The sequence below is a fragment of the Marinobacter sp. es.042 genome (genome assembly GCF_900188315.1).
In the GTDB taxonomy this organism is placed as follows: Bacteria; Pseudomonadota; Gammaproteobacteria; order Pseudomonadales; family Oleiphilaceae; genus Marinobacter.
Genome location: NZ_LT897781.1, coordinates 1,601,099 through 2,523,844, shown reverse-complemented (window position 1 = coordinate 2,523,844; position 922,746 = coordinate 1,601,099). Strand labels below are relative to the sequence as shown.

816 protein-coding genes, 14 tRNA genes, 6 rRNA genes, 2 other RNA genes, 4 pseudogenes and 1 riboswitch (1 of these 843 running past the window's edge) are annotated in these 922,746 nt (G+C 57.3%); of the genes and pseudogenes, 555 read left to right on the top strand and 287 right to left on the bottom strand.

Annotation, left to right across the window (positions count from 1 at the left end):
• Positions 1–59: 59 nt before the first annotated feature.
• Complete coding sequence (gene uvrA / locus CFB02_RS11795; protein WP_088558158.1) at positions 60–2,900, bottom strand: excinuclease ABC subunit UvrA; 2,841 nt, start codon at positions 2,898–2,900, stop codon at positions 60–62.
• Between the two features lie 185 nt (positions 2,901–3,085).
• Here uvrA and CFB02_RS11790 point away from each other — a divergent pair, with 185 nt between their 5' ends.
• The 19 genes from CFB02_RS11790 (at position 3,086) to CFB02_RS11700 (ending at position 22,915) form a co-directional block, all read left to right on the top strand.
• Positions 3,086–4,456 carry an MFS transporter gene (locus CFB02_RS11790; protein ID WP_088558157.1) on the top strand — a complete coding sequence of 457 codons (1,371 nt, stop codon included), beginning with the start codon at positions 3,086–3,088 and terminating at the stop codon, positions 4,454–4,456.
• 57 nt (positions 4,457–4,513) lie between these two features.
• Positions 4,514–5,038 carry a single-stranded DNA-binding protein gene (gene ssb, locus CFB02_RS11785; protein ID WP_008174919.1) on the top strand — a complete coding sequence of 175 codons (525 nt, stop codon included), beginning with the start codon at positions 4,514–4,516 and terminating at the stop codon, positions 5,036–5,038.
• A 236-nt stretch (positions 5,039–5,274) separates the two neighbouring features.
• Positions 5,275–6,207 carry a hypothetical protein gene (locus tag CFB02_RS11780; protein WP_227519198.1) on the top strand — a complete coding sequence of 311 codons (933 nt, stop codon included), beginning with the start codon at positions 5,275–5,277 and terminating at the stop codon, positions 6,205–6,207.
• Entirely contained in the window at positions 6,204–6,809 is a 606-nt protein-coding gene (locus tag CFB02_RS11775) for a PilN domain-containing protein (protein ID WP_227519197.1), read from the top strand. Before CFB02_RS11780 ends, CFB02_RS11775 begins: the two co-directional genes overlap by 4 nt.
• The gene (gspM, locus tag CFB02_RS11770) at positions 6,809–7,498 is read left to right on the top strand and encodes a type II secretion system protein GspM (RefSeq protein ID WP_088558156.1); all 690 of its coding nucleotides are present in this window, start codon (positions 6,809–6,811) and stop codon (positions 7,496–7,498) included. The genes CFB02_RS11775 and gspM overlap by 1 nt, the downstream gene beginning before the upstream one ends.
• A gap of 1 nt (position 7,499) precedes the next feature.
• On the top strand, positions 7,500–7,847 hold the full coding sequence (locus tag CFB02_RS11765) for a hypothetical protein (protein ID WP_088558155.1): 348 nt from the start codon (positions 7,500–7,502) through the stop codon (positions 7,845–7,847).
• A gap of 17 nt (positions 7,848–7,864) precedes the next feature.
• Positions 7,865–9,577 carry a pilus (MSHA type) biogenesis protein MshL gene (gene mshL / locus CFB02_RS11760; RefSeq protein ID WP_088559232.1) on the top strand — a complete coding sequence of 571 codons (1,713 nt, stop codon included), beginning with the start codon at positions 7,865–7,867 and terminating at the stop codon, positions 9,575–9,577.
• A 1-nt stretch (position 9,578) separates the two neighbouring features.
• Entirely contained in the window at positions 9,579–10,418 is an 840-nt protein-coding gene (locus CFB02_RS11755) for an ExeA family protein (RefSeq protein ID WP_088558154.1), read from the top strand.
• On the top strand, positions 10,415–11,557 hold the full coding sequence (locus CFB02_RS11750) for an MSHA biogenesis protein MshN (RefSeq protein WP_088558153.1): 1,143 nt from the start codon (positions 10,415–10,417) through the stop codon (positions 11,555–11,557). Before CFB02_RS11755 ends, CFB02_RS11750 begins: the two co-directional genes overlap by 4 nt.
• Positions 11,557–13,326 carry a GspE/PulE family protein gene (locus tag CFB02_RS11745; protein WP_088558152.1) on the top strand — a complete coding sequence of 590 codons (1,770 nt, stop codon included), beginning with the start codon at positions 11,557–11,559 and terminating at the stop codon, positions 13,324–13,326. The genes CFB02_RS11750 and CFB02_RS11745 overlap by 1 nt, the downstream gene beginning before the upstream one ends.
• On the top strand, positions 13,326–14,555 hold the full coding sequence (locus tag CFB02_RS11740; protein WP_088558151.1) for a type II secretion system F family protein: 1,230 nt from the start codon (positions 13,326–13,328) through the stop codon (positions 14,553–14,555). The genes CFB02_RS11745 and CFB02_RS11740 overlap by 1 nt, the downstream gene beginning before the upstream one ends.
• Positions 14,556–15,137, top strand: coding sequence for a hypothetical protein (locus CFB02_RS11735; RefSeq protein ID WP_088558150.1), 582 nt, complete (start codon positions 14,556–14,558; stop codon positions 15,135–15,137).
• A gap of 37 nt (positions 15,138–15,174) precedes the next feature.
• Positions 15,175–15,702, top strand: a complete 528-nt coding sequence (locus tag CFB02_RS18460; protein WP_088558149.1) for a prepilin-type N-terminal cleavage/methylation domain-containing protein — start codon at positions 15,175–15,177, stop codon at positions 15,700–15,702.
• Between the two features lie 41 nt (positions 15,703–15,743).
• Entirely contained in the window at positions 15,744–16,238 is a 495-nt protein-coding gene (locus tag CFB02_RS18455) for a type II secretion system protein (RefSeq protein WP_088558148.1), read from the top strand.
• A 121-nt stretch (positions 16,239–16,359) separates the two neighbouring features.
• Positions 16,360–16,821, top strand: a complete 462-nt coding sequence (locus CFB02_RS11720) for a type II secretion system protein (RefSeq protein ID WP_088558147.1) — start codon at positions 16,360–16,362, stop codon at positions 16,819–16,821.
• Positions 16,818–17,306, top strand: a complete 489-nt coding sequence (locus tag CFB02_RS11715; protein ID WP_157677812.1) for a prepilin-type N-terminal cleavage/methylation domain-containing protein — start codon at positions 16,818–16,820, stop codon at positions 17,304–17,306. The genes CFB02_RS11720 and CFB02_RS11715 overlap by 4 nt, the downstream gene beginning before the upstream one ends.
• Positions 17,306–18,091, top strand: coding sequence for a type II secretion system protein J (locus CFB02_RS11710; protein ID WP_088558146.1), 786 nt, complete (start codon positions 17,306–17,308; stop codon positions 18,089–18,091). Before CFB02_RS11715 ends, CFB02_RS11710 begins: the two co-directional genes overlap by 1 nt.
• The gene (locus CFB02_RS11705; RefSeq protein WP_088558145.1) at positions 18,081–18,494 is read left to right on the top strand and encodes a hypothetical protein; all 414 of its coding nucleotides are present in this window, start codon (positions 18,081–18,083) and stop codon (positions 18,492–18,494) included. The genes CFB02_RS11710 and CFB02_RS11705 overlap by 11 nt, the downstream gene beginning before the upstream one ends.
• Positions 18,491–22,915, top strand: a complete 4,425-nt coding sequence (locus CFB02_RS11700) for a DUF2341 domain-containing protein (RefSeq protein WP_088558144.1) — start codon at positions 18,491–18,493, stop codon at positions 22,913–22,915. The genes CFB02_RS11705 and CFB02_RS11700 overlap by 4 nt, the downstream gene beginning before the upstream one ends.
• 61 nt (positions 22,916–22,976) lie before the next feature.
• On the opposite strand, the gene ntrC is transcribed toward CFB02_RS11700, so the two are convergent.
• The 4 genes from ntrC to glnA all read right to left on the bottom strand — a co-directional run bounded on the left by ntrC (position 22,977) and on the right by glnA (position 27,851).
• Positions 22,977–24,404 carry a nitrogen regulation protein NR(I) gene (gene ntrC / locus CFB02_RS11695; protein ID WP_014575986.1) on the bottom strand — a complete coding sequence of 476 codons (1,428 nt, stop codon included), beginning with the start codon at positions 24,402–24,404 and terminating at the stop codon, positions 22,977–22,979.
• Complete coding sequence (glnL, locus tag CFB02_RS11690) at positions 24,401–25,495, bottom strand: nitrogen regulation protein NR(II) (RefSeq protein WP_014575987.1); 1,095 nt, start codon at positions 25,493–25,495, stop codon at positions 24,401–24,403. Before glnL ends, ntrC begins: the two co-directional genes overlap by 4 nt.
• A 254-nt stretch (positions 25,496–25,749) precedes the next feature.
• Positions 25,750–26,274, bottom strand: a complete 525-nt coding sequence (locus tag CFB02_RS11685) for a DUF4124 domain-containing protein (RefSeq protein ID WP_088558143.1) — start codon at positions 26,272–26,274, stop codon at positions 25,750–25,752.
• A 173-nt stretch (positions 26,275–26,447) separates the two neighbouring features.
• Positions 26,448–27,851 (bottom strand): glutamate--ammonia ligase, encoded by a 1,404-nt coding sequence (glnA, locus tag CFB02_RS11680; RefSeq protein WP_014575989.1) that lies wholly within the window; start codon positions 27,849–27,851, stop codon positions 26,448–26,450.
• A 560-nt stretch (positions 27,852–28,411) separates the two neighbouring features.
• Between glnA and typA the strand changes: the two genes are divergently transcribed.
• The 5 genes from typA to CFB02_RS11655 all read left to right on the top strand — a co-directional run bounded on the left by typA (position 28,412) and on the right by CFB02_RS11655 (position 34,320).
• A complete protein-coding gene (gene typA / locus CFB02_RS11675; protein WP_088558142.1) occupies positions 28,412–30,223 on the top strand; it encodes a translational GTPase TypA in 1,812 nt (603 codons plus the stop codon).
• A gap of 119 nt (positions 30,224–30,342) precedes the next feature.
• A complete protein-coding gene (pip, locus tag CFB02_RS11670; RefSeq protein WP_088558141.1) occupies positions 30,343–31,305 on the top strand; it encodes a prolyl aminopeptidase in 963 nt (320 codons plus the stop codon).
• A 92-nt stretch (positions 31,306–31,397) separates the two neighbouring features.
• Positions 31,398–31,856: a D-aminoacyl-tRNA deacylase gene (dtd, locus tag CFB02_RS11665; RefSeq protein WP_088558140.1), complete on the top strand. Its 459-nt coding sequence runs from the start codon at positions 31,398–31,400 to the stop codon at positions 31,854–31,856.
• A gap of 488 nt (positions 31,857–32,344) precedes the next feature.
• Positions 32,345–33,364, top strand: coding sequence for a porin (locus CFB02_RS11660; RefSeq protein WP_088558139.1), 1,020 nt, complete (start codon positions 32,345–32,347; stop codon positions 33,362–33,364).
• A gap of 92 nt (positions 33,365–33,456) precedes the next feature.
• Positions 33,457–34,320, top strand: coding sequence for a CYTH domain-containing protein (locus CFB02_RS11655; RefSeq protein WP_088558138.1), 864 nt, complete (start codon positions 33,457–33,459; stop codon positions 34,318–34,320).
• A 27-nt stretch (positions 34,321–34,347) separates the two neighbouring features.
• Here CFB02_RS11655 and CFB02_RS11650 read toward each other — a convergent pair whose 3' ends face one another.
• Positions 34,348–35,529 (bottom strand): potassium channel family protein, encoded by a 1,182-nt coding sequence (locus CFB02_RS11650; protein ID WP_088558137.1) that lies wholly within the window; start codon positions 35,527–35,529, stop codon positions 34,348–34,350.
• A gap of 80 nt (positions 35,530–35,609) precedes the next feature.
• Between CFB02_RS11650 and glnE the strand changes: the two genes are divergently transcribed.
• The 3 genes from glnE to CFB02_RS11635 all read left to right on the top strand — a co-directional run bounded on the left by glnE (position 35,610) and on the right by CFB02_RS11635 (position 40,015).
• Positions 35,610–38,516, top strand: coding sequence for a bifunctional [glutamate--ammonia ligase]-adenylyl-L-tyrosine phosphorylase/[glutamate--ammonia-ligase] adenylyltransferase (glnE, locus tag CFB02_RS11645; RefSeq protein WP_088558136.1), 2,907 nt, complete (start codon positions 35,610–35,612; stop codon positions 38,514–38,516).
• A 77-nt stretch (positions 38,517–38,593) separates the two neighbouring features.
• Positions 38,594–39,520 (top strand): branched-chain amino acid transaminase, encoded by a 927-nt coding sequence (locus tag CFB02_RS11640; protein ID WP_008170880.1) that lies wholly within the window; start codon positions 38,594–38,596, stop codon positions 39,518–39,520.
• Between the two features lie 87 nt (positions 39,521–39,607).
• Positions 39,608–40,015 (top strand): DUF6165 family protein, encoded by a 408-nt coding sequence (locus tag CFB02_RS11635; RefSeq protein WP_088558135.1) that lies wholly within the window; start codon positions 39,608–39,610, stop codon positions 40,013–40,015.
• Between the two features lie 23 nt (positions 40,016–40,038).
• Here the strand turns inward: CFB02_RS11635 and CFB02_RS11630 are convergent, their stop codons facing one another.
• The gene (locus tag CFB02_RS11630) at positions 40,039–41,097 is read right to left on the bottom strand and encodes a glycosyltransferase family 9 protein (RefSeq protein WP_088558134.1); all 1,059 of its coding nucleotides are present in this window, start codon (positions 41,095–41,097) and stop codon (positions 40,039–40,041) included.
• A gap of 157 nt (positions 41,098–41,254) precedes the next feature.
• On the opposite strand from CFB02_RS11630, the gene CFB02_RS11625 reads away from it, so the two are divergent.
• From CFB02_RS11625 to CFB02_RS11610, 4 genes are all read left to right on the top strand, one after another.
• Complete coding sequence (locus CFB02_RS11625) at positions 41,255–41,971, top strand: 3-deoxy-D-manno-octulosonic acid kinase (protein ID WP_088558133.1); 717 nt, start codon at positions 41,255–41,257, stop codon at positions 41,969–41,971.
• The gene (locus tag CFB02_RS11620) at positions 41,968–43,086 is read left to right on the top strand and encodes a glycosyltransferase family 4 protein (RefSeq protein WP_088558132.1); all 1,119 of its coding nucleotides are present in this window, start codon (positions 41,968–41,970) and stop codon (positions 43,084–43,086) included. Before CFB02_RS11625 ends, CFB02_RS11620 begins: the two co-directional genes overlap by 4 nt.
• Before the next feature lie 168 nt (positions 43,087–43,254).
• A complete protein-coding gene (locus CFB02_RS11615) occupies positions 43,255–44,166 on the top strand; it encodes a CDP-glycerol glycerophosphotransferase family protein (protein WP_227519196.1) in 912 nt (303 codons plus the stop codon).
• A 34-nt stretch (positions 44,167–44,200) separates the two neighbouring features.
• Positions 44,201–45,247, top strand: coding sequence for a polysialyltransferase family glycosyltransferase (locus CFB02_RS11610; RefSeq protein WP_088558130.1), 1,047 nt, complete (start codon positions 44,201–44,203; stop codon positions 45,245–45,247).
• Here CFB02_RS11610 and CFB02_RS11605 read toward each other — a convergent pair.
• Genes CFB02_RS11605 through CFB02_RS11595 form a run of 3 tightly spaced genes read right to left on the bottom strand, consistent with a single transcriptional unit; the run spans position 45,206 to position 49,532 of the window.
• Positions 45,206–47,215 carry a glycosyltransferase gene (locus tag CFB02_RS11605; protein WP_088558129.1) on the bottom strand — a complete coding sequence of 670 codons (2,010 nt, stop codon included), beginning with the start codon at positions 47,213–47,215 and terminating at the stop codon, positions 45,206–45,208. The genes CFB02_RS11610 and CFB02_RS11605 overlap by 42 nt on opposite strands.
• Positions 47,209–48,114, bottom strand: coding sequence for a lysophospholipid acyltransferase family protein (locus tag CFB02_RS11600; RefSeq protein WP_088558128.1), 906 nt, complete (start codon positions 48,112–48,114; stop codon positions 47,209–47,211). The genes CFB02_RS11605 and CFB02_RS11600 overlap by 7 nt, the downstream gene beginning before the upstream one ends.
• A complete protein-coding gene (locus CFB02_RS11595; protein WP_088558127.1) occupies positions 48,111–49,532 on the bottom strand; it encodes a mannose-1-phosphate guanylyltransferase/mannose-6-phosphate isomerase in 1,422 nt (473 codons plus the stop codon). Before CFB02_RS11595 ends, CFB02_RS11600 begins: the two co-directional genes overlap by 4 nt.
• A 131-nt stretch (positions 49,533–49,663) precedes the next feature.
• Between CFB02_RS11595 and CFB02_RS11590 the strand changes: the two genes are divergently transcribed.
• Positions 49,664–50,458, top strand: a complete 795-nt coding sequence (locus tag CFB02_RS11590; protein WP_088558126.1) for a glycosyltransferase family 2 protein — start codon at positions 49,664–49,666, stop codon at positions 50,456–50,458.
• 23 nt (positions 50,459–50,481) lie between these two features.
• Here the strand turns inward: CFB02_RS11590 and CFB02_RS11585 are convergent, their stop codons facing one another.
• The 4 genes from CFB02_RS11585 to lpxL are packed head-to-tail and all read right to left on the bottom strand — an operon-like array spanning position 50,482 to position 54,636.
• Complete coding sequence (locus CFB02_RS11585) at positions 50,482–51,537, bottom strand: glycosyltransferase (RefSeq protein ID WP_088558125.1); 1,056 nt, start codon at positions 51,535–51,537, stop codon at positions 50,482–50,484.
• Positions 51,534–52,649 (bottom strand): glycosyltransferase family 4 protein, encoded by a 1,116-nt coding sequence (locus CFB02_RS11580; RefSeq protein WP_088558124.1) that lies wholly within the window; start codon positions 52,647–52,649, stop codon positions 51,534–51,536. Before CFB02_RS11580 ends, CFB02_RS11585 begins: the two co-directional genes overlap by 4 nt.
• Positions 52,646–53,641: a mitochondrial fission ELM1 family protein gene (locus CFB02_RS11575; RefSeq protein WP_088558123.1), complete on the bottom strand. Its 996-nt coding sequence runs from the start codon at positions 53,639–53,641 to the stop codon at positions 52,646–52,648. Before CFB02_RS11575 ends, CFB02_RS11580 begins: the two co-directional genes overlap by 4 nt.
• Positions 53,642–53,688: 47 nt before the next feature.
• A complete protein-coding gene (gene lpxL, locus CFB02_RS11570) occupies positions 53,689–54,636 on the bottom strand; it encodes an LpxL/LpxP family Kdo(2)-lipid IV(A) lauroyl/palmitoleoyl acyltransferase (protein WP_088558122.1) in 948 nt (315 codons plus the stop codon).
• 121 nt (positions 54,637–54,757) lie between these two features.
• Between lpxL and waaA the strand changes: the two genes are divergently transcribed.
• The gene (gene waaA / locus CFB02_RS11565) at positions 54,758–56,011 is read left to right on the top strand and encodes a lipid IV(A) 3-deoxy-D-manno-octulosonic acid transferase (protein WP_088558121.1); all 1,254 of its coding nucleotides are present in this window, start codon (positions 54,758–54,760) and stop codon (positions 56,009–56,011) included.
• A gap of 48 nt (positions 56,012–56,059) precedes the next feature.
• Here waaA and CFB02_RS11560 read toward each other — a convergent pair whose 3' ends face one another.
• Positions 56,060–57,442, bottom strand: a complete 1,383-nt coding sequence (locus CFB02_RS11560; protein ID WP_088558120.1) for a TolC family outer membrane protein — start codon at positions 57,440–57,442, stop codon at positions 56,060–56,062.
• Between the two features lie 181 nt (positions 57,443–57,623).
• A riboswitch (TPP riboswitch) is annotated at positions 57,624–57,746 on the top strand.
• Between the two features lie 88 nt (positions 57,747–57,834).
• Here CFB02_RS11560 and thiC point away from each other — a divergent pair.
• From thiC to CFB02_RS11530, 6 genes are all read left to right on the top strand, one after another.
• Positions 57,835–59,712, top strand: coding sequence for a phosphomethylpyrimidine synthase ThiC (gene thiC / locus CFB02_RS11555; protein ID WP_088558119.1), 1,878 nt, complete (start codon positions 57,835–57,837; stop codon positions 59,710–59,712).
• Between the two features lie 61 nt (positions 59,713–59,773).
• Positions 59,774–60,391, top strand: coding sequence for an NUDIX domain-containing protein (locus CFB02_RS11550; RefSeq protein WP_088558118.1), 618 nt, complete (start codon positions 59,774–59,776; stop codon positions 60,389–60,391).
• A complete protein-coding gene (locus CFB02_RS11545; RefSeq protein ID WP_008170830.1) occupies positions 60,391–60,876 on the top strand; it encodes a DUF1249 domain-containing protein in 486 nt (161 codons plus the stop codon). The genes CFB02_RS11550 and CFB02_RS11545 overlap by 1 nt, the downstream gene beginning before the upstream one ends.
• 202 nt (positions 60,877–61,078) lie before the next feature.
• The gene (gene cpdA, locus CFB02_RS11540; RefSeq protein WP_088558117.1) at positions 61,079–61,885 is read left to right on the top strand and encodes a 3',5'-cyclic-AMP phosphodiesterase; all 807 of its coding nucleotides are present in this window, start codon (positions 61,079–61,081) and stop codon (positions 61,883–61,885) included.
• A 180-nt stretch (positions 61,886–62,065) separates the two neighbouring features.
• Complete coding sequence (gene gcvH / locus CFB02_RS11535; protein WP_088558116.1) at positions 62,066–62,458, top strand: glycine cleavage system protein GcvH; 393 nt, start codon at positions 62,066–62,068, stop codon at positions 62,456–62,458.
• 193 nt (positions 62,459–62,651) lie between these two features.
• A complete protein-coding gene (locus tag CFB02_RS11530) occupies positions 62,652–63,848 on the top strand; it encodes a class I SAM-dependent rRNA methyltransferase (protein ID WP_088558115.1) in 1,197 nt (398 codons plus the stop codon).
• Positions 63,849–63,901: 53 nt separating this feature from the next.
• Here the strand turns inward: CFB02_RS11530 and CFB02_RS11525 are convergent, their stop codons facing one another.
• The gene (locus tag CFB02_RS11525; protein WP_088558114.1) at positions 63,902–64,558 is read right to left on the bottom strand and encodes an HAD family hydrolase; all 657 of its coding nucleotides are present in this window, start codon (positions 64,556–64,558) and stop codon (positions 63,902–63,904) included.
• Positions 64,559–64,731: 173 nt separating this feature from the next.
• Between CFB02_RS11525 and CFB02_RS11520 the strand changes: the two genes are divergently transcribed.
• The 3 genes from CFB02_RS11520 (at position 64,732) to CFB02_RS11510 (ending at position 68,948) form a co-directional block, all read left to right on the top strand.
• Positions 64,732–65,262 carry an RNA pyrophosphohydrolase gene (locus CFB02_RS11520; protein ID WP_088558113.1) on the top strand — a complete coding sequence of 177 codons (531 nt, stop codon included), beginning with the start codon at positions 64,732–64,734 and terminating at the stop codon, positions 65,260–65,262.
• 15 nt (positions 65,263–65,277) lie between these two features.
• Positions 65,278–67,584 carry a phosphoenolpyruvate--protein phosphotransferase gene (gene ptsP / locus CFB02_RS11515; RefSeq protein WP_088558112.1) on the top strand — a complete coding sequence of 769 codons (2,307 nt, stop codon included), beginning with the start codon at positions 65,278–65,280 and terminating at the stop codon, positions 67,582–67,584.
• A 122-nt stretch (positions 67,585–67,706) separates the two neighbouring features.
• A complete protein-coding gene (locus CFB02_RS11510) occupies positions 67,707–68,948 on the top strand; it encodes a patatin-like phospholipase family protein (RefSeq protein WP_008170814.1) in 1,242 nt (413 codons plus the stop codon).
• Between the two features lie 56 nt (positions 68,949–69,004).
• Here the strand turns inward: CFB02_RS11510 and hslU are convergent, their stop codons facing one another.
• The 5 genes from hslU to CFB02_RS11485 all read right to left on the bottom strand — a co-directional run bounded on the left by hslU (position 69,005) and on the right by CFB02_RS11485 (position 75,602).
• Entirely contained in the window at positions 69,005–70,333 is a 1,329-nt protein-coding gene (hslU, locus tag CFB02_RS11505; protein WP_008170812.1) for an HslU--HslV peptidase ATPase subunit, read from the bottom strand.
• A gap of 12 nt (positions 70,334–70,345) precedes the next feature.
• A complete protein-coding gene (gene hslV, locus CFB02_RS11500; protein ID WP_088558111.1) occupies positions 70,346–70,876 on the bottom strand; it encodes an ATP-dependent protease subunit HslV in 531 nt (176 codons plus the stop codon).
• Positions 70,877–70,966: 90 nt separating this feature from the next.
• The gene (locus CFB02_RS11495) at positions 70,967–71,605 is read right to left on the bottom strand and encodes an SPOR domain-containing protein (protein WP_088558110.1); all 639 of its coding nucleotides are present in this window, start codon (positions 71,603–71,605) and stop codon (positions 70,967–70,969) included.
• 5 nt (positions 71,606–71,610) lie between these two features.
• Entirely contained in the window at positions 71,611–73,296 is a 1,686-nt protein-coding gene (gene argS, locus CFB02_RS11490; RefSeq protein ID WP_088558109.1) for an arginine--tRNA ligase, read from the bottom strand.
• A gap of 131 nt (positions 73,297–73,427) precedes the next feature.
• The gene (locus tag CFB02_RS11485) at positions 73,428–75,602 is read right to left on the bottom strand and encodes a primosomal protein N' (protein WP_088559230.1); all 2,175 of its coding nucleotides are present in this window, start codon (positions 75,600–75,602) and stop codon (positions 73,428–73,430) included.
• A gap of 264 nt (positions 75,603–75,866) precedes the next feature.
• Here CFB02_RS11485 and rpmE point away from each other — a divergent pair, with 264 nt between their 5' ends.
• A complete protein-coding gene (gene rpmE, locus CFB02_RS11480; RefSeq protein ID WP_088558108.1) occupies positions 75,867–76,088 on the top strand; it encodes a 50S ribosomal protein L31 in 222 nt (73 codons plus the stop codon).
• Positions 76,089–76,339: 251 nt separating this feature from the next.
• Positions 76,340–77,605 carry a malic enzyme-like NAD(P)-binding protein gene (locus CFB02_RS11475; RefSeq protein ID WP_088558107.1) on the top strand — a complete coding sequence of 422 codons (1,266 nt, stop codon included), beginning with the start codon at positions 76,340–76,342 and terminating at the stop codon, positions 77,603–77,605.
• Between the two features lie 65 nt (positions 77,606–77,670).
• On the opposite strand, the gene CFB02_RS11470 is transcribed toward CFB02_RS11475, so the two are convergent.
• A complete protein-coding gene (locus CFB02_RS11470) occupies positions 77,671–80,199 on the bottom strand; it encodes a penicillin-binding protein 1A (RefSeq protein ID WP_088558106.1) in 2,529 nt (842 codons plus the stop codon).
• A 195-nt stretch (positions 80,200–80,394) separates the two neighbouring features.
• On the opposite strand from CFB02_RS11470, the gene CFB02_RS11465 reads away from it, so the two are divergent.
• From CFB02_RS11465 to CFB02_RS11410, 12 genes are all read left to right on the top strand, one after another.
• On the top strand, positions 80,395–81,456 hold the full coding sequence (locus tag CFB02_RS11465) for a pilus assembly protein PilM (RefSeq protein ID WP_088558105.1): 1,062 nt from the start codon (positions 80,395–80,397) through the stop codon (positions 81,454–81,456).
• A complete protein-coding gene (locus CFB02_RS11460; RefSeq protein ID WP_088558104.1) occupies positions 81,456–82,019 on the top strand; it encodes a PilN domain-containing protein in 564 nt (187 codons plus the stop codon). Before CFB02_RS11465 ends, CFB02_RS11460 begins: the two co-directional genes overlap by 1 nt.
• Positions 82,019–82,630 (top strand): type 4a pilus biogenesis protein PilO, encoded by a 612-nt coding sequence (locus CFB02_RS11455; protein ID WP_088558103.1) that lies wholly within the window; start codon positions 82,019–82,021, stop codon positions 82,628–82,630. Before CFB02_RS11460 ends, CFB02_RS11455 begins: the two co-directional genes overlap by 1 nt.
• Before the next feature lie 2 nt (positions 82,631–82,632).
• The gene (locus CFB02_RS11450) at positions 82,633–83,181 is read left to right on the top strand and encodes a pilus assembly protein PilP (RefSeq protein WP_088558102.1); all 549 of its coding nucleotides are present in this window, start codon (positions 82,633–82,635) and stop codon (positions 83,179–83,181) included.
• 65 nt (positions 83,182–83,246) lie between these two features.
• A complete protein-coding gene (pilQ, locus tag CFB02_RS11445) occupies positions 83,247–85,313 on the top strand; it encodes a type IV pilus secretin PilQ (RefSeq protein ID WP_172835864.1) in 2,067 nt (688 codons plus the stop codon).
• Between the two features lie 136 nt (positions 85,314–85,449).
• Positions 85,450–86,016: a shikimate kinase AroK gene (aroK, locus tag CFB02_RS11440; RefSeq protein ID WP_008170790.1), complete on the top strand. Its 567-nt coding sequence runs from the start codon at positions 85,450–85,452 to the stop codon at positions 86,014–86,016.
• Entirely contained in the window at positions 86,009–87,103 is a 1,095-nt protein-coding gene (gene aroB, locus CFB02_RS11435) for a 3-dehydroquinate synthase (protein ID WP_088558100.1), read from the top strand. The genes aroK and aroB overlap by 8 nt, the downstream gene beginning before the upstream one ends.
• A gap of 55 nt (positions 87,104–87,158) precedes the next feature.
• Complete coding sequence (locus tag CFB02_RS11430; protein ID WP_088558099.1) at positions 87,159–88,676, top strand: SPOR domain-containing protein; 1,518 nt, start codon at positions 87,159–87,161, stop codon at positions 88,674–88,676.
• Between the two features lie 211 nt (positions 88,677–88,887).
• Positions 88,888–93,336, top strand: a complete 4,449-nt coding sequence (gene gltB, locus CFB02_RS11425) for a glutamate synthase large subunit (RefSeq protein WP_088558098.1) — start codon at positions 88,888–88,890, stop codon at positions 93,334–93,336.
• Between the two features lie 72 nt (positions 93,337–93,408).
• A complete protein-coding gene (locus CFB02_RS11420) occupies positions 93,409–94,827 on the top strand; it encodes an FAD-dependent oxidoreductase (protein ID WP_008170781.1) in 1,419 nt (472 codons plus the stop codon).
• Positions 94,828–94,953: 126 nt separating this feature from the next.
• The gene (gene hemE, locus CFB02_RS11415; protein ID WP_088558097.1) at positions 94,954–96,018 is read left to right on the top strand and encodes a uroporphyrinogen decarboxylase; all 1,065 of its coding nucleotides are present in this window, start codon (positions 94,954–94,956) and stop codon (positions 96,016–96,018) included.
• 316 nt (positions 96,019–96,334) lie between these two features.
• A complete protein-coding gene (locus CFB02_RS11410; RefSeq protein ID WP_008170777.1) occupies positions 96,335–96,703 on the top strand; it encodes a PilZ domain-containing protein in 369 nt (122 codons plus the stop codon).
• Positions 96,704–96,767: 64 nt separating this feature from the next.
• Here CFB02_RS11410 and radA read toward each other — a convergent pair whose 3' ends face one another.
• Together radA and ettA are read right to left on the bottom strand one after the other, a co-directional pair.
• Positions 96,768–98,144, bottom strand: a complete 1,377-nt coding sequence (gene radA, locus CFB02_RS11405) for a DNA repair protein RadA (protein WP_088558096.1) — start codon at positions 98,142–98,144, stop codon at positions 96,768–96,770.
• Entirely contained in the window at positions 98,144–99,805 is a 1,662-nt protein-coding gene (ettA, locus tag CFB02_RS11400; RefSeq protein WP_088558095.1) for an energy-dependent translational throttle protein EttA, read from the bottom strand. The genes radA and ettA overlap by 1 nt, the downstream gene beginning before the upstream one ends.
• A 398-nt stretch (positions 99,806–100,203) precedes the next feature.
• Between ettA and glyA the strand changes: the two genes are divergently transcribed.
• The 8 genes from glyA to CFB02_RS11360 all read left to right on the top strand — a co-directional run bounded on the left by glyA (position 100,204) and on the right by CFB02_RS11360 (position 106,829).
• Positions 100,204–101,457 carry a serine hydroxymethyltransferase gene (gene glyA / locus CFB02_RS11395; RefSeq protein WP_088558094.1) on the top strand — a complete coding sequence of 418 codons (1,254 nt, stop codon included), beginning with the start codon at positions 100,204–100,206 and terminating at the stop codon, positions 101,455–101,457.
• Between the two features lie 77 nt (positions 101,458–101,534).
• The gene (gene nrdR / locus CFB02_RS11390) at positions 101,535–102,053 is read left to right on the top strand and encodes a transcriptional regulator NrdR (RefSeq protein ID WP_008170769.1); all 519 of its coding nucleotides are present in this window, start codon (positions 101,535–101,537) and stop codon (positions 102,051–102,053) included.
• Positions 102,050–103,165: a bifunctional diaminohydroxyphosphoribosylaminopyrimidine deaminase/5-amino-6-(5-phosphoribosylamino)uracil reductase RibD gene (gene ribD, locus CFB02_RS11385; RefSeq protein ID WP_088558093.1), complete on the top strand. Its 1,116-nt coding sequence runs from the start codon at positions 102,050–102,052 to the stop codon at positions 103,163–103,165. Before nrdR ends, ribD begins: the two co-directional genes overlap by 4 nt.
• Positions 103,166–103,229: 64 nt before the next feature.
• Positions 103,230–104,345 (top strand): bifunctional 3,4-dihydroxy-2-butanone-4-phosphate synthase/GTP cyclohydrolase II, encoded by a 1,116-nt coding sequence (ribBA, locus tag CFB02_RS11380; protein ID WP_088558092.1) that lies wholly within the window; start codon positions 103,230–103,232, stop codon positions 104,343–104,345.
• Positions 104,346–104,392: 47 nt separating this feature from the next.
• Positions 104,393–104,869 carry a 6,7-dimethyl-8-ribityllumazine synthase gene (gene ribE / locus CFB02_RS11375; RefSeq protein ID WP_088558091.1) on the top strand — a complete coding sequence of 159 codons (477 nt, stop codon included), beginning with the start codon at positions 104,393–104,395 and terminating at the stop codon, positions 104,867–104,869.
• A complete protein-coding gene (nusB, locus tag CFB02_RS11370) occupies positions 104,869–105,345 on the top strand; it encodes a transcription antitermination factor NusB (protein WP_008170760.1) in 477 nt (158 codons plus the stop codon). Before ribE ends, nusB begins: the two co-directional genes overlap by 1 nt.
• Positions 105,346–105,348: 3 nt before the next feature.
• On the top strand, positions 105,349–106,305 hold the full coding sequence (gene thiL, locus CFB02_RS11365) for a thiamine-phosphate kinase (protein ID WP_088558090.1): 957 nt from the start codon (positions 105,349–105,351) through the stop codon (positions 106,303–106,305).
• Positions 106,302–106,829 carry a phosphatidylglycerophosphatase A gene (locus CFB02_RS11360; RefSeq protein ID WP_088558089.1) on the top strand — a complete coding sequence of 176 codons (528 nt, stop codon included), beginning with the start codon at positions 106,302–106,304 and terminating at the stop codon, positions 106,827–106,829. Before thiL ends, CFB02_RS11360 begins: the two co-directional genes overlap by 4 nt.
• A gap of 17 nt (positions 106,830–106,846) precedes the next feature.
• Here CFB02_RS11360 and CFB02_RS11355 read toward each other — a convergent pair whose 3' ends face one another.
• Positions 106,847–107,050: a DUF6316 family protein gene (locus CFB02_RS11355; protein ID WP_008170755.1), complete on the bottom strand. Its 204-nt coding sequence runs from the start codon at positions 107,048–107,050 to the stop codon at positions 106,847–106,849.
• A gap of 269 nt (positions 107,051–107,319) precedes the next feature.
• Between CFB02_RS11355 and CFB02_RS11350 the strand changes: the two genes are divergently transcribed.
• Positions 107,320–108,015: a DUF2057 family protein gene (locus CFB02_RS11350; RefSeq protein WP_227519194.1), complete on the top strand. Its 696-nt coding sequence runs from the start codon at positions 107,320–107,322 to the stop codon at positions 108,013–108,015.
• Between the two features lie 33 nt (positions 108,016–108,048).
• Here the strand turns inward: CFB02_RS11350 and CFB02_RS11345 are convergent, their stop codons facing one another.
• Both CFB02_RS11345 and CFB02_RS11340 read right to left on the bottom strand, forming a co-directional pair.
• Entirely contained in the window at positions 108,049–109,578 is a 1,530-nt protein-coding gene (locus CFB02_RS11345) for a WS/DGAT/MGAT family O-acyltransferase (RefSeq protein ID WP_088558088.1), read from the bottom strand.
• A gap of 116 nt (positions 109,579–109,694) precedes the next feature.
• Positions 109,695–110,606, bottom strand: a complete 912-nt coding sequence (locus tag CFB02_RS11340) for a LysR substrate-binding domain-containing protein (RefSeq protein WP_088558087.1) — start codon at positions 110,604–110,606, stop codon at positions 109,695–109,697.
• A 115-nt stretch (positions 110,607–110,721) separates the two neighbouring features.
• Between CFB02_RS11340 and CFB02_RS11335 the strand changes: the two genes are divergently transcribed.
• On the top strand, positions 110,722–111,708 hold the full coding sequence (locus CFB02_RS11335; RefSeq protein ID WP_088558086.1) for a glutathione S-transferase family protein: 987 nt from the start codon (positions 110,722–110,724) through the stop codon (positions 111,706–111,708).
• On the opposite strand, the gene ispB is transcribed toward CFB02_RS11335, so the two are convergent.
• A complete protein-coding gene (ispB, locus tag CFB02_RS11330; RefSeq protein WP_088558085.1) occupies positions 111,701–112,669 on the bottom strand; it encodes an octaprenyl diphosphate synthase in 969 nt (322 codons plus the stop codon). The two genes, CFB02_RS11335 and ispB, sit on opposite strands and share 8 nt — an antisense overlap.
• A gap of 273 nt (positions 112,670–112,942) precedes the next feature.
• Between ispB and rplU the strand changes: the two genes are divergently transcribed.
• The 4 genes from rplU (at position 112,943) to proB (ending at position 116,050) form a co-directional block, all read left to right on the top strand.
• Positions 112,943–113,254, top strand: a complete 312-nt coding sequence (rplU, locus tag CFB02_RS11325) for a 50S ribosomal protein L21 (RefSeq protein WP_088558084.1) — start codon at positions 112,943–112,945, stop codon at positions 113,252–113,254.
• A gap of 36 nt (positions 113,255–113,290) precedes the next feature.
• Positions 113,291–113,551: a 50S ribosomal protein L27 gene (gene rpmA / locus CFB02_RS11320; protein WP_008170742.1), complete on the top strand. Its 261-nt coding sequence runs from the start codon at positions 113,291–113,293 to the stop codon at positions 113,549–113,551.
• 144 nt (positions 113,552–113,695) lie between these two features.
• Positions 113,696–114,889 carry an Obg family GTPase CgtA gene (gene cgtA / locus CFB02_RS11315; RefSeq protein WP_088558083.1) on the top strand — a complete coding sequence of 398 codons (1,194 nt, stop codon included), beginning with the start codon at positions 113,696–113,698 and terminating at the stop codon, positions 114,887–114,889.
• Positions 114,890–114,925: 36 nt separating this feature from the next.
• Positions 114,926–116,050: a glutamate 5-kinase gene (proB, locus tag CFB02_RS11310; protein ID WP_088558082.1), complete on the top strand. Its 1,125-nt coding sequence runs from the start codon at positions 114,926–114,928 to the stop codon at positions 116,048–116,050.
• 62 nt (positions 116,051–116,112) lie between these two features.
• Here the strand turns inward: proB and rpsT are convergent, their stop codons facing one another.
• Positions 116,113–116,382 (bottom strand): 30S ribosomal protein S20, encoded by a 270-nt coding sequence (rpsT, locus tag CFB02_RS11305; protein WP_088558081.1) that lies wholly within the window; start codon positions 116,380–116,382, stop codon positions 116,113–116,115.
• A gap of 261 nt (positions 116,383–116,643) precedes the next feature.
• Here rpsT and murJ point away from each other — a divergent pair, with 261 nt between their 5' ends.
• From murJ to ispH, 6 genes are all read left to right on the top strand, one after another.
• Positions 116,644–118,224, top strand: coding sequence for a murein biosynthesis integral membrane protein MurJ (gene murJ, locus CFB02_RS11300; protein WP_088558080.1), 1,581 nt, complete (start codon positions 116,644–116,646; stop codon positions 118,222–118,224).
• Between the two features lie 82 nt (positions 118,225–118,306).
• Complete coding sequence (gene ribF, locus CFB02_RS11295; protein ID WP_088558079.1) at positions 118,307–119,278, top strand: bifunctional riboflavin kinase/FAD synthetase; 972 nt, start codon at positions 118,307–118,309, stop codon at positions 119,276–119,278.
• Between the two features lie 74 nt (positions 119,279–119,352).
• On the top strand, positions 119,353–122,172 hold the full coding sequence (gene ileS, locus CFB02_RS11290; protein WP_088558078.1) for an isoleucine--tRNA ligase: 2,820 nt from the start codon (positions 119,353–119,355) through the stop codon (positions 122,170–122,172).
• Positions 122,172–122,696, top strand: a complete 525-nt coding sequence (lspA, locus tag CFB02_RS11285; RefSeq protein ID WP_088558077.1) for a signal peptidase II — start codon at positions 122,172–122,174, stop codon at positions 122,694–122,696. Before ileS ends, lspA begins: the two co-directional genes overlap by 1 nt.
• A 5-nt stretch (positions 122,697–122,701) precedes the next feature.
• The gene (gene fkpB / locus CFB02_RS11280; protein WP_088558076.1) at positions 122,702–123,154 is read left to right on the top strand and encodes an FKBP-type peptidyl-prolyl cis-trans isomerase; all 453 of its coding nucleotides are present in this window, start codon (positions 122,702–122,704) and stop codon (positions 123,152–123,154) included.
• An 18-nt stretch (positions 123,155–123,172) separates the two neighbouring features.
• Positions 123,173–124,126, top strand: a complete 954-nt coding sequence (gene ispH / locus CFB02_RS11275; RefSeq protein WP_088558075.1) for a 4-hydroxy-3-methylbut-2-enyl diphosphate reductase — start codon at positions 123,173–123,175, stop codon at positions 124,124–124,126.
• Positions 124,127–124,147: 21 nt separating this feature from the next.
• On the opposite strand, the gene CFB02_RS11270 is transcribed toward ispH, so the two are convergent.
• From CFB02_RS11270 to CFB02_RS11225, 10 genes are all read right to left on the bottom strand, one after another.
• The gene (locus CFB02_RS11270) at positions 124,148–124,579 is read right to left on the bottom strand and encodes a type IV pilin protein (protein ID WP_227519192.1); all 432 of its coding nucleotides are present in this window, start codon (positions 124,577–124,579) and stop codon (positions 124,148–124,150) included.
• A gap of 43 nt (positions 124,580–124,622) precedes the next feature.
• Positions 124,623–124,988: a hypothetical protein gene (locus tag CFB02_RS11265; RefSeq protein ID WP_088558073.1), complete on the bottom strand. Its 366-nt coding sequence runs from the start codon at positions 124,986–124,988 to the stop codon at positions 124,623–124,625.
• Between the two features lie 73 nt (positions 124,989–125,061).
• Positions 125,062–128,466: a pilus assembly protein gene (locus CFB02_RS11260; RefSeq protein WP_088558072.1), complete on the bottom strand. Its 3,405-nt coding sequence runs from the start codon at positions 128,464–128,466 to the stop codon at positions 125,062–125,064.
• A 64-nt stretch (positions 128,467–128,530) separates the two neighbouring features.
• Complete coding sequence (locus CFB02_RS11255; RefSeq protein ID WP_088558071.1) at positions 128,531–129,037, bottom strand: PilX N-terminal domain-containing pilus assembly protein; 507 nt, start codon at positions 129,035–129,037, stop codon at positions 128,531–128,533.
• Complete coding sequence (locus CFB02_RS11250) at positions 129,034–130,170, bottom strand: PilW family protein (protein ID WP_088558070.1); 1,137 nt, start codon at positions 130,168–130,170, stop codon at positions 129,034–129,036. The genes CFB02_RS11255 and CFB02_RS11250 overlap by 4 nt, the downstream gene beginning before the upstream one ends.
• A complete protein-coding gene (pilV, locus tag CFB02_RS11245; RefSeq protein WP_157677811.1) occupies positions 130,170–130,658 on the bottom strand; it encodes a type IV pilus modification protein PilV in 489 nt (162 codons plus the stop codon). The genes CFB02_RS11250 and pilV overlap by 1 nt, the downstream gene beginning before the upstream one ends.
• The gene (locus CFB02_RS11240) at positions 130,655–131,137 is read right to left on the bottom strand and encodes a GspH/FimT family pseudopilin (protein ID WP_088559228.1); all 483 of its coding nucleotides are present in this window, start codon (positions 131,135–131,137) and stop codon (positions 130,655–130,657) included. Before CFB02_RS11240 ends, pilV begins: the two co-directional genes overlap by 4 nt.
• A 116-nt stretch (positions 131,138–131,253) precedes the next feature.
• Positions 131,254–131,823, bottom strand: coding sequence for a GspH/FimT family pseudopilin (locus tag CFB02_RS11235; RefSeq protein WP_088559227.1), 570 nt, complete (start codon positions 131,821–131,823; stop codon positions 131,254–131,256).
• Between the two features lie 122 nt (positions 131,824–131,945).
• Positions 131,946–133,334, bottom strand: a complete 1,389-nt coding sequence (locus CFB02_RS11230) for a sigma-54-dependent transcriptional regulator (RefSeq protein ID WP_088558068.1) — start codon at positions 133,332–133,334, stop codon at positions 131,946–131,948.
• Positions 133,335–133,391: 57 nt separating this feature from the next.
• Entirely contained in the window at positions 133,392–135,047 is a 1,656-nt protein-coding gene (locus tag CFB02_RS11225) for a sensor histidine kinase (protein WP_088558067.1), read from the bottom strand.
• Positions 135,048–135,140: 93 nt separating this feature from the next.
• On the opposite strand from CFB02_RS11225, the gene CFB02_RS11220 reads away from it, so the two are divergent.
• On the top strand, positions 135,141–136,811 hold the full coding sequence (locus tag CFB02_RS11220) for an NAD+ synthase (protein ID WP_088558066.1): 1,671 nt from the start codon (positions 135,141–135,143) through the stop codon (positions 136,809–136,811).
• Positions 136,812–136,903: 92 nt separating this feature from the next.
• Here the strand turns inward: CFB02_RS11220 and CFB02_RS11215 are convergent, their stop codons facing one another.
• A complete protein-coding gene (locus CFB02_RS11215; protein WP_088558065.1) occupies positions 136,904–137,737 on the bottom strand; it encodes an outer membrane protein assembly factor BamD in 834 nt (277 codons plus the stop codon).
• 134 nt (positions 137,738–137,871) lie between these two features.
• Between CFB02_RS11215 and rluD the strand changes: the two genes are divergently transcribed.
• The 3 genes from rluD to clpB all read left to right on the top strand — a co-directional run bounded on the left by rluD (position 137,872) and on the right by clpB (position 142,494).
• Positions 137,872–138,849, top strand: a complete 978-nt coding sequence (gene rluD / locus CFB02_RS11210) for a 23S rRNA pseudouridine(1911/1915/1917) synthase RluD (RefSeq protein ID WP_088558064.1) — start codon at positions 137,872–137,874, stop codon at positions 138,847–138,849.
• Positions 138,839–139,597 (top strand): peptidoglycan editing factor PgeF, encoded by a 759-nt coding sequence (pgeF, locus tag CFB02_RS11205; RefSeq protein ID WP_088558063.1) that lies wholly within the window; start codon positions 138,839–138,841, stop codon positions 139,595–139,597. Before rluD ends, pgeF begins: the two co-directional genes overlap by 11 nt.
• Before the next feature lie 320 nt (positions 139,598–139,917).
• On the top strand, positions 139,918–142,494 hold the full coding sequence (clpB, locus tag CFB02_RS11200) for an ATP-dependent chaperone ClpB (RefSeq protein WP_088558062.1): 2,577 nt from the start codon (positions 139,918–139,920) through the stop codon (positions 142,492–142,494).
• Between the two features lie 51 nt (positions 142,495–142,545).
• Here clpB and CFB02_RS11195 read toward each other — a convergent pair whose 3' ends face one another.
• Complete coding sequence (locus CFB02_RS11195; RefSeq protein ID WP_088558061.1) at positions 142,546–143,007, bottom strand: DUF4124 domain-containing protein; 462 nt, start codon at positions 143,005–143,007, stop codon at positions 142,546–142,548.
• Positions 143,008–143,528: 521 nt separating this feature from the next.
• Here CFB02_RS11195 and CFB02_RS11185 point away from each other — a divergent pair.
• The 23 genes from CFB02_RS11185 (at position 143,529) to CFB02_RS11075 (ending at position 165,729) form a co-directional block, all read left to right on the top strand.
• Positions 143,529–145,247: an acetolactate synthase 3 large subunit gene (locus CFB02_RS11185; RefSeq protein WP_008170695.1), complete on the top strand. Its 1,719-nt coding sequence runs from the start codon at positions 143,529–143,531 to the stop codon at positions 145,245–145,247.
• A gap of 2 nt (positions 145,248–145,249) precedes the next feature.
• Positions 145,250–145,741: an acetolactate synthase small subunit gene (gene ilvN / locus CFB02_RS11180; protein WP_008170692.1), complete on the top strand. Its 492-nt coding sequence runs from the start codon at positions 145,250–145,252 to the stop codon at positions 145,739–145,741.
• Between the two features lie 64 nt (positions 145,742–145,805).
• Positions 145,806–146,822 carry a ketol-acid reductoisomerase gene (gene ilvC, locus CFB02_RS11175; protein ID WP_088558059.1) on the top strand — a complete coding sequence of 339 codons (1,017 nt, stop codon included), beginning with the start codon at positions 145,806–145,808 and terminating at the stop codon, positions 146,820–146,822.
• Between the two features lie 89 nt (positions 146,823–146,911).
• The gene (pssA, locus tag CFB02_RS11170; protein WP_088558058.1) at positions 146,912–147,730 is read left to right on the top strand and encodes a CDP-diacylglycerol--serine O-phosphatidyltransferase; all 819 of its coding nucleotides are present in this window, start codon (positions 146,912–146,914) and stop codon (positions 147,728–147,730) included.
• Positions 147,731–147,825: 95 nt separating this feature from the next.
• A complete protein-coding gene (gene msrP / locus CFB02_RS11165) occupies positions 147,826–148,800 on the top strand; it encodes a protein-methionine-sulfoxide reductase catalytic subunit MsrP (RefSeq protein ID WP_088558057.1) in 975 nt (324 codons plus the stop codon).
• On the top strand, positions 148,800–149,423 hold the full coding sequence (locus CFB02_RS11160) for a sulfite oxidase heme-binding subunit YedZ (RefSeq protein ID WP_088558056.1): 624 nt from the start codon (positions 148,800–148,802) through the stop codon (positions 149,421–149,423). Before msrP ends, CFB02_RS11160 begins: the two co-directional genes overlap by 1 nt.
• A gap of 419 nt (positions 149,424–149,842) precedes the next feature.
• A 16S ribosomal RNA gene (locus CFB02_RS11155) occupies positions 149,843–151,382 on the top strand.
• Between the two features lie 91 nt (positions 151,383–151,473).
• A tRNA-Ile gene (locus CFB02_RS11150) sits at positions 151,474–151,550 on the top strand.
• Between the two features lie 94 nt (positions 151,551–151,644).
• Positions 151,645–151,720 (top strand) — tRNA-Ala (locus CFB02_RS11145).
• 347 nt (positions 151,721–152,067) lie between these two features.
• A 23S ribosomal RNA gene (locus CFB02_RS11140) occupies positions 152,068–154,959 on the top strand.
• A 99-nt stretch (positions 154,960–155,058) separates the two neighbouring features.
• Positions 155,059–155,173, top strand: a 5S ribosomal RNA gene (gene rrf, locus CFB02_RS11135).
• Together the 16S, 23S and 5S rRNA genes with 2 tRNA genes alongside form the textbook arrangement of a ribosomal RNA operon.
• 130 nt (positions 155,174–155,303) lie before the next feature.
• The gene (locus CFB02_RS11130; protein ID WP_088558055.1) at positions 155,304–156,854 is read left to right on the top strand and encodes a 2-isopropylmalate synthase; all 1,551 of its coding nucleotides are present in this window, start codon (positions 155,304–155,306) and stop codon (positions 156,852–156,854) included.
• 36 nt (positions 156,855–156,890) lie between these two features.
• The gene (locus CFB02_RS11125) at positions 156,891–157,703 is read left to right on the top strand and encodes a 2-isopropylmalate synthase (protein ID WP_088558054.1); all 813 of its coding nucleotides are present in this window, start codon (positions 156,891–156,893) and stop codon (positions 157,701–157,703) included.
• Positions 157,703–158,188, top strand: coding sequence for a ribosomal protein S18-alanine N-acetyltransferase (gene rimI / locus CFB02_RS11120; RefSeq protein ID WP_088558053.1), 486 nt, complete (start codon positions 157,703–157,705; stop codon positions 158,186–158,188). Before CFB02_RS11125 ends, rimI begins: the two co-directional genes overlap by 1 nt.
• An 88-nt stretch (positions 158,189–158,276) precedes the next feature.
• Positions 158,277–159,857: a peptide chain release factor 3 gene (gene prfC, locus CFB02_RS11115; RefSeq protein WP_008176562.1), complete on the top strand. Its 1,581-nt coding sequence runs from the start codon at positions 158,277–158,279 to the stop codon at positions 159,855–159,857.
• 21 nt (positions 159,858–159,878) lie between these two features.
• Positions 159,879–160,664 (top strand): TatD family hydrolase, encoded by a 786-nt coding sequence (locus tag CFB02_RS11110; RefSeq protein ID WP_088558052.1) that lies wholly within the window; start codon positions 159,879–159,881, stop codon positions 160,662–160,664.
• Between the two features lie 193 nt (positions 160,665–160,857).
• Positions 160,858–161,286: a 50S ribosomal protein L13 gene (gene rplM / locus CFB02_RS11105; protein WP_008176556.1), complete on the top strand. Its 429-nt coding sequence runs from the start codon at positions 160,858–160,860 to the stop codon at positions 161,284–161,286.
• Positions 161,287–161,298: 12 nt separating this feature from the next.
• Complete coding sequence (rpsI, locus tag CFB02_RS11100) at positions 161,299–161,691, top strand: 30S ribosomal protein S9 (RefSeq protein ID WP_008176554.1); 393 nt, start codon at positions 161,299–161,301, stop codon at positions 161,689–161,691.
• A 243-nt stretch (positions 161,692–161,934) separates the two neighbouring features.
• Complete coding sequence (gene petA / locus CFB02_RS11095; protein ID WP_088558051.1) at positions 161,935–162,528, top strand: ubiquinol-cytochrome c reductase iron-sulfur subunit; 594 nt, start codon at positions 161,935–161,937, stop codon at positions 162,526–162,528.
• On the top strand, positions 162,528–163,760 hold the full coding sequence (locus tag CFB02_RS11090; protein ID WP_088558050.1) for a cytochrome b: 1,233 nt from the start codon (positions 162,528–162,530) through the stop codon (positions 163,758–163,760). The genes petA and CFB02_RS11090 overlap by 1 nt, the downstream gene beginning before the upstream one ends.
• Positions 163,760–164,515 carry a cytochrome c1 gene (locus tag CFB02_RS11085; protein ID WP_088558049.1) on the top strand — a complete coding sequence of 252 codons (756 nt, stop codon included), beginning with the start codon at positions 163,760–163,762 and terminating at the stop codon, positions 164,513–164,515. Before CFB02_RS11090 ends, CFB02_RS11085 begins: the two co-directional genes overlap by 1 nt.
• 108 nt (positions 164,516–164,623) lie before the next feature.
• Positions 164,624–165,253 (top strand): glutathione S-transferase N-terminal domain-containing protein, encoded by a 630-nt coding sequence (locus CFB02_RS11080; RefSeq protein WP_014576091.1) that lies wholly within the window; start codon positions 164,624–164,626, stop codon positions 165,251–165,253.
• 59 nt (positions 165,254–165,312) lie between these two features.
• Positions 165,313–165,729: a ClpXP protease specificity-enhancing factor gene (locus CFB02_RS11075; protein ID WP_172835863.1), complete on the top strand. Its 417-nt coding sequence runs from the start codon at positions 165,313–165,315 to the stop codon at positions 165,727–165,729.
• Between the two features lie 45 nt (positions 165,730–165,774).
• Here CFB02_RS11075 and CFB02_RS11070 read toward each other — a convergent pair whose 3' ends face one another.
• Genes CFB02_RS11070 through CFB02_RS11060 form a run of 3 tightly spaced genes read right to left on the bottom strand, consistent with a single transcriptional unit; the run spans position 165,775 to position 168,695 of the window.
• The gene (locus tag CFB02_RS11070) at positions 165,775–166,365 is read right to left on the bottom strand and encodes an SIS domain-containing protein (protein WP_008176542.1); all 591 of its coding nucleotides are present in this window, start codon (positions 166,363–166,365) and stop codon (positions 165,775–165,777) included.
• Between the two features lie 11 nt (positions 166,366–166,376).
• Positions 166,377–166,742, bottom strand: coding sequence for a YraN family protein (locus tag CFB02_RS11065; protein WP_088558047.1), 366 nt, complete (start codon positions 166,740–166,742; stop codon positions 166,377–166,379).
• A gap of 24 nt (positions 166,743–166,766) precedes the next feature.
• On the bottom strand, positions 166,767–168,695 hold the full coding sequence (locus tag CFB02_RS11060) for a penicillin-binding protein activator (RefSeq protein ID WP_227519190.1): 1,929 nt from the start codon (positions 168,693–168,695) through the stop codon (positions 166,767–166,769).
• Positions 168,696–168,770: 75 nt separating this feature from the next.
• Between CFB02_RS11060 and rsmI the strand changes: the two genes are divergently transcribed.
• From rsmI to lpxC, 18 genes are all read left to right on the top strand, one after another.
• Complete coding sequence (gene rsmI, locus CFB02_RS11055; protein ID WP_088558045.1) at positions 168,771–169,667, top strand: 16S rRNA (cytidine(1402)-2'-O)-methyltransferase; 897 nt, start codon at positions 168,771–168,773, stop codon at positions 169,665–169,667.
• A gap of 53 nt (positions 169,668–169,720) precedes the next feature.
• Positions 169,721–170,070, top strand: an RNA gene (rnpB, locus tag CFB02_RS11050) — RNase P RNA component class A.
• Positions 170,071–170,372: 302 nt separating this feature from the next.
• Positions 170,373–170,825, top strand: coding sequence for a division/cell wall cluster transcriptional repressor MraZ (mraZ, locus tag CFB02_RS11045; protein ID WP_008176533.1), 453 nt, complete (start codon positions 170,373–170,375; stop codon positions 170,823–170,825).
• A complete protein-coding gene (gene rsmH, locus CFB02_RS11040; RefSeq protein WP_088558044.1) occupies positions 170,822–171,805 on the top strand; it encodes a 16S rRNA (cytosine(1402)-N(4))-methyltransferase RsmH in 984 nt (327 codons plus the stop codon). The genes mraZ and rsmH overlap by 4 nt, the downstream gene beginning before the upstream one ends.
• 2 nt (positions 171,806–171,807) lie before the next feature.
• On the top strand, positions 171,808–172,212 hold the full coding sequence (gene ftsL / locus CFB02_RS11035) for a cell division protein FtsL (RefSeq protein ID WP_088558043.1): 405 nt from the start codon (positions 171,808–171,810) through the stop codon (positions 172,210–172,212).
• Positions 172,213–172,246: 34 nt separating this feature from the next.
• The gene (locus CFB02_RS11030) at positions 172,247–173,986 is read left to right on the top strand and encodes a peptidoglycan D,D-transpeptidase FtsI family protein (RefSeq protein WP_088559226.1); all 1,740 of its coding nucleotides are present in this window, start codon (positions 172,247–172,249) and stop codon (positions 173,984–173,986) included.
• 4 nt (positions 173,987–173,990) lie between these two features.
• Positions 173,991–175,475, top strand: coding sequence for a UDP-N-acetylmuramoyl-L-alanyl-D-glutamate--2,6-diaminopimelate ligase (locus tag CFB02_RS11025; protein WP_088558042.1), 1,485 nt, complete (start codon positions 173,991–173,993; stop codon positions 175,473–175,475).
• Positions 175,472–176,860: a UDP-N-acetylmuramoyl-tripeptide--D-alanyl-D-alanine ligase gene (locus CFB02_RS11020; protein ID WP_088558041.1), complete on the top strand. Its 1,389-nt coding sequence runs from the start codon at positions 175,472–175,474 to the stop codon at positions 176,858–176,860. The genes CFB02_RS11025 and CFB02_RS11020 overlap by 4 nt, the downstream gene beginning before the upstream one ends.
• Positions 176,845–177,930, top strand: a complete 1,086-nt coding sequence (mraY, locus tag CFB02_RS11015) for a phospho-N-acetylmuramoyl-pentapeptide-transferase (protein ID WP_008176520.1) — start codon at positions 176,845–176,847, stop codon at positions 177,928–177,930. The genes CFB02_RS11020 and mraY overlap by 16 nt, the downstream gene beginning before the upstream one ends.
• A 15-nt stretch (positions 177,931–177,945) precedes the next feature.
• The gene (gene murD, locus CFB02_RS11010) at positions 177,946–179,286 is read left to right on the top strand and encodes a UDP-N-acetylmuramoyl-L-alanine--D-glutamate ligase (protein WP_088558040.1); all 1,341 of its coding nucleotides are present in this window, start codon (positions 177,946–177,948) and stop codon (positions 179,284–179,286) included.
• The gene (gene ftsW, locus CFB02_RS11005; RefSeq protein WP_088558039.1) at positions 179,286–180,485 is read left to right on the top strand and encodes a putative lipid II flippase FtsW; all 1,200 of its coding nucleotides are present in this window, start codon (positions 179,286–179,288) and stop codon (positions 180,483–180,485) included. The genes murD and ftsW overlap by 1 nt, the downstream gene beginning before the upstream one ends.
• Complete coding sequence (gene murG, locus CFB02_RS11000) at positions 180,478–181,563, top strand: undecaprenyldiphospho-muramoylpentapeptide beta-N-acetylglucosaminyltransferase (protein ID WP_088558038.1); 1,086 nt, start codon at positions 180,478–180,480, stop codon at positions 181,561–181,563. Before ftsW ends, murG begins: the two co-directional genes overlap by 8 nt.
• Positions 181,556–183,001, top strand: coding sequence for a UDP-N-acetylmuramate--L-alanine ligase (gene murC / locus CFB02_RS10995; RefSeq protein ID WP_088558037.1), 1,446 nt, complete (start codon positions 181,556–181,558; stop codon positions 182,999–183,001). Before murG ends, murC begins: the two co-directional genes overlap by 8 nt.
• Position 183,002: 1 nt before the next feature.
• Positions 183,003–183,974 carry a D-alanine--D-alanine ligase gene (locus tag CFB02_RS10990; protein ID WP_172835862.1) on the top strand — a complete coding sequence of 324 codons (972 nt, stop codon included), beginning with the start codon at positions 183,003–183,005 and terminating at the stop codon, positions 183,972–183,974.
• A complete protein-coding gene (locus CFB02_RS10985) occupies positions 183,967–184,806 on the top strand; it encodes a cell division protein FtsQ/DivIB (protein WP_088558035.1) in 840 nt (279 codons plus the stop codon). The genes CFB02_RS10990 and CFB02_RS10985 overlap by 8 nt, the downstream gene beginning before the upstream one ends.
• 36 nt (positions 184,807–184,842) lie before the next feature.
• Positions 184,843–186,078 (top strand): cell division protein FtsA, encoded by a 1,236-nt coding sequence (gene ftsA, locus CFB02_RS10980; protein WP_008176504.1) that lies wholly within the window; start codon positions 184,843–184,845, stop codon positions 186,076–186,078.
• A 98-nt stretch (positions 186,079–186,176) separates the two neighbouring features.
• Positions 186,177–187,334, top strand: coding sequence for a cell division protein FtsZ (gene ftsZ / locus CFB02_RS10970; protein ID WP_088558034.1), 1,158 nt, complete (start codon positions 186,177–186,179; stop codon positions 187,332–187,334).
• Between the two features lie 212 nt (positions 187,335–187,546).
• Entirely contained in the window at positions 187,547–188,461 is a 915-nt protein-coding gene (gene lpxC / locus CFB02_RS10965) for a UDP-3-O-acyl-N-acetylglucosamine deacetylase (RefSeq protein WP_008176497.1), read from the top strand.
• Between the two features lie 11 nt (positions 188,462–188,472).
• Here the strand turns inward: lpxC and CFB02_RS10960 are convergent, their stop codons facing one another.
• On the bottom strand, positions 188,473–188,919 hold the full coding sequence (locus tag CFB02_RS10960) for a DciA family protein (protein ID WP_088558033.1): 447 nt from the start codon (positions 188,917–188,919) through the stop codon (positions 188,473–188,475).
• A 215-nt stretch (positions 188,920–189,134) separates the two neighbouring features.
• Here CFB02_RS10960 and CFB02_RS10955 point away from each other — a divergent pair, with 215 nt between their 5' ends.
• From CFB02_RS10955 to ribA, 6 genes are all read left to right on the top strand, one after another.
• Positions 189,135–190,088 (top strand): M23 family metallopeptidase, encoded by a 954-nt coding sequence (locus CFB02_RS10955; protein ID WP_088558032.1) that lies wholly within the window; start codon positions 189,135–189,137, stop codon positions 190,086–190,088.
• 187 nt (positions 190,089–190,275) lie between these two features.
• The gene (secA, locus tag CFB02_RS10950; RefSeq protein ID WP_088558031.1) at positions 190,276–193,014 is read left to right on the top strand and encodes a preprotein translocase subunit SecA; all 2,739 of its coding nucleotides are present in this window, start codon (positions 190,276–190,278) and stop codon (positions 193,012–193,014) included.
• 127 nt (positions 193,015–193,141) lie between these two features.
• The gene (gene argJ / locus CFB02_RS10945) at positions 193,142–194,359 is read left to right on the top strand and encodes a bifunctional glutamate N-acetyltransferase/amino-acid acetyltransferase ArgJ (RefSeq protein ID WP_088558030.1); all 1,218 of its coding nucleotides are present in this window, start codon (positions 193,142–193,144) and stop codon (positions 194,357–194,359) included.
• A gap of 2 nt (positions 194,360–194,361) precedes the next feature.
• On the top strand, positions 194,362–195,333 hold the full coding sequence (locus tag CFB02_RS10940) for a Nudix family hydrolase (protein ID WP_088558029.1): 972 nt from the start codon (positions 194,362–194,364) through the stop codon (positions 195,331–195,333).
• Between the two features lie 87 nt (positions 195,334–195,420).
• Positions 195,421–195,903 (top strand): cyclic pyranopterin monophosphate synthase MoaC, encoded by a 483-nt coding sequence (gene moaC / locus CFB02_RS10935; RefSeq protein WP_088558028.1) that lies wholly within the window; start codon positions 195,421–195,423, stop codon positions 195,901–195,903.
• A gap of 134 nt (positions 195,904–196,037) precedes the next feature.
• Positions 196,038–196,652, top strand: coding sequence for a GTP cyclohydrolase II (gene ribA / locus CFB02_RS10930; RefSeq protein ID WP_088558027.1), 615 nt, complete (start codon positions 196,038–196,040; stop codon positions 196,650–196,652).
• 75 nt (positions 196,653–196,727) lie between these two features.
• On the opposite strand, the gene dxs is transcribed toward ribA, so the two are convergent.
• From dxs to CFB02_RS10910, 4 genes are all read right to left on the bottom strand, one after another.
• On the bottom strand, positions 196,728–198,659 hold the full coding sequence (dxs, locus tag CFB02_RS10925) for a 1-deoxy-D-xylulose-5-phosphate synthase (protein WP_014576114.1): 1,932 nt from the start codon (positions 198,657–198,659) through the stop codon (positions 196,728–196,730).
• 133 nt (positions 198,660–198,792) lie between these two features.
• A complete protein-coding gene (ispA, locus tag CFB02_RS10920; protein ID WP_088558026.1) occupies positions 198,793–199,689 on the bottom strand; it encodes a (2E,6E)-farnesyl diphosphate synthase in 897 nt (298 codons plus the stop codon).
• Positions 199,689–199,943 (bottom strand): exodeoxyribonuclease VII small subunit, encoded by a 255-nt coding sequence (locus CFB02_RS10915; RefSeq protein WP_008176478.1) that lies wholly within the window; start codon positions 199,941–199,943, stop codon positions 199,689–199,691. The genes ispA and CFB02_RS10915 overlap by 1 nt, the downstream gene beginning before the upstream one ends.
• A 55-nt stretch (positions 199,944–199,998) precedes the next feature.
• Positions 199,999–200,772 (bottom strand): NRDE family protein, encoded by a 774-nt coding sequence (locus CFB02_RS10910; RefSeq protein WP_088558025.1) that lies wholly within the window; start codon positions 200,770–200,772, stop codon positions 199,999–200,001.
• Between the two features lie 88 nt (positions 200,773–200,860).
• Here CFB02_RS10910 and CFB02_RS10905 point away from each other — a divergent pair, with 88 nt between their 5' ends.
• Genes CFB02_RS10905 through CFB02_RS10890 form a run of 4 tightly spaced genes read left to right on the top strand, consistent with a single transcriptional unit; the run spans position 200,861 to position 203,826 of the window.
• Complete coding sequence (locus tag CFB02_RS10905; RefSeq protein WP_088558024.1) at positions 200,861–201,658, top strand: sulfite exporter TauE/SafE family protein; 798 nt, start codon at positions 200,861–200,863, stop codon at positions 201,656–201,658.
• Between the two features lie 10 nt (positions 201,659–201,668).
• Complete coding sequence (lgt, locus tag CFB02_RS10900; protein ID WP_008176473.1) at positions 201,669–202,457, top strand: prolipoprotein diacylglyceryl transferase; 789 nt, start codon at positions 201,669–201,671, stop codon at positions 202,455–202,457.
• Positions 202,454–203,293 (top strand): thymidylate synthase, encoded by an 840-nt coding sequence (locus tag CFB02_RS10895; protein WP_088558023.1) that lies wholly within the window; start codon positions 202,454–202,456, stop codon positions 203,291–203,293. Before lgt ends, CFB02_RS10895 begins: the two co-directional genes overlap by 4 nt.
• Before the next feature lie 23 nt (positions 203,294–203,316).
• The gene (locus CFB02_RS10890) at positions 203,317–203,826 is read left to right on the top strand and encodes a dihydrofolate reductase (protein ID WP_088558022.1); all 510 of its coding nucleotides are present in this window, start codon (positions 203,317–203,319) and stop codon (positions 203,824–203,826) included.
• Here the strand turns inward: CFB02_RS10890 and CFB02_RS10885 are convergent.
• Complete coding sequence (locus CFB02_RS10885; RefSeq protein ID WP_088558021.1) at positions 203,823–205,352, bottom strand: DEAD/DEAH box helicase; 1,530 nt, start codon at positions 205,350–205,352, stop codon at positions 203,823–203,825. The genes CFB02_RS10890 and CFB02_RS10885 overlap by 4 nt on opposite strands.
• Before the next feature lie 198 nt (positions 205,353–205,550).
• Here CFB02_RS10885 and CFB02_RS10880 point away from each other — a divergent pair, with 198 nt between their 5' ends.
• Positions 205,551–206,339, top strand: coding sequence for an acyl-CoA thioesterase (locus CFB02_RS10880; RefSeq protein WP_088558020.1), 789 nt, complete (start codon positions 205,551–205,553; stop codon positions 206,337–206,339).
• 13 nt (positions 206,340–206,352) lie between these two features.
• Here the strand turns inward: CFB02_RS10880 and CFB02_RS10875 are convergent, their stop codons facing one another.
• From CFB02_RS10875 to CFB02_RS10865, 3 genes are all read right to left on the bottom strand, one after another.
• On the bottom strand, positions 206,353–207,252 hold the full coding sequence (locus CFB02_RS10875) for a haloalkane dehalogenase (protein WP_088558019.1): 900 nt from the start codon (positions 207,250–207,252) through the stop codon (positions 206,353–206,355).
• A gap of 147 nt (positions 207,253–207,399) precedes the next feature.
• Positions 207,400–207,648 carry a hypothetical protein gene (locus tag CFB02_RS10870; RefSeq protein ID WP_088558018.1) on the bottom strand — a complete coding sequence of 83 codons (249 nt, stop codon included), beginning with the start codon at positions 207,646–207,648 and terminating at the stop codon, positions 207,400–207,402.
• Positions 207,649–207,723: 75 nt separating this feature from the next.
• A complete protein-coding gene (locus tag CFB02_RS10865) occupies positions 207,724–208,074 on the bottom strand; it encodes a hypothetical protein (RefSeq protein WP_088558017.1) in 351 nt (116 codons plus the stop codon).
• A 127-nt stretch (positions 208,075–208,201) separates the two neighbouring features.
• On the opposite strand from CFB02_RS10865, the gene CFB02_RS10860 reads away from it, so the two are divergent.
• Positions 208,202–209,317: an AI-2E family transporter gene (locus tag CFB02_RS10860; protein ID WP_088558016.1), complete on the top strand. Its 1,116-nt coding sequence runs from the start codon at positions 208,202–208,204 to the stop codon at positions 209,315–209,317.
• A 122-nt stretch (positions 209,318–209,439) separates the two neighbouring features.
• On the top strand, positions 209,440–209,859 hold the full coding sequence (locus tag CFB02_RS10855) for a peptidoglycan-binding domain-containing protein (protein ID WP_008176454.1): 420 nt from the start codon (positions 209,440–209,442) through the stop codon (positions 209,857–209,859).
• A gap of 72 nt (positions 209,860–209,931) precedes the next feature.
• Here the strand turns inward: CFB02_RS10855 and ilvD are convergent, their stop codons facing one another.
• A complete protein-coding gene (gene ilvD / locus CFB02_RS10850; protein ID WP_088558015.1) occupies positions 209,932–211,767 on the bottom strand; it encodes a dihydroxy-acid dehydratase in 1,836 nt (611 codons plus the stop codon).
• Between the two features lie 160 nt (positions 211,768–211,927).
• Between ilvD and CFB02_RS10845 the strand changes: the two genes are divergently transcribed.
• On the top strand, positions 211,928–213,184 hold the full coding sequence (locus CFB02_RS10845; RefSeq protein ID WP_088558014.1) for an HDOD domain-containing protein: 1,257 nt from the start codon (positions 211,928–211,930) through the stop codon (positions 213,182–213,184).
• Positions 213,185–213,236: 52 nt separating this feature from the next.
• Positions 213,237–213,815, top strand: a complete 579-nt coding sequence (locus CFB02_RS10840) for an LON peptidase substrate-binding domain-containing protein (protein WP_039882136.1) — start codon at positions 213,237–213,239, stop codon at positions 213,813–213,815.
• Here the strand turns inward: CFB02_RS10840 and CFB02_RS10835 are convergent.
• From CFB02_RS10835 to CFB02_RS10825, 3 genes are read right to left on the bottom strand one after another with little or no spacing between them, the layout of a single operon-like run.
• Entirely contained in the window at positions 213,812–215,269 is a 1,458-nt protein-coding gene (locus CFB02_RS10835) for a bifunctional DedA family/phosphatase PAP2 family protein (protein ID WP_088558013.1), read from the bottom strand. The two genes, CFB02_RS10840 and CFB02_RS10835, sit on opposite strands and share 4 nt — an antisense overlap.
• Positions 215,266–216,264, bottom strand: a complete 999-nt coding sequence (locus tag CFB02_RS10830; protein WP_088558012.1) for a GGDEF domain-containing protein — start codon at positions 216,262–216,264, stop codon at positions 215,266–215,268. The genes CFB02_RS10835 and CFB02_RS10830 overlap by 4 nt, the downstream gene beginning before the upstream one ends.
• The gene (locus tag CFB02_RS10825) at positions 216,261–217,277 is read right to left on the bottom strand and encodes a GGDEF domain-containing protein (protein WP_088558011.1); all 1,017 of its coding nucleotides are present in this window, start codon (positions 217,275–217,277) and stop codon (positions 216,261–216,263) included. The genes CFB02_RS10830 and CFB02_RS10825 overlap by 4 nt, the downstream gene beginning before the upstream one ends.
• Positions 217,278–217,450: 173 nt before the next feature.
• On the opposite strand from CFB02_RS10825, the gene CFB02_RS10820 reads away from it, so the two are divergent.
• The 10 genes from CFB02_RS10820 (at position 217,451) to lipB (ending at position 226,481) form a co-directional block, all read left to right on the top strand.
• A complete protein-coding gene (locus CFB02_RS10820) occupies positions 217,451–218,707 on the top strand; it encodes a glutamate-5-semialdehyde dehydrogenase (protein WP_088558010.1) in 1,257 nt (418 codons plus the stop codon).
• A gap of 5 nt (positions 218,708–218,712) precedes the next feature.
• Entirely contained in the window at positions 218,713–219,363 is a 651-nt protein-coding gene (gene nadD / locus CFB02_RS10815; protein WP_088558009.1) for a nicotinate-nucleotide adenylyltransferase, read from the top strand.
• 70 nt (positions 219,364–219,433) lie between these two features.
• Positions 219,434–219,784, top strand: a complete 351-nt coding sequence (rsfS, locus tag CFB02_RS10810) for a ribosome silencing factor (RefSeq protein WP_088559224.1) — start codon at positions 219,434–219,436, stop codon at positions 219,782–219,784.
• Positions 219,785–219,786: 2 nt separating this feature from the next.
• Positions 219,787–220,257 (top strand): 23S rRNA (pseudouridine(1915)-N(3))-methyltransferase RlmH, encoded by a 471-nt coding sequence (rlmH, locus tag CFB02_RS10805; RefSeq protein WP_008176432.1) that lies wholly within the window; start codon positions 219,787–219,789, stop codon positions 220,255–220,257.
• Positions 220,258–220,266: 9 nt separating this feature from the next.
• Complete coding sequence (gene mrdA, locus CFB02_RS10800; RefSeq protein WP_088558008.1) at positions 220,267–222,156, top strand: penicillin-binding protein 2; 1,890 nt, start codon at positions 220,267–220,269, stop codon at positions 222,154–222,156.
• A complete protein-coding gene (gene rodA, locus CFB02_RS10795) occupies positions 222,156–223,298 on the top strand; it encodes a rod shape-determining protein RodA (protein WP_088558007.1) in 1,143 nt (380 codons plus the stop codon). Before mrdA ends, rodA begins: the two co-directional genes overlap by 1 nt.
• A gap of 123 nt (positions 223,299–223,421) precedes the next feature.
• Positions 223,422–224,315: a septal ring lytic transglycosylase RlpA family protein gene (locus tag CFB02_RS10790; protein WP_088558006.1), complete on the top strand. Its 894-nt coding sequence runs from the start codon at positions 223,422–223,424 to the stop codon at positions 224,313–224,315.
• A gap of 55 nt (positions 224,316–224,370) precedes the next feature.
• Positions 224,371–225,537 (top strand): D-alanyl-D-alanine carboxypeptidase family protein, encoded by a 1,167-nt coding sequence (locus CFB02_RS10785; protein WP_088558005.1) that lies wholly within the window; start codon positions 224,371–224,373, stop codon positions 225,535–225,537.
• 30 nt (positions 225,538–225,567) lie between these two features.
• The gene (locus CFB02_RS10780; protein ID WP_008176421.1) at positions 225,568–225,837 is read left to right on the top strand and encodes a YbeD family protein; all 270 of its coding nucleotides are present in this window, start codon (positions 225,568–225,570) and stop codon (positions 225,835–225,837) included.
• A 5-nt stretch (positions 225,838–225,842) separates the two neighbouring features.
• A complete protein-coding gene (gene lipB, locus CFB02_RS10775) occupies positions 225,843–226,481 on the top strand; it encodes a lipoyl(octanoyl) transferase LipB (RefSeq protein ID WP_088558004.1) in 639 nt (212 codons plus the stop codon).
• 1 nt (position 226,482) lies between these two features.
• Here lipB and CFB02_RS10770 read toward each other — a convergent pair whose 3' ends face one another.
• Positions 226,483–227,574 carry a GGDEF domain-containing protein gene (locus CFB02_RS10770; protein WP_088558003.1) on the bottom strand — a complete coding sequence of 364 codons (1,092 nt, stop codon included), beginning with the start codon at positions 227,572–227,574 and terminating at the stop codon, positions 226,483–226,485.
• A 252-nt stretch (positions 227,575–227,826) separates the two neighbouring features.
• Here CFB02_RS10770 and CFB02_RS10765 point away from each other — a divergent pair, with 252 nt between their 5' ends.
• Complete coding sequence (locus tag CFB02_RS10765; protein ID WP_088558002.1) at positions 227,827–229,272, top strand: ABC1 kinase family protein; 1,446 nt, start codon at positions 227,827–227,829, stop codon at positions 229,270–229,272.
• Here CFB02_RS10765 and CFB02_RS10760 read toward each other — a convergent pair.
• Entirely contained in the window at positions 229,212–229,655 is a 444-nt protein-coding gene (locus CFB02_RS10760) for a YqaA family protein (RefSeq protein ID WP_041644973.1), read from the bottom strand. The genes CFB02_RS10765 and CFB02_RS10760 overlap by 61 nt on opposite strands.
• Positions 229,656–229,715: 60 nt before the next feature.
• Here CFB02_RS10760 and CFB02_RS10755 point away from each other — a divergent pair, with 60 nt between their 5' ends.
• The gene (locus CFB02_RS10755) at positions 229,716–231,842 is read left to right on the top strand and encodes a methyl-accepting chemotaxis protein (protein WP_088558001.1); all 2,127 of its coding nucleotides are present in this window, start codon (positions 229,716–229,718) and stop codon (positions 231,840–231,842) included.
• A gap of 120 nt (positions 231,843–231,962) precedes the next feature.
• Positions 231,963–232,217, top strand: a complete 255-nt coding sequence (locus CFB02_RS10750; RefSeq protein ID WP_088558000.1) for a GrxA family glutaredoxin — start codon at positions 231,963–231,965, stop codon at positions 232,215–232,217.
• Between the two features lie 89 nt (positions 232,218–232,306).
• Here the strand turns inward: CFB02_RS10750 and CFB02_RS10745 are convergent, their stop codons facing one another.
• Positions 232,307–233,569 carry a 6-phosphofructokinase gene (locus CFB02_RS10745; protein WP_088557999.1) on the bottom strand — a complete coding sequence of 421 codons (1,263 nt, stop codon included), beginning with the start codon at positions 233,567–233,569 and terminating at the stop codon, positions 232,307–232,309.
• A 155-nt stretch (positions 233,570–233,724) separates the two neighbouring features.
• Here CFB02_RS10745 and mpl point away from each other — a divergent pair, with 155 nt between their 5' ends.
• From mpl to CFB02_RS10720, 5 genes are all read left to right on the top strand, one after another.
• Positions 233,725–235,119 carry a UDP-N-acetylmuramate:L-alanyl-gamma-D-glutamyl-meso-diaminopimelate ligase gene (gene mpl / locus CFB02_RS10740; RefSeq protein ID WP_088557998.1) on the top strand — a complete coding sequence of 465 codons (1,395 nt, stop codon included), beginning with the start codon at positions 233,725–233,727 and terminating at the stop codon, positions 235,117–235,119.
• Between the two features lie 46 nt (positions 235,120–235,165).
• Positions 235,166–235,813 (top strand): flavin prenyltransferase UbiX, encoded by a 648-nt coding sequence (locus CFB02_RS10735; RefSeq protein ID WP_088557997.1) that lies wholly within the window; start codon positions 235,166–235,168, stop codon positions 235,811–235,813.
• Positions 235,814–235,935: 122 nt separating this feature from the next.
• Positions 235,936–237,075: an acyl-CoA dehydrogenase family protein gene (locus tag CFB02_RS10730; protein ID WP_008176400.1), complete on the top strand. Its 1,140-nt coding sequence runs from the start codon at positions 235,936–235,938 to the stop codon at positions 237,073–237,075.
• A gap of 82 nt (positions 237,076–237,157) precedes the next feature.
• Positions 237,158–238,900 (top strand): protein adenylyltransferase SelO, encoded by a 1,743-nt coding sequence (locus CFB02_RS10725; RefSeq protein WP_088557996.1) that lies wholly within the window; start codon positions 237,158–237,160, stop codon positions 238,898–238,900.
• 116 nt (positions 238,901–239,016) lie between these two features.
• Positions 239,017–240,900, top strand: a complete 1,884-nt coding sequence (locus CFB02_RS10720; RefSeq protein WP_088557995.1) for a hypothetical protein — start codon at positions 239,017–239,019, stop codon at positions 240,898–240,900.
• Positions 240,901–241,028: 128 nt separating this feature from the next.
• Here CFB02_RS10720 and CFB02_RS10715 read toward each other — a convergent pair.
• Positions 241,029–241,115, bottom strand: a tRNA-Leu gene (locus CFB02_RS10715).
• A 254-nt stretch (positions 241,116–241,369) separates the two neighbouring features.
• Between CFB02_RS10715 and rnr the strand changes: the two genes are divergently transcribed.
• The 8 genes from rnr (at position 241,370) to alr (ending at position 249,691) form a co-directional block, all read left to right on the top strand.
• Positions 241,370–243,946 carry a ribonuclease R gene (gene rnr, locus CFB02_RS10710; RefSeq protein ID WP_088557994.1) on the top strand — a complete coding sequence of 859 codons (2,577 nt, stop codon included), beginning with the start codon at positions 241,370–241,372 and terminating at the stop codon, positions 243,944–243,946.
• 15 nt (positions 243,947–243,961) lie between these two features.
• Positions 243,962–244,699: a 23S rRNA (guanosine(2251)-2'-O)-methyltransferase RlmB gene (rlmB, locus tag CFB02_RS10705; protein WP_053114591.1), complete on the top strand. Its 738-nt coding sequence runs from the start codon at positions 243,962–243,964 to the stop codon at positions 244,697–244,699.
• A 245-nt stretch (positions 244,700–244,944) separates the two neighbouring features.
• On the top strand, positions 244,945–245,361 hold the full coding sequence (gene rpsF, locus CFB02_RS10700) for a 30S ribosomal protein S6 (protein WP_008176389.1): 417 nt from the start codon (positions 244,945–244,947) through the stop codon (positions 245,359–245,361).
• A gap of 25 nt (positions 245,362–245,386) precedes the next feature.
• On the top strand, positions 245,387–245,617 hold the full coding sequence (rpsR, locus tag CFB02_RS10695) for a 30S ribosomal protein S18 (RefSeq protein ID WP_007154918.1): 231 nt from the start codon (positions 245,387–245,389) through the stop codon (positions 245,615–245,617).
• 26 nt (positions 245,618–245,643) lie between these two features.
• Positions 245,644–246,510 carry a hypothetical protein gene (locus CFB02_RS10690; protein ID WP_088557993.1) on the top strand — a complete coding sequence of 289 codons (867 nt, stop codon included), beginning with the start codon at positions 245,644–245,646 and terminating at the stop codon, positions 246,508–246,510.
• Positions 246,511–246,530: 20 nt separating this feature from the next.
• A complete protein-coding gene (rplI, locus tag CFB02_RS10685) occupies positions 246,531–246,977 on the top strand; it encodes a 50S ribosomal protein L9 (protein WP_008176379.1) in 447 nt (148 codons plus the stop codon).
• Between the two features lie 231 nt (positions 246,978–247,208).
• Complete coding sequence (gene dnaB / locus CFB02_RS10680; protein WP_041644976.1) at positions 247,209–248,615, top strand: replicative DNA helicase; 1,407 nt, start codon at positions 247,209–247,211, stop codon at positions 248,613–248,615.
• Positions 248,615–249,691 (top strand): alanine racemase, encoded by a 1,077-nt coding sequence (gene alr, locus CFB02_RS10675; RefSeq protein WP_088557992.1) that lies wholly within the window; start codon positions 248,615–248,617, stop codon positions 249,689–249,691. Before dnaB ends, alr begins: the two co-directional genes overlap by 1 nt.
• Positions 249,692–249,708: 17 nt before the next feature.
• Here alr and CFB02_RS10670 read toward each other — a convergent pair whose 3' ends face one another.
• The gene (locus CFB02_RS10670; RefSeq protein WP_088557991.1) at positions 249,709–250,065 is read right to left on the bottom strand and encodes a hypothetical protein; all 357 of its coding nucleotides are present in this window, start codon (positions 250,063–250,065) and stop codon (positions 249,709–249,711) included.
• Between the two features lie 149 nt (positions 250,066–250,214).
• Between CFB02_RS10670 and CFB02_RS10665 the strand changes: the two genes are divergently transcribed.
• Positions 250,215–251,093 (top strand): SDR family oxidoreductase, encoded by an 879-nt coding sequence (locus tag CFB02_RS10665; RefSeq protein ID WP_088557990.1) that lies wholly within the window; start codon positions 250,215–250,217, stop codon positions 251,091–251,093.
• A gap of 27 nt (positions 251,094–251,120) precedes the next feature.
• Here CFB02_RS10665 and fnr read toward each other — a convergent pair whose 3' ends face one another.
• The 3 genes from fnr to ylqF all read right to left on the bottom strand — a co-directional run bounded on the left by fnr (position 251,121) and on the right by ylqF (position 254,209).
• Complete coding sequence (fnr, locus tag CFB02_RS10660) at positions 251,121–251,870, bottom strand: fumarate/nitrate reduction transcriptional regulator Fnr (protein WP_088557989.1); 750 nt, start codon at positions 251,868–251,870, stop codon at positions 251,121–251,123.
• Between the two features lie 139 nt (positions 251,871–252,009).
• Entirely contained in the window at positions 252,010–253,218 is a 1,209-nt protein-coding gene (fabB, locus tag CFB02_RS10655; RefSeq protein WP_088557988.1) for a beta-ketoacyl-ACP synthase I, read from the bottom strand.
• 121 nt (positions 253,219–253,339) lie between these two features.
• A complete protein-coding gene (ylqF, locus tag CFB02_RS10650; protein ID WP_088557987.1) occupies positions 253,340–254,209 on the bottom strand; it encodes a ribosome biogenesis GTPase YlqF in 870 nt (289 codons plus the stop codon).
• A gap of 242 nt (positions 254,210–254,451) precedes the next feature.
• On the opposite strand from ylqF, the gene CFB02_RS10645 reads away from it, so the two are divergent.
• A complete protein-coding gene (locus CFB02_RS10645) occupies positions 254,452–254,916 on the top strand; it encodes a Spy/CpxP family protein refolding chaperone (RefSeq protein ID WP_227519188.1) in 465 nt (154 codons plus the stop codon).
• Positions 254,917–255,130: 214 nt separating this feature from the next.
• Here CFB02_RS10645 and CFB02_RS10640 read toward each other — a convergent pair whose 3' ends face one another.
• The 6 genes from CFB02_RS10640 to CFB02_RS10615 all read right to left on the bottom strand — a co-directional run bounded on the left by CFB02_RS10640 (position 255,131) and on the right by CFB02_RS10615 (position 262,146).
• Complete coding sequence (locus CFB02_RS10640) at positions 255,131–257,632, bottom strand: efflux RND transporter permease subunit (protein ID WP_088557985.1); 2,502 nt, start codon at positions 257,630–257,632, stop codon at positions 255,131–255,133.
• A 48-nt stretch (positions 257,633–257,680) separates the two neighbouring features.
• Positions 257,681–258,901, bottom strand: coding sequence for a methyl-accepting chemotaxis protein (locus tag CFB02_RS18500; RefSeq protein WP_088557984.1), 1,221 nt, complete (start codon positions 258,899–258,901; stop codon positions 257,681–257,683).
• 8 nt (positions 258,902–258,909) lie between these two features.
• Positions 258,910–259,962, bottom strand: a complete 1,053-nt coding sequence (gene lipA / locus CFB02_RS10630; RefSeq protein ID WP_088557983.1) for a lipoyl synthase — start codon at positions 259,960–259,962, stop codon at positions 258,910–258,912.
• 129 nt (positions 259,963–260,091) lie between these two features.
• Complete coding sequence (locus tag CFB02_RS10625) at positions 260,092–261,369, bottom strand: O-acetylhomoserine aminocarboxypropyltransferase/cysteine synthase family protein (RefSeq protein WP_088557982.1); 1,278 nt, start codon at positions 261,367–261,369, stop codon at positions 260,092–260,094.
• 1 nt (position 261,370) lies between these two features.
• Positions 261,371–261,631, bottom strand: a complete 261-nt coding sequence (locus tag CFB02_RS10620; protein WP_088557981.1) for a hypothetical protein — start codon at positions 261,629–261,631, stop codon at positions 261,371–261,373.
• Positions 261,632–261,711: 80 nt separating this feature from the next.
• The gene (locus CFB02_RS10615; RefSeq protein WP_088557980.1) at positions 261,712–262,146 is read right to left on the bottom strand and encodes a PACE efflux transporter; all 435 of its coding nucleotides are present in this window, start codon (positions 262,144–262,146) and stop codon (positions 261,712–261,714) included.
• A 304-nt stretch (positions 262,147–262,450) separates the two neighbouring features.
• Between CFB02_RS10615 and CFB02_RS10610 the strand changes: the two genes are divergently transcribed.
• Complete coding sequence (locus tag CFB02_RS10610) at positions 262,451–263,194, top strand: substrate-binding periplasmic protein (RefSeq protein ID WP_088559223.1); 744 nt, start codon at positions 262,451–262,453, stop codon at positions 263,192–263,194.
• Between the two features lie 78 nt (positions 263,195–263,272).
• On the opposite strand, the gene CFB02_RS10605 is transcribed toward CFB02_RS10610, so the two are convergent.
• The 9 genes from CFB02_RS10605 to CFB02_RS10565 all read right to left on the bottom strand — a co-directional run bounded on the left by CFB02_RS10605 (position 263,273) and on the right by CFB02_RS10565 (position 270,340).
• Positions 263,273–263,349: transfer RNA gene (locus CFB02_RS10605), tRNA-Met, on the bottom strand.
• A 92-nt stretch (positions 263,350–263,441) separates the two neighbouring features.
• Positions 263,442–264,533: a redox-regulated ATPase YchF gene (gene ychF, locus CFB02_RS10600; protein WP_014576221.1), complete on the bottom strand. Its 1,092-nt coding sequence runs from the start codon at positions 264,531–264,533 to the stop codon at positions 263,442–263,444.
• Positions 264,534–264,570: 37 nt separating this feature from the next.
• Positions 264,571–265,158: an aminoacyl-tRNA hydrolase gene (pth, locus tag CFB02_RS10595; RefSeq protein ID WP_088557979.1), complete on the bottom strand. Its 588-nt coding sequence runs from the start codon at positions 265,156–265,158 to the stop codon at positions 264,571–264,573.
• 30 nt (positions 265,159–265,188) lie between these two features.
• Entirely contained in the window at positions 265,189–265,839 is a 651-nt protein-coding gene (locus CFB02_RS10590) for a 50S ribosomal protein L25/general stress protein Ctc (RefSeq protein WP_088559222.1), read from the bottom strand.
• Positions 265,840–266,005: 166 nt separating this feature from the next.
• A complete protein-coding gene (locus CFB02_RS10585) occupies positions 266,006–266,956 on the bottom strand; it encodes a ribose-phosphate diphosphokinase (protein WP_008176348.1) in 951 nt (316 codons plus the stop codon).
• A gap of 52 nt (positions 266,957–267,008) precedes the next feature.
• Positions 267,009–267,083: transfer RNA gene (locus CFB02_RS10580), tRNA-Gln, on the bottom strand.
• Between the two features lie 19 nt (positions 267,084–267,102).
• On the bottom strand, positions 267,103–267,966 hold the full coding sequence (gene ispE / locus CFB02_RS10575) for a 4-(cytidine 5'-diphospho)-2-C-methyl-D-erythritol kinase (protein ID WP_088557978.1): 864 nt from the start codon (positions 267,964–267,966) through the stop codon (positions 267,103–267,105).
• Positions 267,963–268,595 carry a lipoprotein insertase outer membrane protein LolB gene (gene lolB / locus CFB02_RS10570; protein ID WP_088557977.1) on the bottom strand — a complete coding sequence of 211 codons (633 nt, stop codon included), beginning with the start codon at positions 268,593–268,595 and terminating at the stop codon, positions 267,963–267,965. Before lolB ends, ispE begins: the two co-directional genes overlap by 4 nt.
• Positions 268,592–270,340 carry a tetratricopeptide repeat protein gene (locus tag CFB02_RS10565; RefSeq protein ID WP_088559221.1) on the bottom strand — a complete coding sequence of 583 codons (1,749 nt, stop codon included), beginning with the start codon at positions 270,338–270,340 and terminating at the stop codon, positions 268,592–268,594. The genes lolB and CFB02_RS10565 overlap by 4 nt, the downstream gene beginning before the upstream one ends.
• Positions 270,341–270,587: 247 nt before the next feature.
• On the opposite strand from CFB02_RS10565, the gene hemA reads away from it, so the two are divergent.
• The 4 genes from hemA to CFB02_RS10545 are packed head-to-tail and all read left to right on the top strand — an operon-like array spanning position 270,588 to position 274,564.
• Positions 270,588–271,877 (top strand): glutamyl-tRNA reductase, encoded by a 1,290-nt coding sequence (gene hemA / locus CFB02_RS10560; RefSeq protein WP_088557976.1) that lies wholly within the window; start codon positions 270,588–270,590, stop codon positions 271,875–271,877.
• Entirely contained in the window at positions 271,874–272,962 is a 1,089-nt protein-coding gene (gene prfA / locus CFB02_RS10555; protein WP_008176342.1) for a peptide chain release factor 1, read from the top strand. The genes hemA and prfA overlap by 4 nt, the downstream gene beginning before the upstream one ends.
• Positions 272,952–273,803 (top strand): peptide chain release factor N(5)-glutamine methyltransferase, encoded by an 852-nt coding sequence (gene prmC / locus CFB02_RS10550; protein ID WP_088557975.1) that lies wholly within the window; start codon positions 272,952–272,954, stop codon positions 273,801–273,803. The genes prfA and prmC overlap by 11 nt, the downstream gene beginning before the upstream one ends.
• Positions 273,804–273,817: 14 nt before the next feature.
• The gene (locus CFB02_RS10545) at positions 273,818–274,564 is read left to right on the top strand and encodes a HesA/MoeB/ThiF family protein (protein WP_088559220.1); all 747 of its coding nucleotides are present in this window, start codon (positions 273,818–273,820) and stop codon (positions 274,562–274,564) included.
• A 184-nt stretch (positions 274,565–274,748) separates the two neighbouring features.
• On the opposite strand, the gene phrB is transcribed toward CFB02_RS10545, so the two are convergent.
• The gene (gene phrB, locus CFB02_RS10540; RefSeq protein WP_088557974.1) at positions 274,749–276,152 is read right to left on the bottom strand and encodes a deoxyribodipyrimidine photo-lyase; all 1,404 of its coding nucleotides are present in this window, start codon (positions 276,150–276,152) and stop codon (positions 274,749–274,751) included.
• A gap of 165 nt (positions 276,153–276,317) precedes the next feature.
• Here phrB and CFB02_RS10535 point away from each other — a divergent pair, with 165 nt between their 5' ends.
• From CFB02_RS10535 to CFB02_RS10485, 11 genes are all read left to right on the top strand, one after another.
• Complete coding sequence (locus tag CFB02_RS10535) at positions 276,318–277,127, top strand: hypothetical protein (RefSeq protein WP_088557973.1); 810 nt, start codon at positions 276,318–276,320, stop codon at positions 277,125–277,127.
• A gap of 51 nt (positions 277,128–277,178) precedes the next feature.
• Complete coding sequence (locus CFB02_RS10530; RefSeq protein WP_088559219.1) at positions 277,179–278,039, top strand: mechanosensitive ion channel family protein; 861 nt, start codon at positions 277,179–277,181, stop codon at positions 278,037–278,039.
• Positions 278,020–278,517: an ATP-dependent zinc protease gene (locus CFB02_RS10525; protein ID WP_088557972.1), complete on the top strand. Its 498-nt coding sequence runs from the start codon at positions 278,020–278,022 to the stop codon at positions 278,515–278,517. Before CFB02_RS10530 ends, CFB02_RS10525 begins: the two co-directional genes overlap by 20 nt.
• Entirely contained in the window at positions 278,514–279,419 is a 906-nt protein-coding gene (gene rimK, locus CFB02_RS10520; protein WP_088557971.1) for a 30S ribosomal protein S6--L-glutamate ligase, read from the top strand. The genes CFB02_RS10525 and rimK overlap by 4 nt, the downstream gene beginning before the upstream one ends.
• Positions 279,420–279,422: 3 nt before the next feature.
• A complete protein-coding gene (locus CFB02_RS10515; RefSeq protein ID WP_088557970.1) occupies positions 279,423–280,487 on the top strand; it encodes a succinylglutamate desuccinylase/aspartoacylase family protein in 1,065 nt (354 codons plus the stop codon).
• A 14-nt stretch (positions 280,488–280,501) separates the two neighbouring features.
• On the top strand, positions 280,502–280,927 hold the full coding sequence (locus CFB02_RS10510; protein ID WP_088557969.1) for a secondary thiamine-phosphate synthase enzyme YjbQ: 426 nt from the start codon (positions 280,502–280,504) through the stop codon (positions 280,925–280,927).
• A 224-nt stretch (positions 280,928–281,151) separates the two neighbouring features.
• The gene (locus CFB02_RS10505; RefSeq protein WP_088557968.1) at positions 281,152–282,129 is read left to right on the top strand and encodes a TAXI family TRAP transporter solute-binding subunit; all 978 of its coding nucleotides are present in this window, start codon (positions 281,152–281,154) and stop codon (positions 282,127–282,129) included.
• Between the two features lie 90 nt (positions 282,130–282,219).
• On the top strand, positions 282,220–284,409 hold the full coding sequence (locus tag CFB02_RS10500; protein WP_088557967.1) for a TRAP transporter permease: 2,190 nt from the start codon (positions 282,220–282,222) through the stop codon (positions 284,407–284,409).
• A 116-nt stretch (positions 284,410–284,525) separates the two neighbouring features.
• A complete protein-coding gene (locus tag CFB02_RS10495) occupies positions 284,526–286,340 on the top strand; it encodes a sensor histidine kinase (protein WP_088557966.1) in 1,815 nt (604 codons plus the stop codon).
• The gene (locus CFB02_RS10490; RefSeq protein ID WP_088557965.1) at positions 286,337–287,689 is read left to right on the top strand and encodes a sigma-54-dependent transcriptional regulator; all 1,353 of its coding nucleotides are present in this window, start codon (positions 286,337–286,339) and stop codon (positions 287,687–287,689) included. Before CFB02_RS10495 ends, CFB02_RS10490 begins: the two co-directional genes overlap by 4 nt.
• A 154-nt stretch (positions 287,690–287,843) precedes the next feature.
• Positions 287,844–289,538, top strand: coding sequence for a methyl-accepting chemotaxis protein (locus CFB02_RS10485; RefSeq protein ID WP_088557964.1), 1,695 nt, complete (start codon positions 287,844–287,846; stop codon positions 289,536–289,538).
• A 75-nt stretch (positions 289,539–289,613) separates the two neighbouring features.
• Here the strand turns inward: CFB02_RS10485 and CFB02_RS10480 are convergent, their stop codons facing one another.
• The 3 genes from CFB02_RS10480 to CFB02_RS10470 form a co-directional block, all read right to left on the bottom strand.
• Positions 289,614–290,999, bottom strand: a complete 1,386-nt coding sequence (locus CFB02_RS10480) for a PhoH family protein (RefSeq protein WP_227519186.1) — start codon at positions 290,997–290,999, stop codon at positions 289,614–289,616.
• Between the two features lie 24 nt (positions 291,000–291,023).
• Entirely contained in the window at positions 291,024–291,515 is a 492-nt protein-coding gene (locus CFB02_RS10475) for an HPP family protein (protein ID WP_088557962.1), read from the bottom strand.
• A gap of 82 nt (positions 291,516–291,597) precedes the next feature.
• The gene (locus tag CFB02_RS10470; protein WP_088557961.1) at positions 291,598–292,332 is read right to left on the bottom strand and encodes an START domain-containing protein; all 735 of its coding nucleotides are present in this window, start codon (positions 292,330–292,332) and stop codon (positions 291,598–291,600) included.
• 137 nt (positions 292,333–292,469) lie between these two features.
• Between CFB02_RS10470 and CFB02_RS10465 the strand changes: the two genes are divergently transcribed.
• Positions 292,470–293,477 (top strand): DUF2804 domain-containing protein, encoded by a 1,008-nt coding sequence (locus tag CFB02_RS10465; protein WP_088557960.1) that lies wholly within the window; start codon positions 292,470–292,472, stop codon positions 293,475–293,477.
• Between the two features lie 41 nt (positions 293,478–293,518).
• Here the strand turns inward: CFB02_RS10465 and minE are convergent, their stop codons facing one another.
• From minE to CFB02_RS10440, 5 genes are all read right to left on the bottom strand, one after another.
• Positions 293,519–293,770 (bottom strand): cell division topological specificity factor MinE, encoded by a 252-nt coding sequence (minE, locus tag CFB02_RS10460; RefSeq protein WP_088557959.1) that lies wholly within the window; start codon positions 293,768–293,770, stop codon positions 293,519–293,521.
• Between the two features lie 3 nt (positions 293,771–293,773).
• A complete protein-coding gene (gene minD, locus CFB02_RS10455; protein WP_088557958.1) occupies positions 293,774–294,586 on the bottom strand; it encodes a septum site-determining protein MinD in 813 nt (270 codons plus the stop codon).
• Between the two features lie 77 nt (positions 294,587–294,663).
• Entirely contained in the window at positions 294,664–295,425 is a 762-nt protein-coding gene (gene minC / locus CFB02_RS10450; RefSeq protein ID WP_088557957.1) for a septum site-determining protein MinC, read from the bottom strand.
• Positions 295,422–295,811 carry a HopJ type III effector protein gene (locus tag CFB02_RS10445; protein ID WP_088557956.1) on the bottom strand — a complete coding sequence of 130 codons (390 nt, stop codon included), beginning with the start codon at positions 295,809–295,811 and terminating at the stop codon, positions 295,422–295,424. Before CFB02_RS10445 ends, minC begins: the two co-directional genes overlap by 4 nt.
• On the bottom strand, positions 295,811–296,089 hold the full coding sequence (locus CFB02_RS10440) for a DUF1244 domain-containing protein (protein ID WP_088557955.1): 279 nt from the start codon (positions 296,087–296,089) through the stop codon (positions 295,811–295,813). Before CFB02_RS10440 ends, CFB02_RS10445 begins: the two co-directional genes overlap by 1 nt.
• Before the next feature lie 115 nt (positions 296,090–296,204).
• Between CFB02_RS10440 and dinB the strand changes: the two genes are divergently transcribed.
• Entirely contained in the window at positions 296,205–297,269 is a 1,065-nt protein-coding gene (gene dinB, locus CFB02_RS10435; RefSeq protein ID WP_088557954.1) for a DNA polymerase IV, read from the top strand.
• On the opposite strand, the gene CFB02_RS10430 is transcribed toward dinB, so the two are convergent.
• Together CFB02_RS10430 and CFB02_RS10425 are read right to left on the bottom strand one after the other, a co-directional pair.
• Complete coding sequence (locus CFB02_RS10430; RefSeq protein WP_088557953.1) at positions 297,266–297,814, bottom strand: phosphatase PAP2 family protein; 549 nt, start codon at positions 297,812–297,814, stop codon at positions 297,266–297,268. The two genes, dinB and CFB02_RS10430, sit on opposite strands and share 4 nt — an antisense overlap.
• Positions 297,780–298,988: a glycosyltransferase family 4 protein gene (locus tag CFB02_RS10425; RefSeq protein ID WP_088559218.1), complete on the bottom strand. Its 1,209-nt coding sequence runs from the start codon at positions 298,986–298,988 to the stop codon at positions 297,780–297,782. Before CFB02_RS10425 ends, CFB02_RS10430 begins: the two co-directional genes overlap by 35 nt.
• Positions 298,989–299,114: 126 nt before the next feature.
• On the opposite strand from CFB02_RS10425, the gene CFB02_RS10420 reads away from it, so the two are divergent.
• From CFB02_RS10420 to CFB02_RS10405, 4 genes are all read left to right on the top strand, one after another.
• The gene (locus CFB02_RS10420; protein WP_088557952.1) at positions 299,115–300,152 is read left to right on the top strand and encodes an NADP(H)-dependent aldo-keto reductase; all 1,038 of its coding nucleotides are present in this window, start codon (positions 299,115–299,117) and stop codon (positions 300,150–300,152) included.
• A gap of 226 nt (positions 300,153–300,378) precedes the next feature.
• The gene (locus tag CFB02_RS10415) at positions 300,379–300,702 is read left to right on the top strand and encodes a hypothetical protein (RefSeq protein ID WP_088557951.1); all 324 of its coding nucleotides are present in this window, start codon (positions 300,379–300,381) and stop codon (positions 300,700–300,702) included.
• Between the two features lie 120 nt (positions 300,703–300,822).
• Positions 300,823–303,033, top strand: a complete 2,211-nt coding sequence (locus CFB02_RS10410) for an acetyl-CoA hydrolase/transferase C-terminal domain-containing protein (protein WP_088557950.1) — start codon at positions 300,823–300,825, stop codon at positions 303,031–303,033.
• A complete protein-coding gene (locus CFB02_RS10405; RefSeq protein ID WP_008176279.1) occupies positions 303,033–303,503 on the top strand; it encodes an FKBP-type peptidyl-prolyl cis-trans isomerase in 471 nt (156 codons plus the stop codon). The genes CFB02_RS10410 and CFB02_RS10405 overlap by 1 nt, the downstream gene beginning before the upstream one ends.
• Here CFB02_RS10405 and CFB02_RS10400 read toward each other — a convergent pair.
• A complete protein-coding gene (locus CFB02_RS10400) occupies positions 303,421–304,281 on the bottom strand; it encodes a lysophospholipid acyltransferase family protein (protein ID WP_088557949.1) in 861 nt (286 codons plus the stop codon). The genes CFB02_RS10405 and CFB02_RS10400 overlap by 83 nt on opposite strands.
• Positions 304,282–304,298: 17 nt before the next feature.
• Positions 304,299–305,060 carry a GNAT family N-acetyltransferase gene (locus CFB02_RS10395; RefSeq protein WP_088557948.1) on the bottom strand — a complete coding sequence of 254 codons (762 nt, stop codon included), beginning with the start codon at positions 305,058–305,060 and terminating at the stop codon, positions 304,299–304,301.
• Positions 305,061–305,306: 246 nt separating this feature from the next.
• On the opposite strand from CFB02_RS10395, the gene CFB02_RS10390 reads away from it, so the two are divergent.
• The 3 genes from CFB02_RS10390 (at position 305,307) to glpK (ending at position 309,425) form a co-directional block, all read left to right on the top strand.
• Positions 305,307–306,044 carry a response regulator gene (locus CFB02_RS10390; RefSeq protein ID WP_088557947.1) on the top strand — a complete coding sequence of 246 codons (738 nt, stop codon included), beginning with the start codon at positions 305,307–305,309 and terminating at the stop codon, positions 306,042–306,044.
• Positions 306,045–306,066: 22 nt separating this feature from the next.
• A complete protein-coding gene (locus CFB02_RS10385) occupies positions 306,067–307,686 on the top strand; it encodes an ATP-binding protein (RefSeq protein WP_227519184.1) in 1,620 nt (539 codons plus the stop codon).
• A gap of 257 nt (positions 307,687–307,943) precedes the next feature.
• Positions 307,944–309,425 carry a glycerol kinase GlpK gene (gene glpK / locus CFB02_RS10380; protein WP_088557946.1) on the top strand — a complete coding sequence of 494 codons (1,482 nt, stop codon included), beginning with the start codon at positions 307,944–307,946 and terminating at the stop codon, positions 309,423–309,425.
• A gap of 9 nt (positions 309,426–309,434) precedes the next feature.
• Here the strand turns inward: glpK and CFB02_RS10375 are convergent, their stop codons facing one another.
• Both CFB02_RS10375 and argF read right to left on the bottom strand, forming a co-directional pair.
• Positions 309,435–310,508 carry an ABC transporter ATP-binding protein gene (locus tag CFB02_RS10375; protein WP_014576257.1) on the bottom strand — a complete coding sequence of 358 codons (1,074 nt, stop codon included), beginning with the start codon at positions 310,506–310,508 and terminating at the stop codon, positions 309,435–309,437.
• A 4-nt stretch (positions 310,509–310,512) separates the two neighbouring features.
• Positions 310,513–311,427: an ornithine carbamoyltransferase gene (gene argF / locus CFB02_RS10370; RefSeq protein ID WP_088557945.1), complete on the bottom strand. Its 915-nt coding sequence runs from the start codon at positions 311,425–311,427 to the stop codon at positions 310,513–310,515.
• A gap of 238 nt (positions 311,428–311,665) precedes the next feature.
• On the opposite strand from argF, the gene grxD reads away from it, so the two are divergent.
• On the top strand, positions 311,666–311,992 hold the full coding sequence (gene grxD / locus CFB02_RS10365; RefSeq protein WP_008176261.1) for a Grx4 family monothiol glutaredoxin: 327 nt from the start codon (positions 311,666–311,668) through the stop codon (positions 311,990–311,992).
• Positions 311,993–312,002: 10 nt separating this feature from the next.
• Here grxD and CFB02_RS10360 read toward each other — a convergent pair whose 3' ends face one another.
• From CFB02_RS10360 to CFB02_RS10340, 5 genes are all read right to left on the bottom strand, one after another.
• Positions 312,003–312,755 (bottom strand): energy transducer TonB, encoded by a 753-nt coding sequence (locus tag CFB02_RS10360; protein WP_088557944.1) that lies wholly within the window; start codon positions 312,753–312,755, stop codon positions 312,003–312,005.
• A gap of 5 nt (positions 312,756–312,760) precedes the next feature.
• Positions 312,761–314,986 (bottom strand): DUF1631 domain-containing protein, encoded by a 2,226-nt coding sequence (locus tag CFB02_RS10355; protein ID WP_088557943.1) that lies wholly within the window; start codon positions 314,984–314,986, stop codon positions 312,761–312,763.
• A gap of 195 nt (positions 314,987–315,181) precedes the next feature.
• Positions 315,182–315,784 (bottom strand): Yip1 family protein, encoded by a 603-nt coding sequence (locus tag CFB02_RS10350; protein ID WP_088557942.1) that lies wholly within the window; start codon positions 315,782–315,784, stop codon positions 315,182–315,184.
• A gap of 157 nt (positions 315,785–315,941) precedes the next feature.
• Entirely contained in the window at positions 315,942–317,228 is a 1,287-nt protein-coding gene (locus CFB02_RS10345; protein WP_088557941.1) for an HlyC/CorC family transporter, read from the bottom strand.
• 85 nt (positions 317,229–317,313) lie between these two features.
• Complete coding sequence (locus CFB02_RS10340; protein ID WP_008176250.1) at positions 317,314–318,120, bottom strand: inner membrane protein YpjD; 807 nt, start codon at positions 318,118–318,120, stop codon at positions 317,314–317,316.
• 182 nt (positions 318,121–318,302) lie between these two features.
• Here CFB02_RS10340 and ffh point away from each other — a divergent pair, with 182 nt between their 5' ends.
• The 13 genes from ffh to ung all read left to right on the top strand — a co-directional run bounded on the left by ffh (position 318,303) and on the right by ung (position 331,790).
• Positions 318,303–319,694 (top strand): signal recognition particle protein, encoded by a 1,392-nt coding sequence (ffh, locus tag CFB02_RS10335; RefSeq protein ID WP_008176248.1) that lies wholly within the window; start codon positions 318,303–318,305, stop codon positions 319,692–319,694.
• 163 nt (positions 319,695–319,857) lie between these two features.
• Positions 319,858–320,097 (top strand): 30S ribosomal protein S16, encoded by a 240-nt coding sequence (gene rpsP / locus CFB02_RS10330; RefSeq protein ID WP_008176245.1) that lies wholly within the window; start codon positions 319,858–319,860, stop codon positions 320,095–320,097.
• Positions 320,098–320,124: 27 nt separating this feature from the next.
• Positions 320,125–320,652 carry a ribosome maturation factor RimM gene (gene rimM / locus CFB02_RS10325; protein ID WP_008176242.1) on the top strand — a complete coding sequence of 176 codons (528 nt, stop codon included), beginning with the start codon at positions 320,125–320,127 and terminating at the stop codon, positions 320,650–320,652.
• A 3-nt stretch (positions 320,653–320,655) separates the two neighbouring features.
• A complete protein-coding gene (gene trmD / locus CFB02_RS10320; RefSeq protein WP_008176240.1) occupies positions 320,656–321,402 on the top strand; it encodes a tRNA (guanosine(37)-N1)-methyltransferase TrmD in 747 nt (248 codons plus the stop codon).
• A 37-nt stretch (positions 321,403–321,439) separates the two neighbouring features.
• The gene (rplS, locus tag CFB02_RS10315; protein WP_008176237.1) at positions 321,440–321,796 is read left to right on the top strand and encodes a 50S ribosomal protein L19; all 357 of its coding nucleotides are present in this window, start codon (positions 321,440–321,442) and stop codon (positions 321,794–321,796) included.
• Positions 321,797–321,910: 114 nt separating this feature from the next.
• On the top strand, positions 321,911–322,813 hold the full coding sequence (gene xerD / locus CFB02_RS10310; protein ID WP_088557940.1) for a site-specific tyrosine recombinase XerD: 903 nt from the start codon (positions 321,911–321,913) through the stop codon (positions 322,811–322,813).
• 131 nt (positions 322,814–322,944) lie between these two features.
• The gene (locus CFB02_RS10305; protein ID WP_088557939.1) at positions 322,945–323,676 is read left to right on the top strand and encodes a DsbC family protein; all 732 of its coding nucleotides are present in this window, start codon (positions 322,945–322,947) and stop codon (positions 323,674–323,676) included.
• Between the two features lie 145 nt (positions 323,677–323,821).
• The gene (locus tag CFB02_RS10300; RefSeq protein ID WP_088557938.1) at positions 323,822–325,123 is read left to right on the top strand and encodes a homoserine dehydrogenase; all 1,302 of its coding nucleotides are present in this window, start codon (positions 323,822–323,824) and stop codon (positions 325,121–325,123) included.
• A gap of 11 nt (positions 325,124–325,134) precedes the next feature.
• Entirely contained in the window at positions 325,135–326,535 is a 1,401-nt protein-coding gene (thrC, locus tag CFB02_RS10295) for a threonine synthase (protein WP_088557937.1), read from the top strand.
• Between the two features lie 6 nt (positions 326,536–326,541).
• A complete protein-coding gene (gene recJ / locus CFB02_RS10290; protein ID WP_088557936.1) occupies positions 326,542–328,275 on the top strand; it encodes a single-stranded-DNA-specific exonuclease RecJ in 1,734 nt (577 codons plus the stop codon).
• Between the two features lie 94 nt (positions 328,276–328,369).
• A protein-coding gene (gene prfB, locus CFB02_RS10285) for a peptide chain release factor 2 (protein WP_099045589.1) occupies positions 328,370–329,465 on the top strand; the annotation gives its coding sequence in 2 pieces (ribosomal slippage) (positions 328,370–328,441 and positions 328,443–329,465; 1,095 coding nt in all).
• A 51-nt stretch (positions 329,466–329,516) separates the two neighbouring features.
• The gene (gene lysS / locus CFB02_RS10280) at positions 329,517–331,052 is read left to right on the top strand and encodes a lysine--tRNA ligase (RefSeq protein WP_014576273.1); all 1,536 of its coding nucleotides are present in this window, start codon (positions 329,517–329,519) and stop codon (positions 331,050–331,052) included.
• Between the two features lie 3 nt (positions 331,053–331,055).
• Positions 331,056–331,790 carry a uracil-DNA glycosylase gene (gene ung, locus CFB02_RS10275; RefSeq protein ID WP_088557935.1) on the top strand — a complete coding sequence of 245 codons (735 nt, stop codon included), beginning with the start codon at positions 331,056–331,058 and terminating at the stop codon, positions 331,788–331,790.
• A gap of 158 nt (positions 331,791–331,948) precedes the next feature.
• Here the strand turns inward: ung and CFB02_RS10270 are convergent, their stop codons facing one another.
• From CFB02_RS10270 to nadB, 5 genes are all read right to left on the bottom strand, one after another.
• Positions 331,949–332,782 (bottom strand): HDOD domain-containing protein, encoded by an 834-nt coding sequence (locus CFB02_RS10270; RefSeq protein ID WP_014576275.1) that lies wholly within the window; start codon positions 332,780–332,782, stop codon positions 331,949–331,951.
• Between the two features lie 110 nt (positions 332,783–332,892).
• Positions 332,893–333,888, bottom strand: a complete 996-nt coding sequence (locus tag CFB02_RS10265; protein ID WP_088557934.1) for a YgfZ/GcvT domain-containing protein — start codon at positions 333,886–333,888, stop codon at positions 332,893–332,895.
• Positions 333,889–333,909: 21 nt separating this feature from the next.
• On the bottom strand, positions 333,910–334,374 hold the full coding sequence (locus CFB02_RS10260; protein ID WP_088557933.1) for a hypothetical protein: 465 nt from the start codon (positions 334,372–334,374) through the stop codon (positions 333,910–333,912).
• The gene (locus CFB02_RS10255; protein ID WP_014576278.1) at positions 334,358–334,630 is read right to left on the bottom strand and encodes a succinate dehydrogenase assembly factor 2; all 273 of its coding nucleotides are present in this window, start codon (positions 334,628–334,630) and stop codon (positions 334,358–334,360) included. Before CFB02_RS10255 ends, CFB02_RS10260 begins: the two co-directional genes overlap by 17 nt.
• A 39-nt stretch (positions 334,631–334,669) precedes the next feature.
• Entirely contained in the window at positions 334,670–336,274 is a 1,605-nt protein-coding gene (nadB, locus tag CFB02_RS10250) for an L-aspartate oxidase (RefSeq protein ID WP_197694025.1), read from the bottom strand.
• 134 nt (positions 336,275–336,408) lie between these two features.
• On the opposite strand from nadB, the gene rpoE reads away from it, so the two are divergent.
• The 13 genes from rpoE to pdxJ all read left to right on the top strand — a co-directional run bounded on the left by rpoE (position 336,409) and on the right by pdxJ (position 349,782).
• The gene (gene rpoE, locus CFB02_RS10245; protein ID WP_088557931.1) at positions 336,409–337,095 is read left to right on the top strand and encodes an RNA polymerase sigma factor RpoE; all 687 of its coding nucleotides are present in this window, start codon (positions 336,409–336,411) and stop codon (positions 337,093–337,095) included.
• A 15-nt stretch (positions 337,096–337,110) separates the two neighbouring features.
• The gene (locus CFB02_RS10240; RefSeq protein WP_088557930.1) at positions 337,111–337,671 is read left to right on the top strand and encodes a sigma-E factor negative regulatory protein; all 561 of its coding nucleotides are present in this window, start codon (positions 337,111–337,113) and stop codon (positions 337,669–337,671) included.
• Positions 337,672–337,738: 67 nt separating this feature from the next.
• The gene (locus CFB02_RS10235) at positions 337,739–338,713 is read left to right on the top strand and encodes a MucB/RseB C-terminal domain-containing protein (protein ID WP_088559216.1); all 975 of its coding nucleotides are present in this window, start codon (positions 337,739–337,741) and stop codon (positions 338,711–338,713) included.
• Positions 338,710–339,159 carry a SoxR reducing system RseC family protein gene (locus CFB02_RS10230; protein WP_088557929.1) on the top strand — a complete coding sequence of 150 codons (450 nt, stop codon included), beginning with the start codon at positions 338,710–338,712 and terminating at the stop codon, positions 339,157–339,159. Before CFB02_RS10235 ends, CFB02_RS10230 begins: the two co-directional genes overlap by 4 nt.
• Before the next feature lie 134 nt (positions 339,160–339,293).
• Positions 339,294–340,718 carry a DegQ family serine endoprotease gene (locus CFB02_RS10225; RefSeq protein ID WP_088557928.1) on the top strand — a complete coding sequence of 475 codons (1,425 nt, stop codon included), beginning with the start codon at positions 339,294–339,296 and terminating at the stop codon, positions 340,716–340,718.
• Between the two features lie 126 nt (positions 340,719–340,844).
• On the top strand, positions 340,845–343,571 hold the full coding sequence (locus tag CFB02_RS10220) for an EAL domain-containing protein (protein WP_088559215.1): 2,727 nt from the start codon (positions 340,845–340,847) through the stop codon (positions 343,569–343,571).
• A gap of 104 nt (positions 343,572–343,675) precedes the next feature.
• On the top strand, positions 343,676–345,478 hold the full coding sequence (gene lepA / locus CFB02_RS10215) for a translation elongation factor 4 (RefSeq protein ID WP_088557927.1): 1,803 nt from the start codon (positions 343,676–343,678) through the stop codon (positions 345,476–345,478).
• 12 nt (positions 345,479–345,490) lie between these two features.
• Positions 345,491–346,297 carry a signal peptidase I gene (lepB, locus tag CFB02_RS10210; RefSeq protein ID WP_088557926.1) on the top strand — a complete coding sequence of 269 codons (807 nt, stop codon included), beginning with the start codon at positions 345,491–345,493 and terminating at the stop codon, positions 346,295–346,297.
• Positions 346,298–346,323: 26 nt separating this feature from the next.
• Positions 346,324–346,713 carry a DUF4845 domain-containing protein gene (locus CFB02_RS10205; RefSeq protein ID WP_008176189.1) on the top strand — a complete coding sequence of 130 codons (390 nt, stop codon included), beginning with the start codon at positions 346,324–346,326 and terminating at the stop codon, positions 346,711–346,713.
• Positions 346,710–347,399: a ribonuclease III gene (gene rnc / locus CFB02_RS10200; RefSeq protein ID WP_088557925.1), complete on the top strand. Its 690-nt coding sequence runs from the start codon at positions 346,710–346,712 to the stop codon at positions 347,397–347,399. The genes CFB02_RS10205 and rnc overlap by 4 nt, the downstream gene beginning before the upstream one ends.
• Positions 347,399–348,316: a GTPase Era gene (gene era, locus CFB02_RS10195; protein WP_088557924.1), complete on the top strand. Its 918-nt coding sequence runs from the start codon at positions 347,399–347,401 to the stop codon at positions 348,314–348,316. Before rnc ends, era begins: the two co-directional genes overlap by 1 nt.
• A 7-nt stretch (positions 348,317–348,323) precedes the next feature.
• Complete coding sequence (gene recO / locus CFB02_RS10190; RefSeq protein WP_088557923.1) at positions 348,324–349,052, top strand: DNA repair protein RecO; 729 nt, start codon at positions 348,324–348,326, stop codon at positions 349,050–349,052.
• A complete protein-coding gene (gene pdxJ / locus CFB02_RS10185) occupies positions 349,042–349,782 on the top strand; it encodes a pyridoxine 5'-phosphate synthase (protein WP_088557922.1) in 741 nt (246 codons plus the stop codon). The genes recO and pdxJ overlap by 11 nt, the downstream gene beginning before the upstream one ends.
• Positions 349,783–349,794: 12 nt before the next feature.
• Here pdxJ and CFB02_RS10180 read toward each other — a convergent pair whose 3' ends face one another.
• Positions 349,795–352,668, bottom strand: coding sequence for an ATP-binding protein (locus CFB02_RS10180; RefSeq protein WP_088557921.1), 2,874 nt, complete (start codon positions 352,666–352,668; stop codon positions 349,795–349,797).
• Between the two features lie 225 nt (positions 352,669–352,893).
• Here CFB02_RS10180 and cysM point away from each other — a divergent pair, with 225 nt between their 5' ends.
• The 5 genes from cysM (at position 352,894) to CFB02_RS10155 (ending at position 358,793) form a co-directional block, all read left to right on the top strand.
• Complete coding sequence (cysM, locus tag CFB02_RS10175; protein ID WP_062785533.1) at positions 352,894–353,787, top strand: cysteine synthase CysM; 894 nt, start codon at positions 352,894–352,896, stop codon at positions 353,785–353,787.
• A gap of 26 nt (positions 353,788–353,813) precedes the next feature.
• Entirely contained in the window at positions 353,814–355,163 is a 1,350-nt protein-coding gene (gene rlmD / locus CFB02_RS10170) for a 23S rRNA (uracil(1939)-C(5))-methyltransferase RlmD (protein ID WP_088557920.1), read from the top strand.
• A gap of 57 nt (positions 355,164–355,220) precedes the next feature.
• Positions 355,221–357,458, top strand: a complete 2,238-nt coding sequence (gene relA / locus CFB02_RS10165) for a GTP diphosphokinase (RefSeq protein ID WP_088559214.1) — start codon at positions 355,221–355,223, stop codon at positions 357,456–357,458.
• Entirely contained in the window at positions 357,455–358,312 is an 858-nt protein-coding gene (mazG, locus tag CFB02_RS10160; RefSeq protein WP_088557919.1) for a nucleoside triphosphate pyrophosphohydrolase, read from the top strand. Before relA ends, mazG begins: the two co-directional genes overlap by 4 nt.
• Before the next feature lie 136 nt (positions 358,313–358,448).
• Complete coding sequence (locus tag CFB02_RS10155) at positions 358,449–358,793, top strand: hypothetical protein (RefSeq protein WP_008176163.1); 345 nt, start codon at positions 358,449–358,451, stop codon at positions 358,791–358,793.
• A 32-nt stretch (positions 358,794–358,825) separates the two neighbouring features.
• Here the strand turns inward: CFB02_RS10155 and CFB02_RS10150 are convergent, their stop codons facing one another.
• Entirely contained in the window at positions 358,826–359,059 is a 234-nt protein-coding gene (locus tag CFB02_RS10150; RefSeq protein ID WP_008176161.1) for a hypothetical protein, read from the bottom strand.
• Between the two features lie 104 nt (positions 359,060–359,163).
• Here CFB02_RS10150 and ppc point away from each other — a divergent pair, with 104 nt between their 5' ends.
• From ppc to CFB02_RS10120, 6 genes are all read left to right on the top strand, one after another.
• Entirely contained in the window at positions 359,164–361,809 is a 2,646-nt protein-coding gene (gene ppc / locus CFB02_RS10145) for a phosphoenolpyruvate carboxylase (RefSeq protein ID WP_088557918.1), read from the top strand.
• A gap of 78 nt (positions 361,810–361,887) precedes the next feature.
• Positions 361,888–363,258 carry an HDOD domain-containing protein gene (locus CFB02_RS10140; RefSeq protein ID WP_088557917.1) on the top strand — a complete coding sequence of 457 codons (1,371 nt, stop codon included), beginning with the start codon at positions 361,888–361,890 and terminating at the stop codon, positions 363,256–363,258.
• A 201-nt stretch (positions 363,259–363,459) separates the two neighbouring features.
• Positions 363,460–364,113 (top strand): adenylate kinase, encoded by a 654-nt coding sequence (adk, locus tag CFB02_RS10135; protein WP_088557916.1) that lies wholly within the window; start codon positions 363,460–363,462, stop codon positions 364,111–364,113.
• A gap of 31 nt (positions 364,114–364,144) precedes the next feature.
• The gene (gene tsaB / locus CFB02_RS10130) at positions 364,145–364,840 is read left to right on the top strand and encodes a tRNA (adenosine(37)-N6)-threonylcarbamoyltransferase complex dimerization subunit type 1 TsaB (protein ID WP_088557915.1); all 696 of its coding nucleotides are present in this window, start codon (positions 364,145–364,147) and stop codon (positions 364,838–364,840) included.
• A 133-nt stretch (positions 364,841–364,973) separates the two neighbouring features.
• The gene (locus CFB02_RS10125) at positions 364,974–365,336 is read left to right on the top strand and encodes a UDP pyrophosphate phosphatase (RefSeq protein WP_088557914.1); all 363 of its coding nucleotides are present in this window, start codon (positions 364,974–364,976) and stop codon (positions 365,334–365,336) included.
• The gene (locus CFB02_RS10120) at positions 365,336–366,175 is read left to right on the top strand and encodes a class I SAM-dependent methyltransferase (RefSeq protein ID WP_088557913.1); all 840 of its coding nucleotides are present in this window, start codon (positions 365,336–365,338) and stop codon (positions 366,173–366,175) included. Before CFB02_RS10125 ends, CFB02_RS10120 begins: the two co-directional genes overlap by 1 nt.
• Before the next feature lie 6 nt (positions 366,176–366,181).
• Here CFB02_RS10120 and plsB read toward each other — a convergent pair whose 3' ends face one another.
• Positions 366,182–368,650, bottom strand: a complete 2,469-nt coding sequence (plsB, locus tag CFB02_RS10115; RefSeq protein WP_088557912.1) for a glycerol-3-phosphate 1-O-acyltransferase PlsB — start codon at positions 368,648–368,650, stop codon at positions 366,182–366,184.
• Between the two features lie 153 nt (positions 368,651–368,803).
• On the opposite strand from plsB, the gene nudC reads away from it, so the two are divergent.
• Both nudC and murI read left to right on the top strand, forming a co-directional pair.
• Positions 368,804–369,619 carry an NAD(+) diphosphatase gene (gene nudC, locus CFB02_RS10110; RefSeq protein ID WP_172835821.1) on the top strand — a complete coding sequence of 272 codons (816 nt, stop codon included), beginning with the start codon at positions 368,804–368,806 and terminating at the stop codon, positions 369,617–369,619.
• Positions 369,616–370,479 carry a glutamate racemase gene (gene murI, locus CFB02_RS10105; RefSeq protein WP_088557910.1) on the top strand — a complete coding sequence of 288 codons (864 nt, stop codon included), beginning with the start codon at positions 369,616–369,618 and terminating at the stop codon, positions 370,477–370,479. Before nudC ends, murI begins: the two co-directional genes overlap by 4 nt.
• Here the strand turns inward: murI and CFB02_RS10100 are convergent.
• The 4 genes from CFB02_RS10100 to CFB02_RS10085 all read right to left on the bottom strand — a co-directional run bounded on the left by CFB02_RS10100 (position 370,457) and on the right by CFB02_RS10085 (position 376,584).
• Complete coding sequence (locus CFB02_RS10100; protein ID WP_088557909.1) at positions 370,457–371,464, bottom strand: DUF2156 domain-containing protein; 1,008 nt, start codon at positions 371,462–371,464, stop codon at positions 370,457–370,459. The genes murI and CFB02_RS10100 overlap by 23 nt on opposite strands.
• A 48-nt stretch (positions 371,465–371,512) precedes the next feature.
• Positions 371,513–372,166 carry a class I SAM-dependent methyltransferase gene (locus tag CFB02_RS10095; protein WP_088557908.1) on the bottom strand — a complete coding sequence of 218 codons (654 nt, stop codon included), beginning with the start codon at positions 372,164–372,166 and terminating at the stop codon, positions 371,513–371,515.
• 233 nt (positions 372,167–372,399) lie between these two features.
• Positions 372,400–374,574, bottom strand: coding sequence for a putative bifunctional diguanylate cyclase/phosphodiesterase (locus CFB02_RS10090; RefSeq protein ID WP_088557907.1), 2,175 nt, complete (start codon positions 374,572–374,574; stop codon positions 372,400–372,402).
• Positions 374,575–374,598: 24 nt separating this feature from the next.
• Positions 374,599–376,584 (bottom strand): HDOD domain-containing protein, encoded by a 1,986-nt coding sequence (locus CFB02_RS10085; protein WP_088557906.1) that lies wholly within the window; start codon positions 376,582–376,584, stop codon positions 374,599–374,601.
• Between the two features lie 207 nt (positions 376,585–376,791).
• Here CFB02_RS10085 and CFB02_RS10080 point away from each other — a divergent pair, with 207 nt between their 5' ends.
• The 4 genes from CFB02_RS10080 (at position 376,792) to CFB02_RS10065 (ending at position 382,841) form a co-directional block, all read left to right on the top strand.
• The gene (locus tag CFB02_RS10080; RefSeq protein WP_088559213.1) at positions 376,792–378,120 is read left to right on the top strand and encodes a MinD/ParA family protein; all 1,329 of its coding nucleotides are present in this window, start codon (positions 376,792–376,794) and stop codon (positions 378,118–378,120) included.
• Positions 378,121–378,339: 219 nt separating this feature from the next.
• On the top strand, positions 378,340–379,875 hold the full coding sequence (locus CFB02_RS10075) for a fatty acyl-CoA reductase (protein WP_088557905.1): 1,536 nt from the start codon (positions 378,340–378,342) through the stop codon (positions 379,873–379,875).
• A gap of 306 nt (positions 379,876–380,181) precedes the next feature.
• A complete protein-coding gene (gene acs / locus CFB02_RS10070) occupies positions 380,182–382,131 on the top strand; it encodes an acetate--CoA ligase (RefSeq protein WP_088557904.1) in 1,950 nt (649 codons plus the stop codon).
• Between the two features lie 44 nt (positions 382,132–382,175).
• On the top strand, positions 382,176–382,841 hold the full coding sequence (locus CFB02_RS10065) for a response regulator transcription factor (protein ID WP_088557903.1): 666 nt from the start codon (positions 382,176–382,178) through the stop codon (positions 382,839–382,841).
• A 75-nt stretch (positions 382,842–382,916) separates the two neighbouring features.
• Here CFB02_RS10065 and CFB02_RS10060 read toward each other — a convergent pair whose 3' ends face one another.
• Positions 382,917–383,900: a D-2-hydroxyacid dehydrogenase gene (locus tag CFB02_RS10060; RefSeq protein WP_172835820.1), complete on the bottom strand. Its 984-nt coding sequence runs from the start codon at positions 383,898–383,900 to the stop codon at positions 382,917–382,919.
• A 239-nt stretch (positions 383,901–384,139) separates the two neighbouring features.
• Here CFB02_RS10060 and CFB02_RS10055 point away from each other — a divergent pair, with 239 nt between their 5' ends.
• From CFB02_RS10055 to CFB02_RS10045, 3 genes are read left to right on the top strand one after another with little or no spacing between them, the layout of a single operon-like run.
• Positions 384,140–385,366, top strand: coding sequence for a pyridoxal phosphate-dependent aminotransferase (locus tag CFB02_RS10055; RefSeq protein WP_088557901.1), 1,227 nt, complete (start codon positions 384,140–384,142; stop codon positions 385,364–385,366).
• Positions 385,367–385,375: 9 nt separating this feature from the next.
• Entirely contained in the window at positions 385,376–385,567 is a 192-nt protein-coding gene (locus CFB02_RS10050) for a CPXCG motif-containing cysteine-rich protein (protein WP_008176119.1), read from the top strand.
• Positions 385,560–386,132, top strand: a complete 573-nt coding sequence (locus tag CFB02_RS10045) for a DUF1439 domain-containing protein (protein WP_088557900.1) — start codon at positions 385,560–385,562, stop codon at positions 386,130–386,132. Before CFB02_RS10050 ends, CFB02_RS10045 begins: the two co-directional genes overlap by 8 nt.
• Positions 386,133–386,139: 7 nt before the next feature.
• On the opposite strand, the gene CFB02_RS10040 is transcribed toward CFB02_RS10045, so the two are convergent.
• Positions 386,140–387,294, bottom strand: coding sequence for an isocitrate/isopropylmalate dehydrogenase family protein (locus tag CFB02_RS10040; protein ID WP_088557899.1), 1,155 nt, complete (start codon positions 387,292–387,294; stop codon positions 386,140–386,142).
• Between the two features lie 192 nt (positions 387,295–387,486).
• Between CFB02_RS10040 and CFB02_RS10035 the strand changes: the two genes are divergently transcribed.
• Both CFB02_RS10035 and CFB02_RS10030 read left to right on the top strand, forming a co-directional pair.
• Positions 387,487–388,257 carry an EAL domain-containing protein gene (locus CFB02_RS10035; protein ID WP_172835861.1) on the top strand — a complete coding sequence of 257 codons (771 nt, stop codon included), beginning with the start codon at positions 387,487–387,489 and terminating at the stop codon, positions 388,255–388,257.
• A 29-nt stretch (positions 388,258–388,286) separates the two neighbouring features.
• Positions 388,287–388,643, top strand: coding sequence for a hypothetical protein (locus CFB02_RS10030; RefSeq protein WP_227519179.1), 357 nt, complete (start codon positions 388,287–388,289; stop codon positions 388,641–388,643).
• Between the two features lie 3 nt (positions 388,644–388,646).
• Here the strand turns inward: CFB02_RS10030 and CFB02_RS10025 are convergent, their stop codons facing one another.
• On the bottom strand, positions 388,647–389,540 hold the full coding sequence (locus CFB02_RS10025) for a LysR family transcriptional regulator (RefSeq protein WP_008176107.1): 894 nt from the start codon (positions 389,538–389,540) through the stop codon (positions 388,647–388,649).
• Positions 389,541–389,693: 153 nt separating this feature from the next.
• Here CFB02_RS10025 and CFB02_RS10020 point away from each other — a divergent pair, with 153 nt between their 5' ends.
• The 5 genes from CFB02_RS10020 (at position 389,694) to CFB02_RS10000 (ending at position 394,489) form a co-directional block, all read left to right on the top strand.
• Positions 389,694–390,905, top strand: coding sequence for an acyl-CoA dehydrogenase family protein (locus CFB02_RS10020; RefSeq protein ID WP_088557896.1), 1,212 nt, complete (start codon positions 389,694–389,696; stop codon positions 390,903–390,905).
• 172 nt (positions 390,906–391,077) lie between these two features.
• Positions 391,078–391,896 (top strand): SDR family oxidoreductase, encoded by an 819-nt coding sequence (locus CFB02_RS10015; RefSeq protein ID WP_014576311.1) that lies wholly within the window; start codon positions 391,078–391,080, stop codon positions 391,894–391,896.
• A 51-nt stretch (positions 391,897–391,947) separates the two neighbouring features.
• Positions 391,948–393,012: a phosphotransferase family protein gene (locus CFB02_RS10010; RefSeq protein ID WP_088557895.1), complete on the top strand. Its 1,065-nt coding sequence runs from the start codon at positions 391,948–391,950 to the stop codon at positions 393,010–393,012.
• Positions 393,012–393,701, top strand: a complete 690-nt coding sequence (locus CFB02_RS10005) for a histidine phosphatase family protein (protein WP_088557894.1) — start codon at positions 393,012–393,014, stop codon at positions 393,699–393,701. The genes CFB02_RS10010 and CFB02_RS10005 overlap by 1 nt, the downstream gene beginning before the upstream one ends.
• A gap of 17 nt (positions 393,702–393,718) precedes the next feature.
• A complete protein-coding gene (locus CFB02_RS10000; RefSeq protein WP_088557893.1) occupies positions 393,719–394,489 on the top strand; it encodes an SDR family oxidoreductase in 771 nt (256 codons plus the stop codon).
• A 60-nt stretch (positions 394,490–394,549) separates the two neighbouring features.
• On the opposite strand, the gene CFB02_RS09995 is transcribed toward CFB02_RS10000, so the two are convergent.
• Positions 394,550–395,428, bottom strand: coding sequence for a DUF6279 family lipoprotein (locus CFB02_RS09995; RefSeq protein WP_088557892.1), 879 nt, complete (start codon positions 395,426–395,428; stop codon positions 394,550–394,552).
• Between the two features lie 144 nt (positions 395,429–395,572).
• On the opposite strand from CFB02_RS09995, the gene CFB02_RS09990 reads away from it, so the two are divergent.
• Positions 395,573–395,812 (top strand): DUF2798 domain-containing protein, encoded by a 240-nt coding sequence (locus CFB02_RS09990; protein WP_041645013.1) that lies wholly within the window; start codon positions 395,573–395,575, stop codon positions 395,810–395,812.
• Positions 395,813–395,907: 95 nt separating this feature from the next.
• Positions 395,908–397,383, top strand: a complete 1,476-nt coding sequence (locus tag CFB02_RS09985; protein WP_088557891.1) for a DUF4397 domain-containing protein — start codon at positions 395,908–395,910, stop codon at positions 397,381–397,383.
• Positions 397,384–397,432: 49 nt separating this feature from the next.
• Here CFB02_RS09985 and CFB02_RS09980 read toward each other — a convergent pair.
• Together CFB02_RS09980 and dacB are read right to left on the bottom strand one after the other, a co-directional pair.
• Positions 397,433–398,158: pseudogene (locus CFB02_RS09980) on the bottom strand (D-alanyl-D-alanine carboxypeptidase/D-alanyl-D-alanine-endopeptidase); the annotation flags it as partial.
• Between the two features lie 79 nt (positions 398,159–398,237).
• The gene (gene dacB, locus CFB02_RS09975; RefSeq protein WP_088557890.1) at positions 398,238–399,740 is read right to left on the bottom strand and encodes a D-alanyl-D-alanine carboxypeptidase/D-alanyl-D-alanine-endopeptidase; all 1,503 of its coding nucleotides are present in this window, start codon (positions 399,738–399,740) and stop codon (positions 398,238–398,240) included.
• A 335-nt stretch (positions 399,741–400,075) separates the two neighbouring features.
• Here dacB and CFB02_RS09970 point away from each other — a divergent pair, with 335 nt between their 5' ends.
• From CFB02_RS09970 to CFB02_RS09960, 3 genes are all read left to right on the top strand, one after another.
• Positions 400,076–400,846: a glutathione S-transferase N-terminal domain-containing protein gene (locus tag CFB02_RS09970; RefSeq protein ID WP_088557889.1), complete on the top strand. Its 771-nt coding sequence runs from the start codon at positions 400,076–400,078 to the stop codon at positions 400,844–400,846.
• 194 nt (positions 400,847–401,040) lie between these two features.
• Positions 401,041–401,976, top strand: coding sequence for an aldo/keto reductase (locus tag CFB02_RS09965; protein ID WP_227519177.1), 936 nt, complete (start codon positions 401,041–401,043; stop codon positions 401,974–401,976).
• Positions 401,973–402,650 (top strand): DUF6064 family protein, encoded by a 678-nt coding sequence (locus CFB02_RS09960; protein ID WP_157677810.1) that lies wholly within the window; start codon positions 401,973–401,975, stop codon positions 402,648–402,650. The genes CFB02_RS09965 and CFB02_RS09960 overlap by 4 nt, the downstream gene beginning before the upstream one ends.
• Here the strand turns inward: CFB02_RS09960 and dkgB are convergent.
• Positions 402,619–403,428, bottom strand: a complete 810-nt coding sequence (gene dkgB / locus CFB02_RS09955) for a 2,5-didehydrogluconate reductase DkgB (protein WP_088557886.1) — start codon at positions 403,426–403,428, stop codon at positions 402,619–402,621. The genes CFB02_RS09960 and dkgB overlap by 32 nt on opposite strands.
• Before the next feature lie 121 nt (positions 403,429–403,549).
• Here dkgB and CFB02_RS09950 point away from each other — a divergent pair, with 121 nt between their 5' ends.
• Positions 403,550–403,963, top strand: coding sequence for a GFA family protein (locus CFB02_RS09950; RefSeq protein ID WP_088559212.1), 414 nt, complete (start codon positions 403,550–403,552; stop codon positions 403,961–403,963).
• On the opposite strand, the gene CFB02_RS09945 is transcribed toward CFB02_RS09950, so the two are convergent.
• The 7 genes from CFB02_RS09945 to CFB02_RS09915 form a co-directional block, all read right to left on the bottom strand.
• The gene (locus CFB02_RS09945) at positions 403,957–405,078 is read right to left on the bottom strand and encodes a PQQ-dependent sugar dehydrogenase (protein WP_088557885.1); all 1,122 of its coding nucleotides are present in this window, start codon (positions 405,076–405,078) and stop codon (positions 403,957–403,959) included. The two genes, CFB02_RS09950 and CFB02_RS09945, sit on opposite strands and share 7 nt — an antisense overlap.
• Before the next feature lie 251 nt (positions 405,079–405,329).
• Positions 405,330–406,151, bottom strand: a complete 822-nt coding sequence (locus CFB02_RS09940) for a (2Fe-2S)-binding protein (RefSeq protein ID WP_088557884.1) — start codon at positions 406,149–406,151, stop codon at positions 405,330–405,332.
• A complete protein-coding gene (fhuB, locus tag CFB02_RS09935; RefSeq protein ID WP_088557883.1) occupies positions 406,138–408,168 on the bottom strand; it encodes a Fe(3+)-hydroxamate ABC transporter permease FhuB in 2,031 nt (676 codons plus the stop codon). Before fhuB ends, CFB02_RS09940 begins: the two co-directional genes overlap by 14 nt.
• Positions 408,158–409,093, bottom strand: a complete 936-nt coding sequence (locus tag CFB02_RS09930) for an ABC transporter substrate-binding protein (protein ID WP_088557882.1) — start codon at positions 409,091–409,093, stop codon at positions 408,158–408,160. Before CFB02_RS09930 ends, fhuB begins: the two co-directional genes overlap by 11 nt.
• Positions 409,083–409,856, bottom strand: coding sequence for an ABC transporter ATP-binding protein (locus CFB02_RS09925; protein WP_088557881.1), 774 nt, complete (start codon positions 409,854–409,856; stop codon positions 409,083–409,085). Before CFB02_RS09925 ends, CFB02_RS09930 begins: the two co-directional genes overlap by 11 nt.
• Positions 409,857–409,924: 68 nt before the next feature.
• Positions 409,925–411,727, bottom strand: coding sequence for an ABC transporter ATP-binding protein (locus CFB02_RS09920; protein ID WP_088557880.1), 1,803 nt, complete (start codon positions 411,725–411,727; stop codon positions 409,925–409,927).
• Positions 411,728–411,829: 102 nt separating this feature from the next.
• Positions 411,830–412,282, bottom strand: coding sequence for a YaiI/YqxD family protein (locus tag CFB02_RS09915; protein WP_062785464.1), 453 nt, complete (start codon positions 412,280–412,282; stop codon positions 411,830–411,832).
• 272 nt (positions 412,283–412,554) lie between these two features.
• Here CFB02_RS09915 and CFB02_RS09910 point away from each other — a divergent pair, with 272 nt between their 5' ends.
• Positions 412,555–413,127: a histidine phosphatase family protein gene (locus tag CFB02_RS09910; protein WP_088557879.1), complete on the top strand. Its 573-nt coding sequence runs from the start codon at positions 412,555–412,557 to the stop codon at positions 413,125–413,127.
• 40 nt (positions 413,128–413,167) lie between these two features.
• Positions 413,168–413,506, top strand: coding sequence for a zinc ribbon domain-containing protein YjdM (locus CFB02_RS09905; protein ID WP_008176055.1), 339 nt, complete (start codon positions 413,168–413,170; stop codon positions 413,504–413,506).
• A gap of 3 nt (positions 413,507–413,509) precedes the next feature.
• Here the strand turns inward: CFB02_RS09905 and CFB02_RS09900 are convergent, their stop codons facing one another.
• Complete coding sequence (locus CFB02_RS09900) at positions 413,510–414,229, bottom strand: tellurite resistance TerB family protein (RefSeq protein WP_088557878.1); 720 nt, start codon at positions 414,227–414,229, stop codon at positions 413,510–413,512.
• A gap of 226 nt (positions 414,230–414,455) precedes the next feature.
• Here CFB02_RS09900 and CFB02_RS09895 point away from each other — a divergent pair, with 226 nt between their 5' ends.
• Together CFB02_RS09895 and CFB02_RS09890 are read left to right on the top strand one after the other, a co-directional pair.
• Positions 414,456–416,732 carry a putative bifunctional diguanylate cyclase/phosphodiesterase gene (locus CFB02_RS09895; RefSeq protein WP_088557877.1) on the top strand — a complete coding sequence of 759 codons (2,277 nt, stop codon included), beginning with the start codon at positions 414,456–414,458 and terminating at the stop codon, positions 416,730–416,732.
• Between the two features lie 95 nt (positions 416,733–416,827).
• Positions 416,828–417,340 carry a copper chaperone PCu(A)C gene (locus tag CFB02_RS09890; protein WP_088557876.1) on the top strand — a complete coding sequence of 171 codons (513 nt, stop codon included), beginning with the start codon at positions 416,828–416,830 and terminating at the stop codon, positions 417,338–417,340.
• Positions 417,341–417,348: 8 nt separating this feature from the next.
• Here CFB02_RS09890 and CFB02_RS09885 read toward each other — a convergent pair whose 3' ends face one another.
• The 3 genes from CFB02_RS09885 to CFB02_RS09875 all read right to left on the bottom strand — a co-directional run bounded on the left by CFB02_RS09885 (position 417,349) and on the right by CFB02_RS09875 (position 420,559).
• Positions 417,349–419,367, bottom strand: coding sequence for an oleate hydratase (locus CFB02_RS09885; RefSeq protein WP_088557875.1), 2,019 nt, complete (start codon positions 419,365–419,367; stop codon positions 417,349–417,351).
• 128 nt (positions 419,368–419,495) lie between these two features.
• Positions 419,496–419,672, bottom strand: coding sequence for a DUF2897 family protein (locus CFB02_RS09880; RefSeq protein ID WP_088557874.1), 177 nt, complete (start codon positions 419,670–419,672; stop codon positions 419,496–419,498).
• Positions 419,673–419,740: 68 nt separating this feature from the next.
• Positions 419,741–420,559: a zinc-dependent peptidase gene (locus CFB02_RS09875; RefSeq protein WP_088557873.1), complete on the bottom strand. Its 819-nt coding sequence runs from the start codon at positions 420,557–420,559 to the stop codon at positions 419,741–419,743.
• 146 nt (positions 420,560–420,705) lie between these two features.
• On the opposite strand from CFB02_RS09875, the gene CFB02_RS09870 reads away from it, so the two are divergent.
• From CFB02_RS09870 to CFB02_RS09855, 4 genes are all read left to right on the top strand, one after another.
• Entirely contained in the window at positions 420,706–421,377 is a 672-nt protein-coding gene (locus CFB02_RS09870) for an SDR family oxidoreductase (protein ID WP_088557872.1), read from the top strand.
• 113 nt (positions 421,378–421,490) lie between these two features.
• Entirely contained in the window at positions 421,491–422,531 is a 1,041-nt protein-coding gene (locus CFB02_RS09865; RefSeq protein WP_088557871.1) for a GGDEF domain-containing protein, read from the top strand.
• A gap of 23 nt (positions 422,532–422,554) precedes the next feature.
• Positions 422,555–423,010: a CopD family protein gene (locus tag CFB02_RS09860; RefSeq protein ID WP_088557870.1), complete on the top strand. Its 456-nt coding sequence runs from the start codon at positions 422,555–422,557 to the stop codon at positions 423,008–423,010.
• Between the two features lie 27 nt (positions 423,011–423,037).
• Entirely contained in the window at positions 423,038–423,508 is a 471-nt protein-coding gene (locus tag CFB02_RS09855; protein ID WP_088557869.1) for a MaoC family dehydratase, read from the top strand.
• An 18-nt stretch (positions 423,509–423,526) separates the two neighbouring features.
• Here CFB02_RS09855 and CFB02_RS09850 read toward each other — a convergent pair whose 3' ends face one another.
• Positions 423,527–424,381 (bottom strand): PA4780 family RIO1-like protein kinase, encoded by an 855-nt coding sequence (locus CFB02_RS09850; RefSeq protein ID WP_088559211.1) that lies wholly within the window; start codon positions 424,379–424,381, stop codon positions 423,527–423,529.
• Positions 424,382–424,487: 106 nt separating this feature from the next.
• On the opposite strand from CFB02_RS09850, the gene CFB02_RS09845 reads away from it, so the two are divergent.
• Both CFB02_RS09845 and CFB02_RS09840 read left to right on the top strand, forming a co-directional pair.
• Positions 424,488–425,348, top strand: coding sequence for a DUF6544 family protein (locus tag CFB02_RS09845; protein WP_088557868.1), 861 nt, complete (start codon positions 424,488–424,490; stop codon positions 425,346–425,348).
• On the top strand, positions 425,348–426,316 hold the full coding sequence (locus CFB02_RS09840; RefSeq protein WP_088557867.1) for a M23 family metallopeptidase: 969 nt from the start codon (positions 425,348–425,350) through the stop codon (positions 426,314–426,316). Before CFB02_RS09845 ends, CFB02_RS09840 begins: the two co-directional genes overlap by 1 nt.
• A gap of 6 nt (positions 426,317–426,322) precedes the next feature.
• Here CFB02_RS09840 and CFB02_RS09835 read toward each other — a convergent pair whose 3' ends face one another.
• The 4 genes from CFB02_RS09835 to CFB02_RS09820 all read right to left on the bottom strand — a co-directional run bounded on the left by CFB02_RS09835 (position 426,323) and on the right by CFB02_RS09820 (position 433,019).
• Positions 426,323–426,742 carry a universal stress protein gene (locus CFB02_RS09835; protein ID WP_088557866.1) on the bottom strand — a complete coding sequence of 140 codons (420 nt, stop codon included), beginning with the start codon at positions 426,740–426,742 and terminating at the stop codon, positions 426,323–426,325.
• 138 nt (positions 426,743–426,880) lie between these two features.
• A complete protein-coding gene (locus tag CFB02_RS09830) occupies positions 426,881–428,263 on the bottom strand; it encodes a sodium-dependent transporter (protein ID WP_088557865.1) in 1,383 nt (460 codons plus the stop codon).
• A gap of 57 nt (positions 428,264–428,320) precedes the next feature.
• A complete protein-coding gene (locus CFB02_RS09825) occupies positions 428,321–429,508 on the bottom strand; it encodes an aromatic amino acid transaminase (RefSeq protein ID WP_088557864.1) in 1,188 nt (395 codons plus the stop codon).
• Entirely contained in the window at positions 429,501–433,019 is a 3,519-nt protein-coding gene (locus tag CFB02_RS09820) for an indolepyruvate ferredoxin oxidoreductase family protein (protein ID WP_088557863.1), read from the bottom strand. The genes CFB02_RS09825 and CFB02_RS09820 overlap by 8 nt, the downstream gene beginning before the upstream one ends.
• A 157-nt stretch (positions 433,020–433,176) precedes the next feature.
• Between CFB02_RS09820 and CFB02_RS09815 the strand changes: the two genes are divergently transcribed.
• Complete coding sequence (locus CFB02_RS09815) at positions 433,177–433,656, top strand: Lrp/AsnC family transcriptional regulator (protein WP_088557862.1); 480 nt, start codon at positions 433,177–433,179, stop codon at positions 433,654–433,656.
• Between the two features lie 68 nt (positions 433,657–433,724).
• On the opposite strand, the gene CFB02_RS09810 is transcribed toward CFB02_RS09815, so the two are convergent.
• The 3 genes from CFB02_RS09810 to CFB02_RS09800 form a co-directional block, all read right to left on the bottom strand.
• Positions 433,725–433,931, bottom strand: coding sequence for a cold-shock protein (locus CFB02_RS09810; protein ID WP_008176018.1), 207 nt, complete (start codon positions 433,929–433,931; stop codon positions 433,725–433,727).
• A 202-nt stretch (positions 433,932–434,133) separates the two neighbouring features.
• Positions 434,134–437,895, bottom strand: a complete 3,762-nt coding sequence (locus tag CFB02_RS09805) for a DUF1631 family protein (RefSeq protein ID WP_088557861.1) — start codon at positions 437,893–437,895, stop codon at positions 434,134–434,136.
• Positions 437,896–438,037: 142 nt separating this feature from the next.
• Positions 438,038–439,009 carry a ribonuclease Z gene (locus tag CFB02_RS09800; RefSeq protein WP_088557860.1) on the bottom strand — a complete coding sequence of 324 codons (972 nt, stop codon included), beginning with the start codon at positions 439,007–439,009 and terminating at the stop codon, positions 438,038–438,040.
• A gap of 138 nt (positions 439,010–439,147) precedes the next feature.
• On the opposite strand from CFB02_RS09800, the gene CFB02_RS09795 reads away from it, so the two are divergent.
• Entirely contained in the window at positions 439,148–439,993 is an 846-nt protein-coding gene (locus CFB02_RS09795) for a crotonase/enoyl-CoA hydratase family protein (RefSeq protein WP_227519386.1), read from the top strand.
• Positions 439,994–440,023: 30 nt separating this feature from the next.
• Entirely contained in the window at positions 440,024–440,614 is a 591-nt protein-coding gene (locus CFB02_RS09790) for a CPBP family intramembrane glutamic endopeptidase (RefSeq protein WP_088557858.1), read from the top strand.
• Here CFB02_RS09790 and CFB02_RS09785 read toward each other — a convergent pair.
• From CFB02_RS09785 to CFB02_RS09775, 3 genes are read right to left on the bottom strand one after another with little or no spacing between them, the layout of a single operon-like run.
• The gene (locus tag CFB02_RS09785) at positions 440,605–441,024 is read right to left on the bottom strand and encodes a DUF2721 domain-containing protein (protein ID WP_088557857.1); all 420 of its coding nucleotides are present in this window, start codon (positions 441,022–441,024) and stop codon (positions 440,605–440,607) included. The genes CFB02_RS09790 and CFB02_RS09785 overlap by 10 nt on opposite strands.
• A 37-nt stretch (positions 441,025–441,061) precedes the next feature.
• Positions 441,062–441,415, bottom strand: a complete 354-nt coding sequence (locus CFB02_RS09780; protein ID WP_008176007.1) for a gamma-glutamylcyclotransferase — start codon at positions 441,413–441,415, stop codon at positions 441,062–441,064.
• 21 nt (positions 441,416–441,436) lie between these two features.
• Positions 441,437–442,318 carry a LysR family transcriptional regulator ArgP gene (locus CFB02_RS09775; protein ID WP_088557856.1) on the bottom strand — a complete coding sequence of 294 codons (882 nt, stop codon included), beginning with the start codon at positions 442,316–442,318 and terminating at the stop codon, positions 441,437–441,439.
• Positions 442,319–442,406: 88 nt separating this feature from the next.
• Here CFB02_RS09775 and CFB02_RS09770 point away from each other — a divergent pair, with 88 nt between their 5' ends.
• Together CFB02_RS09770 and CFB02_RS09765 are read left to right on the top strand one after the other, a co-directional pair.
• A complete protein-coding gene (locus CFB02_RS09770) occupies positions 442,407–443,012 on the top strand; it encodes a LysE/ArgO family amino acid transporter (protein WP_088557855.1) in 606 nt (201 codons plus the stop codon).
• Between the two features lie 99 nt (positions 443,013–443,111).
• Positions 443,112–443,585: a DUF4442 domain-containing protein gene (locus tag CFB02_RS09765; RefSeq protein WP_088557854.1), complete on the top strand. Its 474-nt coding sequence runs from the start codon at positions 443,112–443,114 to the stop codon at positions 443,583–443,585.
• 20 nt (positions 443,586–443,605) lie between these two features.
• Here the strand turns inward: CFB02_RS09765 and CFB02_RS09760 are convergent, their stop codons facing one another.
• The gene (locus CFB02_RS09760) at positions 443,606–444,106 is read right to left on the bottom strand and encodes a C40 family peptidase (protein ID WP_088559210.1); all 501 of its coding nucleotides are present in this window, start codon (positions 444,104–444,106) and stop codon (positions 443,606–443,608) included.
• A 174-nt stretch (positions 444,107–444,280) separates the two neighbouring features.
• On the opposite strand from CFB02_RS09760, the gene CFB02_RS09755 reads away from it, so the two are divergent.
• Positions 444,281–445,315 (top strand): Acg family FMN-binding oxidoreductase, encoded by a 1,035-nt coding sequence (locus tag CFB02_RS09755; protein ID WP_088557853.1) that lies wholly within the window; start codon positions 444,281–444,283, stop codon positions 445,313–445,315.
• Positions 445,316–445,342: 27 nt separating this feature from the next.
• Here the strand turns inward: CFB02_RS09755 and CFB02_RS09750 are convergent, their stop codons facing one another.
• The gene (locus tag CFB02_RS09750; protein WP_088557852.1) at positions 445,343–446,011 is read right to left on the bottom strand and encodes an SOS response-associated peptidase; all 669 of its coding nucleotides are present in this window, start codon (positions 446,009–446,011) and stop codon (positions 445,343–445,345) included.
• Positions 446,012–446,083: 72 nt separating this feature from the next.
• Here CFB02_RS09750 and arfB point away from each other — a divergent pair, with 72 nt between their 5' ends.
• A complete protein-coding gene (gene arfB, locus CFB02_RS09745) occupies positions 446,084–446,497 on the top strand; it encodes an alternative ribosome rescue aminoacyl-tRNA hydrolase ArfB (RefSeq protein WP_008175998.1) in 414 nt (137 codons plus the stop codon).
• Here the strand turns inward: arfB and CFB02_RS09740 are convergent.
• Positions 446,494–447,564: an alpha/beta hydrolase gene (locus CFB02_RS09740; RefSeq protein ID WP_088557851.1), complete on the bottom strand. Its 1,071-nt coding sequence runs from the start codon at positions 447,562–447,564 to the stop codon at positions 446,494–446,496. The genes arfB and CFB02_RS09740 overlap by 4 nt on opposite strands.
• 106 nt (positions 447,565–447,670) lie before the next feature.
• On the opposite strand from CFB02_RS09740, the gene CFB02_RS09735 reads away from it, so the two are divergent.
• The 7 genes from CFB02_RS09735 to CFB02_RS09705 all read left to right on the top strand — a co-directional run bounded on the left by CFB02_RS09735 (position 447,671) and on the right by CFB02_RS09705 (position 452,263).
• Entirely contained in the window at positions 447,671–447,997 is a 327-nt protein-coding gene (locus CFB02_RS09735) for a DUF2007 domain-containing protein (protein WP_264753933.1), read from the top strand.
• A gap of 66 nt (positions 447,998–448,063) precedes the next feature.
• Entirely contained in the window at positions 448,064–448,756 is a 693-nt protein-coding gene (locus CFB02_RS09730) for an SDR family oxidoreductase (protein WP_088557849.1), read from the top strand.
• Positions 448,757–448,786: 30 nt separating this feature from the next.
• Positions 448,787–449,545, top strand: a complete 759-nt coding sequence (locus CFB02_RS09725; RefSeq protein WP_088557848.1) for an SDR family oxidoreductase — start codon at positions 448,787–448,789, stop codon at positions 449,543–449,545.
• Positions 449,546–449,549: 4 nt separating this feature from the next.
• Positions 449,550–450,107 (top strand): RNA 2',3'-cyclic phosphodiesterase, encoded by a 558-nt coding sequence (gene thpR / locus CFB02_RS09720; protein ID WP_088557847.1) that lies wholly within the window; start codon positions 449,550–449,552, stop codon positions 450,105–450,107.
• Between the two features lie 40 nt (positions 450,108–450,147).
• Complete coding sequence (locus CFB02_RS09715; RefSeq protein WP_227519175.1) at positions 450,148–451,668, top strand: YdbH domain-containing protein; 1,521 nt, start codon at positions 450,148–450,150, stop codon at positions 451,666–451,668.
• Between the two features lie 38 nt (positions 451,669–451,706).
• The gene (locus CFB02_RS09710) at positions 451,707–451,889 is read left to right on the top strand and encodes a YnbE family lipoprotein (RefSeq protein WP_014576371.1); all 183 of its coding nucleotides are present in this window, start codon (positions 451,707–451,709) and stop codon (positions 451,887–451,889) included.
• 29 nt (positions 451,890–451,918) lie between these two features.
• A complete protein-coding gene (locus CFB02_RS09705; RefSeq protein ID WP_008175984.1) occupies positions 451,919–452,263 on the top strand; it encodes a YdbL family protein in 345 nt (114 codons plus the stop codon).
• Positions 452,264–452,290: 27 nt separating this feature from the next.
• On the opposite strand, the gene rluF is transcribed toward CFB02_RS09705, so the two are convergent.
• Positions 452,291–453,229, bottom strand: coding sequence for a 23S rRNA pseudouridine(2604) synthase RluF (gene rluF / locus CFB02_RS09700; RefSeq protein ID WP_088557845.1), 939 nt, complete (start codon positions 453,227–453,229; stop codon positions 452,291–452,293).
• A 134-nt stretch (positions 453,230–453,363) separates the two neighbouring features.
• Between rluF and CFB02_RS09695 the strand changes: the two genes are divergently transcribed.
• The 3 genes from CFB02_RS09695 to CFB02_RS09685 all read left to right on the top strand — a co-directional run bounded on the left by CFB02_RS09695 (position 453,364) and on the right by CFB02_RS09685 (position 455,437).
• Positions 453,364–453,759 carry a hypothetical protein gene (locus CFB02_RS09695; protein WP_088557844.1) on the top strand — a complete coding sequence of 132 codons (396 nt, stop codon included), beginning with the start codon at positions 453,364–453,366 and terminating at the stop codon, positions 453,757–453,759.
• Between the two features lie 48 nt (positions 453,760–453,807).
• Positions 453,808–454,794, top strand: a complete 987-nt coding sequence (locus CFB02_RS09690) for a CobW family GTP-binding protein (protein ID WP_088557843.1) — start codon at positions 453,808–453,810, stop codon at positions 454,792–454,794.
• Between the two features lie 103 nt (positions 454,795–454,897).
• Entirely contained in the window at positions 454,898–455,437 is a 540-nt protein-coding gene (locus CFB02_RS09685) for a class I SAM-dependent methyltransferase (RefSeq protein ID WP_264753963.1), read from the top strand.
• On the opposite strand, the gene CFB02_RS09680 is transcribed toward CFB02_RS09685, so the two are convergent.
• The 4 genes from CFB02_RS09680 to CFB02_RS09665 form a co-directional block, all read right to left on the bottom strand.
• Positions 455,434–456,384, bottom strand: a complete 951-nt coding sequence (locus CFB02_RS09680) for a PA2778 family cysteine peptidase (protein ID WP_088557841.1) — start codon at positions 456,382–456,384, stop codon at positions 455,434–455,436. The genes CFB02_RS09685 and CFB02_RS09680 overlap by 4 nt on opposite strands.
• Before the next feature lie 59 nt (positions 456,385–456,443).
• Positions 456,444–456,845 (bottom strand): PA2779 family protein, encoded by a 402-nt coding sequence (locus tag CFB02_RS09675; protein WP_088557840.1) that lies wholly within the window; start codon positions 456,843–456,845, stop codon positions 456,444–456,446.
• 106 nt (positions 456,846–456,951) lie between these two features.
• A complete protein-coding gene (locus tag CFB02_RS09670) occupies positions 456,952–458,016 on the bottom strand; it encodes a carboxysome shell carbonic anhydrase domain-containg protein (RefSeq protein WP_088557839.1) in 1,065 nt (354 codons plus the stop codon).
• Positions 458,017–458,035: 19 nt separating this feature from the next.
• Entirely contained in the window at positions 458,036–459,484 is a 1,449-nt protein-coding gene (locus CFB02_RS09665) for a phospholipase D family protein (protein ID WP_088557838.1), read from the bottom strand.
• Positions 459,485–459,643: 159 nt separating this feature from the next.
• Here CFB02_RS09665 and CFB02_RS09660 point away from each other — a divergent pair, with 159 nt between their 5' ends.
• From CFB02_RS09660 to CFB02_RS09650, 3 genes are read left to right on the top strand one after another with little or no spacing between them, the layout of a single operon-like run.
• The gene (locus CFB02_RS09660) at positions 459,644–461,296 is read left to right on the top strand and encodes a serine/threonine-protein kinase (RefSeq protein WP_014576382.1); all 1,653 of its coding nucleotides are present in this window, start codon (positions 459,644–459,646) and stop codon (positions 461,294–461,296) included.
• Entirely contained in the window at positions 461,296–462,051 is a 756-nt protein-coding gene (locus CFB02_RS09655) for a protein phosphatase 2C domain-containing protein (protein ID WP_088557837.1), read from the top strand. Before CFB02_RS09660 ends, CFB02_RS09655 begins: the two co-directional genes overlap by 1 nt.
• Before the next feature lie 10 nt (positions 462,052–462,061).
• Positions 462,062–462,412, top strand: coding sequence for an FHA domain-containing protein (locus tag CFB02_RS09650; RefSeq protein WP_008175962.1), 351 nt, complete (start codon positions 462,062–462,064; stop codon positions 462,410–462,412).
• 21 nt (positions 462,413–462,433) lie between these two features.
• Here CFB02_RS09650 and CFB02_RS09645 read toward each other — a convergent pair whose 3' ends face one another.
• Positions 462,434–463,180, bottom strand: a complete 747-nt coding sequence (locus tag CFB02_RS09645; RefSeq protein ID WP_088557836.1) for a glutamine amidotransferase — start codon at positions 463,178–463,180, stop codon at positions 462,434–462,436.
• A 37-nt stretch (positions 463,181–463,217) separates the two neighbouring features.
• On the bottom strand, positions 463,218–463,943 hold the full coding sequence (locus CFB02_RS09640; protein ID WP_088559209.1) for a YebC/PmpR family DNA-binding transcriptional regulator: 726 nt from the start codon (positions 463,941–463,943) through the stop codon (positions 463,218–463,220).
• A gap of 204 nt (positions 463,944–464,147) precedes the next feature.
• On the opposite strand from CFB02_RS09640, the gene CFB02_RS18350 reads away from it, so the two are divergent.
• Together CFB02_RS18350 and CFB02_RS09635 are read left to right on the top strand one after the other, a co-directional pair.
• Positions 464,148–464,321 (top strand): hypothetical protein, encoded by a 174-nt coding sequence (locus CFB02_RS18350; RefSeq protein WP_227519173.1) that lies wholly within the window; start codon positions 464,148–464,150, stop codon positions 464,319–464,321.
• Complete coding sequence (locus CFB02_RS09635; protein ID WP_227519172.1) at positions 464,293–464,772, top strand: tetratricopeptide repeat protein; 480 nt, start codon at positions 464,293–464,295, stop codon at positions 464,770–464,772. The genes CFB02_RS18350 and CFB02_RS09635 overlap by 29 nt, the downstream gene beginning before the upstream one ends.
• Here the strand turns inward: CFB02_RS09635 and CFB02_RS09630 are convergent.
• From CFB02_RS09630 to CFB02_RS09620, 3 genes are all read right to left on the bottom strand, one after another.
• On the bottom strand, positions 464,769–465,569 hold the full coding sequence (locus CFB02_RS09630) for an MBL fold metallo-hydrolase (RefSeq protein ID WP_088557835.1): 801 nt from the start codon (positions 465,567–465,569) through the stop codon (positions 464,769–464,771). The genes CFB02_RS09635 and CFB02_RS09630 overlap by 4 nt on opposite strands.
• Positions 465,570–465,716: 147 nt before the next feature.
• Complete coding sequence (locus tag CFB02_RS09625) at positions 465,717–466,145, bottom strand: SRPBCC family protein (RefSeq protein ID WP_008175952.1); 429 nt, start codon at positions 466,143–466,145, stop codon at positions 465,717–465,719.
• A 103-nt stretch (positions 466,146–466,248) separates the two neighbouring features.
• Positions 466,249–467,124, bottom strand: a complete 876-nt coding sequence (locus CFB02_RS09620; protein WP_008175950.1) for an AraC family transcriptional regulator — start codon at positions 467,122–467,124, stop codon at positions 466,249–466,251.
• Between the two features lie 162 nt (positions 467,125–467,286).
• Between CFB02_RS09620 and CFB02_RS09615 the strand changes: the two genes are divergently transcribed.
• The 5 genes from CFB02_RS09615 to mmsB all read left to right on the top strand — a co-directional run bounded on the left by CFB02_RS09615 (position 467,287) and on the right by mmsB (position 472,901).
• Positions 467,287–468,780 (top strand): CoA-acylating methylmalonate-semialdehyde dehydrogenase, encoded by a 1,494-nt coding sequence (locus CFB02_RS09615; protein WP_088557834.1) that lies wholly within the window; start codon positions 467,287–467,289, stop codon positions 468,778–468,780.
• Between the two features lie 93 nt (positions 468,781–468,873).
• Positions 468,874–470,040 carry an acyl-CoA dehydrogenase family protein gene (locus CFB02_RS09610; RefSeq protein WP_088557833.1) on the top strand — a complete coding sequence of 389 codons (1,167 nt, stop codon included), beginning with the start codon at positions 468,874–468,876 and terminating at the stop codon, positions 470,038–470,040.
• 62 nt (positions 470,041–470,102) lie between these two features.
• The gene (locus CFB02_RS09605) at positions 470,103–470,882 is read left to right on the top strand and encodes an enoyl-CoA hydratase (RefSeq protein WP_008175944.1); all 780 of its coding nucleotides are present in this window, start codon (positions 470,103–470,105) and stop codon (positions 470,880–470,882) included.
• A gap of 33 nt (positions 470,883–470,915) precedes the next feature.
• The gene (locus CFB02_RS09600; protein WP_088557832.1) at positions 470,916–471,986 is read left to right on the top strand and encodes an enoyl-CoA hydratase/isomerase family protein; all 1,071 of its coding nucleotides are present in this window, start codon (positions 470,916–470,918) and stop codon (positions 471,984–471,986) included.
• Positions 471,987–472,013: 27 nt separating this feature from the next.
• Complete coding sequence (gene mmsB / locus CFB02_RS09595) at positions 472,014–472,901, top strand: 3-hydroxyisobutyrate dehydrogenase (protein WP_088557831.1); 888 nt, start codon at positions 472,014–472,016, stop codon at positions 472,899–472,901.
• Positions 472,902–472,937: 36 nt separating this feature from the next.
• Here mmsB and CFB02_RS09590 read toward each other — a convergent pair whose 3' ends face one another.
• Positions 472,938–473,381: a hypothetical protein gene (locus CFB02_RS09590; RefSeq protein ID WP_088557830.1), complete on the bottom strand. Its 444-nt coding sequence runs from the start codon at positions 473,379–473,381 to the stop codon at positions 472,938–472,940.
• A gap of 330 nt (positions 473,382–473,711) precedes the next feature.
• Here CFB02_RS09590 and CFB02_RS09585 point away from each other — a divergent pair, with 330 nt between their 5' ends.
• The 15 genes from CFB02_RS09585 to CFB02_RS09515 all read left to right on the top strand — a co-directional run bounded on the left by CFB02_RS09585 (position 473,712) and on the right by CFB02_RS09515 (position 491,230).
• A complete protein-coding gene (locus CFB02_RS09585) occupies positions 473,712–475,832 on the top strand; it encodes a type VI secretion system Vgr family protein (protein ID WP_088557829.1) in 2,121 nt (706 codons plus the stop codon).
• Positions 475,790–476,623: a DUF4123 domain-containing protein gene (locus CFB02_RS09580; RefSeq protein WP_227519171.1), complete on the top strand. Its 834-nt coding sequence runs from the start codon at positions 475,790–475,792 to the stop codon at positions 476,621–476,623. The genes CFB02_RS09585 and CFB02_RS09580 overlap by 43 nt, the downstream gene beginning before the upstream one ends.
• A complete protein-coding gene (locus tag CFB02_RS09575) occupies positions 476,623–478,740 on the top strand; it encodes a LysM peptidoglycan-binding domain-containing protein (protein ID WP_088557827.1) in 2,118 nt (705 codons plus the stop codon). The genes CFB02_RS09580 and CFB02_RS09575 overlap by 1 nt, the downstream gene beginning before the upstream one ends.
• A 12-nt stretch (positions 478,741–478,752) precedes the next feature.
• Positions 478,753–479,706, top strand: coding sequence for a formylglycine-generating enzyme family protein (locus CFB02_RS09570; protein ID WP_088557826.1), 954 nt, complete (start codon positions 478,753–478,755; stop codon positions 479,704–479,706).
• A gap of 196 nt (positions 479,707–479,902) precedes the next feature.
• The gene (locus CFB02_RS09565) at positions 479,903–481,006 is read left to right on the top strand and encodes an AI-2E family transporter (protein WP_088559208.1); all 1,104 of its coding nucleotides are present in this window, start codon (positions 479,903–479,905) and stop codon (positions 481,004–481,006) included.
• Between the two features lie 100 nt (positions 481,007–481,106).
• Entirely contained in the window at positions 481,107–482,249 is a 1,143-nt protein-coding gene (locus CFB02_RS09560) for a zinc-binding dehydrogenase (protein ID WP_088557825.1), read from the top strand.
• The gene (locus CFB02_RS09555) at positions 482,249–483,310 is read left to right on the top strand and encodes a proline racemase family protein (RefSeq protein WP_088557824.1); all 1,062 of its coding nucleotides are present in this window, start codon (positions 482,249–482,251) and stop codon (positions 483,308–483,310) included. The genes CFB02_RS09560 and CFB02_RS09555 overlap by 1 nt, the downstream gene beginning before the upstream one ends.
• Before the next feature lie 172 nt (positions 483,311–483,482).
• Complete coding sequence (locus CFB02_RS09550) at positions 483,483–485,132, top strand: AMP-binding protein (protein ID WP_088557823.1); 1,650 nt, start codon at positions 483,483–483,485, stop codon at positions 485,130–485,132.
• Entirely contained in the window at positions 485,129–485,545 is a 417-nt protein-coding gene (locus CFB02_RS09545; protein ID WP_008175922.1) for a PaaI family thioesterase, read from the top strand. The genes CFB02_RS09550 and CFB02_RS09545 overlap by 4 nt, the downstream gene beginning before the upstream one ends.
• A gap of 4 nt (positions 485,546–485,549) precedes the next feature.
• The gene (locus CFB02_RS09540; RefSeq protein ID WP_088557822.1) at positions 485,550–486,353 is read left to right on the top strand and encodes an alpha/beta fold hydrolase; all 804 of its coding nucleotides are present in this window, start codon (positions 485,550–485,552) and stop codon (positions 486,351–486,353) included.
• 78 nt (positions 486,354–486,431) lie between these two features.
• Entirely contained in the window at positions 486,432–487,235 is an 804-nt protein-coding gene (locus tag CFB02_RS09535; protein ID WP_088557821.1) for an ABC transporter ATP-binding protein, read from the top strand.
• Entirely contained in the window at positions 487,232–487,954 is a 723-nt protein-coding gene (locus tag CFB02_RS09530; RefSeq protein ID WP_088557820.1) for an ABC transporter ATP-binding protein, read from the top strand. The genes CFB02_RS09535 and CFB02_RS09530 overlap by 4 nt, the downstream gene beginning before the upstream one ends.
• A gap of 72 nt (positions 487,955–488,026) precedes the next feature.
• The gene (locus CFB02_RS09525) at positions 488,027–489,238 is read left to right on the top strand and encodes an ABC transporter substrate-binding protein (protein WP_088557819.1); all 1,212 of its coding nucleotides are present in this window, start codon (positions 488,027–488,029) and stop codon (positions 489,236–489,238) included.
• A gap of 106 nt (positions 489,239–489,344) precedes the next feature.
• Positions 489,345–490,232 carry a branched-chain amino acid ABC transporter permease gene (locus CFB02_RS09520; RefSeq protein ID WP_088557818.1) on the top strand — a complete coding sequence of 296 codons (888 nt, stop codon included), beginning with the start codon at positions 489,345–489,347 and terminating at the stop codon, positions 490,230–490,232.
• A gap of 2 nt (positions 490,233–490,234) precedes the next feature.
• Positions 490,235–491,230 (top strand): branched-chain amino acid ABC transporter permease, encoded by a 996-nt coding sequence (locus CFB02_RS09515; RefSeq protein WP_088557817.1) that lies wholly within the window; start codon positions 490,235–490,237, stop codon positions 491,228–491,230.
• Between the two features lie 81 nt (positions 491,231–491,311).
• Here CFB02_RS09515 and CFB02_RS09510 read toward each other — a convergent pair whose 3' ends face one another.
• Together CFB02_RS09510 and CFB02_RS09505 are read right to left on the bottom strand one after the other, a co-directional pair.
• A complete protein-coding gene (locus CFB02_RS09510) occupies positions 491,312–491,839 on the bottom strand; it encodes a hypothetical protein (protein ID WP_088557816.1) in 528 nt (175 codons plus the stop codon).
• 8 nt (positions 491,840–491,847) lie between these two features.
• On the bottom strand, positions 491,848–492,477 hold the full coding sequence (locus CFB02_RS09505; protein WP_157677809.1) for a hypothetical protein: 630 nt from the start codon (positions 492,475–492,477) through the stop codon (positions 491,848–491,850).
• Positions 492,478–492,753: 276 nt separating this feature from the next.
• On the opposite strand from CFB02_RS09505, the gene CFB02_RS09500 reads away from it, so the two are divergent.
• Both CFB02_RS09500 and CFB02_RS09495 read left to right on the top strand, forming a co-directional pair.
• The gene (locus CFB02_RS09500; RefSeq protein ID WP_227519170.1) at positions 492,754–493,914 is read left to right on the top strand and encodes an efflux RND transporter periplasmic adaptor subunit; all 1,161 of its coding nucleotides are present in this window, start codon (positions 492,754–492,756) and stop codon (positions 493,912–493,914) included.
• Positions 493,911–497,015, top strand: coding sequence for an efflux RND transporter permease subunit (locus CFB02_RS09495; protein WP_088557814.1), 3,105 nt, complete (start codon positions 493,911–493,913; stop codon positions 497,013–497,015). The genes CFB02_RS09500 and CFB02_RS09495 overlap by 4 nt, the downstream gene beginning before the upstream one ends.
• Positions 497,016–497,027: 12 nt before the next feature.
• On the opposite strand, the pseudogene CFB02_RS09490 reads toward CFB02_RS09495, so the two are convergent.
• Together CFB02_RS09490 and CFB02_RS09485 are read right to left on the bottom strand one after the other, a co-directional pair.
• A pseudogene (locus tag CFB02_RS09490) lies at positions 497,028–497,641 on the bottom strand (DODA-type extradiol aromatic ring-opening family dioxygenase).
• A 155-nt stretch (positions 497,642–497,796) separates the two neighbouring features.
• A pseudogene (locus tag CFB02_RS09485) lies at positions 497,797–498,033 on the bottom strand (DoxX family protein); the annotation flags it as partial.
• A 26-nt stretch (positions 498,034–498,059) separates the two neighbouring features.
• Between CFB02_RS09485 and CFB02_RS09480 the strand changes: the two are divergent.
• Positions 498,060–498,665 carry a substrate binding domain-containing protein gene (locus tag CFB02_RS09480; protein WP_264753932.1) on the top strand — a complete coding sequence of 202 codons (606 nt, stop codon included), beginning with the start codon at positions 498,060–498,062 and terminating at the stop codon, positions 498,663–498,665.
• A 46-nt stretch (positions 498,666–498,711) separates the two neighbouring features.
• On the opposite strand, the gene CFB02_RS09475 is transcribed toward CFB02_RS09480, so the two are convergent.
• Positions 498,712–499,038: a hypothetical protein gene (locus tag CFB02_RS09475; RefSeq protein ID WP_088557813.1), complete on the bottom strand. Its 327-nt coding sequence runs from the start codon at positions 499,036–499,038 to the stop codon at positions 498,712–498,714.
• Positions 499,039–499,540: 502 nt separating this feature from the next.
• Here CFB02_RS09475 and CFB02_RS09470 point away from each other — a divergent pair.
• The 3 genes from CFB02_RS09470 to CFB02_RS09460 all read left to right on the top strand — a co-directional run bounded on the left by CFB02_RS09470 (position 499,541) and on the right by CFB02_RS09460 (position 502,577).
• Entirely contained in the window at positions 499,541–500,932 is a 1,392-nt protein-coding gene (locus CFB02_RS09470) for a fibronectin type III domain-containing protein (RefSeq protein ID WP_227519169.1), read from the top strand.
• Positions 500,933–501,021: 89 nt separating this feature from the next.
• On the top strand, positions 501,022–501,258 hold the full coding sequence (locus CFB02_RS09465; RefSeq protein ID WP_008175874.1) for a hypothetical protein: 237 nt from the start codon (positions 501,022–501,024) through the stop codon (positions 501,256–501,258).
• Positions 501,255–502,577 (top strand): bifunctional diguanylate cyclase/phosphodiesterase, encoded by a 1,323-nt coding sequence (locus CFB02_RS09460; protein ID WP_088557811.1) that lies wholly within the window; start codon positions 501,255–501,257, stop codon positions 502,575–502,577. Before CFB02_RS09465 ends, CFB02_RS09460 begins: the two co-directional genes overlap by 4 nt.
• Positions 502,578–502,712: 135 nt before the next feature.
• Here CFB02_RS09460 and CFB02_RS09455 read toward each other — a convergent pair whose 3' ends face one another.
• Positions 502,713–503,723, bottom strand: coding sequence for an AraC family transcriptional regulator (locus CFB02_RS09455; RefSeq protein ID WP_088557810.1), 1,011 nt, complete (start codon positions 503,721–503,723; stop codon positions 502,713–502,715).
• Between the two features lie 88 nt (positions 503,724–503,811).
• On the opposite strand from CFB02_RS09455, the gene CFB02_RS09450 reads away from it, so the two are divergent.
• Entirely contained in the window at positions 503,812–505,425 is a 1,614-nt protein-coding gene (locus CFB02_RS09450) for an FAD-dependent oxidoreductase (RefSeq protein ID WP_088557809.1), read from the top strand.
• 58 nt (positions 505,426–505,483) lie between these two features.
• A complete protein-coding gene (locus CFB02_RS09445) occupies positions 505,484–507,142 on the top strand; it encodes an acetolactate synthase large subunit (protein WP_088557808.1) in 1,659 nt (552 codons plus the stop codon).
• A 15-nt stretch (positions 507,143–507,157) separates the two neighbouring features.
• On the opposite strand, the gene CFB02_RS09440 is transcribed toward CFB02_RS09445, so the two are convergent.
• From CFB02_RS09440 to CFB02_RS09430, 3 genes are all read right to left on the bottom strand, one after another.
• A complete protein-coding gene (locus tag CFB02_RS09440; RefSeq protein WP_088557807.1) occupies positions 507,158–507,883 on the bottom strand; it encodes an SGNH/GDSL hydrolase family protein in 726 nt (241 codons plus the stop codon).
• Between the two features lie 24 nt (positions 507,884–507,907).
• The gene (locus CFB02_RS09435; RefSeq protein WP_088557806.1) at positions 507,908–508,240 is read right to left on the bottom strand and encodes an SMR family transporter; all 333 of its coding nucleotides are present in this window, start codon (positions 508,238–508,240) and stop codon (positions 507,908–507,910) included.
• Positions 508,241–508,337: 97 nt separating this feature from the next.
• Positions 508,338–509,363 (bottom strand): DUF2235 domain-containing protein, encoded by a 1,026-nt coding sequence (locus CFB02_RS09430; RefSeq protein WP_088557805.1) that lies wholly within the window; start codon positions 509,361–509,363, stop codon positions 508,338–508,340.
• A gap of 1,279 nt (positions 509,364–510,642) precedes the next feature.
• Between CFB02_RS09430 and CFB02_RS09420 the strand changes: the two genes are divergently transcribed.
• The 36 genes from CFB02_RS09420 (at position 510,643) to CFB02_RS09240 (ending at position 534,033) form a co-directional block, all read left to right on the top strand.
• Positions 510,643–510,984 (top strand): hypothetical protein, encoded by a 342-nt coding sequence (locus CFB02_RS09420; RefSeq protein ID WP_088557804.1) that lies wholly within the window; start codon positions 510,643–510,645, stop codon positions 510,982–510,984.
• A 951-nt stretch (positions 510,985–511,935) separates the two neighbouring features.
• Positions 511,936–512,262, top strand: a complete 327-nt coding sequence (locus CFB02_RS09415; RefSeq protein WP_088557803.1) for a hypothetical protein — start codon at positions 511,936–511,938, stop codon at positions 512,260–512,262.
• 105 nt (positions 512,263–512,367) lie between these two features.
• Positions 512,368–513,054, top strand: coding sequence for a hypothetical protein (locus CFB02_RS09410; protein WP_157677808.1), 687 nt, complete (start codon positions 512,368–512,370; stop codon positions 513,052–513,054).
• An 88-nt stretch (positions 513,055–513,142) separates the two neighbouring features.
• Positions 513,143–513,556: a hypothetical protein gene (locus tag CFB02_RS09405; RefSeq protein WP_088557801.1), complete on the top strand. Its 414-nt coding sequence runs from the start codon at positions 513,143–513,145 to the stop codon at positions 513,554–513,556.
• A 102-nt stretch (positions 513,557–513,658) separates the two neighbouring features.
• Entirely contained in the window at positions 513,659–514,051 is a 393-nt protein-coding gene (locus tag CFB02_RS09400) for a hypothetical protein (protein WP_157677807.1), read from the top strand.
• A 123-nt stretch (positions 514,052–514,174) separates the two neighbouring features.
• Entirely contained in the window at positions 514,175–514,582 is a 408-nt protein-coding gene (locus CFB02_RS09395) for a hypothetical protein (protein ID WP_088557799.1), read from the top strand.
• 451 nt (positions 514,583–515,033) lie between these two features.
• Entirely contained in the window at positions 515,034–516,209 is a 1,176-nt protein-coding gene (locus CFB02_RS18095) for a hypothetical protein (RefSeq protein WP_157677806.1), read from the top strand.
• Between the two features lie 74 nt (positions 516,210–516,283).
• Positions 516,284–516,706 carry a hypothetical protein gene (locus CFB02_RS09385; RefSeq protein WP_088557797.1) on the top strand — a complete coding sequence of 141 codons (423 nt, stop codon included), beginning with the start codon at positions 516,284–516,286 and terminating at the stop codon, positions 516,704–516,706.
• Positions 516,707–516,883: 177 nt separating this feature from the next.
• A complete protein-coding gene (locus CFB02_RS09380; RefSeq protein WP_172835818.1) occupies positions 516,884–517,366 on the top strand; it encodes a hypothetical protein in 483 nt (160 codons plus the stop codon).
• A 94-nt stretch (positions 517,367–517,460) separates the two neighbouring features.
• Positions 517,461–517,832: a hypothetical protein gene (locus CFB02_RS09375; protein ID WP_088557795.1), complete on the top strand. Its 372-nt coding sequence runs from the start codon at positions 517,461–517,463 to the stop codon at positions 517,830–517,832.
• Between the two features lie 472 nt (positions 517,833–518,304).
• Complete coding sequence (locus CFB02_RS09365) at positions 518,305–518,811, top strand: GNAT family N-acetyltransferase (RefSeq protein WP_088557793.1); 507 nt, start codon at positions 518,305–518,307, stop codon at positions 518,809–518,811.
• Positions 518,812–518,898: 87 nt separating this feature from the next.
• Positions 518,899–519,249 carry a hypothetical protein gene (locus tag CFB02_RS09360; RefSeq protein WP_088557792.1) on the top strand — a complete coding sequence of 117 codons (351 nt, stop codon included), beginning with the start codon at positions 518,899–518,901 and terminating at the stop codon, positions 519,247–519,249.
• 98 nt (positions 519,250–519,347) lie between these two features.
• Entirely contained in the window at positions 519,348–519,746 is a 399-nt protein-coding gene (locus CFB02_RS09355; RefSeq protein WP_088557781.1) for a GFA family protein, read from the top strand.
• An 81-nt stretch (positions 519,747–519,827) separates the two neighbouring features.
• On the top strand, positions 519,828–520,316 hold the full coding sequence (locus tag CFB02_RS09350; RefSeq protein ID WP_088557791.1) for a hypothetical protein: 489 nt from the start codon (positions 519,828–519,830) through the stop codon (positions 520,314–520,316).
• 106 nt (positions 520,317–520,422) lie between these two features.
• The gene (locus CFB02_RS09345; RefSeq protein ID WP_088557790.1) at positions 520,423–520,884 is read left to right on the top strand and encodes a hypothetical protein; all 462 of its coding nucleotides are present in this window, start codon (positions 520,423–520,425) and stop codon (positions 520,882–520,884) included.
• Between the two features lie 97 nt (positions 520,885–520,981).
• On the top strand, positions 520,982–521,389 hold the full coding sequence (locus CFB02_RS09340) for a hypothetical protein (RefSeq protein ID WP_088557789.1): 408 nt from the start codon (positions 520,982–520,984) through the stop codon (positions 521,387–521,389).
• Positions 521,390–521,423: 34 nt separating this feature from the next.
• On the top strand, positions 521,424–521,750 hold the full coding sequence (locus CFB02_RS09335; protein WP_088557788.1) for a hypothetical protein: 327 nt from the start codon (positions 521,424–521,426) through the stop codon (positions 521,748–521,750).
• A gap of 99 nt (positions 521,751–521,849) precedes the next feature.
• On the top strand, positions 521,850–522,134 hold the full coding sequence (locus tag CFB02_RS09330; RefSeq protein WP_157677804.1) for a hypothetical protein: 285 nt from the start codon (positions 521,850–521,852) through the stop codon (positions 522,132–522,134).
• 106 nt (positions 522,135–522,240) lie between these two features.
• The gene (locus tag CFB02_RS09325; protein WP_088557786.1) at positions 522,241–522,864 is read left to right on the top strand and encodes a hypothetical protein; all 624 of its coding nucleotides are present in this window, start codon (positions 522,241–522,243) and stop codon (positions 522,862–522,864) included.
• Between the two features lie 513 nt (positions 522,865–523,377).
• Positions 523,378–524,016, top strand: a complete 639-nt coding sequence (locus CFB02_RS09320; protein WP_088557785.1) for a hypothetical protein — start codon at positions 523,378–523,380, stop codon at positions 524,014–524,016.
• Between the two features lie 76 nt (positions 524,017–524,092).
• Positions 524,093–524,476, top strand: a complete 384-nt coding sequence (locus CFB02_RS09315) for a hypothetical protein (protein ID WP_088557784.1) — start codon at positions 524,093–524,095, stop codon at positions 524,474–524,476.
• Positions 524,477–524,637: 161 nt separating this feature from the next.
• Positions 524,638–525,033: a hypothetical protein gene (locus CFB02_RS09310; protein WP_172835811.1), complete on the top strand. Its 396-nt coding sequence runs from the start codon at positions 524,638–524,640 to the stop codon at positions 525,031–525,033.
• A gap of 120 nt (positions 525,034–525,153) precedes the next feature.
• Positions 525,154–525,627, top strand: a complete 474-nt coding sequence (locus CFB02_RS09305; RefSeq protein WP_088557783.1) for a hypothetical protein — start codon at positions 525,154–525,156, stop codon at positions 525,625–525,627.
• Positions 525,628–525,801: 174 nt separating this feature from the next.
• Positions 525,802–526,128: a DUF2834 domain-containing protein gene (locus CFB02_RS09300; RefSeq protein WP_088557782.1), complete on the top strand. Its 327-nt coding sequence runs from the start codon at positions 525,802–525,804 to the stop codon at positions 526,126–526,128.
• An 885-nt stretch (positions 526,129–527,013) separates the two neighbouring features.
• Positions 527,014–527,412 carry a GFA family protein gene (locus tag CFB02_RS09295; RefSeq protein ID WP_088557781.1) on the top strand — a complete coding sequence of 133 codons (399 nt, stop codon included), beginning with the start codon at positions 527,014–527,016 and terminating at the stop codon, positions 527,410–527,412.
• A gap of 69 nt (positions 527,413–527,481) precedes the next feature.
• Positions 527,482–527,823 (top strand): hypothetical protein, encoded by a 342-nt coding sequence (locus tag CFB02_RS09290; RefSeq protein WP_088557780.1) that lies wholly within the window; start codon positions 527,482–527,484, stop codon positions 527,821–527,823.
• Between the two features lie 120 nt (positions 527,824–527,943).
• Positions 527,944–528,417 (top strand): hypothetical protein, encoded by a 474-nt coding sequence (locus tag CFB02_RS09285; protein WP_088557779.1) that lies wholly within the window; start codon positions 527,944–527,946, stop codon positions 528,415–528,417.
• 170 nt (positions 528,418–528,587) lie between these two features.
• Positions 528,588–528,989, top strand: a complete 402-nt coding sequence (locus CFB02_RS09280; protein ID WP_088557778.1) for a DUF5412 family protein — start codon at positions 528,588–528,590, stop codon at positions 528,987–528,989.
• 137 nt (positions 528,990–529,126) lie between these two features.
• Complete coding sequence (locus tag CFB02_RS09275; RefSeq protein ID WP_088557777.1) at positions 529,127–529,420, top strand: putative quinol monooxygenase; 294 nt, start codon at positions 529,127–529,129, stop codon at positions 529,418–529,420.
• 105 nt (positions 529,421–529,525) lie between these two features.
• A complete protein-coding gene (locus CFB02_RS09270; RefSeq protein ID WP_088557776.1) occupies positions 529,526–529,774 on the top strand; it encodes a DUF1272 domain-containing protein in 249 nt (82 codons plus the stop codon).
• 84 nt (positions 529,775–529,858) lie between these two features.
• Positions 529,859–530,503, top strand: coding sequence for a hypothetical protein (locus CFB02_RS09265; protein WP_088557775.1), 645 nt, complete (start codon positions 529,859–529,861; stop codon positions 530,501–530,503).
• Positions 530,504–530,662: 159 nt separating this feature from the next.
• Positions 530,663–532,234, top strand: coding sequence for an IS1182 family transposase (locus CFB02_RS09260; RefSeq protein WP_088557774.1), 1,572 nt, complete (start codon positions 530,663–530,665; stop codon positions 532,232–532,234).
• A 215-nt stretch (positions 532,235–532,449) separates the two neighbouring features.
• Positions 532,450–532,755 (top strand): NIPSNAP family protein, encoded by a 306-nt coding sequence (locus CFB02_RS09255; protein ID WP_088557773.1) that lies wholly within the window; start codon positions 532,450–532,452, stop codon positions 532,753–532,755.
• A gap of 151 nt (positions 532,756–532,906) precedes the next feature.
• Positions 532,907–533,179 carry a CopG family ribbon-helix-helix protein gene (locus CFB02_RS09250; protein WP_088557772.1) on the top strand — a complete coding sequence of 91 codons (273 nt, stop codon included), beginning with the start codon at positions 532,907–532,909 and terminating at the stop codon, positions 533,177–533,179.
• Positions 533,176–533,457, top strand: coding sequence for a type II toxin-antitoxin system RelE/ParE family toxin (locus CFB02_RS09245; RefSeq protein WP_088557771.1), 282 nt, complete (start codon positions 533,176–533,178; stop codon positions 533,455–533,457). The genes CFB02_RS09250 and CFB02_RS09245 overlap by 4 nt, the downstream gene beginning before the upstream one ends.
• 99 nt (positions 533,458–533,556) lie before the next feature.
• On the top strand, positions 533,557–534,033 hold the full coding sequence (locus tag CFB02_RS09240; protein ID WP_088557770.1) for a hypothetical protein: 477 nt from the start codon (positions 533,557–533,559) through the stop codon (positions 534,031–534,033).
• A gap of 66 nt (positions 534,034–534,099) precedes the next feature.
• Here CFB02_RS09240 and CFB02_RS09235 read toward each other — a convergent pair whose 3' ends face one another.
• Both CFB02_RS09235 and CFB02_RS09230 read right to left on the bottom strand, forming a co-directional pair.
• The gene (locus tag CFB02_RS09235) at positions 534,100–534,396 is read right to left on the bottom strand and encodes a type II toxin-antitoxin system RelE/ParE family toxin (RefSeq protein WP_088557769.1); all 297 of its coding nucleotides are present in this window, start codon (positions 534,394–534,396) and stop codon (positions 534,100–534,102) included.
• Entirely contained in the window at positions 534,396–534,635 is a 240-nt protein-coding gene (locus CFB02_RS09230) for a type II toxin-antitoxin system ParD family antitoxin (RefSeq protein WP_088557768.1), read from the bottom strand. Before CFB02_RS09230 ends, CFB02_RS09235 begins: the two co-directional genes overlap by 1 nt.
• 168 nt (positions 534,636–534,803) lie before the next feature.
• Here CFB02_RS09230 and CFB02_RS09225 point away from each other — a divergent pair, with 168 nt between their 5' ends.
• The 3 genes from CFB02_RS09225 to CFB02_RS09215 are packed head-to-tail and all read left to right on the top strand — an operon-like array spanning position 534,804 to position 536,268.
• Complete coding sequence (locus CFB02_RS09225) at positions 534,804–535,046, top strand: type II toxin-antitoxin system Phd/YefM family antitoxin (protein ID WP_027831703.1); 243 nt, start codon at positions 534,804–534,806, stop codon at positions 535,044–535,046.
• On the top strand, positions 535,043–535,306 hold the full coding sequence (locus tag CFB02_RS09220; RefSeq protein ID WP_088557767.1) for a Txe/YoeB family addiction module toxin: 264 nt from the start codon (positions 535,043–535,045) through the stop codon (positions 535,304–535,306). Before CFB02_RS09225 ends, CFB02_RS09220 begins: the two co-directional genes overlap by 4 nt.
• A gap of 56 nt (positions 535,307–535,362) precedes the next feature.
• Complete coding sequence (locus tag CFB02_RS09215; protein ID WP_088557766.1) at positions 535,363–536,268, top strand: homocysteine S-methyltransferase family protein; 906 nt, start codon at positions 535,363–535,365, stop codon at positions 536,266–536,268.
• A gap of 101 nt (positions 536,269–536,369) precedes the next feature.
• On the opposite strand, the gene CFB02_RS09210 is transcribed toward CFB02_RS09215, so the two are convergent.
• Positions 536,370–537,569, bottom strand: coding sequence for an MFS transporter (locus CFB02_RS09210; RefSeq protein ID WP_088557765.1), 1,200 nt, complete (start codon positions 537,567–537,569; stop codon positions 536,370–536,372).
• A gap of 119 nt (positions 537,570–537,688) precedes the next feature.
• On the opposite strand from CFB02_RS09210, the gene CFB02_RS09205 reads away from it, so the two are divergent.
• From CFB02_RS09205 to CFB02_RS09190, 4 genes are read left to right on the top strand one after another with little or no spacing between them, the layout of a single operon-like run.
• Positions 537,689–538,147, top strand: a complete 459-nt coding sequence (locus CFB02_RS09205; protein ID WP_088559205.1) for a hypothetical protein — start codon at positions 537,689–537,691, stop codon at positions 538,145–538,147.
• A gap of 19 nt (positions 538,148–538,166) precedes the next feature.
• A complete protein-coding gene (locus tag CFB02_RS09200; RefSeq protein WP_088557764.1) occupies positions 538,167–538,553 on the top strand; it encodes a GFA family protein in 387 nt (128 codons plus the stop codon).
• Positions 538,550–539,764 (top strand): serine hydrolase domain-containing protein, encoded by a 1,215-nt coding sequence (locus CFB02_RS09195; RefSeq protein WP_088557763.1) that lies wholly within the window; start codon positions 538,550–538,552, stop codon positions 539,762–539,764. Before CFB02_RS09200 ends, CFB02_RS09195 begins: the two co-directional genes overlap by 4 nt.
• Entirely contained in the window at positions 539,761–540,687 is a 927-nt protein-coding gene (locus CFB02_RS09190) for a M14 family metallocarboxypeptidase (RefSeq protein ID WP_088557762.1), read from the top strand. The genes CFB02_RS09195 and CFB02_RS09190 overlap by 4 nt, the downstream gene beginning before the upstream one ends.
• 25 nt (positions 540,688–540,712) lie before the next feature.
• Here the strand turns inward: CFB02_RS09190 and CFB02_RS09185 are convergent, their stop codons facing one another.
• Positions 540,713–541,522 (bottom strand): substrate-binding periplasmic protein, encoded by an 810-nt coding sequence (locus CFB02_RS09185; RefSeq protein ID WP_227519168.1) that lies wholly within the window; start codon positions 541,520–541,522, stop codon positions 540,713–540,715.
• Positions 541,523–541,689: 167 nt separating this feature from the next.
• Between CFB02_RS09185 and CFB02_RS09180 the strand changes: the two genes are divergently transcribed.
• Complete coding sequence (locus CFB02_RS09180; protein ID WP_088557761.1) at positions 541,690–541,998, top strand: hypothetical protein; 309 nt, start codon at positions 541,690–541,692, stop codon at positions 541,996–541,998.
• A gap of 27 nt (positions 541,999–542,025) precedes the next feature.
• Here CFB02_RS09180 and CFB02_RS09175 read toward each other — a convergent pair whose 3' ends face one another.
• Positions 542,026–543,102: a TauD/TfdA dioxygenase family protein gene (locus CFB02_RS09175; protein WP_172835817.1), complete on the bottom strand. Its 1,077-nt coding sequence runs from the start codon at positions 543,100–543,102 to the stop codon at positions 542,026–542,028.
• Positions 543,103–543,291: 189 nt separating this feature from the next.
• Here CFB02_RS09175 and CFB02_RS09170 point away from each other — a divergent pair, with 189 nt between their 5' ends.
• From CFB02_RS09170 to CFB02_RS09150, 5 genes are all read left to right on the top strand, one after another.
• The gene (locus CFB02_RS09170; RefSeq protein WP_088557759.1) at positions 543,292–544,215 is read left to right on the top strand and encodes an ABC transporter substrate-binding protein; all 924 of its coding nucleotides are present in this window, start codon (positions 543,292–543,294) and stop codon (positions 544,213–544,215) included.
• A gap of 36 nt (positions 544,216–544,251) precedes the next feature.
• Positions 544,252–545,406, top strand: a complete 1,155-nt coding sequence (locus tag CFB02_RS09165; protein ID WP_088559203.1) for an ABC transporter permease — start codon at positions 544,252–544,254, stop codon at positions 545,404–545,406.
• A 20-nt stretch (positions 545,407–545,426) separates the two neighbouring features.
• Positions 545,427–546,374: an ABC transporter ATP-binding protein gene (locus CFB02_RS09160; protein ID WP_088557758.1), complete on the top strand. Its 948-nt coding sequence runs from the start codon at positions 545,427–545,429 to the stop codon at positions 546,372–546,374.
• On the top strand, positions 546,374–547,117 hold the full coding sequence (locus tag CFB02_RS09155) for an ABC transporter permease (RefSeq protein ID WP_088557757.1): 744 nt from the start codon (positions 546,374–546,376) through the stop codon (positions 547,115–547,117). The genes CFB02_RS09160 and CFB02_RS09155 overlap by 1 nt, the downstream gene beginning before the upstream one ends.
• Before the next feature lie 85 nt (positions 547,118–547,202).
• The gene (locus CFB02_RS09150; protein WP_088557756.1) at positions 547,203–548,474 is read left to right on the top strand and encodes a CynX/NimT family MFS transporter; all 1,272 of its coding nucleotides are present in this window, start codon (positions 547,203–547,205) and stop codon (positions 548,472–548,474) included.
• Positions 548,475–548,492: 18 nt separating this feature from the next.
• On the opposite strand, the gene CFB02_RS09145 is transcribed toward CFB02_RS09150, so the two are convergent.
• Positions 548,493–550,478: a hypothetical protein gene (locus CFB02_RS09145; protein ID WP_088557755.1), complete on the bottom strand. Its 1,986-nt coding sequence runs from the start codon at positions 550,476–550,478 to the stop codon at positions 548,493–548,495.
• A 21-nt stretch (positions 550,479–550,499) separates the two neighbouring features.
• Positions 550,500–551,186 (bottom strand): DUF2959 domain-containing protein, encoded by a 687-nt coding sequence (locus CFB02_RS09140; protein ID WP_088557754.1) that lies wholly within the window; start codon positions 551,184–551,186, stop codon positions 550,500–550,502.
• A 653-nt stretch (positions 551,187–551,839) separates the two neighbouring features.
• Between CFB02_RS09140 and CFB02_RS09135 the strand changes: the two genes are divergently transcribed.
• The 6 genes from CFB02_RS09135 (at position 551,840) to CFB02_RS09110 (ending at position 575,855) form a co-directional block, all read left to right on the top strand.
• Entirely contained in the window at positions 551,840–552,700 is an 861-nt protein-coding gene (locus CFB02_RS09135; RefSeq protein WP_088557753.1) for a rhodanese-like domain-containing protein, read from the top strand.
• 2 nt (positions 552,701–552,702) lie between these two features.
• Positions 552,703–553,641, top strand: coding sequence for a transglutaminase-like domain-containing protein (locus tag CFB02_RS09130; protein ID WP_088557752.1), 939 nt, complete (start codon positions 552,703–552,705; stop codon positions 553,639–553,641).
• An 87-nt stretch (positions 553,642–553,728) separates the two neighbouring features.
• A complete protein-coding gene (locus tag CFB02_RS09125; RefSeq protein WP_088557751.1) occupies positions 553,729–564,246 on the top strand; it encodes a fibronectin type III domain-containing protein in 10,518 nt (3,505 codons plus the stop codon).
• 44 nt (positions 564,247–564,290) lie between these two features.
• Entirely contained in the window at positions 564,291–568,283 is a 3,993-nt protein-coding gene (locus CFB02_RS09120) for an RHS repeat-associated core domain-containing protein (RefSeq protein WP_172835816.1), read from the top strand.
• 2 nt (positions 568,284–568,285) lie between these two features.
• Positions 568,286–568,855, top strand: coding sequence for a hypothetical protein (locus CFB02_RS09115; protein ID WP_157677803.1), 570 nt, complete (start codon positions 568,286–568,288; stop codon positions 568,853–568,855).
• Between the two features lie 199 nt (positions 568,856–569,054).
• Positions 569,055–575,855 carry an Ig domain-containing protein gene (locus CFB02_RS09110; RefSeq protein WP_088557748.1) on the top strand — a complete coding sequence of 2,267 codons (6,801 nt, stop codon included), beginning with the start codon at positions 569,055–569,057 and terminating at the stop codon, positions 575,853–575,855.
• A 106-nt stretch (positions 575,856–575,961) separates the two neighbouring features.
• Here the strand turns inward: CFB02_RS09110 and CFB02_RS09105 are convergent, their stop codons facing one another.
• The 8 genes from CFB02_RS09105 to CFB02_RS09070 all read right to left on the bottom strand — a co-directional run bounded on the left by CFB02_RS09105 (position 575,962) and on the right by CFB02_RS09070 (position 585,468).
• Positions 575,962–577,650, bottom strand: a complete 1,689-nt coding sequence (locus tag CFB02_RS09105; protein ID WP_088557747.1) for an AMP-binding protein — start codon at positions 577,648–577,650, stop codon at positions 575,962–575,964.
• 52 nt (positions 577,651–577,702) lie between these two features.
• Positions 577,703–578,278 carry a peroxidase-related enzyme gene (locus CFB02_RS09100; protein ID WP_069183914.1) on the bottom strand — a complete coding sequence of 192 codons (576 nt, stop codon included), beginning with the start codon at positions 578,276–578,278 and terminating at the stop codon, positions 577,703–577,705.
• A gap of 14 nt (positions 578,279–578,292) precedes the next feature.
• Positions 578,293–579,198, bottom strand: coding sequence for a hydroxymethylglutaryl-CoA lyase (locus tag CFB02_RS09095; RefSeq protein ID WP_088557746.1), 906 nt, complete (start codon positions 579,196–579,198; stop codon positions 578,293–578,295).
• Positions 579,198–581,192 carry an acetyl/propionyl/methylcrotonyl-CoA carboxylase subunit alpha gene (locus CFB02_RS09090; RefSeq protein ID WP_088557745.1) on the bottom strand — a complete coding sequence of 665 codons (1,995 nt, stop codon included), beginning with the start codon at positions 581,190–581,192 and terminating at the stop codon, positions 579,198–579,200. The genes CFB02_RS09095 and CFB02_RS09090 overlap by 1 nt, the downstream gene beginning before the upstream one ends.
• 2 nt (positions 581,193–581,194) lie before the next feature.
• Positions 581,195–582,001 (bottom strand): enoyl-CoA hydratase-related protein, encoded by an 807-nt coding sequence (locus tag CFB02_RS09085; protein WP_088557744.1) that lies wholly within the window; start codon positions 581,999–582,001, stop codon positions 581,195–581,197.
• A gap of 14 nt (positions 582,002–582,015) precedes the next feature.
• Positions 582,016–583,623, bottom strand: a complete 1,608-nt coding sequence (locus CFB02_RS09080) for a carboxyl transferase domain-containing protein (RefSeq protein WP_088557743.1) — start codon at positions 583,621–583,623, stop codon at positions 582,016–582,018.
• 206 nt (positions 583,624–583,829) lie between these two features.
• Positions 583,830–584,999 (bottom strand): isovaleryl-CoA dehydrogenase, encoded by a 1,170-nt coding sequence (locus tag CFB02_RS09075; protein WP_088557742.1) that lies wholly within the window; start codon positions 584,997–584,999, stop codon positions 583,830–583,832.
• Positions 585,000–585,024: 25 nt separating this feature from the next.
• Positions 585,025–585,468, bottom strand: a complete 444-nt coding sequence (locus CFB02_RS09070; RefSeq protein ID WP_088557741.1) for a MerR family transcriptional regulator — start codon at positions 585,466–585,468, stop codon at positions 585,025–585,027.
• 104 nt (positions 585,469–585,572) lie between these two features.
• On the opposite strand from CFB02_RS09070, the gene CFB02_RS09065 reads away from it, so the two are divergent.
• The 4 genes from CFB02_RS09065 (at position 585,573) to CFB02_RS09050 (ending at position 590,464) form a co-directional block, all read left to right on the top strand.
• Positions 585,573–586,334 (top strand): SDR family NAD(P)-dependent oxidoreductase, encoded by a 762-nt coding sequence (locus CFB02_RS09065; protein ID WP_088557740.1) that lies wholly within the window; start codon positions 585,573–585,575, stop codon positions 586,332–586,334.
• 24 nt (positions 586,335–586,358) lie between these two features.
• Positions 586,359–587,510, top strand: a complete 1,152-nt coding sequence (locus CFB02_RS09060; protein ID WP_088557739.1) for an acyl-CoA dehydrogenase family protein — start codon at positions 586,359–586,361, stop codon at positions 587,508–587,510.
• A 16-nt stretch (positions 587,511–587,526) separates the two neighbouring features.
• Entirely contained in the window at positions 587,527–588,708 is a 1,182-nt protein-coding gene (locus CFB02_RS09055) for a thiolase family protein (RefSeq protein WP_088557738.1), read from the top strand.
• A gap of 418 nt (positions 588,709–589,126) precedes the next feature.
• A complete protein-coding gene (locus CFB02_RS09050; RefSeq protein WP_088557737.1) occupies positions 589,127–590,464 on the top strand; it encodes a sodium-dependent transporter in 1,338 nt (445 codons plus the stop codon).
• Here the strand turns inward: CFB02_RS09050 and CFB02_RS09045 are convergent.
• Positions 590,451–592,367, bottom strand: a complete 1,917-nt coding sequence (locus CFB02_RS09045; protein WP_088557736.1) for a sigma 54-interacting transcriptional regulator — start codon at positions 592,365–592,367, stop codon at positions 590,451–590,453. The two genes, CFB02_RS09050 and CFB02_RS09045, sit on opposite strands and share 14 nt — an antisense overlap.
• Positions 592,368–592,680: 313 nt before the next feature.
• Between CFB02_RS09045 and CFB02_RS09040 the strand changes: the two genes are divergently transcribed.
• From CFB02_RS09040 to cynS, 4 genes are read left to right on the top strand one after another with little or no spacing between them, the layout of a single operon-like run.
• The gene (locus CFB02_RS09040) at positions 592,681–594,102 is read left to right on the top strand and encodes an ABC transporter substrate-binding protein (protein ID WP_088557735.1); all 1,422 of its coding nucleotides are present in this window, start codon (positions 592,681–592,683) and stop codon (positions 594,100–594,102) included.
• 2 nt (positions 594,103–594,104) lie between these two features.
• Positions 594,105–594,932, top strand: coding sequence for a nitrate ABC transporter permease (gene ntrB / locus CFB02_RS09035; protein WP_008170590.1), 828 nt, complete (start codon positions 594,105–594,107; stop codon positions 594,930–594,932).
• Between the two features lie 55 nt (positions 594,933–594,987).
• Positions 594,988–595,896 carry an ABC transporter ATP-binding protein gene (locus CFB02_RS09030; RefSeq protein WP_088557734.1) on the top strand — a complete coding sequence of 303 codons (909 nt, stop codon included), beginning with the start codon at positions 594,988–594,990 and terminating at the stop codon, positions 595,894–595,896.
• A gap of 27 nt (positions 595,897–595,923) precedes the next feature.
• On the top strand, positions 595,924–596,367 hold the full coding sequence (cynS, locus tag CFB02_RS09025; protein WP_012138527.1) for a cyanase: 444 nt from the start codon (positions 595,924–595,926) through the stop codon (positions 596,365–596,367).
• A gap of 367 nt (positions 596,368–596,734) precedes the next feature.
• On the opposite strand, the gene CFB02_RS09020 is transcribed toward cynS, so the two are convergent.
• Together CFB02_RS09020 and ilvG are read right to left on the bottom strand one after the other, a co-directional pair.
• On the bottom strand, positions 596,735–597,013 hold the full coding sequence (locus CFB02_RS09020; protein ID WP_088557733.1) for an ACT domain-containing protein: 279 nt from the start codon (positions 597,011–597,013) through the stop codon (positions 596,735–596,737).
• Positions 597,010–598,710, bottom strand: a complete 1,701-nt coding sequence (gene ilvG, locus CFB02_RS09015; RefSeq protein ID WP_088557732.1) for an acetolactate synthase 2 catalytic subunit — start codon at positions 598,708–598,710, stop codon at positions 597,010–597,012. Before ilvG ends, CFB02_RS09020 begins: the two co-directional genes overlap by 4 nt.
• A 311-nt stretch (positions 598,711–599,021) precedes the next feature.
• Between ilvG and CFB02_RS09010 the strand changes: the two genes are divergently transcribed.
• The 3 genes from CFB02_RS09010 to CFB02_RS09000 are packed head-to-tail and all read left to right on the top strand — an operon-like array spanning position 599,022 to position 603,942.
• Positions 599,022–600,104: an efflux RND transporter periplasmic adaptor subunit gene (locus CFB02_RS09010; protein ID WP_088557731.1), complete on the top strand. Its 1,083-nt coding sequence runs from the start codon at positions 599,022–599,024 to the stop codon at positions 600,102–600,104.
• 5 nt (positions 600,105–600,109) lie between these two features.
• Entirely contained in the window at positions 600,110–603,193 is a 3,084-nt protein-coding gene (locus CFB02_RS09005) for an efflux RND transporter permease subunit (RefSeq protein ID WP_088557730.1), read from the top strand.
• Positions 603,194–603,198: 5 nt separating this feature from the next.
• Positions 603,199–603,942: a pseudouridine synthase gene (locus CFB02_RS09000; RefSeq protein ID WP_088559202.1), complete on the top strand. Its 744-nt coding sequence runs from the start codon at positions 603,199–603,201 to the stop codon at positions 603,940–603,942.
• Here CFB02_RS09000 and CFB02_RS08995 read toward each other — a convergent pair.
• Together CFB02_RS08995 and CFB02_RS08990 are read right to left on the bottom strand one after the other, a co-directional pair.
• The gene (locus CFB02_RS08995) at positions 603,927–605,783 is read right to left on the bottom strand and encodes a putative bifunctional diguanylate cyclase/phosphodiesterase (protein WP_088557729.1); all 1,857 of its coding nucleotides are present in this window, start codon (positions 605,781–605,783) and stop codon (positions 603,927–603,929) included. The two genes, CFB02_RS09000 and CFB02_RS08995, sit on opposite strands and share 16 nt — an antisense overlap.
• A gap of 126 nt (positions 605,784–605,909) precedes the next feature.
• Positions 605,910–607,406 (bottom strand): amidase, encoded by a 1,497-nt coding sequence (locus tag CFB02_RS08990; protein WP_088557728.1) that lies wholly within the window; start codon positions 607,404–607,406, stop codon positions 605,910–605,912.
• 162 nt (positions 607,407–607,568) lie between these two features.
• Between CFB02_RS08990 and CFB02_RS08985 the strand changes: the two genes are divergently transcribed.
• A complete protein-coding gene (locus CFB02_RS08985) occupies positions 607,569–608,177 on the top strand; it encodes a methyltransferase family protein (protein ID WP_088557727.1) in 609 nt (202 codons plus the stop codon).
• A gap of 20 nt (positions 608,178–608,197) precedes the next feature.
• On the opposite strand, the gene djlA is transcribed toward CFB02_RS08985, so the two are convergent.
• A complete protein-coding gene (gene djlA / locus CFB02_RS08980; protein ID WP_088557726.1) occupies positions 608,198–608,977 on the bottom strand; it encodes a co-chaperone DjlA in 780 nt (259 codons plus the stop codon).
• Between the two features lie 138 nt (positions 608,978–609,115).
• On the opposite strand from djlA, the gene alkB reads away from it, so the two are divergent.
• The gene (gene alkB / locus CFB02_RS08975; protein WP_088557725.1) at positions 609,116–609,766 is read left to right on the top strand and encodes a DNA oxidative demethylase AlkB; all 651 of its coding nucleotides are present in this window, start codon (positions 609,116–609,118) and stop codon (positions 609,764–609,766) included.
• Positions 609,767–609,770: 4 nt separating this feature from the next.
• Here the strand turns inward: alkB and CFB02_RS08970 are convergent, their stop codons facing one another.
• Positions 609,771–611,051 carry an MgtC/SapB family protein gene (locus CFB02_RS08970; RefSeq protein WP_088557724.1) on the bottom strand — a complete coding sequence of 427 codons (1,281 nt, stop codon included), beginning with the start codon at positions 611,049–611,051 and terminating at the stop codon, positions 609,771–609,773.
• Between the two features lie 164 nt (positions 611,052–611,215).
• On the opposite strand from CFB02_RS08970, the gene CFB02_RS08965 reads away from it, so the two are divergent.
• From CFB02_RS08965 to CFB02_RS08955, 3 genes are all read left to right on the top strand, one after another.
• The gene (locus CFB02_RS08965) at positions 611,216–612,703 is read left to right on the top strand and encodes a SulP family inorganic anion transporter (RefSeq protein ID WP_088557723.1); all 1,488 of its coding nucleotides are present in this window, start codon (positions 611,216–611,218) and stop codon (positions 612,701–612,703) included.
• 1 nt (position 612,704) lies between these two features.
• On the top strand, positions 612,705–613,631 hold the full coding sequence (locus tag CFB02_RS08960; RefSeq protein WP_088557722.1) for a universal stress protein: 927 nt from the start codon (positions 612,705–612,707) through the stop codon (positions 613,629–613,631).
• A gap of 305 nt (positions 613,632–613,936) precedes the next feature.
• A complete protein-coding gene (locus tag CFB02_RS08955) occupies positions 613,937–617,239 on the top strand; it encodes an EAL domain-containing protein (RefSeq protein ID WP_088557721.1) in 3,303 nt (1,100 codons plus the stop codon).
• Positions 617,240–617,253: 14 nt separating this feature from the next.
• Here the strand turns inward: CFB02_RS08955 and CFB02_RS08950 are convergent, their stop codons facing one another.
• The 3 genes from CFB02_RS08950 to CFB02_RS08940 all read right to left on the bottom strand — a co-directional run bounded on the left by CFB02_RS08950 (position 617,254) and on the right by CFB02_RS08940 (position 620,552).
• Positions 617,254–618,435 carry an NAD(P)/FAD-dependent oxidoreductase gene (locus CFB02_RS08950; protein ID WP_088557720.1) on the bottom strand — a complete coding sequence of 394 codons (1,182 nt, stop codon included), beginning with the start codon at positions 618,433–618,435 and terminating at the stop codon, positions 617,254–617,256.
• Positions 618,436–618,587: 152 nt separating this feature from the next.
• Positions 618,588–619,643 (bottom strand): NAD(P)-dependent alcohol dehydrogenase, encoded by a 1,056-nt coding sequence (locus tag CFB02_RS08945; protein ID WP_088557719.1) that lies wholly within the window; start codon positions 619,641–619,643, stop codon positions 618,588–618,590.
• 105 nt (positions 619,644–619,748) lie between these two features.
• The gene (locus tag CFB02_RS08940; RefSeq protein WP_088557718.1) at positions 619,749–620,552 is read right to left on the bottom strand and encodes a PhzF family phenazine biosynthesis protein; all 804 of its coding nucleotides are present in this window, start codon (positions 620,550–620,552) and stop codon (positions 619,749–619,751) included.
• Positions 620,553–620,791: 239 nt separating this feature from the next.
• Here CFB02_RS08940 and CFB02_RS08935 point away from each other — a divergent pair, with 239 nt between their 5' ends.
• Positions 620,792–622,207, top strand: a complete 1,416-nt coding sequence (locus tag CFB02_RS08935; RefSeq protein WP_088557717.1) for a PLP-dependent aminotransferase family protein — start codon at positions 620,792–620,794, stop codon at positions 622,205–622,207.
• Positions 622,208–622,213: 6 nt separating this feature from the next.
• On the opposite strand, the gene CFB02_RS08930 is transcribed toward CFB02_RS08935, so the two are convergent.
• Positions 622,214–622,870 (bottom strand): response regulator transcription factor, encoded by a 657-nt coding sequence (locus CFB02_RS08930; protein ID WP_088557716.1) that lies wholly within the window; start codon positions 622,868–622,870, stop codon positions 622,214–622,216.
• Positions 622,863–624,377, bottom strand: coding sequence for a PAS domain S-box protein (locus CFB02_RS08925; protein ID WP_088557715.1), 1,515 nt, complete (start codon positions 624,375–624,377; stop codon positions 622,863–622,865). The genes CFB02_RS08930 and CFB02_RS08925 overlap by 8 nt, the downstream gene beginning before the upstream one ends.
• Positions 624,378–624,529: 152 nt before the next feature.
• Here CFB02_RS08925 and CFB02_RS08920 point away from each other — a divergent pair, with 152 nt between their 5' ends.
• The 6 genes from CFB02_RS08920 (at position 624,530) to CFB02_RS08890 (ending at position 631,649) form a co-directional block, all read left to right on the top strand.
• Positions 624,530–626,158 carry an acyl-CoA synthetase gene (locus tag CFB02_RS08920; protein ID WP_088557714.1) on the top strand — a complete coding sequence of 543 codons (1,629 nt, stop codon included), beginning with the start codon at positions 624,530–624,532 and terminating at the stop codon, positions 626,156–626,158.
• A gap of 95 nt (positions 626,159–626,253) precedes the next feature.
• Entirely contained in the window at positions 626,254–627,630 is a 1,377-nt protein-coding gene (locus CFB02_RS08915; RefSeq protein ID WP_088557713.1) for a solute carrier family 23 protein, read from the top strand.
• Between the two features lie 255 nt (positions 627,631–627,885).
• Positions 627,886–628,719: a metal-dependent hydrolase gene (locus tag CFB02_RS08905; protein WP_062785228.1), complete on the top strand. Its 834-nt coding sequence runs from the start codon at positions 627,886–627,888 to the stop codon at positions 628,717–628,719.
• A 110-nt stretch (positions 628,720–628,829) separates the two neighbouring features.
• Positions 628,830–629,780: a DegV family protein gene (locus CFB02_RS08900; protein ID WP_088557711.1), complete on the top strand. Its 951-nt coding sequence runs from the start codon at positions 628,830–628,832 to the stop codon at positions 629,778–629,780.
• A 139-nt stretch (positions 629,781–629,919) separates the two neighbouring features.
• A complete protein-coding gene (locus CFB02_RS08895) occupies positions 629,920–630,954 on the top strand; it encodes a hypothetical protein (protein ID WP_088557710.1) in 1,035 nt (344 codons plus the stop codon).
• A gap of 56 nt (positions 630,955–631,010) precedes the next feature.
• Positions 631,011–631,649, top strand: coding sequence for a LysE family translocator (locus CFB02_RS08890; RefSeq protein ID WP_014576519.1), 639 nt, complete (start codon positions 631,011–631,013; stop codon positions 631,647–631,649).
• 71 nt (positions 631,650–631,720) lie between these two features.
• Here the strand turns inward: CFB02_RS08890 and fdxA are convergent, their stop codons facing one another.
• Complete coding sequence (fdxA, locus tag CFB02_RS08885) at positions 631,721–632,044, bottom strand: ferredoxin FdxA (protein WP_008170541.1); 324 nt, start codon at positions 632,042–632,044, stop codon at positions 631,721–631,723.
• A 150-nt stretch (positions 632,045–632,194) separates the two neighbouring features.
• Entirely contained in the window at positions 632,195–634,825 is a 2,631-nt protein-coding gene (gene mutS / locus CFB02_RS08880) for a DNA mismatch repair protein MutS (RefSeq protein WP_088557709.1), read from the bottom strand.
• An 81-nt stretch (positions 634,826–634,906) separates the two neighbouring features.
• On the opposite strand from mutS, the gene pncC reads away from it, so the two are divergent.
• The 3 genes from pncC to CFB02_RS08865 all read left to right on the top strand — a co-directional run bounded on the left by pncC (position 634,907) and on the right by CFB02_RS08865 (position 637,109).
• Entirely contained in the window at positions 634,907–635,407 is a 501-nt protein-coding gene (gene pncC / locus CFB02_RS08875; protein WP_088557708.1) for a nicotinamide-nucleotide amidase, read from the top strand.
• 164 nt (positions 635,408–635,571) lie between these two features.
• Positions 635,572–636,618 carry a recombinase RecA gene (recA, locus tag CFB02_RS08870; protein ID WP_008170534.1) on the top strand — a complete coding sequence of 349 codons (1,047 nt, stop codon included), beginning with the start codon at positions 635,572–635,574 and terminating at the stop codon, positions 636,616–636,618.
• A 20-nt stretch (positions 636,619–636,638) separates the two neighbouring features.
• Positions 636,639–637,109, top strand: coding sequence for a flavodoxin family protein (locus tag CFB02_RS08865; RefSeq protein ID WP_172835815.1), 471 nt, complete (start codon positions 636,639–636,641; stop codon positions 637,107–637,109).
• A 14-nt stretch (positions 637,110–637,123) separates the two neighbouring features.
• On the opposite strand, the gene CFB02_RS08860 is transcribed toward CFB02_RS08865, so the two are convergent.
• On the bottom strand, positions 637,124–637,501 hold the full coding sequence (locus tag CFB02_RS08860; RefSeq protein WP_088557707.1) for a PilZ domain-containing protein: 378 nt from the start codon (positions 637,499–637,501) through the stop codon (positions 637,124–637,126).
• A 217-nt stretch (positions 637,502–637,718) separates the two neighbouring features.
• Here CFB02_RS08860 and CFB02_RS08855 point away from each other — a divergent pair, with 217 nt between their 5' ends.
• The 3 genes from CFB02_RS08855 to CFB02_RS08845 are packed head-to-tail and all read left to right on the top strand — an operon-like array spanning position 637,719 to position 642,416.
• Positions 637,719–640,127, top strand: coding sequence for a Lon protease family protein (locus CFB02_RS08855; protein ID WP_088557706.1), 2,409 nt, complete (start codon positions 637,719–637,721; stop codon positions 640,125–640,127).
• A 39-nt stretch (positions 640,128–640,166) separates the two neighbouring features.
• Positions 640,167–640,793 (top strand): response regulator FixJ, encoded by a 627-nt coding sequence (fixJ, locus tag CFB02_RS08850; RefSeq protein WP_088557705.1) that lies wholly within the window; start codon positions 640,167–640,169, stop codon positions 640,791–640,793.
• Between the two features lie 45 nt (positions 640,794–640,838).
• The gene (locus tag CFB02_RS08845) at positions 640,839–642,416 is read left to right on the top strand and encodes a response regulator (protein ID WP_088557704.1); all 1,578 of its coding nucleotides are present in this window, start codon (positions 640,839–640,841) and stop codon (positions 642,414–642,416) included.
• On the opposite strand, the gene CFB02_RS08840 is transcribed toward CFB02_RS08845, so the two are convergent.
• The gene (locus CFB02_RS08840) at positions 642,413–643,288 is read right to left on the bottom strand and encodes a MaoC family dehydratase (RefSeq protein WP_088557703.1); all 876 of its coding nucleotides are present in this window, start codon (positions 643,286–643,288) and stop codon (positions 642,413–642,415) included. The two genes, CFB02_RS08845 and CFB02_RS08840, sit on opposite strands and share 4 nt — an antisense overlap.
• Positions 643,289–643,573: 285 nt before the next feature.
• On the opposite strand from CFB02_RS08840, the gene CFB02_RS08835 reads away from it, so the two are divergent.
• Positions 643,574–644,605 (top strand): AraC family transcriptional regulator, encoded by a 1,032-nt coding sequence (locus CFB02_RS08835; RefSeq protein ID WP_008170520.1) that lies wholly within the window; start codon positions 643,574–643,576, stop codon positions 644,603–644,605.
• Positions 644,606–644,743: 138 nt separating this feature from the next.
• A tRNA-Asp gene (locus CFB02_RS08830) sits at positions 644,744–644,820 on the top strand.
• A 250-nt stretch (positions 644,821–645,070) separates the two neighbouring features.
• Here CFB02_RS08830 and CFB02_RS08825 read toward each other — a convergent pair.
• A complete protein-coding gene (locus CFB02_RS08825) occupies positions 645,071–646,120 on the bottom strand; it encodes an AraC family transcriptional regulator (RefSeq protein WP_088557702.1) in 1,050 nt (349 codons plus the stop codon).
• Positions 646,121–646,274: 154 nt separating this feature from the next.
• Here CFB02_RS08825 and CFB02_RS08820 point away from each other — a divergent pair, with 154 nt between their 5' ends.
• The 21 genes from CFB02_RS08820 to CFB02_RS08720 all read left to right on the top strand — a co-directional run bounded on the left by CFB02_RS08820 (position 646,275) and on the right by CFB02_RS08720 (position 673,288).
• Complete coding sequence (locus CFB02_RS08820; protein ID WP_088557701.1) at positions 646,275–648,344, top strand: NADPH-dependent 2,4-dienoyl-CoA reductase; 2,070 nt, start codon at positions 646,275–646,277, stop codon at positions 648,342–648,344.
• 109 nt (positions 648,345–648,453) lie between these two features.
• Complete coding sequence (locus CFB02_RS08815) at positions 648,454–649,701, top strand: DNA repair protein (RefSeq protein ID WP_088557700.1); 1,248 nt, start codon at positions 648,454–648,456, stop codon at positions 649,699–649,701.
• A gap of 111 nt (positions 649,702–649,812) precedes the next feature.
• Positions 649,813–650,697 carry an NAD(+) kinase gene (locus tag CFB02_RS08810; RefSeq protein WP_008170512.1) on the top strand — a complete coding sequence of 295 codons (885 nt, stop codon included), beginning with the start codon at positions 649,813–649,815 and terminating at the stop codon, positions 650,695–650,697.
• Positions 650,698–650,699: 2 nt separating this feature from the next.
• On the top strand, positions 650,700–651,713 hold the full coding sequence (locus CFB02_RS08805; protein WP_088557699.1) for a metallophosphoesterase: 1,014 nt from the start codon (positions 650,700–650,702) through the stop codon (positions 651,711–651,713).
• 43 nt (positions 651,714–651,756) lie between these two features.
• Positions 651,757–652,620: a rhomboid family intramembrane serine protease gene (locus CFB02_RS08800; protein WP_088557698.1), complete on the top strand. Its 864-nt coding sequence runs from the start codon at positions 651,757–651,759 to the stop codon at positions 652,618–652,620.
• Positions 652,621–652,785: 165 nt separating this feature from the next.
• Positions 652,786–653,076, top strand: coding sequence for a YeaC family protein (locus CFB02_RS08795; RefSeq protein ID WP_008170505.1), 291 nt, complete (start codon positions 652,786–652,788; stop codon positions 653,074–653,076).
• On the top strand, positions 653,073–653,912 hold the full coding sequence (locus CFB02_RS08790) for a DUF2797 domain-containing protein (protein WP_008170503.1): 840 nt from the start codon (positions 653,073–653,075) through the stop codon (positions 653,910–653,912). Before CFB02_RS08795 ends, CFB02_RS08790 begins: the two co-directional genes overlap by 4 nt.
• Positions 653,913–653,994: 82 nt before the next feature.
• A complete protein-coding gene (pepN, locus tag CFB02_RS08785; RefSeq protein ID WP_088557697.1) occupies positions 653,995–656,637 on the top strand; it encodes an aminopeptidase N in 2,643 nt (880 codons plus the stop codon).
• Positions 656,638–656,773: 136 nt separating this feature from the next.
• A complete protein-coding gene (locus CFB02_RS08780; RefSeq protein WP_014576536.1) occupies positions 656,774–658,162 on the top strand; it encodes a DUF1329 domain-containing protein in 1,389 nt (462 codons plus the stop codon).
• Between the two features lie 148 nt (positions 658,163–658,310).
• On the top strand, positions 658,311–659,459 hold the full coding sequence (locus tag CFB02_RS08775) for a WD40/YVTN/BNR-like repeat-containing protein (protein WP_227519369.1): 1,149 nt from the start codon (positions 658,311–658,313) through the stop codon (positions 659,457–659,459).
• 46 nt (positions 659,460–659,505) lie between these two features.
• Positions 659,506–661,890 carry an efflux RND transporter permease subunit gene (locus CFB02_RS08770; RefSeq protein WP_088557695.1) on the top strand — a complete coding sequence of 795 codons (2,385 nt, stop codon included), beginning with the start codon at positions 659,506–659,508 and terminating at the stop codon, positions 661,888–661,890.
• Between the two features lie 184 nt (positions 661,891–662,074).
• On the top strand, positions 662,075–663,058 hold the full coding sequence (locus CFB02_RS08765) for a TAXI family TRAP transporter solute-binding subunit (protein ID WP_088557694.1): 984 nt from the start codon (positions 662,075–662,077) through the stop codon (positions 663,056–663,058).
• An 81-nt stretch (positions 663,059–663,139) separates the two neighbouring features.
• Positions 663,140–665,743, top strand: coding sequence for a TRAP transporter permease (locus CFB02_RS08760; RefSeq protein WP_088557693.1), 2,604 nt, complete (start codon positions 663,140–663,142; stop codon positions 665,741–665,743).
• Positions 665,744–665,895: 152 nt separating this feature from the next.
• Positions 665,896–667,821: a threonine--tRNA ligase gene (gene thrS, locus CFB02_RS08755; RefSeq protein ID WP_088557692.1), complete on the top strand. Its 1,926-nt coding sequence runs from the start codon at positions 665,896–665,898 to the stop codon at positions 667,819–667,821.
• Positions 667,818–668,363 carry a translation initiation factor IF-3 gene (gene infC, locus CFB02_RS08750; protein WP_088557691.1) on the top strand — a complete coding sequence of 182 codons (546 nt, stop codon included), beginning with the start codon at positions 667,818–667,820 and terminating at the stop codon, positions 668,361–668,363. The genes thrS and infC overlap by 4 nt, the downstream gene beginning before the upstream one ends.
• 94 nt (positions 668,364–668,457) lie before the next feature.
• Positions 668,458–668,649 (top strand): 50S ribosomal protein L35, encoded by a 192-nt coding sequence (rpmI, locus tag CFB02_RS08745; RefSeq protein ID WP_007151842.1) that lies wholly within the window; start codon positions 668,458–668,460, stop codon positions 668,647–668,649.
• 50 nt (positions 668,650–668,699) lie between these two features.
• Entirely contained in the window at positions 668,700–669,053 is a 354-nt protein-coding gene (rplT, locus tag CFB02_RS08740) for a 50S ribosomal protein L20 (RefSeq protein WP_008170485.1), read from the top strand.
• A gap of 151 nt (positions 669,054–669,204) precedes the next feature.
• Positions 669,205–670,203, top strand: coding sequence for a phenylalanine--tRNA ligase subunit alpha (pheS, locus tag CFB02_RS08735; RefSeq protein WP_014576543.1), 999 nt, complete (start codon positions 669,205–669,207; stop codon positions 670,201–670,203).
• Between the two features lie 60 nt (positions 670,204–670,263).
• Positions 670,264–672,636: a phenylalanine--tRNA ligase subunit beta gene (pheT, locus tag CFB02_RS08730; protein ID WP_088557690.1), complete on the top strand. Its 2,373-nt coding sequence runs from the start codon at positions 670,264–670,266 to the stop codon at positions 672,634–672,636.
• 3 nt (positions 672,637–672,639) lie between these two features.
• The gene (ihfA, locus tag CFB02_RS08725) at positions 672,640–672,942 is read left to right on the top strand and encodes an integration host factor subunit alpha (RefSeq protein WP_007151838.1); all 303 of its coding nucleotides are present in this window, start codon (positions 672,640–672,642) and stop codon (positions 672,940–672,942) included.
• Positions 672,923–673,288 carry a MerR family transcriptional regulator gene (locus CFB02_RS08720; RefSeq protein WP_008170477.1) on the top strand — a complete coding sequence of 122 codons (366 nt, stop codon included), beginning with the start codon at positions 672,923–672,925 and terminating at the stop codon, positions 673,286–673,288. The genes ihfA and CFB02_RS08720 overlap by 20 nt, the downstream gene beginning before the upstream one ends.
• A gap of 66 nt (positions 673,289–673,354) precedes the next feature.
• Here CFB02_RS08720 and CFB02_RS08715 read toward each other — a convergent pair whose 3' ends face one another.
• Entirely contained in the window at positions 673,355–673,543 is a 189-nt protein-coding gene (locus CFB02_RS08715; RefSeq protein WP_053114790.1) for a DUF2892 domain-containing protein, read from the bottom strand.
• 134 nt (positions 673,544–673,677) lie between these two features.
• Between CFB02_RS08715 and CFB02_RS08710 the strand changes: the two genes are divergently transcribed.
• Positions 673,678–674,301 (top strand): Crp/Fnr family transcriptional regulator, encoded by a 624-nt coding sequence (locus tag CFB02_RS08710; protein ID WP_088557689.1) that lies wholly within the window; start codon positions 673,678–673,680, stop codon positions 674,299–674,301.
• 53 nt (positions 674,302–674,354) lie between these two features.
• Here CFB02_RS08710 and CFB02_RS08705 read toward each other — a convergent pair.
• Positions 674,355–674,431, bottom strand: a tRNA-Pro gene (locus CFB02_RS08705).
• A gap of 114 nt (positions 674,432–674,545) precedes the next feature.
• Positions 674,546–676,189, bottom strand: a complete 1,644-nt coding sequence (locus tag CFB02_RS08700) for an FMN-binding glutamate synthase family protein (RefSeq protein WP_088557688.1) — start codon at positions 676,187–676,189, stop codon at positions 674,546–674,548.
• A gap of 260 nt (positions 676,190–676,449) precedes the next feature.
• Here CFB02_RS08700 and CFB02_RS08695 point away from each other — a divergent pair, with 260 nt between their 5' ends.
• On the top strand, positions 676,450–678,042 hold the full coding sequence (locus CFB02_RS08695) for a BCCT family transporter (RefSeq protein WP_088557687.1): 1,593 nt from the start codon (positions 676,450–676,452) through the stop codon (positions 678,040–678,042).
• A 61-nt stretch (positions 678,043–678,103) separates the two neighbouring features.
• Here the strand turns inward: CFB02_RS08695 and CFB02_RS08690 are convergent, their stop codons facing one another.
• The 4 genes from CFB02_RS08690 to CFB02_RS08675 all read right to left on the bottom strand — a co-directional run bounded on the left by CFB02_RS08690 (position 678,104) and on the right by CFB02_RS08675 (position 681,900).
• Positions 678,104–679,051, bottom strand: a complete 948-nt coding sequence (locus CFB02_RS08690; protein WP_088557686.1) for an alpha-L-glutamate ligase-like protein — start codon at positions 679,049–679,051, stop codon at positions 678,104–678,106.
• 1 nt (position 679,052) lies between these two features.
• Positions 679,053–680,570, bottom strand: coding sequence for an inactive transglutaminase family protein (locus tag CFB02_RS08685; RefSeq protein WP_088557685.1), 1,518 nt, complete (start codon positions 680,568–680,570; stop codon positions 679,053–679,055).
• Positions 680,567–681,265, bottom strand: coding sequence for an ATP-dependent zinc protease (locus CFB02_RS08680; RefSeq protein WP_014576599.1), 699 nt, complete (start codon positions 681,263–681,265; stop codon positions 680,567–680,569). Before CFB02_RS08680 ends, CFB02_RS08685 begins: the two co-directional genes overlap by 4 nt.
• Positions 681,266–681,510: 245 nt before the next feature.
• Positions 681,511–681,900 (bottom strand): hypothetical protein, encoded by a 390-nt coding sequence (locus CFB02_RS08675; RefSeq protein ID WP_088557684.1) that lies wholly within the window; start codon positions 681,898–681,900, stop codon positions 681,511–681,513.
• A gap of 286 nt (positions 681,901–682,186) precedes the next feature.
• Here CFB02_RS08675 and rmuC point away from each other — a divergent pair, with 286 nt between their 5' ends.
• Together rmuC and CFB02_RS08665 are read left to right on the top strand one after the other, a co-directional pair.
• Positions 682,187–683,662, top strand: coding sequence for a DNA recombination protein RmuC (rmuC, locus tag CFB02_RS08670; protein WP_088557683.1), 1,476 nt, complete (start codon positions 682,187–682,189; stop codon positions 683,660–683,662).
• 5 nt (positions 683,663–683,667) lie between these two features.
• Positions 683,668–684,522, top strand: a complete 855-nt coding sequence (locus CFB02_RS08665) for a hypothetical protein (protein ID WP_088557682.1) — start codon at positions 683,668–683,670, stop codon at positions 684,520–684,522.
• A gap of 1 nt (position 684,523) precedes the next feature.
• Here the strand turns inward: CFB02_RS08665 and CFB02_RS08660 are convergent, their stop codons facing one another.
• Complete coding sequence (locus CFB02_RS08660; protein ID WP_088557681.1) at positions 684,524–685,543, bottom strand: AraC family transcriptional regulator; 1,020 nt, start codon at positions 685,541–685,543, stop codon at positions 684,524–684,526.
• Positions 685,544–685,738: 195 nt separating this feature from the next.
• On the opposite strand from CFB02_RS08660, the gene CFB02_RS08655 reads away from it, so the two are divergent.
• Positions 685,739–686,860 carry a CaiB/BaiF CoA transferase family protein gene (locus CFB02_RS08655; RefSeq protein ID WP_172835814.1) on the top strand — a complete coding sequence of 374 codons (1,122 nt, stop codon included), beginning with the start codon at positions 685,739–685,741 and terminating at the stop codon, positions 686,858–686,860.
• Between the two features lie 93 nt (positions 686,861–686,953).
• Entirely contained in the window at positions 686,954–689,698 is a 2,745-nt protein-coding gene (locus CFB02_RS08650) for a penicillin acylase family protein (RefSeq protein WP_227519368.1), read from the top strand.
• Between the two features lie 194 nt (positions 689,699–689,892).
• Here CFB02_RS08650 and CFB02_RS08645 read toward each other — a convergent pair.
• The 3 genes and pseudogenes from CFB02_RS08645 to CFB02_RS08635 all read right to left on the bottom strand — a co-directional run bounded on the left by CFB02_RS08645 (position 689,893) and on the right by CFB02_RS08635 (position 695,052).
• Positions 689,893–690,880, bottom strand: a pseudogene (locus CFB02_RS08645) (transposase).
• 326 nt (positions 690,881–691,206) lie between these two features.
• Complete coding sequence (locus CFB02_RS08640) at positions 691,207–693,972, bottom strand: hypothetical protein (protein ID WP_088557678.1); 2,766 nt, start codon at positions 693,970–693,972, stop codon at positions 691,207–691,209.
• Between the two features lie 306 nt (positions 693,973–694,278).
• Positions 694,279–695,052 carry an enoyl-CoA hydratase gene (locus CFB02_RS08635; RefSeq protein ID WP_088557677.1) on the bottom strand — a complete coding sequence of 258 codons (774 nt, stop codon included), beginning with the start codon at positions 695,050–695,052 and terminating at the stop codon, positions 694,279–694,281.
• 183 nt (positions 695,053–695,235) lie between these two features.
• Between CFB02_RS08635 and CFB02_RS08630 the strand changes: the two genes are divergently transcribed.
• On the top strand, positions 695,236–696,750 hold the full coding sequence (locus CFB02_RS08630; protein ID WP_088557676.1) for a fumarate hydratase: 1,515 nt from the start codon (positions 695,236–695,238) through the stop codon (positions 696,748–696,750).
• An 85-nt stretch (positions 696,751–696,835) separates the two neighbouring features.
• Here the strand turns inward: CFB02_RS08630 and CFB02_RS08625 are convergent, their stop codons facing one another.
• Positions 696,836–698,290 carry a protein adenylyltransferase SelO gene (locus tag CFB02_RS08625; protein WP_088557675.1) on the bottom strand — a complete coding sequence of 485 codons (1,455 nt, stop codon included), beginning with the start codon at positions 698,288–698,290 and terminating at the stop codon, positions 696,836–696,838.
• Positions 698,291–698,365: 75 nt separating this feature from the next.
• On the opposite strand from CFB02_RS08625, the gene CFB02_RS08620 reads away from it, so the two are divergent.
• From CFB02_RS08620 to CFB02_RS08600, 5 genes are all read left to right on the top strand, one after another.
• Positions 698,366–699,304: a hypothetical protein gene (locus tag CFB02_RS08620; RefSeq protein ID WP_227519367.1), complete on the top strand. Its 939-nt coding sequence runs from the start codon at positions 698,366–698,368 to the stop codon at positions 699,302–699,304.
• 12 nt (positions 699,305–699,316) lie between these two features.
• Positions 699,317–700,132, top strand: coding sequence for an HAD-IIB family hydrolase (locus tag CFB02_RS08615; RefSeq protein WP_088557673.1), 816 nt, complete (start codon positions 699,317–699,319; stop codon positions 700,130–700,132).
• Between the two features lie 36 nt (positions 700,133–700,168).
• Positions 700,169–701,392 (top strand): glycosyl transferase, encoded by a 1,224-nt coding sequence (locus CFB02_RS08610; protein WP_014576613.1) that lies wholly within the window; start codon positions 700,169–700,171, stop codon positions 701,390–701,392.
• Complete coding sequence (locus CFB02_RS08605) at positions 701,389–703,128, top strand: sugar phosphorylase (RefSeq protein ID WP_088557672.1); 1,740 nt, start codon at positions 701,389–701,391, stop codon at positions 703,126–703,128. The genes CFB02_RS08610 and CFB02_RS08605 overlap by 4 nt, the downstream gene beginning before the upstream one ends.
• 84 nt (positions 703,129–703,212) lie before the next feature.
• Positions 703,213–704,178 (top strand): NAD(P)H-quinone oxidoreductase, encoded by a 966-nt coding sequence (locus tag CFB02_RS08600; protein WP_413772095.1) that lies wholly within the window; start codon positions 703,213–703,215, stop codon positions 704,176–704,178.
• A gap of 34 nt (positions 704,179–704,212) precedes the next feature.
• On the opposite strand, the gene CFB02_RS08595 is transcribed toward CFB02_RS08600, so the two are convergent.
• Positions 704,213–705,238, bottom strand: coding sequence for an NADP-dependent oxidoreductase (locus tag CFB02_RS08595; RefSeq protein ID WP_088557671.1), 1,026 nt, complete (start codon positions 705,236–705,238; stop codon positions 704,213–704,215).
• Positions 705,239–705,407: 169 nt separating this feature from the next.
• Between CFB02_RS08595 and CFB02_RS08590 the strand changes: the two genes are divergently transcribed.
• Positions 705,408–705,821: a TA system antitoxin ParD family protein gene (locus CFB02_RS08590; protein WP_088557670.1), complete on the top strand. Its 414-nt coding sequence runs from the start codon at positions 705,408–705,410 to the stop codon at positions 705,819–705,821.
• The gene (locus CFB02_RS08585; RefSeq protein ID WP_227519366.1) at positions 705,805–706,383 is read left to right on the top strand and encodes an AAA family ATPase; all 579 of its coding nucleotides are present in this window, start codon (positions 705,805–705,807) and stop codon (positions 706,381–706,383) included. The genes CFB02_RS08590 and CFB02_RS08585 overlap by 17 nt, the downstream gene beginning before the upstream one ends.
• Before the next feature lie 7 nt (positions 706,384–706,390).
• Here CFB02_RS08585 and CFB02_RS08580 read toward each other — a convergent pair whose 3' ends face one another.
• On the bottom strand, positions 706,391–707,287 hold the full coding sequence (locus CFB02_RS08580) for a DUF1853 family protein (RefSeq protein WP_088557668.1): 897 nt from the start codon (positions 707,285–707,287) through the stop codon (positions 706,391–706,393).
• Positions 707,288–707,351: 64 nt separating this feature from the next.
• On the opposite strand from CFB02_RS08580, the gene CFB02_RS08575 reads away from it, so the two are divergent.
• The 3 genes from CFB02_RS08575 to CFB02_RS08565 all read left to right on the top strand — a co-directional run bounded on the left by CFB02_RS08575 (position 707,352) and on the right by CFB02_RS08565 (position 709,664).
• Positions 707,352–707,792, top strand: coding sequence for a VOC family protein (locus CFB02_RS08575; protein WP_088557667.1), 441 nt, complete (start codon positions 707,352–707,354; stop codon positions 707,790–707,792).
• A gap of 101 nt (positions 707,793–707,893) precedes the next feature.
• Positions 707,894–709,318, top strand: a complete 1,425-nt coding sequence (locus CFB02_RS08570) for a hypothetical protein (RefSeq protein WP_088557666.1) — start codon at positions 707,894–707,896, stop codon at positions 709,316–709,318.
• Complete coding sequence (locus CFB02_RS08565; RefSeq protein ID WP_014576622.1) at positions 709,290–709,664, top strand: hypothetical protein; 375 nt, start codon at positions 709,290–709,292, stop codon at positions 709,662–709,664. The genes CFB02_RS08570 and CFB02_RS08565 overlap by 29 nt, the downstream gene beginning before the upstream one ends.
• A gap of 43 nt (positions 709,665–709,707) precedes the next feature.
• Here the strand turns inward: CFB02_RS08565 and CFB02_RS18490 are convergent, their stop codons facing one another.
• Positions 709,708–710,241 carry a cold-shock protein gene (locus CFB02_RS18490; protein WP_008170398.1) on the bottom strand — a complete coding sequence of 178 codons (534 nt, stop codon included), beginning with the start codon at positions 710,239–710,241 and terminating at the stop codon, positions 709,708–709,710.
• A gap of 223 nt (positions 710,242–710,464) precedes the next feature.
• Here CFB02_RS18490 and CFB02_RS08555 point away from each other — a divergent pair, with 223 nt between their 5' ends.
• Positions 710,465–710,683 (top strand): SlyX family protein, encoded by a 219-nt coding sequence (locus CFB02_RS08555; protein WP_008170396.1) that lies wholly within the window; start codon positions 710,465–710,467, stop codon positions 710,681–710,683.
• 76 nt (positions 710,684–710,759) lie between these two features.
• Here CFB02_RS08555 and dapE read toward each other — a convergent pair whose 3' ends face one another.
• The 6 genes from dapE to map form a co-directional block, all read right to left on the bottom strand.
• A complete protein-coding gene (gene dapE / locus CFB02_RS08550; RefSeq protein ID WP_014576625.1) occupies positions 710,760–711,896 on the bottom strand; it encodes a succinyl-diaminopimelate desuccinylase in 1,137 nt (378 codons plus the stop codon).
• Entirely contained in the window at positions 711,883–712,911 is a 1,029-nt protein-coding gene (gene dapD / locus CFB02_RS08545) for a 2,3,4,5-tetrahydropyridine-2,6-dicarboxylate N-succinyltransferase (RefSeq protein ID WP_088557665.1), read from the bottom strand. The genes dapE and dapD overlap by 14 nt, the downstream gene beginning before the upstream one ends.
• 87 nt (positions 712,912–712,998) lie before the next feature.
• Positions 712,999–713,340, bottom strand: a complete 342-nt coding sequence (locus tag CFB02_RS08540) for an ArsC family reductase (RefSeq protein ID WP_088557664.1) — start codon at positions 713,338–713,340, stop codon at positions 712,999–713,001.
• Positions 713,337–714,539, bottom strand: coding sequence for a succinyldiaminopimelate transaminase (gene dapC, locus CFB02_RS08535; RefSeq protein WP_088557663.1), 1,203 nt, complete (start codon positions 714,537–714,539; stop codon positions 713,337–713,339). The genes CFB02_RS08540 and dapC overlap by 4 nt, the downstream gene beginning before the upstream one ends.
• Positions 714,536–717,181, bottom strand: coding sequence for a [protein-PII] uridylyltransferase (locus CFB02_RS08530; RefSeq protein WP_088557662.1), 2,646 nt, complete (start codon positions 717,179–717,181; stop codon positions 714,536–714,538). Before CFB02_RS08530 ends, dapC begins: the two co-directional genes overlap by 4 nt.
• Positions 717,182–717,952, bottom strand: coding sequence for a type I methionyl aminopeptidase (map, locus tag CFB02_RS08525; RefSeq protein ID WP_008170385.1), 771 nt, complete (start codon positions 717,950–717,952; stop codon positions 717,182–717,184).
• 252 nt (positions 717,953–718,204) lie between these two features.
• Between map and rpsB the strand changes: the two genes are divergently transcribed.
• The 17 genes from rpsB (at position 718,205) to CFB02_RS18340 (ending at position 733,818) form a co-directional block, all read left to right on the top strand.
• Positions 718,205–718,957, top strand: a complete 753-nt coding sequence (gene rpsB / locus CFB02_RS08520) for a 30S ribosomal protein S2 (RefSeq protein WP_008170383.1) — start codon at positions 718,205–718,207, stop codon at positions 718,955–718,957.
• A gap of 92 nt (positions 718,958–719,049) precedes the next feature.
• Complete coding sequence (gene tsf / locus CFB02_RS08515) at positions 719,050–719,919, top strand: translation elongation factor Ts (protein WP_088557661.1); 870 nt, start codon at positions 719,050–719,052, stop codon at positions 719,917–719,919.
• Between the two features lie 185 nt (positions 719,920–720,104).
• A complete protein-coding gene (gene pyrH / locus CFB02_RS08510; protein WP_008170379.1) occupies positions 720,105–720,833 on the top strand; it encodes a UMP kinase in 729 nt (242 codons plus the stop codon).
• A gap of 74 nt (positions 720,834–720,907) precedes the next feature.
• On the top strand, positions 720,908–721,465 hold the full coding sequence (gene frr / locus CFB02_RS08505) for a ribosome recycling factor (RefSeq protein ID WP_008170376.1): 558 nt from the start codon (positions 720,908–720,910) through the stop codon (positions 721,463–721,465).
• Between the two features lie 71 nt (positions 721,466–721,536).
• A complete protein-coding gene (uppS, locus tag CFB02_RS08500) occupies positions 721,537–722,307 on the top strand; it encodes a polyprenyl diphosphate synthase (protein WP_088557660.1) in 771 nt (256 codons plus the stop codon).
• Between the two features lie 21 nt (positions 722,308–722,328).
• A complete protein-coding gene (locus CFB02_RS08495) occupies positions 722,329–723,168 on the top strand; it encodes a phosphatidate cytidylyltransferase (RefSeq protein ID WP_088557659.1) in 840 nt (279 codons plus the stop codon).
• A gap of 2 nt (positions 723,169–723,170) precedes the next feature.
• Complete coding sequence (gene ispC, locus CFB02_RS08490) at positions 723,171–724,355, top strand: 1-deoxy-D-xylulose-5-phosphate reductoisomerase (protein ID WP_088557658.1); 1,185 nt, start codon at positions 723,171–723,173, stop codon at positions 724,353–724,355.
• 49 nt (positions 724,356–724,404) lie between these two features.
• The gene (gene rseP / locus CFB02_RS08485; RefSeq protein ID WP_088557657.1) at positions 724,405–725,754 is read left to right on the top strand and encodes an RIP metalloprotease RseP; all 1,350 of its coding nucleotides are present in this window, start codon (positions 724,405–724,407) and stop codon (positions 725,752–725,754) included.
• A 44-nt stretch (positions 725,755–725,798) separates the two neighbouring features.
• The gene (bamA, locus tag CFB02_RS08480) at positions 725,799–728,117 is read left to right on the top strand and encodes an outer membrane protein assembly factor BamA (RefSeq protein WP_088557656.1); all 2,319 of its coding nucleotides are present in this window, start codon (positions 725,799–725,801) and stop codon (positions 728,115–728,117) included.
• A 45-nt stretch (positions 728,118–728,162) separates the two neighbouring features.
• A complete protein-coding gene (locus CFB02_RS08475) occupies positions 728,163–728,660 on the top strand; it encodes an OmpH family outer membrane protein (protein WP_041645134.1) in 498 nt (165 codons plus the stop codon).
• A gap of 47 nt (positions 728,661–728,707) precedes the next feature.
• Complete coding sequence (lpxD, locus tag CFB02_RS08470) at positions 728,708–729,733, top strand: UDP-3-O-(3-hydroxymyristoyl)glucosamine N-acyltransferase (protein ID WP_088557655.1); 1,026 nt, start codon at positions 728,708–728,710, stop codon at positions 729,731–729,733.
• Positions 729,734–729,744: 11 nt separating this feature from the next.
• The gene (fabZ, locus tag CFB02_RS08465; protein ID WP_008170365.1) at positions 729,745–730,182 is read left to right on the top strand and encodes a 3-hydroxyacyl-ACP dehydratase FabZ; all 438 of its coding nucleotides are present in this window, start codon (positions 729,745–729,747) and stop codon (positions 730,180–730,182) included.
• Positions 730,182–730,973, top strand: a complete 792-nt coding sequence (gene lpxA, locus CFB02_RS08460; RefSeq protein WP_008170364.1) for an acyl-ACP--UDP-N-acetylglucosamine O-acyltransferase — start codon at positions 730,182–730,184, stop codon at positions 730,971–730,973. Before fabZ ends, lpxA begins: the two co-directional genes overlap by 1 nt.
• Before the next feature lie 18 nt (positions 730,974–730,991).
• Positions 730,992–732,173, top strand: coding sequence for a lipid-A-disaccharide synthase (gene lpxB, locus CFB02_RS08455; protein WP_088557654.1), 1,182 nt, complete (start codon positions 730,992–730,994; stop codon positions 732,171–732,173).
• On the top strand, positions 732,173–732,859 hold the full coding sequence (gene rnhB, locus CFB02_RS08450) for a ribonuclease HII (protein WP_088557653.1): 687 nt from the start codon (positions 732,173–732,175) through the stop codon (positions 732,857–732,859). Before lpxB ends, rnhB begins: the two co-directional genes overlap by 1 nt.
• Positions 732,860–732,928: 69 nt before the next feature.
• Positions 732,929–733,005: transfer RNA gene (locus tag CFB02_RS08445), tRNA-Met, on the top strand.
• 270 nt (positions 733,006–733,275) lie between these two features.
• Positions 733,276–733,818: a fibronectin type III domain-containing protein gene (locus tag CFB02_RS18340; protein WP_319823078.1), complete on the top strand. Its 543-nt coding sequence runs from the start codon at positions 733,276–733,278 to the stop codon at positions 733,816–733,818.
• A gap of 31 nt (positions 733,819–733,849) precedes the next feature.
• Here CFB02_RS18340 and CFB02_RS08435 read toward each other — a convergent pair whose 3' ends face one another.
• From CFB02_RS08435 to CFB02_RS08420, 4 genes are all read right to left on the bottom strand, one after another.
• A complete protein-coding gene (locus CFB02_RS08435) occupies positions 733,850–736,417 on the bottom strand; it encodes a CHASE2 domain-containing protein (protein WP_088557651.1) in 2,568 nt (855 codons plus the stop codon).
• 33 nt (positions 736,418–736,450) lie between these two features.
• Positions 736,451–738,088, bottom strand: a complete 1,638-nt coding sequence (locus tag CFB02_RS08430; protein ID WP_088557650.1) for a FecR domain-containing protein — start codon at positions 738,086–738,088, stop codon at positions 736,451–736,453.
• Positions 738,081–738,815 (bottom strand): response regulator transcription factor, encoded by a 735-nt coding sequence (locus CFB02_RS08425; RefSeq protein WP_088557649.1) that lies wholly within the window; start codon positions 738,813–738,815, stop codon positions 738,081–738,083. Before CFB02_RS08425 ends, CFB02_RS08430 begins: the two co-directional genes overlap by 8 nt.
• Before the next feature lie 111 nt (positions 738,816–738,926).
• Positions 738,927–741,110 (bottom strand): DNA topoisomerase 3, encoded by a 2,184-nt coding sequence (locus tag CFB02_RS08420; RefSeq protein ID WP_088559199.1) that lies wholly within the window; start codon positions 741,108–741,110, stop codon positions 738,927–738,929.
• Between the two features lie 277 nt (positions 741,111–741,387).
• Here CFB02_RS08420 and CFB02_RS08415 point away from each other — a divergent pair, with 277 nt between their 5' ends.
• Together CFB02_RS08415 and CFB02_RS08410 are read left to right on the top strand one after the other, a co-directional pair.
• Positions 741,388–741,744: a BolA family protein gene (locus CFB02_RS08415; protein ID WP_088557648.1), complete on the top strand. Its 357-nt coding sequence runs from the start codon at positions 741,388–741,390 to the stop codon at positions 741,742–741,744.
• Entirely contained in the window at positions 741,741–742,364 is a 624-nt protein-coding gene (locus CFB02_RS08410) for an L-threonylcarbamoyladenylate synthase (protein ID WP_088557647.1), read from the top strand. The genes CFB02_RS08415 and CFB02_RS08410 overlap by 4 nt, the downstream gene beginning before the upstream one ends.
• Before the next feature lie 21 nt (positions 742,365–742,385).
• Here CFB02_RS08410 and CFB02_RS08405 read toward each other — a convergent pair whose 3' ends face one another.
• The 5 genes from CFB02_RS08405 to CFB02_RS08385 form a co-directional block, all read right to left on the bottom strand.
• Complete coding sequence (locus CFB02_RS08405; protein ID WP_088557646.1) at positions 742,386–743,051, bottom strand: hypothetical protein; 666 nt, start codon at positions 743,049–743,051, stop codon at positions 742,386–742,388.
• Positions 743,052–743,269: 218 nt separating this feature from the next.
• Entirely contained in the window at positions 743,270–743,917 is a 648-nt protein-coding gene (locus CFB02_RS08400; protein WP_088557645.1) for an MBL fold metallo-hydrolase, read from the bottom strand.
• Between the two features lie 36 nt (positions 743,918–743,953).
• The gene (locus CFB02_RS08395; protein ID WP_014576647.1) at positions 743,954–744,532 is read right to left on the bottom strand and encodes a DUF3365 domain-containing protein; all 579 of its coding nucleotides are present in this window, start codon (positions 744,530–744,532) and stop codon (positions 743,954–743,956) included.
• 97 nt (positions 744,533–744,629) lie between these two features.
• Positions 744,630–745,304: a spermidine synthase gene (locus CFB02_RS08390; RefSeq protein WP_088557644.1), complete on the bottom strand. Its 675-nt coding sequence runs from the start codon at positions 745,302–745,304 to the stop codon at positions 744,630–744,632.
• Positions 745,305–745,394: 90 nt separating this feature from the next.
• Positions 745,395–745,471 (bottom strand) — tRNA-Arg (locus tag CFB02_RS08385).
• An 87-nt stretch (positions 745,472–745,558) separates the two neighbouring features.
• On the opposite strand from CFB02_RS08385, the gene CFB02_RS08380 reads away from it, so the two are divergent.
• On the top strand, positions 745,559–746,266 hold the full coding sequence (locus tag CFB02_RS08380) for a TIGR04283 family arsenosugar biosynthesis glycosyltransferase (protein ID WP_088557643.1): 708 nt from the start codon (positions 745,559–745,561) through the stop codon (positions 746,264–746,266).
• On the top strand, positions 746,253–746,885 hold the full coding sequence (locus tag CFB02_RS08375; RefSeq protein WP_088557642.1) for a TIGR04282 family arsenosugar biosynthesis glycosyltransferase: 633 nt from the start codon (positions 746,253–746,255) through the stop codon (positions 746,883–746,885). Before CFB02_RS08380 ends, CFB02_RS08375 begins: the two co-directional genes overlap by 14 nt.
• 5 nt (positions 746,886–746,890) lie before the next feature.
• On the opposite strand, the gene CFB02_RS08370 is transcribed toward CFB02_RS08375, so the two are convergent.
• Positions 746,891–749,713, bottom strand: coding sequence for an insulinase family protein (locus tag CFB02_RS08370; RefSeq protein WP_088557641.1), 2,823 nt, complete (start codon positions 749,711–749,713; stop codon positions 746,891–746,893).
• Between the two features lie 64 nt (positions 749,714–749,777).
• Positions 749,778–750,077: a hypothetical protein gene (locus CFB02_RS08365; protein WP_088557640.1), complete on the bottom strand. Its 300-nt coding sequence runs from the start codon at positions 750,075–750,077 to the stop codon at positions 749,778–749,780.
• A gap of 384 nt (positions 750,078–750,461) precedes the next feature.
• Here CFB02_RS08365 and CFB02_RS08360 point away from each other — a divergent pair, with 384 nt between their 5' ends.
• A complete protein-coding gene (locus tag CFB02_RS08360) occupies positions 750,462–752,447 on the top strand; it encodes an SDR family oxidoreductase (RefSeq protein WP_088557639.1) in 1,986 nt (661 codons plus the stop codon).
• A gap of 157 nt (positions 752,448–752,604) precedes the next feature.
• Positions 752,605–754,851, top strand: a complete 2,247-nt coding sequence (locus CFB02_RS08355) for a methyl-accepting chemotaxis protein (RefSeq protein WP_088557638.1) — start codon at positions 752,605–752,607, stop codon at positions 754,849–754,851.
• A 76-nt stretch (positions 754,852–754,927) separates the two neighbouring features.
• Here CFB02_RS08355 and rnt read toward each other — a convergent pair whose 3' ends face one another.
• Both rnt and pyrC read right to left on the bottom strand, forming a co-directional pair.
• The gene (gene rnt / locus CFB02_RS08350) at positions 754,928–755,584 is read right to left on the bottom strand and encodes a ribonuclease T (RefSeq protein WP_088557637.1); all 657 of its coding nucleotides are present in this window, start codon (positions 755,582–755,584) and stop codon (positions 754,928–754,930) included.
• A gap of 44 nt (positions 755,585–755,628) precedes the next feature.
• Entirely contained in the window at positions 755,629–756,660 is a 1,032-nt protein-coding gene (pyrC, locus tag CFB02_RS08345; protein ID WP_088557636.1) for a dihydroorotase, read from the bottom strand.
• Positions 756,661–756,843: 183 nt separating this feature from the next.
• Between pyrC and CFB02_RS08340 the strand changes: the two genes are divergently transcribed.
• The gene (locus CFB02_RS08340) at positions 756,844–757,761 is read left to right on the top strand and encodes a flagellar protein MotY (protein ID WP_088557635.1); all 918 of its coding nucleotides are present in this window, start codon (positions 756,844–756,846) and stop codon (positions 757,759–757,761) included.
• Between the two features lie 6 nt (positions 757,762–757,767).
• Here CFB02_RS08340 and CFB02_RS08335 read toward each other — a convergent pair whose 3' ends face one another.
• On the bottom strand, positions 757,768–758,694 hold the full coding sequence (locus tag CFB02_RS08335) for a histone deacetylase family protein (RefSeq protein WP_088557634.1): 927 nt from the start codon (positions 758,692–758,694) through the stop codon (positions 757,768–757,770).
• A 209-nt stretch (positions 758,695–758,903) separates the two neighbouring features.
• Here CFB02_RS08335 and CFB02_RS08330 point away from each other — a divergent pair, with 209 nt between their 5' ends.
• The gene (locus tag CFB02_RS08330) at positions 758,904–761,648 is read left to right on the top strand and encodes a GNAT family N-acetyltransferase (RefSeq protein WP_088557633.1); all 2,745 of its coding nucleotides are present in this window, start codon (positions 758,904–758,906) and stop codon (positions 761,646–761,648) included.
• A gap of 56 nt (positions 761,649–761,704) precedes the next feature.
• Here CFB02_RS08330 and rdgC read toward each other — a convergent pair whose 3' ends face one another.
• Genes rdgC through CFB02_RS08290 form a run of 8 tightly spaced genes read right to left on the bottom strand, consistent with a single transcriptional unit; the run spans position 761,705 to position 767,449 of the window.
• On the bottom strand, positions 761,705–762,631 hold the full coding sequence (gene rdgC / locus CFB02_RS08325; RefSeq protein ID WP_088557632.1) for a recombination-associated protein RdgC: 927 nt from the start codon (positions 762,629–762,631) through the stop codon (positions 761,705–761,707).
• Positions 762,632–762,650: 19 nt separating this feature from the next.
• Positions 762,651–762,851 (bottom strand): DUF2788 domain-containing protein, encoded by a 201-nt coding sequence (locus CFB02_RS08320; protein WP_064227465.1) that lies wholly within the window; start codon positions 762,849–762,851, stop codon positions 762,651–762,653.
• 24 nt (positions 762,852–762,875) lie between these two features.
• Positions 762,876–763,646, bottom strand: a complete 771-nt coding sequence (gene yaaA / locus CFB02_RS08315) for a peroxide stress protein YaaA (RefSeq protein WP_088557631.1) — start codon at positions 763,644–763,646, stop codon at positions 762,876–762,878.
• A 12-nt stretch (positions 763,647–763,658) separates the two neighbouring features.
• On the bottom strand, positions 763,659–763,892 hold the full coding sequence (locus CFB02_RS08310; protein ID WP_008171448.1) for a glutaredoxin family protein: 234 nt from the start codon (positions 763,890–763,892) through the stop codon (positions 763,659–763,661).
• Complete coding sequence (locus CFB02_RS08305; protein ID WP_088557630.1) at positions 763,892–764,641, bottom strand: YciK family oxidoreductase; 750 nt, start codon at positions 764,639–764,641, stop codon at positions 763,892–763,894. Before CFB02_RS08305 ends, CFB02_RS08310 begins: the two co-directional genes overlap by 1 nt.
• A 57-nt stretch (positions 764,642–764,698) precedes the next feature.
• On the bottom strand, positions 764,699–765,385 hold the full coding sequence (gene gph / locus CFB02_RS08300) for a phosphoglycolate phosphatase (protein ID WP_172835813.1): 687 nt from the start codon (positions 765,383–765,385) through the stop codon (positions 764,699–764,701).
• Complete coding sequence (gene ubiG / locus CFB02_RS08295) at positions 765,360–766,076, bottom strand: bifunctional 2-polyprenyl-6-hydroxyphenol methylase/3-demethylubiquinol 3-O-methyltransferase UbiG (RefSeq protein WP_088557628.1); 717 nt, start codon at positions 766,074–766,076, stop codon at positions 765,360–765,362. Before ubiG ends, gph begins: the two co-directional genes overlap by 26 nt.
• 35 nt (positions 766,077–766,111) lie before the next feature.
• Positions 766,112–767,449, bottom strand: a complete 1,338-nt coding sequence (locus CFB02_RS08290; protein ID WP_088557627.1) for a TRZ/ATZ family hydrolase — start codon at positions 767,447–767,449, stop codon at positions 766,112–766,114.
• A gap of 112 nt (positions 767,450–767,561) precedes the next feature.
• Between CFB02_RS08290 and mtnA the strand changes: the two genes are divergently transcribed.
• A complete protein-coding gene (gene mtnA / locus CFB02_RS08285; RefSeq protein ID WP_088557626.1) occupies positions 767,562–768,626 on the top strand; it encodes an S-methyl-5-thioribose-1-phosphate isomerase in 1,065 nt (354 codons plus the stop codon).
• On the opposite strand, the gene CFB02_RS08280 is transcribed toward mtnA, so the two are convergent.
• The 4 genes from CFB02_RS08280 to CFB02_RS08265 all read right to left on the bottom strand — a co-directional run bounded on the left by CFB02_RS08280 (position 768,615) and on the right by CFB02_RS08265 (position 775,255).
• The gene (locus tag CFB02_RS08280; protein WP_088557625.1) at positions 768,615–769,415 is read right to left on the bottom strand and encodes a helix-turn-helix domain-containing protein; all 801 of its coding nucleotides are present in this window, start codon (positions 769,413–769,415) and stop codon (positions 768,615–768,617) included. The genes mtnA and CFB02_RS08280 overlap by 12 nt on opposite strands.
• A 19-nt stretch (positions 769,416–769,434) precedes the next feature.
• The gene (locus tag CFB02_RS08275) at positions 769,435–771,618 is read right to left on the bottom strand and encodes a carboxy terminal-processing peptidase (RefSeq protein ID WP_088557624.1); all 2,184 of its coding nucleotides are present in this window, start codon (positions 771,616–771,618) and stop codon (positions 769,435–769,437) included.
• A 248-nt stretch (positions 771,619–771,866) separates the two neighbouring features.
• Complete coding sequence (locus CFB02_RS08270; protein WP_088557623.1) at positions 771,867–774,017, bottom strand: 3-hydroxyacyl-CoA dehydrogenase NAD-binding domain-containing protein; 2,151 nt, start codon at positions 774,015–774,017, stop codon at positions 771,867–771,869.
• 29 nt (positions 774,018–774,046) lie between these two features.
• On the bottom strand, positions 774,047–775,255 hold the full coding sequence (locus CFB02_RS08265; protein WP_014576681.1) for an acetyl-CoA C-acetyltransferase: 1,209 nt from the start codon (positions 775,253–775,255) through the stop codon (positions 774,047–774,049).
• A gap of 188 nt (positions 775,256–775,443) precedes the next feature.
• Between CFB02_RS08265 and CFB02_RS08260 the strand changes: the two genes are divergently transcribed.
• Positions 775,444–775,707, top strand: coding sequence for a late competence development ComFB family protein (locus CFB02_RS08260; protein WP_014576682.1), 264 nt, complete (start codon positions 775,444–775,446; stop codon positions 775,705–775,707).
• A 13-nt stretch (positions 775,708–775,720) separates the two neighbouring features.
• Here the strand turns inward: CFB02_RS08260 and CFB02_RS08255 are convergent, their stop codons facing one another.
• The gene (locus CFB02_RS08255; protein ID WP_088557622.1) at positions 775,721–778,186 is read right to left on the bottom strand and encodes a DUF349 domain-containing protein; all 2,466 of its coding nucleotides are present in this window, start codon (positions 778,184–778,186) and stop codon (positions 775,721–775,723) included.
• 178 nt (positions 778,187–778,364) lie between these two features.
• Here CFB02_RS08255 and CFB02_RS08250 point away from each other — a divergent pair, with 178 nt between their 5' ends.
• Complete coding sequence (locus tag CFB02_RS08250) at positions 778,365–778,835, top strand: regulatory protein RecX (protein ID WP_088557621.1); 471 nt, start codon at positions 778,365–778,367, stop codon at positions 778,833–778,835.
• 19 nt (positions 778,836–778,854) lie between these two features.
• Here CFB02_RS08250 and mltF read toward each other — a convergent pair whose 3' ends face one another.
• A complete protein-coding gene (gene mltF / locus CFB02_RS08245) occupies positions 778,855–780,375 on the bottom strand; it encodes a membrane-bound lytic murein transglycosylase MltF (protein ID WP_088557620.1) in 1,521 nt (506 codons plus the stop codon).
• A gap of 275 nt (positions 780,376–780,650) precedes the next feature.
• Here mltF and purL point away from each other — a divergent pair, with 275 nt between their 5' ends.
• Together purL and CFB02_RS08235 are read left to right on the top strand one after the other, a co-directional pair.
• Positions 780,651–784,556 carry a phosphoribosylformylglycinamidine synthase gene (gene purL / locus CFB02_RS08240; RefSeq protein WP_088557619.1) on the top strand — a complete coding sequence of 1,302 codons (3,906 nt, stop codon included), beginning with the start codon at positions 780,651–780,653 and terminating at the stop codon, positions 784,554–784,556.
• Positions 784,557–784,972: 416 nt separating this feature from the next.
• A complete protein-coding gene (locus tag CFB02_RS08235) occupies positions 784,973–785,284 on the top strand; it encodes a YqfO family protein (RefSeq protein ID WP_088557618.1) in 312 nt (103 codons plus the stop codon).
• A 9-nt stretch (positions 785,285–785,293) separates the two neighbouring features.
• Here the strand turns inward: CFB02_RS08235 and CFB02_RS08230 are convergent, their stop codons facing one another.
• The gene (locus tag CFB02_RS08230) at positions 785,294–785,845 is read right to left on the bottom strand and encodes an NUDIX hydrolase (RefSeq protein ID WP_088557617.1); all 552 of its coding nucleotides are present in this window, start codon (positions 785,843–785,845) and stop codon (positions 785,294–785,296) included.
• A gap of 97 nt (positions 785,846–785,942) precedes the next feature.
• On the opposite strand from CFB02_RS08230, the gene CFB02_RS08225 reads away from it, so the two are divergent.
• The 9 genes from CFB02_RS08225 (at position 785,943) to rrf (CFB02_RS08180) (ending at position 794,304) form a co-directional block, all read left to right on the top strand.
• Entirely contained in the window at positions 785,943–786,530 is a 588-nt protein-coding gene (locus tag CFB02_RS08225; RefSeq protein WP_014576689.1) for an NUDIX hydrolase, read from the top strand.
• A gap of 2 nt (positions 786,531–786,532) precedes the next feature.
• The gene (locus CFB02_RS08220; RefSeq protein WP_008171478.1) at positions 786,533–787,066 is read left to right on the top strand and encodes a gamma carbonic anhydrase family protein; all 534 of its coding nucleotides are present in this window, start codon (positions 786,533–786,535) and stop codon (positions 787,064–787,066) included.
• Complete coding sequence (locus CFB02_RS08215; protein ID WP_008171481.1) at positions 787,063–787,251, top strand: DUF1289 domain-containing protein; 189 nt, start codon at positions 787,063–787,065, stop codon at positions 787,249–787,251. The genes CFB02_RS08220 and CFB02_RS08215 overlap by 4 nt, the downstream gene beginning before the upstream one ends.
• 18 nt (positions 787,252–787,269) lie before the next feature.
• Entirely contained in the window at positions 787,270–788,460 is a 1,191-nt protein-coding gene (purT, locus tag CFB02_RS08210) for a formate-dependent phosphoribosylglycinamide formyltransferase (RefSeq protein WP_088557616.1), read from the top strand.
• A gap of 513 nt (positions 788,461–788,973) precedes the next feature.
• Positions 788,974–790,513: ribosomal RNA gene (locus CFB02_RS08200) — 16S ribosomal RNA — on the top strand.
• 91 nt (positions 790,514–790,604) lie between these two features.
• Positions 790,605–790,681 (top strand) — tRNA-Ile (locus tag CFB02_RS08195).
• Positions 790,682–790,775: 94 nt separating this feature from the next.
• Positions 790,776–790,851, top strand: a tRNA-Ala gene (locus CFB02_RS08190).
• Positions 790,852–791,198: 347 nt separating this feature from the next.
• A 23S ribosomal RNA gene (locus tag CFB02_RS08185) occupies positions 791,199–794,090 on the top strand.
• Between the two features lie 99 nt (positions 794,091–794,189).
• Positions 794,190–794,304: ribosomal RNA gene (gene rrf, locus CFB02_RS08180) — 5S ribosomal RNA — on the top strand.
• Between the two features lie 67 nt (positions 794,305–794,371).
• On the opposite strand, the gene CFB02_RS08175 is transcribed toward rrf (CFB02_RS08180), so the two are convergent.
• The 8 genes from CFB02_RS08175 to CFB02_RS08140 form a co-directional block, all read right to left on the bottom strand.
• Positions 794,372–795,052: a sensor histidine kinase gene (locus CFB02_RS08175; protein WP_088557615.1), complete on the bottom strand. Its 681-nt coding sequence runs from the start codon at positions 795,050–795,052 to the stop codon at positions 794,372–794,374.
• Positions 795,049–796,686: a tetratricopeptide repeat-containing response regulator gene (locus CFB02_RS08170; protein WP_088557614.1), complete on the bottom strand. Its 1,638-nt coding sequence runs from the start codon at positions 796,684–796,686 to the stop codon at positions 795,049–795,051. Before CFB02_RS08170 ends, CFB02_RS08175 begins: the two co-directional genes overlap by 4 nt.
• A complete protein-coding gene (locus tag CFB02_RS08165; RefSeq protein ID WP_088557613.1) occupies positions 796,683–800,201 on the bottom strand; it encodes a PAS domain-containing hybrid sensor histidine kinase/response regulator in 3,519 nt (1,172 codons plus the stop codon). Before CFB02_RS08165 ends, CFB02_RS08170 begins: the two co-directional genes overlap by 4 nt.
• A gap of 53 nt (positions 800,202–800,254) precedes the next feature.
• Positions 800,255–800,761 (bottom strand): hypothetical protein, encoded by a 507-nt coding sequence (locus CFB02_RS08160; protein ID WP_088557612.1) that lies wholly within the window; start codon positions 800,759–800,761, stop codon positions 800,255–800,257.
• 97 nt (positions 800,762–800,858) lie between these two features.
• Positions 800,859–802,625 carry a sodium:solute symporter family protein gene (locus CFB02_RS08155; protein WP_088557611.1) on the bottom strand — a complete coding sequence of 589 codons (1,767 nt, stop codon included), beginning with the start codon at positions 802,623–802,625 and terminating at the stop codon, positions 800,859–800,861.
• 6 nt (positions 802,626–802,631) lie between these two features.
• Positions 802,632–802,898 (bottom strand): DUF4212 domain-containing protein, encoded by a 267-nt coding sequence (locus CFB02_RS08150; protein ID WP_088557610.1) that lies wholly within the window; start codon positions 802,896–802,898, stop codon positions 802,632–802,634.
• Positions 802,899–803,111: 213 nt separating this feature from the next.
• Complete coding sequence (locus tag CFB02_RS08145) at positions 803,112–803,819, bottom strand: PolC-type DNA polymerase III (RefSeq protein ID WP_088557609.1); 708 nt, start codon at positions 803,817–803,819, stop codon at positions 803,112–803,114.
• Positions 803,820–803,835: 16 nt separating this feature from the next.
• Positions 803,836–805,752 carry a putative nucleotidyltransferase substrate binding domain-containing protein gene (locus CFB02_RS08140; RefSeq protein WP_088557608.1) on the bottom strand — a complete coding sequence of 639 codons (1,917 nt, stop codon included), beginning with the start codon at positions 805,750–805,752 and terminating at the stop codon, positions 803,836–803,838.
• Positions 805,753–805,922: 170 nt separating this feature from the next.
• Between CFB02_RS08140 and smrA the strand changes: the two genes are divergently transcribed.
• The 9 genes from smrA (at position 805,923) to CFB02_RS08095 (ending at position 813,533) form a co-directional block, all read left to right on the top strand.
• Positions 805,923–806,504 carry a DNA endonuclease SmrA gene (smrA, locus tag CFB02_RS08135; RefSeq protein WP_008172920.1) on the top strand — a complete coding sequence of 194 codons (582 nt, stop codon included), beginning with the start codon at positions 805,923–805,925 and terminating at the stop codon, positions 806,502–806,504.
• Between the two features lie 63 nt (positions 806,505–806,567).
• Positions 806,568–806,759 carry a membrane lipoprotein lipid attachment site-containing protein gene (locus CFB02_RS08130; protein WP_088557607.1) on the top strand — a complete coding sequence of 64 codons (192 nt, stop codon included), beginning with the start codon at positions 806,568–806,570 and terminating at the stop codon, positions 806,757–806,759.
• Between the two features lie 80 nt (positions 806,760–806,839).
• Positions 806,840–807,325 (top strand): (2Fe-2S)-binding protein, encoded by a 486-nt coding sequence (locus CFB02_RS08125; protein ID WP_088557606.1) that lies wholly within the window; start codon positions 806,840–806,842, stop codon positions 807,323–807,325.
• 1 nt (position 807,326) lies between these two features.
• The gene (locus CFB02_RS08120) at positions 807,327–809,531 is read left to right on the top strand and encodes a xanthine dehydrogenase family protein molybdopterin-binding subunit (protein WP_088557605.1); all 2,205 of its coding nucleotides are present in this window, start codon (positions 807,327–807,329) and stop codon (positions 809,529–809,531) included.
• Positions 809,524–810,519: an XdhC family protein gene (locus CFB02_RS08115; RefSeq protein WP_227519361.1), complete on the top strand. Its 996-nt coding sequence runs from the start codon at positions 809,524–809,526 to the stop codon at positions 810,517–810,519. Before CFB02_RS08120 ends, CFB02_RS08115 begins: the two co-directional genes overlap by 8 nt.
• Positions 810,520–810,568: 49 nt before the next feature.
• Positions 810,569–811,195, top strand: coding sequence for a methylthioribulose 1-phosphate dehydratase (locus CFB02_RS08110; RefSeq protein WP_053114901.1), 627 nt, complete (start codon positions 810,569–810,571; stop codon positions 811,193–811,195).
• On the top strand, positions 811,192–811,752 hold the full coding sequence (locus CFB02_RS08105) for a 1,2-dihydroxy-3-keto-5-methylthiopentene dioxygenase (protein ID WP_014576702.1): 561 nt from the start codon (positions 811,192–811,194) through the stop codon (positions 811,750–811,752). The genes CFB02_RS08110 and CFB02_RS08105 overlap by 4 nt, the downstream gene beginning before the upstream one ends.
• Positions 811,749–812,441 carry an acireductone synthase gene (mtnC, locus tag CFB02_RS08100; RefSeq protein WP_088557604.1) on the top strand — a complete coding sequence of 231 codons (693 nt, stop codon included), beginning with the start codon at positions 811,749–811,751 and terminating at the stop codon, positions 812,439–812,441. The genes CFB02_RS08105 and mtnC overlap by 4 nt, the downstream gene beginning before the upstream one ends.
• 36 nt (positions 812,442–812,477) lie before the next feature.
• The gene (locus tag CFB02_RS08095) at positions 812,478–813,533 is read left to right on the top strand and encodes a DUF3080 domain-containing protein (RefSeq protein WP_088557603.1); all 1,056 of its coding nucleotides are present in this window, start codon (positions 812,478–812,480) and stop codon (positions 813,531–813,533) included.
• A 7-nt stretch (positions 813,534–813,540) separates the two neighbouring features.
• Here the strand turns inward: CFB02_RS08095 and CFB02_RS08090 are convergent, their stop codons facing one another.
• The 4 genes from CFB02_RS08090 to arsC are packed head-to-tail and all read right to left on the bottom strand — an operon-like array spanning position 813,541 to position 816,810.
• Positions 813,541–815,358, bottom strand: coding sequence for a GspE/PulE family protein (locus CFB02_RS08090; protein WP_088557602.1), 1,818 nt, complete (start codon positions 815,356–815,358; stop codon positions 813,541–813,543).
• Positions 815,359–815,378: 20 nt separating this feature from the next.
• Positions 815,379–815,750, bottom strand: a complete 372-nt coding sequence (locus tag CFB02_RS08085; protein WP_088557601.1) for a DUF2069 domain-containing protein — start codon at positions 815,748–815,750, stop codon at positions 815,379–815,381.
• A 57-nt stretch (positions 815,751–815,807) separates the two neighbouring features.
• Positions 815,808–816,413 (bottom strand): NAD(P)H:quinone oxidoreductase, encoded by a 606-nt coding sequence (wrbA, locus tag CFB02_RS08080; RefSeq protein WP_088557600.1) that lies wholly within the window; start codon positions 816,411–816,413, stop codon positions 815,808–815,810.
• Between the two features lie 43 nt (positions 816,414–816,456).
• Entirely contained in the window at positions 816,457–816,810 is a 354-nt protein-coding gene (arsC, locus tag CFB02_RS08075) for an arsenate reductase (glutaredoxin) (RefSeq protein WP_088557599.1), read from the bottom strand.
• A gap of 68 nt (positions 816,811–816,878) precedes the next feature.
• On the opposite strand from arsC, the gene CFB02_RS08070 reads away from it, so the two are divergent.
• From CFB02_RS08070 to CFB02_RS07990, 17 genes are all read left to right on the top strand, one after another.
• On the top strand, positions 816,879–817,346 hold the full coding sequence (locus CFB02_RS08070; RefSeq protein ID WP_088557598.1) for a TlpA family protein disulfide reductase: 468 nt from the start codon (positions 816,879–816,881) through the stop codon (positions 817,344–817,346).
• Between the two features lie 45 nt (positions 817,347–817,391).
• Entirely contained in the window at positions 817,392–820,874 is a 3,483-nt protein-coding gene (gene dnaE / locus CFB02_RS08065; protein ID WP_088557597.1) for a DNA polymerase III subunit alpha, read from the top strand.
• Positions 820,875–821,013: 139 nt separating this feature from the next.
• A complete protein-coding gene (gene accA, locus CFB02_RS08060) occupies positions 821,014–821,967 on the top strand; it encodes an acetyl-CoA carboxylase carboxyl transferase subunit alpha (RefSeq protein WP_008172897.1) in 954 nt (317 codons plus the stop codon).
• Positions 821,951–823,300, top strand: a complete 1,350-nt coding sequence (gene tilS, locus CFB02_RS08055; RefSeq protein WP_088557596.1) for a tRNA lysidine(34) synthetase TilS — start codon at positions 821,951–821,953, stop codon at positions 823,298–823,300. Before accA ends, tilS begins: the two co-directional genes overlap by 17 nt.
• 87 nt (positions 823,301–823,387) lie before the next feature.
• Positions 823,388–825,016 carry a CTP synthase gene (locus CFB02_RS08050; RefSeq protein WP_008172892.1) on the top strand — a complete coding sequence of 543 codons (1,629 nt, stop codon included), beginning with the start codon at positions 823,388–823,390 and terminating at the stop codon, positions 825,014–825,016.
• 2 nt (positions 825,017–825,018) lie between these two features.
• A complete protein-coding gene (gene kdsA / locus CFB02_RS08045) occupies positions 825,019–825,864 on the top strand; it encodes a 3-deoxy-8-phosphooctulonate synthase (RefSeq protein ID WP_014576711.1) in 846 nt (281 codons plus the stop codon).
• Between the two features lie 180 nt (positions 825,865–826,044).
• Positions 826,045–827,340 carry a phosphopyruvate hydratase gene (gene eno / locus CFB02_RS08040; RefSeq protein WP_088557595.1) on the top strand — a complete coding sequence of 432 codons (1,296 nt, stop codon included), beginning with the start codon at positions 826,045–826,047 and terminating at the stop codon, positions 827,338–827,340.
• 205 nt (positions 827,341–827,545) lie between these two features.
• Positions 827,546–827,818 carry a septum formation initiator family protein gene (locus tag CFB02_RS08035; RefSeq protein WP_008172887.1) on the top strand — a complete coding sequence of 91 codons (273 nt, stop codon included), beginning with the start codon at positions 827,546–827,548 and terminating at the stop codon, positions 827,816–827,818.
• Positions 827,819–827,824: 6 nt separating this feature from the next.
• Positions 827,825–828,526, top strand: a complete 702-nt coding sequence (gene ispD / locus CFB02_RS08030; protein WP_088557594.1) for a 2-C-methyl-D-erythritol 4-phosphate cytidylyltransferase — start codon at positions 827,825–827,827, stop codon at positions 828,524–828,526.
• A gap of 26 nt (positions 828,527–828,552) precedes the next feature.
• Positions 828,553–829,032, top strand: a complete 480-nt coding sequence (gene ispF / locus CFB02_RS08025; protein ID WP_088557593.1) for a 2-C-methyl-D-erythritol 2,4-cyclodiphosphate synthase — start codon at positions 828,553–828,555, stop codon at positions 829,030–829,032.
• Positions 829,029–830,078: a tRNA pseudouridine(13) synthase TruD gene (truD, locus tag CFB02_RS08020; protein ID WP_088557592.1), complete on the top strand. Its 1,050-nt coding sequence runs from the start codon at positions 829,029–829,031 to the stop codon at positions 830,076–830,078. Before ispF ends, truD begins: the two co-directional genes overlap by 4 nt.
• Positions 830,079–830,089: 11 nt before the next feature.
• On the top strand, positions 830,090–830,860 hold the full coding sequence (surE, locus tag CFB02_RS08015) for a 5'/3'-nucleotidase SurE (RefSeq protein WP_088557591.1): 771 nt from the start codon (positions 830,090–830,092) through the stop codon (positions 830,858–830,860).
• Positions 830,857–831,513 carry a protein-L-isoaspartate(D-aspartate) O-methyltransferase gene (locus CFB02_RS08010; protein ID WP_088557590.1) on the top strand — a complete coding sequence of 219 codons (657 nt, stop codon included), beginning with the start codon at positions 830,857–830,859 and terminating at the stop codon, positions 831,511–831,513. Before surE ends, CFB02_RS08010 begins: the two co-directional genes overlap by 4 nt.
• A gap of 2 nt (positions 831,514–831,515) precedes the next feature.
• Positions 831,516–832,505: a DUF368 domain-containing protein gene (locus CFB02_RS08005; RefSeq protein ID WP_088557589.1), complete on the top strand. Its 990-nt coding sequence runs from the start codon at positions 831,516–831,518 to the stop codon at positions 832,503–832,505.
• A gap of 210 nt (positions 832,506–832,715) precedes the next feature.
• Entirely contained in the window at positions 832,716–833,606 is an 891-nt protein-coding gene (locus tag CFB02_RS08000) for a peptidoglycan DD-metalloendopeptidase family protein (RefSeq protein ID WP_008172873.1), read from the top strand.
• Positions 833,607–833,810: 204 nt separating this feature from the next.
• The gene (gene rpoS / locus CFB02_RS07995) at positions 833,811–834,806 is read left to right on the top strand and encodes an RNA polymerase sigma factor RpoS (protein ID WP_088557588.1); all 996 of its coding nucleotides are present in this window, start codon (positions 833,811–833,813) and stop codon (positions 834,804–834,806) included.
• Positions 834,807–835,010: 204 nt separating this feature from the next.
• The gene (locus CFB02_RS07990; protein ID WP_088557587.1) at positions 835,011–835,586 is read left to right on the top strand and encodes a chalcone isomerase family protein; all 576 of its coding nucleotides are present in this window, start codon (positions 835,011–835,013) and stop codon (positions 835,584–835,586) included.
• A gap of 60 nt (positions 835,587–835,646) precedes the next feature.
• Here CFB02_RS07990 and nth read toward each other — a convergent pair whose 3' ends face one another.
• The 8 genes from nth to metG are packed head-to-tail and all read right to left on the bottom strand — an operon-like array spanning position 835,647 to position 843,890.
• The gene (nth, locus tag CFB02_RS07985) at positions 835,647–836,285 is read right to left on the bottom strand and encodes an endonuclease III (protein WP_008172868.1); all 639 of its coding nucleotides are present in this window, start codon (positions 836,283–836,285) and stop codon (positions 835,647–835,649) included.
• Between the two features lie 28 nt (positions 836,286–836,313).
• The gene (locus CFB02_RS07980) at positions 836,314–837,030 is read right to left on the bottom strand and encodes an electron transport complex subunit E (RefSeq protein WP_088557586.1); all 717 of its coding nucleotides are present in this window, start codon (positions 837,028–837,030) and stop codon (positions 836,314–836,316) included.
• 2 nt (positions 837,031–837,032) lie between these two features.
• A complete protein-coding gene (rsxG, locus tag CFB02_RS07975) occupies positions 837,033–837,734 on the bottom strand; it encodes an electron transport complex subunit RsxG (RefSeq protein WP_088557585.1) in 702 nt (233 codons plus the stop codon).
• Positions 837,735–837,736: 2 nt separating this feature from the next.
• A complete protein-coding gene (gene rsxD, locus CFB02_RS07970) occupies positions 837,737–838,786 on the bottom strand; it encodes an electron transport complex subunit RsxD (RefSeq protein ID WP_088557584.1) in 1,050 nt (349 codons plus the stop codon).
• A gap of 21 nt (positions 838,787–838,807) precedes the next feature.
• Positions 838,808–840,625, bottom strand: coding sequence for an electron transport complex subunit RsxC (gene rsxC / locus CFB02_RS07965; RefSeq protein ID WP_088557583.1), 1,818 nt, complete (start codon positions 840,623–840,625; stop codon positions 838,808–838,810).
• Positions 840,625–841,203, bottom strand: a complete 579-nt coding sequence (gene rsxB / locus CFB02_RS07960; RefSeq protein ID WP_088557582.1) for an electron transport complex subunit RsxB — start codon at positions 841,201–841,203, stop codon at positions 840,625–840,627. The genes rsxC and rsxB overlap by 1 nt, the downstream gene beginning before the upstream one ends.
• Before the next feature lie 29 nt (positions 841,204–841,232).
• The gene (rsxA, locus tag CFB02_RS07955; protein WP_008172856.1) at positions 841,233–841,814 is read right to left on the bottom strand and encodes an electron transport complex subunit RsxA; all 582 of its coding nucleotides are present in this window, start codon (positions 841,812–841,814) and stop codon (positions 841,233–841,235) included.
• A 45-nt stretch (positions 841,815–841,859) separates the two neighbouring features.
• Complete coding sequence (metG, locus tag CFB02_RS07950; protein WP_088557581.1) at positions 841,860–843,890, bottom strand: methionine--tRNA ligase; 2,031 nt, start codon at positions 843,888–843,890, stop codon at positions 841,860–841,862.
• Positions 843,891–844,088: 198 nt separating this feature from the next.
• Here metG and apbC point away from each other — a divergent pair, with 198 nt between their 5' ends.
• The 4 genes from apbC (at position 844,089) to CFB02_RS07930 (ending at position 848,021) form a co-directional block, all read left to right on the top strand.
• Positions 844,089–845,189 (top strand): iron-sulfur cluster carrier protein ApbC, encoded by a 1,101-nt coding sequence (gene apbC / locus CFB02_RS07945; protein WP_088557580.1) that lies wholly within the window; start codon positions 844,089–844,091, stop codon positions 845,187–845,189.
• A gap of 317 nt (positions 845,190–845,506) precedes the next feature.
• On the top strand, positions 845,507–846,073 hold the full coding sequence (dcd, locus tag CFB02_RS07940; RefSeq protein WP_008172848.1) for a dCTP deaminase: 567 nt from the start codon (positions 845,507–845,509) through the stop codon (positions 846,071–846,073).
• Complete coding sequence (locus tag CFB02_RS07935) at positions 846,070–846,669, top strand: YjaG family protein (RefSeq protein ID WP_008172846.1); 600 nt, start codon at positions 846,070–846,072, stop codon at positions 846,667–846,669. The genes dcd and CFB02_RS07935 overlap by 4 nt, the downstream gene beginning before the upstream one ends.
• A 74-nt stretch (positions 846,670–846,743) precedes the next feature.
• A complete protein-coding gene (locus tag CFB02_RS07930; protein ID WP_088557579.1) occupies positions 846,744–848,021 on the top strand; it encodes a valine--pyruvate transaminase in 1,278 nt (425 codons plus the stop codon).
• Here CFB02_RS07930 and CFB02_RS07925 read toward each other — a convergent pair.
• From CFB02_RS07925 to purM, 3 genes are all read right to left on the bottom strand, one after another.
• Positions 848,018–848,752 carry a DUF3108 domain-containing protein gene (locus tag CFB02_RS07925; protein WP_088557578.1) on the bottom strand — a complete coding sequence of 245 codons (735 nt, stop codon included), beginning with the start codon at positions 848,750–848,752 and terminating at the stop codon, positions 848,018–848,020. The two genes, CFB02_RS07930 and CFB02_RS07925, sit on opposite strands and share 4 nt — an antisense overlap.
• Before the next feature lie 90 nt (positions 848,753–848,842).
• Complete coding sequence (gene purN / locus CFB02_RS07920; RefSeq protein WP_014576731.1) at positions 848,843–849,505, bottom strand: phosphoribosylglycinamide formyltransferase; 663 nt, start codon at positions 849,503–849,505, stop codon at positions 848,843–848,845.
• Positions 849,502–850,566, bottom strand: a complete 1,065-nt coding sequence (gene purM / locus CFB02_RS07915) for a phosphoribosylformylglycinamidine cyclo-ligase (protein WP_039881976.1) — start codon at positions 850,564–850,566, stop codon at positions 849,502–849,504. Before purM ends, purN begins: the two co-directional genes overlap by 4 nt.
• 159 nt (positions 850,567–850,725) lie before the next feature.
• On the opposite strand from purM, the gene CFB02_RS07910 reads away from it, so the two are divergent.
• The 5 genes from CFB02_RS07910 to CFB02_RS07890 are packed head-to-tail and all read left to right on the top strand — an operon-like array spanning position 850,726 to position 854,546.
• Positions 850,726–852,063: a DUF2066 domain-containing protein gene (locus CFB02_RS07910; RefSeq protein WP_227519359.1), complete on the top strand. Its 1,338-nt coding sequence runs from the start codon at positions 850,726–850,728 to the stop codon at positions 852,061–852,063.
• A 21-nt stretch (positions 852,064–852,084) separates the two neighbouring features.
• Positions 852,085–852,645 (top strand): CDP-alcohol phosphatidyltransferase family protein, encoded by a 561-nt coding sequence (locus tag CFB02_RS07905; RefSeq protein WP_169702144.1) that lies wholly within the window; start codon positions 852,085–852,087, stop codon positions 852,643–852,645.
• On the top strand, positions 852,642–853,340 hold the full coding sequence (gene hda / locus CFB02_RS07900; protein WP_014576735.1) for a DnaA regulatory inactivator Hda: 699 nt from the start codon (positions 852,642–852,644) through the stop codon (positions 853,338–853,340). The genes CFB02_RS07905 and hda overlap by 4 nt, the downstream gene beginning before the upstream one ends.
• Positions 853,341–853,400: 60 nt before the next feature.
• On the top strand, positions 853,401–854,198 hold the full coding sequence (locus CFB02_RS07895) for a ParA family protein (RefSeq protein ID WP_008172831.1): 798 nt from the start codon (positions 853,401–853,403) through the stop codon (positions 854,196–854,198).
• A gap of 12 nt (positions 854,199–854,210) precedes the next feature.
• On the top strand, positions 854,211–854,546 hold the full coding sequence (locus tag CFB02_RS07890) for a YqcC family protein (protein ID WP_014576737.1): 336 nt from the start codon (positions 854,211–854,213) through the stop codon (positions 854,544–854,546).
• On the opposite strand, the gene nadC is transcribed toward CFB02_RS07890, so the two are convergent.
• Positions 854,547–855,386 carry a carboxylating nicotinate-nucleotide diphosphorylase gene (gene nadC / locus CFB02_RS07885; RefSeq protein WP_088557576.1) on the bottom strand — a complete coding sequence of 280 codons (840 nt, stop codon included), beginning with the start codon at positions 855,384–855,386 and terminating at the stop codon, positions 854,547–854,549.
• 223 nt (positions 855,387–855,609) lie between these two features.
• On the opposite strand from nadC, the gene CFB02_RS07880 reads away from it, so the two are divergent.
• The 4 genes from CFB02_RS07880 to CFB02_RS07865 all read left to right on the top strand — a co-directional run bounded on the left by CFB02_RS07880 (position 855,610) and on the right by CFB02_RS07865 (position 861,651).
• Positions 855,610–857,916: a DUF1631 domain-containing protein gene (locus tag CFB02_RS07880; protein WP_088557575.1), complete on the top strand. Its 2,307-nt coding sequence runs from the start codon at positions 855,610–855,612 to the stop codon at positions 857,914–857,916.
• Between the two features lie 69 nt (positions 857,917–857,985).
• A complete protein-coding gene (gene ampD / locus CFB02_RS07875) occupies positions 857,986–858,612 on the top strand; it encodes a 1,6-anhydro-N-acetylmuramyl-L-alanine amidase AmpD (protein WP_088557574.1) in 627 nt (208 codons plus the stop codon).
• Positions 858,613–859,500, top strand: coding sequence for a histidine kinase (locus tag CFB02_RS07870; protein ID WP_088557573.1), 888 nt, complete (start codon positions 858,613–858,615; stop codon positions 859,498–859,500). It abuts the gene before it with no gap.
• Between the two features lie 120 nt (positions 859,501–859,620).
• Complete coding sequence (locus tag CFB02_RS07865) at positions 859,621–861,651, top strand: methyl-accepting chemotaxis protein (protein ID WP_088557572.1); 2,031 nt, start codon at positions 859,621–859,623, stop codon at positions 861,649–861,651.
• Positions 861,652–861,697: 46 nt separating this feature from the next.
• Here the strand turns inward: CFB02_RS07865 and CFB02_RS07860 are convergent, their stop codons facing one another.
• The 5 genes from CFB02_RS07860 to CFB02_RS07840 all read right to left on the bottom strand — a co-directional run bounded on the left by CFB02_RS07860 (position 861,698) and on the right by CFB02_RS07840 (position 868,096).
• On the bottom strand, positions 861,698–862,255 hold the full coding sequence (locus CFB02_RS07860; protein WP_014576743.1) for a cob(I)yrinic acid a,c-diamide adenosyltransferase: 558 nt from the start codon (positions 862,253–862,255) through the stop codon (positions 861,698–861,700).
• 13 nt (positions 862,256–862,268) lie between these two features.
• Positions 862,269–863,162 (bottom strand): ketopantoate reductase family protein, encoded by an 894-nt coding sequence (locus tag CFB02_RS07855; RefSeq protein WP_088557571.1) that lies wholly within the window; start codon positions 863,160–863,162, stop codon positions 862,269–862,271.
• Positions 863,163–863,167: 5 nt separating this feature from the next.
• Entirely contained in the window at positions 863,168–866,020 is a 2,853-nt protein-coding gene (locus CFB02_RS07850) for a valine--tRNA ligase (RefSeq protein WP_088557570.1), read from the bottom strand.
• Positions 866,021–866,103: 83 nt separating this feature from the next.
• Positions 866,104–866,616: a DNA polymerase III subunit chi gene (locus tag CFB02_RS07845; RefSeq protein WP_053114924.1), complete on the bottom strand. Its 513-nt coding sequence runs from the start codon at positions 866,614–866,616 to the stop codon at positions 866,104–866,106.
• Positions 866,603–868,096, bottom strand: a complete 1,494-nt coding sequence (locus CFB02_RS07840; RefSeq protein WP_088557569.1) for a leucyl aminopeptidase — start codon at positions 868,094–868,096, stop codon at positions 866,603–866,605. The genes CFB02_RS07845 and CFB02_RS07840 overlap by 14 nt, the downstream gene beginning before the upstream one ends.
• A 242-nt stretch (positions 868,097–868,338) precedes the next feature.
• On the opposite strand from CFB02_RS07840, the gene lptF reads away from it, so the two are divergent.
• Both lptF and lptG read left to right on the top strand, forming a co-directional pair.
• Positions 868,339–869,442 (top strand): LPS export ABC transporter permease LptF, encoded by a 1,104-nt coding sequence (gene lptF / locus CFB02_RS07835; RefSeq protein WP_088557568.1) that lies wholly within the window; start codon positions 868,339–868,341, stop codon positions 869,440–869,442.
• Entirely contained in the window at positions 869,435–870,496 is a 1,062-nt protein-coding gene (lptG, locus tag CFB02_RS07830) for an LPS export ABC transporter permease LptG (RefSeq protein ID WP_088559197.1), read from the top strand. Before lptF ends, lptG begins: the two co-directional genes overlap by 8 nt.
• Positions 870,497–870,525: 29 nt before the next feature.
• Here the strand turns inward: lptG and CFB02_RS07825 are convergent, their stop codons facing one another.
• Positions 870,526–871,065 carry an RDD family protein gene (locus tag CFB02_RS07825; RefSeq protein ID WP_088557567.1) on the bottom strand — a complete coding sequence of 180 codons (540 nt, stop codon included), beginning with the start codon at positions 871,063–871,065 and terminating at the stop codon, positions 870,526–870,528.
• Between the two features lie 141 nt (positions 871,066–871,206).
• Between CFB02_RS07825 and alaS the strand changes: the two genes are divergently transcribed.
• The 10 genes from alaS to CFB02_RS07775 all read left to right on the top strand — a co-directional run bounded on the left by alaS (position 871,207) and on the right by CFB02_RS07775 (position 879,145).
• A complete protein-coding gene (alaS, locus tag CFB02_RS07820) occupies positions 871,207–873,837 on the top strand; it encodes an alanine--tRNA ligase (protein ID WP_088557566.1) in 2,631 nt (876 codons plus the stop codon).
• A gap of 105 nt (positions 873,838–873,942) precedes the next feature.
• Entirely contained in the window at positions 873,943–875,181 is a 1,239-nt protein-coding gene (locus CFB02_RS07815; RefSeq protein ID WP_088557565.1) for an aspartate kinase, read from the top strand.
• A 189-nt stretch (positions 875,182–875,370) separates the two neighbouring features.
• Positions 875,371–875,568: a carbon storage regulator CsrA gene (csrA, locus tag CFB02_RS07810; protein WP_008172808.1), complete on the top strand. Its 198-nt coding sequence runs from the start codon at positions 875,371–875,373 to the stop codon at positions 875,566–875,568.
• Positions 875,569–875,694: 126 nt separating this feature from the next.
• Positions 875,695–875,784, top strand: a tRNA-Ser gene (locus CFB02_RS07805).
• 64 nt (positions 875,785–875,848) lie between these two features.
• Positions 875,849–875,925 (top strand) — tRNA-Arg (locus CFB02_RS07800).
• Positions 875,926–875,950: 25 nt separating this feature from the next.
• Positions 875,951–876,027: transfer RNA gene (locus CFB02_RS07795), tRNA-Arg, on the top strand.
• 49 nt (positions 876,028–876,076) lie between these two features.
• A non-coding RNA gene (locus CFB02_RS07790) (RtT sRNA) lies at positions 876,077–876,219 on the top strand.
• A gap of 193 nt (positions 876,220–876,412) precedes the next feature.
• Complete coding sequence (locus tag CFB02_RS07785; protein WP_172835812.1) at positions 876,413–877,375, top strand: TIGR00730 family Rossman fold protein; 963 nt, start codon at positions 876,413–876,415, stop codon at positions 877,373–877,375.
• A 13-nt stretch (positions 877,376–877,388) separates the two neighbouring features.
• Positions 877,389–878,783 carry an MBL fold metallo-hydrolase RNA specificity domain-containing protein gene (locus CFB02_RS07780; RefSeq protein WP_088557563.1) on the top strand — a complete coding sequence of 465 codons (1,395 nt, stop codon included), beginning with the start codon at positions 877,389–877,391 and terminating at the stop codon, positions 878,781–878,783.
• Positions 878,784–878,953: 170 nt separating this feature from the next.
• Positions 878,954–879,145, top strand: a complete 192-nt coding sequence (locus tag CFB02_RS07775; RefSeq protein WP_088557562.1) for a hypothetical protein — start codon at positions 878,954–878,956, stop codon at positions 879,143–879,145.
• Positions 879,146–879,214: 69 nt separating this feature from the next.
• On the opposite strand, the gene CFB02_RS07770 is transcribed toward CFB02_RS07775, so the two are convergent.
• Positions 879,215–881,071 carry a methyl-accepting chemotaxis protein gene (locus CFB02_RS07770; RefSeq protein WP_088557561.1) on the bottom strand — a complete coding sequence of 619 codons (1,857 nt, stop codon included), beginning with the start codon at positions 881,069–881,071 and terminating at the stop codon, positions 879,215–879,217.
• Complete coding sequence (locus tag CFB02_RS18090) at positions 881,068–881,385, bottom strand: hypothetical protein (protein WP_157677801.1); 318 nt, start codon at positions 881,383–881,385, stop codon at positions 881,068–881,070. Before CFB02_RS18090 ends, CFB02_RS07770 begins: the two co-directional genes overlap by 4 nt.
• 311 nt (positions 881,386–881,696) lie before the next feature.
• Between CFB02_RS18090 and CFB02_RS07765 the strand changes: the two genes are divergently transcribed.
• Positions 881,697–883,439, top strand: a complete 1,743-nt coding sequence (locus CFB02_RS07765) for a choice-of-anchor F family protein (protein ID WP_157677800.1) — start codon at positions 881,697–881,699, stop codon at positions 883,437–883,439.
• An 84-nt stretch (positions 883,440–883,523) separates the two neighbouring features.
• On the opposite strand, the gene CFB02_RS07760 is transcribed toward CFB02_RS07765, so the two are convergent.
• Together CFB02_RS07760 and CFB02_RS07755 are read right to left on the bottom strand one after the other, a co-directional pair.
• The gene (locus tag CFB02_RS07760; protein ID WP_088557559.1) at positions 883,524–883,952 is read right to left on the bottom strand and encodes a hypothetical protein; all 429 of its coding nucleotides are present in this window, start codon (positions 883,950–883,952) and stop codon (positions 883,524–883,526) included.
• A 136-nt stretch (positions 883,953–884,088) separates the two neighbouring features.
• Positions 884,089–884,625 carry a DUF2058 domain-containing protein gene (locus tag CFB02_RS07755; RefSeq protein WP_088557558.1) on the bottom strand — a complete coding sequence of 179 codons (537 nt, stop codon included), beginning with the start codon at positions 884,623–884,625 and terminating at the stop codon, positions 884,089–884,091.
• 106 nt (positions 884,626–884,731) lie between these two features.
• Here CFB02_RS07755 and dbpA point away from each other — a divergent pair, with 106 nt between their 5' ends.
• The 4 genes from dbpA (at position 884,732) to CFB02_RS07735 (ending at position 889,757) form a co-directional block, all read left to right on the top strand.
• Positions 884,732–886,105 carry an ATP-dependent RNA helicase DbpA gene (dbpA, locus tag CFB02_RS07750; RefSeq protein ID WP_088557557.1) on the top strand — a complete coding sequence of 458 codons (1,374 nt, stop codon included), beginning with the start codon at positions 884,732–884,734 and terminating at the stop codon, positions 886,103–886,105.
• 223 nt (positions 886,106–886,328) lie between these two features.
• Entirely contained in the window at positions 886,329–886,580 is a 252-nt protein-coding gene (locus tag CFB02_RS07745; protein WP_008172126.1) for an OadG family protein, read from the top strand.
• A 41-nt stretch (positions 886,581–886,621) separates the two neighbouring features.
• Positions 886,622–888,409, top strand: coding sequence for a sodium-extruding oxaloacetate decarboxylase subunit alpha (gene oadA, locus CFB02_RS07740; protein ID WP_088557556.1), 1,788 nt, complete (start codon positions 886,622–886,624; stop codon positions 888,407–888,409).
• Between the two features lie 13 nt (positions 888,410–888,422).
• On the top strand, positions 888,423–889,757 hold the full coding sequence (locus tag CFB02_RS07735; RefSeq protein WP_088557555.1) for a sodium ion-translocating decarboxylase subunit beta: 1,335 nt from the start codon (positions 888,423–888,425) through the stop codon (positions 889,755–889,757).
• Positions 889,758–889,808: 51 nt separating this feature from the next.
• Here the strand turns inward: CFB02_RS07735 and CFB02_RS07730 are convergent, their stop codons facing one another.
• The 3 genes from CFB02_RS07730 to imuA are packed head-to-tail and all read right to left on the bottom strand — an operon-like array spanning position 889,809 to position 895,045.
• On the bottom strand, positions 889,809–892,928 hold the full coding sequence (locus CFB02_RS07730; protein WP_088557554.1) for an error-prone DNA polymerase: 3,120 nt from the start codon (positions 892,926–892,928) through the stop codon (positions 889,809–889,811).
• Positions 892,928–894,346: a Y-family DNA polymerase gene (locus CFB02_RS07725; RefSeq protein ID WP_088557553.1), complete on the bottom strand. Its 1,419-nt coding sequence runs from the start codon at positions 894,344–894,346 to the stop codon at positions 892,928–892,930. The genes CFB02_RS07730 and CFB02_RS07725 overlap by 1 nt, the downstream gene beginning before the upstream one ends.
• A 9-nt stretch (positions 894,347–894,355) precedes the next feature.
• Entirely contained in the window at positions 894,356–895,045 is a 690-nt protein-coding gene (gene imuA, locus CFB02_RS07720) for a translesion DNA synthesis-associated protein ImuA (protein ID WP_088557552.1), read from the bottom strand.
• A 128-nt stretch (positions 895,046–895,173) separates the two neighbouring features.
• On the opposite strand from imuA, the gene CFB02_RS07715 reads away from it, so the two are divergent.
• Positions 895,174–895,521 (top strand): 4a-hydroxytetrahydrobiopterin dehydratase, encoded by a 348-nt coding sequence (locus CFB02_RS07715; RefSeq protein WP_088557551.1) that lies wholly within the window; start codon positions 895,174–895,176, stop codon positions 895,519–895,521.
• A gap of 125 nt (positions 895,522–895,646) precedes the next feature.
• On the opposite strand, the gene CFB02_RS07710 is transcribed toward CFB02_RS07715, so the two are convergent.
• Entirely contained in the window at positions 895,647–896,633 is a 987-nt protein-coding gene (locus tag CFB02_RS07710; protein ID WP_227519358.1) for an integron integrase, read from the bottom strand.
• Positions 896,634–897,030: 397 nt separating this feature from the next.
• Between CFB02_RS07710 and CFB02_RS07705 the strand changes: the two genes are divergently transcribed.
• From CFB02_RS07705 to CFB02_RS07615, 14 genes are all read left to right on the top strand, one after another.
• Positions 897,031–897,426 carry a hypothetical protein gene (locus CFB02_RS07705; RefSeq protein WP_172835811.1) on the top strand — a complete coding sequence of 132 codons (396 nt, stop codon included), beginning with the start codon at positions 897,031–897,033 and terminating at the stop codon, positions 897,424–897,426.
• A 112-nt stretch (positions 897,427–897,538) separates the two neighbouring features.
• A complete protein-coding gene (locus tag CFB02_RS07700; RefSeq protein WP_088557548.1) occupies positions 897,539–898,012 on the top strand; it encodes a hypothetical protein in 474 nt (157 codons plus the stop codon).
• 977 nt (positions 898,013–898,989) lie between these two features.
• Complete coding sequence (locus CFB02_RS07690) at positions 898,990–899,631, top strand: ankyrin repeat domain-containing protein (RefSeq protein ID WP_157677799.1); 642 nt, start codon at positions 898,990–898,992, stop codon at positions 899,629–899,631.
• Positions 899,632–899,704: 73 nt separating this feature from the next.
• Complete coding sequence (locus CFB02_RS07685) at positions 899,705–900,391, top strand: hypothetical protein (RefSeq protein ID WP_157677798.1); 687 nt, start codon at positions 899,705–899,707, stop codon at positions 900,389–900,391.
• A 474-nt stretch (positions 900,392–900,865) separates the two neighbouring features.
• Complete coding sequence (locus CFB02_RS18540; RefSeq protein WP_088557543.1) at positions 900,866–901,216, top strand: Imm8 family immunity protein; 351 nt, start codon at positions 900,866–900,868, stop codon at positions 901,214–901,216.
• 97 nt (positions 901,217–901,313) lie between these two features.
• Positions 901,314–901,943: a LysE family translocator gene (locus tag CFB02_RS07670; protein ID WP_088557542.1), complete on the top strand. Its 630-nt coding sequence runs from the start codon at positions 901,314–901,316 to the stop codon at positions 901,941–901,943.
• A gap of 1,150 nt (positions 901,944–903,093) precedes the next feature.
• A complete protein-coding gene (locus tag CFB02_RS07655) occupies positions 903,094–903,624 on the top strand; it encodes a hypothetical protein (RefSeq protein ID WP_157677797.1) in 531 nt (176 codons plus the stop codon).
• 42 nt (positions 903,625–903,666) lie between these two features.
• Positions 903,667–903,996, top strand: coding sequence for a hypothetical protein (locus CFB02_RS07650; protein ID WP_088557538.1), 330 nt, complete (start codon positions 903,667–903,669; stop codon positions 903,994–903,996).
• 125 nt (positions 903,997–904,121) lie between these two features.
• Positions 904,122–904,493 (top strand): transposase, encoded by a 372-nt coding sequence (locus tag CFB02_RS07645; protein WP_088557537.1) that lies wholly within the window; start codon positions 904,122–904,124, stop codon positions 904,491–904,493.
• Positions 904,490–905,344 carry an IS3 family transposase gene (locus CFB02_RS07640; RefSeq protein WP_157677825.1) on the top strand — a complete coding sequence of 285 codons (855 nt, stop codon included), beginning with the start codon at positions 904,490–904,492 and terminating at the stop codon, positions 905,342–905,344. The genes CFB02_RS07645 and CFB02_RS07640 overlap by 4 nt, the downstream gene beginning before the upstream one ends.
• Before the next feature lie 445 nt (positions 905,345–905,789).
• Positions 905,790–906,047 carry a type II toxin-antitoxin system Phd/YefM family antitoxin gene (locus CFB02_RS07630; RefSeq protein ID WP_022990189.1) on the top strand — a complete coding sequence of 86 codons (258 nt, stop codon included), beginning with the start codon at positions 905,790–905,792 and terminating at the stop codon, positions 906,045–906,047.
• A complete protein-coding gene (locus CFB02_RS07625) occupies positions 906,035–906,337 on the top strand; it encodes a type II toxin-antitoxin system RelE/ParE family toxin (protein ID WP_088557534.1) in 303 nt (100 codons plus the stop codon). The genes CFB02_RS07630 and CFB02_RS07625 overlap by 13 nt, the downstream gene beginning before the upstream one ends.
• A gap of 111 nt (positions 906,338–906,448) precedes the next feature.
• A complete protein-coding gene (locus tag CFB02_RS07620; protein ID WP_088557533.1) occupies positions 906,449–906,727 on the top strand; it encodes a type II toxin-antitoxin system RelE/ParE family toxin in 279 nt (92 codons plus the stop codon).
• Complete coding sequence (locus tag CFB02_RS07615; protein WP_088557532.1) at positions 906,727–907,020, top strand: HigA family addiction module antitoxin; 294 nt, start codon at positions 906,727–906,729, stop codon at positions 907,018–907,020. Before CFB02_RS07620 ends, CFB02_RS07615 begins: the two co-directional genes overlap by 1 nt.
• Before the next feature lie 59 nt (positions 907,021–907,079).
• Here CFB02_RS07615 and CFB02_RS07610 read toward each other — a convergent pair whose 3' ends face one another.
• Both CFB02_RS07610 and CFB02_RS07605 read right to left on the bottom strand, forming a co-directional pair.
• Complete coding sequence (locus tag CFB02_RS07610) at positions 907,080–908,120, bottom strand: succinylglutamate desuccinylase/aspartoacylase family protein (protein WP_227519357.1); 1,041 nt, start codon at positions 908,118–908,120, stop codon at positions 907,080–907,082.
• Positions 908,117–909,601, bottom strand: coding sequence for a hypothetical protein (locus tag CFB02_RS07605; protein WP_088557530.1), 1,485 nt, complete (start codon positions 909,599–909,601; stop codon positions 908,117–908,119). The genes CFB02_RS07610 and CFB02_RS07605 overlap by 4 nt, the downstream gene beginning before the upstream one ends.
• Before the next feature lie 254 nt (positions 909,602–909,855).
• On the opposite strand from CFB02_RS07605, the gene cysP reads away from it, so the two are divergent.
• The 11 genes from cysP (at position 909,856) to CFB02_RS07550 (ending at position 922,245) form a co-directional block, all read left to right on the top strand.
• Positions 909,856–910,890: a thiosulfate ABC transporter substrate-binding protein CysP gene (gene cysP / locus CFB02_RS07600; protein WP_088557529.1), complete on the top strand. Its 1,035-nt coding sequence runs from the start codon at positions 909,856–909,858 to the stop codon at positions 910,888–910,890.
• An 18-nt stretch (positions 910,891–910,908) separates the two neighbouring features.
• A complete protein-coding gene (cysT, locus tag CFB02_RS07595) occupies positions 910,909–911,781 on the top strand; it encodes a sulfate/thiosulfate ABC transporter permease CysT (protein WP_008172088.1) in 873 nt (290 codons plus the stop codon).
• 3 nt (positions 911,782–911,784) lie between these two features.
• Complete coding sequence (gene cysW, locus CFB02_RS07590) at positions 911,785–912,615, top strand: sulfate ABC transporter permease subunit CysW (protein WP_088557528.1); 831 nt, start codon at positions 911,785–911,787, stop codon at positions 912,613–912,615.
• Positions 912,616–912,624: 9 nt separating this feature from the next.
• Positions 912,625–913,713, top strand: coding sequence for a sulfate/molybdate ABC transporter ATP-binding protein (locus CFB02_RS07585; RefSeq protein ID WP_088557527.1), 1,089 nt, complete (start codon positions 912,625–912,627; stop codon positions 913,711–913,713).
• 148 nt (positions 913,714–913,861) lie between these two features.
• Entirely contained in the window at positions 913,862–915,157 is a 1,296-nt protein-coding gene (locus CFB02_RS07580; protein ID WP_227519356.1) for an MFS transporter, read from the top strand.
• Complete coding sequence (locus tag CFB02_RS07575) at positions 915,154–916,128, top strand: HlyD family secretion protein (RefSeq protein ID WP_172835810.1); 975 nt, start codon at positions 915,154–915,156, stop codon at positions 916,126–916,128. The genes CFB02_RS07580 and CFB02_RS07575 overlap by 4 nt, the downstream gene beginning before the upstream one ends.
• Positions 916,125–917,051, top strand: a complete 927-nt coding sequence (locus CFB02_RS07570) for an ATP-binding cassette domain-containing protein (protein ID WP_088557525.1) — start codon at positions 916,125–916,127, stop codon at positions 917,049–917,051. The genes CFB02_RS07575 and CFB02_RS07570 overlap by 4 nt, the downstream gene beginning before the upstream one ends.
• On the top strand, positions 917,048–918,193 hold the full coding sequence (locus tag CFB02_RS07565; protein ID WP_088557524.1) for an ABC transporter permease: 1,146 nt from the start codon (positions 917,048–917,050) through the stop codon (positions 918,191–918,193). The genes CFB02_RS07570 and CFB02_RS07565 overlap by 4 nt, the downstream gene beginning before the upstream one ends.
• Before the next feature lie 38 nt (positions 918,194–918,231).
• A complete protein-coding gene (locus tag CFB02_RS07560; RefSeq protein ID WP_088557523.1) occupies positions 918,232–920,631 on the top strand; it encodes a Lon protease family protein in 2,400 nt (799 codons plus the stop codon).
• Positions 920,624–921,490: a universal stress protein gene (locus CFB02_RS07555; protein ID WP_088557522.1), complete on the top strand. Its 867-nt coding sequence runs from the start codon at positions 920,624–920,626 to the stop codon at positions 921,488–921,490. Before CFB02_RS07560 ends, CFB02_RS07555 begins: the two co-directional genes overlap by 8 nt.
• A 35-nt stretch (positions 921,491–921,525) precedes the next feature.
• Complete coding sequence (locus CFB02_RS07550) at positions 921,526–922,245, top strand: ZIP family metal transporter (protein WP_062784806.1); 720 nt, start codon at positions 921,526–921,528, stop codon at positions 922,243–922,245.
• 15 nt (positions 922,246–922,260) lie between these two features.
• Here CFB02_RS07550 and ftsH read toward each other — a convergent pair whose 3' ends face one another.
• Positions 922,261–922,746, bottom strand: the final stretch of a protein-coding gene (gene ftsH, locus CFB02_RS07545) for an ATP-dependent zinc metalloprotease FtsH (protein ID WP_088557521.1). Its footprint extends 1,428 nt past the window's final position; only the last 486 of its 1,914 coding nucleotides appear in the window; its start codon lies beyond the right edge, outside the window; it ends in the stop codon at positions 922,261–922,263.

Below are 922,746 nucleotides of genomic sequence, written 5' to 3'. Positions count from 1 at the left end.
GCTGCGCTCAGACATCTTTTTCCGGCAGAAAATAAACCTCCACCCCCTCGCCGACAGAGCTATTCCTTGCCCGCCAATGACTTCGCCAACATTGGCTTCAGATAGCGGCCTGTGTGAGAAGCGGGGCTCTCGGCGACCTCCTCCGGCGTTCCCTCGGCAATGATCTGGCCGCCGCCAGAGCCGCCTTCGGGGCCCAGGTCGACAATCCAGTCGGCGGTCTTGATCACGTCCAGGTTGTGCTCGATCACCACGATGGTGTTGCCGTGGTCACGTAGGCGCTCCAGTACATTTAGCAGTTGCTGGATGTCGTAGAAGTGCAGGCCGGTTGTGGGCTCGTCTAGAATGTAGAGGGTTTTGCCGGTATCCCGTTTCGACAATTCTTTGGCGAGCTTTACCCGCTGGGCTTCGCCGCCCGAGAGTGTTACTGCGCTTTGCCCCAGACGGATATAGGAGAGGCCCACATCCATCAGGGTCTGTAGTTTGCGGGCCAGGAAAGGCACGGCATCGAAGAACTCGCGCCCTTCCTCAACGGTCATTTCCAGTACTTCGTTGATGTTCTTGCCCTTGTAGCGGACTTCCAGGGTTTCCCGGTTGTATCGCTTGCCCTTGCAGACGTCGCAGGGCACGTAGACATCCGGCAGGAAATGCATCTCTACCTTGATTACGCCGTCGCCCTGGCAGGCCTCGCATCGTCCACCTTTGACGTTGAAAGAGAATCGGCCAGGTTTGTAACCCCGGGAACGTGCCTCCTGTGTTCCGGCAAAGAGTTCACGGATTGGAGTGAACAGGCCGGTGTAGGTGGCCGGATTCGAGCGCGGGGTTCGGCCGATGGGGCTCTGGTCAATGTCGATGACCTTGTCCAGGTGGTCTAGTCCTTTGAGGGACTGGTAGGGGGCATGGTTGAGGCTGGTGGCCTTATTGAGTTTGGCGGCCGCTATCGGATAAAGGGTGCGGTTGATCAGGGTTGACTTACCGGAGCCGGACACGCCGGTGATACAAGTCATGATTCCCAGAGGGAGGTTCAAGGTTACGTCTTTCAGGTTGTTGCCAGTGGCGCCGGCCAGTGTTACCGACTTCCCGCTGCCCTTGTTGCGCTGTTGGGGTATGGCTATTTCCCGGGTGCCGTTGAGGTATTGCCCGGTAAGTGAATCGGGATTGTCGATGATCTGTTGCGGTGTGCCCTGGCCAATAATGTGGCCGCCATGGACGCCGGCGCCCGGCCCGATATCGATCACATGATCCGCGGCCCGGATAGCATCCTCGTCGTGCTCGACAACAATCACGGTGTTGCCCAGATCCCGCAGGTGGGTGAGTGTGGCCAGCAGCCGGTCGTTATCCCGCTGGTGAAGTCCGATGGAGGGCTCGTCCAGGATGTACATAACGCCCACCAGCCCGGCGCCGATCTGGCTTGCCAGGCGAATGCGCTGAGCCTCGCCGCCGGATAGGGTGTCGGCGCTGCGCTCCAGGGTGAGGTATTCAAGTCCCACGTTTACCAGGAATTGAAGCCTCTGGCGCACTTCCTTCAGGATTTTCTCGGCAATTTCGCCTTTACGACCCGGCAGAGCCAGGGTTTCGAAGTAATCATGGGCCTCGCCAACCGGCAGGTGGGTTACGTCAGAAATATTGTGTTCTTCAATAAAAACATGGCGGGCGCTACGGCGCAGTCGTGAGCCGCCGCATTCTTTGCACGGCTGGGTACTCAGATTGCGGGCGAGCTCCTCCCGCATGCTCTGTGAATCGGTCTCGCGGTAGCGCCGTTCGAGGTTCGGCAGAATGCCCTCGAATGGATGTGCCTTCTCCATGATATGGCCACGGGAATTCACATAGCGGAACGGGATATCCTCATCGCCCGAGCCGAACAGCAGCACGTTGCGAAAATCCTCGGGGAGATCCGTCCACGGCGTTTCCAGATCGATGCCGTAGTAATCTGCCACGCTGCCCAGCATCTGGAAATAATAGACGGCCCGGCGATCCCAGCCCTTGATGGCGCCGGATGCCAAAGTGGCTTCCGGGTGCTGGACAATTTTTTCGGGATCAAAGAACTGTTTAACACCCAGTCCGTCGCAGGTAGGGCAGGCACCGGCCGGGTTGTTAAAGGAAAACAGTTTCGGCTCGAGCTCGCTCAGGGCATAGCCGCACTGGGTGCAGGCATAACGGGCCGAGAAGGTCTGTTCTTCGCCTTCACCACTCATGGGCGCCACAAGGGCAATCCCGTCCGCCAGGTCCAGGGCGGTTTCGAAACTCTCGGCAAGCCGTTGCTCCAGGCCTGGCTTGACCTTGAACCGATCGACGACCACGTCAATCTGATGCTTGCGTTTCTTGTCCAGGGCCGGCACATCGTCGATGTCATAAACCGTGCCGTCCACGCGCAGGCGGATAAAGCCCTGGCTGCGCATGGTTTCGATAACCTGCAGATGTTCGCCTTTCCGATCCCGGATTACCGGTGCCAGGATCATCAGTTTGCTGTCCTCTGGCATGGCCACCACCTGGTCCACCATCTGGCTGATGGTCTGCGCTTCCAGGGGTTGGCCGTGGTCGGGGCACCGGGGCTCCCCGGCGCGGGCGAAGAGCAGGCGCAGGTAATCGTAGATTTCCGTGATGGTGCCAACGGTGGAGCGAGGGTTGTGGGAAGTGGACTTCTGCTCAATGGATATCGCTGGCGACAGCCCTTCGATATGGTCCACATCCGGCTTCTCCATCATCGAGAGAAACTGGCGGGCATAGGTAGACAGCGACTCCACATAACGTCGTTGCCCTTCAGCATAGAGCGTATCGAACGCAAGGGACGATTTACCGGAACCGGAGAGGCCGGTAATCACGATCAGTTTGTCCCTTGGCATATCCAGGTCGATGTTCTTCAGGTTGTGGGTTCGTGCCCCTTTGATCTGGATATGGTCCATAACACCTCGCTCGGATAAAAACGAAAATTATACCGCGTTGGGCCCGCTGCGGCGAAAATGATACCGGGGCCAGCATCAAGCGGGTTGTCCCCCGTCAGCGCCCCTTCTGTTACAATGCGCCGCCTGCGATGGGTATCTGCCCTCAATCTGACCGCTTTCAACCCCGGCTGAGGTACGTAATTGCCATGAATGCGCTGGAAAAACGCTCCGTATTCGCCTTGGCGTCTGTTTACGCCATGCGCATGCTCGGACTGTTCATGGTGCTGCCGGTATTCATGTTGCTGGGCGAAGATCTCAAGGATGCAACGCCCGCACTGCTGGGTTTCGCTATAGGCGCATATGGGCTCAGTCAGGCCCTGTTGCAGATTCCTTTCGGCATGCTGTCTGATCGGGTTGGCCGAAAGCGCATGATCTATATCGGGCTGGTACTTTTCGCCGCAGGCAGTTTGCTGGCCGGAGCCACGGACTCCATATACGTTGTAATTGCCGGTCGGATTCTTCAGGGCGCCGGTGCGATCGCCAGTGTGCTGATGGCGCTGCTCAGTGACCTGACTCGCGAGGAAGAGCGGACCAAGGCCATGGCAACGGTAGGGATCACCATCGGCCTGTCGTTTTCGGTATCGCTGGTTCTTGGGCCCCTTCTAGGAGCCTGGTGGGGGCTGTCCGGGATCTTCTACGCCACGGCAGCACTGGCCGTGGTGGCGCTGGTGATCGTCAACCGCGTGGTTCCGACGCCCCATCAGCACAAGACCAGCCCCGACACGCATCCTGCCCGGGAGATGCTGGGGCGCGTGCTTTCAGACGGTCGTCTTCTCCGGTTGGATTTCGGTATCTTCGCACTGCATCTGGTTCTGACCGCCTTGTTTCTGGTGTTTCCCTCCATGCTTCAGGAGCAGTTTGGCCTTGCCAGCAGTTCACACTGGTGGTTTTACCTGAGCGTGATGGTCACCTCTTTCTTCGCCATGGTCCCGTTCATCATCATTGGCGAGAAAAAACGCAGGATGAAACCGGTGCTTTGCGGGGCGATTGCCTTGCTGACATTGGCTACTGCCGGGTTTACCGGTGTTTCCAGCAGCCTTGTTGCGGCATGGGCTGTGCTGTTTTTCTTCTTCATGGCCTTCAACCTGCTTGAGGCCAGCCTGCCGTCATTGATCAGCAAGGAGGCGCCGGCTGCGAGCAAAGGCACGGCAATGGGGGTCTACTCCACCTCCCAGTTCATGGGCGCGTTTCTGGGGGGCGCATTTGGCGGCTACCTCCTGGAGGTGGCCGGGCTGCAGGGCGTGCTCTGGTTCATGGTGGTGGTGCTGGGCCTCTGGCTGATGATAGCGCTCACCATGCCCGCGCCCGGCCACACCACAAGTTTCGTGGTACAGTTGCAGCAGGTAATGAACGACCAGTACGACGACATCGATGACAATCTCCGCCGCCTTCCGGGTGTTCGGGATGTGGTGATTGTGGAAGACGCTGCCACCGCCTATCTTAAGGTGGATCGTCAGCAATTTGATGAAGCGTTACTTGCGGACTTTTCCTTTGTCCGGCAGGCTAACCATTCTTGAAATCCGGAGGCTCGCACGGAACGCGGGCGTCCCTGAAAACAGAGTCAGGAGCAGAACATGGCACGAGGCGTAAACAAGGTAATCCTAATCGGTAATCTGGGGCAGGACCCGGATACCCGCTACACCCCCAACGGTAATGCCGTAGTAAACCTGAACCTTGCAACAGACGAAAGCTACAAGGATCGTCAGACCGGTCAGCTGGTGCCAAAAACCGAATGGCACCGGGTTGTCATGTTCGGCAAGATCGCCGAAGTTGCGGGACAGTACCTGCGTAAGGGCTCGAAGGTTTATATTGAGGGTAAGCTTCAGACCCGCAAATGGCAAAACAAGGAAGGGCAGGATGTCTATACCACCGAGGTTGTGGTGGATATCAATGGCCAGATGCAGATGCTGGACAGCCGTGGCGGCGAAGGCGGAATGAGCCAGGGCGCGCCGGCAGGACGGCCTCAGCAGTCCGGCTACAACGCGCCAGCTGGACAGCAGAACAATCCGCCACCGCAATCCGGTGGCTACAGTAACCAGCCTTCGCAGGGCAGTATGCCCGAACCGGTTGACGATTTTGATGATGACATTCCGTTCTGACACTCCCATTAAGACAAACGGGATTTGAGCATTCGAACTCTTTAAAGCCTCCGCATTGCGGGGGCTTTATTGTTACTGACTTGCAAAAACGGTGTGAAATCAGCCAAAAAAACGTGGAGTTACGTTCACTTTCTCATCTATCATTTGACCCATTGTAAAATTAGCCTGTTTTTTAGGCAGCATACTAACGACTTGAGGCTGGCGAGAGGCCTTCGGGTCCTTCTACAACGGACTCCATGACAAAGACATCAATTCTTAGAAAGCTGACCGGCCTGTTCACGCACTCGGGAGCACGCCTGCGGGTATGCCTTGAGATTCGTCCTGACGGCATTGCCTGGGCAGAATCCGCCGGATCCGAAGCAGGGCGATCGGGCTTCAGCGATTGTCTGCCTGCCAAGCGTCTGGCAACCCTCGCCGCGTTGGTGGAAAGTCAGGGTTGGTCGGGCGCTGCGACGACACTTGTGCTGCCTCTGGATCAGTATCAGGTATTCCAGATGGATCGCCCGGAAGGCATCGAGGAATCGGAGCTGGGCGATGCCCTCAAGTGGAAGTTGAAGGATTTTCTGGATTTCAGTCCGTCCGAAGCCGTTTCCGATGTGTTTCCCTTTCCCCGGGACGCATCCCGTGGGCGAGGTGAGTTGGTTAACGTGGTCGCGGCAAGGAAAGTTCTGGTCTCGGAACTGATTCGGCTGGTTCAGGAGGCGGACCTGGAGCTTGAACGCATTGATATCGCCGAGCTGGCATTGCGAAACCTGGTGTGCCGACTGGATGAGAATCGACGCGGAGCAGCACTGGTGCATCTGAAAGACAATTACGGCCAGATGGTGATCTGCAGAGACAATACTCTGTATCTGTCGCGCAAACTGGATGTGACCTCCGAAGACCTGCGTGATGCGGCCCGCCAGGAATCGGCCGTTCAGTCGTTGGCTCTGGAAATGCAGCGTTCCCTCGACTACTACGAAAGCCAGCTCGGCCAGGTGCCGCCGGCGATGATCCGTCTTGTCGCCCGCGACAGCGTCCTGCCACTTGCCTCCATGCTGTCCTCCTATGTGGCCGCTGGTATCGAAACCCTCGACTGGAACGCCCTGGGCCTTCAGGCCGATCTGGACAGTCGTTGCCTGCCTGCTTGGAGCGCATGCTTGCAAATGCCGGAGGACGGGCGCCCATGATCCAGCAGGTCAATCTGTATACAGACGAGCTTCGCCCGCGTAAGGAAAGACTCCAGGCGGGGATGGCGGTTGGTGTTCTGCTAGTGGGGTTGCTGCTGGTGGTGTTCGTGGCCGGTTTCCTGACTTACGAGAACTCCGTGATGGCCAACAAGGCCTCGCGTCTGGACCAGCAGAATCAGCAGCTTGAGCAGGCCGTGGCGGAGCTTTCAGCGGCAGTTCAAGCTCGCCAGCCGGATGCGGAAGTGGAGGACGCTCTGAACCGTGTAACTCAGACCCTTGCCCGTCGCCAGCGTTTGCTGGAGCGGGTGGAGAGTCTTGTGCTTTCGGAAGGCCGCAATTTTTCGCCGCAATTGTCAGCTCTGGCCCGGCAGATCCCGAAAGACGTCTGGCTAACCGACGTTATTCTCGAGTCGGGCTCGGACAAAGTCACCATTGAGGGGCGCACCCGTGATGGCGCTCTGGTGCCCCGATACCTTGAAAATCTGGGCGACGAGGCGGCCTTTGCCGGAAAAACTTTTGGTGTGTTCCGGTTGTCACGGTCGGACGAGGGCCGCTGGATCGATTTTCATATGTCCAGTGAACGCGACGGGGAGGCCAACTGATGACGGATGCGTCCAACACCTCCCTGGCACGAGCGGCGCAGTGGTATAACCTGCGCCCGATTCGTGAGCGGGCCCTGATTCTGCTCACGGCGCTGGTGCTTGTCCTGGTTGTCGTCTGGGAGCTTGCGGTTACGCCATTGCAGCAACGGCACCAGAGCCTGGAGAATCGCCTCCAGATGCTGTCCTCCAGTCGGGATGACCTGCTGGCGCAGCAACAGACGCTTAATGCACAGCTAGCGACCGATCCCTCCCGGGAACTGCGCAATCAGCTAAACGCCCGGCAACAGAGACTGGAACGGCTCGATCAGCAGATCGCGGATACCACGGGGCAACTGATCGCGCCCACAGCGATGGTGGCACTGCTCAGGAATATTCTGGCAGCCCAGGAGTCGCTGGAGTTGCAGGCACTCGAGCTACAGACTCCAACCCCGGTTTTCGCACCGGATGCACCGGAGCAGTCGTCTCAGGAGCCGCAGTCGGCGCCTGAGCCACTGCTGTATGCCCACGATGTCGAGCTCCGGATCAAGGGGAGCTATCTCGATGTACTGAAGTACCTGCAGCGGCTGGAGGCGATGGATGAGCGCCTCGGCTGGATCAGGCTGGAATACAGCGCGGGAGACTGGCCCTCGGGTGAGGCCGTCATCAGGGTGCAAACGCTGAGCCTGGACCAGGCCTGGCTGGGGGTATGATATGAGCAGACGCCTGAATAAGACAGCAAGTCGGTGGTTTGGCATGGCGCTCGGCTCTGTGCTTTTTTGTGCGGGCCCTGCCCATGCACTGCAGGATCCGACCCGGCCGCCCGGTCCGCAGGCCGCAGTTGTCAAGCCGGCGCCAGAGCGGCCACTGGCTCTGGATTCCATTCTTTTCAGCAAGGACAGGCGTGTCGCCGTAATCGAAGGTGAGGCCCTCAGGGAAGGCCAGGGTTTTGACAACGTGCGGGTTATCCGGATCTACGCCAATCGGGTTCTGGTAACGGATAACGGCCGTGAACGGGTGTTGTACCTGGAGAGACTTCCGCAGGTTCGGGGAACTCAATGACAGACAATCGGATACTCATGACAACCATTAAAATCACAGGTGCACTGGCGTTGAGCCTGGTGTTGACGGCGTGCAGTAACAACCCATTGATGCGCTCGGCAACGGCTACCTCAACCGATGCTGCGGACGCTATTGACCAAAGTCTTGAAGAGGCCACGCAACCAGAACCGGCGGCGCCAACATCCACCGAGCCTTCAGCGAAATTACCTGCGGACGTAAGCGCAGCATTGCTGCCGCCACTGTCCGGCGGCGCGGATCTGGACGAACGTTTTGACGTCAATGCCCGGGGCGTGCCTGCCGCAAGCTTTTTCGAATCGCTGGTCGAGGGGACACGCTACAACGTGGTGGTTCATCCCGATGTCACAACCAGTGTCGATCTGCGACTCGGTGATGTCACCGTGCCGGAGGTGATGGATATTGCCGGAGACCTGTATGGTCTGGATATCCGTCGCAATGGCCGGCTGTTCCGGGTTCAGGCGGATCAGGTCCAGACGCGGATGTTCCCGATTGATTACCTGCACTTCAAACGCAAGGGCGGCTCCGAGACCCGCGTAAGTTCCGGGCAGGTGACGGGTGCGCGCAGTGGTAGTTCCGGGAGTTCTAATAGTAATGGCGACAGCACAGGTTCCGGCGACACCCGCAACCTGGTGGGAACGACCATTTCCACGGAAACGGCGTCGGATTTCTGGAAGGATATTCAAAGTGCCCTGAGCATGATTGTCGGTGGCGGTGATGGCCAACAGGTGATCGTCAATCCGGGTGCCGGTCTGGTAATGGTCCGGGCCGGTTCCGAGGATTTGCGCATGGTTGAGGAGTATCTGCGCCGCACTGAGCTGATTATGCAGCGTCAGGTGATCCTGGAAGCCAAGATTCTGGAGATCGCGCTTAACGAGGGCTACCAGCAGGGCATTAACTGGTCGGATATTCAGAGCGCGTCCAGCATTACCGCCTCGGATGGTTTACCGGAGGATTTCACCGCGCAGGCCTTGGCGGGCCAGGTCATTCAGACATCCGATATCGGGGGCCTGTTTTCTGCCAGCGTGCGCGCCGGCGATTTTACCGGCCTGATCGAGCTGCTCGGGAAGCAGGGCAATGTGCAGATTCTCTCCAGTCCCCGGATTTCAACGGTGAATAACCAGAAGGCGGTCATCAAAGTCGGTACCGACGAGTTTTTTGTCACCGATATTGATTTTGATGACAACAACTCCGCCGTTACAGCCACAGATTCAACATCAACCTCCGTGGAGTTGACCCCGTTCTTCTCGGGCATTTCGCTGGATGTCACTCCCCAGATTTCTGAAAGCGGCGTGATCACCCTGCACGTACACCCCTCCGTCAGTGAGGTGACCGATCAGGAAAAGGTGATCACCATTGGCGAGCGTGACGTCACGCTGCCCTTGGCCAGCAGCACCGTTCGTGAAACCGACAGCGTGATCCGCGCCGAGAGTGGCCAGATTGTTGTGATCGGTGGTCTGATCCAGAACTCCAGTGAGGACAACAATTCCGCGGTTCCCTTCTTCAGCGAGATCCCGCTGGTGGGCGAATTGTTCAAGCAGCGGAGATTCCAGTCGCGCAAGAGTGAGTTGGTCATTCTTCTGCGACCGGTTGTCGCCGGAACGCCGGAGATGAACGCGGACGTGTCCGCCAGCCGGGAGCGCATGAATGTGCTGCGCGAGTTGCTGCAGTCATCTGAATCCGTCACACCGGAACCGGAGAAAGCCGTTCGATAGCATGTACGAATCCCACTTCGGACTGCAGGAAGCACCGTTCGCATTGACGCCGAATACCCGCTATTTTCTGCGGGCGCCCAGCCATGGCGATGCGCTGGAACTGTTGTTGGTGGCTCTGAAAGAGCGAGAAGGCTTCATCAAGATCTCCGGAGAAGTGGGCACAGGTAAAACCCTGTTGTGCCGGCTCTTGCTCAACGAGCTCGAGCAGGTTGCGCACACCGCCTACATCCCGAACCCACAACTTACTCCGGATACCCTGTACGAAGCCGTGGCCGAGGAGTTGGGGGTGGATATGTCTGGCTGCGCCAATGCGCACCAGGTTCTCAAGGCCATCAACGAAAAGTTGATCGCTCATGCCATGGAGCAGAAGCCGGTCGTGTTGGTGATTGACGAGGCCCAGGCCATGCCGGAGGAAACCATCGAGGCGTTGCGTCTGTTAACGAACCTGGAAACCGAGAGTGTCCGGCTGCTTCAGGTGGTTCTGTTTGGCCAGCCGGAACTTGATGTACTGCTAAAAAAGCAGAGCCTGCGCCAACTGAATCAACGCATCACCTTTCACTACTGCCTGGCGCCACTGGACCGGAACTCGGTTGCCCAGTATCTGCGTCATCGCCTGGCGCAGGCCGGCTATAACGGCGCTGATCTTTTTGCGCCGGGTGCGCTTCGTCTGATTACCCGGGCTTCCGGTGGTATTCCGAGGCTGGTTAATATTCTTGCCCACAAGTCCATGTTGGCGGCCTGGGGCCGGGGCGACCGCCTCATTGAGCGGGGCCATGCCATGCAGGCCATTCGCGACACGGAAAGCGTGCGGGTGCCGGGTCTGATCGGGAGGTGGTTATGAGCCTCCTGAACGATGCCCTGCGTGCTGCAGAACAACGTCAGAACCGACCGGAGGTGGCTGCGGCCTATGCCGGGCAGTCGCAATCGCGGGGCCGCCCGCGTTCCGTATTCTGGGCGGTCATATTGCTCTTCGCCGCGGGCTTGGTTGGCGCGTCTGTCTTCTGGTTCATGACTCGGACCGGCAGTGAAGAGATGCCTGTCGAGGTGAGCGCCTCGCCAGCGCCGAAAACCATCATGGCACCGCCAATTGATAAGGATGCCGGAACCGAAAAGAGTTCAGTTGATTCTCAGTCTGTGGCTGGTGGGCCAGATACCATCGAGCCAGCTGTGTCCGGGATCGAGAATGAGCCGGTCAGCCAGCTGCCACCATCTCCTGAGCCCCCTGCCGTGGTACAGCCTGAACCCACAGCCAGGGAAGCAGCCGAGACGGTCGTGTCAGAGCCAACGCCCGAAACGGTTAGACGTCAGACTTCCGAGCCTGAAGGCGCTGTCAGTGAGCCCATGGTGGCAGAGAGCAAACCTGCCCAGGAGACAGAGGCACCAACGCCGTCGGTGAAGCAGGTCCGTGAGACGCCCGAAGCTATCGATCGCCGGGTTAGCCGCGAACTGGCGTCTTTACTCAGAAGCGGGGATACCCTGGAAGCCGAGCAAAAATTGCAGGAACTGGCCGCGACTCAGGCGGCGATTGCCAGCCGGGGAGTATTCGCGCGTCAGATGTTGGTTCAGGAAATGCCGGACAGGGCACTGGCATGGCTTCCGGAATCGGTGACGAACGGTGATGCCGGTCTGCGACTTCTCAGGGCCCGGGCGCTCCACGCCAAGGGCAAGCTGCCTGACGCAATCGCTACCCTAGAAAGCAGTGTGCCTGCTGTCCGCCAGAGCGTGGAATATCGGGTAACCCTGGCAACCTTGCTACAGCAGGCAGGCCGCAATAACGAGGCGGCCCGACACTGGTCGGCCCTGATTGCCGAGGACGACAGCCGCGCGGCCTGGTGGGTGGGCCTTGCGATTGCCCTGGAGACGGGCGGGGAGATCAATAGTGCGGTTCGGGCCTACAGCCAGGCCGCCCAGTTACCCGGGCTTTCGCCTTCCCTGGCGGATTATGTTCGTGAACGACTGAAATCTTTGCAGGCGGGATGATGACGACAGAGCCAAAAAAGAAAGTCCGGTTAGGCGACCTGCTGGTTCAGAATGACGTTATCACTGAGCAGCAGCTGATGACGGCCCTGCGCGAGCAGAAAAGCACCGGTCGCAAGCTTGGCAAGACGCTGACGGATCTTGGCTATGTGGACGAAGACAGCCTGCTCAATATCCTGTCCCGTCAGCTCGATGTACCTTTTGTTCAGCTTCGTCACTACCAGTTCAACAATGAGCTGGTAAAAAAGCTCCCGGAAGCCATGGCCCGTCGGTTCCGCAGTATCGTGCTGGCTGAGCATGGTGGCGAATTGCTCGTGGGCATGGCGGACCCTCTGGATATCTTTGCCTACGATGAGCTGGTCCGCATTCTGAAGCAGCCCATCAAACAGGCCGTGGTGCGGGAAAGCGAGCTACTAAACACCCTGGACCTGGTGTACCGGCGTACCGATGAGATTGCGTCGCTGGCGGAAGAGCTGGAAGACGAACTGGGCGACGATGCCTTCGACCTGGCGGATCTCTCCGCCGAATCCGAAAGCGCTGAAGCGCCGGTGGTCAAACTGCTGCAAACGCTGTTCGAGGATGCTGTTCAGGCGCGCAGTTCTGACATCCACATCGAGCCGGACGAGACTGTGGTCCGCATCCGGCAGCGGGTGGATGGTGTGCTGCAGGAACAGGTGATGAAGGAAAAGCGGGTTAATGCCGCCCTGGTATTGCGCCTGAAGCTGATGGCAGGCCTGAACATCTCCGAGAAGCGGATGCCCCAGGACGGGCGTTTTAACGTCCGGGTGAAGGGCCGCAGTATCGACGTGCGGGTCTCCACCATGCCCGTTCAGTACGGCGAATCTGTGGTGATGCGTTTGCTGGACCAGAGCCAGGGCATGTTGAACCTCGACGGAACGGGGATGCCAGCCCAGTTGCTGGAACGGTTCCGCCGGATGATCAAAAAACCCCACGGGATGATCCTGGTAACCGGTCCCACCGGTAGCGGTAAAACGACGACGCTCTATGGCGCTTTGACCGAGCTCAACCGCCCGGAAGTGAAAATCATCACTGCCGAGGATCCGGTGGAATACCGTCTTCCCCGGATTACCCAGGTACAGGTGAACCCGAAAATCGGCCTGGAATTCGCCAATGTTCTCCGGGCCGCCTTGCGTCAGGATCCCGACGTGATCCTGGTGGGCGAGATGCGGGATCGCGAGACCGTGGAAATCGGCCTGCGGGCAGCCATGACTGGCCATCTGGTGCTCTCCACCCTGCACACCAACGACTCCATCAGCAGCGCCATGCGGCTGATCGATATGGGCGCGGAACCCTTTCTGGTGGCCAGCTCCCTGCTTGGTGTTGTCGCCCAGCGCTTGGTGCGGCGGGTCTGTGAAAACTGTGCCGAGGCCTACAGGCCCACGGAACAGGAACTGGTCTGGCTGCGCAGCTTCGATCTGGATCCCCTGGATCTGGAGGCAGGTTTCGTTCATGGCCGTGGCTGCTACCAGTGCAGCAATACCGGCTACAAGGGCCGGGTCGGCGTTTACGAGATGCTGGAAATGAACGAGGCGATGCTGGATGCCCTTCGGCGCCAGGATGTCTCCGAATTCACCAAAGCGGCCCGCCTGAGCCCCCTGTACCGGCCGCTGGGGCAGTGCGCCATGGACTTTGCACTGCAGGGCAAGACGACACTGGAAGAGGTGGCGCGGGTGGCCGCCACATCCGAGGGCGAGTTCTCGCCTGAGGATGACATTCCCCTGCCGGATGAACCGATCGGGGGAGACGCCTGATGCAGTTCAGCTACCGGGGCAAGGATGATCGTGGCGGTGTCCAGCAGGGTTTTCTGGGCGCTCCGAATGCCGATGCCGCTGCCACCGAACTGATGCGCCGGGGTATTACTCCGCTCGCTATCCGGGAGGTGCAGGAAACGGAATCGGTCATTGATCGATTGAACAGCCTGCCGATCTTCCGGAAAAAGGTCACCCTTGATGAATTGATTGTGTTCTGCCGCCAGATGCATGCGCTGACCAAGGCTGGCATCCCCCTGATCCGAACCATGCGTGGCCTGGCAGAGACCACGCGTTCGCCGGTGTTGGCGGAAGTGCTTGAGGATGTGACCACACGTCTTGAAGGCGGCACCACAATGGCGACGGCCATGCAGGCGCATCCCAAAGTCTTCTCGGAGCTGTTCATTGCCATGATCCACGTAGGCGAGAACACCGGGATGCTGGACGACGCTTTCCGGCGCCTGTCAGAGATTCTAGAGCTGGAGCGGGATACCAAGCGGCGCCTGAAGCAGGCCATGCGTTATCCGATGTTCGTCATCATTGCGCTGTTATCGGCGCTGATGGTCGTGAACTTTCTGGTTATCCCGAAATTCGCGTCGGTGTTCAACAAGCTGGGGGCGGACTTGCCGTTCCTTACCCAGGTATTGGTTGGCACCTCCAATTTTCTCCTGGCCTACTGGTACGTGATGCTGTTTGCGGTTGCCGCTGGCGGACTGCTGCTGCGTCAGTGGAAACAAACCGAACAGGGACGGCTGACCTGGGATCGTTACAAACTCAAGCTGCCGATTATCGGACCGCTGCTGGAACTGATCACGCTCAGCCGGTTTTCGAGGAACTTTGCCACCATGCTGTCCGCGGGTATGCCCGTGACAACCGCGTTAACCGTGGTGGCAGACACAACCGATAATGCGTGGATCTCGAGCCACATCAAGGAGATGCGGGCCGGCATCGAACGAGGCGAAAGCCTGCTCCGAACCGCCCGGCACAGTGAAATGTTCACGCCGCTGATTCTTCAGATGATTGCTGTGGGTGAGGAAACCGGTTCTGTGGACGACATGCTGAACAACGTGGCGGATTTTTACGATGAGGATGTCGACTACGGCCTCAAGCGGCTGGCGGAGTCGATTGAGCCAATATTGATTGTGGCCATGGGCATTCTGGTTTTGATTCTGGCACTGGGTGTGTTTCTCCCGATCTGGGACCTGGGGGCCGCCGCCATGGGGCGGGGCTGAGTGCCAGCGGCAAAACGGGCGGAGGCCAGCGGGTACGCGCTTTCCCGCAAGTTTCGTCTGGCAGTCGTGGTCATCGTGCTGGGCGTTCTGTGGTGGTTTCTGCTCGGCGTGCTGGAACGGGAAGCACGAAACGCCGAGGAACGGGCCGCCAATATGGTGATCAGCCAGCTCAGATCGGCGCTGGTCATCAAGGGTGCAGAAGTGATGCTGAGCCGCGGTGGGCGGCTTGCGGAGCACCGGGGCATCAACCCGTTTGAGCTGGTGGAACATCAGTGGGGCAATTACAAAGGGCAGTGCCAGGCCGAACAACTGGCACCGGCCACCTGGTGCTTCCGGGCCAGAGAACAAAAAGAAACAGAAAACGGGCCCAAAGGCTGGTTAATTTATAAATCAGGGCAGCCAATAACCATAGATGGTCGGCACGCCAATGAAGAACAGCCTCTGGCCTGGGCAGTGACAACGGAGTTTGCAGACCGCAACGGGAATGGTGCGCGGGAGCAGGAAGAACGACTGACGGGGTTAAAACTGGCCCCGGTGTCGTTGACAGAAGAAGCAGCGCAAACGCAGGATGCGCAACGCTGACCAGACGGATGAATGAAACCGTAAAGAGGTCGACGCTATGAAGCGTGATTATAAAACGAACAGGCAAAAGGGCTTCACCCTGATCGAGTTGGTGGTTGTCATCGCCATCCTGGCAATTCTTGCCGCCTTCGCACTACCAAGATTTGCCCAGCTGTCCGAGCAGGCGCATCAGTCCAGTATTCGGGCGACGGCAGGGGCTCTGGCGGCGGGTGTTGCTCTGACAAAGACCCAGTGGGTGTCGAACGGCCTGACAACGGCAACCGCCAACGTCCAGGGCTTTGGGAACGACAACGTCGACGTCAGCGACGAAGGCTGGCCGACAGCAACCAATGACGTTACCAGTGCAGACATGACTGAAGCACGCTGCCAACAGGTCTGGGCTGGGGTCTTGCAGTCCAATGCACCGAGCATCGCTGGCACCGACCCGGATTACGCAGTAACGATCCAGGGCGATGCTGACGGCGATCCGGGCAGTGACTGTGTGTTTACCTACCAGTTGGACGGGCAGGGCAGCACAATTGTTTACGATGCCGACACCGGCGAAATAACCACAACCATTAATTGATAAACCTCGAAGCCAACTGGCAATAAAAACGGAGTAATACCATGAAAGCGATGACAGCCATTGCGGCAAGAAAAGAAAAAGGTTTCACCCTGATCGAACTGGTGATGGTGATTGTAATTCTGGGGATTCTGGCGGCGTTTGCTTTGCCAAGGTTTGCGGATTTGGGGGGGCAGGCAGAAACAGCTTCCATCGAGGGCGCCAGAGGGAGTGTGAAGTCGGCTCTTGGCATTGTTCGATCCACGGCCCTTGCTACTAACGCAACGGGTGCAACCGGCTCGGTATCCCTTGAGGGAGCGACGGTGGCTACGATCAACGGCTATCTTGCCGGAAGCTCGCTTGAGGATGCGGCTCAGTTGGAGGATTTTGATATCGTGGGCACTGCTTCACCTTACATCGTCACAATTGACCCTGCTGCCGCGGACCAGCCATGTTTCACATTTACTGACTCAAGTGCGGCCAATACACCGCCTGTCGTTTCGACCGTAGCTACCATGGGTGATGCGTCAACTTGCGGTGGAACTGCGGCTGGGTCCTGATACTGAACGATGAAGGTAGATCGAATCAGCGAATCGTGATCCGACAATCGCGCGCGAGCGTTGCTGAAGTTAAATGAAGCTCCGCTGACCCGATCTGCACATCGGGGACTTTGGAGGGGGTATGAGAACAAATAGCGCCCCGAGCGAATCGGGCTTCACCTTGGTTGAGCTGGTGATGGTTATCATCCTGATCGGAGTGCTCTCTGCTCTGGGCATTGACCTGTTCGCCAGCCGCTCGGCCTTCTCCCCCCTGCTGGCCACTCAGCAACTTGCCTCCGCCACGCTGCTTGCCCAACAGGCAGGGTTGGCGGGGAATCCCGCCAATACCCTGACCATCGAGCAGGGTGGGGATAGTTTCCGGTTCATTGTGGGAGCAGGTTCCGGCAATGCCCGCACTTTCGAAATAGCCCGGGAGGGCACCAGCCTGTCAGCTCCGGGTGGGTTGCCATTGACTCTGACCTTTGACAACAAAGGGGCGCCTTCAGCCGGTACCAACTTGCAATTTACCTTTTCAGGTGACAGTACCTTCCAGACCTGCCTCAGCTCTCTGGGTGCAGTATATGCCGGGAGTTGCCAGTCATGAGGTCTACCCAAACTGGCGCAACCCTGGTGGAGCTGGTGATCACGATCGTGATTATCAGTGTGGCCATTGCCGGCGTTGTCGGTGCGTTTTCGCTGATCGCAGGTCGAAGTGCGGATCCGTTGAATCAGACCCGTGCTGTAAAGCTTGCTCAGCTCTACATGGATGAGATTCTTACCCAGAAATACGATGATCAGACGCCCCAGGGCGGGTTCCCCAAGTTTTCGGGGCCCTGTTCCATTGGCCCAGACGGTGAAGGACGAACGACGTTTGACGATGTCGATGACTACGACGGTCTTAACGGGGCACCGTCGACAGCCTCCGGATCCGCGTTGACCGGCTATTCCGGTTTCGCCATTTCGATCGCTGTTACCTGCGCCGGAACGGAAGTTGGCTTGCCCGCGGAAGAAGCCAAACGGATTGATCTCGATATTACCGCCCCCGGTAACCAGACCTTTTCATTCACCGCATACCGGGCCAATTTCTGATGCATCGGTATCGCGGTTTTACCCTCGTTGAACTTGTCATTGTGATCGTCTTGCTGGCCATTGTTGCCACCATCTCGGTCCGCTTTGTCAGTCTGTCCACGCAGGGCGCACTGGATGTCAGCTCCCGGCAACAGCGTTCCCTGGCGGGGGTGGTGATCAGCGAGCAGATCAGTCGCGAGGTTCGGGAGGCACTGCCAACATCAATCAGAACCAATGCGAGTGGCAGCTGCCTTGAGTGGATGCCGATCCTGGCCGCCTCCAACTATCTCGATCTTCCCCGGGGTGCAAATCCGGATTCATTTCAGGCTGTGCCACTGCCAGGCGGCGCATCCGCCTTTGGACGAGTGGTGGTGTATGGCTATGGCTCAGACGTTTACAGCCCGGGCAGTCCCGGTCCGATCTCGCCACCGGCGACGATGCCCTCCGGTGCTTCGCCAGTGACCGTTACCTTCGATTCAGGGGCAACACACCGTTTTTCGGCGCAGTCGCCGGAGCGCCGATTTTATATTGTGGGCGAGCCGGTTTCTGTGTGTCAGGTAGGGGTGTATCTGTATCGGTACCGGAACTACGGCATCAACACCTCACCCGCATCGGGCCTGCCGTCGAGCTATCCGGATCGGGAAGTCATGGCCACGACACTGGCCAACAACTCGCTGAATTTCCAGGTAACACCGCCAAGCCTGCAGCGAGGCGCGGTGGTTTCGTTCGGCTTTGCGCTGGCGGATCCGGATTCCGGTGAGACTACCGATATCAGCCAGGAGGTTCAGATTCGCAATGTACCCTGAACCTCGTAATCTGGTTAATCAGGGCGGCGCAGGTCTGCCCGTTGCGTTATTCATTATCACCGTCCTGGCTCTCCTGGTGATTGGCATGGCTCAACTGCAGCAGGCCAGCGGTGACTCTGTCAGCCTGCAGATTCAGTCCCAGAGGGCGTTCTATGCAGCTGAGAGTGGCGCGCAGGTGGCCGTGAGGGATGTGCTTGAGGCGGGTAATTGCAGCGCTTTGACAACGCCTTTGTCCTTCTCCGCATCAGCGCTCAACGGTTGCAGCGCTGCGCTGACCTGTGAATCCGTTACAGAAAACATCAGTGGCCCCGGTGGCAACACGGTTTTTTCGATTGCCAGTACGGGGCAGTGTGGCAGCGGACCTGATCGGGCTGTCCGGAAAATTGAGGTGCGTGTCAGATGAAGTGGACCAGAACCAACCGCCCGATATCCGGTTTGCTATCTGTACTGGTTTTAATGGCCTGGGCCGGATTTTCTGAGGCCGCATGGTTTGATCCTGACTGGAATTACCGCAAGGCGATCCAGATCCAGGCCAGCCAGGTGGTGGGTGATCAGTCAGATTTCACCGTTATGTTCAGGGCAATAGACTCAGATCTGGCCAGCTCCGCACAAGCAGACGGCGATGACATTGTTTTCGCCCTTGAGGATGGAACCCAGCTTGACCATGAGCTGGAGCGCTATGATGGAAATACCGGTGAGCTGGTGGCGTGGATCCGGATTCCAACCCTGCCAGCATCCGCCAATTCCAGTCTCTACCTTTATTACGGCAATCCATCGGCTGGAAACCAGGAGAGTTCGGCTGGCACCTGGGACAACGACTTTCAGATGGTTCACCACCTGGAAGAGTCAGGTGGCCGGCAAACCACGTTAGAGGACTCGACCGCCAACCTGAATAATGGAGATCTGCTAGGGCAGGGCAACAACTACCCGACGTATCTCAACAATGGCATTGTCGCCGGTGCAAGAGCGCATCCGGGGCAGTTCGCTAACGGGCAATCTGAAGATCCGGCGGTACGATTTTTCGATTTCGGTGACCCGGGGCTGTCAACGAGCTTCACTGCCGAAGCCTGGGCAAGGGTATCCGGCAACCAGTCAGGAAGCGATCATCACCCGATTCTCTGGAAAGGCAATGTTATTGGCTGGGGCGCCAACTACTTTTTTCGAATTGCCGTCAGGCAGAACAACGGCATCACCTGGGGGGTAACCTGCGGCAACACGGAGGCATGGTTCGATGGCGGCAGTGCCAGTACCGGATGGGCCCACTACGCCATCAGTTTCGACGGCACCACTACTCGCGCTTACATTAACGGGCAACAGGTTGCATCCGATAATGACTGTGCAGGTAGAACGCTCAACATAACCTCACAGCCCTTCAGATCTGGCTATGGCATCGTGCAGGGCAATGGTGAAACCATCTTGAATGGTGACGTTGATGAAGTTCGAATCTCTTCCGGTGCCCGCTCTGGCGGCTGGCTGAGAACCCACTACAACAACCTCTCCGATCCCGGGGCCTTCTTCGTAATCGGTAATGAGGAAACCGGCGGGTTCTGCAGCACATTGACTGCCCTGTTCTGCGACGATTTCGAACGCAATTCGCTTGGGCCGGATTGGTCTGTTGTGACAGCACCTGGCGGCGATGCCGGTATCAGTTCGCAAACCAACAAGAGCCCCACGCGTTCTCTTTATACCTCAAGCGGCTTCGCCGGGGTCACACTTGCGCCTCGCGATCTTTCAGGGCTGACATCGGGCACCGTCGCCTATTGGTGGAGGCGAGGCGATGATGCGTTCAGTGAAGACCCTGATGGCGGGGAAGACCTTCGAGTCGAGTACCTTGATGATGCAGGCAACTGGGATCTGATTGATCGATACCCCGGCAACGGGACCGACGGTGAATCCGGCGACGTCGTCTTTACACTGCCGCCCGATGCATTTCACGGTGATTTCCGGATACGGTTCGTTCAGGAATCGGGCAATAGTGGCAACTTCGATTTCTGGCACATCGATGATGTTGTCATTGACGGCAACTCCTCTCCACTGACTTGCGCAGGCGACACCTTTGGTGCTGCCACCCTGTCACCCGATGACTGGATCACCAATGTTTCAAGCGGCAGCTTTACACCTGGTATTGTAAACGGCCGCCTCCGCATGACAGAGGCCTCCGGGAACCAGGCGACAGCGGCAACGTTCCAGAACCTGATTCCGGGAGCGGACAACTATGTGCGACTTGAGTTCGACTATTTTGCGTATGGCGGCAATGGTGCTGATGGCCTGACGGTTGTTCTTTCGGATGCCTCGGTTACCCCTCAGCCTGGCAGCTTCGGGGGCTCCCTTGGATACGCACAGCGCAACAACGGCGATCCCGGTTTCGCGGGCGGTTGGCTCGGGATTGGTCTGGACGAATTCGGCAACTTTTCCAGGGCTACTGAAGGGCGCGTTGGCGGTACCGGATTTGTTCGGGACGCCGTCGCCATACGTGGTGCCGCCCAGAGCAACTACCAATACCTCGGGGGGACAAGCTCACTGAACCCGGGGATCGACCAGCCTGGAAACAATCCGACGCCCCACCGCTACCGAATTATTGTGGACTCAAGAGGGGGGATCGGTCCGATTGTCTCCGTCGAAAGGGATGTTTCCGGAACAGGCAACAACTTCCAACAGCTTGTTCAACTGGACCTGAGCAGTTTTCCGAATCAACCGCCGACCCCTCAGAATTTCTATCTCTCGTTGACTGGCTCAACGGGTGGTTCGACCAACATCCATGAGCTCGACAATTTGCAGCTTTGCGCAGAAAAGCTGAATCCGGTTGGGAAGTTGGTTGATCACTTCGAGTTTGTGCATGATGGCACAGCACTGACCTGTCAGCCGGAAACAGTAACGGTCAGGGCCTGTGAAAATGCCGATTGCAGCGTGCTTTTCACGGATCAGGTGGATGTGACATTAAGCCCTTCGGGGTGGGTTGGTGGTGACAGTTTTGCATTCAGTGGCGGCCAGGCTACCCGCCAACTGCAGATCACGACGGCGGGAACGGCGAGCCTCGCCATTGCATCCTCAAATCCTTCAACGAAGGCCTTTACCCAGACGCTCTGTGATAATGGAGGCGGCAGCGTTTCCGCCGCCGCTTGCGATCTACCTTTCCTTGATGCGGGTCTGGCCTTCGATATACCAGACCTGATTTCTCACCAGCCAGCGACCTCAATCCAGATAAGCGCCGTGCGCCGGGATAACCAGACTGGCGCCTGCGTTCCGGCTTTTGAGAATGTGCAGCGGGAGGTGAATTTCTGGTCGACCTATGTTGATCCGGGACCGACCGGTCGCCCCGAGAGTCGTCCGGTGTTCGTTGACAATACGGCTGTTGGCTCCGGCCAGTCCAACGCCACGCCGATCAGCCTTCAGTTCGGTGCTGGCGGTATTGCAGAGGTGGATGTTCTCTACCCCGATGCGGGCCTGATAAATCTCGACGCCCTCTATCTCGGTTCAGCAGCAACCAACGATGACGGTTTGCAAATTCCGGGAGCAGACAGTTTTGTCAGTGTTCCAGCCGGCTTCTGCGTGACATCGGCGGGTGATTGTTCGGCCGGAGACTCGACCTGTCCTGCATTCAGGAAAGCCGGACAGTCATTTGGTCTCTCGATTACCGCTGTAGGCTGGGAGCAGAGTGGTGATGGCGACCTGTGCCAGGGTAATCCGGTCACGCCGAACTTCCGATTACTCGATATCCCGTTGTCCACTACTCTGGTTCAACCGGCTGGCGGGGCATCCGGCTCCGTTTCGCCGGTCAGCTATTCCCACACAAGGTCTTCATCGGCGGAAGAAGTTGTTGGAGCAGAGGTCTCGGAGGTCGGTGTTTTCCGTTTTGAGGCTTCTCCTGTACCAGGGAGCTATCTGGGGCGAGATGTTTCCAGTGGGAGTAGTCTGCCGATCGGACGCTTTTATCCTGATCGTTTTCAGGTATCCGTCGACCCCGGCGAGTTTGAAGCGCAGTGCTCGACAGGCTCTCCTTTTGCGTACACCGGAGAAGCCTTTGACTGGCTGGTTACGCCGTCGTTGACCATTGAGCCGCTCTCTGTGCAGGGAACTCGCACCCTGAACTACACATTCGCTGGCTTTCAGAAGCTTGTGGCATCTGATATCAACCGCTTGTATCCAAGCTCCGACACTGCAGCCGTCGACAGAGCTGGCGCTTTTATGGCGCTCTCTCCAACCGAGTTTGGCGGCAGCCTCACAGCTCCGGTGTCTTCTCTTGGCTCTGGATTGATGCGTTACGATTTCTCTCCGTCTGACAGCTTCGCGTATAACAAAACCTCCGATGCCCAGATTGCGCCATTCGTTCCCAAGCTTGAATTTTCTGTGACCAGTCTGGTTGACTCTGATGGTGTGGCGGCCGCCGCTGCTCCCTACCCATTCACACCGGCGGCCGCGTTCGATATCCGGTTTGGCCGGTTCTCTCTGGAAAATGTCTACGGTCCTGAAAACATTGGATCGCTCCCAATGCCGTTCAGACTTGAATACTGGGACGGATCCCGTTTCATGACCCACATGGATGATAGCTGCACAACCTGGAATACGGCTGATTTGACCAATTCGGCAAACCATAATTCGCCCAGTGCCGGCGCGCCTCCGAGTGACACCTTCTCAATGGGCGAGGCTCCGCCGCTGGAACTCGTGCCGAACGGAACCCGTGGAACCGATTCGTTGGTCTGGAATGTCGACGCCTGGTTGGAGTTTGATTGGAATGATGATGGCACTCTCGAAGATCCGGTTGGGCTGGCAACCTTCGGCGTCTATCGGGGCCACGACAGAGTGATCTACTGGCAGGAACGATAAAAAAGGGCAGGACCTGAGTCCTGCCCCAAAACATCAACGAACCCCGGCGGCTCGCCAATCGTCAGTCGTCTTCGTGTTCCGGATGATCCATCCCCAGTTCGTTGATCTTCCGGGTCAAAGTATTCCGTCCCCAGCCCAGCAGTATTGACGCATCACGGCGTCTGCCGCCGGTGTGCTTCAGGGCAGTCTCGATCATGATTTTCTCGAACTCGGGCACGGCCGTATCGAGAATGCCCTTCTTGCCCCGCTTGAGTTCCTGTTCGGCCCAGTTTTTAAGGCCTTCCTGCCAGGTTGTCCCGGTGGTCGGTGTTTCTGCCTGGTGCAGCAATTCCGGGGGCAGGTCATCAATGTGGATCTCGCGACCGCTGGCCATGACGGTCAGCCAGCGGCAGGTGTTCTCCAGCTGGCGGACGTTGCCCGGCCAGGGCAGGGTGGTCAGGTATTCTTCCGCTTCTTCGCGCAGGATCTTCGGCTCAACGGCCAGCTCTTTTGCGGCCCGTTTCAGGAAGTGCTGCATCAGGCGGGGGATGTCTTCCCGACGCTCGGCCAGCTTGGGCAGGTGCACGCGAATAACGTTCAGGCGGTGGAAGAGGTCTTCACGGAAGGTGCCCGCCTGGACCAGCTTTTCCAGATCCTGGTGCGTTGCCGCGATGATGCGCACATCCACCTTTATCGGGGTGGTGCCACCTACGCGGTAGAACTCGCCATCGGCCAGAACCCGCAATAGTCGGGTCTGGGTGTCCGCGGGCATGTCGCCGATTTCATCGAGGAAAAGGGTGCCGCCGTTGGCCTGTTCAAAACGACCCTGGCGGGCGGCGCCGGCACCGGTAAAGGCGCCTTTTTCGTGGCCAAACAGTTCGGATTCAATCAGATCTTTGGGGATGGCGGCCATGTTCAGGGCAATGAACGGGTGGTTGGCCCTGGGGCTGTGGTTATGCAGTGCTTGGGCCACCAGCTCCTTGCCTGTCCCGCTCTCGCCGTTGATCAGCACGGTAATATTGGAGTGGGACAGCCTGCCAATCGCGCGGAAAACTTCCTGCATGGCCGGTGCTTCACCAATAATTTCGGCGTTTCGCTGGGCCATCTCGGCCTGAGGCTCACCACTGGCCCGCTTCTCGTGGCTATGGGCCACAGCGCGTTTGACCAGCGCCACGGCGTCATCTACATCAAAGGGCTTGGGAAGGTATTCAAACGCGCCGGTCTGGTAGCTGGTCACCGCGCTCTCGAGGTCCGAGTGGGCGGTCATTATGATCACGGGCACGTCCGGGTGAACGTCCACAATCTGGGAAAGCAGGGTGATGCCGTCAACGCCGGGCATCCGGATATCGCTGACGATGGCATCCGGCTGTTCGTGCTCCAGCCGCATCATGATGCTTTCACCACTGTCAAAAACTCGGGGCTGCATACCGGCCTGGTTAAGGGCGCGCTCCAGCACCCAGCGAATACTGCGGTCGTCGTCTATGATCCAGACGTTCGCCGGTTGGCTCATGGGGTGTCCTCCAGAGGCAGGAAGATGATGAAGTCGGTTCGGCCTGGTTCGCTTTCGCATTCAACCAGTCCGCGGTGTTGACCGATGATGCTCTGGGTGATGGAAAGCCCCAGACCGGTGCCACTGGCACGGCCACTGATCATCGGATAGAAAATGTTCTGCACCAGCTCCGGCGGAATTCCGGGTCCGTTGTCGATCACGTCGACCCGACACACCAGTTTGTGGCGGCGGTTGCCAATGGTGAACTGACGCAGGGTGCGGGTGCGGAAGGTAATGGTCGGAGGCTCTTCAGAGCTGTGACCGCCCTGGTTTTCGAAAGCCGCCTCCATGGCGTTCCGGGCAATATTCAGGAACGCCTGAATGAGTTGTTCCTTGTCGCCCTTGAACTCTGGAATGCTGGGGTCGTAATCCCGTTCGAAATTCAGTCGCCCTTTGCTTTCCGCCTCGAGCAGGGTGCCCACTCTTTCCAGGATTTCATGGATGTTGGTCGGCGCCAGCTTCAGTGCCTTGTTGGGGCCCAGCATCCGGTCAACAAGGCTTCTGAGGCGGTCCGCCTCGTCAATGATGACCCGCGTGTACTCCCGCTGGTCTTCACTGCTGAGTTCCCGGTCAAGCAGCTGGGCTGCGCCCCGGATGCCACCCAGCGGATTCTTGATCTCGTGGGCCATGCCCCTCACCAGGATACGGGTGGTCTCCTGCTGGGAGATGATGTCTTCCTCACGGCTGATTCGCATCAGCCTGTCCCTGGGCTGGATTTCGATCAGCAGTTCCGTCGGCTCCAGGCTGATAGGCGTTACGGAATAATCCACCGTAAGCCGTGAACCGCTCGTGAGCAGAAACTCAGCTTCTCTGCGAGTGTAGGACTGCCCGTTCCGAACGGCGGCGAAAAGGGTTTTCAGGGCGTCTTCGGATTCGACCAGAATATCCTGGAAAGGTTGGCCCTGGCTGCGGGTCATGCTGGTTTCGAACAGGCTTTCTGCGGCCGGGTTGAGGTACTGGATAGCCAGGCTATCCTCGAGCACCAGAACAGCCGTGGTGAGGCTGTCGAGAATGCTCTTGTATCCCGTTGGATGGGCCGAGGGCAGTGCCATGCGTGAATCCCGTTGGTTCGACATAAAGTGACTTCCGGAGTTTTGCAAAAAGCGAACCACTTTGGGCCAGGTTCACAAATGAGTGGGCAAAGTGCGGGCAGAGGGGCCTATTGGCGCTGAAAAGTGCCGTAAGCTGGTGCAAATCGGGAACATGCCTCTGAACAGCCCGGAATATTCGCCCCGTTGCTGATCAGAGTATGGCTTTTTTCTGGTGCGCGCGCACCATGATAGTGCGCGCAGCCGGGGTGGCAGGGTCAGTTCAAAGCGGAAGGGCGGTGAACAGTAAATGTGATCGGAGAGCCGGTTTTCACCTGAACCCCGTTTTCATCCACGATGTGTGCGCGAGCTTCATGGGTTCCACGGAACACGTTGTTGACGGTAATCGAGCCGGAGGAGCTCTGACCGACAGGCTGGCCGTCGAGGGTCACCTCGTATTTGTGGCCTGGCTGCAGGCCAGGGGTGCTGCGAACCTCGAACTGAACATCGCCGCTGCCACTGTGGAACGCCTGGTTGTTATCCGGATAGACGAAAGAAACGCTTTCGTAGGCAGCGCCTTCCCGCTGAACTTCTTCCCGGAGTTTGTCGGTTTCCTGGACCACCTCTGGCTTGGGCAGGGTGATTGTGGTGACCGGCTTGACCTCTACCGTTTCAGAGCCTTCGCTGGGCTCGTCAGAGTAGGTCACGTTGCCGTAGGAATCGACATTGCGGTAAACCTCGGCAAAGACCGGAGTTACCAGAAAAAACAGAAGGCCGGCACACAATCCAGACTTTGGATTCATAAGCTCACCTGTTATTGGGTTTCCCCGATTATCGGCGGGGCCCGGGGCGTTTTCAACGCCTGTCGCCCGGATGTTGGTTACATATCGTTAAGGGCTGCAGGCACTGTGCTTTCGCTCACAAAAAAGCCCCGCACGGGGCGGGGCTTGTCTGCTGGACCTCTGGGAAGAGGTTATTAGCAGGAGTAGTACAGATCGAACTCGATCGGGTGGGTCGTCATGTTCAGCTTCTCGACTTCACCACGCTTCAGGCCAACGTAGCCTGCGATCATGTCTTCGGTGAATACGCCGCCGCGAGTCAGGAACTCGTGGTCTGCTTCCAGACAGTCCAGAGCTTCGGACAGAGTCTCGGCAACCGTCGGGATGCTCAGGGCCTCTTCCTTCGGCAGGTCGTACAGATCCTTGTCCATGGCGTCGCCTGGGTGGATCTTGTTCTGGATGCCGTCCAGGCCGGCCATCATCAGTGCTGCGAAGGCCAGGTACGGGTTGGCAGACGGGTCTGGGAAGCGAACTTCGATACGACGCGCCTTCGGGCTGTTCACGTACGGGATCCGGATAGACGCTGAGCGGTTACGGGCAGAGTAGGCCAGCATAACCGGCGCTTCGAAGCCCGGAACCAGACGCTTGTATGAGTTGGTGGAGCTGTTGGTGAAGGCGTTGATGGCCTTGGCGTGCTTGATAACACCACCAATGTAGTACAGAGCGGCTTCGCTCAGGCCAGCGTAGCTGTCACCGGCGAACAGGTTCTTGCCGTCTTTGCTCAGGGACATGTGAACATGCATGCCGGAACCGTTGTCACCGACAACCGGCTTGGGCATAAAGGTGGCAGTCTTGCCATAGGCATGGGCAACGTTATGCACGCAGTACTTGAGGATCTGAACTTCGTCAGCCTTCTTGGTCAGTGTGTTGGCGCCAACACCGATTTCACACTGGCCGGCGGTGCCGACTTCGTGGTGGTGTACTTCGATGTCCAGGCCCATGGATTCCATGGCTGCACACATGGCGCCACGCAGGTCGTGCAGGCTATCAACCGGGGGAACCGGGAAGTAACCGCCTTTTACGCCCGGGCGGTGACCGATGTTGTTGCGGTCGAAATCTTCGCCGGAAACCCAGGCAGCTTCTTCAGAGTGGATGTGGTACATCGCGCCCTGCATGTCTACGTTCCACTTTACGGAGTCAAACACGAAGAACTCCGGCTCCGGGCCGAACAGGGCGCCATCGGCGATGCCGGTGGACTTGAGGTACTCTTCTGCACGACGGGCAACGGAGCGCGGATCACGCTCGTAACCCTGCATGGTAGAGGGCTCTACGATGTTGCAGGTGATGTTCACGGTGGTTTCTTCGGTGAACGGATCGAGTACAGAGGTCTCGTCGTCCGGCATCAGGATCATGTCGGATTCGTTGATGCCTTTCCAGCCCGCGATGGAGGAGCCGTCAAACATTTTGCCGTCTGCGAAAAAGTCTTCATCTACTTCGGTGGCAGGCAGTGTTACGTGCTGCTCTTTACCGCGGCTGTCAGTGAAGCGCAGGTCAACCCATTTGACTTCGTGTTCTTTGATCAAATCAACTGTCTTGGACATTGTGCATGCTCCGTAAGTTATACCGCACAGGCGGCTGTATTCATGTTCGTGGTGCCGGATCGCCCGGGTTAACGGGTTCCGATCTGTTTCTCAGGTTCGGGCAGCTTAGCAAATGCCGTTGCCTCTTACCTGCAAATTTCGGCTGATTTCGATAAAGCAAGGCGCTTGCCAATTTTTAGGGCATGCTCCAGAACAGCGCAACTGCAAGGGTTTGGGGCATATTGGAAGGAAAATGCTCGCCCTGTGGCGAAAACCTGCACTTAAATGGTGCACCTTGTTGGTGCGTTTATCGGGTTTCTGCCCCGATCAGGTGCGCCCGTTCCGAATATAGAATAGGCGTTTTTCTTCATATTAACGACACCGACTTTTCGCTATACTGCGCGCCGCTTCATTTTTTACCCTGTCATTTCTTGATCATGGATCGGAAAGCACCATGCAGGGTGCCGGGCAGCCAGCTCCGGTGAATGAGTTCATTTTACGGATTTGAGACGGCATGTGCTGGGATTCTCCCTGCGATCGACCTTCTCAGGTCATTGAGTGCATGCCGCAGGAATATTTTTGTGATTGAAAAACTTCGTAATATCGCCATCATCGCCCACGTTGACCATGGTAAGACCACCCTCGTAGACCAGCTCTTGCGCCAATCCGGCACCCTGGACCGGAAGGAGCTGGATAGCGAACGGGTCATGGATTCCAACGATCAGGAAAAAGAACGGGGCATTACCATTCTGGCGAAAAACACCGCCCTGAAATGGAATGGCTACGACATTAATATTGTCGACACCCCGGGCCACGCTGATTTTGGTGGTGAGGTTGAGCGGGTCATGAGCATGGTGGACTGTGTGCTGCTGGTGGTCGACTCCATCGACGGTCCCATGCCACAGACCCGTTTCGTTACCCAGAAAGCATTTGCCGCGGGGCTTCGCCCGATTGTGGTGGTAAACAAGATTGACCGCCCGGGTGCGCGCCCTGATTGGGTGGTGGATCAGGTGTTCGACCTGTTCGATAACCTCGGTGCCACCGATGAGCAGCTGGACTTCCCGATTGTGTTTGCCAGTGCGTTGAACGGCATTGCCGGAATGGATCACGAGAATCTGGATGACAACATGGATGCCGTGTTCCAGGCGATCGTTGATCACGTACCTGCTCCGAATGTTGATCCTGACGGCCCGTTCCAGATGCAGATCTCCCAGTTGGACTACAACAGCTTTTTGGGTGTCATCGGCATTGGTCGTATCACGCGCGGCAAGGTCAAGACCAATTCGCCGGTCACCGCGATTGGCGCCAACGGTAAAAAGCGTAACGGTCGTATCCTGAAGATCATGGGGCACTCCGGTCTGCAGCGTGTTGAAGTCGACGAAGCCCAGGCTGGCGATATTGTCTGTGTCAGCGGCATGGACGAGCTGCTCATTTCCGACACGCTTTGTGATCAGGCGAACGTTGAGGCGCTGCCGGCGCTGACGGTGGATGAGCCGACTGTATCCATGACGTTCCAGGTGAACGATTCGCCGTTCGCTGGCAAGGAAGGCAAGTACGTTACCAGCCGGAACATCAAGGAGCGCCTGGAAAAGGAGCTGCTGCACAACGTTGCGTTGCGCGTTGAAGAAGGCGAGTCGGCTGACAAGTTCAAAGTGTCTGGCCGTGGCGAGTTACATCTGTCTGTACTGATTGAAAATATGCGTCGCGAGAACTTTGAGCTGGCGGTTGGCCGTCCGGAAGTTGTTATCCGCGAAGTTGACGGTGTGAAGCAGGAGCCTTACGAGAACGTCATTGTTGATATCGAGGAGCAGCATCAGGGCGCCGTCATGGAGCAAATGGGGCTGCGCAAGGGCGACCTGACCAACATGGTTCCGGATGGCAAGGGCCGGATGCGCTTGGACTATACCATTCCAGCCCGGGGCCTGATTGGTTTCCGGAATACCTTCCTGACCATGACTTCAGGCACTGGCATCCTGACTTCGACTTTCAGCCACTACGGCCCGATCAAAGTTGGCGATGTAACCAGTCGCCAGAACGGTGTCATCGTGTCCATGGCGACAGGTACCGCTTTTACCTACTCTCTGGAAACGCTGCAGAGCCGTGGCAAGCTGTTCCTGGATCCGGGGCAGGAAATCTATGAGGGGCAGTTGTGTGGTATTCACAGCCGGGACAACGACTTGGTGGTCAACCCCACCAAGGCCAAAAAGCTCGACAACATGCGCGCCTCTGGCAAGGATGAAGTCATTGGTCTCGTGCCGCCGATCAAGTTCACCCTTGAGCAGGCGCTCGAGTTTATTGATGACGACGAGCTGGTGGAGGTTACACCGAAGTCCATCAGACTGCGCAAGAAGCTTCTGACCGAAAACGAGCGCAAGCGCGCGAACAAGAAGTAATGCGAGTATGGGGTCAGATGAAAGCTTTCATCTGACCCCTTTTTAATCGCCCTCCACTTTATGCCCCTTTCCGTCTGCTTCAGCTAAACTCCGGTTACATCCTTCACGCGGAGCGTTTCATGCTCACCCTCTACCCGGAAATCAAACCCAATGCCCAGCATCGCATAGCCGTTGATCCTCCCCATGAACTCTACGTTGAGGAAAGCGGGAACCCGGACGGGATACCTGTTCTGGTGGTCCACGGCGGCCCCGGTGGCGGCTGTGAAGACTACCATCGGCGCTTTTTCGACTCCGAGAGGTTCCGGATCATTCTGATGGATCAGCGCGGCGCCGGACGGTCCAGTCCCCTGGCGGAGCTCGAAGCCAACAGCACGGACAAGCTGGTTGAAGACATGGAAGTGGTGCGTTCGTTTCTCGGTATCGACAAGTGGCTTCTGTTCGGCGGCAGTTGGGGATCGACTCTGAGTCTCGTTTACGCCCAGGCTCATCCGGAAAGGGTGTCGGGACTGGTTCTTCGTGGGATTTTTCTCTGTCGGCCGCGGGATATTCACTGGTTTTATCAGGAGGGGGCGAGCCGGGTGTTCCCGGACTACTGGTCTGACTTCGAGGCGCAGATTCCGGAAGCCGAGCGGGCTAACATGGTTTCGGCCTACTATCGCAAGCTGACCAGTTCCAACGAGCTGGAGCAGATCCAGGCGGCCAAGGCCTGGTCGGTCTGGGAGGGCAGGTGTGCGACTCTGCACCCGAACCCCAGGGTGGTTGAGCACTTTGGCCATCCCCATGTGGCCATCGCCCTGGCCCGCATTGAATGCCACTATTTCATGAATTCAGCCTTTCTCGAGCCGGACCAGATCATCCGCGATGCAGGCCGCCTGGCGGACATCCCGGGGGTTATTGTTCACGGACGGTACGATATGGTTTGCCCGTTGGATAATGCCCTGGCGCTCAGTAAAGCCTGGCCCGAGGCAGAGTTCCAGATTATTCGGGACGCGGGTCACTCCGCTTCCGAGCCCGCCATTGTCGATGCTCTGATTCGGGGTGTTGAGTCGGTTGTGGCGAAAACTGATAAAAGTGCCGGTTGAATCCCGTTTTCAGGGTTGCGGCCCGTGACCGCCATGGATACACTCTTGCTCGATCTTAATGTTTGCCTGTTCAATCGTCCCCAAGGCAGTTGATGAAAGGATTGATCCAGCGAGTGTCGCAAGCCAGTGTTGCCGTGGACGGTGAACAGATAGCCTCGATTGGCCCTGGCGTTCTGTTGTTGCTGGGCGTTGAAAAGGAAGATGGAGAGCGCGAGGCAAGGGAACTCTGCCGAAAAATCCTCACTTACCGTGTGTTTCCCGATGACGCAGGCCGGATGAATCGCAGCCTGTCGGATATCGGTGGTTCCCTCCTTGTTGTTCCACAGTTTACGTTGGCGGCAGATACGTCATCCGGGACGAGGCCGAGCTTTTCGCTTGCTGCTGAACCGGATCTTGCCATCAAGCTGTACCAATCGTTTCTGACGGGTGCGCGATCACAGTTAGGGCCGGACAAGGTGAGTGAGGGCAAGTTTGGCGCGGACATGAAGGTTGGTCTGATCAATGACGGCCCTGTCACGTTCCTGCTTGAGAGCAGGAAAAAGCGCGGGTAAGTACTTGCACTAGTATTGTGCGAAGGCGGCCATGCCGGCCTTTTGTGGTGCAGAATTAGAGTGGAAGTCTTTTGCAGGTTTGAACGCGGATATTCTAACGGTTTGTTTATAAAGCGTTAATGTGAATCTGGCCTCGGATTTGAAACGCAACTGTAACGCAGCTCATAAGTGCGAATTAGCATAAATACTTGCTTTTCTGCTGCCAAAAGAGCTAAAAATGCACCTCAGTTAATTTGCAAAATGAGAACGATTGTATTAAAATAGTTTCATCATTCAGAGCTTTAAGAAAGTTCTGTAAGTGTTTGAGCTGTATAGATCTGGAATTCTCCGGATTTATTCGAAAAAGAAGAAAAGTTACTTCTCTGTCATCAAACTGACACGGGGGTAATGCAGAATCGGCCTCATCCAGCCTGACTGGTGAAGCCTTACAAAATCGGGATAAGAACCCGTCGCTAAAACCTGAGTTAACTCAAAAAGGAAGACGCAACATGAAAAAAACGCTCCTCGCATCTGCTATCGCAGTAGCAACCTTCTCCGGCGCTGCCGCTGCTCAGACCACCATGTCTGCATCCGAGCTGGCTGCCAAGATGGATTCCATGCCGACCGTTTACGGTAACATCCAGTATGCGCTCGCCCACGACAACTTCGACGGTGGCCCTTCCACAGTTGAGCACTTCGACAACGGTTCTACTTTGGGCGTTCTTCACGACCATGAGATCGCACCGGGTGTAACGGGCTTCTTCAAGCTGGAACTGGATGGCTTTGGAGCTGACGAGAAAGATTCGGACGGCGCCAACATCGACGAAGCATACATTGGTGTGAAAGGCGACAGCTTTGGCCAGGTCTGGATCGGTTCTGACGACTCTACCTACGAGCGTGCTGTTACCGAAATTTCTGAGTACTTTGAAGTCGCTACCCTGAACCAGGGCGTGGATTATACTACCGGTGAAGGCGACCTAATTCAGTACATGTCTCCGTCTTTCGGCGGCCTGAGCGTTTGGGCTGCTGTTCAGGTTAACGGCGACGGTGAGGCTCCGGGCGCAGACAAGTCCTATCCGTATCAGCTGGCCGCTGTTTATGAAATGGATGCTCTGGAGCTTGCAGCTGCTGTAGACTCCAACGACAACGGTGATGGCAACGGCGAAAACACCTACGGTGTTCGTGCTAGCTTCAACGCCGGCGATCTGCGCGTAACTGGTGAATTCCACACCCGGAAAGATGCTTCTGACACCTTTGGTGTTATTGGCTACTACACTCTGGGTGCCAACCAGTTCGCGCTGTCCTACGAGCTGACCCAGTATGACGACAACGCGTCTTCCAACGCTGGTCTGGACTCTGACACCATCACTCTGCAGGCTCTGCACAACCTGTCTGACAACATGTACGTCTACTTCGAAGGCTACCTGGGTGGCGGTGACGAAGTTTATGAGTACACCGACGCGCTGGGCAACGCGGCGTTTACTGACGAGCGTTCCATCGCTTCCGTTGGTGCTGTTTACTACTTCTGATCAGCCAACCGGCTAATCCTGTAGTATGAAAACCGGCGACCTCAGGGTCGCCGGTTTTTGCGTTTCTGAATCCCGAAAAATAGGCTGTTGGCATGGCAATCGAACTGGAAATCAAGCTCAGCGTTTCTGAAGAGGCACAGCCGCGAGCAGTGGAATGGTTATCAGCTCGCCCTGAAGTGCAGCCCGGCAAGACCAAATCCCTGGTCAATCGCTATTTTGACACGCCCGCTGCCGATCTGAATCAGGCCAGAGCTGCCCTGAGGGTCCGCAAAGCCGGCAATGATTACATCCAGACCCTGAAAACCCGTGGCGAGTTCGTTGATGGCGCTCACCGACGTGAAGAATGGGAGTGGCCGGTTTCCGGTCCGGGGCTGGATTTGTCATTGTTGAAAGAGACTCCGCTGAAGTCCGAGCTGGACCTGAGCAGTCTTCAGGTGGCATTCGAGACCAATTTTCAGCGCCAGGAACTGTGGCTGGAAGATGGCGAGACTTTGATTGAAGTGGCCGTTGATTCCGGCACTGTTGCCGGCAATGAAGCGAGCTGGCCGCTGCACGAAGTGGAGTTTGAGTTAAAGAAAGGAGACGCCTCAAGGCTGGTGGCGTGGGCACTCGAGCTGGCCCGGGAAGTGCCGGTTTTCCTGAACCTTGTGAGCAAGGCCGAGCAGGGCTATTTTCTTGCTGGTCTTTATCGCCCTGAGTTGCCCAGTGGCAATGATCCGCTGACAGTCACAGCCTTTCTCAAGGCGTTGGGAGCCTGCTGGCTGCTGGATAGGCCGTTTCCTGTAGACGAGTATGACTTTTCGCCTGTAGCGAAAGCAGCCGGTGGCGCGGGGTGCGATGCGATCTGGGAGCATGTGATTGGACTGCTGGCAGAGGGGGGCTCTGTCCGTCAGCTCGCCGCGGGCTCGACGGAGCTCGGCGTTCTCCAATTGCGGCTGGCCACTACCGAGCACTAACGACTGGGTCGCAAAGTCCGGCGGCCTCTAGCTGGTTGAGTTGTTCTTTGCCGGCTCATCTGCTTCGCCGGTTTCCCGGGCAGCGGCATCAGCGCGCCACTGCTTCAGGAAAGCCCTGTACCGCTCCAACGCTTCCTCCACCACAGAGACCTCTGGCGTTTCGGCGGATTTGACCAGCACGATCAATCCCTTGCCTTCAATTTCCTCGTTGGTCGGCGGGTGGCAGATGACTTCATTGTCGTTGTCAATGTAGGCGAGCGCCGTCCCGATGCCATGCCTGACCAGGGCGCTCACTATGTCGGCCCAGTTGAGATCGTCCAGCATCAGGTCATAGCGATGGGGATGGTCATGTTCGTAGTTGAACAGATCTTCCAGCACTTTCTCTGAACCGGGCGCTACAACCGAGCGCACCATTATTTCGGGGTAAGTCCGGACCGGACGTATGGTCGTGCGCACGCCGAGCGCCTTGAAGCGGCCCCTGTTTTCGTCGTTGACGCACTCGACGATTGTGTGGTTTCCGAGATTCAGCTCGGTAAGCCGATGCGCAATATCGAAGGTGAGGCTGTCGGAAGAGGCATCGGCTTCATCGGCTGCAAGCACGATGATATGACGCGCACTGCCGGCGTGAACGGCTTTCAGTGCTTCCGGATCAAAGCCTGCACCGTGGTAGTGCACAACTCCGATGTCGGAAAGTTCGGTGGGCAGCCCCATCGGGAACTGGCGAGTCAGGATCATGATGGGAATGGTCTCGTAGCCTGGAATAGCGCGAATCTGGGAGGCGAACCTCATGAAGTACTGGTCGCCGCCATGTTGGGGGGTGTTAATAATGATGATGTGGTCATTCATTTTATAGGTCCACCTTCCTGACAAAATGCGTTCCCGGCGGTAGAACCGGTATTCGATATAGTCGCTGACGATCAGTGTCAGCAAGGTAATTGAAGTGATAAACATCAGCACAATGGTGCTGAAACGCCCGATCATGGTCTGGGGCGCATAATCGCCGTAACCAACGGTCACCAGCGTGGTCATAGTCAGCCAGGCGGCCTCGAATAGTTCCAGGTCCTCGACCGCCCAGATGATCAAGACCTGTACCAATAGCAGCGCGCCCAGAATCGCAAAGAGACGCTTCATCCGTCTCCGAATCATCCCGCCCATGGGCAAGTGAGTTTCCTGGTGCTCCGGATTCAGTGGGCGGCGGTTTCGTTGCATCCGTGTCTGCGGCCTGTTCAGTTGCGGGTAAGTTCGTTATACAGTACCCGAAATATAACAGAGAGACAGGGGTTTGCATTATGTCCGAGCCATGGCACAGCCTTCCGAAACCGCTGGCGGATGATGTCGCCGGGTGCTGGGAATCAGTGTTCCCGGAAGGAGTTCCGGCCTGGTTGACCTCACCGGAGGGTATGGATGACGCCGTGGTGGCTACGGCGATCTCCCGCAGTTTGTTCCTCCGTCAGACTCTGGAACGCCATGCCGGCCAGGTAGAGGCATTGATGGTTTCCCGTTCGTTGTCTGAGCCAACCACTCCGGACTACCTGGAAAGTCGTTGGCAAGAGTATCTCTCTGAAGTTGATGGTGAGCCTGGCTTGCATTCAGCCCTCAGACAATTCCGCGTGGAGACCCAGTTCCGGATTATATGGCGGGATCTGATGCGATGGGCGGACCTGGCTGAGACCATGGCGGCGACGAGTGCATTTGCCGACATCTGTATTGATGGAGCGCTCAGCTGGCTATACCGGGACGCCTGCGAGCAATACGGTAAGCCTCGAGGGGCTGACCCGGTAACCGGCCAGGAAACCGACCAGGAAATGGTGGTTCTGGGTATGGGTAAGCTGGGTGGTCGGGAGCTGAACGTCTCCTCGGACATTGATCTTATCTTTGCCTTTCCGAGCAAGGGGGAAACCGTTGGCGGGCGGCGCTCACTGGATAATCAGCAGTTCTTCGTTCGCCTGGGCCAGCGGTTGATTCAGGCTCTGGACCAGATTACGGCAGACGGTTTTGTGTTCCGGGTGGACATGCGTCTCCGGCCTTATGGCCAGAGTGGCGCGCTGGCGCTGAGTTTTGCGGCTCTGGAAACCTACTATCAGGACCAGGGGCGGGATTGGGAGCGGTACGCCATGGTCAAGGCCCGGGTGGTGGCGGGCGATCAAAGGGCGGGTCAGGTGCTCATGGAGACGCTGCGCCCCTTCGTGTACCGCAAGTACATCGATTTCAGCGCGTTCGAGTCCCTGCGCAGCATGAAGGCCATGATTGGCCGGGAGGTGCGCAGAAAGGGGCTCGAAAACAATATCAAGCTGGGTAGCGGCGGTATCCGAGAGATTGAGTTTGTGGTTCAGGCATTCCAGCTCATTCGCGGTGGCCGGGACAGGGAGCTTCAGCAGCGGGAGCTGCTGGTCATCCTGAAAGAGCTGGAAGAGCTCGAGCTGTTGCCGTCGCCGGTGGTTGGTGAGCTTCGCGACGCCTATGTGTTTCTGAGAAACCTGGAGCATGCGCTCCAGGGTATGGAAGACAAGCAAACCCAGTTGCTGCCGGAAGATGAGCTGTCCCGGGCACGGGTCGCCACAATCATGGATTTCGAGAACTGGCAGGCCTGCGAACAGTGCCTCAGAGAACACCGGGAGCGGGTCGCCACGCATTTTGCCAACATTATCACCACGGAAGATGACGAAGATGAGGGGCAGGGGGCCCTCGAAGAAGGGTGGTTCGAGCTCTGGCTTTCCGAAATGGAAGAGGCGGCCGCCGCCGACTGGCTCAAATCACGGGGCTATGAAGACCCCGGTGCTACGTTGGCGGAGCTGGCTGAACTTCGTGAAAACAGGACTGTTCAGAATCTACAGACCCAGGGGCGCCGGCGACTCAATCAGTTCATGCCCATGCTGCTTGAGGCGCTCACCCAGGTTGATAACCCGTCCGAGACCCTGTCCAGGGTGTTGCAGCTTGTGGAAGCCATACTGCGTCGCACGGCCTACATGGTGTTGCTGCTGGAAAATCCGGGCGCCTGTACCCAACTGGTGCGGCTGTGCAGTGAGAGCCCCTGGATTGCCCGGCAACTGGCGGAAACACCGCTCCTGCTGGATGAGCTGCTGAACGCCGAGAGCCTCTACAGCCCACCCGCGAAAGCAGAATTGCAGGATGATTTGCGCCAGCAGATGCTTCGGATTCCGTTTGAGGATCTGGAAGAGCAGATGGAGTCACTGCGGCATTTCAAGAAAGCCCATATCCTGCGGGTTGCGGCGTCTGAACTGAAAGGCACATTGCCGTTGATGAAGGTCAGTGACTACCTCACCTGGATCGCCGAGGTTGTTCTGGATCATGTGGTGGACGTAGCCTTCGCCAACCTGGTCAGCCGCCACGGCTATCCGCGCCGGGAAGATGGCTCCGCCTGTGAAACCGATTTTGCCATCATTGGCTATGGCAAGCTGGGCGGGATCGAACTGGGCTATACCTCCGATCTTGACCTGGTGTTTGTGCACAAAGCTGATCCTGAGCTGGCCACCGACGGTGAAAAGCCCATCGACAATGCGGTTTTTTACACACGGCTTGGCCAAAGGATCGTCCACATCCTCAACACCCAGACGCCCTCGGGGCAGCTTTACGAGGTCGATATGCGCTTGAGGCCGTCCGGTAACTCCGGGCTGCTGGTCAGTACTCTGCAGGCCTTCGAAAAATATCAGCGCGAGGACGCCTGGACCTGGGAGCATCAGGCGCTGGCTCGTGCCAGGGGCGTCGCCGGATGCACGGAGACCCTTGAAGCGTTTGAATCCATACGCAACGAGATCCTTTGTCAGCCCCGTGACCGTGAAAAACTCCGGAACGAGGTGGTCGAAATGCGGGAGAAGATGCGCGCTAGCCTGGCCACGCCGGAAAGCCGGCAGGATGAGGTGTTTCATATCAAGCACGATACCGGCGGCATCGTTGATATCGAGTTTATCGTCCAGTACCTGATGCTGGCGTGGTCCGCTGAGCACCCGGAGCTTACCCAGTGGTCCGATAACATTCGCCAGATGGAGGAGCTGGGGCGCGCCGGGGTGATGGCTGTGGAAGATGCCGAAAAACTCAGGGAAACCTTCATCGCCCTGCGTTCCACGATTCACCGGCGGGCGCTTCAGAATCTCAATAGTCAGGTTGATGGTGATGCCTTCTCACAAGAGCGTGATTACATCCGCGCTCTGTGGAAAAAAGTGATGATTGAGGCCTGAGGCAAATTCAATTCCGGCAGATTTTCCTGCTAGAATGCCGGTTCCCCCGAAAAACGCTTTTTTAGGAGCAATGAAGAATGTCGATGGCTGATCGCGATGGCGTTATCTGGATGGATGGTGAAATGGTTCCCTGGCGGGATGCCAAGACCCACGTCCTGACTCACACCCTGCATTACGGCCTGGGCTGTTTTGAAGGTGTGCGGGCCTACAACACCGCGAATGGCCCGGCCATTTTCCGCCTGAAAGAGCACACGGATCGTCTTTTCCGTTCCGCCCACATCCTGAACATGAAAATGCCGTTCAGTAAGGACGAGATCAACGAGGCCCAGCGTGCGGCGGTCCGGGAAAACAATCTTGACGAAGCCTACCTGCGCCCAATGGCGTTTCTCGGTTCCGAGGGTATGGGGCTCAGGGCTGATAACCTAAAGGTGCACGTAATGGTTGCGGCCTGGAGCTGGCCTTCCTACATGTCACCGGAAGCGAAGGAAATGGGGATCAAGGTGCGCACGTCCTCCTACACGCGCCACCACGTCAATATCACCATGTGCAAGGCCAAGGCGAACGGCAACTACATTAACTCGATGCTGGCCCTGAACGAGGCCATTTCCGGTGGTGCCGAGGAAGCCCTGCTGCTGGACAACGAAGGTTACGTTGCCGAAGGCTCCGGAGAAAACATTTTCATCATGCGCGATGGCGTGCTGCATACGCCTGAACTCACCTCCTGCCTGGAGGGTATTACCCGTGCCACGATCATGGATTTTGCGCGTGAGCTCAACATTCCGATCAAAGAGCGCCGGATTACCCGCGATGAGGTCTACATCGCCGATGAAGCCTTCTTCACAGGCACAGCGGCCGAGGTGCTGCCGATCCGCGAACTGGATGGCCGTGTGATCGGTGCCGGCAAGCGTGGCCCGGTGACCGAGAAGCTTCAGGCTATGTACTTTGATGCAGTCAAGGGCAAGCTGGCTGAGCACAGCGGTTGGCTGACTCACGTAAAAGGCTGATTCCAGAATAATCGCAGGCCGCCGTTTGCTGTTTCAGCCCGGCGGCTTTGTTGTTTAACACACCCTGTTTACTGGCGGGACGAGCAAATGGCAGACGTTATCAAGGTACCGGTTTCTTTTGGCGAGGTGCTGGACAAAATCACCATTCTCGAAATCAAGTCCGAGCGCATCAAGGATGAAACGAAGGTCAAGAATGTCCGGCTTGAGCTGGATGAGCTCAGCGCTACCTGGGACGAGGCGGTAAAGGACAAGGCCGCTGAAATGGCAGATCTCCGCAAGCAGCTGAAAGCGGTCAACGAGGAGCTTTGGGTGATTGAAGACGATATTCGGGATCAGGAAGCCGCCCAGGACTTTGGCGCGAGATTTATTGAGCTGGCACGCGCTGTATACGTTACCAATGACAAGCGCGCCGCGATCAAAAAAGAGGTCAACCTGGCCCTGGGGTCTCGTTTCGTTGAAGAGAAGTCCTACCAGGACTACACCGCACGGAAGTAAAATTTTGGGTCAGATGAACGCTTTCATCTGACCCCGCTTTCAGCTTTGGCCACCGGGTTAACTTCAACCCACCGATCCAGCATATTCGTGGCATCTGCAACCGTGATCAGCTCCATCGCCCCCTCGAACTCTGCTTTCGCCCCCCACCGGGCCTGTTCCACCGTTTTGCCGGTAAACTTCTCCAGTGCTTCAGGATACCGGTTCACACACCAGTCCAGAGAATTATAGGGCCCGGAGCGGTAGGGATTGCTTGCGGCAAACAACCCGAGGACATCGGTGCCCACCGCACTGGCGATATGAGCCGGTCCAGTATCGGGCGCTACCACGAGATCGGCATGGGTCATTAACGCTGTCAGTTGCTTCAGGGTGTCCTTGCCGCAGATGTTGTGTGCTTTTTCCTTCATTGCGGCTTCGATGGCGGCGCAATACTCGGCCTCGAACGGGGCGGGGCTGCCCACCAGAATCACCTTCATACCGTGCTTCTGAATCGCGTGATCAGCCAGCTGTGCGTAACGCTCAGCGGGCCAGTTACGCAGTGTGTGGCTGGCACACGGGCTTATAACAAGGTTCTCGCGGTCATTAGCCAGTTGCTCGCGCGCAAACTCATGGTCTGAATTGTTCAACGGAATCTGCCAGCGCGGCGGCGCGGCCTTGAGGTCCAAAGGTTCGAGGAAGCTGGCAAGGCAGTCTCGCACGTGCTGTTTCGGTGCCGGTTTGATCCGGTGGTTGATAAACAGGCTGTGAAGATCCTTGCTGCGGGCCTTGTCATAGCCAATCCTGACTCTGGCCGGAATGCAGGCAGCGGCGAGGTTGGCTCGGAAAGCCACCTGCATGTGAAGCAGCGCGTCAAACTTGCGCCCCGTCATTTGTCTGCGAAGATCTGCGTAGCCTTTGCGACCGGCCTTTTTGTCGAAAACAATGAATTCAACGCCGGGCAGGTCGCCAACCAGCTTGGCTTCGATCTTGCCGATAACCCAGGTGATCTTCACGCCGGGGAGCTGCTCCTGGAGGCTCAGCACGACAGGTATTACGTGAGTCACGTCGCCGATGGCGGACAGGCGAAGAATGCAGATGGAGTTCATCAGATATTGATCCGGTTCAGGTTGTGGCCTGGTGCTGTGGAGCTTTGTCGGCAATCATTGGTAAACTGGCCGCCATTCTAACTTACTCGCGCGTGTCCGTCCCGGCGTGAGTGGGTAGGGCGTGCCTTCTTTCAATTTCGGTGACCGGGGACCCAGCATGGTGGAGTCTGAAATCTGTATCCGGGAAAGGGCTTCGGCAATGCTGATTCACCCGGATTACGAGGGCAGGGTTACCGAGGACTGGTTCCATTCCGCCTCTTGGGGCAACCAAGCCCGCCCGGTAAGCAGCGGGGGCCGCGGCGGCGCCTGGTTTTTGCAGGCCGACGAGGACAGATTGGTGCTTCGCGAATATCGCCGGGGTGGTTTGATGGCGAAATTTGCGCGATACGCCTATGCCTTCACCGGCGAGGATCATGTGCGGTCCTTTGCAGAATTCCGGTTACTCAACAAACTGGTTAGCCAAGGGCTTCCCGTACCCTGTCCTGTTGCGGCCTGGTATCGGAAACTGTCGCCAATTCAGTATCGGGCTGCCATCATCATTGAACGGTTGGAGAACACCACGCCCCTGGCTGACCTTATCTCCGAGCTGGATAATGAGGCGTGGACGTCCATTGGAGAAACCATTCGTCGATTTCACGACGCCGGCGTCATGCATGCGGACCTGAACTGCTTCAATGTACTGGTCCGGGGCAACGAATACTTTCTGATTGATTTCGACAAGAGCAGGTTGATGACTGGTAGTGCCCCGGCGCGCTGGAAAGAGGCCAATCTTGATCGCTTCTCGCGGTCGCTGGTAAAGGTGGCCGGAGAAGACGCACGGGCAAAAGCCTGGAGTTATTTCATGAACGGATACAACAGGGGAATGGCCACTTGACCAATCCACAACAGGGCGGATCGCTTCCGTCGATACTTTGTCTTACGGATGCCTGTGATCGTCCGGAGACTGAACTCTTTATCGGACTCAGAAAGGCCGGGTTCGACGTCGACGTCATGTGTAACCCCAAGGGCCGGAACTATCAGCGTCTTGTCGACGAGGGCATGGTTGCCTGCCCCATGGCCTTGAAGAACCGTTTTGACAAAGAGGGCACCGAGTCCATCCGCCAGCAACTGGCCAAGAAAAACTACGAGGTCATTCATGCCTATAATCCCCGGGCCCTGGCCTGCGGATTACGGGCTTCCCGGGGCACGGATATCAAGATCGTCGCCTATCGTGGTGTGATCGGAAACATCAGTTTTCTCAATCCGGAATCCTGGATTACCTTCCTGCATCCTCGCGTCAGCAAGATTGTCTGTGTCGCCGATGCCATCAAGAATTACCTGGCCAGCCTCCGGTTTTTGTGGATGCACATTCCTGAACGGAAGCTTCAGAGAATCTACAAAGGGCACGACCTGGACTGGTATCAATCGCCCAAGGCCGACCTGACACAGTTTGGTGTTCCGGAAGATGCCTTCGTGGTGTGCTGCACCGGGCGAAATACCCCAAGAAAAGGCTTCGATGACCTGATTGAAGCGATCGATAAGCTGCCTGAGGATGTAGATATACATTTGCTGCTGGTGGGAGACGTCATTGATAACGAAGAGATTCAGGCGCAGGCCGCTGCCACCTCTCACCCTGAACGGATTCACTTTACGGGTTACCGCAACGATGCGCCGGCCATAGCGGCGGCCAGTGATGTCTTTGTGCTGCCCTCGAAGGAAAGGGAAGGACTGCCCCGTGCGGTTATCGAGGCGATGGTCTACGGAGTAACGCCGGTAGTGACCAGGGTTGGCGGTATGCCGGAGCTGGTGGAGGATGGCGTCAGCGGTATTGTCGTTGAACCCAAAAATGCCCCTGAGCTTTCAGCGGCCATTGAGCGCCTTTACCGCGATCGTGAACTGGCTGCCTCTCTTGGGCAGGCTTCGAGGCAAAGGATAGCCCGGCATTTTCACACCTCACAGACCGTCACTGAGACGGGTGAGCTCTACAAATCGCTGACGGGTAGGGCTTGAATGCGGCGGTACCTGTTTTTTGTAAACCAACCCTATTCCTATTCAATACTGCGACCACTGCAGGAAGAGATTCGGCGCCGGGGCGATGAGGCTGCCTGGTTCATAGCCGGGTGCTCAACGGCTCCACTTCAGCCCGATGAGCGCTGTCTAGTTTCCGTTAAAGAGGTCATGGACTACAACGCGGACGCGACCTTCGTCCCCGGTGACTGGGTGCCCTACTTTTTTCCCGGAATCAAGGTTGAAGTATTCCATGGCATGGCGCGCAACAAACGGGGTCATAGCAGCGAAGATGAAAGTGACCATTACCGAATTCGGGGATGGTTTGATCTTTACTGTACGCATGCCCTTAAAGACACGGAAAAGTTCCGTGAACTGGCCGAGCAATACCAGCATTTCGGGGTTGCTCACACAGGCTGGCCCAAGCTCGATCCATTGCTGTCGCGGAATGAAATCGGGAAGCGAAACCGCCTGGAAAATGAGTTGCCGGTTGTTTTTTACGCTTCAACGTTCAGCCGGTCCGTTACGTCAGCTCCGGATCTGGTGGAGAAGATCGGCGAGCTCTCCAGAAGTGGTCGCTGGAAGTTCATTGTAACGCTTCATCCGAAGATGGATCCGGCGGTTGTGGATCAGTATCGCAATCTGAGCGGCGAGAACCTTCGCTTTGTCGAAAGCGATGAGGATTTGTTGCCCCTGCTTCCTGAGGCGGATGTGATGCTTTGCGATACTTCGTCCATCATGTTTGAGTTCATGTTCCTGGATCGCCCGGTGGTCACGTTCAGAACCAAAATGCCTGGGCCCTATCTGATCGATGTCCAGGAAGTGGCGAGCGTTGAGAAAGCTCTGGAAGAGGCGGTGCAGTATCCCGATCCGCTGATGAAAGAAACGCGCGCTCTTTGCGACCAGTTGCACAGTTTCCGGGATGGTCGTTCCAGCAAGCGGGTTCTTGATGCGGTTGAGGATTTCCTGATCAACAAGCGTAGCCAACTCAAGCCAAAGCCGATAAACCTGTTACGCAAACTGAAAGTCCGGCGCCGGTTGCGGAAGGAACTTGCACGCATGGCACCTGAAAGCTCAGGATAGACCAAGCGAAGATCCCGACCAGGAAACGAATGATTTGATCAGCGCCGCAAGCCCAATCAATGTCTTTGTTGCGAGCACGCCCCTGCAACTGATCAGTTGCTCCGAGGCTCGTTACCACTATGGCTGCAGCTCCGAAAAAACACTGCTCATCATTGCTAGACCTGATAACCGCGAGACCGAGGGACAAATGGCTTTCCTGGCAGAGGCGTTGGGCTGGCAGGGCATCGAAACCATCTATCTTAAAAAGAGTTCCTTCTACCTTCGTCTGGGGTCAGTTGCCAGGAGTCTCTCAAAGCGAACTATTGAGAGGTTGTTTATCGGAAACAAATCCAGCTGGATTCACGAAGTGTTTTATCGGGGATTCGACTGCGAACAGCTGATTTTCGTGGATGACGGCCTGGCAACAGTAACCTATTACCATGCCATTCACGACGAGGGCATCGCCTCCCGGATTTCACCGGCCAAGAAGCGACTTTTGCGAACCATGGGGATCAGGATCCATCGTGTTGTTCCGGAGGTGATCGCATTCTTCACCTTCTTTCCGTTACCGAACTCCGAGCTTGTCCAGGTGCGTGTTCACGATTTCCCGGTGTTTCGTAAAACTTTCAAAAAAACGCCCCGTGACAATAGTCAGACGGCCATGGTCGGGTTCCTTGGCCAACCCTTTGGTGGTGAGGATCGGCTTCAGCAATTGAAACTGCAAATCCAGCACGTGGTGGAGCGTCATCCTGATAGCCGCGTGGTGTACTTTATGCACCGAAAGGAAAGCAGGGAAGAGTTGGAGGCTTTGCTGGCGGAATTTCCGCTCGAGATACGGCAGGCCGGTCGTCCGATCGAGGTCGAAGTGGCTCTGTCCGGGGAAATCTATCTCGCTTTCTACAGCTTTGCTTCAACCGCTCTGTTTACCTTGAAAAAGATATTCCCGGAAATTCAGGTGTTCCAGATCGATGATGCCGCTCTTGGCGCCCGGCTCCCTTACTATGACGAAATAAGGCGTATGTTCAGAAGCGTCGGCGTGGAAACGACGCTCCTTCGGGGGTCACGACTTTTCAAAGCGGGCCGGCCGGTCCAGAGTCCATAACCCTGCATATTTGTTGAACGTTACCTGTGCGTAAGTCACAGCGGTAAGATAGCCCACAGCACCGTCCAGAAACCCGAACCGGATAAAGTACACCTGAACGAACGTCATCAGGCCCCGCAGAGTGGGGTAGAACATGGTGCGGGTCTTTTTGCCTTTGCGATGTTTCTCCAGTGAGCCAAGCCAGGCGTACTTGGCGCTTTTTTCCAGCGAGTGGCCGAAATCCCTGTGTGTATAGTGTGTCAGGCGGCCCCTTAGGGTTTTGATCTTGCGTCCGGACGGAATCAGTATCCGCTCGTGTACGAGGGCGTCCGAAAAGCTTACTCCCTCGCGACGGAACAGCCGGAGCGGGGCTCGGCCGCTGCGCCCGAAATCCAGGCGGCTGCCGTAAATTGTTACGGCCCAGGGAAGCTTGTAGGCGTCCGCGTCGGGATCTGCCAGGTGATCGTTGATCTCCCTTGCCAGCTCCGGTGTGACACGCTCATCGGCATCCAGTGACAGCACCCACTCTCCTGTCGCTTTCTCGAGAGCTCGCTGTTTCTGGATGCCAAAGCCAGGCCAGTCTGTGACTTCGACAACATCTGCCAGCTCTCTGGCCAGTTCCACCGTTCTGTCAGTACTGCCGCTATCCAGAACGATAATTTCGTCGGCAACCAGCCTTGCGGACTTCAAGCAGTCGGTGATGTGGTCTTCTTCGTTTTTCGTGATGATAGTGGCAGACACCTTGCGGGCCCTGTTTCGAACATAGGACGCACTCAACTCTGTAAACATAACCGAGGCGATGGAGCTAACAGCCAGCAGGTAGAAGGTTAGGAACAAAGTTCGATTGAAGGTGGCTTCGGTCAGGCCAAAGAAAAAGTATCCAAGGGATACCATGCAGCCAGCCGCCGCAAGGTGCGCCGTGGCTGCGTGGCGGCTGGACAGGTTTCTGCCAAAGATGGCCAGCGGAATGAAAATAAGCAGGGCCCAGCTGAGAATGCCGGGAATACCGCTGGTTGCGGCATTGTTCAGCAGATCGTTATGCGCATGCCCCGTGCAACAGTCCAGGAAATGCCCTGGCAGATTGCCCGCGGCAACTTCCGATTCTATGCGGTGGGTGTAGCCGCCAAGGCCAGCGCCCGACCAGGGGCTTTCTCTGAGCATGTTCAGCGCCTGCCCCCAGACTTCCAGGCGGATTTCCATGCCGGAGTCCAGTTGGCCATCATGCAGCAATCCATTGAGCGAGCTGGACATGCGGTCGCTGGTGACAATCGCGCCGGCGACGAGCATTGGCACAACAATCAATCCGGCAATTCGAAGTCTTTTACCGAGTAGTGGTAGCAGCGCAACCAGAAGGAAGGGTAGAGCTACCAGATTGCTGCGGGTTTCCGATAACATGGAAATGAGAACGGCCGCCGTTCCACCGATAAAAAAGAGTACCGCTAGGCCCCCCCGCTTTTCCCGGACAAAAAACATGGCAGCGACGATCGTCAACATGCCCCCCAGCAGGGCGAGATTGCCAAAGCTGATAGGGTTGATTCCACCGCCAAAACGGGAATTCAAGACCTGACCAAGCGCGCCCTGGCGGGCAGCAATGGTCACCAGAAAAATCCCGATGACAGACACGGCCATCAGTCCGATGGCGGCGAAAGTCGTGCGGGCGCCAATCCGTGCATAGCTGATGGCAACAATCAGGGGCCAGAACAGGATGAACCGGGCGTGCGTGCCAAGGGTTTTTCCACCCTCATAATCAAACCCTTCAAGGGCCCAGGACAGAAAACTCACCAGCACGAAGAACCAGAAGGAAAAGTGAAGCAGCCTGAGCTCTTTGGGTTTGTCCCAGCCGTCTTTATACAAAGATTTGCGGGCACTGAGCACCATTCCGGCAATCGCAAGCAAGAGAGTCGCGCCGGCCAGGATGCTTGAGGACAGGAGTGCGCCGCCGAGCCCGGTGATCAGCAGTGCATGGAAGGCCAGTCTGGGGTTCAACATACTCGGTCCGGGTTATAGGGGTTGATTTCGCCGGGTGGCCGATGGCGCATGCGTTTGTACTCCCACTGATACTGCTCGGGGATCTCTCGCACGCATTGCTCAATCGCCTGATTCATGGCACTGGTCGCGGCAACAGGATCCTTGTCACCGAGGCCCGGGCCGGTCTCACGTACAACGATCCGGAACCCGGAAGCGTCGGGCAGGCGCTCGGCATAAGTAATCAGCACGTTGGCACCGGTGCGCTGAATCAGCTTGGATACGAGGGTCATGGTTTTCACTTCCATGCCGAAGAAAGGCGCAAAGGCGTTGCCCTTTCCGCGGGGCGACTGGTCCGGCAGGATTCCGGCAACCCCGCCTTCCCGAAGAATCGAGGCGAGCCTGGCCAGGCCGCGGCGGTCGCCCCGGACCAGCTCCGAGCCAAGTCGCCCGCGTACCTTGATCATGTAGTCCTCGAACTCGGGCATATTCGGCGGACTATAGAGTGCTGCCATCTTGTAGCGTGAGGAAAAGAACAACCCGGCCAGCTCCCAGTTACCGAGGTGCGGCGCCAGGAGAATCAGGCCTTTGTCGCCGGCCATGGCCTCGTCGATAAGATCCAGGCCTTCGGTTTCCCGGATCAGGCCAAGGCATTTCTCCACCGGCCACTCCCACATCAAGGGCACCTCGAGCATGGTCATGCCGGTCTGGGCCAGGGATCTCTTTGACATAGCCGCGCGTTCGGTGTCTGAAAGTTCGGGGAGGCAAATGGACAGGTTAATGTCGGTTACCTGGCGAGACTTGGTGGGCAATCGCCATACCAGATAACCGACGAAACGACCTACCCTCTGGGCACCGGCAAGGGATAGCCAGCCGGCAATCCTGAGCAGCCCGGCGATGATGAAATACTTGAGCTTGCTCATTTCCGACCGTACCGATCCTCATAACGAACAATGTCGTCTTCACCCAGGTAAGAGCCGGACTGAACTTCGATCAGTTCCAGGTCGATGACGCCCGGATTCTCCAACGAGTGCACCTGACCAACCGGAATGTAGGTGGACTGGTTCTCGGTGACCAGGTAGGTTTTCTCGCCGTTGGTGACCCGGGCCGTGCCGCTTACCACGATCCAGTGCTCGGCGCGATGATGATGCATCTGCACGGAGAGCTTGGCGCCGGGTTTCACAGTGATGCGTTTGACCTGATAGCGGGCACCGTTGTCGATGGAATCGTAGACGCCCCAGGGCCGGTAGACTTCCCGATGGTTCATGTGTTCGTGGCGGCCATCGGTTTTGATCCGTTCCACCACGGTTTTGACGTCCTGAACACTGTCTTTATGGGCGACCAGCAGGGCATCCTTGGTTTCGATAACCACCAGGTTGTCCACACCAACGGTGGCCACCAGCCGGCTATCGGCACGGATCAGCGTGTTGGCGGTGTTATGGGTAATCACGTCGCCGGTCAGGCTGTTGCCGTCCGCGTCCTTGTCACTGACTTCCCATAGCGCGGACCAGGAGCCAATATCGCTCCAGCCGGCATCCAGGGAAACCACGGCGGCCTTGTCGGTCTTCTCCATGACGGCGTAGTCCACCGAGTCTGACGGGCATTCGGCGAAGCGTTCGGCATTGATTCGCGTGAAGTGCAGGTCATCGGCGGTGTCTGCGATGGCGGCAAGGCACGCGGCCAGGATATCCGGGCGATGGGCTTCCAGCTCCTCGAGGTACTGACGGGCACCAAACAGGAACATTCCGCTGTTCCAGAGGTACTCTCCCGAATCGAGGTAACCATTGGCGGTCGCCTGGTCCGGCTTTTCGACAAACTTGTCCACCAGGTAGCTGTCAGGGCCCAGCTCGGTGCCACGATGAATGTAGCCGTAGCCAGTTTCAGGATGGTTCGGGACAATGCCGAAGGTGACCAGTTTCCCTTCCCGCGCCAGCGGAATGGCTTTCTTCACCCCTTCCTGAAAGGCGGTTACGTCCTTGATCAGGTGGTCGGCTGCCAGCACCAGCATCAGGGGATCATCGGCACCGCTTTCTGCAGCCTCTGTCAGCTGCAGCGCTGCCAAGGCAATCGCCGGCGCCGTATTCCGGCCACAGGGCTCCAGAATGATCCGCGTATCCTCGTGGCCGGATTGCCGCATCTGTTCCGCAGCCAGGAACCGGTGTTCCTCGTTGCAGATCAGAAGAGGGTTTGCTGCGTCCATGCCCTCAAGCCGCGCAACGGTGGCCTGCAACATCGACAGGGGGCCGTTGGTCAGTTTCAGGAACTGCTTCGGATTCAGCTGACGCGACATCGGCCAAAGGCGTGAGCCGGTACCGCCAGCCATAATGACGGGGTGAATCATCTGTACACTCCGGGCTTGAGTTAAAGAATGCCAAGAAAAACATCAAAATCAGGCGCGCCATCTTATCATAAGGCAACCATGATATTGTTTTGACCAGTCCGTAAACTGATTGCCCGATACCAGGAATTTTGATGAAGCTACCGTTATCCGTTTATTACATCACCCAGGATGAAGAACTGCGATTGCCGGAATCCCTCGCAAAGGTTTCCGACTGGGTTGATGAGATTATCGTAGTCGATTCCGGAAGTATTGACCGAACCCGTGACATTGTTGACGCGGCGGGTGCCCGTTTTGTTCATAACGACTGGCAGGGATTTGCCTGCCAGAAAGCCTTTGCCGCAAGCCTTTGTCGTAATGACTGGGTGCTGGACCTGGATGCGGATGAGGTGCTGTCGGACGAGCTTGTGGCCAACATCCAGGACCTGTTTTCAAAGCCGATTGACCCGGACATTGCGGGATTCCGGATGCGCTGGGTGCTGTCCCAGCCGGATCCCCGGCATCCGTTCCGCCATGATAAATCGAAGAAGATTCTCAGGCTCTACAATCGTAACAAGGCAGTGATTGAGCCCGAAAAAGACAGCAACAATGACCGGCCGCAGGTGAAGGCTGGCCGGGTCGTGGATTTAAAGGGCGATGTGTTGCACCGCACGCTGATTTCTCTGGAGCAGATGGAGCGCAAGTACTGCCAGTTGTCGACGGAGCAGGCCCGCTTTATCGCCGCAAAGGGACGGCGAATTTCCAGCCCCCGCCTGTTTGCCGAGTTTCCCCTGAAGTTCCTGAAATATTACCTGCTGCACCGCCAGATCCTGAACGGTTGGTTTGGTCTAAGCGTTGCCATTACCGCAGCCAACAGGAACTTCATGCGCTTGGCCAAGGCTCGGGAGATGCAGATGCTATCCGAATTTGAGAGGGAAAATACCCGGTAGGTCTCTGCCGAATACAGCGGACATCAGGTGCCTCGTTGCTCGCCCATTGCCCTCAGGTACAGCGCTTCCGTTTGCTCCGCCATGGCGTTGATCGTGAGAGTTTTACGGGCAAATGCCATGGCGGGCTGCTCGCTCTGTTTCAGTGTTTCCAGATCAGAGAGCGCTCGCGCTATGAGTTCGGCAAGGTCCCGATCCCGATGGCCTGCGCTGAGAGACGTTGCTGGAAGAATATCCCGCGGTCCGGACACCGGAGTGGAGACCACGGGGCAACCACTGAGAAGGGACTCCGCCAGTACATAGGGAAAGCCTTCCCGTTCCGAGCTGACCACCGTCAATTCGGCCCTGTCGTAGATGGGCGCCAGATTCTCCCGGAACCCTGCGAGGGTTACCGAGGGTTCCAGTTTCAACTGGCGAATCAAGTGCTCAAGCCGTGATCGCTGGCTGCCTTCGCCAAAAATGGTCAGATGGCAGCGATGTGCCGAATCGCCGAGCATGGCCCAGGCCCTGATCAGCGCATCAAAACCTTTGACGGATTCGAGTCGTCCGACGGCGATTACATTGGTGACTCCTGACGGTAGCTCCGGGCCGTCGTCTGTTGTTGTTCGTTCGCTCCCGGAATCCACGCCGTTGTAGATAAGGTGTTTCCGGGGGTGTCGCAGAGTAGCCAGAATCCTGGGGCTTACGGCAATAATCTCGTCGAGGCGATCAAAGGCCTTATGGCTGGACTTGGTGCCGTGCACCGTGCCGATTCGCACTCGGGCAAGGCTTCCGGTTTTAGCGGCGAGCTGCGCAGCCTTGTTGCCCTGGGCGTGCAGAATATCAGGTGCTATTTCTCGAAGTCGCCGGCGGAGGGCCAGTTGGAGCCAGAGGTTCCGTCGCCCCAGTTGAACGGGCAGCGCATGAAAGTGGATGCCGGAATGAAATCTATCCCGGTAGTCTTTGTGAGCCACTACATGGACGCAATGCCCCCGTCTGGCCAGGTTGGCTGCCAGATCGGCGGTGTGTTTTTCCATGCCGCCCCAGGTTGTGCCTGGCGTGGCAATCAGCAGGGCGATCGTTAATCGGGGCGGTGAGCTCATGATCGGCCTGCGGCATTCTGCAGCACCGTCTCGTAAACGGCCAGGCTCGCTTCGGTCTGTGCCTCCAGGCGGAACCGATAAGGGATCTCAATGGCCGGAGGCCCGGCATCCAACATCCGGGAAACGGCCTGTGCGAACTCCTCCACGTTATCCGGCGCCACCAGGCCTTCCCGGAAGCACGCCTGCAGTGTTTCCGCCGCCCCGCCACGATTATAGGCCACGACCGGTGTTCCCGAAGCCAGGGCTTCGGTCACTGTCCGGCCAAAGGGCTCGGGTTTGGTGCTCATGTGACAGACCACGTCGGAGAGCAGGTACAGGTTGGTCATGTCATTGCGCTGTCCCAGGAAGCTGACCTTTTCGGTCAGGTCCAGGCGAGACCGCTCCTTCTCCAGTTCGTCCAGAAAATGCTCCTTGCCCGGCTCCGCACCACCCACAATAATACCGTGGCAATCGGGCCGCTCCTGAACCAGTTTCGCCATCATGGCCAGGAAATCCAACTGGCCTTTCCAGCGGGAAATCCGCCCCGGCATCATGATGATTTTCTTCCCGGCAAGCTGTGGATACTGACGGAACCAACGGTCCAGCCATTGCTGTGGAAGCTCGCGCTGATGAAAGGCATCCACATCCACGCCCCGCTGGATGACGGTCAGCTTTTCTTCGGGTACGTGGTAGTTGCTTATCACGTAATCCCGCACACACTGCGACACGGCAATGATGTGATCGGCGCGAGTCATGATGGCGCTGTAGGGAGTCACGGAATACATGCCGTGGAAGGTGGACACAACCGCCGGGCGGTCCCGTTTCGGGATGCTTTTCAGAGCCAGGAAGATAATCCAGGCGGGCATGCGTGAGCGGACATGAACGATGTCCGGCTTCAGTTCAAGAAGCAGTTTTCGCATCGGCAGGATTTGCCCGAAGGACGCTGGATTCTTCCGGTGAATCGGCATGAAAATATGCGTCGAACCCTGTCCCCGCAGTTGTTCCGCCATGGGGCCGCCCTTGGAGACGACATAGGATTCGTGGCCGCGTTTAACCAGGTCCGCAGCGAATTCTACGGTCCCCCTTTCCACGCCGCCACTGTAAAGCGCCGGAAGTGCCTGAAGAATTCTCAAGGTTTGGTCCCCTTGTGCAGGCGTTGATTGGTTTTCTGGCTCTTTGGCAGGAGTCCTTGCTCCAGGACCCAGCGGGCTGCACGATTGGCCTCCCAGAGAGTCTTTTCATGGTCGGCTCTGCCAGCCATGACGCTGGCATGGTCTGTCCACTTGGCAACATAGCCGTCCCGGACCAGCCGTTCCACACCCTCCATGACCCGGCTGCCGGTTCTGGCCGGCAATTCGAACAGGCCGGTTGGCACCCCGGAGGTTGAGGCCTCACAGACCATGGACATGCTGTCCGGCGTCACCCAGACGGCTCTTGAGGCCGAGAGTTGGTGGCTGAGCCAGTCTTCGTGGGTCTGCCCGGGGTGAACGACGGTAACTCTCAGCCCGGCCATCTCCTCGAGGCGTTCCTGCAGGGGTGTCGGTGTTCGCCGGGAGGTGCTGATGGTCCAGCGCCAGTCGGGGTAATGGCCGATCAGATGCGATACCTGGCCCAGGACGACGTCGCCGTCCCAGTCGAAATGCGGTGAGGGCCCGCCGATGAGCAAGAGCGCTTCCCGTTTTTCGGTGATTCTGGCCAGGGGAGTAATGGTATTCAGAACCCCTTCCGTCAACAGGACTTTCGGGCTGGCCTGCACTCGATCGTGGGCCGGGATCAGCGCGCCGCTGACCAGAGACAGCGGGAACCCGGGCTTCATGATGACAAGTGTACGGGTTCCACGAAGCTTGCGCAGGGCAAGCAGCAGCCGGTGCGTGCCAGACCCGGCCGCAATGACCAGATCAGGGCGAGGCAGTGACGCCTCCATTTGTGGCGGTGCGCCCAGCAGTGCTCGCCACAGCGGAGTTTTCATGGCGGAGGCGTCGACCCAGTAGGTGCTTGCGCCGGTCAGGACGCGAAGGCGATTACCGAGCCCCTTCAGTTGGTTCCTGTGGCCAGGCTTGCTGTCTGTCACAAGCCACACCACCGGTGTGGATGCATCCTGCGTTCTGGGCTCTGGTTTGGCCATGGTGTTCCGGCATGCACTGCCGGCCTCCGTATTGCCAGGGTTCTGCGTTACCGGCGTTTGTAGAAGCCGGGGTCATTCTCGTCCGGGCGGGTCTTGAATCGTCGATGCATCCAGAGATACTGATCCGGCGCTCGCCGAACCTCTCGCTCGATAGTCTGGTTGATCAGTGTTGCATCCTGAAGATCATCGCCGCTGGGAAAATTCTCGAGGGCCGGGTGGAAGTAAATGTCGTAACCCGGCCCATCGTCACGCCGGAAATGGCTGAACGGAACCACCTTGCAGCCACTGCGTTCTGCAATCCGGGAGGTGGCGGTAATGGTGCCCGCCGGTATTCCGAAAAACGGAGCAAAGACAATATCCTTGCGACCGTAATCCTGGTCCGTGGCGTACCAGACTGCTCGGTTTTTCTTCAGGCTGCGGAATAGGCCTCGCAGGTCTCTGGCGCCGAGCACGGTGCCATAGCGGCGTTCCCTGGCCCTTGTCATGACTGCGTTCATCAACGGGTTGTTATGATCCCGTTGCATGACATCGGCTTCAATGAACTCGGTTACCAGGCTACCGCCCAGATCCAGGGTGCTGTAATGCCCCCCCAGCAATAAGACGCCTGTGCCACCGGCCAGGGCATCCTCAAAATGCTCAAGGCCGTGGACTCTCGTGATGCCCGTCAGTTTGGCCGGGTTACGAAACCAGGCAATACCAAGCTCCAGCAAGCCAATCCCATTGGCAATGAAGGCTTTCCGAACCAGAGCCGATTGTTGAGTACTGGTGAGCTCCGGGAAGCACAACCTGATGTTCACTTCCGCGATGTGCCGACGACTTCGGGCAAGGCGGAAGGCCAGCAGGCCTGCCAGTTTTCCCAGCCACCATTGAACGCGTATCGGCAGCCGGGACACACACCACATCAGGAAAATGCCCAGCCAGGTAGGCCACCAGCGCGGGTGGCGGTACGCCGAGTAGTCTGTGTTTCGCGGTAATTTGCGATATTTCTTTTTCACGTAATGCAGGTCCTGCGAGGTCTTGTTTGATTGATGCTGGCACTGTGGCACTGGCGATCAATCGGAAGCAAATCAATAGGTTTTGCGCTATGATAGCGCACTGTTTTGCCCGGAGTCCTGTGTGCTGCAATTTATCTATTCCCAGCTTATTAGGCTGTTCCTGCCGTTCATCCTCCTGCGTCTCTGGTGGCACGGTCGCCGAGCTCCGGAACTGAGGCGCAACTGGTACCAGCGCCTGGGCATCGTGCCGCGGGCAAGCGGTACGGTCGTCTGGGTTCATGCTGTCTCGGTAGGTGAAACCATAGCGGCTGCGCCAATGGTGCGGCGCCTGTTGGCCCGAAACCCGGGCATAACTATCCTGATGACGGCCATGACAGACACCGGCCTGTCTCAAGCGCGCAAGATGTTCGGTGATCAAGTCCAGTACGCCTACGCTCCTTACGATACGCCAGGTTCTATTCGTCGCTTCCTCGACCGCGCCAATCCCCGGATTCTGGTTATCATGGAGACCGAAATCTGGCCGAACATGATTCGCCAGTGCCGGGCCCGCCGCGTTCCCGTATTTTTGATCAATGCCCGGCTGTCTGAGCGTTCCGCTCGCGGTTACGAGCGCGTCCGCGGCCTGGCTGCGCCTATCATGCGCAGCATCAGCTGGGTGGCTGCCCAGGCCGAAAAAGACGCCGAGAGGTTTCGCCGGATCGGAGTTGCCCCGGCGAAAGTGGCCGTTACGGGAAGCGTCAAATTTGATGTGGATATTCCGGAGAATGTGAGAGCGGCGGCCGCGGCGCTTCGACAGAAGCTGGCGGGTCGGCCGGTCTGGATTGCCGGCAGCACTCATGGCAGTGAGAATGATGAGTTGCTGACCGCCCATGGCAGGGTTCTGGCAGACCACCCCAAGGCGTTGTTGATTCTGGTTCCGAGACACCCCGACCGTTTCGAGCCGGTGGCGGAAAGGGCGGTGAAGGAAGGGCTGGCTCTGGCCCGTCGGTCTCGTGGAGAAGATCCGGGCAAGGCCCAGGTATATCTGGGAGATACCATGGGTGAGCTGATGATGCTCTACGGTGCCAGCGACCTGGCATTCGTTGGCGGCTCGCTGATCGAGCGCGGTGGCCATAATCCCCTCGAGCCTGCTGGATGGGGCATCCCGGTGTTTTCAGGTCCTCACATCTTCAATTTCGAGACGATTTACCAGCGCCTTCTGGATGATCGGGGGGTAAAACTGGTTTCCGATGCGGATGAGCTGGCCGCTCATGTGTCGTCCCTCTTTAGCGATAACCGGGAACGTGAAGCGATTGGGCAGCGAGCGCTGGAGGTTGTTAACAAGAACCGGGGTGCACTCGACAAGGTGGTTGACGGCATTATCGAACGGGTCTGACCTGTCTCCCGAAAAGCCAGGGCGAGCCCGTAGGGCCCGCCCTCACAGTCATCGGGTCGGGTCGTCCAGGGTTTCTTCTTCGTTGGCCAGTGCCTCGATCCCCGGAGCAGCCGCGCTCAGCCAATTGTTCAGCTCGATCAGGTCCTGGGGGCTCAGGGTGCCGGCGGCCTGTTTAAGCTGAAGGGAGTTGATCACGTAGTCGTAGCGGGCGTTGGCGTAATCCCGCAGGGCAACGTAATAGGCTCTCTCGGCATCCAGCACTTCCACAATGTTCCGGGTTCCCACCTCATATCCTGCACGGGTCGCGTCGAGTGCGCTGCGGCGGGAGACAATGGTCTGTTCCAGCGCCGATGCGGTTTCAATGTTATTGTTGACGGTCAGAAACAGACTTCTCGTGTTTACACGAACATCCCGGCGAACGGTGTTCAACGACTGCTCAGCAACGGTTACCAGTGAGCGCTGCTGGCGGACGCCGGCTTGAGTGCCACCGCCAGAGTAGAGGGGTACATTCAGGGTAAGCCCGATGGTTCCTCGAGTCGTGGTGCCGTCTTGCTGGCTTGTGATCGGTGCGTTGGCGCCGTCAATGCCGTTCAGGTCTGTTTTGCCGTAGGACGCGTTCAGATCCAGCGTCGGATAGTGGCCGGCCTTGGCTTCACGAAGTCCGGCCTCGTTGGCGTTGAGCTCAAACAGAGCAGACTGGATTGACCAGTTCTGCTCCAGGGCGGTTGCTTCCCAGGCAGATGGATCCATCGGATCGGGGCGGCCCAGGGGGAAATTCTGGCGCAAATTGTCCAGTTCTTCGGCGTATTCGCCGGTCAGTCGCGCCAGTTGTTCACGGGCCACGTTGAGCTGGTTTTCGGCGGCAATACGCTGGCTCTTGCTGTCGTCGTAGCTGGCGCGGGCCTCATAGACCTCGGTTATGGCAATCAGGCCCACGTCAAACCGTTCCTGAGCCTGCTCATACTGGCGCTGGATAGCGGCCTCGGTTGCCCGGGCGGTGGTGACTGTGTCCCGGGCCCGCAGAACGTTGAAGTACGCGGTTGCAACATCCAGGATCAGTTGCTGCTGGGCGAGGTTGTATTCGGCCCGGGCCGATTCGGTCTGGAACTTGCTGGCGTCATAGCGAAACCAGGCGTCAGCCCGGAACAGTGGCTGTGTTAACTGGACACCGTAATTCAGTTCCTGATAGCTGTTGTCCTGGCTCGGCCCGTCTACATCAATGTAGTTGCCCTCACCAAAGGCACCAATTTGCGGCAATAATGCGCTCTGGCTGACATCGCTGGCCGCCTGTTGAGCTTCAAAACTTGCTCGCGCGGCGGCAATGCCGGAGTCGTAGGACAGTGCTTTCTCATAGGTCTCGACCAGATCCATGGAAAGGGCGGGCTGGGCCGCCATGAGGCCAATAAGTCCTGAAAGCAATCGCTTCTTCATTGTGTCTCCTGAATACGGTTACGCATCTTTGCCGGGTAAACGGGATGCGTGTCGGATTGGCGGGCACGCGTGATCCCCGTTTTCATGGGCAGACGGGTCTGGTTGGCCATTATGGACAATAATTGCCCGCAGCTCTACACTTGCAAATGGCACCCATTCTGGGTGTCACGCATTACAGAATCGCGTCTTGACGGGGTGCTGGTCTGCTTTCCGAATCATGGGAGGCAACCGGCTGAGATTGCATCGCAGAACCCGCGACCTGATCCGGATAATACCGGCGTAGGGATTTAAGACCACAGTGCTGCCTGACCAGTGTTCTCCCCAGAGGGAATCCGTGTCGAGAGCTCCGTCATACGCGACCCGAAATCCAACGATTGTTCCGGGAGCGAATGATGACCAACTTGCCTGATTACCTCAGCGATTCCGCCCAGGTGGATTCAGCCGCGATCAAACCCCTGCCAAGTTCACGTAAAATCTACGTTCAGGGTAGCCGACCCGATCTGCGCGTGCCCATGCGGGAAATCACCGTGCAGGATACGCCGACGGAGATGGGCGGTGAAAAGAATCCGCCGGTTGTGGTGTATGACACCTCCGGCCCCTACACCGATCCGGAAGCGATCATTGACCTTCGCAAAGGACTCAAACCGCTGAGGGCCCAGTGGATTGCGGAGCGTGGCGATGTGGAGCAACTTCCTGGTTACTCCTCAGAGTTCACCCGCCGTCGCATGAAAGATCCACAGCTCGACCCGCTGCGCTTTATGGACGAACGCAAACCCCTGCGCGCCAAACCTGGCCAGAACGTCTCCCAGATGCATTACGCCCGCCAGGGCATTATCACACCTGAAATGGAATACATCGCCATCCGGGAGAACATGAAACTGCAGGAAGCACGGGAACAGGGGTTGCTGAAAGAACAGCATCCCGGCCAGTCCTTCGGCGCGAATCTGCCTCCGGAAATTACGCCGGAGTTTGTCCGCGATGAGGTAGCTCGAGGACGGGCGATAATTCCGGCTAATATCAACCACCCGGAAATCGAGCCGATGATCATCGGTCGAAATTTTCTGGTAAAGATCAACGGCAATATCGGCAATTCTGCCGTCAGCTCTTCCATCGAAGAGGAAGTGGAGAAACTGACCTGGGGCATCCGCTGGGGTGCCGACACCATCATGGACCTGTCCACCGGCAAGAATATCCACGAAACTCGGGAGTGGATCATCCGCAACTCCCCGGTTCCCATCGGCACTGTGCCGATATACCAGGCACTGGAAAAAGTCGGCGGTGTGGCCGAGGATCTGACCTGGGAAATTTTCCGGGATACGCTGGTTGAGCAGGCCGAGCAGGGCGTGGATTACTTCACCATCCACGCGGGTGTTCGCCTGCATCATGTGCCCATGACTGCGAAGCGCACCACTGGCATCGTCTCCCGTGGCGGTTCCATCATGGCCAAATGGTGCCTGGCGCATCACAAGGAAAGTTTCCTGTACGAGCACTTCGAGGATATCTGCGAAATCATGAAGGCCTACGATGTGTCCTTCAGTCTTGGCGATGGCCTGCGCCCCGGCTCCATTGCCGATGCCAACGACGCAGCGCAGTTCGGCGAACTGGAAACCCTCGGTGAACTCACCAAGATTGCCTGGAAACACGATGTGCAGTGCATGATTGAAGGCCCCGGCCATGTGCCCATGCATCTGGTGAAAGAGAATATGGACAAGCAGCTCGAATGTTGCGACGAAGCGCCGTTCTACACCCTGGGCCCGCTGATTACCGATATTGCGCCGGGCTACGATCACATCACATCCGGTATTGGTGCCGCCATGATCGGCTGGTATGGCTGCGCCATGCTTTGCTACGTCACACCCAAGGAACACCTGGGGCTGCCCAACAAGGACGACGTGAAAACCGGCATCATCACTTACAAGATCGCCGCCCACGCTGCGGACCTGGCGAAGGGGCACCAGGGTGCCCAGATTCGAGATAATGCGCTCTCCAAGGCCCGTTTCGAATTCCGTTGGGAAGACCAGTTCAACCTCGGTCTGGACCCGGATACGGCTCGCGCCTACCACGATGAGACTCTGCCAAAGGAATCCGCCAAGGTGGCGCATTTCTGTTCCATGTGCGGTCCGAAGTTCTGCTCCATGCAGATTTCCCAGGAGGTTCGGGATTATGCGAAGGAGCACGGCCTGGATGAGGTATCCGCAGTGGATGCCGGCATGCAGGAGAAATCCCGCGAGTTCGTGGAGTCCGGGAGTAAGCTTTACGACAAGGTTTGAACTTGAAGTAATACCCAACTAAAGGCTATCGTTCCAAGTCGATTCAACGACCGGACAAAAAATGGCCAAACCGTTCCAGTTCAACGCCGACGACGTCAACGTTGAAAAACGTGAAACCGTCTTCCAGGGCTTCTTCCGCATGGATAAGCTCTGGTTGACCCATCCGCGTTTTGACGGCCGGGACATGCCGGTGTTTACCCGAGAACTCTTCATTCGTGGCGATGCCACCTGTGTACTTCCCTACGACCCGGAACGGGACGAGGTAGTCCTTCTTGAGCAGTTCCGTCTTGGTGCCCTGGGCCGTGATCAGTCGCCTTGGCTGCTGGAGCTGGTAGCTGGTATGAACGAAGACGGCGAGAGCCCTGAAGAAGTCGCTCAACGTGAGGGCCAGGAAGAGGCCGGACTTACCTTTGAGCCGCTGGAAAAAATCTGCGATTACCTGGTATCACCCGGCGGCAGCACGGAAATGATTCACCTTTATTGCGGGCGTGTCAGCACCGCAGATGCCGGTGGCCTGTATGGTATGGAACATGAGCATGAGGATATCCGTGCCCATGTGGTGTCATCCGACGATGCCATAGCGATGATCCACGATGGTCGCATCAACAACGCGGCCGCCATTATAGCCCTGCAGTGGCTCGAGCTGAATCGGGCCCGTTTGAGGAAAGGGTGGCAGTGATGGGCGAGTGGACCATGAAACCCAGGCGGTATGTTCCGGATCTCAGGCAGCTCGGCGCCCTGTGTGACGGAAACTATCAGCGGCTCCGTAAGCTGAGGCAGCTGGAAGTGGACGGCAAGCCCGTGTGCGAATTCGAGCTGCATCGGGAGAACCACTACCTGGGACGAGTCCGGATTCAGGTGCTCCAGACAGCAAAGTTCACCGAAACCCTGTTGCTTGAGCAGGTTCATAATTCCGGTCGTTGGTTAAACAACCCGCAAATGACCGTACGGGTCTACCACGACGCCAGCATGGCGGAAGTGATCAGCTGCTACCGTGATCGCCAGATTGCTCCCGTCAACGATTACCCCAATCGCTTCATGCACCATCCGGATGAAAAGGTCCAGGTCAACGGCTTCCTCGCCGATTGGCTGGATTACTGTTTGAGGTTTGGTCACCTGCCCATGGAACATGCAGCTTGGTCCGCCGGCGAAGGCGTCGACTGAGGCGGTCCGATACACGCTTATCCTGTACTAAAGTGGTGTGGCTATGGCGTACCGATGTGCCATAGTTGTCAAAAATTGCAATATATCGACTAAGCCTTGCCAGAATGTGACCCGGGTTCGATTCGAAAGTGATAAATCTGTGAATCGGCGTCGTACACTTGTGATCAGACCACGTATTGCCAGCGAGTAGATCCAGAACGCCATGACCACGAAGGAAAAAAACCGGCCACTGCGGGTACTGCAGCTGACTGATCCGCACCTGATGGCGCGTGCCGACGGAGATCTGTTGGGCGTTAGAACCCGGGAAAGCCTGCAGGCGGTTATTGCAGAGGTATTGAAAGTGCACGGTCAGCCGGATCTGATTCTGGCTACCGGGGATCTCGCTCAAGACGGGTCGGTGGAAGCGTACCGCGTCTTTGGTGAGAGCCTGAAGTCCTTTTCCTGTCCCTCAGTCTGGATCGCTGGTAATCACGATCATATCGATAACCTGCTCCAAGTTTCTCGCGAGTACAACGCTTCTGATCGTCACGTGATTCAGGGTGGCTGGCAATTTGTGATGCTGGATTCCTCTGTGCCCGGCAAGGTTTTCGGCGCTCTGGCTGAATCCGAACTGGCGTTCCTCTCGGAGACGCTTGAGCAGCATCCGGACATACCGGCAGTGATTGCACTCCATCATCATCCGGTGGATATCGGCTCCGACTGGATGGAGAAAATTGGTCTCACCAATCGCGATGCGTTCTGGCAGGTGCTAGATCGATTTCCTCAGGTCAGGATCGTGTTGTGGGGGCATATCCATCAGGAGCACGAGATCGAGCGCAACGGCGTGCAGCTGTTGGCCACGCCGTCCACCTGCATCCAGTTCACCTCCGGTTCCAGCAAGTTCTCGGTAGAGGATTTACCGCCCGGTTACCGCTGGTTCGAATTCCACGATTCCGGCGGCTTCGCAACGGAAGTCCGCCGGGCAGACGATTTCCAGTTCGAGCTGGATCAGAATAGTTCGGGTTACTGAGGGCGTTCCTGCAGCTACTTTGCCTCAGCCATTATGGTTTTAAACTCTGAAAAATTCTTATCTCAATGATGCGCTCACGTCGGGTAAACCCACTCCGCGGGTTAAAGTTGGCACGTGAGGTTCGCTGGAATTAACCTCTTCAGTTAAACTGCGCAAAAAATTCGTTCAGGAAACCAGACTATGAGTGAGATACCCGCAGACCTGAAATACATTGAGACCCATCAATGGGTTCGCGTGTCAGACGATGGCACGGCGACTGTCGGTATTACGGATTTTGCCCAGGAGCAACTGGGTGATGTGGTATACATCGGTGTTCCGGATGTGGGCGCGACGGTTAACGGTGGAGAGGAAGCCGGGGTCGCTGAGTCTGTGAAATCGGCTTCGGATGTGTTCAGCCCGGTGACCGGTGAGGTTATCGAGGTGAATGAGAGCCTCGAGGATGAGCCGGAGAAGGTCAACGAGGATCCTTACGGCGACGGCTGGCTCTACAAAGTTCGGCTTGAGGATGCTGGGGAGCTGGATGGCCTGATGGATTCTGCAGCTTATGCGGAGCATGTGGCTGCAGAGGGATAATCTTCCCATTTGGGAGGCTGGCCTGACGGGGCGGGCCTTCCAAAACACGCTGTGAATACGTCCCTGTACGCTTGGCTCCGCCATCCCTGGCTCCGCACAGTTTTGGAAGGCCCGCCCCGTCAGCCCGTCCCACAGCGGTGCGAGTTTCAACTCATCTTGTATAATCCCTGTCTTTCCTTTCCAGGTGGTCTCTATGAATTTTCCGGTTCTGTATCTTCGAAAAGGCGCAGAGCGCCGTCTCCGTGCCGGCCATCTTTGGGTGTACAGCAATGAGGTGGACACCCGCCGCAGTCCCCTGACGGATTTCGAGGCCGGTGTTCAGGCGGAGCTCAGGGCTTCCAACGACAAGCCTCTGGGCACGGTGTTCGTGAACCCTCATGCGTTGATTTGTGGCCGTTTGATAAGCCGGGATCCGGGCCATGGTATGACGCCCCAGCGGTTGACCCAGCGGATGGAGGCTGCGCTTGCACTTAGAGAGCGGCTTTTCGACAAGCCGTTTTACCGTTGGGTGTTTGGCGACAGTGACGGGCTTTCGGGGCTGGTGATCGACCGGTTTGATTCCACGGTGGTGGTGCAGATTTCCACGGCCGGTATGGAAGCTATGAAGGAGGCAGTTGTTCGGGCAGTCCAACGGCTGGTGCACCCTGAGGCGATCATCCTCAAGAACGATGGCAAGATGCGTAAGGTGGAGGGGCTGGATACATACGTGGAGCAGGCCCATGGTGCTGCGGTGAGTCTGCTGGAGGTGGAGGAGAACGGTGTCCGGTTCGAGGTGCCGTTGGAAGGCGGCCAGAAGACGGGCTGGTTTTACGATCATCGGATGAACCGTGCCCGTTTGCAGGCCTATGCGCCGGGCAAGCGGGTGCTGGATGTATTCAGTTATGTCGGTGGCTGGGGCATTCAGGCCGCTTGTGCCGGGGCCACCCAAGTGACTTGTGTCGACAGTTCGGCCGGTGCCATTGATTCGGTTCACCACAACGCCAGGCTCAACGGCCTCGACAATGTGGAAACCATTGAGGGTGATGCCTTCGAGGCTCTGAAGGCGCTGGCCGATGAGAAGGAGAAATTTGATGTGGTGGTGCTGGATCCGCCGGCACTGATTCCCCGGCGCAGGGACCAGAAGGCGGGCGAAGAGGCCTATGCCCGGCTGAACCAGCTCGGTCTGCGGTTGTTGGAGCGCGATGGGATACTGGTTTCCGCATCCTGTTCGATGCATCTCTCGCAGGAGAAGCTGGTGGACATCATTCGAGGCAGCGGCCGCAAGATCGACCGCTTTGTCCAGTTGCTGGAGCAGGGGCATCAGGCCCCGGATCATCCGGTGATTCCGGGTATTCCCGAGACCGATTACATCAAGTCCTGCTTTGTACGCTCCCTGACCGGATTTTTCTGAGCAGTTGAAGTCGGGGTCAGATGAACGCTTTCATCTGACCCCCTGTTAACGTCTTAACCCCGCAGAGACATCACTTTCCAGCCGTTGTCCCGGGCAAATTGCTCCAGGGTCGGGTCCGGGTCTACGGCTACCGGGTTATCCACTTTCTTCAGCAACGGCAGGTCGTTGTGGGAGTCGCTGTAGAACCAGGCCCCCTCAAGTGTCCTGTTATGGGCGCTCAGCCAGTCATCCAGTCGCGTGACCTTGCCATCCTGAAAGCTCGGAGTGCCGGCCACTTTGCCTGTATAACGGCCGTTGACAAGCTCGGGCTCGGTGGCGATCAGATGTTCGATGCCGAGAGCCTCGGCAATGGGTTCCGTCACAAAACGGTTGGTGGCGGTGATGATCATCAGGGTGTGACCCTGCTCCCGGTGGCTGTCCAGCAACGTATCTGCAGTGGCCTGCATCATGGGGCGCACTTTTTTCTCCATAAAGGCTTCCCGCCACGCCAGTAGCTCTTCCATGTTGTGACTGGCCAAAGGCTGAAGGGCAAACCCCAGGTAGTGCAGGATATCCAGCTCGCCGTTCAGGTATTCCTGATAGAAACGATCGTTGGCAAGGCGGTATTCCTCGGCATCGACAATGCCTTCCTCCACCAGAAATTCGCCCCAGGCGTGGTCGCTGTCTCCGGCTAAAAGGGTGTTGTCGAGATCAAAAATTGCGAGCGTCAAGCGGCTACCTCCGGTGATCACAGGGCTTGCAGTAAAACTCCAAGTCTATCATGACCTGTCCCCAACGGCTCCGTTTGCCGAACCCTTGGGATTCTGTAAGAATGAGAGCAACTTGGACAAATCCGACCGGTGAATTTTTGTGCCGGTCAACCGACTTTTGAGAGGACTGTGCCGTGATCGATTCAGACGGTTTCAGACCCAACGTCGGAATCATTCTGGCCAATCACAGAGGAGAAGTTCTCTGGGCAAGGCGAATAGGGCAGGACTCCTGGCAGTTTCCCCAGGGTGGCATCAAACATGATGAATCGCCCGAGGATGCACTGTTTCGGGAGCTTGGAGAGGAAATCGGCCTCTGTGCAAACGATGTGGAAATCATCAGTTGCACCCGAGGCTGGCTGAGGTATCGACTCCCGAGGAGGATGGTACGCCAAAACTCCCACCCTGTTTGTGTGGGCCAAAAACAGAAATGGTTCCTGCTGAGGATGTTATCGCCGGACGCGCAGGTTTGCGTGGATGGTACGGATTCACCGGAGTTCGACGGCTGGCAGTGGGTAAGTTACTGGTATCCGTTGGGGCAGGTGGTTTCATTCAAGCGAGAAGTGTATCGACGCGCGCTGAGAGAGCTTGCGCCGCGACTGTTCTACAACATGGAACAGTGGCACAGGGCGGAGCAGAACCGGCGTTTACAGGAACACCAGAAATGACGGACTGACACCGCCATGCTGAGCATTCTGCGAAGTCTAGTACAAGAGGTAAACAGCGCCCGCGATTTGCAGGAGGCGCTGGATATCATTGTATCTCGGGTGCAGAAAGCCATGGGAACCGAAGTCTGTTCCGTTTACCTGCTTGACCCGGCCACCAACCGCTACATTCTGATGGCCACCGAGGGCCTTTACCGTAAGGCGGTTGGCCAGGTGAGTCTGGCTTACTCCGAGGGCCTTGTTGGTCTCGTGGGTTCCCGTGAAGAACCCATCAACCTGGAAGATGCGCCTTCTCATCCGCGCTACCGGTATTTCCCGGAGACCGGGGAGGAGCGGTTCCGTTCTTTCCTGGGTGTTCCGATTATTCACCATCGCCGGGTGTTGGGAGTACTCGTTGTCCAGCAGCGGGAGAGTTCCCGCTGCTTTGACGAGGGCGAAGAAGCCTTTCTGGTCACCGTGTCCGCTCAACTGGCGGGGGTCATAGCCCACAGCGAGGCCACAGGCGCCATCAGCGGCCTGTCCCTGACCGGGGAAGAGACGCACGATGTCAGCTTCAATGGCGTGCCGGGTGCTCCGGGCGTTGCTATCGGCCGTAGCGTTGTCGTTTATCCGTCCGCTGACCTTGATGTGGTACCGGAAAAGCCCACCGACGATATCGATCAGGAACTGGCGCTGTTCGGAGCTTCGGTTAAAGCGGTGAGGGAAGATATCGAGCGGGTTGCCAAGCGGTTGGCTTCGCAGCTGCGTCCCGAAGAGCAGGCCCTGTTCGATGTCTATCTAAGAATGCTGGGAGACGACGCCATGCCCGGTGAGGTGTCGAACAAGATCAAGGAAGGGATCTGGGCCCAGGGCGCCCTCAAGCAGGTGGTTCAGCAGTATATCCGTCATTTCGAGATGATGGATGATCACTACCTGCAGGAACGCGCTGTTGATATCCGGGATCTCGGCCGCCGTCTGCTTTCCCATCTCCAGGAGGGCGAGCAGAAACACCTGAATTACCCCGAGCGCACGGTACTGGTCAGCGAGGAGCTGACGCCGGCGATGCTTGGTGAGGTTCCCAAGGGGCAGCTGGTGGGTCTGGTGTCGGTCAAAGGCTCCAGTAACTCTCATGTAGCCATCCTGGCACGTGCCATGGGCGTGCCCACGGTTATGGGACTTGTCGACATTCCGGTGAACCAGCTTGACGGTAAGGAGCTGATCGTAGACGGCTTTGAGGGCCAGATTTTTGCTTCGCCATCGGCAGACCTCCGCTCCTATTACCAGGCGATCTGCGATGAAGAAGACGAGCTGATCCGGGGCCTTGAGGTCCTAAAGGACAAGCCCTGTGAAACCACCGATCACCACCGGGTTTCGCTGCTGGTGAACACCGGTTTGATGACCGATGTAGTGCGCTCGCTCTCCCACGGTGCCGAGGGTATCGGCCTGTACCGGACCGAAGTGCCGTTCATGATCAAGGACCGGTTCCCCTCCGAGCAGGAGCAGCGTGAGTACTACCGGGAACAGCTTGAAGCCTTTGCACCCAGCCCGGTGACCATGCGTACGCTGGACATTGGCGGCGACAAGGCGCTGACCTACTTCCCGATTCAGGAGGAGAACCCGTTCCTGGGCTGGCGCGGGATTCGGGTTACCCTGGACCATCCAGAGATCTTCCTGGTGCAGGTACGGGCCATGCTCAAGGCCAGCGAGGGCCTGAACAACCTCCAGATTATGCTGCCGATGATCTCCAACATCTCGGAAGTGGAAGAGTCCCTGCATCTCATTTACCGGGTGTATCACGAGGTTCGCGAAGAGGGCTACGACATTCATATGCCCAAAGTAGGCGTGATGGTCGAAATCCCGGCTGCCGTTTACCAGATCCGGGAGCTGGCGGACCGAGTGGACTTCCTCTCAGTTGGTTCCAACGACCTGACCCAGTATCTGCTGGCGGTGGATCGTAACAACCCACGGGTAGCCCAGCTCTATCACTCCTATCACCCCGCGGTGCTTCAGGCGCTGGTCCGGATTGCCCAGGACGCGCACTCGGTAGGCAAACCGGTTGGCATCTGTGGCGAGTTGGCGGGGGATCCCGGTGGTGCGCTGCTTTTGATGGCCATGGGCTACGATTCCCTGTCCATGAACGCCGCCAGCTTGCCCAAGGTCAAATCGGTGATTCGTAGTGTCAGCCGTGAGTGGGCCATTCAGCTACTGGAGGATGTGTTGTTGCTGGACTCGCCTCACGTGATCAAGAGCTGTGTCGACCTGGCGTTGCGTAATGCCGGCTTCGGCCGTTACCTGCGCCCCGGCAAGTCAACGGCCATGGCGGTCTCAGAGGCCGCCGTTTCCTGATCGCAGGTGCGGGTTTGGGCAATATAGGGTGCGCACTCTAAATGCGGTTGTTATCTTGAGAGTGGAATTATCCGGCGGTCTGCCTGACGGACCCGCATTCTTAATCCGGAAAAGGGAAGGCTATGAGCTCGCCAATTGACCATAAACCCGCTCCCCGCATCGGGCTTGCCCTTGGTGGCGGTGGTCCTCTGGGCGGCATTTATGAAATCGGAGCGCTCCGGGCGCTGGATGAGGCGCTTGATGGTCTCGATTTCAACAACATCGATGTCTATGTTGGCGTGAATGGCGGCTCTTTTGTGGCGGCGAATCTTGCCAACCAGATGACCACGGCGCAACTCTGTCGGATCTTCGTGCGCAATGAAGCAGAAGTACATCCGTTCCATCCGGAGGTGTTCTATAGGCCGGCTTTCCGGGAGATCGGCAGTCGATTGCTGGCAATTCCGGGGCTGGTTTCCACGGCGGTAAGCCGCTTTGTCAACAACCCTTACGATCAGAGCCTGCTGGAAGCCATGACCATCCTGGCCCAGGCAGCGCCGGCCGGGCTGTTTGATAACGAAGGGCTGCATGAGTATCTCAAACGGGCCTTCACCATGCTCGGGCGCACCAATGATTTCCGTCAGCTCAAGCGCAGCCTCTACATCGTGGCTGCCGATGTTGAGAGTACCGAAGCGGTCTGTTTTGGCGCCCCCGGTTTTGACCATGTGCCCATTTCCAAGGCTATTCAGGCCAGTACTGCCTCGCCGGGGTTGTATGTGCCAGTGGAAATCGATGGGCGGTATTATGTGGACGGTACGCTGCGCAAGGGTTTGCACGCCTCCGTGGCTTTTGAAGACGGTGCCGACCTGGTTTTCGCCGTGAATCCCCAGGTGCCGATTGACGCCAGTGCAGCGGTCCGGGCCGGCTCCATGAAGCCGGGCGAGCTGACCCGCTCAGGTATGCCAAACGTTCTGTCACAGACCTTCAGGACCATGGTGTACTCAAGGATGCAGTCGGGCATTGCCCAGTATGCCCGGGATTATCCCGACAAGGATATTCTGCTGTTTGAGCCCACCCGCGACGACGCCAAGCTGTTCTTCTCCAACGTATTCAGCTTCCAGTCCCGCAGAATGGTGTGTGAGCACGCCTATCAGATGACACGGCGGGATCTTCTGAGTCGCGCAGACCAGCTGGAGCCCAAGCTGGCGAAATATGGCATCAAGCTTCGCAGGGATCGCCTTGAAGACGAGCAGCGGACGATCAGTACCAGTCTATACGGCGAAATGCTGCCACTGTATGTGGCCAAGGGCAGGAAGAAAAAAGCCGAGAAGGGCCGGTTGGCGGGTGGCTTGACTAACGTGTCGCACCTCTTTTCAAAGGCGCAGTAATGTTCAGTCGGTGAGGGGGGCAGATGACTGTGTCATCTGCCCCGTCTCGCTCACGCTTACAGGATGTACCGGCTCAGATCCTCGTCTTCGGACAACTCTCCAAGTTTTTCATCCACGTATTCGGCGGTTACCTCGAAGCCATCGGTAACCTTGTCGCCGGCATCGAAGGACAGGGTTTCAAGCAACCGCTCAAGGACGGTGTGCAGCCGACGGGCACCGATGTTTTCAGTGCTCTCGTTCACCTTCCAGGCAACCTCGGCGATACGGGCAATGGCATCCTCCCGGAACGTCAGTTTTACGCCTTCCGTCAGCATCAACGCCTCGTACTGCTGCACCAGGGAGGCATCCGGCTCGGTCAGGATGCGTTTGAAGTCCTCGGGTGTCAGTGCCTGAAGCTCAACGCGGATCGGCAAGCGGCCCTGCAGCTCCGGAATGAGATCCGAGGGCTTGGACAGATGGAACGCGCCGGAAGCGATGAACAGAATATGATCGGTGCGCACAGATCCGTATTTCGTGCTTACGGTGCTGCCCTCGATTAACGGGAGCAGATCGCGCTGGACGCCCTCGCGGGAAACATCCGACGAGGTATTCTCGGATCGCTTGGCGACCTTGTCGATCTCATCCACGAACACGATGCCATTCTGCTCGACGGCCTGAATGGCTTTCTGTTTGATCTCTTCTTCGTTGACCAGCTTCGCAGCTTCTTCTTCCTTGGCCCGCTTGAGGGCGTCTGAAACCTTCATCTTCCGTGTTTTGCGCTTGTCGGAAGACAGGTTGGAGAACATGCTCTGCAGCTGATTAGTCATCTCTTCCATGCCCGGAGGCGCCATGATTTCAACTCCGGCGCTGGAATTACGCAGGTCGATCTCGATTTCCTTGTCGTCCAGTTCGCCCTCCCGGAGTTTTTTCCGGAACAGTTGGCGAGTGGAGGAGTCGGAACTGCGTTGGCTGTCCTCACCGAAATCCCGGGGCGGCGGGATCAGTGCATCAAGGATGCGCTCTTCCGCCGCGTCCAGTGCCCGTTCTTCGTGACGCTTCATTTCTGCTTCGCGCAGCATCTTGACGGCCATATCCGCCAGATCACGAATGATGGATTCCACGTCGCGGCCGACGTAGCCGACTTCGGTGAATTTGGTGGCCTCCACTTTCAGAAACGGGGCATCGGCCAATTTTGCGAGGCGCCGGGCAATCTCGGTTTTACCCACACCCGTGGGGCCGATCATCAGGATGTTCTTGGGAGTGATCTCATCGCGCAGGCTGCTGTCCAGCTGCATCCGGCGCCAGCGATTTCTCAGGGCGATAGCCACCGCCCGCTTGGCTTCTTCCTGGCCCACGATGTGTTTGTTGAGCTCGTGGACAATCTCACGGGGAGTCATTGCAGACATGGTCGCTCCGGATCAGTCGTTTTTGGAGAGCACTTCAAGGGTGCGATTGTGGTTGGTGTAGATACAAATGTCGGCGGCGATATCCAGACCTTTCTCGACAATTTCGTGGGCAGACAGCTCGGTATTTTCCAACAGAGCGCGGGCCGAGGCCTGGGCAAAGGGGCCGCCCGATCCGATGGCAATCAGGCCCTGTTCCGGTTCAATCACATCGCCGTTGCCGGTAATGATCAGTGAGGCGGTTTTGTCCGCCACGGCCAGCAAGGCTTCGAGTCTGCGCAGGGCGCGGTCTGTGCGCCAGTCTTTCGCCAGTTCCACCGCGGCCCTGGTGAGGTTGCCCTGGTGTTTTTCAAGCTGGGCTTCGAATCGCTCGAACAGGGTGAAGGCATCGGCGGTACCGCCCGCGAAGCCGGCGATCACCTGGCCGTTGTAAAGGCGGCGAACCTTCCGGGCATTGCCTTTCATTACGGTGTTGCCCAGGGAAACCTGGCCGTCGCCACCCATGGCAACTTCGTCATCGCGCCTGACGGAAAGAATGGTAGTCATTTGGGCTCCAATTGCCTGATTGAAATTGGTATCCCGTTGTTATGGAGGCTTCTGGTGCGAATTCAAGGTGTTCGCAACGAGCCCGAAAGATCAGCCTTCCTTGGGGATCTTTCGGACCAGTGGCTGGATATTCAGAGAAACCAGTTTGTCGATCGCGGAATTCATCTGGCTGCGGGATGTGAAAGGGCCAACGTTGACGCGGTACCAGACGGAGCCGCTGTCCAGGTCAATCCTCTGGGTGCTTGCTCGCAAACCCTGGAAGGCGATCTGGGCCCGCTGTCGTTCGGCGTCTTCTTTGCTGCGGAAGGAGCCGGACTGAAGCAGATAATTGAAATCCGTTTGAGTCGGTCCGGGCGTGTATTCTTCGACTTTGGGCGGGACCACCTCCGATTCCGGCAGCATCTCGTAGAAGCGGAACCCGGGCTTATCTTCTTCCTTGGCTGTTTCCGTCGGCGTCTTCTCAGATTTCTGGGCCGGCTTCTCACTGACTGCTTGCGGCTGCGAACCCGGGTTCGCAGGCAGGGAATTCAGATAAAAGATAAACCCGATAAAGCCGCCCACGGCAGCCAGGGACAGAATCCACTTGAGTGACAAACTGCCGTGCTGGGCCCGGGCACTGGCCTTGGGTTTTGGGCGGGCCGCTTTTGGCTTTGCCAGCTTCGCCGGTTTCGTGCGCGACGTGGCCGACGCTTTGGCGGGCCTGTCCTTGCGAGCGTAATCTCGGGACATTCGTGTTACATCTCTTCCGGTGCGCTGACGCCCAACAGGTCCAGACCGTTGGCAATAACCTGCCGGATGGCAAGGTAGAGGCTGATCCTGGCATCACGAACGGCGGTATCTTCAATCAATACCTTATGGGCGTTGTAATACGTATGGAACTGGCCCGCCAGGTCCCGCAGGTAGTGCGTGAGGTGGTGCGGCTCACGTTGCGCGGCGGAATTGGCAATGAGCTCCGGATACTTGGCCAGCTGGTTGGCCAGGTCCTTTTCCTCGTCAAGCGTGAGCAGTGAGAGGTCGCCAATACATTCGTTGCGACTGCGCTCTACACCTTCCTCGGCCAGTTTTCGAAGCACGCTGCAGATGCGCGCGTGGGCATACTGAACGTAATAGACCGGGTTTTCATTGGTCTGGGAGCGAGCCAGATCGATATCGAAGGTCAATTGTGAATCGACGCGGCGCGCGGCCAGGAAGAATCGGGTGGCATCGCGGCCCACTTCATCAATCAGGTCCCGGACTGTTACATAGCTGCCTGCGCGCTTGGAGATTTTCACCTCCTGGCCGGAGCGGGTCACCATTACCATCTGGTGCAGCACGTAATCAGGCCAGCCTTGAGGAATGCCGGCATTCAGTGCCTGCAAGCCGGCGCGGACGCGGGTAACGGTTGAGTGATGGTCGGCACCCTGTTCGTTGATAACAGTGGTAAAGCCCCGCTGCCACTTGTCGAGGTGATAGGCGACATCCGGCAGGAAGTAGGTGTAACCACCATCCTTCTTGCGCATAACCCGGTCCTTGTCATCGCCGAACTCCGTGGTCTTCAGCCACATGGCGCCATCCTGCTCGTAGGTGTAGCCATTTTCTTGCAGGCGCTTGACCGTGGCTTCGACCTTGCCGTCTTCGTACAGGGAGGATTCCAGGAAATAGACATCGAACTGAACCCCGAAGGCTTTCAGGTCCAGATCCTGCTCCCGCCGCAGGTAGGCAACGGCGAACTCGCGGATGGCATCGCGGTCTTCCGGGTCCGCCTTGGCGGTCACTTCCCGATCGTCTGCGGTAACGGTGTCGCCAGCAAGGTAGGCCTTGGCAACATCAACAATGTAGTCTCCCCGGTAGCCGTCCGCCGGCCAGCTCTCGTCGTCCGGCGTCAGACCTTTCACCCGCGACTGGACTGAGAGCGCCAGGTTATCAATCTGCGCCCCGGCGTCGTTGTAGTAGAACTCCCGGGTTACATCGTAACCGTTGGCTTCCAGCAGCCGGCAAAGGCAGTCGCCGATTGCCGCGCCACGGCCGTGGCCAACGTGGAGGGGGCCCGTGGGGTTGGCCGAGACAAACTCCACCTGAACTTTTTCGCCCTGGCCCTGATTGTTGCGGCCGAAACGATCGCCTTCATCCAGTATGGCATTGACCACTTCGAAGGCACTCGCAGTGCTCATAAAGAAGTTGATAAAACCGGGCCCGGCAATCTCCACCTTCTCCACCGCACTGCTCTCGGGCAGGTTCTCGACCAGCGCCTCCGCCAGTTTGCGGGGCGCGCAGCCAGCCGCTTTCGAGGCAACCAGGGCAATGTTGCAGGCATAATCGCCGTGGGACTTGTCCTTGGTATTGCCCACCTGTGGAGTGAAGGACTGGTCCGCAGGCAGTGTGCCATCGGCTTGGAGTGCTGCCAGTGCAGACTGGAGCAGATCGGAAACGGTCTCTTTCATGCTGTCAGATGACTCGGTTTACAGGAGAATTGGATTCGGGGCAGGAGGCCCGTTGAAAACAGAAGACGGCTATTATCGCGGAAAGTTTGGCTGCAAGCAAAAGGCTCGGGATTCCGAAGTCTCTGCTCAAATTAGCCTGTTTCCTGCGGATCAACATCAATCATCCATTTGACCCCTGCGGGCAGCTTTCTCTGGTCCAGTTCCTGACAGATTCCGGTCAGCAGGCTGTTCAGTTTTTTCCGGTTGCGGGCGTTGAGGATCAGTTGCGCACGGTGCTTGTCGGCGCGCCGGGCAATCATGGCTGGCAACGGTCCCCAGGTTTCGATGCCTGTGGTATTTGCGAGGGGCTTTATTGTATCCAGCACTTGCAAGCTCTTCTCCATGGTGTCGCCTTCTGCCCTGAAGATAGCCATGGCGCGGAATGGCGGAAATTGGCCTTCTTCCCGCTCTTTCAGGAGTTGGTCGGCGATGTCGAGGTAGTGGCCTTCGCACAGCGTCTTTAACAACGGGTGGTCGCTGTGGCAGGTTTGCACTAAAACTTTGCCGGGCTTTGTGCCCCGTCCGGCGCGGCCACTGACCTGTAGAAGGGTCTGTATGAGTTGCTCGGGGGCGCGAAAGTCCACGCTGAACAGCCCCCCATCCGCGTTTACCACCACCACGAGTGTGACGTTCGGGAAGTCGTGTCCTTTCGCCAGCATCTGGGTGCCCACAAGCACGCATGGTTTGCCGGTGTTTACCTGGTTCAGGATGCCCTGGATACTGCCCTTGCGCTGCGTGCTGTCGCGATCCACACGCACCACCGGTGTATCCGGGAAAGCCGTGGCAAGAATGTCCTCGGTTCTCTCGGTGCCCTGCCCAACCGGCTTGAAGGCCTCACTCTTGCACTTTGGGCAATGCTCGGTGGCCGCCGTCTGGTAGTCGCAGTGGTGACATCTCATCGCCCGGTCCCGGCGGTGGTAGGTCAGGCGAGTGTCACAGCGCGGGCATTCAACCATGTGGCCGCAGTCAAAGCACATCATGACCGGGGCAAATCCTCGCCGATTGACGAAAACCAGCGCCTGCTCACCTTTTGCCAGAATCTGTTCGATGGCATTCAAGGCAGGGCGGGAGAGACCGCCTTCCAATGGGCGACTCCGGATATCCAGCAAGCTGATGACCGGGGGCGCGGCATTGCCGGCGCGCTCTTCAAGCTTCACCAGATGGTATTTGGCCTGCTCTGCATTATGAACGGATTCCAGCGACGGAGTGGCCGATCCCAGAATGACGGGGCACTTGTTCAGGTGCGCGCGGTAGACGGCCAGATCCCGGCCCGAGTACCGAAAACCTTCACCCTGCTTGTAAGAGCTGTCGTGCTCTTCATCGATAATGATGGTTCGCAGGTTGGTGAACGGTAGCAAAGCAGCCGATCGCGTACCTACAAGGATAACGGGCTCGCCGTTCCGCACTTTCAGCCATGTCGCCAGACGTTCACTGTCGTTAAGCGCTGAGTGCCATACGACAATCCGTGCGCCAAAATAGTGCTGGAATCGGGCGACCGTTTGGGGCGTCAGGTTGATCTCCGGAACGAGTACCAGGGCCTGATCCTGATCTCTGAGGTGTTCTTTGAGGTAATGAAGGTAGATCTCGGTTTTTCCGCTACCGGTGATGCCGTATAGGAGGAAGGCGGCGAACCCTTCGGCCGGGGAAGCCAGCTGCTCGGCAGCAGACGTCTGCGCCTCGGATAATCTGGGTCGGCGTGCCAGCAGCCGGGGGGCTTCATTGAAATCCGCCGGTCGGGCTGGCGAGACAACCTCGATCAGTTGCTTCTCCTGCAGTGCCTTGAGTTGCGCCCGGTTGAATCCCGCCCTCAGAATATCTGTTGTCGGGGCGCCGTTGGATCGCCGGTTCAGCCAATCCCAAAGGGCTTTCTGTTTATGCGCATTCGCGGGGATCGTCGAGCCGCTTTCGATTGCCCGCCACCACTGCTCCTTTTTTTCCTCTGCAATGCGCCCTCGCCTGAGTGCTGGGGGCAGGGCAGTGAACAGGCATTCGCCGAGCGGATGCTGATAATAGTCGCTTGCCCAACTGAGAAGCTTGAAGGTTTCCGCGGGCAACGCGGGCCAGTCTTCCATAGCGCCTGCCACAGCCTTGAGGGTGATGCCGGGGGGAGGCTCAACGCCCACCTCAACAACAAGGCCCGTTGCCTGCTGCCGGCCAAAGGGTATTAGAACCCTCTGACCAGGCGTCAGTTCAAGGCCTTTCGGGATAACGTAATCGAAGAGTCGACGCAGGGGACGATTCAGGGCAATGCGTGCGGTCAACGGCACTGAGTGCTCCACGGGATGACGGGTGTCACGGTTTTTCCTTATCCTGCTTCAGTCGGCGGCCAGCGGCGAAATCCGGGGTGGGCGAGTCCGGAAGTCAGGGTGGTGCTTGCCTGCAGCACTAATTGCAAGTAAGATTCGCGGTCTGTTTCCGGCAGGGCATGATTGTGCCCCGTCTTCTCAATTGATTCAAACGTGCGGTGCCTGGCGCCTGGGCAGATTCGATGCCCCGTGATCAGGTAGCGGCATGACCCAACGAGGTTCGCCATGAAAGAAGGTATCCACCCGAAGTACGAAGAGATTAATGTAACCTGCTCTTGCGGTAATACATTCAAGACTCGCTCTACCTACACCCATGATCTGCAGCTGGATGTGTGTTCCCAGTGTCACCCATTCTACACCGGCAAGCAGAAAGTTATGGATACCGGTGGTCGTATCGACCGTTTCCAGAAGCGTTTCGGTGGTCGCATCGGCGCCAAGAAAGACTGATCGAGCTGGATTCGGGAAAAGCGCCTTCGGGCGCTTTTTTTGTGCTCGGCGATCGGAGTGTATCTAAAAGATACATACGCAATTAGCCCTATTGACTGTTCACAAAATGTTCATAGGGCACTTGTCGTTTCCGGGCTGGCGGGCCATAATGGCGCGCTCCGCCGAGTAGGGGGCTTCAGTTTGGAGTTGATCCGAGGCTCTCTGGCTTCGGCGGTTCACTACCTTTAAACGTGACAAACGGAACAGTGGCAATGTCTCAAGATCTGAAAGAAGCAGCCCTTGAATATCACGCCAAGCCGCGGCCTGGTAAGCTGAGTGTCGAAATCACCAAGCCAACCAAGACCTCCCGCGACCTTTCCCTGGCGTATAGCCCCGGGGTTGCCGAACCGGTCCGCGAGATCGCAAAGGACCCGGAGAACGCGTACAAGTACACCGCCAAGGGCAACCTGGTGGCTGTCATCTCTGATGGTTCTGCGATTCTTGGTCTGGGTAACCTGGGTCCGCTGGCAAGCAAGCCGGTTATGGAAGGCAAGGGCGTACTGTTCAAGCGCTTTGCCGGAATTGATGTCTTCGATATTGAAGTCAATTCCGAGAGCCCGCAGGCGTTTATCGAAACAGTTGAGCGTATTGCAGATACCTTTGGTGGTATCAATCTGGAAGACATCAAAGCGCCCGAGTGCTTTGAAATTGAGCGCGCGCTGATCGAAAAGTGCAACGTTCCCATCTTCCACGATGACCAGCATGGCACTGCTATCGTAACTGCAGCCGGCATGATCAATGCCCTCGAGCTGCAGGGCAAAAAGATTGAAGAGGCGAGGGTGGTCTGCCTGGGTGCCGGTGCTGCCGCCATTGCCTGCATGAAGATTCTGATCAGCTGCGGTATTCGTTCTGAGAACATCTTTATGCTCGACCGCAAGGGTGTGATCCACTCTGGTCGCGATGATTTGAATCAGTACAAGGCAATGTTCGCCAACGACACTGACAAGCGCACTCTGGACGACGCGATTGATGGCGCTGACGTATTCCTGGGACTGTCCGGTCCGGATCTCCTGACTGCTGAACAGCTCAAGAAAATGGCTCCCAAGCCGATCGTTTTCGCCTGCTCCAACCCGGATCCGGAGATCAGCCCGGAAATTGCCCTGGCAACCCGCGATGATCTGATCATGGCCACCGGACGCTCTGATTATCCGAACCAGGTTAACAATGTGTTGGGTTTCCCGTTCATTTTCCGTGGAGCGTTGGACGTTCGTGCCACCGCGATCAACGAGGAAATGAAGGTGGCGGCTGTCAATGCAATCCGTGAGCTGGCCAAGGAACCTGTGCCTCAGGAAATTTGCGAGGCTTACGGCGTGGAGAATTTCGAGTTCGGGAAAGAGTACATCATTCCCAAGCCGATGGACGTGCGCTTGCTGGAAGTTGTGCCGGCCGCCGTTGCTCGTGCTGCCGTGGATTCCGGCGTTGCACGTAATCCATACCCAGCGCACTACCCGCTCAAGTCAATGGACGACATTATCTGATCTGTCGTTCAGGGTATAAAAAACCGGCGGTGATCCCGCCGGTTTTTTTGTGCCTGCTCCTGATGTCAGAAGATTCGCCTTGACAGGTCGTCTTCCTCGGAGCCTCCATTGCGGTCGTTCTCGGTTTCTGATGTCAGAGGCGGTGGCGCATCCTCTTCCCGGAAGACCTCGAAAATACCATCCTCGCCCGGCCTTGCCCGCTGTCCCGTTCCGGGGTTGATCCGGATATTGACGATGCCATTGGGTCGCGGCATGAAGGAAGAGGGTGCCCCTTCGAGCGCTACTTCCATATAGTCCAGCCAGATGGGGAGCGCGGTGCTGGCGCCAAACTCGCGTCTGCCCAAAGGCGCCGGTTGGTCGAATCCGACCCAGGTGGTTGTAGCCACTTCGTGATTGAAGCCGGCAAACCAGGTGTCTTTTTGTTCGTTGGTGGTGCCGGTTTTACCGGCGATGTCATCCCGGCCAAGGGCCAGCGCCCGTCTGCCGGTACCGCGACGAATGACGTCCTGCATCATTGAATGCAGAATAAAGACCGAGCGTTCGTCCGCCAGTCTGGGCATAACCCGAACCTCGGGCGAGTCCTCATTTGTTTCGGAGACATTGGTGACGGTGTTTGGCGAGCCTTCTTGCTCGCCCGATGGTTCCTGTCCTGTACCGTCGTCGCAGTCTTTGTCGCACAAAACGGTTTTCGGCGCCTGGTAAATGGGCTCACCGCTAAAGTCAGTGATAGTCTCGATGAGGTAGGGTTCAACGTCGTAGCCTCCGTTGGCAATCACGGCCATGCCTCGGGCAAGTTCCATGGGAGTAAGCTGCCCGCTGCCCAGGGAGAGGGATAGGTCGTCCGGCATGTTTTCTACCGGGATTTCCAGTTGTGCCAGGTAATCCAGCGTGTTCTGGATGCCCAGGTCGCGCAGCAGTCGGATTGAGACCAGGTTGCGTGAGCGATAGAGTGCTTCCCGCAGGCGAGTTGGGCCATAGAACTGTCCGGAGGAGTTCTGGGGGCGCCAGGCAGTCTCCAGTTCCGAGTCATCGAAGACAATGGGTGCATCGTTGTAGATGGTCGCCGGAGTCATACCGCTTTCCAGGGCGCTCAGGTAGAGAAAGGGCTTGAAGGTGGAGCCAGGCTGTCGTCTTGCCTGTATGGCGCGGTTATATTTGCTCTGACCAAAACTGTAGCCTCCGCTCAGTGCCTCAATGGCGCCGGTTTTGGCTTTCAGTGAAATGAGCGCGCCTTCAGCCCTCGGGATTTGAGCAAGCGCAACAGAGGCTTCGGCGAGCTGCTCCGACTGCTCATTCGGGGATTCGTTCCCATTGGCTTCGGGCTCTGGCGAGGCCGGTGCCGGGTTCTGGGCGCGCACATAGATAACGTCGCCGGGAGCCACAACATCGGAGGGCTTTTCAGGCTCAGGGCCCGTGAGATTTTCAGTTTTGTAGCGCTTCGCCCAGGTCATGGTTTCGAAAGCCATGGTGGCGGGGCCGATGCGGCGTACGTGCACCGCCACTTTGCCGGATTCGTCGTCAACCTCGGTGACGATTGCGGGAAGCAGGGACTCCACGCGAGGGTAGTTCAGGATCAGATCTGACGGTTCACTCTCGGCGAGTGTTTCCTGATCAATCTGCCCAATAGGGCCCCTGAAGCCGTGGCGCCGATCATAGGCTTCAAGGCCGTCTCTTAATGCCTCTGTGGCAACCTGCTGTTTTTTGCCGTCAACTGTCAGGGTGACGGTGTAGCCATCGGTGTAGGCGTCCTCGCCGAACCGCCGAACCATCTCGGATCTCGCCATTTCGGCAACATAGTCGGCGTCGACTTCAGTCTCCGTGCTGTTGTAGCTGGCAGTAATGGGGGCGGAAACGGCAAGTTCGTGGGCATCTGGAGTGATGTATCCCAGGTCGCGCATCCGTCCGAGAATCCAGTTACGCCGGATCATTGCACGGTCCGGATTGGCCAGGGGGTTGAACGCCGAGGGCGCTTTTGGCAAGCCGGCGAGCATAGCCATCTGGGCCAGGGAAAGTTCCGAGACTGGCTTGTTGTAATAAACCTGTGCTGCGGCGGCAATCCCGTAGGCCCGATTGCCCAGATAGATCTTGTTCAGATAGAGCTCGAGAATGCGGTTTTTATCCAGTTCACGTTCGATCTGAAGAGCCAGAAGTATCTCGTTGAACTTCCGGATAAAGGTTCTGTCCCGTGACAAAAAGTAATTTTTTGCAACCTGCATTGTGATGGTACTGCCCCCGGACTGGATCTCGCCGGTAGAGACCAGTTCGATTGCAGCCCGCGCCAGGCCTTTGATGTCGACCCCGAAGTGTTCGTAAAAACGTGAGTCTTCAGCTGCCATAAAGGCTTGTAACTGAATTGTTGGGATCTGTTCGATTGTGATGGGTGCCCTTCTCTTTTCACCGAATTCTGCTATTAATCTGTTGTCTTTGCTATAGACCCTTAATGGCGTCTGAAGCTTGATGTCCAGAAGTTGATGTACCGGCGGAAGGCCAGGGCGAAGGTAAAGATAGAAGCCTGAGGTTACGATAACGGCGACACTCAGTCCGGTAAGAAACAACCAGGCAAAAAGGCGAGATGTGCGCAACAAATGAGACATTTTTTTCTGACAACTGTTGGATATAGGTCTATCATTTGAGAAATTGCTTTAGGATGGAAGAGGTGCTTCACCGCTGCAATAGTTCTCAACTAAAGAAGAACACGCATTGTAGACGGAATGGTGAAGAAATTCTCTTAAATAAAAAACACATAAGTTACGTAACCGGGTGCATCTAACCAGGTATAGGGTGAGCGCGTGTTTGGATTAGGAAAGAAATCCAGTGCAGTGCTGGGCGTGGATATAAGCTCCAGCTCGGTCAAACTTCTGGAGCTATCGAAGCAGGGCGACCGATATAAGGTCGAAAGCTACGCGGTGGAGCCATTGCCGGCCAATGCCGTGGTGGAAAAGAATATTACGGACGTAGAAGCTGTGGGCGAGGTAATGAAGCGCGTAGCTTCCAAGTCCCGTTCTGGCGTCAAACAGGTGGCTGTTGCGGTCTCAGGATCTGCAGTTATTACCAAGCTTATCCAGATGGATGGCGGCCTGAACGAATTCGAGATGGAAGATCAGATTGCCCTTGAGGCCGATCAATATATTCCATACCCGCTGGATGAAGTGGCCATCGATTTCGAAGTTCAGGGACCTTCCGATAACAACCCCGACCAGGTGGATGTGCTTCTGGCTGCTTGCCGAAAGGAAAACGTCGACATCCGCGAGGATGCACTTGAGATTGCTTCACTGACTACCAAGGTGGTTGACGTTGAAGCCTATGCCCTTGAGCGTGCCTACGCACTGATCGAGCCTCAGCTGGACTCTCAGGGAGAAGAGCTGGTGGTAGCGATCGTGGACATTGGCGCGACGATGACCACGCTGAGTGTTCTTGCCGGTGGCAAGACCGTCTATACGCGAGAGCAGATTTTCGGTGGCAAACAGCTGACCGAGGAAATTCAGCGCCGATACGGTCTGTCGCTCGAGGAAGCCGGCCTTGCGAAAAAGCAGGGCGGACTGCCTGACGATTACGAGTCAGAAGTGCTTACGCCGTTCCGCGAGGCTGTCGTGCAGCAGGTGGCCCGAGCGCTTCAGTTCTTTTTTGGTGCCAGTCAATACAATGCCGTCGATTACGTGGTTCTGGCCGGAGGCACAGCCTCGATTCAGGGGCTCACTGAAATGGTCGAAGAAAAAACGGGAACGCCGACCATGGTCGCGAATCCTTTTGCAGATATGGCGGTAGGCTCGAAGGTGAACGCGTCGGCACTGAGTAATGATGCGCCTTCCCTGATGATTGCCTGCGGCCTGGCAATGAGGAGCTTCGACTAATGGCAAAGATTAACCTACGACCATGGCGCGAAGAGCTTCGCGCCGAGAAACAGAAACAGTTCGTGGTCATGATTCTGGGAGCTGCGATCATTGCTGGCGGCCTGGTCTTCCTCTGGAAAACCGATATGGATAGCCGGATCGCCTACCAGCAATCCCGCAACGCCTACATCGAGACCGCCACCAAAAAGCTGGATCAGCAGATCAAGGAGATCGAAAACCTCAAGCGCAAGCGGGATGAGCTCCTTGCCAGGATGCAGGTTATTCAGGATCTACAGGGCAAGCGTCCGGTAATTGTGAGGGTGTTCGATGAGTTGGTAAGGACATTACCTGACGGTCTTTTCTACACCGATCTAACTCGCAAGGATGATCTTGTCGAAATTGTTGGCATGGCCGAGTCTAACAGTCGCATTTCGACACTAATGCGCCAGTTCGAGGAGTCCGATTGGTTTACGGAGCCTAATTTATCCAACGTATCGGCCTCTGATAGTGGTAGGGCTGGGTACAGTCAGTTCAATCTCTCGGTAAAGCAAAAAACGCCCGAGCCCGAAGGGGAGGATGAGTAATGAGCCTCGCGGACTCTTTGAAGAGCCTTAGTGAATTTGATATCGACGACCTCGACGTCAGTAACGCGGGCATATGGCCAGCGCCTGTAAAGGCCATCGTAGTCCTCATCGTTTTTGGTCTCATTGCTGGGGGTGGCTACTGGTTCTTTGTCAAGGATCAATACGCGCAGCTTGAGCGTGTTGAGCAAACTGAGCAAGAGCTCCGAAAGACGTATGAGGAAAAAGCCTATCAGGTGGCAAATCTCGAAGTGTTCAAAGCCCAGATGGCTGAAATGGAAGAAACATTTGGCGCCTTGGTAAGACAGCTACCCAGTGAGACCGAAGTGCCTGGCTTGCTGGAGGACATCACCAACACGGCGCTCGGGAATGGTCTGGAACTCCAGGAAGTGAAGCTTCAGCCAGAGCGCCAGCAGGACTTCTACTCTGAGCTTCCGATTAATATTCGGGTTTCTGGTTCGTATCATGAGTTGGCATCTTTCGTCAGTAGTGTTGCGAGCCTGCCAAGAATCGTGACATTGCACGACCTTACCATAAAACCAACTGGCGGAGACGGAGAGCGGCTTGATATGCAGGTTTTAGCTCGTACTTACCGCTACCGGGCTGGAGAATAAGCATGGCGAGAAAGCATGCAGTAAAAGCCTGGCTGGGTGTTTGTCTGGTGCCTTTACTGACAGCCTGTTCCCAGGGCAGTGGATTTTCAGATCTTGATCAATTCATGGCTGAGACCCGAGCAAAACCGAGGGGGTATGTCGAACCTTTGCCGGAGTTCAAGGCTTACGAGGCCTTCAGTTACTCTGCCTCGGATCGTCGCGCGCCCTTCGAGCCACCCATTGACGTTCAATTGACCATGGTAGATGAGCAACCCATCACTGACGTTGAGCCAGATCTCGATCGTCCGAGAGAAGTTCTCGAGAATTTTGACCTGAAAACGCTTGAAATGGTTGGCACGCTTCAGGGTGCATCGGGCAATTTGTTCGCTTTGATTGAAGACGATACCGGCGGAATCCATAGAGTCCGCACGGGAAATTACATGGGGCAGAACTACGGTCGCATTGTGGGCGTTAGTGAAACCCGAATCGAGCTCATTGAAATCGTTCCCAATGGCCGGGGTGGCTGGGTCGAGCGTCCTCGCTCCCTGACCCTGGAAGAGGGCGCAGGCTAAGGAGCGGCTGGATGAAAGTTGAAAGAAACATGCACGTACAAAAAAGTTTAGGGTCGAGGCTAGCGATGTTCAGAAAACTCAATGTATACGTCAGCGTGATTGCTTTTGGGTTGTTATCCAGCCTGGCCAACGCGGTCACGCTGGAAGACGTGTCGTTTTCGTCGCTACCGGGCGAGCGGCTTGAGGTGACACTGCAATTTGATGGGGCGCCACCGGAACCCTCCGGTTACACCATTGAGCGCCCCGCTCGGATCGCGGTGGATCTTCGGGATACGACCAGTGGTCTTGATAGCCGAAGCGTGCCTCTGGGGTCGGGTAACGCCCAGAGCATGACCGTGGTGGAGACCAAGGATCGAACGCGGTTGATTTTCAACCTTGTCGAACTGGTGCCCTACGACACAGTTCGCTCGGGGAACTCTTTGATCATGACGATTGGAGGACAGTCTGAGGGCGTTGTTGCCAGCTCCTCAACCTCCGCCTCTCAGAGCAGTGGAACAACCAGCTCGGCGCCATCAAATGCTCTTGCAGGGGTCGATTTTCGTCGCGGCAAAGACGGCGAGGGCCGAGTGCTTGTGGATCTTGGCAGCTCCAGCACGCCGGTCGACCTGACAGAGCGTGCCGGCAAAATTCGTCTCACGATGAATGGTATTGCGGTGCCTGCCAATCTTCGGCGCCGGCTCGACGTGACGGATTTCGCCACGCCGGTGACTCGCATTGACACCTTTGTGGAAGATGGCAATGCCGTTGTGGAGATTACCCCAGAGGGCAACTACGACTACATCGCCTACCAGTCTGGCGGTCAGTTTACTGTCAGTGTCGAGGAGTTGAGTCAGGAAGAAGCGGAATCCCGCCGCGAAGAGAAGTTCCCGTACACCGGCGACAAGCTGTCCCTGAATTTTCAGGATATCGAAGTGCGCTCGGTGCTCCAGTTGATCGCCGACTTCACCGGACTGAATCTGGTGGCCAGTGACACTGTAGGTGGCAGCATCACTCTGCGACTTCAGAATGTACCCTGGGATCAGGCGCTTGATCTAATCCTGAAGACGAAAGGTCTTGATAAGCGTCAGATTGGTAACGTGTTGTTGGTAGCACCAGCTGATGAAATTGCGGCGAGAGAGAAGCTCGAGCTTGAAACGAATAAGCAGATCGCAGAACTTGCCCCGGTTCGACTGGATATTATTCAGGTCAACTACGCAAAAGCAGGGGACGTTGTTGCTTTGATCAAGGAAGACGAAGAGCTGATTTCTGAGCGTGGTTTCGTTTCCTCTGATGTTCGCACGAATACCATCAGCGTTCGTGAAACTGCAGAGAAGCTGGAGGAAATACGCCGCCTGGTCTCTACATGGGATGTGCCGGTACGGCAGGTATCCATCGAAGCCCGGATAGTGCGCGCCCAGACCAACGTGGCTGAGAACCTTGGCGTTCGTTGGGGCGGAGCAGCCTACGATGTAAGCGGAGATAACGTGTTTTCAGTTGGGGGGTCTCTCGGCTCCTTGCAGGAAGCTCGTGACGCGGCATCAGGTAGCAGCAATACGATTACTTTCCCTGGAGCTCTTGCGGTTGATCTCGGCGTTAGTGGTGAAGGAACCTCGTCTTTCGCTATCGGATGGGGCAGCGATGACTTCCTGGTTGATCTTGAGCTATCGGCACTAGAGAGTGATGGTCAAGCAGAAGTCGTTTCCCAGCCGCGTGTTGTTACTGCTGACCGCCAGACGGCATCAATCAAATCTGGTGAGGAAATTCCTTATCAAGAGGCGACATCCAGTGGCGCAACCAACATAGAGTTCAAAGAAGCCGTTCTCTCTCTGGAAGTGACACCTCAAATCACGCCTGATGACAAAATCATTATGGACTTGGTAGTCAATCAGGACTCAAGGGGCGAAGTCACTGCTGGTGTTCCGTCCATCAACACAAACTCTGTTACGACACAGGTCCTTGTTGGCAATGGTGAAACGGTGGTTTTAGGCGGCATCTTCCAATCAGAAGTCGCAACCCAGACCACCAAGACGCCGTTCCTTGGAGACATTCCTTATCTGGGCCGTATCTTCAAGCGCACTGAGCACCTTGACGAGCGCAGCGAGCTGTTGATTTTCATTACACCGAAGATCATCAGGAACGATCTGCTTCGTTAATTGGTGCAGGTAAAAAGCCGCCGCTTAACACCGGCGGCTTTTTTGTGCCCGAAATTGACGCGAGATGGGTCCTGAACTTATGCAATCATGGGCCCTGTGATATTCTCACCCGCCTGAACCAAACTGAGCGGAAGTTATGTCTTTGCCGAAACGCGTTGTCCTGGTTGGCCCCATGGGAGCAGGGAAAAGCACGATTGGCCGGATGCTCGCCAAAGAGCTCGGCTATCGTTTTCTTGATTCTGATCGCATCATTGAAGAGCGGTGCGGGGCCAACATTCCGTGGATTTTTGATGTTGAGGGCGAGGATGGATTCCGTTTGCGGGAAACAGCCATGCTGGACGAGTTGTCCCACGAGGACAGAACCGTGCTGGCTACTGGTGGCGGAGCTGTGATGCGCCAGGAAAACCACCCGATTCTCAAGAGAGATGCAACGGTCATCTATCTGAAAACATCCATAGAGCAGCAGGTAGAGCGAACACGCAAGGACCGCAATCGGCCTTTGCTACAGAACGACGACCCTGAGGCGGTCTTGCGGAAACTTTTCTCAATCCGCGATCCGCTGTATTCAGGTCTCGCGGACATCATCATGTTCACGGACAGAAAGAGTCCCCGGCTGGTGGTGCGTCAGCTGGTCAATCGGCTGAACCCGAAAACGCCGCGTCACAAAAGGCAGATACGTAAGGAAGGTCGCAACCATGTCTAATCGGTATCGGGAGCTCTCGGTAGAGCTCGGTGAACGCAGCTACCCCATATTTATCGGTGAGGGTCTTCTCGGCACTCAGGATCTGTCAGCTTTTGTTTCCGGGGCGCAGGTCATGATCGTTACCAATGAGACTGTGGCACCACTCTATCTTGAGCGGGCGAAAGCCTGCTTTCCGGGGAAGCGGGTTGATACCGTCGTACTTCCGGATGGCGAGAAGTTCAAGGATTGGCAGACTCTTAACAGCATCTTTGACGGTCTCCTTGAACATCGCCACACCCGAAAAACCACTCTGGTTGCCCTCGGTGGAGGTGTGGTCGGGGATATGGCTGGTTTTGCAGCAGCCTGTTATCAACGTGGTGTGCCGTTCATCCAGATTCCAACGACGCTGCTTTCCCAGGTCGACTCTTCTGTAGGTGGGAAAACCGGCATCAATCACCCGCTTGGCAAGAACATGATTGGGGCTTTCCATCAGCCGCAAGCGGTGTTGATAGACACGGCAAGTCTACAGACTTTGCCCGCCAGAGAGGTGTCAGCGGGGCTGGCGGAAGTTATCAAATATGGGCTGATCCGGGATCAGGGCTTTCTTGGCTGGCTTGAAGAGCACATGGATGCATTGGTCAGTCTTGATCCGGAGGCGCTGGCAGAAGCCATCTTCAGGTCCTGCGCTTGCAAGGCCGAAATTGTTGCACTCGACGAGCGCGAAGGTGGCCTCAGGGCGATTCTGAATCTTGGTCACACCTTCGGCCACGCGATCGAAACCTATGCCGGTTACGGCAACTGGCTGCACGGGGAAGCAGTAGGCACCGGTATGCTGATGGCCGCCGAATTATCCGCGCTTGAAGGGATGATCAGCCGTGACGATTGTGATCGTATAAACCGACTGATCCTCCGGGCCGGTTTACCGGATAAGCCCCCGGTTGCAATGACGGCCGATGACTTTATGGGTCTGATGGCTGTCGACAAGAAGAACGTGGATGGCCTTTTGAGGCTGGTCCTGCTTCGTTCGGTTGGAGACGCCGTGGTCACATCCGAAGCGAGTCCTGAAAACCTTGCTCTCACCTTTACACGTTTTTGCAGCTCGACATGATGACGGCCCGAAGGCATCAATGATTTGGTAGCGGACCAGAAGACAAGGAAGACTCGTGACTGAAGAAAGCTTGAACAGTCTTGATGGCGGAGGCCTGTTCCCCAGGTTGCAGCAGCGCTACAGCCTCCGTGCCAACCCGCTGGAAATGGAGACGCCGTTCTTTCCGGATGCCATGCGTCATCACGCTCTGGAAGCGTTGCGCCATCTATGCGGCTTCGGTGATATGGCTCTGTTATTGACCGGAGCTGCTGGCTCGGGCAAAACCCGAATACTGGCGGAGCTGGTCCGCAGCGAATCATCCAGACTCGACTTTCACCGTATACCGGCGGCAGCGCTGACCAGCGCCCAGGCCCTTGCCCGGGACCTGAAAGCGGTTTCCCGCTCAAATCTCGGCCCGGAAGACAGCCCCCGAGACCTGGTTTATGGCTTTTTCAAGTGGTCTGAATCGCGGGTCCGAAAGGGCCAGCGTATGGTCCTTTTGATTGACGATGCCGACCGGGCGCCGACGGAGTTGCTAAGGCTTATCCTGTCCGCCTATCTGGCTTCAGAGCGTGGCTCCACTGCCGTTCCGGTGTTTGCCGGAACGGATAGCCTGGTCCAGTCGATGGGCCTGGATGATGCGAGCACAAGTGTCCACCAGATACATCTGCGGCCTCTCACCAGGGATGAAATCGTTGCCTATCTGGAACCACGGGTTCACGCTGCCGGCGGCAAGGCAGGGGAACTTCTGAGTCCGGCCCGGGTCTCCAAAATTCACGCCCTGAGCCAGGGTAGCTTTGCGCGACTCAAGCGTGTGACTCCGGGCGTTTGGCTGGACATGGTGGCCTCGCCGAGTGTCGATCGCCCTAAGCACGTTCCGTGGAAGCGGTTCCTTTTGCCCGGGCTGGCCCTTGTGCTCCTTGCGGGCTCCTGGTGGTTTGTGTCGCGCCAGTATGATGAATCCGTGGCCGGCGAGACTGTAAAAGCCCCGGAGCCGGTGAGAAAGAGCATAACCATTGGGCCTGAAACAGAGAATTCAGTGCCAACCCCGGAAGAGCCGTCGCAGGACCAGCCTGCCGTGGAGCCTGAAACGGTATTGACAGAGCCGGTAACCGAGCCGGAAGCTGACCAGCCAGAGCCAGAGCCAGAGCCAGAGCCAGAGCCAGAGCCAGAGCCAGAGCCAGAGCCAGAGCCAGAGCCAGAGCCAGAGCCAGAGCCAGAGCCAGAGCCAGAGCCAGAGCCAGAGCCAGAGCCAGAGCCAGAGCCAGAGCCAGAGCCAGAGCCAGAGGCCGCGCCGAGCTTCACTCCGGCAAACCCGGCGTATTTTTCGGCGATTGATCAGGTTCGGGCGCGTGGAGGCTGGACCATTCAACTGGTGGCCGGCAATCTTGAACAGACCGCTCTGAACGTTATTTCCCGCTATTCACAGCTTGGTGATCTGGTCTACACCCGCGGGGAAAGGCAAGGCCAGCCCTGGTTTATGGTATTCTATGGGGAGTTTCCTACCCGGGAGGCGGCCAATGCCGCGGCAGCTGGTTTGCCAGAGGAGCTGGCTTCCAGGTCACCCTGGGTGCGTCCGGTCGACAATTTATAGCGCCGCTGTTTCGGCGCTAACTCGTTGTTCCATAACCTTGTCGACTGGTAATCCCGGTTTCGGCTTCCCACAATAACGTCACGCCGATTTGAGTACGTATTTCTACGTGTGTAAAATAGCCAGCCCCCATTTTCAGTGTCGAAGGGTGGTTGTTTGGCTGTGCGCCAATTAACTCTTTGATTGAAAAGCATTTCTACGCGAGAGAACGCTTATGATGACAGGTTTGTATCATCCCGATGAATTCAGGGACAACTGCGGATTCGGTCTGATTGCCCACATGAAGGGCGAGGCCAGCCACAAGTTGTTGCAAACTGCCATCGAGTCTCTGACCTGCATGACCCACCGAGGTGGTATCGCTGCAGACGGAAAGACCGGCGATGGTTGTGGCCTTCTGATCCAGAGCCCGGATGGCTTTCTGAAAAAAGCCGCCAAGGCAGCGTTTGGCAAGGAGCCGGGTGATCTTTTTGCTGTCGGCCAAGTCTTCCTGAACCCCGACGAAGCCAAGGCCTCGGCTGGTCGTGCGGCCATCGAGAAACGGTTGACCGAGCAGGGCCTGGAGATTCTCGGCTGGCGCGAAGTGCCGGTCGATGACAGCTGTCTCGGCCCCATGGCGCTTGATTGTCTGCCCCGTATCGAGCAGGTCTTCGTGGTGCCTGGTGGCAAGTCGGAGCGTGATTTTGCGATCAGTCTGTTCGTGGGCCGTCGCCACGCCGAAAGCGATATGGCCGACGATTCCGAGTTCTACATCTGCAGCCTGTCACACCGCACACTGGCCTATAAGGGCCTGATGATGCCGGCAGATCTGGCCAACTTCTACAAGGATCTGGGTGACCCCGATCTCGAGACCGCCATCTGTGTTTTCCATCAGCGGTTCTCCACCAACACCATGCCACGCTGGCCGCTGGCCCAGCCGTTCCGGTATCTGGCTCACAACGGTGAGATCAACACCATTGACGGCAACCGTAACTGGGCCATCGCCCGGGCCGCCAAGTTCAGCTCTCCGGAATTGCCGGATCTGCAGACCCTGCAGCCTCTGGTGAACCTCACCGGTTCTGACTCTTCAAGCATGGACAACATGCTGGAAGTGCTGCTTGCCGGCGGTGTTGACCTGTTCCGCGCGGTCCGCATGATGATTCCGCCAGCCTGGCAGAATGTCGATAGCATGGATTCAGAGCTGCGTGCGTTTTACGAGTACAACTCCATGCACATGGAGCCCTGGGATGGTCCTGCCGGTCTGGTCATGTCGGACGGCCGCTATGCCGTCTGTATGCTCGACAGGAATGGTCTGCGCCCGGCCCGGTGGGTCATCACCAAGGATGATTTCATCACGCTGGCCTCAGAGATCGGAACTTACGGTTATCAGCCGGACGATGTGGTAGCCAAAGGCCGTGTCGGACCGGGTCAGATGCTGGCGATCGACACAGAGTCCGGTGAAGTCCTGCACACTAAGGACATTGATCAGCGTCTCAAGACCGCTCAGCCCTACAAGCGCTGGCTGCGGGAAAACGCTCTCCGCGTCGAGACCACTCTGAATCAGGACACCCCGGATTTCAGGCTGATGGATTCCGACGAGCTTCTGGTGCACCAGAAGATGTTCATGGTCTCTTTCGAAGAGCGTGACCAGGTACTGCGTCCGCTTGCGGAGAACGGCCAGGAAGCGGTTGGATCCATGGGCGACGATACCCCGATGGCCGTGCTCTCGAGCAAGGTACGCCACGTGGCGGACTACTTCCGTCAGAAGTTCGCCCAGGTGACCAACCCGGCGATTGACCCGTTGCGTGAGTCGATTGTCATGTCCCTGGAGACCTGTCTGGGTGCCGAGCGCAACGTATTCGAGGAAACCGCCGATCACGCAGACCGCATTATTCTGACGACACCGGTTCTGTCGCCTGCCAAGTTCCTCAAGATTGCCAACAATGAGCGCCCGGGTTTCGAGGTCGCGCGTATTTCCATGAGCTACCGCCCGGAACAGGGATTGGAGCAGGCGATTCGCCAGGTTTGTGAGGAAGCGGAACAGGCCGTCCGGGATGGTAAGGTGCTGCTGATTCTCACCGACAAAGATCTGAAGGAAGGTGAACTGCCGGTCAATGCCCTGATGGCAACCGGTGCGGTCCACCACCATCTGGTCAAGAAAGGACTGCGCTGCGATTCCAACATCGTTGTTGAAACCGGTTGGGCTCGCGATCCTCATCATTTCGCCGTGCTCTTCGGTTTTGGTGCAACAGCGGTCTATCCGTACCTGGCTTACCAGGTTCTGAACGACCTGATCCGTACCGGCGAACTGCTGATGGATCCGATCGATGCCAAGAATAACTACCGGAAGGGCATCAACAAAGGGTTGCTGAAGATACTGTCGAAGATGGGGATTTCCACCATCACTTCCTATCGTGGCGCCCAGCTGTTTGAAGCAGTCGGTCTGGCCGATGATGTCGTTGACCTGTGCTTCAAGGGTGTGCCCAGCCGAATCCAGGGCGCCGGGTTCTTCGATTTCCAGCAGGATCAGGAGCAATTGGCGTCCGTGGCCTGGAAGCCGCGCAAGCCCATCATTCAGGGCGGTCTTCTGAAGTACGTCCATGGCCAGGAGTATCATGCCTTTAACCCGGATGTGGTCGGTAAGCTCCAGGAGGCGGTCACCAGCGGCGACTATGGCCACTACAAGGAATACGCGGGTCTGGTTAACGAGCGTCCGGTTGCGACGCTCCGTGACCTTCTTGTCTTCCGGAAAGACATCAAGCCGATTGATATTTCGGAAGTAGAGCCGGTTGAAAACATCTTCCCCCGCTTTGATTCGGCCGGTATGTCACTTGGTGCCCTGTCACCCGAGGCCCACGAAGCCTTGGCGGTGGCCATGAATACCCTGGGCAGCCGGTCCAATTCGGGCGAGGGCGGTGAAGATCCTGCTCGCTACGGCACTGAAAAACGCTCGAAAATCAAACAGATTGCGTCCGGTCGCTTCGGTGTTACAGCCGAATACCTGCGTAGTGCGGATGTCATGCAGATCAAGGTGGCCCAGGGTGCCAAGCCGGGCGAAGGCGGCCAGTTGCCCGGTGGCAAGGTCAACGAACTGATCGCCCGCCTGCGTTATTCGGTCCCGGGCGTAACGCTGATTTCACCGCCGCCGCATCACGATATCTATTCCATCGAGGATCTGGCCCAGCTGATTTTCGACCTCAAACAGGTCAATCCGCAGGCTCTGGTGTCTGTGAAGCTGGTCTCTGAGCCCGGCGTCGGTACGATTGCCGCAGGTGTGGCCAAGGCGTACGCCGACCTGATCACGGTGTCCGGTTACGATGGCGGTACAGCGGCGAGCCCGCTGACGTCGATCCGCTACGCCGGTTCTCCCTGGGAGCTGGGGCTGACCGAAACCCAGCAGGCGCTGCGAGCCAATGACCTGCGTGGCAAGATTCGCCTGCAGACTGATGGCGGTCTGAAAACAGGTCTGGACGTGGTAAAAGGCGCGATCCTTGGTGCTGAGAGCTTCGGTTTCGGTACCACACCGATGGTGGCGCTGGGCTGCAAATACCTGCGTATCTGTCACCTGAATAACTGCGCGACCGGTGTGGCTACCCAGAACGACCACCTCCGTGAAGAGCACTTCAAGGGCACGGTAGAAATGGCGATGAATTTCTTCCGCTTCGTGGCCGAGGAGACCCGGGAGTGGATGGCCAAACTGGGTGTGCGTACCCTGGAAGAGCTTGTGGGTCGCGTTGACCTTCTGGAGCGCCTGCCCGGTGATACCGAGCGTCAGAAGAAGCTGGATCTGAGTCGCCTGCTGTCTAACGACCATATTCCTGCGGACAAGCCGCAGACCTGTCAGGTCGAACGGAATCACCCGTTCGATGAGGGCAGGCTCGCGGAACAGATGGTTCGGGATACCGCGGCGGCGATCAAAGATAAGAGTGGAGGCGCCTGGTCCTATCGGGTCACCAACTGTGATCGCTCTATTGGCGCCCGCCTCTCTGGCGAAATCGCCCAGATCCATGGTAACCAGGGTATGGTGGATGCACCGATCACCCTGGACCTGACCGGTACCGCTGGCCAGAGTTTTGGTGTCTGGAACGTTGGTGGTCTCAACCTGATCCTTGAAGGGGATGCCAACGACTACGTCGGTAAGGGCATGACCGGTGGCAAGCTGGTTGTGAAGCCGCCCCGCGGCAGCGCGTTCAAGACCCAGGAAACCTCTATCGTCGGCAATACCTGTCTCTACGGCGCAACCGGCGGCAAACTCTTTGCTGCCGGAACCGCGGGTGAGCGATTTGCAGTTCGTAATTCCGGTGCCCATGCCGTTGTGGAAGGCGCCGGAGACCATTGCTGTGAATACATGACCGGTGGTCTGGTGACGGTGCTGGGCTCTACTGGCCACAACTTCGGTGCTGGTATGACCGGTGGCTTTGCTTACGTCATGGATATCAACAACACGTTCGTGGACAAATACAACCACGAGCTGGTGGAAATTCAGCGGATTTCCAGCGAGGACATGGAGTCCTACCGCAATCACCTGCGTGGTGTTATCCGGGAGCACATCTCGGAAACCGGCAGTGAGTGGGCAGAGCACATTCTTGAGAATTTCGACGACTACATTGGCCGCTTCTGGCTGGTGAAACCCAAGGCTGCGAATCTGCGCAGTCTGCTGGCCAGCACCCGGGCGCGTCCGGAATAAGAGGCTGAGAGGGTTTGGGGCGAGCAGCCTGGCTGCCGCCCTTGTCGAAATCGAGTTGATGAGAGCATCCAGATGAAAGAACGACTGAGTAATGACTTCCAGTTTGTCGAGGTTGGACGTGTCGACCCGAAAAAGGTCCCGGCCAAGAAGCGGAAGAAAGAGTTTGGTGAAATTTACCACCCCTTCACAGCAGATAACGCGGCGTCCCAGTCCCATCGCTGTCTTGAGTGTGGTAACCCCTATTGCGAGTGGAAGTGCCCGGTTCACAACTATATTCCGAACTGGCTCAAGCTAGTTTCCGAAGGCAATATCATGCGGGCCGTCGAGTTGTGTCACCAGACCAACTCCCTGCCTGAAGTTTGCGGCCGCGTTTGTCCGCAGGATCGCCTGTGTGAAGGTGCCTGCACCCTGAACGACGGATACGGCGCGGTTACCATCGGGTCGGTCGAGAAGTACATTACCGACACCGCCTTTGCCCTGGGCTGGAAACCGGATATGTCCGCCGTGAAGTGGACAGACAAGAAGGTTGCCGTCATCGGCGCTGGGCCTGCGGGTCTGGGCTGCGCGGACGTTCTGGTTCGCAATGGCGTCAAGCCGGTTGTATTCGATATCTATCCGGAAATCGGTGGCCTGCTGACCTTCGGCATTCCCGAGTTCAAGCTGGAAAAATCCGTTATGACCCGTCGCCGCAAGGTGTTCGAGGAGATGGGCGTGGAATTCCGCCTTTCTACCGAGGTGGGCAAGGACGTTCAGCTGCAGGAGATCATTGACGAGTACGATGCCGTTTTCATGGGCATGGGCACCTACACCTACATGAAGGGTGGTTTTCCGGGTGAGAACCTGCCGGGCGTGTACGATGCACTGCCGTTCCTCGTTTCGAACGTCAACCGTCGTCTCGGCTTCGAGAAAGACGAAGCAGACTTCATTGACATGAAAGGCAAGCGGGTTGTTGTCCTGGGTGGCGGCGATACGGCCATGGACTGTAACCGCACCTCAATCCGTCAGCAGGCCGAGAGCGTTACCTGTGCCTACCGCCGGGACGAAGCCAACATGCCGGGTTCTCGCCGGGAAGTGGCCAACGCCAAGGAAGAGGGCGTCAAGTTCCTCTTCAATCGTCAGCCCATCGCCATTATTGGTGAAGACCGGGTTGAGGGTGTGAAGGTGGTTCAGACCCGTCTGGGCGATCCCGACGAGAATGGTCGTCGCCGTCCGGAAGTGGTCCCGGGTAGCGAGGAGGTTATTCCTGCGGATGCGGTTCTGGTCGCCTTCGGTTTCCGTCCGAGCCCGGCCGACTGGTTCGATGAGCTGAAGGTGAATACCGACGATTCGGGCCGGGTAACCGCGCCGGAAGGCGCCGAGTTCATGTTCCAGACCAGCAACGAGAAGATCTTTGCGGGCGGGGACATGGTCCGTGGTTCCGATCTGGTCGTAACCGCTATCTGGGAAGGCCGTCAGGCTGCCGAAGGTATCATGGATTACCTGGATATCTGATTGCACGGTTGATCCTGATCAGAAGGGCGGTTTCCTAAGGGAAAGCCGCCCTTTTTTATTCCCGCAAACCGGGTATTATGGCCTCCACCCAATTTTCCCCTTTGTACAGAACACGCTGGATTTCCTATGACCGAGCTGAAGAATGATCGTTTCCTGCGCGCCCTGATGCGCCAGCCCGTGGACCGGACACCGGTTTGGATGATGCGACAGGCAGGGCGATACCTGCCGGAGTACCGCGCGACCAGGGCAAAAGCCGGCGACTTTCTCAGCCTGTGCAAGAACACGCCGTTGGCCTGCGAGGTAACTCTGCAGCCTCTGGAACGTTTCCCACTGGACGCGGCGATCCTGTTTTCAGACATCCTGACGATTCCGGACGCTCTGGGTCTCGGCCTGTACTTCGAGACCGGTGAAGGCCCGAAATTCCGGAATACGATCCGCTCCGAAGCCGATGTTGCGGCTCTGCCGAAGATCAACGCTGAGGTGGATCTGGACTACGTTATGAACGCGGTTTCTACCATCAGGGGTGCCCTGAACGGCAGCGTTCCCCTGATCGGTTTCTCCGGCAGCCCCTGGACGCTGGCGACTTACATGATTGAGGGTGGCTCGTCCAAGGATTTTCGGGAGGCCAAGAAGCTCATGTACGGTCAGCCGGAGGTTATGCACCGCTTGCTGGACCATCTGGCGGATGCGGTCATTGATTACCTCAACGGCCAGATCAAGGCCGGTGCCCAGGCTGTACAGATTTTCGATACCTGGGGCGGCGTTTTGAGCAGCTGGGCGTACGAAGAGTTCTCGCTCCGCTACATGAAGAAGATCGTTGACGGCCTGATTCGCGAGAGCGATGGTCGCCGGGTGCCAGTGATCCTGTTTACCAAGAATGGCGGTCAGTGGCTGGAATCCATTGCCGATTCCGGTGCGGATGCCGTTGGTCTGGACTGGACTACCGATATCGGTAATGCCCGGGCCCGCATTGGTGGTCGAGTGGCCCTTCAGGGCAACATGGATCCGGCAATGCTTTATGCGCCGCCTGAGCGGATCCGGCAGGAAGTGGCTGATATCCTCAAGCGCTTCGGTTCCGGCAATGGGCACATATTTAACCTTGGTCACGGGATTACGCCGGATGTGGATCCGGAGCATGCCAAGGCGTTCATTGAGGCTGTGGTTGAACTCAGCCCGGAGTATCACCGCTGATTTAGGAGCCATGTCTCTCCTAGCCTGCTGATCTGGCGGGCTGGGTCGTTCTGGGAGCCTTTCCAAAAACCGCTCCGAGCACGTCCATGTGGCTTGTCTCCGGCCATCCCTGGCCTCCGACATTTTTGGAAAGGCTCCCAGAACGACCCGATCAGGCGATGGAGATAAATCTTTGCAGTCCTGTAGGTCGGATTAGGCGCGCAACGCGCGCCGTAATCCGACAACCGAAGCCCCCCCCCTCAAGAATTCCTCTGGAAGCGATCTTCTGTCCGGTCTATAGTCAGGTAAACCAAGACCGGTAAACAGGAGTAACCACTTGCCCACCAAGACCCCAGAAAAACGCCGGTTCCACCGGATCGAATTCGATGCGCCGTGCGAACTCCACTGCCAGGAATCCGTCTGGACGACGGAGGTGCTGGATATTTCGCTGAAAGGTGTTCTGGTGAAGCGGCCGGAGGGTTGGCAGGTGCCGTTAAAGCAGCCCTGTGAGGTGATTATTCATCTGAATGATCATGAGGCAGGTATTGTTATGGCGGTAGAGCTTAGGCACGTGGAGCCGCACCGGCTGGGTTTCAAATGCCAGTACATAGATCTCGATAGTGCTACCCACCTAAAGCGCCTAGTGGAGCTTAACCTCGGAGATCAGGCGTTGCTCGAAAGAGAGTTTGCCCACCTCATTGATTAGAGCTTTTGCAGCCGGACCTTGGCTTGGCACCGCTGCCTGACCGTTCACTCCGAAGATGGCAGGCTTAAAGGTCTTCCAGAGCAGTAAGAGCGTCACTCAGTTTGGTCACCGGAATCACCTTCATGCCGTCGATGGTCTTGCGCGGAGCATTGGACTTCGGCACCAGTGCCCGGGTGAAGCCGTGTTTGGCGGCTTCGTAGATTCGCTCCTGGCCACTGGGCACAGGGCGGATTTCCCCGGAGAGGCCGACTTCGCCGAAGATCACCAGGTCCTGGGGCAGGGCGCGGTCGCGGAAGGACGAAACGATAGCGGCCAGAAGGGCCAGGTCGGCGCTGGTTTCGTTTACTTTTACGCCACCAACCACATTGACGAACACGTCCTGGTCGGATACGTGCATGCCGCCATGGCGGTGCAACACGGCAAGGAGCATGGCAAGCCGGTTCTGATCGAGGCCAACCGCGACCCGTCTGGGGTAGCCGCCCTGAGCCATGTCCACCAGGGCCTGGATCTCCACGAGCATCGGGCGGGTGCCTTCCCAGACCACCATCACCACGCTTCCCGGGGCTGCGTCTTCACCACGGTTCAGAAAGATCGCGCTGGGGTTCTTCACTTCCTTCAGACCCTGTTCCAGCATGGCGAACACGCCCAACTCGTTCACCGCGCCAAACCGGTTCTTGATCCCCCGAAGGGTTCGATAACGGCTGTCGCTGGAGCCTTCCAGCAGGATCGAGCAGTCAATCATGTGTTCCAGAACTTTCGGGCCGGCCAAACTGCCGTCTTTGGTGACATGGCCGACCAGGAACAGGATGGTGCCGGTCTGCTTGGCGAAACGGGTCAGGTAAGCGGCGCTTTCGCGTACCTGGGAGACACTGCCAGGGGCGGACTCGATATCCGCCATGTGCATCACCTGAATACTGTCTACCACCAGAATCCGGGGTTTTTCTGCCTCGGCCACCTGCATGACCCGTTCGACGCTGGTTTCGGACAGCATCTTCAGGTCTTTGGTCGGAAGGCCCAGCCGTTTGGCGCGCATGGCCACCTGCTGCAGGGATTCCTCACCAGTGACGTACAAAGCGGGGACGCTTGCAGCCAGATGGCAGACGGCCTGTAGCAGGAGGGTACTCTTGCCCGCGCCTGGGTGGCCGCCCATCAGAACAGCCGAGCCCTCGACGAGACCTCCGCCCAGAACCCGGTCAAACTCCTGCATGCCGGAGCTGATGCGGGGCTGCTCTGCCAGGCTGACATCATCCAGGCTCTGGACCTCGGACAGGCTGCCGGCAAAGCCCTCAAAGCGGCCACCGCGGGCGCCTTTGCTGGTGCTGCTGACGCCGCGGACTTCGCTGATGGTGTTCCAGGCCTGGCAGGCCGTGCACTGGCCCTGCCATTTGGAATAGTCTGCACCGCATTCGGTGCAGACGTAGGCGGTTCTGGTTTTCGCCATCAGGCCAGCTTCTTGTACTTCATGCGCTGCGGCTGCATCGCCGAATCACCCTTGCGCTTCTTGAAGTCCTCGTCGTACTCGGTGAAGTTGCCTTCGAAGTACACCACCTCGCCATCATCTTCGAACGCCAGGATGTGGCTGGCCACACGGTCGAGGAACCAACGGTCGTGCGAGATAACCAGGGCAGAGCCCGGGAAATTCAGCAGGGCTTCTTCCAGGGCGCGAAGGGTTTCCACGTCCAGATCGTTGGTCGGCTCATCCAGCAGCAGCACGTTGCCGCCCTGTTTCAGCAGCTTGGCGAGGTGCAAACGGTTGCGCTCACCACCGGACAGGTCGCCAACCCGCTTCTGCTGGTCGCTGCCCTTGAAATTGAAGCGGCCAACGTAGGCCCGAGAAGGGGTTTCGTAGTTGCCGACCTTGATGATGTCGTTGCCGTCGGAGAGTTCCTCCCAGACGGTTTTGCTGCCATCCAGATCGCGCATCTGGTCTACATAGGCCAGTTCCACGGTTTCCCCGACGGTGATGTCGCCAGAATCCGGCTTGTCGAAACTGGCAATCATCTTGAACAGAGTGGATTTACCGGCACCGTTACCACCGATAATGCCCACGATGGCGCCGGGCGGCACGCTGAAGGACACGTCTTCATACAGCAGGCGGTCACCGAAGGACTTGCTGATACCGTCAACCTCGATCACCTTGTTGCCCAGGCGGGGGCCGGGTGGAATGTAAAGCTCGTTGGTTTCGTTGCGCTTCTGGAATTCCTGGGAACTCATCTCCTCGAAACGGGCCAGACGGGCCTTGCTCTTCGACTGGCGGCCCTTGGCGTTGCTGCGAACCCATTCCAGTTCCTGTTTGATGGCTTTCTGGTGAGAGGCTTCCTGCTTGGATTCCATCTCCAGCCGCTTCTCCTTGTTCTCCAGCCACTGGCTGTAGTTGCCTTCAAACGGAATACCGTGGCCACGGTCCAGTTCCAGAATCCAGCCAGCGACATTGTCGAGGAAGTAGCGATCGTGGGTGATGGCCACCACGGTACCTTCGTAATCGTGCAGGAAGCGCTCGAGCCAGGCGACAGATTCGGCATCCAGATGGTTGGTGGGCTCATCGAGCAGAAGCATGTCAGGGCCGGACAGCAGCAGACGGCACAGGGCTACCCGGCGACGTTCACCACCGGAAAGTACGTTCACTTTCTGATCCCAGGGTGGAAGACGCAGTGCGTCCGCGGCAACTTCCATCTTGCGCTCGATATCGTGGCCGTCAGTGGCCTGGATGTAGGCTTCCAGCTCGCCCTGCTTCTTGGCCAGGGCATCAAAATCCGCATCCGGTTCGGCGTAGGCGGCGTACACCTGGTCCAGTTCGGCCAGGGCGTCATGGACACCGGAAACCGCTTCATCGACGATTTCCTTGACGGTTTTCTCTTCGTCCAGCTCGGGCTCCTGGGGCAGATAGCCCACGTTGATGCCGGGCTGCGGGCGGGCTTCACCGATGTAATCCTGATCCACGCCCGCCATAATGCGAAGCAGGGTGGATTTACCGGCACCGTTGAGACCCAGAACGCCGATTTTGGCGCCAGGGAAGAAGCTCAGTGAAATGTCCTTCAGAATCTCGCGCTTGGGCGGGACCACCTTGCCCACGCGGTTCATGGTGTAAACGTATTGGGCCATGTTGGCAGAATCCTTTTATCAAACAATCGCTTGAGAAATGAATACACGTCAGGTGCCTGATCAAGGCCTTCGGGGCGGGCGATCCGGGATCGTCAAAATCAGGGATGATTTTGTCGAGCGTACAGGGACGTATTCACAGCGTATCCCGGATCGCCCGCCCCGAAGGCCGACACCTCCGGTGCCGGTACCTGAGAACAGTAATCGGGTAAGGTAACGAAACGTCTCTTTGATAGCAATTGAGCAGAAACCGGAGTTGGCCGCATGCCGGTATCTGCGGACGGTATAAAGGATGATTTTTCACCCGTTTGTAAGATAGAATAGCGGCCCAATTTTTCAGGGAGCCTGCGGAGATCACCAAAGCTCTCCGGGCCAGCCAAGCACACAGGGGCAGCGCATCCATGTTTAATCGTGAAATGAAAATCGCCGGCTTTGACGACGAACTCTGGAACGCCATGCAGGCGGAAGAGAAGCGCCAGGAAGCTCACATCGAGCTGATCGCGTCCGAGAACTACACCAGCCCCCGGGTGATGGAAGCCCAGGGCAGCGTGCTGACCAACAAGTACGCGGAAGGCTATCCGGGCAAGCGCTACTATGGCGGCTGCGAGTTCGTGGATATTGCCGAAGAACTGGCGATTGAGCGTGCCAAAGAGCTGTTTGGTGCTGCCTATGCCAACGTTCAGCCGCATTCCGGCTCCCAGGCCAACTCTGCTGTCTTCATGGCCCTGCTCAAGCCCGGTGACACTGTTCTGGGCATGAGCCTCGCCCATGGTGGGCACCTGACTCACGGCGCCAGTGTCAACTTCTCGGGTAAGATCTACAGTGCCGTTCAGTACGGCATTAACACCGACACCGGCCTTCTGGATTACGATGAAATCGAGTCGCTCGCTCTTGAGCACAAGCCTAAAATGATCATTGCCGGCTTCTCCGCGTACTCCCAGGAACTGGATTTTGCCCGCTTCCGCGAGATCGCCGACAAGGTGGGTGCCTATCTGTTCGTTGATATGGCCCACGTGGCGGGTCTCGTAGCCGCCGGCGTTTACCCGGATCCGGTTCCCCACGCCCACGTGATTGCGACCACGACCCACAAGACCCTTCGCGGTCCCCGTGGTGGTCTTATCCTGGCCTGCGATGACGCTGATCTGCAGAAGAAGCTGAACTCTGCGGTATTCCCTGGCGGCCAGGGTGGCCCGCTGATGCACGTGATTGCCGCCAAGGCCGTGTGCTTCAAGGAAGCCATGAGCGACGATTTCAAGACCTACCAGCAGCAGGTTGTGAAGAACGCCTCCGCCATGGCCCAGGTGTTTGTGGATCGTGGCTATGATGTGGTTTCCGGTGGCACCAAGAACCATCTGTTCCTGGTCAGCCTCATCAAACAGGACATTACCGGAAAAGATGCGGATGCGGCGCTGGGTCGTGCCCACATCACCGTTAACAAGAACGCGGTTCCCAATGATCCGCGGTCTCCGTTTGTCACCTCCGGTCTTCGCATTGGCACCCCGGCAATCACCACCCGTGGTTTCGGCGAGTCCGAGTGTCGCGACCTCGCAGGCTGGATCTGCGATATCCTCGACAACCTGGACGACGAGGCCGTCAACAGTCGGGTTCGTGAGCAGGTAAGTGCACTCTGCGCCCGTTTCCCTGTCTACGGCTAATCGTTTTATAGCTAGACTACAGGCATGACCTGCCGGGCCGACTTTTCGGCCCGGCTCTCTCTTCGGAGCTCCTGACTATGCATTGTCCCTTCTGTGGTGAAGCAGATACCAAGGTGATTGACTCCAGGCTGGTAGCCGAGGGTGATCAGGTGCGCCGCCGCAGGGAGTGTCTGTCCTGTCGGGAGCGGTTTACCACCTTTGAATCTGCCGAGCTGGTGATGCCAAGGGTGGTCAAACAGGACGGTACCCGACAACCATTTGATGAGGAAAAACTGCGCGCCGGGCTGATGAAGGCTCTGGAAAAGCGGCCAGTGAGCATTGAACAGATTGATGCCGCTCTGAATCGGATCAAATACCGGTTGCGGGCGACCGGCGAGCGGGAAGTGAAGTCCATGCAGTTGGGTGAAGAGGTGATGACCGAATTGCGCCAGTTGGACAAGGTTGCCTATGTCCGCTTCGCGTCGGTATATCGGAGCTTTCAGGATATTAACGAATTCAAGGAAGAGATCGAGAGGTTGTCGGCCAGCAACGGTGAGGCAGCCGTGGATGTTGCCAAAGCGCTGGCGGATAACCACGCCCCGAAAGGCAAGGCATGATCGAGAACCGCGACAGGGACATGATGGCGCGGGCTGTCCAGCTTGCGTGGCGCGGTCGGTACTCTACCCACCCTAATCCACGGGTTGGGTGTGTCATTGCCCGGGGAGATCTGGTTCTTGGTGAGGGGTGGCATGAGCGTGCCGGAGAAGCCCACGCCGAGACCCGTGCCCTGAGCCAGGCCGGTCCGGATGCCCGGGGTGCGACAGCGTATGTAACACTGGAGCCGTGCAGCCATTTTGGCCGGACCCCGCCCTGCGCCAGGGCGCTGATTGATGCCGGTGTTGCCCACGTCTATGCCGCGACCAAGGACCCGAACCCCTCGGTGTCTGGCCGGGGGCTGGACATGCTCAGGGAAGCTGGAATCCGGGTTACTGAAGGCCTGCTGGCGGAAGAAGCTGCCCGCCTGAATCCTGGCTTCATGAAACGCATGAACACCGGCCGACCCTGGGTTCGGCTCAAAATGGCGGCAAGTCTTGATGGCCGTACCGCCATGGCTTCCGGCGAGAGCCAGTGGATTACCGGTCCTGAGGCACGTCGGGATGTCCAGCGTCTCAGAGCGATCAGTGATGCCATTCTGACCGGTGTAGGAACCGTGCTCGCCGACGACCCCTCATTGACGGTCCGGCGCGAGGAACTGGGGGATATTGGCGACGCGACGGAGCCGTCCAGGCAGCCGCTTCGGGTGATTGCCGACCGCGACGCGCGCACACCGTCGTCTGCGAAGATCCTTCAGGGCGGTAAGGTGCAGGTGTTCTGTGCGTCATCAACGCTGGCCACTGCGCCAGCTCAGGACCTCGCGGCCCTGGGCATTAGCCTTACCGGTGTCGCCTGGAAAGATAACGGGATCGACCTGGCCGAGCTGCTGGACTCGCTCGGCGAGCTCGGAATCAACGAGCTGCTGGTCGAGGCGGGGCCCACCCTGGCCGGCACCTTTATTAACGAAAATCTGGTCGACGAACTCTGGCTATATCAGGCGCCGGTTTTCCTCGGCAGCACGGGACGTCCGACCGCACATCTGCCGCTGGAGACCATGGCAAATAAAGTACAATGGAAGGTGCTGGACCGACGTCAGGTAGGTGAGGATCAGCGTCTGATCCTCACCCGCCGGTAATCCATAAACTCAGGTTGTTCCGGCAGCAATTATTTGCCGGAGCGCCGCAAGGGTGCAAAACCATATGGCACTGAACAGCATTGAAGACATCATTGAAGATATCCGTCAGGGCAGAATGGTCATACTGATGGATGACGAAGATCGCGAGAATGAGGGCGATCTCGTGATGGCTGCTGAGCATTGCACGGCCGAAGCCATCAATTTCATGGCTCGTTTTGGTCGTGGCCTGATCTGTATGCCGATGACCCGGGATCGCTGCGAGCAACTGGGTTTGCCGTTGATGGTCCAGCAGAACGCCTCCGGCTTCGGAACCAAGTTTACCCTCTCGATTGAGGCTGCCGTGGGTGTGACCACTGGCATCTCGGCGGCAGACCGTGCACGCACGGTGCAGGCAGCGGTAGCACGCAATGCAAAAGCCAGTGATCTGGTTCAGCCTGGCCATATTTTCCCGTTGATGTCTGATCCTGGCGGCGTTCTGAGCCGCGCGGGGCACACCGAAGCATCCTGTGACCTCGCCGCACTGGCAGGTTGCGAGCCGGCCGGCGTGATCTGCGAGATCATGAATGACGACGGCTCTATGGCCCGCCGCGAAGATCTGGAGCGATTCGCCGAAGAGCACGACCTGAAGATTGGCACCATTGCCGATCTGATCCACTACCGCACCATGAACGAGCGAACCGTTGAGTGTGTGGAAGAAAACGACCTCGACACCGAGTACGGCGTGTTCAAGCTTCGTACATACCGCGACAATATCCAGGGAGCCACCCATCTGGCGATGTTGATGGGAGACATTTCTCCCGATGAACCGGTCTATGTCCGGGTCCACATCACGGACACCCTTCGGGACCTCCTCGGTGCGCGCCGCAAGGATTCTCGCAGCTGGCCCCTGCATCACGCCCTTGAAAAGGTGGCAGAGGAAGGCCGGGGCGCGGTCGTCCTGCTGAACAGCGCCGAGGACAGCTACAACCTGGAAGACCGGATCCAGGAATTCTTTGATGAAGGTAAGGGCTCCTCCGGCAAGGGAAGCTCCGGCGTTTACTTCACGGTAGGTACCGGCTCCCAGATTCTCCGGGATATTGGTGTTGGCAAAATGCGCCTGCTGAGCCCGCCGATCAAATTTTCCGCCATTTCCGGTTTCGATCTGGAAGTGGTCGAATACGTTCCCTACACCCCCGAATGATAAACCCGGTCGTGGCTCCGATGCCGCGACACGTGAAGGAGCCATCGATGGCAGATGTCAGAGTAATTGAAGGTGATTTTACCGAGTGCAGCGGGCGCTATGCGCTGGTAGTGGGCCGTTTTAACGGCTTTGTTGTGGAAAGCCTGGTCGAGGGCGCGCTGGATACCCTGCGCCGTCACGGCATTTCCGATGACGACGTCACCATCGTTCGCGTACCGGGGGCCTATGAAATGCCCCTGGCCGTCAAGCGCGTTGCAGAAACCGGTGAATACGATGCGATTATCGCCCTGGGTGCGGTCATCCGTGGCGGCACACCCCATTTCGAGTATGTTGCCGGCGAGGCCTCCAGCGGCCTTGGCGCAGTCAGTCTTGATACCGATGTGCCGGTGACCTTTGGTGTGCTGACCGTGGATTCCATTGAACAGGCCATCGAGCGTTCCGGAACCAAGGCTGGTAACAAGGGTGCGGAAGCGGCGATAACTGCCCTTGAAATGGTCAGCCTGTTCAAGAAGCTGGGTGAGTAATGAGCGAAACTGAAGGTACATCACCGCAGCCGGCCCCGTCCGGCCAACCGAAAGCCGGTGATCGACGCCGTGCCAGGGCCCTTGCCATGCAGGGGCTCTATCAGCGCCATTTCAGCAAAACGGCGATTTCTGACATTGAAGCCGAGTTCATGGTCGACAACGACATGAGCAAGGTCGACCTGCTGTATTTCCGGGATCTGCTCCGTGGGGTACATCGCGAGCAGGGCGAACTGGACAAGCTGATCGAGCCGTTCCTGGATCGGCCTATTAAAGAGGTTGATCCCGTGGAACTCGCGATTGTCCGCCTGGGAGCCTATGAGCTTAAGCATCGGCTTGATGTGCCCTACAAGGTGGTCATTAACGAGGGCATTGAAATGGCCAAGCGCTTTGGTGGCACCGAGGGCCATAAATTTGTTAACAGTATTCTCGACAAGCTGAGCGGCCGACTCCGGCTTGCCGAGACCCGCGCTCGCTAGTCGATGGGCGAATTCGAGCTGATTCGCCGTTACTTTCTGCCGCTTGCCGGGCGGCAGGAATCCGGATCCCTGATCCTGGGCCCCGGGGACGATTGCGCGATTCAGCGTATTCCCGCAGGCCGGGACCTTGTCTTTTCCGTGGACGCCCTCGTGGAGGGTGTCCACTTTCCCAGAAACTACCGCCCCGATTATCTGGGCTGGCGAGCACTTGCCGCGGCTGCCAGCGATCTTGCTGCCATGGGTGCTGACCCGGAATGTTTCACGCTTGCACTGACTCTGCCAGCCGTGGATGAGCAGTGGCTTGAAGACTTCTCGATGGGATTGCGAAAGGCCAGCGAGGCGTTTGGTCTGGAGCTGGCCGGCGGGGATACCACCTCCGGCTCGCTCACCCTGAGCCTGCAGGTGCATGGCACTGTAGAGCAGGGAGCCGGGATTCGACGCTCCGGCGCCCGTCCCGGAGATCTGATTGCCGTGTCCGGAACCCTGGGGGATGCCGGCGCCGCTTTAGACTATCTTTCGGAACCTTCCCCTTCCGCTGACATGCTTGCCGTGCTCGAACGCTATCACCATCCCTGGCCGAGACTGGATCTGGCAGGTGCTATACGCCAATATGCCACTGCGGCGGTTGATATCTCTGATGGCTTGCTGGCAGATCTCGGGCACATTCTTTCCGCATCAGGGGTCGGTGCCCAGATCGAGAGTGCCAGTATGCCTCTTTCGCCAGCGCTTGTTCGCCTGAAGGGTGAGAAGGCCCTGGACTGCGCACTGCGCTCCGGAGACGATTACGAACTGTGCCTGTGTTTCTCGCGAGAAAACTGGGAGCGTGCCCCGGAATCACTGAAGCGCCAACTCACCGTGATCGGCTTCGTTGAAGCTGAGCCGGGCCTGTATCTCGACGGTGTCGATTGCGGTTTGGAAGCGGTGCGCGCCGGGTTTGACCATTTCAGGAGTGAATTATGAGTCAGGAAGGCGAGACCCCGGAACCGGAGGCGCCGGCAGTCATACTCCCGCCGGGATTCTTGCGTAACCCGGTGCATCTGCTCGCCTTTGGTTTTGGCAGCGGTGCAACGGCGAGAGCGCCCGGCACCTGGGGCAGCCTGGCCGCCATTCCGCTGTGGTACGTCTTCGCCTGGTTACCGCCCTTGGGCTACTGGCTGGTGGTACTGGCTGCTTTTATCGTGGGTATCTGGCTCTGCGGAAAGACCGCTGAAGACCTGAAGGTTCACGACCATGGCGGCATTGTGTGGGACGAATTCGTCGGGATGTGGATTGCCCTTGGCCTCTTCCCTGACACCATCTATGGGGTGCTGGGGGCGTTCGCTCTGTTCCGGCTTTTTGACATTGCAAAACCGTGGCCCATCAATTGGCTGGACCAGCACATGCCTGGAGGTTTGGGTATCATGGTTGACGATGTTATTGCCGGCGTCATGGCCCTGATCTGCCTGTGGGCAGTAGACGTGTGGCTGGTGCCCGTCATGGTCTAGACGGGCACGAAGGCCTGTCAGTGAAGCTGTTGTTCTTCCGGCAGCATACGGACCACGTGCAGAAAGCGCTTGAGGCCTGTTTCCGCCCGCTCCCGTGAAGCGAACGGACCACTGTCAAACCCTTCCCGGGTGGTAAAGTACCATTTGCTCCCTACGCAGAAGAACCGACTACTGCGAAAGGGAACCGGCCCTTCTTCTCCGGTCCTGCGATGGGTGTCCATGGCGTCTCCTGTACTGCCCGCTTTTCGTTCTTGCTTTTCGGGCGCCGCGTTAATAACTGCCGATCTGTTTAAAATTAACCCAATTCGGGGCGAATTCAACATTTTTTTACAATTTTACGGGTTGCGTCTCAATCGGGATCAGCGATGAAGAATCCGGAATGGGCCGCCAAAGCGCGCTGTTGTCTTGCCCTTGTCAGATGCACTCGTCAGAATGCTACGAAACTGGCGTCAGCCTGACGCCATTTCCATCCTCATGCCAAGGAGACTAAATGAACATCTCTCATGTGATCCGTGTTTTTCAATCAACAGGACAGGGTTGGCGTCGAGCTGTCGCACGCGTTCGCACTGGACTGGTTGCAGTGGTCGTAATGTCTCTGGCGGGATGTGCTTCCAGCGTCAGTGTTGTGGAAACCTGGGAAGGCAACCCGGCGGCAGCGTCCAATGCTGCCACGCTTGAGGCGCCAGGTGAAATCGGGGTGACCCGGGTAAATGGCCGCGTCATGACTAACTTCCTCATGGACGATCTGGCGCTCGACTACGCCCTGCTTCCCGGAGAGAACGAGGTTGTTTTTGTCTACAAGACCATCTGGGCGAAGAGTGGTGTGGTCAGAAACGGAGAGTCGAAAGTTCATGTGATTGAGAGCGAGCCACAGGTCGTTCGTTTCGAAGCAGAAGCCGGTGAAACCTATCGTTTCGACTTTGATCGGCCTGAGTCTCGTCAGGAAGCCGAGCAGGAAATGCCGGAGTTCTCCGCCGCTATCGTTTCATCTGCCGGAGCGGCGGTTGCAAGTTCAACGGTTTGGGATGGGGCAGAGCAAATGGCCGCTTCCCGCACGCCGATTCCGGCGTCTACCTCCGACAGCACACCGGTTAGCGGTGAAAATGCGCTTGATCAGCTCAAAACCATCTGGGAAACAGCGAGTGATGAGGAGAAGAAGGCGTTTCTTCGTTGGGCGTTCGAATAATCTGAGACGTGCTTGAGCGTTTCCGGGGTCCGTTCAGGCCCGGAAGCGCTTCAGGGCTTTCTTGAGAAGGCCCTCCATCGCGGTCATGGCATCATCTGCAAGGGTCTGTGTTGGGGAGGCTGCGATGGGTTCTTTGGTGTCCTCTGTTCCGAGCCGTTCCATGGCCGCTTCAATAGCGTTGAGGCTTTCATCCACATGAGCCTGCAATGACTCTCCGTGGGCCACCACATCGGGGCAGGTGGTGAAATTCAGTGTCAGCCTTCCCTCATAGCTTACCGCTACAATCACCAGTCCCATACTGTCGAACAGCGGCGCTGTATTGTATTGCTGAACCAGGCGCGCACCCTGCAGATACAGCGGCACCTGCGGTCCGGGAACATTGGTGATTGGCAGATTGAATACCGGCTGGTAACGCTGGGCAATTTGCAATTCCGAGTAAAGTCTTGCGGACAGCGCCAGCATGGTTGAAGGCAGCAGTTCCGTCAGCCGATCTGCAGCAATAGCCTCCCGGTAGGGCTCCGAGGCAACCGCGTTCCAGTGTATGCGCCGTATCCGCTGGGCAGGATTGGTTTCATCGGTCGCCAGATCCAGCAGCATGGCAGACATCTGGTTCCCGGTGGCTCGGCGCAGGCTGTTGGAGCGAACCGAAATCGGTGTCATTGCCACCAGGGACTTGTCGGCATTGGCACCCTCACTGATCAGATAGCGCTTCAGAGCCTCGGCACAAAGGCCTAAAACCACATCGTTCAACGTTACGTCACCGAGAAACGCCTTGATCGCCTTCAGGCGTGAAAGCTCCACGCTGGCAGCGACAATCTGCCGATTTGCCGTAATCTGTCGATTGAAAGGGCTGTGTGGGGCGGAAAACAGGGGCAGCGGGAGTGGCAGTTTGCGTAATTGCTTCTGTATCAGTCCCCGGGCAGTAGCCTCGGCGGCGTTGAATGCCAGAGACGTGAACTGCAGTGGCGTGCGAATGATGTTCGCGCCCGCCTGAAGTATGACCCGCTCTTCCGACGGTTCCGGTCTGGGCTGCCAGGGCCGCGGTGGCGCAATCGGGCTGGGCTCGGGTGTGTACTCGAGTAGCTTGCCGATGATTTCCTCTCCGCTGAAGGCGTCGATGGCAGCGTGGTGCAATTTGACGATCAGAGCGAAGCCGTCACTGCCGGCGTTCTCCTCGTCCAGCTTGAATCCGTCCACGAAGGTGATGTGCCACAGCGGTCTGTCCCTTTTAAGCGGTTCCTCCAGAATCCGCGAGGCCAGAGTCATCAGGCTTGCCTTGCGACCATGTTCGCCCAGATTAACGTAAGCGAGGTGGCGCTCGATGCTGAAATCGGGATCATCAATCCAGTAGGGTCGGCCTAGGCGCAGGGGAATTTCTTTCAGGCGTTGCCGGAAAACGGGCACAACATGCAGGCGGCTTCGAAGGTAGGCGACAAAGGTGCTGAAGGCCAGCGGTTTCTCCCGTTCGGAAGCATCGAAGAGGTAGATGCCTCCGATGTGCATCGGTGTCGTTTCCGACTCGAGATACAGGAACGAGGCATCCAGTTCCGACAGTTGCCGCATCAGAGAGCTCCCTTCGGCGTTGGTTTCAGCTCCAGTATAAACGAAGTGTCCGGGCAAACGGTTGGCTCATTTGCCTGGTATGACTCCGAGTTGGAGTCATACCATTTGCTTTATTTTCAGCCTGTTAGCCAGTCTGAAACGGCTCCCTCCGCGCTGAGTCGGTCCCAGAACCACATCAGGGCCTTGCCCTGGTCCTCGGCATGCCTGGCCAGGTGCAGTTTGATTGGTTGGCGCGATTCCTGAACTTCCTTTATGACCAGCTTGCCTTCCTTCAGTTCTGCGCTGATTCGTGCCCTTGGTAACCATCCCACGCCGAGGCCGGCTACCTGTATGGCGATCTTCTGGTCAATGTTGGCCACCGTCAGGGTTCGCTGGCGGTGGAATATGCCGGCGTGGCCCGGGGGCAAGGACCTTGATGTGTCTGCAGCGACGGCTGCCGGATAACGGGAGATATCTTCCTCGTAAAGCGGGGCTTGGGCATCGGCCAGGGGGTGATCGGCGGCAACGGCGAATACGAATGTCATGTCGCCCAGGGATTGGGTTGTGTAGTTTCCCGCAGGCTTGCTGAAATTATCGGCGCCGATGATCAGATCCACGCGGCGGCTTTGCAGGGCATCCCAGGTGCCGGCAAAGACCTCTTCCATAATTTGTACATCTACCGGTACGCCCAGCTCATAGAATTCCTCGATTGCCGGAAACAGGCATTCCGCCGGCAGCAGTGAGTTGAACCCGATCCGTAACCGCGTTTCCCAGCCCTGGGCGACCTGACGCGTAGTGTGCGCGAGGTTTTCTGCCGCCTCAAGCAGTGTGCGGCCCTCTTCCAGAAGGTAGCGGCCGGCCGGTGTCAGTCGGGCGCGGTGACCGGTTCGGTCGTAAATGGCGACATTCAGGTCTTCTTCCAGCTTCTGCACGGTGTAACTGATGGCGGAGGGAACCCGGAACAGTTCGTTGGCGGCACCGGCGAAACTGCCTTTGCGGTCAATGGCATCAAGGACTTTGAGGGCGTCAATGGTGATGGCTGTATGCATGTTCGAATTATCTGAGGTTGTTGGCCAGAAATGCCTGTTTGAGAGCGTAGCAGGGTCCCCGGTATTCTGCCTGTATTGATTTCATCATGTTCAGGAATTTTAACGGGAGGGCTTTATGGGCCTGCTGATTGATGGCAAATGGCACGACAAGTGGTATGACACCGACAAAACCGGTGGCAAATTTGAACGGGAAGCGGCGCGTTTCCGGAACTGGGTGACCGCCGATGGCTCGCCGGGGCCGGATGGCGAAGGCGGTTTCAAGGCGGAATCCGGGCGCTATCACCTGTATGTCTCAATGGCCTGCCCCTGGGCGCACCGGACGTTGATTTTCCGGAAGCTCAAAGGTCTGGAGAAGCACATTTCAGTGTCAGTGGTGCACCCTGACATGGTTGAAAACGGCTGGGAATTCCGGCCCGACAGCGAGCAGCACCGGGACCATCTCCATGGGTTCCGCTTCATGCATCAGGTCTACACCAAGGCTGCACCGGAATATTCTGGCCGGGTAACAGTGCCGACCTTGTGGGATAAAAAGAAAGAAACGATTGCGAGCAACGAGTCTGCCGAAATCATCCGGATGTTCAATTCGGCATTTGATGGCCTTGAGGGTGTTAGTGCCGATCTGGATCTCTATCCCGGGGAGCTGCAAGAAGAGCTTGATACTGTGAACGCCCGGATTTACGACACGGTTAATAATGGCGTTTACAAGGCGGGTTTTGCCACTGCGCAGGATAGGTACGAGGAAGCCTACAATGCGCTGTTTGATTCTCTCGACTGGCTTGAGGAGCGGTTGTCTTCTCAACGGTATCTGGTCGGTGGCCGGCTGACCGAGGCTGACTGGCGGTTGTTCACCACGTTGATCCGGTTTGACGCAGTGTATTACAGCCATTTCAAGTGCAACCGCCAGCGGATCAGCGATTTCCCGGCGCTTTCTGCCTACGTTCGGGACCTCTACCAGGTGCCAGGCGTGGCGGAGACCGTGGATATTGATCAGATCAAACGCCACTATTACGTGAGCCAGAGAACCATCAATCCGACTCAGATCGTACCGCTTGGTCCGGAGCTGGACTTTGGCTCACCCCACGGGCGTGAGTCGCTCAGCTAACCCTCGCGACGGCGACCTCGGTCAGCAGTTCCATGGCTTCTTTATGGCCTGAGGCTGGCAGGGGTTGAAGGCAGGTCTGGGCCAGCTCCGCCTGCTCCCGCGCTTTTGCCATGGTGTATTCGATCGCGCCTGAGCGCTCAACGATATTGAGGATGCGGGGCAGATCGTCCAGGCCGCCCTTGCGGATGGCCTGACGGATTAACTGCCGTTCTTCCCCGGTGCCATGGCTCATGGCGTGGATCAGCGGCAGGGTGGTCTTGCCCTCAGCCAGATCGTCGCCCACGTTTTTGCCCATGGCTTCGGCGTCGCCGCGGTAATCCAGGACATCGTCCACCAGCTGGAAAGCCAGGCCCAGATGCTTGCCGTAGTCTTTCAGGCCCAGCTCCTGCTCTGCATTGGCGTTGGCAAGCAGTGCGCCGGTGTGGGAGGCGGCTTCGAACAGCATGGCAGTCTTGTTGTGGATGACCTTCATGTACTGCTCTTCGGTGAGGTCCGGGTTTTTCACGTTCATCAGTTGCATAACCTCGCCCTCGGCGATTACCGCCGTGGCGTGGGACAAAACGTCCATAATCCGCAGGCTTTTCAGCTCCACCATCATCTCGAAAGCACGGGCGTAGAGGAAATCACCTACCAGAACGCTTGGCGCGTTGCCCCAGCGGGCGTTGGCGGTGCTCCGGCCCCGGCGCATGTCCGACGTGTCTACTACATCATCGTGTAGCAGGGTGGCGGTGTGAAGGAATTCGATCACAGCGGCGAGCTTGAGGTGGTCGTTTTTCTCGTAGCCGGCGGCCTGGCTGGAAAGCAGAACCAGTAGCGGTCTCAAGCGCTTGCCGCCGCTCTCAATGATGTACTGGGCGATTTTCTCCACCAGGGGAACATCTGAGGAAAGCCGCTGGATGATCAGATCATTAACGCGGCTGAAGTCGTCGGCCACGGTGTCGTAAATGCGCTGGGCTGTCATGCGGCTTGTAGATCCCTTGCTGGTGTTTCTGTTGATATTTCGGGCAGGAAGCAGCAATGCTAGGTATTGGTGGAAGGGGTGTCAATGTTAAGTCGGGGTCAGATGAAAGCCTTCATCTGACCCCAAGTTCAACTTGCTTAGCCTGACATCTTCTCGTACAATCACGCGCCCAACTCATCCCAACCTGCGCTCCCTGCTATAGGGTCGCCAGAGCGCTTCCCTTAGAACCAGGTGGATAAGAGCAGGGATGGGTCAATCGTGGAGAACGAGTGAATGTACGCAGTTATTGTTAGCGGTGGTAAGCAGCACCGTGTGAAAGAAGGCGAAACCCTGAAGCTGGAAAAGCTGGAAGTTGAAACCGGTGGCAACGTTGAGTTCGATCGCGTTCTGCTGGTCGCCGATGGCGACAAGGTTCAGGTGGGCGCGCCGGTTGTTGATGGTGCCAAAGTGACTGCAGAAGTGGTTAGCCACGGTCGTCACGACAAGGTTCAGATCATCAAGTTCCGTCGTCGTAAGCATCACATGAAGCGTCAGGGCCACCGTCAGTGGTTTACTGAAGTCAAGATCACGGGTATCAAGGGCTGAGGCTCTCGAATTACCCCTTAAATAAGGAGGCTGGTAATGGCTCATAAAAAGGCAGCAGGTAGTACCCGTAACGGTCGCGATTCCGAGTCGAAACGACTTGGTGTGAAGCGCTTTGGCGGCGAGACTGTATCTGCAGGCAGCATCATCATCCGTCAGCGTGGCACTCGTTTCCACGCTGGTAGCAATGTTGGCATTGGCAAGGACCACACCCTGTTTGCGAAAGCAGACGGCCAGGTGAAGTTCGAAACCAAAGGCCCGCAGAGCCGTAAGTTCGTGAGCATCGTTCCGGCTGCGTAAGCAGCGGCGATCCGGTTCTGTCGAACCTTGGGTGGCGCTGATATCCTGGTATTATCAGGTGCTTAGAACCATCCGGAGCCCCGCAAAGCTTCCTAGAGGCTGCGGGGCTTTTTAGTTTATGCGCATGGCGCAAAGGGTTGATTCATGAAATTCGTAGACGAAGCCACCATCATTGTGGAAGCCGGCAAGGGCGGTCACGGCTGCCTGAGCTTCCGGCGAGAAAAATACGTTCCCAAGGGTGGCCCCGATGGCGGCGATGGGGGCGATGGTGGTTCCGTATATCTGGAAGCCGAGGAGTCGCTGAACACGCTGATCGACTATCGGTTCCAGCGCAAACACAAAGCCCAGAACGGCGAGCCCGGTTCTGGTCGCAACTGTACCGGTAATAAAGGCGAAGATCTGGTTCTGCCGGTTCCGGTCGGTACTACCGTTGTTGATATGGATACCCATGAGGTCCTGGGAGATCTGACCCACGCCGGCCAGCGCCTGAAGGTGGCCCAGGCCGGGTTTCATGGTCTTGGCAACACCCGTTTCAAATCCTCGGTGAATCGCGCCCCGCGCCAGACTACCAAGGGCTCCGAGGGCGAGTTGCGTAACCTGAGGCTGGAGTTGAAGGTGCTGGCAGACGTGGGTTTGCTGGGCATGCCCAATGCCGGCAAGTCTACCTTTATCCGTTCGGTGTCGGCGGCTCGCCCGAAGGTTGCGGACTATCCGTTTACCACGCTGGTACCCAATCTTGGTGTTGTCAGTGTACAGGCGCACCAGAGTTTCGTGATCGCCGATATTCCCGGTCTGATTGAAGGTGCCGCCGAAGGTGCCGGCCTGGGTATCCGTTTCCTGAAGCATCTCGTGCGCACCCGGCTACTGCTGCACCTTGTGGATGTAGCACCGTGCGATGGCTCCTCGCCCGCCGATGCGGTCAGAGCGATCGAGCATGAGCTTGAGAAGTTCAGCAAAACTCTGGCCAACCGTCCGAGATGGCTCGTGCTGAACAAGGTCGACATGGTGGCCGAAGAAGATCGCGATGCTCATTGTCAGGCCATTGTCGATGAGCTCGGATGGGAAGGGCCGGTTTTCTGGATTTCTGCGCTGAGCGGTGAGGGCACCAAGTCCCTGGCTCAGGCGGTTATGCGCTGGATTGAAGAGCAAGCCGAAGAAGAGGCTCAGAATCCCGAATTTGCGGAGCGGGAGGCTCAGCGTCGCCGGCAGATGGACGACGAAGCTCGCGCCCGCATTGAAGCCGAGCGTCAGGCACGCCGCGCGGCCCGCGAAGAGGACGATGACGACGACTTTGACGATGATGATTACGATGTCGAAGTGGTCTACGCCCCGGAGTAAACGAAGGACTGATACCAGAGAGATCGCTCAAGCACCATGACTGAACGCCTACAGCTGCGCCAGGCCCGTCGCCTGGTTATCAAGATCGGAAGCGCTTTGCTGACCAACGACGGCCGTGGCCTGGATGTGGCGGCCCTGGGTTTGTGGGTGGATCAGATCGCCGAGCTTATTGAAGATGGCGTGGAGGTGGTTGTCGTTTCCTCTGGTTCCGTCGCCGAGGGAATGAGTCGTCTTGGCTGGACTGTCCGGCCAGAGCAGCTCCATGAGTTGCAGGCTGCTGCTGCGGTTGGTCAGATGGGGCTGGTGCAGACCTGGGAGGCCCAGTTCAAAAGGCACGATATCCACACTGCTCAGATTCTGTTGACTCATGACGACCTCTCCGATCGCAAGCGTTATCTGAACGGCCGGGGAACCCTCAGGGCCCTGCTGAACCTGGGTGTCGTGCCCATTGTGAACGAAAACGACACCGTGGTTACCGACGAGATCCGGTTTGGCGATAACGACACCCTGGGCGCTCTGGTTGCCAATCTGATTGAGGCGGACGGCCTGATTATCCTCACTGACCAGTTGGGCCTTTTTGACAAGGATCCCAGGAAGCATTCGGGTGCCCGCCTGGTCACCGAGCGCAGGGCCGGCGATCGCGAACTGGATGCCATGGCGGGTGGCGGTGCCGGTGTTCTCGGGCGCGGCGGCATGCAGACAAAGTTGCGTGCTGCGCGGCTTGCTGCACGGTCCGGGGCTTTCACCGTCATCGTTGGTGGTCGCATTGAGGGCGTGATTGGTCGCCTGCGGCAGGGTGATGTAATCGGTACTCTGTTATTGCCGGAGCAGGGCCGGATTGCTGCCCGAAAGCAATGGCTCGCCAGCCACCTGCAGACCCGTGGCAGGCTGACTCTGGATGATGGTGCGGTGAAAGTGCTGTGCCTGGGTGGCCGCAGTCTTCTTCCGGTGGGTGTTAAAGGTGTGTCGGGGCAGTTTCGCCGTGGCGAAATGGTGTCCTGCTTCGACCAAAGTGGTCGTGAAATCGCCCGGGGGCTGGTTAATTACGACGCCGATGAAGCCAGGGCTATTGCCGGCCGGTCCAGTGACCGGATTACCGAGATCCTTGGCTATATGTCAGGCGAGGAGATGATCCACCGGGACAATCTGGTGATTGTGTGATAACCGTTCGTCCATAAAAAAACCGGCCAGATGGCCGGTTTTTTGTACCTGAATCGAGCGAATTACGCGCTCTTCAGGGCCTTGATCTTGGCGCTCAGGCGGCTCTTGCTACGAGCAACCTTGTTCTTCGCGAAGATTCCTTTATTGACCATGCTGTCCAGAATCGGCTGAGCCTGCTGGAAAGCGGCCTGGGCTTCTTCGTAGTTGCCGGCTTCGATCTTGGCTTGGATCTTTTTCACATAAGTACGAGCCATGGAACGCAGGCTTGCATTGTGCTTGCGGTTCTTCTCGTTCTGACGTGCGCGCTTCTTGGCTTGCGGGGAATTTGCCACCGTAAAACTCCTGAAAATCTCAAATTCGTTGCTGAATGATTCGTTACATCGCGGGCGCGCCAAAACCAGCGCGTCGAAATAAATGACGCGGAACTATGCCGCTCAAACCTTCAAATGTCAAGGCTAAAACCCATTTCATGCCCCGACACAGAAGGCCTGTGGTAAACTCGCGGCTCACTGAACGCGGGCTTGACCGGGAAGCAGGTAATTCCCGAAATACGAGCGCCAAAAGGATATCCAGAATGCCAAGCAAGGGCCTGCATGTCGTCGGAACCTGAATCAACGCCTGAACAGAAGCAATTACCCAAGGCGCCCGGCCTGCTCAGGTCGTCGGGGCTTGTGGGTATCATGACCATGCTGTCCCGGGTGCTCGGCCTGGTTCGAGATATGGTCATCGCGCGCTATTTTGGCGCGGGCACTGCGGCGGATGCCTTTTTTGTTGCCTTCAAGATCCCGAACTTCCTGCGCCGGCTGTTTGCCGAGGGTGCCTTCTCCCAGGCCTTTGTGCCGGTATTGTCATCGTATCGGGAGAAGCAGTCGCTCTCCGAGGTTCAGCGGCTGGTGAATGCCGTGGCCGGCTCCCTCGGGCTGGTGCTGCTGGGTGTCACGTTGGTGGCCATTCTCGGAGCGCCGGTGCTGACGGCGGTTTTTGCACCGGGCTTTCTGGATGACGATGTGAAATTTGCGCTGGCCAGCGACATGCTTCGCATCACCTTCCCCTATCTGCTGCTGATCTCCCTGACTGCCTTTGCTGGAGGCATTCTCAATAGTTACGATCGCTTCGCCGTGCCGGCGTTTACCCCGGTGCTTCTGAACCTGGCGATGATTGCGGCGGCAATCTGGCTGACGCCACTGATGGATGAGCCAGTCATGGCGCTGGCCTGGGGTGTGTTCATTGCCGGTGCCCTCCAGCTGTTCTTCCAGCTGCCGTTTCTGATGCGCCTGGGGTTGTTGCCAAGGCCGCGGGTGGACTACCGCCACGAAGGTGTCAGCCGGATTCTGAAGCTCATGGCGCCCGCTCTGTTCGGGGTGTCGGTAAGCCAGATAAACCTGTTACTGGATACAGTGCTGGCCTCGTTTCTCCAGACCGGCAGCGTATCCTGGCTGTATTACTCCGACCGGCTCTCGGAACTGCCTCTCGGGGTTTTCGGCATTGCCATCGCCACGGTGATTCTGCCGAGCCTGTCCCGTAAACACGCGGCGGCGTCAGCGGACCAGTTCGCTGCAACCCTGGACTGGGCAGTCAGGGCGGTTCTGTTGATTGGTCTGCCCGCCGCGCTGGCGCTGGCGCTACTGGCCGAACCGCTGATTGCGACCCTGTTTCATTACGGCGAGGTGACCGATCGGGATGTGGCCATGTCGGCCCAGAGTCTGAGAGCCTATTCCGCCGGGTTGCTGGCGTTCATGTTGATCAAGGTTCTGGCGCCGGGGTTCTTCGCCAGAGAGGACACCAGAACCCCGGTCAAGATCGGCATCATTGCCATGGTGGCAAACATGGTGTTCAACCTGATCCTGATTTTCCCCCTGGCTCACGCCGGTCTTGCGCTCGCCACCTCGCTGTCGGCCTGGCTGAATGGCTATCTGCTGTGGCGGGGATTGCGCAAGGAAGGGGCCTGGCAGAGTCAGCCCGGCTGGTCCCGTTTTCTGTTCCAACTCCTGTTTGCCAACGGTGCCCTGGCAGCCATCATCATCTGGCTCAATGCACCGGTGTCGGTGTGGCTGGCGAACGGCGGTTACCAGCGGGCGGCAGATATGGCGCTGCTGGTGGGCGCAGGCGTCGCGGTTTACTTCGTTGCCCTGGCGCTTGCCGGGGTTCGGGTAAGACATTTCCGCCACAGGTAAGGTATAATCGCGCGTTTTCTCACCAGCGTTGCGGTAAAAAGTAAGCGCTGAAAGCTAGCTGGCAATTGAAGGTTCGCATTACATGCGTCTGATCCGGGGCCTGACCAACCTGAAAATGCTTTCCCGTCGGGAGGATTCACCGCTCGCCAACGGCTGTGTCGCCACCATTGGTAACTTTGACGGTGTGCATCTGGGGCACAAGACCATTATTGATCAGGTCAGAAGCAAGTCTGAAGCTCTGGGCGTGCCGTCTGTGGTCATGATTTTCGAGCCCCAGCCCCGGGAGTTTTTCCAGGGCAGGGAAGCGCCACCGAGGCTGATGGGGTTTCGCCAGAAATTCGAGGCCCTGCTGGCCGAGGGCATCGATATCGTGCTGTGCCTGCGCTTCAATCAGGCGTTTCGCAGTTATTCTGCCATGGGCTTCATTGAAGACGTCCTGATTCAGGGCTTGTCTGTCCGGCACCTGGTGGTGGGCGATGATTTCCGTTTTGGCTGTGATCGGGCCGGGGATTTCGCGCTCCTTGAAGAAGTCGGCAAAGACGCCGGGTTTACCGTCGAGAACACTCGGACGGTGGCGGTAGAAGACGAGCGGGTGAGCAGTACCCGGGTCCGGGATTCGCTGACGGTGAATGGCCTTGAGAAGGCTGAAGCGCTTCTCGGTCACCCCTATCGAATCCGGGGCCGGGTCGTGTATGGCCGGCAACTGGGGCGCCAGATTGGCGCGCCAACCGCGAACATTCTGTTGCACAGAACGCCGGCCCTGCGCGGTGTCTATGTGGTGGCCGCCACCCTGGACAATGGCGCCCGATTCGATGGCGTTGCCAATATTGGTGTACGTCCGACCGTTGACGGCAAGCGGCCCTCACTGGAAGTGCACCTGTTTGACTTTGCTGGCACACTTTATGGCCAGCACCTGGAGGTTGTGTTCCGGCATGGCCTGCGGGACGAGGAAAAATTCGGTTCTGTGGATGAGCTGAAAGATCAGATTGCCCGGGATTTTGACCAGGCCCGAGCGTGGATTGCCGAAAACGGCTCTGTGAAAAGCGCGGATTGAAACGCCCGGCTGCGCCCCAACGAATAAATGACTGACTCAAACTGACCAAGACCAAAAGAGTACGCACACAAACCATGAGCGACTACAAGCACACCCTGAATCTGCCGGAAACCGCCTTCCCCATGCGCGGCAACCTGGCCAAGCGCGAGCCGGAAATGCTCAAGCGCTGGCAGGATCTCGACGTCTACGGCAACCTGCGCAAGCAGCGTGAAGGGCGGGAGAAGTTCATCCTTCATGATGGCCCTCCTTACGCCAACGGCAGCATTCACATTGGTCACGCGGTCAACAAGATTCTCAAGGACATGATCGTCAAGTCCCGCAGCTTCATGGGCTACGACGCGCCTTACGTGCCGGGCTGGGACTGTCATGGTCTGCCGATCGAGCACAAGGTGGAGCAGGAGATTGGCAAAGCCGGCGTGAAGGTGGATTACAAGACCTTCCGCCAGGCCTGTCGCGACTACGCCACCAAGCAGATTGCCGGTCAGAAAACCGATTTCATCCGCCTGGGCGTCATGGGGGAGTGGGACAAGCCTTACCTGACCATGGATCCCAAGGTTGAGGCGGGTATTGTTCGGGCGCTCGGCAAGATTGTTGCCAAGGGCCACCTGGTGCGTGGCTACAAGCCGGTTTACTGGAGTGTGGTGGGTCAGTCCGCACTGGCAGAAGCCGAGGTTGAATATCAGGACAAAACCTCTACCCAGATTGATGTGCGCTTTACCGCGGTTGATCAGGCAAAAGCTCTGTCGCTGTTCGGCACCGATCACGGCAGTGGCGATGTGTCCGTTGTTATCTGGACCACCACGCCCTGGACCATTCCTGCCAACCAGGCGGTGTCCCTGAATGCGGATCTGGACTATGCGTTGGTGCAGGTCGACGTAGGGCAGGGTCCGGAGCGAATGATCCTGGCGGCCGATATGGTTGAAGGCATCATGGCCCGCTGGCAGGTGGAAGGCTACGAAGTGTTGGCCACCTGTTCCGGTGCCGCTCTGGAAAATCTGGTTCTCCATCACCCGATCTACGACAAGCAGGTGCCGGTGATCCTGGGTGATCACGTATCCACCGATGCCGGTACCGGTGCTGTTCATACCGCGCCCGATCACGGCATGGAAGACTTTGAAGTGGGCAAGGCCTACAACATCGGCACTATCAATCTGGTTCAGGCTGACGGCACCTACACCTCGGCCGCCGGTGAGCTGGCCGGCGTGCACGTTTACAAGGCGGATGAGCCGGTTTGCAGTGCGCTGGAGCGCGAGGGCAAGCTGGTCCGCTCCGAGAAGTTCCGCCACAGCTATCCCCATTGCTGGCGCACCAAGACCCCGCTGATCTACCGGGCCACACCCCAGTGGTTTATCAGCATGGATAAGGAAAACCTGCGCGCTGATGCCCTTGAAGCGATCCAGGGTGTACGTTGGGTTCCGTCCTGGGGTAAGAACCGTATCGAAGCCATGTTCAACCAGTCGCCGGACTGGTGCATCTCCCGTCAGCGGACTTGGGGCGTGCCAATCACCCTGTTTATCCACAAGGAAACCCAGGAGCTGCACCCGGACACCCAGAACCTGATTGAGCAGGTGGCCCAGCAGATCGAAGAGGGCGGTATCGATGCTTGGTACGAGCTGGACGCGTTTTCCCTGCTGGGCAGTGATGCCGAGCAATACGAGAAGGTAACGGATACCCTGGATGTCTGGTTCGATTCCGGTGTCACCCACGAGTCAGTCCTGCGGGTTCGAGAGGAACTGGGCCAGTTCCCGGCGGATATGTACCTGGAAGGCTCCGACCAGCACCGTGGCTGGTTCCAGTCGTCCCTGAAAACGTCTATCGCCATGAATGGCGTGGCGCCTTACAAGCAGGTGCTGACCCACGGCTTTACCGTCGATGGCAAGGGCCACAAGATGTCCAAATCCCTGGGCAACGTGATCGCGCCCCAGGAAGTCATGAACGAGCTGGGCGCCGACATCCTGCGCCTGTGGGTGGCCGCAACCGACTACAGCGGCGAAATGACCGTGTCCAAGGACATCCTGCGCCAGACCGCCGATGGTTACCGCCGGATCCGGAACACCTCCCGCTTCCTGCTGAGCAACCTGACCGGATTCGATCCGGAGCAGCACATGGTCGCGCCGGAAGACATGATCGCGCTGGATCGCTGGATGGTGGACCGAGCCCTGCAATTGCAGGAAGAGCTGCATGAGGACTATGGCAATTACGCCTTCCTGCGGATTTACCAGAAGGTGTACAACTTCTGTGAAGCCACCCTGGGCGGCTTCTATCTGGATATCATCAAGGATCGCCAGTACACCACCCAGGCCGACAGTCTGGCGCGGCGTTCCTGCCAGACGGCCCTGTACCATGTGGCCGAAGCGCTCGTTCGCTGGATTGCCCCGATTCTCAGCTTCACCGCTGATGAAATCTGGCAGCATCTGCCGGGTAAGCGCAGCGATACCGTGTTCTATGAAACCTGGTACGAAGGCCTCACAGCACTGCCGGAAAACGCTGAGCTTGGCCGCGATTACTGGCGCGAGATGTACAGCGTGAAAGAGGCCGTCAACAAGTGCCTGGAGGAGGCCAGGGCACGGGGTGAAATCAAAGGCTCGCTCAGTGCCGAGGTGACTCTGTTCTGCGAAGGCGACCTGGCTGCCGATCTGAAGCACCTGGGTGAAGAGCTGAGGTTTGTTCTGATTACTTCCGAGGCCAGTGTCAAACCGGTTTCAGAAGCGGGCGATGCGGAAATGACTTCCCATGAAGGTCTCCGCGTGAAGGTGACACCCGCCACTCACACCAAGTGCGAGCGCTGCTGGCACCACCGGGAAGATGTCGGCCGTAATGCCAAGTACGACGATCTCTGTGGTCGCTGTGTGACCAACGTGGAAGGGCCGGGCGAAGCCCGCGCCTACGCCTGATGGACGCGACCATGACGGAGCAGGTCACCGGAAGCAAACTGAAGTGGCTTTGGCTGGCGGTACTGGTGATCGCTCTGGATCTCGGCACCAAGGCCATTGCCACAGCCATGCTGACTTACGGCAATCCGGTTCCGGTGATTCCAATGTTCAACCTGACGCTGCTGCATAACACCGGAGCAGCGTTCAGCTTCCTGGCCGGCGCTTCTGGTTGGCAGCGCTGGTTCTTCGTAACCCTGGCGCTGGTGGTCAGTGTGGTACTGATCTACTGGCTGAAAAACCTTCATCGCCATGAAACCTGGACCGCCATTGCCATCGTACTCATACTCGGCGGCGCCCTTGGCAACGTCTACGATCGGGTGGTGCACGGCTACGTGGTCGATTTCCTGCACTTTTACTGGCAGGACTGGCACTTTCCCGCCTTTAACCTGGCCGACACCGCGATCACCATTGGTGCTGCCATGATGATACTTGATATGTTCCGCAAACCCGCCGATTCGGACGGGGACGCGCAAAGGAGTGAGTAACTCTTATGAATGAACTGCCTGTCGACAAGGGTACCCGGGTAAAGCTGCACTTTGCCCTGAAGTTCCCGGATGGCGAAGTGATTGATTCGACCTTTGAGAAAGAGCCGGCCTCCCTGGCAATCGGCGATGACAACCTGCCGGAGAATTTCGAGGCCTACCTGATGGGCATGAAAGCTGGTGATAAAGACAGCTTCCAGGTGCCGCCCGAGAAAGCCTTTGGCCAGCATAACCCGAATAACGTACAGACTTTCAAGCGCCATGAATTCAGCCCCGATATGGTGCTGGAGCCCGGCGTGATGATTTCCTTTGCCGACGCGCGCCAGAGTGAGTTGCCCGGTGTTGTCAGCCGTGTAGAAGGTGACGAAGTTGAGGTGGATTTCAATCACCCCCTGGCAGGGCGTACACTGATGTTTGAAGTAGAAATCATTGACGTGGAACCGGCAGGCCCGGCCCACTAACCAGAGCAGCAGGTTGATATGCAGATCCGACTCGCCAATCCCCGAGGTTTTTGTGCCGGAGTGGACCGCGCCATCGAAATTGTAAACCGGGCGCTGGACGTGTTCGGGGCGCCTATCTACGTAAGGCACGAGGTGGTCCACAATAAATTTGTGGTGGATAACCTGCGCAACCGTGGCGCCATTTTCGTGGACGAGCTGGACGAAGTGCCGGACGACAAGCTTGTCATCTTCAGCGCCCACGGCGTTTCCCAGGCGGTGCAAAATGAAGCCGCCCGCCGCGGCCTGAAAGTCTTCGACGCCACCTGCCCGCTGGTTACCAAGGTCCACCTCGAAGTCATGCGCTACAGCCGCGATGGCCGGGAATGCGTACTGATCGGCCACCACGGCCACCCGGAAGTAGAAGGCACCATGGGGCAGTACGACCATAGCAATGGTGGTGAAATCTACCTCGTGGAAAACGAGGAGGACGTGGCAAACCTGGAGGTTAAAGACCCCGGTAAGCTCTCCTACGTTACCCAGACCACTCTCTCCATGGACGATACAGCACGCGTCATCGACGCGCTCCGCGCAAAGTTCCCGGAGATTCAGGGCCCTCGCAAGGACGATATCTGCTACGCCACCCAGAACCGCCAGGATGCCGTGAAGCAGTTAGCGGGCGATTGTGATTTGATGCTGGTTGTGGGTTCACCGAACAGCTCCAACTCGAACCGCTTGCGTGAGCTCGCCGAGAGAATGGGTACGCCGGCGTATCTGATTGATGAGGCTTCCCAGATTGATGCTGCCTGGCTGGAGGGTAAGACTTCGATTGGGGTTACTGCGGGAGCTTCTGCCCCCGAGGTTCTGGTGAACGACGTTATTACCCGTCTGCGAGAGCTTGGTGGCAGCGTTCCGGAGGAAATTGCCGGGCGTGAGGAGAATATTGTGTTTTCTATGCCGCGGGAGTTGAGGATTGATGCCATTGAGCTCGATTGAGCTCAATGGCGCTTGAGCTTTTTACCAACAACCCGCTTGGCCTGCACCACGGTTTCCTTGTTCATCCACTGTAAGCGTTCCGCAGGGGTCGTTCGTTTGGCCCCCGGTAGGCACCGCTTGCAGTGTAAATGTGTCCCTCGTTACATTCCCCGAGAAACTGATGTTGTAGAAGACTGTGCCATTCTGCGGTGATTGTGTGAATGGCAGAACTGGATCGGCTCCTGCAACACGGTAGTCAAAACCATTGGAGTATCGTCGCTCCATCCATTGTGCTAACTCCAGAAGATCAGACTGCGCTGTTGTTCTGCGAGTACGTTCTACGTGGTTTTGGTATGTGGGCAAAGCGACTGCCGCAATGATTGCAATAATTGCGACTGCAATCATGAGTTCTATGAGTGTAAAGCCTGCATCGCCTGATTTTCTTGACGTCTTGTTTGCTTCGGTTCGTGTCACAACTAGGTCACTCACGTTCTAGGAATTTTGTGCGCCAAAAGGCTTATTTGTTTGCAACATTAAGTGATTTTATCAGCCTGGCACCCCTGCTTGGATCAACAATCTGGCCAACCTCTATTTCGACCGAATCGCCTGTCTGTAAACGCTTCAAAACCTGTTCTCTTGACCAGGTTCCGCCGTTGAACTGCACGATTCGATCTAACACAAACGACCGGTCGTCGATTACTACAATACCTTGCTCAGCGTTGACCGAGTTCACCGTTCCTGAGAACTCACCTCCGTTGCTGAGCATCTGGTATTCAGAGTCTGGCATTTCCTCGGCGGTGGAATTGCCGGTAACAAGCAATGCGACCAACGAAAACGCGAACACGATTGCCAGAGATCTGGCTTTGGGATTTTTTTCGTTCATGTGACAACCTCTAAATCAAAGCAGCTAAAGGCGCTGTAAATGTTTCAGCATTTCGGCTGAGGAGCAGCCCGTATTAACGGAGCTGCTCCCAGGTTTGCCGACCAGTATTCGAATCCAGAGATCGAGTGCACAATGCGTCTTCACAGGGCTTGTCCGGATCAAGCTGGTTCGGGTCGAGTCCGGGTATAATGACTTCTGAATCACCGTCACCGGTCGCGATCGTCCGATTTTCACCACCATAACCATATTGAATACCACTTGGTGCATAGCCGCCTGTGATATCTCCGGAATTGAAAATTCCATCGCTGTTGAGGTCGAAAACTGGATCTTCAGAGGGCTCACCGCTGGTCAGCTTGAGGTCCATGATGAAACCAGTTCTGCCACTGGAGCAGGGGTCGTCATCAGGAACGACTGTCGTAAACCGGACGCGGTCAGGATTAACCCCGAATGGGAAGGTCGCCCTACTGATCACCCGCTCTCCGGTTAGAGTGGAACCATAGCTAAGATCCATATACCAGCCATTCTCGGTAGTAAGCTGGTTTTCAGAGGTCTCTCTCACCGTAAAGGTATTGGTACCAACCCCGGACTCCTTGGTTATTGTCACTGTTTCCTGCGTGGTAATCGTCTGCTCCAGAAGATTTGAACGCGTCAGGTTAATTTGCGAAAGATCATCTTTGATGCCGTAAAGACTCTGAACGCTGAAGTTGCTTTCGTCTCCGTTCCTCAAAAAGCTGCCTGTTCCAAAAGCAATTACCAGCTCGTCAGAATCGGAGGGGTTGAGTGCGACTCGAGGCGCAACCGTAATGGGTTGAGGTGTACCGCTGCTGTCTTGGGCAGAGAATACCTTTTCTGTACTCCAGCTATTTGTGTTGCTGCCTGTAAGGTCAAAGCGCCACATGTTGCCAAGCAGGTCGCCGGCGTAGACATGGCGCGTGATAGCATCTCTTTCCGGGAAGCTTGTGATAACCGGCGCTGCCAGGCCATTAGGCGATAGGGAGCTGCCCGCTCCGGTTTCCAATTCCTTGATCAATGTGCCATTGGCAAGGTCAACCACGAACAGGCTGGATTCGTTGCTGGTGCCGTTGTAGCCGTTGCCGAAGATGGCCACCCAAGTGCCATCCTCAAGCCGTGCGATTTGAGGGTCGGTTACGCCATATCCAAGATCTGGATGCGTAAACTCCCAGAGCACATCGTCTGCAGCGGAGAAAGAACCCGGATCAGTAACGTCCAGTGCGAAAATGGTTTTACCGCCCAGCCCCATGGTTCCCAAAAGCACCGTGCGCCATTCTTCCGATCCGTTTCCGCTTTTATCGATGTATGCATCCTGAATCCGGGGAGTGCCATCCATCAAATATTTATGGGAATAGTTCGGGAGCATCAGCTCAGAAATACGAGCGTGGCTATTCGAGCCTTGAGGCAGCAGCAACTCTCCCGGAACATAGCCGAAGAGCTCTGCACCGGTTTCACTATTGAACGCATGAAGAATACCGTCATTTGCTGGTACATAGAGCGCATCAATTCGGTTTTGATAATCCGTCGTTGAACGGAAAGCTCCGTAGCTGCTTCCCTCAGTTGAAGGCAACCTGCTGAAGCCAAAATTGGATTTACCGACGAACTGCGGGTTGGCATTGATAATGTCGCCGAGCAAGCGAGTTACAGATGCGCCGGATTGGTCAATGGTATCGCGGGACCTGAAGGAGCTGTCCGCGTTCGTGTTCCCGTGCAGCCATGCCAAACGCTTGTGGCCCAAATCGTCTGTGGTGGATGCCAGGGTTGGGTCTGCATTCAACGCTTGCTGTTGGTTCGTGGATAGGTTCGATAGGGAGTTTGCGTTATTGAACGCCAACTGAACTCCAGACGTGCCATTGTGAGTGATCAACGTACGGTTGGCGGGTGTGATGTTCGCCAACACCGTCTCTGCATCCCAGATTTCGGAGCCTAGATCAAAGTTGAAGCCGGTCAATGTGCCTGACCAGTCCTCACTGCGAAATCCTGCGAAGAAACCCAGCGATTCAGTCCTGAGCACAGCAGAACTGACCGCTGCAGAGGAGGCAGAAGTCTGAGCGCGGGCTGTCAGATCACCGAGAAATTCCTGGATAGCCAGCGTGAAAGCTTCAGGATCCTGGGCGCTTGCATAACCGCCCCTGCCATTGATGGCTGCGTGTAACAAGTCATCGATATTCTCAGGGCTTCTATTGTCGGCTGGCTCTGGCCAAGTTATCTGATCTCCAGACGCAATCGCAGCGGTTGCATTTGCCTCAGAGATGTCGCCAACGACACCAAGGCCGATGGTAAACGTAACCATGTGTTGCCAGAATGCCGGATCTACAGTTCCTGTCGGGACTTTGTTCGAGAGGTCCGTTCGAAGGTCGTTTTTCCAGTACTCCATTGCCACATCGGCGAGTGTATTGGAATGGCTGTCTGCGAACGGAGAAACTGCCGTATAGGAGAAATCGTCGCCATCAGGGTCGGGGTTCGTATAAGAGGGGCCCGCAGTATTGTCGACGTTGCCAACGCTTGGACTACCACCGTTCCAGATACCATCTGTCATTAGAATGGAGAAACTCTGACGGCACTCTACCTGCGCAGTGGTGTCATTGGTGCCAGGCGTTGCGCCCCAGGGACCCTGGTTGTCGCTTCTGGAGTAATACTCACCAATATCCTTGAGGGCAGTTCTGAGTGGAGTTCCCCCGCTTACACTCTTACCATGCAACCAGGTGAGAAACTGTTGTCTTCTTGCGTTTGTATAGGGGCGTACGCCACTGACGATAGTGTCAGTATCCGCCACTCCATCAATGGTATTGTTGTTGACGTTGATGGCGCCATAGCCTACCCGAATATTTTCCGGAAGATTAAAGAAGGCCTCGGTTATACCAGACTTTGCTGCCTTGTCCCGCGTGCTGTAGTAGGAGAACCAGTTGGCATAGTTCTGTTTTATTTCGTCCGATGCGTTATTCAAAAGAACTGTGTTGTAGCAATCATTGTCTCTGGGGTCGGCAAGACATTCGGGAGTTTGAATCAGGTCCATGTAGAAACCTTGTTCAATAGATGCTATCTGGTCGAAGCGAATGTCGTCGCGTAAATCGTCCGTTCCAGAGTTCGACTCGAACCCGTTGACTGGAGCGTTCGTATAGGATGAGTTCGGATATCGGCCGCTACCGTCTGGCCTGTATGGTGGAAGATAAGTTACGTCTGGGTCGTAATAAATCTTATTAACGTCGCTCGAATAATACCAGTTTTCGTCCGCGTCTCCGCCTAGATTATCAGGCATGTAGCGCCAGCCCATTGAGCCTGAGTCATCGAAGACAAACATCAGGTTGGGGTCAACGGACTCTTTCAAGAACAGCGGCACCGAAGCCAGGTTTACTTGGGCAAAAGCCGCTTGTGTCGTAGCAAGCGAGAAAAGTAGGCTTGCTGCAAACGTTGATAGCCTGGATAGGTGGATATTTTTCCTGAGTATTCTCGTTTTCTGTTTCATGGCTTAATCTCCAGTTGGAGCAAACGGCAACGATTCGGCTGCGATGTGTGCATGGCGCTCATGATTACTCCGGGGGTAAGAGCACGGTTGACTGTACGACGCTAATAGCGTTCGGGCTGCCGCCCTGGCCGCGAGAGGTTACCTCGAAGCGCTCAAAACAGGGTTGTCCAGGCTCGATTGGACATACATCGGCTAAGCGCGCTTGATGATAAACAGGTTGAGCGCTGACACCGGCGCCAGCATTCCCGGTTCCAGCAGCCGCAGGGTTATTGCCATCCCAATTCCAGGGCGTGGTCAGCCTGTTGGTTGCGAATGCTGTTTGGCGGCTGGCGAGGCTGCCTATCAGGTCTGCTTCTCCCTGGCGAAGCCCAGCTTCAGAGGCCTGGAAGGACATAGCTCCGTCGTGTGCATTGCTGGCCATCCGCTCCTGCATGATGGAACCCTGCATGCCGCCAACCGCGAGAAGAGAGATAAGCAGAAGCATGAACAGAGCCACTACCAGGGTTGCCCCACTCTGCGTTGCAGAAAAAGGCGCCGAGTTAATGACTGGTGTGTTTGCACGCTTGATCATTCCATCCGCCCTCTCAATGATGTTGTAGTTACGGAGACGATGCGAACACGGCTGTCTCCGTTATTCGCCTGGCTCATCTCGCTGCCCAGCATGTCGAAACTGCGACCGTTTGGCTGGTCAAGCACATCGTCCTGGCTCCGAGTCAGAACCGAAAAGCGTACACTTGCGACCTCCTCCCAGTCAGTTACCTCGTCAGCGGGAACATAGTCGTCGGCAGCATTGCTTCCGCCAGTATCAACTCCATAAAGAATCTGGAGCGTTTCGACACCGGAGACAAGCTCCTGAGGCGCCTGCAGTGGCGTCATTAGACGTCTGAACAGGGCCGGTTCGCCATTGGTGCCTTGACCAATGTAATAAGCCATCGAGGTGAATTCATAGACTTTGGTTTGTGGCTCATAGGCGAGATTGAAATTGTTGCCATTATTTCCCGGGTTGACATTGCCTCCTGCCATCGTGATTGCGCTAGAATTGGCATTATTGCTCTTTTGGAACAGTTCGCCCTCTGAGCAATCTCCCAAAGTTGCAAGAACAATTCGATTAACTGGAACACCAGAATTGTCGGTCAGGTTGATACTGTTTCCATTCTGGGGATTGCCGGCATCCACCGGCACGCTCAGCGGTGTAAGGCCATTCACGATAATGACATCGGAATTGGTGACGACGGATCCGGCAAGCGACGCCGGCAGGGAGGTGCCCGCTGTGCCAGACGCCCAGTTCCCTGCGGTCGGCGTTGCCAGGGCCCCAGCCAGAGTGACGCTATCTCCGGGGCCCGTCCCGGTGTAATCCCATCCCTGAACGGGTTGACTCAGAGGGACAACCAGCCCGCCATTGAGGCGATTGTCAACAACCTGATCCAGGGGCAGCCCCATTTCGGCCAGGCAGCCAAAACTGCCCGCAGATCGCAGATCCGGGGATAAAACCGCGGAGACAAAGCGTGTGCTTTCCTGGGCGTGCGCAAGCCCCTGGGTCTGACGATAGGTGTCATTGCCGCTGAGGTAAATTTGGGTGACACCCAGGGTAATAATGAGACCAAGAGCCAGCGAAATGATCAGCTCGACCAGTGACAGGCCGGTCTGTGGGGCTAGCGGGGCAGGCCTTGGTAACCGGGCGTAAGATTTCGACTTGTGCATCATCAAATCTGTGTCCTCACTACAACAGGGTTCATGGCGGCATCATCCTGATCCCAGTCGATGGTCACCGTCACGGTATCGCCGTTTATTGCAACGGTTCTCTCGGCTGCAGGTAGTAAACAGGCAAGGTTGTTTTCCCATGCTGCGATGTCATTGGCGCTTACCGAGGCATTTCCGGGAACGAACGACGTATCGCATGCGCCATTGTTTGCCCCTTGCGCATCGCCTTGTGCGAGCGCGTAAGCCCCGGGGTTGTCGGAGTTTGCGCGGATCCTGTCGAGAAGATCCTCTGCCAACAAAACCGCCTGACTGCGATTCTGGGATTGGGTGTTCATTTGTAACGATATGATTTGGGTTGATGCTATCCCCAGGATCCCGATGCCGAGCACCAACACCGCCACCATTATTTCGATAAGGCCAACGCCCGACTGTTTGTTAACCGGAAAAGCAAAAGATCGTGCTCCGGGTTTCCGTGTTAGAGAATGTTTCATGGGCATGCTCCGCCATCAATCTCGGTTCTGCCTACCGGGCTGATACGGATAGTCCGGAAGGTATTGGCGCCCGAGGCACACCCATTGGGCGCAATGGTGAAGGACTGCGCAGTCTGCGGGATCAGGAATCCCCTTCGATCAAAAACCAGATCGCCGGCGGTCTCGGTGAATGTCAGGCTCTGAGGGGCTTCGAATGCCCTTATCTGATCATTGGCGCAGTCGCCAGTTGCGTCGCCAGTATGGACGCACCAGCCCCCGCCCAGACCTCCATCGGTACTCAGCGTGACAGCCGTGCCGCGTTTGATGGCTTCGGTTCTCGCAAGTTTGATCGATGACACCAATAGGTTGGTGCCCGATACCAGTCTGTTTCCTTCGATCGCCCGATTAAAGCCAGGGACCGCAACTGCAGCCACAATCGCTAGGAGAACGACGGTAATCATCAACTCTATAAGAGTGAAACCCGAGGTTTTTTTTATCATATCCAATCCTGTTCTTAGCTATTGTCCTATTGAAACAGAGTGTTTTTCACTCTGCATCGTTTCGGCGACGAATGGCAGGATTAAGGGGGCGAGCGGTTCATGCCTGATTTTATGCGTCAACCGGGGCACTTGATTATGGTTCCCCAGGGGAGTGTTATCTTGCCGTCGCGGTTCTTGTCCCTCAGTGATCTCAGGCGACCACCTATATTGATGGCCATATAAGTCATTTCGAATTCGGCTGTATTCAAACGTGAGCATGCGACGAGGCTTCCCATCGTGCCGTGGCTCATGCCGTCCGATGAAAACTGGAAGTAACCTCTCCCCGCTGTCCTTGAAAAGAGATGGGAGCCGGTTTTAGTGAGTTCAAGGACTTTGTGAACCTTGTTCGAATCCGGACGTTTGTCGTTGTTCATGTCCGGGAAGACTGAGACAGGTTGGTTCCAGTCGTCAACGCACTGCCGTTGCGCAGAGAGTGGGCAGACTGTGGTGAGGGTTCCCTGATGAACGGCAAAGCTGCGAGCGGTTGCGAACAGTCTATGTGTGCCATTAACCAGATCATTATGCCGACTGGCGGAAACAACGCCGCTCCACGAAATGCTGGCCACGCTTGCCGTGATGGCAATCAGTGCCACAGTGACAACTGCTTCAACCAGGGTGAAGCCTTGCTTTTTTAGCGAGAAATTCATTGTTACATCCTTGTAGGTAGATCAAGTAATTAACCTCTCACGTCCTGTGATGAGGCATTGAATTATTATATGTCTGAATGCGACCTATAGTTGAGAAAAAGGACAACCATCTGTGGAGATAGCTATTCCATGCCTAGCTTCTTTAATCGATATCGCAGTGCCCGAAAACTGATTCCCAGTCTTTTTGCAGCTGCAGTTTTGTTCCACCGAGTCGCTTCGAGCGCCTTCTCAATCGCTTGTCGCTCAATCTTCTCCAGATACCCCTCCAGATCGATTTCCCCATCGGGCACGGCGATTCCTTCTCCCTCGCCAACCTGGCCTTCAGCAATGATCTGCGAGGCAGAAGCTGCATGCTGAACACCATTCCCAAGATGCAGATCATCAGCATCGATCTGGTCAGCGTCGCACAGTGTGAAAGCCCGCTCCAAGACGTTTTCCAGTTCCCGGACATTGCCCGGAAAGTCATAGCCTTGCAGTCTGTCCACGGCCGCTGGCGTTAACGAGGCAGGGGCACACTCATACTCGTTCGCAATCCGTTCAAGAATGTGATTCGAAAGCAGAGAAATATCATCCGGCCGCTCTCTCAAGGGTGGCACTGCGAGTTCGATCACGTTAATCCGGTAGAAAAGATCTTGTCGGAAACTGCCTTCCTGGACCAGCTCCGGCAGATTCTTGTGGGTGGCGCTCAGTACCCGGATGTCAACGGGCACTTCCTTGGTATCGCCAACCGGTCGCACGGCTTTTTCCTGTATAGCGCGGAGAAGCTTCACCTGCATGGCCAGGGGCAGGTCCGCCACTTCATCAAGGAATAGGGTGCCGCCGTTGGCAGAGCGGAACAGGCCGTCTTTGTTCTCCACGGCCCCGGTAAAGCTGCCTTTCTTGTGGCCGAAGAATTCGCTCTCCATCAACTCCGAGGGAATCGCGCCGCAGTTAACGGCGATGAACGGTCCTTCGCGGCGGGGACCCTGCAGATGGATCATTCTGGCTACCAGCTCCTTGCCGCTGCCAGACTCGCCACTGATAAAGACCGGTGCCTGGCTTCTGGCCAGTTTTCGGGTCTGGTTCCTGAGTTTTCGAATCTCTGGCGATTTGCCCAGCAGCAGGCCTGGCTCGTCGGCTGCATCTTCCGCGTCTGCCTTGGGCTCAGCGAGTTTGAGGGCGCTATTGACCAGCTCCCTTAATCGGGGCAGTTCCACAGGTTTTGAGACGAAATCAAAGGCCCCGGCTTTAAGCGATTCAATCGCGGTATCCATATTGCCGTAGGCTGTGATTACGGCGACAGGCGTGGCGGGAGAATGTTTCTGAATCCACTGCACGAGTTCGATGCCATTGCCGTCTGGCAGGTTCATGTCGGTCAGGCAGAGATGGGTGATGTTCTGTTCCAACAATTTCCGGGCGCTGGTGAGGTCGGGTGCCGTAAGCGTTGTTATGCCCATCCGGGTGAGGGTGATTTCAAGTAACTCCCGGATGTCCGGTTCATCATCAACGATCAGCGCTGTGTATGTGGTCATCTTTTTATCGTCGGTTCCATGTCGTTGTTCGAGCGCCCACTATCCGCGGGCGCCGGTTCAGATCATTCGTCCCGGGTGAGCAAATGTAATGCGAAAACAGCAGCCGGGCTTGTTATCTTCTACCAGAGAAAGATGCGCCTGATTAGCCTCGCACAGTTCCCGGGCCAGATAAAGCCCGAGGCCAGTGCCCGCTTTGTCTGTGGTAAAAAATGGTTCAAAGACAGAGCGCCTGTGTTCCGGCGTGATGCCAGGCCCTTGGTCGCGCACATCGATATAGGCCCGTTCCCCGTCCTCCGTTGCCCCGGCATGGATGCCGATCTTTCGCTGCCCCGAGTGCTGTTCACTGTAGCGTAACCCGTTGTCGCAAAGGTTCACCATCACCTGTTCAATCTGGCTTTTGTCGAATCGGGCTGGCGGCAGTTGCGGATCGATTTTCAGAACGATGTTGGCTGTGGTGCAGTCATCGTCTTGCGTTTGCAGGAAGTCTTCCCGAAATTCCTGGAGCCAGGGAGCCAGTTCGATCAGATCCGCATTGGCCGCCCGGCGCCTTGAAAGATCCAGTACATTCTCGATGATGCCATTTACCCTTCGGGAATGGCGCCGGATGATCTCCAGCATCTGACGGTCGCCGGGTTCCAGATTGGGGGATTCTTCCATGAGTTGCGCCGCGTGGCTGATTGCGCCCAGCGGATTGCGGATTTCATGGGCGATGCCGGCAGTCAGACGGCCCAGTGAAGCCAGTTTCATCTGCTGGGCCTGCTGGGTGACTTTGCTCATGTCTTCGATGAACACGAGGATCTGGTCGCCCCGCTCCTGATCCAGTTGGGTAAAGTTGGCCTGCAGCAGTGGCGAGGTTGGTGAGGGCTGGAACGGCTCAATTCGCTGTGTAGGGTCCTTGAGCCATGCATCCAGACCTTGCTTCAGAGGTTTGGGTAACACGTTTGCGCGCTGGTTAATCGGTACCGAGGTTTTGGGTGCGCCGTACAAGAGTTCTTCCGCGGCCGCGTTGGCAACGCGGATCTGGCCGAAACGGTCCAGTACGAGTATGCCGGTACGCATGCGCTGGATAATCTGCTGATTGATCTGCTCCAATTCGGCAATGCTGCGCGCTCGGCTGCTGGCCAGAGCCTCGCTGCGCATCATTCGGCGCGAAATGCTTTGCAGGACGAAAGCCGCCGCAAAATAAAGGATGCCCAGTGAGCCGGCCCGCACGATATCGTCGGCGGACTCATCCAGCGCAAGCACGGCCCATCCGGATATGCCCAGGGAGCAGATCGCAGCCAGAGCCGCGTAAAAGGTTCCCATGCGACTCGGGGTCAGGATGTTGCCCGCCGCAACAGACACAATCACCAGGTTGGCCAGGCCGTTGGTAATGCCTGTGCTGGCAAGCAGCAGGCCATGCATGATGAGAATATCCAGCAGAATCGATAGCGTTATATGGCGCTGGCTGGGGTGAAATCCGGCGATCAGAAGCAACGCAATAAACGCGTTCAGGCCGAGGTAGGCGGAAACGCCGGCCTGATAATAATCCAGCAGTCGGAAACGCATATCAAAGTTGACGGGATCCACGAATAACAGCGCCACCAGCATCAGGCTTACTACCAGTCGGTAGTGGTTGTAGATCCTGAACAGCTTTGCCTGTTGCATTCCGGACGGTGTCGAAGGGGCCGGGCCGAGCGCTTCGGCCGTTCGTACTGGTGTATCTGCTGCCATGATTTACAGGAATCCGCTGTTGGTCGGAAGAAATCCACGCCTATGCGGGGTTATAATAGCCTTTTCATGGCAATGAGTTACAGGAGCCGATTTATGTCCGTGTCCGGAAACCAGGCAGCGTCCGGGGAGTCTCCCAGAAAATTGCGGGTGGTGATGGCCCAGTTGGATTTCCTGGTGGGCGATATTCCTGGCAATACCGAGCTAGTTCTGGACGCAGCCCGACGGGCATCGTCCGAGCATCAGGCGGACGTGGTGGTGTTCCCGGAGCTTTGCCTGACTGGCTATCCACCTGAAGATTTGCTCTTGCGGCCCAGCATGGAAGTTCGCGTAAATGAGGCGCTGGAAAGGCTGCAGGCGGAAAGGCTGGATTCGGTGATCGTTATCGGTGCTCCCCTTCGCCATGGCGCGCTGCTGTATAACGCGGCGGTGGTTATCGACGGCGGCGAAATTACTGGTCGGTATTTCAAGCGTTTCCCGCCCAACTATCAGGTCTTCGACGAGAAGCGTTACTTTGCCGAGGGCCAAGATGTCCTGACTCTGGATATCCGGGGCGTTCCGGTGGGAATTACTGTGTGTGAGGATCTATGGAAGGAGGGGCCGGTGGAGGACAGCGCCGCTGCAGGTGCTCGTCTCATCCTGAACCTCAATGCCTCGCCCTACGATATCGATAAACAGGCACGCAGGAAGGCGTTGCTTGAGCGGAAGTCCCGGGAGAATCTGGTCAGTATCGTTTACGTGAATCTGGTGGGCGGTCAGGACGAGCTTGTTTTTGACGGTGGCTCCATGGTGTTTGACCATTCCGGAATGCTGACTGCAGAGGCCCCGCAGTTTGGTGAGGGATTATATCCGGTCGACTTTCTGTGCGAGCACCATTGTCAGCCGGTATCCCAGGCCTTGCCGGAAGAGCCTACGCTGGAGGCCAATGTCTACAGCGCCCTGGTGACGGGTGTTCGGGATTACGTCAACAAGAACGGATTCAAATCGGTGGTTCTGGGGCTTTCAGGCGGTATCGACTCGGCAGTGACTCTGGCGGTTGCCGTCGATGCACTGGGCAAGGATCGGGTACGCGCGGTGATGATGCCGTTTCGCTACACCTCCAGCATGAGCCTTGAGGATGCCGAAGCGGAGGCCGTTGCCCTCGACGTGCAGTACGACGTGTTTTCGATTGAGCCGATGTACGACGCCTTCATGGAAACTCTGGCCGGGCCTTTCGAGGGCACCACGCCAGACACGACCGAGGAAAACCTGCAGGCACGTCTGCGCGGCGTCTTGCTAATGTCCCTATCCAACAAGTTTGGTTCGCTGGTGCTGACTACCGGGAACAAGAGCGAGATGGCAGTGGGCTACTCAACGCTTTATGGCGATATGGCGGGCGGCTTTGACGTTCTAAAGGATGTGCCTAAAACCTTGGTGTTCCGTCTGGCCCAATACCGCAACACGCTCTCGGAGGGCGAAGTCATTCCCGAGCGGGTGATTACCCGCCCGCCGTCGGCAGAGCTGGCGCCGGACCAGAAAGATGAAGACAGCCTGCCCGGTTACGATGTGCTCGACCAGATCCTGAATCTGTATGTCGAGCGGGATTTCAGTGCCGATGCGATCGTTGCGGAAGGTTTCGAACGAGTAGATGTCGAGCGGGTTATTCGCCTGGTAGATATCAACGAGTATAAACGCAGGCAGGCACCGATCGGCGTCCGCATTACGGAGCGCGGGTTTGGTAAAGACCGGCGCTATCCGATCACAAATGGCTGGAAAAGCGGGAAGTGACTAGGGGAGTTCGGGGTCAGAAGAAAAACGGGTCAGATGAACAATTCATCTGACCCGTTTTTCTTCTGACCCCATTTTCACTCTTTCAAACTTTACTCGTCGCCCATCAGGCCAAAGGTCACAACGTTCGTCAGTGACCGGTTTTCGCCCTTCAGCAGATCCACCTCAAACTCGCCGTCGGCATTGAAGGCCTCACTCTCCGGAAAGTTGGTGCGCAGCATGGCAATGGCATCCTGCGATCCTTTTCTCAGTTCGAGGAAGCGGAAGGTTTCCGCGAGGATAATCAGAGCCTCTTCGCTAACCGTCGCCGTCGGGTAATTCTCGATGATGTATCTTGCCCGGTTGTTGGCTGCGACATAGGCCTGGCGTTTCACATAGTAGCGGGCCGCGTAGAGTTCCAGTTCGGCCATGCGATTACGCACTGCGATCATCCGCTGGCGGGCATCCGCCACGTACTGGCTGTCCGGATAGCGGTTCAGCAGCTCGGAAAAGTCCCGGAAAGACTGCAACTGCTCGCCGGGATCCCGAGCCGCAACGTCAATCGGGAAGTAGCGCGCGGCAAGCCCGATGTCCAGGTTATAGGAGGCCAGGCCACGCATATAGAGCGCGTAGTCCGCGTGGTCGCTTTGCGGGTTCAGGCGCAGGAAACGGTCGGCGGCCGCACGGGAGCCTTCGAGGTCGAGGTTCTGGTAGCGGGCATAGATCAGGTCAAGCTGGGCCTGCTCTGCGTAGCGACCGAAGGGGTAATAGGTTTCCAGGGCATCCAGATTCTGCTCTGCTTCGTTGAAATTTCCAGAGGTCATGGCCTGGCGGGCATTCTCGTAATAGGTCTTCTCCGGAAGCACTTCTTCCTGCTTGTTGGAGGCGCAGGCGCTGACCAGAACAACCAGTGTGGAAAGTAGCAGCAAACGAAGACCTGATCTCATTCCGGAATCCCGTATAATGTCGATTAATTCAAGGGCAGTCATTGTAGCGGGGAAGTGGCTCCATGTGCAGAGCAATCCCCGCTGTTTCAAATAATCTGACCGAAACGTAACACACACAGGCCCTGGGGGGCTTAATGTCATCTGAAAAACGAATCCTCGCCAACTTTGTTGTGCCGCCGGAATTGAGCGACAAGCGCCTGGATCAGGCCGCAGCAGAGCTGATGCCCGAACACTCCCGTTCCCGCCTGCAATCCTGGATCAAAAGCGGCGCGCTAACAGTAAATGGCGAGGTGCGAAAGCCTCGGGACAAAGTGATGCTGGACGATCGCCTGGCGCTGGATGCCGAGCCTGAAGCTCAGGTGAGCTGGCAGGCCGAGGAAATCTCCCTTGATATCGTCTATGAGGACGAGCACTTGTTGGTCATCAACAAGCCCGCGGGCCTGGTGGTGCACCCGGCGGCCGGCCATGCCGATGGAACCCTGGTCAATGCCCTGCTGAACTACGCACCGGAGGTCGAGAACCTGCCGAGGGCGGGTATCGTACACCGCCTCGACAAAGACACCTCCGGCATTATGGTCGTGGCCCGCAGCCTGATTGCGCATACGTCCCTGGTCGATCAGTTGCAAACCCGAACCATGGGTCGCGAGTATGAGGCCGTCGTTGTTGGCACCCTCACCGGTGGTGCAACGGTTGATGCGCCCATCGGCCGGCATCCTCGGGAGCGCAAGAAAATGGCGGTCGTCGCCTCCGGCAAACCGGCGGTCACCCATTATCGCCTGGTGGAACGTTTTGCCGCCCACACTCACGTCCGCTGCAAACTGGAAAGCGGCCGAACCCATCAGATCCGGGTTCATATGGCCCATGTAAAACACCCGCTGGTCGGAGATCCGCTCTATGGAGGTCGGCTGAGACTGCCCAAGGGAACCACTGACGAGCTTAGAGAGGCCCTCTCGGCGTTCAACCGTCAGGCCCTCCACGCCCGGCAATTGACCCTGGAACACCCGGAAACCGGTGAAATCCTGACCTGGGAGGTTCCCTTGCCTGAGGATATGGTTGCGTTGATTGAAGCTCTGCGCAAACACGCCCGGGAGCTGGAAACCCGTGACTATTGAAAGTGACGCCCTGAAACCGGACTGGCCTGCGCCCGACAGAGTGCGGGCGATCAGCACAACCCGCGCCGGTGGCGTCAGCGGTCGACCCTGGAACAGTCTTAACCTCGGTGTTCACGTCGAAGACGACCCGGATCATGTGCGACAGAATCGACGAAGACTCGCCGAGTCCACAGGGCTGAAAAGCGAGCAGATCGGTTGGCTCAATCAGGTGCACGGTATCGATGTTGTCGAACTGACCCCTGATAACGTCGGACAAATCGCCAAGGCTGACGCCAGCTACACCCGTCATCCGGGCATCGCCTGCGCCATCCTTACTGCTGACTGCCTGCCCGTTATCCTTGCCGATCGCGAAGGAACAGTTGTTGGCGCCGCCCACTGTGGCTGGCGAAGCCTGTGTGGCGGTGTTATCGAGAACCTGGTGAGCAAGATGGCCGTTGCGCCCGAAGCTCTGCAAGCCTGGCTCGGCCCGGCCATCGGTCCGGACAGCTTCGAGGTCGGCCCGGAAGTGCGTGAAGCCTTCCTTGACCATGATCCCAAAGCGGTCCACGCCTTCACAGCCGAAGGTGCTCGGCCGGGTCATTTCATGGCAGATATCTATGCCCTTGCCACTTTGAGGCTAAATCATCTCGGTGTTTCCAACGTGACTGGCGGTGCCCTGTGTACCGTTCAGGATTCAGATCGGTTTTTTTCATACCGCAGGGATGGCCAAACAGGGCGGATGGCCACGCTGGTCTGGCTAACAAGCTAAGTGGCCAACTTGAAGTGGCCGTGGCAAGGCGGTTGCTGAAAAGTCCGGTGGCTGGTGCGAGGCTGCTTTCCAGAACTGTCTGCAGCATGGATGCTGCAGCCAAGCCTACACGGATGTATTCACGGCGTGTTCTGGAAAGCAGCCTCGCGCCAGCCTCGCACCCAGCACCAAACTCAAACCTGACGGCCGTCAATTTTCTGACGAATACACCGAGCCTCCGCTTGAAGTCCCTCTACTTGCCCCTACATTAACTGTCAAAGCAATCGAATATCCGCCACCCACGGCACCATGGTATTCGCAGAAATTTGGGGAAAGTACACATGAGAATCGACAAGCTGACTAGCAAGCTGCAGACCGCCCTCGCGGACGCACAGTCCATCGCGGTCGGAAAGGATCACAATTTCATTGAGCCGGTGCACCTGATGCAGGCACTGCTTGATCAGGAAGGCAGCGCCATCAAGCCTCTGCTCAAGCAGGCTGGCGCAGAGCCCGGACGCATTCGCCAGGCGATCGCCCGGGAAATCGAAAACCTGCCGGAAGTGCAGGGATCGGCCGGCGACGTCTCTATGTCCAATGACATGGGCCGCCTGTTCAACATTGCCGACAAGCTCGCCCAGAAGCGCAAAGACCAGTACATCTCCAGTGAGCTCATGTTGCTGGCCGCCCTGGAAGACCGGGGTACACTGGGCCGGGTACTCAGGGAGCAGGGTGTTGATAAAGCTGCCCTGGAAAAGGCCATTGACGACGTTCGCGGAGGTGAAGCCGTCAACGACGCCAGCGCCGAAGAAAACCGTCAGGCTCTGTCCAAATACACCATCGACCTTACCGAGCGAGCGGAGGCCGGCAAGCTGGACCCGGTGATTGGCCGCGATGATGAAATTCGCCGCACCATTCAGGTATTGCAGCGCCGCCGGAAGAACAACCCGGTCCTCATCGGTGAGCCCGGCGTTGGTAAAACCGCCATCGTCGAAGGGCTGGCCCAGCGTATCGTCAACGGCGAGGTGCCAGATGGCCTCAAGGACAAGAAAGTCCTGTCACTCGATATGGGTGCCCTTATTGCCGGCGCCAAGTTCCGGGGTGAGTTTGAAGAACGCCTGAAAGCTGTTCTGAACGAACTGTCCAAACAGGAAGGTCAGATCATCCTGTTCATAGACGAGATCCACACCATGGTTGGTGCCGGCAAGGCCGAAGGCTCCATGGATGCCGGTAATATGCTCAAGCCGGCGCTCGCTCGTGGCGAGCTGCACTGCGTGGGCGCGACCACCCTTGATGAATACCGTGAAAACATCGAAAAAGACGCCGCTCTTGAGCGTCGCTTCCAGAAAGTACTGGTGAGCGAACCCAGTGAGGAAGACACCATCGCTATCCTGCGGGGCCTGAAAGAGCGTTATGAGGTTCACCACGGGGTTGAGGTGACAGATGGCGCCATCATCGCCGCCGCCAAGCTTTCTCATCGTTATATTGCCGACCGTCAGCTGCCGGACAAGGCCATTGATCTGGTAGACGAGGCAGCTTCCCAGATTCGTATGGAAATGGATTCCAAGCCTGAACCCCTGGATCGCCTTGAGCGTCGCCTGATTCAGCTAAAAATCGAGCGCGAGGCTCTGAAGAAAGAGACTGACCCGGCCTCGAAAAAGCGCTTGTCCGAGCTGTCCGACGTGATCACCGGTGTCGAGCGTGAATACGCCGATCTGGAAGAGGTCTGGAATACCGAAAAGGCCGCTCTGCATGGTTCCCAGAAGATCAAGAGCCGTCTGGAACAGGCCCGCATCGATCTGGAGAATGCCCGTCGTGCCGGTGATCTCGGTAAGATGTCCGAGCTCCAGTACGGGCAGATTCCTGAGCTGGAGCGTCAACTGGATATGGCCAGCCAGGCAGAAATGATGGAGATGAAGCTGCTTCGCAACCGGGTAACCGACGAGGAAATCGCCGAGATTGTCTCCAAGTGGACCGGCATCCCGGTGTCCAAGATGCTCGAAGGCGAGCGCGATAAGCTGATGCGCATGGAAGAAGCGCTCCATGGTCGGGTTATCGGCCAGGATGAGGCAGTTGAAGCCGTGTCCAACGCCGTGCGCCGTTCGCGGGCGGGGCTGTCCGATCCCAATCGCCCCAACGGTTCGTTTTTGTTCCTCGGCCCGACCGGTGTGGGTAAAACCGAGCTTTGCAAGGCCCTGGCGTCCTTTCTGTTCGATACCGAGGAAGCCATGGTTCGCATCGATATGTCCGAGTTCATGGAGAAGCATTCCGTGGCCCGCCTGATCGGTGCGCCTCCGGGCTATGTCGGCTACGAGGAAGGTGGTTACCTCACTGAAGCGGTTCGTCGCAGGCCGTATTCCGTGTTGTTGCTGGATGAGGTGGAGAAAGCCCATCCGGATGTTTTCAACATTCTTTTGCAGGTACTTGAGGATGGTCGCCTGACGGACGGGCAGGGCAGGACCGTCGACTTCCGGAACACGGTCATTGTCATGACTTCAAACCTCGGCTCGGACATCATCCAGCAGAAAGCCGGCGAGGAGAACTACGAGGTCATGAAGAATGCCGTCATGGAAGTCGTCGGCACTCATTTCCGCCCCGAGTTCATCAACCGCGTGGATGAAGTGGTGGTGTTCCACCCGCTGGCGGAGAGTCAGATCCAGGGCATTGCCCGGATTCAGATCGAGTCTCTGAGCAAGCGCCTGAAAGAACAGGATATGAAGCTGGAGCTGGATGACGCTGCGATGGAGTTGCTGGCCGAAGTCGGGTACGACCCGGTATATGGCGCGCGTCCTCTGAAGCGGGCTATTCAGCGAATGATCGAGAATCCGCTGGCTCAGCGTTTGCTAAAGGGAGAGTTTGTGCCGGGGGATGTCATCAAGGGTACGGTGGAGGACCACCACCTGGCATTCGCCAAGGCTTGAGCTTGAAACCGGGGTCAGATGAAGGCTTTCATCTGACCCCTTTTTTTCTTCTTACTGTTCTTCCGGTCCGCAGTTCTCTTCCGCAATCCGCTCAAATTCTGCCCGCTTTTCGGCAATTTCCTCTGGGCTGAGGTAGCGTTGCTCGCCATTTTCTTCAATGCGGATTCGTGCGTTACGGTCAATCATGTCGAGGTTGGAGCGTGCGGTCGCGCAGTTCGCCTCCCGCTGTTTTCTGCGGGCCTCCTCAACTGCCGTTTCCTGGCGCTGTGCCGCCTGCTCAGTCTGCTGTTCCTGCATATTCTGCAGACGCTCCTGTGGGCTCTGCCGGTTGCCGGAAGCATCGGTAGAAGTGCCGGAACGCACATTGACCCGCTCGGCCTTCGAGCCAGTGGGCTGTCGGTCGCCAAAGTGGGTAACTCCGTTTTCATCGGTCCATTTATAGACAGAGGCGCTCGTGGCGACACCTGGTACAACGGCCAGCAATAAGGTCAGCGTCAGGATTTTTCTGTTCATGGCTCAACTCGCGTATGTTCACTGCTCCCGGGCAGGCAGACAACCTGGATAGACCGGGCCCGTTTTTTCTCATTTCAGTATTGCCTATCATGCCATCGCTATTGCGGATTTTCTTCTGTCTGGTTCAAATCTTTGTATCGGATTTGTTCCAAGTAAGGCAGACCTTCGGCCAGTATAGGCACAGAAACCTGCAGCGGCTATTGACAGGGAGTTTCGCGCTGTCAGAATTACCGATTGCCTGAAGACTGGGGTCAATACGGCAGGCAATCCCGAGCGAGTATCCCCCATCAATTACCACACTGAACGCGCCGCGCATCCGTCGCGGGATGGTTGTTGCTTACGTGCAACCCGTTGATTGGCCGTTCTCCGCAACCCTCAGGAGGGCGGCTGGCCAGGAGACAACCTCTTAACAAGGTGTGGAGGAGCAGCCGGTTCCGCTTTCAAAAGAAGCATGGACACCGTGAATCCAGGCAACCGGGAGCCTTCCCGGCTCATTCACTCGTAGAAGAGGGTAGAAAATCGTGGAGTTATTGTCTGGCGCCGATATGCTGATCCGGTCCCTTCAAGATGAAGGCATCGAATACATATACGGCTATCCGGGTGGTGCAGCCCTTCATATTTATGATGCGCTGTTCAGGCAGGACAAAGTCAAGCACATTCTGGTAAGGCACGAGCAGGCGGCGGTCCACATGGCCGACGGTTATGCCCGCGCGACCGGAAAACCAGGTACCGTACTGGTGACCTCGGGTCCTGGAGCCACCAACACCATCACTGGCATTGCCACCGCGTTCATGGATTCCATTCCCATGGTGGTTCTGTGCGGCCAGGTTGCGTCCACCCTCATCGGCGAGGACGCGTTCCAGGAAACCGATATGATGGGTGTCTCCCGTCCGGTGGTTAAGCACAACCTCAGTGTCCGTCATCCCGAGGAAATCCCGGAGATTATCCGCAAGGCATATTACATTGCCGCGACCGGTCGCCCCGGTCCTGTGGTCGTGGATATTCCCAAGGATATGACCACGCCGAACGAGCGTTACGAGTACGCCTATCCCAAGAAGGTCAAACTGCGCTCCTACAACCCCGCTATTCGCGGCCATGCCGGTCAGATCAAGAAAGCGGTCGACATGATGCTGGCGGCGAAGCGCCCAATTATCTACGCAGGTGGTGGGGTTGTTCTGGGCAAGGCATCGGATCAGCTGACCGAGCTGGTAAGGCTGCTGGGCTATCCGATCACCAATACCCTGATGGGCATTGGCTGTTACCCGGCCAGTGATAAGCAGCACCTCGGCTGGCTTGGCATGCACGGCACCTACGAAGCCAACATGGCTATGCACCACTCGGATCTCATTCTCTGCGTGGGAGCCCGGTTTGACGATCGGGTTACCAACGCTACCGAGAAGTTCTGTCCTGGCGCGCGCATCATCCATATCGACATCGACCCGGCCTCGATTTCCAAAACGGTGGATGCCGATGTGCCCATCGTTGGCCCGGTCGACGCCGTGCTCAAGGAAATGCTGTCGCTGGTGAAGGAAGCCAAGGAAAAGCCGGACGCGGACGCAATCGCTTCCTGGTGGAAGCAGATCGACGAGTGGCGGGCATTCCATGGCATGCGCTATGAGACCAGCCCGGATGTGATCAAGCCCCAGGAAGTCATTGAAATGCTGTGTCGCTTGACCAACGGCGAAGCTTTCGTGACTTCCGATGTTGGTCAACATCAGATGTTCGCGGCCCAGTACTACAAGTTCGATAAGCCCAACCGCTGGATCAATTCCGGTGGTCTCGGCACCATGGGCTTCGGTCTGCCGGCGGCCATGGGGGTCAAACTGACCCATCCGGACGACGAAGTGCTGTGCATTACCGGTGAGGGCAGTATCCAGATGAACATTCAGGAGCTGTCGACCTGCAAGCAGTACAATCTGCCGGTCAAGATCATCAACCTGAATAACCAGGCTCTGGGTATGGTCAAGCAATGGCAGGACATGAACTACGAGTCCCGCCATGCCGAGTCCTACATGGAATCCCTGCCCGACTTCATCAAGCTGGCGGAAGCCTACGGCCACAAGGGTGTCCGGATTGAGAAGAAGGAAGATCTGGAGACCAAACTGAAAGAAGTGCTGGCCATGAAAGACGAGCTGGTATTCGTGGATATCTACGTGGATCGCTTTGAGCACGTGTATCCGATGCAGGTTGCCCGGGGTTCCATGAAAGATATGTGGCTCAGCAAGACGGAGAGGGTCTGATCATGCGTCGAATCATTTCTGTTTTGCTTGAAAACGAACCTGGCGCCCTGTCGCGGGTGGTGGGTCTGTTTTCCCAGCGCAATTACAACATCGAAACACTCACCGTGGCGCCAACCGAGGACGAGACGTTGTCCCGTCTGACGGTGACCACCACGGGTTCTGACAAGGTGATCGAACAGATCACCAAACAACTGAACAAGCTGATTGAAGTCGTCAAGCTGGTGGATCTCACCGAAGGCGCCCATATCGAACGCGAACTGATGCTGGTCAAACTGAAAGCCACGGGTTCCCAGCGTGCCGAGATCAAGCGTACGGTGGACATTTTCCGAGGTCAGATCGTGGATGTGACCAGTTCCGTTTACACGGTTCAGTTGGCAGGTGACAGCGAAAAGCTGGACGGCTTTATTCAGGCTGTTGGCACGTCGGGCGTATTGGAAGTGGTGCGTAGCGGTGTATCCGGTATCGCCCGGGGCGAGAAGGTGCTCAGCCTTTAACGATTTCAAACAGGGTTTGAACAATATGGCTCTTCGGGGCCATCACAAATAACAGAGGTTTCTCATGCAGGTTTACTACGATAAGGATTGCGATCTTTCCATCATCCAGGGCAAGAAAGTTGCCATCATTGGTTTCGGCTCCCAGGGCCACGCTCACGCGTGCAACCTGAAAGAGTCCGGCGTTGACGTGACCGTGGGCCTGCGCCCGGGTTCTTCTTCCATCGCCAAGGCGGAAGCCTACGGTCTGAAGACCAGCGACGTGCCGTCTGCCGTTGCCGCCGCCGACGTTGTTATGGTTCTGACTCCGGACGAATACCAGGCCCAGTTGTACAAGGCGGAAATCGAGCCGAATCTGCAGCAAGGCGCCACCCTAGCGTTCGCCCACGGCTTTGCCATCCACTACAACCAGATCGTTCCGCGTAAGGATCTGGACGTCATCATGATTGCTCCGAAGGCACCGGGCCACACCGTGCGCACCGAGTTCGCCAACGGTGGTGGTATTCCTGACCTGATCGCTATCTTCCAGGATTCCTCCGGCAACGCCAAGAATCTGGCTCTGTCCTACGCCAGCGGTATCGGTGGCGGCCGTACCGGCATCATCGAGACCACGTTCAAGGATGAGACCGAAACCGATCTGTTCGGTGAGCAGGCCGTTCTCTGCGGTGGTACCGTGGAGCTGGTTAAAGCGGCGTTCGAAACGCTCGTGGACGGCGGTTATGAGCCGGAAATGGCGTACTTCGAGTGTCTGCACGAGCTGAAGCTGATCGTGGACCTCATGTACGAAGGTGGTATCGCCAACATGAACTACTCCATTTCCAACAACGCGGAGTACGGTGAGTATGTGACTGGCCCGGAAATCATCAATGAGCAGTCCCGTGAAGCGATGCGTAACGCACTGAAGCGCATCCAGAGCGGCGAGTACGCCAAGATGTTTATCTCTGAAGGCGCTCTGAACTATCCGTCCATGACGGCGCGTCGTCGCCAGAACGCTGCCCACGAAATCGAAGTGGTTGGTGAAAAACTGCGTGGCATGATGCCCTGGATCTCCGCGAACAAGATCGTGGATAAGGACAAAAACTAAGCGGAATTCCGCTTGGTTTTGAAAAACGCGGCCCGGGTGGCCGCGTTTTTCGTATATACTCCGCCCAAACGCTTTCCGGAGTAATGGGAATGACTGAAGAAAGAAAATCCGCCGACGGCAAGCAAGACCCGGACTATGAAGTCGAGGCCGGGGAAGTAGTTGAAGAAGAGCTGGTAGGAGGTGCGCCCGTGCGCCGCAAGGGCATATACCTGCTTCCCAATGCGCTCACAACCGCTTCGCTGTTCTCAGGTTTCTACGCCATTGTTTCTGCCGCCAACGGCGTCTTTGACAATGCCGCCATCGCTATTTTTGTGTCGATGATTCTGGACGGTCTCGACGGCCGTGTCGCCCGGATGACCAATACCCAGAGTAAATTCGGTGAAGAGTACGACAGTCTGGCCGACATGGTGGCCTTCGGTGTCGCCCCCGGCCTGGTAGCCTTTTTCTGGTCACTGAACGCCTTCGACAAGGTTGGTTGGGCCATCACCTTTATCTACGTGGCTGGCGCCGCCTTGCGCCTGGCACGGTTCAATACCCAGATTGGCTCGGTCGATAAGAAGTTCTTTGTCGGCTTGCCGAGTCCGGCTGCGGCTGCTTGTGTCGCGGGCCTGGTCTGGTGTTTCCATCTTTTCGAGCCGTCTACCTGGCTCACCTTGTTGACCATGTTTGTGGTCGGAGGCGCCGGTGTTTTGATGGTGAGCAATATTCTGTACCGCAGTTTCAAGGATCTGGACCTGCGTGGCCGTGTACCGTTTGCCGCCATTCTGCTCGTGGTGCTGGTTTTTGTTGTGATCGCGCTGGATCCTGCGACCGTATTGTTTACTGGATTTCTGATATACGCGTTGTCCGGCCCTGTTCGTGCGCTTTTCCGTGGCAAGCCACGGAAAGCTCCAGGCGCCGCTGACTGAGCACCCCCTCCGGGCCTCCTCAGTGAGGTCCGGGAATTTTCAACACAGTCTCCGGTCAACGCCTTTGCTGGCTGATGCCCTGACGGAGACTTTCCATGTTCATCAAGAAACGCCCTTCCTGGGCTTTGCCCCATGCTGAAGTTACGCCCGAGTCTGTTTATCTGAACCGCCGTCAATTTATGTCCGGCACCCTGGCTGTGGCGGCAGGCCTTTCAGTGCCCGGTCTGTTGTCGGCAGCGAAGCTGCCTGTCCCGGGAGAAGCGCTGGATTTTGTTCCGATGCCCGGCTTTTCCACCGACGAGGAAAAAACCCCTTTTGAGGACGTAACCCGCTACAACAACTTTTACGAGTTCGGTACTGGAAAAGGGGATCCGGCGAAGTACGCCGATGAGATGACCGTTGATCCCTGGTCCGTGGTTGTTGAAGGCGAATGTGATCGGCCCGGTAAGTATGCGTTGGAAGATCTGCTGAAACCTCACGAGTATCAGGAACGGGTGTATCGGCTTCGTTGTGTTGAGGCCTGGTCGATGGTGATTCCCTGGATCGGGATCCCCTTGGCCGATATTCTCAAGCGGCTCGAACCGACTTCCAGGGCGAAGTACGTCTATTTCGAGACCCTCTATGATCCGGAGCAGATGCGAGGTCAGCGCTCGCTGTTCAGCACCATCGACTGGCCTTATCAGGAAGGTCTTCGCATGGACGAGGCAATGAACGAGTTAAGCTTCCTGGCTGTTGGGCTCTACGGCAAGACCATGCCAAATCAGAATGGCGCGCCTATCCGGCTGGTCGTGCCTTGGAAGTACGGATTCAAGAGCATCAAGTCGATCGTCAAGATCCGCTTTCAGGAGGAGCGCCCCAAGACTACCTGGGAAATGCTTGCGCCTCAGGAGTATGGCTTCTATGCCAACGTGAACCCTGAAGTTGACCATCCGAGGTGGAGCCAGAAGCAGGAGCGCAGGCTGCCCTCTGGCTTGCTCTCTCCCAACTACATGGAAACCGTCAAGTTCAATGGCTATGGAGAACAGGTTGCCGATCTGTATAAGGGCATGGATTTGAGCAAGTTCTATTAATGAATGAGAAGCGTGTGCTGAAGCAACCGGGGTTTGTGCTGGCGTTTCGCCTGCTGGTAGCGCTGCTCGCCAGCGTTCCCCTGTTGGTGCTGATTGCCAGCATTGCCAGCCAGTCCCTGGGCCCGGATCCCGGGCAAGAAGTAACAGAGTCGCTGGGCATCGCGGCATTTCAGTTATTGATTGCTACCTTATGCATGACACCGCTCAAGCGTTGGACAGGGTGGGGAGCGTGGATTCGAGTCCGCCGGATGCTTGGCCTGTTTGCGTTCTTTTATGCGGTGTTGCATGTATTGGCGTTTCTTCAGTTCATTCTTGGCTGGAGCGATCTATGGGCCACGTTCACCAAGCGGCCATATATCCTGGCGGGGGCGGTGTCTTTCCTTATGCTTGTGCCACTGGCGTTAACCTCAACAAAGGGGATGATGAGATGGATGGGCCGGCAATGGAAAGGCTTGCATAAGCTGGTGTACCCGATTGCGATAGCGGCATGGGTTCATTTTATCTGGCAGTCCCGCAGTGACGTCGGAGAAATGGTGGTGTACGGCCTGATAATCGCTGTTCTGCTGGCGCTTCGTTGGAAATGGAGCGGGAGTCGAGCGCTGATTCCGTTTGTCAGAGGCTGATTTTGAGTAAAAAGAATACGATGTGATCACTGACTGATCAGTCGGATACGTGGAAACCGATACCGCTATAAATTAATTCAAAAACCTCGTTGACAGTTTTCCTGACGCCTGTAGAATGCGCACCACTTCTGAGGGACAAGCCGCTTACAGCGGTTTTCCAGGCAGAAGTAACCGTTTGAAAGTACTGAAGAAAATGAGTTTTAAAATTCTTCAGATTAACGGTTGACAAGGCGGCGTAACGATGTAGAATACGCGGCCTTGATTGAGCAACAGCTCAAACGCTCTTTAAAAAGTTGACCAAGTAATTCGTGTGGGCGCTGGCCGAGGTATTTCGGATACGAAATATCAGGACAGTGACTCGTCGAAATTGAGTTTTGTCTTGAGCAAGAATAGAGAATCTTCGGATTCTTGTATGATTTAAACTGAAGAGTTTGATCATGGCTCAGATTGAACGCTGGCGGCAGGCTTAACACATGCAAGTCGAGCGGTAACAGATCTAGCTTGCTAGATGCTGACGAGCGGCGGACGGGTGAGTAATGCATAGGAAACTGCCCAGTAGTGGGGGATAGCCCGGGGAAACCCGGATTAATACCGCGTACGCCCTTCGGGGGAAAGCAGGGGATCTTCGGACCTTGCGCTATTGGATGTGCCTATGTCGGATTAGCTAGTTGGTAGGGTAAAGGCCTACCAAGGCGACGATCCGTAGCTGGTCTGAGAGGATGATCAGCCACATCGGGACTGAGACACGGCCCGAACTCCTACGGGAGGCAGCAGTGGGGAATATTGGACAATGGGGGCAACCCTGATCCAGCCATGCCGCGTGTGTGAAGAAGGCTTTCGGGTTGTAAAGCACTTTCAGTGAGGAGGAAAACTCTGCGACTAATACTCGTAGGGCTTGACGTTACTCACAGAAGAAGCACCGGCTAACTCCGTGCCAGCAGCCGCGGTAATACGGAGGGTGCAAGCGTTAATCGGAATTACTGGGCGTAAAGCGCGCGTAGGTGGTTTGATAAGCGAGATGTGAAAGCCCCGGGCTTAACCTGGGAACGGCATTTCGAACTGTCAGGCTAGAGTATGGTAGAGGGTAGTGGAATTTCCTGTGTAGCGGTGAAATGCGTAGATATAGGAAGGAACACCAGTGGCGAAGGCGGCTACCTGGACCAATACTGACACTGAGGTGCGAAAGCGTGGGGAGCAAACAGGATTAGATACCCTGGTAGTCCACGCCGTAAACGATGTCTACTAGCCGTTGGGACTCTTGAAGTCTTAGTGGCGCAGCTAACGCACTAAGTAGACCGCCTGGGGAGTACGGCCGCAAGGTTAAAACTCAAATGAATTGACGGGGGCCCGCACAAGCGGTGGAGCATGTGGTTTAATTCGACGCAACGCGAAGAACCTTACCTGGCCTTGACATGCAGAGAACTTTCCAGAGATGGATTGGTGCCTTCGGGAACTCTGACACAGGTGCTGCATGGCCGTCGTCAGCTCGTGTCGTGAGATGTTGGGTTAAGTCCCGTAACGAGCGCAACCCCTATCCCTAGTTGCTAGCAGTTCGGCTGAGAACTCTAGGGAGACTGCCGGTGACAAACCGGAGGAAGGTGGGGATGACGTCAGGTCATCATGGCCCTTACGGCCAGGGCTACACACGTGCTACAATGGTGCGCACAGAGGGCTGCAAACCCGCGAGGGGGAGCCAATCTCACAAAACGCATCGTAGTCCGGATCGCAGTCTGCAACTCGACTGCGTGAAGTCGGAATCGCTAGTAATCGTGAATCAGAATGTCACGGTGAATACGTTCCCGGGCCTTGTACACACCGCCCGTCACACCATGGGAGTGGATTGCACCAGAAGTGGTTAGTCTAACCTTCGGGAGGACGATCACCACGGTGTGGTTCATGACTGGGGTGAAGTCGTAACAAGGTAGCCGTAGGGGAACCTGCGGCTGGATCACCTCCTTAAACGAAGCCGAATGCTTCGGTCAGAGTCCACACGAATTACTTGGTTAGCTGAATAAAGAGAGCAGATGGGTCGTTGCAGGCCCGTGTTTTTGGGTCTGTAGCTCAGGTGGTTAGAGCGCACCCCTGATAAGGGTGAGGTCGGTGGTTCAAGTCCACCCAGACCCACCAGAATTATCCAGCTCGTCGTTGTCGAAGCACTTGCATAGCAGGCTATGCGGCGCACTTCGACGCCTAGATCTGAATAATTCCTGGCAGCTTAATTGGGGCTGTAGCTCAGTTGGGAGAGCGCCTGCCTTGCACGCAGGAGGTCAGCGGTTCGATCCCGCTCAGCTCCACCAAAAAAGCCTGAACGATCGATGCGTTTATAACTGACTAACTTCGGTTAGCAGTGTACAGAAACAAGCTTTTCAGTTGTGTGACTCGATTAAGAGTTGTCGCTGAAGATCTTCTTTCTGATCACTGGGTCAGATTTGCTCTTTAACAAATTGGACGAGATAGAACACGATTGATGGATTCCATTATCTCCGGAATTCATTGATCAGAGTGATAACGATTTCAAGCGTTATCCGGTGTTGTCGTTGAAGTGGTTGTTCTATTACTTCAAGTGGCTGTCTCGAAGAAACCTCTGAATCAGGCTTGCCTGGTGATGGGTGTTAATTCGTGATCAGTTGTCTTGGGGTTATATAGTCAAGCAACTAAGCGCATACGGTGGATGCCTTGGCAGTCAGAGGCGATGAAAGACGTGGAAGCCTGCGATAAGGTTCGGGGAGCTGGCAAACAAGCTGTGATCCGGGCATTTCTGAATGGGGAAACCCACCGACTTTCGGGTCGGTATCTTGCACTGAATACATAGGTGTAAGAGGCGAACCGGGGGAACTGAAACATCTAAGTACCCCGAGGAAAAGAAATCAACCGAGATTCCCTAAGTAGCGGCGAGCGAACGGGGATTAGCCCTTAAGCTAGACAACTGGTAGGAGAAGGCTCTGGAAAGTGCCGCCATAGTGGGTGATAGCCCCGTATCCGAAACCTGAGTTTAGTGAAATCGAGTAGGACGGGACACGTGATATCCTGTCTGAACATGGGGGGACCATCCTCCAAGGCTAAATACTCCTGACTGACCGATAGTGAACCAGTACCGTGAGGGAAAGGCGAAAAGAACCCCTGTGAGGGGAGTGAAATAGATCCTGAAACCGTATGCGTACAAGCAGTCGGAGCGGACTTGTTCCGTGACGGCGTACCTTTTGTATAATGGGTCAGCGACTTATGTTCAGTGGCGAGGTTAACCGTTTAGGGGAGCCGTAGGGAAACCGAGTCTGAATAGGGCGATTTAGTCGCTGGGCATAGACCCGAAACCGGGCGATCTATCCATGAGCAGGTTGAAGGTTGAGTAACATCAACTGGAGGACCGAACCCACTGTCGTTGAAAAGCCAGGGGATGACTTGTGGATCGGAGTGAAAGGCTAATCAAGCCCGGAGATAGCTGGTTCTCCCCGAAAGCTATTTAGGTAGCGCCTCGGACGAATACCACAGGGGGTAGAGCACTGTTTCGGCTAGGGGGTCATCCCGACTTACCAACCCGATGCAAACTCCGAATACCTGTGAGTACTATCCGGGAGACACACGGCGGGTGCTAACGTCCGTCGTGAAGAGGGAAACAACCCAGACCGCCAGCTAAGGTCCCCAAGTACCAGTTAAGTGGGAAACGATGTGGGAAGGCTCAGACAGCTAGGAGGTTGGCTTAGAAGCAGCCATCCTTTAAAGAAAGCGTAATAGCTCACTAGTCGAGTCGGCCTGCGCGGAAGATGTAACGGGGCTCAAACTGGTCACCGAAGCTGCGGCTGCATACTTTGTATGCGGGGTAGGGGAGCGTTCTGTAAGCCTGCGAAGGTGTGTTGAGAAGCATGCTGGAGGTATCAGAAGTGCGAATGCTGACATGAGTAACGACAATGCGGGTGAAAAACCCGCACGCCGGAAGACCAAGGGTTCCTGCGCAACGCTAATCGGCGCAGGGTGAGTCGGCCCCTAAGGCGAGACCGAAAGGTGTAGTCGATGGGAAACGGGTTAATATTCCCGTACCTTGGATAGCTGCGATGGAGAGACGGAGAAGGCTAGGTGAGCCGGGCGACGGTTGTCCCGGTTTAAGCGAGTAGGGAGTGGACTTAGGCAAATCCGGGTCCACAATCTCGAGACGCGACGACGACTGCTCCTAGAGCGGGAAGTCATTGATGCCATGCTTCCAGGAAAATCTTCTAAGCTTCAGGCTATTCGAGACCGTACCCCAAACCGACACAGGTGGTCAGGTAGAGAATACCAAGGCGCTTGAGAGAACTCGGGTAAAGGAACTAGGCAAAATGGTGCCGTAACTTCGGGAGAAGGCACGCTGGTGTTAGGTGATACCCCTGCGGGTGGAGCTGAAGCCAGTCGAAGATACCAGGCCCCTGCGACTGTTTATTAAAAACACAGCACTGTGCAAACACGAAAGTGGACGTATACGGTGTGACGCCTGCCCGGTGCCGGAAGGTTAATTGATGGGGTTAGCGCTTGCGCGAAGCTCTTGATCGAAGCCCCGGTAAACGGCGGCCGTAACTATAACGGTCCTAAGGTAGCGAAATTCCTTGTCGGGTAAGTTCCGACCTGCACGAATGGCGTAACGATGGGGGCGCTGTCTCTACCCGAGACTCAGTGAAATTGAAATCGCCGTGAAGATGCGGTGTATCCGCGGCTAGACGGAAAGACCCCGTGAACCTTTACTATAGCTTCACAGTGAACTTTGAGCATGTTTGTGTAGGATAGCTGGGAGGCTTTGAAGTGGGAACGCCAGTTCTCATGGAGCCAACCTTGAAATACCAGCCTGACATGTTTGAGGTTCTAACTTGGTCCCCTTATCGGGGATGAGGACACTGTGTGGTGGGTAGTTTGACTGGGGCGGTCTCCTCCCAAAGCGTAACGGAGGAGCACAAAGGTGGGCTAAGCATGGTCGGACATCATGCGGTTAGTGTAATGGCACAAGCCCGCTTAACTGCGAGACAGACACGTCGAGCAGGTACGAAAGTAGGTCATAGTGATCCGGTGGTTCTGTATGGAAGGGCCATCGCTCAACGGATAAAAGGTACTCCGGGGATAACAGGCTGATACCGCCCAAGAGTTCACATCGACGGCGGTGTTTGGCACCTCGATGTCGGCTCATCACATCCTGGGGCTGAAGCCGGTCCCAAGGGTATGGCTGTTCGCCATTTAAAGTGGTACGCGAGCTGGGTTTAGAACGTCGTGAGACAGTTCGGTCCCTATCTGCCGTGGACGTTGGAGATTTGAGGAAAGCTGCTCCTAGTACGAGAGGACCGGAGTGGACGAACCTCTGGTGTTCGGGTTGTCACGCCAGTGGCATTGCCCGGTAGCTATGTTCGGACAGGATAACCGCTGAAAGCATCTAAGCGGGAAGCCCCTTCCAAGATGAGATCTCCCTGGACCCTTGAGGTCCCTGAAGAGCCGTTCAAGACCAGGACGTTGATAGGTCGGGTGTGTAAGCGCTGCGAGGCGTTGAGCTAACCGATACTAATTGCTCGTGCGGCTTGACTATATAACACCCAAGACAATTGCGGATAACGCAGAGCCTAACCGCTCAAACGAAATCAACATCACTCAGTTCCTTCTCGTCCCCCAGTGATCAACCGTTTTGCCTGACGACCATAGCGGTCTGGAACCACCTGATCCCATCCCGAACTCAGAAGTGAAACAGACCAGCGCCGATGGTAGTGTGGCGTTGCCCATGTGAGAGTAGGTCATCGTCAGGCTCCTAATACCGAAAACCCCAGCATCCTCGATGCTGGGGTTTTTTATTGCCTGAAATTCACGGCCTCACTCACGGCAGGCCGGTGATATACTCTCCCCATAACGAACGACATCTCAGAATGGAGCCTGCCAATGCCTGCCACTGATCACCTGGTCATCTTCGATACAACGCTCCGTGATGGCGAGCAAAGTCCCGGTGCCACCATGAACAAAGCCGAGAAGCTCCGCATTGCGAAAGCGCTGGAAAAGCTCCGGGTGGATGTTATTGAGGCAGGATTCGCGATTGCCAGCCAGGGCGATTTCGAGGCGGTGAAAGCGATCGCCGAGTCCATCAAGGACTCAACGATCTGCAGTCTAGCCCGGGCGCTCGACAAGGATATCGATCGCGCGGCAGAAGCCATCCGGCCGGCAAAGCGCGGGCGTATTCATACGTTTATAGCCACGTCGCCCATTCACATGAAGCACAAGCTGCAGATGCAGCCGGATGAAGTGATTGAGCAGGCGGTTCGCTCAGTGAAACGCGCGCGGAGTCATGTCGACGACGTCGAATTCTCCTGTGAGGACGCCGGACGTTCCGAACTGGACTTCCTCTGCCGGATCATCGAAGCCGCCATCAATGCCGGTGCCAGCACGATCAATATCCCGGATACGGTCGGTTACGCCATTCCGGAACAGTTCGGTGAAACCATCCGTCAGTTGTTGAACCGGATTCCAAACGCGGACAAGGCCATTTTTTCGGTGCATTGCCACAACGACCTGGGACTGGCTGTGTCGAACTCCCTGGCGGCGGTTTCCCAGGGGGCTCGACAGGTAGAGTGCACCATCAATGGGTTGGGTGAGAGGGCCGGTAACGCGGCGCTCGAGGAAATTGTCATGGCGGTTCGTACCCGCCAGGATCTGTTCCATATCGATACCCGCATTGATGCCCAGCACATCGTGCCCGCGTCTCGTCTCGTTTCTACAATCACCGGGTTTCCGGTACAACCCAACAAGGCTATCGTCGGCGCCAATGCCTTTGCTCATGAATCCGGGATACACCAGGATGGGGTTCTGAAGCACCGGGAGACCTATGAGATCATGCGGGCGCAGGACGTTGGTTGGCATACCAACAGCCTCGTCCTGGGCAAACACTCCGGACGGAACGCCTTCCGTACCCGTTTGCTGGAGCTCGGAATTCAGTTCGAGACCGAGACCGAGCTGAATGAGGCCTTTACACGGTTCAAGGCGCTGGCAGATCTGAAACATGAGATTTTCGATGAGGATCTTCAGGCGATCGCCAGCGATACCCGGCAGAAAGAGGAAGACGGCCGTTATGGCCTGGTCTGTATGCAGGTCTGCTCCGAGACTGGAGTCGTGCCCAAAGCCAACCTCACGCTGAGCGTAGACGGCAAAGAGCACAAGGTTGAAGCTGAGGGCAGCGGGCCGGTCGATGCCACGTTCAAAGCAATCGAATCTCTGGTGGATTCGGGCTGCAATCTCCAGCTGTATTCCGTAAACAACATTACCAGCGGCACCGATGCCCAGGGCGAGGTGACTGTACGCCTGGAGCGCGGTGGCCGCATCGTTAACGGCGTGGGTGCTGATACTGATATCATCATCGCGTCCGCCAAGGCTTACATAGAGGCCCTGAACCTGATCAGCAAGGGCGGAATTCGACAGCATCCCCAGGTCGCGGATGTGTGAGAATGGTTATTCGGTGAGTCGCGACAGGCGAAGGTAATGATTGGATCGGAAGCAGAGCGTCAGTTCTATCTGGGAGCAGCGGGGATACGCATGTGGTATGCCCGGCAACCGTTGCCCGGCGCGGCGCCAAGCCCGGATTTTGAGTTTCCCGAGGAGAGTCAGGTTCCGGAGCCAGTCCCTGGAACTTCTGAAACCATACCCAGTCCGGTAAGAGATGCCGGTCGACCTTCGCCGCGTAAACCGACGGGGCCAGATAGAACCGAAGGCGTGGCCCGAATAGCGGATCTTCAGGCCTTGATGGAAGGTGAGGCTGTCGGGCCAGGCAACGCCTCTCGACAGCCCCCCCAATCGCCTGCCGTGTCGGACGACGCTGCGAACTCTCCGGAGCCCGCAGCGCCAGAGGAGATGTCAGAGCAGCCTGCCGGGATCCCCTCTGAAAGCGTTAACGTCATGATCTGGGCGGGAGCCGGAGCAGTGCTCATTGGAGGCATGTCTACGGATGCCAGCAGTCGACTGCAGGAAACCCTCGCACTGAACATTCTCAAGAGCCTTGGTGAGGGGCAGCCTCAAGTGCTCGGACAAGTCTCCTGGCCTATCTTCAACAATCTGTTGGTGCCCGGGAACTCCGGCCATGACTTTGTTGAGGTGATGCGCAGTGTTCTGTCGGGCCTGGAACGTCAGCAGGTTGTCGTCTTGCAGGGTGGAGCGGATGCAGAAAAGAGCTGGCTGAGCGAAGCCCTTGGACACGACGCAGCGGTCCGGTTTCCGCACACCCTTGCTGAGATTGCCGGCAACCCGACATTGAAGCGCTCCCTGTGGCAACAGATACGGCCTATGGTCGCCCGTTAATGCCTTATCCGGAAACCTACCAAAAAGTTCTTGATGCCGACCTTATTGTGCGCCCCCTGGTGCCCGAGGATGTCCCGGATGTGCTCGATATAGAGCGCCAGGGTTATTCGCACCCCTGGAGCGAATCGGTGTTTCTGGATTGTTTCAAGGACAACTACCGGCTCTGGGGTGCCTGCCATGGGGGCAAACTCACGGCGTACGCTATCGTGGCCTACATGGTTGATGAAGCGCATCTGCTGAATATCTGCGTCCACCCGGGAGCCCGCGGTGAGGGTGTCGGTCGCTATCTTCTGAAGCATGCTCTGGCAACCGCAGCTCACGAAGGCATGTCCCAGCTGTTGCTCGAAGTCAGGGTCAGCAACCATGCCGCTATAGCGTTGTACCAGAATGAAGGCTTTCACGAGATCGGCCAGCGCCCCGGGTATTATCCGGCTGCCAACGGCCGGGAGGATGCCCGGGTTCTGATGCGTGATCTCGGCCATTGACCGCTTCAGTGCGAGTTAGCGTCACAGCGGCTTAGGGCCTATAATGGCCGCCTTTTCCAGAACATCAGATTCAGGTTGCTTTTCGATTATGTCTAACCTTTCCCAGGAAGTGGCCAAGCGCCGCACCTTCGCCATTATCTCGCACCCGGATGCCGGTAAGACCACGATTACCGAGAAGGTGCTTTTGTTCGGACAGGCAATCCAGAAAGCCGGTACGGTCAAGGGAAAGAAGTCTGGCCAGCATGCCAAGTCCGACTGGATGGAAATGGAGAAAGAGCGGGGTATTTCGGTAACCACCTCCGTCATGCAGTTTCCTTACGGTGGCAAGCTGGTGAACCTGCTGGATACGCCGGGCCACGAAGACTTCTCGGAAGACACCTACCGCACGCTCACGGCGGTGGACTCATGTCTGATGGTTATTGACAGCGCCAAGGGTGTCGAGGAACGGACCATCAAGCTGATGGAGGTTACCCGGCTGCGGGATACGCCGATTATCACCTTCATGAACAAGCTGGATCGGGACACCCGGGATCCGGTGGAGCTGATGGACGAGGTTGAGGAAGTTCTGAAAATTGCCTGTGCACCGATCACCTGGCCCATCGGTATGGGCAAGAGCTTCAAAGGGGTTTATCACCTGCTTCGAGACGAGGTTATTCTGTATCAGTCCGGCCAGGGCCATATGATTCAGGACAAGCGCGTTATCTCGGGGCTGGACAATCCCGAGCTTGATCAGGCGATTGGCGCTTACGCCGGCGATCTGCGTGATGAAATTGAGCTGGTCAAAGGCGCGTCCCACGAGTTTGATCAAGAAGCTTTTCTTGCCGGTGAACTGACGCCAGTCTTCTTTGGTACCGCACTGGGTAACTTCGGCGTGGACCACATGCTCGATGGTCTGGTGGAGTGGGCCCCGGCGCCGCAACCGCGGGAAACCGACCAGAGACTGGTCCAGCCGGCCGAGGACGGGTTCTCGGGCTTCGTATTCAAGATTCAGGCAAATATGGATCCACAGCATCGTGACCGTGTTGCCTTCCTCCGCATTGTCTCTGGCAGTTACAACCAGGGTATGAAGGCCCGCCATGTCCGTATTGGCAAGGAAGTCCGGTTTTCCGACGCGCTGACGTTCATGGCCGGCGACCGCGAACACGCCGAGCAGGCGTTTGCCGGCGATATTATCGGCCTGCACAACCATGGCACCATTCAGTTGGGTGATACCTTTACCGCCGGCGACGACATGAAGTTCACCGGCATCCCCAACTTTGCGCCCGAATTGTTCCGCCGGATTCGCCTGAAGGATCCTCTCAAGGCCAAGCAGCTCCAGAAAGGGCTGATACAGCTGTCCGAAGAGGGCGCCGTCCAAGTGTTCAGGCCGCTGCGGAATAACGATCTCATCGTCGGGGCGGTCGGTGTGCTGCAGTTCGATGTGGTGGTCAGTCGCCTGAAAAGCGAATACAAGGTGGAGGCCATCTACGAGCCAATTAACGTGGCTACTGCGCGATGGGTCACCTGCAGCGATGAGCGCAAGCTTGACGAGTTCCAGCGCAAGAACAACGACAACCTGGCCCTTGATGGGAGTGACAGGCTGGCCTACATTGCTCCGACCATGGTCAACCTGAACCTGGCCCAGGAGCGGTATCCGGACATCCAGTTCCACAAGACCCGCGAGCATTAACGGTTCCGGGCGGAGGTTACTGTGCAGCTGATCGACGCCCATTGCCATTTTGATTTCCCCCAGTTTGATGGCCGCCGCGATAACGAGCTTGAGCAGGGCCGATCGCGCGGACTCCGGGGGCTGGTGATACCCGGTGTCCGGCGACCGGACTGGGACCGCGTCCGCGAGACAGCGCTGGCTCATGATGGTCTGTTTTACTGTCTCGGCATTCACCCCTGGTTTGTGGAAGAGCATTCTGAAGAAGATCTGACTCGGCTTCGCCGATTGCTGGAGGGTCGTCCCGACCGCTGTGTGGCAATCGGTGAATGCGGACTCGATCGAATCCGGGGAAGTCTCGAAGCGCAGTTGCCCTGGTTTGAAGCCCAGGTGGCGCTGGCTGACGAACTGAATTTGCCGCTGGTGATCCACTCCGTCAAGACCCATGACGAAGTTCACGGTGTGCTCAATCGTCGCCAGTGGCATGGTCGAGCACTGATTCACGGATTCAGCGGAAGCTTCCAGCAGGCCGCAAAGCTGGTTGATCTTGGGTGCTTTATCGGGGTAGGGGGCGTGATCACCCATCCCAGGGCCCGAAAGACCCGCGACGCAGTCGCAAAATTGCCGCTGGAGGCGCTGGTGCTTGAGACTGACGCCCCGGACATGGCGCCGGAAGGCGTGCCACAGGGAGAGAACTCCCCGCGCTATCTGCCGGATATTCTGGACGCGCTCGCGGAGATCCGTGGCACGTCGCCGGAGCATCTGGCGCCGGCGCTTCTGGAGAACGTGTCGCAGCTTTACGGTTGGGCGGCTGCCGGTATAGGGGAATAACGAAACGAATCGACACAGGGTTGGCTTTCCTGGGTGGTTCGAGTATACTTCGCGCCCTGGCTTTTCAAGGCGATGTCATTATCTCAGCCCCGAATGATGGCAACGCAACACAGGTATGGAACCCCCTCCGGATGCCTTGCATTTACCGGCGGTGGTTTTTAACGTTTCTTATATAGCGTTCAAGGCGGAATCAATGAAGACTCTGAGTGCGAAACCAGAAACAGTAAAGCGTGACTGGTACGTTGTAGACGCAGCCGGCAAGACGCTGGGTCGTCTGTCAACCGAAATCGCCCTTCGTCTGCGGGGCAAGCATAAGCCTGAGTACACCCCCCACGTAGACACTGGCGATTACATTGTAGTGATCAACGCCAGCCAGGTGCGGGTTACCGGCAAGAAAGCATCTGACAAGATGTACTACAGTCATACCGGCTTTCCGGGTGGAATCAAATCCATCAACTTCGAGAAGCTGGTCGACAAGGCACCCGAGCAAATCATCCAGAAGTCTGTCAAAGGCATGCTTCCAAAGGGACCGCTCGGTCGCGCCATGTTCAAGAAGCTGAAAATCTATGCCGGCGCTGAGCACCCTCACGCAGCCCAGCAGCCCAAAGAACTCGACATTTAACGGAAGGCGGATATGTCTGTAGCACAAAATTACGGTACTGGTCGCCGCAAGACATCCACGGCTCGGGTTTTTATCAAGCCGGGAAGCGGTAACATCTCCATCAATGGTCGCACCATCGAAGATTTCTTTGGTCGCGAAACCCTGCGCATGATCGTTCGTCAGCCTCTGGTGGTTGCCGAGTCTACCGATCGTTTTGATATCAACATTACCGTTAAGGGTGGTGGTATCAGTGGCCAGGCCGGCGCAATTCGCCACGGTCTGACCCGCGCCCTGATGGATTACGACGAAACTCTGCGCCCGGCGCTGCGTAAAGCGGGTTATGTTACCCGTGATGCGCGTGAAGTCGAGCGTAAGAAAGTGGGTCTGCGCAAGGCGCGTAAGCGTCCTCAGTACTCCAAGCGTTAATTCCGCTGGAGCAGATCCTGGAAAACCCGGCCCTTTTCGGTCGGGTTTTTTTATGTTCCAGTGATTTGTCAGCAAATTGATCTGGAACAGGGGTGGGGCGCCAGTGGCGGCTTTCCGACTTGTAAGCCCTTGGTAATTTCATTACCATTTGGGCGCTTATATTTTTGGGTTGTGAAGTCCTTTTAGATGCACATTGCCGGCTGCGTTGCGGGCTGTGACATCGCCTGATGGGAGAAAACCATAATGAGTAATGGCGACGTGAGCCAAGGCAGGCGCCGGTTTCTGATCGGTGCTACGTCTGTGGTGGGTGGAGTCGGCGTCGTCGGTGCGGCGGTTCCGTTCCTGGGGTCATGGAATCCCAGTGCAAAAGCGGAAGCGGCCGGTGCACCGGTAACCGTCAATATCAGCAAAATTGAACCGGGTCAGCAGATTACGGTGGAATGGCGCGGGCAGCCGGTGTGGATCATTCGCCGAACAGACGAGATGCTCGACAACATCGAAAAGCTCAACGATCGGGTGAAAGACCCGAACTCCGAAGCCCCGCAACAGCCTGAGTATATCGACGGGATTCTTCGCTCGCTGAAGCCGGAGTTTGCCGTGTTGGTGGGTTTATGCACACACCTCGGCTGTGTTCCGTCCTACCGTCCGGAAGTTGCACCGGCAGACCTGGGCGATGAATGGTTGGGTGGGTTGTTCTGTCCTTGCCATGGTTCTCGCTATGACATGGCCGGAAGGGTTTATGCGGCACAGCCTGCACCTTCAAACCTATTGGTGCCGCCGTACCGTTTCGACGATGACTCGACCCTTACGGTTGGTCTTGATCCGGAGGCAGCGTAATGAGCAAATTACTTCACTGGGTAGACGAGCGGCTTCCGGTCATCGATGCCTGGAACAAACATATTGGCAAATACTACGCGCCGAAGAACTTCAACATGTGGTACTTCTTCGGCTCGTTGGCGATGCTGGTTCTTGTCAACCAGTTGGTCACCGGTATCTGGCTCACCATGAGTTATAATCCGTCGGCTGAAGGTGCATTTGCCTCTGTCGAATACATCATGCGTGATGTCGAGTGGGGCTGGCTGCTGCGGTATCTGCACTCCACAGGAGCGTCCGCATTTTTCGTCGTGGTCTATCTGCACATGTTCCGGGGGCTGATGTACGGCTCTTATCAGAAGCCGCGTGAGCTGATCTGGATTTTCGGCATGCTGATCTACCTGGTGCTGATGGCGGAAGCCTTCATGGGCTACCTGCTTCCTTGGGGTCAGATGTCCTACTGGGGCGCGCAGGTTATCGTTAACCTCTTTGGTGCGATTCCTGTAATCGGTGAAGATCTGGCACTTTGGATCCGGGGCGATTACCTGGTATCCGGTATCACGCTGAACCGCTTTTTCGCCCTGCATGTCGTGGCGCTGCCAATCGTTCTCCTTGGTCTGGTTGTACTGCATATCCTTGCGCTGCACGAGGTAGGCTCCAACAACCCCGACGGTATCGATATCAAGAAGAACAAAGACGAGAATGGTATTCCGAAAGACGGCATTCCGTTCCACCCTTACTACACGGTCCATGATCTCATGGGTGTCGGCGTTTTCTTCTTCATCTTCTTTATTGTGGTGTTCTTCTTCCCGGAAGGCGGTGGTCTGTTCATCGAGAAGCCGAACTTTGAGCCCGCTAATCCGCTGAAAACGCCCGCGCACATCGCGCCTGTCTGGTATTTCACTCCGTTCTACGCAATGCTGCGTGCGGTGACGATTGACCTGTTCGGTCTTGATGCCAAGTTCTGGGGTGTCGTGGTAATGGGTGCGGCGATCGCTATCCTGTTCGTCCTGCCCTGGCTGGATAAGAGCCCGGTGCGCTCAATGCGCTACAAAGGCTGGTTGAGCCGGACTGCTCTGGCGATTTTCGCAGTAAGCTTCGTCATCCTTGGCTACCTCGGTCTTGTGCCGGCTACTGAAGGCCGCACTATGGTCGCCCAGATTCTGACGGTACTGTACTTCCTGTACTTTATCCTCATGCCGTTCTACACGCGCATGGAGAAAACCAAGCCAGTTCCAGAGAGGGTGACAGGATAATGAGAAAGCTGATTTTTGGTCTTTTCATCGCAATCCTGCCAGCTCTTGGGCTGGCAGCCGGGCCGACCGTTCCGCTGGATAGTTTCGAGTCGGATCACGCTGACAAGGCGTCTCTGCAGCGCGGTGCAGCCCTGTTCACAAACTACTGCATGGGCTGCCATTCCATGGAATTCGCTCGCTACAAGCGAGTCGCCGATGATCTGGAGATTCCCGACGAGCTGTTCGAGGAAAACCTGATCTTCACCGGCGCGAAAATTGGCGAGCTGATGAAAAATTCTATGAATAAGGATATGGCGGCAGACTGGTTCGGTGCGCCGCCTCCCGACCTGACGCTGTCAACCCGCCTGCGTGGCGAGGCGTGGGTATACTCCTACCTGCGTGGATTCTACAAGGACGAGTCCCGGCCGCTGGGCGTGAACAACGTGGTATTCCCGGCAGTGGGTATGCCTCACGTTCTGGTTAGCATGCAGGGTCTGTGTGCGGTTGAGCCCAATATCGGTACCCCGGCCAGCGTTGAGCCTCTGAGTGGCAACATCAATAATGCGGACGTATGCCCGGATTACGCTATCGAAGGCAGCATGTCGGGAGCGGAGTTTGACCAGGCTATGTACGATCTGACCAACTTCATGTCGTACATGGGTGATCCGATCAAGCTTGAGCGTGAGCGCCTGGGGATCTTTGTTCTGATCTTCGTGGCCATCTTCTTCGTGTTCGCTTACCTGCTCAATCGTGAGTACTGGAAGGACGTACACTGAGAAATAGGGTATAATCCCGTCCCCTGAGTTCCAGCGGGCATAACCGGCCCGCTGGATTTTTGCGTTTTTTCAGGATCATTTCGGTTTGTTTACTCGTGAGGTAGTTCTATGGGCGTTGTGACCAAGCGGTCATCAATGACGTTTTTCTCGGATCCGGCCAGCCATTACAGCCACAGGGTGCGTATTGTTCTGGCAGAGAAGGGTGTTACCGTCGATATCGTTGATGTGGATCCGGATAACCCGCCGGCTGAACTGGCGGACCTGAACCCATACAACGCCCTGCCGACGCTGGTAGATCGTGATCTTGTGCTCTATGAGCCCAACATCATGATGGAATACCTCGACGAGCGTTTCCCGCATCCGCCTTTATTGCCGGTGTATCCTGTGGCGCGAGCCAACAGCCGTCTGATGATCCATCGGATCCAGAAAGACTGGTGTGGCCTGGTCGACCAGATTCTGGCTCAGCCGAACGCCAAGGCGTCCGACACAGCTCGCAAAGAGCTGAAGGAAAGTCTGTTGGCAACGGCGCCGCTGTTTGGTGAGATGCCGTTTTTCCTGTCTGAAGAGTTCACCATTGTGGACTGTTGCATTGCTCCCATCCTGTGGCGTCTTCCGTCGCTGGGTATTGAGCTGAATGAGAAGCAGGCCAAGCCGCTGCAGAAGTACATGGAGAGCATCTTCAGTCGGGATGGCTTCAAGGCAAGCCTGTCAGATCTGGAAGAAGACATTCGCAGCTGATTTGGTAACGTTCCGCTTGCCGGAGCAGGAGAGTGGCAGTGGCTGAGAGTAAAAACACCATGACGTCCAGCCGTCCGTACCTGGTACGAGCATTCAATGAGTGGATTCTGGACAATGACTGTACCCCCTACATTGTAGTGGACGCAGGCATTCAGGGTGTGCAGGTGCCAACAGAGCATGTCGCGAACGGGCAGATTGTGCTGAATATCAGCCCGGGCGCCGTGCGCGGCCTGGTCATCGGGAATGGAGCGCTGGAATTCAGTGCCCGTTTCGGTGGCGTGCCCATGCAGGTGTTTATTCCGTTGCAGGCGGTGATGGCAATCTACGCCAAGGAAAACGGCGAGGGCATGGTCTTCGGCAGTGAGCCGGGCTCTCCCGATCCTGACGGAACCTCAAGGGAGCGGGATGGTGAGCAGGCGTCACCTGGTCAGGAGGATCGACCCTCCGGCAGGCCTACCCTCAAGGTTGTGAAATAACGCCAGCGCACTCGGTCTGAAAAAGCCAGCTTATGCTGGCTTTTTTTATCCTCCGAAGATTTTTGCGTCGATCAGCCCGCAAAGGGCATTGATAATGAGCAACAGCAGGGGTGTAGCCTCCGTGGGACTGAGATCGTTCAGGGCGATTTCGTGGTCTTCCGGATGCAATAAAGAGGTTATGTCCGATTTCTCCCTGGCACTCAGAACCACAACACTCATTTCCCGATCATGGGCAACCTGGATAGCCTGTATAAGATTAGCTTTGTGGCCATCGTCGACGATCACGAACAACAGGTCCCCGGGTTTGCCAATCGCCCGCACCTGGCGGGAGAAGGTATCGTTGAAACGGTTATCCCGGCAGATGGCCGAATAGGTCGTTGCGTCGGCCCCGAGATTGATGGCGGGCAGTGCCGGCCTGTCCTGTTCGAACCGGTTCAGAAGAGCGGTACAGAAGTACTGGGCCAGAATGTTGGCATTACCGTTGGCGCAGGTAACTATTTTCCCGTCCTGGAGCAGGGTTTCCACGAAGGCATTGGCAACCTCCTCGATAGCAGGGCCGGCCGTACTCGCGGCCTGCGCGGTATGCTCCATATGGCTTGCGAACCACTGGTTGATCTGGTGTTCGGTGTCGGTCATTTTCGGTATCACTATCCTGCCAGAATTGCATTCCTGATCCATTGTACCCGGTATTTTTTGACGGTACCCGGGCTGATGGCAACCACATCTATCCGTGAGAGACTGTTCCAGAGCCCGTTCCGGTGCAGGTAAAACGAGACTGCGCGAATCAGGCGTTTCTGTTTGAGGTAATTGATGGAGCTTGCAGGATCTACAAGGCTGCCAGCGCCCCGATAGCGGACCTCGAAGAATACGAGAGTTTCACCTTCCTGTCCGACGAGATCAATCTCGCCGCCGCGATTGTAGACATTGCGCTCAATGATCCGGACGCCCCGACTGGCGAGGTAACGGGCTGCAACGCCCTCGAAGTGGTTACCCAGGGTTTTGGTGCCATCCATGGCGACTGTTTTGCTCCTTTGGTGTTATTCGCTGAGGGGTGCGGCTTCCTCTTGAGCGCCTTCCATCTCTCCCTCTTCGGTTACCGGTTCAGGGATGAACTCGGGAGCACCGTTGCGGAACTGGGCCCAGAGTTGTTCCCGATGGATGCTGCCCTCGGGCGTCATGGTCAGGACACCTGTTTGGCCTGATATCGAGGCGCTTTCGACCTGTTTCAGCAACGGCAGGCGTTTGCTAAGGTGCCACGCATCGGCGCCCATGGCGAAAAGGCGCCCGGGCTGGCCGCGGGTTCCGGGCAGATTCTCAGTGGCTCGCGTGCGCAGCTCATTGTCGTCGCCCAGTACCCAGGGAATATCAGTGAAAATAACGCCGTTCAGGTCGCGGTCCCGTGAAGGTGCCGGTGTGCCCTCATAGATAATGGAAGGCGAGTACACAGGCAGGTCTCCGCCGAAATAGAAGGCGAAAAGCGGCTTGAATTGCCGCGCAACAGTGGGTTCTGCCACCATTACGATGGCGTCGGCATCCTGCCGGCGACGCGGCTCGAATTCGACATTCATGCCAATGGTGCGTTCAACCTGGATGGCCCGGTCGCGGGAAACGGTGATGCCCAGCAGGTCAGCCGTTACCGCCCTGAGGTTGTCTTCGCGATAGAAGCGCTCGATATCCAGGGCAACGCCTTCATGGGACGCCATGCGTTTGAGCAATGCAGCCTCAACGCGATCGCCCCATTCGCCGCCGGGGATAAGCACCAGAACCTGGCGCAGCTGTTCTGCGGCAAGCCGGTCGGCAATTTGCCGGGCCTCGTCCTCTGCCGAGAGACCGAACTGGTAAAGTCCGTCAGCAGGATTGGTATCTGCAGGCAGGTAATTCAGCCCGAGAGCGGGTACGGGCAGCGTGTTCATTGAGCCCAGTCCTGCCAGTGCCTCTTTTTCCAGGGGGCCGACAATCAGGTCGATATCCTGTTCCGATAGCTGCTTGTAAAGTTCGCTGAAAGACGTGCCGGCGGTATCAAAGATCCGAATGTCGGTTTTGCCCCGGTCAGCAGTGTCATCCAGGTAGTACGCTGCCAGAAAACCATCCCGGATGGCCTTGCCCGCCGTTGCCAGCGGGCCCTGGAGAGGCAGGGCAAGGGCGATTCTTTCCGGACGGCTGTCCGCCAGTGTGGCGATAAGTTGGAGTTCCGAGGGCAGAACCTGGGCGGCGGGATGGCCGGGCCAGTTGTTTTGCCAACCCCGGATGAGTCGGCCCTGCTCGTCTATGCCGGTTTCCGCAGTGCGCACCAGGTTTGCCAGCTCCAGCCAGCCCTGGGCTTCATAGCCAATCGCTTCGGCAGAGGCCGAGCTCAGCTCGGTGCCCGGCACCTTCTCCAGCAGGGACCAGATGCGGTTATGAATCTGTTGCGCATCTGCGGTGTTATCCGTCTGGGCCAGCAGGATCAGGGTCATGGCAGCAGGCATCGGCTTGCCCGCCAGGTCATAAGTGTCTGCCTGCAGGTTGGCGGCCCGGGCCATCAGGTCGGCCGGGTAGTCGATAAAGCTCGACGGCGTGAGTGCGGCGGCAAGCGCCTCTGCCCAGGGTTCGTCCTCAAGGGCCTTGGCGCTTGCCATGGCCAGCAGGAGTTTCTGGTTGCCAAGGCCCGCAGCCGGTTGCGCCAGTTGCGAACTTTGGAGTAGCGTTCGTGCTGCCACGTGGTTGCCCTGGTCCTGGAACCTGCTGGCGATCCGGAGGAGGTAGGCCTGGGCGGTCTCGATATTATCTTCGTTGCCGGCAAGCTCGAGGGCCTGGTCGGCCGTTTGCGCGACGTGGGTTTCGAGATTCACGGTGGCGCAGCCCGCCGACAGAAGGGCGGCAGTAAATACGCTGGCCAGGGCTCGTTGATGAATGCGGATCTTTAACATGGCAGGCTCGACATACTCCGGATGATTGGGCTTGTAGCGCCAGACTAACGCTGGCAAGTTTAACAGCTCCGGGGTTAATTCACATGACGTAACTGTCACGCTCCCGGATACCCCATCACAGAGGCGCACGCTTTGAAAAACGAGGTCAGCGATTTCCCGTCGTCCGATAGCCGCAGGGATGAATTGGGCGGCACTCTTTATGTTGTTGCCACCCCGATTGGCAACCTTGATGATCTGTCGCCAAGAGCAACCCGGACCCTGGCCCACGTTGATGTGGTCGCGGCAGAGGATACGCGCCACAGTGGCCGGCTATTGAGCCATCTGGGCATTCAGAAACGAATGATCGCATTGCATGACCACAACGAAAAAGATCGCGCTGCCGGTATCCTCGCTGAGCTTAAGGCCGGGCGCGATGTGGCGCTGATCTCCGATGCCGGTACACCGCTTATCTCCGATCCAGGGTACGTGCTGGTGCGAGACGCCAGGGCTGCGGGGTATCGGGTGAGCCCGATTCCGGGTCCCTGTGCACTGGTGGTGGCTCTGAGCGCGGCCGGCCTGCCGACGGACCGCTTTCTGTATGTGGGGTTTCTGCCTGCCAAGCGCTCGGGTCGCAGGGCCAGTCTTGAACCGTTGGCCAGTGAAACGGCTACTCTGGTGTTCTATGAATCCCCTCACAGGATTCTGGAATCGGTGCGGGACATTGCCGAGGTGCTCGGCGATGATCGTGAGATGGTTCTGGGGCGGGAAATCACCAAGACCTTCGAAACCTTCTATTCCGGTTCGGTTGCGGAGGTTCTGGCAGAGTTGGAGCAGGATCCCCACGGAACCCGGGGGGAGTTCGTGGTCATGGTTCGAGGTGCGATGGCGCAACCCGGTAATAATGACGCGGCTACCATGGATGTAGATCGTGTAATTCGGGTTTTGCTGGCAGAGCTTCCGGTGAAGAAGGTCGCCAAAATGGCGTCGGAGCTGACCGGTCTGTCGAAAAATGAGCTGTACCAGCGCGCACTGGCGCTCAAAGACAGCTGAGTACAGTGGCGTTTTCCCTTGCAAGGCTCTGGGCGCAGGAGTATTGTCTCGCCCGAGCTCGCCAGACAGTCGCCGCCGGTTTTCCGGGGGAGGAAAGTCCGGGCTCCACAGGGCAAGGTGCCAGGTAACGCCTGGGCGGCGCGAGCCGACGGAAAGTGCAACAGAAAGTATACCGCCTAAGCGCCCTCGGGCGCCGGTAAGGGTGAAACGGTGCGGTAAGAGCGCACCGCGTGGCTGGCAACAGTCCACGGCGATGGTAAACCCCACCTGGAGCAAGACCAAATAGGAATCCAATGGCGTGGCCCGCGCTGGATTCGGGTAGGTTGCTTGAGGCCTGTGGTGACGCAGGCCCTAGATGAATGACTGTCCACGACAGAACCCGGCTTATCGGCGAGCTCGCTTTTTTCCCTTCCTGTGACATTCGTCATTCTCAACAGATGTCCTTTATAGCCAAAAAATCTTAAACCTCACTTGCAGTCTTCAGACTTTTTTGCAGGTATTTGATTTTACTTCTTTTCTTTTCCGTAATCTCACCATTTCATCGAATCCGCCGCTGTAACCTCTTGTCATAAAAGGAACTTTTGCAAGTGTGGCGCTGTTTGCGGCGCTTGCATTGTGTATTGCGTGTTTCTATAGTGTGCAGAAGTGGGAAAAAGTGGTTTCTAGTGGTTTTTTGTGGATATCGGGCACCCAGAGATAGCGTAAATGAGTAATTTTCTCGGCAGTCATGCCATCAATATGGATGCGAAGGGTCGCCTGGCGATCCCCTCCAAGGTGCGCGAAGAGCTCGCGCAGGCCTGTGGCGGGCGCATTGTATTGACAGCAAACGCTGACGAGGAGCGGTGCCTGCTGGTCTATCCAGAGCCCGAGTGGGAAGTTCTGCGGCCCAAGATCGAGGCGCTTCCCAACATGAATAAGGCGGCCCGGCGGCTGCAGCGTCTGATTCTGGGTAATGCTGCGCCCATGGAGCTGGATTCGGCCGGGCGCATTCTGATTCCGCCAACCCTCAGAAGCTATGCCCATCTGGAGAAAAAGCTGATGTTGATCGGGCAAGGCAAGAAGCTCGAGCTCTGGAGTGAAGAGCGCTGGTTTGCCTGGCTGGATGAATCCTCTGATGACGAAGACATGCCGCCCGAGATGGAGGCGCTTTCCCTATGACCACCGATCGCAACCAGGAGGCCGGGGCGGCGTACTCGCATCGCTCGGTGCTCCTGGATTCGGCGGTCGACTATCTGGTCAACGACCCCGACGGTTATTACGTGGATGGCACCTTTGGACGGGGTGGTCACAGCCGCCTCATTCTGGGTCGCCTCGGCCCGTCAGCGCGGTTGCTGGGTATCGACAAGGATCCCGAGGCGATACGCGCGGCAAAGGAATTGGAAGCCCTGGATAACCGGTTCCACAGTTTCCACGGTTCTTTTGCGGAGCTGGGCGCTGCGGTGGTCGGTCAGGGTTGGCAGACAGTGAATGGTGTGTTGTTGGATCTCGGCGTGTCATCGCCGCAGCTTGATGATGCCTCCCGTGGATTCAGTTTCATGCGTGATGGTCCACTGGATATGCGCATGAATACCGAACAATCGCCCAGTGCCGCCGAATGGCTTGCAACAGCGGACGAGTCGGATATCGCAAACGTGATTTTCCGTTACGGCGAGGAGAAATTCTCGCGGCGTATTGCCCGGCTACTGGTCGAGCGTCGGCAGGAAGCGCCGGTCGAAACCACTCGCCAGTTGGCAGAGTTGGTTAGCGAGGCGGTCCCGAAAAAGGAAAAGCACAAGCATCCGGCTACCCGGACCTTTCAGGCAATCCGGATTTTCATCAACCGGGAGCTGGAAGATCTGGAAGTGGGTCTTCAGTCTGCTGTTGACCACCTCGCTCCGGGAGGGCGTCTGGTGGTCATCAGTTTTCATTCGCTGGAAGACCGGTTGGTCAAGCGGTTCATGAGGGATCTGGCGCGCGGGCCACAGCTGCCCAAGGGAGTGCCTGTAACCGCGGAACAGGAAGCCTCGGACTTCCGGCTCGTTGGCAAAGCCAGCAAGGCCGGCGCCGAAGAAGTAAGTGACAACGTACGTGCCCGCAGCGCAGTCATGCGGGTGCTCGAACGCACCGATATCAGGAAAAACTCGCAGGGGAGCGCGTAACCATGGGCGCTGTTGCCATTGAAGAGCCGGTAAAAACGGCGAAGCTCAACAAGCAGAAGGTCCGGGACGGTGTTGCAACCGCGGTCCGTATCTCAAGGCAGGTTTTCGCTGCCACGAAGCAGGGCAAGGTGCTTGTCTCGCTCGGTCTGGTAGCCGTGTTGCTGGCTTCCTCTATTGGCGTGGTGGTCAGCGCCCACGAGAACCGGGAGCTTTTCAACACGCTGTCGCAACTTCAGTCCGAACGCGACCGTTATCAGAGCGAATGGAGCCAGCTTCTGCTCGAGCAGAGTGCGTTAAGCGCTCATAGCCGGGTCGAAAATCTGGCGGCTGAGCGTTTCGGCATGGTGGTGCCGGGGCGTCAGGATATTGTGCTGGTGCCACTGATGTCGCCGGTTACCAGCCGGTAATCAACGAGAACAACAACGATTCAGGGTGATCGACGTGTCCGATCAGGGAAAGAAGACAACATGGGGGCAGCGTTTGGCGTCCGGGCTGGCAGCCTGGCGTTTTGGCTCCGTCGTGGGCGTCTTTCTCCTGGTGGTGGGTGTTCTTGGCTGGCGCCTGGTCGACCTCCACGTCGTGGATAATGATTTTCTGCGCAAGCAGGGTGATGTCCGTACGATCCGGGTTGAGAGTATTGATGCTCATCGTGGTGTTGTCACCGATCGTTATGACGAGCCTCTCGCCGTCAGTACGCCAGTGCAGACCATCTGGGCGAATCCTTCTGAAGCCGATCCCTCCGAGGCGCGACTCACCAACCTTGCGCGGCTGCTCGATATCAATGAAGCCTCTCTCCGGCGGCGTCTTGAAGAATACTCCGGGCGGGAATTCATCTATCTGCGCCGCAAGGTTCAGCCGGATCTGGCCAGAAAGGTTCTCGAATTGGAGATTGACGGGATATACACCCGTCAGGAGTACCGTCGCTATTACCCCGCAGGCGAAGTGACCGCTCACGTTGTGGGCTTTACCGACATCGACGAGCGCGGGCAGGAAGGGATCGAGCTCGCCTACAACCAGTGGCTGTCCGGTGAAACCGGCCGGAAGCGGGTCCTGAAAGACAACCGTGGCCGGATTATCAAGGATCTGACCCTGATTCGCGATGCCAGTCCCGGCCAGAATCTCGCCCTCAGCATCGACCTGCGCCTCCAGTACCTGGCTTACCGGGAACTCAAGGCTGTCGTGGCGGCTCATAATGCCAGAGGGGGTACGCTGGTCATGCTCGACGTGGATAGCGGTGAGGTCCTGGCGATGGTCAACCAGGGGTCCTATAACCCCAATGACCGCAGTCAGCTCGCAGCGCAAAATCTTCGCAACAAGGCTATCACCGACCTGTTCGAGCCAGGCTCAACCATGAAGCCGATCACCATGGCGGCTGCTCTGGAATCCGGCAGCTACTCGGTTAACAGCACCATTGATACCAACCCGGGTTTTCGACGTTTCGGTCGTTTCACCATCCGGGATCATCGCAACTATGGCGTCATGGATATGACCGAGATCATCGTCAAATCCAGCAACGTTGGAATCAGCCGGATTGCTACCGACCTTGGCGGCGATGTGATTCGCGATCTCTACGCCCGTCTGGGGCTTGGCCAGCCAACGGGGATCGGTTTTCCCGGCGAAGCCGTGGGCGTATTGCCATCGCCACCCAAGTGGCGCCCCGTGGAAGAGGCGACACTGTCCTACGGATACGGTATGAGCGTGAACGCTCTTCAACTGGCCCAGGCCTATATGGTGATCGCCAATGGTGGCGTGCGCTATCCCCTGAGCCTGGTCCGGCAGGACAAGAAGCCAGAGGGGCAGCGAGTGCTTTCGGAGCAAGTCAGCCTCCAGGTTCGCAATATGCTGCGTCAGGCTGTTTCAGAGGGTACTGGAAAGCGGGCCCAGCCGGGATTCTACTCGGCCGGCGGCAAGACCGGGACCGTTCATCTTGTTGGGGCCCAGGGTTACGAGGATAGCCAGTACAAGGCGATTTTTGCCGGTATGGCGCCTATTGATAACCCCAGGCTGGTTACGGTTGTGGCCGTTGATGCGCCGCAGTCCGGAGAATACTACGGTGGTGAAGTGGCCGCGCCAGTATTCTCACGAGTAATGAGTGACGCACTGCGACTGTTGAATGTGAAGCCTGAACTGGAAGTGGGAGAGGCCGAAATGGCTGCTTCTGCATCCGGAGAGCGAGGGTAGGCCTATGAGCATCACATCTCTCAGCACGTTATTGCAGGGTATCGTAGCGGTTCCGTCGGTGTTTGACGTGACCATCCACGGACTGAAAACCGACAGTCGGGAAGTCGCCTCCGGCGATGCCTTTATCGCCCTCTCTGGCGCCCGAACGCCGGCTGACTTCTATGTCGATAAGGCCATTGCAGCGGGCGCAACGGTCATCCTCCTGGAAGCGCAGCAGGCGGGAGAGTGCACCGAACACCACGGTGCCTTGATCGTACCTGTCGCTGGCCTGCGCAGTCTGGTGGGGCGAATCGCAGACCGCTTTTTCGAGCATCCGTCGCAACGGCTTCGCCTGATTGGCGTGACCGGAACCAATGGCAAGACGTCGGTCTGCCAGTATGTCGCACAGCTGCTCAAGGAAACGGGAACGCCCTGCGGTATCCTCGGCACCCTGGGCTATGGCATGCCCGGCGCCCTGCAGCCCGCGACTCACACGACACCGGATGCGGTTCAGGTTAACCGGGTGCTGTCCCGGATCGTGAAACAGGAAGGTCGGGCCGCCGTGATGGAGGTGTCTTCCCATGCCCTTGATCAGGGCCGCGTGGATAACCTCTCGATGACCGGCGCTGTATTCACGAATCTGACCCGGGATCATCTGGATTATCACGGCTCCATGGAAGCCTATGGTGCCGCCAAGGCGCAGCTTTTCCAGCGCGAAGAGCTGCATTTTTCGGTAATCAACTTTGATGATCCATTTGGTCGACAGCTCTTCGAACAGCTGGACGGCAAATGTGATCGCGTGCGCTACAGCCTGCACGAGGCCCAGACCGAGCTCTGGTTGCGGGAATTCCGACCAACCGACGAAGGCTTTGAAGCTGAGGTCGATGGCGAATGGGGCCGGTTTGTTGTTTCGGTTCCGCTGATGGGAAGTTTCAACGCGAGCAATGTATTGGCGGCTATGGCAACGGTTCTGACGCTTGGCGTGCCGATCGAGCGCGTGCAGCAGGCTGTGGGTCGGCTCACACCGCCACCGGGCAGGCTGGAGCGGTTTGTGGGTGCTAATGGTGTCAGGGTGGTGGTTGATTACGCCCACACCCCGGATGCCCTCGCCAATGCTCTGACAGCACTGCGTCCGCATGTTACCGGTGAACTGGTGTGCGTGTTTGGTTGCGGCGGTGACCGTGATGCCGGTAAACGTCCGGAAATGGCCCGGGAAGCGGAGAGTCTTGCGGATCGGGTGGTCGTTACTGATGACAATCCCCGCAGTGAGGACCCCGAAACAATTGCACAGCACATCCTCGCCGGTTTCACGGACGCTGCCCGGGTCTCTGTCATCCATGACCGTGCCGAGGCCATTCAGTCGACGATCCGTTCGGCGACGCCAAACGACGTAGTTCTGATCGCAGGGAAAGGCCACGAGGCTTATCAGGAAATCGCCGGCCAAAAATACCCGTTCAGTGATGCGGAGCAGGTTCGCCACGTCTTGAAACTCAATGGGGGTGTGGCATGATGCGCGCCTTTTCGCTGGCGGAAGCCAAGGGTTGGCTGGGCGCCGAGTGCACTGCGGGCGACCTTGCGTCGGTGAGCTTCGCCGGGGTTTCCACTGATACCCGCACCCTTGGGCCTGGCCAGCTGTTTGTGGCCCTGCGCGGCGAAAATTTCGATGGCCACCGTTTCCTGCAACAGGCCACGGACAAAGGCGCAGTTGGCCTGGTGGTCGATACGCCTGATACCAACCTGGCTCTGCCTCAGTTGGTAGTGAATGACACGCTGGAGGCCCTTGCCCGGCTAGCAGCCGCCAACCGTGAAGAAAGCACAGCCGCCATCCTCGCGATCACTGGCAGCAGCGGCAAGACCACCGTCAAGGAGATGTGCGCCGCCATTCTCTCGCAGATGGGCAAGACGCTTTCAACAAAAGGCAACCTGAACAATCACATCGGCGTTCCGCTTACGCTGTTCGGCCTTTCTCCGGAACACCAGTACGGCGTGATTGAACTGGGTGCCAGTGGGCTGGGTGAAATTGCCCATACCGTCGCCCTGGCAAAGCCCCGCGTTGCCATTCTCACGAATGCTGGCGAGGCCCATCTGGAAGGGTTTGGCAGCTACGAGAATATTGTCCTGGCCAAGGGCGAAATCATTGACGGCGTTGCGGCAGGGGGGCTGATAGTGCTCAACGGTGACGATCCGGCCTTCGCGCAGTGGCGCACCCGTGCCGGGGCCCGCCGCGTCGCAGGTGTCAGCCGTCTCGGCGCCGAGGCGGATTATCACGCAGTCATTGAGGGCCAGGACGCCGGAACCAGAACCTTTCAGGTGAGCGGCCCGGACGGCTGGCTATGCCGGGTCACGCTGGGCCTGGAGGGCGATCACAACATCACCAACATGCTGCTTGCCATCGCGGCAACCCGTGAGTTGGGTGCCAGTGATCAGGCGATTGTTGCAGGGCTGGCCAGTGTTGCGCCGGTGAAAGGGCGGCTTCAGGTCTTGCAGTTGTCGCCGGAAATCACGCTGATTGACGACAGTTACAACGCCAACCCGTCGTCCATGAAAGCCGCGCTCGGGGTGCTGGCCGACCGTGCAGGTCAGAAGATTGCTGTACTCGGTGCCATGGCAGAGCTTGGCGCCAAGGCAAATGCGTTGCACAGGGAAGTTGGAGTGTGCGCCCGGGAGCATGGTATCGATCGACTGATTACCGTGGGGCCGGGTTGTGAAGGTTATGCCGACGGGTTTGGCGAGTCCACGGAACTCGGGCTGAGCCATGAGCAGGCCGTTGAATCGGCAATTGGGGACAAAAACACACCATTGACAGTGCTGGTCAAGGGTTCTCGCAGTTCCGCCATGGAGCGTGTGGTGGAGGGAATTAAAGAAAAGGTGAATAACTCATGCTGCTCTGGCTGACAGAGGTCCTATCACAGTATTTCTCTGCACTGACGGTGTTTCAGTACCTGACCCTGCGTGGAATTCTGGGCACACTCACCGCGCTGCTGATTTCGCTGATCATCGGCCCGGTTATGATCCGCAAGCTGAGCCAGTACCAGATTGGTCAGGCGGTGAGAGATGACGGTCCGCAAACCCATCTCAGCAAAGCTGGCACCCCGACTATGGGTGGCGCACTAATCCTGGTGGCCATTGGCATCAGTACGCTGCTTTGGGCGGATCTTGGTAACCGCTACGTCTGGGTCACCCTTCTGGTGACGCTCCTGTTCGGCGCAATCGGCTGGGTTGATGACTATCGCAAAGTGGTGGAACGTAACCCGCGGGGCCTGCCGGCCCGCTGGAAGTATTTTTGGCAGTCGGTTATCGGCGCTACGGCGGCTGTAGTGTTGTTCTTCAGTTCCGCCTTGCCCCAGGAGACGTCCCTGTATGTGCCCTTTGTAAAGCAGGTGTCCCTCACGCTTGGCCCGGTGCTGTTCATTCTGCTCACCTATTTCGTGATCGTTGGCAGCAGCAACGCCGTCAACCTGACGGACGGCCTGGACGGTCTGGCAATCATGCCGACGGTGATGGTCGCCGGAGCGCTTGGTATCTTCGCTTACCTGTCCGGGCACGCCCAGTTCGCCAATTACCTGTTGATCCCGCATCTCCCGGGCACCGGCGAGCTTATCGTTTTCTGCGGCGCGCTTGTAGGCGCCGGGCTTGGTTTCCTCTGGTTCAACACTTACCCGGCCCAGGTTTTCATGGGGGATGTGGGCGCCTTGGCCCTCGGTGCCGCCCTGGGTGTGGTTGCGGTGATTGTTCGCCAGGAAATTGTGCTGTTCATCATGGGCGGTGTGTTCGTGATGGAAACCGTGTCAGTGATCCTGCAGGTAGCGTCCTTCCGTCTGACCGGACGGCGGATCTTCCGCATGGCGCCGCTGCATCACCACTTTGAACTGAAAGGCTGGCCGGAGCCACGAGTGATTGTCCGGTTCTGGGTTATCACGGTCGTTCTGGTCCTGATTGGCATTGCCAGTCTGAAACTGAGATAGGAAAGCGCTGCAACTATGAGTGTCATTGTTTCGGATCGTCGCACACTGGTCGTAGGGCTCGGTAAAACCGGGCTTTCCTGCGTGCGCTATCTGTCCGAACAGGGGCGGGACGTTGCTGTGGCCGATAGCCGCATGGCTCCTCCGGGTCTTGATCAGCTGAAGGTCGGTTGGCCGGATATTCCGGTACACCTCGGGACCTTTGACGCAGAGCTGTTTGCCGGTTTCAACGAACTGGTGGTCAGCCCGGGAATCAGCATTGCCGAGCCAGCCATTGCAGCTGCCGCCCGCCAGGGAGCAAGAATCCGGGGTGATATTGATCTGTTCGCCGAGGCTGCCGATGCGCCGATCGTCGCGATCACTGGCTCGAATGGCAAAACCACCGTCACCACACTGGTGGGTGAGATGGCCAGAGCGGCGGGCCGGAACGTCGCCGTTGGCGGCAATATCGGTACCCCGGCCCTTGATCTTCTTGGCCAGGGCGCAGACCTGTATGTGCTCGAGCTTTCGAGTTTCCAGCTTGAGACCACGGACGAGCTGAACGCCCTTGCGGCAACGGTGCTCAACCTCAGTGACGACCACATGGACCGTTACCCCAACAAGATGGCGTATTTCCAGGCCAAGCAGCGGATATTCCGGGGTTGCAAGAACGCCATTGTTAATCTGGACGATGCCCTGAGCACACCCATGGCAAGGGACAACCTGAGGTTCCTGTGTTTCGGCTTCCATCGGGTGAATCCCGAGACGTTCAGCACCCGGGACGATGACCAGGGCACCTGGATTACCTTCGGGTTTGATAACCTCTTGCTGGCCAGCGAGTTGAAGCTGATGGGGCATCACAACCTCAGCAACGTGATGGCCGCTCTGGCACTGGGCCATGCAGCCGGGCTACCGATGGATGTGATGCTCAGGGTCGCGCGGGAATTTCCGGGACTGCCGCATCGCTGTGAATTCGTTCGCCGGCTGAACAATGTGGATTTCATCAACGATTCCAAGGGAACCAACGTTGGCGCCACGGTAGCCGCTATTGAAAGCCTCGCCCCGGACAAAGGCAAAGTGGTCCTGATTGCCGGTGGTGATGGCAAAGGGGCTGATTTTACCGCCCTGGAAGCGCCCATCGCCCTGCATTGCCGGGCCGTGCTGCTGATCGGGCGTGATGCGCCGGCCATCGCCGATGTGCTGGGCAGCGGTATTCCGGTACATCGGATGGATAGCCTTGGCGATGCGGTTTCCCGCTCTGCCGAACTGGCCATGCCCGGAGACCGGGTGTTGCTCTCGCCGGCCTGCGCCAGCTTTGACATGTTCCGCGATTATCTCGATCGCGGTGACCAGTTCCGTTCTCTGGTGGAGGCTCTTTGATGCACGCAGATCTTCCACTCCAGAACCGGAATCCGTGGCTGGGCGAGATACAGCCCCTGCCGATGTTGGTGATCAGCTCTGTTGCATTGCTGGTTATGGGTGTGGTCATGATTTCCTCGGCGTCCATGGATATGGCTGCCGAAACCATGGGTAACAGCTACCACTACGTGATCCGTCAGTTGATGTTTGCCGGTCTTGGTTGCCTGTTCGCCCTGGTAGCGGTGAACGTGCCGGTGGCCTGGTGGGAGCGCAGCGGCTGGCTGCTGCTGGGCATCGGTCTGTTGGTCCTTGTTCTGGTGTTGACGCCCCTGGGCCGTACCGTGAACGGCTCCACCCGCTGGATTCCGTTCGGCCTGTTCAACGTCCAGGTCTCGGAAGTGGCGAAACTCTGCCTGATTGCCTACCTGGCCGGCTATGTGGTCCGTCGCCGGGATGAACTGCTCAATACCTGGCCTGGTTTCCTGAAGCCGTTGGTCGTCCTCGGTTTGGCATCGGTTCTGCTGGTGATTCAGCCGGACTTCGGTGCCACCGTGGTGTTGGTGACGGCAGCGGCGGGGATGATTTTCCTGAGCGGTGTCCGGCTGAGCCGGTTCGTGCCCCTGATCGGTACGCTGGTGGTCCTGGGTGCCATTCTGATCGTTACCCAGCCTTACCGTCTGAAACGGGTTGTCAGCTATCTCGATCCCTGGAAAGACCAGTTCGACAGCGGTTACCAGTTGACCCAGTCCCTGATTGCCTTCGGTCGCGGAGACTGGGGTGGTGTCGGCCTGGGTAACTCCATCCAGAAGCTGTTCTATCTGCCGGAAGCCCACACCGACTTTATCTTCGCCATTATCGCCGAGGAATTCGGTCTCCTGGGATCCTTGCTGGTACTCAGTCTGTTCACCCTTCTGGTGGTGACCGGATTCGTCATTGCCCGCCGGGCCGAGAAGGCGGACATGCCGTTCGGAGCGTGTTTTGCCTATGGGCTGACCCTGCTGATTGGCCTGCAGGCAGGCATCAACATGGCGGTCAGCACCGGGCTTCTGCCAACCAAGGGGCTGACTCTGCCGCTGGTGAGCTACGGTGGATCCAGTCTGATGATTACCTGTATCTGCATTGGCGTTCTTGCCCGTGTGGAAATGGAGCGCCTGGATCAGGAAAAGCTGGCCCGAGAGAAAACCGGTCCGAAGACGCGGGGAGGTGCGGTGTATGACTGAACAGCGTCGCTTCCTGATGATGGCCGGCGGTACCGGCGGGCACGTGTTCCCGGCCCTGGCAACGGCTCGGGCGCTTGAGGCTCGTGGTCACCAGGTGTACTGGCTCGGAGCCAGCGGCGGAATGGAACAGAGGCTGATCGGCGAAACCGATATCCCGCTGTCGCTGATTCATATTTCCGGTTTGCGGGGCAAGGGTAAGCTCGCTCTCTTGCTGGCGCCGTTCCGGCTGATGCGGGCTCTGGGTGAAGCGTTCACCATTCTGCGCCGGATTCGCCCGGATTGCGTTGTAGGCATGGGCGGATTTGTTACCGGGCCCGGTGGTGTTGCCGCCTGGCTGAACCGTACGCCGCTGGTGATTCATGAACAGAACGCCATCGCCGGAATGACCAACCGCATCCTGGTCAGGTTTGCAGAAACCGTGCTGGAGGCGTTTCCGGGTAGCTTCGGGCCGAAAGTGGTTACCCGCTGTACCGGCAATCCGGTGCGGGAAGACCTCGCCGCCTTGCCCGTTCCGGAAAAGCGCCTGGCGGACCGTGAAGGTGCTCTCAGGTTGCTGGTGATTGGCGGCAGTCTTGGCGCGCAGGTCTTCAACGAACAGCTCCCCGAGGCGCTGGCTATGTTGCCGGAAGTTGACCGGCCAGTGGTCCGCCACCAGTGTGGTGAGCGTCATGCCGAGGCGGCGAAGCAGGCCTATAAGGAGCATGGCGTGGAGGCGGCCGTTGAGCCGTTCATCAAGGACATGGCCGAGGCCTATGAGTGGGCCGACCTGGTGCTGTGCCGGGCAGGCGCACTGACGGTTTCGGAATTGTGCGCCGCGGGTATCGGCGCGGTGCTGGTGCCTTTTCCCCACGCCGTGGATGACCACCAGACGAAAAACGGGCAACAAATGGTGTCGGCGAAGGCAGCCATTCTGATTCCACAGGCAAAAATGACCCCGGCGGTGCTTGCGGAAACCCTGGGTGATCTGGCCCGGAATCGTGACCGGGTAAACGAAATGGCGAAGGCCGCCCGAACATTGGCCCGCCCTGATGCAACGGAGAGAGTCGTGAATTACTGTCTGGAGGCCGCCAATGGCTGATGCAAATAATCCGCCCCTGGTCTATCAGGTGCCTGAAATGCGCCGGATCCGTCACATTCACTTTGTGGGGATTGGTGGTGCGGGGATGAGCGGCATCGCCGAGGTTCTCAAGAATCAGGGCTACGACGTTTCCGGATCGGATCTGAAAGAAGGGCCGGTTACCGATCGTCTCAAGGGTATGGGCGTAGAAGTGCAGATCGGTCACCGGGAAGAGAACAGCGCCAGTGCCGATGTGGTTGTGGTGTCTTCAGCGGTGTCTGCGGAAAACCCGGAAGTCGTGGCGGCCCGCAGTCGTCGGGTGCCGATTGTACCCAGGGCAGAAATGCTGGCGGAAATCATGCGCTATCGCCACGGCATCGCCGTCGCTGGAACCCATGGCAAGACCACAACCACCAGCCTGATTGCATCCATTCTGGGTGAGGCGGGCCTGGACCCGACGTTCGTGATTGGCGGCAAGCTGAACAGCGCCGGCACCAACGCTCAGTTGGGCGGTTCCCGATATCTGGTGGCGGAGGCCGACGAAAGTGATGCCTCCTTCCTGCATCTGACGCCGGTGATTTCAGTGGTAACCAACATCGAAGCGGACCATATGGATACCTATGGCGGCGATGTCGAGAAGCTGAAGCAGACCTTTGTGGACTTTCTGCACAACCTGCCGTTTTACGGTGTCGCGGTGATGTGCGTCGATGACGATTACGTTCAGGAGATCATCCCCCGGATATCCCGGGCCATCATCACCTATGGAATTGACAACCCGGAGGCAGATTACCGGGCCGAGAGCATCAATTCCGACGGTTTGCGGACCCACTTTGTGGTGAAGCGTCCGGCCGGGCGCAGCGACCTCGCGGTCGAGCTGAAAATGCCGGGCCGTCATAACGTGCTGAACGCGCTGGCGGCCATAGCCGTGGCCACAGACGAAGGCGTCGCCGATGATGCGATCTGCCGTGGGCTGGCCGGATTTGCCGGTGTCGGTCGCAGGTTCCAGGTCTACGGCGATTACCAGACCCCCAAGGGCACGGTCACCCTGGTGGACGATTACGGTCACCACCCGACGGAGGTAGAGGCGGTTATCCGGGCTGCACATGATGCCTGGCCCGACCGGCGTCTGGTCATGCTTTACCAGCCGCACCGCTTTACGCGGACCCGCGACCTTTATGAAGACTTTGTCCGGGTGCTTTCGGAAGTGGACGGCCTGCTTTTAATGGACGTGTACTCCGCCGGCGAACCGGCGATTCCGGGTGCCGATGGTCGGGCCCTGTGTCGCAGTATTCGCCAACGCGGGCAGGTGGAACCGGTGTTTGTTGAGGACAACCTGGAAATCGAGTCCCTGCTGGCCAATGTGCTGCAGGACGGCGATCTGCTGATAACCCAGGGCGCCGGCGATATTGGCGGCGTGGCAGCGCGGCTGGCAGCCGCGGGAGTGATAGCGGGTGAGTGACATGCATCATGTGGAACCACAGGCTTATCAGGCCGACCCGGAGCTCGTTCGGTCGCTCGGTCGGGTGGCCGTGTTCATGGGTGGAGATTCCGCTGAAAGGGAAGTGTCCCTGAAAAGCGGCAAGGCGGTACTGGCGGCGCTGGTGTCAGCCGGCGTGGATGCGTTTGCAGTGGACGTCCGCGGTTGCCTGCTGAGAACCGTCGACAACCCTGATTTTGACCGGGTGTTCATTGCGCTGCATGGTCGAGGAGGCGAGGACGGTACCCTGCAGGCCATCCTCTCGCAGGCCGGTATTCCCTACACCGGCAGCGATGTACTGGCCTCGGCACTGGCCATGGACAAGCTGAGAACCAAGTACGTGTTCGAAGGCTGTGGCCTGCCAACGCCGAAGTTCCGCACCATGTCCGGAGCAGATCAGGCCGAACAGATCATTGGTGAACTGCGGGCGCCCTTAAGTGTGAAACCTTCCCGGGAAGGTTCCAGCATTGGCATCCGCAAGGTACACACGGCTGCCGAACTGGCTGACGCCTACGAAGCCGCCGCCGCGCTGGACAATCTGGTGCTGGTGGAGGAGTGGATCGAAGGGCCGGAATTCACCGTCAGCCTGTTGCAGGATCGGGCGCTCCCGGCCATTGGCCTGAGCGCAAGCACCGAGCACGTTTTTTACGATTACGAGGCCAAGTACCTGGCGGACGATACCCGGTATCGCATTCCCTGTGGTCTGGCGCCTGAAGACGAAGTCCGTCTTCAGCACCTGGCACTGGAGGCCTTCCGGGTTGTTGGCTGTCGGACCTGGGGCCGGGTCGACATCATGCAGGACAGCGACGGCAAGTTCTGGCTGCTGGAGGTCAATACCGTGCCCGGTATGACGGACCACAGTCTTGTGCCCATGGCTGCGAAGGCCGCAGGCATCAGCTTCGAAGAGCTGGTGGTCCGGATACTGAAAGACAGTCTGGAGGACGCCAATGCTTGAAACACTGCTGATCCGGAGCCGGGCGACTCCGTCCGAGCCCCCGCGACGCCGGGGGGCAACGTCCCTCGGTCCCGAGCGGGACCGGTTTGGCGTGTTGAAGGGTGTGCTGGCAGCTGTACCCTGGCTCCAGGTGGGCATGGGCGCGGTGATTGTGCTGTTGGCTGCACTGGTGCCCTGGGGCACTGGCAAGGTGCTGGGCGCCATGGATCAGCAGATCCTTGCCGTCGATGTGAAAGGAGAATTTGTGGGCGATAGCCGGGTCGCCATTGAGCGCGCCGCTGGCGACTGGATCGGCAAGAGCTATTTCGCCACGGATCTTTCGGAAATCAAAGACAGCCTGGAGCGTCGGCCCTGGGTTGAGTCCGCGGCGGTGCGTCGGGTCTGGCCGGATCGCCTGGTGATCGATATCAGGGAGAAGAAACCCCTGGCCTACTGGACCGATGGACGTCTCGTAAGCCGCACCGGTGAGCTGTTCGCGCCGGCGAATCCGGAAGTTGCGGGTCGGTTGCCGCGACTTGCCGGGCCGGATGAAAGGGTGCGGGATGTGATCGATATGGCGCGGAACATGAGCGACAAGCTGGTCGCCCGGGGGCTTGGGTTTTCAGGCCTGACGCTGGAACACCGGGGTGCGTGGACCCTGCAGCTGGCCAACGGCATCGAGGTGGTGCTTGGCCGCGATCAGGTGGCGCAACGGTTTGATCGGTTTATCACGGTTTATGAAAACCGACTGGCAGCAAGGTCGGACGAAGTCAGTCGGGTAGATGCCCGCTACACCAACGGTGTGGCGGTCAAGTGGAAGGCTGTCGAGACAGCCTCCAGCCCAAAATCATAGCAACGGTTAATTCAGACCTACGGTTTGGTGGAACACATGTCATCGGTTGAAACGGAAAACATGATTGTCGGCCTCGATATCGGAACCTCGAAGGTGGTTGCGATTGTCGGCAAGCGCAAGATGGACGGCACCATCGAAGTGGTGGGCATTGGTTCCCATCCTTCCCGGGGCCTAAAGCGTGGAGTGGTGGTGAATATTGAAACCACCGTCCAGGCCATTCAGCGCGCGGTGGAAGAGGCGGAATTGATGGCCGGGTGCCGCATTCACTCGGTGTATGCGGGTATTGCCGGCAGCCACATCAAGAGCCTGAACTCCCACGGCATTGTTGCTATCCGTGACCGTGAGGTCACTCAGGCCGACATAGACCGGGTCATTGACGCCGCCCAGGCGGTTGCGATTCCTGCAGACCAGAAGATTCTCCATATTCTGCCCCAGGAATTCGTGATCGACAGCCAGGAGGGCATCAAGGAACCCATGGGAATGTCCGGTGTGCGTCTGGAAGCAAAGGTGCATCTGGTGACCTGCGCGGTCAATGCCGCCCAGAACATAGAGAAATGCGTCAAGCGCTGCGGGCTTGAGGTGGATGACATCATCCTGGAGCAGCTGGCATCCAGTCACGCCATTCTCACCGAAGACGAAAAGGAACTTGGGGTCTGCGTGGTGGATATCGGTGGCGGCACCACGGATATTGCCGTGTTTACCGGCGGCGCTATTCGCCACACGGCGGTGATTCCGATTGCCGGCGACCAGGTGACCAACGACATTGCCATGGCATTGCGCACACCGACCCAGAATGCTGAAGAAATCAAGATCAAGTATGCCTGTGCACTGACCCAGCTGGCCGGTGCGGATGAAACCATCAAGGTGCCCAGTGTTGGCGATCGCGCCCCGCGGGATCTGTCCAGGCAGGCCTTGGCCGAGGTGGTAGAACCGCGCTATGAGGAGCTGTTCACTCTGGTTCAGTCAGAGTTGCGCCGGTCCGGATTTGAAGACCTCATTCCGGCAGGCATCGTGATAACCGGCGGTTCCTCCACCATGGAAGGCGTGGTGGAGCTGGCCGAAGAGATCTTCCACATGCCGGTAAGGCTGGCCTGTCCGCAGGCGGTTTCCGGCATGACGGAGGTGGTCAACAATCCGATCTACGCCACTGGCGTTGGGTTGTTGATTCATGGTTTCCGCCAGATGGATCTGGGGCGGGCACCGGTGCTCAAGGGTGAAGATGCACCCTCGCTGTTTGAGCGCATGAAAGCCTGGTTTACCGGTCATTTCTGACGGGGCCGGGCGGGTAGTACACGAAGGTATCTCGAAAACACAATCTCGAACAAACGGCCCGGAACAAGGGCTGAAAACAGCACGAAGGAGTAGGGGAAATGTTTGAACTCGTCGATAATGTCCAGCAAAACGCTGTCATTAAAGTCGTCGGTGTAGGCGGTGGTGGCGGCAACGCCGTTCGCCATATGCTTAACAGCGACATCGAAGGTGTGGAATTCATCTGCGCCAACACGGATGCCCAGGCGCTGACCGATATGGACGCGCGTCAGATCATCCAGCTCGGTGGCAACATCACCAAGGGGCTGGGTGCCGGCGCCAATCCGGAGGTCGGTCGCCAGTCTGCCCTGGAAGACCGTGATCGTATCGCCGAAGCCATCAAGGGCGCGGATATGGTCTTCATTACCGCGGGCATGGGCGGTGGTACCGGTACCGGTGCCGCGCCGATCGTAGCGGGAGTAGCCCGCGAACTGGGCATCCTGACCGTTGCCGTGGTCACCAAGCCTTTCATGTTCGAAGGCGGCAAGCGCATGAGCGTTGCTGAATCCGGTCTGAAAGAGCTGGAAGAAAGCGTCGATTCCCTGATTACCATTCCCAATGAAAAGCTACTGGCGGTCATGGGCAAGAAAACCAGCCTGCTAGACGCATTTGCCGCAGCTAACGATGTGCTTCTGGGCGCAGTTCAGGGTATCGCCGATCTGATTACCCGCAACGGTATGATCAACGTCGACTTCGCCGACGTGAAGACGGTCATGTCCGAGATGGGTATGGCGATGATGGGCACCGCCCGTGCCACGGGTGAAAATCGTGCTCGGGAAGCCGCCGAAGCGGCTGTTCGCAGCCCGCTGCTCGAAGACATCAACCTGCAGGGTGCCAAGGGTATTCTGGTCAACATTACCGCGGGCATGGATCTCAACCTGGGCGAATTCTCCGAGGTTGGCGACATTGTGCGTGAATTTGCTTCTGACTCTGCCACCGTTGTTGTCGGCACCGTTATTGATCCGGAAATGACCGACGAACTGAAGGTGACGGTTGTTGCAACCGGCCTGGGTGGTGATCGTGAGAAGCCGACCAAGGTGGTGGACAACACACGCACCCTGGATGGAAAAACCGATTATAACCAGCTGGATCGTCCCGCTGTTCTGCGTCGTCGGGCCGTTTCCCATGGAAACGTGGCTATCGACCAGAGCAAGGATAGCGAGGAGCAGGGTGTCGACTATCTCGATATTCCCGCATTCCTCCGTCGCCAGGCTGACTGATAATCTGGTGCAGTTGTGATCCGGTTGTGGTTCTTGTGCGAAACATGGAACCCGGTATCCGGTAAATACGTGCACTGATTGCCATGGGTTGGAAGCTGGATGAACATTCAGCAACAACGGACTGGTTAAATGGTATTCAGTCTTATTTTCTGATATTCTCCTGGCAGATTTTTGCCTAGAATATCGCCTTTTTGTGACGGAATTATGTACCGATGATCAGACAACGGACACTTAAAAACACCATCCGTGCCACCGGTGTTGGCTTGCACTCAGGTGAGAAGGTCTATCTGACCCTCAAACCTGCCCCGGTGGATTCCGGTATCATCTTCCGCCGTACCGATCTTGACCCGATGGTTGAGATTCGTGCCTGCGCGGAGAATGTAGGTGAGACCATGCTGTCCACGACGCTGGTAAAAAACGGTGTCCGTGTGGCGACTGTGGAGCATTTGCTCTCGGCCATGGCTGGTCTCGGCATTGATAACTGTTTCGTCGAACTAAGTGCCGCGGAAGTGCCCATCATGGACGGCTCTGCCGGTCCTTTTGTGTTCCTTCTGCAGTCCGCCGGCATTGCCGAGCAGGATGCAGCCAAGCGTTTCATCCGCATCAAGCGTGAGGTAACGGTTGAGGAAGGCGACAAGAAGGCTACCCTGCTGCCTTTCGAAGGCTTCAAGGTGAGCTTCGGTATCGACTTTGATCACCCCGTGTTCAAGGGCCGCGCCCAGACAGCAACTGTCGATTTTTCCAGCACCTCCTTTGTTAAGGAAGTGAGTCGCGCTCGGACTTTCGGGTTCATGCGTGACATCGAAAAATTGCGTGCCATGAACCTTGCTCTCGGCGGCAGTGTGGACAACGCCATCGTTGTTGATGACTACAAGATCCTCAACGAAGACGGCCTGCGCTATGACGACGAATTTGTGAAGCACAAGCTGCTTGATGCCATCGGCGATCTCTATCAGTTGGGCAACAGCCTGATTGGTGAGTTCCGTGGGATCAAATCCGGCCACGATCTGAACAACAAGCTGTTGCGCAAGCTAAGGGCAGAAGAGGATGCCTGGGAAGTGGTTACCTTTGATGACGAGGCCACTGCCCCGATTTCCTACATGAAGCCTGTGCTGGCGGCGGGCTGAAGCAGGACGCTTTAATCCCGGACGTGGCTAGCGAGTTTTTCGAGAACCTCGCGTAATGCTTTATCCTTCGTGTGCCCGGCCTCCTCTTTGAGGAGCCGGGCATTTTCTTTGCTCAAGGGTTCTTTTTTGAACACCGGTTTTTCCCGAAATCTGGGCGGTGCAACCTTGACCTTCAGTTTCCAGACGAACCGGAACAGTTCGTTCTCTCGCAGCTTTTCCATGATCTCGTGCTGGCGGAACCGGATCTGACTGGCTTTTCCCGCGGTTTCGGCGGTCAGGACCAGCTCTCCGTCCTTGCAGCTGACAAAGCGTGTCCCGTTGACCAGCTCGCTCGGAAGGGCGGCCAGGACTTCTCCTTCCGCCTGTCGATGGAGCTCGGCCTTTGCCACGAGGTCCTTGAGTACCGGGGTTCTGCCAAGCTTGTCGAAGGTCATTTTTTGCTCGCTTTTGCGTTTCATGGCGGCGTTTTTACTCGACGGCTGCGTTTACGATTGGTTACACTTCGGCACGGTTTATGCGTAGTGCCTGTATTACACTCGTTTTACATTGTGGTAAATGAGTATGTCTACCGGGCGCTGCAATTTTTTCAGTATGTAGCTGTTGCCAAAGGATGGCAGACCCCCTTCGGATTTTTCCGGGGCGCAACACTACAGGATGCGGTTGCGGCTCAACGATGAAACCAGATGATGATATGAACATTATTCTCGTTGGCAAACGCCACGGAAAGTCCCGTGTGCTGTCGATTAACAGCACGCTTGCTGCCGGCTTGCTGTTCCTCGTGCTCTCCCTGCTGGTCGCGGCCGGCTGGGCAGGGTATCAAATGGCTGTGCAGCAGGTAGAGGCCAGAGAGCCCAGCAACTCCGAGCTGGTCGCCGAGTGGAAGCAGAAGCTGGCAGACCAGAAGGCAGAATTGGCCAGTATCGAGGAGAACGTCCAGCAACAGGTTGATGCGCTGACTCTTCGCCTCGGCGAGATCCAGGGCCGTCTCCTGCGCCTGGATGCACTGGGCCAGCGGTTTGTAGAATCCGGCCTTGTGGCCAGTGACGAATTCAACTTTGATCAGCCGGCCGCTGTCGGTGGCCCGGAAGACGCCTTGTCCGGCGACTCCTTTTCCGCGCCTGAGCTGACCCGCATGATCGAGGAAATGGAGTGGCGGATCGAGGACCGCGAGCAGCAACTGCGGTTGCTAGATCAGTTGGCATCGAGCAAGCGGCTTGAGGACGAGCTTTACCTGGAAGGCCGGCCGATAACCTGGGGCTGGCTGTCCTCCAAGTACGGTTACCGTTCTGATCCATTTACCGGCAAGCGCACCTGGCATGCCGGGGTTGATCTGGCCGGCAAGGATGGCAGCGACATTATTTCGGTCGCCGGCGGTGTCGTTACCTATGCCGGAGAGCGCTATGGCTACGGTAACCTCGTGGAAGTCGACCATGGTGATGGTCTGATAACCCGCTATGCCCACTGTAAGACGATCAAGGTGAAGGTGGGCGATGTTGTCCAGAAAGGCCAGGTAGTCGCGCTGATGGGCAGCACAGGGCGTTCCACCGGGCCTCACGTGCACTTTGAAGTTATCCGGAATGGCAAGTCTGAAAACCCGGAAACCTATATCAAGCGGGCGAGCCGCTGATCCTCCGGTTCCGGCCCGCACGCCGTTGTCAGCACTTCCCCGCCAGTCGGCCTCCGGCCAGTTTTTATCCGTGAATCCGGTGCCTCATCAGCGACTTATTGCGCCTGTGTGAGGCCTACCTTTTGTCCTGTTACAAAATAAGGTTAGAATGCCGGCTTCCTCCGTTTAATCAAAGAAGCAGTGGTCTATGTTCACAAAGCTTGCAACCAAGATGTTCGGCAGTAAAAACGCCAGAGAAATCAAGAGAATGCGCAAGACTGTCATGCGCATTAACGAGCTTGAAGAGCAATATGGCAATCTGTCCGACTCCGAGTTGCAGGGTAAGACCGCGGAGTTCCGTCGTCGGATCGACGAGGGCGAATCGCTTGACGCCCTGCTGCCCGAAGCCTTTGCCACCGTGCGTGAAGCGGGCCGCCGGGTTATGGGCATGCGTCATTACGACGTCCAGCTGATCGGTGGTATCACCCTGCACGAAGGCCGGATCGCCGAAATGAAGACAGGTGAGGGTAAGACGCTGGTTGCTACCGCTTCCGTGTACCTCAACGCATTGTCCGGCAAGGGTGTCCACGTGGTTACCGTGAACGATTACCTGGCCCGTCGTGATGCCGACTGGATGGGCAAGCTCTATCGGTTCCTGGGCATGCAGGTGGGTGTCGTGGCCTCGGGCCAGCCAGCGGAGGAAAAGCGGGCAGCCTACCAAGCCGATATTACCTACGGTACCAACAACGAATTCGGCTTCGACTACCTGCGCGACAACATGGCGTTCAGTACCGAAGACAAAGTTCAGCGCGGGCTGAACTATGCGATCGTGGACGAGGTGGACTCCATCCTGATCGACGAAGCCAGAACGCCGCTGATTATCTCCGGGGCAGCTGAGGACAGTTCAAAGCTGTACCAGGCCATCAATGAACTGATCCCCAACCTCGAAAAGGGCGAAGTGCCTGAGGAAGGAGAGCCGACCGGCGATTTCACCATCGATGAGAAATCCCGCCAGGTCGAGCTGACAGAAAGCGGTCACGAGAAGGTTGAAGAGCTGCTGCTTGAGCGTGGCCTTCTTAAGGAAGGTGAGAGCCTTTATTCCGCCGCCAACCTCAGCCTGTTGCACCATGTGCACTCAGCATTGCGGGCCCACCACCTGTTCCAGAAAGACGTGGATTATATCGTCCAGGGTGGCCAGGTGGTCATCGTCGACGAGCATACCGGTCGTACCATGCCGGGTCGTCGCTGGAGTGAAGGTCTGCACCAGGCCGTTGAGGCCAAAGAGGGCGTCAAGATTCAGGCCGAAAGCCAGACGCTGGCATCGACCACCTTCCAGAATTATTTCCGGCTGTACGACAAACTGGCCGGCATGACCGGTACGGCAGATACCGAAGCTTTCGAGTTTCGCCAGATCTACGGCCTCGATGTGGTGGTCATTCCTCCCAACAAGCCGATCCAGCGGACCGATTACAACGACCTGGTCTACCTGACCCAGGAAGAAAAATTCCACGCCATTATTGACGAGATCAAGGATGTCACTGCCGAAGGGCGTCCGATTCTCGTTGGTACCGCCTCCATCGAGGCCTCCGAACTGCTCTCCATGCTGCTCAAGAAGGCGCGGATCGAACACAAGATCCTGAACGCCAAGCAGCACGAATCCGAAGCCCATATCATTGCCCAGGCGGGTCGCCCCGGGGCGGTCACCATCGCCACCAACATGGCCGGCCGTGGTACCGATATCGTGCTGGGCGGTAACTGGGAACACGAAGTTGCCGCCATGGACAATCCCTCAGAAGAGGAGATTGCCCGGGCCAAGGCCGAGTGGACCGAGCGTCACAATCAGGTGCTTGAGGCCGGCGGTCTGCACATCATTGGTACCGAGCGTCACGAATCCCGTCGAATTGACAACCAGCTTCGCGGTCGTGCCGGGCGTCAGGGTGACCCTGGCTCCTCAAGGTTCTTCCTGTCTCTGGAAGACAACCTCATGCGCATCTTTGCCCCCGACCGGGTCAAGAGCCTGATGCAGGCCATGGGCATGAAGAAGGGGGAGGCCATCGAGCACCGGATGGTGACCAACGCGATCGAGAAATCCCAGCGCAAGGTGGAAGGTCGCAACTTCGACATGCGTAAGACCCTGCTGGAATACGATGACGTGGCCAACGACCAGCGCACGGTTATCTACGACCAGCGCAACGAAGTCATGTCTTCCGACGATATTTCTGACATGGTGACGACCATTCGGGAAGACGTTGTCGATTCGCTGATCAGTGAATACATTCCGCCCCAGAGTATGCCGGAACAATGGGACGTCGCCGGGCTGGAAGCACAGCTCCAGTCAGAAATGGCGATTGATCTGCCGGTTCAGAAGTGGCTGGAAGAAGACAACAAGCTGTACGAAGAAAACCTGCGCCAGAAGGTTCTCGACGAGATCGTGGCTGCCTACCAGGCCAAGGAAGAGATTGCCGGTTCCGAGGCTATGCGCAAATTTGAGAAGCAGGTGTTCCTGCAGGTGCTCGATACCCTCTGGAAAGAGCATCTTTCCAACATGGACCATCTGCGCCGTGGTATCCATCTGCGGGGTTATGCCCAGAAGAACCCCAAGCAGGAGTACAAGCGCGAGGCGTTCAACCTGTTTGAAACCATGCTTGATACCATGAAGCGGGATGTTACCCGGGTACTCTGCCACGTGCGTGTCCAGAGCCGTGAGGAGATGGAAGAAGTCGAGCGCCGTCGCAAACAGGAGCTGGAAGAAGAGCTTGCAAAGGCCCGTCTGCGCCACGACGAAACCAGCGCCACGGCCCAGAGCCAGGGTGAAGGTGAGGCTGACGAGGCCCGGCAGTCGACTCCGGAAACCTTCGTTCGACAGGAGCGCAAGGTGGGTCGAAACGAACCCTGTCCCTGCGGGTCCGGCAAGAAGTACAAGCAGTGTCATGGCAAGGTCAGCTGATTCAGAGCACTGACCGCACCATCGGAACCCGCACTCTGCCAGCCACAACTGGTGGGATGCGGGTTTTTTCGTTTTCAGCGGGTCGTGTGTTGCCTCGAGCGCACCCCCAGACAAGAGGAGTGGCAGAATGGCGGTAGGTCCGGGAACCTTACCTGAGTTTTATCCGGTAGCCGGAATCAAGGTCGGCATAGCCAGTGCCGGCATAAAGAAGCCGGGACGTAAGGACGTGGTTGTGTTCGAGCTGGCCCCGGAAAGTCGGGTTGCCGGTATCTTCACGAAAAACCAGTTCTGTGCAGCACCGGTTACCCTCAGCCGCCGGCATCTGGCCGAGACCTCGCCCCGGTACCTCTTGATCAACACGGGCAATGCCAACGCCGGTACTGGTGAGCAAGGTATGCGGGATGCTATGGCCTGTTGCCAGGCCCTGGCAAAGCAGGCGGGCGTCACGGAAGCCGAAATCCTGCCGTTCTCCACGGGGGTGATTGGCGAGCCGTTGCCGGTCCAGAAGATTGTTGGCGCGCTTCCGGAGGCTTTGGCGAACACTGCCGAGAATCGCTGGGCTGAAGCGGCCAGTGGCATCATGACCACGGACACCCGCCCCAAAGGCGCTTCCTGCCAGGTTGAGCTGGATGGCCACACGGTGACCATCTCGGGCATCAGCAAGGGTGCGGGCATGATTCGTCCCAACATGGCGACGATGCTTGGTTTTATTGCCACCGATGCCCGGATTGCGCCGGAACTGCTGCAGACGCTTGCCTCGGAACTGGGCGAGAAGTCCTTCAACCGTATCACCATTGATGGCGATACCTCCACCAATGACGCCTGCATGCTCATGGCCAGCGGCCATTATTCCGGCCCCGAGATTACGGCCTCCAGCGCGGTGCTGCCGAAGCTGCGGGAGGCCTTGCAGACAATCTATCTGGAACTGGCCCATGCCATTGTCCGCGACGGCGAAGGGGCAACCAAGTTTGTCACCATCGACGTCACTGGCGCGGCCAGCCAACAGGAGGCGCTCGATGTCGCCTACACCGTGGCGCATTCGCCGTTGGTCAAGACCGCGCTGTTCGCCTCGGACCCGAACTGGGGCAGGATTCTGGCGGCGGTTGGTCGCGCCGGGGTCGAAGGGCTCGACCTGAATGCCCTTGAAATCTATCTGGGCGATGTCTGCCTGGTCCGCAACGGTGGCCGGGCCGAGGATTACTCGGAAGCCCGCGGGCAGGCCGTGATGGACCGGGAAGAGATCACCATTGCCATCGACCTCAAACGGGGTGATGTTCGGGAAACCGTGTGGACCTGTGATTTCTCCCACGATTACGTGACTATCAACGCCGAGTATCGTACCTGAGCATGTCTGCCAGAGAGACGGCGGTCAAAGAGGTTCACGTTGCCGTGGCGGTCATAGTCCGTGATGGCAAGGTGCTTATCGCCCGACGGCCAGACCACGTTCACCAGGGGGGCTTACTGGAGTTTCCCGGTGGAAAGGTGGAGCCTGGCGAGACGGTTCAGGCGGCGCTTGTGCGCGAAATTGCCGAGGAAACCGGTCTTCACGTGCCGGCGGGTTCCCTGGAGCCTGTTATCGGTATTCGGCACGATTATGGCGACAAGCGGGTTTTCCTGGACGTCTGGGAAACCAGCGCTGCCGAGGGCGCGGCAAGGGGATGTGAGGGGCAGCCCGTTGAATGGCTGACCCCGGAGCAGCTTCGGGATGAGGATTTCCCCGCCGCCAACCGGCCGATCATTCGCGCTCTGCGTCTGCCCCGGCAGTTGGCAATCACCGGTTCCGAGAATGGCCTGGAGCCAGCCCTTGCGCACCTTCAGGAGGGTCTGAGCGCCGCTCGACCACCGCTGGTACTGCTCCGGGCTCCGGCGTTGAGTCCGTTGGCCTATCGGGAGTTGGCGGCGAACGCGTTGCCGGTTTGTGAAAAGGCCGGAGCTGCCCTGATTGTGCACGGTGGACCGGAGGTATTCCGCGCCATACCCGGCGCCCATGGGCTGCACCTGCCCTGGCGCGAGGCGGCCAAGCTCTCGGCCAGACCGGTTCCGGAGGATATCTGGCTGGGTGTTTCCTGCCATGACAGGCAGGAGATCGATCATGCGACGGCTATCGGAGCCGACTACGTGACCCTGGGGCCAGTCCAGCCGACCGAAAGCCATCCGGGTGCGTCGACCCTGGGATGGTCGGTCTTTGCCGACCTGGTGTCGGAAGCGGTGCTTCCGGTATTTGCCCTGGGCGGTTTGTCGCCCGGCGATCTTCGGGAGGCTCGCCAGCGGGGCGGTCAGGGCATCGCCGGTATTCGCTTCTGGTGGCCGCAACGCTGACACTTGTCAGTGACGCCGTGGCCATGTCTGTTATGCTGTCGTTCCTGCATTTTTCACCATCTTGCACAACCGATTCCGGGAGAGACCGTGAGTAAACTGACCCATCTCGACGACAAGGGCGAAGCCCGCATGGTGGACGTGACCGACAAGACGGCCACCGAACGCGAGGCCCGCGCTGAAGCTACCATTCGCATGGCGCCGGAAACCCTGAACATGATTATTGAGGGTGAGCATCCCAAAGGGGATGTCCTGGCTGTTGCCCGCATCGCCGGTATCATGGCCGCAAAGAAAACCCATGATCTGATTCCCTTGTGTCATGCGCTGAACCTGACGTCTGTGAAAGTTGAACTGACTCCGGGCGATGACGGGGCATCTGTACGTATTCTGACCCGCTGCAAACTGTCCGGCCAGACCGGTGTCGAGATGGAGGCGTTAACCGCGGCAAGCGTAGCGGCACTGACGCTGTACGATATGTGCAAGGCGGTCGATCGTGGCATGGAGATAGATTCCGTGCGTCTGCTGGAGAAGAAAGGCGGCCGTAGTGGCCACTGGGTCGCCGATAAAGCCTGATCTGGCGGCCCGCCGCGCTCGTAAGTGTTGGTTACCAAGACCACTCCGGAGGAGCGACAGTGCCGAGACTACGCCAAGCGGGCGGGCCCGTGATAGAATGCGCGGCCCGATTGACTGAACCACGAGGAAACACTGTGGCTGTTCGTTACATCCAGACCTGCCGGTTGCCGACCCCGTTCGGGGTATTTGATATGCACGGCTTTGAAGAACCGGACACCGGAAAGGAGCACGTTGCCCTGACCCTGGGCGACCTCGATAGCGACGAACCCATGCTGGCCCGCACGCATTCCGAATGTCTGACCGGCGACGCTCTCTACAGTATGCGGTGTGATTGCGGCTATCAGCTGGAAGAAGCGCTGCGCAGCATTGCCCGGGAAGGGCGGGGCATCCTCATGTATCTGCGCCAGGAGGGTCGGGGGATCGGCCTGTTGAACAAGATCCGGGCCTACCACCTGCAGGATCAGGGCGCTGACACGGTGGAGGCCAATGAGCGTCTGGGTTTTGCGGCTGATCTGCGTGACTACAGCATGTGCAAGGACATGCTGGAGCATCTCGGCATCAAGAGCCTGCGGCTGATGACCAACAACCCCCGCAAGGTGAAAGCGCTGTCCTCCTATGGCATCGAAATCACCGAAAGGGTCGCTCTGCATGTGGGCCGCAACCCCCACAACGAACACTACCTCGATACCAAGCAGAGCAAGCTGGGCCACTGGCTGGAGACACACCAGGACGATGATCCTCAGATCTGAGCTGGTTTTGTAGCCACACACAAAAAAGCCCGCGGATTCTGCGGGCTTTTTTGCATTCTCAGGCTTGTGTTCCGTCTATTTGACGGCTTTCAGATTCTGGTGGCGCAGGGTCTCGATCCGCGTGCGGATCGACGATTCAATACCTGCGGCGTCCAGACCACATTCGGCCAGCAGCTCCCCGTGCTTGCCGTGGTCCATAAAGGTATCGGGCAGGCCCAGCTGAAGTACCGGCATGGTAACCAGGCGGCTGTTCAGGAATTCGGTCACGGCGCTGCCTGCACCACCGGCAATGGCGTTTTCTTCCAGGGTCACCAGCAGTTCATGCTGCTCGGCCAGCTCCAGCACCAGTTCTTCATCCAGGGGTTTGACGAAGCGCATGTCTGCGACCGTCGCGCCGATGGCTTCTGCGGCCTCCAGAGCAGGCGCCAGCAGGGTGCCAAAGTTGAGGATGGCAACACCTTTGCCGTTGCGAATCCGGCGGCCCTTGCCAATCTCAAGCGGCGTCAGCTCCTGCTGAATTTCGGCACCGGGGCCCGTGCCACGCGGGTAGCGCACCGATGCCGGTCCTTCGTAGAGCATGCCGGTCTGGAGCATCTGGCGGGTTTCGTTTTCGTCCGACGGTGTCATCACCACCATGTTCGGCACGCAGCGCAGGTAGCTGATGTCGAAAGCGCCAGCGTGGGTCGGGCCGTCTTCACCGACCAGGCCCGCGCGATCAATCGCGAACAGCACATCCAGGTTCTGGATAGCGACATCGTGAATCAGTTGATCGTACGCCCGCTGCAGGAACGTTGAGTAGATGGCGACCACCGGCTTGGCGCCGTCACAGGCGAGCCCCGCGGCCAGCGTGACTGCATGCTGTTCGGCGATGGCGACATCGAAATAGCGTTCCGGGAAGCGCTGTGAGAATGCCAGCAGATCCGAGCCTTCACACATGGCCGGGGTGATGCCCACCACGCGCTCATCCTGTTCGGCGGAATCGCACAGCCATTGTCCGAAGACGTTGGCATATTTTGGCTTCTTCGGTTTCGGCTTGACCGGTTCGGGTTTACTGGGTGGAACCGGCTCGATCTTGTTGATGGCGTGATAGCCGATCGGATCGGCTTCGGCCGGGGCAAAACCCTTGCCTTTGGTGGTCACCACATGCAGGAACTGCGGACCTTCAAGTTCCCGGATGTTCTCCAGGGTTTCCACCAGCAGGGGCAGGTCGTGGCCATCGATCGGGCCGATGTAGTTGAACCCCAGTTCCTCGAACAGCGTGCCAGGGGCAATCATGCCCTTGAAGTGTTCCTCGGTCTTCTTGGCCAGCGCCATCAGGTGTGGCGCTCCCTGCAGAACCTTCTTGCTGCTATCGCGGACCTGATTGTAGGTGCGACTGGACAGCAGTTTGGCAAAGTAGTTGGACAGCCCGCCAACGTTCCGGGAAATCGACATGTCATTGTCGTTGAGGATTACCAGCATGTCGGCGTGCAGGTGACCGGCGTGGTTCAGTGCCTCGAACGCCATGCCGGCGGTCATGGCGCCGTCACCAATCACAGCAATGCTCTTTCGACCGGTCTGCTGCAGGCGTGCAGCGATGGCCATGCCCAGCGCTGCGCTGATGGAGGTGCTGGAATGGCCGACGCCAAAGGTGTCGTACTCGCTTTCGGCCCGTTTCGGGAAGCCGGCCAGACCGCCTTTGCGGCGGATGCTTCCCATGGACTCTTTCCGTCCGGTCAGGATCTTGTGGGGGTAGGCCTGATGGCCGACGTCCCACACCAGGCGGTCGCTCGGCGTATCAAAGACGTAGTGAAGGGCGACGGTAAGCTCAAGCACGCCCAGGCCGGCCCCGAAATGACCGCCAGTCTGGCCCACTGACCATAACAGAAAGGCCCTGAGCTCCCGGGCCAGCCGGGTCAGCTGTTCCGGGGCCAGCTCTCTGAGCTGGGCCGGTTCGTCAATCCGGTCCAGAAGCGGCGTATTGGGCCGCTGTGACGGGATTTCCTTGAAAATATAAGTGTCCTGCATCTGCTCGGGTCTTTTCCGGTACGTTCAGTAACTGACTGGCATTATAAGGGAACAGGGGAAGCTGTTTCACACAAAGCGGGCCAGTTGTTACGAAAATATTTACGGCCAGTGTGCGCCTTCGGAGCGCCGGGATTCAATGGGTTCTTGCCACCACGTAATCGGCCATTGCCCGCAGGGGGTCTGCTTCGGGACCAAACGCCTGCAAACTTTGCTTGGCCTGTCCCAGCAGATTGGCCAGGTGCTCCCTGGCGCCTTCCAGGCCAAGCAGGGCGGGGTATGTGGGTTTGGCGCGGGCGGCATCCGAGCCCTGGGGTTTGCCAATGACCGTTGTATCGCCCTCGATGTCCAGAAGGTCATCCTGAACCTGGAAGGCCAGGCCCAGGGCTTCGGCATACTGGGTCAGGGAAGCAAGGGCCTGTTCGTCGACCGACGGCGCCGTCAGGGCGCCAATTCGCACGCTGGTTTCGATAAGGGCGCCAGTCTTGTGGCGGTGCATGGTTTCAAGTTGCGCCAAGGCCAGGGTTTTGCCGACGGACTCCAGATCAATGGCCTGGCCACCAACCATTCCTCCGTGGCCACTGGCCCGGGCCAGCTCCCGGACCATGATCAGACGCACCGACTCAGACAGTCCCGGCGCTTCGGCAAGCCAGCCGAAAGCCAGTGCCTGCAGGGCATCGCCAGCAAGGATGGCAGTGGCTTCGTCGAACGCGATGTGAGTAGTAGGCCGTCCCCGGCGCAATTCGTCGTCGTCCATGGCGGGCAGGTCGTCGTGAATCAGTGAGTAGGCGTGGATCAGTTCTACCGCGCAGGCAGGAATCAGGGCATCATCACCGGTCTGGCCCAATGCCTTTGCCGCCGCAAGACACAAGGCCGGCCGGATTCGCTTGCCACCGCCCAGCACGCTGTAGCGCATGGCTTCCTGCAGCCGGCCAGAGGCGGAATCACGGGTAATGCACCGGTCCAGTTCCGCATCGACCCGGGCCCGGCAGGTTTCCAGAAATCCAGAGGCAAGCAGGTTCTTTCCGGACATCAGTCAGCATCATCCGGTGAGAACGGGCGGGTTTCCAGGGTGCCGTCGCTGTTCTGGACCAGTTGTTCGACCCGTTGCTCGGCGCTCTTCAACGCCTGTTGGCATTCCCGGGTCAGCTTTACACCCCGCTCGAACGCCGTCAGGGACTGTTCCAGGGACAGCTCGCCCTGCTCCAGATCGCGAACCAGCTTTTCCAGTTCATCAAGAGACTTCTCAAAATCGGCTATCGATGTGGCGCCTTGTTCACCGGCCATCAGGGGCCCTCCGATCGGGTGGCAGAATTTCGCGGATTATACCAGAGCCAGATCGCTATCGCCGCCAGTGGAAGTGACGTCGTTCACCGGTCCGGGCATCCGGACCCCAGTTCTGTTCCGTCACCTCGATTTCACCGCTGGCTGAAACGGTCACCACGGTGGTTGCCCGAGTGCCGTAGTCCGAACCCACGATGAATGGCGACGACAGAAAGCGCTCCGTCTCCAGGCCAACGCCTGTATCGGGCAGCATATGGTCTGGCGCGGGCGTGCTGTCCTGGAGCAGCGGAATCAGCTCGTTGTGCAGTGTTGCCGCATCCCGTCCGGCGGCGGCAATGGTGTCTCCCGCAGCCTGCCGAAGGCGCAGAAGCTTGGGCCAGGGCGTCTGCAACAGATGATTGCTCAGTCCGTAGACCCCGCGGTGGATTTGTCGGCCCGGATGGGCATCCCGATTGCTGAAATACCATCCGTCTGCTGTGGTCAGCTGCACCAGGTTGAAGCCGGAAAACTGGTCGCCGGTGTCGAGCAGATAGCGTTCAAGATGCTCCCGGGAATCAGTGAGTGCCCGCAAAGGCAGTTCACCCCGACTGATACGGCCGGTTTCAGGTGCCCCTTCACGGACGTTGGTTACGGCGCTGACCTCTCCCGCGGTATTAATCGCAAGCCAGGTGCCACCGGAGAGCAGGTCACGGCCGGCAAGCACCCGGGTGCCGGATTCGGTGGTCCACCAGTCCATGGCGGCCGTCGGGCGGCGGAAAAATTCATCCCGATTGGCGGCAACCACCAGTGGGAAATGAGGGTTCTGGCCAACGGCGAAAGCGATCAGGCACATGGTGTAGGAGTAGGCTCCCGGATTTAATGAAGTTGACTCTTGCGCTGTGTATCATACCAGCCTTGGTTTCCCCGGTGCGGCTCAAACAATGACTCTGTTCTACGTAATAGCTTCTTATCTGGCCCTCGGTGCCCTGGCAGGCACCGTGGCGGGGCTGTTCGGCATTGGTGGCGGGCTGATCATCGTGCCCGTGTTGATGTTCACCTTTGGTCTGCAGGGAGTCGATCCGGAGATTATTCCCCATCTGGCCGTAGGCACCTCGCTCGCGACCATCGTGTTCACCTCGGTCAGCTCCATTCGCTCCCATAACAAGCACGGCGCCGTGCGCTGGGATCTGTTCCGGCCCATGACGGTCGGGATTATTGGCGGCGCCCTGGTTGGCGCCTGGACGGCCTCCATGATGAGCGGGCGCGCGCTCGAACTGGTCATCGGCATTTTTGTCATTCTGGTGGGGCTCAAAATGTTTTTCCAGGTTGACCCCAAGCCGGGTCGCGACGTTCCCGGGGTGGCAGGTCTGGGCGTCGCCGGTGGCTTTATCGGTTGGGGGTCGGCGATTTTCGGAATCGGCGGCGGGACCCTTACGGTGCCTTACCTGAGCTGGTGTAACGTGCGGATGCAGCAGGCGGTCGGTACATCTGCCGCCTGTGGTCTGCCCATCGCCGTGTCCGGTGCGCTGGGTAACATCTGGACCGGGTGGCATCATCCCGCAGTGCCGGAACTGAGCGCCGGCTTCATTTACCTGCCTGCGCTCATAGGTATCATTCTCACCAGCGTTTTCTTTGCCCGGGTTGGCGCCAATCTGGCCCATCGGCTGAACCCCCGGATTCTCAAGCGTACGTTCTCCATCATGCTCCTGCTGGTGGGTCTCCGTTTTCTCCTGAGCTGAGAGGTAGTTGATGCTGCAGCATCCCCAGATTGATCCGGTGGCTATTGCCATCGGCCCCCTCAAGATCCACTGGTACGGTCTGACTTATCTGTTCGGTTTTTTAGCCGGCTGGTGGCTTGGACGCATTCGCACCCGCAAGCCCTGGTCGCCTATCAACGAAGAGCAGATGGGTGACCTTCTGTTTTACCTGGCCCTGGGGGTCATCCTGGGTGGCCGCTTCGGCTATGTCCTGTTCTACAACTTTGACGCCTTCCTGGCGGACCCGCTCTGGCTGCTGCGGGTCTGGGAAGGGGGCATGTCTTTCCACGGCGGTTTGCTGGGCGTGATGTTTGCCATGTGGTGGTATGGCCGCAAGGTGGGCAGCGGTTTCTGGCGCCTGGCTGACTTTGTAGCGCCGCTGGTGCCCCTTGGGCTCGGTGCAGGGCGGATCGGAAACTTTATTAACGGCGAGTTGTGGGGCAAGCCCACTGATGTTGCCTGGGGTATGGTGTTTCGAACCGCTCCGGATTCTCTTGCCCGTCATCCTTCCCAGCTTTACCAGTTTGCCCTGGAAGGCGTGGCCTTGTTCGTGATCCTGTGGTGGTTCTCATCCCGGCAGCGCCCGACCATGGCGGTTTCCGGTCTGTTCCTCATCTGCTACGGCGTGTTCCGCTTCCTGGTGGAGTTCGTGCGTCAGCCGGATCCGCAGCTGGGCTATCTTGCCTTTGACTGGCTTACCATGGGACAGGTACTGTCCTTCCCGATGATCGTTGCCGGCGCCGCCCTGATGTTTATTGCCTACCGGAGACAAGCCCGATGAAAGCCTATCTCGACCTTATGCAAGACGTTGTTGATAACGGATTCGACAAGGGAGACCGCACCGGTGTCGGCACCCGGTCGGTGTTTGGCCGTCAGATTCGCTTCAACCTGCAGGAGGGCTTCCCTCTGGTAACCACCAAAAAGGTCCACCTGCGCAGTATCATCTACGAATTGCTCTGGTTTCTCCGTGGCTCCACTGACAACACCTGGCTTCAGGAGCGCAAAGTCTCGATCTGGAACGAGTGGGCATTGGAAAATGGTAATCTCGGGCCTATCTATGGCAAACAATGGCGCAGCTGGCAGTGCCCCAATGGCGAGGTTGTTGACCAGATCAGTGACGTGATCGAACAGATCCGTACCAAGCCGAATTCGCGCCGTTTGATCGTGTCCGCCTGGAACCCCGCCGAACTCCCGGACGAATCCATCGGTCCCCAGGATAACGTTCGCGAGGGTCGTATGGCGCTGGCACCCTGTCACTGCCTGTTCCAGTTCTACGTGGCGGAGGGCAAGCTCTCCTGCCAGCTTTACCAGCGAAGCGCCGACCTGTTCCTGGGCGTGCCTTTTAATATTGCCTCGTACGCCTTGCTGACGCACATGATTGCCCAGCAGTGTGATCTGGATGTCGGTGAGTTTGTGCATACCTTCGGCGACTGTCACCTCTACCAGAACCATCTGACCGATGACATCGTCTTCGAACAGTTGAAGCGCGAGCCCCGCGCGTTGCCGACGTTGGTGATCAAACGCAAGCCCGCGAGTATCTTCGATTACGAACTGGAAGACTTCGACTTTGAGGGCTATGCCCCCTACCCGGGCATCAAGGCGCCGATTGCCATCTGACCGAACCCCGAAGAGGCCAGTACATGAGAAAAGCCCTGATCGTTGCCATGTCCCGTAACCGGGTCATCGGCCGCAATAACAATCTGCCCTGGTATCTGCCGGGTGACCTCCGTTATTTCAAACAGGCCACCATGGGCAAGCCCATCATCATGGGTCGGAAGACGTGGGACTCCATCGGTCGGCCGCTGCCGGGGCGGATGAACGTGGTGATCTCGCGGAATGAAGCGTGGGAAGCGCCAACCGGAACAGTGGCTGCGAAGTCTTTGCCCGAAGCGCTGGTCAAGGCCGAGGCGCAGGCAGAGCTGGAAGGTGGCGACGAAGTGATGATCATTGGTGGCGGGCAGATCTACGCCGAGGCGCTGCCAATGGTTGATCGCATGTACATCACCCAGGTGCACGCTGAGGTGGACGGGGATGCGTTTTTTCCGGAAGTAAACTGGGATGAGTGGGAAGAAATCGGACGGGAGGATTTCTCCGCGTCCGATAACAACCCTTACGACTACAGTTTCGTGGTCTATCGGCGCCAGGCTTAAGCCTGACGAGGTGGGCGCTTGCCTGCGGGCTTGCCGCCCTTGCCGGGAGGCTTGGCGCGACCACCGGGGCCACCGGGACCGCTACGTCCTTTCGGACCACCTTTCTTGAAACCGCCTTTCGGGCCCTTGCGATTCTCGCCTGGACGGCCGCCGCCACCTTTACGATCACGTCGGGGAGGTGTTGCCGACACGGTTGGCAAGGCCTCTGGTTGTTCGAGGGGCAGGGAGCCTGGCTGAGCTGCTTCCATCCAGCAGGCGAGGGCGCCGGCTACCATGGCCATGTCCATGTCATTGCGCTCGGCGATTTCGTCCAGCAGCGACATCGCCTTTGCCAACTTCTTGTCTTCCGCAAAGCCCAGCAGTTGGGACTCGAACTGCTGCTCCCTCATTTTCTTGAGCTCGACGGGAGACGGCAACTCGTAAGCTTCCATCGGCGAGTTTGTTGCGCGTTCAAGCGTTCGCAGCCAACTGCGCTCGCGCGGTGTTACCAGCAGGATCGCCTTGCCTTCGCGACCGGCACGACCAGTACGACCGACCCGATGGATGTACGCTTCAGTGTCGTAGGGAACGTCGTAGTTGATGACGTGTGTGATACGGGAAACGTCCAGACCGCGCGCTGCCACGTCTGTGGCAATGATAATGTCTTTCTTCCCGCGCTTCAGGTCTTCAACCGTTTGTTCACGCTGGCGTTGGTTCAGGTCACCGCTCAGGGGCGCGACCGCGTGGCCCCGGGCAGAAAGCTTTTCGGCCAGCATGGTGGTTTCCGCTTTGGTGCGCACAAAAATAATGGCGGCATCAATCGGCTCAACTTCCAGAATGCGGGTCAGGGCATCCAGCTTGCGCTCAGCATAGACCGGCAGAACGAACTGGGAGATGCGCTCGACCGTGCGGGTTTCGCTTTCAATGCGAACTTCTGTGGCGTTGCGCAGGTAGGTCTGGGCCACTTTCTTGATCTGCGGCGGCATGGTGGCCGAGAACAATGCCCGTTGGCAGTTCTCCGGCGTCTTCGCCAGGATCGCTTCCACGTCGTCGATAAAGCCCATGCGCAGCATTTCGTCGGCTTCATCAAGAACCAGCGCTTTCAGGCTGTCCAGCTTCAGGGTGCCCTTGCGCAGGTGGTCGAGCATCCGGCCCGGCGTGCCCACGATCACCTGGGCACCGCGACGCAGGCCCTTGATCTGGGGATAAAAGTCCTGGCCACCGTAAATGGGCAGAACGTGGAAATTCCGGAACTTGCTGGCGTAGGTGGTAAACGCTTCCGCCACCTGGATGGCAAGTTCCCGTGTTGGGGCCAGAACCAGAATCTGGGGGTCGGTAACAGAGGCGTCAATCCGGCTCAGCAGGGGCAATGCAAATGCCGCGGTCTTACCGGTTCCGGTCTGGGCAACGCCCAGCAGATGGTTACCGGCCAGCAGCGCGGGGATCGCCTGGGCCTGGATGGGTGACGGGGTTTCGTAGCCAACGGCGGACACAGCTTCAAGTACGGCTGGATCCAGCCCCAGTTCGGCAAAGGACAATTCAGACATTGATTCACTCGGAATTCGGGAGGTAGAGCATTGCCGGGCAATGCATGTTGTACGCACATTATAGCTGCTTTGTTGCTGCTTTAATACGCATAACCCCGGCGAGGCTATAGGTAGTTGCCGGGGACAGGCCATTGCGTTGCCGTCCGATCTTGGGCACTCTTCGTAGCTATCCCGATAGGTTGCTAACAGGAACTTGAAATGACCTTTGACGAATTATTGCGGGCGGCCCGTGGCAGTGAGGAGCTGATCATGCCCGAGAGCTGGTCCCAGGGCAGAGCCACCTTTGGCGGTCTCACGGCAGCGTTGATGTTTGAGCGCATGGAAAAGCTTGTCGCCGAGGGCCGTGCGATGAGGTCATTGCAAGTATCATTCGTGGGGCCGGTGGAGCCGGAGGTCCCCGCCAGTTTCGAGGCCGAGATTCTGCGAGAGGGAAAAGCGGTCAGTCAGGTGCAGGGCCGCATTGTCCAGAAGGGTGAAACCCGGCTGGTCTGCCTGGCCAGCTTTGGCGGAGACCGGGACTCGCAGGTGCAGGTGGATGCTCTGCCGGCGCCCGAGGCAAATCCGGTCAGCCAGTGCCCGGGGCTGGACTACATCGAGGGTGTGACCCCGGAATTCATTCGGCAGATCGAGATGCGCTGGGCCTTCGGTAACCTGCCATTCAGCGGCAAGGGAGGCCGGGAGCTCGGCGGCTGGATGCAGTTCCGGACATCGCCGGAAACGTTCTCTGATGCCCACATTATTGCTCTGGTGGACGCCTGGCCACCGGCGGTTCTGCCCTATGTAAAACAGCGGGTGAGGACCAGTTCCCTGAGTTGGGCGTTGGATATCGTACATCCGAGGCCGGTTATGGAGCCGGGAGACTGGCTTCTGTACAAGGTGTCCATTGATCAGGCTGGCGCCGGTTACGGCCACACCCAGGCCGGAATCTGGACCGCCAGAGGCGAGCTGGTGGCGCTGAGTCGTCAGACCGTAACGGTCTTCGGTTGACGGAAATGGCGGCTCAGGCCGCCATTTCCGATTTCAGGGCATCGATGATAATGCGGGCGAAATCTTCCGGTGAATCTTCCTGGAGAAAGTGCCCGCCTCTGAGTGTGATATGAGGCTGTCCGTGGGCACCGGGAATCCGGCGCTGCATGTGCCTGTCGCCGCCCCGGGTAATTGGATCGCCACTGCTGAAGCAGGTGATGAAAGGCTTCTTCCACTTCTCCAGGACCTGCCAGGCCGCCTTGTTGGCGTCGCTGTCCGGCGTGTGCGGTTCAGTCGGAACCAGTTTTGGAAACGCCCTGGCTCCGGCCTTGAACTCTGCCGACGGAAATGGGGCTTCGTAGGCGGCAATTTCAGCTTTGCTCAGGGTGCGGTCGGTGCCCAATTGTACGATACGACCGACCGGAAACCAGGGACTGTGGGTGGCAAATGCCTTCCACATGGAAAATACCGTTGGAACAGGCGTTTCGCCGGTCGGCAGCATACCGTTTCCGACGATGATTCGGCTGAATCGCTGACGGTGTTCCGCGGCCAGTCTCAGGCCCAGCAACGATCCCCAGTTCTGACACACAAGGGTGACATTGGTCAGGTTGAGCTGTTCAAGCCAACTGGCCAGCCACGTGAGATGGCGGCCGTAGCTGTAGTCTGCAACCGACGCCGGCTTGTCGGATTTGCCGAATCCGATCAGATCCGGGGCTAACACCCGGTGACCGGCCTCTGCCACCAGAGGGATCATATGCCGGTACAGGTAGGACCAGGATGGTTCGCCGTGGAGCATGAGAACGGGCGAGGCGTTTCTGGGGCCTTCGTCAACGTAGTGCATCCGGAGACCCGGTTCTACGTCAAGATGGTTTGGAGCAAAGGGGTAATCCGGAAGACCTGCGAAGCGGGCTTCATCGGTTCTCAGAATACGCATGCCATCGACTGTCCTGACTGATTGGTTGCGTGATTGCCGGGCGGCATCCGGTGCTCATAATGCCCTACTACAATCGTCGAAGATCAGGATAAAGCAGATGGAAACTTTGTGTGTTTGAGTTGCGTAACAGAGCGTTGTGGCTTTGAATCAGGACGCAATTCCAAACAGGCGCTCGGGGTTGTCAACGCGGGCCAGAGCGTCATCGCAACAATTGACGGCGCCGCAATCGTCGGCTGAGCAAAGGCCAATGGTCCGGCACGCCATGTTCTGGTGCTGGTCGCCCTCATTCCGGAAAATCCGGGCCCTGGAGAGAATCGAGTGGCAGTGGCCACACAGGAGTGTGGGAACCGCGCTGCCTTCAGCAAGAAGTGCTGTGTAATGATGTTGTTCAGTCATAAATATCCTCCTGATACTGCCCAACATATGGGCCAAGTATGACATTTCAAAGTCGGGATGCCGGTGTTATACGGCTTAACTGTCAGGATCGACCAGTGGCCGACGGTTGGAGCGCTTGTCATCCCAGTCAAGCTCCTTGGGGTCATACCAGCCGATTGCCCCCAGCACTCTCTCCCGAGTCTGTGGCGACAGGGTAGGCCACACTTCCTGGAAGTCCTCGAGGCCAAGCTCCCTCCGCTTCATCTGCTTGCTCTGGAGCCGGTTGATAATGCGTGGTAGTTGCAGGGCCTCGCCCAACTGACCCGGCACCATGACTTCCTGACCCATCACTTTGCGCCGGTGAGTTCTGGCGGCCAGAACCTTGCGCAACTCAGTGGCCGCATCCAGGGCTGTTTCGATGGTGAAGGTTTCCAGTTCCAACAACATGACCTGTCTGTTAGTTGATCAACAACCGTCCACTATAACCCGAAGATAGCTACAGTGGCCACGCCAGCGTGGTAGGGTAGAATGGCTCTTTAAATTGCAGAACCAACATCAGGGAACCGCATAATCTATGTACGCAAAACTTGAAACACGGACTTTTCTGGCGTTGCTGGTCGGCGTTTCCCTTGCCTTTGTATTTCTTATGAAGCCCTTTTTCGGGCCCATATTCTGGGCGGTCGCCATCGCCCTGATTTTCCACCCGGTGCAGCAACTGCTGGTACGGAAACTCGGGGACAGGCCCAATGTAAATGCGCTGATCACCCTGTGTATCTGCATGTTCATCGTGGTTATCCCGGTTCTGATACTGGTGACATCATTGATTGCTGAGGGCGTCGCGCTTTATCAGCAGATCCAGAGTGGTGAAATACGGCCCGGGGAATACATAGATCGGGTCAACCAGTCGTTCCCCGCCATCCAGGCCTTCCTGGCGCAGTTTGATATCAGCTTTGCCGAGCTGAGGGACCGGGCCGTGAGTATCTTTGTCGGAGGAAGCCAGTTCCTGGGCAGGCAGGCGCTGGGCGTGGGCCAGAATACCTTCCAGTTTTTCCTGGGCCTGGCCTTGATGGTGTATCTGGCGTTCTTTCTGCTTCGGGATGGCAGTGCGCTGGTCGAGCTGATGATTCGGGCTCTGCCGCTGGGCGATGAGCGGGAGCGGTTGCTGTTTGCCAAGTTCGCGGAGGTGACCCGCGCGACCGTCAAGGGCAACCTGCTGATTGCAATCATACAGGGGGCTCTGGGCGGGCTGATTTTCTGGATCCTGGGCATCAGTGGTGCGTTGCTCTGGGGTGTGGTTATGGCGATCGTATCGCTGTTGCCGGCTGTGGGTGCGGCGTTGGTCTGGGTGCCGGCGGCCATCTACCTGGCGGCCGTGGGCGATGTTGTCGAAGCGGTGGTGCTGACAGCCTTTGGTGTGGTGGTCATCGGGTTGGCAGACAACCTGCTGCGCCCGGTACTGGTTGGTCGTGATACCAAGCTGCCGGACTACATTGTTCTGTTGTCGACCCTTGGGGGCATTGTCATGTTCGGCATCAACGGATTCGTAATGGGACCGCTGGTAGCTGCACTGTTTATGGCGTTCTGGGGCATTTTCATCCGCGAATTCAGCGAAGAAGCCCACCGCCCAACCGCTTCTGCGCACGAAGAGACCCCTGCGCAAAGCAAGAAAACGGGACATGATGTCCCGTAAGGCGACATGCGACAAAAGTATGGTAGTCTTTTAACCGTTTGCCCCAGCCTGTGGAGATAGGCACCACACAACAAGAAAGAAACGGATATCAATGAGATATCAGGAGTTAGCAGGTGAGTACCATGAGAAACGCAACTACCCGATTGGGACGCCTGGCCGCAGCGGCCGGATTGGCGGTCACACTGGGCTTTGCCCCTGCAGCCTTCGCGGATGAGATCGTTGCACTCAAGAACGCGCTCTACGGAGCAGGATACGACATTACCAATGTCAGCCCGCAGATGGATGACTCAACCCGGTCCGCGCTTACCCGGTTCCAGCAGGATAATGGTCTTCAGGCCACGGGAAATCTGGACGATCCGACCAAGGAAGCCTTGGGTATGATATCGGTTCAGGTTGCGGCTTCGGCACCGTCACAGTCCGCCGCAGCTAGCAGCGCGCCGGCTCAGGAGTCGGCTTCTTCCGCGGCAGAAACCTCGGCCCCGGAGCCGGAACAGGATGACGCCATTGAAGAAGAGGAAGATGGCGGCTGGTCGCTCTGGTAATCGGAGTTTCCTGAACAAAAAAGCCCGGCGAGATGTCCCGCCGGGCTTTTTTTTGGTTCAGGATCTCAGTGCTCAGTCGAGTTTTTCGAGATCCCGAACGGCGCCCTTATCGGCGCTCGTGGCCAGCAGCGCATAGGCTTTCAGGGCTGCAGACACCTTGCGTTCCCGTGGCAGTTCCGGTTTCCAGCCCTTGGCGTCCCTGGCTTCCCGGCGACGATCCAGTTCGTGCTGATCCAGCTCCACATTGATGCTCCGGTTCGGAATGTCGATGCGGATTGTATCGCCATTTTCGATCAGGCCAATGGCTCCGCCGGCGGCCGCTTCCGGCGACGCGTGGCCGATGGACAGGCCGGAAGTGCCGCCAGAGAAACGTCCGTCCGTCAGTAGCGCGCAGTCTTTACCGAGTCCCTTGGATTTAAGGTAGCTGGTCGGATACAGCATTTCCTGCATGCCCGGTCCGCCACGGGGCCCTTCGTAACGGATGATGACAACCTCGCCCGGCTTGACCTCGTCGGAGAGAATTCCGGCAACGGCGGAATCCTGGCTCTCGAATACTTTTGCCTTGCCTTCGAACACGAAGATGCTCTCGTCTACGCCCGCAGTCTTGACCACGCAGCCGTCCAGGGCAATATTGCCATAGAGTACGGCCAGGCCGCCTTCGGAACTGTAGGCGTTCTCAACCGAGCGGATGCAGCCGGTTTCCCGGTCACCGTCGAGGGTTGGCCAGCGGGTGCTCTGGGAGAACGCGGTCTGCGTGGGAATGCCGGCAGGACCGGCTTTGTAGAACTCGACCACTTCGGTGGGCGGCGACCTCATGATATCCCAGGTCTCGAGCGCTTCTCGCATGGTCTTGCTGTGCACGGTGGGAAGGTCGGTGTTGATCAGGCCGCCCCGTTCCAGCTCGCCGAGAATGCCCATGATACCGCCGGCCCGGTGCACATCTTCCATGTGATATTTGGGTGAGTTCGGAGCCACTTTGCAAAGTTGCGGTACACGACGTGACAGCTGGTCGATCTCGTTCAGGGTGAACGGGACACCGCCTTCCTGGGCAGCCGCCAGCAAGTGGAGGATGGTGTTGGTTGAGCCGCCCATGGCGATGTCCATGACCATGGCGTTTTCGAAAGCCGCCATTGAAGCAATGCTCAACGGCAATACGCTGGCGTCGTCCTCCTCGTAATAGCGCCGCGCATTCTCCACAATCTGTCGACCGGCTTTGAGGAACAGCTGCTCCCGAGCGGCGTGCGTTGCCAGGAGTGAACCGTTGCCCGGCAGCGCCAGACCGATCGCTTCGGTGAGGCAGTTCATGGAGTTGGCGGTGAACATGCCGGAACAGGAGCCACAGGTCGGACAGGCGCTGCGCTCATACTCTTCCACCTGTTCGTCGGAGGCGTTGGGATCTGCAGCAATGACCATGGCGTCCACCAGGTCGAGCTTGTGCTCGGACAGTTTGGTCTTGCCTGCTTCCATGGGACCGCCGGAGACGAAGATCGTGGGGATGTTGAGGCGCATGGCAGCCATCAGCATGCCCGGGGTGATCTTGTCGCAGTTGGAAATACACACAAGCGCATCGGCACAGTGTGCATTCACCATGTACTCTACGGAGTCGGCGATGATCTCCCGGGATGGCAGGGAGTACAGCATGCCGTCATGGCCCATGGCGATGCCGTCGTCGACCGCGATGGTGTTGAATTCTTTGGCAACACCCCCCGCGGACTCGATTTCGCGGCACACCAGTTGCCCGAGGTCCTTAAGGTGCACATGGCCGGGCACGAACTGGGTGAAAGAGTTGGCAACCGCGATGATCGGTTTGCCGAAGTCGCCGTCTTTCATGCCGGTGGCGCGCCAGAGGGCACGGGCGCCGGCCATGTTGCGGCCTGCGGTGGATGTCCGCGAACGATACTGAGGCATGGGGTTCTTTTCTCTCTATTGTTACCTGATGACATTGATCAAAAAAACAGAGGATACCAGATTAGACTCCAGGCGCATGGTTGTTTTCAGAGCCTCTGTTTACAATAGTTAACACGGTTGCCAACTTATTTTCCGGTTTGATCCGACAAGGAGTATGCCTATGGCCGGCCAGGAAAGCCTGCCGCTTCGTCGCCTTAAAGAGTTTCAGCCTCTGAACCGGCTGACCGATGACCAGTTGGTTTTGCTTGCCAGCCGGGCCGAGCGTCGTACCCATGGGCCAGGGCAGAGGGTTCTGGAACGCGGTGTCCGTGACGGTCTCGATTTTTTCCTGGTGGCAGGAAAGATCGAGCTTGAGTCCGTGGATGGCCGAAAAACGATCATCGAAGCCGAAACCGAGAAAGCCCAGAACCCGATTGCCAGACTCCAGCCACGGATGTACGACGTTACAGCTGTCAAACCCTCGGAATTCCTGGTCGTCGAGCAGGACATCCTCAACCAGCTGCTGCGTTCGGCGCCTGTCGAACAGGTTGAGATGGATTCTGGTGAAGGCAATGGAGGGCTGGAGAGCGAGGAGCATCACCTGCTGATGGAGTTCCTGTCGGAGCTGAGGTCGAACCAGGTGAAGCTTCCCAGTGTGCCGGATGTGGCCTGGAAGGTCCGGCGGGCGGTAGATCGCGAGGAGTCGACGGCGGATCAGGTGGCTCTTGCCGTATCGGCCGACCCGGCGATGGCGGCCAAGCTCGTTCGCGCCTGTAACAGCCCGCTTTATCGCGGATTCAGTGATGTCCGGAATGTCCGGGAAGCAGTGGTCCGTTTGGGCATGCGCACCACCCGCCAGCTGGTGACGGTGTTTTCCATGCGTGAGGTGTTCAAGACCCGTCAGGCGTCGCTTCAGAACGAGATGGAAAAGCTTTGGCGTCACTCCCGTGAAGTGGCTGCCCTTTGCTGGGTGCTGGCGGATCACGCCACCAAACTGAATCCGGAGGAGGCGTTGCTGGCGGGGCTACTCCATGATATCGGCGTGGTACCGATCCTGGTCCAGGCGGAACATCATGTGAATCTCTTTGCCGATGAGGCCAACCTCAGCCATGCAATCCGCGAACTCAGGGCGGATGTGGGTACGGCGGTTCTGGAGAACTGGTCGTTCCCGCCGGCGTTCGTTGAGGCGGTCCGTCATGCCGAGGACTGGGGCTATGAATGCCGAGAAACATCACCCCAATTGGTGGATGTGGTTATCGTGGCGCAATTGCATTCGATGATCGGTTCCAGCCAGAATGCCGAGCTTCCCCCGTTTGACCAGGTGCCGGCGTACCGGCGTCTGGGCGAGCTTGAACTCAATGCTTCTCGCAGTTTGCAGCTTCTGACGGAGGCCAGGGCCCGGGTCGACGAAGTTCAGCAATTGCTGTCCATCCGGTGATTGTCCGGGCTGTGTAAACTGTGGAGTCTGCTTTCCGGTGACTGTTGCACTTATGAATGTACCTTTGTTCCCCCTTAATTCCATCGTCCTGCCCAGGGGGAGGATTCCCTTGCAGCTGTTCGAGCCGCGCTACATCGACATGCTGACCCGTTGTCTCAAGGAGGATCGTGGGTTCGTTGTGGTGCTGTTGCAGGAAGGCGGAGAGGCCGGGCGCACCGCCGCCTTCTACGATATCGGCACCTATGTACGTATTATTGATTTCCAGCAGCTGGAAAACGGCCTTCTGGGGATTACCGTTGAGGGCGAATCCAAGGTCTCCGTGGTCCGCAGCTGGCAGCAGGAAGACGGCCTGAATGTGGGTGACGTCGAATGCCTGATTGAAGAGGCAGAGAGTGAGGTGCCGGAGCGTTTCAGCGAGTTGCCCTCGGTTCTGAAGGCGTTGTTTCGTCATCCGGTCATCCGGGACCTGAACATGGACATTGACTATGGTGATGCCCGGGATGTTGGCTGGCGGCTCACCGAACTTCTGCCACTGGACAAGCAGGAGAAGCAGAAGCTGGTGGAATTGCAGGACCCTCTGGAGCGGCTCACCCGGCTCCAGGGACTTCTGGAGGCGCTGGAAGAAGGCTAGGTGCCAGCAACCGGCCTGAAGTTCAAGACCGCCTGATCCCAGGACAGCAGGATGTAGGCTCCCGTAAGGATTAACCACACCACCGCTGCACCAACGATGGCTATATCCGGCGCCAACGGAACCTTGTCATAGCGGCTGTAACTGGCCCGCACCGCACCGGTAACGGCCAGGGCAAGCAGCAGTCCTCCAATCACATCGGTGAACCAGTGCACCCCAAGGTAGAGCCGGCTCAAAGCCACGGGCACCAGTGGCAGCGAGAGCAGCACGTAGTATTGCCAACGTCTCCGATGCCTGCTTTCGCCGGCGACAAAACTTGCCAGTAGCGTCACCAGCAGGGTAATACCCGCCGTGTGGCCACTGGGAAAAGCGCCGGAATTCGGCGGGCCCATGACTTCATCCGGCCGGGGCACGCCCAGCAGCGCCTTCAGGCCCCAGACCAGAACCACCGTCACTGCGATAGCCGCCAGAATATGGATGGCCGCGGCGTAATAGCCCCGGAACAGCAGCGCCGCACAGGCGAGCACACCGGCGGTCACTAACACCGGGGCGTCACCCAGCAGGGTAATGACAATGAAGGGGCCGTCCAGGAGAGGTTGCCGGAGTTGCTCAAACCAGAGAAGGGCGGCTTGGTCGAACCCGTCCAGCAGGCTGGTTGCTGTAGCCAATTGACCCCAGATCAGCAATAGCGCGGAGGCACCCAGCGCGAGCATGAATGAGGCTAGCGGGAATTCGCCCTCCCGGGCCGGTCGTTGATTGGTGTACAAGCGCCAGAAGCGGTTCGTAGCCTCGTATTGCGCCATCCATTGCTTCAGCCAGCGGTAGAAACGGCTGTCTTCCCCGAGCCCCAGTTGAAACCTTAGCAGCACGAAATAGACCACCGTCAGGGCCGCCAGGCTGATGCCAATGACAGCATAAAAATGCGCCGGAGGCCTGATGTCACTGGCCAGGGCACTGCCCACCAGAAAGCCCGGGAAGATATAGACCGGCGCCCAGGCAACAGCGGAGCCGATGTTGAAGGCCAGAAAGCGTCGCCAGGACATCATCAGGGCCCCGGCCACGAGAGGGATGATCGGTCTGACCGGGCCGACGAAGCGGCCGATAATCACACTCTTGCCGCCGTGACGCTTGAAGAAGCGCTCCCCGGTACCGATGATTTTTGGATAGCGGCTCAGTGGCCAGGCGGTTGTCAGGCGCCCCTGCAGCAGTCGCCCGAGGCCAAAACTTGCCGTGTCGCCGGTGATGGCCCCAAGGCCCGCCCAAAGCAGTGCTTCCGCAAGCGGCATACCGGTCTCCCCCGCCAATACGGCGACGGCAAACAGAATGGCGACACCCGGGACAATAATGCCGGCTATTGCGAGGGATTCGATGAAGGCAGTCGTAAACAGGGCTGTTGCCAGCCAGCCGGGATGCAGGCTGAGCCATGCCGACAGGTCGTTCAGCCAGGCACTGCTCATGTTTCGATGGTTTCTCCCGGGCTGAACCAGACCGAATCCGTACCGCGTCTGCGAGCTTCTTCCATGGCCTGGTGGGCCCGGTCTCTGAGTGTATCGGTGCGGGTGTCGCCACTGCCGCGGGTGGTGCAGCCGAGGCTTACTGTGGCTTTGCCAACGACCGGCCAGTGGTGTTCGGCAATGGTCCGGCGAATCCGCTCGGCAATCACTCGCACGCCTTCTTCCGGGGTAAACGGCAGGATCAGGAAAAACTCCGAGTCTTTCAGTGTGTACAGGGTGTCGCCGGCCCGAATCACGCCGAAGAGGTGCTCGGTCATATCCCGGAACAGGCCCTGAACCTGGTCCCTGCCGTGAAGGTCGGCCACTTCGTCGGCGTAATCAATGCTCAGGTCGATGACGGACAGACAGTGCCCCGTGGCGATGGCACGGCTGATCTCTTTCTGAAGGGTTTCATCCAGAAAGCGGGCATTATGGGCGCCAGTCACCGGATCGGTAATGGCGAGGTCCTCTGCCGACTGGGCCATGTGGTCGTAGTGCCAGATGTACAGGGCTGCAACCGCCAGCAGGATGAACAGGCCCCCTGTGATGGCAATGGCGTCAGCCGGTGCCTTTTCCAGGAAAAGGATGATCGACATGGGTACCAGCAGCAGAAGCGATAGCCCGACGCCCTGACGCAGGGGCAGGATAAGCAGATTCAGCACCAGCAGGGGCATGGCCCAGTGGCTGATGCCTGGGGCATCCATTGTCAGCAGCGCTGCCAGCATGCCACTGTTCAGGCCGGAGAGGATGACTAGGTGCCCGGGGGCCGACAGCTGATGCCGGCGGCAAATGATGGTGTAAACGGCACCCGCGAGGGTCAGAACCGCCATCCCTGAGGCCAGGTAAAAGAGTTCGTAGAAGCCATAGCGGAGGTTTTGCATCGCCAGGGTGACAATGAACAGGCAGGCGATGCCGTAGCCAAACGCATGTGTCCAGGTTCTCAGTCGGGTCTCTGTCATGCCACTGGCCCCTCTGCCCGAGGCTGGCTCGGTTGTGCCGGCTGCGACCATGAACTGTAGGCCTGGCTTCGGTTGCCTCCCTGCTGCTGGGCCCGGCGCAGGGCATTCGCGGCACTCTGCTGCAGACTGTTGGCATCGTCACCGATATTCAGGCCGGCGATCCCGGTGCTGACGGTCAGGTTCATACCGTGGGATTCCAGAAGCGTTGCCAGGCCCTTGCGGATCGTCTCGGCGCGGGCGATCGCGTCGCTGGTTGAAATGCCCGGCAGGATCACCAGAAACTGCAGATCCGCTACCCGGTAGTAGGTGTCGAAATCACGGATCTGGGAGTGCAGGTAGCGACCGATGCGGGGAAGAATCGAGCGGATATCCTCATCCGGTTCGTCGTCGCTCAAATGGGTGTCCAGCCCGATCATGATAATCGACATATCGGTGCCCTCCCGCTCACTGCGCTGTATTTCCTTATGAAGATCGGCGGACAGGTATTCCCGGCTGGCCGCCTGGGTCAGCTCGTCGGTACGGCGCAACGGAGCGAGTTGACGGGCCTTGTAGTCCCGCAGGAAGACCAGCAACGCCGAAAGCAACAGGGTCAGCAGAAAGGCACTGATCATCTGGTGGCGGTCGGCCAGGCCTACCGCCCATTGTGTCGCGATCATTGCCAATACAGCGATCACCAGTGTCACCACGGCTGCGGCCGCTGGCGGGACCAGGGCGAAAGCAACCAGAGGGAGCGCGTAAAGCCAATGGCTCAGGATCCAAGGGCCGGTCCAGAAACTGGCCAGCAGTATCAGCAGAAGCATGGCAAAGAAAGCCTGCTGGACACTCGGCCAGGGCTGATGGACCCGGTTGGGATGGAACGTCTTACTGGCAATGACAATACCTGCCGCGGCGGCCGCGGCCGCGGCAACCATGGGTTCTCCCAGCACGGCGCAAAGGGTCGCAATGGCGATCAGGGCCACGAAGCCCGCTCGCGACAACTTGCTCAACAGGAATTTTTCGGCCATCTGGGCCATGGTGTCCTTCCTTTTCCCGAACTCCCTTGAAAAACCGTCCCCGAGGAACCTTTATAGGTCCGAGTATGGCATATCGCAGCGGTATAATATCTGTTTGGGATGCGTACTTGAAACGGGAAAGGTAAAGTTAGGCCCTGATTCCTGATTCCGCTTGAAAACAGAAAGGTATTTGAATGGATATTGCAGCGTACATGGCTGAGGTTGGGCAGCAGGCCCGTGCCGCGGCAACCGGAGTGGCACGTTCGACCACCGCCGTGCGCAATCAGGCGCTCCTGGCGACGGCAGAGGCCCTGGATGCAGCTCGGGAAGAGCTCGCCCTGGCCAATGGCAAGGATTTGCAGAGGGGCCGTGAAAATGGTCTGGATGCGGCGATGCTCGACCGACTGGAGCTGACGCCCCAGCGAATCGACACCATGATTGAGGGCCTGCGCCAGGTGGCGTCGCTGCCAGACCCGATCGGAGCGATCACCGACATGACCTACCGTCCTTCCGGTATCCAGGTGGGCAAGATGCGCGTTCCGCTGGGCGTCATCGGTATTATCTACGAGTCCCGCCCCAATGTGACGGTCGAGGCTGCCAGTCTTTGCCTCAAGTCGGGCAATGCGACCATTCTCCGGGGCGGCTCAGAGTCCATTCATTCCAACCAGGCCATTGCCCGCTGTCTTTCCGAAGGACTGGCGAAAGCAGGGTTGCCAGAGAATGCGGTGCAGGTGATCAAGACAACGGACCGTGCTGCGGTCGGAGAGTTGATCACCATGCCAGACTACGTTGATGTGATTGTACCCAGGGGCGGCAAGGGTCTGATCGAGCGCATCAGCCGCGATGCCCGGGTGCCTGTTATCAAACACCTTGACGGCGTTTGCCATGTCTACATCGATAGCCATGCCGATCCGGAAAAGGCGCTGAAGGTGGCGATCAACGCCAAAACCCACCGGTACGGAACCTGCAACACCATGGAAACCCTGTTGGTGGATGCAGAAATCGCCGAGGATATCCTGCCTTTGCTGGCCCAGGCTTTTGTTGAAAAAGGCGTGGAATTGCGGGGCTGCGAGCGAACACGGGCCATCGTCGAAGGCGTGGGCGAAGCTACCGAGGCAGACTGGGAAGCCGAATATCTGGCTCCGGTGCTGGCGGTGCGCGTGGTTGACGGTCTGGATGGCGCCATTGCCCATATCAACCGCTACAGCTCCCAACATACCGACAGCATCATTACCGAGAACTACACGCGCGCACGCCGCTTCATCACGGAGGTGGATTCCAGTTCGGTGATGGTGAATGCCTCCACGCGCTTTGCCGATGGATTCGAGTATGGTCTGGGGGCCGAAATCGGCATCTCCACTGACAAGATCCACGCCCGGGGTCCGGTGGGGCTGGAGGGCCTCACATCCCAGAAATACGTGGTCTTCGGTGACGGGCACATCCGGACCTGATGCCCATGCATGTCATGTATGGAGGGACCTTCGATCCGGTGCATCATGGCCATCTAAGGCTGGCGCTGGAAATCAGCGATCGTCTTGGCGTGGATTACGTCAGCCTGGTGCCCTGTCATATTCCGCCGCACCGGGGGCAAACCGGGGCGTCTTCCAGCCAGCGCCTGGAGTTGTTGAGGCTGGCAGTGGCCGGTGAGCCCCAGTTGCGGATTGACGACCGGGAGCTCTCACGAGAAGGAGCGTCCTACACCGCCGATACTCTTCGCCAACTCCGGGCCGAGCTTGGTCCGGATGAACCCCTGGTGATGGTGGTTGGCACGGACGCATTTGCTGGCTTCGATCGCTGGCGGGAATGGCAGCAGATTCCGGATCTGGCGCATGTGGTGGTGGTCCGTCGGCCGGGCCCGGCATTGGACCCATCCTCCGAACCGGCCCGATTGCTGGAAGAGCGTGGTGTGGAAAGCCCGGAGGCCCTGCATGACAGTCCCTGTGGCTGCGTTCTCGAGCTGGATCCACCCTTGTTGGATGTTTCAGCGACCGGTATTCGGGAGCGTATCGGTGACGGACGCTCGCCCCGCTATCTGGTGCCTGACTCGGTCTGGACAGAAATTCGCCGCCAGGGGCTCTATGGAGCATGCCCTGACGGGAACTTTTAGTGCTACAATCGCGTCTGAATATGACATTTCGGGCGGCCATACCGGCAAACGCCCGTCCAACAGGGTGATTATGCAGGCAGAGCAACTGAAAGATCTGGTAATTAATGCGCTTGAAGATGTGAAAGCACAGGACATCAGCGTGATCGATGTCCGTGACCGCACCAGTGTCACCGACTTCATGGTTCTGGCATCCGGAACGTCCAACCGACATGTGAAATCCCTGGCAGACTCCGTCGTGGTCGAAGCGAAGGAGAAGGGCGTACGCGCGAGCAATGTTGAAGGTGCCAGCGTCAGCGACTGGATTCTTGTGGATCTGGGCGATGTGGTTGTTCACGTTATGATGCCTGCCACAAGAGAATTTTACGATCTGGAGCGCTTCTGGCGTGATGCTCCGGATCTTGGTGTTGCGGGCAGCGAATAATCATGCGGTTACGCCTGATCTGTGTGGGGCAGAAAATGCCCGACTGGGTCAGCACCGGATTCGGAGATTACGCCCGCCGCATGCCGCCGGAGCTACCCGTGGAACTGGTTGAAATCCCCGTCGCCCACCGAGGCAAGAATCCCGATATCCCCAGGCTGATGCAGCGAGAAAGTGACGCCATCCTGGCGGCCACCGGTGCAAAAGACCGCGTTATCGCGCTGGAGGTTGGTGGGCGGCCATGGTCGACCGAAAAGCTCGCGGCGCAGCTGGAGAACTGGCAGCAGGATGGTCGGGACGTCAGCTTTCTGGTGGGCGGCCCGGATGGCCTCGCCGACGATTGCCGCAAGCGGGCCGACCAGCAATGGTCGCTGTCGCCCCTGACCCTGCCTCATCCCCTGGTGCGTATTGTTCTGGCAGAGCAGCTCTACCGGGCCTGGTCGATCACCCGCAATCACCCGTATCACCGGGCCTAGGGGGACGTTATGCCATGGGGTGAATTCAAGGATACGGCAGCGGAACGTCGGCTCTTCCAGCGGCGGAGCCTGGTCATGCTGGTGCTTGTCATGCTCGCTATCAGCGGCCTGATTGCCCGGATGTACCAGCTTCAGGTCGTGGAGCATGAGATATACACCACGCTCTCAGACAAGAATCGCGTTCAGGTCCAGTCTGTGCCTCCTCCCCGGGGGCTGGTATACGACCGCAATAACACCCTGCTGGCGGAGAACCGCCCCGTTTTCAGTGTGACGCTTGTGCCCGAGCGGGTACAGGGCATGGACGATACCCTGGCGCAGCTTGACACGATCCTGGAGATCTCCGAGGAAGACCGCGAACGGTTTCAGCGTCGGCTTCAGGAGCCCCGCCGGCCCTTCCAGGAAATCCCCCTGCGCTATGACCTGAATGAGCAGGAGATGGCGCGCCTCGCCGTGCATCGCCACGAGCTTCCGGGCGTCGAGGTCAAGGCTGAGCTGGTACGGTATTACCCCCACAGTGAGCTGACTGCCCATGCCCTGGGATTTGTCGGGCGTATCAATCGGGATGAGTTGCAGAGGATCGATCCGGTCAACTATGCGGGCACCAACTACATCGGCAAGTCGGGCATTGAGCGGTTCTACGAGGAAATCCTCCACGGCCAGGTCGGTTACCAGCATGTCGAAACCAATGCCCGTGGCCGGACTCTCAGGGTTCTGGAACGTGAGAACCCGGTTCCCGGGGAGGATCTGCAGCTGCATCTGGATCTCAGGCTGCAACAGCGTGCCCACGAGCTTCTTGATGGTCGCCGGGGCGCCATCATTGCCATAGAACCGGATACCGGCGGCATTCTTGCACTGGCCAGCGTGCCGGGGTTTGACGCCAACAAATTTGTCACCGGTATCAGCGTCAATGATTATCGGGAATTGAGCGAAAGCAAAGACAAGCCCCTGTTCAACCGTGCCTTGCGGGGCCAGTACCCTCCGGGCTCGACTGTGAAACCGATGCTCGCAGTAGCCGCCCTTGATAGCGGAGCCACCACGCGGGATTACACCATCTGGGATCCGGGGCACTTCCGATTGAAAGAGGGCGGCCGGGTCTGGCGCGACTGGAAGCGCACGGGCCATGGCTGGGTGGATTTAATGGACGCGGTTGCGGAATCCTGCGATACCTATTTTTACGAGATTGCCGTGGAAATGGGCGTGGATACGATGCACAGCTATCTGGCTCAGTTCGGGTTTGGTGAGGATGCCACCCTGGATGTTGCCGGTGCTCTGAGTGGGCTGTTGCCCTCGCGGGACTGGAAGCGGGCGGTCCGCAACGAGCCCTGGTACCCGGGCGATTCGGTCAATATGGGCATTGGCCAGGGATTCATGCTGGCTACACCGTTACAGCTGGCCACGGCGACGGCCCTGGTTGCCAATCGGGGGCGATGGGTTGAGCCCAGGCTCTTGAAAGATATCAAGGGTGACAGCCCGGTCGAGGACTTTCTGCCCGCCGAGTATCACGAACCGCTTACGCTTAAGAATCCGGACGACTGGGAGTATGCGGTCGACACGATGGTTGAAGTAATGCACGGCGAGAAAGGAACAGCGCGGGCCGTGGGTCGCGGCGCAGCTTATAAAATGGCCGGAAAGACCGGCACGGCCCAGGTGTTCAGTCTTGCGGAGGACGAAGAGTACAACGAGGACGAAATCCGTGAGCGACTGCGGGATCATGCGCTTTTTGTTGGCTTTGCGCCTGCGGACAATCCTGAGATAGCAGTTGCAGTGATTGTCGAAAACGGCGGTAGCGGCAGTGGCACGGCCGCGCCGGTTGCTCGAGCGCTGTTTGATTCCTGGCTGCTCGAATACGGGCAGGCCGATGGCGCACTGCTCAGCGGTGTTGACAAGGTGGCCGACTGATGGCTCTCAACGCATTACTGGATTCGACTCCGAGTAACCCCCTAGGCCGTCACCGTAGTATCTGGGCCGCGCTTCATCTGGATCCGATTCTTTTAGTGTTGTTGCTAATGCTGATTTCCGGGGGGCTGTTTGTACTTTACAGCGGTGCTGACCGGAACCTGGAGGTGGTCAAGGCTCAGGGTATCCGTCTGGGCGTAGCACTTGTTGTGATGCTGGTGTTTGCACAGCTGGATCCCTCGGTGTTTCGCCGCTGGGCGCCCTGGCTCTATGGCGCCGGTATTGTGGCCCTGGTCGCGGTTCTGCTGGTGGGCGTTGGTGCCAAGGGTGCGCAGCGATGGCTGGCGATTCCGGGACTCCCGCGTTTCCAGCCATCCGAATTGATGAAGCTGGTGGTTCCCATGATGGCCGCCTGGTATCTGTCCAGGCATTTCCTGCCGCCCAGGTTCCGGCACGTGACTGTCGGGCTGGCGATCGTTCTGGTACCCATGGTCATGATTATGCAGCAGCCGGATCTGGGGACCTCGCTGCTGGTCGGCATGGCCGGTATCTTCGTGGTGTTTTTTGCGGGCATCAGCTGGAAACTGATCACGGCGTTCGTGGCCATGGTGTCCGTTTCGGCCCCATTGATGTGGTTTTTCGTCATGAGGGACTACCAGAAACAGCGGGTGCTGACGCTTCTGGACCCTCAGAGTGATCCTCTTGGCGCCGGCTGGAACATCATCCAGTCCAAGACTGCCATCGGTTCCGGTGGCGTGGATGGCAAGGGCTGGCTTCAGGGAACCCAGTCGCACCTGGAGTTTCTGCCAGAGAGCCATACCGACTTTATAGTCGCAGTGCTGGCTGAAGAGTTCGGGTTCGTGGGCATGCTGATCCTGATGACGGTGTATTTCCTGATCATACTGCGGTGTCTGTATATTGCCGCGACGGCCCAGGATTCATTCAGCCGCCTTCTCGCGGGTGCGCTCACCATGACGTTCTTCATCTACATCTTCGTAAATGTCGGGATGGTAAGTGGACTTTTGCCAATCGTTGGTGTGCCATTGCCCCTGATCAGCTACGGTGGGACATCGGGGGTCACCCTGATGGCAGCCTTTGGTGTTTTGATGTCGATTCATACCCATCGGCGAATGATCGGTGCCTGATTTGGTTAATCGAACCATGGCCACAGGGTAATGGTGATTCCGTCGGAGAACCCGTTACAATGAAGGCCGGACCACCGGGAACCTGATGACGGTGGCCAGTGTAGTCAAGAGGAATTCCGGACAGTGAACTGCAAGCCCTCATTCTCCCTCCTGCTGTCGGTGGTTGTGTCGCTGATACTTGGCGGCTGCGCGTCGGCCCCGGAAACGGACCATTCGTCCCGCTATACCCTGGCAACCGACAGGGCTCCTTCGGGCAACTTCGATGTGTCCGGTCTTGACGATGCGGTACCGGTTTACGAGGCCCCCAGGAGGGCGGGCAATAAATCGCCCTACCAGGTCTGGGGCAAGCAGTACCACGTGCTCGACAGCAACGATGGCTATGTGGAACGGGGTACGGCGAGCTGGTACGGCGAGAAATTTCATGGCCACAAGACCTCCAACGGCGAAACCTTTAACATGTACACGATGTCCGCCGCGCACAAATCCCTGCGGATTCCCGGCTATGCACGTGTAACGAACCTTGATAACGGTCGCTCGGTGATTGTCCGTGTCAACGACCGCGGTCCCTTTCACAGCGACAGGATCATCGACCTGTCATACGCCGCTGCCAAGAAGCTGGGGTACCAGGCCAGGGGCACGGCCCGAGTGGAGGTGGCGGCCATCACCGTCAGGCCGGATGGCGCCATGTTCATTGCCGGAGAGCCTTATTCCTCCGGAAGTCCGGCCGGATACGCTGAAAGCCGGGTAGAGGCAAGCGGTGACATGGCGATGACCAACCGGTCATTGTTCGTGCAGCTTGGATCCTTCAGCAGCCGGGACCCGGCCGAAAAACTGCTCAGCCAGGTGAGGGCGGTCCTGGAGAACCCGATGCGCGTTCGGGCAGTGGATACCTCCGCGGGGCGCTTCCATCGGGTTCAGGTGGGTCCCTTCAATGACGAAGACAGCGCCAGGCGCACCCAAAGCCTTCTGGAAGCCCGTGGTTTCGATCAGTCCATCCTGCTGACCGACACGCACTGAATAAGCCGAACACGACATATTTAAAAAATACACTTAACGACGAATGAATGGACCCATGGCCTTAAACTCTGCTTTTCGAACTCTCTCCGTTGTCCTTGTGCTGATGCTTGCCCTGACAGGCAAGGCAATGTCCCAGTCGGTGCTGATTCCGTCGCCGCCGCAGATTGCCGGCAGCTCCTACGTGTTGATGGATCCCAAGAGCGGACGGATCATCATGGAGGAGAACAGCCACGAGCGTTTGCCTCCGGCCAGTCTGACCAAAATGATGACGGCCTATATTGTCGAGCGTGAGCTTCACGACGGCCGCATCTCCATGTCCGACATGGTTCCCATCAGTGTCAAAGCCTGGCAGACAAAGGGCTCCCGGACGTTTGTACGGGAGGGGTCGACTGTCTCGGTGGAGAACCTTTTGAAGGGCGTCATCATTCAGTCTGGTAACGACGCTTCGGTCGCCTTGGCAGAGTTCGTTGCCGGTAGTGAAGATGCGTTCGTCGATATCATGAACCAGCAGGCTCAGATTCTGGGTATGAAGAATACCAACTTCGAGAATGCGACAGGGCTGCCTTCCCCTGATCATTTCTCAACGGCCCATGATCTGGCCTTGCTTGCGGAAGCGATTATTTACGACTACCCAGAGAATTACCCTCTGTATACGGTGAAACACTTCACCTACAACAACATCCGTCAGCCAAACCGCAATACTCTCTTATGGCGGGATGACAGCGTGGACGGGTTAAAAACAGGTCATACCGAGGAGGCCGGCTTCTGTCTTGTGGCCTCCGCCAAGCGCAATGACACACGATTCATCGCTGTCGTCATGGGAACGAGCAGTGAGCAGGCCCGGGCCCAGGAAGTTCAGAAAATGCTGAACTACGGCTTCCGCTACTATGAGAGCGAACGCCTGTTCCGGTCGGGCCAGGAGCTCATCGAAGCCCGTGTCTGGGGCGGTCAGGCCGACCAGCTCTCGGTTGGGATGACGGAGGATGTCTACGTGACCATTCCGCGGGGTTCCCGAAACGATCTTGAATCGACGGTCGACCTTGATTCTGTGATCAAGGCACCCATTAAAGTCGGGGACGAGCTGGGACGGGTCAAGGTGTCCTATAACGGCGAGGTATTGGTTGATCAGCCGGTGTTGGCCCTGACCGAGGTTCCCGAAGGTGGCTTTTTCAAACGCATCTGGGACGCCATCAAGCTCTTTTTCGTTCAGTTATTTCAGTAAGGTGATGTTGATCCCGGGGAGTAAAACGGCATGAGTGAGCCGAAAGCACCAAAAATTGAGTTTCCTTGCGACTATGTGATTAAGGTGATTGGCAATGCGGCCCCGGATTTCACCGAGTTCGTGGTCGAGGTTGTGGAGCAGCATGCCCCCGGAATCAGCGAGACCGACATCACCGTTAACGATAGCAGCAAAGGCCGTTTTTCCTCGGTTCAACTGAAGATTGTGGCCACGGGTGAGGCGCAACTGAAGGCCCTGTTCGAGGATCTCAAGGCCAGTGGCCGCGTACACATGGTGCTCTGAGCCCGATGCCTGACCTGATTGTCCGATCCCTGGGTGAGCAGCCCTATCTGGAAACCTGGGAGGCCATGAAGGCCTTCACCGCCGACCGCGATGACAGTGTGGCGGATGAACTCTGGTGTTTGCAGCATCCGCGGGTTTATACCCAGGGCCAGGCGGGGAAGGCCGAACATATTCTTGCCCCGGGCGACATCCCGGTGATCCCGGTGGATCGGGGCGGGCAGGTGACCTACCACGGTCCCGGCCAGCTCGTGATTTACCTGATGATCAATCTGACCCGCAAAAAACTTGGTGTACGTTCTCTGGTGGACGAGATCGAACAGGCTATCGTCCGTACGCTCGCAGAATTGGGCGTTGAGGCCGCTCCGAGACCGGACGCCCCGGGCGTTTACGTGGGCGACGCCAAGATTGCCTCGCTCGGACTGAGGGTTCGCCGGGGTTGTTCCTTTCATGGCCTGGCGCTGAATGTGGATATGGACATGGAGCCTTTTCAGCGCATAAACCCCTGCGGCTATGCAGGAATGGCCATGTGTCAGGTTCGCGACTTTGTTCCCGGTGTGACACTGGCTGGCGTGCAGCAGCGGTTGTCGCAGCAGCTGGTCAGTGGCCTGGCCCACCACGATGTCGATTTCCGCGAGGGCTGGTAGCTCAGGCCGCGGCTTCATTCTCGTAACCGCATGCGCGGTTACGTCCCTCGGATTTCGCCCGATACAGGGCTTCGTCTGACCGCTGCAGCAGGCGATCGATGGATTCCGAGCCACGGATCGACGCCACCCCCACACTGATGGTTGCCTGAATCGGGCCCTGCTCCGTGCTCACGGACCTGGCGGCAAAAGCTTCACGGATCCGGTTTGCGGATGCCAGCGCCTCACCGGTATTGGTTTCGGGCAGCAGAACCAGGTACTCCTCACCGCCCCATCGGGCCAGCGTATCAACTTTGCGGCATTGTTCCCGAAGGGTCCTGGCCACCAGAATGATCAATTCGTCACCCACATGGTGCCCGTAGTTGTCGTTAACGCTCTTGAACAGGTCAATGTCCATCAGCAGCACCGAAAAGGGCCGGGCGTTGCGAAGATAGCGCTGATACTCGATGTCCAGTTGCTCAAGCGCTTCGCGGCGATTGGCCAGGCCGGTCAGGGCATCGTGCTTGGCGGCATACTCGAATTCCGCGGCCAGCTTCAGCAACCCCAGCTTGCTGCGTCGACGGCTCTGGTCAAGGATGTAACAGGTGACCATTTCAAAACCCAGCACCGCTATCATGGTGATTCTGAAACTGGTGCTGTGCGGCGGCTCGAACAGGAAATCCCCCAGTGGGCTGAACAGGAAGATGACGGCGGCGAACCCGCCACAGCAGGCGAGCACCCCAACCCGGGATTCGCTGATGTAGAAAATGATGGGCGGGTAGGCAAACAACCAGATAATGGCGGAACCGTCCTCTACCGCGTTGATAGCCAGGTAGGTGAACAGCACTGTAATCAGGGTTATGAAGCCGCGACGCTGCAGGGTCTTGTTACCGAAGAGCAGGTAGCTCACAGAGTTGACGGCAAGAAGAACGGCGAAGCCAACCAGCAGTGGCGGCGTGATCGGGTCGTTCTGCAGGCTGGAGCGCCAGGCAAAGAAACAGAGCAGGGGCACGGCAACAGCGGTCAGCCAGTTGATCAGGATCGGGACAGGAATCTCGCCCTTGACCCGGAACTGCGACAGCTCCGTATCCGGCGTTTTTCTTGCGGATTGCGGCATTTTCAGATCTTGTTGTTGTGATAGTCGTTGTTGGACCTTACGTATCTAGAAATACTAGACCGGTTTCCCGGCGGAAACTGTGTCGAAACGTAAATGATCCGGTTGTGCAGATGTAAACCGGTACCGGTGCCGACGCATTGGCCCCGTGGCCGTGGCAAGCCGGTCGACTCGGTTAGGTCAGCTCCGCTGACTATCCGTATAATGGTGTAAGCCGCCAAACGTGGTGAAATTCTCTGATCCGAACAGGTCACTATGTCTTCCAGACGTTCAGGAAATTCGGTTTCCCGCATCAAGACAGGCAGTTTCGAGCGCAGGTTGAGTCTGACCCGTGCCGGGTTGTTTGCTGGTACCCGTATGGCCTCACACATGGCAACCAACTGGTTCAGCAGTCGGGAAAACCGGGAAAAACGTCATCGCGCCATGCTTTCGAGCCAGGCGCGGTTCCTGGTTGATGAACTGGGCCAGTTGAAGGGCAGCGTGGTCAAGATTGGCCAGGTTATGGCTCTGTATGGTGAGCATTTTCTGCCCGAGGAAGTCACCGAAGCGCTCCACACCCTGGAAGATCAGACCACTTCTCTGGAATGGCCGGCTATCGAACGTGTGCTGAAAGACGAGCTGGGCGCGGAGCGTCTGGCGCAACTGGATGTAGAGCCCGAGCCTATTGGCGCTGCGTCGCTGGGGCAGGTCCATCGGGCCTGGCGCCGCAGTGACGGCCTGGAACTGGTGCTGAAAGTGCAATACCCCGGCGTTGCCGACGCCGTAGACAGCGACCTGAATGCGGTCGCCCAGTTGCTGCGAGTGGCCAGGCTGGTCAGTTTTGGCCCCGAGTTCAATGACTGGCTGGAGGAAGTCCGGCAGATGATGCATCGCGAGGTGGACTATCGCCTTGAGGCGAAGACCACCGAGAAATTTCGCAACATGCTGGCATCGGATCCGAGGTTCATTGTGCCCAGGGTCTTGCCGGAGTTTTCAACCGAGCACGTTATTTGTTCAACCTACGAACACGGGCATTCGGTCAGTTCCCAGTCGGTCAGGGACCTCCCGCTGGAACGTCGCAGTGCCCTTGGCAAGGCCGCCCTGGAGCTGTTTTTCCGGGAGTTGTTCATCTGGGGCGAAATACAGACCGATCCCAATTTCGGCAACTACCGCATCCGGATTGCCGGGGAGGAAGGGGATGACCCGGGGTACGACCGTATCGTCCTCCTCGATTTCGGCGCCGTGCAGTCCTACTCGGACGACTTTCTCAAACCGGTCATCCAGATGATCAAGGCATCCTACGAGAATGATCTCGATGCGGTAATCGATGGTGGCGTGAAACTGCGTTTCATGAGCACCGAATGGCCCGACGAAGTGCTGGAGAAGTTCGGCCAGGTCTGCATGTCGGTGCTTGAGCCCCTCTCCAGTGACAAGGATTCCTGGCCGGACTACGCGGTGAACAGTCATGGCCAGTATCGTTGGAAACAGAGTGAACTGCCGTCCCGGGTGGCGCGTCAGGCGGCCCGGTCGGCGATCAGTCGCTATTTCCGGGTGCCCCCGAAGGAGTTCGTGTTCCTTAACCGTAAACTGATCGGGGTCTACACTTTCGTTGCGGTTCTGAATTCCGAATTCAACGGCGAGCCGCTGCTTCGGAAATACCTCTACGGTGAAGGTGACGATGCACCGGACGCCTCCGCGACGAGCCAGAGCACAAAGGCGTAGCGGGCCCCCTTGCCGATTCCTACCAATATCACAAAATTGAGCCATGGCACGCGCATGATCCCGCCAACCAGGGTCAGCGCGTCGCCGCCCAGAGGCAGCCAGCCCATCAGCAGAGACCATTGGCCATAACGGTTAAAGCGGTTCCTCGCCTTGTGCAATTGCATCTCGCTGATCGGAAACCAGCGTTTATGCTTAAAGCGATCTACCTGCCGGCCGATAACTCCATTAACGACCGAGCCCAGCGTGTTACCCAGCGTTGCCCAGAACCACAGCCACCACCAGGAGTAACCCTGTGTTATCAGCGTGCCCAGCAGAACTTCCGAGTAAGCGGGCAGCAGTGTGGCAGCGGCGAACGCGGTCAGAAATAGCGTCAGGTAGGCCACCGACCCCTCCGTGCTCTAAAATAGAATGAACCTCCAACTCTCCGCAGGTCCGCCTTCACCATGAAACAGTTATCGCTCCGCTTCAAGCTCTACGCCCTTGTTGTGTCCCTGCTTCTGATAATGGGCATCAGTATCGTGGTGACTGCCCAGCTGTCTCTCGGAGCCATGGAGAAGCGGTTGAGTGTCGAGACCCGGGATACGGTGCAGGGCATTGTAATGGATCAGCTCAGCGCAACCGCTGGCAAGTTCGGCGAGCTGGTCAGTGGTCAGTTTGCAACTGCCTTTCGGACCCCGGAAGTCGTCCGCAATGTCATTACCCGCAATATTCAGTCCGACAGTTCCGGTCGAATCAGCAGGACGGCCCTGCAGGAAACTGTTGGCGCCGTGCTTGAGGAGCAGAAAAGTCTGAGTTCGATATACGCCCAGTTCGAGCCGGATGGCTATGACGGGCAGGATCGCTATTTCACCGGTGGTGTTGAGGAGCACAGCAGCGACGAGGGTACCCTGGAAATCTATTACTACCGGGATCCGGAGGGCAAGGTTTACTTCAGCCGCACCGAGGACCCGGCTACGAAGTATCTGGATAGTCTGAACGAATTCGGGATTCGGGAAGCCGAGTGGTATCTGTGCTCGCGGGACACCAAGGCACCCTGCATCATGGAGCCCTATGACTACGAAATCAGTGAGGGCTATTCCGAGCTGATGACCAGCCTGGTGGTTCCGATTCTGGACGACGGAGCATTCGCCGGCGTGGTGGGCGTCGATATCAATCTCTCGACACTGCAAAGAACCATTTCCGGTGTCAGCAAGGAACTGTTTGACGGCAAGTCCCGGGTCACACTGATCAGCGAGCAGGGTCTTATCGCGGCATCCAGTCATTATGAAGCACATCTTGGTCGGCCCCTTCAGGAGGCTTTGCCGGAGCATGGCGATACCTTCTCGGGATTGCATCAGGGTGAGGGGACCTTCGATGACGGCCAGACCCTGGCCGTGGCCTATCCCGTCGTAATCAGCCTGCCCGATGCCGAGTGGTCGTTGTTGATTGAACTGCCAAGAGATGCCGCGCTTGCCAGCGTTTCCGAAATCACGGGCCTGCTGTCAGAGGAAGTGGCCGCGACCGCGACCCGCCAGACCCTGGTAGGCATCGGTGTCGTGGTTCTTGCTGTTGTCGCCCTCGTTCTCCTGGTCCGCTCGGTGACCCGCCCGCTGGATGAGATCCGGGATCGCATGAAGAACCTGGCCAGTGCCGAAGGGGACCTTACCCGTGAGCTGGAAATCGACACCCACGCCGAGCTGATCGAGCTGGCTGGTGGATTCAATGCCTTCCTGGCGAGGCTGAGAGAGATGATCAACGACCTGAAGGATGTAAACGCCAAGGTCCGCGAACAGGCCAGGGATGTCGGAAGTATTGCGGTTGAGACTGATGAGCAGACCGGCAGGCAACATCAGGACATCGACAGCGTGGTGACCGCCATGAACGAAATGTCTGTCGCTGCCGGTGAGGTCGCGGGATTTGCCGGCGAGGCGGCGGACAACGCCCGGATGGCCCAGGACGGCATCCGCTTTACCCAGGATACCTTGTCGTCCGCAGTCAACGGCGTGAGCGCGGTGGCCAATGATATGGGCGAGGCCAGCACGGCGATCGGCCAGGTGGCCAATCGCAGTGAGGACATCAACCGGATTCTGGATGTCATCCGTGGCGTTGCAGAACAGACCAACCTGCTGGCGCTTAACGCCGCCATCGAGGCGGCAAGGGCCGGTGAGCAGGGGCGCGGCTTTGCCGTTGTCGCCGATGAGGTCCGAACCCTTGCCTCCCGGACGCGGGAATCCACCGATGAAATCAGCACCATGATCGACGGCCTAAAGCAGGATGTGAACGGGGCGGTTTCGGTGATCCAGAGCGGTGTTGATCGCGCCACCTCGGCGGTGGATGGCACCCAGGAGGCGGCCCATTCCCTGGCCACGGTTGTCGAGCGGATCGGAACCATTGTCGAACACGTGACCCAGGTGGCGACCGCAGCGGAAGAGCAAAGCTCGGTGAGCGAGGAAATCAATCGCAACCTCACTCATATCGGTGACGCCGCCAACGATCTCCGGGAACTTGCTGGTCGCGTCAAAGGCAGTGGTCAGGCCCTGGACAATGAAGTGCAGGTTCTGGAGCGGGAGCTCGGTCGCCTGAGGACATGATGGGCGCCTACTATGGTGGCGATTCAAAGCATCAATTTTAAATTAGCTTTTGCCGTGCCATCATTCATCCATAGGATGTCAGTCCTGAAACATACAGCCAGAGACTTGAGGGAGGTGTTTATGGAGCAGGTCACGATTTATGGCCGCTCGAGTTGTGGTTTCTGCGTTCAGGCAAAGCGCCTGTGTGAGGCCAGGAACATTCCCTACGTCTGGGTCGATATGATCGAGAAGGGCATGAGCAAGCAGGATATCGCGGACAAGATTGGCCGGCCGGTTTATACCGTGCCGCAGATTCTGGTGGGCAACCAGTACGTGGGTGGGTTTGATCAGTTCTACGCCTATATGCGCGACCAGCAATCGGAGCTGTCCCGCTAACCATCTGCGTGTAGGGTCTGAACAATGAAAAAGCCTGACAGAGCTGCTCTGTCAGGCTTTTTTTGCTTTCCGGTACGCTGTTCGTTCGGTTACAGCTGGAAGTCGGTCTTCAGCTTCTTCTCGGTCAGCGTGTTCTGGAGTTTGGCAACACGCGGCAGGCCGTTATCGAATGGCGGGAAACTCTCACCGGCAATCAGAGGTTCCAGGTAGTCCCGGCAATCCTGGGTGATACCAAAGCCATCGTCGGTGATGAAGTGGATCGGCATCTTTTTCTCCTGGTTTGCCACTTCGCTCAGCGGGGCCTCACCGATCTTCCAGACGTAAGGTTTGCCCTGTTCGCGGACGATCGTGGGCATCAGAGCCTGCTTGCCCTCAAGTGCCATTTCCACGGCAGCCTTGCCAACCGCATAGGCCTGCTCCACGTCGGTGGCGGAGGCAATGTGGCGGGCACTGCGCTGAAGGTAGTCGGCAACGGCCCAGTGGTATTTGTGGCCCAGGGCCTGCTTGACCATATTGGCCAGGGCCGGAGCAACACCTCCCAGCTGGGTGTGGCCAAACGCGTCCTTGGCTCCGGCGTCCGCCAGGAACCGACCATCTTCGTACTGGGCACCCTCGGAGGCCACGACTACACAGTAGCCATATTCCTTCACACAATGATCCACGCGCTCAAGGAAGGCGTCGCGATTAAACGGGATTTCCGGGAACAGGATAACGTGGGGCGGTTCGCCCTCGCCCTGTCCTGCCAGGCCGCCGGATGCGGCAATCCAGCCGGCGTGGCGCCCCATTACTTCCAGGATGAACACCTTGGTGGACGTTTCGCACATGGACTTGATGTCCAGGCTGGCTTCCAGGGTGGACGTGGCAATGTATTTGGCAACCGAACCGAAGCCCGGGCAGCAGTCGGTGAAGGGCAGATCGTTGTCCACGGTCTTGGGCACGCCGATGCAGGTAATGGGATAGCCCATCTTGTCGGCGATCTGTGAAACCTTGTAGGCGGTGTCCTGTGAATCCCCACCGCCGTTGTAGAAGAAGTAGCCAATGTCGTGGGCCCGGAACACCTCGATCAGGCGCTCGTACTCGCGCCGGTTCTCGGAAATGTTCTTGAGCTTGTGACGGCAGGAGCCGAAGGCGCCGCCCGGGGTGTGAATCAGTGCCTGGATGGCATCGTCGCTCTCGAGGCTGGTATCGATCAGTTCTTCCTTCAGCGCCCCGATAATGCCGTTGCGTCCGGCAAACACCTTGCCGATTTTGTCCGGATGCTTGCGGGCGGTCTGGATGACGCCACAGGCACTGGCATTGATGACGGCGGTGACACCGCCGGACTGAGCGTAGAATGCATTCTTGATGGCCATCTCGGGCTGGAGCCTCCTGCTGGTTCGACAATGGCGCAGATGATACGCCAATCGACGGCAATTTTCATGAGCAGGATTGCGGATAGCGTGGCTCTTGACGGGGTGGGGCGGATACGGGAGGCTTGTCGGGTTTCAACTCAGAGGGCAGTTGCCGAATGCACATTCATATCCTCGGAATCTGTGGCACTTTCATGGGCAGCCTGGCCGTTCTGGCCCGGGAACTCGGCCATACGGTGACAGGCTCCGATCAGGGTGTTTATCCACCCATGAGCACCCAGCTGGAGGCTCAGGGTATCAGTCTGATGGAAGGGTATAGCCCGGATCACCTGGAGCCGAAACCGGACCTGGTGCTTATCGGTAACGCCATGTCCCGCGGCAATCCGGAAGTCGAAGCGGTGCTCAACCGCAATATCGACTACATGTCCGGGCCCGAGTGGCTGAGCCGCGAGGTGCTCAGGCACCGTTGGGTCATGGCGGTAGCCGGTACCCACGGCAAGACCACAACCACGTCCATGCTGCTATGGATCCTGGATCAGGCCGGGTTTGAACCGGGATACCTGGTTGGCGGTGTCCCCCGGGACTTTCCCGTGTCGGCGCGTCTGGGCAACAGCGACTTTTTTGTGATCGAGGCGGACGAGTACGACAGCGCCTTTTTCGACAAGCGCTCCAAGTTCGTCCATTACCGCCCCCATACCCTGATCCTGAATAATCTGGAATTTGATCACGCGGATATTTTCGAAAACGTCGAGGCCATCGAGCGGCAGTTTCATCATCTGGTCCGGACCGTCCCTTCCCAGGGCCTGATTATCCGTCCCGCGGTGGATGGCCACCTGGACAATGCCCTGGCACTGGGCTGTTGGAGCCCGGTTCAGGACACCTCGATTGGCAGCGAGACCCCGCGCATGTCGGACTGGCGGGCCGAGCTGCTATCGGAGGATGGCAGCCGGTTTCTGGTGATTCACCACGAACAGCCGGTGGCAACCCTGAAGTGGGATCAGACCGGTCTTCATAATGTCCGCAATGCTCTTTCTGCCATTGCTGCCGCCCGTCACGTGGGCGTCACCCCGGACCATGCGGTGGCCGCCCTGTGCCGGTTCTCAGGCGTCAAGCGGCGGATGGAGTTGCTGGCGGACATAGACGGGGTGCGCGTATACGACGACTTTGCCCACCATCCCACGGCCATTGCCACCACACTTGAGGGCTTGCGCAACCAGGTGGGTGATGAACCTATCCTGGCATTGATTGAGCCGCGTTCGAACACCATGAAGCAGGGCGTGCACCAGCAGACACTGCTGCCCAGCGCGGAAATCGCGGACCGGGTTCTGTGGGCGAACCTGAATGACATGGAGTGGCTGCCGGAACTGATTGCCGGTTGGCAGGCGCTGAATGCCGGTTCCGATCGGCACCGGGTGGAGGCTACAGTAGAGGATTTGCTGGCGCGCACCCTGGAAGATCTTCCCAGCCCCTGCCACATTGTGATTATGAGCAACGGAGGCTTTGGTGGTATTCACGGTAAACTTATTGCCGAGCTTGAGCGTATCCGTGGCTGATCCGGCGTAACCGGCGACTCCTCCTGACTGACAAGTGGCGATATTCATGACCAACGAACCTAACCGGCCATCAACCGTTAACCTGGCCTTCACTGGCGCGTCGGGTGCCCAGTATGGCCTGCGCCTGTTGCAGTGCCTGGTCTCAGCAGGCTGCCGGGTGAATGTGATGGTCAGCCGGGCTGCGCAGGTGGTGATCGCCACGGAAACCGATCTGAAACTGCCGGGAACGCCGCCGGCGATGCAGGAAACATTGTCTGCCTATGCGGGCGCAGAACCGGGGCAGGTTCTGGTGTTTGGTCGGGAAGACTGGTTTGCACCGCCGGCTTCCGGCTCCGGGGAGAAAGCGCCACTGGTGGTCTGCCCCTGTAGTACCGGCACTCTCTCGGCCCTGGCGACCGGTGCCAGTAACAACCTGATTGAGCGGGCCGGAGATGTGGCCTTAAAGGAGCGCCGGCCGCTGATTCTTGTGCCACGGGAGGCGCCTTTCTCGGAGGTGCATCTGGAGAACATGCTGAAACTGACCCGCATGGGTGCTGTCATCATGCCGGCGAGTCCCGGCTTCTACCACAAGCCCCAGTCGCTCGAGGATCTGGTGGATTTTATTGTTGCCCGAATCCTTGATCATCTGAACCTGCCGCAGGACCTGATGCCCCGATGGGGCGAAGCCCGAGCCGAGGACAAGCGCAAGGGCTGAGGCTGCTCCAAGCGATGGTTTTGGCCAGCCCGATTGATGCTTTTCATCATTGAGCAAACCGGGCTCCGGGCAGAGACTTGGTGAACGACAATCACAAAACAGGTTATTCACCGAGGTTCACCATGATTCCACGCACTCTCTTCGACGCCGACCTTGAAGGCTTTCGCGATTCTGTCCGCAAGTTCCTGGAGCAGGAGGCAACGCCTTACCATGATCAGTGGGAGAAAGACGGCCAGGTTAGCCGCGAGCTCTGGCAGAAAGCTGGTGAGCTGGGCTTCCTTTGCCCCTGCCTGCCGGAGGAGTTTGGCGGTGTAGGCGCGGACTTCCGGTACAGCGCGGTGTTGATCGAAGAGGTGGCCAGGGCCGGCTTGACGGGCATAGGCTGGGGCCTGCACTCTGACATTGTTGCACCATACGTGCTCAACTACGGCTCCGACGAGCTGAAAAATCATTATCTGCCCAAGTTGGCGAGCGGTGAAATGATTGGCGCCATTGCCATGACGGAGCCGGGTGCCGGCTCGGACCTGCAGGGCGTGAAAACGACGGCGGTGAAAAACGGCGATCATTACGTGCTGAACGGTTCCAAGACCTTCATCACTAACGGCCAGCTTGCTGACGTGGTTATTGTTGTTGCCAAGACCGATCCCAAGGAAGGCGCCAAAGGCATCAGCCTGTTCATGGTGGAAACCGCGTGGGAAGGTTTCGAGAAAGGCCAGAACCTGAACAAGGTGGGCATGAAGGCCCAGGACACCTCAGAGCTGTTCTTCCAGGATGTTAAAGTACCTGAGAAGAATCTGATCGGTCCGGGCGAAGGCCAGGGCTTTTTCCAGCTAATGCAGGAGCTGGCAGCCGAGCGCCTTCAGGTGGCCCTGGGTGCTGTTGCCGCAGCCGAAGCCGCCTGGCAGTGGACCCTGGATTACGTCAAGGAGCGCAACGCCTTCGGCAAGCCAGTGATTGCGTTTCAGAATACCCGCTTCAAGATGGCGGAAATGAAGGCGGAAATTACCGCTGCCCGGGTGTTCACCGATCGGTGCCTGGAGCTGCATCTGGACAAGAAGCTCGACATCCCCACTGCGGCGATGCTGAAGCAGCTCACCACAGACCTGCAGTGCAAAGTGATGGATGAGTGTGTTCAACTTCACGGCGGCTACGGCTACATGTGGGAATATCCGATCGCACGGGCCTGGGCGGACTCACGGGTTCAGCGGATCTACGCCGGCACCAATGAAATCATGAAGGAAATCGTTGCCCGTTCTTTCTGAACCCCAGCCGCGTGGCCTGGTCATAAGGGCAACTGAGGGCAGTGCTGGCACTGCCCGTTTCCTTTGATCAGGAGAGGCACAAATGCAACAGCCGTTGTCGCGGGAAACCGGTTTCGAAGTGACTGACCTCGAAGATCTTGCACCAGTGGCCGACTATTCGCTGATGGATCATCTTACCCCTGATCCTGACGCTACGTCCGATGGTGTTGACCATCGACCAAGGCAGGTCTTTTCAGGGCATTATGTTCCCGTCCGGCCAACGCCCATCGAGAATCCTGACTACGTTGCCCACAGTGAGGGTTTGTTCCGCGAACTGGGCTTCGCCGACAGCCTGGCCCAGTCCGACGACTTTATCCGGATGTTCTCCGGAGACCTCTCGCTTGTACCGGAGCCGATGCGCAAAGTGGGCTGGGCCTGTGGCTACGCGCTTTCCATCTACGGCACCGAATACACTCAGCAGTGTCCTTTCCAGACCGGCAACGGCTATGGTGACGGCCGTGCCATTTCGGTTTTTGAAGCGGTTATCAACGGTCGGCGCTGGGAAATGCAGCTCAAGGGTGGCGGGCAGACTCCGTATTGTCGCGGTGGCGATGGACGCGCCGTTCTGCGCTCCAGCGTCCGTGAATTCCTGGCGCAAGAGCACATGCATGCCCTGGGTGTGCCGACCTCGCGATCACTGAGCCTTTATGTCTCGAAAACGGAGAGGGTGCGGCGCCCCTGGTACTCCGAGGGCTCCCATTCCCGGGATCCCGACCAGCTCATTTCAGAGCCGGTTGCCATTTCCACCCGCGTTGCGCCTTCCTTCATCCGGGTCGGCCAGCTCGAACTCTTTGGTCGCAGGGCCAGAAAACAGGAACACCCCCGAGCGATCGAAGAGCTCGAACAGCTGGTGCTGCACCTGATTGATCGTGAGTACAGCGGGGTCATTGACCAGACGCTCGCGACTCCCACGAAAGTCGTCATGCTTGCACGGGCGTTCCGCGGCCGCCTCGCCTCGCTGGTGGCAAACTGGATCCGAGTCGGCTATTGCCAGGGCAATTTCAACAGCGACAACTGCGCCGCTGGCGGCTTCACACTGGATTACGGGCCCTTCGGCTTCTGCGAAGTGTTTGAGCCGTTTTATCAACCGTGGACCGGTGGCGGACAACACTTTGCTTTCCTGAATCAACCGGCGGCCGCCGAGCAGAACTTCAAGAGTTTCTGCTCGGCCCTCCGTCCACTGCTCAATGGCCATGAAGACGAACTGGCTCAGCTCGACGAGATTCAGAAGGGTTTTCCGGAGGTGATGCAGGCGGAAATGGAAAGCATGTGGTCAGCGAAACTGGGGCTGAAAGATTTTGACGCCGAACTCTTCCGGGAGCTGATGATGCTGATGACCCGCACCCCGGTGGATTACACCGTTTTCTTTCGTGAGCTGTCCTCTGTACCCGACGATATTGAGCCACTAAAGCAGAGCTTTTACAGGTCACTGGATGAAGCAGGAGGAACTGACTCGGAAGGGCTGCTCAAGCGGTGGTCCGAATGGCTTGCCAATTGGAAATGCCAGATTGGAATCGACAGAGTGGGCAACGGTTCCCGGCTCCGCGAGGAGCTCTCCCGGGACATGAAACTCGTGAACCCGAAATACACCATGCGCGAGTGGTTCGTGGTTCCGGCCTATCAGCAAGCTGCTGACGGTGATTACCTGCCACTGAGAGACCTGCAAAGAGTATTGAATCGACCCTATGACGAGCAATCGGATGGGGTTGAGCATCGCTACAACCGTCTGAAGCCCCTCGAGCTGTTCGATCTCGGCGGGTTTTCCCATTACAGCTGTTCGTCGTGACGAGTGCCCTCGTCTGGTTACCAAACTTTACAAATTGCCAAACCTATCAAGGTCTCCGATCACCACATCCCCTAAAGTAGCGGCACAACCTCTAACAAGGATAAACGGTTGCCGCGATGAAACGCCTGATAGGTTTCTCTGTGTCTGTTCTCTCCCTCGCTCTGGCCGGTTGCGGCGAGGAATCCGATGAACTGCCCGTGGACGGGCGGGATTTTGATGGTGTGGAGTACAGTGAGCCGGCGCCCTATACCGGCAAGGTTATCGACGGGTACCTGAACAACGCCCGGGTCTGGCTGGATATGGATGGCGACAGTCAGTTTACGCCGGGGCCCCTGGTCATCGAACTGGATAACGGGGCAGAAGTCACTCTTGCCTCCGGTGAGCCCACGGCAATGAGCGGTACCGGTGGCCGTTTCACAATCGACATCTCGGAGTTGGTTCTACCTCCTTCCGTGGGCCCGGACCTGGATCCCAGGGACTATCCGTTACACGCAGTCGCCCTGCCGGGCAAAACCCTTGAGGAAACACGCAACGGCGAGGTGCCGGTGGCCAGCGCCTATCTGATGTCGGCGCCTCCCGGTGTCCGCAATATCACGCCACTGACAACACTGGCCCGTTACCGGGGTGTTGTAGGGCTGGGTTCGTTCCTGGAAACGCCATCTGGCGTTGCTGCCAGCCTGGCGGACCTGAATCTGGTGCGGGATTACATTCTCGCCCAGGACGACCGCTCACAAGCCTACGCCATGGCATTGGCAAGATTTATGGCCAGTCAGATCCCCGAGGCCTACAACGACCTGCTGGCAGCAGAGAACAGTGACGGCACGGAGCGATTCCTGGGCAGGGAAGCGGCGTTTCTGCTGGGCGTCTCTCTGATTCAGAATGCCGCGGACGTTATTGCGGTGGTTGATGCTGCCGCTCAGGGTGACTTTGCCAATGTCGATGTCGACGCCCTGAGCCTGCCCGAAGTGGATGTGGAATTAAGCGATCCCGTGCTGCTCACCGGCCAGAAGGTATACGCCGAGCCTTCCAACCAGGACACCCTGCCTGCCAATCGTTCAGGCCTGCAGATCTCCGCCGAGCTGACCTTCGATTACAGTGAGAGCGGGCGTCTGCTATCCGTCTCGGCGAATGGCTGTCTGTCGCCGTCCATGCCGGAGTTGGCGCGCGTGATCGGTGTAAATGGTTATATGGCGAACCTGCACACCCAGTGGCTGCCCTCTGCCGCACTATCGGAGCAGAGCCGCTTGAATTTTGATGAAGACGGAACGGATGAACGTCTGATTTTCGACTGGGACAACCGCCGTGCCTATTTCGAAACCAGTACCACCTGCCACCAGTATCGCGGGATTCCAGCAGGCTCGACTGAACTCGGCGGTAACCCCGAGGTAACCTACAGTTGGACAAAGGACAGTGGTGAGCTGGCCGAGCTGGTTGCAGAGTATGGCACCGGCAAGACCCGCACGCTGGTTCCGGACATGGCGAATTCGTCTTCTGTATTTCCGGGTTATCGGCTTTCAGAGCAGGGCAGTGAGGTGGAGGCCGTGACGTTTGCGGTCGGCATCAGTAACTGTACCCCGCAAGAGGATGCCGTGGACGCGAATCAGGTTGTCACTGGCGTTCAGTCTTACCAGTTTTCGGGCTACGACCCTCAGCCCGAGGGTTTTACCGATACCGTCCTGGAATTCGATCGCAGGGAGTTTTCCGGCCCGGAGCAACCGGATCTTCGACTGCTGCGATACGGATTCCTCGATCCCGATCGTCTTGGGCCAGACAGGGTAACTGGGGATGGCAGTTTCGAGTGGGTGATGAATTACCCGACAGCAGGCGGGCCGGGCTTCGTTGCTGAACAACCGAATCTTATTCGTGATGCTTACCTGACGCGATACAACGCGGGCGGTGACTGTGGCCGAGAGTTCGAGGGCATTCCCAGCTCCACGTATGCGCGGGTGGAGTATAGCTACCAGCGTTTGTCTGAGTATCTGGTTGAACTGCTGGAATAGGCGCTATTGAGCCGGATTCTTTTCTGGCTGCAGGCAGCTCGGACAAGGGAGCTATGGGAATTGGCTGTGATTCAAAGGGAGTTAAAATGCAGCCGGTTGGCCGGTTTGCCACTTCCTGAGGGAGGAAATGGTGCCGAGGAGAGGACTTGAACCTCCACGGGGTTGCCCCCACTAGCACCTGAAGCTAGCGTGTCTACCAATTTCACCACCTCGGCAGGTGATTTGCAGTTCTGCGTTTAGTTCGTTGAAAACCTAGCAGTTCTGCCGCAGTTGAGGTATTGCCCCTCAACCGATGGCGCGTACTTTAATAATTCCGGAAAACGGTGTCAAACGTTTTTTATCAAAAACCTTGAGCAGTATTTGTGCCTATATTCTTTGTGTGGTTAGGCACTTCCTTTATACCGGCGTTATACTCGGGATCAAATTCAATTCAGACACACCGCATTACGGTACCAGGACAAGGACACGAATGGCTTCGAGAAAAAAGACAGACAGAGATCCGCACGCAGGTCGTGAAGCAGAAAAATACGACAATCCGATCCAGAGCAGGGAGTTCATCCTCGATCACCTCAAGGAGCGTGGCGCCCCGGCGACGCACGAGACGCTTTGTGACGAGCTCGGACAGAATTCCCCGGAGGGTATCGAGGCTCTGCGTCGGCGTCTGATTGCCATGTGTCGTGACGGTCAGCTGATCTGTAACCGCCGTGGGGCCTACCTTCCGATTGAGGAGGCCGAACTGGTCGCCGGCAGGGTAGTTGGTCATAAGGATGGTTTCGGTTTCCTGATCCCTGACGACGGAGGCAGTGACCTGTTCCTCACCGCTCGGCAGATGCGTCAGGTTTTCCATGGTGATCGGGTGGCTGCGAGGGTCGATCGTGTCGATGATCGCGGCCGGCGGGAAGGTGTGATCGTTGACGTTCTGGAATACCGTACCAGTCAAACAGTGGGACGTTTCTTCCAGGAAAGCGGGATCAGCTTCGTTGTGCCGGAAAATGCGCGGATCAACCACGAAGTACTGATTCCTCAGGAGAATTGCGGCAATGCCCGCCACGGCCAGTACGTGGTGGTGGATATCGTTCGCCAGCCCACCGTGCGCACCCAGCCATTGGGTAAGGTGGTCGAGGTCCTCGGGGAGCACATGGCGCCGGGGATGGAAATCGATGTTGCCATTCGTTCCTACGACATTCCCCATAGCTGGCCGCCCGCCGTGGGTGAGCAAGCAGCAGCAATTCCGGAAGAAGTCACTGAAAAAGACAAGGTCAACCGGAAGGATATCCGCAATCTCAGGCTGGTAACGATCGACGACGAGACGGCCCGTGATTTTGATGATGCCGTGTATTGCGAGCCAAGGCCCCGTGGTGGCTATCGTCTGCTGGTGGCGATTGCCGATGTTTCCCACTACGTCCGGCCTGGTACAGCACTGGACGAAGAGGCGGTAAACCGCAGTACGTCGGTTTATTTCCCGGACCACGTTGTGCCGATGCTGCCGGAGAAGCTGTCCAACGGCCTGTGTTCGCTGAACCCGGGGGTTGACCGCCTCTGCATGGTGGCCGATATGACCATCAGCGCCGCGGGGAATATCAGCAGCTACAGTTTCTATCAAGCGGTCATGTTCAGTCATGCTCGGCTTACCTATAACAAGGTAAGCACCATGCTGGAGCACCCGGACACCGAACAGGGCTACAAGCTGTGTGAGCAATACGCCAACGTGCTCCCGCAGTTGCACAATCTTTATGGCCTCTACCAGTTGTTGCGCAAGGCCCGTACTGAGCGTGGTGCAATTGACTTCGAAACCACCGAAACCAAGATTGTGTTTGACGCCGACCGGAAGATAGAAGAGATCGTTCCGGTGCAGCGCAACGACGCCCACAAGATCATCGAGGAATGCATGCTGTGTGCGAACGTTGCCACAGCGCGATTCCTGAAAAAACACAAACTGCCGGCACTCTACCGGGTCCATGATGGCCCGTCGGAAGAGCGACTTAATGCAGTGCGGCTGTTCCTGGGTGAGCTGGGTCTGCAATTGGGTGGTGGCGATAGCCCCACGTCTGCGGACTATCAGGAGCTGTTGAACAGTATCAAGGACCGCTCGGATGCCAATGTGATCCAGACGGTTATGCTGCGTTCGCTCAGCCAGGCCGTCTACAGTCCTGAAGAGGGTGGCCATTTTGGCCTTGGCTACGCGGGTTACGCCCACTTTACGTCGCCGATCCGGCGTTATCCGGACCTCATTAATCACCGGGCCATCAAGTCGGTTATTCACGGCGGGCAGCCTTCCAAGGATGTGGTTCCGCCACCGAAGCCGGATCCCGAGCTTGCCGAATATCCTTACGATATGGCCCGGATGGAGCAGCTGGGTGAGCACACCTCGATGGCAGAGCGCCGTGCCGATGATGCCACCCGTGACGTCATGGCCTGGCTGAAGTGTGAGTACCTCAGTGATCATGTCGGTGAGGAGTACGACGGTGTCATTGCGTCCGTTGTGCCCTTCGGTTTCTTTGTGGAGCTTTCTGGCGTCTACATAGAGGGGCTGGTGCACGTGTCGACGCTCAGCGGTGACTTCTTCCATCACGATTCAGCCAAGCATCGCCTCATCGGTGAGCGCACGGCAATGAGCTTCCGGCTTGGCGATGAGGTTCGTGTGAAGGTCGTTCGGGTTGGAATGGAAGATCGCAAGATCGACCTGGAGCTGATCAGTGAGCCCGTGCATCGACAGGCAGATCGCGACGCGCTCAAGGTTCCAGATAAAGGCGAGCGAGGAAAGGGCAGGCGCGGCCCCGGCAAAGGTGGCAAGCCGCCCGGCAGAACCAAGCCTGGCCAGAAGGGCGCATCACCCGGCGAGCCTGGCCTGAAGCGCCCGAGGAAACGCCCGGCGTCGGCGTCATCGAAGAAAAAGGGGCCTGAGGCCTTCGATGATAATGAAACGCCATCTGCCAGAGATGAGCTGGTTGCAAAGGCTGCGAAACTTGCCCTGAAAAAAGGCAAGAAGGGCAGTGGCGCTGGCAAAGACGACAAGAAAGCCAAGCCGCGAAAATCAGGCAAGTAACAGGAATCAGAGCCAGTGTCCGGAGAGTTTGTGTTTGGCTGGCACGCGGTTGAGGCTGTCCTCAAGCGCGAGCCTGAGCGTCTTCAGCAGGTCTGGATCCAGACCGGCCGGCAGGATAAGCGGGTCAAGAGCATTACCGATACCCTGGACAGCCTCGGGGTGAAATGGAAGGTCGTGCACCGGAAGGAGCTTGATGAGCGGGTGTCCGGTGTCCATCAGGGTGTAGTGGCGGCCGTCAGTGAAAGCCGGGAATGGACCGAAGATGATCTGCTGGCCCAGTTGGCCGCCAGTGACAAACCGCCGTTCCTGCTGGTACTTGATGGCGTAACCGATCCTCACAATCTTGGTGCCTGTATGCGCACCGCCGATGCTGTTGGTGTTCAGGCGGTTATCGTGCCCAAGGACAAGTCTGCGTCACTGACGCCTGTTGCCCGAAAGGTCGCCTGTGGGGCTGCCGAGACGGTGCCCTTTGTGCGGGTCACCAACCTTGCCCGCTTTCTGCGCAGTTTGCAGGATCAGGGTGTCTGGCTGATTGGCACCGCCGGTGAGGCGGACGCCACCCTTTACCAGGCTGATTTCAAGGGGCCGGTGGCGCTGGTGATGGGCGCCGAGGGTAAGGGTATGCGCCGGCTCACCCGCGAGCACTGCGATCAGTTGATCAATATCCCCATGCTCGGCCACGTAGACAGCCTCAACGTCTCTGTGGCTACGGGTGTTTGCCTATACGAAGCACTGCGCCAGCGGCTTGGTTAACCCTTGCACACAGGGCCTTCCCCGCCTAGAATACGTGACCCCTTTTTTAAGGGGTGCTTTTGTATTGCCTGATTGCAGGCAATGCATGGCCAAGCTTTTGATCAAGCCTTTCTTGTAAAGCCTTATTGATAAAGCAAAAAGAAACCGGCAGCAGCAGCTGTCAACTCCTTGCTTTCATGTTTGTCGGTCGCGGGTTCAACGCCGTGCCGGTAAAAAGGAAGCTGTTTAAACCGTAGGGAGAACTCATGCGTCACTACGAAATCGTTTTTATGGTACATCCGGATCAGAGCGAGCAGGTGCCCGCGATGATCGAGCGTTATACCGGCGTCATCACTGAAGATGGCGGCAAGGTACATCGCCTGGAAGATTGGGGCCGTCGTCACCTGGCATACCCGATCAACAAGATTCACAAGGCTCACTACGTACTGATGAACGTTGAATGTTCACAGGCCGCGATGGACGAGCTGACTCACAACTTCCGTTTCAACGATGCAATCATCCGCGACATGATCCTGCGCCGTGATGGTGCGGATACAGACCTGTCCCCGATGAAAGCTTCCGAGTCCCGTGAAGACCGTCGTGGCGGCGATGATCGCCCGCGTCGTTCAGCCGAATCTGACGAGCCACGTCAGCGTGCTGAAACCCAGGACGAAGAAGAGTAATTAACCGGAGTTGAGGAGTTAAGTTATGGCTCGTTTTTTCAGACGTCGTAAGTTCTGCCGCTTCACGGCAGAGGGTGTTAAGGAGATCGATTACAAAGATCTGGACACCCTGAAAGGCTACATCACTGAAACCGGCAAAATCGTGCCCAGCCGCATCACCGGCACCAAAGCACGTTATCAGCGTCAGCTGGCTACCGCTATCAAGCGTGCCCGCTACCTGGCACTGCTGCCGTACTCGGACAGCCACGATAACTAAGTAACAGAAACACAGGACTTGGGACCATGCGTGCACTTGCACAGTATGTAATGCGCGGTCCCTTCCAGGCCGGCGGGGTAGCAGCAGTCACGACTGCAGTACCCTTGTTGTTCTGGATTGGCGCAGCCGTTGTCGGCCTGGTTATTCTCAGGCTTGGCATCAGCCAGGGGCTCAATATCGGGCTCTGGGCATTACTTCCGGCGCTTGGCTGGAGCATTTTCGGGCAGGACCCGACTGCTCTGGCTGTATTGCTCCAGGTGATGCTTATGGCGTCGCTGATCAGAACGACGCAGTCCTGGGAAAAAGCCCTGCTTGCGGGAAGTTTTCTCGCAATCGTCACAGGCCTGATGTTGCCTGTGGTCTACCCGGGCTTGCTGGATGATCTGGTCCAGGCCGGGGTGAGCTTTTACCAACAGTACAATGCCGAAATCGCGCAGAGTCTCGGCGATGACCTCGACAGGGTTATCCGCGACACGATGAACGCGAGTATGGCCGGCACCTACCTGGCAACGGGTTTGGGCATGACCATGCTGGCGCGGTCCTGGCAGGCGGGGCTTTATAACCCCGGTGGGTTCCGCAAGGAATTCCATAGCCTGCGGCTGTCGGCGCCGATTGCGGTGTTGTGTGCAGTGACCATGGTGGTTGGTCCGATCCTCGGGCTGAATTCCATGTTGCTTGCCTGGGCTGCGGGAACACCGCTGTTCCTGGCCAGCCTGGCACTGGTGCACGGCGTTGTTGGTTTGAAAAAGCTCAGTGGGAACTGGTTGGCGATGTTTTATGTAGCGCTGATCCTTTTGGGCCCAAGCCTGATGATTCTGTTAGTGGTTCTGGCTTTTGTGGATAGCTGGCTGGATATCCGGAGGCGAATAAGCCCTGCCGGGCCGGCTGAATAAAGCACGAAGAGGTTAACGAGATGGAAGTTATTCTGCTCGAGAAAGTTGCAAACCTTGGCTCCCTGGGTGACAAGGTAAAGGTTAAGGCCGGTTACGGTCGTAATTTCCTGCTTCCTTATGGCAAGGCTGTACCTGCCACTGAAGCAAACCTGAAGGCGTTCGAAGAGCGTCGTGCCGAGCTTGAGAAAGCGGCTGCTGAGAAGCTGTCTGCTGCCCAGGCCCGCGCCGAGGCCCTCGAGGGTGCCGCTTTCACCATCAGCTCCAAGGCCGGTGAAGAAGGCAAGCTGTTCGGTTCTATCGGTGTGCGCGACATCGCTGACGCGATCACTGCCGGTGGTACCGAAGTAGAGAAGAGCGAAGTTCGTCTGCCGGAAGGCCCGATCCGGGTGACTGGCGAGTACGAGATCGAGCTTCAGCTGCACTCCGACGTTGAAGTAAGCGTCAAGCTGGCGGTTGTTGCCGAGTAAGCCGTTTTCTCCGGAAACGGTGTCGGGGTTGCCCCGGCTCTGGTAATACGCTGGTGGCCCCACTGTCTCTCCGGAGGCTGGTGCCGGCCAACCTGACAGGCCCGAACCGCATCTTGCGGCTTTCGGGCCTGTTGCTTTCTGGTATGCTGTTAAGTCCCTGTAACCCCCTCCCATTGCTTCGGCAGGTCGCTTAAACTGTCGTGGTTATGATGTGCAACTGAAGATGTGTTCATGGCCAAGCCCAATCTGAAGCCCGCGAGTACCGATCTCGAAACCAGCCGGATCAAGGTTCCCCCTCATTCTGTCGAAGCAGAGCAGGCAGTCCTGGGCGGCCTGATGCTGGACAATCGCCGGTTTGACGAGATCTCCGAGGTGATTTCGGCCGCCGATTTTTACCGACAGGACCACCGGCTGATCTTTGGCGCTGTGGAGCGCCTTGCCAGTGAGAGTGAGCCGCTGGATGTGGTAACCCTCGCCGAATTCCTGGAGCGGGCCGGTGATATCGAAGATGCCGGTGGTTTGTCCTATCTGGCCGAATTGGCCGAGAAAACCCCGGGTGCCGCCAACATCCGTGCCTACGCCGATATCGTCCGCGAACGCTCCATTCTGCGCCAGCTGGTGGAGGTGTCCGGCAAGATTTCCGATTCGGCCTTTAATCCGCTCGGGCGAAACAGCAATGAGATTCTGGATGAGGCTGAGCGCAGCGTTTTCCAGATTGCCGAAGCGCGGGTCAAGGAGGGGTCCGGGCCGCAGGCCATCAACCCCATTCTGGCCAAGACCCTGAGCCGGATTGAAGAACTGTTTGAGTCGGGAGAGCAGACCACCGGCCTGACCACCGGCTTCAAGGATCTGGATGAGCAGACCTCGGGCATGCAGCCCTCGGACCTGATCATCGTGGCGGGTCGCCCCTCCATGGGTAAGACGACCTTTGCGATGAATATTGTCGAGAACGCCCTGATCAGCACCGGCACGCCGGTTCTGGTGTTCAGTATGGAGATGCCTGCGGATGCCCTTGCCATGCGTATGCTCTCGTCGCTCGGGCGCATTGACCAGACCAAGGTTCGCGGCGGCAAGCTGGAAGAAGACGATTGGCCCCGGCTGACGTCGGCGGTGAGCCTTCTGAAAGACAAGCCGCTTTATATCGACGATACGCCGGGCCTGAGCCCCACCGAGATGCGCTCCCGGGCGCGCCGTATTGCCCGGGAAAACGACGGCAAGATTGGCCTGATCATGGTCGACTACCTGCAGCTTATGCGGGTGCCCGGCAACACCGAGGGTCGGACCGCTGAGATCTCGGAAATTTCCCGGTCACTGAAGGGTATCGCCAAAGAGTTGAGTTGCCCGGTGGTGGCCCTGTCCCAGCTTAACCGGAGTCTTGAGCAGCGGCCGAACAAGCGCCCGGTGAACTCGGATTTGCGGGAATCCGGCGCCATCGAGCAGGACGCCGACGTCATCATGTTTGTGTACCGGGATGAAGTCTACAACGAGGACACTCCGGACAAGGGCATTGCCGAGATCATTATTGGTAAGCAGCGGAACGGCCCCATCGGCACTATCCGACTTGCGTTTATCGGCAAGTACACGAAATTCGAAGATCTGGCCCACGGCGATTACAGCGACTACGGCGGGGAGTATTGATGCCCCGCAGTACGATTGCCCGGATCGATCTGGACGCCTTGCGCCGGAACTTCCAGACCGCCCAGCGGCGGGCAGGCGGGGCCAGGGTGATGGCCGTGGTGAAGGCCGATGGCTATGGCCACGGCATCGGGCCGGTGGCTTCGGCGCTGGATAGCCTGGCGCCAAAATACGCAGTGGCTTGCCTGGAAGAGGCGCGGGCCATTCGGGAAACAGGTCTGATACAGCCGGTCGTCCTGCTGCAGGGTGTCCATGCTGAAGCGGATATCGATGAATGCGCCCGGAATGGCTTTGAGCCGGTTTTCCACAGTTTCCAGCAACTGGCGTGGCTGGAGCGCCTGGAGAATTGGCCCGCTTTCTGGCTAAAAGTGAATAGCGGTATGAACCGTCTCGGCTTTCATCCGGACGAGCTGGCCGGGGTGATGAGCCGGTTACAGGCCATGAGCGCTGATACAGAGCTCCTGGGGTTCGTCACGCATTTTGCGTGCGCCGACGATCCCGACAGCGCAATGACGGCGCAGCAGACTGCGGTGTTCGAAAAGGCCACGTCTTCGTTCCCGGATTTAATGAAGAGCGTTGCCAATTCGGCCGCCCATTTTCGACCGGGCCAGCCGATGTTTGACTGGAGCCGCCCCGGAATCATGTTGTATGGCGGCTCACCAATGGTGGGCACGACCGGTCCCGAGCTTGGCCTGGAGCCGGTTATGTCGCTTGAGGCGCCGTTGATCAGCACCCGGATGGTGCCGGCGGGCGAGTCCGTTGGCTATGGGGCCGGCTGGGTTGCCGATCGGGACACCCGGATGGGCATGGTCGCGATCGGTTACGGTGATGGCTACCCCCGGCATGCCGGCACTAATACGCCTGCGGCGATCAACGGCCAGCGGATCAGACTGATTGGCCGGGTATCCATGGACATGCTGGCGGTGGACCTCACCAATGCACCCGATTCTAAGGAGGGTGACAGCGTTGAACTCTGGGGTCGCACCGTGGGGGTTGATGAGGTAGCCGCCTGCGCCGGCACCATCTCCTACGAGTTGATGACCGGAATCACCGGGCGGGTACCGCGGCAATACCGGTAGCGTTGTGGAGCGCTTTTTCAGCCCGGTTCCGGTTCGTGAATGATTTCCTCGATAAAGTCGAGAATGGCAGCGAGGCTGCGGTCGTCCAGCTTTTTAAGTACCTTGTGCACGACCATCTTGCTGCCCTTGAGCATGCTGCTGATGCCCATTTTGGCCATGCCCATCATCATGTTGCTGGCATGCAGGCGGCGAAGCGGCTCCAGGAAAAAGAAGTCCAGACCTTCTTCGGTCATGTCCACAATCAGGTTGAAGAGCTTGTCGATGGCCTCCTTGTCGGCCTTGCCCCGCTCGCGCAGTTCGCCGACGGTGTAAAGGGCCCGGGTTCGCAACTCATCGGGGATCGGCGCCACAATGTGGCTCTGTTGTTTCAGCATGGCAGTTCCTGTTGTTGTATGCTCTTGAAAGAGATGGCAAAGCATTAAGTTCAGACTGCATCAGTGTAGGCGCCGGAATCCATAAGCCATTGGCCAGACCGGTTCCGAAATACCGTCACATAGGTGATACCAGGAGGCATTGAATCCTCGTGCATGTACTTGTTGTTCACGATTACGGCCCTTTGGGGAAGGTTTTGCTGGAGCGCTTGCGGGCAACGCACCTGCATGTCAGCCCGTTGCTTGTCAGCGACCCCTCCAACGCCGATCTTGATGCACTGGAAAACTGGATTCCCGAAGATACCGACCTGATCGTGAACGCACTCTGGATGGCCGATCCGGAGGTCGCCGAGAATGATCCTGAGGGCGTCCATATGGCGGCATTCTCGCTGCCGGTGGCCATGGCCGAGTTTGCACGTGATCGTGGTATGGCACTGCTCCAGCTGTCCTCCTGCTACGTGTTCGATGGCCGGAAGCAAAGCGGTTACATCACTTCCAATCCGGGGCAGCCGGTGAATGAGCTGGGTAACTGGCAATGGGAGTGCGAGCAGGCCCTGCGGACCCTGTTGCCGCGGCATATTATCCTGCGAACCGGCTGGAGCCTGGCACGGTTCATCCGGAAGGTGCAGGCCAGTACGGCTGCCGGCGAAATACTGTCACTGCCCGGACGATGCCGGGGGCAACCCGTATCGGTCCGTGATCTGGCCCGGGTAATCGAGGCTGTGGTTCTGCAACTTGATTGCGGGGCCGAGGTCTGGGGTACCTATCAGTACGCCGGTGCCGAGGAAATCAATCTGTACGAGCTGGGCCTGGCGATTGCCGGGCTGCCCGGCATTCCAGAAGGGATCCGGGTGGTGGACGAGGTGCCCGAGTGGGGCCATCTTGAGCCGGTCAATACCACGCTGATCTGCACCAAGATCCGCAATACCTTCGGCATCAAGCAGATGCCCTGGCGCTCTGGCCTGGTGGATGAGCTGACGATGCTGAAAAAGAAAAACGGCAGGGAAGTGGAGAGTGAGCCCGCCGGCTAGTGGCAACGGCGGGCAAAACGCAGTTTCTCAGTTATTGCACTGGCGGGAGAATTCCCGGCTGACCATTTGCAGGGCTTCGATATCCAGAAGTTCGACTTCCCGGCCCCGGGCCTTGATGATGCCCTGATTCTGAAAGCGCGTGAATACCCGGCTTACCGTTTCAACGGCTAGGCCCAGGAAGTTTGCGATGTCGTTCCGTGCCATGGGCAGACTGAAGTTGGTCGGCGACATACGGCGGCGCTGGAATCGGCTGGACAGTGACAAGAGCAGTGCAGCAATCCGCTCTTCAGCGGTGTTCTTGCTCAGCAGCATGGCCAGTTGATGGCTGTTCTGGATCTCCTGGCTCATCAGGTGATACATGTGGTGCTGGAGTTCTGGCAGTTTGCCGGTCAGCTCTTCCAGCTTGTCCATCGGAAATTCACACACGCTGGTCCGTTCCAGCGCCTTGGCGGTGCACGCATAATGTTCACTGCCAATGCTGTCCAGGCCCACCAGCTCCCCGGGCATGAAAAAGCCCGTCACCTGTTCCTCGCCATTTTCGGTAATGATCGACGTCTTGATGGAGCCGCTTTTCACTGCAAAGCAGGAGCGGTAGGGCGTGCTCTGGTCGAAGATGTGTTCACCACGGTTGAAGATCCGCCCCTGCTGGACAATGTCTTCCAGCCGGTCGAGGTCATTTTCTTCAATTGCCAGGGGCAGGCACAGGTTGCTCAGACTGCACTGGTGGCAGGGTGCCTTGAGGGGAGATGCCTGACGAAACGGAATTGCTTGAGCCATACGTGATAAGCCGTCCGATTTGATCCATGTCAACTATGTACCTTAATACGGATGGCCGTCTTTGCCAATAATCAAGCTGAATGATCTTAGAATATATTGTAAAAAAATAAGGGCCCGCAGGCCCTTATGCATCGCGGTTTCAGAGCTTCTCGAATACGAGGGACGCGTTGGTTCCGCCAAATCCGAAACTGTTGGACATCACGGTGTTCAGCGAGGCTTCCCGACCTTCAGGGCCTACAATAGGGATATCGCTGATTTTCTCGTCCGGATTGTTCAGGTTCTTGGTGCCGGCAATGAACCCGTTCTGCAGCATGAGCAGCGAGTAAATGGCCTCCTGAACACCCGCAGCGCCGAGCGAATGACCAGAGAGTGATTTGGTTGAGGAAATGGCCGGGATGTCGGAACCGAAGGTGGCCCGCACTGCGCCCAACTCGGCAACGTCGCCAACCGGGGTGCTGGTGCCGTGGGCATTGATGTAGTCAATCTTGCCCCGGATGGTGGCCATCGCCTGCTTCATACAGCGCTGGGCACCTTCGCCGGAAGGCGCGACCATGTCATAGCCGTCCGAGGTGGCGCCGTAGCCGGTCAGCTCGGCAATGATGTTGGCACCGCGTTTCTTCGCGTGTTCCAGTTCTTCCAGCACCATCATGCCGCCACCGCCGGCAATCACGAAACCGTCACGGCCGGCATCGAAGGGGCGGGAAGCCGTTTCAGGGGCATCGTTGTATTTGGTGGACAGCGCTCCCATGGCATCGAACATCATGGTCAGGCTCCAGTCTTCTTCCTCACCGCCGCCGGCGAACACGATGTCCTGCTTGCCAGCCTGGATCTGCTCCATGGCGTGGCCGATGCAGTGGGCGCTGGTGGCACAGGCCGAAGACATGGAGTAGTTCACGCCACGGATCTTGTAGGCGGTGGCCAGGCAGGCAGACACTGTGCTGGTCATGATGCGGGGGACCATATAGGGCCCGATGCGCTTCACGCCTTTCTCGCGCATGATGTCGGTAGCTTCTACCTGGCTTGAGCAGGAAGCGCCGCCGGAGCCGGCGATCAGGCCGGTGCGGTCGTTGGAGATCAGGTCTTCGGTCAGCCCCGCCTGGGCGATGGCCTGCTCCATGGACAGAAAACTGTACATGGCGGACGGACCCATGAACCGGCGGATTTTGCGGTCGATAACGGATGTGTCCACATCCACCGAGCCTGCAATCTGGCTCCGGAAGCCCATTTCCTTGTAGGTTTCGTTGAAGCGGATGCCTGATTTTCCATTCTTCAGGCTCTGGGTGACCTCGTCCAGTGAGTTTCCGAGGCAGGACACAATGCCCATGCCGGTGACGACGACGCGTCTCATAAGTTCCTCCTTACCGACCGGCCGAAATGGCCGATCCTGCGATCAATAACGTTATTTGACAGTCTAGGCGCTTTGGCCCGGATACGATATTTGACCTTGGTAAGGGGAGCTCAGGAGGCGCTCAGTTTGCCGCCTCCTCGGCGGCCCGGGCTTCGCGTTCGACCATGTCCGGGGTTTCCAGGGAAATGCGTCCCAGCTTGCCCGACCGGAATTCGTTGAGAAGTACCTCCGAGACCTTGTGCAGGTCCGGAACGCCGCCCCGCCCGAAAAATCGGCGTTTCGCGGCAATGCCATCCATCAGCGCCAGGGCATCTTTCGGCAGTTCCTCAAAGCCGTAGCGGGCCCGCACAAGCTCCGGGTAGGCTTCCAGCAGGTACTCGGCCTCGAACATGGCCACATCCTCAAAATCCAGCACCGCGCTTCGAATCGCTCCGGTAACCGCCAGACGGTAACCACAGGCTTCGGGCGACAGTTTCGGCCAGAGGAAGCCAGGGGTATCGTAGAGCAGAATATTGTTGGGCAACTTGATAGCCTGCTGGGCCCTGGTCACTGCCGGTTCGTTCCCGGTTTTGGCCGCAGGTCGTCCCGCCAGTGTGTTGATCAGGGTGGACTTGCCGACGTTCGGAATGCCCAGGATCATCACCCGCAATGCGCTCTTCTGGCGATCGTGACCGGGCGTCATCTCTTCCGCCAGCTTGAGGATGGACAGTGCCTCATTGCGCTGGTTGTGGGTAAGCGTGATGGCGCGAACCCCACGTTCTTTCTCGAGCCAGGCTAACCATTGCTCGGTAATTTCTGGATCCGCCAGGTCGCGCTTGTTCAATACCTTGATCAGTGGCGTATCACCACGAAGGGCCGGCACGAGCGGGTTTTCGCTACTGAAAGGAATACGCGCGTCAACCACTTCGATGATGAGATCCATCTGCGGCATGACTTTTTTGATCTCCTTGCGGGCCTTGTGCATGTGCCCTGGAAACCAGTTAATGGCCATCTTGTCTGCTCCGGATGTGGTTAAACGGCGCCATTATGAAGGGGAATGACCAAACTTTCACATTTGTTTGAATCCCCGTGTGTGGCGGCTTTTGGCCCGGGATACTGAGAAGTATGTACAAAAAGAGGGCTGATCGGGGTGAAAAACCGTATGCGTATGTTTTAGGGTGTAGTCCCTGAACGATGAAACCAATGTATGTCGGTGGCATTCAGATTGTGGCCACCCCCTTATCGGAGACATTTATGAAGCTTGTAAAACTGTTCGGTACTGCCCTGGTAGCCCTCAGCCTTTCGGTCCCGGCCATGGCCCAGCAATCCAGTGGCCAGCCGGATCAGGTGGATCAACTGGCACAGATGGTGGGGCTGACCGAAGATCAGCAAACTGAAATCCGTGCCATCATCGACGAGATGCAGGGCGAAATCGGTGAACTCCGTCAGGAAGCCCGTGCGCTGCAGCAGCAGATGCAAGGTGAGATCAAATCAGACTTTGATGAAGCCGCTATTCGCGAGCAGGCCAAAGAGCTGGGCGATGTGACCGGCGAGATCGCGGCTCTGTCCACTCTGATGCAGGCGAAGGTCGACAGCGTGTTTACCCAGGAGCAGCGCGACGAGCTGGACAAGCGTATGCAGCAGATGCAACAGCAAATGCAGCAGCGTCGTCAGATGCAACAACAGATGCAGCAGGGGCAAGGTCAGGGCATGCAGTAATCCTGACTTCCCTTTGGCTGGGTTGGAGAAGGGCCGCATCTTTTGGTGTGGCCCTTTTTTTATGTCTGTAGCCTGCGGGGTGGAGAGCAGGAACAGGGGTGTGGAACCCTCCCAAAAACCGCTACGAGCACATCCATGTGCGCTTGGCTGTGGCCATCCTTGGCCACAGACATTTTTGGGAGGGTTCCACACCCCTGTTCTTTGAACAGCACAGTTATATCGAAGGAGCTTCACCCCCAGAGCCAAAGGGTTTAACCAGGACAATAAGCCGGGGCAACAGGGTAAGTGCTCCTACCAGAGCCATGAACATGGCAAACCCCGTAAACAACCCGAAGTAGATGGTCGGGATGAAGTTGGAGAGCACCAGTATCGAGAACCCGGAGATGATGGTCAGCGAGGTGAAAAACATGGCCTGGCCGATGCTTCGGTGGCAGCGGTGCATGGTTGCGATATAGTCGCCATCTTTCGCGAACTCGGTTTTGAAGCGGTGGATGTAGTGTATGGTGTCGTCCACGGCGATGCCGACGGTAATGGCCGCCACCGTGATGGTCATCATATCCAGGGGAATGCCCAGCCAGCCCATCAGGCCGAGCACCGAGCCGGCGGCGATGAGGTTCGGGGCGATGCCGATCAGGGCCAGTTTCAGCGAGCGGAACAGGATCAGGAACATCACCATGATGGCAGCGAAAACCACGCCGATGGTCTTGATCTGGGAATCGAACAGGCTTTGCAGCATGTTGTTGTACATCACCGTCATGCCGGCAAAGAGTACCTGATCTTTCGAGTACCCCAGTTCCGTTGTCAGATGTTCATGGATGCGGTTCAAGAGCTCCTGTCGACGAAGTTCCGGCATGGTTTCCAGGATCCGGATGCTGAAGCGGGCCTGGTCATGTTCCTCGGAGATGTAAGGCGTCAGCAGGGTATCCTGCAGGTCGTCCGGAACGGCAGCGGGTACAAACGCCAGTTCCAGGGCGTCCAAAGGCTCGCCCTGGTTGATTTGGGCGAGGATATCCAGCGTGGTGTTGATCGAGAGCACCTTGCCGGTTTCCGGTAATCCGTCCAGGTAGTCGTGAACCGCTTCCAGTTGTTCCATTTTCTGGTAGGTGTACCAGGTATCGCGGTATTCCTCTCCAGCACCGCAGTCTTCCACGAACGGGTCGCAGTCACTGGTAAACGGGTCGCCGCCGCTCGCGCCTTCCGGTGGCGGATCGTCGGTGATAACCACGTCCAGGGGCGTGGTACCGCCCAGGCGGTTGTCGATGGTGATCATGCCCTGATGGATTTCGGTGGACGATTTGAAATAGTCGATAAAGCTGTTTTCCACCGTCAGCTTGTTCAGGCCGACCACGCAGAGCACCGCAATCACGCCGGAGCCGACCAACACTGTCTTGCCGAAGTGTTCCGTGAACCGCGCAAAGGCATCGGTGAAGGGCACCCTGTCAGAGGTAACCCGGCTGTCCAGTGGTGGTGGCAACAGGGTGAGCAGGGCCGGGAAAACAATAAAGGTGATGAGAAAAGCTACGGTCAGGCCGAGGGTCATCATCCAGCCGAAATCGATGACCGGGCGAATGCCGCTGAAGGTAAGGGACCCGAAGGCGACAATGGTAGTGATGGCCATGTAGAAGCAGGGCTTGATCATCGCCATTACGGTGTTGCGCAGGGTGACTCTGGCGCTTGCCTCGGGCTCGTCGTGCTGGAATTCCCGGTAGCGCACGATCAGGTGGATGGTGAGCGACAGGGTCATGATCAGCAGCAGGGAAATAAAGTTGGAGGAGATGACCGTCACCGGCCACTGGGCCCAGCCCAGAAAGCCGACCATCAGCCAGACGGTAAAGCTGCAGCACAACAGTGGCACCAGAACCCAGCGCCACTGCCGGAAAATGATGGCCAAAGTGAGCAGCAGAAACGCCAGGACGCCAAGCCCGAAGGTCGACAGGTCGTTTTCGATGAAGCGGATCATGTCCGCCACAATCATGGGCACCCCGCCCAGGTGGATGTCTGCGCCGTCGCGGTAGGTGTCGAGAATGGAGCGAACCGTGCGGATGGTGGCATCGCGCTCGACCCCGAGGGTTTCGGTAAAGTCGATGAATTCCTGTTTTACCTGTTCCAGTTCGGCCAACTCGGCCTCGGAGGCTTTGCCGGCATCGACCTTGTCTCTCAGATCGTTGCGCTTTCTCAGCAGTTCAAAATAGCGATCCGGCGTGGGCAGGTTGACCTGTATGGCAGTGGTTTGCCCGTCTTCGCTGATCAGCAGGTTGGGGTAGAGCGGGTTGTTCAGAAGCGCCTGGCGGGCTGTGTCCGGCGTTACATCGTGGTCGTCCAGGGTCTTGATCTCGCTGTCCACGGTATCCAGCGTCAGATCCGGGCTGTGGAGCAGGGGTACGTTCAGGATGCTGTTGGTGGAACCTACGGCTTCCAGGCCTTGCAGTTCGTCCCGCAGCGCGCCCAGTCTGGCCAGCCCATCTTCGGAGAACAGTTCACCTTCGGGGGTATAGGTGACGATCAGGAAATCGTCCGAGGTGGTGAAGCGGCGGTTTACCTGGCGGTATTGTTCAAGGGAACGGTCGTTTTCCAGTACCAGGGATTCGGCGGAAGCATCCAGGCGGAATTCGCCGAATTTGATGGCGGCGATGGCCAGAAGGAGGCCAAAACCCGCAAGGATAATAACGGGATGCGGAAAAATAAGCCGGTCATACAGGGCGCGAAGACGATTCATGAACAACTACTCTGCCAGTTCAAACGAGTGCAGAGTGTGCCATAAACCTCAGTGAACCGTGACCTTTGACGAGGCTTCTTCCAGGGAATCGATCAGCTTTTTCAGGCGGCGGCTCATATCCGCGCTCTCGGCAAGCTGGGTCACCATGTTCTGGGTGGTCTCGCGAATGCCCTGAACGTTAGCCAGCACATCGTCGGTGCCGGCCGTCTGGTCTGCCGAGACGTTGGCGATTTCCTGGTTGGTATGATCGATCCGGCTGACCACCTCGTTGATGGCTTCCAGGGCACGGCGGCCTTCCTCGGATTCCTCAACGCAGCGGGTGGCATCCTCGGAACTTCCGGTCATCTGATTTACGGCGGTGTTGATGGCGCTTAGAAGCCGATCGATCGTGCCCTGAATCTGATCGGTGGAGTCCTGGACCCGTTGGGCCAGTTTACGGACTTCATCAGCCACGACGGCAAACCCTCGGCCCTGTTCGCCAGCGCGGGCCGCCTCGATGGCCGCATTCAGGGCCAGCAAATTGGTCTGTTCGGCAATGCCCCGGATTTCGGTGATGGCGTGGCTGATTTCATGGCTGTTTTCGGCCAGGGCTTCGACGCTGCTGGCGGAATTGCGCACCACATCGGCAAGCTTGCGGATGCTGTCGGCGCTCTGTCCGACACGGGAGCTGCCGTCGCGAGCGGCATCGCTCGCCTCGTGGGAGAGAGTCTTGGCAATCCCGGCCTGTTCGGCAATGCCGGTGAAGCTCTGCAGCATGGTTTCGATGACTTCCGCGGACCGGTCGGCGCCCTGCTGTTGGCGACCGAGGTCATCCCGTCGGGCTTCGGCGGCCGCGGTCAGTTCCTCAACTTCCCGGTGCAGCCGTTCGATGGCTTCCTTCATGCTACGGACCACGCCCACGGTGCGGTCCTGCATGGCGTTGAAGGCGCTGGCCATCTCGCCGATTTCGTCAGTGGAATCCACCACCGCCCGCTGGCTAAGATTGCCCGAAGCCTGAACGTCGACCATGGTGTTTTTCAGGCGATTCACGTGGCGTTCGATAAACGAGATCAGCAGCTGGGAGCCGGCCATCTCGAGCACCATGAGTATTGCCACAACCAGGGCGAAGCCGGGAGCCGTATCAGCGAAGACCTCACTGAACGTCCGGCCGGTCTGCCCGGCAATCGTGTTCATGGCATAGAGAACGAGCAAGCAGAGAACTGCAAAAACGACAATGTTCAGCAACCAGAATTTGTACTTCAGCCGGGCATTTCGCAGCAGTGTCAGCATGTATGTTCTCAGTCGATGGCCTTCACCGGAATCTGCATGGCGTTGGAGGCTTGGGGAACCTCGGGCACGGCAAGACCCAGATTGTTTTTATCGAAGACTTTGTCAGCCCGGTAGCTGGAGCGGACCATGGGGCCGGATGGCACTTCCATGAAGCCCTTCTCCAGGCCGATTTCCCGGTAACGGTTGAACTCTTCGGGGGTGACGTAGCGTTCTACAGGCAGGTGATTCGGAGTAGGGCGCAGGTACTGGCCCAGAGTCAGGATATCCACACCGATGGCGCGCAGGTCGTCCATGGTTTCCAGGATTTCCTCTTTGGTTTCGCCCAGCCCCAGCATCAGGCTGGTCTTGGTAAGCACGTCCGGACGGTGCTTCTTGGCGTGCTCCAGGACCCGGAGGGTTTTTTCATACCCGGCACGCGGATCACGGACCCGACTGGTCAGCCGCTTGACGGTTTCCACGTTCTGGGCAAAGACATCCAGCCCGGAATCCACCACCTTCTCAACGTCCGCCATCACCGCATCAAAATCCGGCGTCAGCGCTTCAACAGCGACTTCCGGCGTGCGCTGTTTGATGGCAGACACACAGGCGGCATAGTGTGCAGCGCCGCCGTCGTCCAGGTCGTCACGGTCTACCGAGGTAAGCACGATATAACGAAGGCCCATCAGCTCTACGGACTTGGCCGTGTTCTCCGGCTCTTCATGATCAAGCCAGCCTTTCGGGTTGCCGGTGTCCACCGCGCAGAACTTGCAGGCCCGGGTACACACAGACCCCATCACCATGATGGTGGCCGTGCCGGCGGTCCAGCACTCACCGATATTGGGGCAATGAGATTCCTGGCAAACGGTGCTCAACCGGTGCTCACTGACGTTCTTGCGCACCGCCTCATAGCGCTCGCCCCCGGGCATGCGTGCCCGTAGCCATTTTGGCTTCGGCTCTCGCTTCTCCGCTGTTGTGGCTTCCTGCTTCGATGACCGCTTGACGCCATCCTTGATGGCCGAGAAGCCATGCTCATTGCGGAATTTTGAACCACTGGTAATGCGGGTTTTTGCGCTTTCGCTCATGGCAACCGGACTCTCGATTCGGGCGTGGGGAACACTAAAGAGTAATGGCCTGGCGGAGGAGTTACAAGACAGATAGGGGCAATCACGAGGGTGCCGGGCACGACATTGGTCGTACCCGGTTGACCGCTATCAGGCCTGGGCTTTGTCCAGGGCCTGGGTAATGTCGGCAATGATGTCGTCGACATGCTCGATACCGATGGACAGCCGCACCAAATCCTCGCTCACACCGGCGCTCTTCAGCTCTTCCGGGTTGAGCTGGCGGTGGGTGGTGGTCGCCGGGTGGCAGGCCAGGGACTTGGCGTCGCCGATGTTCACCAGACGCAGGATCAGTTCCAGGGCATCGATGAACTTTGCCCCGGCTTCCCGGCCACCCTTGATGCCGAAGCTCAGGATGCCGGACGCTTTCCCGCCGGAAATCTTCTCGCAGGTCGCCTTGTAGGGGCTGTTGGCCAGGGTCGCGTAGTTGACCCATTCAACAGACGGGTGCTCCTGCAGGAAGTTCGCGACTTTCTCTGCGTTCTCGCAATGACGTTCCATGCGCAGCGCCAGGGTTTCCAGACCCTGCATGATCAGGAACGCATTGAACGGAGCCAGGGCAGCACCGGTGTTGCGCAGCGGAACCACTCGGCAGCGGCCGATGAAGGCAGCAGCGCCCAGGGCGTCTGTGTAGACCACGCCGTGGTAGGACGGATCCGGTTCGTTCAGCATCGGGAACTTGTCAGCACTGGCTTTCCAGTCGAACTTTCCGGAATCCACGACAACGCCTGCGACGGTGGTGCCGTGGCCACCGATGTACTTGGTGAGCGAGTGAATCACGATATCGGCGCCGTGCTCGATCGGGCGGCACAGGAACGGCGTGGCAACCGTGTTGTCCACCATCAGCGGGATGCCGTGTTTGTGCGCAATTTCGGCCCAGCGCTGGATATCGACCACGTTGCCCGCCGGGTTGCCGATGGACTCGCAGAACAGGGCACGGGTGTTTTCATCAATAGCCTTTTCCACGGCATCGAAATCGTCATGGCGAACCATCTTGCACTCAATCCCCTGGTTCGGCAGCGAGTGCGCGAACAGGTTGTAGGTGCCGCCGTATAGCTGACTGGTGCTGACGATGTTGTTGCCCACCTTGCAGATGGTCTGCAGCGCATAGGTGATGGCAGCCATGCCAGAGGCCACGGCCAGGGCCCCAACACCGCCTTCCAGTTCTGCCATCCGCTCTTCGAGAACCGCGTTGGTCGGGTTCATGATACGGGTGTAGATGTTGCCCTGAACCTTCAGGTCGAACAGATCGGCACCGTGCTGGGTGTCATCGAAGGTGTAGGACGTGGTCTGGTAAATCGGGGTGGTAGCGGCCCGGGTAGTGGGATCGCTTTTGAAGCCTGCGTGCAGCGCTAGGGTTTCCGGTTTCATGTCAACGGTCCTTGCTGGTGTGTTGTTCTTTGTGGGTTTCAGCCCGTGAGTATGCCACAGAGTTTCTCTTTAGAGGATCGTCCCGCTCTCTCCTTGCGGACCTGAGATAGTCAGTGATGGATGGGTAGAAGAATATCCCCAGGCAAACCCAGAAAACACTGATCGACAGGATGGCCGCCTTCACGCTCGCGCCGGCGAACCCAAGGGCAATGGGAACCAGAATAACGGCCAGGAACACGGTGAGCGCGTGGGGGGATTTCATAATGCGATACAACCTTAAAACGCATTCGGGCGGAGCTTCTATCCTATCCGACTCTCCCTTCCGGAATTGTCAAAGTTTGTTTAGGTGGCGTTGGATTTCTTGGCGTCCGTGTCAGGAAATATTGTGTCGTAACACCAGGTGAATACGAACGCATACACCAGATAGAACACTACGAACGCCACATCTACGATCAGTGCTTGCAACAGGCCAATGCCCATCCACCAGGCAATGATCGGCAGGAAGATGAGCATCAGACCCAACTCGAAACTCACCGCATGCAGGAAACGGATCCGCAGGGATTTTTGGGTTGAGCCATTGAAGTGCTTCAGGCCGTGATCGAATCCCAGGTTGAACAAGTAGTTCCAGATGGTCGCGATGGTGGCGCCAACCACACCAAGAACTCCGGTTCTTCCCATATCGAATCCGAACGTTACGGCAGCGAGGGGAACGGAAAGCAGGAGGCCAATAACCTCAAAGGAAATCGCCTGTCGAACTCTGTCTCTGGTTGATCTCATAGAACGTTTTGTACGAAGACGGGTCGTCCCGCGTTCACTGCCCGGGAAGGGTGGGGTCGTCCCCAGAAACTCAAAAGCCCGGCGCTTTCGGGACGGGCTTGCCAGAATACTGGTAGCAAGGGGCGGAGTCTAACCGCCGCCCGATAAAGAGGACAATGCAAAGGGCTGGAAAAAATGGGCACGGTGCCGATATGACAACTACTATAAAAAAAGCGTTTCGTGTTGTGTGTGAGTCAATGTCACGTTCGTTCGCTTAAATACCTTAAAAGGTATGCACTGTATTCGCATGCTTGGGAGGTGGGACATGCCAAGGATAGTATGGCTCAGGATTTTTCATGTCTTTTTGTTCCTGTTTTTTTCTCTGTCCCTGTCCGCTGATTCGAAACGTCAGCATATTGTTGGGGTCTTTGCAGATATAGAACGCGAAATTTCTGTGGAAAATGGGAAACTCGTGGGTCGTTTTGCGCCTTATTATCGTTGTGTCTTTAGCCGCGTAGACGGCGATTTCAGGTTCGTTAACATGCCGTTGGCCCAGATACTTCGCCAACTGGAAAAAGGCGGTATTTCAATTGGGTTGCCGTTAATTCAAACGGTAGAAAGGGATCAGTATGCGGACTTTGGCGGTACGTTGTTCCAATTGGAATATGTGTATCTCATGGTTCAGGATTTGCCGCCGTTAGACAGCATGACGGGGCTCAGGTTTGGATTTGTCCGGAAGTTTGCGGGTTTAGAGCTTTTAAAAGGTGATAGCCCTCAAGTAACGCATGTCTCTGATTGGGAGCAGGCTGTCCGGATGCTCAGGCTCGGTCGTGTAGATGTTGTGGTTCTGCCTCGGATCATGATGGACCTGTATCTCGAGGACTACCAGGGGGCTTATTATGACCGGACCGCAGCCTGGATAGATTTGTCCATGTACATCTCTCACAGTGTAGAGGATAACCGTCTTAAGGAAGACTTCAGGGATGCCATAAGAACCTGCCGCTTGATTAGCGAGAAAAATTATGAGGCCTGGGATATCCCCGGGGGACAGCGAGATCCAGAAGGTTGACTTAGCGTCAGTGAGTTGTCCGCCGACCTTTCAGGCATCAAAAAAGCCCGACTCTTACGAGCCGGGCTTTATAAATACTGGTAGCAAGGGGCGGAGTCGAACCGCCGACCCCAGCATTATGAGTGCTGTGCTCTAACCAACTGAGCTACCTTGCCATTTCGCTTTGGGCATCGCCCCAAACGAGGCGCGTATTTTCAGTATTTGGGCCCATTCTGTCAAGGCTTAGGGCCCAGTTTTTCCTGAAAAATTACACGTTGAAACGGAAGTGGATAACGTCGCCGTCTTTCACGATGTATTCCTTGCCTTCCAGGCGCCATTTTCCGGCATCCTTGGCCCCGGCTTCGCCGTTGTACTGAACGAAATCGTCGTAGCTCACCACTTCTGCCCGGATGAACCCGCGCTCGAAGTCGGTGTGGATCACGCCGGCGGCCTGAGGCGCTGTGGCGCCGATTTTTACGGTCCAGGCGCGGACTTCCTTCACCCCGGCGGTAAAGTAGGTCTGCAGGCCCAGCAGGCCGTAACCGCCGCGAATGACGCGATCCAGGCCTGGCTCTTCCATGCCCATTTCTTCCAGGAACATGGATTTTTCATCGTCTTCCAGTTCGGAGATTTCGGCCTCTATCTTGTTGCAGATGGGCACAACCACGGCATTTTCCGATTCGGCGATTTTGCGCACCGTGTCCAGATGCGGGTTGTTCTCGAACCCGTCTTCACTGACGTTGGCAATGTACATGGTCGGCTTCACGGTCAGCAGGCAGAGCTCCCGGATCAGGGCCATCTGGTCTTTGTCGAGGTTCATGCTGCGCACCGGTTTGCCCTCGTTCAGCACGGGCAGCAGTTTCTCGAACATCTCCAGCTGGGCCTTGGCTTCCTTGTCACCGCTCTTGGCCACGCGCTGAACCCGCTTGATGGCCTTTTCAACGGTTTCCAGATCGGCGAGGGCCAGTTCGGTGTTGATGACTTCAATGTCGGAGGCCGGGTCTACCTTGTTGGCGACATGAATGACATTGCCGTCCTCAAAGCAGCGCACCACGTGGGCGATGGCATCGGTCTGGCGGATATTGGCCAGGAACTGGTTGCCCAGGCCCTCGCCCTTGGATGCGCCCGCCACCAGGCCGGCGATGTCGACAAATTCCATGGTGGTCGGAACGACACGTTCCGGCTTTACGATTTCCGCCAGCTTGTTGAGGCGCGGGTCCGGCATGGCGACAACACCGGCGTTGGGCTCGATGGTGCAGAACGGGAAGTTTTCCGCACCAATGCCAGACTTGGTCAATGCGTTGAACAGGGTAGATTTGCCGACGTTGGGAAGGCCGACGATGCCGCAGTTAAATCCCATGGAATGCCTCTGCTGGTACTGGAAAAATTTGAGCGGATTATACCGGTTTGAAACTGTGCAGGCGATTCATGGCGGCGGGGAGTTTGCCGCTGGCTGCATCCGGTAATACCCGCATGATTTCGTCGATCACTGCGTTCAGTTCCTCGGTTTCCTGTTTGCCCAGGCGGCCGAGGACGTACCCGGTTACCCTGCGGCTGTCGCCGGGGTGGCCGATACCGATGCGCAGTCTCTGGAAATCGTTGGTGCCCAGGTGGGCGATAGCGTCACGCAGGCCGTTGTGTCCGCCGTGGCCGCCACCTTTCTTGAGCTTTGCGGTACCCGGGGGCAGATCGAGTTCGTCGTGGGCAATCAGAATCTGTTGGGGCTGAATCTTGAAGAAGTCTGCCAGCGCCTTGATGGCCAGGCCGCTGCGATTCATGAAGGTGCTCGGATTCAGGAGGTGCAGGTCCAGGCCCTGCCATTGAATGCGGGCATAGAGCCCGTGGTACTTCTTTTCGGGGCGGAGCGTCTGGCCCGCGGTGCGAGCCAGAGCTTCCACGAAGAGGGCGCCGGCGTTGTGGCGGGTATTCTCGTAGTCAGCGCCGGGGTTCCCCAGACCAACCACCATGACAATATCCTGCGCCATTCGCCATTGCCCTCCTCAGTGCAGGAGTGATTACTCCTTGTCTTCGCCGCCTTCTTCGCTTTCTTCGCCGTCTTCGGCTTCGTCATCAGCCTTGGCGCCGCGCGGCTTGTGGATAGCCACAACCGGCAGGTCGTGATCTTCACCCTGGAGCAGGGCGGCAATCTTGACGTCTTTCGGCAGTTTCAGGTCGCTCAGGTGAACTACCTGGTCCATTTCGACAGTGGTCATGTCCACTTCGATGAACTCGGGCAGGTTCTGCGGCAGACAGATCACTTCAACTTCGTTGATCTGGTGGTTCGCTACACCGCCGTGGAGCTTGATAGCCGGTGCAGTGTCTTCGTTGATGAAGTGCAGCGGTACGTTGACGTGGATCTCGTGGTCCTTGTCAACACGCAGGAAGTCAGCGTGGGTCAGGATCGGCTTGTACGGGTGACGCTGCAGATCCTTCAGGATTACGCTTTCTTTCTTGCCGTTCAGCTCAACGGTCAGAACGTGGGAGAAGAATGCTTCGTTCTCAAGGGCTTTTTTCAGCTCGTTGTGCCAGATGGCAATCGGAGTTGCATCCTTGTTGCCACCATAGATGATGGCCGGGATTTTCCGTTCCTCACGACGCAGGCGGCGGCTCGCACCTCTCCCCTGATCGTCGCGAGGAAATGCTTCGATAACAAATTCCTGAGACATGGTAATAACCTCAATCGTCACCTGAACTGCCCGCGACCAGGCGTAGGATCAGGTGATGTTTCTGAAAAGCCGGATTTTTCCGGCTGACTAAAAGAGTCGGGAGCCTGTGTAGGCTCCCGACCCGGTAACTGCTTGTAATGCCCTGATATTACGACCGAAAGGTCACTCAGGCATTCTCGAACATGGCACTGATGGACTCTTCGTTGCTCACGCGGCGAATCGACTCCGCAAGCAGCCCGGCCATTCCGAGGACGCGGATTCTATCACAATTATGCGCTTTGTCACCCAGCGGGATGGTATCGCAGACCACAAGTTCGTCCAGCTGTGAGGCATTGATGTTATCAATGGCCGGGCCGGAGAGAACCGGGTGGGTGATGTAGGCAACCACGCGGGCCGCGCCGTGTTCTTTCAGGGCGTTGGCTGCTTTGCACAGAGTGCCGGCGGTATCAATGATGTCGTCAACCAGGATACAGGTCTTGTCTTTGACATCACCGATGATGTGCATCACCTGGGAAACGTTCGCTTTCGGGCGACGCTTGTCGATGATAGCGAGATCGGCATCGTCCAGGCGCTTGGCCACGGCGCGGGCGCGAACCACACCGCCAACGTCCGGAGATACCACGACAAAGTTCTCGAAACGCTGCTTGAAGATGTCTTCAAGCATGACCGGTGTGGCGTAGATGTTGTCCACCGGGATATCGAAGAAGCCCTGGATCTGGTCGGCGTGCAGGTCAACGGTCAGGACCCGGTCTACACCGATGCTGGAAATCATGTCTGCGACCACCTTGGCGCTGATGGCAACACGGGTAGAGCGTACCCGGCGATCCTGGCGCGCGTATCCGTAATAGGGGATAACGGCGGTGACCCGTGTAGCGGAAGCACGGCGAAGTGCGTCGGCCATCACGATCAGTTCCATCAGGTTATCGTTGGTGGGGTAGCAGGTCGGCTGGATGATGAACACATCATGGCCGCGGACATTCTCATTGATCTCGACGGTGGTTTCCCCGTCGCTGAAACGGCCTACAGTGGCCTGACCCATGGGAATGTGGAGTTTGCGGGCAATCGCTTGAGCCAGTTCAGGGTTGGCGTTGCCAGCGAAGATCATCAGTTTGGACACGACGGCATCCTTCTCAGTATCGGCGTTTGATTCAGAAGAAGCGGGAGAAAGGTGGCTGGGGTGGCAGGATTCGAACCTGCGCATGACGGGATCAAAACCCGTTGCCTTACCACTTGGCGACACCCCAGTATCGTGCTTTTTTGGCATCATTTCAGCTCTGTTAGCTTTTTGTGTAGAGGTGACTTGTTCACCCCTTTAGCTACGAACCCCGTGACGCCGGAGGGTTTGCTTTCCCAGATGATCCGGGCTGCGGATTCTGTCGGGAAACGTCCAAATATGCAAGCCCCGGTTCCGGTTAATCTTGCAGGTCCGAATTGTGAAAGCCATTCCAGGCTCTGGTTAACCTCAGGATACAGTTTTCGAACTACATCCTCACAGTCGTTTCGGTACCTCGAGGCGTCTCCCTCAAAAGCGGGCGCTATTTTGATTCTCGGGGTGTTCCTTGTCAACCCTTGCTCGGAAAAAATCTTGCCAGTGTTTATGTTGCAGCCAGGCTTGAGAACAACGAACCAGTCTTCCGGCGGATTGGCGTTGGTCAGTGTTTCACCAACTCCCTCACCAAAGGCGGCATGACCCCGGACAAACACCGGCACATCGGCGCCCAGGCCGAGGCCTATTCCGGCAAGCTCATCGGTGCTCAAGTCGAGCTGCCAGAGATGGTTCAGGCCCAGTAGAGTGGTTGCAGCATTGGAGCTGCCGCCGCCCAGGCCGCCGCCCATGGGCAGCCGTTTGGTGATGCCGACGGTGACTCCGGGCAAGTCGCCTTGAGCCCTCTCAAGGAGTGCTCTGGCCGCGCGAATGATGAGGTTGTCCTCGTCGTCGACACCGGGAACAGGCTCCGCGAGCCTCACCCCCGGCTCGCCGGGTGTCAGGGTGAAGCTCAGCTCGTCGCCGTAGTCCAGAAACTGGAACAGGGTCTGAAGCTCGTGGTAGCCATCGTCCCGGCGCCCGACAATGTGCAGGAACAGGTTCAGCTTGGCCGGTGAGGGCAGTATCAGGCCAGGTGTCACTCGGGCTGCTCCTGCCAGTCGCTGACCACCAGGCGTACCCGCTTGTCGTCCTTGAGGGCGGTAATCCGGGCGGGCAGCGCAGGGTAAGCGGAGAGGAAGGCCTGCCAGCGGTCGTAGCGGATTTCCCAGCCGTTCTGGCGGATTATGGCCAGGGTGCCCTTATTATCAAACAGCAGGCGATAGTGGCTGGCGGGGGATGGCAGGCCCCGAATCCACCAGGTCAGATTCTCCAGTGGCAGCTGCCAGCCCGTGGCCGCCTCGACCAGCGCTTCCGGTTCGCCCGAGCGGTAGGTTTCGCCGTTCGGCAGGGTCAACTCGATAAACCCGGGAACCCCTTTGAGTGTTGTGCTGCCCATACCGAGGAAGGATGAGGAGAGGGCAAGATCGTAGGCTTCGCCATCCTGGATCCAGTGGTTGATGATGGCGGTTCCGCTGTCGGATGGCTGGCGTACGGCCAGCTTCCCGGACAGCTTCCAGTGGTCGAGTTTGTCGAGACTGACTGCGCGAGTGGTCCAGTCAGCCGGAGGCTGGTCTGTCATGCCCTCCGGCAATGGATCGATCTGAATCGTGGTACAGGCGCCGAGCGTGGCAAGCATCATCAGTGCCGCCAGAATTCGCCCCAGTCTCATTCGGTGTCACCACCATTGGTCAGCCGATCGATGGTTTCTCTGAGCACTTCGTGATCGCTGTCCTGTTCGAGGCCTTCCTGCCAGATGATTCTGGCCTGTTCTTCGGCTCCGTTCATCCACAGCGCCTCACCATAGTGAGCGGCAACTTCCGGATCGGGGAAGGCGGCCCAGGCACGGGAGAGGTAATCGAGCGCCGGCTCGAGCTGGCCTTCGAGGAACAGGACCCAGCCCATGCTATCGAGGATGGCCGGATTTTCCGGGTCCAGCCGCAGTGCTTTCTCGATATAGCCGCGGGCTTCTCTCAGTCTGTCTGTCCGGATGGTCAGGATGTAGCCCAGGGCATTCAGGGCGACGGCGTTTTCCGGTTCCTGTTCGAGAATCTGCTTCAGATCGGCTTCGGCGTCGCCAGGCTGTCCGATGCCATCGTAGAGCATGGCCCGGGCGTACCGGATCTCGATATTGTCCGGATGTTCTTCCAGAGCTTCCGTGGCGGTGCTCAGGGCCTGCTGTTGCTGTTCCTGATCCAGCAGCAGGTTCACCTCCAGCAGCCAGAAATTCTCTGCCTGGCGGGGATTGGCCTCGCGCAGCCTGCGGATGCGGTCAATGGCGTCCTCAAGCTGGCCATTCTTGGCCAGCAGGGAGCTGGCGCGGGCCAGGGCCGGAAAGTAGTAGTTGCCCTGTTCAACGCTCTGGTAGTAGCCAATGGCCTGCCCGGTATTGCCCGCCTGGTCTTCAATGCGACCCAGGTAATAGTTGGCCTCGCTGGTATGATGGCCCTGTTCGGCCAGGCGTGTCAGTTCTTCCCGGGCCAGATCAGTCTGACCGTTCTCAAGAGCGACCAGTGCGTGGGATAGTCTCAGGCCTGGCGTGTCCGGGTAGCGCTTCACAAGGCGGTTGAATTCATCCTGCGCGGCCTGTAATTCCCCTTCATTTATAAGCATTCGGCCGTAGAGTGTTCCCATCTGCCGGTTGCCGGGGAAGCGTCGGGTGTTGGTCAGCAGGTAGTCGAGGGCGCTGCTTTTCTGGCCGGTCTGGTAGAGAAGGTCGCCCTTGAGAATGATGGCCGGCTGGAAATTGGCACTTTCCTCCAACAGCGGTTCAAGCCTGTCCAGGGCTTCCTGCGGCTGCCCGGTTACCTTTAAAAGCAGCGCGATGCTGTATTCGAGTTCCGGCGTGTCGGGATGGCGGTCCGACATTTGATTGTAGAGGGCCAGAAGCTCCTGTTGCTGTTCTGGTGGCAGGTTTGCAGCCATGGCGGCCAAGCTGTCGAAGTCAGCGTCGCCACCCTGGTCCATGATCTGCTCCATATGGTGGATGGCGGTCTGGAGGTCATTTCCTTTCACGGCCTGGATAGCAGAGATCCGGTGGGCCTGGAGGCTGTTCGGGTCGATCTCGAGCCAGAGCTCGGCTAGTTGCTTCTGGGCGTTATCGCCGTTCAGGGATTGGGCGATTCGCATCGCCCGCTCAATCACCACCTGGTCCCGGGACTGTTTGGCAGCCTTCAGGTAGTTAACCAGGGTAATGTCGTAGCGTCCGCGCTGGGCTGCAATTTCGGCAGACAGAAGCAAATAGAGGGTTTCGGGCTCAAAATCGGCGTATTCAACCGGCGGTTGTGGTTCTGTCTTTTCCCCGGCGGCGACGGTTTCGCTCTTGGCAGGCGCTTCCTCTGTGCCGGTGAGGCTGGCACAGCCTGCCAGCGTGAGGCCAAGCAGGCAGGTAAACAGAAACGGTACGGATTTGTGCATGCAACTTCCCATGATCTGTCGAAAACGCATCTGAAATAACCACGCTCCAGCCCCGGAATTGGGGTAGATCGGGTCGCGGCCTCAGCCGAATCCCTATAATGGCATAAGCACCTGATCTTGCCCAACCTGTCCGCACTTGCCGAAGCTGCGGTGGTTTTGGGTGGCAGCTCAGGCCGCTGGCCGTTAAAATGTCCAGTAATTGCGCGTCTCTAAACCGCTCATCGGCAAAAGGTTGTACAACCACGAAATGGCACTGGTAACGCTGGGAATCAATCATCGCACGGCCCCCGTAGAGCTACGGGAGCGAGTAGCGTTTACGCCCGAGCGTATGGCGGAGGCGTTCGCCGAGCTGCGTGCGACGTCAGGCGCCACCGAGGCTGCGATACTGTCTACCTGTAACCGGACCGAGCTGTACCTGGCTGGAGATGACGACTGCGCCCCCATGGTGCTTCGCTGGATGGCCGGCTTCCATGGAATGGACGCCGCGGAACTGGAAGAAGCGCTGTACGTGCACCGTGATGGTGATGCCGTCAGGCACATGATGCGAGTGGCCGCCGGCCTGGACTCCATGGTGCTTGGCGAGCCACAGATCCTTGGGCAATTGAAGGATGCCTATTCCCTGGCCAGGGAGCACGGCGCCAGCGGCGCGTTCTTGTCCCGATTGTTCGAGCATACCTTCTCGGTCGCCAAACGAGTGCGGACCCAGACTGCCATCGGTGAAAACCCCGTTTCTGTTGCCTACGCCGCGGTGAGCATGGCGCATCACATATTTGCCGACATGTCCCGGAACAAGGCCCTGTTGATCGGTGCCGGCAAAACCATTGAACTGGTGGCCCGGCACCTTGCGGATGCCGGCGTGAAGGACTTCCTGGTGGCCAACCGTACCCTTGAGCGGGCACAGGCACTGGCAGAATCCCGTGGTGGCAAGGGCATTGTGCTGTCCGAGATCCCGGAACATCTGGCCGATGTCGACATTATTATTTCTTCAACGGCAAGCCCATTGCCGATCCTTGGTAAAGGTGCCGTTGAGCGAGCCCTGAAGAAACGCAAACACCGCCCCTATTTCATGGTGGATATTGCCGTGCCCCGGGATATCGAGCCGGAGGTGGCCTCGCTGGATGACGTCTATCTCTACACGGTGGACGACCTGCGCCAGGTTATCGAAGAAAATATCCGCTCTCGTGAGGGTGCGGCCCGGGAGGCCGAGAATCTGGTGGCATCCGGGGTTCAGGATTTTCTGAACCAGCTAAGGGCGCTGGATGCGGTGTCCACGCTCAAGCAGTTCCGTCAGCGTGCCGAAGTGCTGCGCGATGCGGAGACCGAAAAAGCCCTGCGCGCCCTGCGCAATGGCACAGATCCTGAAACCGTGCTGCGCAGTATGGCACGCGGCCTCACCAACAAACTCCTGCACGAGCCCTCTGTGCAGGTTCGCAAGGCCACCACAGAAGGTCGCACCGAGGTGACAGAGTGGCTGCGTGAGTTGCACCAGCTGGATGCACTGGACGCGGACACGACGACAACCCCGGAAAAACTATGAAGCCATCGATCCAATCCCGCCTCGAGCAGCTTTCTGACCGCTTCGAGGAAGTCAGCGCATTGCTTAGTGATTCCTCCATTATCTCCCAGCAGGACAAGTTCCGGGACCTTTCCCGGGAGTTCGCCGAGATTGAGCCCATTGTTCATTGCTTCCAGGCCTGGCAGCACTCCCTGGATGACATCGAGGCTGCGCGCGAGCTGGCGAAAGATGGCGACGCCGATATGCGGGAAATGGCCGAGGAAGAACTGCAACTTGCCGAGCAGAAGAGCGAGGAGCTCGATGAAGAGCTCCAGCGCCTGATGCTGCCGAAAGACCCGAACGACGGCAAGAACGTCTTCCTGGAGATTCGCGCCGGCACCGGTGGTGACGAAGCTGCCATTTTTGCCGGCGACCTGTTCCGGATGTATCTGCGCTATGCCGAGCGCCGGCGCTGGCAAGTGGAGGTTCTGAGCGAGAGCGAAGGCGAGCACGGCGGCTTCAAGGAACTGATTGCGCGCGTGGCCGGTGACGGAGTGTATGGTGCCCTGAAATTCGAGTCTGGTGCCCACCGGGTGCAGCGTGTTCCGGAAACCGAATCCCAGGGCCGGATCCATACCTCCGCCTGCACCGTGGCGGTGATGCCCGAGGCCGATGAGGCCGAGGCCATCGAGCTCAACAAGGCGGATCTGCGGGTAGACACGTTTCGTGCGTCAGGTGCTGGCGGCCAGCACGTGAACAAGACCGATTCGGCGATCCGGATAACGCATTTGCCAACGGGCATCGTGGTGGAATGCCAGGAAGAGCGTTCTCAGCACAAGAACCGCGCCAAGGCGTTGAGCTTGCTGGCCTCTCGACTTCAGAATGCCGAGACCGAGCGGCAGCAAAAGTCCATGGCCGAGACTCGCAAGAGCCTGGTGGGCAGTGGCGACCGGTCCGAGCGGATCCGCACGTACAACTTTCCCCAGGGGCGGGTGACGGATCATCGGATCAATCTCACCCTTTACAAGCTCGACGAAGTCATTGCCGGCGATCTGGATGCCGTTGTCGTACCTCTGCAGCAGGAACACCAGGCCGAGCTGCTCGCCTCTCTCGCCGATGACCAGTAAACCCTTACTGACCTGCGAAGCCCTTCTGACGGAGGCATCCAGCCGAATTGAAAGTGATTCGCCGAGGCTGGATGCCGAGCTGCTGCTGAGCCACATTACGGGGCTCAGCCGGACCAGTTTTCGGGCCTGGCCGGAGCGTGAGGTGACCGACACTCACGCCGAGGCTTTCGAGAGGCTGGTGCAGGATCGGGTGGCCGGCAGGCCTGTGGCGCATTTGTTGGGGCAGCAGGAATTCTGGTCACTGCCGCTGAAAGTCAGTGCCTCCACTCTGATTCCAAGACCGGATACCGAATGCCTGGTGGAAGTTGCTCTTGCTTTGCCGCTACCACCGCAAGCCAGTGTGCTGGATCTGGGAACAGGGACGGGCGCCATTGCCCTGGCTCTCGCCAGTGAGCACGGGGGTTGGCGAATATCTGCCTGTGATGCCGTGCCCGAGGCAGTGGCGCTGGCCCGTGAAAACGCTGTTGCCCTTGGCCTGAACCTTTCCCTGGTCCAGAGCTCCTGGTTTTCGGGGCTGGACCCAGAGAGGTTTGATCTGATTGTCTCCAATCCACCCTATATCCCCACTAGCGACCGCCACCTTGAGGAAGGTGACGTTCGATTCGAACCTGCCTCGGCCCTGGTATCCGGGAGCGATGGCCTGGATGATCTGCGACTGATTATCAGACAGGCGCCGGACTGGCTGGTGGAAGGCGGCTGGCTTCTGGTTGAGCATGGTTTCGATCAGGCAGATGCCGTGGCAGGGTTGTTTCATGCTCGCGGGTTTAAAGCCGTTGAGACCCGGCAGGATTATGGCAACCGGGATCGGATGACACTCGGACAATGGTCTTCGGGTGCCTAACAGTGGAGATGCAGATGCTCAGTGACGACGAATTATTGCGCTACAGCCGGCAGATCCTGATGCCCCGGTTCGATATTGCCGGCCAGGAAAAGCTGCAGTCGGCCAGGGTTCTTGTGATCGGTGCTGGCGGCCTGGGGTGTCCTGTCGCTTTGTATCTGGGCGCCGCAGGTGTCGGGACCCTGACCCTGGTGGATGACGATAATATCGAATTGGCCAATCTCCAGCGTCAGATTGGTTTTGAAACCGCGCAGCTGGGTGAATCGAAAGCGGAAAGCCTTGCCGATCGGATTCGTCGGATCAACCCGCTGGTGTCCGTTACCGCCCTGAATCAGCGCCTCGAAGGTGAGGCTCTAACGCGGACGGTCGCGGAGGCAACCCTGGTGGTGGATTGCACGGATAACTTCAACACCCGGTTTGCGCTGAACCGTGCCTGTGTGGCGTCGAGAGTTCCGCTGGTGTCCGGTGCGGCCATTCGGGGCGAGGGGCAGGTTTCGGTTTACGACAGCCGGCGGGAGGACAGCCCCTGCTACCACTGTCTGTATCCGGAGCAGGGCAATGAGGATCTGACCTGCTCCGAGGCGGGCGTGATTGCGCCTCTGGTCGGGATGATCGGGGCGACTCAGGCCATGGAGGCCATCAAGGTGATTTCCGGGGTTGGCTCGCCTCTGGTGGGGCGCTTGCTGATTCTGGATGCCTGGGAGATGCAGTGGCGGGAGATGAAGCTGGCTCGGGACCCTGATTGCCCGGTCTGTTCTGGCTGACTTTGGTGCCGGCGGGCTTGGGAGCTTTCGGGCTGCAGTGCCGGGGATGGCCTTCCCAAAACACGCTCCTTGCGGCACATCCCTGTGGCGCTTGGGCTCCGCCATCCATGGCTCCGCACAGTTTTGGGAAGGCCATCCCCGGCACTGCGTCAGAGCCTCGGAGTAGCCTGCCTCGTTGTGTACCTCAGTTTTTCAATTCCTGAAATTTTGCGATCGCCTCTTTCCTGCTCTCTTTCAGATCAACGATCTGCCTTGGATATCCTTTCGGAATAACACCACCTTTCGCCCCCGGATCATGAATCCGTTTGCTGTCCAGTTTGGCCAGTTCAGGAATCCACTCCCGGATAAAGTCGCCTTTGGGGTCGAAACGTTCGCTCTGGGTGACCGGGTTAAAGACCCGGAAGTAGGGAGCGGCGTCGGTGCCGGTGGAGGCGCTCCATTGCCAGCCGCCGTTGTTTGAGGCCAGGAAGCCGTCGATCAGTTTTGACATGAAGTAGGCTTCGCCCAGGCGCCAGTCAATGAACAGGTTTTTGGTGAGATACATGGCGGTGATCATGCGTAGGCGGTTGTGCATCCAGCCGGTCTGGTTGAGTTGGCGCATGGCGGCGTCGACGATGGGGACGCCGGTGTTGCCGGTTTTCCAGGCTTCAAACCTGTCACCCGGGGTGTTCCATTCAAGGGCTTCGGTTTCCGGCTTGAAGGCGCGGTGCATGCTCACTCTGGGAAAGTGGTAGAGGATGTTGATGTAGAAATCCCGCCAGGCGATTTCGGTGATCCAGGTTCCCAGGCCTTCCTGGTTGCCGCCGGCGCCCTGCGCCTGTCGGCCGGCTATCAGGCATTGCCGGCCAGAGAGAACACCATTGGCGAGGTAAGGGGATATCTGGCTGGTGCCATCGATGGCGGGGAAGTCACGCTTTTCCTTGTACGCGGCGCCGCGTTTTTCGAGGAAGCGCTCGAGCTGGTCGTGGGCGGCATCTTCACCGGTTGCAACGAGGGGTTCGGGGGCGTCTCGAAAGGCTTCGGGTATGGTGTCAATCTGTTCCGGGCTTACGGCGTTGCCCCTGGCTTTGGGCGTTGAAAAAAGACCCGGATGGGTTTCTTCTATCCAGCTGCGCCAGCGTCTCGAAAACGGTGTGAACACGGAGTAGGGGTCATTCTGTTGGGTGAGGATCTCCCCTACTGGTGCAACTGTCTGGTCGCGGTATTTGCGAACGGCAATGCCGAGTTCATCAAAGCGGTGTTTCAACGTCTTGTCGCGTTTGCGCTCGTTGACGCCGTACTCCTCGTTGAAGTGCAGCGCTGTCACCCCGTGCTCTTCGCAGTGGCTCTCGAGTTTGCGAAGGCTGTCGTCGAAGCGTTTTGCGTGCATAAATGACAGCGGTATACCCAGTTTGGCGAGCTCTTCGGCCAGGGCGTTGGCGTGGGCGACTACGAATTGCACCCGGGCCGGCGACCAATCGTGTTCCTGCCATTGGTCCGGGGTGAGAATAAAACAGGCTCGCACCTCTTCGCTGCTTTCGCAGGCGGCTGTGAGGGCGGGGTTGTCGGCAACCCGGAGATCGTTTCGGAACCAGACCAGTTGTGTCATCCGTAATCCATAGTTGTCTGAGGGATTGATGTAAGTGTAATTACAGCCCGGTGTATCAATAAAATCACCAACTTGGATATTCGCCCGGGCTGGCTGATTGGATTATAGTTAGGATACTTTTACAGCAATTCAGCCGGCCCATCCTCAAGGAGTTCTGTGGCGGGAATGGAGAACAACAGCGAAGGTCGCCGTGACGGCGTTTGGGCCCAGCCTTATTCACTGGCTTCCGGCCAGACCCAGTATCATCAACTGGGTCATATTCGTTTGTGGGTGACTCTGTTGGACCAGGAATGGCAGATTCGTTCAGAAACGCTGGAACTCGATACGGATCCGGCCAGCTGGACAGAAACCATCGGCCACACTCTGCCTTCGGCTTCTGTGCCGCTGCAGCGTTTCATCCGGGAAAACCAGTCGTCGACCGTGACATTCCTGCCGGCACTCGCAAACCTGCCTACCGTGATTCGTCCTTTCCAGCCCCTGACGATTCCCGCCGGTGGCCGCTGCACAATCTACGTGGGCACGCTGGCCTGGATGAAGGTCTGTGCCGGCGACAAGCAAACCGTGTTGACGGAAATCCCCCTGGCGTCGCCTTCGATGACCTGGGTGGGCAGAAATACCATGGAGGGCGAGCTTTGTTATACCTCTCATAGTTTTGCCCGTCTGGTGCTTGAGGCGGTGCCGAAACGCCCATGGCGAGCCGTCACGCCGGTGACGCTGATCAACCGGCGGGATGAGCCCCTGCTGCTTGAGCGCTTCAGTCTGCCAACGCCGTTGCTGTCATTGCACCAGAACGATCGGGGCCAGCTCTGGACGCCGGGGGTAACCGTTGAAGTTGAGACCGACATGAATTCGGCGAGTCTGCATGTGGAACAGCCGTTGCCGGCCGCAGCGGGCACCTGCCGGCAGGTGGCGGATGCTCGTGAAAAAATGGCCCGCGGCCGGCTTGTCCGGGCGTTTGACCGGATGTTTGGCTGAAACGGATCTGATGGAGTCGACGCTTTGCTGGAAACAATGCAAACAGGCGTAATGCAGTTTTTTACCGATATTGCCTGGGGGCAGTGGATCAGTTCCGCCTTTCTTGTGGTGTTGGGGCTGTTCCTCGGGTCTCTGGCGGCCCGCAGTGTCGGCCGTTTCATGGCGCAGCGCACCTCCCGCCATCATACCGTCATGGTTCGGCGGCTGGTGTTTTACGTCATCGTGGTGCTGTTTTTTGTGGCGGCCCTGCGGGAGGCCGGGTTCTCTCTGGATGTGGTGCTCGGCGCCGCTGGTATCCTCACCGTTGCCATTGGTTTTGCCTCTCAGACCTCGGCGTCGAACATGATCAGTGGGCTGTTTCTACTGGTGGAAAAACCCTTTGAAATCGGTGACTTCATTGAGGTAGACGCGACCATCGGGGAAGTCGTCGGTATTGATATGCTGAGCGTGAAGTTACGCACGCCGGACAACCTGTACGTGCGGATTCCCAATGAAACCCTGATCAAGACAAGGGTGGTCAACCGTTCCCGGTTTCCGATACGCCGGCTCGACCTGACGGTGGGGATTGCCTACGCTGAAGATGTAGAGCGGGTGGAAAGTCTGCTTCTGAAGCTGGCAGAAAAGAATCCGGTCTGTCTCGAAGAACCCAAGCCCTTCACTTTGGTGACAGCGTTTGGCCCATCCTCGGTCGATCTGCAGTTCTCTTACTGGGTGCCGAAGGAAAAGGTGCTTGAAGGGAGAAGCGGCATGATGGTCGCGATCAAGAAAACCCTGGATCGGGAAGGCATTGAAATTCCGTTCCCCCACACCAGCGTTTATGCGGGTAGCCATTCAGAGCCGTTCCGTGTTCAGCTGTTGGGGCCGGAAAAAATCACTGAAAAGGATCTCCCGGATGTCGACAAAGACAGCTGAAGTTATCAAAACCATCCCACTGACCCCCGCCGAGAGCAAGATGAGTCTTGGCTGGCGTGAATGGGTGGCGCTGCCGGACCTGGATATTAGCCGTATCAAGGCGAAAATCGATACCGGAGCCAGAACTTCCTGTCTCCACACGTTCCGCACTGAACCCTACACGGAAAACGGTGAACGGCGCGTGCGCTTCTGGGTTCATCCGGTACAGAACGATCTTCACCAGGTGGTGGAGTGTGACGCCAGGGTGCTGGATGAGCGGAACGTGTCTGATTCCGGCGGCCACAAGGAAATGCGCCTGGTCATCGAGACCACGCTGCTGATTGGCGGCCAGAAATGGCCCATTGAAATGACATTGACCAACCGAGATTCCATGCGGTTCCGGATGTTGCTGGGCCGTACCGCTATGTCAGGGCGCTCAGTGATCTATCCCGAAGCTTCCTATCTTGCCGGCAAGCCGGCCTTAAGGACTGAAAAATGAAAATAGCGGTACTGTCACGAAACCGTCACCTCTACTCGACCCGCCGTCTGGTGGAGGAGGGCATTAATCGTGGCCACGAAGTGAAGGTGATTGACTGCCTTCACTGTTCGATGAATATTACTTCGGCGAACCCACAGATCCACTACCATGAGGAGGTCCTTGAGGATTTCGATGTGGTGATTCCGCGGATCGGTGCATCGGTGACGTTTTACGGAACGGCGGTACTGCGTCAGTTCGAGATGATGGGCGTGTTTCCGGTGAATGAATCCGTGGCCATCAGCCGGTCCCGGGATAAGCTGCGCTCGCTGCAACTGCTGGCCCGTAAGGGTGTAGGAATGCCGATTACCGGTTTCGCGAACAAGCCGGACAACGTTCCGGAGTTGCTTGAGATGGTTGGCGGGGCGCCGGTGGTGATCAAGCTGCTGCAGGGTACTCAGGGCATCGGCGTGGTGCTGGCAGAAACCCGCAAGGCCGCGGAGAGTGTGATTGAAGCCTTCATGGGCCTGAAAGCGGATATTCTCGTACAGGAATTCATCAAGGAGGCCGGCGGTGCCGATATCCGTTGCTTTGTGATTGGCGACAAGGTGATCGCGGCCATGAAGCGTCAGGGTGCCGAAGGCGAGTTCCGTTCGAACCTGCACCGGGGCGGTACTGCCTCGCTCATACGCATCACCCCCCAGGAGCGCAGCACTGCCATCAAGGCCGCCAAAGCCATGGGCCTGAACGTTGCCGGTGTTGACCTGCTCCGCTCCAGCAGGGGGCCACTGGTAATGGAGGTGAACTCGTCGCCTGGCCTTGAGGGCATCGAGAACGCCACGGGCAAGAACGTTGCCGGCATGATCATTAACTGGACCGAAAAGAATCAGAAGCCCTGGAAGACCCGGACCAAGGGGAGAGGCTAAAGCATGGCTCGTGCCCCCTATGAAATTGCCGGGACCCAGGTAAAGGCCGGAACCCGGCAAACTGTGGAAGTTCCGGTCGCCAAGCTGTACACCCATACGCCGCTGCACATTCCCGTTGAGGTTGTGCACGGCCGGCGAAGTGGCCCGGTATTGATGGTGTGTGGTGCCATTCACGGTGACGAGATCAACGGTGTTGAGATCGTTCGTCGGGTGCTCACCAATTCGGCGTTGAGGCACCTTCGGGGCACGTTGGTTGCGGTGCCTATCGTGAACATTTTCGGATTCGTGCAGCGCACCCGATACCTGCCTGACCGGCGGGATCTGAACCGCTGTTTTCCCGGCAGCGAGAGTGGTTCCCTGGGCGGGCGTATTGCCTACCTGCTGCGCACCCAGATTATGGAGCGAGTGACCCACATTATTGATTTGCACACAGGCGCAGTTCATCGATTCAACCTGCCGCAAATCCGTGCCGAGCTGAAAAACCCGGAAACCGTGCGCATGGCCGAGGCCTTTGGTGCCCCGATCATAATCAATTCGGGGCTTCGAGAGGGAAGTCTCCGGGCGTACGCCGATTCACAGGACATTCCGGTGATCACCTTCGAAGGCGGAGAAGCTCTGCGATTTGATGACGTGGTGATCGGGAGCGGTGTGAAAGGGGTTATCCGGGTGATGCGTGAACTCGAAATGATCCCGGCGAAGAAGGGGCCCAAGGCACCGAGAAAGCGGTCTGAAACCGCGGCCAATTCCCAATGGGTGCGGGCGGATATCGATGGGATCATGAGGCCTGTCGCCCGGCTGGGCCAGAAGGTTCGCAAAGGCCAGAGGCTGGCCATGGTGGCGGATCCCTTCGGCGAATCGGAAACCGCGGTGGTGTCACCCTGCTCAGGTATCGTGATCTGCGTGAATAACCTGCCACTGGTGAACGAGGGCGAGGCAATCTACCACGTCGCCCGATTTGACGAGCTCAGCGAGGCGGAAAAAGTGATGGATTATTTCCGCAGCAGCTACGAGGGCGATGTCGGCGACGATGTGGTTCCCGTGCACCCCTGGGATGACCGGCAGAAATAACCGAGAGGGCTGTCATGATCTGGGATCAGTCGTTTATCGAGTTGGCGCCGCTGCCGCGGGGTTTTCATCTGGTCACCAATGAAATCCTTGCCCAGGCGCCGGACCTGACAAACTGCGAAGTCGGCTTGCTGCACCTGTTCATCCAGCATACCTCCGCTTCTCTGGCGGTGAACGAGAACGCCGATCCGGATGTGCGGGGCGACCTGGAACGCCATTTCAACGTCATGGTGCCGGAGAATGCGCCGCACTATGAGCACGTTATGGAAGGGCCCGACGACATGCCGGCTCATATCAAAAGCATCCTGATCGGCCCCTCGCTGACCCTCCCGGTCAGCCATGGTCGCCTGGCACTTGGAACCTGGCAGGGACTTTATCTCTGTGAGCACCGGGATCGAGCCGGCAGTCGTCGTATTGTGTCGACTCTTCAGGGCCGCTGGTAGCCAGAACCCGAAACGCCCGACGTGTCGGGAATCACCCGTTCGCTCTTTCCGATGGGTGGATATCCACCCATTTTCCAGCGCCTGACCTTGCTCTGATTTTAGTAAGGCTCTGTTTTTCCGAATTAATCGAGATCTGGTCTGCTCCTTGCTGATTGGGTTACCCACCGGAGCTGTAAGAGCTTCGTTGAGCACCCAACAAACAAAATGAATCGGGAGCATTCCTTATGAAAACCCAAGCCGTAGTGGCGGTGGCCTTTGCCTCCACCTTCGCAGTCGCAACCCCCGCAACAGCCCAGGATCGTTCGGACTGGCCGAGCAACTTCACCGTTGGTACCGCCAGTCAGGGTGGAACCTATTTTGCCTACGGTTCCGGTTGGGCCAACTTTGTGGCTGAAAACCTGGGCGTTTCCGGTGGTGCCGAGATCACCGGCGGACCGGTTCAGAATATGGCGCTGGTGCACACCGGTGACCTGAAGTTCGGCCTGACCACCATGGGCCCGGCTCGGGAATCCATGGACGGTAACAGCCCGCTTGCGCCGGGCATGAAGATGGACAACGTCTGCGCCATGTTCCCGATGTACGAAACACCGTTCTCGGTGACCGCACTCTCCAGCTCGGGCATTACTTCCATCGCCGATATCCCTGATGGCGCCACGATCGGGTTTGGACCGGCGGGCTCCACCTCGGACACCTACTTTCCGCGCATGATGGAGACCCTGGGTGTGAACTTCGAACGCCGCAACGGCAGCTGGTCTGATCTGGGCGGTCAGCTTCAGGATGGACTGATTGATGTGGTTGCCTTCGCCGCCGGTATTCCCATTCCTGCGGTCAGCCAGCTGGAAGTGCAAACCGACGTGAACATCATCGGTATGAACGATGCCGAGGCCGAGACCATTATCAGCAACTTCCCGGTGTCCGAGTTCATCATTCCGGCGTCCACCTACCAGTCCCTGGATGCGCCTTCCCGCGTGGTATCCATGTGGAACTTCGCGATGGTCAACTGTGATGTATCTGAAAGCTTCGTGTATGAAATCACCAAGCTGACCATGGAGAACAACGACAAGATGGTCTCCATTCACAAGGCGGCCCGTAACTCGGTACCCGAGAACTACACAAAGAACAACGTCCTGCCCTGGCACCCGGGCGCTGCGCGTTGGTTCAACGAGAATGGTTACCCGATCGAAGACAGCCAGATCAAGTAACAGTGCTCGAGCAGGAGGCTGCCCTGCAGCCTCCTGCAATGTATGGCCAGCCGAGTTCTGGCTCCGATTTGCCTGCAAGCAGGGTGTGTCATGACTACCGAACAAGATTCCAAAGACCTTCCGGACATTGAAGTGGGCGAAGACCATGTACTCGCGCACAACGTGGACGAGGAACCGGTCGAAGCCAACCGCCGGCTTTTCGAAGGCGGCCTGCTGAAATTCGTCGCGCTGCTGGCGATAGCCTATTCAGCCTTTCACCTGTATTCCCTGAACATAGCGCCCCTGGAAACCTGGTCGTTCCGGATTGTGCACATTGCCGGTGCCCTGGTGCTGGGTTTTGTTCTGTTTGCCGGCGCCCGGTTTGTGTCATCGGAAGAGGGCGGCGCCCGCCACCGCTGGACAACCTGGATCAGTGCCGGTGCCATGCTGCCGGCTCTCTATGTGTTGTATCAGACATTTTCGTTCTGGCAGATGGTTCAGAACGGCGCCATGCGGATTCCGATCGAACTGGAGGTGTGGCACTTTGGCTGGCCGCTGCTGGCGGCGACCGGTGTTGGTATCGTCATGAGCTGGTTTCATCAGCGCGAGCGATCGGTATTCAGTGTGCCCGACCTGGTGTTGATCGTCTGCTCGCTGGCCGTGGCCGCCTATTTCCTGGTGGTTTATAACACGTCCATGCGGATGTCGACCGGCACCTCCTTTGCGCCGTTGGGTATCTCGTTTGCAGCAATTGCCGGCACGGCCCTGATCATGGAACTTACCCGGCGCGTGGCGGGGATGGCACTGGTGATCATCGGTCTGGTGTTTCTGGCCTATGTTTTCGCAGGACCCTACCTGCCAGGTTTCCTCGGTTACCCGGGGCTTTCGGTTCAGCGGTTCTTCAGTCAGGTGTATACCGATGCCGGGATCCTTGGGCCGACCACGGCGGTGTCTTCGACATACATCATCCTGTTCATCATTTTTGCCGCCTTCCTGCAGTCCTCAAAGGTGGGCGACTACTTCGTGAACTTTGCCTTTGCGGCCGCCGGCCGTTCCCGGGGTGGCCCGGCCAAGGTATCGATCTTTGCATCGGGCCTGATGGGTATGATCAACGGCACCAGTGCCGGCAACGTGGTATCCACCGGTTCGCTGACGATCCCGCTGATGAAAAAGGTGGGTTACAGCAAGCAGTCTGCGGGCGCTGTCGAGGCGGCCGCTTCCACCGGTGGTCAGATCATGCCGCCGATCATGGGCGCCGGCGCCTTTATCATGGCGGAAATTACCGGCATTCCCTACACCGAGATTGCCATCGCGGCGATCATTCCGGCGATCCTGTATTTTGCCTCGGTCTACTTCATGGTGGATTTTGAAGCCGCCAAGACCGGCATGCGCGGCATGCGTGAAGACGAGCTGCCAAAGCTCAGAACCATGATGAAGCAGTGCTATCTGTTCGTGCCGATCATTATCCTGATCGTCGCCTTGTTCATGGGCTATTCGGTGATCCGGGCCGGCACCCTGGCGACCGTTTCAGCTGCTGTGGTGAGTTGGCTGTCCCCCAACAAGATGGGTCTGCGGCATATCCTTCAGGCACTGGAAATTGCTTCCTATATGGCGATCCAGATTATCGTGGTGTGCGCAGCGGCCGGGGTAATCGTGGGCGTGATTTCGCTGACGGGAGTGGGCGCGCGCTTCTCTGTGCTGTTGCTGGACGTTGCGGCCACGAGCCAGTTGCTGGCGCTGATCTTCGCCATGTTCATTTCCATTCTACTGGGTATGGGGATGCCGACCACGGCGGCCTATGCGGTAGCTGCCTCAGTGGTCGCGCCCGGCCTTGTCCAGTTGGGTATTGAACCGCTGACGGCGCACTTCTTCGTGTTCTACTTCGCTGTAGTCTCCGCGATCACACCGCCGGTTGCGCTGGCCTCCTATGCCGCTGCAGGCATATCGGGCGCCAATGCCATGGAAACCTCCGTGGCCTCGTTCCGGATTGGCATCGCAGCGTTCATCGTGCCTTTCATGTTCTTCTACAACGGCGCGCTGTTGATGGAAGCCGGCTGGTTCGAGATCGCGAGGGCACTGGTAACCGCAACCTTTGGCGTTTACATGCTTTCTGGCGGCGTGCTCGGTTGGTTTGCGAGCATTTCCGCGTCCTGGATAACGCGACTCCTGCTGATTGCGGCCGCGTTGCTGATGATCGAGGGAGGGCTCTGGACGGATCTCACCGGTATTGCCCTGGCGGTCCTGGCGTTCGTCATCCAGAAGCAGCGTAAAACTCGCCTTGCCACAGCTGGCGCCCTGTAACGGGGGCTTGCTGGCTGCGTCAGAACAACCGTGCTATGGAAGCATCGCACGGTTGTTCTGCACCCGGCCTGGCTATACTCTAGCGGCTTTCCGCGGTTTTTCGGGAACCGGACCCTATGCCTTACCGTATTGGCGTTTTTCTCCTTTTCGTGGCGACCCTGGTGGCCGCCTGGCTGCTCGGTGGCTGGGTTGGATACCGGCAGGTGGAGCAGGAGAGCCTTGAGGAGTCCTTCCGGTATCGCCAGTTGGTGGCCAACGAACTGAACCGATATCTCCCGGTGCCCGAGCTGATGGCCGAGCATCCGTTACTGCAACGGGCGCTGGAGGCGCCTGACAATCCCTCTGCTATTCTCTCGGCCAATGAACAGATGCAGCGCATGGCCACTATCGTAGGCAGTTCGGATGTCTACCTGATGGATACTCGCGGCCTGACGATCGCAGCCAACAACTACCTGCAGCCAGACAGTTTTGTCGGGCGGAATTTCAATTTCCGGCCGTATTTCTATGAGGCGATGGAGTCGGGCGATTCGGCGATCTATTTCGCCCTCGGCCTGATGTCTGGCGTTCGGGGTCTGTATTTCTCGCATCCGGTTCGGGACGAGGGCGGCCAGATTATCGGGGTGGTCGCCGTGAAGGTTCTGGTTCACGAACTGGAATCCCAATGGGATCGCCCTGCTGGCTTGCGAGAGGCGGAGATGGTCGTGCTTGATCATAATGGCATCAGTTTTCTCGCGAGCAGGCAGGACTGGCTTTACCGCAATTTCTCGGGGATGGCCGATGCCGTGCCCGACGAGTATTCCCGCCGGCGTTATCCAGACCGTGATTTGACGCCAATGGCACTGAAAACGTTGGGAACCCCCTGGGGGCTTCTGGAGCAGTCAGCAACGGTCCGCATCCAGGACAGTGGCAAACCCCGGGAGTATCTGAGCGTACGCACGCCTCTGCCAAGGATGGACTGGACACTTCAAGTCATGGTGAGCACTCGCTCGGTCGTCTGGACCCGGCTGGGTTTTGCGGTCGGTGGCGCGGCGCTGTTCTTTGGTGGCCTGTTGACCTGGCTGTACCTGCGCGAGCGCTACCGGCGCGAGGCTGAACTGGCTCTTCGGGGCGAGCAGCTGGAGCGAAGCGTGGCCGAGCGAACCGCAGACCTGGAGAACTCCAATCGCAAACTGGTGGAGGAGATCCGGGAGCGAGAACGCACCCAAACCGAGCTGCGGGAAACACAGCAGGAGCTGATCCAGGCTGCAAAACTGGCGGTGCTGGGGCAGATGTCCGCGGGCCTCAACCATGAAATGAACCAGCCCCTGACGGCCATTCAGACCTACGCCCGAAACAGCCGCCGCTTCCTTGAGAAAGGTGCCGGGGAGATGGTGGATGCTAATCTGTCAGAAATCATCCTCCTGTGTGACAAGATGGCGGAGCTGACCCGGCAGTTCAAAGTGTTTGCGCGCAAATCCGAAGGCCCGCCAGCGGTGGTGGATCTCCGGCAACCGATTGATGCATCTCTGAAAATTATCGTTGCCCAGCAATCGAGTTCGGAAATCGATATCCAGTGGCACCGTCCGGACTCGCCGGTGATGTGCCACGGCGACCTGATACGGATAGAGCAGGTTATGGTTAACCTGATGGCGAATGCGGTTCAGGCGGTAGAGGGTGGTGCACGGCCGGAAATCCGGATCGATATAGAAGAAACCGAGCAGTGCTGGAAATGCCTGGTGCGCGATAACGGGCCGGGATTGCAGGGCGACACCGAACAGATTTTCGAGCCCTTTTTTACCACCAAATCGGTCAAGCAGGGACTGGGCCTGGGGCTTTCCATATCGCGCCAGATCGTGGATGCGCTGGGTGGCAGCCTGACCGGTCGTAACCGTCGGGATGGGCCGGGCGCAGAATTCGTCGTAACCCTCAAGAAGCGGGAGGCCATGGAATGACAGAACCCTCGGTAATCTTTGTGGACGACGATCCACACATCCGCCAGGCCATTGCCCAGACACTGACCCTGGAGGAGTTGCCGGTCAGCTGCTTCGAAGATGCGCCATCGGCGCTAGGACATATCAACGCCGATTACGACGGCGTGGTTCTCTGCGACTACAACATGCCGGAGATGAACGGCCTGGAGATGCTGGACCGGCTTCGAGCTATCGATAACACCATTCCCGTGATCATTCTGACCGGGCAGGGCGACATAAGCACGGCGGTAACAGCCATGCAGCAGGGCGCTTACGACTTTATCGAGAAGCCGTTTGATCATGATGAACTGATAGAGCTGCTCCGCCATGCCCTGGAAAAACGGCATCTCGCCCTCGAGAACCGGCGACTGAAAGCACAGCTGCGGCACCTGGCCAGACCCGGTCCACGAATGTTGGGGGATTCGCCGTTGATGCAAAAGGTCATGGCGACCATTGATCCCATCCTCGACATCTCGGCCAATATCCTCTTGCATGGCGAAACAGGGTCCGGGAAGGATGCGCTGGCCCGATATATTCATGAGAACAGTGGACGCAGCGCCTACAACTTTGTGGCAATCAACTGCGGCGCGGTGCCCGAGAACCTGATTGAAAGCGAGTTGTTTGGCCATGAGGCCGGGGCGTTCACCGGGGCTGAAAAGCGCCGTATCGGCAAGATCGAGCACGCCCACAAGGGCACCCTGTTCCTGGATGAGGTTGAAAGTATGCCCATGCCCTTGCAGGTGAAACTCCTGCGGGTGCTGGAAGAACAAAGGGTAGAACGTCTGGGCAGTAACCAGGTTCAGGAGGTGGATGTCCGGATCATTGCCGCCACCAAGGCGGATTTGAAAAAGCTCAGTGACGACGGCGAATTCCGGCCCGATCTCTATTACCGGCTGAATGTGGTCAAAGTTGACATCCCGCCGTTGAGAGAGCGGAAAGAGGACATTCCTCTGCTGTTCCATCATTTCGTGCTGATTGCCGCGGCCCGTTACGATCGGGAGAGCATACCGCTTGATGCTGGTCAGGCCGCCCGGCTGATGCAACATTCATGGCCCGGCAACGTTCGCGAACTTCGGAACCTGGCTGAACGTTATGTCCTGCTGGGGCCGGCAGCGCTGGATGAGAACGAACCTGCGGATACCGCCAATGTGGCGGGTCGACAGACGCTCGCCGAAATGATGGACGGTTTCGAGCGTTCCGCCATTATCAGCGCCCTGAATGCCAGCAATGGCAGCATCAAGGACACCATGGTCCAGCTCGGTATTGCCCGGAAAACCCTGTACGACAAGATGCGCAAGCATGGGTTGGACAAAGCCCAGTTCAAGGATTGATGAGCAACAAAAATTTACTGGCATGGTTACAGGCTGGAAACAAACTACGCAGTATCATCAATGATATTGCCCCGGGTTTTTGCGTAGTCTTTGCGACTTTTTCCATGCCGGATTGCCCGGCGAATTGATCACTAAACCAAAAAGACGACCAGTCATGAAAAACCTGACCATCCAGACACGGGTACTGTTGCTGGCCCTGGTGCCGGTGATTGTGCTCACGGCATTCCTGACCAGTTACAACCTTAACCAGGCCAGTGCTATTGGCGAAGAGGCCGTTGCCGGTTTCTCGTCCGATATGGAAGAGAGTAAACGCCAGGAACTGCAGAATTATCTGGCCGTTGCAAAGTCTTCCATCGAGCATCTCTACAATCAGCCTGGGTCCGCAGACGATCCGGAAGTGCGCGAGAAAGCGTGGGAGATCCTGCGACAGCTGCGTTTTAACGATTCGGGAAGCACCGGTTATTTTTTTGCGTACGACACCCGGGGTGTCAATGTGATGCACGGCGTCAACCAGTCTCTGGAAGGTAAAAATCTCTGGGACTTCCAGGATCCCAACGGAACCTTCCTGATTCGTGAGCTGGTAAAGGCGGCGCGCAATGGCGGCGGTTATGTGCCTTATGGTTGGAAAAACAGCGAAACCGGACAAGTAGCGCCCAAGCTGGGCTATGCGGAAATGCTGCCCAAGTGGGGTGTGATGATCGGCACCGGCTTCTGGATTGACGGCCTCGAGGCCCAGGTAGCGGCGATGGAAAACCAGGTGGGGACTTCACTCGAGGACGCCGTGATAGGCTCAGTCAGCACCTCACTTGTCGCATTGGCGCTGATCGTCCTGCTTGCCCTGATCGTGGTCCGCAGCATCATTCGGCCCCTGAAATCGGCCGTGTCGGCAATGAACGACATCGCCAGCGGTGATGGAGACCTGACCCGTCGTCTTGACGTTTCCGGCAAGGATGAACTTGGACAGTTGGCGACTGCCTTTAACAGTTTCGCCGACCAGGTGCACGGACTGGTTGAACGCGTGCTGTCGTCTACCCGCACGCTGAACGAGGCCACGGCTGACCTGAACCAGGTCATGACTGAAGCCGAGCAGGGCGTCGAGCGACAGAAATCCGAGAGTGATCAGGTGGCAACGGCGATGAACGAAATGACCGCAGCTGCCCAGGAGGTTGCGAGCAACGCGAGTGAAGCCTCCACGGCCGCCGATCATGCCAATGGACAGGTTTGCGATGCCCAGGGCCTGGTTCATCAGGCTACGGAAGTTATTGGCGGGCTCTCCGAGCAGGTGGGAGAAGGCGTTCGGGTTATCGAGCAGCTTGGCGCTGACTCTCGCCGGATCGATAGTGTCCTGGAGGTCATTCGCGAAATTGCTGATCAGACCAACCTGTTGGCCCTCAACGCTGCGATCGAAGCGGCACGGGCCGGCGAGGCTGGTCGGGGTTTTGCCGTGGTGGCTGACGAAGTTCGAACGCTGGCTCGCCGGACCCAGCAGAGCACCCAGGAAATCCAGGATATGATTGAGCGGCTTCAGTCTGGGGCAGGGAATGCGGTCAAGGTAATTGCTTCCATCAGTGAGCGCAGCGAAGCGACCGTGGAAGAAACCCGGCAGGTCAACGATGCGCTGCAGCGCATTGGTCAGGCTGTGGCAACGATCACGGACATGAATACACAGATTGCCAGTGCCGCCGAAGAGCAGACCAGCGTTTCCGAGACCATTAATCAGAACGTGCATGAGATCGTCGCGATTACCGAACAGACGGCGCAGGGAACCCGTCGGGCCGGAGACGCAACTCAACGACTGAAGAACCTGGCGTCCGAGATGTCAGAGCAGGTCAGTCGGTATCGGGTGTAGGCACTACTGACTAAATGCGAAAGGGGCAGAACTCGGATTCTGCCCCTTTTTTTGTTCTTTAAACGCTCGCCAATGTCAGAGATTGGCTTCGGCAAATTCTGCCAGTAGCGACCGGGGAACACCCTGCAGGTGGATGTGAGCGCCATGTCGAAAGCGCTTGAATCGTTCGGTCATGTAGGTGAGGCCCGAACTCAGGGCGCTCAGGTAGGGCGTATCGATCTGCGCAAGGTTGCCGAGGCAGATCACCTTTGACCCGTTGCCGGCCCGGGTAATGATGGTCTTGATCTGATGGGGCGTCAGGTTCTGTGATTCATCGATAATGATCAGGCTGTGCTGGAAGCTGCGTCCCCGAATGTAGTTCATGGATTTGAAGTGCAGGGGCACCTTGCTGAGGATGTAGTCGACGCTGGCGGTCATGTTCTCGTCGTCCTCGTGGAGCGCTTCCAGGTTGTCGACGATGGCGCCCAGCCAGGGCTCCATTTTCTCGGCTTCAGTGCCGGGCAGGAACCCGATGTCCTCGTCGAGGCCCTGGGTGGAGCGGGTGGCAATAATGCGCTTGTAGAGCTTGCTGGCCACGGTCATCTCGATACACGCAGCCAGCGCCAGGATGGTTTTGCCCGAGCCGGCGGAGCCGGTGAGGTTGACAAGGTGAATGTCCGGGTCCAGGAGCAGGTTCAGCGCCATGGCCTGATAGATGTCCCGGGGAACCAGACCCCAGACTTCCTCGTTCATCAGGTCGTGTTGGTGAAGGTCCTTGATGATCAACTGGTCGTCGGAGAGGTCCACCACCTTTCCGACGAAGCCCATTTGATCGATGACGAATTCATTGATGTTCAGCTTCGCCAGCTCGCCCTCCCGCTTGAGGATATGTTCGGTCGAACCCTCCCGCTGAACAGTCTCCACTTTCTCGATGGTGTCCCAGAAGGAGTTGGGGAATTCCCGGTAGCCCTTGGGCAGAAGGTCAATGTCATCGAGCAACTGGTCGTTGTGGTAGTCCTGAGCTTCGACGCCGAAGCCCCTTGCCTTGAGGCGCATGTTGATGTCTTTCGACACCAGAATAATGTCCCGGGACTTGTGGCGATTCTGGAGCGCGGCCAGGGTGTTGATGATCTTGTTATCGTTCAGATGCTCTGGCAGCGAATGGTTGCCACTGTCACCGGTGCTCATCAGGATCGAAAGAGTGCCCAGGGGTTCGGCCCTCTTGCCACGCACGATGGGAACACCTTTCTCGATCACCTTCGGGCTGGCATCGCCAAGCAACTTATCGATGTTGCGGATGGCCTGACGGCAGTCAGCGGCCACGGCTTGCTTGCCGGATTTGAGGCTGTCGAGTTCTTCGAGGACCGTCATCGGGATGATGACATCGTGTTCTTCAAAGTTGAGGAGGGCGTTCGGGTCGTGGATCAGGACGTTGGTGTCGAGGACGTACATCTTTCGGCGAGCTTGCGGTGCTCTGGGCATAAGTGGCGCTACCTCTCTGGTGGCTCAGTCGTTATCGGCGCAGCGTTGCGTGAGTTCCTCATCCGAGATCACTTTCAGCATATCGTAAGTCGTTATGATGCCGGTAATTTTTGAATCATTGGTGACAAAGATCCGGTGCAGGTGCTCGCGCATCATGATATTCGCAATGTCGCGCACCGGCGTCTTCTCGTCAACCGATAAAACGATGGGGGTCATGATGTCCCGGACTTCTACCGGCACCTTGCCCATTTCCTCAAAGATCACCATTCGCAGGCGTCGGGCTTCCTCCCGCTCTTCGGGAGTCAGATGCCGGCCGGCATCTGACCGCGTGGCGTTCCAACGGAATTCGGTGATGTCTTTAAGAGTGGCAATGCCGACAATTTCGCCGTCGTCATCGGTGACGGGGCTGCCGGTTATCTCGTTGTCGGTGAGGAAGCGGGCCAACCGGTCCATGGTCCAGGATTGCGGGACGGCCTTGATGCTGGGTGTCATGATCTCGTAGGCGAGAACGGTCATTGATCTGGGCTGCCTTCTAGAGTCCTTTCATAAAGCTTAGCGCGTGATACTCCGCGCGTCATCCCTTACTGTGCGCCGGGACTCAGGGTTTGTTGGTGCGAAGGCCGGTCAGTTGGCCCTGCTCGTCATAAACCAGTTGGTGCCCCTGGTACTTTTTACTGTTGGCAACGCGTTCCAGCGCTTCCATCGACCTCACGGGAATATCCACCAGCAGGGAGTTCACCAGCCAGCCGGGTAGCGCTCCGTTGGGGTCCGTGTGCTGGATCCACACCATCCGGGTGCTCTCCCCCTCTGGCGTGAACCGGTACAGGGTGTCCGAGCGATCGACTCTCACCCGGCTACTGTTTTCCGCCCGCTGATCGGGCATGGCGTTCAGATCCATGACGATCTCACCGGAGGCCTCATCACCCCGTGTGCGTATGCGCAGGACATAGTCGCGGTCAGTAACCGGCCAGGGCATGTCATTCACGGAATAGGCAAAGCGATCGTGAAACACGCCATCGCCAAACCCATAGGATTCCGTGCAGTTGTGCACCCACTCAATGCAGGAACTGGGGTTGGCCATAACAGCCATCAGGTTTTCTATAGGCGCGTCCAGGACCGCCACGGCCTTGAAGGCCTTGAAGCTGGAGCCAGGCTGCTCGATGGTATAGACCCGGATGTGATCGGCTTCCTTGCGTAGCGTCCACGCCTCGTCGCTTTCACTGGGCAGTTCAGCCCGGGCACTGGCGGCAACGGCAAACACCAGCAACGCACAGACCAGCCCACTGATCACCGAGGCCCAGCCCGAAATGCCATGGGCTATGCTCTTTCTCATAGGGTACACTTCCTTGCAGATGGTGGGCCGAGTCTAGCATGGGGCCTTTGCCGGCATGGCCACGGAAACAGTGGATTGTGAACCAGGTAGCGACCTGTTGATTTGGTAACCGAAATTGGCCCGATCTGACGACGACTATGACCATTAAGAAACTCATCAACGGCAAAGGGCAGGTGATTTCGGGACTGCTGGATGAACCGGTAGAAGAGATCAACTACCTGGACTATGACCTGCGTACGGTGATGGACCGCCCGCGTTCAAAGTTGGCAAGACGCTGGCGGTTCAACCAGTTCCAGTTTGTCAGTGCCATGGGCCCGGGTTGGGTGTTTGGTCTGGCGGTGGTGGATCTGAAACTGCTGGGCAGTGGATTCTTCTATCTCTATGACTTCGAGACTGGCCAGATGATGGAGCAGTCGTTCCTTCAGCCATTGGGCCGGCAAACCTGCATTGAGCCGCGGCCAGAGGAAGGGGTGACAAGGTTCAGCAAGGGCGAGGTAGCGGTGCGAATTGCGCCTTCCGCGGATGGCCGGACAATTACGGTCTCGGCCCCGGGAGGTATCCGTATTGAATTGACGCTTTCAGAGGATCGGGACCCGCTCCGGCTGGTATGCCCGGCCGGCTACAATGGCTGGGTATTTACCCGCAAGTCGGCAGGCTTGCCGGTGGCAGGGGAAGTGCGCTGGGATCATCGTATCTGGCGCTGCGACGAGCAGACTCGGGGATCCATCGACTGGAGCTGTGGCTTCATGCGCCGGGAAACAGCCTGGAACTGGGCCTGCCTGGCTGGCCAGTTTGCAGATGGCCGGTCCGTGGGGTTGAACCTGGCCGCAGGTGTCAATGAGACGGGAATGACGGAAAATGCGCTCTGGCTGGATGGTGTCTGCCACAAACTGGGCGCGGCAAGGTTCCGTTTTGATCGCTATCAACCAGGCGGCGACTGGCATGTGAGCACCGAGGATGGTCGGGTCGATCTGCACTTTGTCCCCGCCGGTGTGCGCAAGGAGAAACTGGACGCCTGGGTACTGGCATCCAACTTCCGGCAGTACGTAGGCTCGTTCAGTGGAACGGTGACGGATGAGGCTGGCGGAAAAATTGAGGTTAAAGGTCTGCGGGGCCTGATGGAAGACCACTTTGCGAGGTGGTAAGAAATGGCCTGTCCCACCCGGGACAGGCCAGATAAAGCGGGTTATCGCTCCGGTAGCGTGACGTTCAGCTCCAGTACCGAGCAGCTCTCGTTGCGGTCTACCTCAACCTGAACCATGTCGTCGCTGATCTGAACGTACTTGCGAATGACTTCCAGCAGCTCCTGCTGCAGCTGGGGCAGGTAATCCGGCTGATCACGCTGGCCTCGCTCGTGAGCCACGATAATCTGGAGGCGCTCTTTGGCCACGCTGGCGGTGTTCGTCTTTTTACCCTTGAAGTAATCGAGGAAACTCATCCCTTAGCCCCCCTTGAACATCCGTGAGAAGAAACCCTTCTTCTGGGCAGTCATGAAACGGTGCTCCCGTTCCTCACCCAGAAGGCGTGCAACCGCATCATCGTAGGCCTGGCCGGCATCGCTGTCCTCTTCGAGGATAACCGGCAAACCCTGGTTTGAAGCGTTCAGAACAATCTGGCTTTCCGGAATGACGCCCAGCAGAGGGATCGCGAGGATTTCCTCCACGTCCGCCACGGACAGCATCTCGCCCTTTTCGACACGGGACGGGTTGTAACGGGTCAGGAGCAGGTGTTCCTTGACCGGGTCCTGGCCCATTTCGGCTCGGCGGGATTTGCTCTGCAGAATGCCCAGAATGCGGTCGGAATCCCGCACCGAAGATACTTCGGGATTGGTAACCACAATCGCCTCATCAGCGTAATACAGCGCCATCAGGGCACCATGCTCAATGCCGGCAGGAGAGTCGCAGACGATGTAATCGAAGGTCTCGGAAAGCTCGTTGATGACTTTCTCGACGCCATCTTTGGTCAGTGCTTCCTTTTCCCGGGTCTGGGAGGCCGGAAGGATGTACAGGGTATCGACCCGCTTGTCGCGGATCAGAGCCTGGTTCAGGGAGGCTTCGCCCTGGATCACGTTTACGAAGTCGTACACCACGCGACGCTCGCAGTTCATGATCAGGTCCAGGTTGCGAAGGCCCACGTCAAAATCGATGACTACTGTCTTGTGGCCTCGCTTGGCAAGGCCGGTGCTGATCGAGGCGCTGGTGGTGGTTTTGCCAACGCCGCCCTTTCCTGAGGTAACGACAATAATTCTAGCCAAGGTTCTGTTCCTGTTTCTCGGTGGATTCGTCGTGTCTGCCGAATTATCCGGTCAAGTTATTGTATTCAGCTCCAATATCAGGCCTTGTCCAGTGGCGTTACCACCAGCAGGTCGTCCCTGAGCTGGATTTGCACAGCGCTTTTCCAGCCATTTTCCTGAAGATCCTCGGAGATTTTATAGTGTCCCGCGATGGACACAAGCTCCGCTTCCAGGGATTGACAGAAAACCCGTGCGGATTCTGCGCCATGGATGCCGGCTAGTGCCCGGCCCCGAAGCGGGCCGTAAACATGGATGTTGCCCGCTGCGAGTACTTCGGCACCGGCCTGCACCGGCGCCAGGATAACCAGGTCACCCTCCGGTGCGTGGATCTGTTGGCCGGAGCGGACCGGCTGGGAGATGATTTTGGCCGGAGGTGGGTCACCGGCAGCGCTTGTCGAGGCTGCAACAACTGCCGCTTCCGCTTCGTCCGCGGCCGCCTGTTCGGCTTCATGGGTGCGATCCCGCTGACCGTTGCCGGGCAGCAGTGCCAGAGCAGCCCCCCGGGCCAGGCGGCGCTGGTCGTCGGTGCCACCGCGAACGCCAATCACATGGATGTGGTTACGCCGGCAGGTGCCGATGATCTTGAAGAAATCCAGTTCACTGTCCAGTCCCTGGTATTTCTCAAGGCTGATGATGAGCGGAATATCCTTGAAGAACCCGGGGGCCTGGCTGATCTTGTCTCGCAGTACTTCTTCAAATTCGCTGTCGTCAAAATAATAGAGCTCCAGGGCTGTCATGGACACGCTGGCGCTTTTAAGCTGAAAACCCTGTTTTACCCCGGAGGTGGCGGTATCGCTCATGAAGGAGTCTCTTCCCTGGTCATGTTGTCGGTTGGGTTCGGGCGCTGCCGTAGTGGCACGCCTTCGAAGAGGATGCCTGACCATCCTGTACTGATAAACTGGCGGATGTTGCCATGGCTCTCGCCGGTCGGATCGTCCAGAACCTGCTGGTAGTGCTCGGCAAACAGCTTGAGCGTGTCCACTTCGCTCAGATTGCAGTACTGGCCCAGACCAAAGATCCGGCAGGAGCCGGCATTCTCGCCTTCTGCGTTTACCAGCGGGCCATTGCGGAAGCCGCAGGGCTGGTACTCGAAGTGCTGTTCAATCAGGGCCAGGGAATCTTTGAAACTGGCGTGTCCAGCGTCCAGGGATGCCAGGTGAATCCTTACGGCATCGTTGACGCTCATTATTTGTGTTCCTGCTTGGGGCCTGTCTGATAGAGCGCCTTCCATTCCTCGTACGGCATTCCGTAGATTTCTTCACGGGCCTGGGGATCTGAAATCTCGAAACCACGCTCATTCGCCTCTGCCAGGTACCACTTGGACAGGCAGTTGCGGCAGAAGCCCGCCAGGTTCATCAAGTCGATATTCTGGACGTCGGTGTTTTCGCGCAAATGCCTCACCAGTTTACGGAAGGCTGCGGCTTCAATTTCGGTGCGTTCTGTTTCAGGAATCGGGTTGCTCATGATGGCCTCGCAATGGTTGATGCGCCGGTTGTTGGGGATCCTGACATTCTCTGCATGTTAGCTTAAGATACAAGGCTGTATAAATGTACAGAAAGTCGACGCGAGCCCTCTGATTATGCCACAACGCAAGATCATCCATGTGGATTGTGACTGCTTCTACGCGGCCGTGGAGATGCGGGACGATCCCAGCCTCCGGGATGTACCGCTGGCGGTGGGTGGCGATGGCGGTCGGGGCGTGGTGACTACCTGCAATTACAAGGCCCGGGCGTACGGTGTGCGGTCGGCGATGCCCGGCAGCGAAGCGCGACGGCTGTGCCCTGGGCTGGTGACGGTGCCAACAGATATGGGCCGGTATCGGGCGGTCTCACAGCAGGTGATGGCTATCCTGCGGGAACTGACAGACCTGGTGGAACCGCTCTCTCTGGACGAGGCCTTTCTGGACGTCTCCGATGTGACCGATCACAAGGGCAGTGCCACTCTTATGGCTCGCCACCTTCGGGAGCGGGTGCGTCAGGAGGTGGGTATCACCATTTCCGCCGGTGTTGCACCGAACAAATTTCTCGCCAAAATCGCCAGCGACTGGGAAAAGCCGGATGGGCTGTTCGTGATTCGCCCCGAGGACGTTGAGGATTTCGTTCGGGGATTGCCGGTTGAGAAGCTGTTTGGAGTGGGGCAGGTGACCGCCTCGAAACTGCATGCTCTGGGGGTCAATACTTGCGGCGACATGCAGGCGCTCGGGCCCGATGTATTGATTGACCGGTTCGGCAAGCAGGGCTATCGACTCCACGAGATGGCCCACGGCCGGGATGAGCGGGCGGTGGTGGTGTCGCGGATTGCCAAGTCGGTAAGCGTGGAACGAACGTTTTCCCAGGATTTGCCCGATATGGCCGCCTGCCAGACCGTCATGGCCTCACTGGTTGCGGATCTCAACCTTCGCCTGTCGCGCAAGGCCCGTCGAAAACCGATCCACAAACTCTTCATCAAGATCCGCTACAGTGATTTTTCAACCCATACCCTTGAGCGGGTTCGTGAGCAGGTCAAAGAGCCGGCTCTGGATGATTATCTGCCACTGCTGGCTGAGCTGGTCACCAACCGGGAGCGGCCGGTGCGGCTGCTGGGTCTGGGTGTGCGTTTCCGCAATGATGATGCGCCGGTTACCCAGTTGCGTCTGTTCGATTAGAAGTGCAGCCAGCTCATAGCCGCGTAACCCATCAGGCCACCGATCAGGGCGCCGGCAGCGACATCGCTGGGGTAGTGCAGGCCGAGGACCACCCTCGATGCCGCCACACTCAACGTAAACGGAAGTACGATGAGAGCCAGCGCCGGTTCCGCCACGGTCAGCATGATCTGAAAGCAGGCAGCGTGCAGCGTGTGGCCGGACGGGAAGCTGTAGCGGTCCAGGGGCGGTGTGCCGCAGTTGATGGCGGGAAAGGATATAAATGGGCGTTCACGGATGAGCCAGCGCTTCAGTAACTTGTAGCTGAGGGTGCAGGTGAGGCCGGTTAACGCCATAAGCAGTGCCAGCCCTGGCCCGGATTCCGGGCGGAGAAAGGGGGTGAACAGAATCAGTGCGTACCAGAACCAGCCGTCGCCGAGTCGGCTGACCAGTCGGAAATACCCGAGGGCGGGCCGGAACTGAACAGCGCGGTTAATAGACTGGCAGAAAGCGACTTCCCGCTGGTCTGCCAGTTCAAAGAAGCGAGATGCTTTGCTTGTTGATGGCATGGTATCCGGCCTTTGCGGTTTGGTTGAAAACCAGTTGTTCAAATTGTTCGATCTGCGAGTTCCAGTTCTGTTCCAGGGCGTCCAGCCTTGCCTGGGCCCTGATCCGGTTCAGCAGGGTTGGTTGATCGGCCAGGCGGAGAGCGCTGTCGACGTATGCTTCATCCTCGTCCAGAGGCACCTTCATGCCGTTTTCTTCATGGCGTATGTGTTCGGCTGCGGCGGCGTCGTCAAAGCTGACGACGCCCAGTCCGCTGGCCATGGCCTCCAGCACCACGTTGCCGAAGGTGTCGGTTTTGCTCGGAAACAGGAACAGGTCGCCTGAGGCGAAATGGCGTGCCAGGTCGTCGCCCCGGCGGGTGCCGCAGAACACGTAATCGGGGTGGCGTTCAGCCAGCTGGCGCCGTAGCGGGCCGTCGCCAACCAGTATGAACCTGGCCTGGGGGTGAAGGCCGCGAATACGTTCGAAGCAGGCAACCGCCATCCGAAGGTTCTTTTCCGGTGCCAGCCGGCCGACATAGAGAATGGCGCGGTCATTGGCCTGTAAGCCCCAGGATTCCCGCAGTGCGCTGTCTCGCTTGTGGGGAGTAAAGCGATGACAGTCCACGCCCCGACTCCAGAGGCCGGTCGCCGGAATACCCATGGCGCGGGTTGTCTGCTGCATTTTTCGAGTCGGCACCAGGGTGATGGCCGTGCGGTTGTGGAACCATCGACCGTAGAGACACAGCAACCTCTCCAGCATGCCGACGCCATAATAACGGCTGTAGCTGTGAAAATTTGTGTGGAAGCCCGAGCTGACCGGAATCCCTACCTGCCTTGCGGCTGTGGTCGCCGCAACGCCCAACGGGCCCTGAGTGGCAACGTAGACGGCATCGGGCCGGTCAGTGGTCAGGAGCTTTTTCAGATGGCCGGTTCGGGCGAGGCCAAAGCGCAGGTCGGCGTACCCGGGTAGCGGCAATCCGGTCACCACATGTTCACGGGAGAAGAGTGCCTCGCCAGCACTGGCAAAGTGGCCTTTGCGCTCATGCTGCTGTCGCGGCCGTATAACCGTTACCCGGTGCCCACGTTGCATCAGCCCCTGGCAAAGCTGCCTGAGAGTGTTTGCCACGCCATTGATTTCCGGCGGAAAAGTCTCCGAAACAATGGTAATGTGTTGTGGGCGCCGGTTGGCCTGCATGGTGTCGGTCACGGTGTTTCCTGTGCTTCCTTTGACATGCCCCTACTATGAAAAGCCGGCATGACAGTTATGCGACACTCCCGTGACATTCCCTTTACCCGTTAACCGAACCGAATCGGAGACGATATGCAAACGCGAAAGCTTGGAAAGACCGATCTCGACGTTACCCTGATTTGTCTGGGCACAATGACCTGGGGGGAGCAGAACACCGAAAAGGAAGCATTTGAACAGCTGGATTACGCAATCAGCGAGGGCATTAACTTTATTGATGCCGCAGAGATGTACCCGGTGCCGCCTCGCGCCGAAACCCAGGGGCTTACCGAAACCTATCTGGGAAACTGGCTGGCCAGCAGGGGCAACCGCAACGACCTGGTAATTGCGTCGAAAGTGGCGGGGCCGGGCAACGGACTGAAGTACCTGCGCAATGGTCCGCGCCTGACCCGCGATCACATACTGGAGGCCTGCGACGCCAGCCTGAAACGCCTGCAGACCGACTACATTGATCTGTACCAGGTGCACTGGCCGGATCGCAGCACGAACTTTTTCGGCAAGCTCGGTTACGAGCACAACCCGGAAGAGGCGTTCACGCCCATCGAGGAAACACTTGAGGCGCTGGATGAACTGGTGCGGGCCGGCAAGGTCAGGCACATCGGGCTGTCCAATGAAACGCCGTGGGGCACTATGGAGTACCTTCGTCTGGCCGGAGAGAAGGGCTGGCCCAGGGTGGCCAGTATTCAGAATCCCTATAACCTCCTGAATCGTTCATTTGAGGTGGGGATGGCAGAGATAGCCCACCGGGAGCAGACCGGTTTGCTGGCCTATTCGCCGTTGGCGTTCGGCATGCTGTCTGGCAAGTATCTGGGAGGAAAGTGGCCGGAAAAAGCCAGGATGACCCTGTACGAGCGTTTCAGCCGCTACACCGGCAGTCGTGGCATGGATGCCACCCAGGCCTATGTTGAGCTGGCTCGGCAGAACGGATTGTCTCCGGTCCAGATGGCGCTGGCTTACGTGAACAGCCGCAGCTTTGTGACCAGCAATATCATCGGAGCAACATCCATGGAGCAGCTGCGGGAAAACATAGGGTCCGCAAAGGTCACCCTGAGCCCGGAGGTACTGGAAGCGATAGAGGCCATTCACCAGGAATTCACCTACCCCTGTCCCTGAGCCCGCCGGCTTTGTTGGCTTGAACCCCCGGCTGAGAGGCGCTGGCCGGGGGTGCTGTTACACTCTGAAATAATGGGGATCATAAGTTGACAAAAACATGCTGATCCCGTGACAAAAAGTCGGCGCCTTTGTGTGCAGATTCACATCTTTCCAGCCCTTAATCATTAGACTTAAGCCTAAGGTATCCGTAGACTCCCGCGTCGGAAAAAAGGTCTCAGGCAGTGTCATGATTATTCGAATCTTTGTTGCGTTACTCGCTCTCAATCTTGTTGCTTTCGTCGTTCGCGCCGAAGCATCCGAGCGCGTCTTCGACCAGGTCGAAAGCAAGACAGCGAGCGAGCAGATTTTCGAAATCCAGGAGCGGGTTTCCGGTGATTTTGACGAGGACAGCTCCGATGCGTTCGCCGAAATCGGTTCCCGCCTGCTGAGCCTTACCTTCACCCGTTCGAAGCACTCCGGCAAGCATTATGCGTCAGATCCGGCCCAGGCCGACCATGGCATTGCGCTCCTGAACGAGGGTGCCTGCCTGAACCTGAAGTGGAACTTCTGAACCCCGCAAATTCCCGCACCCGGTAGTATCATCAAACCCCAGAATCATGATCTGGCGCATTGTCTGTGCCCGATGCTCGTGTGATCATCCGCGTTAGATTAGCCAATAAGGAGCTTGGTAATGGCGGGTGATAGAGGGCAGTTATCAAATGATGTGAACGCCTGTGTTGACGAGGTGATTCGCCGGGTTGGCAAGGAGATTACTCTCGGTTTGCCGCTCGGGCTCGGAAAACCGGTTCGCTTTGTTAATGCGCTATACCAGCGGGCGAAAGACGATCCGGAGATTCGCCTGCACATTGTGACAGCACTGTCGCTTTTGGCGCCAAAGGGTGGTTCCTCACTGGAAAAGCGTTTCATGGGGCCTTTTGTTGAGCGCCTCTATGGCCGGATTCCTGAACTGGCCTATGCCAGGGATGTATCGGCAAACCGTCTTCCTGAGAATGTTCAGGTCTCGGAGTTCTTCTTCAAAGCCGGCAGTTACCTGAACAATCGTTCCCAGCAGCGGCATTACGTGTGTACCAACTATACCCATGCTGTTCGCGATTTGATGGCGGTGGGTGTCAATGTCGTCGCCCAGATGGTGTCGCCGGGCGAGGCCCATGGGCAGCCCGGCCAGGTCAGTCTGAGCTGCAACCCGGATCTGACGCTGGACCTGATTCCCCTGCTCCGAGAGCGCGAGGCGGCTGGCACGCCGGTGGCGCTGGTGGCCGAGATGAACCAGAACCTTCCCTGGTTTGGCCATCATGCGGCGATTGAAGCAGACCGGTTCGATGTCTTGCTTGATCAGCCTTCGGGAGACTATCCGCTGTTCTCAGCGCCCCAGATGTCGGTCAGCCCGGAAGACCACCTGATCGGATTCTACGCCAGTACCCTCCTGAAGGACGGCGGTACGCTCCAGGTTGGCATCGGCTCACTGGGCGCGGCTCTGGTCCACAGCGCCATTCTCAGACACAGTCACAATAAGGCCTGGCGGCAGGTGTTTGACCATCTCCAGGTTGATCAGCATTTCCCCGTCGTTCGCGAGGACGGTGGCACCGGCCCCTTCGAGGAGGGGCTTTATGGCTGTAGTGAAATGATGGTGGATGGTTTCCTGTACCTGATGCAGGAAGGCATCCTTACCCGTGAGGTATACGATCACGCCGGTCTGCAGACATTGATCAATCGCGGTGATATTCCCAGCGAGGTGTCTCTCGCCACCGTCGATGTGCTGCGCCGCGAAAAGCTGATTGATAGCCCGTTGCGGGCAAAGGATGTTCATTGGCTGGTCCAGCACGGCATCTTTAAAGAAGCTGTCGAGTTCAAGGGCGGCCGGTTGCGTATTGGTGATCAGTCGGTCGAGGGTGATCTGGACAATCCGGAGGCCCGGCAGGCCATCGAAACTCTCATCCTCGGGGAACGGCTAACTGGCGGTATCGCCATGCACGGTGGTTTTTACGTTGGTCCCGAGCAGTTTTATCAGTACCTCAGGGAAATGACCGACGAGCAGCGTGCAAAAATCTGCATGACCAGCGTGAACTTCATCAACCACCTGTATGACCACCGGTTCGGAGACCAGAAGTTGAAAGCGGCGCAGCGCGTTCATGGCCGGTTCATCAATTCGGCCATGATGTACACCCTCAACGGTGCCGGCGTATCGGATGGTCTTGAGGATGGTCGTGTGGTTAGTGGCGTCGGTGGCCAGTACAACTTCGTTGCCATGGCTCACGAGCTGCCGGGCGCACGTTCGATCCTGTCGCTGCGCAGCACCCGATCATCCCAGGGCAAGGTACTGTCCAATATCGTGTTCAATTATGGTCATTGCACCATACCCCGCCATCTGCGGGACATCGTCATTACCGAGTACGGGATTGCCGATCTGAGAGGCCAGTCCGACGAGCAGGTCTTCCTGAGGCTGATCCGCATTGCAGACTCCCGGTTCCAGCAGGAGCTTCTGAAAAAAGCCCAGAAGGCGGGCAAAGTGGATCCTGCGTTCAAGCTGCCTGCCGACTGGTGTAACAATACCCCGCAAGCCATCCGTCGTGCCGTTGCGGCAGCGGGAGATGCTGGCCTGTTCCCGCCGTTCCCGTTTGGCAGGGACTTTACCGATGAGGAGCTGACGTTGGGGAAAGCCCTTAAGGGGCTCAAGGCCGCAACGGCCACTCGCCGTGGTAAACTGTCGACTCTGTTACAGGCCCTCCGGGCCCGGGATGACGAAGGCCGTTACGGGTCCCTGCTTGAGCGCATGGGTCTGCGTAACCCTTCAGGCTTGCGGGACAAGCTGGATCAGCGACTGGTTATTCATGGCCTGCAACAGCTCGAAACACCACCGGATACAGGAAACTCGAAAACCTGATGACAGCTTCACAAGCAAGACCCGACGTTTTTACCGTTCACTATGTTTTGAAGAACAAGATCGGCGAGCTGGTTGATACTTCCGAAGGCAGTGAGCCCCTGCACTTTGTCTATGGCAGCCCCGAGATTATTGAAGGGATCCAGCAGGCGGTGAAAGACCGCAACGTGGGCGATTGCCTCGAGGTAACGGTACCGCCGGCCATGGCGTACGGTGAGCACAAGCCCGAGCTGGTGCGCAAGGTGCCACGTTCACTGTTCGAAGGTATCGAGAACCTGCAGATTGGCATGAAGTTCCAGACCAACACGGGCGATGAAGCGCAGATCGTGCAGGTTGTCGGGATTGATGGCAACCTGGTTAAGGTGGACGCCAATCACCCATTGGCGGGCTTTACCCTGTACTTTGATCTGGAGATCGTTGGCCGCCGTGAAGCGACGGAAGATGAGGTAGCCCAGGGTCGTCCCCTGTTCTGAGGCACTCGGTTGCCGGTCTGTCGTATTCACCACGGTATATTCGGGTCAGTCCTTCCAGAACGGTCTCTCTCAGGCTGGCGGCGAACTCTCCGGCCGGGATCTTTTCCGACGGGTGCACAGGTTCGTGGAAGACTACGTCGACCCGGGCAGAAGGCTTGGCTAGCATCCGCAACAAATGGTGGTGGAACTCATCATCACCAATGAAGGGAGCCAGATGGTCGGGTCGGCCTTCCCGGCGATAGGCAATGGTGATCGGCTGTACCGGCGTTCTGCTCTCTGGACCGGCCTTGAGCAACAGGCCATGGAACGGCAATACCGTCAGACCTGCGCTGGTGGTTCCTTCCGGGTATATCAGGACACTGTCCCCGGCCCGCAAATTCCCGATGACCTGGTCCCGAACCCGACGGGCCTGACCACCGCCGCGTCGAATGAAGAGCGTGCCGGCTTGTCGTGCCAGCCAGCCTATCACCGGCCACTGGCCGACCTCGGCTTTTGACAGAAACCGGATCGGTGCCAGGCTTCCCAGAATCGGAATATCTGACCAACTGATGTGGTTGCTGACGAACAGAACGGTATCGTCGGAAGGTGAGCCGTGCTGGCGTATAGTCAGTCCCAGGCACCGACAGGCCCAGCGGAAACAGAATCTGGCCCAGGGTGTCCGGTCGATAGCATTGCGGGTAACAATTTCAGTGATCCGCAAAGCGGCGGCCAACATTGTGGTGGCTGCAAGGAAGGCTATAAAGGCAGTGATCCGAACGCAGAGTCTCAGCCAGCTCATATCCCAGATCCCCGTCTTCAGGATGCCGAGCGCATGAAGTGCCGGCTGTAGCGGCCGGCCAGTTTACTGACCTCCAGCACAACCAACAGGTCGGCACAGCGAAAATCCGGATCCCAGCAGGGCTCACCGCAGACACGGGCACCAAGACGCATGTAGGCTCGGATCAGCGCGGGAACGTCCACCGGTCGATCGCTGTCCCGGGTGTGGGTCAGATGTGGCATCGCACGGAGTGGTTTTACCAGAAACGCCGGATCGGCCAGGTACTCGTTCTGGAGGTGACGGGCGATGCGCCAGGCTTTCAGGCCTCCGTCAGACATGCCGATGCTCGCGCAGCCAATCATGTAGTCAACACCGCGCTCAACCAGATATTCGGCCACTGCCGACCAGAGCAGGCTGATGGTCGCGCCATTGCGATAATCCGGGTGAACACAAGTGCGCCCCAGCTCGGCTATGGTGCCAGGGAGTCTCTCGAGGGCGCTCAGGTCGAACTCCCCGGCCGAATAAAAGCCGCCAACATCTCTGGTGTCGTTCTGGTGCAGGATGCGTGTGGTCGCTACCAGTTCGCCCGAATCGAGGTCGGTAACGATCAGGTGGTCACACACTGCATCGAACTCGTCAGCGTCGATGCCGGGCGTCTGTGCGCCCAGGTCGCTGCCGTATTCCTCCGAAAATACCCGGTAACGCAGCCGCTGGGCCGCTTCGACATGTCTGGGGCACCGGGTCATGTCGGTTTTCAGGCGACGGGCGCTGCGGCGGGCTTTCGCGGTTTGTGTGGTCATGGCGTCGTCTCTTTTGTTTCCATTTCCCGACAAGCCTATGAAGCCGGTATGACACATCGGTGACCACCAGGTGACGTGTCTGTGACATCGGGGTCCGATTGGTGTTTACGGGAGCTCTGTCACAGGGTGTAACGAAGCAGCGGTTCCATGTATATTTCTGAATAGCATGTATAATTGCTGTTACAGCAGGTTGCATGTATCGTCAGGTACACAGAATGACCTGAAACCGGAATAACAAAACCAGAGATGGATGGCGTGGAACAGACAAACGAAAGTTGGCGAATTCTGATTGTCGAGGACGACGAGCGGTTGGCGGAGTTAACCCGCGAATACCTTGAAAGCAACGGGTTGACCGTCTCCCTGGAAACTCATGGTGGTGCCGCGGTAGAGCGGATCCGTAACGAGCAGCCGGATCTGGTGGTTCTGGATCTTATGTTGCCTGGCGAGGATGGGCTCTCCATTTGCCGTCGGGTGCGCCCCTTCTTTTCCGGTCCGATCATCATGTTGACTGCCCGAACCGACGATCTGGACCAGGTCCTGGGTCTGGAAATGGGTGCCGATGACTATATTGGCAAACCGGTCAAACCCCGGGTGCTGCTGGCACGTATTCGCGCCATGCTGCGTCGGGTGACCGAAAACGGCTCGGGGTCGGCAGACGAGGCAGGGGGCGAAGAACCGGTGCGCCTCCAGTTCAATGATCTGGTTGTCGACCGCTCCATGCGGGAGGCCTGGCTGAGTGAAGAAAGCATCGATCTGACCAGCGCCGAATTTGATTTGCTCTGGTTGCTCGCCAGCAACGCGGGCCGCGTGCTTAGCCGGGAAGAAATCTTCACCGCCTTGCGTGGTATTGAATACGATGGTCAGGATCGATCCATTGATGTTCGTGTTTCTCGGATTCGACCCAAGATTGGCGACGACCCCATCCATCCGCGACGCATCAAGACCGTCCGTAGTAAAGGCTACCTGTTTGTAAAGGAAGCCTGACGATTCAGTCTCTGGAGCCGGTGTGCCATTCGCCCGCACACCGGTGTTCCATGCCAGGGTTGGTATCATGCCCCTGAAGTTCTTCCTCAAGCTTTATGCCCGCCTTGCCGGCCTGACCGCACTGGTTGTTTTTTTGTGTGTCCTGCTGTTCACCGGGATCAACTCGGTGCGCTCCCAATTCTGGCATGAACGCTTCCCCGAGCCACTGATGCGCTGGCTGGCTGCGGCCCCGGCACCATTACAGCAATACCACTGGCTGAGTTCGATGGTTGATCTTCGCATGGGAGCTGCTTCCCGTTTCAACCTGTCACCGGTGGCTCTGGAGCGACTTGGCTACGGCCAGGTGGTTGGCATCGACAGTGACGTAGGGTATCGGGTTCTGGTAACCGGACTGACCGGAGAAATCCTGCAGCTGCGTCTGAACGAGCCCTATCGGGATGTGTCAGAAACCATTGGGTTGATATTCCGGTGGCATCTTGATTCAGCCTCTGCGGATGACCGTCTCAATGTTGCCGCGCAAATGGCCCGGTCTCTCAATGTCGAAGTGCAGCCCCTGGACGACGCCGACCTGCTGCCGGACTCTGACGTTCTGGACCAGGTCGCCGAGCGGGGCCTCGCCTTCTACACCGACGAATCAGACGGTTGCGGACGGGTGATCGTTCAGCTATCCGACGGTGAGTTGTATCGGATTGACATGCCCGCCGGGTTTGATCCCTGGGCCTGGCCGGTTGTTCTGCTGCTGGTCCTGGTGCTTGGCGGGGTTTTGGCCGTTGCCGTTTTCCTCGCGCTCCGGGAAGTGGACAGTAATCTCAGAACCGTTGAGTCGGTAGCGGTTCGAATCGCACGTGGAGAAATGAGCGCCCGGGTCCAGGCGGGCGAGGGAACGCTGGTAACCCGTCTGGCCTCGTCATTCAACGGTATGGCCGAACACATACAGCGCCTGGTGCAGGTGCAGCGGGAAATGATTCACGCGGTTTCGCACGAATTGCGCACTCCCGTGGCCCGTATCCGTTTTGGCGTCCAGATGATTGAGGACTGCCAGGACGAGGCTGCCCTGCAAAGGCAACTGGACGGTATTGATGGCGATATCCAGGAACTGGACGAGCTGATTGATGAGATCCTGACCTATGCGCGGCTGGAGCAGGGCGGCCCGGTTTTCTCGCTGCAGGAAACCTCGGTAACCGACATTGTCCGCCAGGTGGTCTCTGAGCAGCAGATGGTTCGGCCCGATCTGAGTATCGAAGGCAATATTGATGAGGCCTCGGAACGTTGGGCGTTGTCGGATATTGAGCCTCGCTACCTGCATCGGGCAATTCAGAATCTGGTAGGCAACGCAGGACGCTACGCGGCTGGCAAGGTGCTGGTCTGCTGTCATTTCGATGAGGACAACTGTCGCGTTGACGTTGAAGACGATGGCCCCGGCATTCCAGAGGAAGACTGGGAGAAAGTGTTTACTGCGTTTGCCCGACTGGACGACAGCCGTACCCGAACCTCCGGCGGCTACGGCCTGGGTTTGTCTATTGTTCGCCGGATTCTCTACTGGCACGGAGGGCACGCCTTCGTCAGCAGGAGCGACACGCTTGGCGGTGCAAAATTCAGCCTGGTTTGGCCCAGAAAAAAACCGGTGGACTCCATTGTGTGAGCCAGACCCCATCGCCTCACCTGATGTAACAAAGCAGCTACACAAGCACTACTGAAGTTTTTGGCTGGCCGGTCAATACTTCGAGGCGTAAGGGATGACTTTTGAGGTTGTAGTTCTTACGAACTTTCCTTGTTTCATTCGTCATTTGAGGGCCGGTTTTCTGGCCCTTTTTTTATGCCTGCTTCCAAATTCCATATCGGTCACCCTTTCCCGTCTGCTCTGCTGTTAGAATTCCGGGAAACAAAAGGAGGCCGTTCATGACCCGTTATCTGCTTGCCATCGACCAGGGCACAACCAGTTCCCGTGCTATTGTTTTTGATCAAACGGGCAACAGCGTTGCAACCGATCAGCAGGAATTTCACCAGTATTTCCCGAAAGATGGCTGGGTGGAGCACGATGCACGGGAAATCTGGGACAGCACTCTGGGGGTGTGTCGCGGCGCGCTCGACAAAGCAGGCATTGACGCCTCGGAGCTGGCGGGTATTGGTATCACCAACCAGCGGGAAACCACGGTGATCTGGGACCGGGCAACGGGTGAGCCGATATACCACGCCATTGTCTGGCAGGACCGTCGAACCGCGTCCTGGTGTACCAAGCTGAAATCCGACGGCCATGAAGACACGGTTGTTGAACGAACCGGGCTGTTGATTGATCCCTACTTTTCGGCCACCAAGATAGCCTGGATTCTCGATAACGTGGAGGGCGCCCGCGCCCGGGCCGAATCTGGTGCGCTGGCTTTTGGAACGGTGGACAGCTGGCTGCTCTGGAACCTGACGAACGGCAAATCCCACTGCACCGATGCCACCAATGCCTCGAGAACGGCTCTTTTCAATATTCACAAGCAGGACTGGGACGACGATCTTCTGGCCCTGTTTCGCGTGCCGCGGGCCTTGCTGCCGGAAGTACTCGATAGCGCCGCAGACTATGGCACCGCCGAAGCACAGTGGTTGGGCGCGCCAGTCATGATTGCCGGCATTGCAGGGGATCAGCACGCGGCTCTCGTGGGGCAGGCCTGCTTTTACCCGGGCATGGCCAAGAGCACTTACGGCACCGGCTGTTTTCTCATGCTCAATACGGGCGATAAGGCCGTTCGGTCCGAGAACCGGTTGCTGACCACCATGGCCTATCGGCTAAACGGCAAGCCCTGTTACGCGGTAGAAGGGAGTATTTTTGTTGCCGGTGCTGCCATGCAGTGGTTGAGGGATGGGCTCAAGCTGATTGCCCACGCCAATGAATCTTCCGCCCACGCGGAGGCGGTCGGAGTCGACAATCCGGTTTACCTGGTTCCGGCGTTTACCGGCCTGGGAGCCCCGCATTGGGATCCTCATGCTCGCGGCGCCATCATGGGCCTGACGCGGGATACGGGCATTGGCGAGATCGTTACCGCCGGCCTGCAGTCGGTGTGCTATCAGACCAAGGATCTGGTGCGGGCGATACAGAACGACGGCGCCCGACTTGAATCGCTGCGAGTGGATGGCGGTATGGTGGTGAACGACTGGGTGATGCAGTTCCTGGCCGACATACTGAACGTCACCGTTGACCGGCCCCGGGTTACAGAGACAACCGCTCTCGGGGCTGCCTACCTTGCGGGACTGCAGACAGGTATTTTTGACAATCTTGAGCAGATCTCCGCGCTCTGGGAATGTGAGCGGCAGTTCCACCCGGAAATGCGCCCGGCTTTGCGAGAATCTCTCTACGCTGGCTGGCTGGATTCTGTCGAGCGCGTCTGCAACAACTGAATCTCTAAATCAGGTGGTGCGTTCGAAAGCAATCAGGTGATCCGCCTCGACACGCACCGGCACATGCTCACCCAGGTTGAAATCCAGGTGACTGCGGAACAGGGCTTCGAACTCAGTATCTTCGGAACACCGGAAACGGTAGAGCGTGGAAGTGCCGGCAAAGGTTTTCTCAACCACCTTGGGCTGCAGATCCGAGTCGGGGTCATGAACGATGTCATCGGGCCGGATCAGAACGTCTACCAGGGTGCCGGGTTCCCATTTGTAGGCCCGGTTGCCGTGGATCACGCCTAGCTCGGATTCAATAGTATCCGGCCCCAGGGCGGTGCCGGGGACGAACCCGCCCTGACCCACGAAGCTGGCAACGAAACGATTTGCCGGTTCATGGTAGAGGTTGTAGGGCACGTCCCACTGCTGGATCCTGCCGTCCCGCAACACAGCGACCTGATCGCACATGGCGAAGGCTTCCTGCTGATCGTGGGTAACCAGAATGGCGCTGATGCCCAGCGTCTTAAGGATTTCGCGAACATCCAGGCTCAGCCGACGGCGCAGATCTGCGTCCAGATTGGAAAACGGCTCATCCAGCAAAATCAGGGTGGGCTCGGGTGCCAGGGCGCGGGCCAGGGCAACCCGCTGCTGCTGGCCGCCAGACAGTTCATGGGGGTAGTTGTCGGCCAGATCCTGCAGGTGCACGACATTCAGGAGTTCCATGACCTTCTGCCGTTTCTCGGCCTTGTTCAGATTCCGCAGACCGAACCCCACGTTGTCAGCGATAGTCAGGTGCGGAAACAGGGCGTAATCCTGGAACACCATGCCAATCCGACGCTTTTCCGGGGGCAGGGTGCGTCCGGGCAGGCTGATGGCCTGGGATTGCAGCGAAATCTCGCCACCACTCAGTGGAAGAAAGCCGGCGAGGGCGCGCAGTATGGTACTTTTGCCGCAGCCGCTCGGGCCGAGCAGGCAGCCGATGTCGCCATGGCTCAGGGCAAAGCTGACATCTTTGACCACAGAATCCCCGCCGTAGCCACAGGACAGGTTATTGACCTCGAGCAGCCAGTCTGCCGGCGATTGTGCGGTTGTGCTCATGGAATCAGTCCAGCCGGTTCAGGATGAGAAATTCGAGCAGTGCCTTCTGGGCGTGCAGGCGGTTCTCTGCCTCGTCCCAGACCACGGAGGCAGGATGTTCCATCATGTCCGCCGATATTTCCTCGCCACGGTGAGCCGGGAGGCAATGCATGAAGAGCGCATCCTTATCGGCCACTGAGAGCAGCCCGGGATTGATCTGATAGCCACTGAACGCCCTTTCACGGGCCTTCTGCTCGTCTTCCTGACCCATGGAAGCCCAGACGTCGGTCACCAGAAGCTGGGCGTTTCGGGCTGCCTCGGCCGGCTCCCGGAACACCTTGACCCGGTCTTCGTGGCCCTTGAGCATTGATTCTGCCGGCTCGTAGCCCTCAGGACAGGCGATGTTCAGGTTGAAATTGAACTGGGCAGCGGCATTGATGTAGGAGTGGCACATGTTGTTGCCATCGCCGATCCAGGCAACGGTAGCGCCGCGAATACTGCCGCGGTGTTCCCGGAATGTTTGCATATCGGCCAGTAATTGGCAGGGGTGAAAGTCATCGGTCAGCGCATTGATCACCGGCACTCGTGATGCAGCCGCGAAGCGCTCCACGGTTTCATGGGCAAAGGTGCGGATCATCACCGCATCAACCATGCTGGAGATAACGATAGCGGAGTCTTCTATTGGCTCGCCGCGGCCAAGCTGGGTATCCCGTGGCGACAGGAACATTGCGGAGCCGCCGAGCTGCGTCATGCCGGCTTCAAAAGAAACCCGGGTTCGCGTTGATGATTTTTCGAAGATCATCGCAAGGACACGGTTCTTGAGGGAGTCCCGAACCTTCCCTTGCCGCCACTCGTTGCGCAATGCTGTGGCATGATCAACCAGGCTTTCCAGCTCGTTGGTTGTCATGTCATTCAATGTCAGAAAATGTCGTGCCGCCATGCAATGGCCCTTATCTCACCGAACCCCGCTGCTGGCGGGATTGCCTGAACGTTGGCTGAAAAAATGGGGCATCAAGTCTAGCCCTTCGGAGCAGGTATGACAACGCTGTGGCCGGGCTGGAACTGCCGGTGTTGCTCGAGGTCAAATCAAGGTGTTTGGTGAGGTGTTCGGCACCCGTGTACAATAGCGTCAAGAAAATTGCCGTGTGGCAAGACTGTTCCAATAGAGGTGAATGTTCATGGATATCAATGAAACCATTAAGAGCCAGCTTGAAGAGAATCCGATCATCCTGTACATGAAGGGCAGCCCACAGGCACCCCAGTGTGGCTTCTCGGCCAAAACCGTGCAGGCTGTAATGGCCTGCGGCGAACGCTTTGCCTTCGTCAATATCCTGGATAACCAGGAGCTTCGTGAAGCCCTGAAGGTTTACTCCAGCTGGCCCACGTATCCCCAGCTGTACATCAACGGCGAACTCGTTGGCGGATGTGACATTGTTCTCGAAATGTCCGAGAGCGGTGAGCTGGCAAAACTAGTCAAAGAGGCGGCGAAGCAGGCAGAAGCCTGATCACTGCCGTTCAGAGCCGTTTCGGGGTGAACAACAGTTCCACCTCGAAGCGGTTCGCGCTCCCGCCATCCTTCGGTGGCTGGGGGTAGGGACTAGCCGCCAGCGCAGCCCGATATGCAGCTTCATCTATTGGCTTGATTCCTGTTGATTTCAACACCCTTGCCCGGGTCAGGGCGCCATTTCCCAGCAACTGCAGTTCCACTTCCATAGCGACCGTGTCAGTGAGGCTCCTCATGGCCGGCACTCTCAGTTCTTCAAGTTGATGGGCCAGATGGACGGCCAGTTTGACCACATAGGGGTCGAGCTCGCCCGGTGACTCCGTAACCCTCGTAATGCTCTCCTCCGTTTTTTCTGGGAACTGTTCGGGTTCTTCTCCGGCAGCAGAGTTGACGCTTGACTGTGCGGCTGCGCTGCGGGGCGCGCTGGTATTCGTTGCCTTTGTCGGGGCGGGGGTTTGCGGCTCGCGGGACGTCACAACCTCCGGTTTGGAGAGGGGTTCCGGCTCAGGAGGATCAATCTCAAACGGCGTTACCCGTGTTGCATCGCGATGAGGACTGGAGTCAGCTGACGGATCGGCAACCGTTCTGTGAGTGCCCGGGGCTACCAGCTCGAACCGTACACTCTCTTTGTGCGTGGCCGTTGGTTCTTCCTTGGGCGAGGGGATGCCTGAAAGCAGGAGTGTGTGTAGGAGAAGCGCCAGAGACAAGGCAAGCCCAAGCCGGTAGGCAGCCGGCAGGGCATTGGGACTGCTTTTTTCAGGCATTGGCGTCAGGCGGTCTTGCTCCGGAGGGTGCCGACAACCGCATCCAGGGCCCGATCAATCAATGCGCCCTGCTCAAGCAGCGTCAGCCGGCCACGGCGCATTTCATGGGCCAGTTCAACCCGGGTTTTCTCAATCACTTTCAGCCCCATCCGGTTCACAAAGACAAAGCAATCTGCTTCGTCAATGATAGCGGACAGCTTGCAGCGGAAGTTTGCACCATTGACCAGTCGAAACTCGACCCAGTTACCAATCTCGATACCGTCAATCTGGGCAACGTATTCTGAGATTGCAGCGTCTTCCAGTTCCTGCTGGCGTTCAACGGCCGTCTGGTGAACGGTCGCGATTTCCTCTTCCGCCGGCTCTTCAGGAGAATCCTGTAGTGCTTCGATGGCCGCATTGGTGCGGAATGCCTCTGCCAGCTGATGCTTGAGCTGGCCCATCATTTCATCGAGTCTCGATGAGTTATAGGAGACCTCCTCCAGCCCTGACCGCAGTGATTTCAGCAGGCCAGGCACGACCCGCACCCACTGGTCTCTTTCGTCATCTTCCTGGTGGGGGTGAAGACACCAGATCAGATCATCGACGACCTTCACCGTGGCATTCCACCGATGCTCCACGTCATCCCTGAGATAGGCAAGAAACATCACGCGGCTCCAGCCATTCATCAGAATGTCATGGATGGACTCCGGCAGTTTGTAACGGGACACCTTCTGTTTAAGAAGATTGTCGACGGTTTGTTGAGCCGTCTGGGACTTGATCCGACCCCGCTCGGATTCACGGGTTCTCTGCTCAACCAGAGACGCCTTTCGGTTCTCCCGTTCAAGGAACTGTTCGAATTCCTGATTGAGGGTTTCAAAAAGCGAAACATCACCGTCAAATTCGTTGAGAATCCTTTGCACAATGTTGTGAATCTGTCCGTAGAGTTTGTCCTTGGTTTTCTCGTCGCTGCTACTCCAGCCGATGCCTGCTCTCGCCAGGGAGTTCAAGAGACGTCTGGCCGGGTGCGTAGCCTGGCTGAAGAAACTCTTGTCCCGAATAACCACTTTCAGGATCGGAATCTGTAGCCGGCTGATCAACACCTGAACCGGAGCTGACAGGTTGTAGTCGTCGAGAATGAATTCGAACAGCATGGAAACCAGGTTAATGAGGTCTTCATCGACCTCGTTAAGCGCCGGTTTTCGACCATCTCCGGTATCGGTCTGGGAAAGGAGCTGTTGTACCAGCTGACGGAGATCAATGCTGACAGGTTCGCCGGCGCTCAGGTTGCCCTGGTCCTGCCGGGGGGCTGAAAGCGGCAATGAATTTAGAAGGCTTGCCAGCTCGGAGTCACCCACGACCCGGACATTCGGGTCCGAGGCGCGGGGAGGCATGCCCGCATTGGCCCTTTGCAGCGCCAGCATCTGCCGGATCTGTTCGAAAACCGCGCTGCTGCTAGCGGCCTGGCCGGCCCGTTCTGCCGCGGAAGCGTCCGGCGCGCTTTCCTGTTTTGGCGCCTCTGCCGACTGCGGACTGGAGGCCTCATGCTGCTGACCGGCTTTGCCGTGATAACGGAAGTTCGGAATGATGCCGGCCTGGATCAGTATGCGGTTGGCTTCGTCCAGCAGCATGCCGAGGTTGGACACAACATAGCGGTCAAACTGCTTGAGCAGGATCAGGCGCTCACGAATCTGGATCTCAAGGGCCTGTATTGCCTCTGTGAACGCACTGCACAGGTGTTCCGGTGCCATCGGATTGACCGGTGATTCGTCGGTGGCTTCCGGGTACACCTGACTGAAACGGGTCTGGAGTTGCAGCAGTGGGCCCTGGAAGTGCGCCTTTGCCTTGGTGATCATGGCGTTGAGGGCAACCTGCTCCTCAAGGTCGTCATTGCCGACCAGAGCAAGCGTGTCGGCGCTGGCCTGCTTGCTCAGTTGTTCTTCCTGAAGCGGTCCGGTGTGAGGGGGGGTGGCAAAATATTGGGCAACGGTGTTCTGGAAATGCCGCTCGACACCCTTACGCTTGATGCGAATTTCACGCATCGCCTCGAAGTACCGGTTCTGCTCGTTGTTGCTGCGGGCATTATTGGCCAGCTCGAACAGTGAGTCGTCGACGGCGTCGAAGGCGCCCTGCAGCAAATCACCGAGCCCGGCGACAACCGTGTCCCGGATGCGGGTGACCTCCGCAGGAACCGGTCTGTTACTTCCGGCTTCCCGGTGTTCGCGGAGGTAATGTATGCCGGACTGCTTGTTCATGGCAGACTCCTGTTTACGCCTCAACCGGATACATGACCGAGCTTGAAATCCTTGGATTCTCGTTATTGGTTAAATTTACCGCATTTTGCTCAAAGTTAACATGATCAAACGCTAACGTGGGAGCAAATTCAAAAAAACACGAGGTGCCCAACAGGCACCCTCGTGCAGATGACTGACTTGCAAGAGAATTTGCGGTCAGTTGACGTAAACCGGGCCTATGCCCATGCTCCAGATGACGACACTGATGGCGAGCAGGGCAACAAACATAACCAGGCCAACCGTCAGGACTGCAGAAGCGAACATGAACCCCTTGTCCGCCGGGATTCTCATCAGGATCGGTAGCCCTTCATAAAGCAGGTAGACCGCGTAGGCAACCGCCACCAGGCCTGCCAGCATATTCACCCATATGTTCGGATAGGCGGCGATTACGCCAATCAGGAAAATCGGGGTTGCCGTGTACGCCGCCAGAGCAACGCCTCTGGGCGTCCGTTCCACCGCATCATACGTTGCGGCGAAAAAATCAATGAACTTGCCGAGTATAAAAATGCCGGCAAGCATGGCCACGTAGAAGAGTGTGGATAGCTGGAGTGCGCTCGTCACCGACAGCTTGGTGATCTGGCCATCTCCAATTTGCCAGCCTACCTGGGTTGTTCCGATGAAGCCGGCAACCGCCGGGATCAGTGCCAGCAGCAGAATGTGGCCGGCGTACAGTCGTGTGACAGTCTCGGATTCATTGCGGATCGCTTCCCACTCCCGGTCGGGATGGGCGAGCAGGCCAAACGTGTGTGTCAGACTCATGGACGTATTCCTTGTGATTGTTATTGTATCGCACGCTCCTTCAGTGTTGGTGGGGGATCACCGGGGGTCAAGCTGGCGGTTAAATTTTGATCTTTCAAGAACGGAAGGCGCTATAACCGAAGGGTCTATAGCGCCATAGGGAGGAGGTGTCCGGGTTTTACTGTTTCAGTGACAGAGAACGTTTTTTGCGTTTTTTCGGGTGCACAATGGCTGCTTTCACGACATTGTCCTTGATCTGCAGCACTTCTACCCGATGGCCGTCCACTTTCAGGCAGACGTTGGTGTCGGGGATGTTCTCCAGGGTTTCGGTAATCAGGCCGTTAAGGGTTTTGGGGCCATCGGTAGGGAGCTTCCAGCCCAGGGTCTTGTTGATGGTTCGGACGGCGGACGTGCCATCGATAATGAACGTGCCGTTGTCCTGCGGGATGATGTCCGGGCTGGTGGCGGCATAATCCGTCGTAAAGTCACCGACGATCTCTTCAAGTATGTCTTCCAGTGTCGCAAGGCCAAGAACGTCGCCGTATTCATCGACCACAACGCCGAACCGTCGACGACCTTTCTGGAAGTTGATCAGTTGGGTGTTCAGGGGCGTGCTTTCCGGGATGAAATAGGGTTCCTGGCAAAGCTGCATGATCATGGCTTTGTTGATTTCCTCTTGTTGCAGCAGTTTGGAAGCGCTGCGCAGGTGCAGGATGCCCTGAATGTTATTGATGTCGCCCTTGAAGACCGGAAGCCGGGTATGCTGGCTGCTCCGCAGTTGGCGCAGAATGGTGTCGGTGTCGTCGTCCAGGTCGATACCCACTACCTCGTTTCTCGGCACCATGATGTCATTCACGGTCACTTTTTCCAGATCCAGAATGCTGACCAGCATGTCCTTGTGCTTTGCTGGTATAAGTGCGCCGGCCTCATTGACGAGGGTCCTGAGTTCTTCCCGGCTGAGGTGGTCGTTGGCTGCGTCTGCGGCGGAAACGCCCAGCAGTTTCAGTATGCCTCCGGTGAACAGGTTTACCGCCCAGACAATCGGATACAGGATTTTCAGCAGCGGGCCGAGTATGTAACTGGCCGGGAAGGCAATTTTCTCGGGAAACAGTGCTGCAAGGGTTTTCGGAGTGACTTCTGCGAAGATCAGAATCACGATGGTCAGCAGGATGGTGGCAATCGCGATGCCGGCATCGCCCCAGACCCGAATCGCGATAACCGTGGCGATCGAAGAGGCGAAGATGTTCACGAAATTGTTGCCGATCAGGATGACGCCGATCAGCTGGTCGGTTCGTTGCAGCAAGCCCTGGGCGCGCTTGGCACCTTTATGGCCGGTTTTGGCCATATGTTTGAGACGATATCGGTTGAGCGACATCATCCCCGTCTCGGAGCTCGAGAAGAAACCGGAAAGCAGGATCAGTCCGACCAGGAGAATAAACAGCGCGGTAAGCGATGTTTCGTTCAAAAGAGGTGTCCTTATATTGCTGACAAGTAGCGAAAATAGGGTTTCGGCGAGCGTTGTGTCAAGAGAATAACCGGTGCTTCCGGTGTCAGCCGCCGCGCTGGAAGATCAGTTCCAGCACAAACTTGCTGCCGTAGAAGGCCAGCATCAGGAGTGCGCAGCCAGCGAGGGTCCAACGGCTGGCGGTGATGCCCCTCCAGCCTTTTGTGTAACGACCAATCAGGAGCGCCACGAACACAAGCAGAGACAGGATCGAGAACAGGGTCTTGTGGGCGAGGTTCTGGGCAAAGAGATCCTCTATAAAGAGGGCGCCGGTCACAATCGCCAGAATCAGCATGACGACGCCGGCCCAGACCATCTCGAACAGCAGCGACTCCATGGTTTGCAGAGGCGGCAGGTTACGAACCAGCAGGCTGTTGTAATTGTGCTTCAGTTGGCGATTCTGGAAGTAAAGTAAAACCGCCTGGATAGCCGCAAGAGTAAAGAGGCTGTAGGCTGTCACCGAAAGCGCAATATGGGAGAGCATGCCGTAGCTTTGCTCGGACACCAGTCTCGAGGGTCCATGGGTAACCAGGGCGAGAATGATGGTGAGGCCGGCCAGCGGGTAAACGCCGAGAAACAGGCTTTGCACCGGCTTTTTAAGGTTGAGTCCCAATAGAAGGAAGACGATCAGCCAGGAAATAAGCACGGAGCTTTTGAAAAAACTGAAATCGAAGCCGCCGTCGTGATGGACTGTCTGGCCAATGAGAAGTCCGTGGCTGGTCAGGGCGAGAACGCCAATCAGGGTAGTAATGGCAATGTTGCTCTGAACCCGGCCCCTGAAATGCAGGGCCTGCAGCGCGGTACCTACGCTGTAAAGAAAAAGAGAGGTGACCGCGAGAATCAGCGTTCCCATGACTTCCTTATTAACCACTGTTCTGACTGGAGATCGGCGCTGGTTTGCGCCGATTTGACCGGGCTGGTCGTTTCAGGGCGATAGTCTGGTTATAATGTCGCGATTATGCAACTGGAATCAAGGAGTCGTCGCCGGCTCTGCCGATTCACGCACTCAATTTATCCGGGGTACGGAAGAGCAACATGTTTGAGAACCTCCAAGACCGACTTTCCGGCAGTCTGCGCAAGATTTCCGGCCAGGCGCGCCTCACTGATGACAATATAAAGGACACCCTGCGGGAAGTGCGCATGGCGCTGCTGGAGGCGGATGTCGCCCTGCCGGTGGTGAAGGACTTTGTTGAGGGCGTCCGCAAGCGTGCCATTGGCCAGGAGGTGCAGCGCAGTCTGACGCCGGGCCAGGTCTTTGTGAAAGTTGTCCAGCAGGAGCTGGAACGCGTCATGGGCGAGGGTAATGAATCCCTCAATCTGAACGTCCAGCCGCCGGCCGTAGTCATGATGGCGGGTCTGCAGGGTGCAGGTAAGACGACCACGGTCGCCAAACTCTCGCGCTTCCTTAAAGAGCGGCAGAAAAAATCCGTCCTGGTGGTCAGCGCCGACGTCTACCGTCCGGCGGCGATTCGCCAGTTGGAAACCCTCGCTGGCGAAGTGGGTGTCGAGTTCTTCCCGAGCAGTGCCGATCAGGACCCGGTTGATATTGCCGAGGGTGCCATTGCCGCGGCCAGGAAGAAGCACATTGATGTGGTAATTCTTGACACCGCCGGTCGGCTGCACGTCGACGAACAGATGATGGGAGAGATTGGTCGGCTGCATAAAGCGGTCAACCCGGTTGAAACCCTGTTCGTGGTCGATGCCATGACGGGCCAGGATGCCGCCAACACCGCCAAGGCGTTCAACGATGCCCTGCCGCTGACCGGCGTGGTGCTGACCAAAACCGATGGCGATGCCCGTGGCGGTGCGGCCCTGTCTGTTCGTCACATTACCGGTAAGCCGATCAAGTTCCTGGGTGTTGGTGAAAAGTCTGATGCGCTGGAGCCGTTCTATCCGGACCGGGTTGCCTCCCGGATCCTGGGCATGGGCGATGTGCTCTCGCTGATTGAAGAGGCAGAGCGCAAGCTTGATCAGAAGAAGGCCCAGAAGCTCACCAAGAAAATCAAGAAGGGCAAAAGCTTTGATCTGGAGGATTTTCGGGATCAGCTCCAGCAGATGAAGAACATGGGTGGTATCGGTGGTCTGCTCGACAAGTTGCCCGGCATGGGGCAGATGGCCCAGGTGGCGCAGCAACAGGTCAACGACAAGTCCATGGGGCAGATGGAGGCGATTATCTGCTCCATGACGCCAAAAGAGCGGCGTTACCCGGATGTGATCAACAATTCCCGCAAACGCCGTATCGCCACGGGGTCTGGAACCCAGATCCAGGACGTCAATCGTTTGCTGAAGCAGCACAAGCAGATGCAGAAGATGATGAAAAAGTTTGGCAAGAAAGGCGGTATGGCGAATATGATGCGCGGCATGGGCGGCATGATGCCCCCTGGCGGCGGTGGGGGAGGCGGAATGCCCCCGTTTGGCCGTATGTAAAAAGCCTTACATGGAAAACGGGGAAACAACTGGTTTTGCTGTTTTCTTTGGCGCTTTTTTAGCATAGAATAGCGCCCCTTTCGAGTATGGGTCTTCGCGTCAGCTGGTGTTCAGCAGGCGTGAATCGTACAAAGTTCGTTCAACAGAACAGGATATTGGTTAAATGGTAATTATCCGTTTGGCTCGTGGCGGCTCCAAGAAGCGCCCGTTCTACCATCTGACAGTCACCGACAGCCGCAAATCCCGCGACGGTCGTTTCATTGAGCGCGTAGGTTTCTTCAACCCGGTAGCCCGTGGTCAGGAAGAGAGTCTTCGCGTTGATCGTGATCGTGTCAATTTCTGGCTCGGTCAGGGCGCGCAGACCAGCGAGCGCGTTGCACAGCTGCTGAAGGCTGCTGGGTAAGACAGTACTGACACCGGGGTTTATGGCATGACACAGAATTCGCAGGAAACTGTGATCGGCCGGATTACCTCGGTGTTTGGGGTCAAAGGATGGCTTAAAGTCTTTTCCTACACAGACCCCAAGGAAGGAATACTGAACTATCCCGATTGGACTCTTGATCTGGATGGCAAGCGTATTCCGGCCAAGCTTGAGGAAGGTCGCCGCCAAGGGCAGGGGATCGTCGTCAGGCTTAAAGGTATTAACGACCGTGATCTGGCCCGCACGTATTGTGGTGCCGAAGTCAGGGTTTCCACTGCTGAATTGCCGCCGCTTCCCGATGGGGAGTACTACTGGTTTCAGTTGGAAGGTCTTGATGTATTCACGGTGGATGATGAGTGCCTTGGTAAAGTGCACCATCTGATGGAAACCGGATCCAACGATGTTCTGGTGGTGCAGGCAACAGCAGGCTCCATTGATCAACGTGAGCGTCTGATCCCCTATCTGCCGGGCGAAGTGGTGCAGAGTGTTGATCTCGCCGCAAAGCAAATGGTGGTGGACTGGGATCCGGAGTTCTGACGGGTGTGGATTGGCGCAGTCAGTCTGTTCCCGGAGATGTTCGGTGCGGTGACGGATTACGGGATCACAGGGCGAGCGGTTCGGGATGGTCTGCTGACCTTTCGAACCTGGAATCCCCGTGAATTCACCCAGGACCGGCATCGCACGGTAGATGACCGGCCCTATGGTGGCGGCCCGGGCATGCTGATGAAAATTCAGCCCCTGAGGGACGCAATCCATGCGGCACGGGAATCGGCACCCGGAAACCCCTGTGTGGTTTACCTGTCGCCTCAGGGTGAGACGCTGAACCAGTCTGTTGTCGAGTCGCTCGCGGCAGAACAGCAACTGATTCTGGTGGCGGGCCGGTACGAGGGTGTTGATGAGCGCCTGATAGCGACGGAAGTCGATCGGGAAGTGTCACTGGGCGATTTTGTGCTGTCCGGTGGCGAACTGGCAGCGATGGCTGTTATCGATGCGGTTACACGCCTCATCCCCGGAGCGCTGGGTCATGCGCAGTCGGCAGAGCAGGATTCTTTCGCCGACGGTTTGCTGGATTGTCCGCACTACACCCGGCCCGAGGTTTACGAAGGTCAGGCGGTGCCGGATGTTTTATTGGGCGGTCACCATGATCAGATCCGGCGTTGGCGGCTCAAGCAGTCGCTGAGGCGAACCCGGGAGCGACGCCCCGACCTGCTGGAAAAGCGGGTGTTTACGGACGAAGAGCGTGAGCTGCTGGAAGAGATTTTGAACGAACCGGGTGCCTCTGAATAATCAGGGCATTAACAGATTGGGTATCAGGAGCATTACGATGAGCGGCAAGAACAACATCATCAGTCAACTTGAAGCAGAACAGATGACCAAGGAAATCCCCGCGTTTGCGCCGGGTGACACCGTGGTCGTTCAGGTTCGCGTAACCGAGGGTAACCGTGAGCGTCTTCAGGCGTTCGAAGGTGTCGTCATCGGCAAGCGTAACCGTGGCATGAACTCCTCTTTCACCGTGCGTAAGATCTCCTACGGTGTTGGTGTTGAGCGTACTTTCCAGAGCTTCTCCAAGCTGATCGAAAGCATCAGCGTGAAGCGTCGTGGCGATGTTCGCCAAGCCAAGCTTTACTACCTGCGCGACCTGTCTGGCAAGGCGGCTCGTATCAAGGAAAAGCTGGGCTGATCAGCAGTGCGCTGAACAGCAGTCAGAAAAGGGCAGCCGAGGGCTGCCTTTTTTGTGTCTGAGGTTTCGGTATTCTTGGTGTGTTGTGGGATCTGTGCAGTCTGGGAACTTGCCATGAGAGCAGAAGATGAATCGGTGATCGTCAGGTTTGTTGATGCCATCTGGCTGGAGGACGGACTGGGCGAAAAAACCCGGCAGGCTTACCGGAGCGATCTGTTGCGGTTGTCGGAATGGCTCGAAAGTCAGCCTGGCAAGCCGGTGCTCAAGGATGTTCGCAGAACCGACTTGCTGGCGTGGATGTCCAGTGGCCTCTCGCAGGGCGTCAAGAGCTCCACGGCGGCCAGGCGGTTGTCCGGGCTCCGACGGTTTTATCGGTTTCTGCTGCGAGAAGGCCTGATAACTGAAGACCCGACCCTGCGGATTGACAGTCCCAGGCTGCCTCGGCGTCTCCCCGACTCGCTGACCGAGGACGAGGTGGATGCGCTGCTTTCCGAGCCGGACCCCGGAATTGCCATTGAGCTCAGGGACAAGGCCATGCTGGAAATACTCTACGGTTGCGGTCTGCGGGTCTCGGAGCTGACCGAGTTGCGGGTTGATCAGGTAAACCTTCGCCAGGGTGTAGTTCGGATCACCGGCAAGGGTGACAAGGAGAGGTTGGTCCCCCTGGGTGAAGAGGCAGTGGAATGGTTGCTTCAGTATATGAAGGAAGGGCGGCCGGAACTCCTTAAAGGGCGATCCTGCGATGCGCTGTTCCCGGGCAATCGTGCTGCGGCGATGACTCGTCAGACTTTCTGGCATCGTATAAAGCACTACGCGGTTCGAGTGGGTATTCGCAAACACCTGTCGCCTCATACGCTCAGGCATGCCTTTGCCACGCACCTCCTTAACCATGGTGCGGACCTGCGTGTGGTGCAGATGCTGCTGGGCCACTCTGACCTGTCCACAACCCAGATATACACCCATGTGGCTCGTCAGCGATTGCACTCGCTGCACCAGGCTCACCATCCCAGGGGCTAGCAGTGGGGCTGTTCCGCGATTGGGGGGGGTGAACTTTCTTTTTGTGTATTTGTCGCATTGAATTGATTCCCGGCCTGTGCCAATACTGCCCGGGTTGTTTAACTGCTTACTGGAAAAGGTTGTTTGCCAGAATGAATATGAAACATGTGGTTGTGGCGCTTGGGGTTGTCCTGGGTGCCTTTGGCGCGGCCAGCGTCAGTGCCGGTGAAGTGGAAGACCGGATTTCCGAGCGTCTGACCCAGGCCGTTCCCGGCCTTGAGGTGGTGTCGGTAAAAGAATCTGAAGCGAAGGGCCTCTATGAGGTTCAGAGCAACAATGGCGACACTATCTACGCGACCGAGGATGGCCAGTACCTGATGACGGGAGATCTTCTCAAGATTACCGATCAGGGCATTGCCAATGTCACCGAAGCCGCCCGCACGGAGGCCCGTCGCGAAATGATGGCGGACTATGGTAACAAGGGGCTTATAAGCTTCCCGGCCAAAAACGAAAAGGCCGTGGTAAACGTGTTTACTGATATCGATTGCCCTTACTGTCGGAAGCTGCATGACGAGGTGCCGCAGTTGAATGACTATGGCATTACCGTCAATTACTACGCGTTTCCCCGGTCCGGCCCCAATACAGCGTCTTTCAAAAAGTATGAGTCGGTCTGGTGTGCTGATGATCAACAGGCGGCCATGGACGCAGCCAAGGCCGGCCGCTCAGTACCCGACGCAAGTTGCGAAAATCCGGTGGGCGAGCAGTATGAGCTTGGTGGCCGGGTAGGGGTCACAGGGACACCCGCCATTGTTCTGGAAGATGGCAACATGGTTCGTGGCTATGTCCCGGCCCAGCGTCTGGCCGAAGGCCTCGGGCTGCTCTGAAATCCTGGCGCACCTATCGTATGAGGTGCGTTACGCGGTATTTTCGAAGGATCCGATTCAGGGCTTATTCAGTGAGGCCTGAATCGGTATACTATGCCCGCCTAATATAATTCATCAGCACCCCTTCGGGATCAGAGGTGAGAGTTTGAAAGACGTCAGTGTCGGAATCTGCGGATTGGGAACCGTCGGCGGCGGTACCTTTAATGTCTTGACCCGCAACGCCAGGCTGATTGCCGGTCGGGCCGGATGCAATATCCGGATTACCCGGGTTGCCAGTCGCCGGGCTCGCGAGGATATGGACCTCGGCGATGTGCCCTTCAGCACCGACATTTACGACGTGGTGAACGATCCCGACGTGGATATCGTGGTCGAGCTCATCGGTGGTTATGATGCGGCCAAAGAGTTGGTGCTGGCGGCAATCCGCAACGGCAAGCACGTGGTTACCGCGAACAAGGCCCTGATTGCCGTCCACGGCAACGAAATCTTTGAGGCCGCCGAGAAGGCTGGTGTTGTGGTGGCTTACGAGGCGGGTGTAGCCGGCGGTATCCCGGTCATCAAGGCTGTTCGTGAAGGTATGGCGGCAAACCGAATTGACTGGATAGCCGGCATCATCAATGGCACCGGGAACTACATCCTGACCGAAATGCGTGCCGGTCGGGAATTTTCCGAGGTTCTCAAGGAAGCCCAGGATCTTGGGTATGCCGAAGCAGATCCGACCTTTGATGTGGAAGGCATTGATGCTGCCCACAAGCTGACCATACTGGCATCGGCCGGGTTTGGCGTGCCGCTTCAGTTCGAGAAAGGCTTCACCGAAGGCATTTCGAAAATTACGCCCTATGACATTGCTCACGCCGAATTGCTGGGTTATCGCATCAAGCACCTCGGCATTGCCCGTCGCCGCGATGATGGCATCGAGCTGCGTGTGCATCCGACCCTGGTACCCCAGAGTCATCTGATTGCCCAGGTTGATGGTGTTCTGAACGCGGTTCTGGTGGATGGCGATGCCGTTGGCCAGACCATGTATTACGGTCCCGGAGCGGGGGATGAGGCAACCGGGTCGGCTGTTATTGCGGATATCGTGGATGTGGCCCGTGCCGTTTCGACAGAAAGCAAACTTCGCGTGCCCTATCTCGGCTTCTCACCGGAGGCCATGGAAGACCTGGATGTATTGCCCATGGAGGACATCCAGTCTGCCTACTATCTTCGCATTACCGCTCTGGATCGTCCTGGTGTGCTCGCCAAGATTGCCTCCATCCTGAGTGAGCATGGCATCAATATCGAGTCGATCATGCAGAAGGAATCCGAGCTGAAGGACGGACGTATTCCGGTGATCATCCTGACCCACACCGTTCAGGAGCGCCAGATCAACCGTGCGATCGAAGAGTTGGAAGCTCTGTCCGACACCGATGGCCATGTTGTCCGCATCCGCGCTGAAAACTTCAACTGACAGGTACGAACGTGAGATACATCAGTACGCGGGGTGAAGCGCCCGCACTGGGCTTTGAGGATGTTTTGCTGACCGGTCTGGCGACAGACGGCGGCCTCTATGTTCCTGAATCCCTGCCACATTTTGATCTGGAAGAAATCCGGAGCTGGCGCGGGCTTTCGTACAGTGAGCTGGCGTTCAACGTCATGCACCCGTTCGTGGATGACGCTATCCCTGCGGATGATTTCCGCAAGATGCTGGACGAGACTTACTCGGTCTTCGCCCACAAGGCCGTGGCCCCATTGGTTCAACTGGATACCAACGAGTGGGTGATGGAGCTTTTCCGCGGCCCGACGCTGGCGTTCAAGGATTTCGCCCTCCAGCTGTTAGGGCGTCTCCTCGACTATGTTCTGGAAAAGCGCAAGCAGCACGTGGTTATCATGGGAGCGACCTCCGGTGACACCGGCTCGGCTGCCATCGAGGGTTGTCGCCGGTGCGAGCACGTGGATATTTTCATTCTGCACCCCTACCAGCGGGTGTCAGAGGTTCAGCGCCGTCAGATGACCACCGTCCAGGGTGAGAACATCCACAACATTGCGGTGCGTGGCAACTTCGACGACTGCCAGCGCATGGTGAAGGAGAGTTTCGGCAACCAGTCGTTCCTGGGCGGCAAAACCCAGCTGGCAGCCGTCAACTCCATCAACTGGGCCCGGATCATGGCCCAGATCGTCTACTACTTCCATGCCTCCCTGGCACTGGGCGGTCCGGATCGGAGCATGGCGTTTTCCGTGCCCACCGGGAACTTCGGCGATATCTTTGCCGGCTACCTTGCCAAGAAGATGGGGCTGCCAATCTCCCAGCTGGTCATTGCGACCAACCGTAACGATATTCTGCATCGCTTCATGAGTGGCAACAAATACGAGCAGCACCAACTGGAACACACCCTGTCTCCGAGTATGGATATCATGGTATCCAGCAATTTTGAGCGCCTGCTATTTGATCTCCATGGCCGGGACGGGCTGGCGGTGAAAACCCTGTTGGAAAATGCTGCGAAGGGGCCCGTCAGTATCGAGGCCTATCGCTGGAAGCATGCGCGCAAGCTTTTTGACAGCGATGCGGTGGACGACAAGGCCACCTGCGACACCATTCGTGAGATCTACGAGCAGAACGAGTATCTGCTGGATCCTCACACCGCCATCGGCGTCCGTGCAGCGCGCAACTGCCGCCGTGATCAGGCGGTGCCAATGATTACCCTGGGTACTGCACACCCGGCCAAGTTCCCGGATGCCGTGGCAGAATCCGGCGTCAGTGTAGAGCCGCCGCTGCCGGCGCATATGGCCGACCTGTTCGAGCGGGAAGAGCGCTATACCGTATTGGATAACAATATCGACGGTGTGCAGGCATTCATTGCCAAGCACTGGAAAAACGCCTGATCGGGTATGACACCAAAAAAGATCCTGCGTCGCCCCCAGCCCGATACCCTTTCGGACTGGGGGCAAAACCTGCCTCCCTTGCTTCGCCGCCTCTACGCTGCCCGTGGCGTTACCTCTGATGAGCAGCTGAGCTACACCCTGAAGCACCTGGCTTCACCCCTGTCTCTGAGGGGTATTGATCGGGCCGTTGAGCTTCTTGTCGAGGCTATCGATCAGCAACAGCGGGTGCTTGTGCTCGGCGATTTCGACGCCGATGGTGCTACCAGTACAGCCGTTGCCATGCTTGGACTCTCCATGCTGGGTCTGCAGAGTATCGATTTTCGCGTGCCCAGCCGATTTGCCGATGGCTACGGCCTGACGCCGGGTATTATTGAGCGCCTGCGCGACGAGGGTCAGCTCCCGGACCTGATGGTCACCGTTGATAACGGCATATCCGCGGTTGAAGGTGTTCGAGCGGCCAAGGAATTTGGCGTGAAAGTGGTGGTGACCGATCACCACCTGGCCGGCGAAGAGCTTCCGGATGCCGATGCCATCGTCAATCCAAACCAACCGGGTTGTCCTTTCCTGAGCAAGAACGCCGCCGGTGTTGGCGTCATGTTTTACGTGCTCACAGCGTTGCGTAAGCAGCTCCGGGAAACCAATCGCCTGCCTGATCCCGAGCCTAACCTGGGGTGCCTGCTGGACCTCGTGGCGCTCGGTACCGTGGCTGATGTGGTACCTCTGGACCACAACAACCGGATCTTCGTGGAGCAGGGCCTGCGCCGGATACGCCAGGGTGAGGCCCGTCCCGGTATCCTGGCGCTGCTGGAAGTCGCGGGTCGGGACCACACGGCGATCAGCTCAACCGACCTCGGATTTGTGGTTGGTCCTCGCCTGAATGCCGCGGGCCGGCTTGATGACATGAGTATCGGGATTGCCTGCCTGCTGGCAGACAGTCTGGACGAGGCTCGCCGACTGGCCCGGGAATTGGACACCTTCAATCGTGAACGCCGGACCATCGAAAAGGACATGAAAGCCCAGGCCCAGGATCTGCTGTCTTCAATGTCGCTGGATCTGGATGGACTGCCCTGGGGTCTTGCGCTTTTCGATACCGATTGGCACCAGGGCGTTATCGGAATCCTGGCTGCCCGTATCCGTGAGCAGACCCATAGGCCGACCATTGCCTTTGCGCCGGACGAAAACGGCGTAGACATCAAGGGTTCTGCTCGCTCCATTCCCGGGCTTCATATCCGGGATGTGCTTGCCGTGGTCGACTCACGTCATCCAGGGATCATGAAAAAGTTTGGCGGTCACGCGATGGCTGCGGGCATGACCCTCGCCAGGGATGATCTGGATGCCTTTTCCGAGGCCTTCGATCGCGCCGTTCGAGACACCCTCTCGGCCGAGGATCTGGAGGCGGCGATCACAACCGATGGGCCTCTGGGCGCAAATGAACTGTCGTTGGACACCGCTGCGCTGCTCAAGCGGGCCGGCCCATGGGGACAGCATTTCCCGGAGCCACTGTTCGACGGCGAGTTCCGGGTGGTCAGCCAGCGGATAGTCGGCGAAAACCATCTGAAATTGGTGTTGCAACCTATCGAAGGCGGCGGGATCATCGACGGTATTGCCTTCAATACCGGGCCGGAAGTGCCTGATTACACGCGCACCGGTGCTCGAGTGGTTTACAAGCCGGATGCCAATACCTTCCGGGGGCGCACCAATCTCCAGCTTCTGGTGGATTACCTCGAGCCTCTTGCCTGATTCACGGAAACCCGCAGGCTGATTTACAAACCGATTTCCGGTAGAATCCCGCCTCTGTTTTTACTCTCCATTTTCTAGAGCGAGTAAGGGTTTCATGGAAATCAATCCCATTGTGACGAAGATTAAAGAGCTTCGTGAGCGCACTGAAGCGCTCAGGGGGTATCTTTGACTACGATCAGCGTAGTGAACGACTGATCGAAGTTGAGCGCGAACTGGAGCAGCCAAGCGTCTGGGACGACCCGGAGCGGGCACAGGCCCTGGGCAAAGAGCGCGCGGATCTTGAGCTGATCGTCAAGACCATCGACAACCTCACCTCCGGCCTGGAAGACGCCGAGGGCCTGCTGGATATTGCTGCAGAAGAAGAGGACGAGGGCACCGTTGCCGAGATCGAGTCAGATCTTGAGGGTCTTGATAAAGAGCTCGAGAAGCTTGAATTCCGCCGCATGTTCTCCGGCGAAATGGACGCCAACAACGCCTATCTGGACATACAGGCCGGTTCCGGTGGCACCGAAGCCCAGGACTGGGCCAACATGCTTCTGCGCATGTATCTGCGCTGGGCCGAGCGCCGGGGCTTCAAGGCCGAGATAGTCGAGCTGATGGAGGGCGAAGTGGCGGGCATCAAGAGTGCCACCATTCACATCCAGGGCGATTATGCCTATGGCTGGCTGCGTACCGAAACCGGCGTTCACCGTCTGGTGCGTAAGTCACCGTTCGATTCCGGCAACCGTCGGCATACGTCTTTCTCTTCCGTGTTTGTGTCACCGGAAGTGGATGATAGCTTCGAAATTGAAATCAATCCGGCGGATCTTCGGGTGGATGTTTACCGTGCCTCCGGCGCCGGTGGTCAGCACGTTAACCGGACCGAGTCGGCGGTGCGTCTGACGCACAATCCCACCGGTATTGTCGTGGCCTGTCAGGCTGGTCGAAGCCAGCATCAGAACAAGGACCAGGCCATGAAACAGCTCAAGGCGAAGCTGTTTGAGCGTGAGATGCAGGAGCGCAACGCCGAGAAACAGAAAGCCGAGGACGCCAAGGCCGACATCGGTTGGGGCAGCCAGATCCGCTCCTACGTTCTGGACGACAGCCGTATCAAGGACCTGCGCACCAAGGTAGAAACCAGTAATACCCAGTCGGTGCTGGACGGTGACATTGACAAGTTCATCGAAGCCAGCCTGAAGATGGCGCTGTAACCAGCGCCTTTGCCACGCTAACCCGGACAACCCGATTCCTAGTGAGCCAAAATGACTGATCAAACTCAGAATGCCGCACCGCATGAGGACAACAAGCTGATTGCCGAGCGCCGCGCCAAACTGTCAGAAATGCGCGACCAGGGCAACGCCTTCCCGAACGACTTTCGTCGTGACGCCACCGCCGCCGAACTGCAGGCGAAATACGGTGAAAAAACCAAGGAAGAGCTGGAGTCCCTCGGTATCAAGGTGGCCATTGCCGGCCGCATGATGCTCGATCGCAAGGCATTCAAGGTGGTCCAGGACATGACTGGCCGGATCCAGATCTACGCGTCCAAGGATGTCCAGAAAGACACCAAGCACTGGGATCTGGGGGACATCGTGGGCGTGCGAGGCACCCTGTCCAAATCAGGTAAGGGCGATCTGTACGTGACCATGGACGAGTACGTGTTGCTCACCAAGTCCCTGCGCCCGTTGCCTGAAAAGCACAAGGGCCTGACCGATACGGAAGCCCGTTACCGCCACCGCTACGTCGATCTGATGGTCAACGAGGACAGCCGTCGGGTGTTCTATGCGCGCTCGAAGATCATCAGCGCCATGCGTCAGTATTTCACCGATCGGGACTTCATGGAAGTGGAGACGCCGATGCTGCAGGTGATTCCTGGCGGCGCCACGGCGCGGCCCTTCGTGACCCACCATAACGCGCTGGGTATCGACATGTACCTGCGTATTGCCCCGGAATTGTTCCTGAAGCGCCTCGTCGTTGGCGGCTTTGAGCGGGTGTTCGAGATCAACCGGAACTTCCGGAACGAGGGGCTTTCCACCCGTCATAATCCAGAGTTCACCATGGTGGAGTTTTATCAGGCATACGCTGACTACAACGACCTGATGGATCTCACCGAGGACATGCTGCGCACCATTACCCAGAAAGTGCTGGGCACGACCACGGTGGTAAACAGCCGAACCCTGGCAGATGGCAGCGAAGAGACCGTTGAGTACGATTTCGGCAAAACCTTCGAGCGCCTGACCGTGGTCGATGCCATCCTGCGCTACAACCCGGATATCAAGCCCGAGCAGCTGGCGGACGACGCCAGTGCCCGTCAGGTTGCCAAAGATCTGGGTATTCACCTCAAGGAAGGCTGGGGCCTGGGCAAGGTCCAGATCGAGATCTTCGAGGCGACGGCAGAGCATCGCCTGATGCAACCGACGTTTATCACCGAGTACCCGAAAGAAGTGTCGCCCCTGGCGCGCTGCAAAGACAGCAATCCGTTCGTCACCGAACGCTTCGAGTTCTTCGTGGGCGGCCGCGAAATCGCCAATGGCTTCTCGGAGCTGAACGACGCCGAGGACCAGGCCGAGCGCTTCCAGGCCCAGGTTGCCGAGAAAGACGCCGGCGATGACGAGGCCATGTTCTACGACGAAGACTACGTGATGGCCCTCGAATACGGCCTGCCGCCTACCGCTGGTGAAGGCATTGGTATCGACCGCCTGGCCATGCTGCTGACCAATTCGCCGTCAATTCGCGACGTTATCCTGTTCCCGGCCATGCGCCCGGAGCACAAGGCGGAAAGCCGGAAAGACGAGGACTGATCCATGAGCCCGGTTGAGGTACTGGCCAGCCAGCTCAGGCCCGACCGGGGCTGGAAAGATCATCTCGCGGAAGAGTTCCGCCAGCCCTACATGCAGGGCCTGGCGGAATTCCTCGCCGCCGAGGAACAGGCCGGCAAAGTCCTGTTCCCCGCGAGCCAACACTGCTTCAACGCCCTCAACAGCACGCCCCTGGATAACGTAAGGGTCGTTATTCTCGGACAAGACCCCTACCACGGCCCCGGCCAGGCCCACGGCCTGTGCTTCTCCGTACGCCCGAACGTGGCCATCCCGCCGTCTCTGGTAAACATCTTCAAAGAAATCCAGGACGACCTTGGCATCGCTCCCCCCGACCACGGCTGCCTGCAGCCCTGGGCAGAGCAGGGCGTATTGCTGCTGAACAGCGTACTCACCGTCGTACAGGGCCAGGCCGGCGCCCACCAGGGTAAAGGCTGGGAAACCTTCACCGACAAGGTCATCGAAACCATCAACCGCGAACGGGAAGGCGTGGTCTTTCTGCTCTGGGGCAGCTACGCCAAAAAGAAAGGCCAGCACATCGACCGCAACAAACATCTGGTCCTCGACGGCCCCCACCCCTCGCCACTGAGCGCTTACCGGGGTTTCTTCGGTTGCAAGCACTTCTCAAAGGCCAACGACTGGTTGCAACAGCACGGAAAGCCCACGGTAAACTGGGCGCTGCCAAGCAAAGCTGAGCTGATCGAGAGATACAAGAAGAGCTGAGGGCATGCCCGCAAGTAGTCTTCGGGATGGGGTCAGGCTCCCAAAACCGTGCGGAGCCATGGATGGCGGAGCCGAGCGTACAGGGAAGTATTCACAGCGTGTTTTGGGAGCCTGACCCCATCCTGAAGACGGGCGGCCAAACTCCCAGAGGCAAAAAATTACTGAAGCAGCGCCATAGCCGCTTCCATCTGAGCGTTCAGATCCTCTTCCTCGCTCATATCGATATTCGGATCCAACCCAAGGCGATCAAACGCCGAAATCTTCGTCCAGTCCATTTCATTCCAGGGGTGCTCTGACCCCGCAACCAGCTGCAGATTGGCCACCATCACCAGATCCGCATAGTCGGCCGTTGGAACTTCCCGGTTGAAGTTGGCGTATTCCAGGGGAACGTTCTGGAGCTCTTTCGGGAAATCCCACTTCTTGAGGATGGTCGCCCCGATCTTTGGATGCAGCTCATCGACCACATTGTCCAGCATGATACTGCTGATCTGGATATCCTGATCTTCCACATACCGCAGGATGGGTAGCACACCGATCAGATGCACCAGACCTGCAAGGGTAGCCTGGTCGGGCTTGAGTTTCGTGTAGTGTTGCGCCAGAACATGGCACACGCCGGCGACTTCGGTACTGGTCTGCCAGGTGGCGCGCATGCGCTTGTCGATCATGTCGGACGTGGCCTGGAACATCTGCTCCATGGCCAGGCCCATGGCCAGGTTGCTGGTGTAGGCCATGCCCAGTCGGCTGACCGCCATATTCAGGTTTTCGATGGCACGACTGCCGCGAAACAGCGGGCTGTTGGTTACCCGGATGATGCGTGCGGAAAGCGCCGTGTCATTGCTGATGACCTTGACCAGATCGGCGATTGAAGAATCCTCGGATTGCGCAATATCTCTTACCTGAAGGGCCACCTCCGGAAGGGTGGGCAGCACCAGCTTATCGTTTTCGATGGCAGCGTTGAGATCGGCTTTGATGGTTTCGACAATATTCGACATGGTCAGTAGAGGTCCGCGTGTAGGTTCCGGCTGATGGCCCTGCCGGAATAATCAAACATGTGAGCTATTACATAGCAAAATAGCAAATTCTGGCGCGTTTGCCTGTCAACTTATGTATCTGATTGTGCGCTTTTTTCCCTTTCGGGCACCGGGTAGGGCAGTGGCATTGGCTCCAGCGTCACCTGTGACAGGCTCTCCGGATGCAAGGCGTTTTCAGCGGCATCGTGGCGAACCACCGCAAGTAATTCAACGCTGCCGTCGCGGTATTTGATCGCGTTGACCACTTCTCCGACTGACCGCTCGCCAGCAAACAAAGCGGTTCCGGGGGTTGGCAAGTCTTCTGACTGTTCAATACGGAAGCGGAAAAGGCTCTTTTTCAATTGCCCGAGGAAGTGCATGCGGGCAATCACTTCCTGACCCGTGTAGCAGCCTTTCTTGAAATGCACGCCGCCCACATGCTGCCAGTTCAGCATCTGTGGCACGAAGGACTCTTGTGTGGCGGTGGTCAGGGAGGCGACGCCCGCTGCGATTTCGGAGGCCTGCCAGTCGGCCGCCGACATACGGGCGCTGGCGGGAAGTGCTGCTTCGCCCTCTTTAGTGTGCCAGAACTCGAAGCGGGGCGTGCCCTCGGCTGTCGATTGCGTCTTCACGAGGATGCCGTCAGGGAGTGTGCAGGCGTCCCCGGGCTCTTTCAGAGAATCCAGTGGCTTTCCGGCGAGCGTTTCTGCCATGCCGTTGCCCAGAATCCCTATAATCTTCGTCTCCTGCACCACCTCCATGGTGGTTCCACGAAACAGCATCAGATATTTGCGCAAGTGGCTGATGATGTCGTCAGCGAGTTCGGCGGGAAAGTCCATCAGGATATCATCGCCTGAACGGACCATACGTGTGAGGCAGTAGGCACGCCCCTTGGGCGTTGCTGCGGCCGCGCGCGGTGAATGCTCCGGGATTACCTCATCGAGGTTCTGGCTGAACTGGCCCTGAAGAAACTTGTCGGTGCCCGGGCCGCTGACGCATACAACCACGCGGTTGTCGAGATCCGCCCAACCGTTGTCCGGCAGGGGATACTCTGCAACGGCAGATACAGAAGCGTCTGTGTTGGTCATGGCGTACTCCAGGTCATTGAATCAGTGAGATGATCGCCGGGGGCGGCCCAGTCTGAGCCAGACCCTTAGACGACGGAAATCCTCCGCCGGAACATTGCCCGGGTTTCGGGGTACTGGTGCCAGCAGGAGTGAAGTGTATGAGCGGAATCTGGTGCCTGCAGGTCGAAGTTTCAAGAGTGCCAGGCCTGACCAGATCCGGCTGGAGGCAAGTGGAATAACCTCTACCCTCTGATTGTCTCCGATTCTGGCATACATTTTATCGTGTTCGATCAGGAGACTACGCACGGAACCACCGCCCAGAAGTAACCCGTTTGATCGATATTGCAGGGCGGCGCCCCACAGTGCAATGGGGATTGCAACGAGAAGCCAGAATTTGCCTGCCAGCAGCGCCATCAACAAGAAAGCCAGCAGTAAAACCCATGGCAGCACCGCAAGCAGGCCGACCAGCAGGGAGGGCGTGAGCGTTAGCTCAATCCGGCTGGACACGTTTCAGAATGATATCGACCATGCGTTGAAGATCGGGATCTGCCGGGCGGCTGCGTTGCATGAACCACTCAAACATGTCGTTGTCTTCGCAGGTGAGCAGTTTTTTGTAGCGGGCCTGGTCTTCAGCGTCCAGATCGCGGAAGGCCTCTTCCATGAAGGGAATCAGAAGGTTGTCCAGCTCCAGCATGCCTCTACGGCTATGCCACCAGAGGCGGTTGAATTCTGCTTTTTCAGACGATGCAGGTGTCTCTGACATAGTGTTTACCATTGAATCCTGTGTAAAAACGGTGTTCGTTCAGGGCGCGAGTGTACGGTAGGTGGTGGGAACCAGCACGGTATCACGCACCTCATTGATCAGTCCCGGATAATCGAGAGTGTAGTGCAGCCCTCGGCTTTCCCTGCGCTGCAGTGCCGAACATATGATGAGATCAGACACGGTGACCAGGTTACGAAGCTCCAGCAGGTCGTTGGTGACACGGTAGTTGCTGTAGAACTCGCCGATTTCCGCAGACAAAAGATCCACCCGGTGCTTGGCCCGCTGCAGCCGCTTGGTGGTCCGCACAATGCCGACGTAGTCCCACATGAAATGGCGAAGCTCGTCCCAGTTGTGGGAGATTACCACGTCTTCGTCAGAGTCCCGCACCTGGCTTTCATCCCAGTCTGGTGCCTCTGGCGGTGGTGGAATGTCGGCTTCCCGGCGGGCAATATCCGCCGCAGCCGCACGGCCATAAACCAGACATTCCAGCAGGGAGTTGCTGGCCATTCGGTTGGCCCCATGGAGCCCGGTGAAGGCAGCCTCGCCGACCACGTAGAGCTGGTTAACATCGGTTCGGGCACGTTCATCGCTCATGATTCCGCCACAGGTGTAGTGAGCGGCTGGAACCACGGGAATGGGCTCGCGGGTAATATCGATACCGAAGCCCAGGCACTTCTCGTAGATGGTGGGGAAGTGATGCTTTATAAAGTCGGCGGGTTTGTGGCTGATGTCCAGGTACAGATGATCAGCGCCCAGTCGTTTCATTTCGTGGTCAATGGCCCGGGCAACGATATCGCGGGGCGCCAGCTCGCCACGCTCGTCAAAGCGATCCATAAACCGGGAACCATCCGGCAGTTTCAGCAGGCCACCCTCGCCCCTCACGGCTTCCGTGATCAGGAAGGATTTGGCGTGGGGGTGATAAAGGCATGTGGGGTGGAACTGGTTGAACTCCATGTTTGCCACCCGGCAACCGGCCCGCCAGGCCATCGCAATCCCGTCTCCGGAAGCGCCGTCCGGATTGGTTGTGTACCGGTAGGCCTTGGAGGCGCCACCGGTGGCAATTACTGTGAATCGTGCCCGGAACAGCTCCACATGGTTGTCTTCAAGGTTCAGGATGTAGGCACCGACGCATCGGTTTCCCGGCAGGGACAGTTTGCGATTGGTGATCAGATCCACAGCCACCCGACCAGACATGAGTTCTATGTTTGGTCGTGCCTCTGCCTGGGAGGTGAGGGTGGTGGAGACCGCATGCCCCGTGGCATCGGCGGCATGAATGATGCGCCGATGACTGTGGCCTCCTTCACGGGTCAGGTGGTAGTGGGCGTCCTGATCCCGCGTAAAATCGACACCGGAATCGATCAGCCAGTTGATGCTTTCCCTGCCATTTTCGACCGTGAACCGCACAGCGTCCTCATGGCACAGGCCGGCGCCAGCATTGAGGGTGTCGGAGATGTGGTTTTCGGTGGAATCCTGATCATCCAGAACTGCGGCGATACCGCCTTGTGCCCAGAGCGTGGCGCCGCTGCTGATCTGGGCCTTGCTCACCACGCAGACCTTCAGGTGCTCTGGCAGATTGAGCGCGACGGTGAGGCCGGCAGCACCACTGCCGATAATGAGGACATCGTATTCAAAGGACTGTGGCATCGGGTCGTTATCGCAGGCCATAATGTGGACGTGTATTGAACTAAACTTTACGCTTGCTGTCTATTTGGCCTGACAGGGTGAGCCGCCTGACCGGTGGTCTAGCCCGTTTCATGAACGGACGCCGGATAGCATCAATGACGCAGCGAAACTTGGTACAGGCCGGACAGCTGGCCATCAAATCAGGGAACCCCGGCAACCAGTCCATGACTCCTGATACAGAGAAACAACAGGGCGATCACCCTGACAGCCAGACGGATTTGCAGCTGGTGCGCAAGGTTCGCAATGGTGATCGCGCCGCCTTCGATCTTCTGGTGGTCAAATACCAATCCAGAGTCGCATCGATTATCAGTCGGTACGTCTACGACAGTCAGGAAGTCATGGATCTGACCCAGGAGACCTTCGTAAAGGCGTTCAGGGCGATCGAACGTTTCCGGGGAGACAGTGCCTTCTATACATGGCTGTACCGGATCGCCGTGAACACCGCGAAGAACTACCTGGAGTCCCGGGGCCGTCGCCCGCAAGGCAGTGCCGACTCGGCCGAGGCGGAGAATTTTGATGATGGCTCCCGACTCCGGGATACCGCCTCGCCGGAACGACTGCTGCAACGGGAACAGCTCCAGAAAGAACTGAACAGGGCTATTGCCCAGCTTCCCGAGGAGCTGCGTTCCGCCTTTCTGCTCAGGGAGTACGATGGCCTGAGCTATGAGGATATCGCAGGCATTCTGGAGTGCCCGATCGGTACCGTCCGTTCACGAATATTCAGAGCCCGGGATGCGGTTGATAAGCATCTTGGACCTTTACTCAATCACTCCGTGACGTAATTGAGGTTGCATCCCATGGATGATCGTCTCAGAGAAACACTGTCCGCCATGATGGACGACGAAGCTGACGAACTTTCGGTACGTCGCCTGCTTTCGCACGATCGCCAGGACGAGGTTCGCGAGCAGTGGCAGCGTTGGCAGGATGTTCGCGACCTGATGCATGACGGCCACGCGCCGGCCCATGGTATGGACGTCAGCGTTGGCGTCCGTGAATTGCTTGACGGGCGAGGCTCCACCGCGGTCAGGCCTGAAGCGGCCGTGCAGGCTACCAGGTCCGGCCGCTGGCACTGGCCGGCTGCCGCCATGGTTGCCATGGCGCTCCTGGTCGGGTTCGGTGCTGGTGCCGGCTGGGATTCATCCGCGACCGGCCCGGTTCAGCCGGTGACCGCAGCCGCACCCGAAACGCCTGTGCAGGACCAGCCGGTCAGGGAAATTGCCCTGCAGGGTCTTGATGAGGAACAGTGGGAGTATATGAGTCGCTACCTGCTGGAGCACGCACAGCACAACAGCGTTGGCGCCGGGCGGGGCGCCGTTGGCTATGCCCGTCTGGTCAGTGCCAACGGTGCGGGCTACTGAACCCCGGAGTGAGAGTTTAATCATGCCTCAAGTCTTCCTTAATGTTGTCCCGAGCCGTGCGCTGTCCATGCTCGTGGGTTTTTTGCTCGCGCTTGCTGGTTCGCTGCCGGCTGACGCGGACGAGGACGAGGCATCCGCCTGGCTTGAAAGGCTGGGTCCGGCTCTGAACATGACGTCTTACCGCGGTGTGTTCGTATACGCCCGGGGCGAGAGTGTGCACTCCATGCAGATTGCCCATCGTTACAATGATGGCGTTGTTGAGGAGCGGCTGGTGCTACAGGACGGCGGCAGTGGAGAAATTGTTCGCAAGGGCATGAATGTGGTTTGCGTGCTTCCCGAGACAGGTCGCGTCACGCTTGATCAGGTGATTCCTTCAGGCCCGTTCGCCGAAGCGTTCACCAGTCAGCTGATGCCGGTCAGCCACTGGTATCGGGCGGAAATGAAAGGTGAGGACCGGGTTGCAGGGTACGACGTGGTTTCAGTGGCGCTAAGCGCCAAGGATCCCTACCGCTACAGTCATCGGCTCTGGCTGGAGAAATCCACCGGTCTTCTGGTGAAGAGTCACGTTCTTAATGCCGAGGGGGAAGTGCTCGAGCAGTTTCAGTTCACCAGCCTGCACATCGGCGAGGACATTCCCGATAGCGAATTTGAGGTCCGCACCCAGGGCCGGGAAATTTCCAGAACACTGGATGAGCCCGCTGCTCAGGCATCGGTGGTCCAGCGTATGGACGGGTGGCAGCTTGGCTGGCGTCCGGAAGGGTTTGTCCCTGCGGCGGCGCCCCGCTCCGGCAAGGGGCAGGCCGTTGCCTTCTCCGATGGCCTCGCCGCTTTCTCGGTCTTCGTTGAGCCGGCTGGCCCGGTTAACATGCCCACGGGGGCCTCCCTGATCGGCGCCACCAGCGTTTACATGCACCAGGTTACGGAAGGGGATAGCGCTTTTCTGGTTACCGTCGTGGGTGAGCTGCCCCCGCAGACTGCGCGCCAGGTTGCCGAATCGGTGCGTATTGAAGACTCGGTGGCCCTGGGTGCGGGTGAGCCGTGATCACTGAAACTGGAAAAGTGGTCGCGCTCAAGGGCGATAAGGTCTGGGTCCAGACGATTCGAACCAGCGCCTGTCAGAAGTGTGCTGCCCGCAATGGTTGTGGCCAGAAAGTCCTGGCGGCTGCCTCCGGCGGGCGCGCCAACCAGATTCTGGTGGCCAACTCGGTCAATGCCAGGGTTGGAGATGAAGTAACCATCGGAATCGATGAGCAGGCGTTGCTGGGTGCTTCTATTCTGGTCTACGCCGTCCCACTGATTCTGATGGTCGTCGCAAGTATCCTCGGGCACCAGATGTCCGGTGGTAGTGACGGCGCTGCGATGCTGGCCGCTGTCGCTGGCCTGGCTCTGGGGTTTTTCGCAGGACGCAAACTGCAAGACGCGGGCGGCAAGGAGTATGAGCCCCGCCTGGTCCGGGTAAGCCGGATAGCCTCTGAAAACTGTCTGTAATCCCTACGGTTTTGTAAGTTGAAAATCGGTGGGCCGAACCCAAAACTACGCCTAGGTGTAAGTACAACAGGGGGTACAACATGTCGAGTGCAACAGCAGTTGCCCAGTCGTCACGTAATTTTATACCCGGAAGGATGCCGGCCGCTTTGCTGATTTTGCTGTCCGCCATGGTCTTGGCAGGCTGGAGTCAGGCGAGTGCAGCCCGAAGCTTGCCTGATTTTACCGAGCTGGTTGAAGATAACGCCGGTGCGGTGGTGAACATCAGTACAACCACCGAGCCCACGCGCCGCAATTCCGGCTCTCCCGGAATGCCGTTTGATGAGCGTCAGCTCGAACAGCTTCCCGAGTTTTTCCAGGATTTCTTCCGCGGCCCCCAGTCTCCGTTTGGAGGTGGGCCTGGCAACTCCCAGCCACGCCGCTCCATGGGCTCGGGGTTCATTGTCTCCTCGGACGGTTACGTACTGACCAATAATCACGTGGTCGAGGGAGCTGATGAGATCATCGTGCGGCTGAATGACCGGCGCGAGCTGCCCGCGACCCTGGTTGGAACAGATCCTCGCTCAGACATGGCCGTGCTGAAAATTGAAAACGGCGATGATCTGCCTGTCGTTCAGGTAGGTCGGTCCCGGGATCTGAAAGTCGGTGAGTGGGTGTTTGCGATTGGCTCCCCGTTTGGATTCGATTACACGGTAACGGCCGGGATCGTCAGCGCCCTGGGTCGCTCTCTGCCATCGGAAAACTACGTGCCCTTCATTCAGACCGATGTGGCGATCAACCCGGGCAACTCCGGTGGCCCTCTGTTTAACCTGGAGGGCGAAGTGGTCGGTATCAACTCCCAGATCTACACCCGCTCTGGCGGTTTCATGGGGGTCTCCTTTGCCATTCCGATTGACGATGCGATGAACGTGTTCCGTCAGTTGCGCGACAACGGCTCTGTGTCCCGTGGCTGGCTCGGGGTGCTGATTCAGGAAGTGAACCGTGATCTGGCCGAATCCTTTGGCCTCAAGCGGCCCCGCGGCGCATTGATTGCCGAAGTGATGGCCGGTTCGCCAGCGCAGGCAGCCGGCTTGCAGGCAGGAGATATCGTCCTCAGCTATGACGGCGACGAGGTGCAGCTTTCCTCTGACTTGCCGCCCATGGTTGGCCGCACGCCGGTTGGTGAAACTGCCGAGCTGAGAGTGCTTCGCGGTGGCGAGGAAATCGAGCTTCAGGTTGAAATCGGTCGCCTTCCCGAGGAGGGAAGCCAGCAGGCTTCCGCACCGGCCAGTGGCAGTGACGGTCCCGGCTCTGCACCTCTGGGCATGATGGTCGAACCACTGCCCACGGACATGGCCGACTCCATGGGTATAGAAGGCGGTGTTGTGGTCAATAACGTCGCGCGGGGTGCGGCTTCCGATGCGGGCATCCGTGCGGGAGATGTGATCACGGAAATGAATCGCCAGAAGGTGACATCGGTGCAGGAATTCCGCGAGACTGTTCAGTCGCTGCCCGAGGGCAAGGCGGTATCGGTCCGGGTGGTGCGCCAGGGCCGGGCGCTGTATCTGGTGATGAAGCCCTGATACCCGTCTGCTGATCCGCATTATCGGGCAAAAAGCCCCCGCAGGTGTTGGAAACGACACCCGCGGGGGCTTTTGTTATACTCCGTCGGTCAATAAAAACGAGTGGCCATGGAACGGACCAGCCCCATGATGAACAGACAGGAACTCTCCCTCCGTAAGTTACTGGAATTTCGCAATGCCTGGGTCGCCTGGCTGATCTTCGCAGTGGCCGTTGCCGTCACCCTATTGCTTTGGCAGGTGTCCATCCGGCTGGTTGAAGACCGCACGGAAGCCCGTTTCCGCACCCAGTCGCTCCAGCTTAAATCCGCCATCGAAGAGCGCTTGCTGAATTACGAGCAGGTGCTTGCCGGCAGTGCCGGTCTGTTTGCGGTGGCCGGAGACGTTTCCCGTGATCAATGGCGCGAATACGTGGACAAGGTTGATATCAACCGCTACTACCCGGGCATTCAGGGTATTGGCTATGTTCGCCGTATCGGCGTACGCCAGATGGCCGATCATATTGCCTCTGTCCGAGCGGAGGGGGTGCATAATTACCTGGTGAACCCGCTGGGTAGCGGCCCCTACTACTACCCCATGGTCTACCTGGAGCCTGGCACAGAGCGTAACCGACGGGCCCTCGGCTACGATGCCTTCAGCGATCCCATTCATCGCCAGGCCATGGAGCAGGCCCGGGATGATGCTATCCCCACGGTGACTGCAAAGGTGGTGCTGGTTCAGGAAGAGCTTGGCGAAGACCAGGCCAGTTTTCTGATGTATTACCCCGTCTACCAGGGTGGAGAAGTGCCCGAGATCCGGGCCGAGCGTCGCATGATGTTGGCAGGCTATGTGTTCAGTGCCTTCCGGATGAACAATCTTATCGACGGCATCGTTGGCCTGATCTCGCCGTTTCTTGATGTCCGGATCTACGATGCAGGAGTCGTGGAACGGCAGAACCTCATGTATGGCTCCAATCTGGGGTCTCTGGACAACGAATTCAGTTTCCAGATGAGTCAGACCATCAGCCATGGTGGTCGCGACTGGCTGCTGCAGACCCGTTCCACGCCCGCCTTTGATTTCCTGGCCTCGGATCCGCGGCCTCCGATTGTCCTCGGCAGTGGCCTGGTGATCAGCGCCCTGTTGTTCCTCTTCGTGCTTGCCTTGATCCGTTCACGCCTTATGGCGCAGATCAGTGCCGGCCGCTATCGGGCGATTACCGAAGGCGCAGCCAATGTCACCCTGGTGATGGACCGTGCCGGGCAACCCCTGTACGCGAGCCCGTCCAGCCTGGATATCCTTGGCTTCGAGCCGGATCAGGTTCAGGCCCTGAACTTTGAGGGGCTCGTTCATGGTGACGACTGGCCTCAGCTGCAGAGAGGCTTTGATGATTCCGTTCAGTCGCCGGGCAAACAGATGCCGGTCATCCGGGTCCGTATCCGTGATGCCCAGGGGCAGTGGCGGGATATGGAGGGCACCTTTACGGCCATGTTGTCGGTGCCCGGCGTCAATGGCGTTGTGCTTAGCCTGCGGGATCTGACCCAGCTCAAGGCCGCCCAATCCGAGCTGCACAGGCTGGCATTCTATGATCCGCTCACCGGCCTCGCGAACCGGCAACTGTTCCGGGACCGTCTGAATCACGTGGTCAGCCGCAGTCGCCGGAGTGGTGAACCGGCTGCCCTCATGTTCCTGGACCTCGACGGTTTCAAACGTATCAATGACACCCTGGGGCACGATTCCGGCGATGAACTGCTGTGCCAGGTGGCGCAGTGGCTGGTAGGTTGTGTCCGTGAGGAGGACTCGGTTGCCAGGCTCGGCGGCGATGAGTTTGTGGTTTTGCTGTCCCGGATCAGTGACTCCGATGCTGCCGGCAAGGTCGCAGAGACCATCCTGCGCAGCCTGTGTCAGCGAATCCGGCTGAACGATCACGAAGTCGGCATCACGGTCAGTATCGGCATCACCATGATTCCCCACGACAGTGAGGACGCCGGAACCCTGATGAAGTACGCTGATCTGGCGATGTATCGTGCCAAGGAGCTGGGCAGGAATACGTTCCAGTTCTTCACCCCTGCCATGAACATCAAGGCGGCAAGGCGGCTTCTGCAGCAGGAGGAGTTGGCCACGGCGCTGGATGGCGATCGCTTCGTTCTGCACTACCAGCCGAAGATTGATCTGGCCAGTGAGCGGGTGATTGGGGTTGAGGCGTTCCTGCGCTGGCATCATCCGGAGAAAGGGCTGGTGTCGGCACAGCAGTTCATCGGTCTTGCCGAGGAAACCGGCCTGATTGTTCGCCTGGGTGAATGGGCTTTGAGACAGGCCTGTATTCAGGTCCAGGCCCTGGAACGGGCCGGCTTTGAATCCCTGAAAATGGCGGTGAATCTGTCCGTTCGACAACTGACCGATTCGGGCTTCCTGGACATGATCCGACAGGTCATCACCGAGACGGGTGTCTCGCCTGAGCGGCTGGAGCTGGAGATGCCGGCGGAGCTGCTCAATGAAGATCCGCGAATGCTCAGGGAGTTGCTGGTGTCACTTAATGATCTCGGGGTCTGCCTGATTCTTGATGATTTTGGCACCGGCTCCTGTTCACTGGTTGCTTTGCAGCAGCTGCCGCTGGATGTTATCAAGATCGACCACCGGTTCATTCGCGACATTCCCTACAATGTCAGTGCCACGGATGTGACCTCTGCAGTGATTGCCCTGGCCCGCAAGCTCCACCTCACGGTAGTCGCGGAGGGTGTGGAAACCCCACAGCAGCTGAGCTTCCTGAAAAGTCACGGCTGCGCCCAGTGTCAGGGCAACCTGTTCAGCTATCCGCTGGACGAGGATGCGCTCATTGGTTTCCTGATCCGGCAATATGAACGGCCGCTGATTTCCTGATCATGGCAATGGCAGCCGGTAACCGGTAAAATCACGCCGTTCCCGGATCCCGGTAGCGGCCCTTCCGGGCTCAATCCTTCGTCTTAACTGAGTATTCATCGTCTGTGACTGAACTGAGCCGAATCCGTAACTTTTCCATCATCGCCCACATTGACCATGGTAAATCCACGCTGGCAGACCGTTTTATCCAGGTTTGCGGCGGCCTGACCGACCGTGAAATGGCTGAGCAGGTCCTGGACTCCATGGATCTCGAGCGTGAGCGAGGGATTACCATCAAGGCCCAGAGTGTCACTCTGAATTACACCGCCCGTGACGGGCAGGAATACAAACTGAACTTTATCGATACCCCGGGCCACGTGGACTTTTCCTACGAGGTTTCGCGCTCGCTCTATGCCTGCGAGGGGGCCCTGCTAGTGGTGGACGCCGGGCAGGGTGTTGAAGCCCAGTCCGTGGCTAACTGTTACACCGCCATTGAGCAGGGTCTCGAAGTTGTGCCGGTTCTGAACAAGATGGATCTCCCGCAGGCCGAACCGGAGCGGGTGGCGGCAGAAATCGAGGACATCATTGGCATTGAAGCGGCTGATGCGGTCCGCTGTAGCGCCAAGAGTGGCCTGGGCGTTGAAGATGTTCTGGAAGATCTGATCAAGAAGATCCCGCCACCCAAGGGCGACCGAAGCGCGCCCCTGCAGGCTCTGATCATCGATTCCTGGTTCGACAATTACCTGGGTGTCGTGTCGCTCGTGAGGGTGACAGAGGGCACCCTGAAAAAGGGCGACAAGATCGTCATCAAGTCTACCGGCCGGGCCTGGAATGCCGACAAGGTCGGTATTTTCAATCCCAAACCGAAAGACACCGACATGCTGGAATCCGGCGATGTCGGCTTCGTGGTGGCCGGTATCAAGGACATTCATGGGGCTCCTGTGGGCGATACCATTGTGCACCAGAAGTTCGCCGAACAGACGCCGATGCTGCCGGGATTCAAGAAAGTGAAGCCCCAGGTCTATGCCGGTTTGTTCCCGGTAAGCGCCGACGACTACAACGATTTCCGGGATGCCCTGGAAAAACTCACCCTGAACGATGCCTCCCTGTTTTTCGAGCCAGAGAGCTCTGATGCTCTCGGCTTCGGTTTCCGCTGCGGTTTCCTTGGCATGCTGCACATGGAAATTATCCAGGAGCGGCTGGAACGTGAATACGACATCGACCTGATCACCACGGCGCCAACGGTAATCTATGAGGTGGTTACCAAACAGGGTGAGACCCTGTCGGTAGACAATCCGTCCCGGCTTCCGGATATTGGTTCCATTGAGGAAATGCGTGAGCCGATTGTTGAAGCAAATATCCTGGTGCCCCAGGAGCACATCGGTAACGTAATAGCCCTGTGCGAGGAAAAGCGCGGCGTCCAGAAGAACATGCATTTCATGACGACCCAGGTTCAGCTTACCTATGAGCTCCCGATGGCCGAGGTGGTGATGGATTTCTTTGATCGCATCAAGTCGGCGAGCCGCGGCTTCGCTTCTCTGGATTACCACTTTACCCGATTCCAGACCGCCAATCTGGTGCGGCTGGACGTGCTGATCAATGGCGAGCGCGTTGATGCCCTGGCGCTGATCGTGCACAAGGAACAGGCCAATTACAAAGGCCGACAGCTGATCGAAAAGATGAAAGAACTGATTCCGCGGCAGATGTTTGATATCGCGATTCAGGCCGCCATTGGTAATCAGGTCGTTTCGCGGGTCACCGTGAAGGCGCTACGCAAGAACGTAACCGCCAAGTGCTATGGTGGTGATGTCAGCCGGAAGAAGAAACTGCTGCAGAAGCAGAAAGAAGGTAAAAAGCGTATGAAGCAGCTGGGTAATGTCGAGGTGCCTCAGGAAGCGTTTCTTGCCGTACTGAAAGTGGATAAATAAAAGGCCTCCTGGATGGATATCGATTTTCCCCTGGTACTGGTGGTACTGACCTTCGCAACGGGTCTGATCTGGCTGGCGGACAAGCTGTTTCTTCGTGAGCGCCGTCTGGCGGCCTACCGTGCCAGCGGCACCGGCGACGCAGTGGATGAAGGCTCCACGGCGGAATCGGAGGGGCCAAAAGAGCCCTATCTGGTTGACCTCAGTCGATCGTTTTTTCCGGTGCTGGCCATTGTGCTGGTGCTTCGGTCCTTCCTGGTTGAACCGTTCCAGATTCCTTCGGGATCCATGTTGCCCACCCTGGAAGTCGGCGATTTCATTCTGGTGAACAAATATGCCTACGGGTTCAGGCTGCCGGTTGCCGGCACCAAAGTGGTTCCGGTCGGCGATCCCCAGCGTGGCGATGTGATGGTCTTCCGCTACCCGGAGGACGGCCAGACCAACTACATCAAACGGGTGATTGGTTTGCCCGGCGACCACATCCGCTACCGTGACAAGCAGCTGTTCATCAATGGTGATCGGGTGGAAACCCGGTTTATCGCGCGGCTACCGCCGATGGAGCTGCGCCGCGAGGATCTCGGTGAAGTAGAGCACGACATTTTCCTGACCATGGGTCGTTCTGGCGGCGGTGGTGAGGGCGAATGGCTGGTGCCCGAGGGTCATTATTTCGTCATGGGTGACAATCGCGACAACAGTAATGACAGCCGCTATTGGGGCACGGTCCCGGACGAGCTGGTGGTGGGCAAGGCCTTTGCTATCTGGATGCACTGGAAATCCCTTACCAGTCTGCCATCCTTTGATCGTGTAGGCGGAATCGAGTAACTCGGACTATCTGGAGCGCAGTCATAATGAAGAAAAACAATCTTTCTGGCATGGGCCGTCAGCGCGGTGCCTCGGCATTGACCATGATGGTGATGGTGCTGTTTTTTGGTGGCCTGCTGACACTGGTGATCAAGCTTGGTCCTGCCTATCTGGATGACATCACCATTCAGGAAGCGCTGGAAAGCCTTGATGGTACCGAAGGTCTCTCCCAGATGGGGCCTGCCCAGGTCCGTACGTTGATCAACAAACGGCTCAGCGTGAACAATGTCCGCGGGTTTGACGCCAAGAATATTTCGGTCGATAAGGACGGCGATCTGGTCGTTATCAATGTTGATTACGAAGTGCGCAACAACCTGTTCAGCAATGTGGATACGGTGGTTCACTTCAAACACAAATATGAGATGAAGGGCAAGTGAGTTCACAACCGGATCTGGATCAGTTACAGCGGCGCATCGGCTATCAGTTCAAATCGCCGGAGCGGCTTCTGCTGGCACTTACCCACCGGAGTTATGGAAATCAGAATAACGAGCGCCTCGAATTCCTCGGCGATTCCATTGTGAACATGGTGATTGCCGAGTATCTGTTTCTGCACTTCGAAAAAGCCCGGGAAGGCCAGTTGAGTCGCCTGCGAGCCCGGATGGTAAAAGGCGTTACACTCGCCGAAATTGGTCGGGAGTTCCAGCTCGGCACATACCTTCGGCTGGGCTCGGGAGAGCTTAAAAGCGGGGGCTTCCGCCGGGAATCCATCCTGGCCGACGCTGTGGAGTCCATCATTGGTGCGATCTACCTGGACAGTGATTTCCATACCTGCCGGGAACAGGTATTGCGCTGGTTCGAGCACCGTCTGGAAAAGCTCGACCTGCAGGATACCCAGAAAGACCCCAAGACCCGTTTGCAGGAATATCTCCAGTCGCGTCAGTTTCCGCTGCCACGCTATGACGTCATTTCCGTAGACGGTGAGGCCCATAACCAGACATTCCATGTATCCTGTGCGCTGCCTTCGCTGGATCGAAAGACCACCGGGACTGGCAGCAGCCGCCGGGTGGCCGAGCAGCAGGCAGCCCGTAACGCCCTGAAAGAATTGGGCGTGGAGACCCAGTAATGAACGATATCACCCGTCCGGAAAATCCGGACAGTCGCTGCGGTTTTGTGGCCATCGTTGGCCGTCCGAACGTGGGCAAGTCCACGCTGCTGAACCATATCCTCGGGCAGAAACTGAGTATCACTTCCCGCAAGCCGCAGACCACCCGTCATCAGGTGCTGGGCATCAAGACCGTGGGACCGGTACAGGCGATCTATGTGGACACACCGGGCATGCACGAGGAGGAGCCCCGTGCCATTAACCGCTACATGAACAAGGCGGCCACGTCGGCGCTCATCGATGTCGATGTGGTGGTGTTCGTGGTGGATCAGCTGGCCTGGACGACCGCGGATGAGATGGTGCTGGAAAAACTCAGTCGCCTGAAATGCCCTGTGATCCTGGCGGTGAACAAGGTCGACAAGATCGAAAAACGGGAAAGCCTGCTACCGCATCTGGATATGCTCTCGAAAAAGCGCGAGTTTGCCGAGATCATTCCCCTTTCAGCCCTGAAAGAGACCAATCTTGAGCCTCTGGAAGAGGCGGTGGGGCGTTACCTGCCGGAGAGTATCCACTTCTACCCGGACGATCAGATCACCGACCGCAGTGAACGTTTCCTCGCCTCGGAGATCGTGCGGGAAAAGATCACCCGCCAGTTGGGGGCTGAGCTGCCTTACTCTGTAGCAGTGGAGATCGAGGAGTTCAAGCGCGAGGGCAAGACCCTGCATATTTCCGCCCTGATCCTGGTCGAGCGCGAAGGTCAAAAAAAGATCATCATCGGCGAGAAGGGCGAGCGGATGCGCCGCATTGGTCAGGAAGCTCGTACGGATATGGAGCGTATGTTCGACAGCAAGATTATGCTGAGGCTCTGGGTAAAGGTGAAGCGTGGCTGGGCAGACAGCGACCGGGCCCTGAAGAGCCTGGGCATGAACGACCTCTGAGGCAGCTATGAAGGGGCCTGAGCTGCAGGAGCCCGCCTATGTCCTTCACCGACGTCCCTGGCGGGAAACCAGCCTCATGGTGGATCTGTTTTCCCTGAACCATGGCCGGATGACCGTCATCGCCCGGGGAGCCAACAGCGCCAAAAGTCCCCTGAAAGCCCAGCTGCAACCTTTTCAGCCCCTGATCGTGGATTGGGCTGGCCGGGGCGACCTGAAAACCCTGACCCAGGTCGATGTGCGAACCGGCCCCACAATCACCCGGACGGTGTCGCTCTACAGTGGCCTTTACCTGAATGAACTGTTGCAGCGGATTCTGCCCGCTGCAGATCCCCATCCCACGCTCTTTGCAGCCTACATCGATGCCATCGGGCAACTGTCTGACACCAGGGATGTGGAGCCGGTGCTTCGGCGTTTCGAACTCGCCTTTGCCTCCGCCCTCGGCTATGACTTTGCCTGGGATCGTGCCACCGATACCGGGCAATCCGTCGAGTCCGGCGGGGAGTATTGTTATGATCCGGAGCAGGGCATAGTGTCCGGGCTGTCGCCCGGTGTGCGCCTGCGAAAGCTTCCGGGCGATGTTTTGCTTGATCTCGCCGGGGAAGATTTGCAATCGGAGCGCTGCCGGCGACTGGCCAAACGGGTCATGCGAGTCCTGATCGATTACCTTCTCCAGGGGCGTCCCCTGAACAGTCGCAGCCTTTTCACTCACCTTCGGGGAGAATCCCATGAATCCTAGAGTACTGCTTGGCGTCAATATTGACCACGTTGCCACCCTCCGTCAGGCGAGGGGTACCCGGTACCCTGATCCGGTTCAGGCAGCGCTGATGGCCGAGGAGGCCGGCGCAGACGGTATCACGATCCATCCCAGGGAAGACCGGCGTCATATTCAGGATCGGGACGTGCTGCTGCTCAAAGAGGTGCTCCAGACCAAGATGAACCTGGAAATGGCGGTAACCGATGCGATGCTGGCGTTTGCCGAACAGGTGCGGCCGGAATGTGTTTGCCTGGTGCCAGAGAAGCGTGAGGAATTGACCACCGAGGGCGGTCTGGATGTCGAGGGTCAGGAATCCCGGGTTGCCAAGGCCTGTGAGCGCCTGGCCCGGATTGGAGCCGAGGTGTCACTGTTTATTGATCCGGATCCTGTCCAGATTGATGCCGCGGTCCGCTGCGGCGCGCCGGTCGTGGAGCTGCACACCGGAGAGTATGCCGAGGCCGAAACACCTGAAGCCGAGAACGCCGCCTTCAAAACCATTGCCGACGCCGTTGCCTACGCCCGCAAAAAGGGTTTGATTGTGAATGCGGGCCATGGCCTGCATTACCACAACACCGAGCGAGTGGCGGCAATCCATGGCATCAACGAACTGAATATCGGCCACGCCATCATAGCCCGCGCGGTCTTTACTGGTCTTAAAGAGGCGGTCCGGGATATGAAAGCCATCATCGATCAGGCCCGAAGCCGGGTCTGAGACGGGGCAGCCTCAGGTCGTTTCGGCGGCCTCATGGCGTTCCCGGAACAGCTGCTGCCAATCGGTCTGGTCGCTCCAGATCTGCAGGCGCTCCATGGCCGAGAGCAGCTGGTCTTTCTGGTGCTCCAGATCCGGAGCAGAGCATTTGATGGCCGTTTCCAGATGGTTGGCTGCGGCTCTCAGTTCCGGCACGCCGCAGTAGCGGGTAGCGCCATGGAGCTTGTGAACACATTCCAGTAGCTCATCCATGCTGTGGCTGGCCCAGAATTCCGAGATCCGCCCGCGGTCCACATGGACCTGCTCCAGCAGCATGCTGAACAGTTCTTCGGCCAGGTCCGCCTTGCCGGCGGCCAGTTGAATGCTTTCGTCCACGCTGACGCAATCCTGCTGCATTTTACGTGTTGAAGGCCGGAGGGCCCGACGGGTGTCGCGAACTTCCGGAACGGAGAGCCGGCCGTCGCTGCCGCTCGTCGGGCACACGTAGCCGGTGTACTCATGAATGATGTCGATGAGCTGGCCACTGCTGATGGGTTTGGGCATGTAACCATCGAAGCCCTGCTTTGCCAGTCGTTCCTGCTCGTCTGCCAGAGCATGGGCAGTCAACGCAATGATCGGGGTCCGGTGATTGCCGGTATCCATCTCCCTTAGCCTTGCAGTGGTTTCCACCCCGTCCATGCCGGGCATCTGAAGGTCCATGAAGACCAGGTCGAAGGGTTTCTGTCTGGCCTTGCTCAGGGCTTCAAAGCCGCTGGAAGCGCTTTCGGCATCCAGTTGGCAGTCTTCAAGCAGGGTCATCACGAGCTTGAGGTTGGCATCGTTATCGTCCACGGCCAGCACTCTCGGAACATTGGCGGTTGTTGCGCGGTTGGCCGAAATCTCGTATTCGGGGACCCGCCCGCTGGAATTGATGCCGTGCACCAGCAGCAGAAGCTCATCGTACAGGGAATCTCGGCACACCGGTTTGGTGAGGTGGCCGCTGGCAAGTCCCGATAGCGGTGTGTCGTGGGTCTCAAGGGTGGGGGTCAGTAGCAGTGTCCGGCAATCCCGTTCAACCTCCAGGGTGCGGACAAGCCCGCAGTACTGGCTGGAATTGAGGAGGTGTCGGGTGATGCCCAGAATCGCCACGGCATAGCCTGCCTGGCTTTTCTGGGCCTCTTCAATGTGTTCCTGCAGGGCACCCGGTGACGCTACCCGGTCGACCACCATGCCCCAGTCCTTTAACAGGTGTTCCACGGCCAGCCCGGTGGTTTTCTGTTGCTCCAGGTAAATGACCCTTTCCCCTCGCAGGGCATCCCTTGGTGCAATGGCTTCACCACTGGTGGCAAGCTCCGAGGTGAGGGTGAACCAGAAGGTGGACCCTTTGCCCAGCTCGCTTTCGAGCCCGATCTTGCCCCCCATTTCTTCAACCAGACGCTTCGAGATGGCCAGCCCAAGGCCGGTACCACCGTATTGTCGGGCAGTCGAAGCGTCGGCCTGGCTGAAGGCGTTGAACAGGGATTGCTGTTGGGCCCGGGACAGGCCCACGCCGGAATCGGTAATGCTCAGGCGCAGGGTAACGCGGTTGGTGTCAGCTTCTTCCTCTTCCAGGCTCGCCCGCAGGACCACCTCGCCGGTCTGGGTGAACTTGATGGCGTTGTTGACCAGGTTGGTGATCACCTGTTTGACCCGCAGGGGATCGCCCATGATGTTGTCCGGCACATCGTTATAGACCAGTGGCACCAGATCGAGATTCTTGGCGTGTGCTGCTGGCGCCAGCATGACCATGACTTCCTCAACGATATCCCGTAACTGGAACGGTACCCTGTCGAGGATCAGCTTGCCGGCTTCAATCTTCGAGAAATCGAGGATGTCGTTGATGATAGTGAGCAGGATCTCCGACGATTTCCTGATGGTGCTCAGGTGATCCCGTTGTTGGCGTGGCAGGGGACTCTTCAGGAGCAATTCGGTGAAACCTATGATGCCGTTCAGCGGTGTGCGGATTTCGTGGGACATGTTGGCCAGGAACTCGGATTTGATCCGACTGGCCTCGAGTGCTTCTTTTCGAGCGAAATCGAGCTCGATGTTCTGGATTTCGATGGTCTCCAGCGTTTCCCGAAGATCTTCGGTGGCCTGATCAATGTTCTGCTGCATTTCAGCCTGGGCCTTGCTCAGCTCCTCGGCCATGGCATTAAGGCCGGATTCCAGCTGCTCGAACTCGGGGCCTGCGCCGGTATAGACGCGGGTATCCAGCTTGCCTTCCTTGAGCCTGGCTACGGCTTCGTTGAGTTCGAACACCGGATTGGTGAACGCCCGGCTCAGCCGCAGCGCAATGGCCATGCTCAGAATCACGCCGCCGAGAACCAGCAGCAGGGAGATCAGCAGGGCTTTGTAGGTCTCTTTTTCGGTGCGGATATGTGACATTTCCACGACCACCCAGCCCAGAGGCTCCCGCAGATTCGACATCGACTGACGAGCATCCGGGTCCAGCATGCTCTCGATCATCAGATCCTGGAGAAAAACGGGGGTAATGAAGCGGGTGCTGTTTTCCCGGGATATCCGGGTTGCGTGCCCGGCAGTGAGTTCCCCGGACTGCACGGTTTCCGAGCTTCCCGGCCCCGTATGGAGGAGTCGGGAGCCGTCGCTGCCAAAGAACGTGATGGAGCGGACGTCCTGCTCTTCCAGAAGGGCATTGGAGAGGCTGCTGAGCAGGCTGCGATTGGCGGTAAACAGGCCATACTCGGAACCGGCGGCGAGCTGACGGGAGAGTGATTCGCCCCGATCCTTCAGCAGGCTTTCTATATTGTTAACCCAGCTGTAGGTGAAGAACAGCCCCAGCATCAGGGTGGTCAGCAGGGTGGGAACCAGCGTTACCACCAACACTTTCTTGCGAATGCCCCAACGTCGCATACCGTGATCCTGAATTATTGCTTTTGTCCGCGTCGCAGAGCGGAAAACGTCCGTGTTAAGAATAGCTGATCCGGAAAGGGATAACTGTGGTATCAGTCCCGACAGTACCGGAAAATCCCTTGGCGGATATAGCTGCCGGTCATGGATATAGCGAGAAGCTGTATTGGGAGACCGGGGCGATAACGCGTATCATGCGAAGCCAAAAGTGTACCACAGGGTTATCATATGCATTTTCCCACCATTGAAGATTATGTCGGGCACACCCCTCTGGTTCGCCTGCAGCGTCTCCCCGGTGAGACGAGTAACGTGATTCTGGCCAAGCTGGAGGGCAACAACCCTGCCGGCTCGGTTAAGGATCGCCCGGCCATCAGCATGATTCAGGAAGCGGAGCGCCGGGGCGACATCAAGCCAGGGGATACGCTGATTGAGGCGACCAGCGGCAATACCGGCATCGCTCTGGCCATGGCGGCGGCGATCAAGGGGTACCGCATGGTGCTCATCATGCCCGCGAACATGAGTGAGGAGCGCCGGGCATCCATGCGCGCCTATGGTGCGGAGATTGTCACGGTCACCAGGGAAGAAGGCATGGAAACGGCCCGTGACCTGGCCCTCAAGATGCAGGCGGAAGGCAAGGGTACCGTGCTGGACCAGTTCAGCAACCAGGACAACCCCCTGGCGCACTACCGTACTACCGGCCCGGAAATCTGGGAGCAGACCGGCGGGCGGGTTACCCATTTTGTCAGCTCCATGGGCACCACCGGCACCATTATGGGGGTGTCGCGCTACCTCAAGGAGCGCAACCCGGATATCCGTATCATCGGTTTGCAGCCAAAAGAGGGCGCCTCGATCCCCGGGATCCGGCGCTGGCCCGAAGCTTACCTGCCGAAAATCTACGACGCGGCCCGCGTCGACCAGGTGCTGGACGTAGGTCAGGAAGAAGCAGAGACCACGATGAGGGCCCTGGCTTCCGAAGAGGGCATTTTCTGTGGCGTATCCTCCGGCGGTTCGATTGCAGCCGCGCTCAAGCTCTCCCGGCAGGTTGAAAACGCCATCATCGTGGCCATCATCTGTGACCGCGGCGACCGCTATCTTTCCACCGGTGTGTTCCCCGGCGCCTGAATACGACTTTATCAAGAGACCCAATTATGAGCAGACGACGCAGGAAGGTTCTTCCAAAAGAGCCCGTGCGCTGTGAGATTGAAACCCTGAGCCATGATGGCCGGGGTATTGCCCGTCAGGACGGCAAAACCCAATTTGTCGATGGCGCCCTGCCGGGCGAAACCGTGATGGCGAAAGTGGTGTCCAGTCGAAGCAAGTTCGATGAATTGCGTACCGAAGAGGTTCTGGACGCTGCCCCCGGTCGCCAGGCGCCCCCCTGCGAGTTTGCCGACCTGTGTGGTGGTTGCAGCCTTCAGCACATGAGTGGCGATGCCCAGATCGAGTTCAAGGAAAACACCCTGCGGGAACATTTTGCCCATTTCGGGGGCATCGAGCCCGAAGAATGGATTGCCCCCCTGCGCTCGGAAGAGAGTCTGGGGTACCGTCGAAAGGCTCGCCTGGGTGTTCGTTACGTCAAGGCCCGGGAGTCTGTCCTGGTTGGCTTCCGGGAGAAACGTAACAGTTTCCTGACCGACATCGATCGATGCGTGGTGCTGGATCCGCGCATTGGCGAGCGGATATTGCCGCTGCGCAACATGCTTCACGATCTGGAGGCCTACAGCCGAATCCCCCAGGTGGAAATTGCCTGTGGCGACGACGTTGCCGTGATGGTGTTCCGTAACATGGATGAGCTGTCGGTTGGTGATCGGGAAAAACTCATCGCCTTTGGTCAGGCCCACGAATTGCATATTTACCTGCAGCCGAAAGGGCCCGACACCGTCCATCGGATCTGGCCCGAGTCAGCGGGCCGGGATGATGAACGGCTGAGCTACCGACTGGATGAATTCGACCTGACCATGAAATTTCATCCCATGGACTTTACCCAGGTCAATGCAGGCATCAATCGCGCAATGGTACACAGGGCCGTGGAATGGCTGGATGTCCAGCCTGGCGAGCGAGTCCTGGATCTGTTCTGTGGTCTGGGGAATTTCACTCTGCCGCTTGCCACGCGAGGCGGGCAGGTTGTTGGCGTGGAAGGCGACGAGACCATGGTCGTACGGGGCCGGGAAAACGCGGAACTAAACGGTCTCGACAATGTCGCTTTTCACGGTGCCGACTTGCACGGTGACTTCACGGCCCAGAGCTGGGCCAAAGAAGGGTTCGACAAGATTCTGATTGATCCGCCCCGTTCCGGTGCCGAGGAGATCTGCAAGTACCTCACGGCCTTCGGGGCACAAAAGATAGTCTATGTCTCCTGCAATCCGGCCACCCTGGCGCGCGATGCAGGCGTAATGGTGCGCAACGGCTATCGACTGGTGCGCGCAGGTGTGATGGACATGTTCCCCCACACCACCCATGTGGAATCCATCGCGTTGTTTGAGAGGGATTCCGGCTGACGATGTTGTGGGCAGTCAGGGATGGCTGCGGAAACCATCAGGAATAACAAGACCGATATGGTAAAAGTTCGCGAAGACTACGCAATGACTGGCGACGGCCAGGTGGATATCGAGGGCTGGGTAAACCAGATAGCCTCGCAAACGCACCTGGACGACGCTGACCAGTTCCGGTTGGCCTGCGAAAAGGCAGCGGAAATCGATCTTCAGGCTTTCCGGCAGGATCGCCAGTGGGCACCTGGTTCCAGCAGCTTCCGGATTGGCATCGAGATGGCCCAGGTTCTGGCGGAGCTGCACCTCGATCAGGCCAGCCTGGTGGCGGCGATCCTTTATCGCGCCGTGCGTGAAGAGCGCGTTCCCCTGGAGGCAATCCGCAAGGAATTTGGCGATGAGGTGGCGGGCCTGATCAACGGCGTACAGCAGATGGCGGCCATTTCGTCCATCCACCACCCGCTGAAGGGCAACGTGCTGGGCCAGAGCGAAGGCCAGCTGGACAACGTCCGCAAGATGCTCGTCACCATGATCGACGATGTCCGGGTTGCCCTGATCAAGCTGGCGGAGCGTACCTGCGCCATTCGGGCGGTAAAGGATGCTCCGGAAGAAAAGCGCATGCGCGTCGCCCGGGAAGTGTTTGATATCTACGCGCCGCTGGCCCACCGGCTTGGCATTGGTCACATCAAGTGGGAACTGGAAGATCTTTCTTTCCGGTACCTGCATGGTTCCGCCTACAAAAAGATCGCCAAACTGCTGGACGAAAAGCGCCTGGATCGCGACGGTTACATCAAGCGGGTGATTGAAACCCTGCAAACTGAACTGAAAGCCTATGGCATTGAGGGCGAGCTGTCCGGGCGTGCCAAGCACATCTACAGCATCTGGCGAAAAATGCGCCGCAAGGGCATCGACTTTTCCCAGGTTTACGATGTTCGCGCCGTACGTATCCTGGTTCCGGAAGTTCGCGACTGTTACGCCGCACTGGGTATTGTCCACACGCTGTGGCGCCACATCCCCAACGAGTTCGACGATTACATCGCCAACCCGAAGGAAAACGGTTACCAGTCCCTGCATACCGCCGTGATCGGGCCCGAGGGCAAGGTCATGGAAGTGCAGATCCGAACCCACACCATGCATGAGGAGGCGGAGCTGGGCGTTTGTGCCCACTGGTTGTACAAGGGCATGGACAAAGGTAACAAGTCGACCGGCTACGATGCCAAGATCAACTGGCTGCGCCAGGTTCTGGAGTGGCAGGAGGAGCTGGGCGACCTGTCCGGGCTGGCCGACCACCTGAAATCCGATGTCGCATCGGATCGGGTGTATGTATTCACACCCGAGGGCCACGTGGTGGACATGCCCCAGGGGGCAACGCCGGTGGATTTCGCCTACCGGGTTCACACGGAGATCGGCCACGCCTGCCGCGGTGCGCGGGTGAACAGCCGAATCGTTCCGCTGACCTATCCACTGAAAACCGGCGATCAGGTGTTTATTCTGACCTCCAACAACCCGGCCCCAAGCCGCGACTGGCTGAACCCGAGCCTTGGTTACATTCAGACTTCGAGGGCGCGCGCCAAAGTAACCCACTGGTTCAAACAGCAGGATCGTGGTCGCAATATCGTTGACGGTCGGGCCATTCTCGAGGACGAGTTCAGGCGTCTGTCGCTATACGATGTAGATCTTGGTGAGCTTGCCAGGAAGGTTAATTACCAAAGTGCGGAGGACATGTTTGCAGCCACTGGAGCCGGTGACCTTCGCCCTACGCATGTCGCCAATGTGGCCCAGCAGATGCTGGAGCCCAAGTCCGAACAACTGGATCTGAAACTCAGCGCCCAGCGCCGCAAGCCCTACGATACGGAATCGGATATCCAGATCCTGGGCGTCGGCAAGCTCAAGACCCAGGTGGCGAAATGTTGCAAACCGTTGCCCGGAGACGCGATCGGTGGCTACATCACGGTTGGCCGTGGGGTTACGGTCCATCGCCAGGACTGCCTGACGTTCCTGAATCTGCGTGAGTTCGAGCCCAACAGGATAATTGAAGTCAGCTGGGGTGGCCGGCAGGCTGCTGTCTATCCCGTCGACATTGAAATTGAAGCCTATGACCGATCGGGACTGCTCAGAGATATAACCCAGGTGTTGTCGGCCTCCAAGAGTGACGTGCTGTCGCTCAATACCCTGAGCAACAAGGACGAGAACACGGCCACCATGACCGTGACGGTGGAGATTTCCAGCCTCGAGCAGCTGGCGCGTTTGCTGGCGCAGATCCGTAACCTGCCCAATATCATTGATGTAAGGCGTAAACGCGGATGACCTATACCATCGACGATCTGAAAACCCTGATGGCCCGGCTGCGGGATCCGGAGACGGGCTGTCCATGGGATACCAGGCAATCCTACAAGACCATCGTGCCGCACACGCTGGAGGAAGCTTACGAAGTTGCCGATGCCATTGAACGTGAGGATTATCCGCATCTGAAAGACGAGCTGGGGGACCTGCTGTTCCAGGTCATCTTCTACACCCAGCTTGGCCGGGAAGATGGCCATTTCGATTTTGACGGTGTGGTCGATCATCTCGTGCGCAAACTGGTACGGCGGCATCCACACGTTTTTCCGGAAGGGACCCTGGAAAGTCGCATTGATCCGGATAACCGGCCGGATGAGGCCTGGATCAAGGAAAGCTGGGAGCGCATCAAGGCCGAGGAGCGGGCAATGAAGCCGGCACCGGAAGCCAGCGCCCCGGTCAGTCGGCTTGACGGCATTGCCCGGACCCTGCCTGCAATGGCTCGGGCCGAGAAGCTCCAGAAACGGGCAGCCCGGCACGGTTTCGACTGGCCGAATGTTGGCCCGGTTTTCGACAAACTTCACGAGGAAATCGACGAGCTCAAGGAGGCATGGGAAGCCGCACAGACGGGCGCCGGTGATCCCGATGCCGTTGAAGATGAGCTCGGCGATCTCCTGTTCGTCTGTGTAAACCTGGCACGGTTCATGAAGGTTAACCCTGAGCAGGCACTCAATCGAACCAACCATAAATTCAACGCCCGGTTCCGGGCGATTGAACGTGTGCTGGAACGGGAGGGCCGCGATATGGACGAAGAATCTCTGGAGGCGCTGGATGCCGTGTGGCAGGCGGTGAAAGGCGTGGAGCGGGGAGAGAACGAGCACTGAGAATGGCGGATCGGTAAGTACAATCCGTTACCAATTTTCTCGCCCCCGGACCGACGGCTTCGTCTACACTTCCGGAAACGGATGCACAGTTTTCGTGCGCCGTGCGCCATCAATAAGATGCAGGAGTGAAGGCACCATGAAAATCAAAGATCTGGTCAATTACTGGGACAAGCATGCACGTGGTCGGCTTACCCGAGACGCCTACTTCATGGCGTTGTCTGACCAGCATCACAAGCGTCTCGAGAAACTCGCAGCGCTCTACCCGATGAAGTCGCCTCAGGATCTGATGCGGGATCTGATTTCTGCAGCTCTGGACGAAATGGAGACCAGCTTTCCGTATGTTCAGGGCACTAAAGTGGTGGCGTACGACGAGGATGGCTTCGAGATCTACGAAGATCAGGGCCTGACTCCCAAGTTTGTCAGCCTGAGCCAGAAGCACATCCAGCGCCTCAAGGCTCGTCAACTGGAATCAGTCGCCTGACGACACGGGCAGCGAAAGCTGCCCGCAGCTATTTACTTGTCTTTCCCTTCCAGCTTGTCCTTCAGTGGGCTCTGGCGTACCAGATCGTCCAGAGCTGCACCAATCATGTCGTTCAGAATATCGCTTTCACTGCGGTCCGGGTAAAGTTCCGCCAGTGCGGCCACGCGTGCGGCATCTTCCAGCGGCAGGCGCAGATTATAATCGTGGGTGCGCTCCACGGGCTCTTTTTGCTGTTCCCAGTGTTTGGGCAAATCAGTGACCTTCATGATAACTCCTTGCAGCTACAGGCTTGAATCGCCAATAGACTTTCTCGACTGTTCCTTAGTATCGTAAGTTTACTTCGCCTCCGTCAATTCAAAAGGACGTCAATGTGACTGAGCTACATCCCGAACTCCGAGAAAACGTACGAATGCTGGGTGAACTTCTGGGCCAGAGCATACGGCGGTATCCCGGACAGGAATGCTACGAGCTGATTGAGGAAATTCGGGCGGCAGCCAAGTCCGACCGTCGCCAGGAAAGCGGGTCCGGCCAGCGACTGGTCAATCTGCTGCGCAAGTTGAGCGATGATGAGCTGCTTCCGGTGACCCGTGCTTTCAACCAGTTCCTGAACCTGGCCAACCTTGCCGAGCAGTACCATGGTATTCGTCGCAAAAGAGGGCACCAGTCTGATCTGATGGTCGAATCCCTGGGGGAGGTGTTTGAGCGGCTCAAGCAAGGTGATGTCACGCCGGAGGAACTGCATCAGAGGGTGGCGGATCTGCGAATCGAGTTTGTGCTGACGGCCCACCCCACCGAGGTGGCGCGTCGCACCCTTATTATGAAATACGACGAGATGTCGGACTGCCTGGCGCGTCTGGACCATGACGACCTCATGCCTGCTGAACGGGAGGAAATCGTCAATCGCCTGTCTCAACTGGTTACCGAAGCCTGGCACACCGACGAGATTCGTCAGGAGCGACCAACCGCAGTGGATGAGGCCAAATGGGGCTTTGCGGTTATCGAGAACAGCCTGTGGCAGGCCCTGCCACAGTTTCTGAGGAGCCTCGATACGTCGCTTGAAGACGCGACCGGAAAGGGCCTTCCCCTGCAGGCATCCCCCATCCGGATTGCCTCCTGGATGGGCGGTGATCGTGATGGCAATCCGAATGTCACCCACAAGGTGACCCGCCGGGTCTTCCTGCTTGGCCGCTGGATGGCAGCAGATCTCTATCTTCGTGATATTCAGGCGCTGCGGGCCGAACTGTCCATGTGGCAGGCCAGCGACGAGCTCAAAGCCGTTGTTGGTGACTCCCGGGAACCCTACCGCCATGTGCTCGCCGAACTCCGTGAGCGGCTGATCAGAACCCGGGACTGGGCAGAGGCGAGCGTAAACGGCGAGACCGCGGATGCCAGCGATATTCTCTTTGAAAACGAGGATTTCACCGGTCCCCTGGAGCTCTGTTACCGGTCGCTGGTTGAGTGCGGACTCGAGGACATCGCCAATGGTCCGCTGCTGGATACCATCCGTCGGGCGCATACCTTTGGCCTGCCTTTGATTCGCCTGGACATCCGCCAGGAGGCCAGCCGCCACGCGGAGGCGGTAGCCGAAATGGTCGATTATCTTGGCCTGGGGGATTATCTGTCCTGGTCAGAGCAGGAGCGCCAGGCATTCCTGGTGAAGGAACTTCAGGGCCGGCGTCCACTGGTCCCCCGAAATTGGGAGCCCTCGGAATCGGTCGGCGAGGTGCTGGCAACCTGTGAAGTGGTGGCGCAGCAAACGCCGGAAGCCCTCGGGTCCTATGTTATCTCCATGGCCAGCAAGCCCTCTGATGTACTGAGCGTGATTTTGCTACTCAGGGAATCCGGAATGAAGTTTCCGATGCGGGTTGTGCCCCTGTTTGAGACCCTGGATGACCTGCGTGGTGCGCCAGACAGCATGTCTGCGCTGTACGAGGTTGAGTGGTATCGGGAGTATTGCCAGGGCCGGCAGGAAGTGATGATCGGCTACTCGGATTCTTCCAAGGATGCCGGCCAGTTGATGGCGGCCTGGGCCCAGTACCAGGCCCAGGAGAAACTAACCCACGTTGCCCGCCAGTATGGCGTGCATCTGACCCTGTTCCACGGCCGGGGCGGTACCGTTGGCCGTGGCGGCGGACCAGCCAACCGGGCGATACTGTCCCAGCCGCCGGGCTCGGTAAACGGCAGTTTCCGGATTACCGAGCAGGGCGAAATGATCCGCTTCAAGTTCGGTTTGCCGAGGCTGGCGGTTCAGAGCCTGACGCTCTACACCACGGCGGTTATCGAAGCTACCCTGGCCCCGCCACCCCAGCCCGAGGACAGCTGGCGGGAAACCATGGACTGGCTTACCGAGCGGTCCTTGAAAGCCTACCGCGACGTGGTCCGGGAGAATCCGGATTTCGTGCCCTATTTCCGCCAGGTCACACCGGAGCAGGCCCTGGGGAAACTGGCGCTCGGAAGTCGCCCGGCCCGGAGAAAGGCCACTGGCGGCGTGGAAAGCCTTCGGGCCATTCCGTGGATCTTCGCCTGGACCCAGATGCGGCTGATGCTGCCCAGTTGGCTAGGCAGTGACGTGGCGCTTGAGGAGGCGGCCCGGGACCACCGGCTCCCGGTATTGCGAGAGATGATGCAGGGCTGGCCGTTCTTCCGCACCTATGTGGATATGCTGGAAATGGTGCTGGCCAAGGCAGACCTGCGCATCGCCAGCTATTATGAGCAGACGCTGCTGGACGATGATCGGTTGAAAGCCCTTGGGGAGAGTCTTCGCGTGCGCCTCCAGGGTTGTATCGAGAGGCTTCTGGAACTCAAGGAACAAACGGATCTGCTGGAGGGAGAGCCAGTCTTTGCGCATTCGATGAGGGTGCGTAACCCATACACGGATCCACTGCATTACCTTCAGGCCGAATTGCTACGGCGGGACCGGGAAAGTGAAGGCAAGGGCGAGGTGCCGGAACTGGTGGAAAGAGCACTTAAAGTCACCATGGCAGGTATCGCTGCGGGTATGCGAAATACTGGCTGACCTTGCAGCAGAATAGAAAAAAGTGCCGGGACAAGGCCGGGTAGTCTGGCCACCGACCAAGAACAAAGGGAGTAAGCTGTGGCTCTGGCTGCACGATTGGAACGTTTTCTCGCCCGCAAGGGCATCACTTATCGGGAGTTGCCGATAGATCAGGTCACCAGCCTGGATGCGGCAGTGATTGCCTCGGGGATGCCTCAGGACAGCTTTGTGCAGGCCACTCTGCTGATCGACATTACCGGTGTCGTGATGGCCGTGCACAAGTTCGACAGTTCCCTGGACCCGGATGCCGTTCACCAGTTGACCGGTCGCCGTCTTCAGCCGCTGACCGCACGGCAGACCATGCGCCTGTTCAGTGACTGTGATCCCGGCTTCACCCCGCCCATCGGGCAGGCTTACGAGCTGCCCGTTATCGTGGACGAGGATGTGATGCTGGCGGATAAGGTCGTGTTTTCCGGTGGCACTGATCATTCCCTGCTAGAGATGGATGGCCGATCCTTCCGTCTGGCCCTGGCCGGTGCCAGGGCGGGCCACCTGGTTATCCGGGGGCCGGGTAACGGCAACCGCGAGGCGCTGACGCTCGAGGAAGTGGCCGACAAGCTACAGAAACTTTACCGTCTGCCCCCCATGCCGGCCCTGGCGCTGCGTATTTTGCGGCTGACTGCCAACACCGATGCGACGGCTCGTGAGCTGGCAGAGCTGATTGAGTTTGATCCCAGTCTCACGGCCCAGATCATGCGTTACGCCCGTTCTGCACTGTTCAATTATCCCGGCCAGGTCAATTCGGTGCAGGAGGCGGTCACCCGTGTGCTGGGCTTCGATCGTGTGGCCCACATCGCCCTGGGCATTGCCTCCGTTCGTGCCTTTGAAGTACCCCGTCACGGCATTCTGGGCATGGACAATTTCTGGCGCCACTCCCTGTACTGCGCGTTCCTTTGCCAGATCATTGCGCCGCGATGTGGCGCCGAAAAGGGGCTGGGCTATCTCTGCGGACTGTTGCACAACTTCGGCCTGTTGCTGGTCGGGCATCTGTTCCCGGCCGAATTTGATGAGCTCAATGAGCTTCGCGAAGCGAATCCTGAGGCCAGCATGCACTCGCTTGAGCAGCAGGTGTTCGGGCAGGGCAATGGCCAGGAAATCCTGTCGGTGGGCCATGGCGCTATCGGCGGTATCCTCCACCGTTTATGGCAACTGCCTGATCCTGTGGTCAAGGCGGCCGGCGTGCATCAACAATCGGGTTATCATGGCGAGCACGAGAACTATGTTTTGATGGTACAGCTGGCCAACGCCCTGTTGAAGGACCGCGGTATTGGCGATGAATTCAATCCCGACGACGTGCCCGCTTTGCTGGAAGGCCTGGGACTGACGCCCAATGTTGTGGAAGAACTGAATGCTGAACTGGATCGTGTGGCTCCGGATCTGGACGCACTGGCCAGCTCCCTGTCATCCTGACACCCTGTCGTTATTCGCTGGGAAATACGGACTTCCGGTGCATGATACGGAGGTCGACTTTCTCTGACGTGGCTGACTTCGTATAATGCGCCTTCGCCGATTTCGGCTGACACCTGTTCCGTGCAGGAGAGGCTGTCGCAAAGGCACGGGTTTTTGCCACAGCTTTTCAAATGATAATGACTAAAACGGGAGCACAGCGTTATGCGAATCATCATGTTAGGCGCGCCGGGCGCAGGCAAGGGAACTCAGGCCCAGTTCATTACTGAACGGTTTGATATTCCCCAGATCTCCACCGGTGACATGCTGCGTGCGGCGGTGAAAGCCGAGTCCGAGCTGGGCAAGCAGGTAAAGGAAGTCATGGCAACAGGTGGCCTGGTGTCTGACGACATCATCATTGCGCTGATCGAAGAGCGTATTAAACAGCCAGATTGCAAGAACGGTTTCCTGCTCGACGGTTTCCCGCGGACCATCCCCCAGGCTGAGGCTCTGAAAGACCAGGGAATTGCCATCGACTATGTGGTCGAAATTGCCGTGGATGACGAAGAAATCGTCAGCCGTCTGTCCGGTCGCCGGGTGCATGAGGGAAGCGGTCGTATCTACCACGTGAAATACGATCCGCCCAAGGTCGAGGGCAAGGATGACCAGACCGGAGAGCCGCTGGTTCAACGTGAGGACGACAAGGAAGAGACGGTTCGCAAGCGTCTGAAAATCTACCACGACCAGACTGCACCGCTGGTTGGCTACTACCAGGACTGGGCGTCGAAAGAGCCGGCTGCGGCACCGAAATACGTCCGTGTCGAGGGCGTTGGCAGTCTGGGCAGCATTCGCGACCAGATCCTGTCTGAACTCAAATAAATTGGCATCCTGACCTGAGGTTTTCACACTGGTGAAACTGTTGGCACTGGATACGTCATCAGAGGGCTGCTCGGCAGCCCTTCTTGTTGATGGCGAAATCTCCGAACGCTTTGAGCTTGCCCCCAGAGGCCATACCCGGCTATTGATGCCGATGGTGCGGGAGCTTCTGGCGGAGAAGAATCTTGCTCCGGCAGAGCTTGATGCTCTGGCCTTTGCCTGCGGGCCGGGCTCTTTTACCGGTGTCAGGATCGCGACCGGTGTTGTTCAGGGTCTTGCCTGGGGGCTGGACATTCCGGTGGTGCCGGTGTCTTCACTGCAGGCCGTGGCGCTGGGTGCCATGGATGCTCTGGAGCCTCACGAGGAAACCGGTATTGCGGTAGCTTTTGATGCCCGCATGGGCGAGGTATATTGGGGCTGCTTCGCTGCCCGGGCAGGACTGCCTGAGGCGTTGGCTTCGGAACAGGTCTGTCCACCCGACGCAGTCACACTGCCAGCGGGCCCCGAGCGCTGGTGCGGAGCAGGGCCGGGCTGGCAATACCGCTCCGCCATGCCAGCGCAGGTGTCAGAGCGCGTTGATCCCGTCAATGAGACCCTGGTGCTGCGAGCAGCCTGGGTTGCGCGCCTGGCGGTGATCGCATTCGGGCAGGGCAAGGCGGTGCCGGCGGAGCAGGCTCAACCTGTCTACATCAGGGATGAAGTGGCCTGGAAAAAACTGCCTGGTCGATAGTGACTCCGGCCGCCTGGTTTGATCCGGGCAAACCGCTTTGGGTAAAAACTGACCAACTGTCTTTTCTTCCGTGCGATAATCTTCCATACTTCAATTTCACGATTTCCTGTCATCCGGCCAGCGGTATCTGAACATGATTGGCGGAATTAACCCGGGCAACAATTTCAATTTCCAGACCGGCAACAACAGCCCGGTCAGGGAGCGCAGCGATGTGGCGCGTGCGCCGGCATCAACGCCTGAAAAAACACCTGACGCGGCCCGTCGTGACCTTGCCGATGGCCCTCAGGGTGTTGTCAGCGACCGCAATGCGACCGAAAGCCTCGAGCGGCGTGTAGAAGCCCGTCGTGCCGCTGAAGACGCCCTTCTGGAGCGGTTCCGTGCAGACGAAGTGTCCCTGCCGGCCGCGAGGGCGCTGTCGACCTTTGCCTCTGTCGCCGCAGCCGGTCAGGAAAATGGCGGTAATGGTAGCCTGGCCGGAATCGATATTCTGGTCTGATGCCTGACTCGTCCCCGTCCGCTCCGTCCGCCTTTCCTGCCCCTTTCCAGGACATCGTCTCTGTTGCCCGCAGTGCACTGGGTGACCGATTGCAGGCCGATGCTCTTGCCGATTCGCTCGGGATCTCGAATCTTGGTGTCGTCCGCCCCAGGGACATCCGCGACTTCCCGGTTTTACTATTCCTGGATGAGCAGGGCCTTGGCCTGCAGATGACTGGCAAAGGTGCGCCGGGACCGGTGCGTGCAGAATTCGTGACCGGCAAGATGGGGTATCGGCGGGAGCACGGCGGTGGCGCGGGCCAGTTGGTGGCCAAGGCGGTCGGCTTGCAGAAAACACGGGCCGCATTGCATGTCGTTGATGCGACGGCGGGACTTGGCCAGGATGCCTTTGTGCTTGCCAGCCTTGGCTGCACGGTTACCCTGTTCGAGCGTAACCCGGTCATTCATGCGCTTTTGGCCGATGGTCTCGCACGGGCAGCCCTGAATGTGGATTGTGCCGGCATTGTCGAGCGCATGCGACTGCTGGAGGGCAGCAGTGTTGAATGGCTGTCCCGACCAGGCACCGAGGCGGCGGATGTTGTCTACCTGGACCCGATGTTTCCGCATCGGGACAAGTCGGCCCTGGTAAAAAAGGAAATGCAGGTTTTCCGCACTATCGTAGGAGACGACGAGGATTCCGCACAATTGCTCGCGGCCGCTCTGGAGCGCGCCCGTTACCGGGTGGTGGTCAAGCGACCTCGTAAGGCATCGGCCATTGAGGGAGCAGAGCCAACCACCCGCATTGAGGGCAAGAGCAGCCGCTACGATGTGTACGCCATCCGGGCGCTGCCACCGCAGTAAATGCCATCAGGCACCCAGCATGGTGACCTGCTGGATTGCCTGTCGCTTCTCGACACTCAGCACCAGGCGGGCATCGTCCGCCACCTCATCCAGCCCCTCCCCATAGCAGAGCAGGCCATTGTCATCGGTGGTGATAACGCCATTGTTCTGCATATTGGCAATGAAGTTGCGGAACAGGCTCTTGTCGAAAAACTCCGGCGCATTCAGGCCGAACAGGATCGACATCCGCTCGGCCAGCAGCGCGCTCTGTTCTTCCAGTTCGGCGGCGCTGATCTTGCCCGAGCCGTATTTGCGGAGAATGCCCAGAGCGATGTGGTAGCGCTCAACCGTCTGGATGATGAAGCGGGACAGAACCCTGAGCCTCAGCATGGCTTCGGTACCTTCCTCGGGTCGACCGATCCGGTCATCGTCCAGGGGCTTCAGCAAGTCATGTTCGATGAGAACGTCAATCCACTGATTGATAACCTTCCTGGCTTCATCGGGCTGGTATTTCAGGAACAGCTCCGATTGCAGGTAGGGGTAGGCCACGCTGGCAAGGAATACGATCTTGTCCCGGCCCAGCGAATCCTTGTTCTCGAACAGGCTGGCGATCAGTGAGGGCAGCGCAAAGAGGTGCTGGATGTTGTTCCGGTAATAGGTCATCAGGATTGCGTTGCTGCCTTCGAGGGCAATAATGTCGCCAAGCTTCTGCGGCTGGCGAGTCACCAGGCCCATGCCTTCACAGTAGGCGATCCAGTCCTTGCCGGACCCCTCGGGCAGGGTTACCGTTTCCGCATATGGGAAAGCCTTTAGCAGGGCGGCGTATTGATCCATCAAGCGGATCAACTGGCCCTCGTCCATGGCCAGTCGCTCGGTGCCAAGAAGAACCGTGGCGGCCATGCCGATCGGGTTTACGGCAACCGACGCGTTGATGTTCGACGCTACCCGGAAGGACAGCTCTGAAACCGCGCTGTTAAGCCACTTCGGACGATACTCGGCGTCGTAGGCCACGTCGCGCCAACTACCGTGAACATCGTCCAGAACCTCAGACAAATGAATGGCTTCGCCAAAGTTGACTGAAACGCGACCAAATGAGTTGCTGAGTTTGCGAACGGTCTTGGCAAGACCGAATACGCTTTCTTTTTCCTTTTTCTTGCCACGAAGTTCACCCAGATAGGAGCGGCCTTCCATCACCTTTTCATAGCCGATGTACACGGGCACGAATACGATGGGTTTGCGATGGTCCCGAAGGAAACTGCGTACGGTCATTGCCAGCATGCCGGGGCGGGGCTGCAGCATGCGGCCTGTGCGGCTTCGGCCGCCTTCGATGAAATACTCGACGGAATAGCCCCGGGAGAACATCACGTGCATGTATTCATTGAACACGGTGGCGTACAGCGGGTTGTCCTTGAAACTGCGGCGCATAAAGAACGCCCCGCCACGGCGCAGGATCGGGCCGACAATGGGCATGTTGAGGTTGATCCCTGCGGCGATGTGCGGAGGCATCAGGCCATTCTTGTAAAGCACGTAGGACAGCAGCAGGTAGTCGATGTGTGAACGGTGGCAGGGCACGTAAACCACGGCATTGTCTTGCGCCACTTCCTTCACCACCCGGATATTGTTAATGGCAATGCCGTTGTAGATCCGGTTCCAGAGCCACGACAACAGTACCTCCATGAATCGAATCGTGACAACGGACATGCTTGCTGCAATCTCATCCGCATATTTGTAGGCCTTGGCGCGGACTTTTTCAGGTGGTATGTCGTCTCTGGCAGCCGTCTCCCGGATGGCTTCCTTGACCGCTTGGGTGCGCACCAGGCCTGCCACCAGGGTGCGGCGATGGGATAGATCTGGCCCCAGTACGGCCTGGCGAACCCGGCGGAAATGGGTTCTCAGTATCCTCGCCAGCTTGCGGTTGGCCCGCTCCTCGCTGTGCCGGTATTCGTCGATCACCTGCTTCAGGGAGAGCGGCTGGTTGAACTGAACGTAGGTGTTGCGGCCATGAACCATGATGATCAGGAACTTCTGAAGCCGGCCGGCGATGGACCAGGTGTCAGACAGCAGCAGTTTTACCAGGGACTTTTCCTTGTCCGGGGAGCGGCCCCAGAACAGGGACACAGGAACAATTTGGACGTCCTGGTCCGGATGTTCGAGACCGTATCGAACCAGGGCCTGAAACTCGTTCGTGGGTGCTGGCGCCTGGCGACCCCTGAAAAAGCCACCGATGCGGCGATAGAGAAAAAAGAAGGAGTGCGAAGGGCCGTTTTTCACCGGCAGGGCTTCGGTGGCGCCCGGAAGTCCTGCCCGGATAACTTCTTGCTCAAGAACCAGACGGCTCGAGAGGGAGCTGTACTGCAGCACGTAGCAAACCGGTTTGTCGGGATCCAGGGCGAGGGCTTCAACGCTGTTGCCGCTGACATCAGTCCGGACCCAGATAAACAGTATCTTGCGGAAAAGGGTCAGGATCAGGCTGCGAATGCCCTGGTAAAGACGCATAAATTGCAACTCCGTTGACGAAACAGGTGCCAAGTTTACTTGGTTGAGTACAGGGCGGAAAGGTGGACCTTCCATTCTTGGCCGGTGCGGCAATGTGGTACATTTCCGATTGATCTTCCAATAACCCAGTTGATGCATCGAATGGTGATCGCAATGACTCAGTGGATACCGGGCTGGACGACCCGCCGGCCGGAAAACGGCGATCTGATCCTCGCGCTGTCGGGATCGGGTGTGGTCAAGCCCGATAACGGCTGGCTGCACAGTGGCGACAGCAGCCTTTTCCGGGGCGAATTGCCCGATTCCGTATCTCTGGGCAGTTACAATGGGCGCGGTGTATTCGTGACCGAACTGCCGGACACCGGCGTCGGTAATCAGGAAGTTGTACCGCTGCGGGATGCAATTTTGATGGTTGGCGATGCACCGGCGGACATGCTCAGTACCGGCTTTCAGGTCTGGCAGTGGTGGCGCGACCACCGATTCTGCGGCCGTTGCGGCGAGGAAACCGGTTTCCATCCGCGGGAGCGGGCCAAGTGGTGCGAACCCTGTGGCATTCCCTGGTATCCGAGGCTGGCGCCTTGCGTGATTGTCGTCATACGCCGGGATGATCGGCTTCTGCTCGCGAAGTCCTCTCGGGTCAAACGGCACTTCTACAGCCTCATCGCCGGGTTTGTTGAACCGGGCGAGAGTCTGGAAGGCGCTGTGCACCGTGAAGTGAAAGAGGAGACCGGGCTGGACGTCACCAACATCCGCTACCACGCCTCGCAACCCTGGCCATTCCCCCATCAGCTTATGGTCGGCTTCTTCGCCGATTACGCCGGAGGCGAGCTGGTTCTCCAGGAAGACGAGCTTGCCGATGCCGACTGGTTCCTGCCGGGCGATACGCCACCGGTACCACCGGAAACCACCATTTCTGGCCGATTGATCCGGGCCATGGAAAACGAGATTTCCCGGGGAGGCATTCCGGTTTGAGCAGGCAGTCGCCTCCAAGGGTTCTGGTGTTTGACTCCGGTGTCGGTGGTCTGAGCGTTGCGGCCTGCATTCACCGGCAACTGCCGGGCCTGGAGATCGTCTATCTGGCAGACAACGCAGGCTTTCCCTATGGCGACAAATCCGAGGCGGTTGTGATCGACCGGTGTTGCGGTCTGATCACCAGAGCGCTAGAGCTCTACCCGTCAGACGCCATCGTGGTGGCCTGCAATACCGCCAGTACAGTGGTTCTGCCGCATTTACGTGCGATGACGGCGGTGCCGGTTGTGGGGGTGGTGCCGGCCATCAAACCGGCGGCAGCAAAGTCCGTGAATCGGCGAATGGGGCTGCTGGCGACACCGGCCACGGTTCGCAGGCCTTATCTCGACAGGCTGGTCGAAGAATTCGCTGGCGATTGCAGGATTGAGCGTATTGGCCATCCGGGGCTAGTGCGCTGGGCAGAGGACCTGGTTTCCGGAATCGAGGTTCCACTTGCCGAGCTGAGCGAAGCCATGAGGCCTTTCAAAGAGGCCGGTGTGGACACCGTGGTGCTTGGTTGCACTCACTATCCACTGTTACTGGAGAGTCTGAGGGCGAGTCTGCCGACGGTTCGTTTCTGGGTGGACTCGGGTGAGGCCATTGCCCGACGGGTAGCCTGGCTGCTGGAACAGACTGGTAGGCTTGATGTTGCTCAAGGCTCAGTTGCCGGCGCAGGGAAACAACCTGTGAGCGCTGCGCTGTTTTCAGGGCCGGCACCGAAGGGCATCGCGTCCTTCATGGCGGGCCTGGGGCTGGAGGCCAAACGGGTGAGCGAACACTGGCCGGGAGAGCCCCTGGGGGCTACAGCAACCGGGTCAGCTTGAACATGGCCAGAAACTCTAGCGCCGGAATCGACCGTTTGTGACAGCAGTACGTCTTGAATTTCTCCCCCCGAAAGCGTGATTTCGTGAATTCCAGGCCTTTGAAGTTGTAAAGGAAGTTGCCTTTCTCATAGAGACCGTGCAGCAGGCCTTTCAGCAGTCGGCTCTCCTGATGCTCTGTTGCCGGATCCAGTGACAGGGGAATCAGCCCGAGATCCAGGTAGGGCACGCCTTCCGCCTTGAAAACGTCCATCGCATGGGCCATCAGGGTATAGAAAATCCCCTGGCGGAAATCGGCGTTGGCCCGGGAAATGTTGGGCACGTAGCTGATGATCTCGTTGTTGCGATAAATCGGGTCGAAATAGATAAACCCAACGGCCTTTCCGTCCTGATAGGCGTAGAAATGCCGTTCGTTTTCGCGATAGTCCATTTCCATGGGACGGATCAGAAAGCGGATTTCATTGCTTTTGCATTTGCGGGTTCGAATCCAGGCCTCGGATATTTCACGGGTGTGATCGTCACTGAAACGCTCTTTCACCGTAATCCCGTTCTTTTCTGCCTGGTTCAAAGCGGTTCGCAGGATCTGTTTTTTCTTTCCGCTGAGGGACCAGCGGCCCAGATCGATACGGGATTCGCTGCCAAACTGGGTGCCGTAGAGACCAAATCGCAGGTGCAGGAAATCGACGACGGGCTTGGAGACCTGGATGTAACTGGCGTTTGGAAAGCGCTGGTGGAAGTTCTCCAACAGGTTGCCAAAGTCTTCCGGCGCACAGACGGGATCCGAGAGCACGAAGGTGGCGCCCCATTTGCGCATGTAGGCGATATACCCCATGCCCGGTACATCAAAATATTGCATGCCCGGTTGGAGCGTTGAAAACGACTGGGAATGGGTACCGTACTTCTTCAGGAAGCCGACCCGCTCGGTAAACGTGAATGAGCCGCTCTCAAGTGTGCCAACCCTCTCCAGTGCGAGTATCTGATCCGACATGCTGCTGCTCCCTGATTATTTTTGTTGGGTGAGTCTCTAGCGAAGTCCTCAGGCCTGCTTGCGTCCGAGAATGGACCAGTAGCAGTTCATGTTCAGAAGCTTGAAGTGCTTCTTGTCCGTGACCTGAAGGCCCAGCCGCTGCATGTGCTCGGGATAGTTGTAGATTTTGTGGAAGGCATTGTTGGCGAACAGCCAGAAAATGAAGACGGCCATGTACCAGTAAAGCTTCTTGAACATTCTGGAAAGCAGGTTGCCAGTGGGGTAGGAAAAGTCACCAACAACGACCCGGGCCTCGGCTTTGCCCAGCCGTATCAGATGTTCGAGGACCCGGACCATCATGTCTTCATCGAACACGTTCAGGAAGAAATTGGCCACGACCATGTCGTACTGCTCGAACTCATCTACTTTCATGATGTCGCTATGGATGCGCCGGATCCTGAGGTGTGGCGCCTCTTTTTCCTGAGCTTCGGCAAACTTCCGCAGCATGGTTTCGGACAAATCCACCACGGTCACGTCTGCACCCAGCTCGGCCGCCCGAATGGCGTCCCGGCCATGGCCAACTCCGGCAAACAGAATCCTGTCTCCGGGCCGGACGGTTTCCACATCCAGCATGGCGGTTTTGCAGCGGTGAATGTTCTTGCCGCTATAGAGATTGCTGAGAAAATCGTAGACGGGACCGATGTATTTGTACTTGTCGCGCATGATGACTGCTGCCTGTTCTTGTTCCTTGGATGCTGTCACCGTTTTTGTCGTTATTGGTCCGAGAATGTCGGACATTCCGGTAATCAGCGCCTATGGATTCGAGCTTAGAGAACAGGGTGGGAGAAATATGTGCAGTAATGCGCATTTCAGGATACACAAAGTAACGTACTGCAATACTTTGCAAACCCTATCGCGGTTTTATATCGGAGTGTCTGACAATCGATAATCTTACGTCAGAATGAGGCAGCTTTGGCTCTGGTGGTTCCGAGAGTTCTGGAAATATCGGCGGCGGGCCTGGCAGGACCGTAGAAGAAACCCTGGACCTGGTGGCAACCCAGGCTCCGCAGATAGTCCAGTTGCTCGTCGGTTTCCACGCCCTCTGCAACGATCTCCAGCTTGAGTCCATGGGCCATGGCGACAATGGCGTTTACGATGCACGCACCGTCGTCGCCACTGCGGATGGCTTTCACGAAAGACTGGTCGACTTTGAGGGTGTGAATGGGCAGGCGATGCAGGTAATTCAGTGACGAATAGCCTGTGCCGAAATCGTCGATCGCGATCCGGACACCCAGAGCTGCCAGTTCCCGGAGCTTCTGGGAGATCTGTTCCAGATCGTTCATGATCACGTTTTCAGTGATTTCGATTTCCAGGTTGCCGGCCGGGAAGTTGTGGGCCTTTACCTGCTGCATCAGGGTTTCTACAAACCGCGGATGCTCAACCTGTATGGGGGACAGGTTGACGGCCAACCGGAGGTGGGTGTGGCCCTCCTGGATCCAGCGGCCGACATCCTGGCAGGCCTGGTCGAGAACACGCTCACTGAGCTGGCCTATCAGTTTGGTTTCCTCCGCCAGGGGCAGGAAGTCTCTCGGGTAAAGCAGTCCCCGCTCCGGGTGCTGCCATCGAACCAGGGCCTCAAGACCCACGACCCGGTTGGTTTTGGAGCACACCTGGGGCTGATAGAACACCCGCAACTCGTCCCTTTCAAGGGCCTGACGCAGATCCCGCTCGAGGTTCAGCCTGTTGGCCGTATCGATACTCATGCTGTCGGAATAGAAGCCGTAACCGTCTTTTCCCTTGCCTTTGACGTGGTACATGGCAATGTCGGCGTTCTGGATCAGCTGGTCCATGGTCTCGCCGGCCTCGGGAAAGATTGCGATGCCGATACTGACACCTACAAAGACTTCGTGATCCCCCAGTTGAAAAGGTGCCCGCAGGGCATCAATCAACTTCTTGGCGATCTGTCTGGCGTCTTCGTGATTGTGGATGGAGGGCAGGAGCAGGGTAAATTCGTCGCCACCGAACCGGGAAAGGGTGTCGCCCTTGCGCAGGCATTTCTCTAGCCGGTGGGTGACTGCCTGCAACAGCCGATCTCCCATCGCGTGTCCGAGGGTGTCGTTGATGACCTTGAAACGGTCAAGATCCAGAAACATAACCGCCAGCTTCTGGCCACCGCGGTTGGCGTGGGTAATCGCCAGCTCAAGTCGGTCCTTGAAAAGTGCGCGGTTCGGCAATCGCGTTAAAAGGTCATGGTAGGCCTGGAAATTGATGAAGGCCTCGGCTTCCTTCCTCTCGGTAACGTCACGGGCCGTCCCATAATAGGTGGCGCCGTTGCCATTGCCGCCTCCCTGCGTATTACCGGAATGCGGCCAGGTTTGCGGATCGATGGGAAAAGCGGTTATCTCGAAATGGCGGGTTGCTCGACGGCTGCCACGGGTTTTCAGGCGGACTTCCAGGGTTCGTGGGTTATCTGCGGTGATGTTTGGCCCCTTCAGGGCCAGTGTCCCGCGGGTCACGTCCCGGTCGTCAAGAATGTGGCGGAAGTGCTGCCCGCAAAGTTCCGCCGGCTGGTAGCCCAGCAGGCTCTCAACCTTGCTGTTCACAAAGCAAAAGTGGCCGTCCTGATCAAGCATGAACACGATGTCGGGAGAGCTGTTAACGATGTAACGATGCAGCGCCTCGGATTTCTCCAGCCGCATCTGGACATGTTCGTGGGCTTCGAGAAGTGACTTTTTCCCGATAACGCTCTCAACGGTGGCCAGCAATTCCTCAGGGTCGAAGGGTTTACGGATGTAGTCCAGGGCGCCCCGTCGCAGTGCGCGGCTCACTGCACTGAATGAGCTTTCTCCGCTGACCACGATCACGCCGCAATCCGGCTGTTCGTTGGCAAGATGTGCCATCACGTCAAAACCTGTGATCTCGGGCATACGGAGATCCAGTAGAGCCAGATCGAACGTTTGCTGGTCAATCAGCTCGCACGCTTTTCGACCCCCGTGAGCTTCCGCAACGACATAACCCTGGGTGCGCAGAAGCGAAGCCAGGGTATTCAGCAGGCGGGGTTCGTCATCCGCTACCAGTATCCGTGCCGCTAACCCGTGACTGAAAGGCTGATCAGTATGTTCAGGTGCCATCGGTCTGTGTCCGTTGTCTCTGCGTCAGTCGGTCTCATTCTTTTTGTGGCTGGCCGCTGGTAGCAGAATCCTGAAGGTGGTTCCTTCCTGCCCCGTGCGACAAGCAATGATGCCCTCCATGTCATCAACGAGCTGTTTCACAATGCTCAGGCCCAAACCGCTGTGGCCCTCTCCCTTTGTGGTTTTCACCGGTGAAAACAGGGCGTCTCTGACCTCACCGGGTATTCCTCTGCCTGTGTCCGAGATTTCCAACTCAACCCAGGTTCGGTGGTTCTGCCACACTGGCGAAGACGTCCGCATTTCAACCGTGCCGCCATCATCCGCCAGGCTCTCCGCCGCATTTCGAACCAGATTGATCACAATCTGGCGAATCCTTGTGGGGCCAGCTGTAACCCGCGTTGGCTCGCTGCAAAGCGATAACCGAAGGCTGCGACTATCGGAGCTGAACAAACTATCTTCAAGGATACGAGCCAGACTTTCCAGTTCGGCATTGAGCTCAACACCGTCATCGCCCTGATCCACGGTGTCAGTATGGCTCATTTGCAGTAAAAGGTTGCCGGCCCGATCCAGCTCATCCCGGATCACGTCCAGCTCCTGCTGGACACCGGCATCTTCAAGTCTGCCTCGCAGCTGGTAAATATACTGTCGGATAATGGTCAGCGGATTGCTGACTTCGTGAACCTGTTTACGCAGTCGGTCGCGGGCGATTTCCTGATCCAGTCCTTCTGTGCTGGCTTCGGCGTCGGCTCGGGCCGGCGCCCGGTCTGCCAGTACCGAAGCCAACTGAGTAGTGAAGATATCAGCCAGTTCCAGGGTTGTCGGCAGATGCTCGTTGTCTGTGCCCAGGGCGAAGACACCAGGGCAGTCCCCGCCACCGTTAACCGGTACTGCAAGTATGGATGGCGTATGGAGCAGTGACAGCAGCTGTCGGTCGAGTACTGTCGGGGATCGATCACCAAGGCTGACTGGCAGGCCGGAAATGAAGGCTTCCGTAAGGACGCTGCCGCCGGGCTTGGCGGTGACCGCAAGGTCGGGGATGTCGCCGATGGTCCCGGACAGGAGCACAAGGTTTTCGCCTGTGTGCCCGAAGCACAGAGCCGGCAGGCCCGTGATCAGCGTGAGGCTGTTGACCGTCTCGGCGAGAATGTCCTCGGTTTCTCCGGTCAGATCGGCAAGGTTGATCGCCTGGTTTGCCATGGCCTGGCGCAGAATTGTCTGTTTCAGCTGTCGCGAGGCGCTCTCGCCGCAGTAATTCTCGTCCAGCGGAATCCCTAACGATGCAGCCATCCCCGATACTTCGTGGCCGATGCGGCGATTTATCTCCCGGGTCAGTTCCTCGTTCAGCCCGAATACCGTGCCTGCCGCTGCGATGCCGGCGGCATCGGAGAGTGCCAGTCGGGTGGCCAGGCTGATCAGCTTCACCAGATGTCCGGCATCCCGTAGCTCCGAGGGCAGCGCCTGCTGGTAGCGCATGGCATCGGCGGCCATGGGTCCGAGGCCCCAGGAGGCCACGAGTTCGGCGGCGATGTCGGACTGATGATCAAGATAGTGTTGCTTCGCTTCGGTGGCTGGCGTTTTAATAGCAATCAGCTCGCCGATGTTGTGAAGCATGCCCAACATAAAGGCTTCGTCAGGCTCTGGATAACGGGTCAGCGTTGCCAGGGCTCGGGCTGTCAACGCGGTAGTCAGCGAGTGTCGCCAGAAATCTCTGAGTTGTTGCCATTCGTCGCCGCCCAGCTCAAAAAGCAGTTGGCGCAGGGCTGCGGTTAGCACCAGCGTGTGAAACCGTCGGGTGCCGAGTCTCAGGAGTGCCTGGTCGACGGAGCGGATCGGAGTAGAAGGGCCGTAAAGTGCGGAATTGGCGAGTGCAAGTATACGAGCTACCAGCGCGGTATCGGCAGAGACAATTTCGCTTATTTTTCGGTAGCTCTCGTCCTGATGACAAGCATCAAGCGCCCGCAAGGTAACTTCCGGAAGACTCGGTAGCTGTAAATCAGGCGCAATGTGCATAGGCTTACCTGCCGTGCGGCGAAACGTACCATTAATTGACTGAGCGTTCATTCTTATTTTCCGAAAAGAGCTTAGACAATAATCCGTCGTTATTAAATACTTATTGCTCTTTTTTTAAGCAATATATTATCTGATCCGTGATATGTGTAGAATTTTTACAGGTTAAAATACAGAAAACCGAAAAATCAGGGACCTAGATTGCCGGTGATGAACGCCAGAGAACCTGTCAAGCACAATCCGAACCAACCTCGCACCATCGCCATAACGGGTGGCAAGGGTGGTGTGGGCAAGACCTCGGTCGCCCTGAATCTTGCGCTGACTCTCGCAAGACAGGGCAACCGCGTTCTGTTGCTGGATGGCGACACGGATCTGGCCAACGTCAGCATCATGGTTGGTCTTTATCCGAGAAAAACCCTCGCTAATGTGATGGCCGAAGAGTGTCGTCTGGAGGACGTCATCCTTGAGACCGACTACGGCCTGCATATTGTTCCGGGGGCCTCCGGTGTCCAGGAGTGCATGGATATGGGGCCAACGGAGAGCCTTCGCATACTCCGGGCACTGTATAACCTGGAAAACCGCTACGATTACGTCATTACCGACACGGCTGCCGGGCTGCAGGCTGCCGGGCTGCATATGATTGCCGCGACAGAGCTGGCCTGCATGGTTGTGACCCCGGACCCCGCGTCCCTGACCGACGCCTTTTCCCTGATCAAGGTTCTCCGGCGCAGGGGCTATAACCGGATTCCGAGCATTCTGGTGAATATGGCCCAGGGCGCCAGTCAGGCACGGTCCGTGTTCCAGCGCCTGGACGCCGCTGCCCAGCGCCACCTGGGAATCTCGCTCCACTACATGGGTGGGATCTGGCGGGACGAGACCCTTCGGCAGTCGGTTCTCAACCAGAAGCCGGTCGCGCTTCTGCCTGTTTCAGACCCTTCCTGTCGCCAGTTTCATACCCTCGCGGATATGCTTGATGTGCGGCTGTCCCAGTTGCCTAGACGAAAGGCTGGCATTGCAGCCTATTGGCACAAGGTGTCCAAAAGAGAGTCCGCGAATTCCCCTAAAAAATTGACCAAACCGGAGCCAGAAACCGGGAATGAAGCACCGGCTCTGAAAGATCGGTGCCTGCAGGCCGTGAGTGAGATTGAGTCCATTTTCAAGGAGGGACCGGTCGATCCGATGCTGCGTTATGAGGCGTTTACCCGTCTTTTTGCACTGCTGGGGAGCACGCTGGACAGTGATGCCATCGAGATTGTGCAGACTGGTCTTGGTTCGTTCCAGTGGGAGAATCTCAGCCCCGAACGAAAGAATCATCTGGCCATTCATCTTCGCGAGCTGGCGGACCAGATTTCACCCCCCGAACGTAAAGCGGATCTCGCCGAGCCGACCCAATCGGTGCTCCGCGAGCCGTTTTACGATCGCATCAGCTTTGGTGAGCAGGATCGCCTGGTGCGCGTACTAAAGGAGCAGCCTGCAGATATCTCGCTGGATCAGCTTCTGCGATCTCTCTCGGGCAATGACCATGGCGGCTCCCGATAGGCAGAAAAACCTACCTTCTTTTCCGTCATTTTTTTTACACTTTTTGTAGCGTAAGTTTGCTGTGTGTCACCGCTCTGTCACCAAAGTTGTGCAAGGATTGAGCATAAATCTGAATCGTGGCCCGCAATATGCAGTGGATCGTTCGTACCCGATTCCCAAACTTTCCTTTTGTTGGCAGGTGTGCGCCGACAACGAATTGAAGTGAGAAGGAGTTCTCCCATGGCAACACAGCAGCTGAATCCCGAGGCGTCATCAAAAGTACTTGAGCGACTCCGGGGCAAGCACGTTCTGATTACCGGCACCACCGGCTTTCTCGGCAAGGTGGTTCTGGAAAAGCTCATTCGCGCCGTTCCGGACATAGGCGGCATTCACCTGCTGATCCGTGGAAACAAACGCCATCCCGATGCGCGAGATCGTTTTTTTGAGGAGATCGCCACGTCGTCAGTTTTCGATCGTCTGCGTCAGGACGACAACGAGGCTTTCGAAACCTTCATTGAAGAACGTGTGCATTGCGTAACCGGGGAAGTGACCGAGCCCTTGTTTGGTCTGTCCGCTGACCGTTTCCGCAAGCTGGCCGGAGGCATCGATGTGGTTGTCAACTCCGCCGCCAGTGTGAACTTCCGTGAAGAGCTCGATAAAGCACTTGCCATCAATACTCGTTGCCTCGAAAACGTCGCCGAGCTTGCCCGACAGAACAAGGCGCTGGCGGTGCTTCAGGTTTCCACCTGCTATGTAAATGGTATGAATTCGGGGCAGATCACGGAGACCGTGATCAAGCCGGCAGGTGAATCCATTCCCCGGAGCACGGAAGGCTACTATGAGATCGAGGAGCTGGTCCGGCTGCTGGAGGACAAGATAGCGGATGTGCGTTCCCGTTACTCCGGCAAGGCACTGGAGAAGAAGCTGGTGGATCTTGGCATCCGTGAAGCCAACCATTACGGTTGGAGCGATACCTACACCTTTACCAAGTGGCTGGGTGAGCAACTCCTGCTCAAGGCCCTGTCAGGGCGGGCCCTGACCATTGTGCGCCCATCCATTATTGAAAGCGCACTCGAGGAACCCGCGCCAGGCTGGATTGAAGGTGTGAAGGTGGCCGATGCCATTATCCTCGCTTATGCCCGCGAGAAGGTCACGATCTTCCCTGGCAAACGCGCTGGCGTCATTGATGTTATTCCAGTGGATCTGGTGGCCAATGCGATCATCCTGGCGGCGGCCGAAGCCGTTGCTGATTCGCCGCGTCACCGGATTTACCAGTGTTGCAGTGGCAGCTCCAACCCGGTTTCCCTTGGGCAGTTTATTGATCACCTCATGGCGGAATCCAAAGCCAACTTTGCCGAATATGATCAGTTGTTCTACCGGCAGCCGACCAAACCCTTCATTGCAGTCAACCGCCGGCTGTTCGATGCCGTTGTGGGCGGGGTGCGCATGCCACTGAGCATTACCGGGAAGGTTTTGCGCATGCTGGGCCAGAATCGCGAGCTGAAAGTGCTCCGGAATCTGGACACGACACGCTCGCTGGCGACCATTTTCGGTTTCTACACCGCGCCAGACTACATCTTCCGGAATGATGACCTGCTGGCCCTGGCATCAAGGATGGGTGAGCTGGACAAGGTGCTGTTCCCGGTGGATGCCCGCCAGATTGACTGGTCGGTCTATCTGCGCAAGATCCACCTGGCAGGCCTGAACCGATACGCCCTCAAGGAGCGCAAGGTATACAGCCTGCGCTCTGCCAAGGCCCGAAAAAAGGCAGCGTGAACCCAGGAGCCCGGTCGCAACGACCGGGCTTTTTTATGTGTAGTCGTTTCCTCCCCGGGTTTGCCATCGGCCCCAATCCAACTATCCTTTAAAAAGCTTCTCGTTCGGCGCAATTTACCGTTGTTTTCTTGCGGGTTACCGACCTTTTTGGGCTAAAAGTTCAGGCGGATTAGGACGTTAGTCTAATTCATTGTGTAGTGGCTAGCATGGTGAACTACCACTATCCGTCTAAAGGGCCGGAGAGGCCTCAACGTCTGAATTCCAAAACCGACAATGACAACAGACTCTGACTAAAGGGGGAGCACAATGACTGGTAAACAGGTATATCCGGTAAGCCCGGACGTGGCCAAACAGGCCCTTCTGAACCGGGAACAGTATGAAGAAATGTATCGTCAGTCAGTCGAAGACCCGGATACCTTCTGGGGTGAGCACGGCAAGCGCCTTGAGTGGATCAAACCCTACACCAAGGTGAAAAACACGACCTACGATTACAACAACCTGTCCATCAAATGGTTCGAAGATGGCCAGTTGAATGCCTCAGCCAACTGCCTGGACCGTCATCTGGAAAAGCGCGGCGACCAGACAGCCATCATCTTTGAAGGCGATGATCCCGCCGATTCACGCAACGTGACCTATCGCGAACTGCATGAGGAAACCAGCAAGTTCGCCAACGTCCTCAAAGGTCTGGGCGTGAAGAAGGGGGATGTTGTTACCATTTACATGCCGATGATTGTCGAGACAGCAGTCGCCATGCTGGCCTGCGCACGTATCGGCGCGATTCACTCGGTGGTGTTCGGCGGTTTTTCTCCGGAAGCGCTTGGTGCCCGGATTGTGAACGGCAAATCCCGCTTCGTAGTCACCGCTGACGAAGGCGTTCGTGGCGGCCGCAAGATTCCGCTGAAGAAGAACGTGGACGCGGCCCTGAAGAATGAAGATGCCGCCAATGTCGAGAAGGTGGTGGTTGTTACCCGGACCGGCAATTCCGAAGTGCCCTGGAATGACGCCCGCGACGAGCGTTATGAAGACCTGATGAAGTCCGCCTCTGCCGACTGCCAGCCAGAGCCGATGAACGCCGAAGATCCGCTGTTCATGCTGTATACCTCTGGCTCCACTGGTGCACCCAAGGGCGTTCTGCATACCACCGGTGGCTACATGGTCTATGCCTCCATGACCCACGAATACGTGTTCGATTATCATGAAGGCGACGTCTACTGGTGTACTGCCGATTTCGGCTGGGTCACAGGCCACAGCTATATTCTGTACGGCCCGCTGGCTAATGGTGCCATCACCGTTCTGTTCGAGGGTGTGCCCAACTATCCGGACAGCTCTCGTATGGGGCAGGTTGTCGACAAGCACAAGGTCAACATCCTGTACACCGCTCCGACCGCAATTCGCGCCCTGATGGCGGAAGGTGAGTCCTGCATGAACGGCACTACCCGTGAAAGCCTGAAACTGCTGGGCTCCGTGGGCGAGCCGATCAATCCGGAAGCCTGGGAGTGGTACCACCGGGTTATCGGTAACAGCAAGTGCCCCATCGTGGATACCTGGTGGCAGACCGAAACCGGCGGCATCCTGATTTCCCCGCTGCCGGGCGCGATTGATCTGAAACCCGGCTCAGCCACGGTACCGTTCTTCGGTGTTCAGCCGGCACTGGTGGACAATGACGGCAACATCCTTGAGGGCAAGACCGAGGGTAACCTCGTGATCCTGGACAGCTGGCCGGGCCAGATGCGGACGATCTATGGGGATCACGAGCGTTTCGCTCAGACCTATTTCAGCACTTACAAGGGCATGTACTTTACCGGTGACGGCGCCCGTCGCGATGAAGACGGCTACTACTGGATCACAGGTCGTGTCGACGATGTTCTGAACGTGTCTGGTCACCGTCTGGGTACCGCCGAAGTCGAAAGCGCCCTGGTTTCCCACGAGAAGGTCGCGGAAGCTGCCGTTGTTGGCTATCCGCATGACATCAAGGGTCAGGGCATCTATGTCTATGTAACCCTGGTACATGGACAGGAACCTTCTGACGAGCTGAAGAAAGAGCTTGTCCAGTGGGTGCGCAAGGAGATTGGCCCCATCGCCTCTCCAGATGTGATCCAATGGGCACCTGGACTGCCTAAAACGCGTTCTGGCAAGATTATGCGGCGTATTTTGCGTAAGATTGCCGCTAACGAGCACGACCAGTTGGGTGATACCTCTACGCTGGCAGATCCGGGTGTAGTCGATGACCTGATCAGCGGTCGTGCGAACCAGTAACGCCTGTGTGTTACCAGGCCATGTACCTGTAAGGAATCTGTTGAATGGCACAAACAATTATCGTCGCTGATGATCACCCGCTGTTTCGCGCAGCATTGAAGCAGGCGGTCAGTCAGGCGGTGCCCGATGCCGAGACGGTGGAAGTCGACAGCATCAAGGCACTGCAGGCGGCGGTAGAGTCGCACCCGGATGCGGATCTGGTTCTGCTGGATCTCAATATGCCGGGTGCCCACGGCTTCTCGGGGCTCGTCTTCATGCGAGGCCAGTACCCGGGGCTGCCGGTGGTGGTTGTGTCAGGATCCGAGGAATTGCAGGTAATGCGTCGCTCGATCGACTACGGCGCTTCCGGTTTCATACCGAAGTCGGCGCCGTTGCCAACCATTACCGAGGCGATTCAGGCGGTTCTGGAAGGCGACGTCTGGTTGCCGCAGGGAGTGGCCGACAAGATCGAGCGGATGCATTCAGATACCACCGACTTTTCCGAAAAGCTGGCATCGCTGACGCCTCAACAGTTCCGGGTGCTGGGTATGCTCGCCGAGGGGCTTCTGAACAAACAGATCGCCTATGATCTGGATGTATCGGAAGCCACCATCAAGGCCCATATCACGGCGGTGTTCCGGAAGCTTGGGGTGCGGAATCGCACTCAGGCGGTGATTGCGATCCAGCAGATGGAAATTGATCCATCGGATCAGTCCTTGTCTGGTAGCTGATTGGTTTTGATGGTTCGAATATAAAACGGGAGCCTTTTGGCTCCCGTTTTGTTTTTGGATGAGTACCAGGCACGGTTATTTGCTGCCAGCGTAACCCAATTCCTTGTCGACTAAATTGAACAGCTCGTCACCCTTGTGCCAGCGGTCGAAGTTCTCCAGGAACTGATCCGTCAGTGCACGCTTCCAGCCGATGAAGTCGCCGGCCATATGGGCGGTCATGGTGACATTCTCCATGTCCCAGAGCGGATGATCTTCTGCCAGAGGTTCCTCTTCGAAGACATCGAGTCCTGCGCCGGCAATTTCGCCATTTTCGAGGGCCGTGATCAGATCATCGGTTTTGACGATCGGGCCGCGGCCAATATTGATCAGGCGGGCGGATTTTTTCATGGCCTTGAAGGCTTTTTCGTCAAACAGGCCTTCGGTCTGAGGTGTTAGTGGCGCCGCAATCACTACAAAGTCCGCATGCCCGAGCTGCTCGTAAAGGTCGTCATTGCCGTGTACCGCCACAAAATCGGGGTCTTCCTTCCTGGGCTTGCGAGCGATGCCGTGTGCTTTCAAACCGGCGGCGCCGACCAGGCGGCCGATCTGCCGGCCGATCGAACCTGCGCCAACAACCAGAACCTGCTTGCCCTCTGCCCGCTCCGTATCCCGATGCTTCCACTGGTGCTTCATCTGTAGCCGGATGGAATTCGGGAAATCCTTGGCGAACATGAGGATGGTGCACAGCACGTATTCGGCAATGGTACGGTCGAAAATGCCCCGGGCGTTGGTGACGGTTACATCGCCCCTGATCAGATCCGGGAACATCAAGGCATCGACGCCGGCACTGGTGGCGTGGATCCATTGGAGCTTGTCTGCGGTGTGCCAGGCGGCCGCGAGGGCCTCTGTGCGAAAGTCCGTCACCATCATGATATCGGTGCCCGGCAGGGTGTCGCGAAGGGTTGGCTCGTCACAGGCAAAGCGCACATCAGCGCGGGCCCTCACTGCGTCCATTCCCGGCGGTTCCTGCTCTCCCGGCGCGGTGAGAACGGTAACAACAGGTTTGCTGTGCTGAGTCATTGAGCCTCCGCCTTTTCGATGAATGACTTCGTTGAACTGGTCGTTGCCCCGAGGGGTAATAACAGTCTGGTCGGCAGGCTCTGTCGGGTCAACTTGCGGGGCACCAGAATTTCCACTCAGAGCGTTGATGGCGGTACTTTCACGTACATCATCTATATGATTTTTTGTCTTGTAGAGGCCATCCATACTGACTAACCTGCAGGGGTGGATCTTATTTGCCCCGTTTGCAGGAGGTGTTTATGGCAGAAGCCGCCAACAAAGAAACCGGTCAGGACAAACCGCGTAGAGTGAAGTACCGGAAAACCAAGGCCAGTTGGAACCCTGCCATGCAGGCGGTTCCGGTTCCGGGTATCCGTCGCATGGTGAATATGGCGGCCACCATGAAGGATGTTATTCATCTTTCCATCGGTCAGCCGGACCTGCCGACGCCAAAGCACGTCATCGATGCCTACATCGATGCGCTCAACGCGGGGCAGACCGGCTATACCATGGATGCCGGCCTTCCTGAATTGCTGGTAGCCTTGCGCGACTACTACGGCAAACGCTACAACCGGAAACTGACTCGAGACAATATCCTGATTACCAGCGGCGCCACGGAGGCCATGTACCTGGCTATTTCCGCCACCTCCGCGCCCGGGCGGCAGTTTATCGTTACGGACCCTTCGTTTCTGCTGTATGCGCCGCTGATTCGCATGAACGGTGGTGAAGTAAAGTTTGTGCAGACCCGGGCAGAGAATAACCACCAGCTGGATCCGGATGAGGTCATCAAGGCCATGGGGCCCAGGACTTATGCGCTGATCCTGAACAATCCCAACAACCCGACCGGGGCGGTTTACCCGCGTAGCACCGTGGAGACCATCCTGGAGGAATGCGCCTATCGGGGAATTCAGGTGTATGCCGATGAAGTCTACGACCACCTGATCTTTGATGACGAAGACTTCGCCAGCGTGCTGAACTGCTCGATGGATCTGGACAACATCATGTGCATCAGCAGTTTTTCAAAAACCTACAGCATGGCGGGTCTGCGGGTTGGCTGGGTGATTGCCAGCCAGGCGGCCATCAAGTCTCTGCGTCGCTTCCACATGTTCACCACCTCCGTGGCTAACACGCCGTCCCAGTTTGCCGGCGTCGCAGCACTGACCGGTGACCAGCAGTGCGTTCGCGATATGGTAGATATCTACCGTGAGCGCCGGGACAAGGTGGTCGAGCTGGTCGACCAGACCCCCTACATGACCGGCTACAAGCCTGGCGGTGCCTTCTTTGCTTTCCCGGACCTTCCACCACATGTCGATGGCTCTGATCTGGCCTTGCGAATGCTGAAGGAAACCGGCGTCTGCATGGTGCCCGGTGACGCCTTTGGCGAGGGATGCACCAACGCCGTTCGGATCAGTTTCTCCACGACCTGCGAGAAGCTGGAAGAGGCGTTCGATCGCGTCATTCCCTGGATGGCCAAGCAACAGTTCTGAGGTGATGCCATGTCCGCCCTGGATTCGGTACTGATTCAGTGCCCGTACTGCTGGGAGACGCTGGATGTCAGCGTCGACCCGTCGGTACCGGAGCAGGAGTATGTCGAGGATTGCCAGGTTTGCTGCAGGCCCATCTTGATACACGTGGTTTTTGACGACACTCTTACGCCTCATGTCGAGGCTCGGGCTGAAAATGAATAGAACGCCGATTTACGCCCTTCGGGCGCTTCTGACACTGCTGCTGGTGCTCGCCAGTGGTTGTGCCAGTCTGTCGCCCTATTCCATCTCCGAAGGCGAGCTGGAACGGCACCTTCAGGATGTGGTTCGCGAGTTCGACCGCAACCAGCTGAATAGTGGTTCGCCACTGAGTCTGAGTCTCGACGACGCCGACATTACCCTTGGGCCAGATGGTCGCGATGTGGCAGTGATCGATGTTCGGGGTCAGGTAGCGCTGAATGCGCTGATGGCGAAGCTACCCGTGGATATTGCCTTGAAGGTCGAAGGGGCGCCGGTTTACGACAGCACTGAGAAAGCCATCTTCATACGGCGGTTGCAGCTCCTTGAGAGCAGTATTGACTCGCCCTTCTTCAAAGGGGATCTGAAGCCTGTAACCGATACGGTCATGCGGCTGGTTGCCCAGATGCTGGAGACCATGCCGGTGTACCGACTGGACGAAACCGATTTCGCCCAGCGTATGTTCGGTATGATGCCGGTAGATGTTCGGGTGGCGCCTGGCCGGCTCGAGTTTGTCATGGCCGACCAGTAACCCTGATCTATCGGGACAGCCGCTCGCAGATCGCAGAACCGATCTCGTGGGTGCCTCGTCGGCTTCCTGAGTTTTCGGCAAGGTCTGCAGCCACTGCATCGAACAGCTCCTTGCCAGCTGCGGCAATGGCAGGGTCCTTGCGGCCCAGCCACTCGAGCATGCGGGCGGCGGTAAATAGCATGGCGGTGGGGTCAGCCAGGCCCTGGCCGGCAATATCCGGCGCGCTGCCATGGGTGGGTTCGAACATAGACGGCATATCCGGATCCGTCGGGTTCAGGTTGCAGGAGGGTGCCACGCCCATGCCACCTGACAGCACCGCAGCGAGGTCGGTCAGAATGTCCCCCTGGAGGTTGCTCGCGACGACCACGTCAAAGGCCCAGGGGCTTTGCACGAACTTCATGCAGGCCGCGTCCACCAACTCATGATGCGTGGCCACGTCCGGGTATTCCTTGCTTATCTCGTCGAACGCTTCGGTGTACATGTCGCCCCAGTAGCGCAAGGCATTGCGCTTGGTGACCAGGCACACCTGGCTTTCACAGGTTCTGCCATCCAGGGTCCGGAATGTTCGTGTGCGGCCCTCCGAAACCCTTTCCGCGGCGCGGTTTCGGGCCTGTTCAAACCCGTAGCGGATGATCCGGTCGGTTGCCTTGCGTGTAAACACCTCCATCTGGGTGGCCACCTCATCCGGCGTGCCCTTGCGCAGACGTCCACCCTGGCTGACGTACTCACCCTCGGAGTTTTCCCGAATCACCAGCATGTCGATGTCCTTGGCGCGCTCATCGGCCAGGTACTGGCGGGCACCGGGCAGAAGCCGGGCCGGACGTTCGCAGACCCACTGGTCGAACCCTTTGCGCATGTCCAGCAGTGGCGCCAGTGAGATGCTGTCTGGAAGCAGGTATCGGTCCGGATCGTCCATGGGGCCCGGATCGCCAAGGGCGCCCAGAAGGATGGCATCGTACTTCTGTAACTGCGCCAGGGCATCCGCGGGCATGGATTCGCCATGCTCCTCGTGCCAGGCGTGGGATGGCCAGGGGAATCGAGTCCACTCAAGGTCCAGGCCGTGTTTGGCGCGCAGGGTCTCGAGGCAGCGCACAGCCTCGGCCACCACTTCAGGACCTATGCCGTCGCCCGGGGTTACAGCGATGCGGGTAGTTTGGGCCATTAGGGAAACTCCTTTTGTGGACAGACACGTATAAACGACAAACCCCAGTTTAGTCATGTAAGCAGGGGATGCCACCGTTTGACACGCTTTAACCAGAAAGTGGTTTTACCGGGGAGGGGATCAAGGCTATATTGGGTTGAATTAAGCCGTATAAACACAGCAAAACCGCCAGAAGTGGATTCAGGAGTTGAAGTGAGCCAACCCGCCGTACTGTTTGACGAGTCTCATTGCGAGCAATGTGCCTGTGGAGAGGGGTTGGATTTTTCCTTTACCTTCGCGTTCCAGCCTATTGTTGACGTTATCAACAAATCTGTTTACGCCTACGAGGCCTTGGTGAGAGGCACCGAGGGGCAGGGTGCTATGAGTATTCTTTCGCAGGTCAACGAGCGTAACCGCTATGCGTTTGATCAGGTGTGTCGGGTCAAGGCGGTTAAACTCGCCGCCAGGTTGGGCATGAAGTCGATGTTAAGCATCAACTTCATGCCCAACGCTGTCTACCGGGCCGAGTACTGTATTCGTACCACTCTTGCTGCGGCCAAGACCTACAATTTCGATACCCGCAAGATCATCTTTGAGTTGACCGAGGATGAGCAGTTGAATTCCACGTCTGTGGAGCATCTGGCTTCGATCATTGAGGCATACCAGGAAATGGGTTTTAGCACGGCTATTGATGATTTCGGGGCCGGATTTTCTCGTTTCAATATCATGATAGCCAGCCCGCCGAATCTTCTTAAACTGGATATGGCGCTCATTCGTAATATTCATAATGAACCGAACAAACAGGCTGTCGTGGCTGGCATCATCACCATGATGAAACAGCTTGGCGGAGACATCATTGCCGAAGGCGTTGAAACTAAGGAAGAGTATTTCTGGTTGCGTTCTCAGGGTATCCATTTCTACCAGGGGTATCTGTTCGCCAAACCCGGTTTCGAATGTCTTCCCGAGCCCGAGTTCCCGGCATAACCGGCCTCTAAACTGACAGGAAGGACACCTTGCTATACCGAATGATCACCATTGTCGGCGGACTGGTTTTTGTCATCATCCTGTTCGCCCTGATCTGGTTTTTCTGCAAGAAATTTCTCGATCACCACGGTGTCACCGACCAGGTCAAAGACCGCGCCATGGTTCTGGCCACCTGGACCTTTGCCGGTATCAGCGTCGGACTGGTATTCGCGGTGCTCGGTGCATTTGTCCTGGGCCCCTGGGCTTTCTACCGAACCCTGAGGGGCCATGATGTGGAGATATCCGATGGTGCCGCCGTCTGGTGGGGCCTCGGCATCGTAGTGGCGTCCCTGGGGATCACGGCTGTCGGATTCTTCGGTTTCCTGATGATAGTCGGCGCCTACTGAGGCTCAGCTGATTGCCTTCAACTGCTCCCGGAACCAGATCAGCGCCGGCTCTCGCTCGTAAGCCTTGTGCCAATACAGGTGCACGTCGATAGACGGCAGGTCCGCCGGCGGATCCATAATCCGGATGTTGGCCCGCTCGGCGATAATTCTGGCGTAGGCTTCTGGCATGGTCAGCAACAGATCGGTCTCTTCCACAACCCGGCAAGCGGCATAGTAGTGCTGACATCTCAGGCGGATACTCCGTTGTACCCCCAGTCGCGATAGTTCAAAGTCCTCGATCCCGGGTCCTTCGGTACGCGAGGATACCAGCACGTGTTTTGCGGACAGGTACCCTTCCATATCCAGTGACTCTGTTGCCAGCGGGTGCCCCTCCCGGGCCAGAACCACCAGGCGGTCGCGCCTCAGGAGTTCGTGGGACGTCTGGTTACTTACGGGCAACAGCACATCCACCGCAAAATCCAGTTTGCCGGCCGCCAGTTGCGTCTCCATGTCGCGCCTCGCGATCCTCTGGCTGACAATTTCCAGTTCCGGATAGGCGTCCAGACGCGCCATCAGGCGGGGCAGGAAGGTCGATTCCAGAATGTCACGTAGCCCGAGCGAATAGGTTTTACGCTGGGTGGCCGGATCAAAGGCATGAAACTGATTTACCGCGCCCTGGATCTGGGTGAGACCCGGCCGCATGGACTCGAGGAACCGCCGGGCCAGTGGCGTTGGAACCATCTGGTTGCCCTGACGGGTAAACAGGGGGTCATCAAAATGGTCCCTTAGCCTCGACAGTGAATGACTGACAGCCGGCTGAGTGAGATGCAGTGACCTGGCTGCACGAGTCAGGCTTCCCTCCCGGTAGATGGTGTCGAACACGTGCAACAGGTTCAGGTCCAGGCGGTTGAGGGCCATGAGCGGGATCCGTTTCTGGAGAATTTGAATAAGTTTGGTTAATAATAAACGATAAGCATAATTCAGTCGCGTAATAGTTAAGTCATCCTTAGACTGGTCTCAACGTGATGATTCCGTGCACGCCACCGTGCAACCGTTAGCGAGGAGACGGCGATGGATTTCAATATTTCCGAGAAAGGCCAGGATTACCTCAACCGCGTGAAGCAGTTCATGAAGGATGAGATTTTTCCCATTGAAGAGCAGTACCACAAGGAGCTTGCTTCACTGGATAACCGCTGGGTTGTGCTGCCAGTCATCCGGGAGCTGAAGGAAAAAGCCAAAGCCCAGGGCCTCTGGAATATGTTCTTCCCGGACGAAAAATACGGCTGTGGCCTGTTGAACTCCGACTACGCCCTGATTGCCGAGGAAACCGGCCGCAGCTTCATTGCTCCGGAGATTTTCAACTGCAACGCGCCAGACACCGGCAATATGGAAGTATTGATCCACTATGGCTCTGAAGAGCAAAAAGCCGAGTGGTTACCGCGTCTGCTGAGCGGCGAGATCCGCTCCGCCTTCTGTATGACCGAGCCGGCGGTTGCCTCTTCCGATGCCACCAATATGGAGGCGACGGCCGTTGTTGAAGGCGACGAAGTGGTTCTGAACGGTCGCAAGTGGTGGAGCACAGGTATCGGACACCCGGATTGCAAGGTTGCCATATTCATGGGACTTACCGATCCGGACGCCCATAAGCATCGCCGACATTCCATGGTGCTGGTGCCGCTGGACACGCCTGGCGTCAAGATCGAGCGTATGCTGCCGGTATTCGGTGAATATGATGAGCCCTATGGCCATGGCGAGGTGCTTTTTGACAACGTCCGGCTGCCCAAGAGCGCATTCATCGCCGGCCCGGGCCGCGGATTCGAGATTGCCCAGGGCCGTCTTGGGCCGGGCCGAGTGCACCACTGCATGCGGGCGATCGGTGCGGCAGAGCGCACGCTGGAGATTCTGATCAAGCGGGCAACGACTCGTGAGGCCTTCGGACGGCCGATCGCCAAGCTGGGCGGCAATCCGGATATCATTGCCAATGCCCGCATGGCCATTGAGCAGGCCCGTCTGCTCACGCTGAAATGCGCCTGGGCACTGGATACCAAGGGCATCATGGGGGCGCTTCAGGAGGTCTCCATGATCAAGGCGGTGATTCCATCCATGCTGCAGACCATTGTGGATCAGGCCATTCAGATTCACGGTGGTGCCGGGGTCAGCGATGACGACTTCCCGCTGACACAGCTGTTTGCCTATGCCCGTGTTTTACGCCTGGCGGATGGCCCGGATGAGGTGCATCGGGCTATGGTGGCCCGTCTTGAATTGCGAAAGTACAAGAACTGATAGCTCGGTGGCGGAGCGGGCGGGGCTGGCCTTCTGAAACACGCTGTGAATACGTCCATGTACGCTTGGCTACGCCATCCATGGCTCCGCACAGTTTCAGAAGGCCAGCCCCGCCCACTCTCGTATACCTGTGAGTTAAGCTGACTAAAAATCCGATACAACGGGAATCACCATGACACAAAGAGTATTCATCACGGGCGGCGCGAGCGGACTTGGCCGCGCCATAGCACTGCGTTATGCCAAAGAAGGCGCCAAAGTTTGCATCGGCGACATTAATCCGGAGCAAGGTGTTGGCGTCGAGAAAGAGATTAATGCGGCCGGAGGCGAAGGTTATTTCGTCGAGTGCGATGTTCGACGCCTGACCGATTTCGAAAAGGTCCGCGATGATCTCGTGAAGAAATGGGGCGGCGTCGATGTGGTGGTGAACAACGCCGGTGTTGCTTCGGCCGGTTCCATTGAAGATACCACCATGGCGGATTGGGAGTGGATTCTCGATATCAACGTGCTGGGTGTGGTTCGCGGCTGTAAGGCGTTCACGCCGCAGTTCAAGCAGCAGGGCTCCGGGGCGTTCGTGAATGTGGCTTCCATGGCCGGGCTCATGCTGGCGCCGTTGATGGATAGCTACAATGTGACCAAGGCCGGGGTGATTGCCCTGTCTGAAACCCTGAGCCAGGAGCTTCGGGATGCGGGTATTCATGTGAGCTGCGTGTGCCCGGCGTTTTTCCAGACCAATCTGACCAGCAGCATGCGTTCAGATATCCCCGGCATTCAGCAGAATGTGAACAAGCTGATGAAGCGGTCCACGGTGACCGCCGAGGATGTGGCCGAGGATATTTTCCGGTCGGTGGAAAACAAGAGCTTCTGGGTATTGCCCCATGCCAAGGAGCGCCGTATGTGGATGCTCAAGCGCCATGCGCCCAAGGCTTTCGATTGGCTGATGCATCAGGAAAGCAAGCGCTGGATGAGCAAGATGGGTGGCAGCAAGGCCTGAGGGCGCTGTTTTTAACTGTCTTTAACTGAAGATTCAAAAGGAGAGTCCTGAATGACCCAGATCGACGAGGCCGTGGACATCCGGGAAGGCGAGGAGCTGGATACTGGCGCTGTAGACCGGTTCATGAAAGAGGCGATCCCTGATCTGCAAGGCGAGCCAGAGATTCGTCAATACCCGGGCGGCGCCTCAAACCTGACCTACCAGGTGGATTACGGCGACCGGTCCTACGTCTTGCGGCGGCCGCCGTTCGGCAAGATCGCCAAGTCTGCCCACGACATGCTGCGTGAGGCGAAGGTCATGCGGGCGCTCAAACCGGTTTATCCCTACGTGCCCAACATCATTGCCATTTGCGATGATCACGATGTGCTGGGTTGCGATTTCTACGTGATGGAACGGTTGAAGGGCATCATCCTGCGCCAGGACTTTCCGAAGGATTTCGAGCTCAGTGAAGCCGATACCCGCAAGCTTTGCCTGAATGTGATCGACAAGCTGGTGGATCTGCACCGTGTGGATGCCAAGGCAGCAGGCCTGGACAAGCTGGGCAAGGGCGAGGGCTACGTTCAGCGCCAGATTGGCGGCTGGAGTGACCGTTTCCGCAAGGCACGCACCGACGATGTGGGCGACTTCGAGCAGGTGATGAGCTGGCTCAACGACAAGATGCCTGAAGACATTGCCCAGGTGGTGATCCACAACGATTTCCGCTTCGATAACGTGGTGCTGAGCCCTGACAACCCGTTTGAGGTCATCGGCGTGCTGGACTGGGAGATGGCCACCATCGGGGATCCGCTGATGGATCTGGGGAACAGCCTGGCCTACTGGATTGAGGCGGACGACGAAGGCCCGTTCCAGATGCTGCGCCGCCAGCCGACCCATCGCCCGGGCATGCTTACCCGCAAGGAAGTGGTGGCATATTACATGGAGCAGTCCGGCTTCAAGGTCGATAACTTCGACTTCTATGAGATCTACGGCCTGTTCCGGCTGGCAGTGATCATCCAGCAGATCTATTACCGGTTCTACCATGGCCAGACCAAGGACAAGCGTTTCGCCGCCTTTGGCCATGCCGCTAATTATCTCGAGAAGCGCTGCCAGCGGTTGATTGCGGAGAGCCTCCTGTAATGGCGACGATTTATCTGGTTCGTCACGGCCAGGCCAGTTTCGGGAAAGAAAACTACGATCAACTGTCTCCCACGGGCTGGGAGCAGGGCAGGGTGCTTGGCCGCTGGCTGGCGGGCAAAGTGGAACCGGCAGCGGTTTTCGGAGGCGATCTGGAACGCCACCGGGAAACCGTTGAAGCCATCGCCACCGGGTACGGAGTGAAACTGCCCGATATGCAGGTGGTTCCCGGCTTCAACGAGTTTGATCACACCACTGTGGTGGCCCGGTACCGCCCGGAGTGGAGTGACCGTGCCGTGATGGCGCGGGACCTCAAGGCGTTTCCCAAACCGGCCAAAGCGTTCCAGGAGGCCTTTGTGCACGCGGTGCATCGCTGGGCCTCTGGCGAGTTTGACCACGAGTACGAGGAAAGCTGGCCGGACTTCAAGGCCCGCGTTCTGGCGGCCTTCGAGGAGATGATTGAGTACGCCGATGGCGGCGACGTGCTGGTGGCGACCTCTGGCGGCCCGATTTCCGTAATCGCCCAGCATCTGCTTGGCCTGGATGACGCCCGGGCACTTGGCCTGAACGAGGTGATCGCCAACACCAGCGTGTCGCGGGTCCTGTATTCGGGGCCCCGGCGTAGCCTGGCCGTTTTTAATAACTACAGCCACCTGGAAGCGGATGATCCCGCCCTGGTGACATTCCGATAGTGAATTGAGGTGAACGAATGAGCAGCAAGAACCTGTTTGATCTGACTGGCAAGGTTGCCCTGATTACCGGTGCCAGCCGCGGCATCGGCGAGAGCATTGCCCGGACCCTGGCCGATTACGGCGCTCACGTCATCGTAAGCAGTCGCAAGATTGACGGTTGTGAAGCGGTTGCCAGCAGAATCCGGGATGGCGGCGGCAGCGCCGAAGCCTACGCCTGCCACATCGGAGATATGGATCAGATCGAGAGCATCTGGGGGCATATTGAACAGACCCACGGCAAGCTGGACATCCTGGTGAACAACGCCGCTGCCAACCCTTACTTCGGGCCGGTCGAGGACACAGATCTGGGTGCCTTCAACAAGACCGTGGATGTGAACATCCGTGGTTATTTCTTCATGTGCGCCCGCGGCGCCCAGATGATGAAGAAAGCCGGTGGCGGCTCCATTGTGAACGTGGCGTCCGTGAATGGCGTCAATCCGGGTCACTATCAGGGCATTTACTCGGTCACCAAGGCCGCCGTAATCTCCATGACCAAGTCCTTCGCCATGGAGCTGGGTCAGCAGAAAATCCGCGTGAACGCGTTACTGCCAGGGCTGACCGATACCAAGTTTGCCAGCGCCCTGACCACCAACGAAGCTATCAAGAAGCAGGCCATGGCCCATATCCCCATGAAGCGGGTGGCCGATCCGGGCGAGATGGCGGGTACGGTGCTCTATCTGGTTTCCGATGCTTCCAGCTACACCACGGGCGCCTGCATCAATGCCGACGGTGGTTATTTGACGGTCTGAGGCTAACCAGGGGTCAGATGAAAGCCTTCATCTGACCCCACGTTCACGCGAGCGCGATTATCAGGCCGGCGAACAGGTCAGCGTTTCAAAATCATTGTTGAGCTCCACGGCTCTGTTCTTCAGGAGGGCAAGCGTCTCTTCGCTACCGGCAAGGATCAGATCATGCGTCAGGGAGGCCATGGCAACGCGGCTCTCCGCCATCATGGCTTTGTAAGCCTCGCCCCGTACTTCCTCGGAATTCAGAATCAGGTATTCCAGCTCAGCCTCGAACGTCGGCGCGTTTCTGTTTTCCAGCAGTTCCAGCAAGGCCAATTGCCAGTTCCTTCGACCCTGCAGCCAGATTTGAGTCTGCTCGCCCCGATTGGCGGACCATTGCCGCACAATGTCGCGCTGCTCGCTGTTCAGGTCCCCGAGCCATCGCTCAACCCGCTCTGCGGTTCTCTCTGCACGTGCTTCTGCTGTCGCCTCCGGGGAATCGGCCAGGAATTCGTCCTCCATTTCCCTCTGGCTTTGCGCCATGTTGTCCGCCAACTCCTGAACCTGTTCATCGCTCAGGCTTGAGAGAAGGTTTACCGCGACAGGCGTTGCCTTTTCCAGAAGACTCGGGAAGAAACTGAAAAGCTGTTGTTGATGGTAGTCGACGGTGGCCTTGTCGGGTGGGTTGCTGGAAACATCAGATTCGAGTTCATCCAGCCAGGCCTTGTAGCGCGGCAGTTCGGCGCTGCAATGCCATTGGCGCAGTTGCTCAATATTGCTGTTGAGCTGCTGTTTCTGGTCGGCCGTCAGTGTCACGTAGTCTTCTACCCACCACACGATGCCCCAGTCCGCGTATCGATAAGCGAGCTTGGTTGAACTGCAGCCAACCAGAGCAAACGCCAGTACCAGAATGAGGACAAACGGTTTGAAAAAGCCGGGTGCCCTGTCTTTGGCAGTATCCATGGCCCACCTGTCTTGGTAAAAAGGCTTATCGAAAAAAGATTGCAAGCTCACTATCATTTCAGCTTTGAGTGATATCAATGTACGACATATCACGCCTTTCAGATGCTGCTCCGGGGAACCCTGGAGCATTCTTCAGGAGAAGTCATGAGCAAAATGAGACTTTCACGTCTACGCCAGCTGATTTTTGGCTTTTACATGTCCGGAATTATGTCGCTGCTGATGTCCGGGGTGATCACCTTCATCAACACGGGCATCGACGGCGAGTTCCACTACCGGTGGGGGCCGGCTTTTCTCGTTGCCTGGGCCGTCGCTTTTCCTCTGGTGACGTTCATCGCGCCGCTTGCCGGGAAGATGACTGAGTTCACCATGCGCAGATTTGACTGATTGCGTACAGATGTAAGCTTAAATGTTAAAAGATGCAAATCCGTTCTTTCTGACTCCCCGTAAATGCATTGACGCATAAATCATGGATTGAATTTGTGCAGGTTCGAACCATCAAAATCCTGGTAATCAACCTCGACAAGTGGGGAATAGAAACAATGAATACAAAATATGCTTTACCGATGGTTTTGGCGGGTAGCGTTATGCTATCCGGGTGTTGGCTTGATGACGATGATGATCCGGCAACCACCAGTGTTCGGGTCCTGCATGCGTCGTCTGATGCACCTGCGGTGAATGTCCGGGTGAACGGTGATGTTGTCGTTCCCGGCGCTGATTACAAGCAGGCTGCCGTCCTCACTCCGGGTGCCGGTCTTGCCGACATCGCGGTCGATGGATTGCTGCCGGGCGGTGAGACCGCGACCGTAATTTCCGCTGATGGAGTGTCGCTCCGTGCGGATACCAACTATGACGTGATCGCAGTTGGCAAAGTTGGTGACGAGACCATCGAGCCGCTGATCTTGACGGACGATGGCGCCCGTGATGATGCCAACAGCGCACGTCTGAGGGTTGCCCATCTTTCGCCCGAGGCCGAGACCGTTGCCGCTGGTCCAGTGGATGTATATGTGACTGCATTTGGGGATCCGCTCCCTGCTGAAGCTACCTTCAGCTTCTCCTTTAAAGAAAGTGTTGGCCCACTGGAGCTGCCTGCATCGGACGATTATCAGATCCGGGTTACCGCTGCAGGATCTACCGGAGTTGTATACGACAGCGGACAGATTGGGTTGCCGGCGGGTTCTGACCTTCTGGTAGGCGCTGTTGACAATACGGTCTTCGGAAGTTCACCTGTGAGTCTTTTGGTTCTGAACGGCGCTGAGGTATCCGAACTTCTCGATATTGGAACGGGAGCTGGTATCCGCGCAGTTCATAATTCATCCGCTCCCACTCCGAATGTCGACATTTATCTCAACGAAGAGCCCGATGGATCGCCTGCGGCCACTGATCTAGCATTTGGTGAGACAGTGCCTGGTGCGCCATCAACAGGCGAGTACGTTCCCCTTGATGCCGGCGACAACCGTGTTGCAGTCACAGCTACAGGAGTGACTGCTTCGACTGCTATCGATGCAACTTTGAATTTTGCGAACGGCGATTTAAACACCGTTGTTGCCGCAGGTGTACTTGCGGAGGGGCTTGATGCTTTGGTTTTTGCTGACAACAATCGTCGAATTGCCACAGAAGCAAAACTGAGGGTTATACATGGAGCGGTTGAAGCGCCCACAGTCGATGTGTTCCTTATTCCGACGGACGCTGGGGGTGCCGAGAACACGCTCATAGGTAATTCCATGCCTGCTCTGGACGACTTCAATTATGCTGAGTCATCCGGTTACCTTGGCGTTGCCGAGGGGAGCTATGTTGTCTTTATAACTTCGGCGGATGGCGCTACCGTGCTTTACAAATCCCCAAGTCTCAATCTGGAAGTTGGCGGTGTCTACACTGCCATAGCTCGGTTGAATGAAGGGCCCGAAAGCGTCGCCACGGTAACGCTCATGGACGATTTTGTTCCAGTTATAGAGTAGGCTCGGAAGCAAGATCGAGCTTAAAAGCCCCGGCTTACGCCGGGGCTTTTTATTGAATACTGGTTTCAGAAGTGCCGGAAGTCGCACGTGAAATAGCAGTCCCGGTCGGCGGCCTGAAATGCAGCGAATACAGAATCCGGTCCAGCACGGCCTGGCCGTTCCAGGCAGGATCGTTATTGACCATCCCGACCACGGCCCAGGTGGTGTTATTGGAATCGCGGGTGAATCCGGCGATCGATCTCACATTTTCCAGATAACCGGTCTTGATGCGACCCTCGCCATCCATACCGGTATTGCGCAGACGGCGTGCCATGGTCCCATCCATCGCGATAATGGGCATGGAAGCCATCAGGTCTGCCGAGTAGGCGCTGTTCCAGGCGTGTTCCAGTATTTGAGCGCCCTGGCGCGCGGTGATCCGCCCGTGTCGGGTGAGACCGGCGCCGTTGTCGATCACCATGCCCGCCGTGTTAATGCCTTTGCCTTCGAGCCAGTCGTAGAGCACCCTTATGCCGGCAACTCGGTCATCGTTCTCGTCTTCCAGGCGGTTCTCGGCGCCAATGGTGAGCAGCAGTTGGCGCGCCATCACGTTGCTGCTCCACTTGTTGATATCCCTCACCATGGTAACCAGATCCGGCGAGGTGGTTTTCATGACCAGCCGTGCGTCTTCCGGTGTAACGCCATTGAGGTCTCCGCCCGAAACCACGACGCCAAGGTCAGCCAGCAACGAACGAATCAGCGAGGCGCTGTACTGCTCATGGGGCAGCAGCGACAGGTAGCGGACGATTTTGTTCCAGTTATAGAGTAGGCTCGGAAGCAAGATCGAGCTTAAAAGCCCCGGCTTACGCCGGGGTTTTTTATTGGATGCTGGTCTCAGAAGTGCCGGAAGCTGCATGAGAAATGGCGGTCCCTGTCGGCGGCCGGAAATGCAGTGAATACAGAATCCGGTCCAGCACGGCCTGGCCGTTCCAGGCAGGATCGTTATTGACCATCCCCACCACGGCCCAGGTGGTGTTATTGGAATCGCGGGTGAATCCGGCGATCGATCTCACATTTTCCAGGTAACCGGTCTTGATGCGACCCTCGCCATCCATGCCGGTATTGCGCAGGCGGCGTGCCATGGTGCCATCCATCGCGATGATAGGCATTGAGGCCATGAGGTCTGCCGAGTAGGCGCTGTTCCAGGCGTGTTCCAGTATCTGAGCGCCCTGGCGCGCGGTGATCCGCCCGTGTCGGGTGAGACCGGCGCCGTTGTCGATCACCATGCCCGCCGTGTTAATGCCTTTGCCTTCGAGCCAGTCGTAGAGCACCCTTATGCCGGCAACTCGGTCATCGTTCTCGTCTTCCAGGCGGTTCTCGGCGCCAATGGTGAGCAGCAGTTGGCGCGCCATCACGTTGCTGCTCCACTTGTTGATATCCCTCACCATGGTAACCAGATCCGGCGAGGTGGTTTTCATGACCAGCCGTGCGTCTTCCGGTGTAACGCCATTGAGGTCTCCGCCCGAAACCACGACGCCAAGGTCAGCCAGCAACGAACGAATCAGCGAGGCGCTGTACTGCTCATGGGGCAGCAGCGACAGGTAGCTGGTGGTTCGGCAGCCCTGAGGAAGCTCACCGGTTACCCGAACGGTCACTCGGTGGTCTTCATGAACAATGGGTTCCCATTCGAAGTTTCTTCGCGACGGACAAGGGCCTTCGGCGGTTGCAACCACGCGGTTATCGATGACGACTTCGCCCAGGGAAGGCGTGCTCCAGGCCTGGGTGCCACGCTCGTCGGCGCGAACCTGGAAGTGCATCAGGTTCAGGTTGGTCAGATAGGCGGAAGGTTCTACCAGGAACGGTGCGTGGGGGTTGTCGCCGTTGTCCTCAAACGCAGGAAAACCAGCGTCCACCTGAAAGTAGGAACCATCAAGGATCAGGTCTCCCTCGATTCTGGTAATGCCCATGCTGCGCAGCTCGCCCAATGTGGTCCAGAGGCGTTCAATAGTGAGCTTGGGATCGCCCCCGAAGCGGACGTAGAGATTACCCTCAAGGGTGTCGCCGACCATGACACCATCGGTCAGGAAATCCGTATCCCAATGGTGGTTGGGGCCGAGAACCTCGAGCGCTGCAAAAGTTGTCACCAGCTTCATGATGGAACCGGGGCTCATCAGCGCATCGGCATTGATGTATTGATTAATGCCGGGCCCATTCAGCGGAATGGCGGCCATGCTCATGGCATTTTCGTTATGAAGGGACTGGAGGGCGTAATCCTTCAACTGATTGGACCAGAGGCGAGTGCCGGAAAATCCCGCGTCCTCGCCATCTGCGGCGGCAACGGATGGGCCAGCCGTGACAGACAGGGCCACAAGCGATGCCATTAACGACCGCCTGAATCGAGGATACATTTTTTCGGCTCCTATAGAGCCTGAGCGTCGCATACCCGGGATTAACATGGTCACCATCCAGTGGATTCTTATAATTCCACAATAGCCCATCCTGACCGTTTGTACTATGCAGAAAAGCTCTACATGACGTTAAAAAATGGCAGTAGTGTCGTTGTTTGTATTGAACTTTTGTGACGCCATGTAAGCGCCCTTGTGAATCATGGGGTTAGGTGGACAAAATTTAACGATTTTGGGAGCCGATCTCGGGAGCCAATGGAAAATTTTCAGATTGCGTGATAATGGCGTGGTCTCCAAAAAAAGGTTTGTTTATGTTGAATATGCTTTCTCATAACGTCCACGTGCTGGGCTCGGTCGCCACATCGTCGCTCACGGCCTGGCGCGGTTGCCTGGTGGTAAAAAATGTTCCCCAGCCGGAAAAGCCGATCGTGCTCTATGACATGGAGGGCTGTCCGTACTGCCGTCGTGTTCGTGAAGCCCTGACTGCCCTTAATCTGGATGTGGAAATCCGGCCCTGTCCGAAGGGCGGGTCGGTTTTCCGGGCCCAGGCGGAGGCGCTGGGAGGCCGGCAACAGTTCCCTTTGCTGGCGGACCAGAACACGGGCACGGTCATGTACGAATCCGAGGAGATCATCGAGTATCTGTTCCGGCAATATGCCGGCCGGTCGGTACCGTCCTACTATCGTGGTAGGGTCTGGCAGCCGGTCCTGGGCTCTGTAGCCTCGGTAACCAGCGCCATGCGGGGGCTGAGGGTCAGCCAGGGCAAGCGGCCGGAGCAGCCGTTGCATCTCTGGAGTTTCGAGGGCAGCCCGTTTTCACGGCTGGTGCGTGAGCGGCTGTGTGAGCTGGAAATTCCGTATACCTTGCACAACCTGGGCAAGGAGCACTGGACAGAGATCGGGCCAGCGAAGCAGCGCATCAAGCCGGGGCCTTATACGCCGATTCCCGGAGGCAAGCGGGATGCGTTTTTCCAGGTGCATAAGCGGGTTCAGGTGCCCTATCTTGAAGATCCCAACACCGGGGAAGGGCTGTTCGAGTCTGCCCGTATTCTGAAATATCTTGACGCTCACTACGGGAACTGACCTCCGACTAAGACTGTCAGCTCTCGAGTGGTCGCATGGGCGGGTCATCCCTTTGCCAGACACGCCGTAAATACTTCCATGTAGGCTCGGTCGGGCCATCCCTGGCCCTCCACGGTCTGGCAAAGGGATGACCCGCCCACGCTGTGGCACCTTGTGCTATTCGCACGGAAATTCGTTGCGGAGGGAATGCAGGCATGGCTGACTGGTTCAGTAGAAGACAGTTTCTAATCACTGCGGGGCTTGCCGGGCTCGCTTTGAAGTCTCCGGTTTTGTTCGCAAACACCTCGAAAACTCCATCTTCATCTCCCATCATGCGCCGGATTCCCGGCACAGACGAATCCATCCCTGCCATCGGCATGGGTACCTGGATCACCTTCAATGTTGGCGGCGATGAACAGCTGATCGCGCAACGGACTGAGGTTCTGAAAACCTTTTTCGAGCTCGGCGGCACGGTGGTCGATGGCTCGCCGATGTATGGCAGCGCTGCAGATGTCATGGGCGAGGCGCTGAACGCTCTGGACGGCCACGACCGGATTTTTGCAGCTACCAAGATCTGGACCGGCGATGAATCAGAAACCCGGGCGGAGGCGGCGCGTTCGAGCAGGCGTTGGGGTGTTGATCGGTTCGATTTGTTGCAGGTGCACAATCTGTTGGGGTGGCAGGGGCATCTTGAAACGCTCAAGCAGATGAAGGCGAACGGTGAGGTTCGGTATATCGGCATCACCACATCCCATGGTCGCCGGCATCGGGAATTCGCGCAGATCATGGAGCGGGAGCCTCTGGATTTTGTGCAGCTGACCTACAACGTTCTGGACCGGGAGGTTGAGGACCGGTTGCTGCCATTGGCCCGGGAGCGCGGAATCGGGGTGATCGTCAATCGTCCATTCCAGGGTGGTTCGCTGTTCCGTCGGTTCCAGTCGGAGCCACTGCCCGATTGGGCCGGGGAGGCCGGTGTTGGCAACTGGGCGGAGTTTTTCCTGAAATACATTATTTCCCATCCGGCGGTGACCTGTGCGATTCCGGCGACCAGTAAGGTCGAGCACATGAAGGAAAACATGGGCGCGATGTACGGTACATTGCCTGATGCCGATCAGCGCCAGCGGATGGCGGGTTACGTGAGGTCGCTGTGAATGGGGCTGACTGGCTGAGCTACTCGCTACAGGATTTTGTGATGTTCGGGCCGCAGGTGTTTCTGCGGCTGTTTGTCCGGATCAACCAGGATCTATGGCCCTGGCAGTTGCTGGCGGTGGTGATGGCCATTTTTATACCCGTGCTGATCTCCAGACAGAGCAGGGCGGCACGGCGTTTGGCCGTCGGCCTGATGTCGCTTGCCTGGATTGTCAGCGGTTACGGGTTTCTGGTGGGCTATTTCGGCCCCATTAACTGGCCGGCGGCCTGGTTTGGCTGGGCCTTCGTGGCCCAGGGCGCGTTGCTTGCGGCTGCTGTATTTTCAGGTGGCGTTCATAACAGCGGGCTTCCGGCTGGGAGATTCGCATTACTCTGGCTGATTGCAGTCTGTGGGTTGCCCTGGTTGGCAATCGTTGATTCCGGCCAGTGGGAGGCTGTCGCACTGTTTGGCATAGCGCCCGGCACGACCGCAGCGGCTGGAGCGCTGGCGCTGGCCCTCATGACCAGGACCTGGCGCTTCCTATACCTGCCGCTGCTGGTGTTGTGGAGTCTGTTCAGCGCCGCCATCCTGTGGGTGCTTCAGACCTGGTGGTTGCTGCTTACCCCGGTGGCGACTCTCACGCTGGTTGGAGCCGGATTCTGGCTCAGTCCCAGGCCGGCGCAAAGCCCGGATTAGCGATGCGTTCGTTGCGGTCCAGCTCATCAATCGCGCGGATTTCTTCCTTGCTCAACTCAATGACCAGCGCCTCCAGGTTAGCCTTCTGGTGGCCGGGCCGTGTTGAGGAGGGGATCGGCACAACGCCTCTCGATGCCACCCAGGCAATAGCCACCTGGGCCGGCGTCAGGTTTCGCTCAGCGGCAATGCGCTGCAGTGTTTCGTCCTCCATCACTTTACCGACTGCCAGCGGCATATAGCCGGTTACGGTTATGCCAAGCTTCTGCGCATGCTCCACAACCTTTCGGTTCGCCAGGAAGGGGTGCACTTCGACCTGATTGGTGAAAATGGGCGTGTCGCCCAGAATCTCTTTCGCCTCATCCATCTGAGCGCAAGTGAAGTTGGAAATGCCGATGTGCTCTGCCAGGCCCTCGCGCTGGGCATCCCTCAAGGCACCCAGATACTCCTTCATGGGCACTTCGTCATCGGGCGATGGCCAGTGGATCAGCGCCAGATCCACATGGTCGGTCTTGAGCCGTGCGAGACTGTCACGGAGGCTGTTGATCAGGTCACTGGCGTGCAGCTGGTCGTGCCAGATTTTGGTGGTCAGGAAAATTTCCCTACGCGGAATACCACTGGAGGTAATGCCATCACCAACTTCCGCTTCGTTTCCATACATCTGGGCAGTATCGATATGGCGGTAGCCCAGGGACAGGGCGCTCTTGACGGCATCACGGGCGTCGTTGCCCTTGAGCCGGAAAGTTCCCATGCCGATCTTCGGAAGTGCGCTGAATGACATAATGTCCTCCTTAGCGAATGGTGTGTTCTTAAAGTGGTGCCGGCACACTGGTTCTTCAAGTGGCCGCCCGGTATCATCGCGCCTGAATCAATCCGTGGACCGAACCAGTGAGGCCCGTCCCATGTACACCGGTCGTTGCCTGTGTGGCGATATCAGTTTTGAATACGATGGCACTCTTGGCCCGGTGGCCCTGTGCCATTGCAGCCAGTGCCGGCGTGCCCACGGCAGCGCGTTCTCGGCCAGCGCTCCGGTGCAAAAGGTGCGGTTCCGGTTCGTATCAGGCGAAGACAGGATTACCGAGTTCGAATCTCGCCCCGGCAAATACCGGGGCTTCTGCAGCCGTTGCGGCAGCCAGCTTTACAGTCGTGTTGATGCCATTCCCGGGATTCTTCGGCTGCGGGTAGGCTGGATCAACGAGCCCCTGGGGAAAGGGGCTGCCCAGCACGTTTTTGTCGGCTCAAAATCCGACTGGTTCGAGATTACCGACGAGCTGCCACAGTTCGAAAAGACTGAACGAACCAACGACCCTCACTGAAGCGGTACCATCCGATAGACCTTGCCCCTTGGTGAATCTGTCAGTAACCACAGGGCGCCGTCAGGGCCCATGCGTACGTCACGAATACGCTCGCCGAGATCGGTCAGTAGATCTTCCTCTTCCGTCACTTTCCCATCCTGAATGCGCAGGCGAACCAGCTTGCGCATTTTTAGCGCCCCCACAAACAGATCCCCCTGCCATTCCGGGAACAGGTCACCGGTATAAAACGCCATGCCAGATGGCGCAATGGACGGATCCCAGTAATGAAGTGGCTGGGCCATGCCTTCTTTTTCGGTCTCGTCAGTGATGGGCAGGCCAGAATAGTCGATGCCGAAGGTGATGGTCGGCCATCCGTAATCGGTTCCTGCCCGGATGATGTTGATTTCGTCGCCACCCCGGGGCCCATGTTCGTGGCTCCATATTTCGCCCGTTTCCGGATGGATTGTCATGCCCTGGATATTGCGGTTACCGGTTGTATAGAAGGTATCGTTAACGCCGCTGGTTTCGAGGAAAGGATTGCCGGGCGCGGGACCGCCGTCAGTCGTAATCCGGTGAACGCCACCGGCATCATCACCATTGTCCTGGGCCCGGTCCATGTCTCCACGGTCGCCGACCGCAACGTAGAGGTTGCCGTCACGATCAAATTCCATACGGCCGGCAAAGTGGCGCCCTCCGTTGGAGCGGGGGAGTGCTTCAAAGATTACTTCCACGTTCGAGAGGCTGTCTTCGTTCAACCGAGCGCGAGCCACCCGGGTAGTCGTACCGTCGCGATTTCGGTGGGCGTAACTCAGGAACAGAATCTGATTCTGTTTAAAATCCGGGTGCAGAATCACGTCCAGCAGCCCGCCCTGGCCGAAGACAACGAGCTCTGGTAGCCCGCTGATAGAGGTACTCAACAGCGCGCCGTTACGGATGATTCGCAGCCGCCCTTCCCGCTCCGTCACCAGCATGGAGCCATCCGGCAGGAACGCCAGACTCCAGGGATGCTCGAGACCTTGTGCAATGGTCTCGAGCCGGAAATCGGTTTTGTCGGAGGAAAAGGTCGGGTTTGCCATGCTCGTAACGGCAACCAGCATTAAAGTGCCTGTCAGTACAAGATGTTTGAGTATACCCATTGGAGCCTCCGTTCCTACCGGTGCCGTGTGAACATTCAGAGTAGCAGCTAAAGCGGGCTTCGCCGAAGCGTGTCCCACTACCGGGAGTATAGGGCTTCCTTTGGATTACAGATCAGTGGCCTCATGTTGCAAATAATAATGATTCGCAATAAAGTAAAGGCCACTGGGTTCACCTCAAACGGGAGAAAAGGGAATGGCACCCGAACAGGAAATGATCGAAGGGTTGAAACTGGCAGCAGGGGCCGGTGCGCTTATTGGCCTGGCTGCCATTGGCCTGGTGTTGTCGTCCGCTCTTGGGGCATGAGAGCGGCGAATCGTTCCTTGCGATGTATGCCACAGGTACCGCAGTAACCGCTCTCCGGCAGCAGGTATTTCAGGCAACACCCCTTTCGCTGGGGGATTGCCGTGGCCTGCTCACCGAACACCGCAGGAATCCAGTCTATAAACTGGTTTGCATCGTTTTGAAATTGCTCCAGCCAGCCTTGCGCCAATTGGCAAAGCGCTTGCGGTTCGACCCGGTTCCACAAGGCTGAGAACGGCGCCCCCAATCCAAGACCTATACTGCTCCAGTAGGCGCCAGGGCTGACTCCCAGCTGTCGCCGGAAGACAGGGTACCACTCAGCGGTCACAACTCCTGCCGACCTGACAAACGTTTCTTCATCAACATCCTCGCCGCCCGGCAGCTGAAACCAACGGGATACGGTTTGTTTCGGGTGGTCCGCCGGAGCCAGGAATATTCGTTTGGCATCCGGTAAAGACGCGTGGCCGTCGCGGAACAGCCTCAGGGTCAGCGGCGCAATCACGCTGAGCGCCAGATCCTGCTGCAGCACAGAAATATACGCGCGCAGGGTCCGGGGTCCGGCGTTGTCAGGGTATTCGATGCCAGCCTGGCGGAGCAGTAGCGACGGTTGCTCCAGGCACTGGGCCAGCGAGAAGAGACCGCTTCGCGAACCTGCCGTCGTTTGGAGAGCCTCATTAAGAACTGATTCACCATCCAGCCCTGACTGACCCAACAGACGTTGGTATTCCCGTCCCTGGGGACCGACCCCCGGGTTACGCTCAGGCTCTGCCATGACGACTCAGCCCCCAGAGGAAATACAGGCCACCGACCAGAGCTGCCAAAAGCCCCGCCGGAAGCTGGTTGGGATAAACAACTATTCTGGACAGGTAGTCGGCAACGCCCAGCAACAGGCCCCCGGCAAGGGCAGCAACAATAAGCTGCCGGCCAACGGTCTGCTGACCCAGAACTCTTGCCAGGTGGGGTGCAATAAGACCCACAAAGCTCAGTGGGCCGATCACGACCGTGGCCGCAGCGGTCAGAAGCGCCGCCAACAGAAGCAACATCAGACGGACTTTCGTCACCGGCAAGCCCAGTGAGCTGGCCGATGTGTCTCCCAGAGGAAGAATGCTCAGGGGCCGGATAATCACCAGGAGGCCGGCCGAAATCAGCACAATGAGTGCCAGAAGCCCCAGGGCCTCGACTTCTGAAACCAGCCAGGTGGAACCGTACATCCAGTTGAGAAGCTGAGAGGCGACCGTGCCACCGGAAGCCATGACCAGGCGAAGGCCCGCGTCCATGAACACGTATAGGGCGAGCCCGCCAAGCAGAAGTTGGTTGCCGGCAAACCGGTGCTTGCGGGCAAGCATGATCAGCAACCCCAGCGCAGCTGCCGCACCTAGGGTGGCCGCGCCTAGCTGTCCAGCGCGCCCAATATCGGCACCAAACAGTACGATCAGAACCATGACCACCGCCGCGCCGCCGCTGATGCCGAGCATTTCCGGGCTGGCCATGGGGTTGCCTGTCATACGCTGGATCAGTGTGCCGGCAAGGCCCAGGGCCATACCGGCAAGAATGGCTGCCAGCAATCTCGGGCCGCGCCATACCCACGCCTCGTGCCACTGGGCGATAGGAGTCCAGCTCCATTTTTCCAGCCCGGGAGACCAACCCATGGAGATTACGATAGTGGCCAGCAGAAGGGCCGCTATGAACCCACCAGTCAGGAAAATAGAGCGCCTCTTTGGCAGGAAACCGGCGGGGCTGTCATCCTGCCCTGGCATATGATGGGTGTTCTTCAAACCCTGCAGGGCGAGCAGGATAATCGGCCCGCCGATCAGAGCGGTGGTCGTGCCGGTTGGCACCAGTGATCCGTCGCCCCGGGTGGATGCCCAATGGGCGAGGGTATCTGCCAGCAACAGCAGACCCGCGCCCAGAAGACTGCTCCAGATCAGGCGCTCAGAGAGGGTGCGAGCGCCCAGCAGCCTTGCCAGCACCGGTGCCGCAAGACCGATAAAGGCCACGACACCGACCCGGCTGACCACGGTGGCACTCATCAAAACCACCAGAAACAGCGCCAGCACGCGAATTAGTCCTACCTTGGCGCCGAGGGAGCGGGCGGAGGTCTGCCCCAGTTGCATGACCTGCAGCGGGCGCATCAGCAGGACCATGAATACGCCCAACACCAATACTCGGGGCCACAGCTCCATAAACGGTTGCCAGTTATTCTGGACCAGCGAACCCGCGCCCCAGATAAACAGGTTCCCCAGCCATTCGCCTTTGAGTAACAGGAACGCCATGTTTACGGCGCCCAGGAAAAAGGTGACAACAAGCCCGGCCAGTATCACGGTGACCGGTGAAAAGCCCAGGCGCCAGGTGAGCGCGATGACCAGTCCGATGGCCAGAAGCCCGCCGGAAACCGCCACCAGGTCTGGGCTGAAGGCGAGCAGGCCGGGAAAGAACATGGTCGCCACCGTTATTCCGAACTGGCCGCCTGCCTCCACGCCCAGGGTTGTGGGGGAGGCGAGAGGGTTACCAAGGATCTGTTGGGTAACCGCGCCGGCGAGACCAAGTCCAAAGCCGATGAGGACGGCAACGGCGACCCGGGGGGCCCAGCTGTAATGGGCCAGTACCGAAGCGTAATCGCTGCCTTCAAACGTCCAGAAGGCGGCGATGAGAGCGCCCGGGTTGAGCTGACCAAGCCAGGGTGCCGCGCTCGCGAGAAATGCGCCCCACCAGATCAGTGCTGCCGCCACTGGGAGTCTTGATGGCAGGGAAGGTTTTGCGACCGGGGTGTTGGCGGTTTCAGCGTACATTGTCTGATCCTCCTGCCAGCAGGCCTTCGGCGAGTAGTGTCGCCAGTCGCTTGACCGGGAATACCCCGCCAAAGGGCCAGACCGGATCAATCTGGTACACCTGATTGCGTTGAACCGGAGGCAGATAAGTCCAGAAAGGGCTGTCGGCCAGGGTGTCAGACAACCCGGGCAGGGTCGGAGAAATCACCACAATCCGGCTGTCCTGGTAGGGCGCAATTGCCTCAAGCCCGACGACCGAGAATCCCCAGTAATTCCCGGAGTGTGGCCAGGCGTTCTCAAGGCCAAGGGCGTCCAGGGCGCTCTGGAAAAGGCCGTTGGGTGCGTATACGCGAACGTGGCGGTCGTCCAGAAAGTTCACCAGCGCCACCGGTCGGTCCGTGAGGCCGGCATTCTCCAGACGACGGCGCTGAGCCTGCAGGGTCTGGTCAATGTCGTTAAGAACTGCCTTTGCGCGTTCCTCCCGGTTCAGCATCTCACCAAGAGTTGTAAGCATGCTGCTGGCCTTTTCGAACGGTCGGGAGCCCTGCTTGTAAACGCTGACAACATAGGTGGGCGCAATGCGCTCTAATAGGTTGGCCGCGGGCGCCATCTCGGAGCTGGTAACGATCAGATCCGGCTTGAGCTCGGCAATGGCTTCCAGACTTGGCGCCACGCGGGTGCCGATGTTGGCGACTCCCTCTGGAAGTTCCGGTTCCCTGACCCAGACGTTATAGCCATCCCGATCGGCAACGCCGATGGGCGTGACACCGAGTAACAAGAGCGCCTCGGTGGCGGCCCAGTTGAGAGCGATCACGCGTTCCGGAGTCTTGTCCAGAGTCAGGGTGCCCTGTTCGTGCTGCCAGCTTGCAGCGCCGGCAAAGACCGGCAGCAGACTTAACAGCAGCGCCGCGCCGTATCGCCAGCAGCGTTCAGACCTAGTGGACATAGGACACCCACTGTCCGGGCGCGCGCTCCATCACGCCCATGGGCACGCCATATATGGATTCCAGGATGCCGGAATCCATGATTACCCGGGGGCTGCCATCGGCAACCAGTTGCCCGGATTTCAGGGCGACCAGACGGTCGCAGAACCGGGCCGCAAGATCCACATCGTGCAGCACCACGACAACAGTTAGATCCCGCTGTTCGGCGAGACGATGGACCAGGCGCAGGGTTTCCACCTGATGTTTCACATCCAGGGCGGATATGGGCTCATCCAGCAGCAGGCATCGTGTTTGCTGGGCCAGCAGCATGGCAATCCACGCGCGCTGGCGTTCACCACCGGAGAGCGTATCGACAGAGCGATGCTGGAACTGGCCGAGTCCGGTGTCCTCAATGGCCCGGGTGATCAGCCGGTGGTCTTCCTCGTTATAGCGTCCCAGCGGTCCGCGCCAGGGGTAGCGCCCCAGGGCAACCAGCTCGCGAACCGTCAAACCGTCGGTTCCCGGCGTATGCTGGGGCAGATAACCCACATTGCGGGCAAATTCCCGTGCACCCGTGCTCCGGAATGATTTGCCCAGAAGCCGGACATTACCGGTTGAGGGGGCAAGCTGGCGGGCAAGCACCTTGAGCAGGGTGGATTTGCCGGAGCCGTTATGCCCGAGCAGGGCTGTTACCTCACCCTCAACGAAAGCGAGGTTCACGTTCTGAAGTATGGTGGTGTCGCCAATGCGGACATCAAGATTGGAAACGTCGAAGAAAACAGGCATGCAGGCTCCCGGAATGCTGAGGGCCTGCAGAATAATTTAAATGCGAATCATTATCAATATATATTGCGTTAAATGGCTGCCTGTATTTGCCCGGTCTGCACCCGCCACTGGTTGGCGTAGGCGCCGTCCTGGTCGAGCAGCTCCCTGTGAGTTCCCTGTTCCAGCACTTTGCCGCCCTCGATGACCGCGATGGTGTCGGCATCAACGATGGTGGAGAGCCGATGGGCAATCATGATCACGGTCCGATTATGGCCGATACGTTTCAGTGACCGCTGGATGGCAGCTTCTGTTTCGTTGTCCACGGCGCTGGTGGCTTCATCAAGCACCAGTATCGGCGGGTCTTTCAGCAGTGCACGGGCGAGGGACAGTCGCTGGCGTTGTCCCCCGGACAGTCTAACGCCCCGTTCACCCACCGGTGTGTTCAGGCCCTCGGGCAGCGCTTCAATAAAAGACCAGGCTTCCGCGGTTTTCGCTGCATCAATGATCTCGACATCGGAGGCATCCGGATTTCCATAGGCAAGGTTTTCCCGAATGGTGCCCTCGAACAGATAAACATCCTGGCTCACCAGCCCAATGGCGCCGCGCAGGGATTGCAAGCTGAGATCCCGAATGGGTTGTCCATCGATTCGGATTTGGCCGTTGCTCGGATCGTAGAACCGCAGCAACAACTTGATCAGAGTGGATTTGCCGGAACCGGTTGCGCCGACCAGCGCAAGGGTATTGCCAGCTGGCACGGTCAGGCTGATATCCCGGATTCCTGCGCCGCTAGAGCGATAGTGAAAGCTTACTTTTTCCAACTCAACATCGCCTTTCACCGGCTCTGCCAGTGCCTTGCCACCCTCGTCACGCACGTGTACGGGCTCGGCCAGAAGGTCCAGAATCCGACGGGTGCTGGCCATGGCCCGTTCGAACAGGTCAATCACCTCGGCAAGGCCGGTCAGGGGCCACAGCAAGCGCTGTGTAAGAAAGACCAGAACGCCATAGGCACCCACGTTCAGGTTGCCCTCAAGGGCCATCATGCCCCCCACCGTAAAGGTGGCCAGGAAGCCGGCCAGAATGGCCATCCGGATCACCGGAATAAATGCAGAGCTGATGCGGATCGCCCGACGGTTGGCCTCCACGTAGGCTTCGCTACTCTCTTTAAGACGCTTTGCCTCCCGCTGTTCAGCGGTAAAGCTCTTGATGGTGGCGATGCCGCCCAGATTGTTGGCCAGCCGGCTGGACAGGTCGCCCACTTTTTCACGAACGTCGGCGTAGAGCGGCCCCGCTTTGCGCTGGAAGTAGAAGGCGCCCCAGATAATCAGGGGGATGGGGGTGAATGCCAGCAGGGCAATGAGCGGCGAGAGCACGAAGAATACGGCGCCGACGGCAACCACGGTCACCACTACCTGAATCATGGCGTTGGCGCCGCCGTCGAGGAAGCGTTCGAGCTGGTTAACGTCGTCGTTCATGGTGGCCACCAGCTGGCCGGAGCTGCGGGCCTCGAAGAAGCTCATGTCCAGGCGCTGGGCATGTTCGTAGGCATCCTGCCGGAGGTCCGATTGCAAACGCTGGGCGAGGTTGCGCCACAAGATCTGGAACAGGTATTCGAACAGGGATTCGCCGGCCCAGATGAAAAAGGTGAGTACGGCCAGAATGGTGATTTGCTCCTGGGCCGTTTCGAAGCCGAGGCCAGCCACAAAGCTCTCTTCCTGGTTGACGACCACATCAATGGCAACACCGATCAGGATTTCCGGGGCGATATCAAAGAGTTTGTTGATGATTGAGCAGGTGGTGGCGGCGATGATCTGTCGGCGATATCCCCGGGCGTATCTCAGCAGGCGGGCCAGGGCAGCAAAGCTGCTGGTGGCTTGGTGGCTGTGTGAGGACATACTCCGCTTCTCTCCCTTGAATCAGGCAGGCCCGCGTTGAGCCTGCAAACAATAAGGCGGGAAGGGTAGCGGATCTGTCCAGCTTTTAAAATAGAATCATTATCAACTGCGTTTGTTTCTTTGCAGCCAGCGGTCAAGCTTGTCGGCGAATTCCTTGCGGTCGGTCTGGCTGAAAGGGGCGGGGCCTCCGGTGACCTGGCCGGCATTGCGCATTTCTTCCATAAAGTTGCGCATTGCCAGGCGCTGGCGAATATTCTCTTTGGTGAAGGCCTGGCCGCGGGGATTGAAGACGTCGGCGCCTTTTTCTATGGCTTCGGCGGCCAGGGGGATGTCCTGGGTGATCACGAGATCGCCTTCGTGCATCTGGTCCATAATTTCGTTGTCGGCCACATCAAAGCCCTGGGGGACCTGTCGGCGCTTGATGTAAGGGCTCGGTGGCAGGGTGATGGCGTGGTTGGCGATGAAGGTGGTGTCGATTTGCCAGCGGGTGGCGGCGCGGCAGAGGATTTCCCGGATTGGAACGGGGCAGGCGTCGGCGTCGACCCAGATTGGCATGGTGTTTCCTTCTGTTTGCGTGGTTCTGTGCAGAGTTTACCTTTTGTTGATATGAGCCTGATAGTTGGTATCCGCGTATTGAGGAGTGTGGTTCGACTTCAGTGGTTGAGGCATTGAGGCCGTCGTTCCAAAAACCGCTACGAGCACATCCATGTGCGCTTGTTTCGGGCCATCCCTGGCCCTCTACATTTTTGGAACGACGGCCCCAATGCCTCTCTCAGACATCCGTGGTTTATCCGCGGTCGCAGCAACCTTTAAGAGAGGTGTTGGAGATGATTTGCCGAATTCTGTTTTCAGGCCTGTTAGCCCTTCTGGTTTCGTTACCGGCCGTTGCTGCCGATAACAACGAAGAAGCCTGGAATGCCCTGCGAGAGGGAGGGGCGGTTTTGATGCTGCGTCACGCATTGGCGCCTGGAACCGGTGATCCGGGCAACTTTGATATCAACGATTGCAGCACCCAGCGGAATTTGAACGACGTCGGTCGTGAGCAGGCTCGGGCGTGGAAGCCGTTTCTGGCGGACCATGGTATTCCGGAGGCGCGGGTGTTCAGCAGTCAGTGGTGCCGTTGCATGGATACCGCAACCGGGATGGACATGGGGAAGGTAACGGAGTGGCCGTCGCTGAATTCTTTCTTTCGCAATCGTGGCGATGGTCCGGCGCAGACGCGGCAGACGATTGCTTTGGTGAATGAGTTGGAGGACGGGGCACCGGTGATCATGGTGTCGCATCAGGTGAACATTACGGGCCTGACCGGGATTTTCCCATCGTCGAACGAGGGCGCGATTATCGCCCTGCCTCTGTCGGAAGATCCGACGGTGCTGGCGAGGGTCTCGCCCGGGCGTTGATGGTATAATCCTGCGCCCATTCAATTAACAGGAAATGATAATGTCGCAGCTTCCGCCATGCCCGCAGTGCAGTTCCGAGTACACCTATGAGGACGGCGTTCAACTGGTTTGTCCCGAGTGCGGGCATGAGTGGTCTGAGGCGGAAGCTGCCGCGGCTGACGCCGCGAAGGTGGTTCGCGACGCCAACGGCAATGAACTTCAGGATGGCGATTCGGTGACTGTTATCAAGGATCTGAAGGTCAAGGGCTCCAGTTCCGTGGTTAAAGTTGGCACCAAGGTAAAGAGTATCCGTCTGGTGGAAGGCGACCACGATATCGACTGCAAGATCGACGGTATTGGTGCCATGAAACTGAAATCCGAGTTCGTCAAGAAAGCCTGACGACTACCCCGCTGTTGCACTCTGGATCTGGTGTTCCAGTTCCCTGGCAAGACCCGGGTCGAGCTGGAGGGCGCTGGCGAGTTGATCCAGCCAAGCCCGCTCCATGGGGTTCTGTTCGTCGATCATTACCGCGCTGACGATGTAGATTTCCCGGCTGGCCTGGGGCGAGTCGGCATTGCGTGCCAGGGCCGTGGCGTCCAGCGGGGCGTCGAACTGCTGTTGAATCCAGGCGTGAAGTTCGTCATCTGGCCCCAGTTTTTCAATCTCCTGGGTAAGCAGCGCGCGCTCGTTGGCGTCGATGTGGCCGTCAGCGCGGGCTGCCATGATCATGGCCTGGAGTATTTCCAGTCCCCGTTGTTCCTGCGCCTGGCCCTGCAGTTGCTCCAGTGGCTGGCCCTGCTGTGCCAATGCCGGTTGCGCCGGGCTCTGACTGTTGGTCTGATAGTTCTGATAGGCTTTCCAGGCCAGGACACCCACGCCCGCAAGGGCACCGTATTTGAGGGCTTTGCCGCCCATCTTTCGGCCGCGCTTGGAACCCAGCATCATGCCGAGTGCACCGCCGCCGAGCAGGCTCTTTACGTCGATGCCTGAACCGGGTCCCTGGCTGCCCTTCAGTTGACTGCCAAGGCTGTTCATCATTTTGTTGACGTCCATGCCACTACCCTGGGACTGGCCACCCTGGGCCTGCTTCATTACCTGGTTCAGTACAGACATCACGTTCATAAACACACTCCTGTAAGATCGACTGCGGTTCAGCTTTTCAGAATAGTACACCCGATACCCTGATCGCTGATGGACGCGGAATTACTTTGTTGTCACGAATCGACGCATTTAGTTCCATGGGAATTAACAACCTACAAATGAACGGTAAATAGTAATGCGCTTTTCAGGCTCTCCCGTATACTGACGTAAAGCCGTTGTTCAACCTCCTGAATTTCTGGAACTGCTTTTGGCGATTCTCAAACGTAATCTTTGGACACTCTTCGCTCTTATCCTCCTCGGTGGCGTGTTGCTCCTCAGTACCGTTCTGTTCTTTCGTTGGCAGGGCCTTATTTCAGACGAGAAGCTTTACCATACCGCCCGTGTCGAGTTGGTTGCTCAGTCAGTCGACAGCATCCTGCGAACCCAGGAGCTGGTTCTCGATGTAATTGGCCGAGAGTTGCTCCGTCAGGACAATCTCCTGTCAGGCAGTCGGCAGATCCCCTTGCTCGACAGCATCCTCGCCGCCAACCCCATGCTTGTGGGCTTCGGGTTGGCCAGGCCGGACGGTACGCTGGTTCGTGTCAGCACCAACCTCGATCTGTCGAGTCTGCCAAATCTGAGAACCGATCCCGAGACCCGTGACAGTTTTCTGGGAGCACTGTCTTCCGATGCAATGGTCGTTGGCCGGACCTATTTCGTAGACGCCCTGGGCGCGTGGGTTATACCGATCCGGAAAGCGATACGGTCCCCGACTGGGGAAGTCGTTGCCGTCATGACAGCCGGCATGCGGCTTGATGGCCGTGGTTCGGTTTTTGGCAAGACCCTGCATGACGACGACTCTGACACCGTAATGCTGTTCCGGGAAACCGATGGCTATGTTCAGTTCATGTCGGCTGACGGCGTTGGCCCGCAACAGTATTCGCAAATCCGGATACCGATGGATCAGAGGGAGACGAATCGGGCAGCGTTCGAAAAGGCGCTCGGTCTGAGCGTAGAGGCGGTCATGCAGGGCAGTGAATCGGTGGTTATCCGAACCCGACGCCAGGGTGAGGATTATCTGACGGCTGCTGTCTTCAACGCCCGTTACCAGTTGTGGTCCATCTCGGAAACCCGGTTCGCTCCGCTTTACCGGGAGTTTCTCCAATCCCTGTTGCAGTATCTGCTAGTGTTCCTGGTTGTCGGAATCGTTTTCTACAAAGGGTTCCGGATTATCGACAACGCTGAGAAGAAGCGGCGTCTGGAGCTTTCCTACCTGTCACGGCACGATGATCTGACCGGGCTGTTGAATCGCAATGGGCTGCTGGACCGCCTCGACAACCTGGTTCCGGATAGAAAACCGTTCTGCCTCATTGTGATCAACATTGATAACTTTAAAGGCATCAATGACCATTTTGGGCTGGAGACCGGCGATGAAACCCTTCTGGAGTTCGGTCGTCGGCTCGCCGAACTGGTTGAAAGCCGGGACGATCTTGCCCGGCTCGGTGGCGACGAGTACGCCATTTTGACCCCGAACACCAATCTCGACGATGTTGAAAAAGCCTGTGTGTCGCTGGCCGGCAACCTGTCCCGCACCTTCGAGGTGGGCCGACTGAGGTTGCAGGTGACGGCGAGTATTGGTGTGGCCTGCTTTCCGAATGACGGAGATTCCCTCAGCAAGCTGATTCGAAGTGCCCATCTTGCGCTGTACGAGGCCAAACAGAGCCGGAACGACGTCTGCATTTACCGCAGCGAGATGGAAATGGCCTATCTTCGCAGGCTGTCGGTCGAGCAGCGTCTCAGGTATGGCCTAGCATCGGGTACACTGTATATGGTCTACCAGCCTCAGGTAGATGAGACCGGAAGAGCGGTCGGGCTGGAAGCACTTGTTCGCTGGCAGGATGAGGAACTCGGCTTTGTTTCGCCCGCGGAATTTGTCGAGGTCGCTGAGAAAAGCGGGCTGATGGTTGCTCTCGGCCGCTTTGTGCTTGAAACCAGTATCCGGGAATACAGCCTGTTTCGTAACGAGGTCGGTGGTTCCGTGGACCTGTCTGTCAACATCTCTGTTATCCAGTTTCGCCAGCCAGACTTTGTTGAAACAGTGCTTGAGGTTCTGGCAATGCATCGTGTGTCGCCTGGAGAGCTGGTTTTTGAGATCACCGAGAGCCTTTTCATGAGTGACTTTGAGAAAGTGCTGAAAACGATCGAACGATTGCGCGAAAAAGGGATAAGGATCTCGATGGACGATTTCGGTACGGGTTACTCCTCGCTCAGTCTTCTGCGAAAGCTGCCGCTTGACGAGTTGAAAATCGACAAGAGCTTTGTTGACACCATTCTGGAAGACGAAAAAGCCGCGAACATGATCCGGAGTATTATTGCCATTGCCCGGAGCCATAACATGGAGCTGGTTGCCGAGGGTGTTGAAGAGGAGGCCCAGGCCAGCGCCTTGGTAGCGATGGGCTGTCGACGTTTTCAGGGTTATTACTTCAGTCGTCCGGAGACCCTGGACAGACTGAAAGCGAACCCGGCTCTCGCCATCGGGCACTGAGCCGGTCTGCGACCATTCGTCGCACTGAAAAGCTTGGATCTGGGGCCTACCCTTTCTATCCTTTGGCTTTGAACCATCGACAAGGAACACTGGACATGAAGTATTGCCTGAGCGTGTTTGTGCTGGCCCTGGCCCTGGTTGCCCCGACAGCATTTGCCAATGAGTACAGCCATGGCCCGGTCAAGGTCGAGCATCCCTGGAGCCGGCCTACACCGCCCGGCACACCCATGGGAGTGGGCTACATGAGCATCTCGAACAGTGGTGGCAGTGATATCACCCTGGTTGGGGCTGCAACCCCGAGGGCGGGTAACGTTTCGATCCATGAGACCAGCATGCACGATGGTGTGATGCGGATGGCGCCGGTCAAAGGCGGGCTCCCCATACCGGCGGGTACCACCGTGGAGTTGAAGCCCCACAGTTTTCACCTGATGCTGGAAAAACTGAAAAGCCCGTTGCGCGAGGGTGAGAGCATTCCGCTGACCCTGAGCTTTGATGGCGCGGAAGATATGCAAGTTGAACTGAATGTTGCGCCGCTGGACGGGCAAACCATGATGAACGACCAGAAGATGAATCATTCCGGTCATGACATGGATCACAGCGGCGACTGACCGCTGTCTCAGCCTCGCCCGCGAAGTTTGTCCAGAATGCCCTGAACCCACCCTTTGGCATCGTCGAGGGTGTGGTTTTCTTCCACCAGTTGGCGGATAGCCTGTAACTGGTTTTCGAACAGACCGGCTTTGTGCAAATCGGCCGGGTCTTCACCAGGACCAAGTGGCAGAATACTTTCAAAGTAAGTGCCGCCCAACAGGCGGCGCAGAATACCCTCACCCAGAAACGCCTCGTTGCTGTTAAGGGTTCTGGTTGCCCTAAGCAAACGCCGTATATCGTATTGTCCCGGATAAATATCAGGAACCTGTTTTTTTATGCCCAGAAGGCTGTAAGCCCCAATGCGGGCGGTTCGCACCGAGCTTTCCAGTGTGAACACAACGTCGTTATGAGTCTCCACGAACTGCCCGATGCAGGCGAGATTGGTGCAGCCTGAAGGGACGACTTGAGGACGGTCGCCTTTGGCCCTTGGCATGAACTGAGACGTGATGTAGGGCATCAGCGCAATGCGGGTTTTTGTGGCAGCCAGTATTTCTTCTATGTGGTCCTTCAGGCCCAGGTGGTAGCACAACTCAATCAACACCTCTTTGCCGGTACACTCGGGCATCGTCTTGTTGACGTAGTCGCCGGGTTTATCCATCAACAAAGCATAGGTCCACAACACAATCACGTCGTCAGGCTGGTCGGGGAAGTGTGGCTGGCGGTTGCAGGTGAAGCTCATCAGCCAGGCGGAATCTGTAAAGGTGACAATTCCGCCAGTAGCCGTGAACCCGGAATAAGGGTCATTAACCGACAGCTCTTTGAGCTTTTCCATCAGAGGAGAGGGTTTGCAGGTAAGCGTCACTGATTCCCAGGTTGAGCGGGGTATGTCTCCGCAGAATTTGTCTGGCCGGCCGAAGACGTCGGATTTCTCGGCCAGATTCCTCCAGAGTTGCCAGCCGGATCCTTGGCCTGCCTTGTCACTATCTTTCAACCTCGGAGCGTTATCGTCATCGCCGTAGGCGGTATCCTCGGTCATTGAGCCGGTTGTAACGAACACCAGATCACGTGCGCCGACATTGAAGGTCTTGTCCCCTTCTGCGCAGCGGCATTGGATGGTCTTGACGGTTCTGGTGCCATCCCCGCTCTTCATATCCAGGTCCGTGACGGTCATGTTGTACTGGGTACTAACACCCTGGTCTTTGAGCCATTTCATGAGAGGCCTGACGAAGCTGTCGTACTGGTTATATTTCGGGAAAACCAGAGACGTCATGTCGTTCAGTCCGTCCATCAAATGCAGGAAACGATGCATGTAGAGCTTCATTTCAAGCACCGAGTGCCAGTTCTGAAACGCAAACATGGTGCGCCAGAAAGTGTAGAAATTGGTGCTCAGAAAACCCTCGCTGAACCATTGCTCAACCGTGATGTCGTCCAGGTCCTCTTTCCGGGCCAATAGCAGCCGGATGATCTCAAGTTGCTGGCGCCTGGTAAGATCCATGGTGGAGAAGTCTTTGATCTGTCCCTGGTTTTCCAGGAGCCGGGCTTTCGACCAGTTCTTGTCGGCATCGTTCACGGTGCGGTACTCATCCAGCACCGTGAATGGGGCAGGCAGTTCGAGCGCAGGTATTTCCGAGAAAACATCCCAGAAGTTCTGGTAGGTCATCTCCATTTCACGACCTCCCCGGACGATATATCCGTCCTCGGCATTACCGGCGCCATCCAGCGAACCACCTTCTACGTCCTGTTCCTCGAGAAAGGTGATGTTGCCCGCGGGCATATGTCCGTCGCGAATGAGAAAAAAGGCCGCAGACAGGCCCGCAATGCCGCCACCGATAATCCACGCCCGGCGCTCCGCAACACCCTCTGTGGGAAGCGGCCGGTTGTTGGTATAGCTGCCGTGCAGGTCTGCCGGTGGCAGGGGAGTGTCTATTCCGTTGTGAAGGTGCCTCGAGGAGGCGTCGGGTGTCACATCGACGTTCTGCTTTCCCAGGGCTTCAATATGGGGCGTGAGCTTCGAGCCGAGCTTTCGGGTGTGGTTGGATCTGGCCATTCAGGGATCTCCTTTCCTGAGGGGTAACTATCCTTACAGTATGCGGGGCGGGCAGGAATTCAGAGTGACATACGTCAACAGGATTTGAATCGTCACCAAAGATTCATGGGGCGGGTAAGTGCAGGTCGTTACGACTCTCTGTCTTCAGCGCTCTCTTCCGCCTCAACTTCGGCTTTCCGCGCCTGGATCTTCCGCATTTTCTCGTCGGAGATTGGAAATTTGTTCGCACTATCTCGCAGCATCAGGAGGCTGCCGACGACCAGCGCCATAGCGAGTAAAAGGAATACCCAACCAATGACTGGCATAAACCTGTCTCCCTGGACTTTGGCTTTCTTTCATAGTGAACCAGAGAATCGAGGACCACAACCGCTACTTACAGATTCGTCGGATCCAGTCTGTAGTAATTCTGCAGGGCCTTATAAACCTCGGGTTGCTCGTGCTTGAGATGGCCCGGCTGCTGGAAAAACGCTTCGGTCAGGACCGCGAAAAATTCCGCCGGTTCGGTTGCGCCGTAGGGATCAAGCCACGGTTTATGGTGGTACTGAAGAGAATGCCTCAGATCTTCATAGGCCCTGGTCATCGAACTTTGCCAGTGCCTGGCCTGTTCTCCGCCCAGGGGCGGCGCACCGTCCGCGGTGCCGTCCAGATAATCCAGCTGGTGGGCAAACTCATGGAGTATCACGTTGTGACTGCTGTGCGGATTTTCGGCGGCCTCCTCACATTCCTTCCAGGCCAGCACCACCTGGCCGCGGCTTGAGGCTTCTCCGGCCCGGATTTCATTACTCTCGCTGACAACCAGTCCGTCGCTTTCGATGTCTCTGACATGGTAGGCGTCGGGATAGACCAGAATGCTGCTTACCTCATCAAAATCCGAGTATGGGCGGGCAAGAATGAGTAAGCAGGCATGGCCGGCAATGGTGACCCTGACATTGTCATCCACTTCGAAGCCGTCACAGCCGTAAAATTCCTTCTCAGAGAGGAAAAGTTGAATCCTTTGCTCTAACGCGCGCTTCAATGTGGCAGGAAGTCTTCGGTAAAGCGGAACGCTGGTTTCGAGTTGTCGCCGCCAGGGGGCTGGGAAGGGGCCTTTCAGGGTCCGTTCTCGCCGCCAGGAGCGGTAGAAGAAAAGGTAGAAAACGGATCCTGCGATTAGTGTCACTGCAAAGACTGCGAAAACAAGTGCTGCTGACATGCTGCTCCCAGCGACCATTGATTGAATTACCCCGTATCTTACAGAAAAATTGGATCTGCACGCAGGCAGGTCCCGTATTGCTGGTTGTTCTCGATTGCAGGGGATGTGAAGCTGCATGAACCGCATTGATCGTTTAGGAGGCTGATATGTCCGAGAATTCCATTATTCTGATTACCGGTGCAAACCGGGGTATTGGTCTGGAGCTTGCGCGGCTGTATGCGCGCCGCGGTTGTTCAGTCATCGGTGTGTGTCGGCAATCCTCGCCGGAGCTGGACGAGGTTGCCGAGCGGGTCATCGACGGCGTTGACGTGACCACCGATGCTGGCGTTGAAAGGCTTTTGGCCGGTCTTGAGGGCCAACCTATCGATCTGCTGATCAATAATGCGGGGCTGCTGCAGGACGAGAAGCTGGGCAGTATCGATTTCGATTCGATCCGCACGCAGATGGAGATCAACGCCTATGCGCCCCTGAGGTTGGCTGAAGCTTTGTTCGAAAAAATCCCCTCTGGAGGCAAAATCGCGAACATTACCAGCCGCATGGGCTCTATCGCCGACAACGACTCAGGCGGCCGCTACGGTTACCGTGCTTCAAAGGCAGCGTTGAATGCCTTCGGCAAGTCCCTCGCGATGGATCTGAAACCGCGGGGTATCGCCGTGGCCCAGCTGCACCCAGGTTATGTTCAGACCCGGATGGTGAATTTTGGTGGGTTGATTACTCCGGAAGAATCGGCAAAAGGCCTGGCAGAGCGGATTGATGGCCTGACCCTGGAGAATACCGGATCGTTCTGGCACAGCAACGGCGACGAGCTGCCGTGGTGATCCTGAAAACATTTTCATTTGTTTGCAACGGAGTAAGGCAGGATTCTGTTTTAACGAGTACTCTTGTTACCTAAAAAGGAATTCTGCTGTCGATGAAAAGTGCGAGTGCTCCAATGAATTATGAGCCTGAGCGGGAGCGCAGGCCCCAGTTCTGGCGTTTGGCCATGCGATGTGCCCAGATCGCCGGAACTGTGGATGTCATCTTTTTCTTTCTTTTTCATGCACTGGGTTCGCCGATTCTGGCATGGATAAACGTGGTAAGCGTGGCCATGTATGCCGGTGCCTACTACGCACTCAAATATCAAAAAAACAGGATTGCGATCGTACTCATCTGGGCGGAAGTGCTCGGACATGCCGGCCTGGGTATCGTTCTGATTGGCTGGGAGAGCGGTTTCCACTATTACCTTCTGATGTTCATACCAGCGATCTGCGTTTCCGCGTCCCGCAGGTGGGCGGTCTATGCGCTGCTTGCTCTCTGGGGTTACTACGTCGCGCTTGATGCGTTGATGTGGTACGTCGAACCTTTGCAGCCGATTCCTCAGGCGGCCCTGAACATAGTCCATCTGTTCAATCTGAGCGTGGTGTTTGCAATGTTCAGTTACCTGGCTTCCTATTACCTCAGAATGGTTGTTTCCGCCCAGCGCAAGCTTCGCGAAATGGCAACAACGGATTCATTGACCGGGCTTTTCAATCGCCGTCATATGACCTACCTGGCTGAAAAAGAAGTCTCGCGGTTCCAGCGCAGCGGGCACCCGGTAGGTTTCCTCCTGCTGGATGTCGATCATTTCAAGTCGATTAATGACGCCTGCGGTCATGAGACCGGCGACAGGGTACTAGGCTGCGTTGCCGATGTGATTCGAGAAGAATTAAGGGCTCAGGATCTGATCGGTCGATGGGGCGGTGAGGAGTTTCTGGTCATTCTTCCTGATACGGACGCCTTTAAAGCGCAAGCAAGCGCTGAGCGGATAAGAAAGGCGTTTTTGGCCAGGGATTGGCGTGCAATTAGCGGCGGTGATATTGACGTTACGATCAGCATTGGCGTAAGTGAACTTCGAACTGGTGAGGACCTGAGTGCGGCGGTCAGCAGAGCTGATGAAGCTCTTTACCGTGGTAAAACCGGAGGCCGAAACCGGGTAGAACTGGAAACCATCTGAAGGCCAAATCAAGGGGTAGTTTTATGAGTCTGGCAATTGCACTGCACGTGTTGTCCGCGGTTATCTGGGTTGGTGGTATGTTCTTCGCTTATATGGCGATGCGTCCGGCCGTGGTTGAGGTGGTGGAGGCTTCCCAGCGTGGCCTTCTGTGGTCGAAGACGCTCGACCGGTTCTTCCGCTGGGTTTGGCTCTCTGTTGTGTTGCTCCTGGTGACCGGCTACTGGATGATTTTCAGTGTGTTTGGCGGTATGGCGGGCGCTGGCTGGCATATTCATGCCATGCAGACGCTCGGGCTGGTGATGATGCTGCTCTACTTCCACGTGTATTTTGCGCCTTTCCGACGGCTCAAGCAGGCGGTTGCAGCCAAGGATCCGCAGGCTGGTGGTGTTCAGGTGGGAAAGATTCGCCGCCTGGTCGGTATCAATCTGATTCTCGGCCTGATTGTGGTCGCCATAGGGTCTGGCGGTCGGTACCTGTAACCGGCTGAGCGATCGGGGACCGATACCATGTCTGATATTCGAAACAGAGCCATTGCCGGCCTGAAAGCCGGCGACTCGTTTACCCTGGTACGAACGTTCACCGAGGATGAGACCCTTTCCTTTGGCGAAATCAGCCGCGATCAGAATCCGGTTCACTACAGCGATGAGTTTGCCCAGGCCAAGAACCTGCAGGGCAAGATCTGCCATGGCTTGCTGGTTGGCGGGATGATCACGGAAGTGGGTGGGCAGATTGGCTGGCTGGCGTCAGGGATGAATTTTCGTTTCCGTCGGCCAGTGTATTTCGGCGATACCATCACCTGTGTCTTCACCATCACCGAAGTGGATGCAAGGAATCGGGCCCGGGCCGAAGCGGTGCTATCGAATCAGCATGGTGAGCCGGTTATCGAAGCCACATTAACGGGCGTTCTACCCGGGCCGAAAGAACAGCAGTTGATGTCAGCAATGATCAGCGAAGAGAAAACCACGTCTGCCGGCTGACCAGCACCGGCTAAGGCGTCAGTCCTCCTCGGCGTCCTTCATCCGTTCCTGTCGCTCCCACTCTTCCTCTTTTGCCGCATCGATGATTTCCATCAGTTCGTCGACGTTGGCAGCGGTATCATCGTGCTGGAAGCAGCCTGTGAGCTTGCTGTCCGGGTGCAGGTCGCCGGACTCGTAGAGCGCCCAGATCTCCTTGCCATAATCGGTGTTCAGCAGTTCCGGCGCGAAGCGACCGAAATAGCGGCGCATATTGTCGACGTCGCGCTCCAGCATGCGTTCCGCGTTGTTATTCCCGGAGGCATTGACGGCCTGGGGAAGATCAATAATGACAGGTCCGCTGGCATCGACCAGAACATTGAATTCCGACAGATCCCCATGGATCAGACCGGCACTCAACATACGGACAACCTCTCGGATGACCTGATCGTGGAAGTCGCGGGCCTGTTCCGGGGACAGGATGACATCATCCAGCCTGGGTGCAGCCTTGCCATCTTCGTCCGCCACCAGTTCCATCAACAGCACACCGTCCACGAAGCCCAGAGGCTCGGGAACCCGGACACCGGCGGCGGCAAGCCGGTACAGGGCATCCACCTCGGCGTTGAGCCAGGCATCTTCCTGTTCCTTCTGGCCGTATTTGGTTTTTTTGCTCATGGCCCGGGCGCGCCGGCTGTTCCGTACCTTGCGGCCTTCCTGGTATTCCACCGCCTGCTTGAAGCTTCGCTTGGAGGCTTCCTTGAAGACTTTGGCGCATCGTGTCTGATCGCCACAACGCACCACATAAACCTGTGCTTCCTTGCCGCTCATGAGCTGGTAGAGCACTTCGTCCACCATGCCGTCATCGACAAGTGGTTGTAATCTCTTCGGTACTTTCATAAAACCTTTCAGACGGACAGTGAGTCGGCCAGCCACGTTCATTGATCTGGAACAAGACTGGATGCGGACAGGGCAGGGACAATGACTGCTACGGAGCATAGCTTACATGAAAATCTTTTTCCTGATCCTGTTGATTCTGGTGGTTGCGGTCACTTTAGCTCTGTGGTTCTGGCGACAGGCCGACCACAATGCGGACCAAGCCGCCATGGTGAAGTTGGCGGCTCTGCAGCCAGCTTCACCGGAACGGTTCGATCTTTCTCTCCTTGAGGGACTGCCGGAGCCCGCCCGGCGGTATTTCCGATACACCATTCAGCCCGGTACACCGCTTTATACTGTCGCCCGGATATTAATGACCGGAAAATTCGGCATGGGCAATCGGGAATCGCCCCACTACATGGACATGCAGGCCACACAGATGCTGACCGTGCCCGAAGGCTTTATCTGGAAGATGAGTGCCAGCCGTGGCGCCCTTCGGGTTTCCGGCTCCGATACGGACCATTGGACGAGGTTCTGGCTGATGGGCTTGTTGCCGGTTGCCCGGATGGGCGGCGACCCGGATCACACACGTTCGGCATTCGGCCGTTATGTGGCAGAGGCGGTTTTCTGGACGCCAGCCGCCCTGCTGCCAGGCTCGGGGGTCGCGTGGCAGCTTGTGGATGTAAATACGGCCAGGGTGATTGTCCGCCACGAGGGTATGGAGCAGGCAGTGGATGTTGTCGTTGCCGACGACGGCCGGCCGCTCCAGGTGAGTTTTGACCGGTGGACTAATGCGAATGCGGAAAAAGTCCATCGCTTGCAGCCGTTCGGTGGATACCTGTCAGAGTTTCGGGAGTTCGAGGGCTTTATCTTGCCGACCCGCGTGGAAGCAGGGAATTTCTTTGCCACGGACGATTATTTTCCGTTTTTCATCGGCGAGATCAGCAACATAGAGTTTCCTCGAGCCAGTGTCACCGGGAGTAGCGACTGATGTCCCTTATGGTCATGCTCACCCAAATCGCCCTGCCAGTTCTCCTGTTGGTATGGTTAGCACGGTTCCCTGCCAGGGGATTGCTTGCACTCGGCGTTCAGGCACTGTCGGTTGCAGCAGTGCTCATTGGTCTCGGTCTGGCCGCCCTCTGGACCATGCCCCCGTACTGGGTGCCGTATATCTATTACGGGGTTTTCGCACTCATTGTGGTGTTACATCTCTGGCAGGGGCGGTTCAAAGGTAACGGCTTCTGGCGAGTCTCAGCCGGGCAGACCTTACTTGTCCTCCTCGGGTTCGGGCTTGGCTGTCTAGGTGGGTACATCGCGTATATGGCCTATCAGGGGGAGACTTTGCCGGCGGTTGAGACTGTCGACATTGCACCGCCGTTCGGGCCTGGCACTTATCTGGTGGCCCATGGCGGGTCAAACGCCATGGTGAATGTGCACCTGAAAACACTGGATACAGCGGTTGAGCGTTTCAGACCCTGGCAGGGGCAAAGCCGGGCGATGGATATTTTCCGCATTTCTCCTCTGGGTATTCACAAGAGTGGCTGGCTCCCCGCCGATCCGGCTCGTTTTACAACGTTCGGCACCCCGGTGCTGGCGCCCTGCGATGGGGAGATCGCGAAGGTTGTCGATGGCCTGGAGGATATGCCGGTTCCAGTGATGGATCGGGAACACATGGCGGGAAATTATGTGGCGATCAATTGTGGCCAGTTCTTCGTGATTTTAGCCCATCTTAGGAAAGGTAGCGTCTCGGTCTCTGCTGGCGATCGGGTGGATGTCGGTGGTTTTCTGGGAGAAATGGGTAACTCCGGCAACAGTTCAGAGCCCCACCTGCACGTTCACGCCCAGCGAGGGCTGCCGGAGCAGGCGGCATTCGGAGGTGAGCCTCTGGCGCTAACTATCGATGATGCTTTTCCGGTGAGGAACGACAGGATACGGGTTGCAGTGCCTGTCGACCGATAGCTTTCTTTACCGCACAACGAATACCGAAATATCACTGTGTCTGACGATATTGGCGCCGTTGGAGTGGAGAATGTGGAGCCTGTCGCCGATTCCCGGCGGATGAGAAGCCATCACCACCAGGTCTGCACCTGTGGTTTTAATAGCTTCAAGCAACTTGTCTTCAAGTTCCACTGCCGTATCGGCGGTCTCCATGACGATGCTGTCCGTACTGATGCCGTGGGATTTCCCCTGCTCCTCCGCGAAGACGGCGAGTTTCTCCCTGAGCTCTTTAGGATTGTGGGCGGCCGCTCCCGGTGTGCTGTTGGTGACACTGACGTAGCAGAGGGTAGCCTTGTAATGCTTGGCAATATCTATGGAGGTATTAAGCGCCTTCACCATTTTATCGGTATGGGCGAGGTCGACCGGAACGAGGATCTTGCTGTACATAAGAGTTCTCCTTTTCCGCATGCGATACAGACATGGGTCTGTTGTCCAGAATCCAGATTGGCAGTGCCCTGTTGGGTATGTCAAAAAAAGCCCGGTGAAGTTCAACGGGCTTTTGCGGTTGGAGAGGCCGGATTCGTCTTACAACAGATTGTAAAGGAAAACCACGGCGATACCGGCAGGCGTCAGATACCGGAGTACGAACATAAACGCCTTATAGCTGCTTCCTTGCAGACCAATATCGGCCGGCAGACTCTCACGTTTCATCGCCCATCCGGCAAACAGCGCAATGGCGAGTCCGCCGAGAGGCATCATCAGGTTGGAGACGAGGAAGTCGAGCAGGTCGAAGACCGTCTTGCCCTCGAAGAACGGAATAAAGCCAAGCGGGTGCACACTTTCCCAGACGTTGAAGGACAACACGGTACCGATACCGATAAACCAGATGGCGAGCCCGCCACCAATGGCGCTTTTCGCTCGACTAACGCCTTTGTGTTCTTCCAGCCATTCGACCACCGGTTCCAGCATGGAAATGGCCGAGGTGATGGCTGCTACCAGTAGCAGGGCGAAGAAAATGGTGCCGAACAATGCACCACCACTCATCTGGCCAAAGGCCAGTGGCAGGGTGACGAAGATCAGGCCGGGGCCTGCCCCTGGCTCAAGACCATTGGCAAATACCAGCGGAAAGATGGCCAGCCCCGCGAGAAGGGCAACACTGGTGTCCACGACGGCAATGGTCATGGCGGTCCGCGCAATGTTTACGGTTTTTGGCAGGTAGGAGCCATAGGCCATCAGAACGCCAATACCGATGCTCAGGGTAAAGGCGGCGTGTCCCAGGGCGGTCAGAACCCCGGACGTTGTCAGTTTGCTGAAGTCCGGCGAGAACATGAAACTCACGGCCCGGCCAAAGCTGCCGCTGTTCATGGCATAGATCACCATGGCAACCAACAGCACGAACAACAGTGGCATCAGCATATTCACAGCTTTCTCAAGCCCCGAGCGAATGCCCCTGCCAACGATGAACACCACGATCACCATGAACACCGAGTGCCACATTAGCAGTTCCCAGGGGTTGGCAAGGAGCCCGCCGAACTGGACGCCGATGGCTTCGGCATCTGCTCCGGTAAACAGCCCGGTTGCGGCCTTGCCGATATAGACCAGGGCCCAGCCGCCAATCACGGCGTAAAAAGAAAGCACGAGGAAGGATGCAATTACCCCGTTCCAGCCGATGGCTCTCCAGCCCCTGGCGGTGCCTTCGGTTTTTGTCAGGGTACGCATGGTGGCGATCGGACTCTGCCCGCCGCGCCGACCAATCATGGTCTCGGCAATCAGTACCGGCACGCCGATCAGGAAGATACAGGCCAGGTAGATCAGAACGAAGGCGCCGCCGCCGTTCTCGCCGGTAATGTATGGAAACTTCCAGATGTTCCCGAGGCCAACGGCTGAACCAGCCGCAGCCAGGATAAAGGCCATCCGTGAGGACCAGAGGTTATTGGCCTGCTGGTGTGGTTGGGTACTCTCACTCATTTTTCTCTCCGGCTAATTGTTTTTGTCGGATTGATTGGTTGTTGTCGAAAAAAGTATTTATTTGCCGAGCACCTCGCGCAGTGCGGAAGCGACTTGTGGCAGGACGCGGTCGTTCAAACCGGCAACGTTTACGCGGCTGCTTTCCAGCATGTAGATGCCGTGTTCCTTCCGTAACCGGCCCACCTGCTCCGGACTGATTCCGAGGAACGAGAACATGCCTCGCTGACGGGCGATGAAGCCGAAGTCGCCCACCGGTGAAAGCGCGCCGGCAAAAGCGTGACGCAGATGCAGGATGCGCTCACACATACCGTTTAACTCCTGTTGCCACTGGGCTCGCAGGTCGTCATCGCCAAGGACGGTCTCCACGATTGAAGCACCATGGGCCGGAGGCATCGAATAGTGTGACCGGATAACGCTCAACAGCTGGCTGGTGGCGGCGGCATTCACGGACGCCGTTCCTGAAATCAGGGCGAGGGCGCCCGTGCGCTCTCTATAAAGCCCAAAGTTCTTGGAGCACGAGGCTGCGATCAGCATTTCAGGTACCGCACTGGCCAGGTGCCTCAGGCCAGCTGCATCCGCGTCCAGGCCTTCGCCAAGGCCCTGATAGGCCATGTCCACGAAGGGCAGCAGGCCTTTGCGCTGGATCAGGCTGGTTACTTCCTGCCACTGGGCCAGGCTCAGGTCTGCGCCCGATGGGTTGTGGCAGCATCCGTGCAGCAACACCACATCGCCCGCATCCGCCTGTTCCAGGGTCTCCAGCATGGCGCCGAAGTCTACCTGCAGGGTCTCTGGATTGAGGTAGGGATATTCGCGAATAGTCAGGCCCGCGCCACCGAGCAACGGCAAGTGGTTGGCCCAGGTGGGCGTGCTGACCCAGACTTTTGTATCGGCCTTGCACAGACGCAGAAACTCGGCCGCCATACGCAGGGCGCCGCAGCCGCCCGGTGTCTGGATGACCGATACTCGACCGTCGCGGACCAGTGGGCTGTTGCTGCCCAGGATTAGCTCCGCCATTGCGCTGTTGAAGCCGGCGGAACCGGCAGGGCCCACGTAACTCTTGGTGGTTTCGCCCTCAAGAAGGCGACGCTCGGCTTTGTGCACGGCGGCCATGATAGGCGTATTGCCGGCGTCATCCTTATAGACACCGATGCCCAGATCCACCTTGTCCGGTCGATCGTCTTCACGGAAGGTCTGCATCAACTGCAGGATCGGATCCTGGGGCAGGGGCTGGAGTGCTTCAAACATGATTGGCCTCCTCGTTAGCCTGTTGGGTGCGAATCAACGTCGGGCGATCGGTATCCAGCGCCTTGATCAGCTGAGTCTGCTTTTCACGAATGCTTTCTGCCGCTTGCTCCCGCACAGGGCCGTACCCGCGGACATCGGCAGGCAGCTCGGCAAGCTGCAGGAAGGTTTCGTAGTTGCTGGCGTTGAGCTCACGACCGATCCGGTCTACCAGGCTCTGATAGTCCTGCAGCATGGCCCGATCCAGCTTGCGGTCGGCAGAATAGCGGAACGGATCGATGGCGGTTCCGCGCAGGCCGCGAAGTTTCGCCAGCAGCCGGAAGGCCCGGAACATCCAGGGGCCGAACCGGCGTTTTTTCGGGCGACCCTGGGCATCGGTCTCGCCGCTAAGCAGGGGCGGGGCCAGATGGAAGTGGACTTTGAAGTCACCCTCGAAGGTTTCATTCACCTCTTTCATGAAGTCGGTTTCGGCAAACAGTCGCGCGACTTCGTATTCGTCCTTGTAGGCCATGAACCGGTACAGCTGCTGGGCCACTGCACGAGTCAGCAGCAGGTTGGTTTCACCGAGGGACTCCTCAGCCTTCCGGACCCCTGCGACTGCGTCCCGGTATTGGTCGGCCCAACGCTGGTTCTGGTAGTTGACCAGGTGCTTATGCCGGGTGTTGATGAGCTCGTCGAGGGTTGGTTCGGGTTTGACCTCAACAACCTGAGCATTACTGTCATCCAGCAGATCCGTGACTGCGGTCGGATCCACGGCCGACAGCCGTCCCCAGCCGAAGGCTTCCTTGTTCCTGTCGATGGCGACGCCGTTCAGCTCAATCGCCTTCATCAAAGCCGCTTCGGACAGGGGCAGCAGGCCTTTCTGCCAGGCAAAACCGAGCATCATCACGTTGGAGAACACGGTATCGCCCATCAGCTTTTCGGCGATGCCATTGGCGTCCAGCTGATCAAAATGATCCTCTCCCACGGCGTTCTTCAGTAGCCCAAGGCGCTTGTCGGCCTTCATATCGGCGTCGCGGAAGAGCACGTAGTCGGCAGTAGGCAGTTCCGCTTCGTTGGCAACGATCCGGGTGTGGTTTGGCCGGAGAACGCTCAGGGCCTTCTGGGAGGACGCTACGACCAGATCGCAGGCGATGACCGCATCGGCCTGACCATTGCTGATCCTTACCTGATGGAGCTTGTTCGGAGACGGTGCCATACGAACGTAGCTCAGCACCGTGCCGCCTTTCTGGGCGAAACCCATGAAATCCAGTACCGAGGCACCGCGCGACTCCAGGTGGGCCGCCATGGTGATCAGCTGGCCGACCGTCACCACGCCCGTTCCGCCAACGCCGCCCACCAGCAGATCATAGGAGCCGGTCAGTTCAGGCAATTTGGGAGCTGGAATATCAGCCAGCTTGCGGGTGAGAACGGAGCCGGTGTCAACGCCGCGGGATTTGCGCAGCTGGCCGCCTTCGATGGTCACGAAGCTTGGGCAGAAACCGTTAACGCAGGAAAAGTCCTTGTTGCAGGATGACTGGTCGATCTTCCGCTTGCGTCCCAGCTCCGTCTTGCGGGGAACCACCGAGAGGCAGTTGGACTGCACCGAGCAGTCGCCACAGCCTTCACACACGTGATGGTTGATAAAGGCCCGCTTGGCCGGATCCGGGAACTGCTTGCGCTTGCGACGGCGGCGTTTCTCGGCGGCACAGGTCTGGTCGTAGATCAGTACGGTACAGCCGGGGATTTCACGCAATTCCCGCTGCACCTGGTCGAGCTCGGACCGATCGTGGAAGGTGACGTCCTTGGGAAACAGGTCATGATGGCCATCGTATTTCTCGGGCTCGTCGCTGAGAACAACAACCCGATTGACCCCTTCTGCGGCCATTTGCTGGGCAATCCTGTCGACGGTGATCTGCCCGTCGACGGGCTGACCGCCGGTCATGGCGACGGCGTCGTTGAAAAGGATCTTGTAGGTAATGTTGATGCCGGCAGCTACCGCCTGACGGATAGCCATGGAACCGGAGTGGAAATAGGTGCCTTCACCCAGGTTCTGGAATACGTGGGGGTTGCCGGTGTATCGGCTCTTGCCGATCCAGTTGACGCCTTCGCCACCCATCTGGATGAGGGATTCGGTATTCCGGCCCATCCAGGACGCCATGAAGTGACAGCCAATGCCGGCCAGGGCCTTGCTCCCCTCCGGGACCTTGGTGGAGGTGTTGTGTGGGCAGCCCGAGCAGAAATAGGGCATACGCTTGACGCCGCCCGGATCCTGGGCAGTGGTCATGGCACTGATTTCAGCCATGCGCTCGCTGAAGTCCACCTCGAAGAAGCGACCCAGACGGGCTGCCAGGAAGCCGGCAACCAGTTTCGGGCTCAGTTCGCCAACGTACGGGATCAGCGGGCGGCCCAGCTCATCCTGTTTGCCGGTAATCAGAACCTCGCCAGGACGGTCCGGCTCGGACATGTACTCCTTGATCTGACTCTCGATAATGCCGCGCTTTTCCTCGATCACCAGGACTTCTTCCTTGCCGTGCACGAAGTCCAGGATGCCGCGGCGTTCCAGGGGCCAGACCATGCCCACCTTGTAGATATCCAGACCCATGTCCCGGGCCTTGTCTTCGTCAATGCCCAGCAGGTCAAGGGCTTCAAGCAAGTCCAGATGGCTCTTGCCGGTGGTGACAATACCGAAGCGGGCTTCCTTGTTCTCGTGTAGGCAGCGGTCGATGCGGTTGGCCCGGGCAAAGGCCTGAACGGCCGCGAGCTTGTGTTCGATGCGGGTTTCCAGTTGGGGGCCGGGCAGATCCGGCCAGCGGTAATGGAGGCCGCTTTCCGGCGCGGTGAAATCGTCCGGAGTGACAAAATCGGGTGCTGGCGGAATTTCCACAGAGGCCGCGCTTTCCACGGTTTCCGAGATGGCCTTGAAGCCGACCCAGCAGCCACTGTAGCGGGACAGGGCATAACCCCAGAGACCGAATTCCAGGTATTCCGCGATGTTGGCCGGGTTGATGGTGGGCATGAAGAAGCTCATGAACGCCACATCGGACTGGTGGGGCATGGACGATGACACGCAGCCATGGTCGTCGCCCGCTACCACCAGCACACCGCCATGGGGGGAGGATCCGTAAGTGGTGCCATGTTTCAGGGCGTCGCCGGCTCGGTCAACGCCCGGGCCCTTGCCATACCAGAGGCCGAATACGCCCTCTACCTGACGGTCTTCATCGGTTTCTACCTGCTGGGTACCCAGCATGATCGTCGCGGCAAGATCCTCGTTGATGGCGGGAACAAAATCGATTCGGTTCTCGTCCAGCAGGTCTTTCGCCTGCCAGAGTGCCTGGTCGACTGCACCGAGGGGGGAACCCCGGTAGCCACTGACCAGGCCGGCGGTATTCAGGCCTTGCTTGCGATCCAGGGCAGCCTGCATCAACGGAATTCGGACCAGGGCCTGTGTGCCGGTCAGGAACACCCGACCGGATTCTCGCAGGTAGCGGTCTTCGAGTTTGTAATCGTCGAGTTGTGGGGTATCGGCGGACATGGCGCCCTCCTTTTTGTCGATTTTATGATCAAAATTCTAGAGGGAAGTCCGCAAAAGGTGCTTGCTTATTGGAGGGAGGTTTTCACGGTTTGCGAAAGAATGTTTGATAAAAGACAATAAAGAGAAAGAACCTTTGATAAAAATCAGGTGTTACCAAATGAAACAGGTGGAGCTGGACAAGCTGGATCGGAAAATCCTATCGGTGCTGCAGCAGGATGGGCGCATCAGTAACCAGTTACTGGCCGAACAGGTGGGTTTGTCACCGGCTGCTTGCTGGCGCCGGGTGCGCACACTTGAGGAAAGCGGTGTGATTCAGGGATACAGCGCAAGAGTGGATCCGGAACGCATTGGTCAGGGGCTGTGCGTGCTCGTCAATCTGTCACTGCTGCGGCACAACATCGACAGCACGGCGGAGATTGAGCAGCAGGTGAGCAGTTATCCGGAGGTGCTTCAGTGCTTTGCGGTGACCGGTAATGCTGATTTCGTGCTCAGGGTAATCGTGCCGGATATGGCCAGTTACGACAGGTTCCTGAACGAAAAAATCTTTACCCTGCAGGGCATTGCCCAGGTGAATTCGAACTTTGCGTTGCGGGAGATAAAAAATACCGAGACGATCCCGGTGGAAGGTATTCTGTAGTTTCGACAGGCAGCAACAACGAAAAAAGGCAGCCGAAGCTGCCTTTTTCTGAACGTGTCGTCTGTTATTTACAGAGCGACAACGTTTTCCGCCTGAGGACCTTTCTGGCCCTGGGTAACGGTGAACTCGACCTGCTGGCCTTCAGCCAGAGTCTTGAAACCGCCGCCCTGAATAGCGCTGTAGTGAACAAAAACGTCCGGGCCGCTTTCGCGAGTGATAAAGCCAAAACCTTTTGCTTCGTTGAAAAACTTAACGTTGCCGGTAACTGTAGACATAGTATTCTTCCTGATTTCAATCATTTAATGTGCCGTCACGTCATCTTCTTGATGGCTGATCGGCGGTATGCGGAAACAAAAAACTGGCGTGATCAAAAACAGGACGTGCTACTTATTACAGCTGAGCGGTCTTATTGATGAAATGCTTTGCTAAATCTTTCCAACGAGGCCCACTGTACTCCTGCCACGGGGAAAAGCAAAGCTATTTCTTGTAGGCATAAACCGGGGGAGTGGAATTCACGGTTCCAAGGCTGTCCAGCCTGCGCGGCTTGGCAATGGCGAAGCCCTGGGCGTAGTCCACCTGGATCTCTTTCAGAGTGTCCATGATTTCCATGTCTTCCACGTATTCGGCGATGGTCTGAAGATCCAGAAAATGACAGAGCTCGTTGATCGACCTCACCATGGCGTAGTTCGTGAGGTTGGTTGCCATGTCCTTTACAAATATGCCGTCAATTTTCACGAAGTCCACTGGCAGTTTCTGGAGGTACGCATAGGAAGACAGGCCGGTGCCGAAATCATCCAGTGCGAACCGGCAGTTCAGCCGCTTCATCTCGCGCATGAAATCCGAGGCGAAATGGAGGTTGGCGACGGCAGAGGTCTCGGTTACTTCAAAGCAGAGCTTGTGGGCCAGCTTCGGATTCGCCCTGAGATTGGATTCCAGGCCGAGCATGAAGCTGTCATCGCTCAACGACGAGCCTGACAGGTTAACGTTCAGAGTGGCAATCCTGGCGAGCGCCTCGGGATTATCACGCATCCACGCCAGCACTTCGGAAATGACCCACAAATCAACCCGCGTGCTGCGTTTGAACTGTTCGGCTGCCTCGATATAGCCCTGGGGCGAGATCTCCTTGCCAGAACTGTCTTTCAGGCCGAGCAAGAGTTCATACATCGTGCCTTCGCCGTCCTCCGGTTCAAGGGCAACGATGGGCTGGGCCCGAAGGTAGAGGCTGCCATCACGGATGGTCCGGTCTATTTCGGTGACCCATTGGGGGGTGCCGATCCGGGATTGGTCCCGGTTTTCCCTGGCCAGTTCAATCCGGTTCCCGCCCAGCTTCTTGGCCGCTTTAAGCGAGAGGCTCGCAAGATTGAGAAGGTCGCCAGGTGACTGTCCCGCCCCGGTTACCGGCCGGATACTGATGCTGACGGTTGCCCGATATTCCGCCTGCCCGTGCCGGAACACGTGTTGCTCGAAGTTGCGCCGCAGGGACTCTGCAAAATCCAGGCAGTCTTCTGTACTGATGTTATTGATGAGCACCGCAAACTCATTGCCGCTGATCCGGCCAACGTGGGACTCCGCGAATCGGGATTCGCTCTGGTTACGGAGTGTGTCGGCGACATGCCTCAACAGGGCGTCGCCGGCTTCCGCGCCATAGGAGGCGTTGATGACGCTGAACTCGTCTACATCGAGAACCATCAGGGCGGCGGCATGGTCTTCAGCAGATGGCGGCAGGATGCTGATCAGCTGAGAAACCTGTTTCTCGAAGTCATGGCGGTGCATACACCCCGTCAGGGCATCGTGGGTTGCTTGAAAATTGAGCTTCCGGTAAACATCTTCAACGATGCTGAACAGGCTTTGGTCGAGGAATGGGATGTCTCCGCTCTCAACCAGCCAGGCTTCGCCTTCAGAGAGTTTCTGCACAAACTCTGGAAACCCGTAACTGACTTCGCTCATGCCTTTGGGCGAAAGAAAAACAAACCGGAGTGAATCTTCGCTGCCCCACACCAGCCTCAATCGGCGGGTGTCGCCGGTATCCAGACGAACCTCAACCCAGTCGCCTACGGAAATCTCCTTTGCCCTTGAGGCCCAACGACTGTCTTCAAGCTCCGGTGGCAGCGGGGCCGGCGCGTCATCGGCGTCGCCGTACTCATCAACCCATGTGGTTTCTGCTACCACGTTGCCCTCGAGAATTCCGGATAACTCGTCAATAACCTGCCTTACGCGCGAGACTTCCCCGGCGGTTTTCAGCTCCCGTTCGATGAACTGCAGCATGACGCTGCTCTCCAGCTCCCGCTCAAATGCCAGCTCCTCGGAGGTGTCGGCAGGCGAAAGCCAGGCCTGGAGCTGTGCAACCACATCAAGCAGTTCCTCACAATGCCGGCTTTCCGGACCTTCTCTCAGCATGGTCAGGACGATCAACTGCTCCCAGCCCGCCTGAAGAATGCGGATCAGAATGTTCGGAACCTGCCTGTTGCTCAAGAGCGAGTTCAGCCTCTGCCTTGCCTCTTTGCGGGTAAGGCGCAGGCGCTCTTTGCCCTCCAGGGTTTTTGCCAGCCGTTCCGAGTTGCGGAGAAACGATTGATCCTGACGCTCGACAAGCTGTTTCAGGCGTTCGCCCAGGCTTCCCATCAGGTCCGGATCCGATACCTCGATCTCTGTCAGCTCCTCGACGATATCGGCAACCGTTGCTTCCAGCTTCTTGCTTGAGGCTCTCTCGGCAAGACAGATGTGCATCAGGTTATTGATGATATCCCTGGCCGGGTGGTCGCCGGCATTCAGAAAATCCGGTGTTTCAACCAGCGTTTCGAATACGGGTAGTCGAAGCTTTTGCAGTTGATGGCGAAGCGAGCCCGAGAGTTCATCGTGGGTTTTCAAAGGCTCGAAAAGTCGGTCCACCAGATTGGCCTTCTCAACGGCCGTGTGATCCAGTGAGCTGGCAAGGTCGGAGTCCGAGTTGGCCAGTTCCCGAAGCAGTCCCGCCATATCGGGCTCGTCGCCGTGCAACCGGTCCAGCAGCTCCCGGCGCCGGGAGCGAAGGTTTTCCGAAAGTCTTGGATTGGGCTCCTCCCAGTCTGAAGCTTCAGACGAGGGGTTTGATTCCAGTGCCATCAATTGAAACAGGGAGCGACCGACCGAAGGCGACCCGGACGCCTCGTGCCTGGCGTGATTGGTTTCCGTAGTTTCTTCGGATGAGTCTTCTTTGGCTGCCGTTGCTGAACCCGAGTCGTCCGTTGCGTGCTCACGGTCGCGGAGTGACCAGTTTGCGGGCAGCTCGGTGATATCTATGGCCTCAAGGCCAGCTCGTCGGCAGTCATTGATCAGGGACCGGATGGCCGCGGGCCAGACCCGGACCAGAGCATTTTCCCAGGCGCGGTAGATGGTCAGGCGATGCTCCCGCGCAATGCCCAGATGATCGACCATATACTGCAGGCAGACGCACAGGGCCCGGGGCGTCAGAGGATTGTTGTCATCGTTGACGTCCTGCCAGAAAATCTGGTTGAGAAACTGGTTGAGCAGGAAGTTGGCGCCGGTATTTGCTTTGCTCACGCGGGTGGCGATGGCCTGCAGGTCCAGCCAGTCCTCGAACTCGTGCTGTTGCAGCAGGTGCAACTCCTTGTTGCCGGCCCGGGACTGGGCGGCGGGCTCAAGGGTTGCCTGATTGGCCTGGAACTGCGCCTGGAAATCCTGGAGCATTCGTTGCTGGCGACTCTGGAAAATGAAGCGAATGTCCTTGAGCCGGGTAATTTCACGCAGCTCTGCAGCCTCTTCCAGGTCGGCTTCAATGCCCTCGAAGGTGCCTTCCACAAATTCCGGAAGTAACTGTTCCAGAAGCCGACGGCAATGCTGGTGGTAGAGCTGTTTCAGTGAAGGATCCGGAGTCGCGGCTTCAGGCCGATTCGTTCCAGTGTGCTGTAACAAACACTCAATGTCGTTGCTGAGCTCCTCGGTGTTCCCCGCTATGTCCAGCGAAATGCCGCTAGTGCGGCCAACCTGAACCGTGCCTCTATAATGCAGGTGCTGTTTCTCACGGTCGTTATCGAGGAAAACATGAAGATCGGTCTGTGCAGCGGCAGACGATGACAGCTGGTCGAGTACCGCGGGCGACGAAAAGTGCTTCAGGGTGAGGCGCAGCCCGTTTTTACCCAGAACCACACTGTCTATGACGCAGCCACAGGGAATGAGGCCGGGCGCGACCACAACCGCATCCTTGCTGAGTCTGGAGTGTTTTGCGTTAAGCCGGGTCATTGACCGCCTTCCTGAGCAGTGGAAAGTGAATCGTTGTTCAATTTATCCTGAGTGCAGTTTAATTCGAACGTCACCAAACGCAAAGTGAATCTATAAAAGCGACACATATAAGCCCGGGCGGCGCGTTTAATCCACGCCTGTATTATAGACGCTCGATGGGTTTCAGCATCAGATCCCTGTTGAGCTCATAACAGGCAAAATCCTTTGCCAGATAGAGGTTTCCCCGATAGAGGCCTTTGGCTTCGGATTCGATCTCACCAATGTGCGGATGAGCATCCGGATTGAACTGGTAACGGGAACTGAAGTGGGTAAGCACGAGAGTAGGAACGCCTGCGGCCTCGGCGAAGCGGGCTACCTGGGCAGCGGAGCTGTGTTGCGGCCAGGGTCCGACCCGGTCAGAGACTTCCTGGGTGTAGGTCGCTTCGTGGATGACCACCTGAACACCCGTGCACGCTGCCAAAAGCAGGTCGGGCTGGTCGTTGTCGCCGGCGACGATAACCTTGCGAGGTTTTCTGGCAATTCGGGTGTAATCATCGCAACGGGCGAGTCGTCCATCTTCCAATACCACGTCGTCGCCCTGTTGCAGGCGACCCCAGGCGGGACCGGCCTCAATACCATCCGCTTCGAGCCTTTCCCGGACCAGCTGGCGTTCCAGATTCTTTTCGGTGAACACAAAGGCCCGGCAGGAGACGCGATGGGACAGGGGGACTGCAGTTACCGACAGGGAGTCGTCTTCCCAATGGAAGTTCTCTGCTTCGGAATCGACAAATCTCAATTCAAAACTGAGGCTGGAGTCACTATTACCGATGGCGGCCTCTATGAAGGTTTTTACCGGTCTTGGTGCAACCAGATACAAAGGAGCGGTGCGGCCGAGCATGGAGGCGCTGGTCAGCAGTCCAGGCAGCCCGAACGTATGGTCTCCATGGATGTGGGTGATAAATATCGCCTGCAACTGCAGCACGGAATGATGGGTTCTCAGCAACTGGTGCTGGGTGCCTTCACCGCAGTCGATCAGGTACCAGTGTTTTGGTCCGCCGTGGCTCAGCGCCAGACCGGTTACGTTGCGCGATTTTGTCGGCGTTCCGGCTGACGTGCCGAGGAAGGTGAATTCCATACCAGGCCTTTTCGGGTTAACGTGTCGTCTCTCTGTCCGCCATAATACGAAGGTAGCAGAATTGACGATACATTAGCCGGGGCGACCGCTAATGAGCCGGTTAGCGACATTTATATAAGGAGTGCTGTCTTGTCCGAGTTGTCCAGTTACGAGAGTTTTTCGATTGAGGTTAAAGACCACATCGCCCACGTTCAGTTCAGTCGCCCGGAGGCCCTGAACACCATGAACAAGGCGTTCTGGCTCGAGTTGCCCCGGTGCATGCAGGAGATTGAGGCCAACACCGATGCCCGCGTGATCGTCATTTCCTCCACCGGCAAACACTTCTCTGCAGGCATGGATCTGGGTGTATTCAGCGATCCCAAAGCCGTGCCCATGAACGGTGACCCCGGGCGCATGGCGGAAAACCTTCGCAGGGTTGTGCTGCAGTTGCAGGATACTCTGACCTCTCTGGAAAAAATCCGGCTTCCCGTGCTGGCAGCCATCCACGGTGGCTGTATCGGTGGCGCTCTGGATCTGGTGTGTGCCGCCGATAGCCGTTATTGCACGGAGGATGCCTACTTCACCATCAAGGAAACCGAGCTGGGCATGACCGCCGACGTCGGCACGCTCCAGCGCCTGCCCAAACTGATGCCCGAGGGCGTGGTTCGTGAATTGGCCTACACCGGCCGAAAATTCTCCGCCACTGAAGCGCAGAATCTGGGCTTCGTGAACGCCGTTTACGCCGACCAGGAATCCATGCTGGCAGACGTTATGGCCATTGCCGGCCAGATAGCGGCGAACTCTCCTCTGGCCGTCACTGGCTGCAAGGAAATGCTCAATTACAGTCGCGACCACAGCGTGGAAGACAGCCTCAAGTATATGGCCACCTGGCAGGCCGGCATGTTCCGCCCGACGGACATGATGAAATCGTTCCAGGCCAAAGCCCAGAAGCAGGCGCCGAAATACGATGCGCTGTTTCCGGTGAAGCCCTTGTTCGACCAGTAAATGGCGTTGGGTAAACGACGACAATCCGGTATGTCCTCCAATGCCGCTCTGTTATTCCAGGGCGCCATTGGCGTTATCGGATTAGTGGCGATACTGCTATTCGGAATTCCGGTGCTGCATGTTGGGCCAGGCCTGTGGCCCAGCATCTTCCTGGGGACGGTTGGAGCCGCTCTTACCTACGCTGTTTTGCTGTTGCTTACTCGGGTGCCCGGCCTGTTCCCGGAGAAACTCGAGCGGCAGATGCAGGGTTTGTATGACTTTGCCTCCAGCTACTCCCCGGCTGTACTCATTCTGCTATCCCTCCTGGCCGGAGTCGGTGAGGAACTGTTGTTCCGGGGCGCAATCCAGGGCTGGCTGATGACAAAGACGGACCCTGTAACGGCCGTGCTTGCGGCATCGGTGTTATTCGGGCTGGTGCACTACGTTTCATTTACCTATTTTCTGGTGGCTACCGGCCTTGGCATGGTCCTGGGAGCGGCCTACCTGTTATCCGAAAGCCTTGCTCTGGTCATGGTCTGGCACGCCCTTTACGACATGATTGCCCTGTTCTGTCTGCTCCGGTTTCCGCGCTGGTTTGGTGTCCGGGTCGTGAATTCCGGCGCAAACAGGCCTCACGAATAGTCGACATCTTCCCGGCAGGCACTCTTGCGGGCCTCAAAGCTGGCCAGCTCCACATTGATGGCGTTGGTTGAGATCTGGATTTCGTACAGCGAGTACAGCAGCGAGAAAGACAGCAGTACCAGGCTGGCGCCAAACGCGATCACCCCCGGCAGGTCGGCACCCAGGAAAAGCAGGAACATGGAAACCGTACACAGGAAGAAACTGAGTACGCCGAAGGCCTGCATGCGTTTGGTCAGCACAATCCGTTTGCGCAGCATGCCGATCTGTCGGGCAATCAGGGCGTGGTCTTCCTCGGTGTCCATCTGCTTGAGTTGGCGGATCAGCTGCGCCAACACCAGAAACCGGTTGGTGTAGGCCAGCAACAGCAGCGAAATCGCCGGGAAGAGCAGGGCAGGCGTTGTCAGGTCCAATCTGGTGTCCTTATGGTGAAGGTGTGTGGGCTATGGGCTACCAGCTCCCGGAGCGCAGCCGCTGGATCGTTTTAACCGGCCGATTGTAAATGTACACCCAGGCAGAGCCGTGGCGAGTGTCCATGGTCTGGCGGATATACAAGCTGCTTTGCGGGCGTTCAGGAAAGAAGTCTTCCAGTTCGTCCAGTGTCTTCAGCATCGTATCGGTAACCGCATAGACTTCCACGCGGACGCCCGGGGAAGGTTCCTCTATGGCACCCGGGTAGGGGCCCAGGTGATACAGGCTCAGTTCGGGCATCCAGTCTGTCCCGACAAAACGGGCGCCTCGTAGAATATGGCTGTTGTTCCGGCCACGTTTCAACGTGCCGTAAACCGCCACAAGGTGCTTCATTCTGATCGTTGCTCCCCCTGTTTACACGTTTGAATTTAACGTGGCCGCAGATCGCAGGGCGTTGGTCAGACGGTCCATCACGCCGCCGCCATGGCGCCAGAAGTGCCAGTATAGCTGCACTTCCAGGGTTTGTTCAGGCGCGATGCTCACCAGGCGCCCGGCAGATATTTCCGGGCGGGCCTGCATTTCCGGAATCATGCCATACCCCATGCCGGCCAGCGCCAGTTTCACAAAACCTTCCGAGGAAGGGCAAAGGTGGTGGGGGAAGGTGCCGTGATAGCCGCACTGGGCCAGGAACCGATGTTGCAGCTGGTCATTCGGCCCGAAAACAATGGCCGGGGCATTCTTCAGGCTGGTTTCGCTCAGGCCCTTCCCGAAGTATCGGTGCACATAGTCCGGAGTTGCCAGTGGCATGTAGGTCATGGTGCCAATGGGCACGCAGCGGGCACCGGCAACAGGCTGGGGGCTACTGCACAGGCAGGCAGCCACATCCCCTTCGCGCATCCTGCGGAGGCCAATGTCCTGGTCCTCGACCACAAGATCCAGAAGCAGGGCCTCCTCCGCACAGAAGTTGCCGACAGCGGCCGACCACCAGGTGGCCAGGCTGTCGGCATTCAGTGCGATGCGCAGTCTCGCTGTGGGTTCCGAGAGTGCCGGGATGGACTTGGTCAGGTCGCGCTCCAGCAATTGCACCTGCTGAACGTGGTTGAGCAGACGCTGTCCGGCCGGTGTGGCCTTGAGTGCCGGGCTTCGCACCAGAACCGGTTGTCCGAGCCGGATTTCAAGGGTGCGAATTCGCTGGGAAATGGCCGACTGGCTCAGCCCGAGCGCCAGGCCGGCACGTTCGAATCCTCCGCACTCAATGACCGTCGCCAGGGCTTCCAGCAATTTGTAGTCAATCATAAGTAAAACTGATGCAGTATTATGAGTATGAATTTCAAGTATAGCTGGGAAGCGATAACCTTGCGCCATTCATCAAGGAGAGATTCACGTGCTTGAGAGTTACCTGACCGGTCTGATTGTGTGTGGCGGCATTATCGTGGCGATCGGTGCGCAGAACGCCTACCTGCTGAGCCAGGCAATACGCCAGGAACATCATTGGTGGTCAGCCGGGCTGTGCATAGTGGCCGATATCACCCTGTTTACCCTGGGCATGTTCGGCATCAGTGCTGCCCTGATGGCCATGCCTGAGGCCCTGGAGATTCTCCGGTGGCTGGGTGTGGCCTTTCTTGGCTGGCTTGCGATTCAGTCCTTCGTTCGCGCCAGCCGCGGCAGAGCGGCTCTTGAAGCGGGTGAGGTAACCAAACGAAGCCTTAAAGCCGTGGTGTTCACGACCCTGGCAGTCACTCTGCTCAACCCTCAGGTTTATCTGGATACGCTGCTGTTGATTCCTGCCATCGGAGCCCAGCAAGAGGACGCGACCACCTTTGTGGCCGGTGCGAGCAGTGCCTCGATTCTCTGGTTCGGCCTGCTTGCCTGGGGCGGCTCGGCGCTGGCGCCCATTCTCTCCCGGCCGCTGGCCTGGCGGATTATCGATGGTGTTATTGGAATCATGATGTCCGCAATCGCCCTGCATCTCACGTTCAGTGGTCTTTAATATTCAAACGATCGTATGAATTTCTTGCATCGGCGCGCGTCGGGTTGGAAGATAGCGTGCTACTGAATTTGCAGTCATTTATACCATCGAGGATGTTTGATGAACGCCACTCTACGCCGCTGGCTTGCCAGTGCCGGGGCCATGCGCCGTGTTCTTTCCACGTTTGCTCCCTACATCGGTGCTGGAATCCGGGTGACCCACATTGCTGAGGATTTCAGCTCGGCCCGGGTGGAGATGGGCCAGCACTGGTACAACACCAATTACGTGGGCACTCACTTTGGCGGCTCGCTCTACAGCATGGTTGATCCCATATACATGCTGCTGCTGATGCGACGGCTGGGCAATGACTACATCGTGTGGGATAAATCGGCGAGTATTGATTTTATCCGTCCCGGCAAGGGCAAGGTGATGGCACGCTTTGAATTGACCGATGAGCGTGTTGAAGAGATCCGCGCCGCAACGGCAAACGGAGACAAAATGCTGCCAGAGTGGGACGTGCATATCGTTGATGAATCCGGTGAGCTCGTCGCGCGCGTCCACAAAGTACTCTATGTGCGCCGGAAAAAGCGTTGAAGCGGGCTATTCAGCTTGTCTCAGTCAAAGCGTCTCGCTTCGGTCAGCCGGCCTTTCCAGTAATAGCCGCTGATCGAGGACTGGATAACGCCGGCCGATGTTGATGCGTGGATAAAGCGGTCCCCGCCCATGTAGATACCGGCGTGCTGTTCCTTTCCGCCAATTCGGAAGAACACCACATCGCCCGGTCGAATCTCGCCGGGATGAACCACGTCACCACTGGCAAGCATTTGAGTCGTTGTCCTGGGCAATTGTTTGCCCAGGCCTTCCTGGTAGGCGGTAAGAATGAATCCTGAGCAATCGAAGCCATTGCCGGAGGTGCCACCGTATTCATAGGGGGTGCCTCGGTAACGCTCGAACACCTGCCAGAGTTTTTGGGCCTTTTCCGAACTGGATGCGTCGACAGGAATGGTCTGTAGTGCAGGCGTAGAACCCGACTGCAGCTTTCCGCTACTGGCGCAACCGCCGAGCGCAAGCGCCACGAATGCCAGAAATAAGACGTTTCTGAAGGAATAACGCATCTCAGACCCTGTGCAAGTTTTCACTGTCTTCACTTTAATTGCCGCGCCCGCGAATGTCAGGTTACGGAGCGTGAGATTTTGCTGATGCGGCTCAATGAAGTCGCCGGGCATCACCGGCTATCTTTTCCTTTCACGCAGGAATAGTCTGTCACGAGACCATTCGGGAGAGCTGCAATGAGCGAAGGAACACGCAACACCCCCATACCGCGAGACACCCTGGCGGCCATCCTCGAGAGCGCAACATTGGCGCCATCAAGCCACAACACCCAGCCCTGGCGATTTGAACTGGGCCAAACCGGGATTTCCCTGTTTGCAGACCGTTTACGGGCATTGCCGGTCAACGACCCCGACGACCGGGAACTGACCATTAGCTGCGGGTGTGCCCTGTTTAATCTTCGGATTGCCGCCGCTCATGCAGGATTCAATACCGAATGCCAGCTTTTGCCGGACCCGGGCGACGAGGACCTGCTGGCGACCGTCTCGTTTACACCGGTATCCGGGGAGGAGGGCCGGCAAACGGAACTGTTCCGGGCGATTGCCAGGCGACGCACCTATCGCAAGCGGTTTGAGCCAAAGCAGGTGCCTTCCGAGGTGCTGGGCATCCTTGAGGAGTCGGCGGAGACCGAAGGAGCATGGTTCCAGGTTCTGGAATCGGAGCATGCGCGTCATCAGGTGGCTGAGCTGGTGGCGGAGGGCGACGCTGCCCAGTGGTCCAACCCGAGCTGGCGACGGGAGCTGGCTGCCTGGATGCATCCCCGCCGCAAGGGAGACGGTTTGACGGTTCCCGGCATGGTTGCGCCCGTGGCCCAATTGGTGGTGCGCACATTTGATATGGGCAACGGCGTTGGCGCCAAGGACCGTCAACTGGCGGATGAATCACCTGTGATTGCTGCGTTGGGAACGGCCGGGGATGGCGTAGAAGACTGGCTGAAGGCCGGGCAGGCGCTGGAGCGGGTTTTGCTCCGGTCCCTGGGGCAGGGGCTGCAGGCTTCCTATCTGAACCAGCCAATTCAGGTCGCCGTGCTTCGCCCGAAACTCCAGCACCTCCTTGGGCGTTCGGGTTTCCCGCAGATTCTGCTCAGGTTGGGTTACCCGGCGACAGATTTGCCGGCGGCTCCGAGGCGGAATCTTCAGGAGGTTGTGGAACCAGCGGACTCGAACGATACCCGTATGAGGAAGTCTTCCGGGCGGTCGTTGAGCCACCGATGAGTCGGCAAGCAAAGGACCGGATACGCCTCAGGCTTCCCGGATCAGGTCCGGCGAGTTATGCCTCGGATTATTCACCTCCGGCGAAACGGGAATGGCTTTCAGCTGTTCAGGATCCAGGCGATGGGTCACTGTCCGCAACTGTGTCCGGTCGGTGATTTCCGGATTCAGCCAGTCCCTCAGGCAGGCCGGATCAAGCACCACGGGCTGACGTTCATGGATATGCTTCAGGTGTTCGCTGGCCGGTTCGGTGATGATGGCGCAGGCGGTGGTCTCGTCGCCTTCTCTCGGGGTCCAGAGGCCGGCGAAGAAAATCGCCGGATACTTCCCGGAATTCGCTGGAGTTATGTATTGAGGTTCTTTGCCATGTTCTGTTTGTTGCCATTCGTACCAGCCATTGGCCGGTATCAGGCAACGGTGATGGGCAAAGGCGTCCCGGAAGTATTTTGATGTGGCTGCTGTTTCTGCACGGGCATTGATCGGAGCCGGCGCTTTCTGATCCGCCCAGGCCGGCCGGAAGCCCCAGTGGGAGTGAGCCATGATCAGGCTGCCGTTCATGCTCATCCGGATCATGGGAATACCTGTGCCGGGAGGGATGTTGTAGCCGGGGTCAAAATGCCCGTCCACCTCCATGCCCTCGGGAAAAAACTCGAGGATCAGGGTGTCCGGTGGGGTATAGAAGGTGAATCGTCCGCACATGATAACTGGTTGTTCCTCACACAAATCCCGGTGCTGAAAGCCCACGGTTCTGGATTCTGTTAACCTTAGCAGATGCTGAAACTATCCAACGCTGTTGAACTTGCTGACTGGGAAATCGAAATCACCCAGATCCGGGCCCAGGGTGCCGGTGGCCAGAACGTGAATAAAGTCGCCTCCGCGGTGCACCTGCGCTTCGATATTCCTCACTCCTCTCTGCCACCCTTCTACAAGGAGCGACTGATGTCGCTCAATGATCAGCGAATCAGCAAAGAAGGTGTGCTGATCATCAAGGCGCAATCTTTCCGAACCCTGGAGTTGAACAAGGAGGATGCGCTGGAGCGGCTGAAAGAGCTGATCCAGGAGGCCGTCAAACCCCGCAAGGCCCGACGTCCCACCAAACCGACCCGGTCCTCACAGCGCAAGCGTGTGGACAAGAAGACAAAAAAAGGTAAAACCAAGGCCCTGCGGGGCAAGGTCCAGGTTTAGGCCGAAGCCTGTGCGCTACCCCGGGACTCCAGCTGCTCCAGGAAAGCCCTGATGTCATCGAAGGCCTCCTCCGCTTCCGGAAGTAAGGGCACAAAGATCTGCCATACGTGCACCATTCCCGGCCAGGTGTGAAGGGTAACCGGAGAACCTGCTGCTTCTGCCCGAGCGGCGTAACGCCGGGCGTTGTCCAGCAGCATCTCGGTGTCGCTGGCCTGTATCAGCGTTGGGGGCAGGTCCTTCAGATTCCCGCGTAATGGTGAGGCAACAGGGCTGGTTGGGGAGACCCGGAATGCCGCCAGTGTGGCCCACCAGATAACCGGCAGTGGGATTTTCGACAGGCCACCAAACACAGGCCCGAGCAGTGGATCGGTACCGATGTTGTTGCGGTTGCTCGGCGCGGTCAGGGTCAGATCGGTGGATGGTGAGAAGGCAATCGCCGCATCCGCCTGACGCAGACCGCTATCCCGAATCCAGGCAATCAATCCCAGGGTGTGACTGCCGCCGGCAGAATCTCCGGCGACCACCATGAAATCAGCCGGTTCGGCGCCATCAGGGCCGTGTTTCAGGAGCCATGTATAGGCTTCGCGGCAATCCCTTACCCCGTCCATAAACCGGTTCTCCGGCATTAAACGGTAGTCCAGTGCGAACACTGCGGCTCTGGTTATCTGCGATAAACGGTCGGTAATGGCCCGATGGCTTCTGGGGCTGCCAGCAGCCCAGGCGCCGCCATGAATGTACAGGATGCGGCGGCGGGTATCGCAGCCTGGGGCGAGAACCCATTCGCCGCGGGGTGACTCGCAATGGCGCAGCTCCGAGGCCAGTTCAATGCCTTCACTCAGCCCGTCCATGTGTTTTCGGAGCGCCATCAGGCGCGCTTTGCCGCGCAGGCCTTTTGAGGATTGCCCCAGCTCGCGGATGCGTCCCAGCACTTCCCGGTTGGCTTCGCTTGGTGTTGCGTCTTTGATCGGGTAATCATCCCGGTCCAGATGAGACAGATCCTCAAGCCGGAACAGAAGCAGGGTTGCGGCAACGATGAACACGATGATGGCGAGAATAATCCAGAGCATGGTCGATCCGTATGTTATTGGCCCCACCGGGCAGGTCGAACTATCCTTCCAATGATACTCGCAGATTTGTCCCGGTTCTGCCCGGAACGGTCACAGAAGGAGTCGCGTGTTGCAAATAGCCTATCGGGCCAGAGACATAACCGAAGCCCACATTGTGGCTGGTCTGTTGGAAGCCAACGGTATTGAGGCCCATGTCGGAGGCCATTACCTTCAGGGGGCCATGGGTGATATTGGTGCCGCGGGCTTCAGCAACGTGCATGTCGATGATGAGGATCTCTACCGGGCGCGGCAACTGGTGTCCGAGTATGAGCAGACGTCAGGCAGCAGTCTCAGCAGGGCTGCCAGCGACCACGAGGACCGCCCCGACCACTACGCCCGCTGGTTTCTGTTGGCCCTGGCCATCGTCGCTCTCATCCTGCTGCAGATTTACTGACTGATCGGTCTGGGGTCACCGGGCGTAGCCCTACCCACATTTCCCAAGCAACAGGAGAAAACGCTTATGGCAGATCAACCTGTAATGCTGATTACCGGCGCGTCGTCAGGCATCGGCGCGGAAACGGCGCGAGCGGCTGCGAAACAGGGTTACCGGCTGGTTCTGGCCGCGCGCTCTGAAGACAAACTGAAAGGCCTGCAGCAGGAGCTGGGTGGCGAGGAAAAGGTGTTGACGGTCCAATGCGACGTCCAGAGCGGTGATGACCAGAAAAACATGGTCGACCAGGCCCTGAAAACCTTTGGCCGCATTGATGCGGTGTTTGCCAACGCCGGTCGCGGCGGTGAGCCGGGCGGATTCAGCGGCGCTGACCCGGACGTCTGGAAGGATATGATCCTCACCAATATCTACGGTGTGGGCCTTACCCTCCAGCATTGCATGCCGGCGCTCAAAGATAGCAAGGGCCACTTGCTGTTAACCGGCTCTGCGGCAGGCCGTGCCACCATTCCCGGTTCCATGTACAGTGCGACCAAGTGGGCGGTAACCGCCATTGGCTATGGTGTTCGTGAGGAGCTCCGTGGCTCTGGTATCCGGGTTACCCTGATCGAACCTGGCATGGTGGACACGCCCTTCTTTGATGAACGTCCTGGTCATGCATTGAAGCCGGAGGACATTGCCAATGCGGTCATGTATGCCGTGGCTCAGCCGGCACATGTCGATGTAAATGAAATTCTTGTCCGGCCCACACCCAAGGTTGAGTAACCCGAATCGTCGGTTGCAACGGAGGTTATTTTGAGTCAAACCGATCGCGTCGCATTGGTGACCGGCGGCGCTAAAGGCATCGGCCGGGGCCTTGTGCTTCATCTGGCCGACGCTGGCTGGAGGGTGGCGTTCTGTGACACCGACAGTGCTGTCGGTGAGCGGTTGGCCGCCAGTGCTGATCATGAACTGCACTTTCTGCACGGCGATGTGGCCTCGGAAACCGATGTGGAGCGCATTGTTGCCGAAGCCCTTCGCTGGGGCGGCCGACTGGACGCCGTTATCAATAATGCCGGAATCGCCAACCCCGAGACGGGGCCGATTGAGGAACTGAGCCTGGATCAGTGGCAGCGCCGGCTGGACGTGAACCTGACCGGGCCGTTCCTGGTCACCAAGCATGCGGTGCCGCACCTTCGAAAAACGAAAGGCGCTATCGTTAACATGGCCTCTACAAGGGCGCTTCAGTCCGAGCCGGACACCGAGGCGTACGCCGCTACCAAAGGCGGTATTGTGGCACTGACCCACGCACTGGCGGTGAGCCTGGGGCCGCATATCCGTGTGAACTGCATCAGTCCCGGCTGGATCGATACCCGGGCCTGGCAGGGCGGCGCAGAACCGGTTGAACCGCTTTCCGAAAACGACCACCTCCAGCACCCGGCGGGCAGGGTAGGGCAACCTGAGGATATTGCCTCCTTGGCGGCCTACCTCATTTCGCCCGAGGCCTCGTTTATCACTGGCCAGAATTTTGTGGCCGATGGCGGCATGGTACGCAAGATGATCTACGAGGAATAGAGCGTTGCCACGGCTTTTTTTCGGGCTGGAGCTTCCGGCAGAAATCAAGGCCCGGTTGCTGAAGGTCAGATCACCGGTGACGGGCGCCAGATGGCAGAATGCTGAGCAATTGCACATCACCCTCCTGTTTCTGGGGAAGGTGAGCGGGGAAGGTCTCGAAGCCGTAGCCAGTTCAGCCCGTGAGATAGATTCGGAATCCTTCCCGCTTGAGGTTGCCGGCGTTGGTCGTTTCGGCCAGCCCGAAAGGCCGAAGAATCTATGGGCCGGTGTTCAGGCGGCGGCGCCGTTGGCTGTGCTGCACCAGACTCTCGGGCGGCGACTGGAGAGTCTGGGCTTTATGGCTGAACGTCGGGTATTTCGCCCGCACATTACGCTGGCCCGTTTCAAACGCCAGCCGGGTTCTGTTGAGCCGTTAATGGCTGAGAATGCTGACTTTGTGTTCGGCCATTTCCAGGTGACCGAATTTGTTCTGTTCGACAGTACACTTGGTCCGAATGGTTCCGTCTATTCCGTCGTCGAGCGCTTCCCCTTGCGAAACGCCGGCATGATCTGTACTGATTGACCCGGCGTGGTGAGTAAACCGAGCCGACAGGAGCGTCGTTTTGCCCAGTAGAGGGTCTGTAAAGCCTGAACGCATCGGCCGCGGGCTTCTTTGGGCCGGTGGTATGGCTCTGGTGGCCTGGCCCCTGGCGGTTGCAGGCTGGTCCTTTGCCATTGAACAGAGCTCGGTGGGTATGGCATTGCCGGATATACGGTCCGGCGGATGGGAAGTAACGGGCAGCCGTGCAGAGGTCCGGCCTTCTGTGACCGCCAATGGTGATGTCGCAACCATCGATTTTGCCCCTTCGTCTCTTGTTCTGACGGATCATCTCACGTTTGTCGGTGCAGACCAGCCGCTGACGCTCAACAACCTGCGCACGGATCTCAGCAATACAACGGTTACCCTGAACTATGGTGCAAATGGCCCCTGGGCGCAGCGCATTTCCATTGATGGCGACATCAGGGTCGATGCCGCGCGCGTCGAGCATCCGCAACTACTGCCGCAAACGTGGAACTTCCAGGGAAGGGCAAAGGGCCGCCTGGCAGATCTCAGGGTGCAGGGCACCTTGGCTTCCGAGTCCGGCTTTACGGCTGATCTCGATATCCAGCTCAATCCCGAAGGCGGCGTATCCGTCGCCATCGACTCTGTTATCGACGGAAAACAGGGTGTTCGGGCCCTGGCAGAAACCCTGATCGGATGGCCGGATCTGCTGACAGTGGATTCTGGCAATGCCCGGTTGTCGATGGAAGTTTCGACCGGTCAGGGTGGTGAAGTTGCCGCCAGTGGCAGTGCCGAGCTGCAGGGTGTTGGCGGGGTATTCAACCGGACCGCGGTATCAGGGCTCACCGGCCAGGTGCGGGGATCGCTGGAAAATTCCCGGATTACGACCCGTTTCAGGGACATGACCGTTGGCGAGATCAATGCCGGCATTCCCGTCACCTCGGTTCTTTTTTCCGGGAGTTACAGCGCGCCGGTCACGGAGCTGCTGGCCGGCACTCTGGAGGTTCAGCAGGCCAGGGCCCGGTTCCTCGAAGGTACCCTCAGAGTGCCTCCTGCCAGGTACGATTTGGGCGGTGGGTCTGGCCGCATCCCTGTGGAGATTGAGGACGTCTCCCTCAGCCGTCTGATGGCCGTGTATCCAGCCGAAGGACTTTCTGGAAGCGGGTTGCTTCGTGGGCGAGTTCCTCTGGGCATCAGTGGCGATGGGGTGCAGGTGAGTGCAGGCAGTATTTCCGCAATAGATCCTGGCGGCCGTTTGCAGTTGCCGGCGGACAAGCTCCAGGCGATGCTCGGTGGCAACCAGGCCATGGACATCGTGGTCCAGGCGTTGCAAAACTTTCACTATTCAGTCCTCAACAGCACGATAGACTACGATGAACAGGGTAAGTTGAGCCTTGGCCTTCGCCTCGAAGGTAAGAATCCGGACCTGAGGGGTGGGCAGCCGGTGGTACTCAATGTCAATCTTGAGGAAGACATTCCCGCGCTGCTCACCAGCCTGCAGTTGAGTGGCAGGGTCAATGAAGCTGTTACCAGGCGCGTCCGGAAATTGCTGCAGGAATCCGGTGAGGAGAAAGCACCATGATAAAACCCGTGCGGCCCTGGTGGCCTGAAAGGTCGCCCATGGCAAGAACACTGATGATACTGATGCTTCCTCTGGCGATGGCTGCCTGCACGCCGACAGTGCAGATGGCGGCGCCAAAGGAGCCGATTACGGTCAACCTGAACGTGAAAATCCAGCACGAAATCTACGTGAAAGTGGATAAGGAAGTGGATGACCTGTTCAGCGAACAGGGCTTGTTCTGACTGTGTCCGGAAAGTTTGAGGGGTTGAAGATGAAACGATTGATACAGATGTTTGCGCTGGTTTTGGCGTTCGGTATCAGCGCCTCCGTGCTTGCCATGGGGCTGGATGAAGCCAAACAGAAACTGGACTCGGTCAAGCAGCAGGGGCTGGTTGGAGAAACACCGACGGGTTATCTGGAAGTGGTGCGCGCCGAAGGGCAGGCGAAGGAAGTGGTGGAAGCCATTAACAGCGCCCGTCGGGATGAGTACAAGCGCATTGCCGAAAAACACAACATTCCGGTAACCCAGGTGGAGACGGTTGCAGGCAAGAAGGCGATTGAGAAGACTCCGTCCGGCCAGTATGTGCAAATGGGCGGTAAGTGGGTGAAAAAGTAGCCCGGCGCGGCCAGGTGCAAGCCCCGCTTACCGTTTAACGCTCTTTTGCCTTGGCTTGCCGCCTTTTGGCCGTTTGCCCGATGCCGGCTTTTTGCCAGGCGCGGGCTTGCCTTTCGGGCCGGGGCGCCTGGCGCCACCGGGCTTACCTGGTGCGGATGCAGAGCCAGGCTTGCGATCAGGCTTTGGTTTGGCCTTCGTTCCGGGCTTCTTTTTTGCTGGCTTGCCAGCGCCGGGCGGGGCTTCGGAAGACGAATCCCGGATGGCATCGAACAGCCCGGCCAGCTCTTTCTCGCTCAGGTCCCGCCACTGGCCCACCGCAAGCCCTTTCAGGCTCACGTTCATGATCCGGATCCGTTCCAGTTTGGTAACCTCGTAGCCAAAATACTCGCACATCCGACGGATCTGGCGATTGAGGCCCTGAACCAGGGTGATCCGGAAGACAAAGCGTGACTCCCGCGACACCTTGCACTTTTTTGTCATGGTTCCGAGGATCGGCACACCATTGGCCATACCCTCCACGAATTCCCGAGTGACCGGCTTGTCGACGGTAACCAGGTATTCCTTTTCGTGGTTGTTGCCCGCCCGCAGTATTTTGTTGACCAGGTCGCCGTTGCTGGTCATAAAGATGAGGCCCTGGGAGTCCTTGTCCAGACGTCCGATCGGGAAGATGCGTTCGCTGTGACCCACAAAGCGCTGGATATTGTGTTTCTCCGCGCTGTCCGTGGTGCTGACAATCCCTACCGGCTTGTTCAGTGCAATGAACACGAGATCTTCTTCAGCCCGTGGCTCGATCACCTGGCCGTTCACCTTGACCGTGTCACCCGGAAGCACCTGGTCGCCCACGGTTGCTCGTTTGCCGTTGATGTAGACGTTGCCTTGCTCGATATAGCGATCGGCCTCCCGGCGGGAGCACATGCCGCTTTCGCTGATGTATTTGTTGAGCCGGGTGGAATTGCCAGTGGTCATCGGGTGTCCGGTTGCCAGTGAGAATGACGGGCATCATATCAGTCTGGAACCCCGGTCGCAGCAGGGGTGGTTCTTTCCGGGCGTCTCTGCCATTCTTTGCGCCTATCCTTAAAACCAACAAACCCTGAGCCGCCATGGAAAAGACACGCATCACCATTGTTGCCGTTACGTGCATTGCCCTGTTCTTCCTGACCAACTACCTGTTCCGGTATCTGATCGGATTTACCGGGTTGCTGGCCTCATTGGTCATTGCGGCCCTGATTGCCGTCTACATGAGCTTCTCAATCGCACGGACCCTTGAGCGTTTGCCGATGCAGGAGGAGCGCTCACGGGCGCTGTGGATCTATGGCGGTTTTCTGGGCGCCCTGTTCGTGGCTTTCGGGGCCTGGATGTTCCTGGATTCCGGCATGGATGCAGTCACCCTCGCCACCCTGTTTGTTCACTATTTGCCCTATCCGGCACTTGCTCATGCCCTGCTATCAGACAAGGCCGTCGGACTGTTCCTGAAACAGGGTCGTTCTGGCGGATAAATTGTTATAATATAACATTTTGATTCCTAGAGGAGTGCCTCCGGCGCCATGGCTCAACCTATTCCTACCAGCCTGATACTTGGTTTTCTGGGTGTCGGTAAAACCACCGCCATTCTGGATCTTCTGAAAAGCAAACCGGAAAACGAGGTCTGGGCGGTTCTGGTCAACGAGTTCGGCGAGGTGGGCATCGATGGCGCCATGCTGAAGACCGAAGGCGCCTTCATCAAGGAAATCCCCGGCGGCTGCATGTGCTGCGTTGCCGGCCTGCCGATGCAGATAGGGCTAAACCAGCTGATTCACAAGGCAAAGCCGGACCGTCTTTTGATTGAACCGACCGGGCTCGGTCACCCCTCTCAGATTCTGGACACCCTGACCAGCGAGCACTACCAGGATGTGCTCTCCATGGGCCCTGTGATCTGCCTGGTGGACCCCCGCAGGCTCGAAGAGCCGAAGGTGCTCGGCAATGTGCAGTTCCGGGATCAGGTGGCTGCGGCGGATATTCTCGTTGCCAACAAGACTGATCTTTGCACGCCGGAGCAACTGACTCATTTTGATGAGTGGGCCGCACAACTGGAACCCGCCAAGCGGGCGATTCACCACACACGGTTCGGGCATCTGGCACCGGGCTGGCTGGACGGCCAATCGGATGCCCTGCCGGTGACCGATCGGGAAGCTCACCATCACCACCATCACAAAACTGCATCGCCGGCCCCCGCCATTGATGACGAACCCTGGCAACAGATTACCAATCAGGGACAGGGGCATTTCAGTGTTGGCTGGCGCATACATCCGGAATTGATACTTGATGAGAACGCATTGCTGGTGATGGCCATGGACGCAGCCTTTGTGCGCTTCAAGGCTGTCGTTCAGACCGTGGCCGGCTGGCGGGCGATCAATGTGGTTGATGGAGCCCTGACCGTTATTCAGGGTGAACCGCAAGCCTACAGCCGGGCAGAGATCATAGCGTCCGATCAGATTGACGCCCGGGAACTCGATGCCCGCATGAGGGCGGCCGCGGGACTTGATCCGAGGTGAGGGCGTGAGTCATTGTCCGGTGTGCGAGCAGGGCAGTCTCTCGGATTTCCGTGTAGTGAAGGCCCAGCGTTACCTTCGATGTGATGTCTGCGAGGCGACGGTGATGGATGCGTCCTGCCGGTTATCGCCTGAGCAGGAGCGGGAAATTTACCAACTGCATGATAATGACCCGTCTCATCCGGGGTACCGGACATTTCTCTCGAAACTGACAGAACCTCTGCTTGAGCGCCTGCCATCGGGCGCCAGCGGCCTGGATTTCGGCTGCGGCCCCGGCCCTGTACTAGCGCAGATGCTTGAGGCGGAAGGCATGGCAGTCAGTCTCCACGATCCCTATTTTTATCCCTCGGCAGTGGCTCTCGATCAGACCTACGATTTCATAACCTGTACCGAAGTGGTAGAGCATCTTTACGCCCCCGCTGGCGTTTTCAGGGAACTCGACCGGATGCTGAAGCCCGGTGGTTGGCTGGGTGTGATGACCTGCTTCCAGACCGACGATGACCGGTTCGACAACTGGCATTATCGCCGGGACCCGACCCATGTGGTCTTCTACCGGGAATTCACCTTCAAGCTGCTCGCCAACCGGTTTGGCTGGCACCTGGAAATACCGAGAAAGGATGTGGCTCTGTTCCGGAAGCCAGCCTAGGGGGCTTCCCCTGGGCACTCGGGCAGTGCAGGACACTGTTCCGCGGATGTGGTGCCTTCTTGTTTGAGCAATTCTGATTCACCGAAGCGGTCCGGTGTCAGTGCGGCGGCGCATCTCGCCGCCTGGGTCGCAACGTTTGTGCAGCCGCTCGCCTGCAGCGCGAAAGCGAGGTTGTTCCAGCCTTCGGCGAATTTCGGAAAACGTTTCACCGCGCGCAAGAAATGCTCCTGTGCTTCGCCTCGGTGGCCCAACTGCCAGGCAAGGTTGCCTCTGGCCATAGTGGCCGTCGGTTGGTCCGGCCAGGTCGTCTCGGCTGTCTTATAGGCAATGCCAGCGGCTGTCGTTCGTCCGGTTGTTTCGAGGTCATGGGCGGATTGCAGAAAACGAAGCGGTGCTGCGGTAGCTGGAACCCGATCCGGCGGCAGAATAGTGACGGCCCAGTTGTCGGCCCGCCCCCAGGTATTTGTGAAAACCTCCAGATCGATCGCTTCACGCTTGCGGGTATCGGTGTGGAGTATCAGGTCTCGCTCGCCGGCGTCATAGCCGATCACAACCGCAAAGTGCCATTGGGGCCACCAGCCAAACCTCAGATTTTGCATCACCAGGACTGGATTGCCTGCTGCGATCTCGGTCAGAACACTTTCTAATCTACCGTCCAGCGGGTAAACCAACATGCCATGGGCGCGTGCGCCGGCGATCATTTCGACCTGAAGGGAGCCTTCCCGGCCCGGAATATAAACCAGCTCCTTGAGAATATCGGGATTGGATGAAAGGCCCTGGCTGTTCAGCATCATGGCCAGCGACGCAGGCCCGCACTGATACCTTTCCTGGGGGTAGAAAGGCACGTCGTCCAGCACAACCTTGTCGGGCAGCATGGCCTGGTGAGTGTCGGGCGCTGGCCATTTGGGAGCGCTGGCGCATCCGGCCAGCAGGCTGACCAGTAACACCAGGATCAGCCTGCTGGATGTCGCTTCTAGAGTGGGAAAAATGACGGCTACTGCCCCCGCTATCTAATGCAGTTCACGAACGGGAAGACGTTAGTAGCACAGAGCATATCGGTGATAATGAATACCAGCAGGAACAACACAATGATGCCGACAACATCCTGCCCTGCAGGTGCCTCGGCAAGCTGACGTTCAAAGTCCGCCAGTTCCGCGGGCGTGAGGTTCTGGATGCGTTCCTTGACCTGGTCCTGGCTGACCCCAAGGTCTGCCAACTTGGCCTGCACATCCTGTCTGTCGAGCATGCTGATCAGTTCCTGCCGGTCCAGCTGAACCTGTTGTTGCCCGATCATTTCGCCGGTTCCAACTATGCCGGCGGTAGCGGTGGCCGACCAGACGGAACCAAGGGCCATCATCATGGCCATAAAAAAGGAAACGTACCTCAAGTGCTTGCGAATGCCTGACATGGGTCACTCCTGTTCGTTGGCTACTTCCGGTGTAGCGGTTTGTTAGTCATCTTGCACTAACCGGACGATAAAACAGTTGGTTGCGTTCCCTCAACATACGAATCGTTCAGGATTCACAAACCTGCAGCTTTCGCTCCGGCCAATGGAGTATAGCCGAGCGTGCGACCATTCGGCTGGCGAGGTCTGGGTACGCCTGGCGGATAACGTTGGCACCGAACTCTGCCAGGAACGCCGATTTCAGTTCTGCCCGGGCCTTCTGGGTGCCCGGTTCCTGGTAGGGCGCGGAGCAGAGCAGCAGGAAACCATCATCCGGAACACGGCCATTATCCATGTTGCTCTTTATGATCCCGGCGGCCTGGCGGATGGGATGGGACAGATCCGGGCTGTAGGGGCCGATGATCAGGGCTACGTTGGGTGCGTGCAGGAAATCGAACCCCCTGCCAAGGCAGATGACCCACTCCCGGTGCTCTATGTTCAGTTCCCGGTCAAAACGCCGAATCTCGTTCACGTGCCGGATATTGCCCTCAACCAGGGGCAGCAGATCACGCTGAACCGGTTCCGGCATATCCGGACAAAGGGAGGCGATTTCGGAGGCCATATCGGCAAGTCGCGTTACAGGAATGGTAGACAGATCCAGCGTTCGCTCCTGGCTACCATGCATAACCAGTGCATCCTCGTCGCTCTCGAAACCACATACCAGGGGATAGACCGTTCGGTGGCCGTTTCCGAACAGCTTTTCCACCTGGCTTCGGATCTGGAACGCATGGCGCATGGCGGCCTCACGGTCGCAGTCAAAGCCGGCGCAACCGCGCTCCCGGGAGCCTTTTGAGTAGTGGTAGGTAATGATGATCAGCACCCGTCGTCCCTGGGTTACGGCTTGCTGGACCGTGTCCGCCAGCATGTCGCCAAGGTAGGGCCAGCCCAGCTCAAAGATCCCGCCAAGGTTCCGGAACGGGTGAATGACACCAAGAGGCGTCTGGGTCACGTAGGGCAGGTGGATGCGGCCATCCATGCACTTCATGGCAATGATCTGGGTATTGTGCTCTGCCAGGTAGCGCTGCCTGGCCAGATGGTTTTCCGGGCTACAGAAGCTGGCCGAATGGGCCCGGCTGAGCTCCATCAGCCAGTCGATACGCTCTGCGATAGGGCGCGCATGCACGGGTGTTGTCATGGCTTTTGTCCTGTTCTGTTCAGAAGGTCGACAGGCCGGTCGCCTCCATAATCCGGTAGCGCCAATAGCGAAGTCTGGATTCGTCGGCCCAACGCTCGTAGGGCAGGCTCATCACCGGATCGTCGCCAGGGCCTTTTTGCCATTGCTCGTCAAAGAATCGCCGGGCTCCGCTCGCAACCTGTGACTGCTCCAGCACCGATACCCAGACATCGGTCTCGAGATTCAGATCGTCGAGATTGCGCCGGGTAAAATTGGCCGAACCCAGGAGCAGTTCTGTTGCGCCGTTTTCTCTGGCCAACATCAACAGTTTAGTGTGGCATTGCTCACCCAGGGTATTACACCAACGTACCGGAACGCCCGCGCGAACCAGTTCCATGGCGACCTGCCTGTTGGGAATGCCACTCTTCTGGTGGCCGAAGGCCTCGTTGTTGGCATCAAGCAGAACTCGCAGTGCAACGCCCCGTCTGGCGGCGTCGACCAGGGCTGTGACAATATCGCGATGTGAGAGATAAAACATGGCCATGTCCAGCTGATCACCGGCCGAGGCCTCTTGAATCATGGACAGAGCCTGATCCCGGATTTCCGATTCGGTCAGCACTGCCACCAGGGGGATTTCGGATTTCTGCGGTTCTCCAGTGACTTCGGGAGCCATGCTGATTCGCTCATCAATGGGCGTGGTGTCCGCTCCCGACATGGCGAGAACCGCCCGCTCGCTTTTCAGCAGATCAAAGACCGCCGGCCCCGCGAAGCTAAGCCCCAGGTTGCTGTGCCGGCTGCTGCCGTCGTGGGGGTTGGCCGAGGTAACGATGGCCCTCAGGGAACCCGCCTCATCCGCGACCATAAGCTTCCGGTGATTGGCCTTGAAGTTCGGTAGTGCGAGATAGCTACGAAGGGTAACAGGCTTTGTGCCCAGGGCGTTTTCCAGCCAGCCTCCGTCGGGGTTGTTGCCGAACCACTGACAACACAGCCGCCAGATTGAAGACCAGGTGGGATTGCTGTCCCGTAAGGGCCGGAGTGCCGTCTCCACAACCGGAATGCCACCATCGCGCAGGGCTTGAAACCAGGGTGAGGTTGTACCTCCATACATGGTGTTCAGGGGGTCGGAGATAACCGTAATGGATAGCTCCGGTTTCTCCGCTTTTCTCGCCAGCAGGGCTTCTGTGAGCTGTTGAGCCAGAGGCCGGTGGGCTACATCCGCCGGCTTGGTGCTGTTGAATAGAAACATGTCGATGAGAATGAACTCGTTGGCCTGTCCCACAAGCCGGAACACCTCGTCGAAGATTTCATGGTCTCGCTCCTCCCGGCCGTCCTGATAGTGACGGGTGACGTCTGTCAGCAGGACGGGTTCCTCCAATGGCACCGCGGTGCCACGATAGCTGATGCCTGGCGGCAGTGGCTTTTGGGTGTGGTAAAGGCCGATGCCGGCCAGGGTGAGCAGCAGCAGGAGAATCAGTAACTTCAGTGTCATGTGTGTATTTCCATCATCCCTGAGGTAAACGACGGCATAACTATACGTGACCTCTCTCTCAGGTAAACAAACACTTACAAAAAACACCCCGGTCGTTGTATCGAAGTTCCGCCACGCTTTCTAAACTAGTCAGATCAGCCATTTATAACAAAGTTGCCTGTGAACGCCATACTCTCTTTCATACCGCGCCTGTTCAGTCTGCGGGCCGTTATTCTCGTTCTGGCTGTTGTGTTTGCCCTCATGGGGGACCAGCTTGCCCTCGTTGGCTGGGCTGACCGTGCGCTATTCAGCATTCTCGGCGTGCCAGAGGGCGCGACCCCGGCCACGATTCTCCCGCAGGAGGCATTCGGGCCGGCTATGGCTGATCGGGGGCTTTCGGAACCACTCTGGTCCGACATGGCGGTGACCGCCGGGCTGGCAATTGCGGCACTGTATCTGGTGCTTGCAATTCCGGCGATGGGCGCGGCCGTTTCCCTGCCGGTCACTCTTTTGCTTGGTGGCTCGCTCGTGGTGATCCAGGCGGCTTTGATGTTCTACCGCAACGCCTGGGTGCCGTTTGGCGTGGTGCTCACGTTGCTGGTGGTCGGTTACGTGGTGATGCTGTTCTGGCTGCAGCCACGCAAACACATCCGTGCACTGACAGATAATGTGCGGGATGCGCGGCTGAAGCTGGCCAAGGTATTTCTGCAACAAGGTCATACAGACGAGGCCCTCGAAGCGCTGGATCGCTGCCCCGACTGTGAAAGCGAGATCGAGCTGCGCTACGACGTCGCCATCCAGCAGGAGCGCAAGCGCCAGTACGACAAGGCGGTCAGCACCTACCGCAGTATTCAGGAGCGAAAGAAAGGTTTTCGGGATACCGCCGCGAGGCTGTCGGCATTGGAAAAGCTCGCGCCGGATAACTCGTTGATGCAGGGAGGGAGTTTCGACAATACCCGCACCCTGTTGATGCCCGAGCCCGCCGTTAGTCGCCCGACCCTCGGAAGGTACGAAATCGAGCGGGAGATTGGCCGAGGGGCCATGGGTGTGGTTTATCTGGGCAAGGATCCGAAGATTGCCCGTACCGTTGCCATCAAGACTCTCAGCTACCAGGCGTTTGATGATGGACAGCTTCAGGATCTCAAGGAGCGATTCTTCCGGGAGGCAGAAGCCGCTGGCCGCCTGAGCCACCCGGCTATCGTCACCGTGTATGACGTTGGCGAGGAGGCAGACCTCGCCTATATCGCCATGGACTATGCGAAAGGACGTCCGCTCAGTGAATTCGGCAGAACCGGACGGTTACTGCCCCTGCCCAGGGTTCTGGATATCGTTGCCCGCGTGGCGGACGCTCTGGCCTACGCTCACAGCCAGAAAATCGTCCACCGCGACATCAAGCCCGGGAATATCATTTTCAATCCCGACAATGGCGATATAAAGATCACCGATTTCGGCATTGCCAAGATCTCCGATGACTCGCGAACCCGCACCGGCGCGGTAATGGGCAGCCCATTGTATATGTCGCCGGAGCAGTTGAAGGGTCAGAAAGTAACCGGTGCCTCCGATATCTACAGCCTGGGCGTAACGCTTTATAAGCTGGTGAGCGGCGAAACGCCCTATCAGGGCGATACCCTGGCCAACCTGACCTACCAGATTCTTAACAAGCGCCCACGCAGCGTCCGCGAGTTCAACGCGGATCTGCCAAACGGGGTGGTCCGTCTGATCAACAAGGCTATCCAGCGCGAGCCGGACAAGCGCTTTGCCAGTGCCGCCACCATGGCCGAGGCCGTGCGTCGTCTGGCCGTTCGTGAGGCTGGCCAGGAGGTGTCGTCCTGATGCGATATCACGTTGCCGGCCAGAGTCATCGCGGGGCCGTCCGGGAATCAAACCAGGATGTGGTGGACTGGCGGATCAATGATGCGGGTGACCAGGCGTTGTTGGTGGTTGCTGACGGTATGGGCGGTCACCAGGGAGGCGAGGTTGCCAGTCGCCTTGCGGTTGATGCCATCATCGAATCCCTTGAGCCTGAAATCGCCGATGCCTCGAGCGGCACCACGGATGCGGATATCCGGGGAAAACTGGATCGGGCCTTCAGGTTGGCCAATGAGCGCATAGTGAGCCGCCGTTCCGGGGATCCAAGACTTGAAAAAATGGGCACGACACTGGTGGTGGCCTGGTTGAGTGGCAATCAGGCGCATATTGCTCACATTGGCGATTCCCGTTGCTACAGCCTGCGTGGCAGCCAGGCGCTGTGTCTCACGCGGGACGATACCGTGGTCCAGAACATGCTGGAAGACGGCAGCATTACCAGGGCCGACGTGCCCAATGTGCCGTTCCGGAATGTCCTGACCAGGGCCGTGGGAACGGTGGAGCCGGCGGCCCCCAGTTATCGGCGTGAAACGCTTGATGAAGGAGATGTGCTGCTGCTGTGTTCCGATGGGTTAACTGATTCGGTTCCGGAATACCGGTGGCTTGAAATCCATAAGGAAAGTGACGGCATGGAGCGCACGGTTCAGGCACTGATTGATGCCGGCCTGGCAAACGAGGCGGGTGACAATGTGTCTGTGGTATTACTGACGTTGGAGTATTGAGGAAACTGACATGGCTTCGCTTTCGCAACTGGTGGATAACGTTGTTGTTAACACCTTTGAACTCGGGCAACCGGAAACGCGCATCGGTCGGCGCCCGGACAACGATATCCAGATTGATGAAATTTCTGTGAGCGGCCAGCACGCCCTCATAGAAGCGGTGCCCAATGCCTATCTGGAAGGTACGGTGGATTACTACATTACCGACAGCAACAGCACCAATGGCACTTTTGTGAACGAATTGCGGGTTGCTGACCGCCAGCGTCTCAACAGCAACGACATGGTGCGCATTGGCTGGAATGAGTTCCGTTTCATCGATGAAGAAGAGCAGGCAATGGAAAAAACCGCCTATATCCTCGACTGACCCTAACGGTTGGCCCGCGAATTACCGGATCCGATCCTGAACAAATCTGCTGAAACGGGAAAGCAGCGAGGACGCATCCGGCGCTGGCTTTACGCCGGCGATCAGGGCCTCCGCATCAAGCCCCTCCCGTGTCAGGTCGGGCGCCTGGACCTTCAGGTAGGCGCTCATAATGGCGTCCGTGAACTCCGGATGGAACTGCACGCCCCAGGCGCAGGGGCCAATTCTGAAAGCCTGATGAGGCTCGAACTGGTTGCGTCCCAGCAACACCGCTCCTTCAGGCAGGCGCAGCACGGACTGCCGGTGTGTCAGCTGGGCCGGAAATTTTTCCGGTAGCTCCCGGAACAGGATATCGGAAGCTGCCTCGGGAAGGAGTTCAACCTCGTGGGTGCCGGTTTCCCGGCCATTCGGATGGTAACCAGCTTCCCCGCCCAGGGCGTGGGCCAGTAACTGGTGGCCATAGCAGACACCAAGCACCGGCACTTCGCTTCTGACGGCTTTTACCAGCCAACGCCCCGCGTTCTCGCTCCACTCGGCCCGGTCGCTCACCATGGCAGGGGAGCCCGTCACCACGATGCCGTCCCAGTCTTCCGGATTCCCCGGCAGTTCACCGGCCTCGGCATTGGCAACGGTGATATCCAGCTCGTCTGACAACCCGCGCAGGAACCACTCGTCAAAATCGCCAAACCTTGCCCGAATGTCCGGGTAGGTGGTGCCTGTTTTCAGGACTACCACGCGCGCCTTGCGGTTTGTGGGAGCGTTCTGTTGCATGGTGCTATCTTCCTGCGAGGCCAGCGGGCCGGGTTGTTTACTGCTCTGGCAGTTCGGCGTTGTGGAACACGTTCTGTACGTCGTCCAGTTCGTTCAGCATGTCGAGGAATTTCTCGAACATGGGGATGTCGTCTCCTTCCACCATTGTGGTGGTTTTGGGCAGGAACTGGATTTCATCCACGTCAAAATCGATGTCTTCGATTGCGTCCACGAGTGCCTGGCGAGCCTTGGCGTATTCGGTGTTCGGTGTGAACACGGTAATCAGGCCATCTTCGTTTTCGATGTCGGTTACATCGACATCCGCTTCCATCAGCGCCTCGAGTACGGCCTCTTCATCCTCGCCCTTGAACGCAAAAATAGCGCTGTGGTCGAACATGTGAGACACGGCTCCGGGCGTGCCGATCTTGCACTTGGTCTTGGTGAAGGCCAGGCGCACGTCGCCAAAGGTGCGGTTCGGGTTATCGGTCAGGCAGTCCACGATCACCATGCAGTTGCCCGGTCCGTAGCCTTCGTAGCGAGCTGCAGCATAGTCTTCACCGGCGCCACCCTTGGCTTTATCGATGGCTTTTTCGATGACGTGCGAGGGCACCTGGTCTTTCTTGGCCCGCTCGATCAGTCCGCGCAGGGACAGGTTGGCCTGGGGATCGGGGCCTCCGGACTTGGCGCTCATGTAAATCTCGCGGCCGTACTTGCTGTAGACCTTGGTTTTTGCCGCAGCCGTCTTGGCCATGGATTCTTTGCGGTTCTGGTAGGCTCTGCCCATCTGCGCTGCCTCTTGGTTCTCTGGAAAAGGCCGGATTTTACTCAACATTGCCGGTTTGGGACAGGCTTATTTGGCCCCTGTTCCGGGATGGTTTTCACGATCCGCCAATACCAAGGTGCCAGCAGGACAGCACTTTTGATGCACAGACCTATCGGCAAGCCACTGCTAGCGTGAGAGGACAACTGGCAGGCGTCGGGGAACAGAATGCAAAGACAAAGCGCAACGCAGACAATGGTTCGGATGCTGGTTCTGTGCCTGGTCTTTTCATGCTCGTTGGCGAGTGCCGGGGGTAACGAGAACGGCGATCAGGACCAGGTGGCACGGGACATGATCCGGGTTCTCAATGCCTATGTCGTCTACAAGGATGGGGCAGTATGACTCCGCGTTTGAGCAGTATCTTGAGCTGGCAGAGGAAGGCAGTCGCCAGGGCATGCTGAACGTGGCCAACATGTATGCTCAGGGGCAGGGCGTGGAACAAAGCCAGGAGAAAGCCTTCCAGTGGTATGTTCGGGCGGCCGAGAGCGGTGATTCCATCAGCATGGTCGAAGTGGCCATGGCCTATGAAGAAGGCCGGGGGACCTTACTGGATACAAGCAAGGCTATGACCTGGTATCGACGCGCTTCAGAAGCGGGTAACAGTGACGCTAGCTGGCGGCTGGGCAAGAGACTCTATGACGAGGGCAACAGGGATGAGGGCCTGTGCCTCATCCGGGTAGCAGCGGTGGACGATGGTCAGCCGTCGGCGCAGCAGTTTCTGTCAGCTCTGGAGCGGGGCGCCGGGCAGGAAATGGCGTCCAGCCGGCCGCGGTGCCCCTCTTCGGGCGATTAAACGTAATCAACCGGGCGGCGATAGTTGTCCTGAGTCATCAGGTCGATGCCGCACTCCATATCGCTGACCCAGTTCAGAAAGCGATCAACCATCACCGGTCCTTCGAAGCGTTTGCCGTGCTGGGGCACAATCATCGAAACATCCATGTCGCGGACCATGTTCGCCCAGAGTTGGCAGACCTTCCGGGAGGCAATGTAGCGCCGATGGAAGCCGATCATGCTCGGTATGTGCTTGTCGAAGTCCTTCACAGGCAGGTGATCGTCTTCGCCTCCCATGGAGGCACCCAGGTCGCCCGAGAACAGAATCTTCGAGACCGGATCGTAGAACTGCAGGTTGCCGACCGAATGCATGAAGTGGGCTGGCAGACATTGCAGATAGGATTCCCCGAACTTCACATTGGCGCCGGCATCCGGAACGCTAACGATGCGGTCGTACACGCTGCCGCTGAGCTGGTTGGTCACGTAGCTGGAAACCAGGTGCGGGAGAAACCGGGCCCAGAGTTTCGAAGTTACGATCTTCGCGCGGGTATGAACGATCCAGCGGTCGATGGCACCGATGATGTCCGGGTCCTGGTGAGAGGCGAACACGTAATCCATGTCGCGGATGTTCATGTAGCGTGATGCCGCCACCGACAGCGGGGTGTAGGTGAGGTCACCACCCGGGTCGATCAGTGCTTCATGTTTACCGTCGACAATCAGGAACTGGTTGGACTGGACGCCCTCTCCGGTTACCAGGGAATCGAACATCAGGCATTTGTGGTGTCCGTTATCGAACAGGACAATGGGCTCGGCTGCCATTTCGGTCTCCCGCAAAATACAGTTTGATCCGGCCGGAATGGCCGGATATTGCAAGCTGCGCGGAGATTACAAAATTGACAAAAGCCAACTCTTGCCTCAGGTCAATTCTCTGATATTCCTCAAGTAACGATTTGTTGTTGCCGGCTCTCAGGCCAGCTGTGGTACCCGTTTGATCCCGCGGCGAATGCCCTGTTCAAGAGCGCTGCTGACGACCTTCCCGGTGAACGGTACGATGTCTTCGAAGGTGATGGTGTAGTTCACCCGGGTGTGGCCTTCCGGTGTGTCCTCAAAACGGATTCTTCCCAGATGGTTGCGGATCGGGCTCATGCTGGTGATGGTGTATTCGATCAATGAATCCGGCTCGAAGCTGGTCACCGTTTCTTCCAGGCCGACCGGCCCGATGCCGATCTTGCGAACGGAGCCGATGCCGTTGGGATCAGCCTGATCGCTGTCCTTGATTCGTTTGACCGGCGCTCCCAGCAGTTTTCCGAAACGGTAGTGGTCGGCGAACAGGGCGAAAACCCGTCGTCGGGGTACGTCAAAGGTTTCATCAATTTCAATGGTGTACATGGCCATGGGCTCACTCTTTTTGTCATTCGATGCCCCCAGCCTAACCCCTTGGCTCCTGCAACAAAAGTCGTAGAAGGCGGCAGGTTTCAATCTGGCCCGGGTTGACCGTTCAGTGTCGTGCGGTATGCCGGTAGTCCCGGGGTGACTGGCCCATTACCTTTTTGAAAAGCCGCGAAAAATAGTAAGCATCGTCATAGCCCAGGCGTCGGCTTATGTCTGCAAAGCTCAGGCTGCTGGTGTCCAGCATTTGGCAGGCGCGTTCCACCTTCAGGTGCAGGAAGTGCTGGATCGGGGAGGTGCCGGTCTGTTCCCGATAGCGGGTGGCAAAATGAGCCGGTGAGAGGCCAGCGAGATCGGCCAGTTGCTCCAGGCTGATACGCTCATCCAGATGCTCTCGCATATAGTTGTGAATGGTTTCCAGTTCGGCCTGCCGCTCGTGCCCGGTTTCGTCGGCGTTGATCGGAACCGCAGCCAACAGTTGCCGAAGCCGGTTGGCCGCGTGGATCAGGCCGCGGGCCCGGAAACCGGTCTGTCGCACCGATAGCAGGCCATTGAAGTCAACCAGAAGCCGGGGTTGCCGGCCCAAATGACGAATCCGGGTCGGGCCGTCGAACCCCATGTAGTGTTGAAAATCCGCTGCCAGTGGTCCGGTGTAGTGCACCCAGTGAATGGTCCAGGGATTGTCCGGATCGGCGGTATACCGATGGTTGGCGCCGGCCGGCAGAAGCAGCAGATCGCCAGCCTCCACCGTGTAGGGCTCTCCGCCTACGTTCAGGAACGCACGCCCTTCCGTGCAGTAGATCAAAAGATTGTCGTGATGGTGCTCCCGATGCATGTGATGGCCGACGGCGCGCCGGTAATGGCCGAACGCCAGTGGATAGAGGTCCCGGGTAAGTGGATGGCTCGCGAGCAGTCGAATGATCGGCTCAGGCACCACGTAGCGAATGCTGTCTTTGGGCACCGGCCACTGTGAGGTTTGGGTCATTTCTGGTCTTGTTTGTTTGAGCTTTATCGAAAGATAGTCCATTACGGGCGAAATTTAGTCAATCACCCATTGGTCAATACCGTGCTAGCCTTTGGGTAAACGTGGCCAGGAACCCTCGGGTTCCGGCCGGCTTCCCGCACAACAACAAACAGGGACATCAACATGAAAAATGTACCGCTGTATATTGCAGGTGAATTCATCCAGAGCCAGACCAAGGACTGGATTGAAGTTACCAACCCCGCCACCAACGAAGTGATCGCCAAGGCTCCGAACACGACTCATGCGGAAATGGAGCAGGCCATCAAGTATGCCGGTGAAGTATTCAAGACCTGGAAGGAAGTGCCGGTTTCCGAGCGCGCCCGGGTTATGCTCCGCTATCAGGCACTTCTGAAAAAACATCATGACGAGATTGCCGAAATCCTTTCGCAGGAAACCGGCAAAACGTTTGAAGACGCCAAAGGGGATGTCTGGCGCGGTATTGAAGTAGTTGAGCACGCTGGAAACGTCGCTTCTCTGATGATGGGCGAGACGGTTGAGAACGTTGCCCGTGAAGTGGATACCCATTCCTGGATCCAGCCGCTGGGTGTGTGCGCCGGTATCACGCCCTTCAACTTCCCGGCCATGATCCCGCTGTGGATGTTCCCAATGGCGATTGCCTGCGGTAACACCTTTATCCTCAAGCCTTCCGAGCAGGATCCGTTGACCCCCATGCGCCTTGCCGAGCTGTTTGAAGAAGCCGGTGCGCCCAAGGGCGTTCTGCAGGTGGTTCACGGTGGCAAGGAGCAGGTTGACGTACTGCTGACTGATCCCGCCATCAAGGCCGTTTCTTTCGTGGGTTCTGTGCCTGTTGGCCGTTACATCTACGAGACCGGCACCCGCAACATGAAACGTGTCCAGAGTTTCGCCGGTGCCAAGAACCACATGGTGATCCTGCCGGACGCTGACAAACAGCAAGTGATCAATGCCCTGGTTGGTGCCTCGGTTGGTGCTGCCGGCCAGCGCTGCATGGCAATTTCGGTCGCGGTCTTTGTGGGCGAAGCCCAGCAGTGGATTCCGGAACTGAAAGAAGCCATGGCAAAAGTTCGTCCAGGCGCGTGGAACGATTCCGGTGCCAGCTATGGCCCGATCATCTCTTCCAAGGCGAAAGACCGTATCGAGTCCCTGATCGCGACCGGCGAAGCGCAGGGCGCTAACCTTCTGCTGGATGGTCGCGGCTGCACTGTAGACGGACTGCCTGATGGCAACTGGGTTGGCCCGACTCTGTTCTCCGGTGTTACCACCGAGATGGATATCTACAACGAGGAAATCTTCGGTCCCGTGCTCTCCTGCATGGAAACCGACACCCTTGGTGATGCCATCGAGCTGGTGAATAACAGCCCGTACGGCAACGGCGTCTCCATCTTTACCAGTTCCGGTGGTGCCGCGCGTCGCTTCCAGCATGAGATCGACGTAGGCCAGGTGGGCGTGAACATCCCCATTCCTGTGCCCCTGCCGTTCTTCTCGTTCACTGGCTGGAAGGGTTCTTTCTACGGTGACCAGCATGCCTACGGCAAGCAGGCGGTACGCTTCTACACCGAAACCAAAACGGTTACCTCCCGCTGGTTCTCCAGTGAAGCGACCAGCTCGGAAGCCAACTTCTCTATCCAGTTGCGTTAATTGCGTTGAAGGTGGGGTATTTGGGCCGGAACCTGTTTCCGGCCCCTTGTTTTCCCCGCTCAATGCCAAGCCCTCTCTATCTGGAGCGTAACGATGGACTTTAACCTCACCGAAGATCAGCTGGCGTTTCGCGAGGCCGCGCGAGCGTTCGCGGAAAAATCCATGGCGCCCCACGCTGCGAAGTGGGACAGCGAGCATATTTTCCCGGTCGATGTGATGAAGGAAGCCGGCGAAATGGGCTTCATGGGTATGTACACGCCCGAAGAGCTTGGCGGTATGGGGCTGTCCCGGCTGGACACCTCGGTTATCGTGGAAGAGCTCGCTGCTGCGTGCCCTTCAACCGCCGCGTTTATCACCATCCACAACATGGCTACCTGGATGGTCGCCAGCTTTGCGTCGGATGATCTCAAGCAGGAAATCGTGCCTAAACTCGCCAGCGGCGAATGGCTCGCCTCCTACTGCCTGACCGAGCCGGGTGCCGGCTCAGACGCGGCCAGTCTTCGCACCAAGGCCGTGCGCGATGGCGACAGCTACGTAATCAACGGCAGTAAAGTATTCATTTCCGGCGCCGGGGCCACCGATATTCTGGTCTTGATGGCCCGAACCGGAGCGCCGGATTCCGGCTATAAAGGTATTTCCACCTTCGTGATTCCCGCAGATGCCGACGGCATTTCCTACGGCAAGAACGAAGAGAAAATGGGCTGGCACAGTCAGCCTACCCGGATGATCAGCCTGGAGAATGTCCGCATTCCGGCCAGCAACCGAGTTGGTGACGAGGGCGACGGGTTTGCCATCGCCATGAAGGGGCTCGATGGCGGGCGTCTGAATATCGCCACCTGTTCCCTTGGTGGTGCCCAGGCGGCTCTTCTCCGTGCCCGTAACTACATGCACGAGCGGGAACAGTTCGGTAAGCCGCTGGCGGCTTTCCAGGCTCTGCAGTTCAAGCTGGCCGACATGGCCACCAATCTGGTTGCCGCGAGGCAGATGGTTCGTCTGGGCGCGTTCAAGCTTGATAACGCCGATCCGGAAGCGACACTGCATTGTGCCATGGCCAAACGGTTCGCCACCGATGCCTGTTTCGAAGTGGTCAACGAGGCCCTGCAGCTTCACGGCGGTTATGGCTACATTCGTGAATACCCGCTTGAGCGCTATCTGCGTGACCTGCGTGTGCACCAGATCCTGGAAGGCACCAACGAAATCATGCGTCTGATTGTTGCCCGTCGCCTGCTCGATGACGGTGTCGCTGAAGCTATCCAGTGAGCGTAAATCCGGGGTCAGAAGAAAGCATTCTTCTGACCCCATGTTCATTAGAGGACAATTTTATGAGTGACCTGATTCAGCTCGAAAAACGCGGACATATCGCGGTACTGACCATCAACAATCCACCGGCCAACACCTGGACAAAGGATTCCCTCATTGCCCTGACGAACATCGTCAAGGAACTGAACGAAGATCGGGATATCTTTGCCCTGGTAATGACCGGGCAGGGCGAGAAGTTCTATTCCGCCGGCGCCGATCTGAAAACCTTCGCCGATGGCGACAAGGCCCGGGCGAACGAGATGGGCCAGCTTTTTGGCGAGGCCTTCTCCACGCTGCAGCGGTTCCGCGGTGTTTCTATCGCGGCGGTGAACGGCTACGCCATGGGTGGCGGCCTGGAGTGCGCCATGGCCTGTGACATCCGCATTGCCGAAGAGCATGCCCAAATGGCACTGCCCGAAGCAGGCGTTGGCCTTTTGCCCTGTGCCGGCGGCACCCAGAACCTGCCCTGGCTGGTGGGTGAGGGCTGGGCCAAGCGGATGATTCTGTGCGGTGAGCGGGTAAAGGCCGATACGGCACTGCGAATCGGCCTGGTTGAGGAAGTGGTGCCGAGCGGACAGAGCCTTGATAAGGCGCTGGAGCTGGCGGAAATGGCGTGCCAGCAGAGCCCGTCGTCAACGGCTCGTTGCAAGACCCTGGTGATGAGCGCCCGCGATGGCCGCAGCCACGACGACGGCTGGCGCATGGAGCGGGAACTGTTTGTTGAGCTGTTCTCTACCGAAGACCAGAAAGAAGGCGTAAACGCGTTTCTCGAAAAGCGCAAGCCGGAATGGAAAAACCGCTGAAGCCGGCTTTGAAGGCTGGCTCAAGGACCTGTTATGAGTGATCAACCCATTATCTTCGAAGAATGGAAGACGGGCGATGGCGCGCTGATCGCCGTGGCCCGGCTGAATACGCCCAAAGCGCTGAACTCGCTGTCTCTGGAAATGATCCGGTTACTGACTCCGCAACTGAAGCGTTGGGCGGAGGACCCCGTAATCCAGGCCGTCTGGCTGGAATCCGAGGGCGACAAGGCGTTCTGTGCCGGTGGCGACATCGTTGCCCTGTATCGCAGCATGACCGAGCCACAGGGTGCCAGTGAGGGTGAGGCATTCTTCACCGAGGAATATGAGCTGGATTACCTGATCCATACCTTCCCGAAACCGCTCGTTTGCTGGGGACACGGCATCGTAATGGGTGGCGGTATGGGCATTATGGAGGGCGCGTCTCACCGGGTGGTCACGGAAGGATCGAAGCTTGCCATGCCCGAGATCACCATCGGCCTCTACCCCGATGTTGCTGCGGGCTGGTTCCTGAACCGCACCCCCGGGCGCACCGGCTTGTTCCTGGGTCTGACCGGTGCTCGCCTGAACGGCGCTGATGCAATCTTCACTGGCCTTGCCGACCGCTTCGTCCGGCATGATCTGAAGGCCGATGTTGTTGCCGAGCTGTGCAAGCGTAACTGGCAGGGCGAAGATCCTCATGCAGTGGTCGGTAGTGTGTTGCGTCAATACGAGCGTGAGAGCGCCGACGCCATGCCGGAGTCACCGGTTCGCACTCATTTCGATGAGATCAATCGGGTTACCGATGCTGACTCCCTGGAAACGACCGTTAACCAATTGAAAGAACTGTCTGGTGGCGACGGCTGGGTGGCGAAAGCGACCCGCTCCCTGGCTGGTGCGTCACCCACATCCCTGGCTTTGGTCTGGCGGCACCTGCACGGCTGCAAACACGACAGCCTGAAAGAGGTGCTCGACAAGGAACTGGTGCTTTCCACCAAGTGCCTGACCAAGGGCGAGTTTGCCGAAGGCATCCGCGCGCTTCTGATCGACAAGGACCAGCAGCCCCGCTGGCGCTATGCTTCCCTTGCCGAAATGGACAGCGCCTGGATCGACGATTTTTTTAGCTGATCTATTACAAGAACAAGGAGAAAAGACATGGCAAAGATTACCTTTATCGGTCTCGGTAACATGGGCGGCCCAATGGCCGGAAACCTGGTAAAAGCCGGCCACGAGGTCACCGTATTCGACCTGTCCAAAGACGCTGTTGCCGCCCTGGTGTCCGAAGGCGCGAAAACGGCAGACACCGCCCACGAAGCAGCCAGTGGCGCTGAGTGTGTCATCACCATGCTGCCTGCGGGCCAGCATGTGGAAGCGGTATACCTGGGAGACGATGGTCTGCTGGCAAAACTGCCGGCCGGCACCCTGGTGATTGATTCTTCCACCATCGCACCGGAAACAGCCCGGGGCGTTGCCGAAGTTGCACGAGCCAAGGATATCCCGTTCCTCGATGCGCCCGTCTCCGGCGGTGTTGGCGGTGCCAAGGCCGGCACCTTGACCTTCATTTGCGGCGGCTCGGAAGAGGCCTTCAACAAGGCCAAGCCGATTCTTGACGCCATGGGCAAGAACATCTTTCATGCCGGTGATCATGGGTCCGGCCAGGTGGCCAAGATTTGCAACAACATGCTGCTGGCCATCCTGATGTCCGGCACCAGCGAAGCACTTGCGCTCGGCGTGAAGAACGGTCTGGATCCGGCGGTGCTCTCGGAAATCATGAAGCAGAGCTCTGGTGGCAACTGGGCGTTGAACGTCTACAACCCCTGGCCAGGTGTGATGGAAGGCGTACCCGCATCCCGTAACTACGAGGGCGGCTTTCTGGTCAATCTGATGACCAAGGATCTGGGGCTGGCGTTCGACAACGCCGTCAAGAACCAGGCTTCCATTCCCATGGGCTCTCTGGCCCGCAACCTGTTCCAGCTCCATGCTGGGCAGGGCAATGGCAGCCTGGATTTCTCCAGCATCCAACGGCTGTATAAGCCCGAGTAGGTCGAAGCGGGCGCGGTTCTTCGCCGCGCCCGTCTCTCAAAGCTCGCTTACATGTTCCCCGAAATACCAGACCTTTCTGAATGGTCCCTTGTTCTTGTCTGATATGGCTCGGATATTGTCGATCAACACATCATCTGAAAGAAGCGTTCGGCCGACGTTGTAGATGAGGAGTTCGATTGGTTCGCTCACAGCGTACCGCTTGGCTATCTTCTTTTTGTAAGTTTCGGAGGTGTAGTCAATAGCGCGAGCCAATCCCGGGTCGTTCATACTGCGGGGATTCGCGATTGCCTTGGCGACGTCTTCTGAACAAGCTTCCGTCAATTCGAAAAAGATGACTTCACCATCGATCAGGCATTTAAGATCGGGTTTTCCATCCTCGGGCGATTGCTTTTCGACATATTCACAATTTAAACCCGCTGCGGCTGCAAACCGCTTGAATATGCTGATCTCAACTTTCCCTTTTTCTTCTTCTGACGCCATAGTTTCGCGGGATCGCCCTTGTGTTCAGAAGCCCTGTGGATTGGAGTGCTGCAGTGGTTATTTTCCGATAGATTATCGCACGTTACCCTCTCTCATCCTGAAGAGTAAACCGGAAGCTCACAGTTGTCAGTACTCTACGGCACACTGATGTCTGATGGTCATTGGATCGGGTGGTACAGTTTACGGTCGGGGACACAGTTCATTGATTCTCCTGTAGACTACTGGTAACTTTCCCAACTGATTTTGCAGGCGACGTGACCAAGGATCTGGTTGCAGTACAGATCCCTGCAATAAACGATGATAGAAACCATACCTTCAAGGATTGAAGATATGCCCCAGGCAAGCGGATTGCAGTTCACCGCCCGTGTTGGCGGACTCCCCTCCGATTTATTTTCCGTGGTTGGCTTCGCACTGACCGAGCGCCTCTCCGAGGTATTTCAGGGTCGTCTTGAGCTGGCCAGTATCGACTCATCGATTCAGGCAGCGGAGATCCTGGAGCAACCGGTGGATCTCGTTATCTGGCAGGACAGCGTGCCGCTAAGGCGTTTCACTGGTGTGGTTAACGAATTTGTTCGGGGCGATGCCGGTCACCGGCGAACCCGCTATGAACTGAATATTCAGTCGCCGCTCTGGCGTCTGGGGCTGATGCACAACAGCCGGATTTTCCAGACCCAAAGCAGCGATACCGTCGCGCGAACCTTGCTGGAAGAGCGCGGCATTATCGACTCGGTTTTCGATCTGAAACGCACTCCGGAGCGGCGGGAGTATTGTGTTCAGCATCGAGAAAGCGACCTGGCCTTCCTCGAACGTCTCGCGGCTGAAGAGGGCTGGCATTACAGGTATGAACACGGGAGCGTGGACGCAGACACACAGCCGGCGCTTGTAATCGCCGACCATCATGGCGATGCGCCGAAGCTGGAGCCGGCAGAATATAACGCCAAAGCCGGCGGCAGCAGCAGGCGCCCGGTCGTGTTCCGGTTTCGCTATGAAGAGCGGGTGCGGGTCGCTTCCGTGGCCATGAAGGATTACACCTTCCGGAATCCTGCCTATGCCCTGATGCATGAGCAATCCACCGGCCACCTGAAGCACCGAGAAGATTACCAGCACTACGATTACCCCGGCCGCTTCAAGGCCGATGCCAGTGGCCAGCCGTTTACCGAAGCCAGACTGCAATCCCTCCGCAATGATGCCAGTACCGCATCCGGTGAGAGCAATCGCCCGGACTTCAGCGCCGGCGCCAAGGTTGAACTGAAGGAGCACGACAGCGATGCCCTGAATCGGGAATGGCTGCTGACCGCAGTCACCCACACCGGTGCCCAGCCCCAGGCCCTGGAAGAGGAGGGCGGCAGCGAATCCACCACCTATCACAACCGGTTCAATGCCATACCTGCAGACCTGACCTGGCGTCCCCCAGCGCCCCATGGTCCTCTGATGGACGGCCCGCAAATTGCGATTGTCACCGGCCCGGAAGGCGAGGAGATCCACTGCGACGAATATGGTCGGGTGAAAGTGCGGTTTCCTTGGGATCGATACAGCAGGAACGACGAACACAGCAGCGCCTGGCTCCGAGTCAGTCAGGGCTGGGCCGGCGGCCAGTATGGCTTCATGGCCTTGCCACGAATCGGCCACGAAGTAATTGTCTCCTTCCTGGATGGCGACCCGGACCAGCCCATCATCACCGGGCGAACCCATCACATCACCAACACGCCACCCTATGGGCTGCCGGAGCACAAAACCCGCACCACCCTGAAAACCAAAACCCACAAAGGCGAGGGCAGCAACGAACTGCGGTTTGAGGATGAGGCGGACCAGGAACAGATCTACGTCCACGCCCAGAAAGACCTGGACCTGCTCATCGAGAACAACCGCACGGAGGTGATTCGGAACGACAGTCACCGCACGGTCGAAAACAACGATTTCAGTCACGTCAAAGGCAATGAGCACCGCACTGTCGATGGCGAACAGCGTGAGTCGGTCGGAAGTGATTACAGCCTCTCCATCGGTGGCAGTCTTCACAGCAAACAGGGCAAAAACCAGCTCGTTGAGGCTGGCACCGAGATCCACCACAAAGCGGGTATGAAAGTCGTAATCGAGGCGGGCGCCGAACTCACTCTCAAGGCGGGCGGCAGCTTTCTGAAGCTGGATCCCAGTGGCGTTACGGTCTCTGGGCCTTCGGTGCGCATGAACTCTGGCGGTGGGCCTGGGAGTGGGAGTGGAGTCTCCAGCAATGGGCCTGTACTGCCACGAAGCCTGAGTGAAGTTTCCGATACGAATGAACCGGCACAGCTTGCTGAAACCGACACCCGGACTGTAGCAGGCCCTACACCAAGTTCGGCGCAGGCCCTGAAAACGGCGGCCAGGAACGATGTTGCACTGGTCAAGCAGTGCGGGCGCAAGCCGGATGGCACATGCGCCCTCTCATCCTGTTCATGCGAGGGTGTGACTGCATGATAGGGCTGGATGAAACAACCAGTGCGAAGGCCTACATTCTTTTCGACGGTGCATTGTTTGATGCACCGCGCTTCACCTACGAGCATGATGATCAGCCCCAACTGGAATATCTGTTCTTGGGCACACCACATGAAGCGGCTATGGAAGTGACCCCTTGCCTGGTCAAACCCTCCGAGGGTACACGGCTTTGGCGTGCCCAGTCGGAGTGGCAGGATAAAGCCATTATCCTTCTATCGGATCAAAGCCTCCCCGTTGTGGCGGGTCATTTGCGCAGTTTGCTCAGTGTGCAGATGCCGAATGGGGGGTTCTCATACCTGCGCTATTACGCACCCAAGCAGCTCACATGGCTGATGTCTGCACTGAATGAGCAGGAACGCGCTCGCTTTAGCGGGCCAGTCAAAGAGTGGCTGGCCTTCCAGCCGAACGGAGAGCTATCCCGGTTCGATTCAGATGGCTCGCAACACTTCAGGAAAGCGGTTGAGGAAGGCTGGTTTCTCCTCACTGAAAATCATGTGGCAGTGCTGTCACAGAGCGCCAGGCATGAATTCGTCGAGAAGTTGGGCAGTTTTCTCGACATCACGGATCGAGCACGGTTGGAGCAACTCATCAATGAGGCAACCGCGCTGGGTTTTCGAACCGAAAAGGAGGTTAGCCGTTACGCCGAGCTGGCCGTGGTTCACGGGGAGCAGATCAAGCTTGCCGAAATCCGCACCATTCTGTCTGACTCTGAGCTCTCGGCTGGCTCACGTCTGAAAGCAGTGGATAACCATTTGGCATACGGAGTTGCCTGATGATTTCTGAATACACCGTTCGCTCCGGCGACACCCTCAGTGCGATTGCACAACGGCATCAAACCACCCTGAGCAGTCTGATGCGGCTGAATCCTGAAATTGAGAACCCGGATCGAATCTTTCCGGGACAACCGCTCAAGCTTCCGGCGGCTAACGAGGAGCTATTCTCGAGCTGTGAAGTGGGTTCTGTTGCCCAGGAGCCCTCCTGTTCCGAAGAAATCGTGGAAGTTGTTCATGTAACCGGGTCTGACGAACTGATTCTTCTGACCGAGGCAGAACTGGCGGAGTGGGTCGAAGAAGAGGAATTCGTTTGTGGTCCCATCACTGAATTCTACGGGAAGCTTGACGGGCTTGATGATGGCGAGATCGATTCAGAACTGGGCGCGACTGAAGGCGAAGGGCAATTGTTGTCGGAAGTGCATGAGGAAAAAGAGCGGCTGATAAGCGAGCTCGAGGCGCGCTCAGTACTGACCACCGATATGCAATCCATCCCACCGATTACTGAGATAAAGCGGTTGGCGGGAAATAAGCACGTCACATTTGTGCGCTCTGACAAGATCGCGAACCACCCTCGCCGGTATTCGATGGCATCGCGAGACAGGGAGCGTAGCAAGGGCTGGCTGACCGAGAACGGCGTTGATCCGGCGAAGCTGAGAGATGCTATCCGGAGCGAACTCAACGTCAAGTTCAACGCAACCCTCTGGGAGCCGGATAAGAATGGCGCGCTTATGACGACGTTGAACAAGTTCTACGACGAGGCATCCTGGTCCATCTGGGGCGACGCGGAAGCCAGGCGGGAAGCGGTCGATGAGACCGGGTTTGATGCCTCCGCAGAAGCACAGTTCATGCGCTTTGCTGCCGGCGCGGCAGCTTCGGGTGAATTTGATCCGCGCAAGGGGAAAGTGCATTTCCAGGCGAAAGCGGAAGCGCAGTATGCGCTGGCGCAGGGCAAGGTTGGTGTTGAGCAGGCGTTTCCGGTGAATAACCGGTCCGAAATCCGGATTCCTTATCGGGTTGGAGGCTGGGATGGCGAGCGCAAGATCGCGTCGCTCGGCCATTTCCAGGCAGCGATCAACGCCTCGCTGACCGCGTTTGCCGGCGCCTCGGCTCTTATTGCTGGAAATGTTCACGTGTCCACCAAGGACGGCCTCCCCACTCTGAAGGGCATTGCTTCGAGGAATAACGGGCAGAAGGCGGGGGCTGAGGCTGGGGTATTCGCAGGCATTCGTGGCGGATGTGAGGTGGCAGGTGAGCTGCGTTGGAAAGACGTACTGACCGAGAAGCGAGAGTGGGAAAGGCTTTGTAGGGTAGGTAAGAAGGTCGAGGCAGCGTTGGGGGCTGGGGCAGAGGCCGAACTCAGGCTGTTATTCAGCCCGGAGACTGGCAAATTTTATTTAAACGCACACGCTGGGCTTGTGCTAGGCGTGGGGCCATCCGGAAGCTTTCTCTTGGAGATCGAGACTCAGAAAGTCATTCGGATGCTCCATTTCGTCTACAACGCACTAATGGACGTGGACTTCAGATATTTAGAGCTCTTTGATTCGAATAGCTCCGCCTTTAAGTGGTACCAGCGAATTAGTCTGTATGCCCTTGGTAGGGGACTGTCTGCCGCTGGGGCAGCGGAAGAATTTGCCAACTCCATGGCGACTGAGATCGTTCGATTTGTCGAGTCGTTTTTCGTAAACCGTGCTCGTGAGGAGCGTGGCCATGAATTGGCTTACAACGTGGTCGTCGATTTAGCGTTGGCCGAGGACTCTGTGTTCAGGCATTCCCCTCCTGAAGTAAAAGGGGCTGTATTGGACAATATTCTTTATGACTGGTGGGTGACCCCTAATTTGTGGGGTGCAGATGACATCAAAATTACGGCTGTTAAGCAGATAATGGAAACCTTTCAGGGTTGGCGCGATTTCGAGGAAACCGTTATGCGAATGAACCCTGAAGGTTTTGCGAGGCATAAGGAGTTTGAGTCGAATGTTGATCGACTTTTTGCATTCATTGGAAAAAACAAAGCGGATCAGCGCATGTTCATACTTGGGCTTCAAGGCCAGAGGGCAATTGCGGGAAGGCCCGTGAAAATGGATCCTTTCGACGTCTGCCGTATTTGTAGGATTGGCTAGGGAAAACCGCATATGGTTCTGAATAAAGGTTTGCAGCTGGGGTTGGTGGTGCTTGCAACCTCATTAACTGCTTGTGAGAGGTTTGGTAATGGCTCGGCCGATGCGGTTTCACGAGTCAAGCAAAAAGCGATTGAAAATCTGGTCTTTGTTGAGGGAGGTACTTTTAAGTTGGGTGATGTAGGACACCCGAATGGTTCGCCTTATGTAGTTTTAACGGATCACGCTCAGCCTGCTGTCGAGGTCAGCGTCGACAGCTACTCCATATCCAAGTACGAGACAACTTGGGGAGAAATGCGCGTCTATTATGAGAAAGTTGGACACATTTCCTTGTATAAGGGGTCTGGGTATGACGAGAAATTTATCGCCCCACCAAGTGAAGATCCCTTGTCTCCTTATTTTCATCTTAAACCTGCCAGAACACCAAATTACTATGAGGCAGAAGGGTACTGCGCCTGGTTAAGCGATCAAACCGGTTTACCCTTTGCTTTGCCAACGGAAGCTCAATGGGAATACGCTGCCCGAAGCCGTGGCAAGGAAGTGCCTTATGCAACTGATACTGGGGAAGCGAATCCTGATAAGTACTTGCAGAGACCCGTGCAATACATTGATCCGAGCATACCTCCATCTGGAAACATGGTCAGCCACGATTTTAATGTGATGGAGCGTCGTCCCGTAGGCTCCTATCCGCCGAATTCAATTGGTATTCATGATATGACTGGCAACGTCGCTGAATGGACTCAGGATTGGTTTAAACCGGATTTTTATACGGAGGCCAGCTTTGATAACCCAAGAGGGCCAAAGAACCCTCTCGACCCAGCAAAACCTAAGAAGACTGTTCGAGACTGGGCTGGAATGGGGGGGAGTTTTGGCGGGGGCGATACTGTTTTTGCGAGAAGCGGAGGATCTGTTGACTCGGGGAGTATAGGCTTCCGATGCGTCGTCAATCATCCTGAGCCGATAAACTAGGGAATGACAGGAATCCGTCAAAAAAATCGAAGTGCCGAGCTTACATTTCGTTTTCGAAACTTCGGTTTTTGCTTCAAGTGAACCCCGCGTAACCCTCTCCCGGGTGCGCTCGCGCCATGGTGAAGGTAGACTGACCGTTTTTAACACTGGCCTGGAATTACCGGGCCAGCTTTTTTCACGGTATACAGGCTTCATCATGGAAGACCAATCCACAAATAAGGAACCGGCGGGTGAGAACAAGCGCCTGCTGATTTCATCGGACCTTGCCACGCCGATATACGGCTTGTTCGGCCTGGGAATCCTGTACACCCTTTACGTGGCTCATCAGATTGTCCTGCCCATTATTCTTGCGGTAATGACGAGCCTGCTGCTCTCGCCACTGGTCAAGAAGGCATACGTCAAGTGGCGGGTTCCCCGGATGATCAGCTCCCTGGTGTTTGTGCTCCTGGTGCTCGCCGGCATCGTCGGCATTACATTGGCCGTCGCGACGCCCGCCCTCAAGTGGGTTGAGGAAGTGCCCCAGGGGATATCGAGGCTGCTGGTGGGCGAGAGCGAAATCAGTCGCCAGATCGCCAGGGTTACAGAGTCTGCGGAACAGGTTGAAAAGTCCGTTGAGGAGCTTTCGGAGTCAGAACGGCAACAGCCAACGGCGGTTGTTCTGCAGACGGACTCCTGGCGCAATCAATTGATGACCAAAGCCCGGAACGGCATCGCTGGCTTGGCGCTGGCACTGGCATTGACCTATTTCCTGTTGGTGAGCGGCGATCGCCTGATCAAGAATTTCGTGCGTCAGCTCCCCATTGACCAACGAAAAACAGTGTTGCGGATAACCCATGATTCCCAGCACCAGATCGCCCAGTATCTTGGTGTTCTCGGGCTGAGTAATCTCGCCGTCGGTACCGCTACGGGATTGATATGCTGGGGTGTCGGGTTGCCTGATCCAGCGGTCTGGGGACTGGTGGCAGGTCTTGCCCGCTTTATTCCCTACCTCGGCAATATTCTCTCGATATCCTTGCTCACCATAGTGTCGGCAGTCAGTCTGGACGAACTCTGGATGATGGCTATTGCCCCTCTGGGATTTCTCGGTTTGACGACGCTCGTGGGGTTGTTCATTGAACCCTGGATTCACGGCTTTCGGATGGCGATCAATCCGGTGATCATCTTCGTCTCGATCTTCTTCTGGGGCTGGCTCTGGGGGCCGGTGGGCGTGCTCCTGGCGGTGCCTCTGATGACGGTCATCCAGGTGGTACTCAAGCAGATTCCCAAGCTGCGTCCTGTCTACAAAGTGATTGCCCGGTAGTCTGATAATGGATACCCGCAACACGCACTGACACGCCCGGTAAACTCACCTATCCTCTTTGAATACCCGAAATTCAGCAAACAGGGAGGATCGTCAGCCCATGATCCCGAACACCATGAAAGCCATGGTTCTTACCGGTCACGGTGATGTCGATAAACTGGAGTACCAGGACGTGCCTGTTCCTGCGCCCGGAGCCGGCCAGGTGCTTGTTCAGGTTACGGCAACGGCGAAGAACAACACCGACCGCAAGGCACGGGAAGGGCTGTATCCCACCAAAAAAGGCGAAATGACATCCTTCCAGATGGGCGGCAAGCCCACGCTGGTTTTTCCGCGGATTCAGGGGGCAGACATCGCCGGGCGTGTCGTGGCTGTTGGTGACGGTGTGGATGAGTCCCGCATTGGAGAGCGGGGCCTTCTGGATTTCAACATCTACGCCAATGACCGTCGAGATATCAATCTCACGCCCGATTACTTCGGCCACGGTGCCGACGGCGGTTACGCGGAATACGTAGCGCTGCCGGCTGACCAGTTCCATCACATACCCAATGCCGAACTGGCGGATGCCGAAGTAGCGTCCATGGGTATGTGTTCCTATCAGACCGCCATGCACATGCTTACCTCGGCCAACATCAAGGCCGGAGAGCGGGTCCTGGTGACCGGCGCCAGCGGGGGCGTTGGCACGGCCCTGATCCAGCTTTGCCGAATTATGGGGGCTATTCCCTATGCTCTCAGTAAACAGGACAAAGCGGCAGCACTGTTGGAACTGGGCGCCGAGGCGGTGCTGGATCGCTCCGATATGGACAGCTTTGTAGATCGGGTGAAAGCGGAAACCGGAGGCAAGCCCATGGATGCGGTGATGGACTTGGTGGGCGGAGAGATGACCGATGTGTTCATCGACACCATGATCTTCGATATGAACGCCCGCAGCACCTACCCGCGCCTGAGTATTGCAGGGGCCAGTGGCGGCAACATCAGTGAAATCCTGTGGACCCGGATCTACCTCTATCAGGTACAGATTTTCGGGGTATCTCATGGCACCCGCGAAGAGGCAGAACAACTGATGGCCTGGATCCGGGGAGGGCAACTGAAACCGGTTCTGCACGGTGCTTTTCGGCTCTCTGACCTGCACCGGGCAGAAGAATATTTTGTGAACCGGGGTAGTAATTATCTCGGCAAGATCGTGATCGTTCCCGACTCACAATGGGAAGAACACGGCCAACCCTGGTCACTGGAGAGCGCTTGATGAAACCGGAACTGACCATTCAGTTGATGGATACCCATGCCGGCGGTGATGTCAGCCGGATCGTGACCGGTGGCATTGATCTGTTGCCCGGCGATACCGTGCGAGCGCAGATGGAGTACCTGCGGGATGACGCCGACGGTCTACGCCGGCTTTTGCTGGAAGAGCCCTACGGGATACCGGAGATGTCTGTGGATCTGTTGGTGCCGCCCACGGATCCGCGAGCTGCCGCCGGTTACATCATCATGGAAGTCATGGGCTACCCTATCTACTCGGGCTCCAACACCATCTGTACGGCTACTGCGGTGCTGGAAGCGGGCATTGTGCCAAAACAGGAGGGCCAGCAGAGTTTTATACTGGAGTCGCCCGCCGGACTGGTTCAGATTGAAGCGACGGTGCACGACGGAGTGGTAGAAGCCATCACCTGTGAAGGTCTGCCCAGCTATATCCACACCTACAAGGCCACCATCGACGTGCCTTCGCTGGGCGAGATCACCTACAGCGTTGCATACAGCGGCGGCTTTTATGCCCTGGTTGATGCAGCCAGCATGGGCTTTGATCTGACCCTGGACGAAGAACGCAAACTCGCTGAAACCGCCCACGCCATTGTCGAGGCGATTCAGGCAGAGCGGGGCTTTTCCCATTATACGCTTGGCGACGTAGGGCCACTGCCGTTCCTGCACTTCATGGGCCCCGTGGAACATGTGGCAGAGGGCTATTACCGGTCCCGCTCGGCAACCTATGTGCATCCCGGGGTGATCTGTCGGAGCACAACGGGCACTGGCACGTCCGCCCGTCTGGCGTTGATGAACTACGAAGGCAGCATCAAACCGGGCGACAAGCTGGAAACCGTTTCCCTCAGAGAGACGGGCTTTATCGGTGAATTCACTTCCGTTGAGGTAGAGGGTGAGTACCAGGTGATCAAAAACAGCATCACCGGCAAGGGCTATGTCATTGCCCGCTCCGACATCGTGGTCAATTGCGATGATCCTATGGTGGAGTGCGGCTCCCTGCACCACATACTTTCAAGCCGCCATCCCGGGAAGATCACACCGAAATCCTGATTTTTGTGTTTGATCCCCCCAAGGGTGCGGCAGGCCTGTCGCACCCGCTTTTCCTGCTCATAAAGCCCCGCAGATTTCTTCCTTTTTGGTCTAAAGTTTACCTTTACGTAAAGTGAAGCCTGTGCTAAACCTTGACCCGTGCTTTCAATGATAAAAACAACAGGAGTTGAGAATGAGCCTTCCGGAATATACCGACGTTTACAACAACTTCGATCCTGCTGCTCTGGAAGCGGACATCCTGGATGGACGTCTGGATAGCGGGCTCAATGTATGCCACGAGATCTGCGACAAGTGGGCAGATGACCCGAGTCGGGTTGCGCTTTATTACGAAACCGAAGATGGCGGTGACGGCACTCTGACTTTCGCCGAGCTGAAAGAAGCCTCTGCGCGTTTTGCCAATTATCTGAAATCCCAGGGCATCGGAAAGGGCGATCGGGTTGCTGCACTCCTGCCGCGCACTCCGGAGCTGCTGATCGTTATCGCCGGAACCTTGCGTGCTGGTGCCGTGTATCAGCCGCTGTTCACGGCGTTTGGTTCCGGGGCCATCGAGTACCGGTTTGAGCGAGCCAGCACCAAGCTGGTGGTAACTAACCCGGAGAACTATCCCAAGCTGAACGATGTTAAGGTTTGCCCGCCGGTTGTGGGTGTAAACGCCAGTGAGATTGGCGCGGACATCCCTGACTTCGAAGAGACCCTGGCGGCCCAGCCGAGCGATTTTGAGCCTGTCATGATCAAGGGCGACGATCCGTTCCTGCAGATGTTCACTTCCGGCACCGTGGGCAAGTCCAAGGGTGTTGCGGTACCGGCCAAAGCGCTGCTGGCGTTCTATGTTTACATGAAATACGCCATTGATCTTCAGGATGGCGACAGGTTCTGGAACGTGGCCGATCCCGGTTGGGCCTACGGTCTTTACTATGCCGTAGTTGGGCCACTGCTAATGGGCCACGCCACGCATTTCAACCCGGGTGGTTTTACCCCGGAATCCACCTACGACATGATCCGCAAGTACAAGATCACCAACCTGGCTGCGGCACCTACGGCTTACCGTTTGCTCAAGGCGAACGATCACGTACTGCCGGAAGGCGAGAACCTGGGCCTTCGGGTTGCCAGCAGCGCCGGCGAGCCTTTGAACCCGGAAGTAGTGAACTGGATTCGCAACCGTCACTACTGCCCGGTTAAAGATCATTACGGCCAGACCGAGACTGGCATGACCTGCTGCAATTTCCATGGTCTTGCACATCCGGTTCGTGAAGGCTCCATGGGCTATGCCTCTCCTGGCCACAAGGTGGTCGCGCTGAACGAGAAAAATGAGGTAGTAGGCGAGGGTGAAGTTGGTCAGCTGGCGGTTGACGTAAAAGCGTCCCCGCTTTTCCACTTCGACGGTTACACCTGGGGTGAAAAGGACCCGTTCGTTAACGGCTACTACCTCACCGGTGACATGGTCATCAACCACGGCAATGGCAACTTCTCCTTCAGTGGCAGGGATGATGACATCATCACCACGGCGGGTTACCGGGTGGGCCCGGCAGACGTGGAGAGCACACTGCTCGAGCACGCCGCTGTGGCGGAATCAGGTGTTGTTGGCAAGCCGGATGAAAAGCGCGGTTCCATCATCAAGGCTTACGTGGTGATCAAGGGGGATTATGCCCTCGGAGACGAGCAGGCCCTGAAAGACGAACTTCAGGAACTGGTGCGTCGCCGGCTGTCTACCCACGCCTTCCCGCGGGAGATCGAGTTCGTTGACGAGCTGCCCAAGACCCCCAGTGGCAAGATCCAGCGTTTTGTCCTGCGTAATCAGGCCAAGGAAGAAATCGGCGCATGATCATTACGTTCGAAGAGCTGCAGGCCTTCCTTGACGAGCAGTTTCCGCAGGGGGAGGCCTACGGCACCCTGCAGAAGCTCGGGGATGGCTGGGCAGAGATGAAACTGGAAGTGGATGAGGCGCATCTCAGGCCCGGGGGCACCGTCTCCGGGCCGGCCATGATGGGGCTGGCGGATGTCACCCTTTATGCGGCGCTGTTGAGCAAGATTGGCCTGGTTCCCCTGGCGGTGACCACCAATCTGAACATTAATTTTCTGCGCAAGCCGGTGGCGCATCAGCCTATCTGGGCCCGTGCCACCATGCTGAAAGTCGGACGCACCATGGGCGTGGGCGAAGTGTTCGTATATTCCGAAGGTGCCGAAGAGCCCGTGGCTCACTCCACCATGACCTACTCCATCCCCCCGAATCGGTAACGACATGCAGATTCGAGACATGATGGTGCCGCTGGGTGAGGGTGTCGAGCTGGAAGTCAGGCGGATACAGCAGAAGGAACCAATAGGTCCGGTTCTGGTCTTTTTACATGAGTCCCTTGGCAGTATTGCGCTGTGGCGGAAATTTCCGGAAAAACTGGCGAAAGCCACCGGCTGCGATGCACTGATCTACAATCGCCAGGGCTACGGTCATTCTTCTGACGAAGAGCTACCGCGCCCTTACGATTACCTTGAAGTTGCCGGTCACCAGTGGTTGCCCCGGTTGCTGGACAAGCTCGAGATCAGTGAGGTTGTGCTGATAGGGCACAGCGACGGCGGTTCCATCGCCCTCGTGGCGGCAGGTGCCATGGGTGATCGTGTGAAGGCGCTGATGACCATGGCAGCGCACATTTATGCCGATCACCTCACTCTTGCCGGTATAGAGGAAATGGCCGTTCGCTATCGGGAGACGGATATCCGGGATCGCCTGGCACGGTATCACGGCAACCGGACCGACGATATTTTCAACGCCTGGCAGACAGTCTGGCGCGATGAGGCGTTTCAGGCAGCGATGGATTTCAGTCGCTGGCTGGCGGCAATCGAATGTCCGACTATGATCATTCAGGGGGAGAACGATGAGTACGGGGTGCCAGAGCAGGTCACAGACATAGTTGCTGGCATCGGGTCAAACGCCCAGGGCCTCCTTCTTGAGGATGCCGGGCATTCGCCCCACCTGGAAAAGCAGGACCAGCTAGTAGACCTTCTATACGACTTTTTGCGTAGCGAGAGTTTACCTAAAAACTGCAATTAAGTGTTGACGTTTACGTATACGTCAATCTAATCTGGTGATTAGATAAAACGCACAAAAATAACAAAGGTAGATTGGCTCATGAGTGAACAGTTTGTTCTGGAGACCCGTAACCTTGTCAAAGAATTCAAGGGCTTTGTTGCGGTCGACGACGTGAACCTTAAGGTCCAGAAAGGCCACATTCACGCCCTGATCGGTCCCAACGGTGCCGGCAAGACCACGGTCTTCAATCTGCTCACCAAATTCCTGATCCCGACTCGCGGCCAGATCCTGTTCAAGGATCAGGACATCACCACTATGAAGTCTGCCGCCATTGCCCGCCAAGGCATTGTTCGCTCGTTTCAGATCTCAGCCGTATTCCCACACATGACCGCGCTGGAGAACATCCGGGTTGCCTTGCAGACGTTTGAGGGCACCTCCTTCAGTTTCTGGAAATCGGGAAACTCCCTGCACAAACTCAACGAGCGCTGCATGGAACTTCTGGATGCAGTTGGGCTGGCCGAGTTCGCCAACACCACCACGGTTGAGTTGGCTTACGGGCGTAAACGGGCGCTGGAACTGGCCACCACGCTTGCCATGGAGCCCCAACTTTTGTTGCTGGACGAGCCAACCCAGGGCATGGGTTCGGAAGACGTTGATCGCGTTGTGGAACTGGTACGCAAGGCTGCCGAGGGACGAACTGTCCTGATGGTTGAGCACAACCTCAGCGTAGTCAGCAAACTTTGTGATCGCATCACCGTGCTGGCTCAGGGCGCTGTTCTGACCGAAGGCGATTACGCGACGGTTTCCGGCGATCCACGGGTTCGCGAGGTCTATATGGGGAGTGATGGCAGCGGAGAGCGCGGCCCCATCGCCAAAAACGATCAGGCGGAGGCAGCGCAATGAGCAAGAATACAGAGCGTGAGTACGAACAGCTTCGTCTCTCCGGATTGCACGCCTTCTATGGCGAATCGCACATCCTCCACGGCATCGACATGGTGGTTAACCGCGGAGAGCTGGTGACTTTGTTGGGCCGCAATGGCGCAGGCCGCAGCACAACGCTCAAAGCCATTATGAACATGGTTGGCCGGCGAACGGGCTCCATCATGATTAACGGTGAGGAAACCATGTCCTGTGCGCCTCATCATATTGCCAGGTTGGGTGTCGGGTATTGCCCCGAACATCGGGGCATTTTTTCCTCACTGAGTGTCCAGGAGAACCTGACACTACCGCCGATCGTGCGTAGCGGCGGCATGAGTCTGGAAGAAATCTACAACATGTTCCCCAACCTCTATGAACGCCGTTTCAGCCAGGGCAGCAAGCTGTCCGGTGGCGAGCAGCAGATGTTGGCCATGGCGCGTATTCTGCGCACCGGCGCCAATATGCTGTTGCTGGACGAGATCACCGAGGGCCTGGCACCGGTTATTGTAGAAAAGCTGGGGGAGGTCCTGATCGCCCTGAAAAACAAGGGCCTGACCATTGTCCTGGTTGAACAGAATTTCCACTTCGCAGCACCGTTAGCCGACCGTCATTACGTTGTTGAGCACGGTCAGATTGTGGAAGAAGTCAGCGCCAACGAACTGAGTGCAAAACAGTCGGTGCTGGATGGCTATTTGGGGGTCTGATCCCGGATAGGACGAGAGCAAGAAAAGTAACAACAACCCGAACCAACGCAAGACAGTAGCGGAGATACAACAATGACAATGATGAAAAAGCTTCTGACATCAGCCGTTGCATCAGCCATGATGGCAGGCGGAGCCCAGGCGGCCATTTCGAACGATACCGTCAAGATCGGTTATCTGGCGGACATGTCCGGCACCTACCGTGACCTGGCAGGACCAAACGGGCTGAAAGCCTTGGAAATGGCGATTGCCGATTTCGGCGGCCAGGTAAACGGCGCCAAGATTGAAGTGGTCAGTGCCGATGACCGTAACAGCCCCGATACCTCTTCCAGCACCGTCCGTCGCTGGGTGGAAAACGAGGACGTTGACATGGTGGCCGGTATGGTTGCCTCCTCTGTTTCCATCGCCGTGAGCAAGATTCTGGAAGAGAACGATCGCCTCGGTATCATCTCCGGTTCAGCGGCTTCCAGCATCACCAACGAACACTGCACCGCTAACCATATCCACTATGTTTACGATACCTATCCGCTGGCCAACGGTACTGCCAGTGCGGTAGTCCAAGAAGGCGGCAAGACCTGGTACATGCTGACTGCGGACTACGCGTTTGGTCATGCACTGGAAGGCGATGTGACTCGCGTTGTCGAAGCTAACGGCGGTGAAATTGTTGGTACGGTACGGCACCCGTTCCCGACCCAGGACTTCTCATCCTTCATTCTTCAGGCCCAGGCATCCGGTGCTGACGTGATCGGTCTGGCAAACGCCGGCGCTGACACAACCAACGCCATCACCACTGCCAGTGAGTTCGGTGTAACCCAGTCTGGCCAGACTCTGGCGGCACTCCTGCTGTTCCTGACCGACGTTCATGCGCTCGGTGCCCAAACTGCCCAGGGTATTCAGCTGACTACCGGTTGGTACTGGGATATGAACGACGAGACCCGTGAGTGGTCTGATCGCTTCATGGAAGAAACCGGCGTTCGTCCGACTATGGTACACGCCGGTATCTACTCCAGCGCCATGCAGTACCTGAAAGCCATCGAAGCAACCGGTTCTGACGATGCCCAGACCGTGCGCAAGCAGATGATGGACACCCCCATCAACGACATGTTCGCCAAGAACGGCAGGATCCGCGTTGACGGCCGCATGGTGCACGATATGTACCTGGCGGAAGTGAAGACCCCGGCCGAGTCCAAGAACGAGTGGGATTTGTACAAGATTCTGCGGACCATCCCGGCCGAAGAGTCCTACCGTCCGCTCTCCGAGAGCAAGTGCAAGCTGGTCAATAACTAAAAGCGACCGTTATGGGTTCGTCCTGCAACAGGGCAGGGCGAACCCATGAAAACGGAAAAGAATAAAGCCAAAAAACAATCCCTGTGCTGCTTCTGGAGTTAGCCCAATGTCCATGATTTTCGGCGTCCCTTTAGCTGTGCTCTCCGGCCAGCTCCTGATCGGAATAATCAACGGCGCCTTCTACGCCCTTTTGAGCCTTGGGCTCGCGGTCATCTTCGGTTTGCTGAAGATCATCAACTTCGCCCATGGCGCCATGTATATGCTTGGCGCCATGACCACCGTCCTGATGTTCGACTATCTGGGCGTGAATTACTGGGTCGCCTTATTGCTGGCGCCACTTCTGGTTGGTGCTTTCGGTGTCGCCATCGAATATTTCCTGCTGCGCCGTATTGCCGGGCAGGATCACATCTACAGCCTGCTTCTGACCTTTGGTGTTGCTCTTATCATCTCAGGTGTTTTGGTGAACTGGTTCGGGGTTTCCGGACTTCGTTACACCATGCCCGAGATGTTCAGAGGCGGCGTCAACCTCGGTTTCATGTTCATGCCGTACTATCGGGCCTGGGTCATCGTAGCGGCACTGGTCGTCTGCTTTGCAACCTGGTTCGTGATCGAGAAAACCAAGCTGGGCGCTTACCTGCGGGCCGGCACCGAGGATTCACAGCTGATGCAGGGCTTTGGTATTAACGTCCCTCTGCTAATCAGCCTGACTTATGGATTTGGTGTGGCACTGGCGGCGTTCGCCGGTGTACTGGCCGCTCCGATCTACTCGGTGACGCCGGTCATGGGTTCGGCAACCCTGATTACGGTGTTTGCAGTTGTGGTTATCGGCGGTATGGGCTCCATCGGCGGAGCGATTATCACAGGTATCCTCATGGGCGTCATTGAAGGGCTCACCAAAACTTTCTACCCGCCGGCGTCTTCGGCGGTCATTTTCCTGGTCATGGTTCTGGTACTGATGTTCCGGCCCAGTGGCTTGTTCGGTAAGGAGGCGTAAACATGAATAAGCCAGTCAATTCTGCCGACATTCACAAAGCTATTGTTCAGGAACAAGCTGCGCAGGACCGCAAGAAACTGATTCTGAACGGCGTGCTTTTGCTCATTCTACTGGCCGCACCCTTTGTGATTTACCCGGTCTTCCTGATGAAGATCCTGTGCTTCGCGCTATTCGCGGTGGCCTTCAACCTGCTGTTCGGGTTTACCGGCCTGCTGTCATTCGGGCACGCGGCGTTTCTCGCAACAGGCGGCTATACCACCGGTTATCTGCTCAGTAATTACAGCGGGCTCAGCACGGAGATGGGCATCATCGCCGGCACGCTGGCGGCCACAGTGCTTGGTACTGGCTTTGCGTTGCTGTCGATTCGTCGCCAGGGTATCTATTTCGCGATGGTCACCCTTGCGCTTGCCCAGCTTGTGTATTTCTTCTTCGTCCAGTCTGAGTTCACCGGCGGCGAGGATGGGATGCACGGCATCCCCCGCGGTGAGCTCTTGGGTTTTATCGACCTGGCGAATAACTTCAACATGTATTATTTCGTTCTGGTGGTGTTCATTGCCTGCTATCTCCTGGTCCAACGGATCGTTAATAGTCCATTTGGACAGGTATTGAAGGCGATCAAGCAGAATGAGCCGCGGGCGGTCTCCCTTGGCTACAACGTGGATCGCTACAAGGTACTGGCCTTCGTGATTTCAGCGGCGCTGGCGGGGCTTGCCGGTTCCATGAAGTCCGTAGTCTTCCAGTTGGCCTCCCTTTACGATGCCCACTGGCACATGTCGGGCGAGGTGATACTGATGACCCTGGTTGGCGGCATGGGAACACTGCTGGGCCCGGTGGTTGGCGCCACCTTCGTTGTCAATATCGAGTACCAGCTGTCTCAAGGTGCACTTCGTGACTGGGTAGACCCGATTCTAGGCGTGATCTTCGTGATTACGGTTTTGGCTTTCCGCAGCGGAATCGTGGGTGAGATCCAGAAGTTTGTGAAAAAGAACCTGGGTTGAAGCCTGCTTTAGCCCGGAAAACAAAAAGGGCCACCTCTCAGTGTGGCCCTTTTTGTTGTTCAACTGGCAGGGTTTCTCTGGTTAAAACTCCGCCAAACGACTGGGTGTACCCACATACACATAAACCGCTGAATCGCCGCGGAAGGCCACCTTGTGAACCGATACATTCGGTTTCCCAGCCTCAGCCAAGCTAAACCGGGTCACCATCCCAGCATTCATCCCATCCCTCGTTCTTTCCCCTTCCGTGCTTGACCAGCTATCACCCAGGCACTGTCCCATCCAGTTTACGGCCGTGTTGTATCTGGTGGTCGCCACCTCATCGTTGGGAGTATTGCCGGAGCAGACGTAGGCGCTGTCGTTATTGGCCCAGCTCCAGACTTCGCAGTGTCCGCGGATTATCTGTTCTTTGGCATTGTAGACAGTCACGGATCTGAAACCGTTTGAGCTGCCACGGTATTGCTCGAATCCGGAAGGATAGTCGGCAACGATTCCTTTCAGCGAGACGCAGGGATCATCAACGCCCAGCGACAGCGTGTTCTGGAAAGAACACCCAGTCAGGGACAATCCCAACATTACGGCAGTAAAATTCACGGTCTTGCAGATTGTCATGTGTTGGCTCATTCAGTGAAAGATTTTTGAAGCTCTCGCACAGCTACGCGGGCAAATTCCCGGGTCGCCTGTTCGAGTGATTTGGGATCAACGGTGCTGGAAAACATTTGCCAGATCGCCTTGCCAGAGTCCGTATCGAACAGTGTTGTTCTCAGGATGTATTCCGTCAATTCCTCGTAACGGTCCGGAATTGTCATGGTTTCCATATAGGTCACCGAAGCAAGAGCGCCGATATTTGTTGTTACCGGATTAAAGACAACCTGATTGGGCACATATTCAATCTGGCGGTTTTTCCTGACAAGAGAGACAGTTAAAACACCATCGGCAGTTTGTGTCTGCAGGCGCTCTTTTACTCTCTCCCTCAGGGCGTCTGAATCTTCCCAGGGCAAGGAGGGCGCCGGGCCGTATGGTTCAGCCTGGAATCCCTCGTTGCGCAGCCGGGAAACAAGTGCGGATTCCATCTGCGTCCTGTTGTTTTCCTTCGCACTGATTGCCAGCACCAGAAGATTTCTGGGTGCATCCGAAACATCCGGAGCCTTGCTGATACTTTTTACCTCCGGCCCTGAGGCGCAACCGGCAAGAAACAGAGCAGCAAAGAGAGTCGTCAGTAAGGCGCGGAGGTAAATCGGCAGTGTCATCGGCGGGTCCATTGATAGGGCATCCATAAATGGAACGGTTTTACCCTGTTCCAGCGTTATCTAGACCAAATATAGCAAAGTTTTGAGGTCGTCTCGTGTTCGACGGAAAGGGGATAAGATAACACCTGTTTTTATCCGTTTTGAGAAAAACAGAGCCTTCTGTGGCCTGCCTGAGAAGCTTTGTCTAATCTTATTGCGGGCGTTTGCTATTCCAACCAGAGAGTATCCATTCAAGGAGATGAAATAATGCCGTTTTGTGCAATATGGACAGCAGGATTGAAAAAAGACGCAGCTCTCCTGCTGATGGTATGGGGCGCAATCATCCTGGCAGGCTGTTCTGAGCCTCAGGAGCCAAAGCAAACCAATCCCGTCGCCGTTTCCGTGGTGGTACTTGAGGCCAGTGAAATCCGGCCTTCCAGGGAGTTTGTTGCCAGAACGGCCGCTTCCGCCAAAGCGGATATCACGCCGCGCATAGAAGCGGAAATCCGGGAAATTCTTTTTACCGAGGGCGCAAAAGTCAGCCAGGGCGAACTCCTGATCCGGCTTGAGGACACTCGCGCAAGCGCTGATCTCCAACAGGCTGATGCAGAACTGGCTGCGGCCCGCGCCGAGGTGGATTCTGCGAGCCGAAATCTCAAACGAGGGGAAGAAGTGTCCGAGAAAGGCTTCCTGTCTGCTGCGGACCTGGACAAACTCAAAGACCGCTTCAGCGCAGCTGAAAGCCGCCTTCAGGCTGCCCAGGCGGCCGTCCAGAAGGCAGGAAGTAACCTCGAGTACGCTGAAATACGAGCACCCTTTGATGGCTGGATCGGCCGCCTGAACTATGACGTAGGGGCAGTGGTCGGTCCTACTTCCGGGGCCATAACGTCTGTCCAGGTGACCGACCCTGTCTACGTCGAATTCCAGATCAACGAGGCTGACTTTATCAACTTCCGCCGCCGGGGAGCGGAATCTGCTCAAGCGCTATCCAGATCCCTGGGGCTTTATCTTACCCTGCCAGACGGCGAACGCTATGAGCAGGCTGGTGTGCTGGATTTCGCCGACGTGCAGACGGACGCCAGCACCGGCACCGTTGCGATGCGAGCGGTCTTTCCCAATCCCGACGCGGTGCTCGTGCCGGGCCTCTACGTAACGCTCCGGGTTGAGGGGCAGTCCGGAGAACCGCAGGTGCTCGTTCCTCAAGTGGCGGTTCAGGAAACCATTGAAGGTAAGTTTGTTCTGGTGGTTGATGACCAGAATCAGGTTGCCCAGCATTTTATCCAGACCGGCTCCCGGGAAGGCGCGCTGCTGGTCGTCAATTCAGGGCTCGAAGCCGGTGACCGGGTGATTGTCGAGGGCCTGCAGAAAGTGCGGCCCGGGGTTACGGTCAGTCCCGTTGAAAAACAGATTGATCAGCAAACCGGAGCGCTCATCCAGATGGGTGGGGCTGGCCAATGATCAGCCGGGTTTTTATTCATCGACCGAAGTTTGCGTTTGTTATTTCCATCCTGATCACCTTGGCCGGGCTGCTGGCGTTACGCATTCTGCCGGTCAACATGTATCCGGACATGGCCCCGCCCCAGATCCAGGTGAACGCCTCGCTTCCCGGCGCCAGTTCCCAGGTGGTGGAGGAGGCGGTTATCCGGCCGGTAGAGCAGCAGCTGAACGGCGTGGAGGGCATGATCTATATCGAATCCACGGCGTCCAGCGATGGCACGGCCAAAATCACCCTGACGTTTGAGAGCGGCACCGATACAGACATTGCCCAGGTAAACGTCCAGAACCGCGTTGCCCTGGCGGAACCGTTTTTGCCCGATGAAGTCCGGCGACAGGGCGTGGTGGTCAGCAAGCAGGCTGGCAACATGCTGATGGGTATCAACCTGACCTCCGAGCGACCGGATCTCGACGGCGTCTTCCTCAGCAACTACGCCTCCAATAACCTTGTCGAAGCCCTTGGTCGGGTGCCAGGGGTAGGGTCGGCGGAAGTGATGGGCGCGAAAGACTACAGCATGCGAGTCTGGCTGGATCCCCGCCGGATGGCCTCGCTGGATGTGACCGTTGCGGAGGTTGCCGCTGCGCTCCGGGAGCAGAACCAGATTGTCGCGGCCGGCAAACTCGGCCAGCCGCCCGTGCCTGCGGGCCAGCAGTTTGTCTATAGTATCCAGACCCGGGAACGCCTGTCAGATCCCGACGAGTTCGCCCAGACCATTCTCCGCTCAAGGCCCGATGGCGGATTTGTGCGCCTGAGGGATGTGGGGCGTATCGAGCTGGGTTCCCGTTCCTATACCTCCACCGCGAAACTGAATAACCAGGACACCGCATTCCTGGTGATATACCAACTGCCCGATGCCAATGCGCTGGAGGTCGCGGAGCGGGTAAAGGCCCTGGTCGAAGAGGCCTCAGGCAGTTTTCCGGCGGGCGTGAATTACACCGTCCTGTACGACACCACCGAATTCATTAGCCGCTCCATCAGTGAAGTCATCGTTACCCTGTTCCAGGCCGTCGGCCTGGTGATCCTGGTGGTGTTCCTGTTCCTGCAGAACTGGCGTGCCACGCTGATTCCGAGTATTGCCATCCCGGTCTCCCTGATCGGGACCTTTGCGGTTATGTCAGTGCTTGGCTATTCCATCAACACCATCACGCTGTTCGGGCTGGTGCTGGCGATTGGCATCGTGGTGGATGACGCCATTGTGGTTATCGAGAATGTGGAGCGCATCCTTGCGGAAGAGAAGCTGCCCATTCGTGAGGCGGTCACCAAGGCGATGGCGGAAGTCACAGGGCCGGTAATTGCCACCACACTGGTATTGCTGGCGGTGTTCGTGCCTGTTGCGTTCATGCCCGGAATAACCGGCAAGCTGTACCAGCAGTTTTCGGTCACCATTTCGGTGGCCGTGATCATTTCCTCAATCAATGCGCTCACACTGAGCCCGGCCCTGTGTGTTGCGCTGCTTGGCAGGAGCGGGGACAAGGCCATTGGCTGGCTCCGGCCTTTCGAAGTGGCGATCACGCGAACCACCAGTGGCTATTCAAAGCTGGTTGTGCAGCTCCTGCGCAAAGGGGCGCTCGTTGGCGTTGCCCTGGTGGTGATTCTGGTTGCCGGTGCCGGCCTGTTCAAATCAGTGCCCTCGGCGTTCGTCCCGCCGGAAGATCAGGGCTTCCTGTTCGTGGATGTGCAGTTGCCCGATGCTGCTTCCCTGGAGCGCACGGAAGCCGTGCTAACCAAAGTGACGGACATGGTTCTGGAAGACCCGGCAGTAACGGACTTCATTACGGTATCCGGCTTCTCGCTGCTGGGTGGCGCATCCTCAAACAATGGCCTTGGCATTGTGATGTTGAAAGACTGGGAAGAAAGGGAAGATGCCAGTCTGGGTCTGGGGGCGGTCATTCCCAGACTGTATTCCAGGCTCTGGACAATCCCCGAGGCACAGGTGATGGTCTTCAATCCGCCTCCGATCCCCGGGCTGGGAACCTCATCCGGCTTCGACTTCCGCCTTCAGGATAATCAGGGCAGGGACGTCTCGGAGCTGGCGCAGGTTATGAATGGCCTCATCTACGAGGCCAACCAGAGTGAAGCGCTTTCCCGGGTATACAGCACCTACCGCGCGAACATTCCGCAGTACCTGCTGGAAGTCGAGAGGAACAAGGCCAAGGCTCTGGGTATTGAGCTCTCCGATATCTTCTCTACCCTGCAGACCCAGCTTGGCTCGCTTTACGTGAACGACTTTACCCGTTTCGGCAAGAACTACCGTGTGCTTCTGCAGGCCGAAGGCGAGTTCCGACAGCGCCCCGAAGACCTCTCCCATTACTTTGTCCGCAACCGGGATGGCGACATGGTGCCGCTGACCACGCTGGCCTCGCTCAAACCCGTGCTCGGGCCCTCAAGCATCCAGCATTTTAACCTGAAGCGCTCGGTAACCATCTCCGGGGAGGCGGCACCAGGCTTTGCCAGTGGCGACGCTATTGCGACCATGGAAGAGCTGTCACAGAGCCTGCCCCAGGGGTATGAATTCAGTTGGGCCGGGCAGAGCCTGCAAGAGATTCAGGCGGGTAACCTGGCTGGAGTGATCTTCCTGCTGGCCCTGGTGTTTGTGTACCTGTTCCTGGTGGCTCAATACGAAAGCTGGACCCTCCCGGTGGCGGTGCTTGGCGCCGTGCCGTTGGCTCTTGCCGGAGCTATGGCCGGGCTCTGGCTGGTAGGGCTGGCGAACAACATCTATGCCCAGGTAGGTCTGGTTCTGTTGATTGGGCTTTCCACAAAAACCGCCATTCTTATTGTGGAGTTCGCCATGCAGTTGCGCCAATCGGGCATGTCCACCGCGGAGGCGGCACAGAAAGCCGCTGTCCTTCGCTTCCGGGCGGTATTGATGACAGCCCTGTCTTTCGTGCTTGGTGTGCTACCGCTGGTCTTTGCCAGCGGCGCTGGTGCGGCAAGCCGGGTTAGCCTCGGTATCACGGTTCTCAGTGGCATGGTTGCCGCCACCGTTCTGGGTACATTGCTGGTGCCGGTGTTTTACAAGTGGATCCAGTCTGTTCGGGATCGCCGCCAACCGGCGGCATAGTCCGCTGATAGTTCAGGCCGAATGCCGGAAAACAAAGGCATCCATGGCCAGAACACCGTGTTCGATCCCGCCATCAATCAGCACGCCGGGTTGCTGCTCCCCGGCTGCACCGGCAGCCACCAGCAAAGGCAGAAAATGCTCGGTTGTTGGGTGCGCCCGCGTGGCATGGGGAGCCTCCTCCAACGCTGCTATCAGTTGCTGATGGTCGCCGTCCTGCACTTTGGCACGGACCCAATCCGTGAATTCCCTCGCATACCCGGATGCGTTCGGGTCACCCCAACGAACGTCGTACAGATTGTGGGTAAGGCTGCCTGATCCGACAATAAGCACACCCTCATGCTCGAGTGGCTGCAGGGTCTGGCCCAGCTGCCAGGTTGACTCAGGGTCAAGATCCGTTGGCATCGAAACCTGGAATACCGGAACCGAGTGATCGGGAAAAAGGTGCATCATTGGGGCCCAAGCGCCGTGATCCAGCCCCCTGCCTCCAGCAATGCCAGAGTGGTTCGCGCTAGTTCCGGGTGGCCGGCTGCCGGATAATCGAGGTCATAGAGCTCAGCTGGAAAACCGCGAAAATCGTGAATAGTCTCGGGTGTTCCGGAAACGCCTACCCGGATTTCCGGCGTCATCCAGTGGGGTGAAACTACCAGCACGGCCTCGGGTCTGGTCAGGCGCTTGCCCAACTCGGTCAGGGCCGGGCCAGCCAGGCCCGGCTCCAGTGCGAAGGTGGGAGCGCCGTGGGAAACAAACAGACTCATGATTGCTCCTCCGGGTTGCGGTGGTGTTATCTGGCCGCAATCGCGCGATCAATGGACGCGCGGCCTGCGCCGCTGAATACGAGGGATACGGATACGGCGAGCAAAGCCAGGCCAAACTCGTACCCATTGTTGCTCATGAACAGGCCGTTGCCGATATGAACGCTGAAAATAGCGATCAGCATGGCGAATGCCAGTACCGCGCTGGCAGGGCGAACCAGCAGGCCGATGATCAGAGCCAGGCCACCAAAGAATTCCGCACCACCATGATGTCGCACGGGGCACGCTCAGGGTGAACGCGCCGGTCAGCTTCGGGATCAGCCATCTGGCGCCTTTGTGGGGAGAGTTCCACGCCCGCTATCCGGATGTGGAGCTGTCGATCGATCTATCAGACCGGCTGGTGGACATTGTCGAGGAAGGCTTTGATATGGCCATCCGCATTGCCACACTGCAAAGTTCCACGCTGGTCAGCCGACGGATCACCTCTACCCGGCTCATTGCTTGCGCCTCTCCGGATTACATCGCCACCCATGGCTCCCCAGCTAAACCGGAAGACCTCGCCAGCCACCGGATCATCGGTTATAGCAACTTTACTACCGGCAATGACTGGCCTTTTGAAGGCCCGGAAGGCGCCACAAGTGTGCGGGTGCGTCCGTGGATGTACGCCAACAACGGTGAAACTTGCTGCGGTGCTGCCCTGGCCGACCAGGGCATTGTTCTCCAGCCCGGCTTTTTGGTGCATAAAGATCTCGACGCCGGGCGGCTGGTGGAGCTGATGCCGGCGTACCGTTCCACTGAGCTTGGCGTATACGCCGTCTATCCCACCCGCAAGTTCGTCACACCCAAAGTCAGTGCTCTGGTTGACTACCTGGTTTCTGCCTTTCCAGGTGCCCTGTGAGGTCAGAGAGGGCAGGCGTCCCTGCAGCCCTTACGGTCGGTTCGAATCAGTCATTAAGACAGACTTCCTGGCTGCGGGTAGAAAGGCTTTGCCACTTGGTTTTGTCGCTGTCCCGCACGTTTTCCAAGTAACGGATGACATCGGAAAAATGCTTTCGGGTCGCACCCATCGCCTTAGCTTCTTTGCGGTGCATACCCGAAAGATAGCGTAACGCTTGGTATTCCTGGGAACCTTGGTCCGCTGATTCGCTGATGACAGCCAGGTGGGAGGCGCAAAAGATGTGGGCATTGCGTTTATTGAAATCGACCTGATCGGCCCAACCGCCCAGGCTGTAGGTGGCTAGAATCACGGTCAGACTTGCGAGTATTTTCATGAAGCTTGGCTCCTTTGTGTGAAAGGCCCGGCTTTTAATCGGGCAAAGGGCAGCCGGGCCCGGAGGCCTCGACGTGACGTATTGAACTCTTGGCTGCAGCAAAGCATGGAAGCCAGTGAATTTCCGTAGTGAGGGAGCGACCTCGGAAAAATTGTGAAGCCAATCTCGTTTTACTCACGTTTAAATTTGTAATCAGGCACCGTGCTGATCATGCAAGGCTTAGAGAAGGGCTTTGAGTGCCGTGCCGAAAGGCACAGTAAAACAGCGTGTTACGTTCCGCAATCCAGGCCTAGGCCTGTAACCTTCCATCACAACGTGTATCCCTCCGTAAACGCCAATTTTCTGACGTAATCCCGCCGAAAATTCCGGAACTGGGCCGCATATAACCGAAAACTGCCGCTGTAAGATTCGCTCAAATTCGTCAAATAATTGGTGCGAAACAATGTCACATTGCGGCAAAAAACTAACGAAGCAAGGACTGCTGATTTTACCTGCGGTTGTTATGCTTTCGGGCTGCGGTCTGGACATTTCAGGTGACGAAGACACTGCCACACAGTCCTCGGTCACTGCCGAGCCGACGGTCCAGATTGCCGGCGCAGCGGTCAAGGGCGTCATCCAGCAGGGGCTGGTTGTTGCCAACCGCCTGATTGCGGACAAGGACGGCATTTACGCGCCCCAACGCCAGGCAGCGAAACCGGTGTTGACGGCAGACGATGGAAGTTACGAGTGGCAGCTCCGCGGCAAGGCCGAGGGCTGGGCGCTGGTTGAGCTCACCGCTGATGGTGGTACCCGCATGATCTGCGACGTTGTTCCCCAGTGCGATCAGGCTGGCGGCGCGGCTGTGGCGTTTGGACAGAGCATGCCCCTTGATAGTCATTTCAGCTTACGTGGTGCTGGCGACCTGCGCATGGAAACCGTAAACCTCACGCCACTGACCCACTTGGCTGTAACCCTGGCGGAGCGCAGTGGTGACGGTCTTTCACCCGTTGCCATTTCCAATGCCTACACCACAGTCGAAACCTGGTTCGGCCTTCCGGCTGGCGCCCTGCGTCTGACACCGCCGGATCTCACCAATCTGGATGAGATGACCGGCGTATCCGCTGACGCCATTCAGGTGGCGATTGCCAACGCGGCGTTCCTGGCACTGGTCAACGATAACGCCCAATGGGATTCGATTTCTGATGTGTTGGCTGATGTCAGTTCGCAGGTGAGTGCCAACGGCCAGATCAGCGTTATGGGCGATGGAACCAACGTGGCACTGGCGGATCTGGTTAGCGCCGCCGCATTGCAATCTTCCGAGCTCCAGAACGCAGTGGACTCAAGCGTCATTAGCCAGAGATTGGCCGTTGTTGAACACCGCAATGTACAGCGCTTCAAAACCATTGCCGATGTTAACGAAGAAAGTGATACCGATGTTGCCGGTTCCGGTAACACCACTGACATCTCAACCGATACCAGCACCGATACCTCGACCGATACCTCAACAGGTTCAACCGACGAGCAGGTTGCGGGTACAACTGAGCCCGATACAACGACTGATACAACTACCGACGAAACCGTAGCGGACACAGGAACAGACACTGAAACCAGCGAGCCCGTCACCGAGACGACGCCTGAGGAAACCGCTCCTGCAAACACAGCACTGCTGAGCTGGACCGCGCCGCTGACCCGCGAAAATGGCGAAAGCCTGGCCATGGGCGAAATCGCAGGCTTCGAGGTAGTCTACGGAACCAGCGCTGAAAACCTCGACCAGAGCCTGGCCATTGGTGACGCCTCCGTCGACGAACTGTTGGTAGATGAGCTGACTGAAGGCACCTGGTACTTCGCAATCCGTACCCTGGACACCGATGGTAATCGCAGTCGGCTGTCTGAAGTGGTCTATAAACAGATCTGATTTGGCGGTAAAAGGCAGCGACCCCCACTGGGGGCTTCGCTGCCAGCCTGCTACTATGTGCTGGTCCATTGCTCCATACCAGGTACATCATGGCCGGTTCAGACTACTCCCGCACTCTCCTTGAAGTGATCCCTGACGCCAGAGACGGCCTTACGCGCACTGAAAGAATCATTCTTTACGTCCTGCATGAAACCCAGAAAGAGCTGAAGGGCCGCAATGTCCCGACCGCCATGCTGTATGGCAGGGTGCTGGAATATGTGGACATGAGCGAGGCGGACCTTCATCTCTATCTGGACCGCCTGGGCGTAAAGGGAGACGGGATGTGACCATAGATTTCAGCCCTCTCTATCCCAAGCTGGTCAATCTCATACTCGACACGATCTTCGTGGTGGACGAGTCTGGCCAGATCGTTTTTGTCAGCGAAGCGTGCCAGCGGTTGCTCGGTTACTCGCCTTCGGAAATGATCGGAACGCCACTGCTGAACTACCTTCACCCGGAAGACCAGGAGCGCACGCTGGCTGCTGCGCGCAGGGTAATGAGTGGGCACACCCACACGGACTTCGAAAATCGCTACCTGCACAGGGATGGTCATGCCGTGCATATCCTGTGGTCGGCTCGCTGGTCTGAGGAAGACCGTCTCCGGATTGCGGTGGCTCGGGATGTCACCGCATTGCGACGGGGCGACCAGACCCGCAACGCGCTCTACCGGATCTCCGAAGCAGCCCATGAGGCAGAGACGCTCCGCGGTTTGTGCGACGGTGTCCACTCAATTATTGGTGAGCTTTTCCCCGAGTCCGACCTCTACCTGGGCTTCAATCAGTCGCACTCCGGTCGGCTCAGCTTACCCGACTGGCGCACGAAGACCAGTTGGATCGACTGGCAGGTGGCCCCGGGATCGGCTCTTGAAGACGTCATCCACACCCGAAAATCGTCTATGGCAGTGCGGAATCCGGCGCATCCTGGCTTGGGGATGCACCCTAAAACCGGCTCGGAGGTTGCCAACTGGCTGGGGGTGCCTCTGGTTTTTCACGAGTCCACCATGGGCGTCCTGGTAATTGAGCGTAGTACGGCGGCCGTGTCTTTTGATGAGGCCGACAAGTCGCTTCTGGAGTTCGTGGCAACCCAGGTTGCGACGGTTGTGGAGCGAAAGCGTTCGGAAGAAAACCTCCGATTCCTGGCGCATCACGACGGGCTTACCGGGTTAACCAATCGTTCCCTGTTCTACGATCGCCTGGAGACCGCGTTGCGATCAGCCAGCCGGAATGAGGGGCGGCTGGCGCTGCTGTACCTCGATGTGAATGACTTCAAGCAGATTAACGATACGCTGGGTCATGAAGCCGGCGATGAACTGTTGATCGAGATGGCCCAGAGGCTCAGGGACTGCACCCGTGGGACAGATACCGTTGCGCGGATGGGCGGTGATGAGTTTACTGTTCTGCTCACCGATGTTCATGGGCGTGAGTCAGTTGCGAATGCCATAGCCAAGATTCGCGAAATTTTGAGCTTGCCGGTTGCCATCGGTGGCAAAACGGTTCGCGTTTGCTGCAGTATCGGTTCGGCCGTGTATCCGGAGGATGGTGAAACCGCCCGGCTGTTGTTCAGCAAGGCCGACGCGGCCATGTACGCGAGCAAGCGTGCACAGTAGCGCTGGCTACAATTATGTTGCGGTAAGGGTCGATAACAGCAGCTTACCGTCCTGAAATTACCGTTTGATGCCTGGTCGCTGCTCAACCCCAATTTGCTCAAAGTCGGTTAGCTGGTGCGGCAGGTTAGTCAGTTGTCATACCAAAACCTGCTGCTTGCGCCACCGCACCGGTGGCATGCCCGTCCAGCGTCGGAAAGCCCTGTAAAACGTACTTACCTCGGCAAACCCCAGCGCTTCGGCGATTTCAGGTAGGGAAGCGCTGGAGTCGGCGACCGCCTGCAGGGCTTTTTCACGGCGTACGTCGTCAACCAGCCCATCAAAGGTCTGGCCCCGTTCCCGGAGCCGCCGGGCCAGGCTGCGTTCGCTGATGCCCAGGGCTTCGGCTGCGTCTGCCCGGCGGGGCAGAACCGGTCCGATGCGAGCGGTGAGCCATCTGCGTATTTCCGGCACTGAGGCACTGTTGATGGAGAGGGCGGCGAGGCGGGCATTGGTGTAGCGTTCGTGCACCTGGGCAAGCTGGGGGTCCGCCTGGGGCAGGGGCTGGTCCAGAACGGCATTGTCGATCTGAACACCGCTGAACGCCTGCTCGAACTCCACCGGGCAATTGAATACAGTCTGGTAACCGGCCAACGGCCCTAACCGGGGCTGGCTGAACTGCACCCGGGATGGTTGCACCCGGGTGCCGGTAACCCAGCTTCCGAACCCCACCACTGAGGCCAGCACCGCTTCTATCTGGTGCGGGCTGAAGGCCAGCTGCCCTTGTCTGGGGTGGTAGACCAGCCAGGTGGCTGTGTTGCCGGCAACAATCTGGAAACGCCCACCATCGGAGATCAGCCGCTGGAAACGCTGCACCATCACGATGGCCTCCCGCAGGGTGGCCGCAGATTGCAGCGCAAACCCCACGCCACTGATGCTCATCGGGGAGAACTCCGCTCCCACCTTCAAACCAAAGCCCGGGTCGCCGGTGCAGCGTTCGGCGGCGTGCCAGAGCCGGGTAATATCGTCGATCGGCCAGCGTTCCAGCTCGCAGGCGGCTTCCGGAATGCCGGCTTCTGCCAGCAGTTGGTTGGCGTTTAAAGACAGCCTCTCGGCAGCACCGATTACGGTGTTAACCCAGCCAATGGAAACCGTGGCCTCTAACGTCAATTTTGTTGGCCTCTGAAGTCAATTTTAAAGCCATGGTACCGGTATATCTTTAAACCTGACAACTCATTGCAATCGGGTCGGATGCGATATGGCCAAGGTGATTTCCTCAGACATTCTGGTGGTCGGCGGCGGGCTGGCCGGTATTGTCGCCGCTCTGGAAGGCTTGCGCGCCGGCAAGTCCGTAACCCTGGCAGACCGGGACACGGAAGAACGGATGGGTGGCCTGGCGCTGTGGGCCTTTGGCGGCATGATGTTGGTGGGTACGCCACTGCAGAAACGCATGAAGATTGCCGACACACCGGAGATTGCCCTGGAAGACTGGCTCAGCTTTGGCGAGCTGGCCCCCGACGATGAATTGCCCCTGCAATGGGCCCGTTACTACGTGGAGCATTCGCGCTCCGAGGTCTACGACTGGCTCAGCAACGAAGGCATCAAGTTCCTGCCCGCCGTGAACTGGGTTGAGCGCGGCCGTTTCGGCGATGGAAATCGTTTGCCCCGGTACCATGTGGTGTGGGGCACCGCCCGGGAACTGGTCCGCTGCCTGATGACGGCGCTGCACCGGGAGAACACCAGTGGCAAGCTCACGCTGCTGCACCAGCATCGCATTACCGAACTGGACCACGAAGCGGGAAAGGTCAGCGGCGCCCTGGCCATCAACGAGGCCACGGGTGAGGAAGTCCGCTTCGCGGCGTCGGCCGTGGTTCTGGCCACTGGTGGCATTAACGGCAGCCACAAGGAATGCCGCGCGAACTGGCCGGTGGATCGCCCACAGCCCACCCGCATGTTGAACGGTGCCCACCCCTATGCCGATGGCCGCATGCATCACTGGGTGGCCGACACCCTCGGAGGCCGGATTACCCACGCCGGCGAAATGTGGAATTACGCGGCCGGCTTCCCACATCCGTACCCCCACTTTCCCGGCCACGGCCTGTCCACCATACCCTGCAAATCCGCCCTGTGGCTGAACCATCGGGGTGAGCGTATTGGCCCGGAACCCCTGGTTACCGGCTTCGATACCCACTGGCTGTGCCAGCGCGTGGCCGAACAGGAAAAGCCCTGGACCTGGCACCTGCTCAACTGGCGCATCGCCGCCAAGGAATTTGCCATCTCGGGGGCCGAGCATAATGCCCGCATCCGGGATAAACAGTTCCCCCAGTTTGTGAAAGAGCTGTTGCTGGGCAACCACGCCCTGATTCGGCAGATGCAGCATGAAAGCCGGGATTTCCTGGTGGCGGACAGCCTGACGGATCTGGCCGGCAAGATGAACGCGCTGACCTGTTCCAACGACATCAACCCGGCAACACTCAAGGCCACCGCGGATGCCTTTGATGCCAACTTCATGGCAGGCACCAGCCTCCACGACGACTCTCAGATCCGGATGATCCAGCATGCCCGGGAATGGAAGCCGGACCGCCTGCGCACCTGCAATCCGGCCCCGCTGCAGAAATCCGGTGCTGGCCCTTTTATCGCCATTCGCATGCAACTGATTACCCGAAAAAGTCTGGGTGGCCTGCAAACCGACCTGCAGAGCCGTGTCCTGGGCGCCCACGGGCAGCCGGTTGAAGGCCTCTATTGTGTCGGCGAGGCGGCAGGCTTTGGTGGCGGCGGCGCGAACGGCAAACGTTCCCTGGAAGGCACCTTCCTGCCCGGCTGCATCATGACAGCCCGGGCGGCGGTGCGCGCCATCGTGGCCGGAGGCTGAATCCTGTGGGCAAAACACATAACCAAAACCCCGAACCCGGAAAGCTTGGAGAACAACAATGACAAACGGCGCTCAAGCCCTGATGAAAACCCTGGTGGATGCCGGCGTTGAGGTCTGCTTCAGCAACCCCGGCACCAGCGAGATGCATTTTGTAGCCGCCCTGGATGACGAGCCCAAAATGCGGGCGGTGCTTGCCCTGTTCGAAGGGGTCGCCACCGGCGCCGCCGACGGCTATGCCCGCATGGCCGACAAACCTGCCGCCACGCTGTTGCACCTGGGCTGCGGGCTGGGCAACGGCCTGGCCAACCTGCACAACGCCCGCAAGGGCAAGGTGCCGGTGCTGAACATTGTGGGCGACCACGCCACCTACCACGTGAAATACGATGCCCAGTTGCAGTCGGATATCGAGACCGTAGCCCGCAACGTGTCCCCGGGTTTTGTGCGCACCGCCAAGAGCACGGAAACCCTCTGCCAGGATGCCGCCGAAGCCATCGCGGCTGCCCGCACAGCGCCCGGGCAGGTAGCCACATTGATACTGCCGGCCGATGTGTCCTGGGGCGAGGGCGGTGTGCCCAGCTCGCCCATGGCACCGCCGACACCGGAGCCGGCAGACGATGCCACGGTAGAGGCCATTGCCAAGGCCATCCGCTCCGGCAAGAAAACCGCCCTGTTGATGGGCGGCCACTCCCTGCGAGAGCCCAGCATGCTGGCGGCCGCCAAACTGGCCGCCCACAGCGGCGTCACCCTGCTGGCGGAAACCTTCCCCACCCGCATGGAGCGGGGTGCCGGCCTGCCTTACATCGAACGAATCGCCTACCTGGCGGAGCTCGCCACGGTGCAGCTGACCGATATAGAGCAACTGATTCTGGTGGATTCGAAGGCGCCGGTTTCCTTCTTCGCCTATCCCGGCAAGAAGAGCTACCTGGTGCCGGATACCTGCCAGGTACACACCCTGGCGGCCCCGGACCAGGATATTCTGGCCAGCCTCAACAAACTCAATGACGCCTTTGGTGCCAGCCAGGCGCAGCCGAAGCTCCAGCCCGAGAAGCGACCGGGCCGGCCACGGGGCAAGCTGACTGCCGAGAAAGTCTGCAAAGCGGTGGGCGAACTAATGCCCGAGAACGCCATCATCGTCGATGAGGGCATCACCTCCAGCCTGATGCTCTCAGTGATGACCGCCGGCGGGCCCCGCCACGACATGATCACCCTCACCGGTGGCGCCATCGGCCAGGGCCTGCCCAATGCCGTGGGTGCCGCCGTGGCCTGTCCGGACCGGCCGGTTATCGCCCTGATCGGCGATGGCACCGCCATGTACACCATCCAGGCTCTGTGGACCATGGCGCGGGAGCAACTGAACGTCACCTCCATTATTTTCAACAACGCCTCCTACTCCGTGCTCAATATCGAACTGGAGCGGGTCGGTGCCGAAGAAGCCGGAGAGAAAGCCAAATCCCAGCTGGACCTGCGGGGCCCGGTGATCAACTTCGCGGAAATGGCCAACGGCATGGGCGTTCACGGCGTGCGGGTGCACACCGCTGAGGAAATGGCAAAAGCCCTGGAATACGCCCAGAGAATGCCGGGCCCCCATCTCATTGAAGCCGTGATCCCGGAATCCTTGAGCGGGGTAAAACGCCGGATACTGCCGTGGATGCTGCGCTCACTGCCCAGTCTGCCCCTGTCGGTGTCCAAGGCACTGAAACGCAAGCTGGCGCCCTGAGGCGGGAAGGAAGGGTTAGCCTGTCCGATTGGTGGGGCTGACCCTGTATGCCAGTGCCTCGGCAATATACCGATAACCCTTCTGGCCGGGGTGATAGCCATCCCTGGCCAGAAGCTCAGGATCGGTGACCACCGGGTAGTTCACGTAACGGAAGTCTTCAGGAAACTGGCGCGCCAGACGGATATAGAGGTTATCCAGCTGCCGGGCCCGCCACCCCATCACGTGCCGGAGCGGCGAAGGCAGTGCCGTGAACAGATGCATCGGCGGCACGCTCAGAAGCAGAATAGGCCCTGAATATCTCGGCGCCAGCAACCGACGCAAAGCCCGCAACTGCCGGCGGAAACGAAAGCGGGGCGTGAAGCCCGTGGTGTCGTTCACTCCCATGCTCAACAGCACCACATCTGCCTCTGGCAACTCGGCGGTTTCCAGCTTGTGAATCAACGCCCCAAGCCGAATGCCGTTGACCCCGAAGGTGTGCCAGGCAATGGTCTGGCCCGTGCGCTCGTGAATCTCCCTTGCCAATTGGCTGGCCAGGCCCTGATCATGGGTTTCAACACCCACGCCGGCCGCCGTGGATTCGCCAATCACCAGGACTCGCCTCGCGGGTTCGCCTTCACCATATTGGCCGCACGGAGCGCCCACGGCCTCCGGCAGCCTGGGCGTTTTTCGGCGCGCCTGCTTGCCCTGGTAGAGCAGTACCGGAAAGAGCAGGGCAGTAGTCAGCCAGAAAGGGAGATGCATGGGGGCTCCGGTTTTATAGCCTGGTTAATGAGCGACTGACTTGGAAAACAGATTGATCACTGCAACACCGGTGATGATCAGGACCATACCAATCACAGTGGCGGCATCCAGAGCCTGCCCGTAAATCAGCCAGCCGATAAGTGCCACCAGCACAACGCCCATTCCCGCCCAGATGGCATAAGCCACGCCCACGGGAATTTCCTTCAGGGTCAGCGAGAGGAAGTAAAAGGCAATTGTATAGCCGGCAATCACCAGCAGGCTGGGCCACAATCTCGTAAACCCTTCACTGGCTTTCAGGCCGGTGGTGGCAATCACTTCCGCTACGATGGCAACGCCCAGAAAAATCCAGCTCTTCACAACTTACAGCCCTCATTGGTGAACAACCGCCCGGCAAGATCGAACGGCACTCTGTGGCTGCGGAGTCTATCAAAAACCAGGCCGATAACGCGCGGGCTTATCTCGGCCAGAGCGGTGGCCATTGGCCGTGGAGCTTGTTGTACTGCTCGATCGGTTCGCTGCGGTAGCCGCCGGCATAGCGCTCTTTCACGCTGGGATGCACCCATGTGCGGTTGGTCTCGGGCGGGGGTATCTCGCGCACCAGCTTGCCCAGCAGCTTGTATTTGCCCTTGTATTCATTGTGCTGATCGGCGTCGGCGTGGGTTTCGGCGGGCAGGGAATCGTTGAACACCAGGGCGTGTTTTTGCGCTTCTTCTTTCAACCACAGCAGGGGGATATCCGCCAGTGTGCGACCCTGCTTGTCTGGCTCGTAACCTCCGCCGACGTCCGAGTGCACCCCGGCAAACCACACCTGAGCCAGATCGGTGCCGTCTCGGGGCTCCCAGAGCGTGGGTTCGAAATCCTCCCGATGCTCGTCCAGCGAGAGGGCGTGGCGGGCGACGCGAATGTTGCTGCCGATCTTGCAATCGTAGAACAGGTCCCGATCCTTGATCAGGCCGAAAAAAGTAAACGGCAGGCCCAGGGCGCCCACGGTATCCCACACCCCGACAAACCGGATGGGCGTGCGCTGCTCCAGCGAATACTTCGCCTTCCAGGCCATGGAGTGGTCGCCGTTGGCCTTGTGTTTCTTGGTTTTGTAGAGCTTGAAGGCCTCCTCGATCCGGCTGCCGTGTTCTTTTCGCAGAATGCTGCAATTATTGATCATCCCGCAGAGGCTGCGGGCCGTGTAGGCACCGCGGCTGAACCCGAACAGGAAAATCTCGTCGCCGGGCTCGTAGTTGTGCACCAGAAACCGGTAGCCGTCCATCACGTTCTTCTCCAGCCCGTACCCGGTGGCGCCGGCTCGAAGTGAATCGTGGTAGGAGCCAATGCCCCAGTCATAGAACACCACCTGTTCCACCCCGTTACCGTCGGTAGGCCGGATGGCACGGGCAAATTTCAGAACGTTGGTAGGAAAGTCCTCACCCAGGATTTCCTCCGGGCGGTTCCAGGTGCCATCAAAGCAGACAGCAATGCGTTTCATGGGAGTGACCTCCTGTCAGTGTGTTTCCCTGTGCTCCGCTTATCGAGTGGGGAGCAACCCTGTCCACCGCCCGGTGCATGGGGACGACCGGTACATCCTGTTGGGTGGGGTGTAGATGAGTATCTCAGGTATGTGGGTGCGAGGGTAGTGCAGGGGGGCGCCAGATATTGGAGTTATACGAACGCGTTCGCAAAACTCCAAAAATCACGTGAGAAATGACGGTAACTATCTGATAGGGTTGAGAAGTTAGAAATGGAATGGCGGAGTTATACGCCCATGGCAGGAGCAGGAGTGGCTCAGGATAGGGCGTATAACTCCGGCGGTAGCCGTGGTGATTAGTGCTCAAGATATTGTTTTTACAGAAGAAGTTTGTTTTTTCTTGAGCGTGTTTGAGTGGAGTTTTGCGAACGGGTGATATGCGAACGCGTTCGTATAATTAGCTGTTAAAGCGGTGGGTGAGGTGCAAAGTTTTCTTGCCGAATCACCGTAGGTTAGAGTAAATAACTGTATAGATAAACAGCATTATTTTCAATCTGGAATCGAGTGCAAGAAAACAAATAATGCGGATCGCCGTTGAGCGCTCTCCTTGCTACCCTCAAGAACCAGAGCAGACGCATAAGTCGCGGCTTGATGCGTCTGCTCTGGTTCTTGAGGGAAAGCCGATCAATCCTCGATCGTGGTCGCCTTTGTTGAGTGCCTTCTCGTCTTGGTTGCCCGCGCTGACGATTGGCCTGAGAGCTTCCCAGGGGTGTCTTCAGGGTATGGAGTGGCCTGTGACTAAGAGCAATATGACAGTCTTTCTGGACGTTCCGTTTAACAACACGTTGCACGCGACCTGCGCTTCGCTCCGGCACGTGAACATATTTCGTTAAATGTAAATAATGATGAGTATTTTCAAATTTGAGCCAAGATGGAAAGAAGAATTGGTCGTTACCGGGCCCGGTGGTGCATTTGTTCTTGAGCTCCCGATGGGGGTGCTCTCTGCTTATCTTCCCACGCAATCAGTGTGGGAGCGGAAAGCTCCAACTTGGGCAAAGGATCTGTGGCCTCAGCTAAAGCAGGAGCTAGAAGCTTGGTGTGTCAAAAATAAAGCTCAATTCATCGTTGATGAAACTGCCAGTGTGTACTGATGCACACTATGCTGGCCACACGTAAAAAAATGTTGGTCGCGGCGTCGGTTTTAAAATTTCGGCTTCGCCTTCATTTCAATACCGCAGGTCCTATTTTGTTGGTTCTTTGCATCCTGAACTCTAAGTAATCGTGACAGCGGAATTTGATAATGTCTTTGAAGTCGTCAATTAGGAAAAAAGGCGTCATACAGATAGTTGCGGGTGTCATCGGATACGGTCTGGTTTTTCATTTCGTCCTTCATGAGGGGCTAAACCCTGCCTCGACCAGTTGGAGGGCGGTTGGCCAGATGACTGTGGTTGCTTTGCCTGGGGTTTTAGCCTTGGTAGGAGTTTTACATCTGGTGACTGGCAAGCAGTTCTTTGAATTTGAGACTTATTGGATGAGCCTGAGAGGCTGGCATAGAGGCGTTTTAGGGTTCGGTGTGGTTCTAATTTCGCTTTCAGCAGTTGTCAGCCTCCTCATCGCCGCTGCATACATTGGTGTTATTTAACAAGGCGCTGTAGTACGCGGCCGTTGGCCGCCGGACGCCCTTTACATGGCGGCTTCGCCTCCATTACAAGGGCGCCGCTAAGCTTCGCGTTAAAGCGGTGGGTGAGGTGCAAAGTTTTCTTGCCGAATCACCGTAGGTTAGAGTAAATAACTGTATAGATAAACAGCATTATTTTCAATCTGGAATCGAGTGCAAGAAAACAAATAATGCGGATCGCCGTTGAGCGCTCTCCTTGCTACCCTCAAGAACCAGAGCAGACGCATAAGTCGCGGCTTGATGCGTCTGCTCTGGTTCTTGAGGGAAAGCCGATCAATCCTCGATCGTGGTCGCCTTTGTTGAGTGCCTTCTCGTCTTGGTTGCCCGCGCTGACGATTGGCCTGAGAGCTTCCCAGGGGTGTCTTCAGGGTATGGAGTGGCCTGTGACTAAGAGCAATATGACAGTCTTTCTGGACGTTCCGTTTAACAACACGTTGCACGCGACCTGCGCTTCGCTCCGGCACGTGAACATATTTCGTTAAAGCGGTGGGTGAGGTGCAAAGTTTTCTTGCCGAATCACCGTGGGTTAGAGTAAATAACTGTATAGATAAACAGCATTATTTTCAATCTGGAATCGAGTGCAAGAAAACAAATAATGCGGATCGCCGTTGAGCGCTCTCCTTGCTACCCTCAAGAACCAGAGCAGACGCATAAGTCGCGGCTTGATGCGTCTGCTCTGGTTCTTGAGGGAAAGCCGATCAATCCTCGATCGTGGTCGCCTTTGTTGAGTGCCTTCTCGTCTTGGTTGCCCGCGCTGACGATTGGCCTGAGAGCTTCCCAGGGGTGTCTTCAGGGTATGGAGTGGCCTGTGACTAAGAGCAATATGACAGTCTTTCTGGACGTTCCGTTTAACAACACGTTGCACGCGACCTGCGCTTCGCTCCGGCACGTGAACATATTTCGTTAGGTCATCGTATGAAGAAGCTGTTTTTTTGGTTGTTCATTCTTTTCTTCGTGTTTGCGCAGTCCTACTTTATCTATGCGCTAAACCAACCGGAGGCTGCCAAGTCATTTACGCAACTCTGGTATAGCTTTGGCGTAGAGCAAACGGCCTATTCGCAGTTCGTTTTCCGTACGATTCAGTGGTGGGTGGTATTGCCTGTTTTATGTCTAGGCTTGGCCTTTTCAGCACTGTTCCGCGCAACCAAATGGTTGCCATTGGCCGCAATTTCCGTGAGCTTCGCGGGTACAGTGGCTCTTTATTGGTCTGCGTATGCACCAGCATTGCTCGTACATGTTTAGACCTAACAAGGCCATTAAGGTTGTTCCGGGCCGATGGCCGTCCACCGGATGCCCTTGTCAGGGCACCGCTTAGCTTGGCGTTAGCCAGAACCGAGGTGAAGGTTTTTGAAAGTCGCTCTAGCAATGATCATATCCGCAATTGCCTTGGTTGCGTTTCTATCGTATCTGACCGACCGGGTTACGGACGATGAAAGGTTTGCTCACTTTGAAGAAGCATGTCGCGACGCTAAGGAACAAGTCTTTTCGCAGGTCAGTTCTAACAGCATTGCTTTAGAGTATTACCCCGTTTCGGGTGTAATCGAGCAAGATTACTATCCAACAAAATTGGCTTCTAAGCTCTTGAGCGAGCCGGAAAGGTTTCAAACCGTACAACTTTTATTTAGCAGCGATGATTTGAGTTCCTCAAGACCACGGAATAATTTATTTTGCGAAGGAAGCTTTATTATCTCTGCAACCAAAAAAGATCAGCTTAAGCTGGGGCTGTGCGGCATGGTTGGAGGAAAAGAACATTATCGGCAACGCCAAAGCAAAACCGATGTGTCTGATGTCGTTATTCGATACCGGTATGGACCTCGAAATAAATACGACGTGAGGAAATTTATTTTCCTTATCGAAGACTATAAAAACGGTGAGCTTTTGGCGCTACAGAGCAGTTTCCAACTTTTGATGGGCCAAATGGCAGAGAAAGAAAATCGGGTTTGGCTTGGCTGGGGCGCTGCAGAAGGAGCTCGCAATTGTCAGCTCAGCCCTCCGAAAGATTTTGTGCTGTCTGTTGTGGCACCCAATGGCTAACAAGGCCAGGTACGGCGACGCCTTTTTCGTTGCGGCTGCGCCTCCACTACAAAGCCGCGCATGCTGGCGGCGTTATGTTTGAGAAATTATGCGGGCTCTGAGTGTTGATAAAATTTTTGAGAAAGGGATGCGAGACGAAGCCAGTCTCTCCGAGCACGAGTGGCCAGTCTTCGCAGTTGCTTACCTCGAGTCTGTAGCCGACATGCAAGGTTGGGATCACTTTTTCACATACAGTATGGAATGGTGCCCACTGGTAGTGAGGCTTCTGAAGCTTTCAGGTGACCTTCAATCGCTGAGAATCATCGAGGATTATCGAAAGCATTTCGAAAAACTGGGTATAGGTTTTGAAGCTAACGAAATAGATCAGTTTCTAGCCGGAGCTTCTGATAGGTATTTCGACGAATGTCCGGATTGGCGTGAAGAATTTACGCAAGTAGCGGATACGCGCTGGGAATTGATTGCTCAGCATTGTCGAAGCGTTGGCGTGAACCTACAAACATAACCAGGCGCGTAAGCCGGACGGCTTTCAGCCGCCGCTTCGCTCAGCGTTAAAGGTAGGTCAGTAGTCATGGCACGGAGGCAATTTCTGGATGGAGCGATAAAGGTGACTGATCTTTCGGAAGTTACTGCTCTGCGCATAACTCCAGTCACAGCGGGAACATCGGGCAGAGCTTTCAGAGTCATTGCGCTACCAGGGAAGGAAATTGTCTATTGGTCATTTTCCCGTGCTAAAGCAAACCGTTTCGCCACAAAGCAATCGGAAGAACTGCAAGTACCAGTTGATTTTGAGCCTAGCCTTTATGGGCAGTCACTGAAGTTTGGGTACAGTTACGAGCCTATCGAGTACGTGGCAGGCGGAGTAGGGTTAATAGGGATGGCTGCGTTTTTACAGCTAGGTATGGATGGGTCGAGTGCACTGGCCGCGTTTGTCGGGGGGCTTGGTCTATTCCAGTGGATACAAGCCTACAAGGCGAGAGCTGCGTTCAAAAACCTTTAACAAGTTATTCCAGTTCGTTACGGCCCTGACGGGCCTCCACCGGACGGCCTTTTCTCCGCGTCGCTACGCAAAGGCCGCCGCTGAATATTGGCGTTAATCATTGGAATAGCATCGGAGATAGTTTTGGGACAGGGAAAAGTCGAAACAGAAGCTGAACTTGACCAAAGGCGTCCTGGGGAAATCGCCTTTGGTGCGATTTGGCTGGCGTTTATTGCTGGCGACATTGCACTTACTACCATAACTGAAAGCTCACCTTCACCTTTGTATTGGACTCTGTTGGCCTACAGTGTTTGGGGCTTGTTTACTGTTTTTGGGGTCCTTCATCTTAAAGCCTGGGCTCACTGGTCATTCCTGATCATCGTAACGCTATATTTTTTCCACGGTCTATCAGAGGCCATTCTGTTCTTCATGGGAATGGTGCCCGATGGTTACTTTGATTATTTTCACTTCCTCCCGATTGTAATCTCTACCACTTGGATTTTGCTCTTCTGTCAAAAACCGGTTCGTTTGTTATTCGGGGTACGGTGGTAAATTGTGATTAACAAGGCGCATCAGTACGTGGCCTACGGCCACCGGACGGCTTTCAGCCGCCGCTGTGCTTGGCGTTAAAGGCCTTGCTCCGGTGTTCTTTGGTCTGGTGTCTGGCCGCAGCTTCGGGGGTTGCCGGTAAGCAGAAAACAGCCCTCAGTCTGGCAACGGTTCTGGCCGGTAATTTTGTGTTCAGGTCGCGGGGCAATCCGGCGCATTCGCTGGGGAAATCCTCTCATTCGGTGTTCTGGTTCCTGGCGCAATCCGTCAAGTTGTTACAAGGTATCGGGAGCAGGCATTCAGACTTGGGTGCCAATACAAAACAACGGGTAACCGGCCCTTAACCAGTCGGTCAACCGGACACCAAAAGCGTACCGCTTTTGGTTCCCTCCGCTGCGCTCCGGCGCCGGTTACCTCAGCGTTATGCATTATTATTTAGGTTTGACAGGACGATATGACTAGAGAGGACTTCACTGAAGTTGGGCACACCGGGGGAAAAGTCACTTTTACTATCATTTGTGACTCAGAGGGCCAGGTAAAGTACCAAATCGGCTACTCGCATTCGTCACCGCGCCCCGCAAGTCTTGTTGGCGTCTATGCCCATCCTGATGGTTTTGCATGTGGCAATATAGATATGGGAGGTATCGGTACTCCTTGGAATGCACCCCCATTCCCGAATTGTATTGCTGTGATGATGGCATCAGATTCGCAAGGTAGATTTGGTCATGAATGCCCACGCTGCAGCAAACATTTTCGCTCTGATAATATCCCTGCGAAATTTCTATTAACTTGTCCGTATTGCGGCGTTCGTGCAGAGTCGTATCATTTCCTTACACCTCCTCAAAAGGTATACATATCGCACTATGTCGAGTCATTGTATAAAGCCATATACGAAGCAGAAGTAGACACTACCAGGGAAGTAGTGATTGATATGGATGTCTTAGCAGACTCCGTAACGGGTGAACCAAGGCCCGATTTTTACTACACATCTACAGCCCAGCAAACAGAATTCAAATGCTCCGCTTGCCATAGTTATAACGATATTCGTGGGAAATACGGATACTGTTCTTCATGTGGGTGGAGAAATTCGGCTGAACAGCAACGTGTTGCGCTTGAACAAATCAGATCCAAATTAAAGAGTGGTGATATATCTGCTTCTGTCGCGGTTAAGCAGGCAGTTTCAGAATTTGATGCAGCAGCACGAGACTATGTAAATCAGCTAATTTCTCTCGTACCGATGAAAGAATCGAGAGTGAACCAATTAGAAAAACTTTTGTTTCACAATATTGATAATTTTGAAGAGTTACTGAACAAGTTTTTTGATATCAGTCTACTTAAAGGCATGGCAGCGGATCGCAGCTTCGTGAACAAGATGTTTTGCCGTCGTCACGTCTATGAACATGATGGGGGAGTTGCAACCACACGATACGTTGAAAAAAGCGGAGACAATGACATTGAGGAAGGTGATCTCATCCGCGAAACAGTGAACAACGCTCATAAACTTATAGGATGCCTCAATCGTATGATTGCAACTTTCGAAACCGACTTTCAGGAAATGTTTCCTCCTGAGGAATTCTGCATTGAAATTGAGAAAGAGCGTAGAGAGAGAATTGGAAAGAGAAACGCATAACAAGACGCTGTTGCCGGACAATTTTTTCACCGCTTCGCGGTTCCAAAATCGCCGCAAAGCTCTGCGTTACTTGTATGAACTATCGCTGCGATTCTGATTTTTCCAAGGACACAATTCTCGCGAGAGCTGCAAGTTTCGTCGATTATGAAACTTGGTACTCGCGACCTAAAGAAATTGATGGTCGCGTAGAGGGATCTCGAATCCAGTTGATTCGGAGGGCGGGTCCCTTCCATTTCCCTGGGAGAGGGCGATTCGATGGTTTTGTTCAGGAAATCGACGGTAAAGCCTGCATCGTTGGGAAATTCAGCGATCTAAGTTTGGCCACTGGCGTTGGAATAGCTTTTGGCGCTCTGGGCGTTGCAATAATGTTTGTTCAGGGCTTCTCGTTATTTGGCTTTGTTACCTGTGGCCTACTAACTTTTGGTGGTTACGCGCTCGTGAAAAGCGATCACTCCTGTATTAGAAGGGCTTTGGAGGAAATCGCTGGCAACAAGTAACAAGTCAATTAAGTTCGTTCCGGCCTGTGGCCTCCACCGGACGCCCTAGTCGGGCGCCGCTTATTTTCAGCGTTAGCGAGAAAAGTACATATGCGATTGCTATACATTTACCCCATCAGTTTTCTTCTTTTCGTTTTCCCTATAGCGCTCTTCGCGTCAGAGAGCTTGGACGAGCGTTTGTTCTCTGAACTGCAACTAATCAATCAGTCCATGAGCAAGATGGCTTCGGAAAACGAGGCATTTATCGAAGAGCTGGACAAGGAGCGTTGCTCTAAAGCAGCGTCGAAGGGGAAGGGGACATCCTGCGAGGAGAAATCATTGCGGCATTTGGCTGCTTTGGACGAGAGCAATCGAAAATCAGAAGTGTACGTGAAACAAATGGTTGAAGGGTGGGCCAAGGTCTACGGAATGTTGCGCGTGGCACACATGCAATGTGGCCTAAACAACATCAATTTTGAGGCGGTGCCGGCTTCTCTGAGAGCGCAATCCAGATTAGTCGAACTAGATCCGGACGACGTTCTTTTGGAGTACATTGAGGCATCTGAAGGCGCATTGAAAGGGGATCTTAATGAACTTGATTGTGATGCGATCAAGTCGTTTACTGCCACTGTTCAACAGATAGTTATCGCGGCACGTCGGGCACAGGAAAGAATTCGCTAACAAGTGCAGGCACGGCGACGCCCATTACATTGCGCCTTTGGCTCCATTTCATGGGCGCGCATGCTGCAAGCGTTATGTTTCACAGGGAGAGGCGATGTTTAAAACCATTATCCTTATTGGGTTTCTCTCATTCAGTGTCGCCGCCAACGTCCAGGCGGATGACAGTGCCCGGATTGATAGACTGGAAAAAGAAGTCCAAGAGCTAAAGCTCCGGTTATCGAAGCTGGAATCTTTACTTGGTGATTTGGGCCAAGGCCAGCAAGTCGTAACGAATGGAGAGGGATGGAAATCCATTGCAAACTGGAGAAAGCTCGTGACGGCAATGAACTACGATGATGTTGAAAGAGTTCTTGGCAAGCCCGAGCGAGTCGATGGCGGTAACCTGGCTTTTTGGTATTACCCAAATGGTGGAAAAGTTATCTTCATGCGTGGAAAAGTCGATTCATGGCGGGAACCACGACAATAACACATAACAATGCCATTAAGTCTGTTCCGGGCCGATGGCCCTCCACCGGACGCCCTTGTCAGGGCGCCTCTTATGGCTGGCGTTATACGGAATCATGAATATTCGACTTAGAAGTTTTGCGATGGCTTTCGGTTTAGCTCCGGTAGTAATCGTTCCGCAGCTTATAGTGATTGAGCTCTGCGAGCACTTTCAGGTCGTTTGGCCCATGTTCGTCCTGGGCCCTATGGCGGTTTTGGTTTTTGGTCTAGGTTGGGTGCACTACGTCACTGGCATGAAGTGCAAAGCATGTGATGGGCATTACGGGGTTTCTTTCAGCTTTATCAGAGTATTGTCGATCCCGGAAAGATGCATGAAGTGCGGTACGCCTGCCGACACCGCATAACAATGCACTGTTGCCGGACAATTTTTCCACCGCTTCGCGGTTCCAAAATTGCCGCAAAGTTTCAGCGTTAACCCATCAAAGAGGTCGAGATTGGATATTCAAATCAGCAACGAAAGCACTGATGACGCAGTGCTAATACATGAAGTTACTGCGAAGGCATTCTTAAATGCTCCCCATGCAGATCACACAGAGCAATTCATTGTTGCCGCTCTACGCCGTCATGGGGCATTAACGATCTCTCAGATTGCAAAAGTAGGCGGAGAGATTATTGGTCATGTTGCAATTTCGCCCGTCACTTTATCAAACGGTGCAACCGGTTGGTTTGGGCTTGGGCCAATATCCGTTCTTCCCGAGTATCAGAGGCGCGGTGTTGGCTCTAAACTAATGAAAAGCTCTCTAGCCGCTCTGGAGGCAATGGGTGCTTCTGGCTGTGTATTGCTTGGTGACCCTGACTATTATGGGCGTTTCGGATTCAAAGCTGTAGATGGTTTGGTTTATCCCGGAGTGCCTGCTGAGTATTTTCAGGCGCTTTCGTTTTCCGGCGAGTTCCCACAAGGGGAAGTTTCTTACCACGAGGCATTTTCTGCCCAGGGTTAACAAGGCCAAGCACAGCGACAGCTTTTTCGTTGCGGCTTCGCCTCCACTGCAAAGCTGCGCGTGTTGGCGGCGTTATGGGGCTCTCGCATGAGAGATGACACTCCGAAAACTTACACTGAAGTACTCGACGCACTTAGTGGTCGCGGAAGGTTGTCATTCGATATCCCCGCTGCACGGAAAAAGCAATTTGCCCTAAACATTAATCGGCAGAAAAAGTCTCTGATCATGGTCAGGCAAAATACCAGTTGGCTTGGTAAAAAATGGGCGCTGATTTACAGCTTCTACGCAGAAATTTCCCTAATGTGGGCCTCCCGAGGGGTCCCCAGTATGGGACATGCCTTTTTGGTTTATCAGACAGCGCACCGTGCAATAGAGACCATTGAAGGTGAAGACATCGAGGATGGAATTGTCAGGGTTACTTTTAATGGCCGCCCATAACAAGGCAATTAAATTTGTTCCGGCCCGCAGGGCCTCCACCGGACGCCCCTTTCGGGCCGCCGTTTATTGCTGGCGTTATCACACAAGGAGGTGCATGAATGAAGCAAACAGGTAGTTGTCTCTGCGGGGGTATTCAATACGAAATCAACGGTCCGCTGACCGATGTTCTGAACTGTCACTGTTCAATGTGCCGGAAGCTTCATGCCTCGGCTTTCAGAACCCGCGCTAAGGTGCAATCCTCGGATTGGCAAACCGTCAAAGGTCAGGAGCTGCTGAAGTTTTACGAATCTTCTCCGGGTGAGCACAAAGGCTTCTGCTCAAACTGTGGCTCCAGCCTCTATACCAAGTTTGATGCAGCCCCCGAGATCTATGGTTTCCCACTCGGAACACTTGATACCGACCCAGAGGTAAAAGCAGGGCGCCATGTATTCGTGGGGAGTAAGGCTCCTTGGTTCGAGATTACAGATGATCTGCCTCAGCATGCAGAGTACGACTGAGGCAGTGATAACAAGCCGCGTAAGGCGGACGTCCCTGACGGGCCGCCGCTTCGCTCCGCGTTATATTTTTAAAAGGTACCCATGAAGCTTCTCTCAGCCATCGATATCTTATCGCCTTTCATGGCATTGGCTGTCTTAATCGGCATGGTTCTGTGTGTGGTGTCGCTTGTGAGGGCCATGGGCGGAAGGCGGAAAATTCCCTACATCTCAGTTTCTTTTTTAGTGGTCCCGCTCACCTTCTTTTTTCTGTCTCGAATAGCCATAGTCAAAGTGTTGGATGATGAGCTTGGCAAAACAGAAACTGGTGTGACCGTATCGCCGCCAATTACCGCTGATCCGAAGCCTGTTCTACAGGAGGCCATATCGAACCTTTATCAATGGAAAGGTCCTTCGGGTACAAACCCAAGTGGCCAGCCATATGCTTTTGAGGTTTGCTCAAAAGGAGATTGCTTCGCCATAAATATTGAGCAGGACTCTGGCGACGCTAGCATGTACTGGGTAAGTTACGAGTCTTTCGTAGGGGGCAGTATTCCACTGGGCTACACGCGGTTGGTCGATGACAAAATATAACCAGTCATTCCAGTTCGTTGCGGCCCTTAAGGGCCTCCACCGGACGGCCTTTTCTCCGCTTCGCTGCGTAAAGGCCGCCGCTGAATATTGGCGTTATGAGTAGCGTATGAAGTTCAATGTTTCAGAAAAGTATTTGCGAAAACGGCGACGAGGCCCTTTCGTTAGTGCTGCATTAATTGCTCTGATCGGCGGTCTTTTATGTTTCGCAAGCGGGGCATCACTAGTTGCGGGAGTATCAATAGTAGCCCTATTAGTAGTTTTCTGTTCAGGTCTTAACTGGCTTGGAGCGAGGCGATTTCTCAATAATGCTAAAGATCACCATCTTGAGATCATTGGCGAAAATCTCGTAAGCCGAGGCAGTGCTTACAAGACGGAGATCGACCTCCGTAAAGTTGATAAGCTCGTGCTGAACAAGAGGCGGTCCCGAGTCGACTCCATTATCTTGAAAGGTTCGGAGCTTCAGGGCACAAGGCTCGAGCATTACGAGAACATGGATTTTTTGGCGGAATTAATCGAGCGGGTCGTTGGTCAGGATAAAGTGAGGGTGCAACGTTGGCTGCACTCATAACAAGGCAATTAAATTCGTTACGGCCTTCGGCCTCCACCGGACGCCCTTGTCAGGGCGCCGTTTATTGCTGGCGTTAAATTTTTTGGAGTAGTTGTTAATGGGTGAAGAGATTATTTCATCTCAGGAGCGGAACGGACTCTTGTTGATCATTGTAAAAGTAGTTGCGGCTTATTGGCTGTTTAATGGTATGCAAGATCTATGGTGGTTGATCAGTAAGAATTATCAAGTGGCTGCTATTGTTGATTTTGAAGTGCCTATCAGTAGTACTTGGTCCAAGTTTGACGCCTATGTGCTGCTGGGGGGGATGATTTATACGGTTGGCGGAATTGGGCTCCTTACAAAGCAGCGATGGGGTAAGATCGCTGGCATTTTAGCCGCTTTAGTTTCATTGAAAGCCTTTCCAATCGGAATGGCATTGGGGTTATTGGTAATGCTCGGATTGAGGAAAAACCAAGCGGCGTACGCTAGTCCGGAATTTAACAAGACACGGAAGGCGGACGCGTGAGACGCGCCGCTTCGTTTTTGCGTTAGGTCATAGTATGAAGAAGCTGTTTTTTTGGTCGTTCATTCTGTTCTTCGTGTTTGCGCAGTCCTACTTTATCTATGCGCTAAACCAACCAGAGGCCGCCAAGTCATTTACGCAACTCTGGTATAGCTTTGGTGTAGAGCAGACTGCTTACTCGGAGTTTGTTTTCCGGACGATTCAGTGGTGGGTGGTATTGCCTATTCTGTGTCTCGGTTTGGCCTTTTCAGCACTGTTTCGCGCATCCAAATGGTTGCCATTCGCCGCAATTTCCATGAGCTTTGCGGGTACAGTCGCTCTTTACTGGTCTGCGTATGCGCCAGCATTGCTTGTTTACGTTTAAGGCCTAACAAGGCCATGAAGGTTGTTCCGGGCCGATGGCCCTCCACCGGACGCCCTAGTCGGGCGCCGCTTATGGCTAGCGTTAAATTTGAGGGAGCCTGTGCAAGACAATAGTTCGGGATTCGTCAGCACGCTGGAGTCACTTGCCCAAGCTTTTGTTGTTGCTTCGGTGCTGTGGATACTCTTTCTGGTCGTGGCTTGGCCCTTCATTCAAGTGTCGAGACTTGTTTTTTACGTAGTTTCCCTTGGAGCTATCAAACCGACGTATCGACAATCTCTGGAGCATCAGGGGATCGTGGGTTTGGCGATTCTGATTTTTGTGCCGCTTCTTTTCTATGTGCACATCGTTTACGGGGCAAGGCTCTATGGCAATCAGTCAGGCTGAATTTAACCAGTCAATTAAGTACGTTCCGGCCTGCGGCCTCCACCGGACGCCCCTGTCGGGCCGCCGCTTATTTCAGCGTTAAGCACTAATAGAGCAGTAATGTGTGATGGAATCAAAGGAAGAAAGACGGCATTTAAATAGCGTTATTCGCAAGATTTACGAGGGGTTGCTTGCGTCTGGAAAGCTGACCGCCGAGGACTTGAAGGATGGAGAGGCACTACGCTCAAAAGTTGTGTCGCTTCTAGAAGGTCTTCCGGAAATTAAAATCTCGATTGATCATCGGGATAAACTGCTTCCAAACGCAGAGAATTTCACTAATGAAGGAAGCTTCGAGCTAGCGCTGATGTTCTACGCGACGTATTACGAGCACACAATTAACCGGATTATCGGTACCACACTCCATAGGTCAGATCTCAGTGCTAATGTTACCAAAGGCATACTGCGTACCGTAAACCTTGAAGGAAAGTTAACATGGGTGCTTGAGGTTTTAGGACTGCCAACATTTAACGCTAATTATTTAAAAACGATCAAGAAGGTTTCTGAAGCTCGTAATGCCTTTATTCACTACAAATGGCAGCCTACACATAGTGATATTAAAAACTCGTCCGGGCATAAGTTGGGAGAGTTAACAGTGGAAGCGTCGAAAGCGGCCAAGTATTTCAAAAAGTTCGAGGCACGCTGCCTTTTCAAAGGAAACAAAGGTAGATTGCACAAAGCTATTAAATCATAAAATGCTTAACAAATTGCTGTTGGCGGACGTTCCTACGCTGGCGCTCCGTCACGCCGCAAAGCCAAGGCGTTAATGGCAAAGGCTTCGGTCCTTTTGGGTGGCTGTGTGCCAGTGGCCTTGGTGCCGGGCTTGGCAACCAGACCCGTTTCATCTGGTGAGCACCAAGGCCGTCGAATCCGCGTCCGATTTGGTTGCTGCAATCGTCAACGGTGTTGGCATTAAGTCAGGTGTTCGCCGCTCCGGGCTGTCCGCCGAAAATTCAGTCAGGATCTGGTACCTTTGGTGTCAGGTTCATCCACCGCAACATTGGCGGTGGTTTCAAACAAACGGTATCGGCGCTAGCCGGTGCAAGGTAACGGAGTAGGCCGTCATGGTCAGTGCCAGGGATCAGGCAGCGACAGTACCTGCCTTTAACCAGTCAATTAAGTTCGTTCCCGGCCTGACGGCCGTCCACCGGACGCCCCTGTCGGGCCGCCGCTTATTTCCGCGTTAAATTCTTGATCGGAGTTGAGAGTGAATCGATATACACGGACGTTTTCCTCAGTTTTCTTGGCATTAGTACTCACCGCCTGTTCATCTTCAGATAGCGAAGAAAATGGGGGTGAATATATTCAGAACTACATCGACGCCCAGCTTGGTTTTGATTACGCCGCCTTGATGGAAACAATCGAAAGCCAACGGCAAGAACTTGTTCGTCAAGCGGCGATCGCCTCACGAGTAAATCGTGAAATGGATATGCTCTTAAGCGATCCCGCCGGTCACTCCAAACTGAAAGAGTACGTTGATGGCCTCTCGAAAGAGGAGAAGTCTGCTCCCACAGAAATGGCGAGAATCGCAAGCCAAATGAAAGGTCCGATGGCCAAAGCGTTCGAAGCTTTTTCTGCGCAAATGGCGGTTATGACGGTGACTGAAGAAATTTGTGGGAAGCCGAGAGCTGCGGAGAAGTGGCAAGATCTTTTCATTCGTGTGACCTCAGAACTAGATGAAAAGTTATCTGAAGCATCACTGGAAAAGGCTGAGAGAAAATATCTTCGGCACCTGGACTCCACAGCGAAGGCTTACGAAAGTGGGACTTATAAACCATCATGTTCTGCACAGTTGGAGAACACGGGGTTTCTGTATTTCTCAGAGCTGGTCCTCAACGAAATTTAACCAAGTGGTCAACGGGACGCCTACTGCGCTGCGCTCCGTAGCCGCCCATTACCACAGGCGTTATGAGTGATTTTCTATGAATGTGACAAGGAAGCCTGTTCATATATTTTTCATTGAGCACTTGCTGTATTCGGTTTATCTGTTCATTTGGCTGGTGTTGGCGGCTTTTGTCATACCAAAATTGTTGGTCCGTTACGCTAGTGTCGTATCGCCAGAGGTCGCAATTTGGGTTTTACCAGCGTTCACGATGATCCCAATAGTTGCAGTTCTATATTTTTGGTTTCCTTATAGTGCGGTTCGGCTTTGGATTGCTGCTGGTAACCACAATGACGGTATCGGGCAGTATGCATGGCGTGTGTATGCTGGTGGTATCTTCTTAGTTTTTGGTTCTCTTGGGGTGATGACGCTGTTTTCTGCCGGCGATTTTTTTGAACTCTTTCAGACACCCCACAAGAGCTAGGTGGTGGGTCACCCCATCATAACAAGGCGCAGCAGTTCGCGGCCGATGGCCGCCGGACGCCCTTTCCGTGGCTCCTTCGTCGCCACTCCAAGGTCGCCGCTGTGCTTCGGCGTTAAAGGTAGACAGGAACTATGGCACGGAAGCAATTCTTGGACGGAACAATGAGAATTGGCGATCTCTCGGAGGTCACTGGCCTGCGTATAGATCAAGTCACAGCAGGAACAGGCAGGGCTTTTCGAGTTATTGCATTACCGGGTGAGGAAATCGTCTATTGGTCATTTTTGCGTGCCAAAGTAAACCGGTTCGCTATCAACCAAGCCGAAGAGTGGAAGATTCCCGTCGATTTTGGCTCAAAGCTTTTTGGAAAGTCATTGAGGTTCAACTACAGCTATGGGCCTCACGAGTACATTCTAGGCGCAGCATTTTGCATGGCGGTTGCCAGCTTTTTACACACAGATATGGACAGCTCGAACTTGCCGGTCGCTTTATTGGTTGGGTTCGGTGTATTTCAATTTTTACAGGCTCATAGGTCGAGAGCTGTCCTCAATAACCTTTAACAAGGCGCAGCAGTTCGCGGCCTGTGGCCGCCGGACGCCCTTTACGTGGCTCCTTCGTCGCCACTCCAAGGTCGCCGCTGTGCTTCGGCGTTAGTGATCGGGGTTTTAAAGGAGCTCTGGATGAGCCGCTATGCTCTTTATAAAAAGGCAAACCAAAAGACTTCGAACTCACTGAAGCCTCTTTTTTCATTTATTTTTATAGGGTTGATACTGCTTCTAATGTTTATCAGGTCTGGCTCAGAAGATTTGGGTGAATATTCAAACTGGCAGACAATGGTTGTAGATGGAAAAAGAAGGACGCCGCAAGGTTCTTTCTACATTGATAGTAATGGCACTGAGTACCCTATCGCTCTTCAGAATTCAAATGCGAGAGGCTTTTGGTACCAGGTGGATTATTTTGATGAAGTTCAGGTACGTTTAACAGAGGGCAGAAGAATAGCCGCGCTCAGGTTCAGGGAAGAAAAAATATATGGTATCGATGAGTTCGAGGAAGCCGCGGAGCGGACGTATTCAACTTTGACCGACAAGATGATTCAGGTCTCGGTTATTTACTCAATAATAATGATTTTTTTGTTAGTTAAAGAGCGCAGGTAGATGTTTATGTAGTTTAAGCTGCCGGAATAATCGGTGCCATGGGTAAAACCTACTTACAGCCTACCACTAACCAGTGCAGGCACGGCGACGCCCACTACATTGCGCCTTCGGTTCCGTTCCGTGGGCGCGCATGCTGCAAACGTTATATTTCTTAAACCTCAACCAAGGAAGAGCATGAGAGTATCTACGTTACCCCTAGTCGTTCTTTGCTTGTTCATGGGTTTCACGTTTTGGGTTATGGCAGGCGCCGAGCAGTCGCTTTTGGCTTTTGGTGCACAACTCATGTCGAGCCCAGACACCGCCCAGGTCGTCATCGATCTCTATATTCTCGCCGCTCTGGCTTGCGTTTGGATGTACCAAGATGCGAAAAGCCGCGGCAAAGGATTGGGCTATCTTATCCCGTTTTTCGTTCTTACAGCGGTGTTTGTATCTGCGGGGCCGCTGCTATATTTGGTGCTGCGTGGTGGACGAGAGCCGGAAGCCGAAGCCAGCAAAATATAACAAGCCGCTTAAGGTTGTTCCCGGCCTGTCGGCCGTCCACCGGACGCCCTTGTCAGGGCGCCGCTTAGCTCAGCGTTATGTGTTGGATGAGAGTTGATGATTTGGCAGTACTTAATCCTCGCACCTTGGGCCTTATTACTGCCAATATGGTTTTTCCTCATATTGAGGCGAAGCTATCGTAAACAGAGTGGATTGTGCGTTACATGTGGGGCTCAGTTGGTGGAAAATTTACCTTGCCAGAATTGTGTGCCACCAAAGAGATCGGGTCTTCTCAAGTCGATGCTAACAGTAGGTTTCGGGATTTGGTTTTTTGCGAGTTTGATGGTTTTTAGGCACATGGCCCTATCATGAAGCAAACACATAACCAATGCGGTCAAGGGACGCTCCTGTCGCTGGCGTTAGAGGTAAATTCATTGGAGAACAGTCATGACTGGACCAAAGTACTTTTACCTGAACATTTACAAACATGCAGGCGGATACACAATAAGCCATTACCATGCTACTCGCGCAGAAGCAGATGTAGCCGCGAAGCAGAGAACCGATCGCATATCCTGCTTGCGTGTTGAATTTCGTGATGGCCAGCTTGATCCAGTTGAGAGCATTTTTGTTAATGTCCTTGAGTATGCGGATACCTATACGTTGAGCCAGGGGCTGCATCAAAGCCGCAAAGAGGCAGACGCCGCTCAGACTCGATCAAGCAAAAGAGTTGCCTGCGTTCGAGTACCACTGGTTAGCGGCCGATTCGATCCTTGACTGTACAAGTCTCTAACCAGTTGTTGCAGTTTGTTCCGGGCCTGAAGGCCCTCCACCGGACGCCCTTTTCTCCGCTTCGCTACAAAAAGGTCGCCGCTGAACAAAAGCGTTATCACACAAGGAGGTGCATGAATGAAGCAAACAGGTAGTTGTCTCTGCGGGGGTATTCAATACGAAATCAACGGTCCGCTGACCGATGTTCTGAACTGTCACTGTTCAATGTGCCGGAAGCTTCATGCCTCGGCTTTCAGAACCCGCGCTAAGGTGCAATCCTCGGATTGGCAAACCGTCAAAGGTCAGGAGCTGCTGAAGTTTTACGAATCTTCTCCGGGTGAGCACAAAGGCTTCTGCTCAAACTGTGGCTCCAGCCTCTATACCAAGTTTGATGCAGCCCCCGAGATCTATGGTTTCCCACTCGGAACACTTGATACCGACCCAGAGGTAAAAGCAGGGCGCCATGTATTCGTGGGGAGTAAGGCTCCTTGGTTCGAGATTACAGATGATCTGCCTCAGCATGCAGAGTACGACTGAGGCAGTGATAACAAGCCGCGTAAGGCGGACGTCCCTGACGGGCCGCCGCTTCGCTCCGCGTTATGCAGAATGATGAACTGGGCAATTGCTAAAAAATTATCAGGTGGGGTGCTGACACTAATTGGTTTGGCGGTGGTGGTAGATATCATGATCGCAGCCTTTGTCGGACATGGTGCAATGGCTGCTGGTTCGGCAGGTTGCTACCTTACCGATGCCATGGTGGTTGGCTTTAACTGCCAGGGGTTTTGGGCATCTGGCCTTGTGTCGGCGTGGCTCAATTTACCAACGTGGGCTATCTATGGGCTAGTTTTTGCCCCCTACAGTATCAAAGCGGCATTTCTGGCTATTTTGGTGTGGTTGCCAGTGCTAATTTTCGTCGTGGCATCCCGCAAGGTGGCTCAGCATGCATAACAAGGCGCAGCAGTTCGCGGCCGATGGCCGCCGGACGCCCTTTCCGTGGCTCCTTTGTCGCCACTCCAAGGTCGCCGCTGTGCTTCGGCGTTAGTGATCGAGGTTTTACAGGAGCTCGGGATGAGCCGCTATGTTCTGTCAAAAAAAGCAACCCAAAAGACTTCGAACTCACTGAAGCCTCTTTTTTCATTTCTTTTTATAGGGGCGATACTGCTTCTGATGTTTATCAGAGCTGGCTCAGAGGATTTTGGTGAATATTCCGACTGGCAGACGATTGTTGTAAACGGAAAGAGCAGGTCGCCACAAGGCTCTTTTAGCATCGAAACTGCCGGTACCGAGTACCCTATCGCTCTTCCCAATTCAAATGCGAGAACGTTTTGGTACCAGGTGGATTATTTCGATGAAGTTCAGGTACGTTTAACAGAGGGCAGAAGAATAGCCGCGCTCAGGTTCAGAGAAGAAGAAATATATGGTATCGATGAGTTTGAGGAAGCTGCGGAGCGGACGTATTCAACCTTGACCGACAAGATGATTCAGATCTCGGTTATTTACTCAATAATAATGATTTTTTTGATAATTAAAGAGCGCAGGTAGGTGTTTATAGCGTTAAAGCTGCCGGAACAATCGGTGCCATAGGTAAGGCCTACTTACAGCCTACCACTAACCAGTGCAGGCACGGCGACGCCTACTACATTGCGCCTTCGGCTCCATTCCGCAGGCGCGCATGCTGCAAGCGTTAGCTGTACAAGGATGTCGCACTGTCTATGAAGCGGATCAAAAGGTGGATGGTAGGCGTCAGCCTCACTATTCTGGCGGTGTTCGTCGCGGTAGTCCTGATCGCCTACCTTGCTCTTCCTGACCTATGTGAAAACGAAGAACTCTCGGCGACCGCTTCTCCAAATGGAGAATATGAGGCAATCAGCTTTCGCAGGAATTGTGGAGCAACTACTCCCTATAGTGTCCAAGTTTCAGTGGTACCAGCGGGTATGGAGTTGCCAAACGAGCCAGGGAACGTGTTGGTTATTCGCAATCATGATTTGGCCCCAGAGCTACACTGGAAAGGGCCATACGATTTGGGAATCCTTTACCCAACCCACGTGCAGGTGATTCGGGTAGATAAAATTCCAAATGATGTTTCTGTTGTATACACCCCGGTGGCCGGGTGAAACTCAAGCTAACAAGGCCAGGCACGGCGACGCCTACTACATTGCGGCTTCGCCTCCATTCCGTAGCCGCGCATGCTGGCTGGCGTTAGGCTCAAAACCAGCACCGGAGATCAGGTGTACAAAAAGGAGAAATGTTCATGGATGAAATCAATCTACTAGTGTTCATAGAAGTTATGCCGGGCAAGCGTGCCGAGCAGATTGAAGCCTACAAGGCGCTCAAACCTCTGGTAGAGGCAGAGCCTGGCTGCCTGCGGTACGAGTTGCTTGCTGACTCCAATGACGAGAATAGATTTATTCTTATCGAAAAGTGGGCATCGCAAGAGGCTCTTGATGCTCACGATAATACCGAGCATATGGTGGCTGCGGATGCTCACAGTCCAACGTTCCGTGCCGGGCCTGCAAGGGTTCAGAAAGCCAGTGCTGTACTCTAAAAGCCTAACAAATCAATTAAGTACGTTCCGGCCTTCGGCCTCCACCGGACGGCCCTGTCGGGCCGCCGCTTATCATTGGCGTTATGAATCAGCACGGAGAGTTTTATGCTCGAATTGAGACCCAATTGCGAGTGCTGTGACAAGGACTTGCCGCCAGACTCTAGTGAGGCTGTCATCTGCACATTTGAATGCACGTTCTGCCAATCATGTGCTTCTGGTGTTCTGGCTAATCAGTGCCCCAACTGTGGTGGTAATTTCTCGCCTCGTCCCATTCGTCCAGCATCACTACTCGGCAAATATCCGGCTTCAACGCAACGAGTGGTAAAAGTCGGTGGCTGTAGTGCCAATTCATAACCAGTCGCAGCAGTGCGTGGCCTTCGGCCACCGGACGCCACTGTCGTGGCGCCGCTGTGCTCAGCGTTATAGCTGAGGGAAAATATGATCGAGGGATCGAGCGATAAAAACAGGGCTGGTCGTCCAGGGTGGGGCACATGGCTATATTCGAAACGAGAATCGGTCTGGTATGTGTTGGTGGTAATCATCCCCTTTCTCACCCTCAAACTCCTCATGGCCACCAACGAAACTGTCAACAATATTGAGTCAACGGGGCAGTTCACCTATCCGGGTGGCTATGTAGCTATTGCTATTATCACTCTCCCGCTATGTGCGGTTGTTCCATTTCTGCTCAGGGAGTCAGAATCCGAGTTCAAGATGGGTGGGATAGCCCTTACATCAGTGATACCGGCAATTGCAGTCATTTGGGTCTGGGTCGCAATGGTAAATTTCGCTGAGGAGGAGTTGGCGTACAAAACTGCCGATCCAATTGGGCACTATTTTGTGACCCGTCGAGCATACAATGTTTACACGCATAGATATGCAGACGCTGAAAAACACAAGGCAATAGCTCAATCGGCCAGTGGTGCTTGGGCTTGGACGGCTAATCACTCGACGGCCACGGAAGCTGCGGAAGTTGCCCTTGATCGTTGCACGACAAGGAATGAGAAGCCTAAGTCAGAGCAACCATGCAAAATTACTATCTTGGACGAGCAATGGAGTGACCAGTCGACCGGATATAACCAATAGTTCCAGTTCGTTCCGGCCCTTTGGCCTCCACCGGACGCCCTTTTCTCCGCTTCGCTGCGTAAAGGCCGCCGCTGAACAAAAGCGTTGAGGCTGTAGAAAAACCCCGAAATCCCCGCTCCGGTTTGGTAGGATCAGGCAAACGGACAAGGAGTCGTCGGCATGCCCCGCTTCAAGCATTACAACTACGACCAGGATGCCATGGTCGTGATCAACTACCAGGAACAGCTTCAACCCGGCACCTTTGAACACGCGGTGCACTACCTGATCGAACACAAGCTGGACCTGTCAGTTTTCCATCCCAAATACCGCAATGAAGACACTGGCCGGCTGGCCTACGATCCGGCCATCCTGCTCAAGATCATCCTGTTCGCCTACTCCAAGGGCATCACCTCCAGCCGCGAGATGCAGTGGTGCTGCAAGACCAACATCATCTTCAAGGCCCTTTCCTGCGATACGGTTCCGCATTTCACCACCCTGGCCAAGTTCGTCAGCAGTCACTCGGATGAAATCGAAGAGCTGTTCGAGCAGGTGCTGCTGGTGTGCCACGACCAGGGCCTGCTGGGTAACGAACTCTTCGCCATCGACGGCTGCAAGATGCCCTCGAACGCGGCCAAGGAATGGTCTGGCACCTTCAAAGAGCTGGAAGAGAAACGTGCCAAGTTGCGACGGCTGGTTAGCCATCACCTCAAAGCCCATTACGAGCGGGACGAGGCAGAGACCGAAGCCGAACTGGATCGTGACATCCGACGAGCGAAAACCATCCTGTCTCTGGATGAAGCGGCAAAGAAAGTCGACCGCTTCCTAAAGACGAACCGCCCAAGGATGGGCCGGGGGAAGCGGAACAAGGAAGTGAAGAGCAACCTCACCGATAACGAAAGTGCCAAGATGACCACCAGTAAGGGCACAATCCAGGGCTATAACGGCGGGGCCACGGTGGACAGAAAACACCAGGTCATCATCGATGCCCAGGCCTTTGGCGAAGGCCAGGAACACCACACCCTGCAACCGGTACTGGAGAGCGTGGAAGCTCGCTTCAGGAAGCTGGGTATCGCTGACAGTATCTACCAGCAAGGCACCACCGTTACCGCCGATACCGGCTTCGCCAACGAAGCCAATATGAAGTACCTGCACGAACGGCAGATCAACGGCTACGTGCCCGACAACAAATTCCGCAGTCGCGACCCGAGGTTCCAGAACCAGAAAGACAAATACGGCAAACGCCATCAGAACCAGCCGGTCACGGACTGGAAGGAGATCATCCCGGCCAGTGAATTCCAGTTCGATCCTGTGAACCTGACCTGCATTTGCCCGGCGGGCGAAAGCCTCAAGTACCACGGTACCCGGGCAGACCAGAACGGCCAAAGCCGAGCCTATTTCCAGGGCCGTTTACTGCAATGCCGTCACTGCCCGAAGAAGCACCAGTGCATGCAGAATCCGAACGCCGCTAATCATCGGAAAGGCAAGGGCCGACAAGTGTCGTTCACTATCGAGCACAAACGCCTGCCCAACTACACCGACTGGATGAAACACCGGGTGGATAGCCCGCAGGGTAAAGAGATCTACAGCCACCGTATGTCGGTGGTAGAACCAGTGTTCGGCAACATCGGCACGAACAAGGGTCTTAACCGCTTCAGTTTGCGGGGCAAGAAGAAGGTGCAGGGCCAGTGGCAGCTATACTGCCTGGTGCACAATATTGAGAAGCTGGCGAATTACGGGCGGATGGCGGCGTAATGCCGAGGGCGCAAGTCCCGGAAAAGTGCCTGCTGGAAACCAGCAATGCCGACGCCAGGAGCCCCAAAAGGCCGAAGCGGATGGCTGAACATCGAAGTCACGAGAATCGGCCAGTTGATGGCCGCGATAAAAATTACAGGAATCAGGCGTTGGGAACGGCTCGGAATCGGGTTTTTCTACAGCCTCGTTACAAGGCCAACTGAAAGGGAGTTCAAGTGGTTACCTGCTATCTAAAGTACGTGATAGATCCCTACAAAGCCGCCGAGTTCGAGCGCTACTCGAAAATGTGGATACCTTTGGTCCAGAAATTGGGCGGTCAGCACCATGGGTATTTCTTGCCTTCCGAGGGTGCTAACAACATTGCCATCGCACTATTCACTTTCGAGTCTCTTGCAGCCTATGAAAAATACCGTGAGGCTTCGTTCCAGAACTCAGATTGTCAGGCCGCATTCAAATACGCCGAAGAAACTCGTTGTGTACTAAGCTGTGAGCGCAGTTTTATGAGGCCGGTCTTTGAGTGAGCTTGTAACAAGTGCATTAAGTCTGCTCCGGCCCGATGGGCCTCCACCGGACGCCCTAGTCGGGCGCCGCTTATGCAAGCGTTAAATTTTTGCTGCTCCCTCGCAGACTATGCTGTAATACGTTGTAGTCACCAAATTTGAGGGTACAGCCATGAGTGTCACTACAGTTCGCCTTCAGGCAGAGGTTGAGCAGCATCTGGAAGCAATTGCCGGCAGGCTTCACCGAAGTAAAGGCTGGGTGATTAACCAGGCGCTTTCGGAGTACATCGAAAAACAACAGCGTGAGCATGAGCGTTGGCAGCAAACGCTTGAGGCAATGGAGTCGGCGGCCCAAGGAAAGGTAGTCGATGCTAACGAGGTCCATAGCTGGCTTAGTAGCTGGGGAACCGAAAACGAGCAGGATGCGCCGAGGTCAGGTAATTGAAACTAGTTTACACGGACGAAGCCATTGAAGACTTAAAGCGCCTTAGGGAATTTATAGCAGCCCACAATCCCTCTGCGGCCTCCAGGATAGCGGCCGGGCTGGTTAGCAAAATCGAACTGCTACCAGACTTTCCAAAGATGGGAACACCGGTTGAAATGGCGCCGGTTCCCGATTCCATCCGCGATATGGTTTTCGGCAAGTACGTTGTCCGCTACTCAGTACATTTGAGTGCCATTATCATTCTTCGGGTATGGCATGAACTGGAAGGTGAACGATAGAAATCTAACCAGTCGCTGTTGCCGGACAATTTTTCCACCGCTTCGCGGCTCCAAAATTGCCGCAAAGCTTCGCGTTAAAACGAAAACACAGGAGGTCACATGCAACGGATCGCATCGAAAATTACTCTGCTGTCTCTATCTTTGATCCCCAGTATTGCTCTTGCCGAAACCTCGGCTCCTGAGGACTATCTCGCTAATAAACCGCTGGTATTGGAGGTTCGGTACTGTGAGTGTCTGGCCACCAAAACCGATGGCGCACCCTCCGACCTGCTGCCAAGTTTTCTCAGGGAGTCCAGTCTCTTAAAGGTTAGTGTGTCGAGCGAGGATAGAGGCTTTGCTTCTTCGGGTGATTTGTCCATCGGTTACGAACTCAAACCAGTCGCAGGCTCGCCCGGCCAATTTCAGTTCAACTATTCTGGAAGCTACACAACGAGTAATGGGAGCAGTGCAGGCAACGGGGAGTTACTGCTCGTTCAGGGACAATGGGTCAATTTTTTCGGTTCGCGGCATAAGAACGAATCTGGATCGCAACACAGCAATGTTGAGGTGCGGCTGGCTGAGCCCGGTGGTTCCTGATGGCCGGTTTTCACAAGTCAGGTCAGCGGACGTGTTACACACGCTGATCTTGCACCGCGTTATGCCCTAAAGCAGATGCCCCTCAGGCAACATGCGTTCGTGTAGGGTGCGGATAATTTCAACAATACCCTCGGTGGCTAGCCGATAAAATATAATGTGGCTCCCCTGAGGGTAATGTCGGTAGCCTGGATTTATCTCATCGCAAGCGTGCCCCAAATTCGGATTGTCAGCCAGAAGGTGGAAGCATTGATCGAACTGGAGAACATAGTGGTTTCGTTGATCTCGACCCCGTTCACGCTCCGTGTATAGGGCAATAGATTTGAGGTCAGCTTTGGCCTTCCTGGAAAGCTTGAAACTTGGCATCAGCGCCCTTTGTTGTCCAGTTCACGAATAAACGAGTTATAGGAGTAGTCTTCGAAACCACTGTCCTCGCCTTCCTTAAGCAATTTACGAAGTGTAGTCAGGCGGGTTTCAGACTCTTCAAGCAGGCGCAATGCGGCACGAACGACCTCGCTGGTTGTTCTGTATCGGCCATTTTTGAGCTGTTCTGCAATGAACGCATCAAAATGTTGGCCTAAAGTGATGCTGGTGTTCTTTTGCATGATGCTACCTCGCTAGTACCAATAATTGGTATGTTTTGGTCTGGGTGGCATAACAATGCAATCCACGCGACAAGCGCGTGATTGCGGGCGTCATGCAGAACGTTCGTCTTGACGTACGTACCTATAAGCGTACACTTGGTTAAAAGATAGACACGCAAGAGGTGCGTCATGACCGGAATCACAGCAACTGAGGCACGCAGCAACCTATATCGGTTGATCGACGAGACCGCCGAGTCGCACCAACCAATCGTTATCATGGGGAAGCGGAATAAAGCAGTTCTGGTGTCCGAGGAAGACTGGTCTGCAATTCAGGAAACACTTTACCTGCTTTCCGTGCCAGGTATGCGAGAGTCTATTCGCGAGGGGATGGATACCCCCGTTAAGGAATGCGATGAGGAGCTGGACTGGTGACATGGAAGTTGGTTTACACCAAGCAAGCCCAGAAAGATGCAACAAAGCTGGCCTCCAGCGGTCTCAAACCAAAAGCCCGGGAATTGTTGGCGCTTATAGCAGAAGATCCATACCGCAAGCCCCCTCCGTTTGAGAAGCTCATAGGTGATCTTGCTGGTGCCTATTCACGCCGTATCAATATTCAGCATCGGCTGGTTTACCAAGTGCTCGAGGAAGAGCGTGTGGTGAAAGTCCTCAGGCTCTGGAGCCACTACGAATAGTGCATAACCAGCCCCTGTTGGCAACACCAATAAACGAGGTCCCCAGAGAATTTCAGATGAAAGAGCTTCTAGAAAACCATCGCTTTATCCTCGCCGAGGCTGCCGTTATCGAAAGGCTCCGTCGTAGCGGAATGGTAGAACTGGACAAGAGTCTGGTTCACGCCCCATTGATTTATAGCAACGAGGGTAGAGCGGAGCTGGAGAGCCTGTACCGGGAATATCTGGGCATCGCTGAGGCCAATAACCGGCCAATATTGCTTTGTACACCTACTTGGCGGGCAAGCAGGGAGAGAGTGCAAGCCTCAAATCAACCACAGAGCATTAACGTTGACGCCACAAAGTTTCTGAAAGAATTGGTTGTCGAAGAATCCAGAAAAGTGCCCGTTAAAATTGGTGGTCTGATTGGCTGTAAAAACGATTGTTATCTGCCTGAGGAAGGCTTGTCACTGGATGAGGCAAGCGAATTCCACAAATGGCAGGTCGATCAACTCGCAGACTCGGGTGTGGATTTCCTCATCGCAGTCACGCTGCCTTCAGTAGAGGAGGCCGCTGGAATTGCTCTTGCAATGGAAGCTACGGGATTACCTTACATCATAAGTTTTGTGATTGGTTCCGATGGTAACGTCCTGGATGGAACAGAGCTGCAGCAGGCAATTGAATATGTCGATGCCAAGACCACGAGTAAACCGCTTGGATATTTTGTTAACTGCTCCTACCCGTCATTTCTTGATCCGGATACGCTCTCTGAAAAATTATTTGAACGGCTGATTGGTATTCAGGCAAACGCCTCCTCCCTTAGCCATGACGAGCTGGAAGGTTCAGCAGAACTGAGATCCGAATCGGTTGAAGAGTGGGGCGAGCTTATGGCGCAGTTGAACAGAGATTTCGGATTGAAAATCCTTGGTGGTTGTTGTGGTACCGATGGCAAGCACCTTGAGTATCTAACCGAGAATATCACCTGACGCATAATGGTACTGGGGTAGCGTGAGAGTGCCCCAACTGTGGTGGTAATTTTTCGCCCCGTCCTATTCGTCCTGCGTTACTGCTTGGTAAATATCCGGCCTTATCGCACCTCTACCCGTTCCCGTCGAATCAACAGTCCCAACGCCAGTGCCGCCAGTGACCCCATAACAGCAGCGAAACTGATCCCGGTCGTCGTCAGGGTGGTCACGGTTGCCATTAAGCCCAGGCCGATCACCGGCACCGAGATCGCGATATAGGCCACAACAAAGAAGGCGGACGTTACGGCGGCCTTCTCCGCAGTCGGGCTGACCGAGGCGATGGCGCCCATGCCTGCCCGGAACGAAATACCCTGGCCCATGCCGGCAATCACGGCCCCGGTTACGAACAGGGCGAGGGATTGGGAATAGATGCCCAGTGCTATCGGAATCACCCCGAGCATCAGAGACACGCAGCCCAGGGGAAGGCGCAGCCGCAGCGGCAGGGCGCCTTGCAGGAACTGGCCAATGGTTGAGGCGATGAAAATGCTGCCGGCCACAACACCGATCAGCAACCGGTTGTCATAGCCCAGTACCTTACCCATCATCGCCGGGGCGATGGAGGTGAAGAAGCCGCACATGGCGAAGCCGGCAAATCCGGCAATGGCGGCGGGAATGAACACGCCGCGAACTTCCGGTGGCACGCTCAGGCGCTGGATAGTCAGTTTTGGGCGAGCGGGTTTCGAGACGGTCTCCGGCGCTGCCCAGATGCAGCATACCGCCAACAGCGCCATGGCTGAGTGCACCAGAAAGGTCAGGTGCAGTGGCCAGGGCAGATACTCGGAGAGGGCACCGGCAAGCATGGGCCCAAGGCCAAGCCCGCCCATGTTCGCCGCCGTGGCAAAGAAGGTTGCCTTTTCCCGCCAGTGAGGTGGTGCCAGCTCCAGGACGGCCACGGTGGCCGTGCCGGTAAAGATCCCCGCAGACAGCCCGGACAGCACCCGGCCGGTGAGTATCATTCCCAGCCCATTGGCCTGCCAGAACACCAGGTCGCTGATGATGGAACAAGCCAGGCCCGCGAACAGCATTGGCCGGCGGCCTATCTGATCAGACCAGCGCCCGGTCATGACCAGTGCGGCGATCACACCAAAGGCATAGGCGGCAAAGATGATGGTGATCATCAGATCGGAAAAGCCGAACCTGTCCTGGTAGATGGGGTAGAGCGGCGTCGGCATGGTGGTACCGATCATTGTCACACTGAAGGTAAAGGCCGCGCCCAGGAATATGAGTAGCGGAAGCCATGGGTGCTGCTTGGAGGGGGCCATGCCAGAGTTCCAATGAACGGTTACTGAAAGGTCGATTACACTATCAGATGCGTTGGGGGGAATCGAAGCATCCTGCTAATCAGGGCAATCGTCCAGCTATACTCACGTTAGGAGAAGGCGTGCATCAATCAGCAGCTCGGTGGATTGTGTTGCTACTGAGAGACAGGAATATTCCCTTCCTCATTTGTGGTGGGCTTGCTGCAAAGGGATATGGCTCTCAGCGCGATCTGCATGACATAGATCTCTTTGTCCCAGGTGAGCACTTTTCGTCTGTGGTCAAGGCAGGGCAGCCGTTTATATCCAAAGCGGCTGCCCACCGCCAGGAGGAGGGCTGGGACCTGACCTACGTCCAGTTCAAATACGAGGGTGTCAAAGTGGAGGTAGGTAACGCCGACGGTGCACAAATCTTCGATGCGCAAAATAAAGCCTGGGTTGCGCTAAACATCGATTTTTCTCGATACGAGACCGTGCACTTACTCGGCCTTGAGCTTCCCTTGATGCTGAAGGAGGATCTTGTCTGGTATAAATCCCTACTCTCAAGGCCGGTTGATATCGAGGATGTCCTGGCTATTCGGTAACAGCGATAGAGACACACCGATGACTGTTCATTCTGGTTCCTGCCTTTGCGGCACCGTGGCATTTGGGATTGAAGGCGACTTCGAGAGCTTCTTCCTGTGCCACTGCCAGCACTGCCGAAAGGATACGGGTTCTGCTCATGCAGCCAATCTGTTTTCACAAACCGCCAAATTGACGTGGCTGGCCGGTGAGGATGCCGTGACGTCCTACACGCTTCCGGGTACTCGCCATAGCAAGAGTTTTTGCAAGCTGTGTGGTTCCGCGCTGCCAGGCACTCAGCTTGAAGGGTTGCTTGTGGTTCCGGCAGGGTGTCTGGACACTGACGTCTCCATAAAGCCAACGGCGCATATTTTCACGGCGAGCAGGGCCGCCTGGGATGAGGCGCTTGAAGAGGTACCCGTGCAATGACGGAACTCTCACAGGTGGCCGGCCTGTCTACGGAACAGCTTCCAAACATTGAACGCCATCTTGACCGCTGCTATCTCCAGCCCGGGAAGTTACCCGGCGCGCTGACACTGGTCGCCCGGCGAGGGGAGATTGCCTATGTGAAAGCGCAGGGGCTGATGGACGTGGAACGCAACAAGCCGGTCCGCCGGGATACGGTGTTCCGCATCTATTCCATGACCAAGCCGATCACGTCTATCGCCATGATGCAGCTTTATGAGCAGGGGCGGTTTTTACTGGATGATCCCGTACACAAGTATATTCCTGCCTGGAGGCACCAGCGGATTTACAAAAGCGGGGTTTATCCGAACTTCCTGACCACGCCTGCATCCAGCAGCATGACGATTCGCGACCTGTTCACGCATATGTCAGGCCTGACTTACGGATTCATGCAGCGCACCAACGTTGACGCTGCCTACCGCGAGCTCAAGCTGGATGGCAGCCGGAGTATGTCGCTCGAAGCCCTGGTTGATCACCTGGCAGAGCTGCCGCTGGAGTTTTCCCCGGGCACAGCCTGGAATTATTCGGTCAGCACGGATGTGCTGGGGTATCTGGTGCAGTTGCTGTCGGGTAAGCCGTTTGATGAGTATCTGCGGGAGCATATTTTTGAACCTCTGGACATGCCTGACACCGGCTTCCATGTTCGGGATGATCAGCTTGACCGCTTCGCTGCCTGCTATCACTACCAGGCCGGAGATCAGTTCACGCTCCAGGATGACCCCGAGACGTCTCCCTTCCGGCGCAAGCCCCAGTTCATGTCCGGCGGTGGCGGGCTGGTTTCCACCATCGACGATTATTTCCACTTCGCCCAGGCCCTGTGTCAGGGTGGCGAGTTCCGGGGCCGGCGGATTATTGGTCGAAAAACTCTGGAATTCATGTGTCGTAACCATCTGCCCAACAATCAGGACCTGCCGGGCCTGTCTGTCGGTGCATTCAGCGAGGCTCCGTTTGCAGGGACTGGCTTTGGTCTGGGTTTTTCGGTAAAAACGGACGTCGCCAAATCCCAGACCAACGGATCGGTTGGTGAATACGGTTGGGGTGGCCTTGCGAGCACCAACTTTTTTGTCGATCCCGTTGAGGAACTGGTGATGATTTTCATGACGCAACTGATTCCGTCGTCCACCTACCCGATCCGTCAGGAGCTGCGGGCGATCGTTAATGGTGCGCTGCTATGAACACAGATTCAACACCCTATCCAATCGGCACGCCAGGCATTCCCTGGGGCGAAGCAGAGCGCGCCGAGTGGTTGTCGCGACAGACCCGTCAGCGCAGTTACGAGGCGGAGGTGTTGGGTGTGATCGAGCGCCTTGGCGCGCGGTTTGATGTGGAAGAATACGGCGGGGTGGATTACGGCCCGGACTATTATCCGCTGATGGCGCTTCGCAGCCGCGACTGGAACAACGACCTGCCCGTGGTGCTGATCACGGGCGGCGTTCACGGTTACGAGACCAGCGGTGTTCATGGCGCGCTTGAGTTTCTCGATAAGCACGCGGCGGATTATGCCGGGCGCGTGAACCTTCTGGTTGCGCCCTGTGTCAGTCCCTGGGCGTACGAGCGCATTCATCGCTGGAACCGGAACGCGATCGACCCCAACCGCTCGTTCCATGACGGCAGTCCCGCGGAAGAGTCGGCCGCGCTGATGCGTTTGGTGGCAACGGTTCGTGAGCATGTTTTGATTCATATCGACCTTCACGAAACCACCGATACCGACGAGTCGGAATTCCGCCCGGCGCTGGCCGCCCGCGATGGCAAGCCATTCGAGCCGGCCGGCATTCCCGATGGCTTCTATGTGGTGGACGATAGCGAAAACCCGCAGCCGGATTTTCAGCAGGCACTGATCAAGGCAGTGGAGCAGGTGACGCACATTGCACCGGCCGACGAGAAAGGCGAGATTTTCGGCTCACCAGTGGTTGGCCGTGGCGTGATCCAGTACCCGCTCTCGCAGTGGGGCCTTTGCGCTGGCATGACCCGTGCTCCCTTCCGGACCACCACCGAGGTGTATCCCGACAGCCCCCGTGTAACCCCCGAGCAATGCAATGCCGCGCAGGCCGCGGCGGTGTGTGCGGCCATCGACTACGGGCTTACTCACAGTCAATAGGCCAAGCAATATGTCGGAAAGATGGTTAACCCGACTCCAATAGATAGGGCTGCGCCAGGGCTTCAAGCTTTTCTTCTCTGAGTTCGCCGATGGCATTCCATATGTGCTCTGCAAGCTCTGGGTTTGCCGCTTTGAATTCCCGCGAGAGCATCAGGTAGTAGGGCTTGGTTTTCAGGGGAGGACCAATGCGGACAATGCCCTCCATCTGGTCGGTGTCCCGACGTAAGAGGAAATCCCCGGTGACCGATTGAAGGGCAACGGCATGAACCCGCCTGGCAGCGAGTAGCTGGAGGCTTTGCTCTGAGCTGCGTACTGCCATCACTGATACTCCAAGCTTTTCAAGATCGTTCACGATGGAGTAGCCCAATGGGGCGCCAACGGAAAGGTCCGTGTCTTCGAAAGCCTTGCCGTTCCAGCCCAGCTCAGTATCTGGCAGGGCATAGAGATTGTAGCTGATGGTGGTTAGTCGGCGGGTAGGGTCAACCTGGCCGTCCCGCCAGGGGTATTCGCCAATTCGGGTGCGGGCAGCATTGTAAGAAGCATTGAAGATACCATCCACTTGGCCGGTTTCGAGCATGGCCAGGCATCGTTTCCAGGGATAGCGGCTGAACTTGATCCGCAAACCCGGTACCCGCTCTTCCAGCAATTTGACCAGCTCCACCGCTGCGCCGGGTCTCTCAAGAACCTCCTGGGTGTCGCCCATGTAATAGGGGAATTGCGTTTTATCTTCGTAGGCAACATGCAGGACGGTTTCCGCATGGCCAATTCGGGCTGAACTCCAGAGAAGCAGAATGGATAGCGCGAGAGCGAGAACTGCATGAAGACACGCTTTCATGGGCATGCTCAAAAGAGTGAAGAGATCAAAATATCTTAGTTTGCGGCGAGGAATTTTCAATACATCTTTCCATTGCGACCAGCAGCTCTGGCATCGGGCTGGAATGTATAAGACCATGTTATCCATACTTTCGAAAAGAGGCCATTGCGGTCCGGGAGACCTGATCAATGAAGTACACGAGTCTTGGGTTTTTGTTGGCGGTTGGCGCTTTGACGGGCTGTCAGACGTCCTCTCATGTTTCTTCTGCAGCGATGGATGGAGACGGCATTACCTGTAATGAAATCTACCAGGCATTTTCAGCCTATGAGAGCGACCGGCAATCCGCTGCGGCCTGGGCCCAGCTGGGCACCCTGATCAGCCCCAGTGCCGGGAACTACGCGGATATGGGCGTGAAAACGGCCGCCAAATACTACGATCAGATCAAGGCGGCAACGAATATTTCTCTCGCTGTTCGCGGTTGTCAGCCGGTGCAGTGACGCATGGCCGCATGCAAAACGGGTGAATCAGTTCTGCATGCGGATATCGTCTTTCCACCGGAAGCCCACGCCACCGGCCTGCCATACGCCGTCTTTGTTGAACGGGTGGGGGCCGGCCATGTTGATGTATTGGGGCAGTCCGAAATGGGGCGACAGGTTTCGCGGTGCCTTGATGGTGACCCGGTCCATGATGCGCAGTCCCTGTTGCTCTGCCGGCAGATGCGCTTCTGGGGCGGCGCGGTGGGCGACGGCCCAGTTATCGATAAATAACAGATCGCCGGTTTCGTATTCGTAGCGAATTCCGTAGCCACCCTCGAAGGAATCGTTCAGCAGATCGTTGTAATCGTTGAACAGTTCCTTCATGGCGGCCTCGTCCAGCAGGTGGAAGCTGTCCGCGGGTGCAGGCAGGGTCTTCAGCTGGTCGAGCGTCAGACCTTCTTCCGGCAGGCGCTCCAGCACTGCGCCAGTCATGCCCAGATGCAGCCACACACTCTTGCGACCTGAAATCGGGTGGGTGTGAACCACGGGGTGGGTGACACTGGATGCGGAGTTTACCGACACCAGTCGTTCCCAGAAATCCTGTTTCTCCGGCGGAAGTGCGTCAAAGGCCGCACCCTGGTGCGCGAAGTGGGTGCCGCCGCCATTCTCGGGCGCACGGGCCATGTAGTAGGCGCTGTGTGAGAAGGTGGCGGCTTCGAAACTGCCGTCGTTGTGCCATTGTGGGCCAACGCCGAGAATGCCCTGGCGGCCATCGTTAGAGCAGCGGAAAATATGCCGGTTGCGGCCGGGTGTTGCGGGATGCACGCCGTGGGTGGAATGGATCTCGCGCCCGCCCCACCATTTGCAGGCTTCAATCAGTTCATCGGGGGAAAGGTTGGCCTGGAGCTTGAATACGATGAACCCGCGATTTGCCATTTCCTCTTCCAGGGCCTTGATAGCCGGTTCTGGCAGCTGGTTGCGCACGTCGGCTCCGTAGATCTCAACGCCGATCGGATCCAGAGGCTTGAGGGTTAACCCTTCCAGTTCGAGCAGTGCCACGTTATCAGGGTTCAGGGGCGCTACGGTGGAGGTGGGTTCGCGGGTCTTTTCCAAGGTCTGTGCCATAACCTTCACTACCATGCTGCTCGTTTTTTACACAGCCTAACCCGTTGGGTTTCCGGAATTCAAATACGATGTCCGTTCCGCCCGATTTCTGAGCTGGCTTCCTGTCGGCCGGTGCCGGCAAGACCAAATCCCGTTTGCCTTCGTAGATGCGGCCTCTAGACTGATAGTGGTAACCAAAAACCGAGAGGAATGGCCGTGACTCCCAAATCCCTTTTGCGCCGCACAGCGGCATTGATAGCGTTCGTGATGTCCGGATCGGTAATGGCTGCTGATCCTGTGGTGGTGTCCTCCAAGATCGACACCGAAGGCTCGGTACTGGGGCAGATGGTGTTGCAGTCCCTGGAGGAGGCCGGTATTCCGGTTGAAAACCGGCTCCAGTTGGGTGGCACCAGCATCGTCCGCAATGCGATCAAGGCCGGCGAAATCGATATCTACCCCGAGTACACCGGCAATGCTGCGTTCTTTCACGATCAGGCGGATCGGGATATCTGGAAAGATGCGGATAAGGCCTACCAGGAGGCTGCTCGCCTGGATAAAGAGGCACATAACATTGTCTGGCTGGAACCCGCCGAAGCAAACAATACATGGGCTATGAGCGTGCGGGGCGACCTGGCGCGGGAAAATAACCTGGCCACACTCGAAGATCTTGGGGCGTACATCAATGGGGGCGGTGCCTTCAAGTTTGCGGCCAGCGCCGAGTTTGTGGAATCCGCCAGTGCCTTGCCGGCGTTCCAGGAGGCCTATGGCTTCAAGCTGGAATCCGACCAGCTGTTGATCCTTTCCGGGGGCAACACGGCGGCGACATTGCGCGCGGCCGCTCTGAATAACAATGACGTAGACGGTGCGATGACCTACGGCACCGATGGCGGGCTGGATGCCCTGGATCTGAAGGTAATGGAAGATACTGCAGGCGTTCAGCCGGTGTATCAGCCAGCGCCGATCGTGCGTGGCGAGGTGCTGGAAGCCCATCCGCAGATCCGGGAGGTGCTGGCGCCGATCTTCGAGTCGCTGGATCTCGAAACGCTGCAGCGCCTGAATGGCCAGGTGGCGGTGAACGGGGTGCCGGCGGATACCGTCGCCCGGGATTACCTGGATACCCTGGCCCAGGACTGAGGTTTGTCGATTTACAGCTCTGTTGCCTCGAACACCATGCCGAACCGTGTCCTGCCTGTGCTGGGGTGTCTTGCCCTGGGGCTGGTCTGGCTCCTGGACCTGGGCGTCATTCAACCCAACCGCATTGTTCCAGGTACCGGTTACGGCCTGCTCTCGGCCGTTGGCGGGCTCTGGGCTGGCCTGGTGTCACTGATTCTGGCTGGCTGCGTTCTGCTGTCTCTTTTGCCGTTGCGCCGGCGATACCTGCGGCTTCTGGGCCTGGCAGGCCTCTCCCTGGCGCTGCTGCCACTGTTGCTTGAGGTCTTCGCGGGCCGGCACCTGCCGGAAGGCGCACCTTACGCGCGATCATCCATCGGAGCCGGTTTCTGGTGTTTGCTGTTTTTGCTTTCGCTGATGCTGATCGAAATCCTCGGGCGCCTCGGGAGCGGGCGAGGGCTACAGCTGATGATACTGGCCTTCATTGTTGGCAGTTGGCTGTGGATCCTTCGAGGCGGTGGGCTGGAGAGTCTGTCGCTGGTCCGGGAGTTCAACGCCCGCCCCGACAAGTTCGAGCAGGCCCTGTGGACTCATCTGGCACTGGCCTTTGGCGCGGTCGGTATCAGCGCCGGTCTGGCTTTTTTACTGGCCCTGAAGATGATTCGTAGTGTGGCCTGGCGCCGTCCCATCCTTGGCGCGGTCAGCTTTCTCCAGACTATTCCCAGCCTGGCGGTATTCGGGTTACTGATCGCACCGCTCAGTGCGCTGGCAGCTGCCTTTCCAGCACTGCAGGCCATGGGGATTCGTGGCATTGGCTGGGCTCCGGCCTTGTTGGCTCTGGTGGCTTACAGCCTTTTGCCCATGGTGCGCAACACCCTCGTCGCGCTTACCGAGGTGCCCGAAAGCCTCGCCGATGCCGGGCGGGGCATGGGAATGAACGAGCGACAGCTGTTCTTCAAACTCAAGTTGCCACTGGCGCTTCCCGTGATTGTGGAAGGCGTGCGCATTACCACGATCCAGGCCATTGGCCTGACCGCGGTTGCCGCGCTGATTGGCGCCGGCGGTTTTGGCAGCTTTATCTTTCAGGGCCTGGGGCAGGCGGCGATGGATCTGGTATTGCTTGGTGCGCTGCCCACCATTGCTCTCGCGCTGCTGGCGGATGCTCTGCTCACCATGCTGGCGACCAGTCTCAAGCCGACACCGGCGACGGCCTGACAGGAGAGGGATAAGCCCGGATGATTGAACTGAAAAACGTTACCCGCCGCTTTGGCAATGCCGTGGCGGTGGACCGGATAAACCTCACGGTCGAAACCGGCGAAGTGTGCGTGCTGGTGGGCAGCTCTGGCTGCGGCAAGTCGACCACCTTGCGAATGCTCAACCAGTTGCTGCCCCACAGTGAGGGGCAGATCCTGGTGGATGGTAACGATGTTACCGCCATGAACCCTGAGCAGTTGCGATTGAACATGGGTTATGTGATTCAGGGCACGGGGCTGTTTCCACACTGGACGGTGGCCCGCAATATCGCCATGGTACCCCAGCTTCTGAAGTGGCCACGGGAGCGGATCGACGAGCGCGTGCATGAGCTGCTGACGCTGCTGGATCTGGACCCGGCCACCCACGCCAACAAATATCCCCAGCAATTGTCCGGCGGGCAGGCTCAAAGGGTAGGCGTTGCCAGGGCGTTGGCCGCCAACCCCAATATTATGCTGATGGACGAACCCTTCGGTGCGCTGGATGCCATCACCCGGGAGAACCTACAGCTGGAGATGTTGCGTATCCAGAGTCAGCTGCGGAAAACCACGGTCTTTGTAACTCACGATATCGACGAAGCCCTGCGGCTGGCGACCCGCATTGCCGTGATGGATCAGGGCCGGATTATCCAGCATGACACGCCGGAGAACATTCTCCGGCGACCCGCCTCCGTTTTTGTGGAGAATCTCGTGGGCAAGCAGGACCGCGGCCTGAAACTGATGAGCCTGCACACCGTGCGGGATCTGATGGAGGTTCACCCTCAGCCCAGAGAGCCGGAACCCGGCGCCGACGGCCTCAAGGAAGACGACAGCCTGCGAGTGGCTCTTTCAATCATGCTCTGGCAGAACTGGAGCCAGGTGCCGGTGTTCAATGCCGATGGCCAGGAAACCGGAACCATCACCCGTGACCGCATTATCCGGGAAGGTGCCTGATGCGGGTCTGGTTGCCGCCTGTGTTGCTGACTGTGCTCCTCTGTGCCCTCAGCGCGGGCATGCCGGCTCTCGAACCGCTTTTCGAGTGGGTGCAGCCCGATAAACAGAATGTGATCTACGAGCGGGAGAGCTTTCTCTTTCTGCTCCAGAACCATCTGATGCTGGTGGTGATTTCCGCCCTGGTTGGAACCGTCGCTGCGGTTGCCGGAGGTATCTTCGCCACGCGCCCGGCTGGGCGGGACTTTCTGCCGCTGGTTAGCCAGATTGCCTCTATCGGCCAGACTTTCCCGCCGGTGGCGGTTCTTGCCTTGGCGGTGCCGGTTCTCGGGTTTGGTGAGGCGCCGATTCTGGTGGCGCTGATTCTGTATGGCTTGCTGCCCATTCTGCGCAATACCCTGGCCGGTTTAGAGGGTGTCGATGCCACGGTGAGGCAGGCGGCGCTGGGTATGGGCATGTCGCCTTTTCAGGTGCTGTTGCAGGTGGAGTTGCCGCTGGCGGGCAGGGTGATCCTGGCCGGTATCCGGACCTCGGTAACCATCAATATTGCAACGGCCGCCATTGGCTCGACCATTGGAGCCCGAACCCTGGGGGATCCGGTGATCGCCGGTCTCGTCAATGGCAATACGGCCTACGTGTTGCAGGGCGCGATTCTGATTGGCATGCTCGCGCTGACGGTGGACAGCCTGTTCGAGGCCGCTGAGCGGGTCTGGGACCGCCGGTTTCTGCCCCAGACTGCAGGCTGATCGCTGGCGCAGGCATCCGCTGCTTTAAAAATCCTGCTTTGATGTCTAGTCTGACGAAGATGGACAGCGCAAGGAGCACAGCGGAATGAAGTTTCCTTCGAGCACGTCATTTGCACTCCTCGGCGCAGCACTAATCGCGATCAGCTATGGTCTGGCGCGCTTTGCGTTCGGTCTGTTCGTTCCCCCTATAAGGGATGAGCTGGGGCTGGCGCCGGATGTGATCGGTGTGATCGGTGCGCTGCCGCTGATCAGTTTCGTATTCGCTACCCTGGTGGCTCCGCTCTCGGCAAATCGGCTTGGTGCCCGCAATACCGCCATGGCCTCCGGTATTTTTGGTGTTGTTGGCCTTGCGCTGATTAGTCAGGCCGTGGGGGCCGTCTCTCTCGGGGTGGGTGTTGTTCTTTGCGGCATCTGCACGGGCCTGATGATGCCGGCTCTCACAGCAGCCATGCAGGCGCTGGTGAGACGCTCGCTCCATGGCCGGGTAAGCTCGGTGATGAATGCGGGCACCAGTATCGGTGTCGTCGTTGCTGTGCCGACGATCCTGTTCCTTGCCGGAGCCTGGCGCTATGCCTACGCTTCCTTTGCCGTGCTGGCGGTAATTGGCGTGATTGCCACCTGGTTCTTCATTCCGTCTGTATCCCGTGTTGTGCCCGCCAATGCTGCGCCGGCGCAGCCAATCAGTGCGGATCAATGGTGGCGACTGCTCAGGCTCTCGCTGTTCGCGTTCATGATGGGCTTTGTCTCTGCCGCCTACTGGATTTTCGCACCCGATCTCGTGGTTAATCTGGGATCCATGCCATCCGATGCCACTGGCTGGTTGTGGCTGGGGGTAGGTATTGCCGGCCTTGGCGGCGCGGTGGTGGCCGATCTGGCTGACCGGAACAACCCGCCGGTTACCCAGGCCCTGATGCTGATGACACTGGCCGCTAGCCTGGCGTTGCTGGCGGCTAGTCCCGATAACCTGATGATTTCGGCATTTTCAGCGCTGGTGTTTGGTCTGGCCTACATGAGTCTGACCGGGCTGTACCTGATGACCGGCATTCGCCTGTTGCCGGGGCGGCTGTCCATGGGCCCCGTGCTGCCCTTCATGGCAGTATCACTGGGCCAGGCGGCTGGCTCGCCGATAGTTGGTATGCTTGTGGGCCATGTGGGTTATGCCGATGCCTTTGCCATGTTCTGCGCCATCGGCATTATCGTGGCTATGTTGTCGCCGCTCTATCCAAGGCATCTGGAATACGAACCGGATGATGAGACCGAAGAAGATGCCGGTCTGCAGGCCGCTTACGACTATCAACTTCAGGACGAAGAGGGCGAACCCTATTCAGCCATAACGGGAAAGACCGAGAGCTACTGAATGGCCTGGCGGGAGTCTTTACTCTCCCGCTTCTTCGGCAGGGGCTGCCCAGCTTGTGTAGCCCAGGTCCATAACCCGGGCGACTTCCTCATCGGGTATCGCCGAGAGGTCGCCCAGTTCCAGTGGATCGTAGTGGAAGGCGTACAGTCGAGACGTGAATTCGGCCACGGGCAGGGAAGCTTCACCACGAAACTCGCCATTGCCATGGGTTGAGCAGGTAATGCCCTGGCCCCAGTTCTGGCCGCTGTCGTTATTGGGGTTAAAAAAGTACACCCGCATCTCGTTATCCGGGCTCAGGGCAACGCGCAGGATATTGATGGCGTGGCGGCCCACATAGCGGGCGGCGCTGTCTGTTACAGCAATACCGGCCGGTTGGGCGTGAATGACAGGTATGTTGCCGTTGTAGAAGGGGTGATAGCTGGCGTAAAAATGCCGGATAAAGTCTTCGTAGTCCTGCACCTCACCGGTTTTCACGTCGGCCACCACGCGGAAGCCGTGGCTGACCCACCAGCCATAGAATTCCGGGTTGATCCAGCGGTGGGCGTCGTCATCGCGGTTTTCACAGCGGCGCCACATCTCGCCGTAGATGCTGTCGAGATGAGGGATGAGCACCAGCGATACCGGGTCTACATCCACCGGTGTGCCCTCCACCAGACCGGGCTCCAGATCCCTGGAAGACACCTCCTGGCCCTCGAACCGGCTGAGTACTTCGTTATCCCTCGCCGCCCAGGTAAGCACCTGGAGCAGATAATCGGCCTCGTTCAACGCCCACATGGAGAGGCCAATAGCCGACTGGCAGGTGGGGTTGTTGCCCTGACCAACGCCCAGCGGCTGGCCCAGCAGGTTGATAACCCCGGCCAGCAGGAATACCCGTGGTGGCCGGGCATCGCCGAACGCTTTTCTGAGGGCCTGATCGGTTTCCGCAGAGGGCTTGAGTTTGATTTGCCGCCACAGGGCCTGGGCCACAGAGGGTGTAAACAGGGATCCTCGCTCCAGCATCATGGTCAGGCCATATACGGCCTGGCAGGTTTCCGGGTAGATGGCCTCGTCAATCAGGGCATGGACCAGGTCGGTGTAACAGTAGAGATCGTCCAACCCGGTCATGGTCAGTCCCAGTGTGTTGGGGATGAGATCGTCCTGGCCGCTGGCGCGCAGGAACCGGAGCATCACCGCGTGGTAGGGCGAGGCAAGGCCGGTGTCGAACATGCTGCGGGCAAAGTAGGTGGCTTCGGAGGAGAGCGCCACGTCGTCCATGTCTCTCAGGCGCTGTTCGTATACGGCAAGGCCAGGATCCTCGGCGCTGGCAGGTGTGGGAGCAAAGAGGGCCTTAACCAGCCGCGTGGCATCGGCATTGCGTCCGGTTTTGATGTCGGGATCGTAAAGGCATTTGGCGATTTGCCCTATCATTTCCCGAATACTGTCGACCTGCACCGGCCCCTGGTCCAGCAATCGCCAGACTTCCGCCACCAGGCTGTCCAGTAGGCTCTCATAGCCCAAGTGGGAGATCAGGTACCGATAGAGTTCCTGAACGATGGTGCCAAGTTGCTTGGGTCTTTCCCGGTCGGCTTCGGTGAGTTGGCCAGACAGCAGGTCCAGGTTTAATGCCATCACCTGGGTGAGAAAGTGGCGTGCCTGCTCAGCAGAAATTCCGGGATGGAAGTATTTGCCACGGGTGACGGCCAGCATACGCAGTTCGCTGATCGCTTCCACAATGGTGGTAACAGCACCCGCCTCCCTCAGCGAGTGTTTGGCGAGCGCCGGTTGCAGCAGGGCTGGCCGGGCCCAGTCGCTGGTGCCAAAAATGCCGGCGGATTCGAGCGACCTTACGCGCCGGTAGATGGCGTCGAAGCCCCCCGGCAATGTCATCAGTACCCTTGTGCGCTCCAGGAGACTGAGGCTGGAGGCTTTGGGGTCCGATTTGCGGGCGCGGGCAAATTCTGCCAGCGCCATATCGAACTGCATCAATGCCGGCTTGAGCGCAGGATCTGCGTCTTGGCGCTCCATAGCGTTGGCTCCCTTGAGGTATTACCCGCCCTGGCGAAAGCGTTGAATAAAGGCTTCAGACTCCGCGATTGACTGTTCCATATTGCGAATCAGGGAATCCACATCCTGACGGATGCTCACCAGTTCGTTTTCCAGCGAACCGATCGCCTGGGCATTCAGATTATGCTTAAGGTACAGCACCTGATCCTCAAATGCCTGCAGCACCGGTTCCATCCTGTCCTCGGCGTCGTGCATCCGGCTGATCAGCTGGCCGTACTGAACGCGGGTTTCTTTCAGCTGCTGCTCACTGCTGCGGCGCAGTGATGCGCTTTCGTACAGGCTGAGCTCGTCTTCCCATTCATCGAACAGGTCCTCGGCGACTTCTTCTACCTTGTCGATCCGGTCTCTAACCTCTTCGGCACTCGCCAGGCTGTCTTCGTAGGCATCGCTGATTTCGGCATATTGTTCCTTGAGCTCGGTGTCAGGCGTGTCCACCACACTCTGGAAACGCTCAAGCGACGAACGGAAGGTTTCCTGGGCGTCGTTTTGGCTGTCTCGTGCGTCTTCCACCCTGTCTACCAGGATGTCCCTCTTTTCATACCCGAATTTTTCCATGGTTTTGTAGTAAACCGTGGAACACCCGCCAAGGAGCACCGCGCTGAGCAATAGCACCCAGACACGTTGAAGGCTGGTTTTTGTTTTCGAATAGTCGGTTGCGGGGCTGGGCATAGGGGCGTCTCCGGTTGCATACTAATCACAGAAGTGAAGCATGGCGGTGGGGCGCTGACAAGCACGTATTCGGCCTTGATTTGCTAGAGCGGAAAACGGCAAACCCTGGCAAGCGCCGGGGTTTGTCAGTTCAACCAAAGCAGGGGCCGTGGTTATTTCTTCAGCCCCATCTCCTCGATTGAAATCTCCCGCATCTTGAATTTCTGGATCTTCCCGGTGACAGTCATCGGGAATGCCGGTTACCTGCACTTCTTCAATGGCCGGGTGGGTGTTCTCACTAACCCGGAGTAGGTGGAGGCGGCCATGATGCCTGTGCGCAAGGCGTGGAAGTCGTAGGTATGGAACTCCGGTTCGACTAGTTCGGCGATGAAGATGGTCGTCAGGCCTGATCAGGTCAAAGGTGGTGGTAGTTGCCAATCCAATAGTTGGACGTTTAACTACTCGCTCTCAGTGAAATGTGCAGCAATGTTTCGACTTCTGTTGTTTTAGGTTTATTGCAGTTAATTTGTAAAAAGTTGCAAAACGTATGTGATCCCATCGACTTTTTTCGGTTGCTTGGGCGCTGGTTACTTCTATTTAATTTTTCGCTAATCTAGACTGTTTTGCTCTGAGGTCCTCCTGGAGGGCTGTATTACAGAGACGGAAGAAAGTTGATGTATTCATATGGACGTGAAAGCCATTTCCGAATATTTGCCATTTGTGCCCTGCCACTGGTCTTATTTTCCTCATTGCTGAGTGCCCAAATTGAGTCTGCACAGTGTTTGGCTGAGGCGGACTACATAAAGATGGTGAGTCTTGGTGGAGAATCCGTTTGGGAAGGCGAGGACTTCGGTTGTTTTGTCGATGTTGATGGTGTCGATGCGGAAGCCGCCCTCGTCATCGATATCAGGCAGTCTGCGGAATATAGTCGCGCCCGTATTCCCGGTAGTATCAATGTCTCTCCTTCTGAACTTCTGCATAATTCTACGCTTAAAGATCACTCTCTGGTCGTGGTAAATGAAGGGTTTTCCCGCACGACGCTAGCAAAATTGTGCGCAGCAGCTCGAAATGCTGGGTTCCTGAGTCTAAGCATTCTCAATGGAGGCGTGTCGAGTTGGTTTGCTTCGGGAAAATCGCTTATTGGCTTGCCAAGTGACCGTGATGAGGTTTTTTCAATCACTCCAAACATGTTTTTTGCTGAAGCTTTCCACGGTAGAGTTTCGGTCTTGGCCCCCCAGTCACAGGCAGAGCGCCTCGTTAAAATGATGCCCCCAAATGTTGCTGTTCGGGGTGTCGGCAAGGCTGATTCGCTCGAGAGTGCTTTAGTGTCCCTGCTTTCGAAAAACCTAGAGGGCTTCACTATACCTGTCGTACTTATCGGGTTTGATGCGCCTCCTTTCGATGTTGCCAGTAAGCACCGATCTGTATTCGTGCTCGATCAATCTGCCAACCAAATCGCCCACGCTTACCAGAAATCCCGGAACCTTGCCCATTCACGGCTGAAGGTGCCTGAACGTTACCGGTGTAGGAGATAATTGTGGGCCGACTTCAAACCGGTAGCCTGGATAGTAAAAGGGGCCTAAGTGTTGCGGTCGTTATCTTGCTCGGATGCGTGGCAGCTGTTTGGGCATTGATAGAATGGGATGATCGCTCAGGGCTTGCGCCTGCCGAGCCGACGGCAAGTGATGTGCTGGTGAGGTATGGGTTCACCCTGAAAAACACAACGAATCAATCCCTCCATAATGTTTCTTTTTCGACCTTCGCTCCTGTACCAAAAACAGCCTTCCAGACACTTCAGAGCATTGAAGCCTCGCGGCCATTCACAAAACACTCTGACGACCTGGGTAACCAGACGTTGAGTTTTGAAGTCCCTGAATTGCCGCCGTATGGCCAGCACGTCGTCACCATTAAGGCAAGATTAACCATGTGGAGTCAGCCGGGTATTCAGTTTGCCGCGCCCAGTTCGGAGTCATCAGACCCTTTGGTCGAGCAGGGTGTCGATTTTGTGGAGCGGATACTCGTTGAGCTGGAGGCTTCCGGCACGCAGTTGGAAGGGATTGAGCCTGCCCTCTCCATCCATCAATGGGTGCATCAGAACCTGCGAGACGTGGGCTATGTATCTAGGGACCGAGGGGCAAGGTACGCATTGACGGAGCGGAAAGGAGATTGTACCGAGTTCATGCACGCTGCACTTGGTCTTTTTCGCGCAAGTGGTCTCCAGGCTCTTGGTATTGCCGGGTTTAGAGTAAATGGAAGGGGTGCCGTTTTGAGTGCCGCCGATTACCACAACTGGACCATATTCAAGGGTAAGGGCAAACCAGACCATTGGCATTTGTCTGACCCTCACGGCGATGTATTTAATGCAAACGAAAGTCAGTACGTGGCATTTCGAATTCTCAAAACTGGTAGCAGTGAAATCACGAATTCCCAGCGTTTTTTTTCCTACGACCCAAGGGTTGTGGTGGAAATGAACTGAAATATCAAGCGCGGCCTTGGTGCCTGCTGAGTAGTCGGTCTCAAGGATGATCGGCATCGTTTTGAACGACCCGCAAAGGACGATCGAGTGAACGTTGTAATTCGCAAAATTTGGACGCTTCTGGCCCTGATTCTGGTTGCGATGCCCGCTGTGGCGTCGGAAGTGATCATTTCTGATAACACGACTATTGCCGCAGAAGACTTTTCACTCGACGAGTTAGATCTTGTGGTTGATGGGGCTGTTTTAACCATAAGCGGTGCACATACTTTAAATTCTCTCGAGCTCCGCAATGGAGCTGTTCTGAACCATCCCATTGAATCGATTCACGGGCTTTATCTGACTGTTTCAAGCTCTGTGATTGTCGATTCCAACTCGTTAATTAATCTAAATGGCCGAGGCAAGTCCGCACCGGAGGGACAACAACAAAGGGTCGGTGGTAGTTACGGTGGTCGAGGAGGTAACTACAGCAGTTACTCAAGCATTCCGGAATACGGTAGCTACCGTGAGCCGTTCTCACTGGGTACTGGCGGAGGTAGTACGCGGGGTGGTGGTGCGTTGCGCCTGACGGCCAACGCTTTGGTTCTGGATGGTCAGATCACCAGCAACGGCTCGACCCGCGCAAATTATGGCGCAGGTAGTGGTGGTGCGATTTGGCTGCGTGTCAACACGCTGTCCGGTTCCGGGTCGATTACGGCCAATGGGGGCAATGGCGTGAGTGGCAATTACGGCGCTGGCGGCGGCGGTGGCCGGGTGGCGGTGTACTATCAGACGATTGATGGGTTCAATCTGGACAACGTATCGGCCCTAGGAGGAAATGAAGGGTATAGCTCCAGTGGTTCTGGCGGTGCCGGTACGGTTTATTTCAATGATGAGGCGCGCCAGGTGTCCGAATTGCGGATCGCCGGTAAGGGGTTGTCGGATCCATTTACCGTGATTCGTGATGAACCGACCGGACTCAGTCTGCTCTCTATCAATAACACTCGCGCTCAGGTCGTTACTGAGGGTATCGCCACTGGGGGTGACGTATCACTGGAGAAAGGAATGCTTGTGTTGAGTGGAGCTCAAAGTTGGGCTTCGCTCTCGCTTCGTAACGGTTCGAAACTGTCGCACCCCACTGGTTCAGATGAGAAGCTGGATGTACAGGTGATTGGCACGGTGAGTGTAGACGAGACATCCGCTTTGGATGTGAGCGGCCGAGGCAAGTCCGCACCGGAGGGACAACAACAAAGGGTCGGCGGCAGTTACGGTGGTCGAGGAGGTAACTACAGCAGTTACGCAAGCATTCCGGAATACGGTAGCTACCGTGAGCCGTTCTCACTGGGTACTGGCGGAGGTAGTACGCGGGGTGGTGGTGCGTTGCGGCTGACGGCCAACGCTTTGGTTCTGGATGGTCAGATCACCAGCAACGGCTCGACCCGCGCAAATTATGGCGCAGGTAGTGGTGGTGCGATTTGGCTGCGTGTCAACACGCTGTCCGGTTCCGGGTCGATTACGGCCAATGGGGGCAATGGCGTGAGTGGCAATTACGGCGCTGGCGGCGGCGGTGGCCGGGTGGCGGTGTACTATCAGACGATTGATGGGTTCAATCTGGACAACGTATCGGCCCTAGGAGGAAATGAAGGGTATAGCTCCAGTGGTTCTGGCGGTGCCGGTACGGTTTATTTCAATGATGAGGCGCGCCAGGTGTCCGAATTGCGGATCGCCGGTAAGGGGTTGTCGGATCCATTTACCGTGATTCGTGATGAACCGACCGGACTCAGTCTGCTCTCTATCAATAACACTCGCGCTCAGGTCGTTACTGAGGGTATCGCCACTGGGGGTGACGTATCACTGGAGAAAGGAATGCTTGTGTTGAGTGGAGCTCAAAGTTGGGCTTCGCTCTCGCTTCGTAACGGTTCGAAACTGTCGCACCCCACTGGTTCAGATGAGAAGCTGGATGTACAGGTGATTGGCACGGTGAGTGTAGACGAGACATCCGCTTTGGATGTGAGCGGCCGAGGCAAGTCCGCACCGGAGGGACAACAACAAAGGGTCGGTGGTAGTTACGGTGGTCGAGGAGGTAACTACAGCAGTTACTCAAGCATTCCGGAATACGGTAGCTACCGTGAGCCGTTCTCACTGGGTACTGGCGGAGGTAGTACGCGGGGTGGTGGTGCGTTGCGCCTGACGGCCAACGCTTTGGTTCTGGATGGTCAGATCACCAGCAACGGCTCGACCCGCGCAAATTATGGCGCAGGTAGTGGTGGTGCGATTTGGCTGCGTGTCAACACGCTGTCCGGTTCCGGGTCGATTACGGCCAATGGGGGCAATGGCGTGAGTGGCAATTACGGCGCTGGCGGCGGCGGTGGCCGGGTGGCGGTGTACTATCAGACGATTGATGGGTTCAATCTGGACAACGTATCGGCCCTAGGAGGAAATGAAGGGTATAGCTCCAGTGGTTCTGGCGGTGCCGGTACGGTTTATTTCAATGATGAGGCGCGCCAGGTGTCCGAATTGCGGATCGCCGGTAAGGGGTTGTCGGATCCATTTACCGTGATTCGTGATGAACCGACCGGACTCAGTCTGCTCTCTATCAATAACACTCGCGCTCAGGTCGTTACTGAGGGTATCGCCACTGGGGGTGACGTATCACTGGAGAAAGGAATGCTTGTGTTGAGTGGAGCTCAAAGTTGGGCTTCGCTCTCGCTTCGTAACGGTTCGAAACTGTCGCACCCCACTGGTTCAGATGAGAAGCTGGATGTACAGGTGATTGGCACGGTGAGTGTAGACGAGACATCCGCTTTGGATGTGAGCGGCCGAGGCAAGTCCGCACCGGAGGGACAACAACAAAGGGTCGGCGGCAGTTACGGTGGTCGAGGAGGTAACTACAGCAGTTACGCAAGCATTCCGGAATACGGTAGCTACCGTGAGCCGTTCTCACTGGGTACTGGCGGAGGTAGTACGCGGGGTGGTGGTGCGTTGCGGCTGACGGCCAACGCTTTGGTTCTGGATGGTCAGATCACCAGCAACGGCTCGACCCGCGCAAATTATGGCGCAGGTAGTGGTGGTGCGATTTGGCTGCGTGTCAACACGCTGTCCGGTTCCGGGTCGATTACGGCCAATGGGGGCAATGGCGTGAGTGGCAATTACGGCGCTGGCGGCGGCGGTGGCCGGGTGGCGGTGTACTACCAGACGATTGATGGTTTCAATCTGAACAGCGTTTCAGCGCTAGGGGGCAATGCCGGGTACAACAGTGGTGCAGGCAGCGACGGCTCGGTGCACATCATGGCCAGAGAAAACCCGGTCCTCAAGAATGTATCCGTCAGAAAAGTCAGCATAAACCAAATACTGAGTGACCAAGTATCCGGTTTCAGTATCTGGTTTAACAGCGAGATTGCGCCATCAACCTTGACGGCATCTGATATCCAAATTTCTGGAGCGTCTCCAGCTGCTGTAACGAGTATCTCTCGAATAAATTCGCTGACTTACCAGGTTTCGCTTGAGCAACCGCTGGTGGACGGAAGTTATCAGCTGAAGATCGGTCCGGACATTCTCTCCCCATCTGGTGATGGGATGGACCAGAACTGGAACGGAATTACCGGTGAAGCAGAGGATGTCTTCCTCTTCGAATTCAGTGTTGACTCCACACCACCGGAGCCCGTGGTGGTGACATCGCATGATGTTACCCAGCTACAGGAAATCAATGTTCGTTCAATCACACTAACAGGCACTCGGGCCGATAACGTTTCCATCTCGCTCAATGGCGTCCAAAAAGTCGATTCGGGATCTGGGGATTGGAGGATAGAAAGCTATCCCCTCGAGCCAGGGATGAACGAACTCGAACTCGTAGCGCGTGATGACGCTGGCAATACCTCTGACCCGGTCGTTCTCAGTGTGGATGTCGACGATTTCGAACCCTATATCTATCAGCAGGACCCTGGTGGGTTCCTGGGGTACGTACCGGATTCCGTTAAATTAATCGTCAAGGAACCGGGAAGCGCCGAACTGGATCTGGAAAACAGTTCAGTCGTGATCAAGTTGGCAGGCTCGGAAGTTCCTGGCTCATTGAGTTTCGAGGAAGCAACCTACACTTATGTCTTCACCCCAAGTTCGCCATTTGTTGAAGGCAGCTACTTGATCGAAACCCACTTCGCGGACACTCGTGGAAATAGCTCCGATCAGGAAAGCAGTTTTACCGTCGATCTTACCGAACCCGAACCTCCTGTAATATCGCCGTCCAGCGATACAACAACCATCAATAAGTACACTGTTGTGGTCCAAAGGGAGATGGGCTCAAAGCTCTTGCTGGAAGAGCAGATTCTCGATTCTAGCACCTATGTCACTGAGTCTTCCCATCAGCTCTCTCTATCGGAGGGCGAAAATACCTTTACCTTCCGGTCCAGGGATCGCGCCGGTAATACAAGTGAACCCGCTGTCGTGAAAATCTATTACGACAACGTTACTCCAGGGCCAGTCGCATTCAACGTCGACCCCGAAGGTGACGGTACATCAGTCAAACTGGATTGGTCTGGTTATGATGAGTTCGCCAACGGTAACGATATCGCCCAATATTGGGTTTTTGTCCAACCTCAGCCGTTTTCCTCAACTATTGGATTGGAGCCTTATGCCAGCGTGCCGGGTGGGCAGAACGGCGTTGAACTGCAAAATTTGCAGCGCAATACCGAGGTGCATTTGGCTGTCGTGGCAAGGGACCATGTCGGCCTGGTCACACAAGAAGTTAACAGCGTCTCGGCAACTCCGGTGGACCGCGTTGCGCCTCCAAATGTAGAGGGCTTCAGTGTTGCTACGTCAGCTAATGAGTTGGCGCTTAGCTGGCTCCCCTTGATTGATGAGAGCCAGGATCTTGCGGGGTACCGCATCTACGTGAACAAGGCCGGCACTGTCCAATCTACTGACGTAGCAATCGATGCTGTGACGCTGGTTGATGGCCGTGTTCGCTTTAACGTATCGGGTCTTGAGTCGGCCACCTCTTACCCTGTTCGTGTGACAGCATACGACCACGCCAGCAATGAGTCCCCTGGAGTTAGTAATCCGGGAGTCACGTTACTTGCGAACCCCGCCAACCTCGTTGCCGAGCCGTTCAGTGGCAAAATCGAGCTTGAGTGGAGTGGCGTCCAGCCAAGCAACCTGATCAAAAACTACCGCATTTACTTGAGCACGACGAATTACAGCTCTGTCGCTGGCCTCGAAGCCGCGAATGTGGTGGCTTCAAACACACTGAAAACCGCCATTGCCGGTCTTCAAAATGGCACTACCTATTACGTAGCGGTCACGACCGTGAACCTATCGGGTGGTGAAGAAAAACAAGTTGTAACGCAAGAGGTTACGCCCAAAGAGGACACTGAGGGGCCAAGCATTAAGCGGATCACTCACTTTGATGGCAAAACCGAAGCTGACTTGGTTGATGGCAGTACTATCACTCGCAATGGCGTGATCCGGATTTATGCTGACGATCCCGCAGGATTGAGCCGTGCAGAGCTCGTGGCGGGAGCCAGCATTGTTGGGGTAGATTACACCGCAGCCCCTGCCTATGAGCTCCCCTGGAATCTCGTTGAGGTCGAAGACGGTGACTATGTGCTTGTGGCAACCGTTTACGACACCCTGAACAACCACTCCGAACTGGCTGTTTCGGTGAACGTTGCACTGGAACCTCCTGCGGCACCTGAAATTGTGAGCCCAGAAACCGGTTACGCGACCAATAAGGATGTAGTGAGATTTGATGGTCGTGCAGAGCCTGGCTCAAAGATTCGGGTCCTGCAAAACGGTGCTGAATTGGGCACGCAGATTTACAGTGGTTCGGAGGGCCGCTTCTCCGACCAACTAGAGCTGATCGAGGGCGAGAACGTAATTGTTGCGGAGGCGGCCTACACCAATCGAGGCATCTACGGCAACGCCAGCGACCCAGTCACCATCACCCTCGACAGCTCCCTGCCGGACGCCCCGCAGGGCGTCACCGCCCAGAGCAAACCCCTAGGCCAGATTGCCCTGTCCTGGTCCGCTGTTGAAAACGCTGCCGGTTACCACGTCTATCGGTCCTCCAGCGAGTTCACGGATCCGGCCATGGCCGAGCGCATCACCACGCAGATGCTTCAGAAGACCACCTTCCAGGATCTGCCGGTGGACGACGGCGAGTACTACTACCGAGTGGTGAGCCTGAACGATCTGGGAACCGAGAGCGAGCCGTCGGCTACTGCCAGCGCAGCATCCGACAGTACAGCGCCTCATGCAGTTGAAATCCGCATGACCCCGCAGGGCAGTTATGACGAAGGCACCGGCCGCGTTGCCCCGGGGCAGGTGGACTTGGAAGTGGTCTTTAGTGAACCGCTGAAAACCACTCCGTACCTGGCGTTCACTGTGAGCGGCGGCCTGCCCATGGTGGCCACCCTGAACCGGGATTACTCGGATGACACCCTGTACACCGGCCACTTCCGGATTGAGCCCACCAACAAGTCTGGTACTGCCATTGCCGTACTCTCTGCACACGATGACGTGGGCAATCGCGGCACCGAGGTCATGGAAGGCAAAAACTTCGTGGTCGATACCCAGGGCCCGGCAGTTGCCAAACTGCAGATTAACCCGGGTTCCCCGATCGAGAACGAAGCCGATGCCTCTGGCCTCGGCCAGGAAGTGGAAGTGGTTGTCACCCTTGCGGACGATGTGATGCCGGGTGACATGCCCAAGCTGGTGCCGGTTGTGATCGGCGAGCAGGGCGAGGAAGTGATTACTGACTACAGCAACGGCATCAACCTGACCAAAGACGGCGCGTCTCTGCCGGGTGCACCGATCTACTCCGGTCGCTTCCGCCTGCCGCTGTCTGCCGGCCAGAACAGCACTGGTGAGCCCACCGCCGAAATCCTGGCTTTCCAATACAGCGCCCGGGACGACCTCGGTAACGAGAGCACCAAGCTCCCTGCCGATGCAGAGTTCCAGGTCTACCAGGGCCAATTGCCACCGCTGGCAACACCCACCGGCCTCACTGCCCGTGCCCTGCCGGGTGGCCAGGTGGAGCTGATCTGGAGTGACGTTGAAAACGCTTCCGGCTACAAACTGTTCCGACAGGCGCCGGGTGAAACGGAACTGACCGAACTTGCCGAGCTCAGCTACCCGGACACCATGCAGTACGTGGATGGTTCCTCCGTCGCGCTGACCGATGGCATCTACCAGTACGCCATCGTCAGCCTGCGCTCCCAGAACGGCGAAGTCGCTGAAAGTGCGCCCAGCCAACCGGTTTCTGTGACTGCCGACGGCACCGCGCCGGATGCGCCGGAAAACCTCAGCCTGGAACTGAACGGCACCGGTATTGTTGCCCGTTGGCAGCCGCCCGCGAGTGAAGCCCAGGATGGCCTGCTGAAGTACAACCTGTACCGCGTGGATCTGCCGGAAGGCTCTGCGCCAACCACCATGGCAGGGTATACGCCACTACAGAACGGCATTCCGGACATCATTGCCCTGGATTCCCGCCCGTCGGCCACCGAGCACCTCTACCTGGTGACCGCGGTCGACACAGCGGGTAACGAATCCGCCCCGTCCAACGCAGAATACCTGAACGTCGACCTGCTGCCGGTCAGTGACCTGAGCATTGCTCTGGCTGACCAGGGCCGCCCGGCGCTGCAGTGGAATCACTCCAAATCATCGGCGGTCGGCTTTGACGTCTACCGGATGGATGGCTCCAACGCCGTCAAGTTGAACGACAGCCGCCTGAGTGCCCGCAGCTTCGAGGATCTCGACTACAACGGTGGCAACCTGACCAGCGGTGCCCCGGCAGACCGGCTCTATCGTGTGGTGGCGGTTGACGACAACGACGTCAGCAGCGTGAATCACGACTTGCTAATGCCGGCGTTGAGCGTCTCCCTGCTGGCTGACGATTCCGGCACCGCACTGGATCGTGGCGTGATGAACCGCGTCGTGTTCCGTGTTGCCAACGCCGGTGCCAGCACCGTGGTTCAGGCCCGCCTGAAAGCCACGCTGATGGACAACGGCACGCCTCGCGAGCACTGGTCCGAGCGCTTCACCGTTGAGCCCGGAAGCTTTACCGACGTGCCAGTGGTGATTGGTGGCTACGATAAGCTGCCCACACTCACCGACATCGACACCCAGATTGTCGTGCAGCCCAAGCCGGGCCAGTCCGTCACCATCGAACAGCGTGAATCCGTGCAGATCGGCCAGTCCGGCCTGGTCGCCACGGTTCAGGCCGAAGAGTTCGTGCGAGGGGCAACCGGCAAGGTGCGCCTGAAACTGGAAAACCTGTCCGACGTTGAAACCGAGCTGCTGTTAGCCACCAACAATGGCAAGGCCGATTCCAGTGAGGTTCGGTTGATCCTGAAAGATGGCGACGGCAACGTACTCAGCCAGCAGGCCGTGCGCCAGGCAGCCGGCAACGTGATCACCGTTAGCAACGGCGACACCGTCGCGCGAATTCCGGCCAACGACACCTACACCTCAGGTGTGTTGGAGATTGATGTCCCGTCCTCGGCCCCTGATAACGTCACGGTTCATCTGGAAATCGACAAATTCCGGTACCACACGGGCCGTGACACCTTCGTGGCCATCGAAGGCACTCGCGCCAGCAGCCCGGTCAGCCTGAAGGAAACGCCGTACTACGGTGCCCTGGGCAATATCAGCCCGGCCACCGCCTTCGTGGGCGATACCTTGGAGATCGCTGGTCAGGCCATCGATCGCCAGAGCGACGCACCGTTGGCCAACGTACCGCTGACGCTGGTGCTCACTACCCGTGGCTTCGAGCGCACCTTCCCGGTGTACACCAACAGCAATGGCGACTTCGTGTACAAGTTCACCCCGGGCGCATCGGAATCCGGTGAATACTCCGTGGCCGTGTTGCACCCGAGCATGGTGGAGCGGCCGCAAGACGGGACCTTCGTGGTGGAGGGCGCAGGTGTGTCGCCGGCCAAGGCCCGTCTGACCATTCCGCGCAACTACGAGTACGACCTGGATATCAAAGTACGTTCCGGCTACGCCACGCAGTTGAGCAACGTGCGCCTGGCCTATGCGCCGTCCACCGACAGCGAAGGCAATGCCTTGCCCGTACCGGAGGGTATGAGCTTTGATCTGGGTGCCACCAAGACCATCGGTGAAAACCAGACCGCCTACTTCAAACTGAAGTTTTCCGGCGATGCCTCCGCGGCCGAAAGCGGCACCCTGCGGTTCAATGTACTCGCGGATAACCGTTCAGAACCACTGGGCACCGTGGCGGTGGAGTATTTCCTGACCGAAGCCCAGCCGATCCTGCTGGCACAGCCATCCCTCGTGGATACCGGCGTTGGCCTGGGGCAGTCCCAGCAGGAAAGCATCACCGTTAAGAACACCGGCCTGGACAGCGCACGCAACCTGTCCATCAGCCTGGTGAACGAAACCGGTGGCGCCGCGCCTTCGTGGTTCCGCCTGCTGACGCCGGCCAACCTGTCCTCTCTGGCCGTGGGCGAGCAGACCGACATTCAGGTCGCCGCCGCGCCGGATGCCTCGGTGCCGGTGGGCGACTACCTGTTCAAGGTACGCATCACCGCGGACAACCTGGAACCCATGGAAGTGCCGGTGCTGGTAGCCGCCACCGATTCAACCACTGGCGACGTATTCTTCCACACCGTGGACATCTACACCGCCACCCTGGATGAAAACATGGAGCCGATTCCGGGCCTGGGTAACGTGAAGATCAAACTGCAGAATACCCAGGTGCTGTCGGAAGTGTACGAACTGACCACCGACGCAGACGGCTTTGGCGAGCTGACCGATATCCCGGTCGGCCGCTACAGCTTCCGCGCCTCGGCGTTTGATCACGAATCCGTGTCCGGCCACCTGTGGGTGAAGGCAGGGGTAACCACCCAGGAACAGGTCTTCCTGATGAACCAACTGATCAATGTGGAGTTCTCGGTCACCGAGATCACCCTGGAAGACCGCTACGACATCATGCTGGAAGCCACTTACGAAACCAACGTACCGGCACCGGTGGTGCTGTTCGAACCCATGTCGGTGAACCTGCCCATGCTCAAGAAGGGTGAGGTTTTCCAGGGTGAATTCACCCTGACCAACCACGGACTGATCGAAGCCTATGACGTTCAAACCACGCTGCCCACAGGGGACGAATACGCACGCTTCGATTACCTGACGGATATTCCGGATGTTCTGTCCCCGGGGCAGGTGGTGCGCGTGCCCTACCGGATTGTGGCCCTGCAGGACTTTGAGCCCAGTGGCGATGGCACGGCAACGGGCGGCGGCTGTTTGCGGCGCAGTTACCGGGCGATCTGCAACTACTCTGCTGAGTGCGCCATTGGCTCCATCATCGAAAACGCGGCCACCATGATCTGGAACGCCATCAGTGGCGACTCCTGTGACGGCGGTGGCAGTGGTGGCGGCGGCCTGGGTGGCGGTTTCTATGGTGGTGGCTATTACGGTGGCAGTGGCGGTGGCACCAACTACTCGCCTGCGCCCAGCTCCATTGCGGTGGATGAGCAGTTCTGTCCGGAAGAGTGTGAAACCTGCTGCGGCGGGGGAAGTGGTGGCTCAGGTAGCGGATTTGGAGGCTCGGGTGGCGGGTTTGGCCCTTCGCCGGGATTGGGAACAGCAACTGGCGTTCCGCAGGGGGGCTTCTGATGAAATCGCCAACAACCAGACTATTTTCAAGGACCCGTTCAAGGATGACTGAAGTAATGTCCATCAAGAACTCGCTCAGGTTTGCGTTCCTGTTTCTCCTCAGTGCCGTCGTGCAGGCCATGCCCGGCATCGAAACGATTCAGCAGTCGCCGGCCAGCAAACGCATCGGGCTGGACGCGCACTACGTTGACCTGCGCATCGCCAGCTTTGGCGATGACCTGGCGATTTCCCGCGAGTGGATCGACGGCAAATGGACATGGAACAAGCAGTGGCAGTCCGTCATCAGTCGCCCGCCAGCCACCGGAACCGGTGAGGATGGCCCATGGTACGTCCTGCATGGTGAGGTGGAGCGCTTCAAAGCCGTGTTTGACCAGCAGGTCGGCTCCAGCGCTGAGGGTCAGACACTGATATCCGGTAATGAAGCCCTCGGCGAGCGCGTCGAGCTAAGTGAAAGCGCCATTGTCTGGCGCGATGCCGCTGGCAACTGGGTTCGCTATGTACCGGAAACCCCTGCCCAAACCGGCGTTAACGGAGGCGCCGCCGTCCGGGGCCACATCGACGCCTACGGCAACGCCCTTTATCAGAACACCATTATTCGTGATGCTCAGAACCGCCCGAGCCAGATTCAGGACCATTTCGGCAACCTGCTACTGACCATCACCTACGACGGCACCAGTAATCGCCCTGCCACAGTAACGGATTACACTGGCCGTTCGGTGACCTACACCTACAACACGGACAGCCAGCTCGTTACCGTGAATGATGTTCGCGGGCAGGATTGGCAGTACACCTACACTGCCAAGGGCAAACTCAAAACCATCGCAGACCCCAACGGCAACGTCACCCAGTACGCTTATGACCAGAACAGCGTGACGGAAACCACCGCAGACCAACTGCAAACCGTATACCAGTACCAGTATGACAAGGCGAAAGACCAGTTCCGTCGCACCATCACGGGGCCGGATGGCTCTGTACGCGAGGCCCTGTACGACAATTCTCCGAACCCGGGCACAGACAGCCTGCGTTATCAGCAAACCATCAACGGCGAGCTGACCTCAAAAAGGTTGGGCACCGAGCTTGACTACCGCACCATCAACGCCGCCGGTGACGAAATCCGTTATGAGAAAAACGCCCTCGGCAAACTGGAAACAGTCACTCACCCAGACGGCACCACCGAAACCTGGGAATACTCCGCCGATGGCAGGTTCAACACGGCTTACGTTGACCAGCTAGGTGCGCGCACCGAATGGGATTACGACAGCAAAGGCCGGGTGACTGAAATCCGCCAGGCCGTCGGCACGCCCGAGCAACAGACCGTTCGCTACAGCTACCCGGACTTGCTCACTCGCATTACTACCTGGGTGGGCGATGCCAACACTGGCGATGCGTTCACCACCGAGCGGTTCGACCAGTACGGCAACGTCAGTTCCTTTACCGATGCCGAAAATAACACCGCCGCCTACACCCACAATGTGCTGGGGCAGGTGCTTACCGAAACCACAGCCAAGGGCGTATTGGAAAGTTACACCTACGACGCCGCCGGCAACCTGACCGAGCAAGTGGATGGCATCGGGCGCATCACCAAGCACGCCTACGACGCAGCCGGTAACAAGAAAACCACCACCTGGCCGAACCTGGCGGTCACCACCTTCAGCTACAACGCGCTGAATGAGCAGGTGGCGGTCACCAACGCCAAGAATGAAACCGTGGCCACGGAATACGACCGGGAGACTCGCACCTTTGTGTTCAAAGATGCGAAAAACGCCACCACCGAAGTGACTATGAACGCGAAGGGTCTGCCGAAGCAGATCACCGATCCGAATGGCAACACTACCGTCCAGAACTACCAGGCGGGGCGCCTGGCCTCTACTCAGTACCCCACATTCGAGCAAACGTTCGAATACACTTCCGGCTCCCGCCTGAAAAGCATCACCGACCAGTACGACGGCAAGCAGTCCAAAACGCAGCTGACTGTGGACCCGTTAGGCCAGATCACCCAGCAGACCGACGCCAACAGCAACACCGAGCAGCGCACCTATGACGGGCTTGGACGCCTGACCGAGATCACCGACGCCATTGGCGGCATTACCCGGCTGGCCTACGACAGCCATGGCAACCTGATTAAAGTGACCGACCCGGAAGGCCGGGAGACCCGTTTTGAATACAACGGCAACAATCAAGTGCTGGCAGAAGAACGCAGCCGGGAGCCTGGACACGTCTCCCGCCGAACCTATAGCTACGACGCCAACGGCAATCTGAAAACCGAAATCACGCCCAACGGTGAGAAGGTGGTCTACAGCTACAACGATGCCGACGAACTGACCGGCATCGAGTTCTTCGACACCGTCAACGACTCCGTGCCCGCCAAATTGGTCAACCTCGGTTACAACGATCTGGGCCAGCTTACGTCCTATGACGACGGGGAAACCAGCGGCAGCTACACCTACGATGAGGTAGGTCAGCTAAAAACCGCCAGTACCGACTTTGGCCCGTTCACCAAAAACATCAGCTACACCTACGACGCCGCCGGTAACATCGCCACCTACACCAACCCGGAAGGCATCACCTACGCCTACACCTACGATGCGAACGGACAGGTCAAGAGCGTCGAGATTCCCGGGGTGGGGCTTGTGAGCTTCAGCAATTACGAATGGACCCAGCCCACGCAGATCAATCTGCCCGGCGGCAGCGTGATCCAGCGCCAGTATGACGGCCTGCAGCGTATGGAATCCAACACCCTGCTGGACCCTGCCCAGAGCGCCTTGATGAGCGTGCTCTACGGGTACGATCCGGTGGGCAATATTCTGAGTCAGACAGGCGAGGACGGCGACACACTCTATGGCTACGATGACCTCTATCGTCTGACCAGCGCCGATTACCCCGTCGCCAACGATGAAAGCTTTGACTACGACGGTGTAGGTAACCGCACCAGCCACAACGGCGACACCAGTTGGCAGTACAACAGCGCCAACCAGCTCACCGGGCAAAGCGACACCACCTACCAGTACAACGCTAACGGCCACATGACCCAGAAGACTGTGTCTGGGGAAACCACTTACTACTTTTACAACAACCAGGAGCGACTGGTTCGCGTGGAAGACACCAATAATCAGGTCATCGCCCGTTACGGCTACAACCCCTTCGGCCACCGACTATGGAAAGAGGTGGGCGGTGTCAAAACCTACTTCTTCTATAACCAATCAGGCCTTGTCGGTGAGTACTCAAGCACCGGCGAGCTGATCAAGGAATACCAGTACACCGCCAACTCCACCTGGATGACCAATCCTCTGTTCCAACGGGATGGCGGACAGGTGTATTTTTATCAGAACAGCCATTTGGGTACGCCCCAGCGCATGCTGGCTACCTCTGGTGAGGTGGTATGGGCTGTGACTTACACCGCGTTCGGGGATGCAAAACCGTCTATCATAGCGGTCAAAAATAATCTGAGGTTGCCGGGGCAGTATTTTGATCAGGAGACGGGGTTGCATCACAATTATTTTAGGGATTATGACCCTGAGTTAGGTCGCTATATTCAATCTGATCCCTTGGGTCTTACCTCAGATATTAATTACTATACTTACTCTCGATCTAATCCTCTTCGGTTTTTTGATCCGCTCGGATTGTTGTCTAATGAAAAGTGCGAGCATTTCCTTGTTGATCAGCATAAGTCCAGGTTCAGGCGAGAAAAAAGGGAGATACTCTCCCAGTATACTAAGTATGAGATATTTATGGCGGGTCCTTCTATGGGGCTTGACATAGAGGATCCTTGGAACAAACCAAAACTGAAAATAGGTTTTGGAGTTTCATTTGAGGTTTGGAAAGTAAAATACACAAACCTTCATATATTTGTTTATGAAGTTTTTGAGCGTTTATACGATTATAAGGCTTACTGTGAGGCAGAAAAGCAACTGGAATGTGGGAAGGTAGAAAAGATATATTGGTCTTATGATTATACGGAAAATTATGAGACCGAAGAGTTGGTAGATAACTACTACGATTCGATCAGGGTTCCGATCTACAAGCTTGGGGAGTTTTGATTGTGCGAGCTTTGTTTTTTTTAGTGCTTATTTTAAATGTTGGTTTTTCGTTTGCTTCTGAGTGTGAGGAAGATAGTGTGTTTTCCCGAAAGGAAAGTGAAATTGACTCTATGCTACGGGGCGGAATCAGTGAAGAGGAAGCTGAATTCTTTCAAGCGGAGTGGGAAAAGTATTTGCATATTAGATGCAAATCCATAGCCTTTAGATCATATAGGATTAAAGTGGCAGATAGCCTTTTTCAAGCCTCAGATAATGGTTTGATAGACGAAAAAGAAGAGATTTTTTATTTTGCTTTAGAGCAAATTAAATATAGAGACTCATCGTATAAGAATTTACTTTTTCTGTTGGCCAGATTTGAGAGCGAAGAAGTGATAAATGTTTTCAGAAAAGAGATTGGAGAAGATCGATTTTTCAGGTTTGCCGCCACCGCGGCTGCAACAAGCTGTAATGAAAAGCTTATCAAGAATATCGACCATTATGTGAAATCGCTGCCTATTGAAAAGCAGAAGTTTTACCTTGGTGTTAGGGAGAGATTCTCACAGTTTGACATTGACAGCGGATACTGTGATTGACGTAAAAAGATGAATTTTCCGTTGTTAATCTGAAAAAGCTTGAGCTTGTTCGCGAACGAATTGCTCGTTCTTGTTAAAGGCGAAACAAGCTCCGTAAGCGAAGAGGGCGGGGCCCCGTTTAGTATTTCATGGTTTAGGTGGGTACGGGAAGAGCGTATAAACCCCATTTGATAAGCAGTGTTCAAAGGAAGCAGTAAGCATGAAGGCGACGCGAGTAGTAGGAGTCTGGTGGTTCGCATGGATGGCGTTGTTCGCAGCCAATGTTCATGCCCAGGAATCCTTGTGTGCGGTGGTAAAAATCGAGATCGCTCAGGAGCTGACTCTGGAGCGGCAGGCGTTTGAAGCCAATATGCGCATTATCAACAGCTTGGATTCCATGCCGTTGGAAAACATCAACATCAATATCGAGTTTGAGGATAGCGACGGCAACACCGTGGTGGCTTCCTCGAACCCCAGCCACAGCTCCGCGGCTTTCTTTATTTCCCTGGATGCCCACAACAACATCAGCTCCCTCAGCGAGGGTGACGACGGTGCGATTACCGATGGCGTGATCGACCCCGCCGAGGTAGGCGAGCTGCGCTGGCTGATTGTTCCGACGGTGGGTGCCGGCGGTGATGACGGCGCGGGACGCCTGTATTACGTGGGTGCCAGCCTGTCCTTCACCTACGGTGGCGAAAGCCAGACCATCGAAGTGGCGCCAGATACCATCGTGGTCAAGCCCCAGCCCAACCTGGTACTGGATTACTTCCTGCCTTCAGAAGTGAATGGCGACAACCCCTTTACCTCTGAAATCGAACCGGTAGAGCCCTACAACCTGGGCGTGCGCGTGGCCAACAATGGCAGTGGCGCGGCCCACAGCGTGAAGATTGAATCCGCCCAGCCGAAGATCGTAGAAAACGAACGGGGCCTGCTGGTGGACTTCCTGATTACCGGCAGCTTTGTCGACGATGCGCCGGTGAACAAAACCCTGCTGCTGAACTTCGGCACCATTCCGGCCGAATCCAACACCACCGGGCGCTGGGTGATGGAAACCTCGCTCACCGGCCGTTTTACCGAGTTCAATGCTTCCTTTACCCACGCCGATGAATTCGGCGGTGAACTGACCTCCCTGATTGAAGCGGTCAACACCCACTTCCTGCTGCGGGATGTAAAAGTGGACCTGCCCGGCCGGGACGCCGTGCGGGACTTCCTGGCGCAGGATGGCGATTCGGTGCGGGTGTACGAATCCGAGCACACCGGCACCAACCAGCCGGATTGCAGTGACTGCCTGGCGGTCACTTCCCAGAGTGGCTCCCTGGGTGGCGCGGTTACCGGCGGCTCCGGCATTAACCGCACACTTTCCAACACCGCTACTCCGGGCCCGGTGCACATCAAGGTAACCGACCCGTACGAGGGCACCGAATCCCTGACCAGCGTGGTGCGTGCCGATGGCAAGGTGCTCAGCCCGGCTAACTACTGGCTGTCCAAAACCATTCAGGACGACAAGATTCATTACGATTACTTCCTGAACATTTTCGACACCACCGGCGGCACCGGCTACACACTCACCTTCGGTGGTCAGCTGAAAGCCAACGAGCCCCCGGTGATTCAGCACATTGCCAACTACACCACCTACGAAACCGGGCAGGTGGGTTTTCTGGTGCAGGCCAGCGATCCGAACAAAACCACACCCACGCTGTCGGCCCTGAACCTGCCGGCGGGCGCGACCTTCCAGGACAAAGGCAATGGCCAGGGTGTGCTGAGCTGGTTCCCACAGGTAGGGCAGGCGGGCACCTATGTGCTGGAATTCAGTGCATCCGACGGTGAGCTGTCGGCTCTGCAAACCGCCAAGGTGGTGGTGTTCCCGGAAACCGATCGCGACGGCGATGGCATGGACGACGCCTGGGAAATCGAACAATTCGGCGACCTGACCCGTGACGGCACCGGTGACTTTGACGGTGACGGCATTACCGACAAGGACGAGTTCCTGCGCGAATCCGACCCCACCGTGGCCGAACTGGCTCCTGCGGAACCCCAATTGGCCACGCCGGCCTTTGGCGCCGAAGTCACCAGCCTGACGCCCACCCTGCAGGTGACCAATGGCGCCCACGACGCCAACATTGGCAGCGTGGATTACACCTTTGAGGTGTACGAAGACGAAAGCATGACCCGCCAGGTGGCCGCCGCCAACGGCGTACCCGAAGGCACCGGCACCACCGAGGTGGTGATGGGCAGCGACGCCGGCAGTGCCCTGAATGACAACACCCACTACTTCTGGCGGGTGAATGCCCGCACGGCGGCGGGCGCCAGTGAGTGGGTGAATGGCCGGTTCTTTGTCAACACTGCCAACGATGCGCCCACCGCGTTTACCGTCAGCAAACCATCGGACCAGACCCTGGTGGATACCCTGACCCCGACGCTGATCACCAACAACAGCGCCGACATCGATGGCGATGCCCTGACATACCAGTTCCAGGTTTTCGCTGAGGACGACGCGGACTTCAGCAACCCGGTGGCACAGGTCAGTGGCCTGGCTCAGGGCGAGCAGGGGCAAACCGCCTGGACGGTGTCCACCCCGCTGATCAACGGCCAGCTGTACTTCTGGATTGCCGTGGCCACCGATGAGCATGGCGCCACGCGGGTGTCTGACCCGGCCACCTTTATTGTTTCTACCTCCAACCTGGCACCGGGTGCGCCGACGGTGGTGTCGCCGATGGAGGGCGAGGTGGTAATGGGCAGCAGCGCCACGCTAGTGGTGGGCAACGCCCACGATCCGGAGCGCCGTAGCCTGGACTACTGGTTCGAAATCGATGAAGTGAACACCTTTGACAGCCAGGCGCTGCAAACCTCCGGCACCGTGGCCGAGGGCGTGAATGGTGAAACCTCCTGGTCGGCTAATGGCCTGCGGGAAGGGCAGCGTTACTACTGGCGCGCCAAGGCCGATGATGGTTCTGCTCAGGGTCCTTGGGTGACAGCCAGCTTCGAGATGTACATCGATGCGCAGCCACCCGGTACACCCACGTTGGACAACCCTGCGGACCAGGCCTGGGTGGAAGTGCTGACGCCGACCCTGTCGGTACACCCGGTCACCGATCCCAATGGCGATGCGGTGTCCTACGAGTTCGAGCTGTACCAGGACGATCTGCTGGAAACCCCGCTGGCTTCCGCCGTGGTGGATGCCCTGTCCTGGACGGTGGCAGCGCCGCTGCAAAATCACCAGACCTATTACTGGCGCGCCCGGGCGGTGGACGCCGGTGGCCTGGCCAGTGGCTGGTCTCCGGTTCAGCGGTTCTTTACCAACAAGGACGGTATCGACGATGCACCGACGCTGAGTTTTGTGCTGCCAGACACCACCGTGGATACCTACGGCGGCAACATCGAGATTCAGTGGGTGGATCAGGACCCGGACAGCGATGCCCGCATCAGCCTGTACTACAACGACACCAACCTGATTGTCGCCGACCTGCCCGAAAGTGCCGAGGGTGAGGGTGACCGTTACAGCTGGAACATCGACAGCCTGCCGGTGGGCACCTACGCGGTGTCTGCGGTGATCGAAGACAACACCAGTTCGGTTCGCGTGGAAGCCTGCTGTGTGATCCGCAAATCCGACCGGGAAATCGCCGCTCGCGTCACCCCGGTCACCGAGGCGGTGACCGATGAATACGGCGTCACCGAGGCCGAGTTTGACGTGGTGCTGGACGATGCTCCCCGTGCCGGTACCACCGTGCTGCTGAACCTGTCGGTATCGGATACCGGTGAAGGGCAGATCGTTAACGAACAGGCGTATCTGGAATTCACGCCGGAGAACTGGTCCGAGCCCCAGAAGGTTCGGGTTCGTGGCCAGGATGATTGCGAGATCGATGGCGATGCCAGCTATCACCTGCAGTTTGCGACGGCCGTCAGTGCCGACCCCACTTTCGAGGGCACACTGACCCCGGCGGTGCAGATGGTGAACCGGGATAATGAGTCGGCCGGGCAAACTCTATTTATCTGCTCCTACGAATTGCTGAGCCAGCAGACTGATGGCGCCACTGTGAGCTATCAGTACCGTGCCCGTTTGAGGAACACCGGTCTGGGCATTCGCTCTGCCACGGCCCAGGGGCAGTCGCTGTCTTCGGAACTGGCTCTGGTGTCCGGCTCGTCTCTGACCTTCCCGGCGGTGGCTCAAGGCAGCAGCGCCTGGAGTGAGGGCAGCGTGACCGTGTCTGCCCCGGTGGGTGTTACCCCGAATCTGGCGGCTCTGGAGTGGATGATTCAGGGCGAGGCCCCCAGCATTGTGTCTTCCGCACCGGGTGACGCGATGGATGGTCAGGAATACACCTATCAGGTGATCGCCAGCGGCCAGCCCGGCGATGTGTTTACCTTCTCACTGCTAGATGCACCGGAGGGCATGATCATTGATGCCGCATCGGGCCTGATTCAGTGGGTGCCGGGTATGGACCAGCAGGGCCGCCACACGGTGGTGGTTGAGGTGCGTGACCAGCTGGGCGGTGTCAGCCAGCAGACCTTTGCGGTGGATGTCTCGCCTAACGGTTCAATCGCGCGGGTGTACACGGTGGATCCGTCCACCGACGCCACCGCGGACTTCGCCAGCCTGGCGGATGCGGTGGCCGCACTGCCAAACACCTTCGTTCGTCCGATCGTGATCCGTGCCCGCTCCAGCGCTGGCGCGGTGGACAGCTCGCCGGTTCGTATCGACAACGCCGGTACGACGGCGGACATGCCGCTGTCGATCATCCTTGAGAGCAGCTACCACCTGAGTGTCGATGCCGCCGCCTCTGGCGCCCGCGCACTGTCGGTGGCCGTGCCGCATGTGAGCGTGGCCGGCGAAGGTGGGCAGATCAGCCTTCGCAATAACGGGTTTGATGAGGCCGTTGCCGTTGAGGTATCCGGTGGGGTTGAAGGCTCGGAGGTATTCCTTGATCGCTTGACCATCCGCGGTGACATTTCCGGAACACCGGCCCGTGCGGCGGGTATTCTGGTGCAGGGTGCGGTGTCCACGGTGGTGGTCCGTAACAATGAGGTGAGCGGGTTCACCGCGCAAACCGGTGGTTATGGCCTGTCCCTCAGTGGTCGTACCTTCGCCTACAACAACACGCTGGTGAACAACCACGTGGGCGTTGCAGTGAATCGCGCCACCGGTGGGCTGTGGAACACCCTCTCGGTGAACAACGAGCGGGATTACCTGGCCGGGTCGGGCGAATGGCCGGCCGGTGGCAATAACCTGAGCCTGGACGCCACCAGCCCGCAGGCGAACTTCCGCGAGCGCACCGTTGAGTTTGTGGATGCGCAGAACGCTAACGTCCAGCTGGCGCCGTGGGATTCTGCGGCGGTAGGCCAGGGTGCGGATCTGAGCACCATCAGCCAGTACCCGTTCGCCGTGGACCTGCGCATGGAGCCCCGTCAGTCGCCGTGGGACATCGGTGCCCATACGGTCGGCGAGGTCTCCAACTGGCCGCCGTTCATCGAAAGTGAAGCGGTGACGCTGGTGGAGCAGGGCAACACCTACGAATACGCGGTGGTCGCCACCGATAACGACGGCGACAGCCTGACCTACGCGCTGGCGAGCGGGCCACAGGGCATGACCGTGGACGCGGCATCCGGTGTGGTTCAGTGGACGCCTTCGGAGTCGCAGGTTGGCGACTACCCGGTGACCATCGAAGTGTCGGATGGCCGCGGTGGCATGGCGACCCAGACCTTCGAGCTGATTGTGTCGCCGGCGGGCAGCAACGGAGCGCGGCTGGTGACGGTGAACACCGATCCGGCGGCCGGTGCCGATTACACCAGCCTGCAGGCAGCCCTGGCCGCTGAGGCGGCGGAAGCCGGTGACATGGCTCATCCGCTGCTGATCCGCGCCCAGGCCTCCACCGGGCTGGTGGATACCACACCGGTGGTGATCGACGGCTTCAACACCAGCGCCGACAAGCCCATCACGATTGTGTTGGAGGCGGGCTACCAGCTGCAGGTGGATGCGCTTCAGAACGACGTGTATGGCATTCGCATCCGCGATAACCACGTGAACGTTCGCGGTACCGGCGGCAGCATCTGGGTGCGCAACAACGGCTACGATGCCGTGGGTGGTGTTATCGTTGAGCAGCAGGACGCCGGTTCAACGGTGGTGCTGGATGCCCTGCGCATTGCCGGCACGGTGACCGGTGACCCCTCTCGCGGCAGCGGCATCGAGGCGGCCGACCCGGATGCGGTGTATGTGCTGCGCAACAACGTCGTGACCGGGTTTACCGGCAGCTACGTGAACCACGGTATCCATACCGCGGGCCCGGCGTTTGTGTACAACAACACCCTGGTCGGTAACCGCATCGGCCTGCGCGTGGAGCATGGTGAGTCTCAGGTGTTCAATAACCTGGCGGTCAACTACCAGACCGACTATGTATCCTGGGCCGCTGCCTGGACAGTGACCGGCAACAACGTTGGCTCGGATGACTCCAGCCCGGACTCGGCGTTCCGCAACCGCGAGGTTATCTTCGTGGATGCCAGTGCCAATAACTACGCCCTGGCGCCGTGGGATACGGGTGCACTGGGGCAGGGCGTCAACCTGTCGGCCACCGAACACTTCGCCTTCAACGTGGACGCCACAGGCGCCCAGCGCCAGAACCCCTGGGATGCGGGTGCGCTGATGGTGGGTGAGGTGAACAACTGGCCGCCGTTCATAATCTCAGAGCCTAAAACCGAGGCGCGGACCAAAAAGCTGTATAGCTACACGGTAACGGCGGAAGATCAAGACGGTGATAGCCTGATCTACTCGCTTGTTTCCGCACCGTCCGGGATGGTTATTGACTCCAGTCTTGGCTTGATTAATTGGACGCCAACGAAGAACCAGTCAGGTACCTTTGAGGTGGTTGTGTTGGTTGAAGATGGGTTTGGTGGTAGTGATCAGCAAAGCTTTAGCGTGGACGTCGCGAAGACCGGACCGAATCCAGGCAGTATTTTCGACTTCGGAAACTTCTTTGATTGGCTGGCCGATAAGCTATGGGATCTGTTGTCGAAGTTCAGTTGGTTCTGAAGCTGAGGGGCTCAACTATGCTGGTTGGGCTTGAACCTTACCCCTGACGAAACAGACTGCACTCTGCCTGCAAGGAATCCAGCAGAGTGCAGTCTCTCCGTCTGCTTTACTTCTTCAGCCCCATCTCCTCGATCGAAATCTCCCGCATCTTGAATTTCTGAATCTTCCCGGTGACAGTCATCGGGAATTCGTCCACGAACTTGTAGTTCTTCGGGATCTTGAAGTGAGCAATCTTGCCCTTGCAGAAGGCCTGCAGGTCCTTTGCTGTGACCGGGGCTGCATCCGGGGCCAGCTTCACCCAGGCAATCAGCTCTTCGCCGTATTTATCATCGGGAATACCGGTTACCTGCACTTCTTCGATGGCCGGGTGGGTGTAGAGGAACTCTTCGATTTCTTTCGGGTAGATATTCTCACCACCACGGATGACCATATCCTTGATGCGGCCAACGATCTGGACGTAGCCGTCTTCGTCCATGGTGGCCAGGTCACCGGTGTGCATCCAGCCGGCGTTATCGATGGCTTCGCGGGTTTTCTCTTCGTTGTTCCAGTATTTCAGCATCACGCTGTAGCCACGGGTGCACAGCTCGCCGATCTCGCCACGCGGAACCACGTTGCCTGTGCCCGGATCAACGATCTTGGTTTCCAGGTGCGGCTGGGTACGGCCCACGGTGGTAACCTGCTTCTCGAACGGATCCAGGGAGCTGGTCTGGGTGGAAACCGGGCTGGTTTCAGTCATACCGTAAGCGATCTGAACCTCTTTCATGTTCATCTTGCCGTTGACCTTCTTCATCACCTCCGCCGGACAGATGGAGCCGGCCATGATGCCGGTGCGCAGGGAGGAGAGGTCGTAGGTTTCAAAATCCGGATCCGCCAGTTCAGCAATGAACATGGTGGGCACGCCGTAGAGAGCGGTGGCCTTTTCCTGGTGCACGGCCTGGAGCACGGATTTCGGCTCAAAACCTTCATCCGGGTAGATCATCGTGGAGCCGTGAGTTATACAGCCGAGGTTGCCCATCACCATGCCAAAGCAGTGGTAGAGCGGCACCGGTATAACCAGGCGATCTTTCTCGGTGAACAGCTGGCTTTCGGCCACGAAATAGCCGTTGTTCAGGATGTTGTGGTGAGTGAGGGTGGCACCTTTGGGATTGCCGGTGGTGCCGGAGGTGAACTGGATGTTGATGGGGTCGTCAAATTGCAACTCGCCCTGGCGCTTTTCCAGGTCCTCTTTGGACACATCGCTGCCGAAGCCGACGAACTCTTTCCAGGTCCACATCCCGTCGTGCTTGTCTTCGTGCACGTTGATCACGGAGCGCAGCTCGGGCACGTGGTCGGCCTTTAGCTTGCCCGGCGCGCTGCGCTTCAGCTCGGGAGCGAGTTCGTAGATCATCTCGCGGTAGTTGGAGGCCTTGAAGCTGTCCGCAGTAACCAGCACGGTAATGCCTGCCAGGTTCAGTGCGTACTGAAGTTCATGCACGCCGTAAGCCGGGTTGATGTTGACGAGGATGGCACCGACCTTGGCGGTGGCGAACTGGGTAACGGTCCACTCGTAGCGGTTGGGGGACCAGATGCCCACGCGGTCGCCACGTTTGACGCCAATGGCCATGAAGGCCCTGGCTGCTTCATCCACTTTTTCAACAAATTCCTTGTAGGTCCAGCGAATGTCCTGGTGCAGGCACACCAGGGCTTCGGTGTCCGGGAATTTCTCTGCGGTGCGGTCGAGCATATCGCCGATGGTCATGCCCAAAAGGGGCGCTTCGGCGGTACCGCTGGTATAGCTTGGTAGAGTCTTGCTCATATCTCTGCCTCCATTGTTTTTGTATTCGAGGGCGAGCAGGGTGGTTTGCCTGCTAGCGACTCTGACTGTGGTATTCGGGGTTGGGTTGCATATCGCTGGCAATCGCCACACGGTTGGACATGTTGTAGAAACCGATCAGGTTGCTGAGGTCCCAGATGCCGCGGTCGCTGAGACCGGCATCCCGCAGGGCCTGGATGTCGTCTTCAGTGACGGTGGCCGGCGAGCGGGTAAGGTGGGATGCAAAATCCAGCATGGCCCGCTGGCGCTTGTCGAGTTTTGCGCTGCGGTAGTTCATCACCATGTGCTCGCCCAGTTGTGGGTCGCCGCTCAGTACCCGCACGGCGGCGCCGTGAGCTACCAGGCAGTAGAAGCATTTGTTCTCTGAGGAGACCACCACGGCCACCATTTCCCGCTCCAGTTTGGAAAGTTCACCTTCGCCGAGCATGAGCTCGTTATAGAGGCGGGTGAAGCCTTCCAGCTGTTTGAGGTTCTGGCTGTAGGCGGTGAGTACATTCGGGATCATGCCCAGTTTTTCCTGGCAGATCTGGAAGTACTTCTGGGTGTCTTCCGGCATGTCGCTGATCTCGGGGATGGGGAGATCCAGGGCGACGACGTTTTTATTGCTCATGACTACTCCTGGTTTTAACAGTTACCGCCCATTGCCTGGCCGACTTTTGAACCGTTGTGACGGTTCAGCTGGCCGCAGATCCAGTCGCCTGTGGCGACCAGCTTTTCAAGATCGACGCCGGTCTTGATGCCAAGGCCGTTAAGCAGGTATAGCACGTCCTCGGTTGCGACGTTGCCCGAGGCGCCCTTGGCGTAAGGACAGCCGCCGAGCCCAGCGACGGAGGCATCGATGACGCTGACACCTTCTTCCAGCACCGCATAAAGATTGGCCAGTGCCTGGCCGTAGGTGTCATGGAAGTGTGCAGCCAGCTTTTCCATGGGGACATGGGCGGCAACGGCTTCGAGCATCCGTTTGGCTTTGATCGGAGTGCCCACACCAATAGTGTCGCCCAGGGAAATCTCGTGGCAGCCCATGTCGTACAGGGCCTTGGCCACGGTGGCCACCTGTTCCGGGGCAATGTCACCTTCGTAGGGACATCCCATCACGGTTGAGACATAGCCGCGCACGGGGATGCCGTGTTTGCGTGCTTCCTCGACGACCGGCGCAAAGCGCTCGAGGCTCTCGGCGATGGTGCAGTTGATGTTCTTCTTCGTGAAGGATTCGGACGCGGCGCCAAAGACGGCCACTTCGTCGGCCTTCGCCGCCAGTGCCCCCTCAAACCCTTTCAGGTTCGGGGTGAGGGCAGAGTAGCAAACGCCAGCCTTGCGGTTGATGCCGGCCATCACCTCTGCGGCGTCGCCCATCTGTGGCACCCATTTCGGGGACACAAAGCTGGCGGCTTCAATGTGGCTCAGGCCGCTGTCTGCCAGGCGGTCGATCAGCCCGGTTTTGATGACGGTGGCGATCACCGGGCCGGGCTCGTTCTGGAGTCCGTCCCGGGGGCTCATCTCAACCAGGCGAACCTGTTTGGGAAAGGCCATCAGCCTGCCTCCTCTTCGTTTACTTCAATTGCAATCAGCTCGGCACCTTCGGAAACCTGGTCGCCCTCGGCGAAGAAGATTTCAGTGACCACGCCGTCGGCCGGGGCCTTGATGGCGTGTTCCATCTTCATGGCTTCCATGATCACCAGGCTCTGGCCCGCGGTGACCTTGTCGCCGACCTTGGCCTGCACGGCGACGATGGCGCCGTTCATGGGCGCGGCCAGGCTGCCTTCGCCGGCCATTTCCTCGAAGCCGTAGCTTTCCTTGTACACGGTGCAGTTGAAGGTGTCGCCTTCGTAGAACAGCACCAGCTGGTCGTTGTGCAGGTTGCCGTGGATGCTGATGCGATGGCCGTTGATGACCGCTTGCAGGTAGTCGTCATCCAGACGGGCAGTAAGGTTGTAGACGCTGTCACCAACGAAGACCTGATAGCGGTCGTCGCGCTCCAGCACCTTCAGGTCGTGAATCTCTTCACCCACCTGCAGCTGCAGCGGCTGGGCAAACTCCGAGTTCATGCGCCAGCTGTTCTGGCGGCCGAACGGCGACCAGGGGTCGGTGCTGACCACTTCCCGGGATTTGCGCTGTTCCAGAACAAAGCCGGCGGCCAGTACCAGAGCTTTATGGGTATCGAGCTTCGATTTCGGGAACAGCAGTTCCCGGTGATCGTCGATAAAGCCGGTGGTCAGTTCCGCTTCCCGGAACGGTTGGGCGTCCGCCAGGGCGTGCAGGAACCGGATGTTGGTCTTCACGCCTGCAATGCGGTAGTGCTCCAGGGCCTGAACCATGCGGTTGATGGCCTGGTCGCGGGTCTCGTCCCACACGATCAGTTTGGCGATCATGGGGTCGTAATGGATGCTGATGTCGTCGCCCTCGGTCACGCCGGTGTCGACGCGCACATGGGCGCTTTCATCCGGAGTGCTCAGGTAGCGCAGGTTGCCGGTGGCCGGCAGGAAGTCCTGGTCCGGGTCTTCGGCGTAGATCCGCGCTTCCAGAGCGTGGCCCCGGGTTTTCACCTGGGACTGTTCCAGCGGCAGGGCATCACCCCAGGCCACTTTCAGCTGCCATTCCACCAGATCCTGGCCGGTGACCATTTCGGTAACCGGGTGCTCAACCTGAAGGCGGGTGTTCATCTCCATGAAGAAGAAGGAGCCGTCGACGTCGTACAGGAATTCAACGGTGCCGGCACCCACGTAGTTAATGGCCTGGGCGGCGCGCACGGCCGCCTCACCCATGGCCTTGCGGGTTTCTTCGCTCAGGCCCGGGGCCGGGGCTTCTTCCAGGACTTTCTGATGGCGGCGCTGCACGGAGCAATCGCGCTCGGCCAGGTACACACCCTTGCCTTCCTGGTCGCAGAAGACCTGGATCTCCACGTGCCGGGGCTGGGTCAGGTAACGCTCGATCAGCATGTCCGGGTTGCCGAACGCGTTCTGGGCTTCGCGCTTGGCGGCGGCCAGGGCGTCGTCAAACTCGCCCATGTTGTTCACGACGCGCATGCCTTTGCCACCGCCGCCGGCAACAGCCTTGAGCAGCAAGGGGAAGCCGCATTTCTCGGCTTCGGCCCGCAGGGTTTCAACCGACTGGTCGTCGCCGTGGTAACCGGGCACCAGCGGAACGCCGGCCTTTTCCATGATGGCCTTGGCCGCGGACTTGGAGCCCATGGCGGCAATGGCTGAGGAAGGCGGGCCAATGAAGACAATGTTGTTGGCTTCGCAGGCTTCGGCAAACCCGGTGTTTTCCGAGAGGAAACCGTAACCCGGGTGGATGGCCTGGGCACCACTCTTTTTGGCAATCTCGATGATCTTTTCGGCCCGCAGGTAGCTCTCGGAGCTGGGTGCAGGGCCGATGTGGAAGGCTTCGTCAGCCATGGCCACGTGCCGTGCATTGGCGTCGGCCTCGGAATAGACGGCGACAACGCGAATGCCCATGCGGTGGGCGGTTTGTATGATCCGGCAGGCGATTTCGCCCCGGTTGGCGATCAGTATCTTGCTGAACATTGTTATTCTTCCTCCGGAACCCAGTTGGCCTTGCGCTTGTTCAGGAAGGCGCTAAGCCCTTCCTGCCCCTCTTCACCCACCCGGATATCCGCGATGCGGTGTGCGGTGTCGTCAATCACGTCGTCGTTGATGGGCTTGTGGCTGACGGCGAATACCAGGTCCTTGGCGGCTTTCATGGCCTCGGGCCCGTTCATGGCCAGTTGCTGGAGCATCTCGTTGCAGCGGGCTTCCATGGCATCGACATCGTCACAGACGATGTGTACGAGGCCGTATTCCTGAGCCTGCCTGGCGGTAAATACTTCGGCGGAGATGAAGTACCGCCGGGCCTGGCGCTCGCCGATGGCGCGCACCACGTAGGGGCTGATCACGGCCGGAATCAGGCCGAGCTTAACTTCGCTGAGGCAGAAGCTGGATTTCTCGGTGGCGATCACGATGTCGCAGCAGGCGGCAAGGCCTACCGCGCCGCCGAAAGCAGCGCCCTGTACCAGACCGATCACCGGCTTGGACAGGTGGTTGAGTACGTTCATCAGCCGCGCCAGTTCCCGGGAATCGTCCAGGTTTTCCTGGCGGCTGTTCTCGGCCATGCGGCGCATCCAGCCAAGGTCGGCCCCGGCGGAGAAGTGCTTGCCTTCGGAGCGCAGGATGACGACCTTCACGCTGTTGTCGGCATTCACCTCGGTGAGGGCGCTGATCAGCTGCTGGATGATCACGTCGTCAAAGGCGTTGCGTTTGTCAGGGCGGTTGAGAACCACCTCGGCAATGCCTTCGTCGCGACGTCTGAGCAGAACTGCAGATTCGTTGTCTGTCATGTCAGTCTCCCCGATTACATCCGGAACACGCCAAAGCGTGTCGGCTTGGCGGGTCGGTTAAGGGTGGCAGACAGGCTCAGGGCAACCACTTCCCGGGTCTGGGCCGGGTCGATGACGCCGTCGTCCCAGAGGCGGGCACTGGCGTAGTACGGGTGGCCCTGGTGTTCGTAAGTGTCGATGATCGGCTTCTTGAATTCCGCCTCTTCCTCGGCGCTCCATTCCTGGCCCTTGCGCTCCATGCCTTCACGGCGAACGGTGGCCATAACGCCGGCGGCCTGTTCGCCGCCCATCACCGAGATGCGGGCGTTCGGCCACATCCAGAGGAAGTCGGGGCTGTAGGCGCGGCCGCACATGCCGTAGTTACCCGCGCCAAAGGAGCCGCCGATCAGTACGGTGATCTTGGGCACGTTGGCACAGGCCACGGCCATGACCATTTTGGCACCGTGCTTGGCAATGCCTTCGGATTCGTATTTCTGGCCAACCATGAACCCGGTGATATTCTGCAGGAACAGCAACGGGATGTTGCGCTGGCAGCACAATTCAACGAAGTGGGCGCCTTTCTGGGCGGCTTCGCTGAACAGGATGCCGTTGTTGGCGATGATGCCCACCGGGTAGCCGTGGATATGGGCAAAGCCGGTGACCAGGGTCTGGCCGTAGTATCGTTTGAATTCGTCAAACTCGGAGCCATCGACGGTGCGGGCGATGACGTCACGCACGTCGAACTGCTTGCGCAGGTCGGTGCCAACGATGCCGTAGATTTCCTCGGCGTCGTACAGCGGAGCCTTGGGCTTGCGGATTTCCACATCCGTTGGCTTGCGACGGTTCAGGTTTGAAACGCAGCGACGGGCGATTTCCAGGGCGTGGGCGTCGTTCTCGGCGTAGTGGTCGGCAACACCGGAGATTTTACAGTGCACGTCGGCGCCACCGAGGTCTTCGGCGGTCACTACTTCACCGGTGGCGGCTTTCACCAGCGGCGGGCCGGCCAGGAAGATGGTGCCCTGGTTGCGGACGATGATGGATTCGTCGGCCATGGCGGGCACGTAGGCGCCACCGGCGGTGCACAGGCCCATGACGACGGCGATCTGCGGGATGTCGTCGGCAGACATGCGGGCCTGGTTGTAGAAGATGCGGCCGAAGTGGTCGCGATCCGGGAAGACTTCGTCCTGGCGGGGCAGGTTGGCGCCGCCGGAGTCGACCAGGTAGATGCACGGCAGGCGGTTCTGCAGGGCGATTTCCTGGGCGCGCAGGTGTTTCTTGACAGTCAGCGGGTAGTAGCTGCCGCCTTTTACGGTGGCGTCGTTGGCAATGATCATGCATTCGGTGCCGGAGACGCGGCCTACGCCGGCGATGACGCCTGCAGCGGGGACTTCTTCATCGTAAACGTTGTAGGCGGCGAACTGGCCGATTTCCAGGAACGGGGAGCCGTCGTCCAGGAGGCGGTTGATGCGCTCTCTGGGGAGCAGCTTGCCACGGGCGATGTGGCGCTCCTGGTAGGAGGGGCCGCCGCCTTGCTGGATGGTGGAAACTTTGTCGCGCAGGTCGGCTACGGCCTGGGCCATGGATTCCTGATTGGCCTGGAACTCATCGGACCTTGGGTTAATCTTGCTTTGCAGTATTGTCATTTTTCGGGCCTCGAGGTTCGGGGCGGCGGGACTGGCAGGGAATCTTTCCGGGAACCGCTACGAGCACATCCATGTGCGCTTGGCGTCGGCCATCCATGGCCGCCGACATTCCCGGAAAGACACCCTGCCAGTCCCTCGTTGTACTTTGGGTGCAAGCCGTCCCCGGCTTATCCGGCTGAGGACGGCTACTCGCTTGAAGCTGCGCGTTATTTGTTCAGGTACAGCTCGCGACCGATCAGCATCCGACGAATCTCGGACGTTCCGGCACCGATTTCATACAGCTTGGCGTCGCGCAGCAGGCGGCCTGTCGGGTATTCGTTGATGTAGCCGTTACCGCCGAGCAGCTGGATGGCGTCCAGGGCGATTTTTGTGGCCATTTCGGCGGAGTAGAGGATCGCGCCGGCGGCGTCTTTACGGGTGGTTTCCGCACCGCGGTCTGCAGACATGGCCACCATGTAGACGTAGGACTTGGCAGTGTTCATCCAGGTGTACATGTCGGCGACTTTGCCCTGTACCAGTTCGAATTCACCGATGGCCTGGCCGAACTGCTTGCGCTCGCGGATGTAGGGAACCGTTACGTCCATGGCGGCCTGCATAATGCCCAGCGGGCCGCCGGCGAGGACGAGGCGTTCGTAGTCGAGGCCGCTCATGAGGACTCTGGCACCGTTGCCAACACCGCCCAGGACGTTTTCCTTGGGTACCTGACAGTCCTGGAATACCAGTTCGCAGGTGTTGGAGCCGCGCATGCCGAGTTTGTCGAGTTTCTGGTGGCGGCTGAAGCCAGGTGCGTCGCGCTCTACGATGAAGGCGGTCACGCCTTTGGAGCCGGCGGATGTGTCGGTCTTGGCGTAGATGACGTAGGTGTTGGCATCCGGGCCGTTGGTGATCCACATCTTGTTGCCATTGAGGACGTAGTGGTCACCAGCGTCTTTGGCTGTCAGTTTCATGGAAATGACGTCGGAGCCGGCGTTGGGCTCGGACATGGCCAGGGCGCCGATGTGTTCGCCGCTGACGAGCTTCGGCAGGTATTTCTGTTTCTGTTCTTCGGTGCCGTTACGGTGAATCTGGTTCACGCACAGGTTTGAGTGGGCACCGTAGGAGAGGCCAACGGAGGCGGAAGCACGGCTGATTTCTTCCATGGCGATCACGTGCGCCAGGTAGCCCATGTCGGAGCCGCCGTATTCTTCGCTCACGGTAATACCCAGCAGGCCCATGTCGCCCATTTTCCGCCACAGGTCCATGGGGAACTCGTTGTTGCGGTCAATTTCTTCGGCGCGCGGCGCGATTTCGGAAGCAGCAAAGCCGTTGATCTGCTCGCGGAGCATATCGAGGGTTTCACCGAGGCCGAAGTTGAGCTCTGAGTACTGTGATTTCATCGTTGGCTACCTTTGATTTCTGTCATTAGTGTTCAGCGGTCTGCCTGGCTTTTTCGTTGGCCGGGGCCTGCTGTTTCTTTTTCTTCTGCAGCTCGGCCAGGGCTTCTCGGCACCGGGCTTCGGCTGTATCCATTTCCATTTCTGCCTGGGCAATGTCGTTTTTCTGCTGTTCCAGCTGAGCCCGTTTGTTTTCCAGGATGGTCAGCATCTTCAGCAGTTGTTTTTCATTGCCGCTGAGGGTTTCGTCCCACAGGTCGAATAATTCTTTGGTTTCCGCCAGGGAGAATCCCATTCGCTTACCGCGGAGAATAAGCTTCAGACGCACCCGATCCTTTGAACTGAAGATCCGTGTCTGCCCGCGCCGCGTGGGCCTGAGCAGCTCCTGATCCTCGTAGAAACGAATGCTCCGGGTTGTCACGTCGAACTCTTTGGCGAGCTCGCTGATGCTGTATGTCTGTTTAATGTCCATTGGGATTTCCTTTTTAGACTTAGGTTAGATAAAGTTTACGTAAACGTAAAGTAGTTTTAGGGTCCGATTTTTAACAAACAGAATCCTGAAAAGGGGAGTGAACGATGGAATTCAAAAATGTGGCAGCCATTGTAACAGGCGGTGCTTCCGGACTGGGCGAGGGTGCGGCCCGCGCATTGGCCGCCGCCGGCTGCAAGGTCGCGGTTCTTGACCTTCAGCAGGAACAGGGTGAAAAGGTGGCCGCGGATATTGGTGGCATCTTCCTGAAATGCGATGTCAGTTCCCCGGACAGCGCCGAAGCGGCTATTAATGCCGCCCGGGAGGCTCATGGCCCCTGCGGTATTGCCGTGAACTGTGCCGGTATAGCCACGGCCTCGAAGATTCTGGGCCGCGAGGGCGTGATGCCCCTGGAGAACTTCAGCAAGGTTATCCAGGTCAACCTGATTGGTACCTTTAACATTCTGCGTCTCGCCGCAGCGGATATGGCCCAGCGTGAACCCAATGCCGATGGTGAGCGCGGTGTGATTATCAACACCGCTTCGGTGGCTGCCTTCGAGGGCCAGATTGGCCAGGCGGCCTACAGCGCCTCCAAGGGCGGTGTGGTATCGCTGACCCTGCAGTCCGCTCGTGAGCTGGCTCGCAAAGGCATCCGTGTAAATACGATTGCACCGGGCCTGTTCATGACGCCCATGATGGCCGGTATGCCCGAGGAAGTTCAGGAAAGCCTGGCGGCCACGCTGCCGTTCCCGAAGCGCCTCGGCAAGCCGGAAGAATTCGGCATGATGGTTGACCAGATGGTGCGCAACCCGATTCTCAACGGCGAAGTGATTCGTCTGGACTGCGCGCTTCGCATGGCGCCCAAGTAAAGCATTCAGTTGCAGGAGACATACATGACCGTGTCTGTTGATAAAGAAGAACTGGCGATGTTCCGGGATTCCGTGATCAAGGTCCTGGAAAAAGAAGTGACGCCGCACTACGAAGCCTGGGAAAAATCCGGGCTGGTACCCCGCGAGCTCTGGAACACCCTGGGCAACGCTGGGATGCTCTGCGTGGATGTACCCGAAGAGTGGGGTGGCATCGGTGCGCCTTTCCAGTTCTCTGTGGTGGTGGGTGAAGAGCTGGCCCGCATGGGATTCGGCGCGCTGTCCACCAACGTGATGGTGCACTCGGACATTGTGGCTCCTTACCTGAGCCACATGGGTAATGAAGAGCAACGGCAGCAGTGGCTGCCCAAGCTGGTCTCCGGCGAAGCCGTTGGAGCGATAGCCATGACCGAGCCCGGCGCAGGCAGTGACCTGCAGGCCATCCGCACCAGCGCGGTGAAAGATGGCGATGAGTACATCCTTAACGGTTCCAAGACCTTCATTACCAACGGTCAGCACGCCGATATGGTCATCGTTGCCGCGAAAACCGATCCGAAGGCCGGCGCCCGGGGCATCAGTCTGTTCCTGGTGGATACCTCGCTGCCGGGCTACAGCAAGGGTCGTAATCTGGACAAGATCGGCCAGCATTCCGGGGATACCTCCGAGCTGTTCTTCTCCGACATGCGCATCCCGGCTTCCGCGCGTCTTGGCGAAGAGGGGCAGGGGTTTGTTTACCTGATGAAGGAGCTGCCCCGAGAGCGGCTGGTAATTGGCGCCCTTGGCGTGGCCGCCGCCCGTGGCTCCCTGGACCTGACTATCGCCTATGCCCAGGAGCGGGAACTGTTCGGCCAGAAGCTGGCCCAACTGCAGAATACCCGGTTTGAAATCGCGCGCATGGAAACCGACTACCGCGTGAACAAGGCGTTCGTGGACCAGTGCATCGACCAGTACGACCTGGGCGAACTGGACGCGCCAACCGCCTCCATGGCCAAGTACAGCGCCACGGAAATGCAGTGCCGCGTGGCCGATGGCTGCCTGCAACTGTTCGGCGGTTACGGTTACACCACCGAGTATCCGATTTCCCGAGCCTTTATCGACGCGCGGGTGCAGCGAATCTATGGCGGCACCTCGGAAGTCATGAAAGAAATCATTGCCCGCTCTGTGCTGGGCAAAGCCTGATTAAGTGAGGAAAACCATGAGCAACAACGACGTAGTGATTGCAGGATCAGCGCGTACCCCCATGGGTGGCATGATGGGGGCCCTCAGCTCCGTGCGCTCTCCAGACCTGGGCGCCATCTCCATCAAGGCCGCCATTGAACGCTCCGGCCTCCAGCCTGCGGATGTGCAGGAAGTGATCATGGGTTGCGTACTGCCCGCAGGCCTCGGCCAGGCCCCGGCCCGCCAGGCTTCCCGCGCCTCCGGCATTCCCGACAGCTCTGGCTGCACCACGATCAACAAGATGTGCGGCTCGGGCATGCAGGCGGTGATCATGGCTCACGACCAGATCAAGGCCGGTACCAATAACATCATGATCGCCGGCGGCATGGAAAACATGAGCCAGGCGCCGTACCTGCTGCCCAAGGCCCGCGGTGGTATGCGCATGGGCCACGGTCAGGTGATGGACAGCATGTTCCTGGACGGCCTGGAAGATGCCTACGAAGGCGGCCTGATGGGCGTTTTCGCACAGCGTACCGCTGATAAATACGACATCAGCCGCCAGGCCATGGACGAATTTGCCATCGGCTCCCTGCAGAAATCCCTGGCGGCCATCGAAAACGGCTGGTTCCGTGATGAGATTGTTCCGGTCACCGTTTCCGGTCGTGGCGGCGATACCGAAGTCGACACCGACGAGCAGCCGGGCAACGCAAAGCCGGAGAAAATCCCGCACCTGAAGCCGGCTTTCGCCAAAGACGGTTCCGTGACTGCGGCCAACTCCAGCTCCATCAGCGACGGCGCCTCCGCCCTGGTGCTGGCCTCTGCCGCCGAAGCCGACGCCCGAGGCCTGACGCCCCAGGCCCGCATCGTGGCCCACGCTACTCACGCCCGCCTGCCGGCCGAGTTCACCCTTGCGCCCATCGGTTCCATCGAGAAGGTGCTGAAGAAAGCTGGCTGGACCGTGGACGACGTGGATCTCTTTGAGATCAACGAAGCCTTTGCAGTGGTTACCCTTGCGGCCATCAATGAGCTGAAACTGCCGGCTGACAAGGTCAACGTCCACGGTGGCGCCTGTGCCCTGGGGCATCCGATCGGTTCTTCCGGCTCCCGGATCATCGTTACCCTGATCAATGCCCTGAAGCAGCGTGGTCTGAAGCGCGGTGTGGCTTCGCTGTGTATTGGTGGTGGCGAGGGGACTGCTGTTGCCATTGAGTTGATCTGATAGCTTCTCTACGTAGCCTGCCTGTTTGGGGGCGGGCTGCGGGGTGGCCGGTGAATTTTTCTTGGAAAAAGAACTCGCTTCGCTCAGACACCTTTTTCCGGCGAAAAATTCACCGGCCACCCCGCGCCGAGATACCACAACGATATCGTGAACGATAAATCCCCTTTTCTGTTTTCACAGAAAGCAACACTGTTGTTCTGACGGACGGTGGTGGGGGTATCTTTTCTGGCGGGAAAAAATGTCTGAGCGAAGCGAGTTGTTTTTCCCAGAAGAAAAGGTACCCCCACTGCCGGCCATCCCCCAAGGCAGAAGTCTCACCATCCCAGAAAGCCTGACTTGATATCAGTCATGCGGCCAATCCCATGATTTGCTAGCCTTCAATGCATTGAAATTCCCCGGCATTGGAGAAAGACCCCACGTGCGAAAGCGCCACGAGTTTATTGAGGAATCCCGCAAACAGTGGAGTTCCGAGCCTGCGTTTGTTGCTTCGATGGCCGCAGCGGCTGTGGGGCTCGGGAACCTGTGGCGGTTTCCGTACATGGTGGGGGAGAACGGTGGTGGCGCCTTTGTGGTGGCTTATCTGCTGGCGCTGATTGTGGTGGTTTTGCCCATCATGATTCTGGAAGTGTCGGCCGGCCGGCTTTCCAAGGGCAGTACGGTTCAGACCTACCGGCAGGTGAACCGCTTTGGCGTGATTTATGGCTGGTTTGTGGTGCTGATCACCATGGCCATTACCAGCTATTATCTGGTGATTACCGGCTGGACACTGGGGTATGCGGTGGATGCCGCAACGGATGATCTCCGGGTGTTCGGGGATTTTACCGCCGGGTATAACTCGCTCTGGTATTTCTTCGCCGTGACCGTGCTGGGGGCTATCATCCTCGCCAAGGATGTGACGGCCATTGAGATGATGTCGAAGATTCTGATGCCGGTGCTGATCATTGTAATGGTTGGCCTGGTGATCTTCGCCAGTCGCACACCCGGTTGGGAGCAGACCAAGGATTTCTTTTTCCAGGTGGACTGGAGCCGTCTGGCAGACGGCAAGCTCTGGGCGTTTGCCTTCGGTCAGGCGTTCTACACCCTGGCGATTGGCCAGGGCTACCTCGTGACCTACGGCAGCTTTATTCCCCGGCAGACCCACGTGCCCCGGGCCTGTCTGATTGTTGCAGGTACCGAGACCAGTGTGGCGCTGCTGGCGGGCTGGATGATCTTTCCGTTTGTGTTCAGCCTGGGTATGGAGCCGACGGAGGGCAGTCAGCTGGCGTTTGTGACCATGCCGCGGGTGTTCGAGGATATGGTTGGCGGCTATTGGGTCGGTACGCTGTTTTTCAGCCTTTTCTTTATGGCGGCATTCAGTTCAAGCCTGGCCGGGCTGAAGGTGATGATCGCCGCGGTGGCGGAGGAGTTTCGGCTCAGCAATGGCAAGGCCGTCAGTCTTGTCACCCTGGTCATGCTTGTTTTGGGTACGGCTTCGGCGTTGAGTTTTACACCGCTGGAATGGAACATCGCCGGTGATCCGGTGCTGGATGTGATTGACCGGGTTGCCGGCGGCAATGTGATCATCTTCTCCGGCGTCTTGGGGGCGGCCATGTTCTGCTGGTTTATCCCACCAGAAAAGATACGGACAGTGCTGGGTACCCAGAGCCGCTGGTGGGAATGGCGGATGTATCTGGTCGGCCGCTACCTGCCACTGGTGATGCTGCTCTGGATTGTCGTGACTTACGCCCTGAACCAGGTGGGCATTACTCCGGCCTGACCTGAAACTCTCTCGGTTCGATCTTCAGCTTTTTCAGGCGCGAGGTCAGCGTGGTTGGTTTGATGCCCAGCATGGCGGCCGCGCCGTCATCACCAAAGACCCGGCCGCTGCTCATAATCAGGGCCCGAGTCAGGTTCTGTTTTTCCAGCTCCCGCAATTCCTGTTCCGTCATTAATTCGCCGCTGTAATGCCGTGCCGGGGGCGCTTCTGCTGTGGTGGTCCGGGCCGCGGATTCCGGCCCCGGCAGGTCCAGATCCAGCCTGCCGTCGGCGGTGATCACCTGTCGTTCGATGACGTTCTCCAGCTCCCGCACGTTGCCGGGCCAGTGGTAGGCTTTCAGGGTTTCAACGTCGCGCTCTTTCAGTGCGAGCAGCGGCCGATTGAACTTCTGGCACGCCCGGTTAAGAAATTCCTGGGCAAGGATGGGGATGTCTTCCAGGCGCCGGCGCAGTGGAACGGATTCAATCGGGAAGACGTTCAGGCGGAAGTAGAGATCCTCCCGGAAGGTTTTTTCCTGAACTTCCGATTTCAGGTCCCGATTGGTGGCGGCAATCACCCGAACATCCACCGCCCGGGTGCGGTTCTCGCCCACGCGCTCGAATTGCTGATCCTGCAAAACCCGGAGCAGTTTGCCCTGAAGTTCTAGTGGAATTTCGCCCACTTCGTCCAGGAACAGGGTGCCGCCATCGGCCAGTTCAAACCGACCGACCCGGTCGCTGACGGCGCCGGTGAAGGCACCCTTTATGTGGCCGAAGAACTCGCTCTCGAACAGGTCTTTGGGGATGGCTGCGCAGTTCACCCGAATCAGGGGGCGGTCTCTGCGGCTGCTGGACTGATGGATGGCACGGGCGATCAGCTCCTTGCCTGTGCCGGATTCACCGGTGATCAGAACGTTGGCATCGGTGGGCGCCACCATGCCGATGCGTCGCACGATGGCTTTGATCGCCTCGCTCTGGCCAAAGATTTCGTGGAAATGATACTCGGCGCTGAGCTCCTCCTGTAGATAGGCATTCTCCATTTCCAGCCGGTGTTTAAGGGTCTCCACTTCCTCCAGCGCTTTCTGCAGTTCTCTCTGGGCCTCCTGCCTTGCCGATATGTCCCGGAACACCACTACGGCACCCACCGGATGCCCGTTGTCCAGAATCGGCGTGCTGGTGTATTCAACCGGGAAGCCGCTGCCATCCTTGCGCCAGAACCAGTCTTCGCCCACGCGTTTCACGCTGGCATCGCGGAAGGCGGCGTATATCGGGCAGTCCTTGAGTGGGTAAAGGCTGCCATCGGCATGGGAGTGGTGCACCACGCGATGCAGCACCCGCCCCATAAGCTCGTCAATTCGCCATCCCAGCATGCGCTCGGCGGCGGGGTTTGCGAAGGTGCCGCGCCCCTCGGCATCCACCCCGTAGATGCCTTCGCCGACAGCATGAAGAATCAGCTGGTTTTCCCGCTCCATGTCCTTGAACAGCTCTTCCACCCGCCGCCATTCAAGCAGGCCGCCCCGATGGTAGTGGTTGGCATCGTGGCGTTCCCGAAGGGTCCGCAGCTGGCGTCTGTCCCTCAGTAACAGCAGCACGTTCTGGGTTTCCGCCTCGCCAACTCTGGATGAGGAGATCTCCAGTTCCATGTTGTGGCCGTCCCGGTGCTGAAGAAAGAAGTCGCGGCTCCAGCCATGGCTGCGAAACAGGGTTTCCTCGGTGAAGGCAATCAGTTGGGGTCGCTGGTCGGTGAACAGGTGGGTGCATGGCGTTCCGATGAGGGATTGCCGGTCGGAGCCGATCATTCGGCCCATGGCACTGTTGGCGGACAGAATCAGGTCCCTGCCTGCATCTACCAACAGCGCAGCCTCTGGCAGGTGGTCGATCCAGTTTCCGGTAAGTTCTGGAGCATTGATGGCTTCGGTATTCATGGCGATGTCCTAGGGGCAGTCCGGGAAAACAAAACAAACCCTGTGCCAACTACGAAAAATCGCAGTAAAGACTACGAGAAATCGTGTAATACGAAAGTTCGTAGTCGTTCTGGTTGTAGGTATTTGAGTTTTATTTTCATAAAAACAGGTAGTTAAAAAAATAACCGGACTTGGCACAAACCCTGCGATACCTATTTCAGAACGTGGAGCCGACCCGACCATTTCCAGCATCGGGCCCGAGCCGCACCTTTGTTGCACCGTGAGAGTGCAGAAATAACCCAAAACTTAGGTCCCAAACCCAGGAGAGTGCGCCATGACTACGAAAAGCCTTGGAAATCCATTTGACGGTGACAAGTCCCTGATTCATGCCAAGACCTGCGGCTGCCCCGAGTGCAAACCCGGCGACAGCACCCCGTCGATTTCCCTTGATCTCAAGCCCTCTGCCGGCCAGCAGGCAGTTGCTGACGAGCATCTGGATTCAGAAGCGATGATGGATCGCGCCATCGAAGGCGCGGTGGTGCGCTCGGTGTTTGGTCACAACGAACACAGCCGGCGCGCCTTCATGAAAATGATGGGCGCGGGCACTGCAGCGGCGGTTCTGGGCAGCGTGTTCCCCATGGAGAAGGCCAAGGCCGCGGTAAAGGAATCCCTGGGCAAGCTTGAGAAGACCAAGCTGAACGTTGGTTTTGTGCCGATCACCTGCGCCACGCCTATCATCATGGCCCACCCGATGGGCTTTTATGAGCGTTACGGCCTGGATGTGACCGTTACCAAGACCGCAGGTTGGGCGGTGGCCCGGGACAAGTCCCTGGCTGGCGAATACGACGCCTCACATATGCTTACTCCGATGCCCCTGGCCATGACCATGGGCGCGGGCTCCACACCGGAGCCGTTCATCATGCCGGCGGTTGAGAACATCAATGGCCAGGCCATCGTGCTGCACGTCGACCACAAGGACAAGCGGGACCCGAAACAGTGGAAAGGCTTCAAATTCGGCGTGCCGTTCGAGTACTCCATGCACAACTTCCTGTTGCGCTACTACCTGGCCGAGAACGGTATCGACCCCGACAAAGACGTGCAGATCCGAGTGGTTCCGCCACCCGAGATGGTTGCTAACCTCCGCGCCGGTAACCTCGATGGCTACCTGTCACCGGATCCGTTCAACCAGCGTGCTGTTTGGGAAAAGGTGGGCTTCATCCACATGCTGACCAAAGACATATGGGAAGGCCACCCGTGCTGCGCCTTTGCCTGCAGCAAGCAGTTTGCGACCCAGAACCCGAACACCTACGGCGCCCTGCTGCGAGCCATCATCGATGCCACTCAGTACTCGAACAATCCGGATAACCGGAAGGAAATCTCCGAAGCCATTGCGCCGAAGAACTACCTGAACCAACCGGTACCGGTGATTCAGCAGGTGCTGACCGGCTACTACGCCGATGGACTTGGCGAGGTGAAAAACGTGCCGGACCGCATCGACTTCGACCCGTTCCCGTGGCACTCCATGGGCGTGTGGATCCTCACCCAGATGAAGCGCTGGGGTTATATCGAGGGTGATGTGGACTACAAAGGCATTGCCGAGCAGGTCTACCTGGCGAGCGAGACCGGCAAGATCATGGAAGAACTGGGTTACACCGCTCCGGACAAGACTTACAAGACCCATACCATCATGGGCAAGACGTTCGATTCTGATCGTGCAGAAGAGTACGCGCGCAGCTTCGACATCGGGAGGGTGTAACAATGGCTTCCCTGAACGTCCGGGCAGCACTGCTGTCGGTTTCGTTCCTGATTCTGGCCCTGGGGCTCTGGGAAATGGCAACCCAGCCCCCGGAGGCCCAGACAGGACTGACCGAATACGAAATGCTGATGGGTGGTGTCGAGCAGGAATCCCGGGTACCGCCACCCTCGGCGGTGATCAAGCTGGCCTGGGCGGAGTTGTCCGATCCGTTCTATGACGCCGGCGCCAACGACAAGGGTATCGGCATCCAGCTGGCCTATTCGGTGTACCGGGTATTGACCGGCTACCTGGCGGCCATGGCCATTGCGCTGCCCGTCGGGTTCCTGATCGGCATGTCGCCGCTGATGTATAAGGCTTTGAATCCTTACATCCAGGTACTGCGGCCGATCTCGCCGCTGGCCTGGATGCCCCTGGCCCTGTTCATCATCCAGGACTCTGATGCCTCGGCGATCTTCGTGATCTTCATCTGCTCGATCTGGCCCATGTTGCTGAACACGGCCTTCGGCGTGGCCAACGTGAGGCAGGACTGGGTCAACGTGGCACGCACCCACGAACTCGGGCCTCTGCGTACCGCCATCACGGTGATCCTGCCGGCCGCTGCACCGACGATCCTGACCGGTATGCGGATCTCGATCGGCATCGCCTGGCTGGTCATCGTGGCCGCGGAAATGCTCGTGGGCGGCACCGGCATTGGCTACTACGTGTGGAACGAATGGAACAACCTGGATCTGGCCAGTGTGATTTTCTCCATCCTGATGATCGGGGTGGTGGGCATGCTGCTCGACCTGGCCCTGGGCAAGGCCCAGAAACTGGTGGAATACAAAGAATGAGCGGTCCGGCACCGGTTACCGGTGTCGGCCTCAACCCTCCGAACGGAGATCTGTTATGACTAAATCATTCCTGGAAGTAGATGGCTTGTCCAAAGTCTATCCGGACGGCCAGGGCGGCGAGCTTACCGTCTTCGAGGATATCCGCTTTGCCCTGGAGAAAGGCGAGTTTGTTTGCATCATCGGCCACTCCGGTTGCGGCAAATCCACCATCCTGAACGTACTGGCGGGCCTGGACGAAGCCAGCGCCGGCAACGTGGTGATGAACGGCAAGGAAATCAAAGGCCCCGGCCTTGAGCGCGGCGTGGTGTTCCAGAACTACAGCCTGCTGCCCTGGAAAACCACCCTGAACAACATCGTCTTCGCCGTACGCGCCCGCTGGCCCGAGTGGTCCAAGGAAAAGGTGAAAGAGCACAGCGAGCGCTATCTGAAGATGGTAGGCCTGGACCACGCACTGAATCGGAAGCCGTCCCAGCTGTCCGGCGGCATGCGCCAGCGGGTAAGTATCGCCCGGGCCTTCGCCACCCAGCCGGAACTCCTGCTGCTGGATGAACCGTTCGGTGCGCTCGATGCGCTCACCCGGGGCGTGATTCAGGACGAACTGGTGAAAATCTGGGAAGAAACCCGCCAGACCGTGTTCATGATCACCCACGATGTGGACGAAGCGATCCTGTTGTCCGACCGCATTTTCCTGATGTCCAACGGCCCCAATGCCCGCATCGCCGAAAGCGTGAAAGTGGACATTCCGCACCCGCGGGCCCGGGCCACCATTTTCCAGAACCCGGCCTATCACAAGACCCGGGACTACCTGGTGGACTTCCTGGTCAACCGCAGCGGCTCGGCCCTGCCGGAAAAAGACGGTACCCCGAAAATCGTGGAACCCGCCCAAGGCGTTGCCCAGTCAGGGCCGGCGTCTGACGAATCTGAAACCGAATCCGAAACTGCCGCCCGTGCGGTGAATGCCTGACGTCAAAACCGAAGAGAGGAAACAGCCATGATGAACAAAGAACTGATGACCGCAAAAATCCTGGAAGCCAAAGTTTCCAAGGGTATGACCTGGGAATCCATCGCCGAAACCATCGGCATGTCTCCGGTATTCACCACCTCAGCAGCCCTGGGGATGAACAGCCTCACTGAAGACAAGGCCTTCGCCCTGTGCGAAATCCTCGGTCTTGATAAGCCGGTGGCAGAGGCCCTGCAGGTATGCCCCAAGAAAGCCTGGGACGGTGCCGTTCCGCAGGATCCGCTGATCTATCGTTTGTACGAAGTGGTGGGTGTTTACGGCGACACCATGAAAGAACTGATCCACGAAAAATTCGGCGACGGCATCATGAGTGCCATCGATTTCACCATGGACATCGAGAAGGAAGAGAATCCGAAAGGCGACCGTGTCGTGGTTACCATGAACGGGAAATTCCTGCCTTACAAAGCCTGGTAATCCCAGGTCGTGTAACCTCGGAGGTCCCGTCCTTGTAGCCTGTTGGTTGAGGGGCGGGCCTGCGGGGTGGCAGGTGGAGTTTTACTTGGAAAAAGCAACTCGCTTCGCTCAGACATCTTTTTCCGGCGAAAAATCCACCTACCACCCCGCGCCGACGTCCAACGCAGGTTCATCGGCTTAAAGACGTTGTGTTTTCTCTTTTCTGCAGAAATATCGTTTCTGCCCGTCGGTAGGGGGTGGGGGTATCTTTTCTGACAGGGAAAAGATGTCTGAGCGCAGCGAGTTATTTTCCCCGAAGAAAAGATACCCCCACCCCCGTACCTGCCCGCCAAATCTCAGGCTACGAAAAGACTATGCCGCCAAAACCTCAGGCCGAACGAGAACGAGCGACAGAACCAGCCGCGAGGGCAACCTCGGCAACGGTGTGAAGCTTCTCCAGTTGCGACTGCAACATGGCAATCGGCCGCGTGCCCTCCAGCGTCAGCGCGATGTTCAGATGCTCGCCGGCGGTTTCCACCGCCATGGTGGCAATCCGGAACCCGCGGATTCGGACTACCTGGCAGAGCCGCTCCAGGGCGGCGGCTTCCTGGGTCATTCGGCAGTTGATGGTGTAGCTGGGTGTCGAAGGTTGGCTCTGCGGGTTCATGCAACTTGCTCCTTGCTGGTTTTGGCGGTGCGGGCGGTTTCGTCGATCATGTCGGTGTTGCTGGCGCCGGGTTTTACGATGGGCCATACGTTTTCTTCACGGCTGATGGCAACGTGCAGCAGCATCGGGCCGTTGTAGGCCAGGATGGTTTCGATGCCTCGGCGGATCTGGTCGGTCCGTTCGATGTGCAGGGCCGGGATGTCGAAGGCCCGGGCCATGGCAACGAAGTCCGGATTGTCGTCCAGGTTTATCTGGCTTTCCCGGTTGTTGTAGAACAGCTCCTGCTGCTGGCGGACCATGCCGAGGCACTGATTGTCCATGACGATCAGTTTCACCGGCAGGTTGTAACGGCGGATGGTGGCCAGTTCCTGGGCGTTCATCATGAACGAGCCATCACCGGTTAAGTTGATGACGGTGCTGTTGCGATCCGCAAACTGGGCGCCGATGGCAGCTGGCAGGCCGAAGCCCATGGTGCCGAGGCCGCCGCTGGTCAGGTGATGGCGTGGGTGATCGAAGTCGTAGTGCTGGGCTACCCACATCTGGTGCTGGCCAACGTCGCAGGCAATTACGGTGTCGTCTGGGGCAATCCGGGAGAGTTGGCGGATAAACGCTGGGCCGGTAATCTGGGCCAGGGGCTCTTCGTTGTCGGCGGCGTGGAAGCCGCCTGTGGTGTACCAGGTGCGGCACTGTTTCTGCCATTCGCTGATGGCGAGCGGGTCGGCCTGCAAGGCGCCCGCCAATGATTTCAGGATGTGGTTCAGATCACCACGGACGGCAAGATCGGCATCGCGCAATTTGTTGATCTCGGCGGCGTCGGCATCAATGTGGATCATCCTGGCGTTGGGTGCAAAGCTGTCCAGTTTGCCTGTGGCGCGATCGTCCAGGCGGGCGCCGATGACCAGCAGCAGGTCGCACTCGTCGACGGCCTTATTGGCGGCCCGGGAGCCGTGCATGCCCAGCATGCCGAGGTTGTAGGGGTTGTGTTTGCCGGGGTTGCCAATGCCCTTGAGCGTGACAACCGCCGGCAGGGCTGAGGACTCCGCAAAGGCCCGGAAGCTCTCCTCGGCGTGGGCCAGGCTGATACCTCCCCCACTGTAGAGCAGGGGCTTGCGAGCGGCGCGCAGCATCGCCAGGGCTTCCTTGAGGTCTGGCGAAGCCGGCTCAGAGGGCTGAGCCCGGGGGAAGGGCGCATCGGCCACGTCGCTCAGCAACAGGTCCTTGGGGATATCAATCCAGACCGGTCCGGGGCGGCCGCTCTGGGCCAGCTCGATCGCCTCTTCCATGATGGCGGGCAGGCTGTCCGCATCGTCGATCAGATAGCTGTGTTTAACGATGCCCAGGGTCATGCCCAGTACGTCGGTTTCCTGGAAGGCGTCGGTGCCGATAAGGCCAGACGGCACCTGGCCGGTGATGACCAGCATGGGAATGGAGTCCCGGTGGGCATTGGCAACACCGGTGATCAGGTTGGTGGCGCCGGGGCCGGAGGTGGCAATGCACACGCCCAGCTTGCCGCTGGCCCGGGCATAGCCATCGGCCGCCAGGGCGCATCCCTGCTCGTGGCGGCACAGCACGTGCTCCACGCCCACATCGTCCACCAGCGCGTCGTAAAGCGGCATGATGCAGCCGCCCGGATACCCGAAAACCGTGCTTATGTTATGGCGGTGGAACGCTTCAAGAATGTGCTGTGCGCCGTTCATGGTCGTTTTTCCCTTTTCTTTTGCCGTAAAAAAAGAAACCCCCGGGACCTTTCGGTGCCGGGGGTTTCTGGTGTCTTGTCAGGTTTGTCGCTATTTCACCCGCTTGTCCACGCAGAAGCCCCCGGACGGTACCACGACCACCAGGACTAGCTTCACAAGGACAATCACTGCGTTGAGATTCATAAAATCGACAGTCTGCTCTGAATTCGTAAAAAGATTCTGTGTAGAATCTACCCCACGTTTTTAGCCGGATGCAACCGTTAATTGCCGGTTTTTTCTGCCACCCTTGATTCAGGAACAGTGAGCATTCAATGACGAAAGCAAAATGGGGTTCTCTCGGACTGTCACTTCTGATCGTGATTGCGCTGGTGATCTGGATGGCGACTGGCGAGGTGAAGGTGGCCAGTGACGAGGCGCCAGGGCGCCAGGACAGCGGCGATGACCAGCTCACGACCGTGCAGGTGGAGACCCTGTCGGCACGGCTCCACGAGCCAGGCCTGATGTTGCAGGGCCAGCTGGAGCCCTGGAGTTCGGTGATGTTGGGCGCCCAGGTGCCCGGGCGGGTGGAGTCCCTGGCAGTGGGGCTTGGAGAGCAGGTCCGGGAAGGGCAGACATTGCTTACGATTGCCGATGAAGGAAGGAGTGCAGCCGTTTTGCGCTGGCAGTCCCGGGTCCGGAAACTGGAGGCGGACCTTTCAGCCGCTCGCCGGCTGCGTGCCAGCAATCTTGCGGCGGAATCCGAAGTGCTGACGCTTGAAAGCGAACTGGCTGCGGCCAATGCCGAGCTGACCAGCGCCCGCCAGGCAATCAGTCACCTGACCCCGGAAGCGCCTTTCGACGGCACCATTAATCGCAAGTCGGTGGACACCGGCGATCTGGTGCAGGTGGGGTCACCTTTGTTTCAGCTTGTGAGGGTGGATCGCCTGAAAGCCACAGCGCAGATTCCCCAGCAGTCGGTGGGTGATGTGGCAACGGGCCAGGCGGTTCGCGTGGATTTGCTGGATGGTAGCCGTCTTTCCGGCGTGGTGACCTTTGTCGCCAGCGCCGCCTCTCCTGAAACCCGGAGTTTTGCCGTGGAAATCGCGGTTGAGAATCCGGATCGCAAACGAGTGGCTGGCGGCAGCGCCAGCCTGCGGGTGGCACTGCCCGAGGTTAAGGCCATGTTTATCTCGCCTGCCTATTTGTCACTGGGTGACGACGGTCTTCCCGGAGTGAAGTACGTGAACGGCGAGAACCGTGTCGAGTTCGGTGAAGTGAAACTGCTGAGCGTGTCTACCGATGGTGCCTGGGTGACCGGCTTGCCGGATGAGATCCGCCTGATTACCCGGGGCGGTGGGTTCGTGAGCACCGGTGAGCAGGTCGTACCGGTCGACGCCGCTGAAGACAGGGGCTAGACCGCATGCGCGCACTGATCTTTGCCGCCATCGACCGCAGCCGGACTACCTTACTGACCCTGCTGTTCCTGATTCTCGGGGGTATTGCGGCGTTTCAGACCATCCCCAAGGAAGCCAACCCCGACGTCACCATTCCGATGATCTATGTCTCCATGACCCTGGACGGAATCAGCCCGGAGGACGCCGAGCGCCTTCTTGTTCGTCCCATGGAGCAGGAATTGCGTTCCCTGGAAGGTATCAAGGAAATGCGGGGTACGGCCTCGGAAGGGCATGCCTCGGTGATGCTGGAGTTCGATGCCGGATTTGATCCGGACAAAGCGCTGCAGGATGTTCGCGAGAAAGTGGATACGGCTCGCACGAAGCTGCCCCAGGAAGCAGATGAACCTAGGGTGAACGAAATCAACGTGTCCTTGTTCCCGGTGTTGTCTGTCGGTCTGTCGGGGCCACTGTCGGAGCGCGAGCTGATCACCATCGCCCGCCGGTTCCAGGATGCCATCGAGTCCATTCCGGAAGTCCTTGAGGTGGATATTGGCGGCGATCGGGAAGACCTGCTGGAAATCGTTGTCGATCCCCAGGTTCTGGAGAGCTACGGCATCGATTTTGACCAGTTGGCGTCCCTCGTTACCCGCAACAACCAGCTGGTCGCTGCAGGCTCCCTCGATACCGGCAACGGCCGCATGGCCCTGAAAGTGCCCGGCGTGATCGAGACTATCGAGGATGTGATGTCCATGCCGGTGAAGGTGGATGACGACACGGTCGTTACCTTTGGCGACGTGGCCATGCTCCAACGCACCTTCAAGGATCCGACCGGTTTTGCCCGCATCAATGGCGAGCCGGCGCTGGTGCTGGAGGTGTCCAAGCGCTCGGGCGCCAACATTATCGAGACCATTGCCCAGGTTCGCGAATTGATCGATCAGGCCAGGCCTCAGCTGCCGGACTCGCTGGAAATCCGCTACATCATGGATCAGTCCGAGGAAGTGCGCGATATCCTCAGTGATCTGCTGAACAATGTCCTTACCGCCATCGTGCTCGTTCTGATTGTGGTGATCGCCGCCATGGGACCTCGTTCTGCGGTGATGGTCGGGCTGACCATTCCGGGCGCGTTTCTGACCGGCATCCTGGTGATCTGGAGCATGGGGCTCACGCTCAATATCGTGGTGCTGTTCAGCCTGATTCTGGTGGCGGGCATGCTGGTGGATGGCGCCATCGTGGTCTCGGAGCTGGCGGACCGGAACCTGTCGGAAGGGCAGACGGTCAAGCACGCCTGGGCCGAGGCGGCCAGCCGTATGGCCTGGCCCATTATTGCCTCTACGGCAACCACGTTGGCGGTGTTCGTGCCGTTGCTGTTCTGGCCGGGCGTGGTGGGGGAATTCATGAAGTTTTTGCCACTCACGGTGATCATCTGCCTGATTGCTTCCCTGGCCATGGCGCTCGTGTTCCTGCCCGTACTGGGTAGCACCAGCGGCGGGCGCCGGGCGCGGCAGGGGCATTCTGCGGGGCGCCTCATGCAGGGCTACAGGCAGGTGCTCGCGTTGCTACTTCGTTCGCCGGGGCTGACGTTGATTGGTGTGCTGTGCGTGATCGCCGTGATCTACGCCGCGTACGCCCGCTTCAACTATGGGGTTGAGTTCTTCCCCAGTGTGGAGCCGGATTCCGCCCAGGTTCAGGTGAGGGCGAGGGGCGATCTGTCGGTGTGGGAGCGGGATGCCATTGTGCGTGAAGTGGAGCAGCGGTTGCGTGGCATGCCCGAGGTGAAGGCCCTGTACGCCCGCTCAATGGTACAGACCAGCTCGCAACTGGCGCCAGATGTAATCGGCGTTCTGCAATTCCAGTTTACTGATTGGTTCACCCGGCGACCGGCCAGTGCGATTCTCGAGGATTTCCGCGACATGACCTCCGATATCGCGGGCGTTGAGCTGGAATTCCGCAAACAGGAAGGTGGACCTGCCGAAGGCAAACCGATAGAGCTGCAGGTGAGCAGCCGCGAAGCGAACAGTCTCAATGGCTACGTGGACGAAATCAAAGACCGCATGCGGGAGCTCGGTGGCTTCGTGGACATCGAAGACGACCGCAGCCTTCCGGGCATCGAGTGGCGGTTACAGGTTGACCGGGAAGCCGCGGCCCGCTTCGGTACCGATGTGCTGGGGATCGGCAGTGCCGTGCGTCTGGTGACCAACGGGTTGAAACTGGCCACCTATCGCCCGGAAGACGTGCGGGATGAAGTGGACATCGTGGTGCGCGTGCCGAACAACTGGCGGGAACTGGATCATCTGCAGCGCCAGACCATTCATACCTCCCGGGGCCAGGTGCCGCTCTCTGAATTCGTCGATCTTCGCCCGGGCGACAAAACCAACAGTATTGTCCGGGTGGATGGCCAGCGCACGGTAACCATCAAATCCGATCTGGCTCAGGATCGCCGCGTGGATGAGCTGCTGCGGGCCCTGCAGGCCGAGATGCCGGAACCGCCAGAGGGAATTTCGGTGAAGTTTGCCGGCGAGAACGAGGATCAGCAGCAGGCATCCAACTTCCTTGCGACGGCCTTCCTGGTGGCCATCGGTCTCATGCTGTTGATACTGGTGACCCAGTTCAATTCGTTGTACCAGACCTTCCTGATTCTCTCGGCGATTGTGCTCTCCACCGCCGGGGTGCTGCTTGGCCTTCTGGTAAACGGTCAGTCGTTCGGCATTGTGATGGTGGGAATGGGTACGATTGCCCTGGCAGGCATCGTGGTAAACAACAACATCATTCTGATCGATACCTACAACCAGATGCGCAAGGACGGTGTTGAGGCCTACGAGGCCGCCCTGGAAACCGGTTGCCTTCGCCTGAGGCCGGTGCTGCTGACGGCCATCACCACCGTGCTGGGGTTGATGCCCATGGTCCTCAGCGTCAATGTGGACCTGCTGAGCCCCTCCCTGGGCCTTGGTGCGCCATCGACCCAGTGGTGGACCCAGCTGTCCAGTGCCATCGCGGGAGGATTGGCGTTTGCTACGGTGCTGACGCTTTTGCTCACACCTGCATTGCTGGTGCTGGGTAACCGGGCCGGTCAGGCTTTCGGTAGGCTGACCGCGAGGTTCAGAAACGCTTGATGCCCATGCAGAATCCACTGAGTGTTCTTTACCGGGACGATCACCTTCTCATCGTCCACAAGCCAGCCGGGCTGCTGGTGCACCGGAGCCCCATCGACAGGCATGAAACAGAGTTTGCCCTGCAATATGCCCGGGCGCTTAACGGAGGGCAGCATGTTTACCCGGTGCACCGCCTGGACCGTCCAACCTCCGGCATTCTGGTGTTTGCCAGGGACAGCGATACGGCCCGCTCACTCGGCCTGGCGATGATGGCCGGTGAAGTGGCGAAAACCTATCTTGCGATGGTGCGTGGCTGGCCGCCGGAACACGGGGAGATTGATCATCCCTTGCGAGAGGAACCGGAGGATCGACGGCTGAAAGGCGAAGAGCAGCCGGTGCGGGACGCTCTCACTTATTACCGCACGCTGGCGACGACGGAGATACCGGTCGAGATCGAGAAATACCCGAGCAGTCGGTACGCCGTTGTTGAACTGAACCCGAAAACCGGCCGAAAGCACCAGTTGCGCAGGCACATGAAACACATCAATCACCCGATCATTGGCGATGCCAATCACGGCCGGGGCCGCCACAATCGCTATTTTGCAGAGCGATTCGGCCAGGGGCGGTTGATGCTGGCCGCAACCCGGATGGCATTCCGACACCCGGTTTCGGGTAAACCACTGACCATTAGCGCCGCGCCGGAGGCGAGTTTTCTGGAGGTGTTATCGTTATTTCCGGGATTTGACGTGCAGTATCACTCGGAAAAATAGCGCTTGATAAACTCTGGGTAGGGAAGCGGTTTACTGTAACGGTAGCCCTGAAGGTAGTCGCAGCCTTTCTCGAGCAGCCAGCTTTCATGGGCTTCGCTCTCCACACCTTCTGCAACGACAGAAAGGCCAAGCCCCCTGGCCAGGCCAATGATCGACAGGGTGATAGCGCAATCGTTTTCGTCATCCGGGAGGTTGTTGATGAACGAGCGGTCGATCTTGATTCGGGAGAAGGGCAGGCTTTTGAGCCGCGACAGCGATGAGTACCCGGTGCCAAAATCGTCGATAGCGAGCTCGGCGCCGGCGTGCACCAGCTGTTCCAGAACCCGACCGATGACACCGAAATCACCCTGGATGGAGTCTTCGGTCACCTCAAACTGCAGGGCACTGACCGGCATGCCCTGGTTACCGCAGATCTCTTTTACCAGCTCTGGCAATTCTGGGACCAATATCTGCTCTGCCGACAGGTTGACTGATATCGTTGGTAATGGCGTATTCCGGTCTCTTGCCTCACGCCAGTGCGCGCAGACGTTTTTGAGCACACAGGCGCCCAGCTCATACATCAGCCCCGCGCTGCGCGCCACGTCCAGAAATTCAATCGGTGACAGCCAGCCACGTTGCGGGTGCTGCCAGCGAACCAGGGCCTCGGCGCTTTCCAGCTGTGTTCCCGTGCGGTCCATGATTGGCTGGTAGAAGACATCAAGGCCGCTGGTTCTGAGTGTTTCCCGCAGCTCGTTTTCGAGCGCAAACCGGGAGCGGGCTGTCATCTGAATTTCCGAATCGAACAGGGTCGAACGGTCCCCGCCCTGCCGCTTCGCGTGATACATCGCAGCCTCTGCACCTCTGAGCAGTTCTTCTGACTCATGGCAATCGCCCGGGAAGTGACAGATGCCCACACTGGCACTGACATTGAGATCCTGATCGGAAACCCGGATCGACTGGCGAATACGGCTGTGGATCTCCCGGATCACCTCGTCCAGAAAGCTCGGCTGGGTGTAGTTGCGAATAACCAGGGCAAATTCATCCCCTCCAATGCGCGCCAGAAAGTCCTTGCCCGCCAACTGGATTTCTTTCAGGCGCTGTCCGATATCGGCGATGACCTGATCCCCCGCCTGAGGGCCAAGGCCATCGTTGATGGTTTTCAGGCGGTCAACGTCAATCCAGAGCAGTGCAAGACTGCCGGTGCCCCGGCCTTTGATCTTGCGCACCAGGTGGTTCAGCCGGTCGCGCAGTGAATCAATGTTGGCGAGTCCGGTAAGAGAATCGTAGCGACTGACGTATTCCAGCGCCCGCTTGGATCTCAGCCATGCCTCGTGAGTGTTCATCAGACTTATGGTGTCTGCAATGGCAGCTGACAGAGAAATGTCCGGGACTGACCAGTCACGGCGCACACTTGACTCCAGGCAAACAACCCCGCTGAGTTGTTCGCCGTCGAAAATCGGCGCGTCTAACATGGAATGGATGTTCTGCACGGACAGATAATCGCGGTCGAAGGAACGGGTACGGATATCACTGCGGGCGTCGTCTACCGCAATCACCCGTTCTTCGGTGATGGCGCGGAAGTACTCCGGGTGGTCTGAGCGGAACAGGTTGAACGCTTCGCCATTCTGCACGGCGCAGCTGTTGCGACCGGGCAGCTCCTCGTCGTGCAGCCACTCACAGGTGATCCGGTCCCGTTCCGGAGGGAAAAGCCAGACACTTGCCCGTTTCACGCCCAACAGCCGGGTGCACAGCTCCATTAGGGCTGCCAGCTTCCGGGGGCGGGGCATCTCGATAAAGCTGGTATTGTGGCTCAGCTCCATCAGTGCCTTGTGGTGGGTCACGAGGACTTCACTGTCACGCATGGCCGGGCTCAATAAATTGTCCTTCTTAGCGGCACGAACGGCCTTCGCTCTCGGTTTGGGATACTTGATCAGGTTACGTTTAAGTTCTTTAAAGAATATGGCAGCTGTTTTTATAAGTGTCCAACTTCAAACGGGATTGGCCAGTGAGTCCCTGGTGTTTTGTTCCCCACTGCCAAGATGGTTCCGGTTGAAATCGCAAAGCAGCGGCCAGGGATGGTTGGCTTCCAGGGTGAAGGCGATATCCAACAGCGTGCGTTCGCCTCCGTGGCGCCCCATAAACTGAACGGACACGGGCAGTCGATCGGCTGTGTGGCCCATGGGCAGCGAGATTGCCGGCGCGCCCGTGGCGTTTGCCAGAGGTGTGAAGCCCACATATTCGCGCAGCCGTTCGAACAGGGTGCCAAAAGGCACATCGGGGCTCAGGTGGCCAAGGGCGGGTGTGGTGTGGCCAAGTACCGGCGTGAGCACGGCATCAAAGCCCGCCATGGCATGTGCATAGTCATGCCAGGAACGCTTGAGCCGCCAGAGCGCGGTTGGCAGACGCCAGAACTGTCGCCGGAACATCCTGTCGAGGCCGTTGGTTAGGCCGTCTGTTTTGTGTTTGTCGAAGGCCGGGTGAAGCAGTTTCCTGCCGTTGGCCCTGATTCCAAAGGCAAGCAGTGCCCAGTAAAGCGCAAAGTCATCAGGGAAGGCGCTGTGCACCGGAACGGGAACAGGCTCAATTCGGTGGCCCATTTTTTCCAGCCTGAGCGCCGTTTCTTCGACGGTCCGTCGGGTGATGTCATCGGTTTTGTGACCGTTGATGGAATCCAGCACCAGTCCGATTCTCAACGGGCGACCGGAAGGGCCTTCCATTCTTCCAATCGCCGGCAGGCCGGGATTGCGGAAATAGGTCTCGGCCTGCCCGAAAAAATTGGCGGTATCCCGTACCGAGCGCGTCACCACCCCCTCGCTAATAATGTTGATGGGCAGGGAGGCCGCCGCCTCGTTGTCTATCAATCGTCCTCGTGTGGGCTTAAGGCCGACCAGGCCGCAGCAGGCGGCCGGAATCCGTATGGAGCCTCCGCCGTCATTCGCGTGGGCAACGGGTACCACGCCGGCCGCCACCAGAGCCGCTGAACCGCCTGAGGAGGCTCCGGAGGAATAGGCCAGGTTCCACGGGTTACGGGTTGCCGGCGCGTGTGCAGGCTCGGTTGTGGCGTTGAATCCGAATTCCGGCAGGGTGCTTTTACCCAGACACAGAAAACCCTGGGCAAGCAACTGACGGGCAAATGGACTGGTATCGGATGCAGGAACGCTGGGCACGGCCAGGGAGCCGTGCCGTGTGGTCATGCCCGACACGTTGGTGTTGTCTTTGATAAGTGTTGGAACACCGCGGAACAGGGGAAAGGAACCGGTCTGGTCGGCGACATCAAGCTGTGAAGCAGTCCGGATCGCCTGGTCGTAATTCGCCGAGGCCAGACCGTGAATGAGCGGTTCGACCGCCTGTGCGCGAGCGATAGCGGCTTGAGTGAGTTCGGTGATCGATATTTCCCGGCGGCGGACCCTTTCGGCAAGGGCAGTGGCGTCATCGCAACCTATCGCGTCGTTGCTGAAACTGTGGCAGGACTGCGGGGCGCTCATGACCAGACTCTCCTTGAAAGTGATTCAACGACTCTACTGCATTTAAAAACGTGATGATATGTCATTTTAGGTAGGGTGAGTGGTCGGCGGCCATCACAGGGCCTTTTCACAGACCTCTTCAGATAATAAGCTGTTGGCCTGAAAACCTCGTAAGCGATCCTGATGGAATTTATTGAACCCCTGGTGCGCCACTTTCTTGGCATTTTCTTTTTGATGATCGGTCTGCAGTTCGCTGGCCGAAGCCTCGGCCTTTATCAGAGAATGCGCTTTTCGCACATTAACTATGGTGAGCGGGGGAGTGCGCCCTGGTGGCACCGGCAAACCTTTAATGTGTTTAGGGCGTTCATTCTGGGCGTCTGCGTGGTGCGGATTTTTGCGGATATCGACTCCTGGCTGGGCGTGTTCGGCCCGCTCTATGTATGGCCGATTTTGCTGGTTGGCATGCTCCTCCTGATTGGCTCATTTACTACCGTGAATTACCTGCAGGCCTACATGCATGAGGACTGGCGCTCTGGTATCGATCCTCGGAAGGATGAGCGCAAACTGCTCACAGGCGGGCCATTTGGCCGCTCCCGTAATCCCCTGTTCCTGGCTGTGATGGCTGGTCAGCTTGGTTTTTTCCTGGCCTTGCCCAGTGTGTTTTCCCTGGTATGCCTGGTGGCCGGTGTGCTGGTGATCACCCGCCAGGCCCGAGAGGAGGAGAAGGCGCTGGCGGATAAATTTGGCGAGGACTACGAGCGTTATCGCGTGCGGGTACCGCGCTGGTTCTGACCCGGTAACGGCAGAGGGCCTTACGCAGATTTTTTCCGGGCTTCCTTGATCACATCGTAGGCATGACTGATCTCGCGGGTGCGTTCCTCCGCCATCTCCCGCATGCTTTCTGGCAATCCCCGGCCCGCGAGTTTATCCGGGTGGTTCTCGCTCATCAGCTTACGGTAGGCCTTCTTGAGCTCATCATCACTGGCGGAAGGCGATACCCCAAGAACCTTGTAGGCATCGCTGATCTGATCAGCGGAGGAGGGCTGGCCCGCACCGGCCCGGTTGGTGTGGGCCCCACGGAGCATGGCTTCCAGCTGGTCCACCTGGCTCTCCGGTAGCCCCAGCCCACGGGCGATTTTTACCAGCATTTCGTGTTCGGCCGGGTGTACCTTGCCGTCCGCAGCTACGGCCGATACCTGAACCTGCAGGAACATCTGGAGAAACGCGGGTTGGCGTCCGCTGGCCTGGAGGAACCGGTTTAGCTCGGCATCCAGGTCGAAATCCGGCTCTTTACCACGGTTGAAGGCGGTTTTGGCCTTGGCTTTCTGTTCTTCATTCAGGCGGAAGCGAACGAACATGGCCTCGGCCATCTGGATTTCATCCTTGGATATCACGCCGTCTGCCTTGCATAGGGCACCCATCACCGCAAAAACCGATTCAATAAAACCGGACTGAATGCTCTGGAGCTTGCCAATCAGGCGGCGCTTGAGAAGGTTCAAGAGAAAGGCGCCAATCGCCGCACCGATGAGAAAGCCCGGGAATTTGCCAAAGGCGTAGCCAATCAGACCGCCGATTATGATTGCAAACAGCATTAAAAAGTCCTTAACAGGAATGAATCAGCCCATAGAATATACGTGTTTTTCAGCCCGGCTTCATGAACAGGCTTTCATCAACCTTTGAAAAAGCCTCGTAAGCTATTAAGTTGAGTCATTTATGAGGGGGCAGTAGTCATGACCCAAGACCTGTTTTCTAGCCTGCCACCGGAACAGACAGTCGAGCCTCTGATGGATGGCGCGGTGGTGCTGCGGCAGTTCGCGCTCCCGAACGCCGAATCACTCATGGCCGGCATTGAGACGGTTACCTCAGAAGCGCCGTTCAGACACATGAAGACCCCCGGTGGCCATGCCATGTCTGCCGCCATGAGCTGCTGCGGGGATCTTGGCTGGGTTACCGATAGCCGGGGTTACCGGTATCAGGCGCACGATCCGGAGTCCGGCCGGCCATGGCCCGCCATGCCTGCGGCTTTCCGGGAACTGGCCAGAAGCGCCGCCGAAACCGCTGGTTTTGAGGGATTTGAACCGGACGCCTGTCTGATCAACCGATACCAGCCCGGGGCAAAAATGGGGCTGCATCAGGACAAGGACGAGCAGGACTTCACGCAGCCCATCGTGTCGGTTTCTCTGGGCCTGCCGATGGTGTTCCAGTTTGGTGGTCTCAAACGCAGCGAGCGCCCCATCCGCGTGCCACTTGCCCATGGTGACGTTGTGGTCTGGGGCGGCCCGTCCCGGATGCGATATCACGGCGTGCTGACCCTCAAAGCTGGGGATCACCCGCTGACGGGCGGGTACCGTTACAATCTGACGTTCCGTCGGGCCAGATAAGGACTTACTGCAGCCAGGCGACCAGAAGCCCGGCTGCCAGAGAGAGCACCATTGGCACCCCTACCAGCAGCCCGATCTGGCGGTTGCCGACAAACCCGGCCAGTGCGGACTTCACCAGGTTGTTGGTGGCCGCGGCGATCACAATGCCGATGACTGCTGTGCCCATGGCCAGGCTGTTGTTGGACATGCGGGTCAGGGAGAGGGTAATTGCGTCCACATCCGCGATACCCGAGGTGGCTGCCAAGACATAGATGCCCGCATCACCCAGCCAGTTGCCGAGGAACTCGCCCATCAGCAGGATGGCTGTGAGCAACGCGCCAAAAACCAGGGCCGAGGTTAAATCCAGCGGGTTCTGGTTGAGGGTTGGTTGGCTTACCTGGAGTTCTCGTTCATTTTTTCGCCAGATAAACAGCGCGGGCCCGTAGAGCAGGGCGGTCATCACAAGCACGGGCCAGATCAGACTGGGCAACAGATCGGGATTGATCACCAGGCAATAAACCAGGATGCGGGGGAACATGGTGCCGCAGGCAATCAGGATACCGGTGGCGAACTGGGCGTTGAGCTGCGGAGTTTTCGAGGCCTGGCGGGCAAAGTGCAGGGTGAGGGCAGTGGACGAGCTCAACCCGGCGAACAGACTGGTGAACAGGATGCCTTTGCGGGTACCGGCGACCCGTATGGCGAAATAGCCGACAAAGGAAATGGAGGCAATCATCACCACCATCCACCAGATTTCCCTGGGGTTGAGAACGCCGCCAGGGCCCATCTTTTCGTTCGGCAATAACGGCAGCATGACCACGGAAATCAGCAGCAGTTTTAGAGCGGCATCCAGTTCATGTTCCTTCAGTTTGTTCACCCAGCCATGAATTTCCTGCTTGTTGTCCAGGATGATGGCGGTCACGACAGCGGCTGCTGTGGCGATAACCGGGTCTACAGCCACCGCCACTGCTCCGAAACAGAAGGTCAGAACCATGCCAACCAAGCCTGTGATACTGAAGTTGCGGATATGCTCCAGGCGTTCGCTGTAGGCCACGATGGCCATTGCCACCACACTGACCAGGAGCACGGGAAATGCCCACTCCGTGATTTCCCGGGCCAGTAACGCGGAAATACCGCCAAGCAGCCCCACCAGAGCAAAGGTGCGGATACCGGCAATCCGCTCGCCGGATTTCTGTTCCCGCGCGTCCCAGCCCCGCTCGAGGCCGATGATGGCGCCAAGCAGAAGAGCAACGGCGAGATTCAGGGTGGTCTGGTTTCCAGCGAGAAACTGGGCGGCAACGTCGTCCATGGGGCGATGCAAGCTCCTGTAAATCAATGATGTTCTGATAATAGCAGTAGAGGGCGCCGGTCGTTAGACGTCTAAGAACTTACCGCTAGCGACCTTACTTTCCTGTAAGGGGGCTGATAAGCTTCGCGACCTTTGAATTCGTAGCAAGCTGGAACCCCGAAATCATGGTGAATTCCCTTAAAGCCAACTGGCTTTCGAACATTCGTGGCGATGTGCTCGCCGGTATCGTTGTGGCGCTGGCACTGATTCCCGAGGCCATTGCCTTCTCGATCATTGCAGGAGTCGATCCCAAGGTGGGGCTGTATGCCTCCTTCTGTATTGCCGTGATCATCGCTTTCGTGGGCGGGCGCCCCGGGATGATTTCTGCCGCAACCGCAGCCATGGCGGTGTTGATGGTGACGCTGGTGAAAGAGCATGGCCTGCAGTACCTGCTGGCCGCAACCCTGATGACAGGCGTGCTGCAGCTGATTGCCGGTTATCTGAAGCTTGGCAGCCTGATGCGCTTCGTGTCTCGCTCGGTGGTGACCGGTTTCGTGAACGCCCTGGCCATTCTCATCTTTATGGCACAGTTGCCCGAGCTGACCAACGTCACCTGGCACGTTTACGCAATGACAGCCGCGGGTCTGGGAATTATCTATCTGTTTCCCCTGCTACCCGTTGTGGGCAAGGTTCTGCCTTCGCCCCTGGTGTGCATCGTCGTTCTGACGGCCGTTGCCGTGTTTACCGGAATGGACATCCGGACGGTTGGGGACATGGGCGATCTGCCGGATACCCTGCCCGTATTCCTGTGGCCGGACGTGCCTCTGAACCTGGAAACCCTGATGATCATCCTGCCGTACTCGATTCCGCTGGCCATTGTGGGGCTGTTGGAATCCATGATGACGGCCACCATCGTGGACGACCTGACAGATACCACCAGTGACCGCAACCGGGAATGCAAGGGGCAGGGCATTGCCAACATCGGCTCTGGCCTGATCGGCGGTATGGCCGGCTGCGCCATGATCGGCCAGTCTATCATCAATGTGAAATCCGGCGGCCGGACCCGGCTTTCCACCCTGACGGCTGGTCTCTTCCTGCTGGTTATGGTGCTGCTACTGGATAGCGTGTTGGTCCAGATTCCCATGGCGGCCCTGGTGGCGGTGATGATCATGGTGTCGATTGGAACCTTCTCCTGGGATTCGATTCGCAATCTGCGTGAGCATCCGCTTTCCACCAACATCGTGATGCTGGTAACCGTTGTTGTTGTGGTTGCCACCCATAACCTCGCCTATGGCGTGCTGGCCGGCGTGCTGCTGGCGGCGTTGTTCTTTGCCAACAAGGTGGGCCACTACATGCTGGTCACCTCCGAACTGGATGAAACCACTGACACCCGCACCTATCGCGTTGTGGGTCAGGTGTTCTTCAGTTCCTCGGAAAAATTCATGGAATCCTTTGATTTCAAGGAAGCAGTCGATAATGTGGTGATCGACCTGAGTCGCGCGCACTTCTGGGATATTACGGCGGTGGGCGCCCTGGACAAGGCGGTGATCAAATTCCGCCGGGAAGGCTCGGAGGTTGAAGTTATCGGGCTGAATGAAGCCAGTGCCACGATCGTTGACCGCTTTGGTGTGCACGACAAGCCGGACGCCGTTGACCAGCTGATGGGACACTGACATGACACAGACCAGGGAATCCAACAGCGATCGCAGTCAGAATAAAAATCACAAGGATCATGAAGGCGAGGTTGAGATGTTACGAGTAGTTGCCTGTATTGATGGCTCCCAGGCCGCTCCCGCAGTTTGCGATTACGCCAGCTGGGCCAGCAAGCACATGGAAACGCCCATGATGCTGTTGCACGTGCTTGATGAAGAGCGTTATCCGGCAGAGCCGGATCTGGCCGGAAGCATCGGCCTTGGCAGTCGTGAACAGTTGCTGGAGGACCTCGCAGAGCTGGATCGAAAACGCGCCAAACTGGCCCTCGAACACGGGCATCACATGCTGGATGAAGCCCAAAGGCGGGTTGGCGAAGCGGGCATCTCCGACGTGGTGCAGAGACAGCGACATGGGGACCTGACCGAGTCCCTGCTGGCGCTGGAGAATCAGACCCGGCTGCTGGTCATGGGGCTGCACGGTGAGAGCAGCTCGGAGCGTGACACCCACATTGGCAGCCAGCTGGAGACGGTGATTCGCAGCATGCATCGCCCGATTCTCCTGGTGCCGGATGAGTACACCCAGCCTCGCAGTGCCATGCTGGCATTCGACGGCAGTGCCACGGCCTTCAAGGGTGTGGAATTGCTGGCCGGCAGCCCGGTTCTCAAAGGCATGCCACTGCATCTGGTGATGGTTGGAGCGGATACCAATGACCGTTGGGAACAGCTCAAAAAAGCCGAGAAAATGCTGGCTGGGCTGGAATCCGAGATCACTCTGGCGATCCGCGCCGGTGATGTCGAGCCCACATTGCACGCCTACCAGGAAGAGCATGATATCGACATTCTGGTGATGGGCGCCTACGGGCACTCCCGTATCCGCCAGTTCCTCGTGGGCAGCACCACCACCACGATGCTCAAGACTGCTCAAAAACCTCTGGTTGTGCTTCGTTAAATCTCATCAGCCAGCAAAGCTATCGTCGCACGGTGGCTTTTGCTGGTATCCCGCATCAAGCTCGCGTTCGCCCCTTGCTCTGCCAAGGTTGGTCCAGTGGCCGGGGTTTCGCTTCTCTCCGAGCAATTTCTGCCTATCTTGCTACTCTGTGAAAGGTGCACTCGGCTCCGGGGCAGTTGAACTATGTCGTTTACGGCCTCTGATCGGCTTTTAATTGGTTCTCACTGTATACTGAAAATCCAGCCAGCATGGACGCTTGTTTTCAGTGGCCACGGCCACTCTTTCGTGGCTAAAAGGTTGCCAAATTGGATATATCAAAGCATCCCATTGATGAGGCCAAACGGTTAATCAGCCTCCATAGTAGCCGCCTGCTTGATTCGGGGGCAGAGGAGCGGTTTGATCGAATCACACGCCTGGCCGCAGAGTTCTTTTCAGTTCAATCGTGTCTTTTTTCCCTCGTTGATTCAGACAGACAGTGGTTCAAATCCCGAGTAGGTTTTGACTTTGTCGAATCGCGAAGAGATATTTCTTTCTGTTCTCACGCGATATTGGGCGATGAGATCCTTGTGGTTAACGATGCCACGAAGGATGAACGGTTCGCTTCAAGCCCCCTCGTAACCATGAATCCCAATATCCGGTTCTATGCCGGCGCCCCGGTACGCGATCTGGAAGGTCTGGCGCTCGGAACTCTGTGCATTATTGATCCATTGCCCCGCCAGTTTTCTAGTGGGCATGAGAAAGCACTTCGGGATTTTGCAGATATGATTGAGCACGAGATCGCATCAGCCGATCAGGCTCAATTCGAGAGTCAGTTAATGTCGAATCTGGCTCGGACATCATCAATAATCTCGACGCTTCCTGACATGGTTTTCGTGATTGATCGAGAGTTCCGTTTCCTGGTTTGCAATGAACACCCTGACCTACTAAAGCCCCGTCACCAAGTGCTTGGCCGCACCATCGAAGAGGTCATTCCCGGTGATCTTGCCGGTGAGCTCATGGGCAAGGTTGAGCAAGCATTCAATGCCGGCGGAGAAATCACTTATCACGAGTATTTTCTTGGGGATACCAAAAAAACGTTCGAGGCCCGATACAAAAAAATTGACCATAGAGAAGTGCTGGTCATCGTCCGGGACACAACTGAACAAACCCTGATTAACGATGAAATTGAACGGCTCTCAGAAGTGGCAAGACAGACCACCAATGGCGTCATGATCACGGACGAACATGGCCATGTGGTCTGGATTAATAATGCGTTGACTGATATGACCGGTTACAACATGGACGAAATGGCCGGCCGGCGCCCGGGTGATGTGCTTCAAGGTGAGGGTACAGATGAGTCAACGGTAAGCTTCATGCGAAATGCGTTGATGAATCACGAAGGCTTCAATGTTGATGTTGTTAATTATTCGAAAGCGGGCGCCCCTTACTGGGTGAGAATTGCCTGTAATCCGATGCGGGACAAAAGTGGACGCGTTAAGGGTTACATTGCCATCGAAACAGATATCACCCGGGCAAAACAAAACGATGAGCGTATTCGAAATAGCGACAAATTATTAAAGGCTGTCATTGACGCCAACGCTATCGGTACCTGGCAATTTAATATTCAAACGGGTGAACTGCAGATTAATGATAAGTGGGCGGCTCTTATCGGTTACGAACTGAACGAGCTAGTACCCACAAATCGCGCAACCTGGGAGAAGCTTACCCACCCGGAAGATCTTGCTTACTGCTCTCGCCAGCTTGAAAAGCATACGATTGGGCTTGCCTCGGTTTACGAGGCAAATATGCGCATGAAACACAAGAAGGGCCACTGGGTGTGGATCAATACCCGGGGACGAATCTCGACTCGCACCAGCGATGGCCGGGCAGAATGGCTTCTTGGTACCCATTTCGACGTCACCGCCCAAATTGCTGCAGAAACCACGCTACAGCATCAGTCAATTCAAATGCGAGCTATCGTCGAGAATATGCTGGACGGTGTCATTGGAACCGATGGGAAAGGGGCCGTGATAACGTTTAATCGGGCGGCAGAGCAGATTTTTGGTTATAACAGCAGTGAAATCCTGGGGCGAAACATAAACGTTCTCATACCCTCGCCGCACACGGCAGGCCAAACGGATTACCTGGAATATTTCTTTAAAACCGAGAAAGGCGATGCAACGGGTCGCCGTGTTCGTGAACTGGAGGGCGTTCGTAAAGACGGGTCAGTCTTCTCAATGGAACTCGGTGTTGTCGAGATAGAGCAGTCGGGCGATATAAACTTCATTGGAATTGTCCGTGACATAAGCGAGCGCAAGGAACGCGAGCGCGAAATCAATCAGCTCGCGTTTTACGACGCACTGACAAAATTACCCAATCGTCGGTTGTTGCTGGATCGTCTGCAGCACGTTATTGCGAACTGTGAGAGACACAATCACTATGCGGCGCTGTTTTTTCTGGATCTGGACAAGTTCAAGAATTTAAACGACAGCGCCGGACACGGTGTCGGTGATGTGCTTTTGCACCGAGTGGGAAAGCGACTTGCCAATTTGGTTCGGCAGAGTGATACGGTCGCGCGTTTAGGCGGTGATGAGTTTGTTGTTTTGGTGGACAGTCTTGGCGTTGATGAGCAAATGGCGGCACTAAGTGCCAAAGCACTGGCTGAAAAAATCGGGACTGACTTTCATCGGAGCTTCGATCTGAACGGATTGACCTATAACTGCTCGGTGAGCATTGGTATTACCTTGTTTAATGATGGCAGTTTGCAGCATCTGGATTTGCTCAAGAGAGCGGATCTGGCGATGTATCAGTCCAAGGGAACCGGGCGAAATCGTATTTGTTTTTACGATCCCAAAATGCAGGTTGTTGTGGATCGGCGGATGGAAATTGAACAGGATCTCCACAGGGCCATACACGATAGGCAATTCGAACTTCACTATCAGAAACAGGTTGACCAGGACGGACAATTGATTGGCGCAGAAGTTCTCCTGCGCTGGCAGCATCCTGAGAAGGGGCTTATCTCTCCAGCAGAGTTTATTCCTTCGGCAGAAGAAACCGGACTGATTGTGCCTCTGGGCAAATGGGTCTTGGTTGAAGCCTGTCGCACGCTCGCCAAGTGGTCTGAAGATCCGGAAAGAGTTGGGATTACCATCGCTGTTAATATCAGCGTTGCTCAATTCAGCGAGCAGGATTTTGTCAAGACGATTACAGAGACACTTAAAGCCTCCGGAGCCGACCCGAAAAAGCTAAAGCTCGAAATCACAGAGTCACTTTTGGCCAGCAATGCGCCTGATATACGGGCCAAGATGTTTGAACTGCAATGTCTCGGAGTTTCCTTCTCTATCGACGATTTTGGCACCGGCTACTCCTCGCTGGCTTACCTGAAAGAACTGCCGATAGACCAGCTTAAAATTGATCAGAGCTTTGTCAGAGATATTCTCAATAACCCTAATGACCGCGCCATTGCCCAAGCCGTAATTACCTTGGCAGAGTCCATGTGGCTTAGCGTGATTGCGGAAGGCGTGGAAAGCGAGGAGCAGCGAAACTTACTTCTTGAAATGGGATGCAAGGCTTACCAGGGCTATTTGTTCGGAAGACCCTGCAACCTGGAAGACTTCAGTTTCGTGTAAGAACCTGATCACCGTCAAACATTGTTACCTGCAGCGACCCCCGATGCCCAGGCCCACTGGAAGTTGTGCCCGCCGAGGTGGCCGGTGACATCCACTACCTCACCGATAAAATACAGGTTTGGACGTTCCAGCACCGCCATGGTCCTGGATGACAGCTGGCGCGTATCGACGCCACCAAGGGTGACCTCTGCCGTTCGGTAGCCTTCGGTTCCAGCCGGCTTGATCGACCATTGGCCCAGAACGTCGGCAACCTGTTCAATATCGCTGTTCTTGTAGCCCTGCAACGGACCGGTCCAGCCGTGGAGTTCGTTAAAGGCCTGGGCAAATCGTTTTGGCAGGTGCTGGGCCAGGTAGTGCCCAACGGTGGATTGTGGCCGGGTTTTCCGCAGGTTCAAAAGGTCGTCCTTGATCTTGCAGGCCGGCAGCAGGTTGATGGCCAGGGTGTCACCGGGCTCCCAGAAACTCGAGATCTGGAGCATGGCCGGGCCACTGAGCCCGCGATGGGTGACCAGCATGGGTTCCCGGAAGTGCTGGTCGTGGCATTGGACATCGACAGGGCAGCTGACACCGGACAATGGCGCGAGCTGTTCTTTCAATTCCGGCTGCAGGGTAAAGGGCACCAGACCAGCGCGGGTGGGAAGGATTTCCAGGCCGAACTGCTCGGCTACCCGGTAGCCAAACGCTGTGGCGCCCGTGGTAGGAATCGACAGGCCTCCGGTGGCGATCACCAGGGATTCACAGGTGAGGTCACCGGAGCCGACGCGCAAGCGGTAGCCGCTGTCGGTTTCGGTGATGCGGTCGACCGCTGTCTTCATTCTCACGTCCGCGCCCGCCCACTCACATTCGGTCAGCAGCATATTGAGAATGTCCTTGGCGCTGTCTTTGCAGAACAACTGACCAGGGGCTTTTTCCTCATGTTCAATGCCGTGGCGGTCTACAAGTTCCAGAAAGTCCTGGGGGGTATAGCGCTTTAGCGCAGAAATGCAGTACTGCGGGTTATCCGAAAGGAAGTTGGCCGGCGTACTGTTCAGGTTTGTGAAATTGCAGCGCCCGCCGCCGGACATCAGGATTTTCTTGCCGGGTTTATTGGCGTGGTCCAGCACCAGCACGCTGCGGCCGCGATAGCCCGCAGTGGCCGCGCACATCAAGCCTGCTGCGCCAGCACCGATAATAATGACATCGTAGTGTGAAGACATGGGGTAACCACAAACCGGGTACGAACATTGAGTGGGCGAATTATACGGATATGGGGGGCTGGCGTCTGTGGTGCCGGGGTAACCACGTATGAAGTGGCGGGATGAAAAAGAGTCGGAGACCGGGCCCGTGGGACCCGGTCGCCCTTGCGCAGCTACCCGTTTTTCAGGGTTTGCATGTCGATCACGAAGCGATACTTCACGTCGCCTTTTTTCATGCGCTCGTAGGCCTCATTGAGGTTGTTTATGTCGAGCATCTCGACGTCGCAGCTGATGTCGTGCTCTGCGCAGAAATCCAGAACTTCCTGGGTTTCCGGCATGCCACCGATCAGCGACCCGGCCAGAACGCGGCGCTTGAATACCAGGGCGCCAGCCTCTACCGGTGGCTCTACCGGCTCCAGCAGGCCAACCAGTATGTGAGTGCCATCGTGCTTCAGGCAGTTGAGGTAAGGGTTCAGATCGTGCTGGACCGGAACCGTGTCCAGCATGAAGTCAAAGGTTTCAGCAGCTGCGGCCATCTGATCTTCATCGGTGGAGATCACTACATGATCGGCACCCTGCTTTTTCGCCTCCGCAACCTTGCTCTCGGAGCGGGTGAAAATGGTCACCTCCGCACCAAGTGCCCTGGCGAATTTAACACCCATGTGACCGAGACCGCCCATGCCGATGACACCGACCTTGTGGCCCGCTTTGACGCCATAATGGCGCAGCGGCGAGTAGGTGGTGATGCCGGCGCAAAGCAGAGGCGCAGCGGCTTTGATATCCAGCTTTTCCGGAATGCGAACGACAAACCGTTCGCTGACGGTAATACGCTCGGAATAGCCGCCAAAGGTGATGGAGTGATCGTGGCGGTCTTGGCCGTTGTAGGTGGAGGTCATGCCTTCGCTGCAGTACTGCTCCAGACCTGCTTCACAAGCTGAGCAGGTACGGCAGGAATCCACCATGCACCCGACGCCGACGACATCGCCTACGTTAAAGCTTTTGACATCGGGACCAACGGCCGTGACCCGCCCCACAATTTCGTGGCCGGGGACAACCGGATACTCGGTGATCCCCCAGTCGTTCTGTGCAAAATGAATGTCGGTATGGCAGACCCCGCAGTAGTCGATCTCGATCGCAACGTCATCGGGACGTGGCTCCCGGCGGTCTATGGTATGAGGTGCCATGCCGGACGTTGGTGACTGTGCTGCAAATGCTTTGGTCGCTGTCATCACTTCGCCTCTGTTTCAGAATTGAGGGTAAGTTTACGAAACTGACCGTCAGAGCTATCACCGGCGACCATGTCGGTTTTTTCATTTGCACTCTGCAAGTGTGCCTCACAAATGAATCGCGCCTTCCATAAAGAAGGCTGCCTGGCCGGCAATGTCGACGCGATCCCCCTTTAACTCGCAGCGAAGTACACCGCCCCGGGCAGAAATCTGCCGTGCCTCAAGCTCGGTTTTGCCCAGTTGGTCTGACCAGTAAGGCACCAGCACGCTGTGAATGGAACCGGTAACCGGGTCCTCATCAATGCCGGCGCCAGGCGCGAAATAGCGGCTGACAAAATCGCAGTTATTGCCAGGTGCGGTGATGATCAGCCCCTGGTTGCCCAGTTGCTTTAATTTGCGTAGATCCGGTTGCGCAGACCGCACAGCGTCTTCGTCCTTCAGGACCACCATGTAATTGGTGTCGTTTGGAACAAAAAACGCTGTATCAGGCGCGCTTTCCAGAGCTTCCCGAATCAGGGCCGGCGTGGGCTCTTCGTCGTAGGCCAGATTCGGGAAATCGAGTACCAGCCAGCCGTCGTCGGATTGCCGGACGGATAGCGGGCCGCTTTTGGAGCGGAAACGGATTTTTTCTTTGTCCCAGCCGAGTTTGTTGAAGATGACCCAGGCGCTGGCCAGGGTGGCATGGCCGCACAGTGGTACCTCTGTGCCCGGAGTAAACCAGCGGATATGGAAATCCGCGTCCTCGCCGGCCTGAAGAGGCACGAAAAAGGCTGTTTCGGAGAGGTTGTTCTCCGCGGCAAGCGAGAGCATGAGGTTATCTGGCAGCCACTGCTCCAGCGGCATGACCGCGGCCGGATTGCCACCGAACACCTCGCTGGTGAACGCATCAACCTGATAGATGGGTAAAGTCATGGTCTTTTATCCTCTGAAAGAGCTGCTTGTTTCGATGAGCTATCTGATTTCGAGCCTATTGTAGGAAAAGGTCTGACTGCCATAACAGATTCAGATAATCTGTTTTTGAACCGGTACAGAGTGCTCTTGACGATATCTGTACCGGTTATATCGGAGCCGATCTGTACTGCACCGAACAGCTCGGGTTCTGGTGCAATAGATCCTTATCTTGACACGGCGTCGCGGGCGAGGGACGGGCAATGGGCATTCTCTACAACCAGGTAGCGGACCAGCTTCAGGGGCTGATTCATGAAGGCGTGTACCGGGATGGCGAACGGCTACCTGGCGTGCGACAGTTGAGCCGGCAGTTCGGTGTTAGCATCTCGACCATCCTCCAGGCACACCAGACGTTGGAGGCCCGGGGCTTCCTGCAGGCCCGGGAGCGCAGTGGTTATTTCGTACGGCTGCCGACCGTGGATGCGCCGGAGCCGGTGATGCGCCGGCACCGCAGCCGTCCCGTTCCGGTCAGCGCCCGGGAGATGGCCTTGGACCTTTGCGCCGACGAGCAGAAGCGCATGGTGCCCCTGGCCACGGCGATTCCCCATCCGGATTACCTCCCGCTCCGGCAGATCCAGCACAGCACGCTCTGGGCGGCACGCCGGGGCCTGGAAACCCTGGACTATGCCTTTCCCGGCAAGGAATCGTTCCGGCGGCAGATCGCCCAGCGGATGGCGACCCTCGGGGTGCCGGTAACGCCGGATGACGTGCTGGCCACCAACGGTGCCCAGGAGGCGATCATACTGGCGCTGAGGGCGGTGACCCAGCCCGGCGATATTGTGGCCGTGGAATCGCCGTCTTTTCCCGGCATTCTTCAGGCTCTGGAAGTGGTCGGGCTGAAGGTCATTGAAATTCCAGCGCATCCTTCCGAGGGTCTGAGCCTTGAAGGCCTGCAACTGGCCCTGGAACAGTGGCCCCTCAAAGCCTGTGTGGTCGTGACCAATCACAGCAACCCCATGGGTGCGCAAATGTCCGACGAGCGCAAGAAGCAGCTGGTCTCCATGCTGGCGGCAGCGGCTGTTCCGCTGATCGAGGACGACATCTACGGCGACCTTCATCACACCGGGGACCGGCCGAAACCGGCCAAGGCCTTTGACCGGGCGGACAATGTGATTTATTGCAGTTCGTTTTCGAAGACTATTTCACCTGGCCTGCGGCTGGGCTGGATGGTGCCGGGGCGGCATATGGCCAGCGCCAGGCAGCACAAGTATTTTGTTAATCTGGCCACGTCATCGATTCCACAGATGGCGGTAGCGCATTTTCTGGAGCAGGGCGGCTATGATCGCTACCTCCGTTCAGCCCGGCAGCACTATCGCGAAGCCACCGAACGGATGCGGACTTCTGTGGCCAGGGCCTTCCCGGAAGGTACGGCAGTGAGCCGTCCCCAGGGTGGGTTTGTGCTATGGGTCCAGTTGCCCGACGGCGTTTCCGGCACCGAGGTTTACCACAAGGCCAGGGCGGAGGATATCAACGTGGCGCCGGGGCTGATGTTCTCGACCGCCGACAAATACGACAATTGCCTGAGACTGAACAGCGCCAACCCCTGGTGTGAGCGCATCGAGCATGCCGTGGCCAGGCTGGGAGTGTTGGCGCACGACGTCCAGTCTTCGGCGCGTTAGTGCCGTTCAGTTCTTCTCGCCACGCAGGTCCAGCGGATCTAGCAGGCCGGCGGCAATGGCGGTGCCGGTCACATCCGGCAGGCGGTCGGCGCCCAGGCGTTTCATGACTCGTGCCCGGTAGAGATCAATCGTCTTGACACTGACATCCAGCTGTTCTGCGATTTCCCGGCTCGTGTAGCCCTGGGCCAGTGGCAGGAACACGTCCCGTTCACGGCGGGTGAGAGTGGCCAGCAGGGCTTCGGTCGCCTCATCGCCCTGCAATTGTGGAGCGGACTGCTGATGTTCCTGCAGCGCCTGTTGGACGCTGTCCAGGAGCAGTTGTTCATTGAAAGGCTTCTCGATGAAATCGAAGGCCCCGGACTTGAACGCTCTCACCACAATGGGTACGTCGGCGTGCCCGGAGACAAAGATGATCGGCAGGTCCAGCTCCCGCTTCTGAAGCTCCTCCTGAACGTTCAGGCCGCCCAGGCCGGGCATCCGCACATCCAGAACCACGCATCCTGCTTTCTTGTTGCCAACCGCATCCAGGAATTTCCGGCCGTCGCTGTAGGCTTCCACGTTCAAGCCGACCGATTCCAGCAACCACTGGGTGGATTCCAGCATGCCGGCGTCGTCGTCAACCACGTAGACGGTGGTGGCTTCCGGTGTCGCTTGATCACTCATCTGGCTGCATCTCCGTGTTCGGGTTTCTGTTCTTGTAGCTCGGGCTGGCCGGGAAACGGCAGATCAGGGAGAGTCCGCCCGTCGCTGCCGGCCTGGCGTCCAGGAAGCCGCCAAAGCCTTCGATAATCGAACGGCTCATCGAGAGCCCCAGGCCAAGTCCCTGGGGCTTACTGGTATAGAACGGCTGGAACATCTGGCGAATGCCCTGCGCGTCGAGCCCCGGGCCTTCGTCGATAACCTCAATCAGGGTTTCGTTCTGATCGTTGATGCAGGTCGTTATGGCGATCTGCGAGTGTGGGCCCGGGTTATCCTCACCGCGAGCCTCAACGGTGGCTTCGATACCGTTACGGATCAGATTGATTAGCACCTGTTCCAGCAACACCGGGTCGGCGGTGATGACGGGCGCACAACAGGCCAGATTCTCGCGGATCTGCACCTTGTTTTTCTCGGCCTCCCACTGGCAAAGGCGGGCGACGTTGCTGACGACTTCGTTCAGTGCGATTGGTGCGGTGCGCTTCTGGCCCTTGCGAAGGAAGGCTCGCAAACGCTTGATGACCTCCGAGGCCCGGTTGGCATGGTGAACAATCTTCTGGAGGCCGTCGTCCACTCGGTCGAGGCATTCGGGATTGGTTCGGGCGCTTTTAAGATAGCGCTGGCTGGCGCTCGCAAAGTTCACGATGGTGGCCAATGGCTGGTTCATCTCGTGGGCAATGCTTGAGGCAAGCTCCCCCAGAGTGGCAAGCCTGGCGGTGTGGGCGAGTTCGTCGGCCAGCCTGCGGTTGTTCTCCTCGGACTCTACCCGGGCGGTGATATCCCGGGATACGCTGATGACCTCAATCACAGCGCCAGTGTAGGTTTCCCGAATGGCCCTGCTGGCAATCTCGAACCAGCGGCGGGAACCGTCCCGGTGAATGATCTCCAGGGTCATGGTGGCGTAGCCGTCGTCCCGTAGCTGGTTGCGGGTTTCAGCCAGCTTCTGAACCACCTGATCGCCCCGGAAAATTTCTTCCAGAGGCTTACCCCTCAGTTCTTCCGGCCAGTAGCCCAGCAGCCGCCAGGATGCGGGCGTGGCATCGATAAACCGTCCGTCCGGGGCATGGCGGGAAATGAGGTCGGTGGTGTTCTCGGTAATCAGCCGGTAAAGACGGTTGGAGCGGGTCGCTTCTTCCCGGTTGATGATTTCGTCTGTAGCGTCTCTGGCCCGCGCCAGAACCGTCGAGCTCCCGATATCGGGGATGAACGTCCACATCAGGAAACGCTCGGTGGTGTCTGCCGGGATTCTGGCTTCCACATTCTCGATCGATCGTTCCTGCTCCAGGGACGACTTCACGAGCGCCTGAACGTTGATCGGCAGCAGATGGAACAGCGAGGTCAGGTTGGCGTTCTGGCAAAGATGAAGGCTGGCCAGGTTGCCCTCCAGAACGCTGCCTGTCGCATCCAGGATCAACTCGGGTTGCGGGTCGGCGTCATGCAAACTAAATACACTTGGAGTGGAAAAATCGTTCATGGCTTATCGTTATAGTAAATTAACTATAATACGTTGGTATAGTTTCTAGTGTTTTTGCTATCCAATACTATTCTGACCAGCCCGAAGTATAGCTAGTTTAGCGATATTCCTGAATACGCCATAAGAACAACAGTACTCAAGAGGACCACGCAATGACCTCGATATTTGATGAAGGCCTGGCGCCCGTCGACGCCAACTACGCCGTTCAATCCCCCGTTGATTTCATCGAACGTACCGCCACGGTTTATCCGGAGTATCCCGCCGTCATTCACGGCGCCATCCGTTACAACTGGTCGCAGACCTACGAACGTTGCCGCCGTCTGGCATCAGCCCTCAAAGGGCGCGGCATCGGACGCGGTGATACCGTTGCCGTCATGCTTCCGAATATTCCCGCGATGGTGGAAGCCCATTTCGGGGTGCCCATGATTGGCGCGGTGCTGAACACCCTGAACGTTCGCCTGGACGCTGAGGCCATCGCCTTCATGCTGGATCACGGTGAGGCCAAGGTTGTGATTGCCGACCGGGAGTTCGGTGAGGTGATCAGGGATGCCGTCAGCCGGCTGGACACCAAGCCCCTGGTGATCGATGTGGACGATCCAGAGTATGGCGAGGGTGTTCAGGTCAGTGATCTGGATTACGAGGCGTTCCTTCAGGAAGGGGATCCGGCATTCCAGTGGAGCTTCCCGGAGAACGAGTGGGATGCTATCTCTCTGAACTACACTTCCGGCACTACCGGCAATCCAAAAGGTGTGGTTTATCATCACCGTGGCGCCTACATCAATGCCATCGGCAACCAGACTGTCTGGTCCATGGACATGCACCCGGTGTACCTGTGGACCTTGCCGATGTTCCATTGCAACGGTTGGTGTTTCCCCTGGACCATCACCGCCATGGCCGGTACTCACGTCTGCCTGCGCCGGGTTGATCCCGAGAAGATTCTGCAGCTGATCCGGGATCATCAGGTTACCCACATGTGTGGCGCCCCGATTGTGCTTAACGCATTGCTGAACGTGCCGGAATCCGCCAAGGCCGGCATTGATCACGACGTGAAGTCCATGACAGCAGGCGCGGCACCCCCCGCGCAGGTTATTGGTGCCATCGAGGAAATGGGCATCCAGGTGACTCACGTTTACGGCCTGACCGAAGTCTATGGCCCGGTAACCGTTTGTGCCTGGAAATCCGAGTGGGATGCGCTGCCACTGCATGATCGTGCCCGGAAAAAGGCCCGTCAGGGCGTTCGCTATCACACTCTGGCAGGCACGATGGTCGGCGACCCGAACACCATGGAGCCAGTGCCCAAAGACGGCAAAACCATCGGTGAGATTTTCCTGCGCGGCAATACGGTGATGAAGGGCTACCTGAAGAACCCCAAAGCCACCGAAGAGGCCTTCCGGGGTGGCTGGTTCCACACCGGCGACCTGGCGGTATGGCACGAAGACGGCTACATGGAGATCAAGGACCGGCTGAAGGACATCATCATCTCCGGCGGTGAGAACATTTCCACCATTGAGGTTGAGGATACCCTTTACCGCCACCCGGCTGTGCTTGAGGCAGCTGTGGTTGCCCGGCCGGACGAGAAGTGGGGCGAAACCCCCTGCGCCTTTGTGACCCTGAAGCCGGAAGCCGGTGATGTCAGCGAAGAAGACATCATCAACTTCTGTCGCGAGCATCTGGCCCGGTTCAAGGTACCGAAGACCATCGTCTTCTCGGAGCTGCCCAAGACCTCCACGGGCAAGATCCAGAAGTTCGTGCTGAGGGACCAGGCCAAAGAACTGGACTGATCCCCCGATCGGCTGCGCCGTCCTGGCGCAGCCGGCTTTAACCAGAAAAACAACGCTGTCAGGCACACGCGCCGCGTGAGCCCGGAGACCTTTTTATGCAAATGTTTCACCGAAAGAATGGGGAAGAGCAGCCATACTGGCCGGCGGGTCCCTTCAAGGTTCGCTTGCCGTTTGTCCACTACCGCTGGGAATTTGCGGAGATGGTGCAGGCCCTGATCATGTTCGTGGTCAGCCTGGCGATGATTCCCCTTCTTGAGAAATACCTGGGTGTGCCCTACGACGTGGCTCTGGCTTACGTGGTGATCTGTGGTATCGGTTTCATGTTGCCGGCACTGCTGGGTGTTCCCCTGGTTCCGGGCTGGATTACGCCAGGGATTCCTGTGGTTCTGCTGTTCCTGAGCGACTACGAACCGGGTCCCGAGGCAATTCAGGCGCTGTTCGCGCTGCAGTTCCTGGTGTTCATTATCTTCCTGGTTCTGGGCATTACCCGCCTGGGCAGCAAACTGGTGGAGCTGATTCCCCGTTCCATGAAAGGCGGGATTATCATCGGTGCCGGTATCGCCGCCCTGATGGGTGAGATTGAGGCAGGCGGCCGTCTCGCCAACACGCCGATCTCCCTGATCATCGGTGGCCTGGTGTGCCTCTACCTGATGTTCTCGGTATCGTTCAAAGGTTTTGTGGAAAGCAATTCAATCGCCCGCAAGATTGCCAACTACGGCATGGTGCCGGGTATGGTGGTTGCGATCCTGGTTGGCTTTGCCACTGGCGAATACGAGGTGCCCAATGTGGAGTGGGGCATCACCAAACCCGCGTTTGATGAGCTGTGGAACTACCTGCCGTTCGCCGTCGGATTCCCGGATGCCAACGTCTTCCTGTACGCCATTCCCACGGCGGTGATCGCCTACGTGATTGCCTTCGGCGATATCGTGGTCGGCCAGTCATTGATGAACCGCGTTGATCATCTACGCAAAGACGAAGATATCGATAACAGCATCGACCGGGTGCATCTGGTAACCGCTATCCGCAATGGTGGCCACGCGTTCTTCGCACCCTATCCGGGGCTGGCGGGCCCGATCTGGACGGCTGTCACTGCCACCATGGCCGAGCGCTACAAGTACGGTCGTAACGCCATGGACTCCATCTACAGTGGCGGCGGTACTTTCTGGATTACGGGGTTTATTGCCCTTTTCGTTCTGCCGCTGGTGAGCTTCTTTCAACCGGTGCTGCCGATTGCCCTGTCACTGACACTGCTGCTGACTGGCTATATCTGCCTGATGGTAGGGCTGGAGCAGCTGGAGAATAACACCGAGCGTGGCATTGCCGGCACCATGGGCGTTGTTCTGGCCGTCTATGGCGCTGGCTGGGGCCTGGCCACCGGCGCCGTCCTCTATTTCCTGATTGAACGCACCAAATTGCTTGGCTTTACCGCCGACCCGGAAGCGCCGGGCGTGAAAGCCTCAGAAGAGCACTAAACCTGCGTCTTCCGGCTCTGCACCGGAAGGCGTTGACCCCCTGTGTGTCCTTGGGAGGCCTCGTGCCTCCCTTTTTTTTGCCTGAATGTTTCCCTGAGCATGGGCGTTGACAGAATGTCATTTCGTGACAATTTGTCTGATTTTTCCTCCTGAAGTATTCCTTCTGCGCGGTTTCCGGGTTTAAACTGCCAGAACTGATGAAATTTTGTCCGCTGTTCATTACTGATAACAACACCACAAAAACAGGAGGCAGTCATGACCATCAGCTCCACGCCCGAGGGGGTGTCCGTTGAGCCGAGACATCTGCGGTTCGATGTCAGCGAGGATCTGAAAACGCTCTGGCATGGCAACGATGCTTTCCGGACCGCGTTCTTCAACGCCCTTTCCCTGCAATTTCCCGATGGCGAACAGCAGTTCATTAATGCCGTAAGGCTCTATCGGGACAAGATCGAGGATCCAAAGCTTAAAGCGGAGATCCGCGGGTTTATTGGCCAGGAAGCCCTGCACAGCAGGGAGCACAAGGATTACAACGAGGCCCTGAAGGCCCGGGGCTACGATATTGATGCCCTGGACCAACGGTTCCGCAAGCATATGGAGTGGGTGGGTAAACTGCCACCAAGCCGCCAACTGGCAGGTACCTGTGGAGCCGAGCACTACACCGCCGTCCTGGCCAACGCCATCCTGAGCCACCCGGAGTGGATGGAAGGCGCCACGCCGACTATGGCAAAGCTCTGGAGATGGCATGCGATCGAGGAAACCGAACACAAATCCGTCGCCTTTGATGTTTATCGGGAATGTGTTGGCAATGAACGGCTTCGTCGGATCGTCTTCCTCTTTGTTACCTGGAATTTCTTCAAGTACACCTTTCTGAATACCTGTAGCCTGCTGAAGGCCGATGGCAAACTCTGGAGCCTGCGCACCTGGGTTGGCGGGTTTAATTTTCTCTGGGGCAAGCCCGGAGTGCTCCGCAAGTGTCTGCCGGAATTCCTGGCGTATTTCCGTAAAGGCTTTCATCCCTGGCAGCAGGACAACCGCGAGCTGCTCGAGCAGAATCTTCGTGAGCTGGATATGACATCGGCAGCACGATAGGGCCGGGTTGCTGAAATTCTGATCGCGGTGTGTAAGACTGTGCGGCATAAAGAATAACGACAATAAAGGGCGCTTCCGGTCGAGAAGTTGCCCGGAGCTGGAGGCCCACCATGCGAGTTGGTTTGATCGTTGATTCTGCGTGCGACTTGCCCTACGAGTTCAGCCGCAAGCACGACCTGTTCGTGCTGCCGGTAACCGCTGTAATCGATGGCCAGACCTACATAGACAAGCATGATCCGGTTCGAACCCAGGAGTTTTACCAGAGCGGCCTGTTACAGAAAGGGCATCAGGCAGAGACCCGCGCCTTCACCGCTGAGCAGATCCACGACCTGTTCATGGAGAAGATCGTTACCCAGTTTGACGTCGCCATCTGCGAGACGGTCACCAAAACCCGAAGCCTGATTTTCCAGAATGCCACCGAAGCCATGAACAGTGTCCTGGCGAATTACGAGGGCGCACGGGAAGCGGCCGGTCGCGATGGCAGGTTCTTCATGCGTGTGATCGACAGTAAGCAGATCTTTGCCGGCCAGGGCCTGCTGGCAGCCCACACGCTCAAGCTGATTGACCAGAATGTGTCCAAGAATGCCCTGCGCCATGAGGTGGAAACCTTCAGCGACAAGATCTACACCTGCGTGATTCCGAGGGATCTGCACTACATCCGTGAACGGGCACGGCGTCGTGGTGACAAGAGTGTATCGGCGCTGGTTGCCTTCCTGGGCAAAGCACTGAACATTACGCCGGTTATCTTCGGGCAGGGAGCTGAGGGCCAGCCTGCGGCCAAAACCCGGAGTTTCGACGTGGCCGTGGAAAAGGTGATGAACTATGCCGCTGCCCGTGTCGAAGCCGGGCTTCTGACACCCTATGTAAGCCTGTCCTGTGGTCTTACCTGGACGGAGATCGAGGATTTGCCCGGGCTCAACCGACTGCGCGATGCTTGCGAACGCAATGGTGTGGAACTGCTGCTCTCCCAGATGGGGATTACCAGCAGCATCTACGTTGGCCCCGGCAGTCTTTGCCTCGCACTTGCTGCGGAACCCCACACTTTCAACGATTTTCAGTAACTCCCTCTCAGAGTGCGTGACTGAAACATACTGGCCCGGCCGCGCCTCCTCACCTGTAGTTTTGGCAAACCTGCCAGCGTTTCGTTCGTGTTAGCCTCTGGCCTGTGTGTTTCATTTCTACAACAGGACAACTGACGCCATGACCAAAGGCAAAACGGATCTCGCCAACCAACTGCTTGAGCAGCACGTGAAACATGAGCTGGCTTCGCTAAAGGGCGCAAAGCTGCGCAAGTTCCTGGAGCACGAACTGGATGAGCTCTGGCATTATGCCGGCGAGATAACCCTTGGCCGAATAACCTCGGAAGAGCAGGTGATGGGCGTTATCCAGCGTATCGTTGTGGACATGGAACTGGATGCAGGCATTCCGGAACTGGCCGCGGAGATGGCCACCGAGGTGCTCAATGCCGATGTGCAGTCAAAGACCACCCTGGGCGAGATTCTCACCCGCGAACAGGCCACGGGCTTTCTGGAGGAAGCTCTGGAGCTCCGGCAGCAGCGTGAACGGGTGATCAGTGAGATCATGGCGCACCCGGTCTATCAGGAGCTGGTGTCCAATGTGGTGTACCACGGCCTGGTGAACTACCTGTACGAGGATAACCTGATCACCAAGTCTGTGCCGGGCGTTGGTTCGATGATGAAATTTGGCAAGCGAATGGCCAACCGGGCGGTGCCGGGGCTGGATGAAACCTTTGAGCGTCGACTGAAAGCCTGGTTGTCTGACAGCCTGCCCGGTTTGATCAGCCGCAGTGAGCAATTCCTGCATAGTGCCCTGTCTGATGAGGAGCTGCGCGACAGTGTGATGGCAGCCTGGGTGTCGTTGGAGGATCGGACCATTGCCGAGCTGCACGAGGGTCTCGGAGACGTGCAGCTGCAGGAGTTTGTGGTGCTGGTCTATGAGTTCTGGCTGCATTTTCGCAAGACCGGATACTTTGATAACTGTGCCCGGGCCGTGGTTTGCCAACTGTTCGACAAATATGGCGAGCGTCCGCTTACAGACCTGCTGGGCGATATGGGGGTAAGCCGTGAGGTTGTTATGGCGGAGATAGATGCCTACGCAATTCCGGTTATAGACGTGTTGCGTGAAGAGGGCTATGTTGAGGCCCTGATTCGTCGGCGGCTTGCACCATTTTACAAGTCCGCCGCTGCGCGTAAGATTCTCCAGCAGGAGGCCTGAGTTTGAGATTGTCGGCAGGGCCCCGGGGAAGGTTTCGTTCAGGATTTTGAGAGGGCATGACGTTGATATCGGATCTGTTCTGGGCCTATCTGGTTGCCATTACATTGCTCACCATCACGCCCGGTGTGGATACCCTGCTGGTGATGCGTAATACCGGTCGGGGCGGTTTGCGGGATGGTTGCGTGACTAGCGTCGGCATCTGCAGCGGCCTGTTCATTCATGCCACGCTCTCGGCGCTGGGCATTTCCCTCTTGTTGGTGGAAACCGCCTGGGCATTCTCTGCATTGAAGTGGGCCGGTGCCTGCTACCTGGTCTGGCTCGGCATTGGTTCTTTGCGCCAGGCCCTTCGCCGGGGTGATGCGCCTGCGGCAAAGGACGTAACGGTCGCCCGCCGGAAGGTGGGCTTGGCGGTGTCGTTTCGTGAGGGTTTGCTATCCAACGTTCTTAATCCTAAAACGGCCCTGTTCTATATGGCTTTGCTACCACAGTTTGTGGATCCGGCAGGCAACGCTTTTCAACAGTCGCTGATGCTGGCCGGTGTGCATTTTCTGCTGGCAATGCTCTGGCAGTGTGGTCTGGCCTGGGTGGTGGTCACGTTTCGGAGTCTTGGTGTAAACGCGCGCGTGAAGCGAACGCTGAACGGCCTGACGGGAGGGTTTTTCGTGGCCATGGGCGCCAAGCTGGCCAGCACCTGAGGTAATCACGGAACTCGAGGCAAAGAAAAAGGGAAGCCTCGGCTTCCCCTTCTTGTTCCAGTTCCGGATGCTTACTTTTCCAGATACTGAAGCTTGTTCGGCTTGCCATCCCACTCTTCAGCGTCTGGCAGCGGATCTTTCTTTTCGGTGATGTTCGGCCATTTGGCGGCCAGATCGGCATTCAGCTCCACAAACTGGACCTGATCGGCAGGTAGCTCGTCTTCCGAGAAAATGGCTTCGGCCGGGCACTCTGGCTCGCACAGGGCGCAGTCGATACATTCGTCCGGGTCGATTACCAGAAAGTTCGGTCCCTCGTAGAAGCAGTCTACCGGACAGACTTCCACGCAGTCTGTGTACTTACACTTGATGCAGTTATCAGTAACGATAAACGCCATAGTCAGATCCCTGGTCCAGTGGTCGGTCAGTCTCATCAGGAGCGCCGTCGGGCGCTGCCGTTATATTTTGGTGCGCGATATTGTAGGGAGCGACCCGCACAGCCGCAAGCGTTCGACTGCTATAACCTTATTACACAGATCAATTCTTCGCTATTTCTTCATTAACGCCTTCAGTTCATAAAGCTGATTCATGGCATCCCGGGGGGTTAGTCCGTCGAGGTCCATGTCTTTAAGTGCCTCTTCCACGGCGCTGGGCTCCAGGCTGGCGAACATATCGCCCTGGTAAACGGATTCATTTACCTTGGTTGCCGGCTTGGCCAGTAATGCGTTGTTGCCCTGTTCAGCGGCCGAGGCTGCCGGCGCCGCTGGTGAAGCGCTGCCCTCCAGGTGGGAGAGCTGGGTTTTGGCGTTACGGATCACATCCTGTGGCACGCCTGCCAGCTTTGCTACCTGCAGGCCGTAGCTCTGGCTTGCCGGGCCATCATGCACGTTGTGCAGGAACACGATGCTGTCATCGTGTTCGGTGGCTGTCAGATGGACGTTAACGGCATGTTGCAGTTCGTCGGCGAGCTGGGTGAGCTCGAAATAGTGGGTGGCAAATAGCGTGTAGCAGCGTATCTCCCGGGCAAGGTGTTCGGCGGTAGCCCAGGCCAGGGACAGGCCATCAAAGGTGCTGGTGCCACGACCAACCTCGTCCATCAACACCAGGCTGTGCTCGGTGGCGTTGTGCAGGATGTTGGCAGTTTCTGTCATTTCCACCATGAAGGTGGATCGGCCGCCGGCGATATCGTCCGAGGAACCCATGCGGGTAAAAACCCGGTCCACGGGGCCGATCACTGCCCGGTTGGCGGGCACGAAACTGCCGGTGTAGGCGAGCAGGGCAATCAGCGCGGCCTGACGCATGTAGGTGGATTTACCGCCCATGTTCGGGCCGGTTATCACCAGCATGCGGCGCTGGGTGTCCATTAGCAGATCGTTCGGTACGAAGGGCTCGTCCAGCAACTGTTCAACCACCGGATGGCGCCCTTCTTCAATGTCAAAACCCGGGGATTCGCTGAACTCCGGCGCGGAAAAGCGCAGGGAGGTGGCGCGCTCGGCAAAATTACTCAGCACATCCAGTTCTGCCAGTGCCTGGGCGGCATCCTGAAGTGGCGCAAGTTGCCCGGCGACGGTTTCCAGTACGTCATCGTACAGGCCTTTCTCACGGGCCAGGGCCCGGCTCTTGGCACTCAGAGCCTTGTCCTCGAACTCCTTGAGTTCTGGTGTGATGAATCGCTCGGCGTTTTTCAGGGTCTGCCGGCGAATATAATCCACCGGCGCCTGATCGGACTGGGCCCGGCTGATTTCGATGTAGTAGCCGTGGACCCGGTTGTAACCTACTTTGAGGGTGCTGATACCGGTGCGATCCCGCTCCCGGGTTTCGACATCCAGCAGATACTGGCCGGCGTTCTCGCTTATGTTGCGCAGCTCGTCCAGCTCCTCGTCGAAGCCTTCCCGGATGACCCCGCCTTCCCGGATCACGACCGGGGGATTGTCGATGATGGCGCGCTCCAGCAGATCCGCCAGTTCCGGGTATTCCCCAATGATGGTCGCTAGCCTGACGACGTGGTGGGAATTGACCGGTTTCAGGGTTTCCTGCAGGTCCGGCAGCGCCTTGAAGGCATCCCGAAGCCGCGCCAGGTCTCTTGGGCGGGCCGAACGAAGGGCGACCCGTGCGAGCACGCGCTCAATGTCGCCAACAGCTTTCAGCAGATCGTGCACCGGCTCATAGTGGAACCCGTCCAGCAGCGCCGATACCGCCTGCTGACGCTGGCGGACGATCTCCACATCCCGAAGCGGCCGATTCAGCCAGCGCCGGAGTTCCCGTCCACCCATGGATGTGGCGGTGCGGTCCATGACCCAGGCGAGGGTGTACTGGTGGCCGCCCATGAGATTGGTGTCAATTTCCAGATTACGACGGCTGGCCGCGTCGAGGATGACTGCTTCATCGCGCCGTTCACGGGTCAGCTTGCGAATATGGGGCAGGGCGGTACGCTGGGTTTCCTTGGCATACTGCAGCAGGCAGCCTGCGGCACAGACGGCGAGATTGAGTTCCTCGCAGCCGAAACCCGTCAGGTCCCTCACCTGAAGCTGATGGGTAATAACCCTGCGGGCCGTATCGGCTTCGAAAAGCCAGGGTCCCTGACGGCGTATTCCGGTGAAACCCTCCAGAACGTCCTCGTAGGGAAAATCCTCGCTGATCAGGATTTCCGCCGGACGCAGGCGCTGCAGTTCGCCCTGCAGGGCCTCCAGGTTTTCCAGCTCCGACACGGCAAAACGGCCGCTGGAAATATCGAGCGAGGCAAAACCGAACTGCTCCCGATGGTTATAGATAGCCACCAGCAGATTGTCCCGTCGATCCTCCAGGTAGGCGTCGTCGCTCAGGGTGCCCGGTGTGACAATCCGCACCACCTGTCGCTCAACCGGACCCTTGCTGGTGGCAGGATCTCCGATCTGTTCGCAGATGGCGATGGATTGACCTGCCCGAACCAGCCGGGCAATGTAGCCCTCAGAAGAGTGATAGGGGATGCCGGCCATGGGGATCGGATTGCCGCCAGATTGGCCCCGGGCGGTGAGGGTAATATCCATCAGCTCGGCCGCTTTCTTGGCATCTTCGTAGAACAGCTCGTAAAAGTCCCCCATGCGGTAAAAAACCAGTTCATTGGGGTGCTGGCCCTTGATCTTCAGGTACTGCTGCATCATTGGGGTGTGCTTGGAAAGATCGGTCTGAGCTGCTGACATGAACGGGTCCGGTAGCCTTGCTTTGGATGAAGGCGTGAATTGTAAGAAAATAACCGCCGTGATGAAACGAAGGAGGTCATTATGCTGGCCAGCGATCAGGAATTGGAAGAGGCAGGCAACCGCCTTGGTGAACGACTGCTGACAACCGGCCGTACAGTTGCTACGGCGGAGAGTTGCACCGGCGGCTGGGTTGCGAAGGTACTGACCGATCGTGCCGGTTCTTCGGCCTACGTGCTGGGTGGCCTGGTCACGTACAGCAATGAGGCCAAGCAGGGGCTTCTGGGCGTAACCCGGAAATCGCTGGATGAACATGGTGCGGTCAGCGAACCTGTGGTGCGGGAAATGGTTGCCGGTGCCCTGGTGGCGACAGATGCTGACGTTGCCGTGGCTATCAGTGGTGTTGCCGGGCCCGGCGGTGGCAGCGAGGACAAGCCTGTGGGCACCGTCTGGTTTGCCTGGGGTAGCAGTCCGGCCTCCACCGTGGCTGTGGTAAAACACTTTGAGGGCGATCGTGATCAGGTCCGCAGGCAGGCCGTTCTCTTTGCCCTTCAAGGGGTTAACAATTTTGTGGACGAAGTCTGACGGCTTTCACATCCGGAGGGGTTGGTCTCCTCTGCGGGTTATGTTTTAATACTGTTCAAATATACAGGGAATTGGCTGTTCGAGCTGTACAGATTCCCGATTCACTATTTCGCTGCCAGCCTTTTCCTGAGGGTGGCGGCCCAGGCGACAGAGGGTTTGCACTGATGGAAGACAACCGCAAGAAAGCATTGAGCGCAGCACTTGGGCAGATTGAGCGCCAGTTCGGCAAGGGCGCCGTGATGAAAATGGGTGATCAGCCCCGCGAAGCCATTCCTGCGGTCTCCACCGGTTCCCTCGGCCTGGACGTTGCCCTGGGTATTGGCGGTCTTCCATATGGTCGAATTTGCGAAATCTACGGTCCGGAAAGTTCCGGTAAGACGACGCTCACCCTGCAGGTCATTGCCGAAGCACAAAAAGCCGGCAAAACCTGCGCATTCGTGGATGCCGAGCATGCGCTCGATCCGGTTTACGCCGAAAAGCTGGGCGTCAATGTGGACGACCTTCTGGTGTCCCAGCCGGATACCGGTGAGCAGGCCCTGGAAATTGCCGACATGCTGGTTCGTTCCAATGCGGTAGACGTGATCATCGTGGACTCCGTGGCGGCCCTGACCCCGAAAGCGGAAATCGAGGGTGAAATGGGCGACAGCCACGTAGGTCTGCAGGCGCGACTTATGTCCCAGGCGCTTCGCAAGCTGACCGGTAATGTCAAACACGCTAACTGCCTGATGATTTTCATCAACCAGATTCGTATGAAAATCGGGGTTATGTTTGGCTCGCCCGAAACCACCACCGGTGGTAACGCGCTGAAATTCTACTCCTCCGTTCGCCTTGATATCCGCCGCATTGGTGCCGTGAAAGACGGTGACGAAGTGGTCGGTAACGAGACCCGCGTGAAAGTGGTCAAGAACAAAGTATCGCCGCCGTTCAAACAGGCCGAGTTCCAGATTATGTACGGTAAGGGCATTTACCACATGGCGGAAGTGCTGGATATGGGCGTCAAGGAAGGCTTTGTCGACAAGTCCGGAGCCTGGTACGCCTACAATGGCGACAAGATCGGTCAGGGCAAGGCCAACGCCTGCAAGTTCCTGGAAGAAAACATGGACATTGCCAACGAGATCGAAGCCAAGGTTCGGGACAAGTTGATGCCTAAGCCTGAACCGAAGAAAGACGCAAAGGAAGAGCCTGCAGAAGCCAACGGCGAGCTGCTCTAAGCTTGATGTAGGGAGGATGTATGGATGACATGAAGAAACTTTTGATTGTTGCTCATGCGCCCTCCCCGAACACCCTCCGCCTTCGAGAAGCTGTGGAGGAGGGTGCCCGCCATGAAGATATCGAAAACGTTGAAGTAACCGTTCTGGCACCGTTGGACGCGGGTCCCGATGACGTTCTGGCCTGCGACGCCATTATTCTGGGCACCACTGAGAATCTCGGGTATATGAGTGGTGCTTTAAAAGACTTCTTCGATCGCAGCTACTATCCTTGCCTCGAGAAAACCCAGGGGCTACCCTTTGCCTATTACATTCGAGCTGGCCATGACGGCACGGGCACCAAGCGGGCGTTAGAAAGCATTACCACCGGGCTACGCTGGAAGCTGGTCCAGGCTCCTTTGATCTGCCGGGGTGAATACCGGGATGAGTTTGAAGATCAGTGTCGGGAGCTGGGGATGTATGTTGCGGCCAGCCTTGACGCGGGGCTGGTTTGATTTGAAGGCCTGGCTCAACTGGCAAACCGGTTGTAGAAGCCTTCAATCCGCGACAGGGCATTGTCGACAGTCCGTGAATAGCCCTTCTTGTCCAGGCAATAGCTGAACTGGACACTGACGCGATAGCCGGTCTGGAAGGGCTGGCATTCCACCACCCGGGCACAAACCCGCGATTCGCTGATGTACTTGCCGTCAAAATCCATGAACAGACGGGCGCCCGGCTCTACTGGTCGGGGGCATAGCACTGCCATTCCGTACCGGTTGAGGTCCAGGCAGGTAACCGGCGTGGGGTGTTTGCCACGACCAAGGAAGCTACGCTCCCGGAGCTTGACCTTCAGGCAGGAGGCGGGGTAACGATCCTTGATTCTGCGCTCTGCGGAATCATTGGTCATACGCTGGCGTCCGTTGCGTGCATTGTCATTATAAGTGGGACGTGAAGTGTAGTTCCGGAAAGGCTGCCTGAAAAATGAGCGGTGGCGGAATTGTGAACTGCCTAACAAAATCCCGCGCACTGTACGCAACTCCAGAAATCTTCGTGCTGAACGCGACAGAGCCGACCGCAGAATCTACAATGACCGGCCAATGTGTTAACCGTTACAGGACCAAACCTTGAAGTCACTGCCTCTGCACCAGCTTTACAAAGCCTGTGTTCTGAAAGATCTGCCGTTCAAAACCACCAAACAACTGGAGCCCCTGGCTGAAATCGTTGGCCAGAACCGTGCCCAGGAGGCTGTGCGTTTTGCTCTGGCAATGCCCCATGGCGGTTACAACGTCTATGCCGTTGGCCGTAATGGCCTGGGTAAGCGCACCATGATGTTGCGTTACCTCGAGCATCATGTGGATACGGATCAGCAGAGCCATGACTGGTGCTACGTGGCCAACTTCGAGGAGCCGCGCATTCCGAAGCTGTTGCAGCTCCCGGCCGGTAAGGGTACCCAGCTCAAACAGGATATGGAAAAGCTGATGAGTCGCCTGGTCAAGGTTATTCCCCAGACCTTTGACAGCGACAGCTTTCTTGAGCGCTCGGAACAGTTGAAAAACGAATACGGTAAAAAGCAGGAGGACGAGCTGGAGAAGGTGGCGGCCCAGGCCAAGCGCAAAAAAGTCAGCCTCACTGTGACAACCCCGGGCGGTTATCGGCTAGTGGCCATGAATGGCGACGAACCCCACACTGCGGAATCTTTCCAGGCCCTGACCGATGAGCAACGCGACAAGTTTGAAGATTCCATCAACAGGCTTGAGAAAAAGCTCCGGCAGGCGCTTCGCAAACTGGCGGACTGGGAGCAGGAATACGCTGATAAACAGCAAGCCCTGAACCAGGAAACCCTCGAGAGTATCTCGGGCCATCAGATTGATGAGCTGATCGAGAAATACAAGGATCTGCCGGACGTGGTCGCCTTCTTTGAAGCGGTTCGGGCGGACCTGGTTGAAAATCTCGAGATCTTCCTCGATGACAACGAGGAGCAGGCAGCGATTGCTTATGCGTCCCTCGACAAGAAGATGCCCCGCCGTTACCTCGTCAATGTTCTGGTGCATCAGAAAACCAACGAAGTGCCGATGGTGGTGGAGGATAATCCCACCTACCACAACCTGTTCGGTTACGTTGAGAACGTCACCTACAAGGGCACCGTGTTCACGGATTTCTCCCTGATTCGTCCGGGCAGCCTGCACAGGGCCAACGGTGGCTATCTGTTGATGGACGCCATCAAGGTTCTGGAGCAACCGTTCGTATGGGATGGCCTCAAGCGTGCGCTACGTTCGAAGTCCATACAGATAAATTCCCTGGAACGGGAACTGACGCTATCCGGAACCATCTCAATTGAACCGGAATCGGTGCCCCTGGACGTCAAGATTGTTCTGTTCGGCGACCGTGAAACCTGGATGTTGCTGCAGGAATACGATTCCGAATTCGCTGAGCTGTTTCGAGTCACGGCGGATTTCGAGAACGAAATGTACCGTTCCGATGACAGTCAGCTGCTATATGCCAAGTTCATCGCCAGTCTGGTGAGCGAGAAGAAGCTGCTGCACTGTTCGAACAAAGCGGTTGCCCGGGTGATTGAACATAGTTCCCGTATGGCCGAGCATCAGGATCGACTGTCCCTGCACGCGGCCGATATTGCCAACCTGCTGCGGGAATCCGATTTCTGGGCCCGTCAGGCCGGTGCCAAGCTGATCCAGGACCTGCACGTTGAGCGCGCGCTGGAAAGCGCGAAATACCGCAGCAGCCGGATCCGGGATCAGTTCTATGATTCCATCCGTGACGGCACGACGCTCGTAACTACAAGTGGCACGTGTGTTGGCCAGGTTAATGCACTCTCGGTGCTGTCCACGGGTGGATTTGAGTTCGGTCTTTCCAACCGTGTCACCGCTACCTGCTATTATGGAGATGGCGCGGTCATGGATATTGAGCGAGATGTAAAGCTTGGTGGCAATCTGCACTCCAAGGGCGTGATGATCCTGAGCTCCTGGCTCGCCTCCCATTTTGCGGTCAACGATCCGATGCACCTGTCGGCCAGTCTGACCTTCGAGCAGAACTACGGTGAAGTGGACGGAGACAGTGCTTCTCTGGCAGAGCTGTGCGCGCTGATTTCGTCCCTTTCCGGTATACCGGTTCGACAGGATCTTGCGATTACGGGGTCGGTCAACCAGTTTGGTGAGGTTCAGCCCATTGGCGGTGTCAACGAAAAAGTGGAAGGCTTTTTTACCACCTGCCAGCTCAAGGGTGGGCTTTCAGGCAGCCAGGGTGTCATTGTGCCATCCACCAATGTGCAGAACCTGATGCTTGACAGCGAAGTGGTTCAGGCAGTGCGCGGGGGGCAGTTTGCGGTGTACGCGGTCGCCCGTGTTGAAGAGGCCATAACGCTGCTGCTTGGAAAGCCTGCGGGCAAGGCCGATGAGAAAGGCAGGTACCCGAAGCAGAGCGTTTTTGGCATTATCCAGCAACGGCTAGAAAAAATGCGGGAACACGAGCGCCAGGAACATGCCCGTGACGACCATAAAGACCCGTCAATTCACTGACCGGCGATCATAAGAAAACGGACAGGAGAGAACACACCCATGACTGATATCCAGCAAACCGTGTACGTTGTTGAGGACGATGAAGCAGTCCGCGATTCCCTGGAACTGCTGCTGAAATCCGACGGCAAGCCGGTAAAGACCTATGAGAGTGCAACCGCTTTCCTGAAGGACTATTCCGACAAGATGGCAGGCTGCATTGTGCTGGATATTCGCATGCCGGGCATGGACGGTATGGAGCTCCAGAAGAAGCTTAATGAAAAGCACTCCATTCTGCCGATCATCTTTGTGACCGGGCACGGTGACGTGCCTATGGCCGTCGACGCCATGAAAGAGGGTGCTGTGGATTTCATCCAGAAGCCCTACCGTGAGGAGGCGCTGCTGGAGAAAATCGAGGCAGCTCTCAAACAGGACCAGGAGCAGCGTAAGTCTCTGGACGAGAAGCAGGAGATCATTCGCCGCATCAAGAGCCTGACCCCCCGGGAACACGAGATCATGGACCGGATGATAGCCGGTCAGGCCAACAAGGTGATTGCCATTGAGCTGGAAATTAGCCAGCGCACGGTCGAGATCCACCGTTCCCGCGTTATGCACAAGATGGGAACCCATTCCCTGGCACATCTCGTTCGTATGGTCCTGTCCGTAAAGGACCTTATCGACGCAGGGTGATCCCGGCGGCATCATACGGTTACTCTTCTAACCGGCCCGACATTTATGACTGAAGCTGTCAGCGAGAACTCGGAGGTGACGGTTCTGCTCGTGGATGACAATCCGCAGAACCTCAAAGTCCTCTATGAGACCCTGAAAGACAAAGGTTACCGGCTACTCATTGCCAACGAGGGCGAAAAGGCCCTCGACCTTGCCCACCGCCATCAGCCCGAAGTGATTCTCCTTGATATCATGATGCCGGAGATGGACGGCTATGAAGTCTGCGAGCGCCTCAAGGCCGCCCCGCAGACGGCAGACTGTGCCGTCGTCTTTCTGTCTGCGCTGGACGACCTGCAGGCAAAGGTGAAGGGCTTTTCACTCGGCGGTGCCGACTACATCTCCAAGCCGTTCCAGTCCCAGGAAGTGATCGCTCGCGTGAAAACCCACGCCAGCGTTATTCGTCTTGAAAGAGAGTTGCAGGCCCGCAACCGGGAGCTGCAAAGCGACCAGGCCCGGATTCTGAACTCCATCAGCGAAGGCATCTACGGCCTCGATGAGAACGGCATTATTGAATTTGCCAATCCGGCGGCGGCATCAATTGTTGGCTGCCCGGTGGAAGAGTTGATTGGTCGTGATTTCTTCGAAACCCACTTCGCGACTGCCGGTGACAATCCGGACGGACTGCCGGTGAAGGCGACCTGTCAGCAGGGTGTGGCCGAGAACCAGCGGGATATCCGAATGCTAAGGGCCGACGGAACCGGCTTTCCGGCGGAGTACCGCTCAACCCCGAAACTGGACTCTGACGAGCTCCACGGTGCCGTTGTTGTATTCCGGGATATCACCGCCGAACTGGACAATGAAAAGGCGCTGGAGGATGCCCGGCAACTGGTTCAGGAACAGCGCGATCAGCTTGCCCATACCTCGCGCCTGACCACCATGGGTGAAATGGCCGCCGGGGTTGCCCACGAGGTGAACCAGCCGCTGACCGCCATCACCAATTATGCCCGGGTCGCCAAGCGGATGATGGCAAAGGAAAGCCCTGACATGGGGCTGCTCCAGGAGACCCTCGACAAGATCGAGGCACAGTCCCATCGTGCCAGTGAAATCATCCGACGCATTCGTAGATTCATGAAAAAACCGGCGACGGGCAAGGAAGTACTGTCAGTGCCCGCGTTGCTGGAAGACACCCGGCAGTTTGCCGAGGTGGATATGCGTAATAACAAGGGCGCCATTGAGCTGTCCGTGCCTGAGGACATGCCTGAGGTTCTGGCCGATCCGGTTCAGGTGCAGCAGGTCGCCCTGAATCTGATTCGCAACGCTCTGGAAGCGACCAGCAGTATTGATTCCAGCGCGCCGGTAGAAGTGAGTGCCAGTGTGCAGGGTGGCACCTGTGTTCGAATCCAGGTACGTGATCATGGCATCGGCCTCTCGGAAGATGCCGAAGAGAAACTGTTCCTGCCGTTCTTCACGACCAAAGACGAAGGGATGGGGATTGGTCTTTCAACCTGCCGTTCCCTCATCCAGGCGCAGGGTGGTGACATCGGTTTCGAGCGGCCGGAAGGCGGTGGTGCCTGTTTCTATTTCACGTTGCCCGTTGCCGGCGCCCAGGGTTCCCCCTGCGCACCGGATGGCAAGCCTGCCTAAAGCCAGTCGACGCGCCCGGTCAGATGGGGCGCATCGCCTTTGGCATTCAGCACCTGGTAGTCCCACCCCGTTTCTCCGGTTTTCCAGTTCAGCTGGGCTGTACCGGGCAGAAACAGCGGTTTCTTGAACTGGCAGCTGATGCTGAGGGCACTGCCTTGCCAGCCTTCCTGTTGCTCCAGTAGCGCCAGTGCGTGGGCTTTGGTCCACATGCCGTGGGCGATTGCCCGTGGAAAGCCGAACGCTTTGGCGCTCAGGGCATGCATGTGGATCGGGTTGCTGTCGCCGGATACCCGGGCGTATTGCCGGCCAATCGATTCGGGCGCCTTGAAATTTTCGGTGTTCGGATAACGTTCCAGCTCTGGCGGTGTTTTTTTGCCGGACGACTTGCTCTCGCCATCCGGTTGTCGGAACAACGTCGTGCTCGCTTCTTCCCACACCAGTTTACCAGCCGAGCGAGCCTCGGTGATGAGATCAAACTCCACGCCCCGGTCACTTTTCACGGTATTCCCCAGCCGTACAGATAAATCCAGGTTCTCCCCGGTGCCGATCGGCCGGTGCTGGGTAATGGTGTTTCGCAGGTGCACCAGGCCCAGCAGCGGCAGGGGAAAGGCCTTCTCGGTGAGCAGTTTTAGGTGCAGTGGAAAAGCCAGCACATGGGGCCAGGTAACGGGCAGATGACTACCTGCCGCGAAGCCACAGACCTGCTGGTAGCGCTTGAGGTTCTTGCCGGCAGTACTGACGCCAAGCAGGCTGGCAGACAACTCCGGGATGCTGACGTCACCGCCGGTTTGCTTTTGTTTCGGCAGCAGTGTTCTGCCATACATGGGCAATAAGGCGGGTGGTGTCGTGTGGTAAACGAGGGTCTCTGGCATGGATTTCCTCCTTTATAGCCTCGACCGGAAATGCCGGCGCTGCCTGAGTAAAAGCGTAGTAGCAGAGGATATGCTTTTTTTTACATTTTGGTACAACTCGGCGTTCGTGGCCTGATATGCTCTAATATAAGACGATTGTCTAACAGGGTGCCTTTTCTGGGCCCTCTGGGTCTGACAAACCTCTGGAGTGTGGCAAACCCTGCCAGATCAGGCATTGACCTGGCGAGCCCCGGCGACTGTCCGGCCGGCCAAAGTAGAAGTCAACAAATAAGAAAACGGGATCTTATGCAGGAACTTCGTGACGCGGGAGTGATGTTGCGCCTGATTTATGAGGCGATGAAAAAGAAGGGAATCGATACCAATGCGATTTTCAGCCGTCTGGGTGTGGATGAAAATTACGTTTATACCGAACAGCTTCGAACTCCCCACAGTGCGCAGATGTACTTCTGGCAGGCTGTTGAGGATGTTTCCGGCGATCCGGATGTTGGCCTGCATCTTGGACAGCTGCTGCCAGCGTATAAGGGGCAGGTGCTGGAATACCTCTTTCTGAGCAGCCCAACATTCGGCGAGGGCCTGCGTCGGGCCCAGAACTATCAGCGTCTGCTGAGTGATGCTGCTAACACCGATTTCTTCATTGAGGGCGACGATGCCTGCATGGTTCTGGATGCAGCGTCTGATGATGTACGTCGTTTACGGCATTTCAATGAATGTTTCGTGCTGGGATTGATTACCTTTTTCCGCTCCATCACCGATGGCAACTTTTACCCGTCACGCATCGAGTTCGAGCATGAGCGTGCCGAGGGCCAGGATCATGTTCGCGAGGTGCTGGGGTGCGACGTCACCTTCGGTGCGCCGGAAAACCGGCTGTATTTCCCGGCCAAGCTGCTTTCCCATGCCTCGCCGCATGCCGAGCCGGAGCTGCTGGATCTGCACGAGCGGTTTGCCAGCGAACAGGTTGCCCGGTTGGAGAAGAAAGACATCGTTGGTCAGGTGGAGCGGATTGTCGCAGAGCTCCTCGATAGTGGAGAGGTCACCCTCGATGCCGTGGCCGAGCGGCTCGGCATCAAGCCGAGGACCCTGCGTACCCGGCTGACAGAGGCCGAGACCAGTTTCAATCAGGTACTCGCGGATTTTCGCTATCGCCTGGCCCGTCAGTTGCTGGCAACCACCGATGAATCCATTGATGAGATTGTCTATCTGACCGGCTTTTCTGAGCCCAGCACTTTTTATCGCGCATTCAAGCGCTGGTCCGGAATGACACCTATCGAATACCGCAAAACCGCCCAGGGCAAGGACGCCATGGTCGATGCCATGTAACAGAACGCTTTTTCTGAAAATATTTAAGAAAAAGCGTTGACATAACAGGGCGCCTCTTTATAATGCGCCCTCGTTGTCACAGAGCAATCACACCCTTGATTGCCAAGCCTTTTCAAGGCGAGCTGTGATGACCCGCACGGAGCGGTAGTTCAGTTGGTTAGAATACCGGCCTGTCACGCCGGGGGTCGCGGGTTCGAGTCCCGTCCGCTCCGCCATTTTTGCCCCTCGTTTTACCTTTCACGTTATCCGACCTTTCCAGTTGTATTGCATTCAACGCGAAGCTTCATTGTCATCGTTCTGTCATTGAGAACTTCTAGGCTATTTCTGGAAATTCAGGAATCAGGAAGGCTGTGATGCGGGATTACGAAGAAGAGTTGATTGAAAACCAGTTCGAAGAATATGAAGACGATGATGGCTGGGACGACGCCATGGAGTTATAGGCAAGGGATGAAACCATCACCGATGTCACCCATGCCTGATCTGCTTTCGGTGTTCCCCGGGGCTTAGATTGAACCAGCGCCGGTAGGCCTTGTGGAAGGCCGCAGGATTGGCAAAGCCCAGAAGCCAGGCAATCTCCGCCAGTGATGTCTCTGTCTCCCGAATATAATCCCGCGCCAGCTGTTTTCGCGTTTCATCCACCAGTTCCCTGAATCCGGTTTCCTCGGCGGCGAGTTGTCTCTGGAGCGTCCATGGCGCAACCCCCAGTTTAACTGCAATGGTTTCCAGGCTGGGTGTCTCGCCCCGAAACAGGGGTGTGAGGAGGTTTTTTACCCGGTCGCCCGTAGTCCATCCCCGTCGTATCTGCTGAAGTTCCCGTTCGCAGAGATCCGAAATCTTTTCATGCATGGCCGGCTGAGCCTGCTGGCTGGTGCTTTCCCAAATATCCTGCCGAACGGTAAGGCTGTTGTTGGAAGCCCCAAACTGCACGGGGCAGCGGAACCAGCTCTCGAACAAATCATCCTGGCTGATTGATCGGTATTCGATAGTGACCTTCTCCAGAACGTCATAACGGCCCGTAACGGTCCGGAGAAACTGGGTCCACGCAGCAAGAACGGAATCCACCACGAAGTAGTTGAAGCCGTTATAGGGACGAATCGAGTAGAACTTTGCTTGCCGGTTTTCCGGTTGGACAGTTGGAACGCCGCGGCTATTGCGGCTGGTTAGCAGAGCGTAGCGAATCAGCGTGGCGAGTGCCGCGCCAGCGGTGCCGGCGGTTTCTCCGGCCAGCCCTGCAATCCCCGCGTCGACAGGGCGTGATAGCGCTCCCATCCTCAGCCCGAGAGCCGGGTTGCCGGTCTCGTTGATCGCGGCATGCCCCAGACGCATGAACCGCGGGATGCTGATGCGCGCTTCCGGTGATGTCAGGGTCTGATGGTCAAGCTGGAAACGGGATGCCAGTTCTGAGCTGCTGGCGCCTTCGGCTTCGGCGGCCCGCAAAAGAGCCGACACATAGAGAACACTGATGTCTCCGAGTGAGTTTCGGTTTTTTGACGGGCTGGATAGGTGGGCGTTCATTGAAGCCTTTGTCTGACATGTTATCCAAAGATAATAAAATGTTATCCCTGGATATTGTCGATGGCAAGATGCGCGGGTAGTTTAAGGCTCAACAATGAATGGAGCCCTGTGATTTACAGGCGTTCCGCCCAAGATCACGACTAGGAGAGCAAACATGACCGCGAGCACGACGCCAGGCGTTGCCAAATACCCGAACCTGCTTGAGCCACTGGACCTTGGTTTTACCAAACTGCGTAACCGCACCCTGATGGGTTCCATGCACACCGGCCTGGAAGAGGCCAAAAATGGCTTCGAACGCCTTGCGGCATTCTATGCAGAGCGTGCCCGTGGTGGTGCTGGCCTGATCGTGACTGGCGGTATTGCTCCGAATGTGGAAGGGGGCGTTTTCCAGCACGCCGCCAAGATGACCACCGAAGAGGAAGTCGAAAAGCACAGGGTCATTACCGATGCGGTGCATGGAGCCGATGGCAAGATCTGCATGCAGATCCTCCACGCTGGCCGCTACGCCTATTCTCCGGAGCTGGTGGCACCCTCGGCCATTCAGGCGCCAATTAATCCGTTCAAGCCCCGGGAACTGGATGAGGACGGAATCGAGAAGCAGATTCAGGACTACGCGGAGTGCGCCGCACTGGCGCAAAGTGCCGGTTATGACGGCGTTGAAGTGATGGGGTCAGAGGGTTACTTCATTAACCAGTTCATTGTGTCTCACACCAACCATCGGACTGACCGTTGGGGTGGCAGTTACGAAAACCGCATTCGTCTGCCGATCGAAATCGTTCGCCGGGTTCGTGAGCGAGTGGGTGAGAACTTTATCCTGATCTACCGCCTGTCCATGCTGGATCTGATTGAAGACGGCAGTACCTGGGAAGAGGTAGTGCATCTGGCCAAGGAAATCGAGAAGGCGGGTGCAACCATCATTAATACGGGCATCGGCTGGCATGAGGCTCGCGTACCTACCATTGCCACCTCAGTTCCCCGGGGCGCATTTACCAAGGTGACCGCGCGGCTGAAAGGTGAAGTGAGCATTCCTCTGGTCACCACCAACCGGATTAACATGCCGGACGTTGCCGAGAAGATTCTGGCCGAGGGCGATGCCGATATGGTGTCCATGGCCCGGCCGTTTCTCGCAGACGCCGATCTGGTTCTGAAGGCGGCGGAAGACCGCGCGGAGGAGATCAACACTTGCATCGGCTGTAATCAGGCCTGCCTTGATCATACCTTCAGTGGCAAGCTGACGTCCTGCCTGGTCAATCCCCGCGCCTGCCATGAAACCGAGCTTACCTATGTGAAGACCGCGAAGCCGAAATCCATTGCGGTGGTCGGTGCCGGCCCGGCCGGAATGGCTTTCGCTTCCGTGGCAGCAGAGCGTGGCCACAAGGTGACGCTGTTTGACGCAGGCAGCGAGATTGGTGGCCAGTTCAATGTTGCCAAGCTGATTCCGGGCAAGGAAGAGTTTTACGAGACGTTGCGTTATTTCCGGGTGATGCTCGACAAGCATCAGGTGGATGTACGCCTGAACACCCGGGTTAGCGCTGACGACCTGAAAGCCGGTGGCTTTGACGAAGTGATTCTGGCTACGGGCGTAAAGCCGCGTACGCCGGAAATCGAGGGTATCGATCATCCCAAGGTGATCGGTTATCTGGACGCGTTGTTGGAGCGCAAGCCGGTTGGCCAGAAAGTGGCTGTGATCGGTGCCGGCGGTATCGGTTTCGATGTCTCCGAGTTTATCGTTCACAAGGGCACGTCGGCTGCTTTGGATACCGATCACTTCATGCGGGAGTGGGGTGTGGATCTCAGCGTTGAGCATCGTGGTGGCATCCAGGGCGTTGAGCCCCAGGTGCCGGAACCGGCCCGGGAAGTCTATCTGCTTCAGCGCAAGGCCTCGAAAGTGGGCAAGAACCTGGGCAAGACCACCGGCTGGATTCACCGGACTTCCCTGAAAAACCGTCAGGTTCAGATGGTGCCTGGTGTGACCTATCGTAAAATTGATGATGAGGGGCTGCATATAACGGTCACGCCGAAAGGCGCAGAGCAGGGCGAAGATCGTGTGCTGCCCGTGGATACCATTATCGTCTGCGCGGGCCAGGAGCCGCTGCGTGAACTGCAAAGCGAACTCGAGGCAGCGGGTCTGCCAGTTCACCTGATTGGTGGCTCGGATGTGGCAGCTGAACTCGATGCCAAGCGAGCGATCAACCAGGGCAGTCGCCTGGCAGCAGAGCTTTAAGCGCAAACACGATCACAAATCGTTGCACTTTTTCCCTGCGCAGAAACGATTGTCTGGCTAGACTAATAGCTTTGAGTCTGTCGAGTCGTTGAACTTTGGAGAACGTGCAATGGTGTCTGCCGACCAGGCAACCGATGGTTATTCGGCGGTATTTTTTGTGGAAGGAAGCCAGGTGGCCCGCGAAATGCGGGCCACGGAATTCGGCGCTTTCCTGGATGGCTACGTTGGGCTGTCCGATCTTGCCGAAACCGATGTCAGGGCTGTTCTGGTTGAGTTGAGTCCCGATCTTCGTGTTCAGGCACTCGTGTTCTTCCGAATCTGGTTTGATGAGGAGGGCAGGGCAGACAGTCACTGGAACCTGCCGATTGAAGAGCTTGCCAGGCAAGGTGCAAAGGGGCCGGACATGGGCGGTGGTCCGATCCGGCTGGTTTGCCGAAGCCAATGCCCCGATCCCAAGTTCAAGGAGGATCTTTGGGACCCGGACATGACCCCGGGGAATAATCATTTCCAGGCCATTCGCAAGGCAGTAGAGGCCAATAGCCTTAAATTCCGCAAAGTTGAGCCGGTACAGGAAGAGAATATTCCGGTTCTGAGTGAGCAGGCAGAAGATTCTTCGGAGCGCGAAGAGGCCGCAGCCGCCGCCGACCGTTCCCGCCTGGCGCAGTTGATTCGTGAGCAACGCCTGCGGATCAAGACCCTCCAGAGTGTTCACCGCGACGCGCTTTCGGATATCCAGCGAGAGCACCGGCTGGAGGTCCAGGGGTTACGCAGTGATATTGCGGATCTCGAGCAGAAATACGAACGCCAGCGCCTCAGTAATGAGCAGCTCAAGAAGCGACTTTCCGAAAGAAACGAGCAGTACCTCGCCATGCAAGAGCAGATGGCCGCGGTAGGTGAGGAGAAACAGCGGGAGGATTCAAATGCGGGTGCCGAGCTCCTGCTCCTCAGGGAGCAGCTGGAGCGGCGTCAGCGCGAACTCGAGCTGAGAGACGAGAAGATTGTAGCTCTCGAGGAAGAGAACCACGAGCTGAGAAACCGCGAACCTCCGGAAGACTCCATCATGGACCACCTGAAGCGCCAGGCGGTGTTTCTGGTGGCCTACCAGCCAGGCGTCGGTCACGTAACGCTGCCCTTCAAGGACATTGAGACCTACTTCAGTAACCCCACCGCCTATGCCGCGGAACGCTGCGGCATGAATGAGCCCGCCTATCGTGAATGGCTGGATCACTATGAAAATCCCGTGTGCACCCAAAAGGGCAACGATGGCAAACCCTGTGGTGAGCCGATCCTGCGGGTAAGCCAGCCCTCGGAATTCCGCCCGGGTGTTGATGATCGGTGCGAGAAACACCAGGCCTGAGGTTCGAACTTTTTCAGTATCGGGGTGACTTTCGTTAAACTGTACGCCAGATTGTCACCGGGGTAACGGTTTCGTTGGTCCCCGCCGCATCCCGACATCACAGGAAACTTCATGGATCAGTTCAGGAACATTGGTGTAATTGGCCGAATGGGCAGTGTGAAAGTGGTTGAATCACTGCGCCAGCTCAAACAGTACCTGATCACCAACAATTACCACGTCATTCTTGAAGAAGACACAGCCAGCATGCTGCCAGGGCATGGCCTGCAGGTGGCCAGCAAAAAGCTTCTGGGCGAAATCTGTGATCTGGTCATCGTGGTTGGCGGGGATGGCAGCCTTCTGGGCGCCGCCCGGGAGTTGGCCAAGTCCAAGATTCCCCTGCTTGGGGTAAACCGTGGGCGGTTGGGCTTCCTGACTGACATCTCGCCGTCCGATCTTGAGGAACGCCTGGGCAAGGTTCTGGAAGGCGAGTACATGGAGGAGACGCGGTTCCTGCTGGATGGCAATGTTGAGCGCAACGGCCAGCCCCTGGGGTTTGGTACGGCCCTGAACGATGTCGTACTGCATCCCGGTAAATCCACCCGGATGATTGGCTTTGACCTCTTCATCGACGGCCATTTCGTGTACAGCCAGCGTTCGGATGGCCTGATTGTCTCTACGCCGACCGGGTCTACCGCCTATTCGCTGTCTGCCGGTGGTCCGATCATGCACCCGAAGCTGGACGCCATTGTTCTGGTGCCCATGTTTCCCCACACTCTCAGTAGCCGGCCGATCGTTGTCGATGGCAAGAGTGAGATCAAACTGGTGATCGGGGAGACCAATGAAACCTATCCGCAAATAAGCTTTGACGGCCAGATGAACATTGCCTGCGCTCCGGGCGATATCATTCGCATTACCAAAAAGCCGTTCAAGATCCGTTTGATTCACCCCACAGACCATAATTTCTACGCCACCTGCCGTGACAAGCTTGGCTGGGCTAGTGAAATATCAGCGAGTTGATCATGGCTGCGACAAAATCGACCGCAAACCGCGGTTACGACATCATTGGCGACATTCACGGCTGTGCCAATACTCTGGCCCGATTGCTGGACCAGATGGGGTATCGGAAGATCAACGGGGTCTACCAGCACCCCCGTCGTCAGGCGATCTTCATCGGCGATATCATTGATCGTGGCCCACGCATCCGTGAAGCCCTGCACCTTGTGCGCGATATGGTGGAACTTGGTTCGGCCCGAATTGTCATGGGCAACCATGAGTACAATGCCCTGGGGTACTGCACGCGGGCGCGCCCGGGCAGCGGCAAAACCTTCCTGCGCGAGCACAACGCGCGTCACGACCGCCTGATCCGCGAGACTCTCGAGCAGTTCGAAGCGCACCCCTACGAGTGGAATGAGTTTCTCGAGTGGTTCTACACCATACCTCTGTTCATCGACGACGAGGATTTCCGCGTTGTGCACGCGTGTTGGGATGGCGACCTGATCGAGAAATTCAAGCAGTCGCAGGGTGGTTCGTGCATTGATGAGGATTTCCTGCACGCCTCTGCCGCCATCGAGTCTTTTGCCGGGCAGGTCATGGATACCCTTTTGAGGGGGACGGATTTGCGGCTTCCCCGGGGAATGACCATTACCGGTCGGGATGGCTATGTGCGCGAGTTTTTCCGAACCAAGTTCTGGGCCGACGACCCTCATACCTATGCCGATGTTGTCTTCCAGCCGGACCCGTTGCCACCGGAAGTGGCAAGTCGGGTATTGACGGAAAGCGAGCGTAAACAGCTGATCAGTTATCCTCTTGATGCGCCTCCGGTCTTTGTCGGGCATTACTGGATGGAAGGCGAACCGGCGCCGCTCAAATCCAATGTCGCCTGCATCGACTACAGTGCCGTGAAGTACGGGCGGTTGGTCGCTTACCGAATGGATGGTGAGCGGGCACTTTCCCGGGACAAATTTGTCTGGGTTGATGTGGAAAGACCGGAGCAATCGGATTATCCCAATAGCGAGGACAGTCTTGCACGCTAGACCGAGCGTTGTGGCTGAATCATTTCCGGAGGCGGAGTAAGCGGTGTACCGAGTCAAGCAATTGGATACCACGGTAAACCTGGCGGGCTTCAGCCGTTGGCTGAACGGCCAGGGTGTGACCCACCGCATCACGGAAGAGGGCGGGTTCCAGGTGCTCTGGCTGGAAGATCCCGCCCATGCGGAACCCGTGCTCTCGGCCCTTGACCGTTTTATGGCGGAACCGGAAATCAGGGAAGCGGTGGATCGTCAGAACCGCTCGCCGGTGTTTGTTGGTGGCCGCTGGCAACCTTCTCCGCGTCATGCGCCGCTGGTGCTTGGGATTATCGTGTTTGCCGTAGCCATGGTCTGGCTCACGGCCATGGGGCAGAATGAGCTGGCGGCCAGCCTGATGGTGATCGACCCCCGGGATTTCGACTGGAGCACCATGGCCGGCCGCATTGAAGCGCTGACAGCGACGCTGGCAAGCGGCCAGGTCTGGCGGCTGCTGACGCCGGATTTTCTGCACTTCAGCTGGACCCACATCATTTTCAATTCGGTCATGCTCTGGTTTCTGGGTAGCCAGATCGAGTGGTTTGATGGTCGCGCCCGGCTAATCACGCTGTTTGTGATCACCAGCCTGATTTCCAACGGCCTGCAGTATTTTGTCTCGGGCCCGCTGTTCGGTGGGCTATCGGGAGTGGTGTATGGGATTCTGGGCTATTGTTGGCTCAGCCAGCGATCGGCACCGAGGTTTCAGTTTCCACCTGCGTTGGTAACCTTTGCCGTTGCGTGGATGGTCATCGGGTTTACCCCGCTGCCGGAAATGATCGGGCTCGGGCGTATGGCCAACGAGGCGCACCTGGGTGGGTTTGTTGCCGGCCTGGCCCTTGCGGTGGTTTTGCCCGTAAGAGGCAGAAGGGGCGCATAAAAAAGCCCCGCCAGAGGCGGGGCATTAAAAGAGCTTTTAGCTCCTGATGAGAGAGACCAAATGATACGACCGTCGTCATTTGGTGAAGTAATGATAATCATTATCGTTTGATGCTGTCAAACGGTTCCGCCATATTTTTAATGAACGTTTTTTCAGGAGAGCGGGATGACTTACGAAGAACTGATCGAGCGACTGGATCCCAATGTCTACCGGAGCCTCCGGCAGTCAATTGAACTCGGCAAATGGCCTGATGGCCGAAAACTGACGCCCGAACAGCGTGAAATCAGCCTGGAAGCGGTGATCTACTACGAGAACCTTCACAACATTCCTGAAGAAGAGCGTACTGGCTACCTGGATCGGGGCAGCAAAGCCGGTACCGCCTGCGATCCTTCGGTGCAGCGCAAGCAGGATAAAGACGATATGGACCCCAGCCAGTTTGTCGAGGTCAAGTCTTGAGCGAACTGATTGATGTCACCGGCCGGCTCCGGAAAATGCCGGCGGAGGCCGGAAACCCGGTGGCCTATTCCATTGCCGTTGGCGATACCCGTATCCCTCTGAATGATCTGATCGGCAGGCCTTTGCGCCTGGATTTTGATGGCGTGATTCGCTGTATCCATTGCGACAGGAAAACCAACAAAAGCTTTAATCAGGGCTTTTGTTACCCCTGTTTCCGCAAGCTTGCCGCTTGTGACAGCTGCATCATGAGTCCGGAGAAGTGCCACTATCATCTTGGTACCTGCCGTGAGCCCGAGTGGGGTGAAACCCATTGCATGGTGGAGCATGTGGTGTACCTTGCGAACTCGTCGGGTCTCAAGGTTGGTATTACCCGGGCTTCCCAGGTGCCAACACGGTGGATTGACCAGGGGGCTGTTGACGCTATCCCGATGGTGCGAGTTGCAACGCGATACCTCGCAGGCCTTGTGGAAGTTGCCTGTAAGGCTCACGTCGCCGATCGGACCAACTGGCGGGCCATGCTCAAGGGCGATGTCCCGGAACTCGATCTGGTGGATGAGCGGCAGCGGATGCTTGGGCTGATATCCGACGACCTTGAGTCGCTCAGGCAGGCCCACGGTCAGGACTCCATTCGGGAAGTTGACGAGCAGGGGCTTGGCCTGAGCTATCCTGTCCAGGTCTGGCCAGCCAAGATCAAAACCCATAACCTCGACAAATCGCCGGAAGTCGAGGGCGTACTTGAGGGCATCAAGGGGCAGTACCTTATTCTGGATACCGGTGTGATCAATATTCGGAAGTTCACCGGTTATGAAGTCCGCTTCCGGGTCATGGAAGGCTGATAGCGCCTTTCCCGGCAAATCTTGTCATGCCTGTGGGTACTGTATGCCAGTGCCCGCCGGCCGCGAATTCTGGAGAAAACCCATGCGTACCAGCCAGCCACAAACCATTTATCTGAGCGATTACAAGGTACCTGCGTATCTGGTCGACACTGTAGACCTGCGATTTGAGCTTTTTGAGGATGGCGCGCGGGTGCACAGCACCCTCGAACTCCGCCGGAACCCAGAATCGGATGAGACGGCGGCGCCTCTGGAGCTCGATGGTGACAGCCTGACTCTCGAATCCGTCGCTCTGAACGGCGCTGAGCTGGCCGCGGGTGATTATGAAGATCGGGGCGATCAATTGGTGGTTCGCTCGGTGCCGGAACAGTTCACTTTGACGGTCGTCACCTGGATCGAGCCACAGAACAATACCCGTCTGGAAGGGCTTTACAAGTCCTCGAGCATGTTCTGCACCCAGTGCGAGGCTGAAGGGTTCCGCTGCATCACATTCTTCCCGGACCGCCCGGACGTGATGGCGCGTTTCCGCACTCGCATAGAAGCCAACAAGGACGCCTATCCGGTTCTCCTCTCCAATGGTAATGACGTTGAAAAAGGCGAGCTGGAAAACGGCCGTCATTTTGTTACCTGGGAAGATCCGTTCCCCAAGCCCTGTTACCTCTTCGCCCTGGTGGCCGGAGATCTGGTTGAGAAACGGGACACGTTTTCCACGTGCTCTGGCCGCGACATCGATCTGCGCATGTATGTGGAGCCCCGCAACGCCGAGAAATGCGATCACGCCATGGACTCGCTGAAGCGTTCCATGCGCTGGGATGAGGAAGTCTATGGTCGTGAATACGACCTCGATATTTTCATGATTGTGGCGGTAGACGACTTCAACATGGGCGCCATGGAGAACAAGGGGCTCAACATCTTCAACTCGTCCTGTGTTCTGGCCAGCCAGGAAACCGCTACGGACATGGCGTTCCAGCGCATTGAAGCCATCGTCGCCCACGAATATTTCCACAACTGGTCAGGTAACCGGGTCACCTGCCGCGACTGGTTCCAGCTCAGCCTGAAAGAGGGCTTTACCGTTTTCCGGGATTCCCAGTTCTCGGCAGACATGGGTTCGCCGACTGTGAAGCGGATTGAGGATGTCACGCTGCTGCGTACCGCCCAGTTTGCTGAAGACGGAGGCCCGATGTCGCATCCGGTGCGGCCGGCTTCCTACATGGAAATCTCCAACTTCTACACCCTGACCATTTATGAGAAAGGTGCAGAGGTCGTACGCATGATCCATACCCTGCTGGGGCCGGACATGTTCCGCAAGGGCAGTGACCTGTATTTCGAGCGCCACGATGGCCAGGCCGTCACAACCGATGATTTTGTAAAAGCCATGGAGGATGCCTCCGGTCGGGATCTGAGTCAGTTCCGTCTGTGGTACGAACAGGCCGGCACGCCGGTGTTGGCCATTTCGGACGATTTTGACGCGGAGACAGGCGTGTACCGCCTGACCATTGAGCAAAGCATTCCGGATACCCCGGGCCAGACCAACAAAAAGCCCCAGCACATCCCGTTTGCGCTGGGTCTGCTTGGGCAGGATGGCCAGCCCCTGCCGTTGCAGCTTGAATCCGGAGATTCGGGTGCGCCGACGGAGCGGGTGCTTGAGCTGACCGAAGCCGTCCACACTTTCGAATTCCATGGCGTCGAATCCAGACCCGTGCCATCACTTTTGCGGCACTTCTCCGCGCCGGTTCGGGTTCGCTACAACTGGAGCCGAGAACAGCTGCTCTTCCTGATGAGCCATGATCCGGACGGGTTCAATCGTTGGGATGCGGGTCAGAGACTGGCGGTCGATGTTATTCAATCGCTGGTTAATGCGCCCGATGATGCCGAGATTGACCCGAGACTGGTTGAGGCCTATCGCAAGCTGATTTCCGACGCCGATCTTGACCAGGCACTGGTTGCGAAAATGCTGCAGCTGCCATCTGAAGCCTACCTGATTGAACTGACAGACAAGGCCGATGTGCCGGCTATCCATCGTGCTCGCGAGGCCGTGCTGCGGCATCTGGCGGGTGCCCTGAAAGGCGAGTTGCTGGGCTGTTACCAGCGGCATCAGGGCAGTGGCCCTTACGAGGTGACACCGGAAGCTATTGCCCGCCGTAGCCTGCGCAACACCGCGCTGGCCTGGCTGCTTATGATTGATGATGAGGAAGGTCGGAGTCTGGCTGTCAGTCAGTTGAACGCCGCTGACAATATGACCGATCGCATGGGTGCCTTGCGAGCACTGGTCAATTCAGGCTTTGAGTCTGATCGCCAGGAGGCGCTGGACGACTTTTACAATCGGTTCCAGGACGACCCCCAGGTTGTTGAGCAATGGTTCTCCGTCCAGGCGGCGAGTGATCAGGCCGGGCAGCTCTCTGATATCCACAAGCTTCTGGAGCATCCGGCGTTCGACTGGAAAAACCCCAACAAGATCCGGTCTGTGGTTGGCGCGTTTGCGGGCCAGAATCTGGCAGCTTTCCATAATCCGGACGGATCCGGTTACCAGTTCCTTGCCGATCAGGTGTGCCGCCTGGACGACAGCAATCCGCAGATTGCCGCGCGTCTGGTAACGCCACTGACCCGTTGGAGAAAGTTTGCGCCCTCGTACAGCGACCGCATGAAATCGGCCCTGGAGCGTATCCGGGACAAAGCCGGATTGTCCCGGGATGTCTACGAGGTAGTGCACAAGAGCCTTGCCGATTGAAGTCAGATACAAAATCGCACTTTCGGTCGATAGACTTTAGTCTGGGATCGGTTAATCTGGAATAAGGTCTGTAATTCCATCAGACGACAATAAAAAAGCCTCCAAAGAGGCTTCCAGACGCACTGAAGGTTTCACAATGATGTATAACAAAAATGCGATTCTCGGCGGCCTCTTGGCTCTCTCCGTGGCATCAGCGCCTGCGTGGGCGGCTGTGTCAGCAAGTGAAGCGGCCCGTCTGGGTCAGGAGTTGACACCCTTTGGCTCGCCCAAGGCCGGCAACAGCGCCGGAACCATTCCGGCCTGGACCGGAGGCTTGACAGAGCCGCCTCCCGGCTATGAGGGAAGCGGCCAGCACCACATCAATCCTTTTCCGGATGACGAAGTCCTGTTTACCATCACGCCAGCCAACATGGATCAGTACGGGGAGTACCTTACTGATGGTGTGAAGGCGTTGCTGGAAACCTACCCGACAACGTTCCGCGTGCCCGTTTATCAGTCCCGTCGTACCCATGCGGTTCCCGATTGGGTGGCTGAGAATACTCGGGAAAACGCTGTGAACGCAGAAATTGTTGGGCAGGGCGAAGGCCTGGATGGCGCGTTTGGCGGCTACCCGTTCCCGATTCTGCATGGCAATGACGAGCAGAAAGCCTGGCAGGCGGTGTGGAACCATCTGACACGCTGGCGCGGTGTGTCTGTAACCCGGCGCTCCAGTGAGGTGGCGGTCCAGACCAACGGTGACTATTCGCTGGTTACCTCCCAGCAGGAAGCCTTCTTCAATTACTACAACCCGGAAGGCGGTGAAGAAGATCTGGATAACGTGATCTTCTACTACCTGTCGTTTACCCAATCACCACCCCGCCTGGCCGGTGGTGCCATCCTGATCCACGAAACCCTTAACCAGATCATCAATCCGCGGAATGGCTGGGGTTATAACGCCGGGCAGCGTCGCGTGCGACGGGCGCCAAACCTTGGTTACGATTCGCCGATTGCAGCGGCCGACAACCTTCGTACCGCAGACGATACCGATATCTTCAACGGGGCTCTGGACCGCTATAACTGGAATTACGAGGGCAAGCGGGAGATCTACATCCCCTACAACAACTACCGGATTGGTGAAAAAGGTCTTCCTTACGAGGAAATCCTGGGTATCTCACACCTGAATCCGGACCTTACCCGCTGGGAGCTCCACCGCGTTCATGTGGTTGAAGCCACGCTGAAAGACGGGGAGCGCCATATCTACGGCAAACGTCGGTTCTATATTGACGAGGATAGCTGGAACACCGTTCTATTGGATCAGTACGACGGTCGTGGCGAGCTCTGGCGCGTAACCATGGGCCTGCCCAAAAATTATTATGAACTTCCGGGTGTGTGGACGGTTCTTGACGTCTATCATGACCTACAGGCCCGTCGTTATCATGTGCTCGGTCTGGATACGGAAGAGCCAAATACCCGCGTGTTCACCGACGAGGTCCCGAACAAGCGTTACTTCTCGCCGGCCTCCCTGCGCCGCAGGAGTGTTCGCTAACGCGCTGTTGGCTGAGGGATGCGTCCCCCCGCCCACAGGAAGTGGCGACCCGACATACCGGCAATCGTAAGGTTGCCGGTATGTTCACAGTTATTCCCGGCTTTGCCGGTCAGAGACACAGTTCAATACAACATAATAGGCAATCTGAATGGCTAAAAGGTTGATGTGCAAGACTCTGGGCGCTGCCTGCCTTGGACTTTCCATGGTCTGGTCTGCCCCTGCAGCGTTTGCGCTTGCAGATATCATCGAAACCCCGGCCCGGCCGACGGATCTGGCCCCGGACAATCTTCTCACCGATGCGACCCGGGTTGGGGATCGCATTGTGGCTGTGGGAGAGCGCGGCCATATCATCTATTCGGACGATGAGGGGAAAAGCTGGGTTCAGGGTGAAGTCCCTGTTTCTGTGACCCTGACAGCGATCGATTTTGGCTCCGACACCCATGGCTGGGCAGTTGGCCACAGTGGTGTTGTGTTGCATACCAGTGATGCCGGGGCAACCTGGAGCCTTCAGATTGACGGTATCCGGGCCATGGAACTGGCCATTGAGAGCCGGGAAGAGCAGATTGCGGCCATGGAGGCGCGCATCGAAGAAGCGCCCGAAGAGGAAAAAGAAGATCTCGAGTGGGCGCTGGACGACCTCTACTTCGCCCTTGAGAACATTCAGGCGGATATGGATATTGGTCCGGTCAACCCGTTGCTGGATGTCTGGTTTGAAAACGAGAACCGTGGTTTTGTGGTTGGCGCCTACGGCATGTTCCTGCGCACGATGGACGGCGGTGAGACCTGGAAAGACTGGGCGCCAAGAATTGATAACCGGCAGAACTTTCACCTTAACGGCATCACCCGAATCACGGGCGGCGCCCTCGTTGTTGTCGGTGAGGCCGGTCAGATACATGTTTCCGTTGACGGGGGAGAGGCTTTTGAGCGCCGTGAGGCACCCTATGAGGGGTCCCTGTTCGGTGTGATCGGTACGGGTCAGGTGAACGAGATTCTCGCTTTTGGCCTTCGGGGTAACATGCTGTTTTCCTCGGATCTGGGCAAAAGCTGGCGTATGGTTCCCAATTCGGCCGGAACTACACTCAACGACGGTGTCGTTGCCGATGACGGCCGTATTACCCTGGTGGGTAATAGTGGTGCTGTACTGATGAGCACGAACGGCGCAGAAACTTTCCGCGAGCATTTCCGCAGTGATCGTGAAGGTGTCATGAGTGCGGTGCCTATCTCAGGAACAGACCTGCTGATTGTCGGCGAAGGTGGCGCAAAAATTACAGACGCCCGTGGCAGAAACCTTCAATAACGCCCTGATGTGGCAACAACCGAACGAACAATAGAGGGGCTTTTGAATGTCCAACCCTAAGCACGACAAGGGCGAGCACTACCTGACCACGCCCAAGGCGGAACCCTTTCTCGAAAGGCTGATCTTCAATAATCGGCCGATCATTCTGATAGTTTTTGCAGCGTTGACGCTTTTTCTCGGGTACAACGCCGTCAAGATTCAGCCCGATGCCAGTTTCGAGCGCATGATTCCGCTCGAGCACCCGTACATCGTAAATATGCTTGATCACCGGGACGACCTGGAGAATCTCGGTAACTTCGTTCGTATCGCCGTTGAGTCAAAAGAGGGCGATATTTTTACCCAGGAGTACATGGAAACCCTGAAGCAGATCACTGACGAGGTTTTCTATCTCAATGGTGTGGATCGCTCTGGCCTGAAATCTCTCTGGACGTCGAACGTCCGCTGGGTTGAGGTTACCGAGCAGGGTTTCCAGGGTGGTACTGTGATACCGGACGGCTATGACGGCTCCCGGGAAAGCCTCGAAAAACTTCGTCAGAACGTTCTGCGTTCGAACGAAGTGGGGCGCCTGATCTCTGACAACTTCCAATCAACAATTGTTTATGCGCCGCTGTACGAGAAGAACCCGGAAACCGGTGAAGCCCTGGACTACGCCCAATTTTCCCGTCAGCTTGAAGAAAAGATTCGGGACAAGTACCAGGAGCAGAATCCGAATATCCAGATTCATATCGTCGGCTTTGCCAAGAAGGTCGGTGATCTGATTGAGGGGATAGGTTCTATCGCTTGGTTTGCCGGGATCACAATCCTCCTGACCACGCTGCTATTGTTCTGGTACTCACGGGCTATTGCGGGAACCCTGGTTCCAGTATTCACATCGATCGTCGCCGTGTTCCTGCAGCTGGGTACTCTTCGGCTTCTGGGCTATGGTCTGGACCCATACTCGGTTCTGGTGCCATTCCTGGTATTCGCCATCGGCATCAGTCACGGTGTGCAGATCGTGAATGCCATGGCTGTCGAAGCGGCCAAGGGCTTCGACGCAGTGACCGCAGCTCGTCTGGCTTTCCGCGCTCTGTACATACCGGGCATGCTGGCTCTGATTTCAGACGCCTTCGGTTTCCTGACCCTGTTCTTTATCGAGATCGACGTTATTCGCGATCTGGCCGTTGCCGCAGGTATTGGTGTGGCTTTCGTGATCTTTACCAACCTGGTGTTGCATGTACTGATTATGTCCTATGTCGGTATCTCCAAGGGTGGTATCCGTCATGTGCAGAATCATGGCGAAAAACAGGATCGTAAATGGCGTCTTTTGTCGTACTTCTCTCATCCAGGCGTAGCGCCGATCTCGTTGTTGATTGCTGTAATGGGCCTCGGACTCGGCCTTTATTACAAGCAGGACCTCAAGATCGGTGACTTGGATCAGGGTGCGCCAGAGCTTCGTGCAGATTCTCGTTATAACAAGGACAACGCCTACATCATCAATAACTACTCAACCAGTGCAGATGTATTGGTGGTGATGGTTAAAACGCCGGAAGAGCAGTGCACTCAATACAATGTGCTGCGTGCGATGGATTCCCTGCAATGGGAGCTTCAGAACACACCGGGCGTACAATCATCTGTTTCTTTGGCTGATGTTTCCAAGATGGTCACCAAGGCGTTGAACGAGGGCAACTGGAAGTGGTTCGAGATTTCGCGTAACCAGACCATCATCAATGCCTCCATTCGTGAGGCTCCTGCTGGGCTGATTAATACCGACTGTAGTCTGACGCCTGTGCTGGTCTTCCTTGAGGATCACAAAGCGGAAACCCTGGAGACCGTCGTTGAGCGGGTGGAAGATTTCGCCCAGAATAACAGCAGCGAGGAACACAGGTTCCTGTTAGCAGCGGGTAACGCTGGTGTCGAGGCTGCTACCAACGAGGTTATCTCCGGCGCTAAGGATAAGATGCTGATCCTCGTCTACAGCGTGGTGAGTTTACTGTGCTTCGCGACATTCCGTTCCATTCGTGCCGTGCTGTGTATCGTGATACCTCTGGGGCTGACTTCGGTCCTTTGTGAGGCAATCATGGCGGTATCGGGCATTGGCATCAAAGTGGCCACCCTGCCGGTGATTGCCCTCGGGGTTGGTATCGGTGTCGACTACGGCATCTATATCTACAGCAAGCTTGAGCAATACCTGCTGGAAGGCAAGACCCTTCAGGACGCGTACTATGAAACCCTGCGCTCGACGGGCAAGGCCGTTATGTTTACTGGCGTGACCCTGGGTCTGGGCGTTGTTACCTGGATATTCTCGCCGATCAAGTTCCAGGCTGACATGGGCTTCCTGCTGTTCTTCATGTTCCTCTGGAATATGGTGGGGGCTATCTGGCTGTTGCCGGCTTTGGCCCGGTTCCTGCTGCGGCCGGATCAGATGCTCGCCAAGGCCCGAGCTGCGAAATAACATTCGCACCGACCTGCAAAAAAGCCCGCACTGCGGGCTTTTTTGTTGTCTGGTCAACCGGTTAGCGGGCTAATCCGTGCTTTATTTATGGCGTGAAGTGGTCTATGTTTTACCGTGACCGTATGTCTTGCCCGCCCTACAGGCGGTCATCTAATTACAACGAGCAGAAAAAGGAAGAACTCACATGACACTGAAACTGAAAGCCTCCGCATTTGCTGTCGCTGCTGCAGTCAGCCTGGGTGCTGCTTCAACCTCTGTTTCCGCGCAGGAGCAGCGCTTCGTGACCATCGGTACCGGCGGTGTAACCGGCGTTTATTATCCGGCCGGCGGTGCGATCTGTCGTCTGGTGAACATGGACCGCAAAGAGCATGGAATCCGCTGTTCCGTTGAGAGTACCGGTGGTTCCGTATACAACTTGAATGCGATTCGCCAGGGTGAACTCGATCTGGCCGTAGCCCAGTCCGACTGGCAGTACCACGCATACAACGGCACCAGCCAGTTCAAGGACGATGGCGCCAACAAGGACCTTCGCGCGGTGTTCTCCCTGCATCCGGAACCGTTTACCGTTGTTGCCAGCAAGGGCTCGGGCATCAAGACCTTTGAAGATCTGGAAGGCAAGCGGGTATCCATTGGTAACCCGGGCTCTGGCCAGCGCGCCACTGCCGAAGTTCTGATGGACGAGATGGGCTGGACCGCGGATAAATTCTCGCTGGCCGCCGAAATCAAGGCGGCGGAGCAGTCCCAGGCCCTGTGCGACGGTAACATTGATGCCTTCTTCTACACGGTTGGCCACCCCTCCGGTGCCATCAAGGAAGCGACCACTTCCTGTGACAGTGTCCTGGTTAACGTTGATAACGCTGCCACACAGAAGCTGATCGACGAGAACCCGTACTATCGTAAGGCAGTCATCCCTGGTGGTATGTACCGTGGCAGTGACGATGACGTTACTACCTTCGGGGTTGCGGCAACCTTCGTGTCATCCACTGATGTGCCCGATGATGTTGTCTACGCGGTTGTGAAGGCTGTTTTCGAGAACTTCGACAGCTTCAAGCGCCTGCATCCTGCGTTTGCCAACCTGAACAAGGAAGAGATGGTCTCTGATGCTCTGAGTGCGCCTCTGCACCCGGGTGCTGCCAAGTACTACAAGGAAGCTGGTCTGATCGACTGATCTGCTTGCACTCCGTCACAGCGGGCTCAAGCCCGCTGTGACGCACTTTCAGAGATTGATTTTCACGTACGGGACTAATTTATGGCGACGAGCGATCCGGCTAACGGAGCTGGTGCTGGTGGTAGCAGTAATGTAGACCAGATCCTGCAGACTGAAACCGGGGGCAGGGCGACCAGTGGATACGCTGCGGTTATTCTCTTTATCGTTCCCCTGGTGTGGTCGCTGTTTCAGCTCTGGATTGCGTCACCGCTGCCCTATATCTTCAATTTCGCAATCTTTAATTCCACGGAAGCGCGCTCAATCCATCTTGCGTTTGCCGTTTTCCTGGCGTTTTCCGCCTTCCCGATGATCAAGGGGCGGCATGTAAATATCGTCCCCATCTATGACTGGGTTCTGGCGCTTGTTGCTGCTTTCTGCGCCTCATACCTCTACGTTTTTTACGAAGAACTTTCAACGCGGCCCGGCGCGCCGATCACTCAGGATTTGTGGGTTGCGCTTATCGGGCTCGTGCTTTTGCTGGAAGCAACGCGTAGGTCGCTCGGGCTCCCGCTGACTATCGTCGCTGCGGTCTTCATCACATACTCGATTGCCGGTCCCTATATGCCGGATGTGATTGCCCATAAGGGCGTGAGCCTGAATAAACTGGCGTCTCACCAGTGGCTGGGCACCGAAGGCGTATTTGGTGTTGCACTGGGGGTTTCCACCAGCTTCGTTTTCCTGTTTGTGCTTTTTGGTGCGTTGCTTGAGCGGGCGGGTGCCGGTAACTATTTTATAAAAGTCGCCTACGCCATGTTGGGGCATATGCGAGGTGGCCCTGCCAAAGCCGCAGTGGTCTCCAGCGGTCTGAGCGGCGTTATTTCCGGTTCGTCCATCGCGAACGTTGTCACAACCGGCACGTTCACTATTCCCCTGATGAAGCGAGTCGGCTTTCCGGCGACCAAGGCCGGTGCTGTAGAAGTTGCCGCATCCACCAATGGGCAGCTCACGCCGCCCATCATGGGCGCTGCCGCCTTCCTGATGGTCGAGTACGTTGGTATCTCCTATCTGGAAGTCATCAAGCACGCGATTCTGCCGGCGATGATTTCCTACGTGGCGCTGATCTATATCGTCCATCTGGAAGCCTGCAAGCTCAACATGCAGGGCATTGAGCGCCTCAACAAGCCAACCCTTGCCCAGCGTCTGTTGAACTGGGTCGTTATCCTGATTGGCCTGAGTGTCCTGACCCTGGCGGTTTATTACGGGGTCGGCTGGACCAAGACGCTTTTCGGCGAGGCGGCGATGTGGGTATTGGCCCCACTGCTTGTACTGATCTATGTTGGCCTGGTTGGCTACGCCACCCGTTTCCCCGAGCTGGAGGAAGACGATCCGGAAAAGGACATGGGCGAATTGCCGCCTGTTGGCCCGACAGTAAAGACAGGTCTGTACTTCCTTCTCCCCGTTGTGGTGCTCGTGTGGTGCCTGACTGTCGAGCGTTTTTCACCGCAGTTGTCGGCGTTCTGGGCCACGCTGTTCATGATTTTCATCGTCGTGACGCAGCGCCCGTTGAAGGCCTTTTTCTACAAGCACGGTAATTTCCTGGGTGAACTCAAGGACGGTGTGTTCGATCTGGCGCACTCGCTCGCCACGGGCGCCCGGAACATGGTGGGTATCGGCGTGGCAACTGCCACCGCCGGTATCGTGGTAGGTACGGTTACCCTGACCGGTATCGGGCTGGTAATGACCGAGTTTGTCGAGTTCCTGTCCGGCGGCAACTTGCTGCTGATGTTGATCTTCACGGCTATTATCAGCCTGATTCTCGGCATGGGTTTGCCGACCACCGCCAACTACATCGTTGTGTCCACCCTGATGGCGCCGGTGATTGTCACTCTGGGAGCTCAGAACGGGCTGATCGTACCCCTGATTGCAGTGCACCTGTTCGTGTTCTACTTCGGTATCCTGGCGGACGACACTCCGCCCGTGGGGTTGGCGGCTTATGCCGCCGCTGCCATATCCGGAGCTGACCCCATACGAACGGGTATTCAGGGCTTCACCTACGATATCCGGACAGCCATCCTTCCGTTCATGTTCATCTTCAACACGCAGTTGTTGTTGATCGGTCTGACGGGTTGGTTTGATCTTCTGGTGACGATCTTCAGCGCGGTAACGGCCATGTTGGTCTTTTCCGCGGCCACCCAGGGCTTCTGGTTTACCAAGAGCTACAAGTGGGAATCGCTGTTGTTGCTGCTGATCACCTTCACCATGTTCCGACCCGGCTTCTGGTGGGATATGGTCTACCCGCCCACGGCAGATCGGCCCGGCGCCGAGATTATGGAGTACGTCGAGGATGTGCCGGCTGACAAGCCCATTGTGCTGAAGGCATCCGGAATGACAATCGACGGCGACGAGGTGACCACTTACGTAAGGCTCGAGATTCCGGCTGGCGAGTCGCCTGAGCAGCGTCTGATGGACGCCGGGCTGGAGCTCAGCCCGGATGGCGAAAAGATGGCCGTCGACTTCGTTGGGTTCGGTAGCCCTGCAGAAGATGCCGGTATCCAGTTTGGCTGGACCATCGATGCAGTGCAGGTTGACCTCGAACGCCCGCCCAAGGAGCTGATGTTCATTCCCGCACTGGCTCTCCTCGGGCTTCTGGCGTTTGGTCAGTTGCGTCGACGGGCCCGGGAGGAGGCCGCTGGCCAGCCAGCCTGATGTCACGTTTGCTTGTGAAAACCCGGCATTAACCTGCCGGGTTTTTTTCTGTTAGACTTCCGCTCGAATCGGCCCGCGGTTTGTATCGCGCCGTGCCGTCACCATGTGGTCTCTGGTATAGATCACCGCTGAGTAACCAACAGGAGTCTTTCATGCCCGTCGTAACACTGCCCGATGGCAGCCACCGCAGTTTTGCCGAACCCGTAACCGTTCATGATGTTGCCGCCGACATTGGCGCTGGTCTTGCCAAGGCCGCCCTCGCCGGAAAGGTGGATGGTCAGCTTGTGGACACCAGTTATCGAATCGAGAACGATGCCGAACTGGCGATCGTTACGGAGCGTGATGAAGAGGGCGTTGATGTCATTCGCCATTCCACGGCTCACCTGATGGCTATGGCCGTCCAGGAACTGTTTCCCGGTGCCCAGGTTACCATTGGCCCGGTGATCGATAATGGCTTCTACTACGACTTCAAGTACGACCGCCCGTTTACCAACGAGGATCTGGCGCGGATCGAGAAGCGCATGGAAGAGCTCGCCAAACAGGATCTTGCGGTCTCACGCTCCATCATGTCCCGCGATGAGGCGATCAAGCTTTTTGAGGATATGGGCGAGGAGTACAAAGTCCGTATCATCCAGGATATTCCCGGTGAAGAGGGCCTCTCTTTCTATCGTCAGGGTGATTTCATCGACCTGTGTCGTGGTCCCCACGTTCCGAGCACCGGCAAGCTCAAGGCCTTCAAGCTGACCAAGGTTGCCGGCGCCTACTGGCGTGGCGACACCAGCAATGAGCAGTTGCAGCGTGTCTACGGTACCGCCTGGGGCAACAAAAAGGATCTCAAGGCCTATCTGCATCGCCTCGAAGAGGCGGAGAAGCGTGACCATCGCAAGGTTGGCAAGAAACTGGGCCTTTTCCATATGCAGGAAGAAGCGCCGGGTATGGTGTTCTGGCATCCGGACGGCTGGACGCTTTATCAGGAAGTCGAGCAGTACATGCGTCGCAAGCAGCAGGAGCATGGCTACAAGGAAATCAAGACACCGCAGGTGGTGTCCCGCACCCTTTGGGAAAAGTCAGGGCATTGGGACAAGTTCAAGGACGACATGTTCACCACCGAGTCGGAAAAGCACGACTACGCCATCAAGCCCATGAACTGTCCGTGCCACGTGCAGGTGTTCAACCAGGGGCTGAAAAGCTACAAGGATCTTCCGCTCAGGCTGGCGGAGTTCGGCTCCTGTCACCGTAACGAAGCTTCCGGCGCGCTACACGGGCTGATGCGCGTTCGTGGGTTTACCCAGGATGACGCCCACATCTTCTGCGAAGAAGACGCTATCCAGCAGGAAGTGTCGGCATTTATCGAAATGCTGCATGAGATCTACACTGACTTCGGGTTTACCGAGATTTTATACAAGCTTTCAACCCGACCGGAAAAGCGGGTTGGTTCTGACGAAGTCTGGGATAAGGCAGAGGCCGCTCTGGAAGAAGCACTGAATCGTGAAGGGGTAGACTGGGAATTGCTTCCGGGCGAAGGCGCCTTCTATGGCCCGAAGATCGAGTTCTCTTTGAAAGACTGTATCGGACGGGTGTGGCAGTGTGGCACTATCCAGGTGGACTTCTCGATGCCGGGGCGTCTTGGAGCGCAGTACGTTGCCGACAACTCCGAGCGGAAAACCCCGGTTATGCTGCACCGGGCGGTTCTGGGTTCCTTCGAGCGTTTCATCGGTATCCTGATCGAAGAGTACGAAGGCGCTTTCCCGACCTGGCTTGCTCCGACTCAGGTAGCGATCCTCAATATTACCGATAATCAGCGTGATTATTGTCAGAATCTGGCGAAAAAGTGGGATTCTTTGGGGTTTAGGGTTAATGCTGACTTGAGAAACGAGAAGATCGGCTTTAAAATCCGCGAGCATACTCTTAACAAGGTTCCCTACCTTGTCGTTGTCGGTGACAAAGAAGTCGACAACAACGCGGTTGCGGTGAGAACCCGCAAAGGCGAAGATTTGGGAACTTTATCGCTTGAAGCGTTTGAGCAACTCTTAAGTGAAGATGTTGAACGCAAGGGCAAAACAAAGACGGAGATCTGATTATTAAACAGCGAGCGAATCGGGGTGGGCGCACACCAAAGGCGCCGATCAATGAGAATATTGACGCAACCGAAGTCCGACTGATTGACGCAGAAGGCAATCAGGTCGGTGTAGTACCAATTGAGGATGCCCTCAAGCAAGCAGAAGAGGCATCTCTTGACCTGGTCCAGGTTACGGATTCCGATCCGATCGTCTGTAAGATAATGGACTACGGCAAGAAAATCTTCGACGAGAAGAAGGCGAAGGCGGCTGCCAAGAAAAAACAGAAGCAGACGCAGGTCAAAGAGCTTAAGTTCCGTCCAGGAACTGAAGAAGGGGATTATCAGGTCAAACTACGCAACCTGGTACGTTTCCTTGAAAACGGGGACCGCGGCAAAATCACCATCCGTTTCCGTGGCCGTGAGATGGCACACCAGGAAATTGGTATGCAGCTCATGCAGCGTATCGAAACGGATATTGAAGAGCTCGCCCAGGTAGAGATGCGGCCGAAGATGGAAGGCCGGCAGATGACCATGGTAGTGGCGCCCCGCAAGAAGAAGTGAACCTGATCGGGTGCTTGTCCCCCGCGCATGCGGGGGATTTGTCGTTCAGGGGCACATTATTGTTTATTTAAAAATAGAATGCGGAGTTTTAAAAATGCCTAAGATGAAAACCAAAAGCGGAGCCACCAAGCGGTTCAAGAAGACCGCCACCGGCTTCAAGCACAAGCAGTCCTTCACCAGTCACATCCTGACCAAGAAGAGCCCGAAGCGTAAGCGTCAGCTGCGCGGCACCAAGCTCATCGCCAAGTCAGATGTTGCATCTATCAAGCGTATGACCGCGTGCTGATCCAGCCGCGAGAATCATTCCTTAGAAAGTAAAGGTAGAAGGATAAAAGTATGGCTCGTGTAAAACGTGGTGTGGTCGCACGCCGTCGTCACAAAAAGATTCTCAATCAGGCCAAAGGTTACTACGGCGCTCGTAGCCGGGTATTCCGTGTAGCCAAGCAAGCGGTTATTAAGGCCGGTCAGTACGCTTACCGCGACCGTCGTAACCGCAAGCGCGCTTTCCGCGCTCTGTGGATCGCCCGTATCAATGCTGGTGCCCGCGCTAACGGTCTGTCATACAGCCGTCTGATCGCTGGTCTGAAAAAGGCTAACGTTGAAATCGATCGTAAGGTTCTGGCCGATCTGGCCATGAACGAGCAGCAGGCGTTTGCCGCTGTTGTTGAGAAGGCCAAAGCATCCCTGTGATCGCTTAGCTCTTTCATCGATTGCTGATCGATATGGGCGCCCCATGATTTCATGATGGCGCCTCCTGATAGGGGAAGGGCACGCTCTTCCCCTATTTTTGTTTTTGAAGTTACGTTTTAAGCACTTCCATTTCTGGTTTGGAGCAGGGTCAATGGAAAACCTGGAGCAACTGGTTCAGGACGGTTTGTCGGCAGTTGAAAGCGCTGACAGCCTGCAGGCACTCGATCAAATTCGTGTTGAGTACCTTGGCAAGAAGGGTGTTATTACCCAGCAGGCGAAAACACTGGGCAAGCTTTCTGCTGAGGAGCGCCCTGCCGCCGGCCAGAAGATCAATGAAGCCAAAGGGCAGGTAGAGCAGGCCATCAATGCCCGCCGAAACGATCTGGAACGTGCCGCCATCGAACAGAAGCTTGCCAGTGAATCCATTGATGTGACTTTGCCGGGCCGAGGTCAGGACCTGGGCGGCTTGCACCCGGTTACCCGCACCCTGCAGCGAATCGAACATTTCTTTGCGCGCGCCGGCTACACGGTGGAGCAGGGGCCCGAGATCGAAGATGATTACCACAACTTCGAGGCCCTGAATATTCCTGGTCACCATCCCGCCCGCGCGATGCACGACACGTTTTATTTCAACCCGGGCACACTGTTAAGGACCCACACCTCACCAGTACAGATTCGCACCATGGAAGCCGGCAAGCCGCCCTTCCGAATGATCTGCCCTGGGCGCGTGTACCGCTGTGATTCGGATATGACTCACACCCCCATGTTCCACCAGGTGGAAGGGCTTCTGGTCGAGAAAAACGTCAGTTTTGCGGACCTTAAAAGCACGGTTGAGGAATTCCTGCGGGTGTTTTTCGAGCGGGACCTTCAGGTCCGTTTCCGGCCATCGTATTTCCCCTTCACCGAGCCCTCTGCGGAAGTGGACATCGAATGGGGACGGGAAGCCGATGGCAGCATAAAGTGGCTCGAGGTTATGGGTTGCGGAATGGTGCACCCGAAAGTCTTTGAATACTGCGGAATCGATGCCGAGGAATACCGTGGCTTTGCATTCGGTCTTGGTGTAGAGCGCCTGGCCATGCTTCGTTATGGCGTTAACGATCTGCGCATGTTCTTTGAGAACGACCTGCGCTTCCTGCGACAGTTCCGTTAACAGGCAAGATGAAGGCATCCAACCAAACAGGCATAACCGCATCAGGACAAGGCAATAACCATGAAATTCAGTGAACAGTGGCTGCGCGAGTGGGTTAATCCGCAAATCGATACCCAGGAATTGATGGATCAGATCACCATGGCGGGGCTGGAAGTGGACGGTTTCGAACCGGTGGCTGGTCAATTTAGTGGCGTGATCGTTGGCGAAGTCCAGTCGGTGCAGCCCCATCCGGACGCAGATAAGCTCCGGGTATGCCAGGTAAGTGATGGTTCCTCAGAGGTTCAGGTGGTCTGCGGTGCCCCGAATGTCCGCGAGGGTATGAAAGTACCTTTTGCAGTGGTTGGCGCGGTCCTGCCGGGCGATTTCAAGATCAAAAAGGCCAAGCTTCGCGGTCAGCCTTCCGAGGGAATGCTTTGCTCCGAGTCCGAGCTCGGGCTTTCTGAGAACCACGATGGCCTGATGGAGCTTCCTGCGGACGCTCCGGTGGGTAAGGATGTGGCGGATTACCTGAAGCTGAACGACGTCACTATTGATGTAGACCTGACTCCGAATCGGGCCGACTGTCTGTCTATCAAAGGCATCGCCCGGGAAGTGGGTGTTCTGAACAGCATGTTGTTCAACAGCCCCGCAATTGAGTCCGTGGAGTCTGTGCACTCTGAAGTCCCTGATATCCGGGTGGAAGCGCCGTCAGGGTGCCCTAGGTATCTTGGCCGTATTCTCCGAAATGTGAACCTGCAGGCGGAATCGCCATTGTGGATGCAGGAAAAACTGCGTCGCTCCGGCATCCGTTCCATCGATGCCGCCGTGGACGTCACCAACTACGTCATGCTGGAACTTGGCCAGCCGATGCACGCTTTTGACCGTGATGAAATCCAGGGCGGGATCGTCGTTCGCATGGCGCGCATCGGGGAAAAGCTTGTTCTGCTAGATGGCCAGGACGTTGAGCTCACCCAGGGCACGCTGGTGATTGCGGATCACGAAAAGCCGATCGCCATTGCCGGTGTCATGGGCGGCGAGCATTCCGGTGTCAGCCCGAAAACCCGGGATCTGGTACTGGAGTCGGCCTACTTTGATCCGATTACCCTCGCGGGCAAGGCTCGTCACTATGGCCTGCACACTGACGCTTCGCACCGGTTCGAACGGGGTGTCGACTATAAACTGGCGCGCGATGCCATGGAGCGGGCCACAAGCTTGCTGATGGATATCGTGGGCGGTGAGCCTGGCGAGATTGTCGAGGTTGCCAGCGATGAAGACATGCCCAGGGATCGGGTTGTCGACCTGCGTGCCGGCCGGCTAAACGATGTTCTGGGTATGGAAATCGACCGTACAACGGTTGAGGAAATCCTGACCCGACTTGGGCTGCGGGTCGAGAAGCTCCTGAAAAACGGTTGGCGGGTCAGTGTGCCCAGCTTCCGCCCGGACATCTCCATTGAAGAAGACCTGATTGAGGAAGTGGGGCGGATCTATGGCTACAACAATCTGCCCGTCACCGAGCCCAACGGGTCACTCGGTCTTCGCCCGGAGGAGGAAGCGGTTCGGCCGGTCTCGGCCATTCGAAACTTCTTTGTGGATCATGGCTACCAGGAAGCGGTGACCTACAGCTTTGTTGATCCGAAAGTCCAGCAGTTGGTTGATCCCGACCGTCAGGGCATTGCCCTGGCCAATCCGATTTCCTCAGATCTGTCGGTGATGCGTACCAGCCTCTGGAGTGGACTGCTGAAGACCGTCGCCTACAACCAGAACCGTCAGCAGCCGCGTATCCGGCTGTTTGAGACCGGCCTGCGTTTCCTCCAGGAAGGCGAGCGGATTGATCAGCAACCGATGCTTGCCGGCGTCGTGGTAGGCAATCAGTTTCCTGAAAATTGGGCGAACGGTCGCAGAACAGCGGATTTCTTTGATGTAAAAGGGGATTTGGAAAGTCTGTTCCGTTTGCTGGGTATCGAAATACGTTTTGTTGGCAGCCAGCATCCTGCGCTGCATCCGGGACAGACCGCAGAGCTCATGCGTGACGGCGAGCATGTGGGCTGGCTGGGGACTCTGCACCCACAAGTTCAGAAAAATCTTGAACTTAATGGCACGATCCTGATGTTTGAGCTATTCTTGGATTCAATCGTTACCGGATATGTGCCTAATTTCAAAGAAATTTCGAAATTCCCGGAAGTTCGTCGGGATTTGGCTATTATTATCGGGAGCGAGGTAGCGTTCGCCGATGTGGAGCGTGTAGCGAGAAAGCATGCCGGTGAACAGCTGACAGCGTTGCGTGCGTTCGATGTCTATGAAGGTGAGAGCTTGGGCGAAGGTAACCGGAGCCTGGCTCTGAGCCTGTTCTGGCAGCACCCCGAACGTACATTGAACGAGGATGAAGTGCATTCGCTCTTCAACGGTGTGATCGACGCATTGAAAGAAGAGCTGGGGGCAACACTGAGGAGTTGAGAAATGGCGGCTTTGACGAAAGCGGAAATGGCAGAGCGGTTGTACGAGGAATTGGGCCTTAACAAGCGCGAAGCCAAGGAAATGGTAGAAGCTTTTTTCGACGAGATCAGAGGCGCTCTCAGCCACAACGAGCAGGTGAAGCTTTCGGGTTTCGGTAACTTCGATCTGCGGGACAAGAAGCAGCGGCCGGGACGGAACCCGAAGACCGGCGAAGAGATTCCGATCAGTGCACGGCGAGTTGTTACGTTCCGCCCGGGACAAAAACTAAAGCAAAAAGTAGAAGCGTATGCTGGAACCCAGTCATAACAACGAACTTCCCACGATTCCCGGGAAGCGTTACTTCACCATCGGTGAGGTGGCGGAACTGTGCGCGGTGAAGGCCCACGTCCTGCGGTATTGGGAGCAGGAATTTCCACAGCTTTCGCCCGTAAAACGTCGGGGTAACCGGCGCTATTATCAGCGCGCAGACGTTATCACGATCCGCCAGATTCGCAGTTTGCTTTATGATCAGGGCTATACCATCGGTGGTGCCAAGCAGAAGCTGAGCAGTCACGAGGTAAAGGACGATACCTCCCAGTATAAGCAGCTGATTCGCCAGATGATTACGGAGCTTGAGGAGGTACTTGAGGTTCTGAACGCGCCGGTCAAATAGGGCTTCCGAAAGTCATAAGAAAAACCGGGACAGCGAGGCAGCCCCGGTTTTTTTATGCCTGCAGGTTTACTGCTTCTTGCAGGTCTTGATGCCCAGAATTGAATAGGCGGGGCAGTTGCCCACTGCGGCAGTGGCCAGAGGAACGATGCCAATCCAGCCCCAAGCGGTTTGTGGGCCCACAAACACAAGTGCCAGAAGTACAATGCCGACGATGGCGCGAATGATACGGTCCGCAGATCCCATATTGATGCTCATGATCCATTCTCCTTGGTTGATATGAGACGACAATATGAAGGTTAGCGCCTGTCCTTCGGCTCAGTCAGTGATAAAGTCACACAGGCGCAGAATTGGTTACCCTTAGCCCTGTCACTTATTTCATGGGAGTGCCCATGGTGCACCACAGTATTCTAGACACTTTGCCCGAAGATCTTCGAAGAGATGCCCTGAACAGTTTGCAGACCCTCCGATTCGAACATGGAAAGATTCTTTTCCGTGCGGGGGATCCATGCCAGGGCCTTCCCCTTGTGCTCAATGGAAGTGTGAAGGTTCAGATGACCGGATTATCCGGTAATCGAATAGTTCTATACCGAATGGGCGCTGATGACATTTGCACGCTGTCGATCGGGTGTCTGATGACTGGCGATGGCTTTCGGGCGGAGGCTGTGGTTGAGGATGACGCCGAGGTGTTTATGGTGCCGAGAGGTTTATTCGACCGGCTGATGGACCAGTCTGCTGACTTCCGGCTCGGCATTATGGAATCCTACGGTCGCCGGTTGAATGATCTGATGTTGTTGGTAGAGGAAGTCGCGTTCCGGCGCATGGATGAACGTCTCGTACACTGGCTTGAGGCTCGTGCCGGACAGGGTGCGATCACGATTACTCACCAGGAGCTCGCTGTCGAGTTGGGAACGGCGAGGGAGGTGGTCAGTCGTTTGTTAAAAGAGTTGGAGCGCAAAGGCAGGCTAAGGCTGGCTCGAGGTAAGATTGATTTTACCGGTGCGTTCGCGGAATGAAATGCAGATAACAAAAAGCCCGGACCTTTCGGCCCAGGCTTTTTGTCGGAATCTGGTCGGGACGGTAGGATTTGAACCTACGACCCCTTGCACCCCATGCAAGTGCGCTACCAAGCTGCGCTACGCCCCGATTCGCTCTTTGCCACATCGAAACTTGAGAGTATTCTCAGTGGCTTAGCGGGAGCGAAGTCTACACGAGCCCATGGAAAAAATAAACATCCGACGGCGATTTTGATCGCAATTTTTAGCGTAGCTTGGTCTCCCGCAGTTTGAGGATGAACTCCGGTGGTTCGAAGGTATCCGCCCGGGCTGATTCCCAGTACTTATCGAACACAGTCAGGTCTGTTTTTCCCTCCAGCAGGGCCCCCGGTTCAAGGAACGGGAAAAGGTCCATGTAAGAATGAACTTCGGTTTTCGACACCCGCCGGACAACGTGTTCCGGACCAAGCTCGGATGGGTGCTTGAGGCCGGAAGCCTCGAGCAGGTTTTGCAGCGCGTCCAGAGTATTCTTATGGTAGTTGTACACCCGCTGGCTCTTGAGCTCTACGTCGAGCTTGTTGCCGCGCCTTGGGTCCTGGGTAGCCACGCCGCTCGGACAACGCCCTGTGTGGCAACTGAGCGCCTGTATGCAGCCCAGGGAGAACATATAGCCACGGGCCGCGTTGCACCAGTCCGCACCAAGGGCCAGGGTTCGGGCTATGTTGAAGGCCGAGGTGATCTTGCCTGCTGCGCCAATGGCGATGTCTTCCCGCAAATGGGTGCCGACCAGTGTGTTGTGAACCAGCAGAAGTGCCTCAGTCATGGGCATACCGAGGCGGTTGATAAACTCTAGTGGAGCGGCTCCTGTGCCGCCTTCACCTCCGTCGACGACGATGAAATCAGGTTTTCGACCGGTTTCCAGCATGGCTTTGACGATGGCGAACCACTCCCAGGGGTGGCCAATGGCAAGCTTGAAGCCGACGGGCTTGCCACCAGACAGTTCACGCAGCCGGTCAATGAACTCAAGCATCTCGATGGGGGTCGAGAACGCCGAATGGCTGGCGGGAGAAACGCAGTCCTCACCAACCGAAACGCCCCGAGCTTCGGCGATCTCAGGGGTAACCTTGGCACCCGGCAAAATTCCGCCGTGGCCCGGTTTCGCACCCTGAGATAGTTTGAGTTCTATCATTTTGACCTGTTCAATCCTGGCGTTCTGCCGAAACATATCTTCGTTGAACGAACCGTCTTTGTGGCGACAGCCGAAATACCCTGAGCCGATCTCCCAGACCAGATCGCCACCCGGCTTTCGGTGGTATCGGGAGATGGAGCCTTCTCCGGTGTCATGATAGAAACCGCCCATTCTGGCACCGGTATTCAGGCTCAGGATGGCGTTGGCGGAAAGCGAGCCAAAGCTCATTGCGGAGATATTGAACACACTGGCGTTGTAGGGTTTATCACAGTTCCTGCCAATCAGAATCCGGAAGTCACTGCTGTCGAGACGGGTGGGAGCGAGTGAATGGTTCATCCACTCGAATCCCTCGTCATACATCCCGAGTTGGGAGCCGAAAGGGCGTTTGTCGAGGACATTCTTCGCGCGCTGATACACGATCGTGCGTTGTTCCCGTGAAAAAGGGCGCTCTTCAGTGTCTGACTGGATGAAATATTGCCGGATTTCAGGCCCGACGGATTCTAGTAGGTACCGGAAGTTGGCCATGATGGGGTAATTCCGGCTCACGGTGTGCTTTCGTTGAACCAGATCGTAGGTGCCAATTGCGGCGAAAACACCGAACACCATCGCAAACGCGTAACCCACGCCGATAAAGATGACCAGTCCAAGGGAAACGAAAAAGCCGATAATGCTGAGCACATAGGCGGAATAGCGAAGCGGAAAGGTCTTGGTTTTTTCCATGGAATCCTCTGGTTGTCTCACAAAATCGGCTCGACCGGCTCACCGGATAAAGAAGAGTTTTGTCCTACGAAGCGGCGTTCTGCCGCGATTGGTCCGGACCTTGGCTGGTCCGTTGTCGATCATGGTCTATGATAATTATCAAGGCGGCGGTAATAATTGTTGTTTTGATGTTTTGAACTCAAAACATTATGATAACGCTCTTGTAATGTTTGAACTCCGATTCTGAATAAACGACTTACCAACTCAGGAGGCGCCATAACGTGGGCGAGGTAGTTAAAGACGAATATTCGACGGACTACGTGGCTGGCCAGGACAATATCACACCGTTCGGGCTGGATCTCCACGCACCGGTATTTCCGATTACGGCGATACTGGTTTTTGCGTTCGTGATAGGAACCCTGATGTTCCCAGGGGAAGCGAAGGAGCTTCTCGATGGAACAAAGTGGGACATTATCGCGACGTTTGACTGGTTTTTCCTGATCAGTGCCAATATTTTCGTGGTTGTGTGCCTGGCGTTGATTTTCCTGCCAATGGGCAAGATCCGTATTGGCGGCCAGGATTGCAAACCTGAGTTCTCTACGATTTCCTGGTTCTGCATGCTTTTCGCAGCTGGCATGGGTATTGGTCTCATGTTCTGGGCCGTTGCCGAGCCGGTGGCTTACTACACGGGATGGTATGAAACGCCACTCAACGTAGAGGCGGGTACCAACGAAGCCCGCAATCTTGCAATGGGCGCGACTATGTACCATTGGGGTCTGCACCCCTGGGGCATCTACGCGATTGTAGCGCTCTCCCTGGCATTTTTTGCATTTAACAAGAACATGCCGCTGACGATCCGCTCCGCTTTTTTCCCCTTGCTGAGAGACAAAGTGTGGGGCTGGCCTGGCCACATTATCGATGTTCTGGCGGTTGTAGCCACCATCTTTGGTCTCGCGACTTCCCTCGGTTTTGGTGCCCAGCAGGCAGCTTCCGGCCTCGATTACCTGTTTGGCATCGGCGCTGGAATCAACGTCCAGATGGCGATCATTGTTGGCGTTACAGCACTGGCGCTGATCTCAGTGCTCAGGGGCCTCGACGGAGGGGTGAAAGTCCTGAGTAACATCAACATGGGCGTTGCTGCCGTCTTGCTGTTGTTCGTTATTTTTGCCGGTCCAACCATGACCATTCTGGAAACCCTGTGGGTTACCTCTTCCAACTATGTAGGCAATGTCTTTCAGCTGAGTAATCCGTTTGGCCGTGAAGATGAGGCCTGGTTCCAGGGTTGGACTGTATTCTACTGGGCATGGTGGATTTCCTGGTCACCGTTCGTCGGTATGTTTATTGCCCGTGTATCCAAGGGACGTACTGTTCGTGAGTTTGTGACTGCAGTTTTGATCGTTCCGACCGTTATCACGGTTGTCTGGATGAGTGCTTTCGGTGGCGCTGCTATCGAACAGATCCAGCAAGGTGTTGGTGAGCTGGCAGAGAACGGCTTGACTGAAGTGTCTCTTGCGACCTTCCAGATGTTTGCGAATCTGCCGCTGACCGGGATCCTGTCATTCGTGGGCATTATTCTGGTGCTGGTGTTCTTCGTAACATCTTCGGATTCCGGCTCGCTGGTTATCGACAGCATCACAGCCGGCGGCAAGACCGACGCTCCGACCGCTCAGCGTGTGTTCTGGGTAGTTGCTGAGGGTGCCATTGCTGCGGCCTTGATCTTTGGTGGCGGTGAGGATGCACTTGGCGCGATTCAGGCGACAGCAATCAGTGCTGGCCTGCCCTTTACGGTGGTTCTGCTGATCATGACGTGGGGGCTTCTGAAAGGCCTCAGTCACGAGCGGCAACTCCTGATTGCCAGGGGCGAGCTCACCTAAGAGCGCTTTGAAAATAAAAAAACCGGGGCCTCGGCCCCGGTTTTTTTATGTCTGGAAGCACTCAGGAACTGGCAAACGTGTCCATGGCGAAACGGGAACGCTCCAGTGGTGTGAAGTGCGGGCGTTTCAGCGCTTCGATGGCTCGCAGGCGGGGCAGCAGACCCCGACCGTTTGCCATCTGAATGGCGAGTCCGGGGCGCGCGTTCAGCTCCAGTAGTAACGGCCCTTCGTTGGCGTCGACCACCAGGTCAACCCCCATGTAGCCGAGTCCGGTTGCCTCGTAGCAACGAGAGGCCATTTCCAGCATCTCGTCCCAGGCTTCAATCTGGATGTTTTCCAGAGCAAGACCGGTATCCGGGTGAAGGGTAATGGGACGGTTGAACTGAACTGCGTTCAGACTTCGGCCAGAACCGATATCAAGACCAACGCCTACAGCTCCCTGATGCAGATTGGCTTTACCGTCCGATGCGGTTGTAGCCAGTCTCAGCATGGCCATCACGGGGTAACCCTGGAACACCACAATACGGATGTCGGGCACACCCTGATGCGAATACTTTGCCAGTGAAGGAGCGGATTCCACCAGGTTCTCGACAATCGCAACGTCCGGAGTGCCTGCGAGAGAGTAGAGGCCGGCCAGAATATTGGTCAGGTGACGCTCAAGGAATGAAGAATCGACACGGGAACCGGAAGCCTTGATGTAGTCATCACCATCGCGCCCGGTAATCACCGTAATGCCTTTGCCGCCAGACCCCTTCGCCGGTTTTATCGCAAAGCCCTCAAGGTCTTCAGCCATCTCCCGGAAGTGGGATATTTCATGCTGTTGGCGGACAATCTGAAGCAGCTTGGGCGTTTTTACCCCGTATTCGGCAACCACCAGCTTGGTTTTCAGCTTGTTGTCCACCAGAGGGTACGACGAACGCTCATTGTACCGGCTAATGTAGTCGACATTTCTCCGGTTCATATTGAGCATCCCGAGCCTCTTGAGAGATCGCGGTGAAATCCAGTTCATATCAGTCGTACGCCTTCATTGGCGTGAACCGTCGCAGCTCGCTGAGCTTGTAGCCGGTGTATTGGCCCATCAACAGGATCAGCCCGAGGATCACGAGATGCAGCTCCGGGAAGTTGAAGGTCAGATGTCCAGCCAGAGGCGCGCTCATCAGCAGATAGGCGCAGATAGCCACGAACAGGCTGCCGGCACCCTGAACCATGACCTCGTGGGCGCCTTCTTCCTCCCAGAGTATGGACATGCGCTCAATCGTCCAGGCAATGATAACCATCGGGAAGAAAGTGACCGTCATGCCGGTGTTGAATCCCATCTGGTAGCCGATAATGCTCAAGCCCGCGGTGATGAAAATAACCAGAATGATCAGGGCGGATATTCGAGACACCAGCAACAGGTTGAGACTGGACAGATAGCCGCGCATGAGGAGACCTATGGCGACAACCGACAGGAAAGCAATCAGCCCGGGCACCAGAGTTGTCTGGACGAAGGCCACGGCGATGAGCACGGGCATGAAAGTGCCAGAGGTGCGGATGCCGATGACGATCCGCATGAAGGCCACCATGAGTGCGCCCAGTGGCAGCAACAGCAGCATCCGGAACATGCTTTGTTCTTCAATGGGTAGCTCATAGAAGCTCAGGAAACCGAGGCCGTTGGAGGCGGATTCCATGGTCGCCAGTTGCAGGGCCGGGACAGTTTGCCGGAGCATGGAGAAGCTCACTTCGGAGTTTTCCCCGCCCACGACATCCAGCAAAGAAGCAGAGCCCTGGCGCCAGAGCAACAGATCGTCAGGTACGCCCTGTTCAGCGGTTTTCGGGTTGAAGGTGAGCCACTGTTTGCCATTGTATATTTGCAGATAGGGCATCAGCTGTTGCCGCCGGCGCGCGTCCTCTAGCCTGAGGCCGTCGGCTATCCTGGCAGCGATACCGCTATGGTTGAGCATATCGACCAGAAGGTCCAGGTAGTTCTCTTCCGAGACCAGCAGAGTGGTGTTCTGGGTGCGGGTGTCTGGCTGCATCAGCCGGATAAGCTCTCGGGTCATGCTTTCTGGAGTACTTGAACGGGTCCTGGCCTGGTCCAGTATTTCCTGGACGGCAGTGGCTTCGGGTTCTTCCCAAAAGGTCCTCGGTGTTTTCGGTTCCCGCGCGGGAATTTCCGGTTGGGCATTAGCGTCCGGAATAAACTGGGCTTTGAAATACAGTGTCTGCGGTCCGGAGACTTCCCGCTTGCTCCATTCCGCCCGGCGGCTTCCCGAGCTGTCGATAATAGAGAAGCCGTAGCCAGGTGATGCAGCCTGCTCGGTAAGGATACGGAATCCCGGGGGTTGCTCGGGTATGTTGAGGCTGGCAAGCACTGATCCGTCGCCGGCGTCAAAATCGATTCGGGCCTCGACCATCCAGACAGGACGCTGCTCGCCTGTCAGCCAGGGGATGCCAAGCTCAATGTGTCTCCAGACAGCAAGCGAAATGCCCGCTGCGATGAGGAGAAAAACGGCAATATAAAACGGCAGGCGCGAGCGGGTGGTCACGATTCGTTCCCGTTGCTTTTGCGGATGGATTCAGGCAATTCGGTGGCGTACTCTTTGCCGACATCGACCAGCATTACGTCACGCAGAATATTGCGGCCGATCAGAACTTCGTAGGTCAGGTTTGTTCTGTCGGCAAGTGTGAACTCGGCTACCTGCCGATGGTCGCCAATAAAGAACTGGAGTTCGACAACAACACGGCGCTCAGCTTCGTCCGCGCTGGCCTGGATAACCCGGACACGACGGGAGATTTCTTTCTCAAGGGTCACGAATTTGTCGGCGCCGGGAACGGGTACATCAAAACGCACCCAGTTGCTGCCATCCCGTTCAAACCGGGTGATGTTGCGTGCGTCGATGGAGGAAGTTTCGGCGCCGCTGTCGATTCGAGCTTTGTAGATCAAGCCGGGGCCCGCGAGGTAGAAATTCTCTACCTCGCCGACAATGACTTTCCCCTTGAGGCGATCAGCGCGGCCTTTTGAGTTGTCTGTTGCGGGGCACTGCTTCTGGACCTGAACGGGCGGACATTCGGGCTTTTCTACCTGGGTGGCGATCGCGTCCAGTATGGTTTGAGTCGATGAGCGGGTCTGGGCAACGGCTTGCTCGTGTCGAGTCGCTGCATTCTCTTCCATGGTAACGAGAGTCGCACGCTGGCTCTTGACGGATCCCTGAAGCTCATTGAGGTCTGTTTTGGGAACCATGAAATAACGGTCTGCCGAACATCCCGTCAGTGTGAGGATGCCCGCGAGTGCGATGAAGGAAGGTTTAGGCAGTCCAGCCCGAAAACATTTCAAACCCATGAATAACCCCTGAGCTGGCAGCCTGTCATACCCGAGTCGGAACGGTGATGACGGTCTGTGCATGTGAAACCGGATAAAAACGGAATGGAAGTATACAACATCCAACCTGTGTGGTTGATTTACAGATGGTTAAGGGGCAGTAGTGTTTACCGTGACAGGAAATGTCCTTCACCGAGTACGGTTTCAGCACGCAGGTATTCCTGAATTACGGGGGAGCAATTGAGGTAGAAAAGCAGCAGTTCGCGCTGCACATCCTGATCCTGAATTCGGGCGGCAAAACTGATCAGCTCCCGGATGATCTCGTCGCTTTCGGCACTGCTGGAAGGCATCCGGAAACTCTTTCCGTACCGGGTTTTAAGCAGGCTGGTGAGGCGCTCGAGGTGAAACTCGCCAGTGTGGGTAATGTGCGTCAGGATTCTGAATGCTTCCTTGTTGCCGGACGCGCCTGTACAGAACAATCCGGATTGGCTGTCCTGACTGGAGTCGTCATCGTGGAGAAATTCCGCCCCCAGCTTTCGCCACAATTCTTTCAGCATGATCTGTTATCCATTTCTGATCCCGTCCGTGCCCGTCATACGGTTACCAAAGGGTAATAACCACTTGGCGGGTGAACATTTTACCCTTTTAGACGATATTACGTTGGGCGTCCAGAGCTAGATGCCCGGGCTTCGAATTATTGCCAAACAGTCGTGGTCCTTGCCGGCAGCACCACTCAACTTGACGGTGCGCCGGGCAAAAGGTTCCCTGCGTGGGTTAGACTGTGTTCAAGCAGAATCGTACCGTTCATTCATCTGATAAGAGTTTTAACAGGAGTATTGCCAGGTGCCTGAAGCCATCATGGAACAGATGTTGTCCCGTCCTGATCTGATGGCGGCGCTGATGGTTGTTTTGATTCTTCTGGTCATTCTGAAAGGGCTTTGGGGCAAGAATGGTCGACTTGAGCAGGACGTCGAACATTGGAGGCAGCATGCCGCAGGCCTCGAGAACCGACTGGCCGGGCTTGAGTCGGAGCTGGAGAGCCGGAAAGAGCGCGTTGCGCAGGTGGAAAGCGAACGTCAGACCCTGAGGGCAAAGGCGGAAGAGCTGTCCGAAGCGCTGGGTGAGGCCCGCATGTCGCTCCGGGAGCAGGAAGTGACAATTGATAAGGAGCGCCGTTCAGCCAATGAGAAGCTTGAGCTGCTTGAGCGTAACCGTGACGCCCTGAAGCAGGAGTTTGAAAACCTTGCCAACAAGATTTTCGAACAGAAGAGTGAGCGTTTCAGCCAGCAGACAAGAACCAGCCTGGATACCCTGCTTAATCCGTTCAGGGATCAGCTGCAGGACTTTCGAAAGCGCGTCGAGGACGTGTACACCAATGAAACCCGGGACCGTCAGGCCCTGCGCAGTGAGATCAAATCACTACAGGACCTGAACCGACAGATCACCGAAGAAGCCGCCAACCTGACCAGGGCACTGAAGGGCGACAAGAAAATCCAGGGCAACTGGGGTGAGCTGATTCTCGAGCGTGTACTGGAAAAGTCCGGCCTCCGTAAGGGGGTTGAATACGACACCCAGGGCAGTTATCGGGACAGCGATAATCAGCTGTATCGGCCGGATGTCATCGTGCATCTGCCAGACAACCGTAACCTGATCATTGATTCCAAGGTGTCGTTGGTGGCTTACCAGCAGTGGGTCACGGAAGACGAGGATACCGTGGTCAGGGAAGAGGCTTTGAAACAGCATGTTGAGGCCGTTCGAAATCACATCCGTACGTTGAGTGAAAAGGACTACAGCCAACTGCATGGCCTTCATTCGCCGGATTTCGTGCTTTTGTTCATGCCAATCGAGCCTGCCTTTGTGGCGGCGTTTCAACAGGACGAGAACCTTTTCGCAGAAGCCTTTGAGCGAAAGATTATTGTGGTAACTCCAACAACCTTGTTGGCAACATTGAGAACAATCGAAAACATCTGGCGTTATGAGCGTCAGAGCCAGAATGCCCGACGAATCGCCGAGCGGGCAGGCGCGGTTTATGACAAACTCAGAGTGTTCGTGGAAGCGATGGAGCGCCTCGGCACCCAGTTGCATACCGCCCAGGGAACCTACGACTCGGCCATGAACACCCTGACCCGCGGGCGGGGTAACCTGATCTCGCAGGCCAATCGCTTTGTTGAGCTGGGTGTTCGGGTCAAGAAAGAATTGCCCAAGGGGATCATGGATCAGGCGGAAGTAGACGAATCCGACGAATTCCTTCATTCCGGGGACGACGACCGGCCTGATTCTGAGGAGCAGGCGATTGGTGCAGATAACGAGCAGGAGTAGATGCCATGGCAGTATTATTTGGAACAGGTCGCTGTTTTGTCCTGGGGGCCGCCCTGGCTTCCGTGCTCCTGGCGGGGCCGGCGTTGGCGCTGGCGCCCGAACATGAAACCCGCAGGCTGATGCTGGCTACGGAAGAGGCCGTTGTTGCAGAGAACTGGGGGGAGGCTGCGGAATACCTCAACCGGTTGCAGCAACTGGAGGGGGAAAAGCCGGAAGACTACTATTTTTATCGGGGCCGCGTGATGCTCCAGTCCTCCCATTTGAACGAGGCCCAGTCGGCCCTTGAGACCTATGTAAGCCGGGCGGGTGCGGAGGGTGCCCACTATCAGGAGTCCCTTCAGCTGATCACCTCTATCGAGAAGACCAGGCGGCAGAACGCCGTCGCACCACAGGCTGCTGGCGAAAGCGAACCGGTTGCGGTTATTGAACCAGCGGGTGAGGGCCGGGTTGAGTCACTGCGCAAGCTCTATCTGGCGGATTCAGACCGTGAAGCCTTGACCCTTCATATCAACAGCCTTCTTGAACTCGCAGGCTGGCGCCGTGATCAGGCAGTGGTGCGACTGGACCGGCCGGCAGATGTGGAATATCGCCTGGGAACCCAGGGAGACGAGATTCAGGTGCAGGAAATCAGGCGAGCCGAAGATGGCCGTATACTGAGGAGCACCGAGCCGATGTCGGTGTTTGGCATTAACCCCCAGGTTGAGTGGCGGTGTGAAGCCGCTGTTTCGACCTGCTGGGTTTACGATCCGAGGGATGGCTCCCGCCTGCTTCAACTGGCCACGAACCGTGAGCGGGTTCAGGAGATTGCTGAGACGCTGGGGCAGTTGATCCGGACACTTCAGTTACCGTCCGGATCCTGATTCATTTAGGGAGGTTGCCGCGTTCGCCCTCCCGGTATGCGCCGGGCGTTACCCCTGTCCACTTCTTGAATGCCCTGTGGAAGGTTGAGGGCTCGGTGAAGCCAACCTTGGCCGCGATGTCGTTGATGGGCAGGTCCTGCCGGCTCAAGTAGTAAATCGCCATATCCCGCCGTAGCAGGTCCTTGATTTCCTGAAACGAGGTATTTTCCTGCTTCAGCCGGCGCCGCAGCGTTTGCGGGCTGGTATGTAGCTCTGCGGCAATCCATTCGAAATCCGGTAACGGCTTTGAGAAATCTCGCCCGATCAGCGCACGAATCCGCCCCGTAAAGGTGTTGCTCTCGTCAGGCCGGGACAGCAGGTCTGCGGGCGACGTCTTCAGGAATTGCCGCATCTCCGGCTTGTCGCGGATAACTGGCGCAGACAGGAAGCGTTTGTCGAAGGTGAGGGCAATCCTGTCGGATTCGAACGCCAGGGGGCAGTGGAAAATGTGCCGGTATTCGTCGCCGTGGGGCGGCCGGGGGTAATCGAACTCTGCCTTTTCCAGTTCTATGGGTTGCCCGATGAGCCAGCTGCCCAAACGATGCCAGATTACGAGGATGCTCTCCCTCAAGAAGAAACTGGGATCGTTAATTTCGCCTTCCATCCGGGCCACCAGTCGGGCTTTGTCCTCGCCAATTTCGAGCTCCATCGACACCATGGGTTCGAAGAGCCGGGAAAACTGGAAGGCTTGGCGATACACCGATTCCAGGTTGGGGCAGTCAATCACCAGCGCACACATGGTGGCGAAGGTGCCTGTCCGGGCCCGCCTGGGCCCAAGCCCCATAAACTCGTCCCCCATCCGGTTCCAGAGCACCTGCATAAGATGGCTGAACTGGTCGCTGCTGACCCGGGCCATCTCGATACGCAGGAGATCGGGCGAGATTCCTGCCTCCCGGAGCATTTCCCGGGTATCAAAACCAAGTCTTTCAGCACCCCCCAGGGCAGCCTGAACAAAGTGCTTCGAAACCGTCAGATCGGACATCACGCTCGCCATTCCATAAAAACGAAACCCATCATAAAACCCCGGCAGAACAATGCAACCGAAGCCGTCCGGAGAGGCTGGTAGAAACGGCCAATCGGAATGACGGAACCGGCAGTTGGCCCCGTTGGCAAAACCGGGCAGCATGAAGGAAACGAATGCTATTCGGATCATTCTGACAATAAAAAGGAGATCATCATGGCGGGTCCTCTGACTTCGCTGAAAGTTCTGGATTTCAGTACCTTGTTGCCCGGCCCATACGCCACCATGCTGCTGGCGGACATGGGAGCAGATGTATTGCGTGTGGAGGCACCGGACAGAGTGGATCTGACCCGGGTAATGCCGCCCCACGATGCAGGGGTGAGCACGGCCCACGGTTTTCTGAACCGTGGCAAGAAGTCGCTCGGCCTTAACCTCAAAGAAGAGGGCAGCCGGGAGAAAGTTCTGGAACTGGTCAAAGACTACGACGTTGTCGTCGAGCAATTCCGCCCGGGTGTGATGGACCGGCTTGGTATCGGCTATGAAGCCCTCAAGTCGGTAAACCCTCGCCTGATCTACTGCTCCATCACCGGCTATGGCCAGACCGGCCCTCACAAGGATCGCGCAGGCCACGACATCAATTATCTCTCCCTGGCGGGCGTTAGCAGCCACTGCGGCCGTGCAGACAGTGGGCCGCCACCGATGGGTATCCAGATAGCGGATGTGGCGGGAGGTTCGCATCATGCCGTTATGGGCATCCTGGCTGCCGTGATCCACCGACAGCAGACCGGGGAAGGGCAGTTTGTTGATATCAGCATGACTGATGCGGCCTTTGCGCTGAACGCCATGGCCGGGGCAGCCTGCCTGGCGGGTGGCCAGGAACAGAAGCCGGAACGCGCGTTGCTGAACGGTGGCTCCTTTTACGACTACTACCAGACGCGCGACGGTCGCTGGCTTTCAGTTGGCAGTCTCGAGCCCCAGTTCGCTTCCCGCTTGTTCCACACCCTGGGGATCTCTGAGGTAACCAGCCTCGCCATGAGCCAGAATCCTGAGCATCAGCAACACCTGAAAGGGGTTCTGAAAGAAAAGATTGCAGAGAAACCCCTGGCGGAGTGGCAGGAGATTTTTGCCGACGAGGATGCCTGCGTGGAACCGGTTCTGACCATTTCCGAGGCCGCTGAGCATCCACAGCTAAAGGCCAGGGGCATGGTGATTGGTGTTGATAGGGGGGACGGCACTCAACAACCTCAGATCGGGTTCCCGATCAAGTTTGAGAAAACGCCCTCGGAAACGTCCCGGATCGGGAAAATGCTCGGAGCTGATAACGATCAGTTTCTTTAGAAGAAAATAACGTGAATAAGTGTTCAGTTTTGTCTGGCTGAAAAGGAGGGCTCTGCTAGTTTTATAAATGTCACCGGAAACGGTGGAACCGTAGTGAACAAATACAAGGAATACACTATGAAGCTCAGGAAAACCCCGAGTGGCAGACATGCCCTCAGTCTCACTGTCGCTCTGCTTGGCAGTTCGTTGCTGGTGGGGTGTTTTGATGGCAGCAGCTCGCCTGGATCATCCCAAGCCGGAATAGACCCTAATCTTTTTCCGGCGGATGGCAATTTTGAAGCGGAAATTCGCAGAACGACGAATGGAATTCCGCACATTAAGGCGGACAACCTTGCATCTGCTGCCTTCGGCCACGGGTATGTTCAGGCTCAGGATAACGTGTGCGTGCTGGCAGAGTCTTTTATTAAAGCCAGAAGTGAGCGCGCCAAGTACTTTGGTCCCGGCGAAGACAATATTAATATAATTAACGATTTCAGCTTTAAGGCTCAAGAAATACTCAGCGGTGCCAAGGCCGAGTTTCCGAAACTGAGCGCTGAAAGCCGCGCCTTAGTTGAAGGGTTTACCGCAGGGTACAACAAGTACGTCAGTGAGACAGATCCAGGAACATTGCCTGCAGAATGTCGTGATCAGCCATGGGTTATGGAGATTGAGCCCACAGACTTGTTGGCGCATTATCGAATCGTTGGCCAGTTTGCCAGCGGTGCGCGATTTGCTACTGGTTTGGTGTTTGCGGCAGTTCCTCCAGGAGAATCTGCTGAGCCAGTTTCGGCTCAGCCGCTGGCAGGCAGTTCCGAAACCTCGGAGTATGAGTTCAAAGTCGCTGATGCGGCACGCCGGAATGCTCGTGAGATCAAGAGCTTTTCGAATATGGGACTGGCCAGTAACGCCTGGGGTATAGGTGCCGAGCTCACAGAGAGCGGGAAGGGGGCGCTTCTGGCGAATCCCCATTTTCCCTATACTGGACAACTTCGCCTATATCAGACCCAACTGACTGTTCCGGGTTATTTGAACGTTAACGGTGCCGGCCTTCTTGGCACGGCCATTCCTCTGATCAACTTCAACGAGAATCTGGCCTGGTCCCACACTGTAACGACAAGTCGTCGCTTTACCTGGTACGAGCTGGAACTGAAGCCTGGCGACCCGCTCACCTACATCAAGGATGGTGTGGAAAAACCAATTACCTCTAAAACACTGCAGATAGAGGTTAACGTTGGTGCGCCGGAGCCTGTGATCTTTGAAAGAACCTTCTGGTTCTCGGAATATGGCCCGATGCTGGCGCCCAATGAGGCGAACGACTCTTTTCCGGAGTGGGGCGGTACGGGACTGGTTAACGGGAAATCCGCCGCTTACACCTATCGCGATGCCAATGCCAATACTTCAGGATTGCTGGATACTTGGCTCGGCATGAGTCGGGCGACTAATCTCGATGAATTTAAGAGTGTATTTCGTGAGTGCGGCACAACTCTGTGGACGAATAGCACCTATGCCGATGACCAGGGTAACGCTTACTACATTGATAGTAGCTCTGTGCCCAACCTTTCCGAGGCTGCTCTTGCGGTCCTGGAGTTCAAACGCACTGCGAGTCCGGACTTCAATGAGTTGTTTGAAAGTGACATTACACTGCTTGATGGCTCGAAGTCACGGGATGACTGGGTTGAGGGCGATTGCGCGGGTCTCGTACCTTTTGAGGATAAACCGCAGTTGCAGAGAACTGATTGGGTTCAGAACTCCAACAGCAGCTATTGGTCCACAAACCCGGACCAGTTTCTCACTGGCTTTTCACCATTGTTTGGTGCGGAGAACGCGCCCATTAACATGCGCACGAGACTGGGCATCAAGATGCTTCAGAACCCAACTGACCCAGGACTAGATCCGAACACGATACCACCAGCAGGTCAGGACGGGAAATTCAGTGCGCAGGATCTGATCAATACAATCTGGAATAACCGAGCCTGGTATGCCGAGCAGTTCCTGCCGGAATTGCTGGAACGCTGCGACGTCGTAGCCAGCCCTGTCAACGTGCCTCAGGGTCTGCTCCCCTCCGATCCCGAGGTAACGTCGCCCGGTACACAGGATGTGACTGCAGGCTGTAATGCATTGAATGGCTGGAACGGAACATTTGACTTGACCAGCAAAGGTGCCCACCTGTTCAGGGCCTTTATCGATATCTATAACCGAAGTTTCCCGGATGACCTGCAAACGGAGTTCGATCCCACTGATCCGGTTAATACCCCTGCGGATCCTTCAACAGACAATAGAGGCAGCGCAGATGATCCCATGTTGCAATCTCTGGCTGCGGCCATGGTGTTGCTGCAGGACGCCAATATTGCAATCGATAGTGCGCTGGGCGATGTGCAATATTACCAGCCAACCGGAGGCGTGCCGCCGGGCGTTGATCCGGTGAACGCGCAGGCTCTGTCTGCCAGAATTCCATGGCATGGTGGCGACGGAAATGTCGAAGGTGCGTTTAACGCGATTGGCGTTGTTGATAGCGATTTTGCAGAGGGCACCCGGATACCTCGTGTAAACACCCCAGAATACACAGGTATGACCGAATCTGAGGAAGAATTCCGGTTTGCCGGTGGATTATCCGCCAATTCCAGTGAAGGCTGGGCGATTGCCCGTGGTGCAAGCTGGCATTTCGGCCTGGAGTTTACCGATGAAGGCCCGCAAGCATACGGTCTCCTTAGTTATTCACAATCTACGGATGCAGAATCTGATTTCTTTGTTGATCAGAGCCTTCGTTACTCCCAGAAGGATGCAAGAAAGCTTTTCTTCACTGAGGAAGAGATTGAGCAGAACCTGATCACTGGTGGAAAATTTACCATCAGTAACTGATCGCAAACCAAGAGCAGCGGTCTGTGCCCGTTCACGAAGGCTCCGGTGGCAGGAAATCGGAGCCTTTTTTTATGCCGGTGACCCGGCCTGAATAAGGTTTACACCTTTACACTTGAAACACTGGGAGGACTTAACTGCGTTTAGGACTAGACGCGGTTATACAGAGAGCCATTGTCAAATCTGGTGTATGACCTTCAGGTAGCGCTCCTGTCAGATTGGCCATCCACTCGTTCTCCATCCCGAAACTGAACGTTATTCACGACCAGTCTCAGTTGGTCAAACCCCTTAATCCGCCTCCAGCGTTTCTGGACGGACTGGAGCAGTTTGAACTCCATCGATTACGTGGTGTCCCTGGAGCCGCAAGATCGGTTCCGTTTGGTCCTCAGTCGCACTGTGTCAAAGGTGGATTCAATGGGGTTGGTCTTCCTCAAATGAAGCCAGTGAATCGCCTCAGGGTGTTTTCGAACGCCTTGTGGGTGCTGTCACGGGTCTGCGCCAGATAAATCTCGTGCAAGGCTGACTTAACCTTCGGTTGTACCGACTTGGGCAGTTTGTACAGTACGTTGGCGGTTTTGTGAACCCAGCATCCCTGGTGCCGGGTATCCGGAAACACCTTGCTCAGAGCTTTCCAGAAGCCCAATGCGCCGTCACCAACATCCAGCTTGTGATATGGCTCCAGGCCTCTTTCCCGCAAGTCCATGAGCAGCTATCGCCAACTGGCTTCAGACTTACGGGGCCGTCCTCGACGGCGCCCAGTTCCTTGTGACCATATTCAGTAACACCGATGATCACCAGTAGACAGAGCCGGTCATCCAGGCGGACGTTGCTATATACGCCGTCTGCCCGCCAGTAGACGTAACGCTTCTTGCGCAGGTAGAGCCAGGGGATAAGTTCCCCCAAACTACTGGTCCGCTTCAGATACGGCGGCAGCAGCTGACTGTTGAAACGGACACCGGAACCGCTGAGATCCCGGACCTTGGGCACCCGGACTTCAACGTCGCCAACGCCAGTCTGAACGGTGCGCCTGGGTTAGTACCCGTTGTGTACCAATGCCTTGCGACCATTAGCTGCTTTGAGGTCTTCATACTGCTTCAACAGGCTGTCCAGCTCAGTCTCGACGGCCTGTGCGATTAGGTCACGCGCACCCTGCTGGATCAGTTCGTGCAGGTTAGACTTGTGCATGGCGTATCATTCCTCTGTTGGTTGTGATCTTGGCGTAGATCAACCAACAGGATACGCCACCCCTTCAACCTGCTTCCATACACCAAAAATCACCATAACTCGACTATGGAGGGATGATGTGCCGGCGTTTCGGATAGATCATTAACTGATGGCGGAAGTGGGTGTTGTCCGGGGCCAGAAGCAAATCCGGACTGATGACAATTTTCCTGCAGCCTTCTCACTTAGCATTTTTGCGCGCTCATAAAAAACCCCCGCAAAAGCGGGGGTCGATTTGAGCTGACTCTAGTGTTTATTGCTGCTCATCTCCTCTAGAAGCCCGGGTCACTTTAAATCGGATTGCATGAACCGGTGCCGAAGAGAGTCAGCGTGCCAGTGACCATCTGGCCGAATACTGCGGCTGGGTCGGCCGAAGTCGGCGTGCTGTGAGTTGTGCCCTCAGCGTCATACTCGACGAAGCAACTAGCATCGAACGGAGCTGACAACGGGAAACCTCCCGCGAGCGGGGCGTTGAAGCTGTCAATAGGCACGGTGATAGTCTGAGTGGGGGAAACCTGGAAAGGTAGGTTACCCTCGAGTGGCGGAACACCCCACAACATTTCGTCTGCGCCGTTCGGGATTACCAGGTCACCAACCACCTGAGAGAGGAGTACAGGTGTACCCTGATCAGCAAGGTTATCAACGAAGTTGACGGGATCCGCTGAATCGAAAGCCGCCTGAAATACGTTCAGGTAGGATTCCAATGCAGAATCGCCTTGTTCCAGTCCAGCAGCCTGTTGCAGACCTACCAGAATTCGCGGCGCAAATGCCGGAGAATTCTCAAGGAGCCGGACAACGCCACCGCCCGGTGTCAGGAGGCTCGCTGATTGGATGTCATTGAGACTGGAAGAGATGGAGCTACTCCCGTTCGGTGCAGTGAAAATAATCTCATCAACCTGATTTTCATTGACACTTGCGACGAAGGGTGCGCCGGTAATGGTGCCGAGGGAATGCCCTGAGAAGAATACCGGTGTTGCAGCCGATATAACTATGTCACCACTACCGCCGGTCAGCGTAAGTGCTGTCCCAGTGTTCGGGTCAGCAAGGCTTGCCCGAAGATTCATTTGATCAAGAACGCTCTGGCGGTTGTTGTCTCGACTGGTGAGGAAGCTTGTCAGATTGATAAAAAGACTGCCTGAATCACCTGTTCCAGCTTCATAGTCGATAGCGGCCGGTACACCCGGTTGCGCTGCGTAGAGGCCGAAGTGCCGCTCGTTGCCTATTTGAGGTGCAAGGCCGGGAATCGTGCTGCCTGCGTTCTCAACAGTGTTTACCAGAGACTGGGCTGTTGCTGTTGACTCCGGTGTCGCATTTCCATCTCCCGGGGTGCCGCCCGCTAGCGCGTCTGCCAGTAGAGAGACACTTCCGGCGATAACTAGCGGTGCCAAGGCTTCCGCCTGCGCTTCAGTTGAGCCTCCTGCAGTGAGCAGTGCAACCGCCAGATCCGTCTGCTCCTCTTCAGTAAACGCAGCGATACCGTGCAATGGTTGATCAATAGCGATCACAGCGTAACCATTGGCAGCCAGTGCTGTACCGAATGTCAATGCCGAGCTGCGATCAGTCGTAATACCGTGTTGGTATAGAACGACTCCGTTAATCGTTCCGTCGTCTGGATACAAAGCTAAAACCGGAACATCAACGCCACCGTCGACGGTTCTTTCCGGGAATGGGAAGATATAGTTCACTGCAGTGGAAACGCTCGAGTCGCCTTGAGCGAAGAGAGGGTCCGGACTGACTTCGGAAAACAGATCATTTATTCCTCCTGCCAGAACAGGATCCGCCTTCCATGAGTCCGTCACTACACCCGGCGCAGAATCGGAAAGGAAATACGGGAGGTTAACCGTTCCCTGGGCTGCCAGCACATTGGAAGAGCCCGTGATAGATCCCGCCACCGCCGATATCGCACCTACTGGTACGCCTGCACCTATTGAAAAATCTCCACCATCGCGGTTGACGCCGGGAATCGGCGTAGGCAGTAGATTCGGATTTTGGCTGACAAGCTGTGACGAAATCGCGACGCCTGTACAGTCAAATGCGTCTTGGCCACTATCAGCACTCTCGCAAGGAGCTCCACCGCCGAATACTGTCGGGAGAACATCTCGAAAGGTCTGCGTTTCGTTTACTGGGACGTCCGGGAAAACAGCTACTGCTCCCTGAACAATTGGAGCCAAATCAGCATAACTCGTTGCTGGTGATTCCTCATTCGCCAGAGCGCTTTTTGCAGCTGCTACTTTAACGAAAGTCTGAATTTGATCACTGAACCATGCTCCGGGTTCGGCGATATACTGCAGAACTTTTTCATCGTTGGAAGTGGTGAAGCTGTAGCTAAGTGCAATATTCTCTGCGGGAATGCCAGCAGCCTGTGCAATTGGCTCCCACAGACTGTTGATAAGGGCTCTGACCGGGGCAAGGGCGCTGTTACCCAGTGGTTGTTCGGCATCGGTCAGGCTCTGATATGAAGGGGACGCGACTATTGCATCGCCATTGATATCCTGAATGCCAGTTGTTACAACCGCCACATACCGCTTTCTCGGATTAAGAGGCTCGAGCGGTAGAATTCTGATTGCAGAGTTTCCGTCAAGTGTCACAACGTCAGCTCGGTATTGTGGGGTGGTAGCACCGAGTGCTGCGCTTGGCGCCGGTGGTTCCTGGTTGCTCAAGCCTTGAACTGGGTCGCCACTCGCGTAGGTAAGCTCGATTAGGAAAACGGTCTCCCCTGTTACCACCGTGTCTGGGTCGATTTGACCATTAAGCTGAATAACTGCAGGGGCGACTGTAGATGCACCGCTCAGTTCATTCAGTGCTGTGGTCACGGGCGGAGAGGTGTCGCCAACGCCAAAGGTTCCATCACCCTGCTCGGAGTCGAAAATCAGGTCATTTGGAATCGGCAGCTCACTGGTGAGCGGATTGAAAATCGGCCAGGTTTTCCCGGTGAAATCAGGGTTGTTGATCTGATAATCCGGATTGGCATTCGCCCCCGTCTCGCCGCTATCAAAGCAGCCTGTAAGTCCAACGGAAGACGCCACGGCAAGACTTATTAGAGTTTTCTTGAACATGGGTGGAACCTTTTCCTGTTGTTGTGTCGTTATGTTCGGCAGCTGACGGGGCCGGTCTGATCCGGTAAGCCCGTTGTCAGTGGCCTGTTCTGCTTAAACTGTTGTCTGAAATTGTAGCCAGCGCTGTAAGCCAATTTCTGTATCTCTGACTATAGCGACAGTATGGCAAGTGTTGATCAGCCAAAAGTGTGATTCTTCTGGATTGAATCCTCCCCGCACAGTTGGAGTTCGGCCTTTGAGAAAAATAGTTGCCGGATAACGGTTTGTCGAGGTCCGGCAACCGGAAAATTGAGGCGCAGTCGAGGTTTACTCGAAGCGCGAGAAATCCGGTGCGCGTTTTTCCATAAAGGCCCGGAAGGCTTCGGCGGCTTCGGGGGATTTCAGGCGCTCGGCAAACAGCTGTCCCTCCTCGAGCATGGTTTCCCTGAGTGATTCCATAGTTGGCCTGTTAAGAAGCGCTTTGGTGGCCCGAATGGCTGCTGGTGCTTTTTCAGCCAGCCGCTGGCAGGCCTCGAAGGCATTGGCTTCGGTCTGCTCGGGCTCGCAAACCCGGTTGATCAGGCCAAGCCGAAGAGCTTCCTCCCCGGAGAAGGCACCGCCAAGCATCAGTAGCTCTGCGCTGCGCACCCGGCCAATCCAGGTGGGAAGTAGCAGGCTGGAGCCACCTTCGGGGCACAGGCCGAGGCTGGCAAACGGCATCTGGAATGCCGTGTTGTTGCCGGCGAATACCAGATCGCAGTGCAGCAACATGGTGGTTCCAATGCCGACTGCCGCGCCATTGACCGACGCCACCACGGGTTTGGTTGCGCTGGCCAGTAACAAAAGAAAGCGGCCTACGGGAGTTTGTTCGAAATCACCGGGCAAGCCGGCGGCAAATTCGCCCAGGTCGTTGCCGGCGGTGAAACACTCGCTGCTGCCGGTAAAGAGTACGCACCGGATGTTGGCATCATCCCTGGCTTGTTCCAGAGCATCGCCCATGGCGGTGTACATGGCGTGGGTGAGGGCGTTCTTGCGCTCTGGCCGGTTCAGTCGAACGATGAGAATCCGGGCTTTGATTTCGGTAAGGACGAGGTCAGTCACGTTGGCTCCTGCAGTGTTATTGTAGTTTGGTTAGGATGGTACCTTTTTCCTGTACCGTTTTTCACGGCTTTTTATGACTGCTTCGCCATCTGTCGAATCACTCGCCAAAGCGATTTTCTGGTAAACTTTCGCATCCCGATTTTTGATGACACGACATAACGATATCAAGCTGATGAGGCGCCTATGACCACCGTAATCCGCCAGGACGATCTGATTGAAAGCGTAGCGGACGCGCTGCAGTTCATTTCCTACTACCATCCGAAAGATTTCATTGATGGTGTGTATGAGGCTTACCAAAAGGAAGAGTCCCAGGCGGCGAAGGACGCCATGGCCCAGATCCTGATCAACTCGCGCATGTGTGCGGAAGGGCATCGGCCCCTGTGTCAGGACACTGGTATTGTGACGGTATTCGTCAACATTGGTATGAGCGTTCAGTGGGACTGCGAGCTACCCCTGGATGATGTGATCAACGAAGGGGTGCGTCGCGCCTACACCCATCCGGACAACGTGCTGCGCGCTTCTATTCTGGATGACCCGGACGGCAAGCGTAAGAATACCGGTGATAACACGCCGGCCATCATCCACTACAAGATGGTTCCGGGCGATACGGTTGAAGTGCACGTGGCTGCCAAAGGTGGTGGTTCAGAGGCCAAGTCCAAGTTCGCCATGCTGAACCCGTCCGATTCGGTTGTCGATTGGGTTCTTAAAATGGTCCCGCAGATGGGGGCTGGCTGGTGCCCGCCTGGTATGCTGGGCATTGGTATTGGCGGTACCGCCGAAAAGGCGATGGAAATGGCCAAGGAATCCCTGCTGGACCCGATCGATATCCACGACCTGAAAGCGCGCGGTGCCTCGAACAGAGCCGAGGAACTGCGTCTTGAGCTGTTCGACAAGGTGAATGATCTCGGTATTGGTGCCCAGGGGCTGGGTGGCCTGACCACCGTTCTGGACGTCAAGGTCAAGGATTACCCGACGCACGCTGCCAATAAGCCGGTGGCCATCATCCCGAACTGTGCTGCGACTCGCCACGCGCATTTCACTCTGGATGGCACCGGACCTTCCTTGCAGACGCCGCCGCGCCTGGAAGACTGGCCGGAAATCACCTGGGAAGTGGGCGACAACGTTCGTCGCGTGAACCTCGATACGGTGACCCCGGAAGACGTAAAGGACTGGCAGCCGGGCGAAACCGTCCTGCTATCCGGCAAGATGCTGACTGGCCGGGATGCTGCCCACAAGAAGATGGTCGACATGATCGAGAAAGGCGAGGAACTGCCAGTCGATCTGAAGGGTCGGTTCATTTATTACGTTGGCCCGGTTGATCCGGTGCGCGAAGAGGTCGTTGGTCCTGCAGGCCCGACAACTGCGACTCGAATGGACAAGTTTACCCACACCATGCTCGAAAAGACTGGCCTTACCGGAATGATCGGTAAAGCAGAGCGCGGTCAGGTGGCCATCGACGCCATCAAGGAATTCGGTGCGGTCTACCTGATGGCCGTGGGCGGTTCTGCTTACCTGGTCTCCAAGGCCATCAAGAATGCGGAAGTGGTTGCCTTCCCGGAACTGGGTATGGAAGCCATATACGAGTTCGAGGTCGAGGACATGCCGGTCACAGTCGCCGTTGATTCACGCGGCTCGTCTGTGCACCAGACAGGTCCTGCGGAGTGGCACGAAAAGATCATTGCTGCCAAGGCGGTCTGAAAAGCTGAAATCGGGGTCAGATGAAAAAAGGGTCAGATGAAAATTTCATCTGACCCTTTTTTCATCTGACCCCAAGTTAAATCCGTCAGCTTGAACAGCTGATATTCAGGTGCTTGCCCCAATCCGGCGGCAATGCAGCATAAGGCTCACTCTCCGGTTGCTCGTCATAGGGGCGCTCAAGAACCTTCAATAGTGCTTTCATCGGTTCGTAATCCCCGTTTTGCGCCTCCTGGATGACCTGCTGGGCCAGATAGTTTCTCAGCACATACTTCGGATTCACGCGACGCATGGCGTACTCCCGCTCATCATGAGCTCGCGTCTCGTTCAGGAGTCTTTCCTCATAGCGCTCCAGCCACTGGTCCGCCACGCTGCGATCTACAAACAGATCCCGCACCGGCCCATGGCCATGGCTGTGCAGATTCGAGAGCGCCCGGAAGAAGGCCGTGTAGTCGACATGGTGCTCGTGCATCATGCTGAAGGTATCCATGATCAGGCTCAGGTCTGCTTCATCCTCGATGATCAGGCCAAGCTTGTCTCGCATGTTCTGGAGGAAGCGCTCGTTGTAGGCCACTTCATAGCGGCGAAGCCCCCGGCGCACGTCGTCCTCCTCCATTACCGGGAGCAGGGCTGTGGCCAGGTAGCGGCAATTCTCGAACCCGACTTGTGGTTGACGGTTGTAGGCGTAGCGCCCGCCCTGGTCGGTATGGTTGCTTATATAGCCGGCATCGAAATCATCAAGGAATGCGAAAGGGCCATAATCAAAGGTGTCGCCGATGATGGACATGTTGTCGCTGTTCATCACGCCATGGCAGAAGCCGACTGCCTGCCAGTCCGCAATCGTTCTTGCGGTGCGTTCCACCACTTCCTCGAACCAGCGGGCGTATCGATCGTCATTTGGCAGGTTGATCAGATGAGGGAAGTGCAGCGAGATCACATGCTCAAGCAGAGTCTTTACGCTTTCAGGCCCTTCGTGGTGCGCGGCGAACTCGAAGTGTCCGAAGCGAATATGGCTTTGAGCCACGCGCACCAGTGCAGCCGCCGTCTCGATGGATTCCCTGCGCACCGGGTCTTTGGCGCTCACCATGAACAGTGCCCGGGTGGTAGGGATACCCAGTCCGTGCATGGCTTCACTGCACAGGTATTCGCGAATGGTGGAGCGAAGCACGGCGCGGCCATCCCCGAAGCGGGAGTAGGGAGTCATACCGGCGCCTTTGAGGTGCCAGTCCCAGCGTCGTCCATCGGGGCCAACGGTTTCCCACAGTAGCAGTCCACGGCCGTCGCCCAGGTCGGGATTGTAGGCGCCGAACTGGTGGCCCGTGTATTTCATGGCCACAGGCTCCATGCCCTCGAGTAACTCCGATCCCGCACCCACGCCGGTCCAGTCGGATTCGGAATCGGCGCGAAAGCCCATCTGCCCCGCGAGCTTGTGGTTGAAGCACACCATCTTTGCGTCTTTCAGAGGGGAGGGCTGAACCCGGGTATAAAAACTGTCCGGGAGCTCCAGGTAGCGATGCTCTATTCGAAAATCGTTGCCACTCATAAAACGCCTATACTCCCATTGGTATGAATTCTGCTGCCGTCTCTCTTAAGTCATCCATTGAACTGGAAACCCAACGTGTCTGATCGCTCGCTAGAACAAACCATCAGTGCCCTGATTCAGCAGGAAGGCCTGCCCGAGGCCTACGCCGAAACGGTAGAAAAGACCATTCTGCCGCTAGCAGACCGAATCCGTGCGCTCCATGATACGGAAAAGCAACCCATTGTGGTTGGTATTCACGGAGCCCAGGGTACGGGCAAGTCCACGTTGACGCTCTTTTTACGGGAAATCCTGCTCCGCCACTGCAACCGTTCCACTGCCAATTTCTCCCTCGATGACATTTACCTTACCAGAGCCGAGCGTGAGGACCTCGCCGAACGGGTACACCCGTTGTTTAAAACCCGGGGTGTGCCCGGAACCCATGATGTGGCGCTGGGGCAGCAGGTTTTGCATCGTTTGCGCACGGCAGCGCCCGGAGACTCTACGCCCATCGCTGCCTTCGACAAATCCAGGGATGATCGGGTTCCCCGGGATCAGTGGCCTGTCTTCGGGGGAAGGGCGGAGATCATTCTTCTGGAGGGCTGGTGCCTGGATGCGCGACCGGAGCAAGACAGTGCGCTTGATGATCCGATAAATCGGCTGGAGGCGAACGAGGATCCTGACGGCCTCTGGCGCAGCTATGTTAACGATCAGTTGAAAGGAGAATACCGACAGTTTTTTGATCAAATCGATTATCTGGTCATGTTAAAGGCCCCCTCCATGGCGTGTGTTCTTGAGTGGCGTCGGCTTCAGGAGCAAAAGCTGGCAAATAAAATCCGTAATGCACCAAAAAGTGGCGGGCCCCATGATGGTGCACAGGAGTTGCGCATTATGACCGACGAAGAAGTCGGCCGCTTCGTGATGCACTATGAACGGGTTACCCGTGCCTGCCTCGCAGAAATGCCTGGGCGGGCTGATGTTCTGATCAACGTGGCCGAGGACCATTCCCTTGGCCTTCCGCAGTTTCGCGAGGCCTAACGGAGACCGGCCATGGCCAGACCCCATTTGATTCTCTTCTCGGATCTGGACGGCACCCTGCTGGACCACGACGACTACCGCTGGCACGCGGCGGGGCCCGCCCTGGAAAGGCTGAAGGCAGCCAATATTCCCCTGGTGCTTAACTCCAGCAAAACCATGCCGGAGATCCGGGTTTTGAGGGAAGAACTTGGAAATCAGGATCCGTTCATTGTCGAAAACGGTGCAGCCGTGGTTATTCCGCCCCACGCCCTGGGCAATGCAGAAGAAGAAGTGGTGAATTTTGGTGCAACCCGGGAACGCGTCCTTGAGGTGCTGGCCGCGCAACGGAAGAAGGGCGCGCGATTCAGGGGCTTTGCCGACATGTCTACCGATGAACTGGCAGCGCAGACCGGCCTGGGTCCGGCAGCGGCCGGGCGGGCCAAAGAACGGCTCGGAACTGAACCATTGATCTGGCAGGGCTCCGAGCAGGAACTGGCGGAGTTTGAAGCGGCTCTGAGTGCCGAGGATCTCCGCCTGGTAGCGGGCGGACGTTTCCTCCATGCCATGGGTATATTTGATAAAGCCGATGGGGCCCGGTTCTTGCTAAACAAATACAAAGAGCAATACCGGGAGCAGTATGGCGATGGGCAAGTGTTGGCCATTGCCCTGGGTGATAGCCCCAACGATCAGCAGATGCTGGAATCGGCGGATATACCGGTGGTGATCCGGGGCGTAAAAAGCGAAGAGGTTCAGTTGCCCTCGGCAAAACACGCCATTCGCTCCCTCAAGCCCGGCCCCGAGGGCTGGAATGAGTGCGTGCTCAATCTCCTGTTTGAGCACGGGTACTGACCCGTTCGAGTGTGGGTATAAAAAAGGAGAGCCGCCATGGGCGACTTTTACCAGAATGGCATTATCACAACCCTTCATAACCTGGTTCGGCGTCCGGTAGAGGAACTCGAAGCGGAGCTGATGAGTTTTCGCAAGACCCGGCCCATGTCCCTGGTGTTGCCCTCCCTGTACTCAGAGCTGGAAGGGCCGGCCCTGAAAAATATCGTGCATGAGCTGGGCAAGGTGCCTTATCTGGACCAGGTGGTCATTGGCCTGGACCGAGCCAACGAGGAACAATACCGCCACGCCCTGGAGTACTTCTCCGAACTGCCACAGAACTTCAAGGTGCTCTGGAACGACGGGCCTCGACTCAGGAACATTGACCTGAAGCTTCGGGAGCAGAACCTGGCACCGACGGAAATGGGTAAAGGACGAAACGTCTGGTATTGCTTTGGCTATGTGCTGGCCTCGGGTGTCAGCAAATCCGTTGCCTTGCACGACTGCGACATCCTTACGTATTCCCGGGATCTTGTGGCCCGCCTGATCTACCCTGTGGCTAACCCCGGCTTCAACTACATGTTCTGCAAAGGCTACTACGCCCGTGTAGCGGACGGAAAAATGAACGGAAGGGTCAGTCGCCTGTTGGTAACACCGTTGATCCGATCCCTGAAGAAGGTCTGCGGCCCCAACGATTTCCTGGATTACCTGGACAGTTACCGGTACCCACTGGCCGGGGAATTCTCGTTTCGCACGGATGTGATCAATGACCTGCGGATTCCCAGCGACTGGGGACTGGAGATCGGTGTGCTGTCGGAGATGAAGCGAAACTACGCCACCAACCGCCTGTGCCAGGTGGATATTGCCGATGTCTATGATCACAAGCATCAGGAGCTCTCACCGGAGGATGCCAGCAAGGGTCTGTCCAAAATGAGCATGGATATCGCCAAGGCTCTGTTCCGAAAGTTGGCGACCAACGGTGAGATTTTCTCCAATGAGAAATTCCGGACTATCAAGGCCACGTACTTCCGTATTGCACTGGATTTTGTGGAGACCTATCAGAACGACGCCATTATCAACGGCCTGACGTTTGATCGACACAAGGAAGAGAAGGCGGTGGAGCTGTTCGCCCAGAACGTGATGCGGGCGGGCGCCTATTTCCTCGATAACCCGATGGACACACCTTTTATTCCCAGCTGGAACCGGGTCACAAGCGCGATTCCCGACATCAAGGAGCAATTGCTGGAGGCCGTAGAGCTGGATAATGAGGAATTCCGGCCATGACCCAGGCTCTGAAAGCGAAGCTGGTTTCCATGCTGGATGTCGTCTATCCGGAGCTGGACTGTGACTTTCTGGCCGAGCAGTTGCTGACCACCATGGGACTGGAGCCCAACCAGGCCCCGCCGCCTGCGCATCAGAATAACTGGGACGAATCGGATGTGGTGCTGATTACCTATGCCGACACGGTTCAGCGGGCGGAAGAAAAACCACTGCAGACATTGCACCGGTTCCTCGCGGATTGCCTGTCAGATTCAATTTCGTCAGTGCACATTCTGCCGTTTTTCCCCTACAGCTCCGACGACGGTTTCTCGGTCATGGATTATCTGGCTGTCAACGAGTCCCACGGAAACTGGGAGGATATCGAAGGCATTGCCCGGGATTACAAGCTGATGGCGGACCTGGTGATCAACCATATGTCGGCCCGCAGCCGCTGGTTCGAGAATTTCCGCAAACGGGTAGACCCGGGCAAGGATTATTTCTTCGAGGGCAATCCGAGGGATGATCTGAGTGCCGTGGTGCGTCCCCGAACCTCGCCACTCTTGAACCCGGTTCAGACCGATGATGGCGAAAGGTATGTCTGGTGCACCTTCAGTGAGGACCAGGTTGATCTGAATTTTGCCAACCCCAAGGTACTCATCGAGTTTGTTTCCATCATCCGGCGCTACCTGGAGCGTGGCATTATCATTTTCCGGCTCGATGCTGTCGCCTTTCTCTGGAAAGAGCCGGGCACACCCTGCATCCATTTGCAGCAAACCCATGAGCTGATCAAAATCCTGCGCCTGTTGATCGAGCACCACAGCCCGGATGCGGTGGTGATTACCGAGACCAACGTACCCAACCGCGAAAATCTCACCTATTTCGGCAACGCCAACGAAGCCCATGTAATCTATAACTTTTCCCTGCCGCCCCTGCTGATCAATACCCTGGTTACCGGTGACTGCAAGCACCTGAAAACCTGGCTGATGAGCATGCCGCCCGCGCAGATGGGCACCACCTATCTGAATTTTATTGCGTCCCACGATGGTGTGGGCATGCGGCCAACGGATGGTCTGCTGACGGAGGAAGAGAAGCAGCGGCTGATCAACACCATGGACTCGTTCGGTGGCAAGGTCTCGTACCGGCGCACGCCGGATGGCCGCGACCAGCCCTACGAAATCAACATTGCCCTGTACGATGCGCTGCAGGGCACGGCGGAGTCGGGTCGCGATCACTGGCAATTGCAGCGCTTCGTCTGTGCCCACACCGTCATGCTGGCGCTGGAGGGGATTCCGGCCTTCTACATTCACAGTCTGCTGGCGACTGAGAACGATCTGGAGCGGGTGGAGCACACCGGGCGGCTTAGATCCATTAACCGCAGCCAGTGGCAACTAGATACTCTGGAGCAGAAGCTCGCAGATCCCCTGAGCCACCACAGCAAGGCGTTCGAGGAGCTGAAACGCCTGATCGCCATCCGGCGTAAACAGCCGGCGTTTCACCCGAACGCTACCCAGTTCACCCTGCATCTCGGCCTGCAGCTGTTTGGTTTCTGGCGCCAGAGTATGCGCAGGGATCAGTCCATCTTCTGCATTCACAACATCAGCAACGAAGTGCAGCAGGTAGCGCTGAGCGACATCAATCTGATTGGTACCGATCATTGGCAGGATCTGATTTCCGGAATGACCATTGATGATCTGTCCGGGTCGATTGCCCTGAAACCCTATCAGAGTGTGTGGCTATCGAATCTTGAAGTTACCGCCTGACAAACTGTAGACGTCATTTGTGCAATGCTCGAAAAACATAGGGTATCCTGTGCCCATATGAGCAAGGCCGAGATGTCATACATGATCAAAGCAATCAAGGTAACCGGGGGCAATCTAAGCTGGCAGCCCTGGGAAGGACCGGGTGAACCGCCCGCAGACCACGTCGAAATCGAGGTTGTCTGGACAGCCATCAATCGTGCGGATCTCATGCAGCGCGCTGGCGTCTATCCCCCGCCTCCGGGAGCAGCCGATATTCTCGGGCTGGAGGTCAGTGGTCGCATCGCTTCGGTCGGATCCGGTGTAACCCACCTCAAACCCGGTGATGAAGTCTGCGCCCTGCTCACTGGCGGCGGTTACGCGACTCGTGTGGTGGTACCCGCGGTGCAGGTTTTGCCCGTTCCCAAAGGGGTGTCGCTGGAGAAAGCTGCGTCTATTCCCGAGGTTTTTGCCACCGCCTGGTTGAATCTGTATCACGAAGCAGCCTTGAAACCGGGTGAGCGTGTGCTCCTGCATGCGGGTGCCAGCGGCCTTGGTACTGCGGTAATTCAGCTCGCAACGGCCTTTGGCAATCCGGTCTTTGCGACCGCCGGTGATAAGGCGAAACTGGAGGTTTGTCGCAATCTGGGAGCCAGTGGCGTCTGGAACCGGAACGAAGGCTCCTTCGTTGATGCTGTTACAGCGTGGGGTCGCGTGGATATGGTTCTGGATCCGGTCGGTGGCAATTATATTGCCGAAGATCAGCGGGTTCTGAATGTTGATGGGCGTATTGTGCTGATTGGGTTGATGGGTGGCCGTATGGCCGAAGTGGATCTGGGCCTGATGCTGGTTAAACGCCAGCGGCTGATAGGTTCCACTCTCCGTTCACGCACGGTCGAGGATAAGGGCGAGGTGATGCAGGCGCTCTACCGGCACGTCTGGCCACTGCTTGCAGCCGGCCAGATTGAACCTCTGATCGATAGCACCTGGCCGATAGAAGAGGTGGAAGATGCGATGGCCTATGTGGCCGAGAACAGGAACACCGGCAAGGTGCTCCTGAAAATCTCGGATTGATTTACACAGACCACACGCGTCTCAGGTATTGCAGTCAGTCTGCGATGTGAACCAGCTGTTTGCCGAAGTTCTGGCCTTTGAGCATGCCTTTAAAGGCATCAACGGCGTTGTCCAGCCCTTCGGCAACGGTTTCGCGGTATTTAAGTTCCCCGGAAGCAACCCGTGAGGCCAGGATGTCCGTGATTTCCTGATGCTGGTCCTGCCATTCGGTCACGAGGAAAAAACGATGCTCCGGCGCCGGATCAAGCGCCCCGAGCACGTGGAAGGGAGTTTCCACGCTGGCCATATCTTTTGCATTGTAGGCAGAGACAAAACCGCAGATGGGCACCCGGGCCCCCTCATTCAACAATGGGGCAACGGCGCGCGTAACGGCACCACCCACGTTTTCAAAGTAGATGTCGATGCCGTCGGGGCAGGCCGCTTTGAGATCCGCTTCCAGGTTGCCCGCCTTGTAGTCGACGCAGGCGTCGAAGCCCAGCTCATTGACCACGAAATCGCACTTCTCAGGCCCGCCGGCAACGCCAACCACCCGGCAACCCTCTGTTTTTGCGGTTTGGCCAACGACAGTGCCGACAGGGCCGGAGGCTGCCGAGACAACCACGGTTTCGCCGGCTTTCGGTTTGCCGACGTACATAAGTCCGCAATAACCGGTGCGCCCTGGCATGCCTGCAACGCCAAGGTAGGTTTGCAGGGGCACGTTGTCCCGTTGCTGAATTTTGTAGACCATCGGCGTGTCCGCCGGGAATGTGACGTATTCCTGCCAGCCGGAGTAGCAGGTAACCAGGTCGCCGACTTTCAGGTCGTCCGAGCGGGACTCAACAACACGTGCAACACTCTCGCCGACGATAGGCTCATCAATGCCAATGGGGTCCATGTAACCCTTGGCATCGTTCATGCGTGGACGCATGTAGGGGTCCAGTGAAAGCCAGAGCACTTGAGCAACAACTTCTCCCTCGTTAGGGGAACGGACAGGACGCTCTTCCAAAACGAGATCGCCTTGTTGGATTTCGCCCTGTGGGCGTTGTTTGAGCACGACGGCTCGGTTCTTGTATTCGCTCACTTGTTCTCTCCGGTTGCATAATGAAACCAGATTAGGGTGCAGCAGAATGATGGGCGGGTCAACTGTTTAGCTGGCGCCTGTTTGTTTGCAACGTTTTGATCCAGTTGTAGCGAAACGCAACAAGTGCCATAATTTTAAGTGTGAATAGATATCTTCCCTGGAGGTAACCATGACTACCGCCGTCCGTCTCGACGATTCACTCGTTCGTCACGCCGCCGCCGAGGGCGCGGTTAATCGGCGCTCGACACCCAAGCAGATTGAGTATTGGGCCGAAATCGGGCGTGCTGTTGCCGGCGATGTGAGTGCCGAAGATCTGATTGCCATTGTGCAGGGTATACGCCAGGTTCGGGTTGAGCCGGTGGTGGCTGACTCTGTGTCCAGCGATGAGCTCTGGGCCGAGGTGGACCAGTCCAGGGAAAGCGGTGACCTGGGCCGCTCTATCGGCCGGGGGCGAACGGTGTACCAGGCCTCTGGCGAGAAACCCGGCTACCTGGAGGCGATCTATCCGGACGGTAGTCGAGAAGTCGGCCAGTTTCGCAACGGGCGTTTCGAGGCACTGAGTGACCGTGACAACGCAGCCTGAGCTCTGGCTGTTAGTTGGCGGTAATGGTGCGGGGAAAACAACGTTCTATGAGCGGTTCCTGGCTCGTCGCAAAATCCCGCTGGTGAATGCCGATAACATCGCCAGAAGTGTCTGGCCGGATGCTCCTGAGAAGCACAGTTACGAAGCGGCGCTTGTTGCCGAAAGGGAGCGGTTCCGCCTGCTTGAGGAGCGTCAGACCTTCTGTTTTGAAACGGTTTTTTCCCATCCCTCCAAGGTGGATTTTGTCGGGGCTGCAAAGGCGGCAGGGTTCCGGATTCGGCTGTTCTATTTTCACCTGGAGTTTGCAGAACTCAACAAGGCGCGGGTTGCCTCGCGGGTCAAGTCCGGCGGCCATAGCGTCCCCGATGCCAAGATCCAGTCCCGGATTCCGCGAGCTCTTGAGAATCTCCGCCAGTGCGTTGGTCTTGTCGACGAATTGCATCTTGTGGATAACTCCAGCCTCGATCACCCCTATGTGCGTGTTGCGGTTTGGGAAGAGGGGCGTTGGCGTTCTTTACAGGAAAGACTGCCCGACTGGGCAACAGACTTGATCGATGCCTGATTGTTTATTACGGCCAGCTATCCGGCACAACAAACATCCGATCGGTCTCCTGCCATAGCCCGCTGCTGTCGTTTTGTTCGAGTTTAGCGAATAACAGGGGAATGTTGTGCCGCTTTATGGTGTTCAGTGCGGTCGCCACGGCATCCGCTGCGGGTGGCTCGCTCTGGCGCCACGGTCCAATCCAGTGGGGTTTGTTCAACACCACCCAGCCGTGGATGTCCGGCGCCCCGATTTGTGAGAGGCAGCACCAGTGTCCGCGAAGGTGATTGGCAGGCACTGACTCGGGCGCCAATACCGGCGCCTCTTCCGGGTAAAACAGATAGCCCGGCATGAAAATGCGGGGCGTCACGGGTTCGTTGATTCCAGCTTCGGCGAGCAGTTCCCTGGCTTCGGGCAATCTGGTTCGCTGGCTTTGCAGGTTCAACATGCGGTCTGCTTTCAGGTCCAGCCGATCTCTTGCGTTAGGGCCGTACCAGAGTGTTCTTCCGGCTTGCTCCGGAACACCCAGATAATATTTGATGGCAATTTCATGGTGTTCGATGCGATCTTCCAAACGATTGTGCACCACGAAATCCAGCTCGCCGATGGTTCGACCGTTGGACTGGATTTGCCGGTTCTGAAGCAGAACGTCCCAGCCCAGAAGATCTTGAAGCAATACCCGGTAAAGCTGTTCAAAGTAAAATCCGAGCCGCTTTGGCGGCGTCTCGCTCAGCAGTGGAGGTGCCTTTTCCGGATTGCGATCCCACGCCCGGAGTCGCTCATCAACATTTTTGCCGAGGGAACGGCTTGGCTCAAATGTCAGTGGGGACTGCAGCAACTGGGGCGCCCGGCATAGCCACGCAAGGTGCCTGACGGCCGGGGTGGTCAGCTCTGAAGTCGCGTAGTGGGCTGTTTTTGCATCCATATGGACAGAATACCGTAAACTGTCCCCAAGGCACGATGATCCATACAGTTCTGAAGGAGGCTTCATGCAATATCTTCACACAATGATCCGGGTAAGCAACCTGGATGAGACCCTCCATTTCCTTTGCGACCTGCTGGGAATGGTCGAGATCAGTCGCAAAAGCAGCGACAAAGGTCGATTCACCCTGGTGTTTCTGGCTGCACCCGACGACGAGGCGCGGGCCCGTGAAGACAGGGCGCCGATGATCGAGCTCACCTACAACTGGGACCCTGAGGAATATACGGGCGGTCGGAATTTTGGCCATCTCGCCTACCGCGTCGATGACATTTATGCACTGTGTGAGCACCTCAAAGCCAATGGTGTAACGATTAATCGTCCGCCCCGTGATGGACATATGGCTTTTATCCGCACCCCGGATAATATTTCTATCGAGCTGCTGCAGAAAGGTGATGCGCTGCCACCGAAAGAGCCCTGGGCCAGCATGGAAAACACCGGAACCTGGTAAGTGTTTGGGCGGGCCGCTGCGAAGCTTCGGAAATGCTACAATGGCCGCCCGCAATATGGCGTTCGCATCAGGACGATGCATTCATAACATGGAGAAGTTTGATGGACGATTGGCAAGGATGCCTGGATCCCCAGTGCCAGACCGCATTATTACGAGCCCGGGAGAGCGTTGAACGCAGGGGCGGCTCGGTGATTACCGCTGAAGACTACCTGCTTGCTCTTCTGGACTCCGCGCCTGCTATTGCCCGCTTTCTGCGCGGCTGCGGCGTGGATATGGATGAACTTACCCGCACCATTCGGTGCGAACAACCGATCGTGACGGAAGTGGGTGGCGAAGGGCAATTATCTTCCCAACTGATGTATTGGTTTGCGGCGGCCCGGGAAGCCAGCGATGCGCCATGGCTTGGTTGGTCGCACCTGCTGGAGGCGCTCGTTCGGCACGCGGACCGGTTGCAGCAAAAAGCCTATGTGGCGGTTTTTGAGCTTGTTACTCGCTGGCCGGATCCTTCCGATGAGCGGGAACTGGCGCCGATTGATGAATTCCAGAGAGCACCCGTGGTAGTGGCTGACTCGGCATGGGTTGAGCTGGCTGAAGATGTCGCGATCAGTCTCGCGGCGTCTTCGTCCGCCATGATCTGGGTGCGTGGCGAGCGTGGGTCGGGCAAAACGGCCTGGCTGCAATCGTTGCTTCCGGTACTGGAGCAGGATTACGTTGAGTTGGATCTCAGGCGTGAAACGGAGATTATGGCCAGTGATCTTCCGGTCCTGCCCGAGCGCACTTTGGAAAGTGGTCCAGGAGAGAGCGGCTCACGCTGGCCGGTTCTTGTGCTGGACAATGTCTCGCCTGCAGACCTGATTGCGCTGATGGATCTCCCTGATGGGCTGGCGTCCGCGCTCGTGCTGCAGTGGGCGGGCCCAATACTTTTGCTGGGCCCCGACGAGGCCACAGAAAGCCGTTCAGCTGTCTCACTTCAGCACCGCCTGGGCCGGAGCCTCGACATCTTTGACATGCCTGTTACGAGCGTGGTCCAGCGCCAGGCCATTTTAACGGCACATCAGGCCGCCATCGAGAAGCAATGGAATATCCAGATTCCCCGCTCGGTGATCCGGTTTGTCGCCTCTCGCCAAAGCCGTTGCGTCAGCACGCCGGGGGGAATGCTCCAGTGGCTTGAGCGGGCGGCTGCAAGGCTAAATCTCTTTGCCCGCAGAGGTCCAGGCGATGCGGTTGCCCTTGCAGGACAGGCAGACACACTGAGGCGCCAGTCCCTGGTGGCGCTTGCACGCAAGGAGCCGCTTGAAGATATTGAAACGTCGTTGAGAGAGATACAGCTCCACCGGGTGGCAGCGGAAGTGGCCTGGCACGAACGACAAGCGGCCGGCACGTTGCGTCAGCTCTGTAATGAAGATTTGCGCCGGGAACTGGAGCGGCGGGTTGCAGCGCGACCCGGGCCGGTTCACTATGTGCTGCATTGTAATCAGCAGGATGGAGATTCAGCGGGTGCAGGATCTGGAAATATACATTCGTGATCTGGAGCCGGGGGCGGTTTCCGGGTGGCTTGAAAACCATGTGGACCAACTGGAACTGAATGACAGTGACGTAGCGAGCGTGATCAAGGGCTTCGCGCGCTATGAAGGTGACAGGGTTCGAATATCGCTTTATCCCGGCGCGTTCGGCAAGCGTTTTACCTCTCTGGTGATTGAGGGGCCTCGGGTACCCTGGAACAGTGATCTGGACTGCGCCCGAAGCGCCTGGCGTGCCATGGATACCGAGATTCGCTGCAGTCCGGGAGACTGGAAAGAGGGCGAGCCGGTAGAGGATGAGAAATGGTGGCGTCTGGACCACCGGGGCGAGCAACAGGTCGTCTGGAACTGAAAGAGGCAGCCCTTGGGCTGCCTCTTTGTTTTCAGTGGGCGATTCAATCGCTCAGGATGGATACGTTGTCGGCCTGAAGGCCTTTGTCTGCCTCCACAACATTGAAGCGAACCAGTTGACCCTGTCGCAGGACTCGGCGCCCACGGCCACGAATCGCACGGAAGTGAACAAATACCTCGTCACCGCTGTCACGCACGATAAAGCCGAAGCCTTTCTTGACGTTGAACCACTTTACGGTGCCTTCTTCATCACCCTCAGGGCTGCTTTCGTCATAGCCATCATCATCATCGTCATTGTGGTTCTGGCTGGGGGCACGGTTGCTCGGCCGGGATGGGCTTTGCTGTTCGGCCGGTTTCTTGACTGAAAGCGCAATGGCCAGGAAGCCCGCAATGCCGAAAACGATCAGCGTAATAATGTAGGCGGCGATGCCACGAGTGCTACCGAGGGCCTCGATAAGCTGACCTGCAGCGATCAGGCGAAGAGGCTCTGGTGTAAAAGACAGCAACAGGGCAAGCACCAGCGGTGCGGGGATGGCGATCAGGAGAGAAAAAAGGATCGCTTTGGATGGATTACGCATTGACTGAAATTTCTCCATTATTGTAACGCTAACGATAAAAACCGGATATCGGGTAAAATCGCACATCCGGCCGGTGAAAACCGACAGTACCCCGAAAAACGGGAGTGCTGGCGGGCAAAAGCGGCATGATACCAGATTATCCCGAGCGCTGACCAAGCAACGGAATAAGCAGTGTCATCGATCACATTCTAGAGAGAACTACCCAGGGGAGTACCAATACCCGATGAGCCAGAACGATCTGGAAACCCGACTGGACGAGCTGGAAACGCGGCTGGCCTTTCAGGACGACGTTATCAATACCCTGAGCGAACAGGTTGCCAAGCAGGAAATGGACATCCGTGAGTTGTGGGAGGCCAAGCGGCTGCTGCACAAACAGTTGAAAGATGTTTCACCGTCCAATATCAAGTCAGAGCAGGACGAAACACCTCCACCTCACTACTGAAAACGGGGTCAGATGAAAATGGGGTCAGAAGAACTTTTCTTCTGCCCCCATTTTCATCTGACCCCAAGTTCACGCCCTAGGCTAAAAGCTCGATCAGAATCTGTTCGTAGATTTCAGACAGGGTATTCAAATCGTCGGCCTTTACGCACTCATCCACTTTGTGAATAGTCGCATTGATGGGGCCAAGTTCGACCACCTGCGCGCCGGTAGGCGCAATGAAACGGCCATCCGAGGTGCCGCCGGAGGTTGAAAGTTCGGTTTCCCGGCCTGTCACCGTGCGAATAGCGCTCTGGCTGGCAGACACGAGTGCGCCCTTGTCCGTCAGGAACGGACGGCCACTGAGGTGCCACTGCAGATCGTATTTCAGGTTGTGGCGGTCCAGGATGGCTACCACCCGTTCCTCCAGACTTTCTGCAGTGTTTTCCGTGCAGTAGCGGAAGTTGAAGTGCACCAGGCATTCACCGGGAATAATGTTGCTGCCCGTACCGGCCTCCAGCTTGGTGATCTGGAAGGTGGTTGGCGGGAAAAAGTCGTTGCCGTTATCCCAGAATTCCTTTGCCAGCGCATCCAGGGCAGGCGCAACCAGGTGAACCGGGTTCTCGGCCAGGTGCGGATAGGCTACGTGGCCCTGAACCCCATGCACGGTCAGGTAACCATGCAGAGAGCCTCGTCGACCATTCTTGATCACATCCCCCACTTCTCGGGTGCTGGACGGCTCGCCAATCAGACACCAGTCGATCTTTTCGTTCCTGGCTTCGAGAGTTTCCACCACTTTGACCGTGCCGTGTTGGGCTGGTCCCTCTTCGTCACTGGTAATCAGCAGGGCTATGGAACCCCGATGGTCCGGGTAGCTTGCAACGAAGCGCTCGCAGGCGGTTACGAAGGCTGCCAGGCTGCCCTTCATGTCCGCGGCGCCACGGCCGAGGAGGTAGCCATCCCTGATCACAGGATCGAAGGGGGGGTGCGACCAGTTCTTTTCCGGCCCGGTTGGTACGACATCGGTATGGCCGGCAAAGGCCAGCACCGGTCCCTCGGAGCCCTTTCGGGCCCAGAGGTTATCGGTATCGCCAAAGCGCAGGTTCTCGCCGGTGAAGCCCAGAGGCGCAAGGCGCGACATCATCAGTTCCTGACAGCCGGCATCGTCTGGCGTAACAGACGGCCGGCGGATCAGATCAACGGCAAGTTCGAGGGTCGGGGAATCAGTTGTTTGCATGCAGCTCTTCATTCAGCTCGATGGCAGACTTGTTGGTTTTGCACTCCACCGCGCCAGTCTGGCTGTTACGGCGGAAAAGCAGGTCTGTCTGGTTGGCCAGATCGCGGGCCTTGATCACCTCAACCAGCTCGTTGTTGTCGTCGAGCAGCGCAACCTTGGTGCCGGCGGTGATGTACAGCCCGGCCTCGACCTTGCAACGGTCGCCCAGCGGGATGCCGATACCGGCGTTGGCGCCGATCAGGCAGTTCTCGCCAACGGCAATGATGATGTTGCCTCCACCGGAAAGGGTGCCCATGGTGGAGCAGCCACCGCCCAGATCAGACCCCTTGCCCACCATGACGCCTGCGGAAATGCGGCCCTCAATCATGCTGGTGCCTTCGGTGCCGGCGTTGAAGTTGATAAACCCTTCGTGCATGACCGTGGTGCCTTCACCCACATAGGCGCCAAGGCGAACCCGGGCGGTATCGGCAATGCGGACACCTTTCGGCACCACGTAATCGGTCATCTGCGGGAATTTATCCACGGATTTGACTTCCAGTGTGCGGCCTTCCAGGCGAGCCTGAAGCTGGCGGTCGGACAGTTCGTTCAGATCGATCGCGCCTTCGCTGGTCCAGGCCAGATTCGGCAGCAGGCCAAAAATGCCGTCCAGCTTCAATCCGTGGGGTTTGGCCATGCGATGAGAAATCAGGTGAAGCTTGAGGTAAACCTCCGGGGTGCTGGACGCGGTGTCATCTGTTTCGAGTACTGTGACAACCACCGGGCGCTTGCTAACGGCCGCTTTGTCCGCCAGTGATGCCTGGCCTGTCTGGCCGATCTGACGCAAGGCGTTGGCGAGCTGGCTGAGCTGCTCGGCGGTCGCGCTGATCGCCTGGTTGCCATCCTTGTAATCAAGGGCGTTGGAGATGACGTCCATCAGGGTGTTATCGGGTGTCATGACCGGCTGCTGGTAAAACACTTCCAGCCACTCGCCCTGGTTGTTCTGGGTGCCGATACCGATACCGAATGCAAAGCTCATCTGATGGTTGCTCCTGTTATGAATGTGGGGGCAGGGCAATGCCTCAAGACCCCTGAAATTAAAGTTTGGATCTGGTTTGCCCGAGATTCAGGCCAGCCATGCGGACCATTCGTCTGCACTGAAACCTACGCGCACATCACCGACGTTTTCGACAACGGGGCGCTTAATAATGGATGGATTCTCCAGCATGATCTCGTGAGCGCTTTGGGCGTCAATGGTATCACGAACGTCCTCCGGAAGTTTGCGCCAGGTGGTGCCACGGCGGTTCAGCAGGGTTTCCCATCCGACCGCCTGCTCCCAGCGGAACAGCAACTCACTCTGCAGGCCATCCTTCTTGAAGTCGTGGAATTCGTAGTCGATACCTTGTTCGTCCAGCCACTTCCGGGCCTTCTTTACGGTGTCGCAGTTTTTGATGCCGTACAGTTTCATGGCTTGTTCGCCTTAACAAATTCAACAATGCGTTCCGCTGCCTCTACGCACTCTTCCAGCGGGGCGACCAGGGCCATCCGGACACGGTTTTCTCCGGGGTTATGGCCATCCACGGTTCGGGAAAGATATCGTCCAGGCAACACGTGCACGTTCTGTTGCGCCGAGAGCTCCCGGGCAAACGTTTCATCGTCCATCGGAGTTATCGGCCACAGGTAAAACCCGGCATCCGGAAAATCAACATCCATAACTTCCCGGAGGATCGGGACCACGGCCTCAAATTTGGCACGGTACGCTGCACGATTCTCCCGAACGTGGTCTTCGTCGCTCCAGGCGGCGATGCTCGCCAGCTGATTGTGGATGGGCATGGCGCAGCCGTGATAGGTGCGGTACTTCAGGTAGCCATCAAGAATGCTTGCATCCCCGGCTACGAAACCCGATCGCAGGCCGGGCAGGTTGCTGCGTTTGGACAGGCTGTGGAACACCACGCAGCGGGCGTAGTCATCCCGGCCAATGGCGGCGCAGGTTTGCAGGAGACCTTCCGGCGGGTTGCCTTCCTCCGGATAGAGTTCGGAGTAGCATTCGTCGGAAGCAACGATAAAGTCGTGTTTGTCGGCCAGAGCTATCACCCTGGTCAGCGCTTCCCGGGAGATAACAGCACCACTGGGATTGCCCGGAGAGCACAGAAACAGTACCTGGCATTCCTGCCAGATGGATTCGGGCACTGAATCAAAATCCGGAATGAAGCCATTTGAGCCATCGCAAGGGAGGTATACGGGCGTCGCGCCAGCAAGGAAGGCGGCTCCCTCGTAAACCTGATAAAACGGATTGGGGCTGACTACGGTGGCAGGCTTGGTGGCATCCACGACAGCCTGAACCAGGGAGAAGATTGCTTCGCGTGTGCCGTTTACCGGCACGATGTTGTTCGCCGCGCTGAGGCTGCCGGCCTTCAGATTGAATCGGCGGGTTGCCCAGCCACTGATGGCCTCGCGGAGTTCATCCGTGCCCCGGGTGGTGGGGTAATTGGCAAGCTTGTCCAGATTGTTCGCAATGACCTGTTTGACGAAATCGGGCGAAGGGTGCTTCGGCTCTCCAATCCCCAGGGAAATCGGCCGGAGATGATCGGGCACGCTGATGCCTGCCTTCAGTTTGGCAAGCTTTTCAAAAGGGTAGGGGTGAAGTTTGTCCAGATTTGGATTCATTGAATGTCGTCCAGCATTTTACAAAGATCTTGCTGTAGGGCCTGGCATACCGCCGGCTCCCGGATGGGCTCGCCCTGTTCGTCCGTTACGAAGAAAACGTCCTCTACGCGCTCGCCGAGAGTAGCAATCTTGGCGTTGCTTAGGCGTACCCGGTGCTCCAGCAGCACCTGGCCGATGCGGGCCAGAAGCCCCGGGCGGTCGGGCGTGATCACTTCCATTACGGTGCGCTGGTTGATGGTGTCATTCGAGAACGTCACTTCCGTCGGGAAAGCGAAATGCTTGAGCTGGCGTGGAGTGCGCCGGTGGATGATGTCCGGATAGTCATCCGGGTCGTCCAGTTCTTCGATCAGGCGCAAACGCACCCGTTCTTTTCTCGCAGGGTCGATGCCCAGAGGCTGTCCCTTCTCATCAAGTACCACATAGGAACTGATCGAGTAGGGCCCCTCGCTTGAGCTGATGCGCGCGTCCACGATGTTCAGGTTCAGCTGTTCGAGGACCGCCGTTGTCGCAGCGAACAGGGCAACCCGGTCCTTCATGTAGATAATGATCTGGGAGTAGCCGTCCGTAGGGCCGCCCCGCGTGTCTCGAATCAGCACCAGCGGGTCCGTATTGTCGCCGTGTCTGATGATGGCAGCAGTCTGCCAGGCGATGTCCACGGTCGAGTCCTGGAGGAAATAGTCTTCGTCCACGGTGTCCCAGATGGCGTCGATCTGTTCGTCGGTCATGTTCTGGGCATGCAGGATTTCACGGGCTTCCGACTGGGTAGCGCGAACCCATTCCTGTCGGTCGATGGGCGTTTCAGTGCCCCGACGCAAAGCCCGTTTGGCCTCGATATAGAGTTGGCGCAACAGCGAGGCCCGCCACGTGTTCCATAGCTTCGGATTGGTAGCGCTGATGTCGCACACGGTTAGAACGTACAGGTAATCCAGGTGCGCCTGGCTCGGCACTGCCCTGGCAAACCCATGGATAATGTCCGGGTCGGAGATGTCTTTGCGCTGGGCTGTCATGGACATCAGCAGGTGGTTTTCCACCAGCCAGGAAATCAGCTGGGTGTCCCGTTCGCTCAGGTGATGCCGCTGGCAGAAGGCTTCGGCATCGATGGCACCCAGTTCCGAGTGATCGCCACCCCGGCCTTTGGCCACATCATGGTAAATGCCCGCAATGTAGAGAGTTTCCAGTTTCGGCAGCCTGTGAATCAGGCGAGATGCCAGCGGATACTCGGTTCGGGCTTCCGAGCCGCCAAGCCTCACCATGTTGCGGATGACCCGCATGGTGTGGGCATCCACGGTGTAAATGTGGAAAAGGTCGTGCTGCATCTGGCCAATGATCTGACCAAACTCCGGGAGATAGCGCCCGAGCACGTTGTACTTCTTCATGGCAGACAGCGTCTGATCCAGGGCATGGGGCGTTCTGAGCAGCTCCATGAACAGGGTAGTCACCGCCAGATCAGATCGGAACGCATCATCGATCAAATGCCGGTGGGCCCGAAGCGACCGGATCGTCGTGGCCCGAATGCCCTTGATCTCAGGGTGCTGAGCCAACAGAACGAAGATTTCCATGATGGCATAGGGCGCGTAGGCGAAGACCTGGTTGTTGACCGCTTCAATATAGTAGTTGCGAATCTGGAAACGCTTGTTGATAGGCTGGATGGCGTCTTCCGATGGGCTACCCAGAATCGCTTCGTCGTAATACTGCAGAATCACATCCGCCAGTTCGGCGAGGGCCAGGACGGTGCGATAGTAGGCCTGCATCATCAATTCGACGCCCAGCCGCTTACCTTCGTCTCTATAGCCGAGCATCTGGGCCAGGGCTCGCTGATGATCGAACAGCAGCCGGTTTTCATTCCGGTCAGCGAGCAGCTGCAGGCCGTATCGCAGTTGCCAGAGGAAGGTTTCACCCTGGAACAGAATCTGATGTTCTTCCTCGGTAAGAATGCTGAAGCGGGTCAGGTCAGCGATGTTCTGCAGTCCGAAATGTCGCTTGGTAATCCAGCCGATCGTTTGTATGTCCCGCAAGGCGCCCGGGGAACCCTTCACGTTTGGCTCGAGGTTGTATTCGGTATCGCCGTATTTCTGATGCCGTTGCTGCTGCTCCTCACGCTTCGCAATAAAGTAGTCGCGGTCGGTGCTGACATCATCGGAATAGACTTGCTCGCTCAGATCTGACCGGAGTTCATCCGGGCCGGCAATAGTGCGCGTTTCCAGCAGGTTGGTCAGTATGGTGATGTCTTCACGAGCGGCTGTCTTGCTTTCCTCGATGCTGCGAACACTGTGGCCGATATCCAGCCTGAGATCCCACAGCAGGGTAACAAACGCGCCCAGATCTTCGTGCCAGCTGTCTTCGATGCCGGCACGGGTGAGAATGAGCAGGTCGATGTCCGAATGGGGGTGCAGCTCACCCCGTCCGTAGCCGCCGACCGCGATCAGGGCAATGTCCGGTGAATCGGAAAAGGGGTAGCGGTTCCAGATCAATCTGAGAACCGTATCGACCGTGTCAGCCCGGGAGCGGACAAGGGCGCGCACATCGGCGCCTTGTCGAAAGGCTTCGGCATCGGCGTCATACCTGCCCTTTAACAGCTCCCGGGCCGCCGTAACCGGAGATGGGTCATTACTGATGCGGGATTCCAGCTCGCTTTGGTCCACTTAGAAGGACTCTTCCTTTCGCTTGGTCAAGACCTCATGGCCGTCCGCCGTCACAAGGATGGTGTGCTCCCATTGTGCAGAGAGTTTGTGGTCCTTGGTAACGACGGTCCAGCCATCCGGCAGAAGCTTGGTCTGGTACTTGCCCTGGTTGATCATCGGCTCAATGGTAAACGTCATACCTTCCTGCAGCTCCAGACCGGTGCCGGGTTTGCCGTAATGCATTACCTGAGGCTCTTCGTGGAATACTGCGCCGATTCCATGGCCACAATAATCGCGAACTACGGAATAACGGTGTTTCTCAGCGTGCTGCTGAATAACATGCCCGATATCGCCCAGACGGGTTCCCGGCTTGACCAGTTCAATACCTTTATAGAGGCACTCCTGTGTAATCTGGATCAGCCGCTCGGTGCCAGGTTTCGGCTTGCCGACAATCCACATTTTGCTGGTGTCGCCGTGGTAGCCATCCTTTATTACGGTGACATCGATATTAAGGATGTCTCCATCTTTGAGGATTTTCTTCTCAGACGGGATGCCATGGCAGATAACGTGGTTGACCGACGTGCAGATGGACTTCGGAAACCCCTTGTAGTTGAGCGGTGCCGGAATGCATTTTTGCTCATTAACAATATAGTCGTGGCAAATCCGGTCAAGCTCTTCGGTGGAAACGCCGGGCTTGACGTGATCGCCGATCATCTCGAGGACTTCGGCCGCCAGGCGGCCAGCGACGCGCATCTTTTCAATTTCTTCCGGTGTCTTGATCGATACCTGCATTGGGTTTCCCGTTGTTTGTGCCAAACCGGCATTTTAAGGGGCCTGCTGCCCGGGTACAAGGAAGCTCGCCGTCAAAAATAATGGCGTTTGTCGGGCCGAATATGGTATAAACGCGCCCGCTGGAAACGAATCCAGCAAATTCACACACGTGTCGGCACGTTATCCCAGGGTGCCTGCTCCTGCTTTTGAAGGAGCCAGGTTGGGGTAATCGGATACGTGGAGGACTAACCCGAAGCTAAAAAGGTAACTATCATGGCTCAGGTAAATATGCGTGACCTGCTGAAGGCAGGTGCTCACTTCGGTCACCAGACCCGCTACTGGAACCCGAAAATGTCGAAGTTCATCTTCGGCGCCCGTAACAAGATTCATATCATCAACCTTGAGCAGACCGTTCCTGCCATGAACGACGCGCTGAAGTTTGTTCAGCAGCTGGCAGAGAACAAGAACAAGATCCTGTTCGTTGGTACCAAGCGTGCCGCGGCCAAGATCATCAAGGAAGAAGCCGAGCGTGCCGGTCAGCCGTTCGTTAACCACCGCTGGCTCGGTGGCATGCTGACCAACTACAAGACCATCCGTCAGTCTATCCGTCGCTACCGTGACCTGGAAACCCAGAGCCAGGACGGTACTTTTGACAAGCTGACCAAGAAAGAAGCACTGGATCGTACCCGTGAAATGGACCGCCTGGAGCGCTCCATTGGTGGTATCAAGGACATGGGCGGCCTGCCGGACGCGATGTTCGTGATTGACGTTGACCACGAGCGTATCGCCATCAAGGAAGCCAACAAGCTTGGCATTCCTGTCATCGGCGTTGTGGATACCAACAGTGATCCCGACGGTGTCGATTACGTGATCCCGGGCAACGATGACGCTATCCGTGCGATCCAGATTTACGTGAAAGCCGTTGCTGATACCTGCATGGAAGCAGCCCAGTCTGCTGGTGCCGGTGCTGACGAGTTTGTTGAAGTCAGCGAAGACGCTGAAGGCGCTGCTCCAGCCGCTGAGTAACGTTTTACCTTCACGTTTTAGATGTAAGGTGTGCCCGGTGTTTTCCGAGGCACGCCGCCCCACCGAATTCGGAACAGTTGAGAGGATTGAACATGGCTGCAATTACCGCTGCAATGGTCAAAGAGCTGCGTGAGCGTACCGGCCTTGGCATGATGGAATGCAAGAAGGCACTTGTTGAAGCCGAAGGCAGCGTTGACGCTGCGATCGAAGAGCTGCGCAAGTCATCCGGTCTGAAAGCTGCCAAGAAAGCCGGCCGTACCGCCGCTGAAGGCGCTTCACTGATCAAGATCTCTGACGACAACACCGTTGCCTTTATTCTGGAAGTGAACTCCGAGACCGACTTTGTTGCTCGCGATGACAACTTCCTGAACTTTGCCAACGACGTGCTGAACGTTGCGTTTGAAAATGGCGAAACCGACGTAGCCAAGCTGATGGAAGGCGATCTGGAATCCAAGCGTGAAGCGCTGGTTCAGAAAATCGGCGAGAACATCACTGTTCGTCGTATCGTCAAGGTTGAAGGCCCGGTTGTTGGCGGATACGTTCACAGCAACAACAAGATCGCTTCGGTTGTCGCCCTGACTGCCGGTGATCCTGAAGTTGCCCGTGACATCGCCATGCACGCAGCTGCCGTTAACCCGCGTGTCGGCAAGCCGGAAGACATGCCGGCAGAAGAACTCGAGAGAGAGAAGGATGTGATCAAGGCCCAGCCGGATATGGAAGGCAAGCCTGCCGAGATCGTCGAAAAGATGATGGGTGGCCGCATCAAGAAGTTCCTCAAGGAGAACAGCCTTGTTGAGCAGCCTTTCGTCAAGAACCCGGACCAGACCGTGGGCGAGCTGATCAAGTCCAACGGCGGCGAGCTGGTTGGCTTCGTTCGTCTGGAAGTGGGTGAAGGCATTGAGAAGGAAGAAGTGGACTTTGCTGCCGAGGTTGCTGCTGCAGCCGGCACAGGCAAGGCCTGATCCTTCGTTCGATGCAGCGGGCTTTGAGCCACTGTATCACCTGAGTCTGCCACGTTAGCCGGGAATTCCCGGCTCTCGTGGCGGGCTTGTATCTGAGATACCCCTTTTTATGAGGAGTATGTCAGATACAAGCCTGCAACGGGTACCACGCCGGATAGCAGCCAACAGACGACAAGGGGATCATCATGCCGACATCATCGAAAACCCAGCCCAGATACAAGCGTGTTCTGCTCAAACTCAGTGGCGAAGCCCTGATGGGAGAGCACGATTTCGGTATTGATCCCAAAGTTCTTGACCGCATGGCACTGGAAATCGGTGCGCTGATTGGCATCGGCGTGCAGGTTGGTCTGGTTATTGGTGGTGGCAACCTGTTCCGTGGCGCAGCCCTGAATGCGGCCGGCATGGATCGGGTGACCGGTGATCATATGGGCATGCTGGCCACCGTGATGAACGGTCTGGCCATGCGTGATGCCCTGGAACGTTCGAACATCCGGACCCGTGTGATGTCCGCGATCCCCATGAGCGGCATCGTGGAGCACTACGACCGCCGTCGTGCGGTACGGGATCTGAAGGATGGCGATGTCGTGATCTTCTGCGCCGGTACCGGTAACCCTTTCTTCACGACCGATTCCGCTGCATGTCTGCGTGGCATTGAAATCGAGGCCGACGCGGTGCTGAAGGCTACGAAAGTGGATGGCGTATACTCAGCGGATCCGCACCTCGACAGCAGTGCAGAGAAATACGACTACCTCACCTATGATGAGGTTCTGGACAAGAAACTGGGCGTGATGGATTTGACAGCCATCTGTCTCGCCCGTGACCACGGCATGCCGCTGCGGGTGTTCGATATGAACCGTGCCGGCGCCCTTACTCGCATCGTAACTGGCGAGAAAGAAGGTACACTGATCGAATGAATCGCTGTCCCGGCACCACAGGATCGTGGCGCCAGATTACAGAATGACATGACGAACGAATTGAGGATGCTGAAGTGATCAACGACATCAAAGCAGAAGCCGAAAAGAAAATGAAAAAGAGCCTGGAGTCCCTTAACTCCGCGTTCAACAAGATCCGCACCGGCCGTGCCCACCCCTCTATCCTGGATAGTGTCATGGTGAACTACTACGGCCAGGAGACGCCGCTGAAGCAGGTGGCTAGCGTCAACGTCGAGGATAACCGCACGCTGACGGTCTCTCCCTGGGAGAAAAACCTGATGCCGACCATCGAGAAGGCTATCATGGCGTCAGATCTTGGCCTGAATCCGGCGACCAGCGGCGATATCATCCGTATCCCGATGCCCATGCTGACAGAAGAAACCCGTAAGGAAATGGTCAAGCAGGCAAAAGCAGACGCCGAGCACGGTCGTGTTTCCATCCGTAATGCGCGTCGCGACGCGAACAGCATGATCAAGGATCTGCTGAAGGAAAAGGAAATCACCGAAGACGACGAGCGCAAGGGCGAGGACGATATCCAGAAGCTGACCGATCGCTATATTGCAGAAGTCGAGAAGATGCTCAAGGCCAAAGAAGAGGACCTGATGGCGGTTTAACCGTCCGGACCTACTTGCAAGCGAATTGAAAGGCCGAAGCACCGAGGCGCTCCGGCCGCACAGGGGATTTCATGACGGGAACTGTATCCGCAGAGATTCCGGTGTCGGCAGACAGTCGGCCCCGGCATGTGGCCATCATCATGGACGGGAACAATCGATGGGCCAAGGCCCGTCGTCTCAAGGGAGTGGCTGGGCACAAGGCCGGTGTCGATGCGGTCAGGGCAGTGGTGGAAACCTGTGCCCGTGAAGGCGTGGAAGTGCTCACGCTGTTTGCCTTTTCCAGCGAGAACTGGCGGCGACCCAAGGACGAAGTATCCGCGCTCATGAAACTGTTCCTGTTCGCCCTTGAGCGCGAGGTTCGCAAGCTTCACCGGAACGATATCCGCCTGCGCATTATCGGTGATCGTTCAGCGTTCAGCGCTTCACTGCGTGAACACATGGAGTCGGCTGAAGAGCTGACCCGCAACAACTCCCGGATGACCCTAGTAATTGCCGCCAACTATGGTGGTCACTGGGATATCACGCAGGCCACACGCAAGGTGGCCGAGCAGGTCCGCTCCGGGCAGTTGGCACCCTCTGACATCACAGATGACCTTATTCAGCAGCACCTCAGCATCGGTGACCTGCCAATGCCGGACCTGATGATTCGTACCGCCGGTGAGCAAAGAATCAGCAACTTCATGCTTTGGCATCTGGCTTACACAGAGCTTTACTTTTCACCGGTGTATTGGCCTGACTTCCAACAGGAAGAGATGCTCAAGGCCCTGCATGCCTACGCCGGCCGACAGCGTCGCTTTGGCCAGACGGATGATCAGATAGCGGCCAAGGCTGTACAACAATAACGAACGATAGCGACGTTAACCGTGTTAAAAACCCGAATTATCACCGCACTGATCCTTGCTCCTATCGCCATTGGCGGGATCTTTTTCCTCCCGCCCCTGGGTTTTGCGCTCTTTACCGGCGCCATCATTACCCTGGGCGCCTGGGAGTGGGCGAATATGTCCGGTATTGAGAGTCCTGCTGGCCGGGTTGGCTACGCACTGGCCACCGCTATCATTCTCTACGGCCTGCTGAACGTTCCGTTTGTGGCGGTCCTCTGGTTAGCGCTGCTCTGGTGGGGCGTGTGCTTCCTTCTGGTTCGCAGTTACCCCGCCGGCTCCGAAAAATGGGGCAGTCTACCCGCAAGAGCGGTGATGGGGCTGTTCGTTCTGGTGCCGGCGTGGGTGGGCCTTAATCACCTGCGAACCGGCGGTTTCCAGTTTGGTGACAGTACCAACAACCTGCTGCTCATTCTCTACGTATTCTGTGTGGTGTGGGTTGCCGATATCGGTGCTTACTTCGCCGGTCGGGCGTTTGGCAAGGCAAAGTTGGCGCCCCGTGTCAGTCCTGGCAAATCATGGGCGGGCGTTTGGGGCGGCCTGATGGCCGTCGGAGTTTTTGCGCTGATTGTCAGCTGGCTGGCTTCGGCAGGGACGGTTCAGACCTCGCTGCTAATTGTTGCCAGCCTTGCCACGGGTCTTGTTTCAGTGTTGGGCGATCTGCTGGAAAGCATGCTCAAGAGGCACCGTGGCATCAAGGACAGTAGTCAGCTGTTACCCGGTCACGGTGGCATCATGGACCGGATCGATAGCCTGACGGCGGCCATTCCGGTATTTGCGTTAATTATTACCCAACTTGGTTGGCTGACAAGCGGGCACTGGTGACTATGGTAACCCGCTCTATCAGTGTTCTCGGGGCGACCGGCTCCATCGGTCTCAGTACCCTGGACGTTGTTCGGCGCCACCCTGACCGCTTCTCGGTCTATGCGCTCACAGCCAGTACCCGTGCTGAAGAGCTCGCGGCCCTCTGCCGTGAATTTCGTCCGAAAGTGGCGGTCATGGCTGATCCTGAAGCGGCCAATGTGCTCTCAAAATTGCTGGTAGACCTGCCTGAAACTCGCGTGCTTGGCGGGCTGGAAGGGTTGTGCGAGGTGGCCTCCACCCCCGATGTCGACACTGTGATGGCGGCTATCGTCGGGGCAGCGGGTCTTTCGCCAACACTGTCGGCGGTGCGGGCGGGAAAGCGGGTATTGCTTGCCAACAAAGAAGCGCTTGTGATGTCTGGCAAACTGTTTATGGATGCCGTGGCCGAAGCGGGGGCAGAATTGCTGCCGATCGACTCCGAGCACAACGCGATTTTCCAGTGCATGCCGGCCGACAAGGTCCGGGACCCTGCCGGTGCCGGCATCACTCGTATACTTCTGACAGCCTCCGGTGGCCCGTTCAGGGAACATTCTGCCGAGGATCTTCGATCGGTAACGCCCGCCCAGGCCTGTGCCCATCCGAATTGGTCCATGGGGCAAAAGATTTCCGTGGACTCGGCCACCCTGATGAACAAGGGCCTGGAGCTCATTGAAGCCTGCTGGCTGTTCAACACCACACCCCAGAAAGTTGAGGTGCATGTCCACCCTGAGAGTATTATCCACTCGATGGTTGAATATGCCGATGGCTCCGTTCTGGCCCAGCTTGGCAGTCCCGATATGAGAACACCGATTGCCAACGGCATGGCCTGGCCAGAGCGCATTGATGCCGGCGTTGCCCCCCTCGACCTGTTTGCGATCGGCCGCTTTCACTTCGAGCGTCCGGATCTGGGTCGTTTTCCGTGTCTGCGCCTCGCGGCGGAAGCGTTTGAGGCGGGTGGCACTGCGCCGGCGGTTCTCAATGCCGCCAATGAGGTGGCTGTTGCTGCTTTTCTCGAGGGCAGCCTGTGTTTTTCGGATATCCCCGTTATCATAGAGCGAACGCTGGTCGCGACTGCTGTTGAACCAGCAGACAGCTTTGACATTATCTTTGCAAAGGATAAAGAGGCACGGGCCCGTGCGCGGGAACAGATAGGTCTGTTAACTGTCTGATAGTCGCAGCGGAATGCTGCCCGGCTGAAGCCATTCAATCAGGAACGCTATGCAGATTATTGAAACCGTCCTAGCACTCGCACTTACCCTGGGTATCCTCGTGACCTTGCACGAATACGGTCATTTCTGGGTTGCCCGGCGTTGCGGCGTGAAAGTGCTCCGTTTCTCGGTGGGTTTCGGGAAACCGATGTTTTCATGGTACGACAGGCATGGAACCGAGTTTGCGGTTGCCGCCATTCCATTGGGTGGCTACGTGAAAATGCTGGATGAGCGCGAAGGGCCGGTGCCAGAAGAACTGAGGGACCAGGCCTTTACCTCCAAACCGCCAGGGCAGCGCATTGCCATCGCCGCAGCCGGTCCCGTGGCCAACTTCATTTTCGCTATTTTCGCATACTGGCTGTTGAGCGTGGTCGGCGTTACCCATGTCGCGCCCATTGTTGGGCAGATTGCCGATGAGAGCGTGGCCGAGCGGGTCGGTCTGCAGGAAGGCATGGAAATCCACGCGGTGGATGGCCACCGGGTAAGCTCCTGGCGCGATGTGAATATGCGCATTCTGGAGCGGACCGGGGAGCATGGCCTGATTTCCATGGAGGTTTCGGAGGACGGCGCGCGCGGGACGATCAGCGGCGAGCTTTCCGGTTGGGGCCTGAGTGATGACACCCCCAATCCTTTGGCCGAGTTCGGTATCACACCATGGCGCCCGGCGGTTCCCCCGGTACTGGGGCAGATTTCCGACGGTGGCCGCGCTCAGGCGGCAGGGCTTCAGCCTGGTGACCGCATCGTGGCCGTCAACGGGGAATCTATCAACAGCTGGTTCGAGCTGGTTGAATTTATTCGCAATGCCCCGGAGCAGACGCTGCAGGTAACCATCGAACGTAATGGTGCGGAACAAGCTGTCAGTGTAACGCCGGAGGCGAGGGCCGAAGAGAGCGGGGAGTCGATTGGTTTTGTCGGTGCCGGTGTGGAAGCTATTTCCTGGCCGGAAGAGGTTTTGCGGGATGTCAGCTACGGCCCGTTCGCTGCGGTGCCGGTTGCCCTCAGCGAAACCTGGGCAGATACCCGTCTGACGCTGGTGGCCATCCAGAAGATGTTTACTGGCCTGCTGTCGCCCACCAATCTCAGCGGGCCCATCACCATTGCCCGGGTGGCTGAAGCCAGTGTCAGCTCCGGATTCGAAGACTTCGTGCGTTTTCTTGCCTATCTCAGCGTGAGTCTGGGCATTCTGAATCTTTTACCTGTGCCGGTTCTTGATGGTGGTCATATCGTCTACTACACCATCGAAGCCCTCCGTGGAAAGCCGCTTTCCGAGCAGGCTCAGGCGTTTGGATTACGAATTGGTATGGCAATGATCCTCACATTAATGGTGTTTGCTCTTTACAACGACCTGATGCGGTTGTGAGAATTGCGAGCTCCTTACGCGCATTAACCAGGCGAAATATTTGAATGAGACGTTCTCTTCTAGGTGTAGCCGTTGGCCTCGCTGTGGCTGTGTCCGGCCTGAAGCCAGCACTTGCTGATCAGTTCACGGTGGCGGATATTGAGGTGGAAGGCTTGCAGAGGGTATCTGCGGGTACCGTGTTTTCCGCGTTCCCTGTCAATATTGGTGAACAGGTGGACGAGACTGAGCTGGCTGGTGCGATCAAATCGCTGTTCCGGACAGGGCTTTTTACCGACATTGAGGCCAGCCGGGATGCCGGCGTACTCATCCTGACGGTGCGCGAACGTCCCTCCATCAGTGACATCGAGATTGAGGGTAACAAGAACATCGAAACCGAGATGTTGATGGACGCGCTGGCGGGTGCCGGGCTCCAGGAGGGGCAGGTGTTCCGGCGCGCAACCCTTGAGCGTCTCGAGCTTGAAATCCTGCGCTCCTACATTGCCCAGGGGCGCTACAACGCCCGGGTAAAGGCTACGGCCGAGGAACTGCCCAGAAACCGCGTTGCGATTCGCCTGGATATCAACGAGGGGTCGGTCGCTGCGATTCACCATATCAATCTGATCGGCAACAAGGATTTCAGCGACGAGGAGTTGCAGGAACTGTTCGAGCTGCAGTCCACGAGCTGGTGGAATTCCCTGACCAACTCGGACAAGTACGCCAGAGAGCGGCTAAGCGGCGATCTGGAATCGCTACGGTCATTCTATCTTGACCGCGGGTATCTTGATTTCAACGTGGAATCCAGTCAGGTCTCCATTTCCCCTGACAAACAAAAAGTCTTTATTGCGATCGCCCTGAATGAGGGGCCCCAATACACCATTTCGGAAATCAACCTTCGCGGGGATCTCATCGTGGGGGAAGAGGAATTGCGTGCGTTGATTCCGGTTGAGGAAGGCGACGTGTTCTCCCGCTCCCGTATGACGGCCATTTCCGAATCCCTGGCGTTCCGGCTCGGGCGTGAGGGCTATGCCTTCGCCAACGTCAATGCTGTTCCGGAGCCCGGTGAGAACAACACGGCTGCCGTCACCTTCTTTGTGGAGCCTGGCAAGCGGGCCTATGTGCGCAGGATCAATTTCGATGGTAACGTGTCGACCCGTGATGATGTGCTTCGCCAGGAAATGACGCAGATGGAGGGGGGCGTGGCCTCTTCCGACCGCATCGAATTCTCCAAGACCAAGCTCGAACGTCTTGGCTTCTTCCAGACCGTGAACGTTGAAACCGTGCCTGTGCCAGGCACTGACGATCTGGTTGATGTGAACTACTCTGTCGAAGAACAGCCCACAGGCAGCCTGTCCGCGTCTGTCGGTTTCTCCCAGGATTCCGGGGTGATCCTAGGTGCCAATGTCTCCGAGAACAACTTCTTCGGTACGGGTAAACGGGTATCTTTCGGTGTGAACGTCAGTGATTCCATCAAGAGTGCGAACATCTCCTATCTCGATCCGTACTACACCGTTGATGGTGTGAGTCGGGGTTTTAGTGTTTTCGCCCGTGAGACTGACTTTGAAGAAGAGGATATCTCCTCATTCCTGCTGGATGAATATGGTGGCCGGGTAACCTTCGGATATCCCACCGACAACATTACCCGCCTGAATTTCGGCGCTGGCGTAACCCAATCGAATCTGACGGAAGGTCTGTTCACCTCCCAAGAGGTAAGTGAGTTTATTGATGAAGAGGGCGACTCATTCACCAACTTTTTCCTGTTTGGAAGCTGGCGCCGCAGTACCCTGAACCGTGGTGTCTTGCCAACCGACGGTTACAGTCACTCGCTGTCTCTTGATGTGGCGGTTCCGGGTAGTGATCTGACGTTTTATAAGGCCACACACAGAACCGATTTCTACTACCCGGTTACAAATGACAATCGCTGGGTTTTCCGAACGCGCACTGAGATTGGCTATGGAGATGGTTACGGCGATGTCGATCAGTTGCCGTTTTACGAACACTATTACACCGGTGGCTACGGATCTGTGCGTGGTTACGAGGCTAACTCTTTGGGCCTCAAAGCAACCAATAACATCAACGACCTTTCCGATCCTGATCCGTTCGGCGGTAACGTGCTGACCGAGGGAGGACTTGAGCTGATTTTCCCGACGCCCTTTGCCGGCGATACCCGTTCGATGAGGACCGCCTTTTTCCTCGATGCCGGCCAGGTATTTGACACGGCACGGGGGTTTGATCCGCAGCTGAGTGAAATCAGGATGGCCGCCGGTGTTGGCTTCCAGTGGATTACCGCGGTTGGTCCGCTGGCATTCAGTCTCGCCTACCCGCTGAACGACAAGGCTAGCGACGACACTCAGGTGTTCCAGTTCTCGCTGGGCCAGACCTTCTAAAGCATGGATAATAACAATCTACGGATGAAAACCAGGAGAAAACCAATGTCCCGATTTGTGTTGATGTTCGCTGCCGTGATGCTGGCGTTTTCATTCCCGGCGATGGCCGAAACCCGCATTGGTGTGGTCGATCTGCGTCAGGCACTGTTCTCGTCTGACGATGCCAAGACCTTCAGCGAGTCGCTTCAGAAAGACTTTGCCGGCGATGAAGCCCGGGTTCGCGAAGCGCAGGAAGAAGCTCGCAAGCTTCAGGAGCGTCTGGAAAAAGACGGTGCCATGATGAACGAGAGCGAGCGTAACCAGCTGGCCGGCGAGTTTCAGGAAAAGGTAAAAGAGTTCAACTTTTTGAAGCAGCGGCTGGATTCTACAGTGAATCAGCGCAAGCAGGCGTTTCTCGAGCAAGCCCGTCCCGAGGTAGACGCTGCGGTCAAGGAGCTGCTTGAGGAGAACAACCTTGATCTGATCCTTCCGAGCGAAGCGGTTGTCTATGTAAAGCCGGAAATGAATCTGACCTCTCAGCTTCTTGAAAAACTGAACCGTTAACCTGTGACGGGCACCCCGGTGCCCTGATCGTTGCTTGGGAGCTCGCAATGACAGAAAGGTCCTATCGCCTTGGGGATATTGCCAGTGCCCTCGGTGCGGAGCTACGGGGTGATCCGGATGTGAAGGTATCGGGCCTTGCGACCTTGCAGGCGGCTGGTCCCGACCAGATCAGTTTCCTTGCCAATCCGTCCTACGGTAAATACCTGGCAGATACGCGTGCCTCGGCTGTTATTGTCTCGCCCGCGTCGGCCAAAGATGCTCCGACCAACGTCCTGTTACTGGACAACCCTTATCTCGGATATGCTCAACTGAGCCACTGGTTTGATCCTGCCCCTGTTGCTATCCCCGGCGTTCATGCAACTGCAGTGGTGGATTCGTCTGCGTCCATTGCTGAGGACGCCTGTATTGGCCCCAACGTGGTAGTGGAAGCGGAAGCAAAGATCGGCGAGAAAGTCGTTGTTGGGGCAGGCTCCGTTATTGGCGCCCGCGCCAGCATCGGAACCCGCACGCTGATTCGACCGAGGGTAACGCTGGCCCACGATGTGGTCATTGGTGAGCGTTGTCACATCCTCAGCGGCGCCGTTATTGGCTCCGACGGTTTTGGCTTCGCCAATGAGAAGGGCGTATGGCATCGTATCGCGCAACTCGGTCGGGTTGTGCTCGGAAATGATGTGGAAGTGGGGGCAAACACCACCATTGATCGCGGTGCACTGGACGACACGGTGATTGGCAACGGCGTAAAGCTCGATAACCTGATCCAGATTGCCCATAACGTTCGCATCGGTGATCACAGCGCCATGGCGGCCATGGTTGGCATTGCCGGAAGTACTCGTATTGGTCGGCACTGCGTGTTTGGTGGCGCCTCGGGCGTGGCCGGCCATCTCGAGATTGGGGATCAGGTCCATCTGACAGGTATGACTCTGGTGACCGGGGATATCCGTGAGCCCGGAGTCTATTCATCTGGCACCAGCGCCGATACCAACCGTCAGTGGCGCAAGAATGCTGTGCGCTTCCGGCAACTTGATGCGCTGGCGCGACGGGTCAAAGAACTGGAAAAGAAATTAGAGGGCTGAGGCCGATCAACATGATGAACATCGACGAAATTCTGGAATACCTGCCGCACCGATACCCGTTTTTGCTGGTGGATCGGGTAACGGAGGTCGAAAAAGGAAAATCGATCAAGGGCTACAAGAATATTTCGTTCAACGAGTCATTCTTTCAGGGCCACTTCCCGAACAACCCGATCATGCCGGGCGTTCTGATTATCGAAGCCATGGCCCAGCTCTCGGGCATTCTCGGTTTTGTGACTGTGGGCCGGAAACCTTCTGACGGCGTGGTACAATACCTCGCCGGCTCGAGCAAGGCCCGGTTCAAGCGCCCGGTTTTGCCGGGAGATCAACTGTGCATGGAGTCGGAACTCATCTCCGGTAAACGGGGTATTTACAAATTCGAGTGTCGCGCCCTGGTCGACGGTGAAGTCGTCTGTGTGGCAGAGATTCTGACCGCTGAGAGAGAAGTTTGATGGCGACGAATGACTGGTCGGGTGTCCATCCTCAGGCGATTGTAGACCCGTCAGCCAGGCTCGGGGACAACGTTACTGTCGGGCCCTGGAGCTACATTGGCCCCGATGTGGAAATCGGCGAGGGTACCGAGATCCTGTCCCACGTGGTGGTAAAGGGGCCGACGGTTATCGGCCGGAATAACCGTATTTTCCAGTTCTCCAGTATCGGCGAGGAATGCCAGGACAAGAAATACGCGGGCGAACCAACCACACTGGTGATTGGTGACAACAACGTGATTCGCGAGAATTGCACGGTTCATCGGGGCACGGTCCAGGACCGGGGTGAAACCCGTATCGGCAGCGGCAACCTTTTGATGGCGTACGTGCATGTCGCTCATGACTGTATCGTCGGTGACAACACCATTCTGGCCAATTGTGCCACCCTGGCGGGCCATGTATCCGTCGGTGATTTCGCGATCCTGGGCGGTGGTACCATGGTGCACCAGTTCTGTCATATTGGTCCCCACAGCATGGCCGCCGGTGGCAGCATCGTACTCAAGGACATCCCGGCCTATGTGATGGCGAGCGGTCAGTCTGCTCAGCCACACGGCATGAACGTGGAAGGCCTCAAGCGTCGTGGTTTCAGCAAGGATGTCTTGCTGGCTCTGCGCCGCGCCTACAAGGTGATCTATCGCCAGGGGCTGACAACAGAACAGGCCGTCGAAGAGCTTGAGAAGTCCTACTCCGATGTTGCAGAAATACGCCCCCTCATTGACTCCCTGCGTGGAGCTCACCGCGGCATCATCCGCTAACCCGGCAGGAGCCTGTCGGTGACAGATCTTTCTCACGCGACCATCAGCGAGCGTAAAATCACATTCGGAATCATTGCCGGTGAGGCATCGGGGGATATCCTCGGTGCCGGCCTGATCCGTTCGCTGCGCCAACGCTATCCCCAGGCCCGGTTTGTCGGCATTGGCGGGGAGGAAATGGTTGCGGAGGGATTTCATTCCCTGGTGCCGATGGAACGTCTTTCGGTCATGGGGCTGGTGGAGGTTCTTGGACGAATTCGTGAACTGTTCAGCATCCGGGCCCGGCTCCTGGACTATTTCTTCGCCACGCCACCGGATGTCGTGATCGGTATCGATTCTCCGGATTTTACGCTTGCGATCGAACGGCGCTGCCGCGAGGCCGGCATTCTTTCCGTGCATTATGTCAGCCCATCGGTCTGGGCCTGGCGGCAGAAGCGGATCTTCAAAATTGCCAAGTCGGTCAACCTGATGTTGACGCTGTTTCCTTTCGAAGCGAGGTTTTACGAGGAGCATCAGGTGCCTGTAGCCTTCGTGGGCCATCCACTGGCGGATCGAATTCCCGTGGCACCGGATACCCTCAAGATGCGGGAGTCGTTGGGAATAAATGCGGATGCACCCGTACTGGCGGTGCTTCCCGGTAGTCGTGCAGGAGAAGTGGAGAGACTTGGTACCTTGTTCCTTGAGGCCTCTCGCTGGATACAGGAAAGAAGACCTGATCTGCAGTTGGTGATCCCCTGCGTGAACCGGGACCGGGAGAAGCAGGTGCGCGATCTGGTCGATGCGTTGGAGTTGAAGCTTCCGGTTACCATAATACGCGGGCGTTCCAGGGATGTTATGGCCGCCTCCGACGTTGTGCTCTTGGCCTCTGGAACGGCAACACTCGAAGCGATGCTTCTTAAAAAGCCGATGGTTGTAGGGTACCGCCTGAGCGGGTTCAGCTATGCTCTTCTGTCGAAGTTGGTGAAGGTGCCTCATGTCGCATTGCCCAATCTCCTCGCCAAGCGCCAGCTTGTTCCAGAGCTGCTCCAGGACGACGCCACGGCCGAGAGTCTGGGTGCAGCAGTGCTTGAGCGACTCGAGAACAAAGAAGAGAGGGCGAGGCTTAACGAAGCCTTTACCGAGTTGCACCATGCACTGAAGCAGGGGGCTGATGAAAAAGCCGCTCAAGCGATCTCAGACCTGATAGAGCAGGGTGCCCACTGATGCCCAAGAGCCCTTTGCCACCCTTCGAGTGTCGTTACACCGGTTCTTTGCTTGCCGGTGTGGACGAAGTCGGTCGGGGGCCGCTCATCGGGGCCGTTGTGACTGCCGCGGTCATTCTGGATCCGGACCGGCCAATCGCAGGCCTGGCTGACTCAAAGAAGCTGACCGAGAAGCGTTGCAACGCCCTCTACGATCAGATTCTCGAGCATGCCAAAGCCTGGAGCATTGGCCGGTGCGAGTCCCACGAAATTGACCGGCTGAATATCTACCAGGCCACAATGCTGGCTATGGAGCGCGCAGTGTCGGGGCTGGCTGTGGTGCCTGAGTACGTTCTGGTGGATGGCAATCGCTGTCCCAAGTGGCGCTGGCCGTCGGAACCGGTTGTCAAAGGCGATAGTCGGGTGGCAGCCATCAGCGCCGCTTCTATTATTGCCAAAGTAACGCGTGACCGGGAAATGGAAGCGCTGGAAGCGCGTTTTCCCGGTTTCGGCCTGGCGCAGCACAAAGGTTATCCGACCCCGGTCCATCTGGAAGCCCTGCGCCGCCTCGGAGCAACCACTGAACACCGCCGCTCGTTTCGACCTGTTCAGGAAGTGATTGAGACAGTGGGGTTTTATCGAGATCAGATTGCCACAGAGCCCGAAGGGCTCCAGTACCGGGCCGACCTTTTCGAAGATATCGATTGACAGTTCCGCATCCAATCCTTACTATACGCGCACGTTGATCGGGGTAGCCCGGTAAACAACCAGTTTTGATGCGGGGTGGAGCAGTCTGGTAGCTCGTCGGGCTCATAACCCGAAGGTCGTTGGTTCGAATCCAGCCCCCGCTACCATTATTGAAATAAAGCCCGCATCTTGCGGGCTTTATTGTTTGTATTCGACCTTTGTGAGCATACCCACCATAAGCAAAAGGCCCGTATTTGGGGACCTTTTTTTCGCACTTCAGCATGCGCATTTTTTCTCCACTGCCCCTGCCCAGACTTTTTTGTAACGTTGTGTATGTCGCTTGATTCCGTTAAGCAAAAATTTGCCCGCCTGATCAATTACTTCCCCGCTTTATTACCAATCCCTGACGGGAAATTGACATTTTCGTAATTAGGAAAATGACCCCAGTCACACCGATAATCGTCCGCGTTTTATACAATTTAACAAAGTCGACGATTTATTGGTGCTTAATGCTTATGAAACGCGTCATCAAAGTGTCACAGGCATGGATCGCCGCGTTTATTTTTGGAGCACTTCTCACAGGCTGTGGGGGTGGATCATCGGGTAGTGCTAGCGTCGATTCGCCGGGCGATTCTGGAGATTCCGCTGGATCAGGCAGTCAAGTTGATTCCGGGGGCGCCGGCGGACAAGAGTCATCTCCAGAGCGCTCCGCAGTATTGAGCTGGAGCGCTCCCCTGACTCGCGTTAACGGCGAGAGCATTCCGATGGGTGAGCTCGACAAATATGTGATCCGGTACGGTCAGGATGCTGACGAGCTGAGCGAAGAGGTGGTCGTCACCAATGCTCAGGCCGAAGCGGAAATGTCCTACGAGGTGAGTGGTCTGGACGCAGGGACCTGGTATTTCACTATCCAGGTTCAGGATACCAACGGGCTGACCAGTGAGCCCTCCGATGTTGTGAGCAAGTCCATCCGTTCCTGAAACTAGAACCCCGGGCCTGGAGTATGAAGTCTCAGGCCATCGGGTCGGCAATCGGTAGTTTAAGCGTGAACGCAGAGCCTTCACCTGGTTGCGACGACACCGAAATTTCTCCTCTATGTTTTTCAACAACGGTTTTAACGAAGGATAGTCCGAGCCCCGTTCCGTGGACTCCGGCCAGCTCAGTGCTTTTTTGACGCCGGTAACGGTCAAACAGTTGTGGCAGTTCCTCCGGATCGATACCGGTACCTTCATCAGCAATCGTCAAACAGGCCTGATGGCCCGCACGGAAGACCTGAACGCTGACGTCTGATCCACTCGGGCTGTATTGAACAGCATTGGTCAGCAGGTTGATAACGGCGCGCTCCAGAAGCTCCGCATTGCCTTTCAGCCACAAATCCTCGGTACCCTGTAACTGGAGTTGTATCTGTTTCTCTACAGCCTGCTCGATGACGCTGTCGCGAGCGTTTTCTACGATCGCCAGGAATTCGCATTCGTAGAACCGGGTTTCTGTTAGCTGTTCCGCCCGGGCCAGCTGCACGAATTCCTCGGCCAGGTGATAGCTTCTTCGGGCCAGTCGCCCCAGTTGCTCCAGCTGTTTCTGTTCAATGTGGCTTGGATCCCGTTTCAACTGTTCGATCAGGGCAAGTTGGGAAACCAGAGGCGAACGCACGTCATGGGAAATAAAGTCGATAGCCTCGCGGTGCTGGCGCTGCTGCTCCCGCAATTCCGAAATATCCGAAATATTGGCAATGATGCCTTGTTGGTCGCTGTCCGGCAGAGAAAACGGTGCAAAATGAATCAGGAAATCCTTGTCGCGAATCCTGAGGTCTACGGTGCGGCTCTGTAATAGGGTCAGGGTGTCGGAAACGGTTTCATGCCAGGGTGGCGTTTCCCGCGGATCATGTCCCTCCAGCAGCCTTACCAGGGGAAGGCCGGCCAGGCTCGGCATGGGCTCGCGGAACCACTCCTCTATGTGACCGTTGGCAAAACGGATGACCCCCAGTTCGTCAGTCACGATGATACCGTCGGGCATGCGCTCAAAACTTCTCCGGATGAACTGCTGCATGTGGTTCAAGCGATCCGTGGCAATGCGGACCCGCTCGATTCGTGCAGAAATGTTTTCACTGGGTCGGGCAGCAGAATCCGCCGGTACGGCTTGCTCAAGGTGCAGCCTGCGCAGATAGCGCTGGATAGCCTCGCGCCCAAGATCATTGGGCAATAGCAGACCCAGGTGATAGCGGGTGCCGGCTCGCAATAGCTCAATCCAGCTGCGATTGCTGTCGTGAAACCAGTGCCCCGGAGTCAGGTCATCCGGAATATCGCTCTGTGACAGTCCACGTGCGGAGAGGATGTCGTTCTCCTCCATCAGAAGCCATCCTGTGGGACGAAACAGGGCCTGGAAGTGCTCCAGAAGTTGTGTCGGGTTCCTTCCCGAGGGTGCGGGCAGGGCGACCTGGGGGCTTCTGGCCAGCTCGTCCAGTTGCCGGTTTAAAAATCGGTTGGTCATGGCCAGTCGGAGGCCGCTGGATACAGGAAAGGCCAAGAGTGGAACCAGCAGTGCGTTTGCGAGGGGAACCCACCATCGCATCGTCAGCAGCACGAACAGATAGATTCCGACCAGTCCCGCCAGGGCTGTCGCACAGGCGAGAAGGGTTCGCGCGGGGCGCATGGGCGGCAGGGCGAGGGCGAGTATCAGGATAGTTGTCATAGCCAACAGGGCAGACGCCCACGCCGGTGCCGGTTTAATCAACAATCCCTGCATGGATGCCGACAACACGTTGGCGTGGAACTCAACGCCAGACATCGGACGGCTCAGCCCCGAGAAGGGCGTGGGCAGTATGTCGCCAAAACCGGCGGCTGTGGCACCGACAAAGACTATTTTGCCACTGAAGTGTTCGGGTGCGGCCGGCTGAGTGAGTACCTGCGAGAAAGAATACGACTGCAGAGAGCCAGCACCACCGATCAGGGGCACAGCACGGTATTGATCCCGAATATTGACATAGGAAGGCGTATCCTCGGTCTCCGGATTTTGTGGTCCAACACCGCTTGCGGCCAGCGCAAGGCTTGGCCAGAGCTGGTTACCGAGGCCATTAAACAGGTAAAGACCTCGGGCAACGCCGTCGCTGTCCAGTTCCACGTGAGCATGGCCCAGACCGGCGGCCGCTGAAGCCAGCACTCCAACCGGCAATTGTTCGCTTAACAGGTACTGGGAGGTGGGAGGTGACAGATAGACTGGCAGAATAACGTTGCCGTGGCTTCGCATCTGTTCTGCCAGTTGCTGGTCGTCTGGCGACGGTTCGGCGAACAGAATATCGAACACAATGGTTTTTGCGCCCGCCTCGTTGAGCTTGGCAATGAGCTCAGCGTGCAGATTACGGGGCCAGGGCCAGCGGCCCAGGCGATTCAGGCTCAGCTCGTCGATCGTCACCAGAACCACCTCGTCCGAGGCTTCCAGTGGATTCGAGGTGATGGTTTGGTCGTACAGCCAGTAATCCAGGCGTTGAGGCAGTTCGGTTGTCTGGATAAGCAGGAGCAGTGCCAGCAGTATCAGGCCCAGAGTCCAGGGGGTCGTTTTAATTGGCAGCCAATCCCGGTTCATGAGCCCTGCTGTGTGGTTCGGTCGATCAACGGATTATTCCAGGTACAATTCCCTCCCTGGTCCCCAACGGCTTTGCAGTGGACCATCAGAAAGAGCTTTCAGGCGCACAAAATACCGCCTTCCGGGAATAAGACGCAAGGCTGCCGTGGTATCAGGCAGTGTTGCTTCCTTGATGATATTGTTGAAGCCCGGCTCCTCCGAGAGTTGCAGTCGGTATTCTGCCGCCGTGTCTACCTTCTCCCAGAACACCCTTACCTGGCTGTCGATGTAGTTCACGCTGATGATCCGAACCGGAGGCAGACTGCCATTGACCAGCAGCTCCCGCGGCTGCGTTGAAGCAACTGAATTGCCGCCTGCTTCGGTCACCACGCGCCAGTAATACTTGCCAGGCCCAAGCGGGCGTGAGGGCAGGGCAGCCGTTTCGGGTGCCCACTCGCTGGTGGCAATCAGGTTCCGGAAATCCTGATCCTCGGCTATTTCTACCCGTGCCACTTCATTGTCGCCGTTAAGCTGCCAGCGAAACTCGGGCATATCGTCGTTGACGGTGCCACCATCTTCCGGAGCAACCAGGCTTGCAGTCCTGGCCTGAAGATCGACTTCCAGCGGGACGACGCGGGGCATTCCCGCCGTGCCGCGAGTATCGAGTGCCGCCAGGTGAACCTCATAGCTGCCATTATCCAGTTGCCCGATATCAAAGCTGTTACCTGTCAGTTTTCGGCTTTCTACCCAGCGACCTGTGTCGCTTTCGAAGATGTCTACCCGGTGCATGGGGGCGCGACTTTCCTGCCAGGTCATGGTGGTGGGCAGTTGGGTCAGTCTCGGAGGCAGTGGATTGAGCGCCGGCGCTGGCGGCAGGCGACGAATGCTCAGGCCGTCGTTGTCGGTGGTGGACAAGCTGGCTCCGAAACCCGCAGGGATGCGGCGGGTCTTGCCGGGGGCTCCGAAGTCAACGTCGCCCTCGGTTACCTGCAGTCGAGTGCCCTCTGCGGATGTCTGGAGTGAAAATGCGGTACCTCTCACGGCGGCGACGGCTGAAGGCGTTTCAATCTCGAATCGTGCGCCTCCCTCCATGACCGGCTTCACCCGGGTGTGGATCTCGCCCCTGTCGAGTCGGAGTCTGGTATCGACCATGCCGGCTTTGCCGTATTGGGTCAGGCGATTGAAGATGAGTCGAGAATTTGGAGAAATCCTTACTTCCGAGCCGTCCGCCAGTTCAATGGTGGCGGTCCCGGACGCGGACAGAATTTCATCACCAACGCGGATGAGGACGTCTTCGCTCAGGGGTGTTTTCCGACCGGTATTTCCGGAAATCAACTGCACGGTTCCGGTGACCGATGTCGCCCGCGCCGGCTGAGGTTGGCGCTTTAGCCAGGCAAGGGGAATTCGCACACGGTCGCCGGCCCCCAGAATGGCACCGTTGCCAATCTTGTTGTACTGCAGAAGGCGACTCGCGGGATAATTGGGGGCGAGCAGGTCGCTGGCCACTTCCGAAAAGCTTTCTCCCGGCCGCAAGGTGTAGATCCACTCGGGCACCGGGTTGGCCGACGAAACGTCAGAATGCCCGGCTGAACCGCGAGTTACCGACAGCTCCGCAGCTGCGGGCGCAGCCCAGGCAAGCAGTGAAAGGATCAGCAGCAGTGCCGGTAATCGCGGAGCGGGGCTGTCAGTCATTGGCTGCCCTGGCGGGTTCGTTGACGTCAAAGGCCTGGTCCTGCGCCTTCATGGCCTCCAAGCGGTAGCCCCGCTGGTATATCGTCTTGATGCGGAAGCCGTTTTCCGGGTTCAGGCCGAGACGACGGCGCAGTCGGCTCATATGCGTGTCCACGGTACGGGTATTGATATCCCGCGCCAGACCCCAGACGCGCTCAAGCAGCATCTCCCGAGTCAGCAGCCGGCCCTGGTTCTGGAACAGGAACAGAGTCAGATCGAAATCCTTGTCGGTCAGGGTCAGTTCTTCGCCATGGAGTACAATGAACCTTTGCTGTGTGTTGATTTCGAACGGACCATAGTGAAGCACTTCCTTTTCGCTGTCAGGATTGGAGCGTCTTGCCAGGGCATTGATGCGTGCGCCCAATTCCGCGGCACGGGCCGGCTTGGCCAGGTAATCGTCGGCGCCGGCGTCCAGAGCTCGAACAATATCCGCCTCGCTGTCTCGCTGGGTGAGAAACACGACCGGAATCGGCCAGTTCAGCTGGGCGCGAACGCTCTCGAGAACATCAATGCCGGTCATGTCCGGGATCTGCCAGTCCAGAATCAGGAGGTCGTAGCTGCGGTGCAGAACCGCGCTCAGGAAATATTGGCCGGTCGGGAAGCTGTCGCAGTGATGCCCGCTTTCAGACAGAATTGACTGGATGTGCTGTGCCTGTTCCGTTTCATCTTCAAGCAAAGCAATACGCATTAAGCCTCTCCCGGAGTGTCGCTCTCTTGCCTGATATCGAGCAGAGCGTTCAATGGACTACTCTGCTATATCAATCAATTATCACAAAATGTGGATCTGCGTTCAGTATCGTTATGTAGACTTGCGTAAACGGACCGAAGGCTTTCCGTTGTCGTCGTCCAGTGTTTGTCGGCAGCCGGGGAAATTACTGCAGCCCCAGAACCAGCCTTTTTTCCCTTTTCGTCGCACCAGGGGCGAGAAACAGTGGGGGCATGGAATGGGTTTCTGGCCAGTACCATCCTGAGGCGTGGCTTCTTCCAGCGGTCGGGTGCCCCGGCAATCCGGGTAGCGGGTGCAGGCAAAAAAGCGGCCGAATTTGCCCTCTCGCTCCAGCATCGGGGCGCGACATTTGGGGCAGTGGGGCTGTGCCTCTGGTGAGGTTGTGCCGATACTCTCCGAGTCGACGGTCTGGCGGCCCTGGGGCCTGTCCAGAAAGCCGCGGATCTCCTCTTTGAGGGTATCCAGAAACTTCCTGGGATCGCCCTCGCCACGGCGAATACTCTCCAGGGTGGCTTCCCAGACGGCCGTTCGATCCGGCTTGCTTACCGATTCGGGCAGAGCAATGATCAACGCCTTGGCTTTGTCGGTGGCGCGGATATGTCGACTGTCGCGGTAAAGGTAATCGCGCTTGAACAAGGTGTCGATGATCGCAGCCCGCGTTGCTTCGGTGCCCAGGCCATCGGTTTCGCGCAGGGTTTTGCGAAGTTCGGTATCGGTTACAAATCGGGCAATGTTGGTCATTGCCGAGAGCAGGGTCGCGTCCGTGAAATGCTGGGGCGGCTGGGTTTTGCGCTCGCTAAGGCTACTATCGTCGCAAAATACCGGCTCGCCTTTTTCCAGTCTGGGAAGGGGTGCCTTCTCCGGTTCCTTGCGACCTTCTCGCAGTTTCAGCTCCAGCGTTTTCCAGCCGGGCACCAGGATGGCGGTTTCCGTCGCGCGGAATTCGTGCTCTGACACTCGTACCGTTAGCTTACCCTCCCTGTGCACGGCATCGGGCGCGAACTGAATCAGATAATACCGGCTAATCAGTCCGTAGATTTTTTCTTCCGCGTCACTGAGTTTGCCGTTCGGCGTCGGGCGGCTGGTTGGGATAATAGCGTGGTGGGCGTCGACCTGTTTGTCGTTCCAGGCGGAAGTCCTGCGGCCAAGGTCTGCGCCGTTGCAGGCTTGCTCCAGATCCGGTGCCACTCGGGCAATGGCCCTTATCACCTGCTCCCGCTGGCTGTAGTGGCCTTCCGGTAAATACCGGCAATCGGATCGCGGGTAGGTGATGAGCTGGTGGCGCTCGTAAAGATTCTGGGCGGTATCCAGGACGTCTTTGGCACCCATGCGGAATAACCGGCCTGCTTCAATTTGCAGGGCCGACAGGGAAAACGGCAGCGGCGGCGCTTCCGACCGATCCCGAAAGCGGGACTCGGTGATGGTGCCGGGTCGGTTTCGAACGCTGTCGGCAATCTGTTCAGCGACTTCCCGGTTCAGCAGGCGGTTCTCTTCATCCAGGTAATCCTGGAATTGCTCGTTGGGCTGCCAGCGGGCGGTGAAGGTTTGCTGGTCGGCCTCTTCCTCCTGCGCCCTGAACCTTGCCTCAATTCGATAATAGGGCTTGGGCTGGAAGTGCTCAATGGTGTTGTCACGTTCAACCACAAGGCCAAGCACCGGAGTCTGTACCCGGCCAACGGAATAGACCCCCTGTTCACCCTGCCGCTGATAACTGAGGGTATAAAATCGGGTCAGGTTGATGCCATAGAGCCAGTCGGCGCGTTGTCTGGCCAGGGCGGAATGGGATAACCGACGGAATTCCCGGTTGTCTTTGGGGTTTTGGATTGCGCGAGCCACGGCCGCTGGCGTCAGATCGTTGATCAGAATGCGCTGCACCGGTGCGCTGGTGCCGAAATAGCGGATAACTTCGTCCACCAGCAGCTGGCCTTCGCGGTCCGGGTCGCCGGCATGAATAATGGTCTGGGCCTGGCGGATCAGGGATTCCAGCACTTTGAGCTGCTGTCGCACGCTGTCCTTGGGCATGACCTCCCATTTGTCGGGAAACATCGGCAGGTCTTCCTGGCGCCATTTTTTCCAGGCCGGGTTATAGCGTGCAGGTTCTGCCGGTTCCAGCAGGTGGCCGATGCACCAGCTAACGGTGGCAGCATTGTCGCCAGTGCCACAGCGTATCCAGCCCTGGCCTTTCTGGTGAGGGCCGGGGAGGGCTGCGGCGATGGCGCGGCCGAGGCTTGGTTTTTCGGCTATGTACAGGTGCATGGGATTTGGGCGTTTTGGAATCGGGATGGGAATGTGGCGCTTTGGCTTTATGGTGTCAAGGCTCTCGGGTGTGTCCTGTATGTGTAGTAGACTGGGGGTGTTGGTGGAGGCGGCTGTGAAGATGGCTTTCCCAAAAGACGCCGTGAACCCATCCATGGGGGCTTGGTGTTGCCATCCTTGGCAACACACACTTTTGGGAAAGCCATCTCCACACCCGCTTCTGACCGTTTGCCATTCGCCCTCTTCCATCAGGGTTGAGCAGTAGGAGTCTCGAAACATGAAGATCCAGAATGCAATTGAAACCAAGCTGAACGACGCCTTCGATGCGCGTGTGCTTCAGGTGGAGAACGAGAGCCACAAGCACAGTGTGCCGCCTAATTCTGAAACTCATTTCAAGGTGACCCTGGTGTCGCCGGAATTTGAGGGGCAGATGAGGGTGCGGCGGCATCAGGCGATTTACAAGGTACTTGCCGAGGAGCTGGCGGGGCCGGTTCATGCGCTGGCGCTGCATCTATACTCACCGGAAGAATGGGAGGCGACGGGGCAGTCGGCGCCGGATTCTCCGAATTGTATGGGCGGGTCGAAGAAAGATCCGGCGATGGCGACGCGGACCGCACAGGGAGAGGGTTCATGAGTCAGTTTTTCCAGATTCATCCGGAGACGCCGCAGAAGCGTCTGATCAATCAGGCGGTGGATATTCTGCGTCGTGGCGGGGTGATCGTGTATCCCACGGATTCAGCCTATGCCATTGGCTGTCACCTGGGTGACAAACAGGCGGCGGATCGGATCAAGCGGATTCGCCGTCTGGATGACAAGCATAACTTCACCCTGGTGTGCCGGGATCTTTCGGACATCGGGGTCTATGCCAAGGTGGATAACACCCAGTACCGGTTGCTGAAGAATTTCACGCCCGGGCCCTACACTTTCATTCTGGATGCCACCAGTGAAGTGCCCCGGCGACTGCTTCATCCCAAGCGCCGGTCAGTGGGCGTCCGTGTGCCGGACAATGCCATTGTTCAGGAGCTGTTGGGCGAGTTGGGTGAGCCCATCATGAGTAGCACCCTGATTTTGCCGGGCGAAACCGATCCGATGACAGACCCTTATGAAATCCGGGAAACCCTGGAGCATGAGCTGGATCTGATTATCGACGGGGGGTTCTGCGGTATGGAAGCAACCACGGTCGTGGACTTTACCGGCGAGGCTCCGGTGGTTACCCGTGTTGGTAAGGGGGATCCGGAGCCTTTCGAGGTCTGATTCTCCTGATCCGTCTTTCCGTTATGCCCGGGCGTTCAGATTAAAGGCGTACGTCCGGCTATTCCCTGCAGCTTCGATTTGCTCGGCACTCACTGAGCGGCGCATGGTGTCGTAACGGTGCACGAGGTCCTGCAGGCCGTTAAATTGCTGGTTCTCGCTGATCAGTGTGTCCAATAGCGGGTTATTCACCCCGTACGCCTGGTTCAGCTTGAGCGCATTGTCCATGAAATGCAGCGTTGGCTCGTTAACGCTGAGGCGATTGAACGCTTCCTTGAAGTTTTTGTTTACGTTCAGGTCTTTTTCAATCTGGATGCGTGTGTTGTCGGCGATTTTCCCCTCCACCGCAACGCTGCCGTTCTCCGTTTTGCTCACGTTCAATGCGGTTGCCGGGTGCAGGTTGTATTCGGCAAGTTTGTGCCGCAGTGTTTCTCGAACGAAGGCAAGATCCTGCCCCACAGTTTGTTTGTAGTCGGTCATGGCCAGTCGGCGGGCTTTCAGCCGTGAGAGGTCAGACTGGTTGTTCTCCGAGGGTGTAAAGCGGTCATCGCCAGGTGTCGGCTCGGTTTCCATGGCCTTTGCCTGTGCTTTGCCAGGCGCGGCTTCCGGCCCTGTTGAAGGCGTCTGGCGCCTTTCCATGGCCTGCTGGAACTGGGTGCTTGCCCGGATCAGAGAGGTCAGTAGGGACATGGATGGGTTTCCTCCTTCGGTCAACCGGAGTGCGGTTTCCGAACAGTCAGCGTTGGGAATCACGAATGCTTGTCATCATGCTCTGCAGCTTTCAGGCCAACTCCATGGAATCCCAGGCTGACGCCTTCCTCCTTCTTTCGTCTGTGAACGACTATTCCGCGAATCTCATCTGGGTCGGGAAATCATTGACGCATACCTATAAAGGTTGGCGACAGGCTTCAGCCCCGATGATCGGAAACAAAGGGATTGGTGGCTCGCTCCCGGCCAAAGGTGGACATCGGACCGTGTCCGGGAATGAACGCAACCTCGTCGCCGAGCGGGAACAGCTGTTCCCTGATAGAGCGAATCAGTGTTGCGTGGTCGCCCCTTGGAAAATCCGTGCGCCCGATGGAGCCATGGAACAGCACGTCACCCACCAGCGCCAGACCCGATTCCTTGTGGTAAAAAACCACATGCCCCGGTGTGTGGCCGGGGCAGTGAAGGACCTCCAGGGTCTGGTTACCCACGGTGACCTGCTGCCCATCTTCCAGCCAGCGATCCGGGGTGAAAACTTCCGGGGCCGGAAACCCGAACATCTGCGCCTGCTGGGGTAGGCCAACAATCCAGAAATTGTCTTCCTTCTGCGGCCCCTCAATGGGAATGCCCAGCTCTTTGGAAAGCTCTGCAGTTCCGCCGGCATGGTCAATGTGGGCATGGGTAAGCAGAATTTTTTCGACCGTCACACCTTCCTCATCCACGGCGGCGCGAATCTTCTCCAAATCCCCGCCTGGATCAACTACGGCTGCCCTGCGCGTTTTTTCGCACCAGATCAGTGAGCAGTTCTGCTGGAAAGGCGTGACCGGAATGATTCTGTAGTTCAGTGACATACCTGTTCTCAATCGCTGAGGAAATGGCTAGTGCCATCAGTTTACTGGAACTTCCCGAGTAACAACGAACGCGCCCCGCAAATCGCCCTCGGAGAAGCCGGTCGCCTTGTCTTCAGGATAGAGTTCAGCCAGTTTTGCCTTCACCTCCGGGGCGATGGACTTTCCGTGACAGCCAAGGCAAAGCTTCTGTGTCGGGATGGCGCTCATATATTGGAACGCCGGCTGTCCGGACGCTTCGGAGACCTGCCAGACCTCCACCGGTTTTCCGTTCTTCACCGGCTGTCTGTCCATGGCCAGAAGCTGGATCTCCTGCCAGTCGGTGGGGGTGTTTTCCGGGTTCCGGACTTTCAGACTGGTTCGACTGATGACCCAGCCTCCGCTGCTGTTGTTCCTGGCGATTTCCGGTGCCACAGTCTTGCAAACACCAATACCGTTTGTGAGGCCGCCTTCTTTGATGGCCGCCTGGAGCGCCTGCTTCAATGAGCCGCCGAAGCTTTTTACCAGGGAACGTGCTTCGGCAACCATTGCTTCCGGGCTATCTGCTTGAGGTTGCGCGAGCAGTGGCATGGAAAGCAAGGAGCATAGCAAGGCTGTTGTGATAATTGGTTTGGTCATTGAATCTCTCCCGCGCTTCTTGGCTTTGGAATAAGTATATAACAAAAGAATGATCCCAAATTGAGCCAGGACAGATTCCGGTAGAGCCCATGAATGATTACCACGCCAGCCAGATAACATGGCGGGCACCCTTGCCGGGTCGCAAGGCCCTGACTGTGACGGGCTCAACAGAAAATCCTGCCCGTCGCAGCCTCTCGGTGAAGGAGTGCTCCTGGCCGGCAGACCAGTAGGCGAGGATCCCGTCAGGCCGCAGGGCTTTCTGGGCGGCCGCAATGCCATCCGGTGAGTAGATCCAGTTGTTTTCTTTGCGGGTCAGTCCTTCCGGACCATTGTCGACATCGAGAAGAATGGCATCCCATTCGCCGTCGCTGATTCTGAGTAATTCGGCAACATCACCAATGTAAACCCGGGCTCTCGGGTCGTTCAGCGGGTTGCCCGCCGCAGAGCCCAGCGGCCCGCGGTTCCAGGCTTCTACTTCGGGAACCAGCTCGGCTACCGTCACCTGCGCATCGTCGCCTACGGCGTCCAGCGCTGCTGCCAGCGTGAATCCCATGCCCAGGCCGCCGATAAGAACCCGGGGAGCAGGCTGATCGGCAATCCGTTCGCACGCCAGGGTGGCAAGAGCATCCTCCGAGCCGTGGATCCTGCTGTTCATCAATTCTCCGGTGGTTCCGGCAATTTTGATGGAAAATTCATCATTTCGCTGTAAAAGACGTAATCGGGTTCCCTTGCCGGGGATCGTTGCGGTTCCGATTTCGGTAAAACGGGCCATTGAGAAGTCCTGATGTCGGTGAGGAGGGGCAGTTTAGCTCGCCTGGAGCCAGGTTGAATATCACGGACCGAGAATCGGGGTTAAGAGAGGTGGTACCCCCGGCAGGACTCGAACCTGCTACCTTCCCCTTAGGAGGGGGACGCTCTATCCAGATGAGCTACGGGGGCATTATCGCGAGAAGGGCGGTATGATAGCGGGCTAAGACCTGAGGCTCAAGGTTCGGTCCGGTTTCAGAGAATGCCACGGAGTGTGTTTTGCCAGATCCTTTCTCGCTAAGCGTGATTGTTCCCGTGTGGATGGAAGCGGCAGGTGTAACCGACACCCTGCGCGCCCTGCAACCGATTCGTAACCGGGGGCATGAGGTGGTTGTCGTTGATGGTGGCAGCACCGATCGAACCGTTGAGCTGGCCCGGCCACTTTGCGACAGGGTGGTTGTGTCAGAGAAGGGCCGGGCGCTTCAGATGAACGCCGGCGCTGCAGTTGCAAAGGGCGATCTACTGTTGTTTCTGCACGCAGATACGCGCCTGCCGGAAGAAGCTCTGGAACATCTCGCAAGTTTCGTCCATTCCCGTCGCGCCTGGGGGCGGTTCGATGTGCGGCTGAGTGGTGAGCGGCCGCTTTTCCGGGTTATTGCCTGGTTCATGAACCAGCGCTCGCGGCTGTCAGGCATCTGCACCGGTGATCAGGCCATGCTCGTACGGCGGGATGTTTTCGACGCACTGGGTGGTTTTCACCCGATGCCGCTCATGGAAGATGTCGAATTCTCACGCCGTCTTTGCCTGGTGTCCCGTCCTTTCTGTATAAAAGAGCCAGTCGTTACCGATAGCCGCCGTTGGCAGAAATACGGTGCCTGGCGAACGATTTTTCTGATGTGGCAGCTGCGCTGGCGGTATTGGCGTGGTGAATCGCCGGAGTCCCTGGCCCAAATTTATCGATCGGATGTGCGCAATGCCTCAAAGTAATCCGCCTGCGGCGGTTTTTCTCCAGTTTGCCAAATGGCCGGAAGCCGGACGGGTTAAAACCCGGTTGATGCCCGAGTTGGGTGCGGTAGGGGCTCTCGAAGCCCATGTTCGGCTCACGTTGGCTGTGCTGGATAACCTGTGTGCGACCGGCTATCCGGTGGAATTCTGGTGGGATAGACCGGTGGATGACCGGCCCGGCGAGGCGGCCTCTATCATTGAAGAGCTGGATGCCGCCGGCCTGATGCAAGGCGTTCAGGAGGGGAGCACACTGGGCCAACGGATGTATCGCGCGTTGAGTCTGTCTCTTCAGGACTATGACCGGGCATTGGTGGTGGGCAGTGATTGCCCCTCGGTCGATCCGGATTACGCCCGTAATGCTGTCGCGCGCCTGAAAGACTACGACGTTGTGCTTGGGCCCTCAGACGATGGCGGCTATGTCCTGATTGGAGCCTCCCGAGTGGCTGAGGGAATGTTGGATGACATTGCCTGGGGCACGCCGGAAGTTCTGACCCAGACCTGTGACCGCCTGAAGGCATCGGGGCTCAGCTATTGTTTGCTGGAGCCCCGCTGGGATGTCGACGAGCCCGAAGACTGGGCGCGCTTTCTGCGCACTCTTTGATGACTCTAGCTGGCGGGCACCGGCGGCAGCTCTGTGAGCCTGCCAAGCGCCCGGTTTGCCTCCAGGCCATCGCCGCCCGTAACGACCTGAAGGCTCTGGTCGCGTTCCAGAACCGAGTTTCGGAACGTCTCAAGCAGTGCTTCTTGACTCTCTCTTTGTATTGCGTTGGCCAGTTGCTCGCGCGAATCAAAGCTTTCCACTCCCCGGTCAATCTCACGCCAGTAGCGGCTGGAAATCTCGCCCAGTTGCCGGTCCCTTTCGAGCAGTTTGCTGATGACGGCTTGCTTTTCCCGCTCCAGGCGCTCCGGTGTCAACGCTGTCAGGGTTGCCTCAAAACTGTTGGAGAACTCCTGAACCGCCTGGTCAATCTCTGCTTGGGAAGCGGAAGGTGACTGCACAACAAACCCCAGGGCCGGTGTTTCCAGCATTTCGAAAGGCGTGGCGTATACGATATAGCCCAATTGTCGGTTGGTGCGTAGCTCTTCAAAGAAGGGGCTGCTGATGATTTGCGCCAGCAGACGGAAACGGGCCCGTTCCTCAAAGCTGGTGTTGTCTCCCTGCATGTAGAGGGTATAGCCCGTGTCCGGATGGTCCACGTCAATGGAGACGAGGGTTTCATTATCTGGCAGCTGGCGCACCTGACTGCGTGCTACCCGGACCAGCTCGCTGTTGCCGAGAACAATGGCGTCAATTTGCCGCGCGAGGTTAAGAGTCGAGGCCTCGGTGAGGTTCCCGTGCGCCATCATAACCGGGTCAACCTGTGACAGCAGGGCTTCAGAGAAGGATTGCAGTTCCTCGAAGCTAACTTCCCGGGCGGCTCTCAGCTTGGCGTCGGTGGGCCAGGCGCCTTCGATGAGGGACGTCTGGATAAACTCAGAGGTCTGTTCGACAGGGCGATCCTTGGCCTTGTTCCGCAGGCCGTCAATCAGCTGCTGCCGGGCGATCTCGAAACGTTGTTCGGTCAGCTCCGGGGCGGCCACCTGGAGCAGAATCCGGTTCATCAGGGTATGGAGTTTGTCGTTGTAACCGCCGACCCGAACGGTGATACCCCTGAGATGCGGATAGACGCTGTAATCCAGGCCCGCAAGACTGGCGGAGTAAGCCCAGGCGTTCAGATTGGTATTGATGGCGTCCACCAGCAGCTGGGTGAGCACGTAGCTGCGTGCCGATGCTCGGGTGGCAGGCGTGCGCAGGCCCACAAACACGTTGGCTTTCGGTGTATCAAACCGGGTATCCCGGGCAAACCAGACATCCATTCCCTCGATGGTTGCCAGTTGTGTCGGCTGCGCCATGGTTTTTCCGGGCACCATCGCCAGATCTTCAGGCACAAATGGATTCTCCGGCGGCAGACGCAACTGGGCAGCGAGTTCCGGCAGGCTCTGGGTCTTCAGCGTTGCCGGGTCGAGTGGTTCACGGGCCCAGGCCGCTTCGTACCAGTCGGTTCGGTTCGGATTTTCAAGTTCAAGCTCCGGTGCCAGAACAAAGGCAAGGAGGTTGTCCGGCGTCAGCCTGTCCAGAATGTCGCGGTACTGTTCCGGCGCGAAGCGCTCAACCAGCCAGGGCGCCCGCAAAACGTCTTCGGCGGGATAGTCCTGGAGGTAACGAGAAAGGCGCATGGCCTCGTGCAGGGGATTACCCTGTTCGCGGAATCGAAAATCGATGCGAGCCAGGTTCTGCATTTCCAGGAAACGCTGCTCGCTGATACCTTTCTGGCGAATCTTTTCGATGTAATCGAATACCAGCGGCAGGACGTCCTCATGGCGAGCCAGTCCTTCCGGTGTCAGGGAAATGCTGATTTCGAGGGTGGCGTTCTCGCCGGTATCCATACCCAGGCCTGCAGAGAGGCTTTCCGCCAGACCGGCCCGTTTCAGAACATCGAACAAGCTGCCCGGGCCCTCGTGGCCGAGCAGGTTGGCCACGTAACTGGCGGGTTTGGTGCGATAGTTCGCTTCCTGAGATGGAATAGGGAAGGTGAGCGACAGGCTTCGAACGTCCTTGAGTGCTTCTGCTGTGACCTTGGCTGGCAGCTCATCTGAGCGGTAAAGGCTGGCCACGTGACGTTTGGTCTCAAGGTTGCGGTTCTCAATGGCATCGAACCGCCCTCGCACGAAGGATTCCAGCTCGTCCAGGGTTTGGGGCCCGTAAACCGCCAGGCTCATGATGTTCGAGGAGTAATGCTGCTTCCAGAACTCGATCAGGTCCGGCCGAAGAGGATTTGCTTCCGTATTCTCAAGGGTGCTCAGGTTTCCAACGGCAAAGTGACTGAAGGCGTGATCCGGATTGCTGACGGCCTTCTTGACGGAATAGAAGCGTCGACCATCGTCTTTCTGTTTGGCGCTGAACTCCGAGTGCACAGCGTTGCGCTCACGATCTACCAGTTCGGCGGTAAAGAGGGGGGCGGAAAATTGCTGGGCGAACCGATCCAGTGCCGGTTCCAGAAATTCGGCCTGAACGTCAAAGAAATAATTCGTGTCCTGAAACGCGGTGAAGGCATTGTGCTGGCCGCCGTGGCTCTTGATGAACTGCTGGTACTCGCCCGGATCGGGGTATTTCTCGGTCCCGAGGAACAGCATGTGCTCGAGGAAGTGGGAGAGGCCTTCCCGCTCCGCCGGATCATCTCCGCTACCAACAGCAACGTTCATTGAGGCCGCCGCTTTATCTGCATCTTCATCAGACACCAGAATGACCTTCAGGCCGTTGTCCAGTTCGATGAACCGGTACTGGTTGTCGTCATTGGGGCTCTTCTCCGGAATCTGCGCTGCAAGAGCAAGGGTGCTGAACAGCAAAAGTATGAGCAGGGAAAACAGGCGTGAGATCGGGTTCTGCATGGAGTTCTTCCTGACGGTACGTGTGTTCATAGGCCCTCTGGGATCCGGAGAAGACGTTTGCGTATCAGTGCATCAGCGCGTTGCGGGTGCCTTCAGGCTGCTGATCAAGTGTTTTACGTGCCAGGTCGGCGGCTTTCTCACTGTCCAGCTGGCCCGAGGCAATACGCTCGAGAACCGTGGCCATGATGGCGACGGACTGGCGATAATCTGCGAACTCGGCCTGGAAGGCCTTGTCGATGGCCTCGTAGACCGCCTGAATTTTCTCTTCCCGTGAACCAGCGTTATCGGCTGTGTCGTTGATGGCCTTCAGGCAGGCCCGGGCGATCGAAATGTAGCGTTCCGCGTTGGGATTGTCTTTCTGCATAGTAGGGGTTCCGGAGATCGGTGTTCCTGTGAAAACAAGAGATGCCAAAAGGCGCGATAAGTTCCCGATTATGTCATTGCTGGCGGGCGCTTTCATTGCATTGTGGTAATCCGCAAATTGAGCATGCATGGGGCAATTCCTGTGCTAGTCTCAAAAACATTGTGTCGGCGAACCGGACAGGCATGTCCCGCTTGTCGGGTCAGGAATTTAGAGTAATAGCTCTATACAAAACAAAGGCTTACAGAGTAAAAGCTCTAAAAAAGTTCGATACATGAAGGTTGCAATTAAGTACAATGCCGGCGTTTCCGGAAAACTCTAAGACTTTAGTCGTATGGGTGCTGGCATGGATAGACAACAACGAGCAACAAGCAGGGTGGAAGATTGATGAATTATTTCCTGACGGGTGGCACCGGATTTATTGGCCGTTTCCTGGTGGAGAAGCTTCTGGCACGTGGTGGCACTGTCCACGTATTGGTGCGTGAGCAATCCCAGGACAAGCTGGACAAATTGCGTGAGCGCTGGGGCGCGGATGAAACCCAGGTTAAGGCTGTTATAGGCGACCTGACAAGCAAGAATCTGGGCATCGACGCCAAGACGATGAAAGCCCTGAAGGGGAAAATTGACCACTTCTTTCACCTCGCCGCCGTGTACGATATGGGCGCAGATGAAGAAGCCCAGCAGGCGACCAATATCGAGGGCACCCGGGCTGCGGTGAATGCTGCGGAGGCGATGGGCGCCAAGCACTTCCATCACGTTTCTTCCATTGCGGCTGCCGGTCTGTTCAAGGGAATCTTCCGCGAGGACATGTTCGAGGAAGCTGAGAAGCTGGATCATCCGTACCTGCGGACCAAGCACGAATCTGAAAAGGTCGTTCGTGAGGAATGCAAGGTTCCCTTCCGCATCTACCGCCCGGGCATGGTGATTGGGCATACCGCTACCGGTGAAATGGACAAGGTGGATGGCCCCTACTATTTCTTCAAGATGATTCAGAAAATCCGCCACGCGCTGCCCCAGTGGGTTCCGACCATTGGTGTCGAGGGTGGGCGTCTGAACATTGTGCCGGTGGATTTCGTGGTTAACGCCATGGATCATATTGCCCACCTCGAGGGTGAAGACGGCAAGTGCTTTCACCTGGTGGATACCGATCCGTACAAGGTTGGCGAAATTCTCAACATCTTCAGCGAGGCTGGTCACGCACCGCGGATGGGGATTCGGATCGATTCCCGCATGTTCGGCTTTATTCCGCCATTCATTCGCCAGAGCTTGAAGAACCTGCCACCGGTGAAGCGTCTGACGTCGGCGATCCTTGACGATATGGGCATTCCGCCATCCGTGATGTCGTTCATCAATTACCCGACCCGTTTTGACGCCCGCGAAACCGAGCGCGTTCTGAAAGGCACCGGCATTGAAGTGCCTCGCCTGCCAGATTACGCGCCGGTGATCTGGGACTATTGGGAGCGCAATCTGGACCCCGACCTGTTCAAGGACCGCACGCTCAAGGGCACGGTTGAAGGTCGCGTCTGCGTGGTGACCGGTGCTACGTCCGGTATTGGCCTTGCAACTGCCCAGAAACTGGCAGACGCCGGCGCGATCCTTGTGATCGGTGCCCGCAAACTCGAGCGCCTGAAGGAAGTGGCCGCGGAGCTGGAGTCCCGGGGCGCAAGCGTGCATGCCTATCCCTGCGATTTTTCCGATATGGATGCCTGCGACGAGTTCGTGAAGACCGTGTTGGATAACCATGGCCAGGTCGACGTGCTGGTCAACAACGCCGGGCGCTCGATTCGCCGTTCACTGGATCTGTCGTTCGACCGCTTCCACGATTTCGAGCGCACCATGCAACTGAACTACTTTGGTTCCGTTCGTCTGATCATGGGCTTTGCGCCCAAGATGCTGGAGAATCGCCGCGGTCACGTGGTCAACATCTCGTCCATCGGTGTGTTGACCAACGCTCCCAGGTTCTCGGCTTACGTGGCCTCCAAGTCCGCGCTGGATGCCTTCAGCCGCTGCGCCGCTTCGGAATGGTCGGATCGCAATGTCACGTTCACCACCATTAACATGCCGCTGGTGAAAACGCCGATGATTGCGCCAACCAAGATCTACGATTCTGTTCCGACGCTGACGCCAGACGAGGCTGCAACCATGGTTGCGGATGCCATTGTCTATCGGCCGAAGCGGATCGCTACCCGTTTGGGTATCTTTGCCCAGGTGCTTCATGCCCTGGCGCCCAAGATGGCCGAAATCGTCATGAACACCGGTTACCGGATGTTCCCGGATTCACCGTCCGCCGCCGGTAGCCGTTCCGGGGAGAAGCCGAAGGTGTCCAGCGAGCAGGTAGCTTTCGCCGCCATCATGCGGGGCATCTACTGGTAATGTCTTAGCCCCTGAGTCGAGTTGGAGGGGGAGTTACTCCCCCTCCCATATTAATGGGTTAAACGAGATTCGCCTCTTTTAGGAAGTGTTCTGGGCTAAAGAAAACGTGCCGATAGCCGATGGTTAATACAAGAACAATATAAAAGAAGGGCTATTGATGACTCTCAAGAAACGTCTTTTGCTGACTTTGCTGCTGGTTGGCCTGCTTCCCGTCATTGCCATCTCATTTTTTAACGCCGAAATTGCCCGACAGAGCCTGACGGAACAGGCGTTGCAACAACTCTCTATTGCGGCTACCAATAAGCAGAATAGTGTTGAAGATTATCTCAGCACTATTGCCCGGCAGCTGAAAGCCATGGCCAATAATCGCGGGACCCGAACGGCGGCCCAGGGGTTTGGTTTGGCATTTCAAAATTATGAAAAACTGGTAAAAGAGGAGCAATCGACCTTACGAGACAACGTCGAGGCTTATTATCAGCAGAATTTTTTGCCACCCTTGCAGCAAAATGGTGGTGCTAACGGACGTTCAGCCTCGGACTTCGTTGCATCCCTCAGCAAAAACAGCCTGGCTCTGCAGATGGGTTACATCGTGGACAACCCGAATCCTGTGGGGCAGAAAGACGAATTGGTATCGGCTGACGTCCATATCGCGCAGTTTTATAACACGCTTCACAAACAGTGGCACACCTCGTTCAAGGAGTTTCAGGAGGCGTTCGGCTACTACGATATTTATCTCATTGATGCCGATACAGGCCATGTTATCTATTCCGTAGCCAAAGAGGTGGATTTTGCTACCTCCCTGAAAGACGGTCCCTACGCGAATTCTGGCCTGGCGGCAGCTTATCGTCAGGCGATGTCTGACGAACAGGATACTGCTCCGACTTTTGTTGATTTTACTCGGTATGTACCGTCCTACGGTGCGCCCGCCGGATTTGTGGCAACCCCCATATATTCCGAAAAAGATGAGCGGTTGGCCGTGCTGGCCTTCCAGTTTCCCATCGACAGCCTGAACAACATCATGATGGAACGAGATGGCATGGGCGAAACCGGGGATGCCTATCTGGTGGGGCCGGATAACCTGATGCGGTCAGACTCCTACCTGGATCCAGAAAACCGCAGTGTTGTCGCTTCCTTTGCCGACCCGGAGAATGGACGCATTAGTTCGACATCGGTGGATGAGGCCCTGGCCGGAAATTCCGGTGAAGGCGTGGTTACGTCCTACCGTGGCGAGCCAGTGTTTTCCGCCCACAGGCCAGTTACCGTAGGCGGGCTGAACTGGGCGCTTGTGGCGGAGATCAGCGAAGACGAGGCCCTGGCGCCGGTGCGTGAAATGTGGACGCTGACGGCGATAGCCATTGCTATTGTGCTCCTGGCTGTGGTGGCCGTGGCAGTCTGGACCGCGGCGCGGATCATGAAACCCCTTGGCAAAGACCCGGCCGAATTGCAGGCACTGGCGGAACAGGTGGCGGCGGGTAACCTGGTCATTGATTCGTCCGACAGTGACAAGGCCGCGGGCGTATACGGCTCCATGCTCAAGATGGTGTCGGACCTGAAAGAAGTGATCTTCAAGGTTGAAGAAGCGTCCCAGCGCCAGGCCAGTGCGTCCGAACAGTTGTCCGGCACTATCTCGCAGACCCTGGACAATGTGAATCAGCAGGCAGAGCAGACTGAGCAGGTGGCGTCGGCTATTGAAGAAATGTCCTCAGCAATCAGCGAGGTGTCCCAGAATACCGCTGAATCGGCAGCCGGTGCCCGGCGCACTGATGAGGCGGTGAGCCGCAGCGCAACCGAGGTGGAATCCTCCGCTGCTGACACCCGAGCTATGGCCAGGGAACTGGAGGAAGCAGAGGCCGGCATAGAGGATTTGCGAAAGAATATGGAGTCCATTACCAGGGTTCTAGATTCGATAAAGTCCATCGCCGACCAAACTAACTTGCTGGCTCTGAATGCTGCCATTGAAGCGGCCCGGGCCGGTGAACAGGGCCGGGGCTTCGCGGTGGTTGCGGATGAGGTGCGCAGCCTGGCCAAGAATAGCCAAGAGGCGACCGAGGAGATAAGTAGTTCCATCGAAACCCTGGTCAATTCGTCGGAGCGTGCTTCAAAGGTGGTTACCCGCTGCAGCGCACAGGCCAGCGGTATTTCCGAGCGGGCAGGCGCCGTTGTATTGCGGCTTCGCGAGGCAGTGGACGAGGTCACCCGGATGTCCGGTATGGCCGAGCAGATTGCTACGGCATCCGAAGAGCAATCAGCCACGGCCGAAGAAGTAACGCGCAACGTATCGACAATTGCTGATAAGTCCCTTGAGACCAAACAGGCCATGGCCCAGATATCCGAAGCCAGTGGTGACTTGGCGGAGTTGTCTCATCAGCTCAAAGATTCGCTGTCCCGGTTTAAAGTCAGCTGAGTACGAGGCGTGGCTTCCACACTTATGCCCGGCACACAGAAAACAAAACCCGCTGCGGCGGGTTTTTTTATGGCGGTTACTCGGTCTCTTCGAGGATCACCGGAGGCGGAAAGCCGCCCAGTTCTTTCCAGCGATTCACAATGCCGCAGAACAGCTCTGCGGTTTTTTCCGCGTCATAGGCGGCGGAATGGGCTTCCTTATTGCTGAACGGAATGCCCGCGAGTTTGCAGGCCTGGGCCAGAACCGTGTGGCCATAGGCCAGGCCGGCCAGCGTGGCGGTATCGAAGGTTGAGAAAGGGTGAAATGGGTTACGACGGATGTCGGCCCGCAGCGCGGCTGCAAAGATGAAGTTATGGTCAAAGGTGGCATTGTGGCCCACCAGGACGGCTCGCTTGCAATCGTGGTTCTTCACCGCCTTGCGAATGGGACTGAAGATCTCGCTGAGTCCTTCCCGCTCGGGTACCGCTTCTCGCTCCGGATTCCACGGATCAATACCGGTGAAATCAAGGGCGGACTGCTCCAGATTCGCACCTTCAAAAGGATCGATCTGCTGAACGTGGGTCTCAGCGCGCCGCACCCAGCCGTCTTCGTCCATGGTCAGTATCACTGCTGCCACTTCGAGCAGAGCGTCCCGCTCGGGATTGAAGCCAGCGGTTTCCACGTCGACTACAACAGGCAGAAACCCGCGAAAGCGGCGGGACATGGGATGCGGTGGTTTGTTTTCGTCAGTCACTCAAGCTCCGGTCTTGGCCGTGTGTGAGAAGGAATAAGTCAGGTTTACGCCAGTTTCCAGTGAACGGTTTCACCAGCCTTGAGGGGCACGATGGTTCCGTCAGCCAGCGGCAGCTCTGCCGGCATGGTCCAGGGGTCACGAATCAGGGTGATGGTATCGGTATTCCGCGGTAGGCCATAGAAATCCGGCCCGTTGAAACTGGCGAATGCTTCAAGTTTATCCAAGATGCCAAGCTCCTCGAAAATGTCCGCATACAGGCCGATTGCGCCGTAGGCCGAGTAACAGCCGGCACAACCGCAGGCTGCCTCTTTGCGATCCTTCGAATGAGGGGCGGAATCCGTGCCCAGGAAAAAGCGTTTGTCGCCGCTGGCCACCGCGTCCCTGAGCGCCTGTTGATGGCGGTTACGCTTCAGGATTGGCAGGCAATAGAGATGCGGCCGAATGCCGCCTACCAGCATGTGGTTGCGGTTGTACATCAGGTGCTGGGGCGTCAGAGTCGCACCGAGGTTGTCTCCGGCGTGCTGCCGGACAAATTCTGCGGAATCGGCCGTGGTGATGTGTTCCAGTACAACCTTGAGGTTCGGGAAAGCCTCGAGAGTGGGTGCCAGGACACGCTCCAGAAATACCTTTTCCCGGTCGAAAATGTCGATATCGGCATCGGTTACCTCTCCGTGTACCAGCAGCAGCATGCCACAATCGGCCATGGCCTCCAGAACCGGGTAGATGTTACGGATATCCTTCACCCCCGAGTCGGAATTGGTCGTTGCTCCGGCCGGGTAAAGCTTGGCGGCCACAACGCCGGCAGCCCTGGCATCCCGGATGGTCTGCGCCGTCATGCTCTCGGTTAGATATAGCGTCATCAACGGCTCGAACTCGGTGCCATTGGCAGCCGCCAGAATGCGTTCCCGGTAGGCTTTGGCATCGGCTGCGGTTGTCACCGGCGGTACCAGGTTAGGCATGATGATGGCGCGACCGAAGCAGGCGGCCGTAGCCGGTACCACGTCCTTGAGAATTTCGCCGTCCCGTACGTGAAGGTGCCAGTCGTCGGGGCGTGTGAGCGTGAGCTTGTCTGTCATGGCGTTTGTCCGAAATACCTTTGGCGGGGCGAGCTTGTGCCCGTTTCTCTGGGAGCCGAAAAAATTTGGCGAATTATACCAGAAGGCGCGGGTGATTGTTTTCCGGTTGGTGGCTAAAGAACTTCCGGCTCAGGCCGTTAAACAGTCTGACTCTGCTAACTCCGGACACTGATGGCTAGCTCTATGGGATTTCGCCCCGGACAACTCCTGAATACTCTGCTTGTTGCCATGTTGCCCGTGGTGCTTCTGCCGGCGGCCGCGCAGGCTGCCAGCTATGGCGCCGGAATCGAGAACAGCCAGTGGTATCTCGCCGAGTCGGTATTTGAATGCCGACTGGTGCACGAAGTTCCCGGCTACGGTCGGGCGGTGTTCAATCATCGCGCCGGTGAAAGTCTCAGCTTTTTCCTGGAGTCTGATTCTGCGTTGATGCGACCAGGGCGCGGCAGCCTTGTGGTCGAGGCACCGGCCTGGCGTCCGGGTGTGGCGCCGAAGCCCCTCGGAACGGTCAACGTATCGGATGATCGGCGTCAGGTCTCGCTGGATACACGTCAGGCGTTCGTGGTCGCCCATGGACTTCTGGATGGGATGCGCCCGACGGTAACCAGGGAATCGTGGTTTGATGGCCGCCCGGTGCGGGTTCAGGTCTCCAACATCAACTTTGCCGGCGAGTACCAGCGTTATCAACGCTGTACGTCCAATCTTCTGCCGGTAAACTTTGATCAGATCCAGCGCTCGAGGGTGCCGTTTGCCAGCGGCAGCACGCAATTGTCCGATGCCGACAGGCAACTACTGGATAACATCGTGGCTTATGTGAACGCCGATTCGACGGTTGAGCGGATTTTTGTGGATGGCCACAGTGACAGAATTGGAAGCCGGATCGACAACCGTGCGCTTTCCGAAGATCGCGCCAATGTGGTGGCCGACTACCTCAAGGCGAGCGGTATTGATGAAAACATGATTACCGTGCGGGCCCATGGCGACCAGTACCCGGTATCCAACCGGCCCGCAGATAACCGCCGCACCAATATCCGCCTGCAACGGGCCGGTGACCGCCCGGAATTGCAGCAGGCTAACGGCTATGGCGGCGAACCCAGGGGCTGATCGGCTTCAGTAAACCGAATCCAGAACTTCGAGGTGGGCATTGACACTTTCCGCCAGGGCCCGCAGGTGGTAACCGCCTTCCAGGGTTGAAATGATCCGGTCATTGCTGTGCTCACTGGCGACACTCACAATCATTTCCGTCAGCCAGCGATAATCTTCAGTATCCAGATTCAGTTCTGCCATCGGATCCAGCCGGTGGGCATCAAAACCCGCCGAAATCAGGATCAACTGCGGTTTGAATTCATTCAGGCGCTTCAGCCATCCCGCCTCCACCTGCTTCCGGTACTCTTCAGACGAACAGTTTGCCTCAATCGGAATATTCACGATGTTGTCGGCCTGCCGGTGCACGTGAGAGTGCGGGTAGAAGGGGTGCTGGAAGCTTGAGCACATCAGGATACGCTCGTCGCCACTAACAATGTCTACGGTGCCATTGCCCTGGTGCACGTCGAAATCGATGATCGCGACCCGCTCCAAATGATGAAAGGTGAGGGCGCGCATGGCGGCCAGGGCAACGTTGTTGTAAAAACAGAACCCCATGGATTTCGCCCGCTCGGCATGATGCCCGGGCGGCCGTGCACAAACAAACGCGTTGGTAACCTGGCTGCTCATTACCATATCCACGGCCTGGATATTGGCACCAGCTGCCAGGCGGGCGGCTCGAAGGGTGTCAGGCATCATGGCCGTGTCCGGGTCGGTAAACACGCGGCCACGGGTCGGTTGCATCAGGTCCAGTTGATGGAGATATTTTTCCGGATGCACCATCAGAAGCTGATCGCGGGTGATTTCTTCCGGTCGGACCCAGTCAAGTTTCTGGTCCAGGCCAGTGTCAGCAAGGTAGCTGACGATGGCCGCCAGCCGCTCAGGGCTTTCCGGATGTTCCGGCCCCATGTTGTGTTTCATGAAGTCATCGTGGGAAAAGAATGCCGTGGTCATACGTCTCGGACTGCCTTCGATATGCTTATATTTTCTTCAAGCTTATCAGGGAAAACTGCACGATGCCGTGTTTCTTTGGTCTTATAAGGGCGATAGTCATTTCACATCGGGGTATCAAGGCCTAAGATAAGAGTTACACTCATAAGTAACCTGTTTTATTACATTTATTTCCCCAACGGTCTGCCGGCCGCATACAAAGGAGAGTCAGCTTGAGCACCCGGTATCTGGAGAGCCTGTTTAATCCCGCGTCTATTGCGGTGATCGGTGCGTCGGAGCGGGCAGACAACCTTGGCGGTATGGTGTTGCGGAACCTGATGGGGGGCGGTTATCCCGGCCGGTTACTGGTGGTGAACCAGAACGATTACGACAACGTGCACGGGGTGCCCTGCGTCAAGAAAGTCTCGAAAATGGAATTTTCCCCGGACCTGGCAATCATCTGTACGCCGCCGGATACCGTGGCCAAGACCATCAAGCGGCTGGGGGAGGCCGGGGTGCGCACCGCGATCGTTATGACCGGTGGCATGTCACGTACTCACAGTAAAACCGGCCAGCCCCTGATGTATTCGGTTCGAGAAGCGGCCCGGGAAACCGGAATCCGGGTACTGGGCCCCAACACCATTGGCCTGATGGTCCCGGCACGCAGCCTGAACGCTACCTACGCCCATATGGGCGCCATCCCTGGCCGGGTTGCCTTCGTTGGCCAGTCCGGCACCATCGCCAGTTCGGTCATAGACTGGGCATTCGCCCGTGGTGTGGGGTTTTCCTACTTCCTGACCCTGGGCGATGGCATGGATATCGATCACGACGACCTGATCGACTACCTGGCCCAGGATACACAGACCCGTGCGATTCTCCTGCACATCGAAAACATTCCCAGTGCCCGGCGTTTCATGTCGGCGGTTCGGGTTGCGTCCCGCACCAAGCCGGTGATTGCGGTGAAGTCCGGTCGTGTACCGGAGTCGGAGTGGTTTCCCCATGACCTTCCTGATGGCCTGAAACGCAGTGATCCGATCTACGACGCCATGCTTCAGAGGGCAGGTGTGCTCCGGGTGGATGGCCTTGGCCAGATGTTTGATGCGCTCGAGACATTGACGCGGATGCGTCCCTTGCGCCGCGAAACCCTGGCGATTATGGCCAATGGAGTCGGTCCCGGGGTGTTGGCCGTGGACCGGTTGGCGGATCTTGGTGGTGAACTGGCAGAGCTGTCGAAATCCAGCATCGAGGCCTTGGCCGAGCTGCTGCCACCTTACTGGACCCGTAAAAACCCCATTGACCTTAACTACGATGCCTCACCGGAGCTGTATGGCCAAGCCATCAAAATTCTCGCCAAGGATCCGGAAGTGGCAAACGTGCTGGTGATGTATGCGCCGAGCCTGACGGAGGACAGCCTGCAGATTGCGGATGCCGTTGTGCAGGCCTCCAAGGGTACACGTCTGAATGTGTTCACCTGCTGGCTCGGCCAGAGTACGGTCATGGATGCGCGGGAAGAATTTTACCGGGCCGGGCTGCCGTCGTTCTTCAATCCTGAGAAAGCCGTGATGGCATTCATGCAGCATGTTCGTCACCAGCGGGTTCAGCGGCTGCTAACGGAAACGCCGGAATCCTTTACCGACCACTTTGCAGACCGTACCCACACCCGTCATGTGGTCAACCGGGCACTTCGAGCAGGTCGGTATCACCTCTCCAACCGGGAAGCGCGGGATCTGGTGCGGGACTACGGGATCAGCACCATCGAAACCATGTACTGCGACGATATGGAAGAGGTGTTGGAGGTGTTTGCGGTTGAGCGGCGCCCCATCGACATCACCATTATTCATGAGCAGGCGTGCCATCCTTTCCTGGACCTGAGTCCGACCCAGCGTCGTTACAAGGGCACGGTCCAGAAACTGAACAGCGAAACGGCCATCATGGATTCCTGCCGCTACCTGATGGAGGAATACAAGAGCCATTTCCCGGAAAGTGGATTTCTCGGGTTTGCGGTTCAGCGTTCCTACCAGCACGTGGGTGGGATCGAGTTCAGTGTCGGCATTACCCGGGACGCATTGTTTGGCCCGCTGGTGGTGTGCGGTGCCGCAGGCGCCCAGATCAACGTGATGACCGACCGGCAGATCGCACTGCCACCATTGAACATGGTGTTGGCCCGTGAGCTTCTTCGCCGTACCTACATGTACAAGCTGCTGAAAGAACACAGCTTGAAGCCGGAGGAGGATATCCGCGCGGTGTCCGAGACCCTGGTCACCCTCTCGCAGATTGTTATCGATATTCCGGAAATCAAGGGTCTTGAGATCTCGCCCTTGCTGTTCAACGAGCAGGGGGCGGTGGCGGTGAATATTGCCATCAATCTGGCTGACAAGCCGGGGCGGCCGATTATTCAGCCTTACCCGCGGGAACTGGAGGAATGGATTGTTTTACCCAAATCCGGGCGCCGGGTCATCATTCGCCCGGTACTGGCGGAAGATGAGCCTGCCCACCGGGCGTTCCATGAGTTGCAGTCGCCGGAGTCCATTCGTTACCGGTTCTTCCAGTATCGCAAGCATTTCTCCCGGGAAGACGTTGCCCAGATGGTGCAAATCGATTACGACCGGGAGATGGTTTTTATTGCCAACGCGCCGAGGGAAGACGGGGAAGGCGAGGAAACCCTGGGAACCGTGCGCACCTGGACCGATGCCGATAACCTGCAATGCGAGTTCGCGGTCATGGTGCACGATAAAATGAAGGGCGAAGGCCTCGGCGTTGCCCTGATGCAGAAGATGATCGATTACTGCCGGGCCAGGGGCACCATGGAAATGGTGGGCAATGTACTGCCGGATAATCGTCCCATGCTGCAGCTGGCGGAACATCTGGGCTTTGAAATCAAGTTCAATACCGAAGAGGAAGTGATGGATCTGCGGCTGGTCCTGAACGAACCGGAAAAAGACTGGCAGCGAGAGCGTCTGGGAAAAAGCGCCCACTGAAGAGTGCAAGGGAGGCCGGGTCAGACAAGGAGGGTATCTGACCCGGTTTTACGGCTTTACTCTTCGACAATCGCAGAGCGATCTTCGCCGCCGAGCGCTTCCAGGAGCCCTGGAATCAGTCGGGACAGCTCAAGGGTCATCAGCGTGAAAGCCGCATCAAACTTGGCTGCGTGGTCGTCCACGTCGACATCGTCCAGTTGATCCTGAAGTGTTTCGCCAAATTTCAGGCGACGGATGCCGAGTTCTTCATCCAGCACGAAGGAGACGTTGTCGTCCCAGGTCAGGGACAGCTTGGTCACCTGCATGCCCGCATCCAGATGGTTGCGGATTTCATCTGCTTTAAGATCCAGGCCTTTGCAACGCACCACGCCGCCATCTTCAGACGGATCCTTGAGTTCGCACTCAGTGCCCAGAACCACCTTGCCGGGCAGGTCGATGGATTCGTTCAGCCAACCGGTAAAGGTGAAAGCAGGTGCCTGTTCCACCGCGGGTGGACGGACCGGCAGCGATCCGAGGCTCTTGCGCAGAGTCGAGGCCAGATCTTCCGCCTGCTTGGCGGAGCCCACGTCGACCACCAGAACACCGTCCTGGGGGGCGAGGTAGGCAAAGGAGCGGCGGTTCTTGGAGAAGGCCTGGGGCAGCATCTCCAGCATTACCTGTTCCTTGATTTCGTCCTTTTCCTTGCGCCGGACCTTCCGGCCCTGCTCGAACTCGATGGCTTCGGCCTTCTCCTCAACCGCTTCTTTCACCACCGGGCCGGGAAGAATCTTTTCCTCCTTGCGCAGGGCAATCAGGTGATAGCCGTTGGCACTGTGAACCAGCTGTTCGCCATGCTTGCCCAGGGGCGGAACCCAGCCCTGGCGGCTGGTTTCCTGAGGTCCGCAGGGCTTGAAGGCGTCGGCCTGGAGCTTTTCTTCCAGCTCTTCGGCAGAGATATCAAAGGGTTTGGTAAATCGGAATACGCGGGCGTTGCGAAACCACATCAGGGCTGGTCCTTGTCTTTCATATTTGCATGATCTCTACGAGTACGGTTTTAACGATAAAGCCCACAACGCCGGCGCCCAGCACCGTAAACAGTGCGATGGTGCCGAACTTGCCGGCCTGGGATTTCTTGGCCAGATCCCAGACGATGAAACCCATCCAGACAATCAGGCCGGTCAGAAACACCAGCATGGCGATCTGGGAAAACATTGCTTCGTTCATTGCTGACTCCGATTTCAACGTGGATTACTGTTCATCCCGCAGGAAAACCCAGTTGTTCTTATCGGATTGGTCTTCGCTGAAGTAATAGCCTTCGAGATTGAATCCCTTGAGGTCGTCGGCTTGGGTAATTCGGTTCTGAATGGCAAACCGACACATCAGCCCCCGGGCTTTCTTGGCATAAAAGCTGATCATCTTGTACTGACCATTCTTCCAGTCCTTGAATTGGGGGGTAATCAGCCGGCCTTCAAGGTCTTTCTTCTTTACGCTTTTGAAATACTCGTTGGAGGCGAGGTTGACCAGCACGCCGTCGTCATCCGCAAGCAGCCGGTTGATCTCCTCTGTGATCTTGCTGCCCCAGAAGGCATACAGATCCTTGCCACGGTTATTTTCGAACCGGGTACCCATTTCCAGGCGGTAGGGCTGCATCAGGTCCAGGGGTTTCAGGACGCCATACAGACCGGAAAGCATGCGTAGATGCTGTTGGGCAAAGTCGAAGTCCTGTTCACTGAAGCTCTCGGCGTCCAGGCCGGTGTACACGTCACCTTTGAAAGCCAGTACAGCCTGCCGGGCATTCTCGGGGGTAAACGGTGTGTGCCAGTTCTGGAAGCGCTCGGCGTTCAGCTGCCCAAGCTTGTCGCTGATGCTCATCAGATTGCTGATCTGGTGCGGCTCCAGCGTTTTAAGCAGGTCGACCAGCTCGCAGGCATCCTCAAGGAATTCCGGCTGAGTATAGGTACTGGTCGCCAACGGACTCTCGTAATCCAGCGTTTTGGCAGGGGAAATAACCATCAACATGTCAGGCAATCCTCATTGCAGGAATGTAAGTAAGTCATCCCTGGTAAATGGCCAGTCCAGTTCCACACCGGTATCGTTGCGTCGGAGCACCGGTATCCGGGTACCGTAGCGTTCTACCAGTTCTTCGGACTGGGCAATGTCCACCACGTCTACCGGGATCGGCTCCGGCATGGGCGTGCTTACAAGCAGGGCTTCGGCCAGTTCGCACAGGTGGCACTGAGAGGTTGTGTAAAAAAGCAGTTCCATTATTTCGGTTGTGCGTCCAGTTTCTGGCCGTTGACGCCCTGGCTGTCCTTGCCCATGAGGTACAGGTAAATCGGCATCAGGTCCTCTGGTGCCGGATTTTGCTGTGGATTCTCCGCCGGATAGGCGTGGGCTCTCATGTTGGTACGGGTCGCGCCGGGGTTCAGACTGTTTACCCGGATATTGTGACGCTCGTCGTCCAGCTCTTCGGACAGCAACTGGCTCAGGCCCTCTACGGCAAACTTGGAGACGGCATAGGCGCCCCAGTAGGCTTTCGCCTTGCGGCCGACACCCGAGGAGGTGAAGATCACCGAGGCGTCGTCGGATTTGCGAAGCAGGGGAATCATTGCCCGGCTTAGCAGGAACGGCGCCGTTGCGTTCACGTACATGACCTTGTTCCAGGTCTCCGGGTCATAAAGCTCTACAGGACTGCGGTCGCCCAGAATTGCCGCGTTGTGCAGCAAACCGTCAAGCTGCCCGAAATTATCTTCCAGGGTCATGGCCAGTTCTTCGTAGTCCTTCACCGCGGCGCCCTCGAAGTTCATGGGCACGATGGCAGGCTTGGGGTGGCCGGCTGCCTCGATTTCATCGTAAACCGTTTCGAGTTTGCTGACCGTGCGGCCTACCAGTACCACGGTGGCGCCATGGGCGGCGTAGGCCTTGGCTGCAGCCCGGCCAATGCCGCTGCCGGCACCCGTCACCATAATGATGCGGTCTTTCAGAAGATCGGCGGGTGCTTGGTAATCATGCATAACCTGTCTCCGTGTCAGGCTGTTACCGGCTGAACACCGGATCCTAAATTTGATGCGCTATTGTAACAGCTTTGCCAGGTCCGTGACGGTGTCGGCGATGAGGTCCGCTTGCCACAGGTCAATGGCTTCTGGCTCCTCGATGTAACCGTAGCGGACGGCGATGGTTTTCATGCCAGCGTTACGCCCGGCTTCGATGTCCCGTTCGTGGTCGCCCACATAAATGCCGGTGGCCGGATCGGCGCCGATCTGCTGGCAGGCCAGATAGAGGGCCTCCGGATGAGGTTTGCGCTGGGCAACGTGATCGGGGCAAACCAGTGCCGCGCATCGGTCAGCCAGGTTAAGGGCCTCGATCAGTGGAACCGCGAACCTGGCAGGCTTATTGGTCACAATACCCCAGGGAATACCTTGCTCCTCGAGGGCTTTGAGAAGCTCGTCCATCCCCTCGAACAGGCTGGTCTCCACTGCCACTCCAGCTTCGTAGAGGTCGAGGAACGCGGTGTGTTTTTCCAGGTATTCCGGATGTTCCGGTTCCAGGCCGAAGCCGACCCGGATCATGGCGCGCGCGCCGTTCGAGACCGAGCGTCGGATATGCTCGTGGGGAAGGGCGGGCAGCCCGTGCTGTTCCCGTAACTGATTCAGGCACCGGATGAAGTCCGGCGCGGTGTCAATCAGCGTTCCATCAAGATCAAACAGGACCGTGGAGGCTCGATGCGTGGTTTCAGGCTTCACGAATATCCCTGGCATGCATCAGATAGTTGACGTCCACGTCCCGTCCGAGCTTGTAAACCTTGGTGACGGGGTTGTAGGTCATGCCCGTAAGCTCACGGACTTCCAGCCCTGCATGGCGAAGATGGTCGGACATTTCCGATGGCCGGATAAATTTCTTCCATTCGTGGGTGCCTTTGGGTAGTAACCTGAGCACGTATTCCGCCCCGATAATCGCAAAAAGAAACGATTTCGGGTTCCGGTTGATGGTTGATACAAACAGATGGCCGCCCGGTTTCAGCATGGCGGCACAGGCCCGCACCACAGATGCGGGATCCGGCACATGCTCAAGCATTTCGAGGCAGGTAACCACGTCGTACTGGCCCGCATGTTCGCTGTCCTCGGCCAGTTCTTCGATGGTGATCTGGCGATAATCCACGTTCACGCCGCTCTCCATGCCATGCAGCCGCGCGACGGCCAGCGGAGCCTCGCCCATGTCGATACCGGTAACGTGGGCGCCGCGCTGGGCCATGCCCTCCGACAGCAGGCCACCACCGCAGCCGACATCCAGAGCGCGCTTTCCGGCCAGGGAAACCCGCTCATCGATGTAGTTCAGCCGCAGGGGATTAATATCATGCAGTGGCTTGAATTCGCTCGAGGGATCCCACCAGCGGCTGGCCAGGGCCTCGAATTTGGCGATCTCGTTCCGGTCTACGTTCTGGTTTGTCATGGTTGGTTCTGCCTGGTGAATCAATAGGAAATCGGTTAGTCAGCCTCTGTGCGGATTCGCCCGGCCCAGTCCTCAACTCGAAGCATGAGATCGGCAACGTCAATGCGGGTAAGCCGGCCATCCTGTACTTGTGGTACGCCGTTAATCCAGCTGTGGCTTACTGATCGACCATGGTTGCTGTAGACGAGGTGCGAAGCCGGGTCGTAGACCGGCTGCAAAAACGGGTCGCTCAGGTCAATGGCAATGATATCCGCCAGCTTGCCCTCGGCCAGAGAACCCAGTTCATGGTCCCGCCCCAGAGCCCTTGCCCCGTTGATCGTGGCCATCTGCAGGGCCTTGTGCGCCGATAGCGCCGAGGCATCATTGGCCACAACTTTGGCCATCATGGCGGCAGTCCGGAGTTCCCCGAACAGATCGAGGTCGTTGTTGCTGGCGGCGCCGTCGGTGCCTATGGCGACGTTAATCCCGCTATCGAGGAGTTCCTGCACCGGACAAAGGCCGCTGGCCAGCTTCAGATTTGACTCCGGGCAGTGGATGACATGGGCGCCCGTTTGTTCAAGCAAGCTGATATCGCTGGCATCAATCTGGGTCATATGTACGCATTGGGTCTCTGGACGGAGCAGGCCGAGATCCGCCAGTCGGGCCGTCGGCCGTTGACCCAGCTTTTCAGTAGCCTCGGCCACTTCGAATGCCGTTTCGTGCAGGTGGATCTGGATGGCTGCGCCGGTCTTTTCCGAGAGCCGGACGGCTTCAATCATCGGGCCGTCGGACACGGTGTAGGGTGCATGGGGGCCAATGGCCGGCATGATGTAGCCATCGTTTTTCCAGCTGTCGATAAAGTCGGCGCCCTTGCTCAGGTATTCCTCGGGGCCGGCACCCCACGGCGTCGGAAAGTCGAGCAGCGGAAAACAGATTTGCGCACGAATGCCCGTATCGTGCGCCATCTGAGCGGCAATTTCCGGGAAGAAATACATGTCAGAAAACGTGGTGGTTCCCGTACGCAGCATCTCGGCCATGGCCAGTTGGGTGCCATCGGCAATGAACTGCTCGCTGATAAAGCGACCTTCGGCCGGCCAGATATGGTCATTCAGCCAGGTCATCAGCGGAAGATCGTCTGCCATGCCCCTGAACAGGCTCATGGCCGCGTGGCCGTGCATATTGATCAGGCCGGGCATGACGACGTGGTTCGGAAGATCAACGGTTTCCCGGGTTCTGAACGATCTGTCCGCCTGTTCCTGGGGAATGACTGCGGCAAGGCGGTCACCCTGGATAATGACTGCATAATGCTCAAGCACCGTGCCTGCCGGCTCAATTGGGATCAGCCAGCGTGCGTTGATGCGAATATCGGCTGCGGTGATAGTGTCTGCCGTCATTTATCCTGCCTTACAGCGCATGGCGCGGAGCTTCCACACCTTGAAAATGTAGCCACGAAGTATAACCGTTATACTGGCAGTTTTCAGTGCTGAAAAACCGGAGCAGTCTTCTATGACAACAACCCCGAAACCCGCCCAAGAACGGGCCATTGGCACCGTTGCGATTCGCTGGCATGGCAGCAGTCTTGAGCTGCTGGATCAACGCCTGCTGCCGGGAGAGGAGCACTGGATAACGCTGGAAGGCGCCGCTGGTGTATCGCAGAGTATCCGGGATATGGTGGTTCGGGGCGCCCCTGCAATCGGCATCAGTGCAGCCTATGGGGTGGCCCTTGCGGCCAGGCATGCCAGTGGCGGGGACTGGAAGGCGGAAATCAAACAGGCCATTCGCGAGCTGGCAGCCTCACGTCCGACCGCAGTAAACCTGTTCTGGGCGCTGCAGCGCATGGAAAGGATTTTCCACGCGTGCCATTCGCTGGACGAGGCGGTAAAACGCCTGGCCTCGGAGGCCCGGGCCATACATGAGGAAGACCTGGCCGCCAATTTTGCCATGGCGGACCATGCCCTTGAGTTTATAGGAGCAAAGGCACCGTTTTCGGTGCTGACGCATTGCAATACCGGTGCATTGGCCACCGGGGGCTACGGTACGGCACTGGGCGTTGTTCGTCGTCTCCATGAGGACAAGCTGCTGGCAGACGTCTATGCCGACGAGACTCGCCCCTGGCTTCAGGGTGGCCGGTTGACGGCCTGGGAACTTTCACGCGACGGCATTCCCGTAACGCTGAATGCCGATGGTGCCGCTGCTGCCATCATGGCCCGGAAAGACGTACGCTGGGTGATCGTCGGCGCGGATCGAATAACTGCCAATGGCGATGTTGTGAACAAGATCGGCACTTACAGCCTGGCGGTTCTGGCCCGTCATCACAAGGTGGGCTTCATGGTGGTCGCGCCTTCAAGCACGGTAGACATGGCCACGGCGTCAGGGGCAGATGTGGCCATTGAGGAGCGCGACGGCATTGAAATCCGGGAGATACGCGGTATTGGGTTGGCGCCGGAAGGCATCAACGTATTCAATCCGGTCTTTGACGTGACACCGGCAAGCCTGATCGACGCGATCGTTACTGAAAAGGGCGTGGTGCATAACCCGAACAGAACCGGTATGCAGGCGTTATTTGGTTGACGGTGGGGTGCGCTCCGGCTGCTTCTTGTTGGCGGCAGGCTTGTCAGGTGACCTTTTCACGTCGGGGTGCTTTTCCTCGTAGGTGGCCCTGAGTTCAGCCACCTGCCGTTCCTGCTCCTCGATAAAGTGCAGGGACATTTCAAAGCTGTGACGGGTGAACTCCAGCACTTTCTGGAAACCTTCATCCGAGAGCGTGCGAGCGTCATCATGCCGGCGGAAGATGTTGATAAACTCCCGCTCCCGTTCAAATTGCAAGGGTAGTCTCGCCACGCCCCAGTCATTCAGAATCTGCCAGACTTCGGGATTGTAATTACGCGTGGTGCGCATGATGAACGGGATGGGGTCGTTTCTGGCAATGAGGGCTGCCAGACGTAGTATCAGTTCGAAGGACAGGGTGGTGGTGCCGTTCTCTATAGCCTCCAGGACGGACTTGTCCCGCAGGTTAAGCGCCTCGCTCATTTCTGACACGGTGAGGCCGGCCACTTCGCGGATGTCTTTCAGAGACTGGCCTGCTGTGAGCATTGCCCGCAGCTGATCTTGGGAATTGATCAGCGCCCGGCCCACCCGAAGAGACGTATCCGTCGCCTTGACCCCGAAGCGGAGCGCAGACCCGGTAAGGCTGGCCAGGCGGTCGATCAGGCCTTCCGGCGTTCGTTCCTGAGCCGCTGGTTTTTCCAATCCTTCCACTTCCTCCAGGGAGCGCATGGCATGTAGCGCGTCCAGCAGCATGTCTTGCAACATCCGTGCTTTCTGGTGGCTATCCTGTCCGCCTGCGTCCTTCTCAGTCATGAGACCCGGATCTGCCCGTTCAACGTGTTACGGCGGCGGCCGGAGACTGTGCCGCAAATTGGTGGGGATCCAGGATCGATGCCATGCGGTTATCAAGGTCCAGCATGTCGGCCATGATATGTCCGCCTTCCCTTATCACGAAATCCAGCTCCTCATCGGTGGAATTCAGGTCCGCCGCCTGCTGGTCCTGCCAGTCTTCAAGGTCTTCCAGCGACCCGAACGGTGCCTGGCCTTTCAGTTCACGCCGGGCATTTGCGATGGTGAGCCGTGTGCGTTCGATCTGTTCGTGTTCGGCTCGGCGTTCTTCCAGGTTTAGGCTGACGCTGTCGGTGGCGCGCTGTTTGGTCAGGAAGTCGATCTCCTGCTGTAGCAGGCTGAATTCAGGGTTGGTTGAGAACCGTTCTTCGTGCCGCTTGCGAAGCTCATCGATAATGCCGCTGAAATCGAAGTAGCGTGTATGTGGCACAGCCTCAATCTGGTCCCAGGGCAGGGCATGATCCAGGGCGTCCTCACCGATGCGGGTCTTGTCGATGCGAGAGGGAATCTCGATGTCCGGGATGACTCCTTTGTGCTGGGTGGAGCCGCCGGATACCCGGTAGAACTTGGACTGGGTGATCTTGAGTTGCCCATGGTTCAAGGGACGCACGGCCTGAACGGTGCCCTTGCCAAAGGTCTGGGAACCGACAACCAGTCCGCGGCCATAGTCCTGGATGGCGCCGGCGAAAATTTCGGACGCTGACGCACTCATGCGGTTGGTGAGCACCACCAGAGGTCCGTCGTAGGCCACCGAAGGATCCTCGTCATTGAGTACCTGCACGTCGTTATTGGCGTTGCGAATCTGAACGGTGGGGCCCTTGTCGATAAACAGGCCAACCAGATCATTGGCTTCGTGCAGCGCACCACCGCCGTTGTTTCGCAAATCCATCACCAGGCCGTCGACGCCGTCGGCTTCGAGCTCCGCAATCAGGTTGCGGACATCACGGGTCGTGCTCTTGTAATTCGGGTCACCAGCCTGCATGGCCTGGAAATCGGCATAGAACGTGGGGATGGTAATGACGCCAATGGTATATTCCTTGCCGCCACGCTCAAGACGTATCGTGTCCTTGCTGGCGCTCTGCTCTTCCAGCTTTACTTCATCGCGTTTGATGGCGATGGTCTCAGTAATGGTCTCATCGGAGGCATTGGCCGGAATAACTTCCAGTGTGACGGTTGAATTGCGTGGCCCACGAATCAGTTCCACGACTTCGTCCAGACGCCAACCGATTACATTCACCGGTTTTTCGTCTTCCTGCGCCACCGAAACAATGCGATCTGCGGGCTCAAGCTGACCCTGCTTGGAGGCAGGCCCGCCGGGTACCAGTCTCACCACCTTGGTGTATTCGTTGTCCGACTGAAGCACAGCACCTATGCCTTCCAGTGAAAGGCTCATGTTGATATTGAAGTTTTCGGAGGTGCGCGGCGAAAAATAGGACGTGTGCGGGTCCCACATGCCGGTAAAAGCGTTCATATAGGCCTGGAAAGCATCTTCACTGCGGGCCTGATATGCGCGCTTCAACTGGCCTTCGTAGCGGCGGCTCAGGGTTTCAACGATGGCCTCGTCTTCTGCTCCGTTCAGGCGCTGAGCCAGCACCGCATTCTTGATGCGCTTGACCCAGAGATCGTCCAGGGCCTTGGCGTTCGATTCCCAGTCCGCTTTCGAGCGGTCGACCAGAATGCTTTCGTTGGCCGAGAAATCCAGCGTGTCGATACCTTTGTCGATTGTTTCCAGAGCAAACTGGAGGCGCTCGATAATCCGTTGCTGAACCAGATTGTAAATATCGAACCCGGGCTGAAGCTGACCTGTTTTCAGGGCAGAGCCGAGTTGAGTGCGGATTTTGTCGAACTTCGCAATGTCGTCCTGCGACAGATAGATTCTCTGCCCGTCGAGGTAATCCAGGTAGGCATCAAACACATCTCCGGAGAGTTCATCGCTGATTCCGAGGTCCCGGAAGTGGGTAAACTGCAGTTGACGGGCGATCAGGATATTGGCTCGCGCCTGATCAATCGTCGGTGCAACTGGCTCGTACACGTCTGGAGTTTCAACGTTGGCATGAAGCCCCAGTGGCGCAGACAGCAGCAATGCTACAGTCATTGCCTTGCACACTCCGAACCGAACAGATCCGGCCGAAGAGTGACGAGCCATAATTCTTTCCGCGATGGTCATAAATGCTTACCCGACGGTGTTGGTAGCCCCTCGGTTTGCGAGGGAGTGTCTACCCGTGACTTATTAAATTTATTGTAGGCAAGCACTACACCCGATGCCATAGGCAGGGCGTATCGGATCGTGACAATCTGTCCATGAAGACGCCACGTTCGTAACCGAGGGATCATCGGGGTTGAGGCGTGTTGCACACGAGGAAACTGCCGGGAGAATTGGTAAATCCTCCCGGCAGCAGACGTGCAGAGGCTTAATCAGGCGAACGGTGTGTTCGTTTCCGCCTTTTCCTGCAACAGTCTGGGTGGTGCAAAGCGTTCACCATAGGTCTCGGCGAGCGCGGATGCCCGCTCCGTGAATGCTCTCACGCCATACTGATTGATGAACTGAATCGCGCCACCGGTCCACGGCGCATAGCCGATGCCAAAGATACTGCCGATATTCGCATCCTCTACCGTTCGCAATACGCCTTCCTCCAGACAACGAACGGTTTCGATGGCCTGAATGAAGAGGATCCGGTCTTTCAGCTCCTGCAGTTTGACCGTTCTTGCCTTCTCCGCGTTCACGAACAGAGTTTCCAGCTCCGGCCAGAGGTGTTTCTTGCCGTTGGCAGGGTACTCGTAGAAGCCCGCGCCCGCAGCCTTGCCCTTGCGGCCATGCTCGTTGACCATCGCATCGATGACGGCCTCCGCGGGGTGGGGGTTCCAGGTACCGCCGGCGGCTTCGGTATCCTTCCTGCTCTGGTCCCGGATGTGTTGCATCAGGGTCATGCTGACTTCGTCGGAAATAGCCAGTGGCCCGACGGGCATACCGGCCAGCACCCCGGCGTTTTCAATGCTCGCTGGATGAATACCTTCACCAAGCATGCAGATGCCCTCGTTGACGAAGGTCCCAAAGACCCGCGAGGTGAAGAACCCTCGACTGTCGTTGACCACCACGGGAATCTTTCCGATTTGCTGAACGTAGTCAAACGAGCGCGCCAGGGTTTCATCCGAGGTTTTTTCGCCGACGATGATTTCCACCAGCTGCATCTTGTCGACCGGTGAGAAGAAGTGCAGGCCAATGAAGTTCTCGGCGTTCGCAGAGGCTCCGGCGAGCTGGGTAATGGGGATGGTTGAGGTGTTGGACGCAAAAATCCCGTTTGCCACCAGTTTGGGCTCCGCTTCCTGGGTCACTTTTGCCTTCAGTCCACTGTCCTCGAAGACCGCCTCGATCACCAGATCACAGCCTTCCAGATCGTCTGCCGAATTGGTGGCCTTGATGCGGCTCAGGATGTCTGCCTTCTGTTCTTCGGTCATTCGGCCACGGCTGACCTTCTTGGCGAGCAGGCTCTCCGAGTAGCTTTTGCCTTTTTCGGCATTTTCAACGGAGACGTCTTTCAGCACCACACCGATACCCCGTGTCGCCGTTGAATAGGCGATACCTGCGCCCATCATGCCTGCACCGAGAACACCCACCTTGCGGAAGGTTTCTTTCTCAACGCCCTCGGGGCGGCTGCCGCCCGCCTTGATGGCGTTCAACTGGAACCAGAAGGTTCCGGTCATATTCTTGGCGACCTGGCCGATCACCAGTTCCGCAAAATACCGGGTCTCGATCAGGCTGCCGTTATCGAAATCGACCTGAGCGCCCTCAACGGCAGCAGAAAGGATGCGCTCCGGGGCCGGGTAGCAGCCTTTGGTCTTCTGCTTCAGCATGGCCGGAGCGATCGCCAGCTTCTGCGCCATGGCAGGATGGTGGGGCGCGCCACCCGGGAACCTGAAGCCTTTCTGGTCCCATGGCTGCTGACATTTCGGGTTGGCCTCAATGAACGTCCGGGCTTTCGTGATCATATCGTCGGCAGAATCTGCCAGTTCGTTGATTATGCCGGCCTTGAGTGCAGCTTTCGGGTTTACCTTTTTGCCTTCCATCAGGAACGGGAAGGCTGCCTCCAGGCCAATCATTCGAGGCAGTCGCTGGGTGCCGCCGCCACCTGGCAGCAGGCCCAGAGTCACTTCCGGAAGTCCAAGTTGAATGCTGTCGTCATTCATTGCGACACGGTAATGACAGGCGAGGGCGATCTCGAGGCCGCCACCCAGGGCGGAGCCGTTGATGGCGGCCACCACGGGTTTTCCGGTGGTTTCCAGAAACCGCATGTGGGATTTCAGGCCGTTGACCATATCCTCGAAAGTCCCGGCGTCTTCGCGGGTGACCTTATGCAGTTCTTTCAGGTCGCCGCCAGCAAAAAAGGTCTTTTTGGCGGAGGCAATGATGATGCCGCGAATGTTATCCAGGTCTTCCTTCACTTTTGCGGCGGTTTCCGAGAGGGCGTCCCGGAAAGTAGCGTTCATGGTGTTGGCGGACTGGCCGGGCATGTCGATGGTGAGGGTCAGGATCTGGTCTGAACCCAGTTCATAACGAATAGCACTCATAGTTGGTTCTCCTGAAAAAGTGGACGGGTTCAGACGCGCTCAATGATGGTGGCAATGCCCATGCCGCCACCGACGCACAGTGTGGCCAGGCCGTAGCGCAGCTCGCGCCGCTCCAGCTCATCCAGCAGGGTGCCAAGAATCATGGCGCCGGTGGCACCCAGAGGGTGGCCCATGGCGATAGCCCCGCCGTTCACGTTCACTTTTTCGTCGGGAACCGAGAGTTCCCGCTGGAAGCGCATAACCACAGAGGCGAAGGCCTCGTTCACTTCAAACAGATCGATCTGATCGGCAGTCATGCCCGCCTTTTCCAGTGCCTTGCGCGCTGCCGGGGCAGGGCCGGTGAGCATGATGGTGGGGTCTGTGCTGGTCACGGCCGTGGCGATGATGCGGGCACGCGGCGTCAGCCCCATGGCTTTGCCCTTGGCTTCACTGCCGATGAGCATGGCGGTGGCACCGTCGACGATACCTGAGGAGTTGCCGGCATGATGAACGTGGTTAATCTTCTCCACATAATGATATTTCTCCCGGGCGACACCGTCGAAGCCCATCTCGCCCATCATCTGGAAGGAGGGTTTCAGGCCAGAAAGGCTTTCCAGGGAAGTGTTGCCACGCACATGCTCATCGCGATCAAGGATCACCACGCCATTCTGGTCAGTGATCGGAATGATGGACTTCGCAAAGTAGCCGTTCTGCCAGGCATTGGCCGCTTTCTGCTGGGATTTCACGGCAAAGCCATCAACGTCTTCACGGCTGAAGCCCTCAAGGGTGGCAATCAGGTCTGCGCCGATGCCCTGGGGCATGAAACCGGTATGCAGATTGGTTTCCGGATCTGTGGCCCAGGCTCCGCCGTCGGAGCCCATGGGCACACGGGACATGGCCTCCACACCGCCGGCAACCACCATGTCTTCCCAGCCAGAGCGAACTTTCATGGCCGCCAGATTCACGGCTTCCAATCCGGAAGCGCAGAAACGGTTCAGGGTGACGCCCGCCACTTTTTCATCCCAGTCAGCGGCCAGCGCTGCCGTCTTGGCGATATCCGCACCCTGGTCACCCACGGCGGTCACGCAGCCCATCACAATGTCGTCCACCTGGGCGGTATCCAGGCTGTTCCTCTCCTGCAGCGCATGGAGCACCGTGGTCAACAGCGAGATGGGTTTGACGCTGTGAAGTGATCCGTCTTTTTTTCCGCGCCCCCTGGGGGTGCGGACTGCATCGAAGATATAAGCCTCGGTGGTCATTGCTTGTCCTCTGGTCATATTGTTTTCGGAATTGATCTACCGATGACACAACCATAGCCGGTTGCGACTGCGGGGTGTAATGACGCCGGCTGCCAATCGCATTGGCGAAATTGCTCAGCAACCATGACAAGCGGGGGTGGGGCTTCTATGGTGATAGGAACGGCAGTTGAATTCAGGAGGCGGCAGCCATGTCTCTGCGAGATGCAATCGACAATTTCTACGAGCGGCTGGTGGTGGATGCCATCGAGGCAACGCGGGAGGAGTCTGACACAGCGGACTATCTGACCGATGTTATGTGCGTGGCTCTCAACCGACTGCCCACACGTTATTACCGGCATTCAATCGATATGATGTTTTATCTGGCGGACGAGGAGCTCAAGGGAATGAAGCAGAAATCCCTGGCCGCCGTAAAGGAAGCCAGGGAATTCGTCAGGGAACATCAGCGGGAGTAGAGCGCTGGGCGCCTCAGGCCTCGTTCAGATTGGCGATGGCCCTGTTCAGTCGCTCAGCGAGCTCCGCGTCCGCGTATTTGCCAGTGCCACCCAGGCACCAGGCTGCCAGCAGTCTTTCTACATCCTGCATTTGATCCTTGCTGTTGTCGGCGGAGCCCATACCATCGGCAAGGCGCTGAACCTGAATTTCCATGCGGCGCTGCTGATCGGCTTCGGGCGAGGGCACGCCGCAAAGGATCTCTGCGCGAATCACCAGCTCGACCGGATCGCTGGCGTCTGACGTTTCGGCCAGCGCAGCCCAGTTCTGAGGCGCTGATTCACTGCCGAACTGGCCCGCTGTGGCCGCCATCACCAGAGACTGCCAGGAAGCCATTTTTGCCTGCAGTCTCAGGGTCGAGAGAATCTTGCTCAGCCGCTGCTTTTCTTGCTGGACCTGTTCTCTGACGCCTTTTGAGAGCGTAGTGGCGTCAATATCCTTGAGCGTCGCCAGGGCCGCAGTGACTGCCTGTTCGTCACTTTCCGGGGATATTTCTGAAACCTTATTCAGGCCTGCTTGTGCCGTCTCGTCGGCGGCCCGTGATGCCTGCTGCTGTTCCGAGCGCTCGGCATCACGGCGGGCAAAGATCTGGTCACAGGCCTTTCGGAACGCCTGCCATAATTTTCGGTCTTCTCGATGGCGGGTGATTCCAATGGCTTGCCAGTCTCCCTGGAGGGCCTTGGCCTGGTTCATGGCCTCCTGAAGCGGCTCGTGTTCGACCAGGGCCTGGGCCTTGTCCACGATCGTTTGTTTCAGGCCTTCGTTTTTGCGCCGTTCCCCGTCCAGAGGTGCTTCCAGCCTCTTGAGCAGTTCATCGAAGCGCTTTTGAACGGCCCGATTGGCGCGGAATTCCACTGGCCAGGCCTCTTTCCACTCCTGGCGTGCGGTCTGGTGGATTCGTTCTGCGGCTTTCCAATCGATTGAAGACCAGTCGGCATTGTCCAGGAAGCTTTCGAGCTGCTCGCAAATGGCGGACCGTTTTTCCAGATTGGCCTGTTTGAGGCCGGACTTGGCAGAGAAGTAGGCCTTGCAGGGCTCGTAAGCCGTGTCCGAGGCAGCTTTGAACCGGGACCACAGCGAGCGATCTGAAGAGCCGCCAAGATCGCGCCACTCATTCTGCAACTCCTTGATTCGCTCGGCCTTTGCTTCCGGGTCCATTGGCTGCTCTGCCAGGTATTCCATTTGCTCGCACAGGGCAATCTGCTTGGGTTCCGTGGCGAAGCCCTGCCAGTCTGAGAGTTCACGCAATTGCCCGGTAAGCAGTTGCATACGCGCCTGGTAGGGTTTGGCGTGGCGCTGGTCCAGATCCCGGAAGTGCTGTTGTGCCGTTTTGAAGAGCTGTTTGGATTCTTTCAGCTGCTTGGCCTCCAGAGCCTCCTCCAGTTGCCTGATTTCGGCCTCGAGGCGAGTCGTCAGAGCTTTCTGTTGCTCCTGGTCAACTCGGGGCTCTGCCGGTTTCTTGCGTTTACCGGCCAGCTTCCGCAATGGCTCCAGCAGTGCCGGGATGGGATAGCCTTCCGGCCAGTTGATCTCGGCAACCAGGGTCTTTGCCTGGGCCCGCTGCTCGTCGGTGGCATCGTCTGCGCGCTCGAGCAGTGCGCCAAGTTCGACGATGGTTTCCCGTTCCTGGGTAATGCGACGGACAGAGCTCAGGTAATTGCGCAATGCGAGCATGGCGGTTTCGTAGGCTTTCTGTTCCTGCTTCTCCACTGCCGTATCCCGGGTTGCTTCCAGCCAGCGGTTTTCCTGGGTTTTCTGGAGTGCATCCAGGGACGCCAGCGAGGGCAGTGTCTCAGGCGGTTGAGACTTGAGCTCGTCCAGTGTGCGGTTCAGCAGATCCAGGGTTTCCTGACGTTGCAGCTTCTGCTCGCGCTGGCGCTTTTCATCTTCCGCTGCAGATTGCAGGGCCACAATGCGCTCCTTGCACAGGTGAACCGCTTCGAGAAATGCCTGGGCCTGTTCCGGTGAGGCGTGTGTTTCCACCTCAGCCCATTGCTTCAGCAGGGCATCGAGCCGGGCCTCATAAAGCTTGGTATCGTCACTTTTCGCCTGGTCCTGCGCGTGGCGGGTAAGGGTAGCGATGGTCTGGCTGATGCTGTCCACCCGGGCCTGTTCTTCGCGCCGCTGCTGAAGTGCCAGTTTAACGATCTGGTAGACACCTTTGTCACGGCCTTTGGCTTGTTTCTGCAAGTCCTGCAGGCTGGCTTCGTCGGTCAGTCTGCCTGCAGCGGACTGCCGGATATCCGCGGTAACGCCCTCAATGGCAAGCTTGGCCAGGACATCCTGGGATGGTGCGCTCTCCAGTGTTTTGAGCTGTTCTTCCCTCCGGTCAGTCCGGGTATCTTCCTGTTCGACAGGCTCTGGCTGGGTGGCTTTCCGCTGTTTTTGCGTTGCCTCGGTTGTCTTGCGGGATTTGAACAGTTTCTGGATGAACGCGGCCATAAGAGTATCCTTGGGTGTTGAAACCAGTTCACGGTGTCGGGCAAAGTTGTGCCGCTACCGGCCGTCGGCATCCGGTCTGGGATGCCGGGTAGTTTGACTGGTCAGCATGAGGTGCTGGCCAGCAGGAAAAATTCGCGGCTAGTCTAGCGTTTTGTATGCGTGTGCGGAAAGGGTCTGTATGGCAAAACAGGAAAATGACAACGATCAGGATTACAAGGCCCGGGCAACGGCACTCAGGTTGCTTGCCAGACGCGAGCACAGTCGCCTCGAGTTAAGCCTGAAACTCCGTCAAAGAAAGCTGCCGGGCGACATTATTAACGCTGTTCTGGATGATTACGAGAGAGAGGGTTGGCTTGACGATGATCGGTTTGCTGACGTCTACGCCCGCCAAAGAATGGACCTTGGTTACGGACCGCTACGGATTCTTGGCGAACTTCAGCAGCGCGGGGTTCACAAGGCTCCGGAATGTGTTGACGAGATGACGGAGGAGGATTGGTGCCAGCGAGCTATCGGTATCCGCGATAAGCGGTTTGGCCTGGCGGACCTGAGTGAAGACTGGGATGAAAAAGTGCGGCAGGCACGTTTCCTGAATCGTAGAGGCTTTTCCGCCAGTCAGGTGGAGCGTGCGCTTGAGGCTCGTAGCGAATAGCCGGCGGAAGTCTGCTTCTTCACAGGGTCGGCGGTATCATGCCCAGTTCTGCGGGCAGGCCGGCCCTGAGCTTTCCGTCCGTTTGCAGCTCGCCTGATGGGCCTTCCGGCTCCCGGCTTTCCTCCATCTGTACGATCTGTTCCTCTGCTTCGCTCGCCGGAATACCCGGTTGGTTAAGTCGGGCGAGGACATCATAATAGCGCCGGATATTCTGGACGTAGACCACCGGTTCGTGGCCCCGGGCATAGCCAAAGCGGGTCTTGGTATACCATTCCTTCTCGGCCAGTAACGGCAGGAATTCCTTAACGTCCATCCACCGGTCAGGATCTCGTCCCGCGCCTTCTGTAAGCCGACGGGCGTCCTCCAGATGCCCGAAACCCACATTGTAGGACGCGAGGGCGAACCAGGTGCGGTCTGGCTCCGGGATCCGTTCCGGGATTTTTTCGTGCACGATCCGGAAATACTTGGCGCCGCCCTGGATGCTTTCTTCGGCGTCCAGGCGGTTGTTGATGCCGATATGGCTGGCGGTGTTCCGGGTCAGCATCATCAGTCCACGGACCCCGGTGGGCGATACCGCATTGGGGCGCCAGTGAGACTCCTGGTAACCAATGGCTGCGAGCAGTCGCCAGTCCATGTTGAAGTCGCGGGCATAGTCGCGAAACAGCGCCTCGTATTTCGGCAACCGGTTCTCCACATGATGCATGAAGGTTCGGGCACCCACGTAATTCAGTCGATCAAGGTGGCCATAGAAGCGTTCGGAAATCTGGGCCAATGTTCCGTTGGTCTCGAGACTTTCCAGAAACTGGCGGGCCGCTTTTGCCAGGGAATCATCCTGCGCTGACGGGAAAAACCAGGCCAGTTCACCGGGCTCTCCAACGGCAAAGGCCTCCTTCACCATCGGGTAGAATACGTGGTTAAGGTCGAGCTCGTTGGAGGAAACCATCGCGTAGGGGAATTCGCCGCTCTCAACGCGGGACAGAACGCCCGCGGCGTCCAGTCCGGAATGCACCTGCCATTCAAGCTCTGCGTTTTCCTGGCGGGCTTCATTGAGGCGGTGCTCGTGGTTGCTGTCGGATACCACATGCACCGTTTTCCCGATCAGGTCTTGCAATGATTCAGGCCGCTCGACATCGCGGTTATAAACCAGGATCGACTGGGCGGTGATGCCGGTCGCTACGGTGCGATATTGATTGGCAGTATGGGGTTGTCTGGAAAGCCCGAGCATCCCGAAGTGGGCGTAGTTCTTTTCCAGAACAGACAGGATTTCTGTGTTGTTATCGGCAACGCGAACCCGGAGCTTTACGCCAAGTTCCTCGGCGAACAGTTTTGCCAGTTCGTAATCATAGCCGGTGGGGCCGTCTTCACTTTCCGCATAGATAGACGGCGCCGTCCGGGTAATCACATGCAGAACCCCCTCATCACGGATTTCCTGGAGAGTGCTGGGCTGTGAGCATCCGGTCAGTATCAGGGCAGTGCCGAGGAAAAAAACAATCCCGGCGGATGCGCTTTTGAAAGCAGCAAATATCTTTGGCAAGTCCATGGACTCCGTCACGGCTGGATCATCTGGTTGTAGCGTCGCTTAAAGCCATGCAACCTTGTCTATCCTGAGCGTGGAATTCCTTTCCACACTCCCAATGATCCTTGGTGTCGGAGGCCTGGTCAATAAAGCTGGTTAATTAATGTGCAAAACAATGTTAATTGTACGGCCCGGGATTAACGCCTCAAGCGCTGTATCCTGACCCCGCTTTCGAGTATCATGTCGGCCTTTCAAATTGCACCCAGACTTCCCCGTTTCGCGCGATACAGGTTGATATCATGCTTGAACTTCGCGGCGCTCCCGCGCTCTCGCCATTCCGCTCCCGCAAATTGCATTCCCGGATTCAGGATATCGTGCCTGAAATCGAGCATGTTTATGCTGAGTTCATGCACTTTGTTGACCTGGAGGCAGACCTCTCGGACGCTGAGCAAGCTATTCTGGACCGGCTCCTGACCTATGGCCCGAGTGTGCCGGTGGAAGAGCCTGACGGCGTGCTTTTCCTGGTTGTGCCTCGCCCCGGCACGCTCTCGCCCTGGTCCAGCAAGGCAACGGACATCGCCCGAAACTGTGGCCTGCGGCAGATACACCGGATTGAGCGGGGCACGGCCTATTACATTCGTTCGGGGCGCAAGCTTGGCCTGGAACAGCGCGAGAAAATCGCAGCGCTGCTGCATGACCGCATGACCCAGAAAGTATTTCATGAGATGGGCGGCGCAGAGCTGTTGTTCAGCCATGAAGAGCCTCGGCTTCTGGGAAGGGTGCCAGTTCTCGCTGGTGGCCGCGATGCCCTGGTGGAAGCCAACTCGCGCCTGGGGCTGGCGCTTGCCGAAGATGAAATTGACTACCTGGTTAAGTCCTTCACGGATCTTGAACGGGATCCGACCGACGTGGAACTCATGATGTTCGCCCAGGCGAACTCCGAGCATTGTCGCCACAAGATATTCAACGCGTCCTGGGATATTGACGGCGAGGGTCAGGAAAAATCCCTGTTCGCCATGATCCGGAATACCTTCGAAATGAACAGCGAGGGCGTGCTATCCGCCTACAAGGACAATGCCTCGGTTATTCGGGGTAGTCGTGGTGGCCGCTTCTTCCCCGATCCCGAGACGGGTGTCTACGGATATAACGAAGAAGACATCCATATTCTGATGAAGGTGGAAACGCACAACCACCCGACGGCGATTGCCCCTGCCGCCGGCGCCGCCACGGGCTCCGGCGGCGAAATTCGCGACGAAGGTGCTACCGGCCGGGGTTCCAAGCCCAAGGCGGGTCTGACTGGTTTCACAGTCTCCAACCTGAATCTGCCGGACGATCCCCAGCCATGGGAAATCAACTACGGCAAACCTGAACGTATCGCTTCACCGCTCGACATCATGATTGAAGGGCCTATTGGCGGCGCGGCATTCAATAACGAATTCGGACGTCCCAACCTGGCGGGCTACTTCCGGACCTTTGAAGAAAAAGTGCCCGGAGCCGCCGGCGAAGAAGTCCGCGGTTACCATAAGCCGATCATGATTGCCGGTGGTCTGGGCAACATTCGTGAAGAACATGTTGAGAAGGGCAATATTCCGGTGGGCGCGAAACTCATCGTGTTGGGTGGGCCCTCCATGCTGATCGGTCTGGGTGGTGGCGCGGCTTCGTCCATGGACTCGGGCTCCAGCAACGAAAATCTGGACTTTGCGTCAGTGCAGCGGGACAACCCTGAGATGGAGCGTCGGTGCCAGGAAGTTATCGACCGCTGCTGGCAGATGGGCGACAGGAACCCTATCGCGTTCATCCATGATGTGGGCGCCGGTGGTCTGTCCAACGCTATGCCTGAGCTTGTCAAAGATGGCGGCCGCGGCGGTAAGTTCGAGCTTCGCGACATTCCCAGTGACGAGCCGGGAATGTCTCCGCTGGAAATCTGGTGTAACGAATCCCAGGAACGGTATGTGATGGCAGTGGCTCCGGAAAACCTGGAACAATTTGACGCCCTGTGCCGCCGCGAGCGCTGCCCCTATGCCGTGATAGGCGAGGCAACAGAAGCTCATCATCTGGAACTGGGCGATTCCTACTTCAACGACAAGCCGGTTGATCTGCCGATGGAAGTGCTGTTCGGCAAACCACCGCGCATGCACCGGAGTGTCAGCCGCGCTTCCTTTACGAAGCCCATTTTTGACTCCACCAAAATCGATCTGGATGATGCCATTCGCCGCGTACTGCGTCTGCCGTCTGTTGGCTCCAAGAGCTTTTTGATCACCATTGGTGACCGGACCATTACCGGCCTGGTTGCGCGGGATCAGATGGTTGGGCCCTGGCAGGTTCCGGTCGCTGATGTGGCTGTGACGGCCACCTCCTTCGATGTTCGCACCGGTGAAGCAATGGCCATGGGGGAGCGCACGCCGGTCGCCACGATCGATGCGCCCGCGTCCGGTCGCATGGCCGTCGGTGAAGTGATTACTAATATGGCGGCAGCGCCGATCGGCAAGTTGTCCGATATCCGGCTCTCGGCAAACTGGATGGCCGCCGCCGGCCACCCGGGTGAAGATGAGAATCTCTACGAGACCGTTCGCGCCGTAGGCATGGAATTGTGCCCGGAGCTTGGAATCACGATCCCCGTGGGCAAGGACTCCATGTCCATGAAGACCATGTGGGAAGAAGACAGTGGCGAACAGAAAAGCGTGACTGCACCGCTTTCATTGATTGTCAGTGGTTTTGCTCCGGTTATTGATGTTGCCAGGACGCTGACTCCCCAGCTGGTCAAAGATGCTGGCGAGACAGACCTGATCCTCGTGGATCTTGCTGCGGGCCAGAACCGCCTCGGGGGCTCCGCTCTGGCTCAGGTTTACCGTCAGGTCGGTGCAGTTGCACCGGATCTGGATGACCCGGAGGACATCAAGGCTTTCTTTGCGGTTATTCAGGGTCTGAACAGCGACGGTAAGCTCCTGGCCTATCACGATCGTTCAGATGGCGGCCTGTTCGTCACTCTGGCTGAAATGTGTTTCGCCGGCCACTGTGGGGTTGATATCAAGCTGGATGGCCTAGCCGAGGATCGCAGTCAGTTTGCTCGGGAACTGTTTAATGAAGAGCTGGGTGCCGTCATCCAGGTAAGCAAGGAAGACACCGGTTTTGTCTTGCAGCAATTCTCTGCCGCGGGTCTTGGGGACTACATCAGTGTTATCGGTAGCCCGAATGATACTGACAACCTTCGCCTGACCTTCGAAGGTAGCACTGTGGTGGATGAATCTCGGGTAGAACTCCAGCGCCTGTGGTCCGAGACCAGTTACCGTGTTCAGTCGCTCCGGGATAACGCTGATTGCGCTCGTGAAGAATTCGATAACCTGCTTGACGCAGAGGATCCCGGTCTCCACGCCGAACTCTCCTACGATATCAACGACGACGTGGCTGCCCCGTATATCAACAACGGAGCTCGTCCAAAAGTCGCGGTTCTGAGGGAGCAGGGTGTCAATGGTCAGGTTGAGATGGCGGCCGCATTCGACCGTGCCGGCTTCGATTCTGTTGACGTGCATATGAGCGATCTGCTCTCCGGCCGGGTTACGCTGGATGGCTTTAACAGCCTGGTTGCCTGTGGCGGTTTCTCCTACGGTGACGTTCTGGGCGCTGGCGAGGGCTGGGCCAAATCGATTCTGTTCAGCGATCGCGTCAGGGACCAGTTTGCGGCGTTCTTTAATCGCCAGGACACACTGGCGCTGGGTGTGTGCAATGGCTGTCAGATGCTCTCCAATCTTCACGAACTGATTCCGGGAAGTGAGGGCTGGCCACGTTTCGTACGTAACCAGTCGGAGCAGTTTGAGGCGCGCCTGGTTATGGCTGAGGTGTTGCCGTCACCGTCGGCGTTCATGGATGGCATGGCCGGTTCCCGTATGCCGATTGCGGTTGCCCACGGCGAGGGCAGGGTTGAGTTTGCCAGCGGCACCTCGGCAGAAGCTCTCTCCGAGAACGAGTTGTTGGCGCTGCGCTATGTGGATAATCGGGGGCAGGCAACCGTACGCTACCCCTACAACCCGAATGGGTCCGAAGCCGGTATTACTGGTGTGACGACGCGCGACGGCAGGGTCACCATCATGATGCCGCATCCCGAGCGAGTGTTCCGGGCTGTCCAGCATTCCTGGCGCCCTTCAGAGTGGCAGGAAGACGGTTCCTGGATTCGCATGTTCCGAAATGCGAGACGCTGGTTCGGCTGATTTTCCGTTCCAGTAACAAGCCGGTTTTGGGTGCGCTCAGCATGAGTGTTTATTCCAAAGCCGGCTTTTTTGTTTTGCGCCCTTTTTTTGGGCGTTTTTCAAGGGAAAAAATCGGCAAAAATGGCAAAAATCCCCTTGACTCAGTATTTTTATGCACATTGCTGGTGCCTCCCTGTTTGTTCTGTGCACAAAGAGCAGGAATTTGGTTCAACTTTTGCCCAAAAGTCATAACCAATTGAAAAATATAGAATAAATGAATCAGGTGATTTTGTCGCCAATTTAACGGAAGTGCAGTGATTACGGGGTTTGAGGGCGTGTTCCCAAAAACTTTCCCCAGAGTTATCCACAGATTCTGTGGGTAAGTATCTAAGCTATTAATCTGTACAAAAAATATCCGACCTGAAGGAGGTTTTTCGATGTACAAGATGTGTTATTTCGTTCCGGAGACTCACGTCGAAAAAACCAAACAGGCATTGTTCGATGCCGGCGCCGGTCGAATCGGTGATTACGATTCCTGTGCCTGGCAATGTCTTGGAAGAGGGCAGTTTCGTCCGCTTGAAGGAAGCGATCCGTTTCTCGGCCATGCCGGGGAGATTGAAGCGGTGGATGAATACAAGGTTGAGCTGGTTTGCGCCGACGATCTGATAAAGGATGCCCTCGCGGCACTTAAGCAGGCCCACCCATACGAGGAGCCCGCTTACGAAATCTATCGAATGGAAGAATTGTAGTCGCCCGCGCTACTTGTGGTCTTTCGCCAAGGGGTGGCGGATATCACTCACGTGAACCCCGAAGGATTCGCGACTGTAGTCAGACAGGAAAAGTTCCAGGGTTCGCTTGACGGTCGGGAACGAGATTTCTTCCCAGGGAATCTCGTCCAGGCCGAACAGTCTGGATTCGAGAGACTCCTCACCTGCGCCAAACTGACCGTCTTTCAGGGTGGCCCGGTAGAACATGTGTACCTGATTGATGTGCGGGACGTCGATGATGGAATAGAGGCCTTCAATGTTTACCTCCGCAAGCGCTTCTTCCATCGTTTCCCGCTCGGCGGCCTCGATGGTGGTTTCAGCGTTCTCCATGAAACCAGCAGGCAGGGTCCAGTAACCATAGCGAGGTTCGATAGCGCGGCGACACAGCAGTATCTGGCCTTCCCATACGGGCACCGTGCCGGCGACAATCCGTGGGTTCTGGTAATGTATGGTATCGCAGCTGACACAGACATAGCGGTGACGGTTATCGCCTTCGGGGATGCGTTGTTCAACCGGATGGCCGCATGTGCTGCAGTACTTCATGATTTTCCCCGTATACTTAAATTGGTTTGGTAGTCAGTTTAACGATCCCGGCTGCCTCTGTCTCATCCAACCTCCGGATGTACCGTGGAGATGAACATTGCGTGATTTACTTGCCGAGCGCCTGGCCGGCTATGCACCGCGCCAGCTGGCCCTGGATTATCCTGAGGCAGGCATACTGGTTCCGGTAACCGACGACCTGAAAAACCCGGAGATGATCTTTACGCTCAGGTCTGAGAATCTGAGCACCCATCGCGGGCAGGTCGCCTATCCCGGCGGCAAAAGGGATCCGGAAGACCCGTCTCTGGCAGCAACGGCGTTACGTGAAACCCATGAAGAGATCGGATTGCCGCCGGATCAAGTACAAATAATTGCGCCGCTCAGTCAGGTGATGTCCCGTTACGGAATTCTAGTTACACCTTACGTTGGTGTGATTCCCGGAGATCATCCTTTGGAGCCAAACCCCCATGAAATCGAAAGTGTATTCCGCGTGCCTCTATCGTTTTTCCTGGAAGACAGGCGGGAGCGCACAGATGCTCTGGATTTCCTGAACCATACGTTTTACGTACCCTGCTACCGTTGGGAACGCTACGAGATCTGGGGCCTGTCGGCAGTGGTTCTGGTTGACTTCCTGAACGCTGTGTACGATGCCGGAATCGATCTGCTTGAACCGCCTGAAGGAGGCTGAGAATGTTTTACCAGTTGAATGACCGAACGCCGGAACTGGAAGGTGAAGGTCACTTTGTGGCCGAGAACGCGTCGGTGATAGGCCGTGTCCGGCTGATGGATAAGGCCAGCGTCTGGTTCAATGCCGTTCTACGTGGTGACAACGAGTGGATCACCATTGGGCCTGAAACAAATGTTCAGGACGGTTCGGTGCTGCATACAGACCCGGGTATGCCTCTTACTCTGGGTAAGGGTGTAACGGTTGGTCACAAGGTAATGCTCCATGGGTGCGAGATTGGTGATTACTCTTTAATTGGCATAAATGCTGTGGTTCTGAACGGAGCAAAGATTGGCAAGCACTGCCTGATTGGCGCCAATGCTCTCATTCCCGAAGGAATGGAGGTGCCTGACGGCTCCATGGTTGTCGGTTCGCCGGGCAAGATCAAGCGGGAGCTCAACGATAGCCAGAAGAAGATGCTGGAAATGAGTGCGCAGCACTATGTTCAGAATGCTGCTCGTTACGCCGATGAACTCAAGCCCTGCGAGCCGAAAAAATGAGTGTTGCTGACAAGGTTCGATCGCCCTGCGTAAGCATCTGCGCGCTTGATGAAAATGACATCTGTGTGGGCTGCCATCGGAGTGGGGATGAGATCACCCTCTGGACCAGGATGGATGACGACGAACGGCGCGAGGTGCTCCGGAAAGTGGCGGAGCGCGAAAAAGGTTCCCTGATTCATGGCTAACATAGGTGTTGGTAAATCATGACTGACTCAGTTCGAATTGGTACTCCCCTCAAAGGTAATGCCTTCAGGGTGTTGTTTTGTGGATCCGGTGAGCTTGGCAAGGAAGTTGTCATTGAACTTCAGCGCTATGGCGTCGAAGTGATCGCTGTCGACAGATATGCGGATGCGCCTGCCATGCAGGTGGCGCATCGGAGCCATGTCATCGACATGCTGGACGGCGCTAGCCTGCGCAGTGTTATCGAACAGGAAAAGCCGGATCTGATTGTTCCGGAGATTGAAGCGATTGCCACGCCGGAGTTGGTAAAGCTCGAAGAGGAAGGCTATCGCGTCATCCCCACCGCCAGAGCGGTGAACCTCACCATGAACCGTGAGGGAATCCGGAGGCTCGCGGCTGAAGAGCTCGGGCTGCCTACCTCACCCTACCGCTTTGCAGGTACCCGGGAAGAGTACCTTGCCGCCGTGAACGAAATAGGCCTGCCACTTGTGGTAAAGCCGGTGATGAGCTCCTCGGGCAAGGGGCAGAGTACCGTCAAGACCGAGGATGATATTGAAGCGGCCTGGGAATATGCCCAGTCTGGCGGGCGTGCCGGAAAGGGAAGGGTGATTGTCGAAGGCTTTGTGGACTTTGATTATGAGATTACCCTGCTCACCGTCAAGCACCGTGATGGCGTGTCTTTTTGTGAGCCCATCGGGCACCGGCAGGAAGATGGAGACTATCGGGAATCCTGGCAACCACAGCCAATGGCCCCGCTGGCCTACGAGCGTTCGGCCGAAGTTGCCCGCGCTGTGGTCGAAAACCTCGGTGGCTATGGCATCTACGGTGTGGAGCTGTTTGTTAAGGAAGACAATGTCTGGTTCTCCGAGGTTTCGCCGCGTCCGCACGATACTGGCCTGGTAACGTTGGTCTCACAGGACTTGTCCGAATTTGCACTGCATGCCCGAGCCATTCTGGGTTTGCCCATTCCCACGATACGGCAGACTGGTCCCTCGGCATCAGCCGTGATTCTTCCTGAGGGCGATTCGGCATCCGTATCGTATTCCGGTCTTGAGTCAGCGCTTTCTGAGCCGGATACTCAATTGCGTTTGTTCGGCAAGCCCGAGTTGAAGGGTCGCCGTCGAATGGGCGTTGCCCTGGCGAAGGGCGCAACGGTGGATGAAGCGCGTAAGAAAGCTCGCGGCTCGGCAAATTCGATTACCGTTGAACTATGAGGTCTACCGAGGCCTGGTTCTGATCAGCCAGGCTTATGAAGGTTTGATGACGATTCGCGAAAAAATTCGGAGTGAACCGTTGACACCCTCGGGCAGGTCTGTAGAATGCGCATCTCTTTCGAAGGGAGCACCGCTGAGGCGGCTCAGAAATCGAAAGATAACTGTTTGAAAGCGCTGAAGAAAATGAGTTTCAAAATTCTTCAGAAAGCAGTTGACAGGCAAGCGATTCGCTGTAGAATGCGCGCCTCGAAACAAGCAGTAAGCCGGGTCATTTTTCGGCGCTTTCCGGAGACGGAAAACATCGAAAAATAAACGGTTGACAAGGCGGCGCTACGATGTAGAATACGCGGCCTTGATTGAGCAACAGCTCAAACGCTCTTTAAAAAGTTGACCAAGTAATTCGTGTGGGCGCTGGCCGAGGTATTTCGGATATGAAATATCAGGACAGTGACTCGTCGAAATTGAGTTTTGTCTTGAGCAAGAATAGAGAATCTTCGGATTCTTGTATGATTTAAACTGAAGAGTTTGATCATGGCTCAGATTGAACGCTGGCGGCAGGCTTAACACATGCAAGTCGAGCGGTAACAGGGGGTGCTTGCACCCCGCTGACGAGCGGCGGACGGGTGAGTAATGCATAGGAAACTGCCCAGTAGTGGGGGATAGCCCGGGGAAACCCGGATTAATACCGCGTACGCCCTTCGGGGGAAAGCAGGGGATCTTCGGACCTTGCGCTATTGGATGTGCCTATGTCGGATTAGCTAGTTGGTAGGGTAAAGGCCTACCAAGGCGACGATCCGTAGCTGGTCTGAGAGGATGATCAGCCACATCGGGACTGAGACACGGCCCGAACTCCTACGGGAGGCAGCAGTGGGGAATATTGGACAATGGGGGCAACCCTGATCCAGCCATGCCGCGTGTGTGAAGAAGGCTTTCGGGTTGTAAAGCACTTTCAGTGAGGAGGAAAATTCTGCGACTAATACTCGTAGGGCTTGACGTTACTCACAGAAGAAGCACCGGCTAACTCCGTGCCAGCAGCCGCGGTAATACGGAGGGTGCAAGCGTTAATCGGAATTACTGGGCGTAAAGCGCGCGTAGGTGGTTTGATAAGCGAGATGTGAAAGCCCCGGGCTTAACCTGGGAACGGCATTTCGAACTGTCAGGCTAGAGTATGGTAGAGGGTAGTGGAATTTCCTGTGTAGCGGTGAAATGCGTAGATATAGGAAGGAACACCAGTGGCGAAGGCGGCTACCTGGACCAATACTGACACTGAGGTGCGAAAGCGTGGGGAGCAAACAGGATTAGATACCCTGGTAGTCCACGCCGTAAACGATGTCTACTAGCCGTTGGGACTCTTGAAGTCTTAGTGGCGCAGCTAACGCACTAAGTAGACCGCCTGGGGAGTACGGCCGCAAGGTTAAAACTCAAATGAATTGACGGGGGCCCGCACAAGCGGTGGAGCATGTGGTTTAATTCGACGCAACGCGAAGAACCTTACCTGGCCTTGACATGCAGAGAACTTTCCAGAGATGGATTGGTGCCTTCGGGAACTCTGACACAGGTGCTGCATGGCCGTCGTCAGCTCGTGTCGTGAGATGTTGGGTTAAGTCCCGTAACGAGCGCAACCCCTATCCCTAGTTGCTAGCAGTTCGGCTGAGAACTCTAGGGAGACTGCCGGTGACAAACCGGAGGAAGGTGGGGATGACGTCAGGTCATCATGGCCCTTACGGCCAGGGCTACACACGTGCTACAATGGTGCGCACAGAGGGCTGCAAACCCGCGAGGGGGAGCCAATCTCACAAAACGCATCGTAGTCCGGATCGCAGTCTGCAACTCGACTGCGTGAAGTCGGAATCGCTAGTAATCGTGAATCAGAATGTCACGGTGAATACGTTCCCGGGCCTTGTACACACCGCCCGTCACACCATGGGAGTGGATTGCACCAGAAGTGGTTAGTCTAACCTTCGGGAGGACGATCACCACGGTGTGGTTCATGACTGGGGTGAAGTCGTAACAAGGTAGCCGTAGGGGAACCTGCGGCTGGATCACCTCCTTAAACGAAGCCGAATGCTTCGGTCAGAGTCCACACGAATTACTTGGTTAGCTGAATAAAGAGAGCAGATGGGTCGTTGCAGGCCCGTGTTTTTGGGTCTGTAGCTCAGGTGGTTAGAGCGCACCCCTGATAAGGGTGAGGTCGGTGGTTCAAGTCCACCCAGACCCACCAGAATTATCCAGCTCGTCGTTGTCGAAGCACTTGCATAGCAGGCTATGCGGCGCACTTCGACGCCTAGATCTGAATAATTCCTGGCAGCTTAATTGGGGCTGTAGCTCAGTTGGGAGAGCGCCTGCCTTGCACGCAGGAGGTCAGCGGTTCGATCCCGCTCAGCTCCACCAAAAAAGCCTGAACGATCGATGCGTTTATAACTGACTAACTTCGGTTAGCAGTGTACAGAAACAAGCTTTTCAGTTGTGTGACTCGATTAAGAGTTGTCGCTGAAGATCTTCTTTCTGATCACTGGGTCAGATTTGCTCTTTAACAAATTGGACGAGATAGAACACGATTGATGGATTCCATTATCTCCGGAATTCATTGATCAGAGTGATAACGATTTCAAGCGTTATCCGGTGTTGTCGTTGAAGTGGTTGTTCTATTACTTCAAGTGGCTGTCTCGAAGAAACCTCTGAATCAGGCTTGCCTGGTGATGGGTGTTAATTCGTGATCAGTTGTCTTGGGGTTATATAGTCAAGCAACTAAGCGCATACGGTGGATGCCTTGGCAGTCAGAGGCGATGAAAGACGTGGAAGCCTGCGATAAGGTTCGGGGAGCTGGCAAACAAGCTGTGATCCGGGCATTTCTGAATGGGGAAACCCACCGACTTTCGGGTCGGTATCTTGCACTGAATACATAGGTGTAAGAGGCGAACCGGGGGAACTGAAACATCTAAGTACCCCGAGGAAAAGAAATCAACCGAGATTCCCTAAGTAGCGGCGAGCGAACGGGGATTAGCCCTTAAGCTAGACAACTGGTAGGAGAAGGCTCTGGAAAGTGCCGCCATAGTGGGTGATAGCCCCGTATCCGAAACCTGAGTTTAGTGAAATCGAGTAGGACGGGACACGTGATATCCTGTCTGAACATGGGGGGACCATCCTCCAAGGCTAAATACTCCTGACTGACCGATAGTGAACCAGTACCGTGAGGGAAAGGCGAAAAGAACCCCTGTGAGGGGAGTGAAATAGATCCTGAAACCGTATGCGTACAAGCAGTCGGAGCGGACTTGTTCCGTGACGGCGTACCTTTTGTATAATGGGTCAGCGACTTATGTTCAGTGGCGAGGTTAACCGTTTAGGGGAGCCGTAGGGAAACCGAGTCTGAATAGGGCGATTTAGTCGCTGGGCATAGACCCGAAACCGGGCGATCTATCCATGAGCAGGTTGAAGGTTGAGTAACATCAACTGGAGGACCGAACCCACTGTCGTTGAAAAGCCAGGGGATGACTTGTGGATCGGAGTGAAAGGCTAATCAAGCCCGGAGATAGCTGGTTCTCCCCGAAAGCTATTTAGGTAGCGCCTCGGACGAATACCACAGGGGGTAGAGCACTGTTTCGGCTAGGGGGTCATCCCGACTTACCAACCCGATGCAAACTCCGAATACCTGTGAGTACTATCCGGGAGACACACGGCGGGTGCTAACGTCCGTCGTGAAGAGGGAAACAACCCAGACCGCCAGCTAAGGTCCCCAAGTACCAGTTAAGTGGGAAACGATGTGGGAAGGCTCAGACAGCTAGGAGGTTGGCTTAGAAGCAGCCATCCTTTAAAGAAAGCGTAATAGCTCACTAGTCGAGTCGGCCTGCGCGGAAGATGTAACGGGGCTCAAACTGGTCACCGAAGCTGCGGCTGCATACTTTGTATGCGGGGTAGGGGAGCGTTCTGTAAGCCTGCGAAGGTGTGTTGAGAAGCATGCTGGAGGTATCAGAAGTGCGAATGCTGACATGAGTAACGACAATGCGGGTGAAAAACCCGCACGCCGGAAGACCAAGGGTTCCTGCGCAACGCTAATCGGCGCAGGGTGAGTCGGCCCCTAAGGCGAGACCGAAAGGTGTAGTCGATGGGAAACGGGTTAATATTCCCGTACCTTGGATAGCTGCGATGGAGAGACGGAGAAGGCTAGGTGAGCCGGGCGACGGTTGTCCCGGTTTAAGCGAGTAGGGAGTGGACTTAGGCAAATCCGGGTCCACAATCTCGAGACGCGACGACGACTGCTCCTAGAGCGGGAAGTCATTGATGCCATGCTTCCAGGAAAATCTTCTAAGCTTCAGGCTATTCGAGACCGTACCCCAAACCGACACAGGTGGTCAGGTAGAGAATACCAAGGCGCTTGAGAGAACTCGGGTAAAGGAACTAGGCAAAATGGTGCCGTAACTTCGGGAGAAGGCACGCTGGTGTTAGGTGATACCCCTGCGGGTGGAGCTGAAGCCAGTCGAAGATACCAGGCCCCTGCGACTGTTTATTAAAAACACAGCACTGTGCAAACACGAAAGTGGACGTATACGGTGTGACGCCTGCCCGGTGCCGGAAGGTTAATTGATGGGGTTAGCGCTTGCGCGAAGCTCTTGATCGAAGCCCCGGTAAACGGCGGCCGTAACTATAACGGTCCTAAGGTAGCGAAATTCCTTGTCGGGTAAGTTCCGACCTGCACGAATGGCGTAACGATGGGGGCGCTGTCTCTACCCGAGACTCAGTGAAATTGAAATCGCCGTGAAGATGCGGTGTATCCGCGGCTAGACGGAAAGACCCCGTGAACCTTTACTATAGCTTCACAGTGAACTTTGAGCATGTTTGTGTAGGATAGCTGGGAGGCTTTGAAGTGGGAACGCCAGTTCTCATGGAGCCAACCTTGAAATACCAGCCTGACATGTTTGAGGTTCTAACTTGGTCCCCTTATCGGGGATGAGGACACTGTGTGGTGGGTAGTTTGACTGGGGCGGTCTCCTCCCAAAGCGTAACGGAGGAGCACAAAGGTGGGCTAAGCATGGTCGGACATCATGCGGTTAGTGTAATGGCACAAGCCCGCTTAACTGCGAGACAGACACGTCGAGCAGGTACGAAAGTAGGTCATAGTGATCCGGTGGTTCTGTATGGAAGGGCCATCGCTCAACGGATAAAAGGTACTCCGGGGATAACAGGCTGATACCGCCCAAGAGTTCACATCGACGGCGGTGTTTGGCACCTCGATGTCGGCTCATCACATCCTGGGGCTGAAGCCGGTCCCAAGGGTATGGCTGTTCGCCATTTAAAGTGGTACGCGAGCTGGGTTTAGAACGTCGTGAGACAGTTCGGTCCCTATCTGCCGTGGACGTTGGAGATTTGAGGAAAGCTGCTCCTAGTACGAGAGGACCGGAGTGGACGAACCTCTGGTGTTCGGGTTGTCACGCCAGTGGCATTGCCCGGTAGCTATGTTCGGACAGGATAACCGCTGAAAGCATCTAAGCGGGAAGCCCCTTCCAAGATGAGATCTCCCTGGACCCTTGAGGTCCCTGAAGAGCCGTTCAAGACCAGGACGTTGATAGGTCGGGTGTGTAAGCGCTGCGAGGCGTTGAGCTAACCGATACTAATTGCTCGTGCGGCTTGACTATATAACACCCAAGACAATTGCGGATAACGCAGAGCCTAACCGCTCAAACGAAATCAACATCACTCAGTTCCTTCTCGTCCCCCAGTGATCAACCGTTTTGCCTGACGACCATAGCGGTCTGGAACCACCTGATCCCATCCCGAACTCAGAAGTGAAACAGACCAGCGCCGATGGTAGTGTGGCGTTGCCCATGTGAGAGTAGGTCATCGTCAGGCTCCTAATACCAAAAACCCCAGCATCCTCGATGTTGGGGTTTTTTATTGCCTTCAGAAAAGACCTGGATCAGGGCAGCCAGATCTCAAACACCCCACCACCGAGGCTCCCACCGTTGTGGAGTTTTATCGACCCACTTCGCTTTCCCTCACTGTGCAGTCTGGCAACGGATGAGGCGAAGAACAGCCCGAGGCTGGTACTGCCACTCTTGAAATCAAGGGATTTGAAGTTGAGTGTTCCCGTGTGCTGCATGTTGTCGGGATACCCCTTGCCATCGTCCTCAACACCGATCACCAGGTAACCGTCTCTCTCGCCAGCGGTAAGACGGATTCTGCTGCGGGTATAGCGGATGGCATTGTTGATGGTGTTATTGAGTACACCGGTCAACAGATCCTCGTCGAAAAAGCCGTTTATGTCCTCAGCGTCCACGGAAACATCAATGCCGAGCCCTTGCAGAAGAGGGTTGTGTCTGGCCAGGTGTTCCGAGAGGAAATCCGGCACAAAGTGCTCCTCAATGTGTGCCGAGAGGTTGTTCTCGCCAAGCCGGTAGATACCAAGGAGTTGCACCAGATCGTTGTGCATCCGTTCGGCTTCGTACTGCAGGGTATTTAAGCGGGAAGATTCCCCGAGGCTTTCCTCGTGCTCGCTGCGAAGCTCGTCGAGGGAATTAAGGAGCATGCCAAGCGAGTTCTTCATATCGTGAACGGCTGAGGCAAGCACCATGGAAAAATCGATATTCTGGTCTTTCATACCATCAGCCCCTTCAGTTTTCGTTGTAAGGCGATATAGCGCCGATGTTGGCGGTGTTGCTCCGGCAGTCCTGCCAGGCGATCCAGGCAAGTCTGGCAGCGTTTGAGGAGCTCAGCGTCACCGGGACTGTTGTCATTCTCCTTCATCAGCACCTGAACCAGGTTAAGGTTCAGGGCGGCGTGGTCCGGGACGATTTCCAGAGCCTTTGAAAAGATCTCCACGGCTTCTTGCAGGTTCCCGGCTTCGAACGCTTTTATTCCGTCCCGGTTGAGGGTTCGGGCTTTGATTTTCTGCCGGAACCCCACGGGCTCATCAAGGAGGCTTTCAATCTTCTGAAGTATGTCAGGCTCGTTGCTGAACCGCTCTGACATCTCTCGCAACAGCGCTTTGGCGTCGCTTTCATGGCCGAGTCGAAACAGGGTCTTGGCGTAATCAAGACCCGTTGCGGCATCCAGGGCTGTGGCATTGTCGAGTTCCGGTCTGATCCTCTCGAGGATTTTGGTCGCCTCTTTGTCCTGACCCTGTCCTGCATAAACCCGGCACTGGACGATCTGGCTCCGCAGGCTGATACCTTCCTCAGCCTCGAATCGCTCTTCCATCTTCTTAAGAACCGTTAGTGCTTCCCTCGCTTTTTCTTTGCCTTCTTCTTCAAGATTGCCCTCGCTGAGGTCGGAAAGTGCCTGGCCCAAGGCGAGGTAATGCTCTGAATTGTCGTGAATCGAGTGGGTGCCAAGCTCTACTGTGCGCTGCCACGCCTCGGATGATGTCTCGAGATCCTGGTTGGAGCCGGCCAGCTTTGCCAGATGCTTTTGCCGAAGTAGTGCATTGGGGGAATGCTCTATGGCTTTCTCCAGTACCTGCTGTGCCTGTGTCGGCCGGCCCTGCCGTTCGAAACCCTCTGCCAGAAGGTCATAGGCCTCCATGTAGTCCGGATGATTTGCAATAAGCTCTCGCAGGCCGTCCACCGCCTGGTTGAAGCTTCGATTGGCGAGCAGGACTTTGCAGCGTCCGAGCCTTGCCCAGGACAATTCCCGTTGCGCAAGGACGTCATCGAAGGTTTTGAGCGCGTGCGCCAGGTCCCCGAGCTGGAAATACAGGTCGCCCAGGGTTTTCATTAACCAGGTCTTGTAGCGTGGCTGCCGGGGCAGCATTTGGAGACAGAGCGAAATGGCTTCCGGGTAGTTTTCCCGGTCGATTTCCCGATTGATGGGCATGAGCGTGTTGCGCTGGCTGATCAGGGCGCCCAGACGTTTTTCGAGTACAGCCCGGTTTATGGGCTTGGTCAGATAGGCATCGGGCTGGTACTCCCTCGCCCCCATGACCATCTCCTTGGAGGTCTCCGCTGTCACCATGAGGAACAGGGATGAGCGCTTCAGTAATTTTTTGTACCGGAGGTCCTCGAGAATATGCTGGCCATTCTTGCCTTCTCCCAGGTTGAAGTCGCACAACACGACATCCACATGATTATAGGTACAGTGCTGGATGGCCTGACTGGCATTGGAAACCAGCTCGATCGTGTCAGCGCCACAACTACGCAACATCTGGCGAATGGACAATCGGAAATTTTCGAAGTCATCGATGACGAGATAGTTGAGCTTGCCGAAAGGATTGACGTCCGCTTTGGTGTCGGTCATGAGCGCTTCTGTTTCAATAGCTTGTTAACCAGTGCCCTCAGTGCAGCCGGTTTCACCGGTTTATAGAGAATCTGGTAGCCCCGGTTGATGGCATCCTCCCGAACTTCAGGCGCCATATAGCCGGTGATAAGTATGCCCGGGATGTTGGCATTAAGAGCACCGCGAATGCTGTCCATGGCATCGAGACCGTTCTTGTTATCATCCAGCTGATAATCGGCAAGTATAATATCGGGCCGGTTCCCTTCCAGTTTGTCCATGGCGTCTTCCAGGCTTTCGGCGGCCGTTACATCACATTTCCAGTTCCCAAGCAATGCGACCATGCCCTGCAGGATAGCCGGGTCGTTATCGATGCACAGGAAATGCAGGCCACCGAGGTTGGATACCCTGCGTGAGCCCGATGCGGGCTTGGCAGCGGCGGTCTCGTTCTGTTCGGGGGCCGCTGTTGGCACTGTGATGCCGAAGACACTGCCTCGGCCCTGGACGGAATGGACGCTCACCGGGTGGTTCAGCATGCCGCTGATACGGTCAACGATCGCGAGACCGAGCCCCAGGCCTTTTTTATCACGGCCATGCTGAAACCGACGGAATTCCTCGAAAATGTGTGCCAGCTGGTCCTCGGGTATCCCCGGACCGGTATCCCAGACTTCTATACGAATATAGCCTTTCAGACGCCGGCACCCGAGCAGAATCTTGCCTTCCGGGGTGTAGCGTATGGCGTTGGACAGGAAATTCTGGACCACACGACGCAACAATTTGGAATCGGAGCGGATCCAGGCCGTGCTGGGCACAACGTGCAGCTCAAGGTTCTGGTCCTTGGCGATTGCTGAAAAGTCGGTTGCCAGGTGGCGCATGATCTCGTTCACGGGGAAGACCCCGATATCGGGCTCCAAGGCACCCGCGTCCAGCTTTGAAATATCCAGCAGGGTGCTGATGATCTCCTCGGCAGCCCCGAGAGAGCTGTCGATGTGGTCCACGAGATCTTTCATTTCGCCGTCATCGGCTTTGCCGGCGAGGGCAGAGGTGAATAGCCGCGCTGCGTTCAGCGGCTGCAGAAGGTCATGGCTGGCCGAGGCGAGGAAGCGTGTCTTGCTCTGGTTGGCCTGCTCGGCCACGGATTTAGCCTTCAGCATCTGCTCATTGATGACCTGAAGCTCCTGGGTGCGCTCCTTGACCCGCTGCTCGAGATAGATGTTGGTCTCCTTGAGGGCCTGCTCGGTTCTGCGCATGGCCGTGATGTCCTGGAACGTGGTCACATAGCCACCACCGGGTATCGGGCTGCCATCAATGCGTAAAACGGTACCGTCCGGTCTCTGGCGCTCGTAGGACATCGGCCGGCCCTCCCGCATGCTGGTGCAGCGATCGACGACGATCTCATCAATCCGGCGGGCTGACAGATTGGCATTGGTTAGGTTATAGCGCATCAGATCTTCAACAGGCCGACCGACCCTGACGAAGCCCTTCGGGTAGGTGAACAGCTCCAGATACCGGTGATTCCAGACTACCAGTTGCTGCTGGTGGTTAACCACCGACACGCCCAGGCTGATATTTTCAATCGCTGACTGGAGCAACTCCCGGCTGAAGGTCATGGCCTGGGACGCTTCGTCGACGATGCTGACCACATCCTCGATCTGCATGTCCCGGCCGGTGAGGGTCGATTCCAGGACCACCCTGGCGGTGGAGGCGCCGATGACCGACGCCAGTTGGCGCTCGATATATTTCATCAGATGCGCCGATGCCGGGCGTTGTGGGTGCAAACGGATGGCGTTGCGGCGTTCGTAATTCCGGAAAATGGTTTCCGAGCGTTCTTCACCCATGAACCGATCGGTAAGCGCCTGGAGGTCGGAGGTCAGTATTTCGCCCTGCCAGCTCTGGTGCTGCGCGGTTTCCGCTTTGGGCTGCGGATCGTGGAAGAAGGAGGCAATCTGGATCTTCTCGCGGACACGTTGACGGGTCAGCATCGAAAGTACGATGTATACCAGCGTGTTGATGCCGAGGCTCCAGATAATGCCGTGACTGGTCTGGTCCAGCTCGGACCCGAACAGGGCAGTGGGGCGTGTCCAGTTCAGTCCCCAGATTCCCTGCTCAATCAGGGTGTCAGAGACCCAGCCAGTGGTGGCCAGTGCCGGCAGTAGCAGGGTGTAACACCACATCAGGAAACCAAGGCCAAGGCCCCAGACGGCGCCCATGTAATTGCCCCGGCGCCAGATAATACCGCCTACCAGCGCCGGCCCGAATTGCGCCGCTGCCGCAAAGGAGAGCAGGCCGAAAGCCGTCAGGCTGTAGTCTTCGCCGGCCATCCGATAAAAACCATAGGCGGTGAGCAACACCACAAAGATAGCGACCCGGCGGATACTCAGGAGCAGGTAGCTGAGATCAGTGCGCCGGTTCATGCCCGGTCGGAAAAATTTCAGCAGGGCCGGCATGATGATCTCGTTGCTGACCATGGTGGCAATCGCCACAGAGCACACGATTACCATGGCTGCAGCCGCTGACCCGCCACCGAGGAACGCCAGTATGGCCAGCCATTCCTCGCCTGCCATGATCGGTAGTTGCAGTATCAGGATGTCAGGATTTCCAGCAGAGGCCTCGGGCGACAGCAGGCCGGCAGCAGCAATAGGAAGCACAAAGGCACTCGCTACGATCAGGTAGATCGGCATCGCCCAGCGTGCAATCTCGAAGTCCCGATGATCGGTATTTTCAACCACCATGACATGAAACTGCCGGGGCAGGCAGATGATGGCGAGCATGGCAATGAGTGTCTGGGTAATGAACGCCGGCGCTTCGATACCATCGGTGGTCAGGGTGCCGATCAGGTCGGCGTCCCGGGCCCGTTCAAACAGTTCGCCAAACCCGCCATAGAGTCCGTAGCCAACGAACAGTCCCACGGCGACGAAAGCCACGAGCTTGATTAGTGACTCGAAGGCCACGGCCTGGATCATGCCCCGATGATGCTCGGTGGATTCCAGGTGTCGGGTACCAAACAGAACGGTGAAGACCGCCAGGGCAAGGGTGATGTACCACGCGGAATCACTCCAGGCCGCCGTGCTCAGCTCTTCATAGCCTGTTCCGGTAGCCGAGAGCACGTTGAAGCCCATCGCAATGGCTTTCAGTTGCAAGGCAATGTAGGGAACACTGCCGATCAGCGCAAAGGTCGCAATCATTGCGGCCAGAAGCTGGGATTTGCCATACCGGGAGGCAATGAAATCGGCAATGGAGGTACTGTTATTGCGCTTGCTGATATAGATGATCCGGCGCAGCAAGGGTGCACCGAACACGAAGACCAGCAAGGGCCCGAGGTAGATGGGGAGAAACCCCAGACCCTCCTGGGTGGCGCGTCCAACGGCGCCGTAGAAAGTCCAGGAGGTGAAGTAGACTGCCAGGGAGAGTGCGTATATGTGTGTGCGTGCCAGACGCCTGCGATATAACCCGGGGTGTTTGTCGCCGGCCCAGGCGATCACAAACAGGATCGAGATGTAGGTGATGGAAATGAGGACCAGCAGCCAGGCACTAATCATGGTTACGCGTTCCCGACAGTATCAGCAGGTTGGTGCATCACGCTAACGAGGTATCACTCGGCGCAGACGGTTTCATACAGGGGGTCTCCGCGCTCGAGCAGCTTAAGGTTATCCACTCGCGGGCTTCCGTCAGATCCCAGAGGTACCAGTTCCCGGGTCGTACAGTTAATGAGGTGAACGCGATGAGAAACCGCGTCTGTCATTTTCTGCTCGAAGCGATAGAGGGTAAACCGGACAATGTCTTCGCTGCTGGTGTCACGGCTGATGCTTTTGGTGTCGACGGTGGAGAATGCGGTGACGTAGGGGAGCACGAAGGTCCATGGCCGCCACAGGATGCCGTCGGATTCGGTGCTCACAACCACCGCTTCGTCCGGCAGCCGTGCTTCTTTCTGGTCGAACCAGGTGTATTCCATGTAAATGAGATAGCCGAGCATGCCCGCGCCGGCGAAAACGGGGATGATCCACTTCGGGGCTTTGTTTCGAGTGGCGGCGCGAATACCCAGTGCAATACCGGCAGCGCCAAGGCCGCAAACTACAGTAGCGACAAATGTCCAGAACATATAATGACTTCCTCAAAAAAGAACGGGCTTCCTCATTGAGGAAGCCCGTTCAGTATCAACCTGTCAGTTCATCGAACAAATCAGGCTGAGATGTTGCTTAGTGGTCTTGAGCCTGACCGGCACCACGTGGGTAACGGACGCTTTCAACCAGTTCCTGAATCTCAACGGGCGGTTCTTCAGTTGCGTTGGATACAATGAAGGCTACCGCAAAGTTGACGATTGCACCAACCGCGCCGATAGACAGCGGGGAGATGCCCAGCACCCAGTTTTCAGGAGTGTCTGGCAGGTTAGCTGTACCCGGGATGAACAGCCAGCCCTTGTATACGAAGATGTATACCAGGGTGAACGTCAGGCCGCTCAGCATACCAGCGATGGCACCGGTATTGTTCACGCGCTTGGAGAAGATACCCATCATCAGCGCCGGGAACAGGGATGCTGCCGCGATACCGAAGGCGAGGGCCACGACCTGTGCCGCAAAGCCGGGAGGATTCGCCCCAAGCCATGTGGCGACAACGATGGCCACCGCCATGGATATCCGGGCTGCAAGCAGCTCACCTTTCTCCGAGATGGCCGGGTTGATGGAGCCCTTGATCAGGTCGTGACTGACCGCCGAGGAGATCGCCAGCAACAGACCGGCCGCTGTGGACAGTGCTGCGGCCAGGCCACCCGCTGCGATCAGACCAATGACCCAGCCTGGCAGGTTGGCGATTTCCGGGTTGGCCAGTACCAGGATATCCCGGTTTACGACCAGCTCGTTGCCATTCCAGCCGCGGGCTTCAGCGGTAGGCGCGAAGGCTTCGCTGTCGTTGTAAAGCTGGATACGGCCGTCTTCGTTCTTGTCGGTGAACTGGATAAGACCAGTTACTTCCCACTCCTTGATCCAGTTTGGACGCTCATCGTACTGGATCGGCTCCGCTGAGGTGCCGTCCGGGTAGATGGTGGTCATCAGGTTCAAGCGAGCCATGGAGGCAACCGCCGGCGCAGTCAGGTACAGCAGGGCGATGAATACCAGCGCCCAGCCTGCGGACCAACGTGCGTCAGCCACCTTGGGTACGGTGAAGAAGCGGATGATAACGTGTGGCAGGCCTGCAGTACCGATCATCAGCGACAGGGTAAACAGAACCATGTTCAGTTTGTTGTCGATATCGGCGGTGTACTCATTGAAGCCGAGGTCGGTGATGACCTGGTTCAGCTTGGTGAGGATCGGCATGCCGGAATCCACGTGAGTCGAGAACAGACCCAGACCTGGAATCGGGTTACCGGTCAGCTGCAGGGAGATGAACACGGCAGGAATGGTGTAGGCAACAATCAGAACGCAGTACTGTGCAACCTGGGTGTAGGTGATGCCCTTCATGCCACCCATTACCGCGTAGATGAAAACCACGACAGCTGCGATCATGAGGCCGACGGTGGAATCAACTTCGAGGAAGCGAGAGAAGGCAACACCGGCACCAGCCATCTGGCCGATAACGTAGGTTACAGACGCTACGATCAGGCAGATAACCGCTACGAGGCGGGCATTCTTGCTGTAGAAACGGTCGCCGATAAACTCTGGAACCGTAAACTTGCCAAACTTCCGCAGGTACGGAGCCAGCAGCATGGCCAGCAGAACGTAACCGCCAGTCCAGCCCATAAGGAAGGTGGAGTTGGCGTAGCCACCGGCAGCAATCAGACCTGCCATGGAGATAAACGATGCCGCGGACATCCAGTCGGCGCCGATTGCAGCGCCGTTGGTGATCGGATGAACACCGCCGCCGGCAACGTAGAAGTCACTCGTGCTTCCGGCCTTGGCCCAGATAGCAATAGCGATGTAGAGGAGGAATGAGCCCCCTACGAAAATGATGTTAATGGCAAATTGGCTCATTCGTTCTTACTCCTCGTGCACGCCGAATTTTTCATCGATCTTGTTCATGCGCCACGCGTAGTGGAAGATCAGAACGATGAACGTGAGGATGGAACCTTGCTGGGCAAACCAGAAGCCCAGATCAGTACCACCAATCGGAATACCGGCAAGCATCGGACGGAGCAGAATTGCAAAGCCGTAAGATACCAGGGCCCAGACTATCAGGCTCCCGAATATCAGGCGCAGATTCGCCTTCCAGTACGCTTCAGCATCGTAGCTATGACCTGCTGACATAGGATCACTCCTGTTTTGTTGTTGTGGAGGTTGGGTGGGTTTTTGGTGAGGCACTTCTGTTAGAGAATTTATTATTCATATAAGTACTTCTCCGACTAGTTGTCCCTACTGACTTTACTGGTCAAGCGATTTATAGATATTGGCAAAAGGTCTAATTCTCAGTAATTTGGCGTGACGTCGGTCTATTAATGCCATGTTCCGCCGGGCATCGATTCAGAAACGATGCATGTTTTGCAGGCGCCGATGATAATGGAGTTTGTCGTGAAGCCCTTTCAGTGTTTTTACCCCTTCCGACCGCGCCTTATTAAGTGCGACCAGGGTAAGTTCGGCTGTAGCGAGAGCATCGGAAGCGGCGTGGTGACGTTCGCTGACTTCAAGGCCGAAATAATCGGCCCAGTTGTCGAGTCCTTTGCCACCGGTCTTGGTGTTTGGAAAAAATGCAGGCATCAGGTCGGCCACGTCCATCCAGGTATGGGGCTGGGTATAGCCAAGCTGCGCTTTCAGGGTCTTTTCCAGGAATTTCTGATCGAACGCCGAGTGGTAGGCCAGGATCGGGTCGCCGTTCATCCACTCGAGAAGATAGAGAAGGGCATCCTCGATTTCGTGCCCCTGGGTCAGCGCCTCCGGCCCGATCCCGTGAATGAGCACGGTTTCGCGGATGTCGAGCTCAGGACGCCTGAGGATCAGATCAAACTGGTCGCCCAGGTGGATAATGCCGCCGCGGATGGCGACGGCTCCGATAGCGATCACCTCGTCCTTGGAGGGGTTCAGTCCCGTGGTTTCAAGATCCAGCACGATCAGACGGCAGTCCGTGAGTAGCTGTTCTCCAGGCGTTTTCGGATTTGGCAGATTGCCAGGATCGTGACTACCGATTTTTCCGCCCCGGCGATGCTCAATCCATTGTTTGATCTGTTCCAGCATGTCTCGCGCCTGAAGTTCAGAGTTGGTAGGTAACTTCGAGTTTCTGTTGCAACCGCTGCGCCTGCCTGAAGGATTCCCGCAGGATTCGACGGTCGAGTGGGTTCAGATCGTCGGGATCGATGTAGTTGGTGAGCTCCTCCCCCTTGGCCAGCATTTCCTGGTGGGCCCGCATGCGGATAGCCTGAATCAGGCTATAACCTTCCTTCCAGGCGTTGGCATCTTTCGGATCAAAGACGCCCTTTTTCGCCAGTTCATCCATGCGCTCCAACGTGTTCGCTGTCTCAACGCCATTCGCCAGGGCGAAAACCCGCACCGCCTCAACAAACGGCGCGAGGCCCTGACGCTTGAGGTCCAGTGAGTGCTTGTTGCCCTCGGATATATAGCGGAAATTGCGGAACATGGTGAGCGGCGGCTTCCGTTGAAAAGCATTGCCGGCAAGCATTTTCTGGAACAGGGCGTTTTTCCGGATCCGAGTGAGGATCTTGTCCAGAAGGTCGTTCAGCGGCTCGGTTGGACCGTAGATAGCCCGCATATCAAGAAAAATAGAAGAATACACCAGGTTCTGGGGCGTGGAGGCATCAATGAACCGGATAAACCAGTCGTCCCACTCCTTGTCGCTCAAGCAGAGTTTCGGGTTACTGGCCATGATGTTGCCCTTGCACAGGGTAAAGCCGCATTCGGCCAGTTCGTCGTTTACCTTTCGCGCAAAGGGCAAGAGCTTTTCGCGGACCTGTTCTGCGGTCATGCCTTCCGGCGTCTGGAACAGTATGCCGTTATCCTGATCCGTCAGCAGGGTCTGCTCTTGGCGGCCCTCGCTGCCAAACGTCAGCCAGGTGAAGGGAATGCCCGGGTCGTTCTTCTTGATGTTCAGTTCCAGGACCCGTCGGACGGTTACATCATTGAGCGTGGTGATGATCTTGACCACCTGTCCGGAGTCGGCGCCGTGGGCGAGCATCGCATCCACCAGGCGTGATACGTCTGTTCGCAGGCTGACCAGGGTGCGCAGGTGGGTGGCCGTGCCAATGGTGCGGGCAAGGTTCACCAGGTCCACGCGCTGCAGGGAGAACAGGTCTCGTTCCGAAACCACACCAATCAGTTTACGGTCATCGTCGATGACGCAAAGATGCGCAAAATGGTGCTCCGCCATCAGCATGGCAGCTTCGAACGCATCGGCATGGGAAGGAAGGCAGCAGGGATTCTTGGTCATTACCTGCTGTATCGGCGTATCCAGGGGGCCGGCGTCCTCTGCGATCATGGTGCGAAGGTCCCGCAGTGTGAAAATGCCGGTCGGGATACGGTTTTCATCGGTAACGATCATGCTGCCGACGTTGTTTTCGTGCATTCGGGCCACGGCTTTACGCACCGGCAGATCGGGCGAGCAGACAATCGGATTGCGCAGGGCATAGCGTTCAAGTGGCGTATCGAGGGATGTGCTGGACCCGATTGAGGCCATGGCACTTGACTGAATGCGCCGGTTTACCTGATCGAGCAGGCTGCTGACGCCCCGCAGGCAAAAATCCCGGAACGGTTCGCTTTCTGCGAAGAGTGTAACGAACGCCGTCTGCCCGATGCTGAGGCAGAAGGTGTCGCCGTCTGCCCGATGCAGGGTTCTGGTTGGCCGTTCGCCGATCATGGCGGCGAGGGGAAAGCACTCGCCCTGGCTGATTTCGAAGGTCGTTTCCGTGCGGTCTTCTTTGTCGTTGTGGCGCTCGCCACGAATCCGCCCCTGTTTGACCACGTAGAATCGTTTAACGACATCCTGATCCGGAGACAACACGATATCGCCATCGGCGTAGAACTGGATGGAGGCGTTCTCCGCAAAATGCGCAAGATGCGTGTCATCCATGCTTGAGAAAGGCGCGTGTTCCCGCAAAAACGTCATGATGGCGCGGATGTTCTGCGGGCGGTCATTTTCCTGGTGCGCTGAGGCCATGTCCGTCGTCACTCGCTGGTTATTATTGTCCGTCTGAAGTGTAGTGTAGCCAAAGCATCTGTCGCCCTACGATTTTGGTCGCAAAAAGCCTGACATAGATCAGTTTTCTTTAAGGCCGGTTACCCGGATGGTAAAGTCGGTTTCTGAAACAGGTCATTAATTGTAACGCCATGACTACCAAAGAAGAGCGCCTCAGCTTCCTTGAGGAAATGAAAGACGTCCGGCGTATCCGCAAGCCCAACCGGGCCGAGGTGACAACGCCCCGGGAACTGACGCCAGGCCATCTGGAGCGTCAGCGGGCGGCTGTTGAAAAGCCTGCTCGGGACACCAATCCCCTGACTTCCGACATGGTAGAGCCACTTACGGCCCACGATATCCTGAGCTGGCAGCGGCCAGGCATCCAGCATGGCGTATTTCGAAAGCTCCGGCTGGGCCAGTATCCGATCGAAGCCCGCCTTGATCTGCACCGTATGACCGTTGAGCAGTCCCGTCGCGAAGTCTTCAGGTTCATCGGTGATTGCGTGCGCTATGGCCTGCGGTCGGTCATCATTCTTCATGGCAAGGGCGAGCGTAATCCTGATGGTATCGCCCAGTTGAAAAGCTACCTCGCCAAATGGTTGCCGGAGCTGGACGATGTCCTGGCCTTTCATTCGGCCCAGAAACACCATGGTGGTACGGGGGCTGTTTATGTCATGGTGCGAAAGAGTGACCGGGATAAGCAGCATAATCGTGAACTCCACGGCAGCCGTTAGGGCTGCCAATCCCAGGTATGCCTTAACAAGAGCCGCTGTGGCGGCTGAACGGAGGTTATCGTCGTGAAAAAAGCTGTATTGGTTGTATTCGCCGTACTGGCACTGGCGGGCTGTAAGGATCGAGTTATCTGGAACGACAACGGCAAGGTGGAAGAAGCCACAACGGATCGGGAGGTCTGGAACTCCAACGGCAAGATGGAGTCCGGCGAACGCAAGATCTGGGTTAACAAGGATGGCGAAGAAGTCGTCAGATAGGACTCTGGTATCTGCCTCAGGGGCAGCCACAATTAGAAATCCGGAAACAATACCGGAGACAGGTAGAGGAGAGGGTTGGGATGGCCGTGAGCCTGACAGTCAATGGCGACGAGCGGTCGCTGAACATTGAAGGGGATACTCCTCTTCTATGGGTATTGCGTGATGAGCTGGGGCTCAAGGGAACCAAATTCGGCTGCGGCGCGGGCCTCTGTGGTGCCTGCACGGTTCACCTGAACGGGCAGCCTGTGCGTTCCTGCTCGACACCGGTCGAAATGGTCGCGGGTGGTGATGTGGTTACGATTGAAGGCCTGGGGGAGGGGAGTCGTCTTCATGCCCTGCAGGAAGCCTGGATCGAACACGGCGTTCCCCAATGCGGCTACTGCCAGTCAGGCCAGATCATGAGTGCGGCCCACCTTCTGGCCAGCAATCCGGCGCCTTCACGTGAGGAAATTGTCGCGGCCATGACAGGCAATCTTTGCCGATGCGGCACCTACTCGCGGATCATTGCAGCCGTGGAATCCGTCGTCGCTGATACGTCAGACGGCGCTCAGGGAGGGGCCGCATAACATGGCGATGAACCGACGAAATTTCCTCAAGGTCAGTGCCGGTGCCTCCGGCAGCCTCATGGTTTCAATAACGATGCCGGGCTGCGCGGGAATCCAGACCGGTTATGAGCCGGACACGGGCGAATGGCGTCCCGATGCCTGGCTGGAACTGACTGCCGATGATGAAGTCTTCTTCACCCTGGCCCGGGTCGAAATGGGGCAAGGTACCTACACCGGGTTGACCACTTTGATTGCCGAAGAGTTGGAAATCCAGCCGGAGCGAATCACCCCACGCTTTGCACCGGTGGCGCCGGAGTATCGAAATCCTCTATACAAGCTGCAACTGACAGGCGGCAGCACCAGTGTTGCGACCAGTTGGGAGCCGCTTCGAATGGCCGGTGCGGAAGCCCGGCAAATGCTGGTTATGGCGGCAGCACGTGTATGGAGCGTCGAAGCAACCGAATGTCGCGCCAGTGAGGGTAGGGTGGTGCACCCGAACGGTATCGACTCCATGGCCTATGGCCAGTTGGTTGAGTTGGCCGCCAAAGAAGTCCTGCGTGGTGAAATAGCGCTCAAGCCGCAGAGCGAATGGAAATACATTGGCAAGCAACGAGGCAAACTCGATGCCCGGGCGAAGTCCACCGGAACCGCAGTTTACGGGATTGATGTCGATCTTCCGGACATGGTGTACGGCGTTGTCTCTCGGTCTCCCCGGCGCGGCGGCCGAGTCCGGGACTTCAACGCTGATCAGGTCCGTGCAATGACGGGTGTGCTTGATGTATTTGAGATCGAGCGTGGCGTGGCCGTAGTTGCCGACAAATACTGGCGTGCCCGGAAGGCTCAGGACGCGCTCAATATAGACTGGGATTTTTCGGATGCCGTGTCTCTATCTACGGGCGACGTGTTCGATTACTACCGCGCCGCTGCCGATGACGATCCCGGAGAGTCCGAGCGTCTTGAGGGCAGCTTTGCCAGTGCCATGGGGGAGGGCGACCGGGTAGTGGAAGCGGAATATGCCCAGCCCTACCTGGCCCACGCGACATTGGAGCCCATGAATGCCACGGCCTGGTACCGAGAGGACGGCATGGAGGTGTGGGCCCCTACACAGGCGCCGGACCTTGGCCGGATAGCAGCAGCCCGGGTGACCAATCTTGGCCCCGACGACATCACTATTAATACGACCTTTCTCGGCGGCGGTTTTGGTCGTCGACTGACTCAGGACTATATCGAAGAAGCGGCGGCAGTGGCCTATCGGGTCGGACTGCCGGTTAAGGTCATCTGGTCCCGTGAAGAGGACACCCGTCACGATCTCTATCGTCCGGCCATGCTGCACCGCATGAAAGCCAGCTTCGCGGGCGGCGAGCTTACAGGCTGGCATCACCAGATCGTGGGCCCGCAAATTCTTGACTGGTACGTCCGCAATGCGGCGCCTGCACAGTATCCGTGGGCTCCAAAGTTCATGTACGACACACTGGGCAGTGTCGGGCTGATGGCCGAAGGCATTGCCACGCCGAAAGATCACTCCGCGATTGAGGGGGCTATCGAATACCCCTACCGGGTCCCCAATATTGATATCCGTCATACCCACACCGATCCCGGCATTCCGATTACCTGGTGGCGTTCGGTAGGTTTTTCCCACAACGGGTTTGCCGTCGAAACCTTCATGGACGAACTTGCCCATGAAGCAGGTGAGGATCCTTACCAGTTCCGTCGTCGCCTGATTGCCCACGAGCCGAGGCACCTTGAAGTGCTTGACCGGGTTGTCAGGCTGGCCGACTGGCAGTCGCCTGTGCCAGAGGGTCGGGCCCGGGGGCTCGCCCTGTTCCGGAGTTTCGGAACGTACGTTGCCCAGGTGGTGGAAGCCGGAATCGAGAATGGTGCGATCCGGGTATACAAGGTCACCTGTTCGGTGGACTGTGGCCAGGTCGTAAACCCCCGTATCGTGGAGGACCAGATCGAGGGCGGTATCCTGTTTGGGCTGACTGCGGCACTTTATGGAGAAATCACGCTGGAGAATGGCGAGGTCCAGCAGAGCAACTTCCACGACTACCCCCTAATGAGGCAGTACGAGCGTCCTGAGGTGTTGGTGGATATTGTTGCAAGCAGCGAGTCGCCGACCGGAGTCGGTGAGCCGGGCGTGCCGCCGGTGATCCCGGCACTGGGTAATGCGCTGTTTGCGCTCAATGGAAAGCGGCAGCGTAGCCTGCCATTGAGAGCCAATGGCTGATTCAAGCGTTGCCTATTCGGTTGCTACTGGCCGCCAGACAGTGTTGGACAGAATGTCTCGCTGGCTGGTGGAAGGTCAGAGAGCCTGGCTTTGCACCATAGTGGACACCTGGGGCTCCTCGCCGCGTCCGGTCGGCTCCTGGCTGGCGATTGCAGAATCCGGTCACTGGAGCGGGTCGGTGTCCGGTGGCTGTCTGGAAGAGGATCTGCTCCGGCGCACAGCGGAAGACGGTCCGGACCATCCTGTTTTCGTTGATTATGGAATCACCGATGATGACCGGGATCATTTCCAGCTGCCTTGCGGTGGCCGGATACGTCTTCTGATTGAACCCTTCCGGGGGCAGACGGGTCTCGATCACGTTCAGGCATTGGCGGCTGCCTTGCGCGATCGCGAACCGGTGGCTCGTCGCGTGCCGATAAACGGGGCAGCGACGCTGGAGCATTCTGTCTCCTGGGCCGGTAACGCGGTCCACTTCGACGGTGAACAGCTTCTTCATGCTTTGCAGCCCGAGTGCCGGCTGTTGCTGATCGGTGCCGGCGAAGTCGCCCGTTACGTTTTTGAATTCGCGACCGCGGCGGATTTTGCCGTCACCCTCTGTGAGCCGAGGGAGGCCTTCGCCGCCGGCTGGAGTTTTGAAGGGATTCCCCTGGACCGGCGCCTGCCCGATGATCTGATTTCGACAGAGTTTGGCGACGCCTGGTCCGGTATTCTGGCCCTCGCCCATGATCCGCGCGTCGATGATATGGGGCTGTTGGCCGCTCTTCACTCCAGAGCCTTTTATGTTGGCGCCATGGGATCCCGAAGGACCTCAGAAGCCAGGCGGGAGAGGCTCGCCTCTCTGGGGCTGGAAGAAGACGCACTGGAGCGCCTGCGAGCCCCCATTGGCGTCGATATTCCGAGCAAGACACCGGCAGAAATTGCTGTCTCCATTGTCGCCGATCTGATTGCCGCACGGCATCATTTGCGAGGAGCTGGTTCGTCCCTATAATGGCGCCCATGGGAGTGTCCCAAGCGCTCTGAAACCCGGGAGAGAACTCGTGTTTGATGTAACCCGATACGCCGTCGCCGCGGATGCGATTGTGCAAGCCGGTCGATTCCTGTACCAGCAGGGTTGGTCGCCCGCAACGAGCAGTAACTATTCTGCCCGCATTGATGCCGAACACATCGCCATTACTGTTTCAGGCCGTCACAAGGGACAGCTGGGGGCGGGTGATGTCATGGTGGTCGATCTGGCCGGCCGGCCGGTACAGAGTGACTGTCGCTCCTCTGCAGAAACAAGGCTGCATACGGTGCTGTATGAGGTCTTTCCCGAGGTGGGCGCGGTTCTGCACACCCACTCGGTGAAGGCAACGGTGCTCAGTCGTCTGCTTGAGCCCGGCCAGCCACTGGCGCTGGAAGGCTATGAGCTGCAGAAGGCGTTTACCGGCGTTGAGACCCACGAATCAGTCCTGACGGTTCCGGTGTTCGACAACACCCAGGACATCGACGCGTTGGCGGAGCAAACTCGCGAATGGTTCCGGGAGCATCCGGAACAGCCAGGCTACCTGATTCGTGGCCATGGCCTGTACACCTGGGGCAAAACCATGGCCGATTGCCTGCGCCATGTCGAGGCCTTTGAATTCCTGTTTGAATGTGAGCTTGAAACCATGAGGGTTCGCCCATGACTACCCTGAGTATTTTCGACCAGAGCCAGCCCGAAAAGGCACGCAAAGTGACCGGGAATCCTGAAGAAATACGGGAGCTTCTGGCCCGCCACGGTGTGCGCTATGAGCAGTGGCCAACGAAAGATCTGCCGGCTGACGCATCCCAGGAAGACATCCTTGAGGCCTACAGCGAGGAAGTCTCGAAACTGAAGCACGACTGTGGTTTTCAGACCGCGGATGTAATTAGCCTGAACCCGGACAATCCGCAGAAAGACGCGTTCCGTCAAAAGTTCCTGGATGAGCACACCCACAGTGAAGACGAAGTTCGTTTCTTTGTCCGTGGCCAGGGTCTGTTTTACTTGCACTTCGGCAACGAGGTTTTCGCCGTGCTGTGCCAGAAAAACGATCTGATCAGTGTGCCCGATGGCACTCGCCACTGGTTTGATATGGGCCCGGAACCTGCGTTTACCTGCATTCGCCTGTTCACCAACCCCGAGGGCTGGGTGGCGGACTTTACCGGTGAGGACATCGCCGGTCGCCTGCCTCGCTATGAGGCGCTGGCAGGAGCGGCCGAATGATCCGGGTTGTGCTGACGGATATCGAAGGCACCACCAGCTCTATTTCGTTTGTGCACGATGTCCTGTTTCCCTATGCCAGCGAGCACCTGCCGCGTTTTGTTCTTAACCAGCATCAGGACAACCCGGCTGTGTCTGAGCAACTGGACGCAGTGGCCGAGGTATCAGGCGTTGCGCGTGAGGATGTCGAAGGGCTTATCCAAGTGCTTGAAACCTGGATCAGGGAAGACCGCAAGGAAACCTCTCTCAAGACGCTGCAGGGCATGGTCTGGGAGCAGGGATATCGGCAGGGAGAGCTGAAAGGGCACATCTATGCTGACGCAGCCGACTACCTTCAAAGCTGGCATGATCGGGGACTGCGTTTGTTCGTATATTCATCAGGTTCGGTAAAAGCCCAGAAGCTGATTTTCGGTTTTACAACGGAAGGCGATTTTACGCCGTTTTTCTCGGGCTATTTCGATACCCGTATCGGTGGCAAGAAAGAGACAGTTTCATACCGGAATATTCTGTCTGAGTTGGGCGTCGAGGCCTGCACGGTGCTGTTCCTGTCTGATGTGGAAGCTGAACTGGAGGCAGCCGAGGAAGCCGGAATGCAAACTGCCTGGCTTGTTCGCGAGGGAGATCTGCCGGAAACCGAACGTTTCGTTGCCCGTGATTTTGCGGAGGTCGATACCCTGCTGCAAAAGCGCTAGGCCCAGGGCTTTTTAACGCCATTGCAGGAGGAATGAATGCCCGGAACCGGAATTTGCAGAATCTTTGCGCCGGTTCTCGCCGTGCTTCTTGCCGGTTGCGACCCGTTCTCGGATGCTCGCCCTATGATGGACGAGTATGTGGAGCGGGTGGCCCGCGTGTTGGAAACCGATCCCGAGTTTTCTGATATTCCCTCCGCCAGCCAGCTTCCCCGCCGCCGTGACCGGGTGTTGACCATGCCCGAGCTGGACATGGGGATGCTCGATTTTCTATCGCTCTACGGCTGTGAACTCCAGTACGTTGTTGGTGAGAAAAACTCGGTGATGGGGCGGGTTATGCAACCCCTGAACCGCCTTCGTTATGAAATCCGGTTTATCGAAGCGGCCAGGGACTGTCTGCCGGATATAGAAGATGAAGAATTTGCCGAAGAGCTTGCCGGTGGTATCGACAGCAAGCTTGAATCCCTGCCCATCGCTATCTGGAATGCCACCTGGGGCGTCGAAGAAATCGAAAAGCTGTTTACCCTGGCCAAGGGTTACTATCCCGTCGCGCCAGAGGGCAACCCGGTGTCTGATCTTGCCCTTGATATCGACAGCCTGAACGCAGCGGTGGCCCGTTTGTACTCTGAAGATCTGGCGGTTTCCCTCGACTTTGCCGGCGACGTTCATCAGCGCTGGCAGGCGGAATACCGGGCTGGGCAGTTAATCAACAGTGCACTTCTCCTGACTGCAAGGCTGCAGGACGGGACGAAATTGCTCAGGCAGCGAATTGACGGCCGCCCCCTGTGTCTCGATGGCAAGCCCAATAACCAGTCGGATATCGTACAGAGCATGTTCTTGAGTGTGTACATCGAAAAGATCCAGCCCTACATGAGCGCAATGACCCAGGGGCGGGCTGCACTTATCGAACCGTTCGAGAGGCTGGCGGAGGTGCAGAAAGGCGCCATGCCTGAAAGCTTCACCGGTTGGTATGAGCGGCAGCTTTCCCAGGATTCCGAGCAAAGTCTCTGGTGGGAGCTTGACGTGGCCATGATGGCCCACACCAAAGCCTGGCAGGAATTACTGGGCCAGTGCGGATTGCGCCCGGGCGCCTGACCCTGTTTCAACGCTGGCTTTCGGGCGTCACCCTCAGAATTTCCTCGACCGTTGTCTGGCCGGCAGCCACCTTCTGGGCACCACTCAGGCGCAGGGATTTCATGCCTTCTTTGTAGGCGTCCAGCCTGAGCTGCTCCAGCTCGCAATGGTCGGTGATCTGTCTGAGCAATGCGCCCGATAGCGTCATGATTTCATACACGCCTGCACGCCCAAGATAACCGGTGTTCCGGCATTCCAGGCATCCCACCGGTTGGTAGAACTGCTTGGGAACGGGCGCTTTCCAGGGCCGGGTGAGGGTTTGCCAGGCCTGTTCATCAGCAGGGCCAGGGGATTTGCAGTGAGGGCAGAGCGTTCGGGCAAGCCGTTGTGCCATGACGCCCAGCACCGTGGCCCGAATCAGGTAAGGCGGAATGCCCAGTTCCATCATCCGGGTGATCGCGCTCGGGGCATCGTTGGTATGCAAGGTCGATAGCACCAGATGGCCTGTCAGGGCGGCCTGCACGGCCATTTCCGCCGTTTCCAGATCGCGGATCTCGCCGATCATGATGATATCCGGATCCTGTCGCAGCAGGGCCCGCACGCCAGCCGCAAAGGTCAGATCGATGTTGGTCTGGACCTGCATCTGGTTGAACGCCGGCTCCACCATTTCGATGGGATCCTCTATGGTGCAGACGTTGAGCTCGGGCGAGGCAATCTGTTTCAGGGTCGAATACAGGGTCGTGGTCTTGCCGGACCCCGTGGGCCCGGTTACCAGAACAATGCCGTGTGGGCGGGATGTGATTTCCTGCCAGCGCTGGCGGTCTTCCTTGCCGAATCCCAGTTGCTCGTAGGACTTCAGAAGCACGTCTGGATCAAAGATCCGCATGACCATCTTTTCGCCAAAGGCAGTCGGCATGGTGGCCAGACGCAGTTCCACCTCCCGGTTGTCGGGTTTGCGGGTCTTGATGCGACCGTCCTGGGGGCGGCGTTTCTCTGCCACATTCAGGCGCCCAAGGATCTTCAGTCGACTGGTCACCGCCACGCCGACATGTTCCGGAAATTCGTAAACGTTATGAAGCACGCCGTCGATCCGGAACCGCACCTGGGTAACCGTGCGGCGGGGCTCGATGTGAATATCCGAGGCGCGCTGGTCGAAGGCATACTGAAGCAGCCAGTCGACAATCTTGACGACGTGCTGGTCATTGGCGTCCGGGTGTTCGCTGGCGCCAAGATCGAGCAGCTGCTCGAAATTCTGGTTGCCGGCAACACCCGGGCCCTGGCCGCCGCTTGCCTTGCTGACGGAATTGGCGAGCTGGTAGAACTCTACCGTGTACCGGCGGATATCCTCGGGATTGGCGACAACGCGCCGGATATCCTTGCGGACGGCCTGTTGGAGGTTCTGAACCCAATCGCTCTTGAAGGGCTCTATGCTGGCGATCAGCACCTCGTCGGTGCCGATCTCAACCGCCAGGATGCCATGGCGCTGGGCGAAGGCATAAGACATCACCCGAGCAATGGCAGGTGTGTCGATCTTGAGAGGATCAATGTGGTAGTAGGTTTGCCCCGCCCAATCGGCCAGCCAGTGGGTCAGCCGATCCAGATCCAGAGTGCGACCGCTTTTCAGGCTGGTCAACGCGGCAATCGCCACGAGTTCCAGAGGGTGGCGCTTGCCTTTCTGTCCATCGCCGGTTGCGGCGCCCAGGTTGGCCGACAGAACCCGCTCGGCGTCTTCCTGGCTGATTTCCCCGCTGGTAACAAGCGCGGTGCAAACATCTCTCAGGGTCAGGGTGCTTATGGGCGGCGCGGGTGGCCGCTGCACCGTTCCGGAGTTGCTTGTTTCAGCCATAGAGGGTCAGTTCCAGATATTCAGGGTGTGTTTCCGTTTGCCACCGGCCGGTTCACCTTCAGGTGGATCATTGCAACAGTGAACAACAGGAAGGTCAGTACCGTCAAAATGACCGGCCCCGGGGCACCTTCGCTCAGCCATGCCGAAACAACGGCCTGAGTGAAATAGAAGATGACTACAAAAGACATCCAGATATAGCCCCGATTGTGACCTCGAAAGACCGTCACCGCAAAGGGCAGAAGCGGGATCAGTTTCACCGCCAGCATCAGGGGTATTGAAACACCCTCGACGGGAGCCGGGTAGAACGTGGTAATCAGCAGTGTGGCAAGCACGCCGATGTAAATGGCGATCGTCGCCCGCACAGTGATGCGGGCCTTCGGGTTGTTCAGCATAGTGTGTTCCGGAATCGATAAGTGTAGAGCAAAGTACGTCCTGCGCCCGGTCGCGTATCAGTCAGCAAGTTTCAGGGCCAGTCGCGCCAGACGTTCGCCGAAGGCCTGGCACAGGGCTTTCTCATGCTTGCTCAGGGGTTGCTGTTCGCCGGTTCCGGCCCAGTGGGTAGGGCCGTAGGGTGTGCCACCGGTGTCCGTTTTGCCGAGACTCTTCTCCGAGTAGGGCAGGCCGCAGACCACCATGCCATGATGCAACAGCGGCATCATCATGGTCATGAGAGTCGTTTCCTGCCCGCCATGGAGGCTGCCGGTAGAGGTAAACGCGCCCGCCGGTTTGCCTTCCAGGGTTCCGCTCAGCCAGAGGTCGCCGGTCGTGTCGAGGAAATGCTTCAGGGGCGCTGCCATGTTGCCAAAGCGAGTGGGGCTGCCGATGGCAAGGCCGGCGCAATTTGCGAGATCGGATTTGCTGGCGTAGGGCGCTCCAGAGTCCGGAACTGCGGGCAGGGACGCTTCCGTGTCTGGTGAAACCGGTGGTACCGCCCGCAACCTCGCTTCCATGCCTGTTACCCGCGCCACACCACGACCAATCTGGCTGGCCAGCTCCGCAGTCTGGCCTGTGCGGCTGTAAAATAGCACGAGAACATAGGGCAATTGATCGGACATCGTCAGAGATCCTTCTGATCTGGCTGGAGGAGATTGTTCGGCGTTACAGAATCGAGAGAACGTTTTCCGGTGGCCGGCCAAGTGCTGCTTTGCCGTTGGCGATCACAATCGGTCGTTCAATCAGTTTCGGTGTTGCTACCATCGCGGCGATGAGTTGTTCGTCGCTCAGGTCGGGGCTGTTCAGGCCCTGTTCTTTATACTCTTTTTCGTTCGTGCGCATCAGTTCGCGGGGGCTAAGATCCAGAGCGTTCAGGATATCCATGAGCTCCTGCTCTGTCGGTGGTGTTTCCAGGTAGCGTATAATCTCTGGCTCAATTCCCCGTTCGGTAAGCAGTTCAAGGGTTTGGCGGGATTTCGAGCAGCGAGGGTTGTGGAAAATCCGGGTTGGTTCTGTCATCTTCGTGCCTGATTGTCTGAATGGAGTCCACGATTTCTGTGGCCGGTAGTCTAACAGGAGGTTTTCCAGTGCAGTACCCTGATTCTGTTCGTGGGCGCTCCCGCCTGCATGTTCTGGCCTTGGCGCTGCTTACTCTGGTGATGTCCGGCTGTCAGAAAATCGAGCTTGAGCGGGCAGAAGGCACAAAGTTGAACTGGGACACCTTGCGCGGCCAGTGGGTGCTGGTTAACTACTGGGCGGAGTGGTGCAAGCCGTGCCTCGAGGAAATTCCCGAACTCAATGAGCTGGACAAGGCGCCCGACATTACCGTACTCGCCGTCAATTTTGATGGGGTGCAGGGTGACGCATTGGTCGAACTGGGCGAGCGTATGGGCATTGAATTTACCATGCTGGCGGACGATCCGGGGCCGGGGTTCGGCTGGAAGTTACCGGTCGCGCTGCCCGCCACTTTTCTGGTTAATCCGGGCGGCGATCTGGTCGAGACCCGTTTTGGACCCCAGACCGAAGAAGAACTCCGGGCCGTGATCGGCGGTTGAGCCGGCCGCCCCAACTGAATTACACAGCAGGAATAACCTGACGTTATGTCGCAGACTTTTGTACACCTCCGCGTCCATTCCGAATACTCCATGGTGGATGGCCTGGTCAGGGTTAAACCGCTGATCAAGCGCGTTGCCGAGCTGGGCATGCCGGCTGTTGGCCTGACCGAGCAATCCAACATGTGCTCGCTGGTTCGCTTTTACAAGGCGGCCATGGGCGCGGGCGTCAAACCGATCATTGGCGCCGATCTGTGGCTGGAGAATCCGGACGAGCCAGAGAACCCGTTCCGCATCACGCTGTTGGCACGAGATAACGACGGTTATCTCAACCTCACCGAAATCATTTCCCTGGGGTATACCGAGGGGCAGCGGTTTGGCAAGCCGATCATTCAGCGCAAGTGGCTTGAGGCTCGGCCGAACGGTTTGATTGCGCTCTCTGGTTCGAGAATGGGCGATGTGGGTAAGGCTTTGATGGCGGGCAAACCGGAATTGGCCCGCGAGCGCGCCCGTTACTGGATGGATTTGTACCCGGATAGCTATTACCTCGAGTTACAGCGCACCGGTCGTCCCGGAGACGAAGACTGTCTGCACATGAGTGTTGAGCTGGCCGGTGCTCTTGGACTCCCGGTGGTTGCCACTAACGACGTCCACTTCCTGGAGGCGGAAGACTTTGAGGCTCACGAGGCCAGGGTCTGTATCGGTGAGAGTCGTACCCTGGATGATCCGCGCCGTGATCGCCGGTTCAGTGACCAGCAGTACCTGCGCAGCGCCGATGAGATGATCGAGCTGTTCAGCGACATTCCGGAAGCGATCGAGAACACCGTGGAGATTGCCCGGCGCTGCTCGGTGAAGGTTCGGATGGGCGAGTACTTCCTTCCGAACTACCCGATCCCCGACGGCATGACCATGGATGACTATTTCCGGAAGGTCTCGGAGGAGGGCCTGGAAGAGCGCCTGGCCAAGACCCTGAGCAAGGATGATCCGGAATACGATGCCAAGCGCGAGGCCTACTACAAGCGCCTGAACTTTGAGCTGGATATCATCATCCAGATGGGGTTCCCGGGCTACTTCCTGATCGTGATGGACTTCATCAAGTGGGCCAAGAACAACGGTGTGCCCGTGGGGCCGGGTCGGGGTTCCGGTGCCGGCTCGCTGGTGGCCTACGCCCAGTTGATCACCGATCTGGACCCGCTGGAATACGATTTGCTGTTCGAGCGGTTCCTGAATCCGGAACGGGTCTCCATGCCCGACTTTGACGTCGACTTTTGCATGGAGGGCCGGGACCGGGTGATCGAATACACCGCCCAGAAATACGGGCGTGAGGCGGTATCACAGATCATTACCTTCGGCACCATGGCGGCGAAGGCGGTTGTGCGGGACGTTGCCCGGGTCCAGGGCAAGTCTTACGGTCTGGCCGACAAGCTCTCGAAGATGATCCCCTTTGAGCCGGGCATGACCCTGGAAAAGGCTCTGGAGCAGGAGCCACAGCTGGTCGAGTTTCTCGAGAACGACGAGGAAGCCCAGGAAATCTGGGAAATGGCCCTGAAGCTCGAGGGCGTGTGCCGTAACGCCGGCAAGCACGCCGGTGGCGTGGTGATCGCGCCCACCAAGATTACCGATTTCTCGCCCCTGTACTGTGATGACGAGGGCGGCAGCCTGGTGACCCAGTTCGACAAAGGCGATGTGGAGGATGCCGGACTGGTGAAGTTCGACTTCCTGGGCCTGCGGACGCTCACGATCATCAAGTGGGCGCTGAACATGATCAATCCGCGCCGGGAAAAGAAGGGCATGCAGCCGCTCGACATCAACGAGATTCCGCTGGACGACGTGCCCTCGTTCGATATGCTCAAGAAAGCTGAAACCACGGCGGTGTTCCAGCTGGAATCCCGGGGCATGAAGGACCTGATTCGCCGCCTGCAGCCGGACTCTCTGGAAGACATGATCGCTCTGGTGGCGTTGTTCCGGCCTGGACCTCTGCAGTCGGGCATGGTGGATGACTTTATCGACCGTAAGCACGGTCGCCAACCCATGTCCTTCCCGCATCCGGATTACCAGTACGAAGGCCTCAAGCCGGTCCTGGAGCCCACTTACGGGGTCATCCTGTATCAGGAGCAGGTCATGCAGATCGCCCAGGTGATGGCCGGTTACACCCTTGGTAATGCGGACATGCTTCGTCGGGCCATGGGCAAGAAAAAACCAGAAGAAATGGCCAAGCAGAAGCAGTTTTTCCTGGATGGCTGTGAGCAGAACGGGATCAACACGACCCTGGCCGAAAACATCTTTGACCTGGTGGAGAAGTTTGCCGGCTACGGCTTCAACAAATCCCACTCGGCCGCCTACGCGCTGGTGTCCTATCAGACCCTCTGGCTGAAAGCCCATTACCCGGCAGAGTTCATGGCCGCGGTACTGACTGCCGATATGCAGAACACCGACAAGGTGGTCACGCTGGTGGAAGAGTGCCGGAATATGAAGCTGGATCTTCTGGTGCCTGACGTCAGTCGCTCGGAATATACCTTTACCGTCAACGACGAGGGTCAGATTGTCTATGGCCTGGGGGCCATCAAGGGGCTGGGTGAGGGCCCGATCCAGAGCATCGTCGAAGGGCGTGGTGATGGCGAGCCCTATCAGGATATTTTCGATTTTTGCCGACGCATTGACCTGAAAAAGGTCAACAAGCGCGCTATGGAAGCGCTGATCCGGTGCGGGGCAATGGATAAGCTTGGCGCCAGCCGGGCTCAGTTGATGGCCAGCATCGATAAGGCTGTTCAACAGGCCGGCCAGCAATCCCGGAACGAATCCGTTGGCATGATGGATATGTTCGGTGAAATGCTCGAGGCGGGCGAAGGTGGCGATCCTTACGAGGATGTGGCCGGTGTGCGCGAGTGGCCCGAGAAGCAGCGCCTGAAGGGAGAGAAGGACACGCTGGGGCTGTACCTGACCGGCCACCCGTTTGATGAATATGAGAAAGAGGTTCGGCGGTTTGTCCGTTCCTCCATTGCCGATCTGAAGCCGAACAAGTCTCCCCAGCGGGTCGCGGGGCTGGTGGTTGCCCAGCGCACCATGAAAACCCGCACCGGCTCCACCATGTGTTTCATTACGCTGGATGACAGGAGCGCCCGGATAGAGGCGACCTTGTTCTCGGAAGCCTTCTTTGAAAATCGGGAACTGTTGCAATCTGACCAGGTGATTGTGGTGGAAGGTCAGGTGAGCCACGACGACTATTCCGGCCAGATGAAGATGCGGGTGAGCTCGGTGATGGATGTCGCGAGCGCTCGTCAGCAGTTTAGCCGTGGGTTGAAGCTCAACCTGCACGCCGATCAGCTGCAGAACGGACTGCTGGAGAAACTGGACACCACCCTGAGGCCGTTCCGCTGTGATGGCAGTCCGGTCTGGATTGAGTACAGCAGCCCCGAGGCGTCCACCCGGATCGAGCTGGGCGAATCCTGGCGGGTGCAGCCGGATGACAACCTGCTACTGGAGCTGCGTTACCTCGTAGGCGACCAGTCGGTAGAACTGGTCTATGATTGAGTAAGCTGAAAATTAAAAGTTTGTCAGATAGCGGACTCATACCAATGTCCGCTTTAGCCACTGACCGGGCGCTGCTATCTTTGTGTAAATTCTGGTTTGGCGGAGCATTTTCCCGCCTGGCAAAAAATGATGGAACATCATGAACCCTAACTATCTGGATTTCGAACAGCCAATCGCCGACCTGGAAGCCAAGATTGAAGAGCTTCGGATGGTTGGCAATGACACCGACATCAATATCACCGACGAGATCACCCGGCTGAAGAAAAAAAGCGTCAGCCTCACAGAGAGCATTTTCTCCGATCTCAAACCCTGGGACGTTGCCCGGCTGGCCCGCCATCCCCGCAGGCCCTACACCCTGGACTACATCGAATCCATGTTTGAGGATTTCGATGAACTGCACGGTGATCGCCGTTATGCAGACGACCTGGCGATCGTAGGGGGTACTGCCCGGCTGGACGACAAGCCGGTAATGGTGATTGGTCATCAGAAGGGCCGGGAAGTGAGGGACAAGGTCAAGCGCAACTTTGGTATGCCGCGCCCTGAGGGCTATCGCAAGGCCCTGCGCCTGATGGAAATGGCCGAGCGGTTCAAGATGCCCATTCTCACGTTCATCGACACGCCGGGTGCCTATCCCGGCATTGGTGCGGAAGAGCGTGGGCAGAGTGAGGCCATTGCCTTCAACCTGGCCGTGATGTCCCGCCTCAAGACACCCATTATCTCCACGGTGATCGGTGAGGGCGGTTCCGGTGGCGCGTTGGCCATCGGTGTCTGTGACCAGCTGAACATGCTGCAGTATTCCACCTACGCGGTGATTTCCCCAGAGGGCTGTGCGTCGATCCTCTGGAAAAGTGCCGAATACGCTGCCCAGGCGGCGGAGGCCATGGGTGTTACGGCTGACCGGCTCAAAGATCTGGGGCTGGCGGATAACGTGGTAACCGAGCCCCTCGGCGGTGCTCACCGCAACCCTGAAAAAATGTCGGAATCCCTCAAAGAGGTTCTGGCGAAAGGCGTCGCTGAGCTCAGCCGCCTGCCACTGGATGAGCTGGTATCCCGCCGCTACGAGCGGCTGACCCGCTATGACACCGGGCGCTGAGCCCGGCTCCGGATTCCACTGGCCGGAGGCCCTGTGTGCCCCGGTCAGAGAACTCCCCGATCACACCCGTCTTTGGGTCGCCCTGAGCGGCGGCCTCGATTCCACCCTGTTATTGCACCTGGCAGCCCACTGCCATGGCCGTTCCGGCGCTGTCCGGGCGATCCATGTCAATCATCAGCTTCAACCCAATGCATCGGATACCGAGTCGTTTTGTCGCGGTGAATGTGAGCGACTTGGCGTGCCGCTTGTGGTTGAGCGGGTAACCGTCGATGGTGGCGGTAGCTCGGGTGCGGGTATAGAGGAAGCTGCCCGCAAGGCCCGCTATGCCGCCCTCGAGGCGCTGGTCGGGAAGGGCGACCTGGTCTTGATGGCTCACCATGGGGATGACCAGGCGGAAACCGTTCTGTTCCGGATGCTCAGGGGCAGCGGTGTGGCCGGGCTGGCGGGCATGCCGGAGCGTCGTGGTCTGGGCCCCGCGACCCTCGTCCGGCCCCTGCTCGGGTTTGAGAGGGCCGAACTCGAGCGCTGGGCCCGGGTCGCTGGCCTGTCATGGGTTGATGACCCCAGCAATACCGACCAGCGATTTGACCGGAATTTCCTCCGTCACACTGTGTTGCCGCTCTTGCGGGATCGCTGGCCGGGGTTGAATCGCAGGCTGCGGCACACGGCGGAATCCTGTGGCGAGAGCGAAGCGCTGAACCGCACGCTGGCCGCTTTGCAGTGGCAGGCAATCGGCGGCGACCGGGACCGTCTCCCCGTTGATGGCCTGAAAACACTGCCTCTGGCGGAGCAGAAGAATCTGGTCCGTTGGTGGGCGCGGGAACGCGGGTTTCATGCGCCCACCCCTGGTGACTGGCAGCAGGTCATTCGGGACCTGCTGCTTGCCGCAGAGGATCGGGAGCCGGAGTTCCGGTCCGACGGTTTCAGTCTGCGGCGTTTCCAGGGTGATCTTTGCCTGGTTCCCGACCGCGGCCCGTTACCGGACGCTCCGGTCGATCTCGAGCCGGGGGAGGGCGTGGCGTGGGGAGAGTGGTCCCTCAGGTTGGAATCTGTCGTTACCCCGGAACGGTCGTTGCCGCCAATACGGATATTTACGAGGCAGGGTGGCGAGCGGCTCCGTTTCCGTCCCGATGGGCCGTCCCGTTCGCTCAAGAAATGGCTGCAGGAAGTCGGCGTTCCACCCTGGGAAAGGGCCCGTCTGCCGCTGGTTTTCGCGGGTTCCGGGGACGCAGCAGAGCTCATTGCCATTGGCGATTTATGGTGTTCTGAACAATACTCGGGAGGCGCCCATGCCGCCGGTTGGCGGCTGGTCGTAGAGCGGGAATGTGATTGAGTCAATGGGGCCTTTCTGGTAGTCTGGCGTCCCATCTTGAGATGACAATCTCCCTCCTTCACCGAACCAGACAATCACGGAATCTGCATGACGCGTTATATTTTCGTCACCGGCGGTGTCGTGTCCTCCTTGGGGAAAGGTATCGCATCAGCCTCTCTGGCTGCGATCCTCGAGGCACGCGGCCTGAAGGTCACTATTCTCAAGCTGGACCCGTACATCAACGTGGACCCCGGCACCATGAGCCCGTTCCAGCACGGTGAGGTTTTTGTCACCGAGGATGGCGCGGAAACAGACCTCGATCTGGGCCACTACGAGCGCTTCATCCGCTCCCCAATGAGCAAGCGCAACAACTTCACCACCGGTCGGGTGTACGAGGAAGTAATCCGCAAGGAGCGCCGTGGCGACTACCTGGGCGGAACTGTGCAGGTAATCCCCCACATCACTGACGAGATCAAGCGCCGGGTCGTTGAAGGTGCTGCTGGCGCCGACGTAGCGCTGATCGAGATTGGTGGCACGGTAGGCGATATTGAATCCCTGCCGTTCCTCGAAGCCTGCCGCCAACTGAAGGTTGAAGTCGGTCCCCAGCGTGCGCTTTTCATGCACCTGACCCTGGTTCCGTACATTGCCACTGCGGGTGAGATCAAGACCAAGCCCACCCAGCACTCGGTCAAGGAAATGCGCTCTATCGGTCTGCAGCCGGATATCCTGCTGTGCCGCTCCGAGCACGAGGTGGACGCCAGTTCACGACGCAAGATTGCCCTGTTCACCAACGTCGAAGAGCGGGCCGTTATTCCTCTCCAGGATGCCAAATCCATTTACGCCATTCCTCGCATGCTCTATGAGCATGGCCTGGATCAGCTCGTTATCGAACGATTCGGCCTGGATGCACGTCCGGCGGACCTCAGCGAGTGGGACAACGTTGTTGAATCACTGATGAATCCCGAGCAGGAAGTGACCATTGCCATGGTTGGCAAGTACATGGAGCTTCTTGACGCGTACAAGTCCCTGATCGAATCCCTGCTGCACGCCGGCATCAAGACCCGCACCAAGGTCAATATCAACTACATCGATTCCGAAGACATCGAGCGTGATGGCACCGGTGCGCTGGCCAGTGCCGACGCGATTCTGGTGCCGGGCGGTTTCGGTGAGCGCGGGGTGGAAGGCAAGATCCGCACGGTTCAGTATGCCCGTGAGAACAAGGTGCCTTACCTCGGCATCTGCCTGGGTATGCAGGTTGCTGTAATTGAATACGCGCGGAACGTGGCCGGTCTGACCGACGCTCACAGCACAGAATTCCGCGAGCACACGCCGGAGCCGGTGGTGGGCCTGATCACCGAATGGCTGGATTCCACCGGAGAGCGCGAAGAGCGTACGGAAGAGTCTGATCTTGGCGGGACCATGCGTCTCGGCGCCCAGGATTGCGTGCTTACCGAAGGTTCCACCATTGCCAACTGCTATGGCAAGAAAACCATTCGCGAGCGTCATCGCCATCGTTACGAGGTCAACAACCACTTCCTGCCAAAGTTGGAAGAGGCCGGTCTTCAGATCTCAGGTCGTTCGACCGATGGTCGTCTGGTCGAGGTGGTTGAAGCGCCGGATCATCCCTGGTTTGTCGCCTGTCAGTTCCATCCGGAGTTTACCTCCACGCCCAGGGACGGCCACCCGCTGTTCAAAGGCTTTGTTGAGGCAGCACTGGCCTGCAAGAAAGGATCCTGAGCATGGCGCAGAGCACTGTAAACGTTTCGGGAATCGACGTCGCCAACGACAAACCGTTCGTGCTCTTTGGTGGCATGAACGTCCTCGAGTCGCCGGAGCTGGCCATGGAGGTTGCCGAGGCCTACGTTGAGGCTACCGGCAAGCTCGGCATTCCCTACGTTTTCAAGGCTTCGTTTGATAAGGCCAACCGTTCGTCGGTGAATTCGTTTCGTGGTCCAGGCCTTGAGAAAGGGTTGCAGATTCTGGCGGACATCAAAAGCAAGTTTGGTGTTCCCATTATTTCGGACGTCCACGAGCCGGCCCAGGCCGCTCCCGCAGCGCAGGTATGCGACATCATCCAACTGCCCGCTTTCCTGAGCCGCCAGACGGACCTGGTGGTCGCCATGGCGAAAACCGGTGCGGTGATCAACATCAAGAAGGCCCAGTTCCTTGCTCCCCAGGAAATGAAGCACATCATCACCAAGTGCGAGGAAGCCGGCAATGACAAGGTGATCCTGTGTGAGCGGGGTAGCAGCTTCGGCTACAACAACCTGGTTGTCGACATGCTGGGCTTTGGCATCATGAAAGCCATGAACGTACCGGTGATGTTCGATGTGACCCACTCCCTGCAAATGCCCGGCGGACGCGCGGATTCGGCCGGTGGCCGACGTGCCCAGGTGACTGACCTGGCGCTGGCGGGTATGTCCCAGGGGTTGGCAGGTTTGTTCCTTGAGGCCCATCCGGACCCGGACAAAGCCAAGTGCGATGGCCCCTGCGCTTTGCGGCTCAGCCAGCTTGAGCCCTTCCTGCAGCGGGTGAAAGCTGTGGATGATCTGGTAAAAAGCTTTAAACCTATCGACACCGCCTGATTGGCGGTGTTGGCGTTTTACGCGGACTATGGGAGCGAGCGGGAACGGCCCTGCGAAAATGTAGAGGGCCATGGATGGCCCGAAACAAGCGCACATGGATGTGCTCGTAGCGGTTTTCGCAGGGCCGTTCCCGTTCGCTCTGGCTCCCGAATTTGAACATGAACTTGGAGACAGAGAAGAATGACCAAGATTGCCAACATCAAAGGCCGTGAGGTTCTGGATTCCCGTGGTAACCCAACGGTAGAAGCCGACGTTATCCTGGAAGACGGCACCATTGGTACCGCCTGCGCACCGTCTGGCGCTTCCACCGGTTCCCGCGAAGCGCTTGAGCTGCGCGATGGTGATGCATCCCGTTACCTTGGCAAGGGTGTTCTGAAGGCAGTAGAAGCCGTGAACAGCAAGATCCGTGATGCATTGGTAGGCAAAGATGCAGCTGATCAGCGTGCTCTGGATCAGATCATGCTGGACCTCGACGGTACCGAGAACAAGGCCAACCTGGGCGCCAACGCCATTCTGGCAGTTTCCCTGGCGGCGGCCAAGGCTGCAGCTATCTCCCTGGGCAAGCCGCTGTATGCGCACATTGCAGACATCAACGGTACCTCTGGCAAGTTCTCCATGCCGGTGCCGATGATGAACATCCTGAACGGTGGCGAGCACGCGGATAACAACGTGGATATCCAGGAGTTCATGGTTCAGCCGGTTTCCGCCAAGAGCTTCTCTGAAGCCCTGCGTGTCGGCGCGGAGATTTTTCACAGCCTGAAAAAAGTGCTTAAGGCCCAGGGCCTGAACACAGCGGTTGGTGATGAGGGTGGTTTTGCTCCCAACTTGCCCTCCAACGAAGCCGCGCTGGCGGTTATCCAGGAAGCGGTCGAGAAGGCCGGTTACAAGCTCGGTACCGATGTGACCCTCGCCCTGGACTGTGCGTCTTCCGAATTCTACAAGGATGGCCAGTACCAGCTGTCTGGTGAAGGCAAGAGCTTCGATTCCGAGGGCTTTGCCGATTACCTGGCGGGCCTGTGTGAGCGATACCCGATTGTCTCCATTGAAGACGGCATGGACGAGAGCGACTGGGATGGCTGGAAGGTGCTGACCGACAAGCTGGGCACAAAGGTTCAACTGGTTGGTGACGACCTGTTTGTGACCAACACCAAAATCCTGAAGCAGGGTATTGAGAAGGGCGTTGGTAACTCCATCCTGATCAAGTTCAACCAGATCGGCAGCCTGAGCGAAACCCTCGATGCCATCAAGATGGCCCAGGATGCCGGTTTCACTGCCGTGATTTCACATCGTTCCGGTGAAACCGAGGACACCACCATTGCCGATCTGGCGGTGGCGACCTGCGCCGGCCAGATCAAGACCGGCTCCCTGTGCCGTTCGGATCGTGTTGCCAAGTACAACCAGCTGCTGCGCATCGAAGAAGCGCTGGACGGTAAGGCGCCTTACCGCGGCCTGAGCGAAATCAAAGGGCAGGGCTGATCGACTGATCCCACCGGTTCTGGCAGAGTGTCTGGCCGGTAATTGGCGAAAAACTGTTAAGGCCATCGTGTTCTGGGCGAAATTCCGGACATGATGGCCTTTTTGTACAGGCAGTTAGAAGAATTTGTTGCTAATCTACTCTAAGGTCTATACTCAACGTCCGGCGTTGGTATTTTGATTGATTGAATTTTGAACGGAATCGGCAATGAAGTTGCTCTGGACCTTAATGGTGGTTGTGATTCTCCTGCTGCAGGTGCGCCTGTGGGTCGGGGAGGGCAGCTTTGCGCAGGTATGGGCTCTGGAGCAGTCTATTGCCGAGCAACGTGAAGAAAATGCCGAACTGGCTACCCGCAATGAACGTCTCTATGCCGAAGTCAGGAATCTGCGTAACGAGCAGGGCGCCGTTGAAGAACGGGCCAGAATGAACCTCGGCCTGATAAGAGACGACGAGACCTTTTTCCTGGTTGTTGAAAACTGATTGTCTATGCCTGCTCCGAGACTCTGGCTGATTGTTCCTGCCGCCGGCATCGGCCAGCGTATGCAGGCTGAGCAACCGAAACAGTACCTTCGGATTGGCGAGCGTTTCATTCTCGACGTCACCCTTTCCCGACTTATGGATTCCGCGCCTTTTTCCGGCTGCATGGTGCCATTGCACCCGGCCGACCATTGGTGGCCGGATACCGAAGCCAGCGGCGATAGCCGAATCCAGACCTGTACCGGCGGTTCCGAAAGAGCTGGTTCGGTGTTGTCGGCGCTGCACGCTATGGCGGAACAGGTGAAAGATGACGACTGGGTTCTGGTGCACGATGCGGCGAGGCCCTGCCTTCATACCCGGGATCTTTCCAATCTGATTGACCGGCTCTACAGCCATCCTGTCGGGGGGCTGCTTGCCTCGCCGGTTGCCGACACTTTAAAGAAAGCCGGTACTGCTGAGCTTTCGGAAGTGATTGAGACCGTTGACCGCACGGGGTTGTGGCGGGCTCTGACGCCCCAGATGTTTCGCTACCGTGTTCTTGTTGATTCTCTGGAGGCAGCTCTTGCCCGGGACCTTCCGGTGACCGATGAGTCCTCCGCGGTGGAGTTTTCCGGTAACATGCCGGTGCTGGTTGAAGGGCGGCCGGACAATATCAAGATCACCGTGCCCGCAGATCTGGCACTGGCAGGCTTCATTCTGAGCCAATTCTGAACTTTCGGAGTGTTCCGGAGCACATTATGCGTATTGGTCAGGGCTTCGATGTCCACGCCTTCTGCGAAGGCGACTCTGTGATTATTGGCGGCGTAAGCATTCCGCATTCCCACGGGCTCAAGGCCCATTCTGATGGTGATGTCCTGCTGCATGCGTTGGCAGATGCATTGCTGGGCGCTGCCGCGCTTGGCGACATCGGGCATTTCTTCCCGGACACTAGTGACGAGTGGGCAGGGGCCGACAGCAGGGACCTTTTGCGTCGGGTTGTGAACCGGATCCGGGACGAGGGCTTCTCCGTCGTTAACGTAGATACCACAATCATTGCCGAGGCTCCCAAGATGGCACCCCATATTGATGCCATCCGTTTGAACATTGCCGAAGATCTGGGCGTGCCGGCCAGTCGTGTCAGCGTGAAAGCCACCACCACGGAAAAGCTGGGTTTTACGGGGCGCGGGGAAGGCATTGCCTGCCAGGCGATCTGCCTGCTTGAACCGGTGGAATCTTGAGCAACTGGCGCCTTGACTGGCCAACCTCCGGCGGCGGTCGTATTGCCTCTGGCCGCCTGAAAACCGCCCCGGGCGATTTCATTGTCGACGAATTGCTGGAGCTGCCGGAGAGCAGCCCGGCCGTCGAGGGAGATGTAATCGCAGGTCGTGGCGAACATCTTTGTTTGAAACTGGAGAAAGTGGGCGATAACACAGAGTATGTTGCCCGCGAATTGGCCAGGATCGCCGGGTGTCGTCACTTTGATGTCGGTTTCTGTGGGCTCAAGGATAGGCATGCTGTGACCCGCCAGTGGTTCAGTCTGTACCGTCCCGGAAACGAGGATCAGGACACCGCTCTGATCCGGGAGATTGGCGCATGCTGGCCGGTTCTGGCGGCTTCGCGGCAGGCGCGGAAATTGCGGCGTGGGGAGCACAGGGGGAATGGCTTCACGATTACCCTGAGGGCCGTTGCCGGTGAGCACCGGGTTATTGACCGAGCGCTGGAGCGTCTGGGCGATATTGGGGCTCCAAACTACTTTGGCCCCCAACGGTTTGGCAATGATGGCGCTAACCTTGACCGTGCGGTGCATCTCGATCCCGCTACCCTGAACCGACGTGGCCGGTCTGGCGGAAAAGGCCGGGGTGGCAAAAAGCGAGCTGGCAGCGACGGCTCGAAAAACGTATTGTATTTTTCGGCAGCGCGCTCCTGGCTGTTCAATGAGGTGCTGGCAGTTCGGGTAGATGATGGCAGCTGGGCCGAGGCAGGAGCGACAGGTCCACTGTGGGGTGACGGCGGCACCACCGCTTGCGGTCCCCTGGAAACCTTCGAGCGGGGCATTGTCGCGCAAACCCCGGAGTTGGCCGCCCTGTTTTCGGTCACCCGGATGAAACCGGAGCGAAGGCCATTGGTGGTAAAACCGGAGAGCCTCTCCTGGCAGTGGGTCGCTGAAGACTGTCTGGAGCTGGCGTTTTTTCTTTCGCCCGGCCAGTACGCGACAACGATTTTGAGTGATATTTTCGAGCTTGAGGACATGAGCCTCGGCCGACACAACGAACAACAAGGCTAGCGGAGAACACTGTGCGTATTCTGTTGTCGAATGATGACGGCGTTCATTCACCGGGGCTCATAGCCCTGCATGATGGCTTAAAAGGACTGGGTGAGCTTGAGGTCGTGGCGCCTGACCGGGATCACAGCGGCGCCAGTAACGCCTTGACGCTCAATCGCCCCCTGACGGTTGAGGAACATCCCAACGGCTTCCGTTCGGTCGATGGAACACCGACTGACTGCGTCCACCTGGCGGTAAACGGATTGTTCCGTGAGCCGTTCGACCGGGTGGTGTCGGGTATCAACACCCACGCCAACCTTGGCGACGACATCATCTACTCCGGAACCGTTGCTGCGGCAACCGAGGGTCGCCACCTCGGACTCCCTGCCATTGCCGTCTCCCTCGTCAACGATGGCCACTTTCACTACGAGACCGCCGCCCGGGTTGTCCGGATACTGCTCGAGAACGAGCGTCCCCTGGTGCTGGGGCCACGCTCCATTCTCAACGTGAATGTCCCGGATGTTCCCTGGGAGGAGCTGGCTGGCATTCGGGTAACGCGCCTGGGCCACCGGGAACGGGCAGAGGGTGCCGTCCCGATGACCTGTCCCCGCGGCAAAGAGCGTTACTGGATCGGGGCGGCAGGTGTCGGCGGTGACGCCGGTCCCGGCACCGATTTCAACGCTGTCCGCGAAGGTTATGTTTCGGTTACCCCGGTTCACATCGACATGACCCGTCATGAGGCGCTCTCACGGCTCCGGGATTGGGTCGATACTCTGGAGGTTTCGCTGGAGGGGCGGGGATGACAGCGCAGCTCGAAGGCATCGGGATGACCTCCCGACGCACCCGAATGCGACTGGTTCAGCGCCTCAGGGAAGCCGGCATCGAGTCGGACCGGGTACTTGAGATTATGGGAGAGGTGCCACGGCACATTTTCCTGGATGAGGCGCTTTCCCATAGGGCCTACGAAGATACATCGCTACCGATTGGCTACGGCCAAACCTTGTCACAGCCCTACATAGTGGCCCGCATGACTGAATTAATGCTTGCCCACGGGCCCTCACGGGTCCTGGAGCTTGGCACCGGGTCCGGTTACCAGACCTCGGTGCTCTCCCGCCTGTTCGCCGAAATCTTCAGCGTCGAGCGGATCAAGGCGCTTCAGGACAGGGCCCGGGACCGGTTGCGACAACTGAACGCCAGAAACGTGTTCCTGAAACATGCTGATGGTGGCATGGGCTGGCCTGAACGTGGCCCTTTCGACGGCATTATCGTGACGGCAGCGCCCATTGAAGTTCCTGGCGAATTGCTCGCCCAACTGGCAGACGGTGGCGTATTGATCGCCCCGGTAGGTGAGGAGAATCAGGTGCTGGTGCAGGTAACCCGGCGGGGAGATCGCTTTGATCACAAGGAGCTGGAGCCGGTCCGGTTTGTGCCGCTTCTGGGCGGGGTTGTCCGATAATCATGGTCGACTCTTCAGCAAGTAAACCAAGCCACGGCAACGATATTGTACGCAGCCACCACCCCGCAGCCGTGTTTCTGCGAGGAATCGCCATGGGCGCCGCTGATATCGTTCCAGGGGTTTCCGGTGGCACCATTGCATTCATTACCGGTATCTATTTCCGCCTCCTGGAAGCGATCAACGCGGTTCCCGGCGCAGTCTTCCATGACCTGTTTCGAGGCCGGTTCAGTCGGTTCTGGAAAGCCTGTGACGGAACTTTTCTGGTCGCCTTGCTGGCGGGCGTTCTGACCAGTATTGTTACCCTGGCATCTGGTATCAGCTATCTGCTGGTGGCCTATCCAATCCTGATCTGGAGCTTTTTCTTCGGGTTGATCGTCGCTTCGGTCTGGCATGTCGGGCGTCAGGTGCGACACTACAAGCCCGCACTGCTGGTTCCGCTGTTATTCGGCATTGTTATCGCGTGGTGGATAACCACCCTGTCTGCCAGCGAATTTGCGCCTTCCACTCTGGCGTTTTTCGGGGCCGGCGCCCTGGCCATCTGCGCCATGATTCTTCCTGGCATCTCGGGCAGCTTTATCCTGGTGATTATTGGTATGTATGCGCCCGTGCTCGCCGCGATCAAATCGTTGGACGCGGGCATTCTGCTTCTGTTTATGGCAGGTTGCGTGGTGGGTCTTTTATCCATCGCCCGCCTGATCACCTGGGCGTTCCACCATTTTCATGATCTCGTGCTCGCCTTGCTCACCGGCTTCATGATCGGAGCGCTCAACAAGGTCTGGCCCTGGAAGGAGACTCTCAGTTGGCGTACCAACAGCTCCGGTGACCAAGTTCCCCTGAATGAGACGAGTATCTGGCCCTCGACGTTTGCAGAGCAGGCCGGCCAGGATCCCCAGGTGCTATTTGCCCTGCTCATGGCGGCGGCCGGTTTTGCCCTCGTTCTGCTGGTGGAGTGGCTCGGTTCCCGGCATGGAGAGGTCGCACCATCGAGGTAATTCGAGGCGACTGTGTGCGAAGAGTGTTACCTAACGCACAAAACGGGTGTTTCTGGAGGTAACAAGGGAGGTCGGTCAGTAACTTGGCTTCCCGAGAAAAATGTGCAATATATTAGCAAGTTACTATAAAAACTTTAGAAACTGCTTCGACAAGCGACAGCGGTTATACGGATTTTTCATAACTGGGTCAGTTTTATTCCTGTGAGATTTATGCGTGGGCTCATCAATGCCGTTTCACCGGCGTCCCCGCGGTTCCCGTCCGGTGCCTCAGAGCCTGATCGCCCCGCGAAAAAGGTGCTGGCCAGCCGCCTGGCACTCCTGCCCCTCATGGCCCTGCTACTACTCTCCGGCTGTAACACGCCGGCTCTCTACCAGGACGACATTTACAATCCCCCGGTCTATTGGGGCCGTCATGTTGTCAAACCTGGCGAAACCCTCTACAGCATAGCCTGGCGGTATGGTCGGGACTACCGCGAGCTTGGCGACGCCAATGGCATTGGTCCGCCCTGGAATCTCAAGGCGGGTCAGGTGATTCGTCTGGATCTTCGCGGAAGTGTAACCTCGGGCAGTCAGACTACAGCTGCCAAAAAGCCGTCTGGATCGCAACCGCCGAGAACGGCAAGTCGTGCTTCGCCTCCGAAACAGACAGCCGCCACGGCACCCAAACCTGCGGTGACGAGAGCAGCGAACAAGGGCGCACCACTCGCTTCCCAGACCCAGACCGTGGCCCGAATTGAATGGCGCTGGCCTCACGTTGGCACTGTAATTGCTGGATATTCAACATCCGGAAAAGTCAATAAAGGTATTGATATTGCCGGGCAAGCCGGGGATGCTGTAAGAGCTGCGGCCACCGGGAATGTGGTCTATGCCGGCAACGGGTTGCTTGGATACGGCAACCTGATTATCGTGAATCACAACGAGCACTATTTAAGTGCTTACGCTCATAACCGGAAGATTCTGGTGCAGGAAGGGGAGGATGTGAAAGCCGGGCAGGTGATCGCAGAGCTCGGTAGCAGTGGCGCTGAACGACCCATGTTGCATTTTGAGATTCGCAAAAATGGCAATCCGGTTGACCCAGTCCATTATCTGCCGCCGCGCTAATGAACGACGCAGTCAGCAGGCTGCCCTGATCGCACACCCTGGCACTGACAAAACACCGCGTTCGCAAGAAAAACAAGAACGGTAAAGGCCATGACAGGCCGACCAACAAAATGTCCTGAAGAAAAAGCGTGAAGACAAAGACGTCCGCAACAACAAGAAGTATCGGGCGAACATCCAGGATTATTGAGAGGCGGGGCAAGACAAATGTCAGCAGAGCAAGAAGACATCATCATTGATCGTGTATCGGACATGGACGATGCCGAGGATCAATTGTTAGCAGAAGAGAAAGTTGAAAAAGAGCCAACCGAAGAAGTGGCAGAAGTAGAAGAGGGCATCCCCACCAAGGGACGATATTTCACCAGTCAAAAGCAGCTGGATGCCACTCAGCTGTACCTCAACGAAATTGGTTTTTCCCCCCTGCTTACGCCGGAAGAAGAGGTCTATTTTGCCCGTCTGGCACGCAAGGGAGAGGAGTCCGGCCGTAAACGGATGATCGAGAGCAACCTTCGCCTTGTGGTGAAGATCGCACGACGTTACGTGAACCGGGGGCTGACCCTGTTGGACCTGATCGAAGAGGGCAACCTTGGCCTGATCAGGGCGGTGGAAAAGTTTGATCCGGAGCGGGGTTTCAGATTCTCCACCTACGCCACCTGGTGGATTCGCCAGACCATAGAGCGGGCCATCATGAACCAGACCCGCACCATCCGTCTGCCGATTCATGTGGTCAAGGAACTCAACCTGTATCTCCGTGCAGCGCGGGAACTGACCCAGAAACTGGATCATGAGCCCTCGGCGGAGGAAATCGCCAGAATGGTCGATAAGCCCGTGGCCGACGTTAAGCGGATGTTGGGGCTCAATGAGCGCGTCGCTTCCATGGACACGCCCATTGGTGCCGGTGGCGAAAAGTCGCTTCTGGATACCGTAGCGGATGAAGGGGCTTCGGATCCGGCGGATCTCCTGCAGGACAACAATATGTGTTCCTGCCTGGAGAAGTGGATTGACCAGCTAAGCGACAAGCAGCAAGAAGTTCTGTCACGCCGTTTTGGTCTGCGGGGCTACCCGGTAAGCACGCTGGAGGAAGTCGGCCAGGAGATTGGCCTGACCCGTGAGCGAGTAAGACAGATCCAGGTCGAGGCGCTTCGTCGTCTTCGTGAGATCCTGGAGAAGGAAGGCCTGTCCGGAAACCTGCTGTTCAAGTAACGTCTTTCTTTTCTTTCGATCCAAAGCCGGCCAGGGAATACTGGCCGGCTTTTTCGTGTTTCAGGATCGTCCCAAATGAGAACCAGGGCGCGTCCCGCCCGCCAGCGCCGTTGATAGAATGCCGTGACCGGGCGGGGATAAGGGTGTCGAAACCCGGTGCACGAATGAAACACGTCAACAATAACGATCGAAAAGGAAAGGACTATGAAGAAGGCTCTTACAACCGGTTTTGCGTCTCTGACGCTGACGGCCCTGCTGTCTGCTCCAGCCGCCGCCCTCACCGTGGAAGGTGTTGATGTTCCGGATACCTATTCCGCCATGGATACCGAACTCACGCTTAATGGCGCAGGTACCCGTTCCAAATGGTTCATGGACCTGTATGTCGGCGGTCTGTACGTTCCCGAGACCATCGACGATGGTGAGGCCGTGATTAACGCAGATGAGCCCCAGGCCATCACTCTGCACATCATCTCCGGCATGATTACCAGCGAACGCATGACAGAGGCCACTCTGGAAGGTTTCGAGGCCTCCACCGACGGCGATATGGCATCTATCCAGGAGGATGTGGACCAGTTTATGGCGGTCTTCCAGGAAGAAATCACCGAGGGTGACGTTTTCGATCTGGTTTATCTGCCGGGCGAAGGCGTGCGGGTCCTCAAGAACAGCGAGCAGAAGGACACGGTTGGCGATCTGGCCTTTAAAAAGGCCCTGTTCGGAATCTGGCTTTCCGATAAGCCGGCTCAGAAGGATCTGAAGGAGAAAATGCTGGGTCAGCGCTAACCGCGGCTTGGCATCTGAAACAAAAAGCCGGCAAGATGCCGGCTTTTTTCCGCCCCGGATTCAGAGATAATCCCGTTTCTGCTTGAACTCGCACAGGTCCTCAATGATACAGGCGCCGCATTTCGGTTTTCGGGCGGTACAGGTATAGCGCCCGTGCAGAATCAGCCAGTGGTGCGCGTCCAGCAGGAACTCTTTTGGCACCAGGCGCATCAACCGATTCTCCACCTCCAGAACGTTCTTGCCGGGCGCAATGCCGGTGCGGTTCGACACGCGATAGATGTGAGTGTCCACCGCCATGGCCATGTGGCCGAAGGCGGTGTTCAAGACCACGTTTGCGGTTTTGCGACCGACTCCGGGCAACGCCTCCAGATCCTCCCTCCGCTCCGGCACCTGGCCGCCGTGTTTCTCAATCAGGATTCGACAGGTCTTGATCACGTTCTCGGCCTTGCTGTTAAACAGGCCAATGGTCTTGATGTACTCCTTCAGGCCATCCACTCCCAGGGCCAGGATGGCCTCAGGCGTGTTGGCGACCGGGAACAGCTTGTCGGTAGCCTTGTTGACACCCACATCCGTGGCCTGGGCCGAGAGAATAACGGCAATCAGCAACTCGAACGGGCTGGAATAGTTCAGCTCGGTGGTCGGATTGGGGTTGGCCTCCCTGAGGCGGGTGAAGATCTCAATGCGTTTCTGTTTGTTCATCAGCTCTCGGTCTTTTGCAAGTGAGGACTCAGGATACGTTCCCGGTAACCCGGACCCGCTTGCTGCCTGCTGCTACAGGCGCTGGTTCATGTGCCTTGCGGCGCTCTTCCAGATGGTTGTCGATACCATTTTTGAGCGCGATCAGCAGTCCGAGCCCGATAAAGGCGCCGGGAGGAAGAATCATGAACAGCATATCCGGGTAGTTGTCGAAGGGGCTGATCACCCAATCGGCAGCAACGGGGCCCAGCAGCAGGTGCATGTCCACAAACAGGGTGCCCTGTCCGATAAGTTCCCGAAGGCCGCCCAGAACCACCAGCACCGCCAGAAAGCCCAGGCCCATCATGGCGCCATCCAGCAGTGCCGGGAGTGGTGGATTTCTGGAAGCAAAAGCGTCAGCCCGGCCAAGGATGGCGCAGTTGGTGACAATCAGTGGAATGAAGATGCCGAGAATCAGATAGAGCTCATAGGTAAAGGCCTGCATGAGCAATTCCGCGCAGGTTACGAATGAAGCGATGATCATGACGAATGCGGGCAGGCGCACGGACTCGCTTACGAAATTGCGAATCAGTGACACCGCAAGATTGGACCCCATGAGCACCATGAGTGTAGCCAGCCCCAGCCCAATGGCATTAACGACGGTACTGGTCACGGCCAGAAGCGGGCAGAGCCCAAGCACCTGGACGAGGGCCGGGTTGTTGTCCCAGAGCCCGTCGCGGATGATTTCGCTCGATGATTTGGTTGCCATGATCAGGAATGCTCCGTATTGGACGATTCGCCGGCAATCGCTTCAGGGTTCAGAATCTTGTCTCTCGGTGACGGCTCTTCGTTGAGCCGCTCCCGGATAATCTGACGGTTTTCCCGAAAATACATCAGCGCTTTCTGAACCGCTTTTACTACAGCCCTTGGCGTGATGGTCGCGCCTGTGAACTGATCGAATTCTCCACCATTTTTTTTGACGTTCCACTCCCGATGTGGGGGTTCTCCCAGGGAGCGGCCATCAAAGCTCTTGATCCAGTCTGATTTCCGGGTTTCGATCTGATCTCCCAGCCCGGGTGTTTCTTTATGATTGGTGACCCGCACTCCGAGGATGGTGCCCTGCATATTGACCCCCACCAGCAGGTGAATTTTACCCGAGTAGCCGTCCGGCGCTACCACCGGCATGATCATGCCAATGGGCTGCTCGTCCTGTCGCGCCACCCAGACTGTCAGAGGGCCAGGTTGCGCGAGCCGTTCACTGGCGGGTAACTGCACGGTGTCCCTTAGCAGGTCGTTGTTGTGCCGGCTTTCCGGAATAATCTCGTACAGGGCCTGGGCCTCTGCACGGGCTGCCTGCTCATGAATTCGCTCTTCGGTGGCCACCTGAGTCACGGCAATGGTGCCCCCGGTGATCACGGCGAACAGGCCGAGCCCGATGGCGCTGCGACGGATGGATTGTACAACTGCAGCCATGATTATCCCTGACTCCCCGGTACACCCCGGCGGGCTTTGTGATGCCCATACGTACGCGGAGGTGTGTAATGATCAATGAACGGTACTGCAAAATTCATCAGCAGAACGCTGAAGGCGACGGCATCCGGATAATTGCCCCAGGTGCGGATCAGGTAGATCAGGATGCCAATTCCGGCTCCGTAGATCAGTTTGCCCTGATGGCTGGTAGCGGCCGAAACCGGATCGGTGGCGATGAAGAAAGCGCCAAGCATGGTTCCGCCTGCCAGCAGATGCAACGAAAGCGGCGTGTAGAGGTCGGCATTGCTGCCAAAGGCCAGGCTCATTACGATCAGACCGCCGAGAAAGCCGGCAGGAATATGCCAACTGATAATGCGCAGACCTACGAGCAGCAGGCCTCCGGCCAGGAAAGCCGCATTGACCCATTCCCAACCTTTGGCGATACCCTCACCAAAGGTTGGGTGGTTGAGAACCTCGGCCGCAGTATGGGTAGTGATCTTGTGTTTGTACTCATCAAGCGGGGTTGCCATGGTCCAGCCATCGACCGCTGTTTGCTGGCCGGAGGCAATGGTCGCCAGGGTCTCACCAAACCCTGGTGCACCGTCCCAGAGCATGGCAGGTTCCGCCCAGTTGGTTGTCATGGCAACCGGAAATGAGACCAGAACCAGGGCGTAGCCCACCATGGCGGGGTTGAACGGATTTGAGCCCAGCCCGCCATAGAGTTGTTTGGCCACAACGATAGCCGAGATCACTGCGACGGCAGATACCCACCAGGGCGCAAACTGTGGCAGCGACAGACCTAACAGAAGGCCGGTGACGGCGGCAGTATTGTCTTTGATGAAGAATGCGACTGGTTTCTTTCTGAGCTTGAGCAGGGCGGCTTCAGAGGCGATCGCCAGGGCAATACAGAAGACCACGTTGATCAGGTTGCCCCAGCCAAAAAACAACGTCTGGGCCAGCAGACCAGGCAAGGCCGCAATAAGTACCCACAACATCACGCGGGATGTTGGCCGGGCCCTGTGTGCGTGGGGCGATGACTGCTGAACAAATGCCATGGGTGTGGTGCCTGATCTCGGTTAATGGGTTGGCTGGGATTCAGTCGGACCGGCGGCCAGCTTCTCTCTGGCCTCAGACAATGCCTCTTCAGCCCGTTGTACCCGATCGTGATTCTTGGCCACGGCCCGCTCCAGCTTCTCGACGTTGTCCGCCTGCTGGGCTTTGGCTTCGTCGAGCATTCCTTGCATGGTTTCCAGTTTCGATTGAGCCTGGCTCAGCTGTTTTTCCAGGGCCTCGATATCCGGTTTATCCTCTGCTGGCGGTGTACTGGAAGCAGGCGGCCGGGATGCCTCGGCCTTTGCTTTCTTGCGGGCCAGGGCCTGCTCAACCAGCGCCGATTTGGCGGCACGCTCGTCAACGGCCTCGCCTTTTTCGGCTTCGGCCTGCTTCTTGGCCGCTGCTTCTGCAGCGGCCTTCGCGCGCTCTTTACGCCTCAGCTCTTTCTCCTGCTGCTCCCGCTCAAGGCGCGCCTGGCGGGCTTCGAAGCGCTCACGAGCCCTGTCTGACTTCAGCTGTTCCGCCTGTTGTGCTCGGATCTCGCCCTTGGCGAATCGATAGTACTGAACCAGTGGAATTGAACTCGGACAAACGTAGGAGCAGGCTCCGCATTCAATACAGTCAAACAGGTTCAGGTGCTCCGCCTTTTCAAATTCGGTGGCTTTGGCGTGCCAGAACAGCTGTTGTGGCAAAAGCTCCATGGGGCATGCTTCGGCACACTGCCCGCAGCGAATGCAGGGCTGCTCCGGCGGCGGTGCCGGCAATTCAGCGGCCGTTGCGGCGATCACACAGTTGGTGGTTTTGATCACCGGTACTGCTTCTGTTGTCAGTGTGTAGCCCATCATGGGTCCGCCAAGCACCAGCCGGCTGACCGCGTTCTGGTTGACGCCGGCCTGCTCCAGCAGATGCTCAATTGGTGTGCCAATAAGCGTTTCGAAGTTACCCGGTTCCCGAACGGCTTCCCCCGTGATGGTAACGATTCGGGAAATCAGCGGCGTACCCTCCAAGACCGCATTTGCCACGGCAACGGCGGTTCCGATGTTCTGGCACATCACGCCGATATCGGCGGGAATTCCGCCGCTGGGTACTTCCATGCCGGTCAGTATCTGGATCAGCTGTTTCTCGCCACCTGAGGGGTATTTGGTGGGAACAACCGCAATTTCGGTCTGGGTGCCTTCGGTGGCTTTTCGCAGCGCGGCAATGGCTTCGGGTTTGTTGTCCTCAATACCGATCACGCAACGCTCGGGGCGCAGAATCCACGCCATGATTTTCAGCCCGGCAACCACCTCGTCGGCCTTTTCCCGCATGGTCATGTCATCAGCGGTGATATAGGGCTCGCATTCCGCACCGTTCAGAATGAGCGTGCTGACCTTGCGATCCCTTGGTGGCCGGAGTTTGATATTGGTGGGAAAGCCGGCTCCACCCATACCGGAGATACCGGCATCACGGATAATTTGCAGAACCTCGTCGCGCTCCAAAGAACGATAATCCGCCACTGGGCTGCGCTGGCACCATTGGTCCTCGCCGTCCGGTTTCAGGGTGATGCACCGGTCCGCCATACCTGAGGGATGGGGGACAGGGAAGTCGGCGATGCTCTCGATCACCCCGGATGTCGGTGCATGAACGGGAACGCCCATGCCGGTTTTAACGTCGGCAATTTTCTGGCCCTTCAAGACCCGCTCGCCGACCTCAACAATGGCCTCCGCCGGATCGCCGATGTGCTGCTGAAGTGGCAGAACCAACTGGGCAGGCATGCCCGCATTGCGAATCGGACGCGCGGTCGAGATGTCTTTGTGTTCCGGAGGATGGATACCGCCGGAGAAGTCCCAGAGTTGAGTCATCAGGCACTGGCTCCCTGGCGATCGGTGGCAATGAGTCCGGATTTGGGCGGTGTCCAGGTCCAGGTACGAATATCCGGTTCCACCGTCACCATGTCGATGCAGTCCACCGGGCAGGGATCAACACACAGATCGCAGCCGGTGCATTCGCTCTCAATGACCGTGTGCATGTGCTTGGCGGCGCCAAGAATGGCGTCCACGGGGCAGGCCTGGATGCACTTGGTGCAGCCAATGCACTCGTCTTCGCGAATAACCGCAACGCGCTTGACCTGCTCAACGCCATGCTCAGCATCCAGAGGTTCCGGCTCCACATCCAGGAGGTCGGCCAGTGCCTTGATGGTGGACTCGCCACCGGGCGGGCACTTGTTGATGGGGCCGCCCTCAGCGATGGATTCGGCGTAGGGCCGGCAACCGGGGTAGCCACACTGCCCGCACTGGGTCTGGGGCAGAAGGGCGTCAATCTGGTCGACCAGGGGGTTGCCCTCCACCCTGAACCGTTCGGCCGCAAATCCGAGCAGGCCGCCGAAAACAACGGCAAGGGCCAGAAGCACCACAACGGCAACAAGAACGCTTGTCCACATAACCTGTTACTCCTAATCCCGCCGGCCGGTCAAACGCTGACCAGGCCGCCAAAGCCCAGGAAAGCCAGAGCCATCAGCCCGGCCGTAACCAGGCCGATGGCGGCACCGCGAAAGGCAACCGGCACGTCGGCCACGGCAATGCGCTCACGCATGGCAGCGAACAGCACCAGAACCATCGAAAAGCCCGCTGCTGCACCGAATCCGTATAAAACCGACTCAACGAAGTTGTTGTTCTTGTTGATGTTAAGCAGGGCGACGCCCAGCACCGCGCAATTCGTGGTGATCAACGGAAGGAAGATGCCCAATACCCGGTAAAGCAACGGACTGGTTTTGCGCACCACCATCTCGGTGAACTGAACCACCACGGCAATCACCAGGATAAAGGTGATGGTTCTGAGGAATGCGAGGTCCAGCGGCTCGAGCAGGTAGGTATAGGCAAGGTAGCTGCACACAGAAGCCAGGGTCAGCACGAACGTGGTGGCAAGGGACATCCCCATGGCCGTTTCCAGTTTTCCGGATACGCCCATAAAGGGGCACAGGCCCAGGAACTGAACCAGTACAAAATTGTTCACCAGAATGGTGCTGACCAGAATCAGCAGATATTCGGTCATTTACCTTGCTCCATTGGCACCTGTCAGCGCTCAGCCCGGTCGCCCTTACATAATCCGCATGCCGGGCGTGGCGCCTGAATCCGGAGACAGGATAAAGATGTCCTTGCCTCCCGGCCCGGCCGCCAGAACCATACCCTCGGACATGCCGAACTTCATCTTCCGCGGCTTGAGGTTGGCAACCATGACAGTCAGACGTCCTTCGAGATCTTCCGGCTTATAGGCTGACTTGATACCAGCAAACACGTTTCGCTCGCCATGCCCTACGTCAAGAGTGAGGCGAAGAAGCTTGTCGGCGCCTTCCACATGCTCTGCTTTGACAATTTTAACGACCCGAAGATCCACTTTCGCGAAATCGCCAAATTCTATTTCATCGGCGATGGGTTCAAGATTGGCAGCGGGTGCCGGTTTTCCGGTCGCTGCGGGCAACTCCTCCTTGGAGGAATCCAGCATTTTCTCGATCTGGGCCATATCCACGCGGTTCATCAACGGCTTGAACTTGTTGATGCCATGGTTCTCCAGGCGTTCGCTCCGATTGTTCCAGTCCAGCGGTGCATTCAGGAAAGCCTCGGAGGCCTTGGCGGTCTCCGGCAGCACCGGTGCCAGATAGGTCATCAGAAGATGGAACATGTTGATGGCGTTGGTGCAGATGGCCTGGAGATTCTCGTCCTGGCCTTCCTGCTTGGCGATCACCCAAGGCTGCTCATCATTGACGTACTGGTTGGCAATGTCTGCCAGTTCCATGATCCGTCGCATCGCGCGGCCGAATTCGCGGGACTCGTAGTATTCCTCGATTTCCTTGCCGGCTTCGATGAATTCCTTCAGCTTGGCGTGCTCGGTGACCTGGCCAAGCTGGCCGTCGAAGCGCTTGGTAATGAAACCGGCACTGCGGCTGGCAATGTTTACCACCTTGCCCACCAGATCCGAGTTCACCCGGGCAGCGAAGTCTTCCAGGTTCAGGTCCATGTCATCAACGCTGCCGGTCAGCTTGGCGGCGAAGTAGTAGCGCAGGTATTCGGGATTCAGGTGATCCAGGTAAGTGCGCGCCATGATGAACGTGCCGCGGGACTTGGACATTTTCTTTCCGTTAACGGTGACAAAGCCGTGGGCCCAGACTGCGGTTGGTGTGCGGAACCCCGCATCGTGCAGCATGGACGGCCAGAACAGCGCGTGGAAATTGATAATGTCCTTGCCGATGAAGTGGTAGACCTCAGCGGTGGAATCGGCCTTCCAGAAGTGTTCGAAATCGATGCCTTCCCGGTTGCAGAGATTCTTGAAGCTGGCAAGGTAGCCGATCGGCGCATCCAGCCACACGTAGAAGTATTTGCCGGGCGCGTCCGGAATCTCGAAGCCGAAGTACGGCGCATCACGGCTGATGTCCCACTCCTGAAGGCCTGCGTCCAGCCATTCAGCCAGCTTGTTGGCCACCTGGGGTTGCAGCGTGCCGCTGCGGGTCCACTTGGCGAGGAAGTCCTGGAAATCCGGCAGCTTGAAGAAATAGTGCTCGGACTCTTTCTCGATCGGTGTGGCGCCGGAAACCGCCGAGCGCGGATTAATCAGCTCGGCCGGCGTGTAGGTTGCGCCACAGGCCTCGCAGTTATCCCCGTACTGGTCCTCGGTCTTGCACTTGGGGCAGGTGCCCTTGATGAACCGGTCCGCCAGGAACATGTTCTTTTCAGGGTCATAGGACTGGGTAATCTTGCGTGTGGCAATGTGCCCCTTTTCCTGAAGCTGACGGTAAATATATTCCGAGAAATAACGGTTCTCTTCGGAATGGGTGGTGTAATAGTTGTCGAACCGGATGTGGAACCCGGCGAAGTCCTCCTGATGCTCCTCGCGGATCCGGTCGATCAGCTGCTCGGAGGTAATGCCTTCGCGCTCGGCACGAAGCATGATGGCAGTGCCATGGGCATCATCGGCGCAAACGTAGTAACAATTCTGGCCACGCATCTTCTGATAACGCACCCAGATGTCGGTCTGAATGTATTCCAGCAGGTGCCCCAGATGGATAGGGCCGTTGGCGTACGGCAGGGCGCTGGTAACCAGAATATCGCGCTGTTGCTTGCTCGCTTGCGTCATGGTGATGTCCGAACCTTATGTTGACACGGGTTGGAAAGACAAAACGGGGAACTGGTGGCTGTCTTGATTGATTGCCCCAGGTAAAGACCCCATATGGTCAGAAACGGGCACAGATGATACCTTCCGAGCAGATATTTTTCACCCGAATCACCTGTTTCCGTGCTTAAAATCGAGCATGAGCTTATTCCGGAGAACCCGATGACACAGATTTCTGAGCAGGCCCTGCAATCAGCGGTTCGCGAGTACCGTGATCCTTACCTCAACAAGGACCTCTACCAACTGGGTGCCGTAAAATCCCTGAACGCCGACGAGCGCGGAAACGTCACCCTCATGGTCGAGCTGCCATACCCCTCGAAAGGCATTGCAGGTGCCCTCAAGCAGCTTGTCGGTAATGCTCTGGAAGACGTCGACGGTGTCGAGAAGGTAGACGTCCACGTGGGCCAGAAAATCCACTCCTACAAAGTCCAGAAAGACCTGCCCTCCGTCCCCGGCGTGAAAAACATCATCGCCGTCGCCTCCGGCAAGGGAGGCGTGGGCAAATCCACCACCGCCGTCAACCTCGCCCTGGCACTTCAGGCCGAAGGTGCACGGGTTGGCATCCTCGACGCCGACATCTACGGCCCCAGCATCGGCATGATGCTCGGCGTGCCCGAAGGCAAGCGCCCGGACACCCGCGAAAACAAATACTTCGTGCCCATGGACGCCCACGGCCTCCAGGCCAATTCCATGGCTTTTGTCGTTACCGAGAAAACCCCCATGGTCTGGCGCGGCCCCATGGTCAGCGGCGCCGTAATGCAACTGCTCCAGCAGACCCTCTGGAACGAGCTCGACTACCTCATCGTCGACATGCCCCCCGGCACCGGCGACATCCAGCTCACCCTGGCCCAGAAAGTCCCGGTCACCGGCGCCGTCATCGTCACCACACCCCAGGACATCGCCCTGCTGGACGGCAAGAAAGGCATCGAAATGTTCCGCAAAGTCGACATCCCGGTGCTTGGCGTGGTCGAAAACATGAGCGTCCACATCTGCAGCAATTGCGGCCACGAAGAACCCCTCTTCGGCCACGGCGGCGGTGAACGCATCGCCCATGAATACGACACAACACTCCTGGGCCAACTGCCCCTGCACATGACCATCCGCGAACAGACCGACGGCGGCACCCCCTCGGTAATCGCCGAACCGGACTCCGAAGTGGCCCGCCGTTACCGCGATATAGCGAGAAGAGTAGGGGCCGAGCTCTCGACCCGTGATCGAAACCTCTCCGGTTCAATCTCAAGTGTTTCCGTGACAGAGCACTGATTCGCCCGACCTCGCCGCGATCTTCGCCAGCGCTAGTTCGCGGGCATAGGGACCGTCTTCCAAAAATGTCGAAGGCCATGGATGGTCTACCCGAATGTCGATTCGCGGGCGCAGGAAAAGCCGTCCAAAAATGTCTGTGGCCAAGGATGGCCACAGTCAAGCGCACATGGATGTGCTCGTAGCGGTTTTTGGACGGCTTTTCCTGTGACCGCAGCCCCCAAGCTCAAGCAAATAAGTAAGCTGCTGAAGCTTCGACAGACCTTCAGGGAACAGGTAAACTACGCCCCAATTTTCCCAGTGGATACGAGACTTCGCCAATGAGCATCAAATCCGACAAGTGGATTCGCCGGATGTCCGAACAACACGGCATGATCGAACCGTTCGAAAGCGGACAGGTTCGTGAAACCGAAAAAGGCCGCGTGATCTCCTACGGCACCTCCAGCTACGGCTACGACGTACGCTGCAGCAACGAATTCAAAATCTTCACCAACGTCCACTCCGCCACCGTGGACCCGAAGAACTTCGACGAAAACAGCTTCGTCAACTACACCGGCGACGTCTGCATCATCCCGCCGAACTCCTTTGCACTGGCCCGCACCGTTGAATACTTCCGCATTCCGCGAAGCGTCCTGACCATCTGCCTGGGCAAGTCCACCTATGCGCGTTGCGGCATCATCGTCAACGTCACCCCGCTGGAGCCGGAATGGGAAGGCCAGGTTACCCTGGAATTCTCTAACACCACCAACCTGCCGGCGAAGATCTACGCCAACGAAGGCGTCGCCCAGATGCTCTTCTTTGAGTCCGACGAGATCTGTGAAACCAGCTACAAAGACCGGGGTGGCAAATATCTTGGCCAGACCGGCGTGACCCTGCCCAGGACATGAACGCCAACCAGTTCCTGAAAGCCGTTTCACAACTGCAGGGATGGCGCGAATGCGCCTTCCTGCTCGCTCTGGCTGAGCGCTCATTTCCAAACTACGCCCTGTTTGCCGATGCCATGGGCCTGAAGACCGGTGCCAAAATGCGCCAGCTTCTGGACCTTGGCTGGGACCTGCTCCAAAAGGACGTCTCCGAATCGGCGATCCCGCAGTTGCTCGCCAAACTGGAAACCCTGTCGCCGGACGTGGACGCCTACGATGCCTACGGTGTTTACCCGGCCTTCGACTTCTGTCAGCTACTGGAGCAGGCGCTGCTGAACCGCCTGAATCCCTCCAAACACCGCGCTACCGATGCGTCACAGATGGCGACCGGAACCGTGATGAACTTTATTGAGCTGTCCGAAGGTGAAGACCTCGAGGAAGACGAGCTCGTCCGTCTGCTTGATCATCACCCGTTGATGAAAGAAGACAAAACCTTCCAGCGGGACCTGATCCTGGAGCTGAAGCGCCAACGCACGCCAACCGATCAGTTTGTGGCCCGTCTCCGGGAGGATGCAGCCAACGAGGGCGTCAGTAACCTTGGCATTTCGCTCACCGAATAAACGTTGGGGAGCGAGCAAGCTACACTTTCGGTATTACCCGTTGTATTCAGAATAGGTCAGATGGATTTTACCCCATGAAACTCTCTGCTTTTGGTCGCAAGTTCACCGCCGATGCCGGTATCACGTCCCTCATGGATGACCTGGGTAATGCCATGGCATCCGGCGATGACATGATCATGATGGGTGGGGGAAATCCCGGGCATATTCCCGAGATCCAGCAGAGAGTGCAGGAAATTCTCGCGGATATGAGCCGTAACGAGGGCGATGTTCGCCGTCTGGTCGGTATCTACGATCCGCCCCAGGGGGAAAAGCAGTTTATCGCCTCGCTCGCCGAGCTGCTCAACCGCGAATATGGCTGGGGCCTGAAACCCGAGAATATCGCCCTGACCAACGGCAGCCAGGCGGCGTTCTTCATGTTGTTCAACATGTTTGGCGGAGACTACGGCGACGGTAACCGCAAGCATATTCTTTTGCCGCTTGCGCCCGAGTACATCGGCTACGCTGACGCTGGCATTGAACCGGGCCTGTTCCATGCGGTGCAGCCGGACATCTCGTTCACCGACGCCCACGAGTTCAAATACCGGGTGGATTTTGATGCCGTAGAGGTTACCGGCGAGACCGGCGCTATCTGTGTGTCACGTCCCACCAATCCGACCGGTAACGTCGTTACTGACGAAGAGCTTGCTCGGCTTGAAGAGCTCGCCCGCCAACACGACATACCACTGATCGTCGATGGCGCCTATGGCACACCATTTCCCAGCTTGCTGTTCGTCGATGCAACACCCACCTGGAACGACCAGATCATCCTCTGCTTGAGCCTCTCGAAGCTTGGTTTGCCGGCAGCGCGGACCGGAATCGTGATTGCGGCCGAACCGGTGATCAAGGCGTTGTCAGGCATTAATGCCATCATGAATCTGGCCACGGGCAGTTTTGGCGCTATGCTGGCAGAGCCTCTGGTTCGTTCCGGTGAAATATTGTCCCTGAGCCGGGATGTGGTTTGCCCGTTCTACAAGGCGAAGATGGAGCGGGCGGTATCCGCGTTCCGGGAGGCCATGGGAGAGGACAGCTGCCGCTGGTATGTGCACAAGCCCGAGGGCGCCATGTTCCTGTGGCTCTGGTTCCCGGATCTGCCGATCTCCAGCCTGGAACTGTATCAGCGGTTGAAGAGCCGAGGGGTTCTGGTCGTTTCCGGGCACTATTTCTTTCCCGGATTGCCGGAAGATGGCTGGAGGCACCGGCATGAGTGTCTGCGCGTGACCTACTCCCAGGACGACGACCGGGTTGCCGAGGGCCTCCGGATCATTGCCAATGAGGTCAAGGCCGTGTGGCGCGAGGCCGGGCGCGAGGTCTAGCGCTCGAACTCTGCTTCCTTGAGTTTCAATTCGTAGGTGCTGCCGTCCGGCTCAACTTGCCTGAGGCGGACGAGCAGGAAATTCTGCTCCGGCGAGAACCACATCAGCGTCTGACGCTTCGAGTCCTCGCGAACCTTCTCCGCCTTCAGGGTGGCGCTCTGTTTGCTGCCAGTACTCATGTTTTCACCATTGATCACCGCGAAGCGATCGGTGTCGATAGAGTTACCGTCGAGCACCCGATAGGTCATTTCCCGCTTGCCGTTCTTGATGTCCTGGTGCAGCTGAAGCTGGTAGCCCAGCGGATCCAGCAGGCCTTCTTCCAGCGCCAGTTCGAAGGGCTTTCTTTTGTATTCCCCGGTCGCCACGCCTGCGGACCAGTCGAAGTCGATAGAGTTCTTGCGGTCGCTGATCAGGAAACCGGATAAGCGGTACCGGTATCGCATGGGTATGACTTGCCCGTCCTCCCAGCGGAATACCAGCGATTCATCGATGCTGACAATGAACGAGTCGACATCCGTGCGGTACAGCCAGACATCGTTGCCCTGGGAGGAGAGTGTGCGTTTTGCGGTGCCATTGAGAGAGAGACCCTTCTCCATGGCTGCGGTATAGCTGGCCTCGAAAGGGGTCAGGTCCGCTTCGGTCTCGGCATGCAGTGTGACCGGTCCGGCGAGAATGCCGAGACAGGCCAGCAGGGCCGCGCAACCAAATCTGATGAGACGTCGTGAAAGCATCTTGTTAAACCCGAACAATTACCGTCATCAATGGCGACAGTGTAGCTGCTCGGGCAGGATGCGGGGATGACAATTCGTTCAGGCGATGCCTCAGTTGTCCGGCAGGCGCATCGGAGCGTTCAAGGGTTCGCCGTCGAACAACACATAATCGCTACCAAGTTGAATCCGGCCCTCACAGAACCAGCGTACAACAATGGGGTAGAGGATGTGTTCCTTGGCCTGTACCTTCTCCGCGAGGCTTTCTGGCGTGTCATCGGAAACAATCGCCACTTCTGCCTGGGCAATCACGGGGCCACCATCCAGCTCTTCGGTAACGAAGTGGATGGAAACGCCATGTACGGTATCGCCCGCTTCCAGTGCACGACGGTGAGTATTCAGTCCGGTGTACTTTGGTAACAGGGACGGGTGAATGTTCAGCATCTTACCCCGGAATGCCCGAACAAAATCCGTGGTCAGAATGCGCATGAAGCCTGCCAGGACAATCAGATCCGGATTGTATCGGAGGATTTCCGCCATCAGGGAGGCATCAAACTCATCCCGGGACTCGAAATTCTTGTGGTTTACCACAAAGGTCTCGATATTGGCCTGGGCCGCGCGCTCAAGGGCAAACGCGCCGGGCTGGTTGCAGCCAACGGCAATGATCTGCCCGGGAAAATCCCGCTCCCGGCTGGCGTCAATCAGTGCCTGAAGGTTGGTGCCGCTTCCGGAGGCGAGCACCAGGATTTTCGGTAACGGGGTCTGATCTGCCTTCATGCCGACAGCAGCCCCGGTGCGTAGCGAACGCAGGCATCTGCCTGTTCGTCATCGGCACGTTCGATCAGGCCTACCTGCCAGGCATGCTCGCCCAGTGCTTTCAGAGTATCCAGGGCCAGCTCCTTCTGGTTGGCAGGCACGCAAACAATCATGCCGATACCACAGTTAAAGGTGCGGTACATCTCTTCACTGGCAACGCCGCCGTTGTCCTTGAGCCACTGGAATACCGGGGGCAATGACCAGCTGTTGGTATCGATGGCAGCGATGGTGCCGTTCGGCAGCACCCTGGGAATATTTTCCGGCAGGCCACCACCAGTGATGTGGGAGAGGGCACGGACGTCGACTTCCCGGATCAGCTGCAGAAGATTCTTTACGTAGATTCGAGTCGGTGCCATCAAAGCGTTGGCCAGGGTGGTGTCGCCCATTGGCTGCTCGAGGTCGGCGTTGCTGACTTCCAGAATTTTCCGGATCAGGGAGTAGCCGTTGGAGTGGGGGCCGGAAGAGCCCAGGGCAATCAGCACGTCTCCGGCCTGGACGCGGCCGCCGTCAATGATTTCGCTGCGTTCGGCAACGCCTACACAGAAGCCAGCCAGATCGTAGTCGTCGCCTTCGTACATGCCCGGCATTTCAGCGGTTTCACCGCCGACCAGCGCACAGCCAGCCTGCTCGCAGCCCTCGCCGATCCCGGCAACCACCTGAGTGGCAACGTCTACGTTCAGCTTGCCGGTCGCGTAGTAGTCGAGGAAGAAAAGCGGTTCAGCGCCGCCGACAACCAGATCGTTCACGCACATGGCGACCAGATCGATCCCGATGCTGTCGTGCTTGTCCAGTTGCATGGCCAGCCTGAGCTTTGTGCCCACTCCGTCGGTGCCGGAAACCAGAACCGGTTCGTTATATCCGGCGGGGATGGAGACCATGGCGCCGAAGCCGCCGAGACCGCCAAGAACCTCGGGGCGGCGGGTGCGCGCGGCGGTGTCCTTGATTCGGCTGACGAGTTCATTGCCGGCATCAATATCTACGCCAGCATCGCGGTAGGTCAGGGAGGGCTTCTGTTCGCTCATGTTGTACTTAACCGTTGGCCAGTGGGTCAGGCGGCGGATTTTAACAGGTGCGGTGTGGCGCTCCAAATGTATATTGCTTTTCCGAAATCCGGGGCCGCTACTCACACCTTGGGGCATGGTGTATCCTATGCGCCATTCATGCGAATTGCAGGGTGTTTCATGTCAGTATCAGGGCAAAATCCGGCACACAGGTCTGTATCCGGGGCGTGGGTAGTTGCGTTGTTCACCGTTCTGCTGTCTGGGTTTTCCGCCCAGGCGACCGCGGTGACGGTTTCCGGTCTCTATTCGGTAAAGGTGCCAGTGGAAGGGTCCTCGCCGGGTCAACTCGCCCAGGGGTATGCAGACGGGCTGAGCCAGGTACTGGTAAGGGTTTCCGGTACCCGAGACGTACTGGCGATGGAGGGCGTTGAAGCCCTGCTGTCCGATGCCGAGTCGTTACTGCTTTCCTATCAGGTTGCCCGTGGCGAGTCCGGCCAGAGTGTTCTGAGCATGTCCTTCGGAGCGGTTGGCGTGAACCGCGCGCTGGCTGCAATTGATGCGCCTGTGTGGGGTGCCAACAGACCGCTCACGCTGGCCTGGATTGCTGCCGAGGATCGTGGCTCGAGAACACTCGTAACACGGCTTGGGGACGGCTCTGGTCAGGAAGACGCGGGAACCTGGAGGGCTGCGTTCGATGAGGCGGCCAGAAAGCGTGGCTTGCCCGTGGCGCTGCCCCCGTCAGATTTCAGCTCCGACCGTGAATTGCTCTCGGATATCTGGGGGCAGTTTATTGGTCGGGTGAAGTCTGCGTCCGGGAATCTGGACCATGATGTGCTCGCTTTGGTGCGGGTCAGCCGTGCTGGCGGGCAATGGCGTGCCGGCTGGGTCTTCGATGGTATGGCCATGAATGCCGGGGAAGAGTCGGTAACCGCCGATACCCCGGAAGCACTGGCGGAGGCGACGATAAACCGCTGGGCGGAGCTATACGCCAGCCGATACGCGGTTGCTGCATCGGAAGTGGGCGATTCGCCCCAGGTGGACATTGTGCTGCGTGGCGTTACGTCGCTTGAAGACTATGCCGGCGCCAATAAGGTGCTGGAAGGACTGACCCCCGTGGTTAGCGTTGGTGCCCATCGGGTACGGGACGAACAACTGACCCTGCGGGTGGCTTTCTCCGGTGAGCTGGACCAGCTGCGGGAGTACATCGCCCTGGATCCGCGCTTCGTTCCAATGGAAGCCGATGTTCCGGCAGAACCTCCGGTTACCGCCCGTACAGCAGAGGGCCAGGTGGCGTCGTCTGGGTCGAACCCGCAAGAGGTGCCCGAGAGCGAGGTATCGCAGCCGGCTGGCCCGGATCAGCAAACCTCTGCTGAGGCGTCTGAAGAGACTGCCCTGTTTACCTATCAGCCGGTGCCCGTCGATGAGGAAGATGCCAGGGAGGCGTTCGAATCCCTGTACCAGGTTCTGTATTATCGTTGGCAACCGTCTTCTGTCATCGGGAGCGATGGCGGCGAATAAGGTGTAACCGGAGGGAGTCTTTTGAATTTGCACCGCTGGCGCTGGATTCCCAATGCCCTGACGTTCCTGCGCATTCTTCTGATCGCTCCCTTCGCGGGAGCGTTACTGATCGGAGATTATCGCCGAGCGTTGCTGATATTCTTTCTGGCCGCCGGCACAGACGCGGTTGACGGCTTCCTTGCCCGCCATTTCAATTGGCGTTCCAGGCTTGGTGCAATTGCAGATCCTCTCGCCGACAAGGCCTTGTTGATCACCGCGTACCTGATGCTTACTCTCACCGCTGTGCTGCCCGTGTGGCTGTTTCTGCTGGTGTTGGGGCGTGATCTGCTGATTGTAGTCGGCGCTCTGGCCTACCACTACAAGGTTGGTCGATACGATATGGAGCCCAGCATTCCCGGCAAGATCAATACGTTTATCCAGATTCTTGTGGCCCTGGCCATCATCGTGCTTCTGGCGGACCTGCCGATGCAGCCTTGGGTGGTTGATGCCGGCATTATCCTGGTGGCTGTTTCCACCGTGTTCAGCGGGGGGCATTACCTGTTTGTGTGGGGCTTGCGGGCCTGGAGGGCTACCCGGCCATGACCGCATCCCAGTTGGTGCTCGGGGTTAAGCTGCGTGACGACGCCCGATTCGACAATTTCCATGGCGACCGGAACACGGGCGCAGCCCAGCGTCTTGAAAGCGTTTGTCAGCAACCTCATGATATGCCTGTCGTTGTTCTGTGCGGTGATGCCGATACCGGCAAGAGCCATCTTCTACAGGCAGTGTGCCACCTGGGCGAAAAGCAGGGCAGGGCAGCGGTGTGTATCAGCATCGCAGAGCTCGAGCCTTTTGGTCCCGATGCCTTGTCGGGGCTTGAGACCCATGAGATCGTCTGTCTTGACGATGTCGACCGCATTGCAGGCCAGCGGGTATGGGAAGAGGCCATTTTTCATCTCTATAACCGGATTCTCGATCGAGGCGGCCTTTTGCTGGTGAGTCTGGCCGATTTGCCGGCCAGTCTGCCTTTTGAGTTGCCGGATCTGATCTCCAGATTCAGTCACGGGCTGGTCATCCAGTTGGGTATCTACCGGGATGAGGATCGCCTGACCATTCTTAGGGCCCGTGCCGAGAAGCGTGGCCTGGTGATGGCGGATGATGTGGCCAGCTATATAATGCGCCGGGCGCCCCGAAGGCTCGGTGATTTGCTGGGGATTCTGGATATACTGGATGAAAATTCACTTCAGGCACAGAGACGGCTTACTATCCCGTTTGTGAAGACAGTGATGGGGTGGTGAGTTGGAATGGGTTCATCGCAGGGCAGAAATCGATAACGGATTCATCAAGGGAGAGGCAAAATGAGACGGGTGGTATTCAACCAGAAAGGCGGTGTCGGTAAGTCCAGTATCACGTGCAATCTCGCAGCTATCAGCGCCGCTCGTGGAAAGCGAACCCTGGTCGTGGATCTTGATCCGCAGGGAAACTCCACCCACTACCTGCTGGGCAAGCCTGCCAGCGAGCTCAAGGACACCGTGGCGGATATGCTGGAGCAGACGGTGGCCTTTACCGTGTTCAATCGCCGTCCGGACGAATTTGTCCATGCCTCACCGTTCAAGAACCTGTTTGTGATGCCCTCCAGCCCGGAGCTGGATTTTCTCGAGCGCAAGCTGGAGGCCAAGCACAAGATATACAAGCTGAGGGAAGCCCTGAAAAAACTGGGTGAATCCTTCGATGCGATCTACATCGATACCGCGCCGGCGCTCAATTTTTATACCCGGTCTGCCCTGATTGCAGCCCAGCGCTGCCTGATACCCTTCGACTGTGACGATTTTTCCCGTCAGGCGCTGTATAACATCCTCAACGAAATTCGTGATCTGCAGGAAGACCACAACGAGGATCTTGTTGTCGAAGGGATTGTTGCCAACCAGTTCCAGCCGCGGGCCAGCCTGCCCAAACAGCTGGTCAGGGAGCTTACCGAGGAGGGCTTGCCGGTTCTGCCTGTGCGTCTCTCGAGTTCCGTGAAGATGAAAGAGTCCCACCAGAGCCGGCAGCCCCTGATTCACATGGCACCCAAGCACCCACTGACGCGCCAGTACGAGGACCTGTTCCGGGTTCTGCATGGCGAAACCGTGGAGCTTGAGCCGCTTAACGATTGAAGCGAGACTGATATGACCGAATCCGGTAACCCGGTCGGGCAGGTTGCGGACTGCCTTCTGAACATTGAGATGGAGTTGCGGCAGCTGGGGCTCTGGGAGTCAGAGCCGCCACCGGACGAGGCGTTCCAGAGTGCGCAGCCCTTTTGCATCGATACGCTGGAATTTACCCAGTGGCTGCAATTTGTTTTTGTGGAAAGAATGAAGATCATCATCGAAAACGACCACCCGTTGCCCTCGGCCTCCGGCATAGCGCCGATGGCCGAAGAGCATTTCCGGGGGCGACCGGAGTCCGGTAACAGGCTGGTTCGGGAGCTGGAGGTGATCGACCGCCTGCTTAGCGGGGAGTGATCAGTCCAGTCTCATTGACAGGTCGACAGCCTTTAAATCCTTGGTCAGCGCGCCAATCGAGATGAAGTCCACGCCGGTTTCGGCGATCGGCACCAGGGTGTCGGCATTGATTCCCCCGGATGCCTCCAGCTTTGCTTTGCCACCCGTGGTAGCGACCGCGGTCCGCATGTCTTCAAGTGAGAACTCATCCAGCATGATGATGTCTGCACCCGCTCGAAGGGCTTGTTCCAGCTCGTCAAGGTTCTCGGTTTCCACCTCCACCGGTTTGCCTGGCGCAATCCGGTGGGCGGCTTCAATGGCCTGGGCAATGGAGCCGCAGGCGGCAATGTGATTTTCTTTGATCAGGAAAGCATCCCACAGCCCGATCCGATGATTGAAGCAGCCGCCACAGGTTACAGCGTATTTCTGGGCCAGGCGCAGACCCGGCAGGGTTTTACGGGTATCCAGCAGTCGAACACCGGTGTGCGCAACCCGGGCGGCATAGCCGGCGCAGGCGGTCGCAACGCCAGACAGGGACTGGAGCCAGTTCAGAGCCGCGCGTTCGGAGCTCAGCAGGCTTCGTGCCGAACCCTGCATGGTAAACAACACCTGATCCGGTGACACGGTCTCGCCATCGGCAACCTGCCAGTTGAGCTCAACGGCCGGATCCACCTGTCGGAAAACCTCGTCCACCCACTCCCTGCCCGCGATGGTGGCGGTTTCCCGCGTAATTACCCGCCCTGTTGCCTGTTTGTTGGCGGGTATCAGTCTGGCCGTGATGTCGCCATCGCCGATGTCCTCCCGCAGACTCTGGGCAACATTTTCAATTCTGGCCTGGCGGAGGAGTTCAGGGGGGATCATAGGGCAAAAAGTCCGGTGCAGTGGGTTGTCGGCGTTTCAGGCTGCCAATTCTAAAGCGCCGCTGGTGAATCGCCAAACTCTTGGGGCAGGGCTGCTAAACTGTGATGCACGTCAGGTCTACACAAAAGGTGACAAAATCTGACACAACCTGACGTGGGCAGCTCGTATCATGTGAAGTGGAGAAATAAACAGGCAATTGTGTAATACAAGGCGGAGCAGCGAGATGGTGCACGATAACAAGGTTGTCAGCTTTTCAGGCCAGAAACCGCCCGCCCGGTTTTCTTTGCCTGCGTCCCTCGTGCGCCTTCGTGACGCATCGGGTCAGTCCCTCAAGTCCGTTCTTGCCAGTTTTTTCGATCGTGCCGATGATGCCCTGTTTGAACTCGCCGACAGAGCCGGCTCCAACCTCGACCAGACCGCCTACTTTGATGCCATGCGGGAGCTCAGGCTTCGTCGCAAGGCCATGGTGGTCTCGATCCTCCAGTATGTCAGCCAGGCGTTCAATGAGATCGGCAGGTTCCAGCCCCAGCAAAGCGCCAAGTCCCTGGATGAAGTTGACGAGGACTCTCTCAGCCTCGTTGACCATTCCCAGCTTGAGCAGCAGGTGGCAGTCGACAATCTCATAAATAAACTCCGGAACCGTTATACCGAACAGATCCGTCTGCTTACCGTCCGGGTTGGGCATCTGGTGCCGGGTATTGAGCTGAAAGACGCGCAAATGCCACTGAGCCCTGAGATCATCTGCGGCGGTGTTGCCGAGGCCTGTGCCGACCTCGACATTGATATCCGGGCCAAGCTGGTGGTTCTGAAACTGTTTGATCGCCTGCTTGCCGATACCCTCGGTGATTTCTACAAAGAAGCCAATCGCACCTTGATCAGTGAAGGCGTAATGCCTGACATGAAACGACCGCCCACCGGCAAGGTGCCCTCCCGCTCCGGTCAACGTGGGTCAGCAGAGAGTTCAGGGCCGCCAAGTGCCAGCGGGCGGGCGGATTCCGCCAGCGAGAGTCAGGGTATGTCTCAGTCACAGGCCACTTTCTCGGAGCTCAGCGCGCTGTTGCACCGCGGCGAGTCTAATGCGGTCACTGGCGGATCTCCGGTGGGCGAAAGCTACATTGATACCGACAGGCTCATGGCCCGTTTGACTGAAGCGCAGTCGAGCAGCAGGCAATGGGGTGAAGGTACCGTTGTACCTCTGGACGAACAGCTTCAACCCATCCTGCGTTCCGGCGATGGCAACAGCCTCAGCGTTGGGCAGGTCGACAGTGACGTGATCAATCTGGTTTCCATGCTGTTCGACTTTATTCTGGAAGATCGCCAACTGCATCCGGTGATGAAAGCATTGATCGGGCGCCTGCAGATTCCGGTGCTGAAAGTGGCGCTTAGTGACAAGAACTTTTTCAATCGGGGCGGCCATCCGGTTCGAAAACTGCTTAACGAGCTGGCACTCTCGGCCATTGGCTGGACCGAGAAGAAGGCCGGGCAAAGAGACCCGCTTCGGGATAAAATCGAATCGGTGGTAGATCGGGTTCTGACTGAGTTCACTACCAACGTCTCTCTGTTCGAGGAGTTGCTGAAAGATTTCAGCCACTTCATGGATCTCGATCGCCGGCGTCGTGAGCTCGTCGAACAACGTCTTCGGGATGCTGAAGAAGGGCGTGCTCGTCAGGAGCGGGCGTCCCAGGCGGCGGAAGGCCTGGTTCAGGAGCTGACAGAACAGCGGGACGTACCCGAACCGGTTGCCGGCCTCCTGAGCGAAGCCTGGACCCGGTACCTGCAATGGGTTGTCCTCCGGGAGGGCGAGGACAGCGACCGGTGGCAGCACGCCCGGAACCTGACCGAGCAGCTGGTCTGGAGTGTGGATCCGCGCCCGGTCACTGATACCACCAGGTCAGATCTGCTGAGGGCAATACCGGCCATTGTGGACGACCTTCGCAAGGCACTGCAGGATATTTCCTGGGACCCGTTTGCCACCGATGCGGCCATTCGCGACCTTGAACTTGCCCACGTGGACGTTTTCCAGCGATTGGTGACGGCTCCGTCCAGGCCGGAATCACCTTCGGAGCCAGGGGATCTGCTCGTTCCGGAACCCGCTGCTGAGCAGCCCGTCGAGCCCCCTGAGCCGGCGGCCGAAGACGCTGTCAGAGCAACGCCCGCGCCGGCCGAGCCCGAAGAGCCTGTTTCTGTGGTCAGCGAGACTGCCTCTCAGGCCTCACAGGCGGACGCTGATGCGCAGACTGCCTCAGTATCTCCAGAGTGGCTGACAAAGGCCGAAAGCCTGCGTGTGGGTTCCTGGATTGAACTCACCCGCGACGAAACCCGGGTGCGCTGCAAGCTCGCGGCCTTTATCAAGGCCACTGGCAAATATATCTTTGTGAATCGCAGTGGTGCGAAGGTGGCAGAGTATCTGCGTCAGGAACTGGCCGCCGACATGGAATCCGGGAAAATCAGCATGCTGGATGATGGCCTGATCTTCGACCGGGCACTGGAGTCGATCATCGACAACCTACGCAGCAGCCGCAAGGACTGATTCGTAGCAACCGTGGCAACTTTGTGATTCAATCAGAGGCTGTAATGCTCTGAAACTTTTGGAATTACTTTGCCCGATTCAGACGTTTTTTCCGAACGCCCCTCAGCCTCTGGTACCGATGGAAATTCGCTTCGCGAAACCGGGCGGATTTCCTTCGCCCGCTGGACCCCTTCGCCGAATTTCGGGCCTCGTCCGGATGGAGCGGGCATCTCTCTTCTGGTCGTCCACAATATCAGCCTGCCTCCGGGCCAGTTTGGTGGCCGCGAAATAGAAGACTTCTTCTGCAACCAACTCGACCATTCTGCGCACCCCTACTTCAAGACTATCGAGGGCGTCCAGGTGTCTGCGCACCTGCTGATTCGCCGCGATGGCGCGCTGGTGCAGTTTGTCAGCCTGCTTGATCGGGCCTGGCATGCCGGCCGATCGTGTTTTGAAGGGCAGGAGGAATGCAATGATTTTTCCATCGGGATTGAACTGGAGGGGACCGACGACACCCCTTACACCACCGAACAATATCGCATGCTGGCGAAAGTGGCGGACCTGATTATGACGGCCTGGCCGGATGTCACGGCCAATCGGATTACCGGGCACTGCGACATTGCGCCCGGCAGGAAGAGCGATCCCGGCCCGGCTTTTGACTGGCGGTATTTTCGGTCAGCCCTGGAAATAGTCCGAGGATCGGGGAGGAACGTCTGAATGGTATTTGTTGTGTTTCTTCTGGCCTACATGGTGCGCAGGCGTCTGGATTCCCTGGACATGCTGTCTGGCGATGAGGTCTGGCGCCGTTGGTTCCGCTACGGCAGCCGGGTCAGGGCGGGCCATGAATCGGGGATAGCGACCGGGTTGGCACTGGTCCTGTTGCCGGCCCTGATACTGGGGCTTGCGGAATACCTGCTGGTGTCTTCTGGCTGGAGAATGGCGGCTTACCCGCTGGAGTTCCTGGTGCTGGTCGTCCTTATGGGAACGCCGGGCTGGCGACAGGTACTGCGGGCCTATGCGGAGGCGTGGCATCGGGGAGACATGCAGTCGGCCTGGCATCATGTGAAAGACCTTCTTCCGGCCGATGAACGGGGAGCCGCAGTGTCTCCCGAGGCCATGCACCTCTCCCTGTCCAAGGCACTGATGGTTTCGGTGTTCCAGCGCTTTTTTCTGGTGGCTTTCTGGTATGTGGTTGGCGGTATCGGTCTCGCGGTCCTGGCGCGTGGGCTGGTAGCGCTCGCCGAGCAATGGCCGCAGGCGCCGGCGAGGCCCAGGTTTGCAAAAATGTCCGACCTTGCCGGCTGGATTCCTGCCAGGCTTTTGTCGTTAACGTTCGGAATTGCCGGAGATCTGGCCGGGTGGCTGCGTCAAACTCGCCAGACTCTGACCGGAATCTCCAAAAAAGCGGGTGAGGTACTCATGATTTCGGCCAACGGGTCGTTAACCGGGTATGCACTGGATCCAGCGAGGTTTTCCCGGATTCACCCGGATGAGTGGACAGCGTTTGGGGGAAGGAGTCTGCGAGCGGTAAGGGATCTGCTGAACAGAAGCATGCTGGTATGGATATGCATACTCGCCCTGCTGGTTATTTCCGGCGTCGTTTAGCCCGGATTTTATAAAACATTACAGTTTAACAACAAATAAAGCTTAAGTTTTTAAGACTTTAGGCGACAATAGAAGAAAAGAATTAACGTTCAGTGGTTATTTGCCAGCACGAGGGTCCCTGTGAAGCAACTCATTAATCCTGCCATTGCCCTGATGAACCGGCTGCCGATGGTCTACAAGTTCAGTCTCATCAGCATTCTGTTCCTTTTACCAATTGGCGGGCTGTCCTGGCTTGCCATTTCCGAGCTGAATCGCTCGGTTCAGACCATGACCCGGGGTGTCGAGGGGCTGGAGCAACTCCAGCAAGTGGATCGGCTGGTGGATGCGGCGATGGATTATCGAGACTATCGCTCACCGGCGATCATCAAGGATGAGAGTGCCATTACCGCAGTTTCCGAAGAAGCGGCCAGTGAGATTGATAACCTGCTGGCGGCTCTGACCGCAGAAGAGCGCTCGTTCGATACGACTGGCTCCTGGGCCGATCAGGTTGAAGGCCTTCGCCAGGAGTGGGAAGCATTGCGGGCCGATGACAATTATCAGGGCCGCTTCGATCCTCAGTTCAAATATTATCAGGAGTTCGTCCAGAAGGCACAGGCGCTGCTTTCGGCCACCATTGAAATCTCTAGTTTGGGGCAGGGAGCCTCAAGAGAAAACCAGTTGATTCTGGGCCTGATCCAAGACTCGCTCCCGGCTGCACGCACCGTGATCGGTCGGGCAAAATCCTACGGAATCTTCGCACTGGTTGAGGGGCAGGTAGGTTACGCTCTGAGCGAAACCCTGAACGAAATCTATGACCAGTTGACCAATCGCACCTCCTTGCTTTCGCCGGCCTTGGCTCTTGCTTCTGAATCGTCGCCGGCCCTCGTCAATCGGGCAGGCAACGCGATTCAACGGGTTGACGAGAGTTTGATGGTGGTTCGGGATCATCTGGATCTGAACGTGATAACGCCCATGCGTCTGGAAATGCCGTGGACCGAATACGACGATCTGATTTCCGCGCAGTTGGCCCATTACGATGACGTCAAGACGGCAGCGTTCAGCGTGGTCGAGTCGAACCTGCGCGCAAGGCTCGAGAGTGAAATCAACCAGCGTCGCCTGATCGTGGTCGCCCTGATCGCCGTGCTGCTTGTGGTTGTCTATCTCTACATCGGCTTCTTCATGTCGGTACGTACCGCCATCAACCGCTTCAGCGAAGCCGCGCGGAACGTTGCCGCCGGCGACATGACCACGCACATCAGTTTGCGCAACCGCGATGAGTTGGGCGAGTTGACGACGGAATTCAATAACATGACCGACCGGATTGCAGAGCTGATTCGCTCCGTCAGTCGAACCACGTCGGACGTCGACCAGCAGGCAACCCGTGTCAATGACACCGCTGCGGCCAACAGCGAAGCCGTGGCGCGTCAGATGGAAGAAAGCGGCCAGATCAATGAAGCCATGAACCAGATGGTTGAGGCGGTTCATGAAGTCACCGAAAGCGCGCACCGGGTTGCGGACAGCGCGAGCAATGCCGAACAGGACACAGAAACCGGCCGGGGCGTGGTGGCCGACACGGTTGAAACTATCAACAAGCTGGCGGGTGAAATCTCAGGTGCGGTGGAAGTGATCAACCGGGTCAGCAAGGACAGTGACAACATCAGTCAGGTGCTGGTCGAGATCAAGGCCATCGCCGAGCAGACCAATCTGCTCGCCCTGAACGCCGCGATCGAGGCGGCCCGGGCCGGGGAACAGGGGCGTGGATTCGCGGTGGTTGCCGATGAGGTCCGTTCGCTGTCACAGCGCACGCACAAATCGACGGAAGAAATCGAAGGCATGATTTCCCGTCTCCAGAGCGGCGTCAAAGACGCGGTGTCGGCCATGACCAACAGCAGGGACGTGACCGAGGCAACGGTGCAGAAGTCCGGAGAGGTGACAGAGGCCCTGGACAGAATCGCCAAGGGCATCTCCGTGATCGTGGATATGAGTCACCAGATCGCCCAGGCCGCCGAAGAGCAGTCTGCCGTCGCGAAAAACGTGAACTCGAACGTCGAGCAGATTGGCGAGCTGGGCCAGAAAACCGCCGCCAATGCTGAAGAAACCCTGGGTTCTTCCCGAGAAATGTCTCAACTGACAGCGTCGCTTCAGCGTCTGGTGGAAGCCTTCAAGGTCTGATCGGTGCGACCTTCACGCGCGATCAGGCGCATAAAAAATCCGGCCCTCAGAGGCCGGATTTTTTTTGTTCCCAGAGAATCTCTTCGCCACCCTCGCGCCGGGCCAGCACGCGGGCGATGACAAACAACAGATCCGAGAGTCGGTTCAGGTAGTGCCGTGAAGCGGTGTTGATGGAGTCCTCATGGCCGAGGGCGACGACAACCCGCTCTGCACGACGGCAGACCGCCCGGGCAAGGTGACATTGGGCGGCGCCGGGGCTGCCGCCGGGCAGGACAAAATTCTTCAGCGGTGGCAGGCCTTCGTTGTGCCGGTCCAGGGTGCCTTCCAGCCATTCGATGTGCTCGTCACCGATGACACGGCTGCCAGGGATGGCAAATTCGCCCCCCAGGTCAAACAGATGGTGCTGAATGCGGCGCAGGCTCTCCACCAGTTCGTCGTCGCTGTCCAGGGTTTCGATTAGCAACCCGATATGGCAGTTGAGTTCATCAGCGGTGCCCATGGCTTCAACTCGCTGGGCATTCTTGGCAATCCGGTTGCCATCGGCCAGGCCCGTGGAGCCATCGTCTCCGGTGCGGGTGTAAATCTTGGAAAGGCGGTTGCCCATCAGTCTGCTCCTGTTAATGTGACGACAGTTGTTGTACCCGTTCGGTCAGCATTTGGTTCACCGGCGTGTCGATACCGAGTTCGTTTCCGAGTTTTGCCAGATACCCGTTGATAAAGTCTATCTCGGTTTGGCGTTTCCGGAGAACATCGGCACGCATGGACGATGTGTTGCCGGCGGTGTTTTGAGCGACCTGTTCAATGCGTTGGCGCAGGGTATCCGGTGTTTCCGTGATCTGGACGGCGGCGCTCATCAGCTCTGACAATTCCCGGCAAAGCTCGTCGATGGTGTTCTGATATAGCCCTGCAGACAGGATTTCGCCATTGGGGCAGTTCAGGATCGCGGTGTAAGGATTGATGCCCGCATTGATGATCAGTTTCTGCCAGAGTCGTTGGAGGATGGCCGGCTCTGGATGAATGGCCAGGCCGGAGTCTTCCAGCATGGCGACCGCGCGGTCCACGGCGAATCTGGCCGGCTTCGTCAGCGGACCCACCCAGGTATCGCCGGTACCGGCATGGACGAGAAGTCCCGGTTCAGGTCGATTCGCACCCTCGGTAGTGCTTGCGGCCAGGATCGGGCGCTCCGGCCAACGTTGGGCGACAGCTTGCTGGCTGCCCAGTCCGTTCTGGAAAAGCAGGATGGGGGTTTCAACGGGTAATTGGTCGATCACGCCTGCCACGGCGTTCAGGGTATCACCGGCCTTGGTTGTCACCAGCATCAGGTCCGGCGTGTCACTGGCCCTGAGGAAGGGAATCTGTATGGAGGTTTCCGGCCCCTCAAAGGGCCGGAAACGGTAATCGACGCTTGCGTCGATGGGCTCGCCCGGTCTGGCCATGAAGGCAACGCAACCGTTGGGTAGCATTGCGCCCCAGAGCCTGCCCAGAGAGCCTGCACCGAGAATACCGATCATGCCGGTTACATGGCCTCGATATCGGCCCTTTGCTGGCTCAGGCGGGCCTGGCTGCTTTGGGCGTCCCGGAGTTTTTCCTGTTCCTTCTCGACCACCTCGGCCGGAGCCTTGGCCGTGAACTTCTCGTTACCCAGTTTACCCTCCAGGCGACCGATCTCTTTCTGCAGGCGCTCCAGCTCCTTGTCCAGACGCTTGAGTTCGGCATCCTTGTCAATCAGGCCGGCCATGGGAACCAATACTTCCATGTCTCCCACCAGTTGGGTGGCAGACATGGGGGCTTTGTCACCCTCAAACCAGTCCAGGCTCTCCAGCTTCGCCAGGGAACTCAGGAACTGGCGATTGTCATTCATGCGACGCTGATCCTCGGCGTCTTTGCCACGCAGCAATACCGGAATCTTTTTCGCCGGCGAGATGTTCATTTCGCCCCGGATGTTTCGCACGGCAACGATCACGCCCTTGAGCCATTCAATATCAGCGGTAACCGCTGAATCCTGCTTGGTGGCATCCGGTTGCGGGTAGGCCTGCAGCATGATGCTGTCGCCGGCCTTGCCGGCCAGGGGGGCAATCCGCTGCCAGATTTCCTCGGTGATAAACGGCATCATCGGGTGCGCCAGGCGCAGAACGGATTCCAGTACGCGCACCAGGGTGCGACGGGTGCCACGTTTGGCTTCGGCACTGGCGTCTTCATCACTGAGCACAGGCTTGGACAGTTCCAGATACCAGTCGCAGTATTCGTTCCAGATAAACTCATAGAGCGCGTAGGCCGCCAGATCGAAGCGGTACTGGTCCAGGTGACGGATCACGTCCTGCTCGCAGCTCTGCAGCTCGCTGATGATCCAGCGGTCTGCCAGAGACAGTTCCACGGGCTCGTCATTCACACCACAGTCTTCGCCTTCCGTGTTCATCAACACGTAGCGGGCTGCGTTCCAGAGCTTGTTGCAGAAGTTGCGGTAGCCTTCCAGGCGCTTCATATCCCAGTTGATGTCGCGGCCGGTCGTTGCCATGGCGGCAAGGGTGAAGCGCAGGGCATCGGTGCCGTGGGCGGTGATGCCCTCCGGGAATTCCTTCTTCGTGCGCTTGCCGATTTTCTCGGCCAGCTTGGGCTGCATCAGGTTGCCGGTTCGTTTCTCCAGCAGGTCATCCAGGCTGATGCCGTCGATCATGTCCAGCGGGTCGATCACGTTACCCTTGGACTTGGACATCTTGTCCCCGTGCTCATCACGGATAAGGCCAGTGACATAGACGGTATGGAAGGGTACCTGGGGACTGCCGTCTTCGTTCTTCATGAAGTGCATGGTCATCATGATCATCCGGGCTACCCAGAAGAAGATGATGTCGAAGCCGGTGACCAGCACGTCGGTCGGATGGAAGGTTTTCAGGCGCTCGGTGATCTCTGGCCAGCCCAGGGTGCCGAACGTCCACAGGGCAGAGCTGAACCACGTATCAAGAACGTCTTCATCCTGCTCGAGGGCGACATTGGCGTCCAGGTTGTGCTTCTGGCGCACTTCATCTTCGCTGCGGCCCACGTAGATATTGCCGTCGGCGTCGTACCAGGCCGGAATGCGGTGGCCCCACCAGAGCTGGCGCGAGATACACCAATCCTGGATATCGCGCATCCAGGCGAAGTACATATTCTCGTACTGCTTGGGTACGAACTGGATACGACCGTCTTCCACCGCTTCAATGGCCGGCTTGGCCAGGGTCTTGGCATCGGCAAACCACTGGTCGGTGAGCATGGGCTCGATAATCAGGCCCGACCGGTCACCGCGGGGGACGCTGAGCACATGGTCCTCGATATTCTCGACCAGCCCCTCGGCCTCCATATCGGCAACAATTTGCTTGCGCGCCGCTTCGCGGGTCAGGCCAGCGTAGGCGCCCGGCATGGTGCCGTCGAGTTCGGTGTTTTCGGTGCCGTCGGCATTGAACACCTCGGCCACGTCCCGGATGTTGGCGTCCTGGGTCATGACGTTAATCATCGGCAGGTTGTTGCGCTTGCCCACGGCATAGTCGTTGAAGTCGTGGGCCGGGGTGATCTTCACGCAACCGGAGCCTTTCTCCGGATCGGCGTGATGGTCGGCAACGATGGGGATACGGCGGTTCACCAGCGGCAGCATCACGTGCTTGCCAATCAGGTGCTGATAACGCTCGTCTTCCGGATGCACGGCCACGGCCGTGTCACCGAGCATGGTTTCCGGCCGGGTAGTGGCTACGATCAGGTAATCCTTGCCATCCTGGGTTTGCGTGCCGTCAGCCAGCGGGTAACGCAGGTGCCAGAAAAAGCCTTTTTCTTCCTTGTTTTCCACTTCCAGATCGGAGATGGCGGTGTGCAGTTTCGGGTCCCAGTTCACCAACCGCTTGCCGCGATAGACAAGTCCCTCGTCGTACAGGCGGATAAACACTTCCTGAACGGCTTTGTAGAAGCCGTCGTCCATGGTGAAGCGTTCGTTGTCCCAGTCCACGGAATTGCCAAGGCGGCGGATCTGGCGGGTGATGGTGCCCCCGGAGTGCTCTTTCCAGTCCCAGATGCGCTTGATGAATTCTTCCCGGCCTAGATCGTGGCGGGTCTTGTCCTCTTCCGCAGCGAGTTTGCGCTCAACCACCATCTGGGTGGCAATGCCGGCGTGGTCGGTACCAACCGTCCACAGTGCGTTACGGCCCTGCATGCGCTTGAAGCGGGTGAGGGTGTCCATGATGGTGTGCTGGAACGCATGGCCCATGTGCAGGCTGCCGGTTACGTTGGGCGGCGGGATAGCGATGCTGTAGGACTGGCCTTCACCGCTGGGGCGGAAGTACCCTTTGGATTCCCAGTTTTCGTACCACTGGCGCTCGATGTTTTCTGGCTGGTAGGTTTTTTCCATGGGGTTCTGCAGTGACCGTTGGTTGATTCACAAGGGAAAATTGAGACGCACGATTATACATGGTCGCCCTGTTTGCGGCGAACCTAACGCTTCCTCTGATCATGCACCCGGGGTTCAATCCCCAGTGCCCGCAATTGCTTGAAGTGTGACCGCGCCTGATTAAGAACATTCGGGTCGTTATGGGCAACCAGGGCCAGTCGCTTGAACCGGTCGGCATCCGCCGGCAAGGTTGCGGAGAGAATGATCACGGTATCCCAATCCTCTGGCGCCGGCGGGCAAAGCAGAATGCCAACGGGGTCGGAGCAGGTTGTGGCAGAGTCCGGAACAACGCTATGGGGGATGAATGCGTCCGGGCTGAAGTTCCAGAGCAGGTCGTCCAGCTCATCTGCGTGTTGCATGGTATCGCACACGACGCACACGCGGTCGCCCTGCTGCCAGGCTTTGTCCACGAGTTTTGCAGCGTGGAGATTGCGGGCGGCGGGCGTGTTCTGGGCAAGGATGTGAAACCAGTAGCGCTGGTTCCGGTCTTCCTGTCCGGAGTGGCCGGCAGCTGGGCTGCCGGTCTCCGAAGAGCTGGAGGGCTTACTTTCCTGCATGGGACATCAGGTAGTCGACCAGCATGGGCACCGGGCGACCGGATGAGCCCTTGGCTTTGCCGGAGTGCCAGGCGGTGCCGGCGATGTCCAGGTGCGCCCAGCGATAGTCCTTGGCAAAGCGGGAAAGGAAACAGGCCGCTGTTATGGTCCCTGCAGGGCGGCCACCAATGTTGGCCATGTCGGCAAAGTTGCTGTCGAGCTGGCTCTGGTATTCGTCCCAGAGCGGCAGGCGCCATGCCCGGTCACCGGCACGCTCGCCGGCGGCAAGAAGCTCGTTGGCCAGCTCATCGTTGTTGGCCAGCAGGCCGGTGGCGTGATTGCCAAGGGCAATGATACAGGCGCCGGTCAGGGTTGCCAGATCGATGACGGCGGCCGGGTCAAACTTCTTCACGTAGGTGAGGGCATCGCACAATACCAGGCGCCCCTCGGCGTCGGTGTTGAGGATTTCAACAGTCATGCCGGAGAGCGTGGTCACGATATCGCCAGGGCGGGAAGCGCCGCCATCCGGCATGTTCTCTGCTGCGGCAATCACAGCCACCACGTTGATCTTGGGTTGGGTTTCGGCGAGCACTTTCATGGCGCCGAAGACACTGGCGGAGCCGCCCATGTCGTACTTCATTTCATCCATGCCCTCGCCGGGCTTGAGGCTGATACCGCCGGTGTCGAAGGTGATACCTTTGCCCACAAGTACGTGGGGCTTGTCCTTGGCCTTGCCACCGCGGTATTCCATCACGATCAGTCGCGGCGGTTGGGTGCTGCCTTTGCCCACGGCCAGGATGGTGTTCATGCCCATCTTTTCCATCTGCTTTTCGTCAAGCACTTCGGTCTTGATGCAGTCGTAATCCTTGGCCAGCTTCTTGGCTTGCTGAGCCAGCCATTCCGGGTGGCAGATGTTGGGCGGCGTGTTGCCCAGATCCCGGGTGAGATTCATACCACGGCCGGTGGCCAGACCGAGGTTGAAGGCGTCCTTGAGGGCCTTGCCGGCACTGGAGGCATGCACAATGGCTTTGTTGAGCTTCCGGGCGGCGGGTTTTTCGCTCTTGAAGTCGCTGAAGGTGTAAAGCTGATCTTCAAGGGTCCGGCCAATCAGGCTGAGACGGGCTGCTTCAGAACTCACAGCTTCTTCGCCAGTTACAGGGGTATCTGCGAGGGCGATCGCGACGCTTTTGGACGGACCGTCCTTGAGCGCGGTCATCATCGCGATCAACGCTTTACGGTAGTTGGCAGGGCTGCGATCTTCATCCTTGCCAGTGCCAACCACAAGCAGGCGAGTCCAGGGCTGATCGGTCAGGGGAACAGACAGAGTAGTCGCATTTTTGCCTGACAGGTCACCGGCCTTCTGGAGTGTCTTGATCATCCCACCCAGAGCCTCATCGGCCTGATTCGTCGAATCGGGCCAGGTGCCTTTCTCAGGCAAGCCAACTACGAGACAGTCTGCTTTGGTGCTGGCGATGGCTTTACTGCTCAGGCTGAAATTCATGGCAACTCCTGTTGATTGTTCACGAGGCTCCCGCCGGCGGCGGGAATCGTTCTTGATTATGATCTAGTCTAGCATTGGGGCTTGCGGGGAAATTATCAAGCGATTGGCGCCGCTTCCGTGCCTGTCTGTGCCTTCATGCCGGTGTAATATCGCTACTCTGTCATTCGGCACCAAGGTTACATAGAATACGCGCAGTTCCCAGCGACCTCCACGTTTCAGCGGATACCGCCAGAGAGACCGATTTGAGCATCATTTTCCGTTACCTCATACGCCAGATCATGATCAGCATGGTTGCCGTTTCGGGCATCCTGCTGCTGGTGTTCATGAGCGGCCGTTTCCTGAAATATCTCGACAGTGCGGCCCAGGGCAGCATTTCGGCCGGTGTGCTGCTGGAAATCATGGCCTTCCGGTTTCCGGGTTTTCTTGAGCTGATTCTGCCCCTCGGGCTGTTCATCGGCATTCTGCTCGCCTATGGGCGTATGTATCTCGAAAGCGAAATGACGGTTCTGTCCGCCTGTGGGGTGAGTGACAAGGCACTGTTGGGAAAAACGCTTCTGGGCAGTCTGCCAGTGATGCTCATTGTCGGTGCCATGAGTCTCTACGTGTCGCCCTGGGGAATGAATCAGGTTCAGGAAATTCTGAACGAACAACGAAAGGCAACCGAGTTTGAAATGCTTGCGCCCGGGCGCTTCCAGGATTTTTCCTCTGGCGGACGGGTGACCTATACCGAGGCTTTGAGTGAAGACAAGCGCCAGTTACAGGGCGTTTTTATCGCCGAGTACGCACCGGACGGGCGTGGCCTGACAATCATAACCGCAGATTCCGGCTCCCAGCTGATCGATCCGGAAACCGGCAGCCGTTTTCTCATACTGGAAAACGGCGGTCGCTTTGAGGGCGCCGCGGGCCAGCTGAATTACAATGTGATCGATTTCGAAGCCTACGGTCTGAAGATCGAGGGCGGCGAGGCTGGCACCAAGCAGCGGGAAGAGGGCGCCAGTACCTGGAGCCTGATGCAGTCAGACCGCCTGGAAGATCGTGCGTTGCTGCACTGGCGATTTTCGCTGCCGCTGATCGTGCCAATCGTAACGTTGCTGGCTGTGAGGCTGAGCCGCGTGAATCCACGCCAGGGCCGGTTTTTTCATCTGTTGCCGGCAATGCTTGTCTACATTACTTATCTTGGCCTGCTCATCGTGGCCCGGGACTGGCTGGCGGCCGGTAAGGTCCCGGAATGGCTGGGCATGCTCTGGGTTCATGCGCTGTTCCTCGGCTTTGGCTTATGGCTTCAGTTCGGCCCTGCCTGGTTGTACCGGCGCCGTCTGATTCGGGATGGGGGTGCTCGTGCGTAAGATTGACGGGTATGTGATGCGCACGGTTGGCGGCGCGATGTTCCTCGTGATGATGGTGGTGTTGTCCCTTGATCTCATTTTTGCGGTCATCGCTGAACTGGATGATATCCGCAACAACTATCAGATACTGGACGCACTCTGGTATGTCTTTCTGACCCTGCCAAGACGAATCTACGATTATTTGCCGCTGGGTGCCTTCATGGGTTGCCTGGTGGGCCTGGGTTCTATGGCCAGCTCGTCGGAGTTGACGGTTGTACGGGCTGCCGGCGTATCGCTCAAGCGTATTGTCTGGTCCGCGATGAAGCCGGCGCTGGTTATCGTGGTTCTGGGTGTATTGATAGGCGAATATCTGGCTCCGCCTGCCGAGCGCGTGGCCCAGAGTTACAAGGCGGTGGCGTTGGGCGCCGGTAGCAACGTGGCGTCGGCTTCGGGGGTCTGGCACAAGGAAGGGGATTCATACATCCATCTGAATGCCGTGCAACCGAATGGCGTCCTGCATGGGGTGTCGCGTTTCCAGTTTGATGATGATCGGCAGCTGCTGGCCGCAAGTTTTGCGGAGCGCGCGATTTATCAGGGCGACCACTGGTTGCTGCAGAATGTTCGCACCACGAGCTTCGAGGATGATCGGACAGTAAGGGTTGACGACCGGACCCTGCGCTGGGAAACCGGCCTCTCGCCCGGCGTTCTCAGCGTGTTGATCGTGAAGCCCGAGAATCTTTCGATGACCGGACTCTACACATACGCCACCTATCTTGGCGAGCAAAGCCTGAGCGCCTCCCGCTATTGGCTGGCGTTCTGGAAGAAGGCGCTCATGCCTCTGGGAACGGCGGTCATGGTGCTGGTGGCAATTTCCTTCATATTTGGGCCATTGCGCTCGGTTACCATGGGCTTCCGGGTTTTTACCGGGCTGTTGGTGGGGCTTCTGTTCAAATATATGCAGGATTTTCTTGGGCCAATGAGCCTTGTATACGGGTTCAATCCAATGCTTGCGGTGCTGGTGCCCATCGCGGTTAGCGCCGTGGCTGGTGGCATCCTGATGCGGCGGGCTGGTTGACCGGCCCTGCTATCCCGCCGGCTCAACCATTACTTTTTCGTCGCTTCTTGCGGTACGGATACAACCACGCTGTCAGAGAGGCGGTCGGTAATGGAAAGACCATTGATCGGATAGAACAGCGCAACGATAGCAGGAATGCTCAAAAACAGAGTGGCTGCACCGATATAGTAGCTGCCCAGAAGTGTCAGGAAGATCACAACCGCCGCCGTCACGTAACGCCTGAGCGCCTTGCTCCAGCTCACCGAAGTGCCATCGATGTTTTCAATGCGAATCCGCCAGACCTGCATCCCCAGGGTCTGGCCAATGCGCGTCCAGAAATAGGCAAAGAACAGGTAAAGAATCAGGAACAACGTGAACGTCAGCCCCGGGTCCCCGGAAAGCTGGCCTGCCTCGGCCATCTGTTCGTACCTGTCCCAGCCAGTGATCCAGCCGGCCACCACGGTGTAGCCCCAGGTAGCAACAAGCAGTACAGCGATGCTGATCAACCCGTCGTAAATAATGGCAAGGGCACGTTTGAGGGCAGTGGCTGGTGGGAATAGTTCCTCGGCGTCATGGAAGCGTCGGGGCATGGAATCTCCTGTGATGTTTCACGTTTTTCCTGTTCTCGGCGTGTGCTAGAGTAGCCGATTTGCACAAGCATGTAAGTATCCGTATTCAATCGCGGACCGGGCGGCATTTCCGCCGGGTTTCTGGAAAGGTATCAAAGGGCTATGAAAACCGCAGAGTTGCGACAGGCGTTCCTCGATTATTTCAAGCAGCAAGGTCACACCATTGTTCCAAGTAGTTCGCTGGTACCTGCGGACGACCCCACATTGTTGTTTACGAATGCGGGAATGAACCAGTTCAAGGACCTGTTCCTGGGTCGTGAAGAGCGCGACTACACCCGGGCAACCTCGTCCCAGAAATGTGTTCGCGCTGGCGGCAAGCACAACGACCTCGAAAACGTCGGTTACACCGCCCGTCACCACACCTTCTTCGAGATGCTGGGCAACTTCAGCTTCGGTGATTACTTCAAGCGGGAAGCCATCAACTACGCCTGGACATTCCTGACGGGCGAAAACTGGCTGAACCTGCCCCAGGAAAAACTCTGGGTGACTGTTTACGCAGAAGACGACGAAGCCTTCGATATCTGGAACAAGGAAATCGGGGTTCCGGCCGACCGAATCATCCGTATTGGCGATAATAAAGGCGGCCGTTACGCCTCTGACAACTTCTGGCAGATGGGGGACACCGGTCCCTGCGGTCCCTGTACCGAAATCTTCTACGACCACGGTCCGGATGTTGCTGGTGGTCCTCCCGGCTCACCGGAAGAGGACGGCGACCGTTACATCGAAATCTGGAACGTTGTGTTCATGCAGTACAACCGCACCGCCGCCGGAGAGATGCTGAAGCTGCCCAAGCCGTCTGTTGATACTGGCATGGGCCTGGAGCGCATAACGGCGGTTCTGCAAGGTGTTCACAGCAACTATGAAATTGATCTGTTTCAGGATTTGCTGGCAGCCGCCTCACAGATTCTGGGCGGTGCTGCAACCACCGAAGCATCTTTGCGCGTGGTCGCGGACCACATCCGCTCCTGCGCCTTCCTGATCGCGGACGGCGTCATGCCCTCAAACGAGGGGCGCGGTTTTGTGCTGCGCCGTATCATTCGCCGCGCGGCACGCCATGGCAACAAGCTGGGTGCAACCGGGCCGTTCTTTTACAAACTCACCGGTGCACTGTGCGAGCTGATGGGCGAGGCCTTCCCGCAGCTGGTTAGCAGCCGCAAGCAGATTGAGAAGGTGTTGTTGCAAGAAGAGGAGCAGTTTGCCAAGACGCTGGACAAGGGTTTGCGTCTGCTTGAGCAGGACATTGCCGAACTCAAGGGTACCGAGATTCCGGGTGAGACAATTTTCACGCTTTATGACACCTTTGGTTTCCCGGTTGACCTGACCAACGACATCGCCCGCGAGCGAGGCCTGACGCTGGATTACGAAGGCTATGAAAAGGCGATGGAAGGTCAGCGCGAGCGCGCCCGTGCAGCCAGCAAGTTCGGGATCGACTACAACGCCGCGGGCCTGCAGCTTGAGGGCAAGACCGAGTTTACCGGTTACGAGCACATTGACGGCCACGAGAAAATCCGTGCAGTCATCGTCAACGGCGAGGAAAAGACCGCCGAAGCCGGTGATGAGGCCGTTGTGGTGCTCGAACGCACGCCGTTCTATGCCGAGTCTGGTGGCCAGGTCGGCGATACCGGTCTGCTGACCTGGAGCGGCGGCCGGTTCAAGGTGACGGATACCCGCAAGGAAGGGGATAACCACCTGCACCTTGGCACCCTGATCGAGGGCGAGCTGTTTCCGGGGCTGGAAGTCGATGCGCGGATTGATCACGCCCGTCGCGAGCGAACCAAGCGTAACCACTCCGCTACCCACCTACTGCATGCGGCCTTGCGCAAGGTACTGGGTGAGCACGTTAGCCAGAAAGGGTCACTGGTGGACCCGGAAAAACTGCGTTTTGATTTCTCCCATTTCGAGGCCGTTACTCCGGAGCAGCTTCGCGAGATTGAGCGCCAGGTGAACGAGCAGATACTCGAAAACAGCCCGGTCCAGACCGAAATTACCGACATGGAAAAGGCCCAGGAAAAGGGTGCCATGGCGCTGTTCGGGGAAAAGTACGGGGATGTGGTTCGGGTACTCAGCATGGGTACCGACAATTACTCCGTTGAACTGTGCGGAGGTACGCACGTTTCCCGTACCGGTGACATTGGTCTTTTCCGTATCACCTCTGAAAGTGGCATTTCATCCGGCGTCCGTCGTATCGAAGCCGTTACTGGCATGGGCGCGCTGGACTGGATCGACGGCACCGAGCGTACCCTTCGCGAGGCGGCCCGTCTGGTGAAAGGCTCCCGCGAGTCGGTCATTGAAAAGGTCCAGCAAACGATTGACCGCAACCGTCACCTTGAGAAGGAAGTGGATGCCCTGAAGGCAAAACTTGCTTCCTCGGCCGGTACCGATCTGGCCAGCACCGCTGTCGACGTCGGCGGGCTCAAGGTGGTGGCTTCCGAGTTGGAAGGTGCTGACCGAAAGGCCCTGATGGAGACGGCCGATCAACTGAAGAACAAGCTGGGTGAGGGCATTGTGGTTCTTGCCAGCGTGGAAGATGGCAAGGTGACTCTGGTTGCCGGTGTTACAAAATCGGCCACGGGCCGGATCAAGGCCGGGGACCTCATGAAGCATCTGGCCGCCCAGGTCGACGGAAAGGGCGGGGGGCGACCCGATATGGCTCAGGGCGGTGGCAACGATCCATCCAAGCTGGAGGATGCCCTGGCGGGTGTTGCCGGCTGGGTCGAGAAAAATATCGCTTAAGCAACTGTTTTTGTGAGCGGGCTGGGGTTTATAATCCCGCCCGTTTCTTCTAAGTGGCGGAGCATCACTCCGCTGTGAGTCCCCGTTTCGGATATTGGGAAAATAATGGCTCTGTTGGTTCAGAAATTTGGTGGCACCTCGGTTGGAACAACCGAGCGTATTGAAGCGGTAGCCGAGAAGGTGAGCCGTTTTCGGAAGGAAGGTCATGATGTTGTTGTCGTGGTTTCCGCCATGAGCGGTGAAACCAACCGGCTGATCGCCCTGGCCAACAACATCATGGAGGAGCCGACGCCCCGTGAGATGGATGTGCTGGTATCCACCGGTGAGCAGGTAACCATCGCGCTCCTGTCCATGGCGCTGCAGAAGCGCGGCTGTGAAGCGCGGTCCTACACCGGTTCACAGGTGCGCATCCTGACCGACAGCAGCCATACCAAGGCGCGGATCAAACAGATTGATGAGCAGCGTATGCGCGAAGATCTGGATGCGGGTCGAGTGGTGGTGGTTGCCGGATTCCAGGGCATCGACGAGAGTGGAAACATCACCACGCTGGGACGGGGTGGGTCTGACACCACGGCCGTCGCGTTGGCTGCCGCACTCAGGGCAGATGAATGCCAGATATATACTGACGTGGATGGTGTCTATACAACCGATCCCAGAGTTGTAGACACTGCGCGCAGGCTTGAACGGATTACGTTCGAGGAAATGCTTGAAATGGCGAGTCTGGGTTCGAAAGTGCTCCAGATCCGCTCGGTAGAATTTGCAGGTAAATACAACGTTCCATTAAGGGTTCTTTCCAGCTTCCAGGAAGGCGAGGGCACCCTGATTACTCTTGAGGATGAAAACGCCATGGAACAACCGGTTGTTTCCGGCATAGCTTTTAACCGTGATGAAGCCAAACTGACCATTGCCGGCGTACCGGATACCCCGGGCAGCGCGCTGCGCATTCTGAAGCCGGTGAGTGACGCCAATATAGAAGTGGATATGATCGTGCAGAACGTGGGTGAGGACAACCGCACAGCCTTCACGTTCACCGTCCATCGCAATGATTTCAAGCGTGCGAAAGAAGTGCTGCAGCGAGTTGCTGACGAACTGGGCGCTCGTGAAGTGGCCGGCGACAGCAAGATTGCCAAAGTCAGCATCGTGGGTGTCGGTATGCGTTCGCACGCTGGTGTGGCAACTCAGATGTTCGAGGCGCTGTCCAACGAGGGAATCAATATCCAGATGATCTCCACATCAGAAATCAAGATTTCCGTGGTGATCGACGAAAAATACCTTGAGCTTGCGGTTCGCGCGCTACACAGTGCATTTGAACTGGACAAGCCCGCGGTAGCGGAAGAGGCGTGAAAACCGCAGATAAAAGGTCGGTCTGCGGGGCCTCCGAAAAAAGGGCATCATATACTGAGCCTATGGCAAACGTGCACCGTATAAGGGGATGTGTGTCTCTAGATCAGTAAGTGATCCAACTATAAAAGCAATAAATAGATCAAAAAACCATTTATCGGAACAGGTAGCTCTGGATAGGGAGTAAGGGATATGTTGATTTTGACTCGCCGCGTGGGCGAAACTCTGATGGTCGGCGACGATATCACCGTCACCGTCCTGGGAGTGAAAGGCAATCAGGTGCGCATTGGCGTCAATGCCCCGAAGGAAGTTGCGGTTCACCGTGAAGAAATCTACCAGCGGATTCAGTCGGAAAAAGGCTCTGAAGAGCCCGAGCCCGGCAACAGCTGAGAGACAGAAAGCCGTTCATGGGAAACCTGAACGGCTTTTTTGATGGTGTGAGGAAACGGGCCTGAAAAATCTCGTGTCAACCCTATGAAAACAGAAAAATTATGGTAGTATACGCCCCGTTCTCAAGGAGAGGTGGGTGAGTGGCTGAAACCAGTTCCCTGCTAAGGAACCGTACGAGCAATCGTACCGAGGGTTCGAATCCCTCCCTCTCCGCCATTTCCTTTTTTGAGGAAAGCGAGACAGGTTGAAGTAGCACTCAACCACAGCAAGTGATCAATGTGCGGCTGTAGCTCAGCTGGATAGAGTACCTGGCTACGAACCAGGCGGTCGGAGGTTCGAATCCTCCCAGCCGCGCCATCGATCAACTTGCCACTAGTTTTAAGCGGCTGTAGCTCAGCTGGATAGAGTACCTGGCTACGAACCAGGCGGTCGGAGGTTCGAATCCTCCCAGCCGCGCCATATAAAGACCAAAGCGCCTCAGTTTGTGCACCCCACAGGCTGGGGCGTTTTGCTTTGTATAGCTGGGAGGATTTGAACCGATAAGAGGTTCGACCGAAACCCACGCAGTGGGTTGAGGAACGCCGGAGCAATGCGACGGCGACCCCGAAGGGGTGAGGGCCAAAGGCCCGAATAATCCTCCCAGCCGCGCCATATCAAACAAAAACCCCCGCCCTGTGCGGGGTTTTTTGTTTGCATCTCCTGCTGGCCGATGGACAGCATAACCCCGCCTGACTACTTTTATTTATTAAAGCCTCGTTGCCCATCAACCTCTCGGTATTTGCGTTTTGAGAGGCCTTTTGAGCGGCTTTTGATTCAATGAGTCCCTGATTGGCTGACTGGATTTATGTCCAAAGATTGGGATCCCCACAAGTCCGTACCGCCCCCCGTTCATCGAGTTGAGCGAAAGGAACCTTTGCCCTGGCAAACGCCAAAAGCGGCGGAGGACGACCCGGAAGCACTCGAGCGGGTTCAGGCACTGATTGCGAGCCCGGGTTATCGTCAGGCTGACCGCGATGTTGAATTTCTGAACGAGAACGACACTCGTGGTGTACGCCTGCAGATTGACTATCTGAAGCCCGAACTGTTGCTGAAGAAGCATGGAATCGAGCACACCATCGTAGTGTTTGGTAGCACTCGCCTGCATCAACCCGAGGCGGCACGCCGTAAAGTTGCAGCTCTCGAGGAGGCATCGGCGGGCAGCCCTGAAAACGAGGACCTCCGGCGTCGTCTGCAAGTGGCAAAGGCGATTGAATCGAAAAGCCGTTACTACGAGGAAGCGAGGAGATTGGGAAGGTTGGTTGCGGAATGCGGGGAGGGCCCCGAGGATTCTCGTGTGACGATGGTTACGGGCGGTGGGCCGGGCATCATGGAGGCGGCAAACCGAGGCGCCTTTGACGTGGGAGCCAAATCCGTCGGTCTTAACATTACGCTGCCCCACGAGCAGTTTCCGAATCCCTACATTACTCCGGACCTGTGTCTCCGGTTTCACTATTTTGCCATGCGTAAACTCCACTTTTTGAAGCGGGCGAAAGCACTCGTTGCCTTTCCGGGAGGCTATGGCACGTTGGATGAGCTGTTCGAAACTCTGACGCTCGTTCAGACCCGAACCATTGCGCCATTACCGATTGTGTTGGTTGGAGAATCGTTTTGGCGCGAGGCGGTAAATGTCGATTTCCTTGTCGCTGAGGGTGTGATCGACGAAGAGGATCGTGAACTGTTCTGGTATGCGGAAACCGCCGAGGAAATTTGGGACGGAATCCGACACTGGCATCGGGTCAGCGGCAGTCCACTGCCGAACACCAACTAAAGGAATCAGGCTGATGGAGATTTCATTTCACGGGGCCGATCTGGGCGTAACCGGATCATGCCATCTGGTCCAATGCGGCGGCCAGAAGATATTGATTGATTGCGGCCTTTACCAGGGAGGGCACGAACTGAATGAAGAAAATCGGGCGCCGCTTGGTTTTGATCCGGCTGATATAGATTACCTTTTGCTCACTCACGCCCACCTCGATCATTGCGGAAGAATACCGCTTCTGGTGAATCGAGGCTTTCGCGGCGAAATCATCACAACCGCGGCGAGCAGGGAGTTGGCCAAGCTGGTTATGCTGGACGCGGCAGGACTTCAGGAAGAAGAGGCTGAGAGACAGGCCCGAAGACATGCTCGACATGGGCGCAGCAAAGAAGAGCTGACTGGCCCGCTATACACAACGCTGGACGCGCTCAACAGCCTCGATCATTTTGGCCGCACAGCGACGTATGGGGAGGCTATAGCTCTTGGAAAGGGCGTTCAGGCGACTTTTTCTGATGCCGGGCATATTCTGGGTTCCGCATCTGTTTTGCTGGAACTTGAAGAGGAAGGAAGAAAGAAGCGGGTGTTGTTTTCCGGGGATCTTGGCTACCAGGGGCGCGCTATACTGCGGGATCCGAATCCGCCTTCAGATGTGGATGTGGTCGTGATGGAAACAACCTACGGCGATCGTCTGCACAAGTCGCTTAAGCCATCCGTCGAAGAGCTCTATGAGGCAATCAACAGCACGTTCGCAGCTGGCGGAAATGTCATCATCCCTACCTTCGCCCTGGAGCGAGCTCAGGAAATCCTTTATTACCTTCGGGAGGGCATCAAGGCTGGAAGCCTTTCTGGATCAATTCAGGTGTTTCTGGATTCCCCGATGGCGATCTCTGCGACAGAGATCTTCCGACGTCACCCGGAGTGCTATGACAAAGACGCCTGCGAACTGTTCGGTGAAGGGCAGGACCCTTTTAATTTTCCCGGCCTCCACTTCGTGCGTCAGACGTCCGAGTCGATGGCTCTGAATCGGCTGGGAGGGGGCGCCGTCATAATGGCGGGTTCAGGAATGTGCACTGGTGGCCGGGTTCGTCATCATCTCAAGCACCACTTGTGGCGCAGAGACTCCAGTATCGTGTTCGTCGGATTTGCCGCCAGAGGCACGCTGGCAAGGCTTATTGTGGATGGTGCCCAACAGATTCGATTGTTTGGTGAGGAAATTCCGGTACAAGCCAACATCTATACTATTGGAGGATTCTCCGCCCATGCAGACCGCGATGAGCTGTTGGCCTGGCACCGACGCACCGGGAGTCCGGGGCGAACTTTTCTGGTCCACGGAGAGCAAGATACGATGGAATCGTTTGCTGCGCAGTTGAGTAACACGGAGGTCATCATGCCAGGCCTACACGAGGCGTATTCCCTTTAGTTTGCTGGCCAATGCCATAGTGCAAGGGGGGCCAAGCTCATGGATAGCGACGAGACAGGCAGTCACTTGCTGTGCGTCAATTTATAGTTGATCAGTATTTGCGCAACCCTCTTCTCCGAGCCTAACCTCAAGGATGCATGGAAATCTAATTTCAGAAAGGAGGTCCAACCATGAACAAGACACTCAATGGTAGATACAAAGATCACGACCAGGCCAAGAATACCTGGGACGACCTGATTGCAACGGGCATTCCTCGAGACAACATCTTCATTGACGAGGAGGCCAAGGTGGTCAAGGTGAGCGTGCCTGCAGAAAGTGAAAGGGAAATTCTGGAGATATTTGAGCGGCACCAGCTCCACTGACGCGAGCGGATCCGAAAAAGGGGCGGGCAACCAGGAAGGGTTGCCCGCCCCTTTTTCGTTAACAAGAACTTACAAACGGAACCGCGCGACCAGATTCTGCAAATCGCTCCCAAGCCTGGCCAGCTCGCTACTGGAGCTGGCGGTCTGGTTCGATGAAGCGGCGGACTGATCGGTAACATCCCGAATGCTGGTGATGTTCTGATTGATTTCCTCAGCCACGGATGTTTGTTGCTCGGATGCCGTAGCAATCTGACTGTTGTACTGTTTGATCTCCTCTACAGCACGGGCAATGCGCTCAATGGTCGTTCCGGTTGCCGTCGCACGTTTAAGGGTGTTCGAGGCCATGCTGGTGCTGGACTCCATGGCGGACACCGAGTCACCGGCGCTGTTCTGAAGTGACGTTACCAGAGTCTCGATTTCCCGGGCCGATGATTGTGTCCGCTGTGCGAGCGAGCGCACCTCGTCGGCCACCACGGCAAAGCCGCGACCCTGCTCGCCAGCCCGGGCTGCCTCGATCGCGGCATTCAGCGCCAGCAGGTTGGTCTGCTCGGCGACGGATTTGATGACATCCAGAACGGTGCCGATGTTGGCCGTCTCTTTCTGGAGCCCCTGGATGGTTTCCATGCTCTGGCTGACTTCTCGCGCCAGGTTGTTGACCTGATCCACGGTCGCGCGGACTTCCCGCTCACCGTCGCTTGCCTGGCTGGCCGCATTGGTGGCCACCGAAAAGGCCTGTTCGGCGCTGCGGGCGATTTCGCCAACGGTTGCGGTCATTTCGTTCATGGCCGTGGCAACCTGATCGGTTTCCTGCTTCTGACGACTGATGCCATCGCTGGTCTGGCTGGTAACGGTTGAAAGTTCCTCAGCAGAGGCGGCGATGTTGGAGGCGCCTGATTCAATGCTTCTGACCAATTCCCTGAGACTGGTTACCATTGTCGCCAGGGCGGCCATCAGTCGACCAATTTCGTTGGTGCCACTGGCCTTGATGTCCACTGTCAGATTGCCAGAGGCAACTTCGGAGGCAATATTTACCGCCTGATTGACCGGGGAAACAATCGCGCGAGTAATCAGAAAAGCCATCAGAATGCCGAGTAACAAAGCGATAACGGTGGCAGTGAAAATCAGCCAGGATGCCTGCCGGCTGTCAGCTTCCATCTTCTCGGCCTGATGTGTCCGGAGGCTGTTTGCCGATTCGATGGCACTCCTTGCGGTGTTGACCATGTCATTCGACAGCTGCTCTCCTGCGTTGGTCAGATCAACGACTGTTCGAAATTCGCTGACATAGGTTTCGAGCGCCGCATTGATCTGTTCTTTTTCTTCTGCGGTGATCGCACCCGATTTGATTGGACCCTGGACCCTTTGCGCATCTTCGAGATATGCCTTAACACTGGCCTCGTCCTTCTCAATAAGGAACTTGCGCTCAGAGCGACGCATATCCTCGAATATGGCCGAGGCAAAGAAAAGGGAGCTGTGGGCCTTGAGGGATGAGCCGAAGATGCGTGCACTGGTCTCAAGCCGTTCGAGCGCTTCTTCCCGTCCACTAATGTTTGCCTCAACATCACCCATCAGCTGCTGGTAGTCTTTTACATCCGCCTGAATTCCGCCGAGTGTGTCGATATCTTCAGGAACGTGAAGCAATGGTTTGATGTTACTGATCAACTCCAGAACCCGGTCGCCCTGGGCCTGTGTCCGGGAGACAGCCTCAGTTTCACCGGTCAGAAGGAAGTTCTTTTCTTCAACCCGGGCTTCGGTCAGGTTGGTGTTCACTTGCCCGAGCATGGCGACGATATTTGAGCGCTGGCCATAGCTCTCAAGGGCCCGATCGCCCACCAGTCCCACCACAATGGTCAGCAATAGCAGAACCGAAAAACCTCCAGCTAATCTGGTCCGGATGGTCATGTTGGTGAAGAAGCTCGACAGTGTCATGGTTGTCCTTGTTTCTTGAGGGCTGTATCAAAGAATGGTTTCGCCTCACTTTCTTCGCAGGGCAGGAAATGCAATTGATACACCCAGGCGATTTCAAATCTTTTATTTGCAGCTATTAACGCCGTTTTTCTCGCAATAATCCAGAGGCATACCGTAACAGTTAGTTTCTGGAGGGGGCGGATTTGATTCGGAAATTCAGCTTTTCGCTGAAAAATAAAATCATTAAGTAGCGAGTCAACGGGTGCCGAAAGATGAATCGTGTTTGAAGGGGTTTTAACTGTGGTCGGTTCAAAAGCTGTGACAAAACGTCGCACCCGTGAATTGAGGGGTGTGCACAAGGATTGGCAGAAATAGAAAGAACTCTGGTAATTGATTTTGTCTTAACTGGCTGAGTTCTTGAGATAACTCTAATGGATGTTGGTTTTGTGAGCTGAGAGCTGACTTATTGCGATTTCAGGGTCTGTGCACCAAGTAAAAGCATTTAGAATGTTTCATTCTAGATTGCCTTGCCATATAGACCCAAAAGAAATTTGCTTATCGTTATTCGTGATTTAGTCTTGTAAGTGAGCAGTAAACCAAAACAGCTTTGGTTCTGGACTCTCTGAGATAAGCAAAGGGAAAGGTTATGACAATTACAAAAAGATATTTTGCGAGAAATCGACTCGCCAGCGCTGTGCTTTGTTCCATGATTGGCCTGCCGTATGTGGCTGTTGCGGCAACGATGGACGGAGTGAACGAAGAGAACCTTGCGGTTCCACCGGTTGAAGGAAAAACCCTGGTGTATACCGATACAGAGGGAACTGCCAGCTTTGGGTGGCTTGATCCGGTTAACGATTTTGGCAATGTAGGGTTGGGGATCAAGGTCTATAACGAGCCGTTCACCGCTCAGGAAATATACGATTTTGCAGGGTGCCTGATGGCCCAGCCGGATCGTGACCCCGGCGACAACTGTACAGCTCCGCCTGATTCCGGAAAGCGTTTCAAGCTGAAAACAACCGAAACCAATGGTCCCATCGACATCGTTGTCGATGTGTCAGCCGATGATTCGATAAGTCTCTATCGTGTGATTGGCAAGTTTTCCAATCTCACCGACGCCTCCAATTCAGTTGGCGGTGATTTGAATGCGATTCGTTTCGAGCTCGGTTTTGGGGTTGGAAGCGAGTTTATGCGGTCATCTGTTGGTGATGGGCTGGGCTTTGGTTTCGATGGTAATGACAAGCTTAGCATCGGGCCGGTTGGTAAATACCCCGGCGGCCTTTTCGGTGGTAGTAAAGTTGAGGGATTACCTTTCTTCAGCACCGAGGTTGCCCCATTTATTGAGTCGCTTGCTACGGCTGATGATGGGGATGTGCTCGAAACCAATGGCACCATTGCCACGCAGTACAGTTCTTTGTTTGATGATTGGCGGACGTTGAGCGAAACGCCCAACGGCTGGTTTATTGATGATGACGGCAACCCGGCTAATGATTCGATTCTCCTGGCTTGGAATGCTGGTACGGTGGACGCGCCGAACTGGCAGACATATGAGAAGGTTTTCGAAAACGTAGTGGTAGAAAGCCGAGATCTTGATGGTGATCCTGCCACCCCCGAGATCGACATCAACGCTCAGGATTACGATCCAAACGTTGTGCCTTTTGCTACGGTGCTCAATGAAGGAGGAAATCCGACTGTAATTGATGTGAGTGATGTTCTGCCGATCGTGGAAACCCTGGGCGAGGGTGATGCAGCAGGAACTGTTGATGATGCGCTCTCGCTTGTGGAGAGGGCTGCGGATGACCTGTATGACGGCACGTTCAAGGTTCTGATCGATGGCGAGGCGGTAACCGTTGATGCCTTCGCCGAATGGGCTAATAACCCTCCGAAAGTCCTCAATACTTCAGACGATTCCCTCTATGCCACATGGAGGTCTGATGAGGGTGAGGATGGGTTGTATGAGTTGGCGGACGGCTCATTCGAAACCCTTGAAACTGTAAACGCAACGATTCTCGCTGATGAAGCTGCATATGAACGCGTTGCCGGTTACGTTCAAGGTCCGATTGAAGATCTTGCTAACGTCAATATCAACCCCACGATTTCGGTGGGCGCGGCTGCCAATTGGCCAACCTGTACTGGTGATGGTGTGAGTACCACTTGTAGCTTCACGTTCAGGGTTTCTGGTCTGAATGGTGCAGTTGATGAGCCGATGATTCCGGATACTCCGGTTGAACCCGAACCGGAGGAGCCTACTGTAGCTCCCAGTAGTGGCGGCGGTACCATCTTTGGTTGTACAGCAGGCAAGCCGGGTGCTCCGTTCGATCCAGTTCTGCCAGGCCTGGTTCTGATGGCGTTGGGCGGCTTGTGGATGCGTAAGCGTCTAAGCAATCCCTGAATAGCCTGTTGGTAAAAGGCGCAAATAAAAAACGGGGCTGAAAATCAGCCCCGTTTTTATGTGGTCCGGAACAGAAACTTCCGACTACTGGCTGTTCGAGCCTTTCATCTTATACTGCTGATTCTTGCCGTTACCGCCACCTCCGGCGCCCTGTCCATTTTTCTGGCCCATCCCTTGGCCATTCTGCATGCCCATGCCTTGGCCGTTTTTCTGACCCATGCCCTGGCCTTTGCCCATTCCTTGCCCGGAACCCTGTCCCATGCCGTTCCTGAGTTCCACGCCACGCTCTCTGGCTCGTTCCATCATCCGCTCATGGTGCAGCTGGCGATATTGCGCCCGCTCGGAGTCGGTATTCAGGTTGCCCATGGTTTCCCGGTGCTGCTGCAGCTCTTGCTGGGTCATCAGTTCCCGTCCGAAAACCTGATCGTCTGACTGGGCGGCAACCGGCATACTGGCCAAAGACACCAGCAACGTGGCACCAGCAATCAAGCTCAATGAATTTTTCAGTCTCATAATTAATCCCCTTTCGTTCTATGGATATAACTAAAGTATAGGCCAAGTGAGGAACTTTGGGGTTATGAGAAGTACGTATCTTTTCTCCGAGCACCAGGTCGCTCTTAAAGGAGGTGACTCTTGGGCGAACGATGGTTCACCACATCAGATCATCAGGGATTTCGTAGCCTGCGTAAGGATCATCCTCTCCTATGTCATCTTGCTTGCGGTCATGCAGCACCACCACAGCGTTCTCATCCCGCTCCATGATTTTTCGGGCAACACCTTCCGCCACAATCTCGTAGTTATCGTTCACGAAAACAATTGCCAGGCGGCCTCGGGATAGCTGATCGACCATAGTGTCGTCCACGAAGAGCTTCTTGATCTTCTTGTCATGAACAAACTGATAGGAGGTTTCGCCGCGGCTCCGGTCCAGTCGGTTGGTTTCTACCAGTTGCCGGATCTGGGCTTGGATGGATTTCTTTTCGGCAGCGCGCTGGCGCTCCAGGTTGAGTTGGCGATCCCGCTCTGCTTTTTCCTCACGGGCCTCGCGTGCACGGATCTCGGCCTCGTTAACTTCCACAGCACCCTTGGGTTGCTGCTTTCTTTTCTTCCGTTTTTCGCTGCGAATGGCCTTGGCTTTTTTCTCGTCGGCAAGGCCGGCCTTCAGCAATTGATCCTGCAGGGATGCCATCAGTAACTCCGTTCTTTCGTTGCAGATTCTGGTATCATTCCGGCCTAGTATACGCCCTCATTATTGCCTTCATAACCAGCTTCCGCTGAATCCGGGATTTTCTTCTATGTCTTCTTTTAACGACTTTGGCCTGTCTACCGCCATGTGCTCGAACCTCGACCAGCTCGGGTTTGCCCAACCCACAGAGATTCAGGCGAAGGCCATTGCCCCGGGGCTTGCGGGAAAAGACATCATTGCCATGGCCAAAACCGGTAGCGGAAAAACGGCGGCGTTCGGCATCAGCCTGGTTGAGCGGCTCAATCCCCGACTGTTTGCGGTTCAGGCGCTCGTGCTGTGCCCGACCCGTGAGCTGGCAGACCAGGTCGCTAAAGCTATCCGTGAGCTGGCGCGGGCCCGGGACAATATCAAGGTGCTGACTCTGTGTGGGGGTGTTGCCATCGGTCCCCAGATCGGGTCCCTGAGCCATGGCGCCCATATTGTTGTGGGTACCCCGGGCAGGATTCAGGACCACCTGCGCAAGCAGACCCTCTCGCTGGCGCGGCTTAAAACCGTGGTGCTTGATGAGGCGGACCGAATGCTGGATATGGGCTTTCAGGAAGCGATGGAAGACATCCTGTCCCAGACTCCGCCATCACGCCAGACCATGATGTTTTCGGCGACCTGGCCGGCGCCCATCCGTGAATTGAGCAAGCAGTACCAGAAAAGCCCGGTAGACGTTCGGGCCGAGGACACCGGTGACAACCCGGACATTGAAGAGCTGTTCTACGAAGTGTCGCCACAGTCCAAATCGGATGCCATCGTGGCGCTGCTTTCCCAGCGACAGCCCGAGTCCTGTATCGTTTTCTGTACCACCAAGCAGCAGTGTGACGACATGGCGGCGGAACTCGGTGAGCGGGGTTTCTCTGCGCTGCCTTTGCATGGCGATCTGGAGCAACGGGATCGAGACAGCGTGCTCGTGCGCTTTGGCAATCAGAGCTGCTCCATCCTGGTTGCCACCGACGTGGCTGCCCGTGGCCTTGATATCAAGTCCCTACCTTTGGTCATCAATGCTGAGCCCGCGCGGGATCCCGAAGTTCATACCCATCGGATCGGGCGCACCGGCCGGGCAGGGGAGCAGGGGCATGCCGTTACCTTTTGCACGCCAGCCCAGGGGCACAAGATTACCCGCATTGAGTCCGAAAGAGGCCGCAGCGTGACATGGGGAGACACAGAGAAACTCCTGGCGACGCCGCTGAAACCGGTCGTGCCCGCCATGAAGACCCTGTGCATTGCCGGTGGTCGCAAAGACAAGGTTCGTCCTGGCGATGTCCTGGGTGCCCTGACGGGCGAAGCAGGCCTGCCTGGCAAGGCTGTCGGTAAGATTGATCTGTTTGATCATCAGTGTTTTGTCGCGGTAGAGAAGTCGCTTGCAGCTAAGGCATTGGCCAGGCTCGAAAGTGGCAAGGTCAAGGGTCGGAAAATACGCGTTCGATATGCCTGAATGAGAATTGCTTCGTTTGTATAAATGCGTGTCTTTTCGAGCCGCGACGCTCGGAAACCCCGTATAGATTTTTGCATTCAGGTTGCCCAAGCACCTTGAAAACGGTAAATTACGCAGGATTTTGCCCCCCGAATTGTCGCGGAAGCATGTTAGACCTTAGTCTAACTGGTCAGTCCGGACACAGATCGGGAGAAATATAAATCAATACAGGTAGCTGTTCGATATGAATGACCTGATGTCACAAGCCGTCGATCTGATGATTGCCGGAATGGGGTTTGTATTCGTGTTCCTCATTATTCTGGTGTTCGCGACACTCCTCATGTCCAAGCTCATAGGACGGTTTGCGCCGCCAGAGCCGGCAACCCCGGCCAAAACGCCACGTGCCAAGCCGAAGGCGCCCGCGTCGGTTGACCCTGACACCGCCGAGGCCATCAAGAAGGCGATTGCACAATTCCGGTCCCGCCACAAGAAGTGAACCGGTAAAAGACTAGAACCTTTAAACAGAAGGCTGACACGATGACTGACACAAAGAAACCGCTGGGGATTACGGACGTTATCCTGCGTGACGCCCACCAGTCCCTGCTTGCCACCCGTATGCGGCTGGATGACATGCTGCCAATTGCCGAGAAACTCGACAAGGTCGGTTTCTGGTCCCTGGAATCCTGGGGCGGCGCTACCTTTGATTCCTGCATTCGCTACCTGGGCGAAGATCCCTGGGAGCGCATCCGCGAGCTGAAAAAAGCCATGCCCAACACCCAGCAGCAGATGCTGCTACGCGGTCAGAACCTGCTGGGCTATCGTCATTATGCGGATGATGTGGTGGACCGTTTCTGTGAACGTGCCGCTGAAAATGGCGTTGACGTATTCCGTATTTTCGATGCGATGAACGATCCCCGTAACCTGGATCGTGCCATTAAGGCCGTTCGCAAGACCGGCAAGCATGCCCAGGGCACCATTGCCTACACCACCAGCCCGGTGCACACCATCGAGATGTGGGTAGAGCTTGCGAAAGAAGTTGCCGATATGGGTGCGGACTCCATTGCGATCAAGGACATGGCCGGTATCCTCAAGCCGTACGTGGCCTATGATCTGGTCAGCCGTCTGAAGAAAGAACTGGATATTCCGATCCACATGCAGTGTCACGCCACCACTGGCATGTCGACCGCTACCGCCATCAAGGCTGCGGAAGCCGGTATCGATAACGTGGATACGGCCATCTCCTCCATGAGCATGACCTACGGTCACTCGCCCACAGAGGCCGTGGTTGCGATCCTGGAGGGCACTGACCGTGACACCGGCCTGGACCTCAACCTGCTGGAAGAAATCGCCAGCTACTTCCGCCAGGTGCGCAAGAAGTACGCGAAATTCGAAGGCAGCCTGCGTGGCACCGATTCCCGCATCCTGATCGCCCAGGTACCGGGTGGCATGCTCACCAACATGGAAAACCAGCTGCGTGAGCAGAACGCCAGCGACAAGTTCGACCAGGTTCTGGACGAGATTCCCAAGGTTCGCGAAGACCTGGGCTTCATCCCGCTGGTAACCCCGACTTCCCAGATCGTCGGTACCCAGGCGGTACTGAACGTTCTGACCGGCGAGCGCTACAAGTCTATCTCCAAAGAAACCTCTGCGATTCTGAAAGGCGAGTACGGTGCTGCACCGGCGCCGATGAACAAGGAACTGCAGGAGCGTGTTCTGGATGGCAAAGAGCCTGTGACCTGTCGTCCGGCGGATCTGCTTGAACCGGAAATGGACAAGCTGACTGACGAACTCAAGAAGCTGGCCGACGAGAAGGGCATCAAGCTGGCTGACAACGTTGAAGATGACGTTCTCACCTACGCGCTGTTCCCGCAGATCGGCCTGAAGTTCCTGGAAAACCGTGAGAATCCGGATGCGTTCGAGCCGGTTCCGACTGCTGAAAGCGCTGCTCCGGCCGCGAAGTCTGAAGGCCCTGAGACCTACACCGTTGAAGTGAATGGCAAGAAGTTTGTGGTTGCCGTTTCCGAAGGTGGCGAGATCAGCCAGATCCAGGGCGAGGGCGGTGCTGCTTCCGCACCGGCTGCTTCCTCGGCTCCGGCACCCGCAGCGGGTGAAGGCGAGCCTGTGGTTGCACCGCTGGGCGGCAACATCTTCAAGGTTCTGGTTTCTCCGGGTGACACCGTGGAAGAGGGCGATGTGATGATTATCCTCGAGGCCATGAAAATGGAAACCGAGGTTCGCGCGCCAAAAGCCGGCACAATCGGCGAAGTCTTCATCAAGGTCGGTGATGCCGTCTCCCCTGATGACGAAATGCTGACAATCGCATAAGGGCCAGCATTCCATGGAAAAATTAATGACACTCTGGACAGGCAGCGGCTTGTTCAACATCGAGATCGGCCAGGTGATCATGATCGCCATCGGCCTCGGTCTTCTCTATCTTGCGATCAACAAGAAATTCGAGCCGTTGCTTCTGGTACCCATCGGGTTCGGCGGCATCCTGGCGAATATTCCGGAGGCAGGCCTTGCCCTGACTGCGGCGGAAAATGCCATCCATTTTGCTCTGAAGGAAGAGTCAACTCAGATTCTGGCTGCTCTGGCCGCACCTCTGGATGTGGCCTACCAGGTCGGGCAGGCGGTGACGCCAGAGTTGAAAGACGCCTTCAAGGTGGCCGTAAAAGAGGCCAGCTACTCCGAAATGGCGATGGCCAACTCCCTGGCCCAGGATTTCGGTTACGGCAATGGCATGCTCTATAACTTCTACTCCGTGATCATTGGCAGTACGGTTGGTCCGCTGTTGATCTTCATGGGTGTGGGCGCCATGACCGATTTCGGTCCGTTGCTGGCTAACCCCAAAACTCTGCTTCTGGGTGCTGCTGCCCAGTTCGGTATCTTCGGTACCGTAATTGGTGCTGCGCTGCTGGACTGGACCGGTGTTCTGGAGTTCAACATTCTGGAAGCCGCCGCTATCGGTATCATTGGTGGTGCAGATGGACCAACCTCCATCTATGTTTCCAGTGTTCTGGCCCCGCATCTGCTGGGTGCTATTGCGGTCTCTGCCTACGCTTACATGGCACTGGTGCCGATGATCCAGCCGCCGATCATGAAAGCACTGACCTCCGCTGAAGAGCGCAAGATCAAGATGACGCAGCTGCGTCCTGTCAGCAAGCAGGAAAAGATCATTTTCCCGCTGGTGGTTCTGATTGCGGTCGTTCTGTTCCTGCCGGATGCAGCGCCGCTGCTGGGTATGTTCACCTTCGGTAACCTGATGCGTGAATGTGGCGTGGTAGAGCGTTTGAGCGACACGGCCCAGAACGCGCTGATTAACATCGTGACCATTTTCCTTGGCCTGTCCGTTGGTTCCAAGCTGATGGCAGACAAGTTCCTGGACGCCCAGACCCTGGGTATCCTTGGCCTGGGTATCGTGGCCTTCGGTGTGGGTACTGCCTCGGGTGTTCTGATGGCGAAGCTGATGAACAAGCTGAGCAAAGAGCAGATCAACCCGCTGATCGGTTCTGCCGGTGTATCTGCGGTGCCGATGGCCGCGCGGGTCTCCAACAAGGTGGGCCTGGAAGCCAACCCGCAGAACTTCCTGTTGATGCACGCCATGGGTCCGAACGTGGCCGGCGTTATCGGCTCTGCGGTTGCTGCGGGTGTAATGATCAAGCTTCTTGGCTGATTTGTTCACCGCAGTACAAAAAACCCCGCCTCTGCGCGGGGTTTTTTGTGTCTAATGAAAATTCCTGGAATTCACGGGTAACGACTGAATCAGGTGGCTGAGGTCCGAAAGCCGACCTGCCATCACATGCACAATGTCCCCCTGTCGCTCCAGCACTCCCTTCACATGCAGCAATCGGGCAGTGAGTAACGGCTTGCGCTGTCGCCGTGCCGTTTCCAGCCACACCACCACGTTCACGTTACCGGTTTCGTCTTCCAGGGTGACGAAGGTGACGCCGGAGGCGGAACCGGGTCGCTGGCGGCCCGTGACAAGACCGGCGACCTGAACCGGAATACCGGCTTTGGTACTTTTCAGTTGTTCGGCACTGAGGCAGAACTTCAGGTGGCCCTGTTCCCGGAGTAGCGCCAGCGGGTGGCGCTGCAGGGTGAGGCCCTGGCTGGCGTAGTCGGCCAGCACGTTCTGGCCTTCCGAGGGTTCCGGCAATTGTTGGCAATACTCCGCCTGATAGTCGACAGCGGTCTCTTCAACGAACAGTTCCGTGGGCTGTTCGTGGTCGAGCAGCTGCCAGTACGCCTGGTGGCGGTTGGCGGTGAATGCCGGCATGGCGTTGGCGCCGGCCAGCAGTTCCATATCCCGCTGGTTCAGGGTGGCCAGGCGGCGAAGTTCGCTGGCAGAGCGGTAGCCCTCTGCTGGCCGGTTCTGGTGGATACGCTCGGCGCCGTTAACGGACAGGCCCTGGATGATTCTCAGGCCCAGGCGCAGGTGGCGGTCTTCGCCTTGCAGGGTGTGGTCCCACTGGCTGGCGTTTACATCCGGCGGCAGCACCGTGACATCGTGCCGGCGGGCGTCCTGCACCAGTTGTGAGGGAGAATAGAACCCCATGGGCTGGCTGTTCAGCAGGGCGCAGTAGAAGGCTGCAGGGTAATGACGCTTGATCCAGGCGGAGACATACACCAGCAGAGCAAAGCTGGCGGCGTGGGATTCGGGGAAGCCATAGCCGCCAAAGCCGCAGATCTGCTGGTACAGCCGTTCGGCGAAGTCGGCATCGTGACCACGCTCGAGCATACCGGTGACCAGCTTTTCCCGGAACGGGGTCAGGTCGCCGTGGGATTTCCAGGCCGCCATGGCCCGGCGCAACTGGTCGGCTTCGCCGGCGGAGAAGCCGGCCGCCACCATGGCCAGTTTGATCACCTGCTCCTGGAAGATGGGCACGCCAAGCGTGCGCTCCAGCACCTTGCGCACGGCATCGTTCGGATAGTCCACCGGCTCCAGGCCGTGCTTGCGGCGCAGGTACGGGTGCACCATGTCACCCTGGATGGGGCCCGGCCGAACGATAGCCACCTCAATCACCAGGTCGTAATAGGTTTCCGGTTTCAGGCGGGGCAGCATGTTGATCTGGGCCCGGGATTCCACCTGGAATACGCCGATGCTGTCGCCGGTCTGAAGCATGGCGTAGGTGTCACGGTCTTCCTGGGGAATGTCCTGTATCCGGAACGTCTGGCCTTTTTCCTCGCTGATCAGTTCCAGCGCTTTTCGAATGGCGGAGAGCATGCCAAGGGCCAGCACATCCACCTTCATCAGCCCCAGGCTCTCAAGGTCGTCCTTGTCCCACTGGATTACGGTGCGGTCGGCCATGGCAGCGTTCTCCACCGGCACCAGTTCGGCCAGTGGCCCGGCGCTGATCACGAAACCGCCCACGTGCTGGGACAGGTGCCGGGGGAAGCCCAGCAGGGTATTGACCAGGGTGAAGAACTGGTCCGCCACCTGTGGGTTGCGGGTGATTTTCTTGTCCAGAATCTGCTGGCGCCAGTTGGTGGCCTTGTCCCGCCAGTCGATGCCCTCCAGCAGTTGCTCCACCAGAGCCGGATCAAATCCCAGGGCCTTGCCAACATCACGAATGGCGCTCTTGGGCCGGTAACGGATCACGGTAGCCGCCAGGGCGGCCCGCTCACGGGTATAGCGCCGGTAGATATACTGGATAACCTCTTCACGCCGCTCGTGCTCGAAATCCACATCGATATCGGGCGGCTCGTTCCGATCCTTGGAAATAAAACGCTCGAACAGCAGTTCCACCCGGGCCGGGTTTACCTCGGTGATGCCCAGGCAATAGCAAACCGCAGAGTTGGCGGCTGAACCCCGGCCCTGGCAGAGAATCCCCCGGCTGCGGGCAAAGTCCACGATATCGTGGATGGTGAGGAAGTAATGCTCGTAGTTCATCTCCGAGATCAGGCCCAGCTCCTTGCGGATCAGGCTCTGAACCTGCAGCGGTGTGCCATCCGGGTAACGCCGGCGCTCGCCTTCGCGGGTCAGCCGTTTCAGGTAGCCGGCCGGAGTTTCGCCCTCCGGCACCAGGTCTGGCGGGTATTCATAGCGCAGGCTGCCGGGCTCGAAGGTGCACTGGCTGGCAATGGCCAGGGTTTCATGCAGCCAGGCTTCCGGAAACAGCCGTTGCAGGACGGGCAGGGGGCGCAGGTATCGCTCGCCATTCTGGAACAGGCAGTGGCCGGCATTCTCCAGATTGGTGTGATTGCGCAGTGCTGTCAGTACATCCTGCAGCGGCTGGCGCTCGCGGCTGTGCATGTGCACTTCGCCCACGGCAGCCACGGGAATGCGCAAATGATCGGTCAGCCAGTGTATCCGCGCCAGCCGCTGCTCCTCGCCGGATTCCAGGGTGCGGGCCGCGGCAATCCAGATCCGGGGATCAAACAGGCGGGCCAGCCACTCGCCGCAGGCCAGCGCCTGATCGGAATCCGCTTCGGTAGGCGATGGGGGCAGCCACAGGCACAGGCAGTCATCCAGGATGTGGGTTTCGATGTCCCGGTAAAACAGCTGGTAATGGCCTTTTTCAGCCCGGCGACGACCGGTAGTGATCAACTGGCAAAGCTGGCCATAGCCTTTGCGCGTGCGGGCCAGAAGGATAAAGCGGGGCTGAGTGGCGCCGGCGGGGGCATCCGACAACTCAAACCAGCTGCCGGTAATGAGTTTTACCGGGCTTTCTGCCAGCGCCGCCCAGGCCCGGGGAATGCCGGCAACGGAGCAGGCATCGGTGATGGCCAGGGCGGTGTAGCCCAGATCATGCGCTCGCTTAGCCAGTTCGTGGGGATGAGAGGCCCCGGTGAGGAAGGTGAAATTGCTGAAGCAGAACAGCTCCGCATACTGCTGCCCGGACATCAGCCAAACCACCCATGCACAAACCAGCCTTCCCGGGCATCCCGGAAGACCCAGGCCAACTGGCCGCTGCTCAACTGGGCAATGTAATAATCCCGGTGCACGCGCTGGCCATCCCACCAGCCACCGCTGATGCGCTCAGGCCCGGAAAACCAGGTAACGGGCGCCTCGGTCAGCGGTTGTGGGCCTTTCAACAACCAGAGCGGCCGCCTGGGCAGTTCTGCTGCCGGTACTAGCGGCGTTCCGGTTTTACGCAGAACTTCCGAGGCCGACCAGGCCCGTTCGGGACGATGATCCGCCTGGGGCGAGAGTTGCCTGAGAGCCTGATCGCCCAGACGCGCCTGCAGCCGGCTGATCAGGGTATGCCAGGCTTCATTCAGATCCTGGGTTTCACCCAGCAGATCCTGCCCGGAGGGTGCTTCCCGTGACAGGAAACGCTTCACCAGCAAAACCATGGAGATAACCGGGGCGCTCAGGGTATGCTGCTCCAGCCGCAGACGAACCAGGTTCAGGAAATGATCGGCACGGTGCTCCGGCCCGGATGTGCGAATCTGCAGCCGGGTTGGTTCCGCATGCCTGTGCTTCAGAACCAGCCGCAGGCTGTCGGTATCCTGCTGGCGCCAGCACAGATCCTCTTCCAGTTCGGCAAGCATGCGCTGGAGCGGAAACAGCAGCCCCTGGGTGTGTTCTATTTCCTGCACAAAATCCGCCTGTTGCCGGAACGAGTGGGGCGGCTGCCAGGGCGTGCGGGGATCTGGCCGGGTGCCCTGGATTTTCTGTATATAAGCCAGAAGTTCTGGAGACAGACGCCGTGCCAGTTCGCCGGGCGGTAAATCAAACACCTCTCCCAGCGTGTTCAGCCCCAGGCGCTGTAGCCGGGTACAGGCTTTCTCGTTGAATTCCGCTGCCAACAGGGGCATCTGGCTCAGGCTTCGAAGAATGTGGCCCTTGTCTGCCGTGCATTCCCCCTTGCCGGCGCGGGCAATCAGCCGGGCCGCCAGAGGGGTATAGCCAATACCGATCCAGGCATTCAGCTGGCGCTCATTCAGCCCCTGTTCCACGGTTTGCCAAACGGCGGGCAGCCCGCCATACAGTTTTTGAAGGCTGCCAATTTCGGCCAGCAGGCCATCGGGCGGCACCAGCACGATATGGGCAGCATAGCGGTACAGCCAGCGGGCCTGATCTTCCAGAATCCTGGCCTCCTGGGTTTCATCGGCCCGCACCATGCCCAGATCCGGCGCCAGGCTGATGGCGGTTTTCAGGCGCATGCCGCTACGAATACCCTGGCTCCTGGCGTCGGGGCAGGCCTGGATCACCTTCTGGCCAGAGCCTTCAACCACCACCAGGGCGCCCTCATCTTCACGGGTGCGCCGAATATGGTCCAGCACCAGGTGCGGGAAATGCAGATACAGCCAGAGCATGGAGCGTTATTACCCGGTTGAACCCGACCAGGGGCCCCGGACAACCCGGGTGGTTTCACGGAAGGAGAGATCGGCCCTCTGGGCCATGGCCAATGAACAGCGCTGCCCGGGCCAGCTACCCCGGCGCTTGAGCACATTCACCTTGAGATCCTGCTGCTCCCCCGGTTCCAGCTCCAGCCGCAGGGCAGCCGGAGAATTCTGCCCGGCGTAACGTCGTTCCCGGAACAGCACACACACATTGCTCCCGGCTTCGGCGGCCAGCTGCATGCGGCGGACTTCACGGGAAGCCAGCTTGCCCGGCCAGGCCATCACCAGGCCTGTTACTGGTGAACGCAGACAGTTCTCCAGTGTCCACAGAAAGTCGCCCTCATCTTCGGTATGGATCAGTACTACTTGATCCAGATTGACGCCTTCCCGGGCCAGGGCAGGGGCATAGGGCGTATGCGGCGGGTTCAGCCAGAACACGCTTTTACCTTCTCCGCACACCCGTTGCATTAGGGGCAGCAGCAAATGCAGCTCACCAATGCCCGGCGCATCCAGCAGGCATTCGCTCAGGGCACCCCGGGGCCAGCCCAGGCCTCCAAGCTGGTTATCCAGAACCTGATACCCGGTTGGCTCCGCCGGCTGTGTGGTCTGGGTGTGGCGGTGCCCCTGCCAGACACGGGCATCCTGCATCAGCGTGTTCAGAAGCTCGCTCATGATGAAAACTCTCGAAATACTGTTTAAATATACAGTATTCTGAAAGCGGCCAGATTTCAAGGGAAGGGTTGATAAAGCGAAGGGCACGACCCACGCTTGTAGTACAGCCATCAACCATGGAGGTTGAAATGAGTGACCTGAAAGCACACAGCTGTGAAGCCTGCAGCCCGAACGCACCCAAGGCGACCGAGGAAGAAAAGCAGCAGCTGCATAAAGAGGTTCCAGACTGGGAAATTCTGGAAATTGACGGGGAAGAACAGCTTCATAAGGTCTACAAACTTAAAAACTTTGTGAAGGCCCTGGAACTCACCAACAAGATTGGCGAACTTGCCGAAGAAGAAGACCACCATCCGGTGGTTGTTCTGGAATACGGCAAAGTTGCAGTAAGCTGGTGGAGCCACGAAATCGGCGGCCTGCACAAGAACGACTTTATCCTGGCAGCGAGAACCGACGCTGCTTTCAACGACATGCAATAATCCCAATCGCGGCGGAACCCGGTTTCCGCCGCGCTCCTTACTGGCTTCCAGTTCCTGATCCGCCCCACCATCCGGCTTATCAGCCACATTCACGTTAAGCGAATTCCAGCCAGTAACTGGGAGAGTTAGAAGCCTTCGTCAACCGGGCTGCGAACGCCAAAACCGCCCTTGCGAACGACATGGGTGTAGATCTCTGTGGTGCGCAAATCCGAGTGGCCGAGAAGCTTCTGGATAGTTCGGAGATCATAGCCGGCCTCAAGCAAACGTGTGGCAAAACTGTGACGAAAGGTATGACTGCCCGCGAGTTTGCGGATACCTGCTGCCTGAATAGCGCGGCGAAAATGCTTCTGGACCGTCCTGTCGAGCAAGTGATGGCGCCGGTGAATGCCGGAGCGAGGATCTCGCGATAGTTCCTGCGCTGGAAAGATATACTGCCAGGCGGGCTCTTGGCTGGCGCTTGGATATTTGCGTTCCAAGCCTGCTGGAAGATAAACCGAGCCGAACCCCTTCAAGAGATCCGCCTGATGTAAATACAGCGCGGAATCGATCTGTTGCTTTAACGGTTCGACGAGGCGATCCGGTAGCAGTGTAATTCGATCTTTAGAGCCTTTGCCGCCTCGAACAATCAACTGTTGCATATCAAAATCAACATCTTTGACTCTTAGGCGCAGGGCTTCGTTGATACGCAGACCAGAACCATAGAGGAGCATGGCAACAAGCTTGTAATCTCCGCTCAGGTTGCGAATTACAGAGCTGGCTTCTTCCTTACTGAATACCGTTGGGAGCTTTACCGGCTTTCTGGACTGTTCGAACTTCAGGTCGTCCAAAGGTTTGCCAAGGAATTCCCGGTATAAAAACACCAATGCGTTCAAAGCGACTCTCTGGGTAGAGGCGCTCGCATTCGCCTGCAAAACCAGATGAGACAGAAACGATTCGACTTCCATAGAGCCCATGGTTTCAGGGTGCTGGAGGCCATGGAAACGGATGAAGCGTTTAATCCAGAACAGATAGGTTTTCTCTGTTTTATACGCCATGCCCCGCAAACGTATGAAACTCCGAACCTTGTCCAAAAAACGGGTTGGTTGTGCAGGTAACGGGGTGGGGATATCCATATCCATTCATCCTTGAATGCTGTTTTTATATACAGTACATCGGTTTGGGTTGAAGTCAAGAGAGTGATGTTGGCGGAGTTATACGAACGCGTTCGCAAAATTCCAAAAATCACATGAGAAATGACGGTAACTATCTGATAGGGTTGATAACTTAGAAAAGTAATGGCGGAGTTATACGCCTATGGCGGGAGCAGGAGTGGCTCGGGAGAGGGCGTATAACTCTGGCGGTAGCCGTGGTGAATGATGCTCAAGTAATTGTTTTTAATAGAGAAGTTTGTTTTTTCTTGAGCGCGTTTGAATGGAGTTTTACGAACGGGTGATATACGAACGCGTTCGTATAATTAGCTGTTAAAGGTAGACAGGAACTATGGCACGGAAGCAATTCTTGGACGGAACAATGAGAATTGGCGATCTCTCGGAGGTCACTGGCCTGCGTATAGATCAAGTCACAGCAGGAACAGGCAGGGCTTTTCGAGTTATTGCATTACCGGGTGAGGAAATCGTCTATTGGTCATTTTTGCGTGCCAAAGTAAACCGGTTCGCTATCAACCAAGCCGAAGAGTGGAAGATTCCCGTCGATTTTGGCTCAAAGCTTTTTGGAAAGTCATTGAGGTTCAACTACAGCTATGGGCCTCACGAGTACATTCTAGGCGCAGCATTTTGCATGGCGGTTGCCAGCTTTTTACACACAGATATGGACAGCTCGAACTTGCCGGTCGCTTTATTGGTTGGGTTCGGTGTATTTCAATTTTTACAGGCTCATAGGTCGAGAGCTGTCCTCAATAACCTTTAACAAGGCGCAGCAGTTCGCGGCCTGTGGCCGCCGGACGCCCTTTACGTGGCTCCTTCGTCGCCACTCCAAGGTCGCCGCTGTGCTTCGGCGTTAACCATTTGAGGAGCAAAAATTGAGATTCACTTGGAACACTTTGAAATCAGGGATGGTTTGTTTTGTTTTCACACCGATTTTGATGCTAGTGCTTGTCATAACGACATCTACCGGTGCCGTTACGGCGGAATCCGAACTTCCCCCATTTCTAATGAAGGCACTCGATTGGCGTTATTCCGCCGATGGCTTTTTTCTAATCTTACTCATGAGCGTGCTGCTTAGTTTTCTGGTCGTGGCGATATTGAAAACGCAGGAGATCCCTCGCCACGAACAAAACCTGGTTGGGAAATTCTTCAACGTAACTGGTGCAGTGATTTCTAAGGTTTGCATTTTTTGGGCTGGCGTATTCTTGGCTTGGAGTTTCGGCTCGCATCTTATTGATTTCGTTCCCGCCATACCTGGTCAAACTCTCGTGATTCCGGTCTGTTTAGCTTTGGCGGTTTTAAGCCGATTGGGCTTTTTGAAACTCAAACATTTTGTGATCAGAGGTTAACAATGTGGTCAACGGGACGCCAACTGCGCTGCGCTCCGTTGCCGCCCATTACCACTGGCGTTATAAGGCAAACATGAGAATCGAAGTTACCCGTGAAGCCTGTTGCTCCCAGGACGATCAGTTGGGGCCTTTGAATCTTCAAATTGATCTACCTGAAGACTCATCAATTTGGGAGTTGGCGAGAGAGATTGGAGAGGCGAAGTTTCTCCAATTCAGTAGCCCTCGCAACGTGATAGATGCCTACTGTGCGGGTAAATTACTTTTCAGTATCCCGGTTGTTGGAGCCTCGGGTGCCACCGTCAGCTATGCAGTGGGAAGAGATGATCTGGTTTGTTGGCATTTGAAGGAGCCGAAAATTTCATGCGTTTGGCCGGGCGGCTTATAACAAGGCAATCAAATTCGTTCCGGCCTTCGGCCTCCACCGGACGCCCTTGTCAGGGCGCCGTTTATTACTGGCGTTAAAGCGGTGGGTGAGGTGCAAAGTTTTCTTGCCGAATCACCGTAGGTTAGAGTAAATAACTGTATAGATAAACAGCATTATTTTCAATCTGGAATCGAGTGCAAGAAAACAAATAATGCGGATCGCCGTTGAGCGCTCTCCTTGCTACCCTCAAGAACCAGAGCAGACGCATAAGTCGCGGCTTGATGCGTCTGCTCTGGTTCTTGAGGGAAAGCCGATCAATCCTCGATCGTGGTCGCCTTTGTTGAGTGCCTTCTCGTCTTGGTTGCCCGCGCTGACGATTGGCCTGAGAGCTTCCCAGGGGTGTCTTCAGGGTATGGAGTGGCCTGTGACTAAGAGCAATATGACAGTCTTTCTGGACGTTCCGTTTAACAACACGTTGCACGCGACCTGCGCTTCGCTCCGGCACGTGAACATATTTCGTTATGAGTAAATATAGAGTCAGGAGTTTGATACTGTGCTATCGGATAGGTCTCTGGGATTCGCGGCAACAATTCTTATTTTATTTGGGACATTTGTGTCCCCGACGACAACCTATGCGAAAAATATTCAAGAGCAACTGAGTAAAGAAGCTTTCGCCGCAATTAAGGAAGGTAATAGGCCAAGAGTGCAGGAATTGTTGAGCCAAGGCCTGGATCCCAATTATAAACTTGGTGAGCCTCGAAATTTGATGCGCCTTTCGGTTGGTTTCGGGAGGGCTGCAATCTTGGAAGATCTTATTCAAGCTGGCGGAAATGTTGACCATAAACTGAAAGACAACATGTATTTTGCCACTTACGTCTCACTCAAAAATGATCTGCAATTTCTTAAACCAGTGCTGGCGCAGAATCCTGACTTGAATAGATTGATGTACGTTAACCAATTTACCGCTTTCACAGGTATGCTCCGCTCCATAAGTGAAGGCACTCTCAAATTCGTTATCAGTAATTCAAACGCGGATGTTAATTTTAGGCCTGAAAATGGCCTGTCAGCGCTATTTCTGGCCTATGAGCGGGGGAAATGTGGTCTTAAATGTGTAGAGGTCCTTCTGGAGCATGGAGCCAATCCTTGTTTGGAGATCGGTCCAAATGGTGAGTCCTTTATGCAGTATCTGATGGATCGTGGACAAACTACCAGTCTGGAAAATGTTACCGCGCAAGACTGTACGAGAGCCTTTTAGTATTTTACGGGTCATCTGATTCGATTAATGGCTATTAGTTGTATGGTCTGTTTGGAAGTCGATTGCGATTTCCGTGCCCAATTTTAATTACGGCGCACTCATAACAAATGCGGTCAAGGGACGCTCCTTACGTCGCGCCCCTGCCGCTGGCGTTAGAGTTCAAGAAGGATCGGTGATGACTATAGCGAGAGAGAGCTATTCATTAGATCATAAAGTTTTAGGATGGATTACAGCAGTATCAAGTATTGGATTATTTTTTGCGTTGTTTTCACATGATTTTGTGGTCGATCCTGTGACTTTTGAGATATCCATATATATAGCGTTATTTTTAGTCATATTTTTGTACTTGATTTTTTTGTGCTTTTATATAAAGGGAATTTTTTGTCCGTTTCGTGAATCTAGCCTTTACCCAAGAGGTTTTAAAGAAGTCCTTTTATTTCTGGGAGGGCCCGTGTTCTTTTTTTGGTTGATGTGGATGAATTCGGCGTTTTTGGTTCCCAAGTTGTTTACGGAGATTTTTGGCGAAGATGCAACTTTGACCAGTGAAGTAAAAAAACAATCGGGGATTAGTCGGCGGGGATGGAGTTGTACTCATCGACTAGAATTTGAGGCATTTAGCCGTCATTTGTTTTTTTACTGTATATCTGAGCGAGAGTATAATTTTCTTCCTGATCGAGGAATAGAAGTTGAGTTGCGAGTTAAGAGATCTGAGCTTGGATATGTGGTTAAAGGTCTTACATACAATAAAGATCAACTCTAACAAATGCAGGCACGGCGACGCCTACTACATTGCGCCTTCGGCTTCATTTCGTAGCCGCGCATGCTGCAAGCGTTAAATTTTAGGGATCTTATGCAAGACACTAGTTCGGGACTCATCAGCACTCTGGAGTCGCTTGCCCAAGCTTTTGTTGTGGCTTCAGTGTTGTGGATACTATTTCTGCTTGTGGCTTGGCCCTTCATTGCAGTATCGAGACTAGTGTTTTACGCGGTTTCCCTTGGAGCTATCAAACCGACATATAGGCAATCCCTAGAGCATCAGGGGATCGTTGGTTTAGCGTTGCTCATTTTTGTTCCGCTTCTTTTCTATTTGCACATCGTTTACGGGGCCAGGCTCTATGGCAATGAGTCAGGCTGAATTTAACAAGGCGCTTAAGTTTGTTCCGGCCTTTGGCCTCCACCGGACGCCCTTGTCAGGGCGCCGCTTAGCTTGGCGTTAACTAGCAAAGGATCAGCAATGTACGCTCGGGTCAAAAGTATCATGAGCCCGGATTTGGACTACGGTTCACTTCCGGACAATCCCGAAAATTGTTGTGTCTTGATAGAGGTGGAAGTCGGACCCTCTGAAAGTGAAGGGGCTGAGGTTTTCTCTTTCGAGGTGGTTACACCAGCTGCCGTCAAATCTTTGCCCGCTCCGGCGTGGCTGAGAGGCTACTTACTTCTTCCAGAGTTTTCTTGGGCAGGTATAGAGGAAGCAGTTAATAAGCTGGTTACCCAATGTACGGGTTCGGACTGGGGCGAGGTTTCCAGTAAATTATCCCGAACCCTTGGGTGGGAGTTCGAGGGTTACGTGCCTCATGCCAGTTAACAATGCCATTAAGTCTGTTCCGGGCCGATGGCCCTCCACCGGACGCCCTTGTCAGGGCGCCGCTTATGGCCGGCGTTAGCTTTGAGGAGAACGTCGCATGGCAATTGAATCCTGGTTTGCGTTTGTCGTTGCATCGGCGGTTCTATTAGTGATTCCTGGCCCGACAATTTTGGCCGTCATCAGCTATTCAGCTGCTCACGGTCGTCGTGCGAATACTCCTCTGGTGGCTGCCGTAGCGCTTGGTGACTCTACAGCATTGTTCGCTTCTCTCGTGGGTTTGGGTGCGTTGCTTGCAGTGTCTGCTTTTTGGTTTACCGTGGTGAAAGTGGCGGGCGGCTTGTACCTGCTTTACCTTGGCATCAAGTTGTTTCGGGCAGGCCTATCGCCCACCGAATTGGTTGAGCCTGCGTCTGATTCATCACGTTTGAAGTTGTTCGCCAACACATATTTAGTAACTGCGCTGAATCCGAAGGGTATTGTTTTTTTCATGGCCTTTTTACCGCAATTCATTACACCAGGTGAAAACGGAGTGTTTCAAATGTGGTTGCTTGCGGTCACCTTTGTTGCTCTGGCGACCATCAATGCCACGCTTTACACGATTTTCGCATCCTCCGCTCGTCGGCTGCTTGTGTCGCCCAAGGCGCAGCGTAGATTTCATTTTGCGGGTGGTGCTCTACTTTCCGCAGCAGGCGCTTGGGCCTTGCTGGCCAAGCGTCCGGTCGTCTAAAGCTAACAATTGGCTGTTGTCGGACGCACCTACGCTGGCGCTCCGGTGCGCCGCAAAGCCAGAGCGTTAAAAATCAGGTAAACATGGGCCGCATACGTAAATTCTTTCATGACGCTGCAAGGCTAAAGCCCTACTACAGAGTCTGTTCAAATGTGGCTACGGGGCTGGGCGTGGTGATCGGTATCGGACTTTGGTACTTCACTTTGGTTCCCCTCTTAGCCGCCTCGCTCGGTATCGATGTCGCTGGTTTCGCACAAACTGGCGATCCGACTGGGCTCTTTGCGGTCACAATGGTTTTGCTTTTGGTAGTGTCGATGATTATTTGCGTTCAGGGAGTCTTTTTCTCTCTGGTTTTACTTGGTCGCTTGAGGTTAGCTGATGTGACGTCGGTGGTCTGGCGTTTGCGCTACCCTCGGAGTTGGACCAATTTTTAACAAGTCGCAGCAGTACGCGGCCGAAGGCCGCCGGACGCCACTGTCGTGGCGCCGCTGTGCTTCGGCGTTAGGGCGAGATTAATCCGAGATGGCAAGTCAACCTGATCAAAATGCAGCCTCCGAGATAAATTCAGGGCGGCGCTTTGTCATAACCTGTGTGATTCTGATTGCGCCGTCATATGGTCTGAGCTTCTTGTATACGGCAGAGGAATGGAGGTCCGGCCTGGCAGTATTGGCTGGTTCATTTCCACTTCTATTTCTTTTATACAGGTACACTCGCTCGAAGTGGTCCGCTTTTTGGCAGGAGACTCCAACGGTTCAGGCTTTTTTCATGCTTTGGGCCGCGGCACTTTTGGCGGCAACCATGATTCTCTTCTGCTTACTGAGCGTGAATTACATTTTCGGTATTCGAAATGGCCCTGTAGAAGCGAGACTCGTCTCGATCGATAGGAGTGAGGGTGAAATCGAAGTAAGAACATCACCCGGCCAAGAAATCACGCACTTCCAATTTCAACCTAACTACTCGGCATGCGATTGCTCTAGCGACCTGAAACAAGTTTCCATTTATGTTGGGCCCCTTGGTTTAAAATTCTTCAACAACGAGGGTCTTGAGGTTGCACTGGCGTGTGGGACTACCGAAAGCCCTAACAAATCCATCCAGCCGACGTGCGAAGACGCACGCGGCTGATGTACGGCGTTAGGAACCTTACTTCGGCATGGAAGCACTGATGATAAAGATTACCGATACACGGTTTGGTCGAAGGGGATTGTGGTTTTATTTTTTGCCGCTAGGAATTCTCGCGGCGTTGATAACTGTTATCAAGGGACTCTTTGCCATTTTCAGTCCCGATTTCTTTCAATTTGAGTCAGCTCGAAGCACCCTGGTTTTTATTATCGGTATCGCATCGTGCGCATTTTTTCTCTGGATTGCCTTTAGAGCCTTACGAATACTTTGGCGCTCTCGAAGAGTCGCCCGGGAGTTGTCGATAAATGGATGCATTCAAATCAAACCACTCTTCGGATCCAGCCGAACTTACAAAAAATCTGATCTTTTGGGAGTTGAAAAGCTGTTGGTCGATGACGCCCTCTTTTTCGGCGGGCTGTTGAGCACCGACGTTGAGAATTGGATGTTGAGATTCTGTCCGGGTGTTAGCTTCTATTTAAGTGGTACTGCAGAAGGGGTGGAGGAGTTATCGAATCTCTATGAGTACGACGCTCCTAACCAGTCACGGAAGTCGGACGCGTGAGACGCGCCGCTTCGTTTAGCGTTATGAGGGGAAAATGGATTTATGCCCAAGTTACGAGTAGTCGCCTTTTCCATCCTCTTTTTCGGCGTGGCTTTCTCGGCAGTCTCCCTTATTTTCTATTTTGGGGACTGGCAAAGGCTGGCCTTGGTTGGTTCGGCTGGGGTGTTTGTCGGTTTGGTTGCCGCACCGACCATTGAGCCAAAAGTGTTCAAGCACGCCTGGGCTTATGAGTTGATTTTTGGGGCTCTGGCAGGAGCGGTGCTGGGGTTGGTATTTGGAGTTGGGGCGGAAGCCGCAGGTTTTGGGGCTTTATTGGGCGGGGTTCTTGGTTATCTTGCGCCGTATTGGATCAAGCATGTACCAATCCCCTAAAACTCATAACAAGGCCATTAAGTCTGTTCCGGGCCGATGGCCCTCCACCGGACGCCCTTGTCAGGGCGCTGATCTTGCACCGCTTTAGTGGACGGTCATTTACCGGACACTAGAGGGGGCCTGTCATGGGGCACACCCACAAAAGAAACTACGATCGTTATACCCTGGCGTTCAAGCTAAGGGCCGTTAAACTGGCTAATCACCCTAACGTTAAAACCAAAGATATTGCGGAGGGGCTGGGGATACACCCGGTGATGCTGTACCGCTGGTGTATGGAGCATCGCAACGGAACGCTGGTAGCCAACAAACACATGAAAAAGCAGAAGCCCTCTCCGAAACGCGTTAACCCTCCGCCGGATTCCGAGGCTGCCGCCGAAGACGAACTTTCCAAGGCGAAGAGGCGCATCAAGGATCTGGAAAAGCAGCTCAATGCGCGCCAGGAGGAAATTGACCTTCTAAAAAAGGCGCGCCGGTTCTTCGAGAAAAACCGTCACTGATTTTTGCGTTTATCGAGAAGAACCGGGATCAGTTCAGTATCAAGCGCCTCTCCCTGTTTTTCGGTGTGTCTCGCAGCGGCTTTTATGCCTGGCTCACTCGCCCTGTTAGCCTTCATCGACAGCAGGATGAGGTCCTCAAGGGCGCCATTATCGAATTGCATCAGGGATATCGTCGGGCCTATGGCGCACCAAGAGTGCATCAGGCGTTGCGCCAGCAGGGCCTCCCTTGCAGTCGTCGACGGGTGAATCGGTTGATGAGGACGCTAGAGATTAAAGCCTCTACAACTGGACTGTATGCTTGGCGGCCCGGGCAGCACGCGTTTTACAGCTCCGCCGGCAATCAACTCAAAGGCAGTGAAGCACCGAGCGGCTGCGGTCAGCAGTGGGCTGGGGATTTCACTTATCTGAAAACCCGCACTGGCTGGCTGTACCACGCAGCCATCATTGATCTGTTCAGTCGCAAAGTGGTGGGCTGGTCGTTCAGCAGTCGCCGCAATAGTGAACTGACCAAGAGTGCGTTGCGCATGGCGTTGCTGAACGAAATGCCAGAAAAGGGTTGCCTGTTCCATTCTGATCAAGGAATCGAATACGCCGCGCACGAATACCGGGAACTGCTGGAGAAGGCCGGGATGGTTCGCAGCATGAGCCGCAAAGGCAATCCATTGGACAACGCGGTCATGGAGTCCTACTTCCACACCCTGAAAGCGGAGCTGGTCCACAAGCGTCTGTTCGACACAAAAGTGCAGGCGGTCTCGGAAATCATTCACTACATGATGTTCTATAACAGCGAGCGATTGCACTCGAGCCTGGGCTACCAATCCCCGGAGGATTATGAAAAGCTCAGTGCCTAAAGTGTCCACCAAAGTGGTGCAAGATCACGCCGCTAAACAAAAGCGTTAAATCATTTGGCACGGCGGAGAAATCTGCAAATCTTCCAGAGTATAACTATCAGTGAGCAAGCTAGAGTTGATCGACAAATTTGTCACGAGGGCTTTCTATGCAAACCTTGTCATTGGGTTTCTTGTAATGCTTTCCGATTTAGCTATCTCATTTTTCGAATTAGAGATTCAGCCCTTGGTGCACTCTTACGATAGTATTTTTACCATTGTGATGGTGGCTTGTATTGGCACGATGATCTGTCTTCGGATCATCGAAATGTTTTAACAAGGCGCAGCAGTACGTGGCCTATGGCCACCGGACGGCTTTCAGCCGCCGCTGTGCTTCGCGTTAGCTATGATTGCCTTACCCGCAAAGTGATACTATAGTATCACTGTCTATTTGTATCAGGGTGGGCCCATGAAAGTTGAGCTTGTTACAAACCTTAAGCGCCAAGCCACAAAAATCTTGGCAGACCTGCATCTGTCCAAAGAGCCGGTACTGATCACTGAACATGGCCAGCCATCCGCTTATCTTGTTGATGTGCAGGATTACGAATTCATGCAGCGTCGGCTTGAGCTGCTTGAGGGGCTCTCACGAGGAGAGCGTGCTGTACTTGAGGGAAGAACGTACAGCCAAAGTGAGGCCAGGGAGAAAATGAGTAAATGGCTGAAGTAATCTGGACGGAGCCGGCTCTTCAACAATTAAACGCAATCGCAGAGTACATTGCTCTGGATAACCCTGCTGCCGCAAGCCGTCTGGTCCAGGAAGTTTTCGATAAAACCGAGCGTTTGGAAAACTTTCCCCAATCCGGGCGGATTCCTCCTGAGCTCCCTAATTCGGTATACAGGGAGGTAGTGGTTACCCCGTGCCGCATTTTTTATCGTGAGGATGAGCAGCGGGTTCTCGTGCTCTATGTCATGCGAGAGGAGCGGCAGCTTCGTGCGTACATGCTTGGTAACAGCTAACCAGGCGCGTCACTCGGATGCCTTTGTCTCGCTTCGCTGCGTCAAAGTCACCGGTGCGCTTCGGCGTTAAGCTCTATTGTTGCGTGATGCGCAACATGCTATTGTTCCCCCATGATTAAATCATTCCGCCACAAAGGACTGAAGCGGTTCTATTCAACCGGCCACACGTCTGGCATACAACCCGGCCATGCCAAGAAGTTGCGTATGCAACTGGCTGCTCTGGATACGGCGACTTCAGTGGAAGACATGGATATCCCTGGTTTTTGGCTTCATCCATTGAAGGGCAAAGACAAAGGCCGGTGGTCGATTAGGGTTAACGGAAATTGGCGCATGACGTTCGAATTCCAGGACGGCAACGCCTACATTCTTGATTATGAGGATTATCACTGATGACTATGCATAATCCGCCGCATCCTGGTGAATTCATTCGCGAGGTGTACCTGGAGCCTTTCGGCATCAGCTCTCGTCAGCTTGCTTCCAGTCTGGGCGTTGCACCTTCTACTTTGTCTCGGTTTCTCAAAGGGGATAGTGGCATTAGCCCTGAAATGTCTCTGCGGCTGTCCAAGGTTCTCGGGCGTACTCCTGAGAGCTGGTTGGCGATGCAAGATATGTATGACCTATGGGTGGCTCGCGGCACAGTCAATCTGGATGGTATTCATCGCCTGGATTTCGACGCAGCTTAACCAGAGGCTGTTGTCGGACGTGCCTGCGCTGGCGCTCCGGCACGCCGCAAAGCCAAGCGTCAAAAAATAGGCTCCCCCGTTGCCTTGACCGCATAGAACAGACAATCACTTTTCGCAATAATCGGGTTGGTGGTAATCATAAAGGTCCTGAGGGCCTGGGCGGGGTAGATCTTCCCATCCCTGACCTGAAGAACCTGTGTCATATTCTCTTTTCGGTTGTGGCCGATCGCGGTGAGTATGCCGAGGCCTTTGTCGCCAACCCACCCCAGGGGCTCATCCGGGGACACGATTCCGAAATTACGATGTTCAATGTCGGGGGGGAAGGTCAGGTCGGCGTGGCCGGTGGGTTCGAGGCGGTATTCTATGGTTGCTTCAGGCGCCAGTTCCACCCGGATCGGATTGCGTAGCACGGTGACGTCCCAGTCCGCTTTTTCCAGTGACAACACATCTGACCTTGAGCAATACCGGACGAGTCCCTCATAGGCCAGTTCGTGCGCCTGCTCGTCCTGGGAACCACCACACTCGATGGTTACCGTGGGCACCTCCTGCTCGGAATATTCCATCAGCGCCCCCAGGCGTAGATCCGTCATGATCAGGCGGTCGGTAAAGAGCGATGTCAGTGCCTGATGCGCCGCGTCATTGGTGATCGATACGGCGAACGCAGGGCCTGAACCTGAGGTGTTGTGAACATCCAGCAGGCATTCGGGCTTCGCGTTATGGAGCTCTGCAAGCATGGCCCTGGCAATCGCCCCTTCTTCTCCCTCGAACGGTTCTTTGAAACATCGGTTGAGGTCACGTCCGTCTGGAAGCTGTCGCCATGAGAGTGTGGGAGGAATCTTCGCAGGGTAGATGCCGCCCAGAAGAAACAGCATGTTAACTGCCGGGGTGTGCTGTTCGAGCAGCCATCGATGAAGCGCAAGCAGGCCGGAAGGCTCATTGCCGTGAAGCAGCGTTGCCATGGCTCGGGTACGGGAGCGATCACGACCGGCAACACGAATAATCGTGGGCTTTTGTAGCTGGTCCAGCCACTCAAGGGCGGAGCGGCCCAGGGTCCGGGGTGAGGGATCATTCAAATAGTCGAGGACGTTCGAGTTACTCACGGCGACAATGTCCATTCATGGAGCGGCGTATTTGTTTTCTGGTTGGCCATGTACAGAGAGAGCATGGTCTGGAAGGCCTCGTCGGGGCTCAGGGATTCGAACAGAGATTCGGTGATGTGGCGTTGCCACCGGGCGCCCGACATGGCGGTTTCAATGCGGCCTTCGATAATTCCCAGCAAGCGGTGAATTTCCGACTCGTCCACGGCTGTTTGTGCCAGTGCGTCCCGGGCGCGGGGTAGCAGGTCCCGGGCCACGGTTAACAGCGGCGTATCCTGCAACTGAACCTGTTTTTTGTGTGGCCATATGATTTCTGCGCCAACGCCATATTTTGCGGCGCGGTAGAAGTTGTGTTCCGTGTAATGGAAGGGAAGTATCGACGTCAGATGATGAATATCATCAAGGACTGCCAGCGCAGCGCCAATTATGAACAGCCCGTTCGCACACATGTCAGCAGCCGTAGGACCTGCGGGCATTGAGCGAATCTCGATGCGCAGGTGGCCGCCTTCGGTATGGTCGTAGATGGCCCGGTTCCAGGGCCAGGTGGTTCCCTGGTGCAGTCGCAGTTCAGCCAGTTTCGGCACATCACCGCGATCAATCACCGCCATCGGGTCTTCCTCCGACATCAGTGGAATGATGGGCGGATAGAGCGATGCCGAGGCAGCAAAGAGTTCCCAGGCGCTGCGTGTCCAGCCGTTGCCGTAGTAAACCCGTGGCGGATGGCGCCAGGTTTTATGGTTGGGCGATCGGCTGTCAATGGATTGCTTGAACAGGGCAATGCGGGTTTCGTCCCACAGGTGGTGGCCAAACAGGCTGGGTGAATTGCTGGCCAGAGCGAGGACAACCGGCGTGACCAGTTGGACCGCATTGAAGTAATCGGCAAAACGATGTGCGGGCACCCGCCAGTGAAGCTGGAAGGAGGTGTTTGCTCCTTCCATATAGACGTCGTCAGCTTCCAGATTGATAACGTCGTTGCCACCAATATGAATGCTGAATGGCTCTCCCCGTTGCTGGATCAGCGCCTTGGATAACGCATGATAGCGGGGCTCGTCTGTCATTGCCTTCGCACCCATATCGGACTGGCGAAGTGTGGGCAGGATGCCGATCGGCACCAGTTCTCCATCCAGTGATGCGGCGTGCTGGTTGATCCGTTGGATCGCAGAGAGCAACTCCTGCTCTGTTCTGGCGAAGGGAGAGCCCTTGAAAGCCTGGGGGCTGAGATTGTATTCGAGATTGAAGCGGTTAAGCTCAACCGTCAGTTGAGGATCCTGAACGCGGGCGGCGATTTCGGTGTTGATGGGTTGAACGCGCAGGTCCGGGTTTACGATGTAGAACTCTACCTCGGCACCGATGGAGATTGCGCCTTCGCCAAAGCCGGGCCGGTTCAGAAGACGAGTAAGTGCTTTGAGATCCGTCCTGACCTTGGCGGCAAAACGTTCAAACTCTTCCGGCGCAAACTCTGTTGTCTTGATCGACAGTCCCACGTCAACGTCATCCTCGCACTCACTTATCTTGATAGTAGTGGAAGATGCGCTGGGCACCAATCTGACGCAATTAATTGCCCGGTCAGATGGCGAGGTGCCCTATATAACTTTTAGTTCCTAAGCCAGCAATAAAACATCTAGTTCAGGCATTGTTGTTTTTTAGCTCTGACCTTATCTTTGCGTTCTAAATAAATGCGGTATCTATTCTTTTTAGATATATAAAGATTCCGACTCAACAGGGAGCTCTGCCTACTATGCCGAATTCGATTTTTTCTGGTTCCAAAGCCCGTAAGGGCCTGTGGTTCAGTGCGCTGGCGCTGGCGTTCTCGCTGACTGGCCCAGCTTCCGCTCAGGAGCGGGAGATTTTGAACTCCTCCTACGATATTGCCCGCGAGCTGTTTGCCGAATACAACGTTCTGTTCCAGGACTACTGGAAAGAAAAAACTGGCGAAACCGTCGATATCCAGCAGTCACACGCTGGCTCTTCCAAGCAGGCGCGCGCCATCCTGCAGGGGTTGGGTGCGGATGTGGTTACCTACAACCAGGTCACCGACGTAAACATTCTGGCCGAGCGCGGCAATCTGATTCCTGAGGACTGGGCATCACGCCTGCCAAACAACAGCTCGCCGTACTATTCCACCATGGCGTTCCTGGTGCGCGAGGGTAACCCCAAGAATATCCAGAACTGGGATGATCTGATCCGCGAAGATGTCGAACTGATCATGCCGAATCCGAAAACCTCCGGTAACGGCCGCTACACCTACCTGGCGGCGCTGGGTTTTGCCCAGGACAAGTTCGGTGACGACCAGGAGAAGATCGATGCCTTCCTCAGCGACCTGCTGGGCCAGGTGAAGGTATTCGACTCCGGCGGTCGTGGCGCCACCACCACGTTCGTGGAACGGGGCCTGGGTGATGTGCTGCTGACCTTCGAATCCGAAGTGAACAACATCCCGGTCCTGAACCCGGACAAGAACTTCCAGGTTGTGGTTCCGAAAGTGAGCTTCCTGGCCGAGTTCCCGGTGACCTGGATCGACAAGAACATCGAGAAGAAGGGCACCGAAGAACTGGCCCAGGCCTACTTGACGCATCTATACTCCGAAGAAGCCCAGCGCATGCTGGCCGGCTTCAACTACCGGGTGCACAACGAAACCGTGAAAGCGGAAGTGGCTGACAAGTTCCCGGAACTGAAGCTGATGCCGATTCAGGACATCGCCGGCAGCTGGGAAAATGCCATGGAGACCCACTTTGCCAGTGGCGGCAAACTGGACCAGTTGCAGCGTCGCCGCTAACGGATGCGCAGCTGATTCATGGCCACCACTGACGTTTCGGAGCGCCCGTCAAAGCGGCTGAGCGCTCCCGCCACCAAACGCGTTTTGCCGGGGTTCGGACTGAGCCTCGGCATTTCGCTTTTCTTTATCAGCCTGGTGCTGCTTCTGCCCATCAGCGGCCTGTTCATTCGTGCCGCCGGCATGGGGTGGGAGCAGTTCTGGTTTGTGATCACCGATCCGCGGGTGGTTGCGTCCTATAAAGTCACCGCGCTGGCGGCCCTGGCTGCTTCCCTGTTCAATTGCGTGTTTGGCCTTCTGATGGCCTGGGTGCTGGTGCGTTACGAGTTTCCCGGCAAGCGGCTGCTGGATGCGATCATGGATCTGCCGTTTGCGCTGCCAACCGCCGTGGCCGGCATCACACTGGCAACCCTGTTTGCCGAGAACGGCTGGTATGGACAGTATCTCGCCGATCTGGGTATTGAAGTGGCATTCACACCGCTGGGTATTGTGGTGGCGATGGCCTTCACCAGTGTGCCGTTTGTGGTGCGCACGGTTCAGCCGGTACTGGAGGAAATGGCGCCGGAGGATGAAGAAGCGGCCATGAGCCTGGGTGCTTCGGACATGACGGTCTTTCGGAAAATCCTGTTCCCGACACTCTGGCCGGCTGTGGTGACCGGTGGTGCGCTTTCGTTTGCCCGCAGCCTTGGGGAATACGGCGCGGTTATCTTTATTGCCGGCAACTCACCCTACATCAGTGAAGTGATCAGTCTGATGATCTTTGTTCGTCTGGAGGAATACGATTTTCCGGCGGCCAGTGCCATTGCCGCAGTGGTGATGACGGTATCGCTGTTGCTGCTCCTGGCGATCAACGTCTGGCAGGGGCGCTATCTCAAGCGCCTGCACGGAGGTTAGGATATGGCTGCGCGTAAACATCGCCGCGTTGGCGACAGCCCGCTGGTTCGTCGCACTCTGATCGGAATCGCCGTCGGCCTGACGTTGCTTCTGCTGTTCATGCCCCTGGTGCTGATTTTTGTGCAAGCGTTTGCCGAGGGTTGGGCCGGTTACGTCAGCAATATTCTCAACGAATACACGCTTCATGCCATTGGCCTGACGCTCGTGGTTGCGCTGCTCACGGTACCGTTGAACATGGTGTTCGGCGTGTTCCTGGCCTGGCTGGTGACCCGCTTCCGGTTCCCCGGGCGCAAGCTGCTGACCACCCTCATTGATATCCCGTTTGCCGTCTCTCCGGTAGTTGCCGGTCTGCTTTTCCTCCTGCTTTACGGGAGCAATGGCTGGGTGGGCCAGTGGCTTGGTGAATACGACATTCAACTGATGTTTTCCTGGCCCGGCATCGTGATGGTGACCGTGTTCGTGACCTGCCCGTTCGTGGCCAGAGAACTGATTCCGCTGATGCAGCAACAGGGCAGGGAAGAGGAAGAGGCCGGTGTGGTGCTGGGCGCCTCCGGCTGGCAGCTGTTCCGCCGGGTGACTCTGCCGAACATTCGGTGGGCGTTGCTGTACGGCGTGATCCTCACCAACGCCCGGGCCGTGGGCGAGTTCGGCGCCGTTTCTGTGGTTTCGGGCAATATCCGGGGCGAGACCAATACTCTTCCACTGCAGGTGGAGCTGCTTTACCAGGATTACAACACCGTAGGCGCGTTTGCAGCTTCGTCGCTGCTAGCCGGTATTGCGCTGATCACTCTTGTCGTGAAGGCCATCATTGAATGGCGTCAGAGTCGTAACTAAGGGTTTCCAATGAGCATCGAGATACAGGGTATCAACAAGTTTTTCGACAAGTTCCAGGCCCTGCATGACATTAATCTGATCATTCCGGATGGCCAGCTCACGGCGTTGCTGGGTCCTTCCGGTTCGGGCAAGACCACGCTGCTGCGGATCATTGCCGGCCTGGAAACTCCCGAAGAGGGCAGAATCCGGTTCAGCGGCAAGGATGTGACCGATCTGCATGTGCGGGACCGACGTGTGGGGTTTGTGTTCCAGCACTATGCGTTGTTTCGCCACATGACAGTGGCCGAGAACGTGGCCTTTGGCCTCGATGTGCTTCCGCGCAAGGAGCGCCCCGGCAAGCCCGAGATCCGCAAGCGGGTAAAAGACCTGTTGGAAATGGTGCAGCTGGAACACCTGGCCGACCGGTACCCCGCGCAGCTTTCAGGTGGGCAAAAGCAACGCATCGCCCTGGCGCGGGCCATGGCCATGCGCCCGGAGATTCTTCTGCTGGATGAACCCTTCGGGGCGCTTGATGCCAAGGTGCGAAAAGACCTTCGCCGCTGGCTGCGCAGCCTCCACGACGAGCTGCATTTCACCAGTGTGTTCGTGACCCATGATCAGGAGGAGGCCCTGGAGCTCTCCGACCAGGTGGTTGTGATGAGCAATGGTCGGATTGAGCAGGTTGATACGCCCCTGGAGCTCTATGGCCGCCCGGACAGCCGGTTTGTATTCGAGTTTCTGGGGCAGGTGAATGTGCTGTCTGGCAAGATCCGCGATGGTGTCATGCGCCAGGGTGACGCCTGGATTCGACTGCCCGAAGGCTGCGAAAACGATGACGCGCAGCTCTACCTGAGGCCCCACGAAGTGCGCCTCACCCAGTCTGCCAGTGACGAGGCCCATCTGCCTTTCCGGATCGAGGCTATCAACCTGATCGGTGCGGAAGTTCGCATCGAACTCAAGCCCGATGGCTGGGAGTGCGAGGAGCTCTGGGAAGTTGGCATCAGCCATACCGAGTTCAACGCCCGTCAGCCCCAGCGGGGTGACCGCTGCTTCGCCGTGCCGGATGTGGGGCATCTGTTCTGCGAACACTCACAGGAGCCCAAGACGCTCGTCTGGTAGACCTGGTGGCATCTACCCGGTGATTGATGAGCCGGGTACTTGCCCCAGATCATCTCTGGTTTCTGTCCCTTGCCTATAATTCTCTGCATCAGAGAGTTTGCTGCCATCATTTCGCTCAAGGCAGGGGTAAAACCGGGATGAACTGGACATGACCGAAAGTTCGCCAACGCCTCCTTCTCCAGAACTTCGACACCGCATCATGGCGGGTTTTATCGGTAATGTCGTGGAGTGGTACGACTTTGCCGTTTATGGCTATCTGGCCGGAGTTATTGCTCCGGTTTTCTTTTCGTCTGCCAACCCAACGGCAGCACTTATCGGCACCTACGGCATATTTGCTGCCGGCTTCATCATGCGGCCCCTGGGGGCGGCGGTTTTCGGCTGGTTTGGAGACCGGTACGGGCGTGCTCGTACCATGCAAATCTCTGTAATGCTGATGGCCTTGCCGACCCTGCTGCTCGGATTGCTTCCCTCCTATGAGCAGGCCGGCTTGCTCGCTCCAGTCTTGCTGGTTCTGATCCGATTGCTTCAAGGCCTTTCTGTTGGCGGCGAGTTCTCATCCTCGGCGACCTACCTGGTTGAGACGGCTCCCGATGGTAAACGAGGTCTGACGGGCAGTTGGGCCAACATCGGCTCGATGACGGGCTCTTTGCTGGGCGTTGCTGCGGCGGCACTGGTAACCAATACCCTGGATGAACAAACATTGAGTGACTGGGGCTGGCGCCTGCCGTTTCTTGGAGGCGCCATTCTGGGCATTGCCGCCATCGCAATTCGCCGGAACCTGCACAACTCAGAGCGATTCAGCCAGCACCATGAGAATCGCGACGAAACATCGCCGCTTCTGCAGGCGTTTACAACCAATCGGCGGGAAACCCTTCTTGCACTGGCTTTCGCTTCAAGTTACGGAACGTGCTACTACATTGTTTTCGTGTATCTGCCGGAATGGCTCTCGGCCCAGGAACTGCTTTCTCGCGGAACAGCTTTGTTGATCAACACGGGCATGATGCTGCTTGTCATCCCGGCGATGCCGCTGTTTGCGATCGTGGGTGATCGATGGCTTCGTCGAAGGAGCTGGATAGCCATCTCTTTGTTTCTGCTTACCGTGGTCGCCTGGCCGCTTCATGCCTGGATGCTAAGCTCCGGCGGTTCACTGTATGTGGTGGTATTGGCACACGCTCTGGTGTTCTTGCTGCTGGCCATTCCATTGGGCTCCGCACCCGCACTGTTTGTAGAGATGTTTCCGGAGAGCGACCGTTTATCCGGCTATTCTGTAGCCTTCAATCTTGGCCTGGGTGTATTCGGCGGACTCACACCGATGATTGCCACGTCGTTGATTGCAACAACCGGTGTTGTGACGGCACCGGCCATGTATCTGGCAGTAACCGCCTTCATTGCTGTGCTGGCTCTCATCGCCATGCCGGATCGAAGCCGGGAGCCGCTGCGATGACTCGCCCATCGCAAAAGAGGGTAAGTAACGTGATACGCCTTGCATTGGTTCTGTCTTTTCTGGCTCTGGCAGCCTGTGATGGGAGTTCCGGCAATCTGGCTCTGGGGACGCTTGAGCGGGATCGAATTGCCCATACCGCAACCGCCAGTGAAGTTGTTGTTGAGCTCCCTGTCTCGCCCGGCTCGCCGGTTGAAAAAGGGAGTGTGTTGGTAAAACTCGACGACACGCTGCAGCGGGCGGAGGTTGACCGGGCCTCAGCCCAGTTGTCAGAGGCCGTCGCCAATCTTGAAAAACTCCGACACGGAGCCCGGCCGGAGGAAGTGGCGGCAGCAAGAGCGAATGTGGCCGGCGCCCGGGCGGAACTCATCGAGAGTGAGGCCAATTATTCACGCATCCTCAATCTCAGGAATCAGAATCTGGCCAGTCAGGCCGACCTGGACAAGGCGGTCGCCTTGCGCGACGCCAATCATGCGAAGCTGCTCAATGCGCAGGAAGCGTTGCTGGAATTAACGAATGGCGCTCGTGAAGAGGATCTGAGAGCGGCCGAGTCCAGAGCTGATGCGGCAAGAGCGATGCTCGCCCGCGAAAAGAAACACCTTGCCGATCTGACCGTTGTCGCGACACGGGACGGTATTCTCGACAACCTTCCCTGGAATCTGGGGGAGCGAGTGACCGCAGGCAGCCCTCTGGCGATTGTTCTGGCCGGCAAGGCGCCGTTTGCGAGGGTTTATGTGCCAGAGCCTTATCGGGTAAAGCTGGCGATTGGTGACGAGCTGACTGTGCGTGTGGATGGTCTTGGCCGAACCATAAAGGGCCGTTTGCGTTGGATTGCCACGGAGCCTGCATTCACGCCGTACTTTGCGCTTAATCAGGAAGAACGTGCCCGGCTGATGTACCGGGCAGAGGTCCAGCTTCCAGAGGCAGAGGCTGCTTTGCCGAACGGAGTGCCGGCCCAGGTTGAGTTGCCATGAGTGAATGTGTCATCCGCGCGGAAAGGCTTAGCCGGAATTTCGGCGATACCAGGGCTGTTCAGTCGCTGGATCTGGAGGTCGAGCGAGGCCGCATTTATGGTTTTCTCGGGCCAAACGGCAGTGGCAAGACCACGGCTATCCGAATGTTGATCGGTTTGTTGAAGCCAAGCTCCGGAACGGCGGAAGTGCTTGGTTATGGCTTGCCAGCCGGTGCCGAGAAACTCAGGCGGCGGATCGGGTACATGACCCAGAAATTCTCCCTGTACGATGATTTGACCGTTCAGGAAAATCTAAGGTTTATCGCCTCCATTTACAGCTTGTCTGCGAACCAGCTGCGCTCAAGGATTGAGGATCTGCTTGTTATCTATGGGCTGCGTGACAGCCGGCATCAGTTGGCAGGAAGCATGAGCGGCGGGCAGCGACAACGCCTCAGCCTTGCTGCGGCAACACTGCACAAGCCAGATCTGCTGTTCCTGGATGAGCCCACCTCGGCGGTGGATCCCCAGAGTCGCCGGGACTTCTGGGAGCAGTTGTTTGATCTTAGTGATGCCGGAACGACGATCATGGTCTCAACCCACTATATGGACGAGGCGGAGCGTTGCCACAAATTGGCCATTCTCGAGACGGGAATCAAGCGAGCCGACGGTGCACCGGATGAACTGATGAAGAACATGGGCGCCAGGGTTGTTGAGGTCAGTTCTGAAAATCTCCGCGTGTTAAAGCATCGGCTTCTTGAGTTGCCAGACGTGATATCGGCAGCGCAACTTGGCGCGCGGCTTCGAGTGCTGGTGAAGAACCGGGTTAGCAGTCCGGTTGCGTATCTGACGGGGCAACCTTTTATCGGAACAGGGGACAGTCTTACTGAGGTGCGCCCAAGCCTGGAGGATGTTTTCGTAACCAGTACGGGAAGAGGCCGACAATGAACAGCCTCCGACGCATCCGAGCCATTTTTGGCAAGGAGTTGATTCAGCTCCGGCGGGACCGGATGACGTTCGGCATGATTGTCATGATCCCGCTTCTCCAGCTGTTGCTATTTGGCTATGCCATCAATACAAACATCCGCCATATCCCGGTAGGCATTGTCGATTTCAGCCAGAGCGGCCTGAGTCGGGAGATCGTGCAGCTTGTGAAAGCCACGCAAGTGGTTGAGATCAGGTCCTACTTTGAGAGTGTAGAGAAAGCGCAGGCGGCCATTGCCAGTGCCGAAGTCAGGGCCGTCCTCATCATCCCTGAAGATGTTGATAACCGCTTGGCGCGGCACCAATCATTGGGTTTTGGTTCGCCCCCTGCCACCGATGAAGAAACCAGCCAACCCATCGCTCAATGGATTGCCGATGGCTCCGATACGATCATTGCCTCTGCCATCAAGAGTCTGCGTGGCATGCCGCTGGCCGAATTGCTGGACCGTCCTGTCAATCGCGTTACACCCACCTTTGAAGTGACGCTGCTCTATAACCCCGAGCAACGCACAGTTGTCAATATTGTGCCGGGTCTGGTCGCGATCATTCTGACCATGACCATGATCATGTTTACCTCTGCCGCAATCGTCCGCGAGCGGGAGAGGGGCAACATGGAAATGTTGATATCGACGCCGGTGCGACCGATTGAACTGATGATCGGGAAGATCATTCCGTACATTTTTATTGGCGTGATTCAGGTCAGCATCATCCTGGGGCTGGGCCGGGTGTTGTTCCATGTTCCGGTAGAGGGAGGGTTGGCCCAGCTCGCAGGCGTCACCTTCCTTTTCATCACCGCAAGTCTGACGCTTGGGCTGGTCATTTCAACGATTGCCCGGAACCAGCTACAGTCAATGCAGATGACGGTGTTTGTTCTGATGCCCTCGATTCTGTTGTCGGGGTTCGTATTTCCCTATGAGGGCATGCCTGTCGCAGCCCAGTATATTGCAGAGGCACTTCCCGCGACGCATTTCATGCACTTGGTTCGCGGAGTGGTTCTGAGGGACGTTGAGGTAACGAATATGGCATCGGATGTCTATTGGCTGGCGCTATTCACCCTTGGCGGCCTGATCGTTGCCTCACTCAGGTTCAAGAAGCGTCTCGAATAGTTGTGCCCAGGTAATGCCGACACAATCAGGAGGATGTAATGTCACTACCCGCGCCATTGACCGAAAACCAGGTCTACCACGGTTGCCCGGAAGACAAGCTGGATTTCCAAACCACCGAAGACCTGCAGGACCTCGAGCGTCCGTATGGTCAGGACCGGGTACTGCGGGCGCTGGAATTTGGTGCCGGTATTCAGGCAGACGGTTTCAATCTCTTTGTTCTCGGACCCTCCGGTGCCGGCAAGCACGAGCTGGTTGAGCGCTTTCTTTGCCTGCATGCGGCAAGCCAGCCGGTCCCGCCGGATTGGTGCCATGTCTATAACTTCAAGTTTTCAGAGCGGCCACGCGCCATTCGACTGCCGGCCGGTGAAGGGCGGCAATTCAAGAAACACATGAATGAACTGGCGGAGGAGCTCCGAACAGCAATCCCTGCTGCCTTCGAAAGCGAGGAATACCAGGCCAGGTTGCAGGAACTCCAGGAAGAAATGGCCAAGCGTCAGCATCAGGGCCTGTTTGATATCCAGGAAGAGGCGAACCGGAACAACATTGCCATGATCACCACGCCGGCCGGCTTTACCTTTGCCCCGATGCGCAAGGGCGAGGTGATCGACCCGGAGGAATACAAGAACTTTTCGGACGAGGAGAAAGCGCTGGTCGAATCCAAGGTTGAGGAGCTTCAGAAAAAGCTTCAGCAAACCATCCAGCAGATACCCAGGATGCGGAAGGAGGTCAGGGAAAGAGTCCACGCCCTGAATGAAGAAATGGTGCAGCTGACCCTGGGCGGCCCGATTGGGGAGTTGAGGGAAAAATGGTCCCACCTGCAGCATATCGTCGAGTACCTGGATGTCGTTCGCGAGGATGTGGTTGAGCACGCCGAGGCTTTCCAGGATACCGATAACGGGCCTCCGGCGGGCCTGTTGGCAAGGTACAAGGTCAATTTGCTGGTCGATAATGCGGAGACGGCCGGCGCGCCCGTTATCTACGAGGACCTGCCCAACCATCAGCATCTGGCGGGGCAGATTGAACATCGGGCCCGGCAGGGTAATCTCTATACCGATTTCACGCTGATTCGTGGCGGTTCCATGCACCGGGCCAGTGGCGGCTATCTGATTATTGATGCGCGCAGGGTACTGACACAGCCGATGGCGTGGGAAAGCCTGAAACGGATCCTGTCCTCCGGTGAGGTTCGAATCGAGTCACTGGAGCGGCTTTACGGGTTGGTGAGTACCGTCAGCCTGCAGCCGGAGCCCATTCCGGTGTCGGTCAAGGTGGTTCTGCTTGGGGACCGGATGCTCTATTACCTGCTGTCCCACTATGATCCGGACTTTCTGGACCTGTTCAAAGTAGAAGCGGATTTCGAGGACGACCTGGACCGCAATGAAGAATGCTATGAACTCTACGCGCGCATGATCGCCACCATGGCCCGGGGCCTGAAAATGCGACCGCTGGAGCGAAGCGCCGTGGCCCGGCTGATTGAACATGCCAGCCGGCTGGCAGCAGACCAGCGCAAACTGACCGCCCACGACCGGGTGCTCCGCGACATTCTGAGCGAGGCAGACCACTGGGCGGGACAGGCCGGGGCCGATACGGTTGAAGCCAGCCATCTCCAGCAGGCCATTGATGAACGGGAATACCGGGCCAGCCGGGTCCGGGAACGAAGCCGTGAGCAAATCAGCCGGGGTGTGGTGATGATAGCCACCACTGGCGAGGAGGTGGCTCAGGTAAATGGCCTTTCGGTACTCCGGCTTGGGGCGTCGATGTTCGGGCAGCCTACCCGGATTACCGCCACGGCCCGTCCCGGTAAAGGGCAGGTGGTGGATATCGAGCGGGAGGCCAAACTCGGCGGCCCCATTCACAGCAAGGCCGTGATGATTCTTTCCCGCTTCCTGGCGAGCCGGTACGCTGGCGACGGCGAACTTTCCCTATCGGCGAGTCTCGCCTTCGAGCAATCCTACGGTGGTGTTGAGGGCGATTCCGCGTCGGTGGCAGAAACCTGCGTGCTGCTTTCAGCCATTTCCCGGGTGCCAATCAAGCAGTCATTCGCGGTAACGGGGTCGATGAACCAGCATGGTGAAGTTCAGGCCGTAGGCGGTGTGAATGAGAAGATCGAGGGCTTTTTCGATGTCTGCAAGGAAGCCGGCGACGTTCGCGGGCAGGGTGTTTTGCTGCCCGCAAGCAATGTTGAGCACCTCATGCTGAGAGCCGATGTTAGGCAGGCGATCGCTGAGGACCGGTTCCGGATCTATCCGATTTCAGGCATCAATGAGGCAATTGAGCTGCTAACCGGTCTTGAGGCCGGAGAACCGGACAGTAATGGCGAGTTCCCTGAGAACAGCTTCAATCGCCGGGTTGCCGAACGCCTGGAGAAGTTCGCGGAGGCCAGCAAGAAACGGGACGAAAACGGAGAAGAGAACAACAGCGGAGGCAAGGATCGTGACTGATAGGCCAGCAAACCAGGCTGACCCCGGCACCACAACCGGTCGTGTACTGGTGCTTCTCGATGGTTCCAGGATGAGTTACGCCGCCTTGCAGGCTGCGGTCGGGATTGCCGCGAATACGGGTGCCGATGTGCTGGGTGTGTTTGTTGAGGAGCTGAACCAGCTGCGAAGCGCCGGCTATGGTTTTGCCCGCGAAGTGGGCGGTTCATCCGGTATCAGTCGCCCCCTGGCTGCTGGCGACGTTGAACAGCGCATGCAGAGGTTGGCGAGCGAGGCCCGCCGCGCTCTTGCCGGTGCCGTAGTGTCATACGGTTGCAGGCAATCCCTGAGTGTCGCCCGGGGCCATGTGATTGATGAGGTACTGGCGCTCGCCGGCCCTCAGGATCTTCTGGTGCTGGGCCGCGTTGGGTGGTCCTCCGAGCCCGGTGTGCGCTTGGGCTCGACGGCAAAAGGGCTGGTTCGTCGTTCCCGGGGAAGGGTCTTGCTCTGGTGTGAAGGTCGGGCCGAACCTTTGGGCAGGGTTGTGGTGTTTCTCAATGACCACGATGGCGCCAACGGCCGTGCTGTCCAGGCAACCGCTGAGGTGGTTCGTCATTGGCATCGGCCCGTGACACTGCTGCTGGGCGCTGACTCGACGGTCTCCGCCGACGACCTTAAAGGCGTCGCCCGGGACCTGGGTATTCAGGAATCGGAGCTTCGTGTAAGGTCTCTGCCATCAACGGATCCGGCTGTTGTGGCCGGAATTCTGCGACAGGAAAGGGCGGTAGAGCTGGTGCTAAGCCGGGAATGCACACTGCTCCAGGAGCCCGGCGCAGAGCGGTTGCTGGTGGCCCTGAATCTTCCCGTTACGGTCACGCCCTGAATCTCATCGGTTGCTCCATAGGTATTGATTAGCTGATGTTCATAGATGTTCTCTCCATTGTTGGACTGACCGTCCTTGCCGGCGCCTGCATTCCATTGGGCGGACTGCTCGCCAGCTTTGAACGGATCCGACCCAATTGGCTGGAGCAGGAGTTCCGCCATTTCGTGATCGCGCTCGGTGGCGGCATCCTGCTTGGCGCGGTCGCTGTGGTTTTTATTCCGGAAGGCCGATCCAGCATGGGGGGATCCCTTCTTGCGATTCCGGCTATTCTTGCGGGCGGGCTCATATTCTTCCTGATAGAGCGGGTTCTCGGCTTGAAACGCCGTGAATCTCCGCAGCTCCTGGGTGTGATGCTGGATTTTATTCCGGAAGCTGCCGCGCTGGGCGGGCTCGCCGTGGTGAACACCGAGATTGCACTGCTCATGGCGTTACTCATTGCCTTGCAGAACTTGCCGGAAGGGTTCAACGCCTATCGGGAGTTGCTTTACCTGAAAGGCCACAGTTCCCGAAAGACGCTGGTCTTTATGAGTAGCCTGGTGATCACAGGTCCGGTGGCCGGCCTGTTTGGCTATTTTTTCTTGTCTGAGCGCCCCGTGTTACTGGGCTCACTGATGCTGATGGCTTCCGGGGGTATTCTGTACCTGATTTTCCAGGACATCGCTCCTCAGTCGAGGCTTGACCGGCATTGGGGCCCGCCTCTGGGAGCGGTCCTTGGGTTCTGTATTACGCTGTTCAGTCACGACCTGGTGATCTAGGCCATGACTTGAGTATCAGGCAATTTTCCGTGAATCCTCCTTGCGCAGAATTTCCTCGACGTCCTCGGCGGACAGGGTTTCCTGTTTCAGCACGGCTTTGGCCAGTGCCTCCAGCTGGTTGCGGTGCTCGGTCAGGAAGTCGAGGGTTGCCTTCTCGAGGGCCAGGAGCTGGGACTGGATTTCCTCGTCAATCATCTCAGCCATCTTTTCGCTGAACTCCCTCGGCATGCCCATCTCCCGGCCCAGGAAAACATGTTCCTCGCCGATGTTCAGGCCCAGCGGGCCGATCTTTTCGCTCATGCCCCACTGGCCGATCATCTTGCGTATCAGCGCGGTTGCCTCCTTGAGGTCGTTCTGGGCGCCGGTACTGACTTCTCCGTAGATCAGCTTTTCCGAGCAGCGACCTCCAAGCATCACCTTGATGCGATCCTTCAGGTAGCTTTCGGTGTAGGTGTAGTGATCTTCCCTCGGGGTTTGTTCCGTCACTCCCATGGCCATGCC

Bases quoted from the DNA above. Each gene is read 5' to 3' on its own strand.
- uvrA (WP_088558158.1), bottom strand. From the start codon at position 2,900: ATGGACCATATCCAGATCAAAGGGGCACGAACCCACAACCTGAAGAAC.
- CFB02_RS11790 (WP_088558157.1), top strand. From the start codon at position 3,086: ATGAATGCGCTGGAAAAACGCTCCGTATTCGCCTTGGCGTCTGTTTAC.
- ssb (WP_008174919.1), top strand. From the start codon at position 4,514: ATGGCACGAGGCGTAAACAAGGTAATCCTAATCGGTAATCTGGGGCAG.
- CFB02_RS11780 (WP_227519198.1), top strand. From the start codon at position 5,275: ATGACAAAGACATCAATTCTTAGAAAGCTGACCGGCCTGTTCACGCAC.
- CFB02_RS11775 (WP_227519197.1), top strand. From the start codon at position 6,204: ATGATCCAGCAGGTCAATCTGTATACAGACGAGCTTCGCCCGCGTAAG.
- gspM (WP_088558156.1), top strand. From the start codon at position 6,809: ATGACGGATGCGTCCAACACCTCCCTGGCACGAGCGGCGCAGTGGTAT.
- CFB02_RS11765 (WP_088558155.1), top strand. From the start codon at position 7,500: ATGAGCAGACGCCTGAATAAGACAGCAAGTCGGTGGTTTGGCATGGCG.
- mshL (WP_088559232.1), top strand. From the start codon at position 7,865: ATGACAACCATTAAAATCACAGGTGCACTGGCGTTGAGCCTGGTGTTG.
- CFB02_RS11755 (WP_088558154.1), top strand. From the start codon at position 9,579: ATGTACGAATCCCACTTCGGACTGCAGGAAGCACCGTTCGCATTGACG.
- CFB02_RS11750 (WP_088558153.1), top strand. From the start codon at position 10,415: ATGAGCCTCCTGAACGATGCCCTGCGTGCTGCAGAACAACGTCAGAAC.
- CFB02_RS11745 (WP_088558152.1), top strand. From the start codon at position 11,557: ATGACGACAGAGCCAAAAAAGAAAGTCCGGTTAGGCGACCTGCTGGTT.
- CFB02_RS11740 (WP_088558151.1), top strand. From the start codon at position 13,326: ATGCAGTTCAGCTACCGGGGCAAGGATGATCGTGGCGGTGTCCAGCAG.
- CFB02_RS18460 (WP_088558149.1), top strand. From the start codon at position 15,175: ATGAAGCGTGATTATAAAACGAACAGGCAAAAGGGCTTCACCCTGATC.
- CFB02_RS18455 (WP_088558148.1), top strand. From the start codon at position 15,744: ATGAAAGCGATGACAGCCATTGCGGCAAGAAAAGAAAAAGGTTTCACC.
- CFB02_RS11720 (WP_088558147.1), top strand. From the start codon at position 16,360: ATGAGAACAAATAGCGCCCCGAGCGAATCGGGCTTCACCTTGGTTGAG.
- CFB02_RS11715 (WP_157677812.1), top strand. From the start codon at position 16,818: ATGAGGTCTACCCAAACTGGCGCAACCCTGGTGGAGCTGGTGATCACG.
- CFB02_RS11710 (WP_088558146.1), top strand. From the start codon at position 17,306: ATGCATCGGTATCGCGGTTTTACCCTCGTTGAACTTGTCATTGTGATC.
- CFB02_RS11705 (WP_088558145.1), top strand. From the start codon at position 18,081: ATGTACCCTGAACCTCGTAATCTGGTTAATCAGGGCGGCGCAGGTCTG.
- CFB02_RS11700 (WP_088558144.1), top strand. From the start codon at position 18,491: ATGAAGTGGACCAGAACCAACCGCCCGATATCCGGTTTGCTATCTGTA.
- ntrC (WP_014575986.1), bottom strand. From the start codon at position 24,404: ATGAGCCAACCGGCGAACGTCTGGATCATAGACGACGACCGCAGTATT.
- glnL (WP_014575987.1), bottom strand. From the start codon at position 25,495: ATGGCACTGCCCTCGGCCCATCCAACGGGATACAAGAGCATTCTCGAC.
- CFB02_RS11685 (WP_088558143.1), bottom strand. From the start codon at position 26,274: ATGAATCCAAAGTCTGGATTGTGTGCCGGCCTTCTGTTTTTTCTGGTA.
- glnA (WP_014575989.1), bottom strand. From the start codon at position 27,851: ATGTCCAAGACAGTTGATTTGATCAAAGAACACGAAGTCAAATGGGTT.
- pip (WP_088558141.1), top strand. From the start codon at position 30,343: ATGCTCACCCTCTACCCGGAAATCAAACCCAATGCCCAGCATCGCATA.
- dtd (WP_088558140.1), top strand. From the start codon at position 31,398: ATGAAAGGATTGATCCAGCGAGTGTCGCAAGCCAGTGTTGCCGTGGAC.
- CFB02_RS11660 (WP_088558139.1), top strand. From the start codon at position 32,345: ATGAAAAAAACGCTCCTCGCATCTGCTATCGCAGTAGCAACCTTCTCC.
- CFB02_RS11655 (WP_088558138.1), top strand. From the start codon at position 33,457: ATGGCAATCGAACTGGAAATCAAGCTCAGCGTTTCTGAAGAGGCACAG.
- CFB02_RS11650 (WP_088558137.1), bottom strand. From the start codon at position 35,529: ATGCAACGAAACCGCCGCCCACTGAATCCGGAGCACCAGGAAACTCAC.
- glnE (WP_088558136.1), top strand. From the start codon at position 35,610: ATGTCCGAGCCATGGCACAGCCTTCCGAAACCGCTGGCGGATGATGTC.
- CFB02_RS11640 (WP_008170880.1), top strand. From the start codon at position 38,594: ATGTCGATGGCTGATCGCGATGGCGTTATCTGGATGGATGGTGAAATG.
- CFB02_RS11635 (WP_088558135.1), top strand. From the start codon at position 39,608: ATGGCAGACGTTATCAAGGTACCGGTTTCTTTTGGCGAGGTGCTGGAC.
- CFB02_RS11630 (WP_088558134.1), bottom strand. From the start codon at position 41,097: ATGAACTCCATCTGCATTCTTCGCCTGTCCGCCATCGGCGACGTGACT.
- CFB02_RS11625 (WP_088558133.1), top strand. From the start codon at position 41,255: ATGGTGGAGTCTGAAATCTGTATCCGGGAAAGGGCTTCGGCAATGCTG.
- CFB02_RS11615 (WP_227519196.1), top strand. From the start codon at position 43,255: ATGGACTACAACGCGGACGCGACCTTCGTCCCCGGTGACTGGGTGCCC.
- CFB02_RS11605 (WP_088558129.1), bottom strand. From the start codon at position 47,215: ATGTTGAACCCCAGACTGGCCTTCCATGCACTGCTGATCACCGGGCTC.
- CFB02_RS11600 (WP_088558128.1), bottom strand. From the start codon at position 48,114: ATGAGCAAGCTCAAGTATTTCATCATCGCCGGGCTGCTCAGGATTGCC.
- CFB02_RS11595 (WP_088558127.1), bottom strand. From the start codon at position 49,532: ATGATTCACCCCGTCATTATGGCTGGCGGTACCGGCTCACGCCTTTGG.
- CFB02_RS11590 (WP_088558126.1), top strand. From the start codon at position 49,664: ATGAAGCTACCGTTATCCGTTTATTACATCACCCAGGATGAAGAACTG.
- CFB02_RS11585 (WP_088558125.1), bottom strand. From the start codon at position 51,537: ATGAGCTCACCGCCCCGATTAACGATCGCCCTGCTGATTGCCACGCCA.
- CFB02_RS11575 (WP_088558123.1), bottom strand. From the start codon at position 53,641: ATGGCCAAACCAGAGCCCAGAACGCAGGATGCATCCACACCGGTGGTG.
- CFB02_RS11560 (WP_088558120.1), bottom strand. From the start codon at position 57,442: ATGAAGAAGCGATTGCTTTCAGGACTTATTGGCCTCATGGCGGCCCAG.
- thiC (WP_088558119.1), top strand. From the start codon at position 57,835: ATGACCAACTTGCCTGATTACCTCAGCGATTCCGCCCAGGTGGATTCA.
- CFB02_RS11550 (WP_088558118.1), top strand. From the start codon at position 59,774: ATGGCCAAACCGTTCCAGTTCAACGCCGACGACGTCAACGTTGAAAAA.
- CFB02_RS11545 (WP_008170830.1), top strand. From the start codon at position 60,391: ATGGGCGAGTGGACCATGAAACCCAGGCGGTATGTTCCGGATCTCAGG.
- cpdA (WP_088558117.1), top strand. From the start codon at position 61,079: ATGACCACGAAGGAAAAAAACCGGCCACTGCGGGTACTGCAGCTGACT.
- gcvH (WP_088558116.1), top strand. From the start codon at position 62,066: ATGAGTGAGATACCCGCAGACCTGAAATACATTGAGACCCATCAATGG.
- CFB02_RS11530 (WP_088558115.1), top strand. From the start codon at position 62,652: ATGAATTTTCCGGTTCTGTATCTTCGAAAAGGCGCAGAGCGCCGTCTC.
- ptsP (WP_088558112.1), top strand. From the start codon at position 65,278: ATGCTGAGCATTCTGCGAAGTCTAGTACAAGAGGTAAACAGCGCCCGC.
- CFB02_RS11510 (WP_008170814.1), top strand. From the start codon at position 67,707: ATGAGCTCGCCAATTGACCATAAACCCGCTCCCCGCATCGGGCTTGCC.
- hslU (WP_008170812.1), bottom strand. From the start codon at position 70,333: ATGTCTGCAATGACTCCCCGTGAGATTGTCCACGAGCTCAACAAACAC.
- hslV (WP_088558111.1), bottom strand. From the start codon at position 70,876: ATGACTACCATTCTTTCCGTCAGGCGCGATGACGAAGTTGCCATGGGT.
- CFB02_RS11495 (WP_088558110.1), bottom strand. From the start codon at position 71,605: ATGTCCCGAGATTACGCTCGCAAGGACAGGCCCGCCAAAGCGTCGGCC.
- argS (WP_088558109.1), bottom strand. From the start codon at position 73,296: ATGAAAGAGACCGTTTCCGATCTGCTCCAGTCTGCACTGGCAGCACTC.
- rpmE (WP_088558108.1), top strand. From the start codon at position 75,867: ATGAAAGAAGGTATCCACCCGAAGTACGAAGAGATTAATGTAACCTGC.
- CFB02_RS11475 (WP_088558107.1), top strand. From the start codon at position 76,340: ATGTCTCAAGATCTGAAAGAAGCAGCCCTTGAATATCACGCCAAGCCG.
- CFB02_RS11470 (WP_088558106.1), bottom strand. From the start codon at position 80,199: ATGTCTCATTTGTTGCGCACATCTCGCCTTTTTGCCTGGTTGTTTCTT.
- CFB02_RS11460 (WP_088558104.1), top strand. From the start codon at position 81,456: ATGGCAAAGATTAACCTACGACCATGGCGCGAAGAGCTTCGCGCCGAG.
- CFB02_RS11455 (WP_088558103.1), top strand. From the start codon at position 82,019: ATGAGCCTCGCGGACTCTTTGAAGAGCCTTAGTGAATTTGATATCGAC.
- CFB02_RS11450 (WP_088558102.1), top strand. From the start codon at position 82,633: ATGGCGAGAAAGCATGCAGTAAAAGCCTGGCTGGGTGTTTGTCTGGTG.
- pilQ (WP_172835864.1), top strand. From the start codon at position 83,247: ATGTTCAGAAAACTCAATGTATACGTCAGCGTGATTGCTTTTGGGTTG.
- aroK (WP_008170790.1), top strand. From the start codon at position 85,450: ATGTCTTTGCCGAAACGCGTTGTCCTGGTTGGCCCCATGGGAGCAGGG.
- aroB (WP_088558100.1), top strand. From the start codon at position 86,009: ATGTCTAATCGGTATCGGGAGCTCTCGGTAGAGCTCGGTGAACGCAGC.
- gltB (WP_088558098.1), top strand. From the start codon at position 88,888: ATGATGACAGGTTTGTATCATCCCGATGAATTCAGGGACAACTGCGGA.
- CFB02_RS11420 (WP_008170781.1), top strand. From the start codon at position 93,409: ATGAAAGAACGACTGAGTAATGACTTCCAGTTTGTCGAGGTTGGACGT.
- hemE (WP_088558097.1), top strand. From the start codon at position 94,954: ATGACCGAGCTGAAGAATGATCGTTTCCTGCGCGCCCTGATGCGCCAG.
- radA (WP_088558096.1), bottom strand. From the start codon at position 98,144: ATGGCGAAAACCAGAACCGCCTACGTCTGCACCGAATGCGGTGCAGAC.
- ettA (WP_088558095.1), bottom strand. From the start codon at position 99,805: ATGGCCCAATACGTTTACACCATGAACCGCGTGGGCAAGGTGGTCCCG.
- glyA (WP_088558094.1), top strand. From the start codon at position 100,204: ATGTTTAATCGTGAAATGAAAATCGCCGGCTTTGACGACGAACTCTGG.
- nrdR (WP_008170769.1), top strand. From the start codon at position 101,535: ATGCATTGTCCCTTCTGTGGTGAAGCAGATACCAAGGTGATTGACTCC.
- ribD (WP_088558093.1), top strand. From the start codon at position 102,050: ATGATCGAGAACCGCGACAGGGACATGATGGCGCGGGCTGTCCAGCTT.
- ribBA (WP_088558092.1), top strand. From the start codon at position 103,230: ATGGCACTGAACAGCATTGAAGACATCATTGAAGATATCCGTCAGGGC.
- ribE (WP_088558091.1), top strand. From the start codon at position 104,393: ATGGCAGATGTCAGAGTAATTGAAGGTGATTTTACCGAGTGCAGCGGG.
- nusB (WP_008170760.1), top strand. From the start codon at position 104,869: ATGAGCGAAACTGAAGGTACATCACCGCAGCCGGCCCCGTCCGGCCAA.
- thiL (WP_088558090.1), top strand. From the start codon at position 105,349: ATGGGCGAATTCGAGCTGATTCGCCGTTACTTTCTGCCGCTTGCCGGG.
- CFB02_RS11360 (WP_088558089.1), top strand. From the start codon at position 106,302: ATGAGTCAGGAAGGCGAGACCCCGGAACCGGAGGCGCCGGCAGTCATA.
- CFB02_RS11355 (WP_008170755.1), bottom strand. From the start codon at position 107,050: ATGGACACCCATCGCAGGACCGGAGAAGAAGGGCCGGTTCCCTTTCGC.
- CFB02_RS11350 (WP_227519194.1), top strand. From the start codon at position 107,320: ATGAACATCTCTCATGTGATCCGTGTTTTTCAATCAACAGGACAGGGT.
- CFB02_RS11345 (WP_088558088.1), bottom strand. From the start codon at position 109,578: ATGCGGCAACTGTCGGAACTGGATGCCTCGTTCCTGTATCTCGAGTCG.
- CFB02_RS11340 (WP_088558087.1), bottom strand. From the start codon at position 110,606: ATGCATACAGCCATCACCATTGACGCCCTCAAAGTCCTTGATGCCATT.
- CFB02_RS11335 (WP_088558086.1), top strand. From the start codon at position 110,722: ATGGGCCTGCTGATTGATGGCAAATGGCACGACAAGTGGTATGACACC.
- ispB (WP_088558085.1), bottom strand. From the start codon at position 112,669: ATGACAGCCCAGCGCATTTACGACACCGTGGCCGACGACTTCAGCCGC.
- rplU (WP_088558084.1), top strand. From the start codon at position 112,943: ATGTACGCAGTTATTGTTAGCGGTGGTAAGCAGCACCGTGTGAAAGAA.
- rpmA (WP_008170742.1), top strand. From the start codon at position 113,291: ATGGCTCATAAAAAGGCAGCAGGTAGTACCCGTAACGGTCGCGATTCC.
- cgtA (WP_088558083.1), top strand. From the start codon at position 113,696: ATGAAATTCGTAGACGAAGCCACCATCATTGTGGAAGCCGGCAAGGGC.
- proB (WP_088558082.1), top strand. From the start codon at position 114,926: ATGACTGAACGCCTACAGCTGCGCCAGGCCCGTCGCCTGGTTATCAAG.
- murJ (WP_088558080.1), top strand. From the start codon at position 116,644: ATGTCGTCGGAACCTGAATCAACGCCTGAACAGAAGCAATTACCCAAG.
- ribF (WP_088558079.1), top strand. From the start codon at position 118,307: ATGCGTCTGATCCGGGGCCTGACCAACCTGAAAATGCTTTCCCGTCGG.
- ileS (WP_088558078.1), top strand. From the start codon at position 119,353: ATGAGCGACTACAAGCACACCCTGAATCTGCCGGAAACCGCCTTCCCC.
- lspA (WP_088558077.1), top strand. From the start codon at position 122,172: ATGGACGCGACCATGACGGAGCAGGTCACCGGAAGCAAACTGAAGTGG.
- fkpB (WP_088558076.1), top strand. From the start codon at position 122,702: ATGAATGAACTGCCTGTCGACAAGGGTACCCGGGTAAAGCTGCACTTT.
- ispH (WP_088558075.1), top strand. From the start codon at position 123,173: ATGCAGATCCGACTCGCCAATCCCCGAGGTTTTTGTGCCGGAGTGGAC.
- CFB02_RS11265 (WP_088558073.1), bottom strand. From the start codon at position 124,988: ATGAACGAAAAAAATCCCAAAGCCAGATCTCTGGCAATCGTGTTCGCG.
- CFB02_RS11260 (WP_088558072.1), bottom strand. From the start codon at position 128,466: ATGAAACAGAAAACGAGAATACTCAGGAAAAATATCCACCTATCCAGG.
- CFB02_RS11255 (WP_088558071.1), bottom strand. From the start codon at position 129,037: ATGATCAAGCGTGCAAACACACCAGTCATTAACTCGGCGCCTTTTTCT.
- CFB02_RS11250 (WP_088558070.1), bottom strand. From the start codon at position 130,170: ATGATGCACAAGTCGAAATCTTACGCCCGGTTACCAAGGCCTGCCCCG.
- pilV (WP_157677811.1), bottom strand. From the start codon at position 130,658: ATGAAACATTCTCTAACACGGAAACCCGGAGCACGATCTTTTGCTTTT.
- CFB02_RS11240 (WP_088559228.1), bottom strand. From the start codon at position 131,137: ATGATAAAAAAAACCTCGGGTTTCACTCTTATAGAGTTGATGATTACC.
- CFB02_RS11235 (WP_088559227.1), bottom strand. From the start codon at position 131,823: ATGAATTTCTCGCTAAAAAAGCAAGGCTTCACCCTGGTTGAAGCAGTT.
- CFB02_RS11230 (WP_088558068.1), bottom strand. From the start codon at position 133,334: ATGACCACATACACAGCGCTGATCGTTGATGATGAACCGGACATCCGG.
- CFB02_RS11225 (WP_088558067.1), bottom strand. From the start codon at position 135,047: ATGGCAGCAGATACACCAGTACGAACGGCCGAAGCGCTCGGCCCGGCC.
- CFB02_RS11220 (WP_088558066.1), top strand. From the start codon at position 135,141: ATGTCCGTGTCCGGAAACCAGGCAGCGTCCGGGGAGTCTCCCAGAAAA.
- CFB02_RS11215 (WP_088558065.1), bottom strand. From the start codon at position 137,737: ATGAGATCAGGTCTTCGTTTGCTGCTACTTTCCACACTGGTTGTTCTG.
- rluD (WP_088558064.1), top strand. From the start codon at position 137,872: ATGTCATCTGAAAAACGAATCCTCGCCAACTTTGTTGTGCCGCCGGAA.
- clpB (WP_088558062.1), top strand. From the start codon at position 139,918: ATGAGAATCGACAAGCTGACTAGCAAGCTGCAGACCGCCCTCGCGGAC.
- CFB02_RS11195 (WP_088558061.1), bottom strand. From the start codon at position 143,007: ATGAACAGAAAAATCCTGACGCTGACCTTATTGCTGGCCGTTGTACCA.
- ilvN (WP_008170692.1), top strand. From the start codon at position 145,250: ATGCGTCGAATCATTTCTGTTTTGCTTGAAAACGAACCTGGCGCCCTG.
- ilvC (WP_088558059.1), top strand. From the start codon at position 145,806: ATGCAGGTTTACTACGATAAGGATTGCGATCTTTCCATCATCCAGGGC.
- pssA (WP_088558058.1), top strand. From the start codon at position 146,912: ATGACTGAAGAAAGAAAATCCGCCGACGGCAAGCAAGACCCGGACTAT.
- msrP (WP_088558057.1), top strand. From the start codon at position 147,826: ATGTTCATCAAGAAACGCCCTTCCTGGGCTTTGCCCCATGCTGAAGTT.
- CFB02_RS11160 (WP_088558056.1), top strand. From the start codon at position 148,800: ATGAATGAGAAGCGTGTGCTGAAGCAACCGGGGTTTGTGCTGGCGTTT.
- CFB02_RS11130 (WP_088558055.1), top strand. From the start codon at position 155,304: ATGCCTGCCACTGATCACCTGGTCATCTTCGATACAACGCTCCGTGAT.
- CFB02_RS11125 (WP_088558054.1), top strand. From the start codon at position 156,891: ATGATTGGATCGGAAGCAGAGCGTCAGTTCTATCTGGGAGCAGCGGGG.
- rimI (WP_088558053.1), top strand. From the start codon at position 157,703: ATGCCTTATCCGGAAACCTACCAAAAAGTTCTTGATGCCGACCTTATT.
- prfC (WP_008176562.1), top strand. From the start codon at position 158,277: ATGTCTAACCTTTCCCAGGAAGTGGCCAAGCGCCGCACCTTCGCCATT.
- rplM (WP_008176556.1), top strand. From the start codon at position 160,858: ATGAAGACTCTGAGTGCGAAACCAGAAACAGTAAAGCGTGACTGGTAC.
- rpsI (WP_008176554.1), top strand. From the start codon at position 161,299: ATGTCTGTAGCACAAAATTACGGTACTGGTCGCCGCAAGACATCCACG.
- petA (WP_088558051.1), top strand. From the start codon at position 161,935: ATGAGTAATGGCGACGTGAGCCAAGGCAGGCGCCGGTTTCTGATCGGT.
- CFB02_RS11090 (WP_088558050.1), top strand. From the start codon at position 162,528: ATGAGCAAATTACTTCACTGGGTAGACGAGCGGCTTCCGGTCATCGAT.
- CFB02_RS11085 (WP_088558049.1), top strand. From the start codon at position 163,760: ATGAGAAAGCTGATTTTTGGTCTTTTCATCGCAATCCTGCCAGCTCTT.
- CFB02_RS11080 (WP_014576091.1), top strand. From the start codon at position 164,624: ATGGGCGTTGTGACCAAGCGGTCATCAATGACGTTTTTCTCGGATCCG.
- CFB02_RS11075 (WP_172835863.1), top strand. From the start codon at position 165,313: ATGACGTCCAGCCGTCCGTACCTGGTACGAGCATTCAATGAGTGGATT.
- CFB02_RS11070 (WP_008176542.1), bottom strand. From the start codon at position 166,365: ATGACCGACACCGAACACCAGATCAACCAGTGGTTCGCAAGCCATATG.
- CFB02_RS11065 (WP_088558047.1), bottom strand. From the start codon at position 166,742: ATGGATGGCACCAAAACCCTGGGTAACCACTTCGAGGGCGTTGCAGCC.
- mraZ (WP_008176533.1), top strand. From the start codon at position 170,373: ATGAGTAATTTTCTCGGCAGTCATGCCATCAATATGGATGCGAAGGGT.
- rsmH (WP_088558044.1), top strand. From the start codon at position 170,822: ATGACCACCGATCGCAACCAGGAGGCCGGGGCGGCGTACTCGCATCGC.
- ftsL (WP_088558043.1), top strand. From the start codon at position 171,808: ATGGGCGCTGTTGCCATTGAAGAGCCGGTAAAAACGGCGAAGCTCAAC.
- CFB02_RS11025 (WP_088558042.1), top strand. From the start codon at position 173,991: ATGAGCATCACATCTCTCAGCACGTTATTGCAGGGTATCGTAGCGGTT.
- CFB02_RS11020 (WP_088558041.1), top strand. From the start codon at position 175,472: ATGATGCGCGCCTTTTCGCTGGCGGAAGCCAAGGGTTGGCTGGGCGCC.
- mraY (WP_008176520.1), top strand. From the start codon at position 176,845: ATGCTGCTCTGGCTGACAGAGGTCCTATCACAGTATTTCTCTGCACTG.
- murD (WP_088558040.1), top strand. From the start codon at position 177,946: ATGAGTGTCATTGTTTCGGATCGTCGCACACTGGTCGTAGGGCTCGGT.
- ftsW (WP_088558039.1), top strand. From the start codon at position 179,286: ATGCACGCAGATCTTCCACTCCAGAACCGGAATCCGTGGCTGGGCGAG.
- murG (WP_088558038.1), top strand. From the start codon at position 180,478: ATGACTGAACAGCGTCGCTTCCTGATGATGGCCGGCGGTACCGGCGGG.
- murC (WP_088558037.1), top strand. From the start codon at position 181,556: ATGGCTGATGCAAATAATCCGCCCCTGGTCTATCAGGTGCCTGAAATG.
- CFB02_RS10990 (WP_172835862.1), top strand. From the start codon at position 183,003: ATGCATCATGTGGAACCACAGGCTTATCAGGCCGACCCGGAGCTCGTT.
- CFB02_RS10985 (WP_088558035.1), top strand. From the start codon at position 183,967: ATGCTTGAAACACTGCTGATCCGGAGCCGGGCGACTCCGTCCGAGCCC.
- ftsA (WP_008176504.1), top strand. From the start codon at position 184,843: ATGTCATCGGTTGAAACGGAAAACATGATTGTCGGCCTCGATATCGGA.
- ftsZ (WP_088558034.1), top strand. From the start codon at position 186,177: ATGTTTGAACTCGTCGATAATGTCCAGCAAAACGCTGTCATTAAAGTC.
- lpxC (WP_008176497.1), top strand. From the start codon at position 187,547: ATGATCAGACAACGGACACTTAAAAACACCATCCGTGCCACCGGTGTT.
- CFB02_RS10960 (WP_088558033.1), bottom strand. From the start codon at position 188,919: ATGAAACGCAAAAGCGAGCAAAAAATGACCTTCGACAAGCTTGGCAGA.
- CFB02_RS10955 (WP_088558032.1), top strand. From the start codon at position 189,135: ATGAAACCAGATGATGATATGAACATTATTCTCGTTGGCAAACGCCAC.
- secA (WP_088558031.1), top strand. From the start codon at position 190,276: ATGTTCACAAAGCTTGCAACCAAGATGTTCGGCAGTAAAAACGCCAGA.
- argJ (WP_088558030.1), top strand. From the start codon at position 193,142: ATGGCGGTAGGTCCGGGAACCTTACCTGAGTTTTATCCGGTAGCCGGA.
- CFB02_RS10940 (WP_088558029.1), top strand. From the start codon at position 194,362: ATGTCTGCCAGAGAGACGGCGGTCAAAGAGGTTCACGTTGCCGTGGCG.
- dxs (WP_014576114.1), bottom strand. From the start codon at position 198,659: ATGCAGGACACTTATATTTTCAAGGAAATCCCGTCACAGCGGCCCAAT.
- ispA (WP_088558026.1), bottom strand. From the start codon at position 199,689: ATGTCCGGAAAGAACCTGCTTGCCTCTGGATTTCTGGAAACCTGCCGG.
- CFB02_RS10915 (WP_008176478.1), bottom strand. From the start codon at position 199,943: ATGGCCGGTGAACAAGGCGCCACATCGATAGCCGATTTTGAGAAGTCT.
- CFB02_RS10910 (WP_088558025.1), bottom strand. From the start codon at position 200,772: ATGTGCCTGATCGCTTTCGCCGTTGGCCAGAACCCTCATTTCCCACTG.
- CFB02_RS10905 (WP_088558024.1), top strand. From the start codon at position 200,861: ATGACTCTGTTCTACGTAATAGCTTCTTATCTGGCCCTCGGTGCCCTG.
- lgt (WP_008176473.1), top strand. From the start codon at position 201,669: ATGCTGCAGCATCCCCAGATTGATCCGGTGGCTATTGCCATCGGCCCC.
- CFB02_RS10895 (WP_088558023.1), top strand. From the start codon at position 202,454: ATGAAAGCCTATCTCGACCTTATGCAAGACGTTGTTGATAACGGATTC.
- CFB02_RS10890 (WP_088558022.1), top strand. From the start codon at position 203,317: ATGAGAAAAGCCCTGATCGTTGCCATGTCCCGTAACCGGGTCATCGGC.
- CFB02_RS10885 (WP_088558021.1), bottom strand. From the start codon at position 205,352: ATGTCTGAATTGTCCTTTGCCGAACTGGGGCTGGATCCAGCCGTACTT.
- CFB02_RS10880 (WP_088558020.1), top strand. From the start codon at position 205,551: ATGACCTTTGACGAATTATTGCGGGCGGCCCGTGGCAGTGAGGAGCTG.
- CFB02_RS10875 (WP_088558019.1), bottom strand. From the start codon at position 207,252: ATGCGTATTCTGAGAACCGATGAAGCCCGCTTCGCAGGTCTTCCGGAT.
- CFB02_RS10870 (WP_088558018.1), bottom strand. From the start codon at position 207,648: ATGACTGAACAACATCATTACACAGCACTTCTTGCTGAAGGCAGCGCG.
- CFB02_RS10865 (WP_088558017.1), bottom strand. From the start codon at position 208,074: ATGTTGTTGGAACTGGAAACCTTCACCATCGAAACAGCCCTGGATGCG.
- CFB02_RS10860 (WP_088558016.1), top strand. From the start codon at position 208,202: ATGTACGCAAAACTTGAAACACGGACTTTTCTGGCGTTGCTGGTCGGC.
- CFB02_RS10855 (WP_008176454.1), top strand. From the start codon at position 209,440: ATGAGAAACGCAACTACCCGATTGGGACGCCTGGCCGCAGCGGCCGGA.
- ilvD (WP_088558015.1), bottom strand. From the start codon at position 211,767: ATGCCTCAGTATCGTTCGCGGACATCCACCGCAGGCCGCAACATGGCC.
- CFB02_RS10845 (WP_088558014.1), top strand. From the start codon at position 211,928: ATGGCCGGCCAGGAAAGCCTGCCGCTTCGTCGCCTTAAAGAGTTTCAG.
- CFB02_RS10840 (WP_039882136.1), top strand. From the start codon at position 213,237: ATGAATGTACCTTTGTTCCCCCTTAATTCCATCGTCCTGCCCAGGGGG.
- CFB02_RS10835 (WP_088558013.1), bottom strand. From the start codon at position 215,269: ATGAGCAGTGCCTGGCTGAACGACCTGTCGGCATGGCTCAGCCTGCAT.
- CFB02_RS10830 (WP_088558012.1), bottom strand. From the start codon at position 216,264: ATGACAGAGACCCGACTGAGAACCTGGACACATGCGTTTGGCTACGGC.
- CFB02_RS10825 (WP_088558011.1), bottom strand. From the start codon at position 217,277: ATGGCCCAGATGGCCGAAAAATTCCTGTTGAGCAAGTTGTCGCGAGCG.
- CFB02_RS10820 (WP_088558010.1), top strand. From the start codon at position 217,451: ATGGATATTGCAGCGTACATGGCTGAGGTTGGGCAGCAGGCCCGTGCC.
- nadD (WP_088558009.1), top strand. From the start codon at position 218,713: ATGCATGTCATGTATGGAGGGACCTTCGATCCGGTGCATCATGGCCAT.
- rsfS (WP_088559224.1), top strand. From the start codon at position 219,434: ATGCAGGCAGAGCAACTGAAAGATCTGGTAATTAATGCGCTTGAAGAT.
- rlmH (WP_008176432.1), top strand. From the start codon at position 219,787: ATGCGGTTACGCCTGATCTGTGTGGGGCAGAAAATGCCCGACTGGGTC.
- mrdA (WP_088558008.1), top strand. From the start codon at position 220,267: ATGCCATGGGGTGAATTCAAGGATACGGCAGCGGAACGTCGGCTCTTC.
- rodA (WP_088558007.1), top strand. From the start codon at position 222,156: ATGGCTCTCAACGCATTACTGGATTCGACTCCGAGTAACCCCCTAGGC.
- CFB02_RS10785 (WP_088558005.1), top strand. From the start codon at position 224,371: ATGGCCTTAAACTCTGCTTTTCGAACTCTCTCCGTTGTCCTTGTGCTG.
- CFB02_RS10780 (WP_008176421.1), top strand. From the start codon at position 225,568: ATGAGTGAGCCGAAAGCACCAAAAATTGAGTTTCCTTGCGACTATGTG.
- lipB (WP_088558004.1), top strand. From the start codon at position 225,843: ATGCCTGACCTGATTGTCCGATCCCTGGGTGAGCAGCCCTATCTGGAA.
- CFB02_RS10770 (WP_088558003.1), bottom strand. From the start codon at position 227,574: ATGCCGCAATCCGCAAGAAAAACGCCGGATACGGAGCTGTCGCAGTTC.
- CFB02_RS10765 (WP_088558002.1), top strand. From the start codon at position 227,827: ATGTCTTCCAGACGTTCAGGAAATTCGGTTTCCCGCATCAAGACAGGC.
- CFB02_RS10755 (WP_088558001.1), top strand. From the start codon at position 229,716: ATGAAACAGTTATCGCTCCGCTTCAAGCTCTACGCCCTTGTTGTGTCC.
- CFB02_RS10750 (WP_088558000.1), top strand. From the start codon at position 231,963: ATGGAGCAGGTCACGATTTATGGCCGCTCGAGTTGTGGTTTCTGCGTT.
- CFB02_RS10745 (WP_088557999.1), bottom strand. From the start codon at position 233,569: ATGGCCATCAAGAATGCATTCTACGCTCAGTCCGGCGGTGTCACCGCC.
- mpl (WP_088557998.1), top strand. From the start codon at position 233,725: ATGCACATTCATATCCTCGGAATCTGTGGCACTTTCATGGGCAGCCTG.
- CFB02_RS10735 (WP_088557997.1), top strand. From the start codon at position 235,166: ATGACCAACGAACCTAACCGGCCATCAACCGTTAACCTGGCCTTCACT.
- CFB02_RS10730 (WP_008176400.1), top strand. From the start codon at position 235,936: ATGATTCCACGCACTCTCTTCGACGCCGACCTTGAAGGCTTTCGCGAT.
- CFB02_RS10725 (WP_088557996.1), top strand. From the start codon at position 237,158: ATGCAACAGCCGTTGTCGCGGGAAACCGGTTTCGAAGTGACTGACCTC.
- CFB02_RS10720 (WP_088557995.1), top strand. From the start codon at position 239,017: ATGAAACGCCTGATAGGTTTCTCTGTGTCTGTTCTCTCCCTCGCTCTG.
- rnr (WP_088557994.1), top strand. From the start codon at position 241,370: ATGGCTTCGAGAAAAAAGACAGACAGAGATCCGCACGCAGGTCGTGAA.
- rpsF (WP_008176389.1), top strand. From the start codon at position 244,945: ATGCGTCACTACGAAATCGTTTTTATGGTACATCCGGATCAGAGCGAG.
- rpsR (WP_007154918.1), top strand. From the start codon at position 245,387: ATGGCTCGTTTTTTCAGACGTCGTAAGTTCTGCCGCTTCACGGCAGAG.
- CFB02_RS10690 (WP_088557993.1), top strand. From the start codon at position 245,644: ATGCGTGCACTTGCACAGTATGTAATGCGCGGTCCCTTCCAGGCCGGC.
- rplI (WP_008176379.1), top strand. From the start codon at position 246,531: ATGGAAGTTATTCTGCTCGAGAAAGTTGCAAACCTTGGCTCCCTGGGT.
- dnaB (WP_041644976.1), top strand. From the start codon at position 247,209: ATGGCCAAGCCCAATCTGAAGCCCGCGAGTACCGATCTCGAAACCAGC.
- alr (WP_088557992.1), top strand. From the start codon at position 248,615: ATGCCCCGCAGTACGATTGCCCGGATCGATCTGGACGCCTTGCGCCGG.
- CFB02_RS10670 (WP_088557991.1), bottom strand. From the start codon at position 250,065: ATGCTGAAACAACAGAGCCACATTGTGGCGCCGATCCCCGATGAGTTG.
- fnr (WP_088557989.1), bottom strand. From the start codon at position 251,870: ATGGCTCAAGCAATTCCGTTTCGTCAGGCATCTCCCCTCAAGGCACCC.
- fabB (WP_088557988.1), bottom strand. From the start codon at position 253,218: ATGAGACGCGTCGTCGTCACCGGCATGGGCATTGTGTCCTGCCTCGGA.
- ylqF (WP_088557987.1), bottom strand. From the start codon at position 254,209: ATGGCCATTAACTGGTTTCCAGGGCACATGCACAAGGCCCGCAAGGAG.
- CFB02_RS10645 (WP_227519188.1), top strand. From the start codon at position 254,452: ATGAAGCTTGTAAAACTGTTCGGTACTGCCCTGGTAGCCCTCAGCCTT.
- CFB02_RS10640 (WP_088557985.1), bottom strand. From the start codon at position 257,632: ATGAATCGTCTTCGCGCCCTGTATGACCGGCTTATTTTTCCGCATCCC.
- CFB02_RS18500 (WP_088557984.1), bottom strand. From the start codon at position 258,901: ATGCTGACACTGCTGCGAAATGCCCGGCTGAAGTACAAATTCTGGTTG.
- lipA (WP_088557983.1), bottom strand. From the start codon at position 259,962: ATGAGCGAAAGCGCAAAAACCCGCATTACCAGTGGTTCAAAATTCCGC.
- CFB02_RS10625 (WP_088557982.1), bottom strand. From the start codon at position 261,369: ATGAAACCGGAAACCCTAGCGCTGCACGCAGGCTTCAAAAGCGATCCC.
- CFB02_RS10620 (WP_088557981.1), bottom strand. From the start codon at position 261,631: ATGAAATCCCCCCACGCGCTCACCGTGTTCCTGGCCGTTATTCTGGTT.
- CFB02_RS10615 (WP_088557980.1), bottom strand. From the start codon at position 262,146: ATGAGATCAACCAGAGACAGAGTTCGACAGGCGATTTCCTTTGAGGTT.
- CFB02_RS10610 (WP_088559223.1), top strand. From the start codon at position 262,451: ATGCCAAGGATAGTATGGCTCAGGATTTTTCATGTCTTTTTGTTCCTG.
- ychF (WP_014576221.1), bottom strand. From the start codon at position 264,533: ATGGGATTTAACTGCGGCATCGTCGGCCTTCCCAACGTCGGCAAATCT.
- pth (WP_088557979.1), bottom strand. From the start codon at position 265,158: ATGGCGCAGGATATTGTCATGGTGGTTGGTCTGGGGAACCCCGGCGCT.
- CFB02_RS10590 (WP_088559222.1), bottom strand. From the start codon at position 265,839: ATGTCTCAGGAATTTGTTATCGAAGCATTTCCTCGCGACGATCAGGGG.
- lolB (WP_088557977.1), bottom strand. From the start codon at position 268,595: ATGAGACTGGGGCGAATTCTGGCGGCACTGATGATGCTTGCCACGCTC.
- CFB02_RS10565 (WP_088559221.1), bottom strand. From the start codon at position 270,340: ATGCACAAATCCGTACCGTTTCTGTTTACCTGCCTGCTTGGCCTCACG.
- hemA (WP_088557976.1), top strand. From the start codon at position 270,588: ATGGCACTGGTAACGCTGGGAATCAATCATCGCACGGCCCCCGTAGAG.
- prfA (WP_008176342.1), top strand. From the start codon at position 271,874: ATGAAGCCATCGATCCAATCCCGCCTCGAGCAGCTTTCTGACCGCTTC.
- prmC (WP_088557975.1), top strand. From the start codon at position 272,952: ATGACCAGTAAACCCTTACTGACCTGCGAAGCCCTTCTGACGGAGGCA.
- CFB02_RS10545 (WP_088559220.1), top strand. From the start codon at position 273,818: ATGCTCAGTGACGACGAATTATTGCGCTACAGCCGGCAGATCCTGATG.
- phrB (WP_088557974.1), bottom strand. From the start codon at position 276,152: ATGACACAACTGGTCTGGTTCCGAAACGATCTCCGGGTTGCCGACAAC.
- CFB02_RS10535 (WP_088557973.1), top strand. From the start codon at position 276,318: ATGGAGAACAACAGCGAAGGTCGCCGTGACGGCGTTTGGGCCCAGCCT.
- CFB02_RS10530 (WP_088559219.1), top strand. From the start codon at position 277,179: ATGCAGTTTTTTACCGATATTGCCTGGGGGCAGTGGATCAGTTCCGCC.
- CFB02_RS10525 (WP_088557972.1), top strand. From the start codon at position 278,020: ATGTCGACAAAGACAGCTGAAGTTATCAAAACCATCCCACTGACCCCC.
- rimK (WP_088557971.1), top strand. From the start codon at position 278,514: ATGAAAATAGCGGTACTGTCACGAAACCGTCACCTCTACTCGACCCGC.
- CFB02_RS10515 (WP_088557970.1), top strand. From the start codon at position 279,423: ATGGCTCGTGCCCCCTATGAAATTGCCGGGACCCAGGTAAAGGCCGGA.
- CFB02_RS10510 (WP_088557969.1), top strand. From the start codon at position 280,502: ATGATCTGGGATCAGTCGTTTATCGAGTTGGCGCCGCTGCCGCGGGGT.
- CFB02_RS10505 (WP_088557968.1), top strand. From the start codon at position 281,152: ATGAAAACCCAAGCCGTAGTGGCGGTGGCCTTTGCCTCCACCTTCGCA.
- CFB02_RS10500 (WP_088557967.1), top strand. From the start codon at position 282,220: ATGACTACCGAACAAGATTCCAAAGACCTTCCGGACATTGAAGTGGGC.
- CFB02_RS10495 (WP_088557966.1), top strand. From the start codon at position 284,526: ATGCCTTACCGTATTGGCGTTTTTCTCCTTTTCGTGGCGACCCTGGTG.
- CFB02_RS10490 (WP_088557965.1), top strand. From the start codon at position 286,337: ATGACAGAACCCTCGGTAATCTTTGTGGACGACGATCCACACATCCGC.
- CFB02_RS10485 (WP_088557964.1), top strand. From the start codon at position 287,844: ATGAAAAACCTGACCATCCAGACACGGGTACTGTTGCTGGCCCTGGTG.
- CFB02_RS10480 (WP_227519186.1), bottom strand. From the start codon at position 290,999: ATGCCCAGAGCACCGCAAGCTCGCCGAAAGATGTACGTCCTCGACACC.
- CFB02_RS10475 (WP_088557962.1), bottom strand. From the start codon at position 291,515: ATGACCGTTCTCGCCTACGAGATCATGACACCCAGCATCAAGGCCGTC.
- CFB02_RS10470 (WP_088557961.1), bottom strand. From the start codon at position 292,332: ATGAGAAAGAGCATAGCCCATGGCATTTCGGGCTGGGCCTCGGTGATC.
- CFB02_RS10465 (WP_088557960.1), top strand. From the start codon at position 292,470: ATGACCATTAAGAAACTCATCAACGGCAAAGGGCAGGTGATTTCGGGA.
- minE (WP_088557959.1), bottom strand. From the start codon at position 293,770: ATGAGTTTCCTCGATTACTTCAAGGGTAAAAAGACGAACACCGCCAGC.
- minC (WP_088557957.1), bottom strand. From the start codon at position 295,425: ATGAGCGATACCGCCACCTCCGGGGTAAAACAGGGTTTTCAGCTTAAA.
- CFB02_RS10445 (WP_088557956.1), bottom strand. From the start codon at position 295,811: ATGAGCGTCAACGATGCCGTAAGGATTCACCTGGCATCCCTGGACGCT.
- CFB02_RS10440 (WP_088557955.1), bottom strand. From the start codon at position 296,089: ATGAGCAACCCGATTCCTGAAACAGAACGCACCGAAATTGAAGCCGCA.
- dinB (WP_088557954.1), top strand. From the start codon at position 296,205: ATGCCACAACGCAAGATCATCCATGTGGATTGTGACTGCTTCTACGCG.
- CFB02_RS10430 (WP_088557953.1), bottom strand. From the start codon at position 297,814: ATGCCATCAACAAGCAAAGCATCTCGCTTCTTTGAACTGGCAGACCAG.
- CFB02_RS10425 (WP_088559218.1), bottom strand. From the start codon at position 298,988: ATGCAGGCCAACCGGCGCCCACAACACATTACCATTGTTTCGGAGACT.
- CFB02_RS10420 (WP_088557952.1), top strand. From the start codon at position 299,115: ATGCAAACGCGAAAGCTTGGAAAGACCGATCTCGACGTTACCCTGATT.
- CFB02_RS10415 (WP_088557951.1), top strand. From the start codon at position 300,379: ATGATTATTCGAATCTTTGTTGCGTTACTCGCTCTCAATCTTGTTGCT.
- CFB02_RS10410 (WP_088557950.1), top strand. From the start codon at position 300,823: ATGGCGGGTGATAGAGGGCAGTTATCAAATGATGTGAACGCCTGTGTT.
- CFB02_RS10405 (WP_008176279.1), top strand. From the start codon at position 303,033: ATGACAGCTTCACAAGCAAGACCCGACGTTTTTACCGTTCACTATGTT.
- CFB02_RS10400 (WP_088557949.1), bottom strand. From the start codon at position 304,281: ATGAGCTGGCTGAGACTCTGCGTTCGGATCACTGCCTTTATAGCCTTC.
- CFB02_RS10395 (WP_088557948.1), bottom strand. From the start codon at position 305,060: ATGACCACACAAACCGCGAAAGCCCGCCGCAGCGCCCGTCGCCTGAAA.
- CFB02_RS10390 (WP_088557947.1), top strand. From the start codon at position 305,307: ATGGATGGCGTGGAACAGACAAACGAAAGTTGGCGAATTCTGATTGTC.
- glpK (WP_088557946.1), top strand. From the start codon at position 307,944: ATGACCCGTTATCTGCTTGCCATCGACCAGGGCACAACCAGTTCCCGT.
- CFB02_RS10375 (WP_014576257.1), bottom strand. From the start codon at position 310,508: ATGAGCACAACCGCACAATCGCCGGCAGACTGGCTGCTCGAGGTCAAT.
- argF (WP_088557945.1), bottom strand. From the start codon at position 311,427: ATGGCGGCACGACATTTTCTGACATTGAATGACATGACAACCAACGAG.
- grxD (WP_008176261.1), top strand. From the start codon at position 311,666: ATGGATATCAATGAAACCATTAAGAGCCAGCTTGAAGAGAATCCGATC.
- CFB02_RS10360 (WP_088557944.1), bottom strand. From the start codon at position 312,755: ATGCCTGAAAAAAGCAGTCCCAATGCCCTGCCGGCTGCCTACCGGCTT.
- CFB02_RS10355 (WP_088557943.1), bottom strand. From the start codon at position 314,986: ATGAACAAGCAGTCCGGCATACATTACCTCCGCGAACACCGGGAAGCC.
- CFB02_RS10350 (WP_088557942.1), bottom strand. From the start codon at position 315,784: ATGAGTCTGACACACACGTTTGGCCTGCTCGCCCATCCCGACCGGGAG.
- CFB02_RS10340 (WP_008176250.1), bottom strand. From the start codon at position 318,120: ATGGGAACGCTGATTCTCGCGGTCACCTCTCTTTTTCTTTACAGCGTA.
- ffh (WP_008176248.1), top strand. From the start codon at position 318,303: ATGTTTGAGAACCTCCAAGACCGACTTTCCGGCAGTCTGCGCAAGATT.
- rpsP (WP_008176245.1), top strand. From the start codon at position 319,858: ATGGTAATTATCCGTTTGGCTCGTGGCGGCTCCAAGAAGCGCCCGTTC.
- rimM (WP_008176242.1), top strand. From the start codon at position 320,125: ATGACACAGAATTCGCAGGAAACTGTGATCGGCCGGATTACCTCGGTG.
- rplS (WP_008176237.1), top strand. From the start codon at position 321,440: ATGAGCGGCAAGAACAACATCATCAGTCAACTTGAAGCAGAACAGATG.
- xerD (WP_088557940.1), top strand. From the start codon at position 321,911: ATGAGAGCAGAAGATGAATCGGTGATCGTCAGGTTTGTTGATGCCATC.
- CFB02_RS10305 (WP_088557939.1), top strand. From the start codon at position 322,945: ATGAATATGAAACATGTGGTTGTGGCGCTTGGGGTTGTCCTGGGTGCC.
- recJ (WP_088557936.1), top strand. From the start codon at position 326,542: ATGACACCAAAAAAGATCCTGCGTCGCCCCCAGCCCGATACCCTTTCG.
- lysS (WP_014576273.1), top strand. From the start codon at position 329,517: ATGACTGATCAAACTCAGAATGCCGCACCGCATGAGGACAACAAGCTG.
- ung (WP_088557935.1), top strand. From the start codon at position 331,056: ATGAGCCCGGTTGAGGTACTGGCCAGCCAGCTCAGGCCCGACCGGGGC.
- CFB02_RS10270 (WP_014576275.1), bottom strand. From the start codon at position 332,782: ATGTCGAATATTGTCGAAACCATCAAAGCCGATCTCAACGCTGCCATC.
- CFB02_RS10265 (WP_088557934.1), bottom strand. From the start codon at position 333,888: ATGACCAACACAGACGCTTCTGTATCTGCCGTTGCAGAGTATCCCCTG.
- CFB02_RS10255 (WP_014576278.1), bottom strand. From the start codon at position 334,630: ATGTCAGAGACACCTGCATCGTCTGAAAAAGCAGAATTCAACCGCCTC.
- nadB (WP_197694025.1), bottom strand. From the start codon at position 336,274: ATGCCACAGTCCTTTGAATACGATGTCCTCATTATCGGCAGTGGTGCT.
- rpoE (WP_088557931.1), top strand. From the start codon at position 336,409: ATGACGCAGCGAAACTTGGTACAGGCCGGACAGCTGGCCATCAAATCA.
- CFB02_RS10240 (WP_088557930.1), top strand. From the start codon at position 337,111: ATGGATGATCGTCTCAGAGAAACACTGTCCGCCATGATGGACGACGAA.
- CFB02_RS10235 (WP_088559216.1), top strand. From the start codon at position 337,739: ATGCTCGTGGGTTTTTTGCTCGCGCTTGCTGGTTCGCTGCCGGCTGAC.
- CFB02_RS10225 (WP_088557928.1), top strand. From the start codon at position 339,294: ATGCCGGCCGCTTTGCTGATTTTGCTGTCCGCCATGGTCTTGGCAGGC.
- CFB02_RS10220 (WP_088559215.1), top strand. From the start codon at position 340,845: ATGATGAACAGACAGGAACTCTCCCTCCGTAAGTTACTGGAATTTCGC.
- lepB (WP_088557926.1), top strand. From the start codon at position 345,491: ATGGATATCGATTTTCCCCTGGTACTGGTGGTACTGACCTTCGCAACG.
- CFB02_RS10205 (WP_008176189.1), top strand. From the start codon at position 346,324: ATGAAGAAAAACAATCTTTCTGGCATGGGCCGTCAGCGCGGTGCCTCG.
- era (WP_088557924.1), top strand. From the start codon at position 347,399: ATGAACGATATCACCCGTCCGGAAAATCCGGACAGTCGCTGCGGTTTT.
- recO (WP_088557923.1), top strand. From the start codon at position 348,324: ATGAAGGGGCCTGAGCTGCAGGAGCCCGCCTATGTCCTTCACCGACGT.
- pdxJ (WP_088557922.1), top strand. From the start codon at position 349,042: ATGAATCCTAGAGTACTGCTTGGCGTCAATATTGACCACGTTGCCACC.
- CFB02_RS10180 (WP_088557921.1), bottom strand. From the start codon at position 352,668: ATGCGACGTTGGGGCATTCGCAAGAAAGTGTTGGTGGTAACGCTGGTT.
- cysM (WP_062785533.1), top strand. From the start codon at position 352,894: ATGCATTTTCCCACCATTGAAGATTATGTCGGGCACACCCCTCTGGTT.
- rlmD (WP_088557920.1), top strand. From the start codon at position 353,814: ATGAGCAGACGACGCAGGAAGGTTCTTCCAAAAGAGCCCGTGCGCTGT.
- relA (WP_088559214.1), top strand. From the start codon at position 355,221: ATGGTAAAAGTTCGCGAAGACTACGCAATGACTGGCGACGGCCAGGTG.
- mazG (WP_088557919.1), top strand. From the start codon at position 357,455: ATGACCTATACCATCGACGATCTGAAAACCCTGATGGCCCGGCTGCGG.
- CFB02_RS10155 (WP_008176163.1), top strand. From the start codon at position 358,449: ATGAAAATCAAAGATCTGGTCAATTACTGGGACAAGCATGCACGTGGT.
- CFB02_RS10150 (WP_008176161.1), bottom strand. From the start codon at position 359,059: ATGAAGGTCACTGATTTGCCCAAACACTGGGAACAGCAAAAAGAGCCC.
- adk (WP_088557916.1), top strand. From the start codon at position 363,460: ATGCGAATCATCATGTTAGGCGCGCCGGGCGCAGGCAAGGGAACTCAG.
- CFB02_RS10125 (WP_088557914.1), top strand. From the start codon at position 364,974: ATGATTGGCGGAATTAACCCGGGCAACAATTTCAATTTCCAGACCGGC.
- CFB02_RS10120 (WP_088557913.1), top strand. From the start codon at position 365,336: ATGCCTGACTCGTCCCCGTCCGCTCCGTCCGCCTTTCCTGCCCCTTTC.
- plsB (WP_088557912.1), bottom strand. From the start codon at position 368,650: ATGCGTCTTTACCAGGGCATTCGCAGCCTGATCCTGACCCTTTTCCGC.
- nudC (WP_172835821.1), top strand. From the start codon at position 368,804: ATGACTCAGTGGATACCGGGCTGGACGACCCGCCGGCCGGAAAACGGC.
- CFB02_RS10100 (WP_088557909.1), bottom strand. From the start codon at position 371,464: ATGTCGGATCAGATACTCGCACTGGAGAGGGTTGGCACACTTGAGAGC.
- CFB02_RS10095 (WP_088557908.1), bottom strand. From the start codon at position 372,166: ATGCGCGACAAGTACAAATACATCGGTCCCGTCTACGATTTTCTCAGC.
- CFB02_RS10090 (WP_088557907.1), bottom strand. From the start codon at position 374,574: ATGGCACCTGAACATACTGATCAGCCTTTCAGTCACGGGTTAGCGGCA.
- CFB02_RS10085 (WP_088557906.1), bottom strand. From the start codon at position 376,584: ATGCACATTGCGCCTGATTTACAGCTACCGAGTCTTCCGGAAGTTACC.
- CFB02_RS10080 (WP_088559213.1), top strand. From the start codon at position 376,792: ATGAACGCCAGAGAACCTGTCAAGCACAATCCGAACCAACCTCGCACC.
- CFB02_RS10075 (WP_088557905.1), top strand. From the start codon at position 378,340: ATGGCAACACAGCAGCTGAATCCCGAGGCGTCATCAAAAGTACTTGAG.
- acs (WP_088557904.1), top strand. From the start codon at position 380,182: ATGACTGGTAAACAGGTATATCCGGTAAGCCCGGACGTGGCCAAACAG.
- CFB02_RS10065 (WP_088557903.1), top strand. From the start codon at position 382,176: ATGGCACAAACAATTATCGTCGCTGATGATCACCCGCTGTTTCGCGCA.
- CFB02_RS10060 (WP_172835820.1), bottom strand. From the start codon at position 383,900: ATGACTCAGCACAGCAAACCTGTTGTTACCGTTCTCACCGCGCCGGGA.
- CFB02_RS10055 (WP_088557901.1), top strand. From the start codon at position 384,140: ATGGCAGAAGCCGCCAACAAAGAAACCGGTCAGGACAAACCGCGTAGA.
- CFB02_RS10050 (WP_008176119.1), top strand. From the start codon at position 385,376: ATGTCCGCCCTGGATTCGGTACTGATTCAGTGCCCGTACTGCTGGGAG.
- CFB02_RS10045 (WP_088557900.1), top strand. From the start codon at position 385,560: ATGAATAGAACGCCGATTTACGCCCTTCGGGCGCTTCTGACACTGCTG.
- CFB02_RS10040 (WP_088557899.1), bottom strand. From the start codon at position 387,294: ATGGCCCAAACTACCCGCATCGCTGTAACCCCGGGCGACGGCATAGGT.
- CFB02_RS10025 (WP_008176107.1), bottom strand. From the start codon at position 389,540: ATGGCCCTCAACCGCCTGGACCTGAACCTGTTGCACGTGTTCGACACC.
- CFB02_RS10020 (WP_088557896.1), top strand. From the start codon at position 389,694: ATGGATTTCAATATTTCCGAGAAAGGCCAGGATTACCTCAACCGCGTG.
- CFB02_RS10015 (WP_014576311.1), top strand. From the start codon at position 391,078: ATGACACAAAGAGTATTCATCACGGGCGGCGCGAGCGGACTTGGCCGC.
- CFB02_RS10010 (WP_088557895.1), top strand. From the start codon at position 391,948: ATGACCCAGATCGACGAGGCCGTGGACATCCGGGAAGGCGAGGAGCTG.
- CFB02_RS10005 (WP_088557894.1), top strand. From the start codon at position 393,012: ATGGCGACGATTTATCTGGTTCGTCACGGCCAGGCCAGTTTCGGGAAA.
- CFB02_RS10000 (WP_088557893.1), top strand. From the start codon at position 393,719: ATGAGCAGCAAGAACCTGTTTGATCTGACTGGCAAGGTTGCCCTGATT.
- CFB02_RS09995 (WP_088557892.1), bottom strand. From the start codon at position 395,428: ATGGATACTGCCAAAGACAGGGCACCCGGCTTTTTCAAACCGTTTGTC.
- CFB02_RS09990 (WP_041645013.1), top strand. From the start codon at position 395,573: ATGAGCAAAATGAGACTTTCACGTCTACGCCAGCTGATTTTTGGCTTT.
- dacB (WP_088557890.1), bottom strand. From the start codon at position 399,740: ATGGCATCGCTTGTGGCCCTGTCTGTCACGGCTGGCCCATCCGTTGCC.
- CFB02_RS09970 (WP_088557889.1), top strand. From the start codon at position 400,076: ATGTTGAATATGCTTTCTCATAACGTCCACGTGCTGGGCTCGGTCGCC.
- CFB02_RS09965 (WP_227519177.1), top strand. From the start codon at position 401,041: ATGGCTGACTGGTTCAGTAGAAGACAGTTTCTAATCACTGCGGGGCTT.
- dkgB (WP_088557886.1), bottom strand. From the start codon at position 403,428: ATGTCATTCAGCGCACTTCCGAAGATCGGCATGGGAACTTTCCGGCTC.
- CFB02_RS09950 (WP_088559212.1), top strand. From the start codon at position 403,550: ATGTACACCGGTCGTTGCCTGTGTGGCGATATCAGTTTTGAATACGAT.
- CFB02_RS09945 (WP_088557885.1), bottom strand. From the start codon at position 405,078: ATGGGTATACTCAAACATCTTGTACTGACAGGCACTTTAATGCTGGTT.
- CFB02_RS09940 (WP_088557884.1), bottom strand. From the start codon at position 406,151: ATGGCAGAGCCTGAGCGTAACCCGGGGGTCGGTCCCCAGGGACGGGAA.
- fhuB (WP_088557883.1), bottom strand. From the start codon at position 408,168: ATGTACGCTGAAACCGCCAACACCCCGGTCGCAAAACCTTCCCTGCCA.
- CFB02_RS09930 (WP_088557882.1), bottom strand. From the start codon at position 409,093: ATGTCCACTAGGTCTGAACGCTGCTGGCGATACGGCGCGGCGCTGCTG.
- CFB02_RS09925 (WP_088557881.1), bottom strand. From the start codon at position 409,856: ATGCCTGTTTTCTTCGACGTTTCCAATCTTGATGTCCGCATTGGCGAC.
- CFB02_RS09920 (WP_088557880.1), bottom strand. From the start codon at position 411,727: ATGTCCTCACACAGCCACCAAGCCACCAGCAGCTTTGCTGCCCTGGCC.
- CFB02_RS09915 (WP_062785464.1), bottom strand. From the start codon at position 412,282: ATGCCAATCTGGGTCGACGCCGACGCCTGCCCCGTTCCAATCCGGGAA.
- CFB02_RS09910 (WP_088557879.1), top strand. From the start codon at position 412,555: ATGATTTGCCGAATTCTGTTTTCAGGCCTGTTAGCCCTTCTGGTTTCG.
- CFB02_RS09905 (WP_008176055.1), top strand. From the start codon at position 413,168: ATGTCGCAGCTTCCGCCATGCCCGCAGTGCAGTTCCGAGTACACCTAT.
- CFB02_RS09900 (WP_088557878.1), bottom strand. From the start codon at position 414,229: ATGAACGTGATGTCTGTACTGAACCAGGTAATGAAGCAGGCCCAGGGT.
- CFB02_RS09890 (WP_088557876.1), top strand. From the start codon at position 416,828: ATGAAGTATTGCCTGAGCGTGTTTGTGCTGGCCCTGGCCCTGGTTGCC.
- CFB02_RS09885 (WP_088557875.1), bottom strand. From the start codon at position 419,367: ATGGCCAGATCCAACCACACCCGAAAGCTCGGCTCGAAGCTCACGCCC.
- CFB02_RS09880 (WP_088557874.1), bottom strand. From the start codon at position 419,672: ATGCCAGTCATTGGTTGGGTATTCCTTTTACTCGCTATGGCGCTGGTC.
- CFB02_RS09875 (WP_088557873.1), bottom strand. From the start codon at position 420,559: ATGTCAGCAGCACTTGTTTTCGCAGTCTTTGCAGTGACACTAATCGCA.
- CFB02_RS09870 (WP_088557872.1), top strand. From the start codon at position 420,706: ATGTCCGAGAATTCCATTATTCTGATTACCGGTGCAAACCGGGGTATT.
- CFB02_RS09865 (WP_088557871.1), top strand. From the start codon at position 421,491: ATGAATTATGAGCCTGAGCGGGAGCGCAGGCCCCAGTTCTGGCGTTTG.
- CFB02_RS09860 (WP_088557870.1), top strand. From the start codon at position 422,555: ATGAGTCTGGCAATTGCACTGCACGTGTTGTCCGCGGTTATCTGGGTT.
- CFB02_RS09855 (WP_088557869.1), top strand. From the start codon at position 423,038: ATGTCTGATATTCGAAACAGAGCCATTGCCGGCCTGAAAGCCGGCGAC.
- CFB02_RS09850 (WP_088559211.1), bottom strand. From the start codon at position 424,381: ATGAAAGTACCGAAGAGATTACAACCACTTGTCGATGACGGCATGGTG.
- CFB02_RS09845 (WP_088557868.1), top strand. From the start codon at position 424,488: ATGAAAATCTTTTTCCTGATCCTGTTGATTCTGGTGGTTGCGGTCACT.
- CFB02_RS09840 (WP_088557867.1), top strand. From the start codon at position 425,348: ATGTCCCTTATGGTCATGCTCACCCAAATCGCCCTGCCAGTTCTCCTG.
- CFB02_RS09835 (WP_088557866.1), bottom strand. From the start codon at position 426,742: ATGTACAGCAAGATCCTCGTTCCGGTCGACCTCGCCCATACCGATAAA.
- CFB02_RS09830 (WP_088557865.1), bottom strand. From the start codon at position 428,263: ATGAGTGAGAGTACCCAACCACACCAGCAGGCCAATAACCTCTGGTCC.
- CFB02_RS09825 (WP_088557864.1), bottom strand. From the start codon at position 429,508: ATGTTTGAAGCACTCCAGCCCCTGCCCCAGGATCCGATCCTGCAGTTG.
- CFB02_RS09820 (WP_088557863.1), bottom strand. From the start codon at position 433,019: ATGTCCGCCGATACCCCACAACTCGACGATTACAAACTCGAAGACCGC.
- CFB02_RS09815 (WP_088557862.1), top strand. From the start codon at position 433,177: ATGAAACAGGTGGAGCTGGACAAGCTGGATCGGAAAATCCTATCGGTG.
- CFB02_RS09810 (WP_008176018.1), bottom strand. From the start codon at position 433,931: ATGTCTACAGTTACCGGCAACGTTAAGTTTTTCAACGAAGCAAAAGGT.
- CFB02_RS09805 (WP_088557861.1), bottom strand. From the start codon at position 437,895: ATGACCCGGCTTAACGCAAAACACTCCAGACTCAGCAAGGATGCGGTT.
- CFB02_RS09800 (WP_088557860.1), bottom strand. From the start codon at position 439,009: ATGGAATTCACCTTCCTCGGCACGTCAGCCGGAACGCCGACAAAATCG.
- CFB02_RS09790 (WP_088557858.1), top strand. From the start codon at position 440,024: ATGTCCTCCAATGCCGCTCTGTTATTCCAGGGCGCCATTGGCGTTATC.
- CFB02_RS09780 (WP_008176007.1), bottom strand. From the start codon at position 441,415: ATGAAGCACCTTGTGGCGGTTTACGGCACGTTGAAACGTGGCCGGAAC.
- CFB02_RS09775 (WP_088557856.1), bottom strand. From the start codon at position 442,318: ATGATTGACTACAAATTGCTGGAAGCCCTGGCGACGGTCATTGAGTGC.
- CFB02_RS09765 (WP_088557854.1), top strand. From the start codon at position 443,112: ATGAACGCCACTCTACGCCGCTGGCTTGCCAGTGCCGGGGCCATGCGC.
- CFB02_RS09760 (WP_088559210.1), bottom strand. From the start codon at position 444,106: ATGCGTTATTCCTTCAGAAACGTCTTATTTCTGGCATTCGTGGCGCTT.
- CFB02_RS09755 (WP_088557853.1), top strand. From the start codon at position 444,281: ATGAGCGAAGGAACACGCAACACCCCCATACCGCGAGACACCCTGGCG.
- CFB02_RS09750 (WP_088557852.1), bottom strand. From the start codon at position 446,011: ATGTGCGGACGATTCACCTTCTATACCCCACCGGACACCCTGATCCTC.
- arfB (WP_008175998.1), top strand. From the start codon at position 446,084: ATGCTGAAACTATCCAACGCTGTTGAACTTGCTGACTGGGAAATCGAA.
- CFB02_RS09740 (WP_088557851.1), bottom strand. From the start codon at position 447,564: ATGCTCTGGATTATTCTCGCCATCATCGTGTTCATCGTTGCCGCAACC.
- CFB02_RS09730 (WP_088557849.1), top strand. From the start codon at position 448,064: ATGGCAGATCAACCTGTAATGCTGATTACCGGCGCGTCGTCAGGCATC.
- CFB02_RS09710 (WP_014576371.1), top strand. From the start codon at position 451,707: ATGGCAAGAACACTGATGATACTGATGCTTCCTCTGGCGATGGCTGCC.
- CFB02_RS09705 (WP_008175984.1), top strand. From the start codon at position 451,919: ATGAAACGATTGATACAGATGTTTGCGCTGGTTTTGGCGTTCGGTATC.
- rluF (WP_088557845.1), bottom strand. From the start codon at position 453,229: ATGACCACTGGCAATTCCACCCGGCTCAACAAATACATCAGCGAAAGC.
- CFB02_RS09695 (WP_088557844.1), top strand. From the start codon at position 453,364: ATGGAAAAGACACGCATCACCATTGTTGCCGTTACGTGCATTGCCCTG.
- CFB02_RS09690 (WP_088557843.1), top strand. From the start codon at position 453,808: ATGGCTCAACCTATTCCTACCAGCCTGATACTTGGTTTTCTGGGTGTC.
- CFB02_RS09685 (WP_264753963.1), top strand. From the start codon at position 454,898: ATGGATGCGTCCTGCCGGTTATCGCCTGAGCAGGAGCGGGAAATTTAC.
- CFB02_RS09675 (WP_088557840.1), bottom strand. From the start codon at position 456,845: ATGTCAGGCATTCGCAAGCACTTGAGGTACGTTTCCTTTTTTATGGCC.
- CFB02_RS09670 (WP_088557839.1), bottom strand. From the start codon at position 458,016: ATGACAACACCCGTGCATGCGCGCCCTATCGCAGAGCGTATCGACTGG.
- CFB02_RS09665 (WP_088557838.1), bottom strand. From the start codon at position 459,484: ATGACACTGAAGTTACTGATTCTCCTGCTGCTGCTCACCCTGGCCGGC.
- CFB02_RS09655 (WP_088557837.1), top strand. From the start codon at position 461,296: ATGCGATATCACGTTGCCGGCCAGAGTCATCGCGGGGCCGTCCGGGAA.
- CFB02_RS09650 (WP_008175962.1), top strand. From the start codon at position 462,062: ATGGCTTCGCTTTCGCAACTGGTGGATAACGTTGTTGTTAACACCTTT.
- CFB02_RS09645 (WP_088557836.1), bottom strand. From the start codon at position 463,180: ATGCAACAGAACGCTCCCACAAACCGCAAGGCGCGCGTGGTAGTCCTG.
- CFB02_RS09640 (WP_088559209.1), bottom strand. From the start codon at position 463,943: ATGGGCAGAGCCTACCAGAACCGCAAAGAATCCATGGCCAAGACGGCT.
- CFB02_RS18350 (WP_227519173.1), top strand. From the start codon at position 464,148: ATGCAAAGACAAAGCGCAACGCAGACAATGGTTCGGATGCTGGTTCTG.
- CFB02_RS09635 (WP_227519172.1), top strand. From the start codon at position 464,293: ATGTCGTCTACAAGGATGGGGCAGTATGACTCCGCGTTTGAGCAGTAT.
- CFB02_RS09630 (WP_088557835.1), bottom strand. From the start codon at position 465,569: ATGGCAGCCGAGCCCATTGTCCTGTTCGATAACGGACACCACAAATGC.
- CFB02_RS09625 (WP_008175952.1), bottom strand. From the start codon at position 466,145: ATGGCCATGTACACCATTGAAATTGATGAAACCTTTGACGTACCCCGA.
- CFB02_RS09620 (WP_008175950.1), bottom strand. From the start codon at position 467,124: ATGACCCAAACCTCACAGTGGCCGGTGCCCAAAGACAGCATTCGCTAC.
- CFB02_RS09615 (WP_088557834.1), top strand. From the start codon at position 467,287: ATGAAAAATGTACCGCTGTATATTGCAGGTGAATTCATCCAGAGCCAG.
- CFB02_RS09610 (WP_088557833.1), top strand. From the start codon at position 468,874: ATGGACTTTAACCTCACCGAAGATCAGCTGGCGTTTCGCGAGGCCGCG.
- CFB02_RS09605 (WP_008175944.1), top strand. From the start codon at position 470,103: ATGAGTGACCTGATTCAGCTCGAAAAACGCGGACATATCGCGGTACTG.
- CFB02_RS09600 (WP_088557832.1), top strand. From the start codon at position 470,916: ATGAGTGATCAACCCATTATCTTCGAAGAATGGAAGACGGGCGATGGC.
- mmsB (WP_088557831.1), top strand. From the start codon at position 472,014: ATGGCAAAGATTACCTTTATCGGTCTCGGTAACATGGGCGGCCCAATG.
- CFB02_RS09590 (WP_088557830.1), bottom strand. From the start codon at position 473,381: ATGGCGTCAGAAGAAGAAAAAGGGAAAGTTGAGATCAGCATATTCAAG.
- CFB02_RS09585 (WP_088557829.1), top strand. From the start codon at position 473,712: ATGCCCCAGGCAAGCGGATTGCAGTTCACCGCCCGTGTTGGCGGACTC.
- CFB02_RS09580 (WP_227519171.1), top strand. From the start codon at position 475,790: ATGCGCCCTCTCATCCTGTTCATGCGAGGGTGTGACTGCATGATAGGG.
- CFB02_RS09575 (WP_088557827.1), top strand. From the start codon at position 476,623: ATGATTTCTGAATACACCGTTCGCTCCGGCGACACCCTCAGTGCGATT.
- CFB02_RS09570 (WP_088557826.1), top strand. From the start codon at position 478,753: ATGGTTCTGAATAAAGGTTTGCAGCTGGGGTTGGTGGTGCTTGCAACC.
- CFB02_RS09565 (WP_088559208.1), top strand. From the start codon at position 479,903: ATGGAAGACCAATCCACAAATAAGGAACCGGCGGGTGAGAACAAGCGC.
- CFB02_RS09560 (WP_088557825.1), top strand. From the start codon at position 481,107: ATGATCCCGAACACCATGAAAGCCATGGTTCTTACCGGTCACGGTGAT.
- CFB02_RS09555 (WP_088557824.1), top strand. From the start codon at position 482,249: ATGAAACCGGAACTGACCATTCAGTTGATGGATACCCATGCCGGCGGT.
- CFB02_RS09550 (WP_088557823.1), top strand. From the start codon at position 483,483: ATGAGCCTTCCGGAATATACCGACGTTTACAACAACTTCGATCCTGCT.
- CFB02_RS09545 (WP_008175922.1), top strand. From the start codon at position 485,129: ATGATCATTACGTTCGAAGAGCTGCAGGCCTTCCTTGACGAGCAGTTT.
- CFB02_RS09540 (WP_088557822.1), top strand. From the start codon at position 485,550: ATGCAGATTCGAGACATGATGGTGCCGCTGGGTGAGGGTGTCGAGCTG.
- CFB02_RS09535 (WP_088557821.1), top strand. From the start codon at position 486,432: ATGAGTGAACAGTTTGTTCTGGAGACCCGTAACCTTGTCAAAGAATTC.
- CFB02_RS09530 (WP_088557820.1), top strand. From the start codon at position 487,232: ATGAGCAAGAATACAGAGCGTGAGTACGAACAGCTTCGTCTCTCCGGA.
- CFB02_RS09525 (WP_088557819.1), top strand. From the start codon at position 488,027: ATGACAATGATGAAAAAGCTTCTGACATCAGCCGTTGCATCAGCCATG.
- CFB02_RS09520 (WP_088557818.1), top strand. From the start codon at position 489,345: ATGTCCATGATTTTCGGCGTCCCTTTAGCTGTGCTCTCCGGCCAGCTC.
- CFB02_RS09515 (WP_088557817.1), top strand. From the start codon at position 490,235: ATGAATAAGCCAGTCAATTCTGCCGACATTCACAAAGCTATTGTTCAG.
- CFB02_RS09510 (WP_088557816.1), bottom strand. From the start codon at position 491,839: ATGACAATCTGCAAGACCGTGAATTTTACTGCCGTAATGTTGGGATTG.
- CFB02_RS09505 (WP_157677809.1), bottom strand. From the start codon at position 492,477: ATGACACTGCCGATTTACCTCCGCGCCTTACTGACGACTCTCTTTGCT.
- CFB02_RS09495 (WP_088557814.1), top strand. From the start codon at position 493,911: ATGATCAGCCGGGTTTTTATTCATCGACCGAAGTTTGCGTTTGTTATT.
- CFB02_RS09475 (WP_088557813.1), bottom strand. From the start codon at position 499,038: ATGAAAATACTCGCAAGTCTGACCGTGATTCTAGCCACCTACAGCCTG.
- CFB02_RS09470 (WP_227519169.1), top strand. From the start codon at position 499,541: ATGCTTTCGGGCTGCGGTCTGGACATTTCAGGTGACGAAGACACTGCC.
- CFB02_RS09465 (WP_008175874.1), top strand. From the start codon at position 501,022: ATGGCCGGTTCAGACTACTCCCGCACTCTCCTTGAAGTGATCCCTGAC.
- CFB02_RS09450 (WP_088557809.1), top strand. From the start codon at position 503,812: ATGGCCAAGGTGATTTCCTCAGACATTCTGGTGGTCGGCGGCGGGCTG.
- CFB02_RS09445 (WP_088557808.1), top strand. From the start codon at position 505,484: ATGACAAACGGCGCTCAAGCCCTGATGAAAACCCTGGTGGATGCCGGC.
- CFB02_RS09440 (WP_088557807.1), bottom strand. From the start codon at position 507,883: ATGCATCTCCCTTTCTGGCTGACTACTGCCCTGCTCTTTCCGGTACTG.
- CFB02_RS09430 (WP_088557805.1), bottom strand. From the start codon at position 509,363: ATGAAACGCATTGCTGTCTGCTTTGATGGCACCTGGAACCGCCCGGAG.
- CFB02_RS09420 (WP_088557804.1), top strand. From the start codon at position 510,643: ATGTCTTTGAAGTCGTCAATTAGGAAAAAAGGCGTCATACAGATAGTT.
- CFB02_RS09415 (WP_088557803.1), top strand. From the start codon at position 511,936: ATGAAGAAGCTGTTTTTTTGGTTGTTCATTCTTTTCTTCGTGTTTGCG.
- CFB02_RS09405 (WP_088557801.1), top strand. From the start codon at position 513,143: ATGCGGGCTCTGAGTGTTGATAAAATTTTTGAGAAAGGGATGCGAGAC.
- CFB02_RS18095 (WP_157677806.1), top strand. From the start codon at position 515,034: ATGACTAGAGAGGACTTCACTGAAGTTGGGCACACCGGGGGAAAAGTC.
- CFB02_RS09385 (WP_088557797.1), top strand. From the start codon at position 516,284: ATGAACTATCGCTGCGATTCTGATTTTTCCAAGGACACAATTCTCGCG.
- CFB02_RS09375 (WP_088557795.1), top strand. From the start codon at position 517,461: ATGTTTAAAACCATTATCCTTATTGGGTTTCTCTCATTCAGTGTCGCC.
- CFB02_RS09360 (WP_088557792.1), top strand. From the start codon at position 518,899: ATGAGAGATGACACTCCGAAAACTTACACTGAAGTACTCGACGCACTT.
- CFB02_RS09355 (WP_088557781.1), top strand. From the start codon at position 519,348: ATGAAGCAAACAGGTAGTTGTCTCTGCGGGGGTATTCAATACGAAATC.
- CFB02_RS09350 (WP_088557791.1), top strand. From the start codon at position 519,828: ATGAAGCTTCTCTCAGCCATCGATATCTTATCGCCTTTCATGGCATTG.
- CFB02_RS09345 (WP_088557790.1), top strand. From the start codon at position 520,423: ATGAAGTTCAATGTTTCAGAAAAGTATTTGCGAAAACGGCGACGAGGC.
- CFB02_RS09340 (WP_088557789.1), top strand. From the start codon at position 520,982: ATGGGTGAAGAGATTATTTCATCTCAGGAGCGGAACGGACTCTTGTTG.
- CFB02_RS09335 (WP_088557788.1), top strand. From the start codon at position 521,424: ATGAAGAAGCTGTTTTTTTGGTCGTTCATTCTGTTCTTCGTGTTTGCG.
- CFB02_RS09325 (WP_088557786.1), top strand. From the start codon at position 522,241: ATGGAATCAAAGGAAGAAAGACGGCATTTAAATAGCGTTATTCGCAAG.
- CFB02_RS09315 (WP_088557784.1), top strand. From the start codon at position 524,093: ATGAATGTGACAAGGAAGCCTGTTCATATATTTTTCATTGAGCACTTG.
- CFB02_RS09310 (WP_172835811.1), top strand. From the start codon at position 524,638: ATGAGAATTGGCGATCTCTCGGAGGTCACTGGCCTGCGTATAGATCAA.
- CFB02_RS09305 (WP_088557783.1), top strand. From the start codon at position 525,154: ATGAGCCGCTATGCTCTTTATAAAAAGGCAAACCAAAAGACTTCGAAC.
- CFB02_RS09300 (WP_088557782.1), top strand. From the start codon at position 525,802: ATGAGAGTATCTACGTTACCCCTAGTCGTTCTTTGCTTGTTCATGGGT.
- CFB02_RS09295 (WP_088557781.1), top strand. From the start codon at position 527,014: ATGAAGCAAACAGGTAGTTGTCTCTGCGGGGGTATTCAATACGAAATC.
- CFB02_RS09290 (WP_088557780.1), top strand. From the start codon at position 527,482: ATGATGAACTGGGCAATTGCTAAAAAATTATCAGGTGGGGTGCTGACA.
- CFB02_RS09285 (WP_088557779.1), top strand. From the start codon at position 527,944: ATGAGCCGCTATGTTCTGTCAAAAAAAGCAACCCAAAAGACTTCGAAC.
- CFB02_RS09280 (WP_088557778.1), top strand. From the start codon at position 528,588: ATGAAGCGGATCAAAAGGTGGATGGTAGGCGTCAGCCTCACTATTCTG.
- CFB02_RS09275 (WP_088557777.1), top strand. From the start codon at position 529,127: ATGGATGAAATCAATCTACTAGTGTTCATAGAAGTTATGCCGGGCAAG.
- CFB02_RS09270 (WP_088557776.1), top strand. From the start codon at position 529,526: ATGCTCGAATTGAGACCCAATTGCGAGTGCTGTGACAAGGACTTGCCG.
- CFB02_RS09265 (WP_088557775.1), top strand. From the start codon at position 529,859: ATGATCGAGGGATCGAGCGATAAAAACAGGGCTGGTCGTCCAGGGTGG.
- CFB02_RS09260 (WP_088557774.1), top strand. From the start codon at position 530,663: ATGCCCCGCTTCAAGCATTACAACTACGACCAGGATGCCATGGTCGTG.
- CFB02_RS09250 (WP_088557772.1), top strand. From the start codon at position 532,907: ATGAGTGTCACTACAGTTCGCCTTCAGGCAGAGGTTGAGCAGCATCTG.
- CFB02_RS09240 (WP_088557770.1), top strand. From the start codon at position 533,557: ATGCAACGGATCGCATCGAAAATTACTCTGCTGTCTCTATCTTTGATC.
- CFB02_RS09235 (WP_088557769.1), bottom strand. From the start codon at position 534,396: ATGCCAAGTTTCAAGCTTTCCAGGAAGGCCAAAGCTGACCTCAAATCT.
- CFB02_RS09230 (WP_088557768.1), bottom strand. From the start codon at position 534,635: ATGCAAAAGAACACCAGCATCACTTTAGGCCAACATTTTGATGCGTTC.
- CFB02_RS09225 (WP_027831703.1), top strand. From the start codon at position 534,804: ATGACCGGAATCACAGCAACTGAGGCACGCAGCAACCTATATCGGTTG.
- CFB02_RS09215 (WP_088557766.1), top strand. From the start codon at position 535,363: ATGAAAGAGCTTCTAGAAAACCATCGCTTTATCCTCGCCGAGGCTGCC.
- CFB02_RS09210 (WP_088557765.1), bottom strand. From the start codon at position 537,569: ATGGCCCCCTCCAAGCAGCACCCATGGCTTCCGCTACTCATATTCCTG.
- CFB02_RS09200 (WP_088557764.1), top strand. From the start codon at position 538,167: ATGACTGTTCATTCTGGTTCCTGCCTTTGCGGCACCGTGGCATTTGGG.
- CFB02_RS09195 (WP_088557763.1), top strand. From the start codon at position 538,550: ATGACGGAACTCTCACAGGTGGCCGGCCTGTCTACGGAACAGCTTCCA.
- CFB02_RS09190 (WP_088557762.1), top strand. From the start codon at position 539,761: ATGAACACAGATTCAACACCCTATCCAATCGGCACGCCAGGCATTCCC.
- CFB02_RS09185 (WP_227519168.1), bottom strand. From the start codon at position 541,522: ATGAAAGCGTGTCTTCATGCAGTTCTCGCTCTCGCGCTATCCATTCTG.
- CFB02_RS09180 (WP_088557761.1), top strand. From the start codon at position 541,690: ATGAAGTACACGAGTCTTGGGTTTTTGTTGGCGGTTGGCGCTTTGACG.
- CFB02_RS09175 (WP_172835817.1), bottom strand. From the start codon at position 543,102: ATGGCACAGACCTTGGAAAAGACCCGCGAACCCACCTCCACCGTAGCG.
- CFB02_RS09170 (WP_088557759.1), top strand. From the start codon at position 543,292: ATGGCCGTGACTCCCAAATCCCTTTTGCGCCGCACAGCGGCATTGATA.
- CFB02_RS09165 (WP_088559203.1), top strand. From the start codon at position 544,252: ATGCCGAACCGTGTCCTGCCTGTGCTGGGGTGTCTTGCCCTGGGGCTG.
- CFB02_RS09160 (WP_088557758.1), top strand. From the start codon at position 545,427: ATGATTGAACTGAAAAACGTTACCCGCCGCTTTGGCAATGCCGTGGCG.
- CFB02_RS09155 (WP_088557757.1), top strand. From the start codon at position 546,374: ATGCGGGTCTGGTTGCCGCCTGTGTTGCTGACTGTGCTCCTCTGTGCC.
- CFB02_RS09150 (WP_088557756.1), top strand. From the start codon at position 547,203: ATGAAGTTTCCTTCGAGCACGTCATTTGCACTCCTCGGCGCAGCACTA.
- CFB02_RS09145 (WP_088557755.1), bottom strand. From the start codon at position 550,478: ATGGAGCGCCAAGACGCAGATCCTGCGCTCAAGCCGGCATTGATGCAG.
- CFB02_RS09140 (WP_088557754.1), bottom strand. From the start codon at position 551,186: ATGCCCAGCCCCGCAACCGACTATTCGAAAACAAAAACCAGCCTTCAA.
- CFB02_RS09135 (WP_088557753.1), top strand. From the start codon at position 551,840: ATGTATTCATATGGACGTGAAAGCCATTTCCGAATATTTGCCATTTGT.
- CFB02_RS09120 (WP_172835816.1), top strand. From the start codon at position 564,291: ATGACTGAAGTAATGTCCATCAAGAACTCGCTCAGGTTTGCGTTCCTG.
- CFB02_RS09110 (WP_088557748.1), top strand. From the start codon at position 569,055: ATGAAGGCGACGCGAGTAGTAGGAGTCTGGTGGTTCGCATGGATGGCG.
- CFB02_RS09105 (WP_088557747.1), bottom strand. From the start codon at position 577,650: ATGAGCAAGACTCTACCAAGCTATACCAGCGGTACCGCCGAAGCGCCC.
- CFB02_RS09100 (WP_069183914.1), bottom strand. From the start codon at position 578,278: ATGAGCAATAAAAACGTCGTCGCCCTGGATCTCCCCATCCCCGAGATC.
- CFB02_RS09095 (WP_088557746.1), bottom strand. From the start codon at position 579,198: ATGGCCTTTCCCAAACAGGTTCGCCTGGTTGAGATGAGCCCCCGGGAC.
- CFB02_RS09090 (WP_088557745.1), bottom strand. From the start codon at position 581,192: ATGTTCAGCAAGATACTGATCGCCAACCGGGGCGAAATCGCCTGCCGG.
- CFB02_RS09085 (WP_088557744.1), bottom strand. From the start codon at position 582,001: ATGACAGACAACGAATCTGCAGTTCTGCTCAGACGTCGCGACGAAGGC.
- CFB02_RS09080 (WP_088557743.1), bottom strand. From the start codon at position 583,623: ATGACAATACTGCAAAGCAAGATTAACCCAAGGTCCGATGAGTTCCAG.
- CFB02_RS09075 (WP_088557742.1), bottom strand. From the start codon at position 584,999: ATGAAATCACAGTACTCAGAGCTCAACTTCGGCCTCGGTGAAACCCTC.
- CFB02_RS09070 (WP_088557741.1), bottom strand. From the start codon at position 585,468: ATGGACATTAAACAGACATACAGCATCAGCGAGCTCGCCAAAGAGTTC.
- CFB02_RS09065 (WP_088557740.1), top strand. From the start codon at position 585,573: ATGGAATTCAAAAATGTGGCAGCCATTGTAACAGGCGGTGCTTCCGGA.
- CFB02_RS09060 (WP_088557739.1), top strand. From the start codon at position 586,359: ATGACCGTGTCTGTTGATAAAGAAGAACTGGCGATGTTCCGGGATTCC.
- CFB02_RS09055 (WP_088557738.1), top strand. From the start codon at position 587,527: ATGAGCAACAACGACGTAGTGATTGCAGGATCAGCGCGTACCCCCATG.
- CFB02_RS09045 (WP_088557736.1), bottom strand. From the start codon at position 592,367: ATGAATACCGAAGCCATCAATGCTCCAGAACTTACCGGAAACTGGATC.
- CFB02_RS09040 (WP_088557735.1), top strand. From the start codon at position 592,681: ATGACTACGAAAAGCCTTGGAAATCCATTTGACGGTGACAAGTCCCTG.
- ntrB (WP_008170590.1), top strand. From the start codon at position 594,105: ATGGCTTCCCTGAACGTCCGGGCAGCACTGCTGTCGGTTTCGTTCCTG.
- CFB02_RS09030 (WP_088557734.1), top strand. From the start codon at position 594,988: ATGACTAAATCATTCCTGGAAGTAGATGGCTTGTCCAAAGTCTATCCG.
- cynS (WP_012138527.1), top strand. From the start codon at position 595,924: ATGATGAACAAAGAACTGATGACCGCAAAAATCCTGGAAGCCAAAGTT.
- CFB02_RS09020 (WP_088557733.1), bottom strand. From the start codon at position 597,013: ATGAACCCGCAGAGCCAACCTTCGACACCCAGCTACACCATCAACTGC.
- ilvG (WP_088557732.1), bottom strand. From the start codon at position 598,710: ATGAACGGCGCACAGCACATTCTTGAAGCGTTCCACCGCCATAACATA.
- CFB02_RS09010 (WP_088557731.1), top strand. From the start codon at position 599,022: ATGACGAAAGCAAAATGGGGTTCTCTCGGACTGTCACTTCTGATCGTG.
- CFB02_RS09005 (WP_088557730.1), top strand. From the start codon at position 600,110: ATGCGCGCACTGATCTTTGCCGCCATCGACCGCAGCCGGACTACCTTA.
- CFB02_RS09000 (WP_088559202.1), top strand. From the start codon at position 603,199: ATGCAGAATCCACTGAGTGTTCTTTACCGGGACGATCACCTTCTCATC.
- CFB02_RS08995 (WP_088557729.1), bottom strand. From the start codon at position 605,783: ATGCGTGACAGTGAAGTCCTCGTGACCCACCACAAGGCACTGATGGAG.
- CFB02_RS08990 (WP_088557728.1), bottom strand. From the start codon at position 607,406: ATGAGCGCCCCGCAGTCCTGCCACAGTTTCAGCAACGACGCGATAGGT.
- CFB02_RS08985 (WP_088557727.1), top strand. From the start codon at position 607,569: ATGGAATTTATTGAACCCCTGGTGCGCCACTTTCTTGGCATTTTCTTT.
- djlA (WP_088557726.1), bottom strand. From the start codon at position 608,977: ATGCTGTTTGCAATCATAATCGGCGGTCTGATTGGCTACGCCTTTGGC.
- alkB (WP_088557725.1), top strand. From the start codon at position 609,116: ATGACCCAAGACCTGTTTTCTAGCCTGCCACCGGAACAGACAGTCGAG.
- CFB02_RS08970 (WP_088557724.1), bottom strand. From the start codon at position 611,051: ATGGACGACGTTGCCGCCCAGTTTCTCGCTGGAAACCAGACCACCCTG.
- CFB02_RS08965 (WP_088557723.1), top strand. From the start codon at position 611,216: ATGGTGAATTCCCTTAAAGCCAACTGGCTTTCGAACATTCGTGGCGAT.
- CFB02_RS08960 (WP_088557722.1), top strand. From the start codon at position 612,705: ATGACACAGACCAGGGAATCCAACAGCGATCGCAGTCAGAATAAAAAT.
- CFB02_RS08950 (WP_088557720.1), bottom strand. From the start codon at position 618,435: ATGTCTTCACACTACGATGTCATTATTATCGGTGCTGGCGCAGCAGGC.
- CFB02_RS08945 (WP_088557719.1), bottom strand. From the start codon at position 619,643: ATGACAGCGACCAAAGCATTTGCAGCACAGTCACCAACGTCCGGCATG.
- CFB02_RS08940 (WP_088557718.1), bottom strand. From the start codon at position 620,552: ATGACTTTACCCATCTATCAGGTTGATGCGTTCACCAGCGAGGTGTTC.
- CFB02_RS08935 (WP_088557717.1), top strand. From the start codon at position 620,792: ATGGGCATTCTCTACAACCAGGTAGCGGACCAGCTTCAGGGGCTGATT.
- CFB02_RS08930 (WP_088557716.1), bottom strand. From the start codon at position 622,870: ATGAGTGATCAAGCGACACCGGAAGCCACCACCGTCTACGTGGTTGAC.
- CFB02_RS08925 (WP_088557715.1), bottom strand. From the start codon at position 624,377: ATGAACGATTTTTCCACTCCAAGTGTATTTAGTTTGCATGACGCCGAC.
- CFB02_RS08920 (WP_088557714.1), top strand. From the start codon at position 624,530: ATGACCTCGATATTTGATGAAGGCCTGGCGCCCGTCGACGCCAACTAC.
- CFB02_RS08915 (WP_088557713.1), top strand. From the start codon at position 626,254: ATGCAAATGTTTCACCGAAAGAATGGGGAAGAGCAGCCATACTGGCCG.
- CFB02_RS08905 (WP_062785228.1), top strand. From the start codon at position 627,886: ATGACCATCAGCTCCACGCCCGAGGGGGTGTCCGTTGAGCCGAGACAT.
- CFB02_RS08900 (WP_088557711.1), top strand. From the start codon at position 628,830: ATGCGAGTTGGTTTGATCGTTGATTCTGCGTGCGACTTGCCCTACGAG.
- CFB02_RS08895 (WP_088557710.1), top strand. From the start codon at position 629,920: ATGACCAAAGGCAAAACGGATCTCGCCAACCAACTGCTTGAGCAGCAC.
- CFB02_RS08890 (WP_014576519.1), top strand. From the start codon at position 631,011: ATGACGTTGATATCGGATCTGTTCTGGGCCTATCTGGTTGCCATTACA.
- fdxA (WP_008170541.1), bottom strand. From the start codon at position 632,044: ATGGCGTTTATCGTTACTGATAACTGCATCAAGTGTAAGTACACAGAC.
- mutS (WP_088557709.1), bottom strand. From the start codon at position 634,825: ATGTCAGCAGCTCAGACCGATCTTTCCAAGCACACCCCAATGATGCAG.
- pncC (WP_088557708.1), top strand. From the start codon at position 634,907: ATGCTGGCCAGCGATCAGGAATTGGAAGAGGCAGGCAACCGCCTTGGT.
- recA (WP_008170534.1), top strand. From the start codon at position 635,572: ATGGAAGACAACCGCAAGAAAGCATTGAGCGCAGCACTTGGGCAGATT.
- CFB02_RS08865 (WP_172835815.1), top strand. From the start codon at position 636,639: ATGGATGACATGAAGAAACTTTTGATTGTTGCTCATGCGCCCTCCCCG.
- CFB02_RS08860 (WP_088557707.1), bottom strand. From the start codon at position 637,501: ATGACCAATGATTCCGCAGAGCGCAGAATCAAGGATCGTTACCCCGCC.
- fixJ (WP_088557705.1), top strand. From the start codon at position 640,167: ATGACTGATATCCAGCAAACCGTGTACGTTGTTGAGGACGATGAAGCA.
- CFB02_RS08845 (WP_088557704.1), top strand. From the start codon at position 640,839: ATGACTGAAGCTGTCAGCGAGAACTCGGAGGTGACGGTTCTGCTCGTG.
- CFB02_RS08840 (WP_088557703.1), bottom strand. From the start codon at position 643,288: ATGCCAGAGACCCTCGTTTACCACACGACACCACCCGCCTTATTGCCC.
- CFB02_RS08835 (WP_008170520.1), top strand. From the start codon at position 643,574: ATGCAGGAACTTCGTGACGCGGGAGTGATGTTGCGCCTGATTTATGAG.
- CFB02_RS08825 (WP_088557702.1), bottom strand. From the start codon at position 646,120: ATGAACGCCCACCTATCCAGCCCGTCAAAAAACCGAAACTCACTCGGA.
- CFB02_RS08820 (WP_088557701.1), top strand. From the start codon at position 646,275: ATGACCGCGAGCACGACGCCAGGCGTTGCCAAATACCCGAACCTGCTT.
- CFB02_RS08815 (WP_088557700.1), top strand. From the start codon at position 648,454: ATGGTGTCTGCCGACCAGGCAACCGATGGTTATTCGGCGGTATTTTTT.
- CFB02_RS08810 (WP_008170512.1), top strand. From the start codon at position 649,813: ATGGATCAGTTCAGGAACATTGGTGTAATTGGCCGAATGGGCAGTGTG.
- CFB02_RS08805 (WP_088557699.1), top strand. From the start codon at position 650,700: ATGGCTGCGACAAAATCGACCGCAAACCGCGGTTACGACATCATTGGC.
- CFB02_RS08795 (WP_008170505.1), top strand. From the start codon at position 652,786: ATGACTTACGAAGAACTGATCGAGCGACTGGATCCCAATGTCTACCGG.
- pepN (WP_088557697.1), top strand. From the start codon at position 653,995: ATGCGTACCAGCCAGCCACAAACCATTTATCTGAGCGATTACAAGGTA.
- CFB02_RS08780 (WP_014576536.1), top strand. From the start codon at position 656,774: ATGATGTATAACAAAAATGCGATTCTCGGCGGCCTCTTGGCTCTCTCC.
- CFB02_RS08775 (WP_227519369.1), top strand. From the start codon at position 658,311: ATGGCTAAAAGGTTGATGTGCAAGACTCTGGGCGCTGCCTGCCTTGGA.
- CFB02_RS08770 (WP_088557695.1), top strand. From the start codon at position 659,506: ATGTCCAACCCTAAGCACGACAAGGGCGAGCACTACCTGACCACGCCC.
- CFB02_RS08765 (WP_088557694.1), top strand. From the start codon at position 662,075: ATGACACTGAAACTGAAAGCCTCCGCATTTGCTGTCGCTGCTGCAGTC.
- CFB02_RS08760 (WP_088557693.1), top strand. From the start codon at position 663,140: ATGGCGACGAGCGATCCGGCTAACGGAGCTGGTGCTGGTGGTAGCAGT.
- thrS (WP_088557692.1), top strand. From the start codon at position 665,896: ATGCCCGTCGTAACACTGCCCGATGGCAGCCACCGCAGTTTTGCCGAA.
- rpmI (WP_007151842.1), top strand. From the start codon at position 668,458: ATGCCTAAGATGAAAACCAAAAGCGGAGCCACCAAGCGGTTCAAGAAG.
- rplT (WP_008170485.1), top strand. From the start codon at position 668,700: ATGGCTCGTGTAAAACGTGGTGTGGTCGCACGCCGTCGTCACAAAAAG.
- pheS (WP_014576543.1), top strand. From the start codon at position 669,205: ATGGAAAACCTGGAGCAACTGGTTCAGGACGGTTTGTCGGCAGTTGAA.
- pheT (WP_088557690.1), top strand. From the start codon at position 670,264: ATGAAATTCAGTGAACAGTGGCTGCGCGAGTGGGTTAATCCGCAAATC.
- ihfA (WP_007151838.1), top strand. From the start codon at position 672,640: ATGGCGGCTTTGACGAAAGCGGAAATGGCAGAGCGGTTGTACGAGGAA.
- CFB02_RS08720 (WP_008170477.1), top strand. From the start codon at position 672,923: ATGCTGGAACCCAGTCATAACAACGAACTTCCCACGATTCCCGGGAAG.
- CFB02_RS08715 (WP_053114790.1), bottom strand. From the start codon at position 673,543: ATGAGCATCAATATGGGATCTGCGGACCGTATCATTCGCGCCATCGTC.
- CFB02_RS08710 (WP_088557689.1), top strand. From the start codon at position 673,678: ATGGTGCACCACAGTATTCTAGACACTTTGCCCGAAGATCTTCGAAGA.
- CFB02_RS08700 (WP_088557688.1), bottom strand. From the start codon at position 676,189: ATGGAAAAAACCAAGACCTTTCCGCTTCGCTATTCCGCCTATGTGCTC.
- CFB02_RS08690 (WP_088557686.1), bottom strand. From the start codon at position 679,051: ATGAACTGGATTTCACCGCGATCTCTCAAGAGGCTCGGGATGCTCAAT.
- CFB02_RS08680 (WP_014576599.1), bottom strand. From the start codon at position 681,265: ATGGTTCCCAAAACAGACCTCAATGAGCTTCAGGGATCCGTCAAGAGC.
- CFB02_RS08675 (WP_088557684.1), bottom strand. From the start codon at position 681,900: ATGCTGAAAGAATTGTGGCGAAAGCTGGGGGCGGAATTTCTCCACGAT.
- CFB02_RS08665 (WP_088557682.1), top strand. From the start codon at position 683,668: ATGGCAGTATTATTTGGAACAGGTCGCTGTTTTGTCCTGGGGGCCGCC.
- CFB02_RS08660 (WP_088557681.1), bottom strand. From the start codon at position 685,543: ATGTCCGATCTGACGGTTTCGAAGCACTTTGTTCAGGCTGCCCTGGGG.
- CFB02_RS08655 (WP_172835814.1), top strand. From the start codon at position 685,739: ATGGCGGGTCCTCTGACTTCGCTGAAAGTTCTGGATTTCAGTACCTTG.
- CFB02_RS08640 (WP_088557678.1), bottom strand. From the start codon at position 693,972: ATGTTCAAGAAAACTCTAATAAGTCTTGCCGTGGCGTCTTCCGTTGGA.
- CFB02_RS08630 (WP_088557676.1), top strand. From the start codon at position 695,236: ATGACCACCGTAATCCGCCAGGACGATCTGATTGAAAGCGTAGCGGAC.
- CFB02_RS08625 (WP_088557675.1), bottom strand. From the start codon at position 698,290: ATGAGTGGCAACGATTTTCGAATAGAGCATCGCTACCTGGAGCTCCCG.
- CFB02_RS08615 (WP_088557673.1), top strand. From the start codon at position 699,317: ATGGCCAGACCCCATTTGATTCTCTTCTCGGATCTGGACGGCACCCTG.
- CFB02_RS08610 (WP_014576613.1), top strand. From the start codon at position 700,169: ATGGGCGACTTTTACCAGAATGGCATTATCACAACCCTTCATAACCTG.
- CFB02_RS08605 (WP_088557672.1), top strand. From the start codon at position 701,389: ATGACCCAGGCTCTGAAAGCGAAGCTGGTTTCCATGCTGGATGTCGTC.
- CFB02_RS08590 (WP_088557670.1), top strand. From the start codon at position 705,408: ATGACTACCGCCGTCCGTCTCGACGATTCACTCGTTCGTCACGCCGCC.
- CFB02_RS08580 (WP_088557668.1), bottom strand. From the start codon at position 707,287: ATGGATGCAAAAACAGCCCACTACGCGACTTCAGAGCTGACCACCCCG.
- CFB02_RS08575 (WP_088557667.1), top strand. From the start codon at position 707,352: ATGCAATATCTTCACACAATGATCCGGGTAAGCAACCTGGATGAGACC.
- CFB02_RS08570 (WP_088557666.1), top strand. From the start codon at position 707,894: ATGGACGATTGGCAAGGATGCCTGGATCCCCAGTGCCAGACCGCATTA.
- CFB02_RS18490 (WP_008170398.1), bottom strand. From the start codon at position 710,241: ATGCGTAATCCATCCAAAGCGATCCTTTTTTCTCTCCTGATCGCCATC.
- CFB02_RS08555 (WP_008170396.1), top strand. From the start codon at position 710,465: ATGAGCCAGAACGATCTGGAAACCCGACTGGACGAGCTGGAAACGCGG.
- dapE (WP_014576625.1), bottom strand. From the start codon at position 711,896: ATGCAAACAACTGATTCCCCGACCCTCGAACTTGCCGTTGATCTGATC.
- dapD (WP_088557665.1), bottom strand. From the start codon at position 712,911: ATGAGCTTTGCATTCGGTATCGGTATCGGCACCCAGAACAACCAGGGC.
- CFB02_RS08540 (WP_088557664.1), bottom strand. From the start codon at position 713,340: ATGAAACTGTACGGCATCAAAAACTGCGACACCGTAAAGAAGGCCCGG.
- dapC (WP_088557663.1), bottom strand. From the start codon at position 714,539: ATGAATCCAAATCTGGACAAACTTCACCCCTACCCTTTTGAAAAGCTT.
- map (WP_008170385.1), bottom strand. From the start codon at position 717,952: ATGCAGGTATCGATCAAGACACCGGAAGAAATTGAAAAGATGCGCGTC.
- rpsB (WP_008170383.1), top strand. From the start codon at position 718,205: ATGGCTCAGGTAAATATGCGTGACCTGCTGAAGGCAGGTGCTCACTTC.
- tsf (WP_088557661.1), top strand. From the start codon at position 719,050: ATGGCTGCAATTACCGCTGCAATGGTCAAAGAGCTGCGTGAGCGTACC.
- pyrH (WP_008170379.1), top strand. From the start codon at position 720,105: ATGCCGACATCATCGAAAACCCAGCCCAGATACAAGCGTGTTCTGCTC.
- uppS (WP_088557660.1), top strand. From the start codon at position 721,537: ATGACGGGAACTGTATCCGCAGAGATTCCGGTGTCGGCAGACAGTCGG.
- ispC (WP_088557658.1), top strand. From the start codon at position 723,171: ATGGTAACCCGCTCTATCAGTGTTCTCGGGGCGACCGGCTCCATCGGT.
- rseP (WP_088557657.1), top strand. From the start codon at position 724,405: ATGCAGATTATTGAAACCGTCCTAGCACTCGCACTTACCCTGGGTATC.
- bamA (WP_088557656.1), top strand. From the start codon at position 725,799: ATGAGACGTTCTCTTCTAGGTGTAGCCGTTGGCCTCGCTGTGGCTGTG.
- CFB02_RS08475 (WP_041645134.1), top strand. From the start codon at position 728,163: ATGTCCCGATTTGTGTTGATGTTCGCTGCCGTGATGCTGGCGTTTTCA.
- lpxD (WP_088557655.1), top strand. From the start codon at position 728,708: ATGACAGAAAGGTCCTATCGCCTTGGGGATATTGCCAGTGCCCTCGGT.
- fabZ (WP_008170365.1), top strand. From the start codon at position 729,745: ATGATGAACATCGACGAAATTCTGGAATACCTGCCGCACCGATACCCG.
- lpxA (WP_008170364.1), top strand. From the start codon at position 730,182: ATGGCGACGAATGACTGGTCGGGTGTCCATCCTCAGGCGATTGTAGAC.
- rnhB (WP_088557653.1), top strand. From the start codon at position 732,173: ATGCCCAAGAGCCCTTTGCCACCCTTCGAGTGTCGTTACACCGGTTCT.
- CFB02_RS18340 (WP_319823078.1), top strand. From the start codon at position 733,276: ATGACCCCAGTCACACCGATAATCGTCCGCGTTTTATACAATTTAACA.
- CFB02_RS08435 (WP_088557651.1), bottom strand. From the start codon at position 736,417: ATGAACCGGGATTGGCTGCCAATTAAAACGACCCCCTGGACTCTGGGC.
- CFB02_RS08430 (WP_088557650.1), bottom strand. From the start codon at position 738,088: ATGACTGACAGCCCCGCTCCGCGATTACCGGCACTGCTGCTGATCCTT.
- CFB02_RS08425 (WP_088557649.1), bottom strand. From the start codon at position 738,815: ATGCGTATTGCTTTGCTTGAAGATGAAACGGAACAGGCACAGCACATC.
- CFB02_RS08420 (WP_088559199.1), bottom strand. From the start codon at position 741,110: ATGCACCTGTACATAGCCGAAAAACCAAGCCTCGGCCGCGCCATCGCC.
- CFB02_RS08415 (WP_088557648.1), top strand. From the start codon at position 741,388: ATGAAGATCCAGAATGCAATTGAAACCAAGCTGAACGACGCCTTCGAT.
- CFB02_RS08410 (WP_088557647.1), top strand. From the start codon at position 741,741: ATGAGTCAGTTTTTCCAGATTCATCCGGAGACGCCGCAGAAGCGTCTG.
- CFB02_RS08405 (WP_088557646.1), bottom strand. From the start codon at position 743,051: ATGTCCCTACTGACCTCTCTGATCCGGGCAAGCACCCAGTTCCAGCAG.
- CFB02_RS08400 (WP_088557645.1), bottom strand. From the start codon at position 743,917: ATGTCACTGAACTACAGAATCATTCCGGTCACGCCTTTCCAGCAGAAC.
- CFB02_RS08395 (WP_014576647.1), bottom strand. From the start codon at position 744,532: ATGACCAAACCAATTATCACAACAGCCTTGCTATGCTCCTTGCTTTCC.
- CFB02_RS08390 (WP_088557644.1), bottom strand. From the start codon at position 745,304: ATGGCCCGTTTTACCGAAATCGGAACCGCAACGATCCCCGGCAAGGGA.
- CFB02_RS08375 (WP_088557642.1), top strand. From the start codon at position 746,253: ATGCCTCAAAGTAATCCGCCTGCGGCGGTTTTTCTCCAGTTTGCCAAA.
- CFB02_RS08370 (WP_088557641.1), bottom strand. From the start codon at position 749,713: ATGCAGAACCCGATCTCACGCCTGTTTTCCCTGCTCATACTTTTGCTG.
- CFB02_RS08365 (WP_088557640.1), bottom strand. From the start codon at position 750,077: ATGCAGAAAGACAATCCCAACGCGGAACGCTACATTTCGATCGCCCGG.
- CFB02_RS08360 (WP_088557639.1), top strand. From the start codon at position 750,462: ATGAATTATTTCCTGACGGGTGGCACCGGATTTATTGGCCGTTTCCTG.
- CFB02_RS08355 (WP_088557638.1), top strand. From the start codon at position 752,605: ATGACTCTCAAGAAACGTCTTTTGCTGACTTTGCTGCTGGTTGGCCTG.
- pyrC (WP_088557636.1), bottom strand. From the start codon at position 756,660: ATGACAGACAAGCTCACGCTCACACGCCCCGACGACTGGCACCTTCAC.
- CFB02_RS08340 (WP_088557635.1), top strand. From the start codon at position 756,844: ATGGGATTTCGCCCCGGACAACTCCTGAATACTCTGCTTGTTGCCATG.
- CFB02_RS08335 (WP_088557634.1), bottom strand. From the start codon at position 758,694: ATGACCACGGCATTCTTTTCCCACGATGACTTCATGAAACACAACATG.
- rdgC (WP_088557632.1), bottom strand. From the start codon at position 762,631: ATGTGGTTTCGCAACGCCCGCGTATTCCGATTTACCAAACCCTTTGAT.
- CFB02_RS08320 (WP_064227465.1), bottom strand. From the start codon at position 762,851: ATGAACGAAGCAATGTTTTCCCAGATCGCCATGCTGGTGTTTCTGACC.
- yaaA (WP_088557631.1), bottom strand. From the start codon at position 763,646: ATGTTGATGGTTATTTCCCCTGCCAAAACGCTGGATTACGAGAGTCCG.
- CFB02_RS08310 (WP_008171448.1), bottom strand. From the start codon at position 763,892: ATGGAACTGCTTTTTTACACAACCTCTCAGTGCCACCTGTGCGAACTG.
- CFB02_RS08305 (WP_088557630.1), bottom strand. From the start codon at position 764,641: ATGCATGATTACCAAGCACCCGCCGATCTTCTGAAAGACCGCATCATT.
- gph (WP_172835813.1), bottom strand. From the start codon at position 765,385: ATGCCAGGGATATTCGTGAAGCCTGAAACCACGCATCGAGCCTCCACG.
- ubiG (WP_088557628.1), bottom strand. From the start codon at position 766,076: ATGACAAACCAGAACGTAGACCGGAACGAGATCGCCAAATTCGAGGCC.
- CFB02_RS08290 (WP_088557627.1), bottom strand. From the start codon at position 767,449: ATGACGGCAGACACTATCACCGCAGCCGATATTCGCATCAACGCACGC.
- mtnA (WP_088557626.1), top strand. From the start codon at position 767,562: ATGACAACAACCCCGAAACCCGCCCAAGAACGGGCCATTGGCACCGTT.
- CFB02_RS08280 (WP_088557625.1), bottom strand. From the start codon at position 769,415: ATGACTGAGAAGGACGCAGGCGGACAGGATAGCCACCAGAAAGCACGG.
- CFB02_RS08275 (WP_088557624.1), bottom strand. From the start codon at position 771,618: ATGACCATCGCGGAAAGAATTATGGCTCGTCACTCTTCGGCCGGATCT.
- CFB02_RS08270 (WP_088557623.1), bottom strand. From the start codon at position 774,017: ATGAGTGCTATTCGTTATGAACTGGGTTCAGACCAGATCCTGACCCTC.
- CFB02_RS08265 (WP_014576681.1), bottom strand. From the start codon at position 775,255: ATGACCACCGAGGCTTATATCTTCGATGCAGTCCGCACCCCCAGGGGG.
- CFB02_RS08260 (WP_014576682.1), top strand. From the start codon at position 775,444: ATGTCTCTGCGAGATGCAATCGACAATTTCTACGAGCGGCTGGTGGTG.
- CFB02_RS08255 (WP_088557622.1), bottom strand. From the start codon at position 778,186: ATGGCCGCGTTCATCCAGAAACTGTTCAAATCCCGCAAGACAACCGAG.
- CFB02_RS08250 (WP_088557621.1), top strand. From the start codon at position 778,365: ATGGCAAAACAGGAAAATGACAACGATCAGGATTACAAGGCCCGGGCA.
- mltF (WP_088557620.1), bottom strand. From the start codon at position 780,375: ATGGACTTGCCAAAGATATTTGCTGCTTTCAAAAGCGCATCCGCCGGG.
- purL (WP_088557619.1), top strand. From the start codon at position 780,651: ATGCTTGAACTTCGCGGCGCTCCCGCGCTCTCGCCATTCCGCTCCCGC.
- CFB02_RS08235 (WP_088557618.1), top strand. From the start codon at position 784,973: ATGTACAAGATGTGTTATTTCGTTCCGGAGACTCACGTCGAAAAAACC.
- CFB02_RS08230 (WP_088557617.1), bottom strand. From the start codon at position 785,845: ATGAAGTACTGCAGCACATGCGGCCATCCGGTTGAACAACGCATCCCC.
- CFB02_RS08220 (WP_008171478.1), top strand. From the start codon at position 786,533: ATGTTTTACCAGTTGAATGACCGAACGCCGGAACTGGAAGGTGAAGGT.
- CFB02_RS08215 (WP_008171481.1), top strand. From the start codon at position 787,063: ATGAGTGTTGCTGACAAGGTTCGATCGCCCTGCGTAAGCATCTGCGCG.
- purT (WP_088557616.1), top strand. From the start codon at position 787,270: ATGACTGACTCAGTTCGAATTGGTACTCCCCTCAAAGGTAATGCCTTC.
- CFB02_RS08175 (WP_088557615.1), bottom strand. From the start codon at position 795,052: ATGAAAGACCAGAATATCGATTTTTCCATGGTGCTTGCCTCAGCCGTT.
- CFB02_RS08170 (WP_088557614.1), bottom strand. From the start codon at position 796,686: ATGACCGACACCAAAGCGGACGTCAATCCTTTCGGCAAGCTCAACTAT.
- CFB02_RS08165 (WP_088557613.1), bottom strand. From the start codon at position 800,201: ATGATTAGTGCCTGGCTGCTGGTCCTCATTTCCATCACCTACATCTCG.
- CFB02_RS08160 (WP_088557612.1), bottom strand. From the start codon at position 800,761: ATGTTCTGGACATTTGTCGCTACTGTAGTTTGCGGCCTTGGCGCTGCC.
- CFB02_RS08155 (WP_088557611.1), bottom strand. From the start codon at position 802,625: ATGAGCCAATTTGCCATTAACATCATTTTCGTAGGGGGCTCATTCCTC.
- CFB02_RS08150 (WP_088557610.1), bottom strand. From the start codon at position 802,898: ATGTCAGCAGGTCATAGCTACGATGCTGAAGCGTACTGGAAGGCGAAT.
- CFB02_RS08145 (WP_088557609.1), bottom strand. From the start codon at position 803,819: ATGCTGGAACAGATCAAACAATGGATTGAGCATCGCCGGGGCGGAAAA.
- CFB02_RS08140 (WP_088557608.1), bottom strand. From the start codon at position 805,752: ATGGCCTCAGCGCACCAGGAAAATGACCGCCCGCAGAACATCCGCGCC.
- smrA (WP_008172920.1), top strand. From the start codon at position 805,923: ATGACTACCAAAGAAGAGCGCCTCAGCTTCCTTGAGGAAATGAAAGAC.
- CFB02_RS08125 (WP_088557606.1), top strand. From the start codon at position 806,840: ATGGCCGTGAGCCTGACAGTCAATGGCGACGAGCGGTCGCTGAACATT.
- CFB02_RS08120 (WP_088557605.1), top strand. From the start codon at position 807,327: ATGGCGATGAACCGACGAAATTTCCTCAAGGTCAGTGCCGGTGCCTCC.
- CFB02_RS08115 (WP_227519361.1), top strand. From the start codon at position 809,524: ATGGCTGATTCAAGCGTTGCCTATTCGGTTGCTACTGGCCGCCAGACA.
- CFB02_RS08105 (WP_014576702.1), top strand. From the start codon at position 811,192: ATGACTACCCTGAGTATTTTCGACCAGAGCCAGCCCGAAAAGGCACGC.
- mtnC (WP_088557604.1), top strand. From the start codon at position 811,749: ATGATCCGGGTTGTGCTGACGGATATCGAAGGCACCACCAGCTCTATT.
- CFB02_RS08095 (WP_088557603.1), top strand. From the start codon at position 812,478: ATGCCCGGAACCGGAATTTGCAGAATCTTTGCGCCGGTTCTCGCCGTG.
- CFB02_RS08090 (WP_088557602.1), bottom strand. From the start codon at position 815,358: ATGGCTGAAACAAGCAACTCCGGAACGGTGCAGCGGCCACCCGCGCCG.
- CFB02_RS08085 (WP_088557601.1), bottom strand. From the start codon at position 815,750: ATGCTGAACAACCCGAAGGCCCGCATCACTGTGCGGGCGACGATCGCC.
- wrbA (WP_088557600.1), bottom strand. From the start codon at position 816,413: ATGTCCGATCAATTGCCCTATGTTCTCGTGCTATTTTACAGCCGCACA.
- arsC (WP_088557599.1), bottom strand. From the start codon at position 816,810: ATGACAGAACCAACCCGGATTTTCCACAACCCTCGCTGCTCGAAATCC.
- dnaE (WP_088557597.1), top strand. From the start codon at position 817,392: ATGTCGCAGACTTTTGTACACCTCCGCGTCCATTCCGAATACTCCATG.
- accA (WP_008172897.1), top strand. From the start codon at position 821,014: ATGAACCCTAACTATCTGGATTTCGAACAGCCAATCGCCGACCTGGAA.
- tilS (WP_088557596.1), top strand. From the start codon at position 821,951: ATGACACCGGGCGCTGAGCCCGGCTCCGGATTCCACTGGCCGGAGGCC.
- CFB02_RS08050 (WP_008172892.1), top strand. From the start codon at position 823,388: ATGACGCGTTATATTTTCGTCACCGGCGGTGTCGTGTCCTCCTTGGGG.
- kdsA (WP_014576711.1), top strand. From the start codon at position 825,019: ATGGCGCAGAGCACTGTAAACGTTTCGGGAATCGACGTCGCCAACGAC.
- eno (WP_088557595.1), top strand. From the start codon at position 826,045: ATGACCAAGATTGCCAACATCAAAGGCCGTGAGGTTCTGGATTCCCGT.
- CFB02_RS08035 (WP_008172887.1), top strand. From the start codon at position 827,546: ATGAAGTTGCTCTGGACCTTAATGGTGGTTGTGATTCTCCTGCTGCAG.
- ispD (WP_088557594.1), top strand. From the start codon at position 827,825: ATGCCTGCTCCGAGACTCTGGCTGATTGTTCCTGCCGCCGGCATCGGC.
- ispF (WP_088557593.1), top strand. From the start codon at position 828,553: ATGCGTATTGGTCAGGGCTTCGATGTCCACGCCTTCTGCGAAGGCGAC.
- CFB02_RS08010 (WP_088557590.1), top strand. From the start codon at position 830,857: ATGACAGCGCAGCTCGAAGGCATCGGGATGACCTCCCGACGCACCCGA.
- CFB02_RS08005 (WP_088557589.1), top strand. From the start codon at position 831,516: ATGGTCGACTCTTCAGCAAGTAAACCAAGCCACGGCAACGATATTGTA.
- CFB02_RS08000 (WP_008172873.1), top strand. From the start codon at position 832,716: ATGCGTGGGCTCATCAATGCCGTTTCACCGGCGTCCCCGCGGTTCCCG.
- rpoS (WP_088557588.1), top strand. From the start codon at position 833,811: ATGTCAGCAGAGCAAGAAGACATCATCATTGATCGTGTATCGGACATG.
- CFB02_RS07990 (WP_088557587.1), top strand. From the start codon at position 835,011: ATGAAGAAGGCTCTTACAACCGGTTTTGCGTCTCTGACGCTGACGGCC.
- nth (WP_008172868.1), bottom strand. From the start codon at position 836,285: ATGAACAAACAGAAACGCATTGAGATCTTCACCCGCCTCAGGGAGGCC.
- CFB02_RS07980 (WP_088557586.1), bottom strand. From the start codon at position 837,030: ATGGCAACCAAATCATCGAGCGAAATCATCCGCGACGGGCTCTGGGAC.
- rsxG (WP_088557585.1), bottom strand. From the start codon at position 837,734: ATGGCTGCAGTTGTACAATCCATCCGTCGCAGCGCCATCGGGCTCGGC.
- rsxD (WP_088557584.1), bottom strand. From the start codon at position 838,786: ATGGCATTTGTTCAGCAGTCATCGCCCCACGCACACAGGGCCCGGCCA.
- rsxC (WP_088557583.1), bottom strand. From the start codon at position 840,625: ATGACTCAACTCTGGGACTTCTCCGGCGGTATCCATCCTCCGGAACAC.
- rsxB (WP_088557582.1), bottom strand. From the start codon at position 841,203: ATGTGGACAAGCGTTCTTGTTGCCGTTGTGGTGCTTCTGGCCCTTGCC.
- rsxA (WP_008172856.1), bottom strand. From the start codon at position 841,814: ATGACCGAATATCTGCTGATTCTGGTCAGCACCATTCTGGTGAACAAT.
- metG (WP_088557581.1), bottom strand. From the start codon at position 843,890: ATGACGCAAGCGAGCAAGCAACAGCGCGATATTCTGGTTACCAGCGCC.
- apbC (WP_088557580.1), top strand. From the start codon at position 844,089: ATGACACAGATTTCTGAGCAGGCCCTGCAATCAGCGGTTCGCGAGTAC.
- dcd (WP_008172848.1), top strand. From the start codon at position 845,507: ATGAGCATCAAATCCGACAAGTGGATTCGCCGGATGTCCGAACAACAC.
- CFB02_RS07935 (WP_008172846.1), top strand. From the start codon at position 846,070: ATGAACGCCAACCAGTTCCTGAAAGCCGTTTCACAACTGCAGGGATGG.
- CFB02_RS07930 (WP_088557579.1), top strand. From the start codon at position 846,744: ATGAAACTCTCTGCTTTTGGTCGCAAGTTCACCGCCGATGCCGGTATC.
- CFB02_RS07925 (WP_088557578.1), bottom strand. From the start codon at position 848,752: ATGCTTTCACGACGTCTCATCAGATTTGGTTGCGCGGCCCTGCTGGCC.
- purN (WP_014576731.1), bottom strand. From the start codon at position 849,505: ATGAAGGCAGATCAGACCCCGTTACCGAAAATCCTGGTGCTCGCCTCC.
- purM (WP_039881976.1), bottom strand. From the start codon at position 850,566: ATGAGCGAACAGAAGCCCTCCCTGACCTACCGCGATGCTGGCGTAGAT.
- CFB02_RS07910 (WP_227519359.1), top strand. From the start codon at position 850,726: ATGTCAGTATCAGGGCAAAATCCGGCACACAGGTCTGTATCCGGGGCG.
- hda (WP_014576735.1), top strand. From the start codon at position 852,642: ATGACCGCATCCCAGTTGGTGCTCGGGGTTAAGCTGCGTGACGACGCC.
- CFB02_RS07895 (WP_008172831.1), top strand. From the start codon at position 853,401: ATGAGACGGGTGGTATTCAACCAGAAAGGCGGTGTCGGTAAGTCCAGT.
- CFB02_RS07890 (WP_014576737.1), top strand. From the start codon at position 854,211: ATGACCGAATCCGGTAACCCGGTCGGGCAGGTTGCGGACTGCCTTCTG.
- nadC (WP_088557576.1), bottom strand. From the start codon at position 855,386: ATGATCCCCCCTGAACTCCTCCGCCAGGCCAGAATTGAAAATGTTGCC.
- CFB02_RS07880 (WP_088557575.1), top strand. From the start codon at position 855,610: ATGGTGCACGATAACAAGGTTGTCAGCTTTTCAGGCCAGAAACCGCCC.
- CFB02_RS07870 (WP_088557573.1), top strand. From the start codon at position 858,613: ATGGTATTTGTTGTGTTTCTTCTGGCCTACATGGTGCGCAGGCGTCTG.
- CFB02_RS07860 (WP_014576743.1), bottom strand. From the start codon at position 862,255: ATGGGCAACCGCCTTTCCAAGATTTACACCCGCACCGGAGACGATGGC.
- CFB02_RS07855 (WP_088557571.1), bottom strand. From the start codon at position 863,162: ATGATCGGTATTCTCGGTGCAGGCTCTCTGGGCAGGCTCTGGGGCGCA.
- CFB02_RS07850 (WP_088557570.1), bottom strand. From the start codon at position 866,020: ATGGAAAAAACCTACCAGCCAGAAAACATCGAGCGCCAGTGGTACGAA.
- CFB02_RS07845 (WP_053114924.1), bottom strand. From the start codon at position 866,616: ATGCAGGAAAGTAAGCCCTCCAGCTCTTCGGAGACCGGCAGCCCAGCT.
- CFB02_RS07840 (WP_088557569.1), bottom strand. From the start codon at position 868,096: ATGAATTTCAGCCTGAGCAGTAAAGCCATCGCCAGCACCAAAGCAGAC.
- CFB02_RS07825 (WP_088557567.1), bottom strand. From the start codon at position 871,065: ATGCCCCGACGCTTCCATGACGCCGAGGAACTATTCCCACCAGCCACT.
- alaS (WP_088557566.1), top strand. From the start codon at position 871,207: ATGAAAACCGCAGAGTTGCGACAGGCGTTCCTCGATTATTTCAAGCAG.
- CFB02_RS07815 (WP_088557565.1), top strand. From the start codon at position 873,943: ATGGCTCTGTTGGTTCAGAAATTTGGTGGCACCTCGGTTGGAACAACC.
- csrA (WP_008172808.1), top strand. From the start codon at position 875,371: ATGTTGATTTTGACTCGCCGCGTGGGCGAAACTCTGATGGTCGGCGAC.
- CFB02_RS07785 (WP_172835812.1), top strand. From the start codon at position 876,413: ATGTCCAAAGATTGGGATCCCCACAAGTCCGTACCGCCCCCCGTTCAT.
- CFB02_RS07780 (WP_088557563.1), top strand. From the start codon at position 877,389: ATGGAGATTTCATTTCACGGGGCCGATCTGGGCGTAACCGGATCATGC.
- CFB02_RS07775 (WP_088557562.1), top strand. From the start codon at position 878,954: ATGAACAAGACACTCAATGGTAGATACAAAGATCACGACCAGGCCAAG.
- CFB02_RS07770 (WP_088557561.1), bottom strand. From the start codon at position 881,071: ATGACACTGTCGAGCTTCTTCACCAACATGACCATCCGGACCAGATTA.
- CFB02_RS07765 (WP_157677800.1), top strand. From the start codon at position 881,697: ATGACAATTACAAAAAGATATTTTGCGAGAAATCGACTCGCCAGCGCT.
- CFB02_RS07760 (WP_088557559.1), bottom strand. From the start codon at position 883,952: ATGAGACTGAAAAATTCATTGAGCTTGATTGCTGGTGCCACGTTGCTG.
- CFB02_RS07755 (WP_088557558.1), bottom strand. From the start codon at position 884,625: ATGGCATCCCTGCAGGATCAATTGCTGAAGGCCGGCCTTGCCGACGAG.
- dbpA (WP_088557557.1), top strand. From the start codon at position 884,732: ATGTCTTCTTTTAACGACTTTGGCCTGTCTACCGCCATGTGCTCGAAC.
- CFB02_RS07745 (WP_008172126.1), top strand. From the start codon at position 886,329: ATGAATGACCTGATGTCACAAGCCGTCGATCTGATGATTGCCGGAATG.
- oadA (WP_088557556.1), top strand. From the start codon at position 886,622: ATGACTGACACAAAGAAACCGCTGGGGATTACGGACGTTATCCTGCGT.
- CFB02_RS07735 (WP_088557555.1), top strand. From the start codon at position 888,423: ATGGAAAAATTAATGACACTCTGGACAGGCAGCGGCTTGTTCAACATC.
- CFB02_RS07730 (WP_088557554.1), bottom strand. From the start codon at position 892,928: ATGTCCGGGCAGCAGTATGCGGAGCTGTTCTGCTTCAGCAATTTCACC.
- CFB02_RS07725 (WP_088557553.1), bottom strand. From the start codon at position 894,346: ATGCTCTGGCTGTATCTGCATTTCCCGCACCTGGTGCTGGACCATATT.
- imuA (WP_088557552.1), bottom strand. From the start codon at position 895,045: ATGAGCGAGCTTCTGAACACGCTGATGCAGGATGCCCGTGTCTGGCAG.
- CFB02_RS07715 (WP_088557551.1), top strand. From the start codon at position 895,174: ATGAGTGACCTGAAAGCACACAGCTGTGAAGCCTGCAGCCCGAACGCA.
- CFB02_RS07710 (WP_227519358.1), bottom strand. From the start codon at position 896,633: ATGGATATCCCCACCCCGTTACCTGCACAACCAACCCGTTTTTTGGAC.
- CFB02_RS07705 (WP_172835811.1), top strand. From the start codon at position 897,031: ATGAGAATTGGCGATCTCTCGGAGGTCACTGGCCTGCGTATAGATCAA.
- CFB02_RS18540 (WP_088557543.1), top strand. From the start codon at position 900,866: ATGTACGCTCGGGTCAAAAGTATCATGAGCCCGGATTTGGACTACGGT.
- CFB02_RS07670 (WP_088557542.1), top strand. From the start codon at position 901,314: ATGGCAATTGAATCCTGGTTTGCGTTTGTCGTTGCATCGGCGGTTCTA.
- CFB02_RS07655 (WP_157677797.1), top strand. From the start codon at position 903,094: ATGGAAGCACTGATGATAAAGATTACCGATACACGGTTTGGTCGAAGG.
- CFB02_RS07650 (WP_088557538.1), top strand. From the start codon at position 903,667: ATGCCCAAGTTACGAGTAGTCGCCTTTTCCATCCTCTTTTTCGGCGTG.
- CFB02_RS07645 (WP_088557537.1), top strand. From the start codon at position 904,122: ATGGGGCACACCCACAAAAGAAACTACGATCGTTATACCCTGGCGTTC.
- CFB02_RS07630 (WP_022990189.1), top strand. From the start codon at position 905,790: ATGAAAGTTGAGCTTGTTACAAACCTTAAGCGCCAAGCCACAAAAATC.
- CFB02_RS07625 (WP_088557534.1), top strand. From the start codon at position 906,035: ATGGCTGAAGTAATCTGGACGGAGCCGGCTCTTCAACAATTAAACGCA.
- CFB02_RS07620 (WP_088557533.1), top strand. From the start codon at position 906,449: ATGATTAAATCATTCCGCCACAAAGGACTGAAGCGGTTCTATTCAACC.
- CFB02_RS07615 (WP_088557532.1), top strand. From the start codon at position 906,727: ATGACTATGCATAATCCGCCGCATCCTGGTGAATTCATTCGCGAGGTG.
- cysP (WP_088557529.1), top strand. From the start codon at position 909,856: ATGCCGAATTCGATTTTTTCTGGTTCCAAAGCCCGTAAGGGCCTGTGG.
- cysT (WP_008172088.1), top strand. From the start codon at position 910,909: ATGGCCACCACTGACGTTTCGGAGCGCCCGTCAAAGCGGCTGAGCGCT.
- cysW (WP_088557528.1), top strand. From the start codon at position 911,785: ATGGCTGCGCGTAAACATCGCCGCGTTGGCGACAGCCCGCTGGTTCGT.
- CFB02_RS07585 (WP_088557527.1), top strand. From the start codon at position 912,625: ATGAGCATCGAGATACAGGGTATCAACAAGTTTTTCGACAAGTTCCAG.
- CFB02_RS07580 (WP_227519356.1), top strand. From the start codon at position 913,862: ATGACCGAAAGTTCGCCAACGCCTCCTTCTCCAGAACTTCGACACCGC.
- CFB02_RS07575 (WP_172835810.1), top strand. From the start codon at position 915,154: ATGACTCGCCCATCGCAAAAGAGGGTAAGTAACGTGATACGCCTTGCA.
- CFB02_RS07570 (WP_088557525.1), top strand. From the start codon at position 916,125: ATGAGTGAATGTGTCATCCGCGCGGAAAGGCTTAGCCGGAATTTCGGC.
- CFB02_RS07565 (WP_088557524.1), top strand. From the start codon at position 917,048: ATGAACAGCCTCCGACGCATCCGAGCCATTTTTGGCAAGGAGTTGATT.
- CFB02_RS07560 (WP_088557523.1), top strand. From the start codon at position 918,232: ATGTCACTACCCGCGCCATTGACCGAAAACCAGGTCTACCACGGTTGC.
- CFB02_RS07550 (WP_062784806.1), top strand. From the start codon at position 921,526: ATGTTCATAGATGTTCTCTCCATTGTTGGACTGACCGTCCTTGCCGGC.